The 922,746-nt window shown below is 33.6% G+C and carries 755 protein-coding genes, 22 tRNA genes and 1 riboswitch (2 of these 778 running past the window's edge); of the genes, 326 read left to right on the forward strand and 451 right to left on the reverse strand.

What is annotated here, in order from left to right; translation table 11 throughout:
- On the reverse strand, positions 1–1,448 hold the 5' portion of the coding sequence (locus MY04_RS03625) for a bifunctional ADP-dependent NAD(P)H-hydrate dehydratase/NAD(P)H-hydrate epimerase (RefSeq protein WP_066206467.1). 52 nt of this gene lie to the left of the window's left edge; 1,448 of the gene's 1,500 nt are visible here — the first part of the coding sequence; its start codon is at positions 1,446–1,448; its stop codon lies off the left edge, out of view.
- Between the two features lie 261 nt (positions 1,449–1,709).
- On the opposite strand from MY04_RS03625, the gene MY04_RS03630 reads away from it, so the two are divergent.
- Positions 1,710–2,402, forward strand: a complete 693-nt coding sequence (locus MY04_RS03630; RefSeq protein WP_066206469.1) for an HAD family hydrolase — start codon at positions 1,710–1,712, stop codon at positions 2,400–2,402.
- 178 nt (positions 2,403–2,580) lie between these two features.
- Complete coding sequence (locus tag MY04_RS03635) at positions 2,581–4,986, forward strand: glycoside hydrolase family 19 protein (RefSeq protein WP_066206471.1); 2,406 nt, start codon at positions 2,581–2,583, stop codon at positions 4,984–4,986.
- A 60-nt stretch (positions 4,987–5,046) separates the two neighbouring features.
- On the opposite strand, the gene MY04_RS03640 is transcribed toward MY04_RS03635, so the two are convergent.
- Positions 5,047–5,991, reverse strand: coding sequence for an NAD(P)H-dependent flavin oxidoreductase (locus tag MY04_RS03640; RefSeq protein WP_066206473.1), 945 nt, complete (start codon positions 5,989–5,991; stop codon positions 5,047–5,049).
- A 564-nt stretch (positions 5,992–6,555) separates the two neighbouring features.
- On the opposite strand from MY04_RS03640, the gene MY04_RS03645 reads away from it, so the two are divergent.
- Positions 6,556–10,983, forward strand: coding sequence for a di-heme oxidoredictase family protein (locus tag MY04_RS03645; protein ID WP_158297544.1), 4,428 nt, complete (start codon positions 6,556–6,558; stop codon positions 10,981–10,983).
- Between the two features lie 9 nt (positions 10,984–10,992).
- Entirely contained in the window at positions 10,993–11,451 is a 459-nt protein-coding gene (locus MY04_RS03650; protein ID WP_084005753.1) for a T9SS type A sorting domain-containing protein, read from the forward strand.
- Between the two features lie 75 nt (positions 11,452–11,526).
- Here MY04_RS03650 and MY04_RS28065 read toward each other — a convergent pair whose 3' ends face one another.
- The 4 genes from MY04_RS28065 to MY04_RS03665 are packed head-to-tail and all read right to left on the reverse strand — an operon-like array spanning position 11,527 to position 13,110.
- Positions 11,527–11,781, reverse strand: a complete 255-nt coding sequence (locus tag MY04_RS28065; protein WP_205960492.1) for a hypothetical protein — start codon at positions 11,779–11,781, stop codon at positions 11,527–11,529.
- Positions 11,782–11,790: 9 nt separating this feature from the next.
- Complete coding sequence (locus MY04_RS28070) at positions 11,791–12,009, reverse strand: hypothetical protein (protein ID WP_205960493.1); 219 nt, start codon at positions 12,007–12,009, stop codon at positions 11,791–11,793.
- 58 nt (positions 12,010–12,067) lie between these two features.
- Positions 12,068–12,712 carry an MBL fold metallo-hydrolase gene (locus MY04_RS03660; RefSeq protein ID WP_066206480.1) on the reverse strand — a complete coding sequence of 215 codons (645 nt, stop codon included), beginning with the start codon at positions 12,710–12,712 and terminating at the stop codon, positions 12,068–12,070.
- Between the two features lie 50 nt (positions 12,713–12,762).
- A complete protein-coding gene (locus tag MY04_RS03665; RefSeq protein ID WP_066206485.1) occupies positions 12,763–13,110 on the reverse strand; it encodes a DUF1801 domain-containing protein in 348 nt (115 codons plus the stop codon).
- Positions 13,111–13,395: 285 nt separating this feature from the next.
- On the opposite strand from MY04_RS03665, the gene MY04_RS03670 reads away from it, so the two are divergent.
- On the forward strand, positions 13,396–13,914 hold the full coding sequence (locus MY04_RS03670; protein WP_066206488.1) for a lactoylglutathione lyase family protein: 519 nt from the start codon (positions 13,396–13,398) through the stop codon (positions 13,912–13,914).
- Here MY04_RS03670 and MY04_RS03675 read toward each other — a convergent pair.
- From MY04_RS03675 to MY04_RS03690, 4 genes are all read right to left on the reverse strand, one after another.
- The gene (locus MY04_RS03675; RefSeq protein WP_066206490.1) at positions 13,890–14,249 is read right to left on the reverse strand and encodes a winged helix-turn-helix transcriptional regulator; all 360 of its coding nucleotides are present in this window, start codon (positions 14,247–14,249) and stop codon (positions 13,890–13,892) included. The two genes, MY04_RS03670 and MY04_RS03675, sit on opposite strands and share 25 nt — an antisense overlap.
- A 122-nt stretch (positions 14,250–14,371) precedes the next feature.
- Positions 14,372–14,776, reverse strand: coding sequence for a MerC domain-containing protein (locus MY04_RS03680; RefSeq protein WP_066206492.1), 405 nt, complete (start codon positions 14,774–14,776; stop codon positions 14,372–14,374).
- 115 nt (positions 14,777–14,891) lie between these two features.
- Positions 14,892–15,272, reverse strand: coding sequence for a VOC family protein (locus MY04_RS03685; protein WP_066213013.1), 381 nt, complete (start codon positions 15,270–15,272; stop codon positions 14,892–14,894).
- 13 nt (positions 15,273–15,285) lie between these two features.
- The gene (locus MY04_RS03690) at positions 15,286–15,981 is read right to left on the reverse strand and encodes a YARHG domain-containing protein (protein ID WP_084005754.1); all 696 of its coding nucleotides are present in this window, start codon (positions 15,979–15,981) and stop codon (positions 15,286–15,288) included.
- 340 nt (positions 15,982–16,321) lie between these two features.
- Between MY04_RS03690 and MY04_RS03695 the strand changes: the two genes are divergently transcribed.
- On the forward strand, positions 16,322–17,959 hold the full coding sequence (locus MY04_RS03695; RefSeq protein ID WP_066206496.1) for a sulfatase-like hydrolase/transferase: 1,638 nt from the start codon (positions 16,322–16,324) through the stop codon (positions 17,957–17,959).
- A 55-nt stretch (positions 17,960–18,014) separates the two neighbouring features.
- Here the strand turns inward: MY04_RS03695 and MY04_RS03700 are convergent, their stop codons facing one another.
- The 9 genes from MY04_RS03700 to MY04_RS03740 all read right to left on the reverse strand — a co-directional run bounded on the left by MY04_RS03700 (position 18,015) and on the right by MY04_RS03740 (position 30,304).
- The gene (locus MY04_RS03700) at positions 18,015–19,454 is read right to left on the reverse strand and encodes a S41 family peptidase (RefSeq protein ID WP_066206499.1); all 1,440 of its coding nucleotides are present in this window, start codon (positions 19,452–19,454) and stop codon (positions 18,015–18,017) included.
- A gap of 86 nt (positions 19,455–19,540) precedes the next feature.
- The gene (locus MY04_RS03705) at positions 19,541–20,839 is read right to left on the reverse strand and encodes a gliding motility protein GldB-related protein (RefSeq protein ID WP_066206501.1); all 1,299 of its coding nucleotides are present in this window, start codon (positions 20,837–20,839) and stop codon (positions 19,541–19,543) included.
- A 1-nt stretch (position 20,840) separates the two neighbouring features.
- Positions 20,841–21,341, reverse strand: coding sequence for an OmpH family outer membrane protein (locus tag MY04_RS03710; RefSeq protein ID WP_066206504.1), 501 nt, complete (start codon positions 21,339–21,341; stop codon positions 20,841–20,843).
- 49 nt (positions 21,342–21,390) lie between these two features.
- Positions 21,391–22,134 carry a CPBP family intramembrane glutamic endopeptidase gene (locus MY04_RS03715; protein WP_066206507.1) on the reverse strand — a complete coding sequence of 248 codons (744 nt, stop codon included), beginning with the start codon at positions 22,132–22,134 and terminating at the stop codon, positions 21,391–21,393.
- Positions 22,135–22,243: 109 nt separating this feature from the next.
- On the reverse strand, positions 22,244–23,338 hold the full coding sequence (locus MY04_RS03720) for a YncE family protein (RefSeq protein WP_066206510.1): 1,095 nt from the start codon (positions 23,336–23,338) through the stop codon (positions 22,244–22,246).
- 13 nt (positions 23,339–23,351) lie between these two features.
- Positions 23,352–25,223: a TonB-dependent receptor gene (locus MY04_RS03725; protein WP_066206513.1), complete on the reverse strand. Its 1,872-nt coding sequence runs from the start codon at positions 25,221–25,223 to the stop codon at positions 23,352–23,354.
- On the reverse strand, positions 25,223–26,377 hold the full coding sequence (locus tag MY04_RS03730) for an ABC transporter substrate-binding protein (protein WP_066206516.1): 1,155 nt from the start codon (positions 26,375–26,377) through the stop codon (positions 25,223–25,225). The genes MY04_RS03725 and MY04_RS03730 overlap by 1 nt, the downstream gene beginning before the upstream one ends.
- Before the next feature lie 20 nt (positions 26,378–26,397).
- A riboswitch (cobalamin riboswitch) is annotated at positions 26,398–26,571 on the reverse strand.
- 156 nt (positions 26,572–26,727) lie between these two features.
- Positions 26,728–29,343, reverse strand: a complete 2,616-nt coding sequence (locus MY04_RS03735; protein WP_158297545.1) for a carboxypeptidase-like regulatory domain-containing protein — start codon at positions 29,341–29,343, stop codon at positions 26,728–26,730.
- A gap of 94 nt (positions 29,344–29,437) precedes the next feature.
- Complete coding sequence (locus MY04_RS03740; RefSeq protein WP_066206522.1) at positions 29,438–30,304, reverse strand: N-acetylmuramoyl-L-alanine amidase-like domain-containing protein; 867 nt, start codon at positions 30,302–30,304, stop codon at positions 29,438–29,440.
- 205 nt (positions 30,305–30,509) lie between these two features.
- On the opposite strand from MY04_RS03740, the gene MY04_RS03745 reads away from it, so the two are divergent.
- Positions 30,510–31,637, forward strand: a complete 1,128-nt coding sequence (locus tag MY04_RS03745; RefSeq protein ID WP_158297546.1) for an MORN repeat-containing protein — start codon at positions 30,510–30,512, stop codon at positions 31,635–31,637.
- Between the two features lie 70 nt (positions 31,638–31,707).
- A complete protein-coding gene (locus MY04_RS03750) occupies positions 31,708–32,082 on the forward strand; it encodes a PH domain-containing protein (RefSeq protein ID WP_066206531.1) in 375 nt (124 codons plus the stop codon).
- Positions 32,083–32,166: 84 nt separating this feature from the next.
- Here MY04_RS03750 and MY04_RS03755 read toward each other — a convergent pair whose 3' ends face one another.
- On the reverse strand, positions 32,167–32,550 hold the full coding sequence (locus tag MY04_RS03755) for a hypothetical protein (RefSeq protein WP_066206534.1): 384 nt from the start codon (positions 32,548–32,550) through the stop codon (positions 32,167–32,169).
- Between the two features lie 195 nt (positions 32,551–32,745).
- On the opposite strand from MY04_RS03755, the gene MY04_RS03760 reads away from it, so the two are divergent.
- The 4 genes from MY04_RS03760 (at position 32,746) to MY04_RS03775 (ending at position 38,187) form a co-directional block, all read left to right on the forward strand.
- On the forward strand, positions 32,746–33,624 hold the full coding sequence (locus MY04_RS03760; RefSeq protein WP_066206537.1) for a bile acid:sodium symporter family protein: 879 nt from the start codon (positions 32,746–32,748) through the stop codon (positions 33,622–33,624).
- A 245-nt stretch (positions 33,625–33,869) separates the two neighbouring features.
- Entirely contained in the window at positions 33,870–35,624 is a 1,755-nt protein-coding gene (lysS, locus tag MY04_RS03765) for a lysine--tRNA ligase (RefSeq protein ID WP_066206539.1), read from the forward strand.
- 169 nt (positions 35,625–35,793) lie between these two features.
- Positions 35,794–36,687, forward strand: a complete 894-nt coding sequence (locus tag MY04_RS03770; RefSeq protein WP_066206543.1) for a 3-hydroxyacyl-CoA dehydrogenase family protein — start codon at positions 35,794–35,796, stop codon at positions 36,685–36,687.
- 132 nt (positions 36,688–36,819) lie between these two features.
- The gene (locus tag MY04_RS03775) at positions 36,820–38,187 is read left to right on the forward strand and encodes a transposase (RefSeq protein ID WP_084005704.1); all 1,368 of its coding nucleotides are present in this window, start codon (positions 36,820–36,822) and stop codon (positions 38,185–38,187) included.
- 11 nt (positions 38,188–38,198) lie between these two features.
- Here MY04_RS03775 and MY04_RS03780 read toward each other — a convergent pair whose 3' ends face one another.
- From MY04_RS03780 to MY04_RS03790, 3 genes are all read right to left on the reverse strand, one after another.
- A complete protein-coding gene (locus MY04_RS03780) occupies positions 38,199–38,792 on the reverse strand; it encodes a DUF2939 domain-containing protein (RefSeq protein WP_066206545.1) in 594 nt (197 codons plus the stop codon).
- 22 nt (positions 38,793–38,814) lie between these two features.
- Positions 38,815–40,062 (reverse strand): hypothetical protein, encoded by a 1,248-nt coding sequence (locus MY04_RS03785; RefSeq protein WP_066206548.1) that lies wholly within the window; start codon positions 40,060–40,062, stop codon positions 38,815–38,817.
- A 111-nt stretch (positions 40,063–40,173) separates the two neighbouring features.
- Positions 40,174–40,377 (reverse strand): hypothetical protein, encoded by a 204-nt coding sequence (locus MY04_RS03790; protein WP_066206550.1) that lies wholly within the window; start codon positions 40,375–40,377, stop codon positions 40,174–40,176.
- Between the two features lie 201 nt (positions 40,378–40,578).
- Here MY04_RS03790 and MY04_RS03795 point away from each other — a divergent pair, with 201 nt between their 5' ends.
- A complete protein-coding gene (locus MY04_RS03795; protein WP_066206553.1) occupies positions 40,579–41,100 on the forward strand; it encodes a DUF4442 domain-containing protein in 522 nt (173 codons plus the stop codon).
- Between the two features lie 255 nt (positions 41,101–41,355).
- Here the strand turns inward: MY04_RS03795 and ggt are convergent, their stop codons facing one another.
- Positions 41,356–43,056, reverse strand: coding sequence for a gamma-glutamyltransferase (ggt, locus tag MY04_RS03800; RefSeq protein ID WP_066206556.1), 1,701 nt, complete (start codon positions 43,054–43,056; stop codon positions 41,356–41,358).
- 156 nt (positions 43,057–43,212) lie between these two features.
- Here ggt and MY04_RS03805 point away from each other — a divergent pair, with 156 nt between their 5' ends.
- Positions 43,213–44,334: a GNAT family N-acetyltransferase gene (locus MY04_RS03805; protein WP_066206562.1), complete on the forward strand. Its 1,122-nt coding sequence runs from the start codon at positions 43,213–43,215 to the stop codon at positions 44,332–44,334.
- A 66-nt stretch (positions 44,335–44,400) separates the two neighbouring features.
- Here MY04_RS03805 and MY04_RS03810 read toward each other — a convergent pair whose 3' ends face one another.
- From MY04_RS03810 to MY04_RS03865, 12 genes are all read right to left on the reverse strand, one after another.
- Entirely contained in the window at positions 44,401–45,450 is a 1,050-nt protein-coding gene (locus MY04_RS03810; RefSeq protein WP_205960494.1) for a bestrophin family protein, read from the reverse strand.
- A gap of 142 nt (positions 45,451–45,592) precedes the next feature.
- Positions 45,593–46,255: a M15 family metallopeptidase gene (locus tag MY04_RS03815; RefSeq protein WP_066206567.1), complete on the reverse strand. Its 663-nt coding sequence runs from the start codon at positions 46,253–46,255 to the stop codon at positions 45,593–45,595.
- Between the two features lie 144 nt (positions 46,256–46,399).
- Positions 46,400–47,401, reverse strand: a complete 1,002-nt coding sequence (gap, locus tag MY04_RS03820; protein ID WP_066206572.1) for a type I glyceraldehyde-3-phosphate dehydrogenase — start codon at positions 47,399–47,401, stop codon at positions 46,400–46,402.
- A 348-nt stretch (positions 47,402–47,749) separates the two neighbouring features.
- The gene (locus MY04_RS03825) at positions 47,750–48,382 is read right to left on the reverse strand and encodes a sigma-70 family RNA polymerase sigma factor (RefSeq protein WP_066206574.1); all 633 of its coding nucleotides are present in this window, start codon (positions 48,380–48,382) and stop codon (positions 47,750–47,752) included.
- Between the two features lie 2,007 nt (positions 48,383–50,389).
- A complete protein-coding gene (locus MY04_RS03830; RefSeq protein ID WP_066206576.1) occupies positions 50,390–50,914 on the reverse strand; it encodes a DUF7935 family protein in 525 nt (174 codons plus the stop codon).
- Between the two features lie 84 nt (positions 50,915–50,998).
- Positions 50,999–52,114, reverse strand: coding sequence for an ABC transporter permease (locus MY04_RS03835; RefSeq protein WP_066206579.1), 1,116 nt, complete (start codon positions 52,112–52,114; stop codon positions 50,999–51,001).
- Positions 52,115–52,116: 2 nt separating this feature from the next.
- On the reverse strand, positions 52,117–53,232 hold the full coding sequence (locus MY04_RS03840; RefSeq protein ID WP_066206583.1) for an ABC transporter permease: 1,116 nt from the start codon (positions 53,230–53,232) through the stop codon (positions 52,117–52,119).
- Between the two features lie 4 nt (positions 53,233–53,236).
- Positions 53,237–53,977 carry an ABC transporter ATP-binding protein gene (locus tag MY04_RS03845; RefSeq protein ID WP_066206586.1) on the reverse strand — a complete coding sequence of 247 codons (741 nt, stop codon included), beginning with the start codon at positions 53,975–53,977 and terminating at the stop codon, positions 53,237–53,239.
- A gap of 5 nt (positions 53,978–53,982) precedes the next feature.
- On the reverse strand, positions 53,983–54,891 hold the full coding sequence (locus MY04_RS03850; RefSeq protein ID WP_205960495.1) for an ABC transporter ATP-binding protein: 909 nt from the start codon (positions 54,889–54,891) through the stop codon (positions 53,983–53,985).
- A gap of 4 nt (positions 54,892–54,895) precedes the next feature.
- The gene (locus MY04_RS03855; protein WP_066206590.1) at positions 54,896–55,807 is read right to left on the reverse strand and encodes an HlyD family secretion protein; all 912 of its coding nucleotides are present in this window, start codon (positions 55,805–55,807) and stop codon (positions 54,896–54,898) included.
- A 10-nt stretch (positions 55,808–55,817) separates the two neighbouring features.
- Positions 55,818–57,101 (reverse strand): TolC family protein, encoded by a 1,284-nt coding sequence (locus MY04_RS03860; RefSeq protein WP_066206594.1) that lies wholly within the window; start codon positions 57,099–57,101, stop codon positions 55,818–55,820.
- Positions 57,098–57,676, reverse strand: coding sequence for a TetR/AcrR family transcriptional regulator (locus MY04_RS03865; protein WP_066206597.1), 579 nt, complete (start codon positions 57,674–57,676; stop codon positions 57,098–57,100). The genes MY04_RS03860 and MY04_RS03865 overlap by 4 nt, the downstream gene beginning before the upstream one ends.
- A gap of 180 nt (positions 57,677–57,856) precedes the next feature.
- Between MY04_RS03865 and MY04_RS03870 the strand changes: the two genes are divergently transcribed.
- Together MY04_RS03870 and MY04_RS03875 are read left to right on the forward strand one after the other, a co-directional pair.
- Positions 57,857–59,422, forward strand: coding sequence for a hypothetical protein (locus tag MY04_RS03870; RefSeq protein ID WP_066206600.1), 1,566 nt, complete (start codon positions 57,857–57,859; stop codon positions 59,420–59,422).
- Complete coding sequence (locus tag MY04_RS03875) at positions 59,422–60,441, forward strand: aldo/keto reductase (RefSeq protein WP_066206603.1); 1,020 nt, start codon at positions 59,422–59,424, stop codon at positions 60,439–60,441. Before MY04_RS03870 ends, MY04_RS03875 begins: the two co-directional genes overlap by 1 nt.
- Positions 60,442–60,483: 42 nt before the next feature.
- Here the strand turns inward: MY04_RS03875 and MY04_RS03880 are convergent, their stop codons facing one another.
- Positions 60,484–61,188: a pseudouridine synthase gene (locus tag MY04_RS03880; RefSeq protein ID WP_066206606.1), complete on the reverse strand. Its 705-nt coding sequence runs from the start codon at positions 61,186–61,188 to the stop codon at positions 60,484–60,486.
- 2 nt (positions 61,189–61,190) lie between these two features.
- Positions 61,191–62,348 carry an acyl-CoA dehydrogenase family protein gene (locus MY04_RS03885; RefSeq protein WP_066206611.1) on the reverse strand — a complete coding sequence of 386 codons (1,158 nt, stop codon included), beginning with the start codon at positions 62,346–62,348 and terminating at the stop codon, positions 61,191–61,193.
- Between the two features lie 127 nt (positions 62,349–62,475).
- Here MY04_RS03885 and MY04_RS03890 point away from each other — a divergent pair, with 127 nt between their 5' ends.
- Positions 62,476–62,910, forward strand: a complete 435-nt coding sequence (locus MY04_RS03890; RefSeq protein ID WP_066206614.1) for a DUF3127 domain-containing protein — start codon at positions 62,476–62,478, stop codon at positions 62,908–62,910.
- Between the two features lie 72 nt (positions 62,911–62,982).
- Here the strand turns inward: MY04_RS03890 and MY04_RS03895 are convergent, their stop codons facing one another.
- Positions 62,983–64,251 (reverse strand): DUF418 domain-containing protein, encoded by a 1,269-nt coding sequence (locus MY04_RS03895; RefSeq protein WP_084005755.1) that lies wholly within the window; start codon positions 64,249–64,251, stop codon positions 62,983–62,985.
- Between the two features lie 208 nt (positions 64,252–64,459).
- Here MY04_RS03895 and MY04_RS03900 point away from each other — a divergent pair, with 208 nt between their 5' ends.
- A complete protein-coding gene (locus MY04_RS03900) occupies positions 64,460–65,326 on the forward strand; it encodes a DUF2490 domain-containing protein (RefSeq protein WP_066206618.1) in 867 nt (288 codons plus the stop codon).
- Between the two features lie 59 nt (positions 65,327–65,385).
- Here MY04_RS03900 and MY04_RS03905 read toward each other — a convergent pair whose 3' ends face one another.
- Entirely contained in the window at positions 65,386–65,787 is a 402-nt protein-coding gene (locus tag MY04_RS03905) for a hypothetical protein (protein WP_066206621.1), read from the reverse strand.
- A gap of 243 nt (positions 65,788–66,030) precedes the next feature.
- Here MY04_RS03905 and MY04_RS03910 point away from each other — a divergent pair, with 243 nt between their 5' ends.
- A complete protein-coding gene (locus MY04_RS03910) occupies positions 66,031–67,101 on the forward strand; it encodes an AI-2E family transporter (protein ID WP_066206624.1) in 1,071 nt (356 codons plus the stop codon).
- 91 nt (positions 67,102–67,192) lie between these two features.
- On the opposite strand, the gene MY04_RS03915 is transcribed toward MY04_RS03910, so the two are convergent.
- Entirely contained in the window at positions 67,193–68,431 is a 1,239-nt protein-coding gene (locus MY04_RS03915; RefSeq protein ID WP_066206626.1) for a DUF819 family protein, read from the reverse strand.
- A gap of 229 nt (positions 68,432–68,660) precedes the next feature.
- Here MY04_RS03915 and MY04_RS03920 point away from each other — a divergent pair, with 229 nt between their 5' ends.
- The 3 genes from MY04_RS03920 to MY04_RS03930 are packed head-to-tail and all read left to right on the forward strand — an operon-like array spanning position 68,661 to position 72,253.
- Complete coding sequence (locus MY04_RS03920; RefSeq protein WP_066206628.1) at positions 68,661–70,112, forward strand: TolC family protein; 1,452 nt, start codon at positions 68,661–68,663, stop codon at positions 70,110–70,112.
- A 10-nt stretch (positions 70,113–70,122) separates the two neighbouring features.
- Positions 70,123–71,085, forward strand: coding sequence for an HlyD family secretion protein (locus MY04_RS03925; RefSeq protein ID WP_084005756.1), 963 nt, complete (start codon positions 70,123–70,125; stop codon positions 71,083–71,085).
- Positions 71,086–71,089: 4 nt separating this feature from the next.
- The gene (locus MY04_RS03930; protein ID WP_066213025.1) at positions 71,090–72,253 is read left to right on the forward strand and encodes an ABC transporter permease; all 1,164 of its coding nucleotides are present in this window, start codon (positions 71,090–71,092) and stop codon (positions 72,251–72,253) included.
- Between the two features lie 53 nt (positions 72,254–72,306).
- Here MY04_RS03930 and MY04_RS03935 read toward each other — a convergent pair whose 3' ends face one another.
- The 12 genes from MY04_RS03935 to MY04_RS03990 all read right to left on the reverse strand — a co-directional run bounded on the left by MY04_RS03935 (position 72,307) and on the right by MY04_RS03990 (position 82,923).
- The gene (locus MY04_RS03935; protein ID WP_066206633.1) at positions 72,307–73,533 is read right to left on the reverse strand and encodes a glycogen-binding domain-containing protein; all 1,227 of its coding nucleotides are present in this window, start codon (positions 73,531–73,533) and stop codon (positions 72,307–72,309) included.
- Positions 73,530–74,255, reverse strand: coding sequence for a LytR/AlgR family response regulator transcription factor (locus tag MY04_RS03940; RefSeq protein ID WP_066206636.1), 726 nt, complete (start codon positions 74,253–74,255; stop codon positions 73,530–73,532). Before MY04_RS03940 ends, MY04_RS03935 begins: the two co-directional genes overlap by 4 nt.
- On the reverse strand, positions 74,236–75,138 hold the full coding sequence (locus MY04_RS03945) for a sensor histidine kinase (protein ID WP_158297547.1): 903 nt from the start codon (positions 75,136–75,138) through the stop codon (positions 74,236–74,238). The genes MY04_RS03940 and MY04_RS03945 overlap by 20 nt, the downstream gene beginning before the upstream one ends.
- Positions 75,139–75,357: 219 nt before the next feature.
- Positions 75,358–75,843: a hypothetical protein gene (locus tag MY04_RS03950; protein ID WP_066206642.1), complete on the reverse strand. Its 486-nt coding sequence runs from the start codon at positions 75,841–75,843 to the stop codon at positions 75,358–75,360.
- A 144-nt stretch (positions 75,844–75,987) separates the two neighbouring features.
- Positions 75,988–76,455, reverse strand: a complete 468-nt coding sequence (locus MY04_RS03955) for a hypothetical protein (protein WP_158297548.1) — start codon at positions 76,453–76,455, stop codon at positions 75,988–75,990.
- A gap of 122 nt (positions 76,456–76,577) precedes the next feature.
- Positions 76,578–77,054, reverse strand: a complete 477-nt coding sequence (locus tag MY04_RS03960) for a hypothetical protein (RefSeq protein ID WP_158297549.1) — start codon at positions 77,052–77,054, stop codon at positions 76,578–76,580.
- 74 nt (positions 77,055–77,128) lie between these two features.
- A complete protein-coding gene (locus MY04_RS03965) occupies positions 77,129–77,845 on the reverse strand; it encodes a LytR/AlgR family response regulator transcription factor (protein ID WP_066206652.1) in 717 nt (238 codons plus the stop codon).
- Between the two features lie 224 nt (positions 77,846–78,069).
- Complete coding sequence (locus tag MY04_RS03970) at positions 78,070–78,990, reverse strand: aspartate carbamoyltransferase catalytic subunit (protein ID WP_066206655.1); 921 nt, start codon at positions 78,988–78,990, stop codon at positions 78,070–78,072.
- Between the two features lie 70 nt (positions 78,991–79,060).
- Positions 79,061–79,600, reverse strand: a complete 540-nt coding sequence (pyrR, locus tag MY04_RS03975; protein ID WP_066206658.1) for a bifunctional pyr operon transcriptional regulator/uracil phosphoribosyltransferase PyrR — start codon at positions 79,598–79,600, stop codon at positions 79,061–79,063.
- Positions 79,601–79,654: 54 nt separating this feature from the next.
- Positions 79,655–80,149 (reverse strand): NUDIX domain-containing protein, encoded by a 495-nt coding sequence (locus tag MY04_RS03980; RefSeq protein WP_066206661.1) that lies wholly within the window; start codon positions 80,147–80,149, stop codon positions 79,655–79,657.
- Between the two features lie 94 nt (positions 80,150–80,243).
- Positions 80,244–81,434 carry a transglutaminase-like domain-containing protein gene (locus tag MY04_RS03985; protein ID WP_066213028.1) on the reverse strand — a complete coding sequence of 397 codons (1,191 nt, stop codon included), beginning with the start codon at positions 81,432–81,434 and terminating at the stop codon, positions 80,244–80,246.
- A gap of 148 nt (positions 81,435–81,582) precedes the next feature.
- The gene (locus tag MY04_RS03990) at positions 81,583–82,923 is read right to left on the reverse strand and encodes a TlpA family protein disulfide reductase (RefSeq protein WP_084005758.1); all 1,341 of its coding nucleotides are present in this window, start codon (positions 82,921–82,923) and stop codon (positions 81,583–81,585) included.
- Positions 82,924–83,657: 734 nt separating this feature from the next.
- Here MY04_RS03990 and MY04_RS03995 point away from each other — a divergent pair.
- Positions 83,658–84,047, forward strand: a complete 390-nt coding sequence (locus MY04_RS03995; RefSeq protein WP_158297550.1) for a hypothetical protein — start codon at positions 83,658–83,660, stop codon at positions 84,045–84,047.
- Positions 84,048–84,057: 10 nt separating this feature from the next.
- On the forward strand, positions 84,058–84,537 hold the full coding sequence (locus MY04_RS04000; protein ID WP_066206667.1) for a hypothetical protein: 480 nt from the start codon (positions 84,058–84,060) through the stop codon (positions 84,535–84,537).
- A 101-nt stretch (positions 84,538–84,638) separates the two neighbouring features.
- Here the strand turns inward: MY04_RS04000 and leuS are convergent, their stop codons facing one another.
- The 5 genes from leuS to lysA form a co-directional block, all read right to left on the reverse strand.
- Complete coding sequence (gene leuS, locus MY04_RS04005) at positions 84,639–87,413, reverse strand: leucine--tRNA ligase (protein ID WP_066206669.1); 2,775 nt, start codon at positions 87,411–87,413, stop codon at positions 84,639–84,641.
- Between the two features lie 156 nt (positions 87,414–87,569).
- Positions 87,570–88,022, reverse strand: a complete 453-nt coding sequence (locus MY04_RS04010) for a hypothetical protein (protein ID WP_066206672.1) — start codon at positions 88,020–88,022, stop codon at positions 87,570–87,572.
- A gap of 14 nt (positions 88,023–88,036) precedes the next feature.
- Positions 88,037–88,540 (reverse strand): hypothetical protein, encoded by a 504-nt coding sequence (locus MY04_RS04015; protein ID WP_066206675.1) that lies wholly within the window; start codon positions 88,538–88,540, stop codon positions 88,037–88,039.
- 2 nt (positions 88,541–88,542) lie between these two features.
- On the reverse strand, positions 88,543–88,800 hold the full coding sequence (locus MY04_RS04020; protein WP_158297551.1) for a type II toxin-antitoxin system TacA family antitoxin: 258 nt from the start codon (positions 88,798–88,800) through the stop codon (positions 88,543–88,545).
- 121 nt (positions 88,801–88,921) lie between these two features.
- Positions 88,922–90,202: a diaminopimelate decarboxylase gene (gene lysA, locus MY04_RS04025; RefSeq protein ID WP_066206681.1), complete on the reverse strand. Its 1,281-nt coding sequence runs from the start codon at positions 90,200–90,202 to the stop codon at positions 88,922–88,924.
- A gap of 141 nt (positions 90,203–90,343) precedes the next feature.
- Between lysA and MY04_RS04030 the strand changes: the two genes are divergently transcribed.
- Positions 90,344–91,486: a serpin family protein gene (locus MY04_RS04030; protein WP_066206684.1), complete on the forward strand. Its 1,143-nt coding sequence runs from the start codon at positions 90,344–90,346 to the stop codon at positions 91,484–91,486.
- Between the two features lie 171 nt (positions 91,487–91,657).
- Here MY04_RS04030 and MY04_RS04035 read toward each other — a convergent pair whose 3' ends face one another.
- Complete coding sequence (locus tag MY04_RS04035) at positions 91,658–93,685, reverse strand: SEL1-like repeat protein (protein WP_066206687.1); 2,028 nt, start codon at positions 93,683–93,685, stop codon at positions 91,658–91,660.
- 122 nt (positions 93,686–93,807) lie between these two features.
- On the opposite strand from MY04_RS04035, the gene MY04_RS04040 reads away from it, so the two are divergent.
- Entirely contained in the window at positions 93,808–94,482 is a 675-nt protein-coding gene (locus MY04_RS04040; protein ID WP_066206690.1) for an outer membrane beta-barrel protein, read from the forward strand.
- Positions 94,482–95,597, forward strand: a complete 1,116-nt coding sequence (locus MY04_RS04045) for a BamA/TamA family outer membrane protein (protein WP_066206693.1) — start codon at positions 94,482–94,484, stop codon at positions 95,595–95,597. Before MY04_RS04040 ends, MY04_RS04045 begins: the two co-directional genes overlap by 1 nt.
- Positions 95,598–95,599: 2 nt before the next feature.
- On the opposite strand, the gene MY04_RS04050 is transcribed toward MY04_RS04045, so the two are convergent.
- Entirely contained in the window at positions 95,600–97,501 is a 1,902-nt protein-coding gene (locus MY04_RS04050; protein WP_066206697.1) for an AAA domain-containing protein, read from the reverse strand.
- Positions 97,502–97,807: 306 nt separating this feature from the next.
- Here MY04_RS04050 and MY04_RS04055 point away from each other — a divergent pair, with 306 nt between their 5' ends.
- Together MY04_RS04055 and MY04_RS04060 are read left to right on the forward strand one after the other, a co-directional pair.
- Positions 97,808–100,210, forward strand: a complete 2,403-nt coding sequence (locus tag MY04_RS04055; RefSeq protein ID WP_066206699.1) for an outer membrane beta-barrel family protein — start codon at positions 97,808–97,810, stop codon at positions 100,208–100,210.
- 124 nt (positions 100,211–100,334) lie between these two features.
- Positions 100,335–100,562: a hypothetical protein gene (locus tag MY04_RS04060; protein ID WP_066206700.1), complete on the forward strand. Its 228-nt coding sequence runs from the start codon at positions 100,335–100,337 to the stop codon at positions 100,560–100,562.
- A 24-nt stretch (positions 100,563–100,586) separates the two neighbouring features.
- Here MY04_RS04060 and MY04_RS04065 read toward each other — a convergent pair whose 3' ends face one another.
- From MY04_RS04065 to MY04_RS04075, 3 genes are all read right to left on the reverse strand, one after another.
- The gene (locus tag MY04_RS04065; protein ID WP_066206702.1) at positions 100,587–100,889 is read right to left on the reverse strand and encodes a rhodanese-like domain-containing protein; all 303 of its coding nucleotides are present in this window, start codon (positions 100,887–100,889) and stop codon (positions 100,587–100,589) included.
- Positions 100,890–100,958: 69 nt separating this feature from the next.
- Positions 100,959–101,588 carry a Crp/Fnr family transcriptional regulator gene (locus MY04_RS04070; protein ID WP_066206704.1) on the reverse strand — a complete coding sequence of 210 codons (630 nt, stop codon included), beginning with the start codon at positions 101,586–101,588 and terminating at the stop codon, positions 100,959–100,961.
- A 134-nt stretch (positions 101,589–101,722) separates the two neighbouring features.
- Positions 101,723–102,313, reverse strand: a complete 591-nt coding sequence (locus tag MY04_RS04075) for a hypothetical protein (RefSeq protein ID WP_066206707.1) — start codon at positions 102,311–102,313, stop codon at positions 101,723–101,725.
- A gap of 137 nt (positions 102,314–102,450) precedes the next feature.
- Here MY04_RS04075 and MY04_RS04080 point away from each other — a divergent pair, with 137 nt between their 5' ends.
- Complete coding sequence (locus MY04_RS04080) at positions 102,451–102,942, forward strand: cupin domain-containing protein (RefSeq protein ID WP_066206710.1); 492 nt, start codon at positions 102,451–102,453, stop codon at positions 102,940–102,942.
- Between the two features lie 9 nt (positions 102,943–102,951).
- Here the strand turns inward: MY04_RS04080 and MY04_RS04085 are convergent, their stop codons facing one another.
- The gene (locus tag MY04_RS04085) at positions 102,952–104,694 is read right to left on the reverse strand and encodes a PAS domain-containing sensor histidine kinase (RefSeq protein ID WP_066206714.1); all 1,743 of its coding nucleotides are present in this window, start codon (positions 104,692–104,694) and stop codon (positions 102,952–102,954) included.
- 172 nt (positions 104,695–104,866) lie between these two features.
- Positions 104,867–105,817: a DNA/RNA non-specific endonuclease gene (locus MY04_RS04090; protein WP_066206718.1), complete on the reverse strand. Its 951-nt coding sequence runs from the start codon at positions 105,815–105,817 to the stop codon at positions 104,867–104,869.
- Between the two features lie 219 nt (positions 105,818–106,036).
- On the opposite strand from MY04_RS04090, the gene MY04_RS04095 reads away from it, so the two are divergent.
- Positions 106,037–106,486, forward strand: a complete 450-nt coding sequence (locus MY04_RS04095) for a hypothetical protein (protein ID WP_066206721.1) — start codon at positions 106,037–106,039, stop codon at positions 106,484–106,486.
- Between the two features lie 217 nt (positions 106,487–106,703).
- On the opposite strand, the gene MY04_RS04100 is transcribed toward MY04_RS04095, so the two are convergent.
- The gene (locus MY04_RS04100; protein WP_066206723.1) at positions 106,704–107,036 is read right to left on the reverse strand and encodes an MGMT family protein; all 333 of its coding nucleotides are present in this window, start codon (positions 107,034–107,036) and stop codon (positions 106,704–106,706) included.
- On the reverse strand, positions 107,020–107,619 hold the full coding sequence (locus MY04_RS04105; protein ID WP_066206725.1) for a hypothetical protein: 600 nt from the start codon (positions 107,617–107,619) through the stop codon (positions 107,020–107,022). Before MY04_RS04105 ends, MY04_RS04100 begins: the two co-directional genes overlap by 17 nt.
- A 178-nt stretch (positions 107,620–107,797) precedes the next feature.
- Here MY04_RS04105 and MY04_RS04110 point away from each other — a divergent pair, with 178 nt between their 5' ends.
- On the forward strand, positions 107,798–108,079 hold the full coding sequence (locus MY04_RS04110; protein WP_066206730.1) for a hypothetical protein: 282 nt from the start codon (positions 107,798–107,800) through the stop codon (positions 108,077–108,079).
- A gap of 3 nt (positions 108,080–108,082) precedes the next feature.
- Positions 108,083–108,796, forward strand: coding sequence for a hypothetical protein (locus tag MY04_RS04115; RefSeq protein WP_066206733.1), 714 nt, complete (start codon positions 108,083–108,085; stop codon positions 108,794–108,796).
- Here the strand turns inward: MY04_RS04115 and MY04_RS04120 are convergent, their stop codons facing one another.
- Positions 108,797–109,192, reverse strand: a complete 396-nt coding sequence (locus tag MY04_RS04120; protein WP_084005760.1) for a phosphoribosyl-AMP cyclohydrolase — start codon at positions 109,190–109,192, stop codon at positions 108,797–108,799.
- Between the two features lie 3 nt (positions 109,193–109,195).
- A complete protein-coding gene (locus MY04_RS04125; protein ID WP_066206741.1) occupies positions 109,196–109,969 on the reverse strand; it encodes an O-methyltransferase in 774 nt (257 codons plus the stop codon).
- A gap of 120 nt (positions 109,970–110,089) precedes the next feature.
- Here MY04_RS04125 and ychF point away from each other — a divergent pair, with 120 nt between their 5' ends.
- The 3 genes from ychF (at position 110,090) to hemH (ending at position 113,876) form a co-directional block, all read left to right on the forward strand.
- Positions 110,090–111,190 carry a redox-regulated ATPase YchF gene (gene ychF / locus MY04_RS04130; RefSeq protein WP_066206744.1) on the forward strand — a complete coding sequence of 367 codons (1,101 nt, stop codon included), beginning with the start codon at positions 110,090–110,092 and terminating at the stop codon, positions 111,188–111,190.
- A gap of 331 nt (positions 111,191–111,521) precedes the next feature.
- Complete coding sequence (locus MY04_RS04135; RefSeq protein ID WP_066206748.1) at positions 111,522–112,721, forward strand: hybrid sensor histidine kinase/response regulator; 1,200 nt, start codon at positions 111,522–111,524, stop codon at positions 112,719–112,721.
- Between the two features lie 105 nt (positions 112,722–112,826).
- The gene (gene hemH, locus MY04_RS04140) at positions 112,827–113,876 is read left to right on the forward strand and encodes a ferrochelatase (RefSeq protein WP_066206751.1); all 1,050 of its coding nucleotides are present in this window, start codon (positions 112,827–112,829) and stop codon (positions 113,874–113,876) included.
- Here hemH and MY04_RS04145 read toward each other — a convergent pair.
- Entirely contained in the window at positions 113,862–114,062 is a 201-nt protein-coding gene (locus MY04_RS04145) for a hypothetical protein (protein WP_066206754.1), read from the reverse strand. The genes hemH and MY04_RS04145 overlap by 15 nt on opposite strands.
- 142 nt (positions 114,063–114,204) lie before the next feature.
- Between MY04_RS04145 and MY04_RS04150 the strand changes: the two genes are divergently transcribed.
- Together MY04_RS04150 and MY04_RS04155 are read left to right on the forward strand one after the other, a co-directional pair.
- Positions 114,205–116,010 carry a TrkH family potassium uptake protein gene (locus MY04_RS04150; protein ID WP_066206758.1) on the forward strand — a complete coding sequence of 602 codons (1,806 nt, stop codon included), beginning with the start codon at positions 114,205–114,207 and terminating at the stop codon, positions 116,008–116,010.
- 2 nt (positions 116,011–116,012) lie between these two features.
- Positions 116,013–116,741 (forward strand): potassium channel family protein, encoded by a 729-nt coding sequence (locus tag MY04_RS04155; RefSeq protein ID WP_066206762.1) that lies wholly within the window; start codon positions 116,013–116,015, stop codon positions 116,739–116,741.
- Here the strand turns inward: MY04_RS04155 and MY04_RS04160 are convergent.
- On the reverse strand, positions 116,738–118,000 hold the full coding sequence (locus MY04_RS04160) for a glycosyltransferase family 4 protein (protein WP_066206765.1): 1,263 nt from the start codon (positions 117,998–118,000) through the stop codon (positions 116,738–116,740). The genes MY04_RS04155 and MY04_RS04160 overlap by 4 nt on opposite strands.
- A gap of 9 nt (positions 118,001–118,009) precedes the next feature.
- The gene (locus MY04_RS04165; protein WP_066206769.1) at positions 118,010–119,230 is read right to left on the reverse strand and encodes an NADH-quinone oxidoreductase subunit D; all 1,221 of its coding nucleotides are present in this window, start codon (positions 119,228–119,230) and stop codon (positions 118,010–118,012) included.
- A gap of 259 nt (positions 119,231–119,489) precedes the next feature.
- Between MY04_RS04165 and MY04_RS04170 the strand changes: the two genes are divergently transcribed.
- A complete protein-coding gene (locus tag MY04_RS04170) occupies positions 119,490–121,349 on the forward strand; it encodes a DUF349 domain-containing protein (RefSeq protein ID WP_066206772.1) in 1,860 nt (619 codons plus the stop codon).
- A 267-nt stretch (positions 121,350–121,616) separates the two neighbouring features.
- Here MY04_RS04170 and MY04_RS04175 read toward each other — a convergent pair whose 3' ends face one another.
- From MY04_RS04175 to MY04_RS04185, 3 genes are all read right to left on the reverse strand, one after another.
- Complete coding sequence (locus MY04_RS04175) at positions 121,617–123,587, reverse strand: TonB-dependent receptor plug domain-containing protein (protein WP_084005762.1); 1,971 nt, start codon at positions 123,585–123,587, stop codon at positions 121,617–121,619.
- 108 nt (positions 123,588–123,695) lie between these two features.
- The gene (locus MY04_RS04180; protein WP_066206776.1) at positions 123,696–123,875 is read right to left on the reverse strand and encodes a hypothetical protein; all 180 of its coding nucleotides are present in this window, start codon (positions 123,873–123,875) and stop codon (positions 123,696–123,698) included.
- A 118-nt stretch (positions 123,876–123,993) separates the two neighbouring features.
- Positions 123,994–124,389, reverse strand: a complete 396-nt coding sequence (locus MY04_RS04185; RefSeq protein ID WP_158297553.1) for a hypothetical protein — start codon at positions 124,387–124,389, stop codon at positions 123,994–123,996.
- 155 nt (positions 124,390–124,544) lie between these two features.
- On the opposite strand from MY04_RS04185, the gene MY04_RS04190 reads away from it, so the two are divergent.
- A complete protein-coding gene (locus tag MY04_RS04190) occupies positions 124,545–125,234 on the forward strand; it encodes an SDR family oxidoreductase (protein ID WP_066206781.1) in 690 nt (229 codons plus the stop codon).
- Positions 125,235–125,441: 207 nt separating this feature from the next.
- Here MY04_RS04190 and MY04_RS04195 read toward each other — a convergent pair whose 3' ends face one another.
- The 3 genes from MY04_RS04195 to pyrE form a co-directional block, all read right to left on the reverse strand.
- Positions 125,442–126,020, reverse strand: coding sequence for a hypothetical protein (locus tag MY04_RS04195; RefSeq protein WP_066206787.1), 579 nt, complete (start codon positions 126,018–126,020; stop codon positions 125,442–125,444).
- Positions 126,021–126,035: 15 nt separating this feature from the next.
- Entirely contained in the window at positions 126,036–127,403 is a 1,368-nt protein-coding gene (locus MY04_RS04200) for a hypothetical protein (RefSeq protein WP_066206789.1), read from the reverse strand.
- A 169-nt stretch (positions 127,404–127,572) separates the two neighbouring features.
- Complete coding sequence (pyrE, locus tag MY04_RS04205) at positions 127,573–128,208, reverse strand: orotate phosphoribosyltransferase (protein WP_066206792.1); 636 nt, start codon at positions 128,206–128,208, stop codon at positions 127,573–127,575.
- Between the two features lie 166 nt (positions 128,209–128,374).
- Here pyrE and MY04_RS04210 point away from each other — a divergent pair, with 166 nt between their 5' ends.
- Positions 128,375–130,288, forward strand: a complete 1,914-nt coding sequence (locus tag MY04_RS04210; protein ID WP_066206795.1) for a RecQ family ATP-dependent DNA helicase — start codon at positions 128,375–128,377, stop codon at positions 130,286–130,288.
- Between the two features lie 126 nt (positions 130,289–130,414).
- Here the strand turns inward: MY04_RS04210 and MY04_RS04215 are convergent, their stop codons facing one another.
- Positions 130,415–131,452, reverse strand: coding sequence for a quinone-dependent dihydroorotate dehydrogenase (locus MY04_RS04215; protein ID WP_066206798.1), 1,038 nt, complete (start codon positions 131,450–131,452; stop codon positions 130,415–130,417).
- A 1,086-nt stretch (positions 131,453–132,538) separates the two neighbouring features.
- On the opposite strand from MY04_RS04215, the gene MY04_RS04220 reads away from it, so the two are divergent.
- From MY04_RS04220 to MY04_RS04285, 14 genes are all read left to right on the forward strand, one after another.
- On the forward strand, positions 132,539–133,753 hold the full coding sequence (locus MY04_RS04220) for an S-adenosylmethionine:tRNA ribosyltransferase-isomerase (RefSeq protein ID WP_066206801.1): 1,215 nt from the start codon (positions 132,539–132,541) through the stop codon (positions 133,751–133,753).
- A 12-nt stretch (positions 133,754–133,765) separates the two neighbouring features.
- Positions 133,766–134,569, forward strand: coding sequence for an ABC transporter substrate-binding protein (locus tag MY04_RS04225; RefSeq protein WP_066206805.1), 804 nt, complete (start codon positions 133,766–133,768; stop codon positions 134,567–134,569).
- A 42-nt stretch (positions 134,570–134,611) separates the two neighbouring features.
- Positions 134,612–135,394, forward strand: a complete 783-nt coding sequence (pflA, locus tag MY04_RS04230; RefSeq protein WP_066206808.1) for a pyruvate formate-lyase-activating protein — start codon at positions 134,612–134,614, stop codon at positions 135,392–135,394.
- Between the two features lie 90 nt (positions 135,395–135,484).
- Positions 135,485–136,279: a Fic family protein gene (locus tag MY04_RS04235; RefSeq protein WP_066206811.1), complete on the forward strand. Its 795-nt coding sequence runs from the start codon at positions 135,485–135,487 to the stop codon at positions 136,277–136,279.
- Positions 136,280–136,322: 43 nt separating this feature from the next.
- Positions 136,323–136,835, forward strand: a complete 513-nt coding sequence (locus MY04_RS04240) for a hypothetical protein (protein WP_066206814.1) — start codon at positions 136,323–136,325, stop codon at positions 136,833–136,835.
- A 182-nt stretch (positions 136,836–137,017) separates the two neighbouring features.
- Entirely contained in the window at positions 137,018–137,506 is a 489-nt protein-coding gene (locus MY04_RS04245) for a hypothetical protein (RefSeq protein WP_066206817.1), read from the forward strand.
- 209 nt (positions 137,507–137,715) lie between these two features.
- Positions 137,716–138,300 carry a hypothetical protein gene (locus MY04_RS04250; RefSeq protein ID WP_158297554.1) on the forward strand — a complete coding sequence of 195 codons (585 nt, stop codon included), beginning with the start codon at positions 137,716–137,718 and terminating at the stop codon, positions 138,298–138,300.
- 50 nt (positions 138,301–138,350) lie between these two features.
- Positions 138,351–138,794, forward strand: coding sequence for a hypothetical protein (locus MY04_RS04255; RefSeq protein WP_158297555.1), 444 nt, complete (start codon positions 138,351–138,353; stop codon positions 138,792–138,794).
- Between the two features lie 514 nt (positions 138,795–139,308).
- Positions 139,309–139,728 carry a hypothetical protein gene (locus tag MY04_RS04260; protein ID WP_066206827.1) on the forward strand — a complete coding sequence of 140 codons (420 nt, stop codon included), beginning with the start codon at positions 139,309–139,311 and terminating at the stop codon, positions 139,726–139,728.
- Positions 139,729–139,776: 48 nt separating this feature from the next.
- Positions 139,777–140,796 carry an RHS repeat-associated core domain-containing protein gene (locus MY04_RS04265; protein WP_158297557.1) on the forward strand — a complete coding sequence of 340 codons (1,020 nt, stop codon included), beginning with the start codon at positions 139,777–139,779 and terminating at the stop codon, positions 140,794–140,796.
- Positions 140,797–140,816: 20 nt separating this feature from the next.
- Complete coding sequence (locus tag MY04_RS04270) at positions 140,817–141,260, forward strand: hypothetical protein (RefSeq protein ID WP_158297558.1); 444 nt, start codon at positions 140,817–140,819, stop codon at positions 141,258–141,260.
- Positions 141,261–141,343: 83 nt separating this feature from the next.
- Complete coding sequence (locus MY04_RS04275) at positions 141,344–141,769, forward strand: hypothetical protein (protein WP_158297559.1); 426 nt, start codon at positions 141,344–141,346, stop codon at positions 141,767–141,769.
- Between the two features lie 74 nt (positions 141,770–141,843).
- Complete coding sequence (locus MY04_RS04280) at positions 141,844–142,794, forward strand: hypothetical protein (protein WP_066206839.1); 951 nt, start codon at positions 141,844–141,846, stop codon at positions 142,792–142,794.
- Between the two features lie 17 nt (positions 142,795–142,811).
- Complete coding sequence (locus tag MY04_RS04285) at positions 142,812–143,009, forward strand: hypothetical protein (RefSeq protein ID WP_066206842.1); 198 nt, start codon at positions 142,812–142,814, stop codon at positions 143,007–143,009.
- Here MY04_RS04285 and MY04_RS04290 read toward each other — a convergent pair.
- From MY04_RS04290 to MY04_RS04315, 6 genes are all read right to left on the reverse strand, one after another.
- Positions 143,004–143,522: an NUDIX hydrolase gene (locus MY04_RS04290; RefSeq protein WP_066206845.1), complete on the reverse strand. Its 519-nt coding sequence runs from the start codon at positions 143,520–143,522 to the stop codon at positions 143,004–143,006. The two genes, MY04_RS04285 and MY04_RS04290, sit on opposite strands and share 6 nt — an antisense overlap.
- A complete protein-coding gene (locus tag MY04_RS04295; RefSeq protein WP_066206847.1) occupies positions 143,522–144,610 on the reverse strand; it encodes a hypothetical protein in 1,089 nt (362 codons plus the stop codon). Before MY04_RS04295 ends, MY04_RS04290 begins: the two co-directional genes overlap by 1 nt.
- 50 nt (positions 144,611–144,660) lie before the next feature.
- Entirely contained in the window at positions 144,661–145,152 is a 492-nt protein-coding gene (locus MY04_RS04300) for a hypothetical protein (protein ID WP_066206850.1), read from the reverse strand.
- A 7-nt stretch (positions 145,153–145,159) separates the two neighbouring features.
- A complete protein-coding gene (locus tag MY04_RS04305; protein ID WP_158297560.1) occupies positions 145,160–147,193 on the reverse strand; it encodes a putative porin in 2,034 nt (677 codons plus the stop codon).
- A gap of 149 nt (positions 147,194–147,342) precedes the next feature.
- On the reverse strand, positions 147,343–147,798 hold the full coding sequence (locus MY04_RS04310; protein ID WP_066206854.1) for a GNAT family N-acetyltransferase: 456 nt from the start codon (positions 147,796–147,798) through the stop codon (positions 147,343–147,345).
- Positions 147,785–148,702 carry a YihY/virulence factor BrkB family protein gene (locus MY04_RS04315; RefSeq protein ID WP_066206856.1) on the reverse strand — a complete coding sequence of 306 codons (918 nt, stop codon included), beginning with the start codon at positions 148,700–148,702 and terminating at the stop codon, positions 147,785–147,787. The genes MY04_RS04310 and MY04_RS04315 overlap by 14 nt, the downstream gene beginning before the upstream one ends.
- Before the next feature lie 288 nt (positions 148,703–148,990).
- Between MY04_RS04315 and MY04_RS04320 the strand changes: the two genes are divergently transcribed.
- Positions 148,991–151,804: a caspase family protein gene (locus tag MY04_RS04320; protein ID WP_158297561.1), complete on the forward strand. Its 2,814-nt coding sequence runs from the start codon at positions 148,991–148,993 to the stop codon at positions 151,802–151,804.
- Here the strand turns inward: MY04_RS04320 and MY04_RS04325 are convergent.
- Positions 151,801–153,963, reverse strand: a complete 2,163-nt coding sequence (locus MY04_RS04325; protein ID WP_066206864.1) for a hypothetical protein — start codon at positions 153,961–153,963, stop codon at positions 151,801–151,803. The two genes, MY04_RS04320 and MY04_RS04325, sit on opposite strands and share 4 nt — an antisense overlap.
- 282 nt (positions 153,964–154,245) lie before the next feature.
- Between MY04_RS04325 and MY04_RS04330 the strand changes: the two genes are divergently transcribed.
- The 15 genes from MY04_RS04330 to MY04_RS04400 all read left to right on the forward strand — a co-directional run bounded on the left by MY04_RS04330 (position 154,246) and on the right by MY04_RS04400 (position 173,164).
- A complete protein-coding gene (locus MY04_RS04330) occupies positions 154,246–154,848 on the forward strand; it encodes a hypothetical protein (protein WP_066206865.1) in 603 nt (200 codons plus the stop codon).
- 82 nt (positions 154,849–154,930) lie between these two features.
- Positions 154,931–155,488 carry an alpha/beta hydrolase gene (locus tag MY04_RS04335; protein ID WP_236941095.1) on the forward strand — a complete coding sequence of 186 codons (558 nt, stop codon included), beginning with the start codon at positions 154,931–154,933 and terminating at the stop codon, positions 155,486–155,488.
- A gap of 43 nt (positions 155,489–155,531) precedes the next feature.
- On the forward strand, positions 155,532–156,503 hold the full coding sequence (locus tag MY04_RS04340; protein ID WP_236941096.1) for a zinc-binding alcohol dehydrogenase family protein: 972 nt from the start codon (positions 155,532–155,534) through the stop codon (positions 156,501–156,503).
- On the forward strand, positions 156,478–156,669 hold the full coding sequence (locus tag MY04_RS04345) for a hypothetical protein (RefSeq protein ID WP_066206867.1): 192 nt from the start codon (positions 156,478–156,480) through the stop codon (positions 156,667–156,669). Before MY04_RS04340 ends, MY04_RS04345 begins: the two co-directional genes overlap by 26 nt.
- 38 nt (positions 156,670–156,707) lie before the next feature.
- The gene (locus MY04_RS04350; protein ID WP_169055520.1) at positions 156,708–156,857 is read left to right on the forward strand and encodes a hypothetical protein; all 150 of its coding nucleotides are present in this window, start codon (positions 156,708–156,710) and stop codon (positions 156,855–156,857) included.
- A gap of 4 nt (positions 156,858–156,861) precedes the next feature.
- Complete coding sequence (locus MY04_RS04355; protein ID WP_066206869.1) at positions 156,862–157,476, forward strand: GNAT family N-acetyltransferase; 615 nt, start codon at positions 156,862–156,864, stop codon at positions 157,474–157,476.
- A 93-nt stretch (positions 157,477–157,569) separates the two neighbouring features.
- Positions 157,570–158,889: a tRNA (N(6)-L-threonylcarbamoyladenosine(37)-C(2))-methylthiotransferase MtaB gene (mtaB, locus tag MY04_RS04360; protein ID WP_066206872.1), complete on the forward strand. Its 1,320-nt coding sequence runs from the start codon at positions 157,570–157,572 to the stop codon at positions 158,887–158,889.
- 226 nt (positions 158,890–159,115) lie between these two features.
- Positions 159,116–159,451 carry a four helix bundle protein gene (locus MY04_RS04365; protein WP_066206874.1) on the forward strand — a complete coding sequence of 112 codons (336 nt, stop codon included), beginning with the start codon at positions 159,116–159,118 and terminating at the stop codon, positions 159,449–159,451.
- Between the two features lie 126 nt (positions 159,452–159,577).
- Entirely contained in the window at positions 159,578–160,012 is a 435-nt protein-coding gene (locus tag MY04_RS04370; RefSeq protein ID WP_158297562.1) for an HYC_CC_PP family protein, read from the forward strand.
- A 126-nt stretch (positions 160,013–160,138) separates the two neighbouring features.
- On the forward strand, positions 160,139–163,897 hold the full coding sequence (locus tag MY04_RS04375) for an efflux RND transporter permease subunit (protein ID WP_066206879.1): 3,759 nt from the start codon (positions 160,139–160,141) through the stop codon (positions 163,895–163,897).
- A gap of 2 nt (positions 163,898–163,899) precedes the next feature.
- Entirely contained in the window at positions 163,900–165,144 is a 1,245-nt protein-coding gene (locus MY04_RS04380) for a TolC family protein (protein ID WP_066206882.1), read from the forward strand.
- Between the two features lie 26 nt (positions 165,145–165,170).
- Positions 165,171–166,931, forward strand: a complete 1,761-nt coding sequence (locus MY04_RS04385) for an efflux RND transporter periplasmic adaptor subunit (RefSeq protein WP_066206883.1) — start codon at positions 165,171–165,173, stop codon at positions 166,929–166,931.
- Between the two features lie 209 nt (positions 166,932–167,140).
- On the forward strand, positions 167,141–168,595 hold the full coding sequence (locus tag MY04_RS04390) for a PP2C family protein-serine/threonine phosphatase (protein WP_084005765.1): 1,455 nt from the start codon (positions 167,141–167,143) through the stop codon (positions 168,593–168,595).
- A 113-nt stretch (positions 168,596–168,708) separates the two neighbouring features.
- Complete coding sequence (locus MY04_RS04395; RefSeq protein ID WP_084005766.1) at positions 168,709–171,240, forward strand: copper-transporting P-type ATPase; 2,532 nt, start codon at positions 168,709–168,711, stop codon at positions 171,238–171,240.
- A gap of 406 nt (positions 171,241–171,646) precedes the next feature.
- Positions 171,647–173,164 carry a T9SS type A sorting domain-containing protein gene (locus tag MY04_RS04400; RefSeq protein WP_066206890.1) on the forward strand — a complete coding sequence of 506 codons (1,518 nt, stop codon included), beginning with the start codon at positions 171,647–171,649 and terminating at the stop codon, positions 173,162–173,164.
- A gap of 81 nt (positions 173,165–173,245) precedes the next feature.
- On the opposite strand, the gene MY04_RS04405 is transcribed toward MY04_RS04400, so the two are convergent.
- A complete protein-coding gene (locus tag MY04_RS04405; protein ID WP_066206892.1) occupies positions 173,246–173,773 on the reverse strand; it encodes a YceI family protein in 528 nt (175 codons plus the stop codon).
- 6 nt (positions 173,774–173,779) lie between these two features.
- The gene (locus MY04_RS04410) at positions 173,780–174,472 is read right to left on the reverse strand and encodes a hypothetical protein (RefSeq protein WP_066206895.1); all 693 of its coding nucleotides are present in this window, start codon (positions 174,470–174,472) and stop codon (positions 173,780–173,782) included.
- Positions 174,473–174,894: 422 nt separating this feature from the next.
- Here MY04_RS04410 and MY04_RS04415 point away from each other — a divergent pair, with 422 nt between their 5' ends.
- Positions 174,895–177,633, forward strand: coding sequence for a 4-alpha-glucanotransferase (locus MY04_RS04415; protein WP_066206898.1), 2,739 nt, complete (start codon positions 174,895–174,897; stop codon positions 177,631–177,633).
- A gap of 178 nt (positions 177,634–177,811) precedes the next feature.
- Here the strand turns inward: MY04_RS04415 and MY04_RS04420 are convergent, their stop codons facing one another.
- The 6 genes from MY04_RS04420 to MY04_RS04445 all read right to left on the reverse strand — a co-directional run bounded on the left by MY04_RS04420 (position 177,812) and on the right by MY04_RS04445 (position 184,837).
- Positions 177,812–178,882 carry a DUF4421 domain-containing protein gene (locus MY04_RS04420; protein WP_066206901.1) on the reverse strand — a complete coding sequence of 357 codons (1,071 nt, stop codon included), beginning with the start codon at positions 178,880–178,882 and terminating at the stop codon, positions 177,812–177,814.
- A 250-nt stretch (positions 178,883–179,132) separates the two neighbouring features.
- Positions 179,133–179,645, reverse strand: coding sequence for a hypothetical protein (locus tag MY04_RS04425; protein WP_066206904.1), 513 nt, complete (start codon positions 179,643–179,645; stop codon positions 179,133–179,135).
- A gap of 91 nt (positions 179,646–179,736) precedes the next feature.
- A complete protein-coding gene (locus MY04_RS04430; protein WP_066206905.1) occupies positions 179,737–182,325 on the reverse strand; it encodes a leucine-rich repeat domain-containing protein in 2,589 nt (862 codons plus the stop codon).
- 81 nt (positions 182,326–182,406) lie between these two features.
- Complete coding sequence (locus MY04_RS04435) at positions 182,407–183,252, reverse strand: hypothetical protein (RefSeq protein WP_066206908.1); 846 nt, start codon at positions 183,250–183,252, stop codon at positions 182,407–182,409.
- A gap of 269 nt (positions 183,253–183,521) precedes the next feature.
- Positions 183,522–184,025, reverse strand: coding sequence for a hypothetical protein (locus MY04_RS04440; RefSeq protein WP_101958161.1), 504 nt, complete (start codon positions 184,023–184,025; stop codon positions 183,522–183,524).
- A 158-nt stretch (positions 184,026–184,183) separates the two neighbouring features.
- Entirely contained in the window at positions 184,184–184,837 is a 654-nt protein-coding gene (locus MY04_RS04445; protein ID WP_066206916.1) for a hypothetical protein, read from the reverse strand.
- Between the two features lie 260 nt (positions 184,838–185,097).
- On the opposite strand from MY04_RS04445, the gene MY04_RS04450 reads away from it, so the two are divergent.
- Positions 185,098–185,580 carry a glutathione peroxidase gene (locus tag MY04_RS04450; RefSeq protein ID WP_066206919.1) on the forward strand — a complete coding sequence of 161 codons (483 nt, stop codon included), beginning with the start codon at positions 185,098–185,100 and terminating at the stop codon, positions 185,578–185,580.
- A 67-nt stretch (positions 185,581–185,647) separates the two neighbouring features.
- On the opposite strand, the gene MY04_RS04455 is transcribed toward MY04_RS04450, so the two are convergent.
- Both MY04_RS04455 and MY04_RS04460 read right to left on the reverse strand, forming a co-directional pair.
- Positions 185,648–186,319 carry a hypothetical protein gene (locus MY04_RS04455; RefSeq protein WP_066206922.1) on the reverse strand — a complete coding sequence of 224 codons (672 nt, stop codon included), beginning with the start codon at positions 186,317–186,319 and terminating at the stop codon, positions 185,648–185,650.
- A gap of 1 nt (position 186,320) precedes the next feature.
- The gene (locus tag MY04_RS04460) at positions 186,321–187,460 is read right to left on the reverse strand and encodes a DNA polymerase III subunit gamma/tau (RefSeq protein WP_066206923.1); all 1,140 of its coding nucleotides are present in this window, start codon (positions 187,458–187,460) and stop codon (positions 186,321–186,323) included.
- A 606-nt stretch (positions 187,461–188,066) separates the two neighbouring features.
- Here MY04_RS04460 and MY04_RS04465 point away from each other — a divergent pair.
- Complete coding sequence (locus MY04_RS04465) at positions 188,067–189,074, forward strand: phosphatase domain-containing protein (RefSeq protein ID WP_158297563.1); 1,008 nt, start codon at positions 188,067–188,069, stop codon at positions 189,072–189,074.
- Here MY04_RS04465 and MY04_RS04470 read toward each other — a convergent pair.
- Positions 189,071–189,703, reverse strand: a complete 633-nt coding sequence (locus tag MY04_RS04470) for a 4'-phosphopantetheinyl transferase family protein (RefSeq protein WP_066206930.1) — start codon at positions 189,701–189,703, stop codon at positions 189,071–189,073. The two genes, MY04_RS04465 and MY04_RS04470, sit on opposite strands and share 4 nt — an antisense overlap.
- 82 nt (positions 189,704–189,785) lie before the next feature.
- Here MY04_RS04470 and MY04_RS04475 point away from each other — a divergent pair, with 82 nt between their 5' ends.
- Both MY04_RS04475 and MY04_RS04480 read left to right on the forward strand, forming a co-directional pair.
- Entirely contained in the window at positions 189,786–190,706 is a 921-nt protein-coding gene (locus MY04_RS04475; protein WP_084005768.1) for a WD40 repeat domain-containing protein, read from the forward strand.
- Positions 190,707–190,906: 200 nt separating this feature from the next.
- Complete coding sequence (locus MY04_RS04480) at positions 190,907–192,421, forward strand: caspase family protein (protein WP_066206932.1); 1,515 nt, start codon at positions 190,907–190,909, stop codon at positions 192,419–192,421.
- A 44-nt stretch (positions 192,422–192,465) separates the two neighbouring features.
- Here MY04_RS04480 and MY04_RS04485 read toward each other — a convergent pair whose 3' ends face one another.
- From MY04_RS04485 to MY04_RS04505, 5 genes are all read right to left on the reverse strand, one after another.
- Positions 192,466–195,096: an Ig-like domain-containing protein gene (locus MY04_RS04485; RefSeq protein ID WP_066206934.1), complete on the reverse strand. Its 2,631-nt coding sequence runs from the start codon at positions 195,094–195,096 to the stop codon at positions 192,466–192,468.
- A 330-nt stretch (positions 195,097–195,426) separates the two neighbouring features.
- Positions 195,427–196,614: a thioredoxin family protein gene (locus MY04_RS04490; RefSeq protein ID WP_066206936.1), complete on the reverse strand. Its 1,188-nt coding sequence runs from the start codon at positions 196,612–196,614 to the stop codon at positions 195,427–195,429.
- 68 nt (positions 196,615–196,682) lie between these two features.
- The gene (locus MY04_RS04495) at positions 196,683–197,747 is read right to left on the reverse strand and encodes a type I restriction enzyme HsdR N-terminal domain-containing protein (protein WP_066206940.1); all 1,065 of its coding nucleotides are present in this window, start codon (positions 197,745–197,747) and stop codon (positions 196,683–196,685) included.
- A gap of 169 nt (positions 197,748–197,916) precedes the next feature.
- Positions 197,917–198,945 (reverse strand): uroporphyrinogen decarboxylase, encoded by a 1,029-nt coding sequence (gene hemE, locus MY04_RS04500; protein ID WP_066206942.1) that lies wholly within the window; start codon positions 198,943–198,945, stop codon positions 197,917–197,919.
- Positions 198,946–198,963: 18 nt separating this feature from the next.
- Positions 198,964–200,391, reverse strand: coding sequence for a CCA tRNA nucleotidyltransferase (locus MY04_RS04505; protein ID WP_066206945.1), 1,428 nt, complete (start codon positions 200,389–200,391; stop codon positions 198,964–198,966).
- 270 nt (positions 200,392–200,661) lie between these two features.
- Between MY04_RS04505 and gldG the strand changes: the two genes are divergently transcribed.
- Entirely contained in the window at positions 200,662–202,329 is a 1,668-nt protein-coding gene (gldG, locus tag MY04_RS04510; protein ID WP_066206947.1) for a gliding motility-associated ABC transporter substrate-binding protein GldG, read from the forward strand.
- On the opposite strand, the gene MY04_RS04515 is transcribed toward gldG, so the two are convergent.
- From MY04_RS04515 to MY04_RS04525, 3 genes are read right to left on the reverse strand one after another with little or no spacing between them, the layout of a single operon-like run.
- Positions 202,330–202,971 (reverse strand): hypothetical protein, encoded by a 642-nt coding sequence (locus MY04_RS04515; protein WP_084005769.1) that lies wholly within the window; start codon positions 202,969–202,971, stop codon positions 202,330–202,332.
- A gap of 37 nt (positions 202,972–203,008) precedes the next feature.
- The gene (locus MY04_RS04520) at positions 203,009–203,953 is read right to left on the reverse strand and encodes a hypothetical protein (protein WP_066206953.1); all 945 of its coding nucleotides are present in this window, start codon (positions 203,951–203,953) and stop codon (positions 203,009–203,011) included.
- Positions 203,953–205,290, reverse strand: a complete 1,338-nt coding sequence (locus MY04_RS04525) for a flippase (protein ID WP_066206956.1) — start codon at positions 205,288–205,290, stop codon at positions 203,953–203,955. Before MY04_RS04525 ends, MY04_RS04520 begins: the two co-directional genes overlap by 1 nt.
- Positions 205,291–205,438: 148 nt before the next feature.
- On the opposite strand from MY04_RS04525, the gene MY04_RS04530 reads away from it, so the two are divergent.
- From MY04_RS04530 to MY04_RS04545, 4 genes are all read left to right on the forward strand, one after another.
- Complete coding sequence (locus tag MY04_RS04530; RefSeq protein WP_066206959.1) at positions 205,439–206,626, forward strand: glycosyltransferase; 1,188 nt, start codon at positions 205,439–205,441, stop codon at positions 206,624–206,626.
- A gap of 83 nt (positions 206,627–206,709) precedes the next feature.
- Positions 206,710–209,211 (forward strand): YfhO family protein, encoded by a 2,502-nt coding sequence (locus tag MY04_RS04535; protein ID WP_066206961.1) that lies wholly within the window; start codon positions 206,710–206,712, stop codon positions 209,209–209,211.
- A 79-nt stretch (positions 209,212–209,290) separates the two neighbouring features.
- Positions 209,291–210,496 (forward strand): NAD(P)/FAD-dependent oxidoreductase, encoded by a 1,206-nt coding sequence (locus MY04_RS04540; protein WP_066206964.1) that lies wholly within the window; start codon positions 209,291–209,293, stop codon positions 210,494–210,496.
- A gap of 243 nt (positions 210,497–210,739) precedes the next feature.
- Positions 210,740–213,259, forward strand: a complete 2,520-nt coding sequence (locus MY04_RS04545) for a TonB-dependent receptor (RefSeq protein WP_066206967.1) — start codon at positions 210,740–210,742, stop codon at positions 213,257–213,259.
- A gap of 40 nt (positions 213,260–213,299) precedes the next feature.
- On the opposite strand, the gene MY04_RS04550 is transcribed toward MY04_RS04545, so the two are convergent.
- Entirely contained in the window at positions 213,300–214,184 is an 885-nt protein-coding gene (locus tag MY04_RS04550; RefSeq protein WP_066206971.1) for a hypothetical protein, read from the reverse strand.
- Between the two features lie 64 nt (positions 214,185–214,248).
- On the opposite strand from MY04_RS04550, the gene MY04_RS04555 reads away from it, so the two are divergent.
- Positions 214,249–214,911 (forward strand): hypothetical protein, encoded by a 663-nt coding sequence (locus MY04_RS04555; protein WP_066206972.1) that lies wholly within the window; start codon positions 214,249–214,251, stop codon positions 214,909–214,911.
- Here the strand turns inward: MY04_RS04555 and MY04_RS04560 are convergent.
- Positions 214,889–215,806, reverse strand: a complete 918-nt coding sequence (locus tag MY04_RS04560) for a DMT family transporter (RefSeq protein WP_084005770.1) — start codon at positions 215,804–215,806, stop codon at positions 214,889–214,891. The two genes, MY04_RS04555 and MY04_RS04560, sit on opposite strands and share 23 nt — an antisense overlap.
- 188 nt (positions 215,807–215,994) lie before the next feature.
- On the opposite strand from MY04_RS04560, the gene MY04_RS04565 reads away from it, so the two are divergent.
- Positions 215,995–217,446 (forward strand): LysM peptidoglycan-binding domain-containing protein, encoded by a 1,452-nt coding sequence (locus MY04_RS04565; RefSeq protein WP_066206977.1) that lies wholly within the window; start codon positions 215,995–215,997, stop codon positions 217,444–217,446.
- Between the two features lie 87 nt (positions 217,447–217,533).
- Here the strand turns inward: MY04_RS04565 and dapA are convergent, their stop codons facing one another.
- On the reverse strand, positions 217,534–218,457 hold the full coding sequence (gene dapA / locus MY04_RS04570) for a 4-hydroxy-tetrahydrodipicolinate synthase (protein WP_066206980.1): 924 nt from the start codon (positions 218,455–218,457) through the stop codon (positions 217,534–217,536).
- A gap of 167 nt (positions 218,458–218,624) precedes the next feature.
- Here dapA and MY04_RS04575 point away from each other — a divergent pair, with 167 nt between their 5' ends.
- The gene (locus tag MY04_RS04575; RefSeq protein WP_066206983.1) at positions 218,625–219,287 is read left to right on the forward strand and encodes a hypothetical protein; all 663 of its coding nucleotides are present in this window, start codon (positions 218,625–218,627) and stop codon (positions 219,285–219,287) included.
- Positions 219,288–219,289: 2 nt separating this feature from the next.
- On the forward strand, positions 219,290–220,129 hold the full coding sequence (locus MY04_RS04580; RefSeq protein ID WP_066206988.1) for a bifunctional methionine sulfoxide reductase B/A protein: 840 nt from the start codon (positions 219,290–219,292) through the stop codon (positions 220,127–220,129).
- 59 nt (positions 220,130–220,188) lie between these two features.
- Here MY04_RS04580 and MY04_RS04585 read toward each other — a convergent pair whose 3' ends face one another.
- The gene (locus MY04_RS04585) at positions 220,189–221,619 is read right to left on the reverse strand and encodes a voltage-gated chloride channel family protein (RefSeq protein ID WP_066206990.1); all 1,431 of its coding nucleotides are present in this window, start codon (positions 221,617–221,619) and stop codon (positions 220,189–220,191) included.
- A 101-nt stretch (positions 221,620–221,720) separates the two neighbouring features.
- Here MY04_RS04585 and MY04_RS04590 point away from each other — a divergent pair, with 101 nt between their 5' ends.
- Positions 221,721–224,255 carry an ABC transporter permease gene (locus MY04_RS04590; protein ID WP_066206991.1) on the forward strand — a complete coding sequence of 845 codons (2,535 nt, stop codon included), beginning with the start codon at positions 221,721–221,723 and terminating at the stop codon, positions 224,253–224,255.
- Here MY04_RS04590 and MY04_RS04595 read toward each other — a convergent pair.
- Both MY04_RS04595 and MY04_RS04600 read right to left on the reverse strand, forming a co-directional pair.
- On the reverse strand, positions 224,245–224,388 hold the full coding sequence (locus tag MY04_RS04595) for a hypothetical protein (protein ID WP_158297564.1): 144 nt from the start codon (positions 224,386–224,388) through the stop codon (positions 224,245–224,247). The genes MY04_RS04590 and MY04_RS04595 overlap by 11 nt on opposite strands.
- Before the next feature lie 150 nt (positions 224,389–224,538).
- On the reverse strand, positions 224,539–225,717 hold the full coding sequence (locus tag MY04_RS04600; RefSeq protein WP_066206992.1) for a proline dehydrogenase family protein: 1,179 nt from the start codon (positions 225,715–225,717) through the stop codon (positions 224,539–224,541).
- A gap of 161 nt (positions 225,718–225,878) precedes the next feature.
- On the opposite strand from MY04_RS04600, the gene MY04_RS04605 reads away from it, so the two are divergent.
- The 5 genes from MY04_RS04605 (at position 225,879) to tnpC (MY04_RS04625) (ending at position 229,133) form a co-directional block, all read left to right on the forward strand.
- Positions 225,879–226,457: a nitroreductase family protein gene (locus MY04_RS04605; RefSeq protein ID WP_066206994.1), complete on the forward strand. Its 579-nt coding sequence runs from the start codon at positions 225,879–225,881 to the stop codon at positions 226,455–226,457.
- 98 nt (positions 226,458–226,555) lie between these two features.
- On the forward strand, positions 226,556–226,876 hold the full coding sequence (gene trxA / locus MY04_RS04610; protein WP_066206995.1) for a thioredoxin: 321 nt from the start codon (positions 226,556–226,558) through the stop codon (positions 226,874–226,876).
- A 176-nt stretch (positions 226,877–227,052) separates the two neighbouring features.
- Positions 227,053–227,340, forward strand: a complete 288-nt coding sequence (gene tnpA, locus MY04_RS04615; RefSeq protein ID WP_066207001.1) for an IS66 family insertion sequence element accessory protein TnpA — start codon at positions 227,053–227,055, stop codon at positions 227,338–227,340.
- Positions 227,340–227,681 (forward strand): IS66 family insertion sequence element accessory protein TnpB, encoded by a 342-nt coding sequence (gene tnpB, locus MY04_RS04620; RefSeq protein ID WP_066207003.1) that lies wholly within the window; start codon positions 227,340–227,342, stop codon positions 227,679–227,681. Before tnpA (MY04_RS04615) ends, tnpB (MY04_RS04620) begins: the two co-directional genes overlap by 1 nt.
- A 24-nt stretch (positions 227,682–227,705) precedes the next feature.
- Positions 227,706–229,133 (forward strand): IS66 family transposase, encoded by a 1,428-nt coding sequence (gene tnpC / locus MY04_RS04625; protein WP_169055521.1) that lies wholly within the window; start codon positions 227,706–227,708, stop codon positions 229,131–229,133.
- Between the two features lie 225 nt (positions 229,134–229,358).
- Here the strand turns inward: tnpC (MY04_RS04625) and MY04_RS04630 are convergent, their stop codons facing one another.
- The 3 genes from MY04_RS04630 to MY04_RS04640 form a co-directional block, all read right to left on the reverse strand.
- Positions 229,359–230,087, reverse strand: coding sequence for a YebC/PmpR family DNA-binding transcriptional regulator (locus MY04_RS04630; protein ID WP_066207008.1), 729 nt, complete (start codon positions 230,085–230,087; stop codon positions 229,359–229,361).
- A 15-nt stretch (positions 230,088–230,102) separates the two neighbouring features.
- The gene (gene purN / locus MY04_RS04635) at positions 230,103–230,684 is read right to left on the reverse strand and encodes a phosphoribosylglycinamide formyltransferase (RefSeq protein WP_066207012.1); all 582 of its coding nucleotides are present in this window, start codon (positions 230,682–230,684) and stop codon (positions 230,103–230,105) included.
- Positions 230,685–230,910: 226 nt separating this feature from the next.
- Positions 230,911–231,819, reverse strand: coding sequence for an ROK family protein (locus MY04_RS04640; RefSeq protein ID WP_066207013.1), 909 nt, complete (start codon positions 231,817–231,819; stop codon positions 230,911–230,913).
- 198 nt (positions 231,820–232,017) lie between these two features.
- On the opposite strand from MY04_RS04640, the gene MY04_RS04645 reads away from it, so the two are divergent.
- Positions 232,018–234,117 (forward strand): SpoIIE family protein phosphatase, encoded by a 2,100-nt coding sequence (locus tag MY04_RS04645; protein WP_158297565.1) that lies wholly within the window; start codon positions 232,018–232,020, stop codon positions 234,115–234,117.
- 42 nt (positions 234,118–234,159) lie between these two features.
- Here the strand turns inward: MY04_RS04645 and arsC are convergent, their stop codons facing one another.
- Both arsC and meaB read right to left on the reverse strand, forming a co-directional pair.
- Positions 234,160–234,501 carry an arsenate reductase (glutaredoxin) gene (gene arsC / locus MY04_RS04650; protein WP_066207017.1) on the reverse strand — a complete coding sequence of 114 codons (342 nt, stop codon included), beginning with the start codon at positions 234,499–234,501 and terminating at the stop codon, positions 234,160–234,162.
- A gap of 7 nt (positions 234,502–234,508) precedes the next feature.
- Entirely contained in the window at positions 234,509–235,513 is a 1,005-nt protein-coding gene (gene meaB / locus MY04_RS04655) for a methylmalonyl Co-A mutase-associated GTPase MeaB (protein ID WP_066207023.1), read from the reverse strand.
- 382 nt (positions 235,514–235,895) lie between these two features.
- Here meaB and mce point away from each other — a divergent pair, with 382 nt between their 5' ends.
- The 9 genes from mce to MY04_RS04700 all read left to right on the forward strand — a co-directional run bounded on the left by mce (position 235,896) and on the right by MY04_RS04700 (position 245,886).
- Positions 235,896–236,300 (forward strand): methylmalonyl-CoA epimerase, encoded by a 405-nt coding sequence (gene mce, locus MY04_RS04660; protein ID WP_066207026.1) that lies wholly within the window; start codon positions 235,896–235,898, stop codon positions 236,298–236,300.
- A 361-nt stretch (positions 236,301–236,661) separates the two neighbouring features.
- Positions 236,662–238,224: an acyl-CoA carboxylase subunit beta gene (locus MY04_RS04665; RefSeq protein WP_066207028.1), complete on the forward strand. Its 1,563-nt coding sequence runs from the start codon at positions 236,662–236,664 to the stop codon at positions 238,222–238,224.
- A 7-nt stretch (positions 238,225–238,231) separates the two neighbouring features.
- Positions 238,232–238,600 (forward strand): OadG family protein, encoded by a 369-nt coding sequence (locus tag MY04_RS04670; protein WP_066207030.1) that lies wholly within the window; start codon positions 238,232–238,234, stop codon positions 238,598–238,600.
- Positions 238,601–238,612: 12 nt separating this feature from the next.
- Complete coding sequence (locus MY04_RS04675; RefSeq protein WP_066207033.1) at positions 238,613–239,032, forward strand: biotin/lipoyl-containing protein; 420 nt, start codon at positions 238,613–238,615, stop codon at positions 239,030–239,032.
- Positions 239,033–239,066: 34 nt separating this feature from the next.
- On the forward strand, positions 239,067–240,362 hold the full coding sequence (locus MY04_RS04680) for a sodium ion-translocating decarboxylase subunit beta (protein ID WP_066207036.1): 1,296 nt from the start codon (positions 239,067–239,069) through the stop codon (positions 240,360–240,362).
- A 123-nt stretch (positions 240,363–240,485) separates the two neighbouring features.
- Positions 240,486–242,324, forward strand: a complete 1,839-nt coding sequence (locus MY04_RS04685; protein WP_066207039.1) for a methylmalonyl-CoA mutase family protein — start codon at positions 240,486–240,488, stop codon at positions 242,322–242,324.
- Between the two features lie 27 nt (positions 242,325–242,351).
- A complete protein-coding gene (scpA, locus tag MY04_RS04690) occupies positions 242,352–244,484 on the forward strand; it encodes a methylmalonyl-CoA mutase (protein WP_066207042.1) in 2,133 nt (710 codons plus the stop codon).
- Positions 244,485–244,579: 95 nt separating this feature from the next.
- Complete coding sequence (locus tag MY04_RS04695) at positions 244,580–245,188, forward strand: GNAT family N-acetyltransferase (protein WP_066207045.1); 609 nt, start codon at positions 244,580–244,582, stop codon at positions 245,186–245,188.
- Positions 245,185–245,886, forward strand: a complete 702-nt coding sequence (locus MY04_RS04700; RefSeq protein ID WP_066207048.1) for an SDR family oxidoreductase — start codon at positions 245,185–245,187, stop codon at positions 245,884–245,886. Before MY04_RS04695 ends, MY04_RS04700 begins: the two co-directional genes overlap by 4 nt.
- A gap of 55 nt (positions 245,887–245,941) precedes the next feature.
- Here the strand turns inward: MY04_RS04700 and MY04_RS04705 are convergent, their stop codons facing one another.
- The 11 genes from MY04_RS04705 to MY04_RS04755 form a co-directional block, all read right to left on the reverse strand.
- A complete protein-coding gene (locus tag MY04_RS04705; RefSeq protein WP_066207051.1) occupies positions 245,942–246,577 on the reverse strand; it encodes a hypothetical protein in 636 nt (211 codons plus the stop codon).
- A gap of 16 nt (positions 246,578–246,593) precedes the next feature.
- Positions 246,594–249,161, reverse strand: a complete 2,568-nt coding sequence (locus tag MY04_RS04710; protein ID WP_066207054.1) for a TonB-dependent receptor — start codon at positions 249,159–249,161, stop codon at positions 246,594–246,596.
- A 212-nt stretch (positions 249,162–249,373) separates the two neighbouring features.
- On the reverse strand, positions 249,374–250,555 hold the full coding sequence (locus tag MY04_RS04715) for a hypothetical protein (protein ID WP_066207058.1): 1,182 nt from the start codon (positions 250,553–250,555) through the stop codon (positions 249,374–249,376).
- A gap of 20 nt (positions 250,556–250,575) precedes the next feature.
- Positions 250,576–253,107, reverse strand: a complete 2,532-nt coding sequence (locus MY04_RS04720; RefSeq protein WP_066207062.1) for a TonB-dependent receptor — start codon at positions 253,105–253,107, stop codon at positions 250,576–250,578.
- A 416-nt stretch (positions 253,108–253,523) separates the two neighbouring features.
- Positions 253,524–255,296 carry a 30S ribosomal protein S1 gene (gene rpsA / locus MY04_RS04725; protein WP_066207065.1) on the reverse strand — a complete coding sequence of 591 codons (1,773 nt, stop codon included), beginning with the start codon at positions 255,294–255,296 and terminating at the stop codon, positions 253,524–253,526.
- 301 nt (positions 255,297–255,597) lie between these two features.
- A complete protein-coding gene (ispG, locus tag MY04_RS04730; RefSeq protein WP_066207067.1) occupies positions 255,598–257,562 on the reverse strand; it encodes a (E)-4-hydroxy-3-methylbut-2-enyl-diphosphate synthase in 1,965 nt (654 codons plus the stop codon).
- Between the two features lie 178 nt (positions 257,563–257,740).
- Positions 257,741–258,661, reverse strand: coding sequence for an AraC family transcriptional regulator (locus MY04_RS04735; RefSeq protein WP_066213043.1), 921 nt, complete (start codon positions 258,659–258,661; stop codon positions 257,741–257,743).
- A 513-nt stretch (positions 258,662–259,174) separates the two neighbouring features.
- Positions 259,175–259,675 (reverse strand): flavin reductase family protein, encoded by a 501-nt coding sequence (locus tag MY04_RS04740; protein WP_066207069.1) that lies wholly within the window; start codon positions 259,673–259,675, stop codon positions 259,175–259,177.
- Complete coding sequence (locus MY04_RS04745; RefSeq protein ID WP_066207071.1) at positions 259,675–261,561, reverse strand: GAF domain-containing protein; 1,887 nt, start codon at positions 261,559–261,561, stop codon at positions 259,675–259,677. Before MY04_RS04745 ends, MY04_RS04740 begins: the two co-directional genes overlap by 1 nt.
- Before the next feature lie 29 nt (positions 261,562–261,590).
- Positions 261,591–262,589 (reverse strand): DUF4249 family protein, encoded by a 999-nt coding sequence (locus tag MY04_RS04750; RefSeq protein ID WP_066207074.1) that lies wholly within the window; start codon positions 262,587–262,589, stop codon positions 261,591–261,593.
- Positions 262,589–264,931 carry a TonB-dependent receptor gene (locus MY04_RS04755; protein ID WP_336234583.1) on the reverse strand — a complete coding sequence of 781 codons (2,343 nt, stop codon included), beginning with the start codon at positions 264,929–264,931 and terminating at the stop codon, positions 262,589–262,591. The genes MY04_RS04750 and MY04_RS04755 overlap by 1 nt, the downstream gene beginning before the upstream one ends.
- A gap of 191 nt (positions 264,932–265,122) precedes the next feature.
- Between MY04_RS04755 and MY04_RS04760 the strand changes: the two genes are divergently transcribed.
- Positions 265,123–266,676: a glycerol-3-phosphate dehydrogenase/oxidase gene (locus MY04_RS04760; protein WP_066207080.1), complete on the forward strand. Its 1,554-nt coding sequence runs from the start codon at positions 265,123–265,125 to the stop codon at positions 266,674–266,676.
- A gap of 87 nt (positions 266,677–266,763) precedes the next feature.
- Here MY04_RS04760 and pafA read toward each other — a convergent pair whose 3' ends face one another.
- Positions 266,764–268,428: an alkaline phosphatase PafA gene (gene pafA, locus MY04_RS04765; protein WP_066207083.1), complete on the reverse strand. Its 1,665-nt coding sequence runs from the start codon at positions 268,426–268,428 to the stop codon at positions 266,764–266,766.
- 107 nt (positions 268,429–268,535) lie between these two features.
- Positions 268,536–269,525: a GSCFA domain-containing protein gene (locus tag MY04_RS04770; protein ID WP_066213049.1), complete on the reverse strand. Its 990-nt coding sequence runs from the start codon at positions 269,523–269,525 to the stop codon at positions 268,536–268,538.
- Positions 269,526–269,635: 110 nt separating this feature from the next.
- Between MY04_RS04770 and MY04_RS04775 the strand changes: the two genes are divergently transcribed.
- Complete coding sequence (locus MY04_RS04775) at positions 269,636–270,589, forward strand: transketolase family protein (protein ID WP_066207086.1); 954 nt, start codon at positions 269,636–269,638, stop codon at positions 270,587–270,589.
- Between the two features lie 82 nt (positions 270,590–270,671).
- On the forward strand, positions 270,672–272,690 hold the full coding sequence (locus tag MY04_RS04780) for a tetratricopeptide repeat protein (RefSeq protein WP_084005774.1): 2,019 nt from the start codon (positions 270,672–270,674) through the stop codon (positions 272,688–272,690).
- Between the two features lie 62 nt (positions 272,691–272,752).
- Here MY04_RS04780 and MY04_RS04785 read toward each other — a convergent pair whose 3' ends face one another.
- Positions 272,753–273,316 (reverse strand): Pathogenesis-related transcriptional factor and ERF protein, encoded by a 564-nt coding sequence (locus MY04_RS04785; RefSeq protein ID WP_066207092.1) that lies wholly within the window; start codon positions 273,314–273,316, stop codon positions 272,753–272,755.
- 44 nt (positions 273,317–273,360) lie between these two features.
- A complete protein-coding gene (locus tag MY04_RS04790; RefSeq protein WP_066207094.1) occupies positions 273,361–273,753 on the reverse strand; it encodes a hypothetical protein in 393 nt (130 codons plus the stop codon).
- 224 nt (positions 273,754–273,977) lie between these two features.
- Between MY04_RS04790 and MY04_RS04795 the strand changes: the two genes are divergently transcribed.
- The 4 genes from MY04_RS04795 to MY04_RS04810 all read left to right on the forward strand — a co-directional run bounded on the left by MY04_RS04795 (position 273,978) and on the right by MY04_RS04810 (position 279,064).
- Positions 273,978–274,253: a DUF2061 domain-containing protein gene (locus tag MY04_RS04795; RefSeq protein WP_066207097.1), complete on the forward strand. Its 276-nt coding sequence runs from the start codon at positions 273,978–273,980 to the stop codon at positions 274,251–274,253.
- 82 nt (positions 274,254–274,335) lie between these two features.
- Positions 274,336–277,881, forward strand: coding sequence for a caspase family protein (locus tag MY04_RS04800; RefSeq protein ID WP_158297567.1), 3,546 nt, complete (start codon positions 274,336–274,338; stop codon positions 277,879–277,881).
- Positions 277,882–278,463 (forward strand): Maf family protein, encoded by a 582-nt coding sequence (locus tag MY04_RS04805; RefSeq protein ID WP_066207102.1) that lies wholly within the window; start codon positions 277,882–277,884, stop codon positions 278,461–278,463.
- A 1-nt stretch (position 278,464) separates the two neighbouring features.
- Complete coding sequence (locus MY04_RS04810; RefSeq protein ID WP_066207112.1) at positions 278,465–279,064, forward strand: DUF445 domain-containing protein; 600 nt, start codon at positions 278,465–278,467, stop codon at positions 279,062–279,064.
- 59 nt (positions 279,065–279,123) lie between these two features.
- On the opposite strand, the gene MY04_RS04815 is transcribed toward MY04_RS04810, so the two are convergent.
- A complete protein-coding gene (locus MY04_RS04815; RefSeq protein ID WP_066207119.1) occupies positions 279,124–279,372 on the reverse strand; it encodes a hypothetical protein in 249 nt (82 codons plus the stop codon).
- A gap of 170 nt (positions 279,373–279,542) precedes the next feature.
- Here MY04_RS04815 and MY04_RS04820 point away from each other — a divergent pair, with 170 nt between their 5' ends.
- From MY04_RS04820 to MY04_RS04835, 4 genes are all read left to right on the forward strand, one after another.
- Positions 279,543–280,235, forward strand: coding sequence for a pseudouridine synthase (locus MY04_RS04820; RefSeq protein ID WP_066207123.1), 693 nt, complete (start codon positions 279,543–279,545; stop codon positions 280,233–280,235).
- The gene (locus MY04_RS04825) at positions 280,228–281,079 is read left to right on the forward strand and encodes a CvfB family protein (protein ID WP_066207126.1); all 852 of its coding nucleotides are present in this window, start codon (positions 280,228–280,230) and stop codon (positions 281,077–281,079) included. The genes MY04_RS04820 and MY04_RS04825 overlap by 8 nt, the downstream gene beginning before the upstream one ends.
- Positions 281,080–281,205: 126 nt before the next feature.
- A complete protein-coding gene (locus MY04_RS04830) occupies positions 281,206–281,763 on the forward strand; it encodes a SiaB family protein kinase (RefSeq protein WP_158297568.1) in 558 nt (185 codons plus the stop codon).
- A 10-nt stretch (positions 281,764–281,773) separates the two neighbouring features.
- Positions 281,774–282,160, forward strand: a complete 387-nt coding sequence (locus tag MY04_RS04835) for a DUF1987 domain-containing protein (protein ID WP_066207131.1) — start codon at positions 281,774–281,776, stop codon at positions 282,158–282,160.
- A gap of 69 nt (positions 282,161–282,229) precedes the next feature.
- On the opposite strand, the gene MY04_RS04840 is transcribed toward MY04_RS04835, so the two are convergent.
- Entirely contained in the window at positions 282,230–283,573 is a 1,344-nt protein-coding gene (locus MY04_RS04840; RefSeq protein WP_066207134.1) for a hypothetical protein, read from the reverse strand.
- 270 nt (positions 283,574–283,843) lie between these two features.
- Between MY04_RS04840 and MY04_RS04845 the strand changes: the two genes are divergently transcribed.
- Entirely contained in the window at positions 283,844–284,869 is a 1,026-nt protein-coding gene (locus MY04_RS04845) for a rod shape-determining protein (protein ID WP_044222098.1), read from the forward strand.
- Between the two features lie 78 nt (positions 284,870–284,947).
- Here the strand turns inward: MY04_RS04845 and MY04_RS04850 are convergent, their stop codons facing one another.
- The gene (locus MY04_RS04850; RefSeq protein WP_066207140.1) at positions 284,948–285,979 is read right to left on the reverse strand and encodes a guanosine monophosphate reductase; all 1,032 of its coding nucleotides are present in this window, start codon (positions 285,977–285,979) and stop codon (positions 284,948–284,950) included.
- Between the two features lie 93 nt (positions 285,980–286,072).
- Here MY04_RS04850 and MY04_RS04855 point away from each other — a divergent pair, with 93 nt between their 5' ends.
- The 4 genes from MY04_RS04855 (at position 286,073) to rplI (ending at position 288,274) form a co-directional block, all read left to right on the forward strand.
- The gene (locus tag MY04_RS04855) at positions 286,073–287,047 is read left to right on the forward strand and encodes a CobW family GTP-binding protein (RefSeq protein ID WP_066207143.1); all 975 of its coding nucleotides are present in this window, start codon (positions 286,073–286,075) and stop codon (positions 287,045–287,047) included.
- Positions 287,048–287,173: 126 nt separating this feature from the next.
- On the forward strand, positions 287,174–287,542 hold the full coding sequence (gene rpsF, locus MY04_RS04860) for a 30S ribosomal protein S6 (protein WP_066207148.1): 369 nt from the start codon (positions 287,174–287,176) through the stop codon (positions 287,540–287,542).
- On the forward strand, positions 287,542–287,796 hold the full coding sequence (gene rpsR, locus MY04_RS04865) for a 30S ribosomal protein S18 (protein ID WP_066207153.1): 255 nt from the start codon (positions 287,542–287,544) through the stop codon (positions 287,794–287,796). The genes rpsF and rpsR overlap by 1 nt, the downstream gene beginning before the upstream one ends.
- A 34-nt stretch (positions 287,797–287,830) precedes the next feature.
- Positions 287,831–288,274, forward strand: a complete 444-nt coding sequence (rplI, locus tag MY04_RS04870; protein ID WP_066207156.1) for a 50S ribosomal protein L9 — start codon at positions 287,831–287,833, stop codon at positions 288,272–288,274.
- A 136-nt stretch (positions 288,275–288,410) separates the two neighbouring features.
- Here the strand turns inward: rplI and MY04_RS04875 are convergent, their stop codons facing one another.
- Entirely contained in the window at positions 288,411–290,027 is a 1,617-nt protein-coding gene (locus MY04_RS04875; protein WP_066207158.1) for an acyl-CoA carboxylase subunit beta, read from the reverse strand.
- 327 nt (positions 290,028–290,354) lie between these two features.
- On the opposite strand from MY04_RS04875, the gene MY04_RS04880 reads away from it, so the two are divergent.
- From MY04_RS04880 to MY04_RS04900, 5 genes are all read left to right on the forward strand, one after another.
- Positions 290,355–291,335 carry an isoaspartyl peptidase/L-asparaginase family protein gene (locus tag MY04_RS04880; protein ID WP_066207161.1) on the forward strand — a complete coding sequence of 327 codons (981 nt, stop codon included), beginning with the start codon at positions 290,355–290,357 and terminating at the stop codon, positions 291,333–291,335.
- 26 nt (positions 291,336–291,361) lie between these two features.
- Positions 291,362–293,569, forward strand: coding sequence for a GH92 family glycosyl hydrolase (locus MY04_RS04885; protein WP_066207164.1), 2,208 nt, complete (start codon positions 291,362–291,364; stop codon positions 293,567–293,569).
- A 41-nt stretch (positions 293,570–293,610) separates the two neighbouring features.
- The gene (locus MY04_RS04890) at positions 293,611–295,887 is read left to right on the forward strand and encodes a beta-N-acetylhexosaminidase (protein ID WP_066207166.1); all 2,277 of its coding nucleotides are present in this window, start codon (positions 293,611–293,613) and stop codon (positions 295,885–295,887) included.
- A 24-nt stretch (positions 295,888–295,911) separates the two neighbouring features.
- Entirely contained in the window at positions 295,912–298,947 is a 3,036-nt protein-coding gene (locus tag MY04_RS04895) for a GH92 family glycosyl hydrolase (RefSeq protein WP_066207169.1), read from the forward strand.
- A 246-nt stretch (positions 298,948–299,193) separates the two neighbouring features.
- Positions 299,194–302,445: a hypothetical protein gene (locus tag MY04_RS04900; RefSeq protein WP_066207172.1), complete on the forward strand. Its 3,252-nt coding sequence runs from the start codon at positions 299,194–299,196 to the stop codon at positions 302,443–302,445.
- 92 nt (positions 302,446–302,537) lie between these two features.
- On the opposite strand, the gene MY04_RS04905 is transcribed toward MY04_RS04900, so the two are convergent.
- Positions 302,538–303,008, reverse strand: coding sequence for an LEA type 2 family protein (locus tag MY04_RS04905; RefSeq protein WP_066207175.1), 471 nt, complete (start codon positions 303,006–303,008; stop codon positions 302,538–302,540).
- Between the two features lie 363 nt (positions 303,009–303,371).
- On the opposite strand from MY04_RS04905, the gene MY04_RS04910 reads away from it, so the two are divergent.
- Positions 303,372–305,036: a hypothetical protein gene (locus tag MY04_RS04910; protein WP_158297569.1), complete on the forward strand. Its 1,665-nt coding sequence runs from the start codon at positions 303,372–303,374 to the stop codon at positions 305,034–305,036.
- 3 nt (positions 305,037–305,039) lie between these two features.
- Here the strand turns inward: MY04_RS04910 and MY04_RS04915 are convergent, their stop codons facing one another.
- Entirely contained in the window at positions 305,040–307,436 is a 2,397-nt protein-coding gene (locus MY04_RS04915) for a PspC domain-containing protein (RefSeq protein ID WP_066207181.1), read from the reverse strand.
- Positions 307,437–307,734: 298 nt separating this feature from the next.
- Between MY04_RS04915 and MY04_RS28075 the strand changes: the two genes are divergently transcribed.
- Positions 307,735–308,409 carry an FKBP-type peptidyl-prolyl cis-trans isomerase gene (locus tag MY04_RS28075; RefSeq protein WP_205960496.1) on the forward strand — a complete coding sequence of 225 codons (675 nt, stop codon included), beginning with the start codon at positions 307,735–307,737 and terminating at the stop codon, positions 308,407–308,409.
- Between the two features lie 185 nt (positions 308,410–308,594).
- On the forward strand, positions 308,595–309,029 hold the full coding sequence (locus MY04_RS04925; RefSeq protein ID WP_066207186.1) for a hypothetical protein: 435 nt from the start codon (positions 308,595–308,597) through the stop codon (positions 309,027–309,029).
- A gap of 47 nt (positions 309,030–309,076) precedes the next feature.
- Here the strand turns inward: MY04_RS04925 and MY04_RS04930 are convergent, their stop codons facing one another.
- Positions 309,077–309,481, reverse strand: coding sequence for a SiaC family regulatory phosphoprotein (locus MY04_RS04930; RefSeq protein WP_066207189.1), 405 nt, complete (start codon positions 309,479–309,481; stop codon positions 309,077–309,079).
- 106 nt (positions 309,482–309,587) lie between these two features.
- On the reverse strand, positions 309,588–310,289 hold the full coding sequence (locus MY04_RS04935) for an SIR2 family NAD-dependent protein deacylase (protein ID WP_066207191.1): 702 nt from the start codon (positions 310,287–310,289) through the stop codon (positions 309,588–309,590).
- Between the two features lie 91 nt (positions 310,290–310,380).
- Here MY04_RS04935 and MY04_RS04940 point away from each other — a divergent pair, with 91 nt between their 5' ends.
- The 5 genes from MY04_RS04940 to MY04_RS04960 are packed head-to-tail and all read left to right on the forward strand — an operon-like array spanning position 310,381 to position 314,618.
- Positions 310,381–311,292, forward strand: coding sequence for a 1,4-dihydroxy-2-naphthoate polyprenyltransferase (locus tag MY04_RS04940; protein ID WP_066213054.1), 912 nt, complete (start codon positions 310,381–310,383; stop codon positions 311,290–311,292).
- Positions 311,293–311,302: 10 nt separating this feature from the next.
- Positions 311,303–311,638 (forward strand): tetratricopeptide repeat protein, encoded by a 336-nt coding sequence (locus MY04_RS04945; protein ID WP_066207194.1) that lies wholly within the window; start codon positions 311,303–311,305, stop codon positions 311,636–311,638.
- On the forward strand, positions 311,625–313,127 hold the full coding sequence (xseA, locus tag MY04_RS04950) for an exodeoxyribonuclease VII large subunit (RefSeq protein WP_066207198.1): 1,503 nt from the start codon (positions 311,625–311,627) through the stop codon (positions 313,125–313,127). The genes MY04_RS04945 and xseA overlap by 14 nt, the downstream gene beginning before the upstream one ends.
- A 32-nt stretch (positions 313,128–313,159) precedes the next feature.
- A complete protein-coding gene (xseB, locus tag MY04_RS04955) occupies positions 313,160–313,363 on the forward strand; it encodes an exodeoxyribonuclease VII small subunit (protein ID WP_066207200.1) in 204 nt (67 codons plus the stop codon).
- A gap of 16 nt (positions 313,364–313,379) precedes the next feature.
- Positions 313,380–314,618 (forward strand): ABC transporter permease, encoded by a 1,239-nt coding sequence (locus MY04_RS04960; RefSeq protein ID WP_066207203.1) that lies wholly within the window; start codon positions 313,380–313,382, stop codon positions 314,616–314,618.
- 250 nt (positions 314,619–314,868) lie between these two features.
- On the opposite strand, the gene MY04_RS04965 is transcribed toward MY04_RS04960, so the two are convergent.
- The 3 genes from MY04_RS04965 to MY04_RS04975 all read right to left on the reverse strand — a co-directional run bounded on the left by MY04_RS04965 (position 314,869) and on the right by MY04_RS04975 (position 320,484).
- The gene (locus MY04_RS04965) at positions 314,869–317,280 is read right to left on the reverse strand and encodes an alpha-ketoacid dehydrogenase subunit alpha/beta (RefSeq protein WP_066207205.1); all 2,412 of its coding nucleotides are present in this window, start codon (positions 317,278–317,280) and stop codon (positions 314,869–314,871) included.
- 280 nt (positions 317,281–317,560) lie between these two features.
- Positions 317,561–319,045 carry a transglycosylase SLT domain-containing protein gene (locus MY04_RS04970; RefSeq protein WP_084005775.1) on the reverse strand — a complete coding sequence of 495 codons (1,485 nt, stop codon included), beginning with the start codon at positions 319,043–319,045 and terminating at the stop codon, positions 317,561–317,563.
- A gap of 92 nt (positions 319,046–319,137) precedes the next feature.
- The gene (locus MY04_RS04975) at positions 319,138–320,484 is read right to left on the reverse strand and encodes a PP2C family protein-serine/threonine phosphatase (RefSeq protein WP_158297570.1); all 1,347 of its coding nucleotides are present in this window, start codon (positions 320,482–320,484) and stop codon (positions 319,138–319,140) included.
- 285 nt (positions 320,485–320,769) lie between these two features.
- Here MY04_RS04975 and miaA point away from each other — a divergent pair, with 285 nt between their 5' ends.
- Genes miaA through MY04_RS04990 form a run of 3 tightly spaced genes read left to right on the forward strand, consistent with a single transcriptional unit; the run spans position 320,770 to position 323,330 of the window.
- A complete protein-coding gene (gene miaA, locus MY04_RS04980) occupies positions 320,770–321,729 on the forward strand; it encodes a tRNA (adenosine(37)-N6)-dimethylallyltransferase MiaA (RefSeq protein ID WP_066207210.1) in 960 nt (319 codons plus the stop codon).
- A gap of 33 nt (positions 321,730–321,762) precedes the next feature.
- Positions 321,763–322,515 (forward strand): DUF4184 family protein, encoded by a 753-nt coding sequence (locus tag MY04_RS04985; RefSeq protein ID WP_066207213.1) that lies wholly within the window; start codon positions 321,763–321,765, stop codon positions 322,513–322,515.
- 2 nt (positions 322,516–322,517) lie between these two features.
- A complete protein-coding gene (locus tag MY04_RS04990) occupies positions 322,518–323,330 on the forward strand; it encodes a DUF4184 family protein (protein ID WP_066207216.1) in 813 nt (270 codons plus the stop codon).
- 23 nt (positions 323,331–323,353) lie between these two features.
- Here the strand turns inward: MY04_RS04990 and MY04_RS04995 are convergent, their stop codons facing one another.
- From MY04_RS04995 to MY04_RS05005, 3 genes are all read right to left on the reverse strand, one after another.
- Positions 323,354–323,629, reverse strand: a complete 276-nt coding sequence (locus MY04_RS04995) for a hypothetical protein (protein ID WP_158297571.1) — start codon at positions 323,627–323,629, stop codon at positions 323,354–323,356.
- Positions 323,630–323,880: 251 nt separating this feature from the next.
- The gene (locus MY04_RS05000; RefSeq protein ID WP_066207220.1) at positions 323,881–324,522 is read right to left on the reverse strand and encodes a YceI family protein; all 642 of its coding nucleotides are present in this window, start codon (positions 324,520–324,522) and stop codon (positions 323,881–323,883) included.
- Between the two features lie 40 nt (positions 324,523–324,562).
- A complete protein-coding gene (locus tag MY04_RS05005) occupies positions 324,563–325,072 on the reverse strand; it encodes an HIRAN domain-containing protein (protein WP_066207223.1) in 510 nt (169 codons plus the stop codon).
- A gap of 144 nt (positions 325,073–325,216) precedes the next feature.
- Here MY04_RS05005 and MY04_RS05010 point away from each other — a divergent pair, with 144 nt between their 5' ends.
- Positions 325,217–325,741, forward strand: a complete 525-nt coding sequence (locus MY04_RS05010; RefSeq protein ID WP_066207225.1) for a hypothetical protein — start codon at positions 325,217–325,219, stop codon at positions 325,739–325,741.
- Between the two features lie 49 nt (positions 325,742–325,790).
- On the opposite strand, the gene nadE is transcribed toward MY04_RS05010, so the two are convergent.
- The 13 genes from nadE to MY04_RS05070 form a co-directional block, all read right to left on the reverse strand.
- A complete protein-coding gene (gene nadE, locus MY04_RS05015; protein ID WP_066207228.1) occupies positions 325,791–327,782 on the reverse strand; it encodes an NAD(+) synthase in 1,992 nt (663 codons plus the stop codon).
- A gap of 135 nt (positions 327,783–327,917) precedes the next feature.
- The gene (locus MY04_RS28080) at positions 327,918–329,336 is read right to left on the reverse strand and encodes a ferrous iron transporter B (protein ID WP_205960497.1); all 1,419 of its coding nucleotides are present in this window, start codon (positions 329,334–329,336) and stop codon (positions 327,918–327,920) included.
- Positions 329,337–329,343: 7 nt separating this feature from the next.
- A complete protein-coding gene (locus MY04_RS28085) occupies positions 329,344–330,120 on the reverse strand; it encodes a FeoB small GTPase domain-containing protein (protein ID WP_205958145.1) in 777 nt (258 codons plus the stop codon).
- Positions 330,107–331,072, reverse strand: coding sequence for a metal-dependent transcriptional regulator (locus tag MY04_RS05025; RefSeq protein ID WP_066207233.1), 966 nt, complete (start codon positions 331,070–331,072; stop codon positions 330,107–330,109). The genes MY04_RS28085 and MY04_RS05025 overlap by 14 nt, the downstream gene beginning before the upstream one ends.
- Positions 331,073–331,304: 232 nt before the next feature.
- On the reverse strand, positions 331,305–331,901 hold the full coding sequence (locus MY04_RS05030) for an OmpW family outer membrane protein (protein ID WP_158297572.1): 597 nt from the start codon (positions 331,899–331,901) through the stop codon (positions 331,305–331,307).
- 7 nt (positions 331,902–331,908) lie between these two features.
- Positions 331,909–332,577, reverse strand: a complete 669-nt coding sequence (locus MY04_RS05035; RefSeq protein WP_158297573.1) for a DUF4136 domain-containing protein — start codon at positions 332,575–332,577, stop codon at positions 331,909–331,911.
- A gap of 230 nt (positions 332,578–332,807) precedes the next feature.
- The gene (locus MY04_RS05040; protein WP_084005776.1) at positions 332,808–333,209 is read right to left on the reverse strand and encodes a YkvA family protein; all 402 of its coding nucleotides are present in this window, start codon (positions 333,207–333,209) and stop codon (positions 332,808–332,810) included.
- A gap of 162 nt (positions 333,210–333,371) precedes the next feature.
- Positions 333,372–335,639, reverse strand: coding sequence for a M1 family metallopeptidase (locus tag MY04_RS05045; RefSeq protein WP_066207245.1), 2,268 nt, complete (start codon positions 335,637–335,639; stop codon positions 333,372–333,374).
- A 53-nt stretch (positions 335,640–335,692) separates the two neighbouring features.
- Positions 335,693–338,035 carry a M1 family metallopeptidase gene (locus tag MY04_RS05050; protein ID WP_066207248.1) on the reverse strand — a complete coding sequence of 781 codons (2,343 nt, stop codon included), beginning with the start codon at positions 338,033–338,035 and terminating at the stop codon, positions 335,693–335,695.
- 168 nt (positions 338,036–338,203) lie between these two features.
- A complete protein-coding gene (locus MY04_RS05055) occupies positions 338,204–339,334 on the reverse strand; it encodes a glycerate kinase (protein ID WP_066207250.1) in 1,131 nt (376 codons plus the stop codon).
- Position 339,335: 1 nt separating this feature from the next.
- Entirely contained in the window at positions 339,336–340,454 is a 1,119-nt protein-coding gene (gene dprA, locus MY04_RS05060; protein WP_066207253.1) for a DNA-processing protein DprA, read from the reverse strand.
- A gap of 379 nt (positions 340,455–340,833) precedes the next feature.
- A complete protein-coding gene (rsmA, locus tag MY04_RS05065) occupies positions 340,834–341,619 on the reverse strand; it encodes a 16S rRNA (adenine(1518)-N(6)/adenine(1519)-N(6))-dimethyltransferase RsmA (protein ID WP_066207256.1) in 786 nt (261 codons plus the stop codon).
- A 123-nt stretch (positions 341,620–341,742) separates the two neighbouring features.
- The gene (locus MY04_RS05070) at positions 341,743–345,228 is read right to left on the reverse strand and encodes a WD40/YVTN/BNR-like repeat-containing protein (protein WP_066207259.1); all 3,486 of its coding nucleotides are present in this window, start codon (positions 345,226–345,228) and stop codon (positions 341,743–341,745) included.
- Between the two features lie 346 nt (positions 345,229–345,574).
- On the opposite strand from MY04_RS05070, the gene pdxA reads away from it, so the two are divergent.
- The 3 genes from pdxA to MY04_RS05085 are packed head-to-tail and all read left to right on the forward strand — an operon-like array spanning position 345,575 to position 347,845.
- Positions 345,575–346,933, forward strand: a complete 1,359-nt coding sequence (gene pdxA, locus MY04_RS05075) for a 4-hydroxythreonine-4-phosphate dehydrogenase PdxA (protein WP_066207260.1) — start codon at positions 345,575–345,577, stop codon at positions 346,931–346,933.
- 1 nt (position 346,934) lies between these two features.
- Entirely contained in the window at positions 346,935–347,375 is a 441-nt protein-coding gene (locus MY04_RS05080; RefSeq protein ID WP_066207261.1) for a hypothetical protein, read from the forward strand.
- A gap of 8 nt (positions 347,376–347,383) precedes the next feature.
- Positions 347,384–347,845, forward strand: coding sequence for a Fur family transcriptional regulator (locus MY04_RS05085; protein WP_066207263.1), 462 nt, complete (start codon positions 347,384–347,386; stop codon positions 347,843–347,845).
- A 71-nt stretch (positions 347,846–347,916) separates the two neighbouring features.
- Here MY04_RS05085 and MY04_RS05090 read toward each other — a convergent pair whose 3' ends face one another.
- The 5 genes from MY04_RS05090 to MY04_RS05110 all read right to left on the reverse strand — a co-directional run bounded on the left by MY04_RS05090 (position 347,917) and on the right by MY04_RS05110 (position 352,578).
- Positions 347,917–348,420 carry a hypothetical protein gene (locus MY04_RS05090; protein ID WP_066207267.1) on the reverse strand — a complete coding sequence of 168 codons (504 nt, stop codon included), beginning with the start codon at positions 348,418–348,420 and terminating at the stop codon, positions 347,917–347,919.
- Positions 348,421–348,616: 196 nt separating this feature from the next.
- A complete protein-coding gene (gene deoD / locus MY04_RS05095) occupies positions 348,617–349,324 on the reverse strand; it encodes a purine-nucleoside phosphorylase (protein WP_066207270.1) in 708 nt (235 codons plus the stop codon).
- Position 349,325: 1 nt separating this feature from the next.
- Entirely contained in the window at positions 349,326–350,471 is a 1,146-nt protein-coding gene (locus tag MY04_RS05100; RefSeq protein WP_066207275.1) for a phosphopentomutase, read from the reverse strand.
- Positions 350,472–350,476: 5 nt separating this feature from the next.
- A complete protein-coding gene (gene deoC / locus MY04_RS05105; RefSeq protein WP_066207280.1) occupies positions 350,477–351,142 on the reverse strand; it encodes a deoxyribose-phosphate aldolase in 666 nt (221 codons plus the stop codon).
- Between the two features lie 131 nt (positions 351,143–351,273).
- A complete protein-coding gene (locus MY04_RS05110; RefSeq protein WP_066207283.1) occupies positions 351,274–352,578 on the reverse strand; it encodes a thymidine phosphorylase in 1,305 nt (434 codons plus the stop codon).
- Positions 352,579–352,636: 58 nt separating this feature from the next.
- On the opposite strand from MY04_RS05110, the gene MY04_RS28090 reads away from it, so the two are divergent.
- From MY04_RS28090 to MY04_RS05130, 4 genes are all read left to right on the forward strand, one after another.
- Positions 352,637–354,631, forward strand: a complete 1,995-nt coding sequence (locus MY04_RS28090) for a peptidylprolyl isomerase (RefSeq protein WP_205960498.1) — start codon at positions 352,637–352,639, stop codon at positions 354,629–354,631.
- 139 nt (positions 354,632–354,770) lie between these two features.
- Positions 354,771–356,168 (forward strand): SPOR domain-containing protein, encoded by a 1,398-nt coding sequence (locus MY04_RS05120; RefSeq protein ID WP_066207287.1) that lies wholly within the window; start codon positions 354,771–354,773, stop codon positions 356,166–356,168.
- Between the two features lie 33 nt (positions 356,169–356,201).
- Positions 356,202–357,263: an o-succinylbenzoate synthase gene (locus MY04_RS05125; RefSeq protein WP_066207289.1), complete on the forward strand. Its 1,062-nt coding sequence runs from the start codon at positions 356,202–356,204 to the stop codon at positions 357,261–357,263.
- Positions 357,264–357,331: 68 nt separating this feature from the next.
- Positions 357,332–358,072, forward strand: a complete 741-nt coding sequence (locus MY04_RS05130) for a hypothetical protein (protein WP_066207292.1) — start codon at positions 357,332–357,334, stop codon at positions 358,070–358,072.
- 221 nt (positions 358,073–358,293) lie between these two features.
- On the opposite strand, the gene MY04_RS05135 is transcribed toward MY04_RS05130, so the two are convergent.
- Positions 358,294–359,802: a peptide MFS transporter gene (locus MY04_RS05135; protein WP_066207296.1), complete on the reverse strand. Its 1,509-nt coding sequence runs from the start codon at positions 359,800–359,802 to the stop codon at positions 358,294–358,296.
- 250 nt (positions 359,803–360,052) lie between these two features.
- Here MY04_RS05135 and floA point away from each other — a divergent pair, with 250 nt between their 5' ends.
- A complete protein-coding gene (gene floA, locus MY04_RS05140) occupies positions 360,053–361,057 on the forward strand; it encodes a flotillin-like protein FloA (RefSeq protein WP_066207298.1) in 1,005 nt (334 codons plus the stop codon).
- 136 nt (positions 361,058–361,193) lie between these two features.
- On the opposite strand, the gene MY04_RS05145 is transcribed toward floA, so the two are convergent.
- From MY04_RS05145 to MY04_RS05165, 5 genes are all read right to left on the reverse strand, one after another.
- Positions 361,194–363,059, reverse strand: coding sequence for a peptidase U32 family protein (locus MY04_RS05145; RefSeq protein WP_066207301.1), 1,866 nt, complete (start codon positions 363,057–363,059; stop codon positions 361,194–361,196).
- Positions 363,060–363,386: 327 nt separating this feature from the next.
- Positions 363,387–364,685, reverse strand: coding sequence for a dicarboxylate/amino acid:cation symporter (locus MY04_RS05150; protein WP_066207304.1), 1,299 nt, complete (start codon positions 364,683–364,685; stop codon positions 363,387–363,389).
- 269 nt (positions 364,686–364,954) lie between these two features.
- Positions 364,955–367,093, reverse strand: coding sequence for a S9 family peptidase (locus tag MY04_RS05155; protein ID WP_066207307.1), 2,139 nt, complete (start codon positions 367,091–367,093; stop codon positions 364,955–364,957).
- 62 nt (positions 367,094–367,155) lie between these two features.
- A complete protein-coding gene (locus MY04_RS05160) occupies positions 367,156–367,425 on the reverse strand; it encodes a Txe/YoeB family addiction module toxin (RefSeq protein ID WP_066207310.1) in 270 nt (89 codons plus the stop codon).
- Entirely contained in the window at positions 367,426–367,674 is a 249-nt protein-coding gene (locus tag MY04_RS05165) for a type II toxin-antitoxin system Phd/YefM family antitoxin (RefSeq protein WP_066207313.1), read from the reverse strand.
- Between the two features lie 51 nt (positions 367,675–367,725).
- Between MY04_RS05165 and MY04_RS05170 the strand changes: the two genes are divergently transcribed.
- On the forward strand, positions 367,726–368,238 hold the full coding sequence (locus tag MY04_RS05170) for a thioredoxin family protein (RefSeq protein ID WP_066207316.1): 513 nt from the start codon (positions 367,726–367,728) through the stop codon (positions 368,236–368,238).
- Positions 368,239–368,853: 615 nt separating this feature from the next.
- On the opposite strand, the gene MY04_RS05175 is transcribed toward MY04_RS05170, so the two are convergent.
- Positions 368,854–370,308 carry an aminoacyl-histidine dipeptidase gene (locus MY04_RS05175; RefSeq protein WP_066207318.1) on the reverse strand — a complete coding sequence of 485 codons (1,455 nt, stop codon included), beginning with the start codon at positions 370,306–370,308 and terminating at the stop codon, positions 368,854–368,856.
- Between the two features lie 48 nt (positions 370,309–370,356).
- Positions 370,357–371,073, reverse strand: a complete 717-nt coding sequence (gene aat, locus MY04_RS05180; RefSeq protein WP_066207324.1) for a leucyl/phenylalanyl-tRNA--protein transferase — start codon at positions 371,071–371,073, stop codon at positions 370,357–370,359.
- A gap of 235 nt (positions 371,074–371,308) precedes the next feature.
- Here aat and MY04_RS05185 point away from each other — a divergent pair, with 235 nt between their 5' ends.
- The 5 genes from MY04_RS05185 to MY04_RS05205 all read left to right on the forward strand — a co-directional run bounded on the left by MY04_RS05185 (position 371,309) and on the right by MY04_RS05205 (position 377,341).
- A complete protein-coding gene (locus tag MY04_RS05185; protein ID WP_066207325.1) occupies positions 371,309–372,568 on the forward strand; it encodes a T9SS type A sorting domain-containing protein in 1,260 nt (419 codons plus the stop codon).
- Between the two features lie 99 nt (positions 372,569–372,667).
- Positions 372,668–373,558 (forward strand): bifunctional methylenetetrahydrofolate dehydrogenase/methenyltetrahydrofolate cyclohydrolase FolD, encoded by an 891-nt coding sequence (gene folD / locus MY04_RS05190; protein WP_066207327.1) that lies wholly within the window; start codon positions 372,668–372,670, stop codon positions 373,556–373,558.
- Between the two features lie 105 nt (positions 373,559–373,663).
- Complete coding sequence (locus tag MY04_RS05195; protein WP_066207329.1) at positions 373,664–374,308, forward strand: 7-carboxy-7-deazaguanine synthase QueE; 645 nt, start codon at positions 373,664–373,666, stop codon at positions 374,306–374,308.
- A gap of 298 nt (positions 374,309–374,606) precedes the next feature.
- Positions 374,607–376,439 carry a TrkH family potassium uptake protein gene (locus tag MY04_RS05200; protein ID WP_066207332.1) on the forward strand — a complete coding sequence of 611 codons (1,833 nt, stop codon included), beginning with the start codon at positions 374,607–374,609 and terminating at the stop codon, positions 376,437–376,439.
- Positions 376,440–376,951: 512 nt separating this feature from the next.
- Positions 376,952–377,341, forward strand: coding sequence for a methylglyoxal synthase (locus tag MY04_RS05205; RefSeq protein ID WP_066207338.1), 390 nt, complete (start codon positions 376,952–376,954; stop codon positions 377,339–377,341).
- Positions 377,342–377,661: 320 nt separating this feature from the next.
- Here the strand turns inward: MY04_RS05205 and MY04_RS05210 are convergent, their stop codons facing one another.
- The 3 genes from MY04_RS05210 to MY04_RS05220 all read right to left on the reverse strand — a co-directional run bounded on the left by MY04_RS05210 (position 377,662) and on the right by MY04_RS05220 (position 380,624).
- On the reverse strand, positions 377,662–378,942 hold the full coding sequence (locus tag MY04_RS05210; RefSeq protein WP_066207341.1) for a CHASE2 domain-containing protein: 1,281 nt from the start codon (positions 378,940–378,942) through the stop codon (positions 377,662–377,664).
- A 328-nt stretch (positions 378,943–379,270) separates the two neighbouring features.
- Complete coding sequence (locus MY04_RS05215; RefSeq protein ID WP_066207343.1) at positions 379,271–380,104, reverse strand: hypothetical protein; 834 nt, start codon at positions 380,102–380,104, stop codon at positions 379,271–379,273.
- A gap of 55 nt (positions 380,105–380,159) precedes the next feature.
- A complete protein-coding gene (locus MY04_RS05220) occupies positions 380,160–380,624 on the reverse strand; it encodes a GreA/GreB family elongation factor (protein WP_066207346.1) in 465 nt (154 codons plus the stop codon).
- Positions 380,625–380,950: 326 nt separating this feature from the next.
- Between MY04_RS05220 and MY04_RS05225 the strand changes: the two genes are divergently transcribed.
- Entirely contained in the window at positions 380,951–382,132 is a 1,182-nt protein-coding gene (locus tag MY04_RS05225) for an oligosaccharide flippase family protein (protein WP_066207349.1), read from the forward strand.
- 105 nt (positions 382,133–382,237) lie between these two features.
- A complete protein-coding gene (locus tag MY04_RS05230) occupies positions 382,238–383,965 on the forward strand; it encodes an ABC transporter ATP-binding protein (protein WP_066207352.1) in 1,728 nt (575 codons plus the stop codon).
- 90 nt (positions 383,966–384,055) lie between these two features.
- On the opposite strand, the gene MY04_RS05235 is transcribed toward MY04_RS05230, so the two are convergent.
- Complete coding sequence (locus tag MY04_RS05235; RefSeq protein ID WP_066207355.1) at positions 384,056–387,043, reverse strand: T9SS type A sorting domain-containing protein; 2,988 nt, start codon at positions 387,041–387,043, stop codon at positions 384,056–384,058.
- Between the two features lie 3 nt (positions 387,044–387,046).
- Between MY04_RS05235 and MY04_RS05240 the strand changes: the two genes are divergently transcribed.
- Genes MY04_RS05240 through MY04_RS05265 form a run of 6 tightly spaced genes read left to right on the forward strand, consistent with a single transcriptional unit; the run spans position 387,047 to position 392,898 of the window.
- Positions 387,047–388,171 (forward strand): glycosyltransferase family 4 protein, encoded by a 1,125-nt coding sequence (locus MY04_RS05240; RefSeq protein WP_066207357.1) that lies wholly within the window; start codon positions 387,047–387,049, stop codon positions 388,169–388,171.
- Positions 388,158–389,243, forward strand: a complete 1,086-nt coding sequence (locus tag MY04_RS05245) for a DegT/DnrJ/EryC1/StrS family aminotransferase (protein ID WP_066207359.1) — start codon at positions 388,158–388,160, stop codon at positions 389,241–389,243. The genes MY04_RS05240 and MY04_RS05245 overlap by 14 nt, the downstream gene beginning before the upstream one ends.
- A 2-nt stretch (positions 389,244–389,245) precedes the next feature.
- The gene (locus MY04_RS05250; RefSeq protein WP_066207362.1) at positions 389,246–389,809 is read left to right on the forward strand and encodes an acyltransferase; all 564 of its coding nucleotides are present in this window, start codon (positions 389,246–389,248) and stop codon (positions 389,807–389,809) included.
- Positions 389,806–390,654, forward strand: coding sequence for a glycosyltransferase (locus tag MY04_RS05255; protein WP_066207365.1), 849 nt, complete (start codon positions 389,806–389,808; stop codon positions 390,652–390,654). Before MY04_RS05250 ends, MY04_RS05255 begins: the two co-directional genes overlap by 4 nt.
- Entirely contained in the window at positions 390,651–391,835 is a 1,185-nt protein-coding gene (locus tag MY04_RS05260) for a glycosyltransferase (RefSeq protein ID WP_158297574.1), read from the forward strand. Before MY04_RS05255 ends, MY04_RS05260 begins: the two co-directional genes overlap by 4 nt.
- Positions 391,828–392,898 carry a glycosyltransferase family 4 protein gene (locus MY04_RS05265; protein ID WP_066207371.1) on the forward strand — a complete coding sequence of 357 codons (1,071 nt, stop codon included), beginning with the start codon at positions 391,828–391,830 and terminating at the stop codon, positions 392,896–392,898. The genes MY04_RS05260 and MY04_RS05265 overlap by 8 nt, the downstream gene beginning before the upstream one ends.
- Here the strand turns inward: MY04_RS05265 and MY04_RS05270 are convergent.
- The 5 genes from MY04_RS05270 to MY04_RS05290 all read right to left on the reverse strand — a co-directional run bounded on the left by MY04_RS05270 (position 392,881) and on the right by MY04_RS05290 (position 398,832).
- On the reverse strand, positions 392,881–394,233 hold the full coding sequence (locus tag MY04_RS05270; RefSeq protein WP_066207374.1) for a hypothetical protein: 1,353 nt from the start codon (positions 394,231–394,233) through the stop codon (positions 392,881–392,883). The genes MY04_RS05265 and MY04_RS05270 overlap by 18 nt on opposite strands.
- The gene (locus MY04_RS05275) at positions 394,217–395,128 is read right to left on the reverse strand and encodes a hypothetical protein (protein ID WP_066207376.1); all 912 of its coding nucleotides are present in this window, start codon (positions 395,126–395,128) and stop codon (positions 394,217–394,219) included. The genes MY04_RS05270 and MY04_RS05275 overlap by 17 nt, the downstream gene beginning before the upstream one ends.
- Before the next feature lie 2 nt (positions 395,129–395,130).
- The gene (locus MY04_RS05280) at positions 395,131–396,171 is read right to left on the reverse strand and encodes an MBOAT family O-acyltransferase (RefSeq protein WP_236941097.1); all 1,041 of its coding nucleotides are present in this window, start codon (positions 396,169–396,171) and stop codon (positions 395,131–395,133) included.
- Positions 396,172–396,550: 379 nt separating this feature from the next.
- The gene (locus MY04_RS05285; protein ID WP_066207379.1) at positions 396,551–397,750 is read right to left on the reverse strand and encodes a PAS domain-containing protein; all 1,200 of its coding nucleotides are present in this window, start codon (positions 397,748–397,750) and stop codon (positions 396,551–396,553) included.
- Positions 397,747–398,832 carry an NAD(P)/FAD-dependent oxidoreductase gene (locus MY04_RS05290; RefSeq protein WP_066207383.1) on the reverse strand — a complete coding sequence of 362 codons (1,086 nt, stop codon included), beginning with the start codon at positions 398,830–398,832 and terminating at the stop codon, positions 397,747–397,749. Before MY04_RS05290 ends, MY04_RS05285 begins: the two co-directional genes overlap by 4 nt.
- Before the next feature lie 514 nt (positions 398,833–399,346).
- Between MY04_RS05290 and MY04_RS05295 the strand changes: the two genes are divergently transcribed.
- The 3 genes from MY04_RS05295 to pssA all read left to right on the forward strand — a co-directional run bounded on the left by MY04_RS05295 (position 399,347) and on the right by pssA (position 401,495).
- Positions 399,347–399,772 carry an HI0074 family nucleotidyltransferase substrate-binding subunit gene (locus MY04_RS05295; RefSeq protein WP_066207384.1) on the forward strand — a complete coding sequence of 142 codons (426 nt, stop codon included), beginning with the start codon at positions 399,347–399,349 and terminating at the stop codon, positions 399,770–399,772.
- A 297-nt stretch (positions 399,773–400,069) separates the two neighbouring features.
- Positions 400,070–400,711 carry an MBL fold metallo-hydrolase gene (locus MY04_RS05300; RefSeq protein WP_066207386.1) on the forward strand — a complete coding sequence of 214 codons (642 nt, stop codon included), beginning with the start codon at positions 400,070–400,072 and terminating at the stop codon, positions 400,709–400,711.
- 97 nt (positions 400,712–400,808) lie between these two features.
- Entirely contained in the window at positions 400,809–401,495 is a 687-nt protein-coding gene (pssA, locus tag MY04_RS05305) for a CDP-diacylglycerol--serine O-phosphatidyltransferase (RefSeq protein ID WP_336234587.1), read from the forward strand.
- Between the two features lie 181 nt (positions 401,496–401,676).
- Here pssA and MY04_RS05310 read toward each other — a convergent pair whose 3' ends face one another.
- Both MY04_RS05310 and MY04_RS05315 read right to left on the reverse strand, forming a co-directional pair.
- Positions 401,677–402,861 (reverse strand): AI-2E family transporter, encoded by a 1,185-nt coding sequence (locus MY04_RS05310; RefSeq protein WP_236941098.1) that lies wholly within the window; start codon positions 402,859–402,861, stop codon positions 401,677–401,679.
- Between the two features lie 102 nt (positions 402,862–402,963).
- Positions 402,964–403,287 (reverse strand): DUF3276 family protein, encoded by a 324-nt coding sequence (locus MY04_RS05315; RefSeq protein WP_066207388.1) that lies wholly within the window; start codon positions 403,285–403,287, stop codon positions 402,964–402,966.
- Positions 403,288–403,501: 214 nt separating this feature from the next.
- Here MY04_RS05315 and MY04_RS05320 point away from each other — a divergent pair, with 214 nt between their 5' ends.
- From MY04_RS05320 to MY04_RS05330, 3 genes are all read left to right on the forward strand, one after another.
- Entirely contained in the window at positions 403,502–404,242 is a 741-nt protein-coding gene (locus MY04_RS05320; protein WP_066207390.1) for a septal ring lytic transglycosylase RlpA family protein, read from the forward strand.
- Positions 404,243–404,255: 13 nt separating this feature from the next.
- Complete coding sequence (locus tag MY04_RS05325) at positions 404,256–405,035, forward strand: septal ring lytic transglycosylase RlpA family protein (RefSeq protein WP_066207392.1); 780 nt, start codon at positions 404,256–404,258, stop codon at positions 405,033–405,035.
- Positions 405,036–405,248: 213 nt separating this feature from the next.
- A complete protein-coding gene (locus MY04_RS05330; RefSeq protein WP_066207394.1) occupies positions 405,249–406,157 on the forward strand; it encodes a DUF58 domain-containing protein in 909 nt (302 codons plus the stop codon).
- A 137-nt stretch (positions 406,158–406,294) separates the two neighbouring features.
- Here the strand turns inward: MY04_RS05330 and MY04_RS05335 are convergent, their stop codons facing one another.
- A complete protein-coding gene (locus MY04_RS05335) occupies positions 406,295–407,779 on the reverse strand; it encodes an acetyl-CoA hydrolase/transferase family protein (RefSeq protein WP_066207396.1) in 1,485 nt (494 codons plus the stop codon).
- Positions 407,780–408,123: 344 nt separating this feature from the next.
- Between MY04_RS05335 and hisS the strand changes: the two genes are divergently transcribed.
- Positions 408,124–409,494: a histidine--tRNA ligase gene (hisS, locus tag MY04_RS05340; RefSeq protein ID WP_066207397.1), complete on the forward strand. Its 1,371-nt coding sequence runs from the start codon at positions 408,124–408,126 to the stop codon at positions 409,492–409,494.
- A 61-nt stretch (positions 409,495–409,555) separates the two neighbouring features.
- Here the strand turns inward: hisS and MY04_RS05345 are convergent, their stop codons facing one another.
- From MY04_RS05345 to MY04_RS05375, 7 genes are all read right to left on the reverse strand, one after another.
- Positions 409,556–409,903 (reverse strand): four helix bundle protein, encoded by a 348-nt coding sequence (locus MY04_RS05345; protein ID WP_066207399.1) that lies wholly within the window; start codon positions 409,901–409,903, stop codon positions 409,556–409,558.
- An 82-nt stretch (positions 409,904–409,985) separates the two neighbouring features.
- Positions 409,986–411,041: a M42 family metallopeptidase gene (locus MY04_RS05350; protein WP_066207401.1), complete on the reverse strand. Its 1,056-nt coding sequence runs from the start codon at positions 411,039–411,041 to the stop codon at positions 409,986–409,988.
- Positions 411,042–411,054: 13 nt separating this feature from the next.
- Positions 411,055–411,711, reverse strand: a complete 657-nt coding sequence (locus tag MY04_RS05355) for a metal-dependent transcriptional regulator (protein WP_066207403.1) — start codon at positions 411,709–411,711, stop codon at positions 411,055–411,057.
- Positions 411,712–411,744: 33 nt separating this feature from the next.
- Positions 411,745–412,848 (reverse strand): hypothetical protein, encoded by a 1,104-nt coding sequence (locus tag MY04_RS05360; protein ID WP_066207404.1) that lies wholly within the window; start codon positions 412,846–412,848, stop codon positions 411,745–411,747.
- A 1-nt stretch (position 412,849) separates the two neighbouring features.
- Entirely contained in the window at positions 412,850–413,875 is a 1,026-nt protein-coding gene (locus MY04_RS05365) for an acyl-CoA reductase (RefSeq protein ID WP_066207406.1), read from the reverse strand.
- 67 nt (positions 413,876–413,942) lie between these two features.
- The gene (locus MY04_RS05370) at positions 413,943–414,611 is read right to left on the reverse strand and encodes a DUF4159 domain-containing protein (RefSeq protein WP_066207408.1); all 669 of its coding nucleotides are present in this window, start codon (positions 414,609–414,611) and stop codon (positions 413,943–413,945) included.
- A gap of 130 nt (positions 414,612–414,741) precedes the next feature.
- Positions 414,742–415,446, reverse strand: coding sequence for a 16S rRNA (uracil(1498)-N(3))-methyltransferase (locus tag MY04_RS05375; protein ID WP_066207410.1), 705 nt, complete (start codon positions 415,444–415,446; stop codon positions 414,742–414,744).
- A 146-nt stretch (positions 415,447–415,592) separates the two neighbouring features.
- Here MY04_RS05375 and MY04_RS05380 point away from each other — a divergent pair, with 146 nt between their 5' ends.
- From MY04_RS05380 to accC, 6 genes are all read left to right on the forward strand, one after another.
- A complete protein-coding gene (locus MY04_RS05380) occupies positions 415,593–416,129 on the forward strand; it encodes a YceD family protein (protein ID WP_158297575.1) in 537 nt (178 codons plus the stop codon).
- A 17-nt stretch (positions 416,130–416,146) separates the two neighbouring features.
- Positions 416,147–416,353: a 50S ribosomal protein L32 gene (gene rpmF, locus MY04_RS05385; RefSeq protein WP_066207416.1), complete on the forward strand. Its 207-nt coding sequence runs from the start codon at positions 416,147–416,149 to the stop codon at positions 416,351–416,353.
- A gap of 153 nt (positions 416,354–416,506) precedes the next feature.
- Positions 416,507–417,490, forward strand: coding sequence for a beta-ketoacyl-ACP synthase III (locus MY04_RS05390; protein ID WP_066207418.1), 984 nt, complete (start codon positions 416,507–416,509; stop codon positions 417,488–417,490).
- A gap of 87 nt (positions 417,491–417,577) precedes the next feature.
- The gene (gene efp, locus MY04_RS05395) at positions 417,578–418,147 is read left to right on the forward strand and encodes an elongation factor P (protein ID WP_066207421.1); all 570 of its coding nucleotides are present in this window, start codon (positions 417,578–417,580) and stop codon (positions 418,145–418,147) included.
- Positions 418,148–418,272: 125 nt separating this feature from the next.
- On the forward strand, positions 418,273–418,782 hold the full coding sequence (accB, locus tag MY04_RS05400) for an acetyl-CoA carboxylase biotin carboxyl carrier protein (protein ID WP_066207423.1): 510 nt from the start codon (positions 418,273–418,275) through the stop codon (positions 418,780–418,782).
- 64 nt (positions 418,783–418,846) lie between these two features.
- Entirely contained in the window at positions 418,847–420,190 is a 1,344-nt protein-coding gene (accC, locus tag MY04_RS05405) for an acetyl-CoA carboxylase biotin carboxylase subunit (RefSeq protein WP_066207424.1), read from the forward strand.
- A gap of 72 nt (positions 420,191–420,262) precedes the next feature.
- Here accC and MY04_RS05410 read toward each other — a convergent pair whose 3' ends face one another.
- The 9 genes from MY04_RS05410 to pyk form a co-directional block, all read right to left on the reverse strand.
- Complete coding sequence (locus MY04_RS05410; protein WP_066207425.1) at positions 420,263–420,688, reverse strand: DUF2147 domain-containing protein; 426 nt, start codon at positions 420,686–420,688, stop codon at positions 420,263–420,265.
- An 11-nt stretch (positions 420,689–420,699) separates the two neighbouring features.
- Positions 420,700–422,043, reverse strand: a complete 1,344-nt coding sequence (locus MY04_RS05415; RefSeq protein ID WP_084005778.1) for a TolC family protein — start codon at positions 422,041–422,043, stop codon at positions 420,700–420,702.
- A gap of 106 nt (positions 422,044–422,149) precedes the next feature.
- Positions 422,150–422,827: an L-serine ammonia-lyase, iron-sulfur-dependent subunit beta gene (gene sdaAB / locus MY04_RS05420; protein ID WP_066207429.1), complete on the reverse strand. Its 678-nt coding sequence runs from the start codon at positions 422,825–422,827 to the stop codon at positions 422,150–422,152.
- 78 nt (positions 422,828–422,905) lie between these two features.
- Positions 422,906–424,003: a Nif3-like dinuclear metal center hexameric protein gene (locus tag MY04_RS05425; RefSeq protein WP_066207432.1), complete on the reverse strand. Its 1,098-nt coding sequence runs from the start codon at positions 424,001–424,003 to the stop codon at positions 422,906–422,908.
- Between the two features lie 110 nt (positions 424,004–424,113).
- Positions 424,114–424,992 (reverse strand): universal stress protein, encoded by an 879-nt coding sequence (locus MY04_RS05430; RefSeq protein ID WP_084005779.1) that lies wholly within the window; start codon positions 424,990–424,992, stop codon positions 424,114–424,116.
- A gap of 92 nt (positions 424,993–425,084) precedes the next feature.
- The gene (locus MY04_RS05435; RefSeq protein WP_066207434.1) at positions 425,085–426,272 is read right to left on the reverse strand and encodes a lipase family protein; all 1,188 of its coding nucleotides are present in this window, start codon (positions 426,270–426,272) and stop codon (positions 425,085–425,087) included.
- 79 nt (positions 426,273–426,351) lie between these two features.
- Positions 426,352–427,263 (reverse strand): DMT family transporter, encoded by a 912-nt coding sequence (locus tag MY04_RS05440; protein ID WP_066207436.1) that lies wholly within the window; start codon positions 427,261–427,263, stop codon positions 426,352–426,354.
- Between the two features lie 92 nt (positions 427,264–427,355).
- Entirely contained in the window at positions 427,356–428,435 is a 1,080-nt protein-coding gene (locus MY04_RS05445; protein ID WP_066207438.1) for an LptF/LptG family permease, read from the reverse strand.
- A 293-nt stretch (positions 428,436–428,728) separates the two neighbouring features.
- Positions 428,729–430,159, reverse strand: a complete 1,431-nt coding sequence (gene pyk, locus MY04_RS05450; RefSeq protein ID WP_066207440.1) for a pyruvate kinase — start codon at positions 430,157–430,159, stop codon at positions 428,729–428,731.
- Between the two features lie 167 nt (positions 430,160–430,326).
- On the opposite strand from pyk, the gene MY04_RS05455 reads away from it, so the two are divergent.
- On the forward strand, positions 430,327–431,070 hold the full coding sequence (locus MY04_RS05455; RefSeq protein ID WP_066207442.1) for a geranylgeranylglyceryl/heptaprenylglyceryl phosphate synthase: 744 nt from the start codon (positions 430,327–430,329) through the stop codon (positions 431,068–431,070).
- 55 nt (positions 431,071–431,125) lie between these two features.
- On the opposite strand, the gene MY04_RS05460 is transcribed toward MY04_RS05455, so the two are convergent.
- The 10 genes from MY04_RS05460 to MY04_RS05505 form a co-directional block, all read right to left on the reverse strand.
- Entirely contained in the window at positions 431,126–432,442 is a 1,317-nt protein-coding gene (locus MY04_RS05460; protein ID WP_236941099.1) for a DEAD/DEAH box helicase, read from the reverse strand.
- 7 nt (positions 432,443–432,449) lie between these two features.
- Complete coding sequence (gene murQ / locus MY04_RS05465) at positions 432,450–433,259, reverse strand: N-acetylmuramic acid 6-phosphate etherase (RefSeq protein WP_066207444.1); 810 nt, start codon at positions 433,257–433,259, stop codon at positions 432,450–432,452.
- Positions 433,260–433,312: 53 nt separating this feature from the next.
- The gene (locus MY04_RS05470; RefSeq protein ID WP_066207447.1) at positions 433,313–434,122 is read right to left on the reverse strand and encodes a hypothetical protein; all 810 of its coding nucleotides are present in this window, start codon (positions 434,120–434,122) and stop codon (positions 433,313–433,315) included.
- Between the two features lie 117 nt (positions 434,123–434,239).
- Complete coding sequence (locus MY04_RS05475; protein WP_066207448.1) at positions 434,240–434,989, reverse strand: TrmH family RNA methyltransferase; 750 nt, start codon at positions 434,987–434,989, stop codon at positions 434,240–434,242.
- A complete protein-coding gene (locus tag MY04_RS05480; protein WP_066213072.1) occupies positions 434,990–436,147 on the reverse strand; it encodes a serine hydrolase domain-containing protein in 1,158 nt (385 codons plus the stop codon).
- 4 nt (positions 436,148–436,151) lie between these two features.
- Complete coding sequence (locus MY04_RS05485) at positions 436,152–436,763, reverse strand: fumarylacetoacetate hydrolase family protein (RefSeq protein ID WP_066207450.1); 612 nt, start codon at positions 436,761–436,763, stop codon at positions 436,152–436,154.
- A 90-nt stretch (positions 436,764–436,853) separates the two neighbouring features.
- Positions 436,854–437,645 carry a zinc ribbon domain-containing protein gene (locus tag MY04_RS05490; protein ID WP_066207451.1) on the reverse strand — a complete coding sequence of 264 codons (792 nt, stop codon included), beginning with the start codon at positions 437,643–437,645 and terminating at the stop codon, positions 436,854–436,856.
- A gap of 183 nt (positions 437,646–437,828) precedes the next feature.
- Positions 437,829–437,902 (reverse strand) — tRNA-Ile (locus MY04_RS05495).
- Positions 437,903–438,078: 176 nt separating this feature from the next.
- A complete protein-coding gene (gene ade, locus MY04_RS05500; RefSeq protein WP_066207453.1) occupies positions 438,079–439,695 on the reverse strand; it encodes an adenine deaminase in 1,617 nt (538 codons plus the stop codon).
- A 74-nt stretch (positions 439,696–439,769) separates the two neighbouring features.
- The gene (locus MY04_RS05505) at positions 439,770–440,375 is read right to left on the reverse strand and encodes a porin family protein (protein ID WP_066207454.1); all 606 of its coding nucleotides are present in this window, start codon (positions 440,373–440,375) and stop codon (positions 439,770–439,772) included.
- 287 nt (positions 440,376–440,662) lie between these two features.
- Between MY04_RS05505 and MY04_RS05510 the strand changes: the two genes are divergently transcribed.
- A complete protein-coding gene (locus MY04_RS05510; RefSeq protein ID WP_066207456.1) occupies positions 440,663–442,294 on the forward strand; it encodes a GMC oxidoreductase in 1,632 nt (543 codons plus the stop codon).
- Here the strand turns inward: MY04_RS05510 and MY04_RS05515 are convergent.
- The 5 genes from MY04_RS05515 to MY04_RS05535 form a co-directional block, all read right to left on the reverse strand.
- Entirely contained in the window at positions 442,291–443,064 is a 774-nt protein-coding gene (locus MY04_RS05515) for a C40 family peptidase (RefSeq protein WP_066207459.1), read from the reverse strand. The two genes, MY04_RS05510 and MY04_RS05515, sit on opposite strands and share 4 nt — an antisense overlap.
- Positions 443,065–443,667, reverse strand: a complete 603-nt coding sequence (locus MY04_RS05520) for a DUF3575 domain-containing protein (RefSeq protein ID WP_158297576.1) — start codon at positions 443,665–443,667, stop codon at positions 443,065–443,067.
- A 50-nt stretch (positions 443,668–443,717) separates the two neighbouring features.
- Entirely contained in the window at positions 443,718–444,731 is a 1,014-nt protein-coding gene (locus tag MY04_RS05525) for a potassium channel family protein (RefSeq protein WP_066207462.1), read from the reverse strand.
- Positions 444,732–445,736 carry a UDP-N-acetylmuramate dehydrogenase gene (murB, locus tag MY04_RS05530; protein WP_066207464.1) on the reverse strand — a complete coding sequence of 335 codons (1,005 nt, stop codon included), beginning with the start codon at positions 445,734–445,736 and terminating at the stop codon, positions 444,732–444,734.
- Between the two features lie 171 nt (positions 445,737–445,907).
- Positions 445,908–447,266, reverse strand: a complete 1,359-nt coding sequence (locus MY04_RS05535; RefSeq protein WP_066207467.1) for a UDP-N-acetylmuramate--L-alanine ligase — start codon at positions 447,264–447,266, stop codon at positions 445,908–445,910.
- A 365-nt stretch (positions 447,267–447,631) separates the two neighbouring features.
- Here MY04_RS05535 and dnaB point away from each other — a divergent pair, with 365 nt between their 5' ends.
- The 4 genes from dnaB (at position 447,632) to rlmD (ending at position 453,829) form a co-directional block, all read left to right on the forward strand.
- A complete protein-coding gene (gene dnaB / locus MY04_RS05540) occupies positions 447,632–449,230 on the forward strand; it encodes a replicative DNA helicase (protein WP_205960520.1) in 1,599 nt (532 codons plus the stop codon).
- Between the two features lie 106 nt (positions 449,231–449,336).
- Positions 449,337–451,886, forward strand: a complete 2,550-nt coding sequence (gene tamL / locus MY04_RS05545; protein WP_066207469.1) for a translocation and assembly module lipoprotein TamL — start codon at positions 449,337–449,339, stop codon at positions 451,884–451,886.
- Positions 451,887–451,913: 27 nt separating this feature from the next.
- Entirely contained in the window at positions 451,914–452,408 is a 495-nt protein-coding gene (folK, locus tag MY04_RS05550) for a 2-amino-4-hydroxy-6-hydroxymethyldihydropteridine diphosphokinase (protein ID WP_066207472.1), read from the forward strand.
- Positions 452,409–452,419: 11 nt separating this feature from the next.
- Positions 452,420–453,829 (forward strand): 23S rRNA (uracil(1939)-C(5))-methyltransferase RlmD, encoded by a 1,410-nt coding sequence (gene rlmD, locus MY04_RS05555; RefSeq protein ID WP_066207473.1) that lies wholly within the window; start codon positions 452,420–452,422, stop codon positions 453,827–453,829.
- A 58-nt stretch (positions 453,830–453,887) separates the two neighbouring features.
- On the opposite strand, the gene MY04_RS05560 is transcribed toward rlmD, so the two are convergent.
- Together MY04_RS05560 and MY04_RS05565 are read right to left on the reverse strand one after the other, a co-directional pair.
- Positions 453,888–454,205, reverse strand: a complete 318-nt coding sequence (locus MY04_RS05560) for a hypothetical protein (protein WP_066207475.1) — start codon at positions 454,203–454,205, stop codon at positions 453,888–453,890.
- A 123-nt stretch (positions 454,206–454,328) separates the two neighbouring features.
- Positions 454,329–454,742 (reverse strand): hypothetical protein, encoded by a 414-nt coding sequence (locus MY04_RS05565; protein WP_066207477.1) that lies wholly within the window; start codon positions 454,740–454,742, stop codon positions 454,329–454,331.
- Between the two features lie 313 nt (positions 454,743–455,055).
- On the opposite strand from MY04_RS05565, the gene MY04_RS05570 reads away from it, so the two are divergent.
- From MY04_RS05570 to MY04_RS05610, 9 genes are all read left to right on the forward strand, one after another.
- Positions 455,056–456,534: a rolling circle replication-associated protein gene (locus MY04_RS05570; RefSeq protein ID WP_158297577.1), complete on the forward strand. Its 1,479-nt coding sequence runs from the start codon at positions 455,056–455,058 to the stop codon at positions 456,532–456,534.
- 213 nt (positions 456,535–456,747) lie between these two features.
- Positions 456,748–457,026, forward strand: coding sequence for a hypothetical protein (locus MY04_RS05575; protein WP_066207481.1), 279 nt, complete (start codon positions 456,748–456,750; stop codon positions 457,024–457,026).
- Positions 457,027–457,203: 177 nt separating this feature from the next.
- Positions 457,204–457,401: a hypothetical protein gene (locus MY04_RS05580; RefSeq protein ID WP_158297578.1), complete on the forward strand. Its 198-nt coding sequence runs from the start codon at positions 457,204–457,206 to the stop codon at positions 457,399–457,401.
- 3 nt (positions 457,402–457,404) lie between these two features.
- Positions 457,405–458,379 carry a hypothetical protein gene (locus MY04_RS05585; RefSeq protein ID WP_066207485.1) on the forward strand — a complete coding sequence of 325 codons (975 nt, stop codon included), beginning with the start codon at positions 457,405–457,407 and terminating at the stop codon, positions 458,377–458,379.
- Positions 458,380–458,382: 3 nt separating this feature from the next.
- Complete coding sequence (locus tag MY04_RS05590; RefSeq protein ID WP_066207487.1) at positions 458,383–458,754, forward strand: hypothetical protein; 372 nt, start codon at positions 458,383–458,385, stop codon at positions 458,752–458,754.
- Positions 458,755–458,757: 3 nt separating this feature from the next.
- The gene (locus MY04_RS05595) at positions 458,758–459,006 is read left to right on the forward strand and encodes a hypothetical protein (RefSeq protein ID WP_066207489.1); all 249 of its coding nucleotides are present in this window, start codon (positions 458,758–458,760) and stop codon (positions 459,004–459,006) included.
- A gap of 85 nt (positions 459,007–459,091) precedes the next feature.
- Positions 459,092–459,298 (forward strand): hypothetical protein, encoded by a 207-nt coding sequence (locus MY04_RS05600; RefSeq protein WP_066207490.1) that lies wholly within the window; start codon positions 459,092–459,094, stop codon positions 459,296–459,298.
- Complete coding sequence (locus MY04_RS05605) at positions 459,273–459,545, forward strand: hypothetical protein (RefSeq protein ID WP_066207491.1); 273 nt, start codon at positions 459,273–459,275, stop codon at positions 459,543–459,545. Before MY04_RS05600 ends, MY04_RS05605 begins: the two co-directional genes overlap by 26 nt.
- Before the next feature lie 88 nt (positions 459,546–459,633).
- Positions 459,634–460,137, forward strand: a complete 504-nt coding sequence (locus tag MY04_RS05610) for a glucosaminidase domain-containing protein (protein ID WP_158297579.1) — start codon at positions 459,634–459,636, stop codon at positions 460,135–460,137.
- A gap of 671 nt (positions 460,138–460,808) precedes the next feature.
- Here the strand turns inward: MY04_RS05610 and MY04_RS05615 are convergent.
- On the reverse strand, positions 460,809–461,906 hold the full coding sequence (locus tag MY04_RS05615; protein ID WP_066207497.1) for a hypothetical protein: 1,098 nt from the start codon (positions 461,904–461,906) through the stop codon (positions 460,809–460,811).
- A 91-nt stretch (positions 461,907–461,997) separates the two neighbouring features.
- On the opposite strand from MY04_RS05615, the gene MY04_RS05620 reads away from it, so the two are divergent.
- The 3 genes from MY04_RS05620 (at position 461,998) to MY04_RS05630 (ending at position 464,765) form a co-directional block, all read left to right on the forward strand.
- Positions 461,998–462,993, forward strand: a complete 996-nt coding sequence (locus MY04_RS05620) for a DUF6588 family protein (protein WP_158297580.1) — start codon at positions 461,998–462,000, stop codon at positions 462,991–462,993.
- A gap of 193 nt (positions 462,994–463,186) precedes the next feature.
- Complete coding sequence (locus MY04_RS05625; RefSeq protein WP_066207502.1) at positions 463,187–464,431, forward strand: aminotransferase class I/II-fold pyridoxal phosphate-dependent enzyme; 1,245 nt, start codon at positions 463,187–463,189, stop codon at positions 464,429–464,431.
- Positions 464,432–464,588: 157 nt separating this feature from the next.
- Positions 464,589–464,765: a histone H1 gene (locus MY04_RS05630; RefSeq protein WP_066207506.1), complete on the forward strand. Its 177-nt coding sequence runs from the start codon at positions 464,589–464,591 to the stop codon at positions 464,763–464,765.
- Between the two features lie 57 nt (positions 464,766–464,822).
- Here MY04_RS05630 and MY04_RS05635 read toward each other — a convergent pair whose 3' ends face one another.
- The 7 genes from MY04_RS05635 to MY04_RS05665 form a co-directional block, all read right to left on the reverse strand.
- Positions 464,823–465,368 carry a DUF6913 domain-containing protein gene (locus tag MY04_RS05635; protein WP_066207509.1) on the reverse strand — a complete coding sequence of 182 codons (546 nt, stop codon included), beginning with the start codon at positions 465,366–465,368 and terminating at the stop codon, positions 464,823–464,825.
- A gap of 2 nt (positions 465,369–465,370) precedes the next feature.
- Positions 465,371–467,392: an NAD-dependent DNA ligase LigA gene (ligA, locus tag MY04_RS05640; RefSeq protein ID WP_066207510.1), complete on the reverse strand. Its 2,022-nt coding sequence runs from the start codon at positions 467,390–467,392 to the stop codon at positions 465,371–465,373.
- Positions 467,393–467,412: 20 nt separating this feature from the next.
- On the reverse strand, positions 467,413–467,802 hold the full coding sequence (locus tag MY04_RS05645) for an HIT family protein (protein ID WP_066207513.1): 390 nt from the start codon (positions 467,800–467,802) through the stop codon (positions 467,413–467,415).
- Positions 467,803–469,473: an ABC1 kinase family protein gene (locus tag MY04_RS05650; RefSeq protein WP_066207515.1), complete on the reverse strand. Its 1,671-nt coding sequence runs from the start codon at positions 469,471–469,473 to the stop codon at positions 467,803–467,805. It lies immediately after the preceding gene.
- Positions 469,474–469,716: 243 nt separating this feature from the next.
- The gene (gene tamL / locus MY04_RS05655; protein ID WP_066207518.1) at positions 469,717–472,014 is read right to left on the reverse strand and encodes a translocation and assembly module lipoprotein TamL; all 2,298 of its coding nucleotides are present in this window, start codon (positions 472,012–472,014) and stop codon (positions 469,717–469,719) included.
- Positions 472,004–477,265 (reverse strand): translocation/assembly module TamB domain-containing protein, encoded by a 5,262-nt coding sequence (locus tag MY04_RS05660; RefSeq protein ID WP_066207520.1) that lies wholly within the window; start codon positions 477,263–477,265, stop codon positions 472,004–472,006. Before MY04_RS05660 ends, tamL (MY04_RS05655) begins: the two co-directional genes overlap by 11 nt.
- Before the next feature lie 96 nt (positions 477,266–477,361).
- Positions 477,362–477,796, reverse strand: a complete 435-nt coding sequence (locus tag MY04_RS05665) for a DUF7832 domain-containing protein (RefSeq protein WP_066207522.1) — start codon at positions 477,794–477,796, stop codon at positions 477,362–477,364.
- Positions 477,797–477,978: 182 nt separating this feature from the next.
- Here MY04_RS05665 and MY04_RS05670 point away from each other — a divergent pair, with 182 nt between their 5' ends.
- From MY04_RS05670 to MY04_RS05685, 4 genes are read left to right on the forward strand one after another with little or no spacing between them, the layout of a single operon-like run.
- On the forward strand, positions 477,979–479,022 hold the full coding sequence (locus MY04_RS05670; RefSeq protein WP_084005783.1) for a TonB-dependent receptor: 1,044 nt from the start codon (positions 477,979–477,981) through the stop codon (positions 479,020–479,022).
- Positions 479,023–479,081: 59 nt separating this feature from the next.
- Positions 479,082–480,395 (forward strand): hypothetical protein, encoded by a 1,314-nt coding sequence (locus tag MY04_RS05675; RefSeq protein ID WP_084005784.1) that lies wholly within the window; start codon positions 479,082–479,084, stop codon positions 480,393–480,395.
- Between the two features lie 19 nt (positions 480,396–480,414).
- Positions 480,415–481,587, forward strand: a complete 1,173-nt coding sequence (locus tag MY04_RS05680; RefSeq protein ID WP_084005785.1) for an NTP transferase domain-containing protein — start codon at positions 480,415–480,417, stop codon at positions 481,585–481,587.
- A 50-nt stretch (positions 481,588–481,637) separates the two neighbouring features.
- Positions 481,638–482,300 carry a bifunctional nuclease family protein gene (locus tag MY04_RS05685; protein ID WP_066207524.1) on the forward strand — a complete coding sequence of 221 codons (663 nt, stop codon included), beginning with the start codon at positions 481,638–481,640 and terminating at the stop codon, positions 482,298–482,300.
- Positions 482,301–482,329: 29 nt separating this feature from the next.
- Here MY04_RS05685 and scpB read toward each other — a convergent pair whose 3' ends face one another.
- Together scpB and MY04_RS05695 are read right to left on the reverse strand one after the other, a co-directional pair.
- Complete coding sequence (gene scpB, locus MY04_RS05690; RefSeq protein WP_066207525.1) at positions 482,330–482,926, reverse strand: SMC-Scp complex subunit ScpB; 597 nt, start codon at positions 482,924–482,926, stop codon at positions 482,330–482,332.
- A 163-nt stretch (positions 482,927–483,089) separates the two neighbouring features.
- Entirely contained in the window at positions 483,090–483,467 is a 378-nt protein-coding gene (locus MY04_RS05695; protein ID WP_066207527.1) for a TraR/DksA family transcriptional regulator, read from the reverse strand.
- A gap of 425 nt (positions 483,468–483,892) precedes the next feature.
- On the opposite strand from MY04_RS05695, the gene MY04_RS05700 reads away from it, so the two are divergent.
- The 4 genes from MY04_RS05700 to purU all read left to right on the forward strand — a co-directional run bounded on the left by MY04_RS05700 (position 483,893) and on the right by purU (position 487,934).
- A complete protein-coding gene (locus MY04_RS05700) occupies positions 483,893–484,522 on the forward strand; it encodes a hypothetical protein (protein WP_158297581.1) in 630 nt (209 codons plus the stop codon).
- A gap of 133 nt (positions 484,523–484,655) precedes the next feature.
- On the forward strand, positions 484,656–485,396 hold the full coding sequence (gene lptB / locus MY04_RS05705; protein WP_066207533.1) for an LPS export ABC transporter ATP-binding protein: 741 nt from the start codon (positions 484,656–484,658) through the stop codon (positions 485,394–485,396).
- Positions 485,397–485,548: 152 nt separating this feature from the next.
- A complete protein-coding gene (locus MY04_RS05710) occupies positions 485,549–487,066 on the forward strand; it encodes a GH3 auxin-responsive promoter family protein (RefSeq protein WP_066207535.1) in 1,518 nt (505 codons plus the stop codon).
- A gap of 1 nt (position 487,067) precedes the next feature.
- The gene (purU, locus tag MY04_RS05715; RefSeq protein ID WP_066207537.1) at positions 487,068–487,934 is read left to right on the forward strand and encodes a formyltetrahydrofolate deformylase; all 867 of its coding nucleotides are present in this window, start codon (positions 487,068–487,070) and stop codon (positions 487,932–487,934) included.
- A gap of 121 nt (positions 487,935–488,055) precedes the next feature.
- Here purU and MY04_RS05720 read toward each other — a convergent pair whose 3' ends face one another.
- From MY04_RS05720 to MY04_RS05735, 4 genes are all read right to left on the reverse strand, one after another.
- A complete protein-coding gene (locus MY04_RS05720; RefSeq protein WP_066207538.1) occupies positions 488,056–489,942 on the reverse strand; it encodes a biotin/lipoyl-containing protein in 1,887 nt (628 codons plus the stop codon).
- 298 nt (positions 489,943–490,240) lie between these two features.
- Positions 490,241–490,711 (reverse strand): transcription elongation factor GreA, encoded by a 471-nt coding sequence (gene greA, locus MY04_RS05725; RefSeq protein WP_066207540.1) that lies wholly within the window; start codon positions 490,709–490,711, stop codon positions 490,241–490,243.
- A gap of 106 nt (positions 490,712–490,817) precedes the next feature.
- A complete protein-coding gene (locus MY04_RS05730) occupies positions 490,818–491,324 on the reverse strand; it encodes an NADH-quinone oxidoreductase subunit J family protein (RefSeq protein ID WP_066207542.1) in 507 nt (168 codons plus the stop codon).
- A complete protein-coding gene (locus tag MY04_RS05735) occupies positions 491,321–491,992 on the reverse strand; it encodes a 4Fe-4S dicluster domain-containing protein (protein WP_066207544.1) in 672 nt (223 codons plus the stop codon). Before MY04_RS05735 ends, MY04_RS05730 begins: the two co-directional genes overlap by 4 nt.
- Before the next feature lie 169 nt (positions 491,993–492,161).
- Between MY04_RS05735 and MY04_RS05740 the strand changes: the two genes are divergently transcribed.
- Positions 492,162–492,824: a hypothetical protein gene (locus tag MY04_RS05740; RefSeq protein ID WP_084005786.1), complete on the forward strand. Its 663-nt coding sequence runs from the start codon at positions 492,162–492,164 to the stop codon at positions 492,822–492,824.
- On the opposite strand, the gene lpxK is transcribed toward MY04_RS05740, so the two are convergent.
- The 3 genes from lpxK to topA form a co-directional block, all read right to left on the reverse strand.
- Positions 492,821–493,828: a tetraacyldisaccharide 4'-kinase gene (gene lpxK / locus MY04_RS05745; protein ID WP_066207548.1), complete on the reverse strand. Its 1,008-nt coding sequence runs from the start codon at positions 493,826–493,828 to the stop codon at positions 492,821–492,823. The two genes, MY04_RS05740 and lpxK, sit on opposite strands and share 4 nt — an antisense overlap.
- Positions 493,829–493,902: 74 nt before the next feature.
- Positions 493,903–495,093, reverse strand: a complete 1,191-nt coding sequence (gene sucC / locus MY04_RS05750; RefSeq protein WP_066207550.1) for an ADP-forming succinate--CoA ligase subunit beta — start codon at positions 495,091–495,093, stop codon at positions 493,903–493,905.
- A gap of 278 nt (positions 495,094–495,371) precedes the next feature.
- Complete coding sequence (topA, locus tag MY04_RS05755; RefSeq protein WP_066207554.1) at positions 495,372–497,783, reverse strand: type I DNA topoisomerase; 2,412 nt, start codon at positions 497,781–497,783, stop codon at positions 495,372–495,374.
- Between the two features lie 417 nt (positions 497,784–498,200).
- Between topA and MY04_RS05760 the strand changes: the two genes are divergently transcribed.
- The 3 genes from MY04_RS05760 (at position 498,201) to MY04_RS05770 (ending at position 503,836) form a co-directional block, all read left to right on the forward strand.
- The gene (locus MY04_RS05760; protein WP_066213074.1) at positions 498,201–499,481 is read left to right on the forward strand and encodes a citrate synthase; all 1,281 of its coding nucleotides are present in this window, start codon (positions 498,201–498,203) and stop codon (positions 499,479–499,481) included.
- Between the two features lie 69 nt (positions 499,482–499,550).
- Positions 499,551–500,939 carry an outer membrane protein transport protein gene (locus tag MY04_RS05765; protein ID WP_066207556.1) on the forward strand — a complete coding sequence of 463 codons (1,389 nt, stop codon included), beginning with the start codon at positions 499,551–499,553 and terminating at the stop codon, positions 500,937–500,939.
- A gap of 11 nt (positions 500,940–500,950) precedes the next feature.
- Positions 500,951–503,836, forward strand: coding sequence for a WD40/YVTN/BNR-like repeat-containing protein (locus MY04_RS05770; RefSeq protein WP_066207558.1), 2,886 nt, complete (start codon positions 500,951–500,953; stop codon positions 503,834–503,836).
- A gap of 26 nt (positions 503,837–503,862) precedes the next feature.
- Here the strand turns inward: MY04_RS05770 and MY04_RS05775 are convergent, their stop codons facing one another.
- The 6 genes from MY04_RS05775 to mdh all read right to left on the reverse strand — a co-directional run bounded on the left by MY04_RS05775 (position 503,863) and on the right by mdh (position 508,512).
- On the reverse strand, positions 503,863–504,234 hold the full coding sequence (locus MY04_RS05775; protein ID WP_066207560.1) for a DUF983 domain-containing protein: 372 nt from the start codon (positions 504,232–504,234) through the stop codon (positions 503,863–503,865).
- Positions 504,234–504,944 carry a cell division ATP-binding protein FtsE gene (locus MY04_RS05780; protein ID WP_066207563.1) on the reverse strand — a complete coding sequence of 237 codons (711 nt, stop codon included), beginning with the start codon at positions 504,942–504,944 and terminating at the stop codon, positions 504,234–504,236. The genes MY04_RS05775 and MY04_RS05780 overlap by 1 nt, the downstream gene beginning before the upstream one ends.
- A 5-nt stretch (positions 504,945–504,949) precedes the next feature.
- Complete coding sequence (locus tag MY04_RS05785) at positions 504,950–505,153, reverse strand: fructose-6-phosphate aldolase (RefSeq protein ID WP_066207565.1); 204 nt, start codon at positions 505,151–505,153, stop codon at positions 504,950–504,952.
- 104 nt (positions 505,154–505,257) lie between these two features.
- The gene (gene fsa / locus MY04_RS05790) at positions 505,258–505,914 is read right to left on the reverse strand and encodes a fructose-6-phosphate aldolase (protein ID WP_066207567.1); all 657 of its coding nucleotides are present in this window, start codon (positions 505,912–505,914) and stop codon (positions 505,258–505,260) included.
- 129 nt (positions 505,915–506,043) lie between these two features.
- Positions 506,044–507,366, reverse strand: a complete 1,323-nt coding sequence (gene hemG, locus MY04_RS05795) for a protoporphyrinogen oxidase (RefSeq protein WP_066207568.1) — start codon at positions 507,364–507,366, stop codon at positions 506,044–506,046.
- A 213-nt stretch (positions 507,367–507,579) separates the two neighbouring features.
- The gene (gene mdh / locus MY04_RS05800) at positions 507,580–508,512 is read right to left on the reverse strand and encodes a malate dehydrogenase (RefSeq protein ID WP_066207569.1); all 933 of its coding nucleotides are present in this window, start codon (positions 508,510–508,512) and stop codon (positions 507,580–507,582) included.
- 190 nt (positions 508,513–508,702) lie between these two features.
- Here mdh and MY04_RS05805 point away from each other — a divergent pair, with 190 nt between their 5' ends.
- A complete protein-coding gene (locus tag MY04_RS05805; protein WP_066207574.1) occupies positions 508,703–509,986 on the forward strand; it encodes a UDP-N-acetylmuramoyl-tripeptide--D-alanyl-D-alanine ligase in 1,284 nt (427 codons plus the stop codon).
- Positions 509,987–510,055: 69 nt separating this feature from the next.
- Here the strand turns inward: MY04_RS05805 and ffh are convergent, their stop codons facing one another.
- Together ffh and MY04_RS05815 are read right to left on the reverse strand one after the other, a co-directional pair.
- Positions 510,056–511,432: a signal recognition particle protein gene (ffh, locus tag MY04_RS05810; protein ID WP_066207577.1), complete on the reverse strand. Its 1,377-nt coding sequence runs from the start codon at positions 511,430–511,432 to the stop codon at positions 510,056–510,058.
- A 93-nt stretch (positions 511,433–511,525) separates the two neighbouring features.
- Complete coding sequence (locus tag MY04_RS05815; RefSeq protein WP_158297582.1) at positions 511,526–512,011, reverse strand: hypothetical protein; 486 nt, start codon at positions 512,009–512,011, stop codon at positions 511,526–511,528.
- A 109-nt stretch (positions 512,012–512,120) separates the two neighbouring features.
- Between MY04_RS05815 and MY04_RS05820 the strand changes: the two genes are divergently transcribed.
- The 3 genes from MY04_RS05820 to MY04_RS05830 all read left to right on the forward strand — a co-directional run bounded on the left by MY04_RS05820 (position 512,121) and on the right by MY04_RS05830 (position 514,205).
- Positions 512,121–512,390: a hypothetical protein gene (locus tag MY04_RS05820; protein ID WP_066207579.1), complete on the forward strand. Its 270-nt coding sequence runs from the start codon at positions 512,121–512,123 to the stop codon at positions 512,388–512,390.
- 133 nt (positions 512,391–512,523) lie between these two features.
- Positions 512,524–513,741, forward strand: coding sequence for a bifunctional 3,4-dihydroxy-2-butanone-4-phosphate synthase/GTP cyclohydrolase II (locus tag MY04_RS05825; RefSeq protein WP_066207581.1), 1,218 nt, complete (start codon positions 512,524–512,526; stop codon positions 513,739–513,741).
- 35 nt (positions 513,742–513,776) lie between these two features.
- Positions 513,777–514,205 (forward strand): redoxin domain-containing protein, encoded by a 429-nt coding sequence (locus tag MY04_RS05830; RefSeq protein WP_066207583.1) that lies wholly within the window; start codon positions 513,777–513,779, stop codon positions 514,203–514,205.
- On the opposite strand, the gene MY04_RS05835 is transcribed toward MY04_RS05830, so the two are convergent.
- The 3 genes from MY04_RS05835 to ftsH all read right to left on the reverse strand — a co-directional run bounded on the left by MY04_RS05835 (position 514,198) and on the right by ftsH (position 517,264).
- Positions 514,198–514,947, reverse strand: a complete 750-nt coding sequence (locus MY04_RS05835) for a phenylalanine 4-monooxygenase (RefSeq protein ID WP_066207585.1) — start codon at positions 514,945–514,947, stop codon at positions 514,198–514,200. The genes MY04_RS05830 and MY04_RS05835 overlap by 8 nt on opposite strands.
- Positions 514,948–515,043: 96 nt before the next feature.
- Positions 515,044–515,268, reverse strand: a complete 225-nt coding sequence (locus MY04_RS05840) for a hypothetical protein (RefSeq protein ID WP_066207587.1) — start codon at positions 515,266–515,268, stop codon at positions 515,044–515,046.
- Positions 515,261–517,264: an ATP-dependent zinc metalloprotease FtsH gene (gene ftsH / locus MY04_RS05845; protein ID WP_066207589.1), complete on the reverse strand. Its 2,004-nt coding sequence runs from the start codon at positions 517,262–517,264 to the stop codon at positions 515,261–515,263. Before ftsH ends, MY04_RS05840 begins: the two co-directional genes overlap by 8 nt.
- A 282-nt stretch (positions 517,265–517,546) precedes the next feature.
- Here ftsH and MY04_RS05850 point away from each other — a divergent pair, with 282 nt between their 5' ends.
- Positions 517,547–518,656 carry a tetratricopeptide repeat protein gene (locus tag MY04_RS05850; protein ID WP_066207591.1) on the forward strand — a complete coding sequence of 370 codons (1,110 nt, stop codon included), beginning with the start codon at positions 517,547–517,549 and terminating at the stop codon, positions 518,654–518,656.
- Between the two features lie 56 nt (positions 518,657–518,712).
- Here MY04_RS05850 and MY04_RS05855 read toward each other — a convergent pair whose 3' ends face one another.
- From MY04_RS05855 to MY04_RS05890, 8 genes are all read right to left on the reverse strand, one after another.
- On the reverse strand, positions 518,713–520,482 hold the full coding sequence (locus tag MY04_RS05855; RefSeq protein ID WP_066207594.1) for a tetratricopeptide repeat protein: 1,770 nt from the start codon (positions 520,480–520,482) through the stop codon (positions 518,713–518,715).
- 164 nt (positions 520,483–520,646) lie between these two features.
- Positions 520,647–521,651 (reverse strand): sugar phosphate nucleotidyltransferase, encoded by a 1,005-nt coding sequence (locus tag MY04_RS05860; RefSeq protein WP_066207596.1) that lies wholly within the window; start codon positions 521,649–521,651, stop codon positions 520,647–520,649.
- A gap of 17 nt (positions 521,652–521,668) precedes the next feature.
- On the reverse strand, positions 521,669–522,103 hold the full coding sequence (gene dut / locus MY04_RS05865; protein WP_066207598.1) for a dUTP diphosphatase: 435 nt from the start codon (positions 522,101–522,103) through the stop codon (positions 521,669–521,671).
- Positions 522,103–523,611 carry a lipopolysaccharide biosynthesis protein gene (locus tag MY04_RS05870; protein WP_066213077.1) on the reverse strand — a complete coding sequence of 503 codons (1,509 nt, stop codon included), beginning with the start codon at positions 523,609–523,611 and terminating at the stop codon, positions 522,103–522,105. The genes dut and MY04_RS05870 overlap by 1 nt, the downstream gene beginning before the upstream one ends.
- A 69-nt stretch (positions 523,612–523,680) precedes the next feature.
- Positions 523,681–524,457: an enoyl-CoA hydratase-related protein gene (locus MY04_RS05875; protein ID WP_066207599.1), complete on the reverse strand. Its 777-nt coding sequence runs from the start codon at positions 524,455–524,457 to the stop codon at positions 523,681–523,683.
- 88 nt (positions 524,458–524,545) lie between these two features.
- Positions 524,546–525,541: a tetratricopeptide repeat protein gene (locus MY04_RS05880; RefSeq protein WP_066207601.1), complete on the reverse strand. Its 996-nt coding sequence runs from the start codon at positions 525,539–525,541 to the stop codon at positions 524,546–524,548.
- Positions 525,542–525,586: 45 nt separating this feature from the next.
- Entirely contained in the window at positions 525,587–526,390 is an 804-nt protein-coding gene (locus MY04_RS05885) for an OmpA family protein (protein ID WP_066207603.1), read from the reverse strand.
- 133 nt (positions 526,391–526,523) lie between these two features.
- Positions 526,524–526,817, reverse strand: coding sequence for a hypothetical protein (locus tag MY04_RS05890; RefSeq protein ID WP_066207605.1), 294 nt, complete (start codon positions 526,815–526,817; stop codon positions 526,524–526,526).
- Between the two features lie 196 nt (positions 526,818–527,013).
- On the opposite strand from MY04_RS05890, the gene MY04_RS05895 reads away from it, so the two are divergent.
- The 5 genes from MY04_RS05895 (at position 527,014) to MY04_RS05915 (ending at position 549,602) form a co-directional block, all read left to right on the forward strand.
- Complete coding sequence (locus tag MY04_RS05895; protein WP_066207607.1) at positions 527,014–528,306, forward strand: tetratricopeptide repeat protein; 1,293 nt, start codon at positions 527,014–527,016, stop codon at positions 528,304–528,306.
- A 73-nt stretch (positions 528,307–528,379) separates the two neighbouring features.
- Positions 528,380–530,320 carry a DNA topoisomerase (ATP-hydrolyzing) subunit B gene (gene gyrB / locus MY04_RS05900; RefSeq protein WP_066207609.1) on the forward strand — a complete coding sequence of 647 codons (1,941 nt, stop codon included), beginning with the start codon at positions 528,380–528,382 and terminating at the stop codon, positions 530,318–530,320.
- Between the two features lie 111 nt (positions 530,321–530,431).
- Positions 530,432–531,376, forward strand: coding sequence for a lysophospholipid acyltransferase family protein (locus MY04_RS05905; protein ID WP_066207611.1), 945 nt, complete (start codon positions 530,432–530,434; stop codon positions 531,374–531,376).
- 309 nt (positions 531,377–531,685) lie between these two features.
- Positions 531,686–532,750 (forward strand): PorP/SprF family type IX secretion system membrane protein, encoded by a 1,065-nt coding sequence (locus MY04_RS05910; RefSeq protein WP_066207613.1) that lies wholly within the window; start codon positions 531,686–531,688, stop codon positions 532,748–532,750.
- Positions 532,751–532,958: 208 nt separating this feature from the next.
- Positions 532,959–549,602 (forward strand): PKD domain-containing protein, encoded by a 16,644-nt coding sequence (locus MY04_RS05915; RefSeq protein ID WP_084005788.1) that lies wholly within the window; start codon positions 532,959–532,961, stop codon positions 549,600–549,602.
- Between the two features lie 180 nt (positions 549,603–549,782).
- Here the strand turns inward: MY04_RS05915 and MY04_RS05920 are convergent, their stop codons facing one another.
- The 35 genes from MY04_RS05920 to MY04_RS06085 form a co-directional block, all read right to left on the reverse strand.
- A complete protein-coding gene (locus tag MY04_RS05920) occupies positions 549,783–550,733 on the reverse strand; it encodes an SDR family oxidoreductase (protein WP_066207617.1) in 951 nt (316 codons plus the stop codon).
- A 99-nt stretch (positions 550,734–550,832) separates the two neighbouring features.
- Positions 550,833–551,603: a hypothetical protein gene (locus MY04_RS05925; RefSeq protein ID WP_066207619.1), complete on the reverse strand. Its 771-nt coding sequence runs from the start codon at positions 551,601–551,603 to the stop codon at positions 550,833–550,835.
- A 68-nt stretch (positions 551,604–551,671) separates the two neighbouring features.
- The gene (locus MY04_RS05930; protein ID WP_066207621.1) at positions 551,672–552,037 is read right to left on the reverse strand and encodes a hypothetical protein; all 366 of its coding nucleotides are present in this window, start codon (positions 552,035–552,037) and stop codon (positions 551,672–551,674) included.
- Between the two features lie 176 nt (positions 552,038–552,213).
- Positions 552,214–555,555 carry an alpha-mannosidase gene (locus tag MY04_RS05935; protein ID WP_066207622.1) on the reverse strand — a complete coding sequence of 1,114 codons (3,342 nt, stop codon included), beginning with the start codon at positions 555,553–555,555 and terminating at the stop codon, positions 552,214–552,216.
- Positions 555,556–555,630: 75 nt separating this feature from the next.
- A complete protein-coding gene (locus MY04_RS05940) occupies positions 555,631–556,683 on the reverse strand; it encodes a flavin monoamine oxidase family protein (RefSeq protein WP_066207624.1) in 1,053 nt (350 codons plus the stop codon).
- Positions 556,684–556,774: 91 nt separating this feature from the next.
- Entirely contained in the window at positions 556,775–557,479 is a 705-nt protein-coding gene (locus tag MY04_RS05945) for a tetratricopeptide repeat protein (RefSeq protein ID WP_066207626.1), read from the reverse strand.
- Positions 557,480–557,532: 53 nt separating this feature from the next.
- Entirely contained in the window at positions 557,533–557,868 is a 336-nt protein-coding gene (locus tag MY04_RS05950; RefSeq protein ID WP_066207627.1) for a hypothetical protein, read from the reverse strand.
- A 54-nt stretch (positions 557,869–557,922) separates the two neighbouring features.
- Complete coding sequence (locus MY04_RS05955; RefSeq protein ID WP_066207631.1) at positions 557,923–558,213, reverse strand: hypothetical protein; 291 nt, start codon at positions 558,211–558,213, stop codon at positions 557,923–557,925.
- A gap of 143 nt (positions 558,214–558,356) precedes the next feature.
- Positions 558,357–558,701: a hypothetical protein gene (locus MY04_RS05960; protein ID WP_158297584.1), complete on the reverse strand. Its 345-nt coding sequence runs from the start codon at positions 558,699–558,701 to the stop codon at positions 558,357–558,359.
- 221 nt (positions 558,702–558,922) lie between these two features.
- Positions 558,923–559,822, reverse strand: coding sequence for an alpha/beta hydrolase (locus tag MY04_RS05965; RefSeq protein ID WP_066207636.1), 900 nt, complete (start codon positions 559,820–559,822; stop codon positions 558,923–558,925).
- Between the two features lie 83 nt (positions 559,823–559,905).
- Positions 559,906–560,997 (reverse strand): hypothetical protein, encoded by a 1,092-nt coding sequence (locus MY04_RS05970; protein ID WP_066207641.1) that lies wholly within the window; start codon positions 560,995–560,997, stop codon positions 559,906–559,908.
- A 51-nt stretch (positions 560,998–561,048) separates the two neighbouring features.
- Positions 561,049–561,681 (reverse strand): hypothetical protein, encoded by a 633-nt coding sequence (locus tag MY04_RS05975; RefSeq protein WP_066207642.1) that lies wholly within the window; start codon positions 561,679–561,681, stop codon positions 561,049–561,051.
- Positions 561,682–561,699: 18 nt separating this feature from the next.
- On the reverse strand, positions 561,700–562,563 hold the full coding sequence (locus MY04_RS05980) for a hypothetical protein (protein WP_066207644.1): 864 nt from the start codon (positions 562,561–562,563) through the stop codon (positions 561,700–561,702).
- Complete coding sequence (locus MY04_RS05985) at positions 562,563–563,276, reverse strand: hypothetical protein (protein WP_066207648.1); 714 nt, start codon at positions 563,274–563,276, stop codon at positions 562,563–562,565. The genes MY04_RS05980 and MY04_RS05985 overlap by 1 nt, the downstream gene beginning before the upstream one ends.
- Before the next feature lie 107 nt (positions 563,277–563,383).
- The gene (locus tag MY04_RS05990) at positions 563,384–564,205 is read right to left on the reverse strand and encodes a hypothetical protein (RefSeq protein ID WP_066207649.1); all 822 of its coding nucleotides are present in this window, start codon (positions 564,203–564,205) and stop codon (positions 563,384–563,386) included.
- Positions 564,206–564,267: 62 nt separating this feature from the next.
- The gene (locus MY04_RS05995) at positions 564,268–564,999 is read right to left on the reverse strand and encodes a TPM domain-containing protein (protein WP_066207652.1); all 732 of its coding nucleotides are present in this window, start codon (positions 564,997–564,999) and stop codon (positions 564,268–564,270) included.
- 434 nt (positions 565,000–565,433) lie between these two features.
- Positions 565,434–566,522, reverse strand: a complete 1,089-nt coding sequence (gene tnpC, locus MY04_RS06000) for an IS66 family transposase (protein ID WP_066207656.1) — start codon at positions 566,520–566,522, stop codon at positions 565,434–565,436.
- The gene (locus tag MY04_RS28230; RefSeq protein WP_257794073.1) at positions 566,470–566,592 is read right to left on the reverse strand and encodes a hypothetical protein; all 123 of its coding nucleotides are present in this window, start codon (positions 566,590–566,592) and stop codon (positions 566,470–566,472) included. Before MY04_RS28230 ends, tnpC (MY04_RS06000) begins: the two co-directional genes overlap by 53 nt.
- Complete coding sequence (locus tag MY04_RS06005) at positions 566,585–566,860, reverse strand: hypothetical protein (RefSeq protein WP_066207658.1); 276 nt, start codon at positions 566,858–566,860, stop codon at positions 566,585–566,587. The genes MY04_RS28230 and MY04_RS06005 overlap by 8 nt, the downstream gene beginning before the upstream one ends.
- Positions 566,861–566,884: 24 nt before the next feature.
- Positions 566,885–567,226: an IS66 family insertion sequence element accessory protein TnpB gene (gene tnpB / locus MY04_RS06010; protein WP_066207659.1), complete on the reverse strand. Its 342-nt coding sequence runs from the start codon at positions 567,224–567,226 to the stop codon at positions 566,885–566,887.
- Positions 567,226–567,513, reverse strand: a complete 288-nt coding sequence (tnpA, locus tag MY04_RS06015; RefSeq protein ID WP_066207661.1) for an IS66 family insertion sequence element accessory protein TnpA — start codon at positions 567,511–567,513, stop codon at positions 567,226–567,228. The genes tnpB (MY04_RS06010) and tnpA (MY04_RS06015) overlap by 1 nt, the downstream gene beginning before the upstream one ends.
- A gap of 108 nt (positions 567,514–567,621) precedes the next feature.
- On the reverse strand, positions 567,622–568,035 hold the full coding sequence (locus tag MY04_RS06020; RefSeq protein WP_066207663.1) for a hypothetical protein: 414 nt from the start codon (positions 568,033–568,035) through the stop codon (positions 567,622–567,624).
- A 78-nt stretch (positions 568,036–568,113) separates the two neighbouring features.
- Positions 568,114–569,112 (reverse strand): toxin-antitoxin system YwqK family antitoxin, encoded by a 999-nt coding sequence (locus MY04_RS06025; RefSeq protein WP_158297585.1) that lies wholly within the window; start codon positions 569,110–569,112, stop codon positions 568,114–568,116.
- A gap of 38 nt (positions 569,113–569,150) precedes the next feature.
- Positions 569,151–569,765: a hypothetical protein gene (locus tag MY04_RS06030; protein ID WP_066207670.1), complete on the reverse strand. Its 615-nt coding sequence runs from the start codon at positions 569,763–569,765 to the stop codon at positions 569,151–569,153.
- A 62-nt stretch (positions 569,766–569,827) separates the two neighbouring features.
- Positions 569,828–570,286 carry a hypothetical protein gene (locus tag MY04_RS06035; RefSeq protein WP_066207672.1) on the reverse strand — a complete coding sequence of 153 codons (459 nt, stop codon included), beginning with the start codon at positions 570,284–570,286 and terminating at the stop codon, positions 569,828–569,830.
- Positions 570,287–570,299: 13 nt separating this feature from the next.
- The gene (locus tag MY04_RS06040) at positions 570,300–570,956 is read right to left on the reverse strand and encodes a suppressor of fused domain protein (protein ID WP_066207674.1); all 657 of its coding nucleotides are present in this window, start codon (positions 570,954–570,956) and stop codon (positions 570,300–570,302) included.
- A 688-nt stretch (positions 570,957–571,644) separates the two neighbouring features.
- Positions 571,645–572,427: a hypothetical protein gene (locus tag MY04_RS06045; protein WP_066207677.1), complete on the reverse strand. Its 783-nt coding sequence runs from the start codon at positions 572,425–572,427 to the stop codon at positions 571,645–571,647.
- Between the two features lie 79 nt (positions 572,428–572,506).
- Positions 572,507–573,115, reverse strand: a complete 609-nt coding sequence (locus MY04_RS06050) for a hypothetical protein (RefSeq protein ID WP_158297586.1) — start codon at positions 573,113–573,115, stop codon at positions 572,507–572,509.
- 81 nt (positions 573,116–573,196) lie between these two features.
- Positions 573,197–573,397 (reverse strand): hypothetical protein, encoded by a 201-nt coding sequence (locus MY04_RS06055; protein WP_158297587.1) that lies wholly within the window; start codon positions 573,395–573,397, stop codon positions 573,197–573,199.
- A gap of 235 nt (positions 573,398–573,632) precedes the next feature.
- Positions 573,633–573,989, reverse strand: a complete 357-nt coding sequence (locus MY04_RS06060; RefSeq protein ID WP_158297588.1) for a hypothetical protein — start codon at positions 573,987–573,989, stop codon at positions 573,633–573,635.
- A 1,130-nt stretch (positions 573,990–575,119) separates the two neighbouring features.
- A complete protein-coding gene (locus MY04_RS06065; RefSeq protein WP_169055522.1) occupies positions 575,120–575,272 on the reverse strand; it encodes a hypothetical protein in 153 nt (50 codons plus the stop codon).
- A 15-nt stretch (positions 575,273–575,287) separates the two neighbouring features.
- Complete coding sequence (locus MY04_RS06070; RefSeq protein ID WP_066207685.1) at positions 575,288–575,797, reverse strand: hypothetical protein; 510 nt, start codon at positions 575,795–575,797, stop codon at positions 575,288–575,290.
- Between the two features lie 256 nt (positions 575,798–576,053).
- Positions 576,054–576,527 (reverse strand): hypothetical protein, encoded by a 474-nt coding sequence (locus MY04_RS06075; RefSeq protein ID WP_158297589.1) that lies wholly within the window; start codon positions 576,525–576,527, stop codon positions 576,054–576,056.
- A 180-nt stretch (positions 576,528–576,707) separates the two neighbouring features.
- On the reverse strand, positions 576,708–577,577 hold the full coding sequence (locus MY04_RS06080; protein ID WP_066207689.1) for a HEAT repeat domain-containing protein: 870 nt from the start codon (positions 577,575–577,577) through the stop codon (positions 576,708–576,710).
- A gap of 148 nt (positions 577,578–577,725) precedes the next feature.
- Positions 577,726–578,343 carry a hypothetical protein gene (locus MY04_RS06085; RefSeq protein ID WP_158297590.1) on the reverse strand — a complete coding sequence of 206 codons (618 nt, stop codon included), beginning with the start codon at positions 578,341–578,343 and terminating at the stop codon, positions 577,726–577,728.
- A gap of 845 nt (positions 578,344–579,188) precedes the next feature.
- Here MY04_RS06085 and MY04_RS06090 point away from each other — a divergent pair.
- The 4 genes from MY04_RS06090 to MY04_RS06105 all read left to right on the forward strand — a co-directional run bounded on the left by MY04_RS06090 (position 579,189) and on the right by MY04_RS06105 (position 585,546).
- On the forward strand, positions 579,189–580,412 hold the full coding sequence (locus MY04_RS06090; protein WP_066207694.1) for a DUF445 domain-containing protein: 1,224 nt from the start codon (positions 579,189–579,191) through the stop codon (positions 580,410–580,412).
- A gap of 119 nt (positions 580,413–580,531) precedes the next feature.
- Positions 580,532–581,218: an MORN repeat-containing protein gene (locus tag MY04_RS06095; RefSeq protein ID WP_084005789.1), complete on the forward strand. Its 687-nt coding sequence runs from the start codon at positions 580,532–580,534 to the stop codon at positions 581,216–581,218.
- A 114-nt stretch (positions 581,219–581,332) separates the two neighbouring features.
- A complete protein-coding gene (locus MY04_RS06100) occupies positions 581,333–584,611 on the forward strand; it encodes an amidohydrolase family protein (protein WP_066207698.1) in 3,279 nt (1,092 codons plus the stop codon).
- Positions 584,612–584,694: 83 nt separating this feature from the next.
- Entirely contained in the window at positions 584,695–585,546 is an 852-nt protein-coding gene (locus tag MY04_RS06105; RefSeq protein ID WP_066207700.1) for a putative zinc-binding metallopeptidase, read from the forward strand.
- Between the two features lie 79 nt (positions 585,547–585,625).
- Here the strand turns inward: MY04_RS06105 and MY04_RS06110 are convergent, their stop codons facing one another.
- The 6 genes from MY04_RS06110 to sppA form a co-directional block, all read right to left on the reverse strand.
- Positions 585,626–586,504 carry a hypothetical protein gene (locus tag MY04_RS06110; RefSeq protein WP_066207702.1) on the reverse strand — a complete coding sequence of 293 codons (879 nt, stop codon included), beginning with the start codon at positions 586,502–586,504 and terminating at the stop codon, positions 585,626–585,628.
- 66 nt (positions 586,505–586,570) lie between these two features.
- Positions 586,571–587,578 carry a pirin family protein gene (locus MY04_RS06115; RefSeq protein WP_066207704.1) on the reverse strand — a complete coding sequence of 336 codons (1,008 nt, stop codon included), beginning with the start codon at positions 587,576–587,578 and terminating at the stop codon, positions 586,571–586,573.
- 62 nt (positions 587,579–587,640) lie between these two features.
- Positions 587,641–588,240 carry a YdeI/OmpD-associated family protein gene (locus MY04_RS06120; protein ID WP_066207706.1) on the reverse strand — a complete coding sequence of 200 codons (600 nt, stop codon included), beginning with the start codon at positions 588,238–588,240 and terminating at the stop codon, positions 587,641–587,643.
- 80 nt (positions 588,241–588,320) lie between these two features.
- The gene (purL, locus tag MY04_RS06125; protein ID WP_066207708.1) at positions 588,321–592,001 is read right to left on the reverse strand and encodes a phosphoribosylformylglycinamidine synthase; all 3,681 of its coding nucleotides are present in this window, start codon (positions 591,999–592,001) and stop codon (positions 588,321–588,323) included.
- 197 nt (positions 592,002–592,198) lie between these two features.
- A complete protein-coding gene (locus tag MY04_RS06130; protein WP_066207710.1) occupies positions 592,199–593,101 on the reverse strand; it encodes a hypothetical protein in 903 nt (300 codons plus the stop codon).
- Between the two features lie 250 nt (positions 593,102–593,351).
- Positions 593,352–595,154 (reverse strand): signal peptide peptidase SppA, encoded by a 1,803-nt coding sequence (gene sppA / locus MY04_RS06135; RefSeq protein ID WP_066207711.1) that lies wholly within the window; start codon positions 595,152–595,154, stop codon positions 593,352–593,354.
- A 394-nt stretch (positions 595,155–595,548) separates the two neighbouring features.
- Here sppA and MY04_RS06140 point away from each other — a divergent pair, with 394 nt between their 5' ends.
- The 3 genes from MY04_RS06140 to MY04_RS06150 all read left to right on the forward strand — a co-directional run bounded on the left by MY04_RS06140 (position 595,549) and on the right by MY04_RS06150 (position 597,990).
- The gene (locus MY04_RS06140) at positions 595,549–596,382 is read left to right on the forward strand and encodes an XRE family transcriptional regulator (protein ID WP_066207714.1); all 834 of its coding nucleotides are present in this window, start codon (positions 595,549–595,551) and stop codon (positions 596,380–596,382) included.
- 100 nt (positions 596,383–596,482) lie between these two features.
- A complete protein-coding gene (locus tag MY04_RS06145) occupies positions 596,483–597,010 on the forward strand; it encodes a DUF4924 family protein (RefSeq protein WP_066207716.1) in 528 nt (175 codons plus the stop codon).
- 74 nt (positions 597,011–597,084) lie between these two features.
- The gene (locus MY04_RS06150; protein WP_066207718.1) at positions 597,085–597,990 is read left to right on the forward strand and encodes an NUMOD4 motif-containing HNH endonuclease; all 906 of its coding nucleotides are present in this window, start codon (positions 597,085–597,087) and stop codon (positions 597,988–597,990) included.
- A 52-nt stretch (positions 597,991–598,042) separates the two neighbouring features.
- Here the strand turns inward: MY04_RS06150 and MY04_RS06155 are convergent, their stop codons facing one another.
- From MY04_RS06155 to MY04_RS06165, 3 genes are all read right to left on the reverse strand, one after another.
- Positions 598,043–599,209 carry a homogentisate 1,2-dioxygenase gene (locus MY04_RS06155; RefSeq protein WP_066207720.1) on the reverse strand — a complete coding sequence of 389 codons (1,167 nt, stop codon included), beginning with the start codon at positions 599,207–599,209 and terminating at the stop codon, positions 598,043–598,045.
- 91 nt (positions 599,210–599,300) lie between these two features.
- The gene (locus MY04_RS06160) at positions 599,301–600,038 is read right to left on the reverse strand and encodes a DUF4262 domain-containing protein (RefSeq protein WP_066207722.1); all 738 of its coding nucleotides are present in this window, start codon (positions 600,036–600,038) and stop codon (positions 599,301–599,303) included.
- A 17-nt stretch (positions 600,039–600,055) separates the two neighbouring features.
- Entirely contained in the window at positions 600,056–602,290 is a 2,235-nt protein-coding gene (locus tag MY04_RS06165; RefSeq protein ID WP_066207725.1) for an amino acid permease, read from the reverse strand.
- Positions 602,291–602,691: 401 nt separating this feature from the next.
- On the opposite strand from MY04_RS06165, the gene MY04_RS06170 reads away from it, so the two are divergent.
- The 7 genes from MY04_RS06170 (at position 602,692) to MY04_RS06195 (ending at position 613,137) form a co-directional block, all read left to right on the forward strand.
- Positions 602,692–604,257 (forward strand): AbgT family transporter, encoded by a 1,566-nt coding sequence (locus MY04_RS06170; protein ID WP_066207726.1) that lies wholly within the window; start codon positions 602,692–602,694, stop codon positions 604,255–604,257.
- Positions 604,258–604,701: 444 nt separating this feature from the next.
- Positions 604,702–605,610 carry a DUF2911 domain-containing protein gene (locus tag MY04_RS06175; RefSeq protein ID WP_066207728.1) on the forward strand — a complete coding sequence of 303 codons (909 nt, stop codon included), beginning with the start codon at positions 604,702–604,704 and terminating at the stop codon, positions 605,608–605,610.
- A 110-nt stretch (positions 605,611–605,720) separates the two neighbouring features.
- On the forward strand, positions 605,721–608,237 hold the full coding sequence (locus tag MY04_RS06180; protein WP_158297591.1) for a PIG-L family deacetylase: 2,517 nt from the start codon (positions 605,721–605,723) through the stop codon (positions 608,235–608,237).
- A gap of 2 nt (positions 608,238–608,239) precedes the next feature.
- Positions 608,240–608,362 carry a hypothetical protein gene (locus MY04_RS28235; protein ID WP_257794074.1) on the forward strand — a complete coding sequence of 41 codons (123 nt, stop codon included), beginning with the start codon at positions 608,240–608,242 and terminating at the stop codon, positions 608,360–608,362.
- Between the two features lie 6 nt (positions 608,363–608,368).
- Entirely contained in the window at positions 608,369–610,066 is a 1,698-nt protein-coding gene (locus tag MY04_RS06185) for a sodium:solute symporter (protein ID WP_066207729.1), read from the forward strand.
- A gap of 140 nt (positions 610,067–610,206) precedes the next feature.
- A complete protein-coding gene (gene ribH / locus MY04_RS06190) occupies positions 610,207–610,689 on the forward strand; it encodes a 6,7-dimethyl-8-ribityllumazine synthase (protein WP_066207730.1) in 483 nt (160 codons plus the stop codon).
- 48 nt (positions 610,690–610,737) lie between these two features.
- A complete protein-coding gene (locus tag MY04_RS06195) occupies positions 610,738–613,137 on the forward strand; it encodes an efflux RND transporter permease subunit (protein WP_066207732.1) in 2,400 nt (799 codons plus the stop codon).
- Between the two features lie 127 nt (positions 613,138–613,264).
- Here the strand turns inward: MY04_RS06195 and MY04_RS06200 are convergent, their stop codons facing one another.
- From MY04_RS06200 to MY04_RS06215, 4 genes are read right to left on the reverse strand one after another with little or no spacing between them, the layout of a single operon-like run.
- Positions 613,265–614,014: a YebC/PmpR family DNA-binding transcriptional regulator gene (locus MY04_RS06200; RefSeq protein ID WP_066207734.1), complete on the reverse strand. Its 750-nt coding sequence runs from the start codon at positions 614,012–614,014 to the stop codon at positions 613,265–613,267.
- A 2-nt stretch (positions 614,015–614,016) separates the two neighbouring features.
- Positions 614,017–615,048 carry a thiamine-phosphate kinase gene (thiL, locus tag MY04_RS06205; protein ID WP_066207736.1) on the reverse strand — a complete coding sequence of 344 codons (1,032 nt, stop codon included), beginning with the start codon at positions 615,046–615,048 and terminating at the stop codon, positions 614,017–614,019.
- Positions 615,049–615,104: 56 nt separating this feature from the next.
- Positions 615,105–616,451 carry a magnesium transporter gene (mgtE, locus tag MY04_RS06210; RefSeq protein ID WP_066207738.1) on the reverse strand — a complete coding sequence of 449 codons (1,347 nt, stop codon included), beginning with the start codon at positions 616,449–616,451 and terminating at the stop codon, positions 615,105–615,107.
- Between the two features lie 14 nt (positions 616,452–616,465).
- Positions 616,466–616,858, reverse strand: coding sequence for an START-like domain-containing protein (locus tag MY04_RS06215; protein WP_066207740.1), 393 nt, complete (start codon positions 616,856–616,858; stop codon positions 616,466–616,468).
- Positions 616,859–617,199: 341 nt separating this feature from the next.
- On the opposite strand from MY04_RS06215, the gene MY04_RS06220 reads away from it, so the two are divergent.
- From MY04_RS06220 to MY04_RS06250, 7 genes are all read left to right on the forward strand, one after another.
- Positions 617,200–617,273, forward strand: a tRNA-Met gene (locus MY04_RS06220).
- A 36-nt stretch (positions 617,274–617,309) separates the two neighbouring features.
- Positions 617,310–617,383, forward strand: a tRNA-Met gene (locus tag MY04_RS06225).
- Between the two features lie 36 nt (positions 617,384–617,419).
- A tRNA-Met gene (locus MY04_RS06230) sits at positions 617,420–617,493 on the forward strand.
- A gap of 36 nt (positions 617,494–617,529) precedes the next feature.
- A tRNA-Met gene (locus tag MY04_RS06235) sits at positions 617,530–617,603 on the forward strand.
- A gap of 37 nt (positions 617,604–617,640) precedes the next feature.
- Positions 617,641–617,714: transfer RNA gene (locus MY04_RS06240), tRNA-Met, on the forward strand.
- A gap of 37 nt (positions 617,715–617,751) precedes the next feature.
- Positions 617,752–617,825, forward strand: a tRNA-Met gene (locus MY04_RS06245).
- Positions 617,826–617,862: 37 nt separating this feature from the next.
- A tRNA-Met gene (locus MY04_RS06250) sits at positions 617,863–617,936 on the forward strand.
- A gap of 145 nt (positions 617,937–618,081) precedes the next feature.
- Here MY04_RS06250 and MY04_RS06255 read toward each other — a convergent pair.
- Together MY04_RS06255 and MY04_RS06260 are read right to left on the reverse strand one after the other, a co-directional pair.
- On the reverse strand, positions 618,082–620,208 hold the full coding sequence (locus MY04_RS06255; RefSeq protein ID WP_066207743.1) for a carboxy terminal-processing peptidase: 2,127 nt from the start codon (positions 620,206–620,208) through the stop codon (positions 618,082–618,084).
- Between the two features lie 56 nt (positions 620,209–620,264).
- Positions 620,265–620,702 (reverse strand): thioredoxin family protein, encoded by a 438-nt coding sequence (locus tag MY04_RS06260; RefSeq protein ID WP_066207745.1) that lies wholly within the window; start codon positions 620,700–620,702, stop codon positions 620,265–620,267.
- A 268-nt stretch (positions 620,703–620,970) separates the two neighbouring features.
- Between MY04_RS06260 and MY04_RS06265 the strand changes: the two genes are divergently transcribed.
- Positions 620,971–621,921, forward strand: a complete 951-nt coding sequence (locus tag MY04_RS06265; RefSeq protein ID WP_066207749.1) for a DUF3078 domain-containing protein — start codon at positions 620,971–620,973, stop codon at positions 621,919–621,921.
- Positions 621,922–622,149: 228 nt separating this feature from the next.
- On the opposite strand, the gene MY04_RS06270 is transcribed toward MY04_RS06265, so the two are convergent.
- A complete protein-coding gene (locus MY04_RS06270) occupies positions 622,150–622,323 on the reverse strand; it encodes a hypothetical protein (protein ID WP_158297592.1) in 174 nt (57 codons plus the stop codon).
- A 60-nt stretch (positions 622,324–622,383) separates the two neighbouring features.
- Positions 622,384–623,307, reverse strand: coding sequence for a hypothetical protein (locus MY04_RS06275; RefSeq protein WP_066207751.1), 924 nt, complete (start codon positions 623,305–623,307; stop codon positions 622,384–622,386).
- A 404-nt stretch (positions 623,308–623,711) separates the two neighbouring features.
- Here MY04_RS06275 and MY04_RS06280 point away from each other — a divergent pair, with 404 nt between their 5' ends.
- Positions 623,712–624,059 (forward strand): 4Fe-4S binding protein, encoded by a 348-nt coding sequence (locus MY04_RS06280; RefSeq protein ID WP_066207754.1) that lies wholly within the window; start codon positions 623,712–623,714, stop codon positions 624,057–624,059.
- A gap of 45 nt (positions 624,060–624,104) precedes the next feature.
- On the opposite strand, the gene MY04_RS06285 is transcribed toward MY04_RS06280, so the two are convergent.
- Positions 624,105–624,623, reverse strand: coding sequence for a gamma carbonic anhydrase family protein (locus MY04_RS06285; RefSeq protein ID WP_066207757.1), 519 nt, complete (start codon positions 624,621–624,623; stop codon positions 624,105–624,107).
- Between the two features lie 257 nt (positions 624,624–624,880).
- On the opposite strand from MY04_RS06285, the gene trpS reads away from it, so the two are divergent.
- Entirely contained in the window at positions 624,881–625,849 is a 969-nt protein-coding gene (gene trpS / locus MY04_RS06290; protein ID WP_066207758.1) for a tryptophan--tRNA ligase, read from the forward strand.
- Between the two features lie 21 nt (positions 625,850–625,870).
- Positions 625,871–627,001, forward strand: coding sequence for a DNA polymerase III subunit beta (dnaN, locus tag MY04_RS06295; protein WP_066207759.1), 1,131 nt, complete (start codon positions 625,871–625,873; stop codon positions 626,999–627,001).
- Between the two features lie 79 nt (positions 627,002–627,080).
- Here dnaN and MY04_RS06300 read toward each other — a convergent pair whose 3' ends face one another.
- The 3 genes from MY04_RS06300 to MY04_RS06310 all read right to left on the reverse strand — a co-directional run bounded on the left by MY04_RS06300 (position 627,081) and on the right by MY04_RS06310 (position 631,854).
- Complete coding sequence (locus MY04_RS06300; RefSeq protein WP_158297593.1) at positions 627,081–629,708, reverse strand: GAF domain-containing SpoIIE family protein phosphatase; 2,628 nt, start codon at positions 629,706–629,708, stop codon at positions 627,081–627,083.
- A gap of 133 nt (positions 629,709–629,841) precedes the next feature.
- Positions 629,842–630,897: an ABC transporter ATP-binding protein gene (locus MY04_RS06305; protein ID WP_066207763.1), complete on the reverse strand. Its 1,056-nt coding sequence runs from the start codon at positions 630,895–630,897 to the stop codon at positions 629,842–629,844.
- Positions 630,898–631,854 carry a FecCD family ABC transporter permease gene (locus MY04_RS06310; protein ID WP_158297594.1) on the reverse strand — a complete coding sequence of 319 codons (957 nt, stop codon included), beginning with the start codon at positions 631,852–631,854 and terminating at the stop codon, positions 630,898–630,900. It abuts the gene before it with no gap.
- 99 nt (positions 631,855–631,953) lie between these two features.
- Between MY04_RS06310 and MY04_RS06315 the strand changes: the two genes are divergently transcribed.
- The 3 genes from MY04_RS06315 (at position 631,954) to MY04_RS06325 (ending at position 635,513) form a co-directional block, all read left to right on the forward strand.
- Positions 631,954–632,595, forward strand: a complete 642-nt coding sequence (locus tag MY04_RS06315) for an HAD-IA family hydrolase (RefSeq protein ID WP_066207765.1) — start codon at positions 631,954–631,956, stop codon at positions 632,593–632,595.
- Positions 632,596–632,658: 63 nt separating this feature from the next.
- Positions 632,659–635,097, forward strand: a complete 2,439-nt coding sequence (locus tag MY04_RS06320) for a penicillin acylase family protein (protein WP_066207767.1) — start codon at positions 632,659–632,661, stop codon at positions 635,095–635,097.
- On the forward strand, positions 635,097–635,513 hold the full coding sequence (locus MY04_RS06325; RefSeq protein ID WP_066207769.1) for a hypothetical protein: 417 nt from the start codon (positions 635,097–635,099) through the stop codon (positions 635,511–635,513). Before MY04_RS06320 ends, MY04_RS06325 begins: the two co-directional genes overlap by 1 nt.
- A gap of 25 nt (positions 635,514–635,538) precedes the next feature.
- Here the strand turns inward: MY04_RS06325 and MY04_RS06330 are convergent, their stop codons facing one another.
- The 7 genes from MY04_RS06330 to MY04_RS06360 all read right to left on the reverse strand — a co-directional run bounded on the left by MY04_RS06330 (position 635,539) and on the right by MY04_RS06360 (position 640,267).
- Positions 635,539–636,210 (reverse strand): SDR family oxidoreductase, encoded by a 672-nt coding sequence (locus tag MY04_RS06330; RefSeq protein ID WP_066207771.1) that lies wholly within the window; start codon positions 636,208–636,210, stop codon positions 635,539–635,541.
- A gap of 11 nt (positions 636,211–636,221) precedes the next feature.
- Complete coding sequence (gene tnpC / locus MY04_RS06335) at positions 636,222–637,649, reverse strand: IS66 family transposase (RefSeq protein WP_066207773.1); 1,428 nt, start codon at positions 637,647–637,649, stop codon at positions 636,222–636,224.
- Positions 637,650–637,673: 24 nt separating this feature from the next.
- On the reverse strand, positions 637,674–638,015 hold the full coding sequence (gene tnpB, locus MY04_RS06340) for an IS66 family insertion sequence element accessory protein TnpB (RefSeq protein ID WP_066207775.1): 342 nt from the start codon (positions 638,013–638,015) through the stop codon (positions 637,674–637,676).
- Complete coding sequence (gene tnpA / locus MY04_RS06345; RefSeq protein WP_066207778.1) at positions 638,015–638,302, reverse strand: IS66 family insertion sequence element accessory protein TnpA; 288 nt, start codon at positions 638,300–638,302, stop codon at positions 638,015–638,017. Before tnpA (MY04_RS06345) ends, tnpB (MY04_RS06340) begins: the two co-directional genes overlap by 1 nt.
- 12 nt (positions 638,303–638,314) lie before the next feature.
- The gene (locus MY04_RS06350) at positions 638,315–638,458 is read right to left on the reverse strand and encodes a hypothetical protein (RefSeq protein WP_158297595.1); all 144 of its coding nucleotides are present in this window, start codon (positions 638,456–638,458) and stop codon (positions 638,315–638,317) included.
- 133 nt (positions 638,459–638,591) lie between these two features.
- Entirely contained in the window at positions 638,592–638,957 is a 366-nt protein-coding gene (locus MY04_RS06355) for a hypothetical protein (protein ID WP_066207779.1), read from the reverse strand.
- A gap of 224 nt (positions 638,958–639,181) precedes the next feature.
- Positions 639,182–640,267 (reverse strand): hypothetical protein, encoded by a 1,086-nt coding sequence (locus MY04_RS06360; protein ID WP_066207783.1) that lies wholly within the window; start codon positions 640,265–640,267, stop codon positions 639,182–639,184.
- A gap of 367 nt (positions 640,268–640,634) precedes the next feature.
- On the opposite strand from MY04_RS06360, the gene purB reads away from it, so the two are divergent.
- Positions 640,635–641,978 carry an adenylosuccinate lyase gene (gene purB / locus MY04_RS06365; protein ID WP_066207784.1) on the forward strand — a complete coding sequence of 448 codons (1,344 nt, stop codon included), beginning with the start codon at positions 640,635–640,637 and terminating at the stop codon, positions 641,976–641,978.
- A gap of 121 nt (positions 641,979–642,099) precedes the next feature.
- On the opposite strand, the gene MY04_RS06370 is transcribed toward purB, so the two are convergent.
- From MY04_RS06370 to tilS, 11 genes are all read right to left on the reverse strand, one after another.
- Complete coding sequence (locus tag MY04_RS06370) at positions 642,100–645,846, reverse strand: sensor histidine kinase (protein ID WP_066207785.1); 3,747 nt, start codon at positions 645,844–645,846, stop codon at positions 642,100–642,102.
- 143 nt (positions 645,847–645,989) lie between these two features.
- Entirely contained in the window at positions 645,990–646,235 is a 246-nt protein-coding gene (locus MY04_RS06375; RefSeq protein ID WP_066207787.1) for a hypothetical protein, read from the reverse strand.
- A 3-nt stretch (positions 646,236–646,238) separates the two neighbouring features.
- On the reverse strand, positions 646,239–646,823 hold the full coding sequence (locus MY04_RS06380) for a DUF420 domain-containing protein (RefSeq protein ID WP_066207789.1): 585 nt from the start codon (positions 646,821–646,823) through the stop codon (positions 646,239–646,241).
- Entirely contained in the window at positions 646,795–647,496 is a 702-nt protein-coding gene (locus tag MY04_RS06385) for an SCO family protein (RefSeq protein WP_066207790.1), read from the reverse strand. Before MY04_RS06385 ends, MY04_RS06380 begins: the two co-directional genes overlap by 29 nt.
- Before the next feature lie 86 nt (positions 647,497–647,582).
- Positions 647,583–647,921, reverse strand: coding sequence for a cytochrome C oxidase subunit IV family protein (locus MY04_RS06390; protein ID WP_066207791.1), 339 nt, complete (start codon positions 647,919–647,921; stop codon positions 647,583–647,585).
- A gap of 37 nt (positions 647,922–647,958) precedes the next feature.
- Positions 647,959–648,714, reverse strand: coding sequence for a cytochrome c oxidase subunit 3 (locus MY04_RS06395; protein WP_066207792.1), 756 nt, complete (start codon positions 648,712–648,714; stop codon positions 647,959–647,961).
- Positions 648,715–648,839: 125 nt separating this feature from the next.
- Positions 648,840–649,430 (reverse strand): cytochrome c oxidase subunit 3, encoded by a 591-nt coding sequence (locus tag MY04_RS06400; RefSeq protein ID WP_066207794.1) that lies wholly within the window; start codon positions 649,428–649,430, stop codon positions 648,840–648,842.
- On the reverse strand, positions 649,430–650,329 hold the full coding sequence (gene cyoE / locus MY04_RS06405; protein ID WP_066207797.1) for a heme o synthase: 900 nt from the start codon (positions 650,327–650,329) through the stop codon (positions 649,430–649,432). Before cyoE ends, MY04_RS06400 begins: the two co-directional genes overlap by 1 nt.
- 1 nt (position 650,330) lies before the next feature.
- The gene (locus tag MY04_RS06410) at positions 650,331–651,353 is read right to left on the reverse strand and encodes a COX15/CtaA family protein (protein WP_066207799.1); all 1,023 of its coding nucleotides are present in this window, start codon (positions 651,351–651,353) and stop codon (positions 650,331–650,333) included.
- A 134-nt stretch (positions 651,354–651,487) separates the two neighbouring features.
- Positions 651,488–652,009, reverse strand: a complete 522-nt coding sequence (locus tag MY04_RS06415; RefSeq protein ID WP_066207801.1) for a Crp/Fnr family transcriptional regulator — start codon at positions 652,007–652,009, stop codon at positions 651,488–651,490.
- Between the two features lie 14 nt (positions 652,010–652,023).
- Positions 652,024–653,370, reverse strand: a complete 1,347-nt coding sequence (gene tilS, locus MY04_RS06420; RefSeq protein ID WP_066207803.1) for a tRNA lysidine(34) synthetase TilS — start codon at positions 653,368–653,370, stop codon at positions 652,024–652,026.
- A gap of 166 nt (positions 653,371–653,536) precedes the next feature.
- On the opposite strand from tilS, the gene MY04_RS06425 reads away from it, so the two are divergent.
- Positions 653,537–655,264, forward strand: coding sequence for an OstA-like protein (locus tag MY04_RS06425; protein WP_158297597.1), 1,728 nt, complete (start codon positions 653,537–653,539; stop codon positions 655,262–655,264).
- A 91-nt stretch (positions 655,265–655,355) separates the two neighbouring features.
- Here the strand turns inward: MY04_RS06425 and MY04_RS06430 are convergent, their stop codons facing one another.
- From MY04_RS06430 to MY04_RS06445, 4 genes are all read right to left on the reverse strand, one after another.
- A complete protein-coding gene (locus tag MY04_RS06430; RefSeq protein WP_066207806.1) occupies positions 655,356–656,936 on the reverse strand; it encodes a M28 family peptidase in 1,581 nt (526 codons plus the stop codon).
- Positions 656,937–657,000: 64 nt separating this feature from the next.
- Positions 657,001–657,477 carry an Lrp/AsnC family transcriptional regulator gene (locus tag MY04_RS06435; RefSeq protein ID WP_066207808.1) on the reverse strand — a complete coding sequence of 159 codons (477 nt, stop codon included), beginning with the start codon at positions 657,475–657,477 and terminating at the stop codon, positions 657,001–657,003.
- Positions 657,478–657,636: 159 nt separating this feature from the next.
- Positions 657,637–658,935, reverse strand: coding sequence for an N-acetylmuramoyl-L-alanine amidase (locus MY04_RS06440; protein ID WP_066207810.1), 1,299 nt, complete (start codon positions 658,933–658,935; stop codon positions 657,637–657,639).
- Between the two features lie 277 nt (positions 658,936–659,212).
- Positions 659,213–660,538, reverse strand: coding sequence for an aspartate kinase (locus MY04_RS06445; RefSeq protein WP_066207813.1), 1,326 nt, complete (start codon positions 660,536–660,538; stop codon positions 659,213–659,215).
- Between the two features lie 269 nt (positions 660,539–660,807).
- Here MY04_RS06445 and MY04_RS06450 point away from each other — a divergent pair, with 269 nt between their 5' ends.
- The 9 genes from MY04_RS06450 (at position 660,808) to MY04_RS06490 (ending at position 670,671) form a co-directional block, all read left to right on the forward strand.
- On the forward strand, positions 660,808–661,596 hold the full coding sequence (locus tag MY04_RS06450; protein WP_066207814.1) for a carbonic anhydrase family protein: 789 nt from the start codon (positions 660,808–660,810) through the stop codon (positions 661,594–661,596).
- A gap of 59 nt (positions 661,597–661,655) precedes the next feature.
- Complete coding sequence (locus MY04_RS06455; protein ID WP_158297598.1) at positions 661,656–662,933, forward strand: sigma-54 interaction domain-containing protein; 1,278 nt, start codon at positions 661,656–661,658, stop codon at positions 662,931–662,933.
- Positions 662,934–662,978: 45 nt separating this feature from the next.
- Positions 662,979–663,317: an Hpt domain-containing protein gene (locus tag MY04_RS06460; RefSeq protein WP_158297599.1), complete on the forward strand. Its 339-nt coding sequence runs from the start codon at positions 662,979–662,981 to the stop codon at positions 663,315–663,317.
- Between the two features lie 86 nt (positions 663,318–663,403).
- A complete protein-coding gene (locus MY04_RS06465) occupies positions 663,404–663,784 on the forward strand; it encodes a RidA family protein (RefSeq protein ID WP_066207820.1) in 381 nt (126 codons plus the stop codon).
- 51 nt (positions 663,785–663,835) lie between these two features.
- Entirely contained in the window at positions 663,836–665,929 is a 2,094-nt protein-coding gene (pta, locus tag MY04_RS06470) for a phosphate acetyltransferase (protein ID WP_066207822.1), read from the forward strand.
- A 120-nt stretch (positions 665,930–666,049) separates the two neighbouring features.
- Positions 666,050–667,258: an acetate/propionate family kinase gene (locus MY04_RS06475; RefSeq protein WP_066207824.1), complete on the forward strand. Its 1,209-nt coding sequence runs from the start codon at positions 666,050–666,052 to the stop codon at positions 667,256–667,258.
- Between the two features lie 140 nt (positions 667,259–667,398).
- Positions 667,399–667,680 carry a TIGR03643 family protein gene (locus MY04_RS06480; protein WP_066207825.1) on the forward strand — a complete coding sequence of 94 codons (282 nt, stop codon included), beginning with the start codon at positions 667,399–667,401 and terminating at the stop codon, positions 667,678–667,680.
- Between the two features lie 12 nt (positions 667,681–667,692).
- Positions 667,693–669,165 (forward strand): cryptochrome/deoxyribodipyrimidine photo-lyase family protein, encoded by a 1,473-nt coding sequence (locus MY04_RS06485; protein ID WP_066207827.1) that lies wholly within the window; start codon positions 667,693–667,695, stop codon positions 669,163–669,165.
- Positions 669,166–670,671 carry a cryptochrome/photolyase family protein gene (locus MY04_RS06490; protein ID WP_066207830.1) on the forward strand — a complete coding sequence of 502 codons (1,506 nt, stop codon included), beginning with the start codon at positions 669,166–669,168 and terminating at the stop codon, positions 670,669–670,671.
- Here MY04_RS06490 and MY04_RS06495 read toward each other — a convergent pair.
- Positions 670,668–673,004: a TonB-dependent receptor gene (locus MY04_RS06495; protein ID WP_066207831.1), complete on the reverse strand. Its 2,337-nt coding sequence runs from the start codon at positions 673,002–673,004 to the stop codon at positions 670,668–670,670. The genes MY04_RS06490 and MY04_RS06495 overlap by 4 nt on opposite strands.
- 257 nt (positions 673,005–673,261) lie before the next feature.
- Positions 673,262–675,328 carry a DEAD/DEAH box helicase gene (locus MY04_RS28305; RefSeq protein ID WP_336234591.1) on the reverse strand — a complete coding sequence of 689 codons (2,067 nt, stop codon included), beginning with the start codon at positions 675,326–675,328 and terminating at the stop codon, positions 673,262–673,264.
- A 219-nt stretch (positions 675,329–675,547) separates the two neighbouring features.
- On the opposite strand from MY04_RS28305, the gene MY04_RS06505 reads away from it, so the two are divergent.
- Positions 675,548–677,524 (forward strand): OmpA family protein, encoded by a 1,977-nt coding sequence (locus tag MY04_RS06505; RefSeq protein WP_158297600.1) that lies wholly within the window; start codon positions 675,548–675,550, stop codon positions 677,522–677,524.
- A gap of 3 nt (positions 677,525–677,527) precedes the next feature.
- Here the strand turns inward: MY04_RS06505 and MY04_RS06510 are convergent, their stop codons facing one another.
- Positions 677,528–678,115: a hypothetical protein gene (locus MY04_RS06510; RefSeq protein ID WP_066207834.1), complete on the reverse strand. Its 588-nt coding sequence runs from the start codon at positions 678,113–678,115 to the stop codon at positions 677,528–677,530.
- Positions 678,116–678,366: 251 nt separating this feature from the next.
- Between MY04_RS06510 and MY04_RS06515 the strand changes: the two genes are divergently transcribed.
- From MY04_RS06515 to MY04_RS06530, 4 genes are all read left to right on the forward strand, one after another.
- Positions 678,367–678,711 carry a CidA/LrgA family protein gene (locus tag MY04_RS06515; protein WP_066207836.1) on the forward strand — a complete coding sequence of 115 codons (345 nt, stop codon included), beginning with the start codon at positions 678,367–678,369 and terminating at the stop codon, positions 678,709–678,711.
- A complete protein-coding gene (locus tag MY04_RS06520) occupies positions 678,711–679,415 on the forward strand; it encodes an LrgB family protein (protein ID WP_205960499.1) in 705 nt (234 codons plus the stop codon). Before MY04_RS06515 ends, MY04_RS06520 begins: the two co-directional genes overlap by 1 nt.
- Before the next feature lie 155 nt (positions 679,416–679,570).
- Positions 679,571–679,777, forward strand: coding sequence for a hypothetical protein (locus tag MY04_RS06525; protein WP_066207838.1), 207 nt, complete (start codon positions 679,571–679,573; stop codon positions 679,775–679,777).
- Between the two features lie 20 nt (positions 679,778–679,797).
- The gene (locus MY04_RS06530) at positions 679,798–680,091 is read left to right on the forward strand and encodes a hypothetical protein (protein ID WP_336234592.1); all 294 of its coding nucleotides are present in this window, start codon (positions 679,798–679,800) and stop codon (positions 680,089–680,091) included.
- 141 nt (positions 680,092–680,232) lie between these two features.
- Here MY04_RS06530 and MY04_RS06535 read toward each other — a convergent pair whose 3' ends face one another.
- Positions 680,233–682,422: a caspase family protein gene (locus MY04_RS06535; RefSeq protein ID WP_084005793.1), complete on the reverse strand. Its 2,190-nt coding sequence runs from the start codon at positions 682,420–682,422 to the stop codon at positions 680,233–680,235.
- 290 nt (positions 682,423–682,712) lie between these two features.
- On the opposite strand from MY04_RS06535, the gene MY04_RS06540 reads away from it, so the two are divergent.
- Entirely contained in the window at positions 682,713–684,329 is a 1,617-nt protein-coding gene (locus tag MY04_RS06540) for an alpha/beta hydrolase family protein (RefSeq protein ID WP_066207842.1), read from the forward strand.
- Between the two features lie 176 nt (positions 684,330–684,505).
- Here MY04_RS06540 and MY04_RS06545 read toward each other — a convergent pair whose 3' ends face one another.
- From MY04_RS06545 to rpe, 3 genes are all read right to left on the reverse strand, one after another.
- Positions 684,506–684,925 (reverse strand): hypothetical protein, encoded by a 420-nt coding sequence (locus tag MY04_RS06545; RefSeq protein ID WP_066207844.1) that lies wholly within the window; start codon positions 684,923–684,925, stop codon positions 684,506–684,508.
- Positions 684,926–685,053: 128 nt separating this feature from the next.
- Positions 685,054–686,322 carry an aspartate kinase gene (locus MY04_RS06550; protein WP_066207846.1) on the reverse strand — a complete coding sequence of 423 codons (1,269 nt, stop codon included), beginning with the start codon at positions 686,320–686,322 and terminating at the stop codon, positions 685,054–685,056.
- Positions 686,323–686,532: 210 nt separating this feature from the next.
- A complete protein-coding gene (gene rpe / locus MY04_RS06555; protein WP_066207848.1) occupies positions 686,533–687,180 on the reverse strand; it encodes a ribulose-phosphate 3-epimerase in 648 nt (215 codons plus the stop codon).
- A 293-nt stretch (positions 687,181–687,473) separates the two neighbouring features.
- On the opposite strand from rpe, the gene MY04_RS06560 reads away from it, so the two are divergent.
- Entirely contained in the window at positions 687,474–689,501 is a 2,028-nt protein-coding gene (locus MY04_RS06560; protein ID WP_066207852.1) for an alpha-amylase family glycosyl hydrolase, read from the forward strand.
- 156 nt (positions 689,502–689,657) lie between these two features.
- Here MY04_RS06560 and MY04_RS06565 read toward each other — a convergent pair whose 3' ends face one another.
- The 22 genes from MY04_RS06565 to MY04_RS06670 all read right to left on the reverse strand — a co-directional run bounded on the left by MY04_RS06565 (position 689,658) and on the right by MY04_RS06670 (position 723,705).
- Positions 689,658–691,394 (reverse strand): SusD/RagB family nutrient-binding outer membrane lipoprotein, encoded by a 1,737-nt coding sequence (locus tag MY04_RS06565; RefSeq protein WP_066207854.1) that lies wholly within the window; start codon positions 691,392–691,394, stop codon positions 689,658–689,660.
- Between the two features lie 30 nt (positions 691,395–691,424).
- A complete protein-coding gene (locus MY04_RS06570; RefSeq protein WP_066207855.1) occupies positions 691,425–694,496 on the reverse strand; it encodes a SusC/RagA family TonB-linked outer membrane protein in 3,072 nt (1,023 codons plus the stop codon).
- Positions 694,497–695,219: 723 nt separating this feature from the next.
- On the reverse strand, positions 695,220–696,854 hold the full coding sequence (locus MY04_RS06575; RefSeq protein WP_169055523.1) for a SusD/RagB family nutrient-binding outer membrane lipoprotein: 1,635 nt from the start codon (positions 696,852–696,854) through the stop codon (positions 695,220–695,222).
- 50 nt (positions 696,855–696,904) lie between these two features.
- A complete protein-coding gene (locus tag MY04_RS06580) occupies positions 696,905–699,982 on the reverse strand; it encodes a SusC/RagA family TonB-linked outer membrane protein (RefSeq protein ID WP_066207861.1) in 3,078 nt (1,025 codons plus the stop codon).
- 610 nt (positions 699,983–700,592) lie between these two features.
- Positions 700,593–700,666 (reverse strand) — tRNA-His (locus tag MY04_RS06585).
- 29 nt (positions 700,667–700,695) lie between these two features.
- Positions 700,696–700,769 (reverse strand) — tRNA-His (locus MY04_RS06590).
- 149 nt (positions 700,770–700,918) lie between these two features.
- The gene (locus MY04_RS06595; protein WP_066207863.1) at positions 700,919–702,253 is read right to left on the reverse strand and encodes a dihydroorotase; all 1,335 of its coding nucleotides are present in this window, start codon (positions 702,251–702,253) and stop codon (positions 700,919–700,921) included.
- Between the two features lie 386 nt (positions 702,254–702,639).
- Positions 702,640–705,639 (reverse strand): golvesin C-terminal-like domain-containing protein, encoded by a 3,000-nt coding sequence (locus MY04_RS06600; protein ID WP_066207864.1) that lies wholly within the window; start codon positions 705,637–705,639, stop codon positions 702,640–702,642.
- Positions 705,640–705,823: 184 nt separating this feature from the next.
- On the reverse strand, positions 705,824–706,405 hold the full coding sequence (locus tag MY04_RS06605; protein ID WP_066207867.1) for a TetR/AcrR family transcriptional regulator: 582 nt from the start codon (positions 706,403–706,405) through the stop codon (positions 705,824–705,826).
- 176 nt (positions 706,406–706,581) lie between these two features.
- Positions 706,582–708,975, reverse strand: coding sequence for a TonB-dependent receptor domain-containing protein (locus MY04_RS06610; RefSeq protein ID WP_066207868.1), 2,394 nt, complete (start codon positions 708,973–708,975; stop codon positions 706,582–706,584).
- A gap of 5 nt (positions 708,976–708,980) precedes the next feature.
- Positions 708,981–710,330 carry an HTTM domain-containing protein gene (locus tag MY04_RS06615; protein WP_066207869.1) on the reverse strand — a complete coding sequence of 450 codons (1,350 nt, stop codon included), beginning with the start codon at positions 710,328–710,330 and terminating at the stop codon, positions 708,981–708,983.
- Positions 710,320–711,399 carry an imelysin family protein gene (locus MY04_RS06620; protein ID WP_084005794.1) on the reverse strand — a complete coding sequence of 360 codons (1,080 nt, stop codon included), beginning with the start codon at positions 711,397–711,399 and terminating at the stop codon, positions 710,320–710,322. Before MY04_RS06620 ends, MY04_RS06615 begins: the two co-directional genes overlap by 11 nt.
- 94 nt (positions 711,400–711,493) lie before the next feature.
- Complete coding sequence (locus tag MY04_RS06625) at positions 711,494–712,552, reverse strand: DUF4856 domain-containing protein (RefSeq protein WP_158297601.1); 1,059 nt, start codon at positions 712,550–712,552, stop codon at positions 711,494–711,496.
- A 221-nt stretch (positions 712,553–712,773) separates the two neighbouring features.
- Entirely contained in the window at positions 712,774–714,072 is a 1,299-nt protein-coding gene (eno, locus tag MY04_RS06630; protein WP_066207875.1) for a phosphopyruvate hydratase, read from the reverse strand.
- 300 nt (positions 714,073–714,372) lie between these two features.
- The gene (locus MY04_RS06635) at positions 714,373–714,963 is read right to left on the reverse strand and encodes an HAD family hydrolase (RefSeq protein WP_066207878.1); all 591 of its coding nucleotides are present in this window, start codon (positions 714,961–714,963) and stop codon (positions 714,373–714,375) included.
- A gap of 133 nt (positions 714,964–715,096) precedes the next feature.
- Complete coding sequence (locus tag MY04_RS06640; RefSeq protein WP_066207880.1) at positions 715,097–715,639, reverse strand: hypothetical protein; 543 nt, start codon at positions 715,637–715,639, stop codon at positions 715,097–715,099.
- 48 nt (positions 715,640–715,687) lie between these two features.
- Complete coding sequence (locus tag MY04_RS06645; RefSeq protein ID WP_066207881.1) at positions 715,688–716,617, reverse strand: hypothetical protein; 930 nt, start codon at positions 716,615–716,617, stop codon at positions 715,688–715,690.
- 2 nt (positions 716,618–716,619) lie between these two features.
- A complete protein-coding gene (locus MY04_RS06650; RefSeq protein WP_066207882.1) occupies positions 716,620–717,027 on the reverse strand; it encodes an ExbD/TolR family protein in 408 nt (135 codons plus the stop codon).
- A gap of 5 nt (positions 717,028–717,032) precedes the next feature.
- Entirely contained in the window at positions 717,033–717,725 is a 693-nt protein-coding gene (locus tag MY04_RS06655; protein ID WP_066207884.1) for a MotA/TolQ/ExbB proton channel family protein, read from the reverse strand.
- A gap of 27 nt (positions 717,726–717,752) precedes the next feature.
- Positions 717,753–718,754, reverse strand: coding sequence for an SPOR domain-containing protein (locus tag MY04_RS06660; protein ID WP_066207886.1), 1,002 nt, complete (start codon positions 718,752–718,754; stop codon positions 717,753–717,755).
- 181 nt (positions 718,755–718,935) lie between these two features.
- Entirely contained in the window at positions 718,936–720,618 is a 1,683-nt protein-coding gene (locus tag MY04_RS06665) for a TonB-dependent receptor (protein ID WP_158297602.1), read from the reverse strand.
- 6 nt (positions 720,619–720,624) lie between these two features.
- Positions 720,625–723,705 (reverse strand): tetratricopeptide repeat protein, encoded by a 3,081-nt coding sequence (locus tag MY04_RS06670; protein ID WP_066207890.1) that lies wholly within the window; start codon positions 723,703–723,705, stop codon positions 720,625–720,627.
- Positions 723,706–724,104: 399 nt separating this feature from the next.
- On the opposite strand from MY04_RS06670, the gene hisG reads away from it, so the two are divergent.
- Positions 724,105–724,962, forward strand: coding sequence for an ATP phosphoribosyltransferase (hisG, locus tag MY04_RS06675; RefSeq protein WP_066207891.1), 858 nt, complete (start codon positions 724,105–724,107; stop codon positions 724,960–724,962).
- Positions 724,963–724,976: 14 nt separating this feature from the next.
- Positions 724,977–726,263: a histidinol dehydrogenase gene (gene hisD / locus MY04_RS06680; RefSeq protein ID WP_066207893.1), complete on the forward strand. Its 1,287-nt coding sequence runs from the start codon at positions 724,977–724,979 to the stop codon at positions 726,261–726,263.
- Between the two features lie 81 nt (positions 726,264–726,344).
- Here hisD and MY04_RS06685 read toward each other — a convergent pair whose 3' ends face one another.
- Genes MY04_RS06685 through cysM form a run of 3 tightly spaced genes read right to left on the reverse strand, consistent with a single transcriptional unit; the run spans position 726,345 to position 728,353 of the window.
- On the reverse strand, positions 726,345–726,959 hold the full coding sequence (locus MY04_RS06685; protein WP_066207895.1) for a MarC family protein: 615 nt from the start codon (positions 726,957–726,959) through the stop codon (positions 726,345–726,347).
- Positions 726,959–727,468: a DUF3347 domain-containing protein gene (locus tag MY04_RS06690; RefSeq protein ID WP_066207897.1), complete on the reverse strand. Its 510-nt coding sequence runs from the start codon at positions 727,466–727,468 to the stop codon at positions 726,959–726,961. The genes MY04_RS06685 and MY04_RS06690 overlap by 1 nt, the downstream gene beginning before the upstream one ends.
- 6 nt (positions 727,469–727,474) lie before the next feature.
- Positions 727,475–728,353 (reverse strand): cysteine synthase CysM, encoded by an 879-nt coding sequence (cysM, locus tag MY04_RS06695; RefSeq protein WP_066207899.1) that lies wholly within the window; start codon positions 728,351–728,353, stop codon positions 727,475–727,477.
- A 245-nt stretch (positions 728,354–728,598) separates the two neighbouring features.
- Here cysM and gcvT point away from each other — a divergent pair, with 245 nt between their 5' ends.
- Positions 728,599–729,696 carry a glycine cleavage system aminomethyltransferase GcvT gene (gene gcvT / locus MY04_RS06700; RefSeq protein ID WP_066207901.1) on the forward strand — a complete coding sequence of 366 codons (1,098 nt, stop codon included), beginning with the start codon at positions 728,599–728,601 and terminating at the stop codon, positions 729,694–729,696.
- A gap of 50 nt (positions 729,697–729,746) precedes the next feature.
- Here the strand turns inward: gcvT and MY04_RS06705 are convergent, their stop codons facing one another.
- The 7 genes from MY04_RS06705 to MY04_RS06735 all read right to left on the reverse strand — a co-directional run bounded on the left by MY04_RS06705 (position 729,747) and on the right by MY04_RS06735 (position 732,382).
- Positions 729,747–730,121, reverse strand: a complete 375-nt coding sequence (locus MY04_RS06705) for a hypothetical protein (protein ID WP_066207903.1) — start codon at positions 730,119–730,121, stop codon at positions 729,747–729,749.
- A 186-nt stretch (positions 730,122–730,307) separates the two neighbouring features.
- A tRNA-Leu gene (locus MY04_RS06710) sits at positions 730,308–730,391 on the reverse strand.
- Between the two features lie 19 nt (positions 730,392–730,410).
- Positions 730,411–730,494 (reverse strand) — tRNA-Leu (locus MY04_RS06715).
- A 30-nt stretch (positions 730,495–730,524) separates the two neighbouring features.
- Positions 730,525–730,608, reverse strand: a tRNA-Leu gene (locus tag MY04_RS06720).
- 26 nt (positions 730,609–730,634) lie between these two features.
- A tRNA-Leu gene (locus MY04_RS06725) sits at positions 730,635–730,718 on the reverse strand.
- Between the two features lie 171 nt (positions 730,719–730,889).
- A complete protein-coding gene (gene surE, locus MY04_RS06730) occupies positions 730,890–731,651 on the reverse strand; it encodes a 5'/3'-nucleotidase SurE (RefSeq protein WP_066207905.1) in 762 nt (253 codons plus the stop codon).
- Between the two features lie 80 nt (positions 731,652–731,731).
- On the reverse strand, positions 731,732–732,382 hold the full coding sequence (locus tag MY04_RS06735; RefSeq protein WP_066207911.1) for a hypothetical protein: 651 nt from the start codon (positions 732,380–732,382) through the stop codon (positions 731,732–731,734).
- Positions 732,383–732,857: 475 nt separating this feature from the next.
- On the opposite strand from MY04_RS06735, the gene aceB reads away from it, so the two are divergent.
- A complete protein-coding gene (gene aceB / locus MY04_RS06740) occupies positions 732,858–734,462 on the forward strand; it encodes a malate synthase A (protein WP_084005795.1) in 1,605 nt (534 codons plus the stop codon).
- Positions 734,463–734,641: 179 nt separating this feature from the next.
- Positions 734,642–735,916: an isocitrate lyase gene (aceA, locus tag MY04_RS06745; protein ID WP_066207917.1), complete on the forward strand. Its 1,275-nt coding sequence runs from the start codon at positions 734,642–734,644 to the stop codon at positions 735,914–735,916.
- Between the two features lie 99 nt (positions 735,917–736,015).
- Here the strand turns inward: aceA and MY04_RS06750 are convergent, their stop codons facing one another.
- The 4 genes from MY04_RS06750 to radA form a co-directional block, all read right to left on the reverse strand.
- Positions 736,016–737,152, reverse strand: coding sequence for a hypothetical protein (locus MY04_RS06750; RefSeq protein WP_066207919.1), 1,137 nt, complete (start codon positions 737,150–737,152; stop codon positions 736,016–736,018).
- Positions 737,116–739,014, reverse strand: a complete 1,899-nt coding sequence (gene abc-f / locus MY04_RS06755) for a ribosomal protection-like ABC-F family protein (protein WP_066207921.1) — start codon at positions 739,012–739,014, stop codon at positions 737,116–737,118. Before abc-f ends, MY04_RS06750 begins: the two co-directional genes overlap by 37 nt.
- Positions 739,015–739,192: 178 nt before the next feature.
- Positions 739,193–741,100, reverse strand: a complete 1,908-nt coding sequence (locus tag MY04_RS06760) for an OmpA family protein (RefSeq protein ID WP_066207925.1) — start codon at positions 741,098–741,100, stop codon at positions 739,193–739,195.
- A 5-nt stretch (positions 741,101–741,105) separates the two neighbouring features.
- Positions 741,106–742,509 (reverse strand): DNA repair protein RadA, encoded by a 1,404-nt coding sequence (gene radA, locus MY04_RS06765; protein ID WP_066207927.1) that lies wholly within the window; start codon positions 742,507–742,509, stop codon positions 741,106–741,108.
- 175 nt (positions 742,510–742,684) lie between these two features.
- Between radA and MY04_RS06770 the strand changes: the two genes are divergently transcribed.
- The 3 genes from MY04_RS06770 (at position 742,685) to MY04_RS06780 (ending at position 746,919) form a co-directional block, all read left to right on the forward strand.
- On the forward strand, positions 742,685–744,190 hold the full coding sequence (locus tag MY04_RS06770) for an MBOAT family O-acyltransferase (protein WP_066207929.1): 1,506 nt from the start codon (positions 742,685–742,687) through the stop codon (positions 744,188–744,190).
- An 87-nt stretch (positions 744,191–744,277) separates the two neighbouring features.
- The gene (locus MY04_RS06775; protein ID WP_158297603.1) at positions 744,278–745,090 is read left to right on the forward strand and encodes a hypothetical protein; all 813 of its coding nucleotides are present in this window, start codon (positions 744,278–744,280) and stop codon (positions 745,088–745,090) included.
- 461 nt (positions 745,091–745,551) lie between these two features.
- Positions 745,552–746,919, forward strand: a complete 1,368-nt coding sequence (locus MY04_RS06780) for a transposase (protein ID WP_084005704.1) — start codon at positions 745,552–745,554, stop codon at positions 746,917–746,919.
- A 33-nt stretch (positions 746,920–746,952) separates the two neighbouring features.
- On the opposite strand, the gene MY04_RS06785 is transcribed toward MY04_RS06780, so the two are convergent.
- Together MY04_RS06785 and MY04_RS06790 are read right to left on the reverse strand one after the other, a co-directional pair.
- Entirely contained in the window at positions 746,953–748,119 is a 1,167-nt protein-coding gene (locus MY04_RS06785; protein ID WP_066207934.1) for a sodium:calcium antiporter, read from the reverse strand.
- 23 nt (positions 748,120–748,142) lie between these two features.
- The gene (locus tag MY04_RS06790; RefSeq protein WP_066207936.1) at positions 748,143–749,030 is read right to left on the reverse strand and encodes an MBL fold metallo-hydrolase; all 888 of its coding nucleotides are present in this window, start codon (positions 749,028–749,030) and stop codon (positions 748,143–748,145) included.
- A 286-nt stretch (positions 749,031–749,316) separates the two neighbouring features.
- Between MY04_RS06790 and MY04_RS06795 the strand changes: the two genes are divergently transcribed.
- Together MY04_RS06795 and MY04_RS06800 are read left to right on the forward strand one after the other, a co-directional pair.
- The gene (locus tag MY04_RS06795; protein ID WP_158297604.1) at positions 749,317–751,170 is read left to right on the forward strand and encodes a M61 family metallopeptidase; all 1,854 of its coding nucleotides are present in this window, start codon (positions 749,317–749,319) and stop codon (positions 751,168–751,170) included.
- 21 nt (positions 751,171–751,191) lie between these two features.
- Entirely contained in the window at positions 751,192–751,995 is an 804-nt protein-coding gene (locus MY04_RS06800) for a 3'-5' exonuclease (RefSeq protein WP_066207940.1), read from the forward strand.
- Positions 751,996–752,009: 14 nt separating this feature from the next.
- Here the strand turns inward: MY04_RS06800 and MY04_RS06805 are convergent, their stop codons facing one another.
- The 3 genes from MY04_RS06805 to MY04_RS06815 form a co-directional block, all read right to left on the reverse strand.
- On the reverse strand, positions 752,010–753,377 hold the full coding sequence (locus MY04_RS06805) for a transposase (protein ID WP_084005704.1): 1,368 nt from the start codon (positions 753,375–753,377) through the stop codon (positions 752,010–752,012).
- Positions 753,378–753,571: 194 nt separating this feature from the next.
- Entirely contained in the window at positions 753,572–754,120 is a 549-nt protein-coding gene (locus tag MY04_RS06810; protein WP_066207942.1) for a nucleotidyltransferase family protein, read from the reverse strand.
- Between the two features lie 217 nt (positions 754,121–754,337).
- Positions 754,338–755,702 (reverse strand): S41 family peptidase, encoded by a 1,365-nt coding sequence (locus MY04_RS06815; RefSeq protein ID WP_066207947.1) that lies wholly within the window; start codon positions 755,700–755,702, stop codon positions 754,338–754,340.
- Positions 755,703–755,918: 216 nt separating this feature from the next.
- On the opposite strand from MY04_RS06815, the gene infC reads away from it, so the two are divergent.
- From infC to MY04_RS06840, 5 genes are all read left to right on the forward strand, one after another.
- Positions 755,919–756,437: a translation initiation factor IF-3 gene (infC, locus tag MY04_RS06820; RefSeq protein ID WP_066207949.1), complete on the forward strand. Its 519-nt coding sequence runs from the start codon at positions 755,919–755,921 to the stop codon at positions 756,435–756,437.
- A gap of 208 nt (positions 756,438–756,645) precedes the next feature.
- Positions 756,646–756,840, forward strand: a complete 195-nt coding sequence (rpmI, locus tag MY04_RS06825; RefSeq protein ID WP_044200946.1) for a 50S ribosomal protein L35 — start codon at positions 756,646–756,648, stop codon at positions 756,838–756,840.
- A 65-nt stretch (positions 756,841–756,905) separates the two neighbouring features.
- Entirely contained in the window at positions 756,906–757,253 is a 348-nt protein-coding gene (rplT, locus tag MY04_RS06830) for a 50S ribosomal protein L20 (RefSeq protein ID WP_066207953.1), read from the forward strand.
- 94 nt (positions 757,254–757,347) lie between these two features.
- Positions 757,348–759,297, forward strand: coding sequence for an ABC-F family ATP-binding cassette domain-containing protein (locus tag MY04_RS06835; protein ID WP_066207955.1), 1,950 nt, complete (start codon positions 757,348–757,350; stop codon positions 759,295–759,297).
- A gap of 8 nt (positions 759,298–759,305) precedes the next feature.
- Entirely contained in the window at positions 759,306–760,241 is a 936-nt protein-coding gene (locus MY04_RS06840; RefSeq protein ID WP_066207957.1) for an alpha/beta fold hydrolase, read from the forward strand.
- On the opposite strand, the gene MY04_RS06845 is transcribed toward MY04_RS06840, so the two are convergent.
- Both MY04_RS06845 and MY04_RS06850 read right to left on the reverse strand, forming a co-directional pair.
- On the reverse strand, positions 760,238–760,540 hold the full coding sequence (locus tag MY04_RS06845) for a hypothetical protein (RefSeq protein ID WP_066207959.1): 303 nt from the start codon (positions 760,538–760,540) through the stop codon (positions 760,238–760,240). The genes MY04_RS06840 and MY04_RS06845 overlap by 4 nt on opposite strands.
- 15 nt (positions 760,541–760,555) lie before the next feature.
- Positions 760,556–761,812 (reverse strand): hypothetical protein, encoded by a 1,257-nt coding sequence (locus tag MY04_RS06850; protein ID WP_158297605.1) that lies wholly within the window; start codon positions 761,810–761,812, stop codon positions 760,556–760,558.
- Positions 761,813–761,924: 112 nt separating this feature from the next.
- On the opposite strand from MY04_RS06850, the gene MY04_RS06855 reads away from it, so the two are divergent.
- Together MY04_RS06855 and MY04_RS06860 are read left to right on the forward strand one after the other, a co-directional pair.
- On the forward strand, positions 761,925–764,201 hold the full coding sequence (locus MY04_RS06855) for a 7TM diverse intracellular signaling domain-containing protein (protein WP_084005797.1): 2,277 nt from the start codon (positions 761,925–761,927) through the stop codon (positions 764,199–764,201).
- Positions 764,202–764,479: 278 nt separating this feature from the next.
- On the forward strand, positions 764,480–765,682 hold the full coding sequence (locus MY04_RS06860; RefSeq protein ID WP_066207965.1) for an acetate/propionate family kinase: 1,203 nt from the start codon (positions 764,480–764,482) through the stop codon (positions 765,680–765,682).
- An 86-nt stretch (positions 765,683–765,768) separates the two neighbouring features.
- On the opposite strand, the gene MY04_RS06865 is transcribed toward MY04_RS06860, so the two are convergent.
- Complete coding sequence (locus MY04_RS06865) at positions 765,769–766,872, reverse strand: acyltransferase family protein (protein WP_066207967.1); 1,104 nt, start codon at positions 766,870–766,872, stop codon at positions 765,769–765,771.
- Between the two features lie 138 nt (positions 766,873–767,010).
- Positions 767,011–768,447, reverse strand: coding sequence for a sodium:solute symporter (locus MY04_RS06870; protein WP_066207973.1), 1,437 nt, complete (start codon positions 768,445–768,447; stop codon positions 767,011–767,013).
- A gap of 108 nt (positions 768,448–768,555) precedes the next feature.
- On the opposite strand from MY04_RS06870, the gene MY04_RS06875 reads away from it, so the two are divergent.
- Entirely contained in the window at positions 768,556–769,257 is a 702-nt protein-coding gene (locus MY04_RS06875; protein ID WP_066207978.1) for a hypothetical protein, read from the forward strand.
- 105 nt (positions 769,258–769,362) lie between these two features.
- On the opposite strand, the gene ilvC is transcribed toward MY04_RS06875, so the two are convergent.
- From ilvC to MY04_RS06920, 9 genes are all read right to left on the reverse strand, one after another.
- Positions 769,363–770,844: a ketol-acid reductoisomerase gene (gene ilvC / locus MY04_RS06880; RefSeq protein WP_066207980.1), complete on the reverse strand. Its 1,482-nt coding sequence runs from the start codon at positions 770,842–770,844 to the stop codon at positions 769,363–769,365.
- An 89-nt stretch (positions 770,845–770,933) separates the two neighbouring features.
- Entirely contained in the window at positions 770,934–771,818 is an 885-nt protein-coding gene (locus MY04_RS06885) for an AraC family transcriptional regulator (protein ID WP_066207981.1), read from the reverse strand.
- Positions 771,819–772,156: 338 nt separating this feature from the next.
- Complete coding sequence (locus MY04_RS06890) at positions 772,157–772,666, reverse strand: hypothetical protein (RefSeq protein WP_066207983.1); 510 nt, start codon at positions 772,664–772,666, stop codon at positions 772,157–772,159.
- Complete coding sequence (locus MY04_RS06895) at positions 772,656–773,864, reverse strand: RHS repeat domain-containing protein (protein ID WP_066207985.1); 1,209 nt, start codon at positions 773,862–773,864, stop codon at positions 772,656–772,658. The genes MY04_RS06890 and MY04_RS06895 overlap by 11 nt, the downstream gene beginning before the upstream one ends.
- Before the next feature lie 190 nt (positions 773,865–774,054).
- Positions 774,055–774,933 (reverse strand): Rpn family recombination-promoting nuclease/putative transposase, encoded by an 879-nt coding sequence (locus tag MY04_RS06900; protein WP_066207987.1) that lies wholly within the window; start codon positions 774,931–774,933, stop codon positions 774,055–774,057.
- A gap of 361 nt (positions 774,934–775,294) precedes the next feature.
- Entirely contained in the window at positions 775,295–776,305 is a 1,011-nt protein-coding gene (locus MY04_RS06905) for a GGGtGRT protein (protein ID WP_066207988.1), read from the reverse strand.
- A gap of 50 nt (positions 776,306–776,355) precedes the next feature.
- Entirely contained in the window at positions 776,356–777,054 is a 699-nt protein-coding gene (locus tag MY04_RS06910) for an iron-sulfur cluster assembly scaffold protein (protein ID WP_066207993.1), read from the reverse strand.
- Positions 777,055–777,168: 114 nt separating this feature from the next.
- Positions 777,169–778,362, reverse strand: coding sequence for an exo-beta-N-acetylmuramidase NamZ family protein (locus MY04_RS06915; protein WP_066207995.1), 1,194 nt, complete (start codon positions 778,360–778,362; stop codon positions 777,169–777,171).
- Positions 778,363–778,364: 2 nt separating this feature from the next.
- Positions 778,365–780,122 carry a glycoside hydrolase family 3 protein gene (locus tag MY04_RS06920; protein WP_066207996.1) on the reverse strand — a complete coding sequence of 586 codons (1,758 nt, stop codon included), beginning with the start codon at positions 780,120–780,122 and terminating at the stop codon, positions 778,365–778,367.
- A 91-nt stretch (positions 780,123–780,213) separates the two neighbouring features.
- On the opposite strand from MY04_RS06920, the gene MY04_RS06925 reads away from it, so the two are divergent.
- The 3 genes from MY04_RS06925 to MY04_RS06935 all read left to right on the forward strand — a co-directional run bounded on the left by MY04_RS06925 (position 780,214) and on the right by MY04_RS06935 (position 784,612).
- Positions 780,214–781,155: a hypothetical protein gene (locus MY04_RS06925; protein ID WP_066207997.1), complete on the forward strand. Its 942-nt coding sequence runs from the start codon at positions 780,214–780,216 to the stop codon at positions 781,153–781,155.
- 3 nt (positions 781,156–781,158) lie between these two features.
- Complete coding sequence (locus tag MY04_RS06930) at positions 781,159–783,822, forward strand: CHAT domain-containing protein (protein WP_066207999.1); 2,664 nt, start codon at positions 781,159–781,161, stop codon at positions 783,820–783,822.
- Positions 783,823–783,892: 70 nt separating this feature from the next.
- The gene (locus MY04_RS06935) at positions 783,893–784,612 is read left to right on the forward strand and encodes a response regulator transcription factor (RefSeq protein WP_066208000.1); all 720 of its coding nucleotides are present in this window, start codon (positions 783,893–783,895) and stop codon (positions 784,610–784,612) included.
- A 72-nt stretch (positions 784,613–784,684) separates the two neighbouring features.
- On the opposite strand, the gene sufD is transcribed toward MY04_RS06935, so the two are convergent.
- Together sufD and sufC are read right to left on the reverse strand one after the other, a co-directional pair.
- A complete protein-coding gene (sufD, locus tag MY04_RS06940; RefSeq protein WP_066208001.1) occupies positions 784,685–785,989 on the reverse strand; it encodes a Fe-S cluster assembly protein SufD in 1,305 nt (434 codons plus the stop codon).
- 13 nt (positions 785,990–786,002) lie between these two features.
- On the reverse strand, positions 786,003–786,761 hold the full coding sequence (sufC, locus tag MY04_RS06945; RefSeq protein ID WP_066208003.1) for a Fe-S cluster assembly ATPase SufC: 759 nt from the start codon (positions 786,759–786,761) through the stop codon (positions 786,003–786,005).
- Positions 786,762–787,146: 385 nt separating this feature from the next.
- Between sufC and MY04_RS06950 the strand changes: the two genes are divergently transcribed.
- Genes MY04_RS06950 through MY04_RS06985 form a run of 8 tightly spaced genes read left to right on the forward strand, consistent with a single transcriptional unit; the run spans position 787,147 to position 792,139 of the window.
- A complete protein-coding gene (locus tag MY04_RS06950) occupies positions 787,147–787,551 on the forward strand; it encodes a MaoC family dehydratase (protein WP_066208005.1) in 405 nt (134 codons plus the stop codon).
- Positions 787,552–787,603: 52 nt separating this feature from the next.
- Positions 787,604–788,467 carry a bestrophin family protein gene (locus MY04_RS06955; protein WP_066208007.1) on the forward strand — a complete coding sequence of 288 codons (864 nt, stop codon included), beginning with the start codon at positions 787,604–787,606 and terminating at the stop codon, positions 788,465–788,467.
- Positions 788,467–788,814 (forward strand): arsenate reductase family protein, encoded by a 348-nt coding sequence (locus MY04_RS06960; RefSeq protein ID WP_066208008.1) that lies wholly within the window; start codon positions 788,467–788,469, stop codon positions 788,812–788,814. The genes MY04_RS06955 and MY04_RS06960 overlap by 1 nt, the downstream gene beginning before the upstream one ends.
- Positions 788,815–788,821: 7 nt before the next feature.
- Complete coding sequence (gene ruvX / locus MY04_RS06965) at positions 788,822–789,238, forward strand: Holliday junction resolvase RuvX (RefSeq protein ID WP_066208010.1); 417 nt, start codon at positions 788,822–788,824, stop codon at positions 789,236–789,238.
- Between the two features lie 19 nt (positions 789,239–789,257).
- The gene (gene def / locus MY04_RS06970) at positions 789,258–789,818 is read left to right on the forward strand and encodes a peptide deformylase (RefSeq protein WP_066208012.1); all 561 of its coding nucleotides are present in this window, start codon (positions 789,258–789,260) and stop codon (positions 789,816–789,818) included.
- Positions 789,819–789,871: 53 nt separating this feature from the next.
- Positions 789,872–790,357, forward strand: coding sequence for a hypothetical protein (locus MY04_RS06975; RefSeq protein ID WP_066208013.1), 486 nt, complete (start codon positions 789,872–789,874; stop codon positions 790,355–790,357).
- A gap of 6 nt (positions 790,358–790,363) precedes the next feature.
- Positions 790,364–791,155, forward strand: coding sequence for an amidohydrolase (locus tag MY04_RS06980; RefSeq protein WP_066208015.1), 792 nt, complete (start codon positions 790,364–790,366; stop codon positions 791,153–791,155).
- A 6-nt stretch (positions 791,156–791,161) separates the two neighbouring features.
- Entirely contained in the window at positions 791,162–792,139 is a 978-nt protein-coding gene (locus MY04_RS06985) for a sodium:calcium antiporter (RefSeq protein ID WP_066208017.1), read from the forward strand.
- Here the strand turns inward: MY04_RS06985 and MY04_RS06990 are convergent, their stop codons facing one another.
- From MY04_RS06990 to MY04_RS07005, 4 genes are all read right to left on the reverse strand, one after another.
- Entirely contained in the window at positions 792,140–792,805 is a 666-nt protein-coding gene (locus MY04_RS06990) for a DUF4290 domain-containing protein (RefSeq protein ID WP_066208019.1), read from the reverse strand.
- A 50-nt stretch (positions 792,806–792,855) separates the two neighbouring features.
- Complete coding sequence (glmS, locus tag MY04_RS06995; RefSeq protein ID WP_066208021.1) at positions 792,856–794,694, reverse strand: glutamine--fructose-6-phosphate transaminase (isomerizing); 1,839 nt, start codon at positions 794,692–794,694, stop codon at positions 792,856–792,858.
- Between the two features lie 27 nt (positions 794,695–794,721).
- A complete protein-coding gene (locus MY04_RS07000; protein ID WP_066208024.1) occupies positions 794,722–796,152 on the reverse strand; it encodes a DUF4270 family protein in 1,431 nt (476 codons plus the stop codon).
- A 193-nt stretch (positions 796,153–796,345) separates the two neighbouring features.
- Positions 796,346–797,161, reverse strand: a complete 816-nt coding sequence (locus MY04_RS07005; protein WP_066208025.1) for a glycogen/starch synthase — start codon at positions 797,159–797,161, stop codon at positions 796,346–796,348.
- Positions 797,162–797,291: 130 nt separating this feature from the next.
- Between MY04_RS07005 and panC the strand changes: the two genes are divergently transcribed.
- Positions 797,292–798,149, forward strand: coding sequence for a pantoate--beta-alanine ligase (gene panC / locus MY04_RS07010; protein WP_066208028.1), 858 nt, complete (start codon positions 797,292–797,294; stop codon positions 798,147–798,149).
- Positions 798,150–798,223: 74 nt separating this feature from the next.
- Here the strand turns inward: panC and MY04_RS07015 are convergent, their stop codons facing one another.
- From MY04_RS07015 to hemL, 3 genes are read right to left on the reverse strand one after another with little or no spacing between them, the layout of a single operon-like run.
- Positions 798,224–799,858, reverse strand: a complete 1,635-nt coding sequence (locus tag MY04_RS07015) for a S8 family peptidase (RefSeq protein WP_066208029.1) — start codon at positions 799,856–799,858, stop codon at positions 798,224–798,226.
- A 16-nt stretch (positions 799,859–799,874) separates the two neighbouring features.
- Positions 799,875–800,204 carry a hypothetical protein gene (locus MY04_RS07020; protein WP_066208030.1) on the reverse strand — a complete coding sequence of 110 codons (330 nt, stop codon included), beginning with the start codon at positions 800,202–800,204 and terminating at the stop codon, positions 799,875–799,877.
- A gap of 5 nt (positions 800,205–800,209) precedes the next feature.
- Positions 800,210–801,499, reverse strand: a complete 1,290-nt coding sequence (hemL, locus tag MY04_RS07025) for a glutamate-1-semialdehyde 2,1-aminomutase (protein WP_066208031.1) — start codon at positions 801,497–801,499, stop codon at positions 800,210–800,212.
- Between the two features lie 400 nt (positions 801,500–801,899).
- Between hemL and MY04_RS07030 the strand changes: the two genes are divergently transcribed.
- Together MY04_RS07030 and MY04_RS07035 are read left to right on the forward strand one after the other, a co-directional pair.
- Positions 801,900–802,538, forward strand: a complete 639-nt coding sequence (locus tag MY04_RS07030; RefSeq protein ID WP_066208033.1) for a hypothetical protein — start codon at positions 801,900–801,902, stop codon at positions 802,536–802,538.
- A gap of 2 nt (positions 802,539–802,540) precedes the next feature.
- Positions 802,541–803,863: an ABC1 kinase family protein gene (locus tag MY04_RS07035; protein WP_066208034.1), complete on the forward strand. Its 1,323-nt coding sequence runs from the start codon at positions 802,541–802,543 to the stop codon at positions 803,861–803,863.
- Positions 803,864–803,910: 47 nt separating this feature from the next.
- Here MY04_RS07035 and MY04_RS07040 read toward each other — a convergent pair whose 3' ends face one another.
- The 13 genes from MY04_RS07040 to MY04_RS07100 all read right to left on the reverse strand — a co-directional run bounded on the left by MY04_RS07040 (position 803,911) and on the right by MY04_RS07100 (position 822,149).
- Positions 803,911–806,919 carry a hybrid sensor histidine kinase/response regulator gene (locus MY04_RS07040; RefSeq protein WP_066208036.1) on the reverse strand — a complete coding sequence of 1,003 codons (3,009 nt, stop codon included), beginning with the start codon at positions 806,917–806,919 and terminating at the stop codon, positions 803,911–803,913.
- A gap of 19 nt (positions 806,920–806,938) precedes the next feature.
- Positions 806,939–808,399 carry an NADH-quinone oxidoreductase subunit N gene (locus tag MY04_RS07045; RefSeq protein ID WP_066208038.1) on the reverse strand — a complete coding sequence of 487 codons (1,461 nt, stop codon included), beginning with the start codon at positions 808,397–808,399 and terminating at the stop codon, positions 806,939–806,941.
- Positions 808,400–808,401: 2 nt separating this feature from the next.
- Positions 808,402–810,150, reverse strand: coding sequence for a complex I subunit 4 family protein (locus MY04_RS07050; RefSeq protein WP_066208039.1), 1,749 nt, complete (start codon positions 810,148–810,150; stop codon positions 808,402–808,404).
- A 31-nt stretch (positions 810,151–810,181) separates the two neighbouring features.
- On the reverse strand, positions 810,182–812,233 hold the full coding sequence (locus MY04_RS07055; RefSeq protein ID WP_257794077.1) for an NADH-quinone oxidoreductase subunit 5 family protein: 2,052 nt from the start codon (positions 812,231–812,233) through the stop codon (positions 810,182–810,184).
- 33 nt (positions 812,234–812,266) lie between these two features.
- Positions 812,267–812,575 carry an NADH-quinone oxidoreductase subunit NuoK gene (gene nuoK / locus MY04_RS07060; protein ID WP_066208043.1) on the reverse strand — a complete coding sequence of 103 codons (309 nt, stop codon included), beginning with the start codon at positions 812,573–812,575 and terminating at the stop codon, positions 812,267–812,269.
- A 50-nt stretch (positions 812,576–812,625) separates the two neighbouring features.
- A complete protein-coding gene (locus tag MY04_RS07065) occupies positions 812,626–813,099 on the reverse strand; it encodes a hypothetical protein (protein WP_066208045.1) in 474 nt (157 codons plus the stop codon).
- Between the two features lie 68 nt (positions 813,100–813,167).
- Positions 813,168–813,875, reverse strand: a complete 708-nt coding sequence (locus MY04_RS07070) for a response regulator transcription factor (protein ID WP_066208047.1) — start codon at positions 813,873–813,875, stop codon at positions 813,168–813,170.
- 160 nt (positions 813,876–814,035) lie between these two features.
- A complete protein-coding gene (locus MY04_RS07075) occupies positions 814,036–815,118 on the reverse strand; it encodes a nucleoid-associated protein (RefSeq protein WP_066208048.1) in 1,083 nt (360 codons plus the stop codon).
- Positions 815,119–815,299: 181 nt separating this feature from the next.
- On the reverse strand, positions 815,300–816,787 hold the full coding sequence (locus tag MY04_RS07080) for a cytochrome P450 (RefSeq protein WP_066208050.1): 1,488 nt from the start codon (positions 816,785–816,787) through the stop codon (positions 815,300–815,302).
- 113 nt (positions 816,788–816,900) lie between these two features.
- Positions 816,901–818,121, reverse strand: a complete 1,221-nt coding sequence (hutI, locus tag MY04_RS07085) for an imidazolonepropionase (protein ID WP_066208053.1) — start codon at positions 818,119–818,121, stop codon at positions 816,901–816,903.
- Positions 818,122–818,201: 80 nt separating this feature from the next.
- Positions 818,202–819,899: a urocanate hydratase gene (gene hutU, locus MY04_RS07090; RefSeq protein ID WP_066208055.1), complete on the reverse strand. Its 1,698-nt coding sequence runs from the start codon at positions 819,897–819,899 to the stop codon at positions 818,202–818,204.
- A 176-nt stretch (positions 819,900–820,075) separates the two neighbouring features.
- A complete protein-coding gene (gene hutH, locus MY04_RS07095) occupies positions 820,076–821,641 on the reverse strand; it encodes a histidine ammonia-lyase (RefSeq protein WP_066208056.1) in 1,566 nt (521 codons plus the stop codon).
- Positions 821,642–821,675: 34 nt separating this feature from the next.
- Complete coding sequence (locus tag MY04_RS07100) at positions 821,676–822,149, reverse strand: MarR family winged helix-turn-helix transcriptional regulator (RefSeq protein WP_066208057.1); 474 nt, start codon at positions 822,147–822,149, stop codon at positions 821,676–821,678.
- Positions 822,150–822,332: 183 nt separating this feature from the next.
- On the opposite strand from MY04_RS07100, the gene apaG reads away from it, so the two are divergent.
- From apaG to MY04_RS07115, 3 genes are all read left to right on the forward strand, one after another.
- Positions 822,333–822,722, forward strand: coding sequence for a Co2+/Mg2+ efflux protein ApaG (apaG, locus tag MY04_RS07105; RefSeq protein ID WP_066213095.1), 390 nt, complete (start codon positions 822,333–822,335; stop codon positions 822,720–822,722).
- Positions 822,723–822,800: 78 nt separating this feature from the next.
- Entirely contained in the window at positions 822,801–824,351 is a 1,551-nt protein-coding gene (locus tag MY04_RS07110) for a sensor histidine kinase (protein WP_066208060.1), read from the forward strand.
- A 9-nt stretch (positions 824,352–824,360) separates the two neighbouring features.
- Positions 824,361–825,026: a response regulator gene (locus tag MY04_RS07115; RefSeq protein ID WP_066208062.1), complete on the forward strand. Its 666-nt coding sequence runs from the start codon at positions 824,361–824,363 to the stop codon at positions 825,024–825,026.
- A gap of 266 nt (positions 825,027–825,292) precedes the next feature.
- On the opposite strand, the gene MY04_RS07120 is transcribed toward MY04_RS07115, so the two are convergent.
- Positions 825,293–826,618 (reverse strand): MFS transporter, encoded by a 1,326-nt coding sequence (locus MY04_RS07120; protein ID WP_066208064.1) that lies wholly within the window; start codon positions 826,616–826,618, stop codon positions 825,293–825,295.
- A gap of 380 nt (positions 826,619–826,998) precedes the next feature.
- Between MY04_RS07120 and MY04_RS07125 the strand changes: the two genes are divergently transcribed.
- Positions 826,999–831,129, forward strand: coding sequence for a DUF445 family protein (locus MY04_RS07125; protein WP_066208065.1), 4,131 nt, complete (start codon positions 826,999–827,001; stop codon positions 831,127–831,129).
- 57 nt (positions 831,130–831,186) lie between these two features.
- Entirely contained in the window at positions 831,187–831,975 is a 789-nt protein-coding gene (locus MY04_RS07130; protein ID WP_066208067.1) for a DUF3575 domain-containing protein, read from the forward strand.
- Between the two features lie 123 nt (positions 831,976–832,098).
- On the opposite strand, the gene MY04_RS07135 is transcribed toward MY04_RS07130, so the two are convergent.
- The 12 genes from MY04_RS07135 to MY04_RS07190 all read right to left on the reverse strand — a co-directional run bounded on the left by MY04_RS07135 (position 832,099) and on the right by MY04_RS07190 (position 837,697).
- Positions 832,099–833,769, reverse strand: coding sequence for a hypothetical protein (locus MY04_RS07135; protein ID WP_066208069.1), 1,671 nt, complete (start codon positions 833,767–833,769; stop codon positions 832,099–832,101).
- 149 nt (positions 833,770–833,918) lie between these two features.
- The gene (locus MY04_RS07140; RefSeq protein WP_066208070.1) at positions 833,919–834,518 is read right to left on the reverse strand and encodes an outer membrane beta-barrel protein; all 600 of its coding nucleotides are present in this window, start codon (positions 834,516–834,518) and stop codon (positions 833,919–833,921) included.
- Positions 834,519–834,725: 207 nt separating this feature from the next.
- Entirely contained in the window at positions 834,726–835,331 is a 606-nt protein-coding gene (locus tag MY04_RS07145; protein ID WP_066208072.1) for an outer membrane beta-barrel protein, read from the reverse strand.
- Between the two features lie 140 nt (positions 835,332–835,471).
- A tRNA-Arg gene (locus MY04_RS07150) sits at positions 835,472–835,545 on the reverse strand.
- A 19-nt stretch (positions 835,546–835,564) separates the two neighbouring features.
- Positions 835,565–835,639, reverse strand: a tRNA-Pro gene (locus MY04_RS07155).
- A 33-nt stretch (positions 835,640–835,672) separates the two neighbouring features.
- A tRNA-Arg gene (locus tag MY04_RS07160) sits at positions 835,673–835,746 on the reverse strand.
- A 19-nt stretch (positions 835,747–835,765) separates the two neighbouring features.
- Positions 835,766–835,840, reverse strand: a tRNA-Pro gene (locus MY04_RS07165).
- Between the two features lie 33 nt (positions 835,841–835,873).
- Positions 835,874–835,947 (reverse strand) — tRNA-Arg (locus tag MY04_RS07170).
- Positions 835,948–835,970: 23 nt separating this feature from the next.
- Positions 835,971–836,045 (reverse strand) — tRNA-Pro (locus MY04_RS07175).
- 39 nt (positions 836,046–836,084) lie between these two features.
- Positions 836,085–836,158: transfer RNA gene (locus MY04_RS07180), tRNA-Arg, on the reverse strand.
- A 22-nt stretch (positions 836,159–836,180) separates the two neighbouring features.
- Positions 836,181–836,255, reverse strand: a tRNA-Pro gene (locus tag MY04_RS07185).
- 116 nt (positions 836,256–836,371) lie between these two features.
- A complete protein-coding gene (locus MY04_RS07190; RefSeq protein ID WP_066208074.1) occupies positions 836,372–837,697 on the reverse strand; it encodes a type IX secretion system plug protein in 1,326 nt (441 codons plus the stop codon).
- Between the two features lie 325 nt (positions 837,698–838,022).
- Here MY04_RS07190 and MY04_RS07195 point away from each other — a divergent pair, with 325 nt between their 5' ends.
- From MY04_RS07195 to eno (MY04_RS07220), 6 genes are all read left to right on the forward strand, one after another.
- Positions 838,023–839,390, forward strand: a complete 1,368-nt coding sequence (locus MY04_RS07195; protein WP_336234596.1) for a (Fe-S)-binding protein — start codon at positions 838,023–838,025, stop codon at positions 839,388–839,390.
- An 11-nt stretch (positions 839,391–839,401) separates the two neighbouring features.
- A complete protein-coding gene (locus MY04_RS07200; RefSeq protein WP_066208076.1) occupies positions 839,402–840,202 on the forward strand; it encodes a (Fe-S)-binding protein in 801 nt (266 codons plus the stop codon).
- Between the two features lie 197 nt (positions 840,203–840,399).
- Entirely contained in the window at positions 840,400–840,891 is a 492-nt protein-coding gene (locus MY04_RS07205) for a hypothetical protein (protein WP_066208078.1), read from the forward strand.
- Positions 840,892–840,912: 21 nt separating this feature from the next.
- Positions 840,913–841,629, forward strand: a complete 717-nt coding sequence (gene pepE / locus MY04_RS07210) for a dipeptidase PepE (protein ID WP_205960500.1) — start codon at positions 840,913–840,915, stop codon at positions 841,627–841,629.
- Positions 841,630–841,913: 284 nt separating this feature from the next.
- Complete coding sequence (locus MY04_RS28290) at positions 841,914–842,999, forward strand: J domain-containing protein (RefSeq protein WP_066208080.1); 1,086 nt, start codon at positions 841,914–841,916, stop codon at positions 842,997–842,999.
- Positions 843,000–843,137: 138 nt separating this feature from the next.
- The gene (gene eno, locus MY04_RS07220; RefSeq protein WP_066208081.1) at positions 843,138–844,409 is read left to right on the forward strand and encodes a phosphopyruvate hydratase; all 1,272 of its coding nucleotides are present in this window, start codon (positions 843,138–843,140) and stop codon (positions 844,407–844,409) included.
- 68 nt (positions 844,410–844,477) lie between these two features.
- Here the strand turns inward: eno (MY04_RS07220) and MY04_RS07225 are convergent, their stop codons facing one another.
- On the reverse strand, positions 844,478–844,714 hold the full coding sequence (locus MY04_RS07225) for a hypothetical protein (protein ID WP_158297606.1): 237 nt from the start codon (positions 844,712–844,714) through the stop codon (positions 844,478–844,480).
- Positions 844,715–844,981: 267 nt separating this feature from the next.
- Between MY04_RS07225 and MY04_RS07230 the strand changes: the two genes are divergently transcribed.
- From MY04_RS07230 to MY04_RS07255, 6 genes are all read left to right on the forward strand, one after another.
- Positions 844,982–846,304, forward strand: a complete 1,323-nt coding sequence (locus tag MY04_RS07230; RefSeq protein ID WP_066208083.1) for a sigma-54 interaction domain-containing protein — start codon at positions 844,982–844,984, stop codon at positions 846,302–846,304.
- Positions 846,297–846,824, forward strand: coding sequence for an LPS assembly lipoprotein LptE (gene lptE / locus MY04_RS07235; protein WP_158297607.1), 528 nt, complete (start codon positions 846,297–846,299; stop codon positions 846,822–846,824). The genes MY04_RS07230 and lptE overlap by 8 nt, the downstream gene beginning before the upstream one ends.
- Before the next feature lie 84 nt (positions 846,825–846,908).
- On the forward strand, positions 846,909–848,342 hold the full coding sequence (locus MY04_RS07240) for a hypothetical protein (RefSeq protein WP_158297608.1): 1,434 nt from the start codon (positions 846,909–846,911) through the stop codon (positions 848,340–848,342).
- Positions 848,343–848,367: 25 nt separating this feature from the next.
- Positions 848,368–848,706 carry a preprotein translocase subunit SecG gene (secG, locus tag MY04_RS07245; protein ID WP_084005798.1) on the forward strand — a complete coding sequence of 113 codons (339 nt, stop codon included), beginning with the start codon at positions 848,368–848,370 and terminating at the stop codon, positions 848,704–848,706.
- A gap of 209 nt (positions 848,707–848,915) precedes the next feature.
- Entirely contained in the window at positions 848,916–849,638 is a 723-nt protein-coding gene (locus tag MY04_RS07250) for a hypothetical protein (RefSeq protein WP_066208092.1), read from the forward strand.
- A gap of 148 nt (positions 849,639–849,786) precedes the next feature.
- Entirely contained in the window at positions 849,787–852,162 is a 2,376-nt protein-coding gene (locus tag MY04_RS07255; protein WP_066208094.1) for a hypothetical protein, read from the forward strand.
- Between the two features lie 78 nt (positions 852,163–852,240).
- Here MY04_RS07255 and MY04_RS07260 read toward each other — a convergent pair whose 3' ends face one another.
- The 5 genes from MY04_RS07260 to MY04_RS07280 all read right to left on the reverse strand — a co-directional run bounded on the left by MY04_RS07260 (position 852,241) and on the right by MY04_RS07280 (position 860,280).
- Positions 852,241–853,494, reverse strand: a complete 1,254-nt coding sequence (locus MY04_RS07260) for a BamA/TamA family outer membrane protein (protein ID WP_066208096.1) — start codon at positions 853,492–853,494, stop codon at positions 852,241–852,243.
- Positions 853,495–853,927: 433 nt separating this feature from the next.
- On the reverse strand, positions 853,928–855,322 hold the full coding sequence (lpdA, locus tag MY04_RS07265) for a dihydrolipoyl dehydrogenase (protein ID WP_066208099.1): 1,395 nt from the start codon (positions 855,320–855,322) through the stop codon (positions 853,928–853,930).
- A 125-nt stretch (positions 855,323–855,447) separates the two neighbouring features.
- A complete protein-coding gene (gene odhB / locus MY04_RS07270; protein ID WP_066208100.1) occupies positions 855,448–856,980 on the reverse strand; it encodes a 2-oxoglutarate dehydrogenase complex dihydrolipoyllysine-residue succinyltransferase in 1,533 nt (510 codons plus the stop codon).
- Between the two features lie 48 nt (positions 856,981–857,028).
- Positions 857,029–857,466 carry a GNAT family N-acetyltransferase gene (locus MY04_RS07275; RefSeq protein ID WP_066208102.1) on the reverse strand — a complete coding sequence of 146 codons (438 nt, stop codon included), beginning with the start codon at positions 857,464–857,466 and terminating at the stop codon, positions 857,029–857,031.
- Between the two features lie 30 nt (positions 857,467–857,496).
- Positions 857,497–860,280, reverse strand: coding sequence for a 2-oxoglutarate dehydrogenase E1 component (locus MY04_RS07280; RefSeq protein WP_066208106.1), 2,784 nt, complete (start codon positions 860,278–860,280; stop codon positions 857,497–857,499).
- A 334-nt stretch (positions 860,281–860,614) separates the two neighbouring features.
- Between MY04_RS07280 and MY04_RS07285 the strand changes: the two genes are divergently transcribed.
- Positions 860,615–861,721 (forward strand): transporter substrate-binding domain-containing protein, encoded by a 1,107-nt coding sequence (locus tag MY04_RS07285; protein WP_066208107.1) that lies wholly within the window; start codon positions 860,615–860,617, stop codon positions 861,719–861,721.
- Positions 861,708–862,079, forward strand: coding sequence for a YraN family protein (locus MY04_RS07290; protein ID WP_066208110.1), 372 nt, complete (start codon positions 861,708–861,710; stop codon positions 862,077–862,079). The genes MY04_RS07285 and MY04_RS07290 overlap by 14 nt, the downstream gene beginning before the upstream one ends.
- A gap of 60 nt (positions 862,080–862,139) precedes the next feature.
- Here the strand turns inward: MY04_RS07290 and MY04_RS07295 are convergent, their stop codons facing one another.
- From MY04_RS07295 to MY04_RS07305, 3 genes are all read right to left on the reverse strand, one after another.
- Positions 862,140–867,950, reverse strand: a complete 5,811-nt coding sequence (locus tag MY04_RS07295) for a glycoside hydrolase family 48 protein (RefSeq protein WP_066208113.1) — start codon at positions 867,948–867,950, stop codon at positions 862,140–862,142.
- Between the two features lie 498 nt (positions 867,951–868,448).
- The gene (acs, locus tag MY04_RS07300; RefSeq protein WP_066208116.1) at positions 868,449–870,374 is read right to left on the reverse strand and encodes an acetate--CoA ligase; all 1,926 of its coding nucleotides are present in this window, start codon (positions 870,372–870,374) and stop codon (positions 868,449–868,451) included.
- A gap of 99 nt (positions 870,375–870,473) precedes the next feature.
- Positions 870,474–870,896: an IS1/IS1595 family N-terminal zinc-binding domain-containing protein gene (locus MY04_RS07305; RefSeq protein WP_066208118.1), complete on the reverse strand. Its 423-nt coding sequence runs from the start codon at positions 870,894–870,896 to the stop codon at positions 870,474–870,476.
- A gap of 388 nt (positions 870,897–871,284) precedes the next feature.
- Between MY04_RS07305 and MY04_RS07310 the strand changes: the two genes are divergently transcribed.
- The 10 genes from MY04_RS07310 (at position 871,285) to MY04_RS07355 (ending at position 883,038) form a co-directional block, all read left to right on the forward strand.
- Complete coding sequence (locus tag MY04_RS07310; RefSeq protein WP_158297609.1) at positions 871,285–872,508, forward strand: DUF5723 family protein; 1,224 nt, start codon at positions 871,285–871,287, stop codon at positions 872,506–872,508.
- 165 nt (positions 872,509–872,673) lie between these two features.
- Complete coding sequence (locus MY04_RS07315) at positions 872,674–873,921, forward strand: efflux RND transporter periplasmic adaptor subunit (protein WP_066208124.1); 1,248 nt, start codon at positions 872,674–872,676, stop codon at positions 873,919–873,921.
- Between the two features lie 2 nt (positions 873,922–873,923).
- Entirely contained in the window at positions 873,924–875,378 is a 1,455-nt protein-coding gene (locus MY04_RS07320; protein ID WP_066208127.1) for a TolC family protein, read from the forward strand.
- 224 nt (positions 875,379–875,602) lie between these two features.
- Complete coding sequence (locus MY04_RS07325) at positions 875,603–876,295, forward strand: ABC transporter ATP-binding protein (protein ID WP_066208131.1); 693 nt, start codon at positions 875,603–875,605, stop codon at positions 876,293–876,295.
- Between the two features lie 2 nt (positions 876,296–876,297).
- Complete coding sequence (locus MY04_RS07330) at positions 876,298–877,536, forward strand: ABC transporter permease (RefSeq protein WP_066208135.1); 1,239 nt, start codon at positions 876,298–876,300, stop codon at positions 877,534–877,536.
- On the forward strand, positions 877,533–878,723 hold the full coding sequence (locus tag MY04_RS07335) for an ABC transporter permease (RefSeq protein WP_066208138.1): 1,191 nt from the start codon (positions 877,533–877,535) through the stop codon (positions 878,721–878,723). The genes MY04_RS07330 and MY04_RS07335 overlap by 4 nt, the downstream gene beginning before the upstream one ends.
- A gap of 82 nt (positions 878,724–878,805) precedes the next feature.
- Positions 878,806–878,985, forward strand: a complete 180-nt coding sequence (locus MY04_RS07340; RefSeq protein WP_066208140.1) for a hypothetical protein — start codon at positions 878,806–878,808, stop codon at positions 878,983–878,985.
- A 2-nt stretch (positions 878,986–878,987) separates the two neighbouring features.
- A complete protein-coding gene (locus MY04_RS07345; RefSeq protein ID WP_066208142.1) occupies positions 878,988–880,391 on the forward strand; it encodes a sigma-54-dependent transcriptional regulator in 1,404 nt (467 codons plus the stop codon).
- A complete protein-coding gene (locus MY04_RS07350) occupies positions 880,378–881,670 on the forward strand; it encodes a sensor histidine kinase (protein WP_066208144.1) in 1,293 nt (430 codons plus the stop codon). Before MY04_RS07345 ends, MY04_RS07350 begins: the two co-directional genes overlap by 14 nt.
- 171 nt (positions 881,671–881,841) lie before the next feature.
- Positions 881,842–883,038 carry a Gfo/Idh/MocA family protein gene (locus MY04_RS07355; RefSeq protein ID WP_066208147.1) on the forward strand — a complete coding sequence of 399 codons (1,197 nt, stop codon included), beginning with the start codon at positions 881,842–881,844 and terminating at the stop codon, positions 883,036–883,038.
- 29 nt (positions 883,039–883,067) lie between these two features.
- On the opposite strand, the gene MY04_RS07360 is transcribed toward MY04_RS07355, so the two are convergent.
- Together MY04_RS07360 and MY04_RS07365 are read right to left on the reverse strand one after the other, a co-directional pair.
- Positions 883,068–884,345 (reverse strand): DUF3472 domain-containing protein, encoded by a 1,278-nt coding sequence (locus MY04_RS07360; protein ID WP_066208150.1) that lies wholly within the window; start codon positions 884,343–884,345, stop codon positions 883,068–883,070.
- A 164-nt stretch (positions 884,346–884,509) separates the two neighbouring features.
- Positions 884,510–885,754: an ROK family transcriptional regulator gene (locus MY04_RS07365; RefSeq protein WP_066208153.1), complete on the reverse strand. Its 1,245-nt coding sequence runs from the start codon at positions 885,752–885,754 to the stop codon at positions 884,510–884,512.
- A gap of 286 nt (positions 885,755–886,040) precedes the next feature.
- Here MY04_RS07365 and MY04_RS07370 point away from each other — a divergent pair, with 286 nt between their 5' ends.
- A complete protein-coding gene (locus MY04_RS07370) occupies positions 886,041–887,303 on the forward strand; it encodes a nucleoside permease (RefSeq protein ID WP_066208157.1) in 1,263 nt (420 codons plus the stop codon).
- A 91-nt stretch (positions 887,304–887,394) separates the two neighbouring features.
- On the opposite strand, the gene MY04_RS07375 is transcribed toward MY04_RS07370, so the two are convergent.
- The 7 genes from MY04_RS07375 to MY04_RS07405 form a co-directional block, all read right to left on the reverse strand.
- Complete coding sequence (locus MY04_RS07375; RefSeq protein ID WP_066208159.1) at positions 887,395–889,248, reverse strand: alpha-1,3-galactosidase-related protein; 1,854 nt, start codon at positions 889,246–889,248, stop codon at positions 887,395–887,397.
- 71 nt (positions 889,249–889,319) lie between these two features.
- Positions 889,320–890,696 (reverse strand): Gfo/Idh/MocA family protein, encoded by a 1,377-nt coding sequence (locus tag MY04_RS07380; protein ID WP_066208162.1) that lies wholly within the window; start codon positions 890,694–890,696, stop codon positions 889,320–889,322.
- Positions 890,697–890,832: 136 nt separating this feature from the next.
- Entirely contained in the window at positions 890,833–891,852 is a 1,020-nt protein-coding gene (locus MY04_RS07385) for a DUF4922 domain-containing protein (protein WP_066208165.1), read from the reverse strand.
- A gap of 36 nt (positions 891,853–891,888) precedes the next feature.
- Complete coding sequence (locus MY04_RS07390; RefSeq protein ID WP_066208169.1) at positions 891,889–892,989, reverse strand: phosphotransferase enzyme family protein; 1,101 nt, start codon at positions 892,987–892,989, stop codon at positions 891,889–891,891.
- A 64-nt stretch (positions 892,990–893,053) separates the two neighbouring features.
- Positions 893,054–896,305 carry a glycoside hydrolase family 2 TIM barrel-domain containing protein gene (locus tag MY04_RS07395; protein ID WP_066208174.1) on the reverse strand — a complete coding sequence of 1,084 codons (3,252 nt, stop codon included), beginning with the start codon at positions 896,303–896,305 and terminating at the stop codon, positions 893,054–893,056.
- A 96-nt stretch (positions 896,306–896,401) separates the two neighbouring features.
- Positions 896,402–898,015 carry a RagB/SusD family nutrient uptake outer membrane protein gene (locus MY04_RS07400; RefSeq protein WP_066208177.1) on the reverse strand — a complete coding sequence of 538 codons (1,614 nt, stop codon included), beginning with the start codon at positions 898,013–898,015 and terminating at the stop codon, positions 896,402–896,404.
- A 17-nt stretch (positions 898,016–898,032) separates the two neighbouring features.
- Positions 898,033–901,032, reverse strand: a complete 3,000-nt coding sequence (locus MY04_RS07405; protein WP_066208185.1) for a SusC/RagA family TonB-linked outer membrane protein — start codon at positions 901,030–901,032, stop codon at positions 898,033–898,035.
- 383 nt (positions 901,033–901,415) lie between these two features.
- Here MY04_RS07405 and MY04_RS07410 point away from each other — a divergent pair, with 383 nt between their 5' ends.
- Together MY04_RS07410 and MY04_RS07415 are read left to right on the forward strand one after the other, a co-directional pair.
- Positions 901,416–904,697 carry a glycoside hydrolase family 2 TIM barrel-domain containing protein gene (locus tag MY04_RS07410; RefSeq protein WP_066208188.1) on the forward strand — a complete coding sequence of 1,094 codons (3,282 nt, stop codon included), beginning with the start codon at positions 901,416–901,418 and terminating at the stop codon, positions 904,695–904,697.
- Between the two features lie 156 nt (positions 904,698–904,853).
- Positions 904,854–905,543: a DUF4328 domain-containing protein gene (locus MY04_RS07415; protein ID WP_066208195.1), complete on the forward strand. Its 690-nt coding sequence runs from the start codon at positions 904,854–904,856 to the stop codon at positions 905,541–905,543.
- A gap of 47 nt (positions 905,544–905,590) precedes the next feature.
- Here MY04_RS07415 and MY04_RS07420 read toward each other — a convergent pair whose 3' ends face one another.
- From MY04_RS07420 to MY04_RS07445, 6 genes are all read right to left on the reverse strand, one after another.
- Positions 905,591–906,397, reverse strand: a complete 807-nt coding sequence (locus tag MY04_RS07420) for an SDR family NAD(P)-dependent oxidoreductase (RefSeq protein ID WP_066208197.1) — start codon at positions 906,395–906,397, stop codon at positions 905,591–905,593.
- The gene (locus MY04_RS07425) at positions 906,385–907,794 is read right to left on the reverse strand and encodes an aminotransferase (protein WP_066208199.1); all 1,410 of its coding nucleotides are present in this window, start codon (positions 907,792–907,794) and stop codon (positions 906,385–906,387) included. The genes MY04_RS07420 and MY04_RS07425 overlap by 13 nt, the downstream gene beginning before the upstream one ends.
- Positions 907,795–907,859: 65 nt before the next feature.
- Positions 907,860–908,639: an SDR family NAD(P)-dependent oxidoreductase gene (locus MY04_RS07430; protein ID WP_066208202.1), complete on the reverse strand. Its 780-nt coding sequence runs from the start codon at positions 908,637–908,639 to the stop codon at positions 907,860–907,862.
- Complete coding sequence (locus MY04_RS07435; protein ID WP_066208205.1) at positions 908,632–909,756, reverse strand: MFS transporter; 1,125 nt, start codon at positions 909,754–909,756, stop codon at positions 908,632–908,634. Before MY04_RS07435 ends, MY04_RS07430 begins: the two co-directional genes overlap by 8 nt.
- A gap of 2 nt (positions 909,757–909,758) precedes the next feature.
- Complete coding sequence (locus tag MY04_RS07440) at positions 909,759–911,306, reverse strand: long-chain-fatty-acid--CoA ligase (protein WP_066208207.1); 1,548 nt, start codon at positions 911,304–911,306, stop codon at positions 909,759–909,761.
- 58 nt (positions 911,307–911,364) lie between these two features.
- Complete coding sequence (locus MY04_RS07445) at positions 911,365–913,830, reverse strand: TonB-dependent receptor (RefSeq protein WP_066208209.1); 2,466 nt, start codon at positions 913,828–913,830, stop codon at positions 911,365–911,367.
- Positions 913,831–913,968: 138 nt separating this feature from the next.
- Between MY04_RS07445 and MY04_RS07450 the strand changes: the two genes are divergently transcribed.
- The 7 genes from MY04_RS07450 to bla all read left to right on the forward strand — a co-directional run bounded on the left by MY04_RS07450 (position 913,969) and on the right by bla (position 922,084).
- Positions 913,969–914,454, forward strand: a complete 486-nt coding sequence (locus MY04_RS07450; protein ID WP_066208211.1) for an Lrp/AsnC family transcriptional regulator — start codon at positions 913,969–913,971, stop codon at positions 914,452–914,454.
- Between the two features lie 199 nt (positions 914,455–914,653).
- The gene (locus MY04_RS07455) at positions 914,654–915,880 is read left to right on the forward strand and encodes a Zn-dependent hydrolase (protein ID WP_066208213.1); all 1,227 of its coding nucleotides are present in this window, start codon (positions 914,654–914,656) and stop codon (positions 915,878–915,880) included.
- Positions 915,881–915,888: 8 nt separating this feature from the next.
- Entirely contained in the window at positions 915,889–917,016 is a 1,128-nt protein-coding gene (ald, locus tag MY04_RS07460) for an alanine dehydrogenase (protein ID WP_066208215.1), read from the forward strand.
- Between the two features lies 1 nt (position 917,017).
- Entirely contained in the window at positions 917,018–918,466 is a 1,449-nt protein-coding gene (locus MY04_RS07465) for an aldehyde dehydrogenase family protein (RefSeq protein WP_236941101.1), read from the forward strand.
- A gap of 13 nt (positions 918,467–918,479) precedes the next feature.
- Positions 918,480–919,754 carry an aspartate aminotransferase family protein gene (locus tag MY04_RS07470; protein WP_205960502.1) on the forward strand — a complete coding sequence of 425 codons (1,275 nt, stop codon included), beginning with the start codon at positions 918,480–918,482 and terminating at the stop codon, positions 919,752–919,754.
- A gap of 38 nt (positions 919,755–919,792) precedes the next feature.
- A complete protein-coding gene (locus tag MY04_RS07475) occupies positions 919,793–921,265 on the forward strand; it encodes an NAD-dependent succinate-semialdehyde dehydrogenase (RefSeq protein WP_066208216.1) in 1,473 nt (490 codons plus the stop codon).
- A gap of 90 nt (positions 921,266–921,355) precedes the next feature.
- Positions 921,356–922,084, forward strand: coding sequence for a subclass B1 metallo-beta-lactamase (gene bla / locus MY04_RS07480; protein ID WP_066208217.1), 729 nt, complete (start codon positions 921,356–921,358; stop codon positions 922,082–922,084).
- 10 nt (positions 922,085–922,094) lie between these two features.
- On the opposite strand, the gene MY04_RS07485 is transcribed toward bla, so the two are convergent.
- Positions 922,095–922,746, reverse strand: partial view of an acyltransferase family protein gene (locus tag MY04_RS07485; protein ID WP_066208219.1) — the 3' portion only. 407 nt of this gene lie beyond the right edge of the window; 652 of the gene's 1,059 nt are visible here — the last part of the coding sequence; its start codon lies off the right edge, out of view; the stop codon is at positions 922,095–922,097.

Consider the following 922,746-nt stretch of genomic DNA (forward strand, 5'->3'; position numbering starts at 1 on the left):
ACCGATTCTATACTCATATTCTGTGCAGCATAATCACCAGCTTTGCCATGAATGTAGACACCGAGAATAGCCGCTTCCATCGAATTGTATTTTTGTCCGAGTAAACCAGTAATTAATCCCAACAAAGCATCACCACTTCCACCTTTGGCTAATCCTGGATTGCCAGTAGAGTTAAAGTGAATTTCACCATTTGGTAAACAGACCGCAGTATTTGCCCCTTTAAGAATGATAATCACCTTTCGATCCTGAGCCATTTTTGAAGCAGCTTCTAAACGGTCAAATGAATTGATGAAATGTATATCAGCTAGTCTTTCGAATTCCCCAACATGAGGAGTTAAAATGGAGTTTTCGGGAATCATTTCCCACCAATCGCTATTTTCTGATAACAGATTAAGAGCATCAGCATCTAAAACAATCGGTTTTTCAGCATCTTCTATAATCGATCGAATCGCTTTTTTTGTTTGCTCATGTTTTCCTATTCCTGGTCCAATACCAATGGCAGTGTAAGGCTTTAATAGAGTAGAGGCGACAATATGATTTCTAGATGGATCGGCAATACACATGGCTTCAGGGCAGGTAGCTTGAAGGATTTCGTAACCACAAGATGGTACTATTACAGAGGTTTTGCCAGCACCAGATCGTAAAGCAGATCTAGTGGCCAATTGTACGGCACCAATCATGCCTTTACTTCCGCCCACTAATAACACATGACCAAACTTGCCTTTGTGATCAAATCGCTTTCTAGGTTTATATATTTTTTCTGCTGTTTGAGAAGTAGTGAAATAGAAGTTCGAATCTACAGTTTTTGCATATTCTTTATCCAATCCAATTTTTAGTATATGTAATTCACCTACATTCTTTTCGTTTTCAGGGAACAACATAGAAAGTTTAGGAACTTCCAATGTCAGTGTGATATCCGCTTCTACGATGCTATTAAAATGGGTAGAATAATGATCGGTATACAGTCCAGAAGCAATATCTACTGAAATGACTGGATTATTGGATTTATTGATTTTGGTGATCACATCCAAAGTAATTCCTTTTGGAGGACGAGAGATGCCTGATCCGAAAATGCAATCTACAATCACAGTTTCTTTGTTTAACTCAGGAATATCAGCAGATTCTTTGATGTGGACACAATCAATTTTCTTAGGTAAGCGTTCTAAGTTTTCAGTAAAGTCGGGAGAAGGGTTTTCTCCAAAGTGGACAATGAAAACTTTAACATCAAATTGTTCATTGGAGAGGAGTCTTGCCATCACTAGGCCATCACCTCCGTTATTTCCAATACCACAAAATATACTCACATCTTCATAACCGCCACAGTTTTCAAGGTACCAATCAGTTAATTTGCCAGCGGCACGTTCCATTAAATCAATACTTTTGATGGGTTCGTTTTTAATAGTGAATTTGTCCCAATCTCTTATCTGTTGTGCAGTATATAGTTTCATGTATAGTTCTTGATGTTTTGCTTGATATAATTTAATAAGAAAAGTTTAAATATCAGTCAAACCTTTCCTAATTTTTACCTATTGATTCTATTTTGTCTTACATCAAGAAATCATAGTATTATAATTTTGAAAAAAACAGAATTCTAAACAAAAGTGAATAAATTGTATTTGATCTTAATTGGGAAGTTTATGATCTTATTTGGTATGAATAAACTCTTAACTTTACGTTTATACGGATATAAACTATAATCGCATAAGAAAATGAAAAAGATTTTACTAATTACCCTTTTATTTGTTTCACAATTTGTTCTAGCTCAAGATAAAATTGCTGTTTTTGATATGGATGGAACGTTAATTTCTGAATCACCAAACTATGCATTGGCCGATTTTGCCAAGAAATATAGTACTAGTCAGATTGAAACTATGGATGATTTAGTCAATGGTTTAACAGAACTAAGTAACAATCCAAAATATCCAAAATATCTAAAATCGTTTTTTAAGAAACACGATATCAGAGTGTATCCCTATATGATGAATGTTGTGGATAGTCTTAAAAAAGAGGGTTACACATTAGTGTTATGTACAGGTTCTGAAGTGAGATTTGCCGAAGAGGTAAACAAACGCTATTTAAATAATTCTTTTGATGTAGTGATTGGTTCTGAGTTTAGAACAGAGAAACTAAAAGCAAAGAATATCAACATCAACGACAAAGAAGGGAAAGTTGATAATTTGAAGGCAAGAGGAATCAAGCCAACAGTTGCTTATGGTAATTCTCATGGCGATTTCCCAATGATGAAATACGTGGGTAATGCTTATTTAGTAATTCATGATGATGAAGCCAATAAAGAATATGATAAGCCAGAACAATATACAAAAGAGTGTAAAGAGTTAGGGTTTAAAACAATCAAAATTAGTGATTGGAACTTGGAAACGTTGGATGCTTGGAAGAAATAATCCACTCGTTTAGATCAAATAATATAGACAAGAAGGGGTACAACGGAGATTTTTCGTGTACCCCTTTTTGTTTTTTGTGCTATACTATTTTGTACTCTCCTCTAATTCTGTATTCCTTCAAATAACCATCATCATTGTAATCGATGTGAATTTTAACTCTCAATTAAACTTTTTTGAAATGAACGATTACAACATGAAGAGATTACTATTATTGATGCTGTGGATGGGCATCACACAGTGGAGTTTCGCTCAAGCACCTTTAACAGAAGCACAGTACAACGAACTATTTCCTTATCGATTTGGAACAGAAGAAAAGCCAGGTGGAGGATATCAGTTTAATCCGGAAAACGATTTTTACACCTACCAAAGCTTGCTTGAAGCCATGGACCGAATGTCGAAAATCTCCGTGATTATGGAAAGACGTTCGGGAACAAACCTTTATAAAGTCACACGAATTGATAAAACTACAGGTGAGCAAAAAGTGATTCGTACAGATGCTGGTTTTGATGATTCTTGGAATGCTCAAAAAGCAATTATCACAAAGGAGGTCGACTATGGTTTATTTCTAAAAGAAGGTGATGTTGAAACAAGAACACGAGAATTATCGGCATTCTTGGCTAACCTTTCTCAAGAAACTACTGGAGGTTGGGCTACAGCACCAGGAGGTAAATATGCTTGGGGTTTGTATTTCAGAGAAGAAGTAAGTTATGCCGGAACAGATTTGATTGGTTATGTGGAAGCCAATCACCCTGATTATCCTGCTGTGGCAGGGAAATCGTATCATGGTAGAGGTCCGATTCAACTTAGTTGGAATTACAATTATGGACAGGTGAGTCAGTTTCTCTATGGCGATAAAAATGTTTTGTTGGCCAACCCCGAAAGAGTGATAGAAGACGGAGCATTGGCATTTCAAACAGCCATTTGGTTTTGGATGACACCTCAATACCCTAAACCTTCGGCACATGACGTAATGGTAGGCAATTGGATTCCGACATCTTATGATGCACAAAATGGACGATCGCCAGGTTTTGGGGTAACGGTAAACATTATCAATGGCGGTTTGGAATGTGGAAGTGGAACAGAAAAAGACAAAGTGTTATCAAGAATTGGTCATTATGAAAGACACTCTGGTATATTAGGTGTTTCTACTGATCTCGATGGAGGATCAAGTTGTAATGCTTGTGGATGTGCCAATCAAAAAGCATTCGGAGGAATAGAGCCTGAACCTATACCTCAAGAGCCAAGAATCTCATTTTTATCACCTACTTTTTCAGAAATCAGACAAGATAATTTTAAAGAAATTTCAGTTTCTGTCAATGCAATAGATAAAGATGATGCAGCCATAAATAATGTAGAATTTTCTTTGGATGGAGTAGTCGTTTCTAATCAGGGTACGTCGTTTACGTTCACACCAAATCAGTATAAAGTGTATACAATTAAGGTGACTGCCACCGATGCTTTAGGAGTTTCGAGTGATGCCACAAAAACGATAGAAGTGATTGACCCTAAAGTGAATTGTGGTGATGCTTGGGAAGCAAAAGTGTATACAGGAGGCATTCAAGTGGTGTATAATAATTTGATCTATCAATCGGCATGGGAGACCAAAGATTCGGATATCCCTGGAGCCTCTGATGTTTGGAAATTTCAAAGTGCATGCCCTGGTGCAACTTTAGATTGTACAGGTTTTGAGGAGTACGATGCATCTAAAACCTATCAAACCAACGGATTGAAGGTGACCTATCAGGGTAATCTTTATATTTTTAATAAGTGGTGGGCCTCGGGCATTACTCCCGGAACAGATGAAACTACTTGGTCGTTTATGGGAGCATGTTCAGGTGGAGGAAGTGGACCTTCAAACATTCCACCAACAGTGAGTATTGTTAGTCCTTCTCAAAATCAGGTGATTGAACAGGAGGTATTAACTCCGATTAATGTATCTATTAATTCTAATGATGTCGATGGTTCTATTGCATCGATCATTTCAAGTATAGGATCAAGCAATTTCAGTGGAAGTAACTTTGATTTTACACCTCCAAGTTTTGGAGTTTATACTCTTCAAGTAACAGCTACAGATAATGAGGGAGCAACCAAAACAGTCTCTCAAACTTTCGAAATAAAGGAAAAGTTGAACAGTGGTGGTACAGGAAGTTGTGATGGGATAAATGAATATGCTCCATACCCAACAATTTATCAGATGGGAGACCAAGTAGCTTATGAGGGAGCGATTTACGAAAGCTTGGTTAATAATCTATACAATGTGGTTCCAGGAACAGCAGATCACTGGTGGAAACCGATAGGGAATTGTACATCAAATACTCGACAAATAGCGGATCTAGATCTTGAAGAATTTTTGATGAACATCTATCCAAATCCAACTTCGAATACGTTGAATTTGGACTTACCAAAACTCCATCATCAAATTCAGTTAATTATCTATGATCAGAATGGAAAAGTGATGTTAGAAAAGGAATTAATTGAAGGAGGAAATCAAGTACAACTAGAGAATTTTCAGACAGGTGTTTATCATATCAAATTATATGATGGTGATAAGGTGTTAGAGCATAGAAAAGTGATTAAGAAGTAAAAAAATAAACCTCCATGAGTAAACACTGATGGAGGTTTATTTTATGCTAAGATAATTCGATTACAGACCAGCAATTACTGCTTTCTGTTGCTCAAATTCTTTCATCATTTCCTCAACAACTTCTGCAGCACTTGGCACATCGTTGATCTGAGAAGAAATCTGACCAATTTCAATTTCGCCTTCGGCTAGATCACCTTCAAAAATACCACGTTTCGAACGACGTTTTCCTAAGATTTCAGCCAATTCATCTTTAGAGGCACCTCTAGCTTCTGCCTCAGCTACTCTTTGGTAGAATTCATTTTTCACCAAACGAACAGCCGTCAAATCTTTTAATGTTAGAATTGTTTCTCCTTCACCTACTTCAACGACCTTGTTTTTGAAGTTTTCGTGAGCCGAAGATTCTTTCGTAATCGCAAAACGAGAACCTACTTGCACACCTTCCGCACCTAAAGCGAAAGCCGCCAACATTCCTTTGCCTGTACCGATACCACCTGCCGCAATTACAGGTATTTCTAATTGCTCAGCAATAGGAGGAATCAAACACATGGTGGTCGTCTCTTCTTTACCATTATGTCCACCTGCTTCGAATCCTTCAGCTACCACTGCATCTACTCCAGCATCTTGAGATTTTAAAGCAAACTTTAAAGAAGAAATCACTTGAACCACTTTAATACCATGCGATTTTAAGAATCCCGTATATTTCTTAGGGCTACCTGCTGATGTGAAAACGATAGGTACTTTCTCATCGACAATAATCTCCATTAAACGATCTACTTCAGGGTAGAAGAGAGGAATATTTACACCATAAGGTTTGTCAGTTGCCTGCTTACATTTTTGAACATGCTCCAAAAATGTTTCAGGATGCATCGATCCTGCACCAATTAAACCTAAACCTCCGGCATTACTAACTGTAGATGCAAGCTTCCATCCGCTACACCAAACCATACCTCCTGAGATAATAGGATATTGAATATCAAAAAGTTGACAAATTCTGTTGTTTTCCATACTTATGTTATTTGTGTTATAACGCGAAAATTAAACATTTTTCCCACATCTTTTTGAGGATGAAAGTCAGCTTATCAAATATATAAAAATTGAATAGTGGTGATTAATATTTTCTTTGAAGTATGACTATTCTGATTTTGACGTATAAATATCACTCATATAGAAGGATGATTTTATCTTTTATTTATTCCAGAATTATTGAATTTGAAATATCCCATGTTAGGAGCATTCATTCCTAGAGAGCATTTGGTGTTATCATCGAATTTACATTGTTAAAGAGATTTTTTACTGCCTAATATCAATATATTCTATTGTTGTTTAGCGATTATTGAGTTTTTGAATGAAGTATTTTCACTACTTCAAAAAGAAATAGTATATCTATATAGGAGGTATAAATTAGAGAATAGTAATAAACGTAAAACAAACACTAATATGAAATAAAAAAGTAGTTTTCAATGTAATCAAGTAGTAGTGTATTCTTGGGTAGATCTATCCGTTAGAAATAAATTGGCTATCAGAAAAACCGAAAAACGGTCGGAATTATTTCATTATACGGAAAAACAAATGAATGAATTATCTACTATGAAAAAGGGTAATTTCTTTAGTGAGCTTTACCAGCGGCTGACTATAGATGGCTCTAAGAAAACGTTTCAATTAATGTTCTCAGCATTGTTCTTTATGTTCTTTAATACAAGTATGAGTTATGCTCAAGAATACGGTATTGAAGTGGATAACGGAACAGCAACGATTTATTTTAACGATCAAGCAGGCTGGACAGGTGGATGGAATTACATCTGTTTGGGTAGTAACTGTACAAGCGGTGCCAAAGTGGGTAACCGTTGGGAAAGACAAGTATCGGGTATTACAGTGGGGAATACTTATGATATTCAAATTAAGATTGCGACATCCACAGGACAGTATATATCTGATCTTCATTCTGTAGTTGCAGTAGCTAAAGGAGATACTCCTCCATCAGCACCTACTTGTAATGATGGTATACAAAATGGAGATGAAACAGGTATTGATTGTGGGGGATCATGTACTCCATGTCAGACTCCTCCAACTTGCGACGATGGTATTCAAAACGGTGATGAAACAGGAGTTGACTGTGGAGGATCTTCTTGTCAACCTTGTCAGACAACACCTCCGCCAACTCACTCGAATATGGTGGAAGCAGAAGGAGCGATCATTGTAGGTAGTGCTTCTATTTATGAAGATGGGGCGGCATCAAATGGAAATGGAGTAGCTTATATTTCTGCACAAGGAGCCGGGTTTACAATCAACAGTGCTCCGGCATCATCTACTGTAGAATTAGTATATGCTTCTGAACTAAGTGGAGAGATTTCAATTTTTGTAAATGGCATAGACCAAGGCAACATGCAGTTTTCATCGACGGGTGCATGGGTAGGTAACTATCAAACGGTATCAAAAGCATTGGATATCCAGGAAGGAGATAGCTTTTCAGTTATTTTCCAGACAGGAGATGCGGCATTAAACATTGATAAAGTAAACTTCCTTGGTGAACCTGCTCCACCTCAACCTTGTACAGGATTAAATGATCCAAATGCAGTATTTACGGGTGTTACCACAATAAATGAAACTTCAGATGGAGCTTTAGATGGATCGGTTACCTTTATTTTTAATAATGTAGCAAACGATTACGATTCTGTCATTTTCAATATTGATAATACAGACTATAAAGTCGCTATTTCTGAAGGTAGTTTAACGATAAATAATAAATCTGCAGGTAGTTATGTAGCAAGTATGCGTTGGTCTAATGGCGATTGTGAAACTAGTTTAGGTACAGTAACGGTGGGTTCTTGTGAAAACGGCATTAAAGACGGGAACGAAGCAGATGTTGATTGTGGAGGCGTGTGTCCAACATGTCCAGAGCCACCTCAACCTACTCCAGAAGATTTAGTGATTTCGGTAGCAACATCCCCAACTCACGGTCAATGTTTAACGGCTAAGTATGGAAACCAACCTGCTTTAGCAATTTATACTTGGGATAATGATACCAATGAATTTGGAAGCTGTACTGGTGGTTGTGAAGACAGTTGGCCATATGTTGTTACCGATGCTAAAGTAAACCTTATTTTACCTTCTTCATTACCCAATGGGGTCACAGGAGAGTTTGGTTTAAGTGGAACTTGTGATGGTCGATTACAATTAACTTTTGATGGCCAACCTTTATATTATTACGCAGGCGATAACGAAGGAGATACGAATGGAGAGTCAGCAGGTAATGTTTGGTGGTTAGTAAAAGAAGTGGTGACAAACACTTGTAGTGATGGTATCCAAAATGGAGATGAAACAGGTATTGACTGCGGTGGATCTTGTACCCCTTGTCAGTCTGGCGGAACTGGAGAAGGCACTTGTGGTGACTTTGGATTAACAATCGTAGATGGTCAAGGAGTTTTATACTATTCGGAAGATCTAGGAACAGCCTTGTACTTATGTATGAATGGTGGATGTTACCCTCCAGACGCTCAAGAAGATGGATATTATAAACGATATGTTCAAGTGCAAGCAGGAGTGGATTATACCATCAAGGTGCAAGGTTCGAATGAACAAGAGAAAGTGGCTCAAGTAACTCAATGTTATTTTGTACCAACTTGTAACGATGGTATCCAAAATGGTGACGAAACAGGTGTCGATTGTGGAGGGTCAAGTTGTACTGCATGCCCTACTTGTGATGACGGTATTCAAAATGGACAAGAAACTGGAGTCGATTGTGGTGGACCTGATTGTATATCATGTGAAGTAGTATGTAACGGAACTCCAAATCCAAATGCTACAGTAACAAAGCAAGACGAATCATTCGAAAATGAAAACGATGGTATTTTAACTTTGTCATTCGATGATGTAGCTGGACGTGATGTTTTAGAATTCTCATTAGATGGAGGTGTAACCTATCCTTACAGCGAGAACGATGACTTAAAATGGATCACTATCACAGATCTTGCTCCTGGAAATTACCACGTATTCGTCCGTTGGGGTAATGGTGGAGATTGTCCGATTGATTTAGGTAATGTAGCTATTTTAGAAGGAGGACCACTTCCTACTTGTTACGACGGTATTAGAAACCAAGGGGAGACCCGAGTAGACTGTGGTGGTCCATGTGCTCCATGTGAAGAAGATCCTTGTGGAGATATTCCATTGGTATTATATCCAGCACCTGCATTGCCAACTCCAACTGTAGGTTCGCCAGCAAGAGAACACGGTTGGTCATTTGATTTAAGCGAAGATAAAACACAAGTTTCTGTTAGTATTGGACCTGGTGTTGCCGATCAAATGCAAACCAATTCAGGTACCTTCGAGATGAGTTGTTCTTGTAACCAAGTAACTTTCTATACGGCCGAATTGGGAGATAATATGCAGGCCAATGTTCCTCAGGAATGTGTGGACGCTGGCGATTTCTACTATTTCTTCAGATACAAGCGTAATACGGATATGAATACGTATGATCCAGCTGATATTTGGGTCTACTCAGGCTTGTTCACGACAAAAGGTGAGAGAATCGATCCGGATAGTCGACCAGCAATTGTATCAAAAGGAGCGAGTTGGATGAGATTTAGACACCCTCACCCTCAAGATGGTATTACAGAAGCCATCTTCGATGCATCACATAATGGATCATTATTAAGAACATTAGACCGTTACGAAACAGTAGTGTATGACGCTCCTGATAATGTGAGATTCGAGCAATTCTTGTACTCGACGAAAGACAACGAAATCCGACACGAAGATCAAAAAACGCTACCAAATAAGGATAAACTGATTTGGGAAGGTGGTAATAGAATTCCTGTTCGTAGAATGGAATTCCTCGCCAAAGGTGGAGCGTCAACGCCATCTTATGCAGCTTACATTGCACCGGGTGGTCCAACTTATGATCAAGGAGGTGATTTATACCCATGGTCAGACATCACAACTGTAAATTATGGTAACATCATTTCATATGAAATTACAGCAGTAACAGCATTAGTAGATGGCGTACCTTGGAGTATTGGTGCTCAGCATTACAATACCTTCCAAAACTATGTAGTGGGTCAAGGTTTCAATACCTTCGGTGATCCTCGTTTATCAATGGCAGGTAGAGCATCAAGTAACATGATTTTATCAGGTTCTGGTCAGTTTACAAAAGAAGAACAAGACGCCGTATTTACTCAACATTTGATTACTCTTGAGGACGATGATGATGTAGATGATTTCTTGGAAGGTCATCACTTATTCCATGGTGTTAGACATAGAACCCAAGGTGATGGTCAGCAAGATAACAGAGTTCTTGGAGAGATTAATATTGGATCAACTTCTTGTGGATCTTGTCACTTTAGAGACGGTAGAGGTTCTGAATTAGTCAATACACCAAAAGGTCAATTACTGCCACCACCAGTTTATGGTGTAGGTTTATTACAATGGATTGCTGGAGCGGAAGCAGGTTTAACTTGGGATGGATCACAAGCAACGGTGGAATCTCAAACAGTAGCTGCATTGTTAAATGATCATGGAGTGGATGCCACAGATCCAAATCAGATTTCTCAAGAAGATTTTGATCAATTGGTAGCCTACACAAAGTTCTTAACGGTACCAACAAGATCAAAAGGAGTATATGATGATCCTCAAGTAGTTGTAGGTCATGTGAAATTTATTGAGGCAGGGTGTGTAAGCTGTCATACAGAAACGCAAAAGACAAGATCTGATGCTCCTGAAATGTTTAAAGATATTGTGATAAGACCATACACCGATATGAAACTTCATAATATTGGCACAGGTGGCAGTTATAGAACACCACCACTTTGGGGCTTGTATTACAACATGCAGGTACTTGAAAGAAATGGCAAAGCTTTATTGTTTATGCACAATGCCTCAGCCTCTACAGTAGGAGAAGCCATTATGAAACATGGTGGAGAAGCTGCAGGATCTAGAGCTGCTTACGAGGCGTTGACTTTAGAAGAACAAGAGGCTGTTATCAAATTTGTTGAATCACTTTAGTATAGAACAATGAAAAAAATATTTTATATATCTCTAACGATGTTATTTATCTCTTTCACTTCGGTGATGGCACAAGAGGTAGCATCTATCACTGTAAAATGTCCACCTTGTCTACCCGTACAAAGTTGTGACCAATGTTACGAGACCCAAGCGGCAGCGGATGCTGCTTGTGGTTCATCGGCAAGAACATCTAATCTTGATTTAAAAAATGACTTGGAAGAATTGTCTATAAATGCTTTTCCAAACCCAAGTTTTGAAGGGAAATTTACAATTGAAGCTACTTCTCCATTAAATGGATCTGTAAAACTGTATTCTCAGGTAGGTGCTTTGATTCAGGAACTGAAGATTTCAGATACTAATCGATTTAAACTAGGAGAGGATGTGAAATTATCATCAGGTATTTATATCATGACTTATACCGATGTAAATGGCAATGTAATTTCTAAACGTTTAGTTGTGGATTATTAATATTCTTAGATAAATCCATTCTTTGAATAAGCTGAGTGTCGTTTGACGCTCAGCTTTTTTTATTTACTTCAAATACTACTTTGGTATAGGATGTTTCTCATCTTCGTTAGTCCAAACAATATTTGCAATCCACCATCGATCATCTAACTCAAGCATTTGATAACTAGTGATGCCTCTTCCGTTTTCTCCTTCAGAATCTTTTGCCTTAAAGCTTTCAAATACTTGGGCGATGCCCTTATATTGATCAATCACTCTAGAAATTCGTTTCTCGGAGTAACCTTCTTCGTAATAAGGGTCGGTAACTAATTCTAAAAAATCATTTAACGTCACAGTTTCAATTTAAGCAGTATCATTCTCTAACATTCTGATAGAAAAATGAGCCGTTGGGAGAAATAAATTTCTGATAGCGGCTGTATCCATTTTTTCTCCTTTTTCTAATGAGATTTGATCTAATAATTCGTCTAATGTGCCTTCGATGGTTTTGAAGGAATTTATTGATTGACTTTTTCCCGTTAAATTAAAGAGACTAATAGCAATGAGTAGAAAGTGCCTTTTCATAGTATTTTGTTTTGTTATCATGATAATAGACACATTACAAAAGGTTTAGGTGGGAGTACTACTCAGACTCCCTTTTCCATTGATGATAAAACGGATTGATCTGTTTCTCCAAACCAATAGAACTACTTCTTCCATGTCCAGGATGTATGAGCATATGATCAGGTTGCTCATCAATAAGTTTAATGACTGATTTTTTCAAGTCTTGAAGATTTGCAGTTGGACGATCCCATTTGCCGACAGAACCTTCAAATAAAGTATCACCCGTATATAAATCATGACCAATTTTAAAAGTGACACCACCAATAGTATGACCAGGACAATGGATCACAGATATTTCTTCATCACCTAAAGGAATTTTTGTTTCCTCATTAATTTTTATGATTTCCATTTTCGATAAATCGTACCCTTTGTCTTTTTGAAAATAGCCAAAGCCATTTAAATCATCATCCATTAAAACTTTGTATTCTATTTCGTGAATGTAGATAGGTACATCAAAGCAATCCAATGCTTCCATATGGTCGATATGTGCATGAGTAAGTAGGATGCCAACAACTACTAAACCTTCTTTTTTGATATATTCTTGAATACGTTCTTTTTCATAGCCTGGATCGATAATGAAACATTTTCCTTCTCTATCCAATACATAACAATTAGTGATAAACTCTCCGGAAACAACCAGTTTTCTTATAGGATATAATTTCATCTTTTTATTTCAAAGGTAAATTTGTAGAGATAAATATGCCTTGATTCAAATCAATTAATACGTAATTCTATAGCAGTTTTTAAAATGCTTTGTATTAATTCAATTTCAAGATCCTTATTAGGATTCACTCGAAGAATTTTCATCTTTTTTCTACTGCCTGTTTCCAATCGATAATGATCTAATAGAAGTCCATCAACCCATAATAAATAAGGTTCTTCCGTTTTCTTATCTTTCCATAAATAACACAACGGTTTTTTTCTGAAACTAAAGCAAGGCATTCCATATTTTATTGTTTCTTCTATTTCTGGGTGAACATCAATTAATAAAGATCGGAGAGCTAAAAAACAGCTACTATTGGGTTCTGGTTGATTGAGATAAAACGTGTCTTTGTCATTCATGATTATCAAATGAAAAATTATTGATAAACAAATTAATGATAATTATAGACTTTTAGAGAAACGTATAATGAAGTAATTGAATAAATTTCAAAAAAAGTTTTTCCATTTTTCTCTTTGATAAACATGATTTTACACATTTATGTAACTATATGCATTTTGTGTAACTACTTGTATTACATAGTTTTGTATATTTATTTTGTTTCATGTTAGAACACAATCATATTTTTTTTGAAAGCGTTTTAACAGATAGATAATAAATTAATCCATCACTATTTTAAATATATTATGAATAATAACGAAGCATTAAATATCTACCCGAAAACATTTTCTCATATTGGTATTACAGTGCCAGATATTGAAGAAGCAGTAAAGTTTTATACAGAGGTTTTAGGTTTTTATGTAATTATGGAACCTACCTTGGTAACTGAAGAAAATGAAACAGCAATAGGCCAAATGTGTATTGATGTATTTGGAGAAGGGTGGGGTACTTTTAGAATTGCACATCTCTCGAGTGGCGATAAGATTGGTTTTGAGCTTTTTGAATTTAAAGAAAGTAAGGACCTTAAACCTAACTTCGAGCCTTTTAGAACAGGTTTGTTTCATTTTTCTGTTCAAGACCCTGATGTTGAGGGTTTAGTTCAGAAAATTGTTGATGCAGGAGGAAAACAAAGAATGCCTATTAGAGAATACTATCCTGGAGAAAAACCATATAGAATGTGTTATGTAGAAGATCCATTTGGAACTGTCTTCGAAATATATTCTCATTCATATGAATTACATTATTCAGCAGGAGCATATAAATAATGGTTTCTAGCAAATTCTTGTCCCCATTGATCTAATTTTAGAATGATGGGGATAAGTGACTTCCCAGCATCAGTAAGTTCATATTCTACTCTAGGAGGAGTAACAGGATATACTTTTCTTTTAACCAATAAATCCTTTTCTAAAGCTCTTATTGAGTATGTAAACATTCGATTAGAAATATCTGTTATACTTTTTTGTAATTCACCAGAACGTTGAGGACCCTCTTTTAAGTGAAATAATATAAGACTTTTATATTTATCACCGATTAATTGTAGAGTAAAGGCTAGTGAACAATTAAACTCTTTATCTTGATAGATTATTTTTTCTGATGCCATTAGAAATGATCTTTTTTATAAATCTAATTAATATAAATGAATTGAAGTGACCTAACTTCAAAAAAAAGCTCATCACTTCAACTAGAAAGTGATGAGCTTTTTACTTTATCATCAAAGTATTGTTATGAGGCTGAACAACACTTAGTTGCTTTACAACGACAATATTTTCTATTATAGATATGAAGAACAATCAAAATAATAGCAGGTATGTAAATGATTTCTTCAAATAACTCAATCATTCCTAATTTTTCATTGATAATAATGAAAGCTAAAAATGACCAAGTGAACCACATTGTAGGTTTCATCCAAGTACTCGACGTATTTTTTGTGGATTGAAATATGGCTACAAATGCTATAAATAGAAAAATTGGATCAATTATTTTCCACCAAATGGGCAAGTTATGTGCACTGCAACTAGTAGCACAAGAACCTGCTACGAATAATAAAGGGGTAGCGATACAATGTACCAAACATACAAAACTAGCGACTGCACCAAATTGATCTGATTTATCTTTAAATATATCCATAAATGTATTTTGCGACTTTATTGCAAAAATAGGCAAAGATCAAAAAAATACAATACTAAATAGTGATAATAGACTTAATATTTAGGTAATTTTATTAAAGTCCAATCCAAATATTTTATTCTTTGAGTCTCCAAGGTGGATTCAAACGATTCTCGCCTGCAAAAAATAGTATAATCTGATTTCCATCAGGATCTTTTAGACGTGCCTCTCTCCATAACCATGTTTGGTCTACAGGTTCTTGTTCGAATAGTAATCCTTGTTGTTTTAATTGATGTACTTGATCGTCCAAATCATCACATTCAAAATATACAGAAATGCCGTCCCCTTTTGGTAATTGTTCTACCTGATGAAGAGAGAAAGTGGAGTTGCCATCGGGACAAACGAAACGTGCATAATGCGGTAATGCTTTTACAATAAGTTTTAACCCTAGAGTTTGATAAAAAGTGATAGATTTAGTGAGGTCTAATGAGGGTACCGTAATTTGGTTGAGATTCATAGTAGTGTTTGTTTTATTTAGTGGATTCAACCTCTTGAATCAATTTAATATTACGTTTTTCTAATGTAGTTAAAAAGGAATTGACGTTTTTATGTTCAGCTGAATACCATTCTTGAGTTGTAAAATAGCTTTCCATTTTACCTCCTTTTTTGAATATATATCCATATCTCGCAAAGATTTCGTTTCTCATAATTTGTAAGTCAGACTTATCAAATTGCTGAAGGGTTGATTTATCTAGTTCAACATAAGAAGCTGTTGAAAATTTACCTTGGAAGAACTGTTCTAGAGTGTAGGATAAATATCCAAATTCATATTCTTTAGATGTAAATGATTCGTTTTCATCAAACATCTTCAATCCTTTGGTTTTTCCTTTATAAGTGGCGAATTCTCCATTAAACTCTTTGGAATAAAATTTACTGCCTTCAATTTTCACATCATTTAAATGCTCATAATCATGAATCCAAGCTGTTGCATTATCGTTAAAATGTCCTTGTACTTTATATGCAATAATATTACTTGGATTCAATACGATGATGACAAGACTATATTCCCACTCAGAATCACCAAAGTGATAAACGTTACCATAGTCTTTTACAGAGGTAGTTTCCCAAATAGAAATATCTTGATGTTCTATTTCTTCCATTCCCATTGTTTGGCTCAAAAGGATGCTAGAAATAAATAATAAGGGTAGGAGTAATAGTGTTTTCATAATAATTTGTTTGCTAGAAGATCTAATTTATGCAAAAACTAAATAGATTTTTAGTCTATGGAGTTTTTTATGCCATAAAAGAAACCATTTTCACTACAACTTTTCTCAGAGTATTATCTAAATTAATTTTATCTTTTCGTGATATCATCAAATAGTTTTTGTCCCAAAATGATTTACAAGAAGCTTTTAATCAGTTTTTTATATCCTTGAATACAATCAAAAAACTTCTGGTCACACTAAAGTCATATCAAAAAATTAATCTTGTAAGGAAATATTGTTGGGCTAGAAATGAAATCACCCAATTTTTGGAATTATATTGAAATGAGTTAATCATAGAATAATGAAATTACTAAACTTCATCGCTTTAGCTTCTTCGTTAATTTTGTTCTGCTCGAACAATAAAATTGATGATGATAAGACAGCATCGAAAAAGAAAAAACAACCTAATGTCATTCTAATTTATGCAGATGATATGGGTAGAGGGATGTTAAGTTCTTGGGGACAAAAGCATTTTACAACACCTAACATTGATAAGTTGGTAGATGGAGGCATGAAATTTAATCATGCTTATGGGAGTAACTTTTGTGCACCTGCTCGAGCAAGTTTAATTACGGGTATGCACGATTGTCACACACAAAATGAATACTATACATTAACACGTCCGGGTATTTGGTTGAGAGATGCGAAAGACGTAGATATAAATAAAATTCAGGAACAAATTCATGAGTTTGCTCCTCCAAGAGAAAACGAAGTGTATTTGGCTACAGTCGCTAAAAATGCAGGCTATAAAACAGCTCAATTTGGTAAGTTAGAATGGGGATTTGCAACCACTCCTGAAAGAATGGAAAACCACGGATGGGATTATCATTATGGTTTCTATGACCACAGACGTTGCCATGGTTTCTATCCTCCTTTCTTGTTTGAGAATGGAGAGATGATAGAAATTGAAGGAAATACACATGCCGACTGTGCCGTTACTCCTAAAAAAGAATCTCCAGAAAACTTTAAAATTCGTTGGGACTTTACGGGTAAGAAACAATATTCTGAGTACTTGGTATTGGACAAAATGTTGGAGTACATGGATGAGAATAATCCAAACAAAACGGATCAACCTTTCTTCTTATATTACCCTACACAATTGCCTCATGGACCTGTTCAAGTACCAGAAATCGATGAAGAATTGAAGAATGTTGAAGGGCTAACTTCGTTGGAAAAAGAATACGCCACAATGATCAAAATCTTTGATAACACGGTAGGGCAGATTTATGCAAAATGTGAGGAATTAGGGATTTTAGATAATACGATCATCATCTTATCAAGTGACAATGGACATGAGGTACATTATGAAGAAGATGGAAGAACTTTCAGAAGAAAAACGAAAGAAGGAAAAGCTTTTGATAATATCACTACAAAATTCTACAGCGACCAAGCCAACGATGTATTCGACGGTAACGACGGAATGGCTGGTTTGAAACGTGATAACTGGGAAGGTGGTGTAAGAGTACCTTTAATTTGGTACTGGAAAGGCAAGATTAAAGCCGGACAGACTTCTAATCAGTTAGTGAATAATTATGATATCATGAATACTATGGCTGATCTAATTGGAGTAGATCAGGTAGAAGGGAAGGATAGTTTCTCTTATTCTAAAACACTTCTGAAAGGAAAAGGTCAGGAAAAAGAGTATACAGTTTTTGCCTCCAAATTAGGTCCAGCAATCGTGACAAAAGAAGGATGGAAGCTACGTTATCAGCTCAAAGATGATGTTTTCCAATTGTACAATATCAAAGAAGATTACCGTGAGGAAAAGGTATTGAATGATCAACATCCTGAGAAAGTAGCCTCCTTAAAATCAATCCTTCTAAAAGAATGTGATGGTGATTATACTAATGGTGGTTATCCTCAATTCTTTGAACCGGATCCAGTGGTAAGAGCACAGAAAGCAAAAAAAGCGGCAAAGAAAAAGAAAAGTAAATCTTAATTTGAAATCATCAAAAAAGCACTTAATTAACATGATTAAGGGCTTTTTTGATGTCTTATAATTCAGGTGCTTTCGAATTTAGAATAAGTTGAATAGCAAACTCTTTTTTAGTATTCACCCCATTTAAATAATCCTGAGGTTTTTCAGGAACACGATAATCAGGTAGTACACCTCGACCTCTTTCTTTAGGGTTTACCTTCATCTGAAAATGTACTGTTGGAATATTTACCTCAATTTTTGTGTTAGGTAGTGTAACATATTCGGCATATCCACTAACATTACCTTCGTAGGTTCCGCCCGTTTCTTCACCAATAAAAAGACCTCTATTTGTCATTTTTACTAAGCTAGAAAACTCAGTTCCACCTGAGAATGTTTTACCACTAATTAGAACGTAAACTTTTCCATCATAGATCAAATGCTCTTTTGGATGTTTAAAACCTAGATTAGAATAATAGTCGCTCATTAAAGTATAGTCACCCCGATATGCTTTATCACCTTTTAATGCCCACTTATCTTCAATATAGTCTTCATCCTCCTTATTTATTTCATAAGGTTTGGGAAGCATTGTAATTCGCTTATACTTTTGGAAAACATCATGATATAAGTAGCTAAATAAAAGATTCTCCTTTCCTTCCGTTCCTCCACCATTTTCTTGAACATCAATAATTAGATGTTTAATGTTTAAGGAATCCACTTTAGAAAAGTAAGATTGATAGGTCTGTGCGTAATCGATGCTATCTGTTCCTAAAGTAGGGATACTCATATAAGCAATCGAATCATTGATCTGTTCAAAAACGAAATGTTTATAGTCTAAATCAATCTTAGGATATAACGCATTTTTGGTCTTGAATCTAGATAAACGAACCGGTTTTAGATCAATTTTTTTGATGATAGAACTATCCAATTCTTTTACTTCTAATACAAGTTCTTTTTCTTTTCCATAAGCCAAACGATTTAAAAGAGAAAAGATAATTCCACCAACCCACTCATTTTTTGATGTGACATTAAAGCCATCAGAAGGAATAAGTGGGTAAATTTTATTACAAATTTCATCAATCGAACGACCGTTAACAGAAAGAATCTCAGTACCTTGTTTTAGGTCTTGCATCTCTTTCCCATAATTTTGAACAACAATTAAATGATTATCACAAAATTTCACCTTCAGTGGTAAGAATGATTTGGATAAACCGAATTTGATCATTTGTTTTTTTGGAAGGTCGATGGAAGTATGTCCTTCATTGGTTAAACCAATCACAAGGCGAGTATCCTCATAGAATTCTAGATAGGTTTTTCCATTTTTTAGCGTATTTCTGATGCTATCTAAAATAGAATCCGTATCATTTTTGTCTATATAATTGTAAAGTCCTTGATGTTGAAGTCTAAGTTCACTGACTAAGGTATCAAAATCTTCTAGAAGCTTTTCTCCCTTGATTTTGTGTTGCGCATAGGAGAAAGTAAAACTGAGAGAGAAGAATAGTGTTAGTAGCTTTTTCATTGGTTTTGTAGAAATTTGAAAAATAGAATTGTACAATGTTACAGAAAATATCTTTTCATTCCCAAAAGAATAATGAATGGATCATTCTACAATATTTCTCTATAATCACTTTTTTCTATAATCTTCTTGAAGTTGTCCGTATTCAGTAGTTCATAAATTGCTACTTTTTTATCCTCACTTTTATCGTAATATGATTTACAAACGAGGTACCCCATTGTATACCCAAGGTTGCTTGGTCGGTCTTTAATTGCTCCACCATTATGCATCCATTTTGATAAATCGGTACTGTAAGTATCTTGCTTCAATTCTTTCATCACAAAATTGAAGTTTTTTGGATCTTTCAAGTAATCCAAATTATTTTGAACTCCAGGACTAGGTTGTTGGTCTTCTGTAAGAATAGATACCAAGAAATCACAAACACCTTCTTCTATAATTTTCCCTAATACTTTATCTGCATTTTCATGATCAGAATATGACTGTTGAAAGTGCATTAGTTCATGCACTAAATCGTATTTCATATTCTCAAATTCTGTGATGGAGTTCTTCTGCCAATCATTAAGATTTTCCAAAGGCATACTATCTGATTTTGCAAACATAGTCACCCCAATAAAAAGTCCTAATTCGGTTAAAGTTCCAGACCCGTTGATTAAATCGGGAACGATATACGTTTTAGGAAATACTGCTTGAGGGTACAAATCAGAAAATCTTACCATCATTGCTTTGGCATTATTCGCTACACCTTCCAATCGGTCGTTGGAAACATGTCGTCTTAAATATTGATAGTAGGCAGGGTTTTTCTCAACCATCACCCTTTTCATTTTTTCTACATTTTCGTACCGAATATGATAGTAATCTTTTAAAGCAAGAGAACCTTCACAGATATAATTTGATAAATACAGATCTGTGTTATCTTTATCATGAAGTGATTGTTCAAAATATTTCCAAAATCGATCGGTAGGGGCAGTAACAATTTCAAAATTCTCTATATGCTGGTTTCTTTGATGAATGATATCAAGCAAAGAATCGACTTCTAATCTTAACTTTACATCATTTCCGCCTTTTTCAATTCCCAATTTATTCAGAATAATGGGGTCATTCATGCCAAAATCAATCGATCTTTTTACTGACAATAATGCAGAGTCAACTGCATTTCCTTCACCATATTGCCAAGCAGAATAAACAAATAATTCTGAGGATTGATTTATTTCACCTGCTTGATAATAGACTTGAGCGGCTTTATTGTGTTGACCTATTGCCCTAAGCGAATCACATGTAGTGCCTATTTTTCCAATATCAATGAGCTCACAAGTTTGTGTAGGTTTGTCTTGTTTTTGACAACTGAAGAATAATATTAAGAGAAGAGAAAGTAGGGTGGTAGTTTTCATATTATTCTGTCTTTAAATATTTTATAAACTCTGAGGTATAATCATTTTCTTTTGATTGATAGATCAAAGTTTGTTTAGGGAAAATATAGGTAATGCCTTTAGCTTCACAAAATGAAATTGCTTTTTGAGCTATAATATTTTTGATTTCTTTGTCAAAGTTTTTCTCTCTGTCACTAATAATACCCATTGCTTCTAACTGAAAAGTCTGAAGAGATTTTTGTTGATTTTCTAAACTTCTACTTAAACTATCAATTTCTTCTGTTGTCCATTCTCTGTGTTCTTCAATTACCGTATAACTTAATGCAAATTCTTGAGATTTATGTTGGAGAATTTTCGTTAAACTATCAGTTAAAAAAACTTTTTCATGTTCCTCTTTAACATATTGAGGAAGTTCTATTTTTACGGAATCAAGATAGAAATAGCCATATTTTTCTTGTCCATAAGAAGAGTTTAAGACAAAGAAAAATAGAATACTGAAATAGAGTTGATGATGATAGTTCATTCAGTAATTTGCGAATTAATTTTTATCTATCATAAATCGAAGATTTAAATTATTGTAATAATTGCATCTCCCAAACAATAAATAAACCCAAAACTGAAAGGATAAAATTATTCAAACAATGAATCAAGAAGACATGCCAAATATTTCTAGTATATAAATAGAGAAGGTTTAGAAACAATCCAGCAGTCATAAAGCTCACCGTAGAAATAATATGTCCTCCGAAATTATTGTAATGTATTAATCCAAAGATCACTGCATTGAAAATTACTAGAACTACTCTCCAAATTTTATTATCAAGAAATAGCTTATGTAATAAGAGGTATCTAAAAGTGATGTCTTCTATAAGTGAAGTAAATATAGGACCTAAGGTGATCAGAAATAATGAAAAACTTATTTCGGGCAGTCCATTTTGATTTTGAAAAAGGGGAGTACCCTGACTAGCAACAGCATCAACTTCTGGTAAAAATTTTTTAGTGATTGAAATAATGATCTGAAGTAGAATACCTCCTAATATGACTAAAAGCCATGAATTCCTTTTAGATTGATTAAAGTATTTCCAATGAGTTTGAAGCACATCTTTATATAAGTAAATGAGAATAAAGAAAAGAAAACCTCTTAATAGGGCATCAGTAACAGCCACTGTCTCTTTTGGAAGATCAAAATAAGTAAGTAATACATACCCATTAATGAACATCAAAGGGATGGACAGAAAAGCGATAATATCTTTTAATTGATATTTAATCTTGTCAGGGAAAGGCTCGTTAGGTCTAGTTATTTTTAAATTGAAGATCATGATTGAAGTGTTTCTTATTTATATCATAATCTATGATTTATCACCTCATAAAAAAAGAGCCAAGAAAAATTTTCTTGACTCTTTACACTTATTATTTTGACAAAATGTCTTAGTTGAAAATAAAGTGGAATGGACCAACTCCAGCCTCTTGATTTTCATATTTTGCAGTACCAGTCTCTGAGTAAATGCTATATGAACCAGGGTTCGCATAATCAGGAGTGATAGCAACATAAATATCTTTTGTAGCAGGGTTTTGACCAACACCTGTAAAGTTATCTCCAGTGATAATTGCTGTAGTTGATTTCGCAGAGAAGTTTACTTCAGTAATCTCAGTCTTAGCAACTGGCCAACCACCGTCAGAACCAATAACATATGCTTTTGATTTATCTGCACCAGAAGTAACAAATCCATCACTACCAATACCAGTGTAGTTAATTACTGTTTCTTTACCAGAAAGGTCAGCTTTTAATTTGATCAAACCTTTGTTAGCATCCTCTGCAGGTAATGACCAAGAAGCAGTACCTGATACCCATACATTATCAGAGTTATCTAAAACAAAATGTTGAGGAACAGCTTGAACATCAACTAATGTCGGTTCAGCATCAAGATCAGCGATGTCATAAACTTCTACATTATAAGATCCTGAAGAAGCAACATATAGTTTACCATTATGTGCTAAAATACCTTCTGGGCTTGGACCACAGTCAATACTTTTTTCAATAGCTCCAGTAGATAAATTAATTGCTAAAATCTTAGGGTTGATATATGAATAATCAGGTTGTTGTTCACCCCACATTGATACATAAGCAGTATTACCATCAAATGCAGTATATCTTGGGTTTTGAACACCCTCTTTTACTTCATAAATCATTTTCATTGTTTTAGCATTCACAATGATAATTCTATCAGATGCGGCAACATTCATTACTGTAACTTCTCCGTTTGAAGAAAAACCTTCAATTAAACCTAAAACTTTTTGATTATTTGCAGATTCAAATGCAGCTTGAGAAACGGTAGTGTCTTGATCTGAAATACTTACACCAGTAATAGAAGATGTGTTTGGCTGACCAAAAGCACCTGCATTACTTAACATAAAGCCTGATTGTCCAGGAACATAAGGTGTTGCATCTTTATCATCTACACAAGATGTAAAAACAAACGCTACTAAAGCGAAAAGGATTGAAAATTTGTAAAATTGTTTCATTTTTTAGATTCTATTAAATAGTGAAATTGGCTTTCAGCATGAAGTTTCTCCCAGGCATAGGGAATTCTTCATAATTCTGATAAACCTCGTCTGTTAGATTGTTGACTTTAAATGTTAACCTTAAAGTCGTTTTATTGAGTTCTATTGATTTACCTATCGATGCATTAAATACATTAAATCCATCTAGGTTATAATAATCGTTTATAGTAGTACGCTTACCAATTGCTTGATGATCCAGATTGAAGAACCATTTTGAATAAGATAGGGTAGCGTAGTTTTTAAGTTGACTCTTTGGGACATAAATCAGTTGTTTGTCTTTATCCATGTCCTGAGCATCTGTAAAAGTATAACTTATACCTACTACCCATTTTAATCTTTGATTAGAAGAGTAGTTATCTAACTTAGCTGCAGACTCTACACCAAATGAACGCATGTCTTTAATGTTTTTCGCATAAGTTGGATTACCTGGTACCCAAAGAATTTTATTATATGTTCTTAGGTAGAAACCTGTAACATTTAAGTTAAATCTCAATGTATTTCCTGTTAATGTATAATCTCCTCCTAAATCCACATTGTAACCATCTTCTGGTTTGATTTCTGAATTCGTTTCACCACCCCAGTACCTTTCATTTAAAGTAGGGACTCTATAACTTCTTGCCGCTGTACTCTTAATAATCAATCTGTTTTTTTGATTATCAATAGCAGCGTAGGTAAGGTTTAAAGAAGGAGTAAAAGGAGCAACATAATCCGTTACCCATTCTTGTCTTAGATTTATAGAAGTGGAAAATCGATCTGTAAAATCATATCGTAAAGCTGCAAAAACTGAAGTTCTCAATTCAGTAGTATTGGCAGCGTAAGCGTAAACATCAGGCCATATGTTGTTAAAGTTACCACCTAACAATAGGGTAGCTTTATCACTTAATGCTGTTTCAGCTCTGTAATCGCTAATTATTCTTTCTGATGCTATTTTTGAACTTCCGTTGAGCAAATAATCATTTACATAAGCCAAACTAGCGTTGTGAGTCCACTTTTTGCCATCTAACTTATAATTGATTACTGCTCGGAAGTTTTCATTGGATAAAGAATCGTATCTAGAAGGATTTAAATTATCCCCCATAATAGGTTGAATTGCTCTCTCATCTTGCGTGTACCACAAATTCAAAGAGATTTCCGAGTTTTCAGTAGGTTTATAATGTGTTTCGTGCATCACACCAGCATGTTGAAAACCAGCATTATTTTGCGTTTGATTTTCACCAGCATATGGATTGTAGAAAGTGAAATCATTATCAGCTTTTTGAAATAATATCGCAGTTTTATGTCTCCACTTATTTTGACCGTATTGTGCTTTAAAACCATAGAATTGTTGATTAAAACTACCATAAGCAGTTTGTAATTCATAATGGTTTTCCTGATTCCATTGAATATTGTCTTGAAGTAAAATTGCTCCACCTACAGCACCTGAACCATATTGAGCAGAGCTTGCACCATAATGCACATCAATATTATCAAAATAAAAAGTATTGATAGTTGACATGTCTGTTTGACCAGTCGTCATACTATTTAGATTGATGCCATTCCAAACAATAGCAGTATTCTCTGGTGAAGCACCTCTCATAGATATAGTAGAAAGCTGTCCAGATACACCATACTCTCTGATGTGTACGCCAGCTTTATCCCTTAAAAGATTAGCCAAAGATCCATCATTGGCTAAAGCCAATTGAGTACTATCAAAAGATTGTATATGTGCTCCTTGACTATAGTACTTCATGGTCTTTGCTGTAATTTCCACTTCATTTAATTCACGATCAGGAAGTTGATATTCATCCTGAGCAAAAAGAGAAACATGAGCAAAGAGAAACACTAATGTGATAATCCTCTTAATCATTATTGTAATTTCTGATAGAAATAGAGTTCGTGATCCGGTAACAAATCCGGATGAAATATCTTTATTAAGTCTGCTAAAACGATTTCAGGATGAAGGTTACCTGTAGCCCAATAATCACTAGCCATTCCACCTCTTGTTCGTTTATTATGGTTGAAGACCATTCGATTTTTAAATGCATCGAATTGCCCATAACGTGAATCTTTATTTAAAATTTGCTGTAGGTTGTCAGTTGTTCCTGCATTCACCCAAAAGTCAGCATTTTTACCTTTAGCAAATACAGCTTCCAAATCTAATTGTATACTTCCAGTTTCATCTGTATTACTCCAAGGATAAGAAACATGTGTTTGTTCTAATGCTTTTGCCAAATAGGAACTTCCTCCAGGTACAGACCACATTCCCTTGTAAGGAAAACCAGTAATTACTTTTGGTTGTGAATCCGATTGCTTCGCTAATTTTACTAAATCGTTATATTTTAATTCGATGCTTGTAAATAAAGCATCAGCTTGCTTTTCTTTATTTAATAATGCTCCAAATAGTTTTACCCATTCAGCTCGTCCTAATAAGTCATTTTCTTGCCAATCAGTGTTCGACAAAATTGGAATACCTGCTTTTCTAATCACAGGAAAAGATTGAGCAGTTACAGAAGAATTTCCCACAACCATTACAAGGTCTGCATTAGACATAAGAATCTTTTCTGCATTATCAGTAATGTCATACCCAACTGTTATAATTTTACCTTCAGCCATTCGATCAACAATAGCCTGACTGTACATATAAGTTGAATCAACATAACCTCTAATTGCATCTAATGCACCCAACTCTTCCATCATCGTTGTTTGTGATGTAGTGGTAGTGATCATGTTTGAAATAGGAATACGAATTACTTGGTTTTGAGTAAAACCAGTTGGTAATGATTGACCCTTTTGCAATAATACATAAGAGGTCTTTTTGTCGTTGAAAGGATTGATTAGATGTAAAACTTTGTAATCACCTTTATAGTCAAGAGAGAAAGTTTTAGCGTATTTTACTTGCAGAGGAGTTGCAGTAAAACTTTGATAAGTTTCCTTTGAAGTTTTGTTTGTATGAGATTCACAGCTAAATAAAACTGTGGATAATGCTCCTAAAATGAGGAGTACATTTAAAAGACGTTTCATTGTTTTCACTTTTCACCCGAAGAATAATTCTACAACAAAAGATATCCTGACTTCTTTTTATTTCGAACCTTCCCGGTTGCCCAGTGGTATTGCAAAAACCTAAATAAATAGGAAAAGTTACAGTAGCGGGGACTGTTTTGGATTCTCACCAAATTCCCTTTTGTTGATGCAAATATGGATGAAGAAAAGTTATAAAACAATTCCAAAGTATCACTTATTAAGTGATTGTGATCATTTGTAAATTTAATTTTGTGGTCTATTGATGTGGAACATTATGATTTTGAAAATGAAAAAAGCCTTCTTAAATAATTAGTATGTCGATTATTTAAGAAGGCCTATTAAAACTTGTATTAATGAACTAAATTGTTCAATTCTTTTTCTAAAATGAGTGGTTTTAAACCAGTTATTCTTTTAATAATAACGCCATCTTTCACAATAAACTGAGTGGGGTAACCTTGTACATTTAACGTATTTCTTAGTTGAGAGATACTATGATCCGTCACCCTATAATATTGAACTTGCTCGGTAATGGGTAGTTTATTTACCTCCTCTTTCCATTTTATATCAGATTGATCACAGAATAAATACACAAATTTTATATCAGAATTTTTATACCTTTCCATGATAGGAGGGAAATCTTCATGAAGTCCTTTTCTACAGAAGCCACACCAACTTACAAATAGGTTTATCACATAAGTACCATTATCAAAATTTTTAGAATATTCCTCATCATGAACATCAGTTACCAAGATGTCTTTTGGAAAATCTATTTCTTTGAACCCTTTTCTTCTGTTGGCTAGCCCGGTTAATTCTTTAATTTGAGAGGATGTAGGATAGGTGTTTTTAAACACTTCAACGGATTGATTGAATTTAGCATTACTCAAAGTATCATTGTAATAGTGGTATTTTGATAAGTACTCGAACAATACTTTTTCTTGCAACTCCTCATTTTGAATAACGTTTTGATTGATTTCCTGAAATCTTTCTAAGTTAGTATTCGCTTGATGGTTGAAACGACCTTTTTCTATACTTGTAAAATCATCTTCTACTATGGTTATCTGAGTATGAATACTTTCTGCAATATATTCAGCTAGCACAGGACTTGAATAAATATTCGGATCGTTTAAATCGAAATGTTTAAGTACTGAGATTAAGTGGTTTTGATTATTTACTTTAACCGTATCTGTGAAATTTTCTGTGTAGATCGTATTGGCTTCAATCCATAAGGCAATGATATTACCTTTATTTTCATTGATAAAATCTTCGTTTAACCTGTCTTTATAAACAAATAAGGTATCCGCCATATTGTTGAATACCGCTTGTAACAATTGGTTGGAAGCTTTATAGTCAGTATGATAAGCAAGATTATTAAGGATGTTTGTACTTTCATCAATCTGTTTCATGAAAGTGTAATGATAATTTAAACTATCTGATATTTCTTCCCTTTGTTTATTAAAATAATAAGGATCAAAATAAGTCGTTCTAATTTCTTTTAATTCATTTTTTATATCCTTGTGATTTTGATGAGTGTAAGTACTTCTTTTTAGTAATTCACGTGTCTGTTTGTACTTCATGAAATCACTCATGGCCACATTCTTACGTTGATCTTCAGTTCTTCCTTTATAATAACTATCATATTCCACTCGGATAGAATCACGTTTATCGTATAGACTAGTGTAGGATAGTTCTTTTTGATTGATTAGTTGAGAATACTTATTGCTATCAATCGATCTAAACTCCCAATACGCACCATTATATTTTGCAAAAGGTGATTCCATATCTACCCAAAGGGCGACTTTATCAGATAGTCTAAAATTATTACCAGCATTTAATGAATAACCTTCAGCTGTGCTGAAATTAACAATATCTAAGTGCCCCTCATAAGTGGTTTTGGTTTTTGGATCGTCATAAACCAATTGATAGTCTACATCTTGAATGTAGTTTTGCCCATCTCTATAGGCTAATTGTATGCTACCTTTAGAGTTTTTTCTATTACTGATATATGGATAGACATTATCAAAATGATCTTTACTTAGTGGAATAAAGAAATCCTCACTTTCAATTTTAATAACTTCATAATTCTCACGGATATATAGTTTTCCAGCACCTTGAATTTTAGAATTCACACTTTTATAAGAAAGTACATAAATCGATAACCCATTTTCAGAGTAGAGATCTTCTAAATCGTATTTAAAAGAATTAGCATTAAATAAAGGACCGTTTTGAATGATATTCCAAGTGTATCCTAATAAGAATTTAGATTGAATCAGGTTGCGATTTCTATAATAATCTTCCGTCTCTTTAATGTTTCCACCTTTTTCTAATTGTCGTTTATCTTTTTCAGGAAGGTTTGTAAAGTCCCAACTTTCATCATAATTCCAATTGTGGTTTTTGTTCTCACGGAGTTGATCAAATAGTAGATTATTAACACCTCTATATGCTGTGATTTCGTATGTTTTTTGGTCGAATTCATTGAAATAAATATCACCACTTCCTTCCAAGCCAGAAATGAATTCATCATTTTGGTATTTCAATTCAGCATAGTAAAATTCACCTAGATAGGGAGTTTGTCTAAATTCTTTTTTGAACTTTTTAGCCGTGTTTTGTATGATGTCCTTTACAGTAGGCATTTTAGCTTTAACCACGACTAAGTCCAATTCCGTCGCATTCGATTGTAACCCAATATCATTCATCATCATCAAAGACAACTTTGCTATTGGAATGAGTTTTTTCTCAAAACCTATACATGAAACTTCTAAAGTGTCCTTAAGATTTTCAGTTTTAATGGGAATTCTAAAATAACCTTTTTCATTGGTAGCGGCACCCATGTATTTTCCTTTTATAGAAACATTTGCAAAAGGAATAGGGGAATTGTCATCTTGGTCTATAAGTTTACCTTTTAAATCTTGAGCAGACAAAAGAGTATTGGTAAACAATCCCAGCAGGAGCAAGTAGATTGATTTCATTTTCATGTTGGTTAGTCTTTGGTATGAGAAATTGGCCAAAGAAATAGTTAAAAAAAGATCTTTAGTCAGAAGATCGTGGGTCAAATATACAAAATTAATTTAGTCGCGCAACAGTTATTCCTGTATTCAATTTGCTGTTTTTCAGCCATTCTGCTAATGGTTTGTCAGTAATGACTACTTTTCCTTTTGATTGGGAAGCATGAAGTAAATAGATTCGCCCATCATCTTTTCTGATCGCCAATCCCACATGAGCAACATCCAAACCTTTCACCTTACATACTAAAGCGATGATATCTCCAGGTTGGATTTTATCTTCTACTTTCGCAATATCTTTGATGTAGATTTGAGATAAAGGTTTTTTATTGATATTGGCCTCCACTTTACGGATTTCCGTAACTGCCGAATCGTTATCAACTAATTGATTATAAGCAGTGATATGTGTACTCATAAAGTTGATTTCTTTATCATATGTTTCTCCACCAATTTCTTCAGTAATATCATGTAAAATGCCTTTTGCTTCATTATTTCTTACCCAATCTGTTAAATAATGAAGTCTAGAGGTATATCCATTCAACTTACCATCTCTGTACCGAATATGTTCAAGAATACTTACATAATGGTTCAAAGTTCTATATTTCTCATTTTCCTCACCTGTATATAATTTAGATAGGCCAATCATATTTTCTACAAAAGTGGTACAATCAAATCCAGTAAAGTTTACAACGATTGTTTCTTTCTTAGTGTCTACTTCAAGTGTCTTCTCCATGTAGGGTTCTCCCAAAAAAGTTTGAGCAATTTTGATTACTTTCTGGGATTGATTTAAAGAGTCTAAATCAATTTTATTGAGCGAATCGACACGTTCTTCGAAGGCTTTTTTGTTAGGAATACTGCAAGTAACTTGACACTTCCCATAAAAAGTGATAAATAAAAGGCAAATTGTGGCGAAGAATTGTTTAGACATATTAATTTTTTGCAATTTTGTAGATAAGCTGAAATTACATAAATCTTCGCTAGAGTTTAAAATTTATTTACTCTAAGCTGACAAAAAACTTTATCAAACTTCAAAAAGTTTAAGTTGTAATCAACAAGCTTTCTTGATATCAACGTATAAAATTACATTAAGGATGTTGAATAAAACTCTAAGTATATTTTTTTCATTTATTTTTTTGACTTTTTCCAGTGTTTACGCTCAAGATATAAGTGATAATCCTGAAAAAGATAAATATGTTGGCCAATATAACGGAGATGGCAAAAGACATGGTTCCGGTACATATACTTGGGAAGATGGAACTCAATACCAAGGAAAATGGAGGAACGATTTAATGGAAGGTAGAGGTACTCTTCGATTTGCCAATGGAAATAAATATGAAGGTAACTTCTTTAAAGGACAACCTTTTGGTGCTGGTGTTTATACTTGGGCCACCGGCGATATTTATAAAGGAGGCTTCTTAGATGGAAAAATGCACGGAAGAGGTGTGCTTATCACTGCTACTGGTGAAAGACACGAAGGTACTTGGGTAAACAATCAGGTAAATGGTGAAGGTCAACATTGGTATCCGAATGGAGCACAATATATAGGTGAATGGAAAAACGGTAAAAGACATGGTAAAGGAATTATGCTTTACCCTAATGGAGATACTGAACAAGGTGAGTGGAGAGAAGACGAGTATGTACCATGCGATTGTTATAGAGAATCGGTATCTGTAGAAGAATCTTACAACGAATCGGAGGCTGTTTTTATCGCTAAAGTTTTTGAAGTAGAAACAACAGACGAAGGTTACGATAGAGTAGGGATGGTCGTTTCTGAATACTGGAAAGGAGCACTATATCCTAAGCGTAAGGTGTACCTAAGAGCAGGTTATACATCTTGCGATTACGTATTTTTTGAGAACGAAGAATACTTAGTCTATGCAAACCCATACGATTTTGATAAATCACTTTACTATCCTACTAAATGTTCTAGGACAATGAATCTTGAAATTCCTTTGGCTCAAAGAGATATTGAAACATTGAGAAAAATGACCTGCGAATTTAACGAAAATGATAAACGTAAAGTATCGTTTGATTTTACTGATGATCCTGTTTGTGGTTGTGATGGGAAAGAATACAAAAACCCATATCAAGCATATAAAAACCAAGTAGGTCATTGGTGGGCAGGGACTTGTGAGGAAAAGAAAAAGCGTGATGAAGAACTAAGAAAAAAGAAATACAAGATTAAAACTGAAGTTGAAGAAGAGAAGAAAGAGGTGAAGGAACAAAAACAACAGATGTATAATTATGTAGAAGAAGAATAATTATTATTCCTTTTTCAAGAAAAGATGCTTACCTTCATAAGCATCTTTTTTTTATCTAAAAACAACACTAATGGGATTATTTAATAGCCTGATGGGTAATGTGTCTTCTCATGATATTGAAGACGTAAGAGAACAATTCGGATTTGTCTTGGCCTCTGATGAAGAATTTGTAAGTGCTTATAAATTGATAAGAGACCAGTGGATTTTTACAAATAAGCGTTTAATTGTGATCGATAAACAAGGCATTACTGGTAAAAAAGCCGAATTGCTTTCTATTCCTTATAAAAGCATCGAAATGTTCTCTATGGAGACAAAAGGTAATTTTGATGCCGACTCTGAATTAAAGATATGGACGAAACGTTTACCAGAACCTTTGCAAACAAAATTTGGTAGCGATAAAGATGTAAGAGAAGTCTATCAGATTTTATCAGAAGGAACACTTTAAAAGTACTATAGAGACTGTAAAAAAAGCAAAGCCACTTGAGTTACATAATACCCAAGTGGCTTCATAATTTTAATAATTTTGTGGCTATAATGATGATATACTAAACCTTACGAATTTATCTTTTAAGGCCATGTATTCATTGGCAATGCCATCTAATTTTTCTTTGAAATAACTGTATTTTTCAAACGTTTCGTCGGTGACAATAGTATTATTGTTTACACTAAGTAAAGAATCGTCAAACACATCAATTTCAGCTAAAACGTCGTTTATCCTCTTAATAATCTTTTCATTAAGTTGTTTAAATTCTTTGAGTTTGTTTTGCTGAATGACATCATTAGACCTATTTAAATACAAGTCAATCCTATCGTTTGATAACTTTATCTCGTTAATGTAAAAGGTAATCTCGTTTGTCCAAAACTTGATTTCCGATTTTACATCAGAGATATACTTTAACAAACTAATGGTCATTATAATATTATTTTTGTTTCAATATAAACTAACGGCATTTGATCCAATACGTTGCTTTCATTAATTTTTATTTTTGATTTTTCAATTCTTTCTGATATCATTACAATTACTATCATTAAAATATGCAATTAATGATTTTTTAATTAAGTAAAACTGTTACTACCAAGTATTAATTTCTCATTCTAAACATCTGCTATGAATAACTTAAGCACTATTCTGTTAGGTATTTGCCTTGCAGTTATTATGTTGGGTATGGGGCTATCTCTAGTTCCTGATGACTTCAAAAGAATTTTCAAAAAACCGTTGGCTGTATTTTTAGGCCTATTTCTACAAATTGTAGCTCTTCCAATTGTAGCCTTTGGGATTGCATATGCATTGGCATTACCATCATTTATCGCAGTAGGGTTAATCATTTTGGCCGCTTGTCCTGGTGGTCCAACATCAAATTTGATTACACATTTAGCGAAAGGCGATACGGCACTATCTGTATCTTTAACAGCTATATCGAGCTTTCTGACTATTCTTACAATTCCATTCGTGATCAATTTTGGAACATCTTTTTTCATGAGTCAAGATCAAACCATTTTATTGGATGTTCCTGATACGATAAAAAAGATCATGATAGTGAGTGTAATTCCTATCGTTTTGGGTATGACCATTAGAAAATTCGCTCCTAATTTTGCATCTAAAATGGCCAAGCCTACGAAAATTGCATCAGCAGTAATATTAATAGTAATGATTATTGGTATTGTTGTAAAAGAAAGAGACAATGTCGTAGAGTACTTCTCTCAGGCAGGTATTGCCACATTGTCTTTAAATGTAATTACTATGTTGATGGGGTATGGTGTAAGTCGTTTATTTAATTTGAATAAAGCACAAGCAACTTCTATTTCCATTGAAACAGGAATTCAGAATGGTACTATGGCCATTACTATTGCTATTGGTATCATGAATAGAGTCGACCTTTCGATAGCAGCGGGTGTTTATTCTTTAATTATGTTCTTTACTTCTGGAGCAATAATATTTTTCTTTTCGAGAAAAGGAACAGAAGAAGAAGTGGCCGCTACAGAATAGAATATTCTTTATAAAATGATAAGAACTAATTCAGAATCATTTTGTAAGGGTGAACATCAAATGAGCATAATTGGGTGATAAAATGAACATCTAATTATGCTCATTTTTCTAATAAGTTTTAAATACCCAATAAAGTGTTGAGTATTTTTTGAAATACATCAATTTTTCAAATTAAATCTATTATTTTCGCAGATTGAAATTATGTAGTTATAGTAAGCTACATCAAAAGAATAAAACATTCGATAATGCAAATTCTTAGTGAACAGGAAGTACTCCGTAGAGAAAAAAGACAACAATTAATGGATCTTGGGATTGATCCATATCCAGCGGCAAAATTTGACGTAAACGTATCTGCAAAAGATATCTTAGATAACTTCGAACGCAGACCTAACGATTACGGTACTATTACTATTGCTGGTCGTCTTATGAGTGTTCGTGAAATGGGTAAAGCCTCTTTCGCAGAACTTCAGGATGCATCTGGTAGAATTCAGGTGTATATTGCAAGAGACGAAATTTGTCCAGGTGAAGACAAGACGATGTACAATAAGGTGTTCAAGAAACTTTTGGACCGTGGTGACTTTATTGGCATCGAGGGTTTTGTATTCAAAACTCAAGTTGGTGAAATCAGTATTCATGCGAAAAGCTTGAAGGTTTTATCAAAATCTTTGAAACCGCTTCCAGCTGTTAAGTTAACTAAGGACGAGGATGGTAACGAAACTGTTCACGACGCATTTACTGATCCAGAATTAAGATACCGTCAACGTTATGTTGATTTGGTAGTAAATAAAGGTGTTAAAGAAACGTTCTTGAAAAGAACGAAGATCATTAACGCTATGCGTGGATTCTTCAACGATCATGGTCATTTAGAAGTTGATACGCCAGTTTTACAAGCTATTCCAGGTGGTGCAGCGGCTAGCCCGTTTGTGACTCACCACAATGCTTTGGATATTCCATTGTACTTAAGAATTGCCAATGAGCTTTACTTAAAGCGTTTAATCGTTGGTGGTTTTGATGGTGTTTATGAGTTCTCTAGAAACTTCCGTAACGAAGGTATGGACAGAACGCATAACCCTGAGTTTACAGCAGTTGAAATCTATGTAGCCTACAAAGATTACAACTGGATGATGGAATTCACCGAGCAATGTTTAGAGCACGTAGCAATGGCAGCCAACGGTACAACAGATGCTGTAGTAGGAGAGAGCCAAATCTCTTTCAAAGCACCTTACCGTCGTGTAACTATGGCTGAGGCGATTATGGAACATACAGGTAAAGATATCAACGGTAAATCTGTTGAAGAATTACGTGTATTCTGTGATGAGTTAGGCATTGAGCATGACGAAACAATGGGTAAAGGTAAATTGATCGACGAGATCTTCGGTGAGAAATGTGAGGGTAACTATATCCAACCAACATTCATTACTGACTATCCTGTTGAGATGTCTCCTTTATGTAAGCGTCATCGTGATAATCCAGAATTGACAGAACGTTTCGAATTGATGGTGAATGGTAAAGAGGTAGCCAATGCTTACTCTGAGCTGAATGACCCAATTGATCAAAGAGAGCGTTTCGAAGAGCAAATGAAGTTAATGGAAGCAGGTGATGATGAAGCAATGTTCATCGACCAAGACTTCTTGAGAGCATTAGAATACGGTATGCCTCCTACATCTGGTTTAGGTATTGGTATCGACCGTTTGGTAATGATGTTGACAGATAATGCTTCTATCCAAGAAGTATTGTTCTTCCCTCAAATGCGTCCTGAAAAATGGCCTGAGGCATCTTCTGAAGCAGCATGGGCAGAAATCGGAGTGGAAAAGGATTTAATTCCTGTGATGCACAAATTAGGTTTCTACATGACTTCAGATTTAGCTGATAAAGCAGCAGGTAAATTGATGAATGATTTCATCGGTATGAAAAAGAAATTGAAATTGAAGCAGATTCCAAACCCATCAAAAGATTTGGTTGAAGGCTGGATTTCAAAAGCTGCAGCAGCAAAAGCATAAGTAATTAAGATAAAGAGTAATCTTTATTGAATATAAAAAAGCGGTGAATTTCTTCGGAAGTTCATCGCTTTTTGTTTTCTTTGAAATGAATATATTTTTTATCACATCTTCAAAACTAGATTCAAGGTGAAAGATGTGATCATACAGACCAATAAACTTAACATAACACATGAAAAACATCTCTGTCATTGGGTCGGGGACGATGGGTAATGGTATTGCTCATGTTTTTGCTCAAAGTGGATACAAGGTTTCACTAGTAGATATATCAAGTGATGCTTTAGAGAAAGCCCTAAAAACAATCGGGAAAAACCTTGATCGTTTAATAGCTAAGGAGAAAATCACTGAAGAGACAAAACAATCAACACTTCAAAATCTTACCACCTATACAGATTTAAAAGAAGGAGTGAGTAATGCTGATCTCGTAGTAGAAGCAGCTTCTGAAAATATCGATATCAAATTGTCTATTTTTAAGCAGTTGGATGAATTCACTCCCGATCACTGTATTCTTTCATCGAATACTTCTTCTATATCTATTACCAAGATTGGAGCCGTAACGCAACGTCCTGAAAAAGTAATTGGTATGCACTTTATGAACCCTGTACCGATGATGAAATTGGTGGAGGTAATAAATGGTTACTTGACATCAAAAGAAACCACAGATGCAGTAGTAGAAATGTCAAAATCAATTGGTAAAGTACCTGTACCAGCCAACGACTATGCAGGTTTTGTAGCCAATAGAATCTTGATGCCTATGATTAACGAGGCCATTATTTCTTTACAAAATGGCGTAGCAGGAGTGGAGCAAATTGATACGATCATGAAATTAGGAATGGCTCACCCTATGGGTCCATTACAATTGGCTGATTTCATCGGTTTAGATGTTTGCTTATCTATTATGAGAGTATTACAAGACGGCTTAGGTGATGATAAGTATGCACCATCCCCATTGTTAGTAAATATGGTTGAAGCAGGAATCTTAGGAGTAAAATCTGGTGAAGGTTTTTATGATTGGGTAGAAGGCAGTAATAAAGCTTTGGTAGTGAGTAAGCGTTTTAAATCATAGGAGATTTAATGATAACAAAACATGAGTCATCCCTAATTTATATGACTATAATAATACAGGGATGACTCATTTTTATTTTTGAGCCAAAAAATAGTTATTGTAAGTACCAAATAACCTTAACTATTTAAAACTATGACTCATTCTACCCTTAATTTACTAAATAAAGTATTTACTAAGAAAAATAACCCAATCAATTATTTACTATCCCAAAGTCAAAACTATCTTTCTCCTTTACTCAAAGAGTTACATAAGACTCTTGATTTACGATTAGTAAAAACCTTTAATGAATTATTTCATTCAATATTAGAGAATAGAAATAATACAAAATCATTACTCTTGACAGAATTAGGCACTTTGCTTTCCGGTAATATCCATGGCAACGCTGGAGTAAAAAGAATTGGTAAATTAATAAGAAGTCATAACTGGTGTTCAAGTATAATTTCTGAGTTTTTTAGGAACAAAAGCTACGATAGAATTTCATCTATGCTCGCAGAAAAAGTTCGACCTATTTTAATTTGGGACGGATCAGTATTGGAGAAGCACGAGTCAATACGTCTGGAAGGTCTTTCGGCAGTCGATAGTAGTCGAGCCAAAAGGTTAGTGAAAATTAAACCAGGTTATTATAATCCTCCCGTTAAAGGTTTTATTCATGTACCTGGTTTTAAAGTTGAAGGAGTTGTTTTAACTGCACTATCTAAACGAGCATCTCTATTCGAATTCAATGTTTATTCGCGATCAGGTTTATTTAAAGAGTGGTGGTCTAATTTTATTTGGAGAGGTTTTAAGAAGTTACATAATCGCTTTCACAATGCAGTTTTACATGTTTTTGACAGAGGTTATGCTAATGTTACGGTCTTGGAATTTGCAGAACGATTTGAGCAAAGTTTCTTAGTTCGATGGATGTCTAACAAATATTTAATAGATGAAAAAGGTAAACGATTAACGCATCATATTTCAAGAGGAATGAAGAACAAAAGCTTTAAGGTGACTTTTGATAAAGAGCGTAAAAAGTATGCACGAAAACTTATTACTTGGAAAAAAGTCAAACACCCCGATATGAAAAATCAGGAATATACACTAATAGTGATTAGAGAATACAAACGTGCAGGATCTCCAATTTATTTACTCACAAATTTAGTTATTGAAACAAAGAATCAAGCGTGGGAAATGCTCTTTTCATATATGAAAAGATGGGAAGTTGAAGAAATGTTTAGATGTTGTAAAGCAGAATTAGGGTTGCAATCTATTAGAGTACAATCGTGGGAAGTAAGACTAAAACTAATAAATATAGCTCTTTTAGTTTATGAGTTTTTAATGGAAATAATACAAAAAAAGAGGCATTATGTTGAACGTTTAATCAACATATATGCCCCTTTGTTTGGAAGGAAAAGGAATAAATCTCCCTTTTATCGACTTCGAAAAGCTTTTGCATCCATTATAAGTAAATGGAAATCCTACGCTGAAATTTCATATAGGTATAATCCAATATTTAAGGGATGACTCATGTTTTGTTATTGTTGAGATTGTAAATAAGTATCTAAAATCTCACCTAATTTCTGTATATCATAAATTTGCCAATGATCATCAACTTTTCTCATTTTAACTACGAGATCATTCACAACATCTGTATTATCTAATTGAATCTGCAAGGTGAGTACAGCTTGAGAATCATTCACCTCACTACTTTTTATACCTTTATAATTGGCACCATTACCTTTGGCTAAAGCAAGTAAACCAACAACATCCCCACTAACACCTTCAATTGTATTTGGTATATTGATGTCGCCACTTTTTATACCGTTTTCAACTTGTTCTTTTACTGTAGAAACAATAGCCGGTTTCATCATGGCCATAAAACCAGTGGCAATATCTAATTGTCCTTGGTTCTTACTCATTTGATAATTTACATATTGATCAACAATTGAATTTAAAACATTGTCTAAGTCAACATATTCATTAAAGCTATCAATATCCTTATCGTCTATAGCATGTTTAATCTCTAGAAAAGTAACTTCGGGTGTATCTTTTAGATTATAAACATAAAAACCCACTCCAGCACCTAAAATTAAAATCGCAAGTAGTGCAAATACTATTTTCTTATTCATTTTTTATTTGTTAAAGGATAATTTATTTTGATGAGAATATATGCAATAATCCTGCAACAGGTGTATAAAACAATAAAATTTCTGGATTTTCTAATAGAGTATCGACAACAGAACTCACGGAAATTTCTAATTCTTTTTCATCGTCGACTTTAGGTTTAATCAGTTCTAATTGTTGATCAAATTCTTTGGGATAACCACTTTCTTCAGAAATTTGATCTTTTACCTTTTGAAACTTATTACTGTGCTGTTTAAAAATGATGGGCCACAATGCAGGAAAAAACTTAAAAGCTCGACCAGTATTCTTGATATTGATTTCTAACAAATCCATCAAATTATAGGGTTTTTGACCGTATAACTCAACTGCTTTGTCAAGTTCAATTTGCATTTGATCATGAATCTTTTCACTCAAAGCATAGATTTCTTCCTCGGTAACATCCTCAATATCCTTTTCCCCAATCATTTTATAAGGGCTAATTCTTTTACCTCTAACAAAAGTGAGGTTAGCAGGGAAGGCAAAATAAAACAACCAAGGTTGTATAGGAATCATGGTGGTCATAAAACCCAAAGGAAGGAATGGTATACCTAATTTTTGGACAAAATCGTTAATAAGTGAAACACTGTAGCTAAATGGATTAATGTATTCTCCATTTACAGTGGCAAAAGGAATGATATCCGTTTTATATTTTATACTCATTCTTAGCGTTGATGTTGCTAATCGTTGTAGAGTATATTTATTATTAAATCCTTTACCAATTCCGGGAACACCTTCTGGATAAACTAAAACGTTACTAGCATTGGTATGCATAGCTGTTTCATAATTTAGCCATGTTGCATCTACGGCACCCAATTTTTTCCAAAAATTTGGAAGAATAAATGGGTTCATAAATTTACTACGTGAAAGGGCAGGGGCAGTTATTGCTCGAACACTATTTTTTAAATTGAAATCACTTTTTTCGAAAAGGCCTGAAACAAAAGAAATGGCATCCCAGGGAAAAGCCATTCCAGAGTGATTACTCGCATATATTAAAGGAGCATCAGGATTATTTCGTTCAGGTAGTTGATCGAAACCAATAAATTTTATTCTAAAATACCCTTCATTAATATAATGAAGAAGCAATTTACTAATACTATAGGCATAACCGAGATCAAAATGATCGTCTAGTATATGAGCATTCTCCTTAATTTCTTTTGGAGCATCCTCTCTAATTAAAGATAGACTATGGTTTTCTCTTGTTGGAATATCCACTTTTGATTCGGTTCCTTGCAGCATATAAAAATAGGTTTGTACTATTATATGATTTCAACTTTCGTCTATCAAATTTACATATAAATAGATAAACTAAAAAGAAGTAATGCGTACATCCTAAATCTATGTACTGACTTATAAATTCATTGACATAAAATTACCGTATCCGTTGGTCAACTGTCCGTAAAAGAAAATATCGACAGATACTAAAACAGCAACTATTACGGCTAAAGCTGCAAATGCATTTTGTACTAACATCTTTTTCAAGAAAACTTGATAACATTTTAGGATAACAGCAATATTGGCAATGATTAAATAAATAGTAAGCAAAATAGTCATAACAAAAGGAGTTTAATTTTTTAAGAGCTACCATTATAAACCTAAATTCAGAGAAGAAAGTTTTAACATAATTGAAAAAAAATGTGAATGATGTCGAATGATATATAATACTACTTTTCCTTTTACATTTATTTAAAAACCTCTAGAATATTAGTATATTGTAAAAACAACTATTCACTTATTTAAAAACACCAAGCACACATGAATCAAACAGTTAAGGAAACACCAATAGTACAATTGAGTGTTAAACAGGAGAAGTTTGCGAAAAAGATGCTTAATCCTTTTAAGTTTAAACTCTTTACTTTAACACAAGTACCTTTAGGGTTTATAGCAGGAATGAAGTTAGAATCCTTGGAAGGGGAACAGTGTACGACTTCTCTACCTTACAAATTTTTGAATAAAAACCCTTTTAAATCAACCTATTTTGCTGCTCAAAGTATGGCTGCTGAATTGTCAACTGCAGCATTGGGGATGCTTCACCTAAGTGATCATTTAAAAACCATTGCTTTTATTATTGTTGATATGGAGGCAAAGTTTATAAAAAAGGCAACTGATAAAGTAACATTTACTTGTGTAGATGGAGAAATGGTACAAAAAGGAATTGAAAAGGCTTATGAAACAGGAGAGTCGGTTGAAGTGAAAATGAAAACAGAAGGGAAAATGCCCAATGGTCAGGTTGTTTCTACTTTTTACTTCACTTGGTCATTTAAGAAAAGAAAGTAATTATTTGATTTTATCTATTAAAGTAAGAACATAAAAAAAAAAGCAGATCACAAATTGATCTGCTTTTTCTAGTGTTGTGTGTGCGATTGTGTGTTTCAAACAATCAAGAGACGTTCTCAAAATCTCTCGATCTAGCATTGTGTTATTACTATATTGTTTATCGGTATTACAAATCAACTAAAAGTGTAATTAATACGCAAATCATTAGTGTAATTTTTACATTTTAAGTTCAAATTTTAACATATTTAAACAAAATTAATAACCTAATGCCCTTCCATCGCCTCTTTTAACATCTGAGGCCCCTTCTAATGTCGAATCTTTTCGAATTAAAATACAATCCATTTTACCTAATTGCTCTGTTATTTCTAAGTCGTGCCCCATCGATCTCAGTTTTTCTATAGTCTGATCACTAAACGCACCATCTTCATAATATACTTTGTCGGGCATCCATTGGGAATGAAACTTTTTAGCGTTAACGGCTTCTTGCATATTCATACCAAATTCAGATACATTGACTATAGTTTGTAATACCGATGTAATAATTGTTGATCCACCAGGAGTGCCAACAACCATAAATAACTTCCCATTCTTTAATATAATTGTTGGTGTCATGCTCGATAACATTCTTTTTTCCGGTTGGATCTCATTTGCTGTGCCACCTACTAACCCAAATTGATTAGGTACTCCAGGCTTAATACTAAAGTCATCCATTTCGTTGTTTAGGAAAAATCCACCACCTTGAACGAAAAGCTTACTTCCGAAATTACCGTTAAGCGTTGTAGTAATTGATACAGCATTTCCTTCTTTGTCTACTATAGAGAAATGAGTGGTTTCGAAACTTTCTATGGTGAATACATTTCCTGCTTTTATCTCTTGAGAAGGGGTGGCTTTATTAGGATTAAAATTTTCTAATCGCTGTCTTAAATATTTTTTTGATAATAAAAGTTCGGTGGGGACATCAATAAAATCGTCATCACCTAAATAGGTCGCTCTATCAGCATAGGCTCTTCTTTCTAATTCGATCAAAGTGTGAGCCCATTCGAAATCATTGAACGACATACGGTTATTATCAATTTCATCTAAACATTTAAGAATTTGAGCTAAGGCAATACCTCCAGAGGAAGGAGGAGGCATACTAATCAATTGAAGAGAATCTTGAAAAGTAGCAGTGATAGGAGTCCTCCATTTTGCTGAATATGCATCTAAGTCTTTTTGTGAGATGATACCATGATGTTGATTCATTTCATCAATAATTGCTTGTGCCACAGTACCTTTATAAAAACCACCTCTTTTCTTTTCTTGAATTAACTTTAAAGTTTCGGCTAATTTTTGATAATGAATTCGATCACCTTCTTTCCATTCGGTAGAAGTCGTGAATGGTATTTTTTGAGGATTAACTTCATTAAAATCATCAAGATATTGATTTATTTTTTTTGCTTCTTGATCAGTTAAGATAACCCCGTTTTTTGCTAAATCTATAGCAGGTTGTAGCAAGTGTTTCCAAGGTAAATGACCTAATTTTTCATGGATTTTTACCATACCATCCACGGTACCAGGAACTCCAACTGCAAGTGCACCTCTTAGAGAAAGATTATCTATTGTGTTGCCATATTTATTAAGAAACATATCTCTATGACTTTTCAATGGAGCTTTTTCTCTAAAGTCTAAACTTCCGTAAGCGTTGTCTTTGGTGTAATAAACCATAAAGCCACCCCCTCCAATGTTACCTGCTCGAGGGTAGGCAACCGCAAGAGCAAATTGTATAGCCACTGCGGCATCAAATGCATTACCTCCTTGCTTTAGAATATTTAATCCAATTTCGGAGGCTAAAGGATGTGCAGTAGAGACCATTCCATTTCTTCCAATTGTGCCTTCTTCATTTTTTTGTTTGTCAGAATTTGAATGCGAACAGTTAATAAAGAGAAGGAATAAAAAAAGGGTGATGATTTTATTCATTTAGCTAAAATATATTATTTATAATGACTATAATCTTAAAAAAAACATACATAAATATAAGTTTTCAGGCGAATATATATAGGATTATTCAAAAGGTTTTAAATTGCATGTTAAAATAAAAAAACGAAAAAAATTCTAGGAATTTTACAATAGATTATGAGTCTGGAGATACGTAAAGTAACCACTAAAAAAGATCAAAAGGAGTTTGTCAATCTTCAATTTGATTTATATAAAGGAAATACCTATTGGGTGCCACCTATTAAGAAAGACGAATTATCAATCTTTACTGAAGATAACCCATTTGAGAAGTTCTGTGATACCGAATTTTGGCTTGCCTTTAAAAATGGAAAATGTGTAGGAAGAATTGGTGCGATTATCAATCACAAATACAATGAAAAAGCTGACGAAAAAAATGTACGTTTTTCTCGTTTAGAATTTATTGATGATAGAGAAGTAGTTCAGACTTTACTTGAAACGGCAGAAAAGTGGGGTAAAGAAAAAGGAATGACAGGTATTGTTGGACCTTTAGGATACACTAACTTGGACCATCAAGGAATGATGATTGAAGGTCATGATCACTTGCCTTCTGTCGCATCAGAATATCATTTACCTTATTATAAAGAGCATTTAGAGGCTTTAGGTTATGATAAACTTGTCGATTGGATTGAGTTTAGATTAACCCTTGATGAGGAAGTAATCGAAAAAGGAAAGAAAGGAGCGGCACTTTTGATGAGAAGAACAAAAACTAAAATTGTTTCTTTCAAGTCAAACGATGAGTTAATCGAATATGCTGATGATATATTTAACCTTCTAGGGGAATCATTTAAAGATCTTTATAGTGTAATATCATTTGATAAAGAAATGGTAGAATACTATAAGAAGAAGTTCTTGAAGTTATTATCACCTAAATATGTGAAGGTGTTGTTGTCTGAAGAGGATGAGGAAATGTTAGGTTTCGTAATTGGTATGCCTTCATTATCAAGAGCACTTCAAAAAGCCAACGGAAGTATTTGGCCATTTGGATGGTACCATATTATGCAAGCTTTGAAAAAGAATGATACTTGTGATTTCTTATTAACTGCAGTTCATCCAAAATTACAAAGATTGGGTGGTGGAGTAATGTTAGTAGGTGAACTTCAAAGAACAATGCAAGAAAATGGCATCAAATACTTGGAGACCACAGGTATGTTCGAAACTAACCAAAAGGCTATTCAGAACTGGAAAAATTATGATCATATTCAACATAAAAGAAAGCGTTGTTTTACAAAAGCTTTATAAAAATTGAATAGATTTTAGCATAAATAAAGAGAGGTTGATCCATGATATATAGATCAACCTCTTTTTTTACATCTGTGCATTCGCCGATTCCGGAATTGGATTAGGAATGTGTTTTTTATCTTCTCCAATCATCTCACGTATATCAATTTCTATTCCTCTTGACATAGTGGTTATAGGTACATCATTTCCAATACCTTCGAATGGATTCTCTGATACATCACCCACTCTTTCCATCGTAAAGAATATCCAAGAAATAACAATACTAAATGGAATAGTCAACCAAACGAAGTTTCTTACAATGAAGTCAAAAATAAAAAATGAAGAGTAGCCTTGTTCCATTATAGATTGACCTATTTTATCAAATTCGCTCATCAATCCAAGAGGTAGAAGAATAACAAAAATCCAAACGAAGAATAAATTCAGCGTAGCAAACTGTCTAGGATAGGGGTAATTTTTAATACGTTCAGCCTTGCCTTGTAAATCAAATAGTTTTTCTACCAAATGCTGAAACTCAATATGTCTGAAATCTTCAATCAACCCAGTTAATTTTAATTCTTTGAATTGTTGCGATTGTAAATTCAGACATGCATTTGATTTATTGGTATACGAAAAAATCATTTCTTTTTCATTTGGGCTAACATATTCAGCTAAATCTTCTTCTAGAGTTATATTGTATTCTCTAATATTTATATGCTTCATATATTCTTTATCTGATATATTGGTGAAAGATGTTTCCCACGGTTTTTTAGTTCTCAAAGCATGTCTTAAGCAAGTCATCCAAGCAATATGTCTGTGGATGATGGTTTTCTTTATTTCAAAAAACTCTTGATCTGTTCTTTGTTCTAAAGCATGTTCATTGGTAATGAAATCATTCACCATAGTAGCTAGTAATCTAGAAGTATTGACAATGCCTCCATAAATTTTCCGAGCCTCCCAAGCTCGTCCATAGGATGCATTATTTTTAAAACCAATAATAAAAGCTAAAGCTGTTCCTACCAAACCAATAGGCAGCCAAGGGAGTTGTAGCCATTTCCAATTTAAAATATCATATAAGAAAACAGGGATGATAGAAAGGAGTATAAAATGATAAATATATCTTCGGGTCCATTTGACCATGATGGTCACAGAATAGTTCCTTTTAGTATACATCTAAACAGAGTTATTGGGTTAGAAAGTAGTAATTGATGATATAACTAATATACAAATTTTATTAGTCACTGTTAAGATGCTTGTAATATTATAAAGAAATTCAGTAAAACTAGATTCTATTCAAGCGGTATATTTCATTTGAATATTCTGTATTCCATGTACATCTAAACCACTGAGCAGCTTCTATACCTACATATCTCCAATGCCATGCTTCTCTTCTAATTTGGGTGCCTTTACGGAAGTAATAGGAGGGGATCCATCCATATTCATGAGCATGATTCAACATCCATAAAAATAACTTTGTGTTCTCTCCACAATAGCGAATATCAATGGTCGTGAGTAAATGATGTTCTGAATAACCTGGAGTTTCAGCTTGATGTGCACCGTGTTTATTCAGCATATATGTTTGAGTACTTTTATTTCGATAAGACGATTTGATATTAATGACGGCATTGTTTTTATTCGCAGTAATTTTCATCTTCTTGTAAGCCTCAAATGCTGGAGAAATCAATTTATCATCACCAATGTTTACATAGTTATATTGATCAAGTTGTACATAATCTAAATAATTGAAAGGCACGCCAATTGGTAAATTCATAAAATCATAATTAATGAATTTAGGATCAATATCGACACCTTCTTTTTGGGCGACAAACGTACTTAGATTAACTCTTAACTTCCAATGCTTAGAAAGTTTTTCTGATGTGCAATCCTGACCAAAAAGTGAGTGGGTACAAAAGAGAATTAATATCTTGATAAAAAAGTTTTTCATGTTGCACGGTATCACGATCTTACAATAAGCAACAATAGAATTGTATGAACGTAAAAGGATGTGGTAATATCAATTTAAAAAATAAAAAAAGGGTAAATCCGAAGATTTACCCTTAAATATAAAATCTATATTTTCAATCTACAATTATGCGTTGTAGATGTGAGCTACTAGATCAAGAACTTTGTTCGAGTATCCGATTTCGTTGTCATACCAAGATACAACTTTAACGAAAGTATCAGTAAGAGCGATACCAGCGTTAGCATCAAATACTGAAGTTTGAACTTCACCGATAAAGTCGTTAGAAACAACCATATCTTCAGTGTAACCAAGAACACCTGCTAATTCACCTTCTGAAGCTTTTTTCATTTCAGCACAGATTTCAGCGTAAGTAGCTGGCTTCTCTAAGTTTACAGTTAAATCAACAACTGAAACGTCTGGAGTTGGTACACGGAAAGCCATACCAGTTAATTTACCGTTCAATGCAGGAATTACTTTACCTACAGCTTTAGCAGCACCAGTAGAAGAAGGAATGATGTTTTGACCAGCACCACGTCCACCTCTCCAGTCTTTCATTGAAGGACCGTCAACTGTTTTTTGAGTTGCAGTAGTAGCGTGAACTGTAGTCATCAAACCGTCTTTGATACCCCACTTGTCGTTAAGAACTTTAGCGATAGGAGCTAAACAGTTTGTAGTACAAGAAGCGTTAGAAACGATATCTTGACCAGCATATTCGTTGTTGTTTACACCCATAACGAACATTGGAGTTGCGTCTTTAGAAGGAGCAGACATAACAACTTTCTTAGCACCAGCAGTGATGTGCTTACGTGCAGTTTCGTCAGTTAAGAATAAACCAGTTGATTCAACAACTACTTCAGCGCCAACTGCGTCCCACTTTAAATCTTCAGGGTTACGCTCAGCAGTAACGCGAACTGTTTTACCATTAACAACTAAGTTACCGTCAACGATCTCAACTGTACCGTTGAAACGTCCGTGAGTTGAATCGTACTTAAGCATGTAAGCCATGTACTCAACATCAATAAGGTCATTAATACCTACTACCTCAATATCTTCTCTTTCTACAGATGCACGGAAAACGAAACGACCGATACGACCAAAACCGTTGATACCTACTTTAATTGCTGACATAATTGTTATTTAAATATTAAATTAATAAATAATTTTTCTAACTATTTTGATAAACGATAGACACGCTTAATTGTTCTTATCATTTACACTTGCAAACATATATTAGTATCTTCTGTTATGGAATGATATTAATCATTATTTGATGGCAATTTTACTAGTTTTTGCATTTTTGTTAAGTGTATCAAATACTTTTAAATCAAGCTTTTAAGGTATAAGAAAAGGGATTTAAAACCTTTTTTTGATCTTAAATCCCTAATAATGAATGACTATAAATAAGTGTATTTTGTTCTGTTAATGCAATAAATACTTTATATAATCTTATTTGTATGTTTAGACTTTAAATAGTGATTAACTATTATTTGCTAAATTATTTTTTTGCTTTGATTTTTTATCACCAAAAATAAAATCTACAAGACTTCTTACCTCTCCATCTTTGTTGGCTTGTTGGAATCTCTTAAAGATTTGGAAGTGTTTTTCTGGATCAACATTAAATTTGTCTTTCCCATCTTCCAATTTCATTTTTGATCGGTGGAAAAGTTGACGACAGTGATCTGCTTTTTTCTTAGCAATCTCTGTAATCTCGTTATAATTTAAATTGAATGCTTCTTTTAATAGATAAACCCCTAATTCAGAATCGTTCAGACGTTTCATCATATTTCTTAAACCTTCAGAAATTTCTGAGGCTTTATCAGATGACCATTGATCGAAAGGATCGAACTGGAAGTTATGCGTAATGTTTGACCAATTATCTACAAGATGTTCTTTTTTTCTTTTAAGAGCTTCTAAGTGATTAAGACAGGTATTGGTTATCGTTTTGATTAGATAATTTTTAATGTCCTCGATCTTCGAAAGATCGACTCTCATAATTTTCAAAAAAGTTTCTTGTACCATGTCTTCGGCATCGCTGGCAACCCCAAGGATTCTGTAAGCCACTGCATACAATAGCGGCCTATATTCTGTTATGGCTTGTTCTGCTGACATACTAGTTACAAGTGATAGTATATTTATTGTAAGTCCTAACTATGGACCGTCATATCTTATTATGTCTGCAAGTTAATAATAATACTATTAAAACAGTGAAGATTTTCAATAATAAATACAATTTCTAAAGCAATTAATACAATATTCAACTCCACTTAATATGATGGTAAATGATTCAATTTTAAATGAATAAATATTCACTTAAAATTTGTAGTCCATATTTTATTATGCGTATAATAAATTAAAGAATAAAAAAGAGCACTAGGAAACCTAATGCTCTTTTATTCATAACCTAAAAACTAACTATTACTCTTATCTTTCTATATATTTTTTATCAGTTTGACTGATGTATTTATCTTATTTTCATTATTAATAACGACTATTTTTTATTTGAGTTAAGTTAGTAATGTCAATATATTTTAACTTTCTTTTAGATCATAAGAAAGGAATAAAAAAAAGAGCTAGGAGAAACTCCAAACTCTTTTTAACCCAAAAACTAACTATTACTCTTATCTTTCTATATCTTAAATCAGCATTTACTGATGTGAATACCTATTCATTTATTTGTTATAACGAACTTTAGTCATTAGGGTTTAAATGATATTGTCAATAACATTTAATATTAATTCATGGCTTAAATAAGCTAAGTAATAAAAAAAGAGCCAGGAGAAACTCCAAGCTCTTTTCAACCCAAAAACTAACTATTACTCTTATCTTTCTATATATCTTTAATCAGTTTCCTGATATTATTTCTTTCTGAATTCTAACTATTTAACGGTAAGTTTAATAGGTAGGTTTCTAATAATTTGTCAATAAAAATTAACATAAAATTATCATAAATATTAATGTTTTAATACAAAAAAAGAGCTTGGAGAAACTCCAGGCTCTTTTTACTAAAAACTAACTATTACTCTTATCTTTCTATGTATCTTTAAATCAGTTAAACTGATTGTGAATATCAATTCATTTATTATATATAACGTTCAATCTTTCATTTGGTTTAAGCGATATTGTCAATAAGATTTAATAGAATTTATCTGCTTTAAAGGACAAAAAAAGAGCACTAGGAAACCTAATGCTCTTTCGTCATAACCCAAAAACTAACTATTACTCTTATCTTTCTTTATATCTTAAAATCGAATAAACGATTGATTTGTCTTTTATTTGTTATAGTTTTTTAACGTTTAAAGTCAGGTGTAGGTTAAGTTTTTATTGTGAACAAAAATTAATGAAATCGACGTGATAGATTGTATCAATTTCCCTATCTAAAAAATAGAATATTATATATTAAAAAACTGATAGTGTGATATTTAATAGGTGATTCAAGAATAGCAGGTAAGGTTAAGTAATTCGACTTTATTTATATAAATACAAAAAAGAGCTTGGAGAAACTCCAGGCTCTTTTCAACCCAAAAACTAACTATTACTCTTATCTTTCTATGTATCTTTAAATCAGTTAAACTGACTGTGAATGTCTATTCATTTTATATAATTAGTAACGCTATTTATGATATTTTAGTTTTTGTGAAATTGTGAATAAGCATTAACGTTTTGATGAGTTTTTGAAACACAAAAAGAGCATCAGGTTTCCTGATGCTCTTTTTAACATAACCCAAAAACTAACTATTACTCTTATCTTTCTATATATCTTTAAATCAGATAATCTGATTGTGAATGTCTATTCATTTTATAGTTATAATAACGATATGTTTGAATTGAGGTTTTAAAAATAGAGTAAATAAAATTTAATCAATTTTAACAACTTTATATCGTTAAACTTATAGCTGAGAGAAATTCAAGTATAGATATAAAAAAAAGAGTTAGGAGAAACTCCTAACTCTTTTATCATAACCCAAAAACTAACTATTACTCTTAATCTTTTATATTTTTCAACTCAGTAAACTGAGTGTGTTTCAAAATTTGATGACACAAATATAATTGATCAATAAATCAGATTATACTTTTCGTTTCTAACAAAATATAATACAGATTAATGACTGTAAATAATTAGAATAATACTTGTACTTCTTTTTTTAGTTCATTTAAAGCCAAGTCGGTAGGAGACATTTCCTCCGCAATACTTTGCTCTAAAATCGCTTTTGCTAATTCAACACCATGGGCATCTTTATTTAATGCTTTCGCCGTCGAATTAATAAAAGAAATAGATTGTTCCTTTGCACCTCTTACCATTTCCCATAAATCTGGGGAAATGTAGATTTGTTGCGATAGGTTATGGTTAAATTCTTCCTTGATCGTCATAATTAAAACTTGTTGAGTAGTGATTGCGTCTAACTCCTCGTAATTCGTACGATCCAATAATTCTCTATAAGATATTCTTTCCAAGAACAAAGCTAGCCTTTCATAAGCTTGAAGCTTTAATGGTAGTGTTTGCTCTTGTTGATCTGTTTTCATTTTGATAGATAACACATCATATTCCTTTTGTAGGAACATTTTTACTATATAAAACGCACTTACAAGGACAATACCCGCTGGAAGTGTCATTTTTAATAAGTCAACTAATTCTGTGGTCATGGTTCTTTTAAAAAATTTGATGCAATATTAGTAACCTCATCTGTCTATATCAATTTTTAAAGGTTAAATTGATGAAAACAGCTATTAATTTGTTTTCCTGTAAAGTAATACTGCAAGTGAATTAATAATAACCCCATATATCCCAATAATATAGAAATTCATTTTAACATCAGCCCAAGAAGCACCTTTTAGTAATACGTTTCTCATGATCTCAATAAAATACCTTACAGGATTTAATAATGTCAGATCCTGAGCCCAACCCGGCATGTTTTCGATAGGGGTAAACAAACCACTCAATAAGACGAAAACGATCATAAAGAACCAAGCGATAAACATTGACTGTTGTTGTGTGTCGGCTAGAGTGGAGATAATTAAACCCAAACCCAATACAACAAACAAGTACAGCATGGCAAAAGAAAAGACAATGTAAAGTGGACCCTGAATTGGGATATCAAATACTAGTTTTGCTAATGTTAATCCCAAGCTGAGGACAAACATACCAATACACCAAAAAGGAAATAGTTTTCCGATTATAAACTCCGTTTTGGTAATAGGCGTAACATTCAATTGTTCTATGGTACCAATCTCTTTTTCTTTCACAATATTCATTGAAGTAAGAAACATACCAATCATACTTACCAATAGCACCAAAAGTCCAGGTACCATATAAAATTTATAGTTTAGACTGTTGTTGTACCAGTTTAAATTGGATATTTTGATGTTCATCGAGGGTTTTCCTAACAATAATCCATGTTCTTGAATGTAATCGTCTTGAAAATCTCGGATGATAGACTGTGCATAATTTACAGAAACACCCGCACTCATTCCATCAATGGCATCCACTTTAGCTGATAAATTGGTCGGTTGACTTTGGATGATATTTTTCTCGAAATCTTTAGGGATTTCTAAAATGATTACTGCTTCCCCTTTTTGTAAGCTTTCTCCATTATCAGCATCATAAGGTAAATTACTGATGATATTGAAATAACTAGAAGCCTCATATTTAGAGATTAACTGATGCGATACCGGAGATTGATCTTTGTCGATAATTTCTAAATTGATATTATGTATATCAAAAGTAGCGGCAAAAGACAATACCATTAACTGCATAATGGGCATCACAAAGATGATAGGTAACATTCCCTTATCTCTAAAGATCTGTTTGAATTCTTTCTGAAGAATAAATTTAAATCTTTTCATAATTACCCTAATCTTATATTAAATCTTTTGATACTCACCCCAACTAAGAAGATAAATATACCACCTAGAATAGCCGTCTCTTTCCATATTTCAGTCAAAGTCGCTCCTTTAAGCATTAATGCCTTAATGATGATATTAAAATAAGTGGCAGGAATTACTTTGGTCACCATTTGTAATGGAAGTGGCATATTATGAATTGGAAAAATGAAGCCTGATAACAACATTGTAGGTAAAAACAATGCAAATAAGGAGATCATTAATGCCAATTGTTGCGTTTTTGCAATAGTTGAGATAAATATCCCTAAGGCCAATACCACCAAGCAGTACAATAATATTTCGAAGATCAATAAGCCGAAGTGAGCCAATATAGGCACTCCAAAAACAAACTTTCCTAGAAATAAAATAAAGATGGCAATCGTAAATGATAAGGCCAAATAGGGAATCACTTTGCCCAAAATGATGGTTGCAGGATGCATAGGAGAGGCTAATAACACCTCCATGGTACCTGTTTCAATCTCTCTAGTAATGGCTATTGAAGTCATCATGGTACAGATCAACATCAGAATAATGGTAATTAATCCGGGCACAAAAGAGTAAGCCGATTTCAACTCGGGATTGTACCTCATCTGTATTTCTGTATTGATCTGAATGGGAGGTCTTATTCCTTTTGATTTTTGAGCATTTCCATAAATAAAACCTTGTATTTGCCCTTCTAAATAAGCACCAATTTGGGTTCCTGTGTTAGGATCCGAAGCATCGCAAATAATCTGGATATTTGCTGTATTATTTTTTCTGATGTCACTTTCAAAATTCGGAGGGATAACTAGTGCCGCTTTAATTTTTCCTTTTTTGAAAGACTCGTTAATTCCAACCTCATTTTGTATCAATTCATCTACTTGAAAATAAGAGGTGGAGAGTATTTTATCTACTAAAGTATGACTTGCTTCATCGTTCGCTTGGTTCAATAATGCAATTTTCACCTCTTTTATCTCTGTAGAAATAGCAAACCCAAATAATACGATTTGTACAATGGGTATACCGAACAAAATCAATAAAGTTCTTTTATCTCGGAAGATATGATAGAACTCTTTTTTTATAATTCCTTTTAAACGATCCATAACTTTATTTCAGTTTATATTGATCGCCCCTAGCCAAGTGGATGAATACCTCATCCATATTCTGAGCGTTAAATTCTTCCTTTAATTGATTTGGAGAGCCATACCCATGAATTTCTCCATGTACCATCATAGAGATTCTATGACAGTATTCTGCTTCATCCATATAGTGGGTAGTCACGAAAACGGTCATGCCCTGATCTGCTTTTTCGTAAATCATTTCCCAGAATTGACGTCTTGTAATTGGATCAACACCTCCAGTAGGTTCATCTAAAAATACAATTTTAGGATTGTGAAGCGTAGCTACTGAAAATGCAATTTTTTGTTTCCACCCTAGAGGCACTTCTTTCAAGAGTTTTTTCTTGATATCTGTTAAACCAAGACGATCAATGAGCAGGGCACCTCTTTCTTTAATTTCGTTAGAAGAAAGTCCGTAAATACCCCCATAAAAGGTGATGTTCTCCATTAAGGTCAAGTCGTTGTACAGAGAGAATTTCTGAGACATATACCCAATATTCTTCTTAATTTCCTCTTGCTGAGAAAAGACGTCAAACCCGGCAACGCTAGCAGCACCTGAAGTAGGAGAGAGCAGTCCCGTGAGCATTCTCATCGCCGTACTTTTTCCTGCTCCATTTGCACCAAGGAAACCAAATATCTCACCTTTTTTTACATCAAAAGAGATTTTATTTACTGCTTTAAACTCCCCGAATTTTTTAGTGAGTTCGTGTGCTTCAATAATTTTTTCCATATCCCTTAATTTTTAGTCATTAAACGGATAAAAACATCTTCAATCGTTGATTCGATTTTCTCTAATTTTATATCAGATAACCCTTTAGATTCGAGAAATTGATGGATATCAGTAAGGACATCTTCATTTCTTTGATCAGTATAATGCACCTGTTCACCAAATGGAAAAACACTATCAAAATGTTCATATTCTCTTAGGTGTTTCATTAACTGATAATTTCCCTCTTTACATTGAATGCCATAGAGATGTTTATCAAATACCTTGGAGATATTTTGAGGTTGGTCGATATTTAAAATTTCGCCTTTATCAATCAATGCAATTCGATCACATAAATTTGCTTCATCCATGTAAGGCGTAGACACAAAAATCGTAATATCGTGCTCATGCAGCTTCTTGATGATATGCCAAAACTCTTTTCTAGAAACGGGATCAACACCTGTGGTGGGCTCATCTAAGAATAAAATCTTTGGGTAATGAATTAAAGCAGCACAAAGGGCTAATTTCTGTTTCATACCTCCAGACAAAGCACCCGCTTTTCTATTTTTAAAAGGCTCAATCTGTTGATAGATATCTTTAATTAAGTTGTAGCTTTTCTCTATGGTAGTACCGAATATATTGGCGAAGAAAGAAAGGTTTTCTTCAACAGTTAAGTCTTCATATAAAGAAAACTTACCAGGCATATAGCCAATATTATTACGGATGAATTGGTAATCTTTGATCGGAGATTTACCCATTACTTCTACCTCTCCATCATCAAATAATAGGAGGGAAGTGAGGATCCGCATGAGTGTTGTTTTACCAGCTCCATCAGGGCCAATCAAACCAAAGATTTCCTTCGATTTCACATTAAAAGAGATGTTTTTTAATGCTTCAACCTCTTCATAGTTTTTTGATAAATTCTTTACTTTTATCATCACTTTAGAAGTTTATTTCTGCAGGCATTCCAATTCTAAATTTACCGTCTTTATTATCCACCAATACTTTAAAAGCATATACAAGGTTGACTCTCTCTTCTTTAGTTTGAATCGTTTTAGGCGTAAATTCAGACTTTGAAGAAATCCACTCTATTTTTCCTTTAGTGGCATTCATTTCTCCTTCTTTACTATCGGTAAGTACAGTGACTTCCTGCCCCACTTTTACGTTCTGTAATTGATTTGCTGAAGCATAGGCTCTTACTTTCAATTGAGAAAGCTGAGCGATTTTAAATAATGGTCTTCCATAAGAAGTGATCTCACTTTGTTCCGCATATTTTTCTAAAACAACACCGTTAATAGGGGAATGAACTACAGATTTCTTGATCTGTTCATTCAGTACATCAATCTTTTTGCTTAGCGGTTCATATTGACTCATGGTCGCTCTATTGTTGTCTTTAATCTTACGTTTTGTAGCCACTAATTGCTTTTCGTTAATCGCAATGGCCGCATTGATCTCATCCAATTGTTGTTGTGTCGCCGCTTCTGCTTTGAAAAGCTTTTCCAAACGATCTTTATCAGTTAATAATTTTTTATGTTGCTCCTCATATACCGCAATTTGTTCGTGAATGCTCATCACTTTTGATCCTAAACTGCGAATATTGGCGAGTACTTCTTCCTTTTGAAGCGCTAACATTACGGTATCAATCACACCCACTTCCTGATCTTTTTTCAATTGATCACCTTCAGAAATAGTAAACTGAGTTAATGGCCCATTTCCTTCAGCAGAAACAATCACTTCCACTGCTTCGAAATTGCCGTATGCATCCGATTTTTCATCATTCAGATTACAAGAAAAAAGAATGAAAGAGGCACCGAATAAACCGATATATTTTAATGTATTATTGATCTTTTTCATGATTCTAAAATTAAAGCTGACCTTTGATCATCGCTAATTGATAATTGATATGGAGTAGTTGTAATTCGTGAGAAGATAGATTCAACTTCGCATCGGTTAATTGATTTAAAGCCGAAACATATTGAGAAGAAGTGGCGGCACCATTGTCAAGCTTACCCTTTGCTCTCACTAAATTCTTCTCCTGAAGTTTAATGATTTCCTCGTCCTGAGTAATTAATTGCTCTAGCTGTTCTTTATTACCTTCCACTTGAGCAATCTGTGAAGCAATTGTTTTATTAAAGGTTTCCTTTTCTGTATTGATCACTTCTTTTTGGATTTCAACTACTTGTCGTTCTTTTTTATTCTTTCCAAAATCAAATGGCGTCCATGCAAATCGAATACCTACTTGATAGTAAAAATCGCCATTCACTTCGAAAAAGTTATAGGGGTTAGGCGTACCAAATCCACCAATACCATATGCATAAATCTTAGGTAAACGTTTGGCCTGAAGAAGATCGGTGGTCGATTCTGTTTGCTTTAACTGAAGATTATACATCTGAAGTTCCGGTCGGAAGATTTCATCACTAGATTGTCCGATAAGTGGACGTTGTAATGTAATGTTTTGCCATTCACCCTCACGTTCTAACCATACGCATAAAGCCTTCAAAGCACCATTTTTTTGTGCTCTAACAGAATATAATTTTTGTTGTGCTTTATAATATTCTACGCGAAGTCCATCCGTTACACTTGGTAGCACTGCACCTTCATTTTCTAAAGCTTCAACTTCTTTTAACTGGTTCTCAATCTCTTTAATTACTCCTTCCTGAAGCAATTGTTCTTGTTCCTGATAATTCAATGCAGAGAAATAAATATTCGATACCTTTTCTTTGATATTGAATTTCTTTACCTCATTCTCTTGAATTTTTAAGGCGTACTCATTTTCCTTCTGTGTTGTTTTTTTGGTTTTGATACTGCCATCGTAAATCGCATAATCTACATTGACATAGGTGTTCCATTGTGTTTTTGGAATATCTGGAAAAATCTGAGTTTGTCCTACCAAAGGATCAACTGGTGCAATAACATCAGAAAAATAACCTACTTTTCCTTGAAGGGAAATATCGGGTAATCGATCTTTATTGAGACCTTCTTTTTCGGTCATCAACATTTTCTCGTAGATTTTCTGTTGTTCATTTACAGGATGCTTTTCTATAGCTTCCTGTTCGGCTTGTTCAAAAGTGATGATAGTTTGTGCTGTAACGTTTAGCGAAAGCAAACAGATCATCAAAAACAGATAAATGTTTATGTGTGCTCTCATTTTCTTATGCCATCTAATATGATTTTAGGTAATTCTTGTTTTCTCAGTTCGATAAATTCATCAAACGACTGTCCCACAGAATTTGATAATGCAGAAACTAATGGACGAGCAATGAATGGGAAAACACAAGCACCAATTAAAGTTGTAAGTACTTGTATGGTATCAAGTGACTTGTACTGATCGCTTTTTTGTAATTGATTAGTAAAGTTTTTTAAAATGTTTCCCATACGTTCCTGTGGAAAGAAAGGAAGTTTATTTCTTTGTAATTCACCCACCATAAAGACAATCATATCTGGATTTTCTTTTAGTTTGTCCATATAAGCATTAACAAAGAAAGGTACTTTTTCCTCTATTTCTTGTTCAGTAGATAAGATATCTAAAAGGGGCATTAAAGTTTCTTTAGTGACCTGTTTAAAAACTTCTTGGAATAGATTCTCCTTGTTTTTAAAATAGTAGTGAACTAATGCTTTGTTTACTTCAGCACGATCGGCAATCTCTTGCATTCTCGCTCCAGTTTTCCCTTTTTCTTGAAATTCTGCTCTTGCAGCTTGTAATATTTTTAATTTGGCTTCCATAATTTAACCTTTTGGTTAAAACAAATTTAACTAAATGGTTAGTTAAAACAAATAAAACCAAAAAAATATTAAACTATTTATCTTTAGTGTTAGTTAATATCTTTATTATCAGTATTTTTAGAGTAGTGCTATTGTAATAATTAACTAACGAAGCACACTATATCCTAAAAACTACCTCAAATGAAAAAATTAAAATTACTACTAACTGTAGCCTTATTCCCATTATTCTGCTATGCTCAAATCAACGACTTCAAAATGGGGAATTATGACCTTCCTTCTGTTTCTTGGGGGGATAATTATAATATCTGTGAGTTAAATGATTCAACCTATTTTTATTGGGTGAATTATTTTAATCCTTCTAAAAATGGTCATTCATCAGAATATTTTTTATTGAATGAACAGCACCAAATAAAGATGAAGTGGCATTTATACGGTAATGATCAAATTCTGGGTTTTTATAAACTGAATGATTCTAGTGCAGTGCTTTTAAGCAGTCATTTAGACAAGAAAGAAAATCAGTACAAAATCACATCACATTTATGGAAAGGGAAGAAGTGGTTAAAGAAAAATAAAGTGATTAAAACATCATCAAAATCATTCAAAGGAAAGCGAATGATTTTAGAACGAGTGTATTTCGAAGCTAAACCTTCTGGGAATTGGATGTTTGCATGTTACCTTAGAGACAAGAATACAAATGGCGAGTTAGCATTATCACTAATCAATTCTAACAATAAGGTAATCACTTCTCATCAGATTAATTATAAAAAACAAAGATCTCCGCAAGATGTAACATTCGATAATCAGAATACATTGTATGTATTGGAAAAAGAGTATCGAAGGAAAGTGAATTTTGGAGCAGAACAACCTGCAGGATATCCAGAAGCACAGGACAAGTATTTAAGCAATCATTTATTTAATTATAAATTAAAAACGTTAATCGATAACGAATGGATGACCGATAACATCAAATTGGATGCTTATAATGTAAGAAGTCTCCTTATGGATGTTGCTGAAAAGGATGATCAGCTTATTTTATATGGATTTTTATCTGAAAAACGAAAAGATACTGATGTATCCCATATTCTACTTCAAAAGAGACAAAAGCAAACCACCTTATTATCTGATGTAAAACCCCTTGATATTTATAAGCAAAGAACTATTGCAGAAGAATATTATAAATACCGTCCAGAATACGATACTTATAAGGGATCTTATAGCTTTTTTATTCCAAGAAAAATGATTGAGCAAGAAGACGGAACATTGAGTTTTTACAGCGAAGATGTGTGTCAGTATAACACAAAAGACATAGTTCAGAAACATGATATCAAAGAGTTAGTGAGGAAAACCTATTCTTTTTATGGTAGTATTCACTGTATGACTTATGGATATAAATCTTTAGAAATGATTTTACCAAGATTTGGTGATTTCAATATGCAACCTCTAAAAGTGCTGAATGAGGAAGATGATACGTATTTATTCTTCACCAATTTCGAGTCATATGATCAATATGCTACTTCTTATCAAAATGCGTTTAACTTGATAAAAATCTCCAAAAAAGGTGGGGTCGAAGATAAATCTACTCTTTTTGTGACAAGAGAAGCACATGAAAAAGGAATTCAATTGACATCAGGTGTATTTAATCACAATAAATTTATATTCCCAGAGAAAACTTATCATCCCAAAAACAATAATTATCAACTAAGGATGATTAGCTTTAGTCTTAAAGATCAAAACAACTTTAGATAATGAAATACAAAATTTTAGGAAATACCGGTCTTAAGGTGTCAGAACTATGCTTAGGCACCATGACTTTCGGTGAAGATTGGGGAACTGGAGCAAACAAAGAAGTGAGCAAAAAGATATTTGATGCCTTTGTAGAGAAAGGCGGTAATTTCTTTGATACAGCTAATTTTTACACCAATGGTACTTCCGAAAAATTCTTAGGAGAATTTATTCAGCAAGATAGAGATCACCATATTGTTGCTACAAAATATACGTTGATAGAAGACCCAAAACATCCCAACGGATCAGGTAATTCAAGGAGAAATATGATGAATACTGTAGAGGCATCATTAAAACGTTTAAATACCGATTACATAGATGTATTATGGTTGCACATGTGGGACAATACCACGCCAATAGAAGATATTTTGAGAGGAATGAACGACTTAATTTCTCAAGGAAAGGTGGCCTATATTGGTATATCAGATACACCTGCTTGGGTAGTGTCAAAAGGAAATACATACGCACAAGCAAGAGGTTGGGAGCCTTTTTCTGCCATTCAAGTTGAACATTCACTTATAGCAAGAGATGTGGAAAGAGAGCTGCTTCCTATGTCAGATCATTATGGAATGAGCGTTTTGGCTTGGGCACCTTTGGGAGCAGGAATCCTCTCAGGTAAATACAATAAAGGAATGATTGATCAGGGTCGATTATCCGAACAGAGCGTGAAGTTTACGGAACACAATATCAAGATTGCACAAAAGGTGGAAGAAATTGCCAACGGAATAGGGGCGACAACTGCTCAAGTTGCACTAAAATGGTTGATGCAGAAAAATAAAAAAGTGATTCCAATAATTGGGGCTAGAAAAGTAGAGCAAGTAAATCAAAATTTAGGAGTACTTGATATTCAACTTACAGATGCAATGATGGAAGAACTAAATGAGATATCAAAAATTGATTTAGGTTTTCCAAATGCCTTTTTACAAACGGAGAATGCTTTAAAATATTCTTTTGGAGGATGGCATGATAAGATTGATTTTTAATCAAAAACCCCGGATTTAAACCCGGGGCTTCTGATACTTTTCTTATCTTTTCTTATATCCTTTCTTTATACCTGATTTTTCAGGTTTAAAAGACTTCTTTCTTTGGTAAGGAGTCACATTGTCATTAGAATACTTCTTTTTCTTTACTTGGGGTTTATCATCAATATTTAAGTGTGAATAAAGAAACTCCTTATCCAATTCGATGACACCACCTGATTTAAGTTTTCTAATGCGTAATTTTTCAATTGATAAACGAATCAAACGCAACGTTGGAAAACCTACAGATGCAGTCATTTTACGTACCTGTCTGTTTTTTCCTTCATGAATTGTCAATTCAATAAAAGAAGTGGGAATATTTTTTCGGAAACGAACAGGAGGGTTACGTTCTTCTAAATTATCCGGTTTTTTTACCTTTTTACATTTCGCAGGCAGGGTTTTATATTTGGTCTTATTGACCGATATTTCTGTTCCCTTTTCTAATTTCTTAATCGCTTCTTCTGTAATATCACCATCGACCTGAACAAGATAGGTTTTTGCATGTTCAAATTTAGGGTTGAGAAGTTGATGATTAAGGTTTTTATCGTTGGTGATAATCAATAAACCTTCACTATCAAGATCTAACCTTCCGACAGGATAAACATCCGTTGGAAACTTGCCAAGTGATTTTAATGTTGGTCTTCCGTCTGCATCAGAAAACTGAGGCAAGACACCATACGGTTTATTAACTACAAAATATTTATGATTCATTTTTATACAAATGCTGGAGTTCCTGTAATATCAGCCCCTAAAATAAGAAGATGAATGTCGTGAGTCCCTTCATAAGTGATTACGGATTCGAGATTCATCATATGTCGCATGATAGGATAATCACCTGTGATTCCCATACCTCCAAGAATTTGTCTTGAGGTTCGTGCTACATTTAAAGCCATTTCTACATTATTTCTTTTTGCCATAGAAATTTGAGAAGTACTGGCTTTCCCTAGATTTTTTAACTGACCTAAACGCAAAGCTAACAATTGTGCTTTAGTTATTTCAGTTAACATTTCTGATAATTTTTTCTGATTGAGTTGAAAACTACCTAAAGTCTTATCAAATTGTTTCCTTTCTGAAGCATATTTCACTGCAGTTTCGTAACAATCTATGGCTGCACCAATTGCTCCCCAAGCAATACCATAACGTGCTTGATCAAGACATTTTAATGGAGCACCCAAACCATCTTTTCCAGGTAGAATATTTTCTTCAGTAATGACCACATCATCAAATACTAATTCTCCTGTAACGCTTGCTCTGAGTGACCATTTATTATGAATTTCGGGAGCTGTAAAACCTTTCATTCCTTTTTCAACAATTACTCCTTTAATTCTACCCTCATCATTCTTTGCCCAAACCACAGCGATGTCGGCAATAGGAGAGTTGGTAATCCACATTTTACTACCCGACAAGATATAATGGTCTCCTTCTTTTTTCAATCGAGTTTCCATTCCATTAGGATTGGATCCATGATTGGGTTCAGTTAGTCCAAAACAACCCAACAATTCGCCAGTAGCTAATTTTGTAAGGTACTTTTCTTTTTGAGCTTCACTTCCGTAAGCTTCAATGGGATACATGACCAAAGAACTTTGCACAGAAGCTACCGATCGCATTCCAGAATCTCCTTTTTCTATTTCCTGCATAATAAGACCATAAGTGATATAGTCTAACCCGCCACCTCCATATTTTTGATCGACACAAGGTCCGAAAATTCCCATTTCCCCAAATTTCGATATCAAATGATCTGGGAAAGTACAGTTTTGAGCATGAGTTTCTATGATGGGCGATATCTCTTTTTCAACGAATTCATTAATGGAATTTTGAATGAGTTGCTGTTCATCAGTCAGTAAGTCTGAAATAGAATAGTAATCAGTCATATGTGTAGGATGGTTAAGAGTTTAAAATAAATACCAATATTTTAATTAATTGTGTGATATTCTATCCTAAAATTACGGATTTTTTGAACATTTTTTTAACTTCGTGATTCACTTAAAATATAAAATAATGGCTTTCGACGTAGTAGGAAAGATTGAAAAATTATTCGAGACGCAACAAGTGTCTGACAAATTCAAAAAAAGAGAATTTATCCTGTTAATTCAAGAAGGACAGTATCCTCAATACATTAAGTTTCAGGCCACTCAAGATCGTTGTAATTTATTGGATAGTTTCAATGAAGGAGATGATATCGCCGTTACTTTTGATTTAAGAGGTCGTCCATACGACAAAGGTGGTGAGACAATCTACTTCACTAACTTGGAAGCATGGAGAATCCAGCAAGCAGCAGCTTACCAACCACAGGCACAAGCTCCTCAATATGGTGCAGCTCCTTCTACTCCAGCTCCAACACCGTCAGCACCTACAAGTACTCCGGCACCAACTACTCCAACAGAAAATATTGCATCATCTGGCGATGATGTAACTGACGATTTACCATTCTAATTTTTGGTAGTTTGAAATATAAAAAAGGCGATTAGAAAAATTTTTCTAATCGCCTTTTTGTTTATCTATCTTTTAACCCAAAGCTTGTTTTGCTTTTTGAGCTTTTATTTTTTCATAAGTACTGTTTCTAATTGGAAACCTTTTCTTGTAGGTCAAACATTTCCAACCCCATTCTAATGGACCAAACTTGAAATACTTCAACCAATAATAACTATAACCTACTTGGAAGGCATAAATAAATACAGCCAAGATAAATATTGGAGCCAAGTTTAATTGTCCGCCTAATCCAAAACCAACTCCGTAGAAAATGACGATACCGATAAAAGTATGAGATAAGTAATTGGTAAACGACATTTTACCTACAGCTGTAAGCGGGAAGAAAATAGTCTCGCCCCATTTGGTGTAATAAATGATCGATAACAATGAAGCATAGGATAATGCTAAACAGATCTGTCCAAAGACCATGATCGCTTTAAAGAATAAATCACTTGGAGTAGAGGCGAATAATGCCATAGAACCTCCAATTTGATAACCGATAAAGTGACTTATTGCACCTACTGTAAAGAAACCAATAAATACTTTCCATGATCTGCCTGTTTCTGTAAAGAAGTTTTTAGACTGTAAGTAAAAACCTAATAAAAACAAGCCTAATACTTTAAATGGTCTACCTGAAGGAAGGAAATCAAACCATCTCCACATCACATTATGTAGGTTCTGTTTTAAGGCAACTAAAACATTTCCACTTTCAAAAGCAGCAACAACAGATGCAGGATCTTGATCGATATATGTTTTCTTAGCCAATGATTGTTCAGGTGTCATCCAACCTGGCGCAATCATCATCACTATGACATCAATTAGTAATGGGACTGCCATTAAACCTATTGACCAAGCTAAGATTTTATTCGATGGTAAGTTTCTGAATTGTATAAAGACAAATGCCATCATACCATAAAGCATCAAAATATCACCCGACCAGAAAAGCATATGGATAAATCCAAAAAGGATTAAAAATCTCAATCTTCGCTTATATACTTTTAAAAATGCCTCCTGATTATCTCTTTGTCTATCATATTGAAGGAAGAAACCCACTCCAAATAATATAGAGAAAATACTATAAAACTTCGTATCAATAAAGAAGCTTAATAAGGAATATAAAGTATCGTTTAATTCATGATAAGGTAATTGTTCTAAAGTGCTAAATGGTGTAAACTTAAATAAACTCCAACTTAGGATATTTGCGAAGAGAATACCAAGAATGGCAAATCCTCTTAAAGCATCAATAACGCCAAGACGCATTTTTCCGGTAGTTGGTCCGATAGTGGATGGTGTAGTTTTTTTCATTAATGCAGTTATTATGTATAAAATCGAAATGATTATGTTATTTTTATAAAGGCACACTTAAATATTGCGATGATGAGCAATGTGTTCAGGTGGCATGTTTGAGGTGTAAGAGATATTTCAAACATTTTTATATCAGTACTTATTGAATCGGTAACTCACTTCACTTAGTTACAATTCAAATGTTAACATAATTCTTGCTTTAACAATAATGAAGATCTTGAGAGTTAATTTATCAAATTTTAACAAAATATACATCCTATTATTATTTTGCGTTACACATATTTCAGTAGCTCAAGAAACAGAAAAAAGATATTTAGATACCTCTTTTTGGACAATATGGAATGTCGATTATCAATTAAATAATGGAGATTCTGTCTTCTTCGAAGGAAATACAAGATCCTCAAATTTTGATAGTTATATTGTAGATGGACTAAAGATGAATAGAGCACATGTGATGTTGGGGTATGCTCATAAACTGACTCCAAAACTATATATTGGAGCATCTATTCGTTCAGTGTTTGAACCTAATTGGAATGTTTGGTATTACAGAGGTTTCTTACAACACAATGGTCAAATTGGTGGATTACTTGATTTCCAAAAAAGATTACAATATGAATATATTTCACCAAATGAAATAGAAGACAAACCAGGCGACCGTTCTGATTTTGGTCGTTTTGGATTTTGGGCGATGTTAGGAAAAAGTTTCCCTATAGGAAATGCAAAATTTAGAGGTGAATTTTCATATGAAATTTTTGTTCATACCAATGATGAATCCACAGAAGAAAGATTAGTTGATTTATCTCGATTGAGAATTGATTTTTATTATCTGCTTAATGAGAATATTAGAATAGGAGCATTTGCCATGAGAGACACTCAGTTTTTCTTTGCTCCAGCTACTTTGCCATCATATGATGAAGATGGAAATATTGTACAACCCGCCAAGCCTGAAAGAAATCTTAATTTAATCACACCAGTTTATGGGTTAACTTTTAAATATAGTTTTAGAACAAAAGAAGATTGTAATTGTCCTGGAGAAGGAAGAGAAAAGAGAAGGAAAAAATTAATGAAAAAATAACCCACGCAATAATACGTGGGCTTCAGAATGTTTACTACTTGATAATTACTCGATAGAAATTATTTAAGTGATCTACCAAAGACTAAGTTCTTTCTTTGGATTCTTTCGAAATCAGATTTTCTTAAGGAGAACATTCCTTTTTCTAAAGCTGTATAATAATTCTCATAAGCTTTTTCTAAATCACCTTTTCTTAAATGATAATCACCCAATAATTCATAAGCTTCAGCATTGTCGTTAATCGCAATGGAAGCTTCAATCCATTGTTTTGCTAATTCAATATCAGCATTCCAGTTGATGTTGTAAGATGCAGCCTTGTTAAGGGTAACCCAATCTGATTTATCTGCATTATTCACCATTTTGATTAACTTAGACATTTTATCAGATGCAGGTCCTTCTGCTGTTTTAGCAAAACTTGTAAATGTAATTAATGACACTAGGACGATAGAGAAAATAGTTTTCATTTTAATTTGTATTTAAGAGTAAGTAATCTTATAACCAACAGATTACAAGAGAATAAAGAAAATTAATTTGACACATTTACAATTATTCGATATCTGTGCCAAAAAATTGTAATCGACAGTAAATCAAATAGTTATAATCAAATTAATCGATATGGTACAAAAAAATACTGTTCGAAATCGTTCGTTATTTTCGAAAATGTTCTATTTTTAAATGTTTGAAAATACTTTATTAGCTAATCATACATGACTCAAATAAACAAATCTGCAAGTGTAGCCATTTTGATCGTTGTCATTGTTGTTTCACTTATCTACCTTAAAAGCATTATTGTACCTTTAATCTTAGCTGCAATCTTCTGGCTTATTGTCGTAGAAGTACGAACAATGATAAGTAAATTGATCTCTCTAAAGGATGCTAAAATGCCCGTTTGGCTTCAAAACCTTTTTGCTTCTATCATGATCTTTAGTATTCTATTTGTTGTGGTAAAGCTTCTAAGTCTAAGTATCCAAAACTTATCAGAAAGCATGTCACATTACGATGGAAATCTTCAGAAAATGGAAGATAAAATCAATGCAGTTTTTGATATAAACATTACCAAGTCATTAAATAAAATGGTGGGGGATACAAACTTTACATCTTTATTGAGAACCGTATTAAGTTCAGTAACCGATCTATTTGGGAATGCTTTTACCATACTTTTATATGTTGTTTTCCTATTGTTAGAGGAGAGTGGGTTTGGTCATAAGATTAGAGCAATGTATCCTGAATCGAATGATCAAGAGAGTGTTATTAAACTATTAGAAAGAGTTAGTAAGACTGTATCAAGTTACTTAACACTTAAGACATTTGTGAGTGTTATTACAGGTGTGCTCAGTTATTTTGTTTTACTATTTGTAGGTATAGATGCTCCATTTTTCTGGGCAGCAATAATTTTCTTGTTGAACTATATACCAACCATCGGTTCTTTGATTGCTACCTTATTCCCATCTGCTTTTATTGTTATTCAAACCGGAGAACCATCTGTTGGCTTGTTAGTCTTGATAGCTGTTGGAGCTATTCAGGTTGTAATAGGTAACTTTGTTGAACCAAAAATGATGGGTAATTCTCTTAATGTAAGTGGCCTTGTCGTGCTAATAGCATTGGCTTTTTGGGGAACACTATGGGGGGTGATAGGAATGATTCTTTCCGTTCCAATAACTGTATTGATGATAATAGTATTCGCCGAATTCGAAAGTACTAGAAAAATTGCCATTTTACTTTCGGAGGATGGAAATATAGGGAAACCTCAGATTAGAAATCTCGAAGGTAAAGAGTAATTGATAAAAACGATTATATATATTATAAAAAAATCCGTTACTATGACTTACAACCATGGTAACGGATTTATTTTATAATTTTTCTTTGTTCTTAAGAAGCAATACTCATTAAATAAGCACAAATCATTGCTCCATAAGTTCCTAAAGCGTAACCTAAAACAGCCAAAAGTACTCCAACAGGAGCTAATGATGGATGAAAGGCAGAGGCAATAACAGGAGCCGAAGCTGCACCACCAACGTTAGCTTTACTTCCAACCGCTAAGAAAAAGAAAGGAGCTTTAATCAATTTGGCTGTTACTATCATAATAATCACGTGAATGGCCATCCAAACTAATCCAACGGCTAATAGACCAGGATTTTCCATCGTTTTAGTAACGTCCATTTTCATACCAATGGTTGCAACTAATATATAAATACAAACACTACCAAGTTTAGAAGCACCATAACCTTCCAGTTCTTTGGCTTTTGTAAAACTAAGTGCAACACCTAAAGTGGTAGCAATAAGTACCAACCAAAAGAATTTATTACTCAATACACTAGTAGAAGGATCTGCTACTATTCCTGAAATAAACGTACTTAAATGATCAGCAGAGAAATGTGACAAACCTACAATACCAAAAGCGACACCTAATACCACCATATAGTTAGTTAGGGTAGGATTTTTAGCAATACTGTTTTGATAGGCCTGTACTTTTTCTTTGAGCTCTTCAATTGCACTAACATCAGCTCCCAACCATTTATCTATTTTCTTTGTTTTTCCGATACCCATTAATAGAATAGCCATCCATATATTAGCTACAATAATATCAACAGCCACAATACCTGAATATAATGACTGATCATATTTATAAATCTCTAACATAGCTGCTTGGTTGGCTCCTCCACCAATCCAACTACCCGCCAAAGTTGCTAATCCTCTCCATGCTTCCTGAAAACCAACTCCATTAAAAGTTTCTGGATGAATGGCCGATACTATAAGTATGGCAATTGGTCCACCTATTACAATACCAACTGTTCCAGAAAGGAACATGATAATACTCTTTGTACCTAGGTTAAGAATTCCTTTTAAATCAACACTAATAGTCATTAATATCAAACTGGCAGGGAGGAGGTAATTCTTTGCCATTGTGTACAATTTTGAAGTCTCTGGTGAGATCACATTTAATGTACTCATTATTGATGGTATCAAATAACACATCAAAAGGGCAGGAAAAATCTTATAAAACTTTACCCAAGGTCCTGTTTTTAAAGAAGAAGTATAAAATACAAAAGCAAGAATAGCCATTAATAGCCCAAAAACTGAAGCATCATTCTGTAAAAGGGGAGACATTTATATATGTTTTATATGTTCAAAATAGGTTACAAAAAAAGGAAGAAATCCTTTACAAACCTAGGTTTATACATCAAATGATGCTTTTTTATGTTTCAGTTTAAACTATTTGCAAGTATTTACAGATGAGTACTTGACAATAATGAAATGAAAGAATACTTTTGTGAATGAATAATCATTCATTAATTATTCAACAACTAAAAACAAGTATTTATTTAATCAGTTTACAATGAAACTAAAGGTGTTCATTATCAATCTTCTGATAATTACCGCAGGTGTTCAAATAGCTTACTCTCAGGAATTAAACAGGAGAGAGCTGGCAGAAAAAGCTGTGAATTATTCTCATCTGTTAAAGATCAAACGAAACGACATCAAATCTACGTATTATGATAAACAGAGAGCGATGTACACTTACATTCCTAAAGTGGGAGTGAGAGGTGGATATGCTTATCTGTTAAATGATTTGACGATCAATCGAGACATTACTGATTTAAAAAGTAATGGAGCCAACTATTTAGGGGAAGCCCATCAAAATGTGATTAACGGAATTGGAAACTCAGGTTTACCACCTCAAGCAATTGGTATCATGACTCCAATAGTCAATGGTGTTTTCCAAAACATTGGTGGAATGATGACACAAATGCCAAACGAGTTATCTGTTTCCCTAAACGATAATCATTTATGGTTTTATGATGCCTATGTAGAGATGGTGATATTCTCTGGACTTCAAGCACCAAATTATGCAAAAGCTGCAGAAGCGAAAGCGAAAGCACAGGAAGCCATGCTTGAAAAAGACGAGCATGAAATCATTATCGAAGTAATGGATTATTACGATAAGCTTGCTGTGATAGAGCAATCGATGAAAGTATTAGAAGAATCTCAAAAGAGATTAGACAAGCAAACTCAATTTGCTGATAAGGCGAAAGAAGTGGGTTTGGCAACAGATTATGACTTAAATAAGATTAGAATCGCCGAAAAAGATATTGTAGCAAAACGTATAGAACTAAATGCAAGCAAAGATCTAGTACTTCAGAAATTAGAACAACTAACGGGTTCATCAAAAGATGAGTTAGGGCAAATTTCTCCAACGCTTGATATTTGGTTGGTTGATGAAAATGAAATCAATTTAGGAAATAGAGCAGAAATTAAAGCAATCGATCATTCCATTGAAGCTTTAGAAAGAAAGCATAAAGCAGAACAATTTACTGCACTTCCTCAAGCAAAGGCATTTGCCCATGTTGTTCAAGGAGCATCGAATAAAACATCTGTAGATCCGGTGCCATTTGTAGGTGTTGGAATGCAATGGGAAATATTTGATGGTTTACAAAGAAAAAGAGAAGTTCAAAAATCAGCTTTAGCGGTTTCCTCTATGAGAGAGAAAAAGCAGTATGCGGACGAGATGGTACTTCTTGATTTCGAAAAAAAGAAAATGGATTGGAAAGTAGCTACTCAAATGGTTGACGTAGCTCAACAAAAATTGGATGGGGCCAAGACAGGCTTAAAGATTAGATCTGAAGAATTAAAAAATGGATTGGTGGATATAAATGATATGTTGACTGAAATCTCAGACTATGAAAAATACCAATTAGAATACATTCAATCTTTAGCCAAGCAACGCCATACTGCTATTGCATTATTAGACGCTATGGGTGTTTTAAATATCGAACATATCCAAAATTAGAATCAAAATCATGAAAAATATATATACTGTTGTTTTAGGAGCTTTATTATTCACTGCATGTTCCGAAAAACCACAACAACCTCAACAATATAAAGGGAAAGTAAAAAAAGAAGTGGTTTATGTTGCTTCTAAAGTTCCTGGTAGAGTGGTGAAAATGAATGTAGAAGAAGGTCAGAAAGTAAGTGAAGGCGATACTCTTGCGGTTATTGATCTTCCTGAAGCTGAAGCTAAATTGGACCAAGCATTAGGTGCAGTTAAGGCAGCGAAAGCACAATATGAAATGGCTTTTAATGGGGCAACTAAAGAACAATTAGAACAAGTTGATGCAGCTTATGATGCAGCCAAAGAACAATATCAATTCGCAGAAAAAAGTTTTAAGAGAATCGAAGAGATGTACCAAGATTCTTTGATTTCTTCTCAGAAATACGATGAAGTTCGTACAAAGTACTTAATGGCAAAAGCCAAATACGAAGGTACTGAAGCGAAGAAAAGAGAAGTGGTTTCAGGTGTTAGAAATGAAAAACAAAGAATGGCTTTAGGTCAGTTAGAAAGAGCAAAAGGAGCCTTAAGAGAGGTGAACATTGCACTTTCAGAAAGATATATTTTAGCACCAAAAGCAATGAGAGTAGAATCGATTTCCTTACAAGAAGGAGAGTTGGCCTTACCAGGATATTCTATTTTTACAGGCTATGCAGATAATAGTACTTTCTTTAGATTCGCAATGTCTGAAGAGGAAGTATTAAAATATAAATTGAACGAATCGGTTACGATGACTTCCGCTTTTGATAAATCAATTGTTGTTAAAGGAAAGGTAATCAGCATTAAAGAAGAAATGTCTTATGCTACTCGTAAATCGATGAATCCGAATTATGAAATTGACCAATCGTTATATGTGCTAAAGATTCGTCCTGCTGATATGAAAAAAGCAGAAAAGCTTTTAACGAATACCACTTTTGTAATGCCAAAAAAATAAGGTGATGAAAGAATTAAAAGCATTTTACACCTTAGTGAAAAGAGAATTGAGAATGTTCTTTAAAAATGATGTGCTTATTGCTGTCTTTTTTGGAGCACCTATTTTCTTCGGTTTATTGGTAGGGTATACCTATCAACAAGCCTCGGTGAAAGATTTGAGTATCGCCGTTATAGATCATGATAACTCACCTTTGAGTCATAAGATTATCGATGCTTTGGATGAAAACTTTTATCTAAGTGTCAATCAAGTATCTTCAAAGGAAGAAGATATTAAAGACGATCTACCATCTTTCGAAGCAATTGTAAGGATTCCTGATGGCTTTGAAGGAGATATCAATTATAAACGTCATCCTCATATTCAAGTAGAGGTGAACGGTGCCAATATGATTACAGGTAACTATGCGAATATTGGTATCAGAACTGTATTAGGAACTTTAAACGCTGGTATTGAAATTCTAGGTTTACATAAAACGGGGATTCCATTAGAAACAGCCAAACAACAATGGGAGGCATTTTCTATTGATGATACAAGGTATTTTAATGCCACTTCCAATTACCTTACTTTTATTTGGCCAGGTATTATTGGTGCAGTAATGCAACAGGTGTTCTTGCTTGCCATGGCACTAACGTTTAGTAAAGAACATGAGGAAAATACTTTTGGAGAAATTTCAGCAATCACTAAAAATCCATTAACCGTCTTCTTTTCTAAAGCGATTCCTTATTGGTTGATTGGTATTGCATTATGGATTGGACTTCAATTGACGTTATTCCCATTATTTAAATTACCAATGCCATCAAATTATGGTGTCTTATTGATATTAACCAGCGTATTTATCTTGTCCTTAACATGTTTGGGGATTTTAGTCAGTTGGTTGTTACCATCACAATTAAAAGCTACAGAGGTTTTGATGGTGATATCCACTCCAAGTTTTATTCTTTCTGGATTTACATGGCCACTTGAAGCCATGCCGGAATGGATTCAACATATATCGAGTGTCATCCCATTAACACATTTCCTTCATGCTTTAAGAAAGGTGCTTCACTTTAATGCTGATATGCAAAGTGTGCTACCAGATATTCAAAATATGTTGATCATCACCTTATTTTCAGCGATAGTGATGTTAATCTTATTGTTTAAAAAGTTAAAGAAAAAAGTCGAAATAAATTAAATAGTTGATCCAAAAGAATATTCACCTTCTAAAATTATTTAGGAGGTGTTTTTTTATATTTTGATTTCAAAATTCACCCATTGCTTATTATCCCAAATGTCAGTGTGAGATAAATTAGTTGTATTATAAGGAGGAGTTAAAAAGATCATTCCATTGCCATAAAAATTAAATTGATGGCTTACTCCATTCGGAATATCTTTAACATTAAATCGTTTCTCGTAAGTATCATCAGTTACTTTTTCCATTAATACTCTATCTTTTCCTTCTGGTAAAAAAGAGGCATATAAATACATATTTTTAAAATTGAACTGATCGGCAGTGGTTCTTTCCCAGTAAGTATATAAATCTGTTGGGTGTACAGTCACATAGAAAATGATTTCATCTCCTTCAATTCTATATCCATTTATGTGATTTCTATTAGGTACATGATATGTGAAATTATAATGTCGAATACCAGAATAATGTCCCAGCTTATTAAATGCATAGAAAGGAGGGTTCACCCAATAATCATTCACGATAAATTTAAACTCTCCCCAATTATTAATATTTTGATCCAATGGAAAAGCTTTATAAAAAATATCTCCTTTCCGTTGTAATTCATAGTATTCAGTCCATTGGTTAAAGCTTCCAGCCACTTGTACTTTTTGAATCACATCAGGATCATAAAGTACTTTTATCCCTTCATTATCATTGATAGTTGAATATATACTCGGATCAAAAATGAAATAGATAGAATCGTTCTCCACTTTATAGCCTACTTCATATTCCGTATCAATAATATATAGAGACCAAATGATGTAAGATCTTAATAATTCATTTTCCCGGAAAGGTTCCATATGAAAGTTTTTCGATTGGTTATAATTCGGAGTAGCAGCATATTTATTATTGATTATAAATAGAAACTCACCGCCAGACGGAATAATTTCCGATTTAGAAAATGTTATTCTCCAGTTTTCTCCATCTTTCTTTAATAAATAACGATCGTCGACTTTATATTTATTAAACGTACCAACTAAGTGGACTTTCTGAATATCTATATTTTCCTTTCTTACAAAGTATTTATCATAATCATTAAAATTGGGAGTTTGAGGGTTTTCAAAAAACGCAGTCTCTTCTAAATCAATAAAATTGATGATTTTGTTTCTATCTAAAACAAAAGAAATACTGTCATCAGTGAGCTCAAAGCCGACAATCTCATCACCTTGTCTGTATAAAAGTTGATTATGACTGTCTTGACAACCCAATAAAAATATCAACGATATGATAAATAAATATCTCATAATTTCAATCCCTTAATAATTAAATTTCCTTGGGTAAGACTATTGATAATTTCTTGTTTATTATTTCTACTTAATGTAATCATCTGATCACCAACAATTACACAATTTCCTTCTATGGCATCGACCGCTTTTTTATTGACAATAAATGATTTTTGAACTTTTATAAAATCATCGGATAGTTTCTCTTGAATTTCTTTTAGTGTTAAATAAGTGATACACTCGCTTTCAGCAGTTTTAATCTTGATGTAATTGTTTTGAGCCTCAATGTATTGAATGTCATCACACCAAATCTTTTTGATCTGTTGGTCAACTTTGATATAAATAAACTCCAAAGGTTCAGTAGCAATTTTTTGATGTGCATCTTTCGCCTTTAAGCAACTTTTATAGAATCGATCAAACGAAATAGGTTTTAATAAATAGTCTAAAACATTGATTTCATATCCTTCTAAAGCATATTCAGAATAAGCTGTAGTTAGAATCATAATTGGAGGATTTGATAAAGTTTTGAGCCAATCAATTCCTGATAAGTAGGGCATGTTAATATCACAAAAACATAAGTCTACTGTTTGATCATCTATGATTTCTTGTGCTTCCATAGCAGATTTAGCTGTGGAAATTAATTCTAAAAATGGAACTTGTTCAACATAACTCGCAAGTCCTTCTCTAGCTAGTTCCTCGTCGTCTATAACAATACATTTGAGTTTAGAATTTGATGTTGGCATAATAGATATTATTTAATTGAAGAGTTTTAAATTCATGGGCATCACCAAAGAGTAATTGTAGTCGTTTTTGAATATTAGACAGACCAATACCACTATATTTCTTGTCTTCTTTGATACTTACAGTACTCTCATCTACAGAGTTACGTATTTCAAAGACACAGGAATTTTCTTTTTGTTGCAAATACAGGTGAATAAAATTTTCTTCTTTCTTCTTTTGAGAGACATATTTCATGGCATTTTCAATTAAAGGAAGAAATAAAAGGGGAGGAATCATGAAGTTTTTGTCTTCAATTTCAATTGTTTTATTAATCACTACATCTTCTCTTTTACGAGATTCTTGTATTTTAAATAGGTGATTTAAATAATCTACTTCCTTTTGAATAGGAACAAAGTTTTGCTCACATTCATATAACTGATAACGAAGCATATCGCTTAAAGTCATTAAAAGCTGTTGAGCTTCTTTTGGGTCTTTAACTATCAGCCAAAAAATAGTATTGATGGTATTAAATAGGAAGTGTGGGCTAATTTGTCCTTTTAAGAAGTTGAGTTCAGCCTTTGTTTTTTCAAGGATGAGTTGTTGTTTATTTTTTAATTGTTTGAGGTGTTCGAAAACTATCTCAATACCTGCACCAACACCAAAAGGGAAGAAAACGACAATAAAGTCGTCTACTGTAATGGTAACTCTTTGATAGGAAGGGATATAATAATTCCATTTTAATTCCCAAAGGATAATGTTATATAAATACACTAAACCTATGTAACCAAGAATTAATAAGGCAATGGCTATTGAGAATTTTTTAGCATCAATTAATTTGATACAAAAGTAGACAATACTAACAGATCCTAAACATAAAACAATGGAAGTAATTAAGTCAATACTCATTATATGATATAAACCCAACCATTGTCCTTGTTGACCAAAAAAGTCATTATAAATATACAGAAGAAAGAAAACCAATGTATATATGAAAATAGTAAAAAAATGAGTCCTGTTAATATTCATGTTTAGTTAATTTTCTTCCTTCTGTATACTTTGTGTAAAATAATTTGATATGAATTGAATGGTGTTGTATTGCAATTTATATCAAATTATTGAAAATTCTTATTCGAAACTGTCATCAACCGATACTAAGGAACAAGCATTGGTAGTTAATGCTTTATAGTATTCATTTTCAATTTCTGAAGAAGTAATATCGACCTGATATACTAAATTACTCTGTATATCAGGAGAACTATACTCAACAATATAAGAATCTGCAGTCAAAGTAGAAGTTAAATTAAATGTATAATACAAACCATTGGAGTTATACCTACTTATAGTAGCCTGATCTATAATAGTTTTTTCTGCGTCACTTTTTAAATACATTCGAACTTGAATATTTTCAACAGCTTCACAGGTAAATCTTTCTGCATTGTCTTCAATCAATAGATGTATAACGCCAGTTTTTTCAGTGTCATCTAAATTTACTCCATTGTTATCGCCTAAAGAAATAGGAGTAATTCCTCCAGCACCGTCACCTTCAGAAGCACATGAAACAATAAATAAAGATAGAATTAAGATAGCAATAATGTGATTAATAGTTTTCATAAGTAGTGGGTTAAAGAAATAAAGTCATAAAAAGTAAAATAATACAAACGGCTTGATTAGATATATCAAATTGATCCGTTTGTAAATACAAATTTACCTGAGCTCATTTAATTTAAATAATAGAGCTCAGGTATTTATTATCTTTTATTCGCTATAATTAGCTACACAAGAGTTGTAATTAATGATGATTCTTTTCGATTCTATCGCTTCTTCATTTATAGCAGCCCATCCAATAGTTTCATCAGTAACTGTGTTCTTGAATGATATACTTACTGCATTTGGATCTTCAATAGTATTTAAATCATCTGTATTAAATTTAGCGAAATACGTATTATTTTGTTGTCCCGCAGTTTCAGAAGAAAACTCACCTTTTAGAGTAGTTACAATAAATAATAAGTCATTGTTTGCTGTACAGTATCCAGTTGTATCTACCAATGAAATATAGATGTTTGGATCTTCTTCTTCATCACCAGCATTTGTAGCATCATCATTGTCATCTCCAGCATTTAAACCAATAGGCACGATTCCTCCATTTGCAGCATCATCAGATGCACAAGAAAACATAAATAGAGAGGTAAAGAGGACAAAGAATAGTTTTAATAGAGTGTTCATAATTAAAAATTTTATAGAGTAAATGTTTCGTTATTTTCAATATTTAAATCTCATTAATATCTAGGGTAATTGATATTATTTTTGGTAAACTGCAGATCTGTCGAGGTGAAATGCAGTAGGTGTTATTGTTTTTTACTATTACCAGTTTCACAATTCTGATAAGGGAAATATATGTCGTTATCATCAGTGGCACTATTATCTACATAGAGTTTCTGACTTCTTAATGTATTATGTGAATTAGGTAGATGTAGTTTCATTGTATACACCCCATTGGGAATAAAATCACGAATAATAATAGTTGCTTTACCATTTTTGGTTTCCACATTTCGTTCAAAAGTCTTTATATTTTGTTCTGAAATAATTGATAAAGTCAAACGTTCATACGAATTACATTCTTTGGTTAAAGGGTGTAATTCAATATTATAAGACTTTCGATTAGGCTTATTACTTGTGGATGAATTCGATACATTTGAACTGTTTCCTACTTGTCCAGGAGGTTGACCTTGATAGAAATCAGGGGAGGGCTCACTTAACATTAGGTCACATGAACAAAAGCATAGGAGCAGTATTCCCCCTAATACTTTTACAATAGTTTTCATAAATTATTAATAGTTAATCGGGTAAAAATAGGTTTAGGATACAAATTGAGACTGTTACAACCTCAAGTTCGTTTTTAAACTAAGTAGCCTTGAGTTATCGATGCAATTACTTTTTTCTTTAAAGGTCGACTGATGTTAAATAGGTTCTCGTTGACTACAACAGCATTTCCTTCAATTGCTTGAACAAAACTTTTATTGACAATAATTGATTTTTGAATTCTGATAAACTGATGTTGAGGTAAAATAGCTTCAGCTTCTTTTAACTTCATCAGGGTAGTATATTTTTTCTTCTTCGTATTAATATGAATATAATTATTCTGAGCTTCTATAAAGATGATATCATCAAATGGTATTTTATTTATTCTATTTTCTGATTTCACAAACAAAGATTTTGATGATGCCACTGAGTATCGAGCATCTTTGGATCGCTTAATTTTATTGGCAGCTTTATAAAATCTTGTGAAATTTAAATCATAAATAAAATCCAAAGCATCATTATCAAATGCATAAGCAGCATCACTTAATTCTTTAGATAAAAGAACAAATTTAGGCGGAATACTTTTTGATACAATCCAGTCTAACCCACTTATATAAGGCAAGTCAGAATTAATAAACACCACATCTAATAGATGAAATGATTGAGAACTATCGGCCTCTAAAGGAGAAGTATAGGTTTCCTTTAATGATAAAAATGGCACTTTATCAATAAAATGTGAAAGCTTTTCCTGATTGCCTATATCAGCATCAAGAATACCGCAATGTATAGATAAATTGTGATTAGGGTTGGGCATTACAAAAAATAGTTTCTTATCAGCAATGGTAAAGATTTAGGGGTAAAGGCTGATAAATGATTTAATTAATTTTACAATAGTAATACTTATGACAATGAGATGATAATCAATACTTTAAATTAGGTATAAAAATAGGGAATCAAAAGTAAAATTTATGAAAAGCAGTAAAATGTGTGTGAAATGCAAAAGGAACATTGTAAAATGTTCCTTTTGATTTTCTTATCTTAATTTTGCTTTCCTGCAAGCAAATATAAAGCGGCCATTCTAGTAGCGACGCCATTTTCAACTTGATCGAGAATGATGGCATTTTCACAGTCTGCAACATCAGAAGTGATTTCCACACCACGGTTAATTGGTCCTGGGTGCATCACGACAATTTCCTTGTCAAGTGATTGTAATAACTCTTTATTTAACCCAAAATGTTGTGAGTATTCTCGTACTGATGGGAAGTTTTTCACAAGCTGGCGTTCCATCTGAATACGAAGCATATTGGCAACATCACACCACTCTAAAGCTTTCCTTAAATCATGTTCTACGCGAACACCTAATTGATCGATGTATTTTGGAATTAACGTATGAGGTCCACAAACCATTACTTCTGCACCTAATTTTTGAAGGGCAAAGATATTGGATAAAGCCACTCTTGAATGAAGAATGTCTCCTACAATAACAACTTTCTTTCCTTCAACAGTACCCAAACGTTCGCGAATAGAATACGTATCCAAGATGGCTTGAGTAGGATGTTCATGTGTGCCGTCACCTGCATTTAATATAGTCGCATCTATATGATTGGCAAGAAAGTGAGGGGCGCCTGGGCTTGAATGTCGCATGACAATGATATCTACTTTCATGGAAAGGATATTATTGACAGTATCCAAAAGAGTTTCTCCCTTTTTTACAGAACTACCACTTGATGAAAAATTGATTACGTCAGCAGAAAGGCGCTTCTCAGCTAATTCAAAAGATAGTTTAGTTCGAGTTGAGTTCTCGAAGAAGATGTTGGCGATAGTGATGTCTCTAAGAGAAGGAACCTTTTTGATCGGTCTATTAATGACTTCTTTGAACTGATCAGCAGTAGAAAATATCAATTCTAAGTCTTCTCTTGTAAGGTCTTTAATTCCAAGTAGGTGTTTCGTACTTAACATTATGTATATATATTTCTATCTCTTTTTCTGAATCTAAAAAAAACGGCCATCTATTGAAAGCCGTTAATATCTATTGGTTGATAAGCCATAAATTATCATCATCATGACCTTCTTCCTTCCACTCTGCAGTGATATATTGTGATTGTATAGAATTGACTACCTTGCCAACATAAGTTGGTTCGATTGGTAAATCGCGACTATACTTTCTGTCGATTAAACAAAGTAACTCAACTTTTTGAGGTCTTCCGAAAGCCATCATAGCATCTAATGCGGAACGGATAGAACGACCAGTGAAGATGACATCATCTACTAAAATTACTTTCATATTTTCAATAAGAAAAGGAATTTCAGTCTTACTTGGGGTAAGGATATTTTCTCTTCTACGGAAATCGTCTCTATGGAAAGTAATATCCAATTGTCCACAAGGGACATCGATATTCTCCATCTCCTTAATTCTTTGTCTTATTCTCTCTGAAAGAATAATTCCTCCTTGTTGCAACCCAATTATCACAGTGTTTGAAAAATCACCGTGGTTCTCTATAAGTTGCTGACTCAATCTACTGATGGTAATGTCCAGTAGCTGTCCGTGTAATATGCTTACTTTTGCCATTATATCTTTAGAAATTCAACAGGATTAGTTGCCTATTTATTCTATCTTACAAGTTTACAAATTTTCTCTTAAATTGCTGTAAAAACCTTGCATATTGATGAGTTCTTTTAACGAATTACAATGTCTGAATAAATGATGCTTCTCTTCTTTTGTTTTTTGAGCAAGTTCTTTGAAGTCGATAAAAACCATATTTTCAAGTATTTGCTCCTCCATTTCAGGATCGTGACCAATTTTTAGAGACCCACCCGTTTTTTCGACTAAAAAAAATAATTCAATACCATGTAATGGGAGATCATGGAACTCATGAGTAAATAAATGCTTTTTTAATTCAATTTCTAATCCGGTCTCTTCTAAAAATTCCCTTTTCAAAGCATCATCGACTGTTTCTCCATATTCTAAACCACCACCAGGAGGAGCCCAGAAGATACCATTCGGACCAATACCTCTGTGAACAGCCATCAAAATTTTTTCTCCTTCAACTAGCACTCCACAGACTCTTACCCTTAGTCTGTGTCCAAAAGTTTGTTCTACAGCTTTGTCATTTTTCATGACCTCGAAATTAAATCAAAGAAATGAGAATAAAAAAAAGTACTCGATTGCTCAAGTACTTTTTAGTTTAGGTGTAAATTGAGAACTCCTCTTTCTATATTTCCTTATAAAGTGTAAGTTCCATGTTATCAGCCTCAACAGCTAACGTTTTTGTCACAGGATTTCCCTTGCTATCAAAATACGTCATCTGATAGGTTTTATTTTTATCCAAATAGAATTGTAAAATATCATTCATGTCTTTTAAAGGACCTGCTGTTTTACCACTTTCAATGATTTTCCTATCGGCAGAAATTGTCACTTCAGTTTCCACACGATTATCACTAATTAAAGTACAAGCCTTATTTTTGAACATTTTGATTCTTACGGCTACTTTACCTTCCTTACCCACATTTTGAGCTTGTTCTTTGTGCCAAAGATCAATATATCTATCCGTTACATTATGTGCATGAACGTATTTAATATCGTAATCCCAAACCAATGGGAAATCGTATTGAGCGGGTTTCCATGAGGAAGCATAAATCCAATGTTTTGGGTCTTTAGTATCTGCCACACCTGCGTCTGCCAAGAACCATGATTTATCTAATCCAGATGGATAATATTCAGTGAAATACCATTGTCCCTTTAGCCACACTTCGTTCCAGTTATGGTTGCCTTCTTTAGTTGTCCAGTTTGGTGTACCTGCTAAACGTGTTGGAATACCTACACTTCTAAAAGCATCTGCTAATAATACAGATAAACCAGAACAAGAAGCTAAACCTTGGTCAATCGACTCATAAGGTGATTGATCTGGCTTTTCTCTTTCTGTAGAATATTTTACTTTCACCACATCAATAATTGTATCATTAATAATGGTAATTGCCTCTTCCATAGTTTTGCAATCTTTTACGATAGGAGCGAAACGATTGTAGAAATCTTCCCTCCAATCATCTCTTCTTTCGTTCATTAAAGCATATGGAAGAACATCATTATAAAATACAGAATCTGGAATTTCATTCCCCCAAGGGAATTCGTTTTTTGCCTTATACGCTAGATTAACGTTCTTAATTAGATATTCGGCAGATAATGTTTTTAAATCTCTCTCAGGCATATAGGCAATCAAAAAAGCCATTGCATTTACCTTATCCGGTGACATTTCATCAATTGCTAATTGTAGTTCAGCTTTGTTTTCTCCAGCCTTATTAAAAGCGATGTTAAGGTCTTCTACGTATTGTGCATCAATTTTTTTGGATGGAGAGCATCCAAAAACGAATAGTAAACTCGACAATACAAGTAATAACTTTTTCATTTTCATTGATAATAGGTTCAAATAATACTGTAATCTACAATTTATTCGTGTTTTTGAGTGTTTATGAATGTTATTACTTATTAATAGCCTATTAAAAAACAAAAGATGCACGTTTGTGCATCTTTTGTTAAAGTATAAAATGTTTTTATTAAAGTACTTCTGCTATCAATTCGTCTAATTCTTTGGAATCAGGAGCGGGAGCAAAGCTATTAATTAATTTCCCGTTTTTATCGATTAGTATAAAACGAGGAACAGTGTAGACTTTATAATTACTGTAAAACTGATCTACTTTAGAAGTCCAAATATTATTTTTAATCTCACCTGAATAGTCAATATAGTCTTTCCAATGTTGTTGATCACGATCTACAGATAAGGAGATGATTTCAATATCTTGCCCTTCGTATTTCGACTTTAAAGCTTTAATATCTTTTATTTGTTGATTGAAATTCTCATTCCAAGTAGCCCATACATTAATATATACTACTTTCCCTTCATGATTCTTTAAGTGAAATATTTCTCCATTCGCATCGAATGCATGAATTATAGGGGCAACATTTCCATCTTTCATAGTGGAATTGTTTTTCAAAATTGCGATTAATTCTTCTTTATGAGAGTAGCTGGGGTAATCGTGAAGGAATTGGTATAAAGAAGCTTCGTTGTTGTCTTTTAATCCTTGTGTATTAATGGACTCCGAAATTGTAGATGCAACGAACATTTCTTTTAAACGAGGTTCAATATCTAAATTTTGAAACTCATCTGTTCTTAAGTCATAATAAAATTCACCTGCTAACTGATAGATCTCGTCATTAAGGAACATCAAGTTTAAATAGTTCGGAATGTAATACGACAAGTAATTGAAATTCTCATTGTAAAGTTTTTCAATAACATCAATATTAAAGTTTTGAATGTCATATTGCTGTGGAATGCTGTACTCTTCTTGTCGACCATAACCCGTTTGTATTGCATGCTTGATATGTAAAAATGCCGCATCAAGTGCAATCATTTCTTTTATTTCTAATTGTTCTTGTTGGGTTAAATCGGTTGGAATCTCTTTGATTAAATCACTTTTTAATTGAGATATTTTTGATTCTAGTTCATCCTTTTGTGTATTTCTAAGAATAGTGTTTTCCAAGAAGTGATCAAACTTAGCTTGTATGTTAAATACACTTTGATTGTACTTTCCTAGGTCACCTTTAAAAATAAATTGATTATTTTCTTCTCGAATAATTTCACTTGAACTTGATGGAGTAGCATAAAACTCTATTTCTAAATCACCATCTTTTAAAGTAATAAACGCATTTTTATCAATTGTATAATGAATTAGATCTCCCTCTCTTGTTGATGGTATTTCAATTTCAGAATGTGATAATGCACTGTTCATTACTAGTTTTATATCACTTGAGTTGGGGTTTTGATACACTAGAGAATTTTCCTTTTTAGCACAACTGAAAAAGAAAATCATCAAAATAAAAAAATAGCAGTTTTTCATGTTTGCTTGTTTTTATTATAAAAGAATTATGGTATATGGTGAGTAGTAGAATTATTATGCCAATTTTTATAATTATCTGAACATAAAAAAACGGATGCATTTTAATGCATCCGTTTTCAATATCATTTAGGAAATGATTAAACCACCACGTTTACAATTTACTATTTCGAGATGATTATCATCTAACTGTTCTGAAAATTAAGTATAAAACATTGTGAACTTTCTTATTATGTAATTTTGTAACTTATAGCAAAGAAATATCACTATTGAACATAAAACCCTCAGAAGTAATATTATCTATCTAAGGTTAAACAACTTTTAAATCAGATAAGAACATTTTTTTATAACAACCTTCTAAGGTTGAAGTGTTTCACCTTATAAGGTGAGTGGTAGTCACATTAGGAGGTGAGACTATATCACATGAAAAGGTGAGGGGGAATCACCTAAGCTATTTTAATTATATGATCTCGTCAATGATGATTCTAAATCATGTAATTAATATTTTTATTAAGGTGGCTAATGATTATTAGTTATCAAATTTATATAATGATGAACTTAAAGCATAGATTACGTTTATTATGAATACCTATCTTCTGACAATATTATTTCTTAAGTTATTAATAAATACTCAGTTCATAAGTTTAAATCAATTAGAGCTAAAGTCGAAAACAAATCTCCATTCAATTTTGAATAGTATTGTACGTTATTCTAAAGATGATATTGATTCGTGTAGAATGTATAAGATATCAATTCAGAAAACCCCAGAAAGCTATAGAGAGCATATTTCCAATGCGGAAAGCGTGTATATTACTGGGGTAAATGATTCTTTGTTATGGAATGGAGATGATTTTTCTACAATTATTGGTTATGTAAAAAAAGGGAATATCATATTCATCTTTATAGTTGATAATGAGTTGAAAGAAGAGGTTTTGAACAATGTCCTAAAGGCATCACACTTAAAAAAGTCTATCAATATAAAAATTGGTAAGCAAGAGGATGTAGTTCAAGATGATGATTCTATTTTTGGTTTATGGTGTAAATATTATTATAAAGATGCAATCTTTACTTCAATAGATAATAAACAATGCTATAATAATCAGGAAGTTTTTAATTTGGAACATTAAATTTTAGTATATGGTATTTATTAAAATACTTCTCATCAATTTATTAATACTCATCACCTCTTTGGTGTATTCACAAGATACTCAGTATTTAAAGATGGAATTGAATGAATACACTATTCCTCATGACTTGAAAGAAAAACTATTAGAGCTAACCAAACATTTACGGCCTGAGGACAAAAAACTTATTTTCTTTTTTAATGAATCTAAAAAAGAAGGGGATATACAGTATAATGTGTCAGGATCTTATGGTATTTATCAAATAGATGAACATAAAATTCAAGGTTTTTTTAAAGTAAATGACAAATTATTTCTTCTGTCAGAAGTCCCAAGTCATTTAAGTTTGAACATCAATAATAAACAAGCAGTTAAAGTAGAATTATTAAAAGAACAACAGGTTTTTGATGCTTATATTGATGATCTTCCTTATTGGATCCTTGATTATAAGGATAATAAACTAAGGTTTACTTATACACCGTATTCAATGAACTAGTGTTAATTGAATACATAACATTGATTTGGGTTTGATTAAACAAAAAAGACTGATTTTGAATACCACAAAATCAGTCTTTTAATATTCTAAAGAATAAATAATTAAACCACCACGTTTACAATTCTCTTTGGAACAAAGATGAATTTCTTGATAGGTTTATCCTCTATCCATTTTTGAACTATTTCATTCGCAAATACGGCCTCTTTCGCTTCTTCTTGAGAAATATCAATTGGTAAGTCCAATTTCACTCTCATCTTACCGTTGATTGATACAGGGTAAGTATGTGAAGCTTCAACAAGCAACGATGCATCAAACGATGGGAATTCTTCAGTCACAATCGACGTTGATTTACCCAAAGCTGTTTGCCATAACTCTTCAGCAATGTGAGGAGCGAAAGGAGATAAGATGACAAGTAATTGCTCCAATACTTCTTTCTTATGACATTTAGCAGCAGCTAACTCGTTTACACATACCATGTAAGCAGGAACTGTTGTGTTTAAGCTCAAGCTTTCCATATCTTCACCTGCTTTCTTGATCGTCTTGTGTAAGATCTTCAATTCTTCAGGAGTTGCTTTTCCATCAACCACTAATAATTCACCAGCGTCGCTGTAGAATAATCTCCATAGCTTACGAAGGAATTTCCAAACACCGTCGATACCTTGCATCGACCATGGCTTCGATTGCTCAAGTGGTCCTAAGAACATTTCGTATAAACGAAGTGTGTCAGCACCATATTTCTCAATAACTACGTCTGGATTCACTACATTGTATTTCGATTTTGACATCTTTTCTACAACGTGACCACAGATGTATTTACCGTCTTCCAAGATAAATTCAGCATTAGCATAATCTTGACGCCATTGCTTAAATTTTTCAGTATCCAATATATCATTCTCTACGATGTTTACATCAACATATAACGGTTGAACATCATAGTCTTTTTTCAATCCGTGAGATACGAATTGGTTAGTACCTTTTACTCTGTAAACAAAGTTTGAACGACCTTGGATCATACCTTGGTTTACGATTCTTTGGAATGGCTCTTCATGGTTGATGAAGCCCATGTCGAACAAGAACATGTTCCAGAATCTAGAGTACAATAAGTGACCAGTTGCGTGCTCAGTACCACCAACATATAAGTCTACTTGATTCCAATATTCAGCTGCTTCTTTCGATACAAACGCCTCTTTGTTTTGAGGATCCATGTAACGTAAGAAGTACCAAGAAGAACCTGCCCAACCTGGCATTGTTGTTAATTCGTAACCGAATTTACCATCAAATTTCCAGTCTTTAGCATTTCCTAGTGGTGGATCTCCTTCAGGAGTAGGTAAGTACTTCTCTACTTCTGGTAAATCCAAAGGAAGTTGCTCGTCTGGAACCAATTGAGGAATGCCGTTTTCATCAAAATATACTGGAACTGGCTCGCCCCAATAACGTTGACGTGAGAATACAGCATCACGGATACGGAAGTTTACTTTCGCTTTTCCTTGACCTGCTTCTACTAATTTATCGATAGCAACTTTGATCGCCTCGTCTGACTCTAAGCCATTCAAGAAACCAGAGTTGATCATTTTACCTTTTTTGACTTCAGTTGGATCTTCCATGTCTTCAGTTCCTTCAATCACTCTTACGATTGGTAAATCGAAGTGATTGGCAAAACGGAAGTCACGATCATCTGATGAAGGAACGGCCATAACAACACCTGTTCCGTATCCAGCCAATACATAATCAGCAATCCATAGAGGAGTTTTTTCTCCAGTTAATGGGTTGATAACGTATGAACCAGTAAATACACCAGAAACTGTTTTTACATCCGATTGACGCTCTCTTTCTGATCTGTTTTTAGCAGTTTCAACATAAGCATCCACCGCTTCTTTTTGCTCTGCTGTAGTTAATTCAGGAATTAGCTCATGTTCTGGAGCAAGAACTACATAAGTTACACCAAAAGTAGTATCTACTCTTGTTGTAAATGCAGTTAATGTGATGTCTTTATCAACTACTTTAAAGTCGATTTCACATCCAATAGATTTACCAATCCAGTTACGTTGCATTTCTTTCAATGCATCCGACCAGTTCAATCCATCTAAGTTATTTAATAGACGATCAGCGTAAGCTGTAATACGCATCATCCATTGTTTCATTTTCTTACGCTCAACTGGATGTCCACCTCTTTCAGAAACACCATCTTTTACTTCGTCGTTGGCCAATACTGTACCCAATGCAGGACACCAGTTGACCATCGCTTCAGATAAGAAAGTTAAACGGTACTGAAGTAAAACTTCAGCTTGAGATTTTGCATTGAATGATTTCCATTCGTCAGCTGTGAATTGTGTAGCGTTATCATCACATTCAGCATGGATACCTTCAGTACCGTTTGCTTCGAAGTGTGCTACTAATTCAGAAATGTCTTTTGCTTTGTTAGCATCCTTGTCGTACCAAGAATTGAACAATTGTTGGAAAATCCATTGTGTCCATCTGTAGTAGTCAGGAGATGATGTCTGAACCTCACGATCCCAATCGTAACTGTTACCAATTTTGTTGAATTGGCTTTTGAAAGTACTGATGTTTGACTCTGTTGTAATTGCAGGGTGCTGACCAGTTTCGATCGCATATTGCTCTGCAGGAAGACCAAAAGAGTCAAATCCCATTGGGTGAAGCACATTAAATCCTTTCAGTCTTTTAAAACGTGAAACGATATCCGATGCGATATATCCTAGAGGGTGACCTACGTGAAGACCTGCTCCTGAAGGGTATGGGAACATGTCCAATGCGTAATATTTTGGCTTATCAGAGTCAATATCTACTTTATAGATATTGTTGTCTTGCCAGTACTTTTGCCATTTCGGCTCAAAATCAATATGGTTGAATTCAGACATACTGTATGTTGTATTCTAAAAAATAAAATTCTACTTGATGATAATTCCGGAGTTTCCTCACAAAAAAATCAAGCAAAGATATAAATAATTACGGTTTGATAAATGTAATAGTGGATCGAATCTTCGATTTTCAAAAAAGAAAAAAATAAACGTTAATTATAAGACCTCTTTAATGATAAATTTTCGACCATTAAACATTACTTCCTCCTCTTTTGATTTCCCAACGAACATTCGTCCAATAGGGGATTGAGTAGAAATAACAAAGACCATTTGATTCTCGAATTTCACTTGACCCAAACTGATAGATAAATAATACATTCCAACATTGGTGACCACTAAACTTCCTGGTCCAACTGTTGTGGCATCAGTTTCTTTTAACTCTTCTATTACCCTTAAAAGTTGAAGATTTTGAGAAAGCTGTTCGCCCATCTTTTCTTTTTCTAGATGTGCCATTGCTCGAGCGGTATCATGTTTATCTCCAGCTGTACTTCTAGTTTCTGCATTGGCCGAATTTTGTGCAGAGTTCATTGCTTCCTCAGAAGATTTTATTTTTTGAACAACAATTTCTTTGCAGTGTTCTTTGAGTTTTAATTTAAAGTCTTTGTTCATATAATTATGATAGATTATATCAATTTTAAACGTGAAAGTATGGCTTCAATATTTTGAATTGTAATGACCATAATATTGGTATTAGGAATATTAGTAAGCTCTAATTTTTTATAATATTCAATTAGTTTAGAGTTTAGAGCTTCTAATTTTAAAGCTTTTATCCCTATGGGTGATAATTTTGAAGTTTTATAGGTCTTTTTGAACGCCGAAAGCATTAGAATTCTTCCTTTATTTTGCCCTTTATATTTTGTGTCTACAGCCATCCATCCTAATAAAATACAGGGTACTTGTACAGGGAAAGATGCTGTATCTTCAAAATATTTGGGTTTTATACTAGTAGCTGATAAAGTGTAGAAGCCTATGATATCTTTATTCTCGATTAAAAGCCAAGTGACATTGAGATTTTTTTCTTGGTATAAGAGTGCTTTATTTTTAATATAATCGTTTGCCTTGCCATTGCCGCAATCAAATTTAGAAAAATCGTGATCAGGAGTTAATTTGATAATTTCTCTTTTCATAATTATAAACCTGATAAATCTAAATTTTCGTAAGACTTACCAATATCTTTCTTTGGTTCTTCTTTTAGAAGTTGCATCAAGAAATTAAACTGAGTATTTTCTAATTCTAGTTCTTTATTTTTATTCTCAATTTCTTTGGCTTTTTCAAGAACTGATGAAATAATAAATTCAGATAAATTATTTCCTTCTAATGCAGCAATACTTTCTAAATATTCCTTTGTAGAATCATCTACTCTGAATCGTATGGTATTTGTTTTCATATTATTGATCATTTTCCTCTCAAGGTAGTTACATTGTAGCTACAAATCAATTAATAATAGAAATAAAACAAAAAAGGCCTACCGAAGTAAGCCTTTTTCCATATGGGATGTTTTCTAATATCTATTTCGCCGCTTTCTCTTCTTCAGAAGATTTTGCATTAATTTCGATGTCAGAAAAAATATCTTTTTGACCTCTAATAAGGTCTTGAAGTGTTTCTCTTTCTCTAATTAGATGTGGTTGGCCATTATAAACCAATACCTCAGCAGGTCTAAAACGTGAGTTGTAGTTCGAAGCCATGCTATATGAATAAGCTCCTGCGTTTTCTATAGATAAGATATCACCTACTTTGATTTCGCTGATTTTACGATCGTATCCAAAAGTATCTGTTTCGCAAATGTATCCTACTACATCATATACTCTTTTCGGAGCAGATGGGTTAGACACATTTAGAATGTGATGGTAAGCGTCGTACATCATTGGACGAATCAAGTGATTTAATCCTGAATCAACACCAGCAAATACAGCGGCAGGAGAGTGCTTTAATACATTCACTTTAGTCAATAAATGACCTGACTCAGAAACTAAATATTTACCTGGTTCAAACCATAATTCAAGCTCACGACCGTAGTTTTTACAGAATTCTTGGAATGCAGCTGACATCTTTTTACCCAATTCAGGGATATTCGTCACAATATCACCCTCTTTGTAGGCTACTTTAAATCCAGAACCCATGTCGATAAACTGTAGGTTAGGGAAGTCTTTTGCACAATCGAACATTACGTTGGCAGCCATCAAGAATACTTCAGAGTCTAAAATATCAGATCCTGAGTGCATATGAAGACCTACAACGTTGATGTTATGACTTTCTACTACTTTCTTTACATGCGACATTTGGAAGATGGAAATACCAAATTTAGATCCGATATGACCTACTTGGATTTTCGCATTTCCGCCGGCAGTAATATGTGGGTTGATACGAATCGCACAAGGAACAGTATTTTGGTAAACATCACCAAAGTGTTCTAAAACTGCGATATTATCTATATTGATTACTACACCCAATTCAACTGCTTCTTGAATCTCTTCGAAAGAAACAGAGTTAGGAGTAAATAATATTCTTTCTTTAGGGAAGCCTGCTTCGATACCTAACATGACTTCTTGAATCGATACACAATCCAAATCCACACCGTATTCCTTTACTAATTTAAGAATACTTAAATTAGATAAAGATTTCATAGCGTATTTAATGCGTAAATTTACACCAGAAAAAGCACCTCTAAGTGTTTGAATCTGATTGATTATTTTATCTGCATCGTAAACATAAACAGGTGTTTGAAACTGTTCTGCAATATCTGTTACAGGTACGCCCTGAATGGTATATGTTGAATTTTTTAATTCCATCTTTGGAAATTATTGTATGTGATAATTTTTCTATTTGACAAAAGTAGAGAGATTTTTGTACTACTCCATATTATTATATTAAATTGACAAAAATAACACTAGTTGTTTTATACGTAACAATTAGTATTTTTTAAAACTGATATGCTAAAATACTTTCAACTCACATTAATTATAGGCCTAAGTACATTTTTTAACGGTTTCTCTCAAAATGAATTTAATTTATTTAGAGAAGTTTATACTCCCCAAAAGAACACTTTGATCTCTAATTTTAGTATTAATTCGGCATTAGGGATGCTGGATCTATGTGTCGATGAGGGTTCACAAAATGAAATAAATCAACAACTTGGTGTAAAGAAGGCAGAAGAATATGTGAAGTTAAATAGTATGTTGAGGAATAAAATCACCTATAATTCCTCTTTCTATTCAGTTCATAACGCCTTATGGTTGGATAAAAGTTACACCATCAAATCAAATACTAAGAAAGAATTACAGACCTATTTTAATTTATATATAAAGTCGATGTCCTTTTCTAATGCGAATCTAGTTAAAAACAATATCAACAATTATGTAAACGAAAAGACGGAAGGGAAAATAAAAGAAATAGTTTCTAGTATTGAAAAAGATGATCGAATGCTTCTTATCAATACAATTTTGATGAAAACCCCATGGAAGAAACAGTTTCAAGAAAAAGACACTAAGAAAGGTGATTTCAATTTACTTAGCGGAGAAATCAAAGAGTTGGATTATTTATTTGATTTAAACAGAAAAATTAAATGTTATAGCACAGATAGTCTAAAAGTAGCTTCTTTGGAATTTGATGATAATAAGACGGAATTATTACTAATCATGCCAACAAAGGAAAGTATTAATTCATTCTTGTCTTCGGGTATATCAAAGAAAAAAGTAAAAGAATATCAGAAACTGATGATCGAAGAAGAAGTGTATTTTAAGATGCCTAAAGTTAAAATGTCATTTTCCGATGATTTAATTCCTGCCTTAAAAAAGTGTGGAATTGAAAGAGTCTTTTTACCCGGACAATCTGATTTTTCTGCATTAATTAAAAATGAAGCAGATTATTTATTTGTTTCAAAAGTGATGCATAAAACAGTTTTAGAGTTTAATGAGTGGGGGACAGAAGCTGCAGCAGTTACCTCTGTGGCAGTGAGTCGCTCAGCAATACAGCCAGAAAAACAGGAATATTATTTTAATAGACCATTTATTTTCATAATCAAAGAAAAAGCAACAGATACATATCTCTTTATGGGGGCATTTATAGGAAAATAAAAAATCCCAATCTCAATAGAATAATTGTGATTGGGATGAAAAAATTTGTAGTCATACAATGAGTAGTGATACATTTAATTTTTTCATTTAACGATTTATAATCAAAAAATAATTTAATCTATTTATAAACCAAGTTTAATATAAAAACTCGCTATTGTATAATTCTGATCTTTAGTTTAAACAAAGGTCTTCATATTTTTTCTCAATATCAACACCTAAAGCTTTGGCTTTCTGAAAAACATTACACGCTTTATATTTATCTCCTTTGTCAAATAATAATTTTGCCTGTGTGTAAAATAATTCAGCTTTTATTTGAGAATAGTTTTCTTTGAATCCTTTAGTCTGACTAAAATCATCTGCTTTTGCAAGTGCAATATCAATTTGTAATAAAGCACTATTGAGTTCTCCAATGTTAGCATATGCATTGGCCTGTTTGTTAAAAACAGTGATTAGTTCTTGGTGATTACCGTCTATTTCATCAAAAGATTTAATGTATAAATCATATTGCTTAATCGCTTGAACCTTCTTGTTATTGTTGTTATGGATGTCACCCATCAATAAATAAGCAGAAGGATCTGGAGTTGTATTATTTTTTGTTGGGAGAGTTGAAGAAACCATGTAGGCATTCGCATATTGCATGGCTTGTTTTTCACTATTTGCTCCTCTAGCAGTCAACGTTTTTTCATTTAACTGTTGATGCTCAGAATACAATAAAGCCATACGAAGATTGGCTTCAGAACTACCCAATGATAAAGCTTTCTTATAATGTTCTTCCGCTTTTTGTGGGTCTGCTATAGTCTGACATTTACCATCCTTATAAATATCTCCAAGATAAAGTTCAGCTTCAGCTAATTGCTGATCACTTGCCTTATTTAACCAAGAAATTGCTGTTGCTTTATTGTCATTGTAATAATATTTCCCGAGCATAAGTTGAGCTTCCGAATCTCCTTGATTGGCCCGATAAGTCGCATATTCTAGATCAGACGCATCCAAGTATTGAGCTACATCGATTTTTTCAAGAGCAACAGCAGCGGATGCAATACCGTGATTGGCAGCTTTGATATACCACTTTACGGCTCTTTCCTCACTTTTTTGGACACCAAGACCTTCATGATACATCTTACCTAATAAATATTCTGCTGTATCCGAACCAACATAAGCAGCTTGTCTTCTCCATTTAAATGCGGAGCTTAGACTTTGACGAACAGGAGGCTTTCCTTTTTCATACATATCAGAGAGTTCTAACATTGCAGGTTGAAAATCCTGTAAGGCAGCACGCTGACACATTTCCAATGCTTTGTTGTAATTCTTCTCCTTTGTATAAATATCAAATAACTTAAATTGAGCCTCCGCTTTATTAAGTGATAATGCTTGATATTTTAAGAAATCCATATTTTCGGGATCCATTAAAGTGGTAGGATCCATTTCTCTAAGAATTAAATCAGCTTCACGAATACCTTCATTGGCTGCTTTAAGAAAATAGGTACATGCTAATTTCGAATCCTTTGTTCCAGTCAATCCTTCTTTATAAAATAACCCAACTTCGTAAGCGGCTTTTGCATGACCATTGTCTGCTGCCTTTTTGAAATATGAGAAACTTTTATTTAAATCTTTAGGAACTTCTTTACCATTTAGGTAAGTCATACCAAGAAAATAGTCTGATGCTGAAGAACCATTTTGGCTCATATATTCTTGGTAGTTTACATCACTGTCTTTTTGGTTGTAGTTTTCTAGTTTTAATTCTTCAAGTCTAGCTTTTACAGATTCATCGCCTTCTTTCCAGGCTCTCAGATAATAAAAAATGGCTGAGTTTTTATCTTTCGTTACATATTTTCCTTCTTCATAAAGGTTGCCTAATTCAATACTTGCTTCTTTTGATTTTCCATCTGAAGCAATTTTGAGTAATTTAATTGTGGTCCCATAATCTCCTTTTTCTCTTTTAATTTTCGCTAGAGCCAAGGAAGCATCAACATGACCAAGAATAGCCGCTTTCTCATAATTAGCGGATGCTTTCTTCATGTTTACTTTTTCAATCTCACCTTTTTGATATATCAACCCAAGTTGATAATAGCTTTCGGCATCATTATTAAACTTTGCTTGTTTTTTTAGTTGATCTATATCTTGACTAAAAACAGTAAAGTGAGTTAATAATAATAGGAATGTTGTGAGATTGAGTACATTATTATTAAAATTTATCATGCTTTATTTAAGCTCTGCAATAGAAACGTATTTATAACTATACAACTATAACTATTAGATGAGGCATTTTCTTATATTTGTAAGAGATTTTTTTAAAAAAAATTCTAAAATCAAATTAAATAGTGAGTAAAGCATATTCAGCTTCTAAATATATTACCCTTTTCAGCTTAGTTATTCTATTATTTCCCCATGATAACTTTGCTCAAGATTCATTAGGAACTTCTTTCAAGAAAGGGAGGGTATTATTGTCTTTATCATCTTCCACAGATGCCATAAATTTTTACGATCAAGATCTAAAATCACCCGTTCAAGGGGTACAGACTGGCTTTGATTTAAAGACCGATGCCCATTTCTTTTTAAGAGATAATTTTAGTGTTGGTGGTAGATTAGAAATGAATAAAAAAAGTATTGACAATCTAATTGCTACGAATCAAGAATATTTTAAAATGAGTGTCGTCTTTAGAAGGTATTTGACCAAGATGTCTAATGGAGGAATATACCCAGAGGCCTTATTAACTTATGGTAGAAATTTTGTTGAATCTAGTTATTTGCAACAACCAACACCAATTAATCAGTCTTTTGAAGGAAATATTTTTGGAGGTGGATTAGGAGTCGGATTTACATATTTAGTGAAACAACATTTTGGTATCGACATAGGCTTGAATTATAATATATACAGGCTTTCAGGGGAGAATACTGACAAGATCTTAAATACTGTAGAGCATTCTGAATATACAGAATTACATGTGTCTTTTAGGGTCGGATTTGTTATTTTATTACATGATAGAAAGAACTAATGAAAATTAAATTAATCACATTCATAAGTATAATGTTCTTTTCTATTACTTTATTAGGACAGAACACCAAAGAAAATGCTTTGATAGAAACCGATACTATGAGGATCAGTAAGTCAACTCAAATTATTGGTTTGCCTATCATTTTTTATACTCCAGAAACAAGTTTTGGTATTGGTGGAGGACTTCAGTTTTTTTATCTTGATAAGATCAATAAATTCAATTTAAGGCAAAGTTCTATGATGATTGATGCGATTTACACGGCAGAAAATCAGTTTATCATAGACGTGAATCCTAAGCTCTTTTTTAAAGAAGGAAACTATTACTTTGATGCCGCATTTAAATATAAAATCTTTCCCAACTCTTTTTGGGGAATAGGTCCAGATGCCCAAGAAGCTGATAAAGAAGAGTACAATATGAGTACAGTAATGATTCGGGCGGATATTCTAAAGCGTTTACCTGAATCTGATCTTAATTTTGGTGTGCAATACCGTTTTCAAAGAGATACTTTTCTAGAAAAACAAGAGGGGGGAATGATGGCGAGTGATTCCATTCCAGGAAGTGAGGGTACCCAAATAAGCGGACTTGGGTTTATCTTTAATTTTGATGATAGAGATAATATTTTTTCTCCTAATACAGGTAACTATTTTCAGATGAACACTTGGTTTGCTAGTAGAGTTTTAGGCAGTACATATTCCTTTAATAAATATATCATCGATTTAAGAAAATACTTTGCACTTAGTGATAAAATGACTTTAGCTACACGTGCCTATTTAGAGAATTCTTATGGAGAAGTTCCTTTCCAACATCAATCTTGGTTAGGTGGGGGCGATCGTATGAGAGGATACTTTAGAGGTAGATATATTGATGATCAATTGTACACTTGCCAAGTAGAAATGAGGTATAAGATTCATCATCGTTGGAGAATAAATGCCTTTTGTGCCTTTGGTGAAGTAGGGCCCACTGTATTGGATTTGTTCAATGGGCTTAAATATTCTGGTGGAGGTGGAATCCGATACAAGTTCTTAAAGAAAAATGACACCCTTATCCGTTTAGATGTAGGTGTCAATAGAGATCTTGGTACAGGTGTTTATTTTGGAGTTAATGAAGCTTTTTGATATTAATAGATGAACTCAAAAGCACTTCTATAGGCTCCAATTTCATTGACAAAATCAAACATTTCTGCATAATATTTATTTCTTGTAATGGTAGCAGAATCGCCGATCATGACTAATTTTTTCTGTGCTCTTGTCATCGCAACATTCATTCTTCTAGCATTAGCTAAAAAACCAATTTCACCATCAGGATTTGATCTTACCATACTTATATAGATAATTTCTCTTTCCTGACCTTGAAAGGAATCTACCGTATTAATATTGATCACTTCTTTGATTTCATCAGAAATATCCGATTGGTACAATGCTCTTCTGAGCACTTTGACTTGAGCAGAATAAGGAGTGATGATACCAATACTATTTGGAGCTTCCTGAAGTTGTATCAGATAATTTTTGAGATGAAGAATTAATAAATTGGCCTCTTCAATATTGTAAGTACTTAATGATTCCGGATTTACTTTTTCTTCATAGCCTGTTCCCGCTGTGTCAATAAATTCCATGGGCTGATCATCGTCAAACATCTTCCACTCGGCATTAGTTGAAAAAGCTTCTAATTGATTATCATAAAAATATTTTGAGGAGAAAGCCATAATATCCTTGTGCATACGATATTGAGTCTTCAACATTTTATCCACATTTTTATGGTCAATGATTCTTTCAAAAAGAGTATATTCTAGCCCTTTTTTAGCTGCTTGAATTGATTTTATAGTTGGAGGTAATTGTTGGTGGTCACCTGCAAAGATGATTTTATTTGATTTTAAAATAGGGATCCAACAAGCAGCTTCTAAAGCCTGACCTGCTTCATCTATATAAGCTACTTCAAAACGTCTTCCTCTTAACATTGGGGTGGTAGATCCAACAAGCGTACAAGATATTACTTGAGCATTATCAATAACATCTTTAGAAATATATTCTGATAGTGATCTGATCTCTTTTCTTAATTGATTCGCTTCTTGATAGAGTGCTTTTCGTTCTCTTCTTTGATCAGGACCAAAATTTCTTTTGAATTTTCTAGCCGCATCCCTATGTAAAGTTTCCTGTTGTTTTATGGCTTTTAGTTCCTTGTATCGTTGGTGCTTTTTGATTTTAACATCGAGTGTTTGATTTAAAATTTTTTCATCAACACGGGCAGGGTGGCCTAGTCGAACGACATTGATTCCTTTCTCGGATAGCTTTTCAGTTAATAGGTCAACTGCAGCGTTACTTGGAGCACAAACTAGAATTTGTTGTTTCTTCTTGAGTTCCTGATGTACACATTCAACTAAAGTAGTCGTCTTACCCGTTCCGGGAGGGCCGTGAATAACGCCAATTTGGTCAGCGGCAAGTACATGCATTAAAGCATCATTTTGACTTTCGTTTAATTGTGGGAGTTGGAAAGGATAGATTTTAGAAGTTGAAGGGATTTCATTCCCCAAAATGATCTTTTTCATTGTATTCAACTCCTTGTCTTCTGAACTCATGCAAATGTTAAGAGCTCGGTCCATCTCTTTATAGGAACTTTCATCAAAAAGCAATTGAATTCCCAATTTCCCATCATGAAGCCACTCTGGTTCATCATCCTGATTAAGCGTCATCGTCAGCTCATTATCTTTCACAAAGTTGACAACTGCTTTTGCGTTATCTTTAGCTTCATGATTGTTTCCTGATTGTGAGAATAATGAGATACTTTTACCTGTAGAAAAACTATGACTTTGACTCGTGGCACTATCTCTAGATATTTTGATTACGATTCTATCTCCGGAATCGTAAGTGACATTTTCAAGTTTAATGGGAAACCAACATACACCTTTCTTTTTTCTTTCTTCGATAGAGGTATCACTCATTAGTTTTTTGTATTGTTCTAAGTCCTCTTTTCTTTCAGTTTCTAGTAAATCTATCTGAAGCTTAAAATGTTCTTTTATATCCATATTTTTTTTGTGGGATGCAACCTTTGATTTTATCGCTTGTCTTTGGTGTGTAATTGATTGAAAAGACAATCAAATTTTAGTGTACAATAACGGACAAACGCGTTCGGGATTGAAACAGATAATTTTCAAATTATCAAAATTTTAATGAAATAATTAGAAAATTTGTTATTTAAAATATCAAATCCTATAATTGTTTCAAATATTATTAAAAAAGGTTTTTTACTAGTGTCAACTATTCAACTTCCATCTCAACTCTTACAGTAAAAAACCTAGTGTTAAATTAATTAGTGTCAAATAATTTACAAAATGAAATTAACAACTATCATTATTGGACTATTATTAGTTCATGGACTGTCTTTTGGTGCCAATTTTTCTGATGGCGATGAACCAAATGCTAAAGGAGCAATCTTTGGTAAGATTTACGACCAAGTTTCTAAACAACCTCTTGGATACGTATCTGTTGGATTGTTAGATCAGGACAACAAAACCGTTACAGGAGGTTTAACCAAAGATGACGGCTCTTTCATGTTATCAAAAGTACCTCATGGTAAATATAATCTGATCATTCAATTTGTAGGGTATGTAAAGGTACAAAAAGAGGTAGAAGTATCGTCTTCATCAAGTAAAATTGATGTAGGAGAAGTGCTTTTGGAAACAAATGTTGAAGAATTGGATGAAGTAGAAATCGTTGGTGAAACTCAATTGATCGAAAATCATATCGACAAGAAAGTGATCAATGTAAGCAAGGCAATGATTGCCAATGGTAATTCTACTTCGGAGATCTTAAATACATTACCTGAAATTAACGTTGGGGCAGATGGCTCTATTTCTTTAAGAGGGGATAACAATGTAAGGGTATTATTAGATGGTAAGCCATCTCAATTGGATATCAATCAATTGTTACAATCTTTACCGGCAGATGCGGTAGAAAAAATTGAGGTGATTACGAATCCATCTTCAAAATATGATCCTGATGGATTATCGGGTATTATCAATATTGTTACGAAGAAAGATGCATTTAAAGGATTGAATGGTAACTTCAATTTGAATGCAGGGACAAATAATAAATACTCTGGATACCTTGGTTTAAATTACCGTGTTTCTAAACTTAACTTTTTCGCTCAAACATATATGAGTGATGATGAATGGGACAATACTAGAGAAATGACCAGAACGTTTGATGATGAAAATACAAACAACTTCTTTCAAACGGAGAATATGAACGAAAATAGTGGTTTCTCTATGTATAAAGGTGGTTTTGATGTATTCTGGGATTCTACGAACACTACGACTTTATCTGTACAGAGATGGCAATGGAAATCAAATAGTCAATCGGATTTTAATGGTTACTATTTAGACCGTAATGAAAATGTTGTCGATACTGAATTTCAAAGAGGTAGAAATTATAATTTAGGTGGAGGATATAACTTCAACTTAAACCATAGAAAAGAATTTAAAAAAGGAGAGTTAGAATTAGATGTTTTTGCCAATACAGGTGAAGCAGAGTTTACTCCTGAAAATGCTTTTCAACAAGGGGAGGAAATGACACCATTAAACCGAAATAGTAATAATGCAACTTGGTTGTATGGTTCTTTTCAAGCAGATTATGATCAAAAAATTAATGATAAGTCCTCTTTTGAAGTCGGTTATAAAGGAGAGTTGCTTTCTGCTAAATTAGATATAGAAAATATTAATTATGTTTCTGATGATTCATTGGTTTATGGTTATCCTTATGAAAGCCAAATTCATGCAATGTATGGGTCATATTCTTTAAAACTAAATAAAACTAGCTTTAAAGTAGGTTTTAGAGGTGAGGCAGCGCATATGGAAGGTAAACTACAAAGTGAATCATTGAATGATACATCTTTTGTGATTGATTATGCATCGATATTTCCAAGTATTCATATCAAGCAGCAAGTGGGAGAGAAGAGTACTTTTGGCGTAAGTTATTCGAGAAGAATCAAGAGGCCTGATGTAATGCAGTTATTACCTTCAGAGATGTCTTCAAATCCTAAAAGTGTAGTGATTGGTAATCCTAGCTTGCAGCCATCATATACTAATTCCATGGAGTTGTCTTATAACTATATGGGTACAGGTAAGGTATCGGTGAATTCTGCATTGTATATGAGACATAGTACAGATATCATTCGTGAAGTATTGGATTACCGTGAAGAAACTGATGTGACAGTAACTACCTATGCCAATTTGGGTGAATCGATGACTGGTGGATTGTCATTATCATCTGATTATAGAATGTTAGATTGGTGGTCTTGGAACGGGTCTTTAGATCTTTATTATTTAGATATTAAAGATACGAACGAAGAATTAACTATACCTGTAGAGGGATCTCCATTGAACTGGTCGGCAAAATTGAATACTAAAATAACACCAATGAAAGGGCTTACACTTCAAATTATGGGTAGATATACAGCTGACAGATACGATGCACAAAGAATTACAGAACCAGCGTATTCTATGGATATTGCTTTAAAGAAAAGTATTCTTAAAAATAAAGGTTCTGTGAATTTAAAAGTAAACAATTTACTGTATAGTGGGGAATTGAGAACGGTATACGGTAATGGTTTTAACGAATTTGTAAACTATCAACAGGAAAGTCCAGTGTATAGAGTATCTTTCTCTTATGCTTTTGGTGGACAGTTTCAAGGAAGACAAAAAAGAAACATCTCCTCTGGTGGAGGAGGTTTATAGATCATACTTTATTAGTAGTTAAGACAATAGTTAGTTTTTAAAGGGTGCTATATTTTGTAGTACCCTTTTCTTTTTGAAAAAATCTATTTATATATTGTACTGAATTAACTAAAATCTGACAAAAATGAACTATTCATCATTAGAAGAAAAGCTGGAACGTGTAGATGACCATATCATAGGTATTTGGAAATTCAAAAGAAGAGGAATGTCACCTAAATGGTGTGCAACCTACTGTTGGGAAGGAGAATACTATGATATCGAAGGAAAACCCACTGTAGAAGAAGTACTCGATTGTTTATATAGAGAACTCGTTCTTTTACAACATGGAGAAGAAGTAACTTTGAGTGTATAAAAAAGAGGGGTTAATCCCCTCTTACTATTTTAAGTTTTTCCAGCCTCCTGCATTATATACTTCTTTTACCCCGGCTTTTTTTATCTGTGCCATTGCAGAAGAAGCTCTAACGCCTGACTTACAACAAAGAATTAAAGGAGTACCTAATTTAAATATTTCAGGCATTCTTTTGTGAACTTCATTTAGAGGAATGTTTACAGCTCCATCTGCATGTCCACTATCAAATTCTCCTTCTGTTCTGACATCTAAAATTCTTGCACCCTCAGCGACTAATGCTTTGTAATCTACTTTTGGTCCTAAACCGAATAGTTTTCTTAAAAATTCCATATAGTTTATCGTTTTTAAAAATCTTTTTGTGAAGATAAAAGATGCAAAATATTCTGTTTGTGATAATTGTTACTTTAATATCACTTTATTTCTTCCAAGGGTTACTTTTCCAATTTTTTCTAATTGCTTCAATAATCTAGAAATTACTTCTCGAGAAGTATTTAAGTTCAATGCAATTTCCGAATGTGATATATGAAGTTCGTTACTGTCTTTAATATCACTTAGTTTGCCAAGATAATTTAATAATCTTTCATCCATTTTTTTGAACGCTAGTTCATCTATGGCTTTAAGGAGGCCATCAAAACGTACTTTGTAGGCATTCATTACAAAATTTCTCCATTCTGGAAAACGTAGCATCCATTCGTCAATTTTGGCAATAGGTACTTTGTATACCATGGTATCTTCCTCGGCAGTCACTCTAACTGCACTTTCATTATACATCATGGCAATAGTACATGTTTCTCCATATTCCAAATAGTACAGAAAGATTTCATTTCCTTCTTCGTCTTCTCTTGTTACTTTTAAAACACCTTTTGTAACAATAGGAGCAAAGTCCATTTCTTCATTTAGGTCAATTAGGTATTCTCCGGCTTTGACTTCTACCGATTCACCAAATTCAAAAAACTCTTTTTGTATCGGGTGGTTTTCGTCGGTTAAAGGAAAACTATTTTGAATAAATTGTTGAAGTAGATGTTTCATTATTATAGTTTTATATATGTTGATTTATTCATATGACAAATATACGATAAGAATATGATCTTGGTTAAAAAATTAGGGCATATTTGTATTTTTCAAATATGCCCTTTGTTACTTTACTCTAAGATAGAATCAATTTATGATTTATTTCTAGTTGCCCAACTCCAAACAAGGCGAGCATCTCCAGTTGAAAAGTTATTCATTCGATCCAATTCTGATTGATTTTCGAATTCAGGACCAAATTCTTCATCCATAGTAATTAGACCAAAATCTCTGTCTTTAATATTAGATAAGATTTTCCCAACTTTCTGTACAGCCTCTTTTCCAATGACGAGCCAAGGGTTTGTTCTGCCAAGAAGATTTGTAACCTGACCAAAAGCTTCTTCTCCTAATGCACTTTCGACATCGCTAAGAATCTGACCTGCGTTTCTAGCGTTTTCTCTTGAGTGTCTAAGGAAAACACGTACTTTGATTCTACGGCTTTCTGGCATATTTCGATCCAGAACGAATAAACCATTAGCACCAACAGCATCCTGAGGTTCAAAATAAATTTTATTTTCAGCTCTAGGTTTTAACTGTATTACCCCATGACTTTCATTAGGGATAGTCGTCAAAATCCATTTGTCTTTATCTGTTGGATGTTCTGTAAGTACTACAAAATAAAGTTTCCATCTTTTTTTTGGTCTTAGAATTTCTAATTCTTCAAACTCAAGAATAATTTCTTCCATAAGAGTAGTTTGTTTTTTTGTAATGTTAAGGTCTTATTAATTTTTGTTTCAACAAAGAGGATTTGTTAATAATAAAATGAAGATACAATTTTTAATTGAACTTTATTGCTTAACTTTTCGCATTCAAATTATATATTATGACGAAAGAAGAAATAATTGATAAGTTAGAAATGATGCCTCATCCAGAAGGAGGGTATTATATCGAAACTTATAGGTCGCATAAAACTGCACTAATCAACAAAAATGATATTGAAAGAAATATCTCAACTGCTATTTATTATTTACTTGGAGAAGGCGATTTTTCAACTTTTCACCGACTAAAATTCACAGAACTTTGGCATTTCCATTACGGATGCCCTGCAGAAATTGTTGAAATCACTCCAAATGGAGAAGTGATTAAAACAGTTATAGGTGTAGATATCCTAAATGGACAAGTTCCTCAATACATTATTAAAGGTGGAAATTGGTTTGCTGCAAGACCATTGACAAAATCTGCTGAAGATTATGTTCTTGTAGGATGTACTGTTGCACCTGGATTTGAATTTGAAGATTTTGAAATTGGAATTGCTGAAGAATTAATCAAAGAGTATCCTCAGCATGAAGAATTAATCTTGAGCTTCAAGAAGTAATCAAGTTTATTAAATACTAGGAAGGAAAATTTCGAGTTGTTGTTTTTTGTTTTTAGAAAACTTTACTTGGTATTTTCCTTTTAATTTTTCTATAATTTCAGAAGTGATAAATAGACCTCTAGTGTAATCATCGTTGATAAAATTAATAGACATTGATTTATCAAATCCATTATTTGAAGCTGAATAATCTCTTGGTGATATATTGTCTGTAAAAACCACCATCACTCCAGATTTCTCCTTTTTGATTTCAATTAGTAATTTGATTTCAATATCTCTTGTGACTAATTGAAGTAAAGTTGTGCAGATGTTTTTAAATAAAAGGTCTATTCTTGTTGCATCAGAAAAATAGTCCTCGTTACTCATATCGTTTAAGATAGACAATTTGATGTTGTAGCCTGAATGATTTAAAAAATCATCGATCACACTAATAATGCCTTCCCAATTCACCTTTCCTATTTTGATATCAGTTTGCTGATTATAGTAATAAGCCAAAATCTTCTGAAGGTGCATATCTTGTGTCCAAATAGTGTGTTCTAAATGAGGTAACAATTCTTTAGAACTCTTTGGACTGCTTTTCATCAATTGAATAATACCTTGGATAGTTGTAAGTGGACCTCTTAAATCGTGTGCAGCTCTATATACAAAATGATCTAACTTCTCTTCAATTTTATTTTGATTAGAGATATTTAGAATAACAGCATTTAGTCCCTTCACTTTTTTATTTTCAAGAATAGGGGATAAAAATACTTCAACGGCTTTCCACTCTTGATCATATTGAATTTTAAATGAAGCATGGGAGGTTGACTTATTATCAAGCACTTCTTTTTGAAAAGAGACAATATCTTTGCCGACATCATTTGATACTATAGTCGAAATTTTCTTCCCAATATGTGTTTCACTTAAGAAACTAGATAGCTGCCTTTGAATTCCAGATCCTACCCAAGTTAAATTTAAATCAACATCAAACTGACATAATTTAATTTTTGAGTTGTCTAAGATAGCTTCATAACGTTGCTCGTTATTCTTTAAAGCCTCTTTTGCTTTAATTAAAGCAGTTAAGTCTTTTATAAAGCATACGATAAATGGAGCATCATCGTCCGTAGAAACAATTGATGCTGTAATTTCTACAGGAACCTGAATATTATCAATAGTTTTAATAGAAACCTCGAATACTAAGTGTTTTTCTTTTTTTAAACGCTCAAAAATAGATTTTACTAACTGTTGCTTCTTTAACGGTAAGAATTTTTTGAAAATTGAATTTAAACATTCTTTTTCATCATATCCTGTAATCTTACTAAAAGAAGGGTTGGAATAAATTATTTTTTTGTCAAAAGGATCTATCCAAATAATTCCATCATGAGAATGAAGGTAGATGTCTTTAAACCTTTTTTCTAGTAATTCTTGATCATTGTTCTGAGCTACAAATGAGGCATTTACAAAAACTTCACCTATGAAAAATGGTGTGATTTTTACATCGTATTTTGTTGGTTTACCACTTTGAGTGATAGAAAACTCAAAATATACTATGTCTTGAGAATCAATGCTTTCTTGAATCTTTTGCTTAAAAATAATCTGATTTTTGGGAGACAAACCAACGGCAATAGATCGTCCTTCTTCGAAAGTGTGTTGACCTTGAAGGAACCGCTTAGATATAAATTTAACATTACCTGTACCAGAAATAACTAAGTAATGTTCTACTTTATCCTTAATATCAGCTTTTGGGATGTTTCTATTTTGGATAAAAGCTTGCATTGATTTTGTAGCAAAGAATTACAAAATGTTGATTTGTTACTTGTCAAATATAGTTAAAAAATATTTAATAAACCTCGTTTGTATCACCTTATATAAGGAGATAAGTGATTAAAGAGCAGTAAATTATTCATTTTGCAATCAAAAATTACATTTGTGATGTAAACAAAGAATTTTACTGTTTTGCTTGATCCTGATGTTGCCAACAATACCCAGACGAGTCATTTGTTTTTCTTTTACATCGAGATCCACTTTTCGTTTTACCATGGCATCTACCATCCAATACAATATTATTTTTAGTGCTATGGTCTTTTGAGGCTTTTTTAGTAGAATAATTCTTTTTTCTTTCCGAATAAAATGGCCAATAACTATAATTTACATTTCCTTCAAACTTATCTTCGATGCTATCTGCTACTGCACTGAAAAAATTCATTCCAGTCATTTCTTCTAAGGCATCAATAGTAACAATATATTCTTTTAATGGAGTTGAGGACCCTTTATTAGGGATGATGAAACAAATTCCTTCATAGGTGTTGTTCTTTTCATCAACATGCAAGGCCAATTTATAATAATACTTAGGGACACTTACTTGATTACTTCCAATTGTAGGTAATCCATCTTCGAGAATTGGACCTGTAATGATATACATATTCTTAAGATCATAGGCCCAGACTCGAAATTGTTCTTCTAAGTTTTTCCAGATACCTCTATTAAACTCTGCTATTTGTGGTGACATATTCGATAAGTAAAAACTTTCACTCATAGCATCTGAATTAAACGACATATCTGCAGCAGGAGCAAGGTGACCTCTGTCGTACCCCGATCCTTTGTAATCTGATAGGTCAGCAGAATAGGTATCCACTTTATGATCGGACCTAAAGTCATTACTTCTATTAGCAGCTTTAAATAATTCTTGTTTGGTTAGTTCGTAAGCTACCCAAGCAGCTTGTTCGTGTTGCTCGTTGTATCCAATAGTATAATAATTATGCTCAATAATTTGGACTCCTTTAGCTTGTCCTGTTGATGTAGGAAGCCACTCTACCGGGAAGTTATCTAAGTTTTGTGCGAGTAAAGGAAACTGAAGGAATATTAATAAAAGGAAATTGGTAAAGACTCTATTAAGCATCGTTATTTAAATTAGGCTAACATTATAATTTGTTACAAAAGTATTTTTTTGATTTGATTGAAGTGAAAATATTTAAAAATATTTTGATTTGAATTGAACTTTTCGTCTATTGAAAGTCAATTTCTTTATGAAATACTAAACTATAGTTACAATCTACTGCTTTTAAATTGTTACTGTTTTAATGTTGTATCATAACAACGACTGAAAATTTATTTTAATATGACTTCGAATTTTGACCCTAAACCATTACTGAAAAAGGATATTTTTAGTAAGCTTAATGAAAACTTAAAATCTGATTTTGGAAAACTAGTATTTGCTGAGCCTTATACAGAAGAAAAGTTCAATATCATCAAAGGTTATGAATTAAATCAAAATCAAATTGATTTGGTTGTTAAAAAGAATGGAATCTCACCAAAAATATTTGGTTTCATCATTTTAAACGAAAACACCTATAGACATAGAATTCTTGATTTGAAAAATGCATTGAAATCTTGTGATGCACTATATATAGTAATTGACCTTAAAAAGAGAAATCATTTATATGATCTATTAAATGATGAGATTTTAAATGAGATCGGAATTGTGGGGACTTTATCTAATCAGCAGTTCGAACTGTGTAAAAAAGCTGAAAATAGAGGAGGAATTACTCCGAATTTCCAGATCATCTAAGTAAAAACGCTTTAAATGTTAATAATGCACTTATTTTTGTTATTCAATGCTAAATTAATCTCAATGATTGTAAAGAAGGTGCAATATTATATAAAAAAAATAGAAATTAGAATTGGATTAGCACAAGAGCAATCTGAGCAAAAATCCTGTAAAACCTAATTTAGAGCCATAGTCTTCATTTACTGAGGATTATGGTTTTTTAGTTTATAAGGGGTTATTACAATAACTCTAAGTTAGGATCCCAGAATATCTGATCAAGATGTTGTATCTGATTATCGATGATGATTACACCCTCTTTTTCTAGTAGAAGTTGCATTTTATTGACACCATCAAAATGATGCTTACCCGTAAGTAATCCTTTTTTATTAACTACTCGATGGGCAGGGACATCATCCATCATATGGGACGCATTCATCGCCCAACCAACCATTCTAGCACCTCTTTTACTACCTAAGTACTCAGCAATAGCACCATAGGAAGTAACGCGACCCTCAGGAATGAGTTTTACAATCTCCCAAACATCAGAAAAAAAATTATTTTTTTGATCCATTGTTTACAATAATGTTGTTGTAAGTAGTTTGATAGATCTTTTGACCATAGTTCTTTAGCCAAGCTAAAATTTCTTCACTGTTTTCAGTGCCGTAGGAGTGGTATTCAATTCCTAAGTCAGCGGTTTTATTCTTGATTATATCTTCTATTAAAGGTAGGTTTTGTTTTAGGTTTTGAGATAATTGTTTCAGTTCTTCCACGCTAGCATCGGCAGCTTCTTTCGCAGCTTTTTGTAATGCTCTTTCCTCTGCAAGAACATCGCTTTCTAATAACTTTTCTGCGTTCATTTCAATGGAGTCCACTTCAGAATCAAAATTATCTGTAAAGGAATTTTGTTTTTCTTCTTCAATAACTTTCAATTGTTCTTGTAACTTCTGTTCAAATCTTGTTGATAATTCTTGACATTGTTCTTTCTCAAAAATAGTCATCGTCACCCATGTTTTGCCCATGTAGCTTTCCCATAATAAGGTGTCTTTGGGGTTCAACATCATTTGAGCTAACACATCATCTTTAGTAGCTAACGATTGTGCATTTGAAAAAATTGGAAGTAAAAGGAATAATAAAAAGGTCTGAATAATTTTCATATCTTGATAAACAATATATTTATTGTACGATAATTTTGCGAACTATGAATCAATTTGATTAATTTTAAAATAACAAAAATACGACCATTATTCTATTCTTGTCTTTAGGTGAAAACGATCTTATCTGAAGTCTTGACATCATAGTATTTTTTGTCAGAATAAGCATTTGATACATAGGATGAAAAAAGAAAAAGAAGGAGAGTGTGAACTTTGTAAAAAAAACTTGAGGTTGACTTTTCATCATCTGATTCCAAAAAGTAATCATAAAAATAAATGGTTCAGGAAAAATTACGATATGATGGAGATGAGGGAAAGAGGTATTATGGTTTGTAGAAGTTGTCATAGCTTTATACACAAAACACATTCAGAAAAAGTATTAGGAAGACATTTTAATACTTTAGAAAAACTATTAGAAGACGAAAGAATTCTAAAATACGTTCGCTGGGCTCAAAATCACTAATCTATGATTAAGAAAATATATAATAAAGTACTACTATTAGTTTTGTTGACTTGCTCTTGTTTTGGGCAGGATTTTGAAATTCCAACACCCAAGAAATATCTTGAGATTAGTCCCTTAATAAATTCATATAGAGGTGATTTAGGGAGTTTTAATCAGATAAATGGAGGTATCAACTTAGCTTTTATATACAACAAACCAAGAAGAGGGAACCTAAGACTAGATTTTACATATCTATATGTTCAAGCAAGTAGATTACGAGGAAAAGATTATGTCCCTCCAATTCAAGAACCTATTCCGAACAATTATTTTCAATCTCAAACATTGAATTTTTCATTGTCCTATATGTTTTATATTATCAATAAGAAAAATATAAAACTATATGTAGCTCAAGGGTTAGGTGTCTTTTATTTTGATCCACTAGATGAAAATGGTGAATCTTATTTTGAAAATATATCTGATAATTCTAGAGGGTATTACCAAACAAGAAACGAAAGTGAGACGTACTCTAAGTTTACCTTGTCTTTACCAACAAGGTTTGGGTTAATGTATTATTTCCCTACTAATTTTGGGATTGGATTGAGTGGAACATTCTACAATCCATTTACAGATTACCTGGATAATATATCTGATTTTGGTACTGTAAAAGGATACGATAACGTGTTTAGCTTAAATTTTAATTTTCATATACCTTTACAATACCAAAAGCTGAAGAAGTAACTATTCTTCTATTTTTTCTAATTCATTCTTTGAATCAACTACTCTGTAAAAACAAGATTTTCGGGCGTTACCTTCTTTATTTTTTGTATGGCAAGCACCATTGCCCATCATTTTTACTTTATACAAAAGTACATCTTGATCACAGTCAGTGAGTATATCAACCATTTTTAAGTAATCTCCAGATGTTTCTCCTTTGGTCCAAAGTTCATTTCTAGAGGTACTCCAAAAAGTAGCCATACCTTTTTCTAAGGTCATTTTTAATGAGGCTTCATTTCCCCAACCTTGCATTAAAATTTCCATAGAATCAATATCTTGAACAATCACAGGTACAAGCCCACCTCTTTTATCAAATTGAATATTTAATTCTTTTCCTTCTTCTAATTCTAACTTATTCATCACTTAAAATTGTAGGGTGAAATGTTGTTTTGGTTGTTTTTTTCTAAAAAAGCACAACCCTAAGTCATAAAGATCAATACTTATACCAACACTTCCGTGTTCAGAAATTTCTTTCCATGCCTTTTTCATTTCATTTGACCAATAGATGTCATCAAAAACAAAAAGTGTATTTTCATGTATATACGGAAGGCACATCTCGAAATATTTAAGAGTCGAATTGTACGTGTGGTTAGCATCAAAATAAACCATATCAACAGACTCTAATTTTTCTAATTGTCCTTTTAAGCAATCATCAATATTTCCAACGATAGATGTAATAGAATCTAACTGAAGTGTTTTGAACACAGATTGGGCTATTTTAGCAATTTCAGGACAACCCTCAATAGTAACTAATTGAAGATCTTTTGTGCTGCTTCCTAAATAACAAGTTGATATACCTAAACTTGTACCAAGCTCAATAATTTTTTTGTATTTATATTGATGTACTAATTCAAATAGAAATCTTCCTGTCCTTTCAGAACAAAGGGAATATTTAGCGATTGATTGAATAGACCTTGAGTTGGAATTGCTTTTCTTAGATCCAGCTCCAAAATCGGTTACATTTATAATTTCTTTATTTGCTAACAAATGTTGCCTCTCTTTCTCTATTTGATCAAAAATATAATACCTTTTATCAGGTTCAATGATCTGAGTATAAAGGTGATATACGAAAGGAGAATGCAATCCATGAGCATTTCCAGCTTGATATTTATATTTTAGATAGTCTAAAACTTGCATATAGTCTAATTTAATAGTTCATTATTCCGCGTTAGTCCTTATCTTTGCGCGGATAAAATGCGAACTTCTTCGCAAATATCAACAAAGAAATAATCTTCTGAAACAAGAATTGTTATATAAATGGGTTTAAAATGTGGAATTGTTGGTTTACCTAACGTTGGAAAATCAACTCTTTTTAATGCTTTGACAAGTGCAGAAAATGCTGAATCTGCGAATTTTCCATTCTGTACGATCGATCCTAACGTTGGTGTAGTTACTGTACCAGACCCAAGGATGAAAGAATTAGAAAAATTAGTTAATCCTCAAAAGTCAATCCCTACAGTGATTGAATTTGTGGATATCGCAGGCTTAGTAAAGGGTGCTAGTAAAGGTGAAGGTTTAGGTAACCAATTCCTTGCAAACATTCGTGAAGTAGATGCCATTATTCATGTGGTTAGATGTTTTGATGATCAAAATATCGTTCACGTTGCAGGTAAAGTAGACCCAGAAGAGGATAAAGCAGTGATCGATATGGAACTTCAATTGAAAGATTTGGAGTCTATCGATAAAAAACTTCAGAAAACTGTAAAAATGGCTAAGACAGGTAATGCTGAAGCTAAAAAGACAGTTGCTGCTTTAGAAAGATTTAAAGCACACTTAGAATCAGGTGAAAATGCAAGATCTTTTGATGGTACTGAGGACGAGTGGGAAGAAGTAAAAGAACTTTTATTATTGACTGCTAAACCTGTAATCTATCTTGCAAACGTAGACGAAGAGGGTATCAACGAGGATAACGAGTTGGTAAACAAAATGCGTGCAATTGCAGAGAACGAAAATGCTCAACTTATTAAAGTTTGTGCAGCTATCGAAGAGCAAATCTCAGGTTTAGAAGATGAAGAGGAAAAAGAAATGTTCCTTGGTGAGTATGGTTTAGAAGAGTCAGGTTTGGATCGTCTAATTCGTGCTTCATATGATTTACTTGATCTTATTACTTACTTTACTGCAGGTGTTAAAGAGGTAAGGGCTTGGACTATCCGTAAAGGATGGAAAGCACCTCAAGCAGCTGGAGTAATTCATACAGATTTTGAAAAAGGATTTATTCGTGCAGAAGTAATTCACTTTGCTGATTACGTAGAGTATAAATCTGAATTAGCTTGTAAAGAAGCTGGTAAACTATCTGTAGAAGGAAAAGAATATATCGTGGAAGATGGAGATGTGATGCATTTCCGTTTTAACGTATAATTTATACATAAATCAGAGAATTTCTTATTATTTGAATTGACACAGTTGAGATTTTATTCCATCTCTCGATTGTACAATACAAAATGATAAGAAATTCTTTTCTTTTTCAAGATAAACGCTCATACTTATTTAACTATCTGAAAAAAAGATAGTTAAAAATTTATCTATTAATCCAGAATACCCTTATACAAACAAGGATTTTTAATTGAATTAAAATACCTTGTTTTTATGACTACTAAAACCAAAAATAATTGGTTCAATATTCGATTTACATCTATTTACTTTGTAATTTCGTGGATTGATAGTCTATACCAAAAGAAGTTATTGATAAATGGACAGTGTTCAAGCAAAGAAAGAAAAGCCTACAGTACTATATGTAGATGATGAACAACAAAACCTAGTGTCATTCAAAGCAGGTTTCCGTAAGGTCTACAAGGTACTTATTGCAAACAGTGGGGACGAAGCTTTAGAAATACTTAAAGAAGAAAATGAGAACATCAGTGTTGTTATTTCTGATCAGAGAATGCCTAAAATGACAGGTGTGGAACTCTTTGAAAAAGTAAGAGGTCTATATCCTGATATTATGCGTATTGTTTTGACTGGATATAGTGATGTTCAGGATATTATCAATGCGATCTCTAAAGGTGAGGTTTACAGATACATCACTAAACCTTGGAATAGAGATGAATTGATGGTAACTATCGATAATGCAATTGAAGCTTACAATTTAAAAGTTGAAAATAGACGACTTTTTTCTTCACTTCAAGAGGCTAATGAGCACTTAGAAGAAAAAGTAAGAAAGAGAACCAAAGCTTTACAACGTCAAAATGAGGAATTGATAGAATTAGATGGAGAAAAAAATCATCTAATTGGTATTGTTGCTCATGACTTGAAATCTCCTTTAAGTCAGATTGATGGTTTAATCGAATTGATGAAATTCGATATGGAGACATTTACTTCTGAGCAGAAAGAATATGTAGAATTGATTCAAACTTCTATTAAAAAACAAGAAGAGTTAATCAGTCAGATATTGGATTTAAATGCATTGGATTCAAAAGATACTAATTTAAATATCAAACCACATAATTTATCTACATTAGTAAAAGATGCTGCAGAAAGGTTTGAATTAACAGCTCAAAAGAAAAATATAACATTATCTGTTGAAGTTGGTGAAAATCAAATAGCAAAAGTGGATGAAATATATTTTGGACAAGTCTTGCAGAATTTGATTTCAAACGCAGTGAAGTTTTCTTCTGAGAATAAAAATATATTTATTTCTATTCAACCCAACGAGGACTATTATGAAGTTCACGTAAAGGATGAAGGTCCTGGTTTGAATGAAAATGATAAGAAAAAACTATTTGGACGATTCCAAAAATTATCTGCTAGACCTACAGGAGGAGAACATAGTACTGGCCTTGGATTATCTATCGTTAAAAAAATGGTAGAAGATATGGAAGGTAAAGTTTGGTGTGAATCCGAAGTCGGAAATGGAGCAGACTTTATTGTCTCCTTCAAAAAAGAGCAATAATAAAATAAAAAAAAAGAATCTTTACCTATACAGGTAAAGATTCTTTTTTGTACAACATATGAACAATTCCATTTTCAATGAGTTTTCATTGAAAACAATTTAATTATGAAGAAAGGAGTCTTACTCGTTAACCTTGGTACACCTGATAGTCAAAAAACACCTGATGTACGAAAATACTTAAGAGAATTTTTAATGGACGAAAGGGTGATTGATATCCCTTTTTATAAAAGGTGGCCATTAGTAAATTTAATTATTGCTCCATTTAGAGCACCCAAATCAGCCAAAGAATACGAAAAAGTATGGACAGATAAAGGTTCGCCGCTTTTATTATATGGTTTAGAATGTAAGAAATTACTTCAAGAAAAACTAGGTCAGGAATACGCGGTTGCTCTTGGTATGAGGTATCAAAGCCCATCCATTGAAAGTGCTTTATTTGAACTAAGACAACAAGGAGTAAAAGAGATAGTGGTTTTACCTTTATTCCCACAATATGCATCAGCAACTACGGGATCTGTAATGCAGAAGGTAATGGAATTGGTGAAAAATTGGCAAATCGTGCCTGATGTTTCTTTCGTACAACATTACCATAGACATCCTCTTTTTATTAAAACTTTTGCTGAACTTGGGAACAAATACATGAGAGAAAGAGATTACGATCATGTGATTTTCAGTTTCCATGGTTTACCTCAACGTCAAATTGTTAAAGCAGGTATTTCAACTTGTTGTAAAGCAAATGGAGAATCGGCTTGTGTTAATAAAATGTATGGGAAGAACACTTTCTGTTACCGATCGGCTTGTTTTGAGACCGCAGATCTAATTGCAGCAGAAATGAAGTTGGATAAGAAAAACTACAGTGTTTGTTTCCAATCTAGATTAGGTAAAGATCCTTGGATCCAACCTTATACAGAAGATGTAATTATTGATCTAGGCAAGCAAAACAAAAAAAGTGTGTTAGCTTTTTCACCAGCATTTGTAGCCGATTGTCTAGAAACTACAGTTGAAGTAGGGGAAGAATACAAAGAGATTTTCGAAGAAAATGGAGGTGAACATTGGCAACTTGTAGAAAGTTTAAATGATCATCCACAATGGATAGATTGTTTATCCGACTTAGTAAAAGGTAATGAGAGTCAAGTGGAAGAATTAAACACTTATTGATTTCCACTGAACAGATATATTAACGTCCTTTTGTTTCTTGATATCTTCAAGATGCTTGAGGACGTTTTCTGTATCCACCTTTTCTTTTAATTCGTCGATACTTTCTATAAACGATAAGTCTTTTAATAAATCCTTTACCAAAGACGCATTTTTCTCATTTTCGATTGAGATTACTAATTTTGTCATGATTGTATTGTAGGTTATTAAATTATTCGGGTGTAACTTATAATACGCAAACGCTATTGAAAGCCTTACGTTAATTACAGACAATTAATATTTCTAAATTGACAAGTATTACATAAGGTTTTGGGTAAAAGAATAATTTTATATGCCTGATAAAACTAAATTTAAAATCCTTAAGCTGTTTTTAACGCTTTATCATACCATATTCACAAACCGTAAAAATTGGCAATTTCACTTTCATAATTGGATAGAAAAGAAATTACCAATATTCGAGATGATTTTAGGGGTTTTAGCCTTATTCAGCCTCGTTTATACACAAGGGTTTTACCACGAAGAGGCAGACTTATTTCATTTTATTCGTTACGATAGGTGGCTAGCTACGACCTATTCTGTTTTGATTATAGTTAAACTGATTAATGTTAGGAGAAAGGATATAGATTACAGGGAATACATTATTGATATTTTCTTCTTAGCTCTTTTCATTTTCATCATTGGTTATAGAATAATTTTCCTTCATGATATTGAATTAAATACGGAAAATGAAGGTTGGCAGGCATATACCGTTATTGTTCAAGTGGCCATGATTATGGCTTCATTGGTGTCATTTTCCAACAATAGAAACTATTGGTTATTCTTTACGGCCAATAGTACCGCTATGATTTTCGGATCATTAATAGCTATTATCATTATTGGTACTTCCTTATTGATGCTCCCTACATCAACTACTACTGCAATATCTTGGGTAGACGCATTATTTACTACAACTTCTGCTGTTTGTGTAACAGGATTAGCACCATTTAATGTATCAGAGGTGTTGACATTAAGAGGACAAATTATATTGATGGTGTTGTTTCAAATAGGTGGTTTAGGTATTGTAACCCTAACTACTTTTATAGCTTTGTCTATCCAAAAAGGAGTGAAAACAAAGGAAGAAATGATCATTCAGGATATGATGGAGTCTGAGAACATAAGTTCATCCGCCCGAATTTTAAAAGGGATTGTTGGAATTACGTTTACTATTGAATTATGCGGTGCAATTGGTTTATACTTTTCATGGTTGGAACTTGATTTAACCACCTCTGAACTCATATTCGCTTCTATTTTTCATTCCATATCTGCATTCTGTAATGCTGGTTTTTCAATTTTTCCAGAAGGATTACAAGGTGCAGCATTTGCAACAGATTGGTTTTCATCTTCCATTGTTATGATATTAATTATTGTTGGAGGATTGGGATTTAGAACTTACAGAGAAATTGTAAGTCGACGAAAAAAGCATAGAAAACATTTCTCATTACAATCAAGATTATCCTTACAAATGACTGCTATTTTGATTGTGGTGGGGACAATAGGCATCTTTATCACCGACTATGATTATTGGATAGAAAAGAGTGGTGGGGATATTTTATTGCAAACACTATTTACAAGTGTCACTTGTAGAACTGCAGGTTTTTCAGTCGTTGAAATTGGAGATTTATCATCAGCTTCTGTAATGATGATGATTTTATTGATGTATATAGGTGGTGCACCGAACTCAACTGCAGGAGGTATTAAAGTGACCACTGTGGCTTTATTGTTTACCTATTTTTGGGCACAAGTTAGAGGAAAGTCAACAGTAAATATAGGATGGAATACAGTACAAGAGGCAAGTATTAGAAGGGCGGTTATAGCATTTATGGTGTCTATACTGATCTCTTTTGTCTGTTTGTTTATATTAACGATGTCAGAAACACATTTAGACCTAAGAGACATCACCTTTGAGTTCTTTTCTGCGTTAGGTACAGTAGGACTTTCTAGAGGAATAACTGCAGATTTAACTGTTGTCGGTAAATTAACCATATCCTTTGTGATGTTTAGTGGCAAAATTGGGTTATTTACTCTAGTTTCTTTATTAGGTGAGGATGAAGAAAATTACGAATACCGTTATCCTGAATCCTCTATCTTAGTTGGTTAGATATGAAAAAAGTAAATAAAAGATTTGTATTAATTGGAATGGGTGCTTTCGGTGTCGAAATTGCAAAAGCACTCCGCGACAATAACGAAGATTTATTGATCGTTCTGCATAATCAATTTGATAGTATGAAAGAGTCAAGAGATTCTTTGATTACTTTAAAGAGGTTGAGAGAAATGGGGTTTGAATATCTGTATGAAACCGATACAACAAACCCAATGGCCTTGAGAAAACATATTAAAGAAACGGATGCTGTGATTTTATCACATGGACAGAATTTCGAAACAAAACTATTAACTATTGAGGCTTTAAAGGAAATAGGGGTTCACGAGATTTATGCACGTGCGACTCGTGATATGCATGCTAGAGTCCTCAATAAAATGGGAATTACTAAAGTGATTTTCCCTGAAAAGCAAGAAGGAAAAAGATTTGCTTTGGAATTGCTTAATAAAAAAGCTTTGACTATAGACGAAGTAGCTCCTGGTGTTTTTATCAGTGAGATGAAGTTACCAAAATCGTTTATTGGGGAGAGTGTTAGAAAGCTGAGATTCCGTGATACCATGCACGTTTCTGTCATCTGTTTAAAAGAAAATTCTTCTACTTGTCATTTAGAAGGAGAAGAAAAGATTTATATCCAAGATTTTAGAGATATTACATTAACAGATAGACATACACTAGTGATCGCTGGAGGTAAAGAAAGAATTAAACACGTTGTAAGTATGGTAGAAGGCTAAGCCATTTGAACTACAATGCTAGATAATAAATGATCTAATTGATCAAATTGTTGATGGAGGTCAAAATGTTCGATACATGCAGTTCGGGCATTTTGGCCTTTTTCTTTTAATTCATGTGTTTTTAATTTATGAATTAGAGAGAAGTTTTTCGTCAAAGCATCATAGTCTGATGGATTTGAAGTCCATCCACAATTAAAGTACTTTACGATTTCTGCACCTTCACCTTCTCCATGATAGATGATAGGTAAGCCAACACTCATGCTTTCATATAACTTAGCAGGCAGGGTACCTTTTACATAGTTGATCTGAGATATTAAAGCAATATCAAATTGTCTTAGGGTTTGAGGTACTAAATGATAATCTATGGCTCTGTTTAGAAACACATTATTCAATTGCTTCTTCTTGATGATAGATTGGATATTTTTATAATCCACACCATCTCCAAAAATATGTAATTCAATATTTAAATCATCAAACGCTATTTCCTTAATTAATTTTGAGATACCATGTGCTACCCCTAAAACACCCATATAAACTACTTTGATTTTTTCGGTTGAATTAAAATCAGTTTTCTGACGGAATTGTTTAGTATTTGCACCAATTCGGTAGATATGAGGTAAATCAAACCCTAAATCTTTGATGTATTCTTGTGATTCTTTAGATTGTGTTACTAAAGCATCTGCTTTTTTGTAATAGAACTTTTCTAACCAATGCAATACTTTATAAGCAACTGATGATTTCGATAAACCATTAATGTCAACCATCGCCTGAGGCCATAAATCACTTACATTTAGCACTACATTTACACCGTAAAGTTTTTTGGCAAGGATACCAAAAATAGGCAATGTAATTGGTGGGGTTTGTATGAGTAAAATATCTAATTTTTGCTTTTTCACCTCTCTTAATGAAGTGAACATACTAAATAGCATACTAAACATACTGATAAGACGAAGGAACATATTGTTCTTCTGAGAAGGCAATAACCAATGCCTAATTACTGTAATGTTCTTCTCCTTAGATGTTCTTTTCCAAGTAAAAAAGTCTTTGAGAGTAATTTTCCCAGTAGGGTAATAAGGGTGAGAGGTAAATACTGTCACTTTATTTCCTTTTTTGGAAAAACTTTGGGCTAAGAATTCAAATTGATGAGGGGCAGCACCAAAATCCGGCGGAAAGCAATGTGTTACTATTCCGATGTTTTTTGATGTTTTCCCTAAGGTATTCTGTAATGTTTCTTGTATGTTCTCTGTATAATACGTCATTAAATCTTCCTAGCGATCTACTTCCCCCATAATAATATCAATCGACCCCATGATCACAATAAGATCAGATAATAGGTTGCCTTTACCTAACTCTGGTAAAACACTTAAGTTACAAAAACAACATGATCTTGCTTTAAGTCGTTCAGGGATATCAGATTTTCCGTTGGTACGCATAAAAAATCCAAGTTCCCCTTTAGGGCCTTCAGCTCTTGCATAATAATCCATTGCTTTTGGTCTAATTTTCTTTGGTACAAAAGCTTGAGGATCAAAATTTCTATCTCTTTTATGTTCTTTTTGAAGCTTACCAATACATTGTTCAATGATTTTGATAGACTCAAAACACTCTTCAACACGAACATATGTTCTGTCCCAACAATCACCTACGGAGCCCATAATTCCTTTGCCTACAGGAATATCAAAGTCTAATTCAGGGTATACTGAATAAGCATCCACTCTTCTTAAATCATGTGCTAACCCAGATCCTCTAAGAACCGGTCCTGAAGTGGCATATTCAAGTGCTGTACTTAAAGGTAGAACCCCAACATTTGCCGTTCTTTCTACAAAGATTTTATTGTTGATCACCATTTCTCTAAACTCAAAGAGTTTAGGTTTGAGGTAGGTGATGAATTCTAAACATTTCTCTTCAAAACCAACAGGTAAATCATAATATAAACCTCCAATCCAGATATAATTATAAAGCATTCGAGCACCAGAAACCCATTCTAGAAGTCTTAGAATGTGTTCTCTATCACGCATCATCCACAAGAAAGGAGTAGTGGCACCTGTATCCAAAACATAAGTACTTACCGCAATAAAGTGAGAAGCTATTCTGTTCAATTCGGCCACCAAAACTCTGATATATTCCACTCTTTTGGGAATTTTATCAGTAATACCCAGCATATGTTCTACACCCATTGCATAAATATGCTCAGAGTTCATAGAAGCTACATAATCCATTCTATCGATGTAAGGAATGATTTGCTGAAAACTTAAATTCTCAGCATGTTTTTCGAAACATCTGTGCAAATAGCCTAAATGAGGAGTAAGATCTACTACATATTCACCATCGGTTAATACTTCTACTCTTAATACACCATGCGTAGCAGGGTGATGCGGGCCTATATTAAGGACCATCTCCTCTGTACGAAGGTTATCTATATTGTAAAAGTTACGAGATGAATTTACTAAATGGTTTTCATCATATTGATATTGAACTTGTCTTTTCTCCATCAAAAAATAGCTGTTTGTCAAAAAGAATTATTAACAAAAGTCGTTAATAATCATTGAAAAATAAAAACTGATTACAAAGATGAAAAAAAAAGAACTAAAAATAGCCCAAAACCTTAGTTTAGTTATTAATGATAAGAAAATAAGACTATTTTTGCTCATGACTTAAATGACTTTGTGAAAAGTCATGCCTAGGGCCATTTCATTTTTTTCGAAATGGGTAGTAGTAACATTTTTGACGCACTTTAAATCGTTTTTTAAGATGGGAACACCACAAGACGAAACTCAATCAAATGAGTTAAACGAGCAAAATTTGACAGAGGAAACAACTTCACAGATCGAGGATGTGGCAGACATGGAGGATGTTGCAGACTTCGGTGATGATGAAGCCACTTCAGTGGAAGAAGAATTACAGGAAGACAAAGACTTTACTGGATTCGGAAAACAAGAATTATTAGCAGAGATCAAGAAGATTGTTAACTCTTCTGATGTCGTAAAAGCAGAAAAGATTTCTAAGAAAATCAAAGAAGCTTTTGATCCAATCGTAAAAGAGGAGGAAGCAGCTGCTAAAGCCGAGTATTTAGAAGCGAATGGTAACACAGACGGTTTCGAATACCATAATGCGGACATCAAATCATTCAACGATGCTTTTTATGCTATCAAGAATGCAAGACGTCAGCATTTCGAGCAAATGCAGAAATTGAGAGAAGATAACCTGAAGAAGAAAAGAGCCATCATCAATCAGGTAAAAGAACTTATTGAAAGCACTGATGATAAAGGTGTGATGTCAAAAGTGAAAGATCTTCAAAAAGATTGGAAAGCAACTGGCGCAGTTCCACAGCAATATGCTGACGAAATATATAAAACTTATGGTGCATTATTGGATCGTTTCTACGATCAAATGTCTATAGAGTTTGAATTAAAAGAATTGGACAGACAACACAATCTAAAAGCGAAAAAAGCACTTATCGAAAGAGCTGAGAAACTTTTAGAAGTAGAGAACATTTCTGAAGCAGTAGTTTTATTAAACAACTTGCACGAGGAGTTTAGATCAATCGGTCCAGTTCCTAAAGACGATAGAGACTCTATCTGGAACGCTTTCAAAGAGATTTCGGATAAGATCTACGAAAAGAAAAGACAATATGCAGAAGAGTTTAAGCAAGTGTTGGATCAAAACATGAAACTTAAGCAAGCATTATGTCTTAAAGTGGAGCCATTCTCAACTTTTGATACAGATAGAATCAAAGAGTGGAATGAGGAAACAAAAAGTTTGTTAGCTGTTCAAAAGGAGTGGGAAGCAATTGGTCCTGTTCCAAGAGAAGTAGCTTCAGGAATCAACAAACAATTCTGGGCAAACTTTAAGCAATTCTTCGCTAACAAAAACAAATTCTTCGAAGTATTAGAAGCGCAAAGAGCTGAAAACTTAGAGAAGAAGAAAGTTCTAGTAGCAAAAGCAGAAGAGTTAAAAGAAAGTTCTGATTGGAACGCTACAGCTGATGCTTTAATCGCTTTACAAAAAGAGTGGAAGTCTATCGGTCCAGTTCCAGAGAAATTCAGAGATTCTGTATATGCTGAGTTCAAAGCAGCTTGTGATGCTTTCTTCGAAAGAAAGAGAAACAAGAGAAACGAAGAGAACAAAGAATATGCTGAGAATCTTAACAAGAAGGAAGAAATTATTCTTGAGTTAAATAAACTAACTGAGGATAAGACGAAATTCGATCAAACTCTTCTTGATGAGAAAACTGAAGCATTCTTTGCTATCGGATTCGTTCCAAGAAAAGAGAAAGATGCTATCGTTGATAAATTCGTAGCAGCTGTAGAAGCATTTGTAGCTACTGCAGAAGAATTAGACGAGAAAGATAAACTTCAAGCTTTAGCAGGTATCTTTAACAAGATTCCTTCAGGTGGTAGAAAGTTCAGAAACCAAGAGCAAAACATCAGAAACAAGATTAAAACTCATGAAGATGATATTGCACTTTGGCAAAACAACTTGGCTTTCTTCGCTAACTCTAAAACTGCTGATAAATTATTATCAGAGTATAACGAGAAAATCGAAGCTTCTAAAGCAGAGTTGAAGAAGTTGAAAGATCAATTAAGAGTGATTCAATCTATCGAAGATTAATCACTTTGATATAAAATAAAGAATGCCTTACTAATATTTTAGTAGGGCTTTTTTATGTATTTCTAATACCTAAATGAAAGATATCATCTGATGTGTTAATTCGATATCAAACAATTTAAGATTTTTTAAATGTTTGAGTTGAAACAAAATATTTTCGTAAGCGTTTGATTTATTATAAGTTAGATGAATGCGCTTAGTAGATAATAAGATATTAAGAGAGTTAAATAGATCACCTCTTTGTTAATGACAAAGAGGTGATTTTTGTTTTTATAAATCTAGATTCATTTTAATACCCGCTCTAAACCATCTTCCAGGTTGAGGGATATTTCCAAAATCATAATATTCTTGGTTGAAGATATTTGATGCTTCTGTATAGAAATACATCATTTTGTACTGATAACTTAATCTTAAATCTACAGTAGTAAATGGTTTGTATTCTGTTTCTGATGGGTTGAAATCTGCATCGTAAGCAGTGTAACTACCATTTCTATCTTGGTATACTAATTTCCAATCGGCAATCAGATTATCTAAGAATACTTTATGTTTAATACCTACAGTTACTTTATGGTTCAAGTGATCTAAAGCATAGTTAGAAACCAATGAATCAGCAGCAGATTTATCTACTTTCAATCCAAGATAATTGACAGTTACTGATTTTAAAGTCGATTGTTTGCCTAATACTTGTTCAAAATTAAAGACAGTGTTTAAAGTGATACCTTGTGTATTTAGCTCTGTCAAGTTTTGAGCTTGCCATTTATCTTCAGAAGGGTATTTTACCCAATCGATAATATTTTTACCATATCTAATGAAGTAAGAAGCACTTGCATGAATCCATTTACGGTCTAATTTAGCACCCGCTTCATAGGTAGTTGCTCTTTCTTCTTTTAGATCAGGGTTACCAATATTAGTAGGACCTTGATAATATAAATCAGTATAGGTTGGGATACGCATTGCAGTGTTTGCTGTACCAAATAATCTAACTGATTCATTAAACGCATAAGAGATATCTAAACCAGGGAAGACATCAAATCCATCGCTAGATTCTGCTAACTGAGTATTGTAGTTAAACATTAAACCAGCAGAAGCTGTGAATTTTTTCCAAACAACATTATGCTCAAGAAATAAAGAGTAGTTAAAACGATCTTTCCCTTTTGTATATGCAGTATTATCTACACCGTCAATAGAAACGGGGTCATCAAGATCTTCACCCAATACATTACTTAAGATACCTTCGTAACGGGCATCAAAACCAATAGAAGTTTTACCAAATTTAGATGGGATGATGGTATTCAGATTAAAGCCCATGGCATCCATTTGATGGTAGTTATGGTTCGTGTACCAACTTGCAGGATTATCTCTATACAATTCAAATCTATCGTAGGTTCTATTCCAATATACTGTTGGGCTTACTTTAATTTTACCATTATTGGTAAATCTTAAAGAGCCATGATATAATTTATTTCTTTCGTACTGATTAGGGTATAACGGAGTGTAAAATGAATTAGCTCCAAATCCTTTATCAGATATACCAGCAGTTAAGTCAAAAGTACCCTGCTTTACGTCGTAGCTACCGTGGTAATAGAAAGTAACATCTTCAAAGTCTGTATTATCGATGTATCCATCACTTTTCTTGTATGAACCAGTAATAAGGTGTCTTGTTTTACCCGAAGTAAGGTTAACTCTACCGGTATATTTTTGCAAGCCATATTCACCTGCCATTACATGTGCATAGATATTATTTTTATCAAGTGGTTTGGTTTGTATATTAATTGCTCCGGTAAAAGCGTTAGCTCCAAAAACTCTAGAAGCAGGACCTTCTAAAACTTCAACAGCATAAGCGGCTTCAAGATCTACAGGAAGGAATAAATTTAAGTGACCCGTTTGTGGGTTGTTCATATTGATTCCGTTCAAAAGAATTAACGACTGATCAAATGAACCACCACGAATACTTACATCTCCTTGAACCCCCATAGGGCCCCTAGAACGCATGTCAACACCTGCAACATACCCTAAAACTTGATCAAAACTTTGAGCAGGCATCGCCTGTAGTTCTTCTTGAGGAATGTAAGTAACTATTCTTGCTTGTTCAGAAAATGTTTGAGGTACACGACCCGAATTAATGGTAACCTCGTCTAGATAATATTCTGATAATTTAGTAGAATCTGATTCTTGTGCGTAGCCCACAAGACTCAAAAGTACGAAAATGAATGAACAGTGAAACTGTAAAAATGTTTTCATAATTGTGGATAGGATATCCGAAAAAAATATGTGAAATAAATAAAATGAGTAGGTCTCACTTTGAGGAATAAAGGAGACAGTCTACTAATAAAAAAGGAATGTAGAAAGTTAGTCAATCAAAGGGTCATCATCGTCTTTTTGAAGACCGATGAACATTATTCTTGGATGATTTTCGATGACACAAGGAGTGAGTTGTACCGTTTTTTTAACGACACAGATTTTTACCACCTTTTTCAAGGTGTTAAAAATTGAATACCCTTTTCTTGACCATCGTTTAAAATAAATCATTCTCTTTTTAAGATTTTGCTTTAGACGTAAGCGTTAACCCTATGTTGATAATGCAAATTTAGGCATCATTAAAATAGGTTCAAGTAAAAGAGGTAGGTAATGATTGTTAATGTTCTGATTATTTCATCGAATATATTTTTTGTCTCAAAACGTTGAAAATCATTCCCATATTTAATTGATTATCATCATCCGTTTTAACATCAATAGTATTTTGATTTTGATGATTTATCTCCATGAGACGAATTTCTCTGAAGGTGTCTTCTGAATTATAAGATAGATTTTGATTGAAATGATCAACCAAATCAAATAATTGTTTGTCTGAAGATGCGACTACCTCAGCTTCTAATTCTTGATTTGAAAATAGCTTTTTGATCTTATTTTTCAGTTGACCTGAAAACATTGATGACTTTACGTTGTTCTCCTGAAGAACATTTGATGAGACATGTATATTATTTTGTCCTACTACAATCTGAGAAAATAGGCAGAATAGTATGATTGATAATAGATGTTTCATAGATTAGTTCGATTGATAATTAGGTAATATTTAAATTGTTTCAAATCAAAAGGTTAACCGTTTGTTTGATACAATACAAAATTAGAAAAATGTTTTCTAAATATTAGTTGATATCAAACAATAATTCGTTTTATTAGCGCTTATTAAATAAAATCATGATCGTAGTAACTGGAGGTTCAAAAGGAATCGGAAGAGCAATTGTAGAAAAATTTGCTAAAGATGGAATAGACGTAGCAGTATGTGCTAGAAACTTAGAATCACTACAAGAATTAAAAGATCAATTATCGCAATATGCTGAAATCCATATTTTTCAAGCAGATGTGTCAACAAAAGAAGATTGTCAGAAATTTATAGAAGAAGTGAAATCACTTCAAAAGCCTATTGATATTTTAGTTAATAATGCCGGAGTATTTGTTCCAGGTGCTATCTATGAAGAGGAAGAGGGAGCCTTCGAAATGATGATGCAAACCAATATGTATTCTACCTACTACATCACAAGAGGTTTTGTACATCAAATGATGGAAAACAAAAAAGGACATATTTTCAATATCGCTTCTGTAGCTTCTTTTATGGCTTATACCAACGGTGGTTCTTACGCTATCTCAAAACATGCTATGTTAGGCTTTTCAAAATGTTTAAGAGAAGAAATGAAACCTCACAATATCAAAGTGACTTCCGTAATGCCTGGAGCAACGTTCACTAACAGTTGGGCAGGGGTTGACCTACCAGAAGACCGCTTTATGAAATCTCAAGACATCGCCGACCTTGTTTACTCAGCTTACAACTTATCTAACAGTGCTTGTGTAGAAGACATTATTGTTCGACCGCAGTTGGGGGACATTTAATGTTGTTTGAGGTAATTATGAAGCTTGTTGGATTTGCTTTGTTTTCTATATAAAGTGAGGAGCTAGGAACTAGGAATTAGGAACTGAATTATTTAATAAATTATATTTTTAAAAATATGAAATTACATTAATAGATAGTTTTGATAATCAAACTCAAGTATTATTTTAACTCCTAACTCCTAACTCCTAACTCCTAACTCCTAACTCCTAACTAAGCCCAAACGGCTTCTCACATTCCAATATAAAATGCATTCCAAGTGGTGCAATCCTCATTTCCTCTCCTGAGTTAGAGATTTCTATGAGGCGTTTCATCATAAGATTTTCTAGGATGATTTCTATATCTATACTGGAACAGTCTAGCTTTTCTATAGCCCATTGTTCAATACCTTTTATTTTGATCCAAATACGTGAGGTTTCGTATTCTATGAAGGATATTTTCTTGAGGTAGTGAAGGATCTCAATTTCTTCTAGGGAAGCATCTCTTAGTATTTTTACTAGCGTAAGATGCTGTTTACAAGGATTTCTGAAGGTGACCGCGTTTGAAAATAGTATCGCCCACCTTTGTTGTTGCTTTGGAAGACTTTCTAAACCACTGTCTGTAATGAAGGCATAAATTGTTTTTAAGGGTATTTTTCTAACTGGAATATTTTTCTCAATTAGAAATTTTCTAGCCATACTTATAATCGTATGAGAATTGAGCTGCTGCCAATTATCAAAACTAATATTTTTTACTTCAGTGGTGTCTGCTATATGTTCTAAAAAACTGTAGTTATCTTGAATACTCATTATTAATGATCAGTTTCAATCATTTTCTGACAATAAATCATGCCAATTGCTTTCTTTTGAACAAATATAGTCAGAGATTTTTAATATGGCGATGGCATCTGAACACAATCCAAAAGGAGATACCCATCTGTTTTGATCACGTTTAAAGACCATTGGGTGGAAAAGATATGTTTTTTTGTTTTCATCCCATAAAGGCATGACCATCCATTGATCTTCACCTTTTCTTAAGGATATCCATTTATAGTTAGGATGTCTACCTACATTTCCTAAAGTCTCTACAACATCAAATTCTATGTTAGAATCTGTAATTAGGCTTCTAAAATTGTCTAATGCACTAGTTAAGCGAACATCTATAAGTTGGAGGTGGGCAAAATAAGCACCAATAAATAAAGAGATATCTTCGGGGCTATCAGTTTTAATATATGGTGGTAAACTTGATTCAAAATTAAATAGATGTGGTTTTACTAAAAAAGTGTTTTCATCAGGTAAATAAATAATGATCATTTGGTGGTATTGACCAATAGGGTATGAAGCATATATAGGAGCTTCTACTGCTTGAGTATAATCAAACATGTCGTGCCACATACTTGAGAAAAAGTTTTGCTCTTCGGCAACTCTACCTTTAACAATACATATGTCATTAACCAGCTCAATAATGGCTTTTATGGAATGTAAGGTTCTATATCTTTTAGTAGTTTTAAAGTTGATATTTTCCCACTTTAACCATTCGTCCTTCCAATTATAAAATTCAACATTAGGTAACCTAAGTTTGTAATCGAAGCAAGACGGCATATCGAGTGTGTAACCAGGATAATAGAATTCCATGTTACGATCTAAAGACCATTCGATTTCGAAAAGCATGGATATAAAACCAAGTCCAGCATCTTTAAAGTCTTCATGATATATTGCCATTAGGCTAGATAAAGATTTATCTCCAACATCAAAAAAGCTTGCAGCAGCTAATTGACCATTGGCATAAAAACTTATTTGCCAAGTGTTGTATGGAATTAGACTGATATCTTTGTCAGAATCCACTCCAAAGTAGTGTAGGAGGGATTTTTCCTCTTCATCAAAACGGTTTTTTCTATAATCTGTGAAAAGAGTTTTATGATCCTCAGTAATATTTAGAGGTTCAATTACTATATCAAATTTATTTCTTGTTTGTCTTATTTTCTTTCGTTGTGATCTCGAAAGCATATTATTTTCTAGGCGACAACGTAACGGAAGTACTCCTTGCATCTTGTCATCAAAGTACATCATTTCGTAAGTAGCCATATTTAGGGAATGTCTAAAATACCCTTTAGCCAATAGTTGGTCGATTTCAACTGGCGTAAGTTTCTTTTCTTGTGAAGAAACAATACCAAATGCTAGTTCATAATACATTGTAAGGAAATAACTTGAAACACAGTTTGTTTGTTCCGCTTGTTTGTAAGTATTAAGAGTGTTATGTAAGATGAATAGAAGCAGAATGAGAAAAAGGAGATGAGCTAACATCTCCTTTTTTTAGACTGTGAACTAAAGAGTATATTTTAATTAACAGCCTATTATAATTTTATTGATTCCACTCTGATGGAGCAACTCTCCATGACTTCAATGAATCGATGTCCTCCGCTTTGATGTAATCTTGCTCTAAAGCTAATTCTAACATCGCATCGTAGTTAGATAAAGTCACTAGAGGAATACCAGCTTCTTTGAAGTTGTTTACCGATAAATCAAATCCATAAGTGAAGATGGCAGCCATACCTAACACTTCGATACCTGCTTCTTTCAAAGCCGCAGCAGCTTTAAGTGATGAACCTCCAGTAGAAATCAAATCTTCGATAACCACTACTTTAGCACCTGCTTTCAATTCACCTTCAATCATGTTCGTCATACCATGTCCTTTTGGCTTAGAACGAACATAAGCGAAAGGAATACCCAATGCATCTGCGATTAATGCCCCTTGAGGGATACCCGCTGTAGCAACACCAACAATAGCTTCTGCATCTGCGAACTGCTCTTGAATTTTAGAACTTAATGCATGTTTGATATACGTTCTTGCGTGAGGGTGTGACAAAGAAAGCCTGTTGTCGCAATAAATTGGTGACTTCCATCCTGAAGCCCAAGTGAAAGGATCGTTTGGACGGATCTTAATAGCATTGATCTCTAATAACAAAGAAGCGACCTTTTTTGCAATAGTATTTTCCATTGTTGTTGCTAATGAATATGTTTAGTTTAAAGAGGATTTCTCTTTAATTTTACTTAAACCGAGAGAAAACAATATTTTTCTCAGCTTTTGCAAAAATAAGATACAATTTGTAAAAATTAATTGTTGATATTTGATTTATGATAAAATAATTGTCAATTAATGGTTCATGAACGCGGGCTTTCAACAAATACTTAAAAAATTTTGGGGTTACGATAACTTTCGACCTCTTCAAGAAGATATCATTAGTAGTGTTTTTAAGGGAAATGACACTCTTGCTTTGTTGCCGACCGGTGGAGGAAAATCAATTTGCTTCCAAGTACCCGGTATTGCAAGAAAAGGAGTGTGTATTGTCATTACACCCCTAATTTCTTTGATGAAAGACCAAGTGCACCAGTTGAACGATAGAGGAATTCCTGCCAAAGCCTTGTACTCTGGATTGTCTATCAAAGAGATGGATACATTATTAGAGAATACTGTTCAAGGGAAAGTTAAATTCTTGTATGTATCACCAGAACGAATTCGCACTAAGTTATTTATTGAGCGTTTAAAACGAATGGCTGTGGGTTTATTAGTGGTCGATGAAGCCCATTGTATCTCTCAGTGGGGGCACGATTTTCGTCCACAATATTTAAAAATTGGCGAATTAAGAGAGCTTATTCCAGATACTCCTGTTATTGCGGTTACCGCTACTGCTACCCAAGAAACACAAAAAGAGATTGTAGAACTTTTGCTATTTAAGGAGAATCACAATGTGTTTAAGGGAAGTTTTGCACGTCCTAATCTTTCTTTTTCTGTTAGCAAAGAGTTAGATACTACCCAAAAAATGCTCAAAATTCTAAATTCTGTAGAAGGGAGTAGCATTGTGTATGCGAGAACTCGAAAAATGACCAAGGACATTTCAAGCCTTTTGTTGAGTTATAACATCAATGCCGATTATTATCATGGTGGTTTAGTTCCTGAGCAAAGAAGTAAGCGTCAGGAAGCTTGGGTGAAGAACCATATTCGTGTAATTGTGGCGACGAATGCTTTCGGAATGGGAATAGATAAACCTGATGTTCGATCGGTAATCAATATCGGTGCACCAGAAAGTATTGAGGCCTATTATCAAGAAGCCGGAAGAGGAGGTAGAGATGGAGAAAAGTCGTATGCTGTTCTTTTGGTAAAGGAGGATACAAGACAGAAGTTATTAGAGTGGGTAGAACAACGTCATCCTGATGTCAAAGTATTGAAGAAAATATATCAATGCTTAGGAAATCATTTCCGTTTAGCGGTAGGTAGTGGAGAAATGAGTTCATTCGATTTTTACCTCAAGCCCTTTATTCAGAAATACGAACTTCCCCCTCAAGAAACTTATTACGGATTGAAACGATTGGAGGAACATGGTATTTTGTTATTCAACGAAAGTGTATTTCATGATCCCACCTTAAATATCAAAACTACTCCCGACGACTTATACGACTATCTGATTCGTCAGCCTCATCATGAATTATTAATGAAAGGGGTTTTAAGAATGTATGGAGGGGAGTTATATAATTCTTTTGTGCGTATTGACGAAAAAGATATTGCCATGCAAAATGGTATTCCATTGGATCGTGTGACGTTCTATTTACAAGAATTACACAATTTAGAGTTGGTAGATTACCAGCCTAAAAGGGAGAAACCTCAAGTCACGTTTCTAATTCCAAGACATTTACCCGAAAGATTACCTATTGATCGTAAATTATTGGCCTTCAGAAAACAGCAAGATTATAAAAGAGCAAAATCAATGATACACTTCATCCAAAATAAGACGAGGTGTAGAAGTATTATGCTCAGAGAATATTTTGGTGATTTTGATGGAGAAAATTGTGGGGTATGCGATGTCTGTATAGAACAAAAGAAAAAGAAATCGTATCAAGAAGTACCTGATAATTATAAAGCTGAAATATTGAAAGTACTAAAGGATCAGCCGATGTCGGTACACGAATTGGAATCTGAAGTAGCACCTATCAACTTAGATTATTTTGGGAAGACCTTGTCACGACTATTTGATGAAAAGACGTTACATTGGAATGAAGAGAAAAAAGTAGCGATTGCATAAAAAAAAGAAAACACTCACATATGTAAGTGTTCTCTCCTCGACAATTTCATTAACTACAACAATCTTTCTACTTATAACAACGAATAAGTGTTAATTAGGTTGCGAAAAATTGTAATAAATTTGAATTTATTTGTTAATAACTGCCTTATTGATGCTTTTAACTAGGGCTGGACCTTCGTAAATAAAACCAGTATACACTTGTACTAACTTTGCTCCTGCTTCTAATTTTTCGATAGCGTCTTCAGCAGAATGAATACCACCCACGCCAATTATATCTAATGTTTTACCCGATTTCTCGTATAAATACTTAATTACTTCTGTTGATCTATCGGTAACAGGCTTACCTGAAAGGCCTCCCATACCAATTTCTTCCACTCTTGTTTTTGGTGTAGTTAAGCCCTCTCTACTAATTGTAGTATTCGTAGCTATCACTCCATCAATTTTTGTTTCCTGAACTACCTCCAAGATGTCGTCCAATTGCTCATTTGTCAAGTCCGGAGCAATCTTTAAAAGGATAGGTTTAGGATTGGATTTTTGAGAGTTCAAGTTCTTTAAAGTTCCCAAAAGTTCTTTCAGAGGTTCTTTGTCTTGAAGGGCTCTCAAATTAGGAGTATTAGGTGATGAGATATTGACAGTGAAGTAATCCACATGATCAAATAATGCATTGAAACCTTTCGTATAATCGTCCACTGCATTCTCATTTGGCGTCACTTTGTTCTTGCCAATGTTACCACCCACAATCACCTTCGACTTTCTTGTCTTCAAACGCTCAACGGCAGCTTCCACACCTTCGTTGTTAAAGCCCATACGGTTAATCAAACCTGAATCTTTTGGTAATCTAAAAATTCTTGGCTTGTCATTACCCGGCTGAGAAACTGGCGTTAAAGTACCAATCTCAATAAAACCAAAACCGAAGTTGGCAAACTCATCAATCATTTTCGCATCCTTATCGAAACCTGCCGCCAATCCTACAGGAGATGGGAATTTGATACCAAATACCTCTCTTTCCAAACGAGGATCATTCACTTTATAAATCCCACGAGCAATAGATTTTGCAAAAGGAAGTGAAAACATGGTTTTTAAATAACGAACAGCAAAATGATGAATCTTTTCAGGATCTACCTGAAATAAAAATGGTCTGACTACGGATTTGTAAAAGCTCATATTGGAGTTGCCTGTTAGAAATGATTTTGACCTATGGTCTAAATAAACTGCACAAAAGTAGCTGAAATTATTTTTGTTAAAAAGGTTTTGGAAATGAAAAGTTAAAAATGAAAAGTTAATAACGTGAAATGTTAAGCTAACGCTCGTTTTGTTGTGGTTTAACTGGCGCAAATGTTAAGCGCAGCGACTTTTTTGTAATGAAAAATGAAAAGTTAAAAATGAAAAACGTGAGATGTTAGGTTAACGCTCGTTTGTTTGGGTATGGATTAACTGGCGCAAATGTTAAGCGCAGCGACATTTTTGAAATGAAAAATGAAAAGTTAAAAATGAAAAACGTGAAATGTTAAGCTAACGCTCGTTTGTTTCAGTGTGGTTTACCTGGCGCAAATGTTAAGCGCAGCGACATTTGTGCCTGAGAAACTTTAGAGGTCTCCCGACCTCGGGAAAGGTATTATAAGCAGTACGGGCTAAAATTACGTCCCTCATAACGCGAGCACGAGTTGGGAGAGATATTTACCGGAGGGGTTTCACCGCCTCCTTTTATAGGGTTAATTTAGTTTGGTGTTTTTATGAAGAGTAGTTCGATATTATTTGCTAGTCTTTTGAAGCTTTTTTAGATGCTTATTGATTAATCGATAGTATTCATATGTAGATGTATTGATCGGAGGGGTTTCACCGCCTCCTTTTAAAAGGTTAATTTTTTTTGGTGTTTTTATGAGGAATAGTTCGATATTATTTGCTGTTTTTTTTGAAGCTTTTTTAGATGCTTATTGATTAATCGATAGTATTCATATGTATATGTATTGATCGAAGGGGTTCCACCACCTTCTATTGAAGTACTAGTAAGTTTCAGGTTATCTCATATGTTTAGGGTATCGCACTAAAACATCCTTATTCTCCAATCTACCATTACATTTCACGTTTTTCATTTTTAATTTTTCATTTTTAATTTAAAATTGCTCTTCACTTCGCTTCAGCTACCAATAAACATTAATTAAACATTGATAGAAAATTTCCCTTTCATACCCCAATTCATTTTACGACATTTGTATGAATTTTAGATTTTAAAAATAAAAGCGTAATACTTTGAATTTACCGGAGATAAATTTAGACGATTATCAATACGAATTGCCGAACGAGAGGATTGCTGTACATCCGGCTAATCCACGTGATTCATCAAAATTAATGGTGTATAAAGAGGGGAATATTGAGCATAAAGTTTTCAGGGAGATCACCAAGGAATTGAATAGCGACTACACTTTATTTTTCAATAACACCAAAGTATTGCCGGCACGTTTGTATTTTAAAAAGCCGACGGGAGCACAGATTGAGGTGTTTTTGTTGAATCCAATTGCACCTACTCGTGATATTTCTGCGGCTATGTTGGAGAAATCGGGGACAATTTGGGAGTGTGCTATTGGTAATTTCAAACGTTGGAAAGAAGATAAATTAGAGGCGGCTGTTCAAACGGAGAAAGGGATTGTGAAGTTGACGGTTTCTCATGAGGATAGAGAGAAACGTTATGTGAAGTTTGAATGGGAAGAGGAGAGCTTAAACTTCGTGGATATTATTTCTGCGGCAGGGAATACACCTTTGCCTCCTTATATAAAAAGAACGGCTACTGAAGATGATAAGGAGACTTATCAGACAGTATATTCGAAGAACGAGGGAGCGGTAGCAGCTCCAACTGCGGGACTTCATTTTACCAACGAAGTCCTTGATGTCCTAAAGAATCAAGGAGTGGATGAACAGGAGGTGACACTTCACGTAAGTGCAGGGACGTTTAAACCGATCACTGCTGATAAGGTAACGGATCATGACATGCACAACGAACAGATCATTATCACGAAAGAGAATGTGAAAGCGTTGATTGAAGCGAATAAAGTGGCTTGTGTGGGAACAACTTCGATGCGAACATTAGAATCGTCGTATTGGTATGGTGTTCGTCTGCTTTTGGATAATAACTCAACATTTGATATTCAAAAGTTGGAAGCTTACGAAAGAATGGAAAGTGGTGTGACATTGCCATCAAGACAAGAGAGTTTTGGAGCCATTTTAAAACATATGGAGGAGCATAATTTGGATACTATTCATGGAGAAACTTCTATATTTATTATGCCGGGTTATCAATTCCAAGTCATCGACACATTGGTAACGAATTTCCACTTGCCTTCTACAACCTTGGTGTTGTTGATTGCGGCATTTATTGGAGAAGATTGGAGAAAAGTATATCAAGCAGCTTTGGATAACGATTACCGTTTCCTAAGCTATGGTGATTCTTCAATTTTGTTTAGAAAGTAATAAAAAGAAGTAATGAATACGTCTAAATTTCCAAGTAGAATCGTTTGCCTAACAGATGAGGTCACAGAGTGGCTGTACATGTTGGGAGAATCACATCGAATTGTGGGTATTTCTGCTTTTGCCGAGCGACCTGCTGAGGCGAAGTTGGAGAAACCAATGGTTTGTGGTTTCACGGGAGCGAACTATAAAAAGATTTTAGACCAAAAGCCTGATATGGTCATTGGCTTTTCGGATCTTCAGGCAGAGATTGGGGCGAGGTTGATTAAGGAAGGAATTCCAACACTAATTACCAACCAACGATCTGTAGAAGAAATCATCAATACCTTAGAGATGATTGCCAGAATGATTGGAGCAGAGCACAAAGCAGCTGTTTTTATCGAGAAGATGAGAAGTATGGTACGTAGTGCTCAGTTAAAAACAAAGCACTTGACTAACCGACCAAAGGTATATTTTGAGGAGTGGAACTCTCCTTTGATCACAGGAATTAAATGGGTGTCTGAAATGATTGAACTTGCTGGAGGAGAAGATGTATTCTCTGAATTGAGCGTTCATCAATCTGCCCAAGAAAGAGTGCTTTTCGATTTTAATCAAGTAATTGATAAAGCACCGGAAATAGGCCTGTTCTGTTGGTGTGGGAGGAAATTTGATGAAGCAGAGTTGTTAAACCGAAATAACGTCAATCAAGTGCCTTTCATTCAAACAAAAGATTATCTAGAGGTAGATCCATTGTTTATGCTTCAGCCAGGACCTGCGGCAATTTTAGAAGGCTTGCCATTCCTGGAAAGAATCATAGAAGATTACAATAACAAGAAATAAGACGTATATTGATGTACGCCTGAAAATGAAAAATAAATAAAGATGAGTATCATTTATCCACAACAAGACGCTTCTCATTTAAATGAGAAAGACCCTGAACAAATCCGAATTCATTCCATTGAAACTTTTGGTACCCACGACGGTCCAGGTATTCGTTTTATTGTATTTGTTCAAGGATGTCAGTTTAGATGTTTGTACTGCCATAATCCCGATACATTCGACGTAAAAGGAGGCAAGTTTGTAACATTGGATGAAATCGAAAAAAGAGTATTACGTCAGCGTCCTTACTTTGGAGATGATGGTGGTATTACGATTTCTGGTGGAGAACCATTATTACATAGAACTAAAATCTTGACATTGTTTAAAAGACTAAAGGAAAAAGGAATCCACACTTGCCTAGATTCTAATGGACGATTAGTCAACAAACAAGTCGAAGAACTTCTAGAATACACAGACCTTTTGATGTTGGACGTAAAGCATATCAACGACGATTGGCATCACAAATTGACCTCAGTGTCTAATGGACCTACCTTAAAGTTGGCCGAAATGAGAGAGAAACAAGGTAAGCCAATGTGGATTAGATATGTATTGGTACCGGGTTGGTCTGATCAAGAAGAATACCTTCATGAATTAGGGCAGCATTTCAAGGATTACAACACCATAGAGAAAATCGAAATCCAACCTTACCACAAACTAGGCGTCCACAAATGGGAAGCCATGGGAATGGAATACGGATTGGAAGGCGTTGAACCTCCAACGAAAGAACAAATTGAAAAAACCGTAGAGATCTTCTCTCAATATTTTAAAGAAGTTCATGTGAACTAAATAAGAAAGACCAATGATATAGCGATATGTTGTTGGTCTTTTTTTATCTCAATTTCTCTTAGTTCGCAATAATCTTTTTTAAATTTGTATATGACATTAATAGAAACAATTCAAGAATATAAAGCTATTGGTATTGAGAAAGTGGTTGATTTTGAAAAATTCAATAACTATACAATTACTGCTCACAGTACTCAAGTAGAAGGATCAACATTAACCTTAGATGATGCTACTCTTTTATTGGATGAGGGTTTAACTCCTAAAGGGAAGCCATTTATCCACTCTCAAATGGTTACTGATCATCACAAAGCATTACTTTATATTAAAGAACAAGTTTCAAAAAATAGATTAATCACTCCTGAGTTTATTAAAGAGATAAATGCCTATGTTATGAAATCCACTGGTAGTCTATATAATACTATATTAGGGGAAGTGGATAGTAGTAAAGGTGAATATAGAAAAGGAAGCGTTTATGCAGGTCAGAGGTACTTTGTTAATTATCAGAAAGTAGAGGGATTAGTCAATAAATTGTGTAAAACAATATCAGATCAATTAAAAAAGGAATCTATAACTATTGATGATAAAATTAATTTATCCTTTTATGCTCATTTCGAATTAGTAAGTATACATCCTTTTTATGACGGCAACGGCAGAACATCAAGATTATTGATGAATTATATCCAAGCTCTTTTTGAATTGCCTATGTCTGTAGTCTTTAAAGAAGATAAGCTCGAGTATATTCAAAGTCTGGAAAAATCTAGAGAAGAAAGTGATTTGAATTATTTTTATGATTTCATGAGAGAGCAGTACCAAAAGCTATTAAGTAATGAGATAAAAAAATACAAAGCTCAAAATGATGGAGAGGGGTATAAAAGTTTAGATTTTTAATTTTCTATTATAATAAGATACAAGCAAACTTAACCTTATTAAGATGAATAAATTATTATTTTTAATTATAGGTTTTACAATCTTAGGAAACTATGTCTTCTCACAAAATAAAATTTTAAGGTCAAAGAATATAAACATAGAATTCTCTGATATTGATACTAAAGACAACTTTGAAATCTCCCTAATAGGGGAAAGTGTATTAAAAAGTGAATTTCAATTTGTTATTTCAAACGGAGATGACCTCTTATATGAGTTATCTATTCCTTCAACAGAATTAATAATACATAATACTGGAGTAAATGATGAAGCATCAATTTTAAAACGATTTGATGACTTTTTGAATACTAAGCATTTTATCAAGAATCCAATATCAGAAGATGGTAAGTATGATGAAGACTATAATTATAATATTACTGAAGAGGAATGGCATGAATTAAAGAACTGTAAAAACATAGGTTGTATGGCTTTTTCATATCAAGTTTCTGATGAATCTATCATTCAAATAGTATACTTAAAATCTAGGGGGTATATTGTTGAGTATTTTGTTTGTTGTTAGAGGTTTAATACTTTTAGTGATAAAGGACACTCTTATCTTCATACCACTCATAATATAAATCTTTGACTTATCTTCAACTATTGTTTGATATTAAGCTTGATTAAATAGTTGTATTGATTTATGAGATTTAGATAATCAGGTTGTTGATCTTATTTTCGCATTATTGAATAAGTAAAATAAATATGATAAATTTTTTACAGGTAAAGCTATTATTGATTTTAATTACTTTAAACACTCAAGAGGTAAGTATCGATATAAATGATATTTATCTAAATTCAATCAATATTTTATCTCTTAATAAAGAAACATTATTTAAAATTAATGGGAATCCAGATGATATAGAAATATTTTTTGACCCAATTGTTGATGATGATACAACTTTTGTTTACAATTATAAAAATGAATATTATAAGTATAGATCAGGAGATTTAACTGAGTTTTCTCTTGACTGTGGTAATGTACAACTACAAAATGGTGTTGATTTTTGTGATATTCTTTTGTTAAAAGAAAAATATCCAAAGTTTTTTATGAAAAAGTCGAAATTTAGAGGCCTTAACTGTGATGGTTATAGAATTCCTCTTTCTAACAATACAAAAATTATTGATTGTTATATCATTTTATGTGTCCAAAATGATAGAGTATTTAAAATCAAGTTCTGGACTGATCTATAAAGTAACATGAGTTAACTATACATAGTTAAAGTCTTTAACTTATTACAAATAAATAATACTCTTCTGCATACAATTTTTTAATAATCACACATTCCCACATACATACAAACAAAACAGATATAGCCATATCTGAAATATATCAAAAATGAATAGTTTTAATCTTAATTAGTATGGTGAAATATTGTATTATATTTATCGTTGCATGTCTAATGAATATAAATGTATTTAGTCAGAATACTTTTTACAAGAAAGAATTTGATAAGGAAGAACTAGCTAATTTTTTTCTACGTGAGGGAGCAAGTCTCAAGGATGATTCAAATGAGTTTTATAAATTGAAACATAAAACAGATTCTGCAGATTTAGGTAATTATATTTATCCAATCTTAATTGAATTTAATGTTGATACTTTAAAGCTAATAGAAGATTTATTGAAATTTCAAGGAGATACTAGTATTTGTGTTCTTCCAATTAGTTGTTATGATCCAAAATCATCACATATTTATATGGGTCAATTAAAAGATTATTCTATTCAAGTAGAAGCACTTTTTATAATTAACCAATTGTATTTTAATAAATCATTTAGCTTGTATTCTCCATATCCATTTGTAACAAATATTGAAACAAACAAGGAAGCTTCTATAAGTGGAGAAATTATTGATATGGCATATGAAGCTTATCGGCAATGGTATCATAAGATAAAAAAGATTGGCTTGAGGGAAGCTAGGAAGCAAAATATAAAACCTTTAGATGGTTATCCTTTAAAATGGTATTACGGTTTAAATATTAAATTATAGGATTATTTATATATAAAGTCTTAGAAAAATAATCGATGACAAAACATCACATGAAACTAAAACTCATTAGCATTATATTTTTCACTGTAATAACAAATACCTTCTCACAAACAGACCCCGAAACATCTTCATCCGAACTTGATGAAAATGTAATAGTAATTCAATCACCCCACACAATTAAAACTTCTGTTGATGATATCGAGGAAGGGCTTTATGAAGTAATTAAGATCGATGAATTAACTGATTTCTATTTAATATTCATTAGAAATGATGAAAGTAGAAAAACGATCTATTCAGAAAAAATATTGAAATTTAAAGGGGTCAAAATAGAAGTAGGGAAATCCTATATATTTAAACTATTCTGTAAAGATGCTTTTGATGATGGAACATGTGTTCCAACTGTTATGAATGTTACATATTTCAATAAATACACAGGAGCAGATTTGGGAGAGTTGAAAAAAGCACAAGGGTTAGTAGGGTTAATGTTAGATTAATAGTGACATAAAACTAACTAATTTTATAATCAACAAATATAAGCATATGATACTATCAACGAAAAATATAATAACAAATAGATTTGGCTTATTTTGTTTTCAGTAGTATTAATGTATTCAATTTTTAATAAGTATTCACTTGATGCCTTTTAATGTTAAACCCGTGATAAAAAAGATGGTTTGAGGTATAAAAAATGTATAATTAGGTACCGAAAACACATATTCAGGCATAGAAAATATCATTTGACGTACCGAAAACGCGTATTCAGGCATAGAAAACATTACTTGATTGACCATATGTGCATATTCATGTATTAGAACAGTATGTTGATGTACCGAAAATGCATACTTAGGTATCGAAATTATATTAATAGGTGAAATCATCATATCTAAAATAATTAAATTGAAATGAAATATTTAATTTTAATAATACCTTATCTCTTTATATCACTGTATCAGTGAAAACTATAATAAAGAGGGTAAAAATATAGCATTTAATGATGAAGGGAAAATAATGTTTTATAACAATGATTCGATTGTGAAAGTCCCTTTTAAAGTGAATTATTCTTATACTAGTGAGCTTTTCGAGGGTGGGACCTCTAAAATATATTTAAACTTTACACATAAAAATCAATTGAGTCAAAACAAGTTTTATCTTTTATGTAAATATTTTCCTTCAAAGGGAAAAATGCGGTTTTTAAAAGAAGATATATTTGATGGAAATTGTATTTATGATTTATCTAGCTCATGGAAAGAAGGTCTTGGATACGGTTTTACTTTTAATAATGAAACTAACATAAAAAAAATACCTTTTGTTATTGAAGGTAAAGCGATGTCAAATGATATTGCTATTTCTGCAACATTAGTTATTAAGATTATAAATGAAGAACGATATGAATTTGAGATAGAAGATTATGTGATTTATAAAACATAAGAATCAAAACATTATTTTTTATGAACAAATATTTAAAAGTTAAGCAAAGTGTCAACTTTAAACCCCTATCTACAAGTCACATTCTTGGATGAAAGTCGAACGCCTATTTCAACAGAAACCAAGAAGTCGTTCATCACTCAAAGTATGCAACGACAAGAGTTACAGTTAGACCTCACCACTCCTGCTAATGCACATTATGTAAAAGTGGGTATTCATAATGAAACCACAGAGTTTAATGTCTATTTTGATGATATCCGAGTGTCGTTTAATGACTATATTGTACAGGAGAATCATTACTACCCATTTGGAATGAATATGGCAGGTATCGAAAAAGAAGGAACGCCTGATCATAAATTCCAATACAATGGTAAGGAAAAGCAAGAGGAGATTGGGTTTTATGATTATGGGGCGAGACATTATGATGCTAGTTTGGGGAGATGGTTTGCTGTGGATCCGTTGGCTGATTCTTTACCAAACTTAACACCTTTTAGGTATAGTTTCAATAACCCTATTAAGTTTTTAGATCCTGATGGAAGATTTGAAATAGATAGTGAAACTGCAGAAAAATATCCTGAGCTAGTTGTTTTTTTAAAACAAATGGTTGATAATTTTAATAATCAATCTCAAGATTACAAAAATGCATTTTATGAACTATCAGGCTTGTCAGAAGACGAAACAATTGAAATGTTAACTTATGGATCTGGGCCAAAATTAAATATTAAAAATTTGGATACTAATGATTCGAAAATAAATGGAGTTACAATGTTAAGTGATAATAATCAGGTTGATTATATATCTATTGATGATGATTTAATGAATGAATTACATACTATAGATGAATTTGATGATCCAGATATGATTCATATTTTGGTAGAATCAACAATTATGCATGAAGGAGTGCATTATGGTAGACAAGTGAAAAATAAACCTAGGGAGTTAACAGGAAATGGTGAAAAAGAAGCAGGTAAAGCTTTTGAGAAAAGAGTATATGGTAAAGATATAAATAGATCTGATGTATTTAATTCAAGAATTGACAATATTTATAAAGTTTTTAAAGGTAAAATATGATAAGTATTAATAATATTTTCATGCTCTATTATTTAACATGTGTTAATTTTATGGTAAATGATATTGTAATAGAAAATGATAAAATTGATTTTGTTTTAACAATAGAAAATAAATCAGATCAAGAATTGATATTTTATAAACCGACAAAAGGTAGTATGAAATATGGTATTTTTAATATTAGATTATCCGATTCAATTTCTGAGGAAATTTTAATAAACTTTAATCGTGATAATATTATTTATGACATTGATGAATTATTATTGGATGATACTAATTCAATTCTTTTGAAGCCAAATGAAAAGTATATCAAGAAATTTTCTTTTGAATGTAAACTTGAAAAGAAAGATTATACTTTAATTATTGAGTTATTATATAATGAAGTGAATTTTAATTTAATTAATTTAGACCCTTTTGGTAAAGCCTACAATAAAAATATACTTATAAAAGAAAGAATTAGTTATTAGGTTGCCTAAGTAATATATGAGGAAGTGTACTAATAACTATATTTTATATTAATAAATTCTTCGTCCTAACTAAAATAGCATTTTTGTATAAAATACTCTACATATTACTCTTCTTATTCCACGGAACAATATTCTCCCAAACCTACCCCTCCCTCTCCAACCTAAAAAAACAAAAACAACTCCTCCTACAGCAACAGTTAGAGGATAGTTTATTGCAGACAGGAGAGATCCCTCAAATCATAGCATTTGTAGGAGGAAGAGTAGGTTTGGTACAAAATCCTTCCCTTTTAGAGCAACAAGACCTTTCCACTCAAGAAAGTTGGGAAGTCTCGCCTTACCTTACTACAGGCTTAAGTTTTACTTATAAAAGATGGGAGTTAGATGCTTTGTTTGGGTTAAATGTATCCATCAATTCCGAATCTCGACAATTGGATATTTCAGATCGTTGGTTGGCAGAAAGTAAAGTCAATTACCGATTAGAAAAAAAAGAAAAGGGAAGCTTTCCTTAGGTCATGGTTGGCAAGGCTATACCAATTATATCAGTACTGGTGGAGGGTATACATGGAGAAATAAGAAAGATAAAATGATTACGTTGTATACAGATGTGAATTATCATTATCAGCATCAACAATGGGGAGTAGTAGCAGGCATGCAAGTCGGTTTTGGTAAGAAAGGGTTACATAAAATTGTCAGTGATCATCTTGGAGGAGTGCAACCTGCTAATGAAATTCAGAATCCATCTTTACAACTTTTGGAACAATTCTCATCCATGCAAAACGTATCATTGGGTGAGGGATTAAATATGATAACAAAAGCATTGAACTTGGGAAATACCATCACGATTGCTCAAAATGATCCTTTAAAAGTAATGTATTCCCCCGCTCTTCAGTTGCCATTAAGTGAAGCATGGTCTGTGGGTATAGGTCCAAATATCGCCATGACTTACGATTCTTTGCAAACGCATTGGTCGTTTGGAGGTAGAGCATTTGCAAGAGTACAACCCAAGAAATGGATGCCGTATTTTCAGATTGAGTACTCTGGGTTATACGAGTCGGATTCCCTTTTGATTACCTCAGAAGGTGTAGATCAACTCACGGCCTCTAGATGGAAAAGTGATGTTTTGATCGGAGCAGGCTATTCTTTAAAAATAGGCAGAATGTTTTCTATTGAGGCCTCCGCCATGAGAAAAACAGGATGGATAGATCAAGCATCAGATCAACCTTGGCAATTTCAATTGTCGACGAAGAAAGATATACCCTTTGCCAATCCAGAATTGGATCAGTTGGAAATACCCAATGCTCAAATCGATATAGGTCAGTTTCTAAAAGTAGGAGGAGGCTTAAATCTTTCGGTAGGTAAATATCCAGGTTTGGAATTGGCCCCTCAATTCTACAAAACTTTAGGCGCCAAGAAAAAAGTAAATGTGGGGTTGTCGCCATTAATACAATACTTTAGTGTAGAAGACAACGACCTTTGGGTCTATGGAGGTCGACTATTCTCACAATACACTCCACTAAAGGGTATCCACATTTAGATGCAGAAATAGAAAGCATGAACGCATCCGACCCCGAACAGCCCGAATACAAAAGACATTGGTATCCCTCCCTCCGAACAGGTACAGGATATACCTTTCAATTTGGCGATTTCTTTGGGGTAAGCTTTCAGCTGTTGTACACCTTTGTGTATCAAGAAGAAAACAATCCTATTCAAGACGACCCTTGGGTGTTTAGGGTGGGGTTTAATCTATAATACCTCCCCCAAATAACTCCCCAAAATCACCTTAATAGAACTCAAACCAATCTCATCCACATTCACCTTATCCAAAGGAATAAACTCAATAGCACTTACATCGTCATTGGCCTGCATTGGTTCGAAGGATTCTACTCTACAGATAAAAGCCAAGTCTAAAGTATAGTAGTCGTTGCCTCTAAAAGTATAGGTATTAGGGAAGGAACCGAAATAGTTCATTTCGGTGATTTCTAAATTTAGTTCTTCTTTGATTTCCCTTTTGAGGGCATCTTCTCCTTTTTCATGGATATCTACAAAGCCTCCTGGAAGGTCTAAAGTGCCTTGATGTGGATCAAATTTTCTTCGGGTAAGGAGTAACTCATTTTTATCGTTTAGAATAAGGGCAGCAACAGCAGCCGAGGCATTGATGTATAAGTCAAAGTGACAACTGTTACAGACGAATCGTTTTTTATCAAATATAAATTCCTTTTTACCACATTTTGGGCAATAGGAGATGCTTTCTTTCAGGTGCATTAAAAAATGAGTTTAAGTGTTCTTATCGTAGCGATAAAGAACGTTAGGAAGCAGAATAGACCAAAGAACAATAGATATCCGGTGTGGGATAGGATTGATAATACCACTTGTGTATTCTCTCTTTCTTTGATGATCTCTTCTTCTGCTGCTTTTAAGTTAGGTAATTTATCGTCTGTAAGGTGTTGTGATAAGTTATTGAGGATATCTCCTTTTACAGCACCATCTAGACCATAAATAATAATAGATTTATCGTATTGCCTTAATAAAGTAATGTATTGTGTTAACTCTTTCCATTGAAGAGGTCTAGGGTTTTCCTCTTTACTTAAGGGTTTTTTCTCATTCGCAGAACCTACCACAATATTTTTAAATCCACTTTGATAGGACTTCAATTGTGCCAAAGTAAGAATCGTAGAAGGAGTGTAGTGATTAAAGATTTCAATATACTCTTCATCATGAAGTATGTCGAAAGTACCCGTAATTTGCTTCCAAGTATCTACATTTACTTCTCTACCATCCACCATATAAGGAGAGACAATATTTACTGTTTTAAGATTATTTTTTTTTGCTAAAGATCTAAGTTTACCGTATTCAATGTCACCCTGACTTTGAATAGACCCACTAATCATCCGCTTTAAAAATACCTTAGAAATAGAGATGTAGCCATGATCAACAATTCTCTGATCCGTGGTGTAAGGAGCCAAACTGATACATAAAGAATTCCATTGGAAACCATTTTTCTGTGACCAACTAATAAACTCGTTAAATCGTTTGATGTAGGCTTCAGCATTATGTGCATTAGGGAAGTATCCTTCGCCTTTATTTAATAAAAGCCAAGCATGACACTCAATGCCTTTCTCTTTGAAGATTTGTAAGGCCTTAGTTCTTTCTTTGGAGAAATCGATTAATCCAATATAAAGCTCGGCTTCAACTTCTTTTAATTTTTCGATGGTCGATGAATCCTCTGCAATTTCTAATAGACGAAAACCTGAGACTTCAGTCATAAAACTTAAGTCTATTTTTTTTTCTGCTAAGGATATTTGAGCTATTAATAATAGGGTAATGCTCCAAGCGATAGTCAATTTATGCATATAAGGGGTTGGTAAGTTTTAACCTAACTTACTAATGTTTTTGTTAACTATCAAGGCTTTTTTCTAATTGTTACATCCAATATCTGTGCTTGGGAATTTCTACCTAGACGATATTTCTTCCAAAAGAAAGGGTACATTGCTGCGGCTAAACCATAAAAGGCTAACCCTTGGAAAACTTGTATATCTTTTGCTTTAGTAGTTTCTTCATCTCTATTGATTGCACTGGATATTAAGAAGCCAGAGCCAATAAATACACTACCACCGAAGATTACTCTAGGAAGGACACGGGCTCTTCTTATCTCAGAAAGTTCGCTTAATGGAACTTCTGTACCTGTTTTTGAAAGATAAAACGAAGAATCTGTTAATGCATATACCTCATCCGTATATACCGCTTTTTCACCCTTCATTTTGAATTTAATCTGATCGCCTTCATAGATTTTCATACGGTTTCTACCGTAATTGTCCACAGCGATAAATTTTTGTGCTTGTACTGAAGTTCCTAGAGTTGTTAGGAAAAGTATTGTTAGAACTAGGTTTCTCATATATTTTTTATTCAAACATTAGCCATCTTACACCGTACGAAAACCCGAAGCCAGGTCCCATATAACCGGGAGTAGCCCAGTATCCGCTACGTGCATCTGCTAAATTCATTAAGTCACTTAGACGAATGAAGGCCATACATCTCCTCATTTTAAAATTAACAAAGAAATCGAGATTGAAATTACCTTCGGTTTTATAATCATTTTGAACATGGAATTGCTGAGTCACAGGATTAAAAGCATAGCCATAATAACTTGCAATATATCGGGTGTCAAAACCTGTATACAAACTCATCATACCATTTTTAAACTCCTTGAAATAGGAAAGTTCATAAGTAAAGAAAACGTCAGGAGTTGGCATCACTTCCTGATTATTATTTACAGTATAAACAGCCTGAGCAATTTGTTGTATTGGCCCAAGTCTTAATTTAAATTTTGTTCCATAACGAGAGTAGGTGATATTATCAGATAGCTGAACAGGGCGGGCATATTTATCATAATAAATATAATTTCCTATATTATTCAGCTCGCCAAATACTTGGAAATTACCTTTCTCACCAAGCGGTAACTGAGGAGCAATATGAATTTGTTGTCTTGCAATTGGGTTCATATCATTTTGCCACGACATAAATACACTTGCAAATTGTTGAGCAAACATTGGTGCTAAGGTGTTCTGTAAAACGAAACCAGCATTTAGATATTTACTTTTTACTTCAGCATCAATATTAAAAATATTACCTTTCAATACATCATACTCCGCATGTCCTGTTAATGCACCTAACTTATTGGGTAACAATAATTCCACGTCTCCACCCAAAAATAACTGTTGATCCATGGGGATCGGAGTGTAGTCGTCAGAATTTTGTTGTTGATAGCGATAGAAACGGTGTTGTATATATCCTGACCAAAAGGTAGGTCCTAATCTACTCTTTACACCTGCTTTATTGTCTATATATTCTTGTTTATAACCTACCAATGGTTTACTTCCATAATCATAGTTGGTGTCTACAGGTGGTTGATATCCGGGCTGAAATCCTGCATTATTGTCTAATGAAGTAACATAGTTATAGGTATGATCATTAAACTGATCATAATACAAACGATTGGTAGATATGGTTGATTCTGAGTTCGCATAGCTGTAACGATACTGATTACGGTTGAACTCGTGGAATACCTGTAACCTTGCACTATCGACCAAAGCATACTGATGATACAATTGATAATTTGTATACCATTTAAAAGAACTGACACCATCAGGGAAGTAGTTGGTTAACTGACCTCGACCCAATGCAAATAAGTCGTCTGGTGTTTGATCTGCCGTGACTAACTGTTTCATGGCAAGACCTCCAGATTCGGGGCCTTCATGAAAATATTGATAGAAACTGGCCATCAATTTATACTTGTTGTCTTCGGATTCATAACGTGTATTTAATCCAAAAGCTGTGTGTACTTGTCCGTTATAGGAGTTACTTACCTTATCTCTGCCTATAATATAGGGCTCAGAGTGTCTTTGGAAATACAACCCTGCTGCCCAGTAAGGGTCGATATTTCTACCAATTTGTCCACCAATTTTACCACGGTTATCTTGTCCAACTACCCCGTTAAAATCGGTTACAGGTACATAGGCATTGTAATATTGCCAAGTATCTAAATCTAAAGCATAAGGATCGAATGCTGTAATACCCATCGATTGTCTTAGGTGGTTTACCGGTTGGTCCCAATACGATCTTAACGCACTTGCATTATTTCCAAGAGTTTGATGCACATAACCTTTTTGTCCATGTACATCGTATCGATGTAAATGGGTATAAGAAGAGTCCATTACATGTTCTTCAAAATGAATTTTATAGAAATCATCTTTGGTAAGGTACCAAGTGGTTTGAGGTCCCTTTAACCATGAACTATCTTGCTCAAGAGTTACCCCATCTTTGTTGGGTTCCTGACCTTCAACAGCATCTACTTCCTTATCTTGATCATCATTTTGTGCGTAGGAGAGATGAGATAGAAGTATAAAAGATAAAAGTATATAGACTATTCTTTTCAAGATCGATTGCTTCTTAGAAAAAATATAATTGTTATTATTTATCTGAGTTCGGTGATAGATATTTTTCATCGAACACAATTCTTATTCAAAGTTATACTAAAATGAGGAGACTTTAGCAGATATCTAGTTAAAATGATAATTGTTGTGATTTATTTTAACCATTCGTACATATCATAGTGTTCTTTTGTCATGCCCATCGCCTTATAAGTATCCTGTGCTCTTTTGTTATCTTTTTCAACATACAAGCGTAGACCCATAAGTTCTGAAGAAGCATCGACTTCTTTTTTCACATGTTCGTACATCATTCTAAAGATTCCTTTTCTACGATATCCTTCAATTACATAAAGAGAGTGGATCCATAACACATTGCCGCAACGCCAATCGGACCATTCGTAAAGATTAAGCATAGAAGCGACGCATTTGTCTCCGTCCATTACTAAGACATACCTTCCGATGTTTTGGTTGTCAAAGATATGCTGAACACCTCTTTTTACGGTAGAAAAATCTAATTTATAGCTTTCAGTTTCCCATGCCATATCCACTTGGAACTGAGCAATTGTTTCCACATATCGCTCGTCGGCAACAATAATATTATACTTGTTCATTTTCTGTAATTACATTAGATTCTATTCCTTTTCCATATTCTTGAGAGTACACATAGGTAAATTCGGCACCGTAAAACATAACTTGTACAGAATAAAAAGTCCAAGCCATAACGACAATAATCGGTGAGCCGGCTCCCCAATGAGAATTGGCTTGTATGTGCGTAAGGTAATAGCGAATACCAAACTGACCCAATTGAAATAAAATTGTCGTCACCACTGCACCGATAAATGCATCTCTCCATTTAATCGTCACATCAGGAATAAATTTATAGATACTCGTAAAGAGTAAAACGGATATCAAAAGTGTAAACGTCTGACGGATACCGTATATAAAATCAACGGTTTTTGTCGTCAGCCATTCTTTTAAAAACTCTGATAACACACTAATTGCAGAATCAATAAAAACTAAAAGTAAAAACAAGCCACCCATGACTAGCACCATGCTAAAAGCGATGAGTCGGTCCATGACCAATTGTTTGAACTTTTGTTTATGAAAGGGTACTTTCCAAAACTTATTCAAAGCCACCTTTAAGGTGTGAAATGATAAAGTAGAAGTAAATATCAAAGTGCCTATACTAATTGATGTCGAAATGGTAGAATCAATTTGTAAGGCGGTTAAGCTATTGATCATCCCTTCTAATTCGATAGCTACCACATCACCCGTTACCAAAGCGATCTCTTCGATCATGTCTTCTTTGATTTCATCTTCATCAAAAAATGCGGTAAGCCAAGTAAACAAGAGGTTTAGAGCGGCAGGCAATGAAATAATGGTATAGTAGGCAAGTGATGCACCATAGATATAGGCATGGTCAAGATTAAATTCTTTCCAAGCGGCAGTAATTAAACGAAAGGCCTTGAGGATCACATGTCCTACGTAATATTGTTCTAATTTTTGACGGATCAATTGATTATTTAAGATTAAAAAATGAATCTAAAGGCAATTTTATACTCACCAAAAAATGATAATTTCAATTATTCCAACAAGGTGGAGAATCAAAAGTATTTCATTGAGATTTTAGATAAATACTCCTCAATCTCTGGTTATGTAATGCAAAAATACGATTTAAATAAAAAAATGATAAAGAATAATTTTATTTTGCATATCAATCCTCAATAGATATATGTTTTTGAACGATATATACTATATTGAGTGAATAACGGTAGAAACTTTTTAAGCTCTAGAAAATTCGAAATGAAGATTTCTTTTTATTCCATTTGTCTCTTTGTTTTATTATTCCATTCAGTTATTGGTCAAGATAAATCACAACATGTGGTAATGGACCCGCAAGGGCATTCTCAGATAATTAGGAAAGTGGTTTTTTCGAGTAATAATCAAAAAATCTATTCCGTATCGGAAGATAGAACAATGAGGGTGTGGGATGTTCCTTCCTCTAGCATTTCACATACTTTTTGGGGTAATATGTCACAAGGAGTCGATGGAGGTTATGGAGCTTTAACTTTATCGCCTGATAATAAACTAATTGCTGTGGCAGGGGAGCTGAAGGATCACGAAATTAGTATTATCAATCTGACTACCGGAGAACAAATTGCCTCTTTATTAGGACACGAAAGCTCAGTTTCAGACCTTCAATTTTCTTCTGATGGAGAATATCTTGTTTCCGCTGGAGCTGATAATACAGTGAGAGTGTGGTACATTCCTTTTTTAGAAAATGAAGTTTTTGAAGAAGAACCCTATGAAGAACTTTCTATAGAAGAACATACTGATTTGGTCTATAATATCGATTTATCGGAAGATGGATCTCGATTGGTGACCTCATCTTTTGATGGTACAGTAAGAATGTATTCTATGTCTGTTGGGATGAAAAGTGCTGCTTTAATGAAAGTGTGGGAGACTTCCGATCGATTTACCAATGTAGAAATTTCTGTTGACAATAAATTTGTAGTTGCCGGAGACGATCATGGTCGTGTATATGTATGGAATACCAACGGAACAGAAGTCGCTTCTCTAACAGATACAGAAGGTTTTATCACTAGCTTGGATTTTTCTGATAACGATGAGTTGTTATTAGTTACGGATTCTAAAGGAAATATAGTATTGTACGATACGGAGGCGTGGGTAAAACATAAATCACTCGACAATAAAAAAGGAATAGTAAGTTCTGCTCAATTTGCCAATCTTTCTAAAAATTATATCCTTACCGCTATAGGAGATCATCCTGAGATTAATATTTGGGATATTTCTAAAAATAAAATTGTAAGAACATTTAAAAGTGATACTAAGTCATTTCATGATGTTACTGTGAGTGGAAGTGAAGTCTACCTATCTAAGGGAAATCAACGTATGATGATTGATTTTGAGGGAATGAAGGTGGATTTAAATGCAAAAAATACGGCATCAGGAACGACAATTGAGAAAGATAATCTATCATTAAAAGATGAATACACTATTCAGTATAATGATGTACGAATTGATGCTGATGATGAAATTGTGACTTTTGGAAAGCTGCCCTCACAAATTGTAATCAGTACTAAATCTTCTTTAAAATTATATGATTTACTGGGGGAGGAACAGCTCGAATTGATGGGCTGTTTAGGTACTGTGGATGAGTTGTATTATTTGAACAATAATAAATACCTGATGGGTAAGAGTGCAGATTTTACTTATCACATTTGGAATTTAGCGACAGGGGAACACCTTGTATCAGCATATATTTCTGATAACAACGATTGGATCATTTGGTCGCCTAAAGGTTATTATGAGGCTTCTGCTGGAGGGGAACAATATGTCGGTTTTCTAGTCAGTCATGGTTTTGGTGTTTTAGGTGAATTCAATAAGTTGAGTTCTTTATCAAATAGATTTCATCGACTTCAAATTCTAAAAAAGATTTACCAATCGGGTGGATTTAAAGAGGCCAACATTTCAAATCATCAACCTATTGACATAGCTGAAATAAAACCAAAGGTAGAATGGGCTTCTCCATTATCAGAAGATGAAATTATAGATGATGCGGTACAAGTGACTGCAACTGTTCGATCTAAATTACCATTATCTAGCTTGCGATTAATGTTAAATGCTAGGCCATATCCACAAATACAAATTGATGAATCTTTAGAGGAAGGAGTATATACCTATAAAATTGATCAGAAAATCAATGTGCCTTTTCATTTTGGTAGTATTCAGCTTTTTATAGAAAATAAGGAAATTAGTTATTTAACGAATCCTCGACACGTAAGTACTGAGGATGTCAACGATAGTTACTCTTTAGATGATCTTTTAAAACAAACATCTGTAAAAGACAAAAAAGATATTCATGTGGTGAGTATAGGTATCTCTGAATTTTCCAACAATGCTTTGAATTTAAAATATGCCGATAAAGATGCGATGTCGCTAGCCGATGCTTTTTTAGGTCAGCAAAGAGGGGAGTTATTTAATGAGGTCAAGTTGAAAAGACTGACTAATAGTGACGCGACTAAAGAAAACATTCTTCAATCGATCAATGATTTAAAAACAGAGGTGACGTCGAAAGATATGACTGTGATTTATATTTCTACTCATGGATTAGAATATAAAAATCAACTTCATTTAACGCCATATGATGTGAATTTGAATACCTTTTCAACTTCTGCTTTAAAATGGGCAGAGTTAGAAGAATCAATAGCACAGTTACCAAGTCAAGTAATCGTATTTTTTGATGTACAAAAAGGTAGAGATTTAGGTTCACAGCTAAAAGCTACACAACTTGTAGAAGAAGTAAGACAATTATCTTCTGATAAAAATAATATTTCGGTTTTTGCATCAAATAATATGGGGGAGGTTCCATTGAATGACGAAAACAACGGCCATAGTCTTTTTGTAGAAGTACTCTTAGAAGGACTAGGAAAAGGGTTGGCAGACAACACTGGAGATCATTTTATATCTCTTAAGGAATTAGCACAGTTTGTCTGTGATCAAGTACAGGAAAGATCGGAAGACCAACAGCATCCGATCATCGTTATACCAACAGCAGCCCCGAATATTTTGATTGGAAATTTAAAATCAAACTAGAAACTAACACTAATTCCAGGACCGACCATCCAGAAGAAAGTATCTGCTTTTAGGAAATAACCGAAACCAATATAAAGAGGTAAGGAGAGTTTACGTCCTGGCCTTTGAAGGGGGTGGACGGAACCTAATGCCACAATACCCAAGTCACGATCAATATCTTCGTTATCTGATAAGTTGAAGGCGTTTAAGGCAATAGATCCAACACCAAAACGATACGGACGAACACGGCCGATAGTGCCTGGCTTAAAGAATTTAAACTGAGCGATAGCTGAAATACTAATACCACTAATACCAGAAGAGATATCGTCTTCGTTGGCTTTCTTTACCAATAGACCGGCAGGGAAAGAAAGGTCGATATCAAATTGTGATTTCCTAGAAGCATAGATTTCGATCTTTTTAGTGTAAATCTGCTCGCTGTATTTATCTTTTTGATGTGAGATATAGATCTCCAACTTCGTCCAATCCTCAAAACGGTGTGTCTTAATTCCTAAATATTTATTTAAGGTGATTAAAGGATCCGAACAGTTATTTTTTTCATAGTTAAAGTGTCGTGGAGAGGTTTCGCCAGGACAAATCACGATATTATCATCCCTTGCTAATTCGATAAGCTGACCTTGTGGGCCAATGACACGAACATCTAGGGTGATGTACTGCTTACCATATAGTTGGAGTCCATCAATTTCATCTGTATTGAACTTTAAGATGACATCAGTAATGGCTTTAGGGTAGAAAATAGGTTTTTCGATTTGGCTTACAATTTTAGGACCGTTACCACAGTCGATCGTGACAAAATCGAAATTTTTAGGCGATTGCTTCTCTTTAATTTTGATGGAGTGTCCTGTGTATTCATCTCCATTATAAATCTTTAGTTCCTTCTGATTAATGTTTAGAGGAACAGAGATTTGCATGGTTTGTACCTCCATTCGGGTGTTCACCGAGTCAATATTTCTATTACTTAAACCTTCGAATAGGTATCGGGCGTGTTGCATTTGTTTACCTTGGAATTTAAGGGAAACAGTTTCCCCAGGATAAACAGAAAGGTCGCCCGTCCAGTTTCTTCCAGGTCGAAGTAACTGAATAGACTCAATAATATTTTTTGAAATGATATTGAAGTTGGTAATGAATTTGGCATCATCACCATCTTTAATGTATAAATAGCCATCTTGAAGATTGTGGTAATCGTACACTCGAATCAGACACAGCGTTTTATTATTACTCATGTTTCTTTTGGTAAATAACTCAGCCACAAGGTGTCCGCCCTTTTCTTCTTGATTTTCTATTCGGTATGTTTTTTCTAATTGAAGTTTTCGGTTCTGTTGAATCTGAAGTTCTATCCCTTCCTCATTCGATTGTGCCCCTTCATAAACAATCTCGTTTTTATCAGTTGCTAAGTAGGTTAATCGAGGTGCCTTTACGTTAAATTTAAGCTCTAAAGGCATGGTTTCGTACCTTTTTCGTCCTTCGATAAGATTTGGAATCAACGTTTCAAATACTATTTCAGTAGAAAAAGACTTGACGAACTTTGGTAATACACTAATAAATATTTTGTTCTCTCTTTGGAACAGACGCCAAGATAGATCCGCTTGTTCGTGCCAAATATTATCTACTCTAAGATTTTCTTCTCTGTTACTTAGAATCTCGTATTCTTTTTCCTCACCAATATACAACTCACGTTCAACATCAGGTTTTTTATCTGCGATTTCGACAATTGTGTTGGTGTAGGGAAGAAGCTTTTGTTCGTAAGTGACTTCTTGTCCGTCTATAGTCCATAAGTTAAAGACAAAAGAAGGTTTAGCGTTTTTATTAGTTTCGACAAATTGAAGCTTAAAACGATATACATTATCACCTACAGCAAGCGGTTCTTCAATTACTTTAAAATCGTTGGCATGAATGAGTTTTAAATCGGTAATCTGATCCTCGTGTTTTAGATACACCCTTACCTCAAATACCTGCTCAATATCTTCAAAATAGAAAGGTAATGTGACTTCACCTCTTCGCCTTTTATCATGAATTCCATGAACAGACAGAGATGAAACTGTAGTGTCAGAAACAATATCAATGTCTTCAATAAAATGCGAAGCTTTCTGAGCAAAAAGGTCCTCAGATTGTGAGCAAATTAGAAAGAATAATAAAAAAAATAAACGCAAGCTAGGTTTCATATTATCTATTAAAGTTTATCTCTTTTTAGGTGATTTCAATTCAAGAGATATCAGATCAAACAAATATAATTGAATGACATTTTAAATATAATGTTTTTTATTTCCTTTTGAGGTACTATTTCGGTTATCAGATAGTTAAAATTATTTATTGCAGTCGCCTTATATCACTTTTTGATCCAACCAAATTATATATTTTATCAAATTATTGATTTATATTGTAACGTATTTATTGATAATCAGTAATTTTTATCAAGAAATCTAATGATAAACTAAGCCTCAACTATGCGTTACTCTTCCGTCTTACTATTACTATCAATATTCTATTTTGGGTGCAGTAAATCTGCTCAAAAAGCTGAATTCTATCAAATAGAAAATAATGCAGCCGACCAAGCTTTAGAAGCGGCCGTTTATTTGGATAGTGCTACCCTACATTCGTATTTATCGCCCGTTTTCGATAGCATCGTTTTGTCCATTCAGTTTGATGAAAATGTTGAACCAAAGCAAAACAATTTTAATGAAGGGGATTGTGAAGTAAAGGTCTATAAAAAGAAAAATGATGCTTGGAGTGTTGTAGAAAGTCAAACGGATTGTGGGTCTAATAGCAATCAGGTAATGCGATGGATTTATAAAAACAATCGTTTGGTCTTTTATCAAGATATATCCTCTGTAAACCTCACTAACGAACCTGCTGATTTTTACATTTATGATGAGCTTTTAATACAAAGAGAAGGGGAACTTCATTCCATGGAGCGAGAAATTACTGTAGAGGAGTTTCACTCAGGGTTGATAAGTAAATCGTATTATCATAATAATCGAACGGTAACGCAGATTGAATCAGCTTCTAAGTGGTTGATAAGGGAATTGTTTGCAGAAAATGGTTTGTAAGATGAAGGCGTATTGTATTTCTGGATTAGGTGCGGATCGGAGAGTATATGATTTCCTTACACTGAAAGTGGAATTAATACATTTGGATTGGATTACCCCTCAAAAAAATGAATCTCTTCAACATTATGCTCTACGGTTATCGGAAAAGATAAATACTAGGGAAGATTTTATCCTTATTGGTGTGAGTTTTGGAGGAGTTGTAGCAACAGAAATTGCCAAAGTGCTTCATCCGAAATTAACGATTTTACTATCAACAATTGAAATTAGTCTAGAATTACCCCTTTTGTATCGAATTGTTGGAAGGACAAGATTTTTAGAAATCTTACCACACCAATTATTTCGTATGCCCTTTTTAATAGCATCCAAACTATTCGGTACTAAGCATAAAGTTTTAAAAGATATTTTGAAGGATTCTGATCCATCATTTACCCAATGGGCAGTAAATGCTTTAATACATTGGAAGAATGAACAACGATTATCATCAAATAAACTTAGAATTTATGGAAGTAAGGATTTGATTTTGCCCGCTAGAGAATGTGATGTGTTAATTGAGGGTGGGCATCATTTTATGATAGTGGATCGAGCAAATGAAATTAGTTCAATTATAAATAATAAATTAGATGAGCTTATTTCAAACTAGAATTAATTTTCACTAAATTTTATTACATATAAAATACCCAAAAATGATGAAAGCCGCAGTAACCACAAAAGTAGGAGATCCCACAGTAATTGAAATTAAAGAATTAGCTATTCCAAAATCCAAAGAAGGCTGGGTTTTGATTCAAGTGAAAGCATTTGGACTGAATCGATCTGAAATGTACACAAGATTAGGTCATTCTCCAGGCGTTGAATTTCCTAGAATACAAGGCATAGAATGCGTTGGAGTTGTTGCTGAAGATATTTCAAACACATACAAAAAAGGTCAGCAAGTAGCTGCAATTATGGGAGATATGGGTCGATTTTATGATGGTGGTTATGCAGAATACACTTTGGTGCCCATAGAAATTGTGTTTCCATTTAAAAGTGATTTACCTTGGGAAATATTAGGAGCTATTCCGGAAATGTTTCAAACTGTTTCTGGATCATTACATGAGGCATTAGAAATAAAAGCGGGAGAGACATTACTTATTCGCGGAGGCACATCTTCAATTGGTATGTTGTCTTGTCAGTTAGCAAAAGCAAAAGGATTAATCGTAATATCCACCACAAGAAATCCTATTAAAAAAGAAGCCTTAATAAAAAATGGAGCAGATCATGTAATCATAGATTCGGGAGAATTATCGGCCGATGTGAGAAAATTATTCCCTGAAGGTGTAAATAAAGTTTTAGAACTTGTAGGAACAGTCACTTTAAAAGATTCTCTTCAATGTATTTCAAAAAGAGGCATTGTTTGTATGACAGGAATTTTAGGGAATGAATGGACGATGAAAGATTTTACGCCTATGGGTGATATTCCATCTACAGGTAGATTAACTGCATATATGGGTGATGCTGTTGATTTATCAAAAAATCTTTTACAAGATTTTATTGATGATGTTGCAGATGGTAAAATTGATCTCAATATTGATAAAGTCTATCAACTGCATCAAGTTCCAGAAGCACATCAATACATGGAGGATGCAAAAGGGAATGGCAAATTGGTGGTGGTTATTTGATATTTTCCTTCAAAGAAAAAAACTCACTTTAAAAAGACATTTAGTATTAGACCCTAATTATTTTCCATTAGATGATGCTGGAAAATTAAATTATAAAGAAGGAAAATGGGCTGAAGTTGTTGAAGACTTTATGATGTGGGTGGAAAAAGTAAATGTAATTAATTAAAAATCAACTATATTTGTATAAATAATAATGATTCAATAATGGCAACAGAAATAAAGTCAACTCCTGTTTTAAAAGGAGATAATGCAAAACGATTTATAGAAAAAGTGAAAGAGGTAGAAAATAACCCCAAAAAAGACTTTTCTAAGGAGGTTGAAAAAGCCCGAAAAATTTTAAAGAAAACAATTTAAATTAATGTACCTCGATCTTCTCAAAAACTGCTCTTTCGGTTCACTAACAAAAAATTTCAATAAACTTGACACTACAGCATTCGATTGTAATAATGATGATTTGAATGATTTTTTTATTAATGATGCCGTTAAATATTCAAAGGACCTTTTGGGTAAAACTTATGTTTTTGTATTAGATACTGACAAAAGTAACATAGTATGTATGTTTACTGTTTCAAATGATAGTTTAAAGGCAGAAGACCTTCCAAATAGTAGAAAGAAAAAAGTAAACAAAAATATATCTCGTCAGAAACAGAAAAAGAGTTACCCGGCTGTCTTAATTGGTAGGTTGGGAGTTTCAAAAGAATTTATTGGTAAAGGAATAGGGACCCAATTAATGGATTTTATTAAAGCGTGGTTTCTTGATCCAACAAATAAAACTGGTTGTAGGTTTTTAGTAGTAGACGCATATAATCAAGAAAATGCTATTTCATATTATCTCAAAAACGGTTTTCTATTTTTATTTTCAACGGAATTACAAGAAAAGGAATACATGAATCTAGCTTTGAATAAGAATTTAAATACAAGAATGATGTATTTTGATTTACTAAGTTTAGAAAAAACTGACGAACAAAATTAACATACGTTGCAACGAATATTTTCAAATCAATAACATTCTCCTTACTTTTGTACTCCTTTTGAATTTTCAAAAGTGATTAATAATCAATCAGTAATGAGAAAAGTAGCCTTTTATACACTTGGTTGTAAATTAAATTTCTCTGAGACAAGTACGATCGGTCGTCAATTTGAGGAAAGAGGATATAAAAAAGTGGAGTTCTCAGATACTCCAGATATATATATAATCAACACTTGTTCTGTCACTGACAATGCAGACAAAAAGTGTCAGAAAATTGTTCGTGAAGCCAAAAAAATCTCACCGAATTCATACGTTGCGATTATTGGATGTTACGCACAATTGAAGCCCAAAGAAATCTCTGAACTTGAGGGAGTTGATGCCGTTTTAGGTGCTGCTGAGAAGTTCCGTTTGCTAGATCTATTGGATGGATTTGTGAAAACAGAAGAACCCACTGTTTTAGCCAAAGAAATCAAAGAAACTAAAGAATTCGTTTCAGGCTATTCGATGAACGATAGAACAAGGACGTTCTTAAAAGTTCAGGATGGCTGTAATTATAAATGTTCGTTCTGTACAATTCCATTAGCAAGAGGTAAATCAAGAAGTGCACGTATTGCTGATATCATCGAAAATGCAAAAGAGATTGCAGCATCAGATGTAAAAGAAGTAGTACTAACTGGTGTAAACATTGGTGACTTTGGTATCATTGATGGAAAACGCCAAGAAAGACTGATCGATTTATTAAAAGAGTTGGATAAAGTAGAAGGTATCGAACGTTATCGTATTTCTTCTATCGAACCAAACTTATTGGACGAAGAGATTATTGAGTTCTGTACTCAATCTGATAAATTTGTTCCTCACTTCCATATTCCATTACAATCAGGTTCTGATAAGATGTTGGAATTAATGAGAAGACGTTACAGAACAGATTTATACCAATCAAGAATTACTGAAATCAGAAAACAAATGCCAGATGCCTGCATCGGTGTTGATGTTATCATCGGTTTCCCTGGAGAAACGGAAGAAGATTTCTTAGATACATATAATTTCCTAAATGAATTAGACGTTGCTTACCTTCACGTTTTTACTTACTCAGAAAGACCAAATACAGACGCTGTTCATATGGATGGAATCGTACAAAAGTCAGAAAGAGCAAAACGTTCGAAAATGCTTCGTATCCTTTCAGATAAGAAGAAAAGAGCATTTTACGAAACTCAATTAGGTACAAAACGCACAGTGCTTTTCGAACACGATATCGAAGAAGGTAAAATGTTTGGCTTCACAGAAAACTACGTTAGAGTAGAAGCGAAGTACGATCCAGCATTAGTTAACGAATTAAAACACGTTGAGCTGGTTCAAGTAAACGACGCAAATGTGGTGGAGATTAAGGAGCCTGAGGTGGTTTATGAGAAACACTAAATGCTTTTTTGGTAGTAGGAGAGGTCAGTTAATATGGATTAGCTGACCTTTTTTGATAGAGTATTATTTTAGGTAGCAGGTAGCAGGTAGCAGGTAGCAGGTAGCAGGTGTTTGGGGATCGTTGAAAATATTTTATTTGATTGATGACTTTTTTAGGTTTGATGGTTTGGATTTAAGTGGGTGATTTGTAGTTTTATGTATATTTTTTAACGATTCATATTTTAAAATGCTACAAGAAAAATCTATTATTTTCGCTACTAGAATAATCAATCTATATAAGTTTTTGTGTGATAACAAAAAGGAGTATATCATTGCTAAACAAATTTTCAGATCTGGAACATCCATAGGTGCTAATATAGCAGAGTCAAGATATGCAGAAAGCAGAAATGATTTCTTGCATAAACTTTCGATCTCCCTAAAAGAAGCAAACGAAACACATTATTGGTTAATTTTATTGGAGAAAGGTGAATATATCGATAATACACAATTTTCTAGTCTAGAAAATGATATAAAAGAATTAATAAAAATGTTAATTAGTGCAACTAAGAAACTCAAAAATTAAATTGCTACCTGCTACCTGCTACCTGCTACCTGCTACCTGCTACCTACTACCTACTACCTACTACCTCATTCGTTAAAATATCTAAATCAAATTTGCCTTTTCCAAAAAAATAATAACCTTTAAGTAATGAAATCATCTATCCAACATATCATCTTTTCCACATTATTGCTTCTAGGCACAATAGGAGTAGTGGTTAACACCCATTATTGCAAGGGGTTGTTGAAAGAGGTGAGCATGACGGAAACGCATGCATGTTGTAACAAGATGAATCATGAAGCAGATCAAAAAGGTGTTGACAAGAAGGGATGTTGCGAACAAAATAAGGAACATCTAAAAGTGACTGATCATTTTGACCATATTATTGATGTGGTGAAAATTCCTTTAGTGACTTATAAGGAAGTTGTGAGAAACTTTTGGCAATCTGCGTATCAATTTGTTCTTCCGGAAGCATTGAAATTTTTGGTAGGTAGTACTAAAAGTATAGCTTCTGTTGAGGAAAAAACTCCCCCCATATATTCCAATATACCTCTAAATGTGTCATTTGAGGTCTTTCGTGTTTAAGTTTTAGGTTGATCCAATATTTTGGATGAAGACTTTCTGAGTCTATAATTTATTTATTAAATTATTGATGCTTTTTCGTACGACATATTTTTTCGTATTTAAAGTACCTAAAACACAACACTCACAATGATTAATAAAATAGTTCGTTTCTTTCTCTACAACAGAGTAGTGACAGTTGCGGCGTTGATTTTAGTAGTTTTTTGGGGATTGATGCACAGTCCTTTTAAATCAAAAATCAACGAATATATACCTTATAACCCTGTATCAGTTGATGCTATTCCTGATATTGGTGATAATCAACAAATCGTATTTACGAAATGGTCAGGTCGTTCTCCTCAGGATATCGAAGACCAAATTACCTACCCTTTAACGACTTCATTATTGGGTATTCCAGGAGTGAAAAGTATTCGCTCTAATTCTATGTTCGGTTTTTCTACCATCAATATCATATTTGATGATGAAACAGAGTTTTACTTTGGTCGAACAAGAATTTTAGAAAAGATCAATAGCCTGCCTCCAGGCACTTTACCCGATGGTGTTCAACCTACATTAGGACCTGATGCGACTGCAGTTGGCCAAGTCTATTGGTACACTTTAGAAGGAAGAGATCCAGAAGGAAATCCAACAGGAGGATGGGATTTGGATGAATTACGTTCCACTCAAGATTTCTTAGTGAAATATGCTTTAATGTCAGCGGATGGAGTTTCGGAAGTAGCTTCTGTAGGCGGATTCGTCAAAGAATATCAAATTGATGTTGATCCAAATGCTTTAAAAGCCTACAATGTCACGCTTCAGCAAGTAATGAACTCTGTAAGAAATTCCAATTTAGATGTTGGAGCAAGAACAATTGAAGTCAATAATGCGGAATATTTTGTACGAGGTATTGGCTATATCAAAAATCTATCTGATTTAGAAGAGGCGGTTATTAAGGTCAACGAAAATGTGCCGATTCGTATCAAAGATGTGGCTAAAGTGGTAGAAGGACCAGCCGTTCGACGAGGTATTTTGGATAAAGAAGGAGCCGAGGCAGTAGGTGGTGTAGTGACCGCTCGTTTTGGAGCCAATCCAATGTTGGTAGTCGACAATGTCAAAGCTAAAATACAAGACATTCAATCAGGTATGCCTCAAAAAGTATTACCCGATGGTACAGTAAGTAAATTAACTATAGTTCCTTTTTATGATCGATCAACTTTGATCAAAGAAACATTAGGAACACTAAACGAGGCATTAATCCAAGAGATCTTAATCACTGTAATTGTAGTACTCATTATGGTGTGGAACTTGAGAGCATCCATGTTGATCTCAAGCTTATTGCCAATTGCTGTACTCATGGTATTCATCGTGATGAAATACATGGGAATTGTAGCAAATATTGTTTCCTTGAGTGGTATAGCGATTGCCATAGGTACCATGGTCGATATTGGTATAGTCATGTCGGAGAACTTGATAAAACACTTGGATCGTAGGGGTGGCCGAAAATTAGTAGATGTCATTTATGATGCTACTGAAGAGGTTTCAGGAGCGATTGTTACAGCAGTGGCCACAACAGTTGTCAGTTTTATTCCTGTATTTACATTACAAGCATCAGAAGGAAAATTATTTTCACCTTTGGCTTATACAAAAACATTTGCCTTATGTGCTTCAGTGGTAGTGGCCTTAATTTTCTTACCAACTTTTGCGTATTACTTCTTTAAATCAACGGAGAGTAAAGGAAGTAGAAAAAATATCGGTCAATACTTATTCTTAGTGTTGGGTATTGGTATCATGATATTCTCTAAAGTCAGTTTAGGTCTAGGCGTGGTATTGATCAGTGCCTATAACATTTTCGAAAAGCCTATTAAAAAATATATTCCGGAAGGATATTATGATAAAATTAGAAGTGGCATTGTGGCTGTTGTAATTGCTTACTTATTAGCCATGGATTGGTTGCCTTTAGGTGCTGAAGAAAGCAATTTTAAGAACTTCTTATTTGTTGGCGGATTGATTATTCTCATTCTTGGAGGTTTCCAAATGTTCATCAAATTGTATCCAAAAATTCTAGCCAAATGTCTTGATAACAAAACAACCTTCCTTTCCATTGTTTTAGCAGTAGTGTTCTCAGGTGTATCGGCATGGGTTGGATTTGCCAAGCTCTTTTCACCTTTCACCACTTTAGGAAATAAAATAGGAGTCGATTTTACAGAGTCAAGAGCTTATCAAAACATGAATAAAGCCTTCCCTGGAATTGGTTCAGAATTTATGCCATCTTTATCTGAAGGTAGTTTCTTATTGATGCCTACGACAATGCCAAATGCAGGTATTTCAGAAGCGAAACGAAACTTGCAACTGATGGATATGGCTGTCAAAAATATTCCAGAAATTGAATCTGTTGTGGGGAAATCAGGCAGAACGGAATCGCCTTTAGATCCTGCACCTATCAGTATGTATGAGAACATCATCAATTACAAATCGGAATATAAAGTGGATGAAGATGGAAATCGTCTTCGATTTAAAGTGGATGAGGAAGGAAAATATGTGAGAGATGACAAAGGCGAATTAGTACTTGATCCTGATGGCAAATATTTCAGACAATGGAGAGACGAGATTAAATCACCAGATGACATTTGGCAGGAGATTGTAAAAGCAACTCATCTTCCTGGTTTAACGTCTGCACCTAAATTGCAGCCTATCCAAACACGTTTGATCATGACTCAAACAGGGATGAGAGCACCAATGGGTATCAAAGTATTTGGACCTGATTTAAAAACCATCGAAGGATTCGGTATTCAGCTAGAAAAGATATTGAAGGAAGTTCCTTCCGTAAAGAAAGAAGCCGTCTTCGCCGATCGTATTGTAGGTAAACCTTATTTGGAAATCGAGTTAGATCGTCAAAAATTAGCTCGATATGGTATGAGTGTAAAGGACATGCAAATGACCTTGGAAATGGTGATTGGTGGTATGCCTTTGACTTATACAGTAGAGGGAAGAGAACGTTATCCGGTTCGTTTAAGATACGCAAGAGAATATAGAGACAATCCAGATGTATTGAAGAAATTCTTAGTGAATGTGCCTTTGGGAATTCAGGTGCCACTAGAAGAATTGGCCGAAATCAAGTACGTTGCAGGACCTCAAAGTATTAAATCAGAAGATACGTTCTTAACCGGATATGTTCTGTTAGATCGTAAAGCGGAGTTCTCTGAAGTTCAAGTAGTCGATCAAGCAACAGATTATATTCAATCAAAAATTGATGATGGATCATTAGTAGTTCCAAAAGGAGTGAGCTATAAATTCTCTGGTAACTATGAAAATCAAATAAGAGCAGCCAAGAGATTATCTATCGTTATGCCCATCTGTTTGATGCTGATCTTCTTCATCTTATACCTTCAGTTTAAATCGGTAAAAACAACCCTCATGGTATTCTCCGGAATTGCCGTAGCATTTAGTGGAGGCTTCTTGATGTTGTGGCTTTACAGCAAACCAGGTTTCATGGACTTTACATTATTGGGGACGAATATGAGACATCTATTTAATGTAGATACAGTCAATTTATCAGTAGCCGTTTGGGTAGGTTTTATCGCATTATTTGGTATTGCAACAGATGATGGCGTGTTGATCGCCACTTATTTAGATCAATCGTTTGCTTCGCATACACCTAATACAGTGAAAGGAATTCGTCAAGCAGTACTTGAAGGAGGGATGAAAAGAATCCGACCAAGTTTGATGACTACCGCTACTACTTTATTGGCGTTCATTCCAATCTTGACTTCAACAGGTCGAGGTGCAGATATCATGAAGCCAATGGCTATTCCTGGTTTCGGGGGGATGACGGTAGCTTTATTGACTTTATTTGTGGTACCTACATTGTACTGTGCAGTAAAAGAAAGTGCATTACTTAAAAAGAAATAATCATGAAAAGTATCATCAAAAAATATATAGTTAGTATTCTGTTGTTGACTGCCTTTCAAGTAAATGCACAGAATCAATTTTTAGATAGTTATATTCAAACAGCCATTGAAAATAACTATGGAGTACAATCTCAATCTCAGAATATTCAAGCAGTTGCTGCAGAGAAAGAAATGATTAAAGGACAGGGGTCTGGAAATTTAGAAGTGATGTATGGTTATGGAGTTTCTCCTATTGAAACAAGAAATGGGCCTTTAAATCATAAAATTTCGGCAGGGATCATGTTGCCTTGGTTTGGTACTCGATCGACAAAGTATCAAGTGGTGGATCAGAAAGTGACATTGGCTCAGAATCAAAAGAAGATTGCAGAAAATAATATCAGATATTCTGTGCGAGCAACTTATTTTAAAATGATTCAGAACAAAAAGGACTTATCCTCTGCAAGAGAAAATTTAGATATTCTGAAATCATTTGAGAACATCGCTTTAACACAATACGAAAACAGTAAGGGTTCTATGGTGGATGTCTTGAGAGTGCAAATGGAGATGGAAGATGCCAACAATAAGATTGAAAGTTTGATGCAAGACAGTTTAGTACTCAAACAACAATTGGACTTGGTCATCAATAAACCAATATCTGATGTTCAATTAGTTGAGCAATTTCAATTCAAATCATTTGATAATGCACACTTAGAAGAGAATCCGACTTTACAATCACTTGCTGCTTCAGAACAAGTAGTTGGAGCACAGATGGTGACTGTAAATAAAGCGGCGGCTCCTCAAATTAAAGTGAGTGTTGATTATGGAATTTTAGGTCAGCCTTCCGGAATGTCAGCAGAAGATGCTGGTAAAAATACAGTGATGCCTATGGTAGGTTTATCCATTCCTCTGTTTAATCAGAAAAAATATTCTGGACAAAAAGAACAGTTGAGAATGCAACAACAAACCATTTCGCTTAAAAAGCAGGAGACTGAAAATGTCTTAAAGTCAGAATACTTGAAAGTGCAAAATCAATTAAACGATGCACAGAGAGATATAAAGGTTATTCAAAGTCAGTTGGGACAAATTGACCAAGCCATAGATATTCAACAAGAGGCGTATACAGTGGCAAAACCTCAAGGATCTGAGTTCTTAGAATTACTAAGATTACAGATTCAGCGACTTAATTATCAATTCAAACAACATAAAGCGGAACAATCTCAGTGGGAGGCCTTGGCCAAATTGAGTTTTATTGAAGGAGTAGAAGAGTAGATTGTTTCCAATTAAATAGTACTAAAATGAAAAAATACATTCAATCATATAGCGTAATAATAATAGTGTTTGTTGTAGGCCTGTTTTCAGGTTGGTTATTCTTTGCTGGAGAACCATCACATAAACACGAGGAACATCAACATGCAGAGAAAGAAACTCAGTGGTGGACATGTTCTATGCATCCTCAAATTAGACAGCAAGAACCAGGAGATTGTCCAATTTGTGGAATGGATTTAATACCAGCATCTTCCGGAAATGAAGGTCAGGATTTATCTCATATTTCATTATCACCTTCTGCGGTAGCATTGGCAAACATTCAAACAACTCAAGTCACTAAACAAGAAGCAGAGAAAGTGTTGACAATGCAAGGTAAAGTAGCAGTGGATGAGAGAAGAACGTTTTCTCAAACGGCACACTTTTCAGGAAGAATTGAGAAAAGCTTTGTGAATTATATTGGTGAAAGAGTTCGTAAAGGACAAAAATTAGCCACTATATATTCCCCTCAATTGGTTACAGCGCAAAGAGAGTATTTTGAAGCGAAAAAAGTGAAAGATAGAAATCCTCAATTATTACGTTCTGCTATAGAAAAACTAAGACTTTGGAAATTGACAGATCATCAAATAGAAGAGATTGATAGAAGCGGAAAAGTAAGAACAGAGTTTGATATCAAAGCAGATATTTCTGGAGTGATCACAAAACTGAATGTCGTCGAAGGAGATCATATTATGGAGGGACAAGTCATGTATGATGTGGCCGATCTTTCTCGCCTTTGGGTAAAATTTGATGCTTACGAAAGTGATTTAGCTTGGTTGAAAACAAACGACAAAATCACCTTTACCGTATCGTCTTATCCAGGTCAGAATTTCAGTTCTAAAATAGACTTTATTGATCCATTCATCAATCCTAAAACAAGAGTGGCTTCAGTAAGAGGTAGTGTATACAATAAAGGAGGAAAGTTAAAACCTGAAATGTTTGTAACAGGCAAAGTGATGGCGAAACTTCCGGTGAAAGAAGATGTAATTGTCGTACCTAAAACAGCTGTATTATGGACTGGTCCACGTTCAATTGTCTATGTCAAAGTGCAAGGTGAAAATCAACCGACATTTGAAATGAGAGAAGTGGTTATGGGAACAGAGTTGTCTAATGCCTATATCATCAAAGAAGGATTGAAACAAGGTGAGGAAGTGGTGACTCAAGGAACGTATACAGTAGATGCTGCTGCTCAATTAAAAGGAAAGCCAAGTATGATCAATCCTAAAAAAGGAATGGATAATGAGCATATGAACATGGATATGTCAAAAATGGAAAAGCATCAAAAATTTGGAGATGATTTGGTTTCTGAAGTGTTTAGAACTCAACTTCAAAAAGCTTTTCAAAGCTACATCATGCTAAAAGATGCATTAGTGGCTAGTGATGATCATAAAACATCAGAATTAATTAATGATTTTGAAAAATCATTAGAAGGTGTAAAAATGAATGGCGTAAAAGGCGATGCACATATGTATTGGATGATGACTTCCAAAGCATTGAAAGGTAGTTTAACCGAAATGTCAAATGCAGATAACATTGATACTCAAAGAAGACACTTTGTAGATGTATCAAAAGAAATGATCAATTTGATTACAAAATTGGGCTTACCGAAAGATCAAAAAGCCTATTTAATGTATTGCCCTATGGCCAACGATGACCTTGGTGCTTCTTGGTTATCGAATGTCAACGAAGTGAGGAATCCATATTATGGAGATATGATGTTAAAATGTGGGGCAGTGAAAGAGGAATTAAACTAATAATATTTCAACCTTTACAAATAAATAATTGTCATTATTCTAAGAAATTTTGTAATTATTTGTTTGTGAAGGTTCATTTAACTTTATTTATAATCTGTAGTAATATTTTTCATCTTCCAGAAATGGGTGATGTGTCTTTGTTTATTGATAATCATTTTTTTAGCTGACTTTTAAAAAGGCAAACTTTCTATTTGTACTTTCAACACACTATGAACTTCATATCAAAATTCTCACAATGGATGTTATCTGCAAAAGATAAACATGATTTGGTAGCGATTAAAAAAGCAAACTTTCTTTTAGCAACGTTACAAACTACTTTTTTACTATCTTTTATTTACATGCTTTTCTCAAAGTATGTTATGTATTATCCTACTGGGGTGAAGGTTTGTATTTACTTTCTATTAATGCATGTTATCCTAATGGTTTTATTTAAACTCAGAGTATCCACATTATTTTTAGGTAATGCTTATTCCTTTTTAACCTTGTCAGGTTTTCTGTTGGTAGCAATTACTTCTGGAGGAGTTAGTTCACCCATTATAGCATGGTTATTATGTACAATCGTATCTGCATATTGGTATGCAAATAAACTTTCAGGGATAATTTGGTCTGTATTTGCCATAAGTTCTGTTGCATTTTTATTTATCATTGAATTGTTTGGAATAAAGTTGCCGAATGAAATATCAAATGAACATTACTTTATATTTTCAGGTACCATGTTCTTAGGTATTCTTTGTTATTACTTAATTGTAATTGTTACCTATGAAAAATGGCAGAAAGAGGCAAAAGATGAGTTGAAAAAGCAAAATGATGAATTAGCTGTGACTTATGAAGAGCTTTCACAACAAACGGATGAAATTTTGGCTCAAAGGGAAATGTTACATGAGCATTCTCAAAAATTAGAGAAAGTAAATAGTCAGTTAAATTCCAGTATCAATTATGCCAGTAAAATTCAAAAGAGTTTAATGGAGCCGGAAATAATCATTAAACGAGCGTTCAATGATGCATTTATTATTTGGGAGCCAAGAGACACTGTAGGAGGGGATTTTTATTGGTATAGTGCCTTGAATGAACATCAAAAAATTGTGGCAATAATTGATTGTACAGGTCACGGTGTTCCTGCTGCTTTTATGACGATAATGGCGAACGATTTACTACATCAAGTAGTAAATGTGATGAATATTACATCACCAAAAATGATTTTAGAGCATCTTGATCAAGAGATTAGAAGACAGACAAGTAAAGGACAAACTTCTGTAGAGGATGGAATGGATATTTCTATTGTTTTAGTAGATGATAAGTTATCTGAAATCACTTTTGCAGGAGCCAAGCAATCTTTATATGGTTTTATCCAAGGTGAATTTCACACATTTAGAGGTGGGAAATTTTCTATTGGAGGCCATGTTCTATTAGATAAAGTATTTGAACAAACTGTTATTCCATATCAAAAAGGAGATGTGATATATATACAATCTGATGGTTTTCAGGATCAGTTTGGAGGGAGAAATTTCAAAAAATATTTAAAAAAGAGGTATAGGAAATTACTTCAAGATCAATACTTAATTGATATGATCAAACAGAAAGAAACACTTTATGAGGAGTTGATGAGCTGGAAGGGAAAGGAAAGACAAACTGATGATATATTAGTTATGGGGATTAAGCTGTAGTTATTATAAATGTTGATTTAGATTTTTTAGCCCAACCATTTCCGTTTTTGTGATGTAAGTAGATGATTAATAATTTTCAAGTGTATCTTTGTTATATATAAACACAATATATAATGAAAGAACTAATACTAGACACTTCCCTCGGTTGTAAAATGTGTGAAGCTAAAGTTCAACCACTTTTAGATGCAGATCCAAGAGTGATTGAATGGGAAGTGAAAGATGGACATATATTAAGAGTAGTTACTGAAGGTGCTTGTCAAAAATGTGTAAATAAAATAATTGGAGAGGCAGGGTATGAGGTAAAAGAACAACTTTCCTCTAAAGATGTTGATCCAAAAGATTATGCACATAAGATTACACACGAAATACCTAAGATAGAATACGAAAAACCTAAAGTAACAGCAGAGAATGCGGGTAAATATTATTGCCCAATGATGTGCGAAGGTGATAAGGTATATGATGATATGGGTGACTGTCCTGTTTGTGGTATGCCATTGGAGAAAATTCCAGAGCCAAAACCTGCAGTAAAGTATTCTTGTCCGATGCACCCCGAGGTAGAAAGTGATGAACCAGGAGATTGTCCAAAATGCGGAATGCCTCTAGAACCGGTTATGCCAGAAACTTCTGAAGAGGAAGAAAATGAAGCCTATACTGACATGAAACGCAGGTTTAGATTAAGTCTGTTATTCACTGTTCCTGTGGCACTAATTGCTATGTTGGGTCATATTATTCCTAGTATTCATCATCAAATGTTAAGTATGATGTCCCAAACAGCTTGGAATGGAATTCAGTTTGTTTTGACCATTCCGATGGTGTTTTATACAGGATGGATTTTCATGAAAAGAGCTTATTCATCCATTATCACTAGGAATTTTAATATGTGGACACTGATAGGTATCGGAACTGTAGTTGCTTTTGTCTTTAGTGTTTTTGCCTTATTTTTTCCAACTATTTTTCCAGAACAATTTAAGTCCAACGGAGCAGTTGATGTTTATTTCGAAGCCACTTGTATCATCTTGTTGCTGGTCATGTTGGGTCAATTAATGGAATTAAGAGCACACTCAAAAACCAATTCAGCTTTAAAAGCTTTATTACAATGGGCACCACCAACAGCAACAGTCATTAGAAATGATAAAGACCTTGTTGTAGCTGTTGAACATATCGAAAAAGGAGATAAGGTAAGAGTAAAACCAGGAGAAAAAGTAGCTGTAGATGGTATTATCTTGGAAGGATATGGAACTGTAGATGCTTCCATGATTACCGGTGAACCTATTCCTCAGGAAGTGAAAGAAGGAGATAAAGTGAGTAGTGGTATGATCAATACCAACGGAAGCTTTATCATGAATGCAGAGAAAGTAGGTGGAGAAACTTTACTCTCCAAAGTAATTGATATGGTCAATGACGCCAGTCGTTCAAGAGCACCTATCCAAAAAGTAGCCGATCAGATTGCAAAATACTTTGTACCAATCGTGGTAAGCGTATCCATTCTCACTTTCTTGATTTGGTTATTCTTCTACAATGGAGAAAATGCAGCGGTTTATGCTTTAGTCAATGCTGTTGCAGTATTGTTAATTGCTTGTCCATGTGCTTTAGGTTTGGCTACTCCAATGTCTATCATGGTGGGTACAGGAAAAGGTGCTGAATATGGAATCTTAGTAAAAGATGCTGAGTCTCTACAACAGCTAAATGATGTAGATATGTTGATGATCGATAAAACAGGAACCTTAACGGAAGGAAAGCCATCTGTTCATCAAGTAATCAGTTTTTCTGACTGGGAGGATGAAGAAATTATCAAAACAGCCGCAGCACTTGATAAAAACTCAGACCATCCATTGGCAAAGGCAATAGTTAAAGCATCAAAAGAATTTTCTGATGCACAATATGAAGTATCCGACTATAGATATTTGATAGGTAAAGGTTCAGAAGCTATTGTCAATAATCATAAAATTCAATTAGGTAATCACAAACTGTTATCAAAGAGTATTTTAAACGATCAACAGTTTAAAGAAATTGAAAAGCAACAGGCAAAAGGAGCAACGGTAGTGTATCTACTTCAAGATGATCAAATTAAAGGTGCTATATCACTCATCGACCCAGTAAAACCAACAGCGATTAAAGCTGTAGCCGATCTTCATAAAAGAGGTATTAAGGTCATGATGTTAACCGGCGATAATCAACAAACGGCAAAATTTGTGGCTGAACATGTAGGTGTCGATGAATATCAAGCGGAATGTATGCCTGAAGATAAACTGGAAAAGGTAAAAGAGTATCAAGCAAAAGGATTCACTGTGGCAATGGCTGGAGATGGTATCAACGATGCTCCAGCATTAACTCAAGCGAATATAGGTATTGCTATGGGCGATGGCACAGATATCGCTATCCAAAGTGCAGAAGTTACTTTATTAAAAGGCGATATATCGAATTTAGTAAAGGCCTTTAAATTGGGTGATAAAGTGATGAGAAATATAAAGGAGAACTTAGTTTTCGCGTTTTTCTACAATGTGCTTGGGGTGCCAATAGCAGCAGGAGTGTTATTCCCATTCTTTGGAATTTTATTATCTCCAATGTTAGCGACTTTGGCAATGAGTTTTAGTTCTGTATCGGTCATTACTAATGCCTTAAGATTAAGAAGTTCTAAGTTATAGTAATAAATATAATAATTAAGGAAGAGAGAGGTTATGTCATTTACTGGATAACCTCTTTTTTATGAAAACATAAATTTATACATTTTTGAATTTACAAATAACAGATTAGAATAAGTTGTTTCATTTTGTAGGAGAATAAATAATTGAATAACAAAATACATTACTTAAAAGATCTTAGTGATAAAATTTTGCTTAGATCTTTTATTTTTTTGTTCTAAAATCGCAACTTTAAGTTAATTAAAGTTAAAACGAGATGAATATGTATTCATTTTTAAGGAGTTAACAATTCAATCTACTTGATTTGTAATACTAGCTACACAATAGATAAGTAACTACATTAGACTTAATAATGATAAATAATTTTCAACTCAAATTAACAATCACTCTCTCATTTCTATTTTTTACAGTGATTGATTCTTTTGCTGCGAGTGTTTACGAACCGAACAGTAATTTAAACATAACTTCCCTTGCAGAATGGCAAGACCCATCGAATTGGACTTGTGTTTCAGGAGATTGTACAACAGGCTATCCTCTAAGTGATGATACTGTTGAATTTGGTAATACTGCAACTAATTGTTGTAGTTACTCCATTACTATTAATTTCGATTTAGCATCAACGTATACTGGACTTTCATTTTCAAGTACAGCGAATGATTCAGAATTAACTTTTGGTGCTAATGCTGTAATCGATGCAGATTATCTTATCGAAAACAATAAGTCTACTATCTCAATACTAGAAGGCGGTAGTGTTGTGGTTAATAACGATTTCGTTACAGACAATAATGCTACATCACTTTCTGTATGTGGAAACTTGACTGTTTCTGGTAGTATGACAATTGGAGGAGGCAATACAGTTACTATTTGTGAAAATGGTAATTTGTACGTCGATGGTAATTTTAAGTCAATCGGATCGGATTTAAATGTTTATGGTCGTTTCGAAGCTACAGATTATGGCGATTTTGCTGATAATGGTGCTTTATCGAACTTAAATGTTTACTCAACAGGTTATGCAAAATTCAACGGGGATTTATTTGTGGACAACACCAATATTGATGTTGATCAATCTGGAATTTTAGAAGTGGTCGGGCAAGTTTCCTATACTTCTACAGCAAATAATCCAACTTGGTCCATCGAAGGTTATTTAGTTATTCACGAAGGAATTGATATCCATTGTGACAAATCCTTTTTAGTGGATATTGTTGCAAGTGACAAAGGTGGATTAATCATCGATCAAGAAAAAGCGGGTGATAATGAATGTGATCCAAAAGGAGTGAAGGCAGATGCCAATTACGATTGTAGTATGAAACTATTTTGTGATGACATCAACAGTGATTTATATACCCCAACTACTCCTCCAGATTTACCAATACATTTATTGTATTATAGTGGTTCTAGCTTGCAAGAAGGTGTTCTTTTAAGTTGGGCAACTGCCAATGAAGAAAATTCAAGTCATTTCACGATAGAATCATCTTATGATAAATCTTCTTGGATAGAGGAGGAAACACAAGATGCGGCAGGGAACTCTAATGTGAGAATCGAGTATCAACAATATATTTCCAACCCTAATGGAGAATATTTTAGATTGGCACAATACGATTATGATGGAACGGTGACCTATTATGGGCCAATTCAGATTAAAAATAATCCATCTTTCAATGATCAAAGTTTGTTGTTATTTCCAACATTCCTGAAAAATGGAGATTATTTAAGTTTGCTCTCTTCAAACCCTTTTGGAGAGATTGATGGAACTTACAGCATTTATGATATACAAGGCAATCATATGCAGACAAAGGATATTACATTGGAAGAGGGTGGTAGCATCCAAACAATTAATTTAGAAAATGATCAATTGTCAAGTGGTTTATATTTGATGAAATTGAACTATGGTAGCCAAAAGAAAACATTTAAGTTTTTTGTTGAATAGGCTATATCATATATATAATCACAAAAATGGCTGTCTCAATGAAGAGGCAGCCATTTTTTTATCTTATTAATTGATCTGATTCTAATTCAATACACATTTGATGTGAAGACTTACTTCATTACCAACGGTAAAGGTTCCAGTATCTTTTCCTACATCAAAATCTAATCTTTTGATTTTTAAATCACCATTAAAAGTGTTTCCATTTTTAGTAAAGGTGATCTTCACTTCTTTGGTAACTCCATGCATGGTTAACTGACCAACGGTAATGTATTTATCACCATTTTTTTTGATTTCATTGGAGACAAAACAAATCTCTGGATATTTTTCAATCTCAAAGAAATCTTCATTTTTTAAATGTGTGTCTCTTTTCTCATTGTCAGTATTTACTGTTGATGAGGATATACAAACGTTGAATTTGGATTCAGATAAATTATTTTCGTCAAATTGAATTTCTCCTGTCATTCCATTAAAGAAACCTTCAACGGTATTCACCCTAAAGTTACTTATCTCAAAATCTACTTTAGATAACCCAGAATCTATCACTTGAGCATACGAAAAACTCAATGAGAAAAGATAAGCAGTAAGTAATAAAAATAATCGTTTAAGCATGTTCAATTATTTAAGGTTATAACGAGCACCAATCATTACTCCATCACTTACACCTCTAAACCTTTTATTACCAGGTTGTAATTCTGTTGGTGTTGAATATTCAGTAAATGTATGTGCAAATCCTAGTCTTGCAGACCACTTGGTATTGATATGATATTGTACGTAAAATTCAGAACTTAACATACCATAATCGTTGGCGGCAACTAATAATAAAGAAGGTCCATTAGATATAGCGGTGGTAGCTTGAGTGGATCCGTTACCTGTATAAAATGCATTTTGATCTCTACCAAAAGTATAACCAACAGCATCGATATTCATCCCCACTTCAAATTTGCTTTTAATTCTGTAACTCAAAGAAATATAAAGTGCAATATTCATCTGATTTGGAGAGACAATGCTTAATGTGTCTTGTTTTTCTTCTTTTCCATAATACTCTGGTGGAGCAGAGAAAAAGTCTTTGGATTGATTGCTATACCCTTGGAAAACAGAAAATCTTAATCCCGTACCAATGACAAATTTTTTCTTTTGTCCTAAACCCCAAGAATGACCATAGGCCAAAGAACCGATAAAATCTGTTCCTACTTGAACTGACCCATCCAAGTATATATATTTTGATGGTAATGTTTCATTGTCGCTTTCTTGAGCAATTACATTTAAAGAGAATAAAGCGATGAATAAGAGAACTAATTTAATTTTCATAATAAAAAGATAAGTTGATTTTTAATATTTATTGGTCTTAGATAAATTGATTTCCTTACAATAACATTTAAATTTTTTATTAAAATATGTATCTACAGAGAAATTAAATGGGTAAATGTGATAGTTATTTCGATATGAAGATGGTTTTATTAGAATACTAAATTCTTTTCAATAGATAATCCTAAACGTTTCTATTCAATCATAATTTAGAAAAAGAGTATTTTTTACAGATAATATTTGGTGATTTTAATCATGCATCCCGTAACGCAAACCGTTGCAAAAAAAAAATATAAAAATACCTTAATAATGTGCTTTATAAACCTAAAACAATATGTTATTTTAGCTATGCGAAAAAGGTGACTGTACCTTTTTTGATTTAAATACAAGGACCGATCTAAAGAATATATAAAACATTATCTTCGATGAAAGTATCTTTCAAAATACATTATGATACCCAATTTGGTCAACAATTAGCTGTTTCCGGTTCAATTGCTGTCTTGGGAAAAGGAAAAGAAACTGATGCCTTAAAAATGTCTCACTTAGGTGGGGGTGTTTGGATAGCTGAAATTGATTTATCAAAATCTAGAGCAAAATCTTTTGAGTACAATTATTTATTGGTGGATGAAGGAAACGGAATCACTTATAAAGAAGCTGGTGCCCCAAGAGTAGTAGAAATCAATAAAAAATTAAAAAAGGTTGTTCTAGTTGACGCTTGGAATCCTTATCATGAAATTGAAAATGCTTATGATACAGCTGCATTTGATGTAATATTTAAATCAAATGCTCCAACAGTTAAAGCACCTAGAAAATCATCGAAAGATACCAACTATACTTTTGAAGTAAATGTACCTCGTATTCACCAAGATTATGTGGTAAAAGTAGTAGGTTCAACAAAAGAATTAGGAGAGTGGGATATCGCAAAAGCGTTGCCAATGCAATACGATGCAGATCGTAGACTTTGGACTATTACAACTCCTATTAAAGCATCCCACCACAAACTAAAATATAAGTATGTTTTAGTAAATACTAAAGATAAAAAAGCAGCTCCTGAATTAGAAGGTGGTTTCGATCATATGTTTGACATTAACGAAAACGACCCTTCTATCGCAGTGAAGTTCTCAGATCACCGTTTCACTTATGATAAGCATAATTGGAAAGGTATGGGTGTAGCTTTACCTGTTTTCTCACTTAGAACAGAAAACGGATTAGGTGTTGGTGAATTTTTAGATATTAAAGGTCTTGTTGATTGGTCTGTTGAAACAGGTATGCGTTTGGTACAAATCCTTCCTGTTAACGACACAATGGCCACTTATACTTGGATAGATTCTTATCCTTATGCTTCAGTTTCTGTGTATGCATTACATCCAATGTATGTAAACTTGGAGGCTATTGGTGATCTTAAGGACAAGAAGAAGATGACCAAATTGAAGAAGTTAAAGAAAACATTAAACGCACTAGATACTGTAGACTATGAAGCAGTGATGGATGCTAAAATGGACTTCTTAAAAGAAATCTGGTCTGAGAAAAAAGCTTCTTTCTTTAAGTCTGCTAAAGTTAAAGCATTTATTAAAGAACAAGAAGAATGGTTGTTGCCATATGCTGCATTCTGTTATTTAAGAGATAAATACAGAACTCCAGACTTCTCTAAATTTGAAGATTTTGCAAAATTCGATGCCAAAAAAGTAGCAAAGTTATTTGATGCAAAATCAAAAGTGAAAGATGATGTGAACTTCTATGTATTCGTTCAATATCACTTACATGCTCAATTATTAGAGGCCTCTGAATATGCTCAATCTAAAGGTGTAGTTCTTAAAGGAGATATTCCAATTGGTATTTACCGCTTCTCGGCAGATGCTTGGACAGCTCCTCATTTATATAATATGAATGGTCAGGCGGGTGCTCCTCCAGATGATTTTGCTGTAAATGGTCAAAACTGGGGATTCCCTACTTACGATTGGGATACAATGAAAAAAGACGGTTATGCGTGGTGGACTTCTCGTATGACTCACCTTTCTCAGTATTTCCAAACTTTCCGTATTGATCACATCCTTGGATTCTTTAGAATCTGGGAGATTCCAATCGATTCTGTTCAAGGTTTATTAGGTCAATTCAGACCTGCACTTCCACTTCATATCAATGAGTTGGAAAACAGAGGTGTATCATTCAATCACGACAGATTCTGTAAGCCTTACATTAGAGAGCATTTCTTAGGTGAAATGTTTGGTGAGGATACAGATTGGGTAAGAAGTGAGTTCTTAGAGCATAAATGGGATTCTGCTTATAATTTCAAAGCAGCATTCGATTCTCAATTGAAGTTACAAAAACACTTTGACGGCTTAATGGCCAAAAAAGGAGCTGATAAAGAGCGTTTAGAAAGAGTAAGAGATGGTTTGTATAGCCTTCATAACGAAGTGTTATTGATTCCTGCTTTAGGTTACGAAGATGGTATGCATTACGCACCAAGAGTAACTATGGACAAATCAAGGACATTTGCTGAACTAACTCCTGCACAACAATACCACTTCTATGAATTGTATGTAGATTACTTCTTCAAACGTCAGGAAGAACTTTGGGCTGGACAAGCAATGGAGAAACTTCCAGCGATCAAAGAAGCTACAAACATGTTGATTTGTGGTGAGGATTTAGGTATGGTACCTGATTGTGTTCCTGGTGTAATGAAAGAATTAGAGATCTTATCTTTGGAAATTCAAAGAATGCCTAAAGATCCATCGATTTCATTCGGTCACCCAGGAAATTATCCTTACGATTCAGTAGCATCACCATCAAGTCATGATATGTCAACTGTAAGAGGTTGGTGGAAAGAAGACAGAGGTGATACACAACGTTTCTATAATGAAATCTTAGGTAATTGGGGAGAGGCTCCTGAAGATTGTGAGCCTTGGATTGCTGAGCAAGTATTACAGCAACATTTATATGCGGATTCTATTTGGTGTATTTTCCCTCTTCAAGATTTACTTGCTATTGATGGCGAAGTAAGAAGAGAAGATGCAGAAGCAGAACGTATTAACGTGCCTGCAATTAAGCATCATTACTGGAGATATAGAATGCACTTAAGCTGCGAGGAGTTAGTGAAACTAAAAAGCTTCAACAATAAACTGAAAGGTTTAGTTACTGCTTCTGGTAGAAATACCGCTTACTAGTTTTAGATAATAAGTAATATTTAAGAAGCCTCATACTTCTAAAATATTATATCAATGATAGTTCTGTACGGACGTTTCACTGAAACGTCCCGCGGGGCACATTAAAAAAACAGCTTTACTTGATGTTATATCAAATGTAAAGCTGTTTTTGTATATATGCATGTTCTTTTTATCAACCTTATCCGCCAGTTACATTACGTTTTTTTTCCAGAATCCAATCCAAAAACTTAACATCCCAATCAAAACGTCGAACAATATTAAATCTAAACTGTCCCATCCAATAAAGTGCGATTGTATCTGATGAAGTAGTAATATTATAACTTTCTATCACATAGGAGGTACCTACATAGGTTCGTCCATGATTATAACCAAAGGAAAGCTTTCCATTTAATTTAGCTCCACCTTTCCAAGCTGTATCATTCACATTCCCTTTATCAGTAGCATATTGATAATTACCATAGGTAATTCCATACCCAACGGCAGCAGCCCCGGTAAGAAATAGTCTTTGACCTAAAACAAACGTCTGAGCATACCCCCCAATCAGCCCCATACTACCATAATTCCCTTCTATTACATTGGATTTTAAATGGAATTTATCTCGGATATGTTCTGGTACCAAAGAAGAATCAGCTTTTACCGAGAGTAAATTAATATAAGGACCATAAATTAAACTACCAGCAGATTTTTTTTGAACCTCTGTTTGTGCAAAAGCAGCTCGGAATGAAAATTTTTCGTAGTTCTGAATTTTGAAAGCGGTAATGCCCAAAGTATTGACTCTCATATCACCTCGTATTTCAGAAGGGGGGTTAGGAGTTCCAGGAGGGTTAATATCATTGTACTCTCGAAGAAAGAAACCTTTGTAGAATTGTAAACCAAAATCTATGGCATAACGTCTACCATACATATAGGATCTCATGTCAAGCTTTTTAGTTTCTCCTAATGTACCATTATCATTATTAATGAAGGGGAAGTTGAATCCGAAATTAATACCAAGTCCTTTATAATTGAAGCCAAAACCTAAGTTTAAATTACCATTGGGGGCATAAACTAATTGTTGATGTTCACTTTCTGGATTCTGAGCATTTACTATAAGGTTATTGAATTTGTAGACTGTATATAGTCTTAGATGAAGGTAATCATTGTAAGATTTGTAATAAGTAGAATCGTGATAGTAGGTTTTCTTTTGTGCATTTGCGGCAAAACTTACTAAGAAAAAAATAAATATAAAATAGGGTGTGTAATTCTTCACTGTGTAGAATAGTTTAAAAGCTTATCTTAAAGATAAAATAAAATGGTCTGAATTTGACGGATTATTTTAAATTATTTTAAGAATTAGCTTCTAAATCTAATCTTCATTTTGGGGGTGTTCTACTGTAAGGGTTTGTGGTTGTTCTACATACATAATGCGATTTCAATCAAAAAAGTTTATTTTGATGAAAAAATATACTTACGTAAGGAAATAAAAAAAGCTACCCAATTTTTTGGATAGCTATATATTTTTATTCTTCTGGGTAATCGTCTAATGAATTGATTACAGGAGGTTCATCCTCAAATTCTTCAACAACTAATCCATCTTCATGAGAGATGCAGATTTTGATTTGATTTTCGTTTTCAAATACTAAAATCATCTCGTCATTAGGGTAGAAGTCTTCCTTAATTTTTGTCAGCTTAACATTAGAGATTTTTTGATTCAGAATTTCAGCCCAAATTTCCATTCGTACAACTCTAAAACTTTTGATGTCGATTTTTCCATCAAATTGTTCTAAGAGTTTTTTACGCTCTTCTACAGGGTCGAAAGAGACAATCTTTATTCCATCACTTTCTTCACCGGCAGTAAAAGTAAGCCTTGTTTTATCATCAAAACGCAATTCCAGCCAATCTAGACATTGGAACTCCTCTTGCTCGTTAGAGGTGTTACTCCAGATATGATAGATCACATCGTTGATTGCGACTCCTGCTAAGGCCTGAAGTGTTGACACTTCATCTTTTGTAAACTTTTGAATTTTATCCATATCAAAAAAACACTCTTATAATCCCACAAAGGTAATCATAAGAGTGTAATTATAATGTTATTTTTTAAGAACTAAGGTTAATATCAAATGATTAATAGTAGTCTACGGATACATTTGGCATTTGTGCTTTAAAAGCATCGACCTTCTTCTGATTCAATTTCGTTTTGTAACACTTCAATGTTTTCAAATTACTTAACCCAACTAAGTACTTTAAGTTATTGATACTAGTATTGTAACATTCAAATGTCTTAAGATTTGGCATTTTTGTTACATATGAAATGTTTTTCACTTTTACGATACCTGAAACCTTCAATTTCTCCATTTGAGTAAAGCCTTCTAAAACAGTGAATTTCTCTACTAGTGTATTCGAAATATTTAAAGATTTCAATCCGTTTAAGTTTTGAATATCGGTGATATCTGAAATAGGAGTGTTATCAATTGACAGTTCTTCCAAAGTATTGATACCTGAAATAGGGGCAAGATTAGTAATACGAGTATAAGAAATATTCAACTTTTTAAGATCGAAAAGCATTTGTAATGGCTTCAAATCATTTATGCTTTTATGATTACTGATATTGATTTCTGATATCATATTGATCTGGTGAAGTTCGAATTTATCCGGATTCTTATTACCAATTTTAGCTTCAGTACTCAATACTTCTTTCCATTCATCAGATAATCCTTCCCACCACAATTGAAGTTTAGCAGTTCTAAATACAATAATAGCAGGCGATTCTACAGCAAACTTAATGAAAGCAGCTTCAGCTGTTGTTGTATTATCTGCTTCGATCACTTTTAAAGATTCTAATCCTTTTAATGGTGTAATAGAACTTACTTTTGAATTTGAAATATCTATTTTAGAAAGCTTTTCCGCATGTTCTAAAGGAGACAGATCAGAAACGTTTGTGCCTTTAATATTCAATTTAGAAAGAAGCTTATGGTTTTCTAATACCGAAATGTCTGTAACATTTGTGCCCTTAATATTTAGGTTGCTAATGTTAGGACAGCTTTTTAAAGCGTCAATTGAGTTGATATTTGTATTTGCAGCATTCAAAACTTCCAAGTTAATCAAGAAGTTAAGAGGATCTAGATTTTGAATTCCTCCAACATTATGAATATCAATTTCTTTAATGTTGGCGATAATCTGAAGCTGCTCTTTTTCTGGACTTGTTGTTAATCCCGCTGTAGTTAACAATTTGTCTTGCCAAACATCGCTTAAACTTTCCCACCAATTTTTTAATTGATCAGACCCGTAAATCACTAATGTTTTTGGGTGAGATCGCATATAACTTTGAGCGATTGAGGTATTTATTTGTGTTCCATCACAATAGATTCTTTCTACATTCTGAAGCTTACTTAAAGGAGTAAGGCTAGAAATTGAAGATTGGTCTGCCGATAAATTCTTTAAAGCGGATGTAGTTGCTAAAGAAGATAAATCATTGATTGAAGTTCTGTCAATACTAAGTTGCTCCAGCTTTTTTAATCCATACAACGCATCAATTGATGTAACTTCTGTATTAGAAATATCTAATGAACGCAACTGCTTTGTAGAATTTAACGGTTTGATATCGGCAACTTTAGTATCGTTTGCCCATAATACATTTAATTCTTCTAAGTCAGTAAGTGGTGTTAAATCAGAGATATTCGTGTTGAAAATATAAAGCTCTTTTAGCTGATCGAAGTTTTCAACAACCGTAATATCTTCAATTTGTGTATCGTTAATCATTAAAACTTTAAGGTTAGTGCAATACACAAGAGGATCAAGGGAGTTGATGCCTGTCATTTCACATCTTAAAGATTTTAGATTAGTCAATGTTCGGATAGGAGACAGGTCGTTTACACCAGTACCTGATATATTTAAATCCTCTAAGTTTCTCATTTTACTTAGTGGAGCCAAAGTAACGATCTCTGGGTTTAACGAAATATCTAATTCTTTCTTCTGAAGGAAGTGTTCTATATGATTGAAGATGTTCTCATTTAATGGCAACGTTGAATCGTTTTTAGTCACCATAATCGAGTCGATAATTGAAGTAACATCAGATAGTGGAATATTATTATCCAATTTGATGTCAGCACCTACTGTATTTCTCCAAACATCATCTAGTTTGTTCCACCATAAAGCCATATCTTCTTTCTGAGAAAGCTTAGTGGTATAAATAGAAGCGATTTTTAATTCTTGAGCATCTGGATCTAAATTGATTTCTACGAATCTCTCTGCAGAGTTACTAATAGTATCATTCATGACCGTTAATGCGTCTAATTTTCTAGTTAACTGAACAGTAAAGTACAGATTACCTTCGTTATTAACGCTATGCTCGATTTTTTCAACGATAAACTCAAAGTTGGCTTCTTCGAAAAAGAAATCAACATCTTTTAAATAGGCTTGTACATCTTTATTAGAAACTACTTGTCTGTTCGGGTCAAGATCATCTTCTATTTGCGTCTTGTCCGATTCAAAATATTTTAAGTAAGTCTCATTAATAATGATGCTTTTCTCTCTTTTCGTATAATCATCTCCAGCAATATCGTTCAGTGTACTTTCGATAAACATCACTAAATCTTTCGCCTCACTTTTATATTTGGCTAATCTTTCTGCTGGTATTTCATTACTTTCCTGACCAAAAGCATACTGACCAAAAAATAATGATAATGTTATTAAGTAAGTAAACAGTTTATTCATTACTGTGTAAGTTTTGTTTTATATCTTAATCGACAACACGAAGGTTATCTCTATATGTTTGAGTAATAACTAATGCTAAATTTATTGATCCTTGTGAAGTACATGTCGTGTCCATACATCCATATCCTCATTTTTAAGCGGCATTAATTCAGAAATCATCCACCCAGAATTATAGGAGTCTCTTTCAAACTTTTCTACAGAAAAGTACCAACCCGCAATTTGGAATACATGGAATTTTACATTGTTTACAGTTACAAAAGTAAGATCACCACTTTTTGCCAAGTAGAACAATACCGATAGGTAATCAATTTCGTAACCGTTTACACCATAATCTTCGACTTCGTTAGGATCTCTAAATGCTCTATGTAAATTCATGAAATCAATTTCATGACTCATAGGATGTAAAAAATTCTTTTTCGATTTGTCGTTTTTGTGAAGGCCTTGAAGCATATCTGAGTATACATCAAAGATGGCCCACTTGTAACCAAGACTATCCGCTTGAAGTCTTAAAAATAGGGTTACATTAATATTTTTCCCTTTATATAAATAACGTGTTTCTACTTCAGCAAAATAGCCACCCTGATGTTTCTCGAAAAACTTAGGGGCTTTTTTATCGTTCACATCATTAATAAAGTCTTTCTTTAATTTATTCGTTAAGTTAGAGTTCTCCCCATCAAATAGTACCTCAAGATATTTTTTTCGCATCGTTAATTCTCTGAATTTATATGATCCAGAGGAATAGGGCTGACCATTCATGTCCTCTTCATTATTAAATCGTTTAATAAATTGAGTGAACTGTTTTGTTTCCGCATAAAGTTTGGATTCATCACCTTTATAATGACCAATGCCTTGTGCTTTAGAAACCCCTTCTGTTAGAAATGATGTAATGAAAAAAAGAATTATTACTTTGAAAATTTGTCGATACATTCTTTTGATAAGAGATAAAAATAAAAAATACGTTACAGTATTATAGACAGTTACCATTTGATTTTAGTCAATGTGTGGTAACTGAAATCCATATAAAAAATGTCAATTTAGATGACGATTTTATCGAAAGTAAAGATAATTGTTATGCTTCCGTTTTCAAATATCGCCTGTTAGAATTGACTACTTTGATAAATTAATTATCAAAAAAAAACTTGATGATAAACTTTATACAAATTCATCACCAAGTTTCTTATATCTTACAGAAAAGATTAACCTTTCTTTGTTTCAGATACCTTGATATCGCCTAATAAGACATCCCAGAAACCAATTTCTCTACCACCAATTTGTGTCGTCTTACGCTCCACATAAATAGTGATGTCTTTCTTAGTGATATCTTTGTAAACCATACCGTCTTCAGTAACACCTGTAAACTTTTGGTAGATAGTAATTACACCTACATATTTACCATCAGGTTGCTTTTCTAAATCAGAAATATATTGGATATCAAACCACTCGATGTTTACCGACTTGTAGTTCAATTTGTTTAAACGCTCCAAGTATTTCTTGATAGCAAAATATCTAATTTGGCTTTTACCTAAAGTAGATACACCAATTTGAGCATCGTCAACGAACAATTCTAAAGCTCTTTCGATAACACGGCTTGCTTCAGAGAATGAAGTGCCCTTATCACCAATCTTAGAGATGTATTTACTTAAATCGTGTACTTTTTCTAATGCCAAAGAATCAATAGCAGCCTTACGTGCTGGCGGCATAGGAGGCTCTTCTTTTTGTGTATCTTGACCAAATACTTGTAGTCCCAGTAGACAAAGGAATACTAAACTTAATGTTTTGATAGCTTTCATATGATAATTAAATTATATCTGTTGAAGTGTTCAATAAGTTCACTAACAACAAATCAATTTTTCTGATATTACTTTTTAGTTAAAATCAATTCAGTGATTTTACCGTTTGCATCTGTCTTAAACTCTTTGATTTTATCAGGATTTCTTTGAACATCCTTCAATTTGTTTAAATATTTTGATGCAGTTGTTGGCTTGTCGTAATCTACGATATCGCCATCATTATAAATCTCAATCAAGACAGGAACATCTGGAGAAGCAAATAATGCTAATGCCTCTGTGATCATCAAGTTAGCCGATTGTGTATCGCCAGAACCTTGGATGTTGTCCATTAAATAGTAAATATCTCTTTTTTGAGCTTCTTGAGCTTTCGCTTTTTCCGCTTCTTCTTTTGCTTTTTGTTCAGCAGCTAATTTAGCCTCAAGAGCAGATCTTTGTGACGCTAAGTGACTATCAGCTTTAGAAATTAAATCGTTTACTGTAGCATCTTCTAAGTTGTAAGACTTGATCTCGTTTAATCTTGCCTCATCCGCAGCTAACTCATCTAAAGAAGCATAGTCTTTACCTACCATTGCTTCTAAGTCTTGTTGTGCTTTTTGTGTTTTTGCTAGTAACTCTTTTGCAGCTTGTTCAGCAGCAAGTTTCTTTTGACTTTTACATCCTGTGAAAGATACAGCCATGATCATTGCCATAAAAAGAGCTGTAAAGATTGATGTTTTGTTCATACTACTTTGTAATTCAGTTTAAACCATTTTCCCTTTTTATGATTATAAAGGTATTCGGTTTGTTTGTTGAAATTCAAAAAAATAAAATTTTGTCCAATTTAATCATTCTTACCGATTTCAATCAATAATATTAGATCATTAGCAAAAATTAAGATGATGATTTAAAGAATTTTTTAATTGAGGCAGAAAAAAATGCGAATTTTCTTTTATTTATGTCGTGTACGATATAAATTTGAAACATATTTAAACTCATTACATTTATGTCAGCACAATTTTATACTTATTCAGCAGAGAATCCTCAAGGGAACGAAATCAAAATGTCGGACTTTGAAGGGAAAGCAGTTTTAATAGTCAATACAGCAACTCAATGTGGATTAACTCCTCAGTTTGATGGGTTAGAAAAATTACATCAAGAGTATAAAGACAAGGATTTAGTGGTTTTAGGTTTTCCTTGTAATCAGTTTGCAGGTCAAGAACCATTATCAAATGATGAAATGGAAGCAACATGTAAACTAAATCATGGAGTTACTTTTCCATTAATGAAAAAAATTGATGTAAACGGAGGGAATGCCCATCCCTTATACAAATACTTGAAGAAAGCTTTGCCAGGAACGTTAGTCAATTCAATTAAATGGAATTTCACTAAATTCTTGATCGGGAAAGATGGAACGCCAATTAAAAGATATGCTCCAACTGCTAAGCCAGAAAGTATAGAAGGCGATATTAAAAAAGCATTGGCCTAATCAAAAGTTTATTTAGTAAACTGAAATAACACAAAAGCCCGGGAATAAATTCCTGGGCTTTTAATTTTTATTCTACTTCTAAACCAAGTTTTTGCTGAAGCTTTTTCAATGCAGGGAATTTATCCTGTAGATATTTCAGCTTATCTGGACTAGAATATATTTTCTTAGGCTCGTTGGTATTTTCTATTGAAACTACTTTTGTTTGAATTTCTATTGAATCGTTCTTCAACTCTGTTCTAAGTAACCTTAATAAATCAGGTCTTACCACATTTAAATGTTCTGTTTGAACTTGATTTGTGATTTGAACAATAATATTAAGTTGACTATCCAATTCAATAGTGGATTCTTCTAAAAGGAGAGAAGCAAATTTACTCTTACCATTCCTTTTGTACTGATCTGAAAATACCTTCCATACTTTTTGAGCTTGTTCCAAAGTAAAAGAAGCACCCACTTTCGAAGGAGCAGGAGAGGATGGTCGGTTATAATTTGATACAGGTTGAGGCGGTAAAGGAGCTGCTGAAGGCCTATTTTGAACAATGCTTTGTTGTTCTTCTGCTTTAATCTGTTTTGCCTGTTGGCTTAGACCATTTTTAAGCATTTCTAAGTTACCTGAAATCTTAGTGGTAGATTTCATCGATACCTTAGCATTTTCCTTTTTAAAATGTTCTTCCAGCTTAAACGGCTGAGATGAGGTGGAAGGTTCTTCTTTTTTAGCAAGCTTGGCTTGCTTTGCTTTCAACTCAGCTAGTCTTTTTTTTTATCTCAATTTGTGCAAGTTGAATCGCTCTATTGATATGAGACATTTTCATTAATGTCAATTCAACATGCAAACGTTGGTTCTTTGATTCCTTGTATTTGGTATCACATTCTCCACCTAAATTTAGAGCAGTCATAATAAACGACTGAGGAACTTCTTGTGCTTGTTGTTTGTAGCGTTGTTTTACGCTTTCAGAAACATCAAGTAGTTCCAGTGTGACCTCATCTTTACAAACAAGGATGTTTCTAAAGTGTTCACAAAGACCATTAATAAAATTATGACCATCAAAGCCTTTTCTAAGGATTTCATCAAAGATGAGCATGGCTTGAGAAGCCTCACCTCTGTTAAGGAAATCAGTTAGCTTAAAGTAGTAATCATAATCTAAGATATGTAAATTATCAACAGTTGTTTGATAATCAATTTCTTTATTATTCGAGAAAGTGCCAATCATATCGAACATCGATAGGGCATCTCTCATTCCTCCATCTGCTTTTTGAGCAATAAGGTGAAGTGCATCAGTATCCGTCTTAATACCTTCTTCATCAGCAATTTTTTGTAGCTGATTAACGATGTCTTTTACACTGATTCTGTTAAAATCAAAAATCTGACATCTCGAAAGAATGGTAGGAAGGATTTTATGCTTTTCTGTAGTTGCTAAAATGAAGATAGCATAAGAAGGGGGTTCCTCTAAAGTTTTTAGAAAGGCATTGAAGGCAGCAGTAGATAACATATGCACCTCATCAATGATATATACTTTCTTTTTACCTGGCTGAGGAGCGTACCTTACTTGTTCAATCAAATTTCTGATGTCTTCAACTGAGTTGTTAGAAGCAGCATCCAATTCCACAATATTTAAAGAGGAATTTTGATTAAAGCTGGTACATGATTTACACTCGTTACACGGATCGCCTTTTTCAGATAAATTATCGCAATTGATTGTTTTTGCGAGAATTCTGGCATTTGTTGTTTTACCCACACCTCTTGGACCACAAAACAAAAACGCTTGAGCAAGATGATTACTCAACACAGCATTCTTTAGTGTATTTGTGATATGTTCTTGTCCAACAACTGTTTGAAAGGTATTCGGACGGTATTTTCTAGCCGAAACAACAAAGTTCTCCATGTATTGATCTCCTATATTTAGAGTAAATTCTTAGCAAAGATAAAAAATTCGATTGCGTATAAAACACATCAGACTAAATTATTTGTAAAATTAAATGATGTTTAGATTCTTCAAGAATAAATAATTAATGAAGAGGTTTTATTTTGAAAATCTATTATTTGATAATCAATTAGTTTCCCTTACAGGAGTATGTTTTTCTACAATGTTCTAATTTTTAAGAAATTAGAGTATAACATTTCTATGAATTTTTTTCTTGATTGAATTGAAAAGGTGTATTGAATGGTACTTTTCTCATAACTTATAGTAAAAGCAAGGAAATAAATGAAAAGATGCTTAAATTTGTATCAACAAGATGGTTCCTTTCAACTTAAATGGAATGAACTAATGAATTGACAATCTGATATCAAAATATATTTAATAGACAATTTAGCAATACAATCTTCCAACTAATACATTTTTAACTATCAGACTATTCTGAATTAAAAGGACAAACTTTCAACTAAACTCAGATCGATATGCATTTAAGTATATCGATCTTTTTTTTATTCCTATTTTTCTACTAATTTTTGATATTCATTGGAAGTTTCATTTCTGAATTCTTAAACTTTGAGTCTAAAAAGCGTTTTGATGCCGCTTGTCGGCTTTTTATATAACGGACAATTATCTGTTGAGGGACAATTGCTCACATTTAAATCCGGATTGCTAGATCTAACCAAAAAGCCTGAAGGGTTTCGTAGACATGTGTCTAGATTATGGAAACTTTACCGACATAATCATGTAACTGGTCGTCAGCTTTATGTTGCACTCGAAAAACAACATTTTACGATTGATTTGGATGAAAACGGTTTTTTCCGTTTCGAAACTCCTGTAGATAAGAATTATTCAAATTATGATCTAGACCATCTTCTGAAGTTTTATAAAGATGAAAAGCATACAGAAGAAATTACGGTACCTGCTATAACATTATCCAGTATTTATAATGTGGGGCACCCCAAATACATTGTTATTTCTGATGTAGACGATACCATACTTATTACTCACGCAACTTCTTTTTTAAAAAGGGTACCACAAACCATTGTTCGCCATGCTTTCAAAAGGAAAGAGGTAGAGGATATGAGTAAATTCTATAAAGAATTAAAAAAGCAGGGAGCAGAAATTTTCTATGTATCCAATTCTGAAATGAATCTATTTTGGATCATCAAATTATTTTTGATTACAAGAAAGTTTCCATTGGGACCAATTTATTTAAGGTATCAAAAAAATTGGAGGGACTTTATCCGATCACCTAAAGCCAATAACGATCAATTAAAAAATGTACATAAGGTGAGTCGAATTGCTTACTTAATTAATAAGTTTCCTGATCAGAAGTTCCTATTGGTTGGAGATAGTGGTCAAAAAGATCCTTACACCTATCAGTCCATTGCCCAAGAATTTTCAAATAATATTTCTGGGATTATGATTCGTGATGTCAACAAGGGGAAGAAAGATGAAGAGATGAAGGAAATAGAAAAAAGTTTGAAAGAAATCGGTGTTCCTTTCTTTTTATTCCACGATCCTAAAGAGGCTATGCGACAGGAGAGAAGGTGGTATCAAAGCAGGGTGTTAAAACATTAATTAAATGCAAAACAAAGCAGAGTGTCCTCAACCTGTTCAAATTGCAATTGATAACAGTTCTGATTTTCTGATACATCTTTAATAATTACCTGATTAGGCTCATTATCTTCAAAGTGTGTGATAATTTGAGACTTGTATTCAATATTAAGTTTTCCAAAGGCCTTATAAGAAGCTTCTTTTATACACCATATTTTTGTTCCTTTTACTTCGTTAGCATCTGCAAAAGCAATCTCGTCATTAGTAGCAATTCGGAACAATAAACGGTTTATTCTTGCTTGAATTTTTTCTACATCACATCCAATAGCATCATTATCACTATTTTTTGATACTGCCACCAGAGCATAATTTTTAGAATGTGAAATAGAACAAGACATTCCAACATCAATTAATTGAGGTTTTCCAATTCCATCTTTTATTATTCCTTTATATTCAATTTGTAGTGTACCCAATAAATCTTTCAGAGCTACTCTAGAGGCAATAGTTTGAAGCCTATTATGCTTATTTTTTATATGTTCAAAAGATGTTTCATCTTCGAATGTCTTTACTAAAAGTTCTTCTTCGGTCTCTTCAATTTTCCATAGACACCAAAATACTTTCTGATCAATATTTTTATTAATGATAATTGGCATACCCAAAATTAAATAAATATTCTAAGATATCATTTTTTACTTTTTTGAATTAATTGTCATATTTGTTGCAACAATTAATATTATGATGAAAAGACAGGTATTAGAAGTAGAAAAAATCGCCCAATTTGGTGGTCACAAAGATGGACTTTACAGTGTAGTAAAAACATCAAACCCCAAATTATTTTATACGGCAGGGGCTGATGGATATGTGGTAGAGTGGAATATAGATCAACCTGATCAAGGGAAATTAGTGGCTAAAGTTCCTAATACGGTGTACTCTATGGCTGCCATCGAAGAACTAAATCAATTAGTCGTTGGACAAAATAACGAAGGAATTCATTTATTAGATTTAAATTCTGGTAAAGAGCTTAAATCCTTAAAACTGACGGATAAAGCTGTTTTTGCTATCGAAAGAATGGATGATCTACTTTTTGTAGGCACTGGAGATGGTTGGGTATATGTGGTTTCTATTTCTAAATGGTTGGTACAATCAAAAGTTAAAGTATCTAATGAATCGGTAAGAAGCATAGCTGTTGATGCAGAAAGACTACATTTCTGGGCAGGAGCGAGCGATAGTATTATTAGAGGATACAATATTGATAACTGTTCTGAGATTCGTGAGTTAATTGGTCATGATAACTCTGTGTTTGCTTTGACTATATCTACAGATGGGAAATTTTTGTTGTCTGGTAGTAGAGATGCACATATGAGAGTTTGGAATCTTGATGGTTTTATAGAAACCCAAGAGGATATTGTGGCACATATGTATACTATTAATGATATTTCATTTTCACCGAACGGGGACTACTTTGCTACGTGTTCGAAGGATAAATCGATTAAAGTTTGGAGAAGGAGCGACTTTAGACTTTTAAAAGTAATTGATAAAGCTAGACATGCTGGTCATGGTACTTCAGTCAATAGATTACTATGGCTAAATAATACAATTATTGTCTCTGTATCAGACGATCATTCCGCATCTGCATGGGATGTGAAAGGCTTATAATTTAATTTTATTCAAAATATCTTACATGACTTTTTTTAGAGTGTGATTTTTGTAATTCTTGAAAATAGAATAATAAATAGAAATCTATTGTATTTAATGTAGAATATGAACTCAAATACGTCGTATTAGGTTAATCATTGTAAAGAACGACCACATAATCAGCCCAAAACTTACTTATATTCTTTACAATTAATCGAACCATGACCCAGTACTATTTTAAATATTGTATTGCTATTACTTTATTCTTGTCTTTCGACACCTTATCCCAAGTAAATTACACTCATTATCATGCAGTTCAACCATTTGCTATGAACATTATTTTCAATGAAGAATTCGAAAATAATGATCATAAATGGGAGATCGTGCAACACGATGAAGACATATTTAGGCATAGTAATTTAAAGGATGGCAACTATCATTTATCTTCAAAAGAGAAAAATGAAACTGTAATCGAATTGAAGTCCGGTTTTCAGTACACAACGCTTGATAATTTCGAGATAGAAACAAAAATTAAGCATGTGGCTAATAATAAATCTCACGCAAATGGTATTATTTGGGGGATGTCACCCAACGGAAAAAAAGGCTATAGTTTTGTATTTAGCGGAGATGGAAGGTTCCATATCCAAAAATTAAATGATGGCCATGAAGTTGAAATAGTGAAGTGGCAATATCATAAGTCAATCAAAAAATATGATTATAATAAATTGACTGTAAGGAAAATCAATCATTCGTATTATTTATTCATCAATGAACATTTTGTTAAAAGATTTCCCTATACAAAATTAACTTCAAAAGATGATGTCACTGGATTTGTTGCTGAGGGTACATCTATAAATATTGAAAATATCACCATTAAACACATTAATACGGTTATTCTTGATAATCATGCAAAAGAACAATTACTAGTCAATGCGAATAAAACACTTTCAAGTCCTGTGTTTGCATCTAGAGGTTTAGTAGTTGATAAAAAAGAAGTAAATAAACCATTTGAGGAAACTGTCGGGAATTTTTATGCTCTAATTATCAGTGTGCAAAATTATGATGATAAAGATATCCAAGACCTGAAATACCCTCATCGTGATGCTAAAAATTTCAGATCAATTCTTGAAGAAAAATACGGTTTTGCTACTTCAAATATCATTCATTTAAATGATCCTACAAGAGATGATGTTGTAAAGGCTTTTAATTCGATGAGGAATCAAATTAATGAAAACGATAACCTTATTATTTATTATGCAGGGCACGGTATTTATGATGAAGAAGTAGCTGAAGGATATTGGCTACCTTCTGATGCGCATAAATCTGATGATTCACATTGGATAGCTAACTCTAATTTAAGTACAAAATTAAAAGGTATCAAAGCAAAACATACTTTATTAATTTCTGATGCTTGTTTTAGTGGTAGTATATTTAGATCAAGTAGATCCATACTAAACGAACCATCTCAATCGATTACTAATTACTATTCCAAAAAGAGTAGAAAAGGGATGACGAGTGGTACGTTAAAAACAGTACCAGATCAATCTGTTTTTTCTAAATATTTGTTCCAGACTTTGAACACCAATCAAGATAAGTTTATGACAGCCTCTAGTTTGTTTTACAGATTCAATAAAATTGTAGCAAACAACAGTCAAAACGCACCACAGTTTGGTGTCTTATATGGAGTAGGAGATGAAGGAGGTGAATTTGTTTTCATCAATAAACAAAAGAAATAAAAAAAGGCATCCACAATTGGATGCCTAATTTATTTGGGGAAAATTTATTCCTTTATTATTCTTCTAGAATAACTTGTTTCTTCATCAATAACCTGAACTAAATATACACCCTTTGGTTGATTACTTAGATCAATTTTATATTCATTTTCGAAATATGTATTCACAGAATATACATTTTGTCCATTAAGATTATAGATGATAATTTTATATACTTTATTTGATAATCCTCTTAAGGTAATCGACCCTTTATTTGGGTTGGGATAAATTACTAATGGATTGTATACATTATCTATTGAAGTTGGGGCTTCTGCTTTTACAACCACACTAATATTTTGAGAAAAACTTCCATCTTCAGATTCAACTGTAACAGTACAGTTCCCTTCAGCTAAAGCAGTAATTATTCCATTAGTAACAGTAGCAATTGTTTCGTTAGATGAACTCCAAATTACATTTTGATTAGTTGCTTCAGCAGGAAGAATAGTAGCCGTAATAGTAGCAGTCTCATTAATGTTTAATTCAATATTATAAATATCAATGTTTATTCCACTTACATGAATACTTGTAGCAGGTGTAACAGTTATTGTAGCTGTAGCTCTAATACCACCTTCTGCTGTTACTGCAGTTATCTCCACTTCACCTTCTTGTACACCTGTCACTATTCCATTTTGATCTACAGTTGCGACAAAAGTATTAGAAGATTCCCATGAGTAATTCTTATTACTCGCATTTTCTGGTAAAACAGTAGCTGAAAGTTGAAGTGTTTTAAACCTTTCAACATCAGCTGAAGTGACATCAAGTTCAATTCCTTCTACTGCAATAATATTTTCGGTATATGGAGTAAAGATCATTTTATCCATATTCCATTGCCAGTCATTTGATCCTGAAGCCAAAACCTTAAATGTATTTTGACCTGCCTCTAAATAAAAATCAATGTCAAGTGTCACTTCTTGATAATCTCCCCAACTACCGTTATTGGGTACTACAAGATCTCCAATTTCTTCTGTATTAGTGAATAAAGTAATTGCAGCTCCATCACTGGGAGTAGAAACTAAAAAAGTAACTTTATAGTTACCACTTTCTGGAACTTCAAAATCGTATTCTACCCAATCTCCTGAATTAACCCAATTTATTCCTAAATTATCATCAGTAATACCAACACCTTCACCAGGACCGCCCCATTGTTCATCGTCTATAGTACCACCAGTTCTGTCAAAATCTTCGGCTTCAATGATGAATTCATTACCAGCACCATTTTCAATCACTTTTACATTCGAAGTAGCTGTAAAATTACCGTCTTCAGTAGTTACTGTAATTACAGCATCACCAAGACCAACTGCAGAAACGACCCCATTAGGATTAACGGTGGCTACAGCTTCATTACTTGAAGTGAAAGTAACATTCTTATTAGTTGCATTGTGTGGGACAAAAGTAGGGGTTACATTATATGAACTACCGTTGGCAACCACTTTTTCAGTTGGATCTAGAGATACTCCTGTTACAGGACGAACACCGCCATTGTCAGGGACTGGTTTGTAAACTCTTACCCAATCTACTTTCATTTGGTTTTTTGTCGGATCGTTTAAGCTAGCTTGTGAGGGAGTTTGATCCAATAACCAACCTTGAGATTCTACATTGATAATGATGTCTAATTCTTTAGTGAATCCTTTAGCTTCTACAGTGAAACCATTGCCATCTAAGTCATCATCATCTCCACCTTGGAACCAAGCAGGGTCAATAACATTATAACCATTAGAAGCATTTGATGCTTCTTTTAATTTATCCATATCAAATGAACTACTTGTAGAATGAATAACAACATCTGTGTAGCCTGCTTGATTTCCAGAAGAAATGTTCGTAGGTAACTTATACCCATTTACATCCCAAGTTAACGACTTAAAGTAAGTGTATTGCCAAGTGCCATTATAATTGGTAGCAATGGCATTATAATACATCACTCTTACCAATTCTCCATCTATATAGTATTCAAAATGTTTAGGGCTTTTCCAGTAAACTCCCATTCGCATATAACGACGTTCACCACCGTTATTCCAACACCAATCACCCCAACCATAAGAGTTGTTTACTCTACTATCAGGATACCATGAATTCCAATCTCTTGGCTGATAATCTGTAAAAGGATTACGGACAAAGGAGTGATGACTGATATGAGTAAATTGTTTGTAGAAATTTACTCCACCGTAGTTTTCTATGATATCAATTTCTTCAGTATCATCAGGACTTAAAAGCCAAAAACAAGAGGCTAACTCAATGTTAGCTACTGAAATGGCCGATTCTACATAGACAGGGTAAACAACTTTAGCATTTGAAGTCACACACCCAGAAGCTACACCATAGGAACCTCCTTTACTCGTTTCAGTAGTATAGCCTGCTGTAATAATCAAGTTGCCATTTTCTACAGTTACATTTTGATGTTTCCAATAAGTATATCCAGGTCCATCCCAATGGTTATGATAAAAGTTATACCATTTATCATTGCCAAAGTTTACTTTTGAGTCTGTTCCTTCAAAAGTATAATTAAAATCATCTGAGACATTGTCTTGTAACTCCCAAATACTGTCTGCACCTGCCATAGCTGGAACTGGGAAAATATCCCATTCTTGTGCTTGAAGTTGTATTGCTAAAAATGTGAATAGTAAAGTAAGTAATCTCTTCATTTTATTTCAAAAGCTTAGAAGTAATATTGTTCTTATTATGTCAAAAAGTTTAACTAATAAAATAGCGTCACGTCGTATTTTACAACTGTAAAAGTAACACATTAGGGTGTTGAGCGTAAATTATCATCCTAGATTAAAACTGAATTGTGATGTTAAAAAAGTACTAAAAAAGTCATGTGTTTTTTGTGTAGTCAAAATGTTGTTGTAAAGTAAAAAACCTTGATTTTAGTTATAAAATCAAGGTTGTGTAAGTTGTTTTATGTCTTTGTACTGTAAGATTACACTTTATAAATAATACAATAAGGTTCATTTATTCATAGACAAAATACGTCATTTTGTTGTGTTTAGCTTTTCGAGAACTGAGTAAGCCAAAGTAGGATGTACTTTTTCTTTTTTTGCTAATTCGATAGCTTCTAAAGCAGTCATCTTTGCTTTTTCATAGCTCTTTAATTTGAGTAGTATTCCTGATTTCGTTTCGAGGTTGATGGAGTTATAGTGAACGTCTAAAGAATTATCTACCCATTCTAAAGCAGTACCTAATTTCTCTTGATCATTATAATAGTGATATACATCCCAGGCCCAATTTCTATAGAGGTATGCTCTGACTTCAGGATCTCGGTCATGAAGCGTTTTTACACCTTCACTCATTTTATTATAAGCAGTTTCAAAATCTTGTATATTGATGTAAAAGGTAGGGTTGTAGGCTAAATTGAGAGTTGTACCTTGTTTGCCTAAAGAAGTATTTAAATAACTCATTAATTTTTCCCAACCTTTAATATTTTTCTCTTCAACATAAGGCTGCATAGAGATACTGGCAGCAGCGTTTATGGTTTGTATGATATCTTTAATGCCATGTTCACTTTCTATTACATTAGAGTGTTTTACTATATAATGTAAGCTTTCTGAATGTAACCCATTATGCATTGTCGCTTCTTTTAATGCTCTCCAAATCGATTCCTCTTTTAGCAGATCATCATTTAGTCTACCTAAAAATTTCGACAACATTATTTCGTCTTCATAGGCCGCATTATAAGTGGTGTATATATAATTGCTTAGGATTTTAATATCGGGTTCCTTTTCGTTCTTTACCAGTTTCTGTAAAACAAATAATTGATTGTTGGGATCTTCCGCTTCTTTACTAGCTTCGATAAACTCCTCTTTACTTTTCAATCCAGTGACTAAATGTAATGCTTCAGCATCCTGATTAAGATACAAATAGGAAGGGTAGATCGATAAATTATATTTTTCGACTAGAGTTTTACCTAATTTAGATTCAGCATCAACAGATAAATTTATGTAGTGGTTATTATAATACGAAGAAACTTTTTTGGTTTTAAATACTTCTTCTTGCATCCATTCACAGTTTTTACACCAATTGGTATGGATATCGATAAATATGCCTTTCTGTTCCTTTTTAGCTTTCTTTTGTGCTGTGTGTAAGTCATTGATTTCAAAATTTATATTTTGACCTACACTAAGTATTGGTAATAATAAGATATATAGCGTTGTTTTCCACATAAGGGTATGCGTTTAGGTGATTCTTCTATTAAGTTATAAAATTCTGAAGATAAACGCATTACAAATCTTTATTTTCTTTTTCTTCTATTTTTCTTTTTTGGTAAAGCTAAAATCCCGGCAATAATGATGAACTGTACAGGTAGAATTAATAAATGCGGTTGTAAAAACATCCATGTCTTTTCGCCTAAACGTAAATAATGATCCCAATTCCACCAAGCTTTAGAAAAGAACTTTACCGTTACCCAAATAGGAATTGTCATAAAAAAAGTGATTAGTAATTTCTGACGCCATTTTAATCGATTGTTTCCTAACGCAGGGAAGAAACTAATAATGTTACTTAATGTGATGATGAATAATATGGAAAGAAAAGATAAGCCAACATAAAACCAGGAAAAATCCATCTTAAAAGTGTACCACATTTTCTCTACAATAGGAGTGGCAAGAATCTTATTTATATTGATGAAAAGTAATTTAGATGAACCAAAGAAAGTAATAAATAAAAATGAAATGTAAATAAGCGAATGGATAAATAATGTGTTTTTTAATGATTTACCTATAATACTAAAAATACCTTTTGTCGATCTAAAAAACCTTTTTCTAATTTTAAAGAAGAAAGAATTTTTACCATTGAATTTGGGTACCGCAGGCAATACATTTTTTTCACGTTCTCCAATTTTATGAGGAAGTACTTCGTGATAATAATCATTCGCACCATCAGTAGTCCATACGTAATGAGCCATTAGTGCTGCTGCATAAGAGAAACCTTGATGAACAGCTTGCATGAGTACATTTCTACTCACACCTTTCTTTTTACATTCAACAATCAAAGTGGGTTCGAGACCTTCCTCATCATTGTAGCCAATAATATCAGCTTCTTTGGTAGATGAACCCATTTTTACGGGTACACATACACGTACATGAGATGCAGGGTAACCTAATTCATAGATTACTTTCAAGAAAGTTTCTAATTGAACTTTTTCTTCAGGATTATTTAAAGACCGAGTTTTTTGGTGAGGTAAATACGTTACTTCATTGGTTCTTTTATTGATCTTGATGACTTTATCTTTTAATCCTTTTGAAAGCCACTTCATCTGAATATGCGTTTTAGTAAAGATGATTTCTTGTGAACTCATCAGTTAAAAAATAATTGCTAAATATAGTGGAAATTAGTTTTAATAATGGTTAAAATATCAACAAATGATTTATTTTAGTTTTTAATCGCTGATGTGTAGTGTTTTATATTTAAACAAAAAAAGGTCTTGCTTTCACAAGACCTTCTAAATATTTTGAATGAAAGAAGATTTATCCTCTCATTTTTGCTGAGTATTCTTTTACTGTATTGATAAAGACCTTCACTTTCTCAGGGTCAATATCAGGATATACACCATGACCTAAGTTAGCAATATGATGGTCCGGTCCGAAAGTATCTAACATCTTGATTGTTGCTTTCTCCACATCTTTGTCAGAACCATATAAGGCACATGGATCAAGGTTACCCTGAAGTACTTTACCGTTAACTAATTTTCTTGATTCTGCAACATCCATGTTCCAGTCAAGACCAACAGTATTACAGTTTGATTTACCAATTGCTTCTCTAGCGAAGTAAGCACCTTTAGCAAATACTGTTTTTGGTACTTCTGTAATTGCATCACAAATTTGGTTGATATACGGCATGGCGAAAATATCGTATTGCTCAGGTGATAGAATACCCGCCCAAGAATCGAAAATCTGAATCATGTCCGCACCTGCTTCGATTTGTGCTTTTAAGTAAGCAATCGTCGAATCAGTAATCATCTGAAGTAATTTATGAGAGAATTCAGGTTGAGTATAGAACATTTTCTTTGCTTTAGAGAATGTTTTAGACCCTTGACCTTCGATCATATAACAGAAGATAGTGAAAGGAGCACCGGCAAAACCAATTAAAGGAACTCTATCGTTCAATTCCTTTTTAGTTAATTTGATAGCATCCAATACATATCCTAAATCAGATTGCACGTCGGCAACACGAATTTTATCTAAGTCTTTTTCTGTTTGAACTGTATTAGGGAAGAAAGGACCTCTTTTCTCTACCATCTCATAAGGTAAGCCCATTGCTTCCGGAATTACCAAAATATCAGAGAAAATAATGGCTGCATCTACGCCCAATAAATCTACAGGTTGGATAGTTACTTCACAAGCTAATTCTGGAGTCTGACATAATTCAACAAATCCTGAAACACTTGATCTAACCGCTCTATATTCTGGTAAAATACGTCCAGCTTGACGCATTAACCATACGGGTGTTCTTTCAGTTTTTTCTCCTCTTGCAGTTCTTAGTATTAAATCATTCATAAAGTTATATGACCTAGTTTATTCGTTTTCTGTATTTAAAGGTGTAAGTCCTAATTCGATACCTACATTAATCATAAAAGGCTTTGCTTCTTCGAGTGTATTTTTGATTTTACCATCTAAAATTGCCTCTCTCACTTGGTCTTTAATCTGACCCACTTCCCTTGATGGTTTAATATCAAAAGTTTGCATGACTAGCTCGCCTGTAATAACGGGCTGAAAGTTACGTACTTTATCACTTTCTTCAACCGCTTCTAGCCTAGATTCTACATAATCGAAGTTAGAAAGGTATTTTTTAACTTTATTTCCATCTTTCGAAGTGATATCAGCACGACATAACAGCATTAAAGCATCAATGTCGTCTCCAGCTTCAAAAAGTAAACGTCTTACAGCAGAGTCCGTAACTTCTTTCTTTACTAATGCGATAGGACGTAAGTGAAGCTTTACCAATTTCTGAACAAACTTCATCTTATCGTTCAATGGAAGTTTTAAACGCTTAAAGATTCCCGGAACCATTCGTGCTCCTTTGTCTTCGTGACCATGGAAAGTCCAACCCACTCTTTGATTAAAACGCTTAGTCGCAGGCTTGGCGATGTCGTGAAGAATAGCTGCCCATCTCAACCATAAATCGTTTGATTTTTCGGCAACATTATCCAATACTTTTAGCGTATGGTAGAAATTGTCTTTATGACCTTTTCCATCTCTACGCTCAACACCATGAAGATTTTGCATTTCAGGGAAAATCAATTGAAGCAACCCTGAAGTAAATAGCAGTTTAAATCCATAAGAAGGAACAGGAGAGAGAATAATCTTATTCAACTCGTCCATGATTCTTTCTTTAGATACAATGGAGATGCGCTCTTTATTATCAACGATAGCATCAAAAGTATCTGGATCGATATCAAAATTAAGTTGAGAGGCAAAACGAATTGCTCTCATCATTCTTAAAGGATCGTCTGAGAACGTAATGTTAGGTTCAAGAGGAGTGATGATATTTTTCTTCTCCAAATCTTGAACACCACCAAAAGGATCAACTAAATCACCGTAGTTATCTTGATTAAGAGAAATCGCCAATGCATTGATTGTAAAGTCTCTTCTGTTTTGATCGTCTTCTAATGTACCATCTTCTACAATAGGTTTTCTAGATTCACGTCGATAAGACTCTCTTCTAGCACCTACAAATTCTACCTCGTATTCATCGAACTTCACCATTGCAGTACCAAAACTTTTGAAAGTACTACAAGGTAAATTGCCACCTTGTTTTGCAACCTCTTCGGCAAGGACGATGCCGCTACCTACACAGACAATATCAATATCTTTAGATGGACGTTTTAACAGGAGGTCTCTCACAAAACCACCGACTAAATAAGTATCAAAACCAACTGATTTGGCACTATTCGCGACAACATCAAAGATTGGATTTTGATCTAATATATCTTTAAAATTCACTACTTAAAATGATCTAGATTCCAATTGAATATGCAAAAGTACATTAAAAAATAAACATATGATGTGAATGTCGCTTAATTATTTAGTTCAGCCTAAAAATCTTGGACTTTGATTTTGCTAAGGGTCTAAAATCAAGGAATCTTCTGCTTTTATCTTTAAAAAATAAAAAAAATGATAAGCATTTAAATCTTCGATGGAGGTGCAGTTTGATTTATATATATAAACCATCATTTTTGTAACTCAATTTTTTAATTATCTGAGAGTTGTTCTATGCGTAAGTGGGAAGACCTTTTAACTTTTTCATCAATAGCATTACTATTGATTTTATTAAACATTCATTCTGATAAACTATTCTTTCGATGGGATTTGACAGAAGAGAAGAGGTTTAGTATCAATCCGGCTACAGAAAGGTTATTAAGTAATTTAGAAGGGAAGGTAGCTATCGATGTTTATCTTGATGGACCTTTGAATGCTGAATTTGAGCATTTGAAAATGGCTATTCAAGAAACTTTAGAGGAGTTTAAGGTACAGGCAAATGGGCAATTGGACTTTAGATTTATTGATCCGAACGATTTTGCTGATGTAAGACAGAAACAACAATTTCAAAAATCGTTAATAGAAAAAGGTATTCCTCAAACGACTTTATACGATGTGGGTGCAAATGGAGAACAAACACAGCGTTTGATTTATCCAGGTGCATTAATCACCTACAAGAATAAACAAAAAGGAGTTTTATTGCTGAAGGGAAACAAAGCTAAATCTGCTCAAGAACAAATTAACCAATCGATAGAAGGGGTAGAGTTTGAGTTGGCTTCGGTTATCAAAGGTTTATCAAATACTCAGGAGAAAAGAATTGCGATTGTGCAAGGTCACGATGAATTGAAGCCTCAGGAGTTACAAGAGTTAACGGGAAGTCTTCAAGAAAAATATCAAATCAATTGGCTGACTGATTTATCACAGTTAAATAATTATGATGCCGCTATAATTGCTCAACCTAAAAAGACTTTCAGGAATAGAGATAAATATTTTATCGATCAGTATTTGATTAATGGAGGAAATGCGATGTTCCTTTTGGATAAGGTGCAAATGAACAAAGACTCGATTCCATTAGGAGGTACTTATGCTTTTGGATATGATTTAGGTATTGAAGATCTGATTTTCAGATTGGGAGTAAGAACTAATGTGGATTTAATTCAAGACCAACAGGCAGGGTTGATTGAGGTAGTCGCTGGTAATTTTGGTGATAAAGCCAATATCAAAAAGTTACCTTGGCCATATTATACTTATTTGAATACTTTCTCTGAACATCCAATCGTAAGAAATATGGATGTGGTTTACGGTAAGTTCGTTTCTTCTTTAGATACCGTTAAATCAGTGGGTATAAAAAAGACACCTTTATTGTTTACATCAAATTATTCTAGAATCCGTCCGATGCCTAATTTAATTTCTTTGGATGAGATTAAGGAAGCAAGTAATAAAGAACTATTTACCAAACCTCATATTCCTGTCGCTTATTTATTAGAAGGAACATTTAAATCGCTTTACGCCAATCGATTCCCTCCAAGAGGAATTCCAAAAGAATCATTAATAAAGAACTCTGTTCATCCTACAAAAGTAATTGTGATTGCTGATGGTGATATTGTAAAGAACGAATTTAACCCTATCACCGGAGGTGTAGAATCTATAGAATTCGACCGTCATAGAGGACAAACTTTATCGAATTTAGAGTTTGTGATGAACGCTTTGGAATATCTAACTGATCAAGATGGTTTGATCATGGCTAGAAATAAGAAGGTGACCTTACGACCACTTGACTCTTTTAAAGTAAGAGAAGAAAAAGCCTTTTGGCAATGGTTGAATGTTGGCGTACCGGTTGTGGTTACCGCACTTTTAGGTATATTGTTTGTGTATTTGAGAAGGAGGAGGTACGAAAGATAATTATATATCTAGACAATTGTCTTTGCGGTAGAATATACTCGTTAATGAATGATCTCCACAAGAAGGAGCTAAACCATAAAAGTCTAATCTTTTGAAGCCCTTCTTGATTAACATTTCATAGCCTTCATTGTATATTTCTCTATCAGAGTTATCCCAAATAATTACTCCATTATCAGATAGTTTTTCTAAGGATGCATAGGCACATTTTACCCTTTTTCTTCCATCAATGACTACAATATCAAATAAATTTGGAGATGCTAAGACAGTATCTTCATAATTTTCTTCCAAACTTTTGAATTCGTATTTGACATTTGAGGGGATGTTATTTTTGATTTTCATATACCAATCTCTATCATGTTCAACAGAATGAACTGATTGACACCTATCAGAAAACCATAAAGTGGAGTTGCCACTTCCGTATTCAAATAAATTTAATTTTGATAAATCCTTTTGTTTAAGGAAATGAATAGCAGAGTAGGTAAACCAAGGGATGTACGATCCATTTTGATCGATTGCTGAAAAGCTTTTGATACTTTCATTCCATCCAATTTGCTTTAAGAAACCCTTCTTAACTAAATAGTTAGCGTGTAATAACACTTTAAGAAGCGATTGTTTTTGTAATAGATTTACGATAGTAGCCATAAGTGATATGCATTAATTATGGCAACAATATAGTGATTTATCTGCTAGTATACTTTTTTAAGGCATAGTAAATTTTATAAAGCTTTCTTTTTATCCCCTTTACATTTACATGTTTATAAAATTTTTCGAAATATAAATCACCTATTGAAGTGTCTTTATGAATGGATTTTGGGTCGACTATGCGATCGCAAATTTTAGTTTGGTAAGGGTCCCATATCGGAATTCCAACGAAATTTTCACCACTTCCATCGGTACCTATATTATTTGATAGTGATTGAGAGGGATTTAGACATTTACCATTATTTAATAGAATAGAAGCAGACCATTTTATAGCCCAAGTTTTAATTTCTTTGTTGATGTTTTTAATTAATTGTTCAGACCCTTTAAAATGACCATTTAAATCTAATTCTTTAATAAGGCTTTTATCACTTAATTTTCGAAAGATTTTCTTGGTGTTATTATCAAAATATTGCCATGATTCTTTCCAAGTTGCCCAACCCCAACACGACATATGAGTTGAAAGAAAAGTCTCTCCTTTGAGATCAAACGATTTTGACTTTGGGAATTGAGGAAGATAGGAATTAATGTGAAAAATGTTGTCATCATTTTTATAAAACTCTAAACTTTCATTCATGTACTTAAGAAAAAAAGGAGAGGTGACAATATCGTCTTCTAATACAATTACTTTTCCGTATTTTTCTGTTAGTTCGGTCACACCTCCGATAATAGAATTGGCCAATCCATTATTTTGGTCTTTTTCAATAAGGTTAAAATCAGGATGGTCGTTTAATAATTCTCTAACAATAGTTCTTGTATTCCGAATCCTCTCTTTTTGCTCATTAGTACTATTACTTTTTGCTCCGTCTGCATAAACATACAAAGGCGATTGATACAGCTCTTTATTTTCTTTTAAAGCTAAAATCGTCTTTTTTAAATGATCAGGTCGATCATAAATAAATAAAGCAATAGGAGCGTTCGTCATTATTTTTTAAGCGATTTTTTAATGAAGTAATAAAGGAATAAGGATCTCAATTGAAGCTTACCAATCGTTCTTGTTTCTTTAAAAAGAAGGTTGATAAAAATATTTGTAGAGAATAAAGTGATCACAGAAGCAATTGCCGCACCGTTAGTACTATATATTGGTATCAATACATAATTTAAGGCTGCATTGATAAATATCGATAGAAAACTGGTAATTAGAATGATTTTCTTCTGATTTCTTAGAATCAAATAATTACCTCTCATGCCTCCATTATATAATGCTATTGAACCTAAAATCAGAATATTTAAATTACTAATTGCCCCAAGATACTCCTCCCCATAAAGTAGGTTGATCACAAAATGACTACTAATTAGAACAAATATGACTCCTACATAAGCAACCCCTGTTAACATTGATGAAAGTCGTTCAAAAGAATGATGTAACTGTTTAATCCCCTGCTGAAATTGTTTGGTTAATTCAGGAAATAAAGAGTTCGCTATAATGGCATAGATGGCCACTGATATATCACTTAGTTTAACCGCACGAGTATATATACCTACGGCAGTTTCATCCAATAACCTATCGATCATGATTTGATCTACCTTAGTGTAAATGATATAGGCCAAACTGGAAATGAGTAAAGGAAAGAAGGTGGACCAATATTCTAAAAATACTTTTTTGGTGAATTTATATTGATGGTGATTATATTTCTTAAGGTAGATATACATCAAAATGATAAAACCAATAACAAGTTCAATTAAGAATGATCCTACAAAGTATTCTAAAGGATAATTCTCTAAAATGAAATAAACCTTTAATAAAGAGCCGATAATGAATCCTGTTCCTTTAGCGATAACAATATATTTTGATAATAGATCGGCTTGAAACTTTGTGGTAATGACATCAAAGACTGAAAGGAAAATACTACTTGATATCAACCATCCAATCATAATCCTTGTAGAATTGCCTTCGGCTAGTAATTGAAGAATAATACCCGATAATAGGAAAGCAACTAAAGAAACGATTAAACGAACTGTAAAAGCAACAGATAAATGTTGATTACGAGTATTGTCATCAACATCGACTAGATTTTTGATAAGTAGACGTTCAAATCCAAAAGCAGAAAAAACAATAAATAGGTTACTTACACTTAGAGAAATATCCCAAATACCCATATTATAAGCTCCTAAATATCTACTTACCCAAGCATTAATTAATAAGCCTCCTAGCATTCTAAGAATGCGATCAAAAAAGAGCCAATTGATATTTTTTAAAATGGAATAAACGCCATCTTTTTTGATCCAATTGTTAAACTTTTGATATATACTTGAGACCATTCGGTTGATTTTGTTTTATAGATTTCGAATAACAGTGCAAAAGTATCTGTATTCGTTTTAGTTTAAAAAATAAAGAGTTTTAATTTTTTCAAAGATTATTAATTGTAACCATATTTGCACTATAAAATCGATAACATAAGCTAAATTAATGAAAGTAGTTCATATATCAACATATCCACGTGGTGGAGCTGCAAATGCTGCTTTACGATTTCATAATGGATTACTTCAACTAGGAGTAGACTCGAAAGTTTTGTGCAGAGATGAAGGAAACAAGGAGCAAAAAATCTACTCTTATGGGACATCAATCAACTTTAGAAGAATTTCAACCATTTATAAAAACTTAAAGATATTACCTCATTTTTATATGGAGGACGATCAATGTGAAGGATTTTCATCACCTTTAAGTTTGTATAAATTAGAAAAACACCCAATTGTTGTAGAGGCTGATATTGTCATTTTACATTGGGTTGCCAATTTCATTAATTATCCATCCTTTTTTAAGAACATCAATAAGAAAGTAATCTGGTATTTACACGATATGAACCCTTTTCAAGGAGGATTTCATTATAATGAAGATCATGAACGATTTAAAAAGTTTAACAAGGTGGATCAACTCTTTTACAATATCAAAAAGAAGGCACTAAATGATACAAAATTAACAGTAATGGCTCCTTCTCAATGGTTATTGGATTTATCAAAAAAAAGTGAGCTGCTTGGAAGGTTTAATCACAAATTGGCAAGGTATGGATTATCCACAGAAAAAGTGATTATTCATGATCAAATTGAAGTTAGAAAAAAGTTCAAATTACCATTAGATCATAAAGTATTACTTTTTGTTAGTGAAAGAATATCGAATACTCGAAAAGGAGCAATGTTATTGATCAATGCTTTAAAGAAGTGTGATTTGCAAGAGAAAGTAAGCATTCTTGTAGTGGGGGATTATGATAAAGACCTTTTTGAATCTGATCATCTTCATACTGTTGGTCGCCTTCATTCGGTAGAAGAAATGGCTATGGCATACTCTGCGGCTGATTTATTTGTATTACCAAGTAGAGAAGATAATTTACCTAATGTGATGTTGGAAAGTCTGTATTGTGGTACACCTGTAATGGCTTTTAAAGATGGAGGAGGGATGAAAGAAATTATCCATGATAAGAATGGTAAACTTATTGATGATATGAATGAAGAGGCCCTTGCAGAAGCATTACAACAGTGGATCGATCAACCATTTGATTTTGAAAGAGAAGATATACGTGCAGAAGCAGTGACTCAATTTGAGGAAAAACAACAAGCATTAAAACTCAAGGAAGAATTAGAAAAAATTATGAGTTTGTAGTTTGGATGCTAAATAATAAAGTGAGATTTTTCAAACTTGAAGTACACTTAACTAAGGTACTCTAAGCATAACTAAAAATATTAATGGACAAGTTTAACTTTAAGAAGTATAATTGGGTACTCGCAATACCTGCATTTTTTATTCTAACATTCATCTATTTTAGCCCAGAATTTATTGATGGGAAATCATTAAACCAAAGTGATTTAATACATTTTGAAGGGATGTCACATGCCTCTCAAGCTGAAGCTAAAAGAACTGGTGAACCTCCTTTATGGAACACTGCAATGTTCTCTGGTATGCCAGAATTATTATTCTCAAGCTTGCAAGGAGATCCAACTCATTATATGTATTTAGCAACAAATTTGGGATTGTATAAAACGTATGAAAACCCAATGACGGTTTTTGCTTTAATGATTTGTCTTTGGATTGGGTTAATGTGTTTTAGAGTTAAACCATGGGTGGGATTCTTCATCTCAGCAGCATTTGCTTTTAATACGTTTTTCATTACCTCATTAGAGGCAGGGCATATTACTAAACTGAATGCTATAGCTTATTCCGCCTTAGTTCTTGGAGGTATGCGATTGCTTTTTGATAAAAAGTGGTGGATGGGAGCAGCCTTACTCGCATTTGGTGTTTGTATAGAAATTAGAGCATCCCATTATCAAATTACTTATTACCTCATTTTTGTTTGCTTGATGTATGGTTTGTCTGAACTGTATTTCTACTTCAAAAACGGGGAAATTAAAGTCTTTTTAACTAGAGTTATTCCTATCGGTATTTTAGCTGCTTCTTTAGGTGCTTCTACACAATTATGGAGAGTGTGGACTACTAAAGAATACTCAGAATACTCTATTCGTGGTAAAAAAGAATTATCAGCACAAGCTGGTCAAGAAAATAATTATACAGAAGAAGGTTTGGATAAAGATTATGCTTTCAGTTGGTCTGAGGGGAAAATGGAGTCTTTAACCTTAATATCACCTAACTTTCTAGGGGGTAGTAGCCAAGAAACTTTAGAGAAAGATGGACCATTTTTAACGATGATCTCTAAGAATTATGGTCAACAAGCAGTTCAGCAATTATCTCAAATAAAACTACCATTATATTTTGGTGAACAACCATTTACCGGTGGGCCAATCTATCAAGGGGCTATATTATCTTTCTTGTTCATATTAGGATTGTTTGTACTTGATAAACGAGATAGAATATGGCTTATAAGTAGTTTATTAATGGCCTTATTCTTTGCTTGGGGTAAACACTTGCAATGGTTTAACTACACACTATTTGATATCCTACCGGGTATGAATAAATTCAGAACGCCAGCTATGGCTTTAGGTATTGGTTGTGTAGTGATGGCACTTGGGGCCGCTTTAGGTTTCAACAAAATCATTAATGATGGTTGGGATGAGAAAACACAAAAAGCAGCTTACAAAGCAGCAGGAGCTACTGGTGGTTTATTGATCATAATGTGGGTAGCAGCAGGTTTTATGGACGTAAGTGGGGCTAGAGATGCTGCAATATTCTCACAAATGTTCCAAACACAGGATGCTAATCTAATTAGAAACTTAACTTCTGCAATGGAAGCGGAAAGAATTTCTATGATTAGAGGAGATGTAGTAAGATCATTTATTTTGATTGCTTTGGCATGTGGAGTGTTCTATCTGTACTCAAAGAACAAATTGAAGTTATGGTTAGCTGTAGGTTTAGTAGGAGTATTGACTATAGGAGATGTTTGGAGTGTAGCGAAAAGATATATCAATAAGGAATCTTTTAAAGTAGATACCAACAAGCAGACACACAAAGCAACCCCTGCAGATACTTACATATTAGCAGATAAAGACCCTAACTTTAGAGTATTAAACCTTACTGAAAATACATTTAATGAGGCAAAAACTTCTTACTTCCATAAATCAATTGGTGGTTATTTCCCTGCGAAACTTCGTAGATATCAAGATTTAATTGAAAGAGAATTAAGCAGAGAAATTCAGGTATTTGCAAATGCAGTTCAAAAAGGAGATACACTTCAGGTAAGAGAAATTCCTGCTTTGAATATGCTGAACATGAAATACACCATTCTTGGACCTCAAAAAGAAGCAGTATTACAAAACCCGAACGCTTTAGGGAATGCATGGTTTGTAGAACATATTGAAAAAGTGAATACTCCAGATGAAGAAATGGAGGCATTAGCATCAATAGACCCTTCTAAACAAGCGATTGTTAATGTTGCTCGCTTTAAACAAGAAATCAAAACTTCGAAATCAGAAGGTGATAAAGTAGAATTAACTGAATACGGTCACCGTAGATTAAAATATAAGTCAAATAGTAAAAACGGCGGTTTTGCTGTCTTTTCAGAAGTATACTATCCAGCAGGTTGGGTAGCTAAAATTGATGGTAAAGAAACAGATATTATTTGTGCCAATTATGTATTAAGAGGTATTCAATTACCTGCCGGAGAACATGAGATCACATTCGATTTTGATCCTGTATCTTTCGTTGTTGGGGGTACAATATCTAAAATCGCGGGCTACTTATGCTGGATCCTATTAGGTTTTGCTATATTTATGTCTGTAAGAGCTAAAAAAGAATAGTTTTTAATTATTTAAATAAGAAAGGGCATGTTTGCATTATTTCTGATGTAGACATGCTCTTTTTGTTTATCTTCGAAGTATGAAAATTGCAATTATTGGAGGAGGTGCTGCTGGCTATTTTGCAGCAGTAACAGCCGCTAAAGAGGCTTCTAACGAAGTACATATATTTGAGAAAACATCAAAAGTTTTAGGGAAAGTAAAGATTTCTGGAGGAGGAAGATGTAATGTAACCAACGTTGTTTTCAATCCTGTGAAATTATCAAAAAGTTACCCTAGAGGCGAACGTTTTCTAAAAAAGGCTTTCGGTAAATTCAATGGGGAACATACTGTTGAATGGTTTAAAGATAGAGGAGTTAACATCGTTGCTGAGGATGATGGGAGAATGTTTCCTGACACTAACGATTCTCAAACAATAATTGATTGTCTTACTGATGAAGCTGATCGATTAGGGGTGCAGTTACATTTGAGTAATACGGTATCTAAATTGACACCAAATGAAAATGGGACTATTCAATTAACCATCAACGATTCCAATCAAGTATTTGATAAAGTAATTGTGACAATCGGCGGGCAACCAAAATTGGAGAGCTTTAATTGGATCAAAAACTTAGGACATACAATTGAAGATCCTGTTCCTTCTTTATTTACCTTCAAGATTAATCATAAACCCCTTACAAAATTGATGGGGCTTTCTGTTTCTGATGCAAGAGTGAGAATTGTAGGAGAGAAGAAGCTGAATGAAACAGGCCCATTATTAATTACGCATTGGGGATTAAGTGGGCCGGCTATCTTGAGAACATCCGCTTGGGGAGCCCGAATGTTGTATAATAGAAATTATCAGTTCGAAATTTTGGTATCATGGTACAACAAACTATCTGATCAGGAATTGAGAGAATATGTCAATGAACAGAAGGTAGTTTTAAAGAAAAAGCAAATCAAGAACAACAACCCTTTTGAGCTACCTCAGAGATTATGGGATTATATTCTTCAACGTCTGGAAATTCCTGAAACCAAATTGTGGTTGGATTTAAGTAAAAAAGAACTGAATAAATTGGTTGAAGTTCTATTGGCTGATAAATATCAAGTAAATGGGACAACTAAGTTTAAAGAAGAGTTTGTGACTTGTGGAGGAGTTAATCTTACAGAGGTTGATGTGAAGACTATGGAAAGCAAAGTGGTTTCAAATTTACACTTTGCAGGAGAAGTGTTAGATATTGATGGCATCACTGGTGGATTTAATTTTCAAGCAGCTTGGACGACTGGATATTTAAGTGGTAAATCTTGATATAGTACAATTTTAATTCTTTTTTAACAAGAGGTTGATAATTAAACAAGGTGTTCAAAAATTAACACAAAATTAGTGATGTTAATTTTTGAACACCTTGTTTTTTAATGATACAGTCAAATTTAAAGGTTTTGTAAATACATCTTAATTTTTTGAAATAATCAAGTACTTTGTTGGATAACTCAAAGCAGTCCCTACAACTTTACATCGTCAGCTAATCATTATCTACAAAGTACAATTTAAATGAAACACCTAGTTTTACTTTTATCAATCCTTTTATTTAATACGTTTACATCGTTTGCGTCAGATATTCAGATCTCAGGAATTATCACTGATGAAAATGGCGAAGCGATTCCTGGTGTTATGATTTTCGAAAAAGGAAATTCAGCACATGGTACAACCACTAATTTTAATGGTGAATATCACTTTATCGTTGATGAAGAAGCGGTAGTAGTGATCCGTTATATGGGATATCAAACAGAAGAAATTTTAGCAAAGGATGTTCCTCAATCATTCAAACTAACTCAAGAAGCTCAGCAATTAGATGCTATCGAAATTGTAGGTACAAGATCTCAAAATAGAACAGTAACAGAAACTCCTGTCGCTATTGATGTCATCAACCTAGAAAATGTAACTGCAGCGACAGGTCAATTAGACATGAATCAGTTGCTTCAATATGTTGCTCCTTCATTTAATGCACAAAGACAATCTGGTGCAGATGGTTCTGATCACGTTGATCCGGCTACTTTAAGAGGTTTAGGTCCTGATCAAACATTAGTATTGATTAATGGTAAAAGAAGACATCAATCTTCTTTAGTGAATTTAGTAGGTACTAGAGGTAGAGGAAATACAGGTACAGATTTAAATGCTATTCCAATGGCTGCTATCGAAAGAATTGAAATTCTTAGAGATGGAGCTTCGGCACAATATGGTTCTGATGCTATTGCGGGTGTAATTAATATAGTTTTAAAGAAAAATACTGATGGTGTAGCTGTAAATGTAGGTACAGGTGTAACAAGTGAAGGCGATGGTGAGTCTGCGAATGTAGATGTAAACTATGGTACTGAGCTAGGAAAAGGTGGTTTTATTAACCTTACCGGACAATATCAACATAGAGGAAGAACGAATAGAATGCCTGAAGAAGAAACATTCAGAAATTATATTGGTGATGCCTTATCGACTGGATTTGGAGGTTTTGTAAATGCAGGTCTTCCGTTATCCGAAAATACAGAAGCATATGTTTTTGGTGGTGCTAGTGTAAGACATGGTGAGTCATATGCTTGGACTCGTGAAGCTGATGATGATAGAAACGTTCCTGAAATTTATCCTAATGGTTTTGATCCAAATATCATTTCTGATATTGCCGATTATTCTGTGAGTGCAGGTGTGAAAACAAATATCAAAGATTGGAAAGTAGACTTTAATAATACATTTGGTTATAACGAATTTAAATATTCTGTAGATCAAACATTAAATGCATCTTTAGGTGCCAATTCTCCAACATCATTCTATTCAGGTAAGCATTATTTATCACAAAATGTTACAGGTGTTGATGTCTCAAAGTATTTTGATGGCTTTTTAAATGGATTAAACATCGCTTTTGGTTCTGAATTTAGAATCGATACTTACGGAATTGGAGCAGGTGAGGAAGCGTCTTATAAAAATTATTCTGACGGAAGTGTACCGGGTGGAGCACAAGGTTTCCCAGGTTTTAGACCAGAAAATGAAGTGAACGCTCAAAGAACCAACATTGCACTCTATTTAGATATAGAGACAGATATTACAGATAAATGGATGATTGCAGTGGCTGGTAGATATGAGAATTATTCAGATTTTGGAGGAACATTAAATGGTAAAATTGCATCAAGATATGAGTTCTCTAAAGCATTTGCCGTAAGAGGTGCAGTGAGTACAGGTTTCAGAGCTCCATCTTTAGCACAAAAACATTACAGTTCAATTTTCACAGATGTAGTTGGAGGTGTTACGATGGAAAAAGTAATTGCACCAAATGACAGTGAGCTGGCAAAAGCTTTAGGTATGCCAGAATTGAAACAAGAAAAAGCATTCAACGCAAGCTTAGGTTTTACAGCCAATTTGTTAGACGGTCTATCTTTAACTGTTGATGGTTATTATGTAGCGATTGATGACAGAATTGTACTAACAGGAGCATTTGAAGATACTGATCCTGAAATTGGTGATGAACTGAAGGAGTTAGATGTAAGTGCTGCTCAGTTTTTTACAAATGCTTTGGATACAAGAACACTTGGTTTAGATGTAGTTCTAGCCTATTCATTTGATATTGATGCACATAATTTCACTACTTCCATAGCGGGTAATATCAATAGAATGGAATTGGGAGATATTACTACCAACGAGAAACTGACTGGAAAAGAAGATATTTACTTTGGAGAAAGAGAGCAGATGTTCTTATTAGCATCAGCACCAAATCACAAGTTTAACTATACTATAAACCATAGCTACAAAAAATTAGCTACCATGATTAGATTAAATCAATTCTCATCTGTTGAACTGATGGATTGGGATGGTGAAATTGATTATTATGCAGGTAGACTAACTACAGATATAGCTATTACTTACAGCTTTAATCCCAAGCTAAGATGGACCATAGGAGGGAATAACATTTTTAATGTTTACCCAACTAAACAAGACCCTCTTTCTACAGAAACTGCAGGGTATTGGGATCCTGTTCAAATGGGATTTAATGGAGCATACTTCTACACTAAATTTGGTATTAACTTTTAATATGTTATTTAAAAATCCTCTTTTATTAAGAGGATTTTTTTTATTGTTCAACAGTAAAGTAGATCACTTGATCTTGAAAGTTTTTATCCACTAACTTCGTATTGGTAATCCAATCTTGAAATGCCTCAGGAGAAAGTGTTTTAATTCCATTCTCTGTATTCAACATTGGTTTATCAAACTTAGTAGTACTAAATACAATATAAAGTCGATTATATAATTTATCCTTTCCCATTGTAGACAGTTGAAGTTCATCTACATTTCTATTCTGAATAGATTCTAACCCTTGATTTCCTTGAGCATCAAAAAGCACGTATTCCTGATCAGCATTCACTTTAATACAATTGTTTTGATCAGCCGTTAATCTTGAATAAGGGAGTAGGCGATACACCATTTCTTCCTCCCTCATAAAGACACTTATATATCCATCGACAGGGCTTTTAATGGATAAATATAAACTTTCGCCTTCTTTAAATTTTTGAGTGATACAAAGATTCTTATTCGCACATTTCAATAAGTTTGAATGTAGATCAATTTTATTTTTAGTGATCTCTCTTGCTTTACCTTTTACTTCACAAGATAAATACAGTTTTTGTCCATTATCATTTTCTTCTATAAACCACTTGTAATTTATTTCAGTAGTCTTAATCCATTCCCCCTTAACATTTGATGTACTCAGGGTGTTGAGATTAGTACCTGAATTATCTAGAGTTAAATCTGTATTGGAGGCGATTAAAGTGCCAAATTCATCCGCTAATGCTTTGATTTGGGCTTTCATTTTTAATGACTCTTTAAAATCTGCAATGGATATATTTTCAGTAATGGGTTCTGTTAATTTGGCACCTACTTTTTTTACCTTTTGTGCATAAGTATTGCCTAATTGAAAGAAAGTGATGAATAATAATAATGTTTGAATAAAGTTTTTCATTATTAGCATGAAGATGTGTTAGAATTATTTTTTACTAATTTAGTCAAAAATTAGAAAAGCCTACATGAAATTAAAAGCAACCATACTGATATTTTTTTTCTTTTGCTTGATACTCGGAAACGTAAAAGCTCAATTTAAAAAGAAGGATAGAATTCCAACTCCTAAAGAACAAAAAAGTAAAGCAACAAAAGAAGCTAAAAAACAATCAAGATTATTTAGAGATCAAGGATACTTAGAATTACCGGGAGATTTGACAATAGAAGAACAAGTTTTTAATTCTACGATGTCAAAATACGAATTGGATTCTTTAGGAAACCCTGTTTATATAGTTGTTCAATCAGAAATCGTTGGAAATTCATTTGCTGAGGCTAAACGAAAAGGATTTGAAAAATGCTTAAAAGGTTTTGCTAGTAATGTGAATGTTATCTTAGCTGAAAAATATAGACAATCTATATTGAAATCTGAACCTATTTCTCGGAATCAAGAACTATTTGATTTTGTGAAAACTTTTAAATTCGATTTTTCTTGGGATATGTTTGGAAGAAAGACTCCAATTATTTTGCTAAAGAAAAAATCGAACAATCAAACTTTTGTAGTGATGTCTATGAGATACAAAACAGAATTATGTTATGGATTCCTTTCTGATTACTTTATCAAACAAATAGAAGAAACCATGACTTTATCCAAAGAAGAATTAAATGTTCTTAAAGTGAAACAGCTTCAATAGCTTTTTTCTTTCTCCATTGAATACTGTTGATCAATAATGCAGTTATCACTAAAATGCCGCCAAAAACTTGTCCAATACTAATTTCTTCTCCCAATATAAATGAAGCTGTTGTTCCAAAAACAGGAACTAGATTGGTAAATAATGTACTGGTTTCTGCACCAAGCTCTTTGATCGATATAAACCAAAATGCCCCGCAAATAGCTGTTGATAATGCTCCCATAAAGAAAACAGCTAAGAGGAAGTCTGTATCCATCGGGAATACAAATGTCTCAAAGCCAACACTGTAAATACAGAAAGCAAAGCAGGCCACCCATGTCACTAAATTAGTCAGCCAAAGAGGAGAGATGTGACCTAAGTACTTTTTGATGAAAACGTTACCAAATGAGAAACTTAAATTCGCTCCAAGTATTAATAAGTCACCTTTCGAGAAAGAAAGTGCTCTAATGACTTCAAGGTCACCTTTCGAGATGACAAATAGAATACCCATAAAACCAAGTGCGATACTTATCATTTCCTTTCTTTTTAATCGATGTCCCAGCATAGGAATTGATATCAATGCTGTATTTAAAGGAGTAAGTCCAATAATTAAAACACCATTAAATGCCGTGGTATGTTTTAGTCCTTCGAGAAATAAGATATTGTATAGAAAAGCACCTGTAATCCCCAAAAAGACAATATGCTTCCATTTAGATAGACTTTGTTTAATATCTATTTCGGTAGGCTTTTTAAAGAACATAAAAGCCCCTAAAAGTAAAGCACCCAAAATATATCTATATGTTCCGGCTAACATTGCTCCAACATGTTCAATTGCAATTTGCGAAACATGGAAGTTAACGCCCCAAATAAGCGTAGTAAATATTAGAAAGAAGTAAAATTTCGTTTTGTTGGTTAGCATCGATCGAAGTATATGAAATGAATTATGATACAAATCTAGTATAAAATTCACCCATAGTCCAAACCATACTTTTATATTGTTTCTTTCTTCATGATAAATTTTTAAATTAGAAAAAGAAATTATTTTACGTTACAGAAATGTGTATGTAAAGTGCTATAAACTCTAAAACAACTTTATTTTTGATAATAATGACGATACAAGAACTTCAGGATCAATATCAATTTAATAAAGACACTCCGATTGTTATTGGAGATCGCTGTAAAGTCTATTTTGGTAAACTAAATAACGAAGATGAGGTAGTAATTATCTCGGACTTATCACCAAGAGTTATTCAAGATGAAGATGTAGATTCTTTTGAAGCAGGAGCAGTAATGTCCTTTAATGATACTAATGAACAGGAATCTAAAGACACATTTGTTTTTGGGTCAGTTCAATACGTCATTAGAATGCTGGATAACTATAGTGAAGAGGTGATAAATACTGTTCATCAGATTATAGAAGAAAAAGATGAAGAACAATTAAAAGAATTAGAAATTAGACTCTTAAAAGTTTTAAAGCTTCCTATTTTAGATAGAACTCAAAAACTTTTAGACATCAAGAATTTATATAAGCAAGGACTTTATGATGAAACTTTTAAAGCAATAGCCTACGACTATGCTGATGATATATTACTAGATGGTGATATGCTTTATTTACTTGGTGATATGTGTGAGAAAGGCATGGGAACTTTCCAAAATAAACATCAGGCATTAAAGTTTTTCAAAAGAGCTCAAGAAATAGGCATTACGAATGCTGATAAAAGAGTTGAAATTCTTGAAAATGAATTAAAAGAAGAAAGTGAAGCGATTCAAACCGAAGCTTCTGCCACTGTAGATCAACAGGAAGATAAAAGTAGATTAATACGTAAAAATCCCCCTAAAAATAGAAAGAGGGGTTTGAGTAAAAAGAATAAACTAAGGTATTCAATTATCGGTTCTTTCTCATTTATAATGGGAATCATTTTTACGATGTTAATCGGAAGCTTTTTTAATGGATCATCTACTGATGGTATAACTGCCTCTGAGAATTCAGAGGAGGTGAGTAATGATGATGTTGCTGAAAACTCTAACAATGAGGTATTTATCAAAATTGAAAAAGATATTCTAAAATCAACCGCTGATTTAAAAAACTATGATCATGCTATTAAGGCATTGGAAGGAGTAGTTTCTCAGATAGATCAATCTTTAAGAGTGCATACTTTTACACCTGATCAAGTCAAGAGATTTGATCAAATAAAAGGAAATGTAATGGGACAAATATCCAATCTTAAAGATAATGAGTCAGGAAACTTTACAACTTGGTACAATTCTAAAGCAGGTGAATCGGTTGTTGCCATAGCAAATAGGTACAAAATACCAGAGAAGAATCTTTTCAATGAAAAAGGAGATAATTATCCAGTTGATTATACTTTCAAAAATGGTGAAAAAGTGAAATTAAAAATTCCTGCTTTGTTTTTTGATCATAAAATCTTAGTAGGAGAAAGTATAGGTTCCATCTCCAATAAATACGATATACAACCCGAGGACATCCGTAAATTAAATAATTTATCAAGTAATGTAATTCATCCGGGACAAACGATTAGAGTATATATTAGAAAATAAAAAAGAGAGGTTGACAAATTTAAATGTCAACCTCTCTTTTTTATCTATTGAATACGTTTGATAAAACGTAGTATGTTTTCTTACAATTTAAATAGCTTGTCTAGCATCAAAGTTAGATACAAACATAGATTTCTTAGATGAAATTTTAATTTGATCATACATTACAGACATTTTTGATTGTAATAGTTCAGAACCTTCTACTAAAGGTAAACGAACTGTTTTATTACAAATTTCAGCAATCTCTAAACCTGTTTTTACACCCACTGGGTTACCTTCTTCAAAAAGTGCATCAGTAAAGTCTAACAGTTGCGACATTTGCATAGTTGCTTGTTTTGCGTTACCGTTTAATGCTTGTTGAACTGTACTTCCAAATTCTTGTGGAACAACGTTTCCTAAAACTGTAATTACGCCAGAACCTCCAATTGAGATAATTGGAACTGTCATAGCATCATCACCTGAAATAAATAAGAAATCGTCTGGAGTTGCACTAATCACTCTCATTGCTTGAGTTAAATCGGCAGAAGCATCTTTAATACCAAAAATATTTTTGTGCTTCGATAACTCCACAATTGTATCCACATTCATGTTTACACCTGTACGTCCTGGTACATTGTATAAAAGAACTGGAAGTGGTGAAGCATCTGCAATAGCAGTATAATGTGCAATAATACCTTGTTGAGAAGGTTTTACATAATATGGACAAACTGATAGAATGGCATCAACGCCAGTCAAGTCAAATTCTTTGAAATTTTGAATCACCTCAGCAGTGTTGTTACTGCCGTTACCAAACATAATTGGTTTATTGGTAGGATTGTTTTGCTTTACAAATTCTAAAACTTGTTTCTTTTCATCCTTAGTCAAAGTAGCACTTTCCGCAGTAGTTCCATTTACTACCCAATATTCTGCATCTTTAGTATGATCTAATAACTTTTTTAAAGCAGGGAAATCAACCTCTCTCTCTTTTGTAAACGGTGTTACTAGTGCGATACCTTGTCCAATAAATGATTCCATGATTTATATATAAAAATTAATATATGTAATTTTCTTGTATGTGTCTTATAATTAATACGAATATAAATTTAATCAGTTCAAGTATTTTGAACAAATATTCAATAAAAAGAAAACCTTTTCGTAACAAGTTGTTATATTTATAACTTAAATAGATAACATTAGAAAATATGATAACAATTGCAGAAGCAGTAGAAGAGATTGTCCGTAAGTCTCCATTTTTAGAAGAAGCCATAGTTGACGGCATTGTTAACTATACTGGATTGGCAAGACAAATTATGCCAGAAGTAGAGGAGAAATTGATGAAAGACGTGCAAATAGGTGGGGTTGTTATGGCAATTCAGAGGTTAAGACCTAAACTTTCAAAACTTGATATTGAGCACGAAGTGTTGGATTATTTGAAAAAAATGGGGGAAATCATCGTACGATCTGATTTAATTGATTACACTTTTAAGAATTCTCCAACTCTTTTGGGTAAACAACAAGAACTTTTAAAGGTTATACAAGGTGAGAAAGATGTTTTTCAAGCATCCTCAAAAGGGGTGTATGAAACCAATCTTGTAACTAGTAAAAAGATGACCGATCAATTGGTGAAAATTTTTGAAGGAGAAGAGGTAATTAGCAAAAAAGAACACCTTGCTTCATTAACTATGAGGTTGCCTCAAGATAATACTTCCGTTCCAGGTATATATTATTACTTATTAAAGAAAATTGCATGGGAAGGTATCAATATTGTTGAGGTGATTTCTACCACCAATGAGTTTACGCTTATCCTAGATAAAAATGATGTAAACAGAACCTTCGGTCTATTACATAATTTAGTAAATGATTAATTATGAATGAATTAACTCCATTTGAAAAGTGGGTAATTGAAAATAAAGGTACAGAACAACCTTTTACTGGTAAATTTTACTATCATAATGAAATAGGAGTTTATACTTGTAAAAGGTGCGATGCCCCATTGTATAATTCTAAGGATAAATTCGAGGCCAATTGCGGTTGGCCTGCTTTTGATGATGAAATAGATGGAGCAATAAAGAAGGTAAAAGATGCAGACGGAAAGCGTACAGAAATTCTATGTAATAACTGTGATGCACATTTGGGACATGTATTTGAAGGGGAGGGTTTGACTCCAAAAAATACTCGACATTGTGTGAATTCTATTTCATTAAATTTTGAAGCTAAGGATTCAAAATTGTCAACAGCCATTTTCGCCTCAGGTTGTTTTTGGGGTACTGAATATTATTTCTTAAGAACAAAAGGTGTAATTTCTTGTGAGGTAGGTTACATAGGTGGAACGACTGAAAATCCAACTTATGAAGAAGTTTGCTCTGGAAATACGGGGCATGCAGAAGCTTGTAAAGTAGTATTTGATCCGGATAGAATAAGTTATGAATCCCTAGCAAAATTATTTTTCGAAACGCATGATCCTACACAGTTAAATAAACAAGGACCTGATATTGGAACTCAATACCGTTCTGAAATCTTTTATGTAGATGAGGAACAAAAAAACATGGCATTTATCTTAATTGCTCAATTAAAGGCAAAAAGGATTGATGTCGTAACTAAAGTTACTAAAGCAACACAATTTTACCCTGCAGAAGATTACCATCAAGATTATTATGAAAAAACTGCTGGTAAACCTTATTGCCACATCTACGAGAAAAAATTCTAATGATAAAAAAACAGGTTGTTTCATAAGACCACCTGTTTTTTTATTAATAAAGAGTGCTATTATTTATTATCTTCATCTTTATCATGACGAGATTTTAAATGCTTTTTCTCTGCTTCTCTTATTACTTCAATTTCTGAAAGGGTATTTCCTTTTTCGTTCTCTTGACCAACATGTTTTGGAGATCCAAGAATTTGAGAGTTATAAATACTTGTATGACCTGAGAACATGTAAGCAGTAATACAGGCTACAGCTATAAAAACTGCAGATTCATGACCAAATAGTTCGATACCCATTACAGTACAAGCCATAGGAGTGTTGGTGGCACCACTAAATACACCCACAAAGCCCATTCCAGCTAATAAAGCAATAGGGATAGCATTGTATAAATCGAATGACGACAAGAAACTACCCAATGTAGAACCAATGTAAAATAATGGAGTCACCTCACCACCTTTAAATCCTGCACCAAGTGTAAACGATGTCGTTAATGTTTTCATCAAGAAATCGTACCAATGCATCTCTACAGTAAACGATTGACTAATGATGGGTACACCTAAACCAAAGTATTTCATATCATAATTACTGTAATCTAAACCATGGTTCATGTTTAAAAGTACGATAGCTAAAGCTAATACAACTCCACCTATCATTGGTCTTGCAGGAGCATATTTAATATTTGATTTAAATAAATGTCCAAAAAAGTGGTTGGCTTTACTGAAAAGCATGCCAGTTAAACCAAATGCAATACCAGCGAGTACGCAAAGCAGAAGGTTTTCTAAAGTCATTTCTGGTATTTGAAGACCATCAAAGAATAAAGCAAAATAATCGGTATGATGTATACCCAACTCATGACCTACATGATGAGTAACATAATTGGCGACAATAGCAGTAAAGAAGCTTGGAAAGATGGCTTCATAACGCATACGACCAATGATATATACTTCTAATCCGAAAATTGCACCAGCCAGTGGAGTTCCAAATACAGAGGAGAAACCAGCAGCAATACCTGATATAATTAATAATTTACGGTCGTATTTATCTAACTTGAATATTTTAGTAAACTGATCGGCAATAGCACCACCCATTTGAACGGCTGTACCTTCTCGACCTGCTGATCCACCAAAGAAGTGAGTTGCAATAGTCGCTATAGTTACCAACGGAGCCATCTTTAAAGGAATGATTCTATTTGGTCTCGTAATTTCATCAAGTAATTGATTATTACCTTTTACTACATCTTGCCCTAAGTAATGATAACAGGCTCCAATAAGAAAACCACCTATAGGTAATGCGAATATAATCCATTGATTATCACCTCTCCAACCTGTTGCCCAATGAAGGCCCCACAAGAATAGGGCTGATCCCAACCCTGTTAAACCACCTACTAATAGGCCAATTAAAACCCACTTTAGTATGTATAAAAACACCGGGAATTGTTCTACTTTTTTAACCCACTTTGGAAATTGTTCGTGAGTATACCCTAAAAAAGCCATAAAAGTTATTTAATTTAGATAATGATTTGATAAGTAAAGTTAAAAGATTTTACGAGATAAAAAACGAAACAAACGAAACTGTAAAGTTTCATTTAAGAATTATGAGAATAAAATTCGTTGTCAACAATTCGATAAGAGACTTAAAACAAAGTATTCAAAAAATTGGCCCATTTATTACTTCAGTGATTGTTGGTATAGCAAGTTTGGTTGCTTTGATGACTTTTTCAGAAAATGTTCAAAAAGATTTAAATAGGCAATCAAAAGAAATTTTAGGTGCTGACCTTGAAATTAGAGCTAATTACGAGTTAAAAGACTCTATTTTAAATAATTTTACAACAAAAGAAAGTCAATTTATCCGTCAATATAATTTTGCTTCTATTGCTTATAATGAGAAATCATCCAAAAATAGAATGGTTGACCTAAGAGCCTTGGAAAAAGGATTTCCTTTTTATGGTCAATTGGAAGTAGCCCCAGAAGAAGCCATTATAGAATGGGAAAGAAAAGATAAAATAGTATTTGTAGATAGTGCAGTAATGCTTCAATTAGAAGCAAATATAGGAGATTCTATTCAGTTTGGACAAACCCGTTTTAAGATTGCGGGGACAATAAAAAAAGGAATTGGTCAGAGTAGTATTATGGCGGCAACAGTTCCTATAGTTTACTTTCCTTTTAAATACTTATCATCTACAGGCTTAATACAAAAAGGTAGCCGTGTTAATTACCGATACTTTTTTCAATACCCTGATAAATATGATGTCCAAAATCTTATAACGGAAAAAGATCAAATAATAGAAAATAATAAATTAAGAGTTGCTACAACGGAAAACAATACTGCTCGAATAGGGCGTTTCTTTAATGATATTGATTCATTTTTAAAACTCGTCGCTTTCATTTCCTTGTTGCTAGGTTGTTTGGGAGTGTCGAGTGGTATTTATATTTACATCAAAGGAAAATTAAAATCTGTGGCTATTTTGAGATGTTTGGGAGCAACAACCTCTGAAACATTTTTGATCTATTCCATTCAAATTGTAATTCTCGGGTTTATCGGAGGTGTTTTAGGAGCAGCAATAGGCTCACTTGCTCAAATATATTTCCCAATACTCTTTTCTGATTTGCTAATGGTAGATGTGAGTAATGATTTATCCATACAAGCATCTCTTTATGGTATTTTATTGAGTATTATCATCTCAGTATTATTTGGTTGGTATCCTTTACTTCAAATTCTTGATGTAACCCCGGTTTATGTTTTACGAAACCTCAATCTACTGACAACATCAAATAATCTGGATAAAAAGATAACCTTAACATTAGTCATCGGTTTGTTCATTTTTGGATTTGCCTATTGGCAATTAGGTGAAGTTTTAAAGGCTGTTATTTTTCTATTTTCTATAGTTTTTGTAATTGCTCTTTTGGCGGTCATCAGTAAAAGTTTTATTTCTATCCTTAGAAAAGTGAAGGTTGGACAACTTCCATTTAATTTAAAATTTGGGATATCTCAATTATATCGTCCTAATAATCAGACACTCATTCTAGGTATTACTATTGGTTTAGGAGTGTTTTTAATCATTTGTATGTTATCTATTAGAGGAATTCTGATTGATAAAGTTCAAAATGTAGGTAAGGAAGGGGATACCAATTTAATATTTTATGATGTTCAGAAAGGGCAGGTTGAACCTTTGTCAGAATTACTAAATAAAAATGAGGTGAATATTGAACAGGATGCCGCTGTTGTTACCATGAGTTTGAAATCTCTAAATAGTAAGAATAAAAAAGAAACATTAGCAGATTCTACTCTAAAAGTAAAACGTTGGGTGTTTGATAGAGAGTATAGGGTGACATTTAGAGATCATTTAAAGGAAAATGAAAAAACTGCAGAAGGTACATGGATAGGGAAGTCTTCAATAAATGAAATAGTTCCAATATCTATTTCAAAATCATTCTTAGAGTCTTCAGGGATGCAATTTGGTGATCAATTACTATTTGATGTTCAAGGTTATAAAGTGAAAACAAAAATTTCTCATATTCGAGAAGTTGATTTCGCTCGTATGGAAGCAAATTTTGTTGTCCTTTTTCCGTCAGGAGTATTGGAAGCAGCACCAGCTTTTCATGTGATAGGGGCGAATGTAAAAGACAAAGTGAGGATAAGTGATATTCAATCAAAAGTATTAAAGAACTTCCCAAATATAAGTACAATTGATTTAGCAGTGATCTTCCAATCGTTAAATGACATATTGGATCGAGTAGCTTTTGTATTTAAATGGCTAGGAGGGATTTGTATATTATCGGGATTTTTGGTGTTGTGGAGTAGTTTATCAATTAGCAAGCATCAACGAAAGAATGATGCAGGAGTGTTACGAAGTTTGGGTGCGAAAAGTAGTAATCTGATAATGATAAGCCTCATAGAATATTGTCTAATTGGTTTATTATCATCACTTACTGGAATGCTTCTCGGATGGATTGGAAGCTTTTTATTGGCCTACTTTGTATTTGATATTCCTTTCTTTATAGCAATATCAGATAGTATTTTGGTGACATCTTCAATTGTAGTACTCACCATACTTGTGGGGATTGTTTATATGCGACAGATCACTAAAGTAAGTCCTTTAGAAGTGCTTAGAGATTCAACTATTCAATAGAAGTAGCAGAATTAAATGAATTCATTTCAATCTTAGCTTCCTTTTGCTCAGCTTCTTGATTTTCTGTTAAATAGTGATGTACCCCGACCAAAAAAAATAAGCCTATTACAAAGAATAACAGTCTTGCTTTCATAGATATTTGTTTTTATTTATAATATAGTAGTTTATTTGATCACAATATATAAATATTTTTGTTATTTATAGTATTTTACCAGAAAAAATTAAAACCCATTTAAACAATCAAAGTTTAAATGGGTTTAATCATATTTGATATAACGAAATTCTAACGACTTCGTCTGTTTATCTCGTCTTTAACAAGAGTAAGTTCTCTACTTGCTTGTCCTGCAACAGAAGTGTTTTCTTCAGCTCTTCTAAATAAATATGGAAGTGCTTCTTTAACAGGTCCGTAAGGTAAATATTTAGCAACGTTATATCCCTTTTTTGATAAGTTAAATGAGATATGATCACTCATGCCAAATAATTGTGCGAAGAAATAATTTGTATCTGTAGAAGAGATCCCATATTTATTCATTAAGTCAACAAGCAATAAATTTGACTCTTCATTATGAGAACCTGCACATAAAGCAAAGCCTTTGTGGTTATCCATGATGAAGTTCAATGCTGCGTCATAATCTTTATCTGTAGCTTCTTTAGAAGGTTGAACAGGATTTTCGTAACCCATTTTTTGAGCACGTTCTCCCTCTTTTTCCATATAGGCACCTCTTACAAGCTTTACACCTAATATGTATCCGTCTTTTTGAGCATTTTCAAAATCAACTTTTAATTGAGCTAATTTTGCATGTAAATACATTTGATAAGTATTATATACAATTGCTTTTTCTATATTGTATTTCTTCATCATTCTGAAAGCAAGTTCATCCACTGGGCCTTGCATCCAAGTTTCTTCAGCATCAATAAAGATTCTAACGTCTTTTTTATAAGCAGTAGCACATAATAATTCAACTCTTTCTACAACTTTATCCCAATCTATCTTTTCATCAGAAGTAAGAGTTTCACCAGCGTGTACTTTTTCTAATAAACTAATTTTAGCAATACCAGTAAGCTTAAATACAGAAAATGGGATGTGTTTTTCTTGAGAAGATTTTTCAATAGTTTGAAGAATTTCAGAAACAGTATGGTCAAAACTCTCATCTGTTTCAGCACCTTCTACTGAATAATCTAAAATAGAACCTATTTTAAACTTACCTAACGTATTAATAGTATCGATACTATCATTAATAGTTTCGCCTCCACAAAATTGTTTGAAAAGCGTTTTTTTAACTAAAGATTTGATAGGTAAGTTAACTTTAAATGCAAGGTTAAGACAAGCCGTACCTAACTTAACAAGATTGGGAGATCCCATCATGGCAAATAAGGCGTAAGTTTGTTTTAACTCGTTATCATTTCTCCATTCAAATGCGGTCTTGGTATCTTTAAAATTAACCGTGTTTGTGTCAACCATAGTGGTAGAATTATGTTATATGTGTGGTGTTAGTATTTTATTAAGGTAGGTTTAACCTTAATCTACTACAAATGTAGTTCAACATGTTGAAATAAGTAAGTTTATTCATCTAAAAAATTAATAAACTTCTGTAATTTTGGATAATAAAAATCAATAACAAGATGTACGAACAGATTTCAAAAAACATAAGAGAAAGAAGATCATTTTATCCTTTAGAATATACACAAGAAGAAATCCCTAAAGAGGATATCATGGAATTTCTAGAAGATGCAAATTGGGCCCCTAACCATGGTTTAACTCAACCTTGGCGTTTTGTTGTATTCGAAAAGGAGGGATTACAAACTTTATCTGATGTTCAGGGTAAAGTCTACAAAAAAAATACTCCTGAAGAAGAATTTGAAGAGAAGAGATACGAAAAACTAAAAAAGCTTCCTCTTTTATCAAATTATGTGATCGGAATAATAATGCATAGAGGAACCAATAAAAAAATACCAAAGCAAGAAGAAATGTTAGCGGTGGCTTGTGCAGTTCAGAATATAGCTTTAGGTGTTTCAGCCAAAGGATATGGAGGGTATTGGTCCACAGGAGGTTTAGTCAAATTTCCTCAAGCTAAAGAGTATTTTGGACTTAATGAAGAAGATGAGTTTATGGGCTTATTTTATATCGGTACAATTTCAGGTCAGAAAAAAGTTGGCAATAGAGACAATATATCTGATAAAGTTACTTGGGTAAATGAATGATATTTTACTACATTTGTGCAACCAAATAAAATCTGTGACGTTATTAAAGATAGTTGAACAGATGATAATTTGTTCATATGAAATAAAACATTATCATAATGGGAAAAGCAATAGAAATTACAGACGCTAACTTCGATGAAGTAGTATTAAAATCAGATAAGCCAGTATTGGTAGACTTTTGGGCAACTTGGTGTGGACCTTGTTTGATGATGTCTCCAATCATTGAAGAATTAGCTACTGAATTGACAGATGCTGTAATTGGTAAGTTAGATGTTGATGCTAACCCTCAAGCAGCTGCTAAGTTCGGTATCCGTTCTATCCCAACTATGTTGGTATTTAAAAATGGCGAGCAAGTAGACAAGCACATTGGTGCAGGTTCTAAAGCTGAACTTTCTGAAAAAATTACAGCCCAACTGTAAACAAGGAAAAACATTAAAAGGAAGGGATCTTATTGAGTTAAGGTCCCTTTTTTTTGGTCAATGTGTACAGTCCTAAAATAACGATACACTAAAACAATGTAAGCAGTCGCCCATCCCCATCTATTATGCCTCAAATTCCTGACTTAATTTTACGTCATCATTAAAACGTAGATATTATGTCAAAAAAAGCAGAAATGTATGCTCATATAGCATCATGGAAAATTAGTGGTTTACAACAAAAAGCTTATTGTCAACTTCATTCAATTAAGCTATCCACTTTTCATTATTGGGTAGTAAAACAACGTAAAGAAAATACAAATCCAGCTAAGGGGAGTTTCATCCCTGTCAAAGTACCGAAGAAGGTTGAACAGACCGTTAAGACCGTTACTCTCGAATATCCCAATGGAGTAAAACTCCATCTTTCAGATCGAGAACTATTAAAAGAAGCAATTCATTTTTTCTAATGTTATCTCTTCGTAATACAGATCGTATTTACCTGTACAGTAAATTTACAGATATGCGAAAAGGATTTAATGGGTTGAGTAATATCGTTATTTCTTTAATGGAACTGGATGTGACTAATGGAGATATTTTCGTTTTTATTAATCGAAGTAAAGATAAATTGAAACTGCTTCGGTTTGAAAAAGGCGGTTTTTCATTGTATTATAAACGTTTGGAAAAAGGTCGGTTTGAGCTTCCGAAAGGGTTCGACAAACAGAAAAACATCTCTTTATCTTCGACAGAAATTATGATGATAATTGAAGGTATTTCTTTAGAAAAAAGAGGTCAAAAAGTACGTTTTTAGTATTAAAATCGCTACTTTTGTAAGGTGAGTAAGGATGATAAAATAGCGAATTTAGAACAAGAAAATGCACAACTGAAGACACAGTTGTCAATGCTTCAAAGTATGCTTTACGGTTCTAAATCAGAGAAACGAAAACAAGCGGATATACCCGATAATCAGCTCTCTATTTTCGCTCAAGACAAAGAGCAGAAAACGGAGCCTTCTCAGGAGATTACCGTTCCTGCTCACAAACGCAAAAAGAAAAAGCCTGTACGAACAGCTTTACCAGAGCATCTGGAACGTGTAGAAGAAGTGATTGAACCTGATCATGATTTGGATGGATGGCATAAAGTGGGTGAAGATGTCACGGAAGTACTCGAATGCGAGCCTGCCCGCTTATTCGTTCGTAGAATTATTCGCCCTCGTTACGTTCGTGATACACATCAAGAGAACAGCGAGTTTAGTCAAGCAAATTTACCATCAGATCTACCATTTCCTAAGTCAAGTACATCGGCAAGTTTAGCCGCACAGATGGTCGTGAGTAAATTTATCGATCATATCCCCATCCATCGTTTTATCAAGCAATTTGAAAGACAAGGTGTTTATCTAAAAAATACAACGCTCATAGACTTACAAAAAAGAACGGCGGATAAACTGAGTATTTTATACGACACACTCACTCAAAAAATACAGCAAAGTAACTACCTTCAAATCGATGAATCGACCATAAAGGTGATGGGAACAGGTAAAAAAGGAAAACCACACCAAGGATATATGTGGTATTACCTTGATCCTAAAGCCAAATTATTATCGATTCATTATGCAAGCGGTCGAGATCGGAAATATTTAAAAGAACATCTGCATAATTTTTCAGGTTATGCTCAAACCGATGGCTATAAAGCTTACGATTATTTTGATCAGACAACAACAATTACACAGCTCAATTGTTGGGCCCACGCACGTCGATACTTTTTTGAAGCACATAAAGGTGGAGATAAAAGGGCATTGGAGGCGGTGAACCTTATTGGCCAGCTCTACGAACTGGAAAAATCACTGAAAGAAGAATCTAATCCAAAAATCATCTATCAGCAAAGGCAAAAGTATGCTCTTCCAGTAATCAATACACTTTTTGAGTGGGCAAAAAAGCTAACCGTCTTACCTAAATCTCAGTTAGGAAAAGCAATACATTATCTTCTCAATAGAGAAAAAGGACTCCGAATGTACTTAACTAACGGTAAACTTTTGATTGATAACAACCCCATAGAAAATAAAATTCGTCCACTTGCTATTGGTCGAAAAAATTACATGTTTGCAGGAAATGAAGAAGGAGCAAAACAAGCTGCCATGTTCTATGCCTTTTTTGCAACAGCCAAAATGAACGACATTGAACCTTTTGAATGGCTAAAATCAACGCTAGAAAAAATAGATGATCAGCCGATCAATAAAATTGAGGAATTACTGCCGGTGAAGTAGTATTTAGCGGGATGGGCGACTGCTTACAAAACAATCGTTTTAGGGAATGAATATATAAGTGAAGAGTACAAGTTTTATTTATTATTTGGAATGAATAATTGAATAGTTCAAAATAACAAAATTAAAAAAAGGTTGTCATTGAACTTTAGTAGTAAAATAGAGATTAGACTCTCTATTAACTACTTGTTCTAAAGACAACCTTAATTTATTAAAAAAGACGTTTTCTTAGTCCATAGAGTGTTCCATTGTGTGGAATACATTCTGAACATCATCATCTTCTTCTAGTTTTTCTAATAGCTTATCTACTTCAGCTTCTTGTTCAGGATCTAATTTTTTAGTTACTGTAGGAATTCTATCCAAACCAGATTTGATGACCTCATATCCTTGTTCTTCTAAAGCTTTTTGTAAAGAACCAAAGCTTGAGAATTCTCCATAAATCATGATAGTATCATCTTCTTCATCGATAAATACTTCCTCTGCACCGAAATCAATCAATTCTAATTCTAACTCTTCCTCATCAATCTCGCCTTTAGTGATTTTGAAGTGACATTTATGTTCAAACATAAATTCTACAGAGCCAGAAGTACCCAAACTACCGTTACATTTGTTGAAGTAACTACGTACATTAGCAACAGTTCTATTGTTGTTGTCAGTAGCTGTCTCTACTAAAATAGCAATACCGTGTGGAGCGTAACCTTCAAATAATTTTTCATCATAGCTTGAAGTGTCTTTATCAGTTGCTCTTTTGATTGCTCTATCGATATTATCTTTAGGCATGTTCTCTGCTTTACAGTTTTGTAAAACAGCACGTAATCTTGAGTTTGAATCAGGATCAGAAGAACCACCTTCTTTTATAGCAATAACAATATCTTTACCCAAACGAGTAAATGTTTTTGCCATATGTGCCCAACGTTTTAACTTTCTGCCTTTTCTAAATTCAAATGCTCTTCCCATTTTAATATATATTTTTTAGTGTGCTTCTTCTAAAGAATACTCACTGATTAATTGTTCAATTACTCTTGGAAAATAGAAATGTTCCAATTTTAAAACTTTTGCCCCAACTTCTTCAGGTGAATCGGTTTTTAGGATAGGAGTAGTGGCCTGAAGAATGTATTGTCCTTCATCGTAATGTTGATTACAGTAATGAATAGTTATTCCTGATACCGTGTCTTTATTTTCAACTACAGCTCTATGAACATTAATACCGTACATTCCTTTTCCTCCATATTTTGGTAAGAGTGCAGGGTGGATGTTAATCACCTTGTTTTCATATTCTTCCAAAATACCTTTGTCAACTAGTAATAAGAAACCTGCAAGAATAATGAAGTTGACTTCTTTCGTTTTTAAAAAGTCCAATACCTCACCATTTGAAAAAGCAGCTTTTGGGAAATAATGATTCTCCACATTTAGTTTAGCAGCTTTTTCTAATACGCCAGCTTCTTTTCTATTTGCTAAAACAACAAATTCAATATCTGTTCTTTCTTCAAAATGTTGAATAATTTTGAAAGCATTTGATCCTGTTCCTGAAGCAAAAATTGCTATTTTAATCATCGTAATATTAAGTTTATGCAAAGATAAAAGCTAAGATCATACATACAAATTCATCTTATTTTATTAGTTGTTGTTTGTAATCATCTAAATTATCAAAAATCAATTTTTAAATAATTTGATAATGATGTGTTTTTATTCTTTGCAATAAACATTTGAAGGGATGAGCAAACACACATCCCTTCATAGTAAATTCCTATTTTTGAATCATTTTTTTTGATAATCCAATTTATTTTAATGCTGAAACCCCTAAAGAGGCAGCACCAATAATACCTGCATTATTACCCAAAGTGGCTAATCGGATATCAAGTTTATCGGTATAGTAAGCCGGAAGGAAATTATTGATCACAGCATTCATATTTCCTTTTAAGTAATCGAAAGTTTCGGAAACACCTCCACCAATAAGAATTGTTTTAATATCTAATACTCTCACTAAAGAAACTATTAGTTCACCAACGTATTGCCCCATATCCTCAAATACTTTGAGTGATAGTTCATCTCCATCATGTGCAAGTGTTGCTACCATTTTAGCATCAAATTCTTCTGGTAAATTGGTAGAAAGTACCCCTTCATCTTTATACTTTTGAGCCATTTTGATAATACCAGCCTTGCCAATGTTTTCTTCAATAGTTCTTCCAGTAGAAGACATAATGTGACCAATTTCTAATCCATTACCGTCTCCACCTTTAAATATTTTTCCATCAATTACACATCCACCGCCAACGCCAGTGCCAAGTGTAATAAAAATATAAGTATCGGGAAGATCTTCTCCACCAAACTCTAATTCCCCTAAAGCAGCAGCATTAGCATCGTTATCCATTACTATTGGTAGTTGAGGGAAATCTTCTTTAAGAATAGTGACTAGGGGTTTATTAGATAACCCTTCTACGTTAGGTAAATCTAGTGTTGAATTACCATCTGAGGAGATAGTTCCAGGAATACCAATTCCTACAGATTCAATATCTGGGAACTTTTGTAATCTTTTTGCCAATAGTTTAGAAAAGTTGGCACAAAAATCGCCACCTTCTGATACAGAAACTGTGGGGTATTTTTTCTTTTTGATGATGTTACCATCTGCGTCTACGACACCAAATTTAACGTTTGTACCTCCTATATCAACACCTAAAAATTGTTTCATACCTTTACTTTAGTTGGGTTCTAATATTTTTTGATTTATAATTTTAATAAATCTTTTTCTCTTTTTTGATAATAATCGAATATTAATTTTTAGGTAAAGATATTATTTGTCAATTTTTTGTTTGAAATGAAGAAACTTAGGTTCATACAAATATTTCTTTTATTGATAACTGTTACTTTCATAACAGAAGGAAGCACCGTGTCATTAAATGAACCAAGGACTAAAGGGGTTACCAAAGAAGTTGCTTACCATGTAGAATCTTTATTTGAGAAAAGTAACCTTGATAGCATTAAGCTTATTCTTGATAAGTATAAAATCTTTATAGATAAAAATTCTGAAGTAGCAGATCAGCATTGGCTCAACATACAATTAAGTCATTACTTTAGACTTGAAGGATTACTTGATTCTGCCGAAAAATATGGTAGAATATCCTATCAAATTGCTGAAGATAGTTATGACCTTCAATTATTAGCGGAATCCAATATTTTATTAGCTCGAATTTATTTAGACCAGAATAAGACAGTTTCTGCTTTAAATTTATTGAAGGTAGCACATAAAATTGTCAGTGAAACCAATGATGCAGTAAAGAAAGCATCCATATTAATTGATATCGGAGAGATCAATTTACAGTTTAAAAAGTACGTCACTGCTTACGAACATTTTGATGATATTGAGAACTTAAAAAATTCATCCAATTCTCATCATTTAGCTTATCTTAAAAACAAGGCTTTATTAAATAAAGGTAAAATTCATATTGTACTTAAAGAATACAATGAACTGACCAAAATTATCAAAAAGCTAGATGCTCAAAAATCAATTAGTTTAGAAAAAGACTTTGAAGGGTATATTCAACTTCTTCTTTTAAAAGGGGAATTAGCTATTGGTTTAAATGATTTGAAATTGGCGAAGAAGATTTTGCTTTTGGCGGTAAAAGAAGCCAATAGAAAACAGATTTCATATGCTAAATTAAATGCTTATATAGATTTAGGTAACTACTATTTAAAAGTAGAAAATTATACGAAAGCATATGAAGCTTTTGAAAAAGCTTATGTAATATGTAAGCAAACTAAAAACTTAGAAAAAGAGTACACTATTTCATTGGAATTAGCAAAAACGCTTCAGCATATCAATAAAGATCAATCGATCTATTTTTATAAAAAGTCATTAAACTTATCAGATAGTTTATTTAATAAAGAAAAGCTGGCAGCTGTAGTAGATATGCAAACTTTTTATGAAGTAGAAAATCAAAAAAGTGAGAATGTAAAATTAGAAGAGTTGGAGTTTAATCAAAAAGTAAAACTACAACAAAGAACGCAGGTGCTTTACTTTGCAATGGCGATCCTGTTTATACTTTTGGTTTTCATATACTACATATTTCATATTCAAAAGAAAACAAAACGTCTGAATACTCGACTTTCGATGACCAATGATGAGTTAGAAATGGCCAAAGAAGCAGTGGAGGACATTAATCAAGATCTTGAAGCAAAAAATGAGATTCTTAAAGTGACATTAGAACATTCTAATGAGCAAAGTAAGCAACTCAATTATCAGAACAATAAAATAAATAGTAGTATCAAAAGTGCTCATTTGATACAATCTTCAATACTTACATCATCTCATAGAATTGATAAAGCTTTTGAAGATAATTTTATATTTAATCAGCCAAAAGATATTATTAGTGGTGATTTTTATTGGTTTGTGGAAATTGAGGGTTGGAAGATTTATGCTTGTGTAGATTGTACAGGGCATGGCGTTCCAGGCGCTTTGATGTCGATGATGGGGAATAGTTTACTTTATGAAATTGTTAGAGGTAATAAAGTCTTTCAACCATCAGTAATTCTCACAGAGTTGAACAAATTAGTTGTTCATAACCTTCAACAAGAACACAACGATAACAATGACGGCATGGATATGAGTTTAATTGCAATTAAAGAGAATGACTTATATTTCTCTGGTGCAAAGAACCCATTGTATATCGTTAGAGATGGCGAATTGACTAAGTTGAAGGGAACTAGAAAATCAATTGGTGGTGATCTGAATAATATCTATGAACAGCATCATTGGACCATTGAAAAAGGAGATATGGTGTACATGACTACCGATGGGTATCAAGATCAGTTTGGAGGATCAAAAGCTAGGAAATTCATGGTTGGTCAACTAAGAGATTTGTTTACTGATATCGCTAATTATCCAACTGATAAACAAAAGAAGATATTATCAGGTACTATCAACGACTGGATGAAAGAGGGAAGATGGGAACAAGTCGATGATATGTTGGTTTTGGGTATACGTTTTTAAAGAAAAAATCCCCTTGTAATTTATTTACAAGGGGATTTTTTGTTAAAGATCTAATACTAAAGAAGGAGGTCTACCAATGACCGCTTTATTGTTTTTAATAACAATTGGCCTTTCAATTAATTTAGGGTATTTGACCATGGCATCGATCCATTCTTGTTCAGAAAGTTCCTTACCCTTAAATTCCTCTTTAAAAATACTTTCAGTTTTTCGGAGAAGTTTTTCAGGATGAATATCAAGTAATTTGATGATTTCTGATAATTCACCTTTAGAGGGTGTGTCTTTAAGATACTCTCTGATTTCAATATTCTCATCAGAATTCTCTTGAAGCAACTTTAGTGATTCTCTACTTTTAGAACATCTTGGATTGTGCCAAATTTTGATCATTGAATAATTAATTTTTCGTGTTTTTATATATATCAATTAATTTTCTAGCACCAGTAAGTGCTGGAACCTTGTTTTGAATTACTCCATTTTCAAGTGAATCAATTTTTTCAGAAACAGCCGAATTATTATAAAAAGATCTTTTTAGGTAGCTTTCTATAGTTTCGTGCATCCAATGCAAGTTTTGTTGCTGTCTATTTGATTGGAAGAACCCTTTTGTTTTCATGTCTTTTTCAAACTTCATGATATTATCTAGAATATCATCTAAGCCTTCTTTATCTACAGAAGAACATGTCATTACCTTAGGAGACCAACCTGTTTCTGAAGGAGGGAAGAGGTGTAAGGCATTTTGATATTCAGCTCTTGCTAACTGTCCTCTACGAACATTATCACCATCTACTTTTGTAATAGCGATAGCATCAGCCATTTCCATAATACCTCTTTTTATACCTTGAAGTTCGTCACCAGCACCAGCCAACATCAATAATAAGAAGAAGTCTACCATTCCTTTAACGGTAGTTTCAGATTGACCAACACCAACAGTCTCAATAAGAATAACATCAAATCCTGCGGCTTCGCAAAGAAGCATTGTTTCTCTGGTTTTATAATTAACTCCACCTAAAGCAGAACCTGCAGCAGATGGGCGAACATAAGCCAATGGATCGTTGGATAATTCCTCCATTCTTGTCTTATCTCCCAAAATACTACCACCTGAAATCTGAGAACTTGGGTCAATTGTTAGCACCGCTAATTTTTTTTCTTGAGAGGTAATATGTTTGCCAAAAGACTCAATAAAAGTACTTTTACCTACACCTGGTACACCAGTAATACCAACTCTTAGACTATTGCCTGTATGAGGTAATATTTTTTCAAGAACTTCTTCAGCAAGAAGTATATCATCGTCAAGTTTACTTTCTATTAGGGTGATAGCTCTACTTAAGATTATTCTATCTCCTTTAATAATACCTTCAGCATATTCTTCGGCAGATAATCTCTTTCTTCTTCTGTATTTCATGATTGTATATTTTGAAACTGGTATCGCGAACTACCGATGTAAAACTAATAATTCTTTTATCTATAAAACACTAATTCAAAGAATATTTCTAGTCTAAATTTTTATTAAGTGTAAATATTTTAGTTATCTAATAATGATCAATAAATAATAAAATTATAAAAAGGTGATAAATGTAATCATTCTAATAGTCAACTAATCAGTAACTTATAAATGAAGTGGAGATTTATCTTATCAAATAGATTATAATTTTATGATAATAAATTATGCTTTTGATGATGAATGTTACTGAATTTAACACCCTCAATTGTCAATTTTACGCTACAGAAATTAATACAACAGGTATTGCGAACCACTGTATTTTAATCATTTTAAAAATAAAAATATGAATATTTCACATATCGAACATATCGGAGTAGCAGTAGAAAATTTAGAAGAATCTATCAAGTATTATGAGGAGGTTCTAGGTCTTAAATGTTACGCTATTGAAGAAGTAGAAGAGCAAAAAGTAAAAACTGCATTCTTCAAAGTGGGAGATACGAAAATAGAACTTTTAGAATCGACTTCAGAAGATGGTCCTATTGGCAAATTCGTAGCTAAAAAAGGTCCAGGAATGCACCATATGGCATTCGCTGTTAAAGGTATCGAAGAAAATCTTAAAGACGCTGAGGAGAAAGGAGTACGTTTATTAGACAAAACTCCAAGAAAAGGAGCAGAGGGCTTAGATATCGCTTTCTTGCATCCAAAATCAACTCACGGTGTTCTTACAGAACTTTGTGAGAAGAAGTAATGAAAAATACTTCAACTCCTTACTAACATACTATTAACAGCGCTGAAAGCTTTTATTATTATCTACTGAGATTGTTGCAAGTCACAATCTTGCAACTATCTCTTTTACTATCAAATTAACTAATCAAACCTTAACCTACCATGACAACAGTAAAACGAACACAGCAAAAGAAAACAACCAACTGTAAGATGACTCGGGACAAAAAGATGGAAACTATTATTAATGAACGGTACCATCAAGTAATGGATCAAGTCGCCTTAGAGAGAAGTTATTTAGAAAAGAAAAGAAAATAGATAACAAACACTTATTGATGACCGGTGGATCCGGTCTGATTTGACAAATGCCCTCTGGGTAAAAATTTATGGGTACAAACAGAGACAAGATCAGAGAACTTGTAGAGAAACGAGCTCAAGCACGCCTCGGTGGTGGTGAAAAAAGAATTGATAAGCAACACGACCAAGGAAAGTTAACGGCTAGAGAGAGAATTAACTTGTTATTAGACGAAGGTAGTTTCGAGGAGTACGATATGTTCGTAACTCACCGTACGAAATCGTTTGGTTTGGACAAACAACAATATTTATCAGATGGTGTAGTTACGGGTCATGGTACAATAGACGGTAGAGTAGTTTATGTATTCGCTCAAGACTTCACTGTATTTGGAGGTTCACTTTCTGAAACATTCGCTCAAAAGATCTGTAAAGTAATGGATCAAGCAATGAAAGTAGGTGCACCAGTTATTGGTCTAAACGACTCAGGTGGAGCCAGAATTCAAGAAGGTGTTAGATCTTTAGCAGGTTATGCTGAAATCTTCCAAAGAAACATTATGGCTTCTGGTGTAGTTCCTCAAATTTCTGCAATTCTAGGTCCTTGTGCTGGTGGTGCCGTTTATTCTCCAGCCTTAACTGACTTTATCTTAATGACAGATCAAACATCATACATGTTTGTTACTGGTCCAAAAGTAGTAAAGTCAGTTACAGGTGAGGTGATTACAACAGAAGATTTAGGTGGTGCAAACATGCATGCTTCTAAATCAGGTGTGGCACATATGATGACAGAAAATGACGAAGAAACATTATTGTTAATTCGTAAACTGATCAGCTATATGCCATCAAACAATCTTGAAGATCCTCCAATCACCGCTTGTAGTGATCCTCATGATAGAATCGAAGAGGCATTGAATGAATTAATTCCTGACGATCCGAATAAGCCATATGATATGCACGACGTCATTCATTCAATCGCTGATAATAACGAGTTCTTAGAAACACATAGAGCTTACGCAAAAAACATTATTACTGGTTTCGCTAGATTTAACGGTAGACCAGCGGGTATCGTTGCCAACAACCCTAGTTTCTTAGCAGGTGTATTAGATATTGAAGCTTCTAAAAAAGCAGCACGTTTCGTTAGATTCTGTGATGCCTTCAATATTCCAATCATAACACTAGTTGACGTACCAGGTTTCCTTCCAGGTTCAGGTCAAGAATACGGTGGTATTATCTTGCACGGTGCGAAGTTACTATTTGCTTATGGTGAAGCAACAGTTCCGAAGATCACAATTACTTTAAGAAAGTCTTATGGTGGAGCTCACGACGTAATGAGTTCTAAACAATTAAGAGGTGATCTTAACTATGCATGGCCAACTGCAGAAATCGCAGTTATGGGTGCTAAAGGTGCAGTAGAAGTATTGGAAGGTAGAGCAATTCGTAAAATTGAAGACGAACAAGAAAGAGCTCAATTTATCCATGATAAAGAGGATGAGTACACTGAGAAGTTTGCTAACCCTTATCAGGCTGCTAAATACGGATTTATTGATGACGTAATTGAGCCAAGAAATACTCGTTTCAGAATCTGTAGAGGTTTAGAAGTATTGGCTACGAAGAAAGAAATAAATCCCCCTAAGAAACACTCAAACATCCCATTGTAAGAAAGTTATGGAAAATCAACCACTTCAAGTAGAATTATCTGAGGGTATGGTAGTTACTATCGTAGGGTTACTTTTAGTATTCCTTACTTTAGCAGTGCTTTTCTTGTTCTTTAACTACGCAATGCCGGTGATTCGTAGAAATATTGATGCTAAAAAGAATCAAAAAGCTGCGGCAGCACCAGTTGCTCAAGTTGAAAAAGTAGAGAATGATGCTACAGGAGAAGTTAACGCTGTAATTGCAGCGGCTATCCATCACTATTTAGAAGAAGCACATGATGATGAAAACACCATGTTGACAATTCAAAAAGTGAAAAAGGCTTACTCTCCATGGTCTTCTAAAATTTATACCGTTCATGGTGGAATGCTTCACCGTTAATCAGTAAATCAAATGAAAAAATATAAATTCAATGTGAATGGTAATAACTATGCTGTTCATATCAAAAATGTAGAAGGACAAGCTATTGAATTAGAAGTTAATGGCACTCCTTATACAGTGGAAATGGAAAGAGAAGTAAAATCTTCTAAAACTCCAAAATTGGTTAGATCTTCAGCGCCTAGAACAGCTGCTCCAAAAGCGATTACTAGATCTGCGAAGAAAACCAATGTTGTTGCTCCATTACCAGGAACAATTGTTTCATTGAAAGTTGCAGCAGGCGACAAAGTAACTGCAGGTGACTTGTTAATGACAATGGAAGCCATGAAAATGGAAAATAATGTTTTAGCGGAAGCAGACGGTGTTGTTGGTACAGTAAAAGTATCAGAAGGTCAGTCTGTTTTACAAGGCGAGGTTCTTGTAGAGATGGAGTAGACTTCTCTGAAGTTAACAAAATAAAGAGAATTATATGAAACGTATATTTATAGTATTTGGATCGATTGCTACTATATTGGTAGCATGGGCTACTGCTACAGCTAGCGTAGTTTCTAACCAAACAATTGGTTCAATAACAAATGAAGCTGCCGCTTCTTCTGCTCCAGGTTTTAGTACTATGGCATTAGAGGGCTTGAGTAATTTCATATCGATGACAGGATTTGCAAACGCAACTGTCCCGAATTTAATTATGATTGCAGTTGGATTGTTTTTTATTTTTCTTGCTATTAAATATGATTATGAGCCACTGTTACTTATACCGATTGGTACAGGGGTTATCATAGGAAATATACCTTTTGTTGCTGGAAACCAAATTGGTATCTACGAAGAAGGTTCAGTTTTAAATTATCTTTATTTTGGTGTTCAGAAGGGTATTTATCCTCCTTTAATTTTCCTTGGAATTGGAGCAATGACCGACTTCTCATCATTGATCGCTAACCCTAAACTTATGTTGTTAGGTGCAGCGGCACAAGTCGGCGTATTCTTAACTTTTATTGGTGCAATCGCCTTAGGATTTGATCTTAAAGAAGCAGCATCAATTGGTATTATTGGTGGAGCAGATGGCCCAACAGCCATTTTCCTATCATCAAAAGAAGCTCCTCACTTATTGGGTGCCATAGCTATTGCAGCGTATTCATATATGGCTCTAGTACCAGTGATTCAACCTCCAATTATGAGATTGATGACAAGTTTAGAGGAAAGAAAAATTAGAATGAAGCCACCAAGAACGGTGCATAAGACAGAAAAAATCTTATTCCCGATTATTGGTTTAATCATTACCACTTTCATTTCACCAAGTGCATTACCACTTTTAGGTATGTTGTTCTTTGGTAACCTATTGAAAGAATCTGGACATACTGAAAGATTAGCAAATACTGCTAGAACATCAATGATTGATATTGTAACAATTCTTTTAGGGGTAACAGTTGGAGCATCAACACAAGCATCAGAGTTTATTACTTTAAATAGTATGAAAATCTTTGCTTTAGGTGCGATATCTTTTGCAATTGCTACTTTCTCAGGATTAGCTTTTGCAAAATTCATGAACCTTTTCTTAAAAGGGGATGACAAACTGAATCCACTTATCGGAGCAGCTGGAGTTTCTGCTGTTCCAGATTCAGCTAGAGTTGTTCAACAAGAAGGGTTGAAAGCCGATTCGTCTAATCACTTATTGATGCATGCAATGGCACCTAACGTATCTGGTGTGATTGGTTCTGCAGTCGCTGCGGGTATTTTGATGAGTTTTTTAACTTACTTCTCGAATTTATAGTTATAAATAATAAAGGTATCAGTAGCTTTAAAGTTACTGATACCAATTATAAAGAATACATGAATTTCAGTTCGAAATATTCGTTTATCTATTGATTGTAAATAATATAAAAATTAAATAAACATGGCCAACAAGTTATTTTCAGACTTCGAGCCGATCAGTAAGGAAACTTGGAAAGAAAAAGTTATAACTGATCTTAAAGGTGCTGACTTCGACCGTAAACTCGTTTGGAAAACGGAAAACGGTATGCAAATACAGCCGTATTTCAACCCAGAAGACAGATCTGAAGTAAATACTTCATTAGAAAATTTAAAAAATATTCTTCCTTCATCAGAAAAAGAAGGTCTTAATTGGTTAAGCTTGCAACAAGTTGTAGGTGCGACTAATGAAGAAGCGAATAAAAACGCATTATTCTTATTAGAAAGAGGAGTTGAGGGACTTATTTTCAATGTAGGTAACATTAAAGACTTCGATTTAGAAGTAGCTTTAAAAGGAATTAGCATTGAGATGGTTTCTATTGGATTCGAGAACGTTTCTCATCCAAGAACATTAGTTAAAGATTATGTAGGTTACCTTCACATCCATGGCGTGTCTTTAGACAAAGCAAGAGGATTTGTGAACTTTGATCCAATCTCAACTTGGTCAACTACTGGTAATTTAGATGAAGAAGGTTTCCAACGTTTAGCACGTTTGATCTCTTATACTTCAGAGATGCCTGAATTTAAAGTGTTGTGTATTAACTCACTTCCTTTTGTTAACTCAGGTGCTAACCATATTCAAGAATTAGCATTCTCATTAAACGTTCTTGTAGAGTATATTTCTCAATTACAAGAATTAGGTGTTGAACCAACGGATGTATTGTCAAATGTAATGTTCCAAGCAGCAGTTGCAGGTGACTACTTCCACGAAATTGCTAAATTCAGAGCATTAAGATTATTGGCTATCGAAGTAGCTCATCTTTATGATAAGAACTATGATCCTAAGTCAATTAATATCGTAGGTAACTCATCACTTTGGTCTAAATCACTTTATGATCCAAACGTAAACATGCTTCGTAATACTACAGAAGCAATGTCTGCAGTTTTAGGTGGTGTAAATGCAATTAATATCGAAGCACATAACGCTTCATATGAAAAGCCAACAACTCAATCACAACGTGTAGCTTTAAACATTTCTCATATCATGAGAGAAGAGGCTTACCTTGGTAAAGTAGCAGATCCAGCAGCAGGTTCTTTCTACCTTGATTCATTAACTGAAATGTTATTGGATACTGGTTTGAAATTGTTCCAAACAATTGAAGCTGAAGATGGATACATGACTAACTTTAAGCATGGTAACATCCAATCACTAATTGGAAAGACACGTGATCAAAAAGAGAAATTGATTTCTCAACGTCGTAGTGTATATGTAGGTACTAACCGTTACCCTAACCAACAAGAAGAGGTGAATCCTGATTCAATTCTTGTAGCACACGATCAAGTAGCTGATGTAGAATTATTACATCCACAAAGAGCTACACTTCAATTTGAGCAGTTACGTTTAAGAACAGAGAAATACGTGAAAGATGGTGGAAGTCGTCCAAAAGTATTCAATGCATTGTTCGGTAACTTAGCAATGAGAAAAGCACGTTCTACATTCGCTATGGATTTCTTTGGTACTGCAGGTTTTGTATCGGAAGAGAAATTCTTCAATTCAGCAGAAGAAGCAGTACAAGGAGCTATCGATTCTGATGGTGATGTAATTGTTATCTGTTCTTCAGATCCTGAATATGCAGAGCACGTAGAGGAATTTGCTAAGACATTCAAGTCGTCGCCAGTGAAAAACAAAAAGTTGATTCTTGCGGGTCATCCAGGCGAAAAAGAAGCTGATTATCTTGCAGCAGGTGTAGATGGTTTTGTTCACGTTAAAACAAACGCTATCCAAACGCTTCAACAGTTCCAAAACGATTTGGAAATTGTTTAATTAACTGAGTGACTAAAATTGAAGAAAATGAAACCAGATTTTTCAAAAATAGATCTAAATAACATTCAACTAACAACTCCAGAAAAGTTAGTTGAAGATCAAAATAAATGGATGACCGCTGAAGGGATTCCGGTTAAAAAAGGCTTCCAAGAAGAAGATTACTCAACTGCAGAGCACTTAAATTTTGCAGCTGGTCTTCCTCCATTCTTAAGAGGACCTTACTCTGCAATGTACGCGTTACGTCCATGGACTATCCGTCAATATGCAGGTTTCTCAACAGCAGAGGAATCAAATGCATTCTATAAAAGAAACCTTGCTGCAGGTCAGAAAGGTTTATCAGTAGCATTTGACTTGGCTACTCACCGTGGTTACGATTCAGACCACCCAAGAGTAGTTGGTGATGTAGGTAAAGCAGGTGTTGCTATCGACTCTGTTGAGGACATGAAAGTTTTATTCAATGATATTCCATTGGATAAAATGTCAGTTTCTATGACAATGAATGGCGCCGTGATTCCAGTTCTTGCATTCTATATTGTAGCTGCAGAAGAGTCAGGTGTTTCTAAAGATAAATTGAGTGGTACAATCCAAAATGATATCCTTAAGGAATTCATGGTACGTAACACTTATATCTACCCTCCAAAACCATCAATGAGAATTATTTCGGATATCTTCTCTTATACTTCTAAGAACATGCCGAAATATAACTCAATTTCTATCTCTGGTTATCACATGCAAGAAGCAGGTGCAACTGCAGATATTGAGTTAGCATATACACTAGCTGATGGTTTAGAGTATATCCGTGCAGGTATTGCAGCGGGATTAGATATTGATGATTTCGCTCCACGTCTATCATTCTTCTGGGCAATTGGTATGAACCACTTCATGGAGATTGCTAAGATGCGTGCTGGTCGTATGCTTTGGGCTAAAATTGTAAAGCAATTCGGTCCTAAAAATCCTAAGTCAATGGCTTTGAGAACTCACTCTCAAACTTCAGGTTGGTCATTGTCTGAACAAGATCCATTCAACAACGTTGCAAGAACTGCAATCGAAGCAATGGGTGCTGCACTTGGTCATACTCAATCACTTCACACCAACGCATTGGATGAAGCTATTGCATTACCTACAGATTTCTCTGCACGTATTGCAAGAAACACTCAGCTTTACATCCAAGACGAAACAAACGTATGTAAAGTTATTGATCCATGGGCAGGTTCTCACTATGTTGAGTACTTAACTAATGAAATCGCTCAAAAAGCTTGGAAACTTATCGAAGAAGTAGAAGAGCACGGCGGTATCGCTAAAGCGATTGAAAAAGGTATTCCTAAGATGCGTATCGAGGAAGCCTCTGCTAGAAAGCAAGCTAGAATCGACTCAGGTCAAGATACAATTGTAGGTGTAAATAAGTATCTTGCAGATGAGAAGACTGAAATTGATGTTCTTGAAATCGATAACACTGTTGTAAGAGAAGGTCAAATTGCAGGCTTGAAAGCGTTAAGAGAAAATAGAGATCAAGCTAAAGTAGAAGCTGCAATCAAAGCAATTGAAGTTGCTGCAGCTACAGGAGAAGGTAACTTGTTAGAACTAGCAGTAGAAGCTGCAAGATGCCGTGCATCCCTTGGTGAAATTTCAGATGCAATGGAAAAAGATTTTGGTAGATACAAAGCGACTATCCGTAATATCTCAGGAGTTTATTCTCATGAGGTAGCTGGAGATAAAGCATTTGCTGAGGCGAAAGACCTTGCTAACCAATTCGAAAAGTTAGAAGGTAAGCGTCCAAGAGTAATGATTGCTAAGATGGGTCAAGACGGTCACGATAGAGGTGCAAAAGTAATTGCCACTTCATTTGCTGATATCGGATTTGACGTTGATATGGGACCATTATTCCAAACACCAGAAGAAGTAGCTCGTCAAGCAGCTGAGAACGATGTGGATTGCGTAGGTGCATCTTCATTAGCAGCTGGTCACAAAACGTTAATTCCTCAACTTATCGATGAGTTAAAACGTTTAGGTAGAGACGATATTATGGTATTTGCTGGTGGTGTAATTCCTGAACAAGATTATCAATTCTTGTACGATTCAGGTGTTGAAGCCGTATTTGGTCCTGGTACCCGTGTTCCTTATTCAGCTAAAACAGTATTGGAAATCCTTCTTAAGGATTAGACTTTATATTATATCACGAGTGGAGGCACTGATTTATTTCAGTGCCTTTTTTTGTACATTAGCTTTTTAACTACTTTCGAACTAATTAATACACCATGAAATGGCTCCAAAAAAAGACTTTAAATGGACATCTTGTTGACCTAATACCAATAGATCTCTCTCATGAAAAAGAGTTAATTAAAGCTGCACAGGATGGTAAGTTATGGGAATTGTGGTTTACTTCTGTTCCTGCGCCTGAAAACACAAAAGAATATATCCAAAAAGCTTTAGAAGAATACGAATCAGATACTTCTTTGCCTTTTGTTGCTCGAAGGAAAAGTGATGGAGTAATTGTTGGATCAACAAGATTGATGAGGGCTGATTCAAAAAATAAAAGAGTTGAAATTGGAACAACTTGGTATTCGAAAAGTGCCCAAAGATCCGGAATAAATACAGATTGTAAGTTATTGTTACTATCACATGCTTTTGAAGAATTAGGATGTATGGCTGTAGAGTTTCGAACACATTTCCATAATGTGGCATCAAGAAATGCTATTGCGAGTTTAGGTGCTAAACAAGATGGTATTTTAAGAAATCATCAGATTGATAAAAAAGGAAACATTAGAGATACTGTAGTTTTTTCTATCTTAGATAGTGAATGGAAAGCAGTAAAATTTTCTTTAGAATTTAAGCTTTATAACAAATATAAATCACCCAAAGTATGAATACTAAAAAACTAGCATTAGTGACAGGAGCTAATAGAGGTATAGGATATGCCATTGCAAAAGGATTATTATCTGATGGATATATGGTATTGGTAACATCAAGAAATAAGATAGATGGAGAAAAAGCGACTCAAAAACTTAAAGAATTTGGAGACGCACATTATTTTCCTTTGGATGTTTCTGAAGACTCAAGCATACATCAACTAAATCAATATGTTTCTAAAGAATTTGGTAAACTTGATGTGTTAATTAATAATGCAGGAATAAATTATGATACCTGGCAAACTACATTAGAAGCGGATTTAGCTGAGGTACATCAAACAATAGAAACAAATGTGATGGGTCCATGGAAAATGATGCAATCTTTTGTTCCTCTTATGAAAAAGAATAATTATGGGAGAATTGTGAATGTATCTAGTGGGTCTGGAGCAATGAATGGAATGGGGGGCGGAACACCTGGATATAGTGTCTCAAAAACAGCTTTAAATGTACTAACGATTAAAGTGGCTGCAGAAGTTGGAGGTCATAACATTCTAGTGAATTCTGTTTGTCCGGGTTGGGTGAAAACAGATATGGGAGGGAGTGGTGCTCCAAGAAGCCCTGAGGAAGGAGCGGAAACCATTGTTTGGGCGGCAAAGTTAGAAGACCAATCTATGAATGGAAAATTCTTTAGAGATAAAAAAGAGATACCTTGGTAAATACAAAAGGCGAATCATTTAAAGATTCGCCTTTTGTATTAATAATAAGAATGACTTAAGGTAATGTCGCTTTGTAACTTCTTGGTGATGGGAATGAGCCATCAGGGAAAGAAGCATAGGTTACTTGAATGATATCACCTTCTACAATTTCAATTGTAGTTTGAGCATTCAAGATGTTTCCAATTTTTTGATCAACATCATCTTGTGTATTATTGTTGGAATCAAAATTTGGATAACTCTCACCTTGTGATGTATAATCAGCACTTGTTACCGTATATTCTTTATTATGATTTTCTTCAGTTACTACAAATGTATAAACAGGAGCAATAGCCCATTCTTGCACATCGTTATCCCATTTTAACGCACTAACAGTATCAATTGTAGAGCTGCCATTATAGAATTTGTAAGTAGCATTCATAATATCTCCATCTGTACCGAAGAACTTTTGATTGATAATTTGTGCTATACCACAAGTGTCATCATCAGCAGGAGCAGAAGCGGAAAAATTACCAAACTTAGCTACATTTTCATTACATGATAAGCTGTAATCGTCTTCTAAAAGTTCATAGTCGATTACTGTAGGAGCAACTCCATTACCAATTTTATCTCGAATGTCTTTCAGAGGGTCACATGAAAAAGCCCCGACGACAAGAATAAGACAACCAAGGAATATTTTATAATGATTTTTCATTTTTCTTTATCTCAGATTAGAATTGAACTTTTAAAGATGTAGACCATGTTGTACCTGCTCCATAGAATACTTGAGCAGTTTGGAAATCGTGTGTAGGGCCATCAAAGGCGTCAGAAATATACTCAATATTGAATACATTATTCACTTTAGCTAGGAATGTAGCATTAAAAGGTCCCATTGGGAATTTATAGCTAGCATTCAAATCAAATAGATTATATGTAGGTACAATCCAAGAATCAACACTGCTTTCTGGAGTGTTTAATTGAGTAACATTAAATGCAGAGAATAATCTATCATATAAATTCCAATCAGCACCGACCTTTAAACCACCAATGATCATATAGTTAACACCAAGAGCGGCAGTTGTTTGAGCAGCATCGCCAACGTGAATTCCTTTAGCATAGACATCTACAGTACCAACAACCTGTTGAGTATCATCAAGAATTGGAACATCTGTTACGTTTTTATCCCATTTCCAATCGCCAATAGATAACATTCCTGTGATGTTGAATTTATCATTAGGACGAATGACAAAGTCAACTTCTACACCCATGTGAACGGCATCAATACCTGGAATATTCGCAGAGAATGAAACAGAAGATCCATCAGGTCTAACTGATGCTCTATAGAATTTATCTTTCCAAGTAGTATGATAAAGGTTAACGTTACCAGAAATCAATTTACTTCTATAACCATAACCAACTTCAAAACTCATCGCTTTCTCGTTTACAACACCTTTGTTTGTGTTATTATCAAATGTAGGCCAAACTGAGTTAAAGAAAGGTTGTCTTGAGAAGTAACCTGCGTTAGCGAAAACATTATGTTTTTCATCAATATTATAGTTAGCCCCACCTTTGATATTAAAACCGAAGAAGTTCTCCCAATCAGTAGCTTGATTTTCTGGGATATATTGGAAATAATCAATTCTTCTGAAAGATTGATTTGAAGCTGATGCCGATACAAATGCAGATAATTGATCGTTTGAGTATTCAAGCTGAGCATTGACGCCTTGCCACCAAACGTTACCATCGTTATTGTATTGAATTTTATCACCCACTTTTACAGCTCTTCTAACAGAACCTTCAGCACCAGGTTCTGCACCACCTACAGCAGGATCAAAATAGAACTGACCACCCAAAAGATCACCAACTTCTCTATAGTGATTACCTTCGTAGTATCTGATGTCAAGACCAGTTGTTAAAATCAATTTTTCAGATAATTCAGTGGTTAATGTAGATAAACCGCCATACCATGAGTGGTTATTTACAGAATTACGAAGGATTGTTTCTGAGCCTTGTCTACCTCTTGCAGCATTTTCATCAACAATTCTGTCAAAGTCGATAACACCGTCTCTTCTATATGGGTTACTGAAAGTAGGAGAGAATTTATCAACACCTGCACTACCACTACCGCCTCCGCGGCCAAACGATGCATATAATACTGTTGCTAGATCCATTTTATCGTTGATGTTCCAGAACCAGTTCAATGATATTTGAGGCTTATGGTAGTAATTTCTATTTACATGGTATTCTTGACCATTTTTATAACCCCAATCACCATTGTAACGAATACCTCTACCAGAAGCTTCATATTCTGATAAATTCATCTTGTTTCTTCTCTGACCGTGCCATTGAGGTGCGCCGAATGCAGTAAATGATAATTGATGTGAAGCATTGATTTGCTTAGATATGTTGGCAAAGTAGGAGTAACCAATAAATGAAGTGCCATCTACAAAACCGTTACCAGTCGTTTTAGCACCTGATAAAGTGACTGCCCATCCATTTTCAGTTTGACCCGTTGATGCTGTAAAACTTAATTTATTATATCCATTGTTACCAATGCCATACATGATGTTGCCACCTTTTTGAGCATCAGTTGTTTTAGTTAAAATATTAATAGTACCACCTACAGAAGGTACTGCTACTTTTGAAGCACCTAAACCTCTTTGTACTTGCATACTACGTGTTACATCAGATAAACCTGCCCAGTTTGACCAATATACCTGACCGTTCTCCATGTCGTTTACAGGTACACCATTAATCATAACCGCAACGTTTTCAGATGAAAAACCTCTTAAGTTAATTCTTGAGTCACCATAACCACCACCTGCTTTAGTTGCGTAAACACCAGGAGTAGATTTTAAAATTTCAGGGAATTCTTGAGAACCTAATTTTTCTTCTAAAACTTCTGGCTTAATAGAAGAAACAGCAACTGGAGTTTTTCTATCCACGGCGACAGAGGCCACAACTTCAACCTCTGCAAGACCAATTGCATCAGATTCCATTGTTTGTTCTCCAAGGTCTTTAGTGCCACCATTAAGAGTAACATCCATTTCGATCGTTTGTAAACCGACAAAAGAGATGTCAATAGTTACAGTTCCTGTTTTTGAAGTTTTCAATGTGAAGTTGCCATCGAAGTCAGAAGTTGTACCGACTGTTGTTCCTTTAATCACAACCGAAGCTCCGATTACAGGCTGTCCGGTTTCTTTTTCAATGACTGTACCTTTAATGATAGATGAAGCTTCTTGGGCGTACGTGAGAGAGCAAAAGATTGTACATAGAAGCAGCAGTAGAGCCTTTTTCATATAGGTTATTGTATTGTAATTAATAAATAGAAATTTAATCGTAATTCATTATTTAGTTAATGAAATATTAGATCAATACAATATAAGAAATTAAGACTTTTTAAAGTGATGGTTATGAGTATGTTAAAAGTAAAGTAATGAGATTTCTTGATATAAGAAAAAGCCAACAAGAAATAATCCTATTGGCTTTTTCATTTATGTAATAAAATTACTTATTGTCTTACAAAAGTTTCAGAACCAGCATCATAGATATAGTTTCTAGATACCTCGTTAGTCCCGTTATCGTAATAGTTATAGAAAACTGTTACTTCTTGATCTGCAACTTTATGTTGAGGGTAATTTTCGTTCAAAATATGGTTGATTTTAGCATCAATGATATTGTCAACTGGAGTTCCTTCAGGATATTCTCCTGCCACATTATCATAGTAACCAAAATTACTGTACTGCTCATCTCCAGTAACCGCATAGTCAGCACCTGTTAAAGTAACAACTACTGCTAATGAAACTTTCCATGAGTTTTCCTCAGCTTTGTATTTGAACTTATCCATGTTTTGTTGGCCATAAAGAGGAGCAACTTGATCCCATGCTGTAGATTTAGTATAAACCATTGATTTAGTAATTGTACCTAAATCACGACCCGCATAGTATTTAAATAAGAACTGTATTGTATGACCTTCTTGTGCATATGGAGCATATTTAGCAGCAAACTGTGGTAAATAATTCTCAGGAGCATCAGATGATGAGAAGTTATTGTATTTACCTGGAGAACCCATTTCGTCATAATCTTCAGCATATAGCATATATAACTCAGGAGAACCTTCGTACACTACAAATTCACCCTCTTCTTTGATGTAAGCAGTATGAACTCTTTCCAATTCTACAGCATCTTCGATTAAACCATCAGTGTAATCAACAAATACGTCATATACTGACATTACTAAGAATCCATCTTCCTCAGCAGCATATACACTGTCAAGAAGAATATTTACAGTATCTAAAGCAATAGATTTGCTTTCGAAACCGTAGTAACAGTTATCACCGAAACATAATTCAAGACCAAATTTCTTGTAATCGTCTTGGCTTAGTGTATATGGCTCATTAAATTCTGGCTCTTCAACCAAAGTACCTACAGAGTAAGTAACTTCAATAATTTTACCATCAGTGTAATGGTTAGCAGCATACATATCTGAAAGAATAGAAGGAATACCCTTTTGAGCATTTTCTACAGTAGCGAATACTGTATCTTCATCAGAAATTGTCAATGCTGTAGGAATAGCATCATTATCTCTTTGATCAGCAATATTTTTGTTTGCTTCATCATGTAAATCCTTATATGGATCACAAGAGAACAGGGTAGCTGCAATAGCTATGATATATAAAAATGACTTTTTCATTTGTTCAATTATTCAGATGATTAGAAGTTAAGTTTCATACCCATGCTCCAAGTTCTACCTAAACCGTAGTAGATTCTTGTTGCAGTAGCTGCTGTATGATCAGCACCGTCCTGAGCATCTGTAATATATGTTTCGTTGAAGATGTTATCTACGTTACCGTAAACAGTTGTACTTAATTTACCTAACTTGAAGTTGTAACGAACATTTACATCAACAACGCTGAAGTCTTTCATTCTCCAAGCTTCGCTTCTGTCTTCTGGATTGTCACGACGAGTAGGGTCGAAGTCTGCATAGTTTTGACCGAAGAAGTTGTAGTCAGCACCTAATTTAAGACCTTTCATTAATTCGTAGTTCAAACCTAATGCTGCTGTAGTTTGCGCTGAGTTACCTACTTTTAGGTCTGCGATATAGATGTTTACTTCATCAACAACTTGGTTGTTTTGATCGAATACAGGAACGTTTGTTAAATCGTTATCCCATCTCCAATCACCAATTGATAACATACCAGTTAATGTTAATTTTGGAGTAACGTTATATCTAGCATCTAATTCAACACCTTGGTGAGTTGCGTTTACACCTAAAAGGTTAGCAGTGAAATCTTGGTTTACTGTTTTAGTAAATGATCTATCTTTCCATTGAGTGTGGTAAACGTTAACGTTAGCATTGAATCTTGCTGATCTATAGCCATAACCTAATTCAAATGAAATGATTTTCTCATTTTCTGCATTCTTGTTACCGTTATTTGTGTGATTAGGGAATACAGAACGGAAGAAAGGAGCTCTTGAGATATAACCAGTGTTAGCAAAAACATTGTGATTCTCAGTGATGTTGTAGTTTACACCAGCCTTTGCAGAGTAACCTAAGAAATCGTAAGCATCAGATAATTGATTACCGTCTGTGTATTGGAAATAATCTAATCTGTAGTAAGTAGTATTTGAAACAGCAGCTGAAACGAAAGCAGATAAGTTGTCTTTAGAATATTCTAACTGACCAAAAGTACCTAACCAGTACACTTCTCCATCGTTGTTGTATCCAACTTTATCACCAACAACCGCTTTTTGACCAGGATTGTTTACATCAACATTACTTAAGAAATACTCACCACCTAATAAGTCTTCTACTTGTCTGTAGTGTTCACCTTTGTAGTAACGAAGGTCTAGTCCACCCATGAAAGTAAGGTAATCTGTAATTTTGTTATCATAAACTGATAATGCACCAACCCAAGTATGGTTGTTATTAGATGATCTTAAAATAGTTTCTGATCCTAAACCTTGCTCAGCTAAAGCAATGTTTTCGTCTCTGATTTTTTCGAAATCAATAAGACCATCAGATCTTCTGTATGCATCTGTATCTTTAGAAGTACCTAAGAAACCAGTACCGCCACCTTGACCAACAGAAACATATACTGAAGTAGATAAGTTAGATCTATCATTGATAGTCCAGTAGTGGTTTAATGAAATTTGAGGTTTGTGGTAAGAGTTTGTAAACAAGTTATATTCTTGACCATCTAAGTAACCCCAGTCAGAGTTGTAACGGATACCACCATATCTTTGGTAGTCTTCGATACCCATGTTATAACCATTTCTTTGACCGTGAGTTTGAGGAGCACCAAATGCAGTAAATGACAACATATGGTTTTTGTTGATCTCTTTAGATACGTTCAAGAAGTAAGAGTATCCTTCAAATGAAGTCGCGTCTACAAATCCTTGACCTGTAGTTCTAGAACCAGAGAAAGTTACAGCATAACCGTTATCCATTTTACCAGTAGATAATGTTAATGCCATTTTCTCTCTACCATCGTTACCGATACCATAGTAAACGTTACCGCCTTTTTGAGCATCTGTAGTTTTAGTAAGGATGTTAATTGTACCACCAACTGAAGGTACAGCTACTTTTGAAGCACCTAAACCTCTTTGAACTTGCATTGATCTTGTAACATCTGATAAACCAGCCCAGTTTGACCAATATACAGTACCATTCTCCATGTCGTTAACAGGTACACCGTTAATCATTACTGCGATGTTTGCAGAAGAGAAACCACGAAGGTTGATTCTTGAGTCACCAAAACCACCACCTTGTTTAGTAGCATAAACACCAGGAGTTGATTTTAAGATCTCTGGGAATTCTTTAGTTCCCAATTTATTTTCAATTGCTTCAGGAGCAATAGTAGAAACCGCTACGGGAGTTTTTCTGTCAATAGCAACAGATGCGATTACTTCAACTTCTGCTAAACCAATAGCGTCTGAAGTTAGAGTAAGTTCACCTAAGTTTGCTTCTCCACCTTTTAAAACAACTTCTTGTTCAATAGTTGTGTAACCTACAAAAGAAACTACAATAGTTTGAGGCCCTTCCTTAGATGTTCTAATAGAGAATTCACCATTATAATTTGTGATTGAACCTGTTGTAGTCCCTTCAATAATTACTGAAGCACCAATTACTGGTTCTTTGTTGTCATTATCAATGACAGTACCCTTAATAAGAGTCGACACCTCTTGACCAAATGTTGAGAAAGAAATCAACATCGATAGAAGTAAATAATAAAACTTTTTCATAAGAAAAGTCAAATGTTAGATAAGATTGATTACAATGAATTATTTCATTTATGGGTGCAAAGCTAATGGAATGAAAAATATCTTAAAATAGTTTACTTTATTCTTAATATAGTTAAAATCGTAAGTCATTGAAAATCAATTAAAAACATGATGTTAATAAAAGTCAATACATGAAACCTTAATAATGAGTTAATATTCACTTATAATTTAATATAGATTAAAGTTGAATTCTTAAAATATTGTTAGCTATTATATGATAATGTAAAATAATATTTTGTTTTATAATGTTTTCAAAGAACTTGATTGTGTTATATCTATAATGTTAAAAATATTAAATTATATAATACAAAAAACGCCCTCCTAAATGAATAGGAGGGCGTACCTTATAGCTTAAACTTTAAGACTTAATCTTTCGATTATTTGTTGTCTTTAAGTTGTTGTTTCAAATTAGCCAATGCATCTAAATCACCTAATGATGTAGTTGCATCTTCGTTTGAAGCTGCTTGCGCTTTACCACCTTTTTTCGCAGCTGATTTTTTAGGAGCAGCAGCTACTTCAGTGTGAGTGTGCAAGTGAGAAAGTAAGATTCTCTTATCCTCTTTAGAGAATTCTAAAACTCTGAAGTCTAATGACTCACCAGTTTCAGGAGCAGAACCATCTTCTTTCTTCAAGTTTTTAGCCATAGCAAAACCTTCGATTCCGTAAGGAAGCTCGATTACTGCACCTTTATCAGATTTAGAGATAATTGTACCTTTGTGATCTGAATCAGGAGTAAATACAGTTTCGAAGTGTTCCCAAGGGTTTTCTTCAAGTTGCTTATGACCTAAAGCAAGACGACGCTCTTCTGGGTTGATCTCAAGAACGATAACGTCAAGTTTCTCGCCTTGTTTGATGAACTCAGATGGGTGCTTGATTTTCTTAGTCCAAGAAAGATCAGAAACGTGTACTAGACCGTCGATACCTTCTTCTAATTCTAAGAATAAACCGAAGTTAGTCAAGTTACGAACAACACCAGTGTGCTTAGTGCTTACTGCGTACTTGTCTAACAAGTCTTGCTTAGTCCAAGGATCCTCAGTCAATTGCTTGATACCAAGTGACATCTTACGCTCTTCTCTGTCGATAGTTAACACTACAGCCTCGATCTCGTCACCAACTTTGATGAAGTCTTGAGGGTTACGCAAGTGCTGTGACCATGACATTTCAGATACGTGAATCAAACCTTCAACACCAGGCATGATTTCTAAGAACGCACCGTAGTCAGCAACGTTAACGATTTTACCTTTAACTTTAGCTCCAACTTCAACATCTTCACCAAGAGAATCCCATGGATGAGAAGTAAGTTGTTTCATACCTAATGAGATACGTTTCTTGTCATCATCAAAGTCAAGTACAACAACGTTAACTTTTTGGTCAAGCTGCAATACTTCCTCTGGATGAGAAATACGACCCCAAGAGATGTCTGTAATGTGAAGAAGACCATCTACACCACCCAAGTCGATGAATACACCGAAGTTTGTCATGTTTTTGATCACACCTTCCAAGATTTGACCTCTTTCTAGGTTGTTCAAGATGCGTTGCTTTTGCTCTTCCAAATCCTTCTCGATAAGGATCTTATGAGAAACAACAACGTTATCATTTGCGTGGTTGATTTTAACCACTTTCAATTCCATCTTCTTACCTACGAATACGTCGAAGTCACGGATAGGCTTCACATCAATTTGAGAACCTGGCAAGAATGCCTCGATTCCAAAGATATCAGTGATAAGACCACCTTTAGTTCTACGCTTGATAACACCTTCGATAACTTCATCGTTATCCAATGCATTTTGGATATTCTCCCAAGCACGAACGATTTTAGCTTTTCTTCTAGAAAGAACAAGTTGACCGTGATTGTCTTCTTGTTGCTCAACAAATACCTCAACTTCGTCACCTACTTTTAGGTCTGGAGTGTCACGGAATTCGTTTGAAGGAACCAATCCATCAGATTTGAAACCAATGTTCAAAACTACGTCACGATCAGTGATAGAAACTACTGTAGCTTTAACTACCTCTTGCTCGTTCAGTTGGTTCAATGTACCTTCGTACATTTTCAACATTTCTTCTTTTTCAGCTGCTGTGTAACCGTCGCCGAATGCTGATTGAGAGTTTTCAAACTCTTCCCAGTTGAAGTCTTGTGATTGTTCTGACATAATAAATATGAGCACTTTTTACGCTCTTACGCTAGTGCCGTTACGTAAGAGATTAATTATTAATTGTTTATGTTTTTAAATGACGCCAGAGCTAGTACGTGGAAATCATTTAATGTTGATATGCAGAGCTAGTACGTGCAAATCAGCATGCAAAGGTAGGAATATATTTTAAGAACTAAAAGATTATTTGATATTGCCTTGTTAAAGAGGGTAAATAGTATTAACAAATTAGGAGAATTATCAAATAGAAAGTTTAGAGAAGAAAAAAGCCTGCATTTAAATGATGCAGGCTTCGTTATTTTTAAGCTTCTGAAGTTTCTGGCTCAAACCAATTGCCATCACCGTCAATAATTTTTATTAATTCATCTACGGCATTTTCAGAAGGCACCGATCTTTTTACGACATCCTGACCTCTGTATAAGGTAATCTTTCCTTTTCCAGAGCCAACATAGCCATAATCAGCATCGGCCATTTCTCCAGGACCGTTGACGATACAACCCATAATACCAATTTTTAAACCTTTAAGGTGATCAGTTCTTTTTCTGATCATGGCTGTTGTTTCTTGTAAATCGAATAATGTTCGTCCACAAGAAGGGCAGGAGATGTATTCTGTTTTGGTCATTCTCGTTCTTGCCGCTTGAAGAATACCAAAAGCTAAACGGTTGCTTGTCGAGATGTTTTCCAATAATTCTTCTTTTGATGCACCTTGAAGAGGTTTTAGGAAAACGCCATCACCGAGACCATCAATTAAAAGTCCTCCAATATCCGTTGAGCTATATAATTGTAATTCATCTGAAGTTACATTTTGATAAGTTCGCTCGATAATTACAGGAATTTTAATACCTGATTTATATAATTTGAATAAAATAGCTCTTAGTTCAGGCATAGCATGAGCATTATCAGATTTTATCCAAAGTACGGCGGTTTTGTCTCCTTTTAATGAGTTGATAAAAGTATCATCAATTGAGTGAATATCACCTTTGATGAAGTTTAAAGATTCATGCTTTTTAGAAGTTGATTTAAATTCTTCAACATCAAAAAGTGGATTGATATTGATATCTCCATTCCAAGACGTGGCATCAACAATGTTTTTCATGCCGTTTGGCGACATGAAAGGTAAAGGTTGACTTCCTGTATAAATAAAGTCTGCTCCATGATCAGACATTCCCCATTTGTCAGTCGCAGGAAGATAATGATGTCCGATAGATTTTAAATCGGCCATTTCAATATTTTCTACATTAGAAAAATCTGCAATTACTCTTGGTACATTGTGATCACCAAACGTATCCACTTCTACTGTTTTTCTTCTTTCGTACTGGAAAGGATTTTTTGGAGAAATATCAATAGAAGTAGAAATCTCTCTAGCTTCATCAGCTCTTTGATTGTAACGATTGATTAAAGCGGCAGCAACAGGTGCTTCTGCTTCCGGAGCCTCTGTTAAAGAAACACGAACAGTATCACCTAAACCATCTTCTAATAAAGTACCAATACCTACAGCCGATTTTACTCTGCCATCTTCTCCGTCGCCAGCTTCAGTAACTCCTAAGTGAAGCGGATAGGGCTTTAATCCTTCTTCTTCCATTTTTTGAACAAGTAATCGGTAGGCTTGCACCATCACCTGTGTATTACTTGCTTTCATGGAAAGAACAATATTATGATAGTCCATGTCATCACAAATTCTTAAGAATTCCAATGCTGATTCCACCATTCCTAGGGGAGTGTCACCATATCTACTTAAAATTCTATCTGATAATGATCCATGGTTCGTACCTATTCTCATAGCAGTACCATGTTCTTTACAGATTTCGACTAATGGAACAAATTTTTCTCTAATTCTTTCTAATTCGGCATTATAAGCTTTATCATCATATTCGATAAAATCAAATTTCTTTTTATCGGCATAGTTACCGGGGTTGATTCTCACTTTTTCGATGAGTTTAGCAGCAACTTCGGCAGCGTTAGGAGTGAAGTGGATATCCGCAACTAATGGAACGTCATACCCTCTTTCTTTTATACCATCTTTTATTGCTTTTAGGTTTTGAGCCTCTTTAATGCTTGGTGCTGTAATTCTTACATACTCACATCCTGAGTCTACCATTCTTATCACTTCTTCTATAGAACCTTCGGTATCCATAGTATCTACAGTGGTCATCGATTGGACTCTGATAGGATTATCTCCTCCCATTGGAATTCCTCCAATATTCACTTCTACTGTTTTCCTGCGTTTGTATGCGTTTATATTATTACAATACCAGTGCTTATGCATAATTTTTTGATTAGAAAGTTTATTGTGGCAAAAATAAAGATAAAATTGAATTTAGGAGGCATAATGTGAATTTGTTTACCTTAAATTCATGAACAAAAACTAACAAAGGAGAAAAATGTTTAGTAAAAAAAAGAGGCTCAAATTGAGCCTCCACCTGATTTCGAAAGTTTTTTTATAATTAAACGTTCATCAAAGAATCACGTCTTCTCATTTTTCCTGCTGGAATACCAAACATCATCTTAAAACGACGACAGAAATAAGCAGTGTCTTTATAACCGACTTCAGAACCGATAGCACGAATACTTTTTCGTGAAGTTCTAAGTAACTCTACCGCTTTTTCCATTCTTTGATATTCAATATAATCTTGTGGATTGATACCTGTTAGCATCTTGAAATATTGTCCAACATAGTCTTCTGATACATTGGCAACATTTGCTAAAATCTTGTTAGAGAGATCGCTAGATAAATTGTCTTTGATGAAGTTGAAGATATCGATTAGACGTGGATCTTTAAAATAATTACTGTTTGTAGCGATTTGCTCAACAAATAATTTTTTCTCTAGTACATGTCTGAATACTTCGATTACTGCATATTCAGTCAAGTTAGTTGCAATTCTATCTTTCCCGGGCTTTTCACCCAAAGATTCTTTGTAAATCTTATTAATCGCTTCGTTTACGATAGGTTGTTCCGGCAAGATAAAAGGAGGTATATCTAAAGAATTGAAGAAGTTTACAGAATCAAATGCTTTGGCATCGAATGTAACAGAGGTAAAGCTGGTTTGTACGTCGTGCAAAGAAACATCATCAGTAACTTTTCTTAAATAAGAATCTCTATCGTTAATGAAACTCTCATTAGTTACTTCAGTTGTGTCTTGATCGCCAAATGCAATCTCAACAGATTTACCACCAGGTATGAAAACAAGCTCGCCTTTTCTAGCAATTTCAGTTTCGCTTATCTGAACTACGCCAGATTTTACTTGTATGACGGTGTTTTGAACGTCATAAAAGTTTGAGACTTTTACAGATCGAATTACGTTTAGACTATTTGATCTAATGAATTTGATGTTTAAAGACTCAATAATTTTGTTGTACTCTTCAATCATAGTCATTCTAAATTAATGGGAGAAATATTGTATCCTGTCAAAGTAATTGGGCTTGATTTTTACCAGAAAAAAATACGAATTGTGCAATTTTCTATTGTAATTTTAAAATTTATTTCATGTACAATATTACTAAATAAACATTCTATTTAAGGTTAAAAATAGTTCCAATACTTAAATAAAATAATAATGAATCTTAAAATCAAGCATTTGGCCTTTAAATTTTTACTAAATGACATAAATCGTATCTTGTTTAAGTGCAATAAGATGATAAATTGTAGTCTTCTAGTCATATAAATACAATCCAAATAGATGAATTATCACTATATTTATATCAGTAAATGACACGAAATTGGATTTTTCATATAATTATAATTTTTGATGGACAAATAGAATACCTAGGATTCCGTTTTGTTCAATGTTGCAATTTTCTTAAAAGAAAAAGTCTTTAAAAAAGCTCAAATTACTTTTCTAAAGACTTATTTTATAATGTAATATTAAAAGAGAAATTGACTATTTTGTGGAAGTATATTTCCCTTCACCATAAAGTAATGGTTTTGTAGATTGACCAATTTCAACTTTTCGAATTACTCCAATAAAAATATGATGAGTGAATCCGTCATGATATTCAGATAATTCACATTCCATATTTACTAATGCTCCTTCCAATTTGATAGACGATTCATCTATCTGCCAATTGCCTTCAACAAATTTATCTTCTCCATGTTTTCCGGTAAACCCAGCAAAACAGTTTGAAAGTTGTTCTTGTTCATCACTAAGAATGTGAACATTAAACACTTTATTGTCTATAATTTTCTGATGGGCAGAGCTACTTTTATTGACACATACTATCAAGCTAGGGGGGGTGTCTGAAAGTGAAGTTACAGCAGTAGCCGTTAAACCATCTTTTCCATTAGCTCCGTTTGTTGTGACCAAGGTCACAGAGGCTGTCAATTTTCTCATTGCAGCTTTAAATTCGTCACTGCTAATTCTGTTCAAAGTCGTAGTGTTCATTAGTTGTTTTCACGTAATTTTTGATGAAGTTTACCTATCTCAACTTCCAAATCACTAATTTGTTTATTAGCACTATTTAATTTTTCTTGAATGTTGATATTAAGCATTAAACTTTCTTTCATCGTTTTCTCCTGTAAAGATAGTTGTTCGTTTCTTAATTGGGCCCTATCTAGTAGAATTCTTAATTCTTTTTCTTTTTTATCTTGATCAGATATATCTTGGATATAGGCAATTCTTCTTACGTCATCATTTAAGGTGATCTCTGTGATAAAAACTAAAGCAGTAAAGACATCTCCTGAAGCACGTTTAAGCTTCATGGTCTTTCTATTGTTTAATGCTCTTTCAAAATTCTTACCTAGTATTTCTGTTATATTCTTATCCTCTGTAATAATTCCAATTTGGAAAATATGAGAGGCAGCAGGATTTAATCTTAAAATATTACCTTCATTATCAAAGGCAATCATGGCATCTAAAGCACGTTCAAAAAACAGTAGACTTTCTTCTTCTTGATTTTCTAGTTGCTGTTGCTTTACTTCCATCTGATTCTTTGCTTCTTGAAGCAAGAACATATTCTCTTTTAACGACTCTTCCTTTGATACTAAAGTTTCATTGGTTTTTTGAGCTTCTTCAAAGAGTTCATTCGTTTTTAAAGTCGATTGAATTGTTCTGATCGTTAAAGCAATAGAAGGGGCAATCTCAGTAAGTAGAGATTTTTCTTCAAAGGTAAATTCCCTTAAAGAAGCTACTTCAATTACACCAACCACATCATTCTTAATTGATAAAGGAACGATAAATACATTTTTTGGTTTTGCTTCTCCTAATCCAGAATTTATTGGAATGTAATCTTCTGGAATCTCATGAATTAAAGTAGGGGAGTTTTTCAAGAATACCTCTCCAACTTGTCCTTCACCAATGTTATAAGTATCGCCGATTTTTTTTCTTCTATGTTGACTATAGCAAGCAGTAACGACTAAATTGTCATTTTCTTTATCATAAAGGTAAAAAGCACCTAAAGTAGCTTGCATATATTCTGTTATTTCTCTTAAGGTTTTGGTACTTAGCTTTTTGATATCTTTCACAGATAAAAGTAATTCGCTAATAGATGATAAACCTGAGGCAATCCAACCTTGTTTTTCAACACTTTCTTTCTGTTCTCTAACTTGATCCCTCATACTGATCAATAAGTTGCCAAGTATATCATTTTCAAAGATATCGTACTTTTCATACAGTTTCCCGTTGGCAATATCTTGAGCGAGCTTAGTGTTCTCTTCAATATGCATTTGATCTTCTAAGAAGATAGCATAACGTGCATTTCTGTAAGCTTGTTTTTTAAGGTTCTCAGAAATATATAAACAGGTGCCAAAATAAAAGAAAGTAATTAAAGGAATTGATACAAAACCGTGATAAGATTTATTCTCCAAGCTTTCATACAATAAGGTGGTTAGCCACATATCAGTACCGAGAAGCACTAATGAGATGTATGTCATTACTGTTAGAATAAAATAGAGTGTAAGAACCGACCAACTCTGATACATGGTCAGTAATGTCATTACCCCAAAAAAAGCAAATTGAGCAAAAGGTATATTTGGAGATACAACTAAATATTGTACCTGAAATAGATAAAAAGTAAATGCAAGAATATACCTCGGAGAGGTAGAACTACTGCTATTATATAAAAGTATAAAGTAAGAGATTGTACTAGCTGTTGCTAAACCCAAAGCAATAATCCACTTACCAGTTTCAAAAGATAAACCTAACGCCAGTACAAACATACTTAATAAAGTAACTTGCATACTGCGGTCAATTCTTTTGTAACTTTCAGAATAATATCCTTCTACACGATCCCTTGATGGGTTAAATTTTTCAACTTCCTGTTGAATTGACATAATAAAAAATCTATGGTCTAATAATACCCCTAGAGTTGTCTATTATCATAAGGGGGTTTAGTATTAATACGATAACCTTTCGAAGATATTGCAGAACCATTAAAAACTCCTATAACCATTCCTTCTGCATCTTGGTTAGTTGCAATAATGTTCGTAGGTACGTTAGCTAATGGAGTAGCAAAAAGCCCTCCATTTGACATAGCGGACCTAGATCGACTCATAAAATCGAAAGCTTTTTCAGTCATAGAATGAATTTCACAATAAACGCTATCGCCGACTTCATAATTTTTTTCTCCTCTATTCTCTTCATCTTCTGAAATACTCAAATTAATTCCTAGTCTAACAGGAGGAATAAATGCGGTAGGTTCAGTTAGAATATTACCAAAGTCACTTCTCCCTGGAGTAATGTCAAATGCTAATAGAATTTCTGATGATTTATTGAGGAGGTTCCCGTTTTTCCATGTTTTGATCCAATAACAATCTGCTGGTCCAACAAAATCTTTTGCGAATAACTCTCCATAAATTTCATCTTCTTCTACAGTCTTACCTTTTGATGTTTGAAAAAAGATGGAATCAATAGGAGGTACTCTTTCTAAAGAAGTATATGATTCAAACGCCAAGTCTTTATTGTCAAAATTTACAGAGACTTCCAACTTGTAATAATTGTCGTATAAACCATCACCATCTCTATCAAAATCTCCAGGTCTCTGTCTTACAATTAATGTGTCTTCCAAGGTAGTTGGTGTCCATGTATAATACCCATCTTTATCATAAGTGAAGTTTAATGTTTTATTATTGACTTGATCTATGACGCGTACAGTTGCATTTTCTACCGCTGGAGGAGTTTCGGTATCAAAATAACCAATGGTAGAAATTAATCTGATTCTTTGAGTTTCAAACTTATTGTTTAGCCAGCCATCCACGATTATTTGAGGGCGACCAGTTTCTAGATCTACATTAATAATGTCTTCGCAGCTACTTGTTAGTAGTATCAGTATTAATGATGTGTATTTTATTAGGTTTTTCATTACCATTTGAAGTTATAGGATACAGAAGGAATAATAGAGCCAATTACAGAAAGTCTAATTGCATTATTAGGAGGTGCCACACCTTGAGGAGCACGATCTGCTTGAGGTTGGAAATAAACCGAATATGGATTTCTTCGGGCATAGGTGTTATAAAAACCAAAAACCCAATAATGTTCCCAACGTCGATCAGGCTTTTTCTTGCCATTTAATGTGGCTGATATATCTAATCTGTGGTAGTAACCAATTCTTTGATTATTTCTAACACCATCTACATTATGTGGAATACTATACCCTTGAACTTGTATTTGGTTCGTTGGGAATGTAGTAGGTGTACCAGTTACAAAATTGAAATTAGCTGATAGTGACCAACGCTTATTGATCTCATAAAAACCGCTCACAGTTAAATTATGAGTTTGGTCAAATCTTGTAGGATAATAAATTCCTTGATTTACACCTGCAGTAGCTTGTTCTGATCGAGCAAGAGTATAACTTACCCAACCCGTTAATTTGCCTTTGTTTTTCTTTACATAAAGTTCTAATCCATACGCCCTGCCTTTAGAAGGTAAGAGATCGCCTTCAAGATTTTGATTTAGAAGTAGGTCGGCACCATCTATATAGTCTAAAAGGAATTGTATGGGTTTATAATAAACTTCTCCAGAAAATTCGATCATATTGTCTTTGAAGTTTCTGAAGTAACCCAATGCATATTGATCACCAATTTGCGGAGGGATGTTGTTGGTACTAGGTGACCAAATATCTAGCGGAGACGCTGCACTAGTATTTGATATTAAATGAATGTATTGAGCCATTCTATTGTAACTAGCTTTCACTGAACTTTTTTCGTTGAACTGATATTTAATGGCAAATCGTGGTTCGAAATTCGTATAGGTTTCAATAGGTTCCCAATCTCCATATTCTTTTTCAGATCCTGGTATTGGTTCTTTTCTTTCATTTGGAAGATCAGCAGGATAATATTCATAAGTGGTGCCTGGTCCCATATAGGTAAATAAGCTAAATCTTAAACCATATTGCAAAGAGATTTTATTAGAGATTTTTTGATCATTACCTATATATAAAGCATTTTCCCATCCAAATTGCTTCTGAAGAGAAAATGGAGGTAGCTCTTGACCACTACTTACTGCGGTTGTTGTTCCTGGAGCGAAATCATATATAATGGATTGTCCGCCAAAAGTAATTGTATTTTTTGATCCTAAATACCATGTAAATTCAGGCTTTACCGAATATGTTTTTATTCTAGAATCCCAATTAAATGAGTCTTGAACATCATTTACTCCTAAAGCGTAATCATAATCCGAAATATAAGCTGTTAGATTTGAGAATAGCTTTTCGTTAAATAAGTGGTTCCATCTGAAAGTTCCAGTTACATTACCCCAGCTCGAAGAGAATAAACTTGCCGTACCAAAAGTATCACGCCCCCAATATCCTGATAAGAAAATTTTGTTATTGTCGTTGATGTCGTAATTGACTTTAGCAGTTAAATCCCAAAAATTAAATTTAGAACCTTGTAAATCGTCTTCTAAAAAAGGACCTGCCAAAATATCTATATATGATCTTCGTCCGCCAATTAAGAAGGACATCTTGTCTTTTATAATAGGAGCTTCTACTGTTAAACGACTAAAAATAGCTCCAATACCACCTTGTACTTTCAGTTGTTTTGAGTTTCCCTCTTTCATTCTAACATCCAATATAGAAGATAGTCTACCACCATATTGGGCAGGAATACCACCTTTGATAAGCTTTACATCTTTAACGGCGTCTGGATTAAAAACTGAAAAGAAACCAAATAAGTGGGAAGAGTTAAACACGGGTGCTTCATCAAGTAATACGAGGTTTTGACCAACACCACCACCTCTTACATTAAAGCCTGTGGCACCTTCACCTACGGTACTTACACCAGGCAATAATTGTATAGATTTAATCACATCTACCTCACCAAGAAGAGCAGGTAATTTAAGGATGGTTTCTATTTCCATCTTTACTGTACTCATTTGAACTTCAGATACATTTGCATCTTCACGTTCACCAGATACAATCACTTCATCTAGTTCAACATCACTACTTTTTAGGTTAATATCGAGTTTGATGTTTTTGGTTAGATCAATTTCTTTTTTGAATGTTTGAAAGCCGACAAAAGCGATAGCAAGATTATGTTTTCCTTCAGGTAAAGTGAGGGAATAAAAACCATATGGGTTGCTTATAACTCCTTGTTTAGTTTCTTGAGAATAAATGGAAGCTCCAATTAATGTTTCGCCAGTTGATCCATCTTTAATGTATCCACTTATAGTATATTGCTTGGTCTGAGCAAATAATAAGCTAGGCAATAGAAGCGTCAGAGTTAATATGAGCTTTAAATAATGCATATGAATAATAGAAAGCGAAGAGTCTTTTTAAAAAAAAGTTTATGATAACTTTACTAAATAGAAAAGAATTTGTTTTTAAAATTAGAAAAAAATTATGTCATACTAACCTATTCTTACTAAATTAAAGAACAATACCACTAAATTAATTACACATGAAGATAAGAAATGAGATAATACAAAAGATAAAGACTACAAACGAATATGATGTTGTTGTTATAGGAGGTGGTGCGACAGGTCTAGGAACAGCACTTGATTCTACATTGAGAGGCTACAAAACATTACTATTAGAAGCTTATGACTTTGCAAAAGGAACATCGAGCAGAAGTACAAAACTAGCACATGGAGGAGTGAGATACCTTAAACAAGGTGATGTAAGCATGGTGAAAGAAGCCTTGAGGGAAAGAGGTTTAATGAAAGAAAATGCTCCTCATTTAGTGCATGATCAGAAATTTATTGTTCCTGTATATGACTGGTGGGATGCACCTGTTTATACTACCGGACTCAAAGTGTACGATGTAATGGCGGGTAAATTAGGTTTAGGACCTTCTGAAATGATATCAAAGGAAGAAACGCTTAAAATGATTCCCAATCTGAACGAAGAAGGACTTATAGGTGGAGTTCGTTATTACGACGGACAATTTGATGATGCAAGACTAGCGATCACTTTAATGCAAACCATTATTGATTTTGAAGGTGATGTTATTAATTATGCCAAAGTAACTGGTCTTCTAAAAGAAGAAAATATATTGAAAGGTGTTGAAGTTGAAGATCAAGAAACCGGGGAGTTAATTCAGGTAAATGCTAAAAACGTAATTAATGCAACAGGTGTTTTTGTCGACTCTATTCTAAAAATGGATAATGAAGATGCTTTGCCATCCGTATCACCTTCTCAGGGAGTACATATTATTTTAGATAAAGAGTTCTTAAAAGGGAGTTCCTCCATTATGGTTCCTAGAACTGATGATGGAAGGGTATTATTTGCCGTTCCATGGTACGATAAAATTGTAGTAGGAACAACAGATACTCCAATGGAGGAGGTGAGTATAGAACCAGTCGCTTTAGAAGAAGAAATTGAGTTTATTTTAAAAACAGCAAAAAAATATCTTCATAAGGAACCAAAAAGGGAAGATGTAAAAGCAGTTTTTGCAGGTCTAAGACCTTTAATGAAATCTACTGATGAGGATACAAAGAAAATCTCTCGTTCGCATAAAATAGTAAAAAGTCAATCTGGACTTATTACTGTGGTTGGTGGTAAATGGACAACTTACAGACAAATGTCTGAGGATGTAATCAATTTTATGGAAAGAAAGAACGAAGACATAGGAGTGAAATGCATTACAAAAGATGTTCTATTGCATGGATACAAAAAAGATGTGGATAGATTAGATGTTAGGAGTGTCTACGGAAATGATTTGCCTAAAATAGAATTACTGATAAAAAATGATCCTTCTTTAAATAAATATATTCACCCTGATTTACCTTACAGATGGGCTGAAGTGAAGTGGGGAGTAGAAAATGAATTGGCAAGGACAGTAGATGATATCCTTTCAAGAAGAACGAGAAGTTTATTATTTGATGCAAAAGCAAGTCTTGAAGCATCTAGTAAAGTAGCTGAATTTATGGCTGATCTTTTAGGAAAGGACGAAGCATGGATTGAAAATCAAATTACCTCCTTTAAAAAATTAGTAGATAATTATACCTGTTAGTACTAATCAGTAGAAATAATAAAAGGTTATATCAAATTCTTAAAAAGTAATTCGATATAACCTTTTTTATATTTAACTCAATTCAAATTATTTCTTCAATGGAATAAGAATTGGGTCACTGTAACAACCTGAAGGATAGTTCATATTTAAGAATGAACAAATCGTTGGGGCAATTTCAGTGACAGTGTGAGGGGCATGTGTATATCCAGGTTCAATTTTCCATCCATAGAACATGATAGGAACATGAGTATCATATTTATAAGGAGAAAAATGAGATGTACCTGTTTTCTGGTAATCCATGAAATGAGATCTCAATACGCCATACACATCTGGAGAGAATCTTGGATTAAATCCATTGTAAATTAATCCTTTATAACCCAATGTATATTCTTGTCTTTCTAAATCTTTACCCATCACAGCAGCAGCATATTGAGGCATAGTCATAATCGCTTCAGCAGCATATTTTTGAACTTCCTCTAGATCTAAACCTTTTTCTTTAATTAAAGGTCTATTCAAATAAGTCATTCCTGAGTAATAGCTTACCACATATTTTCCTTCACCATACTTTTCTACCAAGAAATCGTTGATCACTTTTGAGTCATCTTTGCTGCTTACATTCTCAGCAACAAAATTGAACTCTTCCCTCATGTAGTTAGTATTTTGTGCACCAGCATGATCAGCTGTCAAGAAAATAACATATTGACCTTTACCTACTTTTTCATCTAAGTGATTGATCAAATGCTCGATTTCTTTATCTAATTTGATATAAACATCTTCAACTTCCATTGACTGAGGTCCAAATGCGTGTCCAGCATAGTCAGTTGATGAATAAGATACACCTAATAAATCAGTAAAGTTATCATCGCCCATTTTCTCATTATCTATAATCTGCATTGCCATTTCTGTAACTACAGTATTACCAAATGGAGTAGATTTTAATAGATCATATTTTCTTCCTGATTTCACTCTTACACGATCCGCTGCCAACATTTTTTTCATTTCGTATGGGAACGTTGGTGTTTTCTTACCAGGTAATAGGCTTTCATACGGGTTATTATCTTCCATAGAAGCTGAATATTTTTCTACTGGTAGAGATAGTTCCCAAACTCCTTTCATGTAAGTATCGATAGGACGTTTTTTAGCTGAGTTCATCTCAGTGATCCACTCAGGAAGTTCATCCATATAAAAAGAAGAAGTGATCCAGTTTCCTGTTTTATCATCTAACCAATATGCACCATCGGCTTTATGACCTGCAGGCAATACAGCCGAACGGTCCTTAATAGAAACAGTATATACTTTTGAACGAAGATTACTTGCCCATTTTAACTCGTCAGATAAATTGGTTACTGCTAAACGATAAGGAGATTTTTTTCCATTTTTTCCTTCAGCACCCACAGTTTCATATCTATCATCATCAACACAATAAATATTTTTTCCTAATTCTCTATCATAATAATGGTTGTTTACGATCGAGTGATAGGCAGGGGAAGTACCAGAATAAACAGATGCATGACCTGGTCCAGTAACTGTTGGAGCGTAATTGTATTGGCCATTTCTAGCAAAATAACCTTCGTTTACTAACTTTTTAAATCCACCATCGCCAAAGTTATCCCAATATCTAGAGATATAATCGTACTTCATTTGGTCGACGATAATTCCAACAACAAGTTTAGGTTTGTCTTCAGTGAACTGTGCAAAAACACTTGTCCAAGTCAAGACAGATAAAGTAATTAGTGATAAAAATCGTTTCATTTTAATGGATATAAGTATAGATTTTGTATGAGTTGTGAATTTGATTGAACTTAAATCAAAAACATAATTATTTATTGTTTAAATCGTTTTTCTGTATCTAATGATTCTTAATGTGATGTTGGGTTTACAATTTGTTCTTCAATTCTTAAAATAACATCATCAACATTAAATTTTTGTATCCCTTCACACCATGTAATCATTTTCTTTAAAAACTTTTGATGTGCTTCTGATTCAGGGTTGATGGGCCGATGATTTAATCCTTTTACTATTTTATCCCATTGTTCCATTGTATTAATAGTAGAATCATCAAGCAATGTTTCTTTGAGGTAATCCCATATATATAATATAGCTTGATTAGTTGGATGCACCATATCATCTTTATAAAATCGATAATCTCTTAACTCATCAATCATTATTTCATAGGATGGAAAATAGGTGACATTTGCATATTTACTTTCTATTATATGTGATGCATATCTTAGAGTGGCCTTACTTAAACTGTTATCGATTAATCCATTTCTAAAGTGTCTTACCGGAGAAACTGTTATTACAACCTGTGTCTTTGATGTTATCTCGTGCATCAGTTCATCAAAAGAAGCAACGATTTCCTCTGCAGATAAAAGTTCTTGTTTAAACTCCTTAGCTGGTAATTTATGACAGTTACCAACCACTTTATTAGTTTTTTTGTACTCAAAGACAAAAGCAGAACCCCATGTGATAAATAGAAATTCAGCATCAGATAATTGTTCTTTAACTTTTAGGTTTTGAGAATCTATTAAAGTCTTTAAGTCATTGACATTGTCAGCTTCTATATCTGAATGATAATCTAAACTTTTAACAGTTGGGACATCATCTAAAATATGATCGTTATTTATTTCTCTTTCTCGAATTGCTGAAACAATATTTTGATGAATGCTAATCGGATTATATAAAGTTCCATAGGGATTGGATAAGATGTTAAACCGATAATCCTCTAAAATTTTTCCAATATTGGAAGAAAAGCAGGAGCCAATACTAACTATTTTAGAATCATATTTTATCTTTTTATCAAATTTTTGAGGTTGAATTGGCGTTCTGAATGTTTCATTTTGCATCATTTTCACAATATACGCTTTTGTTATTGAAATAATTTTGTCAACATCAAGACAAACCTTAGATTTGTATCCGAATTTATTTGAAAGAATCATTATTTACTTCAAATACACAAATGAAGAAGTACACTTATACAGAGAAAAAGGATACTCGCTCAGGATTTGGTGCGGGTTTACATGAACTTGGAAAAATGAATGAGGACGTGGTGGCTTTATGTGCCGACCTAACAGGTTCTCTTAAAATGGATGCATTTAAAAACGATTTCCCAGAGAGATTCTTTCAAATGGGTATCGCTGAGGCAAACATGATCAACGTAGCTGCAGGTATGACAGTTGGTGGTAAAATTCCTTTCACAGGTACTTTTGCTAACTTCTCTACATCTAGAGTATACGATCAGATCCGTCAGTCAATTGCATATTCTAAGAAGAATGTAAAAATTGCGGCTTCTCATTCTGGTTTAACACTAGGAGAGGATGGTGCTACTCACCAAGTACTTGAGGATATCGGGATGATGAAAATGTTGCCTCATATGACTGTGATCAATACTTGTGATTACAATCAGACAAAAGCAGCAACAATTGCAGCAGCAAAACATGATGGTCCTGTATATTTAAGATTTGGTCGTCCGTCAATTCCTGTATTCATGCCTGAAGGCGAATTCGAAATTGGTAAAGCGGTGATGTTGAACGAAGGAACAGATGTTACTATCGTTGCAACAGGTCATTTAGTTTGGGAAGCAATCCAAGCTGGAGAAGCTTTAGAAGCAGAAGGTATTTCAGCAGAAATCATCAATATTCACACAATCAAACCTCTTGATGAAGAAGCAATTCTTGCATCAGTAAAGAAAACAGGTTGTGTTGTTACTGCTGAAGAACATCAAATTGCTGGTGGTTTAGGCGAATCAGTTTCTGCAACTCTTACTAGAAACTTATTAGCTCCACAAGAATTTGTAGCAGTAAACGATACTTTCGGTGAAAGTGGAACACCTGCTCAATTAATGGAAAAATATGGCTTGACGGCTAACGATATTGTAAAAGCAGCCAAAAAAGCTATCGAAAGAAAAGGATAATTCCTTTTTCATATTGAAATAAAGAAGCTAGTTCATATATTGGACTAGCTTTTTTTTGACTAACAATTTTTAAACGCCGTACATGAGGTTAATATTTTTTATACTGTTCATAACAACAACATTATCCTACGCTTTAAGTAATCCTAAAAGTTCTTATCAAGTACCCAAATTCGATAGTTTAATGAGGGTGTTTGAAAAACAAGAAATTTCAGATTCTTTGAGAATAAACGCTGCTCTTCAATTATCATGGTTAAATAGAAATATTTCACCTGACAATGCTTTTCTTTATGCCAAAATATCAGAAGATTTAAGTAGAAGGAATAATTTGATTTTTGAGGAAATTAGAGGTATTTCTTATCAAGGTATCGCGTTGAGAAATAAAGGTGAATACCAAAGAGCAATGCAGTTATTTTTAACGGCTTTAGAAAAAGCAACAAAAATTGATTCGAAAGAAGATCAAGCCTACGCACATATAAATATAGCCAGTGTAAATATCTATCAAGAAAATTTTGACGAAGCAACAGTTCATCTAGAATTAGCAGAAGTAATTGCTAATATCTTAAAGGATAAAAGGATTCTAGCCTACATTGATACGAATTATGGACGTGTATATCAAGGGTCAGAACTATTTAATAAAGCAGTGTTTTGTTTTAAGGAAGCTTTATTAAAAAGGGAAGAAATGGATGATAACTATGGTCAGATAGTTTCATATGCTGATATAGGGAAGGTGTATTTAGAAATGGGGCAAATCGAAAAAGCTTTAGAGTATTTACAAGCTTCGTTATTATTAAATGAAAAAAACTTACATGATGCCGATAATATGGTAAGTACACTTACAGATATTGCTGTGATTTATAGAGAGAAGCAAGATTATCAGAAGGCTAACTTTTTTGGTACTAAAGCAGCAAACATTTCAGTAGAATCTGGTCTTAAACATATGGCGTTAAATGCGTTTATTGAACTGAAAAATATAGAAAGACTGAGAGGGAGATTCAAAAAAGCTTTAGAGTATGACGATAAAATTGAAATCTACAAGGATTCGGTATTTAGTGAGGAAGTAAGAATGAAACTAGCCGAAATGAATGTTAGGTACCTTGTTGAACAACGTGTAAAGGAAAATGAAATTCTTAAAAAGGATAAAGAGATTAACGAAATCATGTTACAAAGGCAGACGATTATCCTATTTTCTGCAGTCGTACTGATTATTATTTTAGTCTTGTTTGTCTATTTCTTATTTATTGAGAATAAAAATAAGAAGGTTGTTAATCATAAGCTTCAAAATCAAAAAGGAGAGTTGGAACTACAATCTATAGAAATACAGAGAATTAATTCTTTACTAAAAGAGAAATCTCAAGACATGATGGATTCTATTAACTATGCGAAAGGAATTCAAAGTGCTATTCTTCCAAATTGGTCTAATGTAAAACAGTTGATTCCAAATTCATATGTTTATTTCAATCCAAGAGATATTGTTTCAGGAGATTTTTATTGGTTTAAACAAGTATCTCTGCATCAAGGTATATTGATTGCTGCAGATTGTACGGGGCATGGCGTTCCAGGAGGATTTATGAGTATGGTTGGTGAAACAGCTTTGGAATATATTGTTGATTCTCAGAAAATTTTTGAACCTGCGGATATTTTAGCGGAACTACATGCCCGATTATCGAGTATGCTTAGTCAAAAAAAATCGGGTAATATGGATGGGATGGAAATAGGAATTTGTTTAATTGATACTTATCAAAATATAATCAAATTTTCTGGTGCAGGAATGAGTATGACAATTGTTGAAAATGAAGGACATGAAATAGTAAAAGGTAATCAAAGAGGAGTTGGAGGTGTTTATTCATTTTCTACTTCATCTACACATACATTCGAATTCGATAACTCAAAAATGTTCTTCCTGTATTCTGATGGTTATGCTGATCAATTTGGTGGACCTAAAGGGAAAAAATTGAAAAGCCCTAACTTCAGAAAAATCTTAGAAGCTTGTTATCAATTACCTGTTAAGGACCAAAAGAAATTTTTGTCAACACAGTTTGATGCTTGGAAAGGAGATGAGGATCAGGTAGACGATGTTATGGTAATTGGATTTACTGCTTAAAAAAAAGAGAAGCACTAAGGCTTCTCATGTAAGTAGTAGTTAGAATATATTGGGAAAAATCCTTAATAATCTTGTTTTTCCTCAGTAGGAATATTTTTGATTTTATTTAGGTTTCTAGTTTTCCCAAATAGTTCAATTGATTTTGTGTTATAGGCTAAAGCAGCTTCTTCAGCAGTTTTAAATGAGCCTATAAATATTGGCTTGCGATCTTTGTAAATCACAGCTTTATATCGATTCTTTTCTTTTAATACACCTATATATCCTGTTCTATTAACTGTAGATCTTGTGTTTCTTTTTATTTCAGAACGATTCGCATACTTTAAATTTTTTATCCTGCAATCTAATCGGTTGCCATTAATGATTCTGATTAAATTTGTGTTCTTTTCTTCACTTTTTTCTAAAAAATTCTCCGCAATATATTTGTGGAGATAAATCGTATCAGTCTTGTATTTGCCATTCGTTTGTTTCCACGATTTTTGAAATACAGCTCTACCTGAAGAATGCTCTCTTAAATTGTATATAAAATCTATACTTTTTAAGTAAGGATTGTTGCTTAAGTGTTCGTAAACGAAATCGTCAACGACTACTTGATTAGGAGAGTTCTTTAACTGAATTTTTATAAGCATGATAGTAGTGATATTATTTTGAAGTAAAACTATCCGTTGATAGATTACACTTCATTTGTTATAGCTTTGTTCGAATTTTTTCTTTTAAGCTTTATTTCTGAATTTTTTATTTTCAATTTTGCTGCTTCATGTTTCTTCTTACCCATTCTCCAATAACGGTTTGCAATATTAACTACTTCATCTTTTCTTCTAGAGGAAATAGAGTACAGACCATTTAACTGTTTTTCACCAAGTTTAGATATGGTTAATTCCGAGGCATGTTTATAATCCAATTCTTGAAGCTTTTCTGCCATTTTTTTTATGATAAAAGCTTCTTTCAAAGGGTCATTTTCTCGTAAAAGTTGATTTCGATAACTCATCAAACTTCCTAAAATTAAACCATAGTCCTTAGTACCTAACACACGTACTTCGCCAGGGTAATTCTTTCTTTTTCTCATTAGTAGAAGAGATTGTAGCAATTATAACGAATAGATTGTTTTGTTTATCAATTGTTAATTAAAGCAAATACATTGAATTATACAATTATTTCAAAATAAATTTCTATATAAATGATAAAATATGTTTTTCTTATCGTTCCATATTTTGGTTTTAATAAAGTAATGATTATTATTGCCCTATTAAATTGGTAGACTAAAGAGGTAATTGAATAAATTAATCTTACATGTTAGCAGATAAATTAATAGAACGAAAACTAAAGGTTCAACGAAATAAAGAATTAGAAGCTGAGAAATCAGGTCTTCGTAAGCAACCTAAATGGGTAAGTGTCGCTAAATCAGTGTCATGGAGGGCCGTTGGTACCATAGATACAATGGTGATATCTTATTTCATTACAGGAGAGTTAACCTTGGCTATTTCAATAGGCTCGATAGAAGTTTTCTCGAAAATGATACTTTATTATTTTCATGAAAGACTATGGGAAAAATTCACTAAAAAATAAGACAAATGATAGATATCATGTATATTTACTTACACTTAGTAAATTATTTATGCTATCTGACATAAAATATAAGATAAAATTAATGAGGCTTGTAATTTGCATAAGCCTCTTTTTTTGTATCCAGACTACTTATGCTCAAAGCGATATTACCCTTACTTTTTCTCAAGGACATTTAGGAGGAGTAACCGCTTTAGACATTTCTAATAATGGGAATGTAGTCGTTTCTGCAGGAGAAGACCGTTTAATAAAAATATGGGATGTAGGTCAAGAACGTCTATTAAGGTCTATCTATGCCCATGATATTGGCATCACAGATGTTTCAATTTCGAAAAATAGCAAATACATTGTTTCCTCAGGTTTAGATCACACTATAAAAATCTGGTCTGTTGATAATGGTGAACTTCTAGCAAAACTCACCCAATTACAAGAAACTGTTCAAGAAGTTAGATTCGATAACCGTAAAGTAATCTACATAAATTCTATTGGAGATATCTTTCATTGGGATTGGGATTCTGATAATGAAAATTCAGCATATCATTGGAATAAAGGTATGGCTAATGGTATTTCCCGTTTTATTCCTATGAACAATTCTAATAATGTATTCATTGGGAATTTTAAAGGAGAGGTGCAATTATGGAATACTACTAGTAAAAAACTTAAAAAGTCTCATCAATTACATTCAGACTGGGTTTCCGGTATGGTGTATATAAAATCCTATAAATACTTAGTGAGTGGAAGTTGGGATGGTTCATTAGCTGTTTGGGATGTTCAAAATGATTCAATTCTACAAAAGATCAACCTCAAAGATGCTTCAGGGATCAAAGATTTGTGTTACTCTGAAGAAAATAATATGCTTATCATTACCTCGATGGGAAATCATGCATATTATTATCAAATATCGGAAGGGAAGCTTAAGCAATTAAGCCGATTTAAAAGATCTGGTGTTTCTGATACAGCTTTTAATGCCAATGGAGAAATTGGTGTTATTTCCTATTTAAATGGTGAAATAGAAATGTGGGATGTAAAGAATATTAAATTGTTAAGCTCTTGGAAGCCAATTACTTCAAGTGCTAAACGATTTAATATTTCTTCTACCACCGGAGATATTGCTGTCGCATCAAATTTAGGAGAGATCAAACTGTGGGAATTTGGTAGTAGAAGTGATTTAATCAATTGGAAAGCACACACTAATGAGATTGTCGGCCTAGATTATCTAACAAACGGAAATCTTGTGAGTTGTTCTACAGATTCTACTATTAAAATCTGGGATAAAAATAATCATTATACTTTATTAAATTCGTTTCATCATGAAGCTGCAATTCATTCTGCTGTAGTGGTAGGTTATAATATGCTGATTGCAGATGAACATGAAGATGTATTTATTGTAGATCTTAAAAATTGGTCATTAGATAAGATCTACTCTTCTTACAATAAAATCATGTCAATTTGTGTGAAAGATGATTTCTCAGAAGTTGTACTTGCTTTTAATAACAGAAAAATTGGCGTTCTAAATCTTAAAAATCGTCAGTTAACGAATATTCCTGTTACAGATTGGACCATAAAATCAATTAAATATAACCATAAAGGTGACCGTCTTTTAATAGGTGGTAAACATCAATTGAATCTTTTAGAAACTGAAAATTTCTCTGTTTTAAAAACCTTGGAAGTTGCAAGTCAAGTATTGGATGCTACCTTTTCTATAGATGATGAATACATTTTAGTGGGAGAAGAGAATGGAAAATTACGTTCTTTTAAAAATGACTTATCCGATGAAATCTATCAATACCATCAAAACCACAACAATATAGAGCAGGTGATTGACTTTCCAGGAAAAGATGTTTTTATCACTTTATCCAATAATTTTAGTATTCATATTTGGGATCTAACATCGCCTAATAAGTACGGAGGTGTTTATACAAATGGGGAGTCAGGTTGGATGGTCGAACACTATTCTGGTTTGTTCGATGCTTCAGAATCGAATATGGATGATTTGTATTATGTTGCAGATCGTGAGATTATCGATATTAGTCAATTACAGAATATGTACTGGGAACCCGGTCTCGGGGTGAAGTTATTTAAAGGTGATGCTTTACGAGAAGTACCACTTTTAAATAGTATATCATTATTTCCACAAGCGAGCCTTCATAAAAGAGGAAATAAATTAGTGATTGATGTGATAGATAGAGGTGGAGGTATTGGTAAAGTCGGTATCCTTGTCAATGGAAAAGAAGTGATGGATGATATTTCTGATTATAAAACAACAATTAAACAATTGTCATTTATAAACGGAAGGCAAAAAGAAAGATACCTTGTACCTATTGATAGTATTGGTTATTTATTTACGAGTGACCATTTAAATGATATCACTGTAATTGTCGAAAATAATGAAGGAACTCTTAATGGAAGGGGACTAACCATCAAACATAGGGACAATAGTACAACGGCAATACCTAATTTTTATGGAATTGTTATAGGAGTTTCCGATTACAGAGGGACAACATTGGATTTGAAATACGCAACTAAAGATGCCATTTCTATTTCAAATACAATTCAAAAATCAGCAGGTGAACTGTTTGGAGAAAATAAGGTTACCATAGAGACGTTTACAACTGATGCTGAAAACGAACAATATCAACCAACAAAGCAAAATATCAAAAACTCATTCGATTCTTTGAGTACTTTAATGACGCCATCTGATGTCTTGTTTATATTTATGGCAGGGCACGGAATGTCTAAAAAATTCAAAGACGGAGAAGAAGACTTTTACTTTTTAACAAAAGACATGATTACTGCCGATATTGATGATCAGGAAATAAGAGAAAAGTACTGTATTTCTGGAAAAGAGTGGTTGGACTGGATGAAGAAAATGCCGGTAACCAGACAAGTCTTTATTATGGATGCATGTAATGCTGGTCAATTTGCAGAGACTATTTTGGCGGTCAGAAATATTGATGATGAATCTGTGAGATTAAGAGCTTTAGAGAGAGTAAGGAATAGATCTGGGATGTACTTACTAGCGGGAGCATCAGCTGATAAGGTAAGTTATGAATCATCTCTTTATGGACAAGGGTTATTGACTTATGCTATTTTAGATTACTTCAAAACCGGAAATTTAAGAAAAGGGGAATTTGTTGATGTACAAATGCTTTTTGGAAATGCTGTAGATGAGGTGCCTAGATTAGCAGAAAGGTTTGGAGCGAGTCAGCAACCCGAAATGAGGATTCCAAACGGAGGAGACAGTTTTGATATTGGTCGGGTGACTGAAATAGTAAAAGATCAGATTAGATTGAACAGCAATCTGCCGAGAATTCGCTATACACAATTTGAGGAAGAAACTACATGGCTTGATAATTTAGAGATATCTCAGAAAATAAATAAACGACTTTTAGCAAAATCAGAAAGTCAGAATAATAGAAATACACCTTTTATATTTAGTCCTTACGCTCAAGGTGATAATGTTTATCAATTGAAAGGGAAATATAGTCAAGTGGAAGAAGGTGTTCAGTTAACAGTCAGGTTGTTAGAAAATCAGCAGTTAAAACATGAATTTGAAATTACAGATCAAGATGAGCAAAAGTTATTAGATAGCGTTATCTTTGAAATTGTATCTTATTTTAAAAGTATTTAAATGATTGATTTAAGTAAGTATAAAATTATTTTGGCATCAAATTCTCCAAGACGAGCAGAATTGTTGGCCGGTTTAGATATTAAATTTAAAAAAGAAGTTAGGGAAGTAGATGAAACTTTTCCAGATAACCTCGAAAGTCATTTAGTAGCAGAACATATTGCTTACTTAAAAGCAAAAGCATTTGATGATTTAGATGATGATACCATTGTCATATTTTCTGATACAGTTGTTGTCGTTGATGGAAAGGTTTTAGGGAAACCCAAAGATCAATTGGAAGCAAAAGAAATGTTGGAATCATTATCCGATGGTAAGCATCAAGTATATTCTGCGGTCGTGATTAAAAAGGGAAATAAGACCTATTCATTTACGGATAAGGCTGATGTTTATTTTAATGCAATATCAGAAGAGGAAATAGATTATTATGTAGAATCTAGAAAGCCATTTGATAAAGCAGGAGCATATGGAATTCAAGAATGGATTGGAATGGCTTTCATTCAAAAAATTAATGGATCTTATTTTACCGTCATGGGTTTGCCAACAGCACAACTTTATTCAGAACTTAAAAAAATAATTACGTTATAATATGAATTATTTAGTGTGGTCCTTTCCCTTAATATCTGCGGGAATAGGTTGGATAACTAATTATGTGGCTATCAAGATGCTTTTTCATCCTAGAAAACCAATTAATCTAGGATTATTTAAGTTACATGGAGTATTTCCTAGAAGAAAAGAAACATTAGCAAGAAGGTTGGGAGTGATTGTCGAAAAAGATCTTTTTACCCCAGACATGATTGTAGAGAAGTTAAATACAGAGGAAAATAAGTCGAAACTCAGAGAAAGCATCATGAAAAGAATCAATGAGTTTGTCGATGAGAAGGCCGTTCAGTTTGGTCCTATGCTACAAATGTTTGGAGGGGATGCAATTATTGATCAAATCCGTAATGGGATGGAAAAATCTGTGGATGAGATGATTCCTAAATTAATGGACGATATAGGAAATAATATTGGTTCCATCAGTATAGAACAAGTTGTTTATGAGAAAGTAATGGACTTTTCTGATGAGAAATTTGAAGACCTTCTGATGGCAGTAATTAAATCAGAATTGAGATTTATTGAAATAATGGGAGCTGTTCTAGGCTTTTTAATTGGTTTAGTTCAAGTGGCTTTACTTACATTATTCTAAAAATAGATAAAAAGAAAAATGGCTCTGTGCAAGCACAAGAGCCATTTTTATGTCGTCGTTTATTTTTTCTTTTTAGGGATGAAGATCGTCATGTCCTCATCGACTTTTATCGTTTTTTCAAACTGACCAGCAGTTGTGTTTTGTTGTGGTTGTTGAAAATTACTTTGTTGTTGAAAGTTTCTTGCTTGTTCTTTTTGAAGTTTCATCAATCTCTTCGCCAGAATATTCATCAGAAATTTAATAATCACTTTTGAATATGTTTTGAAAAGAAAACCAAGTACAAGAATTACTAATAATATTTTTAACATATTTGCTTAGTTACAATTACTCTGTTGTTTAGGTATAATAAGATCTTTTCTTTTATTGCTCATAGAATACCTACTATATTTGTTCTTTATGCAAATATAGTTACTTAATTGATACGTTCAATTGTACTATTTAGTTTTGATATATCAACTTCTTTATATCTTTTTAATAAATGTTAGAAATTTTATTTCAGGATGAACATTTCGTAGCCATAAATAAACCTTCTGGTTTGATGGTTCACCCTTCAGAAATTACTGGTAGAGATGAAGAATTTGCTATATTTCAATTAAGGGATCAAATTAAACAACATGTTTTTCCATGTCATAGGCTAGATCGGGCAACCTCTGGAGTTTTGATTTTTGCTTTATCATCAGAAGCAAGTGCAAAATTTCAAAATCTAAACAATGAAAAGGGAGAAGTTGAGAAGTTGTATGTTTCTTTAGTAAGGGGGCACCTTAATGAAGAGAAAATGTGCGAAAAGGATATAAAAAATAGGTACGATAAAGTGTACAAATCGGCCAAAACCTATATTAAACCTTTACAAAAAGTGGAGTTAGATATTCCAGTTGGTAAATACAAAACAGCACGTTATACACTAGTTCAATCAAGACCCTTCACAGGGAAAACACATCAAATAAGATTGCATTTAAGAGGAGAGAACCATCCAATAATTGGAGACAGAAGGTATGGCGATCATCGTCATAACAATATGTTTCTAGAGAAATTTAAATTGGATAGATTATGGTTGCATTCTACTTCATATACTTTTAAACACCCATTCACGGAAGAACAATTAAGTATTAAAGCTCCTCTGCCAAAAGATTTTAAAGAAATATTACAAAAAATAGAAATTAATTATGAGTAAGTTACTCGTTGGACAATACAATGAATTAGAGGTAGCAAGAATTACGGATTTTGGCTATTTCTTAACACACGAAGAAGGTGATGTCTTTCTACCTATTAGATTAGCAAATGAAGAATTAAAAGTAGGAGAATATACCACAGTTTTTATTTACACGGATAGTGAAAGAAGGTGGGTAGGTACTCATGAAAAACCAAATGGTATAGTTGGAGAGTTTGTGACTTTAGAGTGTAAAGATACCAACAAAAATGGAGCATTTTTGGATTGGGGAATATCAAAAGACCTATTTGTTCCGTTTTCTGAACAATCTGCAACCATGCAGATGAGGAAAAAACGAAAATATACCGTTTATATCGATTTAGATAGGAAAACGGGAAGGGTTTTTGCTAGTACAAAACTGAATAAATTTTTATCAAATAATACTTCCAATTTCGAAGAACAACAAGAAGTGTTTATGTATATTGCACAAGAAGTTGAACTTGGCTACGAGTGTATTGTAAATAGAAAATGGTTGGGATTGCTATACAAAAATCAAATTTTTGGTGAAGTGAAATTGGGTAAAGTTCAAAAAGGCTTTATATCCAAAATACGTCCTGATGGAAAACTAGATCTTACACTTACAAAACCTGGTTACAGCGAGGGTGATATTGATAAAAAAGCTAAATCTTTATTGATGTTAATTAAGAAGAAAGGTGGATTTATACCTTTCAATGATAAAACTCATCCGAACGAGATCAAGAAAGAATTTAGAATGAGTAAGAAGCAGTTCAAGTTGTTATTAGGTTATTTATATAAACTAGGAGTAATAAAATTTACTCAAGAAGGAACTGAACTTGTCGACTTTTAATTTTTTAAAAAAAATTTTTTTAGTATATCATTTTTGTATTATAACTTATCTTGAATAAATTGTACCTATTATTCTCATAAGTTAAAAAATGAGGACTTGACAAAATTGGATAACACTATTATTGAAGTGCATTCAGAAGTAAATTCTCTATATGAAAAGTTAAAAGGTAGAAATGGCCAAGAGCTATTCGCCTTTAAAGGCATCATGAATGATGACGTATTAGGAGAAATTCTGAGCCGAGTAGAAGATACATTATCTGAGCATGAGTCGTTAATGAAACTGCAAAGAAGAATTAATGTGATTGCTGTAGAGATCCTTCAAAATATTTTTCATCATTTTGAAGGGATTGATTCTAAAACCGTCTTAGAACCACCATCTAATATTGTATTGTTTCTCTTATCTAAGGATAAGGATGCTTATTACATTGTTGCAGGCAATTATGTGCCTATTGAGACAGCTAACTTTCTTAAAGAAAGAATTGATTCCATTAATGAGCTAACCGTTGAAGAGCTGAAAAAACGCTACAGAAAGGTATTAAGCAATGGAGACTTTTCGGAACAAGGGGGTGCAGGTCTTGGTATCATTGATATTGCTAGAAAATCGGGTCAAAAACTTGACTATGAATTCTCTAGTACCAATGAAACTCATTCCTTTTTTACCATTAAAGTAAGCGTACCAATTTAACAGCACAACGATGAAAGATTTTTTAAAAAAAGATACACCTAAGACTCCTCTCATACAAATGGAATATGAAAGTGGTCACTTCTTAATATCAGGAAGATCAATTCCTGAAAATTCCATCGAATTTTATAAACCCTTATTCGAATGGATGGATGAATACAACACTAAACCTCAAAATAAAACAGTTTTTGATGTTAGGTTAGAGTATTTCAATACAAGTTCTTCAAAATGTCTAGTCGAAGTTTTTAGAAAATTAGAGCTTCTTAAAGCGAGTGGACATGATGTCGAAGTAAATTGGTATTATGAAGAAGATGATGAAGATATGCAAGAATCTGGTGAGGATTTTAAAGAAGTCATCAAACTTCCTATTCATATGCACATTCTAGAAGAGGACGAGTAAAAAATATATTGAGAGGGTAAATTACCCTCTTTTTTTATATTCAAAAAAAGCCCCAAGAAGGGGCTTTACTTATATTTTAGGATCGTTAGTGATCGCTGTTTGTATCAAGTCATCTACAAACTTTTTGGCATTTTTAGGTAAGGAAAGTACTAATTTTCCAGATTGATATGCTGGGAGTTGATCAAATAGTTTTTCTATTTTATCAAGTTCTTGACGATCGAGTTTAAATTTATATCTTTTGCTTTCAAATGATTTCTTATTTCTAAATACTGCAGTAAGTAAATCAAATTGTTCATCAGAAAATATCAATTCGCCAATACCATGTCCCATGGTTTCTACTTCATTGCGTTCAATCTGATCCATTAAGAAAAAGACTTCAACATCTAATTTAGTTTCAGAAGAATGATCTTCTTCAGTCAAGAATTGATTTTCATATACCATAAATATATGAGATACTAATTCTTGTTGGGATTCAGAGAAATATCGTTTGACATCTTCCCAGTTGATTTCTTCCTCAAATGCCTGTTTAAGGGATTGTAATTGTTTTTTGTTGTATTTAGAATCTCCTACTTTCACAAAATCTTTTTCACTAAATACAGCATTTAACAACTTGATTTCAGCCTGAGAAAAGTTGCTATCCGCAAAAATGGAAGAGTCGTTATGGTTAACAGACGAGCTATTTTCAATCTCATACAATTCTTTAATAGTAAAAGTATGGAACTCAGAAGGTTCTTCTTCGTTTAAGTGAGAACATTTTTCAAGAATATTTAAAATGAAATTCTCTTGATCTAATGTGAGTGGTGTATGTTCTGGGTACTCAAGAGTAGTAATGATTTCTCTAATATAATCCAGTTGTGCAAGATCAAAAGTTAGGTTACCAATAGTAACTTGTTTTTTGTTCTTTGTTTCATCTTCATGGATAATGGATAATAACTTGAATTCATCATCAGTTAATGTAGTAGATGACGATAAGTCATTATCACCGAATTCTCTCTCAATTTCGTTCATCATGAATAAAACGGAGATATTTTTTAGAGAATCAATAAGTTCCCAACGATTATCATCTTTAAATTCCCAATCTGTTTCTACTTCATTAAGTTTCTCTAAAATGGGCTTCAGAAAGTCTTTTTGATCATTATTAAGCGATAAATTATCAAAAAGTGTAATTAGAGAAGATCTATTTTTTTCGCTTAAATCAATAGTGTCTAATTGTTTTTTGATAACTGATGATTGCTCATCAGAGAAAGAAGGGAATTTACTCGTATCCGCCTGATCAAAAACATCATAGATAGATTTTAAAAACTCGTACTCATTGATGCTGAAAATAAAATCATCAGCCACAGGAGTGATGTTGTGAGCTACTAAATCTAATCGATCATTTTTTTCTAAATCATAAAGTTCTTGAAGACGCATTCTAATATTTTTTTATTGAATTCAGTTTACAACTTCAATAATACTTAATTTATAGTGATATTACATAGTAAATTTCCAAAACAGATGTAAAAAATAAGGTGTTATTTTGACAAGTGCTTTCTTATTAATAGATGTTTTCGTTGATTTGCAAAGTTAAAGTTTAAAGTGAGGCGATTATTGTCAAAATTGGTATAGTTTTGACACTACTCTTTTTAAAATAAACTTCTTTTATTTCACACACACAGAACTGATAGCAAATAATATATATATATGGGATTGTTTGATTTCTTCTCTAGCGACCTAGCCATTGATTTAGGCACAGCCAATACCCTGATTATTCAAAAAGATAAAGTGGTTGTCGATGAGCCTTCAATTATTGCTTTGGATCGTCAGAATGGAAAAGTAATTGCCGTTGGTAAAAAGGCAATGCAAATGCACGAAAAAACCCACGAAAATATCCGTACGATTCGCCCATTAAGAGACGGTGTAATTGCCGATTTCCATGCAGCTGAACAAATGATTCGTGGTTTAATCAGAATGATTAATGAAGGTAAAAGATTTTTTACACCTTCACATAGAATGGTAATCTGTATTCCTTCAGGTATTACTGAAGTGGAAAAACGTGCCGTTCGAGATTCAGCAGAACATGCTGGAGCTAAAGAAGTTTATATGATTCCTGAGCCAATTGCTGCTGCTATCGGTATTGGTATTAATATAGAACAGCCAGTGGGTAGTATGATCGTTGATATCGGAGGTGGTACAACAGAGATTGCTGTTATTGCTTTATCTGGTATTGTAGGAGATCAATCGATCCGTACTGCAGGTGATGTTTTTACAAGAGATATTCTTGATTATATGCGTCGTCAGCATAACCTTTTAATTGGTGAGCGTTCTGCAGAGAAAATTAAAGTAGAAGTTGGTTCTGCTTTAACTGAATTGGATGAAGAAATCGAGCCATTCGAAGTAAGAGGTCGTGATTTAATGACAGGTATTCCTAAAGTAATCACAGTGACTTATTCTGAAGTGGCCTATGCTATCGATAAATCGATCTCTAAGATTGAAGAAGCGGTATTAAGAGCATTGGAAACAGCTCCACCAGAATTATCAGCTGATATCTACGATAGAGGTATTCACTTGACAGGTGGTGGTGCCTTACTAAGAGGACTTGATAAGCGTCTTTCAATGAAGACAAAATTACCAGTTCACGTTGCTGATGATCCTTTAAGAGCAGTAGTTCGTGGTACCGGTAAAGCCTTAAAAGAATTGGACGAATTCAAAGCAGTACTAATGACTTAGTACTCAAATAAGATATAAAAAATTAGCCTCATCAATTTAATTATTGATGAGGCTTTTATATTGATGACTACTTTGTGATTATCTCACACCGTGTGCCTTCGATTCATATAAACCTGAAGTCGTCATTTCTACAAATTCTACTTCGCCTTTCATAGCAGCGATTGTAGTTGTTCCATTATAAGTCATACCAGAGGCTAAACCACCTAAATATTTCTTGATAATTGGCTCAACAGGACCTTTGTAAGGAACAAGTGTCTTTTCACCTTCCACAGAAATTACTTCTCTAGACTTTTTGTTGTCTTTCTTTAATTTACTGATGGCCGCATCAAAAGATGCCATACCTCTATATGTTTTAAATTTTCCTTCTGAAGTAGTGATCAATTCACCAGGAGCTTCATCAGTTCCCGAAACAATAGAACCTACCATCACATTGTCCGCACCAACACCAATTGCCTTTACAATATCGCCAGGTTGTTTGATACCGCCATCAGCACAAATTGGAATTCTATCGCCAACGGCTTGGTAAACATCATCTATTGCTGTTAATTGAGGAACACCACAACCTGTCATGATACGTGTAGTACACATAGAACCAGGTCCGATACCTACTTTTAATGCGTCGGCTCCCCACTCAAGGAAATCTACTGCAGCATCTCTAGTGGCAATGTTACCCACCATTACATCAATTTGAGGATAATTCTTTTTAATGAATAATAAAGTCTCTTTGGTCATTTCTGAGTGACCATGAGCAATATCTAAGACAATAATATCTACTTTGGCTTCAGCTAAAGCAGCTAACCTTTCTTCGTAATCTTTAATTCCTAAAGCAGCAGCGCAAAGTAATCCTTCTGATTTAACTCTTCTAACTTCGTCAGCTTGTTCTTCTATGGTAAGGAATCGGTGTAAAACGCCTAATCCGCCTAATCTCCCTACTGCAATACACATCTCTGATTCACAGACTGTATCCATATTAGCGATTAAGATAGGTATTTCAATTGAATGATTTTTGGTTACCTTTGTAGTGAATTTAACATCTCTACGAGATTTAATTGTGTTGTACTTGGGTACTATAAGTACATCATCGAAACTATATGCTTTTCTGATTTTCATACTGACTTATTTAACTGTAATTTTTAAAACACAAAACAGACAAATATAATATATACGGTAATACGTGCCGAATTTATTTTGTGAATAAATACTATGGAGAAGAAAATAGGAGTGACAATATTAACGGGCTTCTTGGGAGCAGGTAAAACAACTTTTCTAAACAATTTAATTCAAAAATACCCGAATACAAAGTTTGCGGTAATCGAAAATGAGTTTGGAGAAGTAAATATAGATTCAGATTTAGTGGTTGATAATCAGGAAGGTGTCTTCGAATTATCAAACGGCTGTATCTGTTGTAATCTAAATGGGGAGTTGAGAGAGGTTTTGAGAAATCTCTTGAACTGTGGTAAAGACATTGATCATTTGATAGTAGAAACGACAGGAATTGCAGAACCTGATGGGGTAGCGGCAGCTTTTGTTGGTGATCCAGGCATTTCTAGATTATTTGAAATTAATGCTACCATCGGATTAATTGATGTTCAAAACTTTGAATTTGCCATCAATAATCATCCAGTAGCTATGAAACAGATTAGTTTCTCTGATTATTTGGTTTTCACTAAATGTGACTTGGCTACAGAAGAAGAAATCAAGAAAGTAAAATTTCAAGCAAAATTTATCAATCCATTAGCACAAGTTGGGCAAGTTTCAAAAGGCGAAGTGATTGATAAAGATATCATTAACTTAAATGCTTACTCTGCTGATAAAGTAATTGAAAGAGCTAGTTTTGTTGCTCACGATCATAATCATCAGCATGGAGATGTAGTTTCTCATTCTTTTACCTTTAAAGGGACAGTTGATCCTGTAAAGTTAGAAATGTGGTTGAGTGTTCTCTTTAATCTACAATTTGAAGTAATCTATAGATTTAAGGGCATCTTTAATATTAAAGGTGAAGACCATAAAGTAGTGATTCAAGGAGTTAGAAATGAATCTAAAATCGAAATTGGATCACTTTGGGAAGGGCATGAAGAGAGATTAAATAGAATTGTAATTATTGGGAAATCTATCAAGAGGGCACCAATTGAGAAGAAAATTAAATCAATCCTCGCTCCAGATTCAGTTGTATTGTAAATTCTTGTTAAGTCAAGAGAAGAATAATAATATTTGTTGGTATTCAAAATTAAAATTTATACTTTTGCAAACCCGAATTGTGTTCGGGGTTTGAAATTTTGAGTAAATCAAAAATTTTTATTAAAAATGGCAATTAAGCATTATGAAGTAGTCTTCATCGTGACACCAGTTTTGTCCGATTCCGAAACCACGGAGACTATTGCTAAATTTGAAAATCATCTGAAAGAGGCAGGTGCAGACGTGTATCATTCAGAGGATATGGGACTTAGAAAGTTAGCTTACCCGATTCAAAAGAAATCATCGGGTCACTACCACCTGTTTGAATTCAAAGCAGATCCATCTATCATCGCTAAATTCGAAGTAGAATTAAAGCGTGATGAAAACGTTTTACGTTTCTTAACTGTGTCTTTAGATAAGCACGGTGTTAACTTCAACGAAAGAAGAAGAAACGGCGAATGGTCAAAAAAATCTGAAACTGAAGAAAAATCAGCATAATGAGTCTCCAAAACGAACCTATCAACAGAAGACAAGAGCGTACTAAAAAGTACTGCCGCTTCACAAAGTACGGTGTAAAATACATCGATTATAAGGATCCTGAATTCTTATTAAAATTCTTAAATGAGCAAGGTAAAATTTTACCTCGTCGTATTACAGGTAACTCGCAAAAATTCCAAAAGAAAATTGCTACATCTGTAAAACGTGCTCGTCAACTTGCTCTTCTACCTTACGTAGCAGACGGTTTAAAGTAATCTTAATTTTAGATATTAAAAATTTATCCCTATCATGGAAGTAATTTTGAAAACAGATATCAAAGGTTTAGGTTACAAAAACGACATTGTTTCCGTTAAACCTGGATATGGTAGAAACTACTTGATCCCTCAAAACTTCGCTATCTTAGCTACTGAAGCTAACATTAGCATGAGAAACGAGGAAATCAAGCAAGCAGCTCACAAATTAGAAAAAGTGAAGCAAGATGCTGAAGAGTTGGCAGCTAAAATTGGCGACTTGAAATTAACTCTTTCTGCTAAAGCAGGTGAGAGTGGTAAAATATTTGGTGCAGTTACTCCATTGCAAGTTTCTGACGCTTTGAAAGCTCAAGGTTTTGATATTGACCGTAAGCGTATTGGTTTCAACACTGAAATCCGTATGGTTGGTGAATACACTGCAACACTTGATCTTCACAAAGAAGTTCAGCACGAAATTGCTTTAGAAGTAGTTACTGCATAATTAAAGTTTAAGAATTTACTGCCGTTAGGCAGCAATCTTATCACTTTGAGTTTTTTCCTTAAGAGGCTTTCATAACTTCGGTTATGAAAGCCTCTTTCGGTTTTAATCAATTCTGTTTGGGATCCCAAACAAAAAACTAGGTTTGTATTACTCCTAATGTGTAAGGCTGATCATTTACTTTTTGATTAGCTGCTTCAATACCTGTAGAAATATATTTTCGTGTTTCTTCAGGAAGAATAATCTCATCTACCCATAATCGAGCAGCAGCATAGTAGGGTGACAACTGTTCGTCATATTTATCTTTGATTTCATCAAATAGCGATTTTTCCTCTGCTTCACTTAACACTTTACCCTGACTTTTCAATGAAGATAATTTGATTTGTAAAAGGGTAGTAGCAGCTGATTTTCCAGACATCACTGCAATTTTTGATGTTGGCCAAGCCAACATTAATCGTGGATCATAAGCTTTACCACACATTGCATAATTACCTGCTCCATAAGAATTGCCTATTACCAAAGAGAATTTTGGAACCACAGAATTACTCATGGCATTGACCATTTTGGCCCCATCTTTTATAATGCCTCCGTGTTCAGATCTTGATCCAACCATAAAGCCAGTGACATCATGAATAAATAAAAGAGGAATTTTCTTTTGGTTACAATTCATGATAAACCGAGCAGCCTTGTCTGCTGCATCCGAGTAGATTACTCCACCCATTTGCATTTCACCTTTCTTATTCTTGACTATCGTCCTTTGATTCGCGACAATTCCAACAGCCCAACCTTCTATTCTAGCATAACCACAAAGCATGGATTGACCATAACCTTCTTTATATTGTTCAAAGATAGACTTGTCCACCAAACGCTCTATAATTTCAATCATATTGTAGGGTTTGGTACGGTCTTCTGGAAAAACGCTTTCAAGATCATCAAGTGATTTATTAGGCAACATAGCTTCTTTTTTATTGAAATTAGAAACGGGTGAATGCCCCATTTTATCTACTAAATCTTTTATTTGTTGAAGACAAGCCTCATCATTTTCACATTTATAATCGGTCACTCCTGATATTTCACAATGTGTTGTCGCACCTCCAAGTGTTTCATTATCAATAGATTCTCCGATAGCCGATTTTACCAAATAAGAACCAGCAAGGAATACAGAGCCTGTGCCATCGACAATTAATGCTTCATCACTCATAATTGGTAAATAAGCACCTCCAGCTACACAACTTCCCATTATTGCAGCAATTTGAGGAATTCCTTGAGCAGACATCACTGCATTATTTCTAAAAATTCTACCGAAATGTTCTTTATCAGGGAAAATTTCATCTTGCATGGGTAAATACACCCCGGCACTATCTACTAGATAAATGATTGGAATGTTGTTTTCAATAGCAATTTCTTGTGCTCTTAAGTTCTTCTTTCCAGTTAGTGGAAACCAAGCTCCAGCTTTCACGGTCGCGTCGTTTGCTACTATAACACATAATTGGTTGCTTACTTTCCCGAGTTTAACAACAACACCTGCCGAAGGACATCCACCGTGCTCTTTGTACATGTTGTGAGCGGTAAACGTACCAATTTCTATAGCTTCTTTAGGGTGATCTAATAATAGATCAACGCGCTCTCTTGCTGTTAATTTGCCTTTTGATTTGTGTTTAGCAATCTTTTTCTCTCCTCCTCCAAGAAATGTGTTTTCTCGTTTGGATTGAAGTTGGTGAAAAAGTGTGTTTAAAGTGGACGAAGTTGAATTCATACAGTGTTTATTGGTTAATATTCATATTCTGATATCTATTTTATCAAGTAGGTTAGTATTTGATATACATTAAAATCAGAATAGTAATAAAAATGTTTTTGGTCTTACATAAGTTAGCAGGATATTATTAAATCGACAAATCCTACGTCTAATATGTTTTGCATTGTTAGAATTTGAGATCCGAACACTTCATAAACTTGCACGATATTGTTAATAATTATGATTTGTTTTAGCTTGTTTGTGCGTTTTTATGCGTATATCTGCTTGAATGTGTATTTTTGACACGTCAAGATCACACATTAACTATATTCAATCGATACCTATATTATGCGTAGCAGAAGAGACTTTTTGAAGTTTTCGGCGTTAACATCGGCAGCTTTGTTAACCCCTCAATTATCTACAATATCTTTCGCAGGAAAAAGAAAAGGAAACAAGCCAGTAATGATTTCAACATGGAATCACGGATTTGGGGCAAATGAAGCAGGATGGAAAATCTTAGGAGAAGGTGGAGCCGCTTTAGATGCTGTAGAAGCTGGAGTTAGAGTTCCTGAAGGCGATCCTAACGAAAGAAGTGTTGGATATGGTGGATTACCTGATAGAGAAGGAAAAGTGACATTGGATGCATGTATCATGAATCATGCCTACGAATGTGGTGCTGTAGCGTTCTTACAGGATATTAAACACCCAATTTCTGTAGCAAGATTAGTGATGGAAAAAACGCCTCATGCTATGATTGTAGGGAAAGGTGCAAAGCAATTTGCATTGGAAAATGGTTTTAAAGAAGAAAACCTTCTTACAGAAAAATCAGAAGCAGATTGGAAAGAATGGTTGAAAAAATCAGAATATAAGCCGGTAATTAATATCGAAAATCACGATACAATTGGTGCTTTAGCTTTAGATGCAAAAGGCAATTTAGCAGGTGCTTGTACTACATCAGGTGCAGCTTATAAGATGCATGGTAGAGTGGGTGATTCTCCTTTGATTGGAGCTGGTTTATTTGTGGATGGTGAAATTGGAGCTGCATGTGCTACAGGTTTAGGTGAAGCAGTGATCAGAACAGCAGGTTCAGCAATGGTAGTTGAGCAAATGCGTAATGGTAAATCGCCGGCAGAAGCTTGTGAGATTGTTGTGAAAAGAATCATCAAGACGCATCAAAATAAATTAGAGGATCTACAAGTAGGATTCTTGGCATTAAATAAAGACGGAGAGTACGGTGGGTACAGTATCCGTAACGGTTTCAACTTTGCTGTTGTAGATAGTAAAGATGGAAATAGAATGGAAGATTCTCCATTTAAAATGGAATGGTAAATAATAAATGACCTTACAACTACGATATGAAAATTAAATATTTATTCCCTTTATTCTTATTGACAATATGGGGTTGCACTACTAACGAGCAAAAACAAGAGCCAGTTAAATATACATCTTATGTTAATCCATTTGTAGGTACAGACGGACCTGGTAATACATACCCGGGGGCAACGGTACCACACGGTATGGTTCAATTATCACCAGATAATGGTATCTCTGGTTGGGACAGAATTGCAGGTTATTTCTGGCCAGATTCTACAATTGCAGGTTTTTCACATACTCACCTTTCAGGTACAGGAGCTGGAGATCTATATGATATCCTTGTGACTCCAAGAAATGGTAAAAGTGATAGAGTTGTAGTGGAAGCTGGATACGAAAGACCAGTTTCTTTATTCTCTCACGATAAAGAACATGCTGAGCCAGGCTATTATACTGTGGACCTTTTGGATTACAATATCAAAGCGGAATTAACTGCTACCGATAGAACTGGTTTCCATAAATATACTTTCCCTAAAGACGATAAATCTCAGATTATTTTTAATCTTGGATACTCATTAAACTGGGATGGACCAACAGATACATACATCAAAGTAATCAATAATAAAAAAATTGTTGGTTATAGATTTTCTTCTGGATGGGCTCCAGTTCAAAGGGAATATTTCGTAGCCGAATTTTCAGCTCCTATCGATTCTTATGAATTGATGAATTCTGAAGACCCAAAGAAACTTCAGATTGTTGATGGAAACGAAATTCAAGCGAAGAAAACAAGAGGTTATTTCAACTTCAAAACAGATGATAATAAGAATGTAATCTTAGTTAAAGTCGGTTTATCTAATGCTTCTATTGAAGGTGCAGAAAAGAATTTAGCGGCTGAAAATACGTCTTGGGATTTTGATTTAGTGAAAAATGAAGCTTCAGAAAAGTGGAATAATGAACTATCAAAAATTGAAGTGACAACTCCTAATGAGGAGCATAAAAAAGTATTCTACACAGCAATGTATCAATCACTATTAGCTCCAACCTTACTATCTGATGTTGATGGTGGTTATAAAGGTGCTGATCAAAAGAATCATGTAGCGAAAGGTTATAAAAAATACGATACATTCTCATTATGGGATACTTACAGAGCAGCTCATCCATTATACACAATGATTCATGCTGAACGAGTTCCTGATATGATCAAGTCGTTCTTATCTCATTATGATGAAACAGGTCTTTTACCAGTTTGGTCGATGAAAGGTAACGAAACGAACATGATGATTGGATATCATGCAGTTCCTGTAATCACTGATGCTTACTTCAAAGGTATTAGAGATTTTGATGTTGAAAAAGCGTATGAAGCTTGTAAAGCATCTGCAATGAACAAAGAAGGTGATTCTATGGAAGATTACATCAAACTAGGATATGTTCCATTGAATTATGATCACGAAAACTGGTCAGTTTCTAAGACATTGGAATATGCTTACGACGATTGGTGTATTGCGGAGTTTGCAAAAGCTTTAGGTAAAGAAGATGATTACAAATACTTTGCTAAGAGAGCAGAGAACTGGAGACATCATTATGATAATGAATCTACATTTATGCGTCCAAAAGACAAAAATGGAAAGTTCATTGAGCACTTTATTGCAAAAGAATACACAGATCACTTCTGTGAAAGTAACGCTTGGCAATACTTCTTCTATGTTCCTCAAAACGTAGATGGTTTAATTGATGCAATGGGTGGAGCAGATCGTTTCGAACAAAAATTAGATTCGATGTTCTCTTATTACCCAACTCCAGAAGATAACCTTCCAATCTTCTCAACTGGTATGATTGGTCAGTACGCTCATGGTAACGAACCTTCTCACCACGTTGCGTATTTATATAACTACATCAACAAGCCGCATAAAGCACAAAAGATGATCAACAAAATTATGAATACTCAGTACAAATCAACTCCTGACGGTGTTTGTGGTAATGAGGATTGTGGTCAAATGTCATCTTGGTTTATCCTTAGTTCATTGGGTATTTATCCAGTAAACCCAGGTAATGGAGTATATGATTTAGGTACACCGTTATTCCCGAAAGCAGTGGTTCATTTGTCAAATGGCAAGACTCTAACGGTTATCGGTCATCAAACAAAAGATAGTCCTACAGTTTCTAAAGTTGTTTTCAACGGAAAAGAAATCAAAGGATATCAAATCGCAAATGCCGACTTAATGCAGGGAGGTACTTTAGAATTTGTAAAATAATCATTCGATTTGAATGATAAAATATAGATAAGAGCTGTCTCATGAATCTCATCATTACAGATAAGATTTATGAGGCCGCTTCTTTATCAAATCGTAAGCTAACAACCAACTTAACCTCTAAAGAAATGAGATTTTTATTACTGTACATCTTAATATTACCATTATCACTTCATGTTTTTGCACAAGAAACATCTCTAATTCCTATGCCTCAAAATATTAAATGGGGAGAGGGATCTTTTACATTATCGCCAAAGACAACATTATCAAAAGGAAATTCAGAACTTGATGTAGACTACTATATTCAAGAAATTCAAAAACAGAATAATGTATCAATCACAGAAACTGATAAAGAATACGGAGATATAACACTTCACATAATCAATGAATTTAATCTTGGAGAAGAAGCTTATAAACTCACTGTTCAAGAAAGTTCTATTGACATTACAGCAAATACAGAGTTTGGATTAAGAAACGGTTTAGCCACATTATTACAACTGATTGGCTTAAACAATACTGTAAAGTGTGTTGACATTAGTGATTCTCCAAAATATGAATGGAGAGGAATGATGTTGGATGTAAGTAGACATTTTTTCACTGTTGAAGAAGTGAAACGCTACTTGGATCTAATGACAAAATATAAACTCAATAAATTCCACTGGCACTTAACTGAGGACCAAGGTTGGAGAATTGAGATAAAAAAATATCCTAAATTAACTGAAATTGGTGCGTGGAGAACAGAAAGAGATGGTTCTCGTTACGGTGGATTTTACACTCAAGATGATATTAAAGAAGTTGTAGCTTATGCTACCTCAAGAGGAATTGAAGTGATTCCAGAAATTGATATGCCAGGACATATGTTAGGTGCTTTAGCTTCTTATCCTGAATTAGCTTGTACAGAAGGACCTTTTGAAGTTTGGAATCGTTGGGGAGTAAGTGAGGATGTCCTTTGTGCAGGAGATGAACAAGTATATTCTTTTATAGAAGATATTCTTGAAGAAATTATTCCATTGTTCCCATCAAAATATTTCCACTTAGGAGGTGATGAGTGTCCTAAAACTAGATGGAAAGAATGCAATAAGTGTCAGTTGAAAATCAAACAAGAAAACCTTGCTGATGAGCATGAATTGCAAAGTTACTTTATCCATAGAGTAGAAAAGATGGTCAACAAATTGGGTAAAAAGATTACAGGTTGGGATGAGATCCTTGAAGGTGGTTTATCATCTACTGCAACTGTACAACTATGGAGAGATTGGCACGACAAAGACGCTGTTAGCAAAATTGCCAAAATGGGAAATGATGTCATTGCATCACCAACGGCTTGTTGTTATTTTGATTATGATATTGCCACAACAGACGTTGCTCAATTGTATGCTTTTAATCCAACGCCAAGTGATTTAAATAAAGAACAGGCACAGCATGTATTGGGAAGTGAATTTACGGTATGGACAGAAAGAATTCCTGATCAAGATAGAGCTGACTTTATGATATTCCCACGTGCATTGGCTTTCTCAGAAGCATTATGGACAGGTACAAAAGAGAATGGTTTAAAAGAATTTGAAGAACGATTAGATCTTCAATATTCAATTTTAGATCAATTAGGAGTGAAATATGGTCCATCAGAAGTATTGATGGAGGTGAGTACATCTTCTAAAGATGGAGATATTATGTTATCGGCTAATAAATTATCTGATAAACTTGAGATTAAGTATAAAGTAGGAAGTAATGGTAATTTTCAGTTGTATAATGAACCTGTAAAAGTAGAAAAATCAGGTGATATCATTTTCCAAGGTTTTAGAAATGGGAAAGCATTAGGCGATCCAATTTTAAAAACATTCCAATTGCATAAAGGGAACTCAGCATCAATTAAATTGATTGAGGAGCCCTCTAAGCCATATATCAATGGTGGAGCAGCTTCTTTAAATAATTCAATTATTGGAGGAGAGAAATTCCAAGATGGTACATGGATAGGATTTAATGGACAGAACTTACAAGCTGTACTAACTTGGGAAGAATCTCAAGAATTAAACAGTATTACGTTTGATGCGTATGATGAATTAGGATCTTGGATCATGTCTCCAAATTCATTCAAAGTCTTAGTAAGTATTGATGGGTCAAAATATAAAGATGTCTCAAAGAAGTTTAAAGTAGAAAAGGTGGTTGATCTAAATAAGAATCAGTTTACTTTAAAATTTAAAAAACCTCTAAAAGAGGTAAAAGGAATCGAAATCATTATTGAACATCCTGGTGTATTACCTAAAAACCATGGTGGTGCAGGAAAGCCCGCTTGGATGATGATCGATGAATTGATAATAGAATAAGAATAGTCTAATATAAATCTAAGAATGCGTAAAGTTTTCATCACTATCAGCTTGATACCACTACTGTTTAGTTGCGTATCACAATTAAATCAAAAGGCGAGTAAAGAAGTCTTACCTAAATCGAACTCAGAATTCGTAGATCCTTTTATTGGGACTTCGGCTCATGGACACACATTTCCTGGAGCCACGGTACCATTTGGTATGGTTCAATTAAGCCCAGATACAGGTATAGAAGGATGGGATTGGTGTTCGGGGTATCATTCTTCGGATAATTCAATTATGGGTTTTTCTCATACACACCTTTCTGGAACAGGTGGAGGAGATTATGGTGATATCTTATTGATGCCAACTGTTGGTGAAGTTAAAACAGAAGCAGGTTCTAAGAAAAATCCTGATGAAGGTTACAGATCACGTTTCGAAAAAGTGAAAGAAGAAGCCTCTCCAGGGTTTTATTCAGTATTCTTAGAAGATTATGGTATTACCGCAGAATTAACGGCAACAACTCGTGTAGGTGTACATCAATATCACTTTCCTGCATCTGATGATGCACACATTATACTTGATTTAAAACATGGTATTTCCGATTCAGCAAGAGAAACTTGGTTCGAAGTAACATCGGATAATGAGATCGTTGGTTTAAGAAGATCATCAGGATGGGCAAGAGATCAATATGTGTATTTTGTTGCTCAATTCTCAAAGCCATTTAAGTCAGTTGAAGGTATTAAATCTGGAATGAAGCTAACTGAAACGAAAAAGTTAGAAGGTGAAGATGTAAAAGCGGTCATCAATTATACTACTGAAGAAGGTGAAGCAATTGTTGTGAATGTCGCTATTTCTGGAGTGAGTGTTGAAGGTGCAAGAAAGAATTTAGAAGCAGAAGTGCAAGGGTTTGATTTTAATAAAGTTAGAGAACAAGCAAAACAAACATGGGATCAAAAGTTATCAAAAATTCAAGTAGAAGGCGGAGATCAAGTAAATAAAACGATCTTCTATACTGCTATGTACCACTCCTTAATCGCTCCAAATGTATATATGGATGTCGATCATCAGTATAGAGGAATGGATCACAAAATCCATAAAGCTGAAGGATTTACACACTATACTTTATTCTCACTTTGGGATACTTTTAGAGCAACTCATCCATTATTTACGCTAATTGCTCCAGAAGAAAACAACGATTTCATTCAGTCGATGATTGTGAAATATGAGCAATCGGGACAGTTACCAATTTGGGAGCTTTCAGCAAACGAAACAGGTACTATGATTGGTTTCCATTCAGTTCCTGTAATTGCAGACGCTATTTTAAAAGGTCAGGCTAAATTTGATAAAGAGTTGGCTTACCAAGCAATGGTGGCAGCAGCTGAAGATCCAAGAAGAGGATTGAATTGGTTCAATGAAGAAGGATTTATTCCTGTTGAAAAAGAAGCCAATGCAGTATCAAAAGGAGTAGAGTATGCTTATGATATGTGGGTGGTAGCTCAAGTGGCTAAAGAATTAGGTAAAATGGATGATTACAAAAAATACAGTAATCGTGCATTAAACTACAAGCAGCTATTTGATAAAAACACAGGCTTCCTTAGAGGGAAAAATATGTACGGTGCTTGGGACGAACCTTTTGATCCAATGGCCATTTCACTTTTAGGAGCTGGTAACTATACTGAAGGTAATGCATGGCACTACAATTTCTTTGCACCTCAGGATATTAATGGTTTAATCGATTTACATGGTGGAGATCAGAAGTTCATTGATAAGATTGATCATATGTTCCAACAAGAAGCTGTGAACGATAATCATATGGCACATGACGTAACAGGATTAATTGGTCAGTATGCACAAGGAAACGAGCCATCACATCATGTTATCTATCTATACAATTATGCTGGTGAGCCATGGAAAACTCAATCAAGAATTCGCCAAGTAATGGATGAGATGTACACTTCTGAAAGAGACGGACTTTGTGGAAACGAAGACTGTGGTCAAATGTCAGCATGGTATGTCTTTTCAGCAATGGGATTCTATCCAGTAAACCCTGCTGACGGAAATTATGCGATTGGTAGCCCTATTTTCGGAAAAGTAACCATTCATTTAGATAATGGAAACGATTTCGTGATTACAGCTGATCAATCGTCTCCAACAAACGAATATATTCAATCCGCTGCTTTTGATGGTCAGACGTATAATAAAACATACATCACTCATGATCAAATTGAAAAAGGAGGAATACTATCTTTCAAAATGGGAGAAAACAAATCGAATTGGGGAACAGAAGTAGCTGCAAGGCCAACTTCACATGCCATTCCTTTAAATGAGGTGGAGAGTATTTTGGAATCGAAAGAAGTAGTTTACAGACCATATGTAACGAATTCATCAGTGATTTTTAATGGTGAAACAACAGTTGAATTTAAAGATGTGACTCCTAATGTGAGTATTTACTACACATTAGATGGATCTATTCCTACTGCTTCATCCACTAAATATGCTGAGGTAATTACATTAAATCAATCGACATTTATAAAAGCAATTGCCATTGATCCAAATGGTATTTCCAGTAAAGTTTCTGAATTCGCTTTTAAGAAAGCATTTTATAATACAGGTAGTGAATTCCCTAAGTTGTCTATCAACTATGAGAAAAATGCTACTTATGATGCTGGTGAAAATGGCATCTTAAATGGTATTTACGCATCTGATAACCTAAGAGATGGTAAATGGGATGGTGTAAGTGGTCAAAATTTTGAAGCAGTAATTGACCTTGGAAAAGAAGAGGAATTACATCAAGTGTCTATCGGATTCTTAGAAAATACATCTTCGTGGGTTTTCTTACCAAATAAAGTAGAATTCTTTGTGTCAGAAGATGGAAAAGAATTTACTTCAGTAGGAGTTGAGTCTACAGAAATGCCAAATGATCATCCAATTATTGGAGTGACACGTTTCGCTAAAGAAATAAAGGGTAACTATAGATATGTGAAAGTAGTAGCAGTACCTTTCAAGGCTTTACCAGTATGGCATTCAGGAGCAGGTAATGCTCCTTGGATGTTCACTGATGAAATTGTTATTGAATAAAAATAGTCAATGACAAAAAGTTTTTATAGGCTCGGATGTTGCATCCGAGCCTTTTTATTTGAATAAATATCATTTTCCATCAAGATTCTTTTTTGATCTCAAATTAATAGATATCAATGGCATGATATTTTAGAAGTTCTTAAAAATTGTATAACTTAAATCTTTAGTTGATTTAAAATCAATTTTTAATCTTTCTTATTGCTTTCATCAACTAGCTAAAGAAAACTCTAGCTGCATCACTACTCAATGAAGAGACTATTACTTAATATGGTAGGAGGTTTATCCTCCGAATGGTCAAGGATCTCGGCACTACTAACACTAGGATTTTTTACTGGTATTTTTATGGCGAGTTATAGTGTATCTATTAATACACTATTTATCTCAAAATTTGGTAATGAAAACGATTTCCCTTTGGCATTAGTTACACAAGGGGTATTAGGTATATTATTTACAATATTATTCTCCAAGCTTCAAAATATACTAGGATTTAGAAAATTAGTCTATTACACCAGTATTATCATTCTTTTATTGGTAGGTGGTATATCTTTATCACTTGTACTTAAGGATAATGATGAAACGATTGTCTTTTTGGGATTTGCTACCCTTGGGCCTGTCGCATCTATCTCATTATTGATATTTTGGGGTGCATTTGGACGACTTTTTAACTTTACGCAAAGTAAGCGTTTATCGGGAGGTATTGATACAGGACAAGCTTTCGCAACCATATTTGCCTTCTTCTCAGTGCCGTTTATTCAGCAACTATTACCAAACCTTTCTTATTTATCACTTGTTGGAGTTATTTCATACCTTTTTTGTTTTGTCTCTATTGTATACATTTTAAAGAAATTTAGAATGCACTCTGCTGAAGCATTAACGGTTGATGAAAACGTAGAAAAGGTATCCAATAAAAGAACACGTTTAAGAGACTATAAAAACTACTTTTTTGTGATCTCTATTTTTGTCATGTGCTCTAGTTTTTCAGCAGCATTCGTTGATTATTCATTTGTTACAGTTACACCTCAATATTTTAAAGAGGAACAAGAATTAGCCAATTTCTTAGCCTTTTTTGAAGCATTTATCATCATTGTATCCTTCCTAGTACAGACCTTCTTAAACGATAGAATCTTAGAAGTTTACGGTTTACAATATTCTTTGATGTTGTTACCTGGTATATTGGTTTTCTTCTGCGTTATTGATCTAGTTATTGGATCTTTATTTGGTCACGATCAATCGTCAAGTGCCTTTTTGATGTTCTTTTTGATCATAAGTATGTCAAAACTAGTGACCGATGCCTTGCGGGATTCCCTAGAGAATCCCACAGTAAAAATATTTTTCTTTCCACTGCCAGCCGAGATTAGATACGAAGCACAAACCCTAGTAGAAGGTACTGTAGCTCAATTTTCTACATTGTGTGCAGGTATTCTGATGATAGGCATATCAAAACTCAACAACTACAATATTCTCTATAACAACTTTGTGATATTTGCGATAGTAGGGGTTTGGGTATTTATTACCTTCAAAATGTATAACTTTTATAAAATTTCATTACAAAACCTTTTATCAGCAAATTCTACTGAGGTAAATTATACACAAGAAATCGGTAATCGATTTAAGAATAACAAAATACAGAATTTACTTCAGAGTCGTTGGAATAGTGTGCCTCATAAAGTTGCCCCTTTATTATTTCGATTAATTGAAAGGTTAGATGTATTTCTATTTCGTTCAATTTTATCAGATGAAGGCAGTTTGTATAGAATGAATAACAAAAGACAGGCACTTCAAAAGATTAAAGAATATAGTATTTATGAGAGTATTCCTTCACTAAGAAATTATGAAGAAGGGACTTTTTCAGACGAGTTTAACTTTTCGAAGCTAGCAGTTCAAGTCGCTGAAGATTTAGAATTAGAGATAGTAACGGAGATATCTTACGAAAACATTGAGAAATTATCTAAATCATCAAATGCTGTGGATAGGGTAAATGCAGCAAGGTATATGTTTAATATATATGATGAAAAGTACGATAAGATCATCGGGAAATTAATTAGGGATTATACCTACACCGTAAGGTGTGAAGCAATGTCTTTAGTAGGGTATCATAAATTATCTGAATTTATTCCTGCATTAGTAGAGCGTTTGGCCATAAAGGGGGATGAGCGTGTTGCATTGTCTGCAATTGTTGCTGTTGGTGAATCCGGAGCTAAAATTTTGGAGAACGCTTTTCACAAAAATGGTCAGTTACAATTAACTCAGCGATTGATTTTGCAAGCTTATGCAAAAATTGGTAGCGAAGAATCAGTTCAATTATTATCTGATAAAATTACCTATCCAGAAAGAAAAATTTCCTATGAAGCTTTATCTCTCCTAAGTGCTTTAGGATGGAATGCTGAAGATGAATATCAAAAACTCTTTCTAAAGGAAGCACTTAAAAGAGAGGCAAACAACTGTTATTGGAACATTGCATCTACTTTAGAATTAGAGAACAATAGAAATACTAATTTATTATCAAGAGCACTTCAGGATGAAATTATGACCAACTATGATCAGATTTTCTTAATTCTGAATATGTTATATGATAGAGGTTCATTACTATTGATCAGAAAGAATCATGAATTAGGTACAGCTGATAGTATAGGATATGCCGTTGAATTGTTAGATGTATTGATTGAAGAGGATATTAAAGCCTATGTTATTCCACTTTTTGATGATGTAGCGTTAGATGATAAAGTAAAGAAGTTGTCAGAACTATTTTATAGAGAGCATTATACATCAGAACAAGTTATTTTAAAGTTATCTAATCGAGATCCAAACTGGCTTTCTTCTTGGGTAAGGGCGTGTGCTTTATATACTTTGTCTAGCATTAAAGAAATGTTAGATCAAGAAATGTTGGTGGGCTATTTATTTGATCAAGAAAGAATGATGTACGAATTAGCTGCATGGATTTTACGAATACATCATCCGGAAACTTTAGAAGATGCTTATGGAAGGTTACCACAGGATAAAGAAGCTGATTTAAGGGATATAATGAAAAATATTGATTCATTAAAGTGGGAAGATGCTCCTCATTTAGCCTTTTCAAAAGCACTTTATTTTTCTAATTTATCTGAATTTCATGGACTTACGGGAGATGAGTTAGCTGATTTAGCAAAAGTTTCTAAGATTAGATTTTATGAGAAAAATAAGGAAATTACGTCAGCAAAAAGGCTGAAAGAAAAGGGTTTATATATTGTGAAAAGTGGAACTGTAGCTGTAAAAGATGGAGACTTAGATGAACATGCCTTATTGTATTCTAAAAGAACAATCATTGGGTCTTATGTTTCTGTGGCCTCAGATGCTTGGGTCGGGCATTGTCTTGCAGTAGAAGATACAGAACTAATAGAAATTGATGAAGAAGAGTTTTTCTTATTGCTCGCCACTGATCCTCATATGGTGGAGATTATTATGAACAATATTAGAAGAACCTTTAGAACTTCAATTAATTTACAGAAGAGTACTGTATAGAAAATGACTATATGAGTAAAAAAAGCCAACTGTTTTATTACTTAAATCAGTTGGCTTTTCATATAATAATATCAGTTATCAGAATATGTGGATTACATATCTAAACCTATTGTTTCTTTTTGATCGAAAGGTACTTTGAAATTCACTCCTAAAACTTTCGTTCTGATGTACCCAGCATATCTTACTTCAAAATCTTCACCAGTAGCCATATTCATTAAACCACCTAGTATGTTTGAGAATAAAGCTTTTGGAGGAAATTGTACTTCTAATGGTAAGGTAAATTCAGATTTACCTTTGGCTTCTGAGGAAACATTCTGATAAACATTTCCAATTTTATTTCCATTCACTAAAACATCTACATGAATTTCATCTATCGTTAATGATACTCCATTAGGGTTATATAAAACCGCTTCCGCTTTGATGACAAAATTACCGTCATCTAAAGATGCCATATCCATATTTCTAATATCCACAAATTCAGGTGATTTTGGCCCGCATGAAGTGGTGATGAATAAAATTGAAAAAATTAGGAAATACCTAAATAAGTGTGTTCTTGAAAACATATTTAAAAAATTATTATTTATGTAAATTTATCAAATTTTACGAATATCTATTGGATAAAGACATAAAATATATTGCAAAATTCTAAGCCTTAATATAACCTTAGCATTGTGTACTTGTAATTCCAAAATTTATATGTGATCTTATAATCTGAGTAATGATGTGGCTTATTTTTAAATATTTTAGACAATAAATGTTAATAAAGGCTATTAAAATTACCTAAATATGTTTTTCGTGTTACTTTTGTTTTAATATAATATTTTGCTGTATTAAGATTTTCCGAGCTTACCCATATTCAAATACTTCATTTGATAAAGAGTTGCTTTTTTAGTACTTAACGAGAAACCCGAAATATAGGTAGAATTATGACAATATCATCAATGATTCAACCCGAGAAAAAGATACATTTCTTTCAAATAATAGAACACACTGTATATCGTTTTTATGCTTTATTAAAAGAGGGTAAAGGTAATATCGGTGATGGTAAACAATGCTTCAAGTTAAAAGGGAGAGGAGTTAATTTATATTCCAAAAGAGAATTCCTTGAGCAACAAGATATCGAAGAATCATTCTTTGATGACTTGTGCTATGAATTATGGGCTATATCAGAAAAAACACCTAATTGGGATATTGACAGATTGTTCGCTTATAAGAATGAAATTACAGAACATGCTAACTATATTTTAGAAGCTAAAACACTATCTGATTTAGAACTTTACATTTCAGATAGTAAAACAGCGAACTTCTTATATACATTCATGCTGAATTTTTTCAACGAAACTTTGAATGTAAATAACAATATAGATATACCCTTAAATCAAGAAAGAAAGGAAGCACCTATCTCTAAAGACATTCATGATGATGTTAACTTTCAAATAGAAATTTTGAATCGTTTCCAAATGATGGAAGAGAAAATACATCTTCTTGAGACAGAGAATAAACGATTGGATGCTATTGAGAAAAATTATATAGATAAAATAGCACATTTAGAGTCTGAGTTTAAAAGAGTTGAAAAACTTGAAGAGACTACTGATAAGATTCAACTTTCTAGAAAAAAATCACTTGAAGAAATTGCAGATAACACAGAGAAGAAGTTTTTAGGTGTTCTAGAAAAATTAAACTCATTAGAAGAACATACTTTTAATAAAGACTCTGTTCGTGATTTTATTGTAAAGGTTGAAAACCTTAATGAGCAAGTGTCTGATATGAAATCAGAATACGTAAAGGAAGACGCACTTCAAACTTTTACAAAACAACTTGAGAAATTAAACAAAGAGATAAATCATATAAATGATGAATATGGTAATGAACTCAAAAAAATTGAGCTGAGATTTACCAAGATAAAAGGGGAGAGAGCTGAGTTAAGGGATCGTATGGATAATATCGAAGAAAGTACGAAAGATAAATTCGATACTTTTGATGATAAACTTAATACTGAAGTTGAAGTTATCCATAAAGTCTCTGATGAAATGACGCATAGACAACAAGAATTACAATCACTCTTACAGGATCAAATTGTTGGGAATAGAGAACATACTGATAAAAGTATAGAAAACATCGCTTCTTTAGTAGATGAATTAAAGGAGAAACAACATGAAATCTGGATAAAAATTAATGAGGTGATTAGTAAATCAAAGTCAACACCTGCTGCTGTAGTAGAAAAAACGGTTACTACCTCACAAGGGAATGATTTTGAAAGTGCTCCAACGAAAAGTAAATACGTTGATATTTTCTATGCAGAACCTGATGGAAATGGCTTTTTGACCAACCTATCACCAAAGAAGACCTCCTACAAACATGTTTACAAAATTAACGTTATTGACGAAATGAATGCCGATTTCGAATTTGTAAATGATGAAGATTCTATCAGAACATTAAATATGAACCTAGCCGTAATGTTTGATGAATATATGATTGATAATGGTACTTATGGTAAATCCATGAGTTTATCATTGTATGGAGAAGCGAAAAAAGTAAGAGGACTTAACGCTTGGAGAGTAAATAAAAAGGCTATGGTGACAAGAAGATAAATATTATCTCTGTGTGTGTTTTTCAAAATGTAGTGGATCACCATCCACATATACTTTTGATAATGGAGATTGAAATATAGTAGCATTGTTTAAGGCATGGACAGACATTTCTGACATGCCTTTTGTTTTTGCCTTTACATTGTCAGCAACAAAGTTTTTACCATCAAAATAACTACCTCCATTGGTTGTAAGGAAAACATTTACAGCTTTACCAGAGATATCCATATTTGAGGCACCTTTAAGAATGATGTCTGCTTTTTTAGTATTAATGTCTTTAAAGTCACCATGAATGTTACCAATCAAAATCATTTCTAATGAATCTGTTTGTAGATCATCCATTTCGATAGACCCATCTCCCTCAAACTTTATATAATTTAAATTTGAGGTAACCAATGAAAGTTCTAATGCACTTTTGTTATTAAAATCATTAGGATAAAGCCTTAAATTATTATCATCCTTTGTGATTTTCAAAATTTCTCCCTTTGTAGATTTAGGGTATTTAATCATTGATCCTTTAAAATTAGGATCTATGATAATACGAAGATTAATATTTCCATAAAGCTGTAAGGAATCGGTATTGGTTTTGAATCTTTTTTGTCTAATAAGAATTTTTCCATCTTCTAGATCATTTCTTTTGACAATCATTGGTAGATTATTGGCATCAAAGATTTCTAAATGTCCATGAGTGTTATACACTAAATTATTCTCTACACCATCATCAAATTGATGAATTCCCTGATCATTTAAATACGATTGTAGCTCTTCGTTTATTTTAAATGGTACCCCTTTTGGCAGGAACATATTCAAAGATAATTTCTGATTTCTATATTTTACTCCTCTAGGAAAACTAAAATGAGAAGAAAGAATAACATCATCAGAATTTATGGTGGTTACATAATCTATAGCTTTCGCATTTTTAATTGCCTTTTCACGAGTTTTTCCCCAAGACTCTTGTAAGAAGACAAATTTTAAATCATTCCCATTATAAGGGTTGATCTTTATTTTAGCTTCATTTAAAGGTATATTACCTACTTTATCTAGAGATAGAGTAAAAAGCTGAGAATTTATAGGAATAAGAATCTCTTCTTTGTGAGTTGCTTGATTATCAAAATTGTGTACTGACATATTTAATGCAGTAACTAGTAGGATAGAAGATATACTCATGATAATCGTTAGCACAATATAAAAAGAGGTTTTTACCACCTTTTTAAATACCATCAACGATAATGAGATCAATATAAGTAAAAGCTGCAGTGTCAAAAATTGTATTGTAGCAATAACAGCTGTAGTCTGTGGGATACTATATTGTAAAGTCGTAAGAAGGTTTCTATCAATACCAGTGATAAGTATATCTTGTTCTTGAACAGGTATATAATTGAATATATCTGTAAGTTGGAAGATTTTTAATGCAATTGAAAGTACTGGTACACCAACAACTAAAGAAACCAAAGTGGATAGAAAAAGAAATGCACCTGTTATAAATGATACTACTTTTAGTATATCAAGTAGAATAGGATCAATATTAATAGTGCCTAACTTATTATTTATTTTTTCAATTTTAGACCCAATAATTTTTTTAGACTTAGAGGCTTGATGTAAAGTTTGGTTTAAATAATCTTCAATTTCATCAAGAGTAAAGGCTTTACCAACACTCTGGAATTTATCTTTAAGTGTTCTTGAGTAGGGTGTAACTATCCAAAATACGATATACAAAAGAATAAGTACATTAAAGTAAAATGCTAATCCAATAAATAGTAATCGTACAAAGACAATATTTATCCCAAAATAATTAGAAACCCCTGCAGCAATCCCACCAAGTACTTTATTTTCTTTATCTCTAAAAAAGATCTTAATATTTTGGTCTCGTTCTAGATTTCTCTTTTCTGGAAGAAATAACCACATTATTATATAAATAGTAGTGGTAAAGATTAATGGGATCTTTGTTTCAGAAAAAAGGAGAAAAGGAATAAGGAAAATGATTCTTATGGCAATTGGATCAGTTTTTAATAAATGTGCAATACCTGCAGCTACTCCTCCAATTTGCTGTCTATCTACATCTCTAAACAGTTTATATAAAAAGTCTTTGGCTTTTTCTTGACTCGACTGAATGAAACTTAAAGATATTCTTTTGTGATCATAGGTTTCTTCAGTCTCTTCTTCTTTATCTGTTTCATTATTATCTGGAACAGAAAAGCCTTCTGGTAAACCTATAATCTTTAAACAATGAATCAATTCTTCAGTGTTGATATAGTCAAACTCATCTTGTATAAAAGGGATTAATAATTCTGAAAGCTTATATTCCAATTCCAATATGATTTTATTGAAATTTTGGAATGTGCTTAAATGCTCATGAAGTGCGGCATAGTAATTATCATATATTACTTTGCTTTCTTCAGACATCTTGAAGTTATTATTACCTATATGTACGTTCTTTAATATCACTGAAAATTATAAAAAAATGAGTTTTACCATTGTAATATTAATAGATTAGAAACTAAAATCTTTCCATATTGAAATTTGAATACTAGGCGTCTGTTTAACTATCAGAAATACAGGCAGTTACAAGTGATTTCTTTACTTTATTATCAAGTTGTAATTGTTAATCAATTGTTCATTTTTGAACATTTTGTACAGTAATCTCTACATTTTTTAATTCCTTTCTTATCTTTGAAATAGCAAAATTTAATTTTTTCAAGACATGATGAAAACATATTATTTATTAATTAGTCTATTATTTATTTTTCTAAATGCTAATGCCCAATGCGATAAGTGCCTCCCTCAAGAAGAGGAAATCGATTATTGTTTTAAAGACGCACGATTCGAAGACTTATGTGCTCAATTTGTAGTAGATAAAAACTATTTTTATTTCAATAAAAAGAAAAAATCGAAGAGAATAGATCTAAACTTTGATGATGTAGAAGATATAGTAGCCTACAGGAAAATCACAAATAATAAAAAGTTGAAGTTAACAGCTAATGACCTACTTTTTATTCAAATGTCTGTATCGAAGTGGAATGTTGAGAGAAAACGTTTAGGATATGAATTCTTAGAATCAGGATTAGGTATCAAAATAATTAAGAAAGGTGGAGATGTTAAGCCTGTTGATGGTAAAACAGTTGTAGTACATTACGTTGGTTATCTCATGGATGGAGAAAAATTTGATAGTTCTCGTGATAGAGGACAACCATTCCAATTTCAATTAGGTAGAGGTAGAGTGATTAAAGGATGGGACGAAGGTGTAAAAAATCTAACCATAGGTACTAGAGCAATGCTAATGATACCGCCAGAATTAGGTTATGGTTCAAGAAATATGGGGCCAATACCCGCTAACTCTACTTTAATATTTGATATTGAAGTTTTAGATCAAAAATAATAAGAAGAAAAGACTGCTTTTAGAAGTGGTCTTTTTTTTCGTTGTGACACTACTTTTCTAGTTGTAGGCAGTGTTTTGTTGTTAATAATCATCATTTAAGAAACTTTTTTCTTGATTTAAGAATCTTTTTAGTTAGTTAAAGCGTTTATAAATGTAAATGGACAACCTTTATAACTGTTATGATTATGAGAGTATTACCACTAATATTTTTTGTTTCCCTGACACTAAATAACTTATTTGCCCAAGGTGTTGACAGTTTCAATTACCTTTCCAACGAAACACAAGAAATTATAGAAGATATAGATAACCAATCAGAAGTTTATCTACATAAAATAGAAATCAAAGAAGATAATGATTTAGTTTTTCAGGAGTTCTTTGATCCGAATATTCCAATTACTAGAGAAGAAAGAGTCGCTTTAACAGCAAAAGATAATTCATATCTAACACCAGTAGTTGGAATAAACACAAACGGTAAAAAAATATATAAGCCAAAAAGCGAGGCTGTATCAGTTATCCAATCAGATGGTACAAACGTTTATTATGCAGACAGTGATAGAATCTATGGAGCATACAACGTTTTGCCGGGAGCAAGGATATTGATTATAAATATCAAGAAATAAAAAAATAGGTCAACTTAAATGTTGACCTATTTTTTTTTGATTAATCATTAACTGGCGATTAATTGAGATTTATCAGATAGGATAGTAGAAATGTGAACATCAGCACTTTCTGATAATTCTTCAATATCTTCTAATAAGTCATCATCATTTTCTAATACATACCAAACAATCGAAATTTTCTTTCCTTTCAATTGCCATTTTTTTAATGTTTCTAAAACATTAAAAATTCCTTTTGAGGAAGCTGTGTCAAAATAAGTAATACCAAATGTTAGTGATAAATCATTCTTCAGTACAAAATATTCGTCAATCCACATCGTTATTTCTCTGTATAACTCAGTAGCAGTGATATGAAAAGATTGTCCATATATGTTGCCGCTAGATTCGTTATATTTTAATGTTACTTGAGGAATTTGAATATTTTTGCTGTTTTTGTTAATTATTAAATCATTCATAATGTAGTTAGTCGATAATAATACAATCGGGAAACACAGTTTTTAATTTGCTTGTGTAATGATAATGTACGCTTTACACTTATACAAAGAAAAGTGAAAGAATTTATCAGATTTGGTCAATTTTCATGAAATAATCCATTAATTCTGGAACTCCTTGAGTGGCAGAGGCTTCAATCACTTTTATTTTAGTTGGGTCTATCCCTTGAGGAATATTAGGGTCAACTAAAAAGAGTTTACAATGTGAAGGGACGTAATGTAGTAATCCTGCAGCTGGATAAACCTGTAAAGATGTTCCAACTATAATGAAATAATCGGCTTCCTCAGTTAAAGTAATCGCTTTCTCCATCATAGGGACATCTTCACCAAACCAAACAATATTAGGTCTTAACTGACTTCCTTTTTCACATTTATCACCTAGGTTTAATTCAGTACCTTCTACGGGGTAAATTAAATTAGGGTCTAAAGTACTTCTACTTTCAAATAATTTGCCATGTAAATGGGTGACTTTGGTAGAACCTGCCAATTCATGTAAGTGATCTACATTTTGAGTAATTATTTCAACATCATAATATTTTTCTAAAGCTGCTAAAGTAATATGTCCTTTATTTGGTTTAGCGTTTATGCCATTTCGTCTCCTTTGATTATAGAAATCAAGTACTAATTCTCTGTCTTTTGCCCAACCTTCTGGGGATGCTACATCCATAATATCGTGCCCTTCCCAAAGACCATCGCTACCTCTAAAAGTGGCAATTCCGCTCTCTGCACTGATACCCGCACCGGTCAAAACAACAATTTTTTTCTTTTTCATATGAGTTATTTTTAAAACGAACTTAATATATGTGTAAATGTCAATGAAAGAAAGTATTATTGTCCTAATTATTGACATAACGAACAATTTTATGAAAGCTTGGATTCAGGCCTTTAGATTAAGAACATTACCATTAGCAATTTCCAGTATTCTTTTGGCCAATTTAATGGCCTATAAAGTACTGCAAGGATTTTTCAGTTTTGAGATTTTTTGGTTGACTATTTTAACAACAGTATTACTACAAATTCTTTCGAATTTAGCCAATGACTACGGTGATGCCGTAAATGGTGCAGATCATGAGGGGAGAAAGGGTCCACAAAGGGCTGTTCAGAGTGGAGAGATTTCAAAAGAATCCATGAAAAGAGCAATTTATATCTTTAGTATACTCTCATTTGTATCGGGAATTGGTTTACTCTATAAGAGTATATCCACACTAGAAGAATTTTTATACTTCATTGGGTTAGGTGTTTTAGCCATTATTGCAGCTATAACTTATACAGCAGGTAAAAAGCCTTATGGATATGCTGGTTTAGGCGATTTAAGCGTTTTAATCTTTTTTGGTTGGGTAGGTGTACTGGGAAGTTACTATCTACAGGTAGGTGAATTAGATGTTACTTTATTATTTCCGGCAACAGCTTGTGGTTTGCTTGCTGTAGCTGTACTCAACGTAAACAATATAAGAGATATAGAATCTGATATTGAAGCAGGAAAAAAATCAATTCCGGTAAGATTAGGAAGAAAATGGGCTGTGATGTATCATTGGTTATTACTGTTTTCTGCAATTATTTGTGGTCTATGTTATGTGTATTTTAATTATGAATCACCTTTACAATGGTTATTTGTTATTATTTTTTCATTATTGAGAAAAAATGGATGGGCGGTAACACGTTTAAAAGAGCCAAGTGAATTGGATCCTTATTTGAAACAAATGGCCATTACTTCTCTTTTATTCTCTATCTTATTTGGAGTAACTCAACTTTTACCTTTATACTTTCAATTTTAATTTCTGATTGATGAATATTCAAAGATTAAATCAATTACTCGAATTTTATAAAGAAGATCCATCTGATCCTTTTGTTATCTATGGTCTTGCTACAGAATATGCGTCTGATAAAAATTGGGAAAAGGCCATTTTCTATTACGATCTATTACTTAAAGCTCACGAATCGTATACAGGTACTTATTATCATGCGGCTATAGCCTATATAGAAATCGATAATAGAGAGGAAGCAGAGGAGATCTATAAAAAAGGACTGGTAGTTTGTGAAAGAGAAAAGGATCATCATGCTTTAAAGGAATTGAGAAATGCCTACACTAATTTCCAGTTAGACGACGATGATGAGTGGTAATAGGCCCATATATAAACTCTCAAGACTTAACGAAAGTATAGCCAAAAAAATAGGAGAGATCGACCAATCATTTTGGATAAAAGTAGAAATTTCGAATTTTTCTATCCGAAATGGTCACGTTCATCTCGAAATAATAGAAAAGGACGATAAACAGATTATTGCTAAACAACAGGCCAATATCTGGAGTCAAAACTATCTTGTTTTAAAAAAGCGTTTAGGCGATGATGTTTTTGACGAAATTATTAAAAGAGGATCTTCTGTTGTCATTGAAATAAATATTCAATTCCATTCTATTTATGGTTTATCGCTCAATGTTATTGATATTGATGAGAACCATTCATTAGGTGAATTAGAAAGACTAAGAAGATTAGCACTTCAACGATTGGCATCGGCCGAACTTATTGATAAGCAGAAATCATTAAAGCTTCCATTAGTATTTGAAAGAATAGCAATTATATCCTCACCTAAAGCGGCAGGTTATGAGGACTTTATGGAACAACTAAGAAATAATGACTTTGGATATCAGTTTACGATTAAATTATTTGATAGTGAAGTTCAAGGCAGTAATGCCACCAAATCTATCATTAAACAAATACATACTATTCAGACTTTAGACGAAAAGTATGACGCTATTTGTATCATTAGAGGAGGAGGTTCAAAAACAGACCTATTAGCGTTTGATAACTTTGATATCGGAGAAGCAATAGCTTTATGTACTCTTCCTGTTATTACAGGGATTGGGCACGAAAGGGATGAAAGTATTGCTGATATCGTTGCGAATAGAAAGGAGAAAACACCTACAGCTGCTGCACAATTTATCATCACAAGGAATTTCAATTTTGAGCAGAACTTGATGTTAAGTTTTGATTCAATATCAAATAACTTGAAGAATAGAATACAATATGAGCAGAAGCAAATAGAATTAGCAGAATCGCGTGTTTTACCTAAGTTTGATAAATACCTTTATAAGCATCATCATCGAATAGAAAAACTTGATTATGAAATTAGAGGTACAATCAAATCAAAAGTGGATGATGAACATTCACAATTGAAACAGTTGAACCAATCCATTAAGGATACTTCTAAGGGACAAGTTCGAAGAGAAAATCAGCGATTGAGTTATCAGAAAGATGTTTTGAAAAGGAATTTTGATAATACTATTTCTAATCAACACATGTTACTTGAAAGATCAAAAATTAGATATCAAGATGTGAACTTCTTGCTCAAAAGGAAAATCAATAATTTTGAGCATTTATCTGATAACATTTCTTCATTGTTTAAATCAAATATCAAATCTGCATTACATCAGTTAGATATTATTGCGTTAAAGGTGGATTCTAATAATCCTGAGAATATTATCAATAAAGGATACACCATGACTCTTAAAGAGGGCAAACTTCTAAAAAAAGAGGACCTCAAAGAGGGAGAAAAAATACAAACCATAGGTAAAGGTTTCAAAATTGAAAGTTTAGTAAATAAAATTGACTAAATTCGTACATAACTAAGTTTAATAGAAAAAATATGTCAGAAAAAGACGAACAATTAACTTACGAATCGGCTTTAAAAGAACTTCAAGAAATTCAGAATAAATTAGACGAAGAAGAAGTAGCCATTGATGAATTAGCGAAGTTGGCAAAACGCGCCAAGTTCTTAATTCAGTGGTGTAAAGATAAACTAAAAGGAATCGATCAAGAGTTATCGGATATTTTTTCAGACAACAATTAAGTATATCCTCTAAGGAATGAAGGGAAGAAACAGTTTACCTTATTTTATATCAAAAAGGTTAAGTGCTCACAGAAATAATTCTTTTACAAAGCTAATTTCTAAAATCGCTATTGGTAGTGTGGCTTTAGGCGTTGGTGCTTTGATTTTAGCCTTTTCTATTTTTTACGGATTTAAGGAGGGTATAGAGGATAAATTATTTCTACATGTTGGCCATTTAAATGTAGAAAAGTTTACCATGAACAGGAGTAAAGAAGAACCTCCGGTGAACGTAAATAATTCCGATCTATATAATTATAAAGAAGAGTTACCACATGTAAAGAACGTATATAATTACGCTCATAAATGGGGGTTACTAAAATCGAACGAGGAAGTAGCAGGTTTACTTATTAAAGGACTATCGAAAGATTATCAGATTGAACGATGGGACAAAGAAATAGTAGCGGGACGTTTTCCTACATTAGAAGTGGAGAAAAATGGTGCGAAGGAAATAATGATTAGTAAATCTCTTGCGACTAAAATGCACCTAAAAGTAAATGATGATATCATTATTTACTTCATTCAAAAGCCTCCAAAAGCAAGGAAAATGAAAATCTCTGGTATTTATAGTACTGGTTTGGAAGATTTTGATGATATGGTGGCCTATGGGGATATTAATCTTGTCAGAAGACTAAACAATTGGGGAGACTCATTGGTCGGTGGTATGGAGATTATAGTTGACGATTTTGATAAATTAGATGATATCGGAACAGAGATCGATGAGGAATATGTTGATGTACATCTTCATATGAGAAGTGTGAAAGATAAATATGCCCATTTCTTCGATTGGTTTCATATGTTATACAACAACGTTTGGATCTTTTTGATAGTAATAGTAAGCGTTGCCATCTTTAATGTGATTTCTATTATGTTGATTTTAATAATGGAAAGAACAGCAATGATAGGTACTTTCAAAGCTTTAGGTGCAAATAATAATCTACTCCAAAAGATATTTATTTTTGATGGTATTCGTATGGCTGTAAAAGGAATGCTGATAGGAAATGGTGTTGCTTTGATTTTTGGTGTAATTCAGCAAAAATTCAAGATTATTCCACTAGAGGCATCCACTTATTACTTAGATCATGTACCTTTTAGTTTTCATTGGGACACGATATTTTTAATCAATATCACTATTATAGTATTAACATCTTTAGGGCTTTTAATACCAAGTTCTATTGTTTTAGGTATATCACCAATTAAGTCGATCAAGTTTAATTGATTTTCTTTGATAAATTTTCTCTCATAGCAGTTTATTATCAAAGGATAACAGTATTTCGAAATATAGCATAGGATAATTTTCACTTAGAGTAAAAATCTTTATAACTTTGTGATGAAAATTATTTGTGAGGACCTCCCTCGAAATGCAGCAAATAATTTTTAAACCACTCATTTGAGTGGTTTTTTTATGTAAAAAGCCCTCACTTCAATTAAGAAATGAGGGCTTTATATTTTTAGTCAATTAAATGACATTAATAAATCTCAGGGAATTTCACTGGATCCACTTCACTCATGATAGAGTAGGCTGCTTCGAAAATATCTTCTGCATTTGGTTTAGAGAAATAATCGCCATCCGAAGCATATGCAGGTCTATGAGGTTGAGCAGCGATACAAACAGGTTTAGAATCTAAATAGTTGTATGCACCTTGCTCATCAACTACTTTTTGCATCATATAGCCAGTAGTTCCGCCAGGCATGTCTTCGTCAGCAAAAATAACACGGTTTGTTTTCTTAATTGACTCAACAATACTGTGGTTAATATCAAACGGTAGTAACGACTGAACATCAATTACTTCTACTTGAATACCCACTTTTGCTAAATGATCAGCTGCTTCCATCACAATTCTACACATAGAACCATAAGTAACGATTGTTACATCAGCTCCTTCGCGAATAGTTTCAGGAACACCAAGAGGAGTACAAATTTCCTCTAAATTTTCTGGCATTTTCTCTTTTAATCTGTAACCATTTAAACACTCAATAATTAGAGCAGGTTCATCAGATTTAAGCATGGTATTATAGAAACCAGCGGCACGAGTCATATTTCTTGGTACTAAGAAATTAATACCACGAATACTGTTTAAAAGTGCAGCAATAGGAGAACCTGAGTGCCAAACACCTTCCAATCTATGACCTCTAGTTCTAATTATTAGTGGTGCTTTCTGCCCACCTTTTGTTCTGTATTGTAGACAAGCCAAATCGTCAGTTAAAGTCGATAAAGCATAATAGATATAATCCAAGTATTGAATTTCAACAATTGGTTTTAAACCTCTCAATGCTGCACCTATACCTTGTCCAACAATAGTTGTTTCACGAATGCCAGTGTCTGTTATTCTAGTCTCAGAGTATTTCTCTTGAAGCCCAGCAAAACCTTGGTTGACATCGCCAATTTTACCTACATCTTCACCAATAGCAAACACTCTTGGATCGTTTTCAAAGATTTTATCAAAAGTAGCTTGCATAATCTCACGCCCATCCACCATAGGAGAGTTAGAGTTATACTCAGGAGTAACTTCTTTAACTTTTAAAGCAGCTTCTTCAGACTCACTGTATAAATAGCTACTATACCTTTCGTAATTTTCTTCTTTTACTTGTTTCAACCAATCACGCATATCATCTTGAATACCAAGATTTTCAAAACGAAGCTCTCTAAGTGCTTTTTTGATTACAACGATTGCGTCTTTTCGTATTGGGTTGATTGTTTTTTGAAGTTCTTTAGATAACCTTAAGATCTCATTATTTTGAGGGACAGCATTTGTGGCTCTTTTCATCAACTCTAAAGCTGTTTGATGATCACCTTTCATTGAATCTTTGAAAGCGTCCCAAGCTGCTTTACGTTGTGATTTAACTTTATCTAAAGCTTCTTTATCTATGGCATCAATTTCTTCTTGAGTAGCAAAACCTTCCTCAAGAACCCATTCTTTCATTTTTTTGATACAATCATACTCAGTTTCCCATTTTAATCGTTCTTCTGATTTATATCTTTCATGAGATCCAGAAGTAGAGTGACCTTGTGGCTGTGTTACTTCTTTAACATGAATTAGGGCAGGAGTATGATTTTTTCTTGCAGCATCTACCGCTTTCTTATATGTATTGATTAAGGCAGGGTAGTCCCAAGCATTCACCGTAAATATTTCAAGACCATTTGTATTATTTTCCTTTTGAAAACCTGCCAAAGCAGCAGATACATCATTTTTGGTCATCTGATATTCATTGGGCACAGAGATTCCAAAACCATCATCCCAAATAGATGTGATCATTGGAATATTTAAAACACCTGCAGCATTGATTGCTTCAAAGAACATTCCTTCAGCTGATGAAGCGTTTCCTATTGTACCAAAAGCAACCTCATTACCGTTTACAGAGAAATTACTAGCAACTTCGCTACCATTTAACTCTTTATTGTCACGGTAAAGTTTTGATGCATAAGCTAGTCCAACTAAACGTGGCATTTGACCAGCAGTACAAGATATATCTGAACTAGAATTTTTTTGTTGAGTTAGATTTTTCCAAGAACCATCATCATTTAAACTACGAGTAGAGAAGTGAGCATTCATACATCTACCAGCACTTGATGGATCAGCTTCTACATCTGTGTGAGCATAAAGCTGAGCATAAAATTCTTGTATAGATAATTGACCAATTGCAAACATAAAAGTTTGATCACGATAATATCCCGATCTAAAGTCTCCATTTTGGAAAAACTTGGCCATTGCTAATTGAGGAACTTCTTTACCATCACCAAAGATGCCAAATTTTGCTTTCCCCATAAACACTTCTTTTCTACCAATTAAACTGGCATGTCTACTCTCTAAGGCTATTCTTAAATCTTGAAGAACTTCTTCCTTAGTGAACTTGTAGTTTATATTTTGCTTTGTTGTCATTGTTGTTGTGGACAATTTCAGATCTTGAAGTCAAAATTTAGTATGTGGACTCATTTATATACCCCAGAAGGATACATACAAGATTTATATTTTCGCACAAAATTAAGAATAAAAAGGGAGGATTTAAACTTAATAATTAAAAAGTGTATAATTTACATTAATGAAAAATGTTGAAATTAATCCTCCTAGTTGTATAAATATCTAATAGTAAGTGATTTATCATCTAAGATGATTCTAGTCATAAAAAAAGCATCTTAACAAATTAAGATGCTTTTTGATGTTATTTCTCAATACTGAGTAATTCGATATATCTTTTATACCTCCCTAATATACTCTGAACGTAGTTAACAGGTTCCTTTCCGCGTGCATAACCAAACTTAACGACTTCGTCTCTATAGTATTGTTTATGACTCTTCAGAAGCATGTATTTTTCTACATTACCATCCCATACGTTAGGGTCGTGGTTGAATTTTGCAGCTAGACGTTGGGCATCTTTCACATGTCCTTGTCCTGCATTGTAGGAAGCTAACATGAATTTTACACGTTCATCTTCGTCCTCAATTTCATCCCAATATTTCTCAAGGAATTTAAGGTATTTTGTTCCCGCTTTAACATTTTGATGAGGATCTCTTGGGTTGTGTGCTCCAAACTGTTTTGCCGTTGCAGGCATAAGTTGCATAAGTCCTACAGCACCCACCCATGATTTAGCGTGTGGATCAAATCTTGATTCCTGATAAACTAAAGAAGCCAATAAACGCCAATCCCAACCAATAATATCGGCCTGTTCTTTTATGATTTGATCGTACTTAGAAAGTAAACCTCTATGTTCTACAGTATTAAAGAATTTACTATCAAAACGCTTCGATTGTGCTCTTGTGTTTTTGAAGTACTTGTTATATATCACATAATAATCGGTAGTTTTCTTCATAGAATCCAACCAATGACTTACTGATTCTCTAAGAAGGGGGGATTGTTTCCTAGTAGCCCATGCTATTCGTTGAGGAAAACTTATTTCAGTTTTAGTATCTAAGTGAGGGTAGTAAGTATTGTTTACCTTAGCAATGTTTTCATCTGCTATGGTATAATCAATTTGTCCCTCAGCAACTCTATGAATAAGTTCTTCAGTAGATACGTTTTTTCCTTCAAGAACGATTTTAATATCTTCACCCATTTCGTTTTCAAGATTTTCTAAACGTAATTGATATGGGGTATTTTCTCTAACATGTACTTCTTTATCCTTCAGATCGACCACATTTCTAATCACATGTTTATCAATTTTATGAAGAGGTAAGGATTTCCAATTTTCTGGTTTACGCTGAACCAATACTTGCTTCACTTGCATTAGTGGAGAAGTGAAATCAACTATTTCTTGACGATCTTTAGTAATGGCTAAACCATAGGCAATAATATCACCTTCACCTTTAAGGAGTGCATTTCTTAAACTATCTGTATTGGTTTTTACAATAACTTTTAGATCGACTTCAAGGTCTTCTGCTAATCGTTTTAATAATTCAAATTCATACCCCATAGTTTGACCTTTGTAAAGGTAATAGGATGTTGAACTATAGGCTGTTAAAGCGATTAGTTTACCTCTCTTTTTGATATCTTCTAAATCTTTATTGGATTCAAAGATGATTTCATTTTCAGGGGTTGGAGGAGTTTGCTTTTCTTCACTATAACTTTCAGCTTTTTTCGTCGGATTACAACCATATAATAAGGTTATGATTATAGAAAGTGAAAGAAGAAGTTTAGTTCTGTTATTCATTTATACTAAGCTTAAATAAAAAAAGTTTTGTGTATGTATAAATTTCTATATTGAGTTCAAATAGTACTTTATATTGCTAAAATAAGAATAATTTATGAAATCTTGAACCCCATCAGTAAAACATCATCAGTTTGAGGCTCATCTTTTTTCCAAGAGCTAAATGTATTTTCTACCATATTCTTTTGAACTTTCATGCTTAAGGTATGATGTTTTAATAAAGTTTCCTTTAACCTCCTTGGCATAAATTTTTTCAATTTTTCACCTCCAAATTGATCTTGTATACCATCAGAATAGATATAAAATGATGTTTTTGGAGTATAATTAAAAGTATGTTTCGTAAAGTGTTTTACGTCTTGATCAGGATGAAACATACCTATTGGCTGTCTATCACCTTTGATAAGATGTAGCTCTTTATCTTCAATATAAATTAAAGGGTTTTTTGCTCCTGCAAAAGAAATAGTTTTTGATGTCGTATTAAAAACTGTTAGTGCCAAATCCATTCCGTCTCGATTATTTGTTCTTTCCTGTTTTAATTTCTTTCTTATTAGTTTATCCAATTCAAATAAAATTTCATCGGGTTCATATATTTCTCTTGATATGACAATATTGTTTAAAGATTCGGCTCCTAAAAGTGACATAAATGCTCCAGGAACTCCATGTCCAGTACAATCAACAGCCGCAATCACAATCATATTTTCTTTTTTATAGAACCAATAGAAGTCACCGGAAACAACATCTAGGGGTTTGAAAAAAATAAATCCATCAGTTACGATTTCATTGAATCGTTGCATCTGAGGTAAAAAGCAACTTTGAATTTGCTTTGCGTAATCTATACTTTCAATCAATGAATGGCTAATTTGATCGATCTGATCATTTTTATTTCTTTCTAATTCGACATAAGCTTCTTCTAACTTCTTGTTCGTTTCTTTCAAAGTATCATTCATGACAAAAATTTCCTCTGAATTTTGTCGTACTTCTTCTTCCGCGGCAATTAATTGAGCATTGGTCTCTATCAATTCATCCATAGTTTTTAATTGTTGATCAACAAAAAATTTGGAAAGAAAGAATAACATGGAGGAAATCATCGAAAAATTAATCATCAATAATAGATTGAATATATGATGATCTCTAAGTTGAGCAGGGGCAATGTATTCAATTTCATGATCAATCATAATTACAATCCCTAAGAGGATAACAAAAATCGTTAGCCAATACAAAAGAGCTTTGCCCTTATAAAATGCCAATGTTGCAGTAAGGGCAAATAAAGACCAAATCATCACAACACCAGTAGATCTTGCACCTCCAAGAATAATTTGAAATATAAAGGGAAGAAGAATAGAGAAAAAAGTTTGTAGTGCTTTGTAGACGTTTTTGTTTTTAAACTTCAACCATCCATATACATTAAAAATACTGAATATAACATAGCCAATGGGGATCATCCCAGTCTTTGTTAAATCAAAATAAATGCTCAGTAAACCCCACGTAAATCCACCTGCAGTCATAAGACAAGCAAAAAGAAAAAAATTCCTGTCAGCTTCCTTTTTAGTTTGAGATAGTACTAAATTTTTAAATTTATTTTTGATTGAATAGAAAACTGAGGACTTAGAAAGTGTTATATTCAATTTTAATGACATTTAATCAGCAAATGTTCTGTAAATGATGTGTTACATTTGTGTATTATATAATTTCGTATTCTTTTTTGAATAAAGATATTGATTATTGATATGTCACAAGAAAATTCTTTAAATAATACCCCTTTAATTGTGGTAACCGGTCCAACAGCAAGTGGTAAAACTTCTTTAGCAACTCAATTGGCTTATCAGATGGAAGGTGAGGTCATAAGTGCTGACTCTAGACAAGTTTTTCGTCAGATGGATATTGGTACAGGTAAAGATTTGAAGGATTTTGTAGTCCAAGGCACTTCAATACCTTATCATTTGATAGATATTTGTGATCCTGGAGATGATTTTAATCTTTATTTATTTCAAAAATTATATACGGAAGCAGTTCATGATATCATCGAAAGGAAAAAGAATCCAATACTTTGTGGAGGAACTGGATTGTATATAGAAGCAGTAACTCTCAAAGGATACGAAGATGTTTGGGTACCAAAAAATTCTCAATTAAGAGAGAAATTTGAAGGTTCAACATTAGAAGAAATGTTGGAATACTATAAATCTCTTTTGGATGCTGATCAATTGAAAGATGTTGATGGAATAGCCCATCGTCAGCGTTCTTTAATGCGCGCTATTGAGATAGAATATTTCAATAAATATAACGTAGAAACTGATATTCACCCGGTGAATATCCCCCAATTGGAGACGTACAATTTTGCTTTAAATATTAATAGGGATACTCGTTGGTCTAAGATTGAAAAAAGATTAGATGAACGTTTAAAAGAGGGGATGATCGAAGAAGTAGATTCTTTATTGAAACAATTGGATGCAGAAAAATTGAAATCTTATGGATTGGAATACAGATTTGTCACTTCCTATCTCCTAAACGAGATTTCATATGATGATATGAGAAATGAACTTCTTAAATCGATACAACAGTTTTCTAAACGTCAGATGACTTGGTTTAGGAGAATGGAGAAGAAAACTAAATTGCATTGGATCCCTGTAGAATGGGAGACGAATAAGAAAATTGATTTTGTATTGAATACTATCAATAGTAATCAGTAAATTAAGGGGTAAAAACTTTAGAACAGTTCCCCAATGCCACTAACATTTGCACACCCTACTTTTATTTTTTTCTTAAAGAATAGAAGAAACCTATCATTTACAGCTTTAATAATAGGTTCTATTATTCCAGATTTCGAACACTTTCTGATTTTCGATATCAGTAATAAATTTGGACATACTATTTTAGGAGTTTTTCTGTTTGATCTACCTTTTGGGTTAGTTGTTTATTATTGTTACAAAACGCTTATTCATCCTTGTTTTAAAGAAGTTATAAGCCTTAACAAAAAAGATAAAGCAAGTAAAGCATTGAGTTTTATACAAGTTCTTAATTCTTTAGGTTTAGGTGTTTTTTCTCATTTGTTTTTTGATGGGTTGACATCAAGGAGTGGTTATTTAGTGAAAATTCTTCCTTTTTTGCAAACGGATATGTTTTCATTCATAGGAAGACATATGACTTTATATATATTCTTATGGTATATTTTCACGACAATAGGGACAATTATTTTAATCGCCTATTTCTCTGCATATATTTATAATGTCAGAAAACATCAGTATAAATTTTATATTAAATGGAGGAACTTCATTGAAGTTTTGAGTTTATTCTTATTCATCTTTTCGATTGCTTTTCACATTAAAGATCCGATTGGTTATTTGAGATGGGGAGTATTAATTGGAGGTAGCCTTTTATATACTGTAGTTGGTTACAGTTTGTACTGGAGATTAAAGACACAATATTCATTATCATCTAATAGAAGCGTTTTTAAAAAGCAGAAGGTCAAAAATTAACTATGCCTATTCCTATTGCTCACCCCATGGCAGTTTTGCCCATATTTCGTTATTCCCATATTTTATCAGTATCCGCTTTAATCATAGGAAGTATGGTGCCTGATTTTGAGCATTTTTTAGAGCTAAGAGTAAGCGATAAGACTGGACATACCATTCTCGGCGTGTTTATCTATGATTTACCCGTTGGAATTATTATTTATTACATCAACAAATGGTATTTAAAACCTATTCTAAAAATTGTGAGTCCAATTCGGTTTAGGCAGTTTTATCATCCTGTAAAGCGTTATACTTTTTTGCAAATTGTTCTTTCTCTATTAATAGGTATTGCCACTCATTTCCTTTTGGATGCTGTAACAGGAGAGGAAGGTTATTTTGTAAAGGATCTTCCATATTTATTTACAGAGGTACAAGTGACTTCAAGTGTTCGAATGAATATACATTTAATTATATGGATATTCGTATCAATATTTGGAGCAATGAATTGCTTTTGGATGATGTTTATTGCTTTTGATTATAAAAAAACAGTAGCTAGATTTCGTCTTCACTATTGGTCAATTCAATATTTTGTTGAAGTTTTTTTATTAACGGTAGTTATCTGTATCCTTAGATACTTTTTGATGGGAAACCCATATATCCTGTGGAATTGGGGTATAGTCATTGGTGGTGCGACTTTCTTTTCCTTCACTTTGATAAGTATGCGATGGAAGTTTGCACAGAAAGGTTATTTTGGCTTGCCTAAGTTTTTATCAAATTATAAAGGTGTAGCATTATATACCCAAGAAAATAAAAAAGGAAGCTCTCCCGAACTTCCTTAATATTTTTTATCAAATGAATCAATTTATGTGATTGCAACCGCTGCTAATATGCCTAAGACATCAGCAGTCATGTATCTGAAAAAATTTTGGCATTTGATTCTATTACTTGATTTATCTCTTCCTAGATCTATCATCTCTATTAATAAACTAGTAGTGATAGCTCCAATAACGAAATATTTATTTCCTGAAAATAAAAAGGTGATCCAAAAACAGAATGTAAAGTGGAAGAAGGTTTCTCTTCCCAAAAGCATTACTGATTTTTGTCTTATTTGGTGTATTGTAGTTGATAGCTTGTCCATGTAAATATCGACTTAATTAGGTTAATCTCTTTTTCGAGTAGTCAATTAAATTTACTAACTAAATTGAGTTTTTGTTAAATGATTTATGAGTAATTGGGTTATTTTAAAATTAATTAAGTCGATAACAATCCATAAAGAATGATTGAGACAAAATTGTCATAAAATGAAGACATTTATTAGAAAACAAAAAAGCATTGTACAGAGGTTAAAAACAACTTCCATACAATGCTTTTAAGTAAAAGCTTATATTTCTACTGAGCTACTAACTTTGATTTGATGACTAAATCAACATCAGACCAAAGTTTACTTTTGCCGTCAGCACCTTTGTGTAGGTCGTAACAGATTTTATTAAGTGCTTCGATAGCTCCTAAAGCATCCCAGTTACTCATATCGATATTACCTTTTAAAAGGATAATGTTATCACTTACTTTAGCATCTAAAGCGACTTCCTTTGTAATTCCATTTAATGCGATATCAACTAATGCCTTACCGTTTGAGAAACTTTTTACAACACCAGTAATTTTAGAAGTGTTGACCATTGATCCGAAGAAATGCTCAATGATTTTACCGTTTCTTGATTTATCGTTGGTCTCTAAACTATTGATTGGAATTTCGAAGGTTAATCCACTTAAAATATCTGATGGATTACTAACAGATTCTTTTGATGTTTTTACTTCAAATTCCTGAAAACGACCACTTACACCAACTTTATCAGTAGTCTTAAATGCAGTGAATGAAACAACAGTTTGTGCTGGATCATAGGCATACGATGAAGCCGTAGTTTCAACTTCTTTTGTGTTCGAAGATTCCGTTTTTGTTGAATCTTTTTTAGATGAACAGCTAAATATACTTAGAGTTAAAAGTACGATTAGAGATAATGAAAGTTTCTTCATGTTTAATATTTGTTTTATTTAGTAAATATTCTGTGTACAGCTATTGTTTTTTGATTTTGCGACTATAACGCTGTAAAGCGATCTCACACTCTAGATTTCCACCTTTATCATAGATTTTAGTGATGCTAGCTTCCACTGGTGAGCGGCTCATTAATCTTGACTTGATCTCAATAGACAAATCCATATCTAAAAATCCAATTTGTTTGTCATTAAGTTTTACCACTTTAATCGCAGAATTATCATAACGGTTCAACTCATCGGGCAGTAATTTTAAAAGTTCACCAACCTTAGTTTTTTTGAGTATATCTTGTCTGTTTTCTCCAGTATCGTCGTTTGGGTAACGAGTACCAGCAACTACAGTATTTAAGATATCCATTTTATTCAAACAAGAAGGGTCATCAAATCTACGCATGTAACGATCGTAGTTGTCTAACTCAATTTTTCGAGCTGCTACTTTTTTTGCTTTTTTGTTTTTATTTTTTTTTCCAAAAATTAGAATCGGTAAAAAAATAATAGCAATAACTATTAATGCTAAGATGATGTCCGTCATGATTAAAAAATAATTTACTCGAAAATAATAGTTAAACTTAGTTCTAAAAAAAATGAATCTATATTTTTAGTAAAATGTGTTATATTTATATCAATATTGAAGATCAGAAGGAGATTAGCAAACGAAACTTTTTAAAATTAGAATATGGAAATTATTATTTCAGTTATTGGTTTAGTGGTGTATTGGTACTTATCCAACTTAGGTAAGGATAAGAAAAAGACACCTCCCAATAATATTATAAATAACGAAAATATTGTTCCTCCAAGAAGTTCAGAAGAGGGATTCGAACAAGCTCCAAGAGAACAAAGATCTGCTCCATCAGAGCCTTCATCATTTTCTGAATTATTAGGTATGTTGTCAGATAATGTAGCCTTTGAAGAGCATAAGAAAGCTAGTAACCCATTTGACCCTGAAAGAGCAGAAAGACAATTGGAGGAAGATTTAGAAGAATACAAACCAAAATCCATGATATCAAATAGAACGTACAACGACGGATATCAATGGAAAGACGATTATGCAAGGGATAATAAACCAACTTCTATAGTTAGTAAAAAAACTAAAAAGACTAGAAAGAGAAAGAAATCAAATACAGCAAAACTATTTAAAAGCCCATCAAGAATAAGAGATGCTTTTGTAATGAATGAGATTTTGCAAAAAAAATACGAATAGAAAAAAGCCTGTTGAATTGATAATCAACAGGCTTTTTTGTATTGATGCTTTATAACTCAGATAATTCGTTCTTAAACCCACCAGATAAAATTGGGAATCTACACCAAGTTTTAGGATCTAAGTTTTTATCATCTAAATGGAAGGAAGGAGCATATCTTTCACGCTTCCATTGGTTTCTACTCCAAAGTTGGAAGAATTTCTTCACCCATGCTATAATTGTTTCTCTAGAAGCATCAGGATGATTTGCAGAAAGGAAAAGCTGACATTCTTGTGGTGATTTTTTATCACGAATGGCTAATTTCTCAATCTCTTCCAAGATATCATAAGGCATTAAATCTGCCTCATCTGTTTGTTTTGAATCTTTTGGTCGTAATTCAGCCGTTGGTTGTTGATCATTGACCAATTTTAATTCCGGAACATTCCATTTGTTATCCAAACCATTTGTTTCCATCCATCTTAACCAACTTCTCAAATAATTCTTGTCGATACCTGCTATTGGGCTTAAACCTCCACTCGTATCTCCATCCATAGTGGCATAACCCACAGCAGCTTCCGAACGGTTAGATGTGGATAATAATAAAGCACCATTGATATTCGCTAGCATCCACACGGATGGGGCACGAACTCTGGCTTGTATATTTTGAAGTGTGATATCGTCTGTATCCCAACCTAATTTTCTGTCAATGGCGCTTTCTATGGCATTTAAGTAACCTTTATACATCGGGTTAACATCAATGGTATGGAAAGTGGCACCAACAGCTTTAGCCAATTCAGTAGCAGCATTTAAAGTAACATCACCACTATTTTCAGTCGGTTGATAAGCAGTTGTCAAAATCTTTTCACAAAGTGCTTTATCGTCCTCACAATCTGATAATGCAGAGAAATAAGATAGCTTCGACTTAAACCCTTCTAACCCCAAATCTTCGATACCCATCTTAATCATTAAGTGAATAAGGGTAACAATGGAAGAAGAGTCAGCACCTCCAGAAAGAGAAACAACATATCCTTTGGAGAAACTTTTTCGCATATAATCAAACAAACCTAAGGCGACAGCTCTACCAAATTCTTCTTCTTTAATATTATCTGAATGTTCCCATGATTCTTCTACGGGAAGGTGTTTTTCAGGAGATGTACGAGGAATTGTAAAGTCATCTTTCACCACTAGATGATTTCCAGTACCTGTATTTGAGGTATGACTTTGAATTTGAGCCAATCGAGCAATATCCAAATCAAATGTAGCCGTAGTCACTTTGTAGTTATAGAACGCAAATCGCTTACTGATTGATAGAAGCTTACCTGACAATGCAATCATCACCCCGCCATCATAGATAGCACGACCCGATTCATTACCTAAAAGATTGGCATAGATATATCCTACACCAAAGGCTCTAGAACCTTCTAAAACAAATCGTTTACGAACATCAAGTTTATCAAATGCGAAATGACTTGCAGATGGATTTAATATAATATCAACCCCTTGATGATACAAAGTTCTACCAGGACGGTTCGCTACCCAAGCATCTTCACAAATTTCAAATCCAATTTTGACACCATTGACATTAAAAATCAAATCGCCAAAAGGGAAGGGGGTGTTACCTAAAATAGAAGCATAGCTATCATCAAATTCGATAGTAGAAAATTCACCTTCCACCCATGGAGTAAACCAACGTGGTTCATAATGAATTCCGTTCCCTGCCAAATGTTTCTTAGCTACAAAACCTTTTATTTTCTGATTAACGATTAATACTACTGTATTATAAAGCTTGTTTTTAAATCTTAGAGGTAAACCCACAGAAATGACAAGATCTTTCGTTAATGGGAGTATTTTCCCTAATATTTTTAAGGCTTGATGCTCTGTATTTGGTGCATAAAAAGCATCCTCACATCCATAACCTGTAATCGATAATTCTGGTAAACACAATATGGAAACGTTTTGCTTTTTAGCGGTTTCAATTGCGTTTTTTATATTTTCAAAATTGTTATTCCAATCCAATGGAGTCTGATTTAACTCAGCCCCAGCAACTTTTATAAGGTTTGTCATCTATTTTTTATTTTGATGTAAAAATAATCAAAATGTGAGGAAATACGGATTAAAAATAGAAAAAGCTCTCAAAAATGAGAGCTTCGTAATATTTCTTTTTGTCTTCTCAAAATTTTGAGAAAACGTATTCACCAATTAGAGTAAGTGTGCAATTTGCGTAATCACAAAGCAAACTAAAAATCCCATAATCACAGGGAGAATAGAAGCTATTGTTGTCCATTTAGTACTACCTGTTTCTTTATATATTGTATAGATTGTTGTACTACAAGGATTATGAATCAAACTAAATAACATCACATTAATTGCCGTGAGGAAAGTCCAGCCTCCTGCTACCAGCACATCATGTGTATTGCTCATTGATTCTATTTCGAACATCACGCCATTTCCTTCACCATATCCAACAATATTGGTCGTCATCACTGTAAGCATAAGAATTGTTGGCATAACGATTTCATTGGCAGGGATGGCTAAGATATAAGCAAGTAATATCACACCGTTTAAGCCGACGATCCAACCGAATTGATCCATTCCTTGAATCATCCATAAAGCAATACTTTGATCTCCAATTGTAATATTACTGACTAACCATATCACTGCACCAGCAGGGGCTGCAAATACACAGGCTCTCCAAAGAACAATTAAAGTTCTATCGATTAGGGAAGTATATATGGTTTGAAGAATACGTGGTTTTCTATAAGGTGGAAGTTCCAAAGTAAATGAAGAAACTTCACCTTTAAGGAATGTTTTTGAAAGGAACAATGAAACTAAGAAAGTCAATCCGATACCCAATAATGCCACACCAATAACGGCACCCGTAGCCACTAAAGTTTTATATTCATCAGGTACAATGGCTCCAATAAAGATACTTGATAACAGAATCTGAGTAGGCCAACGTCCGTTACATAATGAAAAGTTGTTGGTGATAATTGCAATCAAGCGTTCACGTGGAGAATCAATTATTCTGGTAGCCACAACACCTGCAGCGTTACATCCAAAACCCATCGACATGGTTAAAGCTTGCTTACCGTGTGCCCCAGATTTTCTAAATAACTTATCCAAGTTGAAAGCGATTCTAGGTAAATATCCTAAATCTTCCAAAATGGTAAACATGGGGAAAAAAATCGCCATAGGAGGTAACATCACAGAGATTACCCATGCAAGGCATAAGAAAACTCCATCAATTAAAAACCCGGATAACCACCAAGGCATCACTGCTTCCGCTTGTGCCCTTAGAAATACATAGACATTATCTAAAAGGATGGAAGCTAAAAACTCAGAGGGTACATTAGATCCTACAATAGTTAACCACAATACAATGGCAAGCACCAAGAACATAATGGGGAATCCCCATATAGGACTTGTCACTACTCGATCAATTGCACGGTCTAAGTTGAAATTCTCCTTTTCGTGATCTTTTAGTACAGTTTTCTCTGCGATTTCTGCAGCATTTGTATAAATACTTTCAGAAAGCTTATCATGAAATTCTTGTCCGATTTCCCAACGTGTTTCAGCGGCTTCAGAAAGTAATTGATTAATTTGATCTTCTTTATTCATTCGTCACTTATTTATCATTGATAAATTCACCATTCTCAATTGCTTTGATAATATCTCGATCTCCATCAAGCAATCGAAAAGCGATCCAACGACTATTAGGAAGGTTAGGATAGAGTTGTTCTATTTTATCCTGAATCCTTTTGACTTCCTTTTCTATTTTTTTAGGCACATTTTTGATGCGATGAGGGGAGCATTTGATTTCTCCTTTGGCCACTTCATCAACCGTTTTCAATAAATCGGCTATACCGATACCTCTTAAAGCAGAAGTAGCCACTACAGGTATGCCCAATTCTTTTGATAAAGTACGCGTATCTATTTCTATGTTGTGTCTCTTTGCTTCATCAATAAGATTGACACATAGTACCGCTTTATCTGTAATTTCTAATATTTGAAGTGCAAGATTGAGGTTTCTTTCTAAACGTCCAGCATCAACAACAATAATGGTTACATCAGGCTTACCGAAAAGAATGAAATTTCTAGCGATTTCTTCATCTTCCGATGTTGACATTAGAGAATAAGTACCAGGTAAATCGATGATCTTATATTTTGATTCATCAAAAATATACCCGCCTTCGGCACGACCTACAGTTTTGCCAGGCCAGTTACCCGTATGTTGTTTTAGTCCGGTCAAACTATTAAAAACAGTACTTTTCCCAGTATTGGGATTCCCTGCCAAGGCAATGACATAATCACTTTTCTCTATCTCAACACCTAATCTTTTTAATCTTCCTTGTGGATTCTGACCGCAAGTATCACAAGGAGAGTTACTTTTATTGCTGCTCATCTTGATTTACTTTTTTGATTAAAATCATATTCGTTTGTTCCTTTCTTAAAGCAATTAATGTATCTCTAATGAGGAATGCTTTGGGATCTCGCATAGGACTAACCATACTTATTTCAATATTAGATCCTTTTACAAAACCCAAATCCAGTAATCTTCTTCGATTTATACCTCTACATTCTTGAGATAAACTATAGATTATTGCTCTTTCGCCAAGTTTTAAATCAGTTAATCTGTTGATGTTTTTCGGTAAAACTTCAGCAGTTTCTATTATAACTACCTGAATGTTATTTAGTTCATTTTCTGAAAACTCAAAGTTTCTACTTTCAGAAGTATAAATCAATTTATCTTTTGTTGATTGAATACTTAACAATGAACCGATGTGAATATCCTTTTTAAGAAGTTCTAGATATACCTCTTTAGGTTCATCCTCAATATGAATGATCTTCACTAAAGAATTTTGTTTGATTTTGGATAGGGGCCTTCCTTTTAATTTAGGTAAAACGCCATCTTTTGTAGGGATAGGATCTCCATGTGGATCGAACTTAGGGTAACCTAGTTCTTTATCCATCTGATCCACTTCTTCATCGGACAATAAATGTTCTTTACGTTCCGCTTTGCTATGCCAATTTTCTTTAGAGAAACCCGTTTTTTCAGCTAAATATTTTTCGTAAATCCTATGCTTACGAATCAGTTGAATAGCCTTAAAATGACCGCTTTCCTCAAGTGAAATTTGTTCATTAGTTGATTTTATATCTTTCTTATCAAATAAAGATTGAAGTGCATTGTTGAATGCTTCATCAGAGACATTGACTAATTCATTATAAATATCTTTTGCTCTAACTTCTTTTTTATCCTCTTTGATTTTGAAAAGTATTTTTAAAATATCCTCTTCAATAAATTCAAGAGGGTATTTATCAAATTGTTTTTTGAACCAATTAAATATTGTATTCATTTATTTTAATAGTAATGTAGTAGATCCGTAATTCGGATAGTAATGACCTATAGTAATGAGATTTATCTTATCAAATATAGGTTTACACAAATATACATAATATTTTTTAGGCTTGTCTAAAAATTAACTTAAATACAAAAAAGGCAGCCATTTCTGACTGCCTTATTATCATTTATTTGATTTAAAATTATATGTCTATAGATTTGACAATATAATTCATTCAAATATAGGTTTATAAATCGAACGCTAAACCAACATTGAATCCCCAATATTGTTGAGCAGAGTAATTTCCTGCTTCGAAAGCGTAATTATACTTTACATTAGTGTGTAAGTAAATAGAAGATCCAATTGGTACAAGGACACCTACTTCTGGCGCTACTTGCATGTGCCATTGTTTTCCAACTGAAGCCATTGAGCCCATTTGATTAGTGTATTCATAATGAGCAGCACCAATACCTGCACCTACATAAGGACGAATTCCTCCTTGTGGTCCAAAATAGTAATGATAAGTGGCCATAATTGGAAACTGATCAATGTAATTGTACTCTTGCCCTGAGATGTGACCGTTTTCTCCTGGTAACTCTACCGTATTATATCCTTTATATTCGTAGAATCTTTGATACCCTAAAGAGAAACCAACACTCATTTTTGGATTAACAAAATGACGGTATTCTAATGTTCCACCTCTAAAACTTGGAGCATCAGTAAATGCTTGAGTTTCTCCCATTGGAGCAGCCATACTATATTGGAAAGATAGAATCTTTTCCTGTGCGAATGTTGTTGCAGTAAATCCAATCATAGCAACAACTAATGTGATGATTTTTTTCATATGAGTATTAGTTTGAGCCATTTGATTGAATGTAAGGTGATTGAGTAAACATTTGCTTAATGTTTTTCTCTACTCTCATGATTTCATTAGCTGTGTTTGTAGTATAACCATTAGTTACACCTTCCCACATAATAGGATACTGTACTTCTTTTTCGTCAGAAGGTAAGTGAACTGGGATGTTTTCTGCAATTTCTACTAGCACTGTACCTTTTTGGTAAGCATAGATACCTCTAACAGGGTAACCCCATCCTGGATATCCCCAACCTGGGTAACCCCAACCTGGATATCCCCATCCTGGGTAACCGCCCCACCAATCCCACCAAGTATAAACACTTGTAGTGGTAACAGAGTAACAAAGAACTACCATATCTGGATGGTCGTTACTTGTTTCTTCAATAAAGGTATAACCTTTAGCTTCCATTTCAGCTCGTGTGGTTTCTAATACCTTAATGTCAAATTCTGTGGGTTCTGTGATTGTTGTATCACCTACGTGTACAACTTTCCAAGGCATCCCGAAAGTTTTCTTTTCCGAGAATAGTTCTTTTTTTTCAGGGTCATAATTGGTGATAACGACATCATAGTCGGAAACATATTCTGGTCCTTGTCTGGAACAGCCTATCAACATGATTGAAAAAAACACAAGCATACCAAATGCTTTGGATCTTAGTTTGTTCATTGTCATGATAGTTGTGATGGTTTAATAAAATTAGATTTAATTTGTTATACTTTTTACGACAATGAAGAGTTCATTTTGGTCAGTTTTTTTACCTTTATTTAAGTTTGCTTAATCTATTTTGGGTTATTAAAGAGTATTTAATTTAAGTTATTGGCTTTTTATAACATAATAGGCCTATCTGTTTGATAAGCCTATTTATTAATTATTGATAAAAAATCTTTGTAAGTCAATTAAAATTCCAATTGTTCTAAAGTTAATTCACTTCCGAATATTTTTTGTAGTACAACTAACGCATTTTCCTTATGTTCTGGTTTGATATGCATGGCTAGAGTAAAGAAGGCACTTGTTAAAGCCGCTAAATCATCAGTAAAGCCTATACCAGGGGCAATATCTGGAATAAGATCAATAGGAAGGATGAAATAACCTAAAGCACCCATAATAACTAATTTTGAAGTATTTGGTGTGTCTTCATCCAGCATTGTGTAGTAAAGTGTAACGGCATAAAAAGAAAGTTTAATCCCTGCTTTCTTTGCATATTTCATTAATTTTCTCCAAAACTTAGCATCTTTAAATACACTACTGAATTTTATCAGTTGCTCGCCAGTAATCTTTAATATCTCAGTTTTATTCATTTGGTTTATTTCATTGATCTCACCAACTAATATACATAAGCTTTGTCAGACGAAAAAGATAATTCTTCGTACATATGAAGTTTTGTAAATAAAAATGCTGAAAATAAAAGAAGAGGATTCCCTTATTTTCAGCATTTATGGATTTACACTCTTTAAAGTAGATTATTTCTTACTCTTATACAGTTGGAATCTATTTACCGGCTTTATCCTCGGGAAATGATTATTTGATGTATCAATATCAGCGGTTTCTCTGTTAGGATCTAAGAAGAAAGCAACGACCTCTTGATCTGTAACAAATACTTTTGATACTACTAGATCATCTTTTTTCCAGATTTCAGCAGGAATATATCTCTTTTCTGTAGTCCCGTCTTTATATTTTAATTCGATAATGATAGGCATCACTAATCCACCTATATTTTCGAAGTCTACCTGATAAGCAAATTTATTGGCAGCAATCCACTCTTTGTCCTTATCATTTAAAGAAGAAGCATATTTTTCATATTTCATTTTGTCTTCTTCTGTTACTTCGTATTTATCATATGAATTGTAGAAATCTTTTAGTTCTGGTTTTTTATCTACACGAGTAACTAAACCTGCTTTTTCATTATTGATTTCTGTGATACTTGGTTTTTTATCAGCTTCTTGTTGTTTCACTAAATTCATTTCCACTTCTGGATTTTGAGTGTCTAATGATAAAGCTTTTACTTCTTTAATACTGATATCACAAGCTTCAGTAGTATAGAACCATCCTCTCCAGAACCAATCAAGATCCATTCCCGATGCGTCTTCCATTGTTCTGAAGAAATCGGCAGGGGTAGGGTGCTTAAATTTCCATCTTTGAGCATATTCCTTGAAGGCATAATCAAATAGTTCTCTACCCATTACTGTTTCTCTCAAAATGTTCAAGGCAACTGAAGGTTTTGCATAAGCATTCCAACCAAATTGCTTGATAGATTCAGAATTGGTCATAATTGGAGAAATACCTTCTGGATCACCTTCCATATATTCAATGATATTATCAGGGAATCCTTCCATAGATGGATAGTTCTTTTCCCATTCTTGTTCTGCAACAAATTGAAGGAAGGAGTTCAAACCTTCGTCCATCCAAGTCCATTGTCTTTCATCAGAATTGACGATCATAGGGAAGTAGTTGTGACCCACTTCGTGAATAACCACCGATAACATTCCGTATTTAATTCTTTTAGAATAGTTGCCGTCTTTATCCTGACGACCGTAATTGAAACAGATCATCGGATATTCCATACCATTATTGGCTTCGACAGAAATAGCAACAGGATAAGGGTATTCGAAAGTCATTCGAGAATATACCTCAATAGTATGAGCAATTGCTTCTGTAGAATAACGATTGTATAAGTTATAGGCATCTTTTGGATAATACGACATGGCCATCACAGTTTTACCGTTTTGCTCAACGCCCATGGCATCCCAAATGAATTTTCTTGAGGAACCAAAAGCAAAATCTCTTACATTCTCTGCTTTATAGTGCCACATTTTGGTACCTTTACCTTTTTTCTTCTCGTTTTTAATTGCTTCTTTTTTTGTAACAATCTCAACAGGTTTTTCACTTGTTTTTGCTTGTTCTAAACGTTCTCTTTGAGTTTCTGAAAGAACTGAAGAATCTTGTAATACACCTGTAGAAGCGACAATATGATCATCAGGTACGGTGATTTTTACATCATAATCTCCAAACGTAAGAGCAAACTCACCACGTCCAAGGAATTGTTTGTTTTGCCATCCATTCACATCGTCATACACTGCCATTCTTGGGAACCATTGAGTGATTGTGTACAATGTATTACCATCTTTAAAAGTTTCGTAACCACCTCGGCCACCCATAAGCGATCTATCATTGATATTATAGAACCACTTTACTTTAAAAGTATAACTATCACCGGATTTTAAATCTTTGGGAAGATCGACCCTCATCATTGTTTGATTGATAGTATAAGGTAAATCTGTTCCATCAGCATTTTTTACTTCTAGAACTTTATGACCACCATCGTAATCAGGGAAACCATCAATTCTATTGAAGTAAGAAGCATTGGCTTGTTCCTTGATTTTATTTTGTCTGATCTTATAGGTGCTTGAGTTGGTTGCTCTCATGTTTTGGTCCAATTGCACCCATAAGTATTTGATGTTATCGGGGGAGTTATTGGTATAAGTTATAGTTTCTATACCATGTAACTGATGTTTTTCTTCATCTAATAAAGCCTCGATGGTGTAATCGGCTTTTTGTTGCCAGTATTTATGACCTGGAGCACCGCTACCTGTACGAAAGGCATTTGGTGTAGGAAGTTCTTCGTCTAACTGCTTAAATTTACTATTATTATAGGCCTCTTTTTGGCCAAAAACTGTAGATGATAATAAGAGTAAGCTAGAAAGAGTGAATAGTTTGAAATGTGCTTTCATAGTAAAAAAAGAATGCCTCATCATTTTTCAATAATGAGACATTCTCAGTTATATTATTTCTTGTTTTTCTTCGCCTTTTGCATTGGGTTTAATCTACCGCTATCATAAGTTCTTGGTTGGTTAGCACCAGACTTATATAATTTGAAACGGCTTACCTCAGGCTTTCTTGGATAGTAGTTGTTCTCTGTATCAATATCAGCTGTTTCTCTGTTTGGATCAAGAACAAACTGTGTTACCTCTTTTTCAGTAACAAATACTTTTGAAACTACTGTGTCATCCATTTTCCAGATTTCAGCAGGAATATACTTTTTCTCAGAAGAACCATCTTCAAATTGAAGTTCGATGATGATAGGCATTACTAGACCACCTACATTTTCAAAATCAACTTGATAAACAAAATGCTTAGAAGCTAACCATGCTTTATCCTTTTTATTCAATTGAGATTGATACTTTTTGTAGTTATCAAAATCTTCAATATTAGGATCAAGTGGATCATAGCTGTTGTAGAAGTCTTTTAATTCAGGTCTCTTCTCAACTCTAGTAACCAATTTTTCCTCTTCGTTATGAATAGTTGTGATTTGCTTAGGTTGATTATCACGTTCTGCTTTTTGTTTTGCACTTTCAGCTTTTGGATCTTGAGTATCTAGTTCTTTTACGATAACATTCTTAATCGAAATATCTACCGCTTCAGTAGTATAGAACCAACCTCTCCAGAACCAATCTAAATCTACTGCAGAAGCATCTTCCATTGTTCTGTAGAAATCAGCTGGTTTAGGGTGTTTGAAAGCCCATCTCTGTGCGTATTCTTTAAATGCATAGTCAAATAATTCACGACCCATAATTGTTTCTCTCAAAATGTTTAAAGCAGTGGCAGGCTTACCATAAGCGTTATTACCAAATTGCTTTAATGATTCAGAGTTAGTCATGATAGGAGTAATATTATCTTTTTCACCTTTCATGTAAGGAACGATATTCTCAGCAGGACCTCTTCTTGATGGATAGCCATCTTCCCACTCTTGTTCTGCTAAATACTGACAGAAAGTATTCAAACCTTCGTCCATCCAAGTCCATTGTCTTTCGTCTGAGTTGACAATCATAGGGAAGAAGTTATGACCCACTTCATGGATGATTACTGAAATCATTCCATATTTGATTCTTGGAGAATAAGTGCCATCTTTTTCAGGTCGACCGTAGTTGAAACAGATCATTGGGTATTCCATACCATTTGATGCTTCTACTGAAATCGCTACTGGATAAGGATAGTCGATGGTATATTTAGAATAAACTTCTAATGTATGTGCTACTGCTTCTGTAGAATACTGACCATACAATGGGTTTGCTTCCTTAGGGTAGTATGACATCGCCATTACAGTTTTGCCATTGATATCTACACCCATTGCATCCCAAATGAATTTTCTTGATGAACCAAATGCGAAATCTCTTACATTTTCAGCTTTGTAGTGCCAAGTTTTAGTATCAGAAGCTTGCGTTTTTTCTTTTTTCTCTGCTTCTTTTTGAGTGACGATAACTACTGGTTTATCTGATTTTTTTGCTTCCTCGAATCTTTGCTTTTCAGTGGCAGTTAATACATCATCAGGGTTTTGTAATTCACCAGTTGATGCAACAATATGATCAGATGGTACAGTGATTTTTACATCATAGTCTCCAAATGTTAAAGCAAATTCTCCATTACCTAAGAATTGTTTGTGCTGCCAACCGTTGAAATCATCATAAACGGCCATTCTTGGGAACCATTGAGTGATCGTATAGATTGTATTACCATCTTCAGCAAATGTTTCATAGCCACCACGGCCACCCATTAATAAACGGTCGTTGATGTTGTAGTACCAATCAATTTTAAATGCGAAGTTTTCACCTGACTTTAGTGGAGTAGGTAAATCAATACGCATCATTGTTTTATTGATAGTGTATTTAAGATCTTGACCATCTGCTGTAGTTACTTTTTGGATCTTATGTCCACCATCATACTCAGGGAATCCATCAATAGCTGCTAATTGATTGATGTTTGTCCCTTTTTTGATTTTATTTTGTCTGATTTTGTAAGTGTCAGAATCAGTTGCTCTCATATTTTGATCCAATTGAATCCACAAATATGTAAGTGTTTCAGGTGAATTATTGAAATAAGTCACTGTTTCTTTACCATTCAATCGGTGAAGTTTTTCATCAATTGAAGCTTCGATAACATAATCAGCTTTTTGTTGCCAATATTCAGCTCCTGGAGCACCAGAACCTGTTCTGTATACGTTGGGAGTAGGTAGTTCTTCGTCTAACTGTTTGAATTTGTTGTTATTGTAGAACTCTTTCTGTCCATATGCAAAAGGAATACAAACCACTGAAAAAAATAGGATTGCAATCTTTTTGATTGAGTTTGTCATAGAGATGGAAGGTTGCTATTAAAAATTGAGTAAAATAAAAAAAAGACTTTATCATCTATTTTCTTAATCAGAAATGTAGGTATTTTCGATGGTATACATTTCCATTAATCCTTGCAAGATGCTAAAAAAAACTTATTTAATGATACTATTTATTGTAAAATCTGTTAATTACATATCATGTTTTAAAGAGAATATTTTAGCTATTTCCTCAACAGTTTTATAAAGGTTTTCTTTACCTAATGATAGCATATCATCAAACCCTCTAAACTTTTGGTTGATATTGAATATACTGTAAAAAGGATGCTCTATATTGGTTGACAATTTATTATTACCAACCAAGGCTAATACAGGTATTTTTAATTCATTTCCTTTTATTGCTACTTGATATGGAAGTTTACCATACAGACTTTGATCATCAATCGTACCTTCTGATGTGATAATTAAATTTGTATCAGAGAGTTGATCTTCAAAACCTGAACAATCCATCACAAATTCACTTCCTTTTAATATTGTGGCATTTAAGAAAGCCATAAAACCTCCAGCAGTTCCTCCGGCAGCACCACTTCCAATAGCATCATGAACTTCAATACTTGTCGCTATTTGTGTGAGGTCGGCTGCGTGGCTTAAATTATCATCAAGAACTTTAATGTCTTCTTGATTAGCACCTTTTTGAGGACCGAAAACATGAGCGGCCCCATTTTTTCCTAATAATCCGTTTTCAACGTCCACAGCAATGTAAAAAGAAATACCCTCTATTTTATTTAGTAATTCTTGAATATCAAATGTTCTGATTGAAGATAAGTTGCCTCCGTTGGGTTGAATAGGAGTTCCGTCATCGTTAAAACAAAGTAAACCCAATTCTGCCAATGCTCCCAAACCAAAATCAGTTGATGCACTACCACCTAGACCAATAATTATTTCCTTACATCCATCATTAATCGCCTGCATCATCACTATTCCTAAACCTCTACTGCTAGCTTCTAAAGCGTTTCTTTTTCCTTCATTGATATCGGCTAACCCACAAACAGATGCCATTCCTATTACTGCAGTCGCATTGTTTACTTTGTAATAACCAGAAGTATGTGGTTGGTTTAATGCATTCACTGTGGCCACTTCGTTCCATGTCCCATTTTTATATAAGGCAATAACATGATCAAAATCGTCACCACCATCGGCAAGTGGTAGACTGACAACTTCATCGTTTGGTCTATTATTTAACCATGCCTCTTGTATAATATTGGCAGCCTCAATAGACGAAATACTACTTTTAAAAGCATTAGGGGCAATTACTATTTTCATGTTATTTTAAACTATAAATATTTCCAGGCTTTAAACGAATAATACCTCTTAATTCAAGTTGTAGTAAGAAGCCTGACAATTTAGGAATTGGCGTTTGAAGTTGAATAGCTAATTCTTCTATGTGATATTCGTTTTCTTTCAATAAATCTACAATAGATAATTCATCTTTCGATAAATCTGAGGTATCAAATAGCGTTTTTTGTGTATTATTTTTTTCTTGAATATCCCAGTTCATCATTTTGATAATATCATCAGCAGAAGTGTATATTCTAGCTTTCTGATATTTAATAAGATTATTACATCCTTCAGCTAATTCATCATTTACCTGTCCGGGAACAGCAAATACTTCTTTATGGTAGCTATTAGCAATGTCTGCAGTGATTAGTGCACCACCTTTCTTTTTTCCTTGAATAACAATGATGACATCAGATAATCCTGCAATAATTCGATTTCTAGCAGGGAATTTAGGCCCATCAGGTTCAGCGTCCATTAAATTCTCAGTAATAAGACCACTATTATCGTCCTTGATCATTTCCAATGCTGTGTTTTTATGTATGGAAGGGTAGACTTTATTCAAGCCATTTGCCATTACACCAATTGTTCCTACTTTATAACTTAATGAAGATTTATGGGCTTGTATATCAATTCCATAAGCTAATCCGCTGATCACAGATATATCTTTGAATTTTGATAAATCTTCAATCAGTTTATTGGTAACTGATTTACCGTAATAATTAGCAGATCGAGAACCTACAATTCCAATTGTTTTCTTGGCGTAAAGTCCTTTCGCTTTTCCTTTTACATAAATAAGATAAGGAGAGTCTTTTTGGTATTTTAAACGTTTTGGAAATTCATCATCGGTATATGATAAAACCCGAACATTAGCACTTTCAATTTTTTGGACCTCAAGATCAATTTTCTTTAAATATTTTTTTGAGATACCAATTGAGTGAATCGTATGTTCTCCTATACCGCTTACTTTTTTCAGTTGAGTAGGAGAAGATTTAAATACATCTTCAGCAGATCCTAAATGACTTATTAATAATTTACTTGTAGCACCTCCAATTCCTTGGATGTTGTTAAGCCATAGTTCATAAAATTTGGATTCAGTGATGGTCATTTTCAGGTATTATTTGATTCGTTAAGAAATTATTTGTTAAATATAGTGTCATTTGTTTTAAATAAAAACAATAATTGAAATATTATTTAGCAATAATATTGAAAGGTAAAAAGTTAGTTATAGTATCAATCTAGATAATTTTATAAATAAGTTAATTAATGATGAAAAGAGTAATTGCATTGAAGCATAACTTCATTACTAATGAAAAGGTAGGTATTAAAAAACGGGCAATGCTTTTGAATATAAAATATCAGATATATCTGGTAAATTAATTGAACAAAAAGCAATGCCCGGAAATGATGTTATCCTGATCTCTGTTTTAAATAATTACTTTATTTATAGAAATAGGAATAACTTATATGTTGAGAAGCAAGCGAAACTATGATTTTCTTATTTCTTCAATTTCAACTGTCAATTGAATAAAATCATCTACACTTAAAGCTTCAGCACGTAGAGAAAATATATCCTTTTTAAGGAAGTCAGCAGGAAGACCAAATGGCTTCATTGCATTTCTTAATGTTTTTCTACGTGTTGAAAAAGCTTGTTTAACTACCTTGAAGAATAATTTTTCATCGCAAGGCAGGGTTTTTCTATCGTTTCTTTTTAATGAAATTACTGCAGAATCAACTTTTGGAGGAGGATTAAATACCGTTGGGGGTACAGTGAATAGGTATTCGACATCATAAAATGCTTGAACTAGGATAGTAAGAATACCAGCAGTCCTTCCACCTGTTTTACAACAGATTCTTTCTGCTACTTCTTTTTGAATCATACCCACACATTCAGTAATCTGATCCTTATGTTCTAGTACTTTAAAATAGATTTGAGTAGAAATATTGTAAGGGAAGTTACCAATTAATCCTACAGGGTGAGGAGCGATTTTATCAAAATCTAGTTTAAGAAAGTCACCACCAATAATTTGATCCTTTGGTAAACCTACAACATCTCTTAAATAGTCTACAGATTCGGTATCTATTTCTACAACTGTAGTTTTTATATCATTTTTATTCAGCAAACGAGTAGTTAAAACTCCAGTACCTGGACCGATCTCATAGATTTCTTTATATCCACCATATTGAGTCATTGCATTCACAATATCGTCTGCGATTTGCATGTCTTCCAGGAAATGTTGTCCTAAATGTTTCTTAGGTTTTACGTTGGCCATAAATGATAATTTTATTATGCTTAAAATAGGGATACAAAAAACACCCTTTTATTTTATTATTACAAATTCAATAACAAACAGATACAGAAATTAACCACATCGAAGTAGGGTAAAGATCTAAATTTAGATGATGATGTGCTTGTCTTTCTTTTTGCTCACCATAAATTTTAAAGAGGTTACCTTATCGTCATATTCCAAATTGATGATGTACATGCCATCCGTTAGATAAGGTAATGTTAAAGGATATTTGTTCCAACCTTTATTCAGTTTTATATATTTTCTCTCTAAAACGTTATTACCAATTAAGTTCATGATTTTGATATCAAGTAACTTTTTATCGTTGGATAAGATCTCTACATTTATTTTTTGATCACTTACAATTGATGGAGAAACACTTGCCTGAATTGGAATCAAATTATTGAAAACAACATTATTATATTCAGTATCATGTTTACCTTGAATATCAATATATGATATTGCCCAACCCCAATTGTTTTTTGATTTTGTGGAGGAAAGCTCAAATCTAAAATATACTGTGTCTTGGGGACTAAAGTGCTCTAATAGATTAATAGAATGGGGGACTTCTAAGTTTTGAGATCCCATAGGATCTTTTTTATTGATCGTAAATGTCCAATCAGTATTAAATGAAGCATTATAATTCCCACTAATATTTTTCCAATGAACAAGGTCTTTTGAAGCCTGTATTGAAACATGGTCATTCGTATCAATTAATGCGATGTCCTTATAGTAAAGTGTACTAGTATAACGGTCTAATACTATTGGAGATTTTAAATACGAATACTTTGTTTCATTTACCTTGTATGGGTGTTCAGTATGTAAAGAATATGAAAACCCTGGTGCAGAAAACTGATTGAATAAATTTCCAGTTAGTTTATTTTCAACGGAATCAGACTTGTGGTCAAAGTGAAAATGAGAAACAGAATTACCAAATTCAAAAGGTGAATTATTAGAAGATCTAGAAGTATAAGGAAGTGAGTTTTTGTACCCAATAACCGATAAATCACTTAAAACATCTTCAGTCTTGAACTTCACGTAATTACCGGTTATCTCTATTTTACCGCTATCAATGAGTTGTCCTTTATTATAAAATTGCAGGGAATCATATTGACTTACGTTTTCCATTTCAACGATTAACTCTTTTTGTTTATCATAATAACTACTAAGAATTTTAGGTTGTAAGGATACATCTAAATGAAGACTCCATATTCCTTTTCCTTGGCTGCCTATAAAAATGCTGTTATCTCTATAATGTATATTAAATACAGAAGTGGCAGGGAAATTACTTTTTAATCTATGCCAGCTTTTTCCTCCATCTAATGTTTGGAATAGGCCAATTTCGGTGCCAGCCCAAAGAATTTGATTGTTGTATGGAAATACAAAAAGGTCATACACTTGTACATTCGGTAGCGGGTGTCGAGACGTATTTGCGTATCCAGAAATATCTTTCCATGTCTTTCCATAATCATCTGTCTTAATAATTTTTGGAGAGTCATTAAAAGCAAAAGTGATATAGGCAACATTAGGCAGAATTGGGTCGGATACAATCTTTGAGATTTGTCCAAGACTTTTACCATTGTATTTAAAATCGCTTGTTGCTGTAAAAGTTAAACCACCATCTTTTGATACATGAATTCTGTTGTCTTCCGTTATCTCACTACCTGCCCATATAATTTTAGGATTGACAGTAGAGACATTTATATCCATGTAGTCTGTTCTCTTCCATAACTTATTTATTGGACTTAACATCCATGAGTCTCCAAAGTTTTCTGAAAACCAAACACCACTTTCACCAATTGTATACAATAAGTTGGGTTGATTTGGAGCATCGACAATTTTACTGAAAAAAGGTGCCGCTTCATCAATATCTAATAAATCATTTCCTACTTTTTTAAACGAAAAACCTCCATCTAATGAGCGAAAGAAATGATTATTATATATACTTCCTATAAGTATATCAGGATTAGATTGATGCCATATCACATCAAATCCATCACCGGGTAATCCTCTTCTGTATTTACTTGAAATACTAGGATTAGTAGGAGATACCCATGATCCATTTTCTTGAGTTCCACAGAAAAATTGATCCTTATAAGGATGTTTATCAATATCAAAAAAATGAGTGGAATGAAGACCATATGAAGCAAAATTCCATGAGTTGTCTTTTTCTCCAGGTTGATGATCTCTTTTACTCATGTAGACACCTCCATCAGTAGCTGTAAGTAATTGGAAACTGCTGTCTTTCTTATTATTAAGGATTAATAATTGATGATGATCAGGATGTAATCCTTTAATATTCGACATACCTGACCATTGTAGAAATTGGTTTGGACCATCAAATTCTGAATAAGCATCAGAAATAGGGCTTAAAATAGCTTGTCCGGTTTCAAAATTTCTTATGGATAATTTATTGATATTTACTCCTCCAATATAGAATGAGTATGTTTCATAAGGATGAGGAGTGATAAAATTATTATACCAACCTTGACCTCCGAATAATTGATTAATTGGACTCTCAAATTGCAATCGTTTCCAAGAGTTTCCATTGTCCATAGATACATAGAGTATTGCTTGTTTACTACCTTTTCCAGTAGTAGAGGCTAAAACGATAGAAGTATTTACAGAAGCAAATGCCAAATTGATTCTACCTGACATTTTGAAATTGTTTCCAACTTTACCCCAAGTTCTACCTGAGTTAATACTCTTAATAATTCCTTGGTTTTTAACTCCAGCTAAAATCACTTTGAAATTATTAGGTTGATATTCTAAGGCTTGAATAATAGAATTTGATTCATAAACTTCTTCCCAATTTTCACCTTCATCCTTTGTTTTCAGAATGAATGATCTTAATGTATTGTCATTTATCCTTTGCGTTGTCCCGATAAGAAGTGTTTTATGATCATTTGGATCGATAATAATAGAGGTTATTGCTTGAAATTTTTCATTCTCCAGCGTATTCTTTACTATTTGCCAAGTATTACCATTATCAGTACTTTTTAGTAAGCCATTGCCAGATTGTATATATCTTTTACCATATGCTTCACCGGTAATTGCATAAAATATCTGTGGTTGAGATGGAGATTGGATAATTTTAGTTATCGGAATATTTGGTAAAGAATCGGTTACACAAGTCCAATGCTTACCTCTGTTTTTTGTTTTCCAAATGTCACCTTCAGCAGTTGTAGCTAACCAAGTATTATCATTAGTATCAAATTTGTCTGATACTATGCTGTAAATTGTTCCAGATACGTTTGTTGGTCCATTTTTAGCCCAAACAATTGAATCAAAATAAGGGTTACTTTCTGATACTTGATGTGCTTTAATTTCTGCGTTTTTATATCCAAGTGGATAATTAGATTCATTATTCCCTTTTTTCGTACTCAAAGTATTTTTCATCTTTAAGAACTTTCCAGGCATATCAGCCCTTATAATCTTATCATTAAGTTTATAAGGATTTGGTTCTGTATCGGAAAAACTATATTCATTTATGAAAGGTGTGTCATCTACAGGGGCATAAAAAGTAGAGTAGATCCAAAAACCCACAACAGAAGATAATATTAGAATATATATAAAATAGTAAAATCTCTTCATCGGCAATTGGTTTACTACCTGTTCTAAAAAAAGAACACAATTAATTTGATTTTGAAGTTTGTTATCTTGTTATTCTTTCAAATAATTCAATAAATCCTTGATTATTTACAAAAATACTTAATTTGAATTGGTATATCTAACGATGATAATATTCAAGGAAATCATTTAAACAATATTAACCTGTTTATTAAAGTAACTATTTTCAAAATACAGAATCACTTTCTTAATTATTATTTTTATTCAATCTAAGGTTAATACTATTTAACATAGAAAAGATAGCATAAATGATTACTTTTGATTAATTGAATTTAAATGTAGATGTACAAAATCTACTTTTTACAGAAATATGAGAGATAATAAAAATCAAAAAAATAGACGATCTAATAAACCTCGTATTGGTATTACAATAGGAGATTACAATGGTATTGGACCGGAAGTAATCGTTAAAGTGTTGCAAGACAAGAGGATAACAAATATATGTACTCCAATTGTATATGGTTCAGGCAAAATCTTGACTAAGTACAAAAGGATATTAAACTTAGAAGAGTTTACTTATCATCAATATAACAACAACAGTTACATTCATGATCAGAAGATTAATGTAGTGAACTGTTGGAGTGAAGTTCAAGAATTAGAACCTGGTAAAGTAACTCAAGAAGCAGGACATTGTGCTTATTTATCTATTGATAAAGCATCTGAAGATCTTAGATCTGAAGTGATAGATGCAGTAGTTACTTCTCCAATTAACAAAGCAAATATTCAAAGTGAAAATTTTCAGTATGCTGGACATACGGAATATTACAATGAAAATTTTGCTAAGGATAGAGAAACATTGATGACACTTTGTGCTGGCGATTTAAGAGTAGGTGTTGTTACTGGTCATATTCCTATCAAAGCAGTATCTGATGCTATTACTAAAGAATTAGTGACAGCGAAGTTGAATGTAATGATTGATTCTTTGAAGAAAGACTTCGGAATCACAAAACCTAAAGTAGCTGTAATGGGACTTAATCCACATGCAGGTGAAGAAGGGTTATTGGGAGATGAAGAGATTAATGTGATTGGACCTGTCGTGAAGGAGTTCAAAAAAAGAGGAAACTTAGTATTTGGACCTTTCCCAGCTGATGGCTTCTTTGGTACATTATCTTTCAAAAACTATGATGGTATCCTTTGTATGTATCACGATCAAGGGTTAATTCCATTTAAATTACATGCATTCGAAAGTGGAGTGAATTATACTGCAGGTTTGGATATTGTAAGAACATCACCTGATCATGGAACAGCTTATAATATTGCAGGTAAAGGTATTGCAGACGAGAAATCTTTCCGTGAAGCATTGATGCAAGCGGTAGATATTGTTAAAGTGAGGAATAATGTGGTAGAAAACATGATTCGTCCTAATGCAAAACAGTTACTTCAAGACCGTAAAGATCATATCAAGAATCAAAAAATGGTTGTTGATAGTGCTGTTGGGGAAGAAGAGTACGACTTAAGTGAATTAGAAGCGGGTGAAAGAAAAGAGGCTCAGGTAACAAAACAACAAAAAATGTTGGAAAATAAAGCCAAAGGTCAAGGTAATCCTAAGTTCAATAAAGGTGGAAATAGACCTCCACACCCTAAAAAAGAACATTGGAAAAGTCGTAAAGATAATTTCAATAAGAAACCAGAGAACAACGCTAATAAAGCAGAAGACAATTCGGAATAAAATGAAGAGAAAGTTTTTTATTGTTTTATTGAGCTACCTGTGTATGTCTTTCTCATTTGCTCAAGAGGAGGATGAGATTTGGCAGAAACTTCTTAAGGTTGATTGGGAATATAAATATTCAGAAGAGTTTGAAATGGACATACCATTTCCATTATTTACTAATGAAGTGAAAGCTTTAGATAATTCTGAAATAGTCATTAAAGGTTTTGTACTTCCTGTAGAAACAGAAGACAACTCTATTATGTTATCTGTATACCCTTTCTCAAGTTGTTTTTTCTGTGGTGGTGCAGGACCTGAGTCAGTAGTGGCTATTTTCCTAAAGAATCATAGAGAAATAACGGAAGAAGAAGTCACCTTTAAAGGGACACTTCATTTAAATGACGAAGAAACAGGATTGATTTATGAGCTGAAAGATGCTGTTGAATTCAATTCAAATTATTAAATAGTAACATGGAAGATATTAAAGAAATATTTATCAAATATTTGGAGGAGAAAAAGTTAAGAAAAACTCCAGAACGTTTTGCTATCATGGAAGAGATCTATAGCAGAGGCGGACATTTTGATGTTGAATCGCTTTATATCAACATGAAAAATAAAAATTACCGTGTAAGTAGAGCGACAGTATATAATACTTTAGATTTACTCTTAGAATGCGATTTAATTACTAAACATCAGTTTGGTAAAAACTTAGCATTGTATGAAAAAGCACACGGTTTTAAACAACACGATCATTTAATTTGTAAGGAATGTAATAAAATCTTTGAGTTTTGTGATCCTAGAATCCAGAAGATCCAACAAATGGTGGAAGAGGTTTATAATTTCGAAATCGAAAAGCATTCTCTTAACTTCTACGGAGTTTGTAAAAACGAAGATTGTGAAGGAAAAAAGAATAAAGAAGAGCAATCAGTGTAATTGTTCTAAAACATAAAAAAGAGGGTGAATTAAATTATTTTTTAATTCACCCTCTTTTTATTTTATATCCATTATGCCTCAGTTGAATTAGGCTTTTTAAGTACTATAAAATAAACGCCTAACCATAGAATAGCCATTATCCAAAGGATCATAGGAGAATATTCTACTCTAAAGGCTAAAGGATCGTGTCCTTGTGATTGATAAATTACACCAACAACAGTTAGTAAAATTAGTGTTAGAATAGTCGCCATTCCTTTAGTCCAACCTTTTACTATCTCAACAAATTTTTCACGAGTTTCCTTTGTTGAATACCAATAGTCTTTGTTTGGAGCGAATACCATAATTTTTGGAAAATACAGAATTCCGTTTCCAATGGTAATAAAAAAGATGTTGACTAATAATAAACTTCCCATAGAAGCGTAAAAGAAATCGCTTCTCGTCATTAACACTGCCTGACTATTGGCTGTTTGTTGAATGACTGTAACACCATCCTCAGGTAAATAGATATAAGCCAAAAGGTTTAAACCTAGATACACTAGTAATGATAAGCCCCATAAGTATTTGATATATTTCATGGATTAAGAAGTTTGAATGAAGTTAAAAATCCGTGCAAAAATAGGAGAGTAGTAGATATAAAAAAAATATGGAGTTATAAATTAACTAAAAAGTATTTAGCTTTATTTATAACTCCATTATCCTTAGTACTTAATAGAAATATCTATTTAAATACATGTAATATCAATAGTACATCAAATGATGAGGGGAATTGAATTAGTCTGCAATTGCAGTTTCTAAAGCAATCTCCATCATATCTGTAAATGTATTCTGACGATCTTCAGAACTTAACTCTTCACCTGTTACCAAACTATCTGATACAGTAAGAATAGTCATCGCTCTAGCGTTAAATTGAGCTGCGATAGTATATAAAGCAGTTGTTTCCATTTCAACCGCTAGAACACCGTATTTAGCCCATTTCTTCCACTCATCAGCATCATCTCCGTAGAATGCATCAGAAGAAAGGATGTTACCGTTATATGGTTTGATACCTTTCGCTGTAGCTACTTCGTTGGCTTTTCTCAACATTTCGAAATCAGCAGCAGGAGAGTAGTCCTTACCACCGAAACGGTTTTGGTTGAAAGAAGAATCAGTTGAAGCTGACATAGCAATAACTAGATCTCTTGGTTTGATATGCGGTTGCATTGAACCACAGCTACCTACACGAATTAATTTACGTACGTTGAACTCAGTAATTAGTTCGTGGGCGTAGATACCAATTGATGGAATACCCATACCAGAACCTTGTACAGAGATTCTATGACCTTTGTACGTTCCAGTAAAACCTAACATACCTCTTACGTTATTGTATTGAACAACGTCTTCAAGGTAGTTGTCAGCAATATATTTAGCTCTTAATGGATCTCCAGGCATTAATACGACTTCTGCCACATCACCTGGCTTTGCACCAATATGTATACTCATCTTATAAAATCATGGATGCGAAGCTTCCTGTAGTAGGGGCTTCATTTAATAATAATTCTTCAATTGTAGTTCCGATGTCGGCAAAAGTGTTTCTAAAACCAATGTTGACGGGTTTTACCTTTTTACCATAGACTAAAATCGGAATATGTTCTCTAGTATGATCAGTACCTTTAAAGATTGGATCATTACCATGGTCAGCAGTGATGATTAAAACATCATCCTCTTTCATGGCATCCATAATCTCAGGTAATCTTTGATCGAAATACTCTAACGCATCTCTATAACCAATTAGATCTCTTCTATGTCCAAATAACATATCAAAATCTACTAGGTTAGTAAAGACAAGACCATTGTTGTCTTTCTTTAAGTATTCAATAGTCTGATCGATACCATCTTCATTGCTCTTTGTATAAACATGATCAGTAAATCCTTTACCAGCGTAGATATCAAATATCTTACCTACACCAATACTATCTTTACCGGCAGCTTTAATACGTGTTAGCATATTTTCTGATGGTTCTAAAGAATAATCATGTCTATTTGATGTTCTTGTATAGTTACCGTTTTCACCCACAAAAGGGCGGGCAATCACACGACCAACATTCAATTGTTCCCTTGCAATTTCACAGTATTTATACAATTCCTCAACAGAAACAACTTCTTCGTGAGCAGCAATCTGGAAAACAGAGTCTGCAGAAGTATAAACAATCAAATCACCCGACGCAACGTGTTGGTCACCAAATTCTTCGATTATAGCAGTTCCTGAAGCTACTTTATTACCAATTGTCTTTCTACCTGTTGCTTTTTCAAAAGCAGAAATAATATCTTCAGGGAAGCCATTTGGGTAAGTAGGGAATGGTTCAGAAAGAATCTGACCAGCAATTTCCCAGTGTCCTGTAGTGGTATCTTTACCTTTAGAAACTTCTTTGGCCATTCCATAGGCAGCCGAAGTCGTACCTAGAGAAGGTAAACCATGTAAAGGAGCAATGTTACCTAAACCCATTCTATGCATGTTAGGAATGTCTAACCCTGCACTATCGGCAATGTGACCTAAAGTATTTGCACCGCGATCTCCATATTCGTCTGCATCGGCACTAAAGCCAATACCCACACTATCGAGAACGATTAAAACAACTCTTTTACTCATATATATTAGTAGCTACCTTCGTCGGCTGTACCGCCTTGAATAATTTTAATTCCGCTAGATGTACCCAAACGAGTCACACCCATGTCGATATATTTTTGAGCAGTTTCATAATCACGAACACCGCCAGAAGCTTTTAACTGTGCTTTACCAGCAACAGCGTCTTTCATGATTTGAATATCTTCGTAAGTTGCTCCTCCAGTACCGAAACCAGTAGAAGTCTTTACGAAATCTGCATTAGCATTCACAGAAAGTTTTGAGGCTCTTTCTTTTTCCTCGTCAGTTAAGTAACAAGTTTCGATAATCACTTTCAAAACTCTAGAACCGATTGCTTCTTTGATTAAGCGGATTTCATTTTCCACATAATCGTTTTCGCCATCTTTTAGTTTACCCACATTGATAACCATGTCGATTTCATCGGCACCATTTTCAACTGCTGTTTTAGCTTCGAATACTTTAGAAGCAGTATCCATCATACCTAATGGGAAACCAACTACGGCACATACGGCAACATCAGAACCGTTAGTATGTTCTTTTGCTAATGGCACATAAGATGTATTGACACAAACTGAGAAAAAGTTATGTTCTTTCGCTTCTTCACATAGAGTAATAATCTGAGATGCAGTCGCGTTCGCTGCAAGAATAGTGTGATCAACGTATTTAGCTATACTCATATCTAATTTATATGCTTATTATGATTTGTATTTCTATTTGTAACGCACAAAGTTACTATTTGAATAGGTGATGCTCATTTCTTTTGCAATTATTAATAATAATCATCACAAAAGTTCTTTGTATCCTATAATTATTGAATGTCTAGAATCACTTTCGGCTGTTCCACCTTATCGTTTGATATCTGATATGCAGAATTCAATAATTCGACTGCCTGTTTGAATTTGTCATTCTCCTTGTTGTAGTGAAGTACGGCTAAAGTATCTCCTTTAGAGACCACATCACCTACTTTCTTTTCTAGAACAATACCTACAGCATAATCGATAACATCTTCTTTTGTTTCTCTACCAGCACCTAAAAGCATACCTGCTGTACCTACAGACTCTGCCTTTAATTGGGAAATGCAACCATCTGCATCCGCTTTTAATTCATATTTGAATTGAGCAGTTAAGAATTTCTCAGGTTGCTCGATATAAGAAGCGTCACCATGACAATCAGCAACGAAATCTCTAAGGGCAGTAACCGCTTCGCCCGAGTGTAATTTAGCAACAGCCTTTTCAATACCTTCTTCAACCGTTTTAACATCACCTTTTTGAACAAGAGCAATACCAGTGATTGTTGTAATCAATTCTTCAAAGTCTTTTGGACCATTACCTTTTAAAGATTCAACTGCTTCGTAGACTTCAAGTCCATTACCAATAGCATTACCTAAAGGTTGTTCCATACCACTAAGTACGATATGCACTTTACGCTCGAACATTGTTCCGATATCTCTCATGATGTTTGCGAGCTTTTGCGCATTCTCCAATGTTTTCATAAAAGCACCATCGCCTACTTTAACGTCAAGGATAATTCCGTCTGAACGAACGGCAAGCTTTTTACTCATAATACTCGAGGCAATCAAAGGATAACTATCTACAGTACCCGTCACGTCTCTTAAGGCATAAAGCTTTTTATCTAGAGGAACAATATCATCTGTTTGTCCCATGATACCGATACCTGAATGCTCAATGCTATTGACCATTTCAGCTTCAGACTCTGGAAATTTAAAACCAGGAATCGCTTCGAATTTATCTAATGTACCTCCTGTATGGCCAAGGCCTTTACCCGACATCTTTGCTGTACCAATGCCAAAAGTGGATAAGAGGGGAGCAAGAGCAATACTAGTTTTATCGCCAACACCTCCAGTACTATGCTTATCGATAAGAAATCTAGTGACTCCTTCAAGGTGAATCAAGTCGCCTGAGTTTCTCATGGTCTCTGTTAAAACTTTTAATTCATTATCAGAAAGTCCATTTAAAAAGACAGCCATTAAAAAGGCCGACATTTGATAATCGGTTACATCACCTTTTAGGTAACCGTCTAAAAATTCTTTTAATTCTTCAGAAGTTAATTCTAAATCCTCTCTTTTTTTAATGATTATATCGACTGCACGCATAAAATTTGTGTATGAGGTTTTTAATTGGTTATTTTATCGATAAACATATTTAGCACAAATGAGCAACTATAAATTCTTATCGATTTTTTATTTATTTTTTTTAGGTCTCTTCATAATTTCTTGTTCAGAAGAAGAACAAGGAACTAGTGGAGGTGAAAAATATTCCAATAAATTTCAGGACCACAAAATTAGAGAAATTTATTCTCTTAGAGATGAACGTAATACAAAAGAATTATTAAAGATTCTAAAGGACACCGTTTATCAAGAAGAAGTCTTAATTGCTCTTGGTTCTGTACAAGACACTTTAGCAATTTCTGATATAAAAGGAGTTCTAATAGAGTCTAATCACCTTAATGTAAAGATAGCAGCTGCATTTGCTTTAGGGCAAATGGGAGACCGTTCTTTATCTCCATTTATTATTGATTTTATAGTAAAACATCAAAAAGAAACAGAATTATTAGAACATATGTTCGAAAGTTTGGGGAAATGTGCGAACGATGGTGCTATTTACCTATTGACACATTTCGTATTAAGTGATGAAAATGTGATGTTTGGTATTGTAAAGGGTTTGCATAGAGCAAAAGATTGGCAGGGTTATCAATCGTATGATGCTTCAGAACAAATCATGCGCATTTTTACAAAATCAAAGAGTGTAGAAACAAAAGAATGGTGTAGTGCTTATTTTGCTAGAATCAATAGTAAGCATATGTTAGAAACGTTTAATTCGAATATTTTTGATAATGCTAGACATCATGAAAACGAGTTAATCAGAGCCAATTTTACAAAAGCGATTCAAAATTTTTCTAAAGGAGCGGGTAGTGCTACTGCATTAAAGAAAATCTTAACAGATGAAAAATCACCAATTGTACTTCAAAATGCTTTAATGGCAACAGAGAAAGTAAGGTATTCAGGTGTCATTAATAAATCAATAGAATATTTAAGTTATAATGATCCTATTGTAGCAGAAATTGCTGCTCAATCGATCTATAACAAATTAGGTTGGTCAGAAGCAAAAGAAGTGTTTGATATTCTTGAGGTGGTTAACTTCAATAATGCCAAAGCGGAAGCCATGAAAGCTATTCTTCGTAAAAGGAATAAGGATAAAAAGATGTTTAATTATGCCTTAGAAAATTTTGAAAATGCTCCTTCTGTATATGAAAAAACAATTTGGTTAGAAGCAATTACCGAATCTAAATTTGGAAAACACTTAGCTTTTGATACTTGGAAAACTACTGATGTAAATATTCTAAAAACAAAATCTATTGAATTGGTTTTAAATGATTATTCCTCAAAATTCCGTCCATCAAAAAAAGAAGGTGAAGAATTAAAAAGAATTCTCGAAGAATGTATCGCAACTAAAGACGTATCACAGATTTACAATGCTTGTCAGTTTATTCAAAATAAGAAAAACGATCATTTTAAGTCTCATTTTCCATCCATTGCCAAATTAAATGAGGTCAAAGATCTTTTGGAGTTACCGCTTCAAGTGGAAGCTTATATTGAATTAGAAAAGACGATAGCCTTTTTAGAAGGGAAAGAGTTTAAAGCAAAAACTTCATATCCAAATAAAGGTATTCAATGGGAATATATTAAGGATATTGAACAGAATCAGATTGCACGAATCAAAACAGAAAAAGGCGATATTGATATACAATTGAAAGTAGAAGAGGCGCCTGCAACTGTTGCTATGTTTGTAAGTTTAATTGATAGTGGTTTTTATAATCACCTTCACTTCCATAGAATGGTCCCTAATTTTGTTACTCAAGGAGGAGATCCAAGAGGAGATGGTTTTGGTGGTTTAGATTATAACATTCCGAGTGAGTTTTCAATGCTCAATTATAAAAGAGGTTCTTTAGGTATTGCATCGGCAGGGAAAGATACAGAATCTTGTCAGTTTTTCTTTTCTCTAGTTCCAACACATCACTTAGATGGCCGATATACAATTTTCTCTGAAGTGGTAGATGGTTTTGATGTAATGCAAAAATTAGAATATGGAGATGAGATTATTGATATATCTATTATAAGAGAAGAAATATTGACCTCAATTGAATAAAATGCATCATTTAATTGATGAATTATAAACATAGATTATAATTTATTGGATTTGGATTATTCTAATTCATAATTTCACAAATATACTTTAACTTGAGGGTAACGAATTAATGTTACCCTTTAGAATGAACTGCAACAAAATGAAACTAATTCATCCTTACTTGTATATTATCTTTTCTGCCATTGTTTTTTGTTCTTGTTCTCCAGAACAGTTCAATGATGAAAAGCCATTCTCTGTTAAAATTGCCTCTTTTAGAGAGTACGACGAAATGGAAAATGGTATAGATTATCTCGAAAATAAGGGACTTTCACCTTATGCAATTACACAAGCTAATGATGTAGACGGGAAATGGTATCATATTATTATTGGTGCTGAGAAGAGTTTGGAAGATGTCTTAGCATTAAAGATGAGACTAGAGGATAATTTTGGATTGAATGCCTTAGAAGTTCAAAACTATAATAAGCTACATGAGGAATTAATTCCTTTATCAGAAAATGAAGTTGATAATTATCCTGCTAGTTGGACATCTTTAGATCTATTGTTGCAACTACCTTATAACCCGAATTTTCAGATAAGATCTCTGAAATCACTATCCTATTTTGATGATGTTAATGTAAGATCGAATAGTATTAGCCGTAATATAGAATTTGATTATCCTAGAGGAATCATTCAAAGAAATTTCAAAAATAATGTAGATGAAATTGTTGAAGGAAGGTATGTTGAAACATTTTCTAATACAGAATTAACTATTCATTTAGTGAAGCTAAAAGAAAAAAATGATTACAAGGAAGGCCTATCAAAAGCATTTTCAGAGAGGATTTTAAAATCGAAAAGATATAAAATTCAAAAATCAGAAGAAATTGCGATTGATAACGATTGGCAAATGAACGGTTATCAGGTAACAATTAATCCTAAGGAGTTACGCTCTTATTTAGTATTAGAGTCAGCATCAGGTCTTCTATTAGCTTTAATTCAGTCCAATAAAAATGATGTCAACCTTCTAAAATCATTTGCAAAAAATATTGGTGATAGACATGCTGTTGATGAATACAATAGTGTGAAAAGATTGCTTGGATCATTTCCGGATGCTTTAAATCCAACAGAGCGAATGATTGCTTTTGATTTTACAACAAAAGACAGCAGAAGAGGGAAAACGGCTTTGCTAGAAGTAGGACAGACCCAATTAAGTTGTTATTTCGAAAATTCTGAAAGAGGTACTTTAGTGTATCAGTTGGAAAATTTTAATGATGAAAACACCATCGATAAAATATTTAGAAATCGTTATAGCAGATATTTAGATGATCCAAATGTAGAAAAGGTACTATTAGGAAATAGAGATGCCTTTTTCTATAAAACAAGGAGGAGAAATCCTGAGACAAGGAAATTAGATTGGATGTTAGAATCGGTTATCTTCCAAAATAGTGATAACATTGGGAAGATATCCAATTTCAAAAAAGGAACCTTCGAACAAGAAGAAATGCTAGAGAAATTAGCTTCTTTCCGTCTTGGAGACGATTATCAAATGAATACTCTTTAACCTAATCCTTTTTATTAATCAAATTTTGTGGCAATGCTTAAATTTCAATACTTCAAAAAAGAGTTGCTTTTCAATTTTCCTGCAAAAACATCACGTGGGTCAATTTCTAAAAAGGACTGTTATATAGTATCAGTTTTTGATGCTGAAAACCCAGTAGTAATTGGTTATGGTGAATGTAATACTTTAAAAGGATTAAGTATTGATCATTTTGAAGATTATGAACTTCGTCTAAAAGCATTGATTGAAACTTTAAATGAGCATAAAGTTACTTTAGAAGATTTACCTGAGTTTATTGATAAAGACTTATACCCTAGTTTTTATTTCGCCATAGAAACAGCATTACTTGATTTGAATAACGGTGGGTTTAAAAAGATCTATGATAATGCTTTTTATAAAGGAGAAAGCATACCAATTAATGGATTGGTATGGATGGGAGATAAGTCTTTTATGAAGGAACAAATTGATCAAAAATTAAATAAAGGTTTCGATTGTATCAAAATGAAAATCGGAGCGTTAGATTTTGATCAGGAATTATCACTTTTGAAATATATCCGTTCTCAATATTCATCAAATGATATTACTTTAAGAGTTGATGCTAATGGTGCTTTTCCTGTTGAAGAAGCCTTAGAGAAGTTGAATCGGTTATCAGAATTTGAGATTCATTCTATTGAACAGCCTATATGGCCTAAGCAGTTAGAGGAGATGTCATTATTATGTGATGCAACACCAATACCCATTGCCCTTGATGAGGAATTGATAGGAGTAGAAGAACATCTACAAGAAGAGTTATTGGATATTGTGAAACCTCAATACATTATTTTAAAACCGGCATTAATTGGAGGATTAGAGGCGTCGAGCAAATGGATAAAAATTGCTGAGGAGAGAAATATTCCTTGGTGGATGACTTCTGCTTTAGAATCAAATATTGGGTTAAATGCCATTGCTCAATTTACAGCTAACTATAAAATAGATAAACCACATGGCTTGGGAACAGGTCAATTATATCATAATAATTTTGCTTCACCATTGGAAGTGAACAATGGAGAGATTTTCTATAATAAAGCATTAGAATGGGACATAAATAATGATCTATAGTAATGTTATAAGTTATTGAATATCAATAGAGGTTGAAATTGTATTTTAATTAAACAACCTATTTTGATATGAGATCTTCTATTTTCGTCTTCATTCTGATTAACACTTTCTTTGTTTCTAATTTATCAATTGCCCAACAAGTTTATACCGTTTCTGAATTAAAAGATTATTATCACAAAGAGAAGAATCATCTACCCACTCCTACAAATGGATGGCATGAAGTATGGGTAATTATGCCTGATGATAAAGATTTCTTCAACAAACATCAAAAGGAAATTTTAGATGCAAGAGTATTTGTTGAAGATAATAGAATCACGAAAGTATACTATGACAACGAAAAATATGTAGAGAATGTATTCGCTACATCAAAAGTAAAGAAGGGTCATGCGACTTTTGAAAAAGTATACCTAGACGTTAACTACAATCTAACAGAAATATTTTCTGCACACATTCATGAAGTGATATTTAAAGATCATAGGGCAGAAGTACAATCACCTTTAGCCAAGGGGGCCTATGTTGGAAACGCTATTTTCTATTCAAATGAGGAAAAACTAGATAAGTTTGGCTTTTATGTATTTGTAAGAGACATTGAAACTGATCAATTCGATCTAATCGGTTACCTCAAAGAAAGTGATGATGAAGTGAGTTGTGAGAATTTGAAAAACTTACATATTCCTTTAAGACATGGACAATATGAGATATTTTCAGTCCAAAATAAAATTCAATTCGATAGAAGGATGCCACTGAAAAAACTGGATTTACAAGTTCACGAAAATGAATGTCATCCAGTAGAGTTAGTAGTTAGATAGCTCTATGTATTTTACAATAGAATCATCTAAGTCTTATTATACGACCAAATTTTTACTACACTTTAGTGTTGTAAAAATCAACCTATCACCAACCCACGATTTCAATCGTGGGACCACAATACCAGGCATGAGTATCAAAAGTAAGTAGGACTTAAAACAAAAAAAGAGGTTTCTCCAAGAAAAATTGAAGAAACCTCTTTTCATATATATAAAAGGAAATCCTAGTGAATACCCTTCATCATTTTTGTCAAAATAGGAGATACTAAGAAAGCAACCGCAGCAGCTACAAAAGCATACACTGTGATAAAGTAGAAAGTATCGAATTGATAATGTTCTGAAATCGCTGTCATTTGAGCCGCTAAGAAGTTACCCAAAGCAATAGATCCCATCCAGAATCCCATCATTACAGAAACAATTTTCGGAGGTGATAACTTTGTAATCATCGATAATCCAATAGGTGACATACATAACTCACCAACAGTGTGGAATAAATATACCATTACTAACCACATTGGAGAAATTAAAGCATTAGAAGCATTGTAAGTATCGTTTGCAATTGCCATGATACCGAAGCCAATACCTAAGAATACTAATGAGAATGCAAACTTGAATGGAGTTCTTGGGTTCGCCTTAACTGCTGTCAATTTAGTCCATATAATAGTAAATAATGGAGCTAAAAGAATAATGAATACGGCGTTGATTGATTGGAACCATGAAGCTGGAATATCAAAACCAAATACATTACGATCTGTATATTCGTTTGCAAAAGTATTGAAAGAAGTACCTGCTTGCTCAAAGCCTGACCAGAATACGATATTGAAAATAGCCAAGGCGAAAATTACACCTACGCGATTCCATTCTGTTGAACCAGTTGTATTTTGGAAAATTGTTACAAATAAGTAACCTAAACCTAAAACACCTATAACTAGAACTATATCAGTTAATAAATCACCATCAATATTAATAACTAAGTGTACAAGAATATACGATAAAATAGCTAATCCAGCCACATAAGCAAGGATGCTATTCCAATCCTTTCTCACTAATTTATTCTTCTCAGTACCTTGATCTTTTGGAGACATACCTACAGCAAGACCTGTTTCACCACTTACTACAGATGTTTCTCTCAAGAAGAACCAAATAGTAGAGATGACCATACCAATACCTGCTGCCATAAATCCATATTGCCAACCTACATTTTCAGCCAAAGAACCACCAATAAAGTTAGTTACAAAAGCACCTAGGTTAATACCCATATAGAAAATTGTGAAACCTGAATCTTTGTTAGGGTCGTTTGCAGAGTACAAACCACCAACCATAGTAGAAATGTTCGGTTTAAAGAAACCGTTACCAATAATAAGTAGACCTAAACCTAAGTAAAGCGACATATGACGAGTCAAGAATAAATCGTGCGCGTCATAAATAGATAATGCCATAGTGAATTGACCAATAGCCATCAATAAGGCACCAATGTAAATTGATTTTCTTTGTCCAAGGATTTTATCAGCAAGGATACCACCAATAATAGGAGTTACATAAACTAATGCTGTAAAAATACCATAGATACTATACGCTTCTGTTTTTTCTAGGCCAAAGCCTCCGTTTGCTAGTGTTGCTGTTAGGTATAATACGAAGAAACCACGCATTCCGTAGTAACTAAATCTTTCCCAGAACTCTGTGGCAAACAAGGTATACAAACCTTTAGGATGCCCCGTTGTCGTCTTACTCACGTGTAAATTAATTTTGGTTAGTAATAAATTTAATTCTAATTAAGTTCGATGTGTTCAGCTTACGAACATAAAGTTTAGCCCAAGTACACAATTTGCATTTTATACTAAAACTAATTGAATTGTTTGAAATGCAAATATCTAAAATTTATCCAAAAGAAAAAGTTGATATTAAACATCATTTCAATAAAATATAAATGCTATATTACATCCAAATAACTAATTTTTTAAATTTATAAACTAAAATTAAGAAATGACTTTGCCATTTTTAGCCAGTGTCCTATTGATAGGAGTAATAGGATTCTTTGCACTATTGTATTTTGTTCCTGTTAATTTATGGATTACAGCATTCTTCTCTAATGTGAGAATCAGTTTGTTCAGTCTTGTAGGAATGAGAATTCGTAAAGTTCCTCCAAAAATTATTGTCAATTCTTTGATTACAGCTACTAAAGCTGGATTGGATCTAACAACTTCTGATTTAGAAACTCACTACTTAGCAGGTGGTCATGTTCCATCGGTAATTAAGGCATTAATTTCTGCAGATAAAGCAAATATTCCTTTATCATTTAAATTAGCTGCAGCTGTTGACTTAGCGGGTCGTGATGTATTTGAAGCCGTTCAAATCTCAGTAAACCCTCAAGTAATTAATACTCCATCAGTTTCTGCTGTTGCACAAGATGGTATTCAGTTGGTTGCTAAAGCACGTGTGACTGTAAGAGCTAACATCGCTCAATTAGTAGGTGGAGCTGGTGAAGAAACTATCCTTGCTCGTGTGGGTGAAGGTATTGTAACTTCAATTGGTTCTTCGTTATCACATAAAGAGGTACTAGAAAACCCTGACAAAATTTCTAAACTAGTATTAGAAAAAGGTTTGGATTCAGGTACCGCTTTCGAAATCTTATCTATTGATATTGCTGATATTGATGTTGGGGATAACATTGGTGCAAAACTTTCTATTGACCAAGCTGATGCCGACCTTAAAGTAGCAGAAGCGAAAGCAGAGGAAAGAAGAGCAATGGCCGTAGCGGTTGAGCAAGAAATGAAAGCGAAAGCACAAGCTTCAAGAGCGAAAGTAATCGAAGCTGAAGCTGAAGTACCATTGGCAATTTCTGAAGCATTCCGTAGCGGTAACTTAGGTATCATGGATTATTATAAGTTGAAAAACTTACAGGCCGACACAACAATGAGAGATGCTATCGCAGATTCTTCTAAAGATGACTCTACATCATTGAGAAATGATGATGAGGACGAGGATTAATAGATAAATCTTAATCATACAAAAAGGCGATCTCAAAATAATTTTTGAGATCGCCTTTTTTATATTCATTTATTAATTTTTCTAAGCTACTTCCTTGTACGGACGTTTTACCAAAACGTCCCACGAACCACTAGATTTAATCCTCCTCAGGAGCATCATCAATCATCATCACACACTCTTTACAATTGAATTTTAGCTTGTAACGAGCATTCTTAGATTTTAAGAACAATGGGAATTTTACATCTTCAGGTGCTTTTACGAACGTTTCGTACTCATCACAGAGACCAATTTGATATCTAAGACAGTGCTTAGTAGTCATCAAACGAAGTTTCGATTTGTCTTCTCTTCCTTCAAAACCTTCCTCGATTTCTGTGATACCATGTTTTGCATAAAATTGTCTCGCTAACTTATTTAAAACATTACCATGGTGATCCCATTTCTGTATTTTCTGAGGGAAAGGATAAGAGTGATCAATCTCCGTATTTAATCTCGGCGGTTGCTTGTATTCAGAATTTCTTTTATTCTCAAAAGCTTCAATTAAATCCCTTCTCATTTGATTTAATCGACCACCTGGAATAAATGGTAAATCACCTTCAGGAAGTGTTACTTTATTAATCAAGAAGATGGTATTACCCGATTTCTTTAAACCTTTCGTTAAGTTTTGTTCCGATTTTTCACGATTGGATGCGACTTCAAAAGGTTCTTTGTATTTATCAGAATAGGTATTTCCGTAAATATCTTTTATGGTTAAAGTGATCGTATGATCTTTCCAATCCATGACGATATCACTTTCTATTTTTCTTTGTGTTTTCTGAGACTTTAAGTCCTTTACGAATTGGTGGTCGTGGTTTCTGTAAATATCAGCCCCCACACGAACACCCATCACCAAAGAAGTCTTGATCCAACCTTCAGCATCCACATGTTCTACCTTCATTCCTTGAAGTTGCTCATGTTTATCATAGAAACATAAACCATCGCCAGGAATCAGTTTTTTACCTTCATCCATCTCAATTAGGTATTGATTCGCTTTGATTTGCTTCACTTTACCTACTTTATCTCCAATAGCTTTAGGCGTATCGAAATGAACAATTTCTGGGTTTCTTTCTTTATAGAAATAAGTGGTAAACCCTCTGTTGTATGTTTTTTCAATGGCAGGCTCAAAATCAAGCATTGTTTTCCCTTGAGAATCTGCAACGAATTCATCACCATATTTATCTAGAACAAAGTCGATTCTTTTTCTGAAGTTACCTACTTGATTTTTTACATAAGATTCGTCTTTTAAACGACCTTCAATTTTAAATGATTTAATGCCTGCTCTTGCTAAAGGAAGGACATAATCACTCATATTTAAATCTTTAAGTGATAATAGGTGTTTTTGATTGGCTAACTTTCTGCCAGTATTATCGACTAAATCATAAGGCAAACGACATGGTTGTCCACATGCTCCTCGGTTAGCAGAACGGTCGCCCACATTATTTGACATATAACACTGACCTGATAAACTCACACATAACGCACCTGCGACAAAAGCTTCTAATTCAACATTCGTCGCCTTATTAATTTCTTCAATATCTTTAATGGAAAGCTCACGAGCTAATACGACTCTATCAAAACCTACCTTTTCTAAGAATTTTACTTTCTCTAAATGATAGTTATGCGTTTGTGTACTTGCATGTAATGGAATTGGAGGTAAATCCATTTCCAATAAGCCCATATCTTGAATGATTAATGCATCTACACCTGCTTCATATAAACTCCATGCTTGCTTGTGAGCCGATTCTAGCTCTTTATCAAACATCAAAGTGTTCATAGTAGCGAAAATCTTTGAGTGAAAACGGTGGGCATGTTTGGTTAATTTCTCAATATCAGAAATAGAGTTACCTACAGCATCTCTTGCTCCAAATTGTGATGGACCAATATATACCGCATCTGCACCATGATTAATGGCAGACATACCAATTTCTATATTCTTAGCCGGAGCTAATAATTCCAAAGATCTCATTTATGTGAAAGTTATGTGTAAACGGAGTGCAAAGATAGTGGAAAGCTAATTGATAAAAAAGCCAACTTACTTAATCCTTAGAGTTGATTAAGTAAGTTGGCTTTTTTAGGTAGCAGGTAGTAAGTAGCAGGTGCAAAGCTAACGCTCGTTTTAAGTAAAAGGTAAGAGGGAAGAAGTAAAACTGGTGCAAATGTTAAGAGATAGCGACATTTGTACCTATAGACTTTAAAGGTCTCCTGACCTCTTTTTTTTAGTAAAATAAACTAAGGGAGATCGTATAGAAAGCTCCGGAATGAATTCCGGGGGATTTCGTTTTATAAAAAGATCTTATGCCTCTTGTAAATCTTCTGCTTCGTTTTTGATGGATTTATCCACTAAAATAGCTACCGATGCATCACCTGTTACGTTAACTACTGTACGGAACATATCTAAGATTCTATCAGGAGCCATGATCAATCCTATGGCTGCAGCCGGTAATCCTAATTGTTCTAAGACAATAACTAACATAATGATACCTGCACTTGGTACTGCGGCAGAACCAATTGATGCTAGAGTTGCTGTAACAACGATAGATAATTGTTGTTGAAGTGTTAAATCAATACCAGATACTTGAGCGATAAAAACTGCTGCAATACCTTGATATAAACAAGTACCATCCATATTCACTGTGGCACCTAGTGGAAGCACGAATCCTGTAGTTTCTTCTGATACTCCTAATTCTTCCTCCACTTGTTTCATTGTAACAGGAAGTGTTGCCGCTGATGATGAAGTTGAAAAGGCCATCATCTGAGCAGGGAAGATGCCTTTGAAAAAGTCTTTATAGTTTACCTTACCAAATACTTTTAGCATAGTAGGATAGATCACAGCAATCATGATTAACAATCCAAAAATAACCACAAGTGAATACTTTGCTAATGCGAATAGTAATTCAACTGCCTTCGATGGATCATTTTCTGCTATTTCAGAAATGAGTGAGGCGATCAATGCAAAAACACCAAAAGGGGCAAATTTCATGATCAAATCAACCATTTTCAATATTACTTTATCTAAACTAGAGAATAAAGCTTTTACTGATTTTGAATGTTCTAGAGGGATTGCCACTAATGCCACTCCAAATAATATGGCAAAAAAGATCACTTGTAGCATATTTTTATTGCTACTCATGGATCCGAAAATATTATCAGGTACCATTTCTACTAAAGGTTGTAATGGACCTCTTCTTTTTATTTCAGCAGCTGCTTGAACTTTGGTATCTGCAGAAGCTGCAAATTTTGTAATTAAAGCTTGTTTGGTTTCTTCTGAAAAGCCTTCGCCAGGAGTGAAGAAGTTCACTAATAACAATCCGATTGATACTGCGATCAAAGTGGTTGTAAGGTAGATAGCAATAGCACGACCACCAACTTTAGATAACTTTGATAAATCAGTCATTGAAGCAACTCCATTTACTAAAGAGATAAGTACGAGTGGAACTGCAATTAATTTCAATAAATTGATAAAAATAGTTCCAAAGGGTTTTATCCAGTCCTTCGAAAAATCAGCATTTCCTGTATAACTTAATGTAAGCCCAAAAGCTAGACCTAAAGCCATCCCAATGATGATTTTCCAATGTAAAGCAAGTTTCTTCATTTCTGTGATTTCCTATAAAAGGACAAGTAATTTAAAAATTGATTGATCTAAACTCCTGAAAAAGAGCTCTTAACTAATTATCATTTTGATGTTATAATTCAGCAATGAATTATTTATGTATTCTGTACCCTAAAATGACCCTACAATTTAATGTAAGAATTTTAATTAGTTTCGATTTTTGAGATTTATTAAACATTAATTGTTACTTCTTGACAAAAAAAAAAGCAACAGCCAGTTGACTGTTGCTTATTATTATCATTATGCTCTGATTAAATATTCTGATCAATATAATCAAGTACTTTGTTCATTAAGTGGATTCTATCTTTTCCTCTCACGTTATGTGGGTGACCAGGATAAGTGAAGAAATCAACTTGAACTCCGTTATTCACGCATTCTTGTAAAAACCTGAAAGAGTGTTGAGGTACTACTACATCATCAATTAATCCATGAATAATTAATAATTTATCTTTTAGAAGAGTAGTTTTATCCAACAAACGAGCATTTGCATAACCCTCAGGATTTTTTTGAGGAGTTGACATATAACGTTCAGTGTACATTACTTCATAAAAATCCCAATCCATTACTGGACCACCTGCAACACCCACTTTAAATATGCCAGCAGCTTTGGTCATCAATGAAGTCGTCATGAAACCACCAAATGACCAACCGTGGATGGCCATTCTATCGGCATCAACATATGGAAGAGATTTAAGGTAATCTACACCTTTTAATTGATCTGCCACTTCTTCATCACCTAAGTGAAGATGAGTAGCTTGCTCAAATTCTTTACCTCTGTTTTCAGAACCTCTACTTTCTACAGTATACACGATATATCCCTTTTGAGCGGCAGTTTGCATCCAATAGGCAGCACCTGCTTGCCAACGGTTTGTAATTAGTTGAACACCTGGTCCACCATAAACATATACAATAACAGGATATTTTTTAGCAGGATCGAAGTTGGCAGGCTTGATCATCCTTGTGTTAAGATCAGTCTTGCCATCTGCTGCTTTGATTGTACTTAATTCGATGTTCGATACATTATATCCTTCTAATGGGTTTTTAGCTTCCATGATTGTTTTAATCACTTTGCCATTCACATCCATCACAAATTGTTTGTTAGGAGTATCAATGTTTGAGAAAGAAGCTAAGATTAAATTGCTGCTTTCATCGTACTTCACGCTAGAATAAACACCAAAAAGAGTAGTGATTTTCTTCACTGATTTCGATTTTAAATTCGCTTTATAGATCTCTCTATCCAAGCCATTATTATCAGTTCCTAATACAAAAAGGTTTTGTTTCTTCTTGTCAAACCCGATGATATCCATCACTACCCAATCACCTTTAGTTAATTGAGCCAATTCTTCACCATCCGTATTGTATAAATATACATGCTCAAAACCATCTCTTTCCGATCTCCATATGAATTTATCGTTAGAATTAGGAAGGAATTCCATTGGATGAGTTAATGATAAGTACTTATCATCTTTTTCTTCAAACAAAGTTTTCACAAAATCACCCGTCTCAGCTTCATATTGATTTAAAGCCAAATGATTTTGATCTCTATTTAAAATACCGATGTATACATATTTTTCATCTGGACTCCAAACGATATTGGTTAAGTATTGTTCTTTATCACCAGTCGTCTTGATAGGGGTAGTCAGTTTTGTATTTACATTATAAACATGTAAAGTAACTTCTTCTGATTTTTGCCCTGCCATAGGATATTTGATAGGGTTAGCTTGAGCAGGTACAGTTGAAATATCTACTAAAGGATAATCTGTCACCATAGTTTGGTCATTTCTATAGAAAGCAATAGCATTTCCTTTTGGAGACCAATAAGTGCCCTTATGTACACCAAACTCATTTCTATGTACGACTTTACCGAACTCAATTTCTTTATTTTTTTCGTCAGTAATCTGAGTCTCTTTACCATCTACGCTGATGTATAAGTTATTATCAATCGTGTAGGCGATTTTCGAAAAGTCTGAAGTAAAATCAGCATTATCACCTTTAACATCAATTACTTTTTGAGATTGTTTCGTTTCAATATCAATCTTATAAAAAGCTTTTTGATATTGGAACATCATTTCTTTTGCATTCAACCAACGATAACGTGGTAAACGACTTAAATTTGATAAATCAGAATTACTAGCTTTAATATCATCCAAAGTAATTAAAACTTCAGAAGTGCCTTTTTTAGCATTTACCTTTAATATTTGATTTTCATCGGTTTCAGAGTAGAAACCCTTACTTTCTGGAATCCATAAAACAGATTTGTACTCTGGGTATAACGACCAATAGCCCATTATCCCTTCTTCGATTGTTAGTTCTTTTTTTTGTGCCGATACAGAAAAACTAAAGCATACTGCCAAAATAAGAAGCAAGCTTTTGTATGTGTTTTGAATCATAAAATATATGGTTTGATTTGTTTCGGGTGTAAATGTAGAGAAATGGTATCAAAAAGAAAATATCAATAATGATATTGACAAGATATTATTTCAGTTCTCTGTCCTTCATTTTTCTTTCCTACAATTCGATAAATCAAACGGTGTTCTGAATTAATTCTTCTTGACCAAAATCCGGTTAGATTTTGACGTAGAGGTTCTGGTTTACCAATACCTTTAAATGGATCTCTTTGAATGTTTTTTATTAACTCATGTATCCTTAAAGTTATTTTTTTGTCTTCAGTTTGCCAGAATAAGTATTGTTGCCAAGCAGTTTTTGAGAATAGTATATTCATTTAAAGATCAAATTTGATAGTATCTTCACCGTCAAGTTCTTTTATTGATTTTTCGAGTAGCTCTCGATTGTTTTTTGAAGATAATAAATATTCAGTTTCCTTCATACTGTTATATTCTGATAAAGTCATCAATACGATAGCTTCTTTGTTACCACTTCTTGGAACAATTAAAATATCTTTGTTATCTTCTAACTCATCGAAATATGATTTAAGATTCGCTCTTAAATCACTTAAAGTCGTTGTATTCATAATATTATGTTTTTTACAAATGTACAAAAATATGTACAAATATAGAACTCAATGAAGAAGTTGCATCTTTTTTTATTATTGGTATTTATCTCAAAATCATCCTTCTGTCAACAAGCCATCCAATGGCTCACTTTCGAAGAAGCCCTTCAAAAGAACAAAACTGAGCAAAAACAATTTTTTATTGATGTTTACACCGATTGGTGCACATGGTGTAAAAAGATGGATAGAACAACCTTCAAAAATGAAAAGATAGTTAGTTACATCAATGCAAATTTTTATGCAGTAAAGATTAATGCTGAGGATCATTCAAAGTTGATGTTTCAAGGGGAGGAGTTTACCTATGAATCTTTATCACATACATTATTAGGTGGGAACATGGGTTTTCCAACTTACGTTTTTTTATGGGTGAGGAAAGATGATCAACTTCAAGCTAATCCATATCCAATTCAAGGATACATGAAAAAGCAAAAGTTACATTTGATGTTGTCTTTTATGAACGAGGCGGCGTATGAAGGGGTGGAGTTTAAGGAGTTTAGAGAGGGGTATTTATCACCTTATAAATAAATCTATGTTTTTATTTATATCACTAATATCTCTCATGTTACATATACCGGAGGGGTTGCACCCCTCCTTGGGTAAGATGGGTAGATGATAAGTTCTATGATATAGGTAGAATGGCGGTTAAGGATATTGTAATAATCGATGATGTGGAGGGGCTATGCCACCTCCTTCGGTTTCTCATAAGATACCACAAGACTGCTTCTTTGATAAACTCAAAGTCAACTCATCCTCTCCAACGATGGGAGCAACCCATCGCACTAGAGTAAGGTCAACTAGTACACTTCAAGATAATAATAGAAACTTCTACACAAAAGATAGTCCCAAACCTAGTGAACCAATATGTTCACCACTCTCAAAATCTACCATTCTTCCCTAACGATGGGTATAACCCATCGCACCAGAACAAGTTCAATTAATTCAGCTCATATATATAATAGTACCTTCTATAAAAAGAAAGGTAGCCCTCAAGCCTAGTGAACCAAGTTGTTCACCACTCTCAAAGTCTACCATTCTTCCCCAAAGATGGGTGCAACCCATCGTATCTATGTTAGGTTGCGTATCTTATCATTTTAGGAAAGCAACCCTATTATTTATTAAGTATTAGTTATTACCTAACCCTTACTTCTTAGCCACTCTTTCCAAAGTCAACACCAAGAAATCCCAGAATCTAGCCACCGTACCAATCTCACACATCTCGTCTGGAGAGTGAGGGTTCTTAATAGTCGGACCAAATGAGATCATATCTAAGTTAGGGTAGTGACTACCAATAATACCACATTCCAATCCGGCGTGAACAGCGTTTACTGTTGCTGGCTTTTTGAAGTATTCTTGATGAATTTCTTTCATTTCCTCAAGAATTTGAGAATGAGCATTTGGTGTCCAACCAGGGTAAGCACCACCATGTTCTACGTTACCACCTGTGATAGCAAAAGCAGCATCTAATTGATTGGCTACATCATATTTAGCCGTTTCCACAGAAGAACGAGTAAGTGATTGTACCACTACTTTACCCTCTTTTACCTGCACTCTTGCCATTGAAGTAGAAGTTTCTACTAAACCTTCTAACTCATCAGACATTCTGATAACACCATTAGGAGCAGAGTAGATCGCAGACAATAAAGCATCTTGTGCTTTTACGTCCATTACCTTAGCTGGAGTAGCGATAGCTTCTAAGTTGATCACCAAGTTTGGTTCTGTCACTTTTAACTCTGCTTGGTAATCAGCTTCTACCTGTTTGATGTAAGCTTCGAATTCATCTGCTTTAGCAGGATCGATCACTACATTCGCAAAAGATTCACGAGGGATAGCGTTTCTTAATGAACCACCATCAATCTCAGCGATTTCCAAACCGAATTTTTCTCTAGTTCCCCAAAGCAAACGGTTCATCAATTTATTGGCATTACCACGACCTAAATGGATTTCACATCCTGAGTGTCCACCTTTTAGGCCTTTTAATTGAATATGATACGCTTTTCCTTCCGCAGCAGATTCTGCATAGTCGTAATTGACATTCGTATCGATACCACCTGCACAGCCAATACATAACTCGTGCTCGTCTTCAGTATCAAGATTTAAAAGGATATCTCCTTCTAAAACACCTTCTACTAAACCGAATGCTCCAGTCATACCCGTTTCCTCATCGATAGTGAAAAGACCTTCGATAGGACCGTGTTTTAAATCTTTTGAAGCCAAAACACCCATAATAGTGGCAGCACCAATACCGTTGTCAGCACCTAGAGTTGTTCCTTTTGCTTTTACCCAATCACCGTCGATATACGATTGAATACCGTCTGTATCAAAATCGAAATCAGTATCTGCATTCTTTTGGTGAACCATATCAATATGTGCTTGAAGGATAATTCCTTTACGATCTTCCATTCCTGGAGTCGCCGGCTTTTTGATAATGATGTTACCACATTCATCAACGATGGTTTCTAAACCTAAGTCTTCACCAATTTGCTTAGTGAAGGCAATAATTCTTTCCTCTTTCTTTGATCCACGAGGGATCTCGTTCATTTTTTCGAAGTTTTCCCAGATTTGTACTGGATGTAAACTTGCAACCTCTTTGTTCATGTTTATATATAGGTTTAAATATGTCTAGTTTAAATATCCAACAGAGTATTAACTCTTTGCGGTATAGAAATCAGTCCTAAATTTCTTATTCCAATCTTGTTTTTCAAACTTTCTTTCTTGATTTCTATCAATGTACATCAAAAAAGACTCTCTTGGAATTTCTTCGGCACCCATACTTTCTAAATGGTCTGTGTGCATCTGACAATCTATAATTTCAAAATTTTGTTCTTCGAGATTCTTACAAAGCATGATGAAGCCGAATTTTGAAGCATTACTTTTAAAAGAAAACATCGATTCGCCAAAAAAGGCTTTATTCATCGAACCTCCGTACAGTCCTCCAACTAATTCTCCATCATCCCATACTTCTACAGAATGCATAAAACCAATATTATGAAGGTTGATATATGCTTCCTTCATTTCATCAGTAATCCATGTTCCCCCTTGATCCGGACGATAGATTTTCTGACAAGCATCAATAACACCTGCAAAATCTTGATCGAATGTAACAGTATATGTTTCTCTTCTCAGTAACTGTCGCATGGACTTAGATACTTTGATGTTCTCAGGAAATAAAACGCACCTAGGATCAGGCGACCACCACAATAAAGGATCCTCAGGATTAAACCATGGAAAAACGCCACTAGCATATGCCTCAATAATTCTCTCACTAGAAAGATCTCCACCAACTGCAAGTATTCCACTTTCATCAGTTAATCGAGCAGGAGGGAATAAAATATTATCATCTTCAAGTTGAAATATAGGCATACTATGTTGTTAAATAATCTTTCATTTTGAAATAATTTTCAATTTACAATAATCAGAATGAAAATTAAATTAGGTAAGAGAATATCGTTAATAATAACCTTAAATAAACCTAAAATAAGATTAATAGTAGCTTGAAGTGATGTTGAAGTATAAGAGAAAGAAAGATGAAGTAAGAGGTTATTAGTATGATTAATAACGTCAGTGTAGGTTTCGATTTTAAATCAAAACACCAGCTATGAAATCTTTTTATCTATCGATTATTCTAACTCTATTAATACATTCTACATATGCGAACATTCATTTTTCTTCAGACCAGATAATTAAAACTCCTACAAAATTTACTGATGCTGATGGGATTTATATTGATGCAGGCGTTACGTTAACTTTATCATCGGATGTGGTGTTTAATGGAAATGTAACCTTATTGAATGGAGCAAAACTAATTATTGAGAATGGGGCAAAAGTAACTATTAATGGAAACATCAACTTAAATAACTCCATACTTGAGATTAAAGAAAAAAGTATTCTTGATGTTATCTCTGGTCAATTAAACCTTCAAGGAGATGGTGGTTCGCCTGATCAAGTGATAGTCGATAATTCAGCTTTAATTGTAAAAGAAATTCATGCTCAAAATTTAGGAGGACATGAGATCACACTCAAAAATAATAGTGTGTTATTAGTAGAAGATTTTATTCAATACAATCAAGAATTAGATACTGATACAACTGATGGGGCTATTGTCGTCGGTGGGAATGTTCAAGGTCCAAATGTAAACCTAGACTTTGGCGATGCTTGTGGTAATTTAGATGGGAGTGTAGCTTGTGATGAATATGAAAGATCTTCTGCTGAATTATCGAACGTTTCTCAGTTAATCGAAAAAGCAAGAGAGGAGTTACTTAAAGGAACGGATTTAGATACGGTGGTGGATTATATACAATCAGGAGGAGAGTTTGATGATGGATATGACTTGCCTGTTGAATTATTATATTTTAAAGGATTCGCAAAAGAGAATACCATTGATCTACATTGGGCTACAGCCACCGAGACCAATTCAGATTACTTTGTTATTTATAGATCATTTGATAATAAACATTGGACAAAAGTAGATGAAATTGAAGCTGCTGGTCATTCGATTACGAAGATCACCTATTATAACCAACAAGCATTAGAAGAAGAAATACAATATTACCGTTTACATCAAATAGATTTTAATGGCACTGAACATATTTTAGGAAAGGTAATGATTCAAAAAAAAGAAGATAAACTGAGTAATGTTCAATTAATTACATATCAGAATAACATCAATTTATTTTTTCTAAATATTAATCTAACCAAAGAAGTGGTGGTATATGATGTAAATGGGCGTTATGTTTTATCAGAAACTACCATTGGAAGTGAGATGACAATCAGTAATTTGAGGTACAATAAAGTCTATATTTTAAGAATTAGAAGTGGTAGTCAAGTGACAGTAAGGAAAGTTTCGATTTTACAATAAATAGCCTTTTGATTAAAATTATTAAGAAAAGGTGATGAAAAAGTAATCAAAGTCATTATTTTTGTGACTCAATATTTTTTAAGTGCGAAATCAAATACAATGCAACTAATTGACGGAAAAGCAACTTCCAATGCTATAAAAGAAGAAATTGCTGAGGAGGTAAGAAAACTGACTGCCCAAGGAGGCAAGAAACCACATTTAGCCGCTATCTTAGTTGGTGAAGACGGTGCAAGTAGAACTTATGTGAATCATAAAGTAAAGTCTTGCGAACAAGTAGGGTTCACATCGTCTTTATATAAGTTTGATGCCGATATCTCTGAAGAGGAGCTTTTAAAAACAATCGATGAGCTAAACAACAATGCAGATGTTGATGGTTTTATCGTTCAATTGCCTCTTCCGAAGCATATCAACGAAACAAAAGTAACAGAAGCGATCGATCCTGATAAAGATGTAGATGGCTTCCACCCAACAAACTTGGGTAAAATGATGTTGGGTCTTCCAACTTTCCTTCCTGCAACACCTTACGGTATCATTCAATTATTAGATCGTTACGGAATCGAAACATCAGGTAAAAAATGTGTGATTATCGGTCGTTCTCATATTGTAGGTACACCAATGAGTTTATTGATGTCGAGAAACTCTAAGGTAGGTAACTGTACAGTAACGCTAACACACAGTAGAACCAAAGACTTAAAAGAAGAATGTCTTCAAGCAGATATTTTGATTGTCGCTTTAGGTAGAGCTGAGTTTGTTACTGCTGATATGGTAAAAGAAGGAGCAGTAGTAGTAGACGTTGGAATTACAAGAATTGAAGATCCATCTAAAAAATCTGGTTTCTCTTTGAAAGGTGATGTGAAATTTGATGAGGTTGCAGAAAAAGCTTCATGGATTACACCAGTACCAGGTGGAGTTGGACCAATGACTGTAGTTTCATTATTGATGAATACTTTAGAGTCAGCAAAAAGAAAAACTGTTAAGGAATCAGTATAGTTTGGTAATTGATTAAATTTATTGCCAAATTTGTATATACGAGTCCTTCAAGGGTTCCCTCACCCCTTGAAGGACTTTTTTAAGCGTTTTAAAAAAAAGGACTAAATGGTAAAGAAATTAGATTACTCTGTTAAAGAAAGAGTCAAACAAGGTCACGCACTTCCAGTAATGGAAGCATTTTATACGATTCAAGGTGAAGGAGCCTACACCGGTCAAGCAGCTTATTTTATTCGTTTGGCAGGTTGTGATGTTGGATGTGTTTGGTGTGACGTCAAAGAATCTTGGGAGCAGGATGCCCATCCTGTTTTAGAAATCGAAGAAATTATTCAAAATGCAAAGAAACACCCAGGTCGTTTAGCGATTATCACCGGGGGAGAACCTCTTATGCATAATTTGGAACCTCTTACTAAACGATTAAAGGAAGAAGGTTTCCATATCAATATAGAAACATCAGGTACTCATAAATTTACAGGACACTTAGACTATATCACTTTGTCGCCTAAGAAATTTAAGAAACCTGTAGAAGAGGCTTATCAGTTGGCATCAGAATTTAAAGTGGTCGTTTTCCATAAATCTGATATTCAATGGGCCATCAATCTATCAGAAAAACTAAATAAAGATTGCAAGCTTTATATTCAACCTGAGTGGTCGAAGAGACAAGAAATTACACCTCTATTGGTGGAATTTGTGAAGAACAATCCAGAATGGCAGTTGAGTTTGCAAACGCATAAATATATTGATATTCCATAAAGAATTATCAATACAATATTAGTCCTTTTAAAAGAGGATGGTTCATAAATATATGGATCATCCTCTTTTTTTTGTATGATTTTTATACGTAATGGATCCTGTACGGACGTTGCAGTGCAACGTCCGTACGAAATGTTTACGATTGCCCAAACGAACCATTTAGAAAAATATAATTGACAAACCCAATACTATTCCACCAATCTTTTTTGAAATACACCCACACAACTTATATTTATATTTTGGAAGAGTAAGTCTGCTAACATCTTACTCCATACTTTTTACTCCTTACTCATAAAACATGAACACCGATACTAAAGACTTTATTAATCAATGGCTTTTAAAGTATCAAACTTCTGTATTCCGATACGAAAGAATATCGGCGATTGTGGCTTCTACATTATCCATCGTATTTGTCATTTTTGAATATGGTTTTTATTTAGAACAATCCGACGAGCGTTTCATTAGAAATATTGTTCCGGTATTATTCATCATATTTATATCAAATTATGCTTTAAGAACCATCTTTACCAATTACCGGTTGGAGTTTATAAAGTCTACATGGTTCGAAGGAGCATTTTTAAGTTTCATCACCTTACTCGGTTTATTCCATTTTTTTGTTGGTTTTGAAATTGATAGAGCGACAAATCAAGTCTATCAGCATGTTGTCTATGCAGCCTTGACCTTCTTAGTGATGATAGAGATTACAAAAGTCTCTGTGCTCATATCAGAATATAAGATTAAACCATCAACCACATTCATATTTAGTTTTATCATCTTAATTCTCTTCGGAGCATTCTGTTTGATGTTGCCAAAAGCGACTATCGGTGAATCGAGTATGAACTTCTTGGATGCTTTATTTACCTCAGTAAGTGCATCTTGTGTGACAGGTTTAGCAGTAGTAGATACGGGACAATATTTCACAGCGCAAGGTCAGTTAGTGATTTTGTTACTGGCGCAATTAGGAGGTATAGGTATTGTATCCTTTGCGACCTTTTTTGCCACTTTCATGTCTCAAGGTGTATCCTTAAAACACAAAACCATAATTCAGGATGTATTGAGTAGTGAGGATTTGTCATCAGCTACAGGTTTATTGAGGAAGGTAATCCTTCTGACTTTAGGGATTGAGACACTCGGGGCGATCGCTATTTTCTTTTCATGGGGAGATTCCCTTCAATTCAATAGCTTCACACAAAAAGTGTTGTATTCTATCTTCCATTCTGTTTCTGCATTTTGTAATGCTGGTTTTAGTTTATTCCCGGATAGTTTAAATACTAGTATCGATGCAATTGATACTACAAGATTTGATAATGGTATAATTGATATCCGACATATGTATGGATTACATATGGTAATTGGAATAATCATTATTTTCGGTAGTTTTGGTTTTACGACCATTGAAGAAATATTCTCACCAAGTAAGATAAGAGAGCGTTGGAGAAGTCCATGGAAAAAATATTCCATAGGAACATCAATTTCGCTTTATTCGACCATCATTTTGATATTGGTCGGCATGCTTACCGTTTTCTTTCTAGAAATTGATCAACTTCGACAAGACCGATCTTTTGTGGAATCAATCATAGCCTCATTTTTTCAATCAGTTACTACTAGAACAGCAGGCTTTAATTCCATGGATTTCGGTTCTATGAAACCACCAACTATTCTTGTTATGATCTTTTTGATGTTTATCGGTGCGGCACCAGGTTCGACAGGTGGAGGTATTAAAAGTAGTACATTCTATCTTTTACTTTTGTCATCTATCGGTATCATCAGAGGGCAAGAACGTATAGTAGTACGAAAAAGGACGATTTCAGATGAGAACATTAAGAGATCCTATTCCATCTTTATGTTTGCTTTGATATATAACTTACTTGCATTATTTATCCTTAGTATCACTGAATTAGATAATCCAAAAATTGAGTTACTTCCATTGATCTTTGAACAAATATCAGCTTTTGGTACCGCAGGATTGAGTATGGGTATAACAAGTGAATTATCATCTATCGGTAAAGTTGTGATAATTATGTCGATGTATATTGGTCGAGTAGGTACGCTTACGCTGGCATTGGCGTTGAGTTCTACGGTAAATACGAATAGTTATCAGTATCCTGAGGCGCATGTGATGGTGGGGTAATTTTAGGTAGCAGGTAGCAGGTAGCAGGTAGTAGGTGCTGAGTTAACGCTCGTTATTTACGTAATAAGTAATAACTAATAGGTAAGGGATAAAGAATGTATCAAAAGCCCAATAATTTATTCCTGGGGAGTCGGAGATTGAGGTAAGAGGTAAGAGGTAAGGCCAACTGGCGCAAATGTTAAGCGCTAGCGACATTTGTGCCTATAAACGTTAGAGGTCTCCCGACCTCGTTCCATCATATATTATAAACACTGATTTGAGAATTGAAAATCTGAGATTATTTTTAATGTAAAAAAAGGTAACATCTATCATACATCACAAAATAAAAATCTCTTATCTTTCGAATTGAAATAGATCTTAGGCTTTTGCAAAAATAATAATAACACAAATGGTTATTATATATTGTGCACAAGTACGGACGTTGCAGTGCAACGTCCCTACGGACCACTCTAATACCATTTTGTAATTGTCTTTTTAGAAAAGAATAGTAATTTTTTAAAACATCATAAACTATGAACAACGAATTAAAAAGAGTGGCAATGATTGCCCATGATGGGAGAAAAGCAGAAATGGTGGGCTTTTTTAAAGATCATATGGATATTCTTTCTGACATAAAAATTGTAGCTACTGGTACTACAGGTAGTCATTTAGTTAAAGCAGGATTAGAAGTAGATTGTAAACTTTCTGGACCTAAAGGCGGTGATGCTCAAATTGCAGCCATGGTTGCTGAAGGTGATGTTGATGCAGTATTTTTCTTTAGAGATCCACTTGGAAAACACCCTCACGAGCCAGACGTTCAAATGTTAATGAGAGTTTGTGATTTATATGATGTGCCTTTGGCGACAAACCCAGCTTCTGGACAGTTGTTGATGGCGGGGATTAGAGATGTGTTTAAGAAGTAGGTTGTATTTCTGATAAAACATATTGTACACTTGACCTATGAGTGTATATATCCCACGATTGAAATCGTGGGTTGGTGATATATTGATTTTTACAACACTAAAGTGTTATAAAAATTAGGTTTTGGTCATAAATTCTCAGAGACTTTAGTCTTTGAGAATTCAGATTATTACAAATCGTGGGAGAATACATGTCTATGGAATTCTATTTGCAAGTCCTTGCAATTTCAAACGTAGGCTTAAACAAATTGAGGGTTAGAAATATTGAATTTCTAACCCTCAATTTTTGTGATATACTTACTATTCTGTGAGATTTTGAAACATTATTTCGCCCCCTCAGTTTCTTTCTCCGTTATCTTCGACTTACCCTTAGATTTCTCTTCAATATACCCTTTATAATAAAGTAAACCTTGTTCCACCCCGTACATGTAGAAGGATAGAATCAATACAGTGAGGTGAATATTGAATAGGAAATAGGAGATGACCGACATCAATCCAAAGAAGACTAAATAGAATAGTGAATCTTGAAGAATTTCCATCAAGAAGTGATCTGAATTGAAGAACTTCTCCATGAATTTCGTTACAGGATCTCTAAACGTTAAAGCTTTATGTGAGATGTAGGTAAAACAGATAAAGATAAAGATGAAGAATCCAATGGTGATTTTATTATAACCTCTTTCAAGAGTAATAAATGCATTGGTAAGGATTAGTGGACCAGGCATAAACCCATATATAGTTTTATGAATATCATGATCCTCAAAGTCTCCCATGACAATGATTCTGTCTTTTGTATAATCTTCGATTAAGAAAGGAGGCATGTTTAATAACTCATGCATTTGAATGTACATATAGTCATTCTTAACAAAAATGTCATATGGTCGGATGGGGTAGTCTAAGATGTAACTATCCAACATGTAATTACCTCTGAATTTATTAAATAGCCAACCTTTTTCAATTGTCTCTCCATACATTTTTTCTGCAATTAGGAGAGGAGTTGATTTTAAAGAATCTGCCTGAATAATATGGTACTTTAATAAAACTGTTTCTTCATGATTCAATTCTTGCACTTGTAAATCAGATAGTCCGATAGGAACATCTACAACAGGGTAATGCGGTTTACCATCAGCTCCTTTATGATATGAAACAATCGTATTTTTTGATTGAGCAAAAGCAGCTTGCATCAAACTATCGTCCTCAGATTCATCATAAAAACGAACATCGACCAATAGATACTCATGATTATCGGGATTTTGGTTCAACTGATTGACAAATTTAGTAATCGATTTACGATTAGTAATATCCACATTGCCAATCACAAAATCGTTAGAATCCTTTTTTACTGTTAAATCCTTTTCCCAAGAGCAATTCACAAAAAGAAAACGATCTTTAGACGGCTTATCTTCCACACCCAATAACGCATTCTTCACCATAGAAAGTGTTTCAATCAAAAGAATTTCATCTGGCATCACATAAACCAATGACATATAGTACATCAGTCCAATGATCATGACAAAAGAATGCACAATAGAAATCGCCCACATCAAAATGCTATTGTTCTGCATTCGAAAGATTAGACGATCTGTTTTTTTTCTTGGTTTGCTCATTATTTAAAAAATTGTTGTTCTGAAATTAAAATGAAGAGTGTATAAAACCAAAACCCATCATAAATCCTATGGTTAAAACCATAGGGTAGTGATAATTATATCTATCAAGACTTAAGTCTTGACAGATTTTGATGTGTAATTTCTATTGTAGGTAGATTAATGAGATATGCTAAAAACGAGGTCGGGAGACCTCTAACGTTTATGGGTACAAATGTCGCTATCACTTAACATTTGCACCAGTTTTTACTTCTTCCCTCTTACCTCTTACTTAAAACGAGCGTGAACTTTGCTACCTGCTACCTGCTACCTACTACTTCCTACCTACTACCTAAATAACCCCAATATCCTCACTCCAATCTTCAAACATTGCCTCATCCACCTTGCCATAAATATCAAGAACGTATTGATACAATTCTTTCTTCACTGTTTCCTTAGGTTCATTCTGGTAGTCTGATAAGAATTTCTTAAGAGAGAGTAATTCAGTTTTTAATTTATCCTCATTGATGAAAACAGGATCGAAGCTACCTATATGTTTTGGATTTGGTTTTTCACCACTCATATCTAGGTAGTATACATCCACTGTTTCTATTTTATCTGTATTTACATCTTTGAAAACGTTATTCGCATCAATAAGGATTTTATTATCTGGACCATAATTCTCAATCCAGCGATTGTATGCCTGACCTTCAGATACAAATCGGACAGCCATTTTCTTATCTTCAGTTAGGGGATACCTAAATTTGTCAACATTGAGGACTACTGAATCGCTCATGAAGACATATGGACCACCATTGAAATAATAAGAAATATCCATCTCTCCACCGAAAGTTACTCTACGCGTACTCATCATTTTATTTGATTGTACAGGGAATAACACTTGAGATACCAAACTCATAAATTCACCATCTGCATTCTTGGATGTTTTACTTCCATCCAAAAGCATTTTACCTTTAGATCGAGCAATTACAATAGCTTTTGCAGTGTTTGTGGCAAATTGTAAAGCAAGATCTTCACCGAGCATATCTCCACTTTTAATTGGAGTATTGGTTGCTGTATTTATGATCTCACCCGTCACATGAAGTACATACCAATCTTGTCCAAAAGAGACAAGTGAGGTGGTGAGAAAAAGAGTAATGGCTAGGATTATATTTTTATAGTTCATTTTTAGTATTTCTAAGATAGATATTCAGTTATAAGTAATCAAAAACTCTACCTAATTAGTATTTGACTTTTTGGATAGTGAAAGTTTTCTTACCTGCAGGAGTGACAACATCTACAGAATCGCCAATTTGTTTATTTAACAATGCTTTTCCAATAGGCGAGGCAATAGAAATTGTTTGCTTTTTGATATCCGCTTCATCAGGTCCAACAAGACGAAGGGTCATCATGTGGTTGGTTTGATCTTTAAAAGTTACATAAGCCGAGAACATGGCTTTATTTTCATCAATCTCTTGATCAAAAACCTTCACATTACCAATTCGTCTTCTGAGGTAAGTCAAACGACCATCAATTTCTCTTAATTTCTTTTTACCATATATGTATTCGGCATTTTCCGAACGATCGCCCATAGCGGCTGCATCCGAAACTGCTTCAGTAACAATTTTTCTTTCTTCCCAAAGGACTTGCACTTCTTGTTGCAATCCTTCCATTCCTTCTTTTGTAATGTATGCTGACTTTGTCATTATTATTCGTTTATTAGCCCGATCCAGAATTTCTGTAGGTAATTCTTCAAATTATAAATATATGATGATTTGAAAACCACCCGTACGGACGTTGCACTGCAACGTCCCTACAAAAGTATTTTGTAAGAATTCCTTCTCAAGTTACCATTGATAACAAAAATAAGAATGTTTTCTAAAAATTGATTCAGATCGATGACTTAAACATAGGTTTTTTATAAAATACCACCTCTGACGTAAAAAAACTCCTAACTCCTAATTCCTAACTCCTAGTTAATATCTATTTTTAGGAGATTTTTTTCATTTACATCAAAGTATCTATTATTACCTTGAGTTTTTTAAAGAACCTCACTTACGAATTTTCATCAAAAGTGCTTAGTCAAGCAGTGGTATTGTTGGGATCGGTCTTCATGACTCGATTTCTAACACCAGCTGATTATGCATCTTTTGGTATAATGATGGTAATAGTAGTGACGTTAAATGTATTTCAAGACTTTTCTTTACATGAAGCACTCATACAAAAGAATCAGGTATCGGATAAAGAACTTTCCACAGCATTTTGGGTGATCTTGACTTTAGGCTTCATTTGTTTTTTGACATTCAATCTATCTTACTACGGATTAACTTTTGTATTTGATGATTTTGCCTATCAACCTTTAGCCGCTTTTATATTGAGCTTATGTTTTCTCTTTGAAGGGTGGGGAGGTTTATCAATGACTAAACTGAAAATTGATTTAAACTTCAAAATCACCTCCATAGTTTATACCATTTCATCTTTAAGCTCAACGTTATTGGGATTAATCATGGCTTATCAAGGCTATGGAATCTTTGCTTTAGTTTGGTCTTTCCTATTAAGATATGCACTTCAATTTACATTATTCTATTTTTTGTGTTTATGGAAACCAAAAGTTGAGAGGACATCTTTAGCATCTTTTTATCCCTACATGAAAACTCGTTCTACCTCAGTGTTTTTGAACAATTTATTCTCTCAAATAGACATTCTATTAATACAATTTGTAGGAAGCAGCTTAATGTTGGGAAGTTATGTCAAAGCCAAATCCATTCAACAGCAATTAAGTAATTCACTCTATCAAGTAATCAACAATTTATTATTACCTTATTTTTCAAAAGGGAATAAAACTCAGTCCTCAAAGATCTTATTCAATAGATCCATTCTAGTCACTTTTTTGATCACTTTAAGTATAGCCTTAATTCTATTTTTTACTGCTGAACATCTATTTGTTATCTTTTTTGGAGAGGTGTGGAGAACAAGTGGACAATACTTTGGACTACTCTCATTTTTGATTTGTACTCAGAGTGTTTATCAAATAGCAGAGGTGTATTATAATAGTTTAGGTGAGACGAAGTTTACTTTGAGGGTGAATTTGTTGGGAAAGGGGTTGTTTTTGGGGTGTTTAATCGTTTTGTATTTCTTTGGAATACTACCATTTATTATTTCAATGATATTAGTAAATATGTTAGCCATTCTAATATTAAAAATAAAACTCTAAATTTATATCACTGTATATGAGTTGAATAAATAAAAACTCCTAATTCCTAACTCCTAATTCCTAACTCTATTCCCTATTTTTGTTCGTACATTAAAATAACCTTCGATGAAAATAATAATACAAACCATACAATTTATCCGATCTATTCTCCCTAAAGATCAAAAGGTTAAAGCTATTGGTGTAAGTATTTTACTCTTTATAAATTCTGGATTAGAACTCATAGGCCTGAGTGCGATGTTGCCCGTCTTTGCGGTATTATTGGAAGATAATATGGTTGAAAAATATGCTTGGGCGAATTGGATTTACTCTACTTTTGGTCTGACTGATGATAAACAACTTATCATACTACTTACTTCTTTCTTATTTGTCATTGTACTTTTTAAAAATATAGGAGGGATGTTCATAGTAAAGTGGCAAAGTGAATTTGCAATGGGTTTATATGGGGATTTTGCCAAACGATTACATCAGATATACTATAGAAAAGGTTTTGCTTTTTTTAAGGAGGAGAATTCAAATAGTTTATTTAATAATATTCATCTAGCAACTCAATACTTTGCTAATTATCAATTATTAGGTGTTCTCAACTTATTAAATGAATTGGTGATTCTGCTGTTAATAGTTTTGGGTATATCATTATATAATTTTAATATAATGTTACTATTAGCCGTCATTGTATTACCAACATTTTTTATCTTTTATAAGTATGTACAAAAAAAATCATTAGCAATAAGTAATGTAAGGCGAGATGTTAATCCTAGATTGAGTAAGAATATTTTTCAGAGTATCTTTGGTTATGTTGATGTAATAATTTCTGGGTCAGAAAATACATTTAGAAATAGAATTACAAAAGATGTGGATTCTCTAGCTAATACAAATATTAAAGCAAATATTTATAATCTAGCTCCAACAAGGGTAATTGAATCCTCTTTGATGTTAGCTATTTTAGTAATGAATGTGTACGGTGTATATTACCTAGATTCCCGCTTAGAGTTACTTCAACTTTTGGGTGTGTTTGCCATTGCAGGATTTCGAATAATGCCATCTATTAACAGAATGATGACTTATATAAATGGTTTAAATCAAAATAAATGGACATTTGAAGTGCTAAAACCACTAAAAAAAGAAGTACATTATAAAAGACCTACCCAAAAGGAAATTACCTTTAAGAAAGAGCTTTATTTGGATAATATTTCGTTTAGATATGATGATGCCGATGAAAATGTAATTTCAAATTTTTCGATTAAGATTAAAAAGGGAGAGACTATTGGTTTGATAGGATCTTCTGGTTCAGGTAAAACAACCATCATGAATATTTTACTTGGCTTTCTAAAAGTGTCGAATGGAAAGTATCTAGTAGATGACTTTGTCTACAATGAGACCTATGAAGATGATTTTTACCACAAAGTGGGATATGTACAACAGAATGTATATATCATAGATGGAACATTAGCTGAGAATGTCGCTTTTGGTTGTACTGTTGAGGAGATTGATTTTGAAAAAGTGAAAGTTGTTCTTCAAAAAGCAAGTCTTTGGGAAGTAGCTAATGAGTTGTCAGATGGAGTTAACACTCGAATAGGAGAGAATGGAACTAAACTTTCTGGAGGACAAAGACAAAGAGTAGGTATTGCTAGAGCACTGTATTTTGATGCTGAAATCTTATTCTTTGATGAGGCTACATCAGCTTTGGATAACGAAACAGAAAAAGAAATCACAGAATCTATCAATAGTTTATCTCATACTGATGATTTAACTATAATAATTATAGCTCATAGATTATCGACTTTAGAAGAATGTGATCGAATTATTGATTTAACACCAGAGGTTGTAGAATAGATATAACTGCTTATATAATAAAACCCATAAAAGTTACATTTTTATGGGTTTTATTATGATATCACTAATAACGTGAAGTGAATTATTTGATTACTTTTTAAGCACTCTAAATACACTACTTCCTTTATCAGTATGTATACTAATCATATATACTCCGGAGGGATATTTTTCTAGATTTACTTGCTTCTCATAAGAGTTAATTGAACTTAGATTATTATCTAATAATTTTCCTTGAATATCTCTCACTTGAATACCTTCTATAGATAGATTATTTGACTTAATAATTAGTACACCATCAGTAGGGTTTGGATAAATTTTAATATTATTCTTTACTGCATCATTAGTTGATGTTACTTCTCCATCTACTGTAATAGAAAATGAAGTAAGTAGTTCATTCGGATATCTAGAATTTTTAATTGTGTAATTATATTCCCCAATATTATTCACCCAAAGGGAGTCATTTGAAGCGTTATTGATCAAATTACCATTTCTATACCATTGATATTGATCATCTACTGCTTTAAGATTATCAGGGATGATGAGGTAATTTACCCCGTTTTCTAATGTTACGGTTGAGTTTTCAACTCCAATAGCTTTTTGATTCTGATAAACAAAATTTTGGCCATTTCCATTACTCGGGTCAATATTTACTTTATCTAATTCGGAAAAGGGCAAATGATTGTTAGAGAAATTAGCATACTCTAATTGATCATTAGTATAAAAATCTTCATCAATAGATCCAATATCGTTTGATCCAAAATTAATCTCTTTTAGCGAATCTAAAGTAGAAATCGATGATGGGAAATTGGTAATACTCTTACTCCAAACGTCAATATAAAATACTCTTGAACTATAGCCATCTACTTTAATTCCTTCCCATGTTCCCACTGGATCAGAAGTGTTCCAAGAGAGTGTATTCTCTGAGTTTTCATTCATCAAGGTAATTAAAGCCAAAGAATCATTTGTAAAAACTTGATCTGGTGAAACATTGATATCTGATGTTCTTAATAATAAACTAGGGAGTTCTGGATTCATAATGGTCACATGATAAACACCAAATTGATTATCTACAGTATAAGTCCTGCTAGTTTCACCAACTAATTGATTTCTTTCATAAAACCATTGATATTGATTGGAGCTTACTAAAGGATCAACACTTGGGTCAACAGAAATATCAATTATACCTGCAGTGGCTATAAATTGTTCTGGCCCCGCAGCTCCTTGAGGTGAATAGATAAAATTTGTAATATTATCTTTATTAATATTCAATAAATCATCGAATGTGAAATTATTATTGGAGACATCTAAAAAGTCTAATTGAGAGAGTTGACTAACAATACTATTAAGGAAATCAATTTGATTAGAAGAAATATCAAGGTGTGATAACTGAGTTAAAGTATAGACTTCATCTACTAAAGATGTCAATTGATTATGAGATACATCTAAATAAACCAATTCAGTGAGGTTGCTCCATGAAGTAGGTAGAGCACTAAATGTATTGTTACTGATATCAATACTATCAAGCTTGTCTAATAATTGAATATTATCAGGTATTGAACTTAAGTTAGTATTTGATAAATGAAGACCATTTACCCTTCCTCCTCTAAGATTTACTCCAATCCATTGTGAAATTGGATCTGACAAATTCCAACCTAATGTATTTGAAGTGTTCTTTTCATATATAGATCTCACTATTGTTGAATCTTGATCGAATAATGCTTGATCAAAGATAAATATGTTGTTTTGCCTTAAAGTTAAATCAGGGAAATCACTATTAGTTATTTCACAATGATAAGTGCCAATTTCAGTAGTGGAATATGTTCTTTGATTTGCACCACTTATAATTTGGCTGTCCTTATACCATTGATAAATATTATTTCCAGAAGTATCAGTCACCGCTAAATCAACTTCAAGATTAACAGGGGTTCCAGTATAACCAATTGATTTCTCGATACCTAAATTTGCTTGAGGTGAATATGTGAAAATATTAGTCGGAGATAGTCCCTGTGTGGCATATAATTTGTCAAATACAAATCTATTGTTGGATAAGATTAACGTATCTAATCCTGTAAGATTTTGAAGTGCTGTTGGTAGTTCAGATAGGTTTTGATTGTCAATATCTACTTTTGTGACTTGATCACCAAGGAAACCAGAATGTGTGACACCTGTCCAATTCTTGACTCTTAATATGTTTGACCAATTAAGAGTATTCATTGGATTGTTATCTGAAATAGATTTTAATGATAAAGAGTCAGTCCAAAATGGTCCTGCATTAATTAAAGAATAAACCCCAGATTCAATTTGTGTCAATTCTTGGAAATCATTATTGGTAATTTTACACTTATAATTCCCATTGTCGGTTACTTCTAATAATCTATTATTTTCATTTGTTAACTCTATGTCATTTTTAAACCATGTATAGTTGTTATTTAATGCAGAGTCAGGTGCTAAAAGATGATAAGTGTAATTAAAATAAATAGTTTCATTATTAGAAATTGTACTTTGTGGAGAATATGAAGACGAAGCATTTTCTATAGCTAATCTATTGATATTTTCTAAAGCTGAAAAACCTAAATTATTATTTTGACATAAAATCAAAGATAATAGATTACAGTTTTGTATGCTTTCTGGCAATACTGATAAATTATTATTTTGGCAATAAAATGATCTTAATTGGTTTAGATTACCAATATCAGTGGGTAATTCAGAAAGATTATTTTCTTGGAAGCTTAGGTATGTAAGTTTATTTAAATTTGTTAATGATGTTGGTATAGCACTAATAGTATAGTTTTGTCGTAAACTTAAAAATGTTAATTCTGATAAATTTCCAATAGAATTTGGAATAACTTCAATATTTCTAATTGGTATATCAAGCCTTGTAACCCTATTACCACTAGTTGTAACACCAATCCAGGTAGATATATTATCATTTAAATTCCAACCAAGTCTATTATTTGGATTATAATTGAAAATATCTATTAGGGCTAGAGAATCAGATTCTAATATTTGGGCGTTAACACCAGAATAATAAAATAACAATAAAAAAATAAGATTAATAATTTTTCTAAATATAAACATTTTATGATTGTATATATTTTATCAAACATAGAAACTTCTACGGGTTTTCAAGAACTTTCTAAATATTTTAAAGATAAAATAGATGTGACATATATTTTATTGAATAATAATAAAAACAGTAATCTTCAACAATGGTTAATTAATAACAATTATAAAGTTATACATTACAGTTTAAAATCTAAAAAGGATTACTTTTTTATATTCTTTAAGTTAATACTTTTCTTTAAAAGAAACAGGAATATTGAAATTGTACATACACATTTAAGAGATGCTAATTTATTAGGTTTATTATCATCCTATATAATGAATGTCAAAAATAGAATATATACAAGACACAGTTCAACTTTCAATAAAGTCTACTATCCAAATTCAGTTAAATATGATAAATTTTGTAATACATTAAGTACTAGGGTGATTTCAATCTCTGATAATGTTACAAAAAGTTTGTTAGAAGAGGGAGTTCCGCATGAAAAAATATTTTTACTAAATCATGGTATTAATATCTCTACATATCAAAATGTAGATAATGATCTAAAAGAAAGAATAGAACATAAATATGGAATTGAAAAAGAAAAATTCACTATTGGAATTATATCACGTCTATTACATTGTAAAGGATATGATTATATAATACCTGCATTATCAAACTTTATAGTTAAAGAACCTAACACTCAAATAATAATTGCCAATTTTTCAGGGAATTACAAAAAAGAAGTGCTTGATTTGCTAAAAAATAATAATGTCATTGATAATTGTATTTTTATTTCTTTTGAGAAAGATGTATTTGCTCTATATAGTTTTTTTGACGTTTTTATTCATGCCCCGGTTGATAATGAGATCGAAGCATTTGGTCAAATTTATATAGAGTCCCTAGCGGCCAAGATCCCATCGATATTTACACTTTCTGGAATAGCGAATGAATTTATTGTTGATAATGAAAATGCGATAGTTGTAGAACATAAATCATCAAATTCAATATTGAAAGGATTATTAAAGATAAAAAGTGATCCATTATTAGTTGAAAAACTAAAATCAAATGGATTTATTTCAATCCAAAAGTTTAATATAAGTACCCATCATGAAAATTTATTTAATTTCTATAAAAAATTAATCAATGATAAATGTTAATAAACCTTTCCTGCCAAAATCCGATGAATATCAAAGGTATGTAGATCAAATATTTAATATTAATTGGCTAACAAATAATGGTCCATTGGTAAATGAATTTGAGCTAAAAATAAAGGATTACCTAAAAATTAATCATTTTTTATTTGTATCTAATGGTACTATAGCTTTACAGTTTGCTATTAAAGCTTTGGATTTAAAAGGTGAAATAATTACTACACCATTTTCATATGTTGCAACAACTTCTAGTATTGTTTGGGAAGGGTGTACTCCAATATTTGTGGATATTGATTCAAAATCATTTAATATTAATCCATCCAAAATTGAAGAAAAAATTAACGAAAATACTTCTGCAATTTTAGCAACACATGTTTATGGAAACCCATGTGATATAGATCAAATTCAAGAAATTGCCGAGAAACATAATTTAAAAGTAATTTATGATGCTTCTCATTGCTTTGGTACACAATATAAAAATAGATCAGTTTTTGAATATGGTGATATTAGTACAACAAGTTTTCACGCTACAAAATTATTGCATTCAATTGAAGGTGGTGGAGTCTTTAGTAATGATCCACAACTGATAAAAAAGATTGCTTCAATGAGAAATTTTGGTCATGATGGGGAAAATAAATTTTCAGGTTTAGGTATTAATGGCAAAAACAGTGAATTCCATGCCGCCATGGGTTTGTGTAATCTTAATTACATTGATAATATTTTAGAAAAAAGAAAAAGTGATAGTTTTAGATATAACCTTTGGTTTGATAAATCAGAAGATATTTCACTTTTAAAAGTAAATAATATTACTTCATTTAATTATGCGTATTATCCAATTGTCTTAAAAACAAAAAAAATATGTGAAAAAATATATAAAGATTTGAAGGAAAATAACATTTATGCTAGAAGATATTTCTACCCGTTATTATCAGATTTAGATTATGTTGAAAATAGTAATGATAATATCGTTGCAAATGAAATTACTGAAAAAGTTTTATGTTTACCTTTATATTATCAATTAACTAATGAAGAAATTGATATGATTGCGAGAATAATTTTAAGGACTTTAAATAATTAATAATGCCTTTTTTAAGTATTAAAGAGATTGAACAAATTGGGTTTAAGTTTTATGGAGAAAATATACAAATATCTGATAAAGCTGTTTTTTATAATCCATCAAAAATTTCAATAGGTAATAATTCTAGAATAGATGATTATTGTATACTTTCAGCTGGAAATGAAGGGATATTTATCGGGGATTTTGTACATATTGCGTGTTTTTCTTCTCTTATTGGGAAAGGTAAAATAACGATGCAAGATTTTTCAGGTTTATCCTCAAGAGTATCAGTTTATAGTAGTAATGATGATTATTCTGGAACATTTTTAACAAACCCAACTGTTAATGAGGAGTTTACAAATGTAAGTTCAGGTCCTGTTTTAATAAAAAAGCATGTTATAGTTGGTTCAGGTTCTGTGATTCTCCCTAATATAACTCTAAATACAGGAGTAGCAGTAGGAGCTTTATCTTTAATAAATAAAGATTGTGAAGATTTTTCTATTTATATAGGTAATCCAGCGAAAAAAATTAAAAATAGGAAAAAAGATTTGTTGAAAATAGAACAAAAATTTAAAGAATTACTATGAAAGTGAGTGTTTGTATGATTACATATAATCATGAAAAATATATTAAAGAAGCTATTGATGGGGTATTAAAACAAAATTGTAAACATGATTTTGAATTGGTAATTGGAGATGATTTTAGCACAGATGATACATATAATATTTGTTTAGACTATGCATTAAAATATCCTGATAAAATTAGATTATTAGAATCGAAAAGTAATATTGGAGTAATGAATAATTTTATCAGAACTCTTAATAATTGTTCTGGTGAATATGTTGCATTGTGTGAAGGTGATGATTTTTGGTTAAACCCTGATAAATTAAATAAACAAATTAATTATTTAGATTTTAATACAAATTGTCAATTATCTTTTCATAAGGTAAACGCCATAAAAAATAATAAACTCCAAAAAGATACTAGATTTTATGGATTTAAAAGTATATTCAAATTTGAAGATCTTATAACAGATTGGAATGTAAATACTTGCTCAATTGTTTTTAGAAATAACTTTAAATTCCCTGAATGGATAAAAGATGTATATGCTGGAGATAAGTTTATAGTATATTTTAATTTAATGTTGGGTTATGCTAAATATTTTAATGAACCGATGGCAGTATATAGAGATCATTCTGAAAATATTACAAATACTTACCAAAAGAAAAATATAAAAAAAGTCATTCATAATTATTTGACTCATTTAGATAAATTCTCTAAAATTTATCCTCAAAAAAATAAAAGCATTAACAAGGCTAAAAAAATTTCAAAAATTTCTTATTTAATGGGAACTAATAAGTCTTTAAAGTTAAAATTAGAATATTTTAAACTTGTAAATAATAAACTAAACTTTATAATAAATAAAATTTGAAAACCCTATATATATCTTATGATGGAATGACTGATCCCTTAGGGCAGTCACAAGTTTTACCCTATTTGAATAAACTATCTAAAAAAGGATATAAAATAACTGTGATCTCTTTTGAAAAGAAAGAAAGGTTAGAAAGGAAAAAGTTTATTGAAGATATAATGAATCAAAATAATTTATATTGGATACCATTAAATTATTCAAAAAAACCTCCTGTTTTATCTACATTATTTGATATCCTTAAGCTTTTTTTATTGGTGATAAAATTACATAATAAACATCATTATAAAATTTTACATTGTAGAAGTTATATTTCAGCCTTAATAGGTTTGTACATGAAAAGAAAATACAATGTTAAATTTCTTTTTGATATGAGAGGTTTTTGGGCTGATGAAAGGGTAGATGGAGACATTTGGAATAAAAATAAAACAATTTTCAATCATATCTATAAATTCTTTAAGAAGAAGGAAAAAGAATTTATTTTAGAATCTGATGCAATCGTTTCATTAACTGTTAATGGAAAAAAAGAAATTGAAAGTTGGAATATAAAAAATGCACCTATTACAGTAATACCTTGCTGTGTTGATACTGAACTTTTCAAAATTAATGATAGTAGAAATGAGATAAAAAAACCATTTGTGATAGGTTATTTAGGTGGAATTGGTACATGGTACATGTTAAATGAAATGCTTGACTTCTTTAAAATCTTATTAAAAAGTAAGCCTGAAGCAACCTTTCATTTTGTTACCACCGAATCACCAATAAACATAATAAAAGTTGTTGAAAAAAAGAATATTAACACTGAAAACATAATTATTGAAGCCTCAAATAGGGAAGATGTTCCTAGTAAAATTAAGAATTGGAATCTTTCTATCTTTTTTATTAAGCCTGTTTATTCAAAAAAGGCATCTTCACCAACAAAGCAAGGTGAATTAATGTCAATGGGTATTCCTGTTGTTTGCAATAGCGGAGTAGGAGATACGGATTTTGTAATTAATAAATATAAATCTGGTTTATTGATTAATGAATTTAACGATGCTGCATATCAAGAGATTGTTGATAATCTTGATGTAATTGACAATATGGATGAAATAACTCTCAGTAAAGGAGCTAACGATTTCTTTTCACTTGAAAGAGGAGTGGATAAATACAGACAAATATATTCTAAATTAATTTATGAGTAAAATACTAATATTAGCTCCTTACCCAGCGACAAAAGCACCATCTCAACGTTTTCGCTTTGAACAATACCTTCATTTGCTAGAAAATGAGGGTATTGAGTATGAATATCATTCTTTTTTAGATGAAAGAGCATGGTCTATATTGCATAAGCCAAGGAGGTTTGGCTATAAAATTATGGTAGTAATAATAGCTTTTATTAAAAGGTTAGTCTTAATGTTAAAAGTAAATTCTTTTGATAAAGTGTTTATTCATAGAGAGGCGTCTCATGTTGGGCCTCCTATTTTTGAATACATGATTACTCAAATATTTAAAAAAGAGTTAATTTATGATTTCGATGATGCAATATGGTTACCAAACTATTCTGAACATAATGCTGAATTCCAAAAACTAAAAATGTATAAAAAAGTTCAGAATATAATTAAATGGTCATCTAAAGTTAGTGTTGGTAATGAGTATTTAAAACAATACGCCTTAAATTATAATAAGCAGGTTTTTATAAATCCTACTACAATTGATACAGATAATTATCACAATCCTAATAGATTTAAGAAAGAAAATTTTAATAGGCCAGTTATTGGCTGGACTGGAACACTAACAACAGCAAAATATTTAGATTTTTTGATTCCAGTATTTCAGAAGTTAGAAATTAAGTATGATTTTATTTTACTGGTAATTTCAAACGAAAGACCAATTTTACCAATTAAGTCATTAAAATATTTACAATGGAAAAAAGAATCAGAAATTGAAGACTTGTTGAAATTTGATGTAGGTATAATGCCTCTCACCGACGATATATGGTCTAAAGGTAAATGTGGATTTAAAGCATTACAATATATGTCATTAGGAATTCCTGCTATAGTTTCACCAGTTGGAGTAAATAGTAAAATTGTCGATAATAACATAAATGGTTATATATGTAACACTGAAGAGGAATGGTATGATGCATTATCTAGCTTTTTAAAATCCAATAAATCATCAACTATGTCAATAAGTGCAAGAGAAAAAATAATCAATAATTTCTCCGTTAATTCTAATAAATCAAATTTTCTATCTCTTTTTCGCTAATTTTCTTTTATAGTAATTATAGTGTATTGCTAAAAATAAAGTATAAAAAGGCATCATTGGTGTTTTGAATCTTTGCAATACGCCATAGTTGAATGAAATATATCCTGCAATAAATCCAAAGAAAAGTGCATAAGAGAGTACAAATGCTAAATTTGGATCTTTATAAGTTTGTCTTATGATTTTTAACGGCCCAATTTTTAACATGAGTAATATGGTTATAACTAAAAAAGTAAAACTCTCAAAAGATCCTAATAATTGAACTATTTTAGTAGTTTCCCAAGGAAATGGTCTGAATAAAGTGTAACTAACAGCCTCTGGGAAGGACTTCAACATACCTAGTAAAGATAAGTCACCAGCTGTACTTAGATGATAGGTGGATGCTTTACCTCCACCATGTCCACCTCTCATCTCTCTCCACTCACCTCCATGATCACTTTGAAAACCAGAGATTGTGCTTTGGGCTTCTACAAATTCATCATTCCCTTCTACATATTTTTCCATTTTCGGGACTAGTAAATATATTGAAAGTGGTAATGATAATATTATCAATGTAGTTAATATTGTTTTTAAAAGAGCGGAGATTTTATTGAAATATATTATTAATAACCATAGACTTAAACATGGAAATAAAACATAAATAGTAGCACCTTTTATTACTTTTACTATAGAAAAACAAATTATAAGAGTAATAATTGATATAGCATTTATTTTCTTAGTAATAGTAAGTTTGTAAAAATGAAAAATGAAAAAACCGATTGCTCCAGTTGTAACACTTTCTTTTATAATTCCACTGCTCCAAAAAATACATGATGGAATAAATAATATTGCAATACATATAATATGATAATTATTTTTATAAATAGGCGTAAAAAGTTGTATTAATTTCCAGGATCCTAAAAATGACCATAAACCAAAGAATAATGAAGTGGGATAAAAACAATTAAAACTAAATAAATTAATTAAACTTGTTAACTTAACCATTAACCAAGTAGAGGTATTACTTGAATATGGAATTCTGGATAAATATGGACTTAACTCACCTGAGTATTTTATAGTACTCATAGTTAGTATTTTTACATAAATGACCGGAGAGTCAAGAAATGATTCTACTAGAATATTACCCTGTTTAAAATATGCTATAGTATCACCATTACCATAGTAAAACTGGTATATACAACAAAAAGAGATAGCCCCAAACATCTTAGTAGTCAAACCCCACCAGAAATATTTACGTGTATATTTATTAGTCCATTTATTTGCAAAATATGGTGCAATAATAAAATAAATCAAAAAAATGTAAATAGGAGTTAATAATATATTAAATAGGATATTCATTTATGTCTTTTCTTAATTCATTGGTTATAATTTTTGCACCTTTATTGTTTAAGTGTGTTGGATCTATCCAATTTTTAATATTATTTATGTCTTTAATTTCATTATGATAATAATCAAAGTAAATAGTATTATTATTTAAAAAAAAATTTTTAAGAACAGCAGATTGTTTCGTCTTATACAAAGTAGGACTTTGAAAAATTATTAATTTAATATTATTAAGTTTGCATAATTCAATAAGTGACAAAAGATATTCTTTTGATTTATTATTAATGATTAATCTGTTGGGTTCTTTATTTTTTGTTTTTAGTTGCTTTTCTATTAATAAAGTATCGTTCTCAGTTTTTTCAATGTATCCATTAATAGGATAGTATGAATTTTGTTTTGTATTTATATAATTTTTTATTGTACTTAGAATTTTCCCATTAAATTTATATGATTTTGAAATATTTTTTATGAATGCATATTTATCAATCTTATTGATGTGATATCTGATATATTCGTTTTGATCATAATAATATTTTAAATATGTGATATCAGTAGTAGGGGTATTTGTTACTATTTCATATTCTTCAATATGGAAAAGTATTGTATCTATTTTTATTTTAGAATTTAAAATTAAATTTACAATGCCTACTTGAAAATCTAAACCCATACCATTATGGGAAAGGTTGAAATTATTTTTACCCAAAATTGAAGGGTCTATATGATGAGCTGCTCGTGAATTACCTACAACTAAAATATTAACACTGTCATAATGAGTTAATAAATTATTTATTTTACCTCCTGATTGACCAATTTTATTTTCTTTATAAAAGTGACTTAATAAGTTATTACTTAAAAAATCTAAAATTAATAATAATAAAAAGATGGTTAAAAGGTATTTTATTGTTTTCATTATTAAAATTGAAAATAAATAAATTGACTATTTGTTTCTTGGCCAAATATGATTATTAAATAAATTAAAATGACTTGAATACTGATTATAAACATATCTTTATTCTCATTTACTAAATCTATTATTGATTTTTTTCTGATTAAAAAATATTCAAGGCAAATCAAAATAATAAGATTAAGAATGATTGAGGCAAATATACTTGTGTTTTGAATTCTTAGTGATAAAAATCTATTAAAATTGGTAATGTTTTGCAATATCATAAATGATTGTTCAATAGTTTCAGATCTAAAAAATATCCATGTAAAACAAATCAAATTGAATAATATGAATGATGAAATCAATTTGTTTTTAAAATAAAAATTTGTGATGTTAAATCTTTTTTCAATTGCTAAATATAAACCATTAAAAAAGCCCCATATCACAAAATTCCATGATGCACCATGCCATAAACCTCCCAATAACATAGTTATCATAAGATTTTTATATGTAGAAAATGTTCCTTTTCTATTTCCTCCTAATGGTATGTATAAATAATCTCTTAACCAACTTGATAATGAGATATGCCATCGTCTCCAGAACTCTGTAACCGATTTAGAAAAGTAGGGTAATTTAAAATTTTCCATAAAATTAAATCCCATAATTCTAGCACAACCTATAGCAATATCAGAATAACCAGAAAAATCACAATAAATTTGAAAAGCAAAAAAATAGGTGGCTATAATTAAAGATAAGCCAAAATTATATTCAAAATTGTCATAAATAGAATCTACATAAATACCTAATGTATCAGCAACAACAACTTTCTTGAAAAAGCCTAATATAATTTGAAATATTCCACTTTTTAAATTCAAAAAGTTAAATTTTTTCTTTTCATGTAATTGGGGAATTAAATCGGAAGCTCGTTCAATGGGGCCTGCTACTAATTGAGGGAAAAATGAAACATATAATGCAAATTTTCCTAGATTTTTCTCTGCTTGTATTTTACCATTATACACATCTATAGAATAGGAAAGTGTTTGAAATGTGTAAAAAGAAATTCCCATAGGTAAAATTAAGTGTACAAATGGTATTGAAGAGTTTGATATTGTATTTATTGTGTCAATAAAAAAATTAAAATATTTAAAAGTAAAAAGTATACCTAGATTTGAAATCAAACTGATGTATAGGTAAGGTTTTCTTTTTTTTTATCAACTAAAGAAGACATTTTATAACTACAAAAAAAATCAATTAATGTAGAAATAAGAATTAAGATTATATACTCTGGTCTCCATGCCATATAAAAATAATAGCTAGAGATCAATAAAATAATCCATTTAAATTTATGGGGAACTGAATAATAAAAAATTAATACAATTGGAAAGAACAGAATGAATTCAAAAGAATTAAAAAGCATTAAAAAATCAGTTTGAGTAGTTCAAAAAATTACACCACAAAACAAACCACCCCATCACCCAAATTCACAGCGCAAATACAAACATTCTGTCTTGCACCACTATCCGGATAATAAACCTCTAAAGCTTTAGCCATTTGGGGTGTATTACTTTGTTTTGCTAAAACCATTGGGTGTTGGTCTGATGGGATTTCCACATCAGTACCTTCGATGAAGATTTTTCTAATATCCAGTAAGTCTTCTTCTGACTTTGGTTGGATACCTTTACCTAAAATTTCTTTCGCTTTATTATTGACGAATTTAGGAATATTGTCTTCATCGGTTAAAATTACACCAATATTTGATGATTCAAAAACATCTGTTAAGAATGTATTGGATGGAAGTGGTGCAGTTCCCTGATTTTGATATTTTTCTAATTGGGATTTTGCCCAGCGAAGTTCCTCTAATTGAGCGTGGAAACGTTGAGTGATTTCCGCTTCCGTTTCTTTTTGTTGGAGTTGTGAATTTTTTCCATCCTTACTCATTTCTAATTCTAGGAAGATGTTGTGCCATTCAGCAGGTACATCTCTAGATAATTCAGAACCGATACCTTGAGATTCGTATTCTAAATGTTTTATAAGGATATCTAAAGGATTATAAATCCATTTTTTATTAGATGAACCAATCGTAAGGTATAAAATGCTAATTAATACAATACTTAATAGGGTGATCGGGAAGGTGTTGATACTCTGATTGAGCCATAAGTCAGCTCTCTGTACCACCAAAGCGATCGATCTTTGAGATTGATTATCGACTTCAACTCTTGTAATAAAAAACTCTTTATAATTTTCTAGGTTTTTATATCTCGTTTTCTTGAATTTATTACTTAGAAAATTAGGGATATCATGATGAGCATTTTTCTCGAAGATATGAGATTCTGCATTATTATTGATCCAGAAGATAGGGGTGCCTTTATCGTTTAGAAAATACACATCAGCATGAGTGAATTTAAAAAGATCTAACCCAGAAGTACGAATCTCTTCCACCGATTTCTTTATTTCTTTTGAGGATATTCTATACTGAAACAAAGCTTGAGAATTACTTAAAGCATTGTATAGGAATTGTTTTTCCGTCTGCACATCGATGTACATTTTTACCAGTGAGCCACTAAGAATGGCTAATATAAAAATGATGTACAATACGGCTCCACGTACCTGAAGCTTCGAAAAAATAGCGTTTAGCTGTGCATTCATCCTTTAGAGTTCAAGTTAATTCTTTGCTGTTTTGATAAACGATCCAAGCGTACTTCGTAGGGTAAATCGTCTCCCAACTCAATATGATTAATCAATTTTTGTGCAAAATAGGGGCCTAATGATACCCCCTTTGCACCCAATCCATTAAAGATATGAATATTTTTATAATCTTTTGATGTTCCAACGAAAGGTCTTCTATCAAATGTAGCGGGACGAATACCTGACCAATGATCTAAAATCTCAAAATCATCATCGACCAATTCCACTTTTTCTAATAATTGTCGCTTACCCTTTGCTGTAGGATTTTCCATATCCTCCACACGCTCATAAGTAGCTCCTAACTTGCAATTACCTTCATCGTCGATAGGAAGTATAAAACCATTTCTATTAATTATATGATTGAAACGGGCATTTTTAAACTTTATCAATAGCAATTCTCCTTTCACAGGACGGAAGTCCAAAGTAGGAAAGTAGGGGTTTTTCTCCACTTTATTTCCTTCAGCAAAAATGATGTGCTTCGCTTCTATATTTTTATATTTGATCGTATCTTCACTAACATTCAATTCTTGATGATCGAAAAGCTCCACTTCAATTTTATCTTCCTTCAATGCCTGCTCTTTAAAAGCATCCAAAAAAACAGGAATATCCAAATATCCAGAGCGAGTGACTTCCATACCCCCAAATTCTTGATGAATGACATCAGAATATAGGCTTTCTGAATGAAACTCTTTGATATAGCCATCGTATCGATCATCAGCACTTGCACTCAACCAATCGGTTTGCTTCTCTTGCCCCTCAAAAGGAAAATATAAATTGATAGGTTTGAAAGCATCAATACTATATTTTTTATCAAATATAGGATAGAATTCATCGATCTTCTCCCAAAGCACATCACAAAGCCAAGTCTTCACCATTTTTCTTCCAGTGATAGGATTATATAACCCACCAGCTACTCGAGAAGAGTTTTTGAGTGTCCCATCATCAATAATTCTAAACGAAAAACCTCTATTTTGAAGTGTTTCTGCTAAAATTGTCCCTGCTAACCCTTGTCCAACGATTAAATAATCGACCTTATATGCCATTCTAAAAAATCAAAGTGTAAATTTGTGGCAAATATAAGCATTTCAATTATATTGTTTGGGGTGTAGGTTGATGGGTGGTATATCATATGATCGATATCGTATATAACCAAGCCACCCACGATGGGTTGCACCCATCGTTCGTGAGGAGAGTAGACCGATAATACCTCGATATAGAGAGATTAGCTGTACAGACTTGTTCCATAGATGATCTCGAAGGTAACTAATCTTCCACAAGGAGGGGTGGAACCCCTCCGGATTGCTGAGGTTACAGTCACTCACCACCCACGATGGGTTGCACCCATCGTTTGCGAGGAGAGTTGTTCGATAGTACCTCGATATAGAGAGATTAGCTTACAGACTTGTTCCATAGATGATCTCGCAGGTAACCACTCTTCCACAAGGAGGGGTGCAACCCCTCCGGATTGCCTAGGGTGCTGCTCTTCGGGTTAGACGAAGCTGCAATCTCTCCGGGTTAAAAGGTGGCTAAATCACTATCGTATAAAATAAAAATAGAATGACTAATTTTAAAGAAACACGATGGAAGGAGCGATATCAAGATTTATCTAAATCGTTTCAAAAATTACAAGAAGCTTTAAAAAGAGATCATGATGATGAAATCATTAGAGCTGGTATTATCCAGTTTTTTGAAATGACATTTGAATTATCATGGAAAACCTTGAAAGATTATTTAGAATCAGAAGGGTTAAAATCTAAGACACCTAAAGGCACATTGAAGCAAGCATTTCATGAAATTTTAATCACAGATGGTTATGTTTGGATTGATGCATTAAATAAAAGAGATCTTATTAATCAATCTTTTGATGAAAGAATCTCAAAACAATTAGTCCTATTAATATCAAGCGAATATTACTTAATGCTAGAAGAATTGATTTCGGAGCTATCTTTTTTAATTAAAAAGCAAAGTGACATATCATATTAAAGAATAGTTATTAAGAAGATATAAAAGGTAACTACTCTTCCATAAGGAGGGGTGTAACCCCTCCGGATCGCAGAGGTACAACACACATACTCTCCAACCCATGATGGGTTACACCCATCGTTCACGAAGAGAGTAGACCGATAGTACCTCAATATAGGGAGGTTAGCTGTAAGACTTGTTACATAGATGATCTCTAAGGCAACCACTCTTCCCCAAGGAGGGGTGCAACCCCTCCAGCGCAGATCTCTAAAACGTCATCATACCTCACCAAATAATAAAGTAATAAACATTAATAAAATGATACAAATACAAACATTCACATTCAACCCCTTCCAAGAAAATACCTACCTTATCTGGGATGAGACAAAAGAAGCTGTTATTGTCGATCCAGGTTGTTACGATCAATCAGAAGAGCAACAATTAAAAAGTTTTATTGAATCGAACGAATTAAAAGTGATGAAGATTGTCAATACTCATTGTCATTTAGACCATGTGTTTGGTAATAAATATTGTCAGGATACATTTGGAGTGAAATTATATATTCCAAAAGGAGAGGTAGAGACATTGGCTTCTGGTAAAGATTCGTGTGCTCGCTATGGCATACCTGGTTTTGTAGAATCTTTTGCAGATGAATTGTTAGAAAATGAGGGAACACTTACTTTTGGTGAGTCATCAATGGAGATCTTATATGTTCCAGGACACTCGCCTGGTCATTTAGTTTTCTACTCAAAGGAAGAAGATTTTGCTTTGGGTGGTGATGTATTGTTTAAAGGCTCTATTGGTAGAACGGATTTACCGGGTGGTGATCATCAAACATTATTAGACAATATTGCAAACGTGATGTACAAATTGCCTAATCAGACGAGAGTATATCCGGGTCATGGTCCTTTTACGACTATTGGAGATGAGAAGAGGAGTAATCCTTTTGTAAGGGGGTAGCCTAATTTGAATTAAACGAGGTTGGGAGACCTCTGACGTTTTATAAGCACAAGAACCGCTTCGCTAAATTCTTGTGCTAGGATTAAATATAAATATTTTGAAAAGACATATTCCAAATGCCATTACGTGTGGGAATTTAATCTCTGGGTGTATTGGTATAACATTTTGTTTTGAGGGCAATTTGGTGATGGGTGCCTTTATGATTCTTATAGGAGCTGGTTTCGACTTCTTCGATGGATTTGCGGCTAGAATGTTGAAAGTATCCTCGCCCGTCGGTAAAGAATTAGATTCATTGGCGGATATGGTCACATTTGGTGTACTACCTTCTGTTATTATGTATCATCTATTGATGTACGTTGATGTTTATCAATATCTACCATATTTAGCCTTCCTGTTGGCAGCTTTCTCGGCAATCCGTTTAGCCAATTTTAATGTGGATGAAAGACAATCGGATGGGTTTATAGGTGTTCCGACACCTGCAACAGCCATTATCATTGGTTCACTTCCTTTGATTATGCAATGGTATCCACAATATGATGCATATGTATCAAATGTATATGTTTTGGTAGGCTTAACACTACTATTATCCTATTTGATGAATGCCGAAATTCCTTTGGTCTCACTGAAATTCAAAAACTTCGGTTGGACAGGAAATGAAGCTCGATATATATTAATTATATCAAGTATGATTTTATTGGCAATATTTAGAGTGGCTGCTTTACCATTAGTAGTATTGATTCAGATATTGGTTTCTGTTGTTTTTAGAACGAAATCATCGAAATAATAAATACCGTTATTTATTCTAACATGAATTCTGTCGTGGGTTACAAAGGCAATTGATATTATCACTTACAATTGCAAAAGTCTCCAGACTTATCACCTAATAATTTTTGGTTATAAGTCTGGAGACTTTACTATGTTCAATCACAAGTTTCTTCTTAACACTTGTGATAGGGATTTTTTAATTACTCCTCCACCTTCTTCAACAATGCATTTCCACTCTTATTACTTCTAAATATCTGATACCTCTTATACCCATACATAAATTCTTCCATTCCAACTTTTAAAATTGTAAGTGTTGGAATAGCAAACACCATCCCAACAACACCTCCTAAAGCAGATCCAATAAATACAGCAAGGAAAATGGCGAGCGGATGAACCTTTACACTCCTAGAGAAAATGATAGGTTGCACGGCCACGTTATCTACTACTTGAACGATACCAAAAACGGTAAGAATCTTCGCACCAAGGAAGATATAATCTGGCATTTCTACAAGAGAATTATCGGTAAGTATGCCAACCATCATTCCAAAAGTGAAACCTAAGAATGGTCCCAAATAGGGGATTAAGTTAGCTACTGCGGCAAATACGGCAATTGTAATCGCATATTCAACATCTGCTATCTTCAAACCGATGGTGGCGATGGAAAATATACTGAGCATTTGAAGAAATAGACCAAGTAGATAACTTGATAGTAATTTTTCTGTTTTTATTAGTGCAGAAATAGATACTTCAAAATATTTATTTGGTATCAATGTGATGATTTGCCTTCTAAATAACCCAGGATCATTAAGGAAAAAGAAGGTGATAAATAATACCGCCATTGTACCCACAAAGAAGTTACCTGTTAAGGATATCAATCCATTGATAACGTTACGAATACTATCGCTCTTGACTAGATTGTTGGCGTTTTCTAAAACTTGACTAAGTAAAAAACCTTCTTCAGCTTCAGGCATCACATAATCTCTAATTAATTGCTCGATACCTATAATTGGTCCTTCTACAACAGAGACAATTTCAGTTGGATTTTTTTCTGAAAGTACACTTATCTGACTTTTGATCAATGGATAAAATAGAAAGACAAATAATCCAATGATGGCGAATAACAGTATGAAAGAAAATATTACTGCTAATGGTCTTGGAAATCTATACCCCACAAAATGCAAATTCGATAAATAGTTTGTAGGGGTTTGAAGGATGGATGAAATGATAAGGGAAATGATCAAATAGGCCAGTACATCTTGTAATTGCACTGATAGCCAAGATAGTATCAAAATCACTAAACCAATGATAATTAAATTGGTAAATGACCTGAAATACTTTGCAACAGCTGCTATTTCTTTAAAGGATGATTTATATTTATCTGACACTAATCTTATCTGTTTAAGTAAATGGAAAGTTAGGTTTGTTAAATATAGAAAGGCTCCCGCTTAAATAAAAACAGGAGCCTCTTTAGATCAAAGATTTTTTGACTAATACGATAGATCGTTGTCTAAAGGTTCGCTTTTATACTTGTCTTCATAGTTGTTATTCTCCTCGAAGTCATAGTCAGACAAAAGATCGTTTTTCACTTTGTCTACACATTCTCCAAGGGCATCTACGAATTTGTCAAAGTCTTCCTTGTATAAGAAAATTTTGTGTTTTTCAAATACAGGTTGATCATCTTTAAAACGTTTTTTACTCTCTGTAATAGTTAAGTAATAATCGTTTGAACGTGTTGCCTTAACATCGAAAAAATACGTACGCTTTCCAGCACGTACTTTTCTTGAAAAGATTTCTTCTCTTCTCTCTTCCACAATCCTAATCTTTTAGTTACAATTACACTGTAATTTTTGTATATCATTTAATAATTCCAAGCGATTTTCGAAAAAAATGTATTTTTTTTACACTTTATTTTCATTTATCAATATAAGAGTAAAAATGTTGTATATTGTCTTTCTATTTTGAATATTCTTTCAGAGATACAATTATCCAAAATATATCTTTTTTAAAATTTTAGGGGAGACCCATATGACAAACAAAGTACTTTATTTAACGCTTACATTCATTCATTTTTTTGCTTTATCATTTGCTCAAAGCATTACGAAAATTGGTTATTCACAGATAGGAAAAGCGTCCTATTACCCTGATAATAGAGAAGGTAGAATTACAGCAGGAGGGTATAAATATGATATGAACAAGCTTTCTGCAGCCCATAAGTATTTTCCTTTCGGTAGTATCGTTAAAGTTAGAAACATTGATAATGGTAAAACGGTATTTCTTAAAATAATCGATCGCCCATATACCAATGAAAGAATCATAGATGTGACTTTAAAAGCAGCTCAGAAATTAGATATTATTGGGTTAAATGATGCTGAGGTGGAGGTTACTTTAATGGATACTCCTGAAACGTTAAGAGCGAAAAAAGCCAAAGAGAAGAAGCTTCAATCAAATAACACCACCACAAATTTTAGTAAAGAATTATTTTATCCTACAGGTACTTACACCCTAAATGGAGAAAAATATAATGGAGAAGGCTATTCTGTCATGTTTCTTGCTAATTCTAATATTGAAGACACTTATAATGACGCCATCAATATCAAAAAGTCTTATAATTTTGAGGATGTTTTGATACAGACAGGTTGGTCAAATGGTCAAAAAGAATTTAGGCTATTAATAGGTGATTTCACCTCAGAGGATGAAGCAGAACAATTACTTCAACTCATTAAAAAGATATCTGATCAAGCTGAAATAAAAAAACATTTCAACTAAGCATTATAAACAAATGAACAAGTATAAATTTCTACTACTTATATCCTTATTATTTTCCACTTTTGTCTTCGGACAGAAAAAAGTTGGTGATGTAAAAAAAGGACAAGCGTCCTATTATGCGAATAAATTCCATGGAAAAAAAACAGCAAATGGAGAACGATTTAATATGTATGCATTTACATGTGCTCATAGAGAATTACCGTTTGATACCTACCTTAAAGTAACCAATTTAAAAAACAATAATTGGGTAGTGGTGAGAGTAAATGATAGAGGTCCATTTAAAGCACATCGTATTATTGACTTATCTAAAGCTGCTGCAGCAAAAATTGATATGGTCAAAGATGGTATTGGTGATGTATCTATTGAAGTGCTATATATCAATGGTCAAGGAACAAAAGTAAAAGAGGGAACGACTGGTGTTACAGGAGATGTAATTCCTAAAAATAAATATGTGAAAGAAACACCAAAGAAAGATCCTCCGAAAACTGCAAGTAAGCCCAAAGGAGAATTCGCAGCTCCGGGTACTTACAGTATTTGGGGTACTCCTAAAAATATTAAGAATGGCTATGGTGTTCAGATGGCTTCATATACAGATGTTAAAAAGGCTATTTCAAATGGGAAAAAAGCCAATAAAAAAGGCTTATCTAGTATTTTTATTCAAGCGGGATGGAGTAATGATAAAAAGGTGTATCGATTAATATATGGCGATTTATCTGAAGCCGATGCTAGAAATAAAGTATCTAAGGTGAGAGGTAAAGGGTATAAGGGAGCGTTTGTGAAGAAACATTTGTGATAGGTAGTAGGTGCTGAGTTTACGCTCGATTTTAAGTAAGAGGTAAGAGGTAAGAGGTAAAGCTGGCGCAAATGTTAAGCGCTAGCGACATTTGTGTCTAAAAAACGTTAGAGGTCTCCCGACCTCGGTTTCATAATTTGACATTATAATTACTTTCAAATCTATCTATTTATTTATTATATTAGATAAGACGAATTAAATAACTAGAAAACTATGCAGGAGATTTCATTTGATACTATTAGACAATATGGAAATATAGAACTACTCGCCAAACAAATGGTGGAGGGGTTTATTACCGGTCTTCATAAATCGCCTTACCATGGTTTTTCCGTAGAATTTGCCGAGCATAATTTATACAATCCTGGCGAAAGTACTCGTCATATCGATTGGAAGGTATATGCCAGGACTGATAAGTTATTTACAAAGAGATACGAGGAAGAAACGAATCTTAGAGCAATGATTGTCTTAGATCGTTCTCCATCTATGTATTATCCTGATAAGACCTTCGATAAGATGGCGTTTAGCACAATGGCAGCGGCATCTTTGGGATATATGCTTCAACGGCAAAGAGATGCTGTGGGGCTTTGTACTTTCTCCGATGATATTGAGGAAATGACTCAAGTGAAGTCAACAAAAACGCATTTGCATCAGATTTTCATCAAATTACAGCAGATGTTGGAGAAGCCTCCTCCACAGAAGGAAACACATATCGCTAAGGTTTTACATCAAGTGGCCGAAACTATTCATAAGCGTTCATTAGTCATCATTTTTAGTGATATGATGGGACAAATGGGGAATCGTGACGAGATGTTTGCAGCACTTCAGCATTTGAAGCACAATAATCATGAAGTTCTATTATTTCATGTAGCTGATCATAGTACTGAATTGCAATTAGAATTTCCAGAACGTCCTATGGTGTTTGTTGATGTTGAATCCGGACAAAGAGAAAAATTGAGACCTTCACAGATCAGAGAACAGTATCAAAAGACAATTTCAAAATTATATCATGATTTAAATGTGAAATGTGGACAATATAAAATTGATTATGTTGAAGCAGATAGCAAGAAAGAGTTAGATCAGATTATTATACCTTATATGCTGAAAAGGCAGATGATGAGATAATCATCTAATAATTTGATGTAAAAACACTCTTTTATTTGATAATAAAAATCCCGTATCGTAAAACCAGGAATTAATTCCTGAGCTTTTGATACGGGATTCTTTTTATATATCTATCTTCTAAAGAATAGAGTTTTTCACTACCACTTCGTGTTTCTCATATCACCAGAAGTCATAAATTCAGAGTGCATTTTAAATACTCTGTCCAATGCTTGTGGAGTTTGAGGATGACCTGTAGTTACATCAAGATAATCTCTTAATGTCTCTTTGTAATCAGGGTGAACACAGTTCTCGATAATTGCTTCAGCACGTTGACGTGGAGATTTACCTCTTAAGTCAGCTACACCTTGCTCTGTAATGATCACTTTCACTGAGTGCTCTGAGTGATCTTCGTGAGATACCATTGGTACAATAGCACTAATGCTACCACCTTTCGCCACTGAAGGACATGTGAAGATCGATAAGAATGAGTTACGAGTGAAGTCACCTGAACCACCAATACCGTTCATCATCTTCGTACCTAAAACGTGAGTAGAGTTGATGTTACCGAAGATATCCGCCTCAATTGCCGTGTTAATTGTAATTAATCCTAATTGACGAACGATTTCAGGGTTATTTGAAATCTCTTGAGGACGAAGTACAAGTTTATTTCTAAAGAAATCGAAGTTTCCATAAATTTCTTTCAGTACATCAGGAGAAACCGTTAATGAACAACCAGAAGCGAAAGTGATATCGCCGTTTTTCATTAAATCGATTACTGCATCTTGGATTACCTCAGTGTACATTCTGAAAGGAGGGATACCAGGATTTTTACCCAAAGAACCTAATACCGCGTTGGCAATATTACCTACACCAGATTGAATTGGAAGGAATTCTTTTGGAATAGTACCTTTCGCTAATTCACCAGCAAGGAAGTTCGCTACGTTATCACCAATTTTTTGAGTTACCTCATCAACAGGAGCAAAACCACCAACTTCATCAGGAGCGTTAGTTTCAACGATACCCATGATTTTAGAAGGATCAATTCTTAATACTGGATCACCGATTCTAGCATCAGGAGAGTATACTGGAATAGACTTTCTGTAAGGAGGGTCTAATGGTTGGTAAATATCGTGAAGCCCTTTAATAAATTTAGGGTGATTACTATTTAATTCAATAATAACTTTCTTAGCTAATTTTGTGGCTGTTGGAGAGATACCTACGCCTGATGTTAATACCACTTCACCGTTTGGTGTAATATCAGCAGCTTCGATAATTGCTACATCAATTTCACCAAAGAAGCCATATCTCATTTCTTGAGCTAACGCTGATAAGTGCATATCAAAATATTCTACGTGACCATTATTAATGGCACCTCTCATATCTTTATTTGATTGATAAGGAGTACGGAATTTAACCGCGTTTGCTCTCGCCAATTCTCCATCTAAAGAGTCTCCTGTTGAAGCTCCAGTGATCATTCCAATTTTAAATTCTCTACCGGCTTCGTGCTCTTTTTTCGCTTTTTCAGCAATCGCTTTAGAAATTACTTTTGGCGATCCTGCAGGAGTAAAACCACTAAATGCAACAGTTGTATTATGATGTACATAAGATGCTGCCTCTTCTGGAGTTAAAATTTTAAATGGCATATTTTCTTTCTTTAATCTGGTACAGTTTATCTGTAGATAAGTTTTTTCATTTTCATTTCCCTTAGGTTTAATAATAATACTTCACACAAGAAATATGAACCATTAAATATTCAACCTGGAATGATGATGTAAAGATATAAGTCAGTTTATTAGAAAATGGTGACTAATAAATAACCCTAAAAGGTGATTTAAGTAATGAATTAATTAATATTTAATGATATAAATTAACCTCTTATATTTAACAAAGTATTAAAAGGAAATTATACTCCGTATTCTATTTTCATTTCTATTTAAAATTGATGAAATTGCGCTTCTTGTTTGAAAAAAAATACATAGATATATAAATGGCAAAGCAAAAACCTACCGTACCAAAGGGTACAAGAGATTTTGGTCCAGAGCAAATGGCAAAGAGAACCTACATTTTAGATACTATTAAAAGTGTATATAAAAAGTATGGTTTTCAGAATTTAGAAACTCCAACCATGGAAAACCTTTCTGTATTGACGGGTAAATATGGTGACGAAGGGGATCAATTATTATTTAAGGTTGTAAATTCTGGTGATTACCTTAAAAAGGTAAAACAAGAAGACTTCGAGCAAGGAGCGAAGCATATGTTACCAAAAATCTCTGAAAAAGGTTTAAGATATGATCTAACTGTACCTTTCGCTAGATATGTAGTGATGAACCACGGTAATTTATCTTTTCCATTTAAAAGATATCAAGTTCAACCCGTATGGAGAGCAGATCGTCCACAACGAGGTAGGTATAGAGAATTTTATCAATGTGATGCCGATGTAGTAGGTACAGATTCATTATTATGTGAGGCAGAAATCCTAGCCATGATGGGAGAGGCGTTAACTAATTTGAAAGTTACTGATCATACCATCAAATTAAACAATAGAAAAGTACTTACAGGTATTGCTGAAGCTATCGGAGAAAACGGTAAAGAATCTGAGCTTTGTGTAGCTATTGATAAATTAGATAAAATTGGTGTTGAAAAAGTAAACCTAGAACTAACAGAGCAAAGAGGTTTTACTCAAGAAGCTGTAGATCAGTTAGCACCTATTTATGAAATGAGTGGTACTACTGAAGAAAGAATTGCTAAAATGAAAGATTTCTTAGCCTCTTCAGAAGTAGGTCTTAAAGGTTTAGAAGAATTAGAAGAAGTATTCAATTATACCTCTAAATTAGGTGTAAATACGGATAAAGTAGAATTTGATGTTACCCTAGCAAGAGGTTTATCATATTACACAGGTGCTATCTTCGAAGTAAAAGTAAACAACGCGAATATGGGTTCTATCTCAGGCGGTGGTCGCTACGATAACCTAACAGGTGTATTTGGCTTAGAAGGTATGTCAGGTGTTGGTTTCTCATTTGGAGTAGACCGTATCTACGATGTATTAGAAGAACTAGATCTCTACCCAGAATCAGCTATCGAAACAACAAAAGTAATGTTGACCAACTTCGATAACGCCGGAAGAGACTACTCATTACCATTGCTTCAACAACTTAGAAACGCAGGTATCAGTGCAGAACTTTACCCTGATAACGCTAAAATGAAGAAGCAAATGAACTTCGCCAACCGCAAAAACATCCAATACGTTGTACTTGCATGGGAAGATGAAATGTCTCAAGGGAAGTATTCTTTGAAAAATATGGAAACTGGGGAGCAGGAGATGTTGAGTGCAACTGAAATTGTAGAGAAACTATCTTAACTTTTAATTTTCATAATTCTAAGATAATTTGAGTTAGGAGTTAGGAGTTAGGAGTTAGGAGTTAGGAGTTAGGAGTTGACTTTAATGTCTTTGTGCTACTGACTAGAATTCTTTTCAATTCAGTCGCATCCTTATTAAGGCTTGTATATTGATTTTTGTCAATATACAAGCCTTTTTCAAGTAATAAGAGCCAATAAAGTGTTTCATTGGCTTCTTTTAAAGCAATCATTAATTTGTGCTTAAAATCACTACGACTTTCAGCGTATTTTGATTCAGCTATATTAGCACCAATTGATGTTCCTGATCTGAGGATTTGTTTTGATAAAACGAATTCTTTTTTATCGTTTTGTAAGAATTGACATAGTTTAATAATTCTTGAAGCGAATTCAATAGATTTGATTTGTAGCATATTAGTAAATGAATCGTTGAAAAATCAAATATCTACAAAATCATCAAAAACTCCTAATTCCTAACTCCTAGTTCCTAATTAATTATGCTAACCCCGAAGTCTTCTCCACAACCTTACTACAAAGCTCCACCATCCCCCAAACATCTCCTGGCTCCGCCATTTCCACTGTTTGATGTAGATATCTCATAGGAATAGAAAGTGCACCTGCGATTGCACCATTTTCTGGCATTCTTTGGATGTTTGCTGTGTCTGTACCTCCGAAAGGAAGGATTTCTGCTTGGTGAGGGATATCGTTTTGAGTGGCTACTTCTTCTAGGAGCTCAACCATTCTACGGTCACAAATTGTGCCTCCGTCGAAGTGTTTGATACCGACTCCTTTACCCATTTGTGTGACATAGTTTTCTGGTGCAAGACCTGGGATGTCGTTAGCGACAGTAACATCAAGGGCGATGCCGAAGTCTGGAGAAACGCCGTGTCCTGCTACTTGTGCACCACGAAGGCCAACTTCCTCTTGAACGGTAAATACGCCGTAAACATCACAATCGATGTCTTCTGCTTTTAGTGATTTCATTACCTCAACAAGGGCGTAAACACAAACTCTATCGTCTAATGATTTACCGTTGATAAGGTTACCTACCATTTCTAGGTTTTGAGACCTTGTGATGGAATCCCCAATTTTTACATGTTTAGAGATTTCTTCTTTTGATAAACCACAATCTATAAAATATTCTTCGTTGGTAATTACTTTCTGACGTTCTGCTGGAGTCATCGAATGAATAGGCTTACAACCCATAACACCCAATAGATCTTTCTTTCCATGAACAAGAACACGCATTGATGTTAATGTTTTAGGATCAAACCCACCTAAAGTTTGAAATCTGATATAACCATTATCATCAATATGTTTGACCATGAATCCGATTTCGTCCATATGAGCAGCAAACATAAATTTCTTTGCATCTGCTTTTTTTGATCTCTTTATTGTGATCAAGTTGCCCATATTATCAGTATAATATTCATCTACATGAGATTTTAGCTCATCGATGATTAATTCTCTTACTTGTTTTTCAAAACCCGGTGCGCCAGGTGTTTCGCTAATTGATTTTAATAGGTTCCAATCGATTTTTTCGATGCTCATGATATGTGTTTATTTAATCTTCTTTTACTAAAATATTTTCTGATACCAATGCAGAAATAATTTTCTTATCTCTATCATTGATAGTGATTTCTAAGGACTGATCAAATTCAATTTTCTCAGTGATATATAATTTAGAGCCAATTCCAATACCCATTTTATCTAAATATTGAAGCAGGCTGCTGTTTGAATCCTGAACGGCAACCACCACTACTTTCTGCTTACATTCTATATTGGTTAATTTGATAGCCTCTAAATCATCAAATTCTCCGTTTTTATTTGGAATAGGATCTCCATGAGGATCGTGTTGTGGGAAACCTAAGAATTCATCTAATCGTTCGATCATTAATTTCGATTTGATGTGTTCTAATTGTTCAGCCACTTCATGCACCTCATCCCAATTAAAATTCAATTTTTCTAATAAGAATACTTCCCATAATCTATGCTTTCTGATGATTAATAGTGCTTCTTTATTCCCGGTAGAAGTAAGGGTGGTTCCTTTATATTTTTTATAATTGATAAAACCTTTAGTACTAAGTTTTTTTATCATGTCAGTCACAGAAGCAGGTTTTGTGTTTAAAGCTTCAGCAATAGCATTTGTGCTAACAGGAGATTCTTTCTCGGATAGGTGATAAATCGTTTTTAGATAATTTTCTTCGGAGTGACTTAACATATGATTTAACTGAGGTTAATTGTGATACGCAATTTATAAGGTTTGTATCACTTTTAACAATTTTTCTTCCTCAGATTTCCATAAAGGATCTATTTGATCAGGACTATTTTTGTAACCTACATAAGAATCCAACTTTTTAAGTAGATCTGTGACCTTATCTGATGTGAAATCGTGATATAATGCAGCATTTTGAGGGTTGGTGATATTTTCCCATAAAGGATTAGGGTTAATTATCATTGGTATTTTTAAAGCGAGACATTCATACATTTTCGTAGGAATACAGCCTTTTGTGCTTTTGTTGTAAGGATAGGGAAGACAAACAAAATTTGCTTCTAACATTTTTTCTATAATTAAATCGTGGGAAACAAATTCTTCAATGCCAATTGCAGATACATTCTGATATTTAAGTTCAGCAATACGAATTCTTTCTATGATGTCTTTTTCATATGCCTTTCCAATAATAGAAAAAGAATATTTCTCGATCTTCAATTTATTTACAGCATCAATGAAATCTAGAAAATGATGTGCTCCAAATATTTTAGTAATACTTCCACACATCAAAAAATGAATTTTCCCAGGTTGGAATGACCTTAATTCAATTTCACCTCCGTATTTATTCTCTAATATAGTTGCTTTATTAATAGGTAATTTCTTCTCTTCAAAATAGGTCTTTTCAGCAACAAAAAGGTGATCGACATATTTAAAACAAAGGTTTTCTATTCTTTGTGCAGCAAAAGAAAGGATAGGTGATAGATATTTCTTATGATAACGCTGTTCGGTAAAATTTAAGGGGTAATTTTCTAGTATATCATAAATTATTTTTACTTCCGGGTGTAGGTATTTGAATAATATTATGCTTGGTATCAATTCAATAGTATGAATGATAATAATACCCGGTTGATGTTTTTTTAGAAAACGAAAAAAGTGATTATTCGCCACTAAGCGATGAACCACTTTTTTCTTTTCTTTAAATATAGGATAGAACTTGATGTTACCTTCTTCAGGTGTAGCATCTTTAATATCTGTTCCTACAATCAATATTTCTGATGAAGCTAATTTAGCTAAGGATTTGCCGATTTTCTTGTAAACTCTAGAGTCGTTTACCGGTTTCAACACAGATCCTAAAACTACCTTCATATTATTCTAAGATTGGTGACAAGAATTCCATAGTATCTACATCATCAGCATAGGTATCTACTGATGGGAACTGCGCTTGACCAAAATCTTCTGTTCCTGCTAACCATTGTTGGTCTGCAACAACCACCTGGATTTTGTCTTGATGGATAGACATTTTTTCTTTTAAGTCTTTTCCATTCTCATAATGTTCATAGTAAAGAACAGAAATAGGAGAGACCAAGTCTTGATTTTCCGTTAAAATTAATCCACCATTGTCCAAATGCTCCACTTTGTTGACTAAATAAATTGACTTATTATAGTCGTAGTTATTCGCAAATTTATGATTGATGATCGTCTTCTTCGCTCTTTCTTCTAAGGCGCCCATCAACAACTTGAAATCGTAATCGACAGGAGCATAGACTTTAGAAATGTTTCTGCACCCTAAGCCGTAGTACAAGAAAATGTCATCTGCCAATTTTGCTAAAGTTTCTTTTGATTCATCCCCTTTAATTACAGCAACTGAAGAACGGTTATGTCTGATAATGTGCGGGAATTTAGAGAAGTATTTCTCGAAATAGCGATTACTATTGTCAGACCCTGTAGCGATCACTTTATCGATGTCCAGTGCCGGAGCATCTAAAATAGATACTTGATCTTTGAATTTAGGTTCAATATCAATTAACCAATCCAAAAGGATTTTCATCAAGAAAGTATCTTGAGAACTAAGTTTAGCTTGTAGATGATGTCCAGAAATCAAAACGCACAAAGCATCATGAAAACCAACAGCAGGAATATTTCCGGCCATCACTACCAATATATTTTCTGAAGACGTTTCTGCTGAAATAGAGTAGTTGTTTACCCATTTTTCCAAAACATCACGTTCCAACATTTTCTGAATACCAACAAGAGCATTGTCAACAGTAGTTTCATCGAACCAACCATTGTCATCGTTTGCTCTTCTTGAAAGCATATTTGAAGTCTCTTCGTCGAGTGTTTTTAATTTTTCACCTAATGCCACGAAAGCATTAATTCTATCTTGCAGCTTCATCTTTACCTGTTAATTATAAAACAGTGCAAATCAAATTGAATAAAGTTCTTAATACAAATATATACTCTTAAAAATCCATTAAAGCGAAAGAAATAATGTTTGCACCCATTTGTAATGCTTGTCTCCTTAGTTCTTCAGGATCTTTATGAATACTTTGGTCTTCCCAGCCGTTACCTAAATCACTTTCATAACTATAGTAACAAACCAATCTCCCTTGATACAAAATACCAAAACCTTGTGCAGGTTTTCCATCATGTTCATGGATTTTAGGAAGCCCATTAGTAAAATCAAATACTTGATGATAAATAGGATGAGAGAAAGGTAATTCTACAAAATCTAATTCAGGAAACACCTTTTTCATTTCGAGGCGAATGAATTTATCTAAACCATAATTATCATCAATATGTAAAAAGCCACCACTTATAAGGTAGTTTCTTAAGTTTTCAGCATCTGAATCTGAAAAAACTACATTACCATGTCCAGTAAGGTAGATATATGAATAATTAAATAGTTCAGGACTTCCTATTTCAACAATTTCGTCATCAGGATCTATATTACTACCTATATTATCATTACAGAATTCTGCTAGGTTGGGAAGGGCAGTTTTATTCGCATACCAATCGCCTCCTCCATTATATTTTAGCTTAGCTATTTTAATAGAATAGGTGCTTTTTGATAATTGTGCAGAAATCTGCCAAGATAAAAACAAGAATAAAGTGGTGATGAAAATTCTCATTATGAATTATGTTTTCACTAAAGTGATGGTCTAATTTGATTAAAGCCTAATAAGTTCATTTCAAAAAATACCTGTTTATCAGACTTTCTCTAATGAAATTAAGAGAATACAATTAAAAGATCAACTGATATTAGACAAATGTTTTCATATTCATCAATTGCACTGCAACAATGCCTGCAGTTTCCGTTCTTAAACGTTCTTTCCCTAAACTCACCCAATCAAAACCATTGTCTTTGGCTTTTTCTGCTTCATTTTCACTAAATCCACCTTCAGGTCCTACAATAATAAATGTATCACCATCAGAATTTAACTTAGAAAATAAGTGTTCAGTGCTATCTGTAGGTACATAAGCAATAAACTTTTGATCTGCTTGTATGGATAAAATATCATCGAATGTATTTGCTAATGATAATTTGGGGAGATGGAATTTTCTAGATTGCTTCATTCCTGAGATTGCAATTCTTTCTATCCTTTCTAATTTAATATTTTTCCTTTCTGAATTTTCTGAGAAGAAAAAGGTAATGGATTCTACACCTATTTCTATAGCTTTCTCTACAAAAAACTCTATGCGGTCCATGTTTTTGGTAGGAGCAATACCAATATGTAAACCTTGGCCCGCTTGAGGCATTTTTTCTTCTTCTTCTATGCTAACTCTACATTTCTTAGGGTTGGCATCAATAATTGAAGCAGTATATCTAAAACCCTTTCCATCCATTAAATAAAGGTGGTCATTGGCTTTCATTCTTAAAACACGAACAATATGTTTCGAATCTTCAGAATTTAAGACAACCTCTGAATCATTTTCTCGTATGTCACTATGGTAAAAGAGTCTCATTTTTATATAAAAAGGATGATTTAATCTATTATTTAGGCAAAAATAAACCTATTAATGATTTATTTTTAAATTATTCTATGAAAAGATGAAGATTTCTTTTGTATGTAATATTGATTTTGTATTTTTGCAAGCCAAATCAGATTAAGGTGAATAAGAAAAAACCATATAGTATAGGAATTGCTGGGCTGAAGAATGGTAAGCACCAGTTTGAATTGGAGTTGTCTCGCGAACTTTTAGATTTATTTGAATCTGAATTGATGGAAAATATATCAGGAAGCGCGATATTGCAACTTGCAAAAAGTGAAACTGCTATAGAGGCAGAGATAACACTTGATGCGAAAGTGATGTTATTGAGTGATAGATCACTAAGAGAATATGAAGAGACGATGAATTCTCATCAGAAAGTATTCTTTAAGTTTTCAGATCACTTTGAGATGTTGGAAGATGATTTATTTAAAATACCTTTTAATGAAGCATCTTTAGATTTTTCTCAAATCATTTATGATCAAATAGCATTATCTCTACCAACAAAAAGACTTCATCCTGATGAAGTCGAGGAGGAAGATCTGTTTTATACAACAGCAAGTGAAGAGGAATTGTTGGAAGAGGAAGAGAACGAAGATCAAGAAGATGAAGAAAAAGCATCTGATCCTCGTTGGGATATTTTGAAAAAACTCAAATGATATAATAAAATTTAAAAATGGCACATCCTAAATCGAGAATCTCGAAAGCGAGTAGAGGTAAGCGTCGTACGCACCTTAAAATGGATAAACCTACAATCTCTTTTTGCCAAACAACTGGCGAAGCACACGTTAGACACCGTGCTTTCTGGTCAGATGGTAAAATGTATTATCGTGGCCAAGTGGTGATCGATAATTCATCAGATGTAGAAGAAGCAGCTGAATAGTTTAATCTGTTCAGAATCAAGCCAATTCCTAAAAAGGGATTGGCTTTTTTTTATGTTTTATATAGAATTTGCTAGAGTTGTTTATCTTTGCATCTTGTAATTGTGTAGAAACAACATTCTATTCGAAAATAATATAGAAATACCTATAAAGTTATGGCAATAAAAGCAGCAATTAAAGGCGTTGGGGGATACGTTCCTGATTATGTGCTTACCAACGCAGAATTGGAGAAAATGGTGGATACCAACAATGAGTGGATATTAGAAAGAACAGGTATTTCAGAAAGGCGTATATTAAAAGGAGATAAAGGTACTTCGTATCTTGGTGCAAGAGCCGTTGAGAATCTCTTAGAAAAAACGAATACTAAAGCAGAAGATATTGATTTAATTATTTGTGCTACGGTTACTGCAGATATGCATTTCCCTGCAGCAGCAAATATGATTGCTCATCAAGTGGGAGCAAAAAATGCATTTAGTTATGATATTAATGCAGCTTGTTCAGGATTTGTTTACGCATTGTCTACAGGTTCACAGTTTATCGAAACTGGAAGATACAAGAAAGTAGTTATCGTTGGTGCAGACAAAATGTCTAGTATCGTCGATTATACTGATAGAACAACTTGTGTATTATTTGGTGATGGTGCAGGTGCTGTTCTATTAGAACCTACTGAAGCTGAAGAAGGAGTAATGGACTTCGTCTTAAAAACAGATGGTGCTGGTGAACCTCACTTACATATGAAAGCAGGTGGATCTTTACTACCTCCTTCACATCAAACAATTGATGACAAACTTCATTACATCTATCAAGAAGGTATGCACGTATTCAAACATGCAGTAGTTTCTATGGCAGATGTATCAGCAGAAATCATGGAGAGAAATAATTTGGGGTCAGATGATATCGCCTATTTAGTTCCTCACCAAGCAAACAAACGTATTATCGATGCCACAGCCAATAGAATGGGAGTAGGCGAAGAAAAAGTGATGATGAACATCCATAAATACGGTAATACAACTGCTGCCACTATTCCATTATGTTTAATGGACTACGAAAATAAGTTAAAAAAAGGCGATAATCTTGTATTTGCTGCTTTTGGTGGCGGATTTACATGGGGCGCAGCTTACATTAAGTGGGCATACTAATAAATATTTGTATTTTTGCCTTTGGTCTAAAAATTGATTGTTAGACCTTAGCATTTTATCAAAGTCAAAAAATAGAGTATATATAAAATGGCATCTACAGCTGATTTTAAAAATGGTCTGTGTATCGAGTTCAATAACGATGTATTTCAAATTATTGAATTCCAACATGTGAAGCCAGGTAAAGGTCCTGCTTTCGTACGTACAAAATTAAAGTCTGTTCGTACTGGTAAAGTAATTGATAACACTTTTGCTTCTGGACATAAAGTAACCACTGCTCGTATCGAAAGAAGAGAGCATCAATACTCTTACCAAGATGATATGGGATTCCATTTCATGGATACTAGTTCTTGGGAAGAAGTAACTTTACCAGAAGAGCAAGTACCAAATAACGATTTGTTGAAAGATGGAATGAATGCTGACATTCTTTTCCATGTTGAGGCGGATGATGAAGTTATTGGTTGTGAATTAGCTCAATTTGTAGAAATGGAGGTGATTTATACTGAGCCAGGTATTAAAGGTGATACTGCAACAAACACACTTAAACCTGCCACAGTTGAAACTAATGCTCAAATTATGGTTCCTTTGTTTGTTGACACAGGAGATGTAATTAAAGTGAACACACAAGAGCGTTCTTATGTAGAACGTGTTAAAAAATAATTTTTTTAAAGGAATATGTTTGAGTGTAAAAACTCAAACATATTCTAAGTATTTAATATTATACAGAAATTAACTTTTTGAAGCCTTCTTTTGAGGGAAGATTAAAGTTCACACACTATCACATTATGAAAGCACCAGAGGTAAAAGATCTGATTAGCTTTATTGCGAACTCAGGTTTGCAAGAAGTAAATGTAGAAACTGCAGAAATCAAACTTCACGTTAGACGTAATCCTGAAGCGGCAGCTGTTGCTGCTCCAGTAGCTGCACCTGTTTTAGCTTCAGCTCCAGTAGCACCTATCGCTGCTCCAGCAGCAGCTGAACTTCCTGCATCTGCACCAGCACCTGCAGTAGAAGCTCCTTCTGCTCCTGAAGCACCTGCGGCCGATTCTTCGAATTACATCGAAATTAAATCACCTATGATTGGTACGTTCTATACGTCACCTAACCCTGATTCAGATACATTCGTTAATGTTGGCGATAAAGTGAAGAAAGGAGATGTAGTTTGTATCATCGAAGCAATGAAACTATTTAACGAAATCGAATCTGAAGTATCAGGTACTATCGTTAAAGTATTGGCTGACAACATGTCTCCAGTAGAATACGACCAACCACTATTCTTGGTAGATCCAGCTTAGTCGTTCTTTTAGAATGATCTATAGCATACAGTTAAATATAACTTCTTACTAAAATAGGAACATCGTGTTCAAAAAAATACTAATCGCAAATAGAGGAGAAATTGCACTGCGTGTTATCCGTACTTGTTCTGAGATGGGTATCAAAACAGTAGCAGTTTACTCTACAGCTGATAAGGAAAGCTTGCACGTAAAATTTGCTGACGAGGCAGTTTGTATCGGTCCAGCAGCAAGTACAGATTCTTATCTAAATATACCAAACATTCTTGCGGCAGCTGAAATCACTAACTGTGATGCGATCCATCCAGGATACGGTTTCTTGTCAGAGAATGCTAATTTCTCTCGTATCTGTGAAGAAAACAATATTAAATTTATTGGTGCTTCTGCAGATATGATTGATTCAATGGGTGACAAGGCAACGGCAAAAGCTACTATGAAAGAAGCAGGCGTTCCTACTATCCCAGGTTCAGAAGGTTTGTTAGACTCTGTTGAACAAGGTCTTGAAATCGCTGAGCAAATTAAATATCCAGTTATCTTAAAAGCTACTGCAGGAGGTGGAGGTAGAGGTATGCGTATCGTTACTTCTCCAGATGAATTCCAAAAAGCATGGGATTCAGCTCGTCAAGAGTCTGCTGCAGCATTCGGTAACGATGGTATGTATCTTGAAAAATTCGTTGAAGAACCACGTCACGTAGAAATCCAAATTATTGGAGATAGCTACGGTAGTGCATGTCACTTGTCTGAAAGAGACTGTTCAATCCAACGTCGTCACCAAAAGCTTACTGAGGAGGCTCCTTCACCAGCTTTATCTCCAGAATTGAGAGAGAAAATGGGTAAGGCTGCTATCGCAGGTGCTGAAAAAATTAAATACGAAGGTGCTGGTACAGTAGAATTCTTAGTGGACAAGCATGGTGATTTCTATTTCATGGAAATGAACACTCGTATTCAAGTGGAGCACCCTGTTACTGAGCAAGTAACTGGTTTCGATTTAATTAAGGAACAAATTAAAGTAGCAGCTGGAGAGAAAATTTCTGGAAAGAATTACGCTCCACAAGCACACTCTATCGAGTGTCGTATCAATGCTGAGGATCCTGCAAATGATTTCAGACCAAGTCCTGGTAAGATTACTACTTTACATATTCCTGGTGGACCAGGTGTTCGTGTAGATACTCACGTATATACAGGATATACTATTCCTCCAAATTATGATTCAATGATCGCAAAATTGATTGTTACTGCTGAAACTAGAGGAGAGGCAATCAAGAGAATGAAAAGAGCTTTAAATGAATTCGTTATCGAAGGAATTAAAACTACTATTCCATTCCACTTGCGTTTAATGGATAATGAAGTGTTCCAATCAGGTCACTTTACAACTAAGTTTATGGAAGAACATACTTACGAAACACTGTAAGTACTATCTATAGATAAAAAAATAGGCTATTTCATTTAATTGAGATAGCCTATTTTTATTATAAGACGTTTTTTATTCAACTCTTAACCAAGTTTGAGTTTTATAAATAAAACCTAAATAACCTCTTACTTGTAACTTTCCTTCTTCTACCCATACTTTGCATGAATAAATTTTACCATTTTCAGGCTTTAAAACTTTACCATCTGTCCACTGGTCGCCATTTTTTTCCATTCCCCAAATGATTTGCATACCCATAACTTTTTGGTCCTTTTTATCTCCAGGACATTTATCACAAGTAGTATCTTCTGGATCTTTCAAAAGCTTAATGATTTTACCTGACATAGTATTATCAGCTTCTTTATAAATCTCTACATAAGCTTTAGCTTCGTTTGTTTCATCATCAATTGTTTTCCATATGCCAAAAACTGAAGATTCCTGAGCATAACTACAAATTGATAGAAAGAGTCCTGTTAGTAAAAGAAGAATTGTTTTGTTCATAATTATAATCTCTATTCAATAATAATTTCTTCACCCGAATAAAAATCAAGTATCTTCATAGAAAAGATAAATTGATATTTCGATCTATTTAATTCTGCACGTGCAATATTCAAATTATTTTCAGCGACAACATAATCAGTAGTATTCGCAGCACCAGATTCAAATCGCTTATTTACAGAACGGAATTGTTCTTCTAACGATTCAACTGATTTTTTATTGGATACATATGTTTTTTGTGCTGATAAAGCATTAATATATGCTTGTTCTATATTTATTCTTAATGTATTAAGTTCTTGTTCTAATTGAACTTCATTCTTTCTAATAGCAATAGTTGCTTTATTTACATTCGTCTTTACATTACGTTTACTGTAAATAGGAATATTCATTTGAATTGAAGCAACTTGACTGAAATAATCTTCAAATTGACGTATCAAAGAATTGTCGTTAGGATCATTTCTATTAATGTAATTTGATGAGTAACCCGTACTTACATTACCATTTAAATTTAATGTTGGGTAGAAGTCACCTTTTGCTATCTTTTTTTGATATTCTGAAACCTGAATATTCATCTTTGCCGCTTGAATTTCAGGCATAATGCGTTTAGATTCTTCAAATACCTCGTTAGATGGAACAAACTGTAATGTAGTATCAGGCTCAGCAAATTCTGGAATATCAATTTCAAATTCAGTATTGAAATCCAATTGCATCGATTGTTTTAGTGTAAGTAATGCAATATTGTAAGCATTTTCAGCTTCAGTCAATTGTCTTTCCGAATCAGCTGACTGAGAAAGTAAATCTAATAATTCTGAAAGAGGAGCAGAACCGGCATCAACCAATCTTTTTGTTCGATCAACTTGTTCTTTAAGATTGGTGACTCTCTTTTCTGAGATACCTACATTTTCATATTTAAAGATAACATCAAGATAGTTTTCAGTTACCTGAAGAACGATGTCGTTCTCCATTTTTTCTTTGCTGTAAGTCGCACTCTCAATATTGACCTTTGACTGTTTTATTTGGTTTCTAACCTTTAGGCCACCAAAAATCGGAACACCAACTTGAGCTCCAAACTGACCATTATTTGTAATTTGATTTACCAATAAGTTGGTGTTCGGATCGGGGTTTAAACCTCTATTAAAACTATGGTTATAAAAACCTGTTACATTAGGATAGCGTTGAGATTTTGCCTGTTTAAATTCTTCTGTTCTCTCATTTACGTTATAGGATTGAAGCTTAACAGAAAGGTTATTTTCGATAGCATATTCGACACATTGTTTGTAATCCCAAGTCTCTTGGGCATAAATTGACACTGAAGTTATCGATGATAATAAAAATAAGAGGAGTTTGTTTCTTGTCATGGTAATATGTAATGCAAACGCATTAAAAAATTAAATGGAAGTGCATGTTTCAAAACAATATTTAAAACATGCACTTAATTTAGTAAAGTTTTCTAATGTAAACTATTTAGTCGTCAACATTTGGTAAAAATGTTACGTCTTGTACCCATTTTATACTTTTAAGGTACTCTAATGTTATATCTCGAGGAGCAGAGTCCATTTCTATAAACTGACAAGCAGTTTGATGTTTACCTTTTCTAGAAACGGTCATTTCTGCAATATTTACATCTTCTTGTGCTAGGAGATTTGAAATGAAGGATATAGATCCTTTTCTATCTTCAGCAGTAACAATCAAGGTAGGAGAGTTTGCACTAAAGTTAGATGAATACCCATTTACCTGTCTAATAGAGATAATACCTCCACCTTTTGATACACCAACTATTTCAAGTTTACGATCATCTTTAGTCAAAATTAGTTTGATGGTATTCGGATGATGTGCAGACGCATTTCCTACAGGCCGAAATTCGTACTCAAAAGATTTTGCTTCAGCAATATCAAAAGATTTTTTGATATTGGGATCGTCAGTTGACATTCCCATTAAACCTGATATGATTGCTTTATCAGAACCGTGGCCTTCATAAGTTCGTGCAAATGAATTATAGAAAACGATTTCAGCATGATCTGGAACTCCTCCAATCATCTTAAAACCAACTCTACCAATTCTTACTACTCCTGCGGTGTGAGAGCTAGAAGGACCAATCATGATAGGCCCAATCATGTCAAAAATACTGGATTTATCCGCCATTTGTGTTTATAAAAAATATGTTTCAAGGCACAAAATGAAAATGATGTACCAAGAATTAAAGTATGTGATTATGTGTTTTTAGTAAAAATAGTGAACAGGATTTGTATTATTGGAAGTTTTGATCACTTTTATTCCATCAAATTGCTCTTTGATAAAATCAATTAATAATTCGGAGGTAAATTGCTCACTTTCGTAGTGTCCAATATCTGCAATCATGATTTGATCTTCGGCATCAAAAAATTCATGATATTTAAAATCACCTGTAATAAAGACATCCGCTTTCACTCCTTTAGCATTTCCAAGTAAGAAACTTCCTGCACCACCACAAACGGCCACCTTTTTAATCGTTTTATTCACGATTTTGGTGTGTCTTATGGCTCCAACTTTGAATGTGTCTTTTAATTTAGATAGAAATTCTTCTGCTGGAATACCATCAGAGTAAGTACCATACATTCCAGACCCTACAGTTGTATTCACGTTTTCTAACTTTGTGATATGATAAGCTACTTCTTCATAAGGATGTGAGGAGTGAAGTGCATTTAATACTGATCCTTTAAGATGTATTGGAAATTGAACTTCAATTTTGTTTTCTTCAACTTGTTCTAAATGATTTGCTTGACCAACAGAAGGATTGGTATTCGAGTTGCCTAAAAATGAACCTATTCCTTTTGATTGATAACTGCAATTGGAATAATTTCCAATTTGTCCAGCACCCGCCTTACCAAGTGCTTCTAAAACCTTTTGAGTAGCTTCTATAGGAACATAAGAAGTTAATTTAAATAAAGTGTCTTTCTTAGGAGCAAGTATTTTTAGATTTTCTAAACCTAATAGGTGGCAAATCTTTGCACTCACACCATTGTTCATGTTATCTAAATTGGTATGAATAGCATATATAGCGATATCATTTTTTATGGCTTTAATTACAGTTCGTTCAACGTAATTTTTTCCATTCAATCGTTTCAACCCTCCAAAAATCAATGGATGATGAGCCACTATTAGATTACAACCAGTGTTAATTGCTTCATCTACAATATTTTCAACACAATCTAAAGTAACTAATATACCTTTTACCTCTTCATTTCCACTTCCGGTAAGAAGGCCTGAATTATCATAAGATTCTTGATATACAGGAGGAGCTAATTGCTCCAAGCTTTTCACGATTTCTTTAATTTTCATGTTACGAATTTAAGTATGTTGAATGTATTTTCATACAGTTTATTCATGTATTTTAGATACAAAAAAAGCCCATAGGAGACCTATGAGCTTAAAATTCATTCCATTTATTACTAATCTTTATCTTTCATTTTTTTATTGAAAGTAAGTACTGGTCGAACGGCATGATTAGCCACTTCTTCAGCAATACTTCCAAGTAAAAGATGTTGAATACCAGTTCTACCGTGAGTAGTAAGTGATATCATATCTGCATCAATAAATTGAGCAAAACCTCTAATACCTTCTTCTTCAGAAAAGTCATTAAAACTATGCACTTCGTAATTTTTAAATTGATGCAATTCTGCAAACTCATTTAATTGTTGAATAGAGTAGGGAGTTGCTTCAAAATTACTTGGTGTGATTACTTTCACCATGTGAATTTTTGAATCATATATTTCCTGGAAAAGTTTTAGTGTGGCAATTGCACCGTTATTAACTTTATGGAAATCAGAAGCAAATACTATATTTTTTGGTTCGAATTGCTCATCCTTCTTTTTCACAGTAAGCACAGGAACTTTAGATAATCTGATGATTTTCTCGGTATTAGAACCTACCAGAAGTTCGTCTAAACCATTAATACCCTGTGAGCCAATAACAATTAGATCAGTTTCTTCTTTACTAACGAAATCAGCTAAGTGTCTTTGAAGCGAATCAAATTCAATGTGTTTTTCGATTTTAATATTGGGATAAGTATCAATTATTTTTTTAATCTTATCATCAACAACTTTTGATAATTTATTGGTGTAATGATTATAAATCTCAGGATCTTCCATACCCACATCACCTGCACCAAATACAGATAGGCTATCATAATGATTGATAGTTGGGACATCGATAACATGAAGTAATGATAGGGATGCATCATTCTTTTCAGCTATTTGAATAGCTATTTCGAGTGCATTATTTGCTTCAACCGAAAAGTCTGTTGGGACTAAAATATTTTTGATCTTCATGATGTTTATCTTTTAGGATTAATGATATATCTAATATACTTTATTTAATGTTGATTTTTATTGATGAAAGTCAATAAAGTGTAAATATTACGTTATTTTAAATCATCGAATATTTTTATCAAAATATCTATTGATGCATCGGAGTGACTACCCGTAACTTTGGTGTATTCCACTTCATTATTTTCTGATAATAATGATTGATAAAGGCTATCTGATGTACTTATTGGAAGAATCTCATCTTCAGTAGAATGATACAAATGAATAGGGTAGTTGTATCTTTCAACCGTTGTTGAGTTTGAATTCAAATAGGTATTTATTTCATCATCACCTGTTTTGAGGGATGAAAGAAAATCTGAAGTAAACAATTCTTCGATGTTATCAGATAATTGACTGTTTACTTGACTAATGTTTAAAGAACCATCAAGTATGGATGTAATTCTATCATTGTATGGAGTGTTGAAATAATAATCATAACCATCTTCAATGCTGTAATTTTCATTAAATGAATAGATAATTAAAGCTAAAAACGAAGGGGCATCATATGTTGTATTACTCAAAACTGTGTTCATTACTTCCTCGAGAAAATAACCTCCAGCACCTGCATACACCTTACTTACTTGATAATCTGTTTTGTTATAATCATCGAAATACTCCATTATACTGAAAGTAGATGCACCACCTTGAGAATATCCTGCTAAAATTAAATCATTAGAGATGGATACTCCTTTTTGATTTAGAAACTCTTTGGTTGCTTTTAAAAAATCAATAGATGAATAGGCGGTAATATTCTTTATGAAATAATTTTGAGGTAAGGCATTACTTTCTCCAAATCCAATCAAATCCGGAGTCATAATTACATAACCTAATGCTGCACCTAGTTCATAAGTGGGTAACGAATTAATACTAGGTGAATTTGTATTTGCTAGAATAGTACCTCTGCTTAATAATATACTAGATAGTTGAGTATCAGTTTTCGGTATGGAGACCACTCCCGATACCGTTATAATATTATCATCGATGTCTTTTGTTGTGTAAGTCAGAACATATGATTCAATATCAAATTCTATTTTTGGAGTGATATTTCCAAAGCCAGCAAATTCGGTAATTAATCTCAATTCCTGAGAGGTAAGGGAAGCTTTTAGGGTACTATTAATTAAAGTGCCCGTTTCATTTAAATTGATTTCATCACTTAAGTCTTCATTATCGGAACAACTGTAAAACAGAAGTAGGAAAGGTAATAATGAGATGAATAGCCTTGTATTTTTGAAAGTAGAATGCATAAAAAAAGAGTTGATTTATTTAAATTAATAAATCAACTCCTAAAGAAAAATGTTTAAATATTTTTTCTTGAAATTTTATTTAGCTGTTCATCGCTTCTTGATGCAAATTTTTATTATTTGAAGATCTTCTATTGTAGTTCTTTTTTAAAACAGGATAAGAAAGAACCGATAATAAAATAACGCTTGCTCCAATATAAAAACCAGGCGACATTTGTTCTTTTTCACCAAAGAACATTAGAGCTAATAATATACCATATATAGGTTCTAAGTTTACGGTAAGGTTGACCTGAAAAGCACTTAAATTCTTTTGTATTTCTACACAAACTGCATATGCGGCTGTCGTACAAACGATAGAAAGAACCAATAAATAAATAATATCTTGATTCGACGGGATAGATAACCATGTATCTCCTGTCGATAAAAAGGGCAATAATATAAATGAGGTGATGGCACCACCAATCATTTCATAATAGGTGATTTTTGGAGATGAAATTCTCTTCACAAACTTACCATTCAAAACACTAAAAGTAGAGGCGACAAACGCTGCACATAAAGAAAGTGATAATCCGAGTGCATGATCAAATTCGAATTGGAAGATAATATACAATCCTACAATGACGAATAACCCCAAGACTACTTCATATGGTTTTATACTCGAACGATTGAAAATAGGCTCAAGAAATGAGGTGAAAAGGGCCGTAGTAGCAATACCTGCCAAGCAAACACTTACTTTTGAAATCTTTGCAGACGTAAAAAATAAGATCCAATGCAAGGCAACCAAACCACCTGTACCCAATAATTTCAACACATCTCTGGTCGGTAATTTCGTTTCCCATTTTTTTATTTTCATAAAAACACCCATCGATAAGGCGGCAATTAGTGTTCTGTAAAACACTAACTGAAAAGAGTCAAGCTCAATGAGCACTCCTAGGATGGCTGTAAAGCCCCAAATAAACACAATGATATGTAACTTGAATTGGTCGTTGAACATTTTGGAAGTTTAAAAGTTTGTGCTGCAAATGTATAAAAAAAGAGTCTAACCATTAACTAGTTAGACTCTCATTTTGTTCAAATTATCGTTTATTATTTCTGTACCTTAAAATACAGGTAAATCGTAACGACAAAGAATATTATGTTAGGGAGCCAAGCTGCTAGGAATGGACTTAATGTATCTGCTTCTGCAATTGCCCTTGACATCAATACCATTAATAAATAGATAAATGCAAGAACAAAGCCCATGGCTATTTGATATCCGGAACCTCTTCTTGATTTCACAGAGGATACACAAACACCCATTATGGTTAAGATAAGAATGGCGAAAGGATAAGCATAACGTTCGTATAAGGCGTTTTCATAAACACCTAAGTTACCTACACCTCTTTCTTTTTCTGCTTCGATAAACTCAGACAATTCTGTGTTTGTTAGCGTTTCATGAAGGGCATACTTACTTTCGAAATATTTAGGATCCAAGTTTAATTTCATGGTCAAACTATTTCCTTTCGAATAGGTTTGCTTTCCATCAGGCTTGAATTCATATTTTTCATATCTATCAAAAGTCCATTCTTCTTTAGTAGAATCCCATTGAATACGATTCGCTGATATCTTACTTAATAATTTGTTTCCACTAAGTACTTCTAAAGTTGGACGATAACCTCTCTTAATTCTGTTGTTATACGTTTCAACATATAGATATGATGAATCACTCACTCTGTAGTGAATATCTCTCTCATTGAAATAATAGGGGCTTTTGAGGTATTTAATTTCAAAAGCTACTCTTGTTTTTGATGCATTTGGTACAGCAAAGCCAATAAGGCCAAAAATAACTATACCAACCAAAACTGCACCCGCTACATATGGAGCTAAGAATCTATGGTAAGAAACACCATTTGATAAGATCGAAATAACTTCTGTGTGCGAAGCTAATCGAGCGGTCATAAATACTACTGCTATAAAAATAGACAGGGGACTAAGTGTATTCACCCAATGTATAAAGAGATTTACATAATACTCTTTAAATACGTATCCGAAACTGAGTCCATGTTTAAGGAAATCATCTTGCTTCTCTGTGTAGTCTACCACACATACAATGATGTTCAATAACAGAACTACAAAAATAAATGTCTTAAAAAACTTTTTGAGAATATACTTATCCAGAAGTTTCATATTGTCTGTTGTATCTATTTTTATATGAAAAAAACCGATTGGCTTACGATATACAAAAAACGAATTACTATTCTAATTTTCCAACGTCTGAGCAGGATAGATGACTATAAAAGTTCACTTTTAACGTTGTTTCACACCCTTTTTTCAAATTTGCATTATTATAAGGAGGGAAGAATTAAAATAGTGATTGAAGTTAATAATAATTCTTGTACTTCTACTAGTTAATGAGTTATAACTAATAAAAAAGCCCTCCAAGAAAACTTGAAGGGCTCCATATATTATTAACTGCTTAATTAGTCAACGATGTCGATTTTTAAGCTGTTTGTTTTACCAGAAACGCTCAATGGTAAAGCAGCGATGTTAACGTAACGGTCGCCTTTTGCCAAGAAACCTTTTTGTACCAAGATAGCTTCAGCCTCTTTGAAAGTCTCAGTAGAAGACTCTTTTGGTAACAAGTGGAATGCTCTAACACCCCATACTAGGTTTAATGTAGCAGCTAACTTCTTATCTGATGAGAAGATGAAGATGTTAGTATCAGGACGGTGTCTAGAGATACGAGAAGCCGTAAAACCAGATTGAGTAAGACCGATGATACACTTCGCTTCTAAATCTTTAGAGATTGCAGCAGCAGATTGAGCGATAAGGTTACCCGCATAGCTATCTTTTGCTGGATCGAAGTCATAAGTTTTGTTGTAGATGTCTTGAGTTTGACGCTCTACAGCAGAAAGGATACGTACCATTGCTTGAACAGTTTCTACAGGGTAGTCACCAGCAGCTGATTCAGCTGAAAGCATTACCGCGTCAGCACCGTCAGTTACAGCGTTAGCAACGTCATTTACTTCTGCACGAGTAGGACGAGGGTTAGTGATCATAGACTCCATCATTTGAGTAGCAACGATTACTGGCTTACCAGCTTTGTTACACTTACGGATGATTTCTTTTTGGATCATTGGTACGTCCTCGAATTTGATTTCAACACCAAGGTCACCACGAGCTACCATAACAGCATCAGTAACTTTCAAGATTTCGTCGAAGTTAGTGATTGCTTCTGGACGTTCGATTTTAGCAACGATCTTAGCGTCAGAACCTTTAGACTTGATAATGTCTTTTACAGTCATGATGTCTTGAGGAGTTCTTACGAATGAAAGAGCTACCCAGTTTACACCAGCTTCAAGACCGAATTCCAAGTCTCTTTTATCTTTTGCTGTAAGTGAACCTTCTGAAATGTTTGTATCAGGTAAGTTCATACCTTTACGTGATTTCAATTTACCACCGTGAACAACTTCAGCAATAATTTCATTACCTTTTACTTCAATAACACGAACACAAAGGTTACCATCATCAATCATGATGTTGTCACCTGCTTTCACGTCTTTTACAATGTTAGTATAAGTAGTAGATACTTTATCTTTAGTACCAACTACTGGAGTATTAGTGATGATGATTTGCTCACCTTCAACAATCTCAACTGCTCCACCTTCAACTTCACCAATACGAATCTTAGGACCTTGTAAATCTTGAAGAATCGCTGTGTTGTGACCAAATTTAGAATTGTATTCAGCTACCCAATCAATTACTTGTTGGTGAGCTTCGTGAACGTCGTGTGAGAAGTTTAAACGGAAAACGTCTGCACCTGCATGGATTAACTCAAGAATTTTTTGCTTATCTCTTGTTGCCGGTCCGATTGTAGCGACGATCTTAGTCTTGTTGATTGCGATACTCATAATTTTTAGTTAACGAATATATAATTTTGAAATGATGAGTGATTAAAATTAATAACTCTGTTTTATTTAAAACTGATTTAATTTCTCACTCTATTTTTGAAACACATGCGAATTTATTAGATTCCACTTTATAGAACAAGAAATATTAAATCATCTTATATTAACAAATGCAATTATCGATAGAAAATTGGCTTTTGGAGAGAAAAAGTGAGCTGAAACGAACGTTAGCTATACTAATTGACCCCGATAAGTGGTCAAATGACGTATATTTTTTCTTAAAAAACGGGAATAAAAATCATTTACCTGATATTTTTTTGGTTGGAGGAAGTTTATTATCCACTAATCAACTCGAAAAAACAGTTAAAGATTTAAAATCATTAGGAAAACCAGTCGTTTTATTTCCTGGTAATTCAATGCAAGTAACCAAAGAGGCCGATGCAATTCTTTTTATGTCATTAATTTCAGGGAGGAATCCTGAATTTTTAATAGGACAGCAAGTTCATGCAGCACATCATGTAAAAGAATCAAAATTAGAAGCTATTCCTTTAGGTTATGTTTTAATTGATACGGGAGTGCCGACTTCTGTTCAATACATGAGTAATACGCAACCTATTCCTTATAATAAAGAAGATATCGCTATTAGTACTGTGATGGCTGGAGAACTATTAGGTATGCGAGCATTTTATTTAGAAGGTGGGAGTGGTGCAAGCAAAACAGTTTCAAATACCATGATCAAAGGTGTGAAAGAGAAAACAGATAGCCTATTATTTGTTGGTGGAGGAATTAGATCAAAAAATGAAGTAGTGGAAAAATTTGAAGCAGGGGCTGATATTGTAGTAATCGGATCAGCATTCGAAAAAAATCAGTCTTTATTAAAAGAACTTTATGAAGAGCTAAACGTGACTATTTAAAAGATATCATTTTAATACGAAAAAAGCCCAGGATGTACTCCTAGGCTTTTTTTTATTAATCTTTTGGTTTTTGCTGTTGATTAGGCTTTGGTTTATACCTTTTCTTGTAGCCCGAATTATTTGATTTGTTATTCGAAAAATTCTTTTTACCCGGCCCTTTAAAGTTCTTTGGCTTATTCGAAAAGTTTCTTCTTTTATTCCCGCCACCTTTTCTAACAACAGGTTTGTACTCTGGACCTCTACCAATAAAGTTTGGGTTTTGAGGTTTTTCAATATCTAAACCAATAAGTTGTTCAATTTTTGCGAACGAACCTTGCTCTTTATAATTTTCATTGATAAACGTTATCGCTTCCCCTTCTCTAGAGGCACGCGCCGTTCTACCAATTCTGTGAACATAATCTTCAGGATCTTTTGGAACATCAAAATTGATAACGAGTTCTACTGTATCAATATCAATACCTCTAGATATAATATCAGTTCCTACTAATATTTTTGTCTTTTGACCTTTAAATCTCAATAGGACTTCCTCTCTTTCTTTTTGATCAAGATCAGAACTTATCCCTTCGGCATTTAGCTTTCTCTTTTTTAATAGAGCAGTTACTTCGTTCACCTTTTGTTTGGTACTTGTGAAGATGATAACACTTTCATATTCCTTTAATGTCATCAAAAAATCTACCATTGCTCCTTTTTGTTGGTCGTAAAGTAGATAAGCTTTTTGAGTAACGTTTTTAGAAGTTTTTGAAATAGCAATATTAATCTCCAAAGGATCTTTCAATAACTCTTTCGCAAGTGTTCTGATTTTTGGAGGCATCGTTGCCGAAAAGAATATATTTTGTCTTTGCTTAGGTAAATGTGAAGCAATCTGAAGAATGTCCTCGTGGAATCCCATATCCAACATTCTATCAGCTTCATCTAAAATCAAGTTTTTGACTTTACTGACATTGGCCCCAATATTTAGGTGAGATAACAATTTACCTGGAGTAGCTACTATAATATCTACTCCTTGTTTTAAAGCGTTTCTTTGATTTGAGAACGATGAAGAATCTCCACCATACACCGCTATAGATGTAACAGGTGTGAAATAAGAAAGACCTTGTATCTGATAATCGATTTGTAAAGCCAATTCTCTTGTAGGTACTATAATTACTGTATGCGTATCCGTACCATCATAATCTGAAGTATGGATTTGGTGCATAATTGGTAATAAAAAAGCTGCTGTTTTACCTGTACCTGTTTGAGCACATGCTATGAGATCTTTATTATCAAGAATAGCTGGTATAGCTTGCTCTTGAATAGGAGTAGGTTCATGGAAATTCATGGAATAAATTCCATCCAAAAGATCATCGTTTAAATCAAAATTATCGAAAGTCACTATATTCTTATTTAATATTTTGTTTGAAAGCTTCAACAGCTTTTCTCACTGAGCCGTTTTTCTCTAAAAGGTTTTTAGCTGTTTCTTCATCGACATCAATTTCTTCCATAACCATACGTTGTGCTCTTTTTTCAAGCTTATGATTAGTTAATTGCATGTCAACCATTTTATTTCCTTTTACTTTACCTAATTGAATCATCACAGAAGTGGAAATCATATTTAAGCAAAGCTTTTGAGCAGTACCGGCTTTCATTCTCGTACTACCTGTTACAAATTCTGGACCGACTATAATTTCTATTGGATATTGGGCAACTTCGGCCATTTTACTATTTGGGTTACAAACAATGCACCCTGTTAGAATACCATTTTCGTTTGCTTTCTGCATTCCTCCAATTACATAGGGAGTTCTTCCTGAAGCGGCAATACCAATTAAACAATCATTCTCGTTGATATCATATTTTAGCAAATCAACCCATGCTTGAGTCTCATCGTCTTCAGCATGTTCAACTGCTTTACGAATTGCACCGTCTCCACCAGCAATAATTCCAATAACTAGATCAAAAGGGACACCAAAAGTAGGAGGACATTCTGAAGCATCTACTATACCTAACCTTCCGCTAGTACCTGCACCAATGTAAAAAAGGCGACCACCTTTTTTCATTCTTTCCACAATACCGCAAACTAATTCTTCTATTTGAGGAATTGATTTATTAATAGCTTGTGGAACGGATTGATCTTCTTTATTCATGGATTGAAGTATTTCTTCTACATCCATTTTTTCAAGATCATTATAATTTGAGGATGATTCGGTGATCATTATTCTATAAGTCTAAAATTTGATTTAAAGATATAGAAAAAAGATCAACTATCTTAAAAGTGAGCCATAATGTCTTCAATTCTATCTATGGCAGGAGTGATATTTTTACACAAATTATCTAATAGGAGGTTAGTATTGGCATTTGTATCGTTCATTACTCCAAAAATATAATCTTGTTGATTTTTTTTTGAAAACTGAATTGAATGCACTAAATGTTCACCTGTTTTTTTGATTTTAATACAATGACCATCTTTATTTAAAGTACCCTCTAATCTTAAGATTTTTTCATTACCACCAATAAGAATAGAATTCATGATATGAAGAAGTTCTTTCTCGTCTGTCGAAGCAGAAATAGGGAGGATGAAAATATTTAGATAGTCATTAATACTTTCAATATATCTGTTATTGTCACTGACCTTAGTTAATAGTTTATTTATTTTTTTATCGTAAGAAAGAGCATTTGGATTTACTTTTTTGGCGAAATAATAATTACTAGGAAATTCATCATTAATAATTAATCGATCAGCAAAAGCTAGATCGTGCCAACTCAAGTTATCATTTAAGTGAATCATATTGATCATTTCTGCTTGAGTATAAGCTACAGTATCTTTCCAAATATATTTTTCCATTAATTCTGCATCAGATAGTACTAAATGTGCAGCATCTTCTAACGAACGCTCTCCATCAGTATATAAGCAGATATCAGTATTATTTTTTTCTAATATTGTATGGATCCAGTAATTGTTATTATCCATTTTTACCCATTCAGCTAAACTATTGCTTCCTGTCGGGGCAAAATTAATTGAATTACCTTTTACCTGCGGTAAAAAATTTGTTATTGTGATATAGTTCTTATTTTTCATATTATTCGATAGCAATGTATTTGATACACATACTCATAACAGTAAAAAGAATTGAAATAATTCATTTATATTCTGAATATATGTTTATGAGTTGTAGTTAGTTATATAATTTGATATCTAATTTCTTGCTAAATTATCGCAAATAATTGCTGTAGCAATAGCGACATTTAATGATTCTGCATCACCAAATCTTGGTATTGTAATTTTTTCATTAAGGATATTCTCAACATCTTCAGAAATACCGTGTGATTCACTTCCCATAATTACGATAGATTTAGCATCATCTTTATAGTTATGTATATTGGTTCCGATCATATCAGCACCCAAAATTTTAATACCTTCCGCTTTATAATTGGATAATTGATCAACTAAATCAACAATATGAATATTGATTCGAGAAAATGCACCCATAGTAGAGGCAACTACCTTAGGAGCAAAAACATCAGTACATTCTTTAGAAAGAAAAATATTCTTGATATTGTACCAATCAGCTATTCTTAAAATTGTTCCTAAATTACCTGGATCTTTTACATTATCAAGCGCAAGAGATACGTTCCCTAATTCTTTTTTTGTAGGAAGAGAGAATTTAGGAATTTGTACTACCGCTAAACCAGAATCGTTTGTTTGTAAATGACCATTTTGCTTTAATAATTCAGGAGTAGTTTCTTGAAGAATTTCAATCTTTTTGTTAGCGTATCTATCGATAACGTCATTTAGCTTTTCAGTATAGAATAAACATTCTACTGTTAAATTAGACCTTAGTAATTCCTCAATATTCTTTCTTCCTTCAACAATAAAACGATTGCTTTCTTTTCTTTTTTTCTTTTGTAGTAAACCTCTTACTTCTTTACTCCAACGTTTGTTCATTTAATTACGTCTTTTAAATTCTGGTATCTCTAATGCATCGTAGACCTTATCTAAGTTAGTAAAAGAATGATTAACTCTATTACTTAAAACTATTAAAAATGCATCGGAAGAAGGATAATGTACAAATAATGTGGAATATCCTCTCCACCAACCCCCATGATATACTACAATTTCGTCTTTAGAAGTTTTAAATAATCTCCATCCAAAGCCATAATTGAAATTCCCTTTCCTTTTCGGAGATTGAAATTTAAAAGCTTCCGATTTCGATTTTTCAGATAATAATGAATCTTCTAATAATGCCTTATGCCATTTGAAAAGATCTTCTGTGGTAGAATAAACACTCTTATCACCCAAAACACCATTAAGGAAAAAATCTTCATATTTTCTACGGCCACTAGTATGACCGATAGCAACTTCATCTCTATGTACTTTAGTGGTGTCGAATGTAAAGGTTCGATTCATATCTAAAGGATCAAAAATTCTATTTTTCAGGAAATCTCCAAAAGATTGTCCACTTACTTTTTCAACAATTGAGGCCAATACCAAGTATCCACTATTTGAATACCTGAATCGACCATCAGGACTTCCATATTTACCGGGTTTGTATTCGGTCATATAGTCCATACATAATTTATTATTAATTGGAGTGGTTTTGTCTTTGATATAGATTTCCATTAAATAGATATAATTGGGTAATCCAGATCGGTGACTTAACAACATTTTGATCGTTATGCCTGGGTAGGGGAATTCAGGGAAAAATTTATTTACTGTGTCACTTAAACTCAATAATGAGTCTTGTTCTAAAAGAAGAATTGAAGCAGCAGTAAACTGTTTTGAGACAGAAGCCAATTGGAAAATATCGTCATTATGAAGTTTAGTTCTTCTTCTTAAGTCCCTGTATCCATAGGCCTCATTAAAAACAATTTCTCCTTTTTTTGCACCTAAAACAACCCCATTAAAACCTCTGATTTTATTTAATCTTGTAAAAGTCGAATCAAAAATATGATGCAATGAATCTTTCTCTTGAATCGATAAGGTGTCTTCTACAGTTTGTGTTTTTGGTAACTCTACTTTCGATTCTTTTTTATCAGTAGTATTACAAGAAATACAAAAAAAGATAAGAATGTAAAGTAAAGTAGCAGTCACGTATTTAGTCATTCTATTATTTAACTTCAAAATCGAGAAGTTTTTTATCTTCAATATAAGCAGTTAAACGATCTCCGATATTTACTTTACCAACACCTGCAGGTGTTCCTGTAAAAATAAGATCGCCTTTTCTTAGTGTAATGTACTTTGATATAAATGAGATGATCTCATCAATCTTCCAAATCATCATTTCTGAATTACCTTTTTGTCTTATTTCTCCATTTACTTCTAAAGAGAAGTTCACGTCTTGGATATTATTGAATTCAGATAAATCGATAAATTCTGAAATAGGGGCACTTCCGTTAAATCCTTTTGCTAAATCCCAAGGCAAACCTTTTTCTTTTAACTTGGATTGTACATCTCGTGCAGTAAAATCAATTCCAACAGCTACTTGGTCATAATAACGTTGAGCAAATTTTTCTTGTATATGTTTACCTTCTTTACATACTTTCACCACTAATTCAACTTCATGATGTATATCAGAAGAAAATTCTGGGTGATAAAAAGGAGCATTGTTTCTGAGAACGGCAGTATCTGGCTTTGAAAAAATAACAGGCTGATCAGGTCTTTCATTGTTGAGTTCACTGATATGGTCAGCATAATTTCTTCCAATACAAACAATTTTCATATTAATCGAAGTGAATGTTAGAATTATAAATTAAAAACCAAAAAAAGCCCGATAATGTATATCGGGCTGTTTTCATCAAAAAGATAGAAATTACTTCTTTTTAGTCGTAGCTTTTCTACCTCTAGTTGATCTACGTTTTGGAGCCGGTTCTGGTTCCTCGATGATTTCTACATCAGTCAAGATTCTACCACAGTGCTCACATACGATAAGTTTTTTCTTCTCACGAATATCTGCTTGTCTTTGAGGAGGAACTGTATTAAAGCATCCACCACAAGCACCTCTTTTAACAGATACTACTGCAAGACCATTTGATGAATTATCTCTAATCTTTGTGTAAGATCTTAATAATCTTTCATCCAGATGTTTTGTAGCTTTTTCACGTTGCTTCAGAAGTTTTTGTTCATCCACTTCAGACTCAGCCATAATTTCATCTAGCTCAGCCTTTTTTGTCGTAAGGTCTTTTCTACGCTCATCAAGTCTTTCTTTCGTGTCTAAGACACGCTCACGCTTGATTTTCTCTTCAGCCTCGTTGTCACGAATTTTCTTCTGTGCAACTTGGATGTCAAGATCAAGCATTTCCATTTCTTTGGTGATTGCATCAAATTCACGGTTATTTCTAACATTCATTTGTTGCTCTTCCAAATAAACGATACGCTTTTTGAAGTCTTGGATTTTACCTCTGTATTGATCAATATTTGCCTCAACCTCGCCAAGATCTCTTTTTAAGTTGTCTATACGAGTTTCGAAACCTACGATCTCATCCTCTAGATCTTGAACTTCTTCTGGCAAGTCGCCGCGTAATTTGCGGATTGCATCTAGATCGCTATCGATTTGTTGAACTTTCGAAAGCGCATCGATCTTTTGGGCGACAGTATTCTCCATAGGGATTGGTAAAACTAATGGTTGACATTAAAAATATAAAGTGATAGAGATTTTTTATCTAAATCACACGAACTGCAATTTTAATAAATAAAATTGTAATATTTAGCATTAATTAGAATTAATAACGTTTGATTTTTGTGAATCAAACAAAAAAGGCTAACAATTTTACTTGCTAGCCTTTAGTGCTCCCAACTGGGCTCGAACCAGTGACCCTCTGATTATGAGTCAGATGCTCTAACCAACTGAGCTATGGGAGCTGCTTTTCCTTGAAAGCGTTGCAAATATAGACGTTTATTTTCGTACTATCCAAAAATAAAAATAAAGTTTTTTGAGATTATTTTTTAATCAATTGTAAAACAATAAATTATTTTATTCATTTAATCTTGTTTACATAACCTTTAATTTTGCTTCAAAATAGCAGAAAAATTACTTTTTAACTGTTAATCAGTGGATTGGTGAATTTGAAGTTTTTTGCATCAAATAATCCCTTGTCACTTAATTTTAGTTCTGGAATGACCAATAATGTAACAAAAGATAAAGTTAGAAAAGGATCATGAAGTTTCGATCCGAAGGATTTTGCTTTGTTTAGCAAGTTAATATAGTCTTTAGCTACATCAGTTCCTTCCTTATCTGACATTAATCCGGCAATGGGTAAGGGTAGACTGTGTGTATCAAAACCATTTGTAATTACAAGTCCTCCTTTCATATTGATCACTTCATTTACTGCTTCGCATAAAACTTGGTCATCATGGCCAACAGCAATGATATTGTGAGAGTCATGTGCCACTGTTGAGGCTATTGCACCTTGTTCTAAGCCAATTCCTTTAATAAAAGCAATAGCAGGAGGTTCATTCCTATACCGGTTCACTACAGCTAATTTTAGGACATCATTCGCTTTTAATGAGGTACTATTAAAAATTTCTTTTTTTGTAATTAACTGACCATCTTCAACGACAATACTTTGTACTTGTTTTCCTTTAGTATCCAAGAAAAATTCAGATACTGTTTTTTCTCTAGCTTGGAAGTTATTGATGACTTCAGGTTTTTCTGTTGTGAATTTCACCTCATTATTTTCATATACTGCTTCTCCGTTAATGTAGGTTGCAATAGGTATGAATTGAGACATTGTTTCAACGATGACAAAATCTGCTAGATCACCTTTTCTTAACTGACCAACATCTAAGTTATAATGCTCAATAGGGTTGATGGATGCTATTTTTAGTACTTCAAAAATATCTGCCCCTAATTCAAATGCTCTTCTAATAAATAAATCTATATGTCCATTGATTAATTCATGGGGATGTGTATCATCTGTACAAAACATCAAATGCTCAGCGTGGGAATTGAGTAAAGTTGATAATGCATCGAAATTTTTAGCGGCAGATCCTTCTCTTATTTGGATCTTCATTCCACCTTCAATTTTATCTAATGCCTCTTCTAATTGTGTACATTCATGATCCGTAGTAATACCTTTGCTGGCATATAGTTTAGCTTTTTCACCACTTAGACCAGGAGCATGTCCATCTACAGGTTTATTTAAAGATTTTGCCGCCTCAATTTTTGCCATGACTTCCACATCTTCTTCTAGAACACCCGGCCAATTCATCATTTCAGATAAAAATTTTATTTCTTTTCGTTCCAAAAGAATTTTGACGTCTAATGCATTTAACTCAGCACCAGCAGTTTCAAATTTTGTTGCAGGAACACAAGAGGGAGCTCCAAAATTAAATTTAAGAGGCGATTTTTTAGCCTCATTGATCATATAATCCACACCTTTTAAGCCTAAAACGTTGGCAATTTCATGTGGATCAGAAACTGTGGCAACAGTACCGTATTTAACAGCTAATTTAGAAAACTCTGTAGGAGAGAGGAGCGTACTTTCAATATGAATATGACTATCAACAAACCCCGGGACAATGTAATTTGTAAGTCCCTTGCATTCCTCATCATAAACAATATCTTTTATATATTTCCCAGAAATTGTGATCTTCCCTGGGTAGATCATTCTTCTATGAACATCTACAATATTTCCTTTAATTATTTTATCCATGGGTCATAAAAAAAAGCCAAAACAAATATTAGGTTGTTCTGACTAGTTTACGTTAATTAAATATACACTTTATTTTAGAATATTAAAGCATATGAACAGGTGATATCGAATCTAGATATAGATAAATCTTCTCCATTTACTCTTGATATATCTGAAATTCCCGTAGTATATCTAAAATCAATCATTATATTTTGAACAATGGCCCCGATTCCGAAGACCATTGAAAAATTACTATCATTTAAATATCGATAAACATTTCTTTCGTTACTATTCTCAGCAGGTTCAAAACTGCCATCAATAATATTAGTTGGACCTTTTTCTTTAGCATTTGCTAAAACACTAATCATAGGGCCAAAATTAAAGAAAAATCGATTATTCTTACCTGTAGAAAATTTTGCTAAAATAGGTATATCAACATAACTGAGATTTACCGTTGTACTTTGATATTTTGATGAAATAAGGCTGTAATTACATTCAGTCTGTAAACTAAATAAATCATTGGTAGCAGCTTCAAAAGCAACACCGAAAGTAAGGTTAGGTTTGTAGGTAAAATCTGATGTTCTATTTGATCTTATCTTGCTAATATTTGTTCCTACTTTACCAGCGAGCATCACACCTTGTGCATAGTTAAAGTTTGAAATAAAAAACAGACCAATTAATATAAAAAAATATTTTCTCATGTATTGATGTAACGAATTAAACAATATAACTTTCATTTAATATTGAGAGGTCAATCTGATAGAATTGGTTTTATCAGATGTACATTACATTAAATGTATAAAAATTGATGCACAACATAAAATTAATAATACAATTAACATTAATCATAGACTTAAAAATGCTGATTTCATATCAGAGTATAAACATTTACATTAAACACGTCATCTTAATTTTATGATTGAATAGAAATTAATATATTTATGAATGAGTGAATACTTAATCATTCAACGAATTATTACTACTTACTATGAAGGATTTAGATTTTGATTATATAGTTATTGGATCTGGTTTTGGAGGGAGTGTATCCGGTATGCGTTTAGCAGAGAAAGGATATAAGGTTTTGATTATAGAAAAAGGGAAAAAGTTAGAAAATAAAGATCTTCCTAAATCCGATTGGAATATTAAGAAATTTCTATGGGCTCCAATCATAAAGTGTTTTGGACCACAGAGCCTAACATTCTTTAAAGAAGTGTTCATTTTGGGTGGTGTTGGTGTAGGAGGAGGTAGTAATGTTTATGGAAACACTCATATGTATCCTGGAGACCATTTCTTTCAGAATAAAGTATGGTCTCATTTAAATAGTAACTGGAAAACTACTTTGGCCCCATTTTATGACCTAGCAAAATTTATGTTGGGTTCAAAGCCATTTAAAGATTTTCATAAAGAAGATTATATCCTAAAAGAAATTGCTTCTGAAATGGATAAGGAGTCAAGTTTTGGAGGGGTGAATATTGGTGTCTATTATGATGATTTTGATAAAGAAGACAATGACCCTTATTTTGAAGGTTTAGGCCCTAAAAGATCCCCTTGTAAAAAGTGTGCAGGATGTATGTTAGGGTGTCCACACAACTCAAAAAACACTCTAGAAAAGAATTACCTATATTTTGCTGAGAAATTTGGGGCTCAGATTATGCCTGAGACAATGGTGACTGGAATTTTGCCAAAAGAAGGGTATTATGATGTAAATATTGAAAATAGTACGTCCTTTTTTAATAAAAAACCTAAAACATTAAAGGCAAAAGGTGTAATAGTGAGTGCTGGGGTGATTGGCACAATGAAATTGCTTCTAAAAGAGAAATACCAAACCAAAAATCTCAATAAAATTTCTAATCAATTAGGTGGAAATATCAGAACAAACTCTGAAATGCTATGTGGAGTTTCTAATGCGAATACCAAATTAAATAATGGAGTCGCTATATCATCGTATTTTAATCCAGATGATCATACACATATAGAAGTGGTTAAATACAACACTTCTTCAGGAGCAATGGGTAGAATGGCTTCTTTAGCTACAGGGCCTGGACCAACAGGTTTACGTTTCGTAAAGTTGTTAGGAAATATCCTCACAAAACCAATTAGTTTTCTTAAAAGTACTTTTAAGGTGCATAAATGGGGTGATAACTCTATTATACTTTTAGTGATGCAATCCATTGAGGAAAGTATGAAATTACAATGGAAGAAGGGAGTTTTTGGACATAAATTAAGTTTTGATTCAAAGAACAGCTTTGCCGTGCCAGCTTATATTGAAGTGGGACAAAAAGTCCTACATAAATATGCTAAAAAAGTAGATGGTGTTCCTTTAAATGCACTTTCTGAGATACTGTTCAATACGCCAATGACAGCTCATATTCTTGGAGGGTGTAATATGGGGAAGGATGCTGATGAAGGTGTTGTAAATGAGCGTTTTGAAGTGAATAACTATCCAAACTTTTATGTTTTAGACGGATCTATTATCCCTTGTAATCTGGGAGTAAACCCTTCATTAACCATTACCTCTTTAAGTGAATATGCAATGTCTCTTATTCCTGAAAAAGAAGGGAACACAAATATTCCATTAAATAAACAACTTGAAAAAAGAAAAGAGATAGTCAATAATTAAGAAATCACCCTCATTATATGACTTAATTGATGTGTTATTTTACCTTCTTTGTTACTATAGATACCTTCAACAGTTAATAAATCTTCTCTAACATAATGAGAAGCATGAATAATTTTACCATTATTTGATACGATACCCACATGAGTGATACGTCCCTTGTCATTATGAAAATAAGCTAAATCTCCTGCAGTGGCCTCTTCAAAAGGTACCTTAGTGCCAATTTCAGCTTGTTGATTGGCATCACGTGGAAGTTTTATTCCATGTGCATTGTAAACAGTTTGAGCAAATCCTGAACAATCTATTCCAGCAATAGATCGGCCACCCCATAAATAGGGAACACCTAAATATTTAGAAGCAGTTTCTAATAGATCACCTTCATTTTCTGAAGGAAGCACACTGTGCAATTTGGCGTAATTAATTTGGGTATTATCACACTTTTCATAATGAAAAGGTAAAGTTGAACCAATCGAAAGGTGAATCGTTTTTTGTTTGTCGAAAATAGGAAAAATAGGTCGTGTTACAACCGGGTGTTCTGCTTTGATATACCTATCGGCATAATCTTTTGCTACCTCATTATGTTGACCCTTCGTAATAAACCCTTCGTATTTGTCAAATTGCATTTGAATTTTAACCCATTCATTATCTTCTGTGAATTCAATCACTTTATAGAGCTCCCCATATAATAATTGAGAAGTCATTTCAGATGAATGAGCGTTTTTTCCTCTAACTGCTAGAGTGCTATATATACAAATACCGTAAATTGGTTTCATTTATTTCTTTTTTTTGAATGCAAAGTTAATGTTCGCTGTAATGCTAAAATTACTCGAGGTATTAGACGTCTCGTAAATTTCGTAATCTGTAGATAAATAATAATAATTGATGATGATATCAAGTGATAAATTCTTTGTCCAGAAATTACCAAATCCAATACCTAAGCCGTACATGTTTCCAAATCCATCGAAACGAGCTACATTATTTTCAACTGAATAAGAGAGGAGAGATTTATTAAAACCAATAGATGCTTCAAGGAAAAATCCATTGAAGACATATTTTCTCACTCTAGGTCCAACTCCTAAAAAGGATTCTAGATTATTATTTGAATAATTAAAGGAAACGGAACGAAGCCCACCGAATCCAAACGCGCCTACCCAAAGTTTATCATATATAAAATACCCTGAATAGACCATGCCAAAAACATCTAAAAGTACTGTACTTTTGGTAAATGCTAAAGATTGATTTTGATAGGAGACACCTAAGCCATATCCCATACCTACTACCCATTTACCTTTTTGAGTTTGGTGTTTAAAACTTTCTAACTCATCATTTATCCATTCCAAAGAGTCTTCTTTATTCGTAGTGTTTTGAGCACTCAAATAAGAAGTACATATGAGTATAAAAATGATATGTAGACAAAGGGATTTCATTAAATGATAGAGAGTCTTTCTAAAATGTACATTTTCTCCTCTTCGTTTGTCATAATTAATAAAACAGAAAGAGAAGTGAAAGTTTGTTTAGGAGAAGGCTTAAAATACCATTCATGTCCTTCTCGAATAGCCAGAACCATTGTCGATGGAAGTTCATGAATCTTTAGAGATTCTAAAGTTTTACCAACATAAGATGCAGGTATTTTTATTTCTTCGAGACTAAACATATCCGTTTTGTCTCTTCTTACGATATCAAGGAATGTAGTAATATTCGGACGAATCATTTCCATGGCCATTCTACGTCCACCAATCGAATGAGGTGATACTACTTCGTTGGCACCTACAGATAAAAGTTTGCTCTTAAATGAAGGACGTTTATTAGCGGAAACAATTCTAATTTCAGAATTTAACTGTCTTGCTGTTAGCGTAGTTACAAGGTTGAGATTATCATCATTAGTACAGATAAAAATACCCCCAGCACTCTTTATCCCTGCTGAAATTAATGTTTCATCTATTGTACAGTCACCGACAATACCGTAGGCATTTTTATATGTACGACGGTACTCTCGATAAATTTCTTCATCATTCTCTATAAAAACAAATTGATGATCAACACGATCAATCTCTTCGGCGATTCGGAGACCAACTCTACCTAAACCACAAATAATATAATGATCTGTAAGATTGTTTATCATTCTTAAAGTTCTTCTTTTAATAAATTCTTCCTGAATATGTCCTTCTAGGAAAAAGGCAGATAGGGATGTTGCTATATAAGTAAAGGTACCAATGCCAGAGAAAGCAACAAAAATGGCGAAAACTCTACCCACAGGGTTATTATCTAATGGAATGACCTCACCATAACCAATTGTAGTAATAGTTATTGCAGTCATGAAAAAGGCATCCATAGGAGCAACATCAAAATCGGCAGTTGCCATAAAGCCAATAGTCCCAATTATTAGAATGAAAAATATAATTCCAAATGCTGGGAGGATCTTGGATAATAATGCACGCATTTAAATGATGTTAACTTCAGGTTCTATCTCAATACCAAATTTAGTAAAAACATCTCTTTTTATTGTCATCGCTAAGTCCCATGCTTCTTCGCCTGTTGCTCCACCATTGTTAATTAACACAAGTGCTTGCTTACTATATGTCCCCACATTGCCTTTTATCTTACCTTTCCAGCCGCTTTGTTCAATTAACCAACCTGCTGGAATTTTAGTGTGATTTTCATCAATTACATAATGAGGAGCACTAGGATAATTACTGATGATCTTATCCGCTTCAAGTTTTGAAATTACTGGGTTTTTAAAGAAACTTCCGCAATTACCAATCACTTTAGGGTCTGGTAATTTTGAATTACGTATCTCAATAATGATGTTGGCTAAACTATCGGGAGTCAGCTCTTTGATATTTTTTTCGAGAATCTTATCGTTTATAGCACCATAGGAAGTATTAAACTTCCATTTTTTGCTTAATCGTATTTTAATAGAAGTAATAGAAGCCTTACCTTTTAAGTCATGCTTAAAAATGGAATTTCTATATCCAAAATTACATTCTTCCTTAGAAAAGGTCGTTTTTTCTAGATTATCATGATTGATAAAATCAACTGATAAAATCACATCTTTTGCTTCAACCCCATATGCACCTATGTTTTGGATAGGGGCAGCACCAACAGTACCTGGAATTAAGGCAAGGTTTTCTATTCCTTGCCATCCTTTTTGAACTGTTTTCATTACTGTTTCGTGCCAATTTTCACCAGCACCAATTTGTAAGTCAACGTATTCATCTGTTTCATTGATTACTTCAAAACCTGGGATTTCATTTTTAATAATCAGCCCTTCAAAATCTTGAGTAAATAAAATATTACTTCCACCTCCTAATAGTAAAAACTTTTTAGGTTGTTCCTTCAGAATTTCAACTAATTCGTTTTCAGATTTGACTGTAGTAAATTCTTTTGCTTGAACTTTAGCTCCAAACGTATGGTAAGGTAGTAGTGAAATATTTGGTTCAATCATTAGTAAATAGGCTAATTATATGTAAAAAAAGGTTCTCTAAATTACCTTCTTTTAATCAATATATTAAAAATCACATAGAGACGCTTGTGATTACCTAAATATTGTAGGCTTACAAACGTCTCTATGCTATTAAATTAAGAGGTAGTGTTATGATATAACCTCAAAAAATATTTATGAGATTTTATCTACTAAATCATCGATAGGCATATCATTAAATCTACCTGATGACATTAGTAGTAAATTCTTTTTACTGTAATCAATTTCTGAAAGTGCATTATAAAGGTCTTTTTCAGAAGTGAATACTGTTAAGTTCTTTTGATTAAAAGCTGCTGCTACTTCATCTGCAGAAATAGATTGCAAACCTTTACCCTCAACTACTTTTGGATTAAAATAAACAAATGCTTGATCTGCTTCTTTTAATGTTTTAGAATATTGATCTAAGAAGGATGCTGTTAAACTACTAAAAGTATGTAGTTCTAAACAAGCTACTAATTTAGACTTATATTGATTGGCAACTGCATGAACAGTCGCTTGAACTTTAGATGGGGCATGAGCGAAATCACGGAATACTTTTGTTGTTCCGTTATCAGCTAATAATTGCATACGCATATTTGCACCTTCAAATGAAGCAATCGCTTCAATGAACTCATCTCTACTTACATTTAAGCGTTTACACACTTCCATTGCTGCAGACATGTTTCTTAAGTTATGATCACCAAAAGTACTTACCTCAGTATTTTCAGAACCAGCAGTAATAATCGTTTTACCGTCTCTTACTTTTGATTTTAATTTATCGTAAGGAATTACATCAACATCACCAGAGATGGTACATCTTTTGATCAATTTCTTAAGAACTTTATCATCTGATGAATACACCAATACACCTGCCTTAGGAGATGATTCTACAAATTTTTCAAATTGTTTCTCATACTCATTATAATCAGGATATACATTGATATGATCCCAAGCAATACCAGTGATAACACCGATATGATGTTTGTAATGGAGGAATTTAGGTGAATCATCTAGTGGAGATGAAAGGTATTCGTCGCCCTCTAAAATAATTACAGGTGCTTTGTCTGTTATTTTCACAGGACGTTTTACACCTTTTAAAGAAGCACCTACCAAGTAATCACAATCAATATTCCAGTAATTCAATACATGAATAATCATAGATGAAACAGTGGTCTTACCATGACTACCTGCAACAACAATTCTTTGTTTATTTGTAGTTTGAGAATACACATATTCTGGGAATGAATATATGTTTAAACCCAATTCTTTTGCTTTAAGCAACTCAGGATTGTCTTTCTTTGCGTGCATGCCAAGAATGACCGCATTGATATCCTTTGTTATTTTTTCAGGATGCCAACCATTTTCTTCAGGAAGAAGATCTGCTTCTTTTAAATTCGATAATGCTGGCTCGTAAATACTGTCGTCAGACCCACTAACATTATAGCCTTTTTCTTTCAAAGTGATGGCAAGATTATGCATGATGCTACCACCAATTGCTATAAAATGAACTCTCATGTATGTTAATTATGATTATACTCTTTATACTGTTTGCAAAAATAATATAAACGTTGGTTTAAACTGTATTTCGTTTCAATTATTATTTGATTTACTCTTACAATTAAGATTTAATTAATAAAATGACAATTTTCAATAGTTTTTAGCAGCTATTTCTAGCTAAAATGGATGCTTTTTATTGGATTGATTCTGTGATAAATAATTTTTGTTTTAAATAATTATGAATGAAGCACCTAAAGTATAAGGCAAAATACCATAAAACCTATTAATTTTGTGTTATGGATAAATCAAAAGGTTCAAGAAGTAATTTAATTCATTCCGCATTTCCTAGTCAATCACTAGAACCTGCACAAAGTGCAGAACTTATGAATGCGAAAAAACGTCCGTGTGATCATCAGTTGGAACAAGCCACATTGGGTGCCTTAATTTTAGAAAAAGAGGCATTGAATGAGGTTATTGAAGTATTGAAAGCAGATTCTTTCGATAGAGAATCCCATCAGATGATTTACAACGCGATTGTTGGAATTTTTAATCGCTCAGAACCGGTCGATGCGATGACGATTGTCCATGAATTAAAGAAGAAAGGAGAGTTAGAAAAAGCGGGTGGTGTGTCATACATCGCTCAGTTATCTAATAATGTTACTTCATCAGCTAACGTAGTTCATTATGCTAGAATACTTCAAGAATATTCTATTAAGCGAAAGCTAATAGGTGTTTCTAATGAAATTCAACAAAAAGCCTATGATGATACTACGGATGTCTTCGACTTATTGGATAAAATGGAAAACTCATTATTCGAAGTATCTGAAGAAAATGTTCGTAAAAACTATGTCGGCATGAACGATGTCGTGAAAGAAGTTTTTATGGAACTAGAATCGCTTAAAGATAACCAAGATGGCATGACAGGTGTTCCATCTGGCTTTACTGGTCTAGATCGAGTTACTTCTGGATGGCAACCTTCTGATTTAATTATTATTGCAGCCCGTCCTGCGATGGGTAAGACAGCCTTCATTCTTTCTGCTTGTAGAAATGCATCTGTAGGATTCCAAAAAGCTACTGCGATATTCTCTCTAGAGATGAGTGCCGCACAGTTGGTAAAACGTTTGGTTTCTGCTGAAGCTGAATTGGAAAGTGAAAAACTTAAAAAGGGTAACTTAAGTGATGCTGAATGGAGGAGACTTGTAGACAAAACGGGTCAACTTTCTTCTGCACCTATATATATAGATGACACACCTGCCTTAACAGTTTTAGAACTAAGAGCTAAGTGTCGTAGATTAAAAGCACAGCATGATATACAGCTAATTGTGATTGATTATCTTCAATTAATGTCAGCTGGCGATAGTAAATCAAAAGGTAACCGTGAACAGGAAATTGCCTTTATTTCAAGATCATTGAAGCAAATTGCAAAGGAACTAAATGTTCCAGTAATTGCACTATCTCAATTATCAAGAGCGGTTGAAACAAGGGGTGGAGATAAACGACCACAATTATCCGATCTTCGTGAATCGGGATCAATCGAGCAAGATGCTGATATGGTTATGTTCCTTTACAGACCTGAATATTATGGTTTAGATGAGGATGAAGAAGGTAATTCTACAAAAGGAATGGGCGAAGTGATTATTTCTAAAAACCGTAGTGGAGGTTTGGAAAATGTTCGCTTGAAGTTCATTGGTCAATATACCAAGTTTACCGATTGGGAGGAAAGCTCATTTATGCATGATGATATGATGGGCAATATGGATATGGGTGGTTTTGCTGGTGCTCCAATACCAGCAAATATGCCTAGTGGAGAAGTGAGCTTTGATCAAATGAATGCACTACCACCTGATCTAAATTTAGAAGAAGGATTTAACGAAGGAAACCAGGATAGTAATCAACCTATGACATTCCCTTCAAAACTTAATAGAAATGAAGACAATAATGATGAGAATGTACCACCTCCATCAAATGATCCTCCATTTTAATATTTAATATAACAAGAAACACTCATCTTTTTAAAGGTGAGTGTTTTATGTGATTTTTTAATATGTTTACATTATAGAACAGATAACTTCAATTCATCATTTCTTTTTGTTAAAATCAAATCATTACATATTAATTCTTATATCTTTCTTAATATCAAGTTGTGTTTCCTACAAAGAACTTGAGAAAGAAAACGCCCTTCTTGCTAAACAAAGAATTGAAGGAGTGAAGTACACCGATCGTTCTGTACTAGAAAACCTCATTCGAAATAAACCCAACCGTACTTTTCTTGGAACAGGATTAAGAACCCCATTAGCAGCTTATCAAAGAGGTGAGAAGTACTATGAAAAACAGGTATCAAAAGATAGTGCTAAACTTTCAGATTTAAACGATTACTATGAAACTCTAATTAATTATAAAGAGAAGGAGTTACTTCAATCTATTGAAGATAATAGAGCATTATTGGATAGTTTATATCAATTGGATATTTACGAATCATATGCTCAAGTTCATGAGGTTGAAAAGAGAAGTGTTCGTGACTCAGTTAGAGGAATCAGGAAACTAAGAAAGATCAAATCAAAATCAATTTCTAAAACTGAAAAATTAAACACCCGCTTAGAAAAAGGGAATTGGTTAATGCGTTCTGCAGGAGAACCTCCATCATATTTTGATAAAGAATCATCTGAATCTGCGGCAAAAAGTATCCAACGTTATTTAGTGACCAAAGGGTATTTAAATGCTAAAGTATCCTATCATTATGATACTATTCAAACAGAACCTTACGTATTTGTTAGAGAAGTATTTACGGTAAAAGAAAATAAGCCTTGGATGATTAATAAGTTGGTGTATGATGTTAAAGATAGGGAAGTATTGAACTTTATCATGACATACAACAAGAAGTCAATTCTGAAGGAAAAGACCCAATATTCTGAAACAAAACTACAGAATGAAAGAAATCGAATCACTAAACTTTTAAAAAATAATGGCTACTTCGACTTTAATACTAATTATATTAAATATGAAGTAGACACAAACAAAACTCATTTAAAGGTCGATATAAAACTGATCATTGATTCACCTGCTGACAAAGACACCCACACTAAATATTACATCAAAGATATAGTGGTTGAGACAGATCCGAACGATAAAGTCGCTTCCGACTCAACAGAATATGATGATATCACTTACATTCAGCATTCAAAAAAATACAAGGAAAAGATACTCAATGGTAAAATGGCTTTAAAAGAGTCCAAACCTTTTAATGAGTCATTAACCAATGACACCCGTTTTTTCCTCAGTCAAATGGATGCCTTCAAGTTTGTGAATATTGAATATGTCAAACAAGGAGAAGATTCTTTAAATGCTAACATTTATACAAGTTCGTTCAATAAGTATCAATATGCCTTTGAGACAGGTTTAAATGTAAGTCGATCATTACCAGGTCCATTTGCCAGTATCTCTTTAAAAAGTAGAAATATATTTAGAGGAGCAGAGTCTTTGGAATTTAGAGGCCGTTTTTCTTTAGAAGCACAGGCTTCGGTTACAGAAAGTTCAGATGAGTTATATAACGGTACCGAATATGGTTTTAGTACAATCTTAAAAGTACCACGACCGTTAATTCCTTTTTCTGCAAAACTGAATGATCTTTATTATTATAGAACAGCCAAAACGAAAATACTTTCTGATGTTGCTTATGTAAGTAGACCAGAATACACTCGTCTAAACATTAAAGGGCAGTTTGGATATGAGTGGAGAAACAGAAAAGAAGATTTATTCGAATTTTCCCTAGCAGACCTTAACGTAATTAGAACTCCATTCTTGAGTAATGATTTTAGAGTACGTCTTCAGCAATTAGCAGAACAAGGGAACACACTTCATTATTCATTTGATAATTCTTTTGTATCAAGTTCTCATTTGAGTATGTCGAGAATGAGAGGAGATTATGTAACAGGAACATCGAAAGCATCATACATAAAGTTATTTGGTGAAATTGGTGGTAATTTTCTTGATATAGTCAATGATTGGACAGGAAGTGAACCTGGGTCTATTTATGGTTTGCGTTACTATAAATTCTATAAATTATACTTCGATTTAAGAAGAGTAGTACCCATTGGTGAAAAGAAAAAACACGTTTTTGCTTCAAGAATACATATGGGTGTTGCCAAATCTTATGGAGAAGTAGATGCCTTACCATATGAAAAATATTTCTTCAGTGGTGGTGGTAATTCCAATAGAGCATGGCGTCCAAGACGATTAGGACCTGGTTCTTACACACCACCTCAAAGAGAAAACGGGACGTTTGATTATAGTTATGAACAACCCGGCGATATGATTATGGAGTTTAACGTGGAATGGCGTTATAAAATCTCTAGATTACTACAATGGGCGTTCTTCATAGATGCATCTAATGTTTGGCTATTGGAAGAAGATCAAACTCGACCGGGAGGGAATTTTGAATTTTCTCGTTTTTGGAAAGAATTTGGTATTGGTGCTGGTGTTGGTGCAAGACTCGATTTCTCATTCCTAATTATTCGACTTGATGTTGGAACAAAAATATTTGATCCTGCAAGACAAGAAGGTTATAGATTTATTGCTGGGTACGATTTTCTAGGAAAAGGCACAACAGAATTTAATATAGGTATTGGTTATCCGTTCTAATGCTTATTTTTGCAAAAAATAATTTAAATGAGTTCTATAATACTTTTATTAGGTGCTAATCTGGGCAATAAGCTAGATACTTTATCAAATGCTGTCAATTTTATTCAAGATGAAATTGGAGATGTAAAGTTGGTTTCTCATATCTATGAGACAGCTGCTTGGGGTAAAGAAGATCAGCCTTCCTATTATAATCAAACACTCTGTGTTGAAAGCGATATATCTCCAGAGGAATTAATTCTTATCACTCAAAAGATTGAAAATAAACTAGGAAGAGTAAGAAAAGAGAAATGGGGTGCACGTATCATTGATATAGATATCCTATTCTATAATGATATTATCATTGATCAACCTAACCTAAAAGTTCCTCATCCTTTTATTCAAGAAAGGAGATTTACATTAGAACCGTTAACAGAAATTATTCCTGAGTTTATACACCCGGTTTTAAATCTCAGTATAAGTCAATTACTTTTGCAATGTAACGACCCGTTACCAGTAAAGAAGTTACAAAAGGTAATGAGTTAAATTAGAATCAAATGGCAAGAAGAAAGAAAAATATAGTTCTAGAAAATATTGAAATCATCGATATTGGTGCTGAAGGAAAAGCAATAGCAAAAACAGAAGATAATATGACTGTTTTTGTAACAGGTGCTGTGAAAGGTGATATTTGTGACTTGCAAGTGACTAAAAAACGCAAGGCATATATGGAAGCGAGACCTATCAATTTCCATCAATATTCTGATCTAAGAGTAGATGCTTTTTGTGAGCATTTTGGACTTTGCGGTGGTTGTAAATGGCAAATGCTTGATTATAAATCACAATTGCATTTCAAACACAAGCAAGTTGAGGATCAATTGACTAGAATTGGTAAGATAGATCTTCCTGAATTCAATCCGATTTTAGGTTCTGAAAAGACCAAAGAATATAGAAATAAAATGGATTTCACATTTACTTCGAGTCGTTGGTTAACGAAAGAAGAAATGGAAACAGGTGGAGAAAACATTGAAAGAAGAGGTGTAGGACTTCACTTGCCAGGAATGTGGAATAGAGTTTTACATTTGAACGATTGTTATCTTCAAAATCAGCCAGCTGATAAAATCAGAAAGTCTCTATATCAATTTATTCTTGATAATGATTTAACAACATTTGATCATTATGAGCATACTGGTTTATTGAGAAACTTAATCATTAGAACGGCATCAACAAAAGACCTAATGGTAATGGTGCAGTTTTATGATAATAATGAAGAACAAATTCAATTGGTAATGAATCATCTTAAAGAATCATTCCCTGAGATTACTTCTTTATTATACGTAATTAATCAAAAGAGAAACGATAGTTACCAAGACTTAGATTTTAAAGTTTTCAATGGAAAACCTTATATAGAGGAAGAAATGGAAGGTTTAAGATTTAGAGTAGGTCCAAAATCTTTCTACCAAACTAACTCTGAACAAGCATATACTTTATACAAAGTAGCTCGCGATTTCGCTAAGCTTACAGGCGAGGAAAGAGTATATGATTTATATACTGGTACAGGTACAATTGCACAATTTGTTTCTAGAAAGGCAAAAGAAGTAATTGGTATTGAGTATGTAGAAGATGCAATTAAGGATGCTAATAAGAATGCAGAATTAAATGGTATTGAAAATTGTAAATTCTTTGCTGGTGATATGAAAGATATTCTAACAAAATCTTTCATTAAAAAGCATGGTAATCCAGATGTGATTATTACTGACCCTCCAAGAGCAGGTATGCACGAAGATGTAATTAATCAGATTTTGGAAGTGGAGCCGACAAGAATTGTATATGTAAGCTGTAATCCGGCTACGCAAGCAAGAGATTTGGCTTTACTAGATACTAAATATAAGGTTGTTGAGGTAACTCCTGTAGATATGTTCCCTCAAACTTATCATGTCGAAAATGTAGTGGCATTGGAATTAAAATAATTTCAATATCTCATATAAAAGAAGAACGGGTGACACTCTAATGTATCACCCGTTCTTTTTATATAAACTCATTTTTTACAATGATAAATTTTTCTCCGACTTCTAATTTATCACTTCCTTTCTGTTCTTCATAAATAGTTTTTAATAGAAGTACATCATCCCATGTTACATTTCTAGGATCTTTTTCTAAAACTTTAAACAATCTTCTTGTTAGGGTGAAAAAGCCATCGCCATACTGTATAGTCATGACTATTTGAGCGACATCAATATTATGTGTTTTAACAATTCTGTTGTCATCCTTTGCTTGGATATCAAAAGATAAAACAGTCATTAAAAATAGGGTAGTAGCAAAAATTTTATAAATAGACTTTTTCATAGTTTGAAGAATTTGTTATGAATAATTAATCAACACTTCAAATATAATGTAACAATGTTACATAAACAAGAAAAAAATAAAATTATTTAATTTTAAAAATAAGATAATCAATATGTTATATATTTAATAGGAGGGGAGGAGCCATTTTTTAGCTACCTCAATATCTGAAAAATATTTATGATCTATAGAGACATTATAGATGCTTCTTTCAATTGTATTTTCTAATGAAATCTGTGAAAGGAATTTTTCTGAAAGAATAATCGCATATTTATTAATCACATAATTGATTTCCTTTAGGGCCAAATCAGATGACCATTTTTGAATTTCTTTAGAAACTACATAATGGAAATTTCGTGTATCTGTGATACAATATTTTGGTTTATACTTTAAACAAACATCCACCCAGAGTCTAACTTCGTTCTTATACTCTTCTATGGAAAAATTTTGTTCGTTCACAATATCCCATGAGTTCATTAAAAGATGATGTTCAGGGTCGTATAATATTGTGTGTAAAGAAGATTTGCTTAAGTTTTTCATTGTAAAGATATAGCATGAAATAAGTATGGTAAATTTAATTATAAATATTGAATATAAAACTCCTATTTAACATAATGTATATTATATAAATAATAATTTTAAATCTTATGTGATATCCTCGGATGGCACAATTAAATCGTTAATTAACGGTAATACTCAAAAGAATATTGTTAATAACAAAGACATACACAACAAAAATACCTTATTAAATACCATTTCTAAGAAATCGGGTAAAATACTGCCATTACTTTTTAAAGAAGCTGATCAGATTTGCAAAATTCAAAAATCTGCTAAGCACTCGTTCAAAATATTTATGGAAAACGAAATTGTTACTGGTGGTACTACTGATGAATTAGAAGTCAAAGATTATCTAATTATGCAAAACTCAAAAGAATTCACGAAATATCGTGACACTTCGAAAATGAAATCGATTCACGGTAGAAAAATGACGAATACCACAAAAACAAAAATTAAGGAATCAATTAAATTCTTATTGGATTTAAAATTAAGGGGCGAACTAGACAAAAAATATGTATTCCGATTTATGACACTTACTCTAGGTGAAAAGATTGATAAAACTAACTACGTCCCTATTGAAGATGATCAAAAAGTAAGTCATCAATTTAGAATGATGCTTAAAACAATGGTCAAAAATTACGGAATGGAATCATACGTTTGGGTTGCCGAACGTCAAGAAAACGGGCAAATACATTTCCATTTATTTTGTCTTTGGAATAATGACACATACAAAATCGGTAAAGGAACTGAAACAGTACGAAAATTAAATGCCCTTTGGAATAAACATTTATTCGCTATTGGGTTTGATACAATCTCCGAAAAATGGAAAAAATCCGCTTCAGCTCTGGAAGTAAAACAAGAATATGAAAGGGCGATGTTTGATTGTAATAAAAAAGGATTGCATACATTTTATCAAAACGAACACAAGCATAGAAACCCATTTGATGACCAATATGTAAAAGGTGTTGCCAACTCTTTAAGCCTTTCTTCATACATGACAAAGTATGTTACAAAATCTGATGATACATTTTACTGTAATGTTTGGGGTCGCTCAAAAGCATTGTCAAAAATGACAAGCACTAAGATTGTAATGGAGTTATCAAAGCAAGACTTTGAAAAATTATCACGTGGTGAAATCCAAAGAACAAGAAAAAAAATTGTTCGCTCTGATGGTAAAGAATTTATTCATGAAACATCCTCTTATGATTCTTCTTTATGGTCCTATCCTCAATTCGCACAATTTCATAAAAAATTCAAGTCACGTTATGAAACAGAATTAGAAACAAAAATTTATTTGGGTGAAGATATTAAAGACGGTGTTGATGTCTGCTCCCCTATCGAAAGCATTGAACCAAGTTTAACAGACAAAGGAAAATTCATTGTAAACATTTACGGCTTTAGAGGTTCTAAACTACCAATGGGTAAAGTGATCGGTGAAACCATAGAGAACAAAACATTAAAAATGTTACTGACTGCTGATGAAATACTAAAATCATACAGTGAAAAATATTTAATGATGCTTGGAGTACTGGACTTAGTAAGACCAAGTGACAATTATTTTGTATTAACTAAAATATACAACTATGCCTATGATACAGAACAGATAAAAGAACAAAGATTATTCAAAAACACAACAATAGATAAAATATTCAGGACAAATAAAGTTTCAAACACTGACTATATCAAAGTAACAAAAATCAGTAAGGAGTTATATAATAAACTGTTAGATAATGAGCAACAAAATAAAACTGATCATCAAGGCGAAAGACCTTGAAAACATTTTAGAAATAAGTAGAGCAACATCATTCCGTGAAATGAACAAGATTAGAGATATTTTCGAAATCTCTAAAAAACAACCCGTGACAATATTCCATTTGTCACAATATTTAGATGTCTCACCCGAACATCTTATTAAATTATTTAATTAAAAAATCCCCTTCAGCTCTGCCAAGCATCGGGGGATAAAACAAAGTTTAAAAACAAAGTTATGGAAACAAATTTAAATTCTATTCAAGAACAAATTAAAGTAAGTGAAAATGTAATTTCACTTTATGAAACCTATTGCGAAAAAATTGAACGTAAAGCATTTAGACAAGAAAGAAGTTTACACAATTTTGAAAAACAATTAATTAAACGTTATGAATCATTTATAAGGATTCATACAGAAAAAAAGAAAAGATTAAAATCAAAACAATTGAATATCCAACAGTTTGAACCAACAAAACAAGAAATAAGGGAAGCTCTACAAAGGCACTTTAAAAATTAGACAAAAAAAGAAAGGGTTGCAATGCGACCCTTTTTTTTACGAAAAAATGTGTTTTAAAGGTTTCAACTTTAAACACAAATAATAATAATAATCAAATATAGTAAAAAGTTTTAGAAAGTATCAAAAGTGACATACAATAATAAATAACGAAATAGTTTTAAACATCAATAATACGTTATGTATAGAATTTTAATAATTACAATTTTTAAAAAGATGTTTAGTAATTTCTTTGAATTCCCTTCTACAGAACAAGGGAAAAAAGCACTTTTATTGGGTGCTCTTATTGGTGTTGTTGCTGGTGCTTTTCTGCCTGATGCTTACAACCCTGTCGAAATCGTAAAAAAAACAGTTTCTAACCTTCAAAATCAACAATAAGAAATGAGATTTGAAAAATTAATGAGTTTGAACCCCTCGGAAAATAAAACCGTAACAATTCAAAAGGGTGTGTATAATGGTATTATGATTATGTTTCCTCGTGATTCATATGACTTTACATTAGAATCAGTAACGGCAGATTTAACAGTAAAAGTAAGAAGCCAATCAAAAACACAATTAGTGTGTAACAAAATGCCTATTCAAGATTTAGCGGCAATTTCACATTTGAAAAATGGTTTTGATTCTGTTGATACATTGGCTACTCAAATGATGTCATCATATGGTTTAGTTGCTGATGCTGGAACTGATTTGATTTTGAAAAAAATAGCTGAAAAATCAGCACCTTATGATTTAATTTTCTTACCTATTGGACAAGTTACATTAGGTCTTGAAAATGAATTAGAAGTAGAATTTCAAAATACTGGCGGTTTAAATCTTCCAACGCAAGTTTATGCTATTCAAACAAATCCTTCGGCTGAAGTATTAATTACTTATGATAGAACGGTTGACCGTGACATCATGCAAAAAGGTATTAGTGAAGTAATTTTAGTAAGTAACTTTATTTCATCTTCTGCGGGTAATATTACTTTTGATTCTCGTGAGGTATTAATTGAAACTGATTCATTAACGAACCAATTAGATGAATTCTCAATTCCTGCATATTCTCATTTGATGAACAGTTTACAGTATTCTGAAAATAATGCTCATACTGTGTTTAGATCATCATCACCAATGGGGGAAACTGTAAGAGCGAAAAACCTTTCTTTATCTTCTGAAGATTATTTCATTTTGATTAAACCTCAAATTCTTCCAACGGTTGCAAATGGTACTATTCAAGCATTAGAAGATGCAAAAGTTTCTGTTAGACAGATGACAAAAGAAGAACGTATCAAGGCAGAGAAAGCGGGTGTTGTTTCTGGTAATTCACGCGAAATTGATTACATGATTGATCAAATTAAAAGAGAAGAAAAATTATAATTTATGGGTTGGTTTAAAAACACTTGGAATAAAGTAAAAGGTGGTCTCGATCGTTTAGGCGATACCGGAGTAGGCAAAGCCTTTAGAAAAGCAAGAGATACCGCAATTGTTATGACTGGTACTCAAAAAATTTCAGATGCTTTAACAATGGGTGCAAACTTAGTTGATAATGCTTTAAATCCTTCAATGGGTTTAAAATTTCCTTCTCTGAAATTACCTAAAAGATTTGAACATCTTAAAGGTTCTGTTACTGTTCCCAAAAGCACATCATCTTCTTTACGTACATCAAACAATGTATCAAGTAAACAAGGTGATGAAGTAAAAAAAGTTGCATCAATTGGTATTGGTGCTTTCATCCTATCAAAATTGTTATAAAAAATGTCAGAAAATAAAAGTGTACAAACAACCTTAGGAGTTAAAAAAAATAACTTCAAAGGAAAAACTTACTATCAGTTGGTCGGCTCTGTTAAAGATGGCCACAATGAAAGAGTAGGTGTTTCAATTAATTGTGATTCAAAAGGGAATCCACAAATTTATAAATCAAAAGAAAAAGGTACTCCTTTTGTGTATGCTCGTTTCTTTAGATTTGATGAAGATTCCGCGAAAAGATCACGTTCACTTAGATAAAGTGTAATTCAAATAATAATACAAATAATAATAATCAAAAGGCAGAATTTTTATTTAAAGGTTCTGCCTCTTAAAACCTTCTATTATGGAAAATGATTTGCTTTTTAAAGAGATTGAAAAATTGGGTGTTAAATATCCATTTATTAATATTATCCTCTTTCTATTACTTAGATATGTGCTTCCAATCGTATTTGATAAATTCGGTTTCGGAGACAAAACAACAGGGCAAAAAACAGAATCGAAAACAGTCACAAACAAAGTAGAACATGAGTCAAACGGTAAGGTTAAGTAATGGGGTTTCTTACTTGGTATCATCAAAAAGTGCGTCCATTACATTTGGTGAAGATGGTAGCGAAAAAGGTTTTATTAAGCGTCATGCTTCTAATACTTCTTCCTTTTATAATTATCTCGTTAGTATCCCTAACAATCATCGTCGTTATGATATTGTGTTTTCAGCAGATGAAGTAAACGGCGAAAATCATGTAGGAATTGCAAACAATAAATATGTAGGTAGAGATGTACGTATTGACCAAATTTAATATTTATATCATCCTTTTAACATTAAGATTTTTAATTATGACATTCATAAAATCAATAATCATATATATTTTAATATGGTTTGTTAAGTTGACAAAATTTCGTGAGTTCTGGAATGTTCCTACTCAATTGATATTCGCTCAAACAAGACTTGAAACGGGTAGATTTACAAGCGGTATTTTTAAAGATATTAATAACCTCTTTGGTATGAATCACCCATCTAGAAGAGAAACCACTTCTCTAGGTAATTCGGGAAGAAAAGAAAGTTCTTATTCAGTTGGATTTGCTACATATAAAAATTGGTACGATTCAATAGTAGATTATTTTTTAAGGCAAGAGAATTTTAATATTGTGCCTAAAATGAATGAGTTCATAGATGATGGTTACAGTAAAAATCAATCATATATGATGGCAACAAAAGACAGTAATTATTTTGAAGATCCCGAGTATATTGAAAAATGGGAATCATCATATAAAGCAAGTACAGTATATAAAATATTGTCTTTCTTCCTCCCTATTCTTGTAGGATTCGTTGTTGTAAAAAGTTATGATAATATTCCGTATAGCTTAAAAAATAAGTTTAAGTTTAGTTAGATAATTAGAGTGTATGTTTAAAAGTCATTATTAATAGTAATGACTTTTTTTAAATTTGAATTTATGGTAGGTCAAGAATGTAATTTGCTAGTAGTTTATAAAAACGCTGCGGGTAATCAAAAGGCATGGTTTAAGGTTGGCAAATGGAGAAACAAATATAATCTAGTTAATTATTTCAGAAACAAACCAAACTTTTACTATGCAAAAATATTTACAAAAGATAATATCCAATTAGGTTGGTTTAATCGAGATAAACAAAGCGAGTTCTTTTATTAGGATTCGTTTTTTTTATTCTGTTATTTTAAAAATACTTATGGTTTATATATACCTAGAGATAAGTTTTTCAGAATAATTATAATGTAATCACGAAAAAAACAAAATTAATTCTTTTTTTGATCTATCAGAAAATACACTGCTTATGCGGTTCATGTTTCCTTAGCGTAGCGTTTACGTTCCTTTTGCGTTTGCGTTCCTCTTGCGTTAGCCTATGGATTTATTTATTGCTTAAAATTTGGAGTTATAGAACTAACTCTATACTTTAGCAATACGGAAAAAAAATAATAATAATGACAGTAATAAACTCTACGTGTAAAGGATTACACAATGTATATTATATATAGAATTACATTAATATATAATAGGTTTATTTATATATTAATTCGCTTTATTAATTACCAACCCAACACTCTTTCAATACACTTCTGCATAATAATATATTCATTTTGAGGGCTAATCTGAAGGTTTTCTGTACTTTTCAATATTTTCCAGTCGTGTTTATTTTCATCATTTAATTCATCTGAAACACATATTATACCATAAGATTTTCCTTCACAAAATTCTTTCATAGGATCAATATACTGCTGATTTAAAGGTACAGCAAAGTAAAAATAGTCACAATACTGTGCCTTATTTATAATTTTTGATTTAGACTTATCAAAATCTTCTAAGTTTGTAACTACTTCAACACCAATAAATTGAGGTCTTTCCTTAGTCAATTTATTGGGCTTACATACAGAAAGAATATCAATTTCAGTATATGCACCTAAACGGAAACTAATTAGGTGTTCATGCTTAAAAGTGAAATCCTCTTTAAATGTTCTAGCTAACCATTGTTCTGAACGTAAAGCATTAATAATATTAGCTCTAGCAACATTTTCTGAAGAAACCTGATACTTTTCCATCTTCTTCAGATCTTCCCAATATTTATCTAAAGAATTAGCCTTAACGTGTTCATTTTTACTACTGTCCTTCAAATCATAAGGAACAACGAATTGAGACTTTGATTTATCAGCTGAAATTGGAGTTTCTTCTGAACGTTTCCTACCTCTTTCAGTCTTCCCCCCTTTCAATGGTCTATATATATTCCACAATTCTCTTAATTCATGACGCATATTTTCACCTGAAATCATCTTATCTTTTACTTCATCGACAATACGTTGTGGTGCAATCGTTCTTACTTTACTAAATGTCTCTAATTGTTCAGGAGTGGTTTTCACTTTTGCTTCATCCATTTTATCTACATCATGAATCCCCAAAAGTTCTGCATATAATTTTGCACCAGAACGAGCACGCCACAAAGTAGATATATTAATCCCATTTTTTCGGGCTAACTCTTTAACATATTCAGTAAAAGATCTTGAACGTAATTTATAAAGTTGGTTAACTTCAATCTTATCCAATAACTTAGCTACTCTTAACCAATTACGTCTATCCTTTTGTATAAGAATTTCGAATTCTAACTCTATTTGTTCTAATTGATACAAACTCATAATTGCAAGTTGCAACTAAAAATTAATAAAATCAACCTTTTTATTATCATTTTCTAACCTTTTTTGTATTTTCGGTTATACAATAATCATTTTGAAAAAATTACTACTCTTAATAGTCGTCATCTCTTGTTCACATCCTATTTTTTCTCAGGATGTATTATCTCTATTTGCGACTAAAGGTCCTATGGCTCAGCAAAGGAGTTTGGAAGTATTTCGAAGATATGCCACTCCCCTCTCCCAAAGTTATGCATGGTCTACAAGTTTGGGTTGGATGTATACTGCACGCCCTCACAGACCGATTGGCTTTGATATATCAATTTCTAATGCAGGAGTTATTTTACCTGATAATGCTTTATATTATCGTGTAGATGATATTCAAGGAGTAAGAGTTATTTCAGGGGATAATAGTTTGCCTACCTTTTTCGGAAGTGATACACAAGAATCTGTTATTGGAATTATGAATGATGATGGATCTGAAGCTGTCATTCCAGCAACAAGGGGTATTAATATAAACTATGCATTACTGCCTTCTATAAAATTTGGTCTTGGTGTAGGAAAGAATACTGAATTAATTGGAAGGCTTTTCCCAAAAGTGGAATACAATGGGATTGTAGTTAAAATGTGGGGAACAGGTATTAAACACAATATTGCCCAATGGTTTTTTAAAGAAAAGTCACCATTTGATCTAAGTTTATTTGCTGGATATACTCAGTTAGAAGGACAATATCCTCTTCAAAACTCGCAAGTTGCTCCAGTAGTTGATCCTGGATTCCTTCAGTTTGAAACCAAAGGTGGTAATTTTGAATGTATGCTTTCTAAAACATTTCCATTACTCACTATATATACAAGTGCTGGTTATGTTTACACTAAAAATGAAACTTTATTAAATGGTAATTATACTTTATTACAATTAACCGAAGAATCATTAAACATACCTACCGACGGAGTACTTGATATTTACAGACTACAATCTTGGAAATTTAGTGCCGGTTTGATGTTTAAAATTGGTTTGGTTTATATTAATGGTGATTACACTTATGGGTGGTCGCATCAAATAAACGTGGGTTTAGGCCTTACATTAAAATAAATGCCTCTAATTTTTGTTAAGAATTCTTAAATGAAAGCAGATTATTACCCGTATAAAGGTTAAATAAACGATTTTTGTATTTGCGTTTAGAAAAACACGCTTAATTATCTATCTATTGATTGATATTATAAATTTTTCTAACATTAAGATTGTAATTATAATAATGTTTCAAACATTAAAATAAGACTATATCGTGGATTTATTTGAAAAACTTCTTCAGGATAGAGGACCGCTAGGGTCACATTCCAAAATGGCTCATGGTTATTATGCTTTCCCTAAACTTGAAGGAGAAATTGCTCCTCGCATGACCTTCAGAGGAAAAGAAGTATTGACGTGGAGTTTGAACAACTATCTTGGTTTAGCAAACCACCCTGAAATTAGAAAAGTTGATGCTGACGCGGCTGCTGAATATGGTTTGGCATACCCAATGGGTGCACGTATGATGTCTGGTAACTCTAACCTTATTGAAGAATTTGAATCAGAATTAAGTTCTTTCGTAGGTAAAGAGGATACAATGGTTTTAAACTTCGGTTACCAAGGTATCATGTCAGTTATTGATGCATTAATTGACAGAAAAGACGTTGTAGTATACGATTCAGAATGTCACGCTTGTATTATTGATGGTTTGAGAATGCATGTTGGTAAAAGATTTGTATTCCCTCACAATGATATCGAGAACTGTGAAAAACAACTACAAAGAGCAACTAAACTAGTTGAACAAACTGGTGGTGCAATTCTTTTGATTACTGAAGGTGTATTCGGTATGCTTGGTGATCAAGGTAAATTGAAAGAAATCGCAGATTTAAAAGATAAATATCAATTCCGTATGTTGGTAGACGACGCTCACGGATTTGGTACTTTAGGAAAAACTGGTGCTGGTGCTGGTGAAGAGCAAGGATGTCAAGATAAAATTGATATCTACTTCTCTACTTTCGCTAAGTCAATGGCTTCAGTTGGTGCATTCATTTCTTCTGACGAGCAAGTGATTGAGTATTTAAGATACAACACTCGTTCTCAAATTTTCGCTAAAACTTTACCTATGCCATTGGTAAAAGGTAACTTGAAGCGTTTAGAGATGTTACGTACAATGCCTGAGTTAAAAAACAAACTTTGGGAAATTTCAACTGCGTTACAAGATGGTTTGACTAAGAATGGTTTTAATATCGGTGAAACAGATACTCCTGTTACTCCAGTATTCTTACAAGGTGGTCAAAACGAAGCGGTAAACATGATCATGGACTTGAGAGAAAACTTTAATATTTTCTGTTCAGTTGTAGTTTACCCTGTAGTTCCTAAAGACGTAATTATGTTACGTTTAATTCCTACAGCATCTCACTCTCTTGCTGATGTTGAAGAGACAATTACAGCTTTTAAAGCGGTTAAACATAAACTTGAATCTGGTGAGTATGCGAAAGCAGAACCACAAATTTTCTCTTAGTTAATTAAGATTCAATTTGATATTAAAAGGATAGGATTTTCGTATAAAAAACGAGGTTTTATCCTTTTTTTTGTGCCCTAAAATTGTGCTATTTAAAAGAAATTGTATAAATTGTGGTATATATATTTTAATTCATCGATAGAAATTTTTTAGTAAAATGGACAAATTCACAGAACTAAAAGAGCTTATCCAACAAACTGAAGAGGACGCTCAAAAATTCTACAACAACAAAGTTGCAGCGGCTGGAACTCGCGTAAGAAAAAACATGCAAGACATCAAAAAACTTGCTCAAGATATCCGTCTTGAAATCCAAGAGATCAAAAACAACGGTTAATTCCTGTTTGGATCACACGACAAAAAAAGGGGATGTTTCTAACAACATCCCCTTTTTTTATTTATGCATTCGATGTAAAATATCTACTGCTTCTCTTATCCTTTCTGTAAATGAAACTTGATCATAAGTTAATTTCATTTCGTGTGAATCCACATCTTGATGCTCACCCAAAGCCACTCTACAAATGGCATAAGATTGTGATACTAATTGATCAAGAATTTTAGATACTCCATAAGTAAAAGAGAACAAATAATCGAATTCTTTTTTAATAAAATTCTCAATATTCGATTCAGGATTTTTCTTATTCCAATTTACTTTTGAAAGTGGAATAATTTTATAACCGAAAGGAACATCAAATTCTATTTTTTTCTCTTCTGTAATAAAAATAAACTCAATATTTTTTACTCCTTTTGGGAGTATTTTATCTACTATTTTACTTTCATTTAAAGTAGACCTTAATTGTTCACTGTCTTTTATATAAAATATGAGCCCGATAGATTTGGCATCATTCAGGGGAAATTTATTATGATGCTTTCTATCTTTATCTAATCGTTTGTTTATTAATTGATTACCAATTAATTTATTTTTAAAAAGTTCAATCATTCTTAGTTGTTTATCATTTCAGAAAATTCTTCTTCCGTTAAAACAGTAATACCTAATTCGGTAGCTTTCTTCAATTTAGAACCAGCCTTCTCTCCTGCAACAAGATAATCAACATTTTTGGATATTGAAGTTTTTACACTTCCTCCATTTTGTTTAATTAAAGCATGCATCTCATTTCTAGAATAGATACTAAACTTACCTGTACAGACAAAAGACTTGCTTTCTAATATATCTTTTACTTCTTGTTTTTCTAATTTAAATTTAAGACCAGCTGATTTAAGTTTATTCAAAAACTCTAATTGCACATCGGAATTAAAAAACTTTTTAACCTCAACTGCAACAGTAGATCCAACATCATAAAGTTCAGCAATTTCTTCTTCAGTAGCTTCTGCTAACTTATCTATATCAGTAAATACTTCTGCTAATTTTTCTGATATTGTACTACCAACACTACGAATTCCTAGTGCAAATATGACTTGTTCATATGGTATGTTTTTAGATTCTTCAATACCTGACAACAGTTTATTTATAGACTTTTCTTTAAAACGATCTAATTGTGATAGTTTTTCTTCTGTTAAGCTATATAAATCACCGGCATCTTTTATTAATCCAATACTAATAAGCTGTTCAATTGTCTCACCACCTAAAGAGTCAATATTCATTGCTTTTCTACTTACAAAATGTTGGATTCTCCCTTTTATTTGTGGTGGACACTCATAATTTTTACAATAATGTTGAGCTTCTCCTTCTTTTCTTTCTAAAGTAGAATTACATGCAGGACAATTTTCAATATAATTGACTTTTGTAGCTCCTTCCCTCCTAGATGTTTTATCTACACCAGTAATTTTAGGTATAATCTCACCTCCTTTTTCAACATAAACATTATCGTTGTAATGCAAATCTAGTCTTTCGATTTCGTTTGCATTATGTAGAGATGCTCTTCTTACCGTAGTTCCTGCCAATTGAACAGGTTCTAAATTTGCAACTGGTGTAATTGCCCCAGTTCTACCTACTTGATAGGTAATAGATAATAATGGAGTTTTTGCCGCCTCAGCTTTATATTTATAAGCAATAGCCCATCTTGGACTTTTGGCAGTGTTACCTAATTTTTTATGTAAATCCATTTGATTTACCTTAATAACTACTCCATCTGTTTCAAGAGGTAAATCTTTTCTTTTTTGATCCCAAGAAGTGATATAATCCCAAACTTTATCGATATCACTGTTGATTTCAAAAGTATCTGGAATATTAAACCCCCAAGCTTTTAACCTTAAAAGTCCATCGTAGTGAGATGTAATACCCTCATAATCTGAAGCAATTTGATAAGCATACATATCTAATTTTTTCTCAGCGACTTTCTTGGGATCTAACTGCTTAAGTGCACCTGCAGCGGCATTTCTTGGATTAGCAAGTAATGGCTGTTCTTTATTTCCTTTTTGTCTACGAATCTCATTCTCTGCAGAGATTTTTAAATTATTCTCTTCGAAGGAATTTTTACTCATAAACACCTCTCCTCTCACTTCAAGAATATCGGGAAATTCACCTGTCAACTGTAGAGGAATACTCTTAATTGTTCTGGCATTTTTTGTAATATCATCACCTTTAACACCATCACCTCTGGTAACTGCTCTAACAAGAATACCATTTTCATACGTTAGGCTTAGTGCAACACCATCATACTTAAGTTCACAGACATATTCCACTTGATCAAGATTGATATCTTTTTTAATTCTATCATCAAAATCAGTTAGATCTTCTTTATCATATGTATTTGATAAAGATAACATTGGAATTGCGTGTGCTACATTTTCAAAGTTTTGGGATACTTCACCACCCACTCTTTGAGAAGGTGAGGTAACTTTTAATAATTCTGGATAATCTGATTCTAATTGAATCAATTCATTCATCATTATATCAAATTCCTGATCTGATATATCAGGTGCACCTTCTCTATATTTTTTATCTAAATCATGTATTTGATTAGATAATTCTTCAACTCTTTGCTCCGCCTCTTTGAAAGTCATAATCTATGAGATTTCCTTAATTATAATTGTTCTCTAATTTTTGATGCAATCTCTGCTAACTCCTCATTGTCTAATTTTAATTTATGCTCAAAATTCATATCAGACATTCCATTAATAGGAATTAAGTGCATATGTGCATGAGGTACTTCTAATCCAATAACAGCATGTCCTACTCTATTACATGGAAATACTGCTTTTATTGCTTTTGAAACTTTCTTAGCTGCTACATATAAGCCTGCTAATGTTTCATCATCTAAATCAAACATATCGTCCACTTCTTTTTTAGGAACGATGAGTGTATGCCCCTTTTGTACCGGAAATATATCTAAAAAAGCATAATAGTTTTCATCTTCATAAACTTTATGTGAAGGGATGTCTCCTGCTATGATTTTTGTAAAAATAGATGCCATTTATATTTTATTTTTTGGTTTAATAACTAAATAAATAATCATGAAAAATGCACTTAGAAAACCAATTGTACTAAGAAAAGGCATTCCAAGAAAATTTCTACTTGAATATGGAATTGGTGCATTCATGATTAATGCTGAGGTAACTAATAAAGCAGATATTAAGATCACAATATTTAAGTTAGAAGCAGCTTCTTTTCTTTGTTGAATGAGTGGTTCCAATCCTTTGTGATCAATGTTTATAGACAATTTACCTGTTCTCGTTTTCTTTAAAATATACCTCACTTCCATAGGAAGATTGTAGAATAAAGAAGATAATTGGTAAAAAGTATAATAAAAGTCTGAGCTTAAATTCTTAAATGAGAATTGTTCTTGAGCCAATTTTTTTGCGTACGGTTCAATTTCAGGTAAAACCTCTAAATCTGGTGATATTACATTTATAATACCTTCTAAAATAGCTAAGGCACGTAAAATGAGAAATATTGAACCGGGTACAGCAAGGCTATGCTTGTAAATAATTTCTTGTAAAGCAGTGGTTACTTCAGCCATTGTAGCATCTTCGTTACCATGAGTATAGTAACGATCAACAATGTTGTTTAAATCTTGTTCTAGTGCTTTACTGTCTTCATGATCAGTTTCTTTTGCAATGCGCCTCAAGTGAAGTGCCATTCCTCTAGCATCATTTCGAGACATTGAAGCCAAGAAATTAGCAAGACCAAATCGTTGATATTTAGATAATCGGCCAATCATACCGAAATCAATAAGAATAATTTTTCCATCAGGTCTTACCAAAACATTACCTGGATGCGGATCTGCATGGAAAAATCCTTGCTCAAAAATTTGATCTAAATATATATTCATTCCTGAAGTAGCAACATCTTTTAAAGAAAGCCCCCAGGATTTAATAGTTCTAACATCAGTGATTTTGCAACCACTTACATATTCCATCACTAATAATTTTTTAGTGGTATACTCTAAATGAGCGTAGGGAATATGAACATGATCTTTATCTTTATTTGCTCTTCTGAACTGAACTAGATTTTTAGCTTCTATAGTATAATCCAATTCACTAACTATACTCTCCTCAAAAGTTTCGACTACTTCATCTGGATTTAAAAGTCCGTGTCTAAGGAAAAAAGCATGCGTATGTTTTACGAACTCTTTTAATAGCCTCAAGTCAGTTAGGATTTGCTCATAAGCACCAGGACGTTGAATTTTTAGTACAACATCTTTCCCATCTTTTAAGCGAGCACGGTGAACTTGACCAATACTTGCAGCACCAAGTGGTTTATTATCAAAAAAGGATACAAAATCGTTAAGATTCATTCCTGTTTCTTTTTCGACAATGGCTATCGCTTCTTCTTCTGAAAAAGGAGGGACATTATCCTGTAATTTTTGAAATTCCTCAATTAAATCTTGAGGTAAAATATCAGGACGATTGCTTAGAGTTTGAGCAAACTTAATAAATGTAGGACCTAATTCTTCTACAACAAGTCTAAACCTCTCCGCTCGGCTAAACTTAAGTACAGGTCTATTATCTCTTTTCCAATCATCAATAGGTACAAAACGTTTTAAAGAAGTAGTAGAAACTACATCTTCAAATCCGTATTTCAACAAGATTTTAATGATTTGCTGAAGTCGTTGTATATTTTTTACTTTGGTGGAAAAAAGCATCTAAAAAAATAAAAGAGTCAAAACGATTTTTGTCTTCTGATTATAAAAATAGAAAAAATTAATTATAAGCAGTAATATCAATTTGATAAGACAATTTATTCTTCACTACAATTTAATGATCCTATTTTGAAATAATATTATAAACAGATAATTCTTCAACCTAATTTAAATAAAATTAGGTTTAAAATATTATTTGCTAAAAAAGTATACGCTTAATAGTAAAATATAACCTTTAAAATTGATTTAGAATGGGTATCCAATGGCTAAGTTAAATACAAGTTGATTCCAAGACGGCTTTTTTATGACCCATTGATCTCCATCATCTGGAGTATAAGGAACTCTAAAAGGCATGGCAAAATCTAGTCGTAAAACAAAGAATTGAACATCGACTCTTAAGCCTACTCCTCCACCAACAGCTAATTCATCTAAGACTTTTCCTACTTCAAATTCCCCTCCTTCACGTTCAGGATCTTCAGATGCTAACCAAACGTTACCATAATCAACAAAAGCTGCTAACTTTAAGTATTGGTGTAAATCATAACGATACTCTACACTACCTTCTAATTTAATATCACCAGCATGTTGGCTAAAAGAATTTGCATCTTTATCATCAGAAGGTTTATAGCTACCTGGTCCTAGAGTTCTTGATCTAAATGCTCTAAGGGAGTTAGGTCCTCCTACAAAATATTGCTTTACAAAAGGAAGGAATGTGGAGTTACCCCACGGCACTGAATAACCTGCAACAAGTCTAGTAGCGATGGATCCTTTTTCCGTAGTCTTAAAATAAAATCTTAAATCATTTGTCAGTTTTACATATTGAGAGAAAGGATTACCCAAGATTTGATATTGCCCAGTTTCCTGATCTTTTTCAATACCTGTGGCTTGCATAATACCATACCACATATTACCTGAAATATCTATGTTCCCTTTATAGTAAAAACTACTGTTTCTTACCTTTTTATCCCATGAAGGAGCATATTCAAATGTATAATTTGAACCTAATATAAACTGATTTCTAAATGTCTCTGCAAGGGAAGGAAAGGCATCAGCAATATCAGTCCCATCGGTTGAAGATGTAGCTTGATAACTGATAGCAACAGGGTTTAATGTATGTCTAATTTTTTCGTTTGTTCTCCAATCAAAACCATAACTTGTATTGAAATAATTTAGTGAATAAGACGGAAAAAAGTGATATCTTTTAAATCCTAACCCAAAATTGGTATATGGAATATAAAAATCACCACCAGGTCGAACATCGAAAGGTGCTATTACTCTTGGAATAGATAATTTTGTATCGAAACCATACCAAAAGATCACATCTACACCATTTGTATTCCCTCCGAACTGTTTTTGTATACCAGTAAAGAGGGTCACAGAGAATCTTTCAGCACCTCCAAAAGTATTTCTATTTTTCCATGTAAAGTCTAACTCTGGTCCGGTGTAACCTGTTGACCAAGTAGACATCGATAATTCTGTAGAAACAGAATGCAAGGTTACCTGAGACATCTTTGCATTCACTTTCATTTTTCCTTTATAAGGATCTAGAGTTTCCTTTGGCTCAAATTCCATATTGACATATTTGAAAACCCCTAAACCAGAGAATTGCTTTAATGATGCCTGATGATCATGTCTAGAATAGGTTTCTCCTGCTCTTAATTGAAGTGTTTCATTCAGAATTTTTGGCTTTAAGTTTACAGGATCACCATAATAAACTATCCCACTATCCACATCTACTTTTTGATGATTTCTCTTAGAAACATTCAAACCATCTAAATCAAAATCAGGTTGCAGAATAACGGTATCAATTTCATATTGGCGTTTTACCTTATCAGGCATTTCCTTGAAATAGGCGTAGACATTAATCGTTCTGTCTTCATTTGCAGAATCTAAATCAAACATCAAATAGTTGGAACTGAAGTAATAATAACCACTATCTTTCAATGCTGTATTTATTCTGGTTCTTTCATCCCTAAACGCTTTTAGGGAATATCTATTACCCTTTTTTAGAATCGATTCGCTACTTAAATTTTTAATCTTCCTATTGAAAGGGTTTTTATCCTCTAAATTCCAATTAATACTATCTAATACATAAGGCTTATCTCTTACCACTACATAGTAATCAACAGAGGTAGATTTTGACGCTGAATCTTTAATGTTTTTGTATTTTACTTTTGATCCAAAGTACCCATTGTTGTTTAGTGATGCTTGGATTAGCTCCACTGTTTTTTTCGTGAGGTTTTCGTCGTAATACACAGGCTTTTCTCCAAAAGCTTTGTTCAACCCTTTCTTTAAGCCTTTTGGTCTTTTCGCATTTTCAGCTTTAAAATGATACCATGCAGCATTTTTCTTATTAGGAGCAATAGATAAATTTTCTGATAGAATATATTTGAGATCTTCATCAATCTTAATACTATCAGGTGTATCGTATTTTATCTGAGCGCCTGTATAAAAACTTTTATCCTCTTCGATGTATTTTGTGATACTACATCCAAAAAGTAAAAAAGTAAAGCATATTATTATGAAATATCTATTAGTTGTCATTGTCTGCTAATAAGCTATTTAATGATTCTTCTCTATGAAAAAATGGAATAAAAGTATCCATATATGAAGATGATTTCTCTGAATTACTAGATGAATCACTTTCTACAGGAATTTCATTTATGGTTGAATCCGGAAGTGTATTTATTGAAGTGCTGTCTATTTCAACAGCAGGCTTCATACCTCCAGAAGAAGTAGAATCAGGTTTCGCTGGTTTCATTCCGCCACCTGATGAGGTTGAATCTTTTGGTGAAGCCATCATACCTCCTCCAGTATTTGACCTCTTGATCATACCCAACCTTTTTCTAACATCTTTTCTTTTATCAAGATTTCTGATGAATAATTCTTTCCCCTGATTATAATCCTTCGTGAATACTATTGAAACTCCTGTCTTAAATACATCTGGTGTAAAATATTGAGCATCAATAGATCTAAATAGCCTATTTTTAAGTGTCCCATCTGTGAGGAGATTGTATTCTAAGAGGAAATCAGTGTTAAAGGTATTCGATGAATTTGATGCTTCATTACCATTTACCGCTACTTTACCTCCAACAGATACACTTAAACGATCATTGAAAAGGTTTTTCTTTAAAGTTACTCCAACGTCAGTTCTATTTGATGAACCACCTTTGTCATTGTTCTGAGAATAAGAATCAACATCAAAATTCACATCAACAAAGCCGTTGGTTAAATTATTAGTTACATTATTCAATTGCTGACTGATGATCGAACTTACAGAACCTGCTACCATATCAGTAGTTGAAGCTCCATCTCCACCAGCATCATTTAAAAATGTACCTAAAATCAATAGTGCAAATACCTGTTTATTTAATTGAGATTCATCCTGATTTAAATTTTCGACTGCAGTCTCAATTTTATCACCACCTTGACTACCCTCTGGATATTCTAATTTAAATGATAATTCTGGAGTGATCACATCACCTCTCATATTCATGTATACCTTGAAAGGCCTTTTGGATTTGTACTTATTGGTTTCACTCTGACTAATCAAATTGGCAACTAATGGATATGGTGAAGTACTAATCTCATAGATAGCAGTCATATTTGCTTGTGGATTATAGGGATCACCTGTCCAAAGCACTGAACTTCCTTTTTCTAATAATAACTTTTTATTCATCAACTGATAAAAAGTCATGCTATAATCTCCTTCTGTTACTTGATATTGGCCTGACATCACTAAATCCCCTCCAGCATCCATTCTTAAATTTAAAGTTCCGCCTCCTACTAAGGTTAATGCATCCCCAGCTCTTGGGTCGATTACTATTCTAAAAGAAGATTGATTATCAATATTAATTTTAGCATTCAATTCATAATTGTCAGACTTCTTTTTGATATTAGTTGTATCTTCTTCAGCTATAAATTCAATAATATCATCTCCTGTTTCTACATCACCTAAACCTCCATCTATGTAGACATAAGTTAGGTTCGTACCTCTTGATATACGAATATCAGAATCGATAATCAAATGATCTATTGGACCTTTGATTGAAGTTAAATTACCAATGATCAATTGACCGAAGTATTCGGGATTATCTTTCGCTGTTGAATTAATTAAGACGATATCATCAGCAGAGAATTTTAAATCAAAATCCATGTTCTGATAATCTGTTGTAACTATACTACCTCCAAGTAGAGCTAAGTGATCATGAATGTCTCTAAATCCAAATTTATTGAAGTGAATACCTTTATCATCAAATGTAGCATCACCATCTAAACCATATAAAGTTAGGTTTAGCATATCAACAGTAAAAGTTGGATGATACATATTGATATTACCTCTGACATATAATGGAGCAGAACCACCACCTTTAACTTTCATGTCTCCTTTAAATCCACCAGATAAATCTGATAAATAACCAAACGAAAGTTTTTCGAAAGGTTTTATTAAAAGGGAATCAATAGTCATTGTTAAATCCAAGGGAGCAATCGTATCTGCCATATTAAATGTGGCGTCTGATCTCATATTACCTATAGGACCATTAATTACTGTATGGTTTTCATAAATATTGATGTCGGTTGTATTCTTAGCAGTATTTTTAATATTAGCAATGATGTTATTGAAGAAACCAAAACCATCGATAATTAGATTTGAATTAAGTTTACCTCCAGAAGAGATGTCTCCTATTTCTACATCCATATTAATATCACCATTGATGAGGGATGTATCATTCTGGCTATTGTAAGTCAGTTTATCTAAAGAATAATCTTTTATCTCGAATTTATATACGGTATCTTTTTCATCGTACTGAGAAGTATATAAATTTATTTCTTGTTGATCCTGTTTTAAGCGAACATTACTTACATAAGGAAGTCCACCATCTGATAAAATATAGTTTTCCTTATTCACATCCCACTTCATTCCATTCACTATGAATTTATCTTCTAAATTAAATCGATATGTAGTTGAATCTAGAATTAATTCTCCTCCGGCCCATAGCCATTCTTTTGATAAATCTTCTGTCTTACCTTGTGTTATAAAAGTCAGATCATTGTCTTTCGCTTCTCCATTAAGACTCCAATGATGTAATGCATATTCCTCGTACCCCAACATTTGAAGTAATCTAAATCCGACATCATATTTTAAGGAAATACCATTAGCATGTAATGATAAATATGTAGAATCAAGATCAATATCAGAATAAGTTATTCTTGGTAGAAGAACATCAAAATCGAATTTATTAGTAGAGGCATCGAAAAGGAAATCACATTTGCTTAAAACCAATGAGTCCAATCCTTCTATAAAACCATTGGTCAGTAGTTCGGAATCTGTCAATTTTAAATAGCCTGACATTTTGCCATTTGATGGTGGCAATTGACCAATCATATCTCTTGATGAAATGTATTGTGAAAAATACCTTTCCAAAACTACAGATAATGAATCCAAAGGTAAATCAGAATTAATGGCACCTTCAATATGAGGAGCGACTAGATTACCTGCAATATGTGATGAATCTAATTCTGCATGCAATTTGATTTCATCAAAAGTGTAAGTGTCTTTACCATCGTAAAAATATAAATCCTCAACTTTTAAGGTAGAATTCAAATCCTTGATATCGAAACCTCGAGTATCAGAATCTATTATCATTCCTATAGTTAGTGTGTCTTCGTAAAAATTGAGTTTCAAAAAGTCTAAGTGTTCAATTTTACCATGAATATCTGCAATAGGGACTTCTTGATTCATGTCAATAAAACCATTAAGGTCGAATTGAGCACCATCTCCTTTGGTTTTCGCATCCCATTTAACAGCCATTCGGTCTACATCTAAGTTGGCTTTTAATCCACCATAATCGTAATTATTATAGATAGCTTCTTTGAGATGGAAAGTAATTAAAGCCTTTAGATCCTTTTCAGGATCAAAACCTTTACCTACAGCTGTCAAATAAGTACTTACTTCACCGATTGTGCTGTCCTTTAAAATTTTTCCAACTTCTAAATTATAGGTGTTAGTTTTGATTTTATACTCATCTTCATTTAATAAGTAATATTCTAAATCAAAAGCTCCATATTCATCCAGTGCCAACTTCATGTCACCAGATAAATCCGTTGGGTGTCCTTTTACCTTTAAATTACCCACTATATGTTTTGGGAAATCAAATGACTCTCTTAACGTATCATCGAGGTTGATATTTAAAAGTGGTGTTGTATAAAAGTTTAGAGAATCGATTTTTAGGGCGAAGTATAGAGAATCTTCGCTCATTACATCTTTCAATTCTATATCAAAATCTGTTTCTAAACCTAAATTTGAATTTATTTTACCCTCTTTGATGGACATTTCTTTTGTATTTCCTTTGGCTATTAAGCTACCATCCACATAAGATGTCAAGTAAGGAGCAATTACAGAATCTTTTTTAAGTGTTGGATCAAAGATTAATGCATCAGAAAATGTCAAATGAGATCGTTTTAAGTGATTATCAAACTGAAGATCGTCTATGTAGTCACCTATTTGATATAAATTGGTGAATCGTAATTTTAAATCATTCAGTAAAAAGCTATTGTTCACTTCAACCAACAATTCCCTTAACTCAAGACTTTGTGGTTGAACATCTATATATGAGGACAAACTATTGATACTTAAACCAGATTTTTCGACCATATCAAAATGCTCTAGATCGATATAAATCTGTTGATCGTTGACCTTAATATCAGTAGTTGAAAGGTTGGACTTAGAAATAAAAATATGATTTGCATCAAAACCTTCAACATTCTTATAAAGGTGATCATCATATTTTAAACTTAGATCTTTAATACCTATTTCGTTGATCGCTACTTTCCAACCTATACCTAGGTCTTTAAGAGGTGCTAAAGGTAAAACTTTAGCCGGAGGTGCTTTTACTGTAGTATCCGAGGTTAATTGATATTCAATAGAAGATTGATTTAAATCAAATTTTTCAATGTTAATATCTTGTTTGACTAAATCAAATTCATGTTGTAATAAATTAAGATCACCTATGTGAATAGTCGCTTTTTGTGGACTTACTTGATCATCATAATCAAGATCAACATTATGGATTTGTAGTTTGCTTAATATTAAACGAAAGGGAGTTTCTTCATCTGTAGATGTTTGAGTAGTATCAACATCAGATGTAGGCATTTCATCAAATTGGGTATATGAAATTTTACTGTTTTCTAGTAAAATATTACTTACGTTGTATGATGATGTATTTAAGTTGATTTCGGGAATGCTTGTATTTAGTCTACCAATATTTAAATGTGCATCCATATTCATCACACTATCTAAGTAGGTAATATCTACATCTATTAAATCTATATCGTGAAGAATGATTGGAGGAATTACTGAAGTAGTGGTATCTTCTTCTACAACTTCTTCCTCATTAGATGCGAATGCATTGATTAAATAATCAAAATTGAATTCACCATTCTTATTGACTTTAATATTTGTTTGGAGACTATGAACAGCAAACTTATCGATAACCACTCTTTCTAGAGATATGGTTTCGGCGTCGACGTCTAATTCAATTTCTTTTATAGAAATAAAATCTTCCCCATTGGGATTTTTTAGAAGCACGTCGTCTATGACTAAAGATTTAGGGAAGTTTAATGCTATATAGCCTATACTTACTTCGCTATTAGTTTTGTCTGAAAGATATGATGTTGCCTTATCAATGATATAGTTTTGTACAAACGGCACTCGTAAGATACCGTACACAAGACCTAATAGTAGGATAAATAAAATTAGGATTCCAAAGAAAAGGCGTTTGAGAGATCCTTTCATTCTCAGTTATTCGAGTTTAATTATGGTGTTACCAAAACTAAAATTAAAGATTTTTATATTTTTTTACGAGAATAAAGGGCGAAAATATCAAATCGTTTAACTTTTATTTTTCCACATATCGTAACGCTGATTTAATAACTTACTCATTATTGAGAAGTTATCCCATGTGTCTTGAATATGGAACATACTTTCTAATTCTTTTAAAAGTGCATCCTTATAGTCATTTAAGTATTGTCCACTGCAGTAATATTCCAACACAAATGGTTTTATATCATCATCAAATAGATCTATATCTAATATACCATCTAATGTCTCTGCAAGGATAATTGGAGTAATCTCTTTTCTTGAGAAATACAGAATTTGTGATCCAAAATCATCTTCATATTCTTCACTATAAAGGTCATTGGCAATCACCCAACCAAAAAAATGTCCAATGTGAAGGTAGGCCTGGTCTAAAGATAAATCTTCTGGGTAATCGTTCCCAAAATAATTTCTAACGTTATCAATTACAGTAGTATTCGTTGAATTCATAGTAAGCTGGAAAAGTATAATGAATAATATGAGCTAGTTATATCACTAAAGTGTGTGGTTAATATTACCATTTTTTTTTCGTAAGATGCAAAAAGATTTCAAAATTATTTAATTTGAATAGGATTTCAAGTGTATTATAAAGTAACTTGAGATGTAATTATTAAGGCATAATCTTAAAAAATTTGAGAACACTTACATATCTTTCTTTTATTTTTCTGACTATCATCTGTTTAACTTTTCAAAGTGCTACAGCTCAGAATGCGACACTAAGAGGTGTTGTTTTGGATTCTATAGGTAATCCAATTTCGGCGGCAATGGTACAAGAAGGGACAAATAAGAATAATTTTTACATTACGAATAATGAAGGAGCCTATATTTTAGAGTTATCACCTGATTCTTTAACAACTATATTTTTTAATCATCCTAATTATTCCCCTCGAGCATTTCAGATAAAATTATTAAAGGATGAGATAAAAACTTTAGACATTAAGTTATACAAACAAATCTTTGAATTGGATGAGGTGAAAATTGTCGATTCAAGAGAAAGTGATATTAGAACAAAGGCTGGTGCTGTTTATGTTAAAGGTGAAGATCTTCAAGAAATACCTGTAGGCTTTGGTGAATTCACTCAACAATTAGTAGCTAGTGGTGCATTAGGTATTGCTTCTAATAATGAGCTTTCTTCTGATTATTCTGTTAGAGGAGGTAGTTTTGATGAAAACCTTGTTTATGTAAATAACATAGAAATTTACAGACCTTTTATTGCTCGTGCTGGTCAGCAAGAAGGACTCAGCTTTGTCAATTCAAGAATGGTAGATAATATTGAATTTTCTTCTGGTGGCTGGGAAAGTAAATATGGCGATAAGTTATCAAGTTCATTAAATATTCAATACAAAAAGCCTATGAGCTTTGAAGGAGTATTGGAAGCATCTCTATTAGGAGGAAGTTTAACCGTTGGTGGAGCATCAAAAAATAAGAAACACACAGGTATTGTTAGTGCAAGATATAAATCGACAGAATACTTATTAAATACATTACAAACAGAGGGTGAGTATCGACCCCGATTTGGTGATGTTCAATCGTATTTTAGTTTTGATTTATCTGGAAAAGAAAAAAAGGAAAAACATATCTTGATGCAATCTTATCGTATGCATCAAATAGATATAGTGTTTTTCCAACTACTCGATCATCCAATTTTCAAACAGGAGAAGGAGTCAGTAACCTAACTATTGCTTTTGAAGGGAAAGAACAATTAGATTATGACACTTTCCAAGGTGGATTAAAATTGATTCATAATTTCAATGAAAATTTCACTTCAAATATTATCACTTCTGCCCTAGTTACTCAAGAAAGGGAAAGAAGTAATTTAGAAAACGCCTACCGCATTTGTGATACTCAAGATTTCAATAGTATTAATGATTGTTCTACCGAACAAGGCATTGGTGGAGGTTATCAATATTCTCGAAATTCATTAAAAGCTAACGTTTTTATTGTAGAGAATAGAAATGAGTGGGATCATTCAAACCAACTTCATTCTGAATTTGGAGTTCAAATGAAAGTGGAAGACATAGATGACCAATTATCTGAGTATCAATTTCAAGATTCTGCAGGATATGTAATTGATGTAAATAATGTACTTAGTGCAAATAATAACATTACCTCTCAGAGATATTCAGGGTATTATCAAACTACCTATTTTTCCCCTAATGATAAACACAAAATGACTTTGGGTGTACGTGGAACGTATTGGACGATTAATAATGAATTTAATTTTTCACCACGTTTCCAATATTCCTTTAAACCAGAATGGGAAAAAGATGTCGTTTTCAATTTTGCTTCGGGAGTGTATTATCAACCTCCTTTCTACAGAGAAATGAGAAGACCTGATGGTACTTTAAATCTAGATCTAAAGGCACAAGGATCCTTACATTTTATAGGAGGAATAAATTATAATTTCGAACAATGGGGACGTCCATTTAAATTGATATCTGAAGTCTATTACAAGCATTTATGGAATGTTGTACCATACAATGTCGATAATATAAGAATTCGATATTCAGGTGAAAATGAGGGTGTAGCTTATGCTGCAGGTATAGATACCAGAATTAGTGGAGAGTTTATTCCTGGCACCCAATCTTGGGTAGCACTGAGTATAATGCAAACGAAAGAGAAAATTGAGGGTGACCCTCGTGGGTTTATCAGGAGACCAACGGACCAAAGAGTTACTCTTGCTATGTTTTTCCAAGACCATTTACCGAATAATCCAACTATGAGAATGAATCTACGTTTCTTATTTGGGTCTGGTTTGCCATTTGGACCTCCAGATCAACCTGAATTTAGAAATGCATTTAGTGGAGGTAATGAATACATGAGATTAGATTTGGGTTTCAATAAGATTATAGCATTGAATAAAAAATCGAATAACCCAAGTGAAGAGTTTATGAAAAACCTTCAGATTGGATTAGAAATACTAAATGTTTTGGGAAATAATAATGTGATTTCTCACACTTGGGTAAAGACATATGATGGAAAACAGTATGCAGTTCCAAATACTTTGTCCCAAAGATTTTTCAATGTAAAAATGATTTTGCAACTTTAGAGAAAGAAATATAAAGATTATGCAGGAGAGTGATTTAGTTAGACCTAAAGTGGGTAGATTTTGTAGAACAGAGATTGCATTTCTTGGTACATCTCCAGGGATTGTTAAAGAATTAGTTTTTAGACTAATTGAGAATCTTTCTGACAATTGGAATTTGGGTTATATTGATTGTGACCATCAAAGTTCCGAAATGGAGAAGGAATTAGGTATTGATTCTTCTAAGGCACTATCACATAAAGCACGTGTTGAAATAATTGATAAAATTACTTTTTCAAGAGCTGATTTTAGAAAAGCTTTTAGTGTTCCCGAGAGACATGTGTTATTAAATGATATTGATGCTGCATTTATCAATGGTAACCACTTTAAAGCTTCTAAACAAATTCTTATAATAGATAAAGATAAAACACCTACTCTACATCGTAAAATTAACCGATTGAGTAATGTTTTATGTGTTGTATTAGCAGAAGGAGCATCAAAAGAGGATATCCCTCCGATATTATATGAGAGAATACATAATATTGAGCATAAGCCAATATTTGAAATAGGAAATACAGTTGGTATTAGTCAATTTATTGAGATAGTATTAAGACAAGATACTGGAAATTTAAATGGCTTATTACTTGCTGGAGGCCGTTCTAAAAGAATGGGTGGGAAGGACAAAGCAAAGATAAATTATCATGGTAAAGAACAGCGTTTCCATATGAAGGAAATTCTTTCTAAGTATACCTCAAAAGCATTTATGTCTTGTCGACCACAACAATTGAAGGATTTTTCGGATCAAGAGAATCTCCTACCCGATTCTTTTATTAATTTAGGTCCTTTCGGAGCATTATTATCTGCATTTAGACAAAATCCAAATTGCGCATGGATGACTGTAGCCATTGACTTACCTTTTGTAGATGATAAAACTATTATGCATTTGATTGAACAAAGGGATCCTTCTAAGTTAGCTACACTTTACAAGTCTAAGGATACTGGAGCTCCTCAGCCATTATTAGGTATTTGGGAACCAAGAAGTTATCTTAGACTCCTTCAATCACTGGCCTTCGGAAAAAACTCTCTAAGGGAGATTTTAGAAGATGCTAATATCAAATTAATCGAACCATTATCAGACCATACTCTAAGTGAAGTAGATACCATGGATGAGTTAGATATTGCGATAAAACAACTAAGTCAACAAAATTCAATTTAATTTTTTGCTGATAATTTTTAGTTTTGTACTAGTAAATTAAAAAAGAAGTCTTGAACAAAGTAAGATTAGAAATACTAGGGCTATCAGCTAGCCATACTTCCCACGGTTCTTTCGCACTAGTATTAGGCGAAAAACACGGAAATAGAAGATTACCTATAATTATTGGTATGTTTGAAGCACAAGCTATTGCGTTAGAAATTGAAAAAATTTCTTCAAACAGACCTATGACTCATGATTTATTTAAAAGCTTTGCATTAAAACTTGGAGCAAGCATTAATCATATACAAATTTCAAATTTAAAGGAAGGTGTATTTTATGCTGATATTCATGTAATTACTGCAGAAGGCGAAGAAATTATATTAGATGCAAGGCCTTCAGATGCTGTGGCCATAGGAATACGCTTTAACGCTCCTATTTATGCATATGAGAATATTATGGGCGAAGCAGGAATTCAAGTTGAAGAACTTGAACAAGATGAAGTAGAACATGCTGATGACATCGAAGATGATGACGATGATTTGGATATCGAAGACTTTGAAGGGCTAGATGATGAGGAAGAGGAAGTTAGTTTAGAGGCTGATGACGAGGATAATGATAGCGGATACGCACATTTAAGTATAGATCAACTGAACTCTTTACTTCAAAAAGCAATTGATAACGAAGATTACATGAAAGCAGCTAATATACGTGATGAAATCACTAAAAGAAGCTAAATATTAAATCCCACAAATGTGGGATTTTTTTATAATGTACTAGTTGCTTCTTCAGTGGTTGTTCCAGAAGAATCTTCTAAATCTTCTTCTTTAAATTCTTTAGGCGATGGTAAATCTTTTAAGTTTGAAATGCCGAAATACTCTAGGAATTTATCTGTAGTTCCATAAAGCATTGGTCTGCCTATAGCATCAGATTTTCCTTTCATTTTTATTAGTTCTTTCCCTAATAGCTTTTTCATGGCATAATCACAGCCGACTCCCCTTATTTTTTCAATTTCCCCTTTGGTAATAGGTTGTCTATAAGCAATAATAGATAAGGTTTCTAGTGCTGAACGTGACAATCTTTTTTTAGACCTATTTTTTAGTAAAGCATTCACTACATTACTAAATTTTTGTTTAGTCATGAAACAGTACCCTTCACCACTTTGAACCAATTCAAAAGCAAAAGCATCATCCATATATTTATTTTGCAATAATTTTATTAGATCTAATGCTTCCTCTTCTGTAATTGAAGTTTCTTCTTCTGTTATTTCTTCTACTAAAGCAATTATCTCATCAACCTGAAGTGGTTCTTTTGAAATAAAAACCATCGCCTCAATAGTATTTAATAAATCTGTTTGTTTCATAGGATAAGATGAAAAAATCTTATAAATATTCTTTAAAAGAATGATCACTAAGTTTGTAGATTTTCTATATATGATTAATATAGAAAAATAAGTCTATCTATTAACCCTGCTATTGATAACAAGAAAAAGGCTATCTCATGTTTTACGAGACAGCCTGTTAAAATTAATTTCTTTTTAATTTAGCTTCAATGGATTGTTGAGTGTGAGGTACGGCTCTCAATCGTTCTTTTGAAATTAAATTCCCAGTGTCAACACAAACCCCGTAAGTTCCATTTTTTATACGAATCAACGCTTTTTCTAGCTGTTGTTTGTATTTCATGGCACGTGCAGCATAATGGTTTAACTGTTCTTTTTCGAAGGCATCTGCACCATCTTCCAATGTCTTCCCTCCAGTGTGGTTAGAATCTTGTCCACTTGATACTTTTGAAATTGAAGCTTTTAAGTGGTCCAATTCTTTGTTTGTTTCTTCTAGCTTTTGGTTTAATAGGGTCTCAAACTCTACTAACTCCTCAGCCGAATATCGTAATTTTTCAACTGCCATATATTTTGAAAGCGGTTAAGGTTAGTGATGTACAAATTTAATAAAATAGAATTAGAAAAAATCGTACCAACAGAAGATATTCATCATTTTTAATCGATTATTAAAATCATTTGATTGAATTCTAATAAATATTGAATAATTTTAAGAAGTCAAATTAAATCTAATGTATGAATTTCAATCTTATAAATATTGTACGTGAAAACTTTTGGCCCAAGTTAAATAGAGAGAATGTTTATCCTTTATTTAATGAAGAAAGGGCTTTATTACCTCAAGATAAAAAAGTTATACTACAAAAAGAAATAGATTCTTTTCGAAGAGGTTTTAAAAGAAAAAGGAATTTTCTCCTCATATCTAACGTTATTCTTTATTTTTCATATAGTAGCTTATTCCCTTATACCCTTTGTTTATCACTAGGTTATATATTTATGAAGTCCCAAAATCTTAAATCTTTACCTAGTTATCTAAAGAGACATAGTCCAAAAGTGAAAGCTTTATTTGGGAATTTATATAAATATAATCAACAACGTTCTTTAAAATATGACCCAACTACTCTATCCATTCACGATTTACAAATTGGATTTTTGGTTGATTATAAAACTAGAACATATCAAGTGTTTGAACATTATGAACAGTCATTAGACGACCACTTTGAAGAGAAGTTCTCAATTATTGAAGCTGCTACTGATCATAATAATCAGTTTAATGAACTGATTATTTTTAAGGATAATATTAAAAGTACACCAGAGATTTATGTAGGGGTTAAGGTAAATGTTTATAGCATTAAAAATGACCTTGATACTGAGATTCGTTTAAGAGGAAAAGCTGAAAATACCTATCAGTTCTACAATACCAATTATTTCCTTGAATACTATAAGAGTGGACTGACTTATTCATTGAAAGATAAAAAGGTGATTGGGCCATTGAAAAAATGGTTTTACCTTAACGAAACAAGAGATAAATTCTTGAGTATATATCAAATTAACTCTAAAGAATTTGAAGCTTACAATGGAGAAATAGTCAATGATGCCTACTTTACTGATATTCTACCTCGGTAATGAGTGTTAAAAAAAGTTAGCTAATTGTAAGTAACTTCAATGGCAAAAAAAATCTATTAATTTTGAAGTTATTATTCATTGAGAAGACTTATCTTTATTGCTTCATAGCAATGATATAAATATTATAAATTATATGATACTAAAAGCGGATAACCTTATTAAACATTACGGTAAGCGTACGGTAGTGAATGATGTTTCTATTAAAGTAGAACAAGGTGAAATTGTTGGTTTACTTGGGCCAAATGGTGCTGGTAAAACAACGTGTTTCTATATGATTGTTGGGCTTATTAAACCAAACAATGGTCAGATACACCTTGAAGCAGAAAATATTACTAAGCTTCCTATGTATAGACGTGCTCAAAAAGGTGTTGGATACTTAGCACAAGAGCCATCTGTATTTAGAGGATTAACCGTTGAGGAAAATATTATGCTTCCTTTAGAAATGGAAAAAATTTCTAAAGCTGAGAAAAAGCAAAGAGTAGATAACCTACTTGAAGAATTTTCTCTTACACATGTTAGAGACAACTTAGGTATGTCTTTATCTGGTGGTGAAAGAAGAAGAACAGAGATTGCTAGAACATTAGCTACTAACCCTTCTTTTGTATTACTAGATGAGCCATTTGCAGGTGTTGACCCTATCGCTGTAGAAGAGATTCAACGTATTGTTTACAACTTGAAGAAGAAAAATATTGGTATCCTAATTACTGATCACAATGTTACTGAAACTTTATCAATTACTGATAGAGTATATATTTTACAGAGTGGTGTTGTATTTAGAGATGGAACTCCAGATCAATTAATTAATGATCCTGAAGTTAGAAAAGCTTATTTCGGTGAGTACGCTGAATATAAGAAAAAAGATTTTTCTGAATAAAATAAATATATTATTTTAAGGATACTCTTTGTCTAAAAAGGGTATCCTTTTTTTTATTTTTCAACTCAAATTGAAAACCCAAATCAGCTATTGATTTTTTTAAAAAAATAGATTGATTTCAGGTTATAACAGTGCTCTAACCCAATAATTGTATGGAACTTTTATCTTCAGCTATACAATGGTTTACTAAGCGAAGAATGCATCAGATTGATCATTTTAAGCAATACCCCATAGATGTACAACAGCAACTTTTTAATGATTTATTATCAACTTCAAAGGACACTGAATTTGGAAAAAAATATGGTTTTTCTGAAATAAACACTTTGGAGCAATACCACCAGAATGTTCCCATTTCTACCTATGAAGATTTATTCCCTTATATAGATCGAATGATGAAAGGTGAACAGAATATTCTATGGCCAACTAAAATCACAGAATTTTCAAAATCATCTGGTACCACTAACGCTAGAAGTAAGTTTATTCCTGTTTCTAAAGAAGCCCTTGAAGATTGTCATTATAAAGCGGGAAAGGACCTATTGTCTATATATATGAATAATCACCCATCAACTATGGTGATGTTCGGTAAAAGCTTAGGAATTGGAGGCACTTATCAAAAAAATAATTTCAATTCAGGGACTATAAGTGGTGATGTTTCTGCCATTATCATGAAAAACCTTCCTTTTTGGGCAGAATTTATGAGGGCTCCGGAACTAGAGGTAGCTCTAATGGACGAATGGGAAAGTAAAATTGAAAAAATTGCGGAAACAACGATAGATAAAAATATCACGAATATAGCCGGAGTTCCGACTTGGACATTGGTTCTATTCGAGAGAATATTAGAGAAAACAGGTAAGAACTCACTTATTGAGGTATGGCCAAATCTTGAAGTTTTCTTCCATGGTGCCGTTGCTTTTGGTCCTTACCGAGAAACATTCAAGAAATTGATTGGTAAGGATGACATGAACTTTATGGATGTCTATAACGCTTCTGAAGGGTTCTTTGGTATACAAGACACCACTAATAATGATGAGTTACTTTTATTATTAGATTATGGAGTGTTCTATGAATTTATACCTGTTGAAGAGCTAGGTAAAGATCATCCTAAAGTCGTACAACTAGTTGATGTTGAAATCGGTAAAAATTATGCTTTACTGATTACCACCAATGCGGGGTTATGGAGATATATGATTGGAGACACTGTTCGTTTCACATCAAAATTTCCGTATAGAATAAAAATATCAGGCAGAACAAAACATTTTATTAATGCTTTTGGTGAAGAAGTGGTGATTGAAAATGCAGAGGAAGCTATTAAAGCTGCTTCTCATATCACGAAAGCTGAAGTAAGAAACTTCACTGCCGCACCTGTATATTTATCTTGTGGACAAAAAGGAGGTCATGAATGGGCTATAGAGTTTAAATATCCGCCAAATAATCAAGATTTATTTATCAAGACTTTAGATGAAAAGTTGAGAGAAGTTAATTCTGATTACGATGCAAAAAGACACAAAGATATTGCTTTAGTCGCTCCGAAAGTTCACTTTTTGGAGAACAAATCTTTTTATAATTGGATGAAAAGTCGAGGTAAACTAGGTGGACAAAATAAAGTACCTAGGTTAGCAAACCACAGAAAATACCTCGATTCGTTATTAGCGTCCGTAGAAACTACTTAATATGAATAATACTTCAAATACAGCTATATTATTAATGCACTGTCCCGATCAAAAAGGGATTATATCATATACCACACAATTCATTCATGAAAATCAGGGAAATATTGTCTATTTAGATCAATATGTAGATCGTGATGAAGATCGTTTTTACATGAGAGTAGAATTTGAACTAGACTCTTTTCTTATCCCAAAAGAGAAAATCAAGGACTACTTTAATACTTTATTGGCACAGAAGTATAATATGACTTTTCATTTACATTTTAGTGATAAAGTTCCAAACATGGCACTTTTTGTTACTAAGATGTCCCACTGCTTGTATGATATTTTATCAAGAGCTGATTCTGGAGAGTTAAAGGTGAATATTCCGATGATTGTGAGTAATCATGAAACACTAAAAAAAGTTGCTGATAAATTTGATATTCCTTTTTATCACTTTAAAGTGAATAAAGAAAATAAGGCTGAGATTGAAGCTGAACAAATAAAATTAATGAAAGAAAAGAATATTGATTTTATTGTTCTTGCTAGATATATGCAGATATTATCTGAGAACTTCATTGAAACATTTCCAGATAAAATCATCAATATTCATCACTCCTTCCTTCCTGCATTTGTTGGTGCTAAACCTTATCATGCTGCACACGAAAGAGGCGTTAAGATTATTGGTGCGACTTCACATTATGTTACAACAGATCTAGATGCCGGCCCAATTATCGAACAGGATGTGAGCAAAGTAAGTCACAAAGACACCGTGAAAGAATTGATTCGAAAAGGTAAGGATTTAGAAAAGATTGTCTTATCAAGAGCTATTTATAAACACGTAAATAGAAAGTTACTTACTTATAAAAACAAGACAATCATTTTTGATTAGTCAAAATAATCAATAAAATAAAAGAGATCATTTAAAGTGATAAATCGTTTAAAATGATCTCTTTTTTTAATACTAAGTCCTAAGTAAAGAAATTACTTAGGACTCAAGTATATTATATCAATTAAGCATTTTGCACTGCTGTAATCTCTTCTTCAGAATTCACAAGGTCGAACATCACTTGATCTGAAGCCAATGTTTCGCCTGCTTCAACAAAAACGTGGTTTACATAACCAGAGAAGTCAGATAAGATATTGTTTTCCATTTTCATAGATTCTAATACCACTACTGTTTGATTCTTCTCTACTTTATCACCAGTTTTTACTAAAACGTCTAAAACTTTACCTGGCATAGGAACGTTGATCTTTCTACCTAGTTTTAATTCAGCTTTAGCGGCTACTTTTTCTACTTTCTCTTCAACAACTTCAACAGGTTTATTTGCTTCCCATTGTTCTTTCTTAAGATTTTTCAAGTAACCTTTTGCTACTAGTGGGAACAATTCTAATAATAATTCCTCTTCATAAGTTTCAGCAAGTTTTACGTTACCGTATTCTGGTAATGTAGGGTTATCTTGTGATTTATATGAACTAGTATCAAATGGTCTCTCCTCTTTAAAACCACAGATTTTTTCTCTGAATTCAGGTTTTACTGGAATTGGTGTTTTACCGTAATCACCTTTCACTAAGCTGATGAATTGGTTAGATGTATTTGCATACATTTCTTTACCAGCTTTTAAGCTAAGTGCAGCGTTTACTGCTTGAGCACCTACGATTTGAGAAGTTGGCGTTACTAGTGGAGGTAGACCAGCATCCATACGTACTTGAGGAATCAATTTCATAGCTTCATCAAGAATTTCTTCTGACTGAAGAGCTTTCAATTGAGCAACCATGTTAGAATACATACCACCTGGTACTTCCGCTTCTTTTACTTTAGTATTAGGTTTAGGGAAATTGAAGTAATCTTCGATTTGATGACAAGCATCCAATAAAGCATCTTCATTACCTTTTTTCACAGCTGCGATAGCTTGATCAAAGATTTGATCGATATGAGCTGGAAGAGTATCTGTAAGCGGGTTGAATGGATTAGGGAAGCTATCATAAGCATCAAAATCTTTCAACTCTTTTCTGATATCAATTAGTTTTTGGTTGATTTCAGCAACTGCTTCCATATCAACGTCTAATTTGATACCTAACTTTTGTGTAAATACATACATCAACTCAATAGCAACACCAGCAGAACCACCTGCAAAGTTCCAAATACAAGTATCTACGATATCAGCACCACTCATTACAGCAGCTAATACAGCAGCTAAACCATAACCTGGAGTACAGTGTGTATGGAAATCAACAGGGATAGTTAATTTAGATTTGAATAACTTGATTAATTTAGCTACTCTCATTGGAGGAATAAGACCACTCATATCTTTAATAGTGATCATATCTGCTCCTAATCTTTGCATTTCTAATGCTTTATCTAAGAAGTATTGATCTGTAAATACTTTCTTAGGGATTTGTTTTCCACTAAAGAACCCTTTGATACGGTCCATAGTAGAGAACTGTGGATCGATTGTGTAGCAAACTGCACAATCAGCTATTCCACCATATTTTTTTACATACTTTATTGTTGATTGAATATTATTTGTATCATTAAGAGCATCAAAGATTCTCATAATGCCTAAACCATTGTTGATTGACGTTTTACAGAATCCTTCAATGATTTCTTCAGTATATGGAGTATAACCAAATAAATTTCTACCTCTTGATAAAGCTGTTAATTTACTAATATCTCCAATTTGATCATGAATACTCTTCAAACGGTGCCATGGATTTTCACCTAAATATCTCATTACAGAATCAGGAACTGCACCACCCCAAACTTCCATTGCATAGAAATTTGCGTTTTTATAGTCAGGTAAAAGTCTTTCAACTTGTTCCTGTCTCATTCTAGTAGCAAAGAGAGACTGTTGACCATCTCTCATAGTGAGGTCTCTTATTTTAAGTTCTTGTACCATAGGACTAACACAATTTATAAGTTTGAATTTTTATCTAAAACACATTGCGATTTTACGTATATATTAGAGTTAGAATGGTGACTAAAATATTGTTAAAAGGATGATTTTAATAAACTGTTGCTTTACATGCTTAAAATCAGGGTTTTAATGATCGCTTAATCCTTATAGGTTTGTTAATAATAACTAATGAGTGAAAATATTATTATAAATGAATCGATAACACTGTAAAAACAAAAAAAGCGAATGCCTTCACATTCGCTTTTCTATATGGTATAACTAGCGTTTCCGCTAAGCTATTTTAAAGTGAAATATCTAATATTTCAAACTTCATAATTCCTCTTGGAGTTTTTACTTCTGCAATCTCCCCTACTTTTTTACCCATTAAACCTTGAGCGATTGGAGAATCTACTGATATTTTATTTTCTCTAACATTAGCTTCTTTTGCAGATACCAATGTGTAAGTCATCTCTGCTCCAGTTGGTGCTTTAATTTTTACATTAGATAAAATACCTACTTTAGATGTATCTAATTTTGATTCATCAATTACTCTTGCATTAGCGACCAAATTAGTTAATTCAGCAATTTTAGCTTCTAAATGACCTTGAGCGTCTTTGGCTGCATCATATTCTGCATTTTCACTCAAATCACCTTTATCCGTCGCTTCTGCAATTTGTTTTGCAATATCTGCACGGCCTTTAGTTTTTAATTCGTTAAGCTCGTCAGTTAAATTCTGAAGACCTTCTTGTGTATAAAAAGTTGTCTTTGACATGTTCAATACGTTTATAATGAAAAACGATCCAATATGAAATTAGACCGTTGTTTATTTATTTCTTAGAATACAAATATACTTCTAGTATATTAATATATAAAATTTTTTATTTGTGATCTATTGTTTTCTCTGCTTTCGTTGTAATAAATACTGCTCCTATCAAAACTACTAATAACAATACGGCTGTAAGTTCAAATGAAAAAATATGATTAGTCATGAACTGATCACCTAATACTGAAACAATACTTTGATCAGGAACATCTGTAATCGTTATTACCTTTTCTTCCAAGATTGCCATAGTGAGTATTGAAAAAACTGCAATGCCTAACACAATTCCTAAAAGTATTCGCTTTGATCCACTGACTACTCCTTCCTCATTTTTATTTTTAGTATACATGATACCAAATAACAATAAAACGAGAACTCCCCCTATATATATCATCACTTGAGTAATAGCAAGAAAATCTGATGCTGTAATTACAAAGAGTCCTGCGACACTTAAAAGTGAGAATAATAAATATGCAGCATTATAAATTACTTTTTTTGTAAAGAATAAAGCTACTGATGATACAAAAATCACAGTAATCAAAAAATAGAAGATTATTTCTATCATTTTTTCTTAATAACTTTTGGTGAAAATTTTGGCCTAGCTGATGTAGAAGGTTTAGAAGATTGTTCAGTATCTTTTTTTAATTTTTCAGCTTTCTTCTTCTCCTGTGCTTCTTCAAAAAGAACTTTTTTTGCAGTGACTTCATCTTCTGACATTTCTGCAAAACTATAGGTAAGTTCCCTCATGTCTAACTCACTAAAATCATATGATTTAGTCATCGTCAAACACTCTGTTGGACATACATATGTACAAAGCCCACAGAAACAACATTTAGCCATATCAATATCAAATTTTGCAGCATATATTCTTTTAGCTGTTCCATCTGATGTCTCTCCAATGACATCTTGAGATAAAATTGGATCAATCTCAATACAGTCAACTGGACAAACCTTAGCACATTTATCACAAACAATACAATCATCTATTTCGAGATCGAGTTTATAGCGACCATTATCAGGTACTGGTAAAGTTTCTTCAGGGTACTTTAGCGTTACCATAGAACTTTCAGGATCAAAATATCCATCCTTCTTAAATGAATCATTACCAATTCTACGTTTAGATAATGCATTTTTTAAGTGGATAATAGATAGTTTTAATCCATGAATTGACGTTTGTATTGCTTCTATTATATTTCCAAAATACGAACTATTTGCTCCTATCTTTTTTATCATTCAAAAAAATTATTTTATTTCTTACAAAGTTATTAATAAAATCGATGGAGATCTATTAATTGTTGAATTGTTTTAAACAACTTTAATGTATCTGCCATTTTTTTTTAATAAGCGTAAAATTAAATAAATTGTTTTTGATTTAACCTGATTAATTAGCCAGATTTGTAATATGAAGATTCAATATATTGTAGACGATTTTATTAAAAGCTACGTTACCCCATCTCAATACGATTATTTATTGGCTGCTGGATACCGACATTTTGGAGAAAATTTCTTTCGTTACAATATTAATTTTCATCAAGATAAAGTTTGTAATGTCCTTCCATTACGTATTCCTTTAATTAATTTTTCTTTGAGTAAATCTCAAAAGAAAATTTTAAATAAAGCGAAATCATTTACTTGTTCGATTGATAAAGTTACTATTGATGAGACCACTAATGAATTGTTTGATATCCATAAGCAGAAATTTGTAGATAATATACCTAATTCAATTTATGACTTCTTATCAAAGACAAATACTCAAAATACACCAACAAAAATTTACGAATTAAGAGTCTTTGATGATGCTAAAACCATTGCCATTAGCTATATGGGAATGGGAGAACAATCCTTATCATCAATATATGGTATGTACGACCCAAACTATTCTAAATATAGCTTGGGATTACTAACAATGCTCTTAGAAATACAATTTGGTTTGGCTAATGACTTTATCTATTACTATCATGGCTATTGCTATGACATCCCCTCTTTTTACGATTATAAGAAGAAGTTTAAACCTTTAGAGGTTTTGAATTGGAATGAAAACAAATGGCAACCTTATAGTGGTTAATCATTTACCTTTTTCAATAATGAATTAATTTTATTCATCATACTATCCTCTTCATCAAATAGAACATGTGGAGTGATAGGAAGAACAAAATAATTAAAATTTGATTCTTTTGTTAAGGATTTCAGTTTTGCAGCATCCTTCTCAGTAATTAATATATTATTTGTTTTACTCTCTGATTCTACCCTAGCAATGGTTTTCTCGGTAAAAGAATAATGATCTCTAAATTTAAAATGATGATCTACACTAATATTTATCTTTTCAAGATGTTCGATTAGTGGTTTTGGATTCGCAATAGAAGTGAGTAGATTAATGTTTGAAGGAATTTCAACTTCAGTATTGTCTTTTAAAAAATACGCCTTATCATATTTGATGGATGTAAAGAATACCTCTGCCTTACTATAATTTTTAGCTTTTTCAGTGTATTTCTTTTTCAAGTCAATATCCAAAGAATCAGGACATTTCGTAAAAATAATAATATCCGCCCTGTTAGCCCCTTCTCTCCTTTCTCTTAGGCGTCCGTATGGTAAAACATGATCATCAAAAAATGGAGCATTAAAATCAGATAGCATGATGTTTACATCACGATGGATTCCTCTATGCTGAAAGGCGTCATCCAAAAGCACTAAATCTGTATTTTCAAAAAGTGGAACTCCAAAAACTCTTTCTTCAGCTACAACTACTTCAACTTTATCATATTTAGAATGATATTGCATCGGTTCATCCCCAATAGATTTTGATGTCGCCTCTTGGTCTGCTTTAATTGGTCCTTTAGTTTTTCTACCATAACCTCTGCTGAGTACACCAACATTATATTCTTCTTGATATTTTTGTATTAAAAATTCAACAAAAGGTGTTTTACCCGTACCTCCAACAGATAAGTTCCCAACATTGATCATTGGGATATCAAACTTAAAGGTTTTAAATGGTTTTGAATCGTATGACTTATTTCTTTGATGCGTAATTGCATCATAAATTTTTGAAAGTGGTTTTAATATGAATTCCATAATTCAAAGATAAAAAAAGCAGTTGAAAACATACGCTTTCAACTGCTTCAAAGACTATTGTCTTATAATATTATTTATGCTAAAGCATTTTTTACTTTTTCAGCCGCCTCAGATAAAGTAATAGCTGATACTACTTTAAGACCTGATTCGTCGATAATCTTAGCTCCTTCTTCAGCATTTGTTCCTTGAAGACGAACAATAATTGGCACTTGAATGTCACCAATGTTTTTGTAAGCTTCAACAACTCCATTTGCTACACGATCACATCTTACGATACCACCGAATACATTGATAAGGATAGCTTTAACGTTAGGATCTTTAAGAATGATTCTAAATCCTGCTTCTACTGTTTTCGCGTTAGCTCCACCCCCAACATCAAGGAAGTTTGCTGGATCGCCACCAGAAAGCTTAATCATATCCATAGTAGCCATTGCAAGACCTGCTCCGTTTACCATACAACCAACGTTACCGTCAAGTTTTACATAATTAAGACCAGATTCACCTGCTTCTACTTCTGTAGGATCTTCTTCTGAAATATCACGCATTGAAGCGATATCTTTATGACGGTATAAAGCGTTATCGTCGATACCTACTTTTGCATCTACTGCCATTACTTGGTCATCAGAAGTTTTAAATACAGGGTTAATTTCAAACATTTCAGAGTCAGTTCCAACGTAAGCATTGTACAATGCTGTAACGAATTTCACCATCTCTTTGAATGACTTACCTGATGTGCCTAGGTTGAAAGCAATTCTTCTTGCTTGGAAACCTTGGATACCTAATCCTGGATCAACTTCTTCGTGGAAGATTTTCTCAGGAGTTTTTTCAGCTACTTCTTCGATGTCCATACCTCCTTCTGGAGAGTACATGATCATGTTTTTACCAGTAGCTCTGTTTAAAAGAACAGAAATGTAATATTCTTTGATTTCAGACTCACCAGGATAGTATACATCTTGTTGAATCATCACTTTATTTACCTTCTTGCCTTCAGGTCCAGTTTGAGGAGTAACTAATTGCATTCCGATAATTTGCTCAGAAAGTGTTTTTACTTCCTCTAAGCTTTTGGCTACTTTAACTCCGCCACCTTTACCGCGACCACCTGCGTGGATTTGAGCTTTTACCACCCAAAAGTTAGTACCTGTTTCTTCGTTAAGTTTTTTAGCAGCTTCTACAGCTTCATCTGCAGTTTCAGCTACGTATCCTACTGGAACTTTAACACCGTATTCTTGAAGAATACTTTTTGCTTGGTATTCGTGAATATTCATGACATTTTCCCCTTTTGGGTGCACAAGTTTGTTTAGTGTATTGCTATATTTTAAACGCAATGACCTTCATCATTACAGTTTGGTAATACAATTCTAAATAAAATAAAACAAAAGTCAAATTTGCTTATGCGAATATTCAAAATCATAATTACCCTTTTAACCTAATAATCGGTTAAATTTCAATTATTAAGGCATTAATATTTATTTAGGCAAAAAGAATTTTAAGTTTTTTTGAAATAAAAAAAACACGCTTAATGAAAATTAAGCGTGTTTGTCGATTATTTTTTCTTCGCCGCTGTCTTCTTTTTAGCGGGAGCTTTCTTTTTTGTGGCGGTGGATTTCTTTGCTACTGTCTCTTTCTTAGCAGCAGCTTTACCCCTAGTTTTAGGAGCAGGTGCCTCTTCTATGATTTTCTTAACTTCTTCGTAAGTTAATTCAGCAGCCTTTTCCTTTAACTCTTTAGGGATTTTAATATTTGCCTTATTATAAGAAATATAAGCACCCCAACGACCATTTAATAATTGAAGATTTTCTTCTTCTTCAAATGTTTTGATCAACTTCTTAGCATCTGCTTCTCTTTTTGCTAAAATCAGCTCAATTGCAGTATCCAATTCGACTGTTTCTGGAGCATATTCTTTACCTAAAGAAACAAATTTACCATCGTGTCGAATATAAGGTCCAAAACGACCAATGGCTGCAACTACTACTTTATCTTCAAATTTACCAAGAGTTCTAGGTAATTTAAATAGCTCAAGAGCATCTTCTAGAGTAATAGACTCTAAGTATTGACCTTTTCTTAATGATGCAAACTTCTTTTCCTCATCGTCTTGCTCACCAATTTGAACAATAGGACCAAATCTACCCAAACGAGTAATGACTCTTTTTCCTGATTGAGGATCAATACCTAATTCTCTTTCAGCATGTGCCTCTGCTCTATCAGCATTTTCCTCTGTATCAACTACATTTTCATGGAATGGAGTATAGAAGTTTTTCAGCATATTTTGCCACTCCATATTTCCATGAGCAATTTCATCAAATTGTTCCTCTACATTTGCTGTGAAAGAATAATCCACAACTTTAGGGAAATGTTTCACAAGGAAATCATTTACTACCATACCCATATTTGTTGGGAATAGTTTTCCTTTTTCAGCACCATAAGTTTCGTTGAGGTCCTTACTTACGATTTCACCTGCTGAGAGAGTTAATTGATTATAAGCTCTTTCTTTTCCATCTCTAGCTTCCTTAATCACATATTCTCTTTTTTGAATAGTTGAAATTGTAGGAGCATAAGTTGATGGACGACCAATCCCTTTTTCTTCCAATGTTTTTACTAAGCTTGCTTCAGTATATCTAGCAGCTGGTCTAGTAAATCTTTGAGTAGCATTAATTACATTGATAGGCAATTCTTGACCAACATTCAAAGGAGGTAACATACCTTTTGTAGTTTCATCCTCTTCAATATCATCATCGTCATTCGATTCGATATATGCCTTTAAGAAACCTTCAAACTTAATTACTTCTCCTTTTGCTGTAAACTTCTCAGTTCTTTTTGGAGTAGTAATTTCTGCAGTAGTCCTTTCTAATTGAGCATCTGACATTTGAGAAGCAACTGCACGTTTCCAGATCAAATCATATAATCTAGCCTCTCTATTATCTTCTAATTTTAATTTATGATTTTTAAAATTAGTAGGTCTAATGGCTTCGTGAGCTTCTTGTGCTCCTTTATTAGACGTTTTGAAATGTCTTTCTTGAACATATGCATCACCATAAACATCAGCAATCTCTTCTGTAGCCGATTGAATAGCTTCTTGAGATAAATTTAAAGAATCGGTACGCATATATGTAATATGTCCAGCTTCATATAATCGTTGAGCAATAGACATAGTTGAAGCCACTGAGTAACCTAGTTTTCTACTCGCTTCCTGTTGTAAAGTGGAAGTAGTAAATGGAGGTGCAGGAGATTTTTTACCTGGACGTGTTTTGATATCAGAAATTTTGAAATCATCACCCAAACAATCATTTAAAAATTTCTCTGCTTCTTCCTTAGTATTAAACTTAGTATTCAGCTCAGCTTCTAATGATTTATTATTACCTAAATCAAAATTAGCAACTACTCTATAATAGTCTTTTGGCTTAAAGCCTTCTATTTCTCTTTCTCTTTCAACAACGAGACGAGCGGCTACACTTTGTACTCTACCTGCTGAAAGGCCTCTTTGAATTTTTTTCCAAAGTACTGGAGATAATTCAAAACCTACTAAACGGTCAAGAATTCTTCTAGCTTGTTGAGCATTAACTAAATCAATATCAATAGTACGAGGTTTTTGTATCGCAGATTGAATCGCAGTTTTAGTAATTTCCCTAAAGACAATTCTTTTAGTGTCTTTATTTTTTAAATTGAGTGCCTCTTGTAAATGCCAAGAAATAGCCTCCCCCTCGCGGTCATCATCGGTCGCTAACCATACAGTTTCTGCTTCCTTAGTTAATTTTTTCAGCTCACGAATTACATCTTTTTTATCAGACTGTACTTCATAAATGGGCAAAAAGTCTTTTTCAACATCAATGGCATCGTTACCTTTCTTTAAATCTCGAACGTGTCCGTAGCTTGATCTTACTGTATATCCTTCGCCTAAGTATTTTTCTATTGTCTTTGCCTTTGCAGGTGACTCGACAATTAAAAGGTTTCTTGACATATATATTTATATTACACTATTAGTCTTCTATTTTTCATTTGCGAAATAAAGAGGTTTTCCTCCCGCGCGAAACAACTTATCACAAACATTATTAAAGTTCAAAAAAAAAAGTAATAAAAAAGTAAAATCAATAACAAAAATTTAGAAATGCTAATTTTTATCAAGTATGATTATGACAAATGTCATTTCTATCAACAAAATTATTTTTCCTTGATAATTAATCATTTCTTAATCTAACAATGTCAAAAACACCCCATTTTTTTGTTTAAAAACTATTATTAAGATATATTTAGGCACTCAAATCAATGGAGCGACCCATGAGGCGATTATTTTACACGTGCGAACAAATTAATTAACACCAAAATGCAAGAAGTAGAACTTGACCACAACAAACCTCAAACAAAGTCAGAAAAAAACATGAGTGAAAACACAGCGCAATTAACTTACCAGGGTAATACTTACGATTTACCAGTAGTTAAGGGCTCAGAGGATGAGCTAGGAGTAGATATTAGTAAACTAAGAGCGACAAGTGGATTGATCACTTTAGACGTAGGATTTAAGAACACTGGTTCGACTACAAGTGATGTCACTTTCTTAGACGGAGAAAAAGGTATCTTAAGATACAGAGGCTATTCGATTGAAGATTTATGTGAGCATTCTACTTTCTCAGAAGTAGCTTACTTACTTATCAATGGCGAATTACCAACAGCCCAAGAATTTGAGCAGTTTAAACACGACATTTCTCGTCACACATTAGTTCATGAGAATGTAAGAAAGATCTTTGATGGTTTCCCTGCAGATGCACATCCAATGGGTGTTTTATCTTCTTTGGTTACTTCATTGACTGCATTCCACCCGGAATCGTTGGATCCAAACAGAGATCCTAAGATGGTTGATTTAACAATCCACCGTTTGATTGCAAAATTACCTACACTAGCATCATGGGTGTACAAAAAGAGTATTGGTCACCCTCTAATGTATCCAGAAAATAAATTAGGTTATATCGAAAACTTCATGAAAATGATGTTTGGTCTTCCTGTAGAAGAGTATGAGATTGACCCTATCTTAGTAGATGCTTTGGATAAACTATTAATTCTTCATGCAGACCATGAGCAAAACTGTTCAGCTGCGACTGTAAGAGTAGTAGGTTCATCTCAAGCTTCTTTATATGTAGCTATCGCAGCTGGTATTAATGCACTTTGGGGACCACTTCACGGTGGAGCAAACCAAGCAGTAATCGAAATGTTAGAAGACATTCACGCTAGCGGTGGTGATGTTGATAAATTTATCGACAAAGCAAAAGATCCTAACGATCCATTCCGTTTAATGGGCTTTGGTCACAGAGTTTACAAAAACTTTGATCCAAGAGCAAAGATCATCAAGAAGCATGCTGATGCAGTTCTTGAAAAATTAGGTATCAACGATCCTCTATTAGAAATCGCAAAAGGTTTAGAAGAAAAAGCATTGAACGACGAGTACTTCAAAGCTAGAAAACTTTACCCTAACGTTGATTTCTACTCTGGAATTATTTATAAAGCGATGGGCTTCCCTACTGAAATGTTTACAGTATTGTTTGCTCTTGGTCGTCTTCCAGGTTGGATTGCACAATGGAAAGAATCTAGAAATCTTAATCAACCAATTTCTAGACCTCGCCAAATCTATACAGGTGAAGTTGCAAGACCTTATCCAACTAAATAAGGTTTTAGAAATAAAGAAAAAGCCATCAGAAATGATGGCTTTTTTTAACTAAAAAACTACATTGTCTTTATGAGACAGCAATTATTTACTCTACTCCTATTTATTACTCCATTTCTTAGTTACTCTCAAGGAAATTTTTATTGGCAACAGCAACAGGGTGCGAATGGCAACCTTTTAGGAGGATCTTTAGCATCGGGTGTAAATGATAATAGTGCTATTTTCTACAATCCTGGTGCTTTAGCTTTTACAGAAACCCCCAATGTATCTTTTACTTCAGACTTGATAGGTTATACTATAGTAGATATAGCCAACGGTGCGGGTGAAGGTGTTCATATTAAAATGAATACAATGGACACCAAACCTCAAATGGTGGCCGGTACAGCTTTTAAATATGACAAGAGAAATTTCAAAGTCACTTATGCCATTATTAATCTATTGAATAATCGTGCTGAGTATACTTCTTCAAATACAGCATTTATACCTGAAACTGGAGAAATATACGAGGGTTACTTTAATTATAAAACTGTACTTCGGAATGATCGTTTTGCCGTAGGAACTACATTTCGATTAAATGAAAAGTTAGGCGTTGGTATCACAAGTTTTGTTGATATAAAGAATGCACAGATCACTAACAATATCAATCAAACTTGGGGTGTAAACAACGAGGTAACTAACTATCATGTTGATTATAAAAATGTGCGATTTAATCAAGTTTCTATTTTATGGAAATTAGGTGTTGCATGGTTAGTTAATGAAAATCTTAACCTTGGTTTTAATTTTGAAACACAAGATATTAGATTACCATTTTTATCAAATTCTAGTTTGATAAGAACATTAGAAACTAAAAATGACCAAGGCGAAGTTCACAAAACAATTTCTTCACAAGAAAAGATTTTTAGTAAGTACAAACATCCTTTTACAGCTGATATTAATATTGGTTATCACACAAGAAATTCTGAAATCTCGTTGAGAGTTGGTTATTTTGGACCTATCAATAAATATGGAATTTTCGAAATGAAAGCTGAACAATCCATGTTTAGACCTCAAGATGAAAGCTTTGGTCAATATTATGCAGCCAATAAACAGTTAGTGAATCTTGCCTTCGGATTTAAAAACAAACTTTTTGAAAAGATAAATTTGTTATCAGGTTTTAGAACAGATTTCAATAACCTAGACCAAAATAAGATCAACCCAACTTCCGAAAATCTGTTATCTTACGATTATTGGGATCTTTATCATATATCTTCCGGCATTGAGTGGTTTGGCCCAAGGTTTAATGTGATTGCCGGAATTGTAGCTGATATGGGTTTTTCAAAAGGAGACCCTCAATTGGTCAATTTAACTGCTCGTCCATATCAAGAAATCGGAGACATTAATTATAATACAAAAGCAACCTATCTCCAATTCAATTTAGTATTTGGTATAACCTACCACTTCAAAGATAGAACACAACTATAATAAACATATTAATGAAAAATTTCTTTCTAATTTCAATTATTACTTTACTTCCATTCTATTCATTTTCCCAAAAGAAGGTCGATAGAAATGAAGCTTTTGCTCAGTATCAAAACAGTAAAGACAAATCCTTTTTCAAGAACGTACCATTTAGGAATGTAGGCCCAACAGTAATGAGTGGCCGTGTTACTGATATTGATGCAAACCCTAACAATCCAAATGAATTTTATAGTGCCTTTGCCTCAGGTGGTCTATGGTATACAAATTCGAATGGAGTGAAATTCACACCATTGTTTCAAGACGAAGCATCCATGACTATTGGTGATATTGCGGTTAATTGGGAAAACAACTCGATTTACATTGGAACTGGTGAAAACAACTCATCAAGATCGAGTTATGCAGGTAATGGTTTATACAAATCGAATGACAAAGGGCAAACTTGGAATCATATAGGTTTAGAAAATACACAACATATTGGACGAATCGTTCTTCATCCTAAAAATGACAATACACTTTGGGTCGCATCAATTGGTAATTTATATTCTAAAGATGATCATCGTGGAGTCTATAAATCAACTGATGGAGGTGCTACTTGGAGTAAAACCTTATTTGTCTCTGATAGTACTGGTGTAATTGATCTTATCATTGACCCTAAAAACCCTGATATTTTATATGCATCAGCTTGGGAAAGACATAGAAATGCATGGAATTTCAAAGCATCAGGTAAAGAATCTGGAATTTATAAATCTGTTGATGGTGGTGAAACCTGGAAGAGATTAACTGTCGGTAATACAGGTTTTCCTGACAGTGAAGGGGTTGGACGTATTGGCTTAGGAATATCATCACAAAATTCTGAGAAACTATATGCCTTTTTAGACAATCAAGATGCTAAGGAGGATGTTGAAAAGAAAGAAATTGCTCTTCATTTCAACCAATTAAATGAAATGAGCAATGATGCTTTTTTAAAGTTATCTGATGATGATATCAATGAATATCTTGATCATTATAATTTCCCTAAACAGTATAATGCTGAATCCATAAAATCTGATATCAAGAATGAAAAATATTCTCCTAAAGCTTTAGTAGATTATCTAGGTGACGCTGAAGAAGATTTATTCAATACAGAAGTAAAAGGTGCTGAAGTATATGTTTCTGAAGATGGGGGTCAATCATGGAAGAAAACACACGATAATTATTTGGACCGTGTGGTGTATACCTTCGGCTATTATTTTGGAAATATTAGAGTAGATCCAAAAGACGATAATAGAATTTATATTTTGGGTGTTCCTTTCTTAGGTTCTACAGATGGAGGAAAAACTTGGAAAGATTTAGGTGATGATAATGTACATGTGGATCATCATGCACTTTGGATTAACCCTAACAATACCGATCATATTATTCTTGGTAATGATGGTGGTGTGAACATATCATTTGATGGAGGACAGAATTATTATAAGTGTAATAGCTTCCCTGTTGGACAGTTCTACTCAATAAATTACGATATGGCTGAACCATATAATATTTATGGAGGCCTGCAAGATAATGGTGTTTGGGTTGGTTCTTCTAAAACTGAAATTAGTAGAGGTTGGCAATACAATGGTAAATATCCATTCCAATCAGTAATGGGTGGTGATGGTATGCAAATTGGTGTAGACGAGAGAGATAATAATATTATCTACACAGGTTATCAATTTGGGAATTATTACAAGATCAATCAGAAATCTGGTAAAATGTCCTACATCACTCCCAAACATACTTTAAGCGAAAAACCCTTACGATGGAACTGGCAGTCTCCTATCGTCGTTTCTAAGCACAATTACGACGTGATTTACTTTGGCTCTAATCGTTTGCATCGCTCTTTAAACCAAGGAGAAAGTTTTGAAGCTGTTTCTAATGATTTAACGAATGGTGGAATTCAAGGAAATGTTCCTTTTGGTACATTGACTACAATTTCTGAATCCCCTATTCAATTCGGCCTTATTTACACAGGTTCTGATGACGGGATAGTAAGCATCTCTGAAAATGTTGGTGCTTCTTGGAAAGATATATCTAAAGGTTTACCTGAAAATTTATGGGTAAGTAGAGTCATTGCTTCAAAATATGATGTGAATACCATTTATGTATCATTAAATGGCTACAGAAATGATGATTTCAATAGCTATTTATATGTTTCTACAAATAAAGGTGATTCTTGGAGTAAGCTTGGTGATTTACCTGCTGAATCAATTAATGTCATCAAAGAGGATCCTAACAACAAAGAAGTACTTTATGTTGGAACGGATCACGGCCTTTACATATCATTTGATACAGGAAAAAGTTTTATGGTACTTGGAAATTTACCAAGAGTGGCCATTCACGATCTAGCTATTCACCCTAGAGATAATGAAATCATTGTTGGTACTCATGGTCGAAGTATTTATGTTGGCAAATTAGACAACATCCAAAATCTCTCATCAAAAGATTTTGAGAAGGCAATTATTACTTATCCTCTTAAGGAAGAAACTTTAAACAAAAAATGGGGTCAGATTGAAGGTTATTTTGAATGGGGTGTTCCAATCGAATCAACTATTGACATTCCTGTTTTTGTTTCATCAAATGGGGAAATGAAGATGGAAGTTCTCTTAAAAGATAAAGTGATTTTCACTCAGACATTCACTGTTGATAAGGGAATTAACTATATCAACTATAATTTTGAAGTAGGAAAAGAAAATAAAGAGGTTTATCAGAAACAGTATAAAAAGAAATATCAATTAGCTGAAAAGCAAAATGGGAAGTACTACCTCGATGAAGGTGAATATACCATTCGCTTTACAATAAATGATGCATCAAAATCTGAGAAACTAAAAATAAAGGCTCCTGAAAATAATGGAGGAAGAGTAAAGAAAAAGAAAATCCCATAAAGAAAATAAGGTTGCTTCGGCAACCTTTATTTTTTTCCTTGATATTTTATCCCTCCTACGAGATGTAAATAAATGGATCTTGACATTCTAAATATCAACGGCATAAAAACAATCATAGGTCCAATTGCTGCTGCTAATAAAATACTTACATCATTGATATCAAGTAGTACTGTAAATACAAACATTACACCTAAAATGATGGCTGTATTAATAGCGTAACTTACATACATTGCTCCATAATAAAAGCCCGTTTCAGGAACGAGATTAGCATTACAATTGGGACATCTCTTATGTACTTTATGGAATGATGTCGAGTAGGCGGCATTTGTAAAAATGCTTTTTTCTCGACAAGAAGGACAACGATTATTTAAAACGGCTAGTATAGAAGAAAAATTCATTAGGCTTGATTTAGGTCTAATTTCTGTTGTACCTGTTTTTTTGAAATATCTTTGATCGATCCTTTTTCAAAAACGATTGAACGTTCAGGATTTAATCTTAAAAATGAATGTTGATGTGTTGCCATGATCACACAAGTACCGTCTGTATTGATTTCTTTAAATAATTGAAGAATTGACCTGGATACTTTCGGATCTAAGTTTCCTGTAGGTTCATCTGCAATAAGTACCTTTGGATTGTTGATCAAAGCTCTAGCAATGGCTACTCTTTGTTGCTCACCACCTGATAATTGGTGGGGCATCTTTTGTCTGGATATTTTTGACAAATGTACTTTCTCAAGTACTTCATCAATTTTCTGATTTATCTGAGCTGCTGATTTCCAGCCTGTCGCTTTCATCACAAACTCAAGATTATCTTCTACCGATCTATCCGTAAGTAATTCAAAATCTTGAAAGATTACCCCTAATGATCTTCTTAAGAAAGGAACCTCTTTGTCTTTAATTTCATCCACTTGAAACCCATTTACCTTAATTATTCCATCAGTAGGTTTTTGATCTGCATACAATAGTCTTAATAAAGATGATTTACCACTTCCTGTAGGTCCTAATAAGTATACGAACTCTCCCGAAGCGATATCAATACTGATATCTTTTAATACTACGGCTCCATCAAAACTGAGCTTTACATCTCTTAAACTAACTACTGAATTCATTAAGATTAAATTTCTAATTTCTGAATTTTACCAAACTCAAGATGATCAATTACTTTTTTAAGTGCTTCTTCTTTACCTTCAAGACCATATTTTTCTAATTTTGAAAGAGGTCTATCCGCTCTAAAATAAGCAATCAACACAAAGTTTTCGTCTCTTAGTTGGATATAATTAGGGATTTTTGCTTTACCCTTTACTTTGATAATATACATAGTAATTGATGATTACCCTTAATTTTTTTCTGAAATACTGAAAATAAAAGAGCATATAAGAAAGAGGTTGTCTCATCTGTTTACGAAACAACCTCTATTAATTTTTATTCTTCCATTTTTTTAGCATCAGCTACAAATTGAGCCAAACCTTTATCAGTTAAAGGGTGATTCAATAGTGCTTTGATTGCTGTCAAAGGACAAGTGGCAACGTCTGCACCAATAGCAGCACACTGCATAATATGCATTGGGTGACGTACAGAAGCAGCTAGTACTTGAGTACCGAAACCGTAGTTTTCATAAATTGTTACGATATCTTCTACTAATTGCATACCGTCTGTAGAAACATCATCTAATCTACCAATAAATGGAGATACATAAGTTGCTCCAGCTTTCGCAGCTAATAAAGCTTGACCTGCTGAGAAAATAAGCGTACAGTTTGTATCAATACCTTTGCTAGAAAAATATTTAATAGCTTTTACTCCATCCTCGATCATAGGTACTTTAACAACAATCTTAGGATCAATTGCTGCCAACTCCTCACCTTCTTTGATCATCTCCTCATAGGTTGTCGACAATACTTCTGCACTTACGTTAGCATCAACAATGTCACAAATTGCTTTATAGTGAGCATGAACAGCTTCCTTTCCCTTCACTCCAACTTTAGCCATCAAAGACGGATTAGTTGTTACACCGTCCAATACGCCCATAGCGTATGCTTCCTTGATTTCGTCTAAATTAGCTGTGTCAATAAAAAATTTCATATCGTTTATGTTTAGATTCTATAAGTTAAATATCTGATAAGTATTACTCATCGCAAAAATAGAATTAAAAATATTATGTATATCATTCAAAGATAAAATTCATCATTTTTGAATGAAAAAATATATCAACTAGATGTTTTCTGATAAAGCTATTGCCTGATCAATACATTCTGGCACAGCAATACCTCCTTTCCAATTGGTTGTGAAATGAAGTCCATCTATTTCGTTTTTATTCATTTCTTCCCATAATTCTACTATATCATAAGAATACTGAGGAATTGCCTTTTCCCATTTAAATACTTTCTGATAAATAGGTTGACCTTCAATATTGAGTGTTGAATTCAGCTCATGTGCTACTCCTTCTTTTAACTCATCTTCTGACAAGTTTGTTTTTTCAGGATTTTGCATCCCTCCAACAAAAGAAGTGATCATAGCTTCTCCTTGTGGTGTTCTATTTGGAAATATACATGAAGTCCAAATCGAACCAGCAGTAAATGTTTTTTCTAATCGTGGATTTAATCCTCCAAAACCAATTGGAGCATTTTTCACTGCATCTTTACTATAAACACTGTGAACGACACACATTGGTGGAGCTACAATATTTTCGATCTTATTCGCCACAGTTGGTAACAATCCTTTCAAGAAAGAACTACTTGAATAAATATCTGATGCAATGACTACATGATCGAATTGTAAAGTTTCTGATTCACCTTCTATAGTAAAATACTGCTCCTCTTTCAGTATATTTTTTACAGTAAATGAGGATTTAATATTCACCTGAACAGCCAACTTTTTGATAAAAGAGAAATTACCTTCCTTAAAACTGTAAGCGGTTCTTCTTTCAGTTGGCACACCATTTTCTTTGTTCTCTTTTCTTTTCTTTATCATCCCTTTGATAATCGAACCATGTTTATGTTCTGCTTCATAGAGTGATGGAAAAGAGGCTTTAATGGCTAATTTCTTAGGATCTCCGGCATAAATACCAGAAACAAATGGATCCAACGCATAGTCACATATTTCTTTGTTGAACCTTCTTAGAAAGAAATCATATACTGTCTCTTTATCCGATGCTGCTTGATTTTTTCTGAAATATTCAGTGATTATCTTCCATTTAGTTTTACCAGAAAAAAACTTGTTAGAGAAGAAATTTTGAGGTCCTGATGGAAGTACATGATACTTACCATTTTTAAGTATGAATCTATCTTTATTTACAGCTTCAGCTTCGATTAATTCATCTAAAAAACCGACTTCTTCTATAAACTTTAAATGTTTAGATGTAAAGAGTAGAGAGTTGGGTCCATTTTCATAAATTCTCCCATCTTTTTGTTCAGTGGAAATACATCCTCCTGCTACATTATTTTTTTCCAAAACAGTACAGTCGTACCCTTTTTTCTGTAAATAAAAAGCAGCTGTTAAGCCAGAAATGCCTCCACCAACAATTCCAATTTTCATATATAATTATGTAAAGATCACTGATTCAAATACTTCTCTAATAAAAGATAAAAATATCCATCATAGAGAATAAACTATTATTCCTTTTAAAGACATCAAATTTACTTATTTCAATTAAAAAGTAACTGATTATTATAAATTTTTAATTGGAGAGCAAAAAAAAGAAGCCACTCAAAATTGAGTGGCTTCCAATATTGAAATGTATATTATTTCCTATGCTTCAACTTCAAGCAAACCATTTGTTTTAGAAACACCCTCAGCAGATGTTACTAATTTTGCTTTTTCGTCTTCTGAAAGGTCGATTTCAACGATTTTCTCGATACCGTTTTTACCAATCAATACTGGTACACCGATACAAAGATCGTTCAAACCATATTCGCCTTCAAGAAGTGCTGAACAAGGGAACATTTTCTTAGAATCCAAAGCGATTGCTTTAACTAATTCAGAAACTGCAGCACCTGGAGCATACCAAGCTGAAGTACCTAATAATTTAGTCAATGTAGCACCGCCTACTTTAGTAGCTTCTACGATCCCTGCTTTTTGCTCTTCTGACAAGAACTCAGATACAGGAACAGAGTTACGAGTTGCTTTTTCGATCAATGGAACCATTCCTACGTCAGAGTGACCACCGATTACCATACCTGATACGTCAGATTGAGGACAATCTAAAGCTTCAGCCAAACGGTACTTGAAACGTGCACTATCTAAAGCACCACCCATACCGATGATTCTGTTCTTAGGAAGACCTGTTGCTTTTGCAGCTAAGTAAGTCATTGTATCCATTGGGTTAGAAACCACAATGATGATTACTTCTGGAGAATGCTTGATTAAATTCTCAGCTACAGTTTTTACGATGTTTGCGTTAGTTGTAATCAACTCTTCACGAGTCATACCTGGCTTACGAGGAATACCAGAAGTGATTACTGCTACGTCTGAACCTGCAGTTGCAGCATAGTCGTTTGTAACACCAGTGATAGTTGAATCAAAACCGTTTAAAGAAGCCGTTTGCATCAAGTCCATTGCTTTTCCTTCAGCGAAACCTTCTTTGATATCAACTAATACGATTTCGTCAGCGAAATCTTTGATAGCGATATACTCTGCGCAGCTTGCACCTACTGCACCCGCACCTACTACTGTTACTTTCATGTGATTTATTTTTTGCTAGTTTGTAAAACTTGTGTTATAAAAAATTTACAATACAAAAATGCATTAATTATTTAATATAAATGAATGATAAGAGAATTTGTTTAAAATGATTTTTGTCAGTTTTTAATTTTTACCAAAATTGCATTACTTGATAAAACCATATTTCTTTGTAAAAAACACTGATTACCGGATGAAGATTCAAGATTTATATAAACTTTTTTTAACAGCTAACGGAGTCACTACAGACTCTAGACAAATAAAAGAAAACGCCCTATTTTTTGCCTTAAAGGGAGGAAATTTTGATGGTAATAAATACGCCAAAGGGGCCTTAGAAAAAGGAGCTTCCTATGCCATAGTTGATGATGAAAATGTAGTTTGTTCAGATCAATTTATCTTAGTAGATGATGTACTTTCTACATTACAAGAATTAGCTAAATATCATAGACAACAATTTGATATTCCGGTCATTGCTATTACAGGTTCTAATGGTAAAACAACGACCAAAGAAATCTTATTAAAAGTGTGTGAAACTACTTTTAAAACACATGCTACAAAAGGAAATTTCAACAATCATATTGGTGTTCCACTTACCCTATTAGACATGCCTCTTGGAACAGAAGTAGCTTTAATTGAAATGGGTGACAACCATGTAGGAGAAGTAGCTGAATTGGTAAAGATAGCCTTACCAAACCAAGGTTTTGTCACTAATATCGGAAAAGACCATATCGAAGGCTTTGGTAGTTTTGAACAGAATGTTAGAGCCAAAAGTGAAATTTTCGATTACCTCATCAAAAACGAAGGTATTATATATATCAATTCTCAAGACGATCTTTTGATGAATATGTCAAAGAGAATGCAAAAACCTGTTTTTTATGGAGGCGAATATGATTTCTCTAACTTGGAATTTGTTGAAGTTAATCCTTTCATTGTTTATAAGGATCGTCAGGAAAAAAGAGTTGAAACCAATTTATTTGGTGCATATAACTTTGAAAATATTCAGACAGCATTTTGTGTTGGAAAATTTTTAGGTATATCAGCTGAAAAAATGCATCAAGCAATTTCTTCCTATATTCCTTCAAATAATCGATCTGAAATTGTCAAAACAACATCAAACACATTAATTTTAGATGCTTATAATGCCAATCCTTCATCGGTTGAAGTGGCTTTAGAAAATCTTAAATTAATCGAATCAGATAAGAAGAAATACATCATTCTTGGCGATATGTTCGAATTGGGTGACATATCATCTCAAGAGCATAAGAATATCATTGACAAAGCATTATTCTTAGATTTTGCAGCTTGTATTTTTATTGGAAAACGTTTTGGAGAACATGCTTCTGACAAAGCATTATTCTTTGATGATAAAGAAAAAGCAATTCAGTATCTAGGCGAGCATAAAGTTACTGAAGGCATCATTCTAATTAAGGGTTCTAGATCTATGGGATTAGAAGTTATAAAAGATAGTTTCGAATAAAATACCACAAAAAAAAAGGGTCAACATCAAATAACTTGATATTGACCCTTAATATATTTTCAATAGAAATTATCTTCTTTTCTTTCCTCCTCCTAAACGAGAACGAAGTGAACCTTTCTTTTGTCCTTTGGCTTTTTTACCCATACCAGGTATACCAGACATTTTGTTCACTTTCTTCATCATCTTACGCATCTCCTCGAATTGCTTGATTAGGTTGTTCACTTGCTGAACTGAAGTCCCTGAACCATTTGCCAAACGTTTCTTACGTGATTGATCCAATACATCTGGATTTAATCTTTCGTAAGGAGTCATAGAGTTGATGATTGCTTCAACAGGTTTAAATGCGTTAGAATCAATTTCTTGATCTTTCACCATTTTATTTAAACCAGGAACCATTCCGATCAAATCTTTCAAATCACCCATCTTTTTGATGTGTTGGATTTGAGACAATAAGTCGTTGAAATCGAATTGGTTTTTACGAAGCTTTTTGTTCAAACGTTTTGCTTCATCCTCGTCGAAAGCTTGTTGTGCTCTTTCAACTAGGGAGATAACGTCACCCATACCCAAGATTCTTTGGGCCATACGATCAGGGTGGAACTCATCTAAAGTATTCTCTAATTTCTCACCAGTTGAGATGAACTTAATAGGCTTCTCTACTACTCTTCTAATTGAAAGAGCAGCACCACCACGTGTATCACCATCTAACTTTGTAAGAACAACACCATCAAAATCAAGACGGTCGTTGAATGCTTTTGCTGTATTAACGGCATCCTGACCAGTCATAGAATCTACAACAAATAGAGTTTCTGAAGGATTGACTGCATTCTTAACAGCTTCAATCTCTTTCATCATCTCCTCGTCTACTGCCAAACGACCAGCTGTATCGACAACTACGATAGATTTACCATTTGTCTTCGCATGTTTAATGGCATTTTGAGCAATTTCTACTGGGTTTTTGTTTTCTCTTTCTGTATAAACATCCACACCAATTTGCTCACCAAGTGTTTCTAGCTGATCAATCGCGGCAGGACGGTAAACGTCGGCTGCTACTAGAAGTACTTGTTGACCTTGTTTCTTTAAACGAGCACCTAACTTACCAGTAAATGTAGTTTTACCTGAACCCTGTAAACCAGAGATAAGTACAGTTGCTGGAGATCCCTGAGGTGAGAATGGTATCATTTCTCCACCCATCAACTCAGTTAATTTATCACTAACAATTTTAGTAAATAATTGACCTGGTTTTACGTCAATAAGAATATTCTGACCTAAGGCTTGCTCACGAATTTCATTAGTAATTTCTTTGGCTACCTTAAAGTTTACATCGGCTTCAAGTAGTGCACGACGGATTTCTTTTACCGTTGATGCAACGTTGATTTCACTAATTGACCCCTCACCTTTCAGATTCTTTATTGCACGGTCAATTCGGTTACTAAGATTATCAAACATATATTTTTATAAATATTGTATTTGCTTACAATTCTATTTTAGCAGGCAAAAATAAAGTTTCTATGTGGTTTTTACAATTTAATTTTGTCTAAACTACATTTTCCTTCTTGATTTTTTCCAATCGTTAAAAATAATATTTCCGATTGTCTCAGGATCTTTTTTTAGAATTAGATCCTGTTCTTCTTTAGTTAGTTCTTCTAGTAAATTCGTTTTAAGACTGTTAGAGGCAGATATTTTATAATTGACAAATTTTTCATCCAAGCATTCGAACCCTATTCCTTCTAAAAAATCTGAAATATCAGAATGGTTAATAAATCTATGTTCTGGTAATTTATGGTACTCATCTGAGTCATCTATGACCTCTGCTACTGCAAAAAGGTTCGAAAACTTATTCTTAAAAAGCAACATCAGTTGATGATCGTATTCTATGATGTGATAATTGAAGCTGTAACGATCAGAAAAATTAATTTCTGCTTTTACAGAGAAAAAGCTTTGTACAGTCTGCTTCCAAATTTCATTATCAATATATTCTTTTTGTACCTCTGAAAAACCTGTAATTCCCTTTATTAGTTGCATCATTTGAATTTTACTTTACATTCCTACAAACATACTATTATTAAAATATTAAGTAATTATGTTATGAACTATCATTAACCTTTTTACCTTTGCAGAAATTAGAAGAAATATCATGTTAAAGAGATTTATTGGTATTGGTGCTTTAATGGGAATGGGTATAGGTGATATCATTTATAAAAACTATGATGGTATTCCTAGAGATCCCCTAAACCATAAAACAACAATATTTATTACTTGTATGATTTGTATTTTTCTTGGAACACGTCTTTATGAATTTAGTAAAAACAAAGACGAAAAATGGTTACAAGCAAACATGATCATTTTATACATGTTAGGAGGATTGATAATTATTGGAAGTATTTTTATTACTTCATTAATTTAGAAGAAATTGGATATTTCTTATAAACATAGTTGAACATTACATAGTTTATACAAGTAGTTTCATCAATTTTTGATAACTTTGTTGAAACACATATATACTTAATTGGAATCCGAGTCCATACTCACTTATAACAATGTCAGAAAAATTTAAATTAAACTCTATCGAGGAAGGTATTGAAGCCATCAAAAATGGTGAAATTATTATCGTTGTTGACGACGAAGATAGAGAAAATGAAGGTGATTTTGTTTGTGCTGCAGAAAAAGTGACACCTGAAATTATCAACTTCATGTCTAAAGAAGGTCGTGGTTTAATTTGTGCACCTCTTATCGAGGACATGTGCGAAGACCTTGGTTTAGAACTGATGGTAGGTAAAAACACAGCTGCTTTCGAAACTCCATTTACGGTATCCATCGACCTTATCGGTCATGGTTGTACTACTGGTATTTCTGCAAGCGACCGTTCTAAAACAATTCAAGCTCTTGTTGACCCTAACATTGATCCTAGCGAATTAGGTAAACCTGGTCATATTTTCCCTCTCAAGGCAAAACGTGGTGGTGTACTTAGAAGAGCTGGTCATACAGAAGCAGCAATTGACTTAGCTCGTTTAGCTGGTTTACAACCTGCAGGTGTTTTGGTAGAGATCATCAATGATGATGGAACAATGGCTCGTCTTCCAGATTTGGTAGAAGTAGCAAAGAAATTTGATCTGAAATTAATCAGTATCGAAGATCTTATTCAATATAGATTAGATTTAGAAGACACTTTAGTTGAAGAAGAAATTGGTGTGGATATGCCTACTGAATTCGGACATTTCAACTTAAAGGCTTTTAGACAAACGAATACTGGCGAATTACACCTTGCCCTAATTAAAGGTGATATTAGCACAGGCGATCCAGTTTGGTTAAGAGTGCACTCTTCTTGTGTAACAGGAGATATTTTTGGTTCTTGTCGATGCGATTGTGGTCCTCAATTACACGCTGCAATGGAAATGATTGAAAAAGAAGGACGTGGAGTTATTCTTTACATGAATCAAGAAGGAAGAGGAATTGGTCTAATCAACAAACTAAAAGCCTATAAGCTTCAAGAAGAAGGTATGGACACTGTTGAAGCAAATAATGCTTTAGGTTTCAAATCTGATCAAAGAGATTATGGTGTTGGTGCTCAAATTTTAAGAAAATTGGGTATCACTAAAATGAAATTGATTTCTAACAATCCTAAGAAAAGAGCCGGACTAATCGGTTATGGTTTAGAGATTGTTGAAAATATTCCAATCGAGATTGCTCCAAACAAATACAATCAAAAGTATTTGGAAACGAAAAGAGACAAACTTGGTCACAATATTTTAAAATAATTAATTTTGGGGAACAGATTAGTTCCCCTTTTTTTATGCACTTTTTTGAAAATTTAGAACTCAGAAACGAGTCTGAAAAATTATATAAATTTAATCCACTTAAACATCAAAAGTTCTTTTTGGTGCTGATTAATGATGTTCAGACTTTGAGAGATCAGCAGCATTTAGATTTACTCAAGTCTAAATACCTAGATATTGATTCCGCTAGTTATGAAATATATGTGATTTGTTCTTTATCAGAAAATCAAATCAAACAGCAGCTTAAAAAAAGAGTGTACCCCTTTCCTATTCTTTCTGATCCATCCCGAAGAATCGCTAAATTTCTAAAAACAGAAATACCACAGCTTTCTTTAACACAAAGAACAACTGTGGCATTTGATCATGATTTTATAGAAGTTGTCAGGTGTGTTTTTATGTCAACTCCTCAAAAACATATAGATTTTATCTTTAGTCAAATTAGTTAACTATTAGTGATCCATCATTAATCTGAGAAAGTAATTGATCCAATTCATCTAGTGAATCTGTTAGGTCACTATAATTCTTGATTACCCAGTACTTCGTTTGGAATTTATCTTTGATGTAAGGTGTTTTTAGAATTTCTAAAACATTAAAGTCCGCTCTTTCGGGAACATCACTGAATAAACTATATTCTGATTCACCTTTAGATGATAAGATTCCTGCACCATAGATTCTAAGTCCATGTTCGGTTTGAATTAACCCAAATTCTACTGTATACCAGTATAATCTAGAAATCAATTCGATGATGTGCTCATTTTCGATGTATTTCAAAGCGATAACACTCATCTTCTCTAAATACTTACAAAAATCAGCATTCGTCAATAAAGGAACATGTCCAAAGATATCATGGAACATATCTGGCTCTTCTAGGTAATCTAGTTCACTCAATTTTCTGAACCATGAAGATGAAGGAAAACGTTTCGCTTTCAATAATTCAAAAAATTCTTTGTTTGGAATAAGACCTGTAACGGGTGTAATCCCCCATCCAGTTTCTTTACCTAGGATCTGATCAAGTTCTTTAAAATCTGGAATTTTATTCGCGGTAAACTGAATTGTTCTTACTCCATGCAAGAAATCATCCTCAGCTAAATTAGGTAGCATTTTCATTTGCCTCTCAAAAAGTGTTTTCCATACGGAGAGGTCATCCTGAGTATATTTATCATACTCTTGACTATTTACAAAATACATGTTTATATGTTGAATTGGTTAAAATACAGTTAGTAAAAAAGGATTGGAATAACATCCCAATCCTTCAATATGTAAAAATTTTACGAGATTTGTCAATTAAATCCCTTTTATTTTCACGTTGTTATCTTTTAAAACACTCCTAGATTTGTCTTTCACATACTCTATTTGAGTGCTATCTATTTGATAATCATCACTAAAATTCTCAATGAATATATCGAATGAGATAAACTCTAAGGGTAACATTCCAGACTTAATTGAATGTTTTAATTTTTTGACTTCACGATCAATAAGTTGATCGATTTTTTCTTCTTTTCTAATCATGTTCCACTAATCTTGGCCCAAGAATACGATTTACATCGCTTTCGTCCAAAATTTCTTTCTCTAAAAGGATGCCAGCAAGCTTTTCAAGGTCATTGTTTTTTTCTTTTAAGAATTCTTTAGTTTCTTCGTAACACTTCGCAATGATTGCTAAAGATTCTTGATCAATTTGTTTCTCAAGGTCTTCTGATCTTCTTATACTTTGCCCACCATTTCCTAAGAAATTATTTTGTCCTTCCTTTTGCAAGGATAAGTTCGGGAAATGTTCGCTCATACCATAAACGGTAAGCATTGATCTTACAATTGAAGCTACTTTCTCTAAATCATTGGATGCTCCAGTAGACACAACACCAAATTTAATTTCTTCTGCTGCTCTACCACCAAGAAGACCTTTGATTTTACCAATTAGTTCTTCTTTACTCATTAAGAAACGGTCCTCTGTTGGGGCTTGAAGAACGTATCCCAAAGCACCCGAACCTCTTGGTACAATAGATACTTTACGTACTGGATCTGCTCCTTTTGTAAAGTGACCTACTATAGCATGACCAGCTTCGTGATAGGCTACAGTTCTTTTCTCCGATTCATTAATAACCGCATTTTTCTTTTCTAGACCTGCTACAACTCTTTCGAATGCGTCAAAGAAATGGTGGTGATGAACTTCTGTTTTACCCTCTCTTGCTGCTAGTAAAGCTGCTTCGTTACAAAGGTTGGCAAGATCTGCTCCTACAAAACCTGCTGTTTGTGCAGCAATTTCTTCTAAGTTTACATTACCCCCTAATTTAATTTTTCCTGAGTGTACTTTCAATATCATTAGACGACCATTAAGATCTGGTCTATCTACTTGTACCTGACGGTCAAATCGTCCAGGTCTCAATAATGCTTTATCCAATATCTCAGGTCGGTTGGTAGCACCCAAAACAATGACAGTTTGGTCTGCTGCAAATCCATCCATTTCAACCAAAAGTTGATTTAATGTATTTTCTCTTTCGTCATTTCCTGACATACCGTTAGAACCACGACTTTTACCGATAGCATCTAATTCATCAATAAAAATGATACATGGTGATTTAGCTTTGGCTTGAGTAAATAAGTCTCTCACTCTTGCTGCACCTACACCAACAAACATTTCAACAAAATCAGAACCAGATAATGCATAGAAATGTACACCTGCTTCTCCTGCTACTGCCTTAGCCAATAAAGTTTTTCCTGTACCCGGAGGGCCTACAAGTAAAATACCTTTAGGAATTTTGGCTCCAAGGTCTGTATATCTTTCTGAATTTTTAAGGAAGTCAACTACCTCTGCTAATTCTTGTTTGGCTTCATCGCAACCAGCAACATCATTAAAATCATGTAGATGTTCTGCGTCAGAAGCATAGATTTTTGCTTTACTTTTTCCGACATTGAGGTAGTTGTTTCCTCCACCTCCTCCCATGCCTCCACCTTTGGTCATTCTTCTCATAAAGAAGCCCCAAATGAAGATTAGGATTAGGAATGGAACTACCCAATTGGAAATAAAATTACCCAACCAATCGTTTTCTATTACCCCTTTATAGTCAATACCCTTTACCTGTAAATCATGTACAAGGTCTTTATCATCTAATTTGATAACATAGAATTGACGGGCTAATTCTTCTTTCCTCTTCTCATAGTTTAGACGCATACTCCAAGGCGTTGATTTCCCTTCTGGATTGAGATGCCACAAACCACTTCTCGTATTTGCAGTTGCTGTATCTGTTTCTGCTTCGGCTGCCTCTTGCTCTTCAACTTTTTGCAGTTGTTGATCTATTTCAGTTGAATCCTCCTCTTTTTTTACCTTACCATAGATTTTCTCATCAGAAATTACAATATGTTCTATTTTGCCTTTATCAAGATTCTCTCTGAAATCGTTGTAAGACATTTCTTTCATATTGGGACCTGAAAAAAATAGGGTTTCTAAAAAGAGCATTCCACCGAGAATACTGAGAAAGTACCAAATGGAGAATTTAGTTGTGTTTTTCATTAAACTAGTAAGTTAGGATTAGTTACAATCGGCACATAGCAATCATGTAGTCGTTTGAATTAATAGTTTGAAAATAAATAGAATTTTTTAGAAATAAAAAAGCCTGACGCTATGAGCGGCAGGTTTTCTACTAGTGTCAAATTAATTATCTTTAAAACGTATTGCTACGTTGTATATTTCTTTTTGATTTTTATATCTTATGTATTGCAAAAATATTAAAACTTTAGCTCAAACCAATATTTTTTTTGCAAAGAAGCATCTTTAAAGCGATTTTTAAGATATATGAATGAATTAACAGCATTTGCTTTTTCTTTCAAAACTTTTAGTGAAAAAAGAAAAAGTAATTTCATAATACCTAAGCTAGGTAATGTAAATGAGCAAGGAATTACGTTAAACAATGAGTTAATCGTTTATCATGATATTCTACGTATAAACTATTACAAGGGTTATCTTGTAATTACATTTGTTAATTATCCGATCATTGGTAAGTCCATTTCTGAATGGTTAATCAAGAAAAATAATTGTATCATCATTAAATCGGATATGATCAAAGAGATCAAATTAGCTTTTGATATTTTTCAAACCAGAAACGCTAAAAATAAAAGAGTGTGTGGCTTTTGTGATAATCCAATAGATTGGGACAATCACTTTGAAACTCAATATCAATACTGCGAAGAATGTCATTCTATAAGCGATAAGCACGGTCTTCTCATCTCAAATGGAGAACAATTTGATATTTGTCCAGAAACTGGTTACTACGATCGATTAAGGAAACGAAAGCAATACCAATACTATTATTGGAAAGGAAAAATGTATTGGACCACCACTTCTACCTATGGAGGCGATAATTTAGGTATAGAGTTTTTCCATAAAAATATTTTCAAAAATATGATGTTCTTAGTTGGACTACCGGGAACTATCATCGAATGGTACAAAGCAAATGAAGGGCATCACCCTGATTTTACTGAGTTAGCAGAAGCTAATTTTTCAAGTAGATGTGGAGAAGTAAAGGAAGCAGCGGACACTTATACCAAGATGCAAATGCGTTTACCTTATTTCCCCGCTTTACATTACAATCTTGCGTTGACTTACTTACAAGCTAATAATTTAAATTTAGCCAAGCGCTATTTTCAAAAATCATTAGAAGGATGTGCGAACTACACTCCTACGATTAAGATTTTAAAATATTTATCAGAAAAGGAGAAATTGATGGATGTTTCACCAAATCCAGCTTCTGATAGTCAAGCAATGTATAATTCGGAAGATGAAATGACTCAAACAGAAGAATATCAAAATGATATAAATGAGGGCATTCCTCCTATGGGGCAAAATCAGTTTAGTAATTTTGATTCTGATTTTTTAGATAATGAAGAAAAAGAAAATCATCCATAAAATTTTACTCTTATGGATGATTTCAAATTTATTTTTTAGATATAAGATAAGATCTTTTATTCGATGTATTTTTTCTGACTTATTTTTTCATCAATTTGTTCAGATAATTCACCTCCAATTTCTTTTGCCTTTTCCCATTGACTTACAGCTTCGTCTACTTTTCCTAATTTGAAAAGTACATCACCATAATGTTCGATAACGGTACCTGATTGTGACATTTCTGCCGCTTTCTTTAAATGCATTGCCGATTTTTCGTAATCACCTTTAACAAACAAAACCCATCCATAGGTATCAAGGAATGTATCGTTTTCCGGTTCCGCTAATATAGTCTGATGAGACATCTCTTCAGCCTTTTCCAAGTTTTCTTTTCTAAGTGATAAGAAATAAGCATAGTTATTTAAAACATAGACATTTACAGGGTCTACTTTTAAAACTTCATCATATTTTTTGAATGCTTTATCTACTTCATCCAACTTATAATAAGCATCTCCTAATTGAGCATTAAAATCTGTTCTTAAGCTTGGATCAACGACTACGGTTAAACCTTGGTTAAACATAACAACAGCTTCCTCATAATCTTCCTTACTCATTTTTGCTGTGCCACTATACAAGTAAAGTAATGGCTGATTAGGAAAGTACTCAATCGCTAAATCTGAGTGTACATCTACTGAATCAAATTGTTGTAATTCCCAATCAATTGAAATTACCTGTTTCCAAAGCTTAAAATTGTTTGGATTCTTGTTTAATGACTTCATGTAGAAAGTACGAGCAGCATCATATTGTTTTTGAGAAACAAGATAATCTGCATTAAGCGAAAGAATTCTATCGTCTTTAGGATGAGCTTTTAAGGCGATATTGATTAATTCTTCTGCTTCCTGACGTTTCTTTTCATTATAAGTAAACTGTAAATATCCATTCAAGATATTGTAGCTTTCGTCTGTAAGAGCATCACTACAGCTAAATGCCACCTTAAGTTCTTCATAATACTTATCCGATTCTCCTCTGTTTCTGTAGATATTCGCTAATAGAAAATGAACTGTACCTTCATTAGGATGATTTTCAAGAATAGGTTCAAGAATAGCTAAGGCTTCATCTGTTTTATTATTTCCTAAAAGAAGTCTTACTTGTGAATATTTAAATTCCAATTCATCAGGATAGGCTTTTATCAACTTCTCTCCTTCTTTTAAAGCAGCATCTAAATCCCCTAAACGGATGTATATTCTTTGTTTTTGCCTTACGATAATATCATTAATACCGTATTTGCTTTCTCCAATATCAAAGTATTCGATAGCACTTCTTGGTGCTCCCATTTGAAGGTATAACATAGCAATCTGGAAATAAGCTTCCTCGTCATCACCTGTTACTTTAATCTGCTCCTCTAACACACCCAATGCATCTTTGTATAAAGAAAGCATTTCGAAGTTTTGAGCAACTAATTTGTAGTAGTATTTATTATTAGGGTCTAATTCCAATGCTCTTTTGGCATACTGATTAGATTTTTGATAATTTTGAAGTTTTTGATAAGCTAATGCCGTTTGATATTTAATCCCATCATCTTTTGGATTTAGGGTATTACATTTCATCAACAACTCAATAGACTGATTATATTCTTCTAATAAGTATTCGTTTACTGCATAAACAAATAGCTCTTCAGCTTTTCTTAAATCCTTTTTTGATGGTTCCTCAATAGAGACCACCATAGTATCTTTAGCCTTTTTCTTTTTTTTATTTTTCTTCTTCTTTTGTGCAAAAGCAACGTCACATGACAATAAGCCAAGAAGAAATACCAACGTGAAGGTAATTAAGCTAAAAGAGTATTTTTTCATATTTCTTGAAATCCCAAAAAATGTAGTAACGGCATTTTCTGCCAAATAAACTTTACTAATATAACAGGTATTAGATTAAGATACCTAAATCTACAAATATTAGTAAACGAAAAAAACAGCGTATATAAAATTATACGCTGTTTTAGTATATAATAAGAGAATTCTTATTCTTTTACCGATGTAAAGTCACCGATAGATAAATCTTTTGAACGACCTCTGTATACTACATGGTTACCCACTACAGAGTTTTCAATATTCACTTTTCGAATATCAGAATCTTCTTGAACGATTGAGTTTTGTACTACAGAGTTTTCGATGATTGTATTTGATCCAACAGATACATATGGTCCAACTACAGCATTTTTGATGCGTACATTTTCTCCAACATAAACTGGAGATATTAAGACTACATTATCCAATTCAGAAGAATCGTGTACTAATTCTTGATCTTCGATGTAAGTCAAATATCTTTGGTTCGTATTTACGATGGCATCTTTATTACCACAGTCTAACCACTCTTCTACAGTACCAGGCTTTAATTTAGCCCCTTTTGCTTTTAAGTTTTCTAATGCACCAGTTAATTGATATTCACCATCATTCATGATATTGTTATCAACTAAATATTGCAATTCAGCTCTTAAGCGTTCTCCTTCTTTAAAGAAATAAATACCGATAATTGCTTGATCAGAAACGAATTCTTGAGGCTTTTCTACAAAGTCTGTGATAAATCCATCGTTATTTAATTTCACTACACCAAATGCAGAAGGATCTGCCACCTTTTGTGTGTAAATGATACCATCTTCAAATTTATCAATAGAGAAGTCTGCTTTGAATAAAGTATCTGCAAAAGCGACGATAATATTACCGTCCATACTATCTGCAGCACACAAAATAGCATGTGCAGTACCAAGAGGTTCATCTTGATAATAAATAGTGCCTTTTGCGCCTAATGATTCAGCAATACCTACTAATTCTTTTTCTACAATTTCCCCAAAATCACCAATTACGAAAGCAATTTCTTCTAATTTTTCATCAGACATTGCAGCTAAATCTTCCACCAAACGGTGAACTATTGGTTTACCTGCAATTTTAACTAATGGTTTTGGAGTAGTTAGTGTATGTGGACGTAGTCTCGAACCACGACCAGCCATTGGTACAATAATTTTCATATATCAGTATTTTACTATTATTTTTTTCCTGTGCTACCGTATCCACCGGCTCCTCTTTCAGTATCAGATAATTCTTCTACGGGAACCCATTCTACAGTTTCATGTTTAGCAACAACCATTTGAGCTACTCTTTCGCCGTCTTTGATTTCAAAGTCATCATTAGATAGATTTACTAATAATACTTTTACTTCACCTCTATAGTCAGCATCAATCGTACCAGGGGAATTTAGTACTGTTAGACCATGTTTGAATGCCAAACCACTTCTTGGTCTTACTTGTGCCTCAAAACCAACTGGTAGCTCAATGTATAAACCAGTAGGAATTAACTTTCTTTCTAGGGGTTTTAAAATGATAGATTCCTCAAGCACTGCTCTTAAATCTAAACCAGCGGAAGCAATTGTTTGATATTCAGGCAAAGCGTGATGCCCTTTATTTATTACTTTTATTTCCATTATTTCGTTGTATTCTCTCGATTACCAAATACTCGTTTTAAAAAATTTCTCTCAGAAATTGCGATAATGATTATAAATCCGATAAACAATACATTCTGAGTAATCAGCTGTGGCCAAAATTCTTGTTTTGGCAAATTAAAAAACAAAACTAAAAACGCTCCTCCCAAAATCAAATAAAATGAGATCATTTTTACATTATATGGGATGGGATAATATTTATTTCCTAAAAGATATGCAATTACCATCATACTGAAGTAACAGACAAATGTGGCTATTGCACTTCCATAAAAGCCTAAAAGTGGAATTAATATAAAGTTTAGCGTTAATGTAATTCCTGCTCCTATGAAACTAATGATAGCACCATATTTTGTATTATCTGTGACTTTAAACCAAACAGATAAGTTATAGTACATTCCTAAAAAGATGTTAGCCATTAAAAGTATTGGCACTACAGGCAATCCGATTAAATATTCTTTTTGTCTGATAAAAATAGAAGCCAACCATTCTAAATTAGCAGTTACACCTACTACCATTAGCATTAATACTATGACAAAGTAATACATGATGTTGGCAAAAACTTTTGGAGAATCTTTTGAATTTGCCTGATTAAAAAAGAATGGCTCCGCAGCGTATTTGTAGGCTTGTACCGTAAATGTTACAAAAATTGAGAGTTTGTAGCAAGCTGAATAAACACCCAAAGCATATTCAGCATCACCAAAAGCATAAAAATCATTTGGTAATAAAATTGGAATCAATATTCTATCGAAAACTTCATTTACAGCGAATGCTAAACCTGAAAAAAGTAATGGGAAACCATATTTATAATAAGGTTTCATCGACTTCCAAGACCATTGGAGTTTAACCTTTAGGATTTTATCAGATAATAATATTAGAATGCTGACTTTTGAAATCAAGTTGGCTACAAATGAATAACCTAATCCAAATTCAGGATCATAATATTGACCCAATAAACTTGTTGGTTCTGCAGCAGCATATAGATCTTTAAATATGACTAAGAATAAATAATTTAGCCCTACTGTTAATAGTACTTCAATTATTTTTAGAATCGCAAATCGTTTGGCTTTACCCTCTACTCTTAGGCTTGCAAAAGGTATTGCTAATATGGCGTCTACCGCAAATAAAGTAGCAAATACTTTTATGAAAGTGGAAGAGTTATCATAGTCTAAATACGTAGATATGTATGGAGTACATATCCATAATATCCCAGAGAATAGAACTGACGTAATAATCACTGAGGATAATACTTTTGAGAATACTTTATCTTTATTCTCCTTGTCTTTGGTAGCAAATCTAAAATAAGTCGTCTCCATACCATAAGTATAGATCACATTAAATAGAACAGCATAAGAATAAAATAAAGATAGAATACCAAAATCGTCAGGGCTGAAAACCTCAGTATGGATGGGGACTAACAAGTAATTAATCAACCTCATTAGGATGGTTGTTAATCCGTATATAATTGTATCAGATAATAATCTTTTAAACATTCTAAGAACAGAAAAACCTCTTTGCACAAATAAATTATACAAAGAGGTCTATTTCAATATTTTATTAAATTACTTCCCTTGGAAGTTCGGTTTTCTTTTTTCTAAAAAGGCAGTAGTACCTTCCGTAAAATCTTCCGTTTTAATTGCACTAGCAAACGCATTGGCTTCCGATTGATAACCTGCTTCATTTTTTGTTGATGCATTTACACAATCAATTGCATGAGCGATAGCTAAAGGTGCTTTTGCTAAGATCTTATTGGCTAAGGACTTTGCTTTATCCATCAATTCTTCTTGAGGGACCACATGGTTTACCAAACCAATTTCATATGCTCTTTGAGCAGAAATCATATCACCTGTAAAAATTAGTTCATTAGCGATACCCTTTCCAACTAATTGTGGTAAACGTTGAGTTCCTCCATAACCTGGAATTATACCTAAAGAGACTTCTGGTAAACCGAATTTTGCATTATCTGAAGCCACACGAATATGGCAAGCCATAGATAGTTCACAACCTCCGCCTAAAGCAAAACCATTTACAGCTGCAATTACAGGTTTAGGACATGCTTCAATACCATTAAAGATTTCTTGTCCTTCCTCAGAAAACTTTCTTGCATTTAGTTCATTCAGGTCTTTAAACTCTGAAATATCTGCACCTGCAACAAAAGCTTTCTCACCCTTTCCCGTGATAATTACTGCTCTTATGTCTTGTTCATCATAAGCCATTTCGAAAGCACTTTTTAACTCTTCTAAAGTTTTTCCATTTAGTGCGTTAAGCTTACTTTCTCTGTTGATTGTGACAACAAGCAAACCTTCATTTTTCTCTAAAAGAAGATTTTGATATTCCATATGGTAATAATTTCAGTTTTGTTAGCGTTTGATTATAATTAAAGATTTACATCCTCTCAAACTCTATTCATCAATAAATGTAAAAAACTTATTTACATTTTTGATAAATACTATCTTCAAATTTATATTTTTTTTCTTGAATGCTACTTAAAAATTGACAAAATGTTGATTTATGTCCTACTAATTTCAAGTTTTCATAGACATTCTCTAATATCTCATTAACACTTGAGTTATTAAAAAGTTCTTGTGATGAGTATTCTTTATCTAAGATGAGTGTATTTGCTATTATCGTAGGACTTAATTTATAATCTTGTTCATTGTAATATAAGGCCATATTGAAAGACTCTTTCGCTTTATCAAATTGTTTGCTTAAAAAGTAAGATTCTCCTAGGTTATACCGATACATCGAATTAGTTGATGACATAGATACGGCCTTTTTAAAATACTTTGATGCTTCTATTAAACGATCTTTCTTCATGGAGATCATTCCTAAATTATTATAAGCTTCATGTCTCAATTCGTTAATTTCAACAGCCATTAAAGAATAATGGAATGCCGAGTCCAATTGATTTAGTTTATAATAGGTATAGCCTAAATTAGTATATAGCACATCATTATTAGTTGTAGATGTTCTCAATGTGTGAAGATCTTTCAGTGCGTCATCAAATGACTCTAAATCTTGATAGAGAGTTGCTCTATTTAATAATAGTTTATGATTATCTGGCTCACACTCTAATCCTTTATCCAAAAAGTCAATGGCATTCTGCGTATTTTTTTTAGAGTAATGAAAATTGGCCAAATTATGATAGGCATCTGTAAAACACGAGTCATGATAAATAGCATTTTGATACGCTTTTTCAGCCTCTTCGTGATTATTCAAAGCAAAATAAGCCACCCCCAAATTGTTCCATGCGTCTGAGAATGTACTATCTTGTTGGATACTCATTTCTAATTGTATAACCGCTTTTTGATACTCCTTTTGTTTTAAAGCATCTCTACCTTTAATAAAGGAAGTATTCCTTTTGTTCTCTTGAATACAAGAGAAAGTTGATAATAAAATCAGTGCGTAAAATATATTCTTCATAGCTAAAAAAACCGACAAAACAATTTTTGTCGGTTGCAAATATATCTAGTTTAATGCTTTTATAGAAACTCGTCGGTTTTTTGTTCGACCCTTTTCAGTATCGTTAGACTCTAATGGCCTTTCAGATCCCCAACCCACTGTTTCTAACCTCGATGGATCGATTCCTTTTCGTATCAATTGTTTCTTTACTGAAATTGCTCTATCTAAAGATAGCTTTTTATTGGCTGAAACACTACCCACATTATCGGTGTGTCCTTCTATACTCAATTTAAGCTTTGGAGCATATTTCTTCAATAATTTAGCTAATTCGTCTACCGTTTGCTGAGAAGCTTTTGATAATGTAGCACTACCAGTTGCAAATTGGAAGTATAAATCCATAGAACCTTGGGATTTCAACAACTCCAACATCTCTTGAGCAGTTTCCGCTTCTTGTATCTTATCTTGACCGATGATAGTCACTGTGTAAGATTCTCCTCCTTCATGTGTTTCTATAACACACCAAAACTTTTTAGTATTGGATTTAATTTGAAAAGAACCGTAATTATCTCCTTTGTATAATGGCTTACCTCTTAAAGATCTAACCTTATCAAAATAAGTCTGTAAAATTTGTTGATTGTTAGGATGTTTCCCTGCAGACTGATATTTAAAAGTTGCAAAAGTTTTATTACCTGCCAATGGAATTATATCTACATCACTCATTGGAAATTCAATTTCATCCGGCTTTTCTTCGCTATAAATCATATCATAACCACTTAATTTTAAAATCATGGGGTTAGAAGATACACCTTGTGAGAATGCTGTTAATGTTATCAATAAAAAATTTAATCCCAATAAGAATTTCTTTTGCATTACAATATCTTTTAAGTCTTTTACTTTTGATTAGCAAAATACGTGCAATTTAAATCAATTTTGAGGATTTGAGTAAAAACAATAAAAAAAGCCATTCATTTTGAATGGCTTGTATTTTTTAATAATGAATATTCTAGTTTAGGGAAAATGTTGGAACAGCTGGAGATGCCATTTCAGCAATACTTAGTTCCATTATTTTCATCTCTACAAAATCGTAAAGCTTAAAAGCGGCCAATAGGTTATCTACTTCATCTTCTGATGCAGCATCCATGGTTAACCATGCACGTTGTGCGTTATCAGACAACATGAAAGATGAAATAATACCCTCATTCATCATATCACCGATTTCTTGATATTGTGATGGTAATAGATCAATTAATTCTTGATCCAAAACTTCCGGTAAAATGATTTCAACAATAAATTTCATATATTTTTATTAGTGATAAGTAACAAGATTATCTAAAAAAAATAACGATTCCAATTTTTTTTAGTTTACTTCGATGATAGTTATTAAAAAACTTTGTGATGTATCACATAATCAATCGATTTTTTAAAGAATTCATTTTTTAAGACACTTGAGTATAAACAATATACATATTAAGACTGTATTTTTTATCATTTATTTGATTTCTAACATTGATTTTGTCATTGCCCAAAAGGTGGATACCTCATTTCCTAAAGAAGAGATTGATACTTATTTAGGTAGTCTATTATCCCCTTCTCCTAATGAAAAAACATATTCTTATCCGAAAAATCGGTTGTATTCAGATAATCTTCTTCTGATTAAAGGGTTAGTGGAAATCAAAAAAGGAAATTACTGGAGGGCCTATTGGGACTTAAAAAAGAGCTATCAATCTTCAATAAAAAAAATTGAGAACGATTCGACTGATATCATTTCGAAATTAAACGCAGCCATCATTTCTATTGCAATTAGTGAAGTACCCAACGAGTATCATTGGCTTAGAAATTTTTTAGGTTTTAGTCCTTTGGATTATACTTTACAAGAAAAATATATTTTAGAAGCCAAAAAGAATGCTTCTGAATTTATCAGTTTACAAGCTTATCTCACCGAAATTTTAAAAACATCTTTCCTATTAAAAGATAGAGAACAATCGTTTCAACTCGCTGAAGAAATTAAAAAGAAATTTCCTGATAATAAGTACGTAAAGGTGGCTTTAGGGTGGATCTACATAAAAATTCATTATCCTGAATTATCTATTCAAGAATTAATTGATTTACCTGCAGATATCAAATGGTTTGGTTATTATAATTATGTGTTGGGAACTGCTTATTATTATGCTGAAGAATATCAAAACGCTAATATACATTTCAATACCTACTTACATCACTATTCAACTGACTATGTAAAGGATATTTATTACAAAAAGCTCATCATGGATTGGTTTTCAAAAGAGAATAAATCATTTAATGAAGATTTAAAAGATAGTGTCTTAAATGAAGGCGGAACCTACATGAATCTAGATAGATATGCTTTGAATTTTGTAAGCAATCCCCCCTATCCAAATCAATGGATTACGAAGTCAAGAATACTCTTTGACGGGGGAAAATATGATCGATCAATAGAGGTTCTACTGCAGGTAACAATAGATACATTACCTCAAGTAGACAAATTAGAATATTATTATCGTTTAGGTCGATCAAATCAGGCACTAAATGATACAACTTTAGCAATAAAATGTTATCTTGAGGTGCTAAAATTTGAAGGAGATAAACCAAAAGTCTATTATCCTGCAAATGCAGCTTTAAATCTAGGTATTCTTTATGAAGGCTTAAATGATAAACACAATGCTGTAAGATATTATCAGAAAGCTTTAAACTATCCTAAACATCCTTACAAAAACAGTATAGATGCGGAATCCAAAAGAAGATTAAACACCTTGAATGCGAGCAAGTAAGCACTCGAACTGTTTTTCTTGTTGTATTTGAGTGTAAAAAAAGTTAGTTTCGCAGATATTTTTTAATAAAGATATGGAAGAAAAAAAAGACAATTATTCAGCCGGTAATATCCAGATCCTTGAAGGTTTGGAAGCTGTTCGTAAAAGACCAGCCATGTATATTGGAGACATTGGTATTAAGGGTTTACATCACCTTATTTGGGAGGTTGTAGATAACTCTATTGATGAAGCCATGGCTGGCTATTGTACAGATATTTATGTTACTGTAAACGAAGACAATTCAATCACTGTAAAAGATAACGGTCGTGGTATCCCTACGGATATGCACCCTAAAGAGAAAAAATCTGCTTTAGAGGTCGTAATGACTGTACTTCACGCTGGTGGTAAATTCGATAAAGATACATACAAAGTATCAGGTGGTCTTCACGGTGTGGGTGTATCATGTGTGAACGCCTTATCTAAAGATCTTAAAGTTACAGTACATCGTGCAGGGAAGATATTCCAACAAGAATATAAAACAGGTATTCCTCAATATGACGTAAAACAAATTGGCGAAACAGACATTACAGGTACAGTCGTACAATTCTGGCCAGATTTGAGCATCTTTACTCATGGGGTTTACAATTACGATACAATTGCTACTCGATTAAGAGAATTGGCTTACCTAAATGCAGGTATTAAAATTCACTTTAAAGATCTTCGTCAAAAAGATGAAGAAGGTGAATATATTCAAGAAACTTTCTTCTCAGAAGGTGGCTTGAGTGAATATGTAATGTACTTAGATAGCACTAGAACTTCTCTTCTACCTGACCCTATTTTCATGGAAGGAGAAAAGGCGAATATCCAAGTTCAAGTAGCAATGACTTACAATACTTCGTATTCTGAAAATGTGTTCTCTTATGTGAACAACATTAATACATACGAAGGTGGTACTCACGTTGCAGGTTTCAGAAGATCATTGACAAGAACATTAAAGTCTTATGCTGATCAAACTGGCTTACTGGATAAAGTAAAAGTAGATATCTCTGGCGATGACTTCAGAGAAGGTCTTACTTCAATTATCTCAGTGAAAGTTCCTGAACCTCAATTTGAAGGTCAAACAAAAACAAAATTAGGTAACTCTGAGGTTGCTGGTGCTGTAGATTCTGCAGTAACTGAAACGCTTAAGACGTTCTTAGAAGAGCATCCAAAAGAGGCTAAAAATATTGTACAAAAAGTAATTACTGCTGCACAAGCTCGTCATGCTGCAAGAAAAGCAAGAGAGATGGTGCAACGTAAAAACGTTCTTACAGGAACAGGTTTACCTGGTAAACTTTCTGATTGTACTGAAAAAGATCCTGCGGCTTGTGAACTATACCTAGTAGAGGGTGACTCAGCAGGTGGTTCTGCTAAGCAAGGTCGTGATCGTATGTTCCAAGCGATTCTTCCATTGAAAGGTAAAATCCTTAACGTGGAAAAAGCACAAGAGCATAAGATCTATGACAACGAAGAAATCAAAAACATTATCACTGCTCTTGGTGTACGTTTCGGTACTGAGAATGATGAGAAAGAATTGAATCTTGAAAAACTTCGTTATCACAAAATTATCATCATGACCGATGCCGACGTCGATGGTTCACACATTAGAACATTGATTCTTACTTTGTTCTTCCGTTACATGAAACCATTGATCGAGCAAGGTTACCTTTATATTGCACAACCTCCATTCTACTTAGTAAAGAAAGGTAAGCAAGAAAAGTACTGTTGGTCAGAAGAAGATAGAATTAGAGCGATCCAAGAATTCGGAGGCGATGAAGGTAAAGTAAACGTTCAACGTTATAAGGGTCTTGGTGAAATGAACCCAGAACAGTTATGGCACACAACTATGGATCCTGAATTCCGTAGTATGAGTAGAGTAGATATTGAATCTGCTGCCGAAGCTGATCACCTATTCTCTATGTTGATGGGTGATGAGGTTGCTCCAAGGAGAGACTTTATCGAAAAAAACGCACGCTACGCTAAAGTAGACGTTTAATTCGACAACATATATTATACTTAGGGCAACGGATAATTATTATTCGTTGCCTTTTTTACTAAACCCCTATTTCATTTGTCATATTTAAATAGAGGTGATAACAAAAATAAAATGAGTCAACACAAAGGTTGGAAAAAAGTAAAATATGAGCTCATCTATTGGGCCGTGATCTTCTTTTTAAAAGTGGCGAATCTAATTCCAAGAAAACTTTTGATGTGGAAGTTTTCTATGTTGGGTGGCTTTGCCTATCATGTAATGCCTGGCACAAGAAATTTATCCATTAAGCATTTAAAATATGCTTATGGTGATGAATTATCAGAAAAAGAAGCTAAATCAATTACTAAAAGGGTTTTTAAAAATCTTGGTAAAAATTTTACGGATATTATCCGCTACCCTTCTATGAGTTCTGTTGAGGATATCAAAGAAATTATGGAAATCAGTGGTGAAGAACATCTTAAAAATGCTTTGGATAAAGGAAAAGGAGTTGTTTTCTTAACTTGTCATAGAGGAGCATTTGATATGGTGGGATATTATATCAACCTAAACGATTATCCTTGTATTGCGATCGGTGCTAAACTTCATGATGACAAATTAAACGAGTTGGTAGTGAATAATAGAAGAAGCAATCGAAACGGACGTGCTGATTTTGTAGAAAGAACAGATCCTAGAGGTTCCATCAAGATGTTTAAAATGTTGAAAGATGGTGGAATGGCTTTTCTATTAATTGATCAGGATACCAATAAAGTTCAGAATACTTTTGTTGATTTCTTTGGTAAGCCTGCAGCCACTCCTATTGGGGCAGCAATGTTAGCATTAAAGGCGGATGCTGCTGTAATTCCTGCTGCTGTGAAACTTCAAGAAAATGGCAAACATATTCTTGAAATTAGAGAAGAAATTCCTTTGGTTAGAACAGGTGATAATCAAAAAGACATTCAAGTAAATACCCAAAATATGTCGTTGGCTTTAGAGAAATTTATCCGCGAAGCACCTGATCAATGGGTATGGTTTCATGAAAGATGGAAAACAAAACCTGAAGAAGATGTAAGTAATAGCTAATTCGTTAGCTTTAATAATAAAATAAACTGCTGTTCAATTTTTATCATAAAATGATCAGCAGTTTTTTTATGTAAGAAAATTAGTTGGATCAATAACCTTTTTGACACCACAATACCAATATCAGGAAATAATACAATTTTTTCAATGTAAATCATATGTGATAAAAACTTTAAATAATTAAACTATTGGGGAACTTTTTTTCAATCCAATAAAATTCTAAAAATTATACTATGTGTAATTTTTAGATTCATTTCGAAGAAACGATTTTTTTTCAGATTACGTTTTCTTGATAAACCACCACTACGAAAAATGAGACCTAATTTTAAAAACTATTGCAGCTATCTGATAATACTTATAAGCGTATTAATCTATGGCAAAACATTTGCACAAGACACCCAATTTTCTCAATACTATGCTACTCCTCTCTATTTAAATCCTGCCCTAACAGGTAGTACCGGAGAAACCCGTGCTATTGTCAATTATAGAAATCAATGGGTTGGATTACCGGCAGGGATTCAGTCTTTCATCGCTTCTTTCGATCATAATTTCAAATATAAACGGTTTTCACTTGGAGCAATTATTAAAAATGATAACTACGGTGTAAACGAAGGAACTCCATTAAAACATTCCTCATTTACTGCATCTGGTTCGTATACTATTCCTATCAATAAATACACAGGGCTAAACGTAGGATTACAAGTAGGCTACGGACAGAATAAACTTGATATTGCTGCTTTGGTATTCAATGATCAACTTGATTCCTTTGGTTTTACAGGTGGAGCCACCAATGAACCCTTTATTCATTCTCAAAGATCTTATGCAGATGTCAACTCTGGAGTAATGCTTTATGGAGAGAAATATTGGGTAGGCATTGGTTATTATCATATGAATAGACCTAATATTTCATTTATAGGCGAACGTAATTTTCTTCCTTCAAGAATCACAATAGAAGGTGGGTATATGATACCGCTTGAATACAAAGGACATCGTACGCATATTCCTGATTACAAAAGAAAATCTATGACCCTTGCGGTACATTACCAATCACAAGGCAAAAACGATCAATTAAGTATTGGAGGTTATTTCCATTATCAACCATTACTTATAGGTGTTTGGTATCGTGGTCTTCCTCTAATCAAATCAGCGGAAAAAGACAATGCGGTAAATCACGATGCTATTGTACTGCTAACAGGTGTAAAAATTGGTAATCTAAACTTTGGATATAGCTACGATATCACTATGTCAGACCTACCACAACAGCATGCTAATTCACATGAAATAAGTCTTCAATATACATTTAATCTGTACAAGGACTATAGAAAAAAACCAAAACGCAAACCTATGGATTTACCTTGTCCATCCCCTATTCTATAAGAATAGTACAATTTATATTTTTACTTTGCTTGCTTTTCTTACATCAAAACTTCATAATTAGTAGTTTTTTGTAAATTAAATAACAATCGTTTCATAGTGTTCATACGTATATTATGAAACCACCAAAAAAAGCAAATTATTAACCCAGGACTATAAAAAGTGACTACGACCCGAAGACTTTTTATAGATTATAATACTACTAATTGCTATGAACAAGTCGTTATTACGATCATTGCTCTTCATAATAACTTGTACATTACTATTGTTAAGTAACTGTTTGTTAGGTCAAACTATTGTGAGAGAATATAATGGTACTGTCTACTCCGATCCCAACCAAATTATAAACGGTTGTGGTGGTTTAGCCGTAGAGTTTAGTGTAAGTCCACAAGCTGGACATACCTACTCTAATTTTTCTTGGTCCATTGTCAGTGGTGGTACTTCTACCCCTTTTTCGAGTTTAGCAAATCCATTCGAACAGTTCAACACACCTGGGTTATACAGTGTTGAAGTGACTTATACAGACGATGTTGACGGGGTCGTAACATTGAACACAGCTGCAAATTCGATAGTTGTTTTCACCCAACCATCAGGATCTTTTTATGCCAACAGGACCAATGTCTGTGTTGGAGATAATATAACACTTTACAATACCACTCCCGGTACCTTTAACAGCTTAGAATTTTTAGTAGATAACCAATTATATACCGTAACAGGCGATTCAGCAGTCATTACCTTAAATAATCCAGGTCAGTTTGAAGTTGCTTTAAGTGGTTCAAGCTCCGATGGTTGTTCTTTTATTTACAGAGAAACGGATTATATCACGGTTCAAGCTCCATTTACAACTACTTTTACTGCATCTCAAACCTTAAGTTGTGCCGCCTCTCAATTAGTAACTTTTACTGCCACATCCACTGATGTTGATGGGAATACTGTGAATCCGACCTATTATTGGGACTTTGATGATGGCACCTTGGATACCACTTCAACAGCTACAACATCACATACTTTTAATTCAGGAGGAGGTTCTGATTTTACTGTTACATTAGCTTCATCATTAAATAATTGTGATGGAACATCCACAGATACAGAGGTCATATCCTTTAGAGATGTAAGTAATTTATATCAAAATGCAGTGATATCAGGAACCTGTAACACTTATGTTGTCACTTATAATCCAAATCTAGTTGATCCCCTATTTTCTGGTGGCCAACTTACTTGGGATTGGGGTGATGGAACAATAGAAACCATCAATATTGGAGATGTTGCCACCCACACTTATAGTAATCCAACCCCAACACCAGTAGTTGTAAATATTTCTGCTAATGTCCAAGGCGTAGTTGATAACAGTTGTACTTTTACAGATACCCAAACGATACCCATTTTACCACAAGCCGGTATATCTATTGCCGCCAACGATGTAGATTATTGTAGCAATAATTTTTCAGTTATTGTAAATGCCGTCAACCTCCAAAATGTCACCAATTTCTATTGGGTAGTTGATGGAGGTGTAGCACAAGGAGCAAATGAAATGACCGACACATTGAATGTAGTCGGTTTTGGCACGCATAATATTGAGCTTTGGTTTGATGCTCAAACAGGTGATCCAAACGATAATTGTGCATTAAATACCATAGAAGTCTATTCAGCACCAATCGATATTGCCATTGCAGGACCAATTATCGCTTGTGAACCGTCAAGTGATACTTTTACACCATCCGTTACTTGGACAGATCGAAATGGAGCCACAGTGGTTAACCCATTTACAGTAAATTCTGAATCTTGGGATGTTTTAAATACCAATACCGGTGTAACAACGAATTATACCTCAAACCCTCTGACATTCACCAATCTCCCTCACGGACTTTACGAAATTGAATACACCGTAAATACAGATCCAATTGGCGATAATGCTGGTTGTTCATATACCTCTGCTCCATATACTTATCAAGTTGGTGAAGTATTTGACTTTCCGACATTAAATGCTTCTCCAACTACTATTTGTATTGGCACCACAGTGGCCTTTTCTACAACAACAAATGCAGATACCGCTGGATTAGGATTATCAGGTGACTACCCTATCATTTATGAATATCAGTATGCGAATAATCTTCCTTGGGTAACCGTTGGCCCTGGTGGAAATGGAGCCTATTATTATGGTGATATAGTCGATGATAACAGAGTGCCACTGCCTGCTACCTTCCAAGTAAGTATCAGAGCAGTTATCAATGGATGTACGGGTCAGCCTACCACTCGAACAATTACTATAAACCCATCAGAAGCCGAACATGAAATCACTACGGATGATTGTAATCCTACAAGCCTTACCATCGTCAATAACTCTTTAGGGACTACCGACACAGATTATCAATGGACAGTAACGATTGACCCTCCGGGTAATGGTGCTGCCGATCAAGTAACATGGACCTCACAGGTGACTAAAGATGAAAATTATATCTTCACAGCAGATGGTACATTCCCTACTTTCACAGGTTATTCAGCAGGTGAAATTCCTGAAAGTTCTACCGTTGATGTGAGAATTACAGCTACAGAACCAGGTAATGGATGTTCTGATGTGGAAGACACCACGATTGTAATGCCTGGTCCACTTCCGATTTTAGCTCCAACTCCATCAATATCTACAGGAACATGTATTAATCAAAACTTAGTATTTGATGCTGGAGATGGTAATTTAGGAGCACTTTATTCTTGGACTTTTACACAAATCGCAGATCCGACCATTCAATTCACTTTTGCAAGTAATAATAGTATTGTAAATACTTCTTTCCCTATTCCTGGTGAATATAATGGGCAAGTAACAGTAACAACAACAGGTGGATGTACCTTCTCTGAAAATCTCGGACCAATTCAAATTACAGGTGGCTCAGTAACAGTAACAGGAGCTGCCACCGCATGTGTCAATCAATCACTAACATTCCAAGGAACCAATTTGATGTTCAGCCCAACAAGTCCTACATATGAGTGGTTTGTTGACGGTGCCTCAGTAGCTACAGGTACTGTTCCGGGAACTGGTCTTGTACCAGATTTGACGGGTGTGGTATTTAGTACCCCAAATTCACCTCAAAGTTTAGCACATACAATAACATTAGAATTAACTGTAAATGGATGTTCTGCAAGCTATTCTCACGATATTACTGTAACGAAACCGGAGTTTTCATTTCCACTTCCACATAGTAACTTTGTAAGCTTTGATTACATCTGTGATGAAGTAGTGACAGTTTTAGACTTAGATTTAGATGTCAATGAAGTCTACAACTTAAATACTGCCACAATTAATTTCTTCACAGGAGGAGTTGGTGTTGGTCAGGTCACTCCAAATTCAATTACCAACGATCAAGCACGATTATCTCTGCCTGCTGGTACATATACTTTAACCGTAGAAGTAACCGATGAAAACGGATGTTCTGATAATGAGGATTTATCCTTTACAGTACCCACTATGCGAGAGTTGGAAGCAGGATTTACTCCAAACGTGACCAATTTAGTATGTCCTGGCTTCGTTAGTTTTACCGATTTGGCCAATGAAACGGCTGGAAATACACAACGTAGAGATGACCTTGATATTACCAATACTTTATACGATGTAGATATTGCCCTTTGGCAATGGGATTTTGATAATGATGGAAGTATAGATGCCACCACCACCACAGGTAGTGTTACCCATTATTATGATTCACCCGGTACTTATGATGCCACAGTAACAGTTACAGATGATCATGGTTGTCAGGATACCGCTACACCAATATCAATTGTAGTAGGCGGTACTTCTGGTAGCTACGAAATATTGAAGAAAATTGGTTTCGCTCCAGCGACTACACAAATGGTTGCCTTCCCAGTCGATGATCCTAATACAGACATTACCAATACGATTTATCAATGGTCTTCTGGTGATGGCCAATTAGGAACAGATAGTCTTAACACATTTACTTATAGCTCTACTTTAGGTGGTGCACCTATTTCTACCTTCACTCCCAACCTGACTTTCATTGATGAAAACGGTTGTTCTTATCCCGCTGCTTACTCAGGAGATATGACCGTTTTAAGTTGTCCTGATATCTCATCTTCAGACATTACGCTCTGTACAGATATTGGAAGCTATAATCTGAATGTGGAGGACATGGCTTGGAATAGTTCATACAATGCATCAGATACTATTGAAACTACTGAATACATGTACTATTGGGATTTAGAATATCAATGGTATGTAGATGGAGCTTTGATAAGTGCAGCAGATGGCGGAACTGACCCTGATGTCACTTTTATTCATGGACCTAGTTTCTCAACACCATGGACTGTAAATCCAAATATTGCAACAGGTAGATTATATCGAATAGAAGCACGTATTGTTTCCAATTACATTGATAAAATTGACCCCACTAATAATTCATTAAATCAGACGGAATGTACAATGTCTGATGATATTCGAGTGATTTATAACCCTACTCCTGTTGCTAATTTCACTAACGATGAAGTCTGTGAAGGAAGTGCAACAACTTTAGATGCTCGACCAACTGATTTTGGAATTTACAACGACCAAGCCATCGCTCAATTTGAATGGGATATTGATAATGATGGTACTTACGATATTACGACTACAGATAGTGTGACTACTTATACTTTCCCCACACAAGGGATCTACATCGTCAATTTAAGGACAACATCTGCTGACGGTTGTATTGATACATTTACTGAAAACAATGTAGTGGTCAATGCTAATCCAACTGCTGATTTTACCTATCAAAATGTCTGTCAGACCAGCAATGTTGCCTTTGTTGACAATTCAACTATCACTCCTGTTACTGATGATGAAATAGTACGTTGGGATTGGGATTTCAATTCCAACGGTACTATTGACTTTGGTGGTACAGATACACTTGCCCACCGTTTTCCAACCATCGATTTCACCACTCAATTAGATGGTAATGGAACACTAATTGGTAACGATCAAGTTTTAACTACAACCCTAACCGTTACCACTAACAAAGGGTGTACTCATTCATTTACTGCCAACTCAAACACCACTTTGGTGTATATGTTTAATAATCCTGATTCAGAGTTAGAAGCAGAAAGATTATCAGATGGTGTGGCCAATGAAGTTTGTTTAGGTCAAACAATGCAATTTAGAGATCGATCAACAGTTGATAATTCTAATTTAGCGACATTTATTGCAGCAGGTGATATTCCTGCAAATGTAAATGATATAGTGGCGTGGTTCTGGGATTTTGGAGATGGTAATACATCAAATGCTCAAGATCCTCAACACTTATATGCAGCAAGCGGCGCTTACAATGTTACTTTAGTGGTGACTACTGCAAGAGGCTGTAATGATGTAGACAATATCACTGTTAATGTAAGAGAAAATCCAGATCCTGAAATTGGTCAGGATAGCATTATAGTAAATGATGATGTTACCGTTCAGCTTCGCCCAGTTGCCAGTAGCATGACCAACTTTGCCTATCAATGGTCGGTGCTTTCTGGTCCAACAAACGGTACCGTAACTCAATCTGCATTAAATATCCATAATGCGACGGTTGATACGGATGAAACAGATTTTAATAACGGAGAAAGTGTCATCGATATTCGTTATCAATTAGAAATAATAGATAACAATTTCCCGACAGCTTGTACCACATACGATACTGTTGATGTTCAATTCCATAGAGTTCCGAGAATTGATTTAGACACTACTTTAAATGATTGTGGTACTACAGCTTCCTATATAGCTCGACCATTTGGTACTGAAATAATTTCAGGATTTAATTATGCTTGGACAAATGTTGTAACTACCGGAGGTACTGTGACAATTACCGACCCTACCTTACAAGATTTTACAATTACACCCACATCTTTTGATGCTGGTAGCACAAGAATTCACACTAAATATTATATCGATGTGACCAACTCAATTGGGGGTGCTGATAGAGACAGTATAGAATTCTATTTCTACAGAGAACCTGATTACGCAGCTTGGGATCAAGACGTTCCTATCTGTTCTACTGCTGATAGAAACTTATATACCATCACATTTAACCCGTTTGGAACAGAGTCTTTACCTCATGGTAACGGATACAATTACTCTTGGAGCATGACGAACACTCCTGCTGACCATAATGTTGATCCAGCATTTTTAGGTGATTTAGTCAACCAAGTAACGACCAATACGACCGATCAAAACTTAAGCTTAACACTGACGGAAGATTATTTTGTTGATGACTCTGTGAATCTAAGTTTCGACATCACTTTGCTTGTTGAAAATACATATAGCAATACTTGTCAGGAAGACACAACAGTGACGATCAATCTAGAACGTATTCCAAGAAACTTCACTTTGACAGATCCAAGAGTAGATCCATGTAATCTTTCTGTTACATTAAATCATCATACAGAAACATTGGATTTCCGTTACAGATGGAGATTACAAAGTGTAACGGCTGGTTATACTGGTGGAGCGATTACAGAATCGTATAATCAAACTAGAACACTGAATTTTACAGATGCCAATTTCGCAACTGGTTTTTCTGAATTCACTGTAACCATGAATAACCGTGTGAGGAAGATGAATCCAAATACTGGTTTAGATGCAAGCCCACATTGTGGACTAAATAGAAATATTGATTTAGTATTTTACAGGACTCCTAGTATCAGTTTTACAGAAACAAAATTAGGTGGAAATCCTTGTGCGGCTTCAGCTGAAATTTCATCTGGTGCTGAAGTGATTCCTGGGTTTACCTACTCATGGAACCAAACCTCAATTACTGGAGGTACACTTTCTGAAGATGCATTAAACAATAAAGACATTAACTTGACGGTGGCAAGTTGGGATTTAAATCAAACCATCATTACTGCCACTTATGAATTGACGGTAACGAATACCAACTCACCAACTTGTAAGGATGTACAATCCTATACCATTCAATTCTTCAGAACTCCGGAAATAGATTATACACCAAGTTCGATCAATTGTATTTTAACCGATACGATTACAGCTAATAGTGAAGCATTAAGCGGGGCAACTTTCTTCTGGAATGTCAATTCTTTAACTGGTGGTACGATAGATTCTACAAATAATGGCAATCAATATATTATCGAAGTAGATGATTTTGATGTCGGATCGCATAGATTGGATGCACAATACAATCTGCAAATCATGAACAGTACTATGAGTACTTGTGATGATGATACCACATTCAATATCAGTTTCTATAGAACGCCTGACATTAGTTTCGTTCAAACAAGAACCGACTCATGTGCATTAGTTAACACTCTCCAACCCTTCGGGACGGAGGTAATTGCAGGTTACAACTATACATGGAGAGAATTATATGTCAATGGTGGTACAGTAACCACTTCATCATTAACCGATCAAGATTTAACGGTTACTGCCAATACTTTTGACCAAGACACCGCATATATCGTTGTGGCTTATGAATTGACCGCTAGAAATACCGATTCTTTTGGATGTACTGATGTCGATACTGTTGAGTTTAGATTCTACCGTACACCAAATGTAGATAATTACACTACTACTGTTCCATTGGATTCTTGTGGATTGTATGCTTTTGCTTATCCATTAGGACAAACTGAAATAATCAATCATGGAAGTGGATTTGATTATACTTGGACGTTTGATAGTGTCACAGGTGCTGGTGCTGATGGTATGACATTACCTACTGCGATAATGGATTCCATTACCAACAAACAGAATGATCAAAATTTTGGGTTAATCATGCCAATTACTGCTTTTGCAAGTGGAAGTCATGAAATTCAATTAACTCTGGATCTACACATTGAACATTCAGAAACCAATGTCACTTGCTCTGAAGACACTACTATCACCTTATCATTTAAACGACCTCCAGTAATTGACATGCAGGAAGTAAAAGTAGATAGTTGTGCGTATACATCCTCTCTACAACCATTCGGGGCAGAAGCAGTTGCAGGTTTCAACTATCAATGGCAAATTACTGATATCACAGGGTATGATGGAAACGATGGAAATCCAGCCAATGACTTAGCAATTGGCAACTTAGCCACCACTCAAGACCTTAGCATAACTATCACTGATGATGATTTTATTGATACAGAATCGAAAATCACTATTGCATTACAATTGGATGTTAGCAATAGTTTAGCATCAGGAAACACTTCATGTCAAGATATATCCTTTGATACCCTTACCTTCTATCGTACTCCGATTATAGATCCAGCTTTTGCTTTCAATAAATTGGCAAATTGTGATCATACAGGTACTATTGAGCCATTCCCGACCAACATCAATGGGTTTGTCTATGTGTGGACTCCTGTGACAGTTAATGGAGGTGCAATTACCAATACTTCGTTGACTTCAAGACAAATTACTTTAGATGTCGATTCATTCGATACCAATAGCTTACAAATTGATGGTACTTATAGATTAAGAGTTTTCAATGCTGAAGTGCCTTCGTGTTTTGATCAGGAAGATGTGAATTTTGAGTTTTATAGAACACCAGAAATTACTTTCTCTGATTTAACTATTCCTTGTGCAATTGAAAATTCTAGCATCACCTTATCGACCATGAATGAAGCCTTTACGAAAAATGGTGAAACATTTATATGGCATTTGGATAACATCACGGGTGGTACAATCGATTCGACAAATAATAACTCAGAGTTTATTGTTGATGTCGATACATGGGATACCAATTCGGCACAAATAGATGTTCAATATACAGTATCAATTAGCAACAGTTCTGCACATACTTGTGATGATGATACTACCTTCTCATTGACCTTCTATCGTCAGCCTGAAATTCAATTCTTGTCTACTCGAGCCGACTCTTGTGCTCAAGTAGAAACCATGGAAGCCTTTAATGGAGAATCCCTGCCATTATTTGCAAGAACTTGGAGACAACTTTCTGTTACAGGTGGTTCTGTTACCCAAAACTCTGTTGCTAATGATCCTATTTTAGAAGTGGAAGTCGATACATTCGCCTTGCATTCAGCAGAAATCACAGTACAATATGAGTTGATTGCACAAAATACGATATCACCTACTTGTTTTGATACAGATACCGTAGAATTCAAATTTTATAGAAATCCAGATTTTACTGCTTACATACAAAATGATCCATTCGGACTTTGTGGTGGACTTTTTAGAGCTCAGCCTTTAGGAATGAATGAAGTAATTAATCACGGAACTGGATTTGATTATCAATGGACTTTAGACCCTGCAACAGTAACAGGAGCTGCAGGTGGAGTATTGATTAGTTCTGTGATGGACTCTATCAATTTCTATCAAAATATGCAAGACATGGAATTACATGTACCTGATTCTGCCTATGCTGATGGAAGTAATATGATTCAGTTTGAAATGGATTTAGAAATCAAGCACTCTAATCCTAATCTTGCGGCATGTTCTGTAACAGATACGACGATTCTTTTCCAATATCTTCGTTATCCTGATATTGTTATTACTGAAACTAGAACCGATTCATGTGATCTTTCAACAACCCTTCAGCCTTTTGGTACAGAAATGATTGGGGGTTACAATTACGATTGGGAAATCACAAATATTACGGGTTATGATGGTTCCACCTACAGTGTTGGTGATAGCTATACTTCTCAAAATACTGTTTTCACTGTAACGGACACAGATTTTGATAATACAGAATCTCATATCGCTATTTCTATAAGATTAACAGTAGAAAATCAATTAGGACCTGCTGATCCATCTTGTACGAACACCGTAAATTATGTACTTAATTTTTACAGAACGCCTGATATTCAAAATCCATTCTTAGCACAAAAAGCTGCTCAATGTGATTGGAATGCAAGTGCCACTCCTTTCCCTACGGATGTGAATGGCTATACTTATGTTTGGTCAATTGATTCCATTAGAAATGGTGCAATTACCGATAATTCTGCCTTAGCACAAAGAGAGCTCTTAGTACAAGTCGATAGCTTCGATAACTTAGAATCGATCATGTATGTACATTATAAATTGAGAGTGATCAATACGTTATCAAACGATTGTTTTGATGAGGATACAGTGAGCTTTGTTTTCTATAGAACGCCTGAGATACAATTAACGAATTTATCTGGTGCATGTCAGAACTCCATCAATGTGTCATCTCATAACGAAATGCTAAATGATGTTGACTTTGACTGGAATCAAAATAGCATTACCGGTGGTACAATTGTAACAAACCCGGTTACGCCTGACGGAAATAGAGATGTAACGTTTAATGTGGGAAGTTTTAATGCCGGAGCTTCTCAAATAGATGCCAATTATACCATTACGATGCTGAATTCTGGTGCGTCTATGTGTGATGATGATACAATATTTAACTTTACGCTATTTAGAGAGCCGGAAATTAATTTGACGTATACAAGAGCTAGTAATGATAGCTGTAGTAATAACTTGACTTTAAGGCCTTATGCCTCGGAATACATTTCTGGTTTCACGAACAATTGGTCGCAATTATCGATTAATGGTGGTGCTATTACGACATCAAGTTTAACAAATGAAGATTTAACGTTGACAGTGGATACCTTCGCTATTAATTCGACTAGAATTGATACACGTTATGCAATTACATCGTTCAATACCAATTCTCCTGCTTGTGAAGATTCTTCTGCGATCTCCACTACCCTTTATCGTCAGCCAGATTTCACCGCTTTTGTTGAACAAAGAACGGCGGGTGATTGTGGGTTGAGCATTGATTTCTATCCTTTAGGATTAACCGAAAACATTGCCCATAATAGCGGTTTTGATTATACATGGACATTGGATGCCTTGAATATAACAGGTGCAGGAGCAGATGGATCTACCCTTCATCAAGCTGTACTTGATAGCATCAATAACCAAGTGAATGATCAAAACTTCTCTTTAGAAATGCCAATGGATGCTTTTGCTGATGGAAGTAATACGATTGTTGTACCAATGACGATCGAGATTCAAAATTCAGATCAGAACTCATGTGTTGCCTCTTTAGATACAAGCTTAATTTTCTATCGCCCTGCCACTATCGATATTCAGCAAAGTTTAGTGGATTGTGGAGTGGAAAATATTATTACTCCATATGGAACAGAAAATGTGAGTGCAAGCTTTAATTTCAATTGGACCATTGCCGCTGTTGGAGGTACAATTACCAATTCAAGTTTGACCGATCAGGATCTTACGTTAAATGCTCCGGTATTTAATGCTGGAAGTGATACTATTTTAGTGGATGTAACCCTAAATGTCGAAAATGCAGCCAATACGCTTTGTGAAAAAGATACAGCGTTTAGATTCTATTTCTACCGTCAGCCAAATATCGTACTTAATCAAAATATGGTAGCTTGTGATACAGTCAACCTGATTACGAGTTTAGGTGTTGAAACTATAAATGGTTTTGATTACCTATGGGATAGTCTAAGTGTGATCGGTGGTGATGTGATTATCAATGCTCCTTACAGCATTTCAACTCAAAATATTGAATTTGCTAAATCTGCTTTTGATTCTGGTAGTCATAAAATAGTAGCTGATTATCGATTGACTGTAAGTAACCAAGATACATTGGGAAATAGCATTTGTAATGATATTGAGAATGTGAATTTCACTATGTATAGAACGCCTAATATCAACGTAGTACAATCATTAACTGCGGGCGATTGTGGTGCTCAAAACAATATCACTTTATTTGATAATGAAACAATTACTGGCTTTAATGTTACCTGGACAGAAGTCTCTGTAAATGGAGGTTCCATCAACTTATCTTCTACTACTGATCAGAATGTCACTTTTAATAACCCAGTATTTGATCCTGCTTCTAATCAAATTGACGTAAACTATACCGTCTATGTAGAGAATTCTGAATCGGCTACATGTAACGATACAGAAACGGTGACTTTCACTTTCTACAGAACACCTGATGCAACAATTGCAAGTATCAACCCTGAATGTTCGAATACAAGTATCACTTTAAATACAGTAGAGAATTATGTTCCTCAGTTTAATTATAGCTGGAACTTATTGAATACGACGGCCGACAATAATCCGAATGCTGAAGCATTGACATCTCCAGCGGTGAGCCAGTTAAACAATTCATATATTGTAAATACTCCGGTGGATCAAACGGGCTTCTTCCCTACAGGTGCTGCACAGATGACCTATCAATACGAAGTGGTAGTGACCAATAATCTATCACCTACTTGTTTTGACAGAGATACCATTGAAGCCAATTTCTATAGAATGCCAATTATAGCAGCTACTCAGTCGTTAGACAGTTCTGCCTGTGAGCAAAATAATATCATTCGTCCATTTGGTACAGAAGTGATTCCAAATTTCGCCTACAATTGGTCGCAAGTATCGATTAATGGAGGTAGCATAGATACTACACATATCAATAATGGTCAGGATGTAGAGTTTACAGTCACTTCATTCGATTCATTAAGTCATAGAATAGATGTTTCTTATACTGTTGATGTAAGCAATTTAGCTGGAAGCTGTTCAGATTCTGAAACCTTTAACTTTACCTTCTTTAGAACACCACAAACCGATCTTTCCATGTTAAACCTAAGCCCTGTGTGTAGAGGAACTCAAGTGGTGTTATTCCCTACCGAGGCAAACAATCCGGGTTATCAATACACTTGGAACCGTATAAGCATTCTTACGGACAATGGTATTGACTTATTGACCGGAGGAGTATATCCAATCGAGAGCGGATTGAATACGCATACCATTACCTTAGATCACAACCCTGCCTTCCCTAATACGGGAGTGAGAGTAACTGCAGTTTACGAACTACAAGTGATGAACATGGATAATGGATGTATCACGTCCGATCAGGTAACGGTTGTCTTTGACCGTGAAGCAATGTTGGATCTTACGTCTTCTACCTTTAATGTCTGTGATGATACTGATTTGACGTTACAAACAGTGGAACAACGTCCGGATAACTACAATTACACATGGACTATCGATAGTATCTATACCGACAACAGTGCCGAAATTAGCAATTTGATGAACTTCGATACATCAGTAGGTGGTGCTTTAACGATTGATACGGATCCTGCTGATTTCCCTAGTGGAGCAACGTTAATAACGGCGGTGATCGATGTGGATGCTCAAAACCAGTTAAACAACAACTGTAGTGCAGATACGAGTTATACCGTAGAATTGGCTCGACGACCAATGATTGCCTTTACAGATAATCATGCAGAATGTGCATTGGATACAGTAACGATTAGACCTTTTGGTAATGAAACTATTAATGGGTTCGATTATACATGGAGCATTACTAGTATCGATGGATTTAATGGTACAACTGCCGATATCATCAATGGTCAAACCAATAATCAGAACTTATCGTTACATATCGATGATGATGATTTTATGGCCGGCCGTTCTCAAGTAGAAATAACATTCGATTTAGTTGTTGATAATCCTAACGGTCCTACCTGTAGCGATAATCAAACACATACTTTGATCTTCTTTAGAGTACCGAACATAGATTTCACAGCTACTAAAGCAGGAAATGATTCTTGTGCTAATGAAATCACTATTTCTCCATTCTCAGAAACCGTAAGTGATTATCAATATGCATGGTCGAAATTAAATGAAGTGAATGGTAGTGTTTCTGAAGTGAATACATCCGTTAGAGATTTAGTAGTAAATACGCCAGTATTTGATCAAGGAGAAAATCAAATTGATGTGACCTATGAGTTACAAATTACGAATATGAATCCGCTTGCTACTTCGAGCTGTGTTACCACAGAACAGGTAACGATTAGCTTCTTCAAAACGCCAGTACTCGCTACGAATTTAAATACCAATGTGATCGGTTGTGGAGATCAAGCGATGTTTAAAGCATTGACTTTCCCAATTACTGCAGATCAACGATCGAATTATGTATTTGAATGGACTTTAAATTCAGTGAATGGAGGTACTGTGGATACCTTATCAAGATATGATAGTTTAGAAATGAACCGCCTAACTTTTGATAATGGATCAGGTACGGTCGAAGTGAATGTTGATGTTACCGCAAGAAATGCTTATCAATCCACCTCATGTTTCAGTACACAAAACGATGTGATTGAATTCTACAGAATTCCTAATAACACCCTTACTCCTAGTTCATCTGATATTTGTGAAGACCAAAGTATTGTGATAACCACTGGAGAAGAATTAGTGAGTGATTTTGATTATGTATGGTCGCTTAACATCACAGATGATCTTAGCTTAAATACCGGTACGATCGATACAACATCATTAGGATCTGGTGGACACGAATTGACCATGAGGTTACCTACTTTCCCTAATGGAACATCGTATATAGAAGTTGAAGCTACATTAGTGACGACACATAGAGTGAGCGGTTGTGCCGATACAGAAGTGACTACGGTTCGTTTCCATAGACAACCAACGGTTAGTTTAATTGCCTCACCTATTACTTCTTGTGAGACCGGTAGTATTACTATTAGACCAACAGAAGGTGAAGTTTCGAACTTTAATTATACATGGACGAGAACTCAATTTATAAGTGATGTTTCTGATAATACAGGTATCAACTTAGTTGAAACGCCATCAGCATCGAATTACGAGATGGTACTATCTGCTCCTGAATTCCCTCAAGGTGCGGCTCAAGTCACTGCCCGTTATAAATTGACGATTGGGAATCAGACGAATCCTTATTGTGCGAGTACATCAGATTCTATTGATATTACGTTCTTTAGAACTCCGGAAGCGGTATTAGGTAATGATTCTCTTCTATCTTGTGGTACCACACAATTTGTGATTCAACCAGTAAATGAAGAACAAATCAATAACTTCAATTACAATTGGACGGTGGATCAATTAGATACGGATATTACATCAAATGATGGTAGAGCTTCTGTTAGTATAAATACGAATGGAGATTACGCTCCATCGGTAATGATCAATACTATTCCTGTAGATGCCTCTTATGTTACCGCACATATCAGCTTGGCAACGCAAAATACATTTAGTAGCTGTGGTACATCAACAGATCAGCAATTGGTTACTTTCTTAAGAACTCCTGAGGTGACGTTACCACAGACGGGCTTAAGCGGTTGTGATAATTCGACCTTTAACGTTCAACCATCCGAAGTGTATTGGAGTGGTATGGATTATCAATGGAGTCTAATTGATGTTACCGGTGGGTCAGTAGCGACTCAGATCAATTTAACTGGACATAATGCTACGTTTGCTGATCCAGTATTTGATGATAATGCGTATCAAGTCACAGCCAAAGCGGTATTGAATGTAAGCAACCGATTAGATGCTACTTGTGAGGCATCAGATACTACTTTAATCACTTTCTATAGAACGCCTGTCGCAGGATTCGCTCCTGATAATGGATTTGGTTGTCAAGGTTTAGTGGTGAATTTCAATACGGATACATCAATTTCGCCAGATCCGAATAGTTTATATGAATGGGATTTCAATAATGATGGAACTTATGATGACTCATCAAATGGCGATATTACTTATACTTTCAATACGATAGGCACCCATACTGTCAATCTAAGAATTACAACTCCAACGGGTTGTGTATCAAATATTGCATCATATAATGTGGAGGTGTATGAAGTACCTACTGCTTCCTTTACGGTAAATGATATCTGTTTAGGAGATATAGCTTCCTTCTTAAATACCACTCCTCAATTGGCATCATCAGGAAACCATGCCATACAAACGGTGGAATGGGATTTTGATTACGATAGTAATATTGGGCCTAATTTCGGAGCTTACAATACAAGAACAACAGATGCGACATATGAATATCCTGAAGCGGGTACGTTTGCTGTATTGGTAAAAGTAACTAACGTTGGAGGTTGTTCGAATACCTTTGTGGATAGTATTAAAGTCACTCCTCCACCTGTATTAACTATGCCAACTGATGTTTGGATTTGTACGGATGGAACGACTACGATTACACCTACTACTGATGTTCCTGTAACATATAATTGGTCGACAGGGGCTACAACTCCTACAATAGATGTAGCACCATCAACAGAAACCACTTATACATTAACGGTGACCAACGATGTTGGATGTACCACTACTCAAGATATCACTATCCACATCGTACCGGATGTTGTTGAAGGGTTTGTCATGGAATCTTGTGATACTGATCCTATTACTTTCGATGGTCGTATTCCTGAATATCCAGGTATTGTACAGTCGTACGAATGGAGTACTGGAGAAACTACTCCAACTATTGAAGTATTGGAAACAGGTACTTATACTTTACGTACTATTGTGGAGCATGAATCGGGTACGCGATGCGAATATACACACGATTACCAAGCCACTTTCCATCCGAATCCAGGTAGAGTGCTTGAGGATACTACTTTCTGTTTCGAGTTTGGTGATGTATTAGAGATAGCAGCTGTAGAAGGTGATAATTTCACTTACTCATGGAACACAGGAGAGACCACTAGAGTGGTGACAAAAGACCGTTCTGGAATCTTTACTGTAACGGTAATTGATGAAACACACGATACAAGATGTTCTACTGTAGACACGATTAATGTCAACCAAATCTGTCCTCCAAGAATGTTTGCTCCAAATGCCTTTACTCCAAACGGTGATGGTAATAACGACGAGTTCTTGTTAGAACCAGCCTATGCTATAGATATCGAATTACATATCTATAACAATTGGGGTGAATCAATATTCCATAGAGAATACAGAACATCATTCGAAGCAAATACGAAAGGTAATGGATGGGACGGTACCTATAAAAATGCCATTATGATGTCGGGTAACTACAATTATACTATTCGATACGTTTCTGAAATTGATGGAAGTGTTATTGAGAAACAAGGTAGTATCTTGTTGATTCGATAATTATAAAACCCTCATTGAACTTATATCAAAAAAAAGAATGTATCAATTATCCATTTTCTCGTATCATAAACCCCGGAATTAATTGTGGGGCTTTTGATACGAGATATTATGGAATTGTGATACATCCTCTTTAATTCAGAAACATATTTTATTTCAAATTCTACATTATTTTATATTACATTATATCACAAACTTCACCCCTGTTTCTTTCTCAGATAATTCCCAAAGTCTTTTGGATACTTCTTTATCTTTTGCGTGCGGTTCAATATGATGAGCTCCCACAGGTCCCACCCAATTGCTTCTACCTGTTGGGCCATAAAATCCTGTTTGATCTAAGTCAGGTTCTGTTGCACACATTAATTGAGGGTATGCTCCTTTTTCTGCAGTTTGTGTTAATGGAGATAGTTTCATCATGTTGAATATCATTTTCATCATAAAGCTACCACTCGTATTAATTAAATTTGTTCTAGAAGAACCAGGGTGACAAGCATAGGCTTTTACATTGTTATTACCTGCCTCTTTTAAACGATCCTGCAATTCATAAATTGACATGATCTGTGCTAATTTACTTTGGCTATAAGCATCATTAGCGGTGTAATCATTATCCCAATTTAAATCATCGAATTTGATTGTTTTGATTCCCATATCATAACCCATACTACCGACTGTTACAATACGTCCATGAGATTTTTCGATTAATGGAAATAATAATGCTTGAAGAGTATAATTGCCATAATAATTTGTTCCCATTTGACTTTCCCATCCATCTTCAGTCATTACTTGATTAGGTACTTGAGCAATTGCAGCATTACATATTAAGGCATCAATTTGACCCACCGATGTTAAAACTTCCTCAGCTGCTTTCTTTACAGATGCTTGAGATGACAAATCCATTTGAATAGCATAGACTTTGATTTCCTGACCTAATTCTTGTTTCAAAGTTGCCATAGTATCCTCAGATTTCTTAGGATTTCTATTAAGCATGACCACTTTAGCACCTTTAGATAATAAGATTTTGGCTGCTTCAAAACCAGTTCCACTAGTTGTGCCAGTAAGCACAAATGTTTTACCATTTAAATTGCCGCTTCTCTCAGGAGTCCATCCTTTTCTACCAAATTGATTTGTACTCATTTTATTTTAATTTTATGTGATAAATTGATAATACAAATATTGCAGTTAGTTATCGTTCATTTATTATACAAAAGTTCGGATTGTGTACACTTTTTGGCATTACCACCATTTCGACTTCTCTCTCAAATTATCTAAATAGTTTTCCCAACCATATTTAATAAATCGAGCATCAATCAAAGCAAAAACTAAAGGGTATTCTTCTTCGGTTTCATCATAGGTATAAAAATCTTTACAAAAAGGTAAGCCTCTATATAAACCAGCTACTTGGAAGGAGAATATGACTTTTCTTTCTACCGAAGAATTATAGCGTGACCATTTTCCTACAAAGGTATTTGTGAAAGTGGGTTCGTCTCCTGAGGCTGATTGAAATAAAGTATATTCATTATCTCTTTTAAAAAACACAATAACAAAACTCCCAGTAAATTCTCCATCTCCATTTCTATCACCAGGTTCATGAAAATGACAACTAAACGAAGCCATATAAAGACTGTCTGTAATGTATTCTTGTTCTCTGAGATAAACGGATTTTAAGGTGAATGTACCTTGAATTGGTCTTATATTATTTCCTAACTTATCCTTACCTTTTAATTCATAAACATTATCCTTCTTTTGGACATTAAAATTAAAATCCATTCGTCTATAATTCGGTCCGAAAACACCTACATAAGAAGAGTTATAATTTCCATTATCAAACAGCTCATTGCCTAATAAATTACTGAGATCTATAGTTTCAAACTTATTGTTTTCTATTTTCTTAAAACTCTCTGTATTTTTTATTTGATTTTCCCAATCAGATGAATAATCAATCTTTTGAGCAGAAATTGATAAAGGTATTATAAGTAAGAAAAGAAATAGTGAGTTAGTTTTCATTTGAATGTTTAAGTTTTTTAGTGAATTATTTTCCGAAAGTTAAAAACCAGTTCCAATATATCTATAAATTAATTGATTGTTTTTAATAACCTATCATCACCAATAACCTTATTCTTTACTGTAAGTAACTGATCGACCATTAAAACTCGGCTTTTATGAATATATCCAACAGGATGGTGAATATTGATACCTTTCCAATACTTTTCTTTATGTTTTTCAGAAGTATTTTCTTCGTAAAAAATTTCGTAATAATCTCCTATCAGTTCAGTACAATGGTAAAAATCACCATCAAATACTCTTCCTATAATTTCACTTCCTGCAATTGGTTTTAAACGGATATTTGTATAACCATCGACATCGTTAATTGTAGCTAGTTGGCTAAATGCATTAAAGCATAATAAATTTAGTAAAAAGTAAATTGTTATTGTTTTCATTAGTTTGCTTAAAAAATTGATACACTCCTAGTTATTTCTATACAAAATAAGCATTTATAGTTAGTTTATAAAAATTGAATTGAAATGAAAATGCTCATTTAATAAAATCATTAAATGATGTGACATTATAGGTGCAAGAAGCTACTTACATTCACCTCTTACACCCACAATATTTATTATTCTACTGTCTTACTATTATTCTCCTGAGGAGATAAGATGATCGTCTTGATTTCAAAAGGAGCAAAAGTTAAAGAACAAGTATTCTCTTTTACTTCTATGGCGGAACGCTCGCCTTCATCCATAGTAGATGCAAACATATCCATTGATTTTTGACCAATGATTTTTAGCTGACAATTAGTTTCCTTTTTATTTGTTTCATACAAACGAAGAACAATATCTTTTCCTTCTTCTGATTGCTTTATCGTTTGCAACACAATATTATCAGGTAAACCTGACAAGAAACTATTGATCATTCCTTCACCTTTTTGCTTTTCAAGTGGTTTAATAAGTAATTCTGTATTAAAGGCTTTCGCAGTCTGAATCACTTTCCCCTCGGTCAAATTACCTTGATGAGGTAATACAGCATATGAAAAATGTTCTCCTCCTAAATCACCTGAGGCATCTTGTCCCCAACCTACATTCTTGAGTTCTGAATAATCATGTTTTCTTTGTCCATAGCTCATTACTAATCGGATTCCTCCTTCTTTTAAGTTGTAGCCGTAGCGTGTATTATCAATCATAGCAAAACCATAATCATTATCAGAGACATCTGCCCACTGATGCACACAAGTTGGTATTTCTAATGAATCAGTTGCTAAAAGTTTTCCTCTACTCACAGGCATGTAACCAAATTGAATACCGTGGTTTGCCGAATCATTTTTTATTGACAATGGGAAATCAACTTCTAGTCGATCTCTTTCATTCCAATCTAATTTTGTATCAAAGGTGAGTAATTTACTTCCTTTCTTAAGGGATATAATTTGTTGAATCCCTGAATTTTCATACGATCTATTAAGTTCCAAACTACTGCTTAACGCACCTTTCTTGTAATTTTTAAAAGTGGCTTTTGTTAGAATTACTTTTGGACCTTTTTCTACTTCATGTGGTTGTGCCAACATTTGGTTCTGCACTTTGCCATCAGGAACAACTTCTTTCTTTAATTCCTTGTCATAGTAACTCGTGATCTCACCAAACTCATTGAATTTCACTTTTACAAGGGTATTTTCTAATACTCTCTTACTAGCTAGTAACTCTTTTTTAATAGTTGAAGGTTTTTCACCATTCACCCAATATAATTTAGCATAACTCATGGCAGGGATTTCAGGCAAATTGAGGGCTATTTGACCTTTAGTCAATACTTCATAATTGACCTCATTGTTATTCTCATCGACCAATTTCCATTTTGCTTCTCCATTATATCCTAAAGTCATTACACCACTTTGGGGAATCCCAGAAGAATTAAACACCAATAATCCATCATGTTCCATGGCTATTTGTTGTTCCAAATGATCCCATGCTTTTGTTCTTAAACTTAATACCTGTTCGTTTATTCTTTTTAAACTTTCATTTGTTTTGATCATCACTTCCGGAACTGCCATACCTGTAATAATATCATGGAAATGGTACAACAATAATTCTTTCCAAATCGTGGTAAGTTCTTCTTTTGGATAGGTATACCCCGATTGACTTGCCCAAGCTGATAAAGCTTCTGTTTCTCGTAATAGTTGCTCTGCTTTTCTATTTTGCATCTTGATGCCATTGGCCATCATGAATGTGCGTTGAATCCATCTTCTAGGAAGAATTCTTTCATTGTATTCTGCAAAATTGTCTTTTATTTTGACATGTTCTTGGATATAGTCATACATATTCGACCATTCTACTTTCGGGATGGAAGGTAAATCCTTAACCAATCGTGCCAATTCTAGTTGATCTTCGGTGCCTCCACCTCCGCCATCTCCCCAACCAATTAATAATAATTGCTTGTTGGTTGCATCAGCATCTTTAAATCGTTCCCATGTTCCTACTAGACGTCGGGGTCCAGGATCTGGAGCGTTGTAAGTGGTAATTAATTCAGGAGTAGGCACTCTATTACCATGAACAGCACTAATAAAAGGATATTCCCATGCTGGAGTGGTAAGTGCATTAACCAATATTTCTGATCCATCAATTCCTTTCCAGCGATAAATACTATGATCTATTTTAGGAGTATTTACTCTCATGGCGATCAAATGATTAATTCCAAACCCTTGAGCCACCTGAGGTAAAAATGGAGGGTAACCAAAGGTATCTGGAAGGAATAAAACTGGATTTTTCATTCCTAACTCCTCACGGAAAATTGTCAAACCATATAAGAAGTTACGAATAATACTTTCACCACCTGGAAGATTCACATCTGGTTCTGCATAAGTTGCACCATTAGCCAACCATTGTCCTTCCTCAATTTTATCTAATACTCGAGCATATAATTCTGGATAAAGTTCTTTTAGACGCTCATAGTGATAAGGCATTGTGAACATATACTTGTATTCTGGATAGCGATCCATTAAATACAGATTGTTCATCACTAATCTTTGAATCTTATCATCTGTTTGTGCTAAAGTCCATCGCCAAGCACTATCCAAATGACCATGCATCAGCATATAAAGTGTAACTTGATTATCTGCTAAGGCAACTATCTTTTGGAATTTCTCTTCGAGTTGAGGTAAGTATTTTTTTAACTGAAGATCGAATAGTACTGTTCCCGAAATATCGAGGTCGATTTCTGCCATCACCTCATCGGCTAGTTGGCGTATTTCTGTATATCCATTGTCCTCCTCCTTTAGAATACTAGCAGCTTCTACCAATACTCTTAGGTACCAATACAATTGATCAATCTCTTTATTTCTTTCTACGATACTAATTTCTCTATAGCCTCTAGGTTTATCAAAAACTCCAAAGCTTTTTAAGCATACCGACTCTACTTTATCCCCAGTCATCAATTGATCTAATGACCAATAAAAGTGTTGTCTTAAAAGTGATGCCTTCGCTTTTCCATTAATATAAATTGTTGTTTCTGGCCAACCGACCAAACTCATTTCCATTGGTTTTAAACAAAAGAAACGTTCCTTCTCATTTTTCTCAGGTAGTTTGGGTATATCAAGCCAATAAGAATGAGTAGAGTGTCTGTCACCCGACATATAAGAAGCTGGTACTTTTTGCTGTCCTTCTTTCCCTGCCTTGATCAATTCATTTCCCTCTTTCCAATCCTCTTGATAATAGACACTGTCTGCTTTCCATATCACATTATGTCTAAGCTGACTAAGCCTGTATAAATACAAGACTTCATGCGATTTGAAAAAAGGATAAGGCATTACATGACCATCCAAAGCCATATGTCCACCTTCAAGTGCTAAGTGATCACCTTCAGCAGCAGCCTCAATGTATTTAAGCGTTTCTGAAGATATTTTGTTAGGTATAGTTTGTCCTGCCAGTATTGTGGCAAAAAAACACAGTGATATTGCGATTATTGATCTTTTCATAAAAGCAATTTACCGTGTCACAAAAAGACAGTTCTTTGATTTTTTAAAACAACAGAAATAAAGAAGAGCAAAACATTAGATTTTTATTTGATCAACTACTCTTATCGCAGAAAGAATAGCTCCTTCCATATACCCTCCAAATCTATTTGAAGTTTCTGTTCCCGAAAAGAACAACTTACCATTCATGTAACTTTCCTGAAGCAAAGGATGACCATTGTTCTGATGAGGGCTATTCATGATATGATTCTCACTGATGAGGTATTTATCATTCCAAATCTTGTCATGATAACTCGAAAGTTTTAGGACTTCATCACCTAACAAAGTGGATAATTGATTTAAAACGAAACCTTTTCTTTTCTCTTGTGAATAGGAAGCTGCTCCAGCATTTAAGAAACCTGTAAATCCATACTTATTTTCTTCAAAATCTGTATGATCGTACATTTCAGAGATGATTCCGTTATTACTATATAACAATCCTGATAACTCTTTTTCTCTCCAAAAAGGACGATCATATTCCAATACAAATTTTATAGATCCGGCCATCCACGTTTGAACAGTTGGAAATAACTTATTTAAGGAATCGGGTAAATGAGGTGTAAACTTTATTTTTGAACCTACTAATTGAGGGGGCAAACATATTATCACTTTATCGGCTTGTACTACTTGCCCACTTGAAGTTTCAATTTCTAACTCATCTCCCTTTTCTTTTATAGAAGTCACATAGGTATTTAGCTGTATATTTTCTTGATTCAAATAACTAACTAAAGTATCAATTATATTTTGTGTACCTCCCTCAACTCTATAAGAAGGCATTTCTGATTCTGGTACAATAAATTGTTGAGGGGGGACAGAAACATCCGTTTGGTAAATCGATACTCCTTTTGTGAATTGTGCAAACTTCTTTATATCAAGTTCATCGAGTAGAGATAATACATTTTGATGTGCATCAGAAAACCATGTAGCGCCTAATTCTAAAGGAGTATCCAAAGCTCCTTTAATAGTTTGGATACGACCACCTAATCTATTTGATGCTTCTAATACCTTTGTCTCTATATTCTTTTTTGAGAATAAATAGGCAAGTGTTAATCCGCTAAGGCCTCCTCCAACTATGACAATTCTTTTTTTCATTAATCAGATTTTTCTTGTCGATAATTTACTTCTGAAAAGATCTTATATTTAATTAAGTTTTAAGTTATTTCCCATTGATAAACGATTCGCATTATAAATCTTCATTTTGATACATTTTGTTCAAAATCGCTTCAATTTCTTGTTTGAATAGATCATTATCTTTTACTCTAGAAACTAATTCTATTGCCTTTTCGCGATCTTTTGAAACCTCTTCTCCTCTGTAGTATTTTAAACCAAGAGTCATACAAGCATTTACTCCTTGGTTATTAGCACTTTCTTCCAAATGTTTAAGTGCACGTTTAGGGTCCTTTTCAATTGTTTCAAACCCTGATTCATATATTTTAAACAATTTATAATGACTATTATCCACAAATTCATCCATAGCAATTAGTTCATTATAAATGACAACCGCTTTATCCAATTTAAGTTGATGATCGAAATAATAATTAGCCAATTCAAAACCTGCCAATTCATCTCCAAGATCCCATGACATTTGCCAATATTTTTCGGCTAACTTTTCATTTTCTTTTACTCCATTACCAAGATAATAGAGGCTAGCTAACTCAAGACCAGCATCAGCATTCCCCAACTCTAAACTTCTAAGTAAATGTTTCTTTCCATTCCTTATATCTTTCTTTGTTCCTGAATAGTCATTTCCGTTAATGTAGATATAACCCAACAGATAATTGGTATTGGGATCTATTTCCAAATTGGATTTCATTAAAGTTTGAATGGCAGATAATCCGTCATCATTCTGTAAATATTTCTTTGCTTGAGATATTAGTTGTTCACTCATTATTATTTAATGATGTTTTTAAAACATAATTTTTTTAAATTTCAAAGGTGCAATTAGTCATAACTTCCAATAGTCTTTATATCTGAATATGTTATTTTAAATACCTCCTTTGTTAAAGGATAACCTGATTTTTCATATTCCTTCTTAACCACCTCACCTAATCGGTTTAATAAATAATCCTTATCAGATTCTTTAAAAACATAACAAAAGTCTCTTACTGGAAGTACCGCATATAACGGTGATCCATACTTTTCAATTAGTTTTGTTCTCATAGCATTAGAGAACAAAAGTGCCGATTTAAATGGATCAAAATTGGTTTCAAAATAAATTAGAGTAGCATTATCTATCTCCTTCTCAATGATTTTGGTTTCCTCTACAATATTTGACATATTATTCTCCGCTTGTTTTTGAAGAATTTCCTTATCAATATGCCAATCAACTAGTTATTGATTGCTAATCATTGAAATATTAGGAGATTCATAATACACATAGCCTTTATTAAACTGATCTGTGATCGAATCATACAGTATATCATTGATTTTATATTCACTTGGAAATAGAGATATTAAAACATTGTCTTTAATTATCTCCCAATCAGGCGATTGAAAAACATAATCTTCTATAGTCTCAACTAAATGGTGGATATGTGAAATGTCTTTATCTCTATTGTAGTTTTTTCTTGTATTATCTAAACTCACCTCAAGGGTGATTTCATTAGATTCAATAAAGATCAAACCCGTTTCATCAACTGAATCGATCTTATAACCTTTTTCTTCAATTAACTCTTTGAAGGTCTCAAAGACTATATCTTTTTCTTTATTTTATGTCATACAACTTATACTAATAAAAGTAATCAGTATTAGTTTTAAGCTATGTTTCATAGTTTATTGAATTCGAAATTTATTTTCTCCAATATGTTTTTCCCTCTAATTTTTTCAGTAGAAATAATTTTATAACAATCTAGAATATCATCTCTGATAACCTGTCCTTTAAATACGATATTCACCTTCTTTTTTTCATTGATCAATTTTTGTCTATCAAACTGTTTGATCTTTTCATATTCTTTTTCATCAAGATATGCCGTTATAATTTGTGATGAATCAATTTCTAAATGAAAAGGTGGTTTGTTTATCAAGTTGTTATTTCTCAATACATTAAATCTCTCTATTAACAATTGATCCTCAAGAGAAATACTTTCTTGATTTCTCAAGCTATCTATCATTAATTCAAATTTGGTTATAGTTGATTTTGGAATACCATAATAGCTCTCAAACATAAGAACTTAAAGTAAAGCTCACCACTCAATTCTTGCAATTCGATATTTTGATCAACTTTATGTTCTTTGATTGTTTGACAACAATTAATTATCAAACAAAGAAATAATAAGTATTATATTTTTCTCATAAGTTTGAAATCCTTAATGAATCATATTTTTGGATAATATTACATCACTTTTTCAATTTCATCAATAAACCTCACCATAGAAGGCTTTAGGCTAGAAAAATGATCCCCTTCCAATTCTATAAGATTGAAGTTCTCTGGAGTTTTATCATTATATATTTTAGATAGGAATGCATCAATATTTTCGTACTTATCGTCAGTACCAATGTACATAAGATGTCTTCTTTCTAGATATTCCAACATATAAATCGGGCATCTTACCAATAATTCATTATCATCTGAAATTGAAAAAGGAATAGATTCTCTTTTGATCAAATACGGTAACCATTCTTTGATGTATAAACCAGAACAACTCCCATTTAATTTTGAAGGACAGTTATTATTTAAACTTAGTAATGTAGATATTCCTCCTCCAATACTATGGCCAAAGACAAAAATATTGTCAGCATCTACATAATCTTGTTGAGAGAGCCATTTGACAGCATTTTCTGCATCGGTTACTTCACCATAGAAATATTCAAAATTTCCATCGTTTCCGTTTTCTCCTCTATAAGTTGGTGCAAAAACAATGTAGCCAGCATCGATAAATGGTTGACAGTCTCTTAAGTCACCGTAACTAAGGGCAAATCCACCATGTAAATAAACAATAGCTTTAGTTTTTTTTGTCGAATCGATGTTTTTTGTATTCAGAAGACCCTTCAATTTTAATCCTTCTGATTCATACGTTTCAACTTTAACATTTTCGGGTGGAGTATCAAATTCACTAAAATATTGAGGTGCTTTTACTTCTTTAATAAGCGATGTTTTAAAGTTTGTTCTCAGTTCTTTGAAAGACTTCGCATTCATTAGATCTACTTGATCTTGTTCCTTAGTTTTAGTTTCTTTTTGAGCATTACATCCTAGGATGCAGAAAGTCAGTAGACATAAAAATATGTTTTTCATGTTTGTTTGCTTAAAAAAATTGAAGATTAAATTCCTAAAATATTAAATCAAGCTTTTAAAGAGTTTTGCTTAATTTGTTATGTTTACTTTACTTTTTGGAAATCTTGATATATGTTAAGTAAATAAGATTTTTGATCATCTAACTCATCATATAAAATATAATTTTCTAATCTAGATTTTATGAGATCAGTTGATACAGAATTCAAATATATATAATCAATATTGAGCACGATTTCTTTACCATTATCTAATGTAGTTTTTTTATCTAAAAATAAGATATTATTTTCCTTATTTATTCTCCAATTATATTCTATTTTTCTAAGGGTATCTATCTGAAAAGTCAAAATACTATCGCTAATCTCCATTATTAAATCCCCATCAAATAAAATCATACTTTCATCTTTCGAATATAAGTCCCTAGCATACCGTCTATATCTTTTATCTTTCGAATTGCGACTCACCCATTTACCTTTAAATAAAGATTGATCTTTTTCAAACTCTTCTTTTTTCTTGTAATAAGAAATAATCTTTCCGCTTTCATTTACAAATGAAAAAGATTTTTTTGTGACAGAATGAAGTTGATAAATGGCTTCTTTTGTTCCAGAATTTGTTGCTAAATCCTTATAATAAAAAAGATAATAATTTTGATTAAACTCAGCTATTCCCCAATTATTAAGAGTAATTGATTTTGTTGTATCTTCTAAATTATAATTATATGTTATATCAGATTCTATCATAGTGTTATTATTAAAATACTCTACTTCCCTACCTTGATCATTCATCCAAATGTTTGTTTGTAATATGCTTTCAATTTCTGTCTTCGATTGATTAATGATTCTCTTTTTGGGTCTTGAAAAATAATAGTAATCATTATTTTCTTTTAAGATTAAAGAATCCCTTTTTAGTTTTTTGATTATTGATTTATTTGAATTGTAAATCAAAGTATCATCATTTACCAACCAAGTATTGGTTGATTCTTTAAAACCCAATTGAGAAAATATTAATTTTCCTCCTTCATCAAACTCAATTAATATTGGTTTAGTATATACTGACACTGAAGAATCTAAATTTTCATGAAGCTGATAATTAAATATCCATTTACCCTCAGGATGATATAATAATCTATGAGAATTACAGCTAGAAGCTAGTAATAGAATTAAAAAGTATTTTCTCATTATTAGTTGATTTTAGATGTCAATTTAGTAGTTGTTTATCTGATTTAGATTTCAGGAAATTCCACCCGAGAAATACCTTGTAATCGTCCACTTCTCATTTACTTTACTAATTACAATATTGTTGTCCCAAAAGCAACCAATACCACAAGCAAAACTATAATGAAGGTAGCCTTTTGTATAATCTTTATTAAAAACTATTCTTGAAATGAATAAATAACCTAGTTCATCAGTATTAGTTTCAAAACCTTTAAATTCTTCTTGGGGAATTAAACAAATATCAAAATATTCATCATCAAAAACATGATGAATTTCTCGTTCTTTGATACTTCCATTTTTCAACTTTCTAAATAATTTTTCCTCCTCACAATAATTTTCTAAAATCGTTTCATATTCCTTTTTTTGATGGTCGATTTCTTCTTTAGTTATGTCAAACCCTTCCATCCCAACTAAATAACCTTCAGGTTTAAAAATTTGAGCTGTAACGGTATCTAGAGTTGATATAATATATAGTTTACTCTTTTCATCACCCCTAGTTTTGATTCGTTTTATCTCTTTGAATTTGATCAGCTCTATTAAAATATCATTAATAGCTTCATGCTCTGCATTAATGTAAATATCACTTTCGTAGTTGCTACAACTCATTAAAGAAAAGAGAACAAGTATTTTTAAAGTTAGTTTTTTCATGTTTGCCAGATAACCTTATTAATTGTTTATTTTCATAATCTCATATTCAAATTTCAAAACCCTAAGACCCCACAAAGTTAAAGTTTGAATAGCTGTAATTCTGTTATTAAGACAACTAACCACCAATTGATCCTTGAACGACTTAATGAATTTTGTCCATAATTGACCTTTTGAGTCCTTAAGTAAAAAGTAAAACCCGCTATCTCCTATTTTTTCACCTGATGAATCCAAAATGAGTTCTCCTTTATTTCCAACACTTGGAGATAAAATAACCGTTGCATTTCCATTGGGTAAAGGAAAAACCGCTTTTATACAAGTTTGTTCATTGGGTAATCGACAAGTATCATAAACTCCGGAATACACTACTTGACCAGATGCTTTAAATGTTCTCAACCATATGGTTCTTTTGACTTCATTAGTTTTAGCATCCAATAATTTAATGATTTCATTTGTTAAACCCGATGAATCCTTTATGTCCTGAATTGGCACATTCAATTGCTCAATTCTATTGCTAAATATCTTCTGCACTAGAATCCCAAAAAACTTGAAAAAAGGAGTCCATTTTGCTTTTAACAATAGATTATAATCACTTGTATTTTGATAAAAATCAACGACTTTTGGATGCAAGTTACCTAATTCATCCTCAGACAAATTAAGGTGTTTAATTGAATCTATCAACCCTTTATTAGCTTTATCTTGACTAATTATAAGTCCCTCATCTTTAATTAATTGATGAATAAACTTTTTCCCAATGCCATCGGTTCCGCCAAAAGGACCAATAAGCCAACTATGATTCGATTTACTAATTTTTTCACCAAAAAGTATGACCCATTGTTGAGTAATCCAATCTTGGAGGTGTTGGTTTTTATTAGCGATTCCCATTAATGATTAATTTTTTGGTTAGGAATAAATTTTGTTTTTCCCTTCCATTCTCCAAACTCTCCAATTGGTTTAAATCTTATAGTAGTAAACTCAAAATGAAAATTCTTTCTCTCTCTTTCTTTCATTGCATCAGAATGCCTTTTCGGCTTTTGAACTTCACTATGACCACGAACCATATCTTTCATTTCTTTTTCAGTTTTCCAAATCGAAAACGTAGATACTGTATTGGGGAACTTAACTGATGCTAGAGAAAGCGTTGTTCCCGGATGATCTCTTACAAGTTTTTCTACAGGCCTTCCCCAATAAATAAATCTTGGAACTGCTAAAGGTTTCATCTTCGCAATTGTAATCGCAACTACTGGTGAGGTAGCACTATCTAATTGTGATTTATTAGTTGGTATTTGAAAACCACTAAACTTTCCCCATTCTCTAATAAAAGACAAACGTACATGCCAGCCTTTGGCTAAAATTTGTCCAAAGCTGTCTTGTTCTAAATATTTAACTAGTGCAGTCTCATTTTCCCATTGCATAAATACAGCTACTTGTCCTATTAGAAATCTAGAAGTAGAAATAATAGGCGAACCTAAAGTCATGGCTGTCATATATTCTGAATGTATCAGACCTTTTGTTTTATTAGAAATTGGATTCGAGAATATCTTCTTTATGGCAAAGAAAAAGGGAAGTTTGACTAAATGGTATGAGAATATGTTCACTTTGTTTTTTATTGTTTAGGAAGAAGTAGATAAGTTTAACATCAATCATAAATTACCGTGAGATCTCCTTAATTAGAATTTTGTTTAATAGGTATATATTTAATATTCTATTTCTTGTTTGTTTTAAAATACTCTTCAAAATCCCACCCAACCCTCATTCTATTTTCTTGGTGTGTTCTATCAGGATGTTGCTTTTTAAATTCTTCATAGTAATAATCCTCACATTCAATGACTTTAAGATAATTGGTTAATTCTAGAAGTAATCTATCTTCATTGAAATATTCGTGATTAAAAAAGTCTGTTGGTAATTTGCCTTTAAGCATTGGATATACAATAAAATAATTTCTAAGCCTTATCGGATTATTCAAATTTAAGTCACCAGTGCTGATATCCAGAATTGTCTCCTTACCCTCTTTAGTCAATAGTTTTAATGTAAAAAACTTACCACCAATAATATGCTTCTTAATACTTTGGAATGAATTACAATATGAAAATGAATCAATATCAAATAAGAAATCATCATTGATTGTTTTAGTAAATGTCAACGCTGATGAATGATCTACATTAATGTTTGTATCTAACTTTTCATGAGCAAGTCCTAAATCTTGTAACTTAAATTGACTTTTATCCTCGTTTAAAGAATAAAGGAAAGTTTCAACTGCTTTTTTAGATATCGTGATTGTATTGTTTAGTCTATTAACTTTATTTTTTTTATCCTTTTGATAAACTATTTCATTAGATATAAAGTCTCCGTTTTCATTTTTAGTAAAACATAGGCTATATATGGTATGCCCTCCTTTTACATGTGGTTCATTACTTTGTTGTGACTCTACAATAATAGATGTAAGATCATTAAACTCAATGATTTGGTTTTGGGCTTGTATTAGCAAGGGAAAGAATAATAATAGAAATAGGATATTTAATCTCATTGTGTTTTGTTATTGATTTTATATATATTTTATATCTCCTATTATAAGACCAAAGTCTTTAATTAAAAGCTTCCTCCAGCTCCTCCTCCTGAAAAACCTCCTCCCGTACTTCCACCCGAACTTCCTCCAGAAGGGGACCAGGTACCTGCTGAACCTTTTTTAGCGTTCACTGAAAACTTAATTCTGTCTTTATTCCTTTTAAATCCATCTAATTTGTAAAAATCATAAAGTATATAGATTATAAGAAGTCCTATAATTATTATACCTAAATAATAAGAAACATCTGAACTCTCATTAGTATTAGTTTTATCCTCAAATGTTTTTATAGAATTCAATATAGCTTCCGAATATTGCACTTCTTTTAATGAAGGTAATAACTTAGCATTCACAATTTCTTGAACCTTATCATTCGGAATTTTTAATGCTGTTTTTGTACTAGTTGCAATAAATGCTTTTCTGTCTTGAGTTGAAATTAATATCAAAATTCCCTCTCCATCTTTTGTTGCTCCAATATCCCAATAGTTACCTACTGAAGTAGCAACCTCTCTAATATCATAATTTTCTAAAGATGAAATGATACACACTGAATATTCAATATCAGATTTTCTATTTATTTCATTTATTTTTCCAATTAACGAATTGATTTCGTTCTTGCTTAGTGTTTTGGAATAATCATTTACAGAAAATGAGTAGGTAAAAGAATTTGATACGAAATCATCTATTGAGCTTCCAATTAAATTGAAAGAGTTTAAGAAAAGAATAATGAACAGAATATTTTTAATAGTAGTTTGCATGTTAGATCACATTTTTTTTAGTTATACATATTCATAATTATTAAAATACATAACATTAAATTGTTGGTTATCTTTTATTTTCTCAAATATGAGATAGGGAATTGTCATGAATACTACTAGACCACTAATAGTATAAATATTTAAGAGCTTTGTTGTATAATTCCATATTACCAAAGTCAATATAATAGTAGTTATTAGAAAACTTAAGAATGCAATAACTAAGATTTTAGTGTTGACCTCTGCTTTTATTGAGTTTACATGGTAATTGGAACAAGAATCACATTTTTTACATTTCAGATTAATCATTTCCCCTCTTTTTTGGGCCAACTTATTCCGAGTTTTAGCCGAAGAGTAAAAGATAATCTCATTTTTACATGTTTTACAGTTTGCGATTAGTTGCATAGATTGTAAGCAATCGCCCATCCCGCTAAATACTACTTCACCGGCAGTAATTCCTCAATTTTATTGATTGGCTGATCATCTATTTTTTCTAGCGTTGATTTTAGCCATTCAAAAGGTTCAATGTCGTTCATTTTGGCTGTTGCAAAAAAGGCATAGAACATGGCAGCTTGTTTTGCTCCTTCTTCATTTCCTGCAAACATGTAATTTTTTCGACCAATAGCAAGTGGACGAATTTTATTTTCTATGGGGTTGTTATCAATCAAAAGTTTACCGTCAGTTAAGTACATTCGGAGTCCTTTTTCTCTATTGAGAAGATAATGTATTGCTTTTCCTAACTGAGATTTAGGTAAGACGGTTAGCTTTTTTGCCCACTCAAAAAGTGTATTGATTACTGGAAGAGCATACTTTTGCCTTTGCTGATAGATGATTTTTGGATTAGATTCTTCTTTCAGTGATTTTTCCAGTTCGTAGAGCTGACCAATAAGGTTCACCGCCTCCAATGCCCTTTTATCTCCACCTTTATGTGCTTCAAAAAAGTATCGACGTGCGTGGGCCCAACAATTGAGCTGTGTAATTGTTGTTGTCTGATCAAAATAATCGTAAGCTTTATAGCCATCGGTTTGAGCATAACCCGAAAAATTATGCAGATGTTCTTTTAAATATTTCCGATCTCGACCGCTTGCATAATGAATCGATAATAATTTGGCTTTAGGATCAAGGTAATACCACATATATCCTTGGTGTGGTTTTCCTTTTTTACCTGTCCCCATCACCTTTATGGTCGATTCATCGATTTGAAGGTAGTTACTTTGCTGTATTTTTTGAGTGAGCGTGTCGTATAAAATACTCAGTTTATCCGCCGTTCTTTTTTGTAAGTCTATGAGCGTTGTATTTTTTAGATAAACGCCTTGTCTTTCAAATTGCTTGATAAAACGATGGGTGGGGATATGATCGATAAATTTACTCACGACCATCTGTGCGGCTAAACTTGCCGATGTACTTGACTTGGGAAATGGTAAATCTGACGGTAAATTCGCTTGACTAAACTCGCTGTTCTCTTGATCTGCATCACGAACGTAACAGGGCGATAATTCTACGAACGAATAAACGGGCAGGTTCACATTCGAGTACTTCCGTAATATCTTCTCCTACTTTATGCCATCCATCCAAATCGTGATCAGGTTCAATCACTTCTTCTACACGTTCCAGGTGCTCTGGTAAAGCTGTTCGTACAGGCTTTTTCTTTTTGCGTTTGTGAGCAGGAACGGTAATCTCCTGAGAAGGCNCCGTTTTTCTGCTCTTTGTCTTGAGCGAAAATAGAGAGCTGATTATCGGGTATATCCGCTTGTTTTCGTTTCTCTGATTTAGAACCGTAAAGCATACTTTGAAGCATTGACAACTGTGTCTTCAGTTGTGCATTTTCTTGTTCTAAATTCGCTATTTTATCATCCTTACTCACCTTACAAAAGTAGCGATTTTAATACTAAAAACGTACTTTTTGACCTCTTTTTTCTAAAGAAACACCTTCAATTATCATCATAATTTCTGTCGAAGATAAAGAGATGTTTTTCTGTTTGTCGAACCCTTTCGGAAGCTCAAACCGACCTTTTTCCAAACGTTTATAATACAATGAAAAACCGCCTTTTTCAAACCGAAGCAGTTTCAATTTATCTTTACTTCGATTAATAAAAACGAAAATATCTCCATTAGTCACATCCAGTTCCATTAAAGAAATAACGATATTACTCAACCCATTAAACCCTTTTCGCATATCTGTAAATTTACTGTACAGATAAATGTGATCTGTATTACGAAGAGATAACATTAGAAAAAATGAATTGCTTCTTTTAATAGTTCTCGATCTGAAAGATGGAGTTTTACTCCATTGGGATATTCGAGAGTAACGGTCTTAAAGGTCTGTTCAACCTTCTTCGGTACTTTGACAGGGATGAAACTCCCCTTAGCTGGATTTGTATTTTCTTTACGTTGTTTTACTACCCAATAATGAAAAGTGGATAGCTTAATTGAATGAAGTTGACAATAAGCTTTTTGTTGTAAACCACTAATTTTCCATGATGCTATATGAGCATACATTTCTGCTTTTTTTGACATAATATCTACGTTTTAATGATGACGTAAAATTAAGTCAGGAATTTGAGGCATAATAGATGGGGATGGGCGACTGCTTACCATAGATTTAATATAGCTTTATTAAATGTTTTAAAGAAGTTTAATTTTTAACTTGTCATTATTCGATATCAATATGAATATTACTAATAATGCAAAAATTGATAAAAATGATATCTCTCCTTCAATATTTTCATTTATTGGTTTCGTAAATGATTCTAAAAAATAAATTTTCTTGTCAAGTAAACACCATATGGATTCGTAGATGAAAAATCCAATTATTAATGAAATTAATTTTTCTCTTTTACCATCGATTTTATTTTTAAATAACAACACTAGAATAATCTCAATTATGAAAACTATTAGTAATATTATTCCTATTAAAAATGGAGCCATTCCTATATCACCTCCTGGTAATGTTGAAAATTGAACCATCCAAATCATAAAGAATATCATTGTCAATATTGGGTACAAAAAACAATATATAATCATTTTGTATTTCTTCATCTCTTGTTTTTTATTTGTGGTAAAATCACTTTCATATTTTATTTCAATTTTATAATAGAAAAATTATATAGCAATTATTTAATCAACACCCCGAATTTCTCTAACCTTACCATTCTGATATAAATAGCTTGATTCTAAGTTTCCACTTTCTGAATAATGCTCCCATTCATTATGCTTTTTATTATTAAAATAAACTCCTATTTCCTTTACTTCTCCATTTTTATGGTAAGAAATATAAACTCCATTTTTTAAGCCTTTCTCAAAACTTGTTTTACTTTTAATTGAACCATCCATGTAATAATCTATCACTTCTCCATCACCGTTTTTTATGGATCCTTTATTAAGTTTAAGTTTCATAGCAGAGTATACTTTTTTTGTATTCCAATATAGACCCTCACGATATTCTTCAACTTTGTATAATTCTCCATTATCATGATACAATTTTAAAGTCCCACTACCATTTTTTAGATTACCAAAATCAATACTATTTCCAAGTGAATCATAGACACAAAATACTGTCCAAGGAAATGTATTTTTTCTAATCCCATGTTCTCTTAGTTGTCCATTATTATAAAAATGAGTGTAATGCCCATCTACCTGATATAATTTAATTACTGTAATAGAGTTAACTTTTCCTACTTCAGAATAATCCACTTTTACACCGTTACCCTTTGGATAAAATCCACCGGTTTTAGGTAATTGATTTGAATAATAATCTATTTGAAAGGATACATTGGATGTATCAATACTTCTTCTCCAAAGTTTGTTATCTGAGAAAAGAAAATTACTTACCTGCTTTCCCTCATCATAAATAGAAAGTGATCCGATAGTTGAATCATTCAAAAAAGATATATGATACCCATGATACTCTCCTTTTGAATAATTTGATATCGACTTTAATGATCCATTTTTATAAATATTCCATACACCAGATTTAAGGCCATATTCGTCTAATCTATTTGTTGATATTGTCATTTTTTTATCATCCTGTGCCACACATATAAGATGTGCAATCAGTAGAATAATTAATAAAATGCTATACTTTATCCTAATACTTCTAACAAAAGACTTTCTCATAATTGCAGAATTATTTTTCACTAATACTAATGTTACTTTTAGTATATTATTTTTTTAATTTTCTTCACCCTTAACATTAAGTTAAGCGTAAAATTATGGGTATTGATTCCTTCAAATTCTCTATTTGTAATTGCAAAGTTATATCCATATACAATTCTGAACTCCCATAACCCTGCTCCAATTTCAGGTCTAAAGCGTAGACTGTTATTTTTAAAATCAGTGTAGTTCACCAAGTTGAGGCCAATATTCATCCCTCCACCTAACCATACTCCAGCTTTTAAACCCCAAATGAGATCATTCGAAAATTTCAATTCATTTGAAACACCATATATAAAAGTTGCAGGATGATGACCAGCCATAACATTCTTCATTACTCCCAAACCTATCTCTCCAAATTGGTTAGCATGAATTTGAACCCCAGTTATTAACACCAAACTCTTCTCCATATGGTATCGATTATACATCTTTTCTTTTGACCCTAATGAATCTGATGTTGCTTTTGAGTAAAAAGAAAGTTGATAGTCATTATTTACATTCAGTGAATCATTCTGACCTTGAGCTGAAAATGAAATGAAGATTAAAGTAAATAGAAGAAGTTTTGTCTTATTAATTATTGTGTTGATTACAAAATCAATTGGATATGAAAAAGTCATGTTAGTTTCAATTGTTGTTTTAGTAGAATACTCCTCTCCTTTATAATTCTACATTAATAGGATTAACACATCCAATATCTTTTATTTTTAAAGTCGATTATTGAAGGTCCACCAGTACACCCTCCAATTTCTTCAAGCTTAGTATCCGATTCATCATTCCCTATAATCCAAACTCCCGATTTATGTTTAAAAATGATACCTTGATCGATTACTTCTCCTATTTCTGCAGTTAAATTTCCTTCTCCTGTGTAAATAACTTTTGCTGATCCATTTTTAATACTAACCGTAACTTTTCCTCCCAAAGATTGACCATCCCATTCTGAAAATGCAATATCAAAAAGATAATTACCATCAGATGGAAGTTCATTAGTGGTGCCTTTGATATCAGAGTAAATTATTTTTTGGTCTGTTTGTATTAATAGATCCGTTTTATCATTATCTCTATTATCATTTTGTTTTTCATTTGAAATGCTTGAACATGATATCATATAGAAAGATAGGATTAAAATGATCTTTTTCATTATTATATTTAATTTATTGTTTACAAAAATTTGCCCTTTGGAAGTCAATAATCTCAGCTGTATTGTTTTTAATTAAAAATTGAATGAATTCATTGAATCCCTTTTCAATTTTATATTCAAGTTCTTCTTTATACATTGGAAAAAGACTGTAAATATTTATCACTCCGTTAGGTGTATGAATTGTTTTGAAGTCTTCTGGAAAAGACATTGTTGGAAGAACTAAACATCCACAAAAATCAGTATTATCCGAATATGTATTCATTTCTTCATCAGACTGTATCGTATGACCAATACTCAACCAAGTATTATATAAATGAGGGAACTTAGCAGATTGCTTTATCATAGAAATAATCCAATCATAGGGTGTTTTACTAGGAAAAATCTCCCCAAAATCACCCCCCTTTGGAATCAAAACAATTAATTCAGCAAATCTATAAAAATCAGAATCGCCAGGAATTTCACTTACATTCATTGCTATTGAACTCATGCCTGCAGTGAATAACAATTCAAAATCTGAGTCTTTCGGTTTAATATGGTAAATGTCTAAATGAATATCAAAAGTGGGAATTTCATGAAAAACATGTATTTCTGCTCCTTTAAAGTATTTGTCAATATGCTTATCAATTAAGTCATAATGTTCTTGATATTGCTTCTTATGTTTTAGTTTCATTGTTTTTTTAGTTTGATTAAAGTTGATATTTTGTTAAATATAAATTGTAAAAAGTGTAATATCTATTTATTTGATAAATGTAAATGTGTTTTTACCTATTCAAAAAGTTCACTGCTTCCACCATATTATTTAAAAACTCTATTTGATCCAACACTTTTTTTCATCTCGAATACTTGTTGGAATCACAAAAGAAAAATTAGCAATTCTACCTTTATTTGGTTCAATAATCTGATCTATTTACCACCAATAGGTGATCAAATTAATTCCATTCTCTTCTGTTTCGAATATATAGTGTTTTATTACATTTTGGTTAGGCAAAACTCTAATTTCTTCATTGTCCGATATCGGTTTAAGTAACTTCAAGGTGTTATTTTTTGATATTGGTTCTGGTGATTTCAAACTAATTACATTTAAGAACAATGTCCCTGAATTTTCGATATCTTCATAGAATGCGGCACCACCTTATTCTTGGTATTCTTCTTTCCAATTTGAAGGTATTTCAAAAGTTATAATTCCACCTCGGTATTCTATTTTTTCGTTTTTATAGAATCTTGTCCTACCACTAGGTTCGACATGAAAATGATCAATAGAATTATTAAATAGTTTTTCATAGTTTGATATCAATAAGTGAACATTACTGTTAAACAGAACTTTCAGCATATTTTATTCAAGTGATGCAATACAATTTTTATTTATCAAAAGAATAGGATTTGAAGTCCACTTCATCAAACCCGTCATAAATATCATCTAACTCACCAGTATTTATTATCCTTAGTATTGGAAGCTGCTTTGCTTTTTTTAATGGAACAACAATCTTTCTGTATTCATAACCTTCACCATTGTCTAAACTTCCTGTCTCCAAGAGAAGATAAGTATCTTTTGAAATTGGTCTTAGCTTCACTTTTCTATCTCTTGCTCCACTAATATCATTTAACTCAAGGTCGATACCATTCTCTATATTATTGGATTTTTTGATAATAGATAAATTCCAACCTTCCATGTCTGATTCTGCTATCAATCCTTCACTTATTACCATGGGATAGTAAATATCGTATTCGAAGAGAATGTCACTACTTTTCAATCTTTTGAGTTCCACATAAACTCCTTGAAAATCATCTATATTCAGATTTCCATCTACTTTATCAAGGTCAATTTGAGGATAATAATTGCCTTTTTCTAAATCACTATTGAGTTTGTTTATCGTTTTTGAAAGTTCTAATTTCAAGTTATTTTCACTTGAATAGTCGATTAGAACCATTCGTTCATCAACTACATCTGCATCAGTATATTTGATTTTTGAATATTCTAAAATATCAATATTCTTATTTAGGACATAGTCTTTCAGTTTCTTTGAAATAATAGTATCAGCATTAAGCTTGATACTTTCAATTTTAATTCTAGTGTTATCTTGACTAAAAGCATTAGAAAAAACTATCGATAATAATATTACTAGAAGTTGTTTTAAATTCATACTTATTCTTTCTGTGTATTTTAAGAATATATTACTAATTCGTCTTTGGAAAGCTTTTAATATTAGCTGGTCATAATTGTTAATCCGTAATTGATGTTCTCCCTTTCTTAATCTCCAAATCAATTACTTTTAAACATAACCATTCATTATCAGACAATTTTTCAGATTTTAATATCATCTCAACTACTTGTTCATTTTTAATAAGTTCATCATATTCAAAATCAGATACTTTTTTAAAATCATCACTATTCATATAAACCACATTACCCTTACTGCTTCTATCCTTGATATCTGTTTCAAAATTGATATAATCGTATAATATAGAAATTGAATCTCTACGATTAGATGTTTCAGAAAGCTTAGCAAAATTCATTTTTCCCTTATAATTTCTAAATGTTAGCCTTCCTGTTAGAGGATAGATTTGTCCAACCTTAACTAACTCTTCTGGTGATGTTGAATTTTCATATAATTGCTTTAAATGTTTTTCTGATAAAAGCTCATTGAAGCTATGAATGATAGAAGCGATAGAAAATCCAAAGTAAATACTAATTGATATAAAAATGACGATTGGTATATAAACGAGCTTACTCCTTTTTCTCAAAACAATAGCTAAAATAAAGGACATTATAAGTCCTAACATTACAACCATAATAATCGGAGTTAATCCACTAAAAGATATGACTGACATTTTTTCTAAACGTATATGATAAATTGATACAAGTGAGTGAATCGCACGTCACCCAGTGGATAGAGATGAGTCATTGTTATTCTATTCAATTATTTGATTTTCTATAACAAATTCATCGAAAAGTATTTGTTCGTTTTGCTTTTCAATAGTCATTTCAGATAATTTTAAATCACTCATTCCTCTTGGTGAATAGAAGTAAGTTTTCCAAATTGGTCTATGCTTTACAAAAATTCTTTTACTGCCAAATTCATCATGTGTGTAAATTCCAATCCAGAATTTCATGATGATTAAAAGTCCGAAAAATAATATTATTACTGTTTTTCTTTTCAAATTAGGATTTTCTTAAATAGTTCACCGTGATGACTAAACTATGTGAGTATTGGGTCAACAGTGATTGGAGTTTAATTGATGTTATACTAAGCGTTAATTTAGCAAATCTTTTATTTCTTTTTAAAGTTTTGGTAATTCTCGAATAACAATAGTCCAAATAACCTTATCATAGATACTAGCATATTCATTATTTTATGATCAATCTCCAATCCAATTTTTCTACCTTATGGATTGCCGTCATAATTTTATCTTTACCCATTAACCTAATCGTATCTTGACGATGTCTAATTTCTAAATAATCCAGATCAATATCATTTGGAGAAGGATTATACCTTGCTGCTACAGTTCCAATTATTATAGCATCATTTGTTTGCAAAGTCACTTTGTTCATTTCTTCTCCTTGAAAATTGAAATTTTCAGGATGGTTACCATTCAGTGGAATTTTATTAAGATGAGGTTGGTAGATCACATCAATAGTTTCATCTGTATTGTTTTCCAATAATATATCATGAACTGGGTCACAACCTGTTAAGATTATGAGCATGATAAAAATGTATTTGTAAATATTGAAGTTCATTGGTCTTGTTTGTTATATGTCTTCACGTAATGGCTAAAATACGAGCTTCAGACATGTCAACTGGTGAATGGAGTTTATTAACTATATACTTAACCATTTTCTATACAAAAATAATTGGTAATGTATAGAAATCAACAGAAACTATACATAGCTTTCTTAGTATGTATAGATTTTTTCTTTTTGTAAACTAAGCTTATTTTTTGACGCCGTATAGGTGCGTAGAGTAGAGCCTGATAGCTCTCTCAGTTTAAATAATCATAAATGTAATCATTTTGAGAAAACTATCAGAACCCCCTTCATCAAACCGTACGTGAAGTTTTCCCTCATAAGGCTTACCGATGGATTTCTTTGTTTGATATTCATAAGAATCTACCCAATAAGGGTGATGCTTAAGTAGCTAATTTAAACGCCTTATTTTCTTTTCTTACTTATACAAACATATAGTAGCATTTAGAACCATCAATACATTTTATTCGGCCGATAGGACTAAGCCAGTACCGAGCATTACAGTTCTATATCTACATATCCAAAGTAGAGCTCCTTCCCTAACTCAAGGTTATGTTGTCCTTAAGGTCGAGCAGTACTATGAGCTCCTCCGACTTCTGTTATTACCAGGCTGAATTTCGCTATACTTATATCAGCTTGTTTAAGGTGGCCAACCTTTGAAATAACAGATCTCCCACGTTCCATAACTTTCCATCTATAACCACGCCATCCCTATGACTCCGGTAGATCATTGTATTTCATGTTACTGTTAATTCATACAATGTAACAGGGTTCGAGACCGTAAAAACTCTCCCCATCTACGCCTGCCTTTTCGAAGCTACTATGGGTTCACACTTGCGTATTACGGCTTGGTTATTTGAGATCACTGAGCTTCAGCTATCCACCTCACGGCGATCACTGTCAGTAACTCTTCTAAGTGAACAGTAAATTACTTAGGTAGGATTTGCACCTACTGGAAAGCCACTGCATCGTGGCACACTAACGTGATTACTAAACTCGTGAACGGCTGCGGCAACCGTGATTGGAGTTTAGTTGATGTTAGCCTTTGTTTGGTTTGTTACTTTTTATGTTTATTACTTGTAGTAAAATTTTTATTTCTTACCAAAAGACAATTTTTCTAATAGCTCTTTATTCCTCTTTTTACTCTTTTGAATAAAATCTTTAATTGATTTTTCTGCCTCTGATGTTAAAGGTTTTTTTTCTACAACCAATGTTACACCTTTAGGTTCTTTAATATATCCCATAATTTTATATGTTATTTATCCGTAATATTTATTTAACAATTTAACAGCATCTTCAGGTTCAATAACCATCTGATTTGATTGTCCAACTTGTTTTGCTCCTAAAGTCTTATTGTAATGAGGTATTAAATTTGTTTTTGAGTTAAAAGCTACATAACCATAATCACCTTGATCCCAAGATTCTTTACAAGCAAAAGCAAATAAATTACCTGCTACTCCAAAATATACTTTATTTCTACCAATATTGAAATCAGCACTTTCAATTAATTCAACGAAAACGAAACCATCATGGTAACTTAAAGAAATTAGACCTTGGATGATATTTACATTGTTTTCTATGACTAATTTAAAAACTTTAGAAGAACTATTGTTTTCAGCTTTCCAGTCAAAATTCCAACCTTGATTAAGTTTTTCTATATCTGAACTTGTTATTGGTAATACTTGGGTATTAAAACTATCACCTGTTATAACATTCTCTATTGAGTTCGTTAATTTATCAATTTCTACTTCTATGTACCTTTTTTCCATAAAGTAAAAATAAGAATCTTCTTTATCTAATTGAAATGATATACAAAAATAAAGGCTAACGCCTACTATATGTGCCCGTTGCCGTTATTCAGCAGAGCACGATTAAATTACTAAATAGCCAAAAGATTAGCTTATCTGTGATTGATTGATCTTTCAATTCACAGGAAGGTAATGTTTTGGCGGTACCTCAATTTAGCACTTTCCTTTCAAATAACTACTACACGGCAATGGGATCATATAGAATGTTGTAAGCTGTTTATTCGCCCCAAAATATTTCAATTTCCTTCTCCAAATGCCCTTTGATTATTTTGAAAGACTCCAAATCTTTATCTAGCAAGTCATTACCGTCTCTATCTATGAATACATAGTCTACACCATAAGAGTCAAGAACTCTTTTACCATTTACATTTCTGTAATAAGTTGGATAGCCTACAATCAACTTTACATCTTTAAATTCGTGATAGTCTATACTATTCCATATAAGTTCAGTATCATTATTTTTAAATGTGTCAGGCTCTCCAAAAAGTAATTTCAAGTTGCTTTTAAATTCTGTCAAGTCTTTGTCTGTATTGAAATAAAGCATTGTATATATCTTTCCATCAACAGATTTTCCACCATCGCTTCTTAAACCGCATGATTGAAATATTATAAAAATTACACTTAGCACAAAAAATGAAGCCCTCTTACTATTTTTCATCATTATTACTTTTCTTTTAATAAATGGTTTCACATATCTGGAATAAAGGAATAAATACTAACACTATTTTTCAAGACTTTTTTGATGTTTTAAGTCTATGAATAATGTCCTTTTACCGTACCCCAATAGCTTACAACGTAATGGCTAAACTACGACCAGCGGGTGCGTCACCCGATGGATGGAGTTTCAGCGATTGTTGACGGTATACAATTTTTATAAATTATCTACTTTCTTTTCAATATCTAGTAAAATTCCATACAATGATCTATTATCTGGTAATTCAATTTTACCACTTATTATATCATCATAATTCTTGATAAGCTTTTTTGCTCTTGTTCTAACTAGGCTATTTTGATGATTAAGAGCTACAGGATTTAACTTTTTTATTAAAATATTCATTACTTGTTTATCTCTAATGTATTCATATAAATAATCATAACCCCAACGTGAAATGTAATCATCATTGTATTTCATAATTTCAATAGCAAACTCTAAACCTGCCTCATCATTCATTCTTCTAATCAAAGTGATCCATCTAATTTCAGTCTCAACTCTTCTAGCTTCTTTATTATGATCAAAGTAATAGTTTACCAAAGCGTTAATTGATTTTGGTTCTCTAAGAATGAAAAGTCCGTTAACTCCTCTTATTCTGATATCAGCACTATCAGATTTAAGCTCATTTAATAGAGTAATTAATTCAGAATTTGGATCTAAAGTATTGTATGACTTCTCAACTAATTCATTTAATAATTCATTTCTCTCTTGTTCAAGTATCGCAATTCTACTTTTTAACTTATCAAGTTCAGGGGAGTCGTCTTCCTTTTCTACTCTAACCTGACTAATCGCAGGAATAGTAACATTATGTGTTGATTTAGATGTTTTATTCAACTTATTTATTAAAGTCTCTTGCTTTTTTATCTCTTTCTCTTTTTCAGATATTGTTAATTCTAAAGCAGAGTTCTTATCATCCATTGAAAGTTTAACAACCGAATACACTGCTCCTCCAACAACAGTAATAGTTGTGAAAAGAACAGCTACAATCGTTTTTAGATTAAACTTATATTCATTATTCTCCGTTGTCATATTATCTATATCATGCCCAAGAGTACCTGATTCTTTTTCTATTGAACTAAAGTATCAATTAATTACCGCCAACGTAATGGCTAAACTACGACCAGCGGGTGCGTCACCCGGTGGATGGAGATTAGCTATTGTTAAGGGCTTTGTTTTATTATCTCTCTGTCCAACCAAAGAAATATAACTTATCTCTATCAATCACATACTCAAAAGAGCTAGTATTTTCCTCAAACCAATCTCCAAAACCTACAATCCATTCTTTTTCCAAAGAATTCTTTAATTCATACTCATCGTTCCGTAAGTCAACAAGTTGAATTAGAATAATTTTTTCACCCTTGTTATTTATTAGTCCAAGATATTGTCTGTGAATCTCATCGAGTTTTTTTTGCTCTTTTCGTGCTGCTTCGATTAAAGATTTTTCTCTTTGACCTTTGTTTTTAACGAGATGTTTCCAATCATATGATTCTTTATTTTGCTCAAAGGTTTTCCATTCTGCCTCTAAATACCTTTTATATGCTTTAACAAATTGTTCTTCTAGCTTACTTTCAACCAAGTCGATAGTTAAGCTGTCTGGCGTGAATCTTTGTGCTAAATATTCACGATTGAAGTTAGTTTGATAATCCTTAGAGAATATTACTGATAAGTGCATATCAAATTTTAATACCTTTGTTTGCACTGATTTGCCAACATTTCTCTTAATAACTGTAGCATTTTGTCCCAAAACCAAAGATGGAATCAAAATCAGAATTATACATATTAGTTGTCGTTGCATTGCTTTGCCCTTAACGTAATGGCTAAACTACGACCAGCGGGCGTGTCGACCGATGGATGGAGATTAGCTGTTGTTGCAAAACGTTTATGATTGTTTGCTTTGTGTTTGGTTAAAAAACCACCAAATAGACATTTTTTTATCTTTTCAGCGTGTATCATAACCACCATAAATTATATATTACAATTAACATTTTTATTAATTCAGTTGAAAGAATAATGTCAAAAAAAAATCTAAAATCAACAGTGAACAATATTTTAAAACACCTTTTTATTGAATTGTTTGTTCATCATATAAGGTTCAAATTTAGTAGTTAATTTTGTAACAGGGCGGGTCGCCCGATTGATGAAGTACTAATTTTATTGAACAACAAAAACCATTCGCTGAACCACTTACGTTATGTGTGTTTTTTGAAAGTTAATGTTTCAATTCTGGAACTACTATCTTTCAATGTTTTGCAACATTGGATAAACGCCATGGCGTTTATCCACCCAAATTTACCGGATATACGCCATATGGCATATATCCATTAGTAATAATTATTCCCTCAATTTATCAATCAACTTTCATAATTCAAAGCTGATTGATAATAATTCTAATATAGAATACAAATATCATAACTTACTTATTACAAGTAAAATGTACTTATATAGTATCATAAGACTATTTACAATATAAAAGGGACATATATTTAACATATTTCAATTTAAAACATTTTACTCTCTTAACCGTGTATTACTCGTTTATACTCGTGTAATACTCGGTTATTTCAAAGGTGAAACAATCCATGATATAATAACACTAAAGAAAACATTGTCATCTCATGGAGAAATCTATAACTTTGTATTATGGACAACTTAACAGCATCAGACTTTTTTTTATATATCTCCATTCCATTAATTAGTGGGTTTGTAGGATGGTTTACCAATGCTGCTGCCATTAAAATGATGTTTTACCCCGTTGAATTTTGGGGTATTAAACCTTTTGGATGGCAGGGAATAATTCCTGCTAAATCATTATCTATTGCTTCTAAAGCTGTTGATCTTATTACCAGTAAATTACTTCGTATTGAAGAACAATTTGCACTATTAGATCCTGATGTTGTCAATGAAGAGATTAAAGAATCAGTATCGCAAGTGACTAGAAATGCGGTAGATCTTGTGATGCGTTCTGAATTACCTACTGTGTGGGAAAACGCTCCAGATACTGTTCGTCTAAAAATATATGAGTCTATAGAGGAAAGAGTGCCTAAAGTGACTGAAAGAGTTTTGCATGATATCGGACAAAATATACGTGAAATGCTGGACCTAAAAGAACTTACTCTTGATACCGTTACTACTCACCCTGACCTATTGAATACCATTTTCTGGAAATGTGGAAAAGATGAATTTAAGTTCATCGAGAAATCTGGTTTAATTTTCGGTTTCCTTTTTGGTTTGATTCAAATGGTAATTGCCTACTTTTTTAATCCATGGTGGTTATTACCACTATTCGGTATCCTTACAGGTTATCTTACCAACTGGGTGGCTTTAAAGCTCATATTTCAACCTAAAGAACCTATATATTTCTTTGGTATGAAGTTCCAAGGGCTTTTCTTACAACGCCAAAAAACAGTGGCTTTTGAATATGCTCATTTAATTACCACTAGAATTTTAACCATTGAACGTATATTTCGATATACCCTTAGAAATACGGGCAAGGATAAACTTTCTGAGATCTTTAAACTAAGAATTTCAGAATTAGTCGATGAAACTTATGATGAGATTCGACTTCCTATTAATAGTTTTATAGACGAAAAACTGACAAAGAAACACCTGGACATCATCAAAAATATTGCTCACTTTACATTTATGTCGGAGTTTCATATCTGTATTAGAGATGCCTTTCCATATGCAGAAAGAGTATTTGATCTTCAGAGAAAAATTCAACAAAAAATAGAAGACCTACCTTACGAAGATTTCGAGGGACTACTTCGCCCTGCCTTTCAAGAAGATGAATGGATTTTGATTGTTGTTGGTGCAATCCTAGGTGGTTGTGCTGGTCTTATTCAGTTCTTCCTATTGTTCTATTAAAAATTATCTACCTGTTAATAAACCTTTCTATCCCTTAACGATTGTGAGCGTTTTTCAATATTTCATGAGAATAATGTTCTTTAAATATGACCCAGTTATCTTAAATAAGTAATTCACGCATGAAGAACATACTATCCATACTAATTCTGTTTGTATTAATTTCAAATATATCATTTGCACAATGCATCTCAGGAAACTGTGATGATGGATTTGGTAAAATGATTTACAAGAACCAAGATGTTTATGAAGGCACTTGGAAAAACGGTTATCCTAACGGTAAAGGTAAATTCACTTATGCCCATTCAGTGTATGAAGGCGAATTCTTTAATGGAAATTTTGAGGGTGATGGAAAAATTACTTGGGAGAATGGCACAGTTTACAAAGGTAGTTTCGAAAAAAATGAATTCGATGGTAACGGTATCATGCTATGGGCAGACGGCAGTCGCTACGAAGGACATTTTGTAGATGGCGAACTTTATGGCAATGGTAACCTTGCCTATTCGAACGGTGATGAATACAGAGGTAACTTTTCTAAAGGTAAACCTGACGGAAAAGGTGTTTACTACTACAAGGATGGAAGAAAATATGTGGGAATGTTTTCTAAAGGCTTCTTTAAAGGTGAAGGAACTTTAATTGAAAAAGACGGCACTTACTATTCTGGAATGTTCAAAAAGGGAATGAAAAACGGTAAGGGTAAATTGGTTGAATCTGATAAAGTGATTAATGGTTATTGGGTAAATGATAAACTGAATAAAAAATTCTCTGAAAAAAAAGTGACTCAAAATAAAGATCAAGACAGTAAATAAAGATGATTTGAAAATGTTATATTTTTCTAATTGTCAGCTAATCACTACGCTTATTTTTTGATACCCAATAAGAAGTATAGAAATTCACCACAATTCAATTTTAATACTTCTAACATGATTAAAAAACATACTTTTATCTTCACCCTATGGAGTCTGTTTATTTTTTCTTTGGTTCAAGGACAAGATAAAGAAGACAAATGGGATGTCAATCAACCTCAAAGAGATACCAAAGAGATTAACTTTACAACCGACGAAGGAACTTGGTTAAATCTTGATGTTAGCCCTGATGGAAAAACTATTGTATTCGATCTCCTTGGCGATATATACACTATGCCAATTTCAGGAGGTAAAGCAAAACTGATTCGTTCAGGTATGGCTTGGGAAGTGCAGCCAAAATTCTCTCCCGATGGTAAAAAAATTGCCTTCACTTCTGATGCAGGTGGTGGAGATAATATTTGGGTAATGAATCCGGACGGTTCTGAAGCCAAACAAATTACTAAAGAAACTTTCCGTTTATTAAATAATCCAACATGGACGGAAGACAGCCAATACATTATCGCTAGAAAGCATTTCACTTTTACACGTTCATTAGGTGCAGGCGCTATGCATATGTACCACATTTCTGGTGGTGAAGGAATTGAATTGGTTGCTCGCAAAAATGAACAACAAGATATCAACCAACCAGAGTTATCTCCTGATGGAAAAATTCTTTATTATGTAGAAGACATGTATCCTGGAGGATTCTTCCAATACAATAAAGATCCAAACAATCAGATATACGTTATCAAATCGTATAACAGAGAGAATGGTGAAACAAATACAGTGGTCAGCGGTCCAGGTGGAGCTATCGGTCCTAAGGTATCTCATGATGGCAAGAAACTTTCTTTTATCAGAAGAGTAAGAACAAAATCTGTTTTGTATATCCACGATTTTGAAACAAGAGCACAAAAGCCATTGTTCGATCAATTGGAAAAAGATCAACAAGAAGCATGGGCTATTTTTGGTCCATCGCCTAAATATGCTTGGACTCCTGATGACAAATACATTATCATTTGGGGCAACGGAGGTAAAATCTGGAAAGTAGATACCACTACTGGCCAAGGTGAAATCATTCCTTTCGAAGCAGAAGTCAAACAAAAAGTCACAGAAGCTTTACGTTTTAAGCACGAAGTTGCACCAGAAGAATTTACAGCCAAAGCACTAAGAAACGTCACTACTTCTAAAGATGGAAAAACAATTTATTTCCATGCGGCTGGCTACCTTTATTCTAAGAAATTACCAAAAGGAAAGCCTCAGCGATTAACATCACAAAATGATGCTTTCGAATACGAACCAAGCATTTCTCCTAATGGTGAGCAAATGATTTATGTGACTTGGAACGATCAAGAGAAAGGTAAAATTATCATCAGAGATATTAAAGCTAAAACTGAGGAAACTATTGATTTACCAAAAGGTATTTACAGAAGACCTCAATTTTCTCCTGATGGAAAATCTATTGTTTTTGTAAAAGAAAGTGGTAATAACCAACAAGGTTACGTTTATACAGGCGAATCTGGAGTGTATACCCTTCAATTAAATGATATTTCTTCTTTGAAAAAAGTAAGTGAGGATGGCGATTTCCCTAAGTTTAATGCAAAAGGCGATCGTATTTTCTTCCAATCCGGTGGATTCTTTTTTGGTTCTTTAAAGAAAGCATTTAAAAGTGTGGATCTGAATGGACAAGATTTAAAAACTCACTTCACTACAAAGTATACGAATCAATTCGTTCCTTCACCAGATAACAAATGGGTGGCATTTACGGAACTCTTTAAAGTATATATCGCTCCAATGCCTTTAGCAGGTAAACCTATCAACCTTTCATCGGGAACAAAAGCAATTCCAGTAGCCCAAGTTGCTCAAGACGCGGGATATAATATCCATTGGTCATCAGATAGTAAATCTTTGCATTGGTCTTTAGGTGATGAATATTTTACTACAAACTTATCTGATTCATTCGAATTTGTGGACGGTAAAAAGCCTGTAGATCCTTTATCAGAAGGTACTACAATTGGTTTGACCTTATCATCTGATAAACCAACAACAAGTATTCTATTGAAGAATGCTCGCATTATTACTGTAAATGGAAGCGATGAAGTATTGGAAGGCACAGATCTTTTGATAAAAGAAAATAGAATCGTAGAAATCGGTAAAAACCTAACTGTTGGTAAAGACGTTGAAGTCATCGACTGTACTGGTAAAACAATCATGCCGGGTATTGTAGATGCACACGCTCACCTTGGTGCTTTCCGTTTGGGTCTTTCTGCTCAACAAAATTGGCCCTATTATGCCAACCTTGCTTATGGAGTCACGACTACTCACGATCCTTCCGCTAATTCGGAGATGGTATTTAACCAATCAGAAATGGTGAGAACGGGTGCAATGGTAGGTCCACGTATTTATTCAACAGGTGTTATTCTTTATGGTGCAGATGGGGATTTCAAAGCAAAGATCAACTCTTTGGATGATGCTCGATCGGCCATTAGGAGAACTAAAGCTTGGGGAGCTATTTCAGTAAAATCGTACAATCAACCAAGAAGAGATCAACGTCAGCAAGTCATTAAAGCAGCTGAGGAAAATGAGATTATGGTAGTACCGGAAGGTGGTTCGACATTCTATCATAATATGTCGATGATATTGGATGGTCATACAGGTATTGAGCACAACATTCCTGTGACTCCAGTATTTAACGATGTGCAAGAACTATGGTCGCAAACAAATGTGGGCTACACTCCTACTTTAATTGTGAATTATGGTGGTGTGAATGGTGAATACTATTGGTACCAACATACCAATGTTTGGGAAAAAGAAACTTTATTAAACTTCACTCCTAGAGCTATTATAGATAGTCGTTCGAGACATAGAACAATGGTTCCGGAAGAAGAATATAAAATTGGACATATTGCCACTTCAGAATCTGCTAAAATGTTGACCGATAAAGGTGTAAAAGTCAACTTGGGAGCACACGGACAAATTCAAGGAATTGGTGCACATTGGGAATTATGGATGCTTGCTCAAGGTGGTATGACTGAGTTGGAAGCACTTAGAGCAGCCACATACAATGGTGCGCACTACCTAGGTTTAGACGATGAAATTGGATCATTAGAAAAAGGGAAACTTGCCGATCTAATCATCTTAGATAAAAATCCATTGGAGGATATTCATAATACCGAATTCATTCATCAAGTAATGATTAATGGAGTTGTTTATGACTCTAAAACTATGAACGAAGCCTTACCAAACGGTAAAGAGAGAAAGAAGTTCTATTGGGAAGAGGAAGGATACAATCCTCAATTCGAATGGCACGAACAAACCAATAATTTTACAGTTCCAAAGTGTGGATGTAGTTTACACTAATAAAATATTGTATTATACAAAGAAGTCTATGGTCTATACCATAGGCTTTTTTTATTTTTATTGATGTATAATTATCAATCAATATGAAAAAAATTTACTGCCTCACTTTATTATTTCTACTTTCTATTAACTGTTCTCTTCAAGCCCAAAAAGAACTTGATGATGAAGTGGGTGAAACTATTGGTATTTGGACCATAAATAACGGAGGATTAATTACCAATGATAAATACAATGATAAAGAAGGTAAAAAATATTGGAGTTATATAATGAGTGTATTACCTCATGATCTTATTAATGAATATGTCGTTCGCTTTCGCCTCTACACTGATGGCATACAGGACGATCTAGGTGGTTTTAATTCTATGTCAGAATCCAATAAAGAGTGGACCATAGAATTTGATATTGCCGATATGGATTTAAATAGTGAAAATCCAGATTATGTTGAAGATTATCAGCACACTTTAATTCATGAATTTGGCCACTTAATTAGCTTAAACGCCTCTCAAATGCAACCCACAGAAGACGAATACCAAGATGATAGCAAAGGGTATTTAACCTCGGAAGGTTATGCTATTAAAGGAAGTTATATGGATAAATACATAAAAGCTTTTTGGGGAGATGATATACTTTTTGAATGGGATAAAATTGCTGCTATTAAAAATGAAAATAAAAGAGTTCGTAAACTTCAGAATTTCTACTATAAATACGATAACGAATTTGTAAGTGATTATGCTTGTGAGAGTCCGGAAGAAGATTTTGCAGAATCTTGGACTTTCTTTGTACTATGTGATATTTCTGAACCAAAAAACGTAAAAGAAGATAAAGTCATCTTTTTTCATCAATTCCCTGAACTGGTAGAATACAGAAAGAAAATTAGATCTAAATTAAAGATGATTCCGAATAATTATCTGGAAAGATATATGGCTAAAGAATAAAAAACTCGTATCAAAAACCCTAAAATTAATTCTTGTGTTTTTGATACGAGAAAAGTTGTATTGTTAAGATAGTAGTTTCTTAAAACTGTATTGAGTAGGTCTCATCTTGACCAGAAATCTTTAATTCAGCTTTTCTGTCACAACCATCTCCAAAATCTAAAGTGGCAAATATATTTTGATCTTCTGTATTTGTAAAAGTGAAATCAATGATTCCTTGTGTTGGAATTCCATTATAAGAATGAACACATTCAGAAGTTAACAGTAAAGGAGTATTTATTTCATTGGCATATGACCAACCTCCTCTATTTTTTCCAGAAGAAATACCTGCTCTCTCCCATTGCCAATAAACCGATCTATCTTGAAGGGTATATTCAAAAAGAGATTCTTGTCCCCACAAAGATTCACGCTCATCTATTCTACTTCCGTCCTCAAAATCAACGCTTCCGTTAGTTAAGAGTACTCTTTCCGATCTTTCGATTATATATTGCGTTCCCTCTTCGTTAAAATAAGTCTTCTCAGAACCTTCGATCACTTTTATACTGTTATAAATATTTCCATTTACATGAAGGTCTTCATAATTCACGATGCGGTTTACTTTATTCTGTAAATCATTGTAAGTTACTTTAACCATACCATCTATTTCATTACCCCATTGATCACGGTAATCAGTAAAAGTATAGACATAGATCAGTCCATCATCAGAAATTATTAAATCGATCATGGGTACGGGTGACATTAACTGTCTAGAACCAGAACTTAATAAAACTTCTGTATTGAATGCTTCTAATGATTGATCAACTAAACGTTCATCACCATCTATCTTACTGTTATTTACTAATAACTCATTGATATTGGGGTTTGACGTGCTAAAATCATCTTCCGATAAATCATCTGATAATTCACACGAGCATATGAAAAGACAAAAGAATATTGCTGTAAGTATATTTTGTAGTTTCATCTTAAAAAATTTGATGTTCTACAAAAATAACAATTAACTAGGTCTTATTGACAAATTTTAATACAATTATTTACTCTTTTCTTCCAATTTTCCGTCAGGGTAAACTGCAAAACGTCCTTTTGATTTATCATGCACCTTTTCTTTTTCTTCCCAAGGCCACCCACCAAATTCTGTACGTTGGTAATCGTTAAATGCATCTTGTAATTCTTCTTTTGTATTCATTACAAAAGGTCCGTGTTGAGCCACAGGTTCATTTATTGGTTTTCCTTGTAATACCAAAATATACGCTTCCGATTGATTAGTACTTATAGTAATCACCTCATTTTCATTTACATGAATACAAGAATTCTTTGTAATCAATTGATCTTCAATTTGTACTTCTTCACCTCTGTAGAAATACAAAGTCCTGTTTGTCCCTTCCACTGTAGAAGGTAATTGATAAGTGGTATGAGGTGCTAAATGAATTTTCCAAACAGCTACATTATTCTCCTTAACACTTGCCCAAGAATCGTTTGTCGTTCCTAAAGGATTCGTTTCTTTGTATTTTCCAGCAATCACTTTTACAGAAACCTTATCATCGTTTTCTTTAACAATTGGAATATCTTCTGACCAAAGCATCTTATAATCAGGAGCTACCATTTTGCTTTTGGCAGGGAGGTTTAACCAAATCTGAAATAACTCTAATGGATTTTCTTTATCGGTAGCTAACAATGGGAACATCTCGGAATGTTGTACTCCTTTTCCTGCAGTCATCCATTGTACATCACCATTTCCAAAACGGCCATAAGCCCCTAAAGAATCCGAGTGATCTGCAAATCCTTCTTCCACTACCGTAATCGTTTCAAAACCTCTGTGTGGATGATACGGAAAACCAGGAATCTTTCTTCCATGATACATACTCCATCCATCTTTACTCGAAAAATCGCTTCCTACATTTCTACCCTCTAAGGAAACTGATATACTCATATCTTCATTCCCTTTAGGATATACCTCCTTATGATGTGCTGTAAATAAAAATGGATCTAATGTTGGCCACTGTGCCCCAATACTTACTATTTGATGTATCTTTTTCATAGTGTTTTTAGTTGTTTAAACAAATGTAGGTATTTTATTTGTTTAAACAAATATTGTAACCACTATTTATATTTATCATTTAAACCTACACCTTCTTTTATCATAGGTTTAATCTTCTCCAATCGGCTTAATTTAGTGGCATCTCTTTTAGCTGTTTCTATATATTCAGCATATTCCTTTCGCTTTCCTGGAGTTAATGTATCAAATGATGATTTTAATGAAGGATCCTCAGCCAATGCAGTAATTAATAATTGGGGTAACACAACAGTGGTGGTTTTCTTATTCATTTCCACTTCTCTTCCTGCTTTCTGATTATCGATGGCTTCTTTAACATAATCTATGATCACCTCTTTGGCATCCATTAGTTCTTCTAGGCTTTGAAACCTCCATTGCCTTAGTCCTTTTGTCTTTCCTTCCTGGGCATTATACAATACTTTTTGTTTGTCCTTCAATAATGCTCCATGATGAAACCACAATCCTACATATTGCTTAAAAGCTGCCATTCCGATGACATTTTTACCTTTGATCATATAAATCGGAGCTCCCCATTTTACACCCTCTTCCAATTCTGTATCCAATAGTAAGGCTCTGAGAAACTCTAAAGCACTACCCCATTGTTCAGATCCATTAATGTAGGCATCGACCGTTTTATATCCTTTCATACGTTATGTGTTATCAGTTTTAAAAAATAAAAAAGCCTCCACAAATGAATGTGGAGGCTAAATATATCAATTTTTATTGATTACTTCGTTTGCTCAGCAACCCAATTCTTAGCATTTACAAATGCTTCGATCCAAGGAGAAACTTCGTCGTTTCTTTCTGGGTAATGTGCCCAGTTCCAAGGGAAGATTGCACGCTCCAAGTGAGGCATCATTACTAAATGACGACCATCTTCTGAAGCTAAAGCGGCTGTATTGAAAGCAGAACCGTTAGGGTTAGCTGGATATGTTTCGTATCCGTACTTACCTACGATATTGTATTGCTCTTCTGCGTAAGGAAGATCGAATTTACCTTCACCGTGTGCCACCCAAACACCCAAACGAGTATTTGATAACGATTTCAACATCACTGCATTATTCTCAGGGATTTCCATGTTCACGAAACCTGATTCAAATTTGTGAGAGTTGTTGTGTAACATTTTAGGTTTTTGATCATGTCCTTTAGTTACTAAACCAAGTTCGATCATCAACTGACATCCGTTACAAACACCTAATGAAAGTGTATCTCCTCTAGCGTAGAAGTTGTCTAACGCTTGTTTTGCTTTTTCGTTGTAAAGGAAAGCACCTGCCCATCCTTTTGCAGAACCTAAAACGTCTGAGTTAGAGAATCCACCAACGAATACAATGAAGTTCACATCTGAAAGATCTTCTCTACCAGAGATAAGGTCAGTCATATGAACATCTTTTACATCAAATCCAGCTAAGTGCATAGAGTAAGCCATTTCTCTATCACCGTTTACACCTTTCTCACGAATGATAGCTGCTTTGATACCTGATTTTTCTTTACGATCAGCATCAATTCCATAAGCAGAAAGTTGACCTGTAAAGTTTTCAGGGTAAGTGTAATGTAAAGGAGAGATCTTATACGACTCATAACGTTCTTTTGCATTCTCAGCGCCAGATTGTTGTCTATCTAATAAATAAGATGTTTTCGTCCATACATCACGTAGTTCTTCTGTATTGAACTCTAAAGTAGTGTCTTGGAACTTTACTTTAGTGGCTCCACCTTCAACAGCAGTACCAATTACTTTGAAGTTGATACCAGCATCTTCTAATTTAGAGAATGCTCTTTCGTCTTCAACTTGGAAAATTACTGATGGCGTTTCAGAGAACAAGATATTCACTAAGCTTTCTTGAGAAAGATCAGTAATATCGATATCGTAAGCTACATTCTTAGATGGGAATGTCATTTCAAGTAAAGCAGTGATTAAACCACCTGCTGACACGTCGTGGCCTGAAACGATTCTACCTTCTTTGATTAATGTCTGAATTGCTTCAAATCCTTTTGCAAAGTAATCTGCATCCTGAACTGAAGAAACTCGCTTACCTACTTTATTTAAAACTTGAGCTAATGATGATCCACCTAAAGCATAACCATCTTTTGCTAAGTCTACATAGATTAATTTCTTACCTACTTTTGCTACTGGCTCAACAACTTGTTTCAGGTCAGATACTTCACCAACAGTAGAAATAATTACTGTACCTGGAGAGTATACTTTCTCATCACCGTATTTTTGAGTCATTGAAAGTGAATCCTTACCTGTTGGGATATTCACTCCTAATTGAATAGCGAAGTCAGAACAAGCTTCAACTGCTCTATATAAACGAGCATCTTCACCTTCGTTCTTACAAGGCCACATCCAGTTTGCAGAAAGAGAAACTGATTTTAAACCGCCTTCTAGAGGAGCCCAAACCATGTTTGTTAATGCTTCTGAGATCGCATTTCTTGAACCTGCAGCAGGATCAATCAAAGCAGCTACTGGAGCATGTCCAATAGAAGTAGCAATACCCGCTTTACCTCTGTAATCACAAGCCATTACTGAAACGTTGTTCAATGGTAATTGTAATTCACCAGCTGTTTGTTGCTTCGCTACACGTCCAGTTACAGAACGGTCTACTTTGTTTGTTAACCAATCTTTTGATGCTACTGCTTCTAATTGAAGTACATCATTTAAATACTCATGAACCTTCACTGCATCCGTTTCTACCTGAGAGAAGTTAGGGTCAATTGTTGTATCCTTTAAGATTGTTTTAGGAGCACTACCAAACATATAGTCCAATGGCATATCTATCGGTGCCTCTCCCGTTTTTGAATCTTTAAAAGTAAATTGCATGTCGCCTGTTGTCTCACCTACTACGTAGAATGGAGAACGCTCACGCTCTGCAACTTTCTGTAAAGTATCAATATGTTTTTCGTCGATTACCAATCCCATTCTTTCTTGAGATTCGTTACCTACGATTTCTTTTGCTGATAAAGTTGGATCACCTACTGGAAGTTTATCCAAATCAATTCTACCACCTGTTTCTTCTACTAATTCTGAAAGACAGTTCAAGTGTCCACCTGCACCGTGATCGTGAATTGAAACAATTGGGTTGTCTTCTGACTCTGCCATTGCACGAACTGCGTTGTACACACGTTTCTGCATTTCAGGGTTGGAACGTTGGATTGCATTCAACTCGATAGAATTAGAGAATTCACCAGTAGCTACCGAAGAAACAGCGCCACCGCCCATACCAATTCTATAGTTGTCACCACCCATAACAACCACTTTATCACCTTTCTTTGGTGTATTTTTTAAAGCGTCTCTTTTCTTAGCATAACCAACACCACCTGCAAGCATAATCACTTTATCGAAACCGTGTTTCTTATCTGATTCCTCATGCTCGAAAGTCAATACTGATCCAGCGATCAAAGGCATACCGAATTTGTTACCAAAATCCGATGCTCCATTGGATGCTTTAATCAAGATTTCCATTGGCGTTTGGTATAACCAAGGACGTTCTTTCATTCCGTCTTCCCACTTTCTATCTTTTTCAAGACGAGAGTATGAAGTCATATATACAGCAGTGCCTGCTAAAGGCATAGAACCTGTACCACCTGCAACACGGTCACGAATTTCACCTCCAGAACCAGTAGCTGCACCGTTAAAAGGCTCTACTGTAGTTGGGAAGTTATGTGTTTCCGCTTTTAATGAAATTACTGATTCGTATTCCGAAGTCTCGAAGAAATCTGGTTTGTCCTGAGTTTTAGGAGCAAACTGTTCTGCTTTAGGACCTTGAATAAAGGCTACGTTATCTGAGTAAGCAGAAACTAAATTATCTGGAGCTTCTTGAGAAGTCTTTTTGATTAACTTGAATAAAGAAGTAGGTTTCTCTTCTCCATCAATTTCAAAAATACCATTAAAGATTTTGTGGCGACAGTGTTCTGAGTTCACTTGTGCGAAGCCATATACTTCTGAATCAGTTAGCTTTCTGTTCATCTTTTCACTTACTTCATTTAAGTAAGTTACTTCCTCTTCACTTAGAGCTAAACCTTCCTCCTTGTTGTAAGCTGCAATATCTTCGATAAGCTGAATTGGCTCTGGTTTTACATCAATTGTGTAAATTGAACCATCCAAACCTTCGTAAAGTGCTTGCAACATTGGATCGAATTCAGCGGCTTTTTCCGATGCTACTTGAAGAAATTCTTCAATACGGATCAAACCTTCAATACCCATGTTTTGAGTAATTTCCACCGCGTTTGTACTCCAAGGAGTCAACATTTCTTTACGTGGACCAATAAACCATCCTTCTAGTGAAGTTTGCTCAAGGATTTGAGCGTTTCCGAATAACCAAGATAGTTTTTCTAAGTTATCTTGAGATAATGCCTTACCGGCGTGGACTGCGAATACGTTATCTGTATTGCCTCGAAAAAAGAGTACCATTTTGCGTATATGATTTCAACTGCTTGAATATGCCCCCAAAAGTAAGGTTAATTTTATTATTTATTCATATTTCTGAAAAAAACATCATCAAAAATTAAGTTAATATGATTAATCCAAAAAAAAACAGGTACTAAAAATTCATCTAGTACCTGATCTGTTACGTGTTGATTATTGGTTAAGGTATATAGGTGGAGAAATCAATCCATCACAATTTCAATTTTCGAAATATCTCTAGCTATTTCAGAATCAATTATTTCTGTGATTTTAAATTTCCCATTTAAATCTTTTATATCTATTAAATGATCTGATGTGACTGCTTTATTGTGGATCACATTATCATCAGTGTCTTTCCAATTGATGTTAACAATAGAATTGGTCTTTTTGTCAAACATTATTTTGCCATGAAGTTCTAGGGCTGTCTTTTTTTCAAAAATCTTTATCACATTACTGGTGAGATGGAAAAAGTGACCATTCTTATTATTTTGGCTAAAATATTGAACATCTGGATTTACTTTACTGTAGTTTTGAGTTACTTCAGATGTATACGGCACAGATACTGTGGGGACCATATCAAATAGTGTAAGGTAAGCCAAAGAGGTGAAAATTACTGCCCCGAAGGAACAAGCTACTAAAAGTGTTTTAATGGATTCTCTTTCAATGATTTTTCTTTGCCTTGCTTCTTTTTTTAATGAGCTTAATAACTGAAGCGACTTTTCATCCAATGGATTTATTTCTAATGCTTTGTTGGCAAAATTGATGGATTGCTCCCTATCTGCCTTCTTTTCGTCCTCATAATATTTATTCGCATAACAAGAGGCAGTGAGGAATAAACATTTTACATTAAAGGGGTTTATACTAAGTGCTTGATCTAATTCATAAATAGCATCTTCCCAATTTTTATATTTATGGTACCCTATGGCTCTAGCCAAGTGTGATGAAAAAAGATCTTGCATGCGAATCCAATCCAAATCGGACAGGCCCATTTCTAAAGCCATGGATTTTAAATCAGCTTGGGTTACTTTATTATTATGACTCTCTTTTATTTCATACAATCTTTCTATAAAACGAGAAAGATGATCATTCTTGGGCAACGCTTTCATAAGATAGTAGTTGGGTATTCTTAATATACATAAGATAAACATTGTAAAAATGTATTGAAACTTTCCGGGCAAAAGATGTAAAATGTATTAAGGAAATTCTTAGAAAGTTACAATTAACGGGTTACTTATTAATAACTAAATTTTCGGTATGATAGTTTAGTGATAATCAAAAAATCATTGTGTATATCAAAAAAATGAAAAAAGCCCCTATCATCAAATGATAGAGGCTTTTTGTAATATTCAAATAAATCTATGGTCTTTCGAATCCTTCGATCTCTTGATAATAAGGTATGGATGCTTGAACTCCTTTCATAGAATTCATCCACTTAAAGGTTTTATCCATGTATGTCGCATACTCTCCATACATATATGTTTTCACTCTTGCTTTAGCTGAATTATCTAAATTCGTCAAGAATTCTTGTAAAAAGTCTTTTTCACCAGGGAAATGTTCTATTTGATAATCATCATTCTCCAATTCAGCCAATGAAGCAGCTATTTCGATGGCTTTATCAATTCCTCCTAGTTCATCTACTAAACCCACTTCTTTTGCTTGTTCACCAGTCCAAACACGACCTTGTGCGATTTTAAGAATGTCTTCGACTTTCATTTTTCTACCTTGTGCTACTTTAGAAGTAAATGTTTCATACCCTTCTTCTACACTTGCTTGAATAATTTGTCTATCTTCTTCAGAGAAATCATCCAAAACAGACTGAAAGTTAGAAAACTTACCAGTAGACACTGCATAAGTTTGTAAGCCTAATTTCTTATTAACTAATTCTGATGGATTAAAAGCTAAACCGAAAATACCTATAGAACCTGTAATAGTGTTAGGGTAAGCGATAATTTTATCACAACCCGCTGAAATATAGTAACCACCTGATGCTGCATAAGTTGACATTGAAGCCACTACAGGTTTCTTCTCTTTTAATTTTTCGATGGCTCTCCAAATTAGATCCGAAGATAATGCACTTCCTCCAGGTGAGTTCACTCTTAAAACAACAGCACTTACATCATCATCTTCAGCCAAATCATTAATATTCTCGACTAAGTCTTTATTACTAATAACTGTTTGACCGCTTTCTTTCTTTCCGTAGATAATCTCACCCTCTGCAGATAAAATAGCTATTTTACCTTCACCTCTTCTTCTTGGTCTTGCATCTAATGCATCTTTATACTTTGAGTAACCTACAGTATTTACATCAGAGAAACTTTCCAATTCAAACTTTTCAGCTAAATATTCTTTTACTTGATCTACGTAAACCAACTCATCTACAAAATTGTAATGAAGAGCGTCTTTAGCGTTACGGATTTTCATGTTGTTAGAAATATCTCTAATCTCATCAAGTCCTAAACCTCTTGAAGCTGCAACACCTTCCAAATAATGATTATATAAGTTATTCAGATAAGAAGTGATTTGTTCTCTGTTAGCATCACTCATTTTATCAGTTAGGAATGGCTCAACTGCTGATTTATATTTCCCAACTCTGAATACTTCAGGTTCTACACCAATTTTTTCAAAGAACTTTTTGTAGTACATTATTTCAGACGACAAACCATTAAATTCTAACCCTCCATGAGGATTCAAAAAGATTTTGTCTGATTCTGAAATCACATAATAACCAGCTTCTGAAATACCATCCGCATAAGCCCATACAAATTTATCGTTTGACTTAAACTCTTCTAATGCTTCTCTAACTTCAATTGCCATTGGCATTGATCCACCAAAAGTACCTCCTTTTAAATAGATACCAGAAATATTGTCGTCTTTTGCTGCTTTATCGATTACATCAACAAAATCATGTATTCCTATTGCCGAATTTGATGGAAAATAACTCGAATTAAATTTTTCGAATGGATCAGTTTCACCTATTTCTTTAAAGCTTTTTGAAATATCGAGAACTAATACTGAATTAGGGTCAATTTTAGACGGTTCACTTTTGCTTGAAGCTGCTATAATCACCCCAAACATCATTGCTGAAAACAAGAAAATAATTGCGGAAGAAATAAATACGCCTACTATAACTGCAAGGGTAGTTTTTAAAAAACCTTTCATAAAAAATGAAGTAATTTTAATTAGTTGATAACTTATAAGAACAATTTATGACGACTTAGAGATGCTCATTGATAGTTTTTAGAGTTTATATTAAAGTTTCAAAAGCTTGTTCTAATATTTTTCAATTTAAGAAGAAAGATTTTATAAATCATAAAAAATATTTTGATATTTCAACATACCAACACCTTACACCAATAATCAATACTTATTTGTATTTCGTAATTGTATATATCCAACAATGAATTGACTTATCCCTTTATCTTGATGCTAAAAATAGACACAATTTGTTAATATACCGGGTAAGAGTACAATTTTAGTCTAATAATTTGGCAATAATTGTTCAAAATCATAAATTGATAAAAAATTAAGTATTCGTAGGTTAAAAAAATACCAAATGTCGAAAAACGCCTCATTATTTGGTGCTAATTTAAGGTACCTCAGACAAAAAAAAGATGGTAAATTAAGTCAAACTGACCTTGGTGATCAGTTGAGCACAGAAACTGATCAAGTATCAAGAAGTGCTATTTCATCTTATGAGGATGGCCGAGCAGAACCCAATTACACACGATTAGAAAAAATTTGTAGCTTCTTTAATGTTACTATTGATCAAATATTAAAAGAAGATCTTACAAAGCTTGATCCTAAAGAGATTGAGAAAAAGGAAAACTCTAAAGAACATATTTCAGGAGATAATCTCAGAATTTTAACCATTACCACTAATGATAACGGTGATGAAAATATTGAAATGGTTCCTGAACGTGCTAGAGCGGGTTATGCAACAGGATATTCAGATCTTAATTTCATCAGTAAATTAGATAAATATAGTTTACCATTCTTACCGAAAGGAAAGACGTATAGAGCTTTTGAAATAAGTGGTGACTCTATGCCTCCACTTGAAGAAGGTACGATTATCATTGGTGAATATATTGATGATTGGAATAATGTTAAAGACGGACAGGTATGTATTGTTACTACCCGTTCTGAAGGTTTTGTTTTGAAAAAGGTGTACAATAATGTAGATAAGAATAATACATATATCCTTAAGTCTACCAACCTTAGATATTCACCTTATGAGGTGGAAGTTCATGACATTAGTGAAATGTGGAAATTAGTGGCTCATATTTCTAAAGACTTCCCAGATAGTGATCAAAATAACGGATTAAACGACATGCAAGAAGCTATTTGGCGACTGGACCAAGAAGTACTTAGCTTGAAAAGGAAAAAATAATTAAAAAATAAACCATAAAAAGGGAATAGATCATGTAACTTCTATTCCCTTTTTTATATTTGCATAAAATATTATATCACTACTTTTTTGTAATAAAATAATGCTAATCGCTCAACAAAAGAAGGAACAGAATATCTGTGAATACATCATTTACATATATCAATCAGAGGAATTATTAAGAGCTTTCGATTTTAATTTTGAGGATATCAGAGAATACGTAGTAAATCATATTACTAAATTAAACGATAAAGAAAGAGATGAAGTAATTCAATGGCACAAAGACCTTCTTGAACTTATGAAAAAAGAAGAGGTAACAAAAGAAGGACATTGTTCGTGGGCCCAAGATGAAGTTGACAATATTACGACCCTACACCACAAATTGTTGAGTGAAGACGAAGAATACCAAAAAGTATACAAAAAAGCTTCTCCTCACATTGATGAAAATCTAAAATTTGCCGATGGATTGATTACTAATCCAATTCAAATTTGTATTAATGGAATATTTGGTTTATTATTACTTAGAACTAGAGGAAAAAAAGTTGATAATGCGACCAAAAATATACTTGACTCGTTCGGTGATGTCTTATCTTATCTAGCATACAAATTCAAAGAAGTAGATAAAAACTAAAAACTAACATCATATGACGTTCTCTAGTAAAATATCAACTTCATTTTACTAACCACTTTATCAAAACATTAATTATGAGTAAAACTTCGCCTGAAAAAGTGACAGAAGAAATTTGGATGGAACTGCCTTTTACTGATAAAAAATATGAAATCAGTAACCAAGGAAAAGTCAAATCATACGCTCGATCTCAGAAAGGAGAAATAATTAAAGGACGAGACATTGGTGGTGGATATTTATCTATAGACTGTAAGGTTAATGATAAAAAGAAATCATACTATGTACATCGCTTAGTAGCTGAACTATTTCTAGACAAACCCAAAGAGGAAAACGAAATTGTCATTCACAAAGATGGAGACAAATCTAACAACAACGTTGAAAACCTTGAATGGTGTACCCTAAAAACTAGATTTGCAACTAAAAGAAAATATATTCCTGACTATTCTGAGAAGTTCGTAAAGAGCTGCAAAGCATCAAAAAAGACAAGTGAAAAGCCACAAGATGGGCATGACTATTTCATGTACAAGAATAAATACCACAGAATCTCTGATAATGGATCTTGTTTATTTATTCGTGTAAATGAAGATGGTAAATGGAAATCTTTAGCCATAGCTGAAATTATTCTTCGGGATATGGGCAAACTAAAACCTTCCAAAGCACATAAGTTGGCCTATAGAGACTGGGATTATAAAAACCTCAATAAAATCAACTTGTTTTGGGAAACACAAGCAGACAAATCTACACGTTTGCTTGAACAAAGACCTCTTCAATTGGATAGAATTAGAAAAATGGGTCAATCGCATAGAAAAGAGATTGCTCAACGTAAAAAAGATCTGATTCACAAATACCTTGAAGAAGGAAAGAGTATCGCAAAAATTAGTCGTTTGTTGAATATTGGTTATACTCGTTTGTACAATTACATCAATGAAAATGATCTTTCAGCAATAACTCAATATTCTAAAAAAGAAGAAGAGTACGATTAATGAATTTGATTTTAATGAAAAAGAGGGACTTTGATCCCTCTTTTTTATGTCTTTACTGCCAAGAATAAGGATACTCCTCATCTAAATAAGGCAAGCAATTTTCAGTCAGATGCAAAGGAGCAAAAGTATCTACCATTACAGCATATTCTTTTGTTTCTTTTTTTCCTATACTTTTTTCCATTGTTCCTGGATGGGGTCCATGAGGAATTCCTCCAGGATGCAAAGTAAACGAACCTGTATCTATACCTTTTCTGCTCATAAACTCTCCTTCCGTATAAAATAATACTTCATCGGAATCTATGTTTGAATGATTGTATGGTGCCGGGATACTTAAAGGGTGATAATCAAATAATCTCGGTACAAAACTACAAACGACAAATGCTCCTCTTGCTTGGAATGTTTGATGCACTGGAGGTGGCTGATGAATTCTACCTGTTATTGGTTCAAAATCATATATCGAGAAAGTGTAAGGATACAAGAAACCATCCCAACCAACAATATCAAATGGATGGTATCCATAAAAATATTGATGTAAAGCATCTCCCTTTTTAATCTTCATCTCTACGTCACCTTTATGATCAGAATAATCATTAATTTCTATTGGAGGATGTAAATCTCTTTCACAATAAGGAGAATGTTCTAACAGTTGCCCTAATTCATTTCTATATCTTCCAACTGTTTCAATTGGTGCTTTTGATTCAACAATTAAAAACTTAGGCTTGATCTCTCCTTCCACTTCTATTTGATACATTGTCGTTCTTGGTATAACAATGTAGTCACCCTTTTTAAAAGGAAGTTTACCAAATTGAGAGTTTAGATTCCCTTGCCCTTCATATACATAAATCATCTCATCACCATCAGCATTTTTAAAGATGTAAGGCATAGACAATTGATCTGGATAACAAATAGAAATTATACAAGATGAGTTCACCATTAAAGGTACTCGACTCTCAAGAAAATCATTTCCTGTATAATTTATTCCACTTGTTTTAAGGTGGGTCATTTTTAAACCATAATCCTTTAGTATTTTATAGGAATAAGGTGTTGAAGGACCAACCTTTTTGACATTTGTAGGAGGATTTTTGTGATAGATGTTGGAGTACACTCCAGAAAAGCCAAGTGAACTCACTAACTCCTCATGATACAACTCTCCTGAGTCGTTACGGAATTGCGTGTGCCTCTTAGGCGGAATTTTCCCAAGGCGATAATAGTAAGTCATGATAGTATTTATGTGTGTTTATAAAAAAGTTTGGTTGTATATCTAATATAGATAATATTCTGATAAGTCTAGGACAATAGCTCAAGTTATTCTACTCTTCTTCCTCATAATCGGAGATTTCCCAATCATCATTCACTGATTTTCTAATGGCTGACTGACCATAATTTAATTGGAATAATTGATTCAGACTTGGATCTAACTTATTGATTTCATCAAAGCTTAATACTTCTGCATTATCAAAATCTGGATGTTCTTCACTATGAAATTCCCAATCACCTTCATGCGTATGGTATACCCAAAGAATAGGATTGCCTTCTAGAGTATTTTTTGTTGTATAAACTGATTGAGACCTTTCTTCGTAGAATTTAAAGTCAGTATTTCTATCTAATAGTGGCTGATTGAATTTCCATTGTTTATTAAATGAAGACTCCCATGGAAAAAAACCTTCTTTATCAGTCCAAACCATTTGATAAGCTTTAAAATCATTCTTTTGATTATAAAACCAAGAAATGTATTCCAAATAATCCGAATAGTACGCTAAATCTACGTCTATAAATTGAACAGGGAAATTATTGATAACTTCTGTATTTATCACATTCGCTTCATATTTCCTCCCGTCCTTTATTGCTTGACATACATTGGTCAGTAGGTTTTGCATTACCTCATTTGGCAATCCAAAAACAATAATTTCTGGATGTTGAAAGGATTTATATAAACCAATAGAAAACGCATAGGAAGGTAAATATTTATCCCCTTCTATCATACCAATATGAAACCCATGTTCCTCAATATTGGTTTTTATCAAATTTTCTGTTTCTAATGGTAACATCTATAAATACTTTCTAGTTATGAAATATCTTTCCTTTTTGCTGTATGGATAAATAACACATCACCAATATCATCATAACCATAGAAAACTTGTTCATTAATTTTCTTAGCTGCTTCTAGACGAATACCAATAATAGTTAAATCAGCATCTCTAGACTCTTGGTTGATCATTGTTTTCATATCCATATCATCCGCCCTAGTAAGAAGTCGAACATTGTTTTTAGAAATTGGTAAACGACCTGTTTTAATCAAATCTAAAATTTGAGATCTTCTTTCTTCTAATTCTGGTTCAGGGAAGCATGCCAACAACGTAATTTTGGCTTTTTTCCACTCCGGATGACCAATAATAATAAAACCCAGTAAGATCATCAAGTTCGCATTTTCTAGATCTTTAGGAGTCAACCATATGTGAATTTCAGTTTTTACACCAAAGTTTCTTTCATCTGAACCTAATACACAAATATCATTACCGGTTACCGACATCAATTTGAAGTTATCGATAAGTTGTTTTAATCCATCATCAGGATCCTTTTTCGAAAACTCAAACATCAACATGTTATTATCTTTACCTGCTACTGAAGGTAATTGAATCACTTGAGCGATTACTGATGTCATCGAAGGACTAATCATTGTGTCTAAATACACCTTACTTTTTGATGCTTCAGATATCTTAATTAGACGCTGTAAATCTTTTTCTGCATTTTTATTGGTCTCTTTCGATAAGTAACCATCAATAAGGTGAATGTAAGTGGCAAAACCATATTTATGGGCAATCCATCTCACAAGATTAAAAGCTGAGAACCTTTTGAAAGTATTTCTACTCACACAAACTACAGCCGGTCTCCAGTGATCTTCGACATCGTCTTTTTCTGTTTTTTGTAAGAAAATTTGGAATTGCCTACTCAATTGGAAAATCACACCTTGGAAAATGGCTTTTAATCCTTCCTTATTTGGTGTAAACTGACGTACCATTTGATACAATAACGCCATAAAGATCAAGGCAATAAATGTGTAAGTTGCTGAAATCTTAAACATCAAATAACCACACATTAATGCACCAACCAACGATATAATTGGTCTTGATTTGAATACTGGACGGTAAGCTGGATCTGAAGCAAAATGTTCTAAAAAACTAATCAAACAAATGGCACCATACGTTACCATGAAGAACATAGTGATAATTTGTGCTACTACATCAATATCTCCGATTAATACAAAAATAAGAGTAATAATTGAGGTAATTAATGATGAGTTTACCGGCTCGTTTGATCCCTTTTGAATTTTCGACAACCATTTGTTGACATATCCATTCGGAAGTACCTGATCTTCTGCGATTGCCTGTAAAGTTCTTGGAGCAACTAATATTGAACCAATTGCCGACGATAATGCTGCTGCAGCTAATCCAATTGGAATTAATGGACCCCAAAAAGAAATATCTGTCATGATTAGTGTGTTCTCAGCTAAATCTTCTAATGAGGCAGAAACAGATAATTTATAAGCCACTAATAAATAGATGACCATTCCAAAAACACCTGCCAGCATGGTACCAATTGGAATCGATTTTTCTGGAGATTTCAAATCGCCAGACAACCCCACTCCTGCTGCAATTCCGGTAAATGCAGGGAAACAAATGGCGAGTACCTTAAAGAAGTTATCTCCACCCTCTATATGTCCGCTCCAATTTATTTTATCTAAGTTTTGAGAAAACTCTGTTGTTCCAATAAAGAAGGATAAAAGTGAAATGAATAATATAGCTACAACTATATATAGTGTCTTCATTCCTAAATCAGCACCTTTATACATAACCAAACCAATTAGACCTATTGTCATTGGAATTGTGATCCAACGTAAATTAAGATCTACAATTCCATATTGTTCTAATAAAGGAAATAATGGTCTGAAAGCTTCTGCGAAAGCTATAATATAAAATGCTGTACTGATTGCTTGAGAAAGATATAAGGAGATACCAATTGAGCCTCCTATGGTAATTCCAAAAGAACGAGAAATAATATAATACACTCCTCCACCTTGTACTTTTTGGTTAGTTGCAATTTCTGAAATTGCCATAGCCGTCGGTATTGTGACCAAGTGCCCTACTAATACCATTGAAAAAGTAGAAAGCAATCCTAAATTAGATACTGCGTAGCCGAATCTTAAAAATAAAATCGCTCCTAATATTGTACTAATTGAAGTAAAAAAAACTGGTGCAGTACCAAATCCCTGCTGTTGTGTTTTATCTAAGTTAGATCCCATATATAGGTATGTAGTTCATTAAATCAATGTCAAATTAAAAAAAGCAAATCGAAAATAAATATTTTCAACACTTTATTTTTAAAATCGAGTATCAATCAGAAGATTAGTTTTCCTATCCATAATAAATCAATCAATCTGATTATCAACATCAAAATGTATAAAATATTTTAAGTCTTAATGTTTTTAACTTCTAGAATTTTTAACCTACTCCAATTTCAAATTATCATCCTATAACAATTCATCTTCATCACTTATAAAAGTAGAATAAGTCAAAGTATCTTGAATACTACAATAAATATTAATCTTTCAAAGTACTTTTGTCAGTCTTTTGAGGTTTATTTAAATTGCATCACTTTTGGAGGCAACTCCACAAATGAATTTATTACATCTTATCTATCTAAATGAGCACAACAAACAATTCAGTTAAGAAGAACCCTATCGATAAATTTTTAAGTTTTATTGAAAAGGTGGGTAATGCTCTACCCCATCCTGCAACACTTTTTGCAGGTTTTGCTTTTGCTATCGTCATTTTATCATGGGTATTTTCCCTAATGGATCTTAGTGTTAAACATCCTGGAAAAGATGAAATGATTACAGTAGTCAACCTACTTTCTCAAGATGGTATATATTTAATCCTTACCAAATTGGTAAAGAACTTTACTGATTTCGCTCCATTAGGGGTAGTATTAGTAGCTATGTTAGGTATTGGTATTGCTGAGGGAAGTGGACTTATTGGAACTATCATCAGATTGATGGTTTTAAAGTCGCCTAAAAAAATCATCACTTTTGTCGTTGTATTTGCGGGTGTACTATCAAATACCGCTAGTGAAGTTGGCTATGTGCTATTAGTACCATTATCTGCTGTTATCTTTCTTGCTTTTGGAAAACACCCCATTGCTGGTTTAGCTGCAGCATTCGCAGGTGTCTCTGGCGGATATTCTGCCAACTTATTATTGGGCACCATTGATCCTTTATTACAAAGTATCTCTCAAGAAGCAGCACAGATTATTGAACCAACATATCTTATTAATCCGGCATGTAATTACTATTTCATGTTTGTGTCTACATTCTTTATTGGTATAGCTGGTACTTTCGTTACAGAGAAAATTGTCATTCCTCGATTAGGTGAATACAAAGGTGATGAAGTCGCTGAAGAAATGCATGCACTTACGAAAGAAGAAAGAAAGGGATTAATCTATGCTGGTATTGCAGCAGTCGTTATCATTACAATCATCTTAATTGGAATTATTCCTGATGATGGATTTTTAAGAAGACCTCTAACTCCTGAAGATATTGCCAAAGGAACTAAAGTGACTAGTATTTTTGAATCAGCCTTAATGAAAGGTATTGTTTCTTGGATTTTTATTATTGCAGCAATTTGTGGTATAGCATATGGTAAAGGATCTGGAACATTTAAAAATGATTCAGATATTATGAAAGGTATGGGTGAATCGATGAAAACGATGAGTTCATATATTGTATTGGTATTCTTTGCGGCTCAATTTGTAGCCTACTTTAAATGGACAAATATTGGATTAATTTCTGCAATCAAGGGAGCTGAATTCTTAAAAGCTTTAGGTTTGCATGAAATTCCTTTATTAATTTCTTTCATTTTATTAGCTGCACTGATCAATCTTGTGATGGGGAGTGCATCTGCCAAATGGACGTTAATGGCACCTGTTTTCATTCCTATGTTTATGTTATTGGGAATTTCTCCTGAATTAACTCAGGTGGCTTACAGAATTGGTGATAGTGTAACAAACATTATTTCACCAATGATGTCCTACTTCGCATTAATTGTTGCTTTTATTCAACGATATGACAAAAAAGCGGGTATCGGAACCGTAATCGCCACAATGTTACCTTATTCCGTTGCATTTTTATTGGTTTGGGTAACGTTAATGGCTATATGGTTAATCTTTGATTTCCCTATTGGACCTGATTCGCTTCTAAAATACAACCCTTAATTAATGTTAATTTATCATTATTGTAATAATATTTATAAATATTTTATTACTTTTGAAGTGCAATCAATCACGATTGCAATGAGAAATAGTTAGTTTTTGGGTTGCACAAAGGTTTCGTCTTGCGAAACCTTTGTGTTTTTTTATGCCCATTTGATTTTAATAAGTTACTTTTTTTAAGATTTATCTTTCCTTAATAATATAAATTATTACCCAGCCATTTGCTCAAGTATCAATTAAAATCCTTCTAAACATTATTTACAATAATTGTTTAAACAATATTTAAGTAAATAAATTTGAATTTCTGTCCCCTATTTTCTTTATTTCGACACTTTTTAAACTTTCATTAGTTCAAAGTCAAAATTGATCATATGATTTCAAGTTTTTGATGAAATATTATCTATTCAGACCTAGGACACATAATTCATAAAAAATAATTTAATCACTATGTTGAAAAGATCAACACTTTCACTAATTGTTACACTACTTCTAGGCGTAGCAAACGTATTCGCTCAAAACCTTCCAGTTCCATCTCCTGCAGCTGAAGTAAAACAAACAGTTGGCGTTACTGAAATTTCAGTTAACTACTCTTCTCCTGCTGTAAAAGGTAGAACTGTATTTGGTGAACTAGAAAAATTTGGTTCAACTTGGAGAGCTGGAGCTAATGGTCCTACTGCCATCACTTTCTCTTCTGATGTTATGATTGACGGTAAAGAAGTAAAAGCAGGTACTTACAACATCTTCCTTTCTTTAGAAGAAAATGCAGAATGGACTTACCATTTCAATGGTGCTAACAAATCTATCTTTGCTTACAATAAAGATGGAAAACAAGATATCGCAGGAATTGAAGCTGATGATGTTGCATCATTCAAAACAAAGCCTGAGGCTGCTCCTTTCAGAGAAAGATTAACTTACTTGATTGAATCTGTAAAAGACAACGAAGCAAAAGTTACACTATGGTGGGACAAAACAATGGTTAGCTTTACTGTAAATGTTCCAACAGATAAATTAGCAGAAGCAAATATTGCATCAAGTACTAAGAACGTTTGGAGAACTTTCCAAAACTCAGCAAACTTCTATGCTTCTTCAAATCCTGAAAAAGCTTTAGAATTAATTGAAAATTCAATTAGCCTTCGTCCAAACTATTTCTGGAATACTTGGGTAAAAGCTCAAATCTTAGCGGGTCAAGAGAAATATGACGAAGCTTTAACTGCTGCTATTGATGCACGTAAATTTGGTGAAGCAAAACCTGATGGTGCTTACAACTACTTTAAAGGTAGCTTAAATAAAGACATCGAAACTTGGATGCCTAATGCTTCTAAAAAGTGGAAAAAAGCTAACAAATCTAATATCTAATATTAGACTTTAGAGGTTTTATAATGATATCTGTATGGACGTTGCAATGCAACGTCCGTACAATACCTCCACTGATTTTCATCGAATCCTTTCATGTTACTAACCAACTGATGAGATTAACATCCTTCCTATTATTTTTTGTTATTACAACCCTTTGTATTGGACAAACTCCTAAACAAGCTAACAAGGAAAACACTTCCAATATCATTCAAGAAATTAACCACTTAAACACCCTAGGCGCGGTAATGTACTTTGCGGCTCATCCCGACGATGAGAATCAAAGAGTGATTGCTTATTTTGCTCGTGCAAAAGGGTATGAAACAGCTTATACTTCACTAACTAGAGGTGATGGTGGACAAAACCTAATTGGTACTGAAATAAGAGAAGAACTCGGTATTCTTCGTTCACAAGAACTTATTGAAGCGCGTAAGGTAGATGGCGGACAACAAATGTTTAGCCGAGCAAACGATTTTGGGTATTCGAAAAATCCCCAAGAAACACTTTCAGTATGGGATAAAGATCAGGTACTAGCTGATGCTGTTTGGAATATCCGACGTTTCAGACCTGATATTATCATTACGAGATTCTCTCCAAACAGAGGGGGAAGAACTCATGGACATCATACAACATCTGCTATCATCGCTTTAGAAGCTTTTAAAATTGCTGGTGATTCTACCAAATATCCTGAACAATTAAAATATGTAGCCCCTTGGCAACCAAAAAGAATTATGTGGAATACTAACTCATGGTTCTTTAGAGGAAAAGGAGAATCTTTTGATGCATCACAATTCGTCAGCTTAGAAACTGGAGATTATATTCCCGTTTTAGGAAAAAATGTGGGTGAGATCGCTATGGCTGCTCGATCTAAACATAGATGTCAGGGATTTGGTGCTGCATTACAAAGAGGAGAAAATAGAGAATATTTCGAATTACTAGCCGGTGCTGAAATGAAATCCTCTCCCATGGAGGATGTAGATACCTCATGGAAAAGAGTAGCTAATTCTAGTAAAGTCGAAAAATACATCAAGGAATTACAAGATAGCTTCAACCCTTCAAAACCCGAGAAATCTGTCAATCAGCTAATCAAAATCAAAAAAGAACTTGAAAAATTAGATCAGTCTGATTATTGGGTGAACAAAAAATCAGAAAAGGTAAATCAATTGATCTTACAGTGCAGTGGAATATTCTTAGAAGCATTGGTTGACGATGCTCAAGTTGCACAAGGTGATAGTTTAAATATTGAATTAAGAACTATCAATAGATCATCTACTTCTGTTCAATTAAGCAAAGTACAAGTTGGTGCACTATCAGAAAAGGAATTATCAACTGATTTGACTTATAATAAAAACATCAAAACTACTATTGATGTTAAAGTGCCGGCTGACTTCCCTATATCTCAACCTTATTGGTTACAAAAACAATCATCAAAAGGAATGTATCGAGTCGATCATCAAAAAATGATTGGTCAGCCAGAAAACTTTTATCCTATTCCAGTTAAAGTTCAATTAACAGTACAGGGAGTTAAAGTTGAAGAAACGCTTAACATTTGGCAGAAAAAAGTAAATCCTGCTTTAGGTGAAGTATATATTCCACTAGGTATTGTTCCTGCGATAACTATTGATATTGATCAAAAAACATTGATTTTTGGTGATGATCAATCTAAAAGCATTAAAGTCAGTTTTAATGCAAAAACCGATAATGCGAAAGGCAAAATTGGTTATGACTTACCTAAAGGTTGGTCTATCGAATCCAACGGATCACTTGATGTTGACTTAAAAAATAAGGGTGATAAAGCTGAAATAGTCTTAAAGATCACTCCTTCTAAAAAAGATGGAAAAGAGAACCTTCATTTGTATTTCACAACAGATAAAGGTCAGAAAATTGATCAAGGGTTAAATATCATTGATTATGAGCATATCTATAGACAATACTATTTTGTTGATGCCAACATACAGCTTATCCGATTAAATATTAATAGAGGTGATATTCAGTCTATTGCTTATGTAATGGGTGCAGGTGATGTTGTCCCTCAGTCGCTAATCACTGCAGGATATAAAGTAGATATTTTAGATCATGACCACATCACAAAAGAGTATTTAAAGAATTATGATGCTGTTGTAGTTGGAATTAGAGCATACAATGTTTTAGAAAACATGAGATACCTTCAACCTGTCCTTATGGATTATGTATATAATGGAGGAAATGTAATTGTGCAATACAATACTTCTCATAGAGTAAAAACGAAACAAATTGGGCCTTATGCTGACCTCAAACTATCAAGAGATAGAGTAACAGTAGAAGAAAGTCCTGTAGAAATTCTTGAAAAGAAGCATCCTTTGATGAACTATCCAAACAAAATTGACAAAGAAGATTTTGATGGTTGGGTACAAGAAAGAGGATTATACTTCCCTAATGAATGGGGAGAAGAATATACTCCTATTTTGAGAATGCAAGATCCTAATGAAGACCCTGTAGATGGTTCTTTATTAGTCGCCGATTACGGACAAGGAGCATTTATTTACAGCGGAATTTCTTGGTTCAGAGAATTGCCAGCAGGTGTTTCTGGAGCTTACAGAATTTTTGCAAATATGTTAAACTACAAACCCAATCCTAAAAAAGGAAAATAAGTATGGAAGAAGAAAACAACAAACCTCCTGTAGGCAAAAGTTGGAAGCAATTATACATTATTGTGATTGCTGAGCTTGTCGGCCTTATCACATTATTTTCTTGGTTCTCAAACGCATTTAACTAAACTACAGTGAGTTATATAGATTGGATAGTACTAACGGGTACACTGGCTTTTATCGTGATCTACGGTATTTGGAAAACACGTGCCCAGAAAGATATGAATAGTTATCTTTTGGGTAACAAAGAGGCAAAATGGTTTACTGTAGCTTTATCTATTATGGCTACTCAAGCGAGTGCCATCACCTTCTTGTCTGCTCCAGGGCAGGCCTTTGTCGATGGGATGCGCTTTGTTCAATTCTACTTTGGCTTACCTTTAGCTATGGTCGTGCTCTCAGTAGTTGTGGTACCGATATACCATAAATTGAATGTATATACCGCCTATGAATATCTGGAGAAACGTTTTGATTTAAAAACAAGAACACTTACCGCTATTTTATTCTTGACCCAAAGAGGATTAGCAGCAGGTTTTACCATCTTCGCTCCTTCTTTGATTCTATCCTCTTTGATGGGTTGGAATATTAACTATACTAATATTGGTATCGGCGTTATTGTTACTGCTTATACTGTAATTGGAGGAACAAAAGCTGTTAACCAAACACAAAAGTTGCAAATGGCGGTCATCTTTGTGGGCATGCTGCTGGCCGGGATTCTTGTGGTTGTAATGATGCCGGACGCCATATCTTTCAATAATGCCTTACATATTGCAGGTGCTTCTGGAAAATTAAATGCCATCGACTTTAAATTCGATCCAACTTCCAAATATAATGTATGGTCAGGTTTGATTGGCGGATTCTTCTTAGCCATGTCTTACTTTGGTACAGACCAATCTCAGGTGCAACGATATTTAAGTGGAGCATCAATTGGACAAAGTAGATTAGCGTTATTGTTTAATGGTATGATCAAAATACCAATGCAATTCCTGATCTTATTTATCGGTGCGATGGTTTATGTTTTCTATCTATTTCAACCATCACCGGTATTATTTAATAAAGTAGCCCTTGAAGACGCTCAAAATAAAGTAGAGAATTTCTCTTCTTATGAATCAGATTATCAAGAAGTTCAACAAGACCGACAAAAAGCGGCATTGGCTTATGCTGATGCATTAAATAGTGATAATGAAGGTTTAATCAATTCCACTAAAAAGCAATTGATTACCAGTAATGAATTGGTGGAAAGTCAGAAAGCAGAAATCATTTCAAAGATTAATGCAGTTGATGACACAATCGATACAAAAGACACCAACTATATCTTTTTAAGTTTCGTGATTAATTACCTTCCTGCTGGATTAATTGGTTTATTAATCGCTGTTATACTTTCGGCAAGTATGTCGTCGACTTCATCAGAAATTAATGCTTTGGCCTCTACTTCTATCGTAGATATTTACAAACGAATGATCAAACCAGAGGCTGAAGAAAAACACTATCTAAAGGTTTCTAAATTAGTAAGTATTGGGTGGGGTGTTTATGCCATTTTATTTGCCACCTTTGCAAATCAGTTAGGATCTTTAATCGAAGCGGTGAATATTCTAGGATCTTTGGTCTATGGTGTGATTTTAGGAGTTTTTATGATCGCTTTCTTTTTCAAGAAAATTGGATCAAATGCTACCTTTATTGGAGGTTTAATCTCGGAAGGTATCATCATCTACTTATTTAAATTTACTGATGTCCCCTATTTGTGGTACAATGTAATTGGCTGTATGTCAGTGATAATTATTGCATCAATTATTCACACGATTTCGCCTCAAAAAGTAGAAGAGAAATTGGATTAATCTAAAGGTCAGTTTAAGTTATTTTACAAGCTTACAAATATTTAATTTTTTGGTCGCATAATTTCGAATAGAGATTATTATAAGCCATAAAAATTGATAACTTTGTAAGCTTGTAATTTTATATTTAAAAATCATCAAAAATGGCCAGTGCTTTAAAAAGCCTTAGTGAATACACTAAGAAAAAAAATATTGACATCTCAGGGAAAAAATTTGCTATTGTTGTTTCAGAATACAATCCAAAGATCACTGAATCTTTACATGGAGCAGTAGTTGAAACACTACTTAATGAAGGAGCAAAAGAGGAAAATATATACAGAGAAGATGTCCCAGGTGCATTTGAATTAACTTTTGGAGCTCAATTAATGGCTCAAATCGAAGAAGTTGATGCTGTAATTTGTTTAGGCTGTGTGATTCAAGGAGAAACGAAACACTTTGATTTTATCTGTGATGCTGTTGCACATGGTGTAACTAATGTTTCTTTAAAATACAATAAGCCTGTAGTATTTGGTCTTTTAACACCAAACACTGAACAACAAGCTTTTGATCGTGCAGGTGGAAAGCACGGTAATAAAGGTGTTGAAGCGGCAGTAGCTGCTATTAAAATGTTAGGTTTTAATCAATAAAATATATAATAGTGAGGGACATTCCCTCACTTTTTTTGTTCTATACTTATGTGGAAAAAAATAGCAAGTTTTATACTTGGTAATCGTATTCCAATTCTAGTAGTTATTGCATTAACTACTGTTTTTATGGGATATCATGCCAAAGATGTAAAGTGGTCCTATCAGTACATCAGAATTATTCCAGATGATGATCCTGATATGATTGCATTCAATGAATTCCAAGAGAAATTTGGCGAAGATGCCTCTTCTTTTGTTATTGGTGTGAAAGATCCTAAATTATTTCAGCTCGATAATTTTAATAAATTCATCGATTTGTGTGAAGATATCCGTGATTTAGAAGGAATCACAAATGTGCTTTCTATTGCAGATGTCCCTAACCTCATTGCAAATCGACAGAGTCAAAAATTCGAAATTGAGCAATTCTTTAAAAAGAAGCCATCAACTCAGGCAGAGTTAGATAGTGTTATTTCTAAAGTAAAAGAAGTAAAAGCCTACGAAAATAGATTAATTTCTAAGGGTGGAGCTACTGCTATGTTGATCAATATGGACCCTGTTGTTCTTAATTCGAAAAACAGGACCGCTGTAATGATGAAGTTGGAAGAAAAAGCTCAAGCTTTTGCTAAAGAAGCTGACATTCAACTTTATTATGCGGGTATGCCATATGTTCGTTCAATTATGGCGAGCAAGGTGAAAAGTGAAACGATGATATTCTTAGGTATATCCATTGGTGTGGTGGCCTTAGTATTATTCCTTTTCTTTAGGTCGTTCTCCCCTGTTTTTTATCCTTTATTAGTAATAGTTGTTGTGATTGTTTGGATTATGGGTACACTATCCCTATTCAACTACGAAATCACAATTCTTACAGGTTTACTTCCTCCGGTGCTGGTGGTTATAGGCATTCCTAACTGTATTTATCTACTCAATAAATACCATCAAGCCTATGCAAGTGGATTGTCTAAAATTGATGCTCTTGCCTTAATCATCAAAAAAATTGGTGTAGTTACCTTAATTACCAATACTACTACAGCTATTGGTTTTATGGTATTGATTACTACAGGTATTAAAGCTATGCAGGAATTTGGTATAGTAGCAGGTATCAACATTGCCGTTACTTTTATCATTTCTATTACGTTTATTCCTATCGTATTCTCTTATTTACCAGCCCCTGATGTAAGACATTTAAAGCACTTAGAATTTAGACCTACCAACTGGTTAATCCATCAATTGGAAATCTTGGTATTGCACTATAGAAAAGTAGTTTACTTCTTTACTGCTGCAATGGTCGCTCTATCAATATATGGCTCTTACAAGGTAACAGCTGAATCGTATATGGTAGACGATTTACCAGAGGATTACCATGTAAAACAAGATCTTAAATTCTTTGAGAATGAATTTAGTGGTGTCATGCCATTAGAAATTCTTATCAATACTGGTCGTAAGAAAGGATACATGAAGAAAGGCTACCTTGATAAAATTGAGGAAATGCAAGAATTCATTGGTTCGTTGGATGAGGTTTCTCCTCCAATATCAATTACTACTTTCTTAAAAGCGGCCAATCAATCTTTCCATGGTGGTGATTCATCTTATTATAAACTTCCTTCTAGAAGTGAGATGACTTACATTATGAAGTATGCGAGAAATAGTACTGATGCTGAAACATCAAAAATGGCAAATGCCATGATGGATTCAACAGGTCAGTACATCCGTTTAACTACTTCAATGGCTGATATTGGTTCGATTGAAATGGATAACTTAGTCGATAATGTTATTCGTCCAAAACTAAAAGAAATCCAAGGAAAAACAGATATCGAGGCTACGGTTACAGGCTCGACCTTGATCTTTATTAAAGGAAATGATTTCTTGATCAAAAACTTAAAACAAAGTATGTTGATTGCATTTGTATTAATTGCAATCATCATGGGTACCTTGTTTGGTAATTTGAGAATCATTATCCTCTCATTGATTCCGAACTTAATTCCTCTCTTATTTACTTTAGGAATGATGGGATTCTTGGGTATACCATTGAAACCAAGTACTGCAATTGTATTCTCTATCGCCTTCGGTATATCTGTGGATGACTCTATTCACTTCCTTGCCAAGTATCGTCAGGAGATTATTCTTCATAATTACGACATGAAACGTGCAATAATTATGGCTATAAGAGAAACTGGAGCATCAATGTTATATACATCTATTGTTCTTTTCTGTGGCTTCGCCATCTTTATGGGATCTACATTTGGAGCGACTCAAGCGTTAGGTTTGTTGACATCCGTTACATTGATTGTTGCTATGAGTACTAACCTTACATTATTACCTTGTTTGTTATATACATTCGATGTAAATAAAGATGCAATGCAACCTGTTATCGAGGGTACGGATACTTTCTATTTCGAAGATGAAGACGAAGAGATAGATATTCATAAGATCAACGTAAACAAAGAAGATTAACTTAAATCTTTTGCATATAAAACCCCCTTGATACCAATCGTACCAAGGGGGTTTCTTTTTATCAATAATTGATTTAGTTAGAAATCAATATCAAATACTATTTTCTGAGCTGAAAGAACTCATTATTTTACGCAAAGTGACGTTCTGCTTGAGCCTCTGTCATTTCTAGATCGTGGAATACTTGCTGAACATCATCATCATCTTCCAAACGATCGATCAACTTCATCACAATATCAAAGGTATCATCATCAACTTCTTTGGTTGTATGAGGAATTCTTTGAAGGTTAGCACTTGATACCTCAATATTCAATTCTTCTAATTTTTTATTGACAGTACCAAAATCTTCCATCGCTGACAACACTTGAACCAAGTTTTCTTCAAACTCAATCTCATCTGCACCAGCATCGATCAATTCTAACTCTAGTTCTTCTTTATCTACCTCTTCTGAAATCTCAAAAGAGAACACTCCTTTTCTATCAAAAAGGAATTCCAAAGAACCATTTTTAGCCAAAGAGCCTTCCATTTTAGCAAAGTAACTTTTTACATTTTGCACAGTACGCCTTGTATTGTCTGTACTACACTCTACATAAATTGCCACTCCACCTTTTGAGTATCCCTCATAAGTTAACTCTTCGAATACGATATCATCATTCCCTTGAGTTTTCTTAATTGCTCTCTCAATGGTATCTTTTGGCATATTTGAACCTTTTGCGTTTTGAATTGCTAAACGTAAACGTGGGTTCATTTCTGGATCAGGACCACCTTCTTTAGCTGCTACTGTGATTTCCCTACCTAACTTTGTAAATAGTTTATTTCTTTTTGCATCTTGGGCCCCTTTTCTATGTTTGATATTGGCCCATTTACTGTGTCCTGCCATAATTAAAAATGTTTGAATCCTTGTGCTGAAATTGGAACGATCTGATCACCTACAGTCACCATTCTAGCACCACTTTCTGCCTCATCGATATATCCGATGAAATAGATATTAGGATTCTTCTCCACTTTCTTAAAGTCTTCTTGATCAATTGTAAATAATAATTCGTAATCTTCACCACCGTTTAGACCTGGAGTTACAGAAGGGATTTTAAACTCGTGACAAGCATCAAATGTTCTTTGATCTACTGGAAGCTTTTGCTCGTAGATAGCTGCTCCCACTCCTGATGCTTTACAGATATGCATAATCTCAGAAGCTACTCCATCAGAAACATCAATCATTGATGTTGGCACAATTCCGATTTCTCTTAAGTCATGAATAACATCTGTTCTTGCTTCAGGACGTAATTGACGACCTACGATGTATTCATAATCGTCTAATTTTGGCTGCATCTCTGGATTAGACTCATATACTTTCTTTTCTCTTAAAAGTACTTGAAGCCCCATATACGCACCTCCGATATCACCTGACAAACAAAGGATATCTCCTTTTTTAGCTCCTGATCTGTAAACAATCTTATCTTTTGCCACACGACCAGTTACTGAAACAGAAATGACTAATCCAGATCTTGATGAAGTTGTGTCTCCACCCACTAAATCGACATTATAGTTCTTACAAGCTGCCTTGATACCTTGATAAATCATATCAATAGCCTCCACAGAGAATCTGTTAGTAATTGCAATACTTACAGTTACTTGTTCAGGCAAAGCATTCATAGCAGCAATATCTGAAACATTCACTGCGATCGCTTTGTAACCTAAATGTTGTAAAGGCATAAAGCTTAAATCGAAGTGAATTCCTTCCAATAGCATGTCGGTTGAAACCACCATATAATCATCTCCACAATCAATCACCGCGGCATCATCTCCGATACCTTTTACAGTTGATTTATGATTAATTTCAACATCTTTTGTAATTCTTTCGATCAGACCAAACTCACCTAGTTGATCTACTTCTGTTCTTTTGTTTTCTGACATTTTATAAAGGTATAAAGAAAATGTTTATCACACCTCTTTTATGTTATAAACGCTTTTTAATGAAGCATAGCTTTTGCGACCATAAAATACACTCCAAGTCCGATAAGGTCATTACAGGTCGTTATAAAAGGCCCTGAGGCTAAAGCTGGGTTAATTCCAAATTTACTCAATACGAGCGGTGTTATTGTCCCCATAAAGGAGGCAATCATGATCACACTAAATAAAGCAAAAGAAACCACAATGGCCAATTGATGATTATCTGAGAATACCATATTAAAACCGTATACCAAAGCGGCTAACGTAAGTCCATTTAGAATGGCAATTACTAATACTCTTAAGTAACGGTTCATTGCTGAACCTTGGAAACCACCACTGGCTAAACTTTGTACGACAATGGTAGAAGATTGGATACCTACATTACCTCCTGTTGCTGTAATTAGTGGGATAAAAAAGGCCATTGCTGGAATTCTACTTAGTTCTTCTTCGAAGCCACCTAAGAAGTTAGCTCCTAGCAAACCACCAGACATACCAACAATCAACCAAGGTAATCTTGCTCTCGCCATAGCAATCAAACTATCTGTCTCCTCTACGTCCTCAGATAAACCCGACATGGCTTGCTGATCCTTCTCCGCTTGTTCTGTAATGACATCGACCACGTCGTCAATCGTAATTCTACCTAACAAACGACCTTGCACATTGATTACAGGGATCACTTCCAAATCGTAGTGCTGCATGATATCCGCCACCTCTTCTTCATCAAGATAAGAATATACTTTAGCAATTTCTGGCTCGTAAAGATCGGCAACTTTAGTAAGGTCATTGGCAATCAAAAGCTTTTTCATGGATATTCTTCCTAAAAGAATATCATGATCATCTACTACATAAACCGTATAGATTTTATCTACATTTTGACCTTGCCTTCTTACTTCTTCAATACATTGAGAGACATTCCAATTGATATTGGCTTTCACCAATTCTTTGGCCATAAGACCACCTGCACAATCCTCTTCATAATGCAAAAGATCAATAATATATTGAACCTTCTCATTATTGTTCATATTGGCTAATACTTCTTCCCTTACTTTGACAGGCATATCGTTTAAGATATCGGCCGCATCATCGGAATCCGTATTGTCCATGTACTTGGATAGTTCTTGAGGAGTAAATAGTGTTAGAAAATTATTTCTAGTATCGTCCTCAATTTCTGAAATTACATCAGCTCCCACAGATGGGTTGAGTAACTCCAATATATATTTACAATCCTCAGCACTTAATCCTTCCATTACTGTAGAAATATCGGCAGAGTGCATTCCATCAAATTCATTGATGATGTACTCGTTTTCTTCCTGTTCTACTGCTCTAGAAAGCTGCTTGAGATATTTATTTGAAAATTCAAATGACATATTAACGTATTATGCTAGCCACCAATGATCTCATGTAAGCGGCCAAAAAATTCATCCCACAATTCTTTCAACTCATCTATATCATCCATTTCTGAAAAGTCAATTACAGTTACAAAAGATGATTGAGCTAACTCGCTGAATTCAAATTTGAATTCTAGGTAAGATGATTTTTTAGATTCATCATCATTTTTAAAAACAAACTTGATATGTTGATTTTGACGCCTAATGGCGATTTTACCTACCTTATGATCATTACCCCAATCAAAAGTGATCGTTTTTAATTCTGCATCTTCTACCACTTTATCTGCAAACCAATCTTTCAAAAGGTTCGGCATTATAAAATAAGGATAAAGTTTATGTAATGGAACTTTGAACTCATATTCCGCCTGATATTTAAATTTTGCCATAACGTAATATTGGTAATGATTATTGATCTATATTTTGGTTTACAATTATCAACATTTAATAGGTAAAGAACAACCTAAAAAATATAATAAAGAATAATTTTGGGCTGTGATTAAAAAAATAAAACTTATAAATGCATTGAATAGAAAAGAATATCAAAAAATGCTATTTCAGGGCCTTTTTGATGATTATTATCGGTTACTCTAAATTTTTTTGTATTGCACTTCAGATTTTATTTAGTTAAAGATTAAAGACTTATCAAAGTCTTTACAATAATTTAAAAATTTAAGTTTTTTGATTTTTGCATTTTTAGAATAATCACCCCATATTTGCACACCGAAATGGCGAGGTAGCTCAGTTGGTTAGAGCGTCGGATTCATAACCCGGAGGTCACGAGTTCAACTCTCGTTCTCGCTACAACGACTTAAATAGTGCATTTGTCCGCACATTCCTGGCGAGGTAGCTCAGTTGGTTAGAGCGTCGGATTCATAACCCGGAGGTCACGAGTTCAACTCTCGTTCTCGCTACAACGACTTAAATAGTGCATTTGTCCGCACATTCCTGGCGAGGTAGCTCAGTTGGTTAGAGCGTCGGATTCATAACCCGGAGGTCACGAGTTCAACTCTCGTTCTCGCTACAACGACTTAAATAGTGCATTTGTCCGCACATTCCTGGCGAGGTAGCTCAGTTGGTTAGAGCGTCGGATTCATAACCCGGAGGTCACGAGTTCAACTCTCGTTCTCGCTACAATGACTTAAATAGTGCATTTGTCCGCACAAACCCTGGCGAGGTAGCTCAGTTGGTTAGAGCGTCGGATTCATAACCCGGAGGTCACGAGTTCAACTCTCGTTCTCGCTACAATGACTTAAATAGTGCATTTGTCCGCACAAACCCTGGCGAGGTAGCTCAGTTGGTTAGAGCGTCGGATTCATAACCCGGAGGTCACGAGTTCAACTCTCGTTCTCGCTACAACGACTTAAATAGTGCATTTGTCAGCACAAACCCTGGCGAGGTAGCTCAGTTGGTTAGAGCGTCGGATTCATAACCCGGAGGTCACGAGTTCAACTCTCGTTCTCGCTACAAAAATTAAGGTTGTTCAAGAAATTGAGCAACCTTTTTTATTATCCAAAGTATCAAGAATCAGATTATCATCAAATGAATGATAAATGAAGACAAAAAAAGCCTATCAAAAATGACAGGCTTTCTTTATGCTATATATTTATGATTATTGAATCATCATATCAGAAATAATCATTGTTGCTTCTTTAATGTAAGCATCTTTCTTGATTACCTCTTTCCACTTATCTTCTGATTGCTGGATTACAGAATCAGGCTTAGAAGTAGGGTAATGATCTTTCATCACTGTAATATCAAATTCTTCGTGAACAGTTTCAGCTTCTCTTAATTTCTTAGACTCTTCATCTAATTTTTCTTGTTCAGCTCTAAACTCATCCAAGTTCAATGTAAAGTATTTCTTCTCTTCTTGGCGCTTTAATCTTAAAGCATTATCCTCAATAATCTTGAATACTTTATCATTCGCTACTCTTTCTTTTGATTTAGCATTTAAATCAGCCAAAGGAAGTTGTTCTGCCCACATGTTATATTTAGCTTTTTCAATGCTATCATGAGGTAAAACAAATGGAAGATCTTCTTCACCTACTTTCAAGTAACCGTATGTATCAGGAAGTAAGATATCCGGTGTTACACCGTCTACTTGTGTTGCTTCACCGTTTATTCTATAGAATTTTTGAATAGTCAACTTTAATGATCCTAGAGGCTTCAACTCTTCAGATCTTGTCATTCTATCCAAATCGATAAAACGTTGAACTGTACCCTTACCAAATGATCTTGAACCTAAAACTACTGCTCTACCGTGGTCTTGTAAAGCTGCAGAAACAATTTCTGAAGCTGATGCTGACATTCTATTGATCATGACCACTAGAGGACCATCATAAAGAATGTTGTTATCTTCTGGCTTCAACGTCTTCTGACCTGCACCTTTAGATTTTACTTGAACCACTGGAGATTTTCCAACGAAGTGTCCAACTATTTGAACAGCATCACCTAAAGATCCACCACCGTTATTTCTTAAATCGAATACAATACCATCAACACCTTGATTCTTTAATTTGATAATCTCCTGCTTGATATCGTTACCACAATTTCTACCGTTACGATCGTTAAAATCTACATAGAATGAAGGAAGGTCGATCAAACCTATTTTCTTACCTGAGTTTTCATCAATGATAACAGCTGATTTAGCGTACGACTCTTCGATGATGACAACATCTCTAATAATAGGAATAACAGTAATACGGCCATCTGCTTTTCTTACTGTCAAACGTACCTCAGTTCCTTTAGGTCCTTTGATAAGTTTGATAGAATTTTTCAGAGACATTCCACCAATATCAACAGGTTCTTCTTCTCCTTGAGCAACTTTCAAGATAATATCATTTGCTTCTAGATCACCTTGTTTCCAAGACGCTGAGCCAGCAATAATACTAACTACTTTTACTTCTCCACCTGTTTGCTGTAAACGAGCACCGATACCTTCAAAGTGACCAGAAATTTCAGTATCAAATTGTTCTTTCTTTTCTGGAGCAAAATATTCTGTGTGAGGACCATAGATTGAGATCATAGAATTTAAGTAATTAGCATAATGATCATCTTCATCTTGCTTTCTCATATAATCGAAAACATCTTTATAATTAGCCAACACTTTCTCTCTCACGTCCTTTTCCATATCTTCATATGATGTAGGCGTAAACTCCTCTCCTTTTTCTTCTGCAGTTTTCTTTTTCGCTTCTTCTGCTTTCAACTTTGAGTTCATTCTCAACAAAGCAGCATATTTTAATGTTTTTCTCCATCTATCATAACGTTCCTTATCATTTTTAGGAAACTTCATTTCATCGGAGTCAAAAAGAATTGTTTCTTTCTTAGTGAAGTCAAAAGGCTTTGCCAGAATCTCTTCGGTCATCTTCTCTACCTCTTGTCTTCTTTCATCAAATATTCTTACTGAAAGTTCATAAAGGTCTGTATTTACACCCGTCTTGATTTCATCATCAAGTTTATCTTTCGATTTATTGAACTTATTAATATCTGCCTTTAAAAAATATCTTTTGTTTGGATCTAATATCTTTAAATATTGGTTGAAAGCGTTTTCACTAAATTCATCATTAACATCAATAGTATTGTAATGAATTCGATCTAAAGCTGTAAATATTAGTTCTTTTTTAATGATATTTTTATTGCTGTTTTCGGGTGCATCGATTCTAGCGATGATTGAAAACCCGAATAACCCTAGCCCCACTAGTAGCACAGGTAAGAAAAGTGCCTTTTTTCTTTTTGACATATATAATTAATTTAATCTATGATATACTAATATATAGAGAAATATTGAATTACGAATTAATCCACTTGTTTTTTATACTTTTTCAAGATTTCTAAGAAGCTTTTAGAATCTCGATAACCCATATATACTTTTTCTTTACCATTTGGATGAAGTACAATTATTGCAGGATAACTGTTTATCTTATGTTTATCCATGTAAGAATCATAAGTATAATTTTTCCCTTTAAATGTAAAAGAGCCTTCTTTCTCAGGATTTAACTTTACTGCATGGTAATTATCTTTAACGTAATCCACCACATCTTCATGTTGAAAAGTTTTCTTATCTAAGACTTTGCACCAACCACACCAATCTGTGTAAACATCAACAAATATTGGTTTATTGTCATTTTCTGATTGTCCAATTGCTATATCAATAGATTTCCATTCTATATTTTCTTTATTGACTGCGCTGATTGAAAAAAATGAGATGATAAAAAGTGATAAAATATACTTCATGAAGATAATTAATAATGTTTTAAAGATGTATTCAAATATAGAATACACAATGGGTTACTTTATCAAAAATAATAAATTTTAATGATTCTTTTTTAATACGAATTAAATTCTTTTCGGTTTAAAATTTAAGATGCACCATTAAGAATTGGTATTATTTGATGCGTAAATGAAATGCAAAAAGTAATCTTACTTGAAATACAATTTTATTTTTAATTTTTTTTCACAGTTTTACATTAAGTTTGAAAAAATATCAAAACATAAATCCCTAATGAAAATCCAAAAAGTTTATTTCATTTTTCTACTCACCATAACTTCTTTCATTACAAGTGAAACATTTGCACAAGATTCTACAGCTACTGCTCCTCAGGGACCGTGGAAAAAAGAAGGTAAAATTGGTGCAAATTTCTCCAACGTTGGTCTAGTCAACTGGACAGGTGGTGGTACAAGTTCTTACTCATTTGGCGGTGTATTTAACTACAAAATGATAAGAGAAACTGAAAAAGCGATTACCAGAATTAGCACAGATATGGCTTATGGTATGATCAATCAGTCAGAGTCTGCATTTCCAATGAAAAAAACTGATGACCAATTGGTTCTTGGATTTGATTACAGTTATAAATGGACAGAGAAATTACTATTTACTGTCGCTTTAGATTTTAGATCACAATTTGATAAAGGTTTCGAATACAATACTATTGATGATCCAAATAATCCTGGTGGAAAAATCGAAACAGAAACTCAAATCTCAGCATTTATGGCCCCCGGTTATCTAAATGCTAACATTGGTTTGACGTATACACCTGCAAAATGGATCTATGCTACTTACTCTCCTGTTGCTAATAGAATGACTTTCGTTGTTGACACCGTATTCTCCACTCGATACGGCTTGGATGCTGGCGACAACTTTAGAGATCAGCTAGGGATGAATTTTAAATTAGGCATTAAAAAGGAATTAGTAAAAAATGTAACGCTTACTTCAACTTATAATATGTTTGCCGAATATGATCGTTTAGATGAGTGGGTTGTTAATTGGGACCTGCTGATTGATATGAAGGTAAATGACTGGTTGTCTGCTAACTTTGGTACACAATTGATTTACGATCCTGATGTTACTGTTAATCGTGATGATGGAACAATGGGTCAAGCTATTCAGTTTAAACACGCCTTAAACATTGGTATTGTTTATACATTGCATAAGAAAAAAGAAAAGAAAGAATAATTGATTGAGTTGATTGTACTTCAATCTTGAAATAAATATTAAGCCAAGATAATTGAATATGTATCAAATATCTTGGCTTTTTTATATTTATAAAATGATCAACAAATAAATAAGATGAAGGAACATGCATTATGAAAATGCTACTCAATAAAAGTAGTAACCATATTAAATTACGAAACCAATCAAATGTTAGATATTAAAATTTTGGAATAAAAAAAACGATTACATTTAGCTTGCAATCGTTTTTTCTACTTCGAAAGTAGTTCTTTTTGTTTCTCCTTCTTCTACGATATTTAATTTAGATTCTTCTTCTCCTTTTGGACCAGACATCATAAATCCCAAAAGTCCGAGAGCAAAAAGAATAGGCATAGAAATGAGAATAATGCCAATAAATAATTCCATAATTTAAAAGTGTAGTTTAAGTGCAATAGTAAATATAACACTTAAACTACACATTTACAATTATTGACAATTGGTATAAGAATACGTTTCGTTATATGTTTCTTTAATTGTATCTGTAAAATCTACTTTATAATTGGAAGAAACAGGATAATTTTTATCGTTAACCTGATAGTTGAATTCCATTATATATTCTGTAGACATCCAATCTGTATAATCATAATCTTCAGATTGTGTATTGTAAACGTACAATCTGAAGAATTCACTTATGCTTCCACTTAGAGTACTTGGATCTCCATAAATATCAAATGAACCCGCTTCAACAAGAGAAATAATGTAAAATACCATTCCTTGAGTTGGGTTTCTCATATCTTCATTATATCTATACTCATTGTAGGCAAATTCAAAATCACCATCCATATATGCCAATCTAGACACATCTCCAGCATCATTATATGTCATTTTAAAATAAGTAATCTCTGCTTTATCAGAACCTACATCTTCCGCATTTACGATATACTCTACTCTGTTTTGATCATCATATTCAAATACCAATTCGAATGTACCGCCAGATGTAGTTGTACCTTTTAAAGAATATAATCTACCATCAACATTTACAATTTCTAAGAGTTCTTCTGTACCAGATGTTACATTAGAAAATGTACCATCATCGTTGTATGAAAAATCGATTTGGTAACTTTGTGATTGTCTTTGTTCTACCATGTTTGTATCTAATACCATATAATCTAAACTATAGGTATAAGATGTTAAATTATCTCCAGTGTAATCAAAGTCTCTGTTGATTTGAATGTTTCTATATGTTACACCTGCACTATCGAGAACTTGTGAATAGGTGTATGTCTGTAAACTACAATCCCCTGAAATAGGAGCAGTATTGTAAAATTCTTTTTCATCTTCTGAATCATCACAAGAGAAAGCCAGTATTGATAAGCTTAGAATTAGGGTGTATCTAACAAGTTTGTACATATTTAAGAGTTTAATGGATGAATAGCTTAACATATATTTAATAATACCTATAATTTTTAACTATTAGAAACATTTATCTCTGGAAGTTCATTTTTGACAAATAAATACAACATGATATCAATATAGTGCAATTGTTAATTGAACTATTTCAAGGTCAATACTTATAACTTTTTGTTATAGCTCCATAATAATTGATAATAAATACCCTTTCAACCCAACTTTTTTAGTCTTCAAATCAACTAGGGTATTGATTTTTTATATTTAAGTGTACACCTTTGTAAAAGTAAAAGATCAATAAAACTTTTTTTAAAGATCTTAGTTTAGTTGTGTAACAAACAAAACGTCACTAAAACGTTAGCGAACCACTAACCAATTGACGCTTTTTAAAACATAAGAATTTCAATATGGCGATCATTATCACCGACGAATGTATTAATTGTGGAGCTTGTGAACCAGAATGCCCGAACACAGCCATCTATGAAGGTGGTGTTGAATGGACATGGGGTGATGGCACTTCTTTAACTTCAATCGAAATGGAAGATGGAAGTTCTATCGATGGATCTGAAGATCAAGAACCTGTTTCTGATGAGTTCTACTACATTGTTCCAGATAAATGTACGGAATGTATTGGTTTCCATGAAGAACCACAATGTGCTGCTGTTTGTCCTGTTGATTGTTGTGTAGACGATCCTGATTACAGAGAAACAGAAGAAGAGCTTACAGCAAAGAAAGAATGGTTACACGACGAGTAAGACGTGTGTACCAAAAAGAAAGGGCAACTAAATGTTGCCCTTTTTTTATTCTTCATCCTCAAACCAACTACTATACATTACATAATTATTAGCTGTTCTTTCGAATACAGCCTTTAATTTATCATCAAGTGGCTTGATTTTTTTCGCTGGAATACCTCCATATAAATAACCTGACTCTAATCTAGAATTTTGCAATACTACGGCTCCTGCTGCAATCAAAACATTTTCTTCGACCACGGCATCGTCCATTACAATTGCTCCCATACCCACTAAAACGTTATCATGAATTGTACATCCATGAACTAAAGCATTGTGTCCAACCGATACATTATTACCTAATGTAGTTGCTGATGTTTTATATGTAGCATGGATAACCGCACCATCCTGAATATTACATTTATCACCAATTGTAATCTTATTTACGTCTCCTCGAACAACTGCACTAAACCAAACACTACAGTCCTTGCCCATTGTAACATCTCCAACTACAGTACAATTTTCTGCTAAGAATGTATTCTCTCCTATCTGTGGTTCGATTCCTTTTACTTTTCTAATTAAAGCCATAACAAATTTTTAATTTATAAAAATTGGAATTTATGAAGACAAGGTACGGAATACAGTTTTTACAATTCAATGTTTTTAATCATCAAAAACTAACATAATTTAATGACATCACACATTTATATGCCTTTATATGGATATATAAACTTTTAATATTTAAATGAGACTAAAGAGGTCAAAAAATAATTCTTGATAATACTTTTTTTTGTTATTTTTACCGATTGAAATAATAACTATAAAGACAAGTCAGTTTACATAAAATGGCAAGAATTCTAACAGGAGTACAAAGTTCTGGCAGACAACATTTAGGAAACGTTCTAGGTGCAATTGAACCTGCTATCGAGCTATCAAAATCTAATGATAACGATGCATTATTTTTTATCGCGGATCTACATTCAATGACAACCATCAAGGATGCAGAAACGAGAAAACAAAATGTATATGCTACTGCAGCTGCATGGCTGGCTTTAGGTTTTGACACTCAAAAGAACATTTTTTATCGTCAATCTAAAATTCCTGAAGTATGTGAGTTGACTTGGTACTTAAGTTGTTTGACTCCCTACCCTATGTTGGCTAATGCACATTCATTCAAGGATAAATCAGATAAATTAAGCGATGTAAATGCAGGATTATTCACTTACCCTGTGCTTATGGCTTGTGATATCATTCTTTATGATGCTGAGAAAGTGCCAGTCGGTAAGGATCAAAAGCAGCATTTAGAGATTACTAGAGATTTAACTTCAGCTTTCAACCGTCAGTATGGAGAAACTTTTGTAGTACCAGAAGCCGTTATTAACGAAGAATTAATGACTATCCCAGGTACAGATGGAAGTAAAATGAGTAAATCTTATGGTAACGTTATTGATATTTTCTTACCAAAGAAGCAATTGAAAAAACAAGTAATGAGTATCCAAACAGATTCTACTCCTTTGGAAGAACCTAAAAATCCAGATACTTGTAATGTATTCGCTTTATATAAATTGATGGCTTCTGAAGAGCAAATTGCTGAAATGAGAGCCAACTACGAGGGTGGAAACTATGGATATGGTCATGCTAAAACTGCATTATTAAATTTAATTCTAGAACGTTATGAAACAGCTAGAGAGAAATTTGATTACTATATGACCAATCTTGATGAGTTAGAAAAAGAATTAAGTGTTGGCGAGGAAAAAGCTAGAGTTATTGCTAACAAGAAATTAGCTGAAATCCGTCAAAAAGTTGGTTACTAATAAATTAATTAAAAATATAAAATGAAGTTCACTGCATCAACATCTACTATTCTGAAACAAATTCAGATGCTAAATGGTGTTATTCCAAACAATCCTTCTATGCCAATACTTGAGAATTTCTTATTTGAAATTCAAGGGGGATTATTAAAAATAACTGCCTCAGACATGCATACAACAATAATCTCAGAGATTAATGTTGAAGCTGACGCTGATGCTAATGTTGCCATTCCTGCAAGAATGCTAACAGATACATTAAAAAACTTACCTGAACAACCAGTAACGTTCTCAATTGATTTTGATACTTATACTATTGAAATCGCTTCAGATAACGGACGTTACAAATTGGCTGGTGAGAATGCAGAAGATTATCCTTCGAACCCAGACATCGCAATGTCTAGTTCATTGGCTATGTCTGCTATCACTTTACAAGATGCGATTGGATACACTCTTTTTGCTACAAGTAACGATGATATGAAACCAAATATGAATGGTGTATTCTTCAACTTTACTGAAGATCATTCAGATTTTGTAGCTACAGATTCGCATAGATTAGTTCGTTACAGAAGAAACGATATTGAAGTAAGTGGTATGATGGAACCTATCATCTTAGGTAAAAAAGCACTTACTCAACTTAAAAATATCCTTCCTGCAGACGAAATAAATGTATCATTAGAATTTAATGATCAATATGCAGTATTTACATTTGGAACAATGAGATTAATTTCAAGATTAATCGACGAACGTTTCCCTGATTATGAAAATGTAATTCCATTAAACAATAATAATTTAGTTACTCTTGATAGACAAGCATTACTTGGCTGTTTAAAGCGTATCGTTATTTATGCTAACAAAACAACTAATCAAGTAAGATTTAAAATTCAAGACAACGAATTATTTGTTTCAGCAGAAGACTTAGACTTCTCAAACGAGGCGAAGGAAAGATTATTCTGTGAGCACGATGGTGAAGATTTAGAAATTGGCTTCAATGCTAAATTCTTAATCGAGATACTTAATAACATCTCTTCTGATAGAGTAACTTTAAGACTTTCTGAACCAGGTATGGCAGGTCTTCTTGTTCCTCAAGATCAACCAGATACAGAAGATGTATTAATGCTAGTTATGCCAATTATGTTGCATAATTTCTCTTACTAAGCATCATTACAGATCAATAAAAAAGGTCTCAAAATCATTTGATTTTGAGACCTTTTTTATAAACTTTATTTAAAAACGACTATAGTTTCACACCCATTATTGTGATATCGTCTCTTTGCTCAACACCACCTTTTTGATGATCATCTAAAGCTATTTCTAATTTTTCTTTTTGCTGATCCAATGGAAGGGCTGCATTATCTAAGATGATGCTTTTCAAACGGTTGGTACCAATTTTTCTTCTATCCAAATTATTTTGATCAACATATCCATCAGAACTTAGGTAGATAATATCTCCTTTCTCTAAGGTTAACTTCTTAGATGTAAAGTTTTTTACTTTACGTGTAGTATAACCAATAGATTTACTATCTCCATTTACAACTTCCAATTCTTTAGATTGTTGTTTAAAAATATAGATAGGTCTTTTAGCTCCTGTGAATTCAACATCTATAGTTTTATCATCATTTTCTACAACACTAACAAGTGCTAAATCCATACCGTCGTCATTTAATGACTCCTCTTGTCTCAATGAATCTTGAACACCCACATTCAAACTATCCAATATTTCTACAGTAGATAACCTCTTCTTAGTGTTCGTAATATCATTTAACAATGCATTACCAATCATCGACATGAATGCACCCGGTACACCATGACCTGTACAATCCACTACCGCAATAAGCTTTCTTAATTTGCCTTCAACTTCTTTTTCTTTATACCAGTAGAAATCTCCAGAAACTAATTCTTTCGACCTGTATAATAAGAAGCTATCGCTAAAGCTTTTCTTAATGAATTTATTGGATGGTAAAATGGCATTTTGGATAGTCTTTGCATAACGCATACTATCATAAATGCTCTTATTCTTTTCTTTTAATTCTTTGTAAGCCACATAATTTGATACTGCAATTGATGCATATGAGGCCAAAGATTTTAAAGTTGAGACGTTTAATTCTTCATATTGATTTTTCGCTAAAGCTTGCATAGTAATTACCCCTATTGCTTTAGAATCAATAATTAACGGCATATAGATTACCGACTTATTTCTAAACTCTCTTTTATTTTCAGCTTGTGGAATGTATAAGTTAGTCTCAGTATCATAATCATTAATAATTAGTTCTACCTCGTTATTAAAACACCATCCCGCTAAACTTTGAGTATCATCAATAGATTCAGAATAGAATGATTCTAATCCAACATCAGATACTTGATTTCTAAACTCTAATCTTCTTTCGTATTTATTGTAAACTCCAATACCAAAAGTTGAAGCCGGTAACAATTCGTTTACACTTTCTTGTAGATCCACCATATGGTTTTCAAAATCCAACTGAGAGGTAAACTTCTGTCCAATATCCTTTACAGAAAGCATTTCTTCATGCGATTTGATCACATCATCTTTTGCTTCTTGCAAACGTTCAGTAATTTCTTTTAAGTCGTCTCTTTGTTCTTTTAGCTTCTGAGAATTTTTATAGAAGATGAATATTAGGATTAAAGAAATTGCTGCAATAATAAAATACAACATTCTTTCCTTCTCTACAGATTCTTTCTCCTCTTCTATTTGCTCAATAGTTGATGTCTGCTGATTAATTTGAGACCTCATTCTTTCCATCATTTGATTGGTTTTGAATTGTGCATCTTCATAGGCCAATTCGTTTTCAATCAATGAGGAAGTCAATCTTTCTAAATAGGCTTCTAATGCAGCTTGTTTAGATCGAGTAGTATTATCTTTCTCTAATTTCTCTGAAATTTTCTGAATCTCTTTTCTAAGACTTACTCCAGTTTCTTGTAAAATTTGTTTCTCCGCTTCTAAAGTATTGAAAACAGCTTGGAAATTTTCTGAGTATTCGATGTTCATTTCCTCTTTTGGAGGAGCATTTTCATCGAAGCTAGAGATATACACAAACATATAATTATCTTCATAATCATATTTTGTTTTTACAATTTTGTAGTCATTTATCGCTAAAGTGTTTTCGTTTAATGAATCTGCATATACTTCAAATTCACCATTACTATCCGTTAAAAACTCTTTATCGTTGATATTTACTCTTAATGAATCCGCAGGAGAAATATCTTCATCATAAACTACAACAACTAAGATAGGATCAATTTCAATATCTTTATCTTCAATTATTTGTTGTTGAGTCGGTGTATTAGGTGTCTTTTTTGCTAAAACAGGTACATTATTATTAGAATTTTTATCTGCCGGTAGATTAATAGTAACATTATTCAGTTTTTTACTAAAAAAGAACTGACTTGATGAAACAGGTTCACCATCAACTAAAAATATTGTTGACGTTTTTACTATAAAATTTCTACTTACTTTTATCTTGAATTTTCCAGCACTATTAGTTTTTACAGCTGAAAAAGGTTCTCCACTGATCTTTACTAATTTATTTGGAAAAGGTCTTTTTCCTACTAGAACTGTCCCTTCGATATAAATTGGGGCATATGATAATAATACAGATATTTTATTTGGACCATTTGTAGCCCAAGTCTGCATTTTATAACCATTCTTGATTACGTTTATCGTATTGATTTTTGTCTTATCCGCTGTTTCAAAAGTGAACTCCCCTCTTAAATTAGAAGAGGCAACTTTTTCACCGTCTACATAAACAATTGCTGATGACACCGGACGATGATCTTCATCCAAAATAGTCCCTTTAATTGTTTGATTTTGAGCAATGGATAGTATTGGTAAAAAAATCAGTGACAATAAATAAAAGAATTTGATAAAAAGTTTATTAACCCCCATTATGAGATTTCTAATTAAAAAATTGTAAATATCTTATACGCTTCTGAACAAATATATAATTTTTGTTCAAATTATTATCAAATAAATGATATAATCAAGAGAAAAAGTCTTTATTAATTTGATTATAAAGATTCAAATTATCATGGTCTTGATATATCAAAGTCTTGTTTTTGTATGTAACATTCCATTCCAATAGTTCATTATCAGTAGAGTACAATAATTTTATCTGAACATCTGCATCTATACTTTCATCACAACCTTCCGATATAAATTTCTTTATTAACCAAAGAATTCTAATATCGACATCTTGATGTCCAAGATAATCTTTAACTGATACGTCTAATTCTATGCCAAAAGAGAATTGTTTTTCGATCGAACAAAATTTAAATACTCCACTTTCCTTATCAAAACCGACATAATTGGAATTAAACACCTCTCTAATAGTGTTTTTCGATACTAATAAGTCTGGAGTCCCGAAAGTACATTTACCTTTTTGAAGCAACCAAATGTAGTCTGCTACTTGTAAACTCATTTCGATTTCATGTGTGGATAATAGTATAGTTTTTTGGCTTTTTCTTGCTATAATTTTTAATAACTGGAAAACTTCCACACGATTTGGTAAATCAAGATGTGCTGTAGATTCATCAAGAAAGATAATTGGAGTATCCTGAGCCAAAGCTCTTGCAATCATCACTTTTTGCTTTTCGCCATCACTTAAAGTAGTGATATCTCTATTCTTTAAATGCATTGCCTGTACACTTTCCAAAGCACGAATAACCGATAATTTATCGTCATCAGATGTTTTGCCCCACCAATTAATATAAGGATAGCGACCCAACATAACGACTTCTTCTACGGTTAACCGTCCATTGATCTGAACATTTGGCAAAACAAAACTAATCAGCTTAGAACGAGTAATATTGTCTAATTGATGAATAGGTGTTCCATTGATCTTCACCTCTCCTTCAATAGGTGGAATATCACCCGACAATGTCTTTAATAAAGTTGATTTACCGATTCCATTTCGCCCAATTAAAGTAACAAAATCACCTTTATTTAAGGTAAGAGAAGGATAATTACCAACTTTATAAATCTCTTTATTTTTTTGATGATATCCAGTAATTAAATTTTTAATTTCTATCGTCTTCATCTATTTCCTTCCTTTAACCATGGCTAAAATAACAATTGGTGCTCCTATTAAAGAAGTAATGGAATTGATAGGCAAAACAACTCCTGATTCACTTATATGAGAGATCGTGTCACACCCTAACATAGTTATTGCCCCAATAAATGCCGACAAAGGTAATAATTTAAAGTGATCTGAAGTTTTGGCTACAACTCTAGCTAAATGTGGTGCCGCAATACCAATAAATCCGATTGGTCCACAAAAACCAGTAATCGAACCTGCCAATAAACTAGCTGATAATATTGACAGAAAACGATATCGCTTAATATTTAACCCCATAGAAATGGCATACTGCTCTCCAAGAATCATCAAATTCATTGATTTACATAAGGTCACACTAACTATAATCCCTAATATAATGATAAGGGTGAGCACAATAATTTGTTCGTAAACGATTCCACCTAAGCTACCAAAAGTCCATAAAATATATTCTTGAAGTGCATCTGGACTTGAGAAATATTGAGCAATACCAACTAAACTCGATGTTAAAGCCCCTACCATAATACCGATAATCAACAAAGCAACATTATCCTTTAGATTGTGAGCAACTATTAGAATGACTAATAAAACCATTGCTGCACCTGCAGAGGATGCTAGAATTGTCATCCATGCTCCAGAATTTTGTAGAAAACTGGAACTCCCGATCCCTAATCCAACGGAAAGAGAAACAAAAGCAACACCTAATGATGCTCCAGAATTGATTCCTAATACAGAAGGCCCTGCCATTGGGTTTCTAAAAAGGGCTTGCATTAACAAACCACTCACAGATAACCCTACTCCTGCTAAAAGTGCTACCAATGCTTTTGGTAAGCGTATCAAAGTAAATATAGTATATATTCCACTATTCTCATCTGTCTGATGAATTACTGCATCCCAAAGACTACTCAGAGAAATATCTGATGAACCCACACTTATATTCAAAAGAAAAAAGGGTATAATTGCTAATCCAAAAAGGGTTATTCGAAATTTAATCGATTTGGTTTTTTCAATCATAACACGAACATAAAGCATTTAATCTTTATGAAAAACAAATTAACTATTGTTTTTGATTTTGATGGCACGATAGTCCAATCACAATTACTGATCGAAGGTATTGTAAAGTCATTACAACATAAATATAAACTAGCTGAAATCAACACTGTAGAAACTGATGTACGAAAATTAACAGCAAAAGAACTGCTCAAAGCGATAAAAATTAAGAAATGGAAAATTCCTTTTTTTATCTATGAAGTTAAGAAACTGATGAGATCAGATATTAATTCTCTCAAGATCGAACCGGGTTTAGAGGAAGTTATAAGACAATTATATGCCCTGAATTTTCGATTAATTATCATGAGCTCTAATAGTAAGAAGAATATAAAATCTTATCTTCAGAAACATGAATTAGAACATTATTTTGAAGATATCATCACTTCATCGAAATTGTTTAAAAAGGAGGTTCCATTAAAAAAGATAAAAAAGAAATACTCCAATTGTATCTACATTGGTGATGAAGTTAGAGACATCGTGGCTTGTAAATTGGCCAACATGAACAATATTGCGGTGGAATGGGGATTTAATGATGCTCAAATTCTAAAAAAAGAAAATCCAAATTACCTTATTAAGGAACCTAAAGAATTAATTCCACTTTTAACTTCTATTTCTGTTGATAAGATCGATTAGGTTAATTAATTTGCATTTTTTATAAAAAGAGAACTTTCGAGCTTTTCGGATTAATTTTTTATTATGAGGTCATCTATTGCAGGTATTATCTGTGCATTTACTTTTTTCTGTATTGTTGCTTTAGACTCAAAAATCAACAACTTCCCCCCTTTTGGTAGATTTTTAGATCCATTTCATGGTTTTTGGCAAAATGAAATTAACGATGACAAAATCACTTCCAACATCATTACTACAGATCTAAATAATAAAGCAAAAGTATATTACGATTCATTGCTCATTCCTCATATTTATGCAGAAAATGAACATGATCTTTATTTTCTTCAGGGATATATCACTGCACGTCACAGACTTTGGCAGATGGAATTTCAAGCGATGGCTGCTGGGGGACGATTATCAGAAGTTTTTGGTAAGCTGACGATTGATTACGATAAAAAAATGCGTCGACTTGGTCTAAGAAATGGTGCTGAAAAATTTATCGAAGAGACGAAGAAAGATAAGAAGATATATGGAGTGATAGAGGCATATACTGAGGGTGTAAATGCTTATATCAATCAATTAAATTTCAAAGATTATCCTGTTGAGTATAAATTCTTCAACTACAAACCTGAAGAATGGACCCCTTTAAAAGTAGGTTTGATTTTTAAGTTTATTCAGTATTCTTTAAGTGGTACTGATTATGATTTTGAAAACACCAACGTTCTCAAGCAAATAGGAAAAAAGAATTTTGATCTTTTATTTCCTGATATGCTACCTCACCAAGAAGCTATTGTCCCTTACGATAGTGCTTGGGCACAATGGGATGTACATCACCCTAAAAAGCCAAAAAACTTTAAACCTTTATCGGGATTAAGAAAAACAGTTGGCTTTAAACCAGACCCTGATAATGGCAGTAATAACTGGGCGTTATCTGCTGAAAAGACGGCCAATGGCAACCCTATTTTATGTAATGATCCTCACTTAAATTTATCCTTACCTTCTATTTGGTTTTCAAATCAATTAACCACTCCATTAATGAACGTAATGGGTATGAGTATACCAGGAATACCGTGTATCATTACTGGTTATAATGAAAATATTGCTTGGGGTGTGACAAGTGCGAGAAGAGATGATAAAGATTGGTATAAGATATTATACAGTGATCATAACCACACGTCTAATTACATTGTAGATGGGAAATATGAATCTTTTGAATTAAATATTGAAGAAATTAAAGTAAGAGAGAGCGAATCAATTATAGATACTATTCAGCAAACTATTTGGGGACCTATAGTCTACGATCACTCATTTGGTGCTGAGAAACAAAGAGCTGGGTATGCATTAAGATGGTCAGCTCATGATCCTTCTAATGAGTTAAAGTCGATTTATTTGATGAACAAATCTCAAAATTATGAGCAGTTCAATTCAGCTTTAGCCTATTTTTCTGGTCCATCATTAAACTTCGCATTCATCTCAAAGGATAAAACTATTGCTATGAATATTCAGGGGCGTTATCCAAATAAATGGAAAGAACAAGGAAAGTTTGTGATGGATGGAGCTAGATCAGATATGAAATGGCAAGGTTATATTCCTCAAGAACATAATATTCGTATCAAAAATCCAAAGAAGGGATTTGTAAGTTCTGCCAACGAACATCCGGCAGGTAAAGATTATCCATATTATACATATGGTCAATATTATGAATTTTATAGAAATAGAAGGATACATCAATTACTTGATTCTGGGAATAATTTTACTATTCAAGACATGACTAAAATGTTAAACGACAATTTTAGTTTATTCGCCAAAGAGAACCTTCCTTTCCTATTAAATCATATAGATCAGCTTCAATTTAATCCTACTGAAAAAGAAGCGTTTGATTCCTTAAGAAATTGGAATTACCATTATGACAAGGATGATTATTCACCAATTTATTTTGAAGAATGGGTGAATGCATTAATGGAGGATGTATGGGATGAGTTTCATAATCACCCAACCAAAGATTACAGAATGCCTACTCGTGAGACTACATTCTACCTTTTACAACATGATTCTTCTTTATATTTCTTTGATGAATTAGAAACATCAAAAATTGAAAATATTACTGATATCATTAATCAATCTTTCCATGAAGCTGTTGAACATGTTGAGGATTGGAAAAGAGAAAATGATAATGAAAAATTAGAATGGTCAAAATATAAAAAAACCAATATTAAACACATGGGACTATTACCTGGTTTTCATGCATTGGAAATTGACAATGGAGGCTACAAGGGAATTATAAATGCTACAAAAGAAGGACATGGCCCTAGTTATCGAATGATAGTAGAGATGACGGCAAATGGTCCTGAGGTGTATCAGGTTGTACCTGGCGGACAATCTGGAAATGCTGGCAGCCCTTATTATGATGATCAAATTGAGAAATTTGAAAAAGGTGAAATGTATAAAATAAACTTTTATTCCAAAGATCAATTTATTGGCAATACACCTGAAGGTTTATACAAATCAGAAATTCTTAAAAAGTAATGATAAAAAATAACGATTTAATTTACGGTGCCACTATATTTTTTATTTGTGCACTTTTACAAGTGTATTTTCCTTGGTGGATAATTGCTTTCCCATGTTTTATATATGGAGTTTTAAATGAAAAATCCAGCTTTTTCAAAACATTCCTTATTGCCTTTGCCTCTATTGGTTTGTTATGGGGAATCTATGCTGCATTTATTCAATTATACACTGGTTCAGAACTAAGCAGACGTATCTCAGTGATGTTCCAAGTCCCATCAAATGACTTCATTGGTATTATCACAGGACTTATTGGAGGTTTAACTGCTGGTTTGACAGCTTTATGCGGTGCATTAGTGAAATGGTCTTTGGTAGATTTAAAGCCTGTAAAGGTGGCGAATACAGAACAAGATTTTGATGATGAGGAAGATTCTTAACATCAAAATCTTGTTCTATTATATTTTATACTCTTGTTCTGCTCTTGGGGCGAGCATACAAACCAATATCATCTATCTTTACTCTTTCCGGCATTTTAAATAAATAAGCTACTGTTTCAGCCAAATCTTCAACTTGCAAAACATTATAATCTCTATCTTCTTCTGAAGTTGGTGCTGGAGTCTGAATTAGTGCAGGACATAAGCTATGGACTGTTATTCCATGCTCATACACTTCTTCTTGCAAAGCATCTCCTAAACCAACAACCCCAAATTTTGAAGCACAATATGGCCCTGCTTGAGCATAGCCTCTTTTAGCCGCCTGTGAAGCAATATTTAAAATAAATCCAGATTCTTGATCAATCATTGTCGGCAAAACTGATTGCATCATGAAAAAAGTTCCCTTTAAATTTGTATCAATCACTTTATCCCAATCTGCTTCGGTAGTATCTTTCACTAGACTACCAACACCAAGGCCCGCATTATTTACCAAAAAATCAATTGATCCAAATTCCTTTACCGCTAATTGGGCAACTTTAATACAATTTTCTTTATCACGAACATCTAAAGAAGCAGTAATTGCCTTTCCTTTACCTATTTTATTCAGTTGATCTGCTGTATCTATCAAATGATCCTTAGTTCTGGAAGCTAACAAAACGTTTACCCCTTCTTCAACTAATGTTGGTAAGCAATCGCCCATCCCGCTAAATACTACTTCACCGGCAGTAATTCCTCAATTTTATTAATCGGCTGATCATCTATTTTTTCTAACGTTGATTTTAGCCATTCAAAAGGTTCAATGTTGTTCATTTTGGCTGTTGCAAAAAAGGCATAGAACATGGCAGCTTGTTTTGCTCCTTCTTCATTTCCTGCAAACATGTAATTTTTTCGACCAATGGCAAGTGGACGAATTTTATTCTCTATGGGGTTGTTATCAATCAAAAGTTTACCGTCAGTTAAGTACATTCGGAGTCCTTTTTCTCTATTGAGAAGATAATGTATTGCTTTTCCTAACTGAGATTTAGGTAAGACGGTTAGCTTTTTTGCCCACTCAAAAAGTGTATTGATTACTGGAAGAGCATACTTTTGCCTTTGCTGATAGATGATTTTTGGATTAGATTCTTCTTTCAGTGATTTTTCCAGTTCGTAGAGCTGACCAATAAGGTTCACCGCCTCCAATGCCCTTTTATCTCCACCTTTATGTGCTTCAAAAAAGTATCGACGTGCGTGGGCCCAACAATTGAGCTGTGTAATTGTTGTTGTCTGATCAAAATAATCGTAAGCTTTATAGCCATCGGTTTGAGCATAACCTGAAAAATTATGCAGATGTTCTTTTAAATATTTCCGATCTCGACCGCTTGCATAATGAATCGATAATAATTTGGCTTTAGGATCAAGGTAATACCACATATATCCTTGGTGTGGTTTTCCTTTTTTACCTGTTCCCATCACCTTTATGGTCGATTCATCGATTTGAAGGTAGTTACTTTGCTGTATTTTTTGAGTGAGCGTGTCGTATAAAATACTCAGTTTATCCGCCGTTCTTTTTTGTAAGTCTATGAGCGTTGTATTTTTTAGATAAACGCCTTGTCTTTCAAATTGCTTGATAAAACGATGGATGGGGATATGATCGATAAATTTACTCACGACCATCTGTGCGGCTAAACTTGCCGATGTACTTGACTTGGGAAATGGTAAATCTGACGGTAAATTCGCTTGACTAAACTCGCTGTTCTCTTGATCTGCATCACGAACGTAACGAGGGCGAATAATTCTACGAACGAATAAACGGGCAGGTTCACATTCGAGTACTTCCGTAATATCTTCTCCTACTTTATGCCATCCATCCAAATCGTGATCAGGTTCAATCACTTCTTCTACACGTTCCAGGTGCTCTGGTAAAGCTGTTCGTACAGGCTTTTTCTTTTTGCGTTTGTGAGCAGGAACGGTAATCTCCTGAGAAGGCTCCGTTTTCTGCTCTTTGTCTTGAGCGAAAATAGAGAGCTGATTATCGGGTATATCCGCTTGTTTTCGTTTCTCTGATTTAGAACCGTAAAGCATACTTTGAAGCATTGACAACTGTGTCTTCAGTTGTGCATTTTCTTGTTCTAAATTCGCTATTTTATCATCCTTACTCACCTTACAAAAGTAGCGATTTTAATACTAAAAACGTACTTTTTGACCTCTTTTTTCTAAAGAAACACCTTCAATTATCATCATAATTTCTGTCGAAGATAAAGAGATGTTTTTCTGTTTGTCGAACCCTTTCGGAAGCTCAAACCGACCTTTTTCCAAACGTTTATAATACAATGAAAAACCGCCTTTTTCAAACCGAAGCAGTTTCAATTTATCTTTACTTCGATTAATAAAAACGAAAATATCTCCATTAGTCACATCCAGTTCCATTAAAGAAATAACGATATTACTCAACCCATTAAATCCTTTTCGCATATCTGTAAATTTACTGTACAGGTAAATACGATCTGTATTACGAAGAGATAACATTAGAAAAAATGAATTGCTTCTTTTAATAGTTCTCGATCTGAAAGATGGAGTTTTACTCCATTGGGATATTCGAGAGTAACGGTCTTAACGGTCTGTTCAACCTTCTTCGGTACTTTGACAGGGATGAAACTCCCCTTAGCTGGATTTGTATTTTCTTTACGTTGTTTTACTACCCAATAATGAAAAGTGGATAGCTTAATTGAATGAAGTTGACAATAAGCTTTTTGTTGTAAACCACTAGTTTTCCATGATGCTATATGAGCATACATTTCTGCTTTTTTTGACATAATATCTACGTTTTAATGATGACGTAAAATTAAGTCAGGAATTTGCGAGATAATAGATGGGAATGGGCGACTGCTTACTAATGTTGTAGCAATAGCTTTACCTACTCCTGTTCCACCACCTGTGATGATTGCTGTTTTTTCTTTTAAGTTTTTCATGTCCATATTATTTAATGAAGCACATCATTAATTTGATTTTCTTCAAAAGAATGCATAATGAATACTTCAAATAGTAGTTGTCTTGTAGAGCAATAATTATACGAGGTATTCAATTGTTACGTAATTATTATATTCAATAGCCAAGCTTAATTGGATAAAGAATAAAAGTGTTAGAAATTGTATCATTTAATAGTTTAGTTTCTCCAACGTAGATTTGCTGTTCACATAGTCTCAATTTCGTTTTTTCTAAATATGAACTATCTAAACTATTTGGTGGAATTACCCCTTTCACATCAGAAAGGCTTAATAAACCACTAGAATCAATATTTAATACTAAATAAATATTAAGTACATCACCTACCAATTGATGAAAATCGGTTTTCTCTAAAAATTGAGTAAATCTATCTGAACTAGTCTTTGTCTGATTAAAATTTTTTCTTGAACAAGATATAAATCCTAAAGTTATAAGAATAGCTACAATAGGAATTCGCATATTCATTAAAAGTCAAATTGTGAGATTTAAAACATTAACGTTTGAGTTTGACAACCGCTTCATCATAAACAAGCACTTGCAAATCTATCAATATTTGACCCCAATTTGGCCTTAATCCTAAGAACATCAACAGATGAGAAAACTTTACCAAAAATAAAAAAGAATCAAAGGAATTACATTTTTATTACTTATCCTTTGATTCTTTTTTTAACTATCGACTAATTAAATTTTTACAGGCTACTAAATTTTCCTTTAGCCTTTGATACCTTTCCTTTTAAATTGTCATTATGAGAAGTATCAGTGATTTCAGAAAGGTAGAAGTTTACTTTATTAAATAATTCTTCAGTTTCTACATTTTCTTTAGCTTTAGTTAAAAGTGTAGCATCTATTGTACCATCATTAGCGTTTAATGTATTCACTATAATTGATAGAGCATAGTAATCTGCTTTTAAATCTGGAGCAATATTTAACTCTTGATCGATTCTATTCAAAGCTGCTTGCGCTTCTTCATAGTTTTGAACGTAAATATTATAATAGATCCAATAGTTATTCATTGCAATTAGATTATGCATTCTTTTTATAGCTTCTTTACGTTCCATGGTTCCAAAGAAAGATCTTGCATTTCCAAGAACACAACTAATACCTCTTGATGGAGAAGATTTTGCTAAATACTCACATGCTTGAAATGAACCTCTATTTCTAGAAGCATAGTTCTTCCTTAAAACACTCATAATAATCATATCTACTTCGGATAAAAGAGAATTAAGGTCTGCTTCGTTGGCTTTTATTACTTTTATTACTTCCTGATGTAATTCAGGTGAATACTTTACAAAGTCATCGCCCATTTGAGTACATACATTTTTACTTAATGTATTTACAATACCATCAACAAGTTCAGTTACTTTTTCCTCTAAAGACTTATCTTCGTCAGTTAGATTCATTTGTGTATATCTTGATGAATTTCTTACAATTACAGTTTCTGAATAGAAAGAACCATCTTCATAAATTGCCACAACATAAACATCAAAACCAAGTTGTTTTGGAAGTCCTCCCTTGTGTGCTAATCCCCAATCGATCATCATAAAACCATTATTAGAAGCCATATCTTCTCTTTCTTTACCATTAAATAATTGGATACAGAAATCTCCTTTTCTTTTATCCAATTCCTTAATTAACAAAGCATTGATTTTATCTTTTTGCTCATTTGTCAAAGAATTCTCTTCACTTTTGTCAACAATATCCGTTACGAAAACAGATTGAGCATAAGTAGTTAAGTTTATTACAAAAAATGCAATAAATAAATTAATTAGTTTCATTTTAAAAAGTCGTTTTTAAAGTGCTTATTATTACTCTTTCTGTATGGTAATCTTAAGCCAGCTGAATAAAAAAATAAGGTATTGATAATTGAGAACATTAGTTAAAAAGGCAAAATTCTTACTTAGTCAATAGTTGAGTTTTCTAAATCAATACACAAACATGATGATAAAATTATGTATAATTTACTTATAGTTTATTATGTACATAATAAAAAAATTACTCTTTGTATATAAAAATCAATTTTAGTTTTTATTATCAAATAATCATTTGATACACTTGTGAAAGAATAGGTAAATATTTTTTTATAAGTCGGTTCAGCTTATATTTGCGACTTGATTATTTTTATCACCAAATTCCTACATAAAAATGGAGCTTAATCAACTCACAGCGGTATCTCCTATCGATGGTCGCTATAGAAGTAAAGCGGAATCCTTATCTAATTATTTTTCTGAATTCGCGTTGATTCGTTATAGAGTATGGGTAGAAATCGAATACTTTATTGCATTGTGCGAAAAGCCACTTCCACAACTTAAAGATTTTGATTCTTCTTTATATCCTGCAATGAGAAAAATCTACAAAGAGTTCTCAATGGAGGATGCTTTAAAGGTAAAGGAATTTGAAAGCGTGACGAATCACGATGTGAAATCTGTTGAGTATTTCATCAAAGAGAAATTCGAGGCGTTGGGAATTAAAGAACAAAAAGAATTTGTTCACTTTGGTTTAACTTCTCAAGATGTAAACAATACTTCTATTCCATTATCACTTAAAGTGGCTAATGAAGAAGTAATGATCCCTATGTTGGAAGAAATAATTGCATTGATTGACTCTTTAGCTGATGCTTGGGCTGATCAACCAATTCTTGCCTTAACTCACGGTCAACCAGCTTCACCATCTCGTTTAGGAAAAGAATTTAAAGTATTCACTTACCGTTTGAAAAAACAATTGGAGACTTTAAAAGCGGTTCCTTACTCGGCTAAATTTGGTGGTGCTACAGGTAACTTCAATGCTCACAATGTTGCTTACCCTACAATTAATTGGGTAGAGTTCGGTAACGATTTCGTGAACAATGTTTTAGGTTTAGATCGTTCTCAGTTTACAACTCAAATTGAAAACTACGACAACCTTGCGGCAATGTTCGATGCATACAAGCGTATTGATACTATCTTGATCGATATGTCTCGTGATATCTGGCAATATGTATCAATGAAGTACTTTAAGCAAAAGATCAACAAAAACGAAGTGGGATCTTCTGCTATGCCTCATAAAGTAAATCCAATTGACTTTGAAAACGCTGAAGGTAACTTGGGTATTGCGAATGCAGTATTGGAGCACTTATCAGCTAAATTACCTATTTCAAGATTACAAAGAGACTTAACTGACTCTACTGTATTAAGAAACGTTGGTGTACCATTAGGACACATCGTTATTGCTTTACAATCTTTGAAAAAAGGTTTAAATAAATTAGAGTTAAATGCTGATCAACTTAAATTAGACCTAGAAGATAACTGGGCAGTAGTTGCGGAAGCAATTCAAACAGTTCTAAGAAGAGAGGGTATTCCTAATCCTTACGAAATGTTGAAAGATTTAACTCGTAAGAATGAAAAGATTACTGAAGACTCAATTCAAGTATTTATTGATGGTTTAGCAGTGTCTGATCAAATTAAAGAAGAGTTGAAAGTGATTACTCCTTACAACTACACAGGGGTATAATTTCTATTTCACAAAAAAGTAATTGATAAACGATTCCAAAATCGCTTATCAGAAACTGATGTAAAAACGGCTACCTTTTGGATTTAAGGTAGCCGTTTTTTGTAATATCAAAATTGGGTTTTTAAGCCTCTTCTTCTGCTTGAGTCATCACAAATTCAACAAAGAATTGTGTTCCTTCATTCTCTTTGGTTTCAAACCAAATACTACCTCCCATCTGTTCGATACCTCTTTTGGCTACGGCCAATCCGATACCGGAACCAGTCTCTTTGGTGGTAAAGTTAGGAACGAAAACCTTGTTCTGAAATTCTTCTGGAATACCTTTACCATTATCAATAACTGTCACAATTGCTTTCTCCCCGTTTTCGTATAAATCGATAATAATATTAGAGCTCACATCTTCTTTTGCAGCTTGAATACCGTTCAGGATTAAGTTGGCTAATATTCTAGTTGTCAATTTCTCATCACCATCCACAAATACATCATGCCCCAATTGTGTATTAGAGAATTGAATGTTTGCCTTACTTGAGTGAAGCATTACTGAGTCTTTTATCACCTTTGAAAGGTTAAATACTTCCCTTTTCGGAACAGGCATTTGAGCGAAAGATGAGAATGAGGTAACAATACCACTTAATGTATCCACTTGACTAATCAGCATTTTTGTAGCTCTTAGTAATTTAGGATTATCATCTGATGTGGCGACACGCTCTAGCTGTTGTAAATAAAGTTTCATTGGAGTTAGAGGGTTTTTAATTTCATGAGCTACTTGTTTTGCAACGTCTTTCCAAGCAGATTCTAATTGACTTCTTTCCAACTCCTTTTTACTTTCTTCCAATTTTGAAAGCATTTTATTATACTCTCCTACCAATCGACCAAACTCATCATTAGAATGATATTTAATCGGGGCGTTTTTCTTACTAAGTGTGATACGGTTCAACTCTGGAATAATCAACTTAATTGGATTGAGAAGTGATAAGGCAGCATAGTGTACAATCGGTAGTAATGTGATGAACAACACAGTGAAGATGATCATGATAGTAGAAATTACATCTACTGTTCTATCGTCAAAACGGTGAAGTGATTTAAAGAATGGAATACTTACCACTCCCATCACATCACCAGTATTAAATGCTTTCACACCGATGTAAGAAGTATTGTATTCCAGATTACCTATCTTCTCTTTTACTACAAGACGTGTTTTCTTATCCTGCATAATCCCAATATATGCTTCGGGATTAAGTTGTTCGCTTAATATACCTGCTTCGAACAATTCATCATCACTAGCACTTTTCAGGAAACCTTTCTTATTGTAAAAACGGATATCAGCCTGCATAATGTTTGATAGTTCATTGATAAAATTATCAAGGACTAAATCATTTTCAGGATTCCAATCGGCATTGAGATCAGTGTTCTGAAAAAGGTTCATGGCCACCGTCTGTGCTTTTTCTAAATATTGTCTTTGAATATCATTTCTCGATGACTTTACCATTACTGAACCCATTACAATTGCCAAAGTAAAAATAGGTAAGAATATCGCCACGTTAAGATAGGCTTGTACCTTGGCAGAGAATGACCTGTTGTATTCTTTTGGATCGGCAATGTAATTTTTGAAATTATAAAAGGAGAAAACAAAGAAAACTATAATGGTAAAATAGGTCGAAAATGATCTTATAAAATCAATGATGTTAAATTCTTTAGAAGAGATAACTACAATACGATTGGCGTTGGGTAACATCAAGTGTTCATAGCCATTGAATTCAAAGTTTGATGCCAAATTCGACTCTTCGTTTAAATCAATTTCTTTTAGGAAATCGTTGGTATAATTATAATCACCCGAACTGAATATCAATTCTTTTTTAAAGAAAATAGCATAGGAATAATCTTCTTGTTTATAGTTGATATTGTAGTTTTCATCAAGAATTGAGGCCTGCAAGTAATTTCCTTCTAAGGATTTTTTATTCAACTCAATCAAACAATAACCTATGGTATCGGTATTGGTAAAACGATCAATAATAGGAATATTACAGAGATAGCTAAAGGTACCTTTCTGAAGGTCCATTTTATTATTTAAACCGGAAATATCTTTAGGAACATTCTTCTTACCATCGAAGAAATTTTCTATTAATTGATTATATGAATATTCACTGTTTACAACATCTCCATTATCAAATGCCATATACACACTAATATCGTATCGCTGTCCAAACCAACCCATGATATCAGCTTTTATCAGTTTAGATACTTCTACTGCATGAGGTTTATTGAGAAAAGCTACGGCATCGATTACTCTATCATCATCCTGAACATCATTAATTGTTTCTTCTAGAAAGGCGTTTAGGGTAGCATCGTTTGTGATCAGTTTATAGTAGGCAAACTTTTGTTTAAACTCCTCATCTTTCTTTGTATCACTTTTCTCTACCACTACGGCAGCTAATAATGAAAATAGAATAATATGAGACATCAAATACATAATTGCTTTGAATTTCCCACTATTTAAAAACTTAGTCGTATCAAACATTAAAGTAATACCTGTAAAAATAGCCAATACATTAATGACGACTAGATCAAAGCTATTATCAAAAAATTGAATACTAAAAACTACTATGATACTAATAAGCATTGCTGTGGCCTTTCCATAAAAATCTAACCACCAACTGATTATTCTGAAACTCACATGTGCATATGATCCTGCGATTAAGAAACCTAAAAGCACAATCATTTGTGAAACAACGTATGGAATACTTATTTCGAAAACACTAAACTGTGGATTTAAACTTAATGAATATTCTAATACTTTCAGGTAAACATTCTCCAATAACATCACTATTATGAAGAGAAGAATTATCATTATTGATGATAAAGTAATTCTAACCCTCAGGGGTAATTTTTTCATTGAGGTGACTGAAAAAAGATCCCTAAAATTATTTGTTACCCAACGGAAAACAGAAAGTATAAATATTAAATCAATAAAAATCACCCCCATTGAATCCCAAGCTGGAAAAGGTGGGTTACTTAAGGAAGATAAGATTTCATATTCATTTTTGATAATTGGGTTATTTACAATAGAAAATACTACCTCATGCAGAGCCAATACTCCTATTATAAATACACTAAGCATTATATAAATAGAACTTCCTTTATGAATAGAATCTGTGATATAAGTACTAAGAGCTGAAAGTAAACAGAAAGTAGCAACTAATACACAAAAGATAAAACTATGCCATGGAAATAATTCAATGGATACTTTTTTTGAAGTATCTAAAGAGAAAAGATAATTATTCTGTTTTGTGTAGATGGGTTTAAAGTTCTCATTTACTTTATACTTATCAATTTTGGGTTGATCTTTTGTCCCGAAGATGAAATCATTCACATAATGTGCCATAATCGTAGTAGGATTATCCCTAAGCTCCAATAATGGAACAATGACAAAGATTTCATAATCTTGATTGTATAACATGATATTGGACTTCCTAACATAATAGAAGGAGTTCCCTTTTTTAATCACATCTTCAACAAAATAAGTAAATAGTTTATCTTCAATATATTTTAGTTTCAGTTTATCATCTGACCAAAATTTTAAAACTCCTTTTTCATAAATATAAACAGGTTGGGCACTTAATGATAATAGGGTTTTAAAATCAGGTTCTTCCTCACTCACCTCTTTGATATTATTTTTAATATCATAAATAACATCATCTGCATTTTTTGATAATTGTTGGATGCGATCTTGAACAAACTTATCGTATTCGTCTACATCATAGTATTCAACATTTATTAAAAAAATGAGGATGGAAATCAGGGAAAAGAAAAGACCTAAAACGGCTTTGCTCTTACTGTTAATTAGTTGTTTTAAAAAAATCTTAGCTTGCATAAAGGCAATACTTAACAGATAAAAGTGTAAGTGATTATAAAAAGATCAAATTACAAAAAAACTCCAATATGATGGCAACATATTGGAGTTATCGTATATGGTATATTGTTAAATCTCTGAAATGTTAGAGAGTAGAATATTATTTACCCAATTGAAGTATTCAATTTGTTTTGTTGTACTTTCTTGTACACCACAAATGCAATACTTGCAATGAGGATATAAGGCATGGACATCAAGAATAATATACCGGCATTTAATCCCGCTCCTACTTGACTTGCACCATCAGAGATATTGTTCTCTACCGTTGCTCTACACATCGCACATTGTGCATAAATATTTTGAAAGTTGATCAGTAAAAAACCAATCATTAGTATTAAACTCTTTTTCATAATCTAAGCGTAATAAGGGCTGATCATTAAATAAACCAATACTCCTGTAACTGCAACATATTCCCAAATTGGATATGCCCATTTTACAATTTTCTTATGAAGTATCAGTCTATTTGTAATTGCAAAATAAATCGATAATAATACCAATGGAACTACTACTGCTGATAATAGAATATGGCTTAAAAGTAATACCAAGTAAACAATTCTAGTATTCCCCGCTGTAGCTTTTTCAGCTTCGGATAAAATTCCATCAGCATTTAAATCTCCAAATACTGTATGTCCTCCTTGAAAATGGTAAACAACATAAGATACTAAGAAGATAGCACCTAATGCAAAAGAAATAAACATCATTAATCGATGTAATTCTTGATTCCCTTTCTTAATGAAGTAAAAACCTAAGAACAAAGTAAGAGCACATGTTCCATTTATAATTGCATTTAGGTGTGGCAAGAAAGAAACGTCTAAGTCTCCAAGTTTACCTGTTTGAGGTATAAAAAGTAATATAGCCACCACAACAGGAATAGCAATTGATAAAATTCCAATTGTAATTAGTGGACCTCTATTTAGTTTCTGATTTAATGTTTCCATTGTCTTCTAACAATAATAATGATATTTCTGTAAGTAGTCGTTTTACATCATCTTGATCTGTACCACTATAAATCCCTCTAATACGTTTTTGTTTATCTACAAGGATTAATTTATCACTGTGTGATAATGATGCAGATTTCCCAGTCATAACTTCTTTAGCAGTGATATAAAAACCACATTGCCCTAAATCCATAATCGTCTGTTTATCACCGGTAAGTAAATTCCAACGATTTGTATCAATCCCATGTCTTTCTGCATAAGATGACAATACTTTAGGAGTATCGTAACTAGGGTCTATACTAAAAGAAACTAACTGTAATTCCTTTTCGTTTTTGAAACGTTCTTGAACTCTAAGCATGCTTGACGTCATTGCTTTACAAATGTCGGGACAAGATGTAAAGAAGAAGTCAGCTACATAGATAGAACCTTCTAAGTTTTTGTTTGAAAATTTCGTACTATCCTGATTTAAAAATTCAAATTCAGGAATCCTGTGTACACCATCAATTTCGTTTGGCGTACAGTTTACTGATTTTAGGTTATAAATCTGAAGGCTTTCTGCAGGTTCCAAACGATATTCGTTCTTACCGAAGCTTTTCAGAAAAACTAAGATGACTAAAGGTATTCCAATTAACAGGAATAAGAATACCCATTTCTTTTGATTAGGTTTATTCATTCTATTTTAAAAAAATATGGTTTGATCTCAACAAGTTGAAAATCAAACCATATAAAAGATCTTCTCTTTATGTTTAATTATTGAACCTACCAGTTAAGGAAAGCATCAATAATGGCTTGACCTTCAACAAATAGTGCTACACATAGCCAAACTAAAAACAACATTGGGAATAAAATCACGAATTTCAACAGTGTCGTTTCATGACCTAAGTGCATGAATTCCATGATAATATAACCTGCTTTTAAGAATGTCATTCCCAAGAACAAGATATTTAAGATTGTTCTTGAAGAACCGTCAGGCCATGCAAAAGCGAAAATAAATTCAACTATTGTTACTGCGGCTAAAATTGCAGTTACTTTAATAACTGTTTTCATCTTAGCTGCTTTAATCTCCTCAGGAGTCATTGATGCATCAAAATGTGCCATAGTAGTAATGTTTTTTGGTTTGAATGATAAAATTAAATCAGATTAAGTAGAAGAAGGTAAATACGAATACCCATACTAAATCGACAAAGTGCCAGTAAAGACCACCTTTTTCAATCATTTCATAAGAACCTCTTTTCTCATAAGTTCCCATTACCACATTATAGAAAATGACAATGTTAATGATTACACCTGATGTTACGTGAATACCGTGGAATCCAGTAATGAAGAAGAAGAAGTTGGCAAATAACTGAGGACCATACTCATTTACATGAAGGTTTGCTCCAAAGATTTGAACACCGTCTCTAACTACTCCATTTGCAGAACCATGGATAAAGTGTGACCATTCCCAAGCTTGACAACCTAAGAATAAAACGCCACCAACGATTGTCCATAACATCCATTTTTCAACCTCTTTTTGAGATTTTCTTTCTCCTGCTTCTACTGCTAATACCATAGTCACAGAAGATAGGATTAGAATAAAAGTCATCAATCCTACAAAACCAAGTGGTATATCCATACCATGTAAGCCCGGGAAAGCATTAAAAACTTTCTCAGGAATTGGCCAGTACAAGTCGTCTGAACTTGTAGCGAATTCGAATTCTGAGAATGGTTTCTCCCATGCAGGATGCATATAGCGAACTACCCCATAGGCGATAAGTAATGATGCGAAAGTAAAAGCATCTGAAACTAAGAAAAACCACATCATAAGCTTACCATAGGTTGCTTTCATTGGTCTTTCCCCTCCATCCCATTTTGTTATTTCGGGTGTTGTCAAAGTTGTAGATGACGACATAAAGATTGGATGTTAAATATTATAATGTCTTTAAAAAATTATCTGCTTACAAATAAAAATGAGTTTCTTTATAAAAACAACTATTTGATGACTTTTGTGATAATTTTTAATGACATTTGTCACTATTATCTATATAACAGTAAGAATATCAATATACAAACCCATAAAGCATCTAAGAAGTGCCAATAAGTTGCACACATTTCCATTCTCACGATTGTTCCTTTGTGGATTTTACCTCTGAATGATTCTATTAAAATCACAAACAGATAGATCACAGCACTTACAATGTGCAACCCATGCAGACCTGTAAAAACATAGACAAAAGAACCTGAAGGATTAGAATCTTTACCTCCAAAGAAGATTTCCATATCCACTAAATGACTCCAACCTAAGAATTGTAATACTAAAAAGGCAGAACCTAATAGTGCTGTTATAGAAATACCAATTTTTAAATTCTTTAGGTTATCTACTTTAGTATTGGTATAAGCCCAATGCATTGTGGCTGAGCTTAAAAGAATTACTGCTGTACTCAAGTACATAATGTTAGGCAAATCGAATAATACCCAATTGCCCTCTGCTTGCCTTACAATATATGCACTGATTAGTGCTGCGAAAATCATCATTACACTTACGATGAATAACCACATCGCAAATTTCTTTGGATGAATTTTCACTGGTTGATTTGGCGTATTAGAAACTGAGATGTCTGTTTTCATTATATCTTATCGATAAGGTAAACTATTTGAACAATAGGTAAATAAATAAAGGATGTAAACATTATTTTTAATGCAGCTTTATCTGTTTTTTCTTTGATCAAGCCGAATGTTTGATATAAAAATGCGGCCCCTGCCAAAGCAGCTAAAACTCCAGAGAATATACCTGTAATCCCTAATTGTGTAGGCAGAAAACCTATCGGTAAGAGAAACATAGTATAAATTGATATTTGAACAGCTGTATTAACGTCTTTGTTTCCATTAAATGGTAACATTTTAAATCCAGCCTTTTTATAATCACTATCAGCTACCCATGCTATTGCCCAGAAATGTGGGAACTGCCACATAAATTGTAAAGCAAAGAGTGCCATTCCTTCAACACCAATACTTCCTGTAGCGGCCACCCAACCAATCATTGGAGGGAATGCACCCGGAAAAGCCCCTACTAAAACAGATAATGGTGTTATTCTCTTCATTGGTGTGTAAATGAAGGCATACAATACCAATGAAGCAATGGATAATAAAGCAGAATATAGATTTACAAACGCAGCCATTAAGCCAAAACCTACTACTGCAAGTATTCCAGCATATATTGCCGCTTCCTTTCTAGAAATTATACCTAATGGTAAAGGACGATTTTGTGTCCTTTTCATCATTTTGTCATAATCTCTTTCAATAATTTGATTAATAGTATTTGCAGATCCGGTAATCATAAAACTACCAAATGCTAAAGCTAATACTTTAAGATAGGAGAAGGATTCCATCCCTAATAAGTAGCCAAAAACTCCAGAGAAAACGACTACACCTGTTAAACGAACTTTCAACAGATCATAGAAGTCTTTAATTCTAGTGTATTTTGAAGTTTGGGTGGAAGTAGCTGAACCTGTTTCTGCGACAATCATTTTATGCTATTGCGTTTTTTGAGTGTTTTTCCTCAACCTTTCTCACATTCCCAAGAATTCTTGAATGGTTGACTAATAATGCGATGTAAAATTGACAACCAACGATTAGTGATCCAAGTAATAGGTGAATTGGTTGTAAAAATGCTGGTATTCCGAAATGCCCCATGATTGCTCCCGAAAGTACTACTGTAGTTAATAAACCGAATAATACTAACGACCAGAATCTTGCTGGATGCTTTTCTTCTGTACCTATAAAAACATTTTTTATAAAGATGATATTTAAAATTCCGACTACAATTGAGAAAGATCTATGAAAATAAAAAGCTTCATCCAATTGATCAATCCACAAATGTCTTTGGGCCTCTCCCATAGCAATTGCGATTTCATCAATGCTTTCTCTTACTTGTGTACCCATAATAATCTGAAATACAGACATAGATAAAATGATCATTAACCATTTATTTACCTTTTTCAAATTATGAGGATCAGAATAGCTTAATTCTTGTTTTTTAGATCGGGCCACAGCGTAAATAAGCACACCTACTATAACTAAGGCCAACAACATGTGAAGAGTAATCATGAAGGGATTTAAGTCTGTTGCCACTACTTTAGAACCTAACCATCCTTCAACACCTACTAATACAAATGCGATGAAAGAAAAAACCGTCACCTGTGGATCTTTCTTCAAGTATGAAAAAGAGAATACTAAAGTAAAAAATACCAATAGACCAATAGCCACACCAACTAAACGGTTAACGTACTCTACCCAAGTTTTAAATGCAGAGAAATCCGCAATCTCTTTACCGGCAACTGCGTATATTGTTTTATAGTCATCTGGTAACTGACTAATATCTGTAGGTGGTATATATTGCCCAAAACATAATGGCCAATCTGGGCAACCCATGCCAGATCCTGTACTTCGAACGATTCCTCCGACTAGTATTAAAAAGAATACCGCAAAAACGGTAACTACTCCGAATCGTCTATAAAAAATGCCTTTGTTTGTAGTATCGTTGCTCTTCATAAGTATAATCTTAAACCCGAATGTTAACCTTTATTATTTAATCAACAAATATCAAACAGGTTTGTTAAGGGCAAAAATACAAAAAACATCTAATTTACATGACATTTGTCATGTTTTATTTCTTAAAATATCATTTAAAAAGGCATAAACGCTCTACCAAGATCAAAAAATCCAAATGATTCTTTATATGCCCTGAATAAATGACCTGTAAATCGGTCGTATATCTCAGCCATACTCATCATCATTTTAGCTTGTATTTTAATGTTTTCTGAAAAAATATCGTGAATAACTGCACTTGGTATGACATAAACGTCGGCATGATCAGAAAAACAAACGGCATTATAAGGTCTATTCGTTCCTTCGAGAATTGCGTTATCACCAAAAGTCTCTGTAGCCTTTAAATGAACCAAATCTTCGAATTTATCTTCGATATCAATATTTAAGGTGACAATTCCACTATTAATAAGATACAAGGCTTGACTTGGATCTTCTCTAAAGAAAATCACCTCCCCTTTTGTATAATGTCTTAAATGTAGATGTGGTGCAAATTTAGCCAACTCTTCATCCGATAATTTAGAAAAGAGAATTCCTCTTCTCATAAAATCAAATAACGTCCTTTCGTCAGCATTATATGTCTTCTTGAAAATATTAATCATATCCAAACTTACATTTATTTTACAGTAATTTGAAATAGGCTTACAGGAAATTCTTCAATTCTGAGTAATTCGGAGTTCCTAACTGCAATCACTGATAAAATTTCTTGGTTAGTATCTTCTATTACTAAAGCATTATTTCTAAGATAAAAAGGAATTCCTTCGTCTTGAAGTAAATCAAATACTTTTTTTGATTTACCTTTCATACCAAATGGCTTAATTTTATCTCCGTTTTCAATACTTCGAATTCTAAAAGGAAAATGTTTTTGTTGCACATAAGTCAATTGCTTGTCCAACTCACTTAAACCTTTTACCTCTACTTTTTCAATTTTAATATAAGTATCATTCAGTTGGTATTCCCCTTCTTTTTCTACTAATAGCTTTTCTGTAGTATGATTTGGCTCTTCGTTTTCTATTAAATGAAAAGTAAAATCCTGTAAAGTATACACTACATATTTATGATCTGTTGAATAGAAAGTCAAAGCAGTTTGATCTAACTGATTATATAATTTTTCTATACTCGTAAAATCAAAATTGAAGGGTTTTAAATGATAATACAGATAAATTAAAAAGTAACTTTCGTCTTTGTATGGTTTACTTTTGATGATATACCCTTTATCAATCCTTCTCCAAGTATTTTTCTTAAATTCCTCTACTTCATTAAAAAAGACAGGCTCGATAAATCTAATTTTTCTTGATGTTTCTGCTATCGATTCTTCTGCTTTTGGGTTAATCCGCTTTAACAAAGGAATGACCTCATTTCGAATTAGGTTTCTTGCATATTTATTACTCTGATTTGACGAATCTTCTCTCCATTCTTCATTACAACTTTTTACGTACTCTCTTATCGTTTCTTTATCAGTAAATAACAAAGGTCTGACAATATTGTCCCTTTGGAAACGAATCCCATGCAAACCTTCAATACCCGTCCCTTTTATCAAATTATACAAAACCGTTTCCACACTATCCGATTGATGATGGGCAGTTGCAATAAAATCAAATTGATGTTGTTTCACTAGTCCATCAAACCAATTGTAGCGAAGTTCCCTTGCCAATACCTGTGTCGATTGCCCAGTAATATCTTTTATGCTAATTGTATCCACCACTTCAACAAAAATTGGGATACCATGCTTCTCAGCAAAAGATCTAGCAAATGCTTCATCTTCGTTACTTTCTTCCCCTCTAAGTTGAAAATTCATATGGGCTAATGAAAATTGATAACCTGCTGCTTTAAGTAATAATGCCAATGCTACGGAGTCTACACCACCACTAAAAGCCAATAAGATATTATCTTTTTTGCTAATACCTTTATGATTAATAAAAGTTAAAAATTGGTCAACAAATTGATTTTGTATGTCTAACATATGTGTCAGGTTTTTTAATTAGTAATATTTTCCCTTGATTCTCATATTAAATCATTAATCGCAACTACAAATAATGCAATATTTATGGTTTTTTGATGAAACAAGGATAAATTTGCAGGCTTGCAAAAATAAAAATTTGCTCGATCTATTAAGAAGAAATTTAATTATGAAGAAAAATATTTTTTTCAACATATCTCTAGTTTTATCCATTTTACTTACGTTGAATGTGCATGCTCAAAAACCTAAAGGTGATAGAGTAATCATATCAGCGGCACGTACAAAAGGTGTTTCAGGATGGAGAGTGTTTTATAGTTCTCCCACTCAAAGAGTAAAAATGGTTCAGAAATCTACCACAATTTACTGTAATGAGGCTAGACAAGAAATAAAAACAGAAAAAGTTATTGCCACGGGACGTGTAAAAGTGATTGATAAAAAAACCACTATTACTGGTGACCGCTTGGATTATGATAAAAATAATGGTTTGGTAATCATCACTGGTAAGGAAGTAAAACTTATTGATGATGACGTAACATTGATTACTGACAAATTATATTATTATACAGATACTAAGGATGCTAAATACCTTACTGGTGGTAAGGTACTTCAGGAAACTATGGTTTTAACATCTATAGAAGGTTACCTTAAGAAAAAGGAATTGATCTTTATTAAAGATGTGGTCATGGACGACTCAGTAAAAGTACAACACTTAGAAACTGAGAAGCTAATTTATGATCGTGAAACCAAAGATGCTGTCTTTGAAACTCGTACAAAAATCGAAAGTAAAGACGGTGATGTAGAAGCAAATGCCGGTACTTATAATACTGAATCAGGTAAAGTACACTTTGAAGGTTCTGCAGTTGTAGAAAATGATAAGTATATTCTTATCGGTGATAAGATTGATACTGATAAAAATACTGGTAATTCAGAAGCTGTGGGTAATGTTATCTTTTTCTCTAAGCAAGATACTGCAATGATTTATGCAGATGTTGTAGTAAGAGAAGACAGTTCTACTTTTGCCTATGGTAATGCATTGATGAGTAAACCAATTAAGGGTAATTGGATGGATATGTACTATCTAGCTGCAGATACTCTACACTCAATTAATGATACTACTACAAAAGAAAATACATTATATGCACACTACAAGGTTTCGATGTGGAATAAAGATATGCAATCAAGATGTGATTCATTGATTTACTACTACAATGATTCCATGATCTATTTCTATAATGATCCACGAATTTGGGCTCAAAAATCTCAAATGACTGGTGAAGTTATCAGAACTGACATTACATCAAAAGGTGTTGAAAGATTATATTTAAATAAAAACGGTTTTATTATTTCGGAAGATACAATTGCGAATTTCAACCAAGTAAAAGGTAAAAAGATTATTGCTCATTTCGAGGAAAATCAGTTAGACAAGGTTGATGTTAAGGGTAATGGTATGACTCGTTTCTTCCAATTAACCGATGATAAAAAGAATATTTATGCTTTAAATAAGGCCTCCTGTCCTTCGATGACTATCTATTTTACTGAAGGTAATGAAGTAGAAAACATAAAATACAATGCTAAATCTAATAGTACTGTATTACCTCCTAGTAAAATCCAAGGTCCTGACAAATACCTTCCTGGTTTCAAAAATAGATTTGATGAAAAACCGGAAAGAGAGGAATTATTAAAAAGGGTTCGTGTTAGAAATGACCTTACTGATAGTATGCCTCGTGATCCATCAATTGGAAAGGATGAAATAAAAATTCTTTGGGATGGTTCTCAAGTTTTAAACAAAAACTACAATGGCGAACCACTTTATATCGAAAGATTGAAGATGATGCGAGAACAAAAAGCTCGTGAGAAACAACAAAAAGAAGAATTAGAAATAGAATCAAATAACTAAATATTTGATTGGATATAAAAAAACACCTTGAAGTCAATTTCAAGGTGTTTTTTTTATGTTATGATTAAAACAGAATCATTCAGAATAAATTCTATTTCTGACTTTCATCTTTTTTATCAACCACTGGTGCTTTCTCTCTATTTGCTAGCTCCCATGCTGTTGCAAACACTAACTGTGCTCTATTTGCCATTTCGTTAAACTGAATCTTATCTACTGTATCAGTTGGTTGATGATAATCCTCATGAGTACCATTGAAATAGAATATTACAGGTACATTATGTTTAGCAAAATTATAATGATCTGAACGGTAATAATATCTATTCGGATCGTCCTTATCATTGTAAGTATAATCAATTAGTAAGTCTGGCTTGAATGTCTTTGATACTTCTAAATGAATATTATGAAGATCCGAAGACAACATATCAGAACCAATAGTGTACACAAAATTAGGTTGATCTTTATGTTCAGCATCACCTCTACCAATCATATCTATATTAAGGTCAGCAATTGTGTTTTCCATTGGAAAAATTGGGTGAGATGAATAATACTCAGAACCTAATAAACCTTTTTCTTCACCTGTAACAGTCATAAAAAGAATAGATCTTCTTGGACCATTTCCTTCTTTTTTAGCTTGAGAGAAAGCATTTACTACTTCTAAAAGACCTGTTGTACCAGAACCATCATCATCCGCACCATTATGGATTTTTCCATCAATGATACCAACGTGATCATAGTGTGCAGTCACCACTAAAATTTCATCTTTTAAATCTGTTCCCTCCATAAAGCCCAATACATTTTCTGTAGGTACTCTACGAGTTTCATATTTTGCATTAATTGAAATTTTAAATGATTCATGAGCTGGAGCTTTTCCTTTTTTCAAGTTCTTCTGAATTGTTTTCTGGAATTTACTCTGATCTTTACCCATGATCGCCATAAATGAAGATGGTTTAGCTAGGATCACCCCAAAACTACTGGCTGCTTGCTCTGAATTTGGCTTTTCAAAAGATAATTTACCTTTCTTAAGGTACGAAGCATATCTTTTTGTTTGTGTAGTAAACTCTTCATCAGTATCAGCTAATATGATTGCAAAAGCGGCTCCTTTTTCTGCAGCCATTCTAGCTTTCTGACGAAGTCCATTTTTGTCACCACTTTCACCTTTGTATTCTTCGGGAGAATTCTGAAAAAACACTACACCTTTACCTTTTATATCAGCATTTGCATAATCATCAAAATCTTTTGATGTATCTCCAAAACCAATAAAAATAAGATCAGTTTCCTTATTTAAAGAGAAATTACCATATGGAAAAATGTCTTCAAATAATTCTGCTTTATGTCCTCCACTAGTGATTTCAAAACTTGTATATTTTGAAGAATAAAGATCAAACTGTTGGAAGTAAGGATTAGGATTGTCTTTTACTGGACCCACTAAACCTTCCGACATAAAATACTTGGCGATGTAATCTGCAGCCATTTTTTGTCCTCTCTCACCTGTTTCCCTTCCTTCGTATTCATCGGAGGCAATAATAGTAAGGTGTTCTTTCAGTTCATTTGGTGTGATGGTAGACATGTACTTATTCACCAGTTCAGGATTCGATTCAAGCTGAATCCCTTGTGCACTTGCAGCACTAAGACACAGTGATAAAGCAGCACTAAGAATTGTTGCTTTTTTCATTAAAAAAGTGTTTCGTTGGAAAATTGAATGTGTATAGAATTAAATATTTTTTTGATGATAATGTTTAAGGCACTGGAATAGTATGTGCATCTTTTGGAGAAGATAATACAATCATTGATTGTAAATCGTCTACTTCTTTAATTTCACTTAGTTTATTTAATAATACTCTTTGATATTCTTCAATATCTGTTGTGATTACTTTTAGTAAGTAATGACTGTTTCCAGTAACATGATGACATTCGATTACTTCAGGTATTTGATCCACTTGTTTCAAAAATGAAGTATGGTTTTCTTGATTGTGTTTTTCGATTTTTACATTCACAAAAGTAGTTACACCAAGTCCCAATGCTTTAGTGTTCAACTTTGCATGATAACTTTCGATAATTCCAGAATTCTCAAGTTTTTTTACACGTTCTAGTGTTGGGGCTGGAGATAAATCAATTTCTTTTGATAACTGCGCGTTCGTGATTTTTGCTTGTTTTTGTAGTATATCAAGAATTCTACGGTCAGTATGGTCTAATCTCAATGCAGCTTTTTTCATTCAATTGAGTTTTTTAGAAAAGTGTTTAATTCATTTACCTATTAAGAAGGAGGTGAAAAATGTGTTTGCTCCTTAAAATATTAAAGGACAATTTATTATTTTATTTTGTGAAAAACCAATTTCACCAATTTAAATTTCGAAATAGACAATTAAATTAGCTTACGGTGTATTTTGTGACTGTCTGTAACTCACATAGTTCAATATCCCTTTAAAGTAACTATTTGCTACTTCTATTACTCTTGGTGATATTTTTTTTGTTTTGAAATCGTTATTATTCAGTGCTTTAAGCTCATTAATATTGTCTTGAAGTAAGGGTTCTCCATAACAAATAGGGCTATTTAATAATCTACATAATCTTAGATTACGGGCATATATACCATTTCCTAAAGACATGGCTACAGATTTTAAATACTTAGGTTCGTTATGTGGTCCAACTGCTGGAACATGTAAAGTCTCTTCAAACTCTTTCATAATGAACTTGCTTAGGTAATAGGAATCTTTAGTGTAATCACTCACTAAGATTCTTAAGAAATCGTATCGATCTCTTTTTGTTTTTAGTTCTTTGGACATAAAAGAGCCTGGAACAAATGCCATACTAAAATTTCTTTGAGATGGTTTTTTCCATCCATGATTTAGTTCATCTGCATTATAGTGCAAAACAACTGTTACATCCGGTTTAAAATAATTTATAGAATCCGCTCTTATTTCTAAATCGTCTTGTAAATAATATTGTCTATAAATTCGAGATTCTGGAGAATGATACAAAACATGTAACATCTGTTTTTTAGTTAGTTTTTTACCGTGAAGCTTACTTTGTAAATTATTTTTCTTCCAAGAATGATATGATTCTTTTGAGGCCCCTGCATTTTTTAATCCTTGACGTGTCATGTACACCTCTGCTCCATACTTTTCTAGGCTATCTTTTAATATATATGCTGTTGTTAAAGTTAAATCCCCTTCTCGTAATTGAATATGAGTCCCATCTTTTAGTTTCATATCCACAAACCTTCCTTCGATTTTAGCCATTTTCATATCTGCTGCGATATGTCCAGGATCAATTGCTACTCGAATACCTGATAATGGTTTCATTACTGAAGTAGGAGGAATACTTGTCATACCTTTTAATATATTGATAGACATTCTGGTATCGGGATTAAAAGGTCGGACTCCTTTAGTACAATAGACTTGATATTGATAAGAACGATCGGAAAATTCAAACACATCCTTTAAAACAGACAGTTCATCCCAACTAACATAAAATTCGGCTTTATTTTGTTTACGATGAAGTGGTGTTGGGTACATCGTAATGCCACTTTCATCAATAGAAAAATACTCATGTAAATGAGGGCTCTTCACTAAATACTTATTGGCTCTTCTTTTATAGTATTGTGCAAGTTTCAAATTGATTTGAGCGTAAGATTCCATACTCACAATCATCAAAAAGCTTGTGAATAGCATAAGTTTGGAATATTTACAAAAACGCCGAATCATTTGAACAATAAAAAGTAGTATTTGTTAAGGAAAGGTTTATGCCTACGAATAATAAACGGTGAAATTACAAAAACCTTACCTCAGGTTGTAAAGAATCTACACGAAATGAGAATATATTACCAATAAATATCTGTTATCAGCTTAATATACATTAAAATAGGCTACTTATTTACTATTTAAACAAAAAAAATACTCCAACAAAAATGTTGGAGTATTCAGTTAAAGACAGTTTATATTGTTATTTCTATACTAGGCTTTCATTATATAAAGCACTGTGTAATAGATTTAAAGCTTCGTTTTTGTTTTCTGTTGGTATTAAAATAGATATATTATTTGCACTACCTCCATAAGAAATCATTCTTACCTTTAGGCTTTCTAATGCTTTAACAACCCCAGAAACAACTGATGCATCTTCAATTAGATTTTGTCCAACTACACATACGATAGATTGGTTATCGTCTACCTCAACACATCCTAATTTCTCAAGATCCTCTATAATTTGAGGAAGAGCATCTGTTTTATCCACTGTTAGTGATACTGCCACTTCTGAAGTGGTAATCATATCGATAGGCGTTTTATAATCTTCAAAGATTTGGAATACATTCTTTAAAAATCCGTAGGCCATCAACATTCTTGATGATCTAATTTTTATAGCTACAATTCCATTTTTTGCTGCAATCGATTTTACAGGAATTGATTCATCACAAGTTGGTCCGATAACAGTACCAAATGCTTCAGGAACCATTGTATTTTTTAAGCGAACTGGAATATCTTTCTTTTTCGCGGGTAAGACAGTTAATGGGTGAAGAATTTTAGCTCCGAAATAAGCTAATTCGGCAGCTTCATCATATGTTAAACATTCTACTGCTTTTGTCCCTTCTACAAAACGAGGATCGTTGTTGTGCATGCCATCAATATCTGTCCAAATCTGAACTTCTTTTGCATTTGCACATGCTCCAATAATAGAAGCAGTATAATCAGATCCACCTCTCTTAAGGTTATCTACTTGTTCAAACTCATTTGTACAAATGTATCCTTGAGTAATAAATAGATCAACATTTGGATGCTGAGCTAAAGTAGCAGATAATCTTTTTTCAATCTCACCATACAAAGGTTCTCCATTTTCTGTACGCATGAAATCTAAAGCCGGAATTAAAGCAGAATTTACTCCTTTTTCTTGAAGATAAAGTTGCATTAATTTAGTAGAGATCAACTCTCCCTGTGCGTGAATTTCTCTTTCTTGAACTTCAGAGAAATCATTAATGTCATAAGATTTTAATAAAGCATATTTCTCCTCCATTAAAGCATTGGCTTCTACTCTTGAAGCTTCATCATGCAATAAATCATAAATATGTTTATCGTATTTTGGACGGAAGTCTTCAACTAACTTATCTGCCAATGTCTTATCTTTTGCATAATAAGCATCGCAAATAGTTACTAGAGAGTTTGTTGTACCTGATACAGCAGATAAAACAACGATCTTTTGCTCGCCACCAGTTATGATATCACTTACTTGCATCATTCTTTCTGCTGAACCAACTGAAGTTCCTCCAAATTTATATACTAACATCGCACTAACTTTTTGTTATTATTCTGTGTGTTTAAATTTATAACGGTACAAAGATGATAATCGATGATTTTGTTAAGAAAAATTCAAACAATAAATACCTAAATAACACATGGTGTTATATATATAACACCATTAAAAGACATTATCCTACTTTATATGTATTTGGTGATGAAAATTACTAAATTTGCGTATTAACAATCACTTGATGACTATTTATAAATAACAACCTTGCAAAGTAAAATTAACAAGGTTACAATTATCCTCTCGTTATGGTAAAACTTTCCTATTTCAAGCTTTGCTTCTTTGGACTAATTATGTGTGCATGCAGTCCTGAATCAAGCAATGTAAATAATGAACATGTTGCTCATGAACTAAAACATGAGTACACAGTCCCTGATTCTGAGTTTGGTGATATCCAATCTCCTATTAATATTTTAACTGAAAAAGTTGACGGGGTAGTTAAATCAAAATTAAATATTGATGCACATTGTAATGCTGTTGAAAATAAAGGGCATACTGTGCAATTAGATTTTGATTCAACATCTCAATTAGTATTTGATGATGTTACATATAATTTCAAACAATTACATTTCCATACTCCTTCTGAACATCAGATCGATGGTATTACTTATCCAATGGAGATGCACATGGTAAATGTTTTGGCTAATGATGAGTCAGACAAACCACATTATTTGGTAATTGGAATTTTATTTAAAATGGGTAAAGAAAACCCATTTATTAATGAATTTATCAATAGAATTCCTAAAGATGCTCATGGAATTGCATCAGTACATGACACAGAAGTAAATCTTGAAGATTTATTCGGCAAATATGGTTGTGAAGAAATGAAACATTATTATCATTATAGTGGTTCATTAACAACAGCTCCTTACACAGAAACAGTATCATGGCATATCAATCAAATAATATTTGAAGCTTCTGCGGAACAAATTCAAATATTAAATAAGATTGAAGGAAACAATGCAAGACATATTCAAGCATTGAAAGGACGTCATGTTGAAAAAGAAGATTTAATGGTGACTTCTAAAAAATTCTAAACCGTTTTTAAGTCATTAAAGAAAGGAGTACATTTGATGTACTCCTTTTTTTTATGTTTATGAGAATTGGTATTATCACAAATAATGATCAAATATTAGGTAGTTTTATTCAACCTGAAATTCTTTCAAATCATCACTTAATTCATTTTGATAGTGAAGAAAAGTACATCAATAACACTCAAGAAATTGATGTATTATTTGTAGATGATCAATTGATAGAATATCAAGATGTTAAATCAACCTCAAAAAACTATTTGATCACAGATCAAGATCTATATTCTTATTTTAATAAAGCAAAAAAAGCTGGATACTTAGGTTTTATTTTAAAATCCGATCAACTAGAAAATGAACTCTTAGAAGTAATCAATCAATTTAGTGTAAAGCCAGTAGAAAATCCTGAGAGTGATTTCTCTTATCTAATCAAAGGCAAATCTAAAGCCATCCAAAAAGTATTTACGGTTTTAGAAAAGGCAACTTCTTCGAATATTAATGTAAATATTGTTGGGGAAACTGGAACTGGTAAAGAATTAATAGCTCAAGCAGTACATCAAAATTCTTCTCGCAAACATCAGAACTTTGTGGCTATTAATGTTGCTTCAATTCCTAAAGAATTGATAGAAAGCGAGCTTTTTGGTTATGAAGAAGGGGCTTTTACAGGTGCTTCAACAGCACGGAAAGGAAAATTTGAAGAAGCTAATTATGGATCTATATTTTTAGACGAAATTGGTGAATTACCACTAGAACTTCAAACAAAACTATTAAGAGTATTACAAGAAAGAGAAGTTAGTAGAATTGGTGGAAATGAAGTTGTATCCTTAGATCTTCGTATTATAACAGCTACCCATAAGAACTTATTAAATGAAGTAAACAATGGAAGATTCAGAGAAGATCTATATTATAGACTTTTAGGTTTAACTATTGAGCTCCCTCCTCTTAGAGAAAGAAAAGAAGATATTATACCTCTTTCCAATTATTTTTTAGAGGATTATTCTAATAAGAACCCTTCAGTAAAGTTAAAACAACTTAGTGAAGCTTCTAAGTTGAAACTTATGAATTATTATTTCCCCGGTAATATAAGACAATTAAGAGCAGTTATCGAGTTGGCCACCACTTTATCGGAAGGTAATCAAATATCTGATGTTGATTTATTGTTAGAAAAAGTTGAAATTAAGAAAGATCTTCTCGAAAAAGAACGAACTCTGGAAGAATATAACATCGAAATCATCGAATATTTTTTGAAAAAATATAAAGGTAAAGTAAATTATGTAAGAGATGTCCTAAAAATAAGTAAGTCAAAGATTTACCAATTGATTAAGGATGATAAAATAACCCGATGATATTTCTATAAATAATAATCCATGAGTACTATCCAAAATAGTAAAATGTACGACTTAACCCAGTTACAAGCATTATCCAGAGGCGACGATAGTTTTGTTAACAAGATGATTGATTCGTTTCTTACTAACTTAAATGAAGGTATCGAAGAGATCAATGAAGCTGTTTCTTATAATGATTGGGCGACTATCGCTAAAGTTGCACACCGTCTTAAACCATCGTTTCAAATTTTAGGCGTTAATTCTTTATCTGAAGTTATCTTACATCTAGAGAAAGATTATCTAAATGACAACTTTGATGAAAATAGTTACAATGAAATCATTAAAAAATTTGTAAGCAGTAGCGGAGTACTTAAAGGACAAATTCAACAATTTTTACATAATTAATGTAAAAACTGACATACGTCACTATGAGAGCTGATTTTAGTATATATTTTTGTGTGAATTATATCTGATTATTATCAACAACTCTCATGAAACAAGTAATCTTTAGTGAGAAGGCTCCAAGTCCTCTTGGACCATACTCACAAGCTATCCTAAACAACGATACTCTTTATGTTTCTGGTCAAATTGCAATTGATCAGTCTACAGGCAATTTTGTCTCTGATGGTATTGAAAATGAAACCCATCAAGTAATGAAGAACCTGGGATATGTTCTTGAAGCAGCAGGAATGAATTATAGTAACGTTGTAAAATGCAGCATTTTTGTTCGAGATATGAACGACTTCGTTCAGATTAACAATGTATATGCCACGTATTTTGACGAAGCTACAGCTCCTGCAAGAGAAACCGTACAAGTAGCTAGATTACCGAAAGACGTGGGTATTGAAATATCTTGTATCGCGATTAAGTAATATTAACCGCATACTACCACATATACAAACAACAATCTCGTAATAAATAAGATGACGAATTCGATTTACATTAGTACTGCCGAGCCTAATAGCGGAAAGGCGTTGGTAGCATTGGGAATTTTAGAAAATTCCCTCCGTAAAAGTTCAAAAGTAGGTTTCTTTAAACCTGTGATTGGCGATTACAATTCTGGAAAAGAAGACGAACACATTTCTTTGGTGATTGACCATTTCGGTTTAGATCTTAACTACGAAGAAGCGTATGGTCTTACACTAAAAAGAGCAAACGAACTTATTTCTCAAGGTAAAAAAGACGAAATGTTAGAGATCGTCATCTCTAAGTACAAGAAACTTGAGGAGAGATTCGATTTTATCCTAATCGAAAGTTCTGATTACAAAAACTCTATTACTTTAGAACATAGTTTAAACATTGAGTTCGCTAAAAACTTAGCTTCACCAGTTTTAGTTTTAACAAATGCTCATAACAAATCAATTGACGATTGTATTGACGCATTAAGAGTGTCAATTGATGATTTCGCTTCTAATGACTGTGAAGTAATCGGTTCTATTGTTAACCGTGTAAACACGGATATCATCAACGATTTAAATACTGAGTTAGCCAAGCAATTTAAGGGTAACAAAATGTTATTATCTACTGTTCCTGCAGACGACAGAATGTCTAGCCCAACAGTAAGAGATATCGTTGAACATACAAATGCAAAAGTCCTTTATGGTGAGAAAAACTTGGACGTTCTAGTGGATAACATCACTATTGCTGCCATGCAAATGCAAAACTTCTTACCTAAGATTAAAGAAAATTCTTTAGTGATCACTCCTGGCGATAGAAGTGATATTCTTTTGGGTACTATCTCTGCTCATAGAGCACAATCTTATCCAAACGTATCAGGTATGTTATTAACTACCGGTTTAGAGCCAGACGATTCTATTAAGCAAGTAATCGACGGTATGAAAGATATGTTCCCAATTCTTTCAGTTCCTGAAAATACTTACTTGACAGCTAACTTTGCAAACGAAGTTCACGCTTCTATGAGAGCAAACGATTTGTCAAGAATCTCATATGCTAAAGAATTATTTGATAAACACGTTGATTCTAAGATTCTTTCTGAATTATTAGCGACTGTAAAAGTAAAAGGAATGACTCCTAAGATGTTCCAATACACGCTTACAGAAAGAGCTCGTCAGAAAAAGGCAAGAATCGTATTACCTGAGGGTAATGATCACAGAGTTCTTGAGGCTTCAGCTATCTTAGCTTCTCAAGATATTGTGGACATCATCTTGTTAGGTAAAAAAGAAGAAATCGTAGATGTAGCAAGAAAAAATGCTATCACTATCGATTTTGATAAAATTGAGATCATCAACCCTGTAGAATATGTAAAATTCAATGAGTATGTAAATACTCTATATGAATTAAGAAAACATAAAGGCATGAACTTAGATATGGCTACAGATGCTATGTCTGATGTATCTTACTTCGGTACAATGATGGTACAAATGGGTGATGCGAATGGTATGGTATCAGGAGCTGTTCATACAACTGCTGCAACAATCCGTCCAGCACTTCAAGTAATCAAAACTAAGCCAGGGACTTCTGTAGTATCTTCAGTATTCTTTATGAGTTTACCTGATCGTGTATTAGTTTATGGTGACTGTGCAGTGAACCCTAACCCGAACTCAGAGCAGTTAGCTGAAATTGCAATTTCTTCTGCAGAGACAGCTATTGCCTTTGGTATTGAGCCTAAGATTGCGATGTTATCTTATTCTTCTGGTTCATCAGGATCTGGTGAGCAAGTAGAAAAAGTAAGAGCAGCAACAGAAATCGCTAAGGAGAAACGTCCTGATCTTAAGATTGAAGGTCCTATCCAGTACGATGCAGCTGTAGATCCAACAGTTGGTGCTCAAAAAATGCCTGGTTCGGAAGTTGCTGGTCAAGCCAACGTATTGGTATTCCCAGACCTAAACACTGGTAACAACACTTATAAAGCCGTTCAAAGAGAGACAGGTGCAATTGCAATTGGTCCAGTTCTTCAAGGTTTAAACAAGCCTGTGAACGATTTATCAAGAGGTTGTTTAGTGGAGGATATCTTGAACACAGTAATTATTACTGCCATCCAAGGTAACCAAGCATAATTATTTCATGATTAAATAGTAAATCCTAGATTTACTTTAAACATATTAAGATTACCTCTTACCTAGTGAGAGGTAATCTTTTTATTTTTGTCAAAATATCACGTAACTATCCTTATATATATGAAAATCCTTGTTATTAATGCAGGTAGTTCATCGCTAAAATATCAATTATTTGAGATGGACGGTACACAAGTGTTGTGTTCAGGTATCGTAGAAAGAATCGGTCTTGAAAATGGAATTATCACTCATAAAACTTTCGATGCTGAAGGTAATGCTACTAAAACAAAAAAAGAATTACCAATCCCAAATCATAACGTTGGTTTAACTGAAGTGGTGGCATTGTTGACGGATGCTGACAACGGAGTAATCCAAAATACAGATGATATCCAAGCTGTTGGTCACCGTGTTGTTCATGGCGGTGAATTCTTTAGTGATACAATGGTGATTACTGAAGAGGTGGAAGCAAAAATCAAAGAATGTTTCCAATTGGCTCCTTTGCATAACCCTGCCAACCTACAAGGAATTGAAGATTGTAAAGCCATCTTTACAAAAGCAACTCAAGTAGCTGTTTTTGATACTGCATTCCATCAAACTATGCCAGGTAAGGCTTTCCGTTATGCTGTTCCAACAGAATTATATGAAAAGCATGGTGTTCGTGTTTATGGTATGCACGGTACTTCTCATAAATACGTATCTAAAGCAGCTATCGACCATTTAGGTTTAGCTGGTAAGGATTCTAAAATCATTACAGTTCACTTAGGTAACGGTTGTTCAATGTCAGCTGTTCGCAATGGTGAGTGTATTGATACATCAATGGGCTTCTCTCCTCTTGATGGTTTAATGATGGGTACTCGTTCTGGAGATATTGACCCGGCAGTAGTTTTCTATTTAATGGATAAATTAAATATGAAATCTGAAGAGGTGTATGACCTATTGAATAAAAAATCAGGTATGTTAGGTGTGACAGGTGATTCTGATATGAGAGATATCGAAGATCGTTTCGCTGCAGGTGATGAAGTGGCAATCCTTGCTACTCACATGTACACTTACAGAATCAAAAAATATATTGGTGCTTATATGGCTGCCTTGAACGGTGCTGACGCTATCTGTTTCACTGCAGGTGTTGGTGAAAACGACCACGGTATTCGTCACTATTCATCAATCGAATTAGAAGGTTTAGGAATCGAATTAGATGCTGAAAAGAACAAAAACTTAAGAGCTTCTGATATTGAAGAAATTTCTACTCCAAACTCAAAAGTAAAAGTACTTATCGTACCTACAAATGAGGAATTAGAAATTGCTCAACAAACTTTGGCAGTTTTAAACTAATTATTGAGAATTAGTAAAAAATTTCAACTTTGTGTTGTTAAATTTAAATGGAGAGTATGTTTTCGGACATACTCTCCTTTTTTTGTTTAACTTTTATTGAGTAATATTAAACAAAATATGTCGTAATCAGTTAGTTGACTATGAAAACAATGTTTACAACTGAAGATATTGATAGAGTAATACAAATGGCATGGGAAGACAAGACACCATTCACTGCCATTAAACATCAGTTTGGACTTTCTGAATCTGATGTAAAAAAGTTGATGAAAAAAGAACTAAGATATAAAAGTTATGTTCTTTGGAGGAAGAGGGTAAACTCTGGAAAAAGTAGTAAACATGAAATGAAACGATCCTCTGATATGAATAAGTTTAAATCGAACCATCAGAGATTAATAACACTAAATAAAATAAGTAAACGCTAATTCTCACCAACTATGAAAAACGAAGCAATTAACATTGTATGGCTCAAAAGAGACCTGAGAACTCAAGATCACGAACCACTTCGTAAAGCAGAAGAGAGCATTTTACCCTATTTAATTATTTACATCTTCGAACCCTCTATTACGTCTTATAAAGATACATCACAAAGACATTTACAATTTGTTTATCATTCTATTCAAAATATGAATAACATCTTATTGCACTTTAATCACAAAGTTCATATGATGTATGGTGAAGCTAATGATGTATTTAGTTACTTATTGTATAATTATTCAGTTAAAAACGTATTTTCATATCAAGAAAGTGGAATAAATATCACCTATTCTAGAGATAAAAAAATTAAAAATCTCTTTAGATACTCATCTGTAATGTGGCATGAATTTCAAAAAGATGGAGTGATAAGAGGAATTGACAATAGAATTGATTGGGATGATCAATGGAAAATAACAATGAACCAAAATGTGATAAATAATACTTACACTTCCAACAAAACAGTTGATTTCGAACATATCTTCCCTATTCCATCTTCAGTGTTACATTCTTTAAAAAAATATAATAAAACATTTCAGCCAGCTGGTGAAGAAAATGCTTGGAAGTATCTGATATCATTTGCAAAAGACAGAGGAAAAAATTATCACAAACATATATCAAAACCTTTGTTAAGTAGAAGAAGCTGTGGACGTATTTCTCCCTATTTAGCTTGGGGTAATATTTCTATTAGACAAGCATATCAATATATTTACCATCATCCAAACAAGAAAATATACAGTAGAGCTTTTCACGGTTTATTAACCAGACTAAAATGGCATTGTCACTTTATTCAAAAGTTTGAAACTGAATGTACTTATGAATACAAATGCGTGAATAAAGGTTTTGAATCTTTATCTCATGATAATAATAATAAATTTTTAGAAGCATGGAAAACAGGTAACACTGGCTTCCCTCTTGTAGATGCTAGCATGCGTTGTTTGATAGAAACTGGATGGATTAATTTCAGAATGAGAGCAATGCTAGTAAGTTTCCTTTGTCACCACCTCGACCAAGATTGGAGAAGAGGTGTATTCCACCTTGCTAATTTATTTCTTGATTATGAACCGGGTATACATTTTACTCAGTTTCAAATGCAAGCGGGAACTACTGGAGTAAATACTGTTAGAATCTACAATCCTGCTAAACAATCTATTGACCACGACCCTGAAGGGGAATTTATCAAACAATGGGTTCCTGAATTAAAAGACATTCCATCCCGTTATATCCATGAACCATGGAAAATGACACGACTGGATTTGGCTTTCAATAATATTACAGAACCCAATTACCCTCATCCAATTATCAATCTCGAGGAAAGAGGAAAGGCTGCACGTTTAAAAATCTATACTCACCGTAAAACTGAAGCCGTAATGAAAGAAAAAAATCGTATTTTAGTTTTACACACAATCCGTAAGAACACCTCAAAAGCAATTTAGATGAGTAAATCAGCAGCTTTAATCTACCCTCACCAACTGTTCAAGCATTCTCCACTTTTTGAAAAAGAAGTGGAGTGCTTTTTTATTATTGAAGAACCTTTATTCTTTGGTCAGTATAACTTTCATAAACAAAAAATTGCCTATCACAGAGCAACAATGAAATTTTATCAAGACTATTTAAAGAGTAAAAACTACAAAGTAACCTATCTTGATTATACCTTTTTAATTAAAAATGATGTATTTAAAATTCTTCAATCCGAGGGTTATCATCAAGTGGTATGTTTAGATGTGACTGATGATTGGTTATCTCAAAAGGTAATAAGAGCTTGTGATACTAATACAATACAATTGGAGTGGATGAATTCACTTCTTCATATCAATTCAAAACTTGATAATGAAAAGTACTTTAAAGCAGATAAAAAGAAATACTATCATTCTCAATTTTACAAGCTACAACGCACTCAGCTAGGTATTTTAGTCGATGAAAGTAATAATCCGATGGGTGGACAGTGGTCATTTGACACTGAAAACAGAAAAAAATATCCTGCTAAAAAGACTCCACCAAGTATAAAACCTGTACCTAAGTATACTTATTGGGAAGAGGCCTATAGTTATGTAGAAAAACAGTTTAAAGACAATTTTGGAGAAATAGAAAAGCAACCTATTTACCCTATTACATTTGATGATAGTAACTTTTGGCTAGATGATTTTCTAAATGTTCGATTCTCGGAATTTGGTATATATGAAGATGCGATTGTCGCTTCTGAATCCTTTTTAAATCATAGTGTTTTAACACCTATGCTAAACATTGGGCTACTTACACCTCATGAAATACTAGCAAAGGCTAAATATAAATTCGAAGTAGATGATATTCCATTGAATTCTTATGAGGGTTTTATTCGACAAATAATCGGGTGGCGTGAATTTATTAGAGGGATATATGAAGCCAATGGTAGAAAAGAACGTTCTACCAATTTTTGGAAGTTCGATAAAAAGATGCCCAACAGTTTATATCATGGAACTACAGGGCTACCTCCTATTGATCAAACCATAAAAAAGATAAAAGAAATTGCTTATTGCCATCATATTGAAAGATTAATGATTCTAGGAAACTTTATGTTGCTCTGTGAAATCGATCCTGATGAAGTGTATCAATGGTTTATGGAATTATTTATAGATGCTTATGACTGGGTGATGGTCACTAACATATATGGTATGAGTCAGTTTGCGGATGGAGGATTGATGGCGAGTAAGCCCTATATATCAAGCAGTAATTATATCATAAAGATGAGTAATTACAAGAAAGGCGAATGGCAATTGGTTTGGGATGGTTTGTTTTGGCGATTTATGGATAAACATCGTGACTTCCTCAAGAAAAATCCTCGATTGAGTATGTTAATTAAGAATTATGATAAAATGGATCCTGATAATAAAAAAAAGCTGATGAATCATGCAGAACAATTTCTTTTGACTCATCAGCTTCCTCAAAAAACTCTATTTAATTAGAACCATGCTGTTAGGTTAATAGAGAAGTTTCTACCTGGTTCAGGTAAGTTTAATATTCTATATCTTGATAAGTGACGCATATAATAGGTATCAAAAAGGTTATCTACTCTGAAAATCAAATTACCGTACACTCTTTTCATATTAAATGCAGTACCGAATTTTAAACCAACAACAGCATAACCCGGAGTCGTTGGCTCGTTAATGTCCACTCTGTTTTGGTCTCCTGTTAATTGTAAATTAGCACTTGCAAATGGTTTTGAGAAGAAGTTACTTAACACTGTATGAGTATAAGTAAGTTCTGTATTTGACGACAAAGGTGGAACAAAAGAAAATGATCTATTTCTTTCTGTATTTTGAGAATAGACATATTCTACAGAGTTATGTAACTTCATATTTCTAGTCATTTCCCAATTGAGTGCAAACTCATATCCAACAAAATAACCTTGTGCCTCAGTATATTTATAAATCTGTCCCGCATCTGGTAATGGAGATGGTTCTGGAAAAGCCGATAAATAAATATAGTTTGTATAGTAATTGAAATAAGGATTGAATTGTACATCAAATTTTTTCTTTGCATATGACAAATTCAAATCCCATTGGTAACCTTGTTCAGGATTTAAGTCAGGGTTACCTTGTTCATGTCTAAATGTACCATGATGCACACCGTTTGATGCTAATTCATTGGCACGTGGTGCCCTAAAAGTTCTAGCTATGTTTGTAGTTGCTCCTATCACGTTAAACAAGTCAAACTGAACCCCAAACGAAGCCGATAAGTTTTCATATTGATTATTGATATCATCCACTCTTTGCCATGGATTTCCAGAATTTGGTGGTTCTTCAAAATAAGGATCTTTATATTCTTTTGAGTTGAAAGTGATATAATCAAAACGTAAACCACCTAATATCTTTACCCTTTCATTCAATGGTAATCCAAACATTGCATATCCTCCAAAAGTACTTTGGTCATAATCTGGAATTAAAAAATCAAAACCATCCCTTATATTCCTCTGAAATTCATAGTTCGCTCCTACTTCCCAATGCATTACCTTTCCTTCTTTATCAAAATGTACATTTGCAGAAGTTGTTTTAAGCATCAAATAGTTGGCTAAAAATCCCTGTTCATTTAATGGTCTACCATGTCTTCTAGGATCTGACAACTCTTTTCTTTCATTATTCTGGTGTGCAATATCAAACCATATGTTACCACCCCAAACGTCTACATGAGAATTGTAGGTAATCATATTATGTTGTATTTCTTGCTTTGGTATTTCAGGCTTACGGTTGTTCTCAAAACTTGCTAACCAATTATTGGTCGGAATACCTGTCGCACCAGGAAAAAGACCAACATTTTCTGTGAAATTACTTACTGATAAACTATGCACCCAATGACTCCCTTCGTAACCTACTGCCGCTTTAAAAGAAGAAATATCCCCTCCAGTATTCACTAATAAACCATCTTTTAACTGATAGATATTGCCTAAATACGTAAACTGATCAGCAGGTACTCGATAATTACCAAAATCCTCGTACCCACCAGATAATTGATAAAACACCTTACCCTTTTGCCCGTTTATCTTGGCATCACCACTAAAATATTGATTATTATTCTTATAATTTAGCCCAAATTTTCCTTCAACACCATCATGCCCTAATGGTTGCGGTGACTTCATCTTAATAACACCTCCAAGTCCATCAGAACCATATTTAATCGTTGCTGCTCCTTTAGCTATCTCTACTTCATCAACATTGGGTTGGCCAACCGATAAACCGTGATCCATTCCCCATTGTTGATCCTCTAACTTAATACCATCAACACTTACAATTACCCTGGAACCTGCCATACCACGAACGGTAGGTTTAGAAATTCCAACTCCTGTTGAAATAAATGATACACCAGGTGTTTTCGATAATGTTTCTGAAATTGTAGTTCCTTTCTCAGCATCAAGAGTGTATTGATTCAGTGAAGTAACATTCATACTTGATAATGAGAGTTCTTCGTGCCCATGTTCATGGATTTCAACCTCTTCTAATTCTTGAAATGATTCCTCCATAAACACTCTTTTAGATCTATTAGCTTTGAGTGTCATCAAGTTATCTTTAAAACCTAAGAAATGAAATTTTACTTGAAGCTGTGAAGAATCAGAATAAAATGCAAAGCGACCTCGTTTATCAGTCACCACCATTTTATTTTGATAAAATACCTCAACACCTTCTAAAGGTTGTTCTGTTGTTTCGTCTAAGACAGAACCCCTAAAGTTTGTTTCTTGAGCTTCTGAAAGTGTAATAAATGAGATAAAAAATAATACACTTAAAAATATCTGTTTTTGCGACATAATCGCAAAAGTAACATAATTTGTTAGATGATTGATATTTTTTCTGAAAACTTTATGGAAGAAAATGCTAATGTTTTTGATAAAGCGAGTGTTAATTAAGTAAATAAAGGATGAATTTTTACAAATGTATAAAGAAATCTATGGGTATAATTACTTCTCTGATGATTTCTTAAAAAAATATAAAATATATTATCATAATAATAAACCCATCACTTATAAATAAATAAGTAATGGGCTTATATTAAAGCTGTTAAGCACTATTTTTTCTTTTTCCCAGATCCCATGTAAGCAGAAATTTTTCCACTTGCACGTTGTTTTTCCATAGAGGATTTATTCTTGAGACGTCGATTTTTATCAACTTTATCTTTGTTCTTCTTTTTCTCATGGAAGGCACCTTGATAATTCGGATCTTCGATCTTTTTCTGACGATCGATCTCTCTTGCCATATCTTGACGTTCGTCTTTTGGCGTTTCTTCGAATTCTAGATCAAGTGGTAAGTCCAATACATCAATCTCTTTATTGATTAATTTCTGTACCTTTTTCAAATGGTATTTCTCAGCATCGTTACAGAAAGTGATTGCTACCCCTGTATTGTTAGCGCGACCAGTTCTACCTACACGGTGCACATAATCGTCATACATTACGGGCACATCAAAGTTGACCACATGAGACACCATACTCACATCGATACCACGTGCAGCAACATCAGTGGCTACTAACACTCTTACTCCACCTTCCTTAAAGGCTTGAATACTATTAATTCTAGCATTCTGTCCTTTATTTGCATGAATTACTTTTACTTCTCCTTCTACCTTTCTTTCTAGATACCTGAAAATACCATTTGCGTGGTCTTTCTTTTTCACAAACACAATGACTCTACTAAGCTCACTGTCTTCTTCATTTAATAAGTACTCTAAAAAGTTAAGCTTTGTCTTGAAGTTGGGCAGATAATATAAATATTGATCCACCATTTCTGCAGTAGTAGCTTGAGGGGTAATCTCCACTCTTTGAGGATATTCCAAAAATTCTTCGCTTAATCGAACAACAATATCTGGCATTGTTGCCGAGAATAATAAGTTCTGACGTTTTCTAGGAATAATCTCTAGCATCTGACGAATTTGAGGCATGAATCCCATATCCATGATTCTATCCGCTTCGTCCAATACCATATATTTAATTGACTTCGTCTTCAGCTTACCTCTAGAGTAAATATCCATTACTCTACCAGGAGTTCCGACTAAAATATCAATTCCTTTTTCAATTTCTTCTATCTGAGTTTTTGGTCCTATACCACCATAAACTACAGCATGACGAAGTCCGGTATATTTACCTAACTTTTCAACTTCTTTTCCTACTTGAATAGCTAACTCTCTTGTTGGAACCAAAATAAGCACTCTTGGATCGTTACCTTGAGCATATTTAGCTTTAAATAAAAGTGGTAATAAATAAGCAGCCGTTTTACCAGTACCTGTTTGAGCAATACCAAATAAATCATGACCTGCAAGTACTAATGGAATTGCCTTATCTTGGATAGGTGTTGGTTGGTCATACCCCATTTCCTCACAAACTTGATACAATTGTTTGTTGAGTTTAAACTTTCTAAAACCTTCAGTACTTTGCTCTAATGCCTTCTCTTCGGCAACAGTTTCTGGAGTATCTCCTTTTTTTCTTGGAAGAAAAGTAAGTTGAGGATCATCACCTAAGTGATCGATATTATTAAATTCGATTAATTTAAACTCTCCGGTATATTCGTTGAATTCGATCGTAGTTACACCCGTGTTTTTAGGAGCATAATTTTTCATTTGATCAAAATCCATATCAAGTAATAGGCACAAGAAAATTCTGATGGATCTTGAGTGCATACAAATCATTACATTACGCTCATTTTCGTTTTGCATGATTTTCTCTAATCCTTCAGCTTCACGACGAAGAACATCCATTAAATGTTCTCCACCTTTTGGAAATGCATCAAAATTCCCTTTTTCCCATTCATCAGAAATACCTTGTACAGTCATTCCATCAATCACACAGTCATCAATAGAATTTCCTTCATACTCACCATAATCCATTTCATCAAATTCAGGCATAATTTCGTAAGGCAATCCCTTATCGATAAAGCCTTGTGCCGTTTGATGTGTTCTTTTTAACGAAGTCACATACAATTTATCAAATGGAAAGTCATTGTAAGCATCAAATAATAGAGACGCTTGCTTTTGACCATTCTCATTTAAGTCAGCATTGATTTTTCTTCCTTGAACTATTCTTTTTGTATTATAAGCGGTTTGTCCGTGACGAACTAAGTATATTCTTTTAGGCTGATGCATAAATTCTTCTATAAATTTTACACAAAGTTAATGGCTTCTTTGAGAATAAGGTAAAGTATTGGGGAGAATTAAGAAGAAAGTGAGGAGTGAAGTTATCATTGGATAATACTTGATATAATAGTTAGCGAAGAAAAGATCATTATTAATTTCAATTTTAATTTTTGGCTATTTAAATTGAAAAGAGTTATTATTGTTAGGTATAACTAATTCCCCCTTGCTTTGAAAAACATTATCGTCTCACTATTACTAGCATTACTTTGTTTGCCTATTCCAGCTCAAACTATATTTTGGGCAGATACTGTTATTTCCTATAGTTCAGAAATATCTTCTGTAAGAAATAATGCTGATCAGGTTTTAGGTAGACCAAATGTCCCTAGAAATATACAGGAACATCCTCATGCATGGCTTTCTTCTGAAGATAGCTTAAGTGAAATCACTGTAGGTTTTTCATTTCCTCTAAATAATATACATCAGCTTATTATCGCTGAGTCCTTTTACCATAATGCCATTCAGAAGGTGTATATCATTACAACTCATCATGAAGAAATTGAGGTATATAGTCAGCTTCCGGGGAAATTAGAATATGGTAGCCTGATCAATAACTTCTTTTTTAAGACTCCTGAACACCCCATTGAAGGTGTAAGACTTATATTAAATGCGTTATCATCTACTAGAATGACTGGTATTGATGCCATTGGTCTAAGTTCTTCAACAAAGGCAATAAGTATTTTACCTCAGGTGAGTGAGCAATTGGTATCAGATGTTAAGGTTGAAAAACTACCTTCCCCTATTAACTCTTCTGATAATGAACATAAACCAGTGTTGGATATCAGTGGTGAAAGATTACTTTTTTCAAGATCATTAGAAAATACACCCCATCTCTTTGATGCCTCACAAAAAGATAACGAATGGAAGGTGACCGAAGTGATGTTGGATTCAAATTCAAATATTCAAGATAAATACATCACGGCCATCAGTCCAGATGGTCTGACGGCATTATCAGTTATCGATGCTTCTGGCACAGAATTTCAATTGTCTACTTTCGAACTGAGTGATAGTATCGGAATGGATCAAGAACAGATCATTATCCCTAATGTTGAACTTCTAAAGCAAAAGTCTGATTTCTTTCTATCCAATAGTCGAAAAGTGATGCTGATGTCACTTACTGATCATAGAGATGAAAAAAGAACTGATATCTATGTAAGTTTTAAAAATGATAATGGAAATTGGTCAACACCTTTAAACTTAGGTAATACTATTAATACAGTCAGTAAAGAAATCACTCCATTTTTGTCAGCGGATGAAACCACATTATTTTTTGCATCGGATGGTCATCAAGGATTTGGTGGGACTGACTTATTTGTTTCGAAAAGGTTAAATGATTCATGGACTGAATGGTCTGCTCCCGAGAATTTAGGAACGACAATCAACACTACCCATGATGAAAAAGACTTATTCCTTCCTATTTCGGGTGATATGGGGTATTTTGTCCGATCTGATCATCAAAATCAAACAGATATTTACAGCGTAAAATTACCTATTTTGTTACCTCCAGAACCGGTAGCTATTGTTTCGGGAAAAGTATTTGATAAAAAATCGAATCAGCCCATCAGAAGTAGAATTATTTACACGGATATTGAGAATCAAAAAGAAGTAGGTACTGTATATTCAAGTTCAAAAGACGGAAAATATTATATCACTTTGCCATTAGGAAAAAAATATGCCTTCTTAGCTCAAGCTAATGGATATCTTTCCCAATCCGAACATATTGATTTAACCTTAGAAGAAAAAGAAGTAAATGCTGAGCAACAACTTTATCTCATTCCTATCGAAAAAGAAGCTCACCTTACCTTAAACAATATTTTCTTTGATCATAATTCTAGCTATTTAAGCAAAGAATCGTTTGATGAATTAAATAGAATTATAAAACTTCTGAAAGAGGAACCAAGTATTAAAAAGGTTGAAATTTGTGGATATACAGATAACCAAGGTGATGATAAATACAACAAATGGCTATCAGAAAAAAGGGCCAATTCTGTCAGAAATTATTTGATTAAAAAAGGCATAGACTCTAATCGTTTAATTGCTCTTGGTAAAGGTGAAGAAAATGCCGTTGCAGATAACAATAGTGTAGAAGGCCGGAAAAAGAATAGAAGAGTTGACTTCTCTATATTGGAAATGGATAAAATTAATTAATAACTACTTAAAAGTACTCATTCTCTTTTTCTGAATATAAGATAGGTTTTCAGTAAAAGCTTTAGATGTATTAATGTAATAATAGATGATAGCATCAAGTAGTATGTTTTTGTATTTACTGTAGATAATCAATCTTTCATTTACTTTAAATAATTGATCGGCTATTTTACCAAACCATAATTCAGGAATTTGCTTCTCCCCTGTATGATGTAAAATATCCTCCATCATTAATAAAGCTTCTTCTAAATGATTATTTTCAAGAAGTTTCTTCAATTGAATATGTAATGCCTTTACATAATTAGTATCCAAATTTCCTTTTTTGAGGTCATGAAAACCCAACTTCAATTGTTTGATTAAAAAGTTGACTTCAACTAGCTTTTCTTCCAATTCAAATATTTCTTCTTCAATAACAGCAATGCTTAATATAGATTGAGCACTATCTAATTTCCCCATGTTAATATAACAATCTGCCCAAAGCTCAAATTCTTTTTGTGATACTTTATTAAAATCATCTAGTTTTTTGGATAATGTCTCGATGATCGTCAAATAGTCTTTATTTTGATACAATAATAATAAATCAACGTATTCCATTTTTATGTAATTGGGTAGTTTCGTACATCAATAAAAATCTGCTAATCAATAAATAACCGCTATTGATTGCTGTTATTAAATATACAATTAAAAATAAATACCGTAGTTTGTTATGAGAAATAAAGTGTAAATAATCACCTTTTTAATAATTCTTATATCTCATAATCAGATAAGTAAATAATCATAAAAGCATTGTATATTTACTAATATATAACAATCGTGTTGCGAAAGAAACTGAAAATTAATTCGATATGATTCGAGGATTTATGTTGATATTGGCCATGTTGTCAATTGGAACGCTAATAAATGAACTAACTGATCTCCCCATACCGGGTAATGTAATAGGCATGATCATTTTATTTTTATGCTTACAATTTAAAATTATCCCTTATGATTGGGTCAAAGATGCCGCTGCATCATTAACAAAGAGAATGTCTTTATTTTTCATTCCTGCTGGCGTAGGTATGATGGAATATTTAGACTTACTTAAAGATAATGTAATGATGATCTCTGTAACTATTGTTGGGAGTATGTTTGCTGTACTACTAACAGCAGGATGGACAGGTCAATTTCTAGGTAAAAAAGATCAGAAGTAATGGTAGAAATCATCAAACATTTATTCGAGAGCGAAACCTTTGCCTTGGCGGCAACGCTTGGATTATTTTTGATATTCGAACAAGTATATCAGAAATTAAAAACGCCATTATTGAATCCTGTATTACTGACCATCATTACTTTAATTGTGGTTCTTATATATGTGGATGTACCGTATACGACATTCAAAAAAAATACTCATATGATTCACTTTATGTTGGGACCATCTGTAGTCGCATTAGGAGTTTTATTGTATGAGCAATTACATACCATTGGGAAAAATGCTATTGCCATTTTAACAGCTACTTTCTTAGGAAGTGTAGCAGGTGTGGTTAGTGTTATTTTAATTGCCAAACTGTTTGGAGCAGATTATGAATTAATTGCATCTATGGCTCCTAAATCAGTCACAACCCCTATCGCTATGGGTGTATCGGCTCAAAATGGTGGTATTCCTTCTATGACTGCAGTATTTGTAATTATTGTGGGAATTTTAGGTGCTTCTGTTGGACCATTAGTATTAGAAAAAGTGGGTATTAAAAAGCCATTGGCAAAAGGTTTAGCTATGGGATCTTGTGCTCACGGTATTGGTACTGCTGCTGCAATACAAATTGGTATGATTGAAGGTGCAATTAGTGGTTTATCTATTGGTTTAATGGGTATATTCACTGCTCTGACTACTCCAATTTTATTGGATATATTTTTCTAGAATTTGATATCAAATATTCGATATATAGAAAAGCTCAAGATGTTGGATCTTGAGCTTTTCTGTTTTTAAAATAAACTAAACCAAATCTCAAAGATTGAAATTAAATAATAGTTTGGTATCTTTGTATAATATTATAAATACCTCAATATCAATAAATGAAACAAATAGTTTTAAATATTAAAGAAGGAAAGTTTAAGTTCTTTATGGAATTAATTCAAAATCTAGATTTTGTACAAATTCAAGAATCAGGTGATCAAAACGAAGTAAAGACTGATATTAAAGAAGCGATTAAGGAACTAAATTTAATTAAAGAAGGTAAAATAGAAGCAAAAGATGCTGACGATTTAATCAATGAACTATAAAGTAAAAACTACCCCAAAATTTGAAAAAACTAAAACTCCTGATAAAAAAATACCCTTCCCTTAAACACGAATTTATTGAATTGGTTAATTCATTAAAATATAATCCATCACAAGGAACATTAATTGGAAAAAATTGCTATAAAATTCGTCTTTCTATTAAATCTAAAGGAAAAGGAAAAAGTGGTGGTGGCAGGGTAATTACTAATATTATAATTTCAGATTCAGTAGTATATTTATTAGCTATTTATGATAAATCAAACAGAAGTACTATAACTGATAAAGAATTGATAGAGTTATTAAAAAGCTTAAAATAAAATTTATTTTTTTCCTGTTACAGAAAACTAAGAAACCTTCTCAAGCTCCTTTATAAATCGTTTATAATTCCTTCTATTCTTCCCCCAGTCGATCATTTGTTGGGAGGGACTCATATTTATTTAAAATAAATAATACGAATATTATTTTATACTCTCCCCAAAGAAAGTATGTCTTTCTAAAAACCAATTAGCAGGTTCATCATCTTTATCCCCTTCCATAAAATCATCAAAGGAGTCGTCAGCCCCCCTTGTTTGCACACCTTTTTGTTCAAATATCGAAGTATCTGTAATGATCTTTTCAGTGGATAACATTAAAATATTATCCGTTGAAAAAGGTGGCTCTATGTATAATAAATCAGGATCACTTAACATTACCTTTGATAAATAATCGCCATTATCATCTTTACAAATTTGCTCAGTGAAGTTCTCCACTGCTCCATGATTTTGAGGAAATAAAAGCGTCATTTCTCCATTACTTTCTAATAAGAAAACATAGATATATCTATCTGGAGATTTCCAATTCAAGTATAAATTTGGATCATTATATAATACCAAACCATACTTTTCTCCTTCTGTTAAGGCACCTTCTGTTATTATCTTTTGATCTGATTCTCTTTGCAAACCTAATTTGTAAGGGAAATTGACAGTGTTGTTTGGCACTTTTGTCACCAACCAACCTTTTACGTTTCCTAGCCTTTTTGCATAATCAGTGAGAACATATATTTTTTGATCTGTTTTCCAGTCCGTTTCATCTGGGAAAGGATTCTCATTGCTATTGTTGTGTGCATGAGCTCTTAGCCAAGCATATTCTAAATTATTGTTTTCATTAAATCGACCAATTAAACGATAATCGTAGTCTTTTTCAGAGGCAACAATTTCTACTTTCGGCTGACCGTTTAAATCAGAATACATGCTTTGGGCCACCTTAGTGGATGGAGGGACTTCAATAAAAATCTTTTTTCCTTCCACTTTCTTATGGAGTATATCAACTAGTTTGGATGATTTCGGCAACTTCTTCCCAAAGTCATATTCTTCATTTTTTATGTCAGAACCCATCCAGCCTTTATCAGTTAAATATACTTTTAGACTCACATCCTCCTCTAAGGGAGAATAGGCCAATAATCCTGCCTCATTCAAAGTTTGAGATAATGATTTGATTGCTTCTAAATCAATATCAGTGACTCCCATTTTCATCACCTTGACTTTTAATCGATCGGGACTGAAAGGAGCCCATTTGCTTACGGTAAGTAAATCCCCTTCACTTAAATTATCATCACCCTTTACCAGTTTAGCAAAACAAGTATTGATACCCGATAATTCAGTAACTTCTAAAGTAATGTCTTTATCTTGATTGATTAACTCTGCACCTTCTACCAACCCAATAGCATTACCACCATCGATATGTATCTTATATTTATTTTCTGCATCTATTACAGCTACTCTAACCCCTTGATAACTATCCGACACTTCTCCGAATAATGGCTTTCCTAAACGTTCCTTTGTCGCTTCAATTACAGGATCTTGACGGGGAACCGAGTTGTATAAAATAATCGAATTTACTCTCTTAAATATATCTTCTGAAGACTCATGCACACTTCCCATCTGCAGTGATTTCATCAAAGCATAAGTAAATACGCCATGAGATTGACCTCTATCGTCTTTATATTCTTTGGCTAACTGATAATCTTGAGCTGCTGAAACGATCAAAGCACCTTTCTCAACTAAATTTTTACTCTTAGGGTAACTCCTATCTAAATCAATATCATCTACAGGCACATACCTTGATCTTAGTTGTTCCAAATCAATTTTACCTCTTGATGATGAACCTGAAAAGCAATTATCAAATACAACTACCAACTCCCCTCCTTTGCCTATTATCCTTGAGAAGTAGGTATTGATTTCAACATCTAATAAATAATCCCCTGTTTTTAAAACATCAGAAGGCACCAAAGCCTCATGCTTTTTGTCTGCCTCATAAAATTTTGAGTTCTTGATTTGTGCCCCATGACCAGCATAGTAAATAAATACATCATCGCCTTTTTCAACAACTTTAATCAAATCTTCAAAATTTTTGATGATATTCTTTTTTGTCGTTTGCTTTTCGGAAGTTAGTAAGGACATATTTTTTGAATTAAAACCATACTTAAACTTCAATAGGTCGTAAATAGATGTCGCATCGTTCACTGCACCATCTAAATCTTGCCATTCTGCATATCGAGCTTTTTTTGAATTAGTATATTTATCGATACCAATAATTAAAGCATGTTTTTCTTTAGCAAACAACGAGAAAGAAAAAAGAAATAGGATTATTGAGCAGTATAGGCTTTTCATCAAAATTTATATTAACTGTTGATAGGATTTTCTTTTATATTCTAAGATTTTTATCAAATTATTGATAAAGGATTATTTCAATATCTAAGATACAATTTTTCTTCCGATATATATGATGGCGAATTTAAATAATCTTCGAATTTGTATGTAAAAGCTATATTTATATTACATATCTAAAAGAATAAGCCAACAAATAATAAATACTATATCATTTAGAAAATAAGGAATAATTCTTGATCCTAAAAATTGTACTTTACATTGACCATGATTTAACGGAATCAAATCGAATTATGAAACACTTTTTTGTACTACTACTGATAATTTTTTCTGTACAAACGTCCAAAGCACAATGGATGAATGAAAACCTAGAGGGAAAATGGATAGGCACTATTGATTTTGAACTATACCCCGACTTGGTTTTCGTAAATATCGATTCTGTAATTAAAGTAAAGTTGTTCTATCATCAAGAAGAAACTGAAAAAGTAGAAAACTATAAAGAAACTTCCGATTCTTTAACTTTCCAGATTGACACCCCATCTATGGCGGCTACCTATAAAGGAGAAATCATTAATGATAGTACAATCATGGGTAAATTAGAAGTTGGTTTTAAAACCATTGATTGTAATTTAATTAGAATTGCTGCGATCAATATTGATGACATGGGCAGTTTGTTAGGTTACTTTAGTTTTGAAGATGGTCGTGTGATTCAAATCGAACCATTCTACATTGATGGTACTACTCACCCATTAAGAATACTCGATTATTACAACGGTAAACAACGTATTTTATATCCCACTTACAAAGATAAAAACAAGGTGACTTTTGCAGCAGGTCCAAAAATGGCTACCTCTTATCCAACGGATTTTACCATCACTTTATTTAGGAATGATGCTGGTGAAGCACTTCGTTTACAATATGATTCTTTTGTAGAAGGTACTTCATTAAAAGAAGGTAAAAGATTACAAGAGTTGGCGAATACCAAAGAGATTATTGTAAAAAATGATGACGTACAGATTGAAGGTACTTTAACTTATCCTAATATTGACACGAACAATCATCCTTTAGTGATTTTTGTTCCAGGTGCAGGACCTCAATTCAGAGGAAATTTATTTGATGAATACATCAGAACACTTCCATATTATGGTGTAGCTACTTATGTGTACGACAAAAGAGGTTGTGGTTTATCGACTGGAGATCGAAAGTCTGCTAATTTTGATGATTTTGCTAGTGATTTGGAAGCTGTTATTAAGAAATTAAAGAAAGCAAAACATATCGATGAAAATAGAATTGGTATAGTTGGTTTCGATCAAGCAGGCTACGTGATGCCACTCGCACTTCAAGAAAGAGACGACATTCAATTCATCGTTAACCTTTCTGGAGCAGTAACTCCTTTTGCAGATCAAGAACTACAAGCATTACAGAAAAGGTTAACTGCAGATCAGTTCACTAATGAAGACATAGAACTGACTCTAAAATATCAAAAACTATTCATGAAATTCTTAGAAGATGATCAAAAGACACCTGAACTGATGGAAGTCTACAACAAGATCATCTTAACACCAATGATAGAATATATCACCACATTAGATCAACAAGAATATATTGATTGGTGGAAAAGGTATTATAAATTCGATGCTAAAGCTTCTTGGGAAAAAATCAATTGTCCTGTACTCTCCATTTATGGTGAAAAAGACAATCTATTAGATCCACAATCAAACTTAGACAGAATCGAAACTTTCAATAATCATTCACTATTTACTACTAAAGTATTAGAAAAGTCAAACCACTTACTCCTCATTGGTGGTAAACGTGGAGATGTTCAGTTAACTGAAATTGAAGGATATCACCCATTCTTGTTCAAGACGTTGAATGAGTGGATTGGGGAGAAAATGGGGATGTTGAAATGAAAAATGAAAAGTTAAAAATGAAAAACGTAGTTAGTAAAACTAACGCAAGTTCAAAACGTATATCTCAAATAAATGAGGAGCGTTAGAGCAACATTTCACGTTTTTAATTTTTCATTTTTAACTTTTAATTTTAAACCAAAAAGAGGTGATTCGATTGAATCACCTCTTTTTGGTTTTTATGCGTTTTGCCAAACGATCTTTCTATTCTTAGAATCCACATTCAGGATAATTCTTAGTGGATTTGGAATAATAACCAATCTTGTTGGTTTGTTTTCTAACTCGTCAACTTCTACCGGTACGCCTTGAGCGTGGTTACAGTCGAATTGTTTTCCCAAATCGTTGGCGCCAGTTTCAACGTATTCTTGAGCGATATAACTTAAAGGAGAAAGCACTTCCGTATCTACTTTGTACTCTTCGTGAACATCACCAATGATATCCTCTAAAGTCTCCCCATGCTCATCGATAAAGTCATCTTCTAAATCGTGTAACTCATCTTCGATATCATCATATGATTCGTCTTCATAAGTTAGTGCGTTTAATTGTTGACGCTTTTCTACGATAGCAATAAGTGCTTTGTCAATTGCAGTAGTATCCATAATTATTTTATTAGCAACTAAATGCTTTGGTTATATATAATTTTCAAATATTGAATATCTAAATTCGTTTTGAGCAAACAAAATAAATTTAGGTTTAAATATAAAGAAGTTTAGTTTAATACAACTACTTATAAGCTTCCTTCATTCACAACAATTTGTAATGTGTCTTTAGAATATTGACGCATATACACATCGTTTAAAGACAAATCGAGCTGATTAATAGTATCTTCCTTATAATTTTTGATGGTGACTAATTCTAAATCTTTGATCATTTCTATCTTGAAACGATCTTCAAAAAGGTTCATCAGTTTATCTATTTTATCTTGACGGTGGTTAACACAAATAGAAAGGGATAATGCTGAGTTTTTGATCATATTGACTTTCAGATTCAATCGAGCACACTCAGTAAATATCACACCTAAATCACCTTTTGATACATTCAGATAATCTTTTTCTTCGAAACGAATTAAAGATTGTTTTCCTTTAAAGATAACTGAAGCTGTACTAGGAAAATCAGTAAAGTTACCGATAGCAGTTCCCTTTGCTGCAGGATCAACAAATGAGTTGACAAATAGAGGTATATTTTTAAGTGCTAATGGTCGAATGGTTTTAGGATGTATTACCGATGCTCCAAAATACGTTAACTCTGCTGCATATTTATAAGGCAATTCATCAAACTTTTCTACCTCTTTGATCCTTCTTGGATCGGAACTCATAATACCTGGAACATCTTTCCAGACACAAACTGTTTCTGCATCCAAACAGTAGGCAAAAATAGCTGCTGTATAATCAGACCCTTCTCTACCCAAAGTTGTCGTTTTATTATTGACTGTTCCACCAATAAAACCCTGTGTTACCACAATACCATTTTGCAAATAATCAGGTAAATCAGCTTTTATCATTTTAGTGGTCCAATTCCAGTCGACTGAGGCCTCTCTCCAGTATTCATCTGTTTGAATATAAATTCTAGCATCAAGAAATTTGGTTTCTACTTCTTCTTGATTTAGATAAGCAGAAATAATGTGTGTCGATAATAACTCTCCATAGCATACTACCTGATCATACAGTTCATCATTTGAGAAATATCTTAGTTTTAAATGCACTTCAAGATCATAGATAATCTTCTCTATTTGAATAAATATGCTTGCTTCCTGATTTTTAAATAACTCATGAGCAATATCTAAATGAAAAGATTTTAGCTTATCTAACTCTTGCTGATAATCATCTCCTTTGATAAACTTCACCACTATGTTTTCAATTAGATTAGTGGTCTTGCCCATTGCGGAAACCACCACAACCAACTGTTTTTGATCACTAAACTCCTTGATGATATTTTTTACATTCTGAACCGATTCAGCATCTTTTACGGAAGCTCCTCCGAATTTAAAAACTTTCATAGGTATGGTTTATTGTTTATGGTTATCAAATAGTCTATCCCAAAATTTACTATTGGAATAATTTAGGTTTTGTAGTATAAAAATATAAAAATGAAGACAGAAAACATATGATCTCACTCCTATTAAACATAAAAAAATCTAGTCCAATGATTATCAGACTAGATTTTTCCATTCCTATTTAATAGGTGATGTTATTTTGATATCAAATAATTAAAATTTGATTTTTTCGATTGCCGATTTTGGATCTTCAGCACCAAATACATAGCTACCTGCTACTAAAACTGTCGCTCCTGCTTCAGCTAGTTTCTCAGCATTTGAGCTATCCACTCCACCATCAATTTGAATCAACACATCAGCTCCTGCTGCATCGATCATTGCTTTCAACTTTCTTACTTTATCGTAAGTTGATGGGATAAACTTTTGTCCGCCAAAACCTGGATTTACAGACATGATACAAACGTAATCGATATCATGTAACAAGAACTCTAAACAGTCTAAAGATGTATGAGGATTTAAAGCAACACCTGCTTTTAAACCCAACTCCTTGATGTTCTGGATAGACCTATGCAAATGAGGACAAGCTTCTGCATGAACAGAAATCATATCCGCACCAGCTTTCTTGAAAGCCTCTAAATAACGGTCAGGTTGCTCAATCATCAAATGAACATCCATTGGTTTCTTTGCATGCTTTTTAATAGCTGCACACACTGGCAAACCAAAAGAAATGTTCGGTACAAACATACCGTCCATGATATCAATGTGGAACCAATCTGCTTTACTCTCATTGATTAGTTCACAATCTCTTTGAAGATTAGCAAAATCTGCTGCTAAAACGCTAGGTGCGATAATTGTCTTCATTGTACTATTTTACAGTGTAAGTGTATAGTGTTAAAAATTCGTTGCAAATGTAATTTAATTAATTCTACTCTCAAAATATGAAATGATAATAAAGGTCTAACTAACATTTGTGAACATTTTCACAAAATATAATTATCAATTATTCAATCATTTAAATCGGTTTCTAGGACATTTTCTTTGAAAAAAAACAAATATTATCTATGTGTACAGTATACACTTAAATTGTAAATAGAAAAGAATTAGTTAGTTTGCCTAATGAAACTATATAACTATCCTGTTTTAAGTAATACAATATGAGTAAACAATTACCTCAATTAGTTAAAGATGACATGTGGTTAGAGCCACAAACGGAACAAATTAATGCTCGTATAAATTCATATAATGATCTAAAAACTAACTTGCAAAACAAGTATGGTTCATTACAGAATTTTGCAAGTGCTTTTAAGTTCTTAGGGGTAAACTATGATCCCGTCAATGAAGGTTGGTGGTATAGAGAATGGGCACCTGCTGCTCATGCTTTATATTTAGAGGGTGATTTTAATAATTGGAACAGAGATTCGCATCCTTTAAGAAGAATTGAAGGATCTAATGAATGGAATGGTGTATGGGAGATTTTTCTTCCAAAAGCAGACTACAAAGACACTTTTGTACACGGAAGTTTTATTAAAGTAAGAGTTGTTTCTCAAGCTGGTGATCACGAAAGAATCCCTGCCTACATCGAAAGAGTAGTACAAGAAGAAGGAACTCCAAACTTTGTTGGTCAACTTTGGTTCTCTGAAGAGACTAATTTTGATTGGTCAGGAGATGACTTTAAAACTTCATCAATCAAGGCTCCAATTATCTACGAAGCACACGTAGGTATGTCTCAAGAAGAAGAGAAAATGGGAACTTACAACGAGTTCACAGAGAACATTCTTCCAAGAGTTAAAGCTTTAGGTTACAACTGTATTCAGTTGATGGCCGTTCAAGAACACCCTTATTATGGTTCTTTTGGTTACCACGTGAGTAACTTTTATGCCGCTACTTCTAAATTTGGTACACCAGAAGAATTAAAAAATCTGATTAAAACTGCTCACAGTATGGGAATTGCTGTGATTATGGATATTGTACATTCGCATGCCGTTAAAAACCATAATGAGGGAATTAACGAATTCGATGGTACAGTTTATCAATATTTCCACTCTGGAGATAGAGGTAATCACCCTGATTGGGATTCTAAATTGTTTGATTACAGCAAATGGGAAGTAATTCAATTCCTAGGATCAAACGTGAAGTATTGGTTGGACGAGTATCATTTTGATGGATTCCGTTTTGATGGTGTTACTTCAATGATGTATCATCACCATGGTCACGCTGGTTTTGGTAGCTATGACGACTATTTCAATATGGGCGTTGATGTAGATGCTGTTCGATATCTTCAATTGGCTAATGAAATTGCACATGAAGTAAAACCTGATGTTATCAGTATTGCTGAAGACGTTTCTGGTATGCCAGGACTTAGCCGTGGTATCCAAGAAGGTGGTGTTGGTTTCGATTACCGTTTATCTATGGGTATTCCTGATTTCTGGATCAAAGTTCTTGAAGAACAATCGGATGAGCAATGGAACCTATGGGACTTCTGGTCGGTAATGCTAAACAAAAGAGCAAACGAGAAAGCAATTGCTTATTCAGAATCACATGACCAAGCATTAGTAGGCGATAAAACGATCGCTATGTGGCTAATGGATGCTGAAATGTACACAGGCATGGACAATGAAAGTGGTAGCATGGTGGTAGATCGTGGTGTTGCTCTTCATAAAATGATCCGTTTCCTAACTTGTGTATTAGGTGGTGAAGGTTACTTGAACTTTATGGGTAACGAATTTGGTCACCCAGAATGGATTGATTTCCCAAGAGAAGGTAACGGTTGGTCACATCAATATGCTAGAAGACAATGGTCATTGGTAGAAAATGGTTTCTTGCGTTATCAAAAAATGAATAATTTTGATGGGGCTATGGTTCACCTTGTACGTGAACATCACACATTAGAGCCTAATACTCCTGTAGACTTATTAAATATGGATACTGAAAACAAAACTATCTGTTTCCGTAAAGGAGATCTTGTATTTGTTTTCAACTTCTCTCCTACTAACTCACTTCCTGATTACAAATTCTTTGTTGGTCAAGAAGGGAAATACGAAATGATCCTATCTACAGATGAAAAACAATTCGGTGGATTTGGTCGTAACGAAAGAGGTGGAGAATATTTCACAGACGACGATAAGAGTATCTCTATTTATAACACTAACCGTTCTGCGATGGTGTTTAAAATAGTAGATTAATTGATATAATATCATTTGATAAATCTAGAGGCTGTTTCATTTGTATGAAGCAGCCTCTTTTTTAATATCAACTTTTTATTAATTGAGTTACAATAAAGCCCGAACCAACTTAATGATTCAGGCTTTACTTTGGCGATTAATATTTGATACTAGATGTTACTCAACAATTCTATAGTTATCAAATGCTTTGTGGTTCCACCATACTGTTTTACCATACATCGTATTTGTGATGCCTTCCGCTGCTGCAGCCCAGTTTGCAGCATTAGTAGTCTGTTCAGAAATAGCATAAGGGAAACGATATGGTAAACCAAGTCCTTTATATTGGGTACCTCCTCTTACAAAAGTAAGTTGAGGATAATTTGTTCTTCTTACTTCTACAAATGATTCAGGACCATTGGTGTAGATAGATATAAACTTTTGCTCAGCAATCAATTGTTCTGCTTTTGCTATATCCCAAGACACAGATGCTTGAGCAAGAGTTCTATCAATATGTTCAGAAAGATTTGCCAATGAAATTACTACCTCATAACCATCTTCTTCGATCACTTTATCCTCTGAAAATGTAATCTGACCTCTAATATCACCAAATGAAGCAGTTTTAATACCGTATTGATCAGCCAATTTGTACTGTCTTTCAAAAGAAGCTTTGATACCATTTTCATAAGCTGTTTGAGGTGTTCCTGCAGCTCCTACTCCCAATACAGCCGCTGCTTCAGCTTTGATGAACTCCAATTCAGAATACGACATCACATGAGATACACCATTAGGTGTTGAACGGTATAAAACACCAATTCTTGATCTGTCCGCGATGGCAAAAGCTTCCCCCTTAGGCACTCCGTTTTCTTGACCAGTGTATTCAATATCTTCGTAATTCTTTGTAGAATCAAATAATGCGATTGAATTAGGTGTTGGCGTGGCGAAAATGTACATACGTGTATCTTTTCGCTCTTTCAACATATCAATCATAGTCTTTGATGATGAGAAATCATCACGACCATCGCGTACATAATTCTCGAAGAAGGGATGTTCATAGGGTTGAGTACCTGCATAAGTCAACATTGCATCATCTTCGATAGATGAAAATACTGGATAGGTTCCCGGATCACTAAAGATTCTGGTTAATCCTTCCTGTGCAATCGCTTGATCAATTTTAGAAATATGGATATATAATCTAGCTGATAATGAGTTGGCTAACTTTCTCCACTTTGAAGCATCTCCACCATAAATCATATCAGATTGAAGTTCAACCACCCCACCATTTGATAATAGATCGTTTGCCAATTCTAACTGCTTAAAGAAATCTGTATAGATATCTTTTTGAGCATCATATTTAGGTTGAGTAATGGTACGTTCGTACCCTAATGCCACTGTTTTGAAAGCTTCACTGTATGGTACATCACCCCAAACATCGGTCATAATCGAGAAGAAATAAGTCCTCATTACTAGAATAGCTCCTTCCATTGCTTCGTAATTAGCAATCTGCTTTTCGTTACCGGCAGGGCTTTCCAATAATGCATTCTTTGTCTCTCTCACTTTATGTAAAGCCAATTCCAAGTCGTACATAGAGGCAGATCCATTACTGCTTGATCCCGACATTGCGTATTTCCAATAACCATCTATAGCATTTGAACGGTATTCATACCAATCCTCATCGATATACTGAATCTTAGCAAAATGTTGCGACCATAAACCTGATGCCGTTAAGTTGAAATCTTCCGCCTGGAAACCATAAATACCACCAATTCTTGAAAATGTAGCATTGGCAAAAAGATTCCCTGGGTTCACATCAGTTGGATAGTTGGGATTGTTTTGCATCTCATCAAAATCTTTAAAACATGAACTCATGCTTAAAGTCAAGATGATACTTGCGATATATATTATTGATTTTTTCATCACTATTTAAGTCTATCGTTAGTGTTTTCTTTAGAAGTTCATTTTGATATTAAAACCAAAACTTTGTGGAGATGGTAACTGCCCAAATTCGAAACCTTGACCGTCTAAGCCAGCACCAAAGGCTGCTTGAGGATCAATATTAGGTGCATTTTTGTGGATCATAAATAAGTTATTTCCTACAAATGCTACACTCATTCCTTTAATTCCGTACTTCTTTGTAAACGTTGATGGAATATTATAGGCTATCGATAATTCTGCTAACTTGATGTAAGTAGCATCATAAATGTACTCTTCATGAATACCATAAAGCGATTGATAGTAATCTTGAGTAGGTACTACTTTGTCGTTTGTAGATCCGTCAGGAGAAACACCAGGAGTTACTCTACCTGCTTCACGATTCATTGCAGTTACATCAAGAACACCGGCATATTCACCAAACATATTCGTTACAGAGAAAATGTCACCACCTACAGAAATATCAATTAAAGCTGATAATGTGAAGTTTTTGTAAGTTACCGAGTTACGGATACCACCTCTCCAATCTGGGTTAATCGATCCCAACTTCACTTTTTCATCTGTTTTCATCGCATAGCCATTTTCATCAACCATCACATTTCCTTGATCGTCTCTTTGGTAAGCATAGCCATAGAAAGTACCTAACTCCTCTCCTGGTCTAGCTTCAGTTGTCAATCCCCAATATTCACCTAATACAAATGAATCAACACCTTCTGCTAGAGAAACTACTTCGTTTTTATTTTTTGAGAAGTTGAATGACACATCCCAAGTCACATCCTTGGTTTGAACAGGAGAAGCAAACACCATTAATTCTACACCTCTGTTATCAATTTGACCGGCATTGATATACGAATATCTATAACCTGATGCTGCAGATACATCGGCAGGAACAATTTGATCATACGTCGATTTCTCATAATACGCTGCTTCAAATCCTAAACGGTTATTGAAGAATCCCATGTCTAAACCAACTTCCCAAGATTGAGTAGTTTCCGGTTTTAAATCAGGGTTAGCTTGAGTTGTCTCGTATTTAAACATTGGATAACCATTATACGGTAAACCCGATACATAAACATTCGATGTTGAGTATGGAGTAGCTCCATTACCTACTTCGGCCCATCCACCTCTCAACTTACCATTTGATATCCAATTAGGTAATTCCATATGCTCCGAGAATACATAGGAAAGGTTTACCGATGGATATAAGAATGAATTATTTGCTTTAGGTAATGTCGACGACCAGTCGTTTCTTACTGAAATATCAGCAAACAAAAAATCTTTATAACCTACTGATGCTGTACCATATAAAGAGTTGATAATTTGCTCTTCAAAGTAAGTGGTAGACTCAACCTGTCCAGTTGCATTGGCAGGAGTATATACCCCTGGGGATGCTAAACCAAAGGCTGTCATGGAGTTAGAAGAATATACTTTGTACATGTTATTACCACCAAAGTTGGCATTCACATTCCAATCCGTACCGAAGTCTTTAGAGAATGAGAACAAGAAATCGAAGTTGGTCTCGTTCACAAAGTAATTCGATTCTGTAAATCCACCATCAGGATCGTTGATGGAATACATTGCCGATTTAGACAAACGATTTTCGTTGTATAAATCAGTACCACCTTTCACTTTAAAATTCAGGTAATCAGTAATGTTCCATTTCAATGACGCATAACCATTTATTCTATCTCTTAGCTGAGAATTGGTATTTTCGTGCAAAATCCAATACGGGTTATCGTGGTAATTGTAGTTCCAATTGTAAGGAGTTCCATCAGGATTTTTATAATCCTTCAACATGTTTGTATCTACCTGACGTCCAAACCAAACGAACTGTTGCATCACGTTATTTTCACCATATCCTTGAGATGGAAGGTTATCTGATGAACGTCTTGAATAAGTCACTTTCGAATCAAATTGTAGGTTTTCATGGATTTTATGACCAAAATTTAAAGAAGCAGAATAGTTTTCCAAACCAGTGTTTGGTACCATACCTTTCTGATCAGAATACATCATCGAGAAACGTACATGTGATAAATCTGTAGCATTTTGAATCGACAAGTTAGTTGTTGATACATGACCTGTTTCAAAGAAATCTTCCACGTTGTTAGGATTAGATACCCATGGTACTGCCTCTCCATTCGAGAAGAATTGAGGAATCATTAATCCAGCATCTAACTTAGGACCCCAAGATTCATCAACCCCATCGTAAGTACCGCCATTTGCACCGTCTTCAAAAGAGAATTGTCCATTCAAACCTTGACCATATTCGTTTTGGTAATTCGGTAATAATAATGGCTTTTGGAAAGTGGTTGTATTTGATAATGAAACACCTAAACCTTCTGACCCTTTACCTGATTTTGTGGTAATTACAATTGCACCATTCTGTGCTCTTGATCCATAAAGTGCTGCTGCGTTTGGCCCTTTCAAAACGGACATTGACTCAATATCGTCAGGGTTGATATCATTAATTGGCGATCCAAAGTCGGTTCCACCACTTGATGTATTCCCAGAGTTGTAAGAGTTATCTACAGGTACACCATCAATAATAAATAATGGTTGGTTGTTACCTGTAAGAGAAGAATTACCTCGTATCGTAATTCTTGATGATGCACCTGGTGCACCAGACGAAGTGTTGACCATCACACCGGCAACTTTACCATTTAAGTTATTCAAAACATTGTTATCAGATCCTTTCAAATCGTCTCCTTTAACTTCTGATACTGAATAACCTAATGACTTTTTGTCTTTCTCAATACCCAATGCAGTTACTACGACTTCTTCAAGTTGTTCTACATCTTCTTCTAATACAAACTCAAATTTTGATTGTGTTCCAACGTCAACAGTTAGCGATTTGTACCCGATCAGACGAACAATAATTTTTTCAGCATTTGCGGGTGCATCAATATGAAAAGTTCCATCAAATGATGTCACTGCACCAATAGTGGTACCTTCGATCATTACTGTGGCTCCCGGTAAAGTGTTGGCAGAGGCGTCCATCACTACACCTTCGATCTTTCTTTCCTGAGCATTGGACGTAAAGACCAACCCCAAGAATAAAAAGAGAAATTGAAGTACTCTTTTACTCATGATAATAGGTTAATAATTGATTGATTGATAAATACAGGGATGATTAGGCACTAGGAATCCACAGAAAAAAGAGAACCTTTCTCCTAAAATTGATAGCAAATAAACAAACCCAATAGTTTTTAATTAGTTAAAAATCAGAGTTATAAAACTCATAAAAGTTATGATGTAAGCGTAGGGAACAGTTTTAAAATTTGACTATAGCATCTTTTGAAATGTTACAGTTTAGCTTTGGATACCCTGATGATTACACTACAAGTTTAACAACGTGCAGGTCACATTTACAAAATCCTTTAACATTAAGAAAGAAAACCAATTTTGACACTAAAAAAAGATAACTAATTGATATTATGACAGATACATAATTGATAAAATATGTTTAAATACAAACATTTAAAGTAACACTGTTTCTATGCGTACTACACAAAACAAATACCATAACCTTCTGATTTATAGCTTTCAATCATAAATACATTAATCAATCACGATAGTAACATTGTTTCTTTTATATATAAAAAATAATCTGTAATATCAATTACTTTATCCAAAAGTAATTTTTTTATTAATTTAACGATAGATGACATATTTTTGGTAACCTTTTTCTGAACATAAAAAAAACCACTCCTAATTTTAGAAGTGGCTTTATATCTTTTATGATTGCTATTTTACTATTCCAGTGGATATCTCAAAGCTTACTTTTCCACATCCATTAGAATAACTTTATGATTACTTGTAATCAATTTCTGGTGAATTCTCAGCGAACCAAACTTTCTTACCATACACTGTTTGCTCGATTCCTTCAGAAGCTCTCGAGAAGTTCTCGTAGTTTGAAGTTTGCTCAGAGAATGGATAAGGGAATCTGTTAGGAAGACCTCTCTCGTACTGAGTAGCTCCTCTTACAAAATGAATTCTTGGTAAACCTGTTCTTCTTAATTCAGCATATGCTTCAGCACCGTTTGTATATAATGCTAAGAATTTTTGTTCCATGATCATTGTCATAGGGTCTTTTCCACTTGAATTAACTCTATCGATTACGATTTGAGCATCTTCATTAGCAGTACCCATACTAACACCAGCCTCAGGAATTACAGTTGCGTTATACTCCTCAACTTCAGAATATTGTTTCTCGAATGACGCTTGAATACCTTGTTCAATTAAAGTATTGTAAGCACCAACTGGAACACCCAATCTAAAAGCTGCTTCAGCTTTGATAAACAATAATTCTGAATAAGACATCCAGTACGATTTACCTGCAGGCTGATCTTTATAAAGACTACCAATTCTTGATACTGCACTCATTACAGGCATCTCATCTCTTGGTACACCGTTCTCTTGACCAACATACTTAGGATCATCTTCCTCAGAGTTTGGAGTTGGTAAAGCATAGATGTATAAACGCTTATCATCGTTCTCCTTCAACATATCAACAGTAGTTTTAGATACTGCAAAGTCATCTCTATTGTCGATATATCTGTTGTAGTAGAATGGGTGCATGTAAGGTTGAGAACCGATGTATCTCAACTCAGCATCATCTGAATTAGCTTCGAAAACAGGACGGTTAGCATCTGCAAATAATGTAGTTAAACCTTGAGTTGCGAAAGATGCATCAGTATAACTCATTCTAATGTAGATTCTTGCTGCCAAAGAGTTTGATAATCTTCTCCAAGCTGAAGTGTTACCTCTATAGATCAAGTCAGTACCTGTATCCATTTTACCATTTTCAGCTAGGTAATTGTTTGCCTCTTCTAACTCTTCTAACAATGCTTCATAAATCGACTTTTGATCGTCGTAAACAGGTTGGAAGTTTGTTTGTTCGTAACCTAAAGCAATTGTTTGGTTAGCCTCAGTGTAAGGAATATCACCAAAAGCATCAGTCATACTAAGGTAAATGTATGCTCTTGTAGTTTTTAAAGCACCGATTAGCGCTTTTGCATCTCTCGCTTGAGCAGCATTATCTGTCTCTTCTGCAATTGCTAATCTTTCATATGAACCTTTCAATGCTAACTCCAAATCATGAAGACCTGCCATGTGTGGAGTTGTTGGAGAATTAGAAATACCAGCGTACATTCTTTTCCAAATCTCATCCATTACAGATGGACGGTACTCATACCAATCCTCGTCTAAGTATTGGATTTTAGCAAAATGCTGAGCCCAAATACCAGCAGCAGTTTGATTGAAGTACTGACCTTGGATACCATAGTTAGAACCTGTTGATGTGAACAATACGTTCGCAAACAAACTTTCAGGATCCACTTCTGATGGTAAGTTTGGATTCTCTCTTAATTCTTCAAAGTTTTTAAAGCATGATGTTAACGAGAATGCGATAACAATTGCTGAAATAATCTTTATATATTTTTTCATCATTGATTTCAGTTTAAAGGGAATAAAATTCCTTATTCAATTGGGTAGATTTAGAATTGCAATTTGATATCGAAACCAAAGCTTCTTGCTGTTGGCAACTGACCAAATTCAAAACCTTGACCTGACATACCTGCACCAAAACCTGCTTGAGGGTCGATGTTTGGAGCATTTTTGTACATCATCCAAAGGTCATTACCTACTAGTGAGAATGTAGCACCTTTGATACCAGAGTTACCTAACCATTCTTTTGGTAATCTATAACCAATTGATAATTGTGCTAAACGGATGTAAGAAGCGTCATATACATACTCTTCGTGGATACCGTAAAGCGATTGGTAATACGTCATCGCATCCACAGCTACTTCGTTTGGTACATAACCACCTTTTCCGTCTGATACAACACCAACTGTTCTACCTGCTTCTCTATTTACTGCAGTTACATCAAGTACACCTGCGTACTCACCGAACATGTTCGTTACTGAGAAGATGCTACCACCGAATGACATGTCAATCAATGCTGAGAATACGAAGTTTTTGTAAGTTACTGTGTTTCTAATACCACCTCTCCAGTCAGGGTTGATATCTCCTAAAGCTGTTTTTTCTTCTTCACGCATTGGAATACCTTGCTCGTTTACAATGATATCTCCTTCTGGTGATCTTTGGTATTTGATACCGTATAAAGTACCCATAGCTTCACCTGGACGAGCCTCAGTAGTTAGACCCCAGTATTCACCTAAAACGAATGAATCTACACCGTCAGCCAATGACTTCACCGTGTTTACGTTTTTCGTTAAGTTCAATGAAACATCCCACTTCAAGTCTGCAGTTTGAACTGGCGTACCGTAGATCATGAATTCAACACCTTTGTTTTCAATTTCACCAGCGTTGATTGTAGTATATCTATAACCTGATGCTGCTGAAACGTCTGCGTTTACGATTTGATCGTAAGTGTTCTTTTGGTAGTAAACTGCCTCAAAACCAATTCTGTTGTTCAAGAATGACATCTCTAAACCAGTTTCCCAAGAGTTTGTAGTCTCTGGTCTTAAGTTAGGGTTAGATTGGATATCACCATATTTAAACATTGGATTACCGTCCCATGGAAGTGGAGAACCATAAGTGTTTCTCAACATGTAAGGATTGGCAGCTGCACCCACTTGTGCCCAACCACCTCTAACTTTACCATTACTAATGAAGTTTGGTAATTCGAAGTGCTCAGAGAATACATACGATAAGTTAATCGAAGGATACAAGAAGCTATCGTTAGCTGCTGGAAGTGTAGAAGACCAGTCATTACGAATTGATAAGTCTAAGAATAAGTAATCTCTAAAACCTACTGCTGCAGTTGCATACAATGAGTTAATTACTTGCTCTTCAAACCAAGTTTCTGCTCCTACCTGACCTACTGCGTTTGCTGGAGTATAGATACCTGCTGTTGCTAAACCAGTTACTGTCATAGCATCTCTTTTGTAGTTTCTGTACATGTTGTTACCACCTGCGTTAGCAGAAATATTCCAGTCTGTACCGAAGTCTTTTGAGAATGATAATAAGAAGTCGAAGTTTGACTCACTTACGAAGTAGTTCTCCTCTACGAAACCACCTGTTGGGTTGTTGATAGAGTATTTTGCAGTTCTAGCCATACGGTTTTCAGAGTAGAAGTCTGTACCACCCTTCACTTGTAAGCTTAAGAAATCTGTAAAGTTATACTTCATTGATGCATAACCGTTCAAACGATCACGACGTTGAGAGTTCGTGTTTTCGTTTACGATCCAATACGGGTTGTCATGGTAGTTGTAGTTCCAGTTATATGGAGTACCATCAGCTTGTTTATAGTTTTTCAAATCGTTAGTATCGACTTGACGACCGAACCATACGAATTGTTGCATTACGTTGTTTGCACCGTAACCTTGAGAAGGCAAGTTGTCTGAGGCTCTGTTCGAGTAAGTCGCTTTAGCATCAAAACGTAATTTTTCATTGATTTTATGACCAATTGCCATTGAAGTACTAATGTTGTTCAAACCAGTATTTGGTACCATACCTTTCTGATCTGAGTACATCAATGAAAATCTCATGTTTGTGTTGTCTGTACCGTGAGCAATAGCCAAGTTTGTTGTAGAAACGTGACCAGTCTCGAAGAAGTCTCTAACGTTATTAGGGTTAGAAGTCATCTCAACAAGCTCGCCATTTGAGTTGTATTGAGTTGTTTTGTAACCTGCATCTAAACGAGGACCCCAAGATTCGTCAAAACCATCATGTGTACCACCACCACGGCCATCAACGAAGGCAAATTCACCGTTCATACCTTGACCATATTCGTTTTGGTAGTTAGGTAAAAGTAAAGGTGTTTGGAATGTAGTAGTGTTTGATAATGTAATTCCAAGACCGTTTGCTCCCTTACCTTTTTTCGTAGTTACGATAATCGCACCGTTTACGGCTCTTGAACCATATAAAGCGGCTGCGTTTGGTCCTTTAAGAACTGTCATTGACTCAATATCATCTGGGTTCAAATCAGAGATTGGTGAACCGAAGTCAGCACCACCTGAAGAAGTGTTACCAGAGTTATAAGTGTTATCTACTGGTACACCATCAATAACATATAACGGTTGGTTATCACCTGTTAAAGATGAGTTACCACGAATAACTACACGAGATGAAGAACCTACTGCACCTGAAGATTGTGTAACTTGAACACCAGCAACTTGTCCGTTAAGTGCTCCTAAAATGTCGTTATCCGCTGATTTAAGGTTATCACCTTTTACTTCCGTTACTGAGTAACCTAAAGACTTTTTGTCTTTTTCCATACCAAGGGCTGTTACAACTACTTCTTCTAGCTCTTGAGCATCTTCTTCCATTGTGAAGTTAATAACCGATTGCGTCCCGATAGCTACTCTTTGAGTTGCGTAACCAATAAGTCTAACCTCTAATTCAGTTGCTTCTTCTGGTAGATCGATTGCAAAATTACCATCAAAGTCAGTTACAGCTCCTACAGTTGTTCCCACAACCATTACTGTGGCTCCTGGCAAAGATTCTCCTGAGGCATCAGAAACAACACCACTTACTTTCTTATCCTGAGCGTACAAAGAAGTAATTGCACACAAAGTCAAAGAGAAGAATAATAAAATTCTTTTCATGAAAAATTTAAATAATTAATTGGTTTTTGTAATGGAGTTTGTCTCCAAAATTGAGTGTACTTAATATTTAGCTGTCTTGAGTTTACAAATTAGTAATTACGACATAAAAGTTATGAGGTAGAATGCCATACGTAAATTGTAAGATGAAGTGCAAATAAAATGTTAAGTGTCTTTATTTAGATCCTACTCTCGTAGGTTGATTTAGGTTTTAGTTTAATTAATTTAAGTGATAACCTTAAAGGGCCATCTGATTTGATTTTAGTTTTAATTTATAGTTACAAGAATACTATAAAGAATAATTTTAGTTCAAATCACTTAACTTTTTTTACCTCAAATTGATGTAACCTTTTAGGTTTTTAGTTTTCTATAACATTTAGTGTTTTTAAATTCTAATAAACGTATATATCACAATTTAATAGATTTGCAATATTTTTCACTTGTAAGTGCTAATTATACAGAATAAATAAACTTTGATTGATCAATACATATTTATCCTTATGTAAATATGTTATCATTTCCATTTTTAATTAAAGTGGAAACATAAATACTTCGAAAAAAATGGAGAGCAAAAAAAAACTCTAGATAATAATCTAGAGTTTCAATGTCTTTGGGCGGATGATGGGATTCGAACCCACGGCCCCTGGAACCACAAACCAGTGCTCTAACCAACTGAGCTACAACCGCCATAATTATATAACGAAAAACAAAACTTGGGCGGATGATGGGATTCGAACCCACGGCCCCCGGAACCACAAACCGGTGCTCTAACCAACTGAGCTACAACCGCCATTTTGTTTTTTGCTGTGCAAAGGTAATACAATTAAAACCCTTTTTCCTAATTTTATTTCGTAAACGAATCCAAATAAAATACAATCATCTGTTATTTAACAAGATAAATAACAGATGATGTTTAAAAAAAGTATTTTAATTCCTTTTTTAGCGGTCAAAAGTTAATCTCTGACCTTTTACTGAGTCGTTGAACTGACCATTTTCAAAAGCCAAATGACCAGAAACAATCGTGTGAGTAATGCTCGATGAGAAGGTATGACCTTCGAAAGGTGACCAACCACATTTGTAATGTAAGCTATCTTTCGTCACTTCTTGAGGTTTATTATCATCTACCAATACTAAATCTGCCCAATATCCTTCTCTAATGTATCCTCTTTTCTCTACATCAAATAATATGGCAACATTATGACATGCTTTTTCTACAATTTTCTCTAATGAGATTTTACCTTGTTTGTAGAAGTCGAACAATACCTGTAATGAATGTTGTACTAAAGGACCTCCAGAAGGTGCACTTCCGTACTTATTGCTTTTCTCTTCTATTGTATGAGGAGCATGATCTGTTGCAATCACATCAATTTTATCATTTAGAACACCTGCAAGAACACCTGCACCATCTGCTTTAGTTTTCACAGCTGGATTCCATTTGATGAACGCTCCTTTCTCTTTGTAATCTTCATCAGAGAACCACATATGGTGTACACATGCTTCAGCAGTAATCTTTTTGTCTTTCAAAGGAATATCGTTATCAAACAACTCTAATTCTTTGGCAGTTGAAATGTGAAGAATATGTAATCTTGCACCATGTTTTCTAGCTAAAGCTACGGCCTTAGAAGAAGATGAATAACATGCCTCTGCACTTCTAATTTCTGGGTGACATTCCATTGGAATATCCTCTCCATACTTCTCTTTATATTTTTCATAGTTCTCCGCAATCATTGGATCATCCTCACAGTGAGAAGCAATAATCATCTGTGCTTTTTGAAATAAATTAGCTAACGTTTGTTCGTTATCCACTAACATATTTCCAGTTGAAGAACCCATGAATACTTTGATACCACAAACATTTTTTGGATCTGCTTTTAGTACTTCATCCAAATTATCGTTTGATGCACCAATATAGAATGAGTAGTTTGCCAAAGATGTTTCTTTAGCAATAGCATACTTTTCTTCTAGCTTTTCAATTGTTGTTGTAGGAGGCTTTGTGTTTGGCATTTCCATAAAAGAAGTTACCCCTCCTGCTACTGCCGCTCTAGATTCTGTTTGAATGTTTGCTTTCTGTGTTAAACCAGGCTCTCTGAAGTGCACCTGATCGTCGATTAAGCCTGGAAGAAGGTATTTTCCAGTGGCATCAATTAGTTTTTCTCCGCTATGAGGAATAGATGCTGCTATTTTTTCAATCTTACCTTCGCTGATTAAAACATCTGTTTGTTTGATTTGCCCTTCGTTGACCATTTGGGCGTTTTTGATCAGAATCTTCGACATATTCTCTTATGGTTTAAAATTGATACACGAAGATACTGTGCAAAACTTCAGTTCAAAAATTTGACATAAAAAAAGACCTCTTAACTGAGGTCTTAATTCGTTTGTTTGTCTAGTCTATATTAGTGGAAAGAACTTTTTTCGCTCTTTGTTGTATCATAACTGTTTAATTAAGTACATATTAAAATACGGCGATATGATACTTGAGGACTATAAAATTCACCCCTCTTAACAAGATTAACACTAATTTAAGATAAATGAATGAATTTTTATTCACATTTAACTTATGTAAAGTTTTGCAATAATTACTTTGAACAAAACAATCAAATGCATGCTTCTCTTGTTATCAAATTATTACTTGAGATAAACAAAAAGCACCACATATTTAATTATTTTTCAAAAAATTGAAGAATCTCCCCCATTAACTCTATCCTTTTGATTTCCAAATTGATAGTCTCAAAAGGAAAACCAATAACAATCACTTTATTTTGCTCATTTTTAAAGGCAATGCCTGCACTTTTGTTACTCCCCAAATACCTCCCTATAACTTCAGTATTTGAATCATAAGGGTCCAAAGCATCAACCGCTTCCACAGCATATAAATGTGTATCAATGTTTTTTGCGTAAGTAAGATCTTTGAAGGAATTAAATGACGGGTGAATGTTGTACAAGTTTCCAGTTCTATCTGCATGAGATCCTCTGCTTTTAAAATGTAAAGCACTATGAGCAAAAATGACATCTTTATGTTTTCTTCCCTTATGCTTGCCATCTTGACTAAACACCAAATCTGAACCTACAAAAGCTCCTGAAATTAATAATTTTGATTGAGGTTTCTTGGTGAATTCATGAATACTCTCTTTAAACTTCGGAGTGAAGCACTGATACTCTAATTTATTATCAAATGATCTTAACGTTGATTTCTGCTCACCTAACATGATGTCTACAATTTGATAATCATTTAGGTTTACTATTCCATCCTCAACTGCCTTTCGATTACACGACACAAAAGATCTTTGATAATATAGAAGTGCTTTACCATGTATTTTAGTAAAATCGTGTGTATTTCCTCTAACTAAAATTGTTTCAGCATCAGCATAACTTCCTCCATGTCCAGGAGTATCATCATCCAACCACTCTGAATTAGGATTATAATCGTATTGCTTGCCTGTAAAACTAACATCTATACCATCAGGTACTCCATCATTTTCAGAAGTAAAACCTGTGTAATTCTCAGACTCTACATAAGTAGGCCCTCCAATTCTATCGAAAGCATTAACGATCAACACTGGATCATTATGAAAATTAGCCATAGCCAACTCTTCCGTTGGGAAACTCTCTCCACCATCATTTGCTGCGGTGACTTTAAATTGATATAGCTTCCCTTTAGTGACTTTCACTTCAAAAACAGTATCCTTAACGATTGTACCCACATCCCAACCTTCGTTTTCTACTTGAGTGTATACTTTATAATGAGTGGGGTTAGCTGATTTTTCTAAGGGATCAAATTGAGGTTTCCATTTTAATATCGCTTTATGTTTCTCTAATCCAATAGAAAAATGGGTAGGTTTTAAAGGAGATACTACATATTCATAATTATTTTGATAGGCGATATATTTTAATATGCCTTTATATATTGAACGACTGACATCAAAACGGAACTTTGGGTCTAAGGCATATTGCATGTCCTTAAAATTTTGATGTGATAATAACTCAATCAAAACGGATGGAACATTTGGATACACTGCTTCACTGTACCTTTTATCCCACAATTCCCTTCTGTTCCAAATACTATCATGAGTCACACGAAGATCTTCTACTATTTGCGTTTGAATTAAATCGGCTAAATCTCTATTGGTATATCTTGATTGATTGGATGAAAATTTAGTTTCCTTGTCCATATCTGTGGAACTATAGATCATTAAAGTACCTTTAGTTGTATCCGATTCAGAGATACCAGCATCTGTATGTAAAGCCACAGCTAAATCTATAGGTATGTTCAGTCCCTTATTCTCTATATCCGGATTTAAGGCGTAAGTTGATCCAGTTAACCAATTGACCCATTCTCCTCGGCTCTGATAATCGTCCTTGTAATCGTTTTTATTTTCATTAGGAGTAAACACATTAACTGGCGCCCCACTATACTGTAAATGATATCGTGCTCCCTCCATAAACCTTGGTCTATGACTTGTAGAGGTTCCTCTTTGAATATTACCCACTCCTCCTCCAAAACGAACAGCATCGGAGGTAACCATCAAATTGGGTGTTTTCGAATGGGTTTTACTTGATAAAGTAACCTTCTCAGATGGATGTCCATTGAATTCAAAAGTACCTAAATAGACCCATGTACCTCCACCCATAGTTTGGTTAACGAGAAACTCTTTTTTCTGATTTTGATGATACACGGTGTACTTTGCATCATTTACACTATTTTCTAAAGTCGCATAACTTACATAAACACTGTAATCACCTTTTACCTTTCCTTGCGTACTCCACGTAATTACTTCTTTATCGTGATGGTTCGCTTTGAATTTTCTAGATGTACCTAACTGAAACGGCAATTCATTATCGTTATATATATTCTTTTGAAGGAAACCTTCACCACCAGCAAACACAACTCCCTCTTCTTTATAACCTTTTCTATCACCATCATTATCTACTACCAATGATTCACTTTGAATATCCCGCTCTCTTGGCAATAATACATTTGCACCTGCATTTTCCAACATTGGAGCTAAATAAGGTAAAACGAACGAAGTGGGTAGTAAGTCTTCTACTGTTTGAAATAATCTTGCTCTTTGCCATTCCCATCTATCCAAAGAGTGTTCATAATACCAACCATGACTATTCCATAAAGCAATCGTTTTATTACTCAATCCATTTTTAGTAGGTTGAATCCCCAAGTTGATCACTAAAGGAATTTTGATTGAATCATTTTCGGCGATTACTATATTTCTAGACTCATCTACATTATGTTCACTTCTTAAATAGTTGGGAACAAGATCTTTGAACTCACATTTTGGAGTTATAGGCCAACGTTGTTTTTTTGCTAATCGCACCCTCTCCTTTTCTAAAGTTTTACCTACATAGAATTTAAGGTCGTAAGATTGATAGGCTTTGCCTAAAATATCTCTTACTTGATGATACAGATCTTCTACATCTTCGTTTCTTACTGGAGTGTATTCAAACTGTTTTCCTAAAAAGAAATTGACTCTTTTACTTTTAGGTTGAATTTGAGCTGTTTCTAGTTTTGCCGATGAATCAGGTACGTAATGAAATTCTTTATTCTTTGCTTTTTCAAGATACACTTTAAATTTTCTGATGGCATCTGATTTCGTTTGAGCAAAACTAAAGATGGGAAGTAATAAAAGGCAGAAAAAAATCCTTTTCATTTTCAAAAGTGTAATTGTTATTTAGTAGATCTGTCGATTGATTCTATTCGATAAATTTATCATCAATCTCTTTTGTGTGTTGCAATAAATTGACCAAAAATAAAAAAGACGGATAAACTATCCGTCTGTTTCACCTTCAGTAATATAATTTAAAGGTTTTCACCTTTATCAAATACAAAAATAATTACTTTAATGCATTTATCACTAAATGAGCTACAATTTTAGCATCATTTTCTGTTAAACGTTCTTTACTGAATACTTCTGTTGCTCTTGACGATGCATATTGAATCGGAATAGCAGGAAATACCGCGTTGAACATTTCTACATTGATATTTTCATTAATCTCACCTGTGTTATATCCTCTCTCGACCATTCTTTTAGAGCTTTCTGGTATTTTTAGTACCATTTCTTTACTCATCAAGAATGTATAATCATTCATCAACATGTTGATGAATTTTGCTCTTGAAGGATTATCATTCGCCAATGTAAAAATTTCATTACAGAAATGATAAATCACTTCCTCTAACTTTTCATGTTCTTCCATGTATTTGAAGATCAAATTACGGAAGTATTCAATATTAGAGTGATATAACGCTTGTACTAGTGCAGCTTTACTTGGATAGTGTCTATATAAATACCCATCTGCTACTTGTGCTTTTTTGGCAATTGACGAAACTGATGCTCCCCCATATCCTTTTGAAACGACCATTTCTATAGTTGCTTCTTTAATTCTTTGTAGTTTCGTTTCGTCTATACTTTTTGCCATATCGAATTACTAACAGTTATAATTATAAATGAATGAACAAATTTTCATTAACCAATTTACAAAAATATACGAAACCTATAAGCATACAAATTTTTTAGAAGGATATATTAAATAGATTTATCAAATTTTCTATTAAAGTAAGTTCTTATTTTTTAAAGTTTCCGAATTAGAACGAACTAAATCTTGAACTGTAAAGTGAAATAATAATTTCTGCCATCAGAAGGTATAATACCTGGTCCCGGATAACCTGTGGCTCTACGAGTAAAGTACATATTATCTGTTAGGTTATTAATACCTGATTCTATTCCAAACCATTTAAATGAATATTTAGCGGATAAATCCATCACATAATAGCTTGGAATCGGACCATAAACGGCATCTGCTAAAGGTTCTTCTGTGTTGGCTGCATCTGTGTAATGCTTCTCCACATAAGTATATTGTAAGGAAAGATTAAACGATTTATATCCTGCATTAATTCCTGTCTTAATATTAAATGGAGGAACCAATTCAACATTTTTTCCATCATATACTCTATCCTCAGAAATATATTTTCCTCGAATAAATGCTACGTTTGCAAAAAGATTGAAATGATAATCACTTAATGGAGAGAAAATATCCATCCACTTAATCTCCGTATAAGACTCGATACCTAAAGTATAAGCATCAGCAATGTTAGTTCTTATTGGATTGGCTGGATTAGCCAAACCAATTTTATCGTTATATCTTAAATAGAAAGTACTGACATCATAATTTAACCAAGGGAGTGTTCCTCTCAATCCAAGGTCAGCAGAATAACCTTTCTCATCTTTTAGATTAGGATCTATTCTAACATTAGTATTTAGCGACCTTAAATCTGAATAAGTAATTGCTCTATAATTTTGAGATATATTCGCATACACTTCTAAATCTTGAATAGGTTTGTAGCTGAAACCAACACCTGCTATGAATATATTTCTAGTATTATTGATATTATCTTCAATGGGTCGAGTGATCTCTTCAATTAAACCATCATCACCAGGTTCGAAGAAAGTTTGCTGATAATATCCTTTTCCTGTTGTTTGTATGTATTCAAATCGGATACCAGGAGTGATTGAAAATTTATCATTGATCTGAAAGATATTTTCCGCAAAAAAAGCATAGTTATTGATTCTGAAATTATGATCTGACAATAAGGAATCAGGATGAGAAAAATTAAAGTTAGCATCATTTCCATCAGATGCATCACCTTGCTTTTTATCATCGTTACCATGATAAAGACGTGAACCAATAACAAAAACAGATGGCTTCCCTTTAAAATCATAATGTTGCATGTACCTAATTTCTGTACCTACATTTCTAAATTCATCAGCGACCAACAACCTTGGTTCGTTATAGGGATCTAATTTATTTAAATTGATTCCTAATGCATCGCGACTAGCCAACAAACCAAAATTTCTCATTTCAATTTTAGCTTTTGGAGTAAATTGGTATTGAAGGTTAACACTTGCTATATTCCAATTTACCTTAAACCAATTTTGTTCAGTATATGATGCTCTTGGATCTTGATAAAATTCATCATCTGTTAAACCACCTGGCTGTTGTGCAAGGTAATCCATATGAGTAATTTCTACTCCGATCTTAAATTTATCCGTCACATCATATTGTACCCCTGTAAACACTGTATTGACATTAAAATCTGAGTTTGGTCGCCAACCTTCACCTGTTTTGTATTGGTACATTGCATAATAATTCACCTTCCCTTTTTGTCCTCCAATACTATTGAATGAATTAAATAGACCAAAAGATCCAACTGTCTGACGCGTTGTAAACTCAAAAGGCTTTTCGGTATTACCTCTCTTCATTTTGAAGTTTAATAATCCACCAAATTGAGTTCCATACTGTAATGATGCCGCTCCTCTCACAATTTGAACTTCTTCTACAGCTTCCATTGGAGGTGTGTAATAACTCTCAGGATATCCTAATGCATCTGCAGCGATATCATAACCATTTTGTCTTGTATTGAAATTTGATGTTCTATTCGGACTTAATCCTCTTCCACCAATACCCAACTGAATACCTGCACCATCACTTTCCCAAATGTTCAGTCCCGGCACACGGTTATATACTTGTCTTGAATTATTCGTCGCTAAATTGGCGGTTAGGTTATCGACCAAAATCACTTCACTTTTCTTCCCTTCGTAAATAGAAGTACCAACTACAGCTTCTAATCTTTTGATTTCTGCTGTTGTTGAAGCATCTGTAATATTTACTTCGTCTAAAACTGTTTCAAGAGGTTTTAATGTGAAATTGATCGTTTGATTTTCATTTTTAACCGTAACCGTTTTTTCAATAGGTGAAAAACCGTACTTAAATACTCCAACTACATAATTACCATTTGATAATCCATCGATGATAAATTCTCCCTTATTATTCGTTGATACTTTCAATGCTTTACTTTTGATAAAAACATCGACAGCATCAAGTTGTTGCTCCTTAACATCAACTACTCTACCCTTAATACTATATTGAGCAAAGGCAGAAGTAAGAGATAATAAAATAAGACCGAAAATATATAGTAATCTATGTAGCATAAAAATTATCCTTTAAAAGGTAAAATCCACGATTTGGGTTTGAAATTATCTGAAAGTTGAGAAAGATCTACCGTTGGGTCTATGTATCTTTTGCTTGGTCTCCCATTTAAAGAAACATAAGAATCAACAAACACTTTCGGCGATTTAATTCCTTTTTTTGTGAATTCTTCTTTTAAAAATTTAGCGTATTGTAAAATAAAATCTGGTTGAGTGGCCATCATCTTTTCTTGTAATGGCGTGAGATAATCACTATTGGTAATCTCAATTCTATGATTATTCTCTGGGTTTTCTACATAAAAGGTTGCAGCACCCGATTTCTCCATCAACATTACTCTCCATGAGAACCTAAAACCTTGTTCAGTCCAAAATAAGTTATCAGAATAAAGAGCATATCGGAAAGGAAATATTAATTGAAGAAGGAAGAAGGCAGCAAATCCAATTTTTATCAAATGCTGAGGCAATGAATTAATTCTACCTCGAGTCACTTTAAAATCAAGATTTTCTGTACTAAAAATTCTACCTAAGAACAATATGATTCTCTCATGAAACTCATCAGAAAAGAATATCAGCGTACTGAAAATCATAATGAATGGGAACATACCAATGGGAAATAAAGCAGAGGTGATGATATGAAAGAATATGACAGCCAAATAGGCCAATACTCTTGTCCTCTTGTTGGCCAAGAAAAATGGCACCAACAAATCATATAAACATCCAGCCCATGAAAAGAAATAGGCTACCCATTTGTATTTGAATAATGGACCAATGAGCCACATATCTGTTCTTGAAGCTAACCATAACTTTAATGGTTGGGCTTTAAATAACCAATCAGTGTTTATTTTAGCAATGCCAGCATAAAAATAAACGATACCTAATTGTAGTTTCACTACATTGATAGTCCAAGCAGATACTTCTCTTCTAAAAGTTTCAGGATTTCTATAAACATCTATCGAAAAACGTCTGTGAGCAGGAAGGAATACCATGATAAAGGCCATCAAACTCACAAAATAATAATGGTTGAGATAATTGGTTAGGTCAATTAGTTCGACATAAGTGAATGTCAAAAAATAGGTGATTGCAGAAATTCTATAAAAAGCGCCGAAAGCGACACCAAAGGCCGCTATGATCATAAGAATAAAAATTAAATACATCCCAGATTCACCTAAAGGTGAAATCCATGAGAATCCGTAATAATGGAAAAAGAAGGAAGGTTGGATAAATTGACTATCTATCCAACCGTTGGCCCAAAATCTTATTCCACTACCCGCCATCATTAAACCAAAAATGATTCTAAAAACCACTAATGGAGCAATTGAGACTTGTTGGTTGATATATTTATCGATCTTAGTCACCATCGCTATCTTGATAAGTAATTTTTACTGAAAGAACAGATGGCATTTCTGATTTAATCATCACTACCAATTTTGACATTTCAGTATATAAAGTTTCGACTGTTTCGTCCTTTGCTTCTATATGATCTGAAAAGGAATCAGAACATTTGTCTAATTGAGCAAGGATAACATCAAACTGATTATTGATTTTTTCTGAAAGATCTTCTTCTACCGCACCTGCTGTATAGTAAGCTTTTAGGTAATCAGCTAACCCAATTCCATCTCCACCATTAAAAATACTTCTTAATGATTCAACATTTGATTTTAGAAGACTTAATGTCTCCTGACTATAATAAGACTCAACAGACATTGGAGAAGAGTTACCAGAGATAGAGTTTTTACCTAAAGCATATCCTACTCTTTGATTCTTACATCTTTCGTACGCTTTATTGTATTCATTTACTATGTATGAAATAGAACTACTTGGATCAATACCTTCATTTGCAGCAAACTCAGTTGCATATCCTGATGTCCAAGAGTTATAAATAGCATCAGCATCATTTTTTACAGCTTCCACTACCGTTTTTAGGTATTGTCGACGATTTGCCTGATTTGCATCAGTTGTAAACAAATCTAAAGTAGATCCTGAATTCAGTAAATAATCTAATGCTGGTAAACCTTTAACATTGAATGATGATATTGAGCCAAGGTTAAAATCTCCTGCAGCTATTTTTGATTCGATTTCACTAAACTTTGTAGGAAATGAATTAGTATTTACCAATAAATTCATTGATAAAGCATCACCATATTGAAATGCATTTACCTTCGACCACTTTTGATAGGTATCATTTAACTTTCCCCTAACGTTTGATAATGTCTCATCATTTGCATCAGCTAAAAAACTTTCAGTAGCCGTTTCTAGTTCAATAGCACTTTCTGAGTAAGCTTTGAACGCTGGTACAATAAGATTGTCTGAATAATTTTTCAACATTTCTATTTGAGAAAACTCTACACTCATAGTGTCAGTGGAATCATCACATGAATAGAGAATTGTACAGAATAGAAGTGCTAAGAATAGGTTAATTTTGTTCATCAGAAAAAATCAAATTTAGGTGTATGCACAGTAACTCAGCAGATAGATTGTCTGCTGAGTTAGTATATTATTTGTAAATATTTTGCAAAGATAATTATAAATTACTCATAACCTCATCTGAGAAGCCATAAGTCGACTTAATTACTGCTTTTGCTGCCTCCATTTTAGCATTTAATGCTGTTTTATCTTCATTTTTGATATCATCAGAATATAAAGCTGCTAGTATGACAGCTATATTTTCATTCGTGATTGTTTTTGAAGTATTGTACTGTAGTGCTGTAGCAAATGCAACAGCTTCCGACCAGTGGTGTAAAATATCACCTAGTTCAGTATCTGAAATTACAGAGTTAGCATAATGAACAACATTAATTGCAACTAGCTCTTCCCATTTTGCTTGAATGATTGCTGCTTGAACATCTCTTTCTTCATAGTCTTTATCAGCAATTGCTTGACGACCAGCAATGAAAGCATTAAAAATATCAGCTCTAACATCGTATACAGATGATCTTGATGCTGCATATTTAGCCCAGTAATAATTAGTACCTTCTTCGTTTGTCAAGTAATCTGTTGTTGCTCCAAAATAACCAAAAGCTTCGTCCCAATAGTGTTCCATATCAGTACCTTTACCTTCTGTAACTGTTTCATTATCTCCTGCATTTAATTTCTCAGCAGTTAAATAATAAGAAACTGATTGGTAAAACAGTACAGCGCCCATTAAACCTTTACCCACCATTTGAGCAGGTTCGTGACCTTCTGCATCAAATAAACGACCTCCAATAATGTTATCAGCATTACCTGATGCAACTTCCGCAGATGCAAAGTAAGCTGGCACTTGATCATATACATTGGCGATTAACGTAGGATCATTCGCTGTTTTACTTTCTAAATCCTTAGAAGATCCGAATAGATCGCCTGATTCATTTGTGTAGATAGCATTCATATGAGTTGCAGTGATAGCAGTTGCACCATCGTTTGCCGACTTAATGTAAGACTCTAAAGAATCTAACATCATGATTCTAGCTGTTTGTCCTGAGTAATCTACATTGTCAAAATCGTAGTTAACTCTTGTCGCAGGAGTGGTGTCTGTATCATCAGAACAAGAGAAAAAGATTGAGCTTAGAGCTAATAGAGAAATGAATAATTTAGTGTTCATCTTTGAAAGTTTCATTTTCAAAAAAAGTAGTGAGTTGAAAATTTAATTGTCATGACAAACCTAAAGCTTATTAAGATTAATTACAAATAATAAACATATTATTTATAATGAGTTTAAATAAAAATAATATTTGTTCCAACAAAAAAAGAGGCTACCTTATAAAAGATAGCCTCCACCCGACTGTAAATGAATTACAGTGCGAAATTATATTTAACTTCTAATTAGAAGTTGAAGTCTTGCTTGAATGCTTTCAAACCTAAGTACTTAGCAGTAGAACCAAGTTTTTCTTCGATACGAAGTAATTGGTTGTACTTAGCCATACGGTCTGAACGAGAAGCTGAACCAGTTTTGATTTGACCACAGTTCAATGCTACTGCCAAGTCAGCAATAGTGTTGTCTTCAGTTTCACCTGAACGGTGAGACATTACTGAAGTATAACCAGCTCTGTGTGCCATTTCAACTGCAGCGATAGTCTCAGTCAATGAACCGATTTGGTTAACTTTGATCAAGATAGAGTTAGCGATACCTTCGTTGATACCTCTTTCTAATTTCTCAACGTTAGTTACGAATAAATCGTCACCTACTAATTGTACTTTATCACCACAAAGGTCAGTCAATTTCTTGAAACCGTCCCAATCGTTCTCATCCATACCGTCTTCGATAGAAGTGATACAGTATTTCTCAGCTAATTCAGCCAAGTATTGAGCTTGCTCTTCAGAAGTTTTGATACCACCTTTCATGTCACCGAACTTCTCGTAGTTGTATTTACCGTCTACAAAGAACTCAGAAGCAGCACAGTCTAAAGCGATAGTGATGTCTTTACCGAACTCGTAACCAGCGTTTGCAACTGCAATTTTAACTGAATCTAAAGCATCCTCAGTTGAATCGAAAGCTGGAGCGAAACCACCTTCGTCACCTACTGCAGTAGAAAGACCACGGTCATGGATTACTTTCTTCAATGCGTGGAATACTTCACAACCGATACGGATAGCATCAGTAAAGTTTGTTGCTGATACAGGTTGGATCATGAACTCTTGGAATGCGATAGGTGCATCAGAGTGAGAACCACCGTTGATGATGTTCATCATTGGTACAGGCATTGTGTTTGCAGAAACACCACCTACATATCTATATAAAGGAAGACCTAATTCAGCTGCTGCTGCGTGAGCTACTGCAAGTGATACACCCAAGATAGCGTTAGCACCTAATTTTGCTTTGTTAGGAGTACCGTCTAAAGCGATCATTGCTTGGTCGATTGCATTTTGTTCGAATACAGAAGCACCGATTAATTCCTCAGCAATAATTTCATTAACGTTTTCAACCGCTTTCAAAACACCTTTACCCAAGTATTCCGATCCACCGTCACGTAATTCTACAGCTTCATACTCACCAGTTGATGCTCCAGATGGAACTGCAGCACGACCAACTGTACCTGTTTCTGTTGTTACGTCTACTTCTACTGTAGGATTACCTCTTGAATCAAGGATTTGTCTTGCGTGAACGTCTACGATTAAACTCATGTCTTCGTAAATTTAATATTTGTTGATTTTTTAAATAACGCTACAATACTAGACAATCAAATCGGTTTAAAACATGACTATTGTCAGTCTAGGGTATACATAATAATAGCAATCCACTTTTAATACAAATAACTCTTTGTATTTGACCTATTTACAAATCTTCAAGATTAAAATATTCCAATAAATAATTAACAATTATTTTAAATATTTTTTGAATAAGTGTAATTTCAACACATTAGTAATCAATGTTTTATAAAAAAAATGAGATTGTTTTGTACTTTAAAAACAATCTCATTTTTGCTAAATATATTCTCTTACATCAATTACTCTCATTCCTGCCCTTTTTGCAGCTTCGATACCAGGATTTCCGTCTTCGAAAACCATACAATATTGAGGCTCAATATTCATTCTGATGGCACATTGCAAGAATGTTTCTGGATCAGGTTTTCCATTTTCCACTTGGTCAGCCCCTACTTTCACATCAAACATGTGATAGGCACCCAAACCAGTTAAAGTATGTTCAATAACTTCATCGTTATTACCTGTACCAATAGCCATAGGTAACTTTCCAAAATATTCCTTTACGATGTTAAAAATGGGTTCAACAGGCTTCACTTCACCTTTAGCTACCAATTTAAGATACTCTTGATCTTTTTTATCTGCATAATGTTGAGCATCGACATCAAAACCATGTTCATTTGCTATCTTTTCAAGGATTTCTACTGATGTCACCCCTGCCAATTCATAAAATTCTTTTTCGGTAAAATCGTATCCAATTTCATCAAATACTACTTTCCAAGCTAAATAATGTGTTGGCATTGTATCGGCAACAGTTCCGTCCATATCAAAGATAAGACCTCTGATCTGAGCTGGGATATTGATTTTTTTCATTTTATAAGGATTATTTTTAGCGAAATTAATCAGAAATAATGGATATCAAAAACTGCTTTGATGATTAAATAAATCATGATATACTAATGTTAGTTTATTCACCATGAGTTTCAAAAATGAATAATCATTATTCTTATTTCTTATCAATAAGAGAAACCAAATACGGGTTTTTCTTTAAAATAGAATTGGCCTTAATTGTACTAAAAAAACCATATCCTAAAATCATAAAAAAGGCGATTTTAAAAATAACTCCATCCGTTAAATACCTGGAATCAATAGTAGTTAAAGCCACAATATAGATTAGGTATAATACAATTGGTCCTCCGGTAGCGAAAAGAGGGTTCTTCTTTGTCAATAATGAAAAGAAAATAAATAAACCTCCTAAAGCAATACCAAAAAACAATTCAATGCCGAATGATTTTTCAATGATTAAAGAAAATAGAGCCATGCAAATATTGAAGACCCCTATCCCAAACAGTAAATTTCTAGACAATTGCATCTTTCTAAATGAGTCTTTTACATCTGCTTTTTGTGTGATTTGTTTAGCAATAAACACAGATTGTTCTTTATCTGTCCCGTGAATTGGGAAGTCACAAACTGTACAATTTTCAATATCATGTCTGTGAGGTGTTTTACAATTTCTGCAAATCACTTGATCGGTAATAGCTTGTTCCATCAGTTAATAGTATAAATAATAGTTTGTTGAAGAGTTTATTTTTAAATTTTACTTATTACGTAAAATAAACGTAATCGATCCATTAGTAATTCCTTGAATATCGGCATCAGCTCTTGTAGGTGCAAAAGATAAATTCCTTACAGCAGCTTCATACTTTAGAACCACTGCTCTTGGTACTGATCTGAAAACTGTTTTAAGGGCAATAACATCACCGTATTCATCTACCTGAATATCAATAACAATTTTCCCTGTAGCTGTAGACGTATCATCCACTTGAGGCGGATCGATCCAGTTCCAACCCGGCATACTCAATGCTGAACCGCCTGAACCGCCATCCGATTTCATCATGGTATCACTATTTAATGTACCTTTCTCGGATCCTTGGTTTCCTTTTGCTCCATCAACATTACCTTTATTATTTGATTTTTGTTGATCAGCCGTGCCAGTACTATTGGCAGGTCCCATAGTATGTTGAGGCGTCTTAGGTTTAGGTTCTTCTTTTTTAACTACCTCTTTAGGCTTTTCTTTAATTTCTTTTTTCTCTTCTTTAGGAGCAGGCTTTTCAGCTACAGGCACAGATTCTTCTACTTCTTGATCTGTAACAGGTGCTGGATCATTTGAAGGAGTTTGTTCAGTGGGAGCTTCTTCTACCACCTCCTCTACGGGTTCTTCTACAGTCTCTTCTATAGTTTCTTGAGGTTCAGGTTCGGGAGTAGGTTCTGATGGTTTTGGTTCATCCAAAATATCATTATCTTCTACAACAGGTGCTTCTGATTTTACAGCTCCAGAACCAGCATCATCCAAACCAAAGGCCACCTCAATACCATATTGTGGAATAGGTGGATCGGGTGGCGACCAAACAATAGTGTACCATGCAAGAATTAATATCCCTGCAGTAACTAACATAGTAAAGAAAATGGATATCCATCTATGTTTAAAATCTTGATCTCTTTCTGCTTTGGTTTTCTTTAAGGCCATAATTACTTACCCACTTTCGATGTCGGTTTCGTGGCAATTGACACTTTTGCCTTTAACCCTGCTGCTATTCCTGCAACATTCACTAAATGTTGAACTGGAACCTCTTTATCTACTGTTAAAACTACTACTCCCTCCTTTTTTTGAGGTAGTACATTTTTTAATTCTTCCTCTAGATAATTTAAAGGAACCTCCACTTCGTTTACGTAGTATTTTAAATCTTTTGTAATACTTACAGACACTTTAGGCATTACCTTAGTAGAGGTCTTACTACTGGGCACAGATATAGGTAAACCAGAAGGTGTTACAAAATTGGATGTCAACATAAAAAAGACCAACAACAAGAAGATCATATCCGTCATAGACGACATGTTAAATGATGGGTCAATTTTATTCTCTTGTTTTAATCCCATGATGATTAATTGTTTTGAAGTAATTCAATAAACTCAATCGTCACCACTTCCATTTTGTGAACAACGTCTGCCATCGCTCTTACTAAATAGTTGTATGCGATATATGCAAAAATACCAACTGCTAAACCACCCGCAGTAGTGATCATTGCTTCGTAAATACCAGATGATAATAGCTTAGGACTTACCGATCCTTCTTCTTGTGAAATAGCAATAAATGCATTGATCATACCTATCACAGTTCCAAAGAAACCAATCATTGGTGCCGCACCTGAAATCATACCTACTAATGCCACATTTTTCTCAAGTTTATATAACTCAATTTTCGCAACATTTTCGATACTCTTTTCAATCATATCTAATTTTGAAGTTGTACCAATATAGTTTAAGCCCGTCTTAATCATCTTCCCCATTGGAGTAGGCTCTTTATCTGCATACTTTTTGGCTGTTTCAATATCTCCTTTTAAAACGTAAGCGGTTACTTTATCCAACATTTTAGTGGGATCTTTTTTCGCTTTTCTAATGGTTAAAAGTTTATTGACTAAAAGATAAAATGCAATCACGAATAGAACCCCTAAGATAATCATAGTGATTCCTCCTTTTTCGATCAATTCGAATAAAGAAAGTGATTCCTCAAAAACTCCTTGCATACCCGTTTCAGGCATTTCCGTGTCTTGTAAAACACTCATTAAAAAGTTCATCTATAGTATGGTTTATATTGTGTCAATTTAATTTCTGATAATCCAAGCACCTTTATATACTTTTTGGACATCAGCTAAATCTGCTTTTGCTTCTTGGTGAGAATTGAATCCTTTAATAGCCACTCTAAATTTATCTTTAGTAGCTATTACTCCTACATGACTAAATCCTTTTGCCTCTGCTTCTTTCACCGCTTTTTCAGCATTTACTCTAGCACCGAATGAAGAAATAACAATATGAACGTTTCCGTTTCTTTCACTTGATGAAACTGGAGAAACGACTTCTTCTTTTGGTTCCTCTTCTTGAGCAATTGCTGTTTCTGAATTATCAGAAGTCACCTCAGCGGGTTCTTCATTATCTTCTTCACTAACTTCATCATCCGAAGTTGTTGAAGTTTCTTCTTGTTCATTTTGCACCGTCTCCTCTGTTTCATTTTCAGCCATAGGTGTATCTACCGTTGGCTTGAAGAAGAAATAGGCTGCTGCTGTAAAAATTATAATCAATGGAATAGCCACAAATAACCAAATAGGCTTTTTCGATTTCGTTTCTTCCTCAAAAACTTCTTCTTCGGTATCATATATTGGTTCGTCCTCAAGAATTTCTTCTTGAACGAGTGGAGTTGCAGTTATTTTTGGCAATCCAAAGCTATCTGGAATGATATTACTCTCGCTTCTTTGTCTGAACTCAATTTCTTCACCATCCTCCTGAACGAAATAACCTAAATCACCAATTGGTGCGGTCTCTCCGTCCTCAAGACGCTGTTTGATGTTCATAACAAACATACTGATTTGAATCGCTATTTCTTCAGCATCATAATCCTCATTTTTAGAAATAAACTCCACCAAAGAATAGACATCACTATCTTTGTCTTCAATTTCTGTCTTAAATGAGATATTAACATGAGGTGGTTTAATCAGATTACCTGAAGGCGATAATTCTGCCCCACTTTCTTCTGACCAAAATGTTCCCAAGTCAGGAATAACCACCACGCACCAATCTAAAAGTGCGTTTTTTATTGCATCTGCAATCATGCGTTTATAATTAAAGAGTAAATGCCAAAAAATTGAATAATGGTTTTTTTATACAAAACACACCATTCATCATTCACTAAATTAAAGAATCAATTGTAAAATGAAAATTCTTTTTGTGTTATATAATTAAATATGCTACACATTATTATAATTTTCTACTGATTTCTACGTATTACAGGAATTAAAATTTATAACTCACCCCTGCCATCAATTGAAATCCTCTAACATTGTATCTATAATACTCTTGGTATTTTTGACTAAACAAGTTGTTGACTAAACCAAAAGCGGAAAGATTTTCGTTGAATTGATATTGTGCCGTTAGATTCAAATCAAATATTACGGGCAAATTAATTTCGTTTCTTGCACCCGTTTGTGGATCAAACTCTACAGCTTTTATCCCTATCTTATTATATACTACAGCACCAAATTTCCAGTTGGATAAATATTTATATTTCACTGAAATAGTATTTTCAGAAATTGGTCGATGATACGCCTTTCCGATTAAAGTATCTTGAACATTGTAGGCGTTCAATCTTGCTTGAGCAATCACTTCCCATTCTCTTTTACTCCACATGCCCTCAAGGTCAATTTTGAAATTACCCGTCTTCTCATTAGTGGCATAGACCATCTCAAATCTCGAAACATCTGTTGGGGAATTTATCAAAAAGCCCATATTGTTTGATAATGCATAACCAATACTACCTTTCACACCAATTTCATCAGATAAATTTGCTTCGGCTCCTAATTGAATATTTATCGCTTTGTCCTCATGTAATAAGTTTAGATTATTATTTACCCAAGGATTCATGCTTGTCACATTATTATAATTGACCAATTCTAAATCACCGTCTACTTTAAAGAAGGCAGCTAATTCATCCTCACAAATAGTATAACGAACCAAGATATCAGGATAAATATAAAAGCCTTTATCATACTGAGATGTATCACCTGAGTAAGCTAGTTTTAATCCTGCTTTTATATAAATATCATCTAGAAAAGTCTGGTAATTCACTCCCATTTTAAACCAACTTCTATTTTGGCTGATTTCTGTATCTGTGAGTGTTTTATTGTTATACTGATTATAGGCTCCTTTTAAGTGAGCATTGATTTTTGCATCCTCATTTAATTGATAATCTCCCTCTAATTGAAGACCCAACTCAATTTCATTAGCGTTATAATGATCAAAAGTATAATCAAATAACAACCCTCCTTTAAATGAAAGATCATTCCCTGTTAAGTAAGATGGAATTTCATGACTTACATCAAAGCCTATAGATTGAATAATCTGTTTGATACTGTCTTGAGAAATCATATTCGGATCAGCCGTGAAACCATAGAAGTGTGTCCCCTGTCGATCATAGTTAATAGAAGCGTTCGTAATTCCATAATCCGAATATTTTGTTGCAAACGCATCAAATTCGTTTCTACTTTCTGCAGAAAGTTTTCTCCCTACTGATCCTTCTTGAGATGATTTATGATAAAACTTTACTCCATAATCGAAATTTGGATTTGTATTCCCATTGATACCAAATTCAACATATGGTGTGATATAATTACCGAAACCAGCACGGATATATTTATCGTAAAACTTCTTTTCCTCTCTTTGATCTAGTACAGCAGGCAATTGTTGAGGCAAGGAATCAGCCACTTCTTCATTAATCAGAGTAACATTATATTGCTGAGGAACCTTCTTATTTTTACGTTGAATTTTATCTATTTTCTCATAATCTCTACTCATCACAGGTAGTTCAAAACTCGATTGTTTTTCGATAACTACCTCTGCATTTTCCAGATTAGAATTTTGTCCAAAACCTATTGTCGTTGCTCCACAAAAAATGAGCATATATATAATTAACTTTCTCATTTTATCTTAGTTTGTTGGTGCTACAGTACTTTTATCTAATTTGATTTGCTTAATTTCCTCCAATCGTTTGGTGGCCAACATTTTATCCTCTTGAGAAACCGAATATTGCTGAATTGATTCTAAAGTTGCTTTTGCATTAAATAGATCATCTATAGAAATATAATTTTCTGCAATCAATAAATACCCTTTCGATGTCCATATTGGATAGCCTGCAAATTTCTTTTGAACACCTAATAAAGCCTGTGTACTTGTTGTGAATTTCTGATCAATTAATTTTTTAGATTCTGAAGTGCCAATCGATTGATTTCCGTCTTGATAAATCAAAGCAACCTTTCTTAAACAAACACCTGTATAATATTGTGCCTGTGCTCCAATTTCACTACTTGATTCCTTCGATAGTTGATCAAAACTAGTTAACGCTTTATTATAGTTTCCTTTTTCAAAGTCTATTTTTGATAGAAATAATCTTGCTTCCAATACATAGCGAGACATTTTTTCATCAATAATCTTATTCGCATAAGCAGAAGATGCAGTATAATCCTTCTCTTCAAAATGTGCTTTCATTAAACCTACATTTACTGCCCACTTGGTAGTTCTGCGTGTAGCTATTTTATCCAATTCGTTATACGACTCTATAGCTGCTTTGTATTCTTTTTCTTCCAAATGTAAATCACTCACATACCTCAACGACTTTTCCTTTTCTGGCATGTGTTCTACCTTTTCAAAAGCCTTAATTGCTTCCTGATTATTTTTCAACATCTTATGAGAAAAACCTAATGAAAAATAAATATCATCAGAGAATTTTGAAGAAGGCGTTGTTACTAAAAAGTGATTTAAAGTCTGTACAGCTCTAGCATAATCCTTCTCCTGATACGGTTTCATTGCAGTATTGAAATCATCTATCAAGGTGGCGTTACTTTCTGGATTCGCTTCTTTAAATATAGCTTTATAGTGATCCAATTCAGATACCACATACGTATCATTATCCATTTCCTGAAGTGCTTCAATGGCATTTTCTGCTTCTGGAGAAACCGGATCTTTATCAATCAGGTATTTATAATCTTTTTCCGCTAAATCATTTTGTGCTAATAATGAATACACCAACGCTCTATTAGCAATAGCTGATATATATACAGATGATTGAGGATATTTATCAATTACAATGCTGTATTCTTTAATCGCATCATTGTATTTATATCCTTCTCTTAACAAATTAGCTGCATGATAAGCCGATAATGGGGCGAATGCAGATGAACCATACTCAGACACAATAGATTTATATTCTCTATAGGCGTCCGTTTTCATTCCTTTTGCTCTTTTTATCTGTGCTCTTTGATAAGCAATATAATCTTGCTCTTCCGAGTTATTACCTTCTGCCATAGCATATGATCGATCGGCCACTTCATATTTATGTGTTCCAAAATAACAATCGGCTCTTCTCACTATAGCTTCTGTTATTCTAGATCTTGGTTCAGAACTTCTACCATTATTGATGTAATAAGAGTAATTATCAATTGCTGATGTATAATCCGCTTCAGCATATTGTACATAGGCTAGTCCGAATCTTGATTTTAAGTAATATTCTGATTCTTGGGGGATTTTCTTGTAATAATAAGCTGCAGTATCAAAATAATTTAGTGCCGAATACCCTTCACCCAAAAAGAAATTTGATGCCTGCAAAAGATCATCATTAAAAGGATATCTTTGAGATTTCCTCAGAAGCTTCACCTCTCCTTCCTCATTATTATCATTCCCTAACTCTACTGCCTTATTAAAGGCTGCTTCTTGATACGCTCTCTGTTCAGCTTCCGTCAAATACGATTTCTTATCTAATATCTTTAATGCTCTTGAGTAATCTCCAGAATTCACAAAAGCAACATTCATTAGATTTTCCACTTCTGAATATCTACCCGAATTAGGGAAGTAAGCCAAAAAGTAATCGCATGCTCGTGGTACTGAAGAATACAATTCAAGATCAAATAATAATTTGCAATAGTTATAAGACGATTGTTCTTGAATTGTTTTATTGAATTCTAATTTGGACGCTTGCTCAAAACCAATCATCGCTTTTTCTTTATCACCCAAACTAAGGGCCACTACTCCTAAATTATAAGCTGATAATTGAGCTAATTTATCCTTTTCTTTACTATCTGCTGCATTAGACAAATAAGGCAAAGCATCTTTTGGGTCATCAATTTTAAACTTTGTATATCCAATTTGGTAGGAGGTTACTCGATCTACAGCGAATAATGGAATATCTTTTAAATATTCATCAAAATACAAATTGGCTTTTTCGAAATTATTCTTTTTGAAATAGACTTTAGCGGCAAATAACATAGCATCTGAAGGAAGGTGTATATCATTATTTCTTGCTTCAGCGATCATTTTTAGCATTTTATCTTCTTGTCCTAGCTTATAATAAGCTAATGGCAATAAAGCATAAGCGTATGGTCTAATTTCAGGGTCATTGACTGCTTTTTCTAAATCTGTAGCAGCAGTTTCATAATCTCCATTATCATATTCTAAATAACCGGCATAATAACTTGATTTATTCGCATAAGGGTGAGTGCCTTTCTTTAATACTTGAAAAAGCTTGTTGGCTTCTTTATAGTTGCCTTGATCAAAATTGGCATAAGCTGCTTGATAGGCTACTTTTCTATCGTTATCATCGTAAAAATCAAAAAACGGATCTTTATTAAACGCCTCCAATGCCTTGGCATACTCCCCTTTCTCAAAATAATGAGAGCCCAATGCTTTATAGGCTTTTTTAGAAAACGGATGTACAGGATATTTTTTAACGAAAAACTCAATTTGCTTATCGGCATCGGGATGTGCCAATTCCATCTGACAAAGTGCTAAATAATATTCTGCTTCAATGCATTTCTCGTTCTTTCCACAATATTTATTAGTGAATTGCTTAAATAGCCTACGTGAAGCCGAAAAATTATTCTCAGAAAATAAAACTTTCGCTTTATTAAACATTCTTTCTTGTTCTGAGTAATATAGTTGCCCTTGTGCGAAAAGTGATGCAGTACTATTCAAAGTAAAGGCAAAAAAGAAAAGGTATATGATCAGTCTTTGATTCATTACGTGTATCGGGGATTGAAGTAACTTCTAATTAGTTCAATTGAAAAAGTATTTCAAAATAAATATTTTATCTCATAAATCCCTTAACGAGGTGATAAAATGTATGTTTTTGTCAATTTATTAAATATTCTTCACGTTATACGATGATTGAAGCCATTATTAAAAGCAGAAATATATATAAGTACTTACATTTCTTAATTATCAACAATTCGTTTATTTATTTATAAATCTACCTTTAAAAACATTTATTTGATGTAATTTTCTAAAAATATAAGTAGATTTGATATAAAATTGATTTAACTAAAAAAGTTAGATCATATAATACGTTCATTTAAAGAACTGAACTACATTATTAACTTTTTAAAGTGTTTGACTATCAAAGGATAACACAAAACAATTATGACAAAACTTAAGATTGCAATCCAAAAGTCAGGTCGTTTGAGTGAGGGATCATTAAACTTGATCCGTCAGTGTGGAATTAAAATTCCTAGAATGAAGGGAGCTTTAAAAGCAGAAGCTAGCAATTTTCCTTTAGAATTTTTATTCCTTCGTGATGATGACATTCCGGGTTACGTACAAGATGGCGTTGCGGATCTCGGTATCGTAGGTGCCAATGAGGCGGTTGAAAAAGATAAAAATGTAGACACTATCCATCATCTAGGTTTCTCTAAATGCCGTTTATCCATTGCTATTCCAAAAGAAAAAGAATATAACGGTCTAAAGGACTTAGACGGAAAGAGTATCGCTACATCTTATCCTAAAATTTTAGGTGATTACCTTAAAGAAAATGGTGTATCTGCTGATATTCATGAAATTTCTGGGTCTGTTGAGATTGCTCCAAATATTGGTCTTGCTGATGCGATCTGTGACTTAGTAAGTACAGGTTCGACATTGATGCAAAACAATTTGAAAGAAGTTGAAAGTATTTTCGATTCTGAAGCATTAATGATAGCCACTCCAGGTTTATCTGATGAGAAAAAAGCCATTGTTGATCAGTTATTATTTAGAATCAATTCGATTCAAACAGCTGATAACAATAAATATATTCTTTTGAATGCTCCTAAGGAGAACCTTCAAACAATCATCAATCTCTTACCAGGTATGAGATCTCCTTCTATCCTTCCTTTGGCTAACGAAGAGTATGTTTCTATTCATACTGTAATTGCTGAAGATGATTTCTGGAGTAAAATTGAAGCTCTAAAGGAAGCAGGTGCAGAAGGTATCTTAGTTGTACCTATCGAGAAAATGATTCTTTAGTAAAAAGAAGGCTTATGAAGATTTATAAAAATCCAGATAGATCCACTTGGGGAGAATTGCTTCAAAGACCTGCCATGCGTATGGAGGAAATTGAAAAGCAAGTCGCACCCATCCTTAAAACCGTAGCGACCGACGGCGATTCTGCACTAAGAGCATTCTCTCGTCAGTTTGATGGTGCAGAGGTGGATTCTATTATTGTTTCTGAAAAAGAATTTGAGGACGCTATCCAATTGGTGGATAGCGAACTTAAAGCTTCTATAGATATTGCTATCCAAAACATTACTACTTTTCACGCTTCTCAGAAAACAGAAACGTTACAAGTAGAAACTATGGACGGCATCAATTGCTGGAGAAAAAGTGTGCCTATCCAAAAAGTAGGCTTGTATATCCCTGGTGGATCTGCTCCCCTATTTTCTACCGTCATTATGATCGGTGCTCCTGCAATTATCGCAGGTTGTGAAGAGGTTTGTTTGTGTACTCCTCCTAATAAAGAAGGAAACATCCACCCTGCTATTTTATATACTGCCTATAAAATTGGTATCAAAAACGTATTTAAAGTAGGCGGTGCACAAGCAATTGCTGCCATGACTTTCGGAACTGAAACCATTCCAGCTGTATCTAAAATATTTGGACCTGGAAACCAGTACGTAACTGCAGCTAAACAATTAGCCACTAAAGAAGGTGTTGCCATAGATATGCCTGCAGGCCCATCTGAAGTTTTAGTTTGGGCTGACGAAACTGCTCAACCAGAATTCATTGCCGCCGATTTATTATCGCAAGCTGAACATGGACCTGACAGCCAAGTAATACTCGTTTCTTCTTCTCAAGAAGTGATTGATAATACGATGGTCGAAGTCGAAAATCAATTAAAGAAATTACCTCGTCAAGAAATTGCTGCTAAAGCTTTATCTCACTCGAGAAGTTTCTTAATTGAAGATCCAAAAACAGCCTTAGATCTAGTAAACGAATATGCCGCAGAACATTTGATATTATCTCTTGATAATGCCGATGACATCTGTAACAAAATTATCAACGCTGGGTCTGTCTTTGTAGGTCACCTTACTCCTGAATCTGCCGGAGATTACGCTTCTGGCACTAACCATACACTTCCAACGTACGGTTATGCTAAAAACTATTCTGGTGTTTCTTTGGATAGTTATTATAGAAAAATCACTTTCCAAAAGATTAACGAAACAGGTTTAAGTGCACTTGGACCTCACGTAGAAAGAATGGCTGAAGCCGAAGAGTTGCAAGCACATAAAAATGCGGTGACTGTAAGGTTGAATTCGTTGAAGAAATAATCTTGTATTTAAGATAAAAGTAAAAAGGCTTCTTTAAACTGTATATGTTTAGAGAAGCCTTTTTCTTTTGTAAATTCAATATTATAAATCAAAAGCTAGCTTTACTCCTGCAACCATCATATCTGTGCCTATTATTGCCAGAATCAATCCCATAATTTTACCAACAACGGCAATTAAATTAGCTCCTAATTTCTCAAGGATTCTATCACTTAATATGAAAGCCAAGTAGGTAAGCATTATCATCACTCCGAAAACAATACATACAATAGCTATTTTATCATATCCTGCATCAGTTACTTGATTCATAGCTGTGACGATTGTTCCTGGACCAGCTAAAATCGGAATGGCTAAAGGAGATATGGCTATGCTGTCTGAACTCTCCTCGGTATCATTATTATGAATCTTCGATTTCTTTGACATCAACATTTCGAAACCAACGTAGAAGAGTAAAACTCCTCCGGTAATCTTAAATGCTGGAATAGTAATTCCAAATAATTGGAAAATGTACTTCCCGGCAATAACAAAAACAACCACTATAATGAAAGCTGTTAATGTAGATTTCTTGGCGATGTGTTTTATTTCTTTTTTAGATTTACCTTCTACTACCCCTAAAAATATAGGCGTATTAGCAATAGGGTTCATCACAGCAAAAAAGCTTAAAAACACGGTTAGTGAAAATGTCAAATACTCATTCATTATTTTTTGATTTCCTTCATTACTCTACCACAGTGTAGCATTTCATCTCCAAAGTAAGGATTGTCCACCTCATTAGTAGCACTTAACCAATCAGCACCAGTATTATTAAATGCCATTGGACAGTGAACAACATACACATCCATACCTGCATTTCCTTCTTCTGCTACTTTTTGATAATAAGCTGTTACTGCTTGGAACTCCTTTCTCTGAATTGCTAAGTCTGCACTTGCAATAATATTTTCAGTTGCTGTTTTCACCTCAACATCAATCCCTTCTGGCATTGTAGCTAAAAGACGTTTTGCATAAGTTTGAGCTGCAGTAGGATTTGATTTTACTAAACATTCAGATAACTTAAAATAAGCTTGGTGACCTTTTGCTTTAGCAGCATCATATACTACGGGTTTAAGCACGACTTTTTCTTCTTGCTTCACTTGTTTTTTACCTTCATTCGATTGGCATGAAAACAATAACGCTACTAAAAAGATAGGTAATAAAATTAATTTTCTCATTCTATATTAAAATAAATCAGTTGAAAGATATTTGTCTCCTCTATCACAAACGATAAATACAATAACGCCTTTATCTATTTTTTTGGCCGTTTCTAAAGCCACATAACATGAACCTCCACTACTCATTCCTGCAAAAATACCTTCTTCTTTTGCTAACCTTCTAGCTGTATCAGTTGCTTGTTCTTTAGAAACATCCATTTTTTGATCAACGCGTGATTCATCAAAAATCTTTGGCAGGTATTCTTTAGGCCAACGTCTGATGCCTGGTATTCTTGCTCCATCAGCAGGTTGTGCTCCTACTATTGTGATATCTGACGATTGTTCTTTTAAATATTTTGATGTTCCCATAATTGTACCCGTAGTACCCATTGCAGAAACAAAGTGTGTCACTTCTTGATTAGTATCTCTCCAGATTTCTGGACCTGTTGTCTTATAATGTGCTAAATAATTATCCGGATTATCAAATTGATTCAACATAAAATAACCACCCTCTTCAACTTTAGATAATGCATAATCTCTAGCACCTTCCATCGATATTTTCTGAGGAGTTAATGTAACAGTTGCTCCATAGGCCTTCATCGACTTCACTCTTTCGATCGTTGCACTATCAGGCATTACTAATTCAATTTCCACACCCATTAGACTTGCCATCATGGCTAGAGCAATTCCTGTATTTCCGCTTGTTGCCTCAATAAGTTTCATCCCTGGTTTAAGGTCTCCACGCTTTTTTGCTTCGTTAATCATATTAAAAGCAGCACGGTCTTTTACACTACCACCTGGATTCTGACCTTCTAATTTTGCAAAAATTCTAACGTTTGGATTGGGATTTATATTTTGTAACTCTACTAAGGGAGTATTTCCTACTAATGAAAGTACTGAGGACATATATTTTTAGTTTGAATGTAAGAATAATACAAACGCTAATTTCTTCATTTTTTTGTTGGTTTTCAATATTTAGACCCTCAATGTTTTAGTAAAAGTTAAGTAATGTATATTAATAAAAGTATATGAAATTCGAATCGTATCTCTTACTTTTGGCAATTCAATACAAAGGTCGTCTTCGATCTCTATTTTTGAGCCTATTTTTTTATATAAAGCTCACCACATAAAACACATATATTTAAATAATTATGTCAGAACAAGTATTAAAAACAATTGCCCTAAACGATGTGCATGAAGCACTAGGAGCTAAAATGGTTCCTTTTGCAGGATACAACATGCCTGTTAGATACTCTTCGGACATCGAGGAACATAAAACAGTAAGAAATGGTGTTGGTGTTTTTGATGTATCTCACATGGGTGAATTCATGTTAAGAGGACCAAAAGCATTGGACCTAATTCAAAAGGTTTCTTCAAACGATGCTTCTAAATTGTTTGATGGTAAAGCACAGTATTCTTGTCTTCCTAATGACAAAGGTGGTATTGTTGATGATTTAATCATTTACAAGATCAAAGATGAAGAATACATGCTAGTGGTGAATGCTTCTAATATCGAAAAAGATTGGAATTGGATTTCTAGCCACAATACTGATGGCGTTGAAATGGAAAACATTTCAGATGAAATGTCTCTTTTTGCCGTTCAAGGACCAAAAGCTGCAGAGGCAATGCAATCACTTACTGATGTAAACTTATCTGAAATGGAGTTTTATACTTTCTCTAAAGGTAAATTTGCAGGTGTTGACAACGTAATCATTTCAGCTACTGGCTACACTGGTGCTGGTGGTTTTGAATTATATGTACCAAATGATGTTGCTAAAACTGTTTGGGATAAAATTTTTGAAGCTGGAGCTGACTTTGACATCAAACCAATTGGTTTAGGTGCTAGAGATACCCTTCGTCTAGAAATGGGTTATTGCCTTTATGGTAACGATATCGATGATACTACTTCTCCACTTGAAGCTGGATTAGGTTGGGTAACTAAATTCACGAAAGATTTCGTTAACTCAGAAAACCTTAAGAAACAAAAAGAAGAAGGTGTTACTAGACGACTTGTAGGTATTGAATTATTGGACAGAGGTGTACCTAGAGGTGGATATAATGTATTAAACCAAGAGGGTGAAGTAATTGGTAAATTAACTTCTGGTACTATGTCTCCTATGCTTGGTAAAGGCGTTGCTCTTGGTTATGTGAATAGACCACTAACAAAACCGGGTTCTGAAATTCTTATTGAAGTAAGAAATAGAAAACTGAAAGCTGTTGTTTCAAAACCTCCTTTTTACAAAGGTTAATTGAAACATATAGATATAAAAAAACCTTATCATTAATTTGATAAGGTTTTTTATTGTAATATATCTTTGACCTGAGGCCTGAGTTTTTCGAATAAAATGATTAACTCTGATTTATCTTGCAAAAAGTTGTCTACTCTACTGTGAACTAATCTATTTTTTGAATCAACATCCAAAGAATCCAAGTCTTTTCCATCTCCTAGAATACTTTGTGCATCTACATACTCTTCATATAGTAATACACCGTCGTATCTAGTAATGGTAAAGTGAAGAACAGAAGTATCAAGATCATCACCTCTTAGTTCAGCTTGAAACGTATCCAACTTAAGTGGCTTACTGTAAGTTAACTCATACTTTTTTGTATATAGAATATCGCCATTCAAATCTCCTTGAATGTCTTCTTCACAACTACTTATTAGTAGTAGCAATAATATCCCGTATAGTAATCGTTTTAACAAAAGCACTTAATATTATAATTTCGTTATGCAAATATACTAAATTTTAACGGTAGTAGATCATAAATGTTGAAATTTTGTTAAAATATTTAATTTTATTTACATGAGGAACTTTTTTGTAGACGCAAAAAAAAGGTATTGAATTAACAATACCTTTTGTACCTGGGGTGGGGCTCGAACCCACACGAGGTCACCCTCACAAGATTTTGAGTCTAGCGCGTCTACCAATTCCGCCACCCAGGCGATTATAAAAACATTATTGTACTCGGGGTGGGGCTCGAACCCACACGAGGTCACCCTCACAAGATTTTGAGTCTAGCGCGTCTACCAATTCCGCCACCCGAGCAAATGTTTTTATAATAATATGTTTTTGTAGTACCTAGGGTGGGACTCGAACCCACACGTGGTTACCCACACAAGATTTTGAGTCTAGCGCGTCTACCAATTCCGCCACCTAGGCTTAAAAAATATATTTATTGAAAAAAGTACCTGGGGTGGGACTCGAACCCACACGTGGTTACCCACACAAGATTTTGAGTCTAGCGCGTCTACCAATTCCGCCACCCAGGCATTTCAAGAAATGTATTTTTTCTACAGCTCTCCGTTCGAAAGCGATGCAAATATGCATGGTTAAAAATTAGAAACCAAACTACTTTAATGTAGTTGACAATATCCAATCCTTAACCATTTGAAATTTAGCATTAAAATTTTCTATTTTTTTTCTTGGACACCCCAAAAAACCTATTCTGAAAGAAGTTTTTGAAGATAATCATGGTCTGTTAAGTCAATTTTTACAGGAACTACACTTGCATAATTATTGTTAATAGCCCATTCATCAGTATCATTTCCTTCATCAAAGAGCACATATTTACCAGTTAACCATAAATATCGTCTTCCACTTGGGTCTGTTCTTTCATCAAATTCTTCTTGCCATTTCCCTTTCGCTTGTCGACAATATTTAAATCCTTTGATAGGTTCATCACTTACTTTAGGGAAATTCACATTTAAAGCAGTTGCACTTGGCAATCCTTTTTCAATTACTTTTTTAGCAATTTCAGAAACCAATTCTTTAGTATGATCAAATTCTGCATCATAACTATAATCACATACTGAAAAACCTATTGCAGGTAATCCTTCAATAGTTGCTTCTAATGCAGCACTCATCGTTCCCGAATAAAGAATACTTACCGATGAGTTACTTCCATGGTTTACTCCACTTACAACTAAATCAGGTAATCGATCTAAGATATGATTCTTTGCCAACTTCACACAATCTGCTGGAGTCCCCGAACATTGATAGGCTTTAATTCCTAATTCGCTAAAAATATCAGATTCATAATATTTTAATGGATCATGAATTGTAATTGCATGTCCCATTCCTGATTGGGGACTATCAGGAGCAACAACAACCACCTCTCCTATTTGATGCATAATGTTGACTAAAAATCCAATTCCTTTAGATGTGATACCATCGTCGTTGGTAATTAAGATAAGGGGTTTCATATTTTCTTTTAAATTAAAAAACGGGCAATATTGCCCGTTAAATATATAAGTATTTACTGATTAAATTCTGATAATAAGCGTTATTTATTTGTTACTTCAGGTTCAACTAAAGTATCATAGTAACGTACTATTTGTAAAAAATCTTCACGATCTTGATAATCCAATTTATTTACTTTGATAAATGCCTCCACTTTATCTTTATACTTTCCAAAGTACACTAGCATTGTCTCCAATTTTCTAGTATCCACCTGCCTAATTTCAGCATACATATCCATTAAATAGAAATCATATACCAAAACTCTTCTCCTACTATTATAATTAGATCCCCAATAAGGATCGTAGGATGTCTCAGAAATTTCAGCAATTCTTTCTCTGATCAATAATATATAAGGTTCGCCATCTTCTAATAATTCGAAAAAGTGATTCTTCACATACCCTTTAGACTGTTTAAATGGCAAAGAATAAAAGTACCTTTCCCTGCGTGTCATGGCATCCATTATCTGAAATGATCTCACATTCTGAGCACCAAAAGATTTAATAACGCCATTCACTATAATCTGAATAGACTCCACTCCTTCTTCTAAGGAATATTTAAGCTTTCCTTTAAGAGTAGTCCCATCATTTAGATCTACTTCTCCAAAGTGCCAGTATTCTGATGGAAATTCCTGAGCATTAATATTAAATGATAGAAAAAGAGCACTTATTAGTCCTAGAATTTTGATCCTTAACATTGAATGATAATTGAGTCAAGTTTATATATGAAAATTGAAAAGCTGAAAAGTGATAAAAGAAAAGAAACTGATAAATATCTTCATCTGTTTTAACTTTTCCTCATCGACCTTCTAAATAAAAATACATTTATTATTTGTGAAATTGAAATAATCAGACAAATTCTTCTCAATGTGTATCAAATAGATCCTATGTATTCCTTTGATTAATGAAATCGACAAATTGTATTATACTAAGTTGAAATTGTATAAATGAATATTTATTCATTTTTTTAGCGAATTTTCGCTTTTTAACATTTATAAATATAATTACATATTTATATCCATTTTTAACACTTTAAACAAGTATTAATCATTCTATAATTATATTTTTTAATGATCATCAAAATGTTTCTAGCGAATTTTCGCTTTTTTTATTCATTTCGCTTTCTATATATTTGTATCAACATCAAATCACCAACAGCTAACGTTTGTATAAATGAATCTTAAGTCTACTTTAACCGAGAAAACCATCGATATCATGGGCGATATGATGATGGATCACGAAGCAATCTTAACTGATGAAGCTTTGAATTTTGTTGCAGCCTTACATAAAAGGTTCAATAAAAGAAGACTTGCTCTTTTAGAAGCAAGAACAAAAAGACAAGAGGAATTGGATAGTGGAAAACTTCCTAACTTCCTTGCAGCTACAGCCTATATTAGAAATAGTGAATGGACTGTTGCTGAGGTAAAAAAGGACATTCAAGACAGAAGAGTCGAAATTACTGGTCCGGTTGATCGAAAAATGATCATCAATGCCTTGAACTCTGGTGCAAATGTTTTTATGGCTGATTTTGAGGATGCTAATTCTCCGACTTGGACAAATTGTATGGAGGGACAGCAAAACTTGAAAGATGCTGTAAACAAAACAATTAGTTTTACGCATCCGGTCACAGCTAAGGTATATTCTCTAAACAATGAAATTGCTACGCTTTTCGTTAGACCTAGAGGATGGCATTTAGAAGAAAAACATCTAGAGTACGATGGTAAAGCTTGCTCAGGGTCACTTGTTGATTTTGGGTTGTACTTCTTCCATAATGCAAAAACCTTACTTGAAAATGGAAGTGCTCCTTATTTTTATCTACCTAAGATTGAAAGTCATTTAGAGGCAAGACTTTGGAATGACATCTTTATTTACGCTCAAGAATATATTGATATTCCACAAGGCTCTATTAAAGCTACTGTATTGATTGAGACTATTTTAGCGGCTTTTGAAATGGATGAAATCCTGTACGCGCTAAAAGAACATTCAGCAGGATTGAATTGTGGTCGTTGGGATTATATTTTCTCATATATCAAAAAATTGAGAAATATTCCAGGGTATACCCTTCCCGATAGAGCGAAGGTGACAATGAACGTTCACTTTATGAAATCATACTGTGAATTGTTAATCCAAACATGCCACAAACGTAATGCTTTTGCTATGGGAGGAATGGCCGCTCAAATTCCTATCAAGGATGATCAAAAAGCCAATCAAAAGGCAATTGACAAAGTTGCGAAAGACAAAACTCGTGAAGCCTTGGCAGGGCATGATGGTACTTGGGTGGCTCACCCAGGATTAGTTTCTGTAGCTAGAGAGGTATTCGATAGATATATGGGAGCACCTAATAACATCAAGAAGCCTGTTGAATTTAAGAAAATCACAGCCAAGGATTTATTAAAGGTACCTGAAGGTGATATCACATTAAAAGGCTTGAGAACTAATATTGATGTAGGAATCCAGTACATCAGTAAATGGTTAGACGGCCAAGGTGCAGTTCCGATCTATAATCTGATGGAGGACGCTGCTACTGCAGAAATTTCTAGATCTCAGGTTTGGCAATGGATAAAAAACAATGCGAAGACGGATGATGGACAATTGATTGATGAACAATTGTATCATCAAGTAGCTGACGATGTGATGAAGCATTTCAGAACCATTATGGGAGAAGAAAAATTCAACCAAAGTAAGTTGCAAAAAGCAAAAGACATATTTGATCAATTGGTATTAACAGATGAATTCGTTGAATTCTTAACGTTACCTGCTTATCAGCAAATTGATTAATTAAGATAAAATCTAACGAGCTTATTTGGGACATGCTCTTAGAACCATCATCTTCTTGATGTTCTCATCCAATTGGATGGTGGTTTAATCACTTTTTTTAATACGTACTTGAAAAGGCTATTTTTTGCCCTGGTATCGTACACCCTAAATTTTTATAAAACCAAAAAACAACATCGATTATGACTAAGAATGAAAGAATTGAAGCGCTAAAGAAAGAATGGGCAAATAACCCAAGATGGTCAAATATTGAAAGACCATATACTGCTGAAGAAGTAATTAAGCTTCAAGGTAATGTTGTCGTAGAACACACTTTGGCGAGAATGGGCGCTGAAAAATTATGGAAGGGTTTACATACTGAAGAATTCATGGCTGGATTGGGAGCATTGACGGGTAACCAAGCTATCCAAGAAGTAGAAGCAGGTTTAAAAGCGATTTACTTAAGTGGATGGCAAGTAGCTGCTGATGCGAATTTAGCAGGACAAATGTACCCTGATCAATCTTTATACCCTGCCGACTCTGTGCCGAAAGTTGTACAAAGAATTAATAATGCACTTAGACGTGCGGATCAAATTCAGTCAGTTGACGATAAAAACGACATTGATTATATGGTGCCGATTGTTGCCGATGCCGAGGCTGGTTTTGGAGGTAATTTAAATGCCTTCGAGCTTATGAAAATGATGATTGAAGCAGGTGCCGCTGGAGTACATTTTGAAGATCAATTATCTTCTGCAAAAAAATGTGGTCATTTAGGAGGAAAAGTACTTGTACCCACTCAAGAAGCAATTAATAAATTGGTAGCTGCTCGTTTAGCTTCTGATGTTTGCGGAATTCCTACTATTATTGTTGCGCGTACGGATGCAGATGCTGCTAATCTTCTTACATCGGATATCGATCCGAGAGATCAAGAATTTATTTATGGAGAAAGATCTTCAGAAGGTTTTTACAAAGTAAATAATGGCTTGGATCAAGCGATCTCAAGAGGTTTATCTTATGCTCCTTATGCCGATTTAATCTGGTGTGAAACTTCTCACCCTGATTTAGGAGAAGCACAAGCTTTTGCAGATGCAATTCACGCTAAATATCCAGGTAAATTACTTGCTTACAATTGTTCTCCATCATTTAACTGGGCATCGAAGTTAAGTAAAGAAGAAATGAGCACATTCAGAGAAAAGCTTGCTGCTATGGGCTATAAATTCCAATTCATCACTTTAGCTGGTTTCCATGCTTTAAACACAAGTATGTTCCAATTGGCTAAAGCTTACAAAGAAAATGGAATGGCTGGTTACTCTGAACTTCAAGAAAAAGAGTTCAGCTTACAAAAAGATGGCTTCAGAGCTGTGAAACACCAAGCTTTTGTAGGTACAACATATTTCGATGCTGTACAAAATACGGTGACCAACGGTACATCGTCTACAACAGCAATGAAAGGTAGTACAGAAACCGCTCAGTTCTAAAGAATTTATTTTCAATCATTTCTAACAGACAGCTTCCAACTAATTTTATATGTTACTTGTTATTAAAAAACCTCGCCTTATTTGGGTGAGGTTTTTTTGTTATTTTTTCGATCTCAGACTTTTTATTTCATCGATTGTTTTAAATTCTTGATTGTTGACATAAATACTTCCTTTAGTAAATAATGCGATCTTTTTATAATCATCAAGTACTATAGGTATGCCTAAATGATCTTCCTCGGCGGTATTTAATATGATATGAATAGGGTGATTGACGCTACCTATCAATTCCAAATCCCGTATTTTAGATTGATTATCAGCTACCAATATGAACGTATTTGCATCAGGAAAATTTGTTTGTGCCTCTATGATAGCCTCCATATCGTTTTCTGGAATATCACCTCCGTCACCTCTCTTTTTCACCTTAGACATCAAGTCCATCACAGGCATTACTTTAGAGCTTTTAATGCTATAAATCCCTCCGGTACTTCCTATTAATTTTTGATGACTCAATTTTGTATCACCATCATTAAAGAAAACAAAACCGATCACCTGATCTTGCGCTCTTTCTTTAATTAACCATGATAGTAAATCTAGAGTGTAAGGATACATACTTCCGGTCCAATCACTAACAACTACTGCTTTGTTCCAATTATCCCTATTTTTCTCAAATACTTTGGAAGTAGTTTCAGTGAGAACTTGATCCTCTCCTAACCTTTTTTTTACTAAATGATGAAACTTTTGATCGATATGCTTTCTACGTTTCACCTCTTCTTCAGGAGTCAAATCATGTCGTTTGTGTTTATCATAATAAACTACGATACCATGAAACATATCTGAAAACTCTTTTTTGGTCTCACCTCCAACTTGCTTTATGATTCTCCAACGAATAACAGGATCATCTATAGCACCATCAAACCAATTGGTAAATGCTTTTATACGATTCGTATTAAGTGTTGAAAAATCAAAGTCTTTTGGATGATCCGTATAGACTAATAAGACACTATCAATTTGAAGACGTGAAATGTCATTAGCTTCTGGTAAATTTAAAATTTCAGATTCACCATAAGCCATTGGTAAGGTAAAAAAATGTTTTGTAGAATCAATATCTAAAATATGCACATCACGATAAGCAGCTCTAAAATAAAGCTGTTCAGCAGATTGTGCATTTAAGTTAAATACAATTATTTGAAGTACACCAATTAACCACCATTGGCAATTTCGTCTAGTTCCATCCATCGCATCATTTTCTCATCAGCTTCCTCCATCACTTCTCCAAGTTTTTCAGACACTTCTCTGATTTCATCAGGTGATGTTACACTACCATCAGACAATTTCCCTTCCAATTCTTCTTTTTGAGCTTCTAGAGTTTCAATTTCAGCTTCTAAAGCTTCATATTCTTTCTGCTCTTTATAAGAAAGCTTCTTCGTTACTGTTTTTTGAACAGTTTTCTTTTCTTCTAATTTTTTCTCCTCTCTTAGTGCCTGCTTCTTTTCTTTCTCCACTTCATCAAGGTAAGCTCTATATTCAGAATACTTCCCATTAAAGTCTTTGATCACACCATCACCTTCAAAAATAAATAAGTGATCTACCAGTTTATCCATGAAATATCTATCGTGGGTAACCACAATAACACAGCCTTGGAAACTTTCTAAAAAGTCTTCTAATACACTTAGTGTATCTAGATCCAAGTCGTTCGTCGGCTCATCTAAGATTAAGAAGTTTGGATTTCTTAGAAGGACAGTACAGAGATACAAACGTTTACGTTCCCCTCCAGAAAGAGTTGAAATATATGAATGCTGTTTCTCTGGTGTAAATAAGAATTTATTTAGAAGTTGTAAAGGAGTAAGTGATGTCCCATCAGACATTTGATGATTTTCGGTAATGTCACGTACAACATCAATTACTTTAATGTCTTCATCGAATGACAATCCCTTTTGAGTATAATAACCATACACAATGGTTTCACCTTTTGTTATTGTCCCTTTATCAATGGATTCAGTACCTGTAAGCATGTTAAGGAAAGTAGATTTCCCTACTCCATTATTACCTACAATACCTACTCTTTCTTTTCTTTTAAAGGTGTAAGAGAAATCTTCAACAATTTTCTTCTCTCCATACGATTTAAATACGTTCTCAAATTCTAAGATCTTTCTTCCTAGACGTGACATATTTACTTGAATCTCTACCTTTTCATCCTTCTTTCCAGAATGTGCTTTCTTTTTCAAATCCTTGAAAGCATCCATTCTAAATTTCTGTTTTGTACCTCTCGCTTTAGGCATTCTTCTTACCCAATCGAGTTCTTTTCTCATCAAGTTTTTCGCCTTTTCCACAGATGCAGCTTCATTCGCTTCTCTTTCAGCTTTTTTCTCGATGTAATATGAATAGTTTCCTTTATGAGTATAGATCGTTGAATTTTCAAGCTCAATAATCTCATTACAAATTCTATCAAGGAAATATCTATCGTGGGTAACTAATAAAATTGATAGTTTCGAACGCGTTAGGAACTCCTCCAACCATTCAATCATATCTAAATCCAAGTGGTTGGTTGGCTCATCGAGAATCAAAAGATTTGGTTCTTCAATGAGTACTTTACTTAGTGCCACTCTTTTTTGCTGACCACCAGAAAGAGAATCCATTCTTCGAGAAGTATCCTCCAACTTAAATGCTGTAAGAATTTGCTTTACTCTCGCTTCAGCATCCCAAGCTTTCATTTCTTCCATTTTGGCAGTCGCTTGATCGAGTTGTTTTAGAACAGCATCCGAATAATCTAGCGTTGAAGCTTGTAAAGCAGCTTCGTAATTTTTTACTGCCCCTAAAATGGGAGAATCACTTGACAGAACATAATCTAATATATTCTGACCTTCTTCGAACTGTGGTTCCTGTTCTAAAAGACCTATAGTGATATCTTTATTGATGGCAATTTCTCCACCATCCAATGATTCTTTTCCTGCGATGGAATTTAACAGTGTAGATTTCCCTGTACCATTTTTGGCTACTAAGGCTACTTTCTGACCTTGTTGAATTCCAAAACTTATATTTTCATAAAGGGGTTTTTCTCCCCAATATTTTGTTGCATTATCAACTGATAATAAATTCATCCTATCTTTTATTTTAACTTCTCAACAAAAATAGAAGAAAAGAATATTAAATGGGTCTTTAAGGATATAATAATCATTTCTAGAGTGTTTTTGATGTTGATATGGTAAAAAATTGCATCAAAAAACCCCGGAATTCATCCAGGGCTTTTGATATAAGTATATTTCTTTGAAAGAAGTCTTATAGAATTAAGAATTCAATTCTACGATTATTGGTTCTTCCTTCATCTGTCGTATTATTATCAATTGGCTTTTTCTCTCCATAACCTTTGGCTGTTAATCTATTGGAGTCTATTCCTTTATCAATTAGATACTGTACCACGGCTTCTGCTCTTTTTTGAGATAAATCCAAATTATAATTATCGTTACCAATATTATCTGTATGCCCACCAATTTCAACATTAATGTCTTTGTTTTTCTGCATAAACAACAACACTTTATCCAATTCTGTCTGAGACTTCAGTTTAAGATCATATTTATTAGAATCGAAAAAGATGTTATTGAGGGTCACATTTTTTCCTTTTTCTATTCTATCTAAAAATATATCCATTGTTTTTCCTTCTGTTCCCATATCATGAGTATCAAAAGTTAAACTTTGGAATAAATAACCTGGTCTTGATACATATAAAGCATACTCTTCATTTTGGTTTAACACGATCAAATATTTACCCGATTTCTCATCAGATAATAAAGTAGATTCTGTCTTTTTTGTCTCAAGAAGTTTTAACTCTAATTCTGCCTTTAAAGGTTTCTTAGTAATAGCATCATAAACTACCCCTTCTAAATAACCACTTACCGTTAATGGCTGTGCATCTTTTGGTATATCAATAGAAACTAGATGACTATTCCTTGAGCCATCTTCTTGTATTTCTTCTTTTGAAAAATATCCCTTCGTACCGTCTGCACCTACTATTAAAGCTACTTGATCTGTATGATCATTCACAGGGTAACCGATATTCTCCACTTTTGACCAACGGTTAATTCCCTCTTTTTCTGACTTAAAAATATCCAAGCCTCCATATCCCAAATGGCCTTTTGATGAAAAATAAAGTGTTTTCCCATTGGCATGAATAAATGGAGAAATGTCATCTTCTGTCGTATTTATCTGATCTCCCAGATTTTTGGCTGGCATCCATTGTCCATTTGGACCTAACTCAGATACCCAAATATCTTTTTTCCCCATTCCTCCTTGTCTATCAGAAACAAAATACAACACTCTTCCATCTGCAGAAAGCGACGGTTGTGATTCCCAATCTCTTGAATTAATATTTGGTCCAAGGTTTCTTGGTTTCAACCACTGATCTCCCACTTTTCTTGCCATGAATAAATCACAACTACCATAGCCTGGCAACTCTCTTGTACTTTCACATGAAGTAAAAATGATAAATGATCCATCGGCTGATATAGAACAAGTACCTTCATTAAACTTGGTATTTAATTCTGTCACCTCTTCGGGAGACGCCCATTCCCCATCTACCTTTTGAATACGATAGATGTTTTCATCTGTCTTTTCGTCTCTAGCCGTAAAATACATTTCCTGACCATTTGCAGTGATTGCCGGAAAATATTGCTGATCGTGAACATTGACTTCAGCTCCGAGATTAATAGGCTCATAAGGTAGTTTATTTCCAATATTTGCTATGGCATAATCACAAGATGCAATAATTCGATGTGCTGTTTTAACTTCTCTATATAACTTTCTATCAGGTTTGAAGTTCAAAAAATCATTAGCATAACCTAATGCACTTTTATAATTTCCTTTTGACCATTCAAATTGTGCTAAAGATAAATGTGCTAGCAAATATTTCGGATTATCAGCACAACACTCCATCAACTTTTCATACAAGTCTCTTGATTTTTGATAATCTTTTTCTAGTATGTACAAATAAGATAACAAATAATAAGAATCTCCATAAGTAATATCAGCATCTATAGATTTATATAACAGCGCTTTCCCATCTTCTAACTGTCTTAAACGAATAGCTTCTTCTGCTTTTACAAAAAATTTATTCGCTTTGCTACTGTTTTGAGCAGAAGTAAAATTTGATACAGTGATTAGTAATGAAATTACTATTAAAAGGTACTTCATGAATTTTATGTAAATAATTTTTCTGCCAATTCGGCTACTGTTCCAACTGGTATCACCTTCATTTTTAATTTAGAAAAGTCTATACCTTTTGTATTGTATTTTGATATAAACATTTCTTTGAATCCTAATTTTTCTGCCTCAGAAATTCTATTTTCAATTCTTGAAACTGCTCTCACTTCACCACCTAACCCAACTTCTGCAGCAAAACAAGTAGTCGATTCAATAGCAATATCTTCAAATGAAGAAATTAAAGAAACGACAACTGCAAGATCTATTGCCGGGTCTTCTACTCTCAATCCTCCTGTTATATTGATAAACACATCAGAGAAATTGAGTTTATAACCGGACCTTTTTTCTAATACGGCTAAAAGCATATTTAATCGTTTCGCATCAAATCCAGTAGAACTTCTTTGAGGATTACCGTATACTGAAGGTGTTACTAATGATTGTATTTCTACCAATAATGGTCTATTACCTTCCATAACTGTACCAATTGCGATTCCACTTAGTCCATCATCTCTTTGAGAAAGCAATATTTCCGAAGGGTTACTTACTTGTCTTAACCCCGATGAGATCATTTCGTAAATACCCAATTCGGATGTCGACCCAAATCTATTTTTTGCCGTTCTCAAAATTCGATAACTCATATGTCGATCTCCTTCAAATTGAAGTACGGTATCTACCATGTGCTCTAACACTTTTGGACCAGCCAAGCTTCCTTCTTTTGTAATGTGGCCAATCATTAAAACAGGAGTACCTGTATCTTTTGCAAATCGAATTAACTCTGCTGCGCATTCTTTAACTTGAGAAACACTCCCTGCTGCTTGCTCTAAAAATGGTGACACCAAAGTCTGTATGGAATCAATCACCATCACATCAGGTGTCATTTTTTCTACATGAGCGAATATCTTTGATGTATCAGTTTCTGTCAGTACATAAGTTTCTTCGGATGAAAAAGGAATTCTTTCTGCTCTTTGTCGAATCTGCTGCCCCGATTCCTCTCCCGAAACATAAAGCACTTGTTTATCATTTAGTGATAAAGCAATCTGAAGCATTAAAGTCGATTTACCAATTCCTGGTTCTCCACCTATCATTACCACAGATCCAGGAACAATTCCTCCTCCTAATACTCTATTCAGTTCTTCGTCTAAAGTGATAATTCTCGCTTCTTTCTCATACTTTACTTCTGTTATTTTAGTAGGCTTTGCTGTTTCAGCTCCCACATTCACATACCCTCCTGATTTAGGATTAGAACTCATCTTCCAATCCCCTTTTTTGGGTGCCTCTTCTTTCTGAAGTTCCTCAACAAAAGTATTCCATTCATTACAAGCTGGACATTTCCCTTGCCATTTTGGAGATTCAAATCCACAATTCTGACAGAAGTATGCTGTTTTTATTTTTTTAGCCATTTTTATGCTATTTCGATCTGTACAACTGCTTAATTAAAAAGCTAGATCTGAAAAATAAATACTTTATTCTATAATTCAACTAAAAAAAGTTAGTAATTTGTCTCATATTCATTTTTTATACGATCAAACGATCAATAATTTTTTTGTGATTTTTTTCAACACACAAATTTTATAAATGTTAGAGTTAGTTACCTATCACGAAAACAGTCCATTATTATTTACTCAAGTTCTTTTTTGGGTCCTTTTTGGTTCCATTATACTGATATATCAATTTATTTATAAAAATATCACGACTAGAAATGTTCTTTTGCTTTTAGCGAGTTTGTATTTCTATTATATGTCGAGTGGTTTTTATTTTGTACTCTTACTTTTTTCAACAATAATAGACTACTATATAGGTAAAAAGATATTTGATTCTAACGATAAGAAAACACGAAAGCTGCTTGTCTCTATAAGTGCAGTCATAAATTTAAGCTTACTGGCCTATTTTAAATATACCTTCTTCTTTACTGATGGGTTGAATACTTTATTCAATTTAGAGATAGAACAAGAAAATTATTTAGCCGCCTTTTTTAATAGTCTTTTTGATGCTGGAATGGATACATCGAATATTTTCCTTCCGATAGGTATCTCTTTCTATACATTCCAAACAATTAGTTATTCGGTTGATATTTATCGAGGCGACATCAAACCAGTGGACAACATATGGGATTTCGCACTTTTTGTTAGCTTTTTCCCTCAATTAGTAGCGGGTCCAATTGTTAGAGCCTCTGAGTTTATCCCTCAAATTCATCAACAATATAAACTAAAGGAAAGTGAGTATGGACATGCATTATTTTTAATAGCAACTGGGCTTGTCAAAAAAATTATGATCTCCGATTATATCTCTATTAATTTTGTGGATAGAATTTTTGAGTCACCTTGGTCCTATTCTGGTTTTGAAAACTTAATGGCCACATATGGCTATGCCATTCAAATTTATTGCGATTTCTCAGGATATACTGATATTGCTATTGGAGTGGCTTTATTATTAGGTTTCCGATTACCACTCAACTTTAACTCGCCTTACAAAGCAACAGACATCACAGATTTCTGGAGAAGATGGCATATTTCCCTATCTTCATTCCTAAGAGATTATTTATACATACCACTTGGCGGAAATAGAAAAGGAAAAGTAAGAACGTACATCAATCTATTTATTACAATGTTATTAGGTGGATTATGGCATGGTGCACATTTCAGATTTATTATTTGGGGATGTTTGCATGGAGGTGCTTTGGCAATACATAAACTTTGGATGGAGTATGCTGGAAAAAAAATTGGGCATTTTAAATATCAAAATATAATCGGTGGTATCATAACATTTCACTTTGTGTGTTATGCTTGGATATATTTCAGAGCAGAGGACATGCAACACGCAAATAGTATGATTAGTCAGATTTTAACAAATATGGATCTTTCTATTGCTTTGGAGGTAATTATGGCATACAAATATGTTTTCATTGTAATGGGTTTTGGCTTCTTTATCCACTGGATTCCACAACATTGGAAAGATAAATTAGCTTTAGAATTCATCACAATGCCTGATTTTGCTAAAGCAGCATTCTTATTTTTTGTAGGATTTATTTTATTTCAAAGTAGATCTTCTGATATACAACCGTTTATTTATTTTCAATTCTAATCACATTCACGTATATTTACATATAGGTATTGTTCAACTTTACAATATCTTACTTTTACCCAATTCATTCGATTATAACAACTGATAATGAACTACAAATATTTAAAGTATCTAATCTCTCTGTGCTCTATTTTAGTGTGTATAGATCTTAACGCTCAGAGTGTTAGACAAAAAAAAGCACAAGAATTTCTTCGATTAAGTGGATTAACTGATTACACAAGGCAAACTGATGAAATTGCATCTGCAAAAGTTGATGAAGAATTTCTATTTATTGAAAATGCTCCATCAGAATTAGAGATTAAAGCGATTATTAAACTTTATCTCACTAATAAAAATGTAAATCATCATATAACAGAGTACATAGCGACTCAAGTTAATGAAGACTTACTGAATAAATCTATTTTATTCTTAGAGAATCCCATTAACGAGGATATCCATGGCACAAGAAATAGATCTTTAACTCGTTTTGAAAAAATAGACAAAGCAAAGTATGTCAACAATTTCGACATGCATAGTGTTGATCAAGAAAGATTTAACCTATGTGTCAACATTTACCAATTACTTAAAATTGGTAGAATGTCAGAAAGTGTTTTGTATCATACTTTAGTTGATGTTTCTCTTGGAATAAACGAACATCTGACTACTGATCAGAAAAAAGTCGAAAGTGAAATTATTAGTAATACAGAAGGGATGTTCACAGATCAATACAAACAAGTGATGATGACGAATCAAATTGCTAATATGATGTATGTATTCACAGGAACTTCAGATAATACCCTAAGGTCATATATTAATAAATGGCATACTTATGATGGTGAAAAGACTTTAAACATCATGCAAGAATCTATTAATTATGCATATGCTGAAATTTTAAAAGAGATAAAAAATCACGGTTCTTAATAATAAAGAATAACACATATATAAGACATTGTCATTTTACATATAAAGAGGCAATGTCTTTTTTTATATATCATGGGTGAATATCAAATAGTCTCTAGACTTATTGAGATATTAAAGCAATTATATAAATGATTCTGTATCAATATTTAAGTAAATTCAATCTCTTTGTCATTAGATAATTCTTTGTAATACATCAAAGATTCCTTCTAGAATTAGCGTCTTTCCGATAACTTTATTTAGTCCTTGATAAAAAAACAACAATGAGGCATTACTTAATATGATAGTAAATCATCAATTTTATGGTCTTATCAATTAATTTGTCCACTTCTATATATAAGAAATAAAAAAACATGAGTCATCCCTAATTTATATGACTATAATAATACAGGGATGACTCATTTTTATTTTTGAGCCAAAAAATAGTTATTGTAAGTACCAAATAACCTTAACTATTTAAAACTATGACTCATTCTACCCTTAATTTACTAAATAAAGTATTTACTAAGAAAAATAACCCAATCAATTATTTACTATCCCAAAGTCAAAACTATCTTTCTCCTTTACTCAAAGAGTTACATAAGACTCTTGATTTACGATTAGTAAAAACCTTTAATGAATTATTTCATTCAATATTAGAGAATAGAAATAATACAAAATCATTACTCTTGACAGAATTAGGCACTTTGCTTTCCGGTAATATCCATGGCAACGCTGGAGTAAAAAGAATTGGTAAATTAATAAGAAGTCATAACTGGTGTTCAAGTATAATTTCTGAGTTTTTTAGGAACAAAAGCTACGATAGAATTTCATCTATGCTCGCAGAAAAAGTTCGACCTATTTTAATTTGGGACGGATCAGTATTGGAGAAGCACGAGTCAATACGTCTGGAAGGTCTTTCGGCAGTCGATAGTAGTCGAGCCAAAAGGTTAGTGAAAATTAAACCAGGTTATTATAATCCTCCCGTTAAAGGTTTTATTCATGTACCTGGTTTTAAAGTTGAAGGAGTTGTTTTAACTGCACTATCTAAACGAGCATCTCTATTCGAATTCAATGTTTATTCGCGATCAGGTTTATTTAAAGAGTGGTGGTCTAATTTTATTTGGAGAGGTTTTAAGAAGTTACATAATCGCTTTCACAATGCAGTTTTACATGTTTTTGACAGAGGTTATGCTAATGTTACGGTCTTGGAATTTGCAGAACGATTTGAGCAAAGTTTCTTAGTTCGATGGATGTCTAACAAATATTTAATAGATGAAAAAGGTAAACGATTAACGCATCATATTTCAAGAGGAATGAAGAACAAAAGCTTTAAGGTGACTTTTGATAAAGAGCGTAAAAAGTATGCACGAAAACTTATTACTTGGAAAAAAGTCAAACACCCCGATATGAAAAATCAGGAATATACACTAATAGTGATTAGAGAATACAAACGTGCAGGATCTCCAATTTATTTACTCACAAATTTAGTTATTGAAACAAAGAATCAAGCGTGGGAAATGCTCTTTTCATATATGAAAAGATGGGAAGTTGAAGAAATGTTTAGATGTTGTAAAGCAGAATTAGGGTTGCAATCTATTAGAGTACAATCGTGGGAAGTAAGACTAAAACTAATAAATATAGCTCTTTTAGTTTATGAGTTTTTAATGGAAATAATACAAAAAAAGAGGCATTATGTTGAACGTTTAATCAACATATATGCCCCTTTGTTTGGAAGGAAAAGGAATAAATCTCCCTTTTATCGACTTCGAAAAGCTTTTGCATCCATTATAAGTAAATGGAAATCCTACGCTGAAATTTCATATAGGTATAATCCAATATTTAAGGGATGACTCATGTTTCTTGATTAGATATTTTATTAAACCTTAAACCTTATGGAAAGGGTTAAGATTCACTAGAAAATCATTGATCTGCAATAAGGCATCTTGAATACCGCTAATAGCCTCTGGGCTATATCTATAGGCAAGAGTATAAATAATGAATACTACATACAATGTTACGAGGAAATAACCACTTTTGGCTCCCAAACGTTTTCTCTTTGCTCCTATGTAGAAAATAAGAGTGGATACACCTGTCAGAATTAGTAGTATAATTCTAAACTGACCGATAAAAGCCATTGTATCATCACCTTCCATTGGAATAGATCCATTCATTAATGTATATACTGTTAAAGGCATTCCTAATGCAAAACAGATATCAAAAATATTAGACCCGAGAGCGTTTGAAATCGCATCATTGTATGCACCATTGTTGGCACTTTTTACTGAGATAATAGTATCCGGCACTGAAGTAGCAGCTGCAGCAAAGATTAATGCTACGATATACATATCCCATCCCATACCGTGTCCAAGCATTTCACATCCAATTGTAAGGTAATGACAAGCAGCACCTACAATTCCAGTAGAAGCTAATAGCAAGAACCAAGCTCTACCAGTATTCATTTCTTTATTGCCAATGATTGCATGAGACAAATCTAAATGCAATAGTGCTTTTAAACGTCCACCTTCACCTGCTTCATATTCATAATCATCGTGTTCGTCACCATGGTCATCCATTTTGATGAATAGTAAAGAAACAACGTAAACCACATATAAACTCATTAGAAAAGCCCCATGTTTCCATGTCAGCTCATTTTCTGAAACAAATATGATTAAACATAAAATGGCTAGCATCAAAGCGATACCATCACGTAAAATAACCTTTGGATTGACATTAATAAAGCTAACTGTTCTATTAATTACAATAACACTAATTATTACCGCGGCTGGGATAATCATGATGTTGAAAACTGCACTACCTGATGTAGTACCAATACCACTGGCAAAACCTTTGGCATCACCTGCAATAACCAAGAAGAAAAAAGTAGTAAAAAGTTCAGGCATCGAACTACCTATAGCATCGATTGTAGCTCCCTTCACACCACCTTTCATATTTCTACCCAGAAACCCAGAGGCATCTTCAAATCCATCACACGCTTTCCAGATGACAATACAAGCAATAAAAATAATGAGTAGACCGAAAAAAATATCCATTCTTTGTTAATCTATTTGACTTATTAGTTCTTTTTTTTCCAATAACGCAATAATCCCGCCACACTCATAAAAGGTGGGTTGGCAGCATCATATTGTTTGAGCGCTTCATCCTTCAAACCTAATGATTTTAACTCATTATTTACATATGTTGTGAAAAGTTCTTCCATTTTTTCTAGAGAATAGTCGTTTTCGCTGTAGTTTTTCACAATTTCTGCAACTTTATATAAGTCTTTTTCAAGTGCAATGAGGTGATTCACTACATCAGTAACGACACCAAAGTGAGTTAAGTATAATTTAGATGGAGAAATTTCACGAATTAAATCAATTGATGCCTGCCATTTCTCTAAATTGATATCTGGAGGAGGACAAGGAGCCACAACAGGGCCATCTCCTATTTTAACACCAGCCACATCTCCTGTAAATAAAAAGTCTTCAATCTGCCATGCGATATGATGATTTGCATGTCCCGGTGTAAACCAAGCAGTAACGTCAACATCACCTATTTTTATCGTAGACCCGTTTTCTGGAGCGATCAATAGATCTTCAGGGATTTCATGCATTTCTCCCCATAATCTATCCATATCGTCCTTATAAATCATTTTAGCTGAAGCCATTAATTTAGAAGGATCGGCCATATGTCTAACACCAAAAGGATGTAAATAAACTTTCGCTCCATGTTCAGCAAACTTCCAAGCTGCTCCTGCATGATCTAAATGAATGTGTGTAATGAAAACATGTTTGATGTCTTCTATTTCATAACCTTGCTTTTTTATTGCTTCTTTTAGGATCGGATAAGTTGAATGAGGTCCCGTTTCAATTAAAATTGGTCCTTCTGAAGTTTCAATAAGGTAAGAAGCGATGGCTTCTTTACATTCTAAAAAATTTAAATCGATGGGTTGAATTGAATTCATTGAATATATGTATTGTATTTAAGTAAAAAACCAGAATTTGATTAAAAAAATTATATTCATCATCGAGTTAAAATGATCATAATAACTAATTTAAGATTTCTGTAATTCGAAATGAATATAACTTGAATTAAAGTATAATTCTAAGAAATAGATAAAATTTGATGATAATTTATCAAAACAACTCACTAAACAATTCAATACTTATTTTGTATCTTGCGACAACTTGACTGTGGTAAGATATATCTTTAGGAACAAGCATTGACCATTTTTTAATTTAATGATGAGTATGAAATTTAAATTTTACTTATGCTATCAAATATTCTTTTTTTTCGCGATTCAATTGTTAGGACAAAACCCGTTTATTTATAAATATCAGATTAATTTAAATGAGGTAAATAATGATCAACTGAAAGTGGAATTAAGTATTGATGATTTAAATGAAGAAGAACTCATTTTCCAATTCCCTGCTATTGTTCCTGGTACATACAAAATTTATAATTATGGTCGTTTTATATCCGATTTAAAAGCATTCGATACTTCGGGCCAACCCCTATCAATTAAAAAAATTGATGATAACCGTTGGAGAATCCTTTCTACCAAAAACATATCGAAAATCTCTTATTTAGTTGATGATACATGGGATACTAAGCTGCCCAAAAAAATATTTGAACCTGCAGGAACAAATATTGATAAGGATGAAAACTTTGTCCTTAACAACCATGGCTTTTTTGGATATTTTGATGGAATGGTCGAAAACACTTTCGAATTAAAAGTAATAAATAATGAAAAACTCTATGGAGTAACTTCCTTAAGTAAAGAAATAAACACCGATAGCTTAGATGTATATACTGCACCTTCCTATCATCGTTTGGTTGACAATCCCATCATGTATTCTAAACCCGACACAGCCAGTATTCAAGTTGGAAATACAATAGTAAAAATTGGATTAAGGTCTCCACAAAAATCAATAACCGCTAAATTGATTAGTAAAGAACTAAAAAAGGTTCTTAAAGCACAACAAACCTTTTTGAAAGGCGATTTACCCACCAACCATTATACTTTTATTATTTATCTAACCGACAAACCTGGTGTATCAGGTGCTATGGGAGCATTGGAACACTGGAACAGTTCATTTTATTTCCTTCCTACTGGAAAGCCTAAAATGATCATTCCAATAATTCAGGAAATTGCTGCCCATGAGTTTTTTCATATTCTCACTCCTTTAAGTATTCATTCTGAAGAAATAGCTCATTTTGATTATATAGAGCCAAAAATGTCAGAACACTTATGGTTATATGAAGGAGTAACAGAATATTTTGCAGGTCTAGCTTTAGTTAAAAACGGTGTAATTGATCGTACGACCTACATGAATTCTATAGGGAAAAAGATTTTAAACTCCACTAAGTTATACAATAGAAACATTGCTTTCACCACCATGAGTAAAGGCTGTTTAGATAAATATGGAGATCAATACCCTAACGTTTATGAAAAAGGAGCATTAATTGCCTTAGGGCTTGACCTAGTTATTCTAGAGCATAGTAATGGGACACAAAACTTAAGAGACTTAATGCTCAAACTGTCTAAAAAATACGGCAGTGATAAACCTTTTAAGGATGAAGAACTTTTTACTGTTATTGGCGAATTAAGTGGGATACCAGAGACAACCACATACCTCAAAAAATATGTCGACAGTAACACTCCTCTTCCTCTTGAAGAAATGATGGCTAAAGTTGGTATAGATTACGCAGAAAGTAGAGAAATTGCCACCGGTACATTTGGTAATATCGGAATCTCAATCAATGATCAAGATGAACTATTTGTTGAGGACCTCTCCGATGTAGATGAATTTGGGGAAAAAATGGGTTATCAGTTAGGCGATGTACTTTTAAAGTATAACAAGCAAGAGATCACTATGGAGAACATTTCAGACATAATTAATGAAGTGGTAAACTCTCCTAAAAAAAACACAAATATTAAAGTTACTGTAAGAAGACAAGGTAAAATTGTTAAATTGAAATCGAAAACAGTAATTAATCATCAGACTGAAGATAATATTTTCGAAATAAATGGAAAGCGCTCACCGCAAGCCCTTCATTTAAGAGAATTATGGTTAGGAAAAATCTCTGATGAAAAAAATTAAAAAATAACCATACTACCAACAATGAATTTAAATTTAAAAAACCCCTTAGTAGTATTTGACCTTGAAACTACAGGAACAAACGTTACAAAAGATAGAATTATTGAAATTTCTATGGTTAAGGCGGATATAAATGGAGAAAGAACCATCAAAACATATAAATGTAACCCAGAAATGCATATTCCTAGTACCTCTTCTAAAGTACATGGCATATATGATGAAGACGTAAAAGATATGCCTACCTTTAAGCAAATCGCAAAAGAAGTAGCCGCTTTTATGAAAGGTTGTGACATTGGTGGTTATAATGTGCTAAGATTTGATTTACCTGTGATCACAGAAGAATTTCTTAGAGCAGGTATAGAATTTGATTTTAGCCAAAGAAAAATAGTTGATGCTCAAAAAATCTTCTTTATGATGGAGCCTCGAACTTTAGGTGCTGCACTTAAATTCTATTGTGGAAGAGAATTGGAAGATGCTCATTCTGCAGAAGCAGACACTATCGCTACTCTTGATGTGATCGACGCTCAAGTAAAACATTATGAAGGGGTAACTATCAAAGATAAAAACGGAAAGGATTATGAGCCTGTTAAAAATGATATGAATGCACTTCATGAACTGACAGCTAAAAATTTGGTTGATTTTGCAGGTAGAATGGTACTAAATAACGAAGGCGACCCCATTTTTAATTTTGGGAAATATAAAGGTAAATCAGTAGCAGATACATTAAAGAAAGATCCACATTACTATGATTGGATAATAAATAATGACTTTGCTTTGGATACAAAAAATAAATTGACTCAGATTAGAATCAAAAGTCAGTTTCAATAAATAAAAAACATGAGTCATCCCTTAAATATTGGATTATACCTATATGAAATTTCAGCGTAGGATTTCCATTTACTTATAATGGATGCAAAAGCTTTTCGAAGTCGATAAAAGGGAGATTTATTCCTTTTCCTTCCAAACAAAGGGGCATATATGTTGATTAAACGTTCAACATAATGCCTCTTTTTTTGTATTATTTCCATTAAAAACTCATAAACTAAAAGAGCTATATTTATTAGTTTTAGTCTTACTTCCCACGATTGTACTCTAATAGATTGCAACCCTAATTCTGCTTTACAACATCTAAACATTTCTTCAACTTCCCATCTTTTCATATATGAAAAGAGCATTTCCCACGCTTGATTCTTTGTTTCAATAACTAAATTTGTGAGTAAATAAATTGGAGATCCTGCACGTTTGTATTCTCTAATCACTATTAGTGTATATTCCTGATTTTTCATATCGGGGTGTTTGACTTTTTTCCAAGTAATAAGTTTTCGTGCATACTTTTTACGCTCTTTATCAAAAGTCACCTTAAAGCTTTTGTTCTTCATTCCTCTTGAAATATGATGCGTTAATCGTTTACCTTTTTCATCTATTAAATATTTGTTAGACATCCATCGAACTAAGAAACTTTGCTCAAATCGTTCTGCAAATTCCAAGACCGTAACATTAGCATAACCTCTGTCAAAAACATGTAAAACTGCATTGTGAAAGCGATTATGTAACTTCTTAAAACCTCTCCAAATAAAATTAGACCACCACTCTTTAAATAAACCTGATCGCGAATAAACATTGAATTCGAATAGAGATGCTCGTTTAGATAGTGCAGTTAAAACAACTCCTTCAACTTTAAAACCAGGTACATGAATAAAACCTTTAACGGGAGGATTATAATAACCTGGTTTAATTTTCACTAACCTTTTGGCTCGACTACTATCGACTGCCGAAAGACCTTCCAGACGTATTGACTCGTGCTTCTCCAATACTGATCCGTCCCAAATTAAAATAGGTCGAACTTTTTCTGCGAGCATAGATGAAATTCTATCGTAGCTTTTGTTCCTAAAAAACTCAGAAATTATACTTGAACACCAGTTATGACTTCTTATTAATTTACCAATTCTTTTTACTCCAGCGTTGCCATGGATATTACCGGAAAGCAAAGTGCCTAATTCTGTCAAGAGTAATGATTTTGTATTATTTCTATTCTCTAATATTGAATGAAATAATTCATTAAAGGTTTTTACTAATCGTAAATCAAGAGTCTTATGTAACTCTTTGAGTAAAGGAGAAAGATAGTTTTGACTTTGGGATAGTAAATAATTGATTGGGTTATTTTTCTTAGTAAATACTTTATTTAGTAAATTAAGGGTAGAATGAGTCATAGTTTTAAATAGTTAAGGTTATTTGGTACTTACAATAACTATTTTTTGGCTCAAAAATAAAAATGAGTCATCCCTGTATTATTATAGTCATATAAATTAGGGATGACTCATGTTTTTTTTGTAACGTATGTTTTACATTCCTATTTCTTTAGAATACTTCAATAATTTGTGATAATCACTTTCAGTATCCACATCTAAGAAAGGTACTCTGAATCTACAGAGGCATAAGAATGTTTATTCTTTCTAACAATCGATTTTGCACCGAAATTACCTTCTAAAGCCATCAATTCTGGAAATACTGTCTGATCAAAAACAGCTGGTACTCCTGTAAATCCATCATATTTAGACATTACAATTCTTCTGTCTTTTGCTTTTTCTATCAGATTTCCTAAATGAGGGATATCGACTAATGGCATATCAGACAATAAGATCAATACTTTAGAATATTTCTCTTCAGCATCATTAAAAAATTTTACTCCTTTAGCAATACTTCCTCCTTGCCCATCTTGCCAAGTTTCATTATTGACAATATGAACTCCATCCTCTTTGATTACATCACTAATTTCGTCATAATAAGCCCCAAGCACAACAGCAATATCAACATTTTGTAGTTGTTTTGCTTTGTCAATACTATGTTGTACTAAGGTTCTTCCTTTATATTCAAGTAACTGCTTTGGTTTACCTAAGCGCTTAGAGCTACCTGCTGCTATAATTAGCACCCCTACTTTTCCGATAGACTGCATGTATGAATTGTATAAAATTGATCTTACTGAACTAAGATTTATAAAATTTGGGTATAGAGATTTCTCTTGTCTCGAAATTATTTTAAAAGATCAACAAAACAAATACTTCTATAATTCTGATGAAAGTGTAAATCTTCCACTTTTTCACAAAGGTATAAAAAAACCCTTCAAAATAAATACTATTTTGAAGGGTTTCGTTTATTAAATCAGTATCTGATTATTCATTTATCTGATCCACAATAAATACATCCTTATATTTATCTTCATGATCAGCCATATTTTTCAATGTTGGATGGCCCATTCTTGCTGCATTACCTGCATCATAAGCACCATTTATAATCATTTGTAATGCCTGATACAACATTGGCTCTCTAGTATCTTCCCAATTGTAAGTAGGATCATCAAATGCTTCTTGATTTACAGGAATACCATCGAAATAATCTCCTTCGTTATCTGCATTTAATATTCTGAGTGAAATCACTGAATAGATAAAATCATTATTTTCAAAACCATAACTTCCTACTGGTTTTCCATGTGTTCTCTCACCTACAACTTGTACATCCATAAAAGGACGTAATGCATTTATCATTAACTCACTTGCTGATGCAGTACCACCAGTTGTCAACATAAATACACGATCTAAATTTAAATTGGCATCTTCCAATTCTAATTTATAATCACTGTTTTGCTCTACTTGAAGAGCATTATGTCTGTATCTAAATAGATCTTTTCCATTTGCTGAAGCTGGAGCTAAGAGCCCTGAAAGTTGACCAGCAATATTTACTCGTCCACCTCCATTGTAGCGTAAATCAAGAATCACTTCTGAAACTCCAGCAGCTTTAAATTCAGCGAATGCTGTGTTTAATGCTTCCTCTGCTGTTTCAATGAATGACATAAATACGATGTGTCCAACTTTAACTACTTGTCCATCTCGTTTTACATTAATAATGTTTTTATGAACTACTGGAGCAATAACTACAGCCTCTTTTGTAATGTCTACAGTTTTAGTTTCTTCTTCTTTTTTTACAAGTACCCCTTCGTCATCATATACGTATCTTTCAGGAATAGTAATGTCAAATGTATTGGTTACTCCTTTTACATTCTCTCCTAATAAATTATTGAGTTCTTCGTCCGATACAGTATTGACATCAACACCATTGATTTTATTGATTTTAGTACCACGAGTCAAACCTTTTTCAAAGGCCTCAGAACCAGGATAAGAAAATCTTAAATAAAGATCGCCATTTTCGAAAACCGATAAATAAATACCATGTGCTCCCGAGTTTTCATCTGTTACTGTACCTGATTGGTAATAAGCTTCGTATGCAGCTTTATCTTGTATTAATGACCATCTATCCTGCTCATTCCTAAGTGCTTGCAGCATAGTGAATTGATCACTGTATGTATTTGTATTAATTTGATCTGGTAATTCATCATTCCAAAGATACCATTGACTCATCAATTCTTTTAGGTATTCCTTGTCGTTTGAACCTGTTGGTATACCTGGAAGAATTGGTTCATCTTTGCTACATGAAGTTATGATCAGAATAGATGATAGTAAATAAAAAATGTATTTTTTCATGTTAGTTAAAACTTGAATTGATTGTTAATGTTTCTATGTTTTCTCAAAAAATCTGATTTTTCACATATTTCTGAGATATTTATAGTTAAAGAAAAAAATAAGTTAGTACCTTAGCGGTGAAATTAATGATTCCGTTAACTTAATTCAAAAGTAGTTAATTTTAGAATCAAAAATTTAATAATTTTAAAAAATTTTCAAACGAAATTAAGTTCTTAAATGGCAAGAGACTCTCATAGAACCAACCATCAAATTAGAGTCAGAGAAGTTCGACTAGTTGGTGACAATGTAGAAAACGGTGTATTTTCAAGAGACGAGGCTTTAAAACTCGCTGAAAACTTGGATCTAGATCTAGTAGAAATTTCACCCAATGCAAAACCTCCGGTTTGTAAAATCATTGACTACTCGAAATTCAAGTACGAACAAAAGAAAAGAGAAAAAGAGTTAAAGGCTAAAGCATCCAAAACAGTAGTGAAGGAAATTCGTTTCGGTCCTAATACAGACCAACACGATTTAGACTTTAAAACTAAGCACGCCGTTAAGTTCTTAAACGATGGAAATAAAGTAAAAGCGTATGTTCACTTCCACGGACGTACAATCATCTACAAAGATAGAGGTAGAGAACTTTTACAACGTTTTGCTGAAAAAATTCAGGAACACGGAAAAATCGAAGGTCAAATGCGTGTTGAAGGACGTAGAATGATCATGTTTATCTCTCCAAACGTTCCTAAGAAATAATTTAAGTAAATAAACCTTATTAGGTATTGATTTACAAAGAATATTGATTAAATTTGCACGCTTGTTTTATACAGGTGTGCATTTTTTTGTTAGTAAAATAACAATCAATGCAAGCGAAATACCGAGGCTATTGGCTGCCGTAGGTAATCGCGTAGTTTAATTATTGTTTCACCTTAAGAGTTTAGGCTCTTAATAACTGAAAGGTAAAATGCCAAAGGTTAAAACTAAATCTGGAGCGAAAAAACGTTTCAAGTTGTCAGGAACTGGCAAGATCAGAAGAAAGCACGCTTACAAGTCGCACATCTTAACTAAGAAAACGACTAAACAAAAGCGTAACCTAACTTTGATGGGTGAGGTAGACAAGGCGGATACTGTAAACGTGAAGAAAATGCTTTGGTTATAATCCAAAGATTCACAATTACTTTATCAAACAAATTGATTTACAAAACTTATTAAAATTAGAAAAAAATGCCTAGATCGGTCAACCACGTCGCGTCTCGCGCTAGAAGAAAAAAAATCCTTAAGTTCTCAAAAGGTTATTACGGTGCTCGTAAAAATGTTTGGACAGTAGCAAAAAACACAGTTGAAAAAGGCTGGCAATATGCTTACATCGGTCGTAAACAAAAGAAGAGAAACTTCCGTAGCTTATGGATCCAACGTATCAACGCTGCTACTCGTATGTACGGTGATATGTCTTACTCTGTATTCATGGGTAACTTAAACAAAGCAGGTATCGAATTGAACCGTAAAGTTCTTGCTGACCTTGCTATGAACCACCCTGAAGCATTCAAAGCAGTTATCGAGAAAGTTAAGTAATTAACCTCCTCTAATAACAAAAGACCTATAACATTCGTGTTGTAGGTCTTTTTTTCTAAATTGTAATTCCATTTTTTGATTAATAAATTTCCTTATGTTAGCGATTAGCAATGTATCTTTCCACTTCGGAAGCAGAACCATGTATCAAAATGCTTCTCTCACTGTTTACCCTAAAAACCGTATAGGTATTGTGGGCCACAATGGTGCAGGTAAAACCACATTGTTAAAATTAATCCATGGCGATTTGACTCCTGATGAGGGTTCGATTACAATGCCTAAAGGATGTACTATCGGATTCCTAAATCAAGATCTCCTATCCTATCAAACTGAAGAATCTATTCTTAGTGTTGCGATGGAAGCTTTTGGTCCTGTCTTAAAAATTCAAGCACAGATTGATAATATCCTTCATGAAATGGAAACGGATTACAAGGAAGAATTAGTCGAAAAATTAGCTTCATTACAAGAAAAATTTGAGGCTATGGAAGGTTATACCGTTAAATCCAAAGCAGAGGCAATTTTGGCAGGTCTTGGATTTAAAAACCACGAATTAGAAAGACCTTTACATAGTTTTTCTGGTGGATGGAGAATGCGTGTAATGTTGGGCAAACTATTACTTATGAAACCCGACGTTTTGATGCTTGATGAGCCTACCAACCACTTGGACCTTCCTTCAATACAGTGGATTGAAAACTATCTTTCATCCTACGAGGGTGCTGTTTTAATTGTATCTCACGATAGAGAATTTTTAGATAGAGCCATTAATCAAACTGTAGAAGTATCACAAGGGCGTTTAACCTCCTATTCTGGTAATTACTCCTTCTATTTAGAAGAAAGAAAATTAAGAGCTGAGCTTCAAAAGAATGCTTATGAAAATCAGCAACAAAAAATAAAAGAAACAGAGCGTTTTATTGAGCGCTTCCGTTCGAAAGCTACAAAAGCAAAACAAGTACAGTCTAGAGTAAAAATGCTCGACCGTATGGATATGATTGAGGATGTTAGGAATGATAATCCGGAAATCAACATGGACTTTAAATTTAACCAACAGCCAGGAAAAGTGATTTCTGAATTGGTGGATTTCGACAAAGCCTATGATGAAAAAATCATATTTCAAAATGCGAACCTTCAATTAATGAGAGGTGATAAAGTAGCTCTCATTGGTGCCAATGGTAAAGGTAAATCTACCTTACTTCGTTTAATTTCTGCTCGCGAAGATTTCGACAAAGGTGAAAGAAAAGGTGGTCATAATGTGATTACAGCCTTCTATGCACAGCACCAACTTGAGGATCTAAATGTTGAAAATGAAATTCTTGATGAACTAAAGCAAGCTGGATCTGATAAAACAGAGCAAGAATTAAGAGGCATTCTTGGATGTTTCTTATTTGGAGGTGATGAGATTTTCAAGAAGATCAAAGTACTTTCAGGCGGAGAGAAATCTCGTGTAGCCTTAGCTAAAACACTTATCTCAGAAGCCAACTTTTTGATGCTTGACGAACCGACCAACCACTTAGATATTCCATCTGTAAATATTCTTATACAAGCTCTTCAGCAATATTTAGGTACATATTTGATTGTATCACACGACCGTCACTTTATTTCTCATGTAGCCAACAAGATCTGGTATATCGAAGACGGTCAGTTAAAAGAATATCCTGGTACTTATTTAGAATGGGTAGAATGGAAACAACGTCAAGATCAAGAAAAAGAACTTTTGGAAAAGCTCGATCAAGAAGATGGTAATTTAGAATCTAAACCTAAAAAGGAGAAGAAAAAGCATGTCAATTACAACTTGAAAGAGTGGCAAAAGAAAATGAAAAAGGCCAAATCTGAAATGGAAAAATACGAAGAATTGGTCATGGAACTTGAAGAAAAGAAAGAAGAAATTGAAGGTTCCTTGGGAGATCCTGAAATATTCGGAAATCCTGATAAATTAGCAGAAACAAATACTCAGTATCAGAAAGTAAAAGAAGAACTTGATGAAGCCACAGAGCTATGGGAAGAATGGACCATGCAGGTGGATGAGTTGGAAGAACTTAAACCAGAATAACCTTAATAATGAATGCCTACGACCACGGATATTTAATCACTGAAGATGGTCATGAACTGTATTATGAGCAATCGGGTCACCCGATGGGTGTTCCTGTGCTCTATTTACATGGCGGTCCCGGAGCAGGTCTAGGCGATGCTTATATAGAAATTTTCAAGAACACCCCTGCCGTTCGTTTAATCGGCATCGACCAAAGAGGTAGTGGTAATAGTAAACCTTTAGGTAGTTTAAAGAATAATACTTTAGCTCATCTTATTAAAGACCTAGAACTTCTTAGAACCACACTTCACATTAATGAATGGTATATCTTTGGAGGCAGTTGGGGATCTACGTTAGCCTTAGCCTATACCTCATTGCATCAAGAAAGGGTAAAAGGATTGAATTTATGGGGAATATTTTTCTGTAATCAAAATGAGTTGGAATGGTTGTTTACAGGTGCTACCCCAACAATGTACGCCGATGTTGCTTCCGTTTTACACGATGGAGTGGATAGAAGAAGCTTAACTCAATTCTTAAATTCATACAGAAAAGCTATGGATGGAGATGATTTTGAGAAATTTTGTACCAATTGGCTTCTTTGGGAGTCTTTTGCTTCAGAACACCCTCATTCAAATTATGAAGAGCTCTATCAATGGAGTCCAACTAAATATGCTATTGCTTGTGCTCGAATAGAAAATCATTACTTTTTGCAATCACCCTACTTATTTAACAATCAATCTATTGAAGATTTAATTACCTCTTCCAAAATTATCTGTCCAGTTTATATCACTCATGGTAGAAATGATTTGGTTACTCCATCAAAATCCGCACTTCAACTCCATGAAATGCTTCCGAACAGTCAGCTGAATATCATTGATAAAAGTGGACATTCTTTATCCCACCCTTACATGATGGAAAGTGTTATGAAATTTGGACAAGAACTCTTGTCTCACTCTTTAGATTAAGCTAGGAATTTATCAAAATCGTTGTACAATTGATTTCTGATAATATCCACTTCCCCTTTCAAAGGAATTTCCTCTAAAAAAAGGTGTAATGCCATCACTTGAGAACGATTTAATTGCATTACCTTTTCCTTATGGATATCAAATACTGAAATATTAAATTTAGCATCATATAACTCGATAAGTAGCTGATGACTTATATCTTCTGGCATACGTTCTTTATATGCTTCAGCTAATTTCAATAGAATACTTTGTAAAAATCTAAAATTGATTTCGTTTAATCTTAGTCTATATTTTTTCATAAAAAATGGTCTAGCCTATTCTGCTAAAACGTATGCATAATATTGTTTTGTCAAATTTACATCAACTAGAGGAAAAAATCCTGATACTAACTTTTTGTTTTCTATTTGATAGGGATATTTCTTCCTCATTTCGATTTCAAAGGTTTTAAAGTTCGCTATTTGATGTTTAGTCGTTATCACCCATTTCGCACGATTTGGGTTTAACACAGCCTTTTTTAAACCTAAAGAAATATGTCCCATAGTTGTTCTTGGATTGATTTCTACACAAGGGTGCAAAATCAAATTATCCATAACATCTCTTACAATCATAGCATCCACTCCTAACCTACCTTTAAACCCTTTAAACTCATTTGTGTTACGAAAAGCACCTTTGAGATCTTCAATTAATTTGGGGATTTGGACTGAAATAGTATTAGGAAGTAGATCTTCATAATTACCTAAAAGACTTCCCCCATATTGACCTGAATCTAAAGACTCAAAAACGGAAATTCCTAAGAACTTAACCTCCTCACTTTCAAAGTTAAATAATACTGAAAAATCGGTAACTTTATCTAGCCAAGGTTCTACCAATATTCTTCCATGTTCTGATAATCCACTTTCAATCCAAGATTCTATCGCAGGGTTAATGTGTTCTTTTCTAAGAAGCATTAATCCTCTACCTGAAGAACTAAAAGGCAATTTAAAAACTACTCCTCTATTTTCCCCAGCAAACAATTGCTGAAACTTAAGTATTACCTCTTCTTTAGTTTTACAAAAAGTACCTAACAAATCCTTACTTATATAATTCGTATTTGTAGAGTTAACTAACGATTTTAAGACTTTATATCCTGTGAATCGATCATAAACATTCTTATCGTTATCACTCCATGTTTCGAGCCCTTTCACTTTAAAGGTTGGTTTAGATAAGATCGTTAAATAATCAAGTGACTTCCCCCATACCTCTAAGTCTTCTATTTTGATTGACTTACCTTTGAGGGTATCAAAATCTGCAAAATCAACTTTAAACTCATGTAACTTTTTAATATCCTTTTTCCATTCTTCACTTACCTGTATATCACTCAAAATCTTTATTTTAGAGTCATACAGCCAAATCATTAAAGGTGATAAATCATTTACTAAAGCTTTAAACTGTTTATTAGGAGTATAAAATTTTGCGTTTTTGACGATTGCCAACTCACAATAGGGATTGAACAAAAAATACTTAGGCATTATTTTTGCACTTTTCGAGGAAATTATTTTCAATAATGAAGTTTTAAATCTTAACGTGATCATTTACCTTCTTACTAATCAATTTATTACAATAAATGACTCACTTTACACTAGAACTTTGATAGTAAATTTACTTCATCTACTTATTAATAACTAAACTCCATCGAAAAAGGATATGAAACTTTTTTTCAAATTTGTAATGTTGGGCATTTTATTCCCAATGTTATCTTTTGCGGCTTTACAGGAGGATGTACTTTACTTATCGGAACAACAAGAATCTGTCAACGGTGCTCCTTTTATTTATTACTACATGGATCAATTAAATGAAGAAGACTTTGAATCAGTCTCAGTCCCTTCGTTTAGTAAATTCACTCCCTGGAATAGTAACTCCAATGTTAACTTCGAATATGGCCAAGGTTCTTTATGGGCTAAAGTTGATATTCAAAACATGGATGAAGAAGTGAGTGATTGGTTGATAGAAGTTCCTTATGCTCCATTGGATGAAATCGAATTTTATCTAGTAAAAAATAAGAAACTCGAAAATCATTTTGTTACGGGTGATCACGTAAATTTTGATGTTAGACCCATAGAGCATCATAATTACATTTTTCCTATCAAATTACAAGCAAGAGAATCTGCTACCATTTATTTCAGAGTAAAAACGGATGGTATTGTAAAGCTTCCAGTATTTTTCTATAAACCTTGGAATTATGCAGAGGTTAACTCAAAGTATGAAGTAACTTACGGTATTATACTAGGTGTCTTATTAATGTTGTGTATTTTAAGTGTAACAACATATTTACCTACAAAAGATTTTTCTTATCTATTATACCCTTTACCATTAATAGCGAAAATATTATTTACCTTCTCGTTAACAGGGCATACGTTCCAGTATCTATTCCCGAGTTTCCCGAAAATGGCCAATATGATTACACCACTATCCATTGCTTTATGGATGTTGGGTGAATCTCTTTTTAACTTATACTTCCTAAAAACAAGGAAACTTTCGAAGGTAGCATTTGGTATGAATATCGTTGGTTTCATATTCGGTATAGCCACAGTGTTTACAAGCATTTTCTTATCATACTATGCAGCAATTAAGCTAGTGACAACTATCTCAATACCATTTAGTATTATGTCGTTAATTCTTGGCTTTATTGCTTACAGCAAAGGCCAAAGAATTGCTAGATATTATATCACTGCATGGAGTTTTTACTGTATTGGACTATTTGTTTTTGTGGGATTTGCTACGGGTAAACTTCCTGATAACTTTTTCACGGAACATGCTTTAGATTTCGGCGATTTATTCCTTGCTCCCCTTTTATTCTTAGCGTTAAGTAAAAAATACGCCGTTTATAGAGAACAAAAAAATGAAGCGATCAAGCAAATGCTTGAAATGGAAGCCAAAGCCAAAGAAGAATTGGAAGAAAAAGTGGTTGAAAGAACTGCTGAATTACAAGAAGCTACTGTTGAGTTAGAGGAAAGACAAGAAGAGTTAGAAACTCAGGCTGCTCAGTTACTTCATAAGAATGAAGAAATTACTTCTCAGGCAGAAGAACTAAAAGCTGTCAATGATCAAATGACAGAAACAAACGTAGAGCTAGAACAAATTAATGAAGAGATAGCAGCTCAACGTGACATGATGGATGAAAAGAACAAAGAACTTAACATCGTCACGAAGAATCTGCAAGATAGTATCAATTATGCCAAAAGAATTCAAAGTAATATTCTACCTCCATTAGAAGAATTTAAACGTTTGTTCAAAGATTTCTTTGTAATGTATCAACCAAAAAGCACTGTTTCAGGTGATTTTTATTGGGTTGCAGAAAACAAAAAAGAAAATAAAGTTGTTTTAGTTGCTGCAGATTGCACAGGACATGGTGTACCTGGTGCGATGATGTCAGTGATGGGAGGTGGATTCTTAGATAAAATTGTAAATCTAAGAGGTGTAACTTCCCCAGCTAGAATCATTATTGAGATGCAACAAAACCTGACTCACGTTCTTGGAGGGGATAATAAAGACTCCAAAGACGGTATGGATTTAGGTATTATTGTTTGGGATAGAAAAGCTAAGAAAGTCACTTTTGCTGGAGCACATACTCCATTGGTATTTGTTCAAAACAAAAAGATATACACTGTCAAAGGAGAACGCCTAAGTTTAGGTACCGAAATAAATAAAATGGTGATGAAAGAACATAGTATTGCCTTAAATAGCTCTACTAGCTTTTATTTATTCTCAGATGGTTATCAAGATCAATTTGGAGGAGAAAATCACAGAAAAATTTCCAGTAAAAAATTAAAGGAAATGATTCTTGAACTTTCTGAAAAACCAATGATTGAACAGAAAGAAGCATTTAATGTTTATTTCGAGAATTGGAAAAATGCAGATAGTCTTCAACCAGAAAAACAAACTGATGATGTATTGTTGTTAGGTGTAAAAATAGAGGCCTAATAATAATTAAAAGATAAAATGAATGAGCTACCTCCACTTTTGAGGTAGCTTTTTTTTATTATTAAGACAAAAAGATCTACTCGTGTTTTTTATTCTCTAAAATTATTTGTGTTCTATTTTGAAATCATCAAAAAACTATTTGATAATAGAAATTATATCAACTAATGTCCTAAATCATTAATAATTCCAAAATGATGATTTTAATCCCCATTTTTTAAGATTCATAATATGATATTGTGACTACGAAAAATTATATACAAAGTAAATTCATTTAAATAGTGAAAATTCTCATACTTAACTCTGGAAGTTCATCAATTAAATTCCAACTTATCGACATGCCTTCTGAGGAAGTAATCGGTAAAGGATTAATTGAAAAAATTGGACTTACAGACGCGTCCATTACAGTTAAAAACGCCAAAGGCAAAAAAGAGACTCTCCAACTAAACATCCCTAATCATGCTAAAGGTATTGAATTCCTTTTGAGTGTTTTAACGGATAAAGAAATGGAGATCATTTCAGATTTAGACGAATTAACTTGTGTAGGTCACCGTATTGTTCATGGTGGACAAGCATTCTCTAAAAGTGTACTAATTAATGATGATGTCATGCATGGCATTGAATCATGTATTGAATTAGCACCTCTTCACAATCCAGCTAACATTAAAGGAGTTCAGGCTATGGATTTAGCTATTCCTGGAATTCCACAAGTCGGTGTTTTCGATACTGCCTTCCACCACAGTATTCCAGAACACAGAGCTATTTATGCATTACCAATTGAGCTTTATAAGAAATATGGCTTAAGAAAGTACGGTTTCCATGGTACTTCTCACCAATATGTTTCTTTACGTGCAAAAGAAATTTACGGAGATGATAAAACTTCGAAGATTATCACTTGTCACTTAGGTAATGGAGGTTCACTAGCTGCCATCCAAAATGGTAAATCAATTGAGACCTCTATGGGATTCTCTCCTACTGACGGCTTAATGATGGGTACTCGTTGTGGATCAATCGACCCAGGTGCTATTCCGTTTATTGCGGAACATGAAAACCTAGATTTAAACGGCATCTCTAATTTGATCAATAAAAAATCTGGTTTACAAGGTATTTCAGGAGTTTCTTCTGATTACAGAGATGTATCTAACGCAGCCGCTAAAGGAAATGAAGATGCTAAATTAGCATTACAAATGTTCCATTATGACGTTAAAAAGTATATTGGTACTTATTTAGCTTCATTGGGTGGTGTAGAAACTATCATTTTCACTGGTGGTATTGGTGAAAACTCTGCTATGGCAAGAAGAGAAATCCTAAGAGGATTAGAAGGCCTTGGCATTAAAGTAGATGATGAAAAGAATGATAAGGTAATGGGTATTGAAGCAGACATTTCTCCTGATGATGCAGGTGTTAGAGTTTGTGTAATTCCAACCAACGAAGAAGTTATGATAGCTAGAGATACATTTAATATTGTTTCTGAGCTTAACTAGAATTCATTCTAGAATATATAAAAGCCATTTGATGTCGACGTCAAATGGCTTTTTGTTTTATGATGATTTTTTCACTTCAACATCACTTATACTTTTACTACAATATTCTTTTTGTATAAGATATGTACAAATACAAAAATCAAACTACAGTAACTTAAAGCAAAAACAAGCGAACCCATCTCATTACTCCACCCTACATTCATAATTAATTGGTAAAGATGTTCTTTTACTGAAACCCCTTCTATTTGAATTAGATACAATAACTTAGCAAATAGTTCGGCAACAACGTAAGCGATCATAGGGTTTAAACCAAATGCTCTAGGGACAATACTTACCTTTGGATAATATTGCTTCACATCAAAAATATAGTAACAGATACCTAGAGTAAGGTATGCCCAACCTGCTGTATATACTACATATGTTGACGTCCACAAGCTTTTATTGATTGGAAAAACTATACCCCAGAAATAACCTAAGATAAGAAGACCTGCTCCAATAAATAATAATAGCTTTACTATTTGATCTTCTCTCTTAGTCTTTATCAATATACCCGCAATAATACCTAATAATGCTGTTGCTATGGCTGGAAGTGTTGATAATAACCCTTCAGGATCCCATGTTTTTGTACCACTCCATAAGTGACCTCCCATCAATTTAAAGTCTAAATAGGCGGATAGAACTTTGTTTGGATCATCCAAATTTGCCTCTCCAATTCCTGGTATAGGAATGAGTGTCATTATTCCCCAATAAGAAATTAATAGTATGGAAATAATCCCAATAATTTTTTTGATATCGAAATAAAGGAAGATAGAAGTGGCAAAGATAAAGACCAACCCTATCCTCTGAAGTACACCTGGGATCCTCATTGTTGAAAAGTCAAAGAAAGGAAAAAGAGAAATAAATAATCCTATTCCAATTAATTTACTTCCTCTCCAAATGGCTTTTCTTAAAAGTTTTGGTCGTTTTAATTTATCTTCCTTCGCATTAAACATAGAGAAGGAAATGGATACACCAACTATAAAAAGGAAAAAGGGAAATACTAAATCAGTAGGTGTACAACCATGCCAAGCTGCATGTTTTAATGGTGGATAGATAAATGACCAACTACCAGGGTTGTTTACTAAAATCATGAGGATGACAGTCAATCCTCGAAATATATCAAGGGATAAGATTCGTTTGCGAGTTTCCATTTAATTCATTTCATTTTCAAAAATCCAACTCTTTAAATTTCGATGGTTTTGATCAAAAGAGCTATAAAAACAAAACTATATTAATTGAACTATTTATCAGATTAATTCGACCAATTACAAAAAACGACATACATAAAACTATTTCTTAGGTATCATTGATAAACCTAATATTGTAATACCGGCATTGACTAATAATATTTCAAAGCCAAATTTATATCCGAATAGTAACGTCTCTGAATTTAAATTGATGATGTAAGATAGAACAGGTGATAAAAGGCATATAAAAATCACCTTGGAGTCATCTACTGATTTTTTAGTGAAAATGCCATAAGTAAATAGTCCTAAAAGGGGACCATAAGTGTACCCAGCAGCTTTAAATACATCAGATACTACACTATCGTTATTAAATGATTTGAATATCACAATTACTAAAAACAACAACAAACTAAAGCCTAAATGCACTAATTTCCTTTTAAGGTTTGATCTTGTGGTTGAGTTCATTCCTAAAATATCCACACAAAATGATGTTGTTAGTGCTGTGAGTGCTGAATCGGCACTCGAAAAAGCAGCCGCAATGATACCTAATAAGAAAACTATTGCTGTAAATGTCCCGAAATAATTTAAGGCTAATGTTGGATACAATTCATCGGCTTTAGCTGGTAAAGTGATATCATTATATCCAGCGTATTCATATAACAAAACTCCTAGTGAAAGAAATACAACTGTAAATAAAAAGAACACAGCAGCAAAAGATAGTACGTTTGTTTGTGCTTCTTTAGGGTTCTTACAAGTCAAATTCTTTTGCATGATATTTTGATCCAAGCCATTCATAGAAATGGTAATGAACATCCCTGCCATAAACTGCTTCCAAAAGAACGTTGGTGATTGCCAATTCCAATCAAATACCTTTGACATATCGCTTTCAGTAATTGTAGAGTATAACGTTGAAGCATTTAAACCTAGATCATCAGCAATAGTATAAATTGTCCAAACTGCAGCGAGTAGCAACAATGTAGTTTGCAAAGTGTCTGTCCAAACAATCGTCTTTATTCCTCCTTTGAAAGTATATAACCAAATCAGTAAAATGATGACCAAAACGGAAATGAAAAATGGAATATTAAAAGCACTAAAGAATGCTATTTGCAAGACTAAAGCAGCCAAATACAACCTAAATGCCGCTCCAATAGTTTGTGATAATATAAAAAATAAAGACCCAGTTTTTGAAGCTATCGGCCCAAACCTATCTTTCAGATATTCATAGATACTTATTAAATTTTTACTATAAAATAAAGGGATTAAAACATAAGCGATGACGAGATAACCCACCATATTTCCCATCATAAACTGTAGGTAACCCCATCCTCCCTTAGCAACCATTCCAGGTACAGAAATAAAGGTTACACCCGATAAGGTTGCTCCTACCATTCCATATGCAACTAAATACCATTTAGATGATTTATTGGCTGTAAAAAAAGAGGTGGATTGTTGATCTCCTTTTTCAGAAGTAAAAAATGATATGGCAAATAGTATAATAAAATATAAAAAAATGATAAGTATTACAGTGGATGGTGTCATATGTGTTATATTTAGATAATTAACCTATGTTTTATTTTTTGAAGTTTTGTCGTTTAAAAAATCCAATTCAATTACCGACAATTATACTTTAAAACTATACTAATTACCATGAATTTTAACAAAATCATCTCCCTTTTTTTTGTACTCTCATCAAATCTTCTCTTCGCACAAATCTCAACCAACACTAATTTGTATGAATTGGTGGATCCTGATCACTTAAATACAGATCTCATTTATGAGGGTGAAGGAAAAAACTATAAGGGCACTCCGTTTTATGACAAAAACTGGAATAATGGCTATGTGATCACGAATGATGGAACAAAACATGAAAATATTCAACTTAAACTGGATATTTACAAAAATGATCTTGCTTTGAAAAAAGAAGATGGATCAATCATCATTCTTGATAAAAAACAAGTGGATACATTCGGTTGGAAATCAGAAGGTAATATTGTCTTTGAAAAAAGAAAACTGAAAAAGAAAAGTACTTACTTAGAAGTGGTTTTTAAAGGTGAAACTACCAATGTGTACAGAGAAAATATTAAAGATTTCATAAAAGTTGATGCTCAGAACTCTAATTCTTACAGTAGTGATCAAAAAGATGAATACAAATTAGTTTCTAAGAAACTATACTTAGAAAAAGAGAACAAGTTGATTGAAATTTCATCTAAAGGTAAAGAGTTTTTTAATTGCTTTGGAGAATACAAATCAACAATGGTATCTTTTGCTAAAAAGAATAAATTGAAAACTAAGAAGAAAGAAGATATTGAGCAATTATTCGCTCATTATGAGTCTTTATTATTGAAGTAAAATTGATACTTAGATGATGATCATTAGTTGTCAATTTTATGAATAAAGAAAACCCCACAAGTGAAATACTTGTGGGGTTTTATATTATTTAAGGCAGATAATTTCTTATCCTAAAGCAATCTGCTTCATAGCTGTCATTGCTCCTCTTAATCTAGCTCCTACTGCTTCAATTTCGTGAGATCTTAAAGCTTCGTTTACTTTGATCAATGTCACGTTGTCTACACCGTTGTCTTTACCTTCGTTGTAGTCTTTACCACATATGTCAGCTTCAACACCTTTCATGAAATCAGCTAATAATGGTTTACATGCATGATCGAACAAGTAACAACCGTACTCAGCAGTATCAGAGATTACTCTGTTCATTTCGTACAATTTCTTTCTTGCGATTGTGTTTGCAATTAGTGGAGTTTCGTGAAGTGACTCATAGTATGCAGACTCACCGATGATACCCGCTTCTACCATAGTTTCGAAAGCCAACTCAACACCAGCTCTAACCATAGCAACCATCAACAAACCTTTGTCGTAGAATTCTTGCTCAGTGATTTCAACATCAGCAGGAGCAGTTTTCTCGAAGTTAGTTTCTGCTGTTAATGCTCTCCAGTTCAACAAGTTTTTATCATCCTCAGCCCAGTCTTTCATCATAGTAGATGAGAACTCACCTGAAATAATATCGTCTTGGTGCTTTTGGAATAATGGTCTCATGATGTCTTTCAATTCTTCAGACACTTCGAAACATTTCACTTTTGCAGGGTTAGACAATCTGTCCAACATACCTGATACACCTCCGTGCTTTAATGACTCAGTGATTACTTCCCATCCGTATTGGATAAATTTAGCAGCCCAACCAGCATCAATACCTTTTTCAACCATTTTGTCGAAGCAAAGGATAGATCCAGTTTGCAACAATCCACAAAGGATAGTTTGCTCACCCATTAAATCGGATTTTACCTCAGCAACGAAAGAAGATTTCAAACAACCTGCTCTATCACCACCAGTAGCTACTGCATAAGCTTTCGCTTGTGCCCAACCTTTTCCTTCTGGATCGTTTTCTGGGTGTACAGCGATTAGAGTTGGAACGCCAAATCCTCTCTTGTACTCTTCTCTAACTTCAGATCCTGGAGACTTAGGTGCTACCATAATCACAGTTAAATCTTTTCTGATTTGCATTCCTTCCTCAACGATATTGAAACCGTGAGAGTAAGATAATGTAGCTCCTTGTTTCATCAATGGCATTACTGACTCAACAACATTTGTATGTTGCTTGTCTGGCGTCAAGTTGATTACCAAATCAGCTGTAGGAATTACTTCTTCATAAGTACCTACTTTGAACCCTGCCTCAGAAGTGTTTACAAAAGATGCTCTTTTCTCATCGATTGCTACTTGTCTTAAAGCATAAGAAATATCTAAACCAGAATCTCTCATGTTCAAACCTTGGTTTAATCCTTGAGCACCTGCACCAACGATTACGATTTTCTTACCTTTTAAAGCCTCAACGCCATCTGTAAACTCTGAGCTGTCCATGAATTTACATTGTCCCAGTTGGTGTAACTGCTCTCTTAACGGAAGTGTATTGAAGTAATTTGCCATTGTATATAATATTTTTAATGAATTGCTTTTTTGTCTATCACAAATGTGGAGATAATAATCAATAAGTTTGTGGTGATTTTAAATAAAGTTTAGGTACTTTTCAATGATTCCTCTCTAAAGGCATTTGGTGTCTGTCCAGTCAACTTCTTAAAAAACTTACTAAAATAAGATTGATCTTTAAAGTTTAGATAGTGGCAAATTTGCGTCACCGACATGTCAGTATGCTTTAGAAGTCGCTTAATTTCAAGTACTTGCTTATCTTTGATTAATTCTTTCGATGTTTTACCAGTCAGTCCTTTAACCGTTTGAGTCAAGTGATTTTCAGTCACATTAAGGAATTCGGCAAAATCTCTTACCGATAAATTGTCTTGGTATTTTTCCTCAATCAATTCTCTAAAACGTTTGACAATCAAATGCCCCTTACCTTTTTCAATAGCTCTTTGTTCTTTGGGATAGATCTGATTACAAGTATTTAATATCAAATCTAAAATAGAATTGGCCATTTCGTGAGAAACGACATCTGTCTGATCCATCTCATCACAGCCCTTAACAAACAACTGAGTGATAAATGCCACATCATTTGGTTTCTCTAATTTAAGGGGAGGGTTCTCCTGTTTTAAATTAAAAAAGAATGGAAATTCAAGCAGCTTGTTTTTGTTACTCTTATCGATTAAATAAAACTCTGCAGTAAACAGAAATATATAGCCTGCAATGTCTTTTGATAATTCCAATTTGTGAGCTTGACCCGGACTTAAAAAAAACATACAAGGAGGTTCAACCTTGTATTCGTTGTCGTCTATCACATGAAGTCCTGATCCCTGAGTTAAAAATAATACCTCAAAAAAATCGTGCTTATGAGGGTACTGTACCTCAAAGTGACGGTTGGCATCAAATACTTCTATTTGGAATGGGTGCTTTGAATTACCTATCGGCTTGAATTTATCAAGACTATATGTGGGAATTAAATTTTTCAATAAGAAGTTTAAATAACTTTATCATACATTTGTTAGGTGTATCAAAGAAACCAAAGATGGGATTAATAAGCAAGATTTGTTCTTCTAATAATATTATTGAATGATATTTAAGCTCTCAATATTTAATAAAATACTCTTCAAATAGTTTCTAAACCATAAAAATTTGAAAGGAATAATAGGAAAATGATTGAACAAATTCTTATAATGATAGTAAGGTATTTTAATACAAAAAAGCTTTTTTTTAAAATGAAACAAGCCAATCTAGTTGGATAGATTAGCTTATTTTTAAGTTGATGCTTTTTTAATTAATATGTAAGGCTTTGAATCAAAACGAAAATCTAAATAAATATAGCCTCTTCTCCATAAATTCTTTTTATATCTGTTTTTTCATCCCAAGTCAGTTTTTCATTTTTTTTCTGTTTTAGTATTTGGTATAATTTAATTAGTTCACGTCCTTCGTCAATATCATCATAAATCAATGATAATTTCAACTCATCAAAAAGCATTTTTAATTCAAAACGGTGGCCAGTTCTTAATTTTGCACAAATTAAATACAATTTAAGATCATTAAGTTTTTCTTTGTGCGTAATTATACCTTTAAGTGTTTGGTTTTTTATATAAATTATCTCTCCTTCTAATATTATTTCTAAAATGTAATTTTTAAAATCTTTATATGCTGTATAATACATATACAAAATCCCTAATAAATATAGCAAAATAAGTGGTACAGTTAATGTGGCAATAGAGATTATCAAAAATAATAAAAAAAAGGAGCTCCTTGTTAAAAACGCTATCAATAACTTTTTATTTAAATTAACTTCTGATCTAAAAAAAATCTTATTTTTCATAATTTCTAATTTTTTCTAATTCCTTTAAAAAAGTATTACTGTTGTCATTGTACTTACTCGCATCAAAGCTATTGAATACTCCTATATGAGGAAGTCTGAGAATCCCTTCAAAACCAGCTTCTCCAGTTAATATTGTATCCCATTTATTGATATTATCTAGTTTTTTAAATGCGGAAGGTTTGAAAAATTGATCTTTACTACCAGAGATAATGATTGCATTTGTTGCCAAATCACCATACGATTGAAAATAATCAGTTTCAAAACCAATATCCATTGCTCTTCCAACACCCCCTAATGGTGAGGATGGAATTTTTGCACTAAGGTCCCCTCTACCCATTAAATCAAAACCTAATTTGGATGATGTAGCACCAACTGCAAAAGTTGAAGACATGATATTAAATGCAGCCATTGCTCCCATTGGATTTGCTGTAAATATAGATGCAGTTAAAGCAACCGTTGCTCCTGTTAAAGCCAATCCATCAAAAATTAATTGTTCATCTGATTGTCTTTCTAACATTCTATGATATTGTAATGCAGCAAAATGCATAGGGTTATCATTTTGCATTGTCGTAAATGCTGTACTGTTTAAATCAAGACCTGTCTCACTATAATACTTTCCAGTATTTTCGAAAAAATAACCATCCCTATATCTAGTTCCTTCCCAATTTCCATTTCTATGTTCAATCTGACGATTTACGAGCGTGGTTGATCCATCTCCATGCCATATATATTGAGTTCGAACCAACTCCTCTAAACCATCTAAATCAACAGCCCAAATAGGTTTATTTCCCGCAAACTGATAAGGTGTATACCAAGGGTAAGACTTAGTTAACGGATCCACACTCAAAAACTTCCCAATCACTGGATTATACACCCTAAAGCCATAATCTTGAATCAACTGAGAACTACTTAAATCTGCATCATTTTCTTTCCCATTAAACCCATACCTATACCCTTCTTTCCTCCAAGAACGACTTTCAATGTTCAATCCAAAAGGATAGTAATCTGAATAAGACAATATATCACCCTCATCGCTCATAGTAACCAAAACATTACCTAAATGATTACTAAACTCAAATCTTCTTTGGCCTAATGTAGTTGATGACTTTGGTACTAGATCGGAGGTCTCGTATTGTCCTAGACGATTGCTGCCATATATAGGCAATTCGGAAATATTGCCGTCTTTTACAATGGACATTATGTTTCCGCTTGCGTCTCTTAGGTACAGTTTGTATCAAATACTTTTTTGGATTAGATCCTTTGAATTATCTATCAGCTAAATTTATCAAAATTGGTTTTGGGAATAAGATTTTTTTATAGAAAGGTTTAAACTTTACCATTTAAAATGTATTAAAAAATAGGAAGCCATCCTAAACTAAAAGTGGTATCTATTTTTTGGCTAGTGCCTTTACTTCATCAACTGTCAGTCCTGTTCCTTTAGCTACCTGTTCAATTGACAATCCCATTTTAAGAAAGTTCTTAGCTGTTTCAATTGATTGTTCTTTCTTTCCAATTTCCCTCTCTTTAATAATCGCCTCCATTTCCAAAGTACGCTCTCTACTAGCTTCATCCATAAGGTTAACGATGTGATTCTTATAGCTTACCTGTTCAGATTTTGACATTTTATCTACTTTTAAAATTTCTTTAGCCTGTTCTAGTCCTTTTGCTTTAAAATTGTCTTTAATTTCGTTGTTTTTGAAATAGTAAATCCATTCGTCTAAAGTATTTCTAGCAACGTCATCAAATTGGTTTACCTTAATGATGTAATATTCAGGAAATAGGTCAGATGGAGTTTTATCTTCTCCCAAGAATACTTTTTGTTTACCAGATAGCTCTAGTTCATCATATTGGTGAATACCTTTAAAGTTTGTTTTCCCATGATAAACATAATCTGCACCTTGACCTAAATCAAAATAAACAATATTTACTGAGTAAATTTTCTTTACATGTTGATATGACTCACCTAAAGAAATGTATTCTGTAAGGACTTTAGATGTACCATAAAGCATACGCTGAAAGTAATTGTACTCTAATTGGTTTTGCACTTCAATAATAACATATTCTCCTTTTTGATTTTTAACCAAAATATCAACCATATTGAACTTATCAGAAGCTGTTTCTTGGTTTCCTTCACTTTCTAATATACTATCAATGATGATATCTTCCTCCATTAATTCTGAAAGAAATCCTTCTAAAACTATGTAATCCGCCTTATTTCTTAATAGGCGTTTCATTCCCCAATCAAAACGTATTAAATCATTTTTCATTATTGTACTTTTTTTGTGAAGGGAAATAGTGGTTTTTCCGTGGTAAAGTTAAGAAGAATTTATTTGTGATTCTGTTTTTGTTTTCAGAGTAATACAACTTTTGCTTATCAAATCTTTTCAGTTTGATTCATAAGTTCTTGAATTCTTATACATCAAACATAAAATTGAAAAAAATACTTTCTGTAAGATTATGAGCTCTAAGTATAGTTATTATTAAGAATAAAAATTAATTATGAACATCTCATATTTCCACGTAATTCATTAATAAACAAAATTAATTTATCAAATCCCTTATTTCAAAATAATAAAAGGGTGCCCTATCCAAAAATAAGACACCCTACATATTTTATATATCGAAATATTAAACAGTCTCTGCTGATAATGCTTCTTGTAATGCTACTGCAACCGCTACTGATGCTCCTACCATTGGGTTATTACCCATACCGATAAGACCCATCATTTCTACGTGAGCTGGAACTGATGAAGATCCTGCAAACTGTGCATCTGAGTGCATTCTACCCATAGTATCTGTCATACCATATGAAGCTGGACCAGCCCCCATGTTATCTGGGTGAAGTGTTCTACCTGTACCACCACCTGATGCTACTGAGAAGTATTTCTGACCAAGTTCATAACGTTCTTTTTTATATGTACCCGCTACTGGGTGTTGGAAACGTGTTGGGTTGGTAGAGTTACCTGTAATGGATACATCCACTCCTTCTTTATGCATAATAGCTACACCTTCACGTACATCATCTGCACCATAGCAATTTACTTCACCTCTTGGGCCTTTAGAGAAGCGACGTTCTTCTAAGACATTTAATTCCCCGGTTGTGTAATCAAATTGTGTTTTCACATAAGTAAAACCATTGATACGAGAAATTAAATAAGCAGCGTCTTTACCTAAACCATTCAAGATTACTCTTAGTGGGTTTTTACGAACTTTATTAGCTGATAAGGCAATTTTAATTGCACCTTCTGCAGCAGCAAACGATTCGTGACCTGCTAAGAAAGCGAAACATTCAGTTTCCTCATTTAACAAACGAGCAGCTAGGTTACCATGTCCTAAACCTACTTTACGTTGGTCAGCTACTGAACCAGGAATACAGAAAGCTTGGATACCTTCGCCTAAAGTAGCGGCAATATCATACGCTTTTGTCTGTCCTTTTTTAATGGCGATAGCTGCACCTAATATATATGCCCATTTTGCATTTTCGAATGCAATTGGCTGAGTTTCTGTCACAATATTGTAAACATCTACTCCGTTTTCTTCTACTAATTTTTTTGCATCTTCGATAGACTCAAAACCATATTGATCCAAAACAACTTTAATACTTGCTTCTCTTCTATCGTATCCTTCAAATAATGCCATGATTGAAATTCTTTTTGATGATTGATTAATTAACTTTAATGTAATGAGGATTAGTTATGACGTGGATCAATGTATTTCACTGCTTCATCATAACGACCATATGTACCTTTTGCTTTTTCCATAGCATCGTTGGCATCTTGACCATCCTGAATCATTTCCATCATTTTACCAAGGTGAACAAATTGGTAACCAATCACCTCGTCGTTTTCATCTATAGCTAATTGAGTAACATAACCTTCTGCTACTTCTAAATATCTAACACCTTTTGCTTTTGTACCGTATGTAGTACCCACTTGAGATCTTAAACCTTTACCAAGATCTTCGAGACCTGCACCAATTGGAAGACCACCTTCAGAGAAAGCTGACTGTGTACGACCATAAACAAATTGTAAGAAAATTTCTTTCATTGCAACGTTAATAGCGTCACAAACTAAGTCGGTATTTAATGCTTCTAATATTGTTTTACCTGGTAATATTTCTGATGCCATTGCAGCAGAGTGTGTCATACCTGTACAACCTACTGTTTCAATTAAGCACTCTTCAATAATCCCATTTTTAACATTAATAGTCAACTTAGATGCACCTTGTTGTGGAGCACAAGCACCTACACCATGAGATAAACCTGAAATATCTGTAACGTCTTTTGCGTGAACCATATTTCCTTCCACTGGAATTGGAGCATTTCTATGCGCATTTCCCCCCATCTGTGCCAACGGACACATTCCCTGAATTTCTGCTGTGTAGTTCATAATGATATGAGATAATTTTTTCTATTTTTTTAACTTATATCATAATGAACGGCTATTCATTTAAGATGATCGCCTTTTTCTGTTAACAGATTTAAAACTTTTTAGGGTATTTTATTATTTAAAATCCGTATAAATTAAATATTTATTTCTCATTGATTTGTAGTTATCTAAGTCACTTTTCCATGAGATTTTAATCTCTTTTTCTGATTTCCCCTCTTCTATTTGCTTTCTCAATTGATCAGTACCTGATAATAAATCCATCCATTTCTTTTTGGAGATCACACTTTCATTGTTCGTTTTTTTGAATTGCTCATTCCATTTGATAATATAACTAAGATTCAATCCTCCCTTAGCTACTTTTCTCAAATCTTCACCAAAACATTGTTCACCTTTTAGAACTGGATTACTAGCAGCTCCCTTGATAGATCTTGGAGTAAAAGTAAATTCACCCATCTCTTTGTTGTTATATCCAATCACTTGAAAAGGAAAATCAGTTCCTCTACCGATACTTACAGGGGTCGCTTCGAAGAAACACAAAGATGGATACAATAAAATAGATTGATCGTTAGGTAAATTTGGTGAGGGCTTTACTGGTAAAGAATAAGCCATAGAATGATCATAGTTTTTGACTGGGACAACGGTCAAGTCACATTCTTCTTCACTTCTCAACCATTTCTCCCCATTAATCATTTTGGCCAATTCACCAACAGTTAATCCATGTAAAATTGGGATTGGATGCATTCCTACAAAAGATGTAAATTCTTCTTTAAGCACTGGTCCATCAATGTACATACCATTAGGATTTGGTCGATCCAATACCAACATAGGAATATTGGCTTCTTGACAAGCCTCCATCATATAGTGCATGGAACTGATGTACGTATAAAAACGGCAACCTACATCTTGTATATCAAAAAGTACTATATCTACTTGTTTTAAAAGTTCAGGACTTGGTCGTTTATTCTTTCCATAAATTGAGTAAATCTTTACTCCTGTCTTGGGATCAACTGCATCTTTTACATGTGCACCTGCATCTTCATCCCCACGGAACCCATGTTCGGGAGCAAAAATCATTTCGATATTTACACCCAAAGCATAAAGAGAATCTACAATATGTTTTCCTTTTATCTGTGAGGTTTGATTGACCAATAAACCTACTTTTTTATCTTTCAATAAAGGTAAATAAGTTTCCGTTTGCTCTGCCCCAACAATAATTTCTTTTGGCTTTTCGATTACCTCTTTCTTTTCATCTGAAGCCTGACATGAAAATAAGATAGATACTAATAGATATATAAATACTTGTCTCATAATTACTTTTTGATTCCTGTCCCGACTTTAAACCTTGTGTCAATAGATACTGGCAACACTCCTTTGAATGACATTTCTCCAGTGATGGCTTTAGCATATGCATTTCTCAATTCGGGTAGATCCTGATAAGCCACTGTACAAGATGAAAGATGTTCTATATTAGGAAATGATCTTAATACATAAGCATTCCCATAAAATACCGCATGATGCTGTGCTAACTTTTCTGTAAGTTCCATATATCTCAACATACTGTAAGTTATACCATATGGATATTTTTGATTGGGATCTACATTATTACCCTGACCTATTTGTACAGCTATAGTTTTCATTCTAGGACTCATATAAAACGATCCAAATTGAGTGATGATTTGATCGTATTGTTTGAGTTGCTGGACTACATTCTTCAAGTCAGTTTCAGAAGCATGCTTTGATAGGTAAAAGGACTTTACTGTACACCCTTGATTACCTAATTTATCTTTTAAATGAGTATCACTATTCTTGCCAATGTTAACTATAGCCACTTTATCTCCTTTAGAAAAGGTACGCTTTTCACTATTATCAAAAAGTAAGGTCACTGCCTCATCACATAATTCTTGTTTAAGCGTTTTGGCTTTTTGGATATCAAATCGAGGTTGAGTATTCATGTTTCCTTTTTGATGATCCAACATCGCCCACCTTTTCAGTAATAAAAACTTCCATCCTTTTTGATCAATTTGATCCCAAGTGAGTGTACCTGCATTAATTCTCTTTTTTACCTCTTTTATAGCACTACCCACATGATTGGTAAATTCAACCACATCGTTTCCTGCTTCCAAAGCTAAAGCATCTCCTTTACCATAACCATCATATCTTTTGGTGATGGCATCCATCAAAATTCCATCGGTGAAAATAAGTCCTTTAAAATTCAACTCTTCTTTCAACAAGTTATTAACTATATTTTTTGATAATGATGACGGATAATTCTTATCTAAATGAGGTACAGATAAATGTGCTGTCATCACACCACCAACTCCCATTTGAATCAGTTTCTTGTAAGGAAATAACTCTAGACTATCCAATCTGTTTTTATCAAAAGGAATAATAGGCAAATCTTTATGAGAATCCACATTGGTGTCTCCATGACCGGGAAAATGTTTTATCACCGATAACACTTTATGGTCTTCCAAACCTTTGAAATACATTTCTGCTTTATTTGTCACTCGTTCTCTGTCCTCTCCAAAAGAACGATAACTTATGACAGGGTTTAAAGGATTATTATTGATATCCACCACTGGACCGTAACTAATTCCTACGCCTACTTGCTTTAATTGTTCTGCAATCTGAGAAGTCATCTGATAAATCAGAGAATCGTTTTCTATTGCCCCCAAAGTCATAGCATAAGGATAAGATATCCCAGATTTTGGTAACCTCATACCCAAACCCCATTCTGCATCCAATGTGTGTACAAGTGGAGTTTTTGATAGCCGATTCAGTTCATTTATAGCTTGTATTTGATCCTCAACATTCCCTTTAAAAAAGATTACTCCTCCCACATTATACTTCCTTACCAACATTTTCACTTCCTTCAAGCTTCCTTTGGTATAATGAGGCACTACAAATAGTTGAGCTATTTTTTCATCTTCATTTAATGATTTCCAAACCGAGTCTACCCATACGATATCTTCCCATGATACTTGATAAAATTTAGGATAATTTGTTTGTGCATGAACTCGAACAAAGCAGAAAAAAAGTAAAAAAATTAATGCTTTTAGATTGGACATATTTTAGAATTTAGTTCAATTATTATTAGCTTACACACTAAATTACTAAGCTCGCTCTAAAAATACTCTTTAAACCTGTTATTTTTCGAATATGTATTTAAAATTCCTACTAGCTACTATTCTACTTTTCTATTTTTCTACATTCAGTTTTTCTCAAGGCTGTAGTGACGCCGGGGTGTGTTCTACAGGAGCCTTAAATCCGGTAAATGACAATGTCACCAAAACATCTGTTGTAAATAAATTTGCTGTAACTTATAGTGCTTACTATCAGCATTACAAACATGATTTTAAAGATTATGGTGTGGGCTTGAGTTTTGATTACTATTTATCAGAAAGAAGTACTTTACAAGCTAAAGGACTCTATTCTATAAAAGAATCTGTTTTAACAACTACTCAAGGTATTGGCGATATCACTTTATCATATTCATATCAATTTTTAAAAAATTCAATTTGGTCTGGTAATGTAGTTGTAGGTGGAAAAATTCCTACGAATGATGCTAACTTAGAATTAGATGGCAGACCACTTCCCATGTTTTATCAAACCTCTTTAGGTACTTATGATGCACTTATAGGTGTGGCATTTTACACCAAAAATTGGCATGTTTCTGTTGGGTATCAACATCCTTTAAATGCATTGGATAATCATGAATACGATCCTTTTTATTGGAGAGATCACCCAAGAGCAGATTGGATTGCAAATAGGTATGAATCCACTAGGCATTTAGATAGAAAGATGGATATTAGTGCTCGTTTAAAATACACTATCAAAACATCGAAATGGTCTATTGCCCCAAGTGTTCTTGGTATTTATAAATTGGAAAAAGGGTATGTGGAATCGATAGAAAATGGGAATTACCTTGTGGATGGCAGTGAAGGACTCACGATCAATACTTTAATTGAGGGGAGTTATTATTTCTCGCCACATTTATCAATTACTCTATTGGGAGCGTATGCTGCTCAACAACGTCCCAAAAACCCTGATGCTTTAAACAGGGATTATGTTTTTAATTTATTCATCAAACATCAGTTTTAAAAGATGAAAAAAGGTATCACTATATTATTTTTTTTAATATCCTCTACTCTACTAGCGCAAACTAAGTTAGACTCCGCTAAGCTGCTGTATGAATATGGTCAGTTAAACGAAGCCTTAACCGTTTTATCAAGTATTGATGATGACAATTTACTCAATCAAAAAACTGCTTTAGAGGGTAAGGTACTCGGAAAACAAAATCTGTATACAAAAGCCTATCAAATTTTAGATAGAGATATAAATATAAATGATGTAACCTATCTAAATGTAATCAATACTAAAGCCTACTTATTACAGAATGAAGGCTTCCCTGCTGAATCCATTCAAATTCTTATTAAAGGCTACAGACAATTTGAGAGTTTTAAAAAGGACCTTGCTTTAAGTGAGATGTTTATTGAATGCTTATCATTATTGGGTACTGCCTATTGGCAAGTTGGAGAAAATAACAAAGCAGAAGACTATTTAAATCAGGCACTCGTATTATCAAGAAGCATTAAAGACCCTGTTGTTCAGGCCAACTGTTTGGTCAATATTGGTTTGTGTCATTCTAATGATGATACATTTAAAGCTCAAGTAAATTATGAAAAAGCATTAGAAAGCTATCTAAAAGTTTATCCTGATGAAAACCATCCAACAATAGCTTCAATTTATATCAATTTAGGGATTATTCTCCAAAAGAACTTTTTCTTAGATAAGGCTATTGAGGTCTTCGAAAAAGCCTCTGATATTTGGGCAAATACTTTTGGAGACGACCATCCTAATGTTGCCTTTACTTATATTTTTATTGCCGATGCCTACTTGAAGAAAGGACAAGCAGATCTTGCCAATGAATATTATGGATTTGCTTTAGAATTGTATCAAAATGTATTTGGAGAAAAGCATCCTGAAATTGCGAATATATATATTAAAAAAGGCAATCTATTTTTTGACAGTGGGGATTTTAAATCTGCTCTTGAATTATATCAAAAAGCACTTATTGCCAATAATCAATCATTTAATTCTATAAGTAAAAATGATTTCCCAGACTTAAATAATTATTATAATCCATTTATTAATTTAATCGCTTTACAGAAGAAAGCCTCCACTCTAGAAAAAATTCATTATAGCAAATCTTTAAACCCACACGATTTGGCAATTGGTATTCAAGGTTTAGAATTGGCACATCAACTGACAAAAAAAATAAGGGGTAATCAAAAAAGTGAGGAAGATAAATTAAGGCTTTCTGAAATAACTAATAAGATTTACGCGAATGGTATTAGACTATCTCTTGCTCTCTCGGAAGCTTCATTATCAAAAAATAAGTGGCAGAGTAAAGCTTTTGACTTTATGGAGTGGAGTAAATCAGCTTCACTACAAGAAGCAATTCAAGAAAGTCATGCAAAAACATTTGCTGGAATTCCATCAGATATAGTTGAGCAAGAAGACAAATTAAAAGATGATATTACGGCATTGGAAAAAGACATTATCAATGCAGTAAATTTAACGGAAAGAGATTCTTTAAGAGAATTACTTATCAATGCAGAATATGAATTAGAGATATTTATAAAGAATTTGGAAGCAGAATTTCCAGAATATTTTGCTTTAAAATATAGTGATCAGACCATTACTTTAAAGGAGGTTCAAAAAGCTTTACCAAAAAGCACAGCTTTGGTAAGTTATTTCATTTCTGATGCAGAAGAATTATTATATATATTTTTGGTTACAGGAGGTAAACTCTATCTCTATACCGAGACTTTCGATAATGAGTTTAAAGATGAGATCGTAAGTTTACAAACAGGGTTAAAATTTAATTTTGATGAAATTATAAAAATGTCAAGCGTCTATCTAACCGATAGATTATTACCATTTAACTTCAATAAAAACATAAGTAAGGTTTTATTTATTCCGGATGGAAAGATAAATAATATACCCTTAGATATTTTATATTCTTATTCAATCGATGAGGATAGTGATATCAAAGATTTACCTTACTTAGCCAAAGACTATGCAGTTTCTTACAACTTCTCCTCTACTATAGCACTTTCTCAAATGAATAACGAAATGGAGTACCAACATACGCTTGCATGCTTCGCTCCTGTTAATTTTTTAGATAGTCTTGGTAACAATGAATTTGATCCTTTAACAGGTACATTAAGTGAAGTGAACGAGATAAAAACCATTACAAAATCTAATGGTTGGGAAACATCAAATTATGTCTATGAAAATGCTAAAATTGAACTATTAAAGGACGAATCTATTCAGAATTGCAGCTACTTACATTTCGCAACACATGGTGTGGTAAATGAGGAAAACCCCAATCAATCTTTCATCTATTTATTAAATGATAATCACGAGAATTTATTATACACTTCAGACATTTATAATCTAAAATTGAAAGCCCGTTTAGTGACTTTATCTGCTTGTGAGACTGGATTAGGCAAGGTAAGTAAAGGGGAAGGATTAATTGGTTTATCTCGTTCATTAAAATTTGCTGGAGTAGAAAATTCTTTAGTTTCATTGTGGACAATCAATGATGTATCCACTGCCTTATTCATGCAATATTTTTATCAAGAATTGGCAAAATCTGATGATATTTCATTGTCATTGCAAAAAGCAAAAATTAAACTATTCCAAGGCGGAATATACTCCTCTCCATATTATTGGGCTGCTTTTTCATTAATTGGTCAGTGAGGAAACTAATTATTGGTAAATAAGTGTTAATGATTTGAATTTACCCCATTGACCTAAATAACGCCTGATAATGAAGGATGCTACTGTACTTGTTATCGACGATGAAAAGAACTTATTAGATAGTATTGTTGATATACTAGAATTGAACGATTTTACTGTGTTATCTGCCCAAAGTGGTGTTGAAGCCTTAGAAATTTTAAAGAATGACATTCCCGATATCATATTATGTGATATCATGATGCCTGCTATGAACGGCTATTTATTTCTTAAAGAGTTAAGAAAAAATCCGTTAGCTGTTGGTATTCCTTTTATATTCTTGTCGGCTAAAAGCAACAGAGATGATATAAGAAAAGGAATGAATTTAATGGCCGATGATTATATCACTAAACCATTTACAAGAAAAGAACTTTTGGATAGTATAACTGCTAGAATAAAACGTATCGATGTTTTAAAAACTGAGATTATGATGTTTATGAAAAACATTCAACATAATCTAGATGAAAGTAAAATTGACACTAAAGCAATAACTGCCACAACCAAAGAAATTCAAACACTAAAAACATTACTTTCTACTCAAAATAAAGCAATAGAAAAGTACTGTTATCTCAATTCGCACAAAGTGAGAGGTCCTTTATGTCGAATTATGGGGTTAATCGAATTATTTAATACCTCAGATGAAGTAATGGCAAAAGAAATTTTAGATCACTTAAAAAGTAGTGCAGACGACCTGGATAAAATCACAAGAGAAATTACCATGGTAATTTCGTCTCACAAACCAAAAAGTGCATAAAAAAAAGAGTATCAATAGCAAATGAATTTACTTCATGCTAATTGATACTCTTCTTATATATCATGGGTTTGCTTAGTCTAATGGATAACCCATTTCCCTTGCAACCATTTCTTGAACCAATCTCTTAATTGGCTCATTTTTGATCTTCTCGATAACATCTCCAGCAAATGCATACGTTAATAATGCTCTTGCTTTATCTTCTGAGATACCTCTAGCTCTTAGGTAGAACATTGGATCTTCGTCTAATGCACCTACTGTACAACCGTGAGAACAAGAAACGTCATCTGCCCAAATCTCTAATTGAGGTTTAGTATCCACAACAGCATCAGGAGATAATAAAATGTTCTTATTCGATTGGAATGCATTTGTTTTTTGAGCATCCTGACGAACAAAGATTTTACCATTAAAAATCGCCTTTGATTTACCACTTAAAATACCTTTGTATAACTCATTACTGTATGAGTTAGGCATCTTGTGATCTACCATTGTATGGTTATCTACAAATGATTTCTCATTTAATAGATATAAACCTGTCATATGACCTTCACAATGCTCACCTAAAGAGATATTTAAGTTATTTCTAACCAATTTACCTCCTGTAGTGATTGTTACATTATCGTATACAGAATTATCAGCTTGTTTTGCTTCAGTTACTGTCACAAGTTGAGTAGATTGATCCTCATCTTGAATTTTGATATGTGCAACATTTGCTCTTTCAGCAACAGTTACTTCAGAAACTGCATTTACCAATGTACCTTCAGCACTATTGATTACCGCATTTCTTTCTGCAAAAGAGATTTGTGTTCCTTCTTCAGCAATTACTAATAAACGTGGTTGAATGACCAAGTTTGATTGAGTAACAACATTCAAAATCATCACAGACTCTTCCTTGATTGCATTTCTTTTTGCATGAATAAATACACCTTCAGTTGTTGATGCAGTATTCAAAGCGACAAAAGGAAGATTATTATCAGCATGCTTACCGAAGTTATCTAATAAAAGTGATTTCTTATCAGAGTTTAACGTTTCAGCAAAAGTACTGATGTATACTTTTTCAGAAGAAGTGAAATTAGAAAGATTCGCATTGTATTTACCATTGATAAATACCAATACCTCTACTCCATCAATTAAATATTCCTTGATATCTTCTGTGGTGATATTCACACTATCAACATCAAAAGAATAGTTAGCAGAAACTAATTGTTTAACATTAGTGTACTTCCACTCTTCATCTTTGATAGAAGGAAAGTTATTTTCAGCAAATCCTTCTGCAGCTGAAGTTCTCACTTCAACTAATTCAGGAACAGCTTCAATAGTTTCTTCTATATATTCTAAAGCACTATTTTTAAGTGCTGCGTTTTCAATTACTGTACTCATGTAAGATGGTAGTTTAGTTGTTACCTTCTACTTCTTGGATAATCCAATCGTAACCTTTTTCTTCTAGCTCAAGAGCTAATTCTTTAGTACCAGATTTTACAATCTTACCTTTGTAAAGAACGTGAACAAAATCAGGAACGATGTAATCCAACAATCTTTGGTAGTGAGTTACTACAACAAACGATCTTTTACCATCTCTAAGAGTGTTTACACCATTAGCCACGATACGTAAAGCGTCGATATCAAGACCTGAATCTGTTTCATCAAGAATAGCTAATTTCGGATCCAACATTGCCATGTGGAAGATCTCGTTTCTTTTCTTTTCACCACCAGAGAAACCTTCGTTAAGAGAACGGTTCATTAAAGACTTATCGATAGATACAATCTTCATTTTCTCTTTCATCTCTTTCATGAAGTTGGCAGCATTGTAAGGCTCTTCACCTCTAGCTTTTCTTACCTCGTTTACTGCAGTTCTCAAGAAGTTAGTGTTACTAACACCTGGAATTTCAACTGGGTATTGGAAAGCAAGGAATAAACCTTTTTGTGCTCTTTCTTCAGGTGACATTTCTAACAAGTCTTCTCCGTCGAAATCAACATCGCCACCTTCTACTTCATAATCTTCTCTACCTGCTAATACAGAAGCTAAAGTACTTTTACCAGAACCGTTTGGTCCCATGATCGCGTGAACTTCGCCTTCTTTTATCTCAAGGTTGATCCCTTTAAGTATATCTTTGTCTTCAATTGAAGCTTTTAGATCGTTGATCTTCAGCATTTTTCTTTATGATTAATTGTTAGAAATTCGTATTAAAAAATCTTAGTAACTCGACAATCGAACTTGTATCAAAAGATACTATGACTACGGTCGGCAAAGTTATTTAGAATTTTTTTAAATAGGAACTATTTTATGAACTAATAGTTTAAATTTTTCCACTTTTTTTAATAAAAAAAGGCCTTGTCATTGACAACACCTTTAGTTCAGTAAATATGAAAATGAAAAAAGATAACTCTAATTTGAGGTAAAGTCACTTGATAAAATGATTTTTTTATACAAGTTTTGAACTTTACATCGTAAAATTAATGATAATATTTTTAAAAAAGAGACTTTCATCATCTTTTTATGAAAATTTATCTCAATTAAATCATCAAAATATAGAAATATGCTAGAGATTGGACAATCTTATCAAGTCAACTTTAAGTTTACTCAAGAAGAAGTAAACGCATTCGCTCAACTTACAGGAGATACGAATCCAATTCATATAGATGAAGAATTTGCGGCTCAAACACCCTTTAAAAAGCCTATCATTCATGGCTTTTTATCTGCATCAATTTTCTCTAGAGTATTAGGTACAGAATTCCCAGGTAATGGATCTGTATATCTATCTCAAACAATGGATTTCTTGAGACCTATGTTTGTAGAAGAAACGTATTCAGCAGAATTTGAAATCAGTGAAATTGATTCAAGAAGAAAAACGGCAGTTATCACTACAGTAATCAAGTCTGAAGCGAATAAAGTAACCGTAAAAGGTTCTGCGAAAATTATGCATAAAACTTTAATTGATTAACTACATTTGTTAAATTGTTCATTTGACAATGTAAATTGATAATTAGATTTTTATGCCTAAAAAGAACTTTTCTCAATCCAATTTCTTTTTAATATTTTCCTATAAAGGATATTTAATAAGAAGACTCGCTGTTGATTTAATTTGGATTGCAATACCAACAACAATTCTATGTACTATACATGAATTAGGACATGTAAACATAGAATCAAATTTTACACTTCCCGGTTTAATGGGTGCTATTCTAGGTATTCTATTAGTATTCAGAAATAATACTGCTTATGATAGATGGTGGGAAGCGAGAAAAGTTCTTGGTGGATTAGTCAACACTTCAAGAAACTATGCCTTACAAATCAATCAGTTATTACCTGACAGTAAGGAAAAGACAGAAATATTGAACTTAATAGCTGCATTTCCCTATGTTTTAAAAGAACATTTAAGAAGTGGAGTTATTTATATAGAAATTGAGTTTGTTGGAGAAGAAATCTCTAATGAATTAAAGAAGTGGGAACATGTACCTAATGGTATTAATCAATTAATTATTAAACGATTAAAAACCGTTTATGAAAGAGGCGAAATCACAGATTTTCAATATTTAAAATTAATAGAGAATTCTGATGAATTAATTGACATTATGGGTAAGTGCGAGCGTATCCATAAAACGCCAATGCCACAATCGCATAATTATTTATTAAAAGCATATATCTACATTTATGCGATTATTATGCCTTTAGGTTTAATTGAGAATTTAGAATGGTGGACCATACCTGCTGTTATCATCATTTATTATGTGGCGATGAGTATTGTTACCATTTCTGAAGAAATTGAAGATCCTTTTGGCAAAGATCCTAATGATCTCCCAGTAGATAATATAGCTAACAACATTTACAAAAACATCCAAGAAATTATCAACAAATAATGACAAAGATATATCACCTATCCACTTGTTCTACTTGTAAAAGAATTATTGAAGAAATCGGTAAAGATAAATTTGATAAGTTTCAAGATATCAAAACTGAAGCTATTACTTCAGACCAACTAGATGCAATGAAAGCATTGAGTGGTAGTTACGAATCTTTATTTAGCAGAAGATCACGTCAATTTAGACCAATGGGCTTGCATGAAAAAGAATTATCTGAAGAGGATTATAAATCGTTAATACTTCAGGAGTACTCTTTTTTAAAAAGACCTGTTATTATTGCAGATAATCAAATTTTTGTAGGGAATAGTAAAAAAGAAGTCGAAAAAGCGAAGGCTTCATTATAATACATATATGGGAAGGATTTTAGCCATAGATTACGGAACAAAAAGAACAGGATTTGCCGTTACTGATCCATTAAAAATTATTGCTTCGTCTTTAGAAACAGTACAAACAAATGTGATTATGAAGTTCATCAAAGAATATGTTCAGAAAGAAGATGTAGAACATTTCGTTATTGGACTTCCAAAGGGTTTAGATGGAAAAGCAACAGACAACACAAAGCCTACTCAAAATTTTGGAAAGAAATTAGCGGCTGAATTCCCTAATATTCCGATTACTTATATCGATGAACGTTTTACTTCTAAAATGGCTGAACAGTCTATGATTAGCGGTGGAATGAAGAAAAAAGATAGAAAAGTAAAAGGAAATGTGGATAAGATAAGTGCTGCTATTATCTTGCAATCCTTTTTAGATCAAAATAGTTTTTAATCCATTAAAATATATATAAATGATTTATCCAGTAGTCGCATACGGAGATCCAATTCTTAAAAGAGTTGCCAAAGATTATTCTAAGGAAGAATTAGAAAACATAGGGGAACTAATTGATAGTATGTTCGAAACTATGGGTGGTGCCTCTGGCGTTGGACTTGCAGGTCCTCAGATAGGTATTGGCAAAAGAATTTTCGTTATCGATTCTAATTTAATGATTGATGAGGAAAGTGAAGAGAAAGGATATAAAGGTGCTTTCATTAATGCTGAGATTATCGAGGAATTTGGAGAGGATGTGAGTTTCGACGAAGGCTGTTTAAGTATTCCTGGTGTAAATGGTGATGTTATTCGTCCAGAAGGAATTATCATTAAATACTTAGACGATGAACTTAACGAAAGAGAAGAAGAATTTACAGGGATGACGGCTCGTGTAATTCAACACGAATACGATCACATCGAAGGTATTTTATTTACAGATCACCTTTCTCCTATCAAAAAAAGATTAATCAAAGGAAAGCTAAATAATATCACTAAAGGCAAAGTAGCCCATGGTTATAGAATGAGGTTTCCAAAAAAATAATTAAATTTAAGCTCCTAAGATTTAGGAGCTTTTTTTTATAATAATTATTTTAAATGAGATTTTTTTTACTGCTTATCGTCCCTGTTTTATTCTTTGGTTGTAAAGAAGAAGAAGTAAGTTGGAACACACCAACTTCTCTTGATAGTTATTTTATGGATGAACTAAATAAATACAGAGAATCTAAAGATTTGACTACTTTTGAATTTAACGCTGCATACTTTGAAGAAGCGAAAAGATTCGCTGCTAAATTAGCAGACAATCCGATGAATAGGGAGCAACTTACTAAAGAAGAAGAAGAAAACGGATACCACAAAAAAAGAATTCAAAGTGTCACTGGAAGTAGTGATCTAAGAGGTTGTACAGCCTATGCCGCTTATAATATTCTTGATCCTATCCCTGATATTGTCAATATTATGGCTTCGAGATGTAGAAATACACTTGAAAATAGAAATTCAAACACATTTGGTGGTGCAGTATTTCAGAATGCCGCTACAGGTGATTATTTTTATGTTGTTTTTACAGGTAGATTAGATAATTAATTATATATGTCACACCATCAAGAAAACTTTAAGGTTGCTATCGTTCAATTTAATCCTGAGTGGATGAATCCTACAGCTAATCTTGCTACTTTAGAAGAGAAGTTATGGACCATTGAGGAAAATGTTGATTTGGTGGTGCTACCAGAATTATTTACTACTGGCTTCCATAATGAAGCTGCTGAAAAAGCAGAGCCCATCGGTCTTACAACGAGTAAATGGATGTTACAGCAATCAAAAAGAATGGGTGCCGCAATATTGGGTAGCTATCCTGTTCGACAAGATCGCAAAGTGTACAACCGTTTGATCTTTGCTAGACCTAATGGTCATATATCACATTATGACAAGCGACACTTGTTTAGAATGGCTTCAGAACATATGACTTTTGAACCAGGTAATTTCCAGGTTATTGAAGAATGGAAAGGCTGGAGAATAAACCCCATCATCTGTTACGATTTACGCTTCCCATTATGGTGTAGAAACACTAATAATGATTATGACATTCTTGTATGTGTAGCCAATTGGCCAGCACCAAGGATTGATGCTTTCAATACTTTACTGAAAGCTAGGGCAATTGAGAATCTAAGTTACTCAGTTGGTGTAAATAGAATTGGACAAGACCCTAACCAAGTAAATTATATTGGTCAGTCTGCTGTTTATTCGGCAAAAGGTAAAGCACTAAATGAGCTAAATGACATTGATGAAATAAAAATAGTTACTCTTAACTATAAAGAACTTCACAATTTAAGAGAGAAGTTTCCAACTCATCTAGATGCAGATCATTTCACTTTACAACTATAATATTTTTTGGATACACTTCTTTTCCATATTTTTTTAGGTATCTCAGGTATTCTACTTATGAGATATGGTGCCTTATTACTAACAAAAGGTGCTACAGCACTAAGTGGAAAATCTAATTTTTCTGGGGTACATATTGGTCTAACAGTAGTAGCATTAGGTACTTCAATTCCTGAAATTTGTGTTTCTACCATCTCCGTCTACAAAGATGCGGAAGCCTTGGCTTTTGGTACTATTATAGGTAGCAACACCTTTAATATTGTATTCGGTTTAGGAATTTCGGCGCTAATCATAAGAGTTAGAGTGTTATCAAAAAATATCTGGAGAGATACCCTTTTTGCCTTAGGAAGTGGTTGTCTCTTATTTTTTCTACTGAATAAGAAACTCTTTTTTAACGCCGAAGATAACTTCCTCACTCCTTTTGATGCGTTTTATTTGATAGGGTATTTAATCACTTATTATATTATCATATTCGCGAGTAGTAAGAATAAAAAAGAAATCTATTTAATTAAAAAAATACCTCAAGGGTTATTACATCATCATAATATAGCCCGTGATATTATTGTAGGCTTACTTATTATTGGAGGGGGTGCTTATATTTCTGTGATTGAAGCACTACTACTAAGTGAATACTCTAATTTAAGTGCTCGATTCATTGGGGTAAGTATCATGGCAATTTGTACCTCTTTACCTGAAATTATCACTACTATTTCGGTAATGAGAAGAAAAAGACAAGATATTGCCTTCGGTAACATTATGGGTTCATACATCATCAATTACCTTCTTGCCTCTTCTATATTAACAATAAAGGGTCCAATCCATTACGATTACACCCTTAATTATGACTTAACTTTTTCTATCCTAGCTTGTCTATTATGTGCTATGCTAAGTCTCTCAAGTAGATATTTAAAATTAACGAAGATGACTTCTTTCTTTTTATTATCACTTGGTATTTTATATTATATCACCACTTATTTAAGAGGTTAATTATTTTCTTTTCCTTCTTCTCTTCTTCTTAGAAGAATTACTATTATTTGATTTTGCAGTTGAAGTTGCACCTTGTGTTAGTACATTTCCTGCTGGGATTTTTACATTCTTAAAAGCATCTGGATATTTTTGTTTTAATGGACGAACGTTAAATCTCCCTTTACAAAGTGTATTAATGGTATTGATCACCACCTCATCTTCGATTTGGTCATTTACTTGCATAGAATAGAATGATTTCATCAACTTAATGATTTTCACCATTGCTTCTTCTATTTTATCCTCACCTTCTTGTTCTAATGCACTCTCCACCATCTTTTGCAAGTTTTTACCGAAGTGTTTAAACCTGATGTTGGTTTGAGAATATGCCACTTTACGTGGTTTCTTATGCATTTGGTTTTCTGTTGGCAATGGATAAGGTGCGTCTATATCCAAATTAAATTCAGACATAACTGTCAGGTGATCCCATACACGCTGTTGGCTATCGCTTAATTGCTTTTGAATTGGATGTAATTGTTTCATCAAAGCAATTAAAGTATAAGCATATTGAGTTCTTAAAGCTTTGTCATCCAATGAAGAAATATACTTTACTAGTTTCTCTACATTTCTTCCATACTCTTTAAGAACAATATCAGATCGTCCTGTGTTATAGCTAAATTCTTCTTGCATAATATTTTTATATGAGTAGCCTCCTTTGAATTAAGAGGCTACTTATTGTTTTACTCTACTGTTACTGATTTTGCCAAGTTACGTGGCTGATCAACATTACATCCTCTCATCACTGCAATATGATAAGACAATAACTGTAATGGAATACATGAAATCATTGGCATGAGTACCTCATGAGTATCTGGTACTTCAATGACATGATCCACCATACCTGGAATTAAGGCATCCCCTTCTGTAACTACGGCAATTACTCGTCCACTTCTTGCTTTCACTTCTTGAAGGTTGGACACTACTTTGTCATAAGAACTATCACGAGTAGCAATAACTACTACTGGCATTTCTTCATCGATAAGTGCAATAGGACCGTGTTTCATTTCAGCTGCAGGATAGCCTTCAGCATGAATATAAGAAATTTCTTTTAATTTTAAGGCACCTTCTAATGCTACAGGGAAATTAAAGCCTCGCCCTAGATACAAGAAGTTCTTTGCATCCTTATACAAGGCAGACATTTCTCTTACAGCATCATTTGTTTTAAGCACTTTTTCAATTTTAGATGGAACGTTTTCTAATTCCACCAATAAATCGTGTAATTGTGCTTCAGTTAAAGTTCCTTTTTCTTTAGCTAACATTAAAGCCATTGTTGTTAGAACTGTTAACTGTGCTGTAAATGCTTTTGTACTTGCTACACCAATTTCTGGTCCAGCGTGAGTATAAGCACCTTCGTGTGAGTTTCTTGCAATTGAAGAACCTACTACATTACAAACTCCAAGAACAACTGCACCTTTGGATTCTGCTAAACTCATTGCAGCCAAAGTATCCGCTGTTTCACCAGATTGAGAAATAGCAATTAATACATCTCCTTTTCCGATGATTGGATTTCTATATCTAAATTCTGAAGCGTATTCTACTTCTACTGGAACTCTTGCTAATTCTTCAAAAATATACTCAGCAACTAAGCCCGCATGCCATGAAGTACCACAAGCAGCAATAATAATACGTTTCGCATTTAATAAATCATCAAAGTGATTAAAGATACCACCTAACTTCACGTGGTTCTTTTTAGCGATAACTCTACCTCTTAAACAATCAGAAACTGATTTAGGTTGCTCCATAATCTCCTTCATCATGAAATGATCATAGCCACCTTTTTCAATAGCTTCCAATTCAAGTTCTAGAGTTTGTAAATAAGGAGTTTGAATTTGATTCTTTACATCAGTAATTGTCATATTACCATCTTTTAGCAATACAACCTCCTCATCTTTAATATAGACTACATCTTTTGTGTACTCTACAATTGGAGTAGCATCCGATGCAAGGAAAAATTCTTTTTCACCAACACCAATAACCAACGGAGAACCTTTACGGGCTGCTACCAATTGACCTGGTTTATCTTTTTGAGTGATTACAATAGCATATGCTCCCACAACCTCGTTTAAAGCAATTCTCACTGCTTCATCTAAGTCGCAATTGTTATCTTTTTGAACTTGCTCTATAAAGTGAATAAATACTTCTGTATCTGTATCACTATGAAAAACATGTCCTTTTTCAATAAGTTGACTTTTTAAAGCCTCGTAATTCTCGATGATACCATTATGCACCATTGCCAAATTACTATCAGATGAGTAATGTGGGTGAGCGTTAGCATCATTAGGGGCACCATGTGTCGCCCAACGAGTATGACCTATACCTGTCGTACCTTTAGTGTCTTTATTATCAATTTGTTTTTTAAGATCGGCTACTTTGCCTTTACACTTAAAAACTTTAACATCATCTTGATCGATAAGAGAAATACCAGCACTGTCGTAGCCTCTATATTCTAAACGTTCAAGGCCTTTAATCAGAATATTTAGAGCATCTCTATGCCCAACATACCCGACAATTCCGCACATAATTAAAAAATTTTAGATGAATAATAATTACTTGCACTGAAAGGACTCGTCATTAAAAACAGCATAATAGACAACGAGTCTCATTCGCATAGTTTGTCCATTTAATGGGTTTAATAAGGTACTTTTATCATCCGCAAAAAACAATTTCCTAACGTTTTGATTTTGTTGTGCAGGGATGATAACCAAACCATCATCGCTCAAAGGTACGTCATAAAATTCATTTATTGTACGTTCTTGAAGATATTGTGCAAGTTTAGCATGAGAAAATGCTTGTATATTTCCGCTATATGAAATCGATTGGTCACCAGAAGCAGGAGATTGTGCTTGTAAATATCTGTAATTTCTATTATCATCAGATATTCTTTTAATATTCTCTCCTTCTCTAAAACCAAAAAACATTGTCAATGGTGGTGGGGTATTATCATCAGGGAATATTCTTCCTTGGTCATCATTTACACCTACCGGCGATATGATCAAGTCGGCTCGGTTTAAATGCACTTCCCTTAAACTATCTCCATCTACACCTTGTGGTTTTTTAAATAAATCGATTAATGTAGGGAATCTTAAACTGGCAACCATACCTGTACCTTCAATAACATAACCTAAGTTATTCGTTTGTTCGGTATCGACAATGTCTCCAACATTAATTCCCGATGTAAGCGTTCCTGGTTCGTATTTAATTTGATTAAATCGCTGGCTAAAACCAAAGTAATATTGTGTTCTTAAAGTATCTTCTCCGTTCTCTGCCATGTATGACATATTCATAGTTACCACAGTACCGAAGTTATCTAATGAATATTTACCACACCAAGCTGATTCTTGTCCTTGTCTTACTTTAATAGCTAAACCTTTGATCTTACTTCTAAAGTCTTCTTGATCTGCATACTCTGCATTATCAATAATCTTTTGTCCAAAAGCTTTATCAAGAGTAATTCTTACTGTATCTGTCGATCCAATGTCAGATGGCTTAAATGTTCTGTAACCAATCGCATTAGCATCTGTAGCAACAGAGTCTTCTGCGAAATACAATACAGAATCACCTTCGATATCTTCAGTGATCTCATACACCTCTAAAGTGATATTTTTTGAAGTATCACCATAAATAGACGTTCTTTCTAAAGCGATAGCAAATTCAATAGAATCTAAAGTTCTATCCTCAAAATTTAGTCCTTCCTCTGATCCTATACTTAATTGTGTATAAGTTGCAGTAGTCGTCTTACCTATCTTAGTGCCTTCGTCAATATAGCCTGCTAAAAAGTAATTTGAATTTTTTGTTATGATTGAATCGACGTGCATATTTTGGATTTCAATTTCCAAAGTATCCACATAACACATCTTAGTTTGATCGTCAATTAAGTCACCTCCAATAACAATTGTCTGTAAATCCGTTCTCGTACAAGAAAAAGATAATGTTATAAAAATTAGCGAAAATGCTTTTAATAAAAATTTATTACTCATTTGATTTTTTTACTCAAAAATATAAAGGCTTTCTGTTCTTACTTTGTAGACAATGGTAATACCAAAAAGGTTGAAAGCAAAGTATAAATACGGTGGGACAAAAATTGTAAATTATCTAGACGTACACAAATAAAAAAAGGTTATTGACATATTCAATAACCTTTTTTTTGTGAAAATATGATTTATAGGGTGACTATTCCGTCAACCCAGTATAAATGTCATAATAAGAATCAGCATATTCCTCTCCTTCAGGTTCCGTTTCCGTTACCTTTTCACCGTAAGTAGATAATACTTCTTCTACTTCTCCATTGATAGAATTTGATCCTTTAGTTACTTTATCAGCATACTCAGAACCAATTTTAATGAAACTGTTATAATCTGCAGTAGAAAGCTCTGTCAACATTGAATCGTCAATGTCTAACATTTTTACTTTTTTAGCTAACTCCTCATGATCGAATTTATGATCAAAATGTGTATCATAAACAGTAAATACTGTTTTAGCATTTTTGAACATTGGATCATTTTTGTAAGAAGTCTTTAAATACAATGGAATGAAACTAGTAAACCAATCATTACAATGTACAACATCTGGAGCCCAACCAAGTTTCTTCACTGTTTCAATTACACCTTTACAGAAGAAAACCGCTCTGTCATCATTGTCTGGGAAAAACTCATCGCTTTTCTTATCTCTGAAAACTGATTTTCTATGAAAATAATCCTCGTTATCTATAAAGTAAACTTGTAATTTAGCACTTTGTATCGAAGCTACTTTGATTGTAAGTGGTTTTTCATCCTCGCCCACGGCAATATTCATTCCCGATAGTCTTACCACTTCATGTAATCTGTTCTTACGCTCATTGATTAATCCAAATCTAGGAACCATAATTCTGATTTCCATACCTCTTTCTTGCATATGTTGAGGAAGCTTTCTCACATAATCTGCAACTTCAGAAGTTTTCAAAAATGGATTTATCTCACTTGAAACGTAAAGAATTTTTAATTTCGACATATTTTACCGTATTTACACCTTTTCTACGCAAAAGTACGGAAGAACTTACTTAAATTCAACCTTTGAAAGTAAACTATACTAAATAAGTCTTTTTACTTAATAAATAAATTTATAAAAATCAAGCCTTAAAATGGACATTTTTAATCAAGTTCGCACGTTAAAAAATTTTATTAATAACTGTAGAAAAACGAATATTTCTGTTGGATTTGTTCCAACGATGGGTGCATTACACGATGGACACCTCACATTAATTAAGAATTCTATTAAAGAAAATGAGGTAACGATTTGCAGTATTTTCGTTAATCCAACCCAATTTAATAATGCGATCGACCTAAAGCATTATCCCATTCAGCATGAAAAAGATTTTAAATTATTAGAAGAAGCAGGTTGTTCTGCTGTTTTCCTTCCTAATGTCGAAGAGATGTATCCTAATGGCGTTTCTCAGGACAGTATGTTGGGTTTCAATTTTGGGTCTTTAGAAACAAGATTAGAAGGTGCATTTAGACCTGGGCATTTTAATGGTGTAGGCATTGTAGTGAGTAAGCTATTCCATATGGTACAACCGGACAAAGCTTATTTTGGACTGAAAGACCTACAACAATATCTTATCATTAAAAAGATGGTAAAAGATCTATCATTTCAAATTGATATTATAGGTGTACCAACTGTGAGAGAAGAAACTGGCTTAGCCATGTCTTCAAGAAATTTAAGACTAAAAGCAGAAGAACTTGAAGTTGCCCCTTACATATATCAAACAATTACTAAAATGAAAGATATGTTGAAGGATAACCAAGCACCTAAAGAAGTACTTGAATGGGGTATCTCAACAATTCACAAAAATCATTCATTCCATTTAGAATATCTTGAAATTGTCTCTACTGATACTTTAGAAAAAGTGGATGACTATCAACTACCTGAAGGGTACGCCATTGTTATTGCTGCACATTTGGGTAAGGTTAGATTAATTGATAATATATTAGTGGAATAGGAAACCTACAAGAATATCGAAAAAAAGGGATGTTACTAGATAACATCCCTTTTTTTGTACGAATTAACTACTAATTATTTCGAAATTTTTTCAGCATATTTCACTGCCTCATAAAGGTTTACAACACCTCCTGAGATAGATAAAGAACCAAATTTCACCTTTTCTGGATCTTGACCTTCTTCTAAGCTATTGTAACCTGGCAAGAATACCTCTTTATTTTTTAATGGAGTTACAGTCTTCATTAAAATCTTTTTCACCTGTGTAGCTGAAAGCTCAGGATAGTAAGACATTAATACTGCTGCACATCCAGCAACTACCGGACAAGCCATTGATGTACCATTTAAGTTTTGGTATTCAGAACCTGGAACAGTAGAATAGATATCAAAACCTGGAGCAAATAAATCAACATTTTTCTTCGCATAGTTTGAGAAATACGCAGGTAATTTCTCATCAGTGTGCCAAGTTGAAGCACCTACTTCAATCCAGTTTTTTGCAGTTTTACCTGAATTATATTTATCTCTAGGGAAGTTATTTTCTACATCTGTGTTTTTGTGATCATTACCAGCTGCATGTACCAATAAAACACCTTTAGATTCAGCATATTTAATTGCTTTATCAACTGCTCCTTTTGCAGGAGAAAATGGCTTACCGAAACTCATATTAATGATACGAGCACCATTGTCTACTGCATAAATGATAGAGTTAGCAACATCTTTATCTCTTTCATCACCGTTAGGTACTGTTCTAACGACCATGATTTCAACATTATCAGCAACACCATCCATACCGATGTTGTTACCTCTTGATGCTCCGATAATACCTGCAACGTGAGTACCATGCATTGCATCTGGACCCATTACTTTATTGTTACCATAATCTTTTTCAGATTTATCATCGATATTATCACCTACGATTTCACGAGTATTTAATTCGTGATTGTAGTTGTACTTTACCTGACCTTCGAAGTACTCTACTCCTTCTTGGATTTGTGCATCAGTCACACCTTGAGAAAGAAGACCTAAAGTCATTTCTTTCATTCCTAATAATACTTCATCTTCTGATTCTAAAGATTCTAAAGCACCAGGAATTTCACTTTCGTCCTCTAAATCGAAGTAAGCCATAAATAAAGCTTTACCTCTTTGGAATTGATGCAAGAAAGTAGCATAACGGTTATAATTGTTTTCCGCTTTAGTTAAACCTTCTTCAAAAGATTTCTTTACTTCTAACCAAAGTTGATAATCTTTCTTATCAGCTTTAGCTACTTCTTCTTCAGCAACACCTTCAAATCTTTTGCTTAATGTTCCATATAAACGAGCAACTTCTAGGTTTTCTTCATTGACCATTGAGCCATCTGCTCCACCAATAAAGTTCCATCCATTTACATCGTCGATGTATCCATTATTATCATCATCCTTTCCGTTACCTGCAATTTCTTTTTCATTTTTCCAGATAACATCTTTTAGATCTTCGTGGTCGATATCGATACCGCTATCAATAACAGCCACTACAACCTTCTTAGACTTTTTATTTTTAAGTATTTCAGAATATGCTCTTTCAGTTCCTACTCCGTAAACACCGTCGTTTTCATAATTTAGATTGAACCAATTTTCAGGAGCCTCTTTTTTTGGAGCCTCTTGTGCATTTGCTGCGAATCCTATTGAGGTAAGTAAAGCAGCACCCAATAGAACTTTTTGAACTTTATTTCTCATAATTGAATATTAATCCCTACTTTTTCTTTTTCGGGAAAGAGTTATTAAAATAAGATCTGATAGATAAAACTAAGGCTAGAACGATCAATAAAGAACCAAGTTGTCCTAAGATCAGACCCATTTTATCGAATACGATCGGCAAGGTAACAAAAATGCTTGCGAAAATAAAACCTAAGCCCAAATCTATAAACATCCTTTCCTTATCAGTGTATTCAGGATGTTTCTTACATATTGGACATTTCGATTTTTCAAGCCTAAAACCGTAGATAATTAAATGCTGCCACTTGTATTTTTTACAAGTGACAACATTCTTTTTATCTTGAAATCCTTTTCTTCTCTGAGACATAAGGATTATTTAATAGCTTCTAATGATTTATCTACAGCATCTATGATCTGATCTAAGTTATCATCAGTTAATGCATTCGACATGAACCAAGACTCATATTGTGATGGTGGTAAGTATACACCATTAGCTAACATCTGATGGAAGAATTTACCAAATTTAGCCGTATCAGTAGTTTGAGCATCTGCAAAGTTCACTACTTCTTGATCTGTAAAGAAGATACAAATCATAGAACCTAATAGAGTGACTTTATAAGGTAGATTATGTTTATCTAATACTGATTGAACACCTTTTGCAAGTTTTTCACCTTTAGCGGCTAATTCAGTATAAACTGATGGATTGTCGTTAAGGTATTTCAACATATTCAATCCGGCAGCCATTGCCACAGGGTTTCCTGAAAGTGTACCTGCTTGGTATACTGGACCTGCTGGAGCAACAAAATCCATAATCTCTTTCTTTCCACCGTATGCACCTACAGGCATTCCACCTCCAATGATTTTACCAAGAGTTGTCATATCCGGAGTAACACCGAATACTTCTTGTGCACCACCTTTAGCCAAACGGAAACCAGTCATTACTTCATCAAAAATCAATACGATACCTTCTTCTGTACAGATATCTCTTAATTTTTGTAAGTAGTTATCCTTTGGAAGCACTAACCCCATATTACCTGGAACAGGCTCAATGATAAGGGCAGCAATCTCATCTTTATTTTCAGCTACAAGCTCTTTAATTTTTTCAATATCATTGTAAGGAGCAAGTAATGTATCTTTTGCAGTACCTTCAGTTACACCCGGGCTGTTAGGCACCCCCATAGTGACAGCACCACTACCTGCAGCAATTAAGAATGAATCACCATGACCATGGTAACATCCTTCAATCTTAATCATTTTATTTCTTCCGGTATATCCTCTAGCCACACGAACAGCAGACATTGTCGCCTCCGTACCAGAATTTACCATTCTTACTTTTTCAATAGATGGAACCATATCACAAATTAATTCAGCGATATCGATCTCTTTAGAAGTTGGTGCTCCAAATGATAATGAATTATTTACAGCATCTTGAACAGCTGATGTAATCACTGGGTGAGCATGTCCAAGAATCATTGGTCCCCAAGAGTTAATTAACTCAATGTAACTGTTATCGTCTTCATCTGTAATATATGCTCCTTGAGCACTTTTGATAAAAAGAGGAGTTCCACCAACAGATTTAAATGCTCTTACTGGAGAGTTAACTCCACCCGGAATAGTATGTTGTGCTTTGTCAAATAGAGCTGCACTTTGCTTGTTATTCACGATCTATTGAAAATTTAATTGATTATTCTTTTTGTAAAAGTAACTCACAAAGTTAAAGAATCGCATGAAAATTAAAATTTTCTAATGTTATAGAATTCTAATATTATTACTTGATTCAATTATCTGTGATTTAGTAAAACTTAAAAAAATTCAACTTGTTTGATAAATTTCTACCATTTTAGTCGCTATGATTTAAAACTATATCTTAATTTTATTAAGGTGATAATGAAATAAATATCATTCTCTATTAAGTACAATTTTAACAATTATGATCTTGATTAGTTTACATAAAAAAAGAAACCCCCGAAAATCAGAGGTTCCTTCCACTTTAATAAACTAAACTAACAAACAAACTTCGAGAATGAAATTAACATCTATTAATTAAAATACCTAAAGTCTCATGGAGAAATTTGAAAAAAAGATTGAAATATCTTATATCAACTATATTTCGTCTAATTCTAAAAGGCCAAATAATATAAATGAGTTAATTAAATCTCAAGAAATAGAAGTTGATGATTCTATTAATTTGACAAATTATTCACTCATCACTTTAGAAAATAATATTTGGAACAACACGATTCACAAAGCTTATCATAACGCGAGTACCGATCCCAATTTTGGAGAGTATTCTATCAGAGAGAAACTGTTATCTTTTTTCTTTAATTACACTGTATGTTTAAATCAATATGATAAATTCTTTACGTTCTCATCAAACATTCACTCATTATTTGAGTTAAAGGAGATAAACGATCGAAGAGAAAATATTGTTGATACTATATCACCATATTTTAACCAATTGATACAAGAAGGCTTATCAAGTGGTGAGATCGAAGACAGAGTATTTGTACAAGATTATTACATTAATGTGATGTTGACTCAATTCTTCTTAATCACAAAATATTGGACAGAAGACTCATCAAATGAAAAAGAAAACACCGATGAAGCAGTAGAAAAAAGTGTGCATTTAATTATGGATCTCATTGGTCCAAACTTTGCAGATTCGGCTTTTCAACTCGCTAAATTTATATTCCAAAAATAATTATGACCGAAATCGATAAGAAAATCCAAAAGACTATACCATCTTCCAAAGTTCAGAGAGTGTCTCGTTTTGTGAAGGTAGGTGCTAAAGTGAGTACGAATTATATCAAACATTACGCAAAAACAGTTCTCGATAACGATTATTCAGGCAAAGAAGAATTACACAAAGAAAACGCTACTGATGTGTACGAAGCTTTGAGTGAACTGAAAGGAAGTGCCTTAAAAGTTGCTCAAATGATGAGTATGGATAAGAATATGTTACCTCAGGCATATATTGAGAAATTTCAGATGTCGCAATATTCTGCCCCACCTCTTTCGTTACCATTAGTCAATAAAACTTTTATAAAATCCTTTGGAAAAGCGCCCTACGAACTATTTGATACATTCACAAAAGAAGCAGTTAATGCAGCGAGTATTGGACAAGTTCACCTTGCCGTAAAAGACGGAAAAAAATACGCAGTAAAAGTCCAATATCCTGGAGTCGCTGAAAGTGTTAGTTCAGATTTGAAATTAGTAAAACCCATTGCTGTTCGTATGATGGGTCTTAACGAACAAGATGTAAATCATTATATGAAAGAAGTTGAAGTGATGCTACTTTCTGAAACTGATTACGAACTTGAATTACAGAGATCACAAAAAATTACTGAAGCTTGTAAGCACATCAAAAATATTTATTTCCCCAACTATTATAAAGAGTATTCTTCACAGAAAATCTTAACTATGGATTGGTTGGAAGGAAAACACTTAAATGAATTTTTAGAAACGAATCCATCACAGGAAATTAGAAATAAGGTTGGTCAGGCTTTGTGGGACTTTTACGACTTCCAAGTACATCAACTAAAAGAAGTACATGCAGATCCTCACCCCGGTAATTTCATTATTTCAGAAGATGGCCTTTTGGGAATTATTGACTTTGGTTGTGTTAAAGAAATACCATCAGATTTTTACAGAAATTATTTCGATCTGATGATTCCTGAAAACATGAACAATGAAGAAAAAAGGAAGTCAGTTTTTGCTAGTATGCGATTTATATATGATGACGATTCTGAGTCTGACAAACAGTACCTTGATCAGTTATTTAAATCTATGATAAGCATTTTGGCTAGACCTTTCCATCATGATACTTTTGATTTTGGAGAGGCTGCCTATTTTGAAGAAATTCAAGCTTTAGCAGAAAATCAGGAAAACCAGAATATCTTGAGGAAATCTAAAAAACCAAGAGGTATAAGAGATGGTTTGTATTTGAATCGTACATATTTCGGATTGTATTCAATTCTACATCAATTGGAAGCAGAAGTAAAAACAGATTCCATATTTTTCAAATAAAAAAGAAAGCTCGGATTTAATTTCCGAGCTTTTTTATTTTTTTGATATTAGAATATTTCAATCTCCTTATTATTAGCTATTGCACTTGTTACAAAATCTATGTATTCTACAAAACCAGTATCGTAATCCTGAAGCAGATGACGTAAAGATCTTAGTCTACGAAGTTTTTCATTATCATTTTGAGATTTTGTAATCGTTATCTCTTTTAATTCTTTAATGATTTCCTTATGCTTTATTGGATCGAGGTATTTCATCTCTTTATTTTCATTATCCAACAAGTATTTATCAAGAATATGAATTAACGATGGCCTACTTAAAGGTTTTGTCAAATAATCGTTCATGCCTGCAGAGAATGCATCAAACCTTTTATCCCAATAAGTATCTGCTGTTAAAGCTACGATAGGGACATCAAGTAGTCCTAATTCAAATCGTATGATTTTAGTAGCATCAATCCCACCAAGAATAGGCATGTGTAAATCCATCAAAATTAAGTCGAAAGATTTCTTCTGTATCATATTAATAGCTTCTTCTCCATTATTAGCAATAGCTATATTTACTTTAAGTTGATTAAGAAGTGCCGACATCATCATTTGATTCATCTTATTGTCTTCTACAACCAAAACATCAAAATTAAAATTATAATCTTGTTCTTCTTTGGCTACATTAGACTGATGAGCAATTTTAGACTGATTTACTTTTAAAGGTAAGTACACAGAAAAAGTGGTCCCAATATTTTCTTCACTGTAGACCTCTACTCTACCTTTCATCATGCTTGCTAATTTCTTAGTAATCGCCAGCCCCAAACCTGTTCCTCCAAACTTTCTAGTGACAGAGTTATCACCCTGTTCAAATGAATCAAATATTAGATTTAATTTATCTTTCGGTATACCTATACCTTGATCTTTTACTTGAATAAGAATCTGTTCTTCACTTCTAACAATATCCACAAATATTGAAGTGTCTTTTTTAGAAAACTTGATAGCATTAGAAAGTAGATTGGTTAGAATCTGTCTACTTTTCGTTGAATCTAAAAGAACTTTTTCTGGAATATTCTCATCTATGTGAAGATGAATTTTGATAGATCGTTCATTGGCTGTTACTTCATGAATTTTAACAACCATATTGATAAGATCTCTTATATCAATATCCTCCAGATAAACTGATAGTTTGCCAGCATCAATTTTAGATAAATCCAAAAGGTTATTGATTAGTTCTGATAAATATTCTCCATTGAGGTAGATATATTTCAACTGTTCAAGGTATTCATCAGAAAGTTGTAATGTTTCTGATTTCTTAAAAAGTATATTACTAAATCCGATGATTGCATTTAAAGGTGAGCGAATTTCATGTGACATATTTGCTAAGAACATCGATTTAGCTTGATTCGATTTTTCTGCTTCTTCTTTGGCCTTTTCTAGTTCAAATTCGGAGTTCTTCTGTTCAGTAATATTCCAAGATACACCATACATTTCATAGCGATCATTATTCGATGATCTTCCATATAATTGAATATATTGCTCACCTTTTTCTGGGTGATCAATTTTTACAGTCAAATCAAACTCCTCTATCTTTTTATTTCGTATTTGACTTACAATATCAAGAACTCTTTTCTTATCCTCATCTAAAACTATATCAATAATATTATTGAAATTAGCATATTCTACTCCATGAACAAAACCTAAAACTTCTGAGAACTTATCATCCCATTCAAAACCAATACCCTCAATGTAAGACCAGGCGGCAATTTTTGCGGCATTCATGGCTAAATCGAGCTTCAACCTCTGTTCTTCTAATTCAGAAGTTCTCTCCCTTACCTTTTGTTCTAATGAAGTATTAAGTAAATTAATTTCTCTTCTCTGAGTGATTTCTTCTGTAATATCAATACTGTAAACTGCTACACCAGAAACGTTGTTTTCTTTATCCAATAAAGGAGATATGGCAGATTGTAGAATTAAATTATTTGATATTTCATATTCTACTTCGTGAAGTTTCTTCGTCTCAATTGCAATTTGAATTTGCTCAATATAAAAGTTTAAATGTTTTACATGATCAAAAGACTTCAAATTCATATTGGGACTTAATTGCACATTCAATTGTTCCTCTAATAATTCTTTAAATTTAGTATTGAAGGTCTCAATTTTAAAGTCTGTATTAATTGAAAAGATATAACTTTTTGCCGATTCAATTAATACTTGTCTTTGCAGATTGACTTTAATTAATTCTTGTTCTGCTTTGTATTTACTTGTAACATTTTCGATAAAAACCGTTTGATGATTTTCTTTAAAATCAAATACTGTTTGTTCTCTAATGACAAAATATAACTTCTCACCACTTGGGTGGATATAGGTAGTAAAAAATTCTTTGATTTGATCTTCAACTGTAGCATCACTTTGAATCTGAAATAAATCCGAAAGCGTATTACCTACTAATTCGTGGGTTTCCATTCCAAGAAAGCTCTCTGCTTTATCATTCGCATCATTAATTACACCATCTTTCATGATTAATGTACCCAAAAAGTTATAATGGAATAACAACTTATACTTTCGTTCAGAACGTTGAATGTTTAAGTTTGATAAATGTTGTTCTGTGACATCTCTTACAAAAACGGCTGCACCTCTTACCGTCTCGTCTACCTTTATAGGTGTATAGGTAGCCTCAAAATGTGACCTTTTATGATCTTCATCTCCATATGTTCTTATAATAGAAAATGATTCACCATTTAATGCTCTCTGAATGTCTTTTTTTGCATTATCATCATCATCTTTCACCCTCATGTAATCAAGAATATTTTTACCCAATTCTATCTTTACACCATAAGAATTTTTCATGGTCTTAAAGTGTGAATTATTAAAAGCGAGGTAATTAAAATTTTGATCAACTGAAAAAATTACATCAGGAGAATGTTCCATCAAAAGATTGAGCATCTTATAATCCCTATTTACGGTATTATCAGACTCAAACTTCATCTTTTTTATGATTCTATATTGATGAAAAATTAGAAGTGCCAATAATAAGAAAATAGATACTAAAAATATGGAAGACCATATATCAGTCATAGCTGTGTTGTTTGTGTAATTATAATAATATAGCAGGAGCTACAAACAATATAAACAAACCTAAGCCTAAAATAAAAATTATAGGTTTACTTAGAGAAGAAATTGCTAATTCAGAACTACCTTTTCTGTAATAAATTGAAAATGGAATTTTAATATAATAGGCAATTGAAATGGCTGTATTTAAAAGACCAAGCATCATGACGATCATATAAAATGTATCACCATTCATTTGATATACCTCCCAAAGCGAAGTAAAAATCAATAATTTTGCTGTAAAACCTGCTGCTGGTGGTAAACCGATTAATGATATGACGACAACAACTATAGCAGGCCCCCATGCTAGAGAACTATTCGTCCAACCTGTACCCTTAAGTGAAGTAATATAATCGTTACCTTTTTGAACTTCGATTTCATTAATAAAAAAGAAGAAGGCAAAATTTGCGATCACATAAGTACACAAGAAATAAAATAATGCGTTGTATGAAATCTCTTGCGTATTAAGACAAGCAATTAAAATAAAACCAGCATGTGCAATAGAACTATACCCCATCAATCTTCTAAGACCTTTTTGATATAAGGCAGAAAGATTACCAACAAACATTGAAGCAATGGCTGTAATCAAGATAAAATAACTTAGGAAGTTGTTCTGAGTAATATCGATATTTTCGAAAAAACGGAATAAAAATACAGCTGCTGCTACCTTTGGTAAGGTAGAAAATAGAGCAACAGCTTCAATAGGAGCAGTTTCATAAACATCTGGTACCCAAATATGCATTGGGAATCCAGCGAGTTTAAACAAAAATCCAATGGTAATTAATATTAATCCTATTGAATACAACAAGGAGTTTTGAACAGGCGGATTTTGTAATGAAACCAAATCTATGGCTGATGAAATACCATAGATTAAGGAAACACCATAAATAGTGATAGCTGTAGATACTGCACCAAATAGGAAATATTTAATCGCAGCTTCTGTGCATACTTTATTGTTTTTGAATGCCGTAAGAATGTAAGAGGGTAAGGAAATCAATTCCAATGCTAAAATGGCAAAAATAAAATCATTCGATACTATTAATGTATGACCTCCCAATAACATTCCAAGGCTCAAAGCCACCCATTCTGATTCGCCTGACACTTTTTGATTATGATCATCGTATTTCGTCTTATTACTCCATAAAAAGTAATAAAATAAGATACTACAAACATCCAATAAAACTCTTGTTTTAACGGTCCAAGCAGAATTGACTATTGTAAAAGATGTAAAAGTAGAACTGTTAGCATCAACAAAGAATAACAATACAATTATATCAAGACAAACCCCTAATAAAGCCACTAAATAAAGGTTTCTCCTATTGAAATTTGAAGGAAGTAAATCAATAATGATACATCCTATGATCAATAGTACTATCCATATTTCAGACTTTAAAAAAGGTAAACTTTTTAAAATAATATCTAGTTTCCCTGATAATTCTAACTCCATCGTTATCCCCCTATTATTGTTTTAATATAATCTGCACCAACAAAGTTGGCAAACTCCACTAATTCTGTAATTGATCCTTCAATTAAGTTGATTAATAGTTTCGGATAGATACCTAATAGAAGTGTCATTATAGCCAATGGTGCTAGCATCAATAATTCTCTTGAGGTAAGATCTCCTAATTTCTCTTCCCAAGACTTATTTTTGATAAAATATTTACCAAGGAAAATTCTTTGCATTGCCCATAAGTAATAAGCTGCACTAAGAACTAAACCTAAAACTGCTGTAATCGTCATCCAACGAGGGATTAGGTGATTGACTGCTGAGGAATTAAATGCTCCCAAGAATACAAATAGTTCTGCCATAAAACCTGAGAAGCCAGGTAAACCTAAAGAGGCAAAAAAGGCTATTGTTGCCAACATCGTATACCTTGGCATCTTAGAAGACAAACCACTATAACTTTCTATTTCTAAATCGCCTGTTCTATAATACAATACACCTGCAATTAAGAACAATGCTGATGAGATAATTCCGTGAGAAAACATTTGGAACATTGCACCCGATACACCTTCAGCTGTTAAAGAAGCAATACCTAACATCACAAATCCCATATGAGAAACTGATGAGTATGCAATCAAACGTTTTAAGTTATGGGTACCTAAAGCTACAAAAGCACCATATAAAATGGATATGACTCCAAAGAGGGCAATCCACCAAGCAAAATACTGTGCTCCATCAGGGAATACTGAATAAGCAATCCTAAGCATACCATAACCACCAATTTTAAGAAGAACACCTGCCAATACAACCGAGATAGAAGTTGGTGCTTCAACGTGTGCATCAGGTAACCAAGTGTGTAATGGAACCACTGGTAATTTGATAGCAAAACCAATAAACACCATTAAAAAGGCGACAAAACGAACATTTGTTCCAAAAAGTGTTGCTCCATAATCTAATGATAAAATGGAATCAGGAATATAGTTCTTTGCATCCATCATGTGGACTAACGTAAACGTTCTTACATAGTCAGATTGTCCAATATTACCTGAAATAAGCATTTGCTGTACCTTAGAAATAATATCTGGCGTGACTTGATCTAAATTACTTACCAAACCAAGTTGAACGGCTGTTGCTGCAGGGTCTATCACAGATGCTGCTAAAGCAATCATAATGACCAAGATAAAGATAGATCCAACTAAAGTATAGATAAAGAATTTTATCGATGCATATTCACTGTTCTTACCACCCCATATACCAATTAAGAAGTACATTGGAAGTAACATAAACTCAAAGAATAAATAGAATAGGAAAAAGTCTAATGCTAAGAAACAACCCATAATTGTTCCACTCAACAATAGATATAAAGCATAAAAGCCTCTTCTCTTATTTTTAATCTCTAATGATGATATAGCCCCTATCAATAACACTATAGCTGCTAAAAGCACCATTGAGTTACTAATTCCATCTACTCCAAGAAGATATTCGGCAGATAGTCTACCAAAACTTCCCAAATTTAATTCGATCCATTGGTACTTTTCTAAAAACTGAAAGTTATCCAAAGATAATACGCCATTCATCGTTTCATGGAAGCCCTCGTATTGTAAAACGATATAAGAAGCTACCACTAACTGAAAACTATTTATTGCAATAGTAATTTTCCCAAAATGATCTTTAAAACTATTTGGGAGTAGGAGAATAAAAAGTGTTCCTAAAATAGGAACGAATACTAATAAAGTGAGCAATAATTGACTCATAATCTATCTATAAACGTTTGTTTCGTTATTTCTAAATAAGGATACCTAATATGATGGCTAATAATATCACAGACCATGCGATCATACTCTGAGATCTTTCACCTTGAGGTTTTCTAAAAACATCACCAAGTAATTGCATAAAACGAGTAAATAGTTTTACACAACCGTCCACAATATCTTTATCAAACCAAGCTAAGACGTGACCAATCACCACATTTCCAACTGCAAATACTTTCACAAAGAAATCAACTACTTTATCATCAAATCCTCTAACAAATTCAGAGGTAACAATAGCAGAATTCACAAAATACTCATCAGCATGAGGTATTTTATCTAACCCCTCACCTGTTTTAATCAGCAATTTTGCTCCAAACTTATAAAGTTCATTAAGGTAAAAGAAGTTGTATGATAATTTATATAAAGTTGATGCTTTGAATGATTTCTTAAAAGCAATACCTTTTCCTAAGATAAATATGAAATAGGCTACACCTAGTCCAACTATCAACATAGATACAGATAATATCACTGCTAAAGTATGGTGCTGATGATGATCTATTTGTGTCACTCCTATTCCATCTTGTAACCAAGAATGTGAAGTTTCGAATGGATTGATAACCATAGTAAACCAAAGTGTACAAAATCCTAGTATCATCACAGGCAAATACATCTTACTGTTTACCTCTTTTGGCAATACTAAACAATCTTTACACACTTTATGGTTGGCGATTCCTAAATCTTTTAGGAAGACATGGTAAAACATTCTTAAACAATAAAATGAAGTAAGGGCTGCAGCTGAAAACCCTAATATCATAATGAAAATCCAAATACCTCCATCTTCTAAACCTCTTGCTAGTACAGTGTTTAGGATCGCATCTTTTGATAAGAATCCAGTTGTAAAAGGCACTCCAGCCAATCCAGCTAAACATATTGAAAAACCAATAAATGTTTTAGGCATATACTTTCTAAGATTGCCCATCCATCGAATATCTTGAGGATCAAATCCCTTACAGATATCACAAGAAACTTGATGCATACTATGAATTACTGCACCTGCTCCCAAAAACAAACCTGCTTTAAAAAAGGCATGTGTAATAAGATGATATACTGATGAAGATGGATCTCCCACTCCTATCGACAACATCATATAACCTAATTGAGATATTGTTGAGAAGGCCAAAATTCGTTTGATGTCGTATTGAGTAAGAGCGGCAAAAGCTGCTACAAATGCTGTAACACCACCAACTAAAGCAATACATAATAGAATTTCTTCTGGCAAGAAGAAATAACATCTCACTAATAAATATATACCCGCAGCGACCATGGTTGCTGCATGAATTAAAGCTGAAACTGGAGTTGGTCCCTGCATGGCATCAGGTAGCCAAACTGCAAAAGGGATTTGAGCAGATTTACCCATAGCCGCCAACATTACACCTACCCCAGCAATCATCAAAAGGTGGACCTGTAATTCTGAAACTGCAAATTGACTTTGAATCTCTGAAAGACTTAAAGTATTAAATTGGGAATACAAGGCAACTAATGCTACCATAAATCCAGCATCACCTATTCTATTGACTACAAATGCTTTTTTAGCTGCAGAAATAGCCAATTGTTTCTCTCTCCAAAATCCAATGAGCATATAAGAACAAAAACCCACTAATTCCCAAAAAAGATATAAGAAAATGAGGTGATCTGAGATCAACACCCCAAACATTGAGAAGGTAAAAAGTCCCAATAAAGAGTAATATCTCTTCAAACTAGGATCTCCTTGCATGTAAGCGGATGAAAACACATGGACGAATAATGAAATAACGCTCACCATACTTAAAAGTAAAGAGGTAAGTGCATCCCATTTAAAATCTACGTTAAATTGATGCTGACCGATTTTTAACCAGTCTATACTTAAGACAATAGGCTCCCCGACCCATACATTTGAAAACACAAATAAATGACACACTATACTTACTCCAATAAGAGTAGTGCCTATTTTATCTACAAGTGCTGATTTACCTATTAGTTGGATTAAGAACATTCCAAGTAAGGGTGAAATGCATCCTAATAGTGTTATGAATACTATAAAGTTCAATTCGATATTGTGTTAGCTCAGTTTGGAACTAATTTATTTTTCTTTCAGCTGATTAAGCTGATGTAAATCCACAGATTTAAAATATTGAAACAATTTAATGATCAATGCTAAGGCAACACATACTTCTGCTGCTGCAATTACAATTACAAAAATTGCAAATACATGACCATCGGCTAAAGAAGGATTTTTCATATTAAAGGCAACCAAATTGATGTTTGCTGCATTCAACATAAGCTCAACTCCCATTAATGCTACAATGGCACTTCTCTTTGTTAGAGCAATAGCCAACCCGATACTAAATAAAAAAGCGGAGGCCAACATATAATGTAAAAAAGTTACCATAAAGTTTGTCTTGTTTCAATTAACAAATATGGTCGATATAATATGAGAATTCAAATAAAAGTAGGGATTCGTCCTAATAATTCGCTTTTTTCTACGTCTTTTATTCGAATTTCTTCAATTGACATTCCTTCTTCCAACATCTTTAGTTTCATGTAATGGTCAACCGTCAATGTAGCAATAGGTGCACAAATCCCGTCATAATTCACCCCAATATTATTATCTAAAACAAACATCAAGTGATCTGAAACATGATCTGCAGCTTGCCCAATAAAAGATAACATACCATTCTTATGCAAGGGAGCATCGTAATCAACTCTTGTCACCGGCCTTTTGTTATAAGAAACATCATCTGATACTGGACCGATTTTAATAAATTTATCCTCGGCAACATATATCACTTTCCAACCTAAAAAGATATCTGAATCTACTAATGCTAGAAATCTTTCAGTAGCAATTTGAGATCGTCCATCAATTAGAATTAAATCTATCTGAATTCCTGAAACAATAAGTTCGATTAATTTCATATTGCAAAATAAAAAAAGCCTGATCACTTTTTACAGCAATCAGGCTTAAAATATATTTTTTTTAATATTTAGTCTTGTACTAAGAACTTAAATCCAATACCGTGAACGTTCAAGATCTCGATAGTTGAATCGTCTTTAAGGTATTTTCTAAGACGAGACATAAATACATCTAGTGAACGACCTTTGTAGTAGTCATCATCACCCCAAACTTCTTGAAGGATGTATTCACGTTTGATTAATGAATTTCTATGACGGTGCAAGAATCTTAAAAGTTCTGCTTCACGAGTTGTTAACTTACGTGTATCGTCACCGATAGCTAATTTTTGATAAGGGAAGTCTAAAATGTAGTTACCAATTTTGATTTCGTGTGGATCATCTTCTGTACCCACTTCAACTTTTGGCTCTGATTTTTGACGTTTTAAGATTACCTCAATACGAAGTAAAAGCTCTTCAACATTAACTGGCTTAGTTACATAGTCATCTGCACCAATTCTAAATGCCTTAATTTTATCTTTTGGAAGATTATTTGATGACATGAAAAGAATTGGAATATAAGGATCTTTTGCTCTGATTTCTTCAGCTAAAGTATAACCATCTTTATGAGGCATCATAACGTCCATGATAATCAGATCGTAATCTGCTTTATCATATTCTTTCATACCCTCTACACCGTCTTCAGCGTGGTTCACTGCGTAACCTCTGATATCTAAGTACTTTTTAACAAGTGAGGCTATGATTCTATCATCCTCAACAAGAAGAATCTTTACTGCATCCATAGTATTATATTATTAATGATATTTTGTGTTATTAAATGATGTATCTTGTATTACCTTATAGATATACGCACATCTCTTTTAATGGTTTTATATAATGAATTATAACATTGGTTAATCCTCTTAATATTATTTAACGGGAAAAGAATCTAACCAATATTGTTTATTCTTCTTCATTAAAATAGATCATGTAGTAATTCATATTTCTCTCTGTGTCAAAACCTTTTTCTATATTTTGTTCATTACCAGAGACAGTAATACTTATTTTCTTATCTAATTTTATTAAACTTTTAAATTCTTTTTTTGATTTTTTTACTGCTTCCTTAGAAACTTTAAATTCATCAAAAAGTGGTACTTCCTTCTTTTCTTGGAAATCTACCTTGTATTCGTTGAATGCCTCAATTACTTCTGGCTCCTCGATTACGTTATTTTCAAAATCAACGACATTGAAATCTTCTTTTTCAGAAAAGAATTTTACACTTCTGTTTAACAAGTCAATTTGAGCTGGCTTTTCTACAGCGTGCTCTTCATTAAACACTTCCTCAACAAAACCTTTTGTCAATTCCATGTAATTTTGTGTATGGAAGTAATTATCCTCTCTTGGTTTAAGCTGCAAATATGATTCTTTCCAATAGAGCGCTTCAACAGATTTTGTAGGACTGTCTTTCAACATCACTTTAAAACCTTTCTCTTGCTCGCATTGGAAAATCAAACAACCTTTATCCAGTTTCTTTACACTTACACCTTCGTTTTGTTGCAATTCAAAGTTTCCAACATCAGTCTTATCACCTACTTGTAGGAATAATTCCTTATGTTCTGCTTTGAATAGACCAATGGCATCCACTAAGTCACCGTCTACAACACAATCCTTTAAATGAGCGACAAACAACTCTCCTCCTTTAATTCTAGGATGAGTAGATGCTTCGTATAATAATTCTGACATTTCTCTAGACCTAGCCATAAACTGCTCAAAAGGATTGACAAACATTGCGTCTGCAGCAGAATACATTTCATTTTCAGAAATGTTTTCTTTCCCTTCTGGAGTAGCAAAATGATACATTGGTCCTGGCTTAAATGACCTCAAGAAGTAATCCATTACTGATTTGTATAATGGACTAAAGTTTTCGAGTTCTATTTCAAACTCTGAAAGTTCGATGGGCTCTTCTTGTGTTTTATTACCTACTTTATGTATTACTAATTGAGACAACTTGACATTTGACAAGTCGAACGATTTAATTTTGCTCATATTTTGTATTGAGAAGGCGTAGCTTCAATGATCATTAATATTAACTGACCGCAATATTAACAATTCAAACTACAATCTTTCTAATAAAAATCAAAAAAAATTGGGCAGAAGTATTAACAATTCTTACTGATTTTTTTATTGACCTTAATTTCAGGCATTAACAACATTTTTAATGATTAAGTTAATATCTAAGAATAATTATAATTAGTGTTAGTATTATCCAATTCTTGATTCGTAAGATTTGTGGCGTTTTTATTTTTTTGATAACAATGTGCAGATTCTTAGGAACCATAGTAAAGGCAAATTCTTCTTCTACCTTGTCTTCACTTTGAGCAAAACCTAATTCGAAATTCTTCATGAGTGTTACCAGGAATACGGCAAATTCGACTTCTGCCAAGTATTTCCCGGGGCATAACCTTGGACCACCTCCAAATGGCTTGGCAGCATCTGGTTTCATGTGCCCACTAAATGGACAAACTTTATTAACAGATGGTTCAGTTAACCATCTTTCAGGTTTAAATTCTAAAGCATCTTCAAAGAATTCTTCAGATCTTGATGCAAAACTAAGCTGTGTGATAAAGAAATGCCCTTTTGGGAAGAGTATATCATTAATGACAATATCTTCATTGGCTTGCATATATAAATTTGGCGTAACGGGTTTTAATCGTGCCACTTCTTTCATAACTGCATTTACATAACGAAGATTTTTCAATTGATCGATATCATTCATCTCTCCATTTGGTAGAGTAAGTGCAATTTCTTCTCGAATTTTATTCTGAACATCAGGGTACTTTGATAAAAAATAAGAGGTCCAAGTTAATGTGTTAGAAGTAGTATCTTCTCCAGCCAATAACATGGTATATAAATTACCAAAAATTTCATCCCATGTAAAAGGATTATCTTTTTCCTGTGAAGCAATCATTGCTTCCAAAAAGTTGGTAGGCTGTTCTATTAATTCAGGCTGATCATTTAACTTTTCCTTCGTTATTTTGATGATTTCACCTAACATCTCTCTCAAGTAACTCATTGACTCATCAAATTCTTTATCTGATTTTGATTTAAAGTATTTATAAAAGGGTATTGGTGAATTTACTCTTTGATTCATCTTTGGGAAAATCTTTTCAACATGTTTTTGCGTGATATTTTCAAGATTTTCAACCGTATTCATATCATAACCGAAAGCAAGATTTGTCGTAACATCAACTGTTGCACGAATAAAGTCTTTAGGAAGATCTTCGTGTGATTTTTTTATCTTCAACTGTTCGTTCCAATAATTTTCTAATCTAGATGCAACTAAGAGTATTTTTGGAAAAAATGTCTTGATATGTCTTTTATCTAATGCCTTTTGTGTTACTTTTCTTTGTTTCCTCCAAGAGTCAGCTTCTGCAGTAAATACGCCTTCAACCCCTACCTCATTGATAACATCAGCTAATTTTTTTAATCGTCTAAATTTTGTAGGTCTATTTTTTAAAATGTAAGCATTTATGTCCGGGTCAGTGCATACTGTTACATTAGTGGACAAAAATTTAAGGTTATACATTTTACCATAAATCCTAGACCAATCTTCATATTGAAGGTGTAATCTTTCTTTTTCAAGATCAAAAATATTTCCAACAAAAGGCTTTCCTTTAGGGCCATCGAGGTCCTTAAATGTTTTAGAGTAATTCATTAGTAGCAATAAAAAGTAGTATTCAATGAATAGAAAAATGTTATTAGGCGGTCAAGATAAGTAAATGTTTGACACAAAAAAAGCTGTTGAAAAAACAACAGCTTTTTTATGGACTATCTCCCTTGTTTCCAAACTTTATATGGCGGAAGCATTCCTTGATTGTATAAAATCTCTCTATAATCATCACAAGGATAAGCCTGCATATCAGCTAATTTCCCTTGAACTAATTGACCTCTATCTGTTAAGTTTAAGGCTTTTGCAGATCTAAATGTCATCCCAGCGAAAACTTCTGCAGTAGAAAGTTTTTCCATTGCACCTAGCAAAGCACCTTGAGTCAACATATCGCCCATTGGAGCAGAACCTGGATTCCAATCGGATGCGATAGCAACACACGCTCCTGCATCTAATAACTTTCTTGTCGGTGGATATTGCATACCCAACCCTAATGACGCACCAGGAAGCACTGTAGCCACTGTATCTGAATTTGCTAATAAATCAACTTCTTTATCTGTACTTGATTCTAAGTGTTCTGCAGATAACGCCCCTAATTTTACTGCCATTTCAGATCCTCCAGTAGAAAATTGATCTGCATGAACAGTAATCTCAAAACCCATTGCTTTTGCTTTCTCAAGATAGTATGTTGATTCTTCTACATTGAAAGCGGTCTCTTCTGTAAAAATATCCACTCGATTACTCAAGTTTTCTTCTTTAATCTGAGGAAGAAGCTCATTCAATGCTCGATCTAAATACTCGATTGATGAGCCTTCAAAATCCTTTGGCTTCATATGGGCAGCTAAACACGTAGATACCAACTCAGGTGATGTTTGACCGTTTGCTTTCTTAATTGCACGAAGCATCTTTAGTTCGTTATCAATATCGAGTGCATAACCACTTTTCACCTCTATAGTAGTTACCCCTCTTGAGAAATGACGATTGGCTCTTTCTACTGTTACATCTATTAATTCTTCTTCAGAAGCTCCTCTCGTCTTCCTCATAGAATCTTGAATTCCTCCACCTGCTTTCGCAATTTCAAGATAAGGCTTCCCTGCCACTCTCATTGCATAATCTCTTGCTCTATTGCCTCCCCAGCAAATATGGGTATGACAATCTACAAAGCCGGGCAATAAAACCGATGCTTGATCGATATGTTCTACTTCATCAAAATCACTGTGATTAAATGAAGTAAACGCTTTCACCTCGATGATATTACCATTTTCATCAATACTTACACCTGCATTTTCGATGATCTCCAATTGCTCATCTTCAATACTTCCTTTTAAAGGAAGCCCTGCTAAAGTGATTACCTGTGAAAAGGGTCCAATTAATTTTTGCATATCTATTTTATGACAAAAAAGGTTATCGTACACCCATCACAAAAATGGGAACATGATAACCTTTTAGTTCTATTTCTTCTCTATTTGATAATTAAATCATGATCTTCGCCTACCTGAGTTGCGATATCATAACCTGCATCATGATGACGGAAAATTCCCATTGCAGGATCGTTATGTAGTACTCTACGAATACACTTCTCTGCACGCTCCGTTCCATCTGCAAGTACAACCATACCAGCATGTTGGGAATAGCCAATACCTACTCCACCACCATGGTGGAATGAAATCCAAGTTGCACCACCTGTTGCATTCGACATCAAGTTCAATAAAGGCCAATCAGATACTGCATCAGAACCATCTAACATTGATTCTGTCTCTCTGTTTGGTGAAGCTACAGATCCACAGTCTAAGTGATCTCTACCAATTACGATAGGAGCTTTCAATTTACCTTCTTTCACAAGATTATTGAAGATGACCCCTGCTTTTTCTCTCTCTCCCATTCCTAACCAACAAATTCTTGAAGGAAGGCCTTGGAAAGCTACCTTTTCATCCGCTTCTTCAAGCCATTTGATCAAGTGAGTATTTTCAGGGAAAGCTTCTTTTAAAGCTTCATCAGTTACTTTGATATCTTGAGGATCTCCTGATAATGCTGCCCAACGGAATGGTCCTTTTCCTTCACAGAACAATGGTCTGATGTAGGCAGGAGTAAATCCAGGGAAGTTATATGCATTCTCACAACCACCTTGTTTAGCGAACTCACGTAGGTTATTACCATAATCGAAAGTAATCGCTCCTTTTGCTTCAAGGTCTAACATGTATTGTACGTGTCTTGCCATCGATTTTAATGACTTCTCTTTGTACAACTCAGGATTGTTATCTCTTAAATCAGCAGCTTCATCTAGAGTCAAACCGTTTGGCACATAACCATAAACTGGGTCGTGAGCTGAAGTTTGATCTGTCAATACATCTGGAGTAATTCCATCTTTAATCAGACGCTCTAACACATCTCCGATATCACCTACTAGACCAACTGATAAAGCCTCTCCTTTCTCTTTAGCTTCCATTACCCACTGGATAGCTTCTTCATAAGAGTGCGTCATTTTATCAATATATTTAGTATCAATACGCTTTTGAATACGAGCAGGGTCAATATCAACGCCTAACATTGCTGCACCACACATTGTAGCTGCAAGTGGTTGAGCTCCACCCATACCACCCATACCGCCAGTCACTAACAAACGACCTTTTAAGTCGCCTCCAAAGTGCTTACGTGCACAAGATGCAAATGTCTCATAGGTACCTTGAAGGATACCTTGAGTACCAATGTAGATCCATGAACCCGCTGTCATCTGACCGTACATCATTAAACCTCTTTCTTTTAATTCTTGGAAATGCTCCCAAGTTGCCCAAGCAGGAACCAAGTTTGAGTTCGCAATTAATACTCTTGGTGCCTCTGAGTGTGTTCTTACTACACCCACTGGCTTACCTGACTGTACCAATAATGAATGCTCATTATCTAATTCTAATAGAATTTTGATAATTTTTTCTAACGACTCTCTATTTCTTGCTGCTTGACCAGTTCCTCCGTAAACCACTAGGTTGTTCGGATCCTCTGCTACTTCTTCTGTTAAGTTATTTAAGAACATACGAAGAGGTGCCTCTGTTTGCCAAGATTTAGCATTTAGTTCAGGTCCTGTTGGTGGAATGTAATTTGGGTGATTAGCATATTTTTCTAAAAATGCCTCGAACTTTTGTTGTGATGATTGTGACGCTTCCATGTCTATATGTTTTGTATGTGTTTTCTTCGATAACTTTTTTTATGTACCCTTGGTTTTGTTTCCCACGATTGAAATCGTGGGTTGATGAAGGGGGATTTTAATTAGACTGAAGTCTAATCAAAATTTGGGAACACTCCTTTGTATCAGTAGATGATTATAGAAGTGAATGTTACTTTTTAGAATTTGAATTCTTCTTTAAAATCTCCGTTTAGATCGATTTTTTCTGATTTTGCCACCTTATTGGCAATATCCACCAATGCTCCACTTTTCACAATGCTATGCATAGCTGCAATATCATAAGCCAATACTCTATCTTGATCAGCATGCGATACTCTCTCTCGTACATATGAATGAGTTGCTTCGATAATTGGTGATGATTGAAGTGGGCGACGGAAATCCAATGCTTGAGCGGCATAAAGCAATTCGACTGCTAAAATCTGCTCTAGGTTTTCGATAATTTTCAATGTTTTTCTTCCTGATATTGATCCCATTGAAACATGATCTTCCTGACCTAGTGAAGTTGGAACACTATCTGCCGACGCAGGGAAACAAAGTGTTTTATTCTCTGTAACCAAAGCAGCTGATGTATATTGAGGAATCATGAACCCAGAATTCAATCCAACATCTTCCATTAATAATTTTGGCAAACCGAAACGTCCTTCGATCATCATATAACATCTACGATCGGCAATATTTCCAATTTCTGATGCTGCAACACCTGCATAATCTAATGGAAGTGCCAAAGGCTGACCATGGAAATTACCTCCGGAGATTGCATTATCTGCATCTAATATAATTGGGTTATCAGTTACTGAATTCAGTTCTACTTCTACTAACTCTTTTAAGTGTAACCAAGCATTTCTAGAAGCACCATGTACTTGTGGCATACATCTTAAAGAATAGGGATCTTGAACTCGGTCACAATCTACATGTGATGCCAAAATCTCTGAACCATTTAGCATTTCTCTAAGTCGAGTAGCTACTAACTGAGTTCCTTTATAAGCACGGATCGCATGTAATTCAGGTTCAAAAGGTCTAGAAGAACCCATTAAACCTTCTAATGACATTGCTCCGATAACGTCAGCCGTATCTAAGGCGTTGGCTAATCTTTCTACTACTTTAACAGCATGTGATAAAATGAATTGAGTTCCGTTGATTAAGGCCAAGCCCTCTTTTGGTCCTAAAGTAAGTGGTTTTACTCCTAATCTTTTTAAAGCATCTAAAGCCAAAGACTTTGAACCATCTTCTTGATATACTTCACCTAAACCAATTAATGGCAAACACAAATGAGATAATGGAGCCAAATCTCCTGATGCCCCTACCGAACCTTTTTCTGGAACTGTTGGAACAACATCCTTATCAATGTGCCAAATGATTCTTTCTAAAGTAGTTAATGAAATACCAGAAAATCCTTGAGCTAGAGCATGTGCTTTTGTAATCAACATCAATTTAGATGTTTCTTTAGGAATAACTTCCCCTACTCCTACACTATGACTTTGTAGGATTTTATGCTGTAATGTAGAGGTATCTTTTTCAGAAATTGTTGTTGTACAAAGTGGACCAAAACCTGTATTCACTCCATACACAACATCCCCTTTTGTGACAATCTCTTGTACATCCGCTTGGGACTTTAATACTCTCTCTTTTGCTTTTGCATTTAAAACTCCTTGGATATTTCCTCGTGCAATATCCAAAGCGATATTTACCGTTAAACGGTCAATACCATAATTAAATTTTTTCATGTTAGTGTTATATGCTTAGTATGTGGTAAGTTCTTTATAATTTACTGATGACTCTATCAGAAAGATTTTCTTCTTTTAAAGAGTTTTCCAATACTGTCAGTTCTTTTAGTAATTGCTGATCTCCTAATTCGGATACCTCTTTCATTGTTAGCTGAAGTGCTTTCCAGATAGGTTTTGACTTCTGTAACAAATCATTTCCTTGATCAGTTAATTGGATAATTCTTCGTCTTCTATCTATTTCACATTTTTCCATTTGAAGATGCCCCTTTTTTATTAAGGCGGTAGCTAATTGTGAAACAGCAGAATGACTTACTCCTAACTGATCTGATATCTCCCTAAGAGACATCGTTTTATTTTGGTCCAATAAATAAAAAAATGGGAACCAAGCAGGATCAAAATCAATTCCTTGACGTACATATACCTTACTTACTTCCTGGAGAAATTTATCTCCTAACCTTTTTAAACGACTTCCTATAACAAGGCTACCCGCTGATTGATAAAAATCCATAATGTAATTTCATTTTCACTACAAAAATATATAAGCACTTATATATTTACAAATATTTTAGATAATTTTATATAAGCACTTATATATTTTTTTTAATTGTGATAATGTTAAATAAAGCACTTCCTTGTCTATATCATTAAATCATTGGTCAAATAATTGTATTATTGTAAATAAATGTCAAGTATGGAAGTTGCTATTACAGAAGGAATAAAGGTTACAGTAGATAATTATTATATGCCCGAATACTCGGTACCCGATAAAAGGCATTATGTTTTTGGATATAAGATTAAAATTGAAAATTTAAGTGCGTACACGGTTCAGTTATTAAGACGCAATTGGGAAATTTTTGATATTGTCGGCGATAAACGTGAGGTAATAAAAGGTGATGGTGTAATCGGCCAAACCCCTATTATAGATCCGGGTGAATTCTTTGAATACGTATCAGGTTGTCATTTTATCTCACCAATAGGTAAAATGAAAGGAACTTATGAAATGAAAAAAGTAACAGAATCCACTCTTTTTGATGTCGAAATACCTGAATTCACATTACAGCCAAAATTTTCAATTAACTAGTATAGTCTACATCCATCTATCATTAAACCTAAATTATTAGTATCTTGAGTATAAACCTAAAGCTGTTTTTTACTCATTATGACTACATTTAATAATACTATCTCTTTAAATCTCAACGACCCTTCATTGCATCAATTAATAGTAGATAAACTATTACATTTTGCAATTTTAGATGGGATAGGCACAATTCTCGACTCCAATCATTATTTCGACCTTAAAAAGAATAAAAATAGCATTCACTCATTTTTTGATTTTAGTAAAGAAAAAAATAAGACTCCTAATGCATTATTAAAACGAACAGAATCGTGGATTGGTCAAATACATTGCAAAATTACACATAGAAAACACGCTGTACTTATCACAAAAATTGATTCAAATTACCTTTGGATTTCTTTTCCTACCAAAAATAAAAAAGAGGTAAACCATCATAAAGAAGTCTTAGAACTGAGATCAAAAATCATTCAACTTACTGCAAAAGAAAAAAAGCTCCACGCCCTAATTCAAGCCCAAGCACTACCACAGTTGATAAATAACGACAAATCTTTATTATCTGATCTACCTTTGGAACAAGATTTTTCTACTCAAGATACACAAGCTATCTATGATAATGAAGAAAGACAAAGATTGTCAATACAGGCTTCTAAAGAGGGTTTATGGGATTGGAATCACCTAACAAGAAAAGTATTTTACTCTAAAGCTTTTTATAAAATGCTGGGATATGATCACCCATCAAAAGAAAAAGACATTACTACTCTATTATCAATGATACATCCTGAAGATAGAGTTACTGTGATGAAAGCTTTGCAAAGAGATATTTTGGTGAAAGACGGATTTCAGCTCACTTTTAAGATGATTGATCATGAAGGAAATCTACTATGGACCTTATTAAAAACAGCTGTTCAAAGAGATATCAATGGAAAAGTGACTAGAGTAATCGGGAAACATTCTGATATAACGAGTATAAAAAGTCAGTCTGAAAATATACAAAAAGCAGTAATTGATACTGAAGACAAAGAAAGAGAACGGTTTGCAAAAGAGATTCATGATGGTATGGGACAAACATTAACGGCTTCCTTGTATCTATTGGATGAGTTCATAAAGAATTCTGAGACGATCAACTCAGAGGAAAATAAACAACTCTGCAACATAAGAGAAAAGGTAAGAGAAGCCATCAAAGAAGGAAGAAATATTGCCCACAACATAATGCCCACCTCTATTGAAGAAAGAGGATTATGTGGTTCTATTGAAAAGATTGCAAATTATTACAAGGATATAAGCGACAAAAGTTTGTACTTTTTCCATAAGTATGATCAAAAATCTTTATCCCTTTCCAAACAACTATTGTTATTGAGAGTCACCCAAGAAGCAATTACTAATTCTTTTAAACATGGAAAAGCAGACAATGTCAACATATCGATAATTCAGGATATTGATTTGTTGCAGATCACTATAGAAGATAATGGCACTGGTTTTAATGTTGAAGAGAAATTAAACGAAGAAAAAAAATCCGGTTTAGGATTACAAAATATGAAACAAAGAGTGAGTTCGATTGGTGGAAAAATACACTTTGAATCTTCCTCTAATTATGGTACTTGTATTCTAATTGAAGTACCAATTTTCACGAATTAACCTGTAAAAATGAAAAAGCATAGAGTACTATTAGTGGATGACCATAGTGTTATTAGACACGGTATCCGATCATACTTTAAAAACTTAGAAGATTTTGATGTTGTAGCTGAAGCCGATTGCGGAGAAAGAGCGTTCAATGCACTAAATTCCATGGATGTCGATTTGATCTTTATGGATATAAGCATGAAAGAAATGGATGGTATTTCTGCTACTAAAAAAATAAAAGAATTATTTCCCGAAATCAAAGTGATCGCATTAAGTATGATGATGGACAGTAGCTACATCAGAAATATGATTGATGCTGGTGCAGATGGTTATTTATTCAAAGACTGTAAGGAAGAAGAAATTTTAAAAGCGGCAAGATCGGTGATGGATGGAGACAGTTACTATTGTTCCTCTGCCACTAAAAATATTATTAGTAGTTATAAAGATCATAAAACCAACGAAGCAAGTGTCAATGACCCTCATTTGATTCTTACCCCTCGCGAAAAAGAAGTATTACGATTAATCATTGATCAAAAATCGAATAAAGAAATATCTGAAGAATTGTTCATTTCCCTCAGAACTGTAGATGCCCATAAACGTAACTTACTGGAAAAAACAGGGCAAAGAAATGTAGCCGGTTTAGTGATGTATGCCATTAAACACAAGCTATTTGATGACATCAAAGTGTAATATAGGTATTTCACCTATGCCATTTAGGTATTATGCTCATTTACAAATGTTTGCTTATCTATACCTTTGTAATGTCAGAAAGATAAAGTCTTCCTGTTAAACCTAAAGAACACAAGAAGGTTAAGTATAATAGATAGATAGCACAATAGTTCATCAGTTACAGAATGAGGGAAAAGTCCAAGCTTTTAGCGTGGGCTTTTTTATTTATACAAAAAGCCACATATACTCTATGTATATGTGGCTTTATATATGAACTCAAGTTCTGCTTATTCAGCAGATTCTTGTGGTTTGTAACCAACCAACGCATAGTAAACAAGGTAAGCCTCACAAAGGATAACGATTACCCATGTCCATTGCCAACTTCCTCCTAATGCATCTGCACTAATACCTTGAATCCAAGGAAGGATTGCACCACCTGAAACACCAATCATTAATGCACCAGAACCTTTTGAAGTATATGGTCCTAATTTATCAATTGCTAAAGCGAAGATCGCTCCCCACATAATAGAGTGCATTAAACCAATACCAACCAATAACCAAAGTTGCTCAGTAAACATACCAAATGCAGTTAGTACTAAAGCGATACCTGCTGTGAATAACAACTGTGTTTGACCTGGAATTTTTGCTAAACCAGATCCGAATAAACGTCCAACTAACATAGAACCCCAGTATAATGTTGCCATTAATGCATGAGCCTCCATAGTAAACTCAGTAAATAATAAGTTTACTGTGATATCTTTTAAATCTAATGTTTTTGCATGAAGTACAATGTTTGAACCTACTGCTACCTCTGCTCCAACGTAAACAAAGATCGCAACAACACCTAAAGTTAAGTGTCTAAAACTCCAAACTGATTTCGTTAATTTAGAAACATCAATAGTTTCCTCATCACCTTCAGCAGCCATTGGGTTTGGTAACTCTAATTTACCTAAAACACCTGCAACTACCGCTACAACAATCATTAAGATCGAAAGTGGAAGTAAAATTTGAGCAACCTCAGGAGTTACACCTCCAAAAATAATACTTGCTACAAAGAAAGGTGCAATTGTAGTACCAATCGAATTTGCCGCACCTGCAATACTTAAACGAGTAACAGAAGATGTTCCAGGTACTTGACATACAGCCAAGAATGGGTTAATAACTGTTTGTAAAACTGCTAAAGCACAACCTAAGCCATAAGAACCTACTAAGAAAATAAAGAACGCTTGAGGTACTTTATTTTCGCCAAAAGCAATACTTGGAAGATCAGCAAATTGAGCTGATAAAGCTTCAATACCTAAAGCAACTACCAACATAATCAGACCTCTGATCAATGTTGTTTTGTGTCCTTTTGTATCTACCCATCTAGAGGCAATGTTACCCATAGTTGGATATCCCATAAAGAATGCAAACGTAATAAACGTTGCTAAAGTGTTTTCAATGTCACCAGCTTCAGATAATAATGCTTCTTTTAGTGGTGCTTGAAATTGTTGGTTAACTACAGTTAAAAAACCAACAATAAACATAAGGCCTACCATTATAAGGAATGGTCCCGTATGATTCTTTTGCTTTGTAGAATTTTCCAAAACGTTTTTATCTAATGTTTCACTCATTGTTTGTAAATCTAGCTTGTTGCTAAAAACCTGCTAATGATGCTAGTAAAAAATTTAGTAGAACGATTAAATTTATATATCTAAGTCACATTTAGCATAAACCGGTTGCAATATAGAAAAAGAATAATGATAGTAGTAATGACACTTATCAGTTTTGTGTAAATGTAAGTTAGCCAAATGTTCTTTTAACATATTTTTTGAAACCTTATTTTTTTTGGTATTTCAACCAAAGAATAAAATCACTACCAAATAATTAACTAAACCTCTTATAACTCAATTTACTATCATAATTATGTTAATAAATAAAATTTGAAGTACAATAATGATCATAGAACTTAAATTTATTTTGGGTTTTTCGGCGATTATTGCAAATTTATATTATGATCAGTGAATTATTTCTGAAAATTATCTCAGGTGCTGTGGTTGGTTATACTACCAACGACTTAGCGTTAAGAATGCTTTTCGAAAAAGTATTGGGTATTCCAAGTATTGTGGAACAGACAAAAGATACTTTTATAAAGAATATCTCTCAGTTGGTAGAATCTGAGATTATTCGTCATGATAATATTAGCGAAGAAGTCAAAAAAGATAAATTTCGAGAAGCTTTTCTGATCATGCTGACTGAGTTTATCGAAAATCAGTTAAGAAATGAATTTTCTGAAGACGATAGACTCAAAGACATCCCTGCCATAGATGAATCAATTGATAAACTAATCCTTGTTCTAAACGATCATTTAAGTGATGTTATTAGAAAAGCCTTAGAAGGGATTTTACCAGAATTAAAAATAGCCGACTTTACCTCTCAGCAACAAATTGGAGTAATTAGTGAATCTATTTATGACATTGCTGTAGATACTCTCCATAATCATCATTTTCTTGAAATTTTAAGTAATGATATTTGGCAGGAGTTCAAAAGAGAAAAAGTTTCTGATGTCTTCTCTCCCATTATTTTTGATAGTGTTTCGAATTATACAGCACATTTTTTTGATGAACTACACGATTCATTAAAAGACGGAGAGTTACCCATAGATGTATTTCTAAAGAGATTTCTTGATAACATTGAGGCCAATCAATTGATTTTCGACCTCAGCGAAAGTGTATCCAAAAAGAAGTTATCTGAAATACTTGGTTCGGGTGATCATCAAAAAATTGCTAACGAAGTACATAATGTACTTTCTAAGGAATTTAGTAACACAAGTGAAAACGCTCCTTTTCGTCGTTTGATCGCTATTTTCATCGAAGTTCTTAAGCAAGAAGAAACCACAATTTTTCAGATCCTCCCACCTGCTATCAGTGATAGTTTCGAAAAATTCATCCGTAAGAATATCCCTATTCTAATGGATGCCGTCATCGAATGGATTCAAGAAAATAGAGAAGAAATAAATCATTTAGTCGATCAGTCTTTCGAAGAAAATTCATCTTCTATAGGAAAGTGGCTCGCTAAATTATTTACAAGTTCTGTGGCCGAACAATTTAAAGCGGTGGATGAAATTATTGCCATCGCTAGCGAACATAAATCGGAGGAGAACAAACAAAAATTTGCACAAGAAGGTACGGAATACATTGTTCAATACCTGAAGCGTCATAGTATTGGAAGCTTACTTCAAAAATTTAATCAGGATAAATTAACCGAGGGGCTACATCAGTTAATTATTTCTGTGATTGATGACCGACTATTAGGTAAAGGGGCTGACTCTATGTCTATGATATTAGAGCGAAAGGTGGGGCAAATTTGGTCAGCTGATCGTCAGAAAAATGACTTATTACAATTGACGCAATACCTTATTGATGAAAAATTAGTAAGGGACTTTCTCTATCAGAGGAAATCAACTGATAAAGGAAAGGCGATTGTAGTGGATCGTATTGATCGAATAAAAAATCAGCCTTTATATACCATATTTTCTGATCAAACCATATCAAAGTTTGGGCAAAAAGTACAGAACTACTCTTACAAAACTCTTAAAAACGAGAAGAAATCCTTACTTCCAAATTTGGAGAAATCTGTTTGGAAGGAAGTTAAACATAAACATTTTTCAGATTACTTTGGAGCTTCTCAAATTCAGAAGATCACCCCCAAATTAAAAAAGCTAGGGACAAAGTTTTTGAGAAAATTTAGCCACCAAGCTAAAGAAAGACCTATATATGATCTGATTGGAGTTGTTGAAAAAATTGCTTCCCTTCCCTTAAAACTGACCAATGCTATTATTGGGTATATCGATAGAAATATCAATCGATTAATGCAAGGGCAAGTGAGTAAGATTGTTGAAAAGAACCTTCATAACAAGCACCAACAACTTCCTGAAATGGTCAAAGGTTTTATGGGTAGTAATATGAAACCCATTACTTATTTTGGTGCTATTCTAGGAGCAATTGCTGGGGGTATTACAGCTTTTGTTCATTTTGGCGACAACCCCACTTTTATGGCTTTAGGTATTGCTGCTGTATATGGCATAACAGGACTAGGTACCAATTGGATTGCCATAAAAATGATATTCCGTCCTTACCGTCCAAAATATCTTTTTGGATTACAGCTGCCTTTTACTCCAAGTGTAATCTCTACTAACCAATCTAAGTTTGCTCAGAATATGGGTGATTTTGTTGGTCAGCAACTACTCAACGAGGAATCTATTGGATCTGATATTGAAGAAAAATTAGCTTCTCTGAAAACTTCTATTTTCAATACTTTTGTCGAGAGTGATTATAAAACTGTAGATACATTATTAGATACGGAGAAAAAGAATATCAGTAAAAAAATTAGTAAACTGATTGCTCAAGAACTGTTTGCACATCGATACGACTATGCTAAAAAGGCGATCACAGTATTAGATAAAGAAATCGATGACCTCACTGATATTGACATTATCACACTTGAAAATACACTTACAAACCTGTCTCAGAAAGAGATTGTTTACACCACTTTATCAAATTATCTAACTGCGAGAGTTATACGTCTATTAAAAGATGATCTCATGCTCATGGATGCACTTCCAGATAAATTTATTGAGCAAATATTTGAGGGAGTCCGTGAAATTCTAAATCGACAAATTTATAAAACAAATCAGTGGATTCAAGACGATCAACTCTTTGATGAGCTCAAAATTATTTTTAGAGATAAGTTGATGAATTATCGATCAAAAACACTCGATGATATCGCACTTTTTTCTGAGAATAAGGAGAAAATTAAATATAAAGTTTGGGACTTTATGAACGACTCTATTCATAATTCTGAATTCCAAGAAAAGGTATTCCGTTTAATTGAAAGAGAGATTCATAAGTACTCAGAAAAAGACCTTCCTATTCGTGATCTATTCGGAGGCAGACCTTATGCTTTACTTCAGGAACAAAGCATTGAGATGATTGACCAACTGATGGAAAAAATTATTGGCCGAATCAGAAAGAATGACGAAGAATATGCGAATAAGGTGTATAATAAAGCTAGAAACAAACAACCTTTAGCTGTCCTATATGAGGGAATTATCAAGAAGACTACTAAGGATTTAGTAAACAACAAAATCCCAGAATTATTAATTAAAGGACTTCCGGATATCACTCAAAAAGTACAGAATAAGATTTCCATCATCGCTAAAGAAACAAAAGTAAAAGAGCTAGAAATCAGCATTCAAAATGAAGCTTTAAAAGACACGGTGAAGAGCTTGGTTAAAAATCAGCGATTAACTACCTCTATTCAGTATGTTCTAAATCGTATAGTGGACGAGGTCTTTAAAACTAAAATTGAAGATATACTTAATGTTGGAGATGTTACTGAAGGAGAATTGTATGATTCTTTAAGTAGAAATTTAGCTCCAGAAATAGAAATAGTCAGAAAACATTTAGATGTTCAATTATCTGATAATCAAAAAACAGCTTTAATCGTAAATGATTTGCTTGTAATGATTATCAATATTTTCAACAAAATTGTATTGACCAAGAAGGTGAAAGACATCTTTGAAGGTGTAGATGAACACAATTTAGAACTTGGTATTCAGGACACTTTCAACCTTCTACTCAACTCAAGATCATTCCAAAAACTTACTTCACAATTGGCCTCAACTTTGGCTCAGGATATAGGTAGTAAGGGTATGCATCAAATATTTGATAAACAACAATTACTACATGATTTAGAAAGAGGAATTTATCATTCGTTAGAAAACCATAAGATACAAGAGCAAATTCGAGATATCACTGGTGGATTATCCCATATCATCTTGGATAATTTCAATCATTCACTAAAAAGAGAAACGAAAGATTATTTATTGAATAAGATGTTAGACGGTTTAATGAAGTCGGCTATACCACATTCAAGTAAATTAATCCAAAAAATTGACTTTAAAGGCATTGTTGTCAAAGAGATCAATATGATGGATCCTCAAAAAATTGAGGAGCTATTTTATGGCTTTGCGGGCATGTATTTTAATCGTTTAATTATTTATGGTTTTATACTTGGTCTTCCTATTGGTGCCATGTTAGATTTTGGCTTAATTCAATTGGTAAGTTTCCTATTAAAAGACTAATTTTATATAGACTATAAATCCGTTGATAACTACTGAGACGTCTTATAAAATAATACTATGAAAAAGTTTCTATTGTGGCTCGCTATTGTAACTCTATATTTTTCAATCCCTGTTTTTAGTCAGAATTCTGCTTCTGAATTGATGTTTTCATACGATTCATCGATTACTAAAATGAGGAAAAATGTTATTAGATATAATGTCACACCTCAAATTTTATGGGGTAGTAATAATTTTGTTTTAGGTTATGAAAGAAGATTAAGCGATTTTGAATCGGTGTCTCTTAATGTGGGCTTTTTAACCTTCCCTAAATTGGCTCAGTTGGCCATTGCTGACTCACTTATAGCAAGAGATCATCAGAATACTGGTTTTTCCGTTGCGGCCGATTATAGAAGGTATTTCAAGAAAAGAAACAGAGGTTTCGCCCCTGATGGTTTATACTGGGGACCTTATATCGCCTATTACAGATATAATTTCAAAAATCGTTTGAACTTCATCGACTCTTTAGGGAATCAGGTGACAGGGTCTTATGCAGAATTTCAAGGTTCTGCAAATATTATCAATGTTGGTGTAGAATTAGGATATCAATTTGTCATCAAGAAGCGAATTGCCGTAGATTTAATTATGGTAGGTCCTGGGTATGGATTTTATGGAGGCAAGCTTAAACTAGATTCAAATGTTGAAATATCTGATGAAGATGAAATTTTATCTGAACTTAGAGATCGATTAGTGAATAAATTTCCTGTTTTAGATGGTTTATTGGAAGGACAGGAAGTAGAAACGAGTGGAGATTATGGAACTTGGACCGGAGGACTCAGGTTTGTGATTCAGGTGGGATATGTTTTTTGATGAATAATAAAAAGGAAGTCATTTTAGCCTGATATTGTTTTAAAGAGAATAAGATTTAAACCTTATCATATAATATCTTTAAGCTGAAATAACTCCCTGGTCTTATCTATTTTAACCTAATTATTAAAAGAATCGATCACAAATTTCTTGTGGAATTTCTACTTCACCACTCATGTTGGTGGAGGTAAAAGTCATATCAAATTCATATGTTTGTCTTTTGTAGTATATCTTAAATTTATAGTTTTTATTTAATTCAACATTATAGATCCTTCCATAACCTCTTCTAATCCAACCTGCCCAACGATAATACCCTTGATCATCGTAAATATAAAGGCTTTGCGATCTTCTAACTGTTCTATCTCCACAGTAACCAATATAATTTACATCTACATTTACATAATCTGGAAGGGACCTGAATAATTGGTTCAAATCCACACTTACTTGTGCATTTGCACAAGAGGTAAAACTTGAAGATCTATATAAAATTTCACCTGGGTTTCTTCTACTTCTTCCAGAAAACACAACCATCTGTAATGGTCTATTAGCCGGTGCATTCAATAAATTAATTGATTGTCCATCATATAAAGTGTAGTTTTTTGTCGCCCAATAAGAAATAGGTTGATTGGTTCCTGCCCATACCACAGACATTAAAACTCTTTTCCCATTGTTAGCTAAAGGATAATCACTTGCCGAGATATTAATATTCGTCGGGGCATAATTTGGATTCCTTTGCCAGGTGTATGGCCACCACCATCTTCCTCTATTAGGACTATATACTCTTATATATTTACTACATCGAATTCCATAAAAGTCTAGATTATACCAGCTAAGATGATCTGTTGAGTAATTGACTTCTAAATTTCCATTATTGTTCGTTACTGTTTCTGTGCTATGATACTCCCATGTACCATCATCTCTACTGTAAGACCAAATTGGCACCTCATCTCCTGCTTTTATTTGCTCTTGTGTATCTGGATTCATCACTGATGCATTTACCTGAGTGGTAATTTGAATAGGTTGAGAAAAACCTTTCACTTCTGTTTCTCCAATAAACATATCTATGGAAGCAAATCCTGCTGTAGCAAAATCAATATCTCCCCTCATATTTCCTTCTTCATCTAAAACCCCAACAGGAGAAAAGCCTCCCGGGAAAGATGATAAGGCAGATTGTGATGAGGCATCAAAATTGACGGCCGTTAAAGATAAATCAGAACCTGAGATAGGATTACCATCGGCATCAAAGAAAGTTGTACCAGCAGGAATAGTCACTTTTGTTGACACTTGTCCTTCTGATGAAGGAGTGGTCGTTACATTAAAGTCACTTGATACTGCATTATTGATTAAAGTGACCGAAGCGGTAGTCACATTTACTCCCTCGGGGGCATTTTCTAAATTAACAAGATTTGCAGAAAGAAATACAGTAGAATCTTCAGCCTCTATGGTTAAAGGTATAGTTGTTGTTAAATATCCTTCACCTGACACCTTTAATATCACACTTACAGGTTCTTCTTGATTAGCTAAAGGATTAACGACCATCGATAAAATACCATCTACAATAGATAATTCTGGTTCACCTCCATCGTTTAATATCTTTGAGGCATCATCACCTAATACTTCTACAGTAAGTTTATCTGTCCCATCAAGTTTAGATTGATCTGTTGGATCAAAGAATTGGACATTAGCTCTTTGTTCAAATACATCTGCAGAAACATCAAGGGTAATTCCTTCAATAGGATTTTGACATGCCCATAACAAAAATGGTAGAGTCAGATAAGGCAAGTAGTTTTTGTACATAGTTTTTGGGTAAAATGAGAGTTAGTAATTAAAATTTTGTGTAAAATAGATCTAAAATTATAAAGTTGAAATCCCCCAAAAGAGGGATATTATAAAAAAGGTCAACCCACTTAGTAGGTCGACCTATTCATTTCAATTTCTAACTTGAATTATCTTTGTGCAAAATTGATATTGAAAGTTGTTCTAAACTCTAAACTATTATAGTTTACATTTACTTTTTCGTACTCGTTGTTGTACACTTTTACATCAGGTACGATATGATAAATAGCAGCTAAACTAAACCATCCGAAATTAACACCAAACTCGGGAGCATAACCTACTGTAGTTGATTTATTGAAGGTTAACACAATAGGGTTGTTACTATTTTGAATATTCATTTTACCTGGTGTAACTGAGTATGAACCAACTCCAAAACCTAAATATGGTCTAATTCTACTTTCACTAAAGTGATATAATACTTTACCTGAAAAATGTTTAAATTTTGTCGCTTCAAAATTTGCCTTATCTAAATTTTCTGGTGCTAATACTGCATATGAACCACCATATTCAGCTCCAACTGATAATTTTGGTGTAATATTAAATAAAGCCAATACGTGGTAATTTCCTCCTAATCCATTCATATCTAGACCAGAACCTTTTTCTGAGACATTAGATATACCACCACCAAAACCAACTGTAACTAATTTATCTTGTGCATAAGTAGTAATTCCTAAAAAGGACAGAAATAATATGATTGCTAACTTTTTCATGATGAATATTTTTTGAGATAATAAAATTTGTTTTGTAGTATGATCAAATAAACGAGTTTAACATCGTGTTAAGTTTTTTAACAACTTTTAATTTCTCAAAAATATGCCTTAAATGGCATAAAAACGCACAAAAATAATTGTTAATAAAAAACTCCTATTTGAAATACAAATAGGAGTCTTCTATAAAAGTTAAATTTTTCTTTCCATTTAGAAGCCAAAATAAATATTATAAGAAGCTCTAAATTCTAGATTGGTATATGTTATTAGATCATTAGAAAAACTTGTATCAACTCCAGCTACAACATGATACAATGCAGCCACTTGAAAACCTTTATAATTTAAGCCTACTTCTGGTGCAAAACCTCCTGCAGATTTAGTTTCCGCTTCGATAACGATTTTTTCAGGTCCATTAGGCAATGGATTCGGAAAGGATGCTTTACCAGGGTTTACTGTATAATAACCTGCTCCGCAACCCATATAAGGTCTTAAATCATTATTACCAAAATGATAAAATCCTTTTATTGAGATATTGGTAATTGTTGTTCTTTCAATTTCTGCTGCATCGTAAGGGGGATAATCAAATTTTAAATCTACACCCACCCACTCGTACTCTATACCGCCAGAGATTCTAGGTGTAATTTTATAGAAAGCATTAAAAAAGTAATTGAATCCAGTTCCTTTAGATTTATCTTCACCACTTTTAAAGTTAGTTATAGATACACCAGGACCTAATCCGATAGAAATTTTTTTATCTTGAGCATGTAACACAGTAGTAAATAAGCCCAATAAAAAAAGGAGAGTTAATTTCTTCATAATTAAAATTGATATTCCTCCTCTGTAAAGAAAAAATTGCACCAATTTTTAAAATCAAAAATTTTCCAAAGTAAGTCTATTCATTTTTGAGTAAAAAAAAACCGATAACAAATCAATGTTATCGGTTTATCAGATCACTGTGATCCGACCAGGACTCGAACCTGGAACCTACTGCTTAGAAGGCAGTTGCTCTATCCAGTTGAGCTATCGGACCATCCTTAAGGTTCTTCGTGTCGGGATGGCAGGATTCGAACCTGCGACCCCCTGGTCCCAAACCAGGTACACTAACCGGACTGTGCTACATCCCGAAGAAACTCCCAAAAGGAAGGTTTAATATGTTGTGATCCGACCAGGACTCGAACCTGGAACCTACTGCTTAGAAGGCAGTTGCTCTATCCAGTTGAGCTATCGGACCATCCTTTAAGTTCTTCGTGTCGGGATGGCAGGATTCGAACCTGCGACCCCCTGGTCCCAAACCAGGTACACTAACCGGACTGTGCTACATCCCGAAGAAACATCCTAAAGGAGGTTTAATATTTCAGTGATCCGACCAGGACTCGAACCTGGAACCTACTGCTTAGAAGGCAGTTGCTCTATCCAGTTGAGCTATCGGACCATCCTTATAAAGGTTCTTAGTTGTCGGGATGGCAGGATTCGAACCTGCGACCCCCTGGTCCCAAACCAGGTACACTAACCGGACTGTGCTACATCCCGATAAGAACCTTCCATAAAGGAAGGCACTAGACAAAAACGTGATCCGACCAGGACTCGAACCTGGAACCTACTGCTTAGAAGGCAGTTGCTCTATCCAGTTGAGCTATCGGACCATCCAATAAAGGTTCTTCATTGTCGGGATGGCAGGATTCGAACCTGCGACCCCCTGGTCCCAAACCAGGTACACTAACCGGACTGTGCTACATCCCGAGTACCCTTCAACAGGAGCGTTTTTGTTTAATGCGGTGCAAAGGTGGTTGTTTTGTGTTTAATACGCAAGTATGCACCTAACTTTTTTATGCTAACCAATGTAAACACATTAATTATCATCGGTTTGTATTTAGCTTTTTTATTGCCACTACTCGATCAGCACGGTCTCCAGGACCTCTATAGTATACAATTATGTCGTACGTATTCCTTGTCAGGTTGAAACTTCCTTCGATAATTCGGTCGTCTCTTTTGGTCTTTGAGGGATCAAGAACAGTGTACATATAGTCGTATCTACCTTGTTTTAAAAGTGCACTTCCTACATATGATTTCTTCTGCGGATCATAAACAAGTTTGTATTCTTCATTTAATTGCCATTCGGAAAAGCTACCATAAGCATAAACATCACCTTGATATGGACCATCCACTTTTAAATTAAAAACTACTTCCATGTAATCCGCTTCTAACCATGGTTCCTGCTTACCAAAAGCATGAATTACATATCCACCATTGTAATCGTTTTGTTGCTGATTGAATGCTTTACCATTTCTTACTAAATCGTTATGTAATCGAACTCTAGTAAAGTTTTTCAAAACGTCTGTTGTAGAAATTGAGGGACCTCCTCCATTGATGCTACTTGTTTCAAATACTCTAAACTCGTTTGAACCTAAAAATGAATTTTCTCCATTTGAATAAGAATAGTCTAAGGTATTTTCATGTCCTTTGATAAATCTTGGTTTTAGATTTTCTAATGAATTATCCCAACGACCGTTTTGTAAGATGGCTACACTAAAATCTCTTTTTAGATTTACAGAAACCAAGTTTTTATAATTCACTGAGAAATCAATTTGTTGTTCATATCTACGTTGGCCTCCAATTCTATCTACTACTTTTGCTCCAATTGCAGCCGTCTCTTCTGATACAACAAAGCGTTTAGTAATAATCAAATACTTCTTATTTCCTTCTTTATACACCATCAATAAGTAATTACCAGACATCTGTACTTGTGGTAATTGGAACTTAAAGTGAACAAAAGGAACTCTTGTATTTATCGAAAAATCAAAATCATTTAATTTGAAAGAATTATAATCTTTCATGAATTCGATAGGTTGCAACTCTGAAGGCGTCCAATCCCTATTACAATGAACTAATTCTGCTTCATAATAATCGGCATCATCACCAAATACATCAAATTCTAATATAATTGGTACTCTTTTTCTTAAAGAAATGATAGGCAAATTCAACTGTTTATCAACTAAATTTCCTCCTAAAGTATATAGCTGAACTGTTCTAACATTTGGATCATAAATGAAGTCAGCGTATCTAATTTTTTTATTTTTATAATCAGACATACTCACTAACTCCCACTTTTTTGATTGTGCTTGTATTTGATATGAAAAAATGAAAATCAAAAAGAAGGAGAGAATATTTTTTATATAATTCATTTGATAAAGTTTAATTCAACTTAAAAATACAATTTTGATACAGAGGATTAAAATAATTTAGATAATACAACATTTATAGTTGATTTTTAATCTACTACAGTTTTCAATTTAGAATCAATCTCAATAAGTGTAAAAAACACTTTATTTCAGAATATTATCCTATTTAAATCCAAAACTTCTCTTAAATTAGTTACACCAACTTTATATTAAATATTTGTAAATCTCCTTTTAAACTACTTTATTAGCAGAAAATACTCTGCTTGCATAACATTTTTTATACACATAAAGTTATACAGGTAACATTAAACACATAAAATACAACACTATGATGCAGATTGTGCAACAACTTCTTTTTGTCGCCGCAATCGGATATACAGGTTTTTTAGTATCCAAACGAGCGAGATTCATATACAGAAATATCAATTTAGGTAAAGGCATCGAAGACCAAGAAGATAAAGGAAAGCGATTTGGTAACATGATGCGTTTGGCGTTTGGTCAACAAAAGATGTTTGACCGCCCTATCGTTGGTTTGCTTCACTTTGCAGTTTATGCTGGATTTCTATTAATCAATATCGAAGTTTTAGAGATTGTACTTGATGGTGTTACTGGACAGCATAGAATATTCTCTAACATTATACCTCAAGGGACTTATTACTTTTTAGCAAGTTTCTTCGAAGCAATGGCTGTTTTGGTGACAGTTTCATGTTTGATTTTCTTAATCCGTAGAAATGCTTTAAGAATTCCTCGTTTTCATATGAAGGAAATGAAAGGATGGCCATACAGAGATGCTAACTATATTCTGTATGCAGAAGTAATTTTAATGAGTATGTTGTTATCTATGAATGCATCTGATGCAGCTTTACAAGCATTAGGCAACGATCATTATCCTCAAGTTGGAGCATTTTTAGTTTCTCAATATTTAGTTCCTCTTTTTAGTGCTTTACCAGAAACAGCATTAGTTGCTGTCGAAAGAAGTGCATGGTGGGTACATATTCTTGGTATTTTTGCCTTTGCAGTATACGTAACTTACTCTAAGCACCTTCATATTTTCTTGGCCTTCCCAAATACTTATTTTGCAAGGTTATCTCCAAAGGGAAAAATGGAGAATATGGAGTCTGTGACCAATGAGGTAAAAATCATGTTAGGTATGCCTGTGGAGAATGCTGATAATCGTGATTCTGACGAAATGCCTACTTTCGGCGCTAAAGACGTTCAAGATCTATCTTGGAGAAACATCATGAATGCCTACTCTTGTACAGAATGTGGACGTTGTACTTCTCAATGTCCTGCAAACATTACAGGGAAGAAACTTTCACCACGTAAAGTGATGATGGATGTAAGAGACCGAGCAGATGAAGTAGGCAAAAACATGGATGCCAATGGAGGTAAGTTCGAAGATGATGGTAAAATGTTGTACAATGACTTTATCTCAAAAGAAGAATTGATGGCCTGTACGAGTTGTAATGCTTGTGCTGAAGCTTGTCCAATTAATATCGATCCATTAAACATTATCTTGGAAATGAGAAGATATGTTGCAATGGAAGAGTCTGGAACACCACAAGAATGGAATATGGTATTCCAAAACATAGAAAACAACCAAGCCCCATGGGCATTTGCTGCTAGCGACCGTTTCAAATGGGGCGAAGACCTAAGACAGGTCGAAAAAACACAAAAACAAAAACAAGACGCTTAATCTAAACACACATGGCTGAAAATAATTTCTTAAAAGTCCCTACAATGGCCGAAATGGTGGCCGAAGGCAATCACCCAGAAGTATTGTTTTGGGTAGGATGTGCAGGGTCTTATGACGATAGATATAAAAGGGTAATTACTGCCTTTGTAAAAATATTAAACGAAGTAAATGTAAACTTTGCAGTTCTTGGTCCGGAAGAAAGTTGTACTGGTGATCCTGCAAGGAGAGCCGGAAACGAATTCCTTTTTCAAATGCAAGCAATGCAAAACATTGAGGTACTGAATGGATACGAAATCAAAAAGATTGTTACAGCTTGTCCTCACTGTTTTAACACCATCAAAAACGAATACCCTGCTTTGGGTGGTAATTATGATGTCATGCATCACTCTCAATTCCTTCAATCCTTAATTAATGAGGGAAGATTAAAGTTGGAAGATGGTGGTGTTTATAAAGGAAAGAAAATCACCTTCCATGATTCTTGTTATTTGGGTAGAGCAAATGATGTATACGAAGCACCAAGAAGTGTTATTCAAGCATTAGATGCAGATTTAGTAGAGATGAAACGCTGCAAAACAAATGGGTTATGTTGTGGTGCAGGTGGATCTCAGATGTTCAAAGAACCTGAAGAAGGCAATAAAGACATCAATATTGAACGTACGGAAGAGGCCTTGGATACTAAAGCAAAAGTAATTGCTGCAGGCTGTCCTTTCTGTATGACGATGCTAAGTGATGGAGTAAAAAACAAAGAAAAAGAAAAAGAAGTCCAAGTACTTGATATTGCTGAATTAGTTGCAGAATCAAAAGGACTATAAATCACTATTTTTTTCAATCGGATATTAAAACGAGATCATCTTAATGGTCTCGTTTTTTATTTATCATTTGATGAAATAGTAGGATTACTAAACAAAATATTTTCTTTCTCTGTTTTTAAGTTACGTATTTCACATGTGTTGAACTGTGATTATTATTTTTTTCATTTTTTGAATCTATATTGCATAAAATTTATATTATGTACACACCAATATCAAACCTTTCCGACAGTTCTAGACTTTGGATATACCAATCAAATAGAACATTTACTGACAATGAAAAAAGTCAAATTTCAGAAGCTCTTAAACAATTCACTTCTACGTGGAATGCCCATGGAAGTGATCTACAAAGTAGCTTTGAAATCGTAAAAGATTTATTTATTGTGATTGCTGTAGATGAAGAAAGTTCTGCTGCATCAGGTTGTTCTATCGATAAATGTGTTGGCCTTATCCGACAGTTTGAAGAAGCGTTTGGTTTATCTTTATTTGAAAGAACAAATGTGGCTTATGATACAGGAGATAGCATCAAAATATTCCCGATGAATCAAGCCAAAAGTCTTATTGGAGATAACGTGATACAACCAACTACTCCTATTTACGACAACACTGTAAATAATCTTGGAGAATTCAGAAAAAACTGGATCAAAAATGCTGATCAATCTTGGTTAAAACGATTCTTTGTATCAGCATAAACCATTATCAATATATTAAAAATGAGTATTAGAAATTTATTAATCGTGAGTACCTCTACTGTACACGGTAAAGGATACTTGGCGTATTGTGAAGAAGCCATTCAATCTTTTTTCAGTGGAATTGAAGAAGTGATTTTTATTCCATACGCACGTCCAGGTGGAATTACTCATGAGGAATATACAGAAGTAGCCCGTAAGAAATTTAATGAATTAGGTTTCAAAATGAGAGGTCTTCATGAATTTGACAACCCTGTTGAAGCGATTGAAAATGCTAAAGGTATCTTTACAGGAGGCGGAAATACATTTGTATTGCTAGATCAATTGCAGAAAAATAATTTGATTCCAGCCATTCAGAAAAAGGTATCAGAAGGGTTGCGTTATATGGGTACAAGTGCAGGTTCTAATATTACTGGCTTAACTGTAAATACAACGAACGACATGCCTATTGTTCACCCTGAGTCATTAAATGCATTGGCCTTAGTTCCATTTAATTTGAATCCTCATTATTTAGATCCGGATCCAACTTCCAAACACATGGGGGAAACTAGAGAAACTAGAATCAAAGAATTCCATGCTTATAATAATCAAGTAGTTGTAGGTTTAAGAGAGGGTTCTTGGCTACATGTTCAAGACAACAAAATCTCGCTTGAAGGTCCCCTATCCGCTCGTATTTTCGAAAAAGGCAAGACTCCATATGAGTTGAATCCTTCTGATGATTTTTCATTCCTATTGAAATAAAATCATTCGATTATTAAAATAAATCTGAGACTGTTTTATAAGAAGTTGATAATATCTTTAGACCTAGATCTATGGAGAATTTATCCATTATAAAACAGTCTCATTTTTAATACATTGATTCATCATTGTTTAATTGATCAAATAATCTTTCATCAAATGATAGATTAAATTAAAAAATTGTATTTTTGCATGAATTAATAGTGGATTTCTTCAAATTTGAATCCACTTACTTCTTAACAAATAGACCTATTTTAACCCAATCGAATAATTAGATAAAACGTTAGATGCGAAATTACTACGATATTTTAGGTATAGATCAACGAGCTGATAAGCGACAGATAAAAAAAGCCTACTTAACACTAGCAAAAAAATATCATCCTGATCTTCATGGTAATGATGAAGAATTAGGTGAAAAATTTAAAGAGGTCAACGAAGCCTATGAGACCTTGAGTGATGATAGTAAGAAATTTCACTATGATCATGGCTTAACTTCGTTCACTACATTTTCGAATACCCCTACTCCAACAGAGGTGGCTGAGGAAGAAATTCGAACACAAAGAAAATCTGAAGTAAAAGAAGAGATTTTTAAAGAAAAAGCTAAGGAGAAAAAAAGTAAAAAGTTTTTCGTTCCTTTTACTGTAGGTGTATTTACCTTAGTAGTTGGTGGGATGATCTCTTTTTTCGTTCAACGCCAGAGTAAACTGGCTGCATCTACCTTTGAAGATGCAACAACAAACCTTGAATTGAAAGATTTTAATGCTGTTAAAGGTAATATTGATGTCTTATATCACTTAGAATCTCCTCTTCTTGCAGATATTATTGAGGCTGGTTTATACGTCCAACTCAACCAAAGTAATGAAGCTATTGATCTATTAGAACCAAAATTATATATGATTAATGAGGAACCTAAAAATATTGTTTCTCAAGCATATCTCTATTTAGGTATTGCCTACTATCAAAGAAAATTAGGGAATAAGGCAGTTGATTATTTAGAGAAATCAATTTCTTACAATAACAAAAACAAACAAGTTTATTATTGGTTAGGAGTCACTTACTCAGAACTTAATTTAAACTATCAAGAAGCTATCAATGCTTTAGAAAAAGCGAAAAGTGTTTTGGGTTATGAAAACCAATCTATTTTAAGTTTAGGAATAGCATATCAACGTTCCGGACAATATAATGCTGCCCAAGATAATTTTGAGCTTTTATTATTCAACCCTGATTTTAAAAAGGAAGCCAACTATTATATGGGTTGGAATTATTTCCTAAGTAACAAAAACACTAATAAAGCTTGCCTTTTATGGGAGAAAGCTGCTAAAATGGGTTCTCAAGAAGCTAGATATCAAGTGCAGAGGCATTGTGGTAACTAGCAAACTACTTTAATTAACTACCTATTTCTATAAAAGAAACTTTTCAATCATTATTAATAATAATTTCACCCTATCAAGTAATTAATTCCAATTAAAGTTATTTATATTCAGACTATTAACTCAATAATTAATAACTCAATGGAAACTATAATAGACGAAATCTATGCTCTTGAGATCCTTGACTCAAGAGGCAACCCCACCCTACGTGTTTATGTTGAACTTTTAGATGGTACTAAAGCCTATGCTAGCGTCCCTTCTGGAGCATCTACAGGACAAAATGAAGCACTAGAACTAAGAGACAATAAAAAACGCTATGGAGGCAAAGGAGTACTAAAAGCTGTCAACAATGTCAACACCACTATCGCTAATGCACTTATCGGAATGGATGCCACCAAACAAAAGGACATTGACTATAGCATGATCGAACTCGACGGCACTGAAAATAAATCAAAGCTTGGAGCTAATGCAATTCTTGGAGTATCTATGGCCGTTGCTAAAGCTGCTGCCAAATCATTGAATCTTCCATTATACCAATATCTTGGAGGAACTAACGCTGTAAGAATTCCGGTTCCTTGTATGAACATCCTAAATGGTGGTGAACATGCTGATAACAGTGTAGATTTTCAAGAATTTATGCTTGTCCCTCATGGTGCTCCTACTTTTGCAGAAGGTTTAAGATACGTCGCTGAGACTTTCCACACACTAAAAGGTATTCTTAAAAAGAGAAAACTTGCCACAAGTGTAGGTGATGAAGGTGGTTTTGCTCCAAACTGTGAAAGTAATGAAGCTGCCATTGAACTAATTATTGAAGGAATCAAAAAAGCAGGTTATAAGCCAGGAAAAGATCTTTCAATAGCTGTAGACAACGCTGCCAATTCATTTTGTACCAATCTAAAAGATAATTACAATTTGATTTGGTCAGGAAAAGGCAAAATGACCTCAGATGAAATTATCGACCTGGCAGGAGAATGGTTAGACAAATACCCAATTATATTATGGGAAGATCCACTAGCCGAAAAAGACTATAAAGGCTTCAAAAAATTCACTAAAAAATATGGTGATAAGATTGAAGTAGTTGGCGATGATATCTTTGTAACCAACACGAAATACATAAAAGACGGTATCAAAAAGAATTTAGCAAACTCCTGTTTAATCAAATTAAACCAAATTGGTACTGTAACAGAGAGTATAGAAGCTGTTCGAATGTGTAGAGACGCCGGTTGGAGATACTTTCTATCCCATCGATCAGGAGAAACTGAAGATACATTCTTAGCAGATTTTGCTGTTGCTATGGATGGCGGGCATCTCAAAACAGGTTCTGCATGTAGAGGCGAGCGAATAGCAAAATACAATCGACTCCTTGAAATTGAACATGAATTAGGAGAACGAGCTGAATATAGATGGGATTAAAAAAGAAATGCCGATGACTTAAAAATCATCGGCATTTTCTATAGTAGTATATTTCTTGTCATAAGCTATTAAGCGGCTAATGTATCTACTCTTTCCATTGCAAGATCCGTAGGTTCTGCAAATATTCCTTTAGGGCTAACGTCTACATTTGTTAGCATTCCTTCAGCTTTCAGTTTCTCCACAATCTTGTTCAAATCGTAAGAACAAAGTGATAAACCTAATAATTTCGAAATCTGTTGCATTGACTTCCCTTTGTTTAGACACAATGCTACCAGAAGTTTTGATGATCTAAGTTCGATTGACATAATTAATACAGTTAATAAAAGACAGTTATTTAACCAGGTAAAAATAAATTGGTTATCTCATTTCCGACACAAATATAGAATCGTAAATCTAAATTCTAGCGAATTTTCACTCAGTATTAAATTAGTTTAACATCCCTTGTGAAAAATTCAATAATGAAGTTTTCTAATCATAAATAAACCATTCTATTTTCATTACCAATATATTATTGTAATTTTGTCATGACATTTAGTCATCCTTGAGAATTCCTTTAAATTCAGAAATTAATAATGGAGAATAGAGAAATACTATCAATCAAACAACGATTCGGAATTATAGGTAACGCACCTAGCCTAAATCATGCTATACAAGTAGCCACTCAAGTAGCCGCAACAGATTTAACTGTTATGATTACAGGTGAAAGTGGTTCAGGTAAGGAATCATTCTCAAAAATCATTCATCAATTAAGTGCGAGGAAACACGGTAAATTTATTGCCATTAACTGTGGAGCAATTCCTGAAGGTACAATTGATTCAGAATTATTTGGACATGAAAAAGGATCTTTCACGGGAGCAAACGAGGCTAGAAAAGGTTATTTTGAAGTCACTGATGGAGGAACCATATTTCTTGATGAAATTGGAGAAATGCCTGTAGAAACACAAGCTAGATTACTTCGTGTTCTAGAAAATAAAGAGTTTATTCGTGTTGGATCTTCTAAAGTGATGAAAACTGATGTTAGAGTGGTTGCCGCTACCAATGTCAATTTGCTTAAGAATGTTCAAAAAGGAAAATTTAGAGAGGATTTATATTATCGTTTAAATACAGTTCCCATTCAAGTTCCTCCTTTAAGAGAAAGAGGAAATGATATTGAGCTTTTATTTAGAAAGTTTGCCACCGATTTTGCAGAACAATACCATGTTCAACCATTAAGTTTAACGGCAGAATCTAAGCAGATTTTAATCAACTTCCCTTTCCCAGGAAATATCAGACAACTTAAAAATCTAGCAGAGCAAATGTCTGCATTGGAATTGGATAGGGTTGTCGAAAAACAGACAATGTTGAAATACTTACCTTCAACTAGTAATCAATTAGCTGTTTTGGAAAGTGATGATAAAGGATTAAATGAAAGAGACCTCCTGTATAAAGTGCTATTTGATATGCGTCAGGATATGACCGATCTTAAAAAGATTGTACTTCAATTGGCAAAAGGAAATACGAACATCAATAGTGTCATACAGGAAAATCCTCAATTATTCAGTGGAGTAATGGAAGATCAACCTGCTCCATCAACGACTACACCAACGGAAACATCTTTAGCAGTTCGTCCAAATACGACTCCTGTAAAATATACACCCTCTCCAAGGCCTCCACAGGAAAATCAACCGATTATCATTACAAATGACGACGACTATAAAACTAATACGTATGACATTGATAACATGGTAGAAGTTGAGGAAGAGGAAGAGTCGTTATCAATAGAAAAGAAAGAAAAAGAGCTGATAATCAAAGCTCTTCAGAAAAACAATAATAAAAGAAAGTACGCCGCACAAGATCTAGGTATCTCTGAACGTACATTATATAGAAAGATCAAACAATATGAACTTGATGAATAAAAACAACTTCATTAAATATTTATTCCTATTATCTACTCTCGTTTTTTCGGGTTGTGCTGGAGTAAAATTTACTTTTTCTGGTGTTAATATCGATCCAAATATCAAAACATTTTCGATTGAGCCTTACACCAATGAAGCTGGAGATGGTCCTGCTACCATGGCCTTTCAATTCACCGATGATTTCACTCAATATATTTTGAGAAACACTTCTCTTTTACCTGCAGAACAAGGTCAGAAAGGTGATATAGAATTTAGTGGTGCAATTACAGGTTATAGAGTCACTCCTGTATCGCCTGGTGGTGGAGAAACTCAACAAACGCAACAACAACGTTTGACTATCACAGTAAAAACGAATTTCATTAATAACTTCGATGATGAAAAAAGTTTTGATCAAGGGTTTTCATTTTTCTATGACTTTTCAGGAAACCAAACGGTTCAACAAGTAGAAACAGAAGCAATTGATGTGATTTTTGAACAGATTATTTACGATACTTTCCAAAAAGCATTAGCAGATTGGTAAAAAACTGTATATTTGGATATGGATGTGTACATTCATATCCTTTTTTATTTATCCCCCATCACTACATTATTTTTTTCTTTAACTGTGGAACTACCTCAAATTGAAATATTACTTAAGAACCCGCAATCGGTTACTTATAGAGAAATAGATGATATTAAAGCCGCTATTGAGAAATATCCCTATTTTTCAGCTCTTTACGTTCTATTAGCTAAAGCTGAAGAAGGAAAGGCAGAATATGTAAAAAAAGCTGCTGCATATGTAGCACATCGCCCTTCTCTACAATCTTATTTAGACACCTCTTTTGATACTGATATCAATCTACCAAATACAGATGGAATAGAATTTCAATCAGATGATCATCAAACGCTAGACATTTTGATGAACGAAAAGTCAGAAGATCTATTAGAGGAAGAAAATGATCTAACTGTCGAAGATGAAATTGATTCGAACAGTAGTAATGATCAAGAAGAAGACACAAATCCAACAGAGGATATTTTTGAAGAGCATCAAATTATTGATGAATTTGGAACAACTGATGAAACTCAAGAAGAAGATCAAGGGGAAGAATCTTCTATTGAAGACAATGTAGCATCTCAGATTTTAAATGACCTCGAAAATGCTGAACCAGAATTAGATCAAGTAGAACCTGTTGAAACAAGTGTTGCGGATCAAATTCTAGCAGAATTAGCGGCCATGCAAGCAGGTCAAACACTAGAGCCTGATACAACATCAGAAAGTGAAGAAGTTGAAGATGAAGAACCTATTACTGAAAACTCAATAGAAGTTGAAGTAGATGAGGAAGACGATCTTATATCTGATGTGATCAACGAAATTGATTTGACAGAAGAGGATGTTCAAACAGAAGAACCTACTCAAATAGTAAACGAAGAAGATCAAAGTGATGATGAAGAATCTAATTTGATCAGTGAAGAGGAAATGATGAACCGCTTTAATGGATATCTTCAAACGAAAAACCAATCGGAAGAAGAAATTGTTAGTGGTTTAACCGAGGAAGAAAAAGAAAACGAAGATACTAAAACACTTACTGATTTATCAGAGGAAGAAAAAGTAGAAACTCAGTTTTTTGATGAGGGCATTGAAGAATACAACTTCCCGAGTTATGATACTGCCTCTTATGATGATACTATAAAAGATGAAGATTATCTTCAAAATATAGAAGAATTGAACGTTGACAATATCGTCGAGTTCTCACAATTTGATCCTGTTGAAGTTTCTGAAAAGGATCATCAAAAGGATATCATCAACCACTTCATCGATAGTTCACCTACATTAACACAAAAAAATGTAGACGACCAAGATGTACCGGAAGATCAAATTGATCTAACTGAGGTCGATTTAGACGGGTTTTCTACTCCTCAAACAGAGAGTTATGCTAAATTATTGGAAAGACAAGGAAAAAAAGAGGATGCAATCTCAATTTATCAACATCTAATCTTGAAAAATCCAAATAAAGCTAGTTTCTTTGCAGAACGAATTGAATTCTTAAAACAGAATTAATATAAAGCATTAATTTCACAATACAATGATGACATTTTTTATAATCCTTATCGGTATTGTTTGTGTGCTTCTAATCTTATTAGTATTAGCACAAGACTCTAAAGGTGGTGGATTTACAGGAGATATGGGCGCGGCAAGTAGCTCTATGATGGGTGCAAGAAGAGCATCAAGCTGGATTGAAAACGCTACTTGGGTGTTAGCAATTTCTTTAGCTGTATTGTCGATTGGCGTAAACATGTTTATCTCAAATGGCGACTCAGCAAACGTAAAGACTTCTACAAGTGTAGAGAATGCAACTGAAATGACAGTTCCTACACTTCCTGAAACTCAACCTGAAGCTCCAGCGGAAGCTCCAACAGAGTAATAAAGAGAAGAAATGAAATGAAGCCATTCCTTAAGGAATGGCTTTTTTTGTGCCTATACAAAAAGGAAAAGGTTCAACTGTTTTATTATTTTTTGATTTTGAATCACATTATTAAGATTTAAAAACATTTTACCCCCTCAAGATCTAAACTAGCTTAATTTATTTCCGTTATTACATTTAAATCTTACAAATTTTAACAAATATACAAAATGAAAAAAGCTAGTATCATCACTCTACTAGCGTTGTTTTTTACAACGTTTAGTTTCGCACAATCATTTGTCCCCGCTTTATCTGTAAACGGAATGGTACAATCAAAAGAAGCCTATGTTATTAAAAATGACGGTTCAAAAATTACAGGTAAAATAACTGCTGCATCATTAACGAATAATGTACTTAAATCTGTATCAATTAAAACTGCTGATGGAACTAAAATGAAGTTCAAAGCTGCAGATATTAAACAATTAGGAGTTAAGCCTAAAGAGTTTTTCAAATTTGAACAATCAATGACTGCTGGGTCTATAAAAGAATTAGCAGGAAGAAATTTTGAAGATGTAGTCGATCAAGAATATGTTTATTATGAACAAGCGCTTTTACCTGGAAAGAAGAATAAATTTGCACTCATGCAATTATTGAACCCTGGTTTCGATCATGTAGTGAAAGTGTATAAAGATCCTAATGCTAAGCAAACAGGTGGCTTAGGCGTAGCAGGTGTTAAAGTAACAGGAGGTATTGACAAGTCTTATCTAGTTACTGATACAGGATCAAATAGAGCTATTTTAATCGAAAAGAAAAAATATAAAAAAGAAGGTCAAAAAGTAATTTTCACAAAATGTCCAGAGGTATTTGGTAAATATTATGCAGGTGATAAATTCCAATGGAAGGATTTTGCAGAGCATGTTTATGTTTATGATCAGTTATGCACTGATAAATAGAAAACAATATTAAAATTATAAGACTCAATAGCAATAATGTTATTGAGTCTTTTTTTTGGAAATTATTTTCATTAAAATTGTAATACATTTTTAGTTAGAAAGTATTACATTTTTTTCTTATTTATTCTTCGATTAAAACCAACTACTCATGAACAAACTAATAGAACTACTATATGGAGTTTTTTTACCTCCATTGTATGCTGTTCACACACTTTTTAGAAAATTAAGCTGGAAACAAAAAACATTAAGAATATTACTTTCTCTTTCGAGTCCACTTATCATTCTATTTTTAGTAGAAATATTCTATCCTAATCCAATTATAAACTACGATACGGTAATATATAATCTATTTACTAAACACTTTGAGGAAGAACCTCTATTTATTGCAGAAAGTAACGACACTAACCTCGTTATTGAAAATCATGAATTTGATATGGGACTAGAGATCGCAAATCATGATGATCTAGACTACATTTATAAAATAATGTTGATTTATGGTGTTTCTAATTTTTACTCAAGTGATGAAAATATCAATTCAATTGAGTATGAAGGGAATGTCAACAAAGAGTTTATCGGAGGCTTAAATACTTTATATTTAAGTGACTTTCTGAATAAATCAATTCATAGTTTTGTAAAACTAAAAAGAAAAAACAATAAAGATCTTTATAATGAATTTGATGATATAAACTCCATTTGTGAATATTTTACTGGTTTTCAACTATTTTATAATGATGGTATAATTAAACGTTATAATAATACGGCTTTCATTTGGGCAAAAGAAAACATTATTCCTGATAAAAATAAACAGTTAGGTAACCATACCTATAAAGAATATTATGATGTTCTAGCAAAAAGATTCATAAGACTTTATACTGAAGGGTACCTAATTGCTAATTTCTATAATTTACCAAAGTTAAGTGCCTCATATGAAGAATCTGTTTTATCAAACAAGGAAAATTATTATGATTGGTATAATCGACTAATTAATGAACCTCATGAAGAATATTACACTAAAAATACTTTTTCTGTTCATTCTACAATGGATCAGTCTGTTACTTTTTGGGTAAGGCGTCACATTACTCAAAATGATAAGGCTATATTTGATCTATTTTCATCTATCGCCAAAGAGTTCGACTACGAATGGTATATTCAAAAATTATCAGAATACAATTTCCAAAACAGCAATCTTGACAAAAAATTTGAATATGAAAATTGGTTGGGAGCTCCTGACTCTTTCCCTAAAGAAAATCTAAATTTCTTGTACGATCAGGTATTAAATCAATCTTTCTATTATGATGAAATTGAAAATGCAAGTAGTTTAGAAAAATATAATCAAAACTATCTAACTACTTATTATCAAGGACATAATAACTTATTACGACATTCTGATTTTTATAAAGGGATTCTAAGATATCTTAAGGCTGTGGAGTGTTTTAAATATCAATCGGAAAATGAAAGATATTATAATGAATGGACACATAATTTTTTAGGAACTAATATACAACAACCGAATAAAGAGCTTCCATTTACCACTGTAAACCCAGAGCCTATAAAGTGGATACACTCCAATTTAATTCCAAACCCTAATGATCTATTAGATCAGTTTACTTATCAAGAAATCTATAATTTAACCATGAAAAGATACTTTAGACTTAGTGTCGAGTCATATTTATCTATTCAAAGGTTTTCGCCCATTATACAAGCACAAGAATATTATCATTTTACAGTAGATAAGAATGTAAAAGCTTCTGATTATTTACAAGAGTATTATTCTAATATCAAAGGATATGAACATCCATTAGGACAAGAAAAACGATCAAACACTTATTATAGTCCACAAGTAGCAAGTGGTTTCTGGCTTAGACGAATTCTAGATGGTTCTTCTGATGAAATCTATAAAGGTTTCGAGAAGGTAATAAAATTATATGATAGCAAATGGTATACTGAAAAATTACAAGAGTATAATATAGAAACTGAAAATGATAATATACTCTTTGAGGATAAGAAAAAGTTAATTACACAATTATTTGAGAGTACTGATTTTAAAGATTATGATCAATATTATAATGATGTTAATACAAATGAATTTATAAAAAATGAGAATCTATTTGTAAGTAATCCTCAATTAGCTGATGCTATTGTAAGTTTTTCTGCAGATTATTTTTTTAAAGAAGATACACCTTTAAAAATTGAAAAGATATATATGAAAGACATCAATGAAATCTCTTTGAATGGTCTGTATAAATTTGATGGCATTGAAGTTTTATTGTTTAATTTATTTTCCGAAAAAATTGAGGCAAAAATTCAAATTGGTATTGTTAAAGTAGATGATGAACTACTACCTGATCCATTAATAGGACATGCCGTAATTCATGAATCAGATCAGCCTTATAAGTCAATTGCTGGCATATTTAAAAAGGATAATAAATGGATTTGGTTTAACGGTTTCAAGAAAAGAGAAGATGAAAATAGATTTGGCAATGAACCTGTTATTGTAACATTAAAAGAGATCAAAAGTCTATAAGAACAAAACCCCGGTAGTAAAACTATCGGGGTTTATCGTTTTTAGAAATCTAACATCTTTGCTTAAGTATTCTCTTGGTTAGAAGTATTCGTTTAAGCTCAAGTAAAACGCTCCAGCACCATCTGAACCCCAACCATAGTCCAATGCAAAGTTAGTTCTTGATTTTTTATTGATCATTACTCTAGCACCCACACCGACCGCGGCTTTTAAATGATCAAATAATTGCACGTTCAAATCGTGTGACGATACTGATGTACAGTTCGCAAAAATAACTGCACCTAATAAGTCTTTATTTCTTTCGATAATTGGCACAGGAATTCTCCATTCGATCTCAGAATAGAAAATATCATTACCTCTAAAACGACCTTGAGGGAATGCTCTACCAGAACGTCCCATTTGATCCCATCCTAATGAAGGTAATGCCATATATGGTAAGTTGCCTGATGTATGGAAGTTACCATACGTCCAAATTGCCAATACATTTCTTGGGTTCTTTTTAGAAAGACTGAAGTAGTCTCTATATTCCAACCATAATGTTGATGCCGTCTGATCACTACCTAACCATGTAGGCATATATCTAAACTGTGCATTAAGGAAACGACCTGTATAAGGGTTTGCTAAGTTATCTCTACTATCATAAACCGCGTTTAATGACACACCTGATGTTGTATAACCTTCGTGATCAAAACCATGAATTTGGCTATAAGCATAATGGTTTGTGATTACTTGAGGATCGCTTTCTAAATCAAGTAATTGATCATTAATATTAGAATACATATCCAAGTGGTAACCTAAACCTAAATATACATTTGGTTTAATTTGCTTTAAGGCTGTTTGATGGAACCTTACAAGATCAAATTCCATTAATTCACCTTCGTGAACACCATCTTTATAGTCACCTAATTTAAATCCTCCATCTTCAGTTACTAAGATATCTGATTGAGGACCTGTACCTAAACCATAAGTAGGCTGAGAAGAATAAAATAATCTCCAATCACCTTGGAAAAACCATTCATTATTCGCTGAATAAGCATTTGATTTAATGGTGAACATCAATTGTTTTTTAGTAGAATATGTCGCAGTAACTAAAGCACTTGACATTTTCGTAGTACTCGGATCTCCCAAGAACATACCACCTGATGCTGCAAATCCATAAATAAATCCAAAAGCTGGGTTTGATGCTAATACAGGCAATGGCGCCATGTACAATTGCCCCTGCTTCACTTCCTCATCCTTTTTCTTTTCTTTTTTCGTTTCATTGTCGTTAATACCATTTGCTAAAACACAAAATGATAATAAACTTAGTAAGATCGTTGTAGTTACTCTTCTCATTTTCGATCAAGTAGTTAATTGTAATTAAGTAAATTTGGAGTGTTATAAAACACCTGACAGAGTGTTGAATTAATGATTACATTTAGTGAGATAGTAAGGTTGTTTTTAGCTTTTAACATTTAAAAATTTCCTCTTTTATCTATTTTGTCATTTCCTTCACATCAAAAAATTGTTTTTGACCAAAAAGAAAACAATACTTATTTTATTTGACCTATTTTAATTAATATAGATCATATTCAACATCATATTGTATCAAAAGTATATTTATTGACTACTCAAACAACCTGAATTAGATATTTTAATATTCTTTCATTCAATTTATGTTTATGACATTGAATGAAATTCTATGAACGAGAAAAAGTGAGACATAAAAAAAGGCCGCCAAATGGCGACCTTTTGTCTGAATAGATCAGATATATTCTTCGTTTGATAATTACATATTTAATGCTCTATCTCCTGTAGCTGCTAAACAAGCTTCCTTAATAGCCTCAGAATAAGTAGGGTGAGCATGAGACATTCTAGAAATATCTTCTGCAGACGCTCTGTATTCCATTGCAACAACCCCTTCAGAAATCATATCTGCAGCACGTGGTCCGATGATGTGCATACCTAAGATTTCATCCGTTTCCTTATCAGCAAGTACTTTTACCAATCCATCGATATCCATAGATGCTCTTGCTCTACCTGATGCTCTGAATGGGAATGATCCAGCTTTATAAGCTCTCTTCGATTCTTTCAATTCTTGCTCTGTGTATCCTACAGAAGCTACCTCAGGCCAAGTGTATACAACACCTGGAATCAATTTATAATTGATATGTGGTTTTTGACCATTGATGTGTTCTGCTACGAATACACCTTCTTCTTCAGCTTTGTGAGCCAACATTGCTCCTTTGATCACATCACCGATAGCATAAATTCCTTCGACAGCAGTTTCAAGGTTTTCGTTCACCTCAATTCTACCTTTCGCATCAAGTTTACCACCGATTTCTTCAAAGTTTAATTTATCAGTGTAAGGACGACGACCAATAGAAACTAAGCAATAATCACCTTTAATTTCTACTTCTTTGCCTTTCTTATCCGTAGCTTTCACAACTACTTCTTCACCTTCCACTTTTACAGATTCAACTTTAGTTTTTAAGTTAAATTTGAATCCTTCTTTCTTTAATACTCTTTGCATTTCTTTACCCATGGCTACATCCATAGTTGGGATAAGAGAATCTGCGTATTCAACTACTGTTACTTCAGCGCCTAAACGAGCATATACAGAACCTAATTCAAGACCAATTACACCACCACCGATCACGATAAGGTGCTTAGGAATTTCTTTTAGTTCTAAAGCTTCTGTAGAAGTAATCACTCTCTTCTTATCGAATTCGATAAATGGTAACATCACTGGCTTAGAACCTGTAGCGATAATTGTCTTTTTTGAGTTGATTACTTTTGATTCTTCACCATCGATTTTGATTGTGTTCTTATCAACAAAAGAACCGAAACCTTGGTAAACCTCAATTTTATTTTTTTTCATCAAAAAGCCGATACCATCTGTAGTTTGCTTTACTACCTCACCTTTTCGAGCGATCATTTTACCAAAATCAATCTTTGGTGTCTCTACTTCAAGACCATGATCAGCAAAACGGTGAACAGCTTGATGATACAATTCAGACGAATCTAAAAGTGCTTTTGATGGAATACATCCAACATTTAAACATGTTCCTCCTAAAGTATTGTATTTTTCAATTAACGCTACTTTCATTCCTAATTGGGCTGCTCTAATTGCAGCAATATAACCGCCAGGACCGGAACCGATAACTGTTAAGTCGTATGTCATAACTTTCCTATAAAAGGTATTTTTAAGAATCTTAATAGTAAGCTAAGAAGATTCAAATGTTTGTTGTGTAAAATTTAAGAGAGGACTACAACAATGTGTAGTCCTTTTGATGAAATGTCTATTGATTAAACATCCAATAATAGTCTAATTGGATCTTCTAATAACTCTTTGACTCTCTTCAAGAAGCTAACAGACTCACGACCATCAATAATTCTGTGATCATATGATAATGCCACATACATGATTGGACGAATGTGAACTTCTCCGTTGATTGCTACTGGACGTTCCACAATGTTGTGCATACCTAAAATAGCTGATTGAGGAGCGTTGATGATTGGCGTTGATAACATCGAACCAAATACACCACCATTTGTAATAGTAAATGTACCTCCTTCCATTTCTGGAATTGTCAATTTGTTATCTCTAGCTTTTAACGCTAAACGTCTTACCTCTTTTTCAATATTTGCAAGGCTTAAAGACTCTGCATTTCTAATTACAGGAACTACAAGACCTTTAGGAGCTGATACAGCAATCGAGACATCACAGTAATCGTTATATACTAACTCATTACCATCGATGTATGCATTTACTGCAGGCCACTCTTTAAGTGCTACAGTAACTGCTTTTGTAAAGAACGACATGAAACCTAATCCGATTTCGTGCTTGTCTTTAAACATCTCCTTGTACTTCTTACGAAGATCCATTACAGGTTTCATGTCCACTTCATTAAATGTAGTCAACATTGCCGTTTCGTTCTTCACAGACACTAAACGACGAGAAACTGTCTTACGAAGAGCAGTCATTTTCTCTCTTCTTTGAACTCTTTCGCCCGGAGCGGCAGTTGGTGCTGCAGGAGCTGCTTCTTTCGATGCCGCTGCTTTCTTAGGAGCAGGAGCTGATTTTTGTGCTTTCTCAGCATCCTCTTTAGTGATACGACCATCGACGCCAGTTCCTTTAACTGTTGAAGGATCGATCCCTTTTTCTGCTAAAATTTTCGCTGCCGCTGGCGATGCATGACCCGTTGCATATGTATCGTTTCCAGATACAGCTGCTGTTGGAGTTGCTGCTGCAGGAGCTGCTTCTGATGAAGCCTCAGAAGGAGCAGTACCTTCCATAATTTCAATCTTACAAATTGGAGCACCGATTTCTAAAGTATCACCCTCTTGAGCAATAACTCTTAGAATACCTTGTCCTTCAGCTGTTAGTTCAAAAGTTGCTTTGTCTGACTCGATTTCACAAAGAAGATCATCCAATTCTACAAAATCGCCATCTTCTTTTGCCCAAGTCGCAATAGTTACTTCTGAAATAGACTCACCCACTGTAGGTACAACCATATCCAATACTTCGCCAGTTGCTTTTGGAGCATCTGATGAAGCAGGAGCCGCTTCTGCAGCTGCAGCAGCTTTTGGAGCACCTTCACCTTCCTCAATAGTACAAAGTAATGCACCAATCTCTAAAACAGCATCTTCTTGTGCAGTATCAGCGATCTTGATGACGCCATCTGCTTCTGCTACTAATTCGAAAGTTGCTTTGTCTGATTCTAGTTCACATAGAACATCATCTAGTTCTACAGTGTCGCCGTCTTCTACCAACCATTTTGCAACGGTTACTTCAGTGATCGATTCACCGACAGCTGGAACGGTCATTTGTAAGCTCATAGTTTTATTATTTTGGGTGATGGAGGAATATCCCTCATCACGATAGTTCTAGACTAATTTTTTGATAAACTTGAAGTGAGGTATTCCCACTTCTTCAAATTGATCACCTTCTACAGTATATTCTAATTTTTCATAGAATCCTTTTGCTACTTCTCTAGCATGAACTGTCAACAGTTCATATCCATTATCCATAGCGAATACTTCAGAGAATTGCACCATCAAAGAACCTAGATTCTTTCCTCTTTGTGTATCCTTTACGGCTACCTGACGCATTTTAACTTCCTGAGGAGAGATTGGTTTTAAAACTAAGCAAGCAACCACCTCATCTTCATCGTTCATTGCCACAAAATGATGACTATCGAACTCTTCAGATAATTCCTCTTTAGAAAATTCCAACCCTAAAGGTTTTCTTAAAACCTCATTACGTAATTCAACTGCTTTAAGGTATTCCGGAGAATCAAATGCTACTTCTTTGATAATGTTCATGATCAATTTTATAATTAAATAGGTTCTTTCTTATTCGAAAGCTGCAGTAACGATTCTGTCTGTCTCCCTCTTATGAACTTTAGGGAAGCCAGTTGCAGGAGATGCACTTGGTTTACGAGATACTAATCTCATCTTAATCAATTGCTCTTCGTTTCTGTAGGCTCTCAAAATATACGTCCAATAACCCATGTTTACAGGTTCTTCTTGAACCCATTTCAATGAGGTATGCTTCGCATATTTACTAAGAATATCGTTAACTTTCTTTTCTGGGAATGGGTGTAATTGTTCAACTCGAACAATTGCTACATCCTGTCTATTTTCCTTTTCTTGCTTCTCAAGAAGGTCATAATAGATTTTCCCGGTGCAAAGTAACACTTTCTCTACTTTTTTAGGATCTTTTATTGAAGCATCATCATAAACTTCTTCAAATTTTCCTTTTGTGAAGTCCTCAACAGGAGAAATACACTTAGGGTGACGAAGCATTGACTTTGGTGTCATGACGATTAATGGCTTTCTAAAGTCCCAAGTTAACTGTCTTCTAATCGCATGGAAGAAGTTGGCTGGAGTAGTAAAGTTACCCAATACAATATTGTATTCAGCAGCTAACTGAAGGTATCTTTCTGGACGAGCATTAGAGTGCTCAGGTCCTTGACCTTCATAACCGTGAGGCAATAACATCACCAAACCATTTGATCTACCCCACTTACTTTCACCTGAAGTAATGAATTGGTCGATCATTGTTTGAGCACCATTTGAGAAATCACCAAACTGTGCTTCCCAAATTGTTAAAGCACTAGGGTTGGCCATTGCGTAACCGTACTCAAAACCAAGAACACCATACTCAGAAAGTAAAGAGTTGTAGATATAGAAAGGTGCTTGAAGTTTACCAATGTTATCCAGAGAACTATATTTCTCGTTCGTCTCTGCATCATTCAATACAGCATGACGGTGAGAGAAAGTACCTCTTTGAACATCTTGACCTGTAATACGAACGATCTTGTTATCCAATAAGATCGAACCATAAGCCATAAGTTCTGCAGCTGCCCAGTTGAATACCTTTTTATCAAAGAACATTTCTTTTCTTTCAGCAATCAATTTATCGATTTGCTTTAAAGGCTTAAATCCATCAGGTACAGTTGTCAAAGCATGACCTACGGCTTCTACAGTAGTTGCAGAAATAGATGTATCTGGTGAGTTATCAAAATCATCACCATGACCTCTCTTCAATTGTTTCCATTGAATCTCTAATTCTTGAGGTCTATAAGGAAGTGGATTCTGACGTACATCATTCAAACGATCTTGAAGAAGACGACGGAATTCCTTATCCATTTGTTTTGCTAATTGTGCATTTACTTCTCCTTGTTCTACCAATTTCTTGATGTAGATCTCACGAGGATTTTGGTGCTTAGCAATAATGTTGTACAACTTCGGTTGTGTGAATTTTGGTTCGTCAGATTCATTGTGACCATGACGACGGTAACATACCATATCCACAAAAATATCTCTATTGTAACGTTGACGGAACTCAACTGCTAATTTCATAGCATAAGCTACTTCTTCAGGGTGATCACCATTTACGTGAAGTACTGGAGATTCAATCAACTGAGAAACGTCTGTACAATAGATAGATGAACGTGCATCATCAAAGTCAGTGGTAAAACCTACTTGGTTGTTAATCACGAAGTGGATAGTACCACCTACATCATAACCTGCAAGGTTCGACATTTGTACTGTTTCGTAAACAATACCCTGACCTGCGATGGCTGCATCACCATGTATTAAGATAGGAAGAATACGCTTTGAATCTTTTTCGTAAATCGAATCCACCTTCGCTCTTACTACACCAAGAACAACTGGATCAACAGCCTCTAAGTGAGAAGGGTTTGGTGATAAATCCAAACGAACTTTCTTTCCATTATGTGTTTCAATTTGAGATGAGAAACCTAAGTGATATTTCACATCACCGTCTCCCATTGTTTCGTCCGGCACTGCTTGTCCTTCGAACTCGTTAAATACTTCATCATAAGTTTTACCCATGATGTTCGTAAGTACGTTCAAACGACCACGGTGTGCCATACCAATCACTACCTCTTCAACGCCTAAATCAGCACCTGTAAAGATGGCTGTATCTAAACCAGCAATTGTTGATTCACCACCTTCTAGTGAGAAACGTTTTTGACCAACAAATTTAGTGTGAAGGAAGTTTTCGAATACAACTGCTTCGTTTAGTTTACTCAAGATTCTCTTCTTGTCTTCATGAGAAAACTCGTGACCAGGGTATTCGTGTTCAATTTTTTCTTGAATCCATGATAGTACTTCAGGCTCTCTGATAGACATGAATTCGAATCCGATATATCCGTAGTAGATTTTCTTCAATCTATCTAGAATATCAGATAATTTCGCATTACCCATACCCAAGTACGAACCTGCTGAAAATACAGTATTCAAATCAGCATTAGATAAACCGAAGTCCTCTAAATCTAATCTTGCTTTACGGTCTTTTCTCTTTCTTACCGGGTTGGTATCAGATACTAAGTGTGCCCTAGATCTGTATGCATTGATTAATTGACGAACTCCAACTTCTTTTTGAAGCATTTCTTCTGAAATTGATCCAGAAGAGGGTCTTGCCTGACCATTACTTGTAGTGTTTGTGTCTAGTTCGGGGTTCTCTCCGAATTTTTCCAAAGAAAATTCGAAACCCTCAAAAAATCTCTTCCAAGACTCATCTACTGAGCTTGGGTCTTGCTTAAATGACTCATACATCTGCTCGATGTAATCACCATGAGCATTCGCTATGTAGGAATATTTGTCCATGTGTTTGAGTGAGGTTGATTACTTGCTCACGACAAACATAATAAAAGTATTTGATTCCGTATATTTGAATATACAACTACACAAATACATATGATTATCTCCCTATCCGATAGATTTATAACTGAGAAATTAATAATTGTGATATTTACATGATTTAATAATTGTAAATAATTTATTATCAGTTATTTATATATTTATTGAATTCAATAAAATGATTGAGTAGATATAAAATATCAAAGATTAACTCATAATAATTAACTGATAAAATTTTTATTATTAATACTTTTTTATCTTTATGTACGGAATTGTAACCAATCTGAAAATCTACTATTGAATGAAGAGACTCCTTCTGCTTTCTTTTTTATTAAGTATTTCAATTATTTCATTTGCTCAATCTAACTTATCATCAAGAGATAAAATCGTTAAAAACAAAATTTTACGAGTTGGCGTGAGACATGACCCCCCCTTTGTTATTAAAGGTGTGGACGGCACTTTCTATGGCTTAAGTATAGATCTTTGGCATATGGTTGCAGAAGACATGCATTTAGTTTATGAATTTGTGGAATATGAACATATGCCCGGCTTGATCTTGGCACTATCTAGGAAACAAATTGATATTTCTGCGAATCCAATGCCTGTGAGTAGCACCAGAATTCGTCAGTTAGATGTCACCTACCCTTTTATGACAACATCCCTAGGTGTTGTAGTGAAAAAAAACAAGCAAGACGAAATAACTATTTTCTTTTCTAACCTTTTCTCTATAGGTTTTATGAAGCTATTTTTCACCTTAATCGTTATTGTTTTCCTCTTTGGAACATTAGTGTGGTGGGTAGAAAAGAAATATAACGCTAAAGATTTCAGAGATGGTATCGAAGGTATTATGGATGGAATTTGGTGGTCGACGGTTACCATCACTACAGTTGGATACGGTGATAAAACTCCAAAAACAACCTTAGGGAGAGCAATTTCTATGGTTTGGATGTTTATTGCTATCAGTTTGATATCAAGTTTTACTGCAACAATTACTTCAACTCTAACTTTAAATCAATTAGAAGGAAAGATTAATACGGTTGAAGATTTAAGAAGAATGAAAGGAAATATAGGAGTAACAGCACATTCTGGAGCTGAAAGCTACCTATTAAAACATCAAATAAAACCACTAACATTCACCACTCCTGAAGAAGGATTATTGGCATTAGAAAACGGAGAGGTTGCTGCTTTTATGCACGACAAACCAATTATGCGTTACGTAATTAAAGAAAGCGGAAACGAAGAACGGTTCGATATTTTACCATCCAATTTCAAACAAAATTACTATTCCTTCTTTATGCCTCGAAATAGTAAATCCTACAAGAAAATTAACGCCGAAATAGTCGATAACATTGACAAAGACTCTTGGCATCGACTTCTCATAAAATACAATATGGATGACATCAAGTAAAACACAAAAACAAGAACTAGGAACAAAAGGTGAAGACATTGCTTACGATTATTTAAAAAACAAAGGCTATACGATTCTAAGAAAAAACTTCAGATCAGGTAGAAACGAAATTGATATTATCTGTAAAAAGAATCGGTTTTTAGTATTTGTGGAAGTCAAGACAAGGACCAATTTATCTTTTGGAATGCCTGAACAACATTTAAGCAAGCAGCAAGAAAGAAACATCATAAATGCTGCAGTAAATTACATGGAGTTTAACAAATTGGATTTTCTTCCTTTAGTTAGATATGATGTAATTAGTGTTATTTTAAATAATGGAGAATATTCTGTAAGACATTTTACCGATGCTTTTCATTAAATGAAAAAACTCTCCCTCTTTTCAAAGGGAGAGTAAAATCTTGTGATTTTGAATCAGAAATTATTGCTTAATAATTTTAGTACGAAGTACTTCTTTCGTATCTGAATTCGTTAATTCAACAATGTAAGCCCCTCTAGGAATATCATTTACTGATAATGATACACTTTGATTGCCATCCGAAGAGATTGTCGCCTCTTTGTAAACATGACCCATTGTGTTATAAATTCTTACCGTCACATTCGATAAGTTGAAATTAGTCGCTAATGTTAAGTGACCATTTGTTGGGTTTGGACTTGCAAGAATTGTTGGTTCTTCATTTAAACTAGTAGCAACTGGACTTGCAATTCTTGAAGCTGAAGAACTTGAAGAAACACTATCACCTCCGAAGAAGAATCCATATTCAGCATTTGCTAAAGCCACTTCTATTTGTGCCCAACCTCTATGATAACGTTGAGTGAATGGCTCCCCTGCCAAATAAGCAGTTTCTAATCTTGCAAACTCAGGATCTTCTTTATATTGAGGACGAATATCTAAGAATTTAGCACCTGTTTTAATCGTATCACCTGTTGGTAAAGTACCTACAAATGTATCAGGAATATAAACTTCTTGCTCAAAAATTCTAGCAAAATCTGCTCTCTCTTCAAGTGATGCAACACCTTTATCATCACGATAAGTCACCCACATTCTATCCAAGATTTCTTTCGCTAAATACTGTGCTGCAGTATCTAAAGTAGTATACTTTTCAGTAGCTGCGGCATAGTAAATAAGTGTTTTAGCTAAAGATGCTGCCACACCTAAGTCTTGGTTATAGCTAGTTACTGTAACATGAAGGTCTGCATTTGAACCAGGGTTCGTTGGATTCCAAGTATCCGGCTCGCCTGTCCATTCTAAACCAGCAGGAATATCAAAATCATTCTCTCCAACAAGAACTGTTTCTTTAACAGCCCAATTCGCCCATTTCGTAATCAAGTCTCTAGCTCTAGGATCGTTGTTGATATAATACAACTCAGCAATACGCTCCATAGACCATACTTGCCATCCAAACCATCCACCAGAACCTGGATCATGATAAACAGGGTTTTCATCGTAAGCCATTTCATAGAAAGTAGACTTACCTGCTGGGTAAGCACTGTAATCGCCATTCCAGCTATTTGTAGCACCACCTGCGATACCACCTTCAGCAGATTGTAACCAAGTATAGAATTCTAATTGACGGTCTAAACTTGTTGTCCAATCTCTCACACCATTTGCAGATACAGGCTTTAATTCTTCCACTTGTGATAAAGCGTAGGCTGCAACTGGATTTTGGTAACCGAAGTGACAGTGAGATGCTCCAATTCTGAATGCCCATGCTGCTGAAGCATCAGTTGCTCCACCCCATGACATATACCATGACATTAAGTAGTGTGCATTATCGTAGCTAGTTTGTGATGTTGCACTTGGATCTTGGGCACCTAGAGGTTTGAAGTACTTATCAAACATTGCTAATCTTAGGTAATCACCCATTTTAGATGCTTTGTCAAGATCTAAGTTGCTTAGACTCACACCTTGTTCTTTCGCATATTCATATGCCCAATACATAACCTGCACCGCCCTAGCGTCAGCATCTGGAGCTGAAGTATATCTCCATTGTGTTGAGTAAGATCTATCATCAGTAAATAATGGTAAGAAACCATCTGCACTACCCCACTTAAATGCTTCCCATGATGGATGAGGTACTGTTTCGAATACAGATTCTTGTTCACCTCTTTGGAAAGTATTGATATAAGATGGAGCACTCACACCATCTCCACGATTACCGTATCCGTAGAAGTTATCATTATCCAATAACCAGTGCATTTGATAAATATGAGGATTACCGTATGCTGCTTCTAACTCTGCCGATACATAATCACCTTGAACTGGATTGGTGAAATCTAATGGTGCAGGATACATACTTGGAAGAGGGAATTCAGGAGCATAAGCCGCTGGGCTTGATGGATCATACGCACTATTTGTTGGTTGATCTTCAGCCGTTGGGATAATAAACTGTTCTGTTTTTCTCCATACTTCTTTTAGAGGTTCCCAATCGCCTGAAATTCTACCGTGCATTGCTTCTAACCACATCCAATAAGAATATAACTCTGATGTTGATTCGTGGCCATGATCTGGAGCTTCCACAATTAAAGTTTCAATAGAATGATGAGGTGATCCTTCTGGGCTAAAGTAGCCATTAGCAGGATCTAAATACATGTTTCTCATCTCAACGAAACGTTGGATATACTCATTATCTGTATTTGGAGGAGTAATAATTACATTATCCTCTTGAGCAGAAATAGTAATGATAGCAGCATCCGATCCTCCCTTAGTATCTGATACTGTTAAAGTAACGTCATAATTTCCAACAACAGTATATGTATGAGTTGCCATAACACCCTCACCAACAGCACCATCACCAAAGTCCCATGCATATGATAAAGTATCACCATCTACATCCGTTGATCCAGATGCATCGAAACTTACTACAAATGGAATATTACCTACTGTAGCATCAGCAAAGATATTCGCTACTGGAGGAGTATTTTCCACTGGAGGAATAGTACCACCATCACAATTTGGAGCAGTAGCTGATGTACTGAAGTATATAGTAAATCCACCTGTCTTAGATACCATCACAAAGTTACCCTGATCAGAAGTTACCCAATAATCACCATCAAAACCTGGGATACCAGAACCTACAATACTTACCGCTGGCTGAGCCGCATCCATTGTATGTGTAATTTTCCCTAAAAGGTCTACATACCAGTTTGGCTGACCATTATTCGAGTTAAATGAGAATTGATACAATCCCTTATTTGGTAAATCCCAGTTGATTGTGAAATCTCTCATATTACTTAAATCAGGACCTGCATTACCCAATACAAAGATATTTTGATAAGCTGTATGTCCAGTTGAACCAAATGCTTCTGCTTGAGGTGCACCAAATGAGCAATCTGAAGCCATTAATGCCATCGTTCTCATTGAAGAAGCCGCCGCTAAAGAACCTCCACAGTTAGGAGCTGTAGCAGAGTTATTAAAGTAAATCGAGAACGTTCCTGTTTTAGATACTAATACAAAGTTTGCACCATCCATAGTTGCCCAATAATCGCCATCGAATCCAGGAATCCCAGAAGCTGCAATAGTCACTGATGGCTCAACAGCATCAAAAGTATGATTCACTTTACCCAATAAATCAACATACCAGCTTGGCTGACCATTATTTGAGTTAAATGAGAATTGATACAACCCTTTGTTTGGTAGATCCCAGTTGATTGTAAAATCTCTCATAGTACTTAAGTCAGGTCCACCTTCACCCAATACATGGATATTCTTGTAAGCTGTGTGACCTGTTGATTCTAAAGCAGTTGCTTGAGGTGCTCCAAAGTTACAATCGAAGCTACCATCATTTACAGAAATTACTTTAGAAGTAAAATCACTCTTACCAGATACATTTGTTACAGTTAATGTAACTGTGAACTCACCTACTGCATCAAATATATTTGAAACTGTTACACCAGTTCCCACTGAGCCATTTCCGAAATCCCAATCGTAAGTCAAAGCCTCGTCATTAGGATCAATTGAGGAAGAAGCATCAAAAAGTACATCTAAAGGAAGTGTTCCACCATTAGTTGATGTCACAAAAGATGCTATTGGAGGTGCATTTGGATCTAATACTGTAATTAATTCAGTCACCGGAGTAGATACATTTTCACCATCACTTACAGTTAAAGAAACTGTATATTCACCTGGCGTAGTATACGTAGCAGATGGATTTACTAAAGTTGATGTAGTACCATTTCCAAAGTCCCATGAATAAGTGATAGGATCATCGTTAGGATCAGACGACATTGAAGCATCAAAGTTTACAGTCAAAGGAGCAACACCTTGATTTACATCCATAGTAAATTTAGCCACGGGAGTTCCACCACCATTAGGCTCAGATCCGAATACTAAAACACCATTATCGTAGACTGGAATTCTTGGCGATTCATCTTCCGTATCTAAACCGAATGCAGACCAATCATTTGATGTATCATAAGGCACACCATTCGCTACTCTAAAGTTGATTTGAACATCACGACGGAAAGCAGGGTCTCCGATTGGAGCAATTTGCTCCCCTGCTAAAGAAACTTCAGCATAATAAATATTATTTGCTGCATCCCAAGCTGCTACGGTCATTGTACTTTCCCCTTGAACAGAGTTCAATTCTGGCTGATAATCTGCGATTGTATACCCTTCAGCAACTCCTTCAGAAATATCAAAGAAGTAACGGAATGATAATTTATCTGTAACTCTTGCTGGCCAAGCTGTTCTGTTTTGAACTAATACTCTAACAGTACTACCTGATGCATTATTACTGTTGAATTTAGAGAATGTTCTGATTTCAGAACGTGTAGGCACTTCCGGAATTGGGAAGTCAGCCAATGGCTCACCACCGAATTCTTGATACATTCTCGCTAATGCTCCAGTAAAACAAGCATTGTAATCACACGCCACCTCGTTTGCTACATAGTCAGAACGATCATCTACAAATTGATCATTAGGCTCACCAGGACCACCTACAAGTGCTCCATAAAGTGTATGGCTTGGATCAATTGGATTGTTTAAAAGATTGTTCGCCCAAGCCCCGTGTGCAGATCTATGGTGAGGATTGTATGCAGGATTATTTCCATAACCCACCATAAAACTTCTGTTAATTGGGTTATCACCCAAAGCATAGTTGATCTGATTTACAGCAAAATCGTGGTACTTCGCTTTCTTCTCTGGTGTTGTTGCTACTCTATCACTATAAATAAACGCAACTAAAGCCGTATTTGAACTATGGCGTAATGAACCCCACTGCATTAAGTGAGCTTGTCCACCTGGGCTGTAAGGAATTCTATCTCCTGCATAACCGTCTGTCCAATAATCAAGATGTCTTTCCGCATCAGCTTTGTACTCTGCCTTACCTGTTAATTCCGACATCAAGACATAGATTCCGTAGGCTTTATCATCCCAAGCAAGACCCCATTTGTAAGCCTTTAGATCAGATTGTCCTTCGTTTGACAATAATGGATATTCCAATTCAGCTTTAGCTAAGTAATCTGCATTACCTGTTGCTTTATACAACCATGCAGCACCCCAAACTAATTCGTCTTGGTAACCACTAAAAGAGCGGTAGAACCCAGAAGCATCAGTGATTGATTCTGAATACACTCCTCTGTAATTGTCCGCAAAAGAATACAATTCTTCTGCGTGTTGTAAAAGTAATGCACTGTATGCAGGATCTGAATCTTTAAAAACGATGCTACAAGCAGCCATTGCCGCTGCTGTTTCTGCAGCAAGGTCAGAACCAGGGTTCGCAGCATCAATTTTGTATGCTGGACGAGCCATTGTCATTACCTCTGGAGAACCCCAATAGGCATGGTCAGGACCACCTGCACCTACTTGACCGTAGAACTCTGTTGGACCAGTATGACACTTTATAAAATAGTCAGTAACGAAACGAAGATTACGCTTCATTACATCTAACTGACCACTTTGTCTGTAAGCATCTTCATACTCCACAACTCCCCAGGCTAAAGCGGTGACACTAAACGCCATAGGGAAACCAAATTTAACATGGTCTCCTGCATCGTACCAACCACCGGTTAAATCCAAACCGACATCGGATCCGTCTGCTAGTGCTGAGTCATCTCTCCATGTGACTCTATTCCAGTCTGGCAGCTTACCTGATTGCTGTGCCTCGTAGAAAAAAATGGATTTCTGTAATGCTTCACCATATCGGTGTTGCGCGAAAATCGTAGTAGTAGGTATGGAGGCCCACAGTAGAATTATCAATAACTGCCTCCAGAAAATGTTGTTATGTTTCATTTAATTAAGCAAATAATTAGTTAAGTAAAAATTCATTGGCAGTACTCTCCCATCCACTAAAAATCAATGAGGCGCCTTCATCATAATTAGTGTATGATCAAATACTTATTATTCATTTAGATTGAATACAAGAAATAATATGCAGCTTATGTTCTATGAGAATAATTGTTTTTAGTTTTCTGTCGTAGATTTCATTCATACATTTAGTAGTTGTCCCCAACTAAATTATTACCATATCGATAGCTAGTCATATTTGGTTTTATTTATTTTTAAACTGATGTCAAGATTGTATTTCTTTGCTTATTTGTCAACTTTTACGTCTTATCTTTTTTACTTTCAATTTACGTCATTATTACAACCCATTTTTCCAATTAACTGATTTACTGACTATTACAAAGTTTTTATTATGGATTTCAAATTGCTAATAATTCAATCAATAGTATATAAATAAATCAAGACACAAAAAAAGGTGTTGAATAAATCAACACCTTCTGTTTGTTATGCTTTTACTTGATCGTCTTTGACGACCCCTTCTTTGATTGCTTCCACAATACTTGGATCTAATAACGTTGATGTATCACCGAAGTTATCCGTTTGTCCCTCAGCAATTTTTCTAAGGATCCTTCTCATGATTTTACCAGATCTAGTCTTAGGTAATCCTCTCACAATTTGCACCTTTTCTGGTTTTGCGATCTTACCGATTTTTTCGATTACAACTTCAAGAATTTCATCTTTAAGCTCGGTTATCGTTGAGAATTCCAACTCTTCAGAATCGCAAACCACATAAGCATATATACCTTGTCCTTTGATCTCATGAGGATAACCAACTACAGCTGATTCCACCACAGCTTTATGCATATTGATAGCATTCTCCACTTCTGCAGTCCCTATTCTATGGCCAGAGATGTTCATTACATCATCCACACGACCCATAATTCTGTAGTAACCATCTTCATCACGACGACAGCCGTCACCTGTAAAGTACAATCCTTTAAAGGTAGAGAAGTAAGTATCTTTACAACGCTGATGATCACCCCAAGTGGTTCTTAACATAGAAGGCCAAGGATATTTCACACATAGGTTACCTTTTACTCCTTTTCCTTCGATCTCATTACCATCAGAATCTACAAGAATTGGTTGAATTCCTGGCAATGGTAAAGTTGCATAGGTTGGTTTTGTTGGAATTACTCCGGCAATTGGTGATATCATAATACCTCCAGTTTCAGTTTGCCACCAAGTATCTACAATTGGACATTGTCTCTTTCCAATATGTTGGTGATACCATTCCCAAGCTTCTCTATTAATAGGCTCGCCAACCGTACCCAAAACTTTAAGGCTATCCAATTTATAAAGTTCTACATACTCTAACCCTTGCGCCATTAATGCTCTAATAGCCGTTGGAGCAGTATAGAATATATTTACTTTTAAACGATCCACAATTCTCCAGAAACGACCTGCATCAGGGAATGTTGGTACTCCTTCGAACATTACTGAAGTTGCTCCTTCTAATAATGGTCCATATACTATATAAGAGTGACCAGTAATCCAACCAATATCGGCAGTACACCAATAGATGTCGTTTTCTTGATATTGGAACACATTTCTGAAAGTGTACCATGTATACACCATGTAACCACCTGTAGAGTGAACCACCCCCTTCGGTTTTCCGGTTGATCCGGAGGTATATAAGATAAAGAGTGGATCTTCTGAATCCATAACTTCAGGCTCACATGTGTTTGGAACTGACTGAATTTCGTCGTGCCAATACACATCTCTTGCATCATCCATCTTTACTTCGGCCCCTGTGCGTTGGTAAACAATCACCCTCTCCACTCCTTCACATTGGAATAAAGCTTCATCAGCAATTTGTTTCAATTCCACTACTTTGTTACCACGTGGACCTTGATCTGCAGTTATTAAGATCTTCGCTCCTGCATCATTGATTCTATCTGCCAATGCTTGAGCAGAAAAGCCTCCAAATACAACAGAATGAATTGCTCCAATTCTAGCACAAGCTAAAACAGCAATTGCTAGTTCGGGTACCATCGGCATATAAAGACATACACGATCTCCTTTCTGAACTCCATTTCTTTTTAGCACATTGGCAAAAAGACATACTTGTTCGTGAAGTTCTTTATAAGTGAAAATACGATCTTTTTCATGAGGATCATTCGCTACCCAATGAATAGCAGTTTTGTCACCTCTTGATAGTAGATGTCTGTCAAGACAATTTTCTGTGATGTTTAGTTTTCCATTGAGGTACCATTGAACATTGTAGTCGTCGAAATCGTATTCGACTGTTTTGTCCCACTTTTTTCGCCAAACGAATTGTTCAGCTACTTCTGACCAAAAGCGCTCTGGTTCGGACACGCTTCTTCTATACGCAACAGCGTAATCTTCTAGGTTGTTAATTCTGCTAATCATAGTGTTTAATTTGTTATTACTGAAGTTTCCGATTTTGAATATATATAGTTGACCACTTTTTAAACACCTTACATATATACCTTTGCTAATTATATATATCTATGATCTTTTTTCCCATGAAATAACCATATACTTAGCGCCTACATTTGTGATCATTGCTGTACCCTCTTCTAAATTTTCTTTATTGATCACAAAAGTGAGTAATTCGCTATGGTTGAGCATTTGATATTGTGGGTTATATCCAATTTTCTCCAACTTTGGGATATTGTATTTTTTCACCCAATTCATCACTGTAACATGACTAACGCCTAAAATTCTTTCGATTTCTCTGTAAGAGACTCCTTCTAAATACAATTGCAACGCTTTTATCACATATTTATGATCGATCTCTTTTCCAAGTTTCGACACGGTGAAATTATAACAACATTTTTTACATTTATACCGTTGTTTTCCTTTCACCATTCCACTTTTAGTAATTTGATCGTGGTGACATTTTGGACATTCTGATTGTAGATATAGCATATTAGTGAATGGATATTTCTGTAATTTAATTCTTATTTTGGATGTAGTTTAGCTATACATTTTAGCATAGCTATACCTAATTAGCATTATTAATGTAAAAACTACACTATTTAATGAATTTTAACACTTCTACATCCTTACTTGAGAGTTCACACCTATTAAAAGTATCGAAAAAGCTGGGTCGTGAAATAATATATTTGGATTAATAGTCTTTAGGCAAAAATTGATGAAGTAGTTTTCGTTATTATCAATAGATTAAATAAGAAGGAAATATATGTTGTCCTCAAATACTTTTCGCATAAGTTCCACCCAAAATCAAATCAAACTGTGAAAATATTTTTCATCGGGCTTAGGTTTATAGTATATTCGTTTATAATATCTAGATCATATGCGCCACAAAATCTTTTATAACTGTACTCTATTACTCCTCCTTCTTTTCAGTTTTACTCACCAAGTAAAAGCACAAGAAGAGAGTATTTTATACTTTATGAATGATTTACCTCAGCGACAACATCAAAACCCTGCCCATAAAAGTGTTTACAAAACTTCGATTGTACTGCCAAGTATGTATATAAACAATAACTCTATCATTTTACCTTTTGATGTGATAATTAATGGAGATGAGTTCCCAGGTAGTTTTGATTTAGGAGAAGTACTCAATGAACTCAATCAATTAGAACAAGATGAAGATCATGCTACTTTGGAAATTGCAGGGGTATATGTGACTAATGATAAAATTAGTTTAAGCTTTTTTGCTAGAGAAAAAGCACATTTTTTATCTTATGATGAAAACTTGAATGTACCTACACCTTTTAATGCACCTGCATCAAATGCTACTAAAACTTTAGATATTAACCATTACAGAGAATATGGAATTGGTTTCAATTATAATATAAAAGATCGTCTAACTCTCGGATTTAATGCTAAATATGTTTCTGGAATTAATCAGATTAAAATAAATGGCAGTGAGCTGGATAGTGCTAATCAAAATAATAATTCTGGATTAGTAGCCTACCAAAGTGGGAAAAATGGACATGGCTATTCTGTTGATTTAGGGGTTTCTTATCAAATCACTGATCATTGGTTAATTGATTTAGCTGTAACTAACCTAGGACAGATTTATTGGAATGAAGCTTATCAATATGCAGAAATAGGTGATGTTTACCCTAACACTGAAGAAATACAAAGTGTAGAGGCAACTGACCCTTTTACAACAGTGCTCCCTATGCAATTCGTTTTGGGTGGAAGTTATGATTTCGGTCATCGCTTTCTAATAGGTGCGACTGTTGGTGGAGGATATTATAGAGATATCTTCAACCCTAAATTTTCCATAAATATGCACAAAAGGTTTGCTGACTTCCTAGGTTTAGGTATTAATTATTCTAGAGAAGGCACTGGTTTGGAAAGAGTTGGTGCTTCTGCATCAATTGGTTTCCCTGGCATTAAAGCCTATGCAATTACCGAAAATGTATTCGGAGTAATTGATCAATGGGATAACGATCGCTCTTTAATGATAAGAATTGGTGTGAATCTTAATTTTGGATATGTCAAAAGGAACTACTTAAACAAAAAGGAAACTAGGTCAAGCAAAATCATGGAAGCGGAATGGTAAATTTTACAAACTGCTTCATTTTGGAGCATTTTGTTGCATAGCATGTCATTTACTTCACTTTTCCTCAACCTCAAAAATACACACAACCACATAGATATCAGATAGTTACCTATTTATGGGTAGATATTTTCATAATGATTGGCATCACATTAAAATTCAGTCATTATGGACAAGGTTATATCAAAGTCAACTCAGAAAAAAGCTAAACAAAAAAAACAGATTCAATATGTTGCCATTATCATAGGAATATGTGCTGTGGCCTATTTTGCTAATTCATTTTTAGGAAAATCAATTAAAAGAAAAGACATCTCTATTGGAGTCGTTACTAAAGGCAGTATATCATTAACAGTAAATGGTAGCGGTAAAATCGAGCCTGTTTATCAAAAGGCTATTACTTCTCCTTTCTCCACTTTTATAGAATCTATCCACAGCAGTATTGGTGAGAAGGTGGATGAAAATACTTCAATTTTACAATTAAATACTACGGCAGAAGAAAGCACTTTATCTTCTTTAATTGATGAAGCCAACATTAAAAAAGCAGAATTAGAAAAAGAGAAGTTAAGATTAAGAAAAGAGTTGTATCAATTAAATAAAGAAGTGGAGATTAACGCTTTGCAATTAAGAAGTCGAGAGGAAGCTTTAAAAGGTGAAATGACTTTGCTTGAAATTGGAGGTTCAACAGAGGAGAACGTAAAGCAAGCGAAAACACTTTTAGAAATTGAAAAACTGAAGCAAGATCAATTACAAAATGATTTAAAGATCAAAGAAAAAGCGATCGAACAAGAGATTAAAACATTGTCGTTGTCATTAGGTATTCAGCAAAAGCAAATAAAGGAACAAAGAAGAAAACTTGATAAAGCACAGGCACAGGCAGGTATCGACGGTGTAATCACTTTCTTAAATGATAATGTTGGTGCAAGTGTAGCAGAAGGAGAAATCTTAGCGAAAGTAGCTAATATCGAAAAACTAAAAATTAGAGGTACGGTAGCAGAACAAAATGTGGGTCAAATATCAATTGGTATGGAGGTGAATATTAAATCTTCTAAACACAATTATGTTGGTCAGCTGACTTCTATCTCTCCTAGTTCAAAAAATGGGATGTTGACGGTATTCATCGATTTACCTCAACAAGATCACCTGGATTATCTAAGACCGGATATGGTAGTGGATATCAATATCATCAAAGAACAAAAAGAGAATACGATAAAGTTAAAGAATAGAGGTGCTTTTGAAGGGAAGAAAGTAGAAGAACTATTCGTGATTAAAAACGGAGTCGCTGAAAAAGTTTCTGTGAATACAGGTATGAGAAACAGTCAGTGGGTGGAAGTTACGTCAAACTTACAAGAAGGAGACTCCGTGATTATCTCCCCTTATGAAAAGTTCAAAAATGCTAACCAAATTCAACTTCAATAGTCATGAAATACCTTATCCTTATTATCAGTTTAGTTTGGGCGAGTACTTATGTGAAAGCTCAAAAGACATTGACACTGACACAGTGTATCGATTTAGCGCAGTATCAATCCAACCATATGCGTATTGCAAAACAATCATTAATTATTGAAAGAAGAGAATATGAAGCTTTTAAAACAGAGTTAAAACCACAGTTGGTTTTAAGTGGGTCGCCGATGGCTTATGGAAAGAATTACAATCCGATTACTCAACCTGACGGAAGTATTATTTATCAGCCCATTGAACAAAATAATACAAGTATGGAGCTGAATTTAGAACAAAGAATTTCAGCGACTGGCGGTACTATTTTTATGGGGAGTCAGATGAGTCGATTTGATAATATTCAGAACAGTTCTCATCAATATCAGGCTCAACCTTTCTATGTAGGGTATTCTCAGCCAATTTTTCAGTTCAACCAATTAAAATGGCAAAAGAAATTAGCACCGCTTCAATTACAAGAAGCAGAAAAAGGATTTGTGGAAGATATGGAGTTTATCGCTTTACGTACAACAGAATTCTATTTCAATGCCTTAACCGCACAATGGAATATGGACATTGCGGCTCAAAACGTGAAAGATAACAAGAGAATTAAAGAACTGACAAAAGCCAAAAAGGATTTGGGGAAAGCAAGTGATAGTGAAATGTTACAGGTGGAATTGAATGTTATTTCTGCTGAACAAGCCATGACTTCTGCTCACCTAGACTACAATATAGCATTAAGAGCCTTGCTTAATTACCTACAACTTGATTATGCCACTGAGACGATATCACTTATCGTTCCAAGCGAATATAAGTTGAATGATGTGAATCAAGATGTGGCTTGGGATAAAGCACAATTGAATAGAAAAGATTTTATTTCATATCAGAGAAGGTTATTGGAAGGTGAAAGTTTGATTGTAAAAGCGAAAAGAGACAATCGTTTCCAGGCCAATGTTGAAATGGCTTTTGGTACAAGTAATCAAGCCACTGATTTGGGTGAATCTTATAAAAACTCTGTGGAGTCGCATCAGGTAAATGTTACGTTACGTGTTCCGATTTTAGATTGGGGACGTGCTAAATCTAGAATTAATGCAGCGACCTCAAATTATGAGTTGGTACAGGCACAGATCGATCAGGAAAAATTGGACCTCCAAAGAGAGGTGATTAATGCAAGTGAACAAGTGGAAACTATGGCGAAGCAAGTAAAATATATTCAGAAGGCGGATGAAGTAGCACAACAGAAATACAATATTGCTTTGCAAAGATATGAATTGGGTGATATTAGTATCAGAGAATTGGTATGGTCTACTGACGAAAAAGACCAGGCTAAAAATGCTTACCTCAATACTTTAAAAGGCTACTGGATGAGCTACTATCAGTTACGTACCGTCACTTTATACGATTTCGAGAAAAACGAGAATATCTGGTATGTGTTCCAGTAAGAAGTAAACTGCTCCAAAACGGAACACTTTGCCACTGACTGAATCATTTTAAAATAGAAGAATTTGAAAGAAATAGCATTCAACAACTTAATTACCAGTTAGTTATAAAATTTTGAACACTTTTTTCATATATAATAGTGAAATTTAAATCACTAAAAAGCTAAAACAAAAAGGTAGAAGACTACCCTACTAGTGTCAAATAAAAACATTAAAAAATTATCATTATGATCGAGTTAAAAAACATCAGTAAAGTATTTAAGACAGACGCCGTAGAGACTTGGGCGTTAGAGGATGTATCCTTAAACATCAAGAAAGGAGAATTCATTTCTATTATGGGACCTTCGGGATGTGGTAAATCCACTTTATTAAGTATCATGGGTCTTTTAGATTTACCTTCTGATGGATCTATTATTATTGATGGCAATAACCCATTAAGCTTATCTGATAGAAAGCTAGCTAAATTCAGAAACGAACACTTAGGCTTTGTATTCCAATCGTTTCATTTGATCAACGATTTAAGTGTGAGAGAAAACGTGGCTATGCCATTATTATATAGAAAGATCTCTTCTAAAGAAACAAAACAACGTGTGGAAGAGGCGCTTGAAAAAGTAGGATTATCGCATAGAATGGACCATAAACCTTCTCAGCTTTCTGGTGGTCAGCGTCAGAGAGTAGCGATTGCAAGAGCCATTGTTGGAAATCCTTCCATCATCTTTGCCGATGAACCAACAGGTAACTTAGACTCAGTAATGGGTGAAGAAGTAATGCAAATGTTGATGAAACTAAACAAAGAAGGTGCAACAATTGTGATGGTAACTCACGATGAACAACAAGCGAAAATGACCGATCGTATTATCAGAATTTTTGATGGTCGACAAGTATCTATTCAAACTCAAGCTAACTTCGAAACTGTATAATTATGATTACCTACATTAAACTCGCTTGGCATTCTTTACAAAAGAATCCGTTCTTCTCTTTCATTATCCTCTTTGGTATCAGCATGACCATTATGGTGGTGATGTTCATCGGTTCTATCTTAGATACGTCTTTCGGTAGCAACGACATTTATAAAAACATGGATTTAGTCCTTAGTGGTGCAAACGTAAGAGTAAACCGTGTGGAAGGAGAAGGTTATTCTAGTGGTCATTGGCATTACCAATCATACAAAGAGTATTTCTCTAAAATGAAATCTTTTGAAGTTTCTACAGTTACTTTAAATCACTATTTCAGTAATGTGTACTATAATGAACTGGGTAAAAAAATCACACGTTTAGATATTGATCAGAATTTTACTGAAATTTTCCCTCTACAATTCCTAAAAGGCAGAAGTTTTTCATTAGATGATATTGAACAAAAAAGACAAATTGCCATTATCACAGATGAGCTTGCAGCTGATTTATTTGGGAAAGAAGATCCGATTGGAAAAAAAATCAAAACAAACTCACAGTTCTATGAAATAGTAGGTGTTGTTGAAAAAGAAAATAAACTAAGAAGACAAGCTTTTGCAGATATCTATACACCTTTTGATATTTATAGAAAACCTAATCCTAATTGGCATCAATATCTTGGAAGTTGTATTTTCTTTATGAAATTCAAAGACAAAGATCATTTGCTTCAAGGACAGAAAGAATTTCAGCAAATTGTAAAGAGTTTACCCATCGATTCATCAAAAAATGAGATGAGTGTTGAAGCTGATTTTCTATCAGAGAAAGGTTGGATGTTTGATTTCCTTTTTGATATGGGAGATGAAAACATGTACTATGTCTACCTTTATTCAATCGTTTTGATCTGTATGGCGATTCCTGCTTTAAGTTTAATCAATTTAAACATTACTAGAATTACAGAGAGAACTGCTGAAATGGGCATAAGAAAAGCCTTTGGTGCCTCCTCTTTCGACTTATTACGACAGTTATTAATTGAGAACGTTTTCACTACGCTTATTGGTGGAGTAATAGGAATAATCCTGGCTTACATCGCAACATTCTTATTTAACACTTACAGCTGGATGGGTGCAGATGAGCGATTAGAAATCAATTATGGATTACTTGTATTCGGCTTTGGTTGTACATTATTCTTTAGTGTATTATCAGGTTTCTATCCAGCACTAAAAGTTTCCAATTTTGGTATTATCAACTCCCTAAAATCAGACAAGCAATGATAAAGCATTTAATATATATTTTGTGGACTCGTAAAAGAAAAAATTCTTTGATGGTCGTAGAGATTGCCTTCTCTTTCTTAATCCTGTTCCTTTTATTTACTCTACTTATTAATAAGTACAAAAACGCATCACATCCTATCGGATTTAATACAGAAAACATCCTGATTTTGAATCTTGATCAAGATAATGTGGACAAAGAGGATAAAACAAAAGAAAAACAAGACGAATTGTACAATGCCATTTTCCAAACTATTAAGCAAGAAAATGATGTGATTGGTGTTTCAGAAATAGATTATTCCCATCCTTACTCTGGAAGTAGAAATACTACTAGGTTGGTTGTTGGAGAAGGTGTTCGTTTTGACCCAACTGAGCAACGCTTTCGCCCTTCTGCATTTGATCTAATGGATTTGGATTTTATCAAAGGTAGAGGATTCACATTTGAAGATGCCCAATTAGGATATAGCCCTATCGTAGTGAATAATCAGTTTTACCAAAAACTGTTGCCTTTCTTAGATGAGAATGAAATGTTTGAAAGTGAAGGCACATCTTATAAAATTACTGGTGTTGTTAGTTATTACAACAAGCAAAGTGATTTCAGTGAACAAGAAGATATAGTAATACGATCAGCTGATTATTTAGATTGGCTTAAAGATACACATCAAGATCGTCTTTTTGTGAAAACCAAAAATGATCCAAGAAAATTGGAGGCTAGTATAGTTAGTTCAATAGAAAAACTGAATCCAAAATTAGTGGTGAGCACAGACTATTTTGATAGTCTTCAAGATTCATACAACAAATGGGAAATCCTTCCTATTTTCCTAATATCATTTGTTGCCATGTTCCTTGTATTAAATATTGCATTAGGTCTTTATGGTGTACTGTGGTACAATATCAGTAGAAGAAAAAGTGAGATTGGGGTACGTAGAGCAATGGGTGCATCATCTTCTGAAATCTTCCAGCAAATGCTCTTAGAAGTAGTATTGTTATTTATCATTGGTGTAGTAATAGGCGGTATTTTCGCTATGCAATTCCCTCTACTAGGAGTGTTTAATTATACCACAATGGAATATACAATGGGCGCCTTAATCGCTTTTGGTTTTGTGTTTATCATCATTTTAATCTGTGGTTACTACCCAAGTAAGTTAGCCACTAAAGTAACGCCTAATGAAGCGTTGCATGAGCTTTAAAATATTAGAAGACTTCTCAACAAAACTAAGATATAAGTTTTGTAAGATCTTCAATCATAATAGGTAAATAGACAATTATAGTGTGGGTGGAAAGTTTCCATCCATACTTTGTCATAAAAATATATTTCAAAATAAATTATCAGCAGAAGAATGTATTGCATTAAAAATTGCAGAAAAGTTGATGATAAAAAACGATAAATCAGATATCATTAGTGGCATTAAATCATCATCTGATGTACCTTTATCGAATTACAATTTTTAATTATGACAAACTCCCATATACTAATCATCGATGATGACGACGCCGTTCGTAAATCTATCGGTCTATTTCTTAAACTTCAGGGTTTTAAACCATTATTAGCCCCACATCCAAAGGATGGTTTGGCATTACTCAAAGAATTTGATTTTGCTTGCGTTCTTTTGGATATGAACTTTAAAGTGGAAACCACCGGTGAGGAAGGGTTAGAAGCTTTAAAACAAATCAAAAAGGTGCAACCCAATCTACCTGTAGTTTTGTTTACAGGTTGGGGTTCGATGCAATTGGCTATTGAAGGCATGAAATTAGGTGCTTCTGATTTCATCAATAAACCTTGGGAGAATGATCATTTATTTAAGTGTATACAGGGAGCTATTGAAGTAGAGAAAAATAAGCACATCCCTCAGAAAATAGAGAAATCGGCCACTCGTAAGCAGCTCGAAAAAGAATTTGATATTGCTTCCATTGTTGGTCAAGATCCCAAACTATTACAGGTCTTACAAACAGTTGGACGAGTGGCTAAAACTGATGCTCCTATTTTAATTATGGGAGAAAGTGGTACCGGTAAAGAATTAATTGCCGAAGCAATACATAAAAACAGTAGCCGAAAAGATAAAGAATTCGTCAAAGTGAACCTTGGTGGTATTTCCTCTTCCCTATTCGAATCGGAAATGTTTGGTCATAAAAAAGGTGCTTTTACTGGCGCACATTCCGATCGTGAAGGTCGTTTTAGCATTGCGAATGAAGGTAGTATTTTCTTGGATGAAATGGGTGAATTAGATCTCGCCTCTCAAGTGAAATTACTTCGAGTATTGCAAGAACGTAAATATGAACCTTTGGGGTCATCAAAAACTGTTTCTTCAAACTTTAGAGTAGTCTCTGCTACGAATAAAGTATTACCGGAATTAGTAAAAGAAGGGAAATTTAGAGAGGACTTATTCTTTAGAATCAACCTTATTACGGTATATCTTCCATCACTTAGAGAAAGAAAAAGTGATATCCCTTTATTAGCGAATCATTTCTTGGAAAATATCTGTAACACTTATGGTATTCAAAATAAAGTGATAACGGATGAAGCTTTAAAATGGCTTCAAAAACAACCACTTAAGGGAAATATCAGAGAGTTGAAAAATTGGGTGGAAAGTACTGTTTTGATGAGTATCAATGATCAACTTCAGATTAGTGATTTTGAAAACAACCCTACCAATATCAATGCATTCCAAAACGATGAAATCAAAGAAGAAATCGTTCCTGAGGGGATGACTTTAGAGGAAATGGAAATCATTATGATTAAAAATGCCTTGAAGGAAAATCGTTATAAGATTGCTCCTGCTGCTAAACAATTAGGGATTTCTAGAAATGCACTTTACAGAAAAATTGAAAAATACGAGATAACGGATGCTCAAAATTGAATATAGTTTACTGGCTCTTTTTACAGTAGGAACACTTATTGGAATCACTTTTCCTATTCGCGAAACACACCCTCACTTGTTTTTACTAGCCGAGGTGGTTTCTGTTGCATTATCTATTTGGATTCTTCGCCTTTGGTTGTTTATCAATAAGCCGCTGAAGGAGTTGAACAATGCTTTGCGATTATTAAAAAACAATGATTTCCAAAGTCGATTACTCCCTACTCCTCACCCTGTGGTCAATCAATTGGTTGAAGTCTTTAATCAGATTATCGATAGAATTCATAAAGAACGGTTATCACAAAGAGAACAAAGCTATTTCCTGGATCAGCTAATAAAAGCCACACCTCAAGGCATTATCATTTTAGATCATGACGAGAAAATTATTCAAGCCAATCCATCGGCACTTCAATATTTAGAAATAGATTTTGATAAAATACAATCGTTAGGTCTTAAGGAAACCAATATTCTTTTATTGGATAGGCTTGCTGAAATTCCATTAAACTATCCTTCAGAAATACAATTAAGTGGAGGTAGAAAGTATAGATGCTTTAAATCGTCCTTTATTTTCCAAGGTTTTCCTCAGCAATTCATTATCCTTCAAGACTCTTATTTAGACGACTTGAAGACAGAAAAACAAGCGTATAGTAAAGTGATTCGAATGATGAGTCATGAAGTCAATAACTCTGTCGGAGCCATCAATTCGTACATCGATTCTTTAAAATACTTCCCATTAGCTGACGAGGACTTAAAAGAAGATTATGATGAAGCTTTGGAGGTTGTAAAAACCAGAAACGATAATATGGCGACATTCATGAAGAATTTTGCTTCAGTGGTGAAAGTTCCTGAACCGGTTCTTAAAGAAATCGATTTAAAACGTAGTATTGATGATATCATCAGAATCTACGCTACAACTTTTGAAGCCGATGACATTCATATTGTAAATGAAGTCAACAACGCTATTGTTGTGAAAGCTGATGAAACCCTCATTGAACAGTTGTTTATCAACATCCTTAAGAACGCTAAAGAGGCTTTATTGGAATCGAAGAATGAACGTGTGATAAAAATTTCTACTGAAGGAAACGTATTGAGTATCTGGAATTCAGGGCCAAAAATCCCTGAAGATGTTGAACAAAAATTGTTTACTCCGTTTTATAGTAGTAAGCCTACAGGTCAGGGAATTGGTCTAATGATTTGTAGAGAAGTCTTAGTGAAACACAAATGGGACTTTAAACTGCATTCCTTACATGAAGGAGCACAGTTTGATATTTATTATAAATAGTTACATTCTTCTTCCTGTATGTACTGAATCTCTGCCGAGTCTTTGTGACTTTAGTTGATAATTTTTTAGACTTTGCCTATTAGATTTTTGGTTAAAAAAATACAAGATTCCTAAACAAGAGAATATATAATTCTTTAAGATTTTATCTTTGGAAAGAATTAATAATGAGAAATGAACGACTTACTTAACATAGGACTTATAGGGATTGGTTATCGTGGAATTATTCATCTAGAAAACTGTTTACAAAGAAATGATGTGAGAATAATTGGTATTGCAGAACCTAACAATGCTTCAATATCAGACGGTAAATTTTTATTCGATAAATATCAAAAAGAACACCCTAAATTTTATTCTAATGAAGATGGCTACAAAGATTTATTGAATCATCATTCTTTAGACGCTGTGATTATATCAGTCCCTTGGGATTATTATTTTGATATCAGTTCTTATGCCTTATCTTTTCCAATTTATGTAGGTATTGAAGCAGCAAGTGCCACTTGTTTAGAGCAATTGTATCGACTCAAAGAAATTAAAGAAAAAAGTGGTGCTGAATGTATGCTCTTGGAAAATACCTGTTACCATAGAGATGTGATGGCTGTAAAAAACATGGTGAATAAAGGTGTGTTCGGAGAATTAGTACATTGTAGAGGCGGTTATGAACACGATTTGCGTCCAATAAAATTCGACAAAGAAATGAATTTCGGAAGAGGCGTAAATGGAGAGGCAAGCTGGCGAACAAAACACTCGATTACAAGAAATGGTGATCTTTACCCTACTCATGGCATTGGGCCAATATCAAGTATTTTGAATATCAATAAAGGCAATAAATTCACTTCTATTGTTTCTCATGCCAGTAAATCAGTTGGATTAAAATCTTATGTAGAAAAAAATGAAGGAAAGCATCATCCAAATGCTAAAGATCAATACATTTTGGGTGATGTGATTACATCTACATTAACCACCTCAAATGGCGAAACTATACTCCTAACACACAATACTAACCTACCAAGACCTTATTCTCTAGGGTTTAGAGTCCAAGGTACAAAAGGAGTTTGGATACAAGAACACGGTAATCACCTTCATTTAGAAGATTACTGTGATAACGATGAATGGATGAAAAATTCTCATAGAGTATTTAATGAGTTTGATCATGATGATTGGAAAAACCATCAATATGAAGCAGCCAAAACTGCTCGTCATCAAATGGATTACTTTGTTTTGAGAGAGTTTATTTCTTCCATTAAAGAACAAAGAAAACCTGAATTTGATATATATGATATGCTAACATGGTTGGCCATATCACCTTTATCGGAGGAATCCATTAGAAATGGAAGCAAAACATTAGAATTCCCAGATTTTAGTCAATAAAAATGGCGATGTTTCCATCGCCAAAATATTTATTGTATTACTTCATTTTCTATGGTATCAGGATTAAATGAAGGTGGTGTTTTTGAGATACTTTCTCTTTTAAATGGTAATCCAATTGCCGTTGTATTATCAAAGAATCCACAACTTCTCAAATATAACTTTCCATCAATTAAACCTCCTTGATAATCAAATCGATGTTCTTGTCTCGCAGTAGCATCAGCAGAAAACTCAGCATCTGTCACCTCATACCATTTATTGTCTTTATCCATCACCCACTGATTTTTATAAAATGCCATTCTTGATTTGTTCCCTTGACTTGGAATAAAATTCTCTAGGAAGGAATAAAAGTTGGTTAAATAAGTGTGCGTTTTAGGCCTAGAAAAGCTTGCGATAAATAACCATTCTCCTTTCTCTTGATCATGGAAATAAGCAGAGAATTGAGTGTGATCTTCATCGATTGGTTCTCCTTTTAATAAGAATCCATACGTCTTAGCTGCCTTCCAAGGATACACTAAATAACTTTGACCTCCTGATCCTTCATTTCCAAATTTACCTGTATAGACATGCTTTCCTTTTCCAAGAAGTTTGATTTTTTGTCCATCAGGTACATAATCCGGATTATCTGTTTCAAATGGACTCCAAACTGAAAATAAAATTCGTCTTTCCTTCTCACTGTTTACTTGGATACCAAAATAGCCTTGACCAAAACCATTGGCCATATAATAAGAACCAATAACGTCTTGCCCTTGGGGCACCTCAATTTCGCTGTAATACCATTTAATATCCTTGTCCTTGGCTTCATAAGGAAGCACATATTTCCAATGAGTGGATGGTCCTCTTTTTCCAAAATGTGAATTCTCTGGTGGCACACTGTATATGACATTTGATACATCTATTTCTGCTTCTACATTTACAATGGATGTCGAAATATGATTCAAATTTTTAATAATTACTTTTTGATATCCCTTTTCTTTAATTTCAAATGAACCTATGTCATGTCTTCCAAACTTTGGATCCAATTTCAATGTCACTTCTTTATTATTAAAAATCACTTGCAGTGAATTTTCTTTTTCTGATTTACCGTTGAAAAAAAGTCGAACATCACCTTTATTCTCCATATAAAAATAAAGTTCTATGTCTTTATCTCCATTCCAATTGATCATCTCCTCTATAGATGGGGAGATGTCATCATTTTTATAAAATGCATTTGATGCAAAATCGATGGAGTAAATATGTTTTTCAGATTGATCGTTAGCAGTACAACCCCAAAAAACGATGATGAAAGAAAGATAAATCAGTTTTTTCATTGATAATTAGTTTTAAATTAATTCAATTAAGGTGATCTCTTTTAGAGTGTAAATAGTTGATCAATCAAAAATTCCTTTCGATTAATGAACTAACACCTCTTAATATATAATTTTTATTATAAAATATTTCTAAGTGATTCTGATGATATGATTTCACTAAACTGCTAAACGTATTGTAATGCCGCCTTTGAAGGCAAAAAGATCTTATTACTTACAAGAGTTGTTGCCCCTAAACTACCCGCTTTTCTTCTAATCTTTGAATAAGAAATTGTGGTTTGAGCAAAAGATTCTGGTAATGAATGTTTGATTACAGATGATTTCACTGGGAATAAAATATACTCTTTTAGTTGACTTAATTTTCCTCCCAAAATTATTTTTTGAGGATTGAACAAGTTTATTAAAACACCCAAAGCTCGCCCAATAGAAGTTCCGGCCTGTTCAATGTATTCTATGCCTATTTGATCACCTGATAATACAATTTCTACAAAAGCATCTAGGTCTACTTCTTCTTTATTTAAATCAGACAGTATTTTTTGAATACGAGGAGATGGATTATTGGCAAGAAAGTCTTTCATTTTGTTAGAAATAGCCTCACCAGAGGCATATAATTCGAGGCAACCTCTCTTTCCACAGTAACACATATCGTTATTATCTTCAAAACGAATGTGTCCTAACTCTCCTGCAAGACCATTTGCACCCGTATACAATGCACCATTTATAATTAAGCCCATACCTATACCTTTATCTAAATTAATAGCTAAAGCATCATTTACATCTTGAGCATCACCAAAATACTTCTCTCCTAAACTCATAGCATTCACGTCGTTTTCAATTTCAACGTTCACACCTAAAGCCTCAACCATATATTCTTTTAATGACATATTCAAATCATTAAAATAAGATATAGAGCGACCTAATTTATTGTTCACCAAGCCAGGTACAGCCAACCCAATTCCAAAAAGTCGGTTTTGAGGTATTTTCTGTGATTTGATAATGTTTTTTACAATTGAAATGACATCATCTATACAGGCCTTTGAATCTTTTAAATTTAAAGTATCTTGAGAATGGAAATGTCTTTCTTTATTCTGTAGATCAAGTAAAATCACTCTTGTTTTTCTTAATCCAATTTCAACACCTATAAAAAATCCTCCTTCAGGATCAATACTATAAGAAGTAGGTGGTCTACCCACATTATTTCCAGAATTGTTTTCATCTAACTTGATATATCCGTCCTTAGCTAGTTCTTTCATTAACGAAGAAGACATTGGTAAAGTTAACTCCGTTTTAGAAGTCACTTCGGAAGGCGACAACATCCCCTCTTTTAGTAAAAGTTGTAAAATTTGGTTCTTTCTAATTTGATTTTTGATAGTTACTTTTCCAACTTTCTTTGTATTCTCTTGTCTAGTCATTCAAATAGTTATTTGTTCAATATAAAATTAATAAAATAAATTATTTATTATCCCTAATTGAAAAAATAATTCAAAAAAATAACCCAATTCAGGTTCAAAAACCCATTTTAAATAGATTTTACTATGTTTTTGAAGCACATTTAATTAATAACGAAAAATCTGAAGCGGTTAATAAATTCAAAACAAAACAATTATTTATTTTAATATATCTTTCGTCATCATTATTAATACTAAAGAAAAATTATATTTGTAGCCGTTACATTTTATTCAATTATCATCAAAAAATATGAGTTTAAAATTACGCCTTACGATCATGAACTTTTTACAGTTCTTTATTTGGGGGGCTTGGTTGATTACAATTGGAGGCTATTGGTTTAAAACCATGGAATGGTCGGGTACTGAATTTGGTGCCATCTTCTCAACTATGGGTATAGCGTCTATTTTCATGCCTGCAATTTCAGGTATTATAGCAGATAGATTAATAGGTGCTGAAAAACTATTAGGAATTTTCCACATTATTGGTGCGGTAATTCTTTGCTTACTTCCAGAAGTGGCTTCTCCATCTATGTTTTTTGTGGTGATGTTGATTAACATGATATTCTACATGCCAACCATTTCTTTATCCATTACAGTAGCCTACTCGGCACTAACAAAAAACAACATGGATATTGTAAAAGTTTACCCACCTATTCGAGTTTGGGGTACAGTAGGCTTTATTGTGGCAATGTGGACAGTTAGTTTAGCTAAAATTGAAACTTCTGCGGCACAATTTTATGTTGCTGCGGCTGCTTCTGCATTACTTGGTATATATTCTTTCTTTTTACCTAAATGTGATACGAACAAAGGCGGATCTAAAAAGTCATTTGTTGAAGCATTAGGTTTAGATGCATTCCAATTATTCAAACAAAAGAAGATGGCATTGTTTTTTATTTTCTCAATGCTTTTGGGTGCTGCATTACAATTAACGAATGCATACGGAGATATCTTCTTACACGAATTTGATAGTAATCCTTTATTTGCTGATAGCATTGCTGTAAAATATCCAGCCATCATCATGTCAATTTCTCAGGTTTCTGAGACTTTATTTATCCTTGCAATTCCATTCTTCTTAAAGCGTTTTGGTATCAAAAACGTGATGCTCATGAGTATGTTTGCTTGGGTACTTAGATTCGGATTGTTTGGTATAGGTGATCCTGGAAGTGGTTTAGTTTGGATTATCATATCTTGTATCGTATACGGTATGGCCTTCGATTTCTTCAACATTTCTGGTTCTCTGTATGTGGAATCTCAAACAGATGAAAAAATTAGAGCATCAGCTCAAGGTTTATTTATGATGATGACCAATGGTTTTGGTGCTGTTTTAGGTTCTTCAGTTTCTGGGGTCGTAATTGATAAATTCTTTACAATTACCGAAAACGGAAACGACATCCGTGATTGGCCAAATATCTGGTTCGCTTTCGCAGCCTATTCATTAGTTGTCGCTATTTTGTTTGCTGTTTCATTTAAGCACAAACACGATCCAAAAGAAGTAGAAAGCTTTAGTCATTAAGATATAAAGTATTTATATATTGAAAGAGGTTGTTCCATTTAGTTATGGAACAACCTCTTTCTTGTTTTGCGGAATTACTTTAAAAGCATCTTTACAAAATTACTTTCTCACTCAATTCTGATTGCACATTAGATAAGTCTGATACTTGCATTTTTTCAATCTTCAATGATTTGATCAATACATCTTTATCTATCACATTCTCTTTAATGCTCACATTTTTACATCCAATAAGATGAAATCCTGGGGAATCATTTCTCCATGGCATAAAAGCATTTCCTTTGTTGATAATATTAGATTCAAATTTTAAATGATCTACTGAAATAGCATATAGTAATGCTTTATCAGAAGGAGAAAATGTATTGCCAACAATTTGTATATTTTGATGATAAGGAGAAGATTCATCAACAGATGGAATTTCTGGGTAAATGCTTATTATAGCCTTACAAAACTGATAATTTGAGGAATTACATTCTGCTTCAAAAGTATTGTTTTTGATAAGCACATCTTTCACAGCACCACTCTCATACCAATAATTTGCATCTCCGGCAATTAGAATTGCACTACCGCTTGTCTGAAAAACATTATTCTCTATAACTACTTTTTTGGGTGTTGAAATCAGATAACCTCTTGCCCTATTGCTCCCTGCATAAGAATTTGTAATCGATACTGAAGGGGTCCATGTTAGGTTTTCTAATGAATATTGAGAACTAACATCTTCGGGAAGTTTCTCATTAAAAGTAAGCTGGAAACGTTGATCATCCAATACATCAAATGATTTTAAGGTATTGATATGCTCACTTTTCATATTTTCTTTGATTACTATACTCACTGAATCACCCTTTTGCCCCCATATTAATCCTTTACTCATATCATGTGCATAATTACAGATCAAAGTGTAATCATCCACTCTTTTTGATACTGGCACATAGGTTCCATGAATATTGATGGCGTCATCCATTAAACCCATCGCTTTATAATTATCAATAGCAATATGTCCTTTACAACCCATAAAATGTAAACCATCGTCATGACCTGACAGATATCGATTCTTCTTAGGATTAGGCACAATATTGACATCTTTAACGACAACATTATCGGTATATTGAAAAAGAATTCCTAAACCTGCCGTATGGTGTACATCCACGTTTTCAATGTGAACATTTTTACTATGAAAACTAAAAATACCAGCATGGTCACGAGTACTATGACGCATAATCCAATAATTACCTTCTGTTGGATATTTAGTAAAATTACCACTTAACTGAACACGCCCTTTTCCTAAATCACTATAAACCACATTTTTCAAATCACCTTTAACAGAACCTGCATCTCCAGTGTTCGCTGGAATAATATGATCTGGAGTATATTCTATTAGCCAAGAACCACCTGAAACTCTCCATTTCTCTTCCCAATTAGCTGTTTTGAATAATATTCCATCTTTTTGAACTTCATATGGAAACTGTTTCTGATCAATCTCTAACACAATATCTTTTTCATTAGAATAAACGACTCTCCCTTCTGCGGTTAAAGGTTGCTCCCAATCGATAGAGAAATTGATAAGCTGAACATTCTCACAATTATCTAAAGTGAAAGGCTGAATATGATCATGAAATATGAATTCACTTCCTTGTCCATTGATAGTAATGTCCTTTCTATTTGATAAAAAGACTGCTAAATTTTTAGGGTTAACATCATAGGTATTCGTTTCGAAATATTCTTTCTGATATTCTTTATTGGGTCTAAAATGATAATACCCTTTAGAAAACACCAATTCTATGGGTTGATCAGGTAAATCCTTTATGACTTGGTTAATCTCTTTTGTGATGGATTGATCTTGATTTGGGAGGATTCCATACTCTTCCAAGTTTATTATTAAAACCTCCTCCGATTTAGGAATAGAACATCCCAACATTACAAAGAATAATAGATAGTAAATTGATTTCATGTTTTGTATTGATTTAAAAAAAGGGCACCGGCTGAAACCAATACCCTTTTGTAATAAAATTATATATGTGTTTATAAATAAAGTTCATTATTTCCGAAAACTGGCTTTCTCTTAAACCATTTTCCTCTAGTGAAGTCAGGGAAATGCTGTACAGCTCCGCCTTCTTCAATAGATCTTTCTGATAAAGGAGTAATTGCTGACCAAGCCGCTGCATCATAAGCATCCATTGGAGGTGCAATGTTGTTTTTGATGGATAATACAAACTCATGCATAATAAAGAAGTCCATACCTCCATGGCCTGCTCCTTCTGCAGTTTCTCCATATTTTTGCCAGCTTGGATGGTCGTATTTATCCAACCAATCTTTCGCTTGATCCCACTGGTGATCTTTTGATTTTCCAGCGATATGCATCAAATTACCTCCTGGTCCAGCAGCATAACCATCTTCATGTTGCCATAAACCATTGGTTCCTTGGAAACGGAAGCCTAATGAATATGGGCGAGGTAAGTTTGTATCATGAGTAACAATAATAGTTTCCCCGTTTGCCGTAGAAATTGTTGACGTTACAATATCACCTAATTTCCAATCCAAGTTTGCATTCGGATGATCTTTACCTCCATTTTTAATGATATAATCGTTCAGACCTCTTGCTTTAGTTGCAAAAGAGGAAATTGTATTAAATCTATTACCACGGTTGATATCCATGTACAAAGCAATTGGTCCAATACCGTGTGTTGGATAAAGATCTCCATTTTTATGAAGTGAATGATACGTTCTCCATTCTGCTTCTGAGAACCCTTTTTCACCAAACTCTACTCCTCCACCGTAAGGTTGTTCTCCGTTATTAAATTTCACATGACGTAGATCGTGCTGATAACCACAACGTGCATGAATAGCCTCACCAAACAAGCCTTCTCTAACCATTCGGAGTACTGCCATTACATCTCTTCGGTAACATACATTCTCCAAAATCATCAAATGCGAACCTGTCTCCTCATGAACATTGACTAGGTCCCAACATTCTTGTAAAGTCATAGCCGCAGAAACTTCAACACCGGTAAATTTTCCTGCTTTCATAGAGTCCACAGACATTGGTGTATGCCATACCCAAGGAGTTGAAATAATTACCCCTTGAATTTCTTTCATCTCTAACATATTACGGTAATCGTGCTCATTCTTACCGAAAATCTTAGGATGTTTTTTGCCATGTTTATCAAAATATTTTAATGATTTCTTAATGGCTTTATCACTAATATCACAGATTGCTACGACCTCTGTATCATCTCTATATAATGCATTATTCAAGTGCCATATTCCTCTTTCACCTACACCAATTAGTGCTATTTTCACTTTCTCCCCTTTACCTTTTCCAAAGGCCATAGAAGGTGACATCATTGTGCCTAACCCTGCAATAGCTGCTGTTTTTAAAAAGTCTCTACGATTGTGCATGTCTTGTTAATTTATGATTCTATTAAGTAATAAATCTGTTGTTACTAAGTTTGACTTAAATTTATAATATTTATTATTTATTAGTCAATAATTAGAAATTTAATTTCTTAATATTAACTAATATCTTGATTTTTCATCAAATATCAGATAGAAATGTTTTCATTTGATGTTCATTTAAAGGATTGAGATGTGACAACATTTCCTTTAAAATCTCTTTCCCCTCATTTCTTATATCGTTATTAATTTCCATCTCCTCTTCTCCTTCTGGAGTTGGAAAAATTCCTTCACCACAAGCTTCTATCACCCCTATTCCCTCATATTTATATTTTAATAGATGAGTTGGTGTTGTATAATCAGGATGTCTAAAAATTAAATATGCTTCTAGTTTTTGTTCATGAAACCTCAAAACTGTATTGAATGAATTTCTTTCATTTTGGCTTCTCCATTTTGATAAAATCGAATCAAACGATTTTAATAAGATTTCTTCGGAATTTGCTTTAATTTTTACAACTGAAAGAGGAAAGTCCAAGACTGATACCTCAGCTTCATTATTTTTTGTTTTTAATTGCCTTTCTCTCGCCTCGAAAATAGGCAAGTGAAGTTGTTTAAAAACTTGAAAGTGAAGGTGTGATAAAATTGATGCTCCTGCTCCTTCTCTATCCGAGTTTGAACACACCACATAATGAGGCATTTGATGTAAAAACATTAGCTGTTTTTTAAAACTATCAACACTCACTTCCATTGGTCGATGTTCTTTGGTAATCAACACAAAATGATGATGATACAAAGGAAAAGGTGTCAGTTGAATGAAGAATTCTTCTTGTTTTAGATTGAATGCCAGAATCTCTAAATTTTCCTTCCCTTCTGCTCCTACATTTTCGATACAAATTGGACATTTGGCTCCTTCGGGTAAAGCAGGTTTTTTAGTTCCTGCCATTGCTTTACTATAATTTGATCTTACATGATTGATCTGAATTCTATAGGTGATTTCGTCGTCTACATCAAAAAAATGTATCCTATCGTTCCCTTCCAAGGCATTTTTTGATAAATAACCCGAGGTAAATGATCTCAGATACAGATCGTCTAATTGTCGATCCAATTCTTCGTTTACTTGAGAGTATGTCGGGCAATCAATTTTATTATTTAAAGTCATCATCTTTTGATTATCAAATGAATATTTTTGAGAGTGATCCTAACATTTTACAGTCACCTCTTCCTGAACTACTCTTTGCATCTCCTCAAATTGTCTTTCCATACTACTCACCAATTTAAATTGTGCTTTGGCTCTTTGAAGGTTATGGTGTTCATGATGAGTTTTAAAGTAATTATCACCATCCAAGTAATCAGTTATAAAACGTAGACCAATAATGAAAGTCATGATTCTAGCCGATAAAGGAAGATATTCGATTTCTATTGGAGTTAAACTACTAGCCGTTTTCGATAAGAAACCTTTCGTATATGCTGTAAACAATTTAATATCCATTTCCACATTATCCAAGTTGGCATCATCTTCATCTCCCGTGTTGGTAGAAGTTCTAATCGCATCACCAAAATCGTAATGTACAAAACCTGGCATTACAGTATCTAAATCGATCACACACAATGCTTCATCGTTCTCATCCAATAAAACATTATTGATCTTTGTATCATTATGCGTTACTCTGATTGGAAGCTTTCCTTCTTTACCCAAACGCACCAATGTTTGCATTTCTTCAGCTCGATTTTCAACAAACTGAATTTGTTCTTGAGCAAGTCTAACTCTTCCTACAACATCCTTTTTGACAGTTTCTCTAAATGTTGCCAATCGAGTTTCCATATTATGGAAATTAGGAATGATTTCATATAAACTACTTCCGTCAAAATCAGATAATAAGGCTTGAAACTCACCTATTCCAACTCCAGCTTGAAACGCTTGCTGCTCTGTTTCGACCTTATCGTATGATCTAGCAGGTGTAATTGTTGCCATCACTCTCCAGTAATTTCCTTCATCATCTTGATGGTACTTTTCTCCATTCAAAGTATTGATAAACGTGAGGGTATTTACATTTGGATCTTTCCCTTCCATTTCTTCAAACTTTTCTTTTAAGTGATTCGTCACACCAAAAATATTATTCATCAATTCCGGTACGTTTGGAAAAATTTGATGATTTACCCTTTGCATAATAAATGTAGTCTCACTATCGTCAATCGTTACCATATAGGTATCGTTGATATGTCCTGAACCGTATTTTGCAATTTTGTTTACTTTAAACTCTGGTAAAAACTGATAAAAAATCTCGTTAAGTTTATTCATTGTTCCGTTGTTTTATAAAGGGAAGAAGCACATGACTTCTTCCCTACTTTTGGTAATAGTTAAGCTATTGAATCGAAAGTCTCTTGTATTTCTTCTTAGCTATTTGAATGTACTTATTTACTGATGCCGATTTGATAGGCACCAAAGTAAATTCATACGTAATATTTTCGTTTGGTTGGATAACATATTGATCCAAAGGCATTGAGTACCAGCTGTCCGTACCTGCCACTCCTCTTTGCTTATAATCGATATGCCATTCCACAAGGTCTTGAGGTTCAATATCACAATTGTGTTTATTCTCTAATCTCACCTCTGGGTATTTGTAGCCAGGTCGAGCATCTAGATCTGCCGATGTATAATGTAAAGCAGTCGTTCCTAATTTCATGCTACTCTTAAACATTAGTGCGTTGCCTTTAGCGTTTGCTAATGCTGCCCACTGTACATCCGTTTTATGACCGTTTTCTTGAGGACGTTCATAAGCAACAAACTGATCTTTCACTTTGCTTGAATATACACTTACAGATGCTCCATCGTTACGATCAATATAGTTTTCGAATGGCCCTCTACCATAATAAGTAAACTGATCAAACTGTTTTTGCAATTGCATGACCATACCAAATCTTGGTAAATCAGGTAGATCTTCTTTACCCTCTAAGGTTGCTTTTACATCAATGCTTCCATCTCCGTTCACCAAATAGTTCACATTACAAGAAGTTCCAATCTCTCCTAAATCAAATGTCACTTGAATACTTGCAGTTCCTTTATTCAACATCTCTGATGAAACATTACTTACTTTACTTTCATAAGTTGCTTTCTTCCAATTGATGTTTTTCACATCCATCTTATTACCATAATCGTTGTCTACAATTGGTCGCCAGAAAGTTGGTTTAGGACCTTTGCCATCTTTTAGGTAAGCTACTTTATTGACAGTATATTCTTTGATGATACCTTCTTTTTTATCAAATACTAGATGCAACCATCTATTTTTGATAATTAATTCAGCCTCATTTTCATCAAGAGTTAAACCTGCATATATAGGAAGTGGCTTCTCCTCATTCTTATAAATTGGTAATAAGAATTGCTCTTTAGCTACCTCAAAATTCTTAGGTAAGAAAGGCTCCTCATTGATCAATTGTAATGAAAGATTAAGGTAATATTCTGTATTTGCCAATGGCTTAATTGCAGAAACATCAAAAGTAAGTTCCTCTGTTTCTGTTGGCTTCGTTTTTAATATTTGAGAAGGGAAACGCTTTACTACTTTGCCATCTACAGTCACAGTAATTTCTAAATGATATTTGCTAAGATCAATAAAGTAATTCCAGTTTTTCACCTTCACAATACCTTTTTCTAAGTCAACTGCCTCAAATTTTACATTTTGATATTGCTTTTTCACTTCATATAAAGCCGGCTGAGGTGTTCTATCCGAATTTACCACACCATTTAATAAGAAGTTTCCATCTGTAGGTACATTTTCAGGTCCAAAATCGCCACCAAAAGCATACATGATCTTACCATCTTTCTCCACTTTAATACCTTGATCTACCCAATCCCAGATAAATCCACCTTGAAGATTCTCATACTTCTCAATCACATCCCAATAATCTTTCATGTTCCCCGTAGAGTTCCCCATTGAGTGCTCATATTCACACATAATCAATGGACGATCTGAATATTCTTTTGCATACTTTTCGATATATCCAACACTTGGATACATAGGTACATAAATATCTGTATTCCACTCCAAACCTGCTCTTTCATACTGCACAGGACGATCGTCAACACTTTTCAAATACTGATAACCTTTATAGAAATTGTATCCGTTACCTGCTTCATTTCCTAATGACCAACCAATAACACTCGCATAGTTTTTATCGCGTTGATACATTCTTCTAATACGATCTACATGTGCCAATTCATACGATGGAGTATTTCCTAATGAACGCCCTTTTGCCAAATTATAACCCATACCATGAGATTCAATATTGGCTTCATCCAATACATAAATACCATATTCATCACACAGGTCGTACCAATATTCTGGCTGAGGATAGTGAGATGTTCTCACTGCATTGACGTTGAACTGTTTCATTAACTCCAAGTCTTTTCTCATCAGTTCTTTTGTCATAACATGACCTGTTTCTGCATTGTGCTCATGTAGGTTCACTCCTTTCAATAGTACAGGCTGACCGTTTACCAATAGTTTTCCATCTTTAATTTCTGATGATTTAAAACCTAAACGTTGAGAGGTAGTCATTAACACCTTGTCGTTTGCATCTGATAAAGTGATAATCGCTTGATACAAATTAGGTGATTCAGCAGACCATGCCTTGATATCTTTGAATTCTTTTTTCTCGAAAGCAACATCAAATTGACCTTTTGATAAAGAAACGGATTTGTTGTCGTTTCGGATTTCTTCACCTGTTCCTAAATCAAATAATTGATATTTAACTGTGGCTTTTTGAACCTCATCAGTCGTATTGATCAAGTTAACAGACAATTGGAATTGACCATCTTTATACTGATTCGTTAGCCCAGAAGTAATCTTGATATCGTTTACAGCTACTTTAGGTTGAGCGATCAAATAGACATCTCTTTCAATACCACTTAATCTCCAGAAATCTTGACATTCTAAGTAAGAAGCATCCGACCAACGGTATACCTCGAAAGCAACATTGTTTTTACCTTCTTTTAGGTACTTAGTGATATTAAATTCTGAAGGCAATTTAGAACCTTGTGTATATCCAACTCTTTCACCATTCACAAAAATAAATGCAGCAGATTTAATAGCTCCGATATGTAAAATCACATCTTTACCCTCCCAATTAGCTGGAATATCAAAAGTTCTTTTGTAAGAACCTACAGGGTTTTTCTCTTGAGGGACATAAGGCGGCTGTGCTTTTCTTAGATCAGTGTAATCATCATTTCTCCAATCGGCAAACTCGTGAGGATGATTGGTATAAATTGGCGTTCCAAATCCTTCTACCTCCCAATTTGACGGCACCTTGATATCGTTCCAAGCGGAAACATCGAAATCATTCTTGTAAAAATCTACAGGTCTTTTATCTGGGTTTTCAGCATAATTAAATTTCCAGATTCCGTTTAATGACAAGTAGTTTTTACTCTTTTCAAAAGTATTGGTTTTAGCTTCAGCATAAGTATCGAACACCCCAAAATGTACTCTGGTATCCATCTTATTCTCTTGAATCATGTTAGGATTCTCGATGTATGGATGTGGGGTTCTGTCTATTTTACCTTGTGCATTCATTAACAAAGGCATTAGTAAAAACAAACAGTATAGGTTAATCTTTTTGGTCATATTATTTATGGATAGTTTAATTATCTTTTTTCTTAATAAGTAATCATTTTATTTACTAGAGAACTAGACATGAAAGTCTAGTTCTCTTTGTTATGTTTATCTCCAAGCAGGGTGTTGTGTAATGTTTCTCGAAACATCCAAAGCAGATTGTGGAATAGGTAAAACGTAGTTTCTATTCCCCATGCTACCATTTCTTCTACCTCTAATGAAATCTCTACTTACTGATCCGTCTAAATGTTCATATTCTACTGATTCAACATCCACTTGTAAAGAGTTTTCTGTCCAATGTTTAGGGTTACCAAATTGATTCATACCCCATCTCCATGAATCCCAGAAACGTTTTTGCTCACCAGCAAACTCTACTCTTCTTTCTCTCTGAATCAATTCTCTAACAGCATCTTGTGTATTATAGATCGACTGATTTACCTTTGGCATACCTGCTCTTTCTCTTACTTGATCTATTGCATTATACACTTCTGATGATGGACCTCCTACTTCGTTTTGTGCTTCTGCAAAGAATAATAATGTTTCGGCATATCTATAAATGTAGTTGTTCACATCGCATAGAGATGGTGATATCTTATCTAAATCAGTATATTTTCTATAGTTATAACCTGTTACAGTACAGTTATTACCACCAATTACATTTGGGTTATTATCATCTAACCTTAAAGGCTCATAAAGAATGCCTCCATAGACTGTTCCATTGTAAAGGATCGATTGCTCAAATCTTGGATCTCTAATTGTGTATCCTTGCTTATCATTTACAGCATCATATAAAGGTGAATCAGTAAATGGATAAACACCATCTTTGGCTTCATAAGCATCTACTAAATCTTGAGTTGGTGCTACAGATGACCAACCACCAAGGAATCCATTTGGCAACAACATATAATTTGTATAGTTGTCCCAATCTGCGTTTACACCATTTTTATACTCTCTCCAAAGAATCACTTCCTTAGTACCACCCTGTGTACTTGAATGAAATAAATCTTCATAGTGAGCTTCTAAAGCATAATTTCCTGAATTGATAATCGCCTTAGTTTGTTCAATAACACCTTGATAATCCTGATTCCAAATCAAATAATCAGCTTTAAGCATTCTTGCTGCTCCTTTTGTTAATCGACCTTCTGCACTTGTTTCTGGTAAACCTTCTATTGCTAAATCAAGATGTTCTTCAATAAAAGCTTTAATTTCTTCTTCATTTGAAGTAGGTACATCAGCTTCTTGAACAGTTAAAAGACGATCAACAAGCGGCACTTCTCTATAAGCTTTCCACATATCAAAGTATTTGGATGCTAAGAAAAAATAAGTCTCTGCCTTCATTTCTTTATTTGATTCGGGAGAAACACCTGGCACATCGTCTATTTTTGCTAAAAACTCGTAACAGTTTCTGATATCCTTATAATCAAACCACCAATCACAAAAACCTGTAAAAGCATTATGATTACCAGTTGTATAATCTCTTAAATCAGAACCCTCCCAAGCATATTTTAAATAACCATTATCTGATGCACTTTCTAAATAAAGATGCCAAAAAGGAGTTAAAGAGTTATAGTTATTATTTAAGAATGCTCTTGCCTCTGCTTCATTCTTCCAGAACGTTTCATCGGTTACTGCATGTAATGGCTCTTTGTCTAAAAGATTACAGCTATTTAATAAACCAACTAAAAGAAAAAGAATGTATATATTATTTTTAATGTTTTTCATTTGTTTATCAGTTTAGGTTAGAAGTTTAAGCTAATTCCAGTTGTGTACACAGAAAGTTGAGGGTAACTCGCACCTCTACTACCATTTGAAATTTCAGGATCAATGGTTGGTGACCATAAAGCAGATGAGGTCCATAAGTTATCACCTGAGACATAGATTCTTGCTGATGTAGCCCCTACTTTTTTCAATAAATCCGCACTAAAAGTATAACCTACAGTAACGTTCTTTAAACGAATATATTTACCATCTTGAATCCAGAAATCTGAAAAATATCTACCTGGATCATTTACTGTATAATCTTCTCTAAACTTTGGATATTCATTAGAGTTTGGCCATGCTTTTTCTACTTGCCATTCTTGAGGTGTAGCTTGTAAGAAGAATGGTACTGCGGCTTCGTTTATTAAAACAACATCTCTTTGTAAGGCTCCATTAAATAAGATATTGAAATCGAACCCTTTAAAACTACCTCCTAGGTTAATACCAAACATGTATCTCGGGTTTGGATCACCTAGCAATTCTCTATCATCCCCATCAATTACACCATCGCCATTGATATCTACTAATTTGATATCACCAGCTCCAATATTATTATTTAGATTATAGTGTGCAGTATTGGCTTTTGCTTCTTCATCCGTTTGATAAATTCCATCTGAACGGAAACCATACCAAGCTCTCATTGGTGCACCAACATCAGTGAAACGCATATCGTCAATCCATGGACCCGTCTCTAAGATATCAACAACATTATTTCTATTATCAAATAGGTTTAGGTTGACAAAATAGTTGAAATTACCAATCTGATTTTGATGTCTTACTGAAACTTCCCATCCATTATTATCTACAATACCTGCATTTACTCTTGGTGCATCGTAACCAAATTGAGGAGGTACCGGTACATTCATTAAGATATCTGTCGTTCTGTTGGTAAACACATCTACAGTAAATCCGATTAATCGGCCAAAGAAATCTGCTTCTAAACCAAAGTTCGTAGTTGTTTTAGTTTCCCATTTAATGTCTGGGTTAGCTGTTTTATCATAATAAACTGATGTTACACCTTCTCCTCCAATCACAGCTGATGAAGCGGCCAAAGTTGGTGTCCAATCAAAGCTACCAATATTTTGGTTACCCACTTTACCCCAAGATCCTCTTACTTTCAGGTTAGTTACCCACTCCACATCTTTTAAGAAACTTTCCTCACTAATTCTCCAACCTAATGAAAGAGATGGGAATAATCCGTAACGGTGACTAGGACCAAATTTAGAAGAACCATCACGTCTAATATTCGCTTCAAAAAGGTATCTATCTTTGAAAGCATAATTGACTCTTGCATAAAGAGATTGGATGGCCCATTGATCTGCAGTACCACCCATCATCCAATCTTTTGGATCTCTAGAACCTGCATCAATAATATGAATATTATCCGTTAAGTAATTGTAACGAGTCATTGACCCTTGTTCCCATAATTGCGTCTCGTTTGAATAACCTACCATAGCTTTTAGATAGTGGTTATTCCAATGTTTCTCATAATCCAATCGAGCTTGTAAACCACTATATGTCGTTGCGGCATTGTAATCCTCGTACCAGTTTGGTTCGGTTTTTACTAATTTACCATCACCATCGTAATAGTCATGTTTATTATTAAATGCCTTACCTCTATCATGAGAATATCTGAAATTATAATCTACAACTGCTTTTAAACCTTCAACGATTTTATATTCAGCCCCTAACATTAACTGAGTATTCACCCAATTTGAAGTTCTATCACCACCTTCTTCCATCCATCTAACTGGGTTTCCGTTTCTTACATAATTCCATTCTCCGTTGTCCCATTTGATAGGATCGATTGGTGAGTAAATGTTTGCATTATAATAAGCAGATCCAATACCTCTTGTTGGTTGTAGTCTCACTGAATTATCAAATGCTGATTTGAAATGTGTCGTTAATCGATCATTCACTTTCGCATCTACATTCATTCTGAAGTTATATCTCTGGAAATTCGTATTCGGTGTTAATCCACCTTGATCGAAAAATGAACCAGAACCATAATACTTCACCTTTTCACTACCACCTGAAACAGTCATATTATGTTGTTGCTGCATGGCTGTACTAGACATGATCGCATCCCTCCAGTTTACACCTTGTCTCGATCCATTTCTATATTCATCAATTTGATCTTGAGTAAATACTGGATTTGAATTTACTCCATCATTTTGTCTAGCTAAGTTGCTTAGCTCCATAAACTCTACAGCACCTACAAACTTATGCTCCATTGTTGGAGTTTGTACACCTACATAACCATTATAACCAAAAGATACCTTTCCTTCTTTACCTCTTTTAGTTGTGATTAGAATAACACCACCTGCTGCACGTGCACCATAAATAGCTGTTGCAGAAGCATCTTTCAATACAGTAATGGACTCGATATCTTGGGGATTGATATTATTCATACTCATTGGCATGCCATCGACAATTACCAATGCTGGAGTATCATTAATTGATGAAGAACCACGAATTAGGATATCCATGTTATCCGCACCCGGTTGTCCAGAGGTTTGCGTAGCAACAACCCCTGGAAGTGTACCTTGAAATAAAGCTGATGTAGAAGTAACAGGTCTGTCTTTAATGGTTTCTGACCCAATAGTTTCTAAGGAACCTGTTACGTTTTCCTTTTTCTGCTCGCCAAAACCTACAACAATCACCTCTTCTAGTTGCTCTGAATCTTCTGAGAGAATGACATTCATTTTCGTTTGTGAACCTACTTTCATCTCTACAGTTCCAAATCCAATAAAACTGAAGATTAAAGTACTTTCGGAATTTGTTTCGATGTGGAATTCCCCTTGCACATCTGTAATTGTTCCTGTTGATGTTCCTTTAATAGCAACATTTACCCCAGGTAGTAATTCGCCTGCTTCTGTTGATACCACTCCGGTCACCATTCTATTTTGAGCGAATGCAAAATTCACTAAAAATAGAAATGTGAAAAGTAATAGAGTTTTAAGTTTAGTAATAATTCGCATAGTTGTTTACGTAATTAATTGGTAGTTGATGTTTCATTTCGAAGCAAGTTAATAATATTTATTATTTATAAAAATTAGTTTATTATTTTTATTATTAAATAATGATAACCAAAAATCATTTATGAAGGCTTCAAAATATTAGGAATGATTTAAAAAACATCCCATATAACCATAAATCGAATATTTATTGATTAATAACAGACATTTTTATTATTAACATTTATTATATATAAATCATTTTCATCATAAAACAATTACTAAAATATATTCTCAATTCATGATTTATATAGAATATTATTCATTACATCTTTTTTTAATAAGGTATAATTTAAGATATTTACGCAACGACCAATTATTATATAATTTTTATTACTTATACAGAAATGAACAAACTCCAACTAAAATTATTATTACTTTTCTCCTTTTTGATGCATCAAGTCTATGCTCAAGTAGAAAGAACTCCCGACCCTTATATTGAAAACCCTGATATGATTGGGGAAAATAAAATGGATCCAAGAGCTGCATTTTTTCCTTTTACAACTCAAGAAGATGCTTTGAAGAATAATTATGAAGCTTCATCAAATTATTTTTCTTTGAACGGCACATGGAAATTTAAATTGCTAGAAAATGGAATCAATATTCCAAAAGGATTTTCAAAGTCCGATTTTAGTCATGACAAATGGGATACAATTAAAGTCCCTGCCAATTGGGAAGTAGAAGGATTCGATATCCCTATATATAACAATGACTATTATCCATTTGCTGATGTAAGAGAACGCGCAAAAGGATTTACTGAAATGGATAAGCCTAACCCTCCTTTTGTTCCAGTACAAAAAAATCCAGTCGGTCTTTATTTTAGAACTTTTGATGTAAACGATGATTTCCTATCTCAAAATGTTGTTTTACATATTGGTGCTATAAAATCAGCGGCTTTTATTTATATCAACGGTCAAAAAGTAGGTTACACTCAAGGATCAAAAACTCCTTCTGAATTTGATATTACCTCTTATTTAAAGAAGGGTGAAAACACGATTGGATTTCAGGTCTACCGTTGGTCAGATGCTTCTTATATAGAATGTCAAGATTTCTGGAGATTTAGTGGAATTGAAAGAGATGTATTTTTAATTGCTCAAAACCCTGTTCATTTGCAAGATTTTGGAGCGATTACTACTCTAAAAAATGATTATAAGGATGGTCTGTTAGATTTATCTATTAAGGTGGAAAACACTAACAATCAAGTAGAAGAAGCGACCATATCCTACCAACTTTTTGATAATAAAACGGTTACTTCGAATGCAAATGTAATTCTACAAAAATCTCAAAAAATAGAAATTCCTGCTCATGGACATCAAGAAGTAAAATACAATGAGATTGTAGAGGGTGTAAAATCTTGGAATGCAGAAAACCCTCAATTATATACTTTACTAATCACAGTTGAAAAAGATGGGAAGGTTCTTCAAACAACTGCAGAAAGAATTGGTTTTAGATCTGCAGAAGTAAAAAATGGTCAGTTTTTAATTAACGGTCAGGCAATCATTGTGAAGGGAGTTAACCTACACGAACATAATGCTTATACAGGACATGTGGTGGACGAGGATATAATGAGAACGGATTTAGAGTTGATGAAGAAATTAAACATCAATGCTATTCGTACATCTCACTATCCTCAACCTAGACGTTTTTATGAATTATGTGCTGAATATGGTATGTATGTCGTTGATGAAGCCAATGTAGAATCTCATGGTATGGGTTATAGTCTTGAAAAAGGGAAGTCGATTAGTAACAACCCATCTTTTGAAAAATCGATTGTGGATCGTACACGAAGAATGTATGAAAGAGACAAAAACTACCCTTGTATTGTGACTTGGTCGTTAGGTAATGAATCGGGTAATGGGTACAACTTCTATCAATCCTATTTGTATTTAAAAAGTGTAACAGACATTCCTGTTCAATACGAAAGAGCTGGCTTGGAATGGAATACGGACATTTACTGTCCTATGTATGGTGATCATAAATTCATAGAAGATTACGCTAAAAAGTATACAGACCGACCATTGATTCAATGTGAGTACGAACACTATATGGGTAACTCTGGTGGAGGACTCAAAGAATACATGGATTTATATGAAAAATATGATAACCTTCAAGGTGGTTTTATATGGGATTGGGTAGATCAAGGACTTTACACAAAAGATGCAGATGGCAACGCTTTCTTTGCGTATGGAGCTGATTTTGGTCCTGAAAATGTCCCTTCAGACGGTTCTTTCCTTGCAAATGGTATTGTTGATTCGGATCGAAAGTTAAAGCCTAGTAGTTTTGAAGTAAAGAAGAATTATCAAAATATTAAGTTTAAAGCTTTAGACGTAGCGAAAGGAGAATTTGAAATCAAAAACTGGTTTGATTTTACTGATTTATCTGGATACTCAATATATCCATTTATAAAGGCCGATGGAAAATACCTCAAAAGACTACCTACAATTAAATTAAAAACTGCTCCACATCAGGTAGAGAATATTCAATTAAATTATGGTAAACTTCCTCAAAACAAAGAATGTTTTATTCATTTTGAAGTAAGAAATGATAATGGGAGTCATTTTGTTCCATCTAATTATACCATTGCTTTAGATCAATTTGAAATCCCGAATGATATTCAATTACAAAATGTAAATATTGAAAAGTTAGCTTCTATTTCTCTAGAAGAAGGTGATAATAAAATTCAGATAAAGAATAAGAATTTCAGCTTTGTATTTGATAAAAACGAGAGAACTTTCACTTCTTACAGTTTCAAAGGAACAGAATTTATTCAAGATAAAGCAGGTTTAACTCCTAGCTTCTATAGAGGTTTAACTTGTAACGATATGGGTGCTTATGCTTTCCAAAAAGCGAAAGATTGGAATGTAGCTACTCATGAATTTTCTATTGAAAATATCACTACAGAGAAGATTAAAGACAATGTAGTTCAAATGAATATTACTTATCATTTACCAAATGTAGAGACAAAATTCGTTATGGAATACACTGTTTTTGGGGATGGTTCCTTGAAAGTAAAAAGTACTCTAAAAGGCATGGAAGAAAAAGAAAAATTGCCTGAACTTATCCGTGTCGGTCTTCGTATGAACTTGAAAAAAGAGTTTGATAATATGTCCTTTTTTGGCAGAGGTCCTGAAGATAATTATGCTGATAGAAATAGTGCTAATAATGTCGATCTTTTTACCAAAAAAGTTAGTGACCAAGAAATACCTTATATCCGTCCACAAGAATTTGGTAATCATACTGATGTTAGATGGATAGCATTACAAAATAATAAAGGAGTTGGATTATTGGCTTATTCTTCGGATCAACATCAATTAAGTACTAGCGCTATTAATTATACTGACGAATCTCTTGATGCTGGAGATGCATCATACAATTACCCTAAAAATTTAAGACATGATCAAAGGCATCCTTATCAAATTGAAAAATTAGATGGTGTGCAATGGCATATTGATCATCTTCAAGAAGGTGTTGGTGGTGTGAATTCTTGGTGGTCGAGAGCAATGGATCAATACATGCTTGACCCAACTAAAGATTATAGTTATGAATTTATGTTAGTGCCTTTCAAAAAATTAAAATCAAATCAACTTTTTGAAAAGAGTAAGATGAGATATTCTAACAACATTAATTAAATGTAGATTGTTATATTGATAAAAATGGGTGGTTTTAATTCTAAACCGCCCTTTTTTATTATTTTTGATAAAAGCATTCTTAATTAAAAATGGAATAACAAATTTTCGCATTCAAACAGTGACTTCTTAATATTTTTTTCTATCAATTTTTTCAAAATGGAACAACTTAGAGTAAACAATCAAAGAGCATCTATTGCTAAAATTTTCCTTGGATTTATGTGTTTTCTTTCCTTTGTAATGATGGTGAATCACATTATTATTTATAATATTTTAATAGACATTGAAGATCAAAGTGCTCTAGCTGATGACTATATCATGTTTTTTGGTATTCCTTTAGGATTGAATGTTTTTGCTCAATTTGGTTATGTTATTGGACTTATAGTTACAGGTATCTTATTCATCAAATGGATGAGAAGAGCATATTATAATCTAAAATTAAAGGTAGATTATTTGGGTTACTCAGAATCTGAAACAGTTTGGAGTTGGTTTATCCCATTCTTAAACTGGGTACGTCCTTATCAAATTATGAGTGAATTATTTCTGGAATTAAGGCAATACTTACAAAAAAATGGACAGGAAATAAAGGATAACTCTTTTATGGTCAATATTTGGTGGGGCTTATGGGTTGTAAACAATGTCCTTAACACTATTACTTCTAAATTATATACTTTAGAAGAAACTGTAGAAAAATTAAAAACGGGGACTGCTGTTGAAATATTTAGTAGTGCAGTTTCTATAATTGCTGCATTATTAGCTATTAAAATGATCAGTTATTATAACGAAATGGAGACTAAAATGATTGATACAAGTTCTGAAGCTGAAGAGGGAAATATTTCCTTAGCTTAGAAATAAACAAGGGTTGTTGTCAAATAATGAACAACAACCCTTGTTTATTAAGTTCCGACAGGTAAACCACCATCAACAGAGAGGGCTACCCCATTTACGTACGACGCTTGATCGCTAAGCAAGAAAACTACAGCTTTTGCTATTTCCTCTGGCTGACCATACCTTCTCTGAGGAACAATTTCTGTGAGTTGTCGAATGGCTTCTTCTTTATCCAAACCATGTTCTTCCATAAAAGCATTCACTTCTATGTCAGACATAGAGGTATCTATCATGCCAGGACATACACAGTTTATTCGAATATTTTTAGGGCCAAATTCAGCAGCTAAATGCTTTGTTAGACCAACTACTGCAAACTTTGATGCTCCATAAGCAGAAAACTCTGGCAAACCTCCTAACCCTGCCGATGAGGCATTATTGACTATTACACCTTTCCCTTGTTCTAAAAAATGAGGCACTAAGGATTTACAAAGTCGCTGCATTCCTAAAACATTCACATCGAAAGTGGTCTTCCAAATATTTTCATCCAACATCAAAAAGTCTCCTACGCCAATAGGTGTTCCCGCATTGTTAAAAATGCCGTCTATCCTTTTGTACTTTGATATGACTTCTGATATCATTCGATCAATATCATCTTGAGAGGTGACATCCATAACCACCCCAAAAGCTTTTCCTCCATTGTTTCGAATTTCATCCACCACAGTAGTTATCTGATGTTGATTCCGTTCAATATCCGTCACAATTACTACTGCTCCTTCTTTCGCAATTTGATGTGCAGTCGCATTTCCAATACCTCTTTCTGAAGCTGCGCCTGTAACGATAATCACTTTATCTTGTAAGTGTTTTACTGCTGCCATAATCCCTCCTCAATTAAATCTTTTATCGTTCTTTCAATACTCTCTCTCAATATATTGATGGTATTATCAATCGCTTTTTGATCATACGTTAGTGGTGGCGACAGTACATTCAAGTTACCAATCGGACGGATAATCAATCCCAATTGCTTGGCGTGGTGATATACTCTTTTTCCTATGTTCACTTCGGGTGCAAAACTCTCTTTGGTTTCTTTTTTTTGCACATATTCCAATGCCAACATATAATGACTCCCTCTCACTTCACCTACTATCCCGTATTCACTCAGCTTTCCTAATTCTTCTTCGAAATATGGCCCCCATTTTGATACATGTCCACAGAAATTATCTCTTTCCAAAATCTCTATATTCTTAAGACCCACCTGACAAGATAAAGCATGCCCAGAATACGTAAAGCCATGAGAGAAGTAAGGATTATCCTTTTTTGGTTTTGAGATGACTTGATGAATTTGATCTGAAATCATAGTCGCTCCCAGTGGTATGTACCCTGAGGAAATTCCTTTCGCATAGACACACATATCGGGTTCCACATCAAAGAGATCTTTTGATGATACCATCTTACCTAATCGTCCGAAAGCAGTCACCACCTCATCAGAAACATAGAGAATATCGTACTTTTTGCAAAGGGCATGTGTTCTCTTATGGTAATCACCCGGAGGGACAATTACACCTCCAGCACCCATGATAGGCTCTGCAAAAAACATAGCGATATTATCTGGGCCAATTTTGATGATCGCTTCCTCCATTTCATCCACTAGAAAATCGATAAACTCTTCTAAAGTTCGATCCCCTTGATTACGATAAGTATAAGGAGCCGTTAAATAATGTACCAATTGATGCGGTAAATCAAATGACATGTGTGTAGATGAAATACCCGTAATCGCATGGGCTAAATACGTGCTTCCATGATACGCCAAATCTCTTGATAAGATCTTCTTCTTATTGGGTTTCCCCAAGAGATTAAAATAATAGTGCGCAATCTTTACCGCTGTATCATTTCCCATTGATCCACCTGTACCATAAAATACATGGTTCAATGCCCCTGGAGAAATTTCTGCTAACTTCTCTCCCAATTCTGCCATAGGTCTTGAGCTTGCATCTTCAAAAGTATTGTAATACGCTAACTTCTGTGATTGTTCTGCCATGGTCTCTGCTATTTCTTCGTTACCATGACCAATATTTACACACCAAAGACCTGCAATTCCATCCAAATAAGCTCTCCCTTGTTCGTCGTAAATATGATGCCCTTTTCCTTTAGCGTAGATGACCGAACCTTCATCAGAGAATTTTTCGAAGTTGGTATAAGGATGAATGACATGTTGTTTATCCAACGTCCAATAATCCTTTTGCTGTCTTTTGATGTTTGTTGAATCCATATTCATAATGAAAAATGTTTAAATTATTATGGGTTAAATCTTAATTATTCATCCGTTTGGTTAAGGATGTGTTATGATTTGATGGTATTGGCAAATACTTGTTCCATCAGTTGCTGACTGATCCCTGCCGTCCATCCGCCATCCACGTAAATAGCTTGTCCGTTGATGAATTTGGCAGCATCGGAAGCTAGAAACTGATAAACACCAACGAGGTCATTAGTCTCTGCCACTCTACCTAAAGGTGAAAATACTTCGCTCATATACTGAGTGTAATCCGCATCCTCTGCAGATTCCATCATCGGCGTTTTTGTATTGGACGGACAAACTGCATTCACCCGAATTTGTCTGTCTGCCAACTCCAAAGCCAAAGATTTTGTGATGCTAATTAAAGCTGTCTTAGAAGCACCATAGGGTTCCATACCTCCTACCTTAGTCTCTGCCGATTGGGAGGAAGTATTGATTATCACCCCACCGTCGTTCATTAAAGGCACTCCATATTTTGCACAATACATTGGCCCCAATAAATTGATATCGAAAATAGTTTTCCAATCCTTAGGATCACTGTCCACTATATTTCCAGGAAGGAAACCCACTCCTGCATTGTTGATTAAAACATCAATTGGTTTATTTAGCCTTTTGATGTCATCAAATGCTTTTTTGACGGCATAAGCTTCACCTACATCGCACTGTACAAAATGATGTATAAAGCGTGGTGAATCTTGAGAAGGTTGTATATCTAGTGAAATCACAAATGCCCCTTCTCTATCAAACAAATGACATAAGGCAAGACCAATTCCACTACTCCCTCCGGTGATGACCACCGTTTTATTTTTTATTGAAAATTCATTCATTTGTTGCTGGCTTTTTGATTAATACAGATAGATAAGTGATGTACACCATCAAGAAAATGGCTACACTTACTATACTCAATACTAGATAATTACCGTCTGTGGTAATCATCGATAAGAATAAAGGTCCCATCGCAAAACCTATAGAATACATGGGAGTAACCATCACGACTCCCTTTCCTGATTGGTCCTGATCAGCTATGATTCCGGTGAGATAAGGGATAATTAAATTCACCCCAAAACTACCTGTAAGCACACCAATAGTAAAATAGACTTTATCGTCTGTTCCCACACATAAACTATAGATAATCAGGCCTAATATGGAGATGGAAATAGGCAACATTCTTCCATACTTACTACCAATAAAAAGTGGGATCATTAAAGCCGGAATGGCAATCAACAAGCCAGAAGAAAGGACAGTAGAAACAAATTCGGGATCGAAGTGATTGGCCACAGCTATACGTTCTGTGAACGACCACAATCCACCATATCCTACAAACATCAATAAAACACCTAATAAACATAAAAAAACGAGGATTGGTATTCTCTGACTACTGCCTTTTTCTTCCAGTTGATGACCACCTTTCGACATAAATTGTATCACAAATGGCAAACAAATTATTGCAAGAATAATCTGCATGGCATAAATGACGTCTGCTTTTTCATAATTGGGGAAGAAAGATATTCCTTCCATACATAGTGCTCCAAATACAAGGGTGATGATCAAATAAGCAGCGAAATTCCGATCGGTATCTCCAAACTTATTGATTACTGCTAACGTTAATGCTACCCCTATACCTTGACCAAGACCTGTAAGCCATCTTATCAACAATAAAACCGGAAAAGAACCAACGATTGTTGCCAAAGCATTTCCACAAATCATCACCAACACACTGATGATTGCCATTCGTTTCCAATTGGTTTTGTTGATCCAAAAGAATGAGGAAATCGAACTCATGCTGTAACCAATCAGGTCACATGCGGCAAATAAACCCGATTGCTGTGGTGTGAGATTAAATTGCTCTGACACTGCTCCTACCATAATTGGTAAGAGATAAATCATTAAAAGACCGGCATTTCCGAGAAGAAACGCTGCCCATAGTTCTTTGTTGAATTTCATTGTTAGTTATGTCTTAGTGCCCTTTTTAAAATTTTTCCAGTTGCCGAGACTGGCAAAGCATCGAAGAAATCAATTTCCCTAGGATACTTATAATCAGCTATCTTACTTTTTGTCCATTGGATTAAATCTTCCTTTGATATATCGTGTTCATCTTCTAAAACCACACAGGCTTTAATCTCCTCTCCAAGACGATCACTATGAATGCCGATAACAGCCACTAAAGAAACGGCTTCATGTTGTATCATCACTTCCTCAATTTCTCTTGGATAGATATTGACACCACCTCTAAGAATTACATCTTTGGTACGATCGACTATGTAGTAGTAGCCTTCCTCATCTTGTCGAGCTACATCCCCGGAATGCATCCAACCATCTATAAGGACTTTTTGAGTGGCTTCGGGGCGTTTGTAATAGCCTTTCATCACATTGTGTCCACGGTAGAGTAATTCTCCTCTTTCCCCTTGCTTTACTTCTGCTCCTTGTTTATCTACTAACTTTACCTCAACGCCCCAAACAGGATAACCAATAGAACCCGATTTTCTTTTTAGACCAGGGTGATTAAAAGAAACCACAGGTGCTCCTTCAGACATGCCGTATCCCTCATAAATAGTCGTTTCAAACTTGGCTTCAAAATCATTCATTACCTGAACAGGAAGTGATGCACCTCCAGAAATACATAATCTCAAATTGGCATTTACCTGTTCCCTATTGACTGTTGATTTCTCATTTTTAAAATGAAGTAATCCCCAATACATGGTCGGCACACCTGCAAAAATGCTTACTCCTTCTTGTTGAATAGCACTGAGGACCAATTCAGCATCAAACCTTGGAATAATCACGTTAGTAATGCCATGCATAATACTGGTATTCATCAAGCAAGTTTGACCGAAGATATGGAATAACGGAAGCACGGTTAATGCCTTGTCCTCTACCTTCAACTTAAAAAGGTGACGACACATACTTGCATTCCAACCTAAATTTGAATGTGATAACTCCGCTCCTTTTGGCTGTCCGGTTGTTCCTGAAGTATATATGATGACGGCCGTATCATCGGATTGAATTTGAGGAGTAGAATATTCAGTAGCACTACCCTCAAGAAATTCCTCCAACGTTAACTCATTCTCCACCTTATTATTTGATGTCCCATCCAGAGTAATTAATAACTGACAACTCTGAGTGGCATCAAATGCTTTCCGACCATATTTACCCATCGGTAATTGAGCATCTCCTTCGAAACAGAAATAAAATTTTGCATCTGCATCTTCCAAGTGGTATTTGATTTCATCATTTTTTAATAAAATACTTAATGGGACCACCACACCGCCAGCTTTTAAGATGCCATAATATATCATTGGAAAGTAATGTAGATTAGGACAACTTAATGCCACATGATCTCCTTTTTGTAATCCATGTTTTTGGAGTGATGAAGCAATTTTACTTGCTTCATCATTCAGTTCTTTAAAAGTTAGTCGTGTTGGACCGCAGACAATTGCCTCCTTGCCTGGAAAACGTCTACTTGCGTCTTCAAGTCCAATAGATAAATTAAACATAAGTGATAATTTAGATATGTGCTGTTTATTGGATGTAATGTTACTTGTGGAGTGCGACTTAGAAGATGTTGATTTTTAAATCAGCACCATAAGTTCTTGCTTGGTTGATGGAAACGAAATCGCCAATTAAACCTTGGAAACCGTGTCCGAAGTATAATTCATTCGTTAAGTTTTTGCCCCAAATACCAATGTTATAACGACTGTTCTTGATAGAATATCCTAAGCGTGCATTTACTATGGCTGCCGCTTTTCTAGAGATACTTTCTGTATTGTAGATATCGTTAAACGACTGTCCGTTATACGATACATTCAACATGGCAAAAAGCTTGGAACCGTTGTTAAATATTTTAGTGTATTCTGGTGTCACCGACATGGTGAATTCTGGTGCTTTGGCCATTTTATTGCCACTCAAATCGACATCACCTACTTTGAATTCATCGTAAGTCATCTTTTGGATACCACCATTTAAATTGACTCTAAAACCTTTGAATAGCATGGCATCAATTTCAATTTCACCACCGTAACCCGTAGATTTATCAGCGTTAGCAATAAAGTTGGTTAAACCGGCAAAAAGTAATTCCTGCTTGTTTTCATAATCGATGTAATAAGCAGCAACATTCAATCTCAGACGATTATTGAATGATGATTTATAACCAATTTCATAACTATTGATATATTCTGGCTTGTATAAAACATTCGCTTCTTCTACTGGATCGATCATGAATGATTCTAAGTTTAGATAACTCGATACAGCAAAGTTGTAACCTGTTCCTTTGAAACCTCTGGCGAATTTACCGTACACCATATGGTTGGGATTGATTTCATAACTCAACCCAAAATCACCTGTAATAACATTATCTTCCGATTTGAATTCTTGATTGTCGTAAGGTGTTCCCAACATATATACCAATGGGAAACCTAACATATCGATGGCATCTTGAGATTCTACCGTAGTTTGTTGAGTGTTAAACACCTTTGATTCGTGGGTGAAACGAACACCTGCCGTCGCTTTAAATTGAGGTGTGATTTTAAAAGTACCTGATAAAAACGCAGCTAAAGAAGTATTATCAATTGTACTCAAATTATTTACTTGCTCTGTGTAGCCAGGAATAAATAAATCGTCTATACCAAAATCAGGTCCTAATAACGGAGGTAGGAATTCTTGAGTAACACCAATATCATTTCCCTCAATCGTTTCTTTTACTCCATATAACCCTCCGATATAACTGAATCTTTTCGACTTATCTGAATTATATCTCAATTCTTGAGTGAAAGTATTAAACTTCTGACCTCTATCAAGGTATACGGCTGGAATTGGTGAAACCTCTACATCCTGAATCGAACGATCTGATGATGCTGAATAAGCTGAGATAGAAGAAAAGGTTCCTGTTCCCATTTGAGCAATCACTTTAGCAGATGCACCGTATTGATCTCTGCTAAACGTAAAAGGTTCACTAAATGATGCTTTTCTGTTTTCCCAATCGTCTGCTGCAAATAAATCAGGATCTACTGCCACTAAATCAGGAGAACTTAAATACGTCATTGATGCTTCTGCACTTGCATCATTGTAATAGTATCCTTCCAAAGTGATATCGACCTTAGAAGAAGGTTTGTACAATAATGCTCCTCTTGCTCCACCAAACTTTGTCTTGTTAGCTTCTTGTCCTTCTTCAGATAAATGTTCTACATAACTACCTTGTCTATAATTATAAGCTCCTGTTACTCTAAATGCCAACTTATCGGGTACTAACATTACATTCGCCATACCTCTTGCTTGCATGTAGTTATAGTTACCAGCCGATAATTCGATAGATGCACCATTATCCATATTAGGTTGAGCAGTGATGATATTGACTACACCACCTACTGTATTCTTACCAAATAATGTGCCCTGAGGACCTCTTAATACTTCTACTCTTTCGATATCCATCATGACAGCATTAAAGCCATAGGCTCTAGATTGATATACATCGTTGATGTACATACCCACTGCTTGTTCAAGACCTACTCCATCGAAGTTGGTGGAAATTCCTCTAATAGAAATATTTGTTTGAGATGGACCATAAGAATCCGTAATTAAGTTGGGTACTGTATTTAAAGCTTCTACTGTAGACTTTACAGACATGTCTTCTAAATCTTTGCCTGTAATCACAGTGGCAGCTACACTCACTGTTTGTAGATCTTCTTCTACTCTATTCGCAGAAACCACTACACTTTCCAATGTTAACTCATCGGGAGTTAGTTTTATATCTAAGACATCACCCTCTTTTACATCCTTAGTGATATCTTCAAATCCAATAAATTCAATTTTAACCTGAGTTTCCTTTTTAGATAAGGTTAAAGAAAATTTTCCTTCAAAATTAGTAGTTGTACCATTTTGAGTACCCACTTCTACAATTGTAGCCCCTACGATAGGTGTGCCAGAATCCCCATCGATGATAGTCCCTTTGATATTTTGTCCATGTGCGTTGAGTGAGATAAAAAATATAGCAGAAATGAACAATAGATAGTTAAATACTTTCATAGTATTGTGTGTTTGGTTGTATTTCTATTAATGTTTATTTCAGTTAAGCCGTCACAAGAATACAAATATTTTATTTTTTATCAAATTATTTGCAAATATTTTATTTAATACAGACATTTATAAAAATTATACACTCACATGGATATAACGCACGCTCAACTAGATACTATGGACATTCAGATTTTATCTCATTTAAATGAAGATGGGAGAAAATCTTTTACAGATATTTCAAACGAGATGAATGTTTCAGTAGGAATGATACGTAATAGGTATCAAAAGTTAGTAGAAAGTAAAATTCTACATATCGTCGGGTGGGCCGATCCGCTAAAAGTAGGTTTAGAAGCGTATGCGCGTTTAAACCTAAAGGTACACCCTGCAGAAAAAATTAATGCTGTCTGCGATCAGTTGGTGAAAATTCCAGAGGTAAGTTTTGTCGCTATCACTTCCGGGAATTACAACATCGAGATCAATATGACATGTAAAAACAATAAACACTTATTAGATACTGTAATTTCTAAGGTTCATGCAATTGAGGGAATTACTGATTCTAATACTACTATGTATATGGATGTTCGAAAGTGGGCCGCACACGCTATTGAACATGCTGATACTGTTGAAAAATAATTTCTCATTACTGTAATTCCCGCTGCTAAGATTACGTGATGATATCAAACACACTGTTGGTTGACAGTGCCTCCTTTTTATGCTCTTTTTTAAAGAAAAGTTGCTGATGAAGGCCTCATTGTCACACCCAAACTTTAATAAACTAATTATCAGCTTTACGCATTAATTAAATTTTTCGATTGTAAATCAACGAATTGATATGATGAAAATTAATGGTGACCGACTATGGGATAGGTTAATGGAAATCGCCCAAATCGGTGGCACTCCTAATGGTGGGGTATGTCGTCTTACGTTATCAGAGGAAGACAAAAAAGGAAGAGTACTCTTCGAGGATTGGTGTAAAGATTTAGGCTGTAGTATCCGAGTGGATGCTATGGGAAACCTATTTGCGACTTATCCTGGAAAAGATCCTCATTTACCTGCCCTATTGTTAGGTAGTCATTTAGACAGTCAACCGACTGGAGGAAAATACGATGGTGTGATGGGTGTATTGGCCGGATTGGAGGTGATACATACTTTACACGATCAAAATTTTGTTCCAGATAGAAATATAGTGGTGGCCTCTTGGACCAACGAAGAAGGTGCCCGATTTACCCCTGCCATGATTGGTTCAGGTGTTTTTTCGGGGACATTTAGTTTGGACTATGCCTACCAACAGAAAGATAAAGAGGGTATCACTTTGCATGATGCTTTGAACTCAATCGGCTATAAAGGTACTGATTCAGTTAAGCCAAATGAGTTTCAATATGCTTTGGAACTTCACATTGAACAAGGTCCAATACTCGAAAGAGAAGAAAAGCAAATTGGTATTGTTACGGGCGTTCAAGGTATCAGATGGTATGATATTCATATTAGCGGCAAAGAATGTCATGCGGGCCCTACGCCTATGGACTACCGTATCGATCCCATGCAAAGTGTCCCTCTTCTTTTAACAGAATTGTATAAAATTTCTGAGGTATTTGGAGAGGATGCCCGAATCACTATTGGGTATATTGATGCTTCTCCAGCGGTTAAGAATACTGTTCCAGAAAAGGCTAGCATCTCTTTAGATATTCGCCACCCTAATGAGGATCAGTTGACTAAAATGCATGAATTTGTTCTTAATGTTATTCAAACGATTGATAAAGAATCAAAATCAGCCATTGCATTAGAGGAAATATGGCATTCCGAATCGGTGGTATTTGATGACAACTGTGTGCATGCTGTGCAGCAAGCCTCTAAGAAGTTAGGCTATCCGCATCGAAGAATCATTTCTGGTGCGGGACACGATTCGGTGTATACCTCAAAGGTTATCCCTACTTCTATGATCTTCATTCCTTGTAAAGACGGGCTGAGTCATAACGAATTAGAATCGGCTAAAAAGGAAGATGTGATCGCAGGTACAAATGTATTATTACACGCTAGTTTACAATTACAACACAAATAAATAAAGCTATGATTATTGGCATCCCAAAAGAGATCAAAAACAACGAAAACAGAGTGGGTATGACTCCCTCAGGTGTTTTTGAGTTAACAAAAAATGGACATCAGGTATATGTGCAATCGACTGCCGGTTTGGGTAGTGGATATGCTGATCATGACTATCAAAAAGTTGGTGCAGAGTTGTTGCCGACCATTGAAGATGTATATCAAAAAGCAGAGATGATTGTGAAGGTGAAAGAACCTATTGAGGCCGAATATCAATTGATTAAGAAAGATCAATTGGTGTTTACCTACTTTCATTTTGCTTCATCAGAAATATTGACGCATGCGATGATTCAATCCGAAGCGGTTTGTTTGGCTTATGAAACTGTTCAAACGAATGACAGAAAACTTCCACTTTTAATTCCAATGTCAGAAGTAGCAGGTAGAATGTCGATACAGGAAGGGGCTAAATATTTGGAAAAACCGATGGAAGGCATGGGTATTTTGTTAGGTGGTGTTCCCGGTGTACCTCCTGCTAATGTGCTTGTGCTTGGTGGTGGAGTTGTGGGTACTGAAGCAGCAAAAATGGCTGCAGGTATGGGTGCTAACGTCACTATAATGGATATCAATTTGGAACGTTTAAGGTATTTAGACGATGTGATGCCGGCCAATGTCAACACCATTATGGCCAACGAACTAAACATCAGAGAGCACATACAAAACCATCATTTGATTATCGGTGGAGTACTAATTCCCGGAGCAAAAGCACCGAAATTAATCACGAAAGACATGTTGTCTTCCATGCAAAAAGGAACTGTTTTAGTGGATGTAGCGGTAGATCAGGGCGGATGTTTTGAAACTACTCACCCTACAACCCATGCTCAACCCACTTATCTAATCGATGATATACTGCATTATACGGTAGCCAATATGCCGGGGGCCGTTCCTTATACATCGACAATTGCTTTAACCAATGCCACATTACCTTATGTGCTTCAGTTAGCCAATAATGGATGGCAAAAAGCGTGTGATGAAAATGAGGCTTTAAAGTTAGGTTTAAACATCATTCAAGGTCATGTTGTTAACCAACCTGTGGCGGAAGCTTTTGGTCTTCCATTCGTTCCTTTAAATGAATTTTTTGAAACAGAAGAAGTGTAATATGGAAAAGATAATTATCCCTTCTCGTTTGCAAATGCTTATTGGAGGCGAGTGGGTCGATGCCAATAATAAAGACAGTTTATCCGTCATCAACCCTGCCAATGCTCAGGAAATTACTACTGTTCCTTTAGCAGCAAAAGAGGATATTGATATAGCAGTTGATAGTGCTCAACAAGCTTTTGAAAATGATACGCTAACTCCTGCAGAAAGAGGTCAGTTACTTCACAAAGTAGCTGATCTACTCGAAAGAGATAAAGAATATTTAATGCATCTTGAGTCATTAGACAACGGCAAGCCATTTGATAAAGCCGCTTACGATGTAGATTCTTGTATCCATCATTTTAGATATTACGCGGGTTGGACCACAAAGATTCACGGCGATCAAATTCCGGTGAGTTCACCCAACAAATTGGTCTATACTCGAAAAGAACCGCTTGGAGTAGTTGGACTCATTGTACCTTGGAATTTCCCATTAATGATGTCCGTTTGGAAAGTCGCTCCTGCCCTTGCTTGTGGAAATACATGTATTCTTAAACCTGCTGAACAAACCCCACTTACGGCACTTCATTTAGGGAAGTTGATTATGGAAGCCGGTTTCCCAAAAGGGTATTTCAATGTGGTAACAGGTACGGGTGCGATTACTGGAGAAGCCATTACTCGACATCAAAAAGTAGCCAAAATTAGCTTTACAGGTTCTACGGATGTCGGTAAAAAAATTATGGTCGCTGCTGCTGAAAGCAATCTCAAGAAAGTGAGTCTAGAACTTGGTGGTAAATCACCTAATATTGTTTTTGATGATGCTGATATTGATCAAGTGATAGAAAGTGTGGTTTGGTCTAGTTTCTATAATAGTGGACAAGAATGCACGCTTGGATCGAGATTATATATCCACGAAAAAGTCTATGATCAAGTTCTCAAAGGATTAATTGATAAAACTTCTCAGTTATCTATCGGAAAAGGTATCGACTCACCTGACCTTGGACCGTTGATTTCAGAAACTCAAATGAACAGAGTGCTTAACTATATAGAATTGGGTAAAAAAGAAGCAAAACTCGAGTTTGGTGGTCATCGTTTAGAAGGTGATTTAAAAGAGGGGTATTTCGTTTCTCCAACCATTTTCTCTCATCAAAATGACGATTTGAAAATAGTACAAGAAGAGATTTTTGGACCTGTGGTGGTCGTCTCCTCTTTTAAAGATGAAGAAGAAATCATCCAAAGAGCCAACCATTCCATTTTCGGATTAGCTGCTGCTTTATGGACCAAAGATGTTTCGAAAGCACATCGCGTAGCCCATCAAATTCAATCTGGAACAGTATGGATTAATGGGTATGATATGTTCGATCCATCTGTGCCTTTTGGTGGCTATAAACAGTCGGGTAACGGTCGAGAAATGGGTAAAAGTGCCATCGACCTTTATACCCAAGAAAAAGCAGTTTGGTTATCACTTTAAACTCAATATCAATATGAACACATTAATGGATACAAAAGAATTATTATCTCCGGTTTGGACACACCTTACTCAAATTAATGCTGTAAGAGGCAAAGGCATTTATATATATGATGAGGCTGGAGAGGAATACATGGATTTCACTTCTGGAATTGGTGTAACGAATACTGGGCATTGTCACCCAAAAGTGGTGCAAGCTATTCAAGATCAGTCACAAGAATTGATTTTTGGTCAGATGAACTGCGTGATTCCATCAAAGACAGTGGAATTGGCTGAAAAACTGAATGAGTTACTCCCCGATCCTCTCAACCGTTTTTTCTTCTCCAATAGTGGGTCGGAAGCTACGGAAGCTTGTGTGAAATTAGCCAAGCAATATACTGGGCGTCAAAATGTAATTGTGATGCAGGGCAGTTTTCATGGGCGCACGCATTTAACCATGGCGATGACGACCTCAAAAACAGTGTATCGTTATAAATATCAACCTCTTCCATCGGGCATTTTTGTCACCCCCTTCCCAAATCATTTTCAATATGGATGGACGGAAGATCAAGCCATTGATTTTGCTATTACACAATTGGATTTAGTGTTTAGAGGTCAGACGGCTCCAGATGAAACTGCTGCCATTATCATCGAACCTGTTTTAGGTGAAGGTGGTTATGTTCCAGCTCCAAAACGCTACCTTCAACATCTCAGAAAAGTATGTGATGAACATGGTATTTTATTAATTATCGATGAAGTACAAAGTGGTTTTGGCCGTACGGGTACTTTCTTTTGCTTCGAACAAAGTGATGTTGTTCCAGACATTTTAGTGATGGCCAAAGGGCTCGGTAGTGGAATGCCTATTTCAGGAATTGCTTCAACAGAAAAGATCATGGAAAAATGGGTTCCCGGAACGCATGGCGGTACTTATGGAGGTGGATCTGTTATCTCTATGGCTGCAGCATTGGCTACCATCGATACCATAAAAGAAGAAAATATTCTTGAAAACGTTCGCCAAAGAAGTCATCAGTTAATCGAGGGGTTGAAGAAGCTGCACAAACAATATCCTATGATAGGAGATGTTAGAGGTCGAGGATTGATGGTGGCCACAGAATTCATAAATAAAGATGGTACTCCATCTCCAGAATTGGCAAAAAAAGTTTTGACTGAATGTGTCAACAATAAGCTATTGATGTTGGCTTGTGGAAGTTATGCAAATGTGATCCGTTGGATTCCTCCTTTGGTGGTCAATGAAACACAAATCGAACAAGCATTACGTATTTTTGAAAACGCTTTAGCAGAAGCAATTTGAATTTTTTCCATTAACTTCACTCTCAAAGTAACATAACCATGGAATTAACAGATAAATCACTATTTAAAACCTCCTGTTATATTAATGGAGAATGGGTCAATTCTAAAGAAGGGAAAGACTTTCATGTACACAATCCATACAATCAAGAAATTATTGCGGATGTTCCTGATTTAGGAAAGGAAGAAACGGAAGAAGCTATTAAAGCGGCTGAAGTGGCCTTTCACTCTTGGAAGAAGAAAACTGCAGGAGAAAGATCGAGCATCCTTCGAAAGTGGTTTGATTTGATGATGGAACACAAAGAGGATTTAGGAAAAATCTTGACTTTAGAGCAAGGAAAACCTCTACCTGAGGCGATTGGTGAAATTGCTTACGGTGCCTCTTTTGTAGAATGGTTTGCCGAAGAAGCAAAACGTATTTATGGAGACACGATTCCAGGACACCAAGGTGATAAGCGTATCGTGACCATCAAACAGCCGGTAGGTGTTGTTGCTGCCATTACTCCGTGGAATTTCCCGAACGCAATGATTACTCGTAAAGTAGCTCCTGCTTTGGCTGCAGGTTGTACAGTCATCGTCAAACCTGCTAAAAATACGCCACTTTCTGCACTTGCTTTAGCCGAATTGGGAGAAAGAGCAGGTATTCCAAAAGGTGTGTTGAATATTATTACTTCCAATAGAACAAAAGAAATTGGTGAGGCATTAACCTCAAGTCCAATTGTTCGAAAACTATCGTTTACTGGTTCAACTGAAGTAGGTAAACAATTGATTAAAGATTGTGCTTCTACAGTGAAAAAAGTATCTATGGAATTGGGAGGTAACGCTCCGTTTATTGTTTTTAAAGATGCAGATATGGATAAAGCAGTTGCCGGTGCAATAGCTTCAAAATTTAGGAATGCTGGTCAGACATGCGTTTGCTCCAATCGTTTCTTTGTTCACAAAGAGGTATATGCTGAATTTACACAAAAGCTAAGTGATGAAATCAAGAAGTTGAAGGTGGGTAATGGATTTGATGAGGGCGTACTTATTGGACCAATGATAGATCAAGGTGCAATTAATTTTGTGAATTACATTGTGAATGATGCAGTAAAGAAAGGTGCTCAATTGCTTGATGGTGGAAAAACCGCTTCATCCAACGATCATATTTATCTTCCTACCCTACTTACTGATGTTGACAGTAGCATGTCGGTCTACCATGAAGAGATTTTCGGACCTGTTGTGCCAATTTTCAAATTCTCTTCTACCAAAGAAGTAATACAATTAGCAAACGATACTCCATTTGGTTTAGCAGCCTATTTTTATGGCAGAGATTACGCCGTGATTTGGAAAGTCAGTGAAGCATTGGAATATGGAATGGTTGGTATCAATACAGGAATGATTTCTACCACTGTCGCCCCTTTTGGTGGTATTAAAGAAAGTGGTTTCGGGCGAGAAGGATCAAAGTATGGTATTGATGAATACCTTGAAATAAAATATCTATGTTTCGGGGAAGTCGATGATAACGAAGAATATTAAAAATAAATTCGAATAGAATTGATACTCTCCTTAACATTTTATTGTTTTGGGGAGTTTTTAAATACTAAGACCTAATCTAATCATAAATTAATGAAAACTAAGTTTCTCTTATCAATAACACTTCTCTTATTATTCAGTTGTGATTATAATACTCCTAAATTATATCAAACTGAAACATTAAAATTACAAGCTATATCTGAACATGTTTGGCAACATACTTCCTATTTAAACACACAAAGTTTTGGGAAAGTGGAATGCAATGGGATTTTAGTGATAGATGACGAGGAAGCCGTTTTAATTGATACACCAACAGATGCAGAAAGTACAGAAGAGTTATACAATTGGCTTCAAGAAAATGATATTGAGCTAAAGGCTGTAGTACCGACTCACTTTCATGTGGATTGTACTGCGGGTTTAAATTTCCTACATAAAAAGGGAGTAGAAAGCTACGGTTCATATCTAACTTTATTAAATGCATCTAGACATCATCAACCTATCCCTCAGAATGCTTTTAAAGATTCCCTCACAATTATGGTCGATGATCATGAGGTGAAATTCAAGTACTTTGGTAAGGGGCATACTACAGATAATATTACGGCTTATATACCAAGTGACAAAGTCTTATTCGGGGGTTGTTTGGTTAAAGCATTAGGTTGGTCGAAAGGAAACCTTGAAGATGCTGATACTATTGCATGGCCAGAAAGTTTATCCGAATTGAAATTAGCATATCCTGATGTGAAAAAAGTTGTTCCAGGACATGGTAAAATTGGAGGTATGGATTTGATTGATTATTCTATAGAGTTATTTACAAAAAAGTAAATCCAATTTATTAAAGTGTGGTTTTCAGATAATTGTATATTTTTTGACAAACCACACTCAAAATAGTGACAAAGAATAAATAGGCTAATGCAAAACCAATAACTTCAAGTATAGATTTTTCTATTGTAAGCGAAATAAAAATATTCCGAAAAAAACCATGAAGTACGAAAATAAATAGACTATAGCCCCCAAAAAATTCGATCAAAGCTTTCATCCAATTCAAAATTGATCCTCTATACTGAAATAGAAACAAGAAAATTATTATTATTGAAAGAAAAGTGAAGGGATAAAAAACAAAAAAAATATTCCCTAAACTAAAAGTAATCAATGCTATAAAAAACCAACTTTTTCGAATGCTTATCACTTTTCTTGATGCAAAGAAGATACCTAAAGTAAACTCGGGTAAATGACCTATCACATTGGCCATAACATAAATTTTATGTTCTAATAATGGCTCAAGTAATAGAAATATAAGTAAATAAGCACTAAAATTAATTCCAAGAAAACCGCTAATACCATATCGATTTATAAGCCTTTGAAGGGGAATAAAGATGAAATAAAAATGGATTATTAATCCAAAAAACCACCAAGGACCGTTTATACTTAAAGCTTCTTCTGGCAAGAAAATATGGATTGATAATAACTTATATATAATAGATAGA

The sequence above is a fragment of the Flammeovirga sp. MY04 genome (assembly GCF_001682195.2).
Lineage (GTDB): Bacteria > Bacteroidota > Bacteroidia > Cytophagales > Flammeovirgaceae > Flammeovirga > Flammeovirga yaeyamensis.

What these genes read in the sequence shown, in the direction of transcription:
- MY04_RS04680 (WP_066207036.1), top strand. Translation starts at nt 239,067, where the DNA reads ATGAAACGTATATTTATAGTATTTGGATCGATTGCTACTATATTGGTA.
- MY04_RS03940 (WP_066206636.1), bottom strand. Translation starts at nt 74,255, where the DNA reads ATGCCAACATCAAATTCTAAACTCAAATGTATTGTTATAGACGACGAG.
- bla (WP_066208217.1), top strand. Translation starts at nt 921,356, where the DNA reads ATGAAAACTAAGTTTCTCTTATCAATAACACTTCTCTTATTATTCAGT.
- MY04_RS05965 (WP_066207636.1), bottom strand. Translation starts at nt 559,822, where the DNA reads ATGAAAAACATATTTTTATGTCTACTGACTTTCTGCATCCTAGGATGT.
- MY04_RS07135 (WP_066208069.1), bottom strand. Translation starts at nt 833,769, where the DNA reads ATGTACAAAAACTACTTGCCTTATCTGACTCTACCATTTTTGTTATGG.
- MY04_RS04085 (WP_066206714.1), bottom strand. Translation starts at nt 104,694, where the DNA reads ATGCAAGCTTTTATCCAAAATAGAAACATCCCAAAAGCTGATATTAAG.
- MY04_RS06400 (WP_066207794.1), bottom strand. Translation starts at nt 649,430, where the DNA reads ATGAAAACAGACATCTCAGTTTCTAATACGCCAAATCAACCAGTGAAA.
- MY04_RS04160 (WP_066206765.1), bottom strand. Translation starts at nt 118,000, where the DNA reads ATGACGTATTATACAGAGAACATACAAGAAACATTACAGAATACCTTA.
- MY04_RS07050 (WP_066208039.1), bottom strand. Translation starts at nt 810,150, where the DNA reads ATGAGTCAATTATTGCTCACTTTATTAGTATTCGTTCCTATTTTAGGA.
- MY04_RS04685 (WP_066207039.1), top strand. Translation starts at nt 240,486, where the DNA reads ATGGCCAACAAGTTATTTTCAGACTTCGAGCCGATCAGTAAGGAAACT.
- ald (WP_066208215.1), top strand. Translation starts at nt 915,889, where the DNA reads ATGATTATTGGCATCCCAAAAGAGATCAAAAACAACGAAAACAGAGTG.
- MY04_RS04125 (WP_066206741.1), bottom strand. Translation starts at nt 109,969, where the DNA reads ATGCAAGTTTTAGACTATCTAAAATATAAATATCAAGCTGGAAATGCT.
- MY04_RS03825 (WP_066206574.1), bottom strand. Translation starts at nt 48,382, where the DNA reads ATGTCAGCAGAACAAGCCATAACAGAATATAGGCCGCTATTGTATGCA.
- MY04_RS05785 (WP_066207565.1), bottom strand. Translation starts at nt 505,153, where the DNA reads ATGTATATTATCAAAGTAAAGGGTAAAGCAAAAATCCCTAATTATATC.
- MY04_RS04785 (WP_066207092.1), bottom strand. Translation starts at nt 273,316, where the DNA reads ATGCTTATAAAAATTCAGTTAAAGAACTCTCCTAATCAAGTAGTCGTT.
- MY04_RS04930 (WP_066207189.1), bottom strand. Translation starts at nt 309,481, where the DNA reads ATGAATGATTTAATAATTAACAAAAACAGCAAAAATATTCAAATTCCT.
- MY04_RS05525 (WP_066207462.1), bottom strand. Translation starts at nt 444,731, where the DNA reads ATGCGTGCATTATTATCCAAGATCCTCCCAGCATTTGGAATTATATTT.
- MY04_RS05330 (WP_066207394.1), top strand. Translation starts at nt 405,249, where the DNA reads ATGCAGGAGATTTCATTTGATACTATTAGACAATATGGAAATATAGAA.
- MY04_RS05300 (WP_066207386.1), top strand. Translation starts at nt 400,070, where the DNA reads ATGATACAAATACAAACATTCACATTCAACCCCTTCCAAGAAAATACC.
- MY04_RS07100 (WP_066208057.1), bottom strand. Translation starts at nt 822,149, where the DNA reads ATGGATTTTTATCAATCAGCGGGTAGCCTTGTTATAGGAAGTCGTTTA.
- MY04_RS04810 (WP_066207112.1), top strand. Translation starts at nt 278,465, where the DNA reads ATGAATTATTTAGTGTGGTCCTTTCCCTTAATATCTGCGGGAATAGGT.
- MY04_RS07410 (WP_066208188.1), top strand. Translation starts at nt 901,416, where the DNA reads ATGAACAAACTCCAACTAAAATTATTATTACTTTTCTCCTTTTTGATG.
- hisD (WP_066207893.1), top strand. Translation starts at nt 724,977, where the DNA reads ATGAAGATTTATAAAAATCCAGATAGATCCACTTGGGGAGAATTGCTT.
- MY04_RS03740 (WP_066206522.1), bottom strand. Translation starts at nt 30,304, where the DNA reads ATGTCTAAACAATTCTTCGCCACAATTTGCCTTTTATTTATCACTTTT.
- MY04_RS07080 (WP_066208050.1), bottom strand. Translation starts at nt 816,787, where the DNA reads ATGAATTACTCTAAAACATTTAAGGACCTCGATGGCCCTAAAGGAAAG.
- MY04_RS03715 (WP_066206507.1), bottom strand. Translation starts at nt 22,134, where the DNA reads ATGATCTTCAATTTAAAAATAACTAGACCTAACGAGCCTTTCCCTGAC.
- MY04_RS04355 (WP_066206869.1), top strand. Translation starts at nt 156,862, where the DNA reads ATGTACCTCGATCTTCTCAAAAACTGCTCTTTCGGTTCACTAACAAAA.
- MY04_RS05925 (WP_066207619.1), bottom strand. Translation starts at nt 551,603, where the DNA reads ATGAAAACTAACTCACTATTTCTTTTCTTACTTATAATACCTTTATCA.
- MY04_RS06660 (WP_066207886.1), bottom strand. Translation starts at nt 718,754, where the DNA reads ATGATTGCAGATGCAATAAAAAACGCACTTTTAGATTGGTGCGTGGTG.
- hutI (WP_066208053.1), bottom strand. Translation starts at nt 818,121, where the DNA reads ATGCAAAAATTAATTGGACCCTTTTCACAGGTAATCACTTTAGCAGGG.
- MY04_RS03650 (WP_084005753.1), top strand. Translation starts at nt 10,993, where the DNA reads ATGAAAAAAATATTTTATATATCTCTAACGATGTTATTTATCTCTTTC.
- MY04_RS03810 (WP_205960494.1), bottom strand. Translation starts at nt 45,450, where the DNA reads ATGGTCAAATGGACCCGAAGATATATTTATCATTTTATACTCCTTTCT.
- MY04_RS06640 (WP_066207880.1), bottom strand. Translation starts at nt 715,639, where the DNA reads ATGGAACAAGCTATTACCGATCAAGTGATTTGCAGAAATTGTAAAACA.
- MY04_RS03860 (WP_066206594.1), bottom strand. Translation starts at nt 57,101, where the DNA reads ATGAGAGCACACATAAACATTTATCTGTTTTTGATGATCTGTTTGCTT.
- MY04_RS05125 (WP_066207289.1), top strand. Translation starts at nt 356,202, where the DNA reads ATGCTTAAATTTCAATACTTCAAAAAAGAGTTGCTTTTCAATTTTCCT.
- MY04_RS04580 (WP_066206988.1), top strand. Translation starts at nt 219,290, where the DNA reads ATGAATGAATTAACTCCATTTGAAAAGTGGGTAATTGAAAATAAAGGT.
- MY04_RS04030 (WP_066206684.1), top strand. Translation starts at nt 90,344, where the DNA reads ATGCTAAAATACTTTCAACTCACATTAATTATAGGCCTAAGTACATTT.
- MY04_RS05085 (WP_066207263.1), top strand. Translation starts at nt 347,384, where the DNA reads ATGGAAGATATTAAAGAAATATTTATCAAATATTTGGAGGAGAAAAAG.
- MY04_RS04300 (WP_066206850.1), bottom strand. Translation starts at nt 145,152, where the DNA reads ATGAGAAACCTAGTTCTAACAATACTTTTCCTAACAACTCTAGGAACT.
- MY04_RS06990 (WP_066208019.1), bottom strand. Translation starts at nt 792,805, where the DNA reads ATGCAAGAAGAATTTAGCTATAACACAGGACGATCTGATATTGTTCTT.
- meaB (WP_066207023.1), bottom strand. Translation starts at nt 235,513, where the DNA reads ATGAAATACAGAAGAAGAAAGAGATTATCTGCCGAAGAATATGCTGAA.
- MY04_RS04760 (WP_066207080.1), top strand. Translation starts at nt 265,123, where the DNA reads ATGAAGATAAGAAATGAGATAATACAAAAGATAAAGACTACAAACGAA.
- MY04_RS06460 (WP_158297599.1), top strand. Translation starts at nt 662,979, where the DNA reads ATGTACGACTTAACCCAGTTACAAGCATTATCCAGAGGCGACGATAGT.
- MY04_RS06875 (WP_066207978.1), top strand. Translation starts at nt 768,556, where the DNA reads ATGAATTTTAACAAAATCATCTCCCTTTTTTTTGTACTCTCATCAAAT.
- MY04_RS06600 (WP_066207864.1), bottom strand. Translation starts at nt 705,639, where the DNA reads ATGAAAAGGATTTTTTTCTGCCTTTTATTACTTCCCATCTTTAGTTTT.
- MY04_RS07225 (WP_158297606.1), bottom strand. Translation starts at nt 844,714, where the DNA reads ATGTCAATCGAACTTAGATCATCAAAACTTCTGGTAGCATTGTGTCTA.
- MY04_RS04995 (WP_158297571.1), bottom strand. Translation starts at nt 323,629, where the DNA reads ATGGACAAGCTATCAACTACAATACACCAAATAAGACAAAAATCAGTA.
- MY04_RS06380 (WP_066207789.1), bottom strand. Translation starts at nt 646,823, where the DNA reads ATGGAAACATTAAATCAGAAACTAAATAGAGGTCCACTAATTACAATT.
- purL (WP_066207708.1), bottom strand. Translation starts at nt 592,001, where the DNA reads ATGGTACTCTTTTTTCGAGGCAATACAGATAACGTATTCGCAGTCCAC.
- MY04_RS03690 (WP_084005754.1), bottom strand. Translation starts at nt 15,981, where the DNA reads ATGAAAACACTATTACTCCTACCCTTATTATTTATTTCTAGCATCCTT.
- MY04_RS06390 (WP_066207791.1), bottom strand. Translation starts at nt 647,921, where the DNA reads ATGGCACATTTTGATGCATCAATGACTCCTGAGGAGATTAAAGCAGCT.
- MY04_RS07475 (WP_066208216.1), top strand. Translation starts at nt 919,793, where the DNA reads ATGGAATTAACAGATAAATCACTATTTAAAACCTCCTGTTATATTAAT.
- accB (WP_066207423.1), top strand. Translation starts at nt 418,273, where the DNA reads ATGAAAGCACCAGAGGTAAAAGATCTGATTAGCTTTATTGCGAACTCA.
- MY04_RS05695 (WP_066207527.1), bottom strand. Translation starts at nt 483,467, where the DNA reads ATGGCAGTTGAAAAATTACGATATTCGGCTGAGGAGTTAGTAGAGTTT.
- MY04_RS04705 (WP_066207051.1), bottom strand. Translation starts at nt 246,577, where the DNA reads ATGAAAAATCATTATAAAATATTCCTTGGTTGTCTTATTCTTGTCGTC.
- MY04_RS06865 (WP_066207967.1), bottom strand. Translation starts at nt 766,872, where the DNA reads ATGGAAACTCGCAAACGAATCTTATCCCTTGATATATTTCGAGGATTG.
- MY04_RS04750 (WP_066207074.1), bottom strand. Translation starts at nt 262,589, where the DNA reads ATGAAAAACCTAATAAAATACACATCATTAATACTGATACTACTAACA.
- MY04_RS05230 (WP_066207352.1), top strand. Translation starts at nt 382,238, where the DNA reads ATGAAAATAATAATACAAACCATACAATTTATCCGATCTATTCTCCCT.
- MY04_RS06095 (WP_084005789.1), top strand. Translation starts at nt 580,532, where the DNA reads ATGAAGAACATACTATCCATACTAATTCTGTTTGTATTAATTTCAAAT.
- MY04_RS06305 (WP_066207763.1), bottom strand. Translation starts at nt 630,897, where the DNA reads ATGAAGACGATAGAAATTAAAAATTTAATTACTGGATATCATCAAAAA.
- MY04_RS06635 (WP_066207878.1), bottom strand. Translation starts at nt 714,963, where the DNA reads ATGAAAAAAATCAATATCCCAGCTCAGATCAGAGGTCTTATCTTTGAT.
- panC (WP_066208028.1), top strand. Translation starts at nt 797,292, where the DNA reads ATGGACATTTTTAATCAAGTTCGCACGTTAAAAAATTTTATTAATAAC.
- MY04_RS07280 (WP_066208106.1), bottom strand. Translation starts at nt 860,280, where the DNA reads ATGGACAAATATTCCTACATAGCGAATGCTCATGGTGATTACATCGAG.
- MY04_RS06090 (WP_066207694.1), top strand. Translation starts at nt 579,189, where the DNA reads ATGGACAACTTAACAGCATCAGACTTTTTTTTATATATCTCCATTCCA.
- MY04_RS03870 (WP_066206600.1), top strand. Translation starts at nt 57,857, where the DNA reads ATGAAAAAATTAAAATTACTACTAACTGTAGCCTTATTCCCATTATTC.
- MY04_RS05475 (WP_066207448.1), bottom strand. Translation starts at nt 434,989, where the DNA reads ATGAACAAACGTTGGAGTAAAGAAGTAAGAGGTTTACTACAAAAGAAA.
- MY04_RS05425 (WP_066207432.1), bottom strand. Translation starts at nt 424,003, where the DNA reads ATGAAAATTAAAGAAATCGTGAAAAGCTTGGAGCAATTAGCTCCTCCT.
- MY04_RS04035 (WP_066206687.1), bottom strand. Translation starts at nt 93,685, where the DNA reads ATGATAAATTTTAATAATAATGTACTCAATCTCACAACATTCCTATTA.
- odhB (WP_066208100.1), bottom strand. Translation starts at nt 856,980, where the DNA reads ATGAGCTTACAAATGACCGTTCCAGCTGTCGGTGAATCGATCACTGAA.
- MY04_RS07275 (WP_066208102.1), bottom strand. Translation starts at nt 857,466, where the DNA reads ATGAACATTATCAAAGAAGTAGCATTTGATTCTCCGGAATACCTTAAA.
- MY04_RS06510 (WP_066207834.1), bottom strand. Translation starts at nt 678,115, where the DNA reads ATGGAATACGTTGATTTATTATTATTGTATCAAAATAAAGACTATTTG.
- MY04_RS04895 (WP_066207169.1), top strand. Translation starts at nt 295,912, where the DNA reads ATGCGTAAAGTTTTCATCACTATCAGCTTGATACCACTACTGTTTAGT.
- rplI (WP_066207156.1), top strand. Translation starts at nt 287,831, where the DNA reads ATGGAAGTAATTTTGAAAACAGATATCAAAGGTTTAGGTTACAAAAAC.
- MY04_RS04520 (WP_066206953.1), bottom strand. Translation starts at nt 203,953, where the DNA reads ATGACGAACGCTCCTATTGCTTTATTTATTTATGATCGACCTGATCAT.
- MY04_RS04925 (WP_066207186.1), top strand. Translation starts at nt 308,595, where the DNA reads ATGAGAGTATTACCACTAATATTTTTTGTTTCCCTGACACTAAATAAC.
- MY04_RS05700 (WP_158297581.1), top strand. Translation starts at nt 483,893, where the DNA reads ATGAAGTCCCAAAATCTTAAATCTTTACCTAGTTATCTAAAGAGACAT.
- MY04_RS06805 (WP_084005704.1), bottom strand. Translation starts at nt 753,377, where the DNA reads ATGACTCATTCTACCCTTAATTTACTAAATAAAGTATTTACTAAGAAA.
- MY04_RS04565 (WP_066206977.1), top strand. Translation starts at nt 215,995, where the DNA reads ATGACGATACAAGAACTTCAGGATCAATATCAATTTAATAAAGACACT.
- MY04_RS07075 (WP_066208048.1), bottom strand. Translation starts at nt 815,118, where the DNA reads ATGAGCAAAATTAAATCGTTCGACTTGTCAAATGTCAAGTTGTCTCAA.
- MY04_RS07250 (WP_066208092.1), top strand. Translation starts at nt 848,916, where the DNA reads ATGAAAAAAGCTAGTATCATCACTCTACTAGCGTTGTTTTTTACAACG.
- MY04_RS06570 (WP_066207855.1), bottom strand. Translation starts at nt 694,496, where the DNA reads ATGAGTAAAAGAGTACTTCAATTTCTCTTTTTATTCTTGGGGTTGGTC.
- MY04_RS07405 (WP_066208185.1), bottom strand. Translation starts at nt 901,032, where the DNA reads ATGCGAATTATTACTAAACTTAAAACTCTATTACTTTTCACATTTCTA.
- MY04_RS03805 (WP_066206562.1), top strand. Translation starts at nt 43,213, where the DNA reads ATGAGTCTGGAGATACGTAAAGTAACCACTAAAAAAGATCAAAAGGAG.
- MY04_RS04255 (WP_158297555.1), top strand. Translation starts at nt 138,351, where the DNA reads ATGAAACTAAAACTCATTAGCATTATATTTTTCACTGTAATAACAAAT.
- MY04_RS06080 (WP_066207689.1), bottom strand. Translation starts at nt 577,577, where the DNA reads ATGACAACGGAGAATAATGAATATAAGTTTAATCTAAAAACGATTGTA.
- MY04_RS05370 (WP_066207408.1), bottom strand. Translation starts at nt 414,611, where the DNA reads ATGAGAATTTTCATCACCACTTTATTCTTGTTTTTATCTTGGCAGATT.
- MY04_RS07445 (WP_066208209.1), bottom strand. Translation starts at nt 913,830, where the DNA reads ATGAAAGTATTTAACTATCTATTGTTCATTTCTGCTATATTTTTTATC.
- MY04_RS03890 (WP_066206614.1), top strand. Translation starts at nt 62,476, where the DNA reads ATGGCTTTCGACGTAGTAGGAAAGATTGAAAAATTATTCGAGACGCAA.
- MY04_RS03865 (WP_066206597.1), bottom strand. Translation starts at nt 57,676, where the DNA reads ATGGAAGCCAAATTAAAAATATTACAAGCTGCAAGAGCAGAATTTCAA.
- MY04_RS05575 (WP_066207481.1), top strand. Translation starts at nt 456,748, where the DNA reads ATGGAAACAAATTTAAATTCTATTCAAGAACAAATTAAAGTAAGTGAA.
- MY04_RS05285 (WP_066207379.1), bottom strand. Translation starts at nt 397,750, where the DNA reads ATGAATGCACAGCTAAACGCTATTTTTTCGAAGCTTCAGGTACGTGGA.
- MY04_RS03775 (WP_084005704.1), top strand. Translation starts at nt 36,820, where the DNA reads ATGACTCATTCTACCCTTAATTTACTAAATAAAGTATTTACTAAGAAA.
- MY04_RS07345 (WP_066208142.1), top strand. Translation starts at nt 878,988, where the DNA reads ATGACAAACTCCCATATACTAATCATCGATGATGACGACGCCGTTCGT.
- MY04_RS05920 (WP_066207617.1), bottom strand. Translation starts at nt 550,733, where the DNA reads ATGAGTACAAATCAATTTGGTAGAAAAGGATGGACTCCTGAGAGAAGC.
- ggt (WP_066206556.1), bottom strand. Translation starts at nt 43,056, where the DNA reads ATGAATAAAATCATCACCCTTTTTTTATTCCTTCTCTTTATTAACTGT.
- MY04_RS03730 (WP_066206516.1), bottom strand. Translation starts at nt 26,377, where the DNA reads ATGAAACGTCTTTTAAATGTACTCCTCATTTTAGGAGCATTATCCACA.
- MY04_RS04185 (WP_158297553.1), bottom strand. Translation starts at nt 124,389, where the DNA reads ATGAAACATCTATTATCAATCATACTATTCTGCCTATTTTCTCAGATT.
- MY04_RS07350 (WP_066208144.1), top strand. Translation starts at nt 880,378, where the DNA reads ATGCTCAAAATTGAATATAGTTTACTGGCTCTTTTTACAGTAGGAACA.
- rpsA (WP_066207065.1), bottom strand. Translation starts at nt 255,296, where the DNA reads ATGTCAGAACAATCACAAGACTTCAACTGGGAAGAGTTTGAAAACTCT.
- MY04_RS05025 (WP_066207233.1), bottom strand. Translation starts at nt 331,072, where the DNA reads ATGAATACAATATTTAATTGGTTCAAAAAACAATTTGATAAATACCCT.
- MY04_RS05835 (WP_066207585.1), bottom strand. Translation starts at nt 514,947, where the DNA reads ATGTATTTTGTAAATAGTCAAGAGTATGATAAATATACTCAGGATGAC.
- MY04_RS04080 (WP_066206710.1), top strand. Translation starts at nt 102,451, where the DNA reads ATGACGAAAGAAGAAATAATTGATAAGTTAGAAATGATGCCTCATCCA.
- pta (WP_066207822.1), top strand. Translation starts at nt 663,836, where the DNA reads ATGACGAATTCGATTTACATTAGTACTGCCGAGCCTAATAGCGGAAAG.
- gldG (WP_066206947.1), top strand. Translation starts at nt 200,662, where the DNA reads ATGCGTAAGTGGGAAGACCTTTTAACTTTTTCATCAATAGCATTACTA.
- MY04_RS05770 (WP_066207558.1), top strand. Translation starts at nt 500,951, where the DNA reads ATGAAAAATTTCTTTCTAATTTCAATTATTACTTTACTTCCATTCTAT.
- MY04_RS05565 (WP_066207477.1), bottom strand. Translation starts at nt 454,742, where the DNA reads ATGAAAAACTTAAGCAAATCTTCTTTACACACAATATTATACGACCCT.
- MY04_RS04050 (WP_066206697.1), bottom strand. Translation starts at nt 97,501, where the DNA reads ATGGATATAAAAGAACATTTTAAGCTTCAGATAGATTTACTAGAAACT.
- MY04_RS06535 (WP_084005793.1), bottom strand. Translation starts at nt 682,422, where the DNA reads ATGAAAAGCCTATACTGCTCAATAATCCTATTTCTTTTTTCTTTCTCG.
- MY04_RS05510 (WP_066207456.1), top strand. Translation starts at nt 440,663, where the DNA reads ATGAAGGATTTAGATTTTGATTATATAGTTATTGGATCTGGTTTTGGA.
- MY04_RS06565 (WP_066207854.1), bottom strand. Translation starts at nt 691,394, where the DNA reads ATGAAAAAATCAATAATATATATCGCAAGTATCATCTTGACTTTAAGC.
- MY04_RS07115 (WP_066208062.1), top strand. Translation starts at nt 824,361, where the DNA reads ATGAAAAAGCATAGAGTACTATTAGTGGATGACCATAGTGTTATTAGA.
- MY04_RS04780 (WP_084005774.1), top strand. Translation starts at nt 270,672, where the DNA reads ATGAGGTTAATATTTTTTATACTGTTCATAACAACAACATTATCCTAC.
- MY04_RS06645 (WP_066207881.1), bottom strand. Translation starts at nt 716,617, where the DNA reads ATGGCCTTAAAGAAAACCAAAGCAGAAAGAGATCAAGATTTTAAACAT.
- MY04_RS06415 (WP_066207801.1), bottom strand. Translation starts at nt 652,009, where the DNA reads ATGATTAATATTTTCAAGAAGACATATAATGCTGACGAAAGGACGTTA.
- MY04_RS06280 (WP_066207754.1), top strand. Translation starts at nt 623,712, where the DNA reads ATGGCGATCATTATCACCGACGAATGTATTAATTGTGGAGCTTGTGAA.
- MY04_RS05375 (WP_066207410.1), bottom strand. Translation starts at nt 415,446, where the DNA reads ATGAGACTCTTTTACCATAGTGACATACGAGAAAATGATTCAGAGGTT.
- abc-f (WP_066207921.1), bottom strand. Translation starts at nt 739,014, where the DNA reads ATGAATTTATTATCAGTTGATAATGCAACAAAATATTGGGGAGAAAAA.
- MY04_RS04480 (WP_066206932.1), top strand. Translation starts at nt 190,907, where the DNA reads ATGACCCAGTACTATTTTAAATATTGTATTGCTATTACTTTATTCTTG.
- MY04_RS04330 (WP_066206865.1), top strand. Translation starts at nt 154,246, where the DNA reads ATGCGTTACTCTTCCGTCTTACTATTACTATCAATATTCTATTTTGGG.
- MY04_RS05455 (WP_066207442.1), top strand. Translation starts at nt 430,327, where the DNA reads ATGCAATTATCGATAGAAAATTGGCTTTTGGAGAGAAAAAGTGAGCTG.
- MY04_RS04135 (WP_066206748.1), top strand. Translation starts at nt 111,522, where the DNA reads ATGGACAGTGTTCAAGCAAAGAAAGAAAAGCCTACAGTACTATATGTA.
- MY04_RS05940 (WP_066207624.1), bottom strand. Translation starts at nt 556,683, where the DNA reads ATGAAAAAAAGAATTGTCATAGTTGGAGGAGGCCTTAGCGGATTAACA.
- MY04_RS06100 (WP_066207698.1), top strand. Translation starts at nt 581,333, where the DNA reads ATGATTAAAAAACATACTTTTATCTTCACCCTATGGAGTCTGTTTATT.
- MY04_RS06845 (WP_066207959.1), bottom strand. Translation starts at nt 760,540, where the DNA reads ATGAAAAAATATAGACTAAGATTAAACGAAATCAATTTTAGATTTTTA.
- MY04_RS06475 (WP_066207824.1), top strand. Translation starts at nt 666,050, where the DNA reads ATGAAAATCCTTGTTATTAATGCAGGTAGTTCATCGCTAAAATATCAA.
- MY04_RS04495 (WP_066206940.1), bottom strand. Translation starts at nt 197,747, where the DNA reads ATGAGTTCACAAGAAATCATCTTTACTAAAACGCATATTCAGATGAAG.
- MY04_RS06485 (WP_066207827.1), top strand. Translation starts at nt 667,693, where the DNA reads ATGAAAAACGAAGCAATTAACATTGTATGGCTCAAAAGAGACCTGAGA.
- MY04_RS03935 (WP_066206633.1), bottom strand. Translation starts at nt 73,533, where the DNA reads ATGAGATATTTATTTATCATATCGTTGATATTTTTATTGGGTTGTCAA.
- MY04_RS07360 (WP_066208150.1), bottom strand. Translation starts at nt 884,345, where the DNA reads ATGAAAAAACTGATTTATCTTTCTTTCATCATCGTTTTTTGGGGTTGT.
- MY04_RS06540 (WP_066207842.1), top strand. Translation starts at nt 682,713, where the DNA reads ATGAAACACTTTTTTGTACTACTACTGATAATTTTTTCTGTACAAACG.
- MY04_RS04445 (WP_066206916.1), bottom strand. Translation starts at nt 184,837, where the DNA reads ATGAACAAAACATCAATCTTTACAGCTCTTTTTATGGCAATGATCATG.
- MY04_RS07395 (WP_066208174.1), bottom strand. Translation starts at nt 896,305, where the DNA reads ATGACCAAAAAGATTAACCTATACTGTTTGTTTTTACTAATGCCTTTG.
- MY04_RS07015 (WP_066208029.1), bottom strand. Translation starts at nt 799,858, where the DNA reads ATGAGAAATAAAGTTCAAAAAGTTCTATTGGGTGCTGCTTTACTTACC.
- MY04_RS05945 (WP_066207626.1), bottom strand. Translation starts at nt 557,479, where the DNA reads ATGAGTGAACAACTAATATCTCAAGCAAAGAAATATTTACAGAATGAT.
- MY04_RS06085 (WP_158297590.1), bottom strand. Translation starts at nt 578,343, where the DNA reads ATGCAACGACAACTAATATGTATAATTCTGATTTTGATTCCATCTTTG.
- MY04_RS04155 (WP_066206762.1), top strand. Translation starts at nt 116,013, where the DNA reads ATGAAAAAAGTAAATAAAAGATTTGTATTAATTGGAATGGGTGCTTTC.
- MY04_RS07335 (WP_066208138.1), top strand. Translation starts at nt 877,533, where the DNA reads ATGATAAAGCATTTAATATATATTTTGTGGACTCGTAAAAGAAAAAAT.
- MY04_RS05950 (WP_066207627.1), bottom strand. Translation starts at nt 557,868, where the DNA reads ATGTCAAATATTGTAGAGGAAACCAAAATCATTGAGAAGGAGATAGAT.
- MY04_RS07030 (WP_066208033.1), top strand. Translation starts at nt 801,900, where the DNA reads ATGGAGAAATTTGAAAAAAAGATTGAAATATCTTATATCAACTATATT.
- MY04_RS05820 (WP_066207579.1), top strand. Translation starts at nt 512,121, where the DNA reads ATGTTAAAGAGATTTATTGGTATTGGTGCTTTAATGGGAATGGGTATA.
- MY04_RS05830 (WP_066207583.1), top strand. Translation starts at nt 513,777, where the DNA reads ATGCACTTTTTTGAAAATTTAGAACTCAGAAACGAGTCTGAAAAATTA.
- infC (WP_066207949.1), top strand. Translation starts at nt 755,919, where the DNA reads ATGGCAAGAGACTCTCATAGAACCAACCATCAAATTAGAGTCAGAGAA.
- MY04_RS07260 (WP_066208096.1), bottom strand. Translation starts at nt 853,494, where the DNA reads ATGAGAAGAGTAACTACAACGATCTTACTAAGTTTATTATCATTTTGT.
- MY04_RS07305 (WP_066208118.1), bottom strand. Translation starts at nt 870,896, where the DNA reads ATGCTATATCTACAATCAGAATGTCCAAAATGTCACCACGATCAAATT.
- rplT (WP_066207953.1), top strand. Translation starts at nt 756,906, where the DNA reads ATGCCTAGATCGGTCAACCACGTCGCGTCTCGCGCTAGAAGAAAAAAA.
- MY04_RS06905 (WP_066207988.1), bottom strand. Translation starts at nt 776,305, where the DNA reads ATGGCATTATTTGAAGGATACGATAGAAGAGAAGCAAGTATTAAAGTT.
- MY04_RS04210 (WP_066206795.1), top strand. Translation starts at nt 128,375, where the DNA reads ATGAACGCGGGCTTTCAACAAATACTTAAAAAATTTTGGGGTTACGAT.
- MY04_RS07325 (WP_066208131.1), top strand. Translation starts at nt 875,603, where the DNA reads ATGATCGAGTTAAAAAACATCAGTAAAGTATTTAAGACAGACGCCGTA.
- MY04_RS05185 (WP_066207325.1), top strand. Translation starts at nt 371,309, where the DNA reads ATGAAATCTTTTTATCTATCGATTATTCTAACTCTATTAATACATTCT.
- MY04_RS05175 (WP_066207318.1), bottom strand. Translation starts at nt 370,308, where the DNA reads ATGAACAAAGAGGTTGCAAGTTTACATCCAGTACAAATCTGGGAAAAC.
- MY04_RS06350 (WP_158297595.1), bottom strand. Translation starts at nt 638,458, where the DNA reads ATGAAAAACTTAAAAGAAAAAACAGCAATCATCACAGGTGGTGGAACA.
- MY04_RS04775 (WP_066207086.1), top strand. Translation starts at nt 269,636, where the DNA reads ATGAAGAAGTACACTTATACAGAGAAAAAGGATACTCGCTCAGGATTT.
- sufC (WP_066208003.1), bottom strand. Translation starts at nt 786,761, where the DNA reads ATGCTGAAGATCAACGATCTAAAAGCTTCAATTGAAGACAAAGATATA.
- lysS (WP_066206539.1), top strand. Translation starts at nt 33,870, where the DNA reads ATGCAAATTCTTAGTGAACAGGAAGTACTCCGTAGAGAAAAAAGACAA.
- MY04_RS05245 (WP_066207359.1), top strand. Translation starts at nt 388,158, where the DNA reads ATGATAAATGTTAATAAACCTTTCCTGCCAAAATCCGATGAATATCAA.
- MY04_RS06315 (WP_066207765.1), top strand. Translation starts at nt 631,954, where the DNA reads ATGAAAAACAAATTAACTATTGTTTTTGATTTTGATGGCACGATAGTC.
- MY04_RS03795 (WP_066206553.1), top strand. Translation starts at nt 40,579, where the DNA reads ATGAATCAAACAGTTAAGGAAACACCAATAGTACAATTGAGTGTTAAA.
- MY04_RS05000 (WP_066207220.1), bottom strand. Translation starts at nt 324,522, where the DNA reads ATGAAGAAACTTTCATTATCTCTAATCGTACTTTTAACTCTAAGTATA.
- MY04_RS04410 (WP_066206895.1), bottom strand. Translation starts at nt 174,472, where the DNA reads ATGAAAATTAAATTAGTTCTCTTATTCATCGCTTTATTCTCTTTAAAT.
- MY04_RS04535 (WP_066206961.1), top strand. Translation starts at nt 206,710, where the DNA reads ATGGACAAGTTTAACTTTAAGAAGTATAATTGGGTACTCGCAATACCT.
- MY04_RS07470 (WP_205960502.1), top strand. Translation starts at nt 918,480, where the DNA reads ATGAACACATTAATGGATACAAAAGAATTATTATCTCCGGTTTGGACA.
- MY04_RS06465 (WP_066207820.1), top strand. Translation starts at nt 663,404, where the DNA reads ATGAAACAAGTAATCTTTAGTGAGAAGGCTCCAAGTCCTCTTGGACCA.
- scpB (WP_066207525.1), bottom strand. Translation starts at nt 482,926, where the DNA reads ATGAAACAAACAGATTTATTAAATACTATTGAGGCGATGGTTTTTATT.
- MY04_RS07070 (WP_066208047.1), bottom strand. Translation starts at nt 813,875, where the DNA reads ATGGATGCAGTAAAGATTCTTCTTGTTGAGGATGATAGAATCATAGCC.
- lpxK (WP_066207548.1), bottom strand. Translation starts at nt 493,828, where the DNA reads ATGGAATTCATATTAAAACCACTTTCAAAAATTTATGATGCAATTACG.
- MY04_RS05415 (WP_084005778.1), bottom strand. Translation starts at nt 422,043, where the DNA reads ATGACAAGAAACAAACTCCTCTTATTTTTATTATCATCGATAACTTCA.
- MY04_RS04345 (WP_066206867.1), top strand. Translation starts at nt 156,478, where the DNA reads ATGGCAAATTGGTGGTGGTTATTTGATATTTTCCTTCAAAGAAAAAAA.
- MY04_RS06120 (WP_066207706.1), bottom strand. Translation starts at nt 588,240, where the DNA reads ATGAAAGGATATAAAACGGTCGATGCCTACATTAATGGATCTGAACAA.
- MY04_RS04010 (WP_066206672.1), bottom strand. Translation starts at nt 88,022, where the DNA reads ATGAACAAAGACTTTAAATTAAAACTCAAAGAACACTGCAAAGAAATT.
- MY04_RS04790 (WP_066207094.1), bottom strand. Translation starts at nt 273,753, where the DNA reads ATGAGAAAAAGAAAGAATTACCCTGGCGAAGTACGTGTGTTAGGTACT.
- MY04_RS04270 (WP_158297558.1), top strand. Translation starts at nt 140,817, where the DNA reads ATGCTCTATTATTTAACATGTGTTAATTTTATGGTAAATGATATTGTA.
- MY04_RS06605 (WP_066207867.1), bottom strand. Translation starts at nt 706,405, where the DNA reads ATGGCAAAAAGTATAGACGAAACGAAACTACAAAGAATTAAAGAAGCA.
- MY04_RS04800 (WP_158297567.1), top strand. Translation starts at nt 274,336, where the DNA reads ATGAGGCTTGTAATTTGCATAAGCCTCTTTTTTTGTATCCAGACTACT.
- tilS (WP_066207803.1), bottom strand. Translation starts at nt 653,370, where the DNA reads ATGTTAGACATACAAAATCAATTTGTTGACCAATTTTTAACTTTTATT.
- MY04_RS05280 (WP_236941097.1), bottom strand. Translation starts at nt 396,171, where the DNA reads ATGGGAATTTCTTTTTACACATTTCAAACACTTTCCTATTCTATAGAT.
- acs (WP_066208116.1), bottom strand. Translation starts at nt 870,374, where the DNA reads ATGATTAGCAGAATTAACAACCTAGAAGATTACGCTGTTGCGTATAGA.
- floA (WP_066207298.1), top strand. Translation starts at nt 360,053, where the DNA reads ATGACTTTGCCATTTTTAGCCAGTGTCCTATTGATAGGAGTAATAGGA.
- MY04_RS05480 (WP_066213072.1), bottom strand. Translation starts at nt 436,147, where the DNA reads ATGACTAAATACGTGACTGCTACTTTACTTTACATTCTTATCTTTTTT.
- MY04_RS04630 (WP_066207008.1), bottom strand. Translation starts at nt 230,087, where the DNA reads ATGGGAAGAGCATTTGAATTTAGAAAAGGCAGAAAGTTAAAACGTTGG.
- MY04_RS05320 (WP_066207390.1), top strand. Translation starts at nt 403,502, where the DNA reads ATGACAAACAAAGTACTTTATTTAACGCTTACATTCATTCATTTTTTT.
- tnpA (WP_066207001.1), top strand. Translation starts at nt 227,053, where the DNA reads ATGTCAAAAAAAGCAGAAATGTATGCTCATATAGCATCATGGAAAATT.
- MY04_RS04745 (WP_066207071.1), bottom strand. Translation starts at nt 261,561, where the DNA reads ATGTCAATTCAACAGGAAGTTGAAAAATTTAACCCATCAAGGGATCGT.
- MY04_RS05040 (WP_084005776.1), bottom strand. Translation starts at nt 333,209, where the DNA reads ATGAATAAAACTGAGATATTAAAGATTACTGGCGAGCAACTGATAAAA.
- MY04_RS04550 (WP_066206971.1), bottom strand. Translation starts at nt 214,184, where the DNA reads ATGAAAAACTTTATTCAAACATTATTATTATTCATCACTTTCTTTCAA.
- MY04_RS06050 (WP_158297586.1), bottom strand. Translation starts at nt 573,115, where the DNA reads ATGTCAGTCATATCTTTTAGTGGATTAACTCCGATTATTATGGTTGTA.
- MY04_RS04430 (WP_066206905.1), bottom strand. Translation starts at nt 182,325, where the DNA reads ATGAATAAACTGTTTACTTACTTAATAACATTATCATTATTTTTTGGT.
- MY04_RS06950 (WP_066208005.1), top strand. Translation starts at nt 787,147, where the DNA reads ATGCTAGAGATTGGACAATCTTATCAAGTCAACTTTAAGTTTACTCAA.
- MY04_RS06410 (WP_066207799.1), bottom strand. Translation starts at nt 651,353, where the DNA reads ATGAAGAGCAACGATACTACAAACAAAGGCATTTTTTATAGACGATTC.
- sdaAB (WP_066207429.1), bottom strand. Translation starts at nt 422,827, where the DNA reads ATGGCGGATAAATCCAGTATTTTTGACATGATTGGGCCTATCATGATT.
- MY04_RS04940 (WP_066213054.1), top strand. Translation starts at nt 310,381, where the DNA reads ATGAAAGCTTGGATTCAGGCCTTTAGATTAAGAACATTACCATTAGCA.
- xseA (WP_066207198.1), top strand. Translation starts at nt 311,625, where the DNA reads ATGATGAGTGGTAATAGGCCCATATATAAACTCTCAAGACTTAACGAA.
- MY04_RS05560 (WP_066207475.1), bottom strand. Translation starts at nt 454,205, where the DNA reads ATGAAAAAGTCTATTTATAAAATTTTTGCTACTACCCTATTTTTAATG.
- MY04_RS06975 (WP_066208013.1), top strand. Translation starts at nt 789,872, where the DNA reads ATGAGATTTTTTTTACTGCTTATCGTCCCTGTTTTATTCTTTGGTTGT.
- MY04_RS06155 (WP_066207720.1), bottom strand. Translation starts at nt 599,209, where the DNA reads ATGACTTACTATTATCGCCTTGGGAAAATTCCGCCTAAGAGGCACACG.
- MY04_RS04910 (WP_158297569.1), top strand. Translation starts at nt 303,372, where the DNA reads ATGACAATATCATCAATGATTCAACCCGAGAAAAAGATACATTTCTTT.
- MY04_RS06490 (WP_066207830.1), top strand. Translation starts at nt 669,166, where the DNA reads ATGAGTAAATCAGCAGCTTTAATCTACCCTCACCAACTGTTCAAGCAT.
- tnpB (WP_066207659.1), bottom strand. Translation starts at nt 567,226, where the DNA reads ATGTTATCTCTTCGTAATACAGATCACATTTATCTGTACAGTAAATTT.
- MY04_RS07200 (WP_066208076.1), top strand. Translation starts at nt 839,402, where the DNA reads ATGGCTGAAAATAATTTCTTAAAAGTCCCTACAATGGCCGAAATGGTG.
- MY04_RS03960 (WP_158297549.1), bottom strand. Translation starts at nt 77,054, where the DNA reads ATGAAAACTATTGTAAAAGTATTAGGGGGAATACTGCTCCTATGCTTT.
- dapA (WP_066206980.1), bottom strand. Translation starts at nt 218,457, where the DNA reads ATGGAATCATTTATTGGACAAGGTATCGCACTAGTAACACCGTTTACA.
- MY04_RS04105 (WP_066206725.1), bottom strand. Translation starts at nt 107,619, where the DNA reads ATGAAAATTATTCAGACCTTTTTATTATTCCTTTTACTTCCAATTTTT.
- folD (WP_066207327.1), top strand. Translation starts at nt 372,668, where the DNA reads ATGCAACTAATTGACGGAAAAGCAACTTCCAATGCTATAAAAGAAGAA.
- MY04_RS04985 (WP_066207213.1), top strand. Translation starts at nt 321,763, where the DNA reads ATGCCACTAACATTTGCACACCCTACTTTTATTTTTTTCTTAAAGAAT.
- MY04_RS04640 (WP_066207013.1), bottom strand. Translation starts at nt 231,819, where the DNA reads ATGAAACAATTTTTAGGTGTTGATATAGGAGGTACAAACGTTAAATTT.
- MY04_RS04000 (WP_066206667.1), top strand. Translation starts at nt 84,058, where the DNA reads ATGGTATTTATTAAAATACTTCTCATCAATTTATTAATACTCATCACC.
- MY04_RS04555 (WP_066206972.1), top strand. Translation starts at nt 214,249, where the DNA reads ATGAAATTAAAAGCAACCATACTGATATTTTTTTTCTTTTGCTTGATA.
- MY04_RS05200 (WP_066207332.1), top strand. Translation starts at nt 374,607, where the DNA reads ATGAACACCGATACTAAAGACTTTATTAATCAATGGCTTTTAAAGTAT.
- MY04_RS05665 (WP_066207522.1), bottom strand. Translation starts at nt 477,796, where the DNA reads ATGAATTCAACGAATACTACTGTAATTGATAACGTTAGAAATTATTTT.
- MY04_RS05290 (WP_066207383.1), bottom strand. Translation starts at nt 398,832, where the DNA reads ATGGCATATAAGGTCGATTATTTAATCGTTGGACAAGGGTTAGCAGGG.
- MY04_RS06515 (WP_066207836.1), top strand. Translation starts at nt 678,367, where the DNA reads ATGATTCGAGGATTTATGTTGATATTGGCCATGTTGTCAATTGGAACG.
- MY04_RS05580 (WP_158297578.1), top strand. Translation starts at nt 457,204, where the DNA reads ATGTATAGAATTTTAATAATTACAATTTTTAAAAAGATGTTTAGTAAT.
- MY04_RS06780 (WP_084005704.1), top strand. Translation starts at nt 745,552, where the DNA reads ATGACTCATTCTACCCTTAATTTACTAAATAAAGTATTTACTAAGAAA.
- MY04_RS05145 (WP_066207301.1), bottom strand. Translation starts at nt 363,059, where the DNA reads ATGAGATCTTTGGAATTATTAGCTCCGGCTAAGAATATAGAAATTGGT.
- MY04_RS05860 (WP_066207596.1), bottom strand. Translation starts at nt 521,651, where the DNA reads ATGAAAATTATTGTACCAATGGCTGGTCGTGGTTCGAGACTACGTCCA.
- MY04_RS06035 (WP_066207672.1), bottom strand. Translation starts at nt 570,286, where the DNA reads ATGAAAAAGATCATTTTAATCCTATCTTTCTATATGATATCATGTTCA.
- MY04_RS04875 (WP_066207158.1), bottom strand. Translation starts at nt 290,027, where the DNA reads ATGAATTCAACTTCGTCCACTTTAAACACACTTTTTCACCAACTTCAA.
- ruvX (WP_066208010.1), top strand. Translation starts at nt 788,822, where the DNA reads ATGGGAAGGATTTTAGCCATAGATTACGGAACAAAAAGAACAGGATTT.
- MY04_RS07190 (WP_066208074.1), bottom strand. Translation starts at nt 837,697, where the DNA reads ATGAATTATATAAAAAATATTCTCTCCTTCTTTTTGATTTTCATTTTT.
- MY04_RS04850 (WP_066207140.1), bottom strand. Translation starts at nt 285,979, where the DNA reads ATGAAAATCAGAAAAGCATATAGTTTCGATGATGTACTTATAGTACCC.
- MY04_RS05215 (WP_066207343.1), bottom strand. Translation starts at nt 380,104, where the DNA reads ATGAACTATAAAAATATAATCCTAGCCATTACTCTTTTTCTCACCACC.
- MY04_RS04235 (WP_066206811.1), top strand. Translation starts at nt 135,485, where the DNA reads ATGACATTAATAGAAACAATTCAAGAATATAAAGCTATTGGTATTGAG.
- MY04_RS06670 (WP_066207890.1), bottom strand. Translation starts at nt 723,705, where the DNA reads ATGAATCAAAGACTGATCATATACCTTTTCTTTTTTGCCTTTACTTTG.
- MY04_RS04490 (WP_066206936.1), bottom strand. Translation starts at nt 196,614, where the DNA reads ATGTGGAAAACAACGCTATATATCTTATTATTACCAATACTTAGTGTA.
- MY04_RS07035 (WP_066208034.1), top strand. Translation starts at nt 802,541, where the DNA reads ATGACCGAAATCGATAAGAAAATCCAAAAGACTATACCATCTTCCAAA.
- MY04_RS07130 (WP_066208067.1), top strand. Translation starts at nt 831,187, where the DNA reads ATGAAAAAGTTTCTATTGTGGCTCGCTATTGTAACTCTATATTTTTCA.
- MY04_RS04320 (WP_158297561.1), top strand. Translation starts at nt 148,991, where the DNA reads ATGAAGATTTCTTTTTATTCCATTTGTCTCTTTGTTTTATTATTCCAT.
- mtaB (WP_066206872.1), top strand. Translation starts at nt 157,570, where the DNA reads ATGAGAAAAGTAGCCTTTTATACACTTGGTTGTAAATTAAATTTCTCT.
- MY04_RS03725 (WP_066206513.1), bottom strand. Translation starts at nt 25,223, where the DNA reads ATGATTAAGAGGATTATCACATTAGTGTTTCTCTTTGCTCATGTTTCT.
- MY04_RS05930 (WP_066207621.1), bottom strand. Translation starts at nt 552,037, where the DNA reads ATGAAAACAATAACAATTTACTTTTTACTAAATTTATTATGCTTTAAT.
- MY04_RS07290 (WP_066208110.1), top strand. Translation starts at nt 861,708, where the DNA reads ATGACATCAAGTAAAACACAAAAACAAGAACTAGGAACAAAAGGTGAA.
- MY04_RS06105 (WP_066207700.1), top strand. Translation starts at nt 584,695, where the DNA reads ATGAAAAAAATTTACTGCCTCACTTTATTATTTCTACTTTCTATTAAC.
- MY04_RS06215 (WP_066207740.1), bottom strand. Translation starts at nt 616,858, where the DNA reads ATGGCAAAATTTAAATATCAGGCGGAATATGAGTTCAAAGTTCCATTA.
- pyrR (WP_066206658.1), bottom strand. Translation starts at nt 79,600, where the DNA reads ATGGCAAAAGTAAGCATATTACACGGACAGCTACTGGACATTACCATC.
- MY04_RS05595 (WP_066207489.1), top strand. Translation starts at nt 458,758, where the DNA reads ATGTCAGAAAATAAAAGTGTACAAACAACCTTAGGAGTTAAAAAAAAT.
- aceB (WP_084005795.1), top strand. Translation starts at nt 732,858, where the DNA reads ATGAATCTTAAGTCTACTTTAACCGAGAAAACCATCGATATCATGGGC.
- MY04_RS03780 (WP_066206545.1), bottom strand. Translation starts at nt 38,792, where the DNA reads ATGAATAAGAAAATAGTATTTGCACTACTTGCGATTTTAATTTTAGGT.
- MY04_RS06495 (WP_066207831.1), bottom strand. Translation starts at nt 673,004, where the DNA reads ATGTCGCAAAAACAGATATTTTTAAGTGTATTATTTTTTATCTCATTT.
- MY04_RS05875 (WP_066207599.1), bottom strand. Translation starts at nt 524,457, where the DNA reads ATGGAATATCAAAATCTTCTTTTAGAGAAAAATGAAGGTTTGCTTGTT.
- MY04_RS03720 (WP_066206510.1), bottom strand. Translation starts at nt 23,338, where the DNA reads ATGAAACAATTTTACAAATTTTCAATCCTTTTCGCTTTAGTAGCGTTT.
- cysM (WP_066207899.1), bottom strand. Translation starts at nt 728,353, where the DNA reads ATGTCCTCAGTACTTTCATTAGTAGGAAATACTCCCTTAGTAGAGTTA.
- MY04_RS05975 (WP_066207642.1), bottom strand. Translation starts at nt 561,681, where the DNA reads ATGAAAAAACTAACTTTAAAAATACTTGTTCTCTTTTCTTTAATGAGT.
- MY04_RS05435 (WP_066207434.1), bottom strand. Translation starts at nt 426,272, where the DNA reads ATGCATTCTACTTTCAAAAATACAAGGCTATTCATCTCATTATTACCT.
- MY04_RS04665 (WP_066207028.1), top strand. Translation starts at nt 236,662, where the DNA reads ATGGGTACAAACAGAGACAAGATCAGAGAACTTGTAGAGAAACGAGCT.
- MY04_RS05840 (WP_066207587.1), bottom strand. Translation starts at nt 515,268, where the DNA reads ATGATTAGAAAAGAAGAAAAAATCGATCAACTTATTGATCGTGAAGTC.
- MY04_RS06625 (WP_158297601.1), bottom strand. Translation starts at nt 712,552, where the DNA reads ATGAACACTAAATTATTCATTTCTCTATTAGCTCTAAGCTCAATCTTT.
- MY04_RS04110 (WP_066206730.1), top strand. Translation starts at nt 107,798, where the DNA reads ATGAAAAAAGAAAAAGAAGGAGAGTGTGAACTTTGTAAAAAAAACTTG.
- MY04_RS05360 (WP_066207404.1), bottom strand. Translation starts at nt 412,848, where the DNA reads ATGAAGGTAGTTTTAGGATCTGTGTTGAAACCGGTAAACGACTCTAGA.
- purN (WP_066207012.1), bottom strand. Translation starts at nt 230,684, where the DNA reads ATGATTAAAATAGCAATTTTTGCTTCAGGAACAGGATCAAATGCTTTC.
- MY04_RS07000 (WP_066208024.1), bottom strand. Translation starts at nt 796,152, where the DNA reads ATGAGTAATAAATTTTTATTAAAAGCATTTTCGCTAATTTTTATAACA.
- MY04_RS28305 (WP_336234591.1), bottom strand. Translation starts at nt 675,328, where the DNA reads ATGCATCAGCCTAAAAGAATATACTTAGTTCGTCACGGACAAACCGCT.
- MY04_RS03815 (WP_066206567.1), bottom strand. Translation starts at nt 46,255, where the DNA reads ATGAAAAACTTTTTTATCAAGATATTAATTCTCTTTTGTACCCACTCA.
- MY04_RS05005 (WP_066207223.1), bottom strand. Translation starts at nt 325,072, where the DNA reads ATGACGGACATCATCTTAGCATTAATAGTTATTGCTATTATTTTTTTA.
- MY04_RS03880 (WP_066206606.1), bottom strand. Translation starts at nt 61,188, where the DNA reads ATGAATCATAAATATTTTGTAGTTAATAAACCGTATGGTGTCTTGCCT.
- MY04_RS06385 (WP_066207790.1), bottom strand. Translation starts at nt 647,496, where the DNA reads ATGAATAAACCTAATCAAAAGAAATGGGTATTCTTATTCCTGTTAATT.
- MY04_RS05855 (WP_066207594.1), bottom strand. Translation starts at nt 520,482, where the DNA reads ATGAAAAAATACTCTTTTAGCTTAATTACCTTCACGTTGGTATTTCTT.
- nuoK (WP_066208043.1), bottom strand. Translation starts at nt 812,575, where the DNA reads ATGGTAACTTTTTTACATTATATGTTGGCCTCCGCTTTTTTATTTAGT.
- MY04_RS05205 (WP_066207338.1), top strand. Translation starts at nt 376,952, where the DNA reads ATGAACAACGAATTAAAAAGAGTGGCAATGATTGCCCATGATGGGAGA.
- MY04_RS03875 (WP_066206603.1), top strand. Translation starts at nt 59,422, where the DNA reads ATGAAATACAAAATTTTAGGAAATACCGGTCTTAAGGTGTCAGAACTA.
- MY04_RS04675 (WP_066207033.1), top strand. Translation starts at nt 238,613, where the DNA reads ATGAAAAAATATAAATTCAATGTGAATGGTAATAACTATGCTGTTCAT.
- MY04_RS04890 (WP_066207166.1), top strand. Translation starts at nt 293,611, where the DNA reads ATGAATCTCATCATTACAGATAAGATTTATGAGGCCGCTTCTTTATCA.
- radA (WP_066207927.1), bottom strand. Translation starts at nt 742,509, where the DNA reads ATGGCTAAAAAAATAAAAACAGCATACTTCTGTCAGAATTGTGGATTT.
- MY04_RS04740 (WP_066207069.1), bottom strand. Translation starts at nt 259,675, where the DNA reads ATGAACACTACGACTTTGAACAGAATTAGCAGTGACGAATTTAAAGCT.
- MY04_RS05535 (WP_066207467.1), bottom strand. Translation starts at nt 447,266, where the DNA reads ATGAGAGTTCATTTTATAGCAATTGGTGGTAGCATCATGCATAATCTT.
- MY04_RS04475 (WP_084005768.1), top strand. Translation starts at nt 189,786, where the DNA reads ATGATGAAAAGACAGGTATTAGAAGTAGAAAAAATCGCCCAATTTGGT.
- MY04_RS04805 (WP_066207102.1), top strand. Translation starts at nt 277,882, where the DNA reads ATGATTGATTTAAGTAAGTATAAAATTATTTTGGCATCAAATTCTCCA.
- MY04_RS04600 (WP_066206992.1), bottom strand. Translation starts at nt 225,717, where the DNA reads ATGGTTGACACAAACACGGTTAATTTTAAAGATACCAAGACCGCATTT.
- murB (WP_066207464.1), bottom strand. Translation starts at nt 445,736, where the DNA reads ATGATTGAACCAAATATTTCACTACTACCTTACCATACGTTTGGAGCT.
- MY04_RS04885 (WP_066207164.1), top strand. Translation starts at nt 291,362, where the DNA reads ATGAAAATTAAATATTTATTCCCTTTATTCTTATTGACAATATGGGGT.
- MY04_RS05805 (WP_066207574.1), top strand. Translation starts at nt 508,703, where the DNA reads ATGAAGATTCAAGATTTATATAAACTTTTTTTAACAGCTAACGGAGTC.
- ychF (WP_066206744.1), top strand. Translation starts at nt 110,090, where the DNA reads ATGGGTTTAAAATGTGGAATTGTTGGTTTACCTAACGTTGGAAAATCA.
- MY04_RS06835 (WP_066207955.1), top strand. Translation starts at nt 757,348, where the DNA reads ATGTTAGCGATTAGCAATGTATCTTTCCACTTCGGAAGCAGAACCATG.
- MY04_RS06935 (WP_066208000.1), top strand. Translation starts at nt 783,893, where the DNA reads ATGAAGGATGCTACTGTACTTGTTATCGACGATGAAAAGAACTTATTA.
- MY04_RS06330 (WP_066207771.1), bottom strand. Translation starts at nt 636,210, where the DNA reads ATGGGCGATTGCTTACCAACATTAGTTGAAGAAGGGGTAAACGTTTTG.
- MY04_RS07400 (WP_066208177.1), bottom strand. Translation starts at nt 898,015, where the DNA reads ATGAAAAACATTAAAAATAATATATACATTCTTTTTCTTTTAGTTGGT.
- MY04_RS04395 (WP_084005766.1), top strand. Translation starts at nt 168,709, where the DNA reads ATGAAAGAACTAATACTAGACACTTCCCTCGGTTGTAAAATGTGTGAA.
- MY04_RS06620 (WP_084005794.1), bottom strand. Translation starts at nt 711,399, where the DNA reads ATGAACAAAATTAACCTATTCTTAGCACTTCTATTCTGTACAATTCTC.
- aceA (WP_066207917.1), top strand. Translation starts at nt 734,642, where the DNA reads ATGACTAAGAATGAAAGAATTGAAGCGCTAAAGAAAGAATGGGCAAAT.
- MY04_RS05055 (WP_066207250.1), bottom strand. Translation starts at nt 339,334, where the DNA reads ATGAAAATAGTAATTGCCCCTAATGCTTTTAAAAGTAGTATTTCGTCT.
- MY04_RS03990 (WP_084005758.1), bottom strand. Translation starts at nt 82,923, where the DNA reads ATGAAAAACTGCTATTTTTTTATTTTGATGATTTTCTTTTTCAGTTGT.
- MY04_RS04240 (WP_066206814.1), top strand. Translation starts at nt 136,323, where the DNA reads ATGAATAAATTATTATTTTTAATTATAGGTTTTACAATCTTAGGAAAC.
- MY04_RS06775 (WP_158297603.1), top strand. Translation starts at nt 744,278, where the DNA reads ATGAACTACAAATATTTAAAGTATCTAATCTCTCTGTGCTCTATTTTA.
- MY04_RS04990 (WP_066207216.1), top strand. Translation starts at nt 322,518, where the DNA reads ATGCCTATTCCTATTGCTCACCCCATGGCAGTTTTGCCCATATTTCGT.
- MY04_RS05160 (WP_066207310.1), bottom strand. Translation starts at nt 367,425, where the DNA reads ATGAATATACTATTCTCAAAAACTGCTTGGCAACAATACTTATTCTGG.
- MY04_RS05150 (WP_066207304.1), bottom strand. Translation starts at nt 364,685, where the DNA reads ATGAAGAAACTTGCTTTACATTGGAAAATCATCATTGGGATGGCTTTA.
- MY04_RS05935 (WP_066207622.1), bottom strand. Translation starts at nt 555,555, where the DNA reads ATGAAAAGATCAATAATCGCAATATCACTGTGTTTTTTTGCCACAATA.
- MY04_RS05780 (WP_066207563.1), bottom strand. Translation starts at nt 504,944, where the DNA reads ATGAATTCAGTAGTTAGTTTAAGAGATGTAAAGCTCAGTTTTGATGGA.
- MY04_RS04715 (WP_066207058.1), bottom strand. Translation starts at nt 250,555, where the DNA reads ATGAAAAAGTCATTTTTATATATCATAGCTATTGCAGCTACCCTGTTC.
- MY04_RS04525 (WP_066206956.1), bottom strand. Translation starts at nt 205,290, where the DNA reads ATGGTCTCAAGTATATATCAAAAGTTTAACAATTGGATCAAAAAAGAT.
- MY04_RS04540 (WP_066206964.1), top strand. Translation starts at nt 209,291, where the DNA reads ATGAAAATTGCAATTATTGGAGGAGGTGCTGCTGGCTATTTTGCAGCA.
- MY04_RS04100 (WP_066206723.1), bottom strand. Translation starts at nt 107,036, where the DNA reads ATGGATCAAAAAAATAATTTTTTTTCTGATGTTTGGGAGATTGTAAAA.
- MY04_RS05350 (WP_066207401.1), bottom strand. Translation starts at nt 411,041, where the DNA reads ATGAGCATCGAAAAAATCGATTGGAACCTATTAAAATCAATTAGCGAA.
- ribH (WP_066207730.1), top strand. Translation starts at nt 610,207, where the DNA reads ATGGCCAGTGCTTTAAAAAGCCTTAGTGAATACACTAAGAAAAAAAAT.
- MY04_RS07125 (WP_066208065.1), top strand. Translation starts at nt 826,999, where the DNA reads ATGATCAGTGAATTATTTCTGAAAATTATCTCAGGTGCTGTGGTTGGT.
- MY04_RS06690 (WP_066207897.1), bottom strand. Translation starts at nt 727,468, where the DNA reads ATGAGAAAATTAATTTTATTACCTATCTTTTTAGTAGCGTTATTGTTT.
- MY04_RS06815 (WP_066207947.1), bottom strand. Translation starts at nt 755,702, where the DNA reads ATGAAAAAATACATTTTTTATTTACTATCATCTATTCTGATCATAACT.
- MY04_RS06750 (WP_066207919.1), bottom strand. Translation starts at nt 737,152, where the DNA reads ATGGATGGAACTAGACGAAATTGCCAATGGTGGTTAATTGGTGTACTT.
- MY04_RS06370 (WP_066207785.1), bottom strand. Translation starts at nt 645,846, where the DNA reads ATGCAAGCTAAGATTTTTTTAAAACAACTAATTAACAGTAAGAGCAAA.
- MY04_RS04145 (WP_066206754.1), bottom strand. Translation starts at nt 114,062, where the DNA reads ATGACAAAATTAGTAATCTCAATCGAAAATGAGAAAAATGCGTCTTTG.
- rsmA (WP_066207256.1), bottom strand. Translation starts at nt 341,619, where the DNA reads ATGGCCAACGTAAAACCTAAGAAACATTTAGGACAACATTTCCTGGAA.
- tnpB (WP_066207775.1), bottom strand. Translation starts at nt 638,015, where the DNA reads ATGTTATCTCTTCGTAATACAGATCGTATTTACCTGTACAGTAAATTT.
- MY04_RS05355 (WP_066207403.1), bottom strand. Translation starts at nt 411,711, where the DNA reads ATGTTAAGTCACTCCGAAGAAAATTATCTAAAAACGATTTATCACCTA.
- MY04_RS05775 (WP_066207560.1), bottom strand. Translation starts at nt 504,234, where the DNA reads ATGAATTTTTCTTCTATACTAGCCGTTTTAAATAATCGTTGTCCTTCT.
- MY04_RS05295 (WP_066207384.1), top strand. Translation starts at nt 399,347, where the DNA reads ATGACTAATTTTAAAGAAACACGATGGAAGGAGCGATATCAAGATTTA.
- MY04_RS03755 (WP_066206534.1), bottom strand. Translation starts at nt 32,550, where the DNA reads ATGACCATTAGTTTGTTAAAGTATATCTCTGATGTAAAATCGGAAATC.
- MY04_RS05035 (WP_158297573.1), bottom strand. Translation starts at nt 332,577, where the DNA reads ATGAACAAACTAAGATCCAAAGCATTTGGTATGCTTGTGTTTTTTTCA.
- MY04_RS03660 (WP_066206480.1), bottom strand. Translation starts at nt 12,712, where the DNA reads ATGAAATTATATCCTATAAGAAAACTGGTTGTTTCCGGAGAGTTTATC.
- MY04_RS06165 (WP_066207725.1), bottom strand. Translation starts at nt 602,290, where the DNA reads ATGGGATCTAACTTAGATAAAACACAACAGCAGGGATTTGGTACTGCA.
- MY04_RS04460 (WP_066206923.1), bottom strand. Translation starts at nt 187,460, where the DNA reads ATGGAGAACTTTGTTGTTTCGGCTAGAAAATACCGTCCGAATACCTTT.
- MY04_RS03705 (WP_066206501.1), bottom strand. Translation starts at nt 20,839, where the DNA reads ATGAAAACTACCACCCTACTTTCTCTTCTCTTAATATTATTCTTCAGT.
- MY04_RS06480 (WP_066207825.1), top strand. Translation starts at nt 667,399, where the DNA reads ATGAAAACAATGTTTACAACTGAAGATATTGATAGAGTAATACAAATG.
- MY04_RS06170 (WP_066207726.1), top strand. Translation starts at nt 602,692, where the DNA reads ATGAGCACAACAAACAATTCAGTTAAGAAGAACCCTATCGATAAATTT.
- MY04_RS03895 (WP_084005755.1), bottom strand. Translation starts at nt 64,251, where the DNA reads ATGAAAAAAACTACACCATCCACTATCGGACCAACTACCGGAAAAATG.
- deoD (WP_066207270.1), bottom strand. Translation starts at nt 349,324, where the DNA reads ATGAGTATACATATTGGTGCAAAGCCAGGTGATGTGGCAGAAGTCGTA.
- MY04_RS03885 (WP_066206611.1), bottom strand. Translation starts at nt 62,348, where the DNA reads ATGACTGATTACTATTCTATTTCAGACTTACTGACTGATGAACAGCAA.
- MY04_RS06760 (WP_066207925.1), bottom strand. Translation starts at nt 741,100, where the DNA reads ATGAAGTACCTTTTAATAGTAATTTCATTACTAATCACTGTATCAAAT.
- MY04_RS03915 (WP_066206626.1), bottom strand. Translation starts at nt 68,431, where the DNA reads ATGTCTCCCCTTTTACAGAATGATGCTTCAGTTTTTGGGCTATTAATG.
- MY04_RS05195 (WP_066207329.1), top strand. Translation starts at nt 373,664, where the DNA reads ATGGTAAAGAAATTAGATTACTCTGTTAAAGAAAGAGTCAAACAAGGT.
- MY04_RS03845 (WP_066206586.1), bottom strand. Translation starts at nt 53,977, where the DNA reads ATGGAAAAAATTATTGAAGCACACGAACTCACTAAAAAATTCGGGGAG.
- MY04_RS06800 (WP_066207940.1), top strand. Translation starts at nt 751,192, where the DNA reads ATGAATTTAAATTTAAAAAACCCCTTAGTAGTATTTGACCTTGAAACT.
- MY04_RS04970 (WP_084005775.1), bottom strand. Translation starts at nt 319,045, where the DNA reads ATGAATAACAGAACTAAACTTCTTCTTTCACTTTCTATAATCATAACC.
- MY04_RS06160 (WP_066207722.1), bottom strand. Translation starts at nt 600,038, where the DNA reads ATGTTACCATTAGAAACAGAAAATTTGATAAAAACCAATATTGAGGAA.
- MY04_RS03950 (WP_066206642.1), bottom strand. Translation starts at nt 75,843, where the DNA reads ATGAAAACTATTAATCACATTATTGCTATCTTAATTCTATCTTTATTT.
- MY04_RS05765 (WP_066207556.1), top strand. Translation starts at nt 499,551, where the DNA reads ATGAGACAGCAATTATTTACTCTACTCCTATTTATTACTCCATTTCTT.
- MY04_RS05825 (WP_066207581.1), top strand. Translation starts at nt 512,524, where the DNA reads ATGTCAGAAAAATTTAAATTAAACTCTATCGAGGAAGGTATTGAAGCC.
- MY04_RS07255 (WP_066208094.1), top strand. Translation starts at nt 849,787, where the DNA reads ATGAACAAACTAATAGAACTACTATATGGAGTTTTTTTACCTCCATTG.
- MY04_RS04820 (WP_066207123.1), top strand. Translation starts at nt 279,543, where the DNA reads ATGTTAGAAATTTTATTTCAGGATGAACATTTCGTAGCCATAAATAAA.
- MY04_RS06520 (WP_205960499.1), top strand. Translation starts at nt 678,711, where the DNA reads ATGGTAGAAATCATCAAACATTTATTCGAGAGCGAAACCTTTGCCTTG.
- MY04_RS06575 (WP_169055523.1), bottom strand. Translation starts at nt 696,854, where the DNA reads ATGAAAAAATATATAAAGATTATTTCAGCAATTGTTATCGCATTCTCG.
- MY04_RS05070 (WP_066207259.1), bottom strand. Translation starts at nt 345,228, where the DNA reads ATGAAGAGATTTTACTATTTTATATATATTCTAATATTATCTTCTGTT.
- MY04_RS03790 (WP_066206550.1), bottom strand. Translation starts at nt 40,377, where the DNA reads ATGACTATTTTGCTTACTATTTATTTAATCATTGCCAATATTGCTGTT.
- MY04_RS05880 (WP_066207601.1), bottom strand. Translation starts at nt 525,541, where the DNA reads ATGAAGAATATATTTTACGCACTGATTTTATTATCAACTTTCTCTTGT.
- MY04_RS06260 (WP_066207745.1), bottom strand. Translation starts at nt 620,702, where the DNA reads ATGAAGTATATTTTATCACTTTTTATCATCTCATTTTTTTCAATCAGC.
- MY04_RS04215 (WP_066206798.1), bottom strand. Translation starts at nt 131,452, where the DNA reads ATGAGCTTTTACAAATCCGTAGTCAGACCATTTTTATTTCAGGTAGAT.
- rpmI (WP_044200946.1), top strand. Translation starts at nt 756,646, where the DNA reads ATGCCAAAGGTTAAAACTAAATCTGGAGCGAAAAAACGTTTCAAGTTG.
- MY04_RS06665 (WP_158297602.1), bottom strand. Translation starts at nt 720,618, where the DNA reads ATGAGAAAGTTAATTATATATATGCTCATTTTTTGTGGAGCAACGACA.
- MY04_RS06150 (WP_066207718.1), top strand. Translation starts at nt 597,085, where the DNA reads ATGAGTAAAACTTCGCCTGAAAAAGTGACAGAAGAAATTTGGATGGAA.
- MY04_RS06550 (WP_066207846.1), bottom strand. Translation starts at nt 686,322, where the DNA reads ATGAAAGTTTTTAAATTCGGAGGAGCTTCCGTAAAAGATGCTGAATCG.
- MY04_RS05760 (WP_066213074.1), top strand. Translation starts at nt 498,201, where the DNA reads ATGAGTGAAAACACAGCGCAATTAACTTACCAGGGTAATACTTACGAT.
- MY04_RS03695 (WP_066206496.1), top strand. Translation starts at nt 16,322, where the DNA reads ATGAAATTACTAAACTTCATCGCTTTAGCTTCTTCGTTAATTTTGTTC.
- MY04_RS05615 (WP_066207497.1), bottom strand. Translation starts at nt 461,906, where the DNA reads ATGAGTTTGTATCAATTAGAACAAATAGAGTTAGAATTCGAAATTCTT.
- MY04_RS04310 (WP_066206854.1), bottom strand. Translation starts at nt 147,798, where the DNA reads ATGAACAAGTATAATATTATTGTTGCCGACGAGCGATATGTGGAAACA.
- MY04_RS06435 (WP_066207808.1), bottom strand. Translation starts at nt 657,477, where the DNA reads ATGAAAAAAGCTGCATTGAGATTAGACCATACTGACCGTAGAATTCTT.
- tnpA (WP_066207778.1), bottom strand. Translation starts at nt 638,302, where the DNA reads ATGTCAAAAAAAGCAGAAATGTATGCTCATATAGCATCATGGAAAACT.
- MY04_RS06980 (WP_066208015.1), top strand. Translation starts at nt 790,364, where the DNA reads ATGTCACACCATCAAGAAAACTTTAAGGTTGCTATCGTTCAATTTAAT.
- mdh (WP_066207569.1), bottom strand. Translation starts at nt 508,512, where the DNA reads ATGAAAGTAACAGTAGTAGGTGCGGGTGCAGTAGGTGCAAGCTGCGCA.
- MY04_RS04190 (WP_066206781.1), top strand. Translation starts at nt 124,545, where the DNA reads ATGATCGTAGTAACTGGAGGTTCAAAAGGAATCGGAAGAGCAATTGTA.
- MY04_RS04605 (WP_066206994.1), top strand. Translation starts at nt 225,879, where the DNA reads ATGTACGAACAGATTTCAAAAAACATAAGAGAAAGAAGATCATTTTAT.
- MY04_RS04325 (WP_066206864.1), bottom strand. Translation starts at nt 153,963, where the DNA reads ATGAAACCTAGCTTGCGTTTATTTTTTTTATTATTCTTTCTAATTTGC.
- MY04_RS05265 (WP_066207371.1), top strand. Translation starts at nt 391,828, where the DNA reads ATGAGTAAAATACTAATATTAGCTCCTTACCCAGCGACAAAAGCACCA.
- MY04_RS04060 (WP_066206700.1), top strand. Translation starts at nt 100,335, where the DNA reads ATGAACTATTCATCATTAGAAGAAAAGCTGGAACGTGTAGATGACCAT.
- MY04_RS28290 (WP_066208080.1), top strand. Translation starts at nt 841,914, where the DNA reads ATGCGAAATTACTACGATATTTTAGGTATAGATCAACGAGCTGATAAG.
- MY04_RS04435 (WP_066206908.1), bottom strand. Translation starts at nt 183,252, where the DNA reads ATGTATCGACAAATTTTCAAAGTAATAATTCTTTTTTTCATTACATCA.
- MY04_RS04065 (WP_066206702.1), bottom strand. Translation starts at nt 100,889, where the DNA reads ATGGAATTTTTAAGAAAACTATTCGGTTTAGGACCAAAAGTAGATTAC.
- MY04_RS07320 (WP_066208127.1), top strand. Translation starts at nt 873,924, where the DNA reads ATGAAATACCTTATCCTTATTATCAGTTTAGTTTGGGCGAGTACTTAT.
- MY04_RS07140 (WP_066208070.1), bottom strand. Translation starts at nt 834,518, where the DNA reads ATGAAAAAGTTAGCAATCATATTATTTCTGTCCTTTTTAGGAATTACT.
- MY04_RS05080 (WP_066207261.1), top strand. Translation starts at nt 346,935, where the DNA reads ATGAAGAGAAAGTTTTTTATTGTTTTATTGAGCTACCTGTGTATGTCT.
- MY04_RS05515 (WP_066207459.1), bottom strand. Translation starts at nt 443,064, where the DNA reads ATGAAACCAATTTACGGTATTTGTATATATAGCACTCTAGCAGTTAGA.
- pflA (WP_066206808.1), top strand. Translation starts at nt 134,612, where the DNA reads ATGAGTATCATTTATCCACAACAAGACGCTTCTCATTTAAATGAGAAA.
- MY04_RS06175 (WP_066207728.1), top strand. Translation starts at nt 604,702, where the DNA reads ATGTTGAAAAGATCAACACTTTCACTAATTGTTACACTACTTCTAGGC.
- MY04_RS04915 (WP_066207181.1), bottom strand. Translation starts at nt 307,436, where the DNA reads ATGTCTGAAGAAAGCAAAGTAATATATGATAATTACTATGCCGCACTT.
- MY04_RS07020 (WP_066208030.1), bottom strand. Translation starts at nt 800,204, where the DNA reads ATGTCTCAGAGAAGAAAAGGATTTCAAGATAAAAAGAATGTTGTCACT.
- MY04_RS03925 (WP_084005756.1), top strand. Translation starts at nt 70,123, where the DNA reads ATGAAAAATATATATACTGTTGTTTTAGGAGCTTTATTATTCACTGCA.
- MY04_RS05100 (WP_066207275.1), bottom strand. Translation starts at nt 350,471, where the DNA reads ATGAGTAAAAGAGTTGTTTTAATCGTTCTCGATAGTGTGGGTATTGGC.
- MY04_RS06610 (WP_066207868.1), bottom strand. Translation starts at nt 708,975, where the DNA reads ATGCTACATAGATTACTATATATTTTCGGTCTTATTTTATTATCTCTT.
- MY04_RS04260 (WP_066206827.1), top strand. Translation starts at nt 139,309, where the DNA reads ATGTTTTATAACAATGATTCGATTGTGAAAGTCCCTTTTAAAGTGAAT.
- MY04_RS03995 (WP_158297550.1), top strand. Translation starts at nt 83,658, where the DNA reads ATGTATAAGATATCAATTCAGAAAACCCCAGAAAGCTATAGAGAGCAT.
- MY04_RS05165 (WP_066207313.1), bottom strand. Translation starts at nt 367,674, where the DNA reads ATGAATACAACGACTTTAAGTGATTTAAGAGCGAATCTTAAATCATAT.
- MY04_RS06180 (WP_158297591.1), top strand. Translation starts at nt 605,721, where the DNA reads ATGAGATTAACATCCTTCCTATTATTTTTTGTTATTACAACCCTTTGT.
- MY04_RS04670 (WP_066207030.1), top strand. Translation starts at nt 238,232, where the DNA reads ATGGAAAATCAACCACTTCAAGTAGAATTATCTGAGGGTATGGTAGTT.
- MY04_RS05990 (WP_066207649.1), bottom strand. Translation starts at nt 564,205, where the DNA reads ATGAGATTAAATATCCTATTTCTATTATTATTCTTTCCCTTGCTAATA.
- MY04_RS04710 (WP_066207054.1), bottom strand. Translation starts at nt 249,161, where the DNA reads ATGAAAAAGGCTCTACTGCTGCTTCTATGTACAATCTTTTGCTCTCTC.
- MY04_RS06040 (WP_066207674.1), bottom strand. Translation starts at nt 570,956, where the DNA reads ATGAAACTAAAACATAAGAAGCAATATCAAGAACATTATGACTTAATT.
- MY04_RS03970 (WP_066206655.1), bottom strand. Translation starts at nt 78,990, where the DNA reads ATGTTAAGTACGAAACACCTACTTGGAATTAAAGACCTTACAAGAGAA.
- deoC (WP_066207280.1), bottom strand. Translation starts at nt 351,142, where the DNA reads ATGAGTATAGCTAAATACGTTGATCACACTATTCTTGCAGCGAACGCG.
- lptE (WP_158297607.1), top strand. Translation starts at nt 846,297, where the DNA reads ATGAATAAAAACAACTTCATTAAATATTTATTCCTATTATCTACTCTC.
- MY04_RS03640 (WP_066206473.1), bottom strand. Translation starts at nt 5,991, where the DNA reads ATGGAAAACAACAGAATTTGTCAACTTTTTGATATTCAATATCCTATT.
- MY04_RS06795 (WP_158297604.1), top strand. Translation starts at nt 749,317, where the DNA reads ATGAAATTTAAATTTTACTTATGCTATCAAATATTCTTTTTTTTCGCG.
- MY04_RS05740 (WP_084005786.1), top strand. Translation starts at nt 492,162, where the DNA reads ATGAAGATTCAATATATTGTAGACGATTTTATTAAAAGCTACGTTACC.
- MY04_RS07450 (WP_066208211.1), top strand. Translation starts at nt 913,969, where the DNA reads ATGGATATAACGCACGCTCAACTAGATACTATGGACATTCAGATTTTA.
- MY04_RS06195 (WP_066207732.1), top strand. Translation starts at nt 610,738, where the DNA reads ATGTGGAAAAAAATAGCAAGTTTTATACTTGGTAATCGTATTCCAATT.
- MY04_RS05090 (WP_066207267.1), bottom strand. Translation starts at nt 348,420, where the DNA reads ATGAAATATATCAAATACTTATGGGGCTTATCATTACTAGTGTATCTA.
- MY04_RS04370 (WP_158297562.1), top strand. Translation starts at nt 159,578, where the DNA reads ATGAAATCATCTATCCAACATATCATCTTTTCCACATTATTGCTTCTA.
- MY04_RS07465 (WP_236941101.1), top strand. Translation starts at nt 917,018, where the DNA reads ATGGAAAAGATAATTATCCCTTCTCGTTTGCAAATGCTTATTGGAGGC.
- MY04_RS04095 (WP_066206721.1), top strand. Translation starts at nt 106,037, where the DNA reads ATGACTTCGAATTTTGACCCTAAACCATTACTGAAAAAGGATATTTTT.
- purU (WP_066207537.1), top strand. Translation starts at nt 487,068, where the DNA reads ATGAATAATACTTCAAATACAGCTATATTATTAATGCACTGTCCCGAT.
- MY04_RS07370 (WP_066208157.1), top strand. Translation starts at nt 886,041, where the DNA reads ATGAGTTTAAAATTACGCCTTACGATCATGAACTTTTTACAGTTCTTT.
- MY04_RS03945 (WP_158297547.1), bottom strand. Translation starts at nt 75,138, where the DNA reads ATGAGTATTGACTTAATTACTTCCATTGTTTTATGTTTAGGATCTGTT.
- MY04_RS04530 (WP_066206959.1), top strand. Translation starts at nt 205,439, where the DNA reads ATGAAAGTAGTTCATATATCAACATATCCACGTGGTGGAGCTGCAAAT.
- sppA (WP_066207711.1), bottom strand. Translation starts at nt 595,154, where the DNA reads ATGAAAGGTTTTTTAAAAACTACCCTTGCAGTTATAGTAGGCGTATTT.
- MY04_RS04405 (WP_066206892.1), bottom strand. Translation starts at nt 173,773, where the DNA reads ATGCTTAAACGATTATTTTTATTACTTACTGCTTATCTTTTCTCATTG.
- MY04_RS06060 (WP_158297588.1), bottom strand. Translation starts at nt 573,989, where the DNA reads ATGCTCATAATCTTAACAGGTTGTGACCCAGTTCATGATATATTATTG.
- leuS (WP_066206669.1), bottom strand. Translation starts at nt 87,413, where the DNA reads ATGTCTGAATTCAACCATATTGATTTTGAGCCGAAATGGCAAAAGTAC.
- MY04_RS07120 (WP_066208064.1), bottom strand. Translation starts at nt 826,618, where the DNA reads ATGAGTGAAACATTAGATAAAAACGTTTTGGAAAATTCTACAAAGCAA.
- MY04_RS06735 (WP_066207911.1), bottom strand. Translation starts at nt 732,382, where the DNA reads ATGTTAAGGATCAAAATTCTAGGACTAATAAGTGCTCTTTTTCTATCA.
- MY04_RS05130 (WP_066207292.1), top strand. Translation starts at nt 357,332, where the DNA reads ATGAGATCTTCTATTTTCGTCTTCATTCTGATTAACACTTTCTTTGTT.
- MY04_RS04225 (WP_066206805.1), top strand. Translation starts at nt 133,766, where the DNA reads ATGAATACGTCTAAATTTCCAAGTAGAATCGTTTGCCTAACAGATGAG.
- sufD (WP_066208001.1), bottom strand. Translation starts at nt 785,989, where the DNA reads ATGAGTACAGTAATTGAAAACGCAGCACTTAAAAATAGTGCTTTAGAA.
- MY04_RS04015 (WP_066206675.1), bottom strand. Translation starts at nt 88,540, where the DNA reads ATGAAAAGAGAAATTATCAAATTAACTCCTGATCACGATTTTTCTAAA.
- MY04_RS05870 (WP_066213077.1), bottom strand. Translation starts at nt 523,611, where the DNA reads ATGTTTAAAAGATTATTATCTGATACAATTATATACGGATTAACAACC.
- MY04_RS06255 (WP_066207743.1), bottom strand. Translation starts at nt 620,208, where the DNA reads ATGTCAAAAAGAAAAAAGGCACTTTTCTTACCTGTGCTACTAGTGGGG.
- MY04_RS05440 (WP_066207436.1), bottom strand. Translation starts at nt 427,263, where the DNA reads ATGTTCAACGACCAATTCAAGTTACATATCATTGTGTTTATTTGGGGC.
- miaA (WP_066207210.1), top strand. Translation starts at nt 320,770, where the DNA reads ATGTCACAAGAAAATTCTTTAAATAATACCCCTTTAATTGTGGTAACC.
- MY04_RS04295 (WP_066206847.1), bottom strand. Translation starts at nt 144,610, where the DNA reads ATGCATAAATTGACTATCGCTTGGAGCATTACCCTATTATTAATAGCT.
- pyk (WP_066207440.1), bottom strand. Translation starts at nt 430,159, where the DNA reads ATGAGTATCGCAATCAACAAGACTAAGATCGTCGCTACAATCGGACCG.
- MY04_RS06545 (WP_066207844.1), bottom strand. Translation starts at nt 684,925, where the DNA reads ATGGATACTACTGCAATTGACAAAGCACTTATTGCTATCGTAGAAAAG.
- MY04_RS06455 (WP_158297598.1), top strand. Translation starts at nt 661,656, where the DNA reads ATGAGAATTGGTATTATCACAAATAATGATCAAATATTAGGTAGTTTT.
- MY04_RS07380 (WP_066208162.1), bottom strand. Translation starts at nt 890,696, where the DNA reads ATGCACAATCGTAGAGACTTTTTAAAAACAGCAGCTATTGCAGGGTTA.
- MY04_RS05235 (WP_066207355.1), bottom strand. Translation starts at nt 387,043, where the DNA reads ATGTTTATATTTAGAAAAATTATTAATCTTATTTTTTTATTGTTATTT.
- MY04_RS05325 (WP_066207392.1), top strand. Translation starts at nt 404,256, where the DNA reads ATGAACAAGTATAAATTTCTACTACTTATATCCTTATTATTTTCCACT.
- MY04_RS06915 (WP_066207995.1), bottom strand. Translation starts at nt 778,362, where the DNA reads ATGAGACAAGTATTTATATATCTATTAGTATCTATCTTATTTTCATGT.
- purB (WP_066207784.1), top strand. Translation starts at nt 640,635, where the DNA reads ATGGAGCTTAATCAACTCACAGCGGTATCTCCTATCGATGGTCGCTAT.
- MY04_RS04835 (WP_066207131.1), top strand. Translation starts at nt 281,774, where the DNA reads ATGAAAGATTTTTTAAAAAAAGATACACCTAAGACTCCTCTCATACAA.
- MY04_RS03905 (WP_066206621.1), bottom strand. Translation starts at nt 65,787, where the DNA reads ATGAAAACTATTTTCTCTATCGTCCTAGTGTCATTAATTACATTTACA.
- MY04_RS06270 (WP_158297592.1), bottom strand. Translation starts at nt 622,323, where the DNA reads ATGGAATTATTTATTGGCATTATTCTCATTTCTATGCCTATTCTTTTT.
- MY04_RS07295 (WP_066208113.1), bottom strand. Translation starts at nt 867,950, where the DNA reads ATGAAACATAACAACATTTTCTGGAGGCAGTTATTGATAATTCTACTG.
- MY04_RS06960 (WP_066208008.1), top strand. Translation starts at nt 788,467, where the DNA reads ATGACAAAGATATATCACCTATCCACTTGTTCTACTTGTAAAAGAATT.
- MY04_RS06615 (WP_066207869.1), bottom strand. Translation starts at nt 710,330, where the DNA reads ATGGTGACTAAGATCGATAAATATATCAACCAACAAGTCTCAATTGCT.
- MY04_RS04170 (WP_066206772.1), top strand. Translation starts at nt 119,490, where the DNA reads ATGGGAACACCACAAGACGAAACTCAATCAAATGAGTTAAACGAGCAA.
- hisG (WP_066207891.1), top strand. Translation starts at nt 724,105, where the DNA reads ATGACAAAACTTAAGATTGCAATCCAAAAGTCAGGTCGTTTGAGTGAG.
- MY04_RS04245 (WP_066206817.1), top strand. Translation starts at nt 137,018, where the DNA reads ATGATAAATTTTTTACAGGTAAAGCTATTATTGATTTTAATTACTTTA.
- MY04_RS04900 (WP_066207172.1), top strand. Translation starts at nt 299,194, where the DNA reads ATGAAGAGACTATTACTTAATATGGTAGGAGGTTTATCCTCCGAATGG.
- MY04_RS05430 (WP_084005779.1), bottom strand. Translation starts at nt 424,992, where the DNA reads ATGAAGATCAAAAATATTTTAGTCCCAACAGACTTTTCGGTTGAAGCA.
- MY04_RS06285 (WP_066207757.1), bottom strand. Translation starts at nt 624,623, where the DNA reads ATGGCTTTAATTAGAAAAGTAAAAGGAATCGAACCACAGATAGGAGAG.
- MY04_RS05240 (WP_066207357.1), top strand. Translation starts at nt 387,047, where the DNA reads ATGATTGTATATATTTTATCAAACATAGAAACTTCTACGGGTTTTCAA.
- MY04_RS07435 (WP_066208205.1), bottom strand. Translation starts at nt 909,756, where the DNA reads ATGAAATTCAACAAAGAACTATGGGCAGCGTTTCTTCTCGGAAATGCC.
- MY04_RS07385 (WP_066208165.1), bottom strand. Translation starts at nt 891,852, where the DNA reads ATGATGACTTTAAATAATAAAATTGATTGCCCGACATACTCTCAAGTA.
- MY04_RS06355 (WP_066207779.1), bottom strand. Translation starts at nt 638,957, where the DNA reads ATGAATATGCGAATTCCTATTGTAGCTATTCTTATAACTTTAGGATTT.
- MY04_RS04425 (WP_066206904.1), bottom strand. Translation starts at nt 179,645, where the DNA reads ATGGATAAAATTCAAAAGTTTACAAAAGATGAAGTGTCAACACTTCAG.
- MY04_RS06065 (WP_169055522.1), bottom strand. Translation starts at nt 575,272, where the DNA reads ATGGGATATATTAAAGAACCTAAAGGTGTAACATTGGTTGTAGAAAAA.
- topA (WP_066207554.1), bottom strand. Translation starts at nt 497,783, where the DNA reads ATGTCAAGAAACCTTTTAATTGTCGAGTCACCTGCAAAGGCAAAGACA.
- MY04_RS03900 (WP_066206618.1), top strand. Translation starts at nt 64,460, where the DNA reads ATGAAGATCTTGAGAGTTAATTTATCAAATTTTAACAAAATATACATC.
- MY04_RS04075 (WP_066206707.1), bottom strand. Translation starts at nt 102,313, where the DNA reads ATGGAAGAAATTATTCTTGAGTTTGAAGAATTAGAAATTCTAAGACCA.
- MY04_RS05490 (WP_066207451.1), bottom strand. Translation starts at nt 437,645, where the DNA reads ATGGAGAATACTGTCGCCCAAAAGATCGATGCGCTTTCGAAAGTTCAA.
- MY04_RS06790 (WP_066207936.1), bottom strand. Translation starts at nt 749,030, where the DNA reads ATGAATTCAATTCAACCCATCGATTTAAATTTTTTAGAATGTAAAGAA.
- MY04_RS06650 (WP_066207882.1), bottom strand. Translation starts at nt 717,027, where the DNA reads ATGGGATTAAAACAAGAGAATAAAATTGACCCATCATTTAACATGTCG.
- MY04_RS06955 (WP_066208007.1), top strand. Translation starts at nt 787,604, where the DNA reads ATGCCTAAAAAGAACTTTTCTCAATCCAATTTCTTTTTAATATTTTCC.
- MY04_RS05710 (WP_066207535.1), top strand. Translation starts at nt 485,549, where the DNA reads ATGGAACTTTTATCTTCAGCTATACAATGGTTTACTAAGCGAAGAATG.
- mce (WP_066207026.1), top strand. Translation starts at nt 235,896, where the DNA reads ATGAATATTTCACATATCGAACATATCGGAGTAGCAGTAGAAAATTTA.
- MY04_RS05600 (WP_066207490.1), top strand. Translation starts at nt 459,092, where the DNA reads ATGGAAAATGATTTGCTTTTTAAAGAGATTGAAAAATTGGGTGTTAAA.
- MY04_RS03700 (WP_066206499.1), bottom strand. Translation starts at nt 19,454, where the DNA reads ATGAAAAAGCTACTAACACTATTCTTCTCTCTCAGTTTTACTTTCTCC.
- MY04_RS06930 (WP_066207999.1), top strand. Translation starts at nt 781,159, where the DNA reads ATGAAAAAAGGTATCACTATATTATTTTTTTTAATATCCTCTACTCTA.
- arsC (WP_066207017.1), bottom strand. Translation starts at nt 234,501, where the DNA reads ATGATCAAAATTTGGCACAATCCAAGATGTTCTAAAAGTAGAGAATCA.
- dnaN (WP_066207759.1), top strand. Translation starts at nt 625,871, where the DNA reads ATGAAGTTCACTGCATCAACATCTACTATTCTGAAACAAATTCAGATG.
- murQ (WP_066207444.1), bottom strand. Translation starts at nt 433,259, where the DNA reads ATGATCACCGAATCATCCTCAAATTATAATGATCTTGAAAAAATGGAT.
- MY04_RS06870 (WP_066207973.1), bottom strand. Translation starts at nt 768,447, where the DNA reads ATGACACCATCCACTGTAATACTTATCATTTTTTTATATTTTATTATA.
- ade (WP_066207453.1), bottom strand. Translation starts at nt 439,695, where the DNA reads ATGGATAAAATAATTAAAGGAAATATTGTAGATGTTCATAGAAGAATG.
- ilvC (WP_066207980.1), bottom strand. Translation starts at nt 770,844, where the DNA reads ATGGCAAATTACTTCAATACACTTCCGTTAAGAGAGCAGTTACACCAA.
- ftsH (WP_066207589.1), bottom strand. Translation starts at nt 517,264, where the DNA reads ATGAAAAACACAACTAAATTCTCCATTTGGTACTTTCTCAGTATTCTC.
- MY04_RS06320 (WP_066207767.1), top strand. Translation starts at nt 632,659, where the DNA reads ATGAGGTCATCTATTGCAGGTATTATCTGTGCATTTACTTTTTTCTGT.
- MY04_RS06030 (WP_066207670.1), bottom strand. Translation starts at nt 569,765, where the DNA reads ATGACTTTTTCATATCCAATTGATTTTGTAATCAACACAATAATTAAT.
- MY04_RS05250 (WP_066207362.1), top strand. Translation starts at nt 389,246, where the DNA reads ATGCCTTTTTTAAGTATTAAAGAGATTGAACAAATTGGGTTTAAGTTT.
- MY04_RS04585 (WP_066206990.1), bottom strand. Translation starts at nt 221,619, where the DNA reads ATGGCTTTTTTAGGGTATACTCACGAACAATTTCCAAAGTGGGTTAAA.
- MY04_RS03675 (WP_066206490.1), bottom strand. Translation starts at nt 14,249, where the DNA reads ATGGCATCAGAAAAAATAATCTATCAAGATAAAGAGTTTAATTGTTCA.
- MY04_RS04115 (WP_066206733.1), top strand. Translation starts at nt 108,083, where the DNA reads ATGATTAAGAAAATATATAATAAAGTACTACTATTAGTTTTGTTGACT.
- MY04_RS07365 (WP_066208153.1), bottom strand. Translation starts at nt 885,754, where the DNA reads ATGACTAGACAAGAGAATACAAAGAAAGTTGGAAAAGTAACTATCAAA.
- MY04_RS07415 (WP_066208195.1), top strand. Translation starts at nt 904,854, where the DNA reads ATGGAACAACTTAGAGTAAACAATCAAAGAGCATCTATTGCTAAAATT.
- MY04_RS05720 (WP_066207538.1), bottom strand. Translation starts at nt 489,942, where the DNA reads ATGGTACAAGAACTTAAAATAAGAGACCTCACTATGAGAGATGGTCAA.
- MY04_RS04590 (WP_066206991.1), top strand. Translation starts at nt 221,721, where the DNA reads ATGAGAATAAAATTCGTTGTCAACAATTCGATAAGAGACTTAAAACAA.
- MY04_RS06525 (WP_066207838.1), top strand. Translation starts at nt 679,571, where the DNA reads ATGAAACAAATAGTTTTAAATATTAAAGAAGGAAAGTTTAAGTTCTTT.
- MY04_RS06920 (WP_066207996.1), bottom strand. Translation starts at nt 780,122, where the DNA reads ATGTCCAATCTAAAAGCATTAATTTTTTTACTTTTTTTCTGCTTTGTT.
- gyrB (WP_066207609.1), top strand. Translation starts at nt 528,380, where the DNA reads ATGGAAGAAAAAAAAGACAATTATTCAGCCGGTAATATCCAGATCCTT.
- eno (WP_066207875.1), bottom strand. Translation starts at nt 714,072, where the DNA reads ATGAGTTTAATCGTAGACGTTCACGCAAGACAAATCCTTGATTCAAGA.
- MY04_RS03685 (WP_066213013.1), bottom strand. Translation starts at nt 15,272, where the DNA reads ATGAATCTCAACCAAATTACGGTACCCTCATTAGACCTCACTAAATCT.
- MY04_RS06020 (WP_066207663.1), bottom strand. Translation starts at nt 568,035, where the DNA reads ATGAAGAAATACAAAATGATTATATATTGTTTTTTGTACCCAATATTG.
- MY04_RS06595 (WP_066207863.1), bottom strand. Translation starts at nt 702,253, where the DNA reads ATGTCGAAGATTCTGATCAAAAACGCCCAAATGGTCAACGAAGGGCAA.
- MY04_RS05390 (WP_066207418.1), top strand. Translation starts at nt 416,507, where the DNA reads ATGGCAATAAAAGCAGCAATTAAAGGCGTTGGGGGATACGTTCCTGAT.
- ffh (WP_066207577.1), bottom strand. Translation starts at nt 511,432, where the DNA reads ATGTTTGATAATCTTAGTAACCGAATTGACCGTGCAATAAAGAATCTG.
- MY04_RS04385 (WP_066206883.1), top strand. Translation starts at nt 165,171, where the DNA reads ATGAAAAAATACATTCAATCATATAGCGTAATAATAATAGTGTTTGTT.
- xseB (WP_066207200.1), top strand. Translation starts at nt 313,160, where the DNA reads ATGTCAGAAAAAGACGAACAATTAACTTACGAATCGGCTTTAAAAGAA.
- MY04_RS04975 (WP_158297570.1), bottom strand. Translation starts at nt 320,484, where the DNA reads ATGATCCCCATTGGCTATGTTATATTCAGTATTTTTAATGTATATGGA.
- MY04_RS04045 (WP_066206693.1), top strand. Translation starts at nt 94,482, where the DNA reads ATGAAAATTAAATTAATCACATTCATAAGTATAATGTTCTTTTCTATT.
- MY04_RS06070 (WP_066207685.1), bottom strand. Translation starts at nt 575,797, where the DNA reads ATGGAAAAAAGGTACATAGAAGTAGAAATTGATAAATTAACGAACTCA.
- rpsR (WP_066207153.1), top strand. Translation starts at nt 287,542, where the DNA reads ATGAGTCTCCAAAACGAACCTATCAACAGAAGACAAGAGCGTACTAAA.
- MY04_RS05650 (WP_066207515.1), bottom strand. Translation starts at nt 469,473, where the DNA reads ATGCTTTTTTCCACCAAAGTAAAAAATATACAACGACTTCAGCAAATC.
- MY04_RS07390 (WP_066208169.1), bottom strand. Translation starts at nt 892,989, where the DNA reads ATGAATAAACTTAACGAGATTTTTTATCAGTTTTTACCAGAGTTTAAA.
- MY04_RS04165 (WP_066206769.1), bottom strand. Translation starts at nt 119,230, where the DNA reads ATGGAGAAAAGACAAGTTCAATATCAATATGATGAAAACCATTTAGTA.
- MY04_RS04415 (WP_066206898.1), top strand. Translation starts at nt 174,895, where the DNA reads ATGAAAGTATCTTTCAAAATACATTATGATACCCAATTTGGTCAACAA.
- MY04_RS06445 (WP_066207813.1), bottom strand. Translation starts at nt 660,538, where the DNA reads ATGTTAGTATATAAATTTGGAGGAACTTCAGTTGGTTCAGCAGAAAGA.
- MY04_RS06685 (WP_066207895.1), bottom strand. Translation starts at nt 726,959, where the DNA reads ATGAATGAGTATTTGACATTTTCACTAACCGTGTTTTTAAGCTTTTTT.
- MY04_RS05890 (WP_066207605.1), bottom strand. Translation starts at nt 526,817, where the DNA reads ATGAAATTTATTGTTGAAATCATTTTACCGGAAGTTTTGGATCAAGAA.
- MY04_RS06265 (WP_066207749.1), top strand. Translation starts at nt 620,971, where the DNA reads ATGAAAATCCAAAAAGTTTATTTCATTTTTCTACTCACCATAACTTCT.
- MY04_RS05335 (WP_066207396.1), bottom strand. Translation starts at nt 407,779, where the DNA reads ATGCCATTTAAAATTTTAACTCCAGAAGAGGCAGCATCTTATGTACAT.
- MY04_RS06900 (WP_066207987.1), bottom strand. Translation starts at nt 774,933, where the DNA reads ATGAAAAATGATTTAATACGTTTTGATTGGGGAATGAAACGCCTATTA.
- MY04_RS05155 (WP_066207307.1), bottom strand. Translation starts at nt 367,093, where the DNA reads ATGATTCAAAACACATACAAAAGCTTGCTTCTTATTTTGGCAGTATGC.
- hemH (WP_066206751.1), top strand. Translation starts at nt 112,827, where the DNA reads ATGAAGAAAGGAGTCTTACTCGTTAACCTTGGTACACCTGATAGTCAA.
- MY04_RS05445 (WP_066207438.1), bottom strand. Translation starts at nt 428,435, where the DNA reads ATGAAACTTCTGGATAAGTATATTCTCAAAAAGTTTTTTAAGACATTT.
- MY04_RS03830 (WP_066206576.1), bottom strand. Translation starts at nt 50,914, where the DNA reads ATGACCACAGAATTAGTTGACTTATTAAAAATGACACTTCCAGCGGGT.
- apaG (WP_066213095.1), top strand. Translation starts at nt 822,333, where the DNA reads ATGGAAGTTGCTATTACAGAAGGAATAAAGGTTACAGTAGATAATTAT.
- rpe (WP_066207848.1), bottom strand. Translation starts at nt 687,180, where the DNA reads ATGAAGACAATTATCGCACCTAGCGTTTTAGCAGCAGATTTTGCTAAT.
- eno (WP_066208081.1), top strand. Translation starts at nt 843,138, where the DNA reads ATGGAAACTATAATAGACGAAATCTATGCTCTTGAGATCCTTGACTCA.
- MY04_RS05995 (WP_066207652.1), bottom strand. Translation starts at nt 564,999, where the DNA reads ATGCAAACTACTATTAAAAATATTCTGTTCATTATTCTTTTCTTAAAC.
- MY04_RS05735 (WP_066207544.1), bottom strand. Translation starts at nt 491,992, where the DNA reads ATGATAAAAAAGATAGGAGCAAATAGTTCGTATTTTGGAAATATAATA.
- MY04_RS03920 (WP_066206628.1), top strand. Translation starts at nt 68,661, where the DNA reads ATGAAACTAAAGGTGTTCATTATCAATCTTCTGATAATTACCGCAGGT.
- MY04_RS07375 (WP_066208159.1), bottom strand. Translation starts at nt 889,248, where the DNA reads ATGAAATCAATTTACTATCTATTATTCTTTGTAATGTTGGGATGTTCT.
- MY04_RS06140 (WP_066207714.1), top strand. Translation starts at nt 595,549, where the DNA reads ATGTCGAAAAACGCCTCATTATTTGGTGCTAATTTAAGGTACCTCAGA.
- MY04_RS04595 (WP_158297564.1), bottom strand. Translation starts at nt 224,388, where the DNA reads ATGAAAGCAAGACTGTTATTCTTTGTAATAGGCTTATTTTTTTTGGTC.
- MY04_RS07230 (WP_066208083.1), top strand. Translation starts at nt 844,982, where the DNA reads ATGGAGAATAGAGAAATACTATCAATCAAACAACGATTCGGAATTATA.
- MY04_RS06925 (WP_066207997.1), top strand. Translation starts at nt 780,214, where the DNA reads ATGTATTTAAAATTCCTACTAGCTACTATTCTACTTTTCTATTTTTCT.
- MY04_RS07285 (WP_066208107.1), top strand. Translation starts at nt 860,615, where the DNA reads ATGAAGAGACTCCTTCTGCTTTCTTTTTTATTAAGTATTTCAATTATT.
- MY04_RS04560 (WP_084005770.1), bottom strand. Translation starts at nt 215,806, where the DNA reads ATGCTAACCAACAAAACGAAATTTTACTTCTTTCTAATATTTACTACG.
- tnpA (WP_066207661.1), bottom strand. Translation starts at nt 567,513, where the DNA reads ATGTCAAAAAAAGCAGAAATGTATGCTCATATAGCATCATGGAAAATT.
- MY04_RS05590 (WP_066207487.1), top strand. Translation starts at nt 458,383, where the DNA reads ATGGGTTGGTTTAAAAACACTTGGAATAAAGTAAAAGGTGGTCTCGAT.
- MY04_RS05210 (WP_066207341.1), bottom strand. Translation starts at nt 378,942, where the DNA reads ATGAGCAAACCAAGAAAAAAAACAGATCGTCTAATCTTTCGAATGCAG.
- dprA (WP_066207253.1), bottom strand. Translation starts at nt 340,454, where the DNA reads ATGACCATCACTGAATCCAAATTTTATGAACTATGGCTTAACAACATC.
- tnpB (WP_066207003.1), top strand. Translation starts at nt 227,340, where the DNA reads ATGTTATCTCTTCGTAATACAGATCGTATTTACCTGTACAGTAAATTT.
- MY04_RS04960 (WP_066207203.1), top strand. Translation starts at nt 313,380, where the DNA reads ATGAAGGGAAGAAACAGTTTACCTTATTTTATATCAAAAAGGTTAAGT.
- pafA (WP_066207083.1), bottom strand. Translation starts at nt 268,428, where the DNA reads ATGAAACGATTTTTATCACTAATTACTTTATCTGTCTTGACTTGGACA.
- MY04_RS05270 (WP_066207374.1), bottom strand. Translation starts at nt 394,233, where the DNA reads ATGAATATCCTATTTAATATATTATTAACTCCTATTTACATTTTTTTG.
- MY04_RS05585 (WP_066207485.1), top strand. Translation starts at nt 457,405, where the DNA reads ATGAGATTTGAAAAATTAATGAGTTTGAACCCCTCGGAAAATAAAACC.
- MY04_RS05470 (WP_066207447.1), bottom strand. Translation starts at nt 434,122, where the DNA reads ATGAAAAATAAGAACTATATCACAATAACAAATTTTTTACCGCAGGTA.
- MY04_RS07455 (WP_066208213.1), top strand. Translation starts at nt 914,654, where the DNA reads ATGATGAAAATTAATGGTGACCGACTATGGGATAGGTTAATGGAAATC.
- MY04_RS06200 (WP_066207734.1), bottom strand. Translation starts at nt 614,014, where the DNA reads ATGGCAGGACACAGTAAATGGGCCAATATCAAACATAGAAAAGGGGCC.
- MY04_RS04470 (WP_066206930.1), bottom strand. Translation starts at nt 189,703, where the DNA reads ATGCCAATTATCATTAATAAAAATATTGATCAGAAAGTATTTTGGTGT.
- glmS (WP_066208021.1), bottom strand. Translation starts at nt 794,694, where the DNA reads ATGTGCGGAATTGTCGGGTATGTTGGGCATAGAGATGCTCTAAATATT.
- MY04_RS28235 (WP_257794074.1), top strand. Translation starts at nt 608,240, where the DNA reads ATGGAAGAAGAAAACAACAAACCTCCTGTAGGCAAAAGTTGGAAGCAA.
- MY04_RS03735 (WP_158297545.1), bottom strand. Translation starts at nt 29,343, where the DNA reads ATGAAATCAATCTACTTGCTCCTGCTGGGATTGTTTACCAATACTCTT.
- MY04_RS04390 (WP_084005765.1), top strand. Translation starts at nt 167,141, where the DNA reads ATGAACTTCATATCAAAATTCTCACAATGGATGTTATCTGCAAAAGAT.
- MY04_RS04815 (WP_066207119.1), bottom strand. Translation starts at nt 279,372, where the DNA reads ATGTTAAAAATATTATTAGTAATTCTTGTACTTGGTTTTCTTTTCAAA.
- MY04_RS06055 (WP_158297587.1), bottom strand. Translation starts at nt 573,397, where the DNA reads ATGAAATTCTGGATTGGAATTTACACACATGATGAATTTGGCAGTAAA.
- MY04_RS07005 (WP_066208025.1), bottom strand. Translation starts at nt 797,161, where the DNA reads ATGTCGAAATTAAAAATTCTTTACGTTTCAAGTGAGATAAATCCATTT.
- MY04_RS04825 (WP_066207126.1), top strand. Translation starts at nt 280,228, where the DNA reads ATGAGTAAGTTACTCGTTGGACAATACAATGAATTAGAGGTAGCAAGA.
- MY04_RS03665 (WP_066206485.1), bottom strand. Translation starts at nt 13,110, where the DNA reads ATGAATGACAAAGACACGTTTTATCTCAATCAACCAGAACCCAATAGT.
- MY04_RS05815 (WP_158297582.1), bottom strand. Translation starts at nt 512,011, where the DNA reads ATGATGCAACTAATAAAGGGAATTACAGGTTTTTCAGAGGTACAAAAA.
- MY04_RS04070 (WP_066206704.1), bottom strand. Translation starts at nt 101,588, where the DNA reads ATGAAACATCTACTTCAACAATTTATTCAAAATAGTTTTCCTTTAACC.
- MY04_RS04795 (WP_066207097.1), top strand. Translation starts at nt 273,978, where the DNA reads ATGTTAGCAGATAAATTAATAGAACGAAAACTAAAGGTTCAACGAAAT.
- MY04_RS07330 (WP_066208135.1), top strand. Translation starts at nt 876,298, where the DNA reads ATGATTACCTACATTAAACTCGCTTGGCATTCTTTACAAAAGAATCCG.
- MY04_RS04120 (WP_084005760.1), bottom strand. Translation starts at nt 109,192, where the DNA reads ATGAATAAGTTAGAATTAGAAGAAGGAAAAGAATTAAATATTCAATTT.
- MY04_RS04515 (WP_084005769.1), bottom strand. Translation starts at nt 202,971, where the DNA reads ATGGCTACTATCGTAAATCTATTACAAAAACAATCGCTTCTTAAAGTG.
- MY04_RS07425 (WP_066208199.1), bottom strand. Translation starts at nt 907,794, where the DNA reads ATGAATATGGATTCAACAAACATCAAAAGACAGCAAAAGGATTATTGG.
- MY04_RS03670 (WP_066206488.1), top strand. Translation starts at nt 13,396, where the DNA reads ATGAATAATAACGAAGCATTAAATATCTACCCGAAAACATTTTCTCAT.
- MY04_RS06450 (WP_066207814.1), top strand. Translation starts at nt 660,808, where the DNA reads ATGGTAAAACTTTCCTATTTCAAGCTTTGCTTCTTTGGACTAATTATG.
- rlmD (WP_066207473.1), top strand. Translation starts at nt 452,420, where the DNA reads ATGGCAAGAAGAAAGAAAAATATAGTTCTAGAAAATATTGAAATCATC.
- MY04_RS03630 (WP_066206469.1), top strand. Translation starts at nt 1,710, where the DNA reads ATGAAAAAGATTTTACTAATTACCCTTTTATTTGTTTCACAATTTGTT.
- MY04_RS04365 (WP_066206874.1), top strand. Translation starts at nt 159,116, where the DNA reads ATGCTACAAGAAAAATCTATTATTTTCGCTACTAGAATAATCAATCTA.
- aat (WP_066207324.1), bottom strand. Translation starts at nt 371,073, where the DNA reads ATGCCTATATTTCAACTTGAAGATGATAATATTTTATTCCCTCCTGCT.
- hutU (WP_066208055.1), bottom strand. Translation starts at nt 819,899, where the DNA reads ATGGAAGCGTCACAATCATCACAACAAAAGTTCGAGGCATTTTTAGAA.
- MY04_RS04575 (WP_066206983.1), top strand. Translation starts at nt 218,625, where the DNA reads ATGATAACAATTGCAGAAGCAGTAGAAGAGATTGTCCGTAAGTCTCCA.
- MY04_RS06130 (WP_066207710.1), bottom strand. Translation starts at nt 593,101, where the DNA reads ATGAAAGCGTTGCCCAAGAATGATCATCTTTCTCGTTTTATAGAAAGA.
- MY04_RS03850 (WP_205960495.1), bottom strand. Translation starts at nt 54,891, where the DNA reads ATGATAAAAGTAAAGAATTTATCAAAAAACTATGAAGAGGTTGAAGCA.
- trpS (WP_066207758.1), top strand. Translation starts at nt 624,881, where the DNA reads ATGGCAAGAATTCTAACAGGAGTACAAAGTTCTGGCAGACAACATTTA.
- MY04_RS05635 (WP_066207509.1), bottom strand. Translation starts at nt 465,368, where the DNA reads ATGATTGAACTTTTTAAAAATAAATTAATTGGTAATCAATTAATAAAC.
- pyrE (WP_066206792.1), bottom strand. Translation starts at nt 128,208, where the DNA reads ATGGAAAATACTATTGCAAAAAAGGTCGCTTCTTTGTTATTAGAGATC.
- MY04_RS04290 (WP_066206845.1), bottom strand. Translation starts at nt 143,522, where the DNA reads ATGCACCTGAAAGAAAGCATCTCCTATTGCCCAAAATGTGGTAAAAAG.
- lysA (WP_066206681.1), bottom strand. Translation starts at nt 90,202, where the DNA reads ATGGAATTAAAAAATTCAACATATACCATTCAGGGCGTACCTGTAACA.
- MY04_RS03785 (WP_066206548.1), bottom strand. Translation starts at nt 40,062, where the DNA reads ATGCTGCAAGGAACCGAATCAAAAGTGGATATTCCAACAAGAGAAAAC.
- MY04_RS06395 (WP_066207792.1), bottom strand. Translation starts at nt 648,714, where the DNA reads ATGTCGTCATCTACAACTTTGACAACACCCGAAATAACAAAATGGGAT.
- MY04_RS05970 (WP_066207641.1), bottom strand. Translation starts at nt 560,997, where the DNA reads ATGAGAAAATACTTTTTAATTCTATTACTAGCTTCTAGCTGTAATTCT.
- MY04_RS06425 (WP_158297597.1), top strand. Translation starts at nt 653,537, where the DNA reads ATGAAGAAAAATATTTTTTTCAACATATCTCTAGTTTTATCCATTTTA.
- MY04_RS07310 (WP_158297609.1), top strand. Translation starts at nt 871,285, where the DNA reads ATGCGCCACAAAATCTTTTATAACTGTACTCTATTACTCCTCCTTCTT.
- thiL (WP_066207736.1), bottom strand. Translation starts at nt 615,048, where the DNA reads ATGTCAGAAAACAAAAGAACAGAAGTAGATCAACTAGGTGAGTTTGGT.
- MY04_RS06655 (WP_066207884.1), bottom strand. Translation starts at nt 717,725, where the DNA reads ATGAACTTTTTAATGAGTGTTTTACAAGACACGGAAATGCCTGAAACG.
- MY04_RS04055 (WP_066206699.1), top strand. Translation starts at nt 97,808, where the DNA reads ATGAAATTAACAACTATCATTATTGGACTATTATTAGTTCATGGACTG.
- MY04_RS05605 (WP_066207491.1), top strand. Translation starts at nt 459,273, where the DNA reads ATGAGTCAAACGGTAAGGTTAAGTAATGGGGTTTCTTACTTGGTATCA.
- sucC (WP_066207550.1), bottom strand. Translation starts at nt 495,093, where the DNA reads ATGAATATTCACGAATACCAAGCAAAAAGTATTCTTCAAGAATACGGT.
- MY04_RS06855 (WP_084005797.1), top strand. Translation starts at nt 761,925, where the DNA reads ATGAAACTTTTTTTCAAATTTGTAATGTTGGGCATTTTATTCCCAATG.
- MY04_RS03760 (WP_066206537.1), top strand. Translation starts at nt 32,746, where the DNA reads ATGAATAACTTAAGCACTATTCTGTTAGGTATTTGCCTTGCAGTTATT.
- MY04_RS04175 (WP_084005762.1), bottom strand. Translation starts at nt 123,587, where the DNA reads ATGAAAACATTTTTACAGTTTCACTGTTCATTCATTTTCGTACTTTTG.
- MY04_RS06560 (WP_066207852.1), top strand. Translation starts at nt 687,474, where the DNA reads ATGAGTAAACAATTACCTCAATTAGTTAAAGATGACATGTGGTTAGAG.
- rpmF (WP_066207416.1), top strand. Translation starts at nt 416,147, where the DNA reads ATGGCACATCCTAAATCGAGAATCTCGAAAGCGAGTAGAGGTAAGCGT.
- MY04_RS04880 (WP_066207161.1), top strand. Translation starts at nt 290,355, where the DNA reads ATGCGTAGCAGAAGAGACTTTTTGAAGTTTTCGGCGTTAACATCGGCA.
- MY04_RS05915 (WP_084005788.1), top strand. Translation starts at nt 532,959, where the DNA reads ATGAACAAGTCGTTATTACGATCATTGCTCTTCATAATAACTTGTACA.
- MY04_RS04280 (WP_066206839.1), top strand. Translation starts at nt 141,844, where the DNA reads ATGATTACGTTGTATACAGATGTGAATTATCATTATCAGCATCAACAA.
- gap (WP_066206572.1), bottom strand. Translation starts at nt 47,401, where the DNA reads ATGTCAGCAATTAAAGTAGGTATCAACGGTTTTGGTCGTATCGGTCGT.
- MY04_RS03680 (WP_066206492.1), bottom strand. Translation starts at nt 14,776, where the DNA reads ATGGATATATTTAAAGATAAATCAGATCAATTTGGTGCAGTCGCTAGT.
- MY04_RS04380 (WP_066206882.1), top strand. Translation starts at nt 163,900, where the DNA reads ATGAAAAGTATCATCAAAAAATATATAGTTAGTATTCTGTTGTTGACT.
- MY04_RS04840 (WP_066207134.1), bottom strand. Translation starts at nt 283,573, where the DNA reads ATGCGTCTTCAAGAACTTTATGATTTAGAAAAAAATGATCGATTAGAT.
- MY04_RS04195 (WP_066206787.1), bottom strand. Translation starts at nt 126,020, where the DNA reads ATGAGTATTCAAGATAACTACAGTTTTTTAGAACATATAGCAGACACC.
- MY04_RS06110 (WP_066207702.1), bottom strand. Translation starts at nt 586,504, where the DNA reads ATGAAACTACAAAATATACTTACAGCAATATTCTTTTGTCTTTTCATA.
- MY04_RS06045 (WP_066207677.1), bottom strand. Translation starts at nt 572,427, where the DNA reads ATGAATTTAAAACAACTTCTAGTAATATTATTATCGATAGTTTTTTCT.
- MY04_RS06840 (WP_066207957.1), top strand. Translation starts at nt 759,306, where the DNA reads ATGAATGCCTACGACCACGGATATTTAATCACTGAAGATGGTCATGAA.
- MY04_RS05220 (WP_066207346.1), bottom strand. Translation starts at nt 380,624, where the DNA reads ATGACAAAGTCAGCATACATTACAAAAGAAGGAATGGAAGGATTGCAA.
- MY04_RS28080 (WP_205960497.1), bottom strand. Translation starts at nt 329,336, where the DNA reads ATGAATAAAGAAGATCAAATTAATCAATTACTTTCTGAAGCCGCTGAA.
- MY04_RS06895 (WP_066207985.1), bottom strand. Translation starts at nt 773,864, where the DNA reads ATGTCCATTGTAAAAGACGGCAATATTTCCGAATTGCCTATATATGGC.
- MY04_RS03835 (WP_066206579.1), bottom strand. Translation starts at nt 52,114, where the DNA reads ATGAAAAGATTTAAATTTATTCTTCAGAAAGAATTCAAACAGATCTTT.
- MY04_RS28085 (WP_205958145.1), bottom strand. Translation starts at nt 330,120, where the DNA reads ATGAGCAGCAATAAAAGTAACTCTCCTTGTGATACTTGCGGTCAGAAT.
- MY04_RS07065 (WP_066208045.1), bottom strand. Translation starts at nt 813,099, where the DNA reads ATGAAATTAATCGAACTTATTGTTTCAGGAATTCAGATAGATTTAATT.
- MY04_RS07205 (WP_066208078.1), top strand. Translation starts at nt 840,400, where the DNA reads ATGTACACACCAATATCAAACCTTTCCGACAGTTCTAGACTTTGGATA.
- MY04_RS03635 (WP_066206471.1), top strand. Translation starts at nt 2,581, where the DNA reads ATGAACGATTACAACATGAAGAGATTACTATTATTGATGCTGTGGATG.
- MY04_RS03710 (WP_066206504.1), bottom strand. Translation starts at nt 21,341, where the DNA reads ATGAACTATCATCATCAACTCTATTTCAGTATTCTATTTTTCTTTGTC.
- MY04_RS03965 (WP_066206652.1), bottom strand. Translation starts at nt 77,845, where the DNA reads ATGCCCAACCCTAATCACAATTTATCTATACATTGCGGTATTCTTGAT.
- MY04_RS05275 (WP_066207376.1), bottom strand. Translation starts at nt 395,128, where the DNA reads ATGAAAACAATAAAATACCTTTTAACCATCTTTTTATTATTATTAATT.
- MY04_RS04450 (WP_066206919.1), top strand. Translation starts at nt 185,098, where the DNA reads ATGTCAGCACAATTTTATACTTATTCAGCAGAGAATCCTCAAGGGAAC.
- hemE (WP_066206942.1), bottom strand. Translation starts at nt 198,945, where the DNA reads ATGAATGATTTAATACTAAGAACTGCAAGAGGAGAAAAAACTGAAAGA.
- ligA (WP_066207510.1), bottom strand. Translation starts at nt 467,392, where the DNA reads ATGACTTTCAAAGAGGCGGAGCAAAGAGTTGAAGAATTATCTAATCAA.
- MY04_RS03985 (WP_066213028.1), bottom strand. Translation starts at nt 81,434, where the DNA reads ATGAAAAAGTTATTACTTGTATTGTCGAGTTTACTATTCGTTTTTGGA.
- MY04_RS05980 (WP_066207644.1), bottom strand. Translation starts at nt 562,563, where the DNA reads ATGGGAATCGCTAATAAAAACCAACACCTCCAAGATTGGATTACTCAA.
- MY04_RS07145 (WP_066208072.1), bottom strand. Translation starts at nt 835,331, where the DNA reads ATGAAGAAATTAACTCTCCTTTTTTTATTGGGCTTATTTACTACTGTG.
- MY04_RS04350 (WP_169055520.1), top strand. Translation starts at nt 156,708, where the DNA reads ATGGCAACAGAAATAAAGTCAACTCCTGTTTTAAAAGGAGATAATGCA.
- MY04_RS06810 (WP_066207942.1), bottom strand. Translation starts at nt 754,120, where the DNA reads ATGCAGTCTATCGGAAAAGTAGGGGTGCTAATTATAGCAGCAGGTAGC.
- MY04_RS03770 (WP_066206543.1), top strand. Translation starts at nt 35,794, where the DNA reads ATGAAAAACATCTCTGTCATTGGGTCGGGGACGATGGGTAATGGTATT.
- MY04_RS05365 (WP_066207406.1), bottom strand. Translation starts at nt 413,875, where the DNA reads ATGAAGCTGCAAGATAGAATTAATGCTTTCGTGGCATTAGGTGAAAAA.
- MY04_RS06430 (WP_066207806.1), bottom strand. Translation starts at nt 656,936, where the DNA reads ATGAAAAAAGCAACAATTCTTAGTGCTGCTTTATCACTGTGTCTTAGT.
- MY04_RS03645 (WP_158297544.1), top strand. Translation starts at nt 6,556, where the DNA reads ATGAATGAATTATCTACTATGAAAAAGGGTAATTTCTTTAGTGAGCTT.
- MY04_RS04340 (WP_236941096.1), top strand. Translation starts at nt 155,532, where the DNA reads ATGATGAAAGCCGCAGTAACCACAAAAGTAGGAGATCCCACAGTAATT.
- MY04_RS07315 (WP_066208124.1), top strand. Translation starts at nt 872,674, where the DNA reads ATGGACAAGGTTATATCAAAGTCAACTCAGAAAAAAGCTAAACAAAAA.
- MY04_RS03980 (WP_066206661.1), bottom strand. Translation starts at nt 80,149, where the DNA reads ATGAAAAATGACAAAGCTGTAGAACAAACTTTTGGACACAGACTAAGG.
- rpsF (WP_066207148.1), top strand. Translation starts at nt 287,174, where the DNA reads ATGGCAATTAAGCATTATGAAGTAGTCTTCATCGTGACACCAGTTTTG.
- tamL (WP_066207518.1), bottom strand. Translation starts at nt 472,014, where the DNA reads ATGACAACTAATAGATATTTCATAATAATATGCTTTACTTTTTTACTT.
- MY04_RS04285 (WP_066206842.1), top strand. Translation starts at nt 142,812, where the DNA reads ATGAACGCATCCGACCCCGAACAGCCCGAATACAAAAGACATTGGTAT.
- MY04_RS07420 (WP_066208197.1), bottom strand. Translation starts at nt 906,397, where the DNA reads ATGGCAGCAGTAAAACACTTACAAGATAAAGTGATTATCGTTACAGGC.
- MY04_RS06910 (WP_066207993.1), bottom strand. Translation starts at nt 777,054, where the DNA reads ATGAACTACACAGCAGAAATTCAGGGAATGTGTCCGTTGGCACAGATG.
- efp (WP_066207421.1), top strand. Translation starts at nt 417,578, where the DNA reads ATGGCATCTACAGCTGATTTTAAAAATGGTCTGTGTATCGAGTTCAAT.
- nadE (WP_066207228.1), bottom strand. Translation starts at nt 327,782, where the DNA reads ATGACAAACCTTATAAAAGTTGCTGGGGCTGAGTTAAATCAGACTCCA.
- hisS (WP_066207397.1), top strand. Translation starts at nt 408,124, where the DNA reads ATGGCAAAGCAAAAACCTACCGTACCAAAGGGTACAAGAGATTTTGGT.
- MY04_RS06325 (WP_066207769.1), top strand. Translation starts at nt 635,097, where the DNA reads ATGATAAAAAATAACGATTTAATTTACGGTGCCACTATATTTTTTATT.
- MY04_RS07195 (WP_336234596.1), top strand. Translation starts at nt 838,023, where the DNA reads ATGATGCAGATTGTGCAACAACTTCTTTTTGTCGCCGCAATCGGATAT.
- MY04_RS05485 (WP_066207450.1), bottom strand. Translation starts at nt 436,763, where the DNA reads ATGAAAATTGTTTGTATTGGAAGAAATTATGCTGACCATATCAGTGAA.
- MY04_RS06025 (WP_158297585.1), bottom strand. Translation starts at nt 569,112, where the DNA reads ATGAGAAAGTCTTTTGTTAGAAGTATTAGGATAAAGTATAGCATTTTA.
- MY04_RS03955 (WP_158297548.1), bottom strand. Translation starts at nt 76,455, where the DNA reads ATGAACACTCTATTAAAACTATTCTTTGTCCTCTTTACCTCTCTATTT.
- MY04_RS03855 (WP_066206590.1), bottom strand. Translation starts at nt 55,807, where the DNA reads ATGAAAAAGATCAATAATACATTAAAATATATCGGTTTATTCGGTGCC.
- hemG (WP_066207568.1), bottom strand. Translation starts at nt 507,366, where the DNA reads ATGAAAATTGGAATTGTTGGTGGAGGCATTTCTGGCTTAACAGCTGCT.
- MY04_RS07355 (WP_066208147.1), top strand. Translation starts at nt 881,842, where the DNA reads ATGAACGACTTACTTAACATAGGACTTATAGGGATTGGTTATCGTGGA.
- secG (WP_084005798.1), top strand. Translation starts at nt 848,368, where the DNA reads ATGATGACATTTTTTATAATCCTTATCGGTATTGTTTGTGTGCTTCTA.
- MY04_RS05680 (WP_084005785.1), top strand. Translation starts at nt 480,415, where the DNA reads ATGCAGGAGAGTGATTTAGTTAGACCTAAAGTGGGTAGATTTTGTAGA.
- MY04_RS28075 (WP_205960496.1), top strand. Translation starts at nt 307,735, where the DNA reads ATGATGAAAACATATTATTTATTAATTAGTCTATTATTTATTTTTCTA.
- MY04_RS04020 (WP_158297551.1), bottom strand. Translation starts at nt 88,800, where the DNA reads ATGAAAACAAATACCATACGATTCAGAGTAGATGATTCTACAAAGGAA.
- MY04_RS28090 (WP_205960498.1), top strand. Translation starts at nt 352,637, where the DNA reads ATGAGCAACTATAAATTCTTATCGATTTTTTATTTATTTTTTTTAGGT.
- MY04_RS04855 (WP_066207143.1), top strand. Translation starts at nt 286,073, where the DNA reads ATGGAGAAGAAAATAGGAGTGACAATATTAACGGGCTTCTTGGGAGCA.
- mgtE (WP_066207738.1), bottom strand. Translation starts at nt 616,451, where the DNA reads ATGTCATTTGAATTTTCAAATAAATATCTCAAGCAGCTTTCTAGAGCA.
- lpdA (WP_066208099.1), bottom strand. Translation starts at nt 855,322, where the DNA reads ATGACATACGACTTAACAGTTATCGGTTCCGGTCCTGGCGGTTATATT.
- MY04_RS07440 (WP_066208207.1), bottom strand. Translation starts at nt 911,306, where the DNA reads ATGTTTAATTTATCTATTGGACTTGAAGACGCAAGTAGACGTTTTCCA.
- MY04_RS05905 (WP_066207611.1), top strand. Translation starts at nt 530,432, where the DNA reads ATGAGTCAACACAAAGGTTGGAAAAAAGTAAAATATGAGCTCATCTAT.
- MY04_RS05850 (WP_066207591.1), top strand. Translation starts at nt 517,547, where the DNA reads ATGAATGAATTAACAGCATTTGCTTTTTCTTTCAAAACTTTTAGTGAA.
- MY04_RS05030 (WP_158297572.1), bottom strand. Translation starts at nt 331,901, where the DNA reads ATGAAAAAAATCATCACATTAGTTGTTGCTATGATTGGATTTACTGCA.
- MY04_RS06115 (WP_066207704.1), bottom strand. Translation starts at nt 587,578, where the DNA reads ATGAAAAAGATACATCAAATAGTAAGTATTGGGGCACAGTGGCCAACA.
- MY04_RS06375 (WP_066207787.1), bottom strand. Translation starts at nt 646,235, where the DNA reads ATGAAAAAGAGTTTAATACTAATGATTGGTTTTTTACTGATCAACTTT.
- MY04_RS05170 (WP_066207316.1), top strand. Translation starts at nt 367,726, where the DNA reads ATGAAGAAGTTGCATCTTTTTTTATTATTGGTATTTATCTCAAAATCA.
- MY04_RS04375 (WP_066206879.1), top strand. Translation starts at nt 160,139, where the DNA reads ATGATTAATAAAATAGTTCGTTTCTTTCTCTACAACAGAGTAGTGACA.
- MY04_RS04250 (WP_158297554.1), top strand. Translation starts at nt 137,716, where the DNA reads ATGAATATAAATGTATTTAGTCAGAATACTTTTTACAAGAAAGAATTT.
- MY04_RS05645 (WP_066207513.1), bottom strand. Translation starts at nt 467,802, where the DNA reads ATGGCATCTATTTTTACAAAAATCATAGCAGGAGACATCCCTTCACAT.
- MY04_RS05570 (WP_158297577.1), top strand. Translation starts at nt 455,056, where the DNA reads ATGGAAAACGAAATTGTTACTGGTGGTACTACTGATGAATTAGAAGTC.
- MY04_RS04150 (WP_066206758.1), top strand. Translation starts at nt 114,205, where the DNA reads ATGCCTGATAAAACTAAATTTAAAATCCTTAAGCTGTTTTTAACGCTT.
- MY04_RS06145 (WP_066207716.1), top strand. Translation starts at nt 596,483, where the DNA reads ATGCTAATCGCTCAACAAAAGAAGGAACAGAATATCTGTGAATACATC.
- MY04_RS04700 (WP_066207048.1), top strand. Translation starts at nt 245,185, where the DNA reads ATGAATACTAAAAAACTAGCATTAGTGACAGGAGCTAATAGAGGTATA.
- MY04_RS07045 (WP_066208038.1), bottom strand. Translation starts at nt 808,399, where the DNA reads ATGGAGTTAGAATTATCAGGGAAACTAGATATTATTTTAAAAAGTTTA.
- MY04_RS04090 (WP_066206718.1), bottom strand. Translation starts at nt 105,817, where the DNA reads ATGCTTAATAGAGTCTTTACCAATTTCCTTTTATTAATATTCCTTCAG.
- scpA (WP_066207042.1), top strand. Translation starts at nt 242,352, where the DNA reads ATGAAACCAGATTTTTCAAAAATAGATCTAAATAACATTCAACTAACA.
- MY04_RS07430 (WP_066208202.1), bottom strand. Translation starts at nt 908,639, where the DNA reads ATGAATGAATTTTCAATAAAAAATAAAACGGTGGTCATCACCGGAGGG.
- MY04_RS06275 (WP_066207751.1), bottom strand. Translation starts at nt 623,307, where the DNA reads ATGTACAAACTTGTTAGATACACCCTAATTCTAAGCTTATCAATACTG.
- MY04_RS03840 (WP_066206583.1), bottom strand. Translation starts at nt 53,232, where the DNA reads ATGGATCGTTTAAAAGGAATTATAAAAAAAGAGTTCTATCATATCTTC.
- trxA (WP_066206995.1), top strand. Translation starts at nt 226,556, where the DNA reads ATGGGAAAAGCAATAGAAATTACAGACGCTAACTTCGATGAAGTAGTA.
- MY04_RS06850 (WP_158297605.1), bottom strand. Translation starts at nt 761,812, where the DNA reads ATGATCACGTTAAGATTTAAAACTTCATTATTGAAAATAATTTCCTCG.
- MY04_RS04770 (WP_066213049.1), bottom strand. Translation starts at nt 269,525, where the DNA reads ATGATGCAAAATGAAACATTCAGAACGCCAATTCAACCTCAAAAATTT.
- pdxA (WP_066207260.1), top strand. Translation starts at nt 345,575, where the DNA reads ATGAGAGATAATAAAAATCAAAAAAATAGACGATCTAATAAACCTCGT.
- MY04_RS05660 (WP_066207520.1), bottom strand. Translation starts at nt 477,265, where the DNA reads ATGAAAGGATCTCTCAAACGCCTTTTCTTTGGAATCCTAATTTTATTT.
- cyoE (WP_066207797.1), bottom strand. Translation starts at nt 650,329, where the DNA reads ATGATTGTCGCAGAAACAGGTTCAGCTACTTCCACCCAAACTTCAAAA.
- MY04_RS05045 (WP_066207245.1), bottom strand. Translation starts at nt 335,639, where the DNA reads ATGAAAGCACATTTCAAACTATTCACTCTTTCTAGCTTACTCTTATTA.
- MY04_RS04965 (WP_066207205.1), bottom strand. Translation starts at nt 317,280, where the DNA reads ATGACAACAAAGCAAAATATAAACTACAAGTTCACTAAGGAAGAAGTT.
- MY04_RS05010 (WP_066207225.1), top strand. Translation starts at nt 325,217, where the DNA reads ATGGAAATTATTATTTCAGTTATTGGTTTAGTGGTGTATTGGTACTTA.
- MY04_RS05255 (WP_066207365.1), top strand. Translation starts at nt 389,806, where the DNA reads ATGAAAGTGAGTGTTTGTATGATTACATATAATCATGAAAAATATATT.
- MY04_RS03930 (WP_066213025.1), top strand. Translation starts at nt 71,090, where the DNA reads ATGAAAGAATTAAAAGCATTTTACACCTTAGTGAAAAGAGAATTGAGA.
- MY04_RS06785 (WP_066207934.1), bottom strand. Translation starts at nt 748,119, where the DNA reads ATGGATATTTTTTTCGGTCTACTCATTATTTTTATTGCTTGTATTGTC.
- greA (WP_066207540.1), bottom strand. Translation starts at nt 490,711, where the DNA reads ATGTCAAAGACAACTTTTTATACACAAGAAGGTCTTCAGAATTTAACT.
- MY04_RS04200 (WP_066206789.1), bottom strand. Translation starts at nt 127,403, where the DNA reads ATGTATTATGAACTAGCATTTGGTATTGTTTCTTCACAAGAAAAGAAA.
- MY04_RS04845 (WP_044222098.1), top strand. Translation starts at nt 283,844, where the DNA reads ATGGGATTGTTTGATTTCTTCTCTAGCGACCTAGCCATTGATTTAGGC.
- MY04_RS03750 (WP_066206531.1), top strand. Translation starts at nt 31,708, where the DNA reads ATGGGATTATTTAATAGCCTGATGGGTAATGTGTCTTCTCATGATATT.
- dnaB (WP_205960520.1), top strand. Translation starts at nt 447,632, where the DNA reads ATGAATGCGAAAAAACGTCCGTGTGATCATCAGTTGGAACAAGCCACA.
- MY04_RS04720 (WP_066207062.1), bottom strand. Translation starts at nt 253,107, where the DNA reads ATGAAAAAGTTTTATTATTTACTTCTATCGATGTTGATTTCTTTCTCA.
- gcvT (WP_066207901.1), top strand. Translation starts at nt 728,599, where the DNA reads ATGTCAGAACAAGTATTAAAAACAATTGCCCTAAACGATGTGCATGAA.
- surE (WP_066207905.1), bottom strand. Translation starts at nt 731,651, where the DNA reads ATGAAACCCCTTATCTTAATTACCAACGACGATGGTATCACATCTAAA.
- MY04_RS06890 (WP_066207983.1), bottom strand. Translation starts at nt 772,666, where the DNA reads ATGAAAAATAAGATTTTTTTTAGATCAGAAGTTAATTTAAATAAAAAG.
- MY04_RS05120 (WP_066207287.1), top strand. Translation starts at nt 354,771, where the DNA reads ATGAAACTAATTCATCCTTACTTGTATATTATCTTTTCTGCCATTGTT.
- MY04_RS04180 (WP_066206776.1), bottom strand. Translation starts at nt 123,875, where the DNA reads ATGATTTATTTTAAACGATGGTCAAGAAAAGGGTATTCAATTTTTAAC.
- MY04_RS05050 (WP_066207248.1), bottom strand. Translation starts at nt 338,035, where the DNA reads ATGACAAACTCAATCAAAAAGATTGCAATCCTATTTTTTTCAGTGGTT.
- MY04_RS06770 (WP_066207929.1), top strand. Translation starts at nt 742,685, where the DNA reads ATGTTAGAGTTAGTTACCTATCACGAAAACAGTCCATTATTATTTACT.
- MY04_RS04905 (WP_066207175.1), bottom strand. Translation starts at nt 303,008, where the DNA reads ATGTTTTCAAGAACACACTTATTTAGGTATTTCCTAATTTTTTCAATT.
- folK (WP_066207472.1), top strand. Translation starts at nt 451,914, where the DNA reads ATGAGTTCTATAATACTTTTATTAGGTGCTAATCTGGGCAATAAGCTA.
- MY04_RS05410 (WP_066207425.1), bottom strand. Translation starts at nt 420,688, where the DNA reads ATGAACAAAACAATTCTTCTTTTACTAACAGGACTCTTTCTATCAATT.
- MY04_RS06440 (WP_066207810.1), bottom strand. Translation starts at nt 658,935, where the DNA reads ATGCTATTCACAAGCTTTTTGATGATTGTGAGTATGGAATCTTACGCT.
- hutH (WP_066208056.1), bottom strand. Translation starts at nt 821,641, where the DNA reads ATGAAAAAATTTAATTATGGTATTGACCGTTTAACGGTAAATATCGCT.
- MY04_RS04440 (WP_101958161.1), bottom strand. Translation starts at nt 184,025, where the DNA reads ATGCCGCCAGCACGTAAGGCTGCTATTGATTCTTTGGCATTAGAAAAA.
- MY04_RS28070 (WP_205960493.1), bottom strand. Translation starts at nt 12,009, where the DNA reads ATGAAAAGGCACTTTCTACTCATTGCTATTAGTCTCTTTAATTTAACG.
- MY04_RS06580 (WP_066207861.1), bottom strand. Translation starts at nt 699,982, where the DNA reads ATGAAAAGAATTTTATTATTCTTCTCTTTGACTTTGTGTGCAATTACT.
- MY04_RS05110 (WP_066207283.1), bottom strand. Translation starts at nt 352,578, where the DNA reads ATGCGTGCAGTCGATATAATCATTAAAAAAAGAGAGGATTTAGAATTA.
- ispG (WP_066207067.1), bottom strand. Translation starts at nt 257,562, where the DNA reads ATGCATAAGCACTGGTATTGTAATAATATAAACGCATACAAACGCAGG.
- MY04_RS04545 (WP_066206967.1), top strand. Translation starts at nt 210,740, where the DNA reads ATGAAACACCTAGTTTTACTTTTATCAATCCTTTTATTTAATACGTTT.
- MY04_RS05885 (WP_066207603.1), bottom strand. Translation starts at nt 526,390, where the DNA reads ATGCAAAAGAAATTCTTATTGGGATTAAATTTTTTATTGATAACATTA.
- lptB (WP_066207533.1), top strand. Translation starts at nt 484,656, where the DNA reads ATGATACTAAAAGCGGATAACCTTATTAAACATTACGGTAAGCGTACG.
- MY04_RS05630 (WP_066207506.1), top strand. Translation starts at nt 464,589, where the DNA reads ATGGACAAATTCACAGAACTAAAAGAGCTTATCCAACAAACTGAAGAG.
- MY04_RS04695 (WP_066207045.1), top strand. Translation starts at nt 244,580, where the DNA reads ATGAAATGGCTCCAAAAAAAGACTTTAAATGGACATCTTGTTGACCTA.
- MY04_RS05505 (WP_066207454.1), bottom strand. Translation starts at nt 440,375, where the DNA reads ATGAGAAAATATTTTTTTATATTAATTGGTCTGTTTTTTATTTCAAAC.
- pepE (WP_205960500.1), top strand. Translation starts at nt 840,913, where the DNA reads ATGAGTATTAGAAATTTATTAATCGTGAGTACCTCTACTGTACACGGT.
- MY04_RS03910 (WP_066206624.1), top strand. Translation starts at nt 66,031, where the DNA reads ATGACTCAAATAAACAAATCTGCAAGTGTAGCCATTTTGATCGTTGTC.
- def (WP_066208012.1), top strand. Translation starts at nt 789,258, where the DNA reads ATGATTTATCCAGTAGTCGCATACGGAGATCCAATTCTTAAAAGAGTT.
- dut (WP_066207598.1), bottom strand. Translation starts at nt 522,103, where the DNA reads ATGGAAATAAAAGTAATAAATAAAGGGCATCACGCTTTGCCTGAATAT.
- fsa (WP_066207567.1), bottom strand. Translation starts at nt 505,914, where the DNA reads ATGAAATTTTTTATTGACACAGCTAATTTAGACGAAATCAAGGAAGCA.
- MY04_RS04945 (WP_066207194.1), top strand. Translation starts at nt 311,303, where the DNA reads ATGAATATTCAAAGATTAAATCAATTACTCGAATTTTATAAAGAAGAT.
- MY04_RS05730 (WP_066207542.1), bottom strand. Translation starts at nt 491,324, where the DNA reads ATGATAGAAATAATCTTCTATTTTTTGATTACTGTGATTTTTGTATCA.
- MY04_RS06360 (WP_066207783.1), bottom strand. Translation starts at nt 640,267, where the DNA reads ATGAAACTAATTAATTTATTTATTGCATTTTTTGTAATAAACTTAACT.
- MY04_RS04485 (WP_066206934.1), bottom strand. Translation starts at nt 195,096, where the DNA reads ATGAAGAGATTACTTACTTTACTATTCACATTTTTAGCAATACAACTT.
- MY04_RS05910 (WP_066207613.1), top strand. Translation starts at nt 531,686, where the DNA reads ATGAGACCTAATTTTAAAAACTATTGCAGCTATCTGATAATACTTATA.
- MY04_RS04935 (WP_066207191.1), bottom strand. Translation starts at nt 310,289, where the DNA reads ATGAAAAAGAAAAAAATTGTTGTTTTGACCGGTGCGGGTATCAGTGCA.
- MY04_RS07040 (WP_066208036.1), bottom strand. Translation starts at nt 806,919, where the DNA reads ATGACTGATATATGGTCTTCCATATTTTTAGTATCTATTTTCTTATTA.
- MY04_RS05345 (WP_066207399.1), bottom strand. Translation starts at nt 409,903, where the DNA reads ATGCTACAAATCAAATCTATTGAATTCGCTTCAAGAATTATTAAACTA.
- MY04_RS07110 (WP_066208060.1), top strand. Translation starts at nt 822,801, where the DNA reads ATGACTACATTTAATAATACTATCTCTTTAAATCTCAACGACCCTTCA.
- MY04_RS05960 (WP_158297584.1), bottom strand. Translation starts at nt 558,701, where the DNA reads ATGATAGATAGCTTGAGAAATCAAGAAAGTATTTCTCTTGAGGATCAA.